Origin of the sequence: Pelobacter seleniigenes DSM 18267 (assembly GCF_000711225.1) — a bacterium.
GTDB classification, from domain to species: domain Bacteria; phylum Desulfobacterota; class Desulfuromonadia; order Desulfuromonadales; family Geopsychrobacteraceae; genus Seleniibacterium; species Seleniibacterium seleniigenes.
In genome coordinates this window covers 1,854,652-2,777,397 of sequence record NZ_JOMG01000002.1, presented here as the reverse complement: position 1 = coordinate 2,777,397, position 922,746 = coordinate 1,854,652, and the positions used below count along the sequence as shown (strand labels likewise).

The 922,746-nt window shown below is 55.5% G+C and carries 811 protein-coding genes, 5 tRNA genes, 1 other RNA gene, 5 pseudogenes, 1 CRISPR repeat array and 4 riboswitches (2 of these 827 cut by a window edge); of the genes and pseudogenes, 431 read left to right on the top strand and 391 right to left on the bottom strand.

Translation table 11 applies throughout. The features are described from left to right. Positions 1–1,170, top strand: partial view of an OmpA family protein gene (locus N909_RS0115575; RefSeq protein WP_029916760.1) — the 3' portion only. It extends 417 nt beyond the left edge of the window; 1,170 of the gene's 1,587 nt are visible here — the last part of the coding sequence; the start codon falls outside the window, past its left edge; it ends in the stop codon at positions 1,168–1,170. 186 nt (positions 1,171–1,356) lie between these two features. Here the strand turns inward: N909_RS0115575 and N909_RS0115570 are convergent, their stop codons facing one another. Together N909_RS0115570 and N909_RS26580 are read right to left on the bottom strand one after the other, a co-directional pair. Continuing rightward, a complete protein-coding gene (locus N909_RS0115570; RefSeq protein WP_029916758.1) occupies positions 1,357–2,166 on the bottom strand; it encodes a transglutaminase-like domain-containing protein in 810 nt (269 codons plus the stop codon). Positions 2,167–2,415: 249 nt separating this feature from the next. Beyond that, positions 2,416–2,607 (bottom strand): annotated as a pseudogene (locus N909_RS26580) (IS30 family transposase); the annotation flags it as partial. A gap of 431 nt (positions 2,608–3,038) precedes the next feature. Here N909_RS26580 and N909_RS0115560 point away from each other — a divergent pair. The 4 genes from N909_RS0115560 to N909_RS0115545 all read left to right on the top strand — a co-directional run bounded on the left by N909_RS0115560 (position 3,039) and on the right by N909_RS0115545 (position 5,633). Next, the gene (locus tag N909_RS0115560) at positions 3,039–3,809 is read left to right on the top strand and encodes a TSUP family transporter (RefSeq protein WP_029916756.1); all 771 of its coding nucleotides are present in this window, start codon (positions 3,039–3,041) and stop codon (positions 3,807–3,809) included. 338 nt (positions 3,810–4,147) lie between these two features. After that, complete coding sequence (locus tag N909_RS0115555) at positions 4,148–4,336, top strand: hypothetical protein (RefSeq protein WP_029916754.1); 189 nt, start codon at positions 4,148–4,150, stop codon at positions 4,334–4,336. A 71-nt stretch (positions 4,337–4,407) separates the two neighbouring features. Continuing rightward, complete coding sequence (locus tag N909_RS0115550) at positions 4,408–4,797, top strand: AEC family transporter (protein ID WP_029916752.1); 390 nt, start codon at positions 4,408–4,410, stop codon at positions 4,795–4,797. A gap of 347 nt (positions 4,798–5,144) precedes the next feature. After that, positions 5,145–5,633 (top strand): hypothetical protein, encoded by a 489-nt coding sequence (locus N909_RS0115545; protein WP_029916750.1) that lies wholly within the window; start codon positions 5,145–5,147, stop codon positions 5,631–5,633. Positions 5,634–5,680: 47 nt separating this feature from the next. On the opposite strand, the gene N909_RS0115540 is transcribed toward N909_RS0115545, so the two are convergent. Beyond that, entirely contained in the window at positions 5,681–6,592 is a 912-nt protein-coding gene (locus N909_RS0115540; RefSeq protein ID WP_155005954.1) for an AEC family transporter, read from the bottom strand. 327 nt (positions 6,593–6,919) lie between these two features. Between N909_RS0115540 and N909_RS0115535 the strand changes: the two genes are divergently transcribed. Together N909_RS0115535 and N909_RS0115530 are read left to right on the top strand one after the other, a co-directional pair. Then, the gene (locus tag N909_RS0115535; protein WP_029916746.1) at positions 6,920–7,501 is read left to right on the top strand and encodes a sterol desaturase family protein; all 582 of its coding nucleotides are present in this window, start codon (positions 6,920–6,922) and stop codon (positions 7,499–7,501) included. Positions 7,502–7,626: 125 nt separating this feature from the next. Continuing rightward, positions 7,627–7,974 (top strand): DsrE family protein, encoded by a 348-nt coding sequence (locus N909_RS0115530; RefSeq protein ID WP_029916745.1) that lies wholly within the window; start codon positions 7,627–7,629, stop codon positions 7,972–7,974. A 117-nt stretch (positions 7,975–8,091) separates the two neighbouring features. On the opposite strand, the gene N909_RS24770 is transcribed toward N909_RS0115530, so the two are convergent. Continuing rightward, positions 8,092–10,131, bottom strand: a complete 2,040-nt coding sequence (locus N909_RS24770; RefSeq protein ID WP_051689815.1) for a methyl-accepting chemotaxis protein — start codon at positions 10,129–10,131, stop codon at positions 8,092–8,094. Between the two features lie 193 nt (positions 10,132–10,324). Next, a riboswitch (cyclic di-GMP riboswitch) is annotated at positions 10,325–10,399 on the bottom strand. A 242-nt stretch (positions 10,400–10,641) separates the two neighbouring features. Between N909_RS24770 and N909_RS0115515 the strand changes: the two genes are divergently transcribed. The 14 genes from N909_RS0115515 to N909_RS0115450 all read left to right on the top strand — a co-directional run bounded on the left by N909_RS0115515 (position 10,642) and on the right by N909_RS0115450 (position 22,542). Then, positions 10,642–11,448, top strand: coding sequence for a DODA-type extradiol aromatic ring-opening family dioxygenase (locus N909_RS0115515; RefSeq protein ID WP_029916740.1), 807 nt, complete (start codon positions 10,642–10,644; stop codon positions 11,446–11,448). A gap of 128 nt (positions 11,449–11,576) precedes the next feature. Beyond that, the gene (locus N909_RS0115510) at positions 11,577–12,074 is read left to right on the top strand and encodes a TspO/MBR family protein (RefSeq protein ID WP_029916739.1); all 498 of its coding nucleotides are present in this window, start codon (positions 11,577–11,579) and stop codon (positions 12,072–12,074) included. A 110-nt stretch (positions 12,075–12,184) separates the two neighbouring features. After that, on the top strand, positions 12,185–12,457 hold the full coding sequence (locus N909_RS0115505) for a hypothetical protein (RefSeq protein WP_029916737.1): 273 nt from the start codon (positions 12,185–12,187) through the stop codon (positions 12,455–12,457). A gap of 216 nt (positions 12,458–12,673) precedes the next feature. Continuing rightward, positions 12,674–13,033: a VanZ family protein gene (locus N909_RS0115500; RefSeq protein WP_029916734.1), complete on the top strand. Its 360-nt coding sequence runs from the start codon at positions 12,674–12,676 to the stop codon at positions 13,031–13,033. Next, complete coding sequence (locus N909_RS0115495) at positions 13,030–13,335, top strand: putative quinol monooxygenase (RefSeq protein ID WP_029916732.1); 306 nt, start codon at positions 13,030–13,032, stop codon at positions 13,333–13,335. The genes N909_RS0115500 and N909_RS0115495 overlap by 4 nt, the downstream gene beginning before the upstream one ends. Before the next feature lie 133 nt (positions 13,336–13,468). Next, entirely contained in the window at positions 13,469–14,245 is a 777-nt protein-coding gene (locus N909_RS0115490; protein ID WP_029916729.1) for a sulfite exporter TauE/SafE family protein, read from the top strand. 165 nt (positions 14,246–14,410) lie between these two features. After that, entirely contained in the window at positions 14,411–15,793 is a 1,383-nt protein-coding gene (locus N909_RS0115485) for a TrkH family potassium uptake protein (RefSeq protein ID WP_029916727.1), read from the top strand. 105 nt (positions 15,794–15,898) lie between these two features. Further along, entirely contained in the window at positions 15,899–16,555 is a 657-nt protein-coding gene (locus N909_RS0115480) for a potassium channel family protein (RefSeq protein WP_029916725.1), read from the top strand. A 331-nt stretch (positions 16,556–16,886) separates the two neighbouring features. Continuing rightward, the gene (locus N909_RS0115475; RefSeq protein ID WP_029916723.1) at positions 16,887–17,849 is read left to right on the top strand and encodes a tripartite tricarboxylate transporter substrate binding protein; all 963 of its coding nucleotides are present in this window, start codon (positions 16,887–16,889) and stop codon (positions 17,847–17,849) included. 63 nt (positions 17,850–17,912) lie between these two features. Beyond that, positions 17,913–18,380, top strand: coding sequence for a tripartite tricarboxylate transporter TctB family protein (locus N909_RS0115470; protein ID WP_029916721.1), 468 nt, complete (start codon positions 17,913–17,915; stop codon positions 18,378–18,380). Further along, entirely contained in the window at positions 18,370–19,887 is a 1,518-nt protein-coding gene (locus N909_RS0115465) for a tripartite tricarboxylate transporter permease (RefSeq protein ID WP_051689814.1), read from the top strand. The genes N909_RS0115470 and N909_RS0115465 overlap by 11 nt, the downstream gene beginning before the upstream one ends. Positions 19,888–20,124: 237 nt before the next feature. Further along, the gene (locus N909_RS0115460; protein ID WP_029916717.1) at positions 20,125–21,132 is read left to right on the top strand and encodes a 4Fe-4S binding protein; all 1,008 of its coding nucleotides are present in this window, start codon (positions 20,125–20,127) and stop codon (positions 21,130–21,132) included. A gap of 213 nt (positions 21,133–21,345) precedes the next feature. Next, positions 21,346–21,714: a DUF423 domain-containing protein gene (locus N909_RS0115455; protein ID WP_029916716.1), complete on the top strand. Its 369-nt coding sequence runs from the start codon at positions 21,346–21,348 to the stop codon at positions 21,712–21,714. Between the two features lie 126 nt (positions 21,715–21,840). Continuing rightward, complete coding sequence (locus N909_RS0115450; RefSeq protein WP_029916713.1) at positions 21,841–22,542, top strand: Bax inhibitor-1/YccA family protein; 702 nt, start codon at positions 21,841–21,843, stop codon at positions 22,540–22,542. A gap of 123 nt (positions 22,543–22,665) precedes the next feature. Here the strand turns inward: N909_RS0115450 and N909_RS25755 are convergent, their stop codons facing one another. Next, entirely contained in the window at positions 22,666–22,854 is a 189-nt protein-coding gene (locus tag N909_RS25755) for a hypothetical protein (protein WP_155005953.1), read from the bottom strand. Between the two features lie 193 nt (positions 22,855–23,047). On the opposite strand from N909_RS25755, the gene N909_RS0115440 reads away from it, so the two are divergent. Then, entirely contained in the window at positions 23,048–24,400 is a 1,353-nt protein-coding gene (locus tag N909_RS0115440) for a phospholipase D-like domain-containing protein (protein WP_162179129.1), read from the top strand. Between the two features lie 9 nt (positions 24,401–24,409). Here N909_RS0115440 and N909_RS0115435 read toward each other — a convergent pair whose 3' ends face one another. After that, positions 24,410–25,309 carry a DMT family transporter gene (locus tag N909_RS0115435; protein ID WP_029916710.1) on the bottom strand — a complete coding sequence of 300 codons (900 nt, stop codon included), beginning with the start codon at positions 25,307–25,309 and terminating at the stop codon, positions 24,410–24,412. A 318-nt stretch (positions 25,310–25,627) separates the two neighbouring features. On the opposite strand from N909_RS0115435, the gene N909_RS26375 reads away from it, so the two are divergent. Continuing rightward, positions 25,628–25,759 carry a hypothetical protein gene (locus N909_RS26375; protein ID WP_281174856.1) on the top strand — a complete coding sequence of 44 codons (132 nt, stop codon included), beginning with the start codon at positions 25,628–25,630 and terminating at the stop codon, positions 25,757–25,759. 21 nt (positions 25,760–25,780) lie between these two features. Here N909_RS26375 and nudC read toward each other — a convergent pair whose 3' ends face one another. From nudC to N909_RS24765, 3 genes are all read right to left on the bottom strand, one after another. Continuing rightward, positions 25,781–26,668 carry an NAD(+) diphosphatase gene (nudC, locus tag N909_RS0115425; protein ID WP_051689813.1) on the bottom strand — a complete coding sequence of 296 codons (888 nt, stop codon included), beginning with the start codon at positions 26,666–26,668 and terminating at the stop codon, positions 25,781–25,783. Continuing rightward, positions 26,665–27,198 carry an NUDIX hydrolase gene (locus N909_RS0115420; protein WP_029916706.1) on the bottom strand — a complete coding sequence of 178 codons (534 nt, stop codon included), beginning with the start codon at positions 27,196–27,198 and terminating at the stop codon, positions 26,665–26,667. The genes nudC and N909_RS0115420 overlap by 4 nt, the downstream gene beginning before the upstream one ends. 102 nt (positions 27,199–27,300) lie before the next feature. Further along, a complete protein-coding gene (locus N909_RS24765; RefSeq protein ID WP_051689812.1) occupies positions 27,301–28,038 on the bottom strand; it encodes an HAD family hydrolase in 738 nt (245 codons plus the stop codon). 342 nt (positions 28,039–28,380) lie between these two features. Between N909_RS24765 and N909_RS0115405 the strand changes: the two genes are divergently transcribed. The 17 genes from N909_RS0115405 (at position 28,381) to N909_RS0115325 (ending at position 47,308) form a co-directional block, all read left to right on the top strand. Beyond that, positions 28,381–28,974 carry a helix-turn-helix domain-containing protein gene (locus tag N909_RS0115405; protein WP_029916699.1) on the top strand — a complete coding sequence of 198 codons (594 nt, stop codon included), beginning with the start codon at positions 28,381–28,383 and terminating at the stop codon, positions 28,972–28,974. Positions 28,975–29,102: 128 nt separating this feature from the next. Further along, on the top strand, positions 29,103–29,762 hold the full coding sequence (gene elbB / locus N909_RS0115400; protein ID WP_029916697.1) for an isoprenoid biosynthesis glyoxalase ElbB: 660 nt from the start codon (positions 29,103–29,105) through the stop codon (positions 29,760–29,762). Positions 29,763–29,854: 92 nt separating this feature from the next. After that, positions 29,855–30,013, top strand: coding sequence for a rubredoxin (rd, locus tag N909_RS25075; RefSeq protein ID WP_063336402.1), 159 nt, complete (start codon positions 29,855–29,857; stop codon positions 30,011–30,013). A 127-nt stretch (positions 30,014–30,140) separates the two neighbouring features. Beyond that, positions 30,141–31,010, top strand: a complete 870-nt coding sequence (gene lipA / locus N909_RS0115390) for a lipoyl synthase (RefSeq protein WP_029916696.1) — start codon at positions 30,141–30,143, stop codon at positions 31,008–31,010. Positions 31,011–31,015: 5 nt separating this feature from the next. Then, positions 31,016–31,378 carry an acyl-CoA thioesterase gene (locus tag N909_RS0115385; RefSeq protein ID WP_029916695.1) on the top strand — a complete coding sequence of 121 codons (363 nt, stop codon included), beginning with the start codon at positions 31,016–31,018 and terminating at the stop codon, positions 31,376–31,378. 165 nt (positions 31,379–31,543) lie between these two features. Beyond that, complete coding sequence (locus tag N909_RS0115380; protein ID WP_029916694.1) at positions 31,544–34,219, top strand: 2-oxoglutarate dehydrogenase E1 component; 2,676 nt, start codon at positions 31,544–31,546, stop codon at positions 34,217–34,219. Positions 34,220–34,241: 22 nt separating this feature from the next. Beyond that, positions 34,242–35,498 carry a 2-oxoglutarate dehydrogenase complex dihydrolipoyllysine-residue succinyltransferase gene (odhB, locus tag N909_RS0115375; protein WP_029916693.1) on the top strand — a complete coding sequence of 419 codons (1,257 nt, stop codon included), beginning with the start codon at positions 34,242–34,244 and terminating at the stop codon, positions 35,496–35,498. Positions 35,499–35,572: 74 nt separating this feature from the next. After that, on the top strand, positions 35,573–36,985 hold the full coding sequence (lpdA, locus tag N909_RS0115370; RefSeq protein ID WP_029916692.1) for a dihydrolipoyl dehydrogenase: 1,413 nt from the start codon (positions 35,573–35,575) through the stop codon (positions 36,983–36,985). Between the two features lie 182 nt (positions 36,986–37,167). After that, positions 37,168–38,469: a M23 family metallopeptidase gene (locus N909_RS0115365; RefSeq protein ID WP_029916691.1), complete on the top strand. Its 1,302-nt coding sequence runs from the start codon at positions 37,168–37,170 to the stop codon at positions 38,467–38,469. A gap of 121 nt (positions 38,470–38,590) precedes the next feature. Then, the gene (locus tag N909_RS0115360) at positions 38,591–39,667 is read left to right on the top strand and encodes a BMP family ABC transporter substrate-binding protein (protein ID WP_029916690.1); all 1,077 of its coding nucleotides are present in this window, start codon (positions 38,591–38,593) and stop codon (positions 39,665–39,667) included. A 59-nt stretch (positions 39,668–39,726) separates the two neighbouring features. Continuing rightward, positions 39,727–41,235, top strand: a complete 1,509-nt coding sequence (locus N909_RS0115355) for an ABC transporter ATP-binding protein (protein ID WP_029916687.1) — start codon at positions 39,727–39,729, stop codon at positions 41,233–41,235. Next, positions 41,232–42,302: an ABC transporter permease gene (locus N909_RS0115350; protein ID WP_029916685.1), complete on the top strand. Its 1,071-nt coding sequence runs from the start codon at positions 41,232–41,234 to the stop codon at positions 42,300–42,302. Before N909_RS0115355 ends, N909_RS0115350 begins: the two co-directional genes overlap by 4 nt. Beyond that, positions 42,295–43,215 (top strand): ABC transporter permease, encoded by a 921-nt coding sequence (locus N909_RS0115345; RefSeq protein ID WP_029916683.1) that lies wholly within the window; start codon positions 42,295–42,297, stop codon positions 43,213–43,215. The genes N909_RS0115350 and N909_RS0115345 overlap by 8 nt, the downstream gene beginning before the upstream one ends. After that, positions 43,212–43,736: a DUF2529 family protein gene (locus N909_RS0115340; RefSeq protein ID WP_029916682.1), complete on the top strand. Its 525-nt coding sequence runs from the start codon at positions 43,212–43,214 to the stop codon at positions 43,734–43,736. The genes N909_RS0115345 and N909_RS0115340 overlap by 4 nt, the downstream gene beginning before the upstream one ends. A gap of 613 nt (positions 43,737–44,349) precedes the next feature. Continuing rightward, positions 44,350–45,213 (top strand): P-loop NTPase, encoded by an 864-nt coding sequence (locus N909_RS0115335; RefSeq protein ID WP_051689811.1) that lies wholly within the window; start codon positions 44,350–44,352, stop codon positions 45,211–45,213. Positions 45,214–45,271: 58 nt separating this feature from the next. Further along, the gene (locus tag N909_RS0115330; RefSeq protein WP_029916679.1) at positions 45,272–45,685 is read left to right on the top strand and encodes an archease; all 414 of its coding nucleotides are present in this window, start codon (positions 45,272–45,274) and stop codon (positions 45,683–45,685) included. Positions 45,686–45,877: 192 nt separating this feature from the next. Beyond that, positions 45,878–47,308 (top strand): RtcB family protein, encoded by a 1,431-nt coding sequence (locus N909_RS0115325; RefSeq protein ID WP_029916677.1) that lies wholly within the window; start codon positions 45,878–45,880, stop codon positions 47,306–47,308. Positions 47,309–47,369: 61 nt separating this feature from the next. Here the strand turns inward: N909_RS0115325 and N909_RS0115320 are convergent, their stop codons facing one another. The 6 genes from N909_RS0115320 to N909_RS0115295 all read right to left on the bottom strand — a co-directional run bounded on the left by N909_RS0115320 (position 47,370) and on the right by N909_RS0115295 (position 53,092). Beyond that, positions 47,370–47,948, bottom strand: coding sequence for a chalcone isomerase family protein (locus N909_RS0115320; RefSeq protein WP_084167728.1), 579 nt, complete (start codon positions 47,946–47,948; stop codon positions 47,370–47,372). Positions 47,949–47,961: 13 nt separating this feature from the next. After that, positions 47,962–48,501: a DUF2878 domain-containing protein gene (locus tag N909_RS0115315; RefSeq protein ID WP_051689809.1), complete on the bottom strand. Its 540-nt coding sequence runs from the start codon at positions 48,499–48,501 to the stop codon at positions 47,962–47,964. Between the two features lie 13 nt (positions 48,502–48,514). After that, positions 48,515–50,485 (bottom strand): DUF1365 family protein, encoded by a 1,971-nt coding sequence (locus tag N909_RS0115310; RefSeq protein WP_029916671.1) that lies wholly within the window; start codon positions 50,483–50,485, stop codon positions 48,515–48,517. Next, positions 50,482–51,765 carry an NAD(P)/FAD-dependent oxidoreductase gene (locus N909_RS0115305; RefSeq protein ID WP_029916669.1) on the bottom strand — a complete coding sequence of 428 codons (1,284 nt, stop codon included), beginning with the start codon at positions 51,763–51,765 and terminating at the stop codon, positions 50,482–50,484. The genes N909_RS0115310 and N909_RS0115305 overlap by 4 nt, the downstream gene beginning before the upstream one ends. Continuing rightward, positions 51,762–52,547, bottom strand: coding sequence for a DUF1295 domain-containing protein (locus tag N909_RS0115300; protein ID WP_029916667.1), 786 nt, complete (start codon positions 52,545–52,547; stop codon positions 51,762–51,764). The genes N909_RS0115305 and N909_RS0115300 overlap by 4 nt, the downstream gene beginning before the upstream one ends. A 140-nt stretch (positions 52,548–52,687) precedes the next feature. Beyond that, complete coding sequence (locus N909_RS0115295) at positions 52,688–53,092, bottom strand: DUF2177 family protein (protein ID WP_029916665.1); 405 nt, start codon at positions 53,090–53,092, stop codon at positions 52,688–52,690. A 170-nt stretch (positions 53,093–53,262) separates the two neighbouring features. Here N909_RS0115295 and N909_RS0115290 point away from each other — a divergent pair, with 170 nt between their 5' ends. Next, entirely contained in the window at positions 53,263–54,138 is an 876-nt protein-coding gene (locus N909_RS0115290; RefSeq protein ID WP_029916663.1) for a MerR family transcriptional regulator, read from the top strand. Positions 54,139–54,450: 312 nt separating this feature from the next. On the opposite strand, the gene katG is transcribed toward N909_RS0115290, so the two are convergent. The 23 genes from katG to cobU form a co-directional block, all read right to left on the bottom strand. Next, positions 54,451–56,661 carry a catalase/peroxidase HPI gene (gene katG, locus N909_RS0115285; RefSeq protein WP_029916662.1) on the bottom strand — a complete coding sequence of 737 codons (2,211 nt, stop codon included), beginning with the start codon at positions 56,659–56,661 and terminating at the stop codon, positions 54,451–54,453. Between the two features lie 150 nt (positions 56,662–56,811). Then, entirely contained in the window at positions 56,812–57,261 is a 450-nt protein-coding gene (locus tag N909_RS0115280) for a Fur family transcriptional regulator (RefSeq protein WP_029916660.1), read from the bottom strand. Between the two features lie 132 nt (positions 57,262–57,393). Then, positions 57,394–58,425 (bottom strand): aldo/keto reductase, encoded by a 1,032-nt coding sequence (locus N909_RS0115275; RefSeq protein WP_029916658.1) that lies wholly within the window; start codon positions 58,423–58,425, stop codon positions 57,394–57,396. A 44-nt stretch (positions 58,426–58,469) separates the two neighbouring features. Beyond that, on the bottom strand, positions 58,470–59,195 hold the full coding sequence (locus N909_RS0115270) for a FadR/GntR family transcriptional regulator (RefSeq protein ID WP_029916650.1): 726 nt from the start codon (positions 59,193–59,195) through the stop codon (positions 58,470–58,472). A 306-nt stretch (positions 59,196–59,501) separates the two neighbouring features. Beyond that, a complete protein-coding gene (cobK, locus tag N909_RS0115260; RefSeq protein WP_051689808.1) occupies positions 59,502–60,275 on the bottom strand; it encodes a precorrin-6A reductase in 774 nt (257 codons plus the stop codon). Next, a complete protein-coding gene (cobJ, locus tag N909_RS0115255; RefSeq protein WP_245613625.1) occupies positions 60,275–60,961 on the bottom strand; it encodes a precorrin-3B C(17)-methyltransferase in 687 nt (228 codons plus the stop codon). Before cobJ ends, cobK begins: the two co-directional genes overlap by 1 nt. Before the next feature lie 14 nt (positions 60,962–60,975). After that, positions 60,976–61,758: a cobalt-precorrin 5A hydrolase gene (locus tag N909_RS0115250; RefSeq protein WP_029916644.1), complete on the bottom strand. Its 783-nt coding sequence runs from the start codon at positions 61,756–61,758 to the stop codon at positions 60,976–60,978. Beyond that, positions 61,755–62,513 carry a precorrin-4 C(11)-methyltransferase gene (cobM, locus tag N909_RS0115245; RefSeq protein ID WP_029916641.1) on the bottom strand — a complete coding sequence of 253 codons (759 nt, stop codon included), beginning with the start codon at positions 62,511–62,513 and terminating at the stop codon, positions 61,755–61,757. Before cobM ends, N909_RS0115250 begins: the two co-directional genes overlap by 4 nt. Position 62,514: 1 nt before the next feature. Further along, a complete protein-coding gene (gene cobI, locus N909_RS0115240) occupies positions 62,515–63,231 on the bottom strand; it encodes a precorrin-2 C(20)-methyltransferase (RefSeq protein WP_029916640.1) in 717 nt (238 codons plus the stop codon). After that, complete coding sequence (cbiE, locus tag N909_RS24760) at positions 63,228–63,872, bottom strand: precorrin-6y C5,15-methyltransferase (decarboxylating) subunit CbiE (RefSeq protein ID WP_051689807.1); 645 nt, start codon at positions 63,870–63,872, stop codon at positions 63,228–63,230. The genes cobI (N909_RS0115240) and cbiE overlap by 4 nt, the downstream gene beginning before the upstream one ends. Before the next feature lie 67 nt (positions 63,873–63,939). Beyond that, positions 63,940–65,025: a cobalt-precorrin-5B (C(1))-methyltransferase CbiD gene (gene cbiD / locus N909_RS0115230; RefSeq protein ID WP_029916630.1), complete on the bottom strand. Its 1,086-nt coding sequence runs from the start codon at positions 65,023–65,025 to the stop codon at positions 63,940–63,942. Next, positions 65,022–65,768 (bottom strand): precorrin-2 C(20)-methyltransferase, encoded by a 747-nt coding sequence (cobI, locus tag N909_RS0115225; protein ID WP_063336401.1) that lies wholly within the window; start codon positions 65,766–65,768, stop codon positions 65,022–65,024. Before cobI (N909_RS0115225) ends, cbiD begins: the two co-directional genes overlap by 4 nt. A 78-nt stretch (positions 65,769–65,846) precedes the next feature. Then, positions 65,847–67,052, bottom strand: coding sequence for a nucleoside recognition protein (locus N909_RS0115220; RefSeq protein ID WP_245613610.1), 1,206 nt, complete (start codon positions 67,050–67,052; stop codon positions 65,847–65,849). Positions 67,053–67,056: 4 nt separating this feature from the next. Further along, positions 67,057–67,890, bottom strand: coding sequence for a sirohydrochlorin cobaltochelatase (locus N909_RS0115215; RefSeq protein WP_162179127.1), 834 nt, complete (start codon positions 67,888–67,890; stop codon positions 67,057–67,059). A gap of 25 nt (positions 67,891–67,915) precedes the next feature. Further along, on the bottom strand, positions 67,916–68,629 hold the full coding sequence (locus N909_RS0115210; RefSeq protein WP_029916623.1) for a precorrin-8X methylmutase: 714 nt from the start codon (positions 68,627–68,629) through the stop codon (positions 67,916–67,918). Positions 68,630–68,656: 27 nt separating this feature from the next. Next, positions 68,657–70,060 carry a cobyrinic acid a,c-diamide synthase CobB gene (locus tag N909_RS0115205; protein ID WP_029916621.1) on the bottom strand — a complete coding sequence of 468 codons (1,404 nt, stop codon included), beginning with the start codon at positions 70,058–70,060 and terminating at the stop codon, positions 68,657–68,659. Next, positions 70,060–70,581, bottom strand: a complete 522-nt coding sequence (locus N909_RS0115200; protein ID WP_029916620.1) for a cob(I)yrinic acid a,c-diamide adenosyltransferase — start codon at positions 70,579–70,581, stop codon at positions 70,060–70,062. The genes N909_RS0115205 and N909_RS0115200 overlap by 1 nt, the downstream gene beginning before the upstream one ends. 74 nt (positions 70,582–70,655) lie before the next feature. Then, positions 70,656–71,600 carry an adenosylcobinamide-phosphate synthase CbiB gene (gene cbiB / locus N909_RS0115195; protein WP_155005952.1) on the bottom strand — a complete coding sequence of 315 codons (945 nt, stop codon included), beginning with the start codon at positions 71,598–71,600 and terminating at the stop codon, positions 70,656–70,658. After that, positions 71,597–74,167 (bottom strand): cobyric acid synthase, encoded by a 2,571-nt coding sequence (locus N909_RS0115190; RefSeq protein WP_029916616.1) that lies wholly within the window; start codon positions 74,165–74,167, stop codon positions 71,597–71,599. Before N909_RS0115190 ends, cbiB begins: the two co-directional genes overlap by 4 nt. After that, on the bottom strand, positions 74,164–74,940 hold the full coding sequence (cobS, locus tag N909_RS0115185) for an adenosylcobinamide-GDP ribazoletransferase (protein ID WP_029916613.1): 777 nt from the start codon (positions 74,938–74,940) through the stop codon (positions 74,164–74,166). Before cobS ends, N909_RS0115190 begins: the two co-directional genes overlap by 4 nt. A 1-nt stretch (position 74,941) precedes the next feature. Continuing rightward, positions 74,942–76,003 carry a nicotinate-nucleotide--dimethylbenzimidazole phosphoribosyltransferase gene (gene cobT, locus N909_RS0115180; RefSeq protein ID WP_029916611.1) on the bottom strand — a complete coding sequence of 354 codons (1,062 nt, stop codon included), beginning with the start codon at positions 76,001–76,003 and terminating at the stop codon, positions 74,942–74,944. A 55-nt stretch (positions 76,004–76,058) separates the two neighbouring features. Then, positions 76,059–77,120: a nicotinate-nucleotide--dimethylbenzimidazole phosphoribosyltransferase gene (cobT, locus tag N909_RS0115175; RefSeq protein WP_029916609.1), complete on the bottom strand. Its 1,062-nt coding sequence runs from the start codon at positions 77,118–77,120 to the stop codon at positions 76,059–76,061. 69 nt (positions 77,121–77,189) lie between these two features. Beyond that, positions 77,190–77,759 (bottom strand): bifunctional adenosylcobinamide kinase/adenosylcobinamide-phosphate guanylyltransferase, encoded by a 570-nt coding sequence (gene cobU, locus N909_RS0115170; RefSeq protein ID WP_245613609.1) that lies wholly within the window; start codon positions 77,757–77,759, stop codon positions 77,190–77,192. A 143-nt stretch (positions 77,760–77,902) separates the two neighbouring features. After that, a riboswitch (cobalamin riboswitch) is annotated at positions 77,903–77,975 on the bottom strand. Between the two features lie 265 nt (positions 77,976–78,240). Next, positions 78,241–78,419: riboswitch (cobalamin riboswitch) on the top strand. A 180-nt stretch (positions 78,420–78,599) separates the two neighbouring features. Here cobU and cobA point away from each other — a divergent pair. From cobA to N909_RS0115150, 3 genes are all read left to right on the top strand, one after another. After that, the gene (gene cobA, locus N909_RS0115160; RefSeq protein ID WP_051689806.1) at positions 78,600–79,880 is read left to right on the top strand and encodes a uroporphyrinogen-III C-methyltransferase; all 1,281 of its coding nucleotides are present in this window, start codon (positions 78,600–78,602) and stop codon (positions 79,878–79,880) included. Between the two features lie 142 nt (positions 79,881–80,022). Beyond that, complete coding sequence (locus N909_RS0115155; protein WP_029916605.1) at positions 80,023–80,844, top strand: HAD-IIB family hydrolase; 822 nt, start codon at positions 80,023–80,025, stop codon at positions 80,842–80,844. Further along, complete coding sequence (locus tag N909_RS0115150) at positions 80,837–82,051, top strand: glycosyltransferase family protein (protein WP_029916604.1); 1,215 nt, start codon at positions 80,837–80,839, stop codon at positions 82,049–82,051. The genes N909_RS0115155 and N909_RS0115150 overlap by 8 nt, the downstream gene beginning before the upstream one ends. Positions 82,052–82,216: 165 nt before the next feature. On the opposite strand, the gene N909_RS0115145 is transcribed toward N909_RS0115150, so the two are convergent. Continuing rightward, entirely contained in the window at positions 82,217–83,968 is a 1,752-nt protein-coding gene (locus N909_RS0115145; protein WP_029916603.1) for a sugar phosphorylase, read from the bottom strand. Positions 83,969–84,163: 195 nt separating this feature from the next. On the opposite strand from N909_RS0115145, the gene N909_RS0115140 reads away from it, so the two are divergent. From N909_RS0115140 to N909_RS0115040, 21 genes and pseudogenes are all read left to right on the top strand, one after another. Beyond that, a complete protein-coding gene (locus N909_RS0115140; protein WP_084167725.1) occupies positions 84,164–85,753 on the top strand; it encodes an ATP-binding protein in 1,590 nt (529 codons plus the stop codon). Positions 85,754–86,126: 373 nt separating this feature from the next. Further along, a complete protein-coding gene (locus N909_RS0115135) occupies positions 86,127–86,465 on the top strand; it encodes a P-II family nitrogen regulator (protein ID WP_029916601.1) in 339 nt (112 codons plus the stop codon). A gap of 58 nt (positions 86,466–86,523) precedes the next feature. Beyond that, on the top strand, positions 86,524–87,864 hold the full coding sequence (locus N909_RS0115130; RefSeq protein ID WP_029916600.1) for an ammonium transporter: 1,341 nt from the start codon (positions 86,524–86,526) through the stop codon (positions 87,862–87,864). Between the two features lie 310 nt (positions 87,865–88,174). Next, positions 88,175–88,513: a P-II family nitrogen regulator gene (locus tag N909_RS0115125; RefSeq protein ID WP_029912640.1), complete on the top strand. Its 339-nt coding sequence runs from the start codon at positions 88,175–88,177 to the stop codon at positions 88,511–88,513. A 55-nt stretch (positions 88,514–88,568) separates the two neighbouring features. Next, positions 88,569–89,906: an ammonium transporter gene (locus N909_RS0115120; RefSeq protein ID WP_051689805.1), complete on the top strand. Its 1,338-nt coding sequence runs from the start codon at positions 88,569–88,571 to the stop codon at positions 89,904–89,906. A 77-nt stretch (positions 89,907–89,983) separates the two neighbouring features. Next, positions 89,984–90,547 carry an ANTAR domain-containing response regulator gene (locus tag N909_RS0115115; protein ID WP_029916596.1) on the top strand — a complete coding sequence of 188 codons (564 nt, stop codon included), beginning with the start codon at positions 89,984–89,986 and terminating at the stop codon, positions 90,545–90,547. Between the two features lies 1 nt (position 90,548). Next, positions 90,549–91,349 (top strand): NAD(+)--dinitrogen-reductase ADP-D-ribosyltransferase, encoded by an 801-nt coding sequence (locus N909_RS0115110; protein WP_029916594.1) that lies wholly within the window; start codon positions 90,549–90,551, stop codon positions 91,347–91,349. Continuing rightward, positions 91,346–92,242 (top strand): ADP-ribosyl-[dinitrogen reductase] hydrolase, encoded by an 897-nt coding sequence (gene draG, locus N909_RS0115105; RefSeq protein ID WP_029916592.1) that lies wholly within the window; start codon positions 91,346–91,348, stop codon positions 92,240–92,242. Before N909_RS0115110 ends, draG begins: the two co-directional genes overlap by 4 nt. Before the next feature lie 95 nt (positions 92,243–92,337). Next, entirely contained in the window at positions 92,338–92,577 is a 240-nt protein-coding gene (locus N909_RS0115100; RefSeq protein ID WP_029916590.1) for a hypothetical protein, read from the top strand. A 62-nt stretch (positions 92,578–92,639) separates the two neighbouring features. Beyond that, positions 92,640–92,930, top strand: coding sequence for a hypothetical protein (locus tag N909_RS0115095; protein ID WP_029916588.1), 291 nt, complete (start codon positions 92,640–92,642; stop codon positions 92,928–92,930). Continuing rightward, positions 92,931–93,380, top strand: coding sequence for a macro domain-containing protein (locus N909_RS0115090; RefSeq protein WP_029916586.1), 450 nt, complete (start codon positions 92,931–92,933; stop codon positions 93,378–93,380). Further along, on the top strand, positions 93,377–93,814 hold the full coding sequence (locus tag N909_RS0115085) for an FKBP-type peptidyl-prolyl cis-trans isomerase (protein ID WP_029916584.1): 438 nt from the start codon (positions 93,377–93,379) through the stop codon (positions 93,812–93,814). The genes N909_RS0115090 and N909_RS0115085 overlap by 4 nt, the downstream gene beginning before the upstream one ends. 672 nt (positions 93,815–94,486) lie before the next feature. Further along, the gene (nifH, locus tag N909_RS0115075) at positions 94,487–95,350 is read left to right on the top strand and encodes a nitrogenase iron protein (protein ID WP_029916580.1); all 864 of its coding nucleotides are present in this window, start codon (positions 94,487–94,489) and stop codon (positions 95,348–95,350) included. 95 nt (positions 95,351–95,445) lie between these two features. Then, positions 95,446–96,888: a nitrogenase molybdenum-iron protein alpha chain gene (gene nifD / locus N909_RS0115070; protein ID WP_029916578.1), complete on the top strand. Its 1,443-nt coding sequence runs from the start codon at positions 95,446–95,448 to the stop codon at positions 96,886–96,888. Between the two features lie 169 nt (positions 96,889–97,057). After that, positions 97,058–98,521 (top strand): nitrogenase molybdenum-iron protein subunit beta, encoded by a 1,464-nt coding sequence (nifK, locus tag N909_RS0115065; RefSeq protein WP_029916576.1) that lies wholly within the window; start codon positions 97,058–97,060, stop codon positions 98,519–98,521. Between the two features lie 127 nt (positions 98,522–98,648). Continuing rightward, on the top strand, positions 98,649–99,011 hold the full coding sequence (gene nifX / locus N909_RS0115060; protein WP_029916573.1) for a nitrogen fixation protein NifX: 363 nt from the start codon (positions 98,649–98,651) through the stop codon (positions 99,009–99,011). Between the two features lie 58 nt (positions 99,012–99,069). Then, a complete protein-coding gene (fdxB, locus tag N909_RS0115055) occupies positions 99,070–99,339 on the top strand; it encodes a ferredoxin III, nif-specific (RefSeq protein WP_029916571.1) in 270 nt (89 codons plus the stop codon). A 13-nt stretch (positions 99,340–99,352) separates the two neighbouring features. Beyond that, positions 99,353–99,712: a NifB/NifX family molybdenum-iron cluster-binding protein gene (locus N909_RS0115050; protein ID WP_029916569.1), complete on the top strand. Its 360-nt coding sequence runs from the start codon at positions 99,353–99,355 to the stop codon at positions 99,710–99,712. A gap of 170 nt (positions 99,713–99,882) precedes the next feature. Further along, complete coding sequence (locus N909_RS25750; protein WP_155005951.1) at positions 99,883–100,038, top strand: hypothetical protein; 156 nt, start codon at positions 99,883–99,885, stop codon at positions 100,036–100,038. Next, positions 100,017–100,898, top strand: a complete 882-nt coding sequence (locus tag N909_RS0115045) for a radical SAM protein (protein ID WP_029916568.1) — start codon at positions 100,017–100,019, stop codon at positions 100,896–100,898. The genes N909_RS25750 and N909_RS0115045 overlap by 22 nt, the downstream gene beginning before the upstream one ends. Positions 100,899–101,095: 197 nt before the next feature. Further along, positions 101,096–101,386: pseudogene (locus N909_RS0115040) on the top strand (ArsC family (seleno)protein); the annotation flags it as partial. A gap of 70 nt (positions 101,387–101,456) precedes the next feature. Here the strand turns inward: N909_RS0115040 and N909_RS0115035 are convergent. From N909_RS0115035 to nifE, 5 genes are read right to left on the bottom strand one after another with little or no spacing between them, the layout of a single operon-like run. Next, a complete protein-coding gene (locus N909_RS0115035) occupies positions 101,457–101,837 on the bottom strand; it encodes an SseB family protein (protein ID WP_051689804.1) in 381 nt (126 codons plus the stop codon). Between the two features lie 25 nt (positions 101,838–101,862). Next, complete coding sequence (locus N909_RS0115030; protein WP_029916562.1) at positions 101,863–102,282, bottom strand: thioredoxin domain-containing protein; 420 nt, start codon at positions 102,280–102,282, stop codon at positions 101,863–101,865. Positions 102,283–102,293: 11 nt separating this feature from the next. After that, positions 102,294–103,334: a nitrogen fixation protein NifQ gene (locus N909_RS0115025; RefSeq protein ID WP_051689803.1), complete on the bottom strand. Its 1,041-nt coding sequence runs from the start codon at positions 103,332–103,334 to the stop codon at positions 102,294–102,296. Positions 103,335–103,350: 16 nt separating this feature from the next. Beyond that, positions 103,351–104,673 carry a nitrogenase iron-molybdenum cofactor biosynthesis protein NifN gene (gene nifN / locus N909_RS0115020; protein WP_029916559.1) on the bottom strand — a complete coding sequence of 441 codons (1,323 nt, stop codon included), beginning with the start codon at positions 104,671–104,673 and terminating at the stop codon, positions 103,351–103,353. Next, positions 104,661–106,013, bottom strand: a complete 1,353-nt coding sequence (gene nifE / locus N909_RS0115015; protein WP_029916558.1) for a nitrogenase iron-molybdenum cofactor biosynthesis protein NifE — start codon at positions 106,011–106,013, stop codon at positions 104,661–104,663. The genes nifN and nifE overlap by 13 nt, the downstream gene beginning before the upstream one ends. Before the next feature lie 588 nt (positions 106,014–106,601). Here nifE and N909_RS0115005 point away from each other — a divergent pair. The 3 genes from N909_RS0115005 to N909_RS0114995 are packed head-to-tail and all read left to right on the top strand — an operon-like array spanning position 106,602 to position 109,560. After that, positions 106,602–107,888 (top strand): hypothetical protein, encoded by a 1,287-nt coding sequence (locus N909_RS0115005; RefSeq protein WP_051689802.1) that lies wholly within the window; start codon positions 106,602–106,604, stop codon positions 107,886–107,888. A gap of 31 nt (positions 107,889–107,919) precedes the next feature. After that, positions 107,920–108,390 carry a hypothetical protein gene (locus N909_RS0115000; RefSeq protein WP_029916553.1) on the top strand — a complete coding sequence of 157 codons (471 nt, stop codon included), beginning with the start codon at positions 107,920–107,922 and terminating at the stop codon, positions 108,388–108,390. A 27-nt stretch (positions 108,391–108,417) separates the two neighbouring features. Further along, positions 108,418–109,560, top strand: coding sequence for a hypothetical protein (locus N909_RS0114995; protein ID WP_029916552.1), 1,143 nt, complete (start codon positions 108,418–108,420; stop codon positions 109,558–109,560). Between the two features lie 713 nt (positions 109,561–110,273). Here the strand turns inward: N909_RS0114995 and N909_RS0114985 are convergent. Continuing rightward, positions 110,274–112,478 (bottom strand): multiheme c-type cytochrome, encoded by a 2,205-nt coding sequence (locus N909_RS0114985; RefSeq protein WP_155005950.1) that lies wholly within the window; start codon positions 112,476–112,478, stop codon positions 110,274–110,276. Positions 112,479–113,110: 632 nt separating this feature from the next. On the opposite strand from N909_RS0114985, the gene nifV reads away from it, so the two are divergent. The 9 genes from nifV (at position 113,111) to N909_RS0114935 (ending at position 120,717) form a co-directional block, all read left to right on the top strand. Further along, on the top strand, positions 113,111–114,238 hold the full coding sequence (gene nifV / locus N909_RS0114975) for a homocitrate synthase (protein ID WP_029916546.1): 1,128 nt from the start codon (positions 113,111–113,113) through the stop codon (positions 114,236–114,238). Positions 114,239–114,253: 15 nt separating this feature from the next. After that, complete coding sequence (locus N909_RS0114970; protein ID WP_029916544.1) at positions 114,254–115,060, top strand: GNAT family N-acetyltransferase; 807 nt, start codon at positions 114,254–114,256, stop codon at positions 115,058–115,060. 827 nt (positions 115,061–115,887) lie between these two features. After that, positions 115,888–116,130 (top strand): DUF5320 domain-containing protein, encoded by a 243-nt coding sequence (locus tag N909_RS0114965; RefSeq protein WP_029916542.1) that lies wholly within the window; start codon positions 115,888–115,890, stop codon positions 116,128–116,130. A 115-nt stretch (positions 116,131–116,245) separates the two neighbouring features. After that, the gene (locus N909_RS25330; protein ID WP_051689801.1) at positions 116,246–116,989 is read left to right on the top strand and encodes a NifB/NifX family molybdenum-iron cluster-binding protein; all 744 of its coding nucleotides are present in this window, start codon (positions 116,246–116,248) and stop codon (positions 116,987–116,989) included. Then, a complete protein-coding gene (locus N909_RS0114955; protein ID WP_029916537.1) occupies positions 116,989–117,819 on the top strand; it encodes a 4Fe-4S binding protein in 831 nt (276 codons plus the stop codon). Before N909_RS25330 ends, N909_RS0114955 begins: the two co-directional genes overlap by 1 nt. Next, positions 117,816–118,679: a nucleotide-binding protein gene (locus N909_RS0114950; RefSeq protein WP_051689800.1), complete on the top strand. Its 864-nt coding sequence runs from the start codon at positions 117,816–117,818 to the stop codon at positions 118,677–118,679. Before N909_RS0114955 ends, N909_RS0114950 begins: the two co-directional genes overlap by 4 nt. Positions 118,680–118,718: 39 nt before the next feature. Beyond that, positions 118,719–119,942 carry an FprA family A-type flavoprotein gene (locus tag N909_RS0114945; RefSeq protein WP_029916532.1) on the top strand — a complete coding sequence of 408 codons (1,224 nt, stop codon included), beginning with the start codon at positions 118,719–118,721 and terminating at the stop codon, positions 119,940–119,942. Between the two features lie 166 nt (positions 119,943–120,108). After that, entirely contained in the window at positions 120,109–120,306 is a 198-nt protein-coding gene (locus tag N909_RS0114940; RefSeq protein ID WP_029916530.1) for a hypothetical protein, read from the top strand. Between the two features lie 45 nt (positions 120,307–120,351). Beyond that, positions 120,352–120,717 (top strand): translation initiation factor Sui1, encoded by a 366-nt coding sequence (locus tag N909_RS0114935; RefSeq protein WP_029916527.1) that lies wholly within the window; start codon positions 120,352–120,354, stop codon positions 120,715–120,717. Between the two features lie 38 nt (positions 120,718–120,755). On the opposite strand, the gene N909_RS0114930 is transcribed toward N909_RS0114935, so the two are convergent. From N909_RS0114930 to N909_RS0114880, 12 genes are all read right to left on the bottom strand, one after another. Beyond that, positions 120,756–121,871: a hypothetical protein gene (locus N909_RS0114930; protein WP_051689799.1), complete on the bottom strand. Its 1,116-nt coding sequence runs from the start codon at positions 121,869–121,871 to the stop codon at positions 120,756–120,758. Between the two features lie 12 nt (positions 121,872–121,883). Beyond that, on the bottom strand, positions 121,884–122,909 hold the full coding sequence (locus N909_RS0114925) for an LOG family protein (protein WP_029916523.1): 1,026 nt from the start codon (positions 122,907–122,909) through the stop codon (positions 121,884–121,886). Between the two features lie 22 nt (positions 122,910–122,931). Next, positions 122,932–123,480, bottom strand: a complete 549-nt coding sequence (locus tag N909_RS24750; protein WP_155005949.1) for a hypothetical protein — start codon at positions 123,478–123,480, stop codon at positions 122,932–122,934. A gap of 174 nt (positions 123,481–123,654) precedes the next feature. Next, positions 123,655–124,055: RNase P RNA component class A (gene rnpB / locus N909_RS24830), an RNA gene on the bottom strand. Positions 124,056–124,069: 14 nt separating this feature from the next. Next, a complete protein-coding gene (locus tag N909_RS0114915) occupies positions 124,070–124,768 on the bottom strand; it encodes a zinc ribbon domain-containing protein (RefSeq protein ID WP_162179126.1) in 699 nt (232 codons plus the stop codon). Between the two features lie 46 nt (positions 124,769–124,814). Further along, a complete protein-coding gene (locus N909_RS0114910) occupies positions 124,815–125,948 on the bottom strand; it encodes a Nif3-like dinuclear metal center hexameric protein (RefSeq protein WP_029916516.1) in 1,134 nt (377 codons plus the stop codon). A 207-nt stretch (positions 125,949–126,155) separates the two neighbouring features. Then, positions 126,156–126,232 (bottom strand) — tRNA-Ile (locus N909_RS0114905). 100 nt (positions 126,233–126,332) lie between these two features. Then, positions 126,333–128,078: an RNA polymerase sigma factor RpoD gene (gene rpoD, locus N909_RS0114900; RefSeq protein WP_029916514.1), complete on the bottom strand. Its 1,746-nt coding sequence runs from the start codon at positions 128,076–128,078 to the stop codon at positions 126,333–126,335. A gap of 244 nt (positions 128,079–128,322) precedes the next feature. Further along, on the bottom strand, positions 128,323–130,200 hold the full coding sequence (gene dnaG, locus N909_RS23915) for a DNA primase (RefSeq protein WP_051689797.1): 1,878 nt from the start codon (positions 130,198–130,200) through the stop codon (positions 128,323–128,325). Further along, positions 130,197–132,566 (bottom strand): endonuclease MutS2, encoded by a 2,370-nt coding sequence (locus tag N909_RS0114890; RefSeq protein ID WP_029916510.1) that lies wholly within the window; start codon positions 132,564–132,566, stop codon positions 130,197–130,199. Before N909_RS0114890 ends, dnaG begins: the two co-directional genes overlap by 4 nt. A gap of 7 nt (positions 132,567–132,573) precedes the next feature. Then, positions 132,574–133,053 (bottom strand): CvpA family protein, encoded by a 480-nt coding sequence (locus tag N909_RS0114885; RefSeq protein WP_245613624.1) that lies wholly within the window; start codon positions 133,051–133,053, stop codon positions 132,574–132,576. 27 nt (positions 133,054–133,080) lie between these two features. Further along, positions 133,081–133,527, bottom strand: coding sequence for a GatB/YqeY domain-containing protein (locus N909_RS0114880; protein WP_029916506.1), 447 nt, complete (start codon positions 133,525–133,527; stop codon positions 133,081–133,083). A 565-nt stretch (positions 133,528–134,092) separates the two neighbouring features. On the opposite strand from N909_RS0114880, the gene N909_RS0114875 reads away from it, so the two are divergent. The 4 genes from N909_RS0114875 (at position 134,093) to N909_RS0114860 (ending at position 139,042) form a co-directional block, all read left to right on the top strand. Then, positions 134,093–134,944, top strand: coding sequence for a PstS family phosphate ABC transporter substrate-binding protein (locus tag N909_RS0114875; RefSeq protein ID WP_029916505.1), 852 nt, complete (start codon positions 134,093–134,095; stop codon positions 134,942–134,944). Further along, the gene (locus N909_RS0114870; protein ID WP_051689796.1) at positions 134,941–136,794 is read left to right on the top strand and encodes a putative bifunctional diguanylate cyclase/phosphodiesterase; all 1,854 of its coding nucleotides are present in this window, start codon (positions 134,941–134,943) and stop codon (positions 136,792–136,794) included. The genes N909_RS0114875 and N909_RS0114870 overlap by 4 nt, the downstream gene beginning before the upstream one ends. A 156-nt stretch (positions 136,795–136,950) precedes the next feature. Further along, the gene (locus N909_RS0114865) at positions 136,951–138,270 is read left to right on the top strand and encodes an NfeD family protein (RefSeq protein WP_051689795.1); all 1,320 of its coding nucleotides are present in this window, start codon (positions 136,951–136,953) and stop codon (positions 138,268–138,270) included. Position 138,271: 1 nt separating this feature from the next. After that, positions 138,272–139,042 carry a slipin family protein gene (locus N909_RS0114860; RefSeq protein WP_029916498.1) on the top strand — a complete coding sequence of 257 codons (771 nt, stop codon included), beginning with the start codon at positions 138,272–138,274 and terminating at the stop codon, positions 139,040–139,042. Positions 139,043–139,110: 68 nt separating this feature from the next. On the opposite strand, the gene N909_RS0114855 is transcribed toward N909_RS0114860, so the two are convergent. Beyond that, the gene (locus N909_RS0114855) at positions 139,111–139,461 is read right to left on the bottom strand and encodes a cupin domain-containing protein (RefSeq protein WP_051689794.1); all 351 of its coding nucleotides are present in this window, start codon (positions 139,459–139,461) and stop codon (positions 139,111–139,113) included. Positions 139,462–139,709: 248 nt separating this feature from the next. Here N909_RS0114855 and N909_RS0114850 point away from each other — a divergent pair, with 248 nt between their 5' ends. The 5 genes from N909_RS0114850 to N909_RS0114830 all read left to right on the top strand — a co-directional run bounded on the left by N909_RS0114850 (position 139,710) and on the right by N909_RS0114830 (position 148,101). Continuing rightward, positions 139,710–140,783 (top strand): hypothetical protein, encoded by a 1,074-nt coding sequence (locus N909_RS0114850; protein ID WP_029916495.1) that lies wholly within the window; start codon positions 139,710–139,712, stop codon positions 140,781–140,783. Next, positions 140,780–143,422: a cytochrome ubiquinol oxidase subunit I gene (locus N909_RS0114845; protein ID WP_029916493.1), complete on the top strand. Its 2,643-nt coding sequence runs from the start codon at positions 140,780–140,782 to the stop codon at positions 143,420–143,422. The genes N909_RS0114850 and N909_RS0114845 overlap by 4 nt, the downstream gene beginning before the upstream one ends. A 275-nt stretch (positions 143,423–143,697) precedes the next feature. Further along, positions 143,698–144,576 (top strand): 4Fe-4S ferredoxin, encoded by an 879-nt coding sequence (locus tag N909_RS0114840; protein WP_036683224.1) that lies wholly within the window; start codon positions 143,698–143,700, stop codon positions 144,574–144,576. Positions 144,577–144,688: 112 nt separating this feature from the next. Then, positions 144,689–146,623: a bifunctional DedA family/phosphatase PAP2 family protein gene (locus N909_RS0114835; RefSeq protein WP_029916489.1), complete on the top strand. Its 1,935-nt coding sequence runs from the start codon at positions 144,689–144,691 to the stop codon at positions 146,621–146,623. A gap of 140 nt (positions 146,624–146,763) precedes the next feature. Further along, a complete protein-coding gene (locus N909_RS0114830) occupies positions 146,764–148,101 on the top strand; it encodes a rhomboid family intramembrane serine protease (protein WP_029916488.1) in 1,338 nt (445 codons plus the stop codon). Between the two features lie 1,297 nt (positions 148,102–149,398). On the opposite strand, the gene thyX is transcribed toward N909_RS0114830, so the two are convergent. The 4 genes from thyX to N909_RS0114810 form a co-directional block, all read right to left on the bottom strand. Continuing rightward, positions 149,399–150,319 carry an FAD-dependent thymidylate synthase gene (gene thyX / locus N909_RS0114825; protein ID WP_051689793.1) on the bottom strand — a complete coding sequence of 307 codons (921 nt, stop codon included), beginning with the start codon at positions 150,317–150,319 and terminating at the stop codon, positions 149,399–149,401. Between the two features lie 11 nt (positions 150,320–150,330). Continuing rightward, positions 150,331–150,960 (bottom strand): LysE family translocator, encoded by a 630-nt coding sequence (locus N909_RS0114820; RefSeq protein WP_029916484.1) that lies wholly within the window; start codon positions 150,958–150,960, stop codon positions 150,331–150,333. Positions 150,961–151,191: 231 nt separating this feature from the next. Beyond that, a complete protein-coding gene (locus N909_RS25065) occupies positions 151,192–151,848 on the bottom strand; it encodes a response regulator (RefSeq protein WP_063336399.1) in 657 nt (218 codons plus the stop codon). A gap of 32 nt (positions 151,849–151,880) precedes the next feature. Further along, on the bottom strand, positions 151,881–152,108 hold the full coding sequence (locus N909_RS0114810; RefSeq protein ID WP_029916480.1) for a hypothetical protein: 228 nt from the start codon (positions 152,106–152,108) through the stop codon (positions 151,881–151,883). Between the two features lie 389 nt (positions 152,109–152,497). On the opposite strand from N909_RS0114810, the gene N909_RS0114805 reads away from it, so the two are divergent. Both N909_RS0114805 and N909_RS24745 read left to right on the top strand, forming a co-directional pair. Further along, entirely contained in the window at positions 152,498–152,896 is a 399-nt protein-coding gene (locus N909_RS0114805; RefSeq protein ID WP_029916478.1) for a tautomerase family protein, read from the top strand. Between the two features lie 406 nt (positions 152,897–153,302). Then, positions 153,303–156,356 (top strand): autotransporter domain-containing protein, encoded by a 3,054-nt coding sequence (locus N909_RS24745; RefSeq protein WP_029916476.1) that lies wholly within the window; start codon positions 153,303–153,305, stop codon positions 156,354–156,356. An 80-nt stretch (positions 156,357–156,436) separates the two neighbouring features. On the opposite strand, the gene N909_RS0114795 is transcribed toward N909_RS24745, so the two are convergent. The 4 genes from N909_RS0114795 to N909_RS0114780 form a co-directional block, all read right to left on the bottom strand. Continuing rightward, positions 156,437–158,065 carry an ATP-binding protein gene (locus tag N909_RS0114795; RefSeq protein ID WP_051689792.1) on the bottom strand — a complete coding sequence of 543 codons (1,629 nt, stop codon included), beginning with the start codon at positions 158,063–158,065 and terminating at the stop codon, positions 156,437–156,439. 27 nt (positions 158,066–158,092) lie between these two features. Beyond that, on the bottom strand, positions 158,093–159,253 hold the full coding sequence (gene ercA, locus N909_RS0114790; protein ID WP_029916471.1) for an alcohol dehydrogenase-like regulatory protein ErcA: 1,161 nt from the start codon (positions 159,251–159,253) through the stop codon (positions 158,093–158,095). An 845-nt stretch (positions 159,254–160,098) separates the two neighbouring features. Continuing rightward, complete coding sequence (rarD, locus tag N909_RS0114785) at positions 160,099–160,989, bottom strand: EamA family transporter RarD (RefSeq protein WP_029916468.1); 891 nt, start codon at positions 160,987–160,989, stop codon at positions 160,099–160,101. Positions 160,990–161,309: 320 nt separating this feature from the next. Continuing rightward, the gene (locus N909_RS0114780) at positions 161,310–161,921 is read right to left on the bottom strand and encodes a chemotaxis protein (protein ID WP_245613607.1); all 612 of its coding nucleotides are present in this window, start codon (positions 161,919–161,921) and stop codon (positions 161,310–161,312) included. 896 nt (positions 161,922–162,817) lie between these two features. On the opposite strand from N909_RS0114780, the gene N909_RS0114775 reads away from it, so the two are divergent. The 7 genes from N909_RS0114775 (at position 162,818) to N909_RS24740 (ending at position 172,212) form a co-directional block, all read left to right on the top strand. After that, complete coding sequence (locus N909_RS0114775) at positions 162,818–164,890, top strand: serine protein kinase (protein WP_029916456.1); 2,073 nt, start codon at positions 162,818–162,820, stop codon at positions 164,888–164,890. 154 nt (positions 164,891–165,044) lie between these two features. Further along, entirely contained in the window at positions 165,045–166,397 is a 1,353-nt protein-coding gene (locus tag N909_RS0114770) for a DUF444 family protein (RefSeq protein WP_084167721.1), read from the top strand. A 27-nt stretch (positions 166,398–166,424) separates the two neighbouring features. Further along, entirely contained in the window at positions 166,425–168,047 is a 1,623-nt protein-coding gene (locus N909_RS0114765; protein WP_029916452.1) for a SpoVR family protein, read from the top strand. 4 nt (positions 168,048–168,051) lie between these two features. Further along, the gene (locus N909_RS0114760; protein WP_063336398.1) at positions 168,052–170,403 is read left to right on the top strand and encodes a serine protein kinase PrkA; all 2,352 of its coding nucleotides are present in this window, start codon (positions 168,052–168,054) and stop codon (positions 170,401–170,403) included. A gap of 120 nt (positions 170,404–170,523) precedes the next feature. After that, positions 170,524–170,886: a hypothetical protein gene (locus tag N909_RS0114755; RefSeq protein ID WP_051689791.1), complete on the top strand. Its 363-nt coding sequence runs from the start codon at positions 170,524–170,526 to the stop codon at positions 170,884–170,886. A gap of 317 nt (positions 170,887–171,203) precedes the next feature. After that, positions 171,204–171,530 (top strand): hypothetical protein, encoded by a 327-nt coding sequence (locus N909_RS0114750; RefSeq protein WP_051689790.1) that lies wholly within the window; start codon positions 171,204–171,206, stop codon positions 171,528–171,530. A 94-nt stretch (positions 171,531–171,624) separates the two neighbouring features. Beyond that, positions 171,625–172,212, top strand: coding sequence for an RT0821/Lpp0805 family surface protein (locus tag N909_RS24740; RefSeq protein WP_051689789.1), 588 nt, complete (start codon positions 171,625–171,627; stop codon positions 172,210–172,212). Positions 172,213–172,244: 32 nt separating this feature from the next. Here the strand turns inward: N909_RS24740 and N909_RS0114740 are convergent, their stop codons facing one another. The 4 genes from N909_RS0114740 to N909_RS0114725 are packed head-to-tail and all read right to left on the bottom strand — an operon-like array spanning position 172,245 to position 176,338. Further along, positions 172,245–172,751: a hydrogenase maturation protease gene (locus tag N909_RS0114740; RefSeq protein WP_036683221.1), complete on the bottom strand. Its 507-nt coding sequence runs from the start codon at positions 172,749–172,751 to the stop codon at positions 172,245–172,247. A 29-nt stretch (positions 172,752–172,780) separates the two neighbouring features. Further along, on the bottom strand, positions 172,781–173,482 hold the full coding sequence (gene cybH / locus N909_RS0114735) for a Ni/Fe-hydrogenase, b-type cytochrome subunit (protein WP_211253959.1): 702 nt from the start codon (positions 173,480–173,482) through the stop codon (positions 172,781–172,783). Between the two features lie 9 nt (positions 173,483–173,491). Further along, positions 173,492–175,204, bottom strand: a complete 1,713-nt coding sequence (locus N909_RS0114730) for a nickel-dependent hydrogenase large subunit (protein WP_029916439.1) — start codon at positions 175,202–175,204, stop codon at positions 173,492–173,494. A gap of 15 nt (positions 175,205–175,219) precedes the next feature. After that, positions 175,220–176,338, bottom strand: a complete 1,119-nt coding sequence (locus tag N909_RS0114725; RefSeq protein WP_036683219.1) for a hydrogenase small subunit — start codon at positions 176,336–176,338, stop codon at positions 175,220–175,222. A 412-nt stretch (positions 176,339–176,750) separates the two neighbouring features. Between N909_RS0114725 and N909_RS0114720 the strand changes: the two genes are divergently transcribed. After that, on the top strand, positions 176,751–177,041 hold the full coding sequence (locus tag N909_RS0114720; protein ID WP_029916434.1) for a hypothetical protein: 291 nt from the start codon (positions 176,751–176,753) through the stop codon (positions 177,039–177,041). A 138-nt stretch (positions 177,042–177,179) separates the two neighbouring features. Here N909_RS0114720 and N909_RS0114715 read toward each other — a convergent pair whose 3' ends face one another. Beyond that, positions 177,180–177,653 (bottom strand): FKBP-type peptidyl-prolyl cis-trans isomerase, encoded by a 474-nt coding sequence (locus N909_RS0114715; protein ID WP_029916432.1) that lies wholly within the window; start codon positions 177,651–177,653, stop codon positions 177,180–177,182. A 454-nt stretch (positions 177,654–178,107) separates the two neighbouring features. Between N909_RS0114715 and N909_RS0114710 the strand changes: the two genes are divergently transcribed. After that, positions 178,108–178,557: a tetratricopeptide repeat protein gene (locus N909_RS0114710; protein WP_051689788.1), complete on the top strand. Its 450-nt coding sequence runs from the start codon at positions 178,108–178,110 to the stop codon at positions 178,555–178,557. Here the strand turns inward: N909_RS0114710 and N909_RS24735 are convergent. From N909_RS24735 to gluQRS, 15 genes are all read right to left on the bottom strand, one after another. Beyond that, entirely contained in the window at positions 178,554–180,281 is a 1,728-nt protein-coding gene (locus tag N909_RS24735) for a PAS domain-containing sensor histidine kinase (protein WP_084167720.1), read from the bottom strand. The genes N909_RS0114710 and N909_RS24735 overlap by 4 nt on opposite strands. Before the next feature lie 425 nt (positions 180,282–180,706). Continuing rightward, complete coding sequence (locus tag N909_RS0114700; RefSeq protein ID WP_051689786.1) at positions 180,707–181,060, bottom strand: phosphoribosyl-ATP diphosphatase; 354 nt, start codon at positions 181,058–181,060, stop codon at positions 180,707–180,709. An 11-nt stretch (positions 181,061–181,071) separates the two neighbouring features. Further along, on the bottom strand, positions 181,072–181,839 hold the full coding sequence (gene hisF, locus N909_RS0114695) for an imidazole glycerol phosphate synthase subunit HisF (RefSeq protein WP_029916428.1): 768 nt from the start codon (positions 181,837–181,839) through the stop codon (positions 181,072–181,074). Continuing rightward, positions 181,839–182,570: a 1-(5-phosphoribosyl)-5-[(5-phosphoribosylamino)methylideneamino]imidazole-4-carboxamide isomerase gene (gene hisA, locus N909_RS0114690; RefSeq protein WP_029916427.1), complete on the bottom strand. Its 732-nt coding sequence runs from the start codon at positions 182,568–182,570 to the stop codon at positions 181,839–181,841. Before hisA ends, hisF begins: the two co-directional genes overlap by 1 nt. Continuing rightward, entirely contained in the window at positions 182,571–183,194 is a 624-nt protein-coding gene (hisH, locus tag N909_RS0114685; protein WP_029916426.1) for an imidazole glycerol phosphate synthase subunit HisH, read from the bottom strand. It abuts the gene before it with no gap. After that, entirely contained in the window at positions 183,194–183,784 is a 591-nt protein-coding gene (gene hisB / locus N909_RS0114680; protein ID WP_029916425.1) for an imidazoleglycerol-phosphate dehydratase HisB, read from the bottom strand. The genes hisH and hisB overlap by 1 nt, the downstream gene beginning before the upstream one ends. Positions 183,785–183,843: 59 nt before the next feature. Then, on the bottom strand, positions 183,844–185,133 hold the full coding sequence (gene hisD, locus N909_RS0114675) for a histidinol dehydrogenase (RefSeq protein WP_425415855.1): 1,290 nt from the start codon (positions 185,131–185,133) through the stop codon (positions 183,844–183,846). 52 nt (positions 185,134–185,185) lie between these two features. Further along, positions 185,186–185,848, bottom strand: coding sequence for an ATP phosphoribosyltransferase (gene hisG, locus N909_RS0114670; RefSeq protein ID WP_029916423.1), 663 nt, complete (start codon positions 185,846–185,848; stop codon positions 185,186–185,188). Positions 185,849–185,853: 5 nt separating this feature from the next. After that, positions 185,854–187,107, bottom strand: a complete 1,254-nt coding sequence (murA, locus tag N909_RS0114665) for a UDP-N-acetylglucosamine 1-carboxyvinyltransferase (RefSeq protein ID WP_029916422.1) — start codon at positions 187,105–187,107, stop codon at positions 185,854–185,856. Positions 187,108–187,123: 16 nt separating this feature from the next. Then, positions 187,124–187,972 carry a peptide chain release factor N(5)-glutamine methyltransferase gene (prmC, locus tag N909_RS0114660; protein WP_029916421.1) on the bottom strand — a complete coding sequence of 283 codons (849 nt, stop codon included), beginning with the start codon at positions 187,970–187,972 and terminating at the stop codon, positions 187,124–187,126. 3 nt (positions 187,973–187,975) lie between these two features. After that, positions 187,976–189,043 (bottom strand): peptide chain release factor 1, encoded by a 1,068-nt coding sequence (prfA, locus tag N909_RS0114655; RefSeq protein WP_036683836.1) that lies wholly within the window; start codon positions 189,041–189,043, stop codon positions 187,976–187,978. A 101-nt stretch (positions 189,044–189,144) separates the two neighbouring features. Continuing rightward, positions 189,145–189,348: a 50S ribosomal protein L31 gene (rpmE, locus tag N909_RS0114650; protein ID WP_029916419.1), complete on the bottom strand. Its 204-nt coding sequence runs from the start codon at positions 189,346–189,348 to the stop codon at positions 189,145–189,147. Between the two features lie 119 nt (positions 189,349–189,467). Further along, positions 189,468–190,715, bottom strand: a complete 1,248-nt coding sequence (gene rho, locus N909_RS0114645; RefSeq protein ID WP_029916418.1) for a transcription termination factor Rho — start codon at positions 190,713–190,715, stop codon at positions 189,468–189,470. A gap of 395 nt (positions 190,716–191,110) precedes the next feature. Continuing rightward, positions 191,111–191,884, bottom strand: a complete 774-nt coding sequence (locus N909_RS0114640) for a hypothetical protein (protein WP_029916413.1) — start codon at positions 191,882–191,884, stop codon at positions 191,111–191,113. A 151-nt stretch (positions 191,885–192,035) separates the two neighbouring features. Then, positions 192,036–193,037: a tRNA glutamyl-Q(34) synthetase GluQRS gene (gluQRS, locus tag N909_RS0114635; protein ID WP_245613606.1), complete on the bottom strand. Its 1,002-nt coding sequence runs from the start codon at positions 193,035–193,037 to the stop codon at positions 192,036–192,038. Between the two features lie 140 nt (positions 193,038–193,177). On the opposite strand from gluQRS, the gene N909_RS0114630 reads away from it, so the two are divergent. Continuing rightward, a complete protein-coding gene (locus N909_RS0114630) occupies positions 193,178–193,618 on the top strand; it encodes an RrF2 family transcriptional regulator (protein ID WP_029916409.1) in 441 nt (146 codons plus the stop codon). 222 nt (positions 193,619–193,840) lie between these two features. Here the strand turns inward: N909_RS0114630 and N909_RS0114625 are convergent, their stop codons facing one another. Next, a complete protein-coding gene (locus tag N909_RS0114625) occupies positions 193,841–195,055 on the bottom strand; it encodes an ammonium transporter (protein WP_029916406.1) in 1,215 nt (404 codons plus the stop codon). Positions 195,056–195,343: 288 nt separating this feature from the next. Continuing rightward, positions 195,344–195,469: riboswitch (SAM riboswitch) on the top strand. A 250-nt stretch (positions 195,470–195,719) separates the two neighbouring features. Here N909_RS0114625 and metX point away from each other — a divergent pair. Then, positions 195,720–196,838: a homoserine O-acetyltransferase MetX gene (gene metX / locus N909_RS0114620; RefSeq protein ID WP_029916404.1), complete on the top strand. Its 1,119-nt coding sequence runs from the start codon at positions 195,720–195,722 to the stop codon at positions 196,836–196,838. A gap of 31 nt (positions 196,839–196,869) precedes the next feature. Here metX and N909_RS25950 read toward each other — a convergent pair whose 3' ends face one another. Further along, a complete protein-coding gene (locus N909_RS25950) occupies positions 196,870–197,034 on the bottom strand; it encodes a hypothetical protein (protein WP_169739562.1) in 165 nt (54 codons plus the stop codon). 290 nt (positions 197,035–197,324) lie between these two features. On the opposite strand from N909_RS25950, the gene N909_RS0114610 reads away from it, so the two are divergent. The 5 genes from N909_RS0114610 (at position 197,325) to N909_RS0114590 (ending at position 203,837) form a co-directional block, all read left to right on the top strand. After that, positions 197,325–198,134 (top strand): GPMC system MBL fold metallohydrolase, encoded by an 810-nt coding sequence (locus tag N909_RS0114610; RefSeq protein ID WP_029916400.1) that lies wholly within the window; start codon positions 197,325–197,327, stop codon positions 198,132–198,134. After that, positions 198,131–199,933 carry a TIGR04442 family protein gene (locus N909_RS0114605; RefSeq protein WP_029916398.1) on the top strand — a complete coding sequence of 601 codons (1,803 nt, stop codon included), beginning with the start codon at positions 198,131–198,133 and terminating at the stop codon, positions 199,931–199,933. The genes N909_RS0114610 and N909_RS0114605 overlap by 4 nt, the downstream gene beginning before the upstream one ends. A gap of 15 nt (positions 199,934–199,948) precedes the next feature. Beyond that, positions 199,949–202,018: an elongation factor G gene (gene fusA / locus N909_RS0114600; RefSeq protein WP_029916396.1), complete on the top strand. Its 2,070-nt coding sequence runs from the start codon at positions 199,949–199,951 to the stop codon at positions 202,016–202,018. After that, entirely contained in the window at positions 202,015–202,965 is a 951-nt protein-coding gene (locus N909_RS0114595; protein ID WP_029916394.1) for a hypothetical protein, read from the top strand. The genes fusA and N909_RS0114595 overlap by 4 nt, the downstream gene beginning before the upstream one ends. A 404-nt stretch (positions 202,966–203,369) precedes the next feature. Continuing rightward, complete coding sequence (locus tag N909_RS0114590; protein ID WP_029916391.1) at positions 203,370–203,837, top strand: 2TM domain-containing protein; 468 nt, start codon at positions 203,370–203,372, stop codon at positions 203,835–203,837. Between the two features lie 52 nt (positions 203,838–203,889). On the opposite strand, the gene N909_RS0114585 is transcribed toward N909_RS0114590, so the two are convergent. Beyond that, entirely contained in the window at positions 203,890–205,524 is a 1,635-nt protein-coding gene (locus N909_RS0114585) for an ABC-F family ATP-binding cassette domain-containing protein (protein WP_029916390.1), read from the bottom strand. Positions 205,525–206,366: 842 nt separating this feature from the next. Here N909_RS0114585 and N909_RS0114570 point away from each other — a divergent pair. Both N909_RS0114570 and trhA read left to right on the top strand, forming a co-directional pair. Further along, positions 206,367–207,590, top strand: coding sequence for an L-serine ammonia-lyase, iron-sulfur-dependent, subunit alpha (locus N909_RS0114570; protein WP_029916387.1), 1,224 nt, complete (start codon positions 206,367–206,369; stop codon positions 207,588–207,590). A 124-nt stretch (positions 207,591–207,714) separates the two neighbouring features. Then, on the top strand, positions 207,715–208,365 hold the full coding sequence (trhA, locus tag N909_RS0114565) for a PAQR family membrane homeostasis protein TrhA (protein WP_029916385.1): 651 nt from the start codon (positions 207,715–207,717) through the stop codon (positions 208,363–208,365). A gap of 38 nt (positions 208,366–208,403) precedes the next feature. On the opposite strand, the gene rnr is transcribed toward trhA, so the two are convergent. Both rnr and trxC read right to left on the bottom strand, forming a co-directional pair. After that, the gene (rnr, locus tag N909_RS0114560; protein ID WP_051689785.1) at positions 208,404–210,503 is read right to left on the bottom strand and encodes a ribonuclease R; all 2,100 of its coding nucleotides are present in this window, start codon (positions 210,501–210,503) and stop codon (positions 208,404–208,406) included. 219 nt (positions 210,504–210,722) lie between these two features. After that, the gene (gene trxC, locus N909_RS0114555; RefSeq protein WP_029916380.1) at positions 210,723–211,160 is read right to left on the bottom strand and encodes a thioredoxin TrxC; all 438 of its coding nucleotides are present in this window, start codon (positions 211,158–211,160) and stop codon (positions 210,723–210,725) included. A gap of 452 nt (positions 211,161–211,612) precedes the next feature. Between trxC and N909_RS0114550 the strand changes: the two genes are divergently transcribed. The 10 genes from N909_RS0114550 to N909_RS0114505 all read left to right on the top strand — a co-directional run bounded on the left by N909_RS0114550 (position 211,613) and on the right by N909_RS0114505 (position 226,368). Beyond that, positions 211,613–212,062 carry a type IV pilus modification PilV family protein gene (locus tag N909_RS0114550; protein ID WP_029916372.1) on the top strand — a complete coding sequence of 150 codons (450 nt, stop codon included), beginning with the start codon at positions 211,613–211,615 and terminating at the stop codon, positions 212,060–212,062. Continuing rightward, a complete protein-coding gene (locus tag N909_RS0114545) occupies positions 212,059–212,874 on the top strand; it encodes a PilW family protein (protein WP_029916370.1) in 816 nt (271 codons plus the stop codon). The genes N909_RS0114550 and N909_RS0114545 overlap by 4 nt, the downstream gene beginning before the upstream one ends. 18 nt (positions 212,875–212,892) lie before the next feature. Continuing rightward, entirely contained in the window at positions 212,893–213,390 is a 498-nt protein-coding gene (locus tag N909_RS0114540; RefSeq protein ID WP_029916368.1) for a pilus assembly PilX family protein, read from the top strand. Positions 213,391–213,400: 10 nt separating this feature from the next. Then, on the top strand, positions 213,401–217,141 hold the full coding sequence (locus N909_RS0114535; RefSeq protein ID WP_029916366.1) for a pilus assembly protein: 3,741 nt from the start codon (positions 213,401–213,403) through the stop codon (positions 217,139–217,141). A 19-nt stretch (positions 217,142–217,160) separates the two neighbouring features. After that, the gene (locus N909_RS0114530) at positions 217,161–217,928 is read left to right on the top strand and encodes a hypothetical protein (RefSeq protein WP_155005947.1); all 768 of its coding nucleotides are present in this window, start codon (positions 217,161–217,163) and stop codon (positions 217,926–217,928) included. Then, positions 217,918–218,346 carry a GspH/FimT family pseudopilin gene (locus N909_RS24730; RefSeq protein WP_051689784.1) on the top strand — a complete coding sequence of 143 codons (429 nt, stop codon included), beginning with the start codon at positions 217,918–217,920 and terminating at the stop codon, positions 218,344–218,346. The genes N909_RS0114530 and N909_RS24730 overlap by 11 nt, the downstream gene beginning before the upstream one ends. Positions 218,347–218,566: 220 nt before the next feature. Further along, the gene (locus N909_RS0114520) at positions 218,567–220,408 is read left to right on the top strand and encodes an ABC transporter ATP-binding protein (protein WP_211253957.1); all 1,842 of its coding nucleotides are present in this window, start codon (positions 218,567–218,569) and stop codon (positions 220,406–220,408) included. Between the two features lie 97 nt (positions 220,409–220,505). Beyond that, positions 220,506–222,011: an efflux transporter outer membrane subunit gene (locus N909_RS0114515; RefSeq protein WP_051689783.1), complete on the top strand. Its 1,506-nt coding sequence runs from the start codon at positions 220,506–220,508 to the stop codon at positions 222,009–222,011. Positions 222,012–222,034: 23 nt separating this feature from the next. Continuing rightward, a complete protein-coding gene (locus N909_RS0114510) occupies positions 222,035–223,225 on the top strand; it encodes an efflux RND transporter periplasmic adaptor subunit (RefSeq protein WP_029916356.1) in 1,191 nt (396 codons plus the stop codon). Continuing rightward, entirely contained in the window at positions 223,222–226,368 is a 3,147-nt protein-coding gene (locus tag N909_RS0114505) for an efflux RND transporter permease subunit (protein ID WP_029916354.1), read from the top strand. The genes N909_RS0114510 and N909_RS0114505 overlap by 4 nt, the downstream gene beginning before the upstream one ends. Positions 226,369–226,515: 147 nt before the next feature. Here N909_RS0114505 and ldhH read toward each other — a convergent pair whose 3' ends face one another. Together ldhH and N909_RS24725 are read right to left on the bottom strand one after the other, a co-directional pair. Next, a complete protein-coding gene (gene ldhH / locus N909_RS0114495; RefSeq protein WP_029916352.1) occupies positions 226,516–228,681 on the bottom strand; it encodes an L-lactate dehydrogenase (quinone) large subunit LdhH in 2,166 nt (721 codons plus the stop codon). A gap of 10 nt (positions 228,682–228,691) precedes the next feature. Further along, positions 228,692–229,255, bottom strand: a complete 564-nt coding sequence (locus N909_RS24725; protein ID WP_051689781.1) for a LutC/YkgG family protein — start codon at positions 229,253–229,255, stop codon at positions 228,692–228,694. A 403-nt stretch (positions 229,256–229,658) separates the two neighbouring features. On the opposite strand from N909_RS24725, the gene N909_RS0114485 reads away from it, so the two are divergent. The 8 genes from N909_RS0114485 (at position 229,659) to N909_RS0114450 (ending at position 239,442) form a co-directional block, all read left to right on the top strand. Further along, entirely contained in the window at positions 229,659–230,834 is a 1,176-nt protein-coding gene (locus N909_RS0114485) for a thiolase family protein (protein WP_029916348.1), read from the top strand. A gap of 79 nt (positions 230,835–230,913) precedes the next feature. Then, entirely contained in the window at positions 230,914–232,266 is a 1,353-nt protein-coding gene (locus N909_RS0114480) for a short-chain fatty acid transporter (RefSeq protein WP_029916347.1), read from the top strand. 117 nt (positions 232,267–232,383) lie between these two features. Further along, positions 232,384–233,742 (top strand): 3-oxoacid CoA-transferase subunit B, encoded by a 1,359-nt coding sequence (locus N909_RS26370; protein WP_029916346.1) that lies wholly within the window; start codon positions 232,384–232,386, stop codon positions 233,740–233,742. Positions 233,743–233,934: 192 nt separating this feature from the next. After that, positions 233,935–234,693: a 3-hydroxybutyrate dehydrogenase gene (locus tag N909_RS0114470; RefSeq protein WP_029916345.1), complete on the top strand. Its 759-nt coding sequence runs from the start codon at positions 233,935–233,937 to the stop codon at positions 234,691–234,693. A 116-nt stretch (positions 234,694–234,809) separates the two neighbouring features. Continuing rightward, positions 234,810–236,132, top strand: coding sequence for a sigma-54 interaction domain-containing protein (locus tag N909_RS0114465; RefSeq protein WP_036683213.1), 1,323 nt, complete (start codon positions 234,810–234,812; stop codon positions 236,130–236,132). Positions 236,133–236,356: 224 nt separating this feature from the next. Further along, entirely contained in the window at positions 236,357–237,514 is a 1,158-nt protein-coding gene (locus tag N909_RS0114460) for a TRAP transporter substrate-binding protein (protein ID WP_029916343.1), read from the top strand. 67 nt (positions 237,515–237,581) lie between these two features. Next, positions 237,582–238,073, top strand: a complete 492-nt coding sequence (locus tag N909_RS0114455; protein ID WP_029916342.1) for a TRAP transporter small permease subunit — start codon at positions 237,582–237,584, stop codon at positions 238,071–238,073. Positions 238,074–238,101: 28 nt separating this feature from the next. Beyond that, complete coding sequence (locus tag N909_RS0114450) at positions 238,102–239,442, top strand: TRAP transporter large permease (protein ID WP_029916340.1); 1,341 nt, start codon at positions 238,102–238,104, stop codon at positions 239,440–239,442. 236 nt (positions 239,443–239,678) lie between these two features. On the opposite strand, the gene N909_RS0114445 is transcribed toward N909_RS0114450, so the two are convergent. Next, on the bottom strand, positions 239,679–241,853 hold the full coding sequence (locus N909_RS0114445) for a putative bifunctional diguanylate cyclase/phosphodiesterase (protein WP_051689780.1): 2,175 nt from the start codon (positions 241,851–241,853) through the stop codon (positions 239,679–239,681). Continuing rightward, a complete protein-coding gene (locus N909_RS0114440; protein WP_029916337.1) occupies positions 241,850–243,943 on the bottom strand; it encodes an HDOD domain-containing protein in 2,094 nt (697 codons plus the stop codon). The genes N909_RS0114445 and N909_RS0114440 overlap by 4 nt, the downstream gene beginning before the upstream one ends. Before the next feature lie 757 nt (positions 243,944–244,700). Between N909_RS0114440 and N909_RS0114435 the strand changes: the two genes are divergently transcribed. Further along, entirely contained in the window at positions 244,701–244,967 is a 267-nt protein-coding gene (locus N909_RS0114435) for a hypothetical protein (RefSeq protein ID WP_029916335.1), read from the top strand. Here N909_RS0114435 and N909_RS0114430 read toward each other — a convergent pair. From N909_RS0114430 to N909_RS0114400, 7 genes are all read right to left on the bottom strand, one after another. Beyond that, complete coding sequence (locus tag N909_RS0114430; RefSeq protein WP_029916333.1) at positions 244,964–246,256, bottom strand: M16 family metallopeptidase; 1,293 nt, start codon at positions 246,254–246,256, stop codon at positions 244,964–244,966. The genes N909_RS0114435 and N909_RS0114430 overlap by 4 nt on opposite strands. Positions 246,257–246,361: 105 nt before the next feature. Next, the gene (hemB, locus tag N909_RS0114425) at positions 246,362–247,336 is read right to left on the bottom strand and encodes a porphobilinogen synthase (RefSeq protein WP_029916331.1); all 975 of its coding nucleotides are present in this window, start codon (positions 247,334–247,336) and stop codon (positions 246,362–246,364) included. 56 nt (positions 247,337–247,392) lie between these two features. Continuing rightward, complete coding sequence (locus tag N909_RS0114420; protein ID WP_051689779.1) at positions 247,393–248,157, bottom strand: uroporphyrinogen-III synthase; 765 nt, start codon at positions 248,155–248,157, stop codon at positions 247,393–247,395. A 21-nt stretch (positions 248,158–248,178) separates the two neighbouring features. Then, positions 248,179–249,132 carry a hydroxymethylbilane synthase gene (hemC, locus tag N909_RS0114415; RefSeq protein WP_029916328.1) on the bottom strand — a complete coding sequence of 318 codons (954 nt, stop codon included), beginning with the start codon at positions 249,130–249,132 and terminating at the stop codon, positions 248,179–248,181. Position 249,133: 1 nt separating this feature from the next. Further along, entirely contained in the window at positions 249,134–250,444 is a 1,311-nt protein-coding gene (gene hemA / locus N909_RS0114410) for a glutamyl-tRNA reductase (RefSeq protein WP_029916326.1), read from the bottom strand. Positions 250,445–250,469: 25 nt separating this feature from the next. Next, a complete protein-coding gene (gene ccsB, locus N909_RS0114405; protein WP_029916325.1) occupies positions 250,470–251,306 on the bottom strand; it encodes a c-type cytochrome biogenesis protein CcsB in 837 nt (278 codons plus the stop codon). 167 nt (positions 251,307–251,473) lie between these two features. Continuing rightward, entirely contained in the window at positions 251,474–252,052 is a 579-nt protein-coding gene (locus N909_RS0114400) for an SIS domain-containing protein (protein ID WP_029916323.1), read from the bottom strand. Between the two features lie 196 nt (positions 252,053–252,248). Between N909_RS0114400 and trxA the strand changes: the two genes are divergently transcribed. Beyond that, on the top strand, positions 252,249–252,578 hold the full coding sequence (trxA, locus tag N909_RS0114395) for a thioredoxin (protein WP_029916316.1): 330 nt from the start codon (positions 252,249–252,251) through the stop codon (positions 252,576–252,578). Between the two features lie 100 nt (positions 252,579–252,678). Here trxA and dtd read toward each other — a convergent pair whose 3' ends face one another. From dtd to dapF, 4 genes are read right to left on the bottom strand one after another with little or no spacing between them, the layout of a single operon-like run. After that, the gene (gene dtd, locus N909_RS0114390) at positions 252,679–253,128 is read right to left on the bottom strand and encodes a D-aminoacyl-tRNA deacylase (protein WP_029916315.1); all 450 of its coding nucleotides are present in this window, start codon (positions 253,126–253,128) and stop codon (positions 252,679–252,681) included. After that, positions 253,128–254,009 carry a deoxyribonuclease IV gene (locus N909_RS0114385; RefSeq protein ID WP_245613604.1) on the bottom strand — a complete coding sequence of 294 codons (882 nt, stop codon included), beginning with the start codon at positions 254,007–254,009 and terminating at the stop codon, positions 253,128–253,130. The genes dtd and N909_RS0114385 overlap by 1 nt, the downstream gene beginning before the upstream one ends. Then, entirely contained in the window at positions 254,006–254,656 is a 651-nt protein-coding gene (locus tag N909_RS0114380; RefSeq protein ID WP_029916310.1) for a pyrimidine 5'-nucleotidase, read from the bottom strand. The genes N909_RS0114385 and N909_RS0114380 overlap by 4 nt, the downstream gene beginning before the upstream one ends. 6 nt (positions 254,657–254,662) lie before the next feature. Then, positions 254,663–255,502 (bottom strand): diaminopimelate epimerase, encoded by an 840-nt coding sequence (gene dapF / locus N909_RS0114375; RefSeq protein WP_029916307.1) that lies wholly within the window; start codon positions 255,500–255,502, stop codon positions 254,663–254,665. A 99-nt stretch (positions 255,503–255,601) separates the two neighbouring features. On the opposite strand from dapF, the gene N909_RS0114370 reads away from it, so the two are divergent. Beyond that, entirely contained in the window at positions 255,602–255,823 is a 222-nt protein-coding gene (locus N909_RS0114370) for a hypothetical protein (protein WP_029916305.1), read from the top strand. Then, entirely contained in the window at positions 255,811–256,428 is a 618-nt protein-coding gene (locus tag N909_RS0114365; protein ID WP_029916304.1) for a hydroxyacylglutathione hydrolase family protein, read from the top strand. Before N909_RS0114370 ends, N909_RS0114365 begins: the two co-directional genes overlap by 13 nt. A 178-nt stretch (positions 256,429–256,606) precedes the next feature. Here the strand turns inward: N909_RS0114365 and N909_RS0114355 are convergent, their stop codons facing one another. The 3 genes from N909_RS0114355 to prmA are packed head-to-tail and all read right to left on the bottom strand — an operon-like array spanning position 256,607 to position 259,685. Then, positions 256,607–257,998: an RDD family protein gene (locus N909_RS0114355; RefSeq protein WP_029916302.1), complete on the bottom strand. Its 1,392-nt coding sequence runs from the start codon at positions 257,996–257,998 to the stop codon at positions 256,607–256,609. A gap of 29 nt (positions 257,999–258,027) precedes the next feature. After that, positions 258,028–258,762 (bottom strand): 16S rRNA (uracil(1498)-N(3))-methyltransferase, encoded by a 735-nt coding sequence (locus tag N909_RS0114350; RefSeq protein ID WP_029916300.1) that lies wholly within the window; start codon positions 258,760–258,762, stop codon positions 258,028–258,030. Next, a complete protein-coding gene (gene prmA, locus N909_RS0114345) occupies positions 258,762–259,685 on the bottom strand; it encodes a 50S ribosomal protein L11 methyltransferase (protein ID WP_245613603.1) in 924 nt (307 codons plus the stop codon). Before prmA ends, N909_RS0114350 begins: the two co-directional genes overlap by 1 nt. Positions 259,686–259,980: 295 nt before the next feature. Between prmA and N909_RS0114340 the strand changes: the two genes are divergently transcribed. Next, positions 259,981–260,655 carry a response regulator gene (locus N909_RS0114340; RefSeq protein ID WP_029916296.1) on the top strand — a complete coding sequence of 225 codons (675 nt, stop codon included), beginning with the start codon at positions 259,981–259,983 and terminating at the stop codon, positions 260,653–260,655. Between the two features lie 25 nt (positions 260,656–260,680). Here N909_RS0114340 and N909_RS25745 read toward each other — a convergent pair whose 3' ends face one another. Next, entirely contained in the window at positions 260,681–260,845 is a 165-nt protein-coding gene (locus N909_RS25745) for a hypothetical protein (RefSeq protein WP_155005946.1), read from the bottom strand. Positions 260,846–260,864: 19 nt separating this feature from the next. On the opposite strand from N909_RS25745, the gene N909_RS0114335 reads away from it, so the two are divergent. The 5 genes from N909_RS0114335 to N909_RS0114315 all read left to right on the top strand — a co-directional run bounded on the left by N909_RS0114335 (position 260,865) and on the right by N909_RS0114315 (position 266,696). Further along, a complete protein-coding gene (locus tag N909_RS0114335; RefSeq protein ID WP_155005945.1) occupies positions 260,865–261,686 on the top strand; it encodes a sensor histidine kinase in 822 nt (273 codons plus the stop codon). Between the two features lie 285 nt (positions 261,687–261,971). Beyond that, entirely contained in the window at positions 261,972–263,573 is a 1,602-nt protein-coding gene (locus tag N909_RS0114330; RefSeq protein ID WP_029916292.1) for a thiolase family protein, read from the top strand. Positions 263,574–263,670: 97 nt separating this feature from the next. After that, complete coding sequence (locus tag N909_RS0114325; protein WP_029916289.1) at positions 263,671–265,014, top strand: sensor histidine kinase; 1,344 nt, start codon at positions 263,671–263,673, stop codon at positions 265,012–265,014. 4 nt (positions 265,015–265,018) lie between these two features. Next, entirely contained in the window at positions 265,019–265,780 is a 762-nt protein-coding gene (locus N909_RS0114320) for a response regulator transcription factor (protein ID WP_029916286.1), read from the top strand. A gap of 172 nt (positions 265,781–265,952) precedes the next feature. Beyond that, on the top strand, positions 265,953–266,696 hold the full coding sequence (locus tag N909_RS0114315) for a FadR/GntR family transcriptional regulator (RefSeq protein WP_029916285.1): 744 nt from the start codon (positions 265,953–265,955) through the stop codon (positions 266,694–266,696). Positions 266,697–266,804: 108 nt separating this feature from the next. Here N909_RS0114315 and N909_RS0114310 read toward each other — a convergent pair whose 3' ends face one another. After that, positions 266,805–267,665, bottom strand: coding sequence for a GGDEF domain-containing protein (locus tag N909_RS0114310; RefSeq protein ID WP_036683210.1), 861 nt, complete (start codon positions 267,663–267,665; stop codon positions 266,805–266,807). A gap of 265 nt (positions 267,666–267,930) precedes the next feature. Here N909_RS0114310 and N909_RS0114305 point away from each other — a divergent pair, with 265 nt between their 5' ends. The 3 genes from N909_RS0114305 to N909_RS0114295 are packed head-to-tail and all read left to right on the top strand — an operon-like array spanning position 267,931 to position 269,178. Further along, positions 267,931–268,215 (top strand): nucleoside triphosphate pyrophosphohydrolase family protein, encoded by a 285-nt coding sequence (locus N909_RS0114305; RefSeq protein ID WP_029916281.1) that lies wholly within the window; start codon positions 267,931–267,933, stop codon positions 268,213–268,215. Positions 268,216–268,217: 2 nt separating this feature from the next. Next, positions 268,218–268,685 carry a peroxiredoxin gene (locus N909_RS0114300; protein WP_029916279.1) on the top strand — a complete coding sequence of 156 codons (468 nt, stop codon included), beginning with the start codon at positions 268,218–268,220 and terminating at the stop codon, positions 268,683–268,685. A 1-nt stretch (position 268,686) separates the two neighbouring features. Beyond that, the gene (locus tag N909_RS0114295; RefSeq protein ID WP_036683208.1) at positions 268,687–269,178 is read left to right on the top strand and encodes a MaoC family dehydratase; all 492 of its coding nucleotides are present in this window, start codon (positions 268,687–268,689) and stop codon (positions 269,176–269,178) included. Positions 269,179–269,240: 62 nt separating this feature from the next. Here the strand turns inward: N909_RS0114295 and N909_RS0114290 are convergent, their stop codons facing one another. The 27 genes from N909_RS0114290 to rnhA form a co-directional block, all read right to left on the bottom strand. Then, on the bottom strand, positions 269,241–270,065 hold the full coding sequence (locus tag N909_RS0114290; protein ID WP_029916275.1) for a DUF4405 domain-containing protein: 825 nt from the start codon (positions 270,063–270,065) through the stop codon (positions 269,241–269,243). Positions 270,066–270,427: 362 nt separating this feature from the next. Further along, positions 270,428–270,955, bottom strand: a complete 528-nt coding sequence (locus N909_RS0114285) for a PEP-CTERM sorting domain-containing protein (RefSeq protein ID WP_029916273.1) — start codon at positions 270,953–270,955, stop codon at positions 270,428–270,430. A gap of 253 nt (positions 270,956–271,208) precedes the next feature. After that, a complete protein-coding gene (dinB, locus tag N909_RS0114275; protein ID WP_036683206.1) occupies positions 271,209–272,300 on the bottom strand; it encodes a DNA polymerase IV in 1,092 nt (363 codons plus the stop codon). A 220-nt stretch (positions 272,301–272,520) separates the two neighbouring features. After that, on the bottom strand, positions 272,521–272,949 hold the full coding sequence (locus tag N909_RS0114270; RefSeq protein ID WP_029916268.1) for an FKBP-type peptidyl-prolyl cis-trans isomerase: 429 nt from the start codon (positions 272,947–272,949) through the stop codon (positions 272,521–272,523). Positions 272,950–273,146: 197 nt separating this feature from the next. Next, entirely contained in the window at positions 273,147–273,674 is a 528-nt protein-coding gene (locus N909_RS0114265; RefSeq protein ID WP_029916266.1) for a nitroreductase family protein, read from the bottom strand. A gap of 68 nt (positions 273,675–273,742) precedes the next feature. Continuing rightward, complete coding sequence (locus N909_RS0114260) at positions 273,743–274,105, bottom strand: hypothetical protein (protein WP_029916265.1); 363 nt, start codon at positions 274,103–274,105, stop codon at positions 273,743–273,745. Positions 274,106–274,180: 75 nt separating this feature from the next. Continuing rightward, a complete protein-coding gene (locus N909_RS0114255) occupies positions 274,181–275,230 on the bottom strand; it encodes a DUF4388 domain-containing protein (protein ID WP_162179125.1) in 1,050 nt (349 codons plus the stop codon). Positions 275,231–275,283: 53 nt separating this feature from the next. Next, on the bottom strand, positions 275,284–276,336 hold the full coding sequence (locus N909_RS0114250; protein ID WP_051689777.1) for a two-component system sensor histidine kinase NtrB: 1,053 nt from the start codon (positions 276,334–276,336) through the stop codon (positions 275,284–275,286). 329 nt (positions 276,337–276,665) lie between these two features. After that, positions 276,666–277,136 (bottom strand): YbaK/EbsC family protein, encoded by a 471-nt coding sequence (locus tag N909_RS0114245; protein ID WP_036683204.1) that lies wholly within the window; start codon positions 277,134–277,136, stop codon positions 276,666–276,668. Beyond that, positions 277,133–278,380 carry a tetratricopeptide repeat protein gene (locus N909_RS0114240; protein ID WP_029916261.1) on the bottom strand — a complete coding sequence of 416 codons (1,248 nt, stop codon included), beginning with the start codon at positions 278,378–278,380 and terminating at the stop codon, positions 277,133–277,135. Before N909_RS0114240 ends, N909_RS0114245 begins: the two co-directional genes overlap by 4 nt. An 88-nt stretch (positions 278,381–278,468) precedes the next feature. Further along, positions 278,469–279,560: an AAA family ATPase gene (locus N909_RS0114235; RefSeq protein ID WP_029916260.1), complete on the bottom strand. Its 1,092-nt coding sequence runs from the start codon at positions 279,558–279,560 to the stop codon at positions 278,469–278,471. Positions 279,561–279,711: 151 nt separating this feature from the next. Next, entirely contained in the window at positions 279,712–280,566 is an 855-nt protein-coding gene (locus N909_RS0114230) for an HDOD domain-containing protein (protein ID WP_029916259.1), read from the bottom strand. Between the two features lie 28 nt (positions 280,567–280,594). Continuing rightward, the gene (locus tag N909_RS0114225) at positions 280,595–281,632 is read right to left on the bottom strand and encodes a threonine aldolase family protein (RefSeq protein WP_084167713.1); all 1,038 of its coding nucleotides are present in this window, start codon (positions 281,630–281,632) and stop codon (positions 280,595–280,597) included. A gap of 103 nt (positions 281,633–281,735) precedes the next feature. After that, on the bottom strand, positions 281,736–282,140 hold the full coding sequence (locus N909_RS0114220; RefSeq protein WP_029916255.1) for a CoA-binding protein: 405 nt from the start codon (positions 282,138–282,140) through the stop codon (positions 281,736–281,738). A gap of 196 nt (positions 282,141–282,336) precedes the next feature. Next, positions 282,337–283,755, bottom strand: coding sequence for an NADH-quinone oxidoreductase subunit N (locus N909_RS0114215; RefSeq protein WP_029916253.1), 1,419 nt, complete (start codon positions 283,753–283,755; stop codon positions 282,337–282,339). After that, positions 283,752–285,239, bottom strand: a complete 1,488-nt coding sequence (locus tag N909_RS0114210; protein ID WP_029916251.1) for a complex I subunit 4 family protein — start codon at positions 285,237–285,239, stop codon at positions 283,752–283,754. Before N909_RS0114210 ends, N909_RS0114215 begins: the two co-directional genes overlap by 4 nt. 12 nt (positions 285,240–285,251) lie before the next feature. Further along, on the bottom strand, positions 285,252–287,111 hold the full coding sequence (nuoL, locus tag N909_RS0114205; protein WP_029916249.1) for an NADH-quinone oxidoreductase subunit L: 1,860 nt from the start codon (positions 287,109–287,111) through the stop codon (positions 285,252–285,254). Further along, positions 287,111–287,416: an NADH-quinone oxidoreductase subunit NuoK gene (nuoK, locus tag N909_RS0114200; protein ID WP_029916247.1), complete on the bottom strand. Its 306-nt coding sequence runs from the start codon at positions 287,414–287,416 to the stop codon at positions 287,111–287,113. The genes nuoL and nuoK overlap by 1 nt, the downstream gene beginning before the upstream one ends. Beyond that, a complete protein-coding gene (locus tag N909_RS0114195) occupies positions 287,413–287,937 on the bottom strand; it encodes an NADH-quinone oxidoreductase subunit J family protein (protein ID WP_029916245.1) in 525 nt (174 codons plus the stop codon). Before N909_RS0114195 ends, nuoK begins: the two co-directional genes overlap by 4 nt. After that, positions 287,934–288,464: an NADH-quinone oxidoreductase subunit NuoI gene (nuoI, locus tag N909_RS0114190; protein ID WP_029916243.1), complete on the bottom strand. Its 531-nt coding sequence runs from the start codon at positions 288,462–288,464 to the stop codon at positions 287,934–287,936. The genes N909_RS0114195 and nuoI overlap by 4 nt, the downstream gene beginning before the upstream one ends. A 2-nt stretch (positions 288,465–288,466) precedes the next feature. After that, positions 288,467–289,459 (bottom strand): NADH-quinone oxidoreductase subunit NuoH, encoded by a 993-nt coding sequence (gene nuoH, locus N909_RS0114185; RefSeq protein WP_029916242.1) that lies wholly within the window; start codon positions 289,457–289,459, stop codon positions 288,467–288,469. Continuing rightward, complete coding sequence (gene nuoG / locus N909_RS23895; protein ID WP_051689776.1) at positions 289,452–291,809, bottom strand: NADH-quinone oxidoreductase subunit NuoG; 2,358 nt, start codon at positions 291,807–291,809, stop codon at positions 289,452–289,454. Before nuoG ends, nuoH begins: the two co-directional genes overlap by 8 nt. A gap of 154 nt (positions 291,810–291,963) precedes the next feature. Further along, on the bottom strand, positions 291,964–293,241 hold the full coding sequence (gene nuoF, locus N909_RS0114175; RefSeq protein WP_029916238.1) for an NADH-quinone oxidoreductase subunit NuoF: 1,278 nt from the start codon (positions 293,239–293,241) through the stop codon (positions 291,964–291,966). Beyond that, positions 293,238–293,750: an NADH-quinone oxidoreductase subunit NuoE gene (nuoE, locus tag N909_RS0114170; protein WP_029916236.1), complete on the bottom strand. Its 513-nt coding sequence runs from the start codon at positions 293,748–293,750 to the stop codon at positions 293,238–293,240. The genes nuoF and nuoE overlap by 4 nt, the downstream gene beginning before the upstream one ends. Before the next feature lie 69 nt (positions 293,751–293,819). After that, positions 293,820–296,201 (bottom strand): NADH-quinone oxidoreductase subunit B/C/D, encoded by a 2,382-nt coding sequence (locus N909_RS0114165; RefSeq protein ID WP_029916234.1) that lies wholly within the window; start codon positions 296,199–296,201, stop codon positions 293,820–293,822. After that, positions 296,198–296,635, bottom strand: a complete 438-nt coding sequence (locus N909_RS0114160; RefSeq protein WP_036683201.1) for an NADH-quinone oxidoreductase subunit A — start codon at positions 296,633–296,635, stop codon at positions 296,198–296,200. Before N909_RS0114160 ends, N909_RS0114165 begins: the two co-directional genes overlap by 4 nt. A 135-nt stretch (positions 296,636–296,770) precedes the next feature. Then, positions 296,771–297,229 (bottom strand): ribonuclease HI, encoded by a 459-nt coding sequence (gene rnhA, locus N909_RS0114155; RefSeq protein ID WP_029916224.1) that lies wholly within the window; start codon positions 297,227–297,229, stop codon positions 296,771–296,773. A 279-nt stretch (positions 297,230–297,508) separates the two neighbouring features. Here rnhA and N909_RS0114150 point away from each other — a divergent pair, with 279 nt between their 5' ends. Further along, the gene (locus tag N909_RS0114150; protein ID WP_051689775.1) at positions 297,509–298,438 is read left to right on the top strand and encodes a DMT family transporter; all 930 of its coding nucleotides are present in this window, start codon (positions 297,509–297,511) and stop codon (positions 298,436–298,438) included. A gap of 16 nt (positions 298,439–298,454) precedes the next feature. Here N909_RS0114150 and N909_RS0114145 read toward each other — a convergent pair whose 3' ends face one another. From N909_RS0114145 to N909_RS0114130, 4 genes are read right to left on the bottom strand one after another with little or no spacing between them, the layout of a single operon-like run. Beyond that, entirely contained in the window at positions 298,455–299,504 is a 1,050-nt protein-coding gene (locus tag N909_RS0114145) for a KamA family radical SAM protein (protein ID WP_029916221.1), read from the bottom strand. After that, a complete protein-coding gene (locus N909_RS0114140; RefSeq protein ID WP_029916219.1) occupies positions 299,504–299,944 on the bottom strand; it encodes a MauE/DoxX family redox-associated membrane protein in 441 nt (146 codons plus the stop codon). Before N909_RS0114140 ends, N909_RS0114145 begins: the two co-directional genes overlap by 1 nt. Next, the gene (locus N909_RS0114135; RefSeq protein ID WP_029916217.1) at positions 299,941–300,477 is read right to left on the bottom strand and encodes a rhodanese-like domain-containing protein; all 537 of its coding nucleotides are present in this window, start codon (positions 300,475–300,477) and stop codon (positions 299,941–299,943) included. The genes N909_RS0114140 and N909_RS0114135 overlap by 4 nt, the downstream gene beginning before the upstream one ends. After that, positions 300,470–300,682 (bottom strand): SlyX family protein, encoded by a 213-nt coding sequence (locus N909_RS0114130; protein ID WP_029916216.1) that lies wholly within the window; start codon positions 300,680–300,682, stop codon positions 300,470–300,472. Before N909_RS0114130 ends, N909_RS0114135 begins: the two co-directional genes overlap by 8 nt. Before the next feature lie 391 nt (positions 300,683–301,073). Between N909_RS0114130 and N909_RS0114125 the strand changes: the two genes are divergently transcribed. The 9 genes from N909_RS0114125 to sthA all read left to right on the top strand — a co-directional run bounded on the left by N909_RS0114125 (position 301,074) and on the right by sthA (position 309,141). Then, complete coding sequence (locus tag N909_RS0114125) at positions 301,074–301,841, top strand: SCO family protein (RefSeq protein WP_155005943.1); 768 nt, start codon at positions 301,074–301,076, stop codon at positions 301,839–301,841. Beyond that, positions 301,838–303,463 carry a cytochrome c oxidase subunit I gene (locus tag N909_RS0114120; protein ID WP_029916212.1) on the top strand — a complete coding sequence of 542 codons (1,626 nt, stop codon included), beginning with the start codon at positions 301,838–301,840 and terminating at the stop codon, positions 303,461–303,463. Before N909_RS0114125 ends, N909_RS0114120 begins: the two co-directional genes overlap by 4 nt. Then, positions 303,453–304,052 carry a cytochrome c oxidase subunit 3 family protein gene (locus N909_RS0114115; protein ID WP_029916210.1) on the top strand — a complete coding sequence of 200 codons (600 nt, stop codon included), beginning with the start codon at positions 303,453–303,455 and terminating at the stop codon, positions 304,050–304,052. Before N909_RS0114120 ends, N909_RS0114115 begins: the two co-directional genes overlap by 11 nt. Positions 304,053–304,060: 8 nt before the next feature. Beyond that, positions 304,061–304,357 (top strand): cytochrome C oxidase subunit IV family protein, encoded by a 297-nt coding sequence (locus N909_RS0114110; protein WP_029916209.1) that lies wholly within the window; start codon positions 304,061–304,063, stop codon positions 304,355–304,357. Between the two features lie 9 nt (positions 304,358–304,366). Next, positions 304,367–305,578 (top strand): cytochrome c oxidase subunit II, encoded by a 1,212-nt coding sequence (gene coxB, locus N909_RS0114105; RefSeq protein WP_029916208.1) that lies wholly within the window; start codon positions 304,367–304,369, stop codon positions 305,576–305,578. 12 nt (positions 305,579–305,590) lie between these two features. Beyond that, a complete protein-coding gene (locus N909_RS24720) occupies positions 305,591–306,505 on the top strand; it encodes a protoheme IX farnesyltransferase (RefSeq protein ID WP_051689773.1) in 915 nt (304 codons plus the stop codon). Between the two features lie 103 nt (positions 306,506–306,608). Beyond that, entirely contained in the window at positions 306,609–307,148 is a 540-nt protein-coding gene (locus tag N909_RS0114095; RefSeq protein ID WP_029916206.1) for a glycine cleavage system transcriptional repressor, read from the top strand. Beyond that, positions 307,149–307,658, top strand: coding sequence for a peptide deformylase (gene def, locus N909_RS0114090; protein ID WP_029916204.1), 510 nt, complete (start codon positions 307,149–307,151; stop codon positions 307,656–307,658). A gap of 76 nt (positions 307,659–307,734) precedes the next feature. Next, positions 307,735–309,141, top strand: coding sequence for a Si-specific NAD(P)(+) transhydrogenase (sthA, locus tag N909_RS0114085; protein WP_029916202.1), 1,407 nt, complete (start codon positions 307,735–307,737; stop codon positions 309,139–309,141). A 385-nt stretch (positions 309,142–309,526) separates the two neighbouring features. On the opposite strand, the gene N909_RS0114080 is transcribed toward sthA, so the two are convergent. Together N909_RS0114080 and N909_RS0114075 are read right to left on the bottom strand one after the other, a co-directional pair. Continuing rightward, on the bottom strand, positions 309,527–310,354 hold the full coding sequence (locus N909_RS0114080) for a nitroreductase family protein (protein ID WP_029916200.1): 828 nt from the start codon (positions 310,352–310,354) through the stop codon (positions 309,527–309,529). Positions 310,355–310,378: 24 nt separating this feature from the next. Continuing rightward, entirely contained in the window at positions 310,379–311,317 is a 939-nt protein-coding gene (locus tag N909_RS0114075) for a sugar kinase (RefSeq protein WP_029916198.1), read from the bottom strand. A gap of 691 nt (positions 311,318–312,008) precedes the next feature. Here N909_RS0114075 and N909_RS0114065 point away from each other — a divergent pair. The 5 genes from N909_RS0114065 (at position 312,009) to N909_RS0114045 (ending at position 317,954) form a co-directional block, all read left to right on the top strand. Continuing rightward, positions 312,009–313,007: a BMP family protein gene (locus N909_RS0114065; RefSeq protein ID WP_425415854.1), complete on the top strand. Its 999-nt coding sequence runs from the start codon at positions 312,009–312,011 to the stop codon at positions 313,005–313,007. 69 nt (positions 313,008–313,076) lie between these two features. Continuing rightward, positions 313,077–314,609, top strand: coding sequence for an ABC transporter ATP-binding protein (locus N909_RS0114060; protein ID WP_029916189.1), 1,533 nt, complete (start codon positions 313,077–313,079; stop codon positions 314,607–314,609). 32 nt (positions 314,610–314,641) lie between these two features. Beyond that, positions 314,642–315,691 carry an ABC transporter permease gene (locus tag N909_RS0114055; protein WP_029916187.1) on the top strand — a complete coding sequence of 350 codons (1,050 nt, stop codon included), beginning with the start codon at positions 314,642–314,644 and terminating at the stop codon, positions 315,689–315,691. A 3-nt stretch (positions 315,692–315,694) separates the two neighbouring features. After that, positions 315,695–316,639: an ABC transporter permease gene (locus N909_RS0114050; RefSeq protein WP_029916185.1), complete on the top strand. Its 945-nt coding sequence runs from the start codon at positions 315,695–315,697 to the stop codon at positions 316,637–316,639. Between the two features lie 37 nt (positions 316,640–316,676). Beyond that, on the top strand, positions 316,677–317,954 hold the full coding sequence (locus tag N909_RS0114045; RefSeq protein WP_029916184.1) for a cytosine deaminase: 1,278 nt from the start codon (positions 316,677–316,679) through the stop codon (positions 317,952–317,954). A 35-nt stretch (positions 317,955–317,989) separates the two neighbouring features. Here N909_RS0114045 and N909_RS0114040 read toward each other — a convergent pair whose 3' ends face one another. Together N909_RS0114040 and N909_RS0114035 are read right to left on the bottom strand one after the other, a co-directional pair. Further along, positions 317,990–319,207 carry an MFS transporter gene (locus N909_RS0114040; RefSeq protein WP_036683197.1) on the bottom strand — a complete coding sequence of 406 codons (1,218 nt, stop codon included), beginning with the start codon at positions 319,205–319,207 and terminating at the stop codon, positions 317,990–317,992. Between the two features lie 10 nt (positions 319,208–319,217). Then, complete coding sequence (locus N909_RS0114035) at positions 319,218–320,141, bottom strand: selenium metabolism-associated LysR family transcriptional regulator (protein ID WP_051689772.1); 924 nt, start codon at positions 320,139–320,141, stop codon at positions 319,218–319,220. Between the two features lie 153 nt (positions 320,142–320,294). On the opposite strand from N909_RS0114035, the gene N909_RS0114030 reads away from it, so the two are divergent. The 5 genes from N909_RS0114030 to N909_RS0114010 all read left to right on the top strand — a co-directional run bounded on the left by N909_RS0114030 (position 320,295) and on the right by N909_RS0114010 (position 325,493). After that, positions 320,295–320,720 carry a rhodanese-like domain-containing protein gene (locus tag N909_RS0114030; RefSeq protein ID WP_029916178.1) on the top strand — a complete coding sequence of 142 codons (426 nt, stop codon included), beginning with the start codon at positions 320,295–320,297 and terminating at the stop codon, positions 320,718–320,720. Positions 320,721–320,896: 176 nt separating this feature from the next. After that, positions 320,897–322,204, top strand: a complete 1,308-nt coding sequence (locus tag N909_RS0114025) for a heterodisulfide reductase-related iron-sulfur binding cluster (RefSeq protein ID WP_051689771.1) — start codon at positions 320,897–320,899, stop codon at positions 322,202–322,204. A gap of 24 nt (positions 322,205–322,228) precedes the next feature. Continuing rightward, on the top strand, positions 322,229–322,756 hold the full coding sequence (locus N909_RS26060) for a MauE/DoxX family redox-associated membrane protein (protein WP_211253955.1): 528 nt from the start codon (positions 322,229–322,231) through the stop codon (positions 322,754–322,756). 3 nt (positions 322,757–322,759) lie between these two features. After that, positions 322,760–323,296, top strand: a complete 537-nt coding sequence (locus N909_RS26055) for a rhodanese-like domain-containing protein (protein ID WP_029916172.1) — start codon at positions 322,760–322,762, stop codon at positions 323,294–323,296. Between the two features lie 220 nt (positions 323,297–323,516). Further along, the gene (locus N909_RS0114010) at positions 323,517–325,493 is read left to right on the top strand and encodes a GNAT family N-acetyltransferase (RefSeq protein ID WP_029916170.1); all 1,977 of its coding nucleotides are present in this window, start codon (positions 323,517–323,519) and stop codon (positions 325,491–325,493) included. Positions 325,494–325,503: 10 nt separating this feature from the next. On the opposite strand, the gene N909_RS0114005 is transcribed toward N909_RS0114010, so the two are convergent. Beyond that, complete coding sequence (locus N909_RS0114005) at positions 325,504–325,806, bottom strand: (2Fe-2S) ferredoxin domain-containing protein (RefSeq protein WP_029916168.1); 303 nt, start codon at positions 325,804–325,806, stop codon at positions 325,504–325,506. 280 nt (positions 325,807–326,086) lie between these two features. Between N909_RS0114005 and N909_RS0114000 the strand changes: the two genes are divergently transcribed. The 9 genes from N909_RS0114000 (at position 326,087) to mgtE (ending at position 340,605) form a co-directional block, all read left to right on the top strand. Beyond that, positions 326,087–326,593, top strand: coding sequence for a GNAT family N-acetyltransferase (locus N909_RS0114000; protein WP_029916166.1), 507 nt, complete (start codon positions 326,087–326,089; stop codon positions 326,591–326,593). Beyond that, positions 326,590–327,726: a M20 family metallopeptidase gene (locus N909_RS0113995; protein ID WP_029916164.1), complete on the top strand. Its 1,137-nt coding sequence runs from the start codon at positions 326,590–326,592 to the stop codon at positions 327,724–327,726. The genes N909_RS0114000 and N909_RS0113995 overlap by 4 nt, the downstream gene beginning before the upstream one ends. Positions 327,727–327,896: 170 nt before the next feature. Continuing rightward, on the top strand, positions 327,897–329,645 hold the full coding sequence (locus N909_RS0113990) for a histone deacetylase family protein (protein ID WP_029916162.1): 1,749 nt from the start codon (positions 327,897–327,899) through the stop codon (positions 329,643–329,645). A gap of 144 nt (positions 329,646–329,789) precedes the next feature. Continuing rightward, a complete protein-coding gene (locus tag N909_RS0113985) occupies positions 329,790–333,143 on the top strand; it encodes a transglutaminase family protein (protein ID WP_029916161.1) in 3,354 nt (1,117 codons plus the stop codon). 64 nt (positions 333,144–333,207) lie between these two features. Next, positions 333,208–335,757: a circularly permuted type 2 ATP-grasp protein gene (locus N909_RS0113980; protein ID WP_029916158.1), complete on the top strand. Its 2,550-nt coding sequence runs from the start codon at positions 333,208–333,210 to the stop codon at positions 335,755–335,757. Beyond that, positions 335,754–336,656: a transglutaminase family protein gene (locus N909_RS0113975; protein WP_029916157.1), complete on the top strand. Its 903-nt coding sequence runs from the start codon at positions 335,754–335,756 to the stop codon at positions 336,654–336,656. Before N909_RS0113980 ends, N909_RS0113975 begins: the two co-directional genes overlap by 4 nt. Positions 336,657–336,722: 66 nt before the next feature. After that, a complete protein-coding gene (locus N909_RS0113970) occupies positions 336,723–338,207 on the top strand; it encodes a circularly permuted type 2 ATP-grasp protein (RefSeq protein WP_029916156.1) in 1,485 nt (494 codons plus the stop codon). After that, a complete protein-coding gene (locus tag N909_RS0113965; RefSeq protein WP_029916155.1) occupies positions 338,207–339,163 on the top strand; it encodes an alpha-E domain-containing protein in 957 nt (318 codons plus the stop codon). The genes N909_RS0113970 and N909_RS0113965 overlap by 1 nt, the downstream gene beginning before the upstream one ends. Before the next feature lie 80 nt (positions 339,164–339,243). Continuing rightward, complete coding sequence (gene mgtE, locus N909_RS0113960) at positions 339,244–340,605, top strand: magnesium transporter (protein ID WP_036683190.1); 1,362 nt, start codon at positions 339,244–339,246, stop codon at positions 340,603–340,605. 249 nt (positions 340,606–340,854) lie between these two features. Here mgtE and N909_RS0113955 read toward each other — a convergent pair whose 3' ends face one another. The 3 genes from N909_RS0113955 to N909_RS0113945 form a co-directional block, all read right to left on the bottom strand. Next, positions 340,855–342,048, bottom strand: a complete 1,194-nt coding sequence (locus N909_RS0113955; RefSeq protein ID WP_029916152.1) for an OprD family outer membrane porin — start codon at positions 342,046–342,048, stop codon at positions 340,855–340,857. A gap of 96 nt (positions 342,049–342,144) precedes the next feature. Next, positions 342,145–342,522, bottom strand: a complete 378-nt coding sequence (locus tag N909_RS0113950) for a cytochrome c3 family protein (protein ID WP_211253954.1) — start codon at positions 342,520–342,522, stop codon at positions 342,145–342,147. Between the two features lie 78 nt (positions 342,523–342,600). After that, complete coding sequence (locus N909_RS0113945; protein ID WP_029916148.1) at positions 342,601–344,286, bottom strand: FAD-dependent oxidoreductase; 1,686 nt, start codon at positions 344,284–344,286, stop codon at positions 342,601–342,603. A gap of 339 nt (positions 344,287–344,625) precedes the next feature. On the opposite strand from N909_RS0113945, the gene N909_RS0113940 reads away from it, so the two are divergent. Continuing rightward, positions 344,626–346,248, top strand: coding sequence for a sigma-54-dependent Fis family transcriptional regulator (locus N909_RS0113940; RefSeq protein ID WP_029916146.1), 1,623 nt, complete (start codon positions 344,626–344,628; stop codon positions 346,246–346,248). Positions 346,249–346,457: 209 nt separating this feature from the next. Here the strand turns inward: N909_RS0113940 and N909_RS0113935 are convergent, their stop codons facing one another. The 4 genes from N909_RS0113935 to N909_RS24715 all read right to left on the bottom strand — a co-directional run bounded on the left by N909_RS0113935 (position 346,458) and on the right by N909_RS24715 (position 350,152). Beyond that, positions 346,458–347,462 carry a Bug family tripartite tricarboxylate transporter substrate binding protein gene (locus tag N909_RS0113935; RefSeq protein WP_029916144.1) on the bottom strand — a complete coding sequence of 335 codons (1,005 nt, stop codon included), beginning with the start codon at positions 347,460–347,462 and terminating at the stop codon, positions 346,458–346,460. Between the two features lie 72 nt (positions 347,463–347,534). Next, positions 347,535–348,110: a hypothetical protein gene (locus N909_RS0113930; RefSeq protein WP_029916143.1), complete on the bottom strand. Its 576-nt coding sequence runs from the start codon at positions 348,108–348,110 to the stop codon at positions 347,535–347,537. A 19-nt stretch (positions 348,111–348,129) separates the two neighbouring features. Beyond that, positions 348,130–349,641, bottom strand: a complete 1,512-nt coding sequence (locus N909_RS0113925; protein ID WP_029916141.1) for a tripartite tricarboxylate transporter permease — start codon at positions 349,639–349,641, stop codon at positions 348,130–348,132. Between the two features lie 22 nt (positions 349,642–349,663). Beyond that, positions 349,664–350,152, bottom strand: a complete 489-nt coding sequence (locus N909_RS24715; RefSeq protein ID WP_051689770.1) for a tripartite tricarboxylate transporter TctB family protein — start codon at positions 350,150–350,152, stop codon at positions 349,664–349,666. A gap of 795 nt (positions 350,153–350,947) precedes the next feature. Here N909_RS24715 and N909_RS0113915 point away from each other — a divergent pair. Together N909_RS0113915 and N909_RS0113910 are read left to right on the top strand one after the other, a co-directional pair. Beyond that, positions 350,948–351,316 carry an alcohol dehydrogenase catalytic domain-containing protein gene (locus N909_RS0113915; RefSeq protein WP_029916134.1) on the top strand — a complete coding sequence of 123 codons (369 nt, stop codon included), beginning with the start codon at positions 350,948–350,950 and terminating at the stop codon, positions 351,314–351,316. Between the two features lie 114 nt (positions 351,317–351,430). Next, entirely contained in the window at positions 351,431–352,207 is a 777-nt protein-coding gene (locus N909_RS0113910) for an IclR family transcriptional regulator (protein WP_029916131.1), read from the top strand. 105 nt (positions 352,208–352,312) lie between these two features. Here the strand turns inward: N909_RS0113910 and N909_RS0113905 are convergent, their stop codons facing one another. Then, positions 352,313–353,026 carry a PilZ domain-containing protein gene (locus tag N909_RS0113905; protein WP_162179124.1) on the bottom strand — a complete coding sequence of 238 codons (714 nt, stop codon included), beginning with the start codon at positions 353,024–353,026 and terminating at the stop codon, positions 352,313–352,315. A 466-nt stretch (positions 353,027–353,492) separates the two neighbouring features. Between N909_RS0113905 and N909_RS0113900 the strand changes: the two genes are divergently transcribed. Together N909_RS0113900 and N909_RS0113895 are read left to right on the top strand one after the other, a co-directional pair. Next, positions 353,493–354,008, top strand: coding sequence for a DsrE family protein (locus N909_RS0113900; protein ID WP_051689769.1), 516 nt, complete (start codon positions 353,493–353,495; stop codon positions 354,006–354,008). A gap of 52 nt (positions 354,009–354,060) precedes the next feature. Further along, entirely contained in the window at positions 354,061–354,291 is a 231-nt protein-coding gene (locus N909_RS0113895) for a DUF2164 domain-containing protein (protein ID WP_029916125.1), read from the top strand. 2 nt (positions 354,292–354,293) lie between these two features. On the opposite strand, the gene N909_RS24710 is transcribed toward N909_RS0113895, so the two are convergent. From N909_RS24710 to N909_RS0113825, 14 genes are all read right to left on the bottom strand, one after another. Then, positions 354,294–357,230: a PAS domain S-box protein gene (locus N909_RS24710; protein WP_051689768.1), complete on the bottom strand. Its 2,937-nt coding sequence runs from the start codon at positions 357,228–357,230 to the stop codon at positions 354,294–354,296. A 3-nt stretch (positions 357,231–357,233) separates the two neighbouring features. After that, positions 357,234–358,349: an ABC transporter substrate-binding protein gene (locus N909_RS0113885; RefSeq protein ID WP_051689767.1), complete on the bottom strand. Its 1,116-nt coding sequence runs from the start codon at positions 358,347–358,349 to the stop codon at positions 357,234–357,236. Between the two features lie 293 nt (positions 358,350–358,642). Beyond that, positions 358,643–359,356, bottom strand: coding sequence for an ABC transporter ATP-binding protein (locus N909_RS0113880; RefSeq protein WP_029916118.1), 714 nt, complete (start codon positions 359,354–359,356; stop codon positions 358,643–358,645). Beyond that, positions 359,337–360,068 carry an ABC transporter ATP-binding protein gene (locus N909_RS0113875; RefSeq protein ID WP_029916109.1) on the bottom strand — a complete coding sequence of 244 codons (732 nt, stop codon included), beginning with the start codon at positions 360,066–360,068 and terminating at the stop codon, positions 359,337–359,339. Before N909_RS0113875 ends, N909_RS0113880 begins: the two co-directional genes overlap by 20 nt. Continuing rightward, positions 360,049–361,101 carry a branched-chain amino acid ABC transporter permease gene (locus N909_RS0113870; RefSeq protein ID WP_051689766.1) on the bottom strand — a complete coding sequence of 351 codons (1,053 nt, stop codon included), beginning with the start codon at positions 361,099–361,101 and terminating at the stop codon, positions 360,049–360,051. Before N909_RS0113870 ends, N909_RS0113875 begins: the two co-directional genes overlap by 20 nt. Positions 361,102–361,113: 12 nt before the next feature. After that, on the bottom strand, positions 361,114–361,998 hold the full coding sequence (locus N909_RS0113865; RefSeq protein ID WP_029916105.1) for a branched-chain amino acid ABC transporter permease: 885 nt from the start codon (positions 361,996–361,998) through the stop codon (positions 361,114–361,116). Between the two features lie 70 nt (positions 361,999–362,068). Further along, complete coding sequence (locus N909_RS0113860) at positions 362,069–363,304, bottom strand: ABC transporter substrate-binding protein (protein ID WP_155005941.1); 1,236 nt, start codon at positions 363,302–363,304, stop codon at positions 362,069–362,071. Between the two features lie 110 nt (positions 363,305–363,414). Next, the gene (gene gabT, locus N909_RS0113855; RefSeq protein WP_029916101.1) at positions 363,415–364,758 is read right to left on the bottom strand and encodes a 4-aminobutyrate--2-oxoglutarate transaminase; all 1,344 of its coding nucleotides are present in this window, start codon (positions 364,756–364,758) and stop codon (positions 363,415–363,417) included. A 450-nt stretch (positions 364,759–365,208) separates the two neighbouring features. Then, a complete protein-coding gene (locus tag N909_RS0113850; protein ID WP_029916100.1) occupies positions 365,209–366,636 on the bottom strand; it encodes an aldehyde dehydrogenase family protein in 1,428 nt (475 codons plus the stop codon). A gap of 241 nt (positions 366,637–366,877) precedes the next feature. Then, the gene (locus N909_RS0113845) at positions 366,878–368,302 is read right to left on the bottom strand and encodes a sigma-54-dependent transcriptional regulator (RefSeq protein WP_029916095.1); all 1,425 of its coding nucleotides are present in this window, start codon (positions 368,300–368,302) and stop codon (positions 366,878–366,880) included. Positions 368,303–368,331: 29 nt separating this feature from the next. After that, positions 368,332–370,443 carry a cache domain-containing protein gene (locus N909_RS0113840; RefSeq protein WP_029916093.1) on the bottom strand — a complete coding sequence of 704 codons (2,112 nt, stop codon included), beginning with the start codon at positions 370,441–370,443 and terminating at the stop codon, positions 368,332–368,334. 168 nt (positions 370,444–370,611) lie between these two features. After that, complete coding sequence (locus N909_RS0113835) at positions 370,612–372,288, bottom strand: P-loop NTPase fold protein (protein WP_029916091.1); 1,677 nt, start codon at positions 372,286–372,288, stop codon at positions 370,612–370,614. Positions 372,289–372,380: 92 nt separating this feature from the next. Then, a complete protein-coding gene (locus N909_RS0113830; RefSeq protein WP_051689765.1) occupies positions 372,381–373,055 on the bottom strand; it encodes a uracil-DNA glycosylase in 675 nt (224 codons plus the stop codon). Continuing rightward, on the bottom strand, positions 373,048–373,344 hold the full coding sequence (locus N909_RS0113825) for a DUF2288 domain-containing protein (protein ID WP_029916088.1): 297 nt from the start codon (positions 373,342–373,344) through the stop codon (positions 373,048–373,050). Before N909_RS0113825 ends, N909_RS0113830 begins: the two co-directional genes overlap by 8 nt. Positions 373,345–373,549: 205 nt before the next feature. Here N909_RS0113825 and N909_RS0113820 point away from each other — a divergent pair, with 205 nt between their 5' ends. Next, the gene (locus N909_RS0113820; protein ID WP_029916086.1) at positions 373,550–375,064 is read left to right on the top strand and encodes a FapA family protein; all 1,515 of its coding nucleotides are present in this window, start codon (positions 373,550–373,552) and stop codon (positions 375,062–375,064) included. A 17-nt stretch (positions 375,065–375,081) separates the two neighbouring features. Here the strand turns inward: N909_RS0113820 and hemG are convergent, their stop codons facing one another. Further along, the gene (gene hemG / locus N909_RS0113815; protein WP_029916078.1) at positions 375,082–376,494 is read right to left on the bottom strand and encodes a protoporphyrinogen oxidase; all 1,413 of its coding nucleotides are present in this window, start codon (positions 376,492–376,494) and stop codon (positions 375,082–375,084) included. Positions 376,495–376,626: 132 nt separating this feature from the next. Further along, a complete protein-coding gene (locus N909_RS0113810; protein ID WP_029916076.1) occupies positions 376,627–377,079 on the bottom strand; it encodes a hypothetical protein in 453 nt (150 codons plus the stop codon). 206 nt (positions 377,080–377,285) lie between these two features. On the opposite strand from N909_RS0113810, the gene N909_RS0113805 reads away from it, so the two are divergent. From N909_RS0113805 to N909_RS24700, 9 genes are all read left to right on the top strand, one after another. Next, entirely contained in the window at positions 377,286–378,152 is an 867-nt protein-coding gene (locus N909_RS0113805; RefSeq protein WP_029916074.1) for a DnaJ C-terminal domain-containing protein, read from the top strand. Between the two features lie 339 nt (positions 378,153–378,491). Next, positions 378,492–378,962: a hypothetical protein gene (locus N909_RS0113795; protein ID WP_029916072.1), complete on the top strand. Its 471-nt coding sequence runs from the start codon at positions 378,492–378,494 to the stop codon at positions 378,960–378,962. Positions 378,963–379,066: 104 nt separating this feature from the next. Further along, a complete protein-coding gene (gene resB, locus N909_RS0113790) occupies positions 379,067–380,446 on the top strand; it encodes a cytochrome c biogenesis protein ResB (RefSeq protein ID WP_029916070.1) in 1,380 nt (459 codons plus the stop codon). Between the two features lie 3 nt (positions 380,447–380,449). Beyond that, on the top strand, positions 380,450–381,310 hold the full coding sequence (gene ccsB, locus N909_RS0113785) for a c-type cytochrome biogenesis protein CcsB (protein ID WP_029916068.1): 861 nt from the start codon (positions 380,450–380,452) through the stop codon (positions 381,308–381,310). 445 nt (positions 381,311–381,755) lie between these two features. Continuing rightward, a complete protein-coding gene (locus tag N909_RS23880; RefSeq protein WP_051689764.1) occupies positions 381,756–383,576 on the top strand; it encodes a methyl-accepting chemotaxis protein in 1,821 nt (606 codons plus the stop codon). 158 nt (positions 383,577–383,734) lie between these two features. Next, positions 383,735–385,198 carry a response regulator gene (locus N909_RS0113770; protein WP_029916065.1) on the top strand — a complete coding sequence of 488 codons (1,464 nt, stop codon included), beginning with the start codon at positions 383,735–383,737 and terminating at the stop codon, positions 385,196–385,198. 27 nt (positions 385,199–385,225) lie between these two features. Then, complete coding sequence (locus N909_RS24705) at positions 385,226–387,193, top strand: response regulator (RefSeq protein ID WP_162179123.1); 1,968 nt, start codon at positions 385,226–385,228, stop codon at positions 387,191–387,193. Further along, complete coding sequence (locus N909_RS0113760; RefSeq protein ID WP_029916062.1) at positions 387,180–388,604, top strand: sigma-54-dependent transcriptional regulator; 1,425 nt, start codon at positions 387,180–387,182, stop codon at positions 388,602–388,604. Before N909_RS24705 ends, N909_RS0113760 begins: the two co-directional genes overlap by 14 nt. A 206-nt stretch (positions 388,605–388,810) precedes the next feature. Beyond that, positions 388,811–391,642, top strand: a complete 2,832-nt coding sequence (locus N909_RS24700) for a PAS domain S-box protein (RefSeq protein WP_051689762.1) — start codon at positions 388,811–388,813, stop codon at positions 391,640–391,642. A 34-nt stretch (positions 391,643–391,676) separates the two neighbouring features. Here the strand turns inward: N909_RS24700 and N909_RS0113750 are convergent, their stop codons facing one another. The 5 genes from N909_RS0113750 to N909_RS0113730 all read right to left on the bottom strand — a co-directional run bounded on the left by N909_RS0113750 (position 391,677) and on the right by N909_RS0113730 (position 395,968). Beyond that, a complete protein-coding gene (locus N909_RS0113750) occupies positions 391,677–391,859 on the bottom strand; it encodes a hypothetical protein (protein WP_029916059.1) in 183 nt (60 codons plus the stop codon). Beyond that, entirely contained in the window at positions 391,856–392,827 is a 972-nt protein-coding gene (gene hemH, locus N909_RS0113745; protein WP_029916057.1) for a ferrochelatase, read from the bottom strand. The genes N909_RS0113750 and hemH overlap by 4 nt, the downstream gene beginning before the upstream one ends. 86 nt (positions 392,828–392,913) lie before the next feature. Continuing rightward, complete coding sequence (gene hemE, locus N909_RS0113740) at positions 392,914–393,951, bottom strand: uroporphyrinogen decarboxylase (protein ID WP_029916051.1); 1,038 nt, start codon at positions 393,949–393,951, stop codon at positions 392,914–392,916. A gap of 79 nt (positions 393,952–394,030) precedes the next feature. Further along, positions 394,031–395,140, bottom strand: a complete 1,110-nt coding sequence (locus tag N909_RS0113735; protein WP_029916048.1) for a radical SAM/SPASM domain-containing protein — start codon at positions 395,138–395,140, stop codon at positions 394,031–394,033. Between the two features lie 102 nt (positions 395,141–395,242). Next, positions 395,243–395,968 (bottom strand): hypothetical protein, encoded by a 726-nt coding sequence (locus tag N909_RS0113730; protein ID WP_029916046.1) that lies wholly within the window; start codon positions 395,966–395,968, stop codon positions 395,243–395,245. A 347-nt stretch (positions 395,969–396,315) separates the two neighbouring features. Here N909_RS0113730 and N909_RS0113725 point away from each other — a divergent pair, with 347 nt between their 5' ends. From N909_RS0113725 to N909_RS0113710, 3 genes are all read left to right on the top strand, one after another. After that, on the top strand, positions 396,316–397,188 hold the full coding sequence (locus N909_RS0113725; protein ID WP_029916045.1) for a c-type heme family protein: 873 nt from the start codon (positions 396,316–396,318) through the stop codon (positions 397,186–397,188). A 12-nt stretch (positions 397,189–397,200) separates the two neighbouring features. Beyond that, positions 397,201–398,058, top strand: a complete 858-nt coding sequence (locus tag N909_RS24695; RefSeq protein WP_051689761.1) for an OmpA family protein — start codon at positions 397,201–397,203, stop codon at positions 398,056–398,058. 275 nt (positions 398,059–398,333) lie between these two features. Then, a complete protein-coding gene (locus N909_RS0113710; protein ID WP_029916041.1) occupies positions 398,334–398,978 on the top strand; it encodes a DUF8082 domain-containing protein in 645 nt (214 codons plus the stop codon). Between the two features lie 178 nt (positions 398,979–399,156). Here the strand turns inward: N909_RS0113710 and N909_RS0113705 are convergent, their stop codons facing one another. Further along, entirely contained in the window at positions 399,157–400,236 is a 1,080-nt protein-coding gene (locus N909_RS0113705; RefSeq protein ID WP_029916039.1) for a nitronate monooxygenase, read from the bottom strand. Positions 400,237–400,460: 224 nt separating this feature from the next. On the opposite strand from N909_RS0113705, the gene N909_RS0113700 reads away from it, so the two are divergent. Both N909_RS0113700 and N909_RS0113695 read left to right on the top strand, forming a co-directional pair. Then, positions 400,461–401,417 carry a sensor histidine kinase gene (locus tag N909_RS0113700; RefSeq protein ID WP_029916032.1) on the top strand — a complete coding sequence of 319 codons (957 nt, stop codon included), beginning with the start codon at positions 400,461–400,463 and terminating at the stop codon, positions 401,415–401,417. Continuing rightward, on the top strand, positions 401,410–402,117 hold the full coding sequence (locus tag N909_RS0113695; RefSeq protein WP_029916030.1) for a response regulator transcription factor: 708 nt from the start codon (positions 401,410–401,412) through the stop codon (positions 402,115–402,117). Before N909_RS0113700 ends, N909_RS0113695 begins: the two co-directional genes overlap by 8 nt. Before the next feature lie 17 nt (positions 402,118–402,134). Here the strand turns inward: N909_RS0113695 and N909_RS0113690 are convergent, their stop codons facing one another. Then, positions 402,135–402,725: a rubredoxin-like domain-containing protein gene (locus tag N909_RS0113690; RefSeq protein WP_155005940.1), complete on the bottom strand. Its 591-nt coding sequence runs from the start codon at positions 402,723–402,725 to the stop codon at positions 402,135–402,137. Between the two features lie 199 nt (positions 402,726–402,924). On the opposite strand from N909_RS0113690, the gene N909_RS0113685 reads away from it, so the two are divergent. Both N909_RS0113685 and N909_RS0113680 read left to right on the top strand, forming a co-directional pair. Continuing rightward, a complete protein-coding gene (locus tag N909_RS0113685; protein ID WP_029916025.1) occupies positions 402,925–403,917 on the top strand; it encodes an NAD(P)H-quinone oxidoreductase in 993 nt (330 codons plus the stop codon). Between the two features lie 75 nt (positions 403,918–403,992). Then, positions 403,993–404,607 (top strand): NUDIX domain-containing protein, encoded by a 615-nt coding sequence (locus N909_RS0113680; RefSeq protein WP_029916023.1) that lies wholly within the window; start codon positions 403,993–403,995, stop codon positions 404,605–404,607. Positions 404,608–404,867: 260 nt separating this feature from the next. Here the strand turns inward: N909_RS0113680 and N909_RS23875 are convergent, their stop codons facing one another. Then, positions 404,868–405,719 (bottom strand): MYG1 family protein, encoded by an 852-nt coding sequence (locus tag N909_RS23875; RefSeq protein WP_036683180.1) that lies wholly within the window; start codon positions 405,717–405,719, stop codon positions 404,868–404,870. A gap of 661 nt (positions 405,720–406,380) precedes the next feature. On the opposite strand from N909_RS23875, the gene N909_RS0113665 reads away from it, so the two are divergent. Further along, positions 406,381–407,025 (top strand): peroxiredoxin, encoded by a 645-nt coding sequence (locus N909_RS0113665; RefSeq protein ID WP_029916011.1) that lies wholly within the window; start codon positions 406,381–406,383, stop codon positions 407,023–407,025. Positions 407,026–407,121: 96 nt separating this feature from the next. Here N909_RS0113665 and N909_RS25325 read toward each other — a convergent pair whose 3' ends face one another. Continuing rightward, complete coding sequence (locus tag N909_RS25325) at positions 407,122–407,373, bottom strand: CDGSH iron-sulfur domain-containing protein (RefSeq protein WP_084167709.1); 252 nt, start codon at positions 407,371–407,373, stop codon at positions 407,122–407,124. A 129-nt stretch (positions 407,374–407,502) separates the two neighbouring features. Next, complete coding sequence (locus N909_RS0113655) at positions 407,503–408,078, bottom strand: flavodoxin family protein (protein WP_029916006.1); 576 nt, start codon at positions 408,076–408,078, stop codon at positions 407,503–407,505. Between the two features lie 122 nt (positions 408,079–408,200). Here N909_RS0113655 and N909_RS0113650 point away from each other — a divergent pair, with 122 nt between their 5' ends. Together N909_RS0113650 and N909_RS0113645 are read left to right on the top strand one after the other, a co-directional pair. Beyond that, positions 408,201–408,728, top strand: coding sequence for a shikimate kinase (locus N909_RS0113650; protein ID WP_029916005.1), 528 nt, complete (start codon positions 408,201–408,203; stop codon positions 408,726–408,728). A 289-nt stretch (positions 408,729–409,017) separates the two neighbouring features. After that, positions 409,018–409,509, top strand: coding sequence for a tetratricopeptide repeat protein (locus N909_RS0113645; protein WP_162179122.1), 492 nt, complete (start codon positions 409,018–409,020; stop codon positions 409,507–409,509). Between the two features lie 10 nt (positions 409,510–409,519). Here N909_RS0113645 and N909_RS0113640 read toward each other — a convergent pair whose 3' ends face one another. Beyond that, complete coding sequence (locus tag N909_RS0113640; protein WP_051689759.1) at positions 409,520–410,425, bottom strand: LysR family transcriptional regulator; 906 nt, start codon at positions 410,423–410,425, stop codon at positions 409,520–409,522. A 205-nt stretch (positions 410,426–410,630) separates the two neighbouring features. Between N909_RS0113640 and N909_RS0113635 the strand changes: the two genes are divergently transcribed. The 4 genes from N909_RS0113635 (at position 410,631) to N909_RS24690 (ending at position 417,848) form a co-directional block, all read left to right on the top strand. After that, on the top strand, positions 410,631–411,215 hold the full coding sequence (locus tag N909_RS0113635) for a YceI family protein (RefSeq protein ID WP_084167707.1): 585 nt from the start codon (positions 410,631–410,633) through the stop codon (positions 411,213–411,215). Positions 411,216–411,324: 109 nt separating this feature from the next. After that, the gene (locus tag N909_RS0113630; RefSeq protein ID WP_029915997.1) at positions 411,325–412,125 is read left to right on the top strand and encodes a DODA-type extradiol aromatic ring-opening family dioxygenase; all 801 of its coding nucleotides are present in this window, start codon (positions 411,325–411,327) and stop codon (positions 412,123–412,125) included. Between the two features lie 168 nt (positions 412,126–412,293). Then, the gene (locus N909_RS0113625) at positions 412,294–412,824 is read left to right on the top strand and encodes a glycine cleavage system transcriptional repressor (RefSeq protein WP_029915995.1); all 531 of its coding nucleotides are present in this window, start codon (positions 412,294–412,296) and stop codon (positions 412,822–412,824) included. Between the two features lie 497 nt (positions 412,825–413,321). Then, on the top strand, positions 413,322–417,848 hold the full coding sequence (locus N909_RS24690; RefSeq protein ID WP_051689758.1) for a CheR family methyltransferase: 4,527 nt from the start codon (positions 413,322–413,324) through the stop codon (positions 417,846–417,848). A 27-nt stretch (positions 417,849–417,875) separates the two neighbouring features. Here N909_RS24690 and ftsH read toward each other — a convergent pair whose 3' ends face one another. Further along, the gene (gene ftsH, locus N909_RS0113615; RefSeq protein ID WP_063336397.1) at positions 417,876–419,828 is read right to left on the bottom strand and encodes an ATP-dependent zinc metalloprotease FtsH; all 1,953 of its coding nucleotides are present in this window, start codon (positions 419,826–419,828) and stop codon (positions 417,876–417,878) included. Positions 419,829–420,090: 262 nt separating this feature from the next. On the opposite strand from ftsH, the gene N909_RS0113610 reads away from it, so the two are divergent. Then, on the top strand, positions 420,091–420,777 hold the full coding sequence (locus N909_RS0113610) for a metal-dependent hydrolase (protein WP_029915989.1): 687 nt from the start codon (positions 420,091–420,093) through the stop codon (positions 420,775–420,777). Positions 420,778–420,805: 28 nt separating this feature from the next. Here the strand turns inward: N909_RS0113610 and N909_RS0113605 are convergent, their stop codons facing one another. Then, positions 420,806–421,612, bottom strand: coding sequence for an ABC transporter permease (locus N909_RS0113605; protein ID WP_029915987.1), 807 nt, complete (start codon positions 421,610–421,612; stop codon positions 420,806–420,808). Further along, entirely contained in the window at positions 421,609–422,259 is a 651-nt protein-coding gene (locus N909_RS0113600; RefSeq protein WP_029915985.1) for an ABC transporter ATP-binding protein, read from the bottom strand. Before N909_RS0113600 ends, N909_RS0113605 begins: the two co-directional genes overlap by 4 nt. Positions 422,260–422,520: 261 nt before the next feature. On the opposite strand from N909_RS0113600, the gene N909_RS0113595 reads away from it, so the two are divergent. The 4 genes from N909_RS0113595 (at position 422,521) to fbp (ending at position 426,848) form a co-directional block, all read left to right on the top strand. After that, positions 422,521–423,252, top strand: coding sequence for a FadR/GntR family transcriptional regulator (locus N909_RS0113595; protein ID WP_051689757.1), 732 nt, complete (start codon positions 422,521–422,523; stop codon positions 423,250–423,252). A gap of 119 nt (positions 423,253–423,371) precedes the next feature. Further along, positions 423,372–424,568 (top strand): mandelate racemase/muconate lactonizing enzyme family protein, encoded by a 1,197-nt coding sequence (locus N909_RS0113590; RefSeq protein WP_029915980.1) that lies wholly within the window; start codon positions 423,372–423,374, stop codon positions 424,566–424,568. A 93-nt stretch (positions 424,569–424,661) separates the two neighbouring features. Beyond that, positions 424,662–425,438, top strand: coding sequence for an SDR family oxidoreductase (locus N909_RS0113585; protein ID WP_029915978.1), 777 nt, complete (start codon positions 424,662–424,664; stop codon positions 425,436–425,438). Between the two features lie 387 nt (positions 425,439–425,825). Further along, entirely contained in the window at positions 425,826–426,848 is a 1,023-nt protein-coding gene (gene fbp, locus N909_RS0113580) for a class 1 fructose-bisphosphatase (protein WP_029915976.1), read from the top strand. A 282-nt stretch (positions 426,849–427,130) separates the two neighbouring features. Here fbp and N909_RS0113575 read toward each other — a convergent pair whose 3' ends face one another. Together N909_RS0113575 and N909_RS0113570 are read right to left on the bottom strand one after the other, a co-directional pair. Then, a complete protein-coding gene (locus tag N909_RS0113575; RefSeq protein ID WP_029915974.1) occupies positions 427,131–428,753 on the bottom strand; it encodes a radical SAM protein in 1,623 nt (540 codons plus the stop codon). A 66-nt stretch (positions 428,754–428,819) separates the two neighbouring features. Continuing rightward, positions 428,820–430,442, bottom strand: a complete 1,623-nt coding sequence (locus tag N909_RS0113570) for a sigma-54-dependent Fis family transcriptional regulator (protein ID WP_029915972.1) — start codon at positions 430,440–430,442, stop codon at positions 428,820–428,822. A 249-nt stretch (positions 430,443–430,691) separates the two neighbouring features. On the opposite strand from N909_RS0113570, the gene N909_RS0113565 reads away from it, so the two are divergent. Beyond that, the gene (locus tag N909_RS0113565) at positions 430,692–432,476 is read left to right on the top strand and encodes a tannase/feruloyl esterase family alpha/beta hydrolase (protein ID WP_084167706.1); all 1,785 of its coding nucleotides are present in this window, start codon (positions 430,692–430,694) and stop codon (positions 432,474–432,476) included. A 157-nt stretch (positions 432,477–432,633) separates the two neighbouring features. Here the strand turns inward: N909_RS0113565 and N909_RS0113560 are convergent, their stop codons facing one another. Both N909_RS0113560 and N909_RS0113555 read right to left on the bottom strand, forming a co-directional pair. After that, positions 432,634–433,671 carry a ribonucleotide-diphosphate reductase subunit beta gene (locus N909_RS0113560; protein ID WP_029915968.1) on the bottom strand — a complete coding sequence of 346 codons (1,038 nt, stop codon included), beginning with the start codon at positions 433,669–433,671 and terminating at the stop codon, positions 432,634–432,636. A gap of 201 nt (positions 433,672–433,872) precedes the next feature. After that, positions 433,873–436,152, bottom strand: coding sequence for a ribonucleoside-diphosphate reductase subunit alpha (locus N909_RS0113555; protein WP_036683176.1), 2,280 nt, complete (start codon positions 436,150–436,152; stop codon positions 433,873–433,875). A gap of 342 nt (positions 436,153–436,494) precedes the next feature. On the opposite strand from N909_RS0113555, the gene N909_RS0113550 reads away from it, so the two are divergent. The 4 genes from N909_RS0113550 (at position 436,495) to N909_RS0113535 (ending at position 444,196) form a co-directional block, all read left to right on the top strand. Beyond that, on the top strand, positions 436,495–438,876 hold the full coding sequence (locus tag N909_RS0113550; RefSeq protein ID WP_029915963.1) for an acyl-CoA dehydrogenase: 2,382 nt from the start codon (positions 436,495–436,497) through the stop codon (positions 438,874–438,876). Positions 438,877–438,999: 123 nt separating this feature from the next. Next, a complete protein-coding gene (locus tag N909_RS0113545) occupies positions 439,000–440,349 on the top strand; it encodes an acetyl-CoA C-acetyltransferase (RefSeq protein WP_051689756.1) in 1,350 nt (449 codons plus the stop codon). Further along, the gene (locus N909_RS0113540; RefSeq protein WP_051689755.1) at positions 440,346–442,304 is read left to right on the top strand and encodes a 3-hydroxyacyl-CoA dehydrogenase NAD-binding domain-containing protein; all 1,959 of its coding nucleotides are present in this window, start codon (positions 440,346–440,348) and stop codon (positions 442,302–442,304) included. Before N909_RS0113545 ends, N909_RS0113540 begins: the two co-directional genes overlap by 4 nt. A gap of 80 nt (positions 442,305–442,384) precedes the next feature. Continuing rightward, on the top strand, positions 442,385–444,196 hold the full coding sequence (locus tag N909_RS0113535; protein ID WP_036683173.1) for an AMP-dependent synthetase/ligase: 1,812 nt from the start codon (positions 442,385–442,387) through the stop codon (positions 444,194–444,196). A gap of 322 nt (positions 444,197–444,518) precedes the next feature. On the opposite strand, the gene N909_RS0113530 is transcribed toward N909_RS0113535, so the two are convergent. Beyond that, positions 444,519–445,808, bottom strand: a complete 1,290-nt coding sequence (locus tag N909_RS0113530; protein ID WP_029915959.1) for an MFS transporter — start codon at positions 445,806–445,808, stop codon at positions 444,519–444,521. Between the two features lie 510 nt (positions 445,809–446,318). Between N909_RS0113530 and N909_RS0113525 the strand changes: the two genes are divergently transcribed. The 4 genes from N909_RS0113525 (at position 446,319) to N909_RS0113510 (ending at position 450,742) form a co-directional block, all read left to right on the top strand. After that, positions 446,319–446,942 (top strand): LysE family translocator, encoded by a 624-nt coding sequence (locus N909_RS0113525; protein WP_029915958.1) that lies wholly within the window; start codon positions 446,319–446,321, stop codon positions 446,940–446,942. A 158-nt stretch (positions 446,943–447,100) separates the two neighbouring features. Beyond that, positions 447,101–448,129 carry a LacI family DNA-binding transcriptional regulator gene (locus tag N909_RS0113520; RefSeq protein ID WP_029915955.1) on the top strand — a complete coding sequence of 343 codons (1,029 nt, stop codon included), beginning with the start codon at positions 447,101–447,103 and terminating at the stop codon, positions 448,127–448,129. Between the two features lie 36 nt (positions 448,130–448,165). After that, entirely contained in the window at positions 448,166–449,593 is a 1,428-nt protein-coding gene (gndA, locus tag N909_RS0113515) for an NADP-dependent phosphogluconate dehydrogenase (protein WP_029915953.1), read from the top strand. A gap of 225 nt (positions 449,594–449,818) precedes the next feature. Then, positions 449,819–450,742, top strand: coding sequence for a 2-hydroxyacid dehydrogenase (locus N909_RS0113510; RefSeq protein WP_029915950.1), 924 nt, complete (start codon positions 449,819–449,821; stop codon positions 450,740–450,742). Between the two features lie 76 nt (positions 450,743–450,818). On the opposite strand, the gene N909_RS23870 is transcribed toward N909_RS0113510, so the two are convergent. After that, the gene (locus tag N909_RS23870; RefSeq protein ID WP_036683171.1) at positions 450,819–451,085 is read right to left on the bottom strand and encodes a hypothetical protein; all 267 of its coding nucleotides are present in this window, start codon (positions 451,083–451,085) and stop codon (positions 450,819–450,821) included. Positions 451,086–451,187: 102 nt separating this feature from the next. Between N909_RS23870 and N909_RS24685 the strand changes: the two genes are divergently transcribed. From N909_RS24685 to N909_RS0113480, 5 genes are all read left to right on the top strand, one after another. Further along, a complete protein-coding gene (locus N909_RS24685; RefSeq protein ID WP_051689754.1) occupies positions 451,188–451,673 on the top strand; it encodes an alpha/beta hydrolase in 486 nt (161 codons plus the stop codon). Positions 451,674–451,810: 137 nt separating this feature from the next. Then, positions 451,811–452,815 (top strand): DUF3187 family protein, encoded by a 1,005-nt coding sequence (locus N909_RS0113495; RefSeq protein WP_029915943.1) that lies wholly within the window; start codon positions 451,811–451,813, stop codon positions 452,813–452,815. Positions 452,816–453,068: 253 nt separating this feature from the next. Beyond that, the gene (locus N909_RS0113490; RefSeq protein WP_029915941.1) at positions 453,069–453,497 is read left to right on the top strand and encodes a heme-binding domain-containing protein; all 429 of its coding nucleotides are present in this window, start codon (positions 453,069–453,071) and stop codon (positions 453,495–453,497) included. Between the two features lie 317 nt (positions 453,498–453,814). Beyond that, positions 453,815–454,219 (top strand): hypothetical protein, encoded by a 405-nt coding sequence (locus N909_RS0113485; RefSeq protein WP_029915939.1) that lies wholly within the window; start codon positions 453,815–453,817, stop codon positions 454,217–454,219. Between the two features lie 63 nt (positions 454,220–454,282). Further along, a complete protein-coding gene (locus N909_RS0113480; protein WP_029915937.1) occupies positions 454,283–454,495 on the top strand; it encodes a hypothetical protein in 213 nt (70 codons plus the stop codon). On the opposite strand, the gene N909_RS0113475 is transcribed toward N909_RS0113480, so the two are convergent. From N909_RS0113475 to N909_RS0113465, 3 genes are all read right to left on the bottom strand, one after another. Beyond that, the gene (locus N909_RS0113475) at positions 454,492–455,541 is read right to left on the bottom strand and encodes a GTP pyrophosphokinase (protein ID WP_245613602.1); all 1,050 of its coding nucleotides are present in this window, start codon (positions 455,539–455,541) and stop codon (positions 454,492–454,494) included. The genes N909_RS0113480 and N909_RS0113475 overlap by 4 nt on opposite strands. Positions 455,542–455,717: 176 nt before the next feature. Continuing rightward, positions 455,718–455,852, bottom strand: a complete 135-nt coding sequence (locus N909_RS26365) for a hypothetical protein (RefSeq protein WP_281174851.1) — start codon at positions 455,850–455,852, stop codon at positions 455,718–455,720. A 103-nt stretch (positions 455,853–455,955) separates the two neighbouring features. Further along, positions 455,956–456,156 (bottom strand): cold-shock protein, encoded by a 201-nt coding sequence (locus N909_RS0113465; protein ID WP_029915933.1) that lies wholly within the window; start codon positions 456,154–456,156, stop codon positions 455,956–455,958. A 380-nt stretch (positions 456,157–456,536) separates the two neighbouring features. Here N909_RS0113465 and N909_RS0113460 point away from each other — a divergent pair, with 380 nt between their 5' ends. After that, positions 456,537–457,388, top strand: a complete 852-nt coding sequence (locus N909_RS0113460; protein ID WP_029915932.1) for a transglutaminase family protein — start codon at positions 456,537–456,539, stop codon at positions 457,386–457,388. A 140-nt stretch (positions 457,389–457,528) separates the two neighbouring features. Next, a complete protein-coding gene (locus N909_RS24680; RefSeq protein WP_051689753.1) occupies positions 457,529–460,273 on the top strand; it encodes an enoyl-CoA hydratase-related protein in 2,745 nt (914 codons plus the stop codon). A 350-nt stretch (positions 460,274–460,623) separates the two neighbouring features. Here N909_RS24680 and lpdA (N909_RS0113445) read toward each other — a convergent pair whose 3' ends face one another. The 4 genes from lpdA (N909_RS0113445) to N909_RS0113430 all read right to left on the bottom strand — a co-directional run bounded on the left by lpdA (N909_RS0113445) (position 460,624) and on the right by N909_RS0113430 (position 467,423). Next, positions 460,624–462,372 carry a dihydrolipoyl dehydrogenase gene (lpdA, locus tag N909_RS0113445; RefSeq protein WP_029915929.1) on the bottom strand — a complete coding sequence of 583 codons (1,749 nt, stop codon included), beginning with the start codon at positions 462,370–462,372 and terminating at the stop codon, positions 460,624–460,626. A 61-nt stretch (positions 462,373–462,433) separates the two neighbouring features. Further along, entirely contained in the window at positions 462,434–463,780 is a 1,347-nt protein-coding gene (locus N909_RS0113440) for a 2-oxo acid dehydrogenase subunit E2 (RefSeq protein ID WP_029915927.1), read from the bottom strand. A 9-nt stretch (positions 463,781–463,789) separates the two neighbouring features. Then, complete coding sequence (gene aceE, locus N909_RS0113435) at positions 463,790–466,474, bottom strand: pyruvate dehydrogenase (acetyl-transferring), homodimeric type (RefSeq protein ID WP_029915926.1); 2,685 nt, start codon at positions 466,472–466,474, stop codon at positions 463,790–463,792. A gap of 238 nt (positions 466,475–466,712) precedes the next feature. Beyond that, complete coding sequence (locus tag N909_RS0113430) at positions 466,713–467,423, bottom strand: GntR family transcriptional regulator (protein ID WP_051689752.1); 711 nt, start codon at positions 467,421–467,423, stop codon at positions 466,713–466,715. A 190-nt stretch (positions 467,424–467,613) separates the two neighbouring features. Here N909_RS0113430 and N909_RS0113425 point away from each other — a divergent pair, with 190 nt between their 5' ends. Continuing rightward, a complete protein-coding gene (locus N909_RS0113425) occupies positions 467,614–469,011 on the top strand; it encodes an FAD-binding oxidoreductase (protein WP_029915922.1) in 1,398 nt (465 codons plus the stop codon). A gap of 120 nt (positions 469,012–469,131) precedes the next feature. Here the strand turns inward: N909_RS0113425 and N909_RS0113420 are convergent, their stop codons facing one another. The 6 genes from N909_RS0113420 to N909_RS0113390 form a co-directional block, all read right to left on the bottom strand. Continuing rightward, positions 469,132–469,575 carry an NUDIX hydrolase gene (locus N909_RS0113420; RefSeq protein WP_029915920.1) on the bottom strand — a complete coding sequence of 148 codons (444 nt, stop codon included), beginning with the start codon at positions 469,573–469,575 and terminating at the stop codon, positions 469,132–469,134. Beyond that, positions 469,568–470,761, bottom strand: coding sequence for a murein transglycosylase A (gene mltA, locus N909_RS0113415; RefSeq protein WP_029915918.1), 1,194 nt, complete (start codon positions 470,759–470,761; stop codon positions 469,568–469,570). The genes N909_RS0113420 and mltA overlap by 8 nt, the downstream gene beginning before the upstream one ends. Positions 470,762–470,839: 78 nt before the next feature. Beyond that, on the bottom strand, positions 470,840–473,032 hold the full coding sequence (locus N909_RS0113410; protein WP_051689751.1) for a primosomal protein N': 2,193 nt from the start codon (positions 473,030–473,032) through the stop codon (positions 470,840–470,842). A 245-nt stretch (positions 473,033–473,277) separates the two neighbouring features. Then, entirely contained in the window at positions 473,278–473,538 is a 261-nt protein-coding gene (locus tag N909_RS0113400) for a DUF1653 domain-containing protein (RefSeq protein ID WP_051689750.1), read from the bottom strand. 80 nt (positions 473,539–473,618) lie between these two features. Beyond that, on the bottom strand, positions 473,619–474,632 hold the full coding sequence (gene aroF / locus N909_RS0113395) for a 3-deoxy-7-phosphoheptulonate synthase (RefSeq protein WP_029915912.1): 1,014 nt from the start codon (positions 474,630–474,632) through the stop codon (positions 473,619–473,621). Between the two features lie 46 nt (positions 474,633–474,678). Continuing rightward, positions 474,679–475,833 carry a pyridoxal phosphate-dependent aminotransferase gene (locus N909_RS0113390; RefSeq protein WP_029915910.1) on the bottom strand — a complete coding sequence of 385 codons (1,155 nt, stop codon included), beginning with the start codon at positions 475,831–475,833 and terminating at the stop codon, positions 474,679–474,681. 278 nt (positions 475,834–476,111) lie between these two features. On the opposite strand from N909_RS0113390, the gene N909_RS0113385 reads away from it, so the two are divergent. The 5 genes from N909_RS0113385 to N909_RS24675 all read left to right on the top strand — a co-directional run bounded on the left by N909_RS0113385 (position 476,112) and on the right by N909_RS24675 (position 480,163). After that, positions 476,112–476,429 carry a c-type cytochrome gene (locus tag N909_RS0113385; protein ID WP_162179121.1) on the top strand — a complete coding sequence of 106 codons (318 nt, stop codon included), beginning with the start codon at positions 476,112–476,114 and terminating at the stop codon, positions 476,427–476,429. A gap of 15 nt (positions 476,430–476,444) precedes the next feature. Next, a complete protein-coding gene (gene trmB, locus N909_RS0113380; protein ID WP_029915906.1) occupies positions 476,445–477,134 on the top strand; it encodes a tRNA (guanosine(46)-N7)-methyltransferase TrmB in 690 nt (229 codons plus the stop codon). Continuing rightward, positions 477,131–478,327, top strand: a complete 1,197-nt coding sequence (gene truD, locus N909_RS0113375) for a tRNA pseudouridine(13) synthase TruD (RefSeq protein WP_029915904.1) — start codon at positions 477,131–477,133, stop codon at positions 478,325–478,327. The genes trmB and truD overlap by 4 nt, the downstream gene beginning before the upstream one ends. A 183-nt stretch (positions 478,328–478,510) precedes the next feature. After that, positions 478,511–479,293: an IclR family transcriptional regulator gene (locus N909_RS0113370; protein ID WP_029915902.1), complete on the top strand. Its 783-nt coding sequence runs from the start codon at positions 478,511–478,513 to the stop codon at positions 479,291–479,293. Between the two features lie 63 nt (positions 479,294–479,356). Further along, positions 479,357–480,163, top strand: coding sequence for an alpha/beta hydrolase (locus N909_RS24675; protein ID WP_051689749.1), 807 nt, complete (start codon positions 479,357–479,359; stop codon positions 480,161–480,163). Positions 480,164–480,187: 24 nt separating this feature from the next. Here N909_RS24675 and coaE read toward each other — a convergent pair whose 3' ends face one another. Continuing rightward, positions 480,188–480,787, bottom strand: a complete 600-nt coding sequence (coaE, locus tag N909_RS0113360; RefSeq protein ID WP_029915899.1) for a dephospho-CoA kinase — start codon at positions 480,785–480,787, stop codon at positions 480,188–480,190. Between the two features lie 60 nt (positions 480,788–480,847). Here coaE and N909_RS0113355 point away from each other — a divergent pair, with 60 nt between their 5' ends. Continuing rightward, positions 480,848–481,663, top strand: coding sequence for a class I SAM-dependent methyltransferase (locus N909_RS0113355; protein WP_029915897.1), 816 nt, complete (start codon positions 480,848–480,850; stop codon positions 481,661–481,663). 134 nt (positions 481,664–481,797) lie between these two features. Further along, on the top strand, positions 481,798–483,075 hold the full coding sequence (locus N909_RS0113350; RefSeq protein WP_029915895.1) for a nickel pincer cofactor-dependent isomerase, group 22: 1,278 nt from the start codon (positions 481,798–481,800) through the stop codon (positions 483,073–483,075). Between the two features lie 331 nt (positions 483,076–483,406). On the opposite strand, the gene N909_RS0113345 is transcribed toward N909_RS0113350, so the two are convergent. Together N909_RS0113345 and N909_RS0113340 are read right to left on the bottom strand one after the other, a co-directional pair. Beyond that, positions 483,407–484,108, bottom strand: coding sequence for a DUF1847 domain-containing protein (locus N909_RS0113345; protein WP_029915893.1), 702 nt, complete (start codon positions 484,106–484,108; stop codon positions 483,407–483,409). A gap of 31 nt (positions 484,109–484,139) precedes the next feature. Next, a complete protein-coding gene (locus tag N909_RS0113340; RefSeq protein WP_029915891.1) occupies positions 484,140–485,417 on the bottom strand; it encodes a nickel-dependent lactate racemase family protein in 1,278 nt (425 codons plus the stop codon). A gap of 433 nt (positions 485,418–485,850) precedes the next feature. On the opposite strand from N909_RS0113340, the gene N909_RS0113335 reads away from it, so the two are divergent. The 8 genes from N909_RS0113335 (at position 485,851) to N909_RS0113290 (ending at position 494,188) form a co-directional block, all read left to right on the top strand. Further along, on the top strand, positions 485,851–486,813 hold the full coding sequence (locus tag N909_RS0113335; protein WP_029915888.1) for a Bug family tripartite tricarboxylate transporter substrate binding protein: 963 nt from the start codon (positions 485,851–485,853) through the stop codon (positions 486,811–486,813). A 105-nt stretch (positions 486,814–486,918) separates the two neighbouring features. Continuing rightward, complete coding sequence (locus N909_RS0113330) at positions 486,919–487,377, top strand: tripartite tricarboxylate transporter TctB family protein (protein WP_029915887.1); 459 nt, start codon at positions 486,919–486,921, stop codon at positions 487,375–487,377. Positions 487,378–487,387: 10 nt separating this feature from the next. Then, positions 487,388–488,917 carry a tripartite tricarboxylate transporter permease gene (locus N909_RS0113325; RefSeq protein ID WP_029915885.1) on the top strand — a complete coding sequence of 510 codons (1,530 nt, stop codon included), beginning with the start codon at positions 487,388–487,390 and terminating at the stop codon, positions 488,915–488,917. Between the two features lie 65 nt (positions 488,918–488,982). Next, positions 488,983–489,717: a GntR family transcriptional regulator gene (locus N909_RS0113320; RefSeq protein WP_051689748.1), complete on the top strand. Its 735-nt coding sequence runs from the start codon at positions 488,983–488,985 to the stop codon at positions 489,715–489,717. A 16-nt stretch (positions 489,718–489,733) separates the two neighbouring features. Beyond that, positions 489,734–490,528, top strand: coding sequence for an amidohydrolase family protein (locus N909_RS0113315; RefSeq protein WP_029915880.1), 795 nt, complete (start codon positions 489,734–489,736; stop codon positions 490,526–490,528). A 324-nt stretch (positions 490,529–490,852) separates the two neighbouring features. Further along, a complete protein-coding gene (locus N909_RS0113305) occupies positions 490,853–491,818 on the top strand; it encodes a tripartite tricarboxylate transporter substrate-binding protein (protein ID WP_029915876.1) in 966 nt (321 codons plus the stop codon). A gap of 450 nt (positions 491,819–492,268) precedes the next feature. Next, a complete protein-coding gene (locus tag N909_RS0113295) occupies positions 492,269–493,231 on the top strand; it encodes a Bug family tripartite tricarboxylate transporter substrate binding protein (protein ID WP_029915874.1) in 963 nt (320 codons plus the stop codon). 243 nt (positions 493,232–493,474) lie between these two features. After that, positions 493,475–494,188 (top strand): M48 family metallopeptidase, encoded by a 714-nt coding sequence (locus N909_RS0113290; RefSeq protein WP_211253953.1) that lies wholly within the window; start codon positions 493,475–493,477, stop codon positions 494,186–494,188. 51 nt (positions 494,189–494,239) lie between these two features. Here the strand turns inward: N909_RS0113290 and wrbA are convergent, their stop codons facing one another. Further along, complete coding sequence (gene wrbA / locus N909_RS0113285) at positions 494,240–494,854, bottom strand: NAD(P)H:quinone oxidoreductase (RefSeq protein ID WP_029915871.1); 615 nt, start codon at positions 494,852–494,854, stop codon at positions 494,240–494,242. A 305-nt stretch (positions 494,855–495,159) separates the two neighbouring features. On the opposite strand from wrbA, the gene N909_RS23865 reads away from it, so the two are divergent. Continuing rightward, complete coding sequence (locus tag N909_RS23865; RefSeq protein WP_036683165.1) at positions 495,160–495,624, top strand: sll1863 family stress response protein; 465 nt, start codon at positions 495,160–495,162, stop codon at positions 495,622–495,624. A gap of 180 nt (positions 495,625–495,804) precedes the next feature. Here the strand turns inward: N909_RS23865 and N909_RS0113275 are convergent, their stop codons facing one another. The 5 genes from N909_RS0113275 to N909_RS0113250 form a co-directional block, all read right to left on the bottom strand. Continuing rightward, positions 495,805–496,788: a TRAP transporter substrate-binding protein gene (locus N909_RS0113275; protein ID WP_029915867.1), complete on the bottom strand. Its 984-nt coding sequence runs from the start codon at positions 496,786–496,788 to the stop codon at positions 495,805–495,807. Between the two features lie 607 nt (positions 496,789–497,395). After that, positions 497,396–498,736: an enolase C-terminal domain-like protein gene (locus N909_RS0113265; RefSeq protein WP_029915865.1), complete on the bottom strand. Its 1,341-nt coding sequence runs from the start codon at positions 498,734–498,736 to the stop codon at positions 497,396–497,398. Further along, the gene (locus N909_RS0113260) at positions 498,733–500,184 is read right to left on the bottom strand and encodes a tripartite tricarboxylate transporter permease (RefSeq protein ID WP_211253952.1); all 1,452 of its coding nucleotides are present in this window, start codon (positions 500,182–500,184) and stop codon (positions 498,733–498,735) included. Before N909_RS0113260 ends, N909_RS0113265 begins: the two co-directional genes overlap by 4 nt. A 72-nt stretch (positions 500,185–500,256) precedes the next feature. Further along, on the bottom strand, positions 500,257–500,826 hold the full coding sequence (locus tag N909_RS24670; protein WP_051689747.1) for a tripartite tricarboxylate transporter TctB family protein: 570 nt from the start codon (positions 500,824–500,826) through the stop codon (positions 500,257–500,259). Positions 500,827–500,916: 90 nt separating this feature from the next. Then, positions 500,917–501,861 (bottom strand): tripartite tricarboxylate transporter substrate binding protein, encoded by a 945-nt coding sequence (locus N909_RS0113250; protein WP_051689746.1) that lies wholly within the window; start codon positions 501,859–501,861, stop codon positions 500,917–500,919. Between the two features lie 1,352 nt (positions 501,862–503,213). On the opposite strand from N909_RS0113250, the gene N909_RS0113245 reads away from it, so the two are divergent. After that, complete coding sequence (locus N909_RS0113245) at positions 503,214–504,269, top strand: LacI family DNA-binding transcriptional regulator (RefSeq protein ID WP_084167701.1); 1,056 nt, start codon at positions 503,214–503,216, stop codon at positions 504,267–504,269. A 25-nt stretch (positions 504,270–504,294) separates the two neighbouring features. On the opposite strand, the pseudogene N909_RS26185 reads toward N909_RS0113245, so the two are convergent. Together N909_RS26185 and N909_RS26360 are read right to left on the bottom strand one after the other, a co-directional pair. Further along, positions 504,295–504,423 (bottom strand): annotated as a pseudogene (locus N909_RS26185) (IS3 family transposase); the annotation flags it as partial. Between the two features lie 3 nt (positions 504,424–504,426). Then, a complete protein-coding gene (locus N909_RS26360; RefSeq protein WP_036683770.1) occupies positions 504,427–504,561 on the bottom strand; it encodes a hypothetical protein in 135 nt (44 codons plus the stop codon). 536 nt (positions 504,562–505,097) lie between these two features. Between N909_RS26360 and N909_RS0113235 the strand changes: the two genes are divergently transcribed. The 5 genes from N909_RS0113235 to N909_RS0113215 all read left to right on the top strand — a co-directional run bounded on the left by N909_RS0113235 (position 505,098) and on the right by N909_RS0113215 (position 510,473). Beyond that, on the top strand, positions 505,098–505,946 hold the full coding sequence (locus N909_RS0113235) for an IclR family transcriptional regulator (protein WP_029915858.1): 849 nt from the start codon (positions 505,098–505,100) through the stop codon (positions 505,944–505,946). A 30-nt stretch (positions 505,947–505,976) separates the two neighbouring features. Continuing rightward, positions 505,977–506,900: a dihydrodipicolinate synthase family protein gene (locus tag N909_RS0113230; protein ID WP_029915857.1), complete on the top strand. Its 924-nt coding sequence runs from the start codon at positions 505,977–505,979 to the stop codon at positions 506,898–506,900. A gap of 110 nt (positions 506,901–507,010) precedes the next feature. Beyond that, on the top strand, positions 507,011–508,006 hold the full coding sequence (locus tag N909_RS0113225; protein WP_029915856.1) for a TAXI family TRAP transporter solute-binding subunit: 996 nt from the start codon (positions 507,011–507,013) through the stop codon (positions 508,004–508,006). Between the two features lie 75 nt (positions 508,007–508,081). Then, a complete protein-coding gene (locus N909_RS0113220) occupies positions 508,082–509,992 on the top strand; it encodes a TRAP transporter permease (protein ID WP_029915855.1) in 1,911 nt (636 codons plus the stop codon). A 97-nt stretch (positions 509,993–510,089) separates the two neighbouring features. Next, the gene (locus N909_RS0113215) at positions 510,090–510,473 is read left to right on the top strand and encodes a VOC family protein (RefSeq protein ID WP_051689745.1); all 384 of its coding nucleotides are present in this window, start codon (positions 510,090–510,092) and stop codon (positions 510,471–510,473) included. A 204-nt stretch (positions 510,474–510,677) separates the two neighbouring features. Here the strand turns inward: N909_RS0113215 and N909_RS0113210 are convergent, their stop codons facing one another. From N909_RS0113210 to N909_RS0113165, 9 genes are all read right to left on the bottom strand, one after another. Continuing rightward, a complete protein-coding gene (locus tag N909_RS0113210) occupies positions 510,678–511,166 on the bottom strand; it encodes a single-stranded DNA-binding protein (RefSeq protein ID WP_029915853.1) in 489 nt (162 codons plus the stop codon). Positions 511,167–511,556: 390 nt separating this feature from the next. Next, positions 511,557–512,309, bottom strand: a complete 753-nt coding sequence (locus tag N909_RS0113205) for an NADH-quinone oxidoreductase subunit B family protein (protein ID WP_029915852.1) — start codon at positions 512,307–512,309, stop codon at positions 511,557–511,559. 12 nt (positions 512,310–512,321) lie between these two features. Next, a complete protein-coding gene (locus tag N909_RS0113200; protein WP_029915851.1) occupies positions 512,322–513,842 on the bottom strand; it encodes a hydrogenase large subunit in 1,521 nt (506 codons plus the stop codon). Then, the gene (locus tag N909_RS0113195; RefSeq protein ID WP_029915850.1) at positions 513,839–515,263 is read right to left on the bottom strand and encodes a proton-conducting transporter transmembrane domain-containing protein; all 1,425 of its coding nucleotides are present in this window, start codon (positions 515,261–515,263) and stop codon (positions 513,839–513,841) included. Before N909_RS0113195 ends, N909_RS0113200 begins: the two co-directional genes overlap by 4 nt. Positions 515,264–515,266: 3 nt before the next feature. Beyond that, positions 515,267–515,896 (bottom strand): NADH-quinone oxidoreductase subunit K, encoded by a 630-nt coding sequence (locus N909_RS0113190; protein WP_029915849.1) that lies wholly within the window; start codon positions 515,894–515,896, stop codon positions 515,267–515,269. Between the two features lie 9 nt (positions 515,897–515,905). Then, positions 515,906–516,820 (bottom strand): respiratory chain complex I subunit 1 family protein, encoded by a 915-nt coding sequence (locus N909_RS0113185; RefSeq protein ID WP_029915848.1) that lies wholly within the window; start codon positions 516,818–516,820, stop codon positions 515,906–515,908. Between the two features lie 11 nt (positions 516,821–516,831). Next, complete coding sequence (locus N909_RS0113180) at positions 516,832–518,799, bottom strand: proton-conducting transporter transmembrane domain-containing protein (RefSeq protein ID WP_029915847.1); 1,968 nt, start codon at positions 518,797–518,799, stop codon at positions 516,832–516,834. Next, a complete protein-coding gene (locus tag N909_RS0113175) occupies positions 518,796–520,787 on the bottom strand; it encodes a proton-conducting transporter transmembrane domain-containing protein (protein ID WP_029915846.1) in 1,992 nt (663 codons plus the stop codon). Before N909_RS0113175 ends, N909_RS0113180 begins: the two co-directional genes overlap by 4 nt. A gap of 285 nt (positions 520,788–521,072) precedes the next feature. Beyond that, complete coding sequence (locus N909_RS0113165) at positions 521,073–521,810, bottom strand: PTS sugar transporter subunit IIA (protein WP_063336396.1); 738 nt, start codon at positions 521,808–521,810, stop codon at positions 521,073–521,075. Positions 521,811–522,070: 260 nt separating this feature from the next. Between N909_RS0113165 and N909_RS0113160 the strand changes: the two genes are divergently transcribed. Next, positions 522,071–522,748: a PTS sugar transporter subunit IIA gene (locus N909_RS0113160; protein WP_029915841.1), complete on the top strand. Its 678-nt coding sequence runs from the start codon at positions 522,071–522,073 to the stop codon at positions 522,746–522,748. Between the two features lie 392 nt (positions 522,749–523,140). Here the strand turns inward: N909_RS0113160 and garR (N909_RS0113150) are convergent, their stop codons facing one another. Beyond that, positions 523,141–524,115, bottom strand: a complete 975-nt coding sequence (gene garR / locus N909_RS0113150; protein WP_084167700.1) for a 2-hydroxy-3-oxopropionate reductase — start codon at positions 524,113–524,115, stop codon at positions 523,141–523,143. A gap of 382 nt (positions 524,116–524,497) precedes the next feature. On the opposite strand from garR (N909_RS0113150), the gene N909_RS0113145 reads away from it, so the two are divergent. Further along, complete coding sequence (locus N909_RS0113145; RefSeq protein ID WP_029915837.1) at positions 524,498–525,589, top strand: NADH:flavin oxidoreductase; 1,092 nt, start codon at positions 524,498–524,500, stop codon at positions 525,587–525,589. A gap of 114 nt (positions 525,590–525,703) precedes the next feature. Here the strand turns inward: N909_RS0113145 and N909_RS0113140 are convergent, their stop codons facing one another. Continuing rightward, positions 525,704–526,780 carry a LacI family DNA-binding transcriptional regulator gene (locus N909_RS0113140; RefSeq protein ID WP_084167699.1) on the bottom strand — a complete coding sequence of 359 codons (1,077 nt, stop codon included), beginning with the start codon at positions 526,778–526,780 and terminating at the stop codon, positions 525,704–525,706. Between the two features lie 440 nt (positions 526,781–527,220). Between N909_RS0113140 and gudD the strand changes: the two genes are divergently transcribed. From gudD to N909_RS0113010, 25 genes and pseudogenes are all read left to right on the top strand, one after another. After that, positions 527,221–528,567 carry a glucarate dehydratase gene (gene gudD / locus N909_RS0113135; RefSeq protein ID WP_029915833.1) on the top strand — a complete coding sequence of 449 codons (1,347 nt, stop codon included), beginning with the start codon at positions 527,221–527,223 and terminating at the stop codon, positions 528,565–528,567. Between the two features lie 21 nt (positions 528,568–528,588). Next, on the top strand, positions 528,589–529,494 hold the full coding sequence (locus N909_RS0113130) for a dihydrodipicolinate synthase family protein (protein WP_029915831.1): 906 nt from the start codon (positions 528,589–528,591) through the stop codon (positions 529,492–529,494). Positions 529,495–529,542: 48 nt separating this feature from the next. Next, a pseudogene (garR, locus tag N909_RS0113125) lies at positions 529,543–530,430 on the top strand (2-hydroxy-3-oxopropionate reductase); the annotation flags it as partial. A 133-nt stretch (positions 530,431–530,563) separates the two neighbouring features. Next, the gene (locus N909_RS0113120) at positions 530,564–531,700 is read left to right on the top strand and encodes a glycerate kinase (protein WP_029915825.1); all 1,137 of its coding nucleotides are present in this window, start codon (positions 530,564–530,566) and stop codon (positions 531,698–531,700) included. Positions 531,701–531,942: 242 nt separating this feature from the next. Further along, positions 531,943–532,983 (top strand): type 2 periplasmic-binding domain-containing protein, encoded by a 1,041-nt coding sequence (locus N909_RS0113115; protein ID WP_029915823.1) that lies wholly within the window; start codon positions 531,943–531,945, stop codon positions 532,981–532,983. A 127-nt stretch (positions 532,984–533,110) separates the two neighbouring features. Next, on the top strand, positions 533,111–533,554 hold the full coding sequence (locus tag N909_RS0113110) for a tripartite tricarboxylate transporter TctB family protein (protein ID WP_029915821.1): 444 nt from the start codon (positions 533,111–533,113) through the stop codon (positions 533,552–533,554). 33 nt (positions 533,555–533,587) lie between these two features. After that, positions 533,588–535,102 (top strand): tripartite tricarboxylate transporter permease, encoded by a 1,515-nt coding sequence (locus N909_RS0113105; protein ID WP_036683158.1) that lies wholly within the window; start codon positions 533,588–533,590, stop codon positions 535,100–535,102. A gap of 20 nt (positions 535,103–535,122) precedes the next feature. Next, entirely contained in the window at positions 535,123–536,673 is a 1,551-nt protein-coding gene (gene garD, locus N909_RS0113100) for a galactarate dehydratase (RefSeq protein WP_029915816.1), read from the top strand. Positions 536,674–537,391: 718 nt separating this feature from the next. Continuing rightward, on the top strand, positions 537,392–538,672 hold the full coding sequence (locus N909_RS0113095; protein WP_029915814.1) for a nickel pincer cofactor-dependent isomerase, group 22: 1,281 nt from the start codon (positions 537,392–537,394) through the stop codon (positions 538,670–538,672). Between the two features lie 20 nt (positions 538,673–538,692). Beyond that, positions 538,693–540,168 carry an NAD(P)/FAD-dependent oxidoreductase gene (locus N909_RS0113090; RefSeq protein WP_029915812.1) on the top strand — a complete coding sequence of 492 codons (1,476 nt, stop codon included), beginning with the start codon at positions 538,693–538,695 and terminating at the stop codon, positions 540,166–540,168. Continuing rightward, on the top strand, positions 540,158–541,393 hold the full coding sequence (locus N909_RS0113085; protein WP_029915810.1) for an NAD(P)/FAD-dependent oxidoreductase: 1,236 nt from the start codon (positions 540,158–540,160) through the stop codon (positions 541,391–541,393). The genes N909_RS0113090 and N909_RS0113085 overlap by 11 nt, the downstream gene beginning before the upstream one ends. Next, a complete protein-coding gene (locus N909_RS0113080) occupies positions 541,387–541,752 on the top strand; it encodes a DUF1667 domain-containing protein (protein ID WP_029915808.1) in 366 nt (121 codons plus the stop codon). The genes N909_RS0113085 and N909_RS0113080 overlap by 7 nt, the downstream gene beginning before the upstream one ends. A 248-nt stretch (positions 541,753–542,000) precedes the next feature. Beyond that, entirely contained in the window at positions 542,001–542,705 is a 705-nt protein-coding gene (locus N909_RS23855) for a lysophospholipid acyltransferase family protein (RefSeq protein ID WP_029915805.1), read from the top strand. Between the two features lies 1 nt (position 542,706). Continuing rightward, positions 542,707–544,386: a ribonuclease J gene (locus N909_RS0113065; protein WP_029915803.1), complete on the top strand. Its 1,680-nt coding sequence runs from the start codon at positions 542,707–542,709 to the stop codon at positions 544,384–544,386. Between the two features lie 222 nt (positions 544,387–544,608). Continuing rightward, complete coding sequence (locus N909_RS0113060; RefSeq protein WP_029915802.1) at positions 544,609–546,888, top strand: DNA translocase FtsK; 2,280 nt, start codon at positions 544,609–544,611, stop codon at positions 546,886–546,888. A gap of 440 nt (positions 546,889–547,328) precedes the next feature. Next, positions 547,329–548,684 carry a tetrathionate reductase family octaheme c-type cytochrome gene (locus tag N909_RS0113055; protein ID WP_425415853.1) on the top strand — a complete coding sequence of 452 codons (1,356 nt, stop codon included), beginning with the start codon at positions 547,329–547,331 and terminating at the stop codon, positions 548,682–548,684. Positions 548,685–548,859: 175 nt separating this feature from the next. Next, on the top strand, positions 548,860–549,390 hold the full coding sequence (locus tag N909_RS0113050; RefSeq protein ID WP_051689744.1) for a MarR family winged helix-turn-helix transcriptional regulator: 531 nt from the start codon (positions 548,860–548,862) through the stop codon (positions 549,388–549,390). 588 nt (positions 549,391–549,978) lie between these two features. After that, positions 549,979–551,298: a lysine 2,3-aminomutase gene (gene kamA / locus N909_RS0113045; protein ID WP_029915795.1), complete on the top strand. Its 1,320-nt coding sequence runs from the start codon at positions 549,979–549,981 to the stop codon at positions 551,296–551,298. Next, positions 551,288–552,127, top strand: a complete 840-nt coding sequence (gene ablB / locus N909_RS0113040) for a putative beta-lysine N-acetyltransferase (protein WP_029915793.1) — start codon at positions 551,288–551,290, stop codon at positions 552,125–552,127. The genes kamA and ablB overlap by 11 nt, the downstream gene beginning before the upstream one ends. 31 nt (positions 552,128–552,158) lie before the next feature. After that, positions 552,159–552,353 carry a 30S ribosomal protein S21 gene (gene rpsU, locus N909_RS0113035; RefSeq protein WP_029915791.1) on the top strand — a complete coding sequence of 65 codons (195 nt, stop codon included), beginning with the start codon at positions 552,159–552,161 and terminating at the stop codon, positions 552,351–552,353. 261 nt (positions 552,354–552,614) lie between these two features. Beyond that, positions 552,615–553,496 (top strand): transporter substrate-binding domain-containing protein, encoded by an 882-nt coding sequence (locus tag N909_RS0113030; protein ID WP_211253951.1) that lies wholly within the window; start codon positions 552,615–552,617, stop codon positions 553,494–553,496. A 270-nt stretch (positions 553,497–553,766) separates the two neighbouring features. Beyond that, positions 553,767–554,432, top strand: coding sequence for an ectoine/hydroxyectoine ABC transporter permease subunit EhuC (ehuC, locus tag N909_RS0113025; protein ID WP_029915786.1), 666 nt, complete (start codon positions 553,767–553,769; stop codon positions 554,430–554,432). A 3-nt stretch (positions 554,433–554,435) separates the two neighbouring features. After that, complete coding sequence (ehuD, locus tag N909_RS0113020; RefSeq protein ID WP_029915783.1) at positions 554,436–555,110, top strand: ectoine/hydroxyectoine ABC transporter permease subunit EhuD; 675 nt, start codon at positions 554,436–554,438, stop codon at positions 555,108–555,110. Next, positions 555,107–555,928: an ectoine/hydroxyectoine ABC transporter ATP-binding protein EhuA gene (ehuA, locus tag N909_RS0113015; protein ID WP_029915781.1), complete on the top strand. Its 822-nt coding sequence runs from the start codon at positions 555,107–555,109 to the stop codon at positions 555,926–555,928. Before ehuD ends, ehuA begins: the two co-directional genes overlap by 4 nt. 239 nt (positions 555,929–556,167) lie before the next feature. Then, complete coding sequence (locus tag N909_RS0113010) at positions 556,168–557,391, top strand: cytochrome-c peroxidase (RefSeq protein ID WP_051689743.1); 1,224 nt, start codon at positions 556,168–556,170, stop codon at positions 557,389–557,391. Positions 557,392–557,467: 76 nt separating this feature from the next. On the opposite strand, the gene N909_RS0113005 is transcribed toward N909_RS0113010, so the two are convergent. Together N909_RS0113005 and N909_RS0113000 are read right to left on the bottom strand one after the other, a co-directional pair. Then, positions 557,468–558,043 carry an NnrU family protein gene (locus N909_RS0113005; RefSeq protein WP_029915777.1) on the bottom strand — a complete coding sequence of 192 codons (576 nt, stop codon included), beginning with the start codon at positions 558,041–558,043 and terminating at the stop codon, positions 557,468–557,470. Positions 558,044–558,078: 35 nt separating this feature from the next. Beyond that, on the bottom strand, positions 558,079–558,939 hold the full coding sequence (locus N909_RS0113000; RefSeq protein ID WP_029915775.1) for a GerMN domain-containing protein: 861 nt from the start codon (positions 558,937–558,939) through the stop codon (positions 558,079–558,081). 192 nt (positions 558,940–559,131) lie between these two features. Here N909_RS0113000 and N909_RS0112995 point away from each other — a divergent pair, with 192 nt between their 5' ends. The 6 genes from N909_RS0112995 to N909_RS0112970 all read left to right on the top strand — a co-directional run bounded on the left by N909_RS0112995 (position 559,132) and on the right by N909_RS0112970 (position 565,996). Further along, positions 559,132–560,190 carry a type IV toxin-antitoxin system AbiEi family antitoxin gene (locus N909_RS0112995; RefSeq protein WP_029915773.1) on the top strand — a complete coding sequence of 353 codons (1,059 nt, stop codon included), beginning with the start codon at positions 559,132–559,134 and terminating at the stop codon, positions 560,188–560,190. A gap of 1 nt (position 560,191) precedes the next feature. Further along, positions 560,192–561,880: an ABC-ATPase domain-containing protein gene (locus tag N909_RS0112990; RefSeq protein WP_029915771.1), complete on the top strand. Its 1,689-nt coding sequence runs from the start codon at positions 560,192–560,194 to the stop codon at positions 561,878–561,880. Between the two features lie 124 nt (positions 561,881–562,004). Next, entirely contained in the window at positions 562,005–563,804 is a 1,800-nt protein-coding gene (locus tag N909_RS0112985; protein ID WP_029915768.1) for a chloride channel protein, read from the top strand. After that, positions 563,805–564,302, top strand: coding sequence for a hypothetical protein (locus tag N909_RS0112980; protein ID WP_036683154.1), 498 nt, complete (start codon positions 563,805–563,807; stop codon positions 564,300–564,302). A gap of 18 nt (positions 564,303–564,320) precedes the next feature. Beyond that, entirely contained in the window at positions 564,321–565,523 is a 1,203-nt protein-coding gene (lhgO, locus tag N909_RS0112975; RefSeq protein WP_029915763.1) for an L-2-hydroxyglutarate oxidase, read from the top strand. A gap of 128 nt (positions 565,524–565,651) precedes the next feature. Further along, positions 565,652–565,996, top strand: a complete 345-nt coding sequence (locus N909_RS0112970) for a flagellar basal body rod protein FlgC (RefSeq protein ID WP_029915761.1) — start codon at positions 565,652–565,654, stop codon at positions 565,994–565,996. 127 nt (positions 565,997–566,123) lie between these two features. On the opposite strand, the gene N909_RS25735 is transcribed toward N909_RS0112970, so the two are convergent. Next, complete coding sequence (locus tag N909_RS25735; RefSeq protein WP_155005936.1) at positions 566,124–566,321, bottom strand: hypothetical protein; 198 nt, start codon at positions 566,319–566,321, stop codon at positions 566,124–566,126. 157 nt (positions 566,322–566,478) lie between these two features. Here N909_RS25735 and N909_RS24665 point away from each other — a divergent pair, with 157 nt between their 5' ends. After that, the gene (locus tag N909_RS24665) at positions 566,479–568,218 is read left to right on the top strand and encodes a methyl-accepting chemotaxis protein (RefSeq protein ID WP_051689742.1); all 1,740 of its coding nucleotides are present in this window, start codon (positions 566,479–566,481) and stop codon (positions 568,216–568,218) included. A 115-nt stretch (positions 568,219–568,333) separates the two neighbouring features. Here the strand turns inward: N909_RS24665 and N909_RS0112960 are convergent, their stop codons facing one another. Further along, entirely contained in the window at positions 568,334–569,017 is a 684-nt protein-coding gene (locus tag N909_RS0112960) for a DNA-3-methyladenine glycosylase I (RefSeq protein ID WP_029915757.1), read from the bottom strand. 508 nt (positions 569,018–569,525) lie between these two features. On the opposite strand from N909_RS0112960, the gene N909_RS0112955 reads away from it, so the two are divergent. Next, entirely contained in the window at positions 569,526–570,815 is a 1,290-nt protein-coding gene (locus tag N909_RS0112955; protein WP_029915754.1) for a DUF401 family protein, read from the top strand. A 153-nt stretch (positions 570,816–570,968) separates the two neighbouring features. Here the strand turns inward: N909_RS0112955 and N909_RS0112950 are convergent, their stop codons facing one another. Together N909_RS0112950 and N909_RS0112945 are read right to left on the bottom strand one after the other, a co-directional pair. Continuing rightward, a complete protein-coding gene (locus N909_RS0112950; RefSeq protein ID WP_029915753.1) occupies positions 570,969–571,271 on the bottom strand; it encodes an AzlD family protein in 303 nt (100 codons plus the stop codon). Continuing rightward, positions 571,255–571,968: an AzlC family ABC transporter permease gene (locus N909_RS0112945; protein ID WP_036683151.1), complete on the bottom strand. Its 714-nt coding sequence runs from the start codon at positions 571,966–571,968 to the stop codon at positions 571,255–571,257. Before N909_RS0112945 ends, N909_RS0112950 begins: the two co-directional genes overlap by 17 nt. 568 nt (positions 571,969–572,536) lie before the next feature. Here N909_RS0112945 and N909_RS24660 point away from each other — a divergent pair. The 9 genes from N909_RS24660 to N909_RS0112895 all read left to right on the top strand — a co-directional run bounded on the left by N909_RS24660 (position 572,537) and on the right by N909_RS0112895 (position 580,846). Further along, positions 572,537–575,335 carry a cbb3-type cytochrome c oxidase subunit I gene (locus tag N909_RS24660; protein WP_029915749.1) on the top strand — a complete coding sequence of 933 codons (2,799 nt, stop codon included), beginning with the start codon at positions 572,537–572,539 and terminating at the stop codon, positions 575,333–575,335. 3 nt (positions 575,336–575,338) lie between these two features. Next, positions 575,339–575,512, top strand: a complete 174-nt coding sequence (locus N909_RS25320) for a cbb3-type cytochrome oxidase assembly protein (RefSeq protein ID WP_084167698.1) — start codon at positions 575,339–575,341, stop codon at positions 575,510–575,512. Further along, entirely contained in the window at positions 575,509–575,757 is a 249-nt protein-coding gene (locus N909_RS0112930; RefSeq protein ID WP_029915747.1) for a hypothetical protein, read from the top strand. Before N909_RS25320 ends, N909_RS0112930 begins: the two co-directional genes overlap by 4 nt. 49 nt (positions 575,758–575,806) lie before the next feature. Further along, complete coding sequence (locus tag N909_RS25315; RefSeq protein WP_211253950.1) at positions 575,807–576,037, top strand: hypothetical protein; 231 nt, start codon at positions 575,807–575,809, stop codon at positions 576,035–576,037. Between the two features lie 89 nt (positions 576,038–576,126). Further along, the gene (locus N909_RS0112920; RefSeq protein WP_029915745.1) at positions 576,127–577,494 is read left to right on the top strand and encodes an MBL fold metallo-hydrolase; all 1,368 of its coding nucleotides are present in this window, start codon (positions 576,127–576,129) and stop codon (positions 577,492–577,494) included. A 37-nt stretch (positions 577,495–577,531) separates the two neighbouring features. Then, complete coding sequence (locus N909_RS0112915) at positions 577,532–578,185, top strand: MarC family protein (RefSeq protein ID WP_029915743.1); 654 nt, start codon at positions 577,532–577,534, stop codon at positions 578,183–578,185. 398 nt (positions 578,186–578,583) lie between these two features. After that, positions 578,584–579,429 carry a hypothetical protein gene (locus tag N909_RS0112905; RefSeq protein WP_029915741.1) on the top strand — a complete coding sequence of 282 codons (846 nt, stop codon included), beginning with the start codon at positions 578,584–578,586 and terminating at the stop codon, positions 579,427–579,429. A gap of 34 nt (positions 579,430–579,463) precedes the next feature. Beyond that, the gene (locus N909_RS0112900; RefSeq protein WP_029915739.1) at positions 579,464–580,342 is read left to right on the top strand and encodes a class I SAM-dependent methyltransferase; all 879 of its coding nucleotides are present in this window, start codon (positions 579,464–579,466) and stop codon (positions 580,340–580,342) included. Between the two features lie 87 nt (positions 580,343–580,429). Then, positions 580,430–580,846: a hypothetical protein gene (locus tag N909_RS0112895; RefSeq protein ID WP_029915736.1), complete on the top strand. Its 417-nt coding sequence runs from the start codon at positions 580,430–580,432 to the stop codon at positions 580,844–580,846. 358 nt (positions 580,847–581,204) lie between these two features. Here the strand turns inward: N909_RS0112895 and proX are convergent, their stop codons facing one another. The 4 genes from proX to yjgA all read right to left on the bottom strand — a co-directional run bounded on the left by proX (position 581,205) and on the right by yjgA (position 585,255). After that, positions 581,205–582,224, bottom strand: a complete 1,020-nt coding sequence (gene proX / locus N909_RS0112890; RefSeq protein WP_029915734.1) for a glycine betaine/L-proline ABC transporter substrate-binding protein ProX — start codon at positions 582,222–582,224, stop codon at positions 581,205–581,207. Positions 582,225–582,256: 32 nt separating this feature from the next. Next, positions 582,257–583,099: an ABC transporter permease gene (locus N909_RS0112885; protein WP_029915733.1), complete on the bottom strand. Its 843-nt coding sequence runs from the start codon at positions 583,097–583,099 to the stop codon at positions 582,257–582,259. Between the two features lie 14 nt (positions 583,100–583,113). Beyond that, the gene (gene proV, locus N909_RS0112880; protein WP_036683149.1) at positions 583,114–584,361 is read right to left on the bottom strand and encodes a glycine betaine/L-proline ABC transporter ATP-binding protein ProV; all 1,248 of its coding nucleotides are present in this window, start codon (positions 584,359–584,361) and stop codon (positions 583,114–583,116) included. A 384-nt stretch (positions 584,362–584,745) separates the two neighbouring features. After that, a complete protein-coding gene (gene yjgA / locus N909_RS0112875) occupies positions 584,746–585,255 on the bottom strand; it encodes a ribosome biogenesis factor YjgA (RefSeq protein ID WP_029915729.1) in 510 nt (169 codons plus the stop codon). 199 nt (positions 585,256–585,454) lie between these two features. Here yjgA and N909_RS0112870 point away from each other — a divergent pair, with 199 nt between their 5' ends. The 8 genes from N909_RS0112870 (at position 585,455) to N909_RS0112835 (ending at position 592,762) form a co-directional block, all read left to right on the top strand. Beyond that, a complete protein-coding gene (locus N909_RS0112870; RefSeq protein ID WP_029915727.1) occupies positions 585,455–586,021 on the top strand; it encodes an HDIG domain-containing metalloprotein in 567 nt (188 codons plus the stop codon). A gap of 18 nt (positions 586,022–586,039) precedes the next feature. Further along, positions 586,040–586,795 (top strand): nickel pincer cofactor biosynthesis protein LarB, encoded by a 756-nt coding sequence (larB, locus tag N909_RS0112865; RefSeq protein ID WP_029915719.1) that lies wholly within the window; start codon positions 586,040–586,042, stop codon positions 586,793–586,795. 26 nt (positions 586,796–586,821) lie between these two features. Continuing rightward, the gene (gene larC, locus N909_RS0112860) at positions 586,822–588,021 is read left to right on the top strand and encodes a nickel pincer cofactor biosynthesis protein LarC (protein WP_051689741.1); all 1,200 of its coding nucleotides are present in this window, start codon (positions 586,822–586,824) and stop codon (positions 588,019–588,021) included. Beyond that, positions 588,014–588,496 (top strand): phosphatidylglycerophosphatase A family protein, encoded by a 483-nt coding sequence (locus N909_RS0112855; protein ID WP_051689740.1) that lies wholly within the window; start codon positions 588,014–588,016, stop codon positions 588,494–588,496. Before larC ends, N909_RS0112855 begins: the two co-directional genes overlap by 8 nt. A 17-nt stretch (positions 588,497–588,513) precedes the next feature. Then, the gene (locus tag N909_RS0112850; RefSeq protein ID WP_029915707.1) at positions 588,514–589,782 is read left to right on the top strand and encodes a CinA family nicotinamide mononucleotide deamidase-related protein; all 1,269 of its coding nucleotides are present in this window, start codon (positions 588,514–588,516) and stop codon (positions 589,780–589,782) included. Positions 589,783–589,958: 176 nt separating this feature from the next. Then, positions 589,959–590,993: a recombinase RecA gene (recA, locus tag N909_RS0112845; protein ID WP_029915705.1), complete on the top strand. Its 1,035-nt coding sequence runs from the start codon at positions 589,959–589,961 to the stop codon at positions 590,991–590,993. Positions 590,994–591,126: 133 nt separating this feature from the next. Further along, the gene (locus N909_RS0112840) at positions 591,127–592,311 is read left to right on the top strand and encodes a type IV pilus twitching motility protein PilT (RefSeq protein WP_029915703.1); all 1,185 of its coding nucleotides are present in this window, start codon (positions 591,127–591,129) and stop codon (positions 592,309–592,311) included. After that, entirely contained in the window at positions 592,283–592,762 is a 480-nt protein-coding gene (locus tag N909_RS0112835; protein WP_036683146.1) for a regulatory protein RecX, read from the top strand. The genes N909_RS0112840 and N909_RS0112835 overlap by 29 nt, the downstream gene beginning before the upstream one ends. A gap of 68 nt (positions 592,763–592,830) precedes the next feature. Here N909_RS0112835 and N909_RS0112830 read toward each other — a convergent pair whose 3' ends face one another. Beyond that, on the bottom strand, positions 592,831–593,382 hold the full coding sequence (locus N909_RS0112830; RefSeq protein WP_029915700.1) for a cysteine hydrolase family protein: 552 nt from the start codon (positions 593,380–593,382) through the stop codon (positions 592,831–592,833). Between the two features lie 129 nt (positions 593,383–593,511). Then, positions 593,512–594,750 (bottom strand): APC family permease, encoded by a 1,239-nt coding sequence (locus N909_RS0112825; RefSeq protein WP_051689739.1) that lies wholly within the window; start codon positions 594,748–594,750, stop codon positions 593,512–593,514. 136 nt (positions 594,751–594,886) lie between these two features. Here N909_RS0112825 and N909_RS0112820 point away from each other — a divergent pair, with 136 nt between their 5' ends. The 23 genes from N909_RS0112820 (at position 594,887) to N909_RS0112710 (ending at position 620,050) form a co-directional block, all read left to right on the top strand. Then, the gene (locus N909_RS0112820; protein ID WP_029915696.1) at positions 594,887–595,765 is read left to right on the top strand and encodes a LysR family transcriptional regulator; all 879 of its coding nucleotides are present in this window, start codon (positions 594,887–594,889) and stop codon (positions 595,763–595,765) included. A gap of 273 nt (positions 595,766–596,038) precedes the next feature. Continuing rightward, positions 596,039–598,681: an alanine--tRNA ligase gene (alaS, locus tag N909_RS0112815; protein ID WP_029915694.1), complete on the top strand. Its 2,643-nt coding sequence runs from the start codon at positions 596,039–596,041 to the stop codon at positions 598,679–598,681. Positions 598,682–599,053: 372 nt separating this feature from the next. After that, positions 599,054–600,163: a hybrid sensor histidine kinase/response regulator gene (locus N909_RS0112810; RefSeq protein ID WP_029915692.1), complete on the top strand. Its 1,110-nt coding sequence runs from the start codon at positions 599,054–599,056 to the stop codon at positions 600,161–600,163. A gap of 271 nt (positions 600,164–600,434) precedes the next feature. Further along, positions 600,435–600,965, top strand: coding sequence for an ATP-dependent protease subunit HslV (hslV, locus tag N909_RS0112805; RefSeq protein WP_029915691.1), 531 nt, complete (start codon positions 600,435–600,437; stop codon positions 600,963–600,965). Further along, positions 600,962–602,290 carry an ATP-dependent protease ATPase subunit HslU gene (gene hslU / locus N909_RS0112800; protein ID WP_029915689.1) on the top strand — a complete coding sequence of 443 codons (1,329 nt, stop codon included), beginning with the start codon at positions 600,962–600,964 and terminating at the stop codon, positions 602,288–602,290. Before hslV ends, hslU begins: the two co-directional genes overlap by 4 nt. A gap of 169 nt (positions 602,291–602,459) precedes the next feature. Continuing rightward, complete coding sequence (gene argB / locus N909_RS0112795; protein ID WP_029915687.1) at positions 602,460–603,347, top strand: acetylglutamate kinase; 888 nt, start codon at positions 602,460–602,462, stop codon at positions 603,345–603,347. Further along, the gene (locus N909_RS0112790; RefSeq protein ID WP_029915685.1) at positions 603,347–604,540 is read left to right on the top strand and encodes an acetylornithine transaminase; all 1,194 of its coding nucleotides are present in this window, start codon (positions 603,347–603,349) and stop codon (positions 604,538–604,540) included. The genes argB and N909_RS0112790 overlap by 1 nt, the downstream gene beginning before the upstream one ends. Positions 604,541–604,603: 63 nt before the next feature. Beyond that, a complete protein-coding gene (gene argF / locus N909_RS0112785) occupies positions 604,604–605,515 on the top strand; it encodes an ornithine carbamoyltransferase (protein WP_029915684.1) in 912 nt (303 codons plus the stop codon). A gap of 1 nt (position 605,516) precedes the next feature. After that, on the top strand, positions 605,517–606,143 hold the full coding sequence (locus N909_RS26050; protein WP_051689738.1) for an RDD family protein: 627 nt from the start codon (positions 605,517–605,519) through the stop codon (positions 606,141–606,143). 145 nt (positions 606,144–606,288) lie between these two features. Next, positions 606,289–607,509, top strand: coding sequence for an argininosuccinate synthase (locus N909_RS0112775; RefSeq protein ID WP_029915680.1), 1,221 nt, complete (start codon positions 606,289–606,291; stop codon positions 607,507–607,509). A 93-nt stretch (positions 607,510–607,602) separates the two neighbouring features. Next, positions 607,603–608,973, top strand: coding sequence for an argininosuccinate lyase (argH, locus tag N909_RS0112770; protein ID WP_029915678.1), 1,371 nt, complete (start codon positions 607,603–607,605; stop codon positions 608,971–608,973). Between the two features lies 1 nt (position 608,974). Next, entirely contained in the window at positions 608,975–609,130 is a 156-nt protein-coding gene (lptM, locus tag N909_RS25730; RefSeq protein ID WP_155005935.1) for an LPS translocon maturation chaperone LptM, read from the top strand. A 109-nt stretch (positions 609,131–609,239) separates the two neighbouring features. After that, positions 609,240–610,115: a 4-hydroxy-tetrahydrodipicolinate synthase gene (gene dapA, locus N909_RS0112760; RefSeq protein ID WP_029915676.1), complete on the top strand. Its 876-nt coding sequence runs from the start codon at positions 609,240–609,242 to the stop codon at positions 610,113–610,115. Between the two features lie 71 nt (positions 610,116–610,186). Then, on the top strand, positions 610,187–610,990 hold the full coding sequence (dapB, locus tag N909_RS0112755; protein WP_029915675.1) for a 4-hydroxy-tetrahydrodipicolinate reductase: 804 nt from the start codon (positions 610,187–610,189) through the stop codon (positions 610,988–610,990). A gap of 31 nt (positions 610,991–611,021) precedes the next feature. Beyond that, the gene (locus N909_RS25725) at positions 611,022–611,150 is read left to right on the top strand and encodes an entericidin A/B family lipoprotein (protein WP_155005934.1); all 129 of its coding nucleotides are present in this window, start codon (positions 611,022–611,024) and stop codon (positions 611,148–611,150) included. Between the two features lie 85 nt (positions 611,151–611,235). Then, positions 611,236–612,471: an LL-diaminopimelate aminotransferase gene (locus N909_RS0112745; protein ID WP_029915672.1), complete on the top strand. Its 1,236-nt coding sequence runs from the start codon at positions 611,236–611,238 to the stop codon at positions 612,469–612,471. A gap of 34 nt (positions 612,472–612,505) precedes the next feature. Further along, a complete protein-coding gene (locus N909_RS0112740; RefSeq protein WP_029915670.1) occupies positions 612,506–613,009 on the top strand; it encodes a ferritin-like domain-containing protein in 504 nt (167 codons plus the stop codon). A 124-nt stretch (positions 613,010–613,133) separates the two neighbouring features. After that, positions 613,134–614,015, top strand: a complete 882-nt coding sequence (locus N909_RS0112735) for an ATP-binding protein (protein ID WP_029915668.1) — start codon at positions 613,134–613,136, stop codon at positions 614,013–614,015. A gap of 245 nt (positions 614,016–614,260) precedes the next feature. Then, on the top strand, positions 614,261–616,111 hold the full coding sequence (locus tag N909_RS0112730) for a cation:proton antiporter (RefSeq protein ID WP_029915665.1): 1,851 nt from the start codon (positions 614,261–614,263) through the stop codon (positions 616,109–616,111). Between the two features lie 277 nt (positions 616,112–616,388). Next, entirely contained in the window at positions 616,389–617,585 is a 1,197-nt protein-coding gene (locus N909_RS0112725; RefSeq protein ID WP_029915664.1) for a Tm-1-like ATP-binding domain-containing protein, read from the top strand. Positions 617,586–617,626: 41 nt separating this feature from the next. After that, entirely contained in the window at positions 617,627–618,457 is an 831-nt protein-coding gene (locus tag N909_RS0112720) for a phosphoenolpyruvate hydrolase family protein (RefSeq protein WP_029915662.1), read from the top strand. 24 nt (positions 618,458–618,481) lie between these two features. Next, complete coding sequence (locus tag N909_RS0112715; protein WP_029915659.1) at positions 618,482–618,910, top strand: SRPBCC family protein; 429 nt, start codon at positions 618,482–618,484, stop codon at positions 618,908–618,910. 231 nt (positions 618,911–619,141) lie between these two features. Then, the gene (locus N909_RS0112710; protein WP_029915657.1) at positions 619,142–620,050 is read left to right on the top strand and encodes a sensor domain-containing diguanylate cyclase; all 909 of its coding nucleotides are present in this window, start codon (positions 619,142–619,144) and stop codon (positions 620,048–620,050) included. A gap of 20 nt (positions 620,051–620,070) precedes the next feature. Here N909_RS0112710 and N909_RS0112705 read toward each other — a convergent pair whose 3' ends face one another. Then, complete coding sequence (locus N909_RS0112705; protein WP_029915655.1) at positions 620,071–620,985, bottom strand: IPT/TIG domain-containing protein; 915 nt, start codon at positions 620,983–620,985, stop codon at positions 620,071–620,073. A 650-nt stretch (positions 620,986–621,635) separates the two neighbouring features. Here N909_RS0112705 and N909_RS0112695 point away from each other — a divergent pair. Then, a complete protein-coding gene (locus N909_RS0112695) occupies positions 621,636–622,730 on the top strand; it encodes a glycerol dehydrogenase (protein ID WP_029915651.1) in 1,095 nt (364 codons plus the stop codon). A gap of 425 nt (positions 622,731–623,155) precedes the next feature. After that, positions 623,156–625,813, top strand: a complete 2,658-nt coding sequence (locus N909_RS0112685) for a chemotaxis protein CheW (RefSeq protein ID WP_029915647.1) — start codon at positions 623,156–623,158, stop codon at positions 625,811–625,813. Positions 625,814–625,862: 49 nt separating this feature from the next. On the opposite strand, the gene N909_RS0112680 is transcribed toward N909_RS0112685, so the two are convergent. Continuing rightward, entirely contained in the window at positions 625,863–628,160 is a 2,298-nt protein-coding gene (locus N909_RS0112680) for a Tex family protein (protein WP_029915645.1), read from the bottom strand. A 539-nt stretch (positions 628,161–628,699) separates the two neighbouring features. Here N909_RS0112680 and N909_RS0112675 point away from each other — a divergent pair. Beyond that, positions 628,700–631,057: an ATP-binding protein gene (locus N909_RS0112675; protein WP_051689736.1), complete on the top strand. Its 2,358-nt coding sequence runs from the start codon at positions 628,700–628,702 to the stop codon at positions 631,055–631,057. 93 nt (positions 631,058–631,150) lie between these two features. On the opposite strand, the gene N909_RS0112670 is transcribed toward N909_RS0112675, so the two are convergent. Next, complete coding sequence (locus tag N909_RS0112670; protein WP_029915635.1) at positions 631,151–631,777, bottom strand: LysE family translocator; 627 nt, start codon at positions 631,775–631,777, stop codon at positions 631,151–631,153. 239 nt (positions 631,778–632,016) lie between these two features. Here N909_RS0112670 and ilvD point away from each other — a divergent pair, with 239 nt between their 5' ends. Continuing rightward, the gene (gene ilvD, locus N909_RS0112665; RefSeq protein ID WP_029915632.1) at positions 632,017–633,870 is read left to right on the top strand and encodes a dihydroxy-acid dehydratase; all 1,854 of its coding nucleotides are present in this window, start codon (positions 632,017–632,019) and stop codon (positions 633,868–633,870) included. A 115-nt stretch (positions 633,871–633,985) separates the two neighbouring features. Here the strand turns inward: ilvD and N909_RS0112660 are convergent, their stop codons facing one another. Beyond that, positions 633,986–634,471 carry a hypothetical protein gene (locus N909_RS0112660; protein ID WP_029915630.1) on the bottom strand — a complete coding sequence of 162 codons (486 nt, stop codon included), beginning with the start codon at positions 634,469–634,471 and terminating at the stop codon, positions 633,986–633,988. Positions 634,472–634,687: 216 nt separating this feature from the next. Between N909_RS0112660 and N909_RS0112655 the strand changes: the two genes are divergently transcribed. After that, positions 634,688–634,903 carry a DUF1232 domain-containing protein gene (locus N909_RS0112655; protein ID WP_029915628.1) on the top strand — a complete coding sequence of 72 codons (216 nt, stop codon included), beginning with the start codon at positions 634,688–634,690 and terminating at the stop codon, positions 634,901–634,903. 49 nt (positions 634,904–634,952) lie between these two features. Here the strand turns inward: N909_RS0112655 and N909_RS0112650 are convergent, their stop codons facing one another. Next, positions 634,953–635,183 (bottom strand): DUF3553 domain-containing protein, encoded by a 231-nt coding sequence (locus tag N909_RS0112650; RefSeq protein ID WP_029915626.1) that lies wholly within the window; start codon positions 635,181–635,183, stop codon positions 634,953–634,955. A gap of 389 nt (positions 635,184–635,572) precedes the next feature. Between N909_RS0112650 and N909_RS24655 the strand changes: the two genes are divergently transcribed. Further along, entirely contained in the window at positions 635,573–636,121 is a 549-nt protein-coding gene (locus tag N909_RS24655; RefSeq protein ID WP_029915624.1) for a universal stress protein, read from the top strand. Positions 636,122–636,173: 52 nt separating this feature from the next. On the opposite strand, the gene N909_RS0112640 is transcribed toward N909_RS24655, so the two are convergent. Then, positions 636,174–636,620, bottom strand: a complete 447-nt coding sequence (locus tag N909_RS0112640) for a hypothetical protein (RefSeq protein ID WP_029915622.1) — start codon at positions 636,618–636,620, stop codon at positions 636,174–636,176. Positions 636,621–636,901: 281 nt separating this feature from the next. Then, entirely contained in the window at positions 636,902–637,504 is a 603-nt protein-coding gene (locus tag N909_RS0112635; protein ID WP_029915620.1) for an outer membrane protein, read from the bottom strand. A gap of 593 nt (positions 637,505–638,097) precedes the next feature. Between N909_RS0112635 and amt the strand changes: the two genes are divergently transcribed. Then, on the top strand, positions 638,098–639,957 hold the full coding sequence (gene amt / locus N909_RS0112630; RefSeq protein WP_051689889.1) for an ammonium transporter: 1,860 nt from the start codon (positions 638,098–638,100) through the stop codon (positions 639,955–639,957). Between the two features lie 45 nt (positions 639,958–640,002). On the opposite strand, the gene queF is transcribed toward amt, so the two are convergent. Beyond that, on the bottom strand, positions 640,003–640,833 hold the full coding sequence (gene queF, locus N909_RS0112625) for an NADPH-dependent 7-cyano-7-deazaguanine reductase QueF (RefSeq protein ID WP_029915616.1): 831 nt from the start codon (positions 640,831–640,833) through the stop codon (positions 640,003–640,005). A gap of 135 nt (positions 640,834–640,968) precedes the next feature. Here queF and asd point away from each other — a divergent pair, with 135 nt between their 5' ends. After that, positions 640,969–642,075, top strand: coding sequence for an aspartate-semialdehyde dehydrogenase (gene asd, locus N909_RS0112620; protein WP_029915614.1), 1,107 nt, complete (start codon positions 640,969–640,971; stop codon positions 642,073–642,075). A gap of 258 nt (positions 642,076–642,333) precedes the next feature. Here asd and N909_RS0112615 read toward each other — a convergent pair whose 3' ends face one another. From N909_RS0112615 to N909_RS0112565, 10 genes are all read right to left on the bottom strand, one after another. After that, the gene (locus N909_RS0112615) at positions 642,334–643,767 is read right to left on the bottom strand and encodes an aldehyde dehydrogenase family protein (protein ID WP_029915612.1); all 1,434 of its coding nucleotides are present in this window, start codon (positions 643,765–643,767) and stop codon (positions 642,334–642,336) included. Positions 643,768–643,936: 169 nt separating this feature from the next. Continuing rightward, positions 643,937–644,809 carry a LysR family transcriptional regulator gene (locus tag N909_RS0112610; RefSeq protein WP_029915610.1) on the bottom strand — a complete coding sequence of 291 codons (873 nt, stop codon included), beginning with the start codon at positions 644,807–644,809 and terminating at the stop codon, positions 643,937–643,939. Positions 644,810–645,116: 307 nt separating this feature from the next. Beyond that, complete coding sequence (locus N909_RS0112600) at positions 645,117–646,427, bottom strand: hydroxyacid-oxoacid transhydrogenase (protein WP_029915606.1); 1,311 nt, start codon at positions 646,425–646,427, stop codon at positions 645,117–645,119. 258 nt (positions 646,428–646,685) lie between these two features. Next, entirely contained in the window at positions 646,686–647,957 is a 1,272-nt protein-coding gene (locus N909_RS0112595) for a TRAP transporter large permease (RefSeq protein ID WP_029915605.1), read from the bottom strand. A 20-nt stretch (positions 647,958–647,977) separates the two neighbouring features. Beyond that, positions 647,978–648,478, bottom strand: a complete 501-nt coding sequence (locus N909_RS0112590; RefSeq protein WP_029915604.1) for a TRAP transporter small permease — start codon at positions 648,476–648,478, stop codon at positions 647,978–647,980. Between the two features lie 60 nt (positions 648,479–648,538). Continuing rightward, positions 648,539–649,537, bottom strand: coding sequence for a TRAP transporter substrate-binding protein (locus tag N909_RS0112585; protein WP_029915603.1), 999 nt, complete (start codon positions 649,535–649,537; stop codon positions 648,539–648,541). A 170-nt stretch (positions 649,538–649,707) separates the two neighbouring features. Next, positions 649,708–650,709: a TAXI family TRAP transporter solute-binding subunit gene (locus tag N909_RS0112580; RefSeq protein ID WP_029915602.1), complete on the bottom strand. Its 1,002-nt coding sequence runs from the start codon at positions 650,707–650,709 to the stop codon at positions 649,708–649,710. Positions 650,710–650,876: 167 nt separating this feature from the next. Next, the gene (locus N909_RS0112575) at positions 650,877–651,815 is read right to left on the bottom strand and encodes an ABC transporter substrate-binding protein (protein ID WP_029915601.1); all 939 of its coding nucleotides are present in this window, start codon (positions 651,813–651,815) and stop codon (positions 650,877–650,879) included. Further along, a complete protein-coding gene (locus tag N909_RS0112570) occupies positions 651,808–653,187 on the bottom strand; it encodes a sigma-54-dependent transcriptional regulator (RefSeq protein WP_029915600.1) in 1,380 nt (459 codons plus the stop codon). The genes N909_RS0112575 and N909_RS0112570 overlap by 8 nt, the downstream gene beginning before the upstream one ends. A 5-nt stretch (positions 653,188–653,192) precedes the next feature. Continuing rightward, the gene (locus N909_RS0112565) at positions 653,193–654,935 is read right to left on the bottom strand and encodes an ATP-binding protein (RefSeq protein ID WP_029915598.1); all 1,743 of its coding nucleotides are present in this window, start codon (positions 654,933–654,935) and stop codon (positions 653,193–653,195) included. Positions 654,936–655,148: 213 nt separating this feature from the next. On the opposite strand from N909_RS0112565, the gene N909_RS25720 reads away from it, so the two are divergent. Next, positions 655,149–655,298 carry a hypothetical protein gene (locus tag N909_RS25720; RefSeq protein WP_155005933.1) on the top strand — a complete coding sequence of 50 codons (150 nt, stop codon included), beginning with the start codon at positions 655,149–655,151 and terminating at the stop codon, positions 655,296–655,298. 13 nt (positions 655,299–655,311) lie between these two features. Here N909_RS25720 and N909_RS0112555 read toward each other — a convergent pair whose 3' ends face one another. Next, positions 655,312–655,521 carry a GSU3473 family protein gene (locus N909_RS0112555; protein ID WP_029915596.1) on the bottom strand — a complete coding sequence of 70 codons (210 nt, stop codon included), beginning with the start codon at positions 655,519–655,521 and terminating at the stop codon, positions 655,312–655,314. 101 nt (positions 655,522–655,622) lie between these two features. Continuing rightward, positions 655,623–656,255 (bottom strand): lysophospholipid acyltransferase family protein, encoded by a 633-nt coding sequence (locus N909_RS0112550; protein WP_029915594.1) that lies wholly within the window; start codon positions 656,253–656,255, stop codon positions 655,623–655,625. Positions 656,256–656,413: 158 nt separating this feature from the next. Here N909_RS0112550 and djlA point away from each other — a divergent pair, with 158 nt between their 5' ends. From djlA to N909_RS25715, 6 genes are all read left to right on the top strand, one after another. Then, positions 656,414–657,190: a co-chaperone DjlA gene (gene djlA, locus N909_RS0112545; protein ID WP_029915592.1), complete on the top strand. Its 777-nt coding sequence runs from the start codon at positions 656,414–656,416 to the stop codon at positions 657,188–657,190. Between the two features lie 67 nt (positions 657,191–657,257). Next, a complete protein-coding gene (gene pgi / locus N909_RS0112540) occupies positions 657,258–658,907 on the top strand; it encodes a glucose-6-phosphate isomerase (RefSeq protein WP_029915590.1) in 1,650 nt (549 codons plus the stop codon). A 546-nt stretch (positions 658,908–659,453) separates the two neighbouring features. After that, complete coding sequence (locus tag N909_RS0112535; RefSeq protein ID WP_029915588.1) at positions 659,454–659,696, top strand: FeoA family protein; 243 nt, start codon at positions 659,454–659,456, stop codon at positions 659,694–659,696. Continuing rightward, on the top strand, positions 659,693–662,035 hold the full coding sequence (gene feoB, locus N909_RS0112530; RefSeq protein WP_051689734.1) for a Fe(2+) transporter permease subunit FeoB: 2,343 nt from the start codon (positions 659,693–659,695) through the stop codon (positions 662,033–662,035). The genes N909_RS0112535 and feoB overlap by 4 nt, the downstream gene beginning before the upstream one ends. A 177-nt stretch (positions 662,036–662,212) precedes the next feature. Then, on the top strand, positions 662,213–662,434 hold the full coding sequence (locus N909_RS0112525; protein ID WP_029915584.1) for a FeoC-like transcriptional regulator: 222 nt from the start codon (positions 662,213–662,215) through the stop codon (positions 662,432–662,434). 119 nt (positions 662,435–662,553) lie between these two features. Next, complete coding sequence (locus N909_RS25715; RefSeq protein WP_155005932.1) at positions 662,554–662,712, top strand: hypothetical protein; 159 nt, start codon at positions 662,554–662,556, stop codon at positions 662,710–662,712. A gap of 112 nt (positions 662,713–662,824) precedes the next feature. On the opposite strand, the gene N909_RS0112515 is transcribed toward N909_RS25715, so the two are convergent. Further along, complete coding sequence (locus tag N909_RS0112515; protein ID WP_029915582.1) at positions 662,825–663,688, bottom strand: SPFH domain-containing protein; 864 nt, start codon at positions 663,686–663,688, stop codon at positions 662,825–662,827. A 30-nt stretch (positions 663,689–663,718) separates the two neighbouring features. Then, the gene (locus N909_RS0112510; protein WP_029915580.1) at positions 663,719–664,207 is read right to left on the bottom strand and encodes an NfeD family protein; all 489 of its coding nucleotides are present in this window, start codon (positions 664,205–664,207) and stop codon (positions 663,719–663,721) included. Between the two features lie 308 nt (positions 664,208–664,515). Here N909_RS0112510 and N909_RS0112505 point away from each other — a divergent pair, with 308 nt between their 5' ends. Both N909_RS0112505 and N909_RS0112500 read left to right on the top strand, forming a co-directional pair. After that, positions 664,516–665,241 (top strand): urease accessory protein UreH domain-containing protein, encoded by a 726-nt coding sequence (locus N909_RS0112505; RefSeq protein WP_029915578.1) that lies wholly within the window; start codon positions 664,516–664,518, stop codon positions 665,239–665,241. A gap of 11 nt (positions 665,242–665,252) precedes the next feature. Then, the gene (locus N909_RS0112500; RefSeq protein WP_029915576.1) at positions 665,253–665,660 is read left to right on the top strand and encodes a MarR family winged helix-turn-helix transcriptional regulator; all 408 of its coding nucleotides are present in this window, start codon (positions 665,253–665,255) and stop codon (positions 665,658–665,660) included. 219 nt (positions 665,661–665,879) lie between these two features. Here the strand turns inward: N909_RS0112500 and N909_RS0112495 are convergent, their stop codons facing one another. The 6 genes from N909_RS0112495 to N909_RS0112455 form a co-directional block, all read right to left on the bottom strand. Beyond that, positions 665,880–666,236 (bottom strand): DUF2325 domain-containing protein, encoded by a 357-nt coding sequence (locus N909_RS0112495; protein WP_063336395.1) that lies wholly within the window; start codon positions 666,234–666,236, stop codon positions 665,880–665,882. A 68-nt stretch (positions 666,237–666,304) separates the two neighbouring features. Further along, on the bottom strand, positions 666,305–666,799 hold the full coding sequence (locus N909_RS0112490) for a flavodoxin (RefSeq protein ID WP_029915571.1): 495 nt from the start codon (positions 666,797–666,799) through the stop codon (positions 666,305–666,307). A gap of 174 nt (positions 666,800–666,973) precedes the next feature. Next, complete coding sequence (locus tag N909_RS0112485; RefSeq protein WP_029915569.1) at positions 666,974–667,687, bottom strand: Crp/Fnr family transcriptional regulator; 714 nt, start codon at positions 667,685–667,687, stop codon at positions 666,974–666,976. Between the two features lies 1 nt (position 667,688). Then, a complete protein-coding gene (locus tag N909_RS0112480) occupies positions 667,689–668,387 on the bottom strand; it encodes a DUF3793 family protein (RefSeq protein WP_051689733.1) in 699 nt (232 codons plus the stop codon). 437 nt (positions 668,388–668,824) lie between these two features. After that, on the bottom strand, positions 668,825–669,892 hold the full coding sequence (locus tag N909_RS0112470; protein ID WP_029915565.1) for an LbtU family siderophore porin: 1,068 nt from the start codon (positions 669,890–669,892) through the stop codon (positions 668,825–668,827). A gap of 643 nt (positions 669,893–670,535) precedes the next feature. Further along, positions 670,536–670,808, bottom strand: a complete 273-nt coding sequence (locus N909_RS0112455) for a hypothetical protein (protein ID WP_029915563.1) — start codon at positions 670,806–670,808, stop codon at positions 670,536–670,538. Positions 670,809–671,017: 209 nt separating this feature from the next. Between N909_RS0112455 and N909_RS0112450 the strand changes: the two genes are divergently transcribed. Further along, positions 671,018–672,166: an MFS transporter gene (locus N909_RS0112450; RefSeq protein ID WP_029915561.1), complete on the top strand. Its 1,149-nt coding sequence runs from the start codon at positions 671,018–671,020 to the stop codon at positions 672,164–672,166. Between the two features lie 12 nt (positions 672,167–672,178). Continuing rightward, positions 672,179–673,006, top strand: coding sequence for a CvfB family protein (locus N909_RS0112445; RefSeq protein ID WP_029915559.1), 828 nt, complete (start codon positions 672,179–672,181; stop codon positions 673,004–673,006). 98 nt (positions 673,007–673,104) lie between these two features. Here N909_RS0112445 and N909_RS0112440 read toward each other — a convergent pair whose 3' ends face one another. Further along, the gene (locus tag N909_RS0112440) at positions 673,105–673,512 is read right to left on the bottom strand and encodes an acyl-CoA thioesterase (RefSeq protein ID WP_029915557.1); all 408 of its coding nucleotides are present in this window, start codon (positions 673,510–673,512) and stop codon (positions 673,105–673,107) included. 273 nt (positions 673,513–673,785) lie between these two features. Here N909_RS0112440 and N909_RS0112435 point away from each other — a divergent pair, with 273 nt between their 5' ends. The 4 genes from N909_RS0112435 to N909_RS0112420 all read left to right on the top strand — a co-directional run bounded on the left by N909_RS0112435 (position 673,786) and on the right by N909_RS0112420 (position 676,293). Beyond that, complete coding sequence (locus N909_RS0112435; RefSeq protein ID WP_029915555.1) at positions 673,786–674,262, top strand: RrF2 family transcriptional regulator; 477 nt, start codon at positions 673,786–673,788, stop codon at positions 674,260–674,262. Continuing rightward, a complete protein-coding gene (gene larE / locus N909_RS0112430) occupies positions 674,259–675,089 on the top strand; it encodes an ATP-dependent sacrificial sulfur transferase LarE (RefSeq protein ID WP_281174848.1) in 831 nt (276 codons plus the stop codon). Before N909_RS0112435 ends, larE begins: the two co-directional genes overlap by 4 nt. Before the next feature lie 294 nt (positions 675,090–675,383). Further along, on the top strand, positions 675,384–675,806 hold the full coding sequence (locus N909_RS0112425; protein ID WP_051689732.1) for a hypothetical protein: 423 nt from the start codon (positions 675,384–675,386) through the stop codon (positions 675,804–675,806). Between the two features lies 1 nt (position 675,807). Next, entirely contained in the window at positions 675,808–676,293 is a 486-nt protein-coding gene (locus tag N909_RS0112420) for a thermonuclease family protein (RefSeq protein WP_029915550.1), read from the top strand. A 16-nt stretch (positions 676,294–676,309) separates the two neighbouring features. Here N909_RS0112420 and N909_RS0112415 read toward each other — a convergent pair whose 3' ends face one another. From N909_RS0112415 to murI, 3 genes are all read right to left on the bottom strand, one after another. Next, complete coding sequence (locus tag N909_RS0112415) at positions 676,310–676,813, bottom strand: RomY N-terminal domain-containing regulatory protein (RefSeq protein WP_029915548.1); 504 nt, start codon at positions 676,811–676,813, stop codon at positions 676,310–676,312. A 118-nt stretch (positions 676,814–676,931) separates the two neighbouring features. After that, a complete protein-coding gene (locus tag N909_RS0112410; protein ID WP_029915546.1) occupies positions 676,932–677,597 on the bottom strand; it encodes a GerMN domain-containing protein in 666 nt (221 codons plus the stop codon). Positions 677,598–677,604: 7 nt separating this feature from the next. Then, positions 677,605–678,399, bottom strand: a complete 795-nt coding sequence (gene murI / locus N909_RS0112405; protein WP_029915543.1) for a glutamate racemase — start codon at positions 678,397–678,399, stop codon at positions 677,605–677,607. A 194-nt stretch (positions 678,400–678,593) separates the two neighbouring features. Here murI and N909_RS0112400 point away from each other — a divergent pair, with 194 nt between their 5' ends. Beyond that, positions 678,594–678,926 (top strand): hypothetical protein, encoded by a 333-nt coding sequence (locus N909_RS0112400; protein WP_029915540.1) that lies wholly within the window; start codon positions 678,594–678,596, stop codon positions 678,924–678,926. 49 nt (positions 678,927–678,975) lie between these two features. Further along, positions 678,976–679,230 carry a hypothetical protein gene (locus N909_RS0112395; RefSeq protein WP_029915539.1) on the top strand — a complete coding sequence of 85 codons (255 nt, stop codon included), beginning with the start codon at positions 678,976–678,978 and terminating at the stop codon, positions 679,228–679,230. Positions 679,231–679,334: 104 nt separating this feature from the next. Here the strand turns inward: N909_RS0112395 and N909_RS0112390 are convergent, their stop codons facing one another. The 4 genes and pseudogenes from N909_RS0112390 to N909_RS0112370 form a co-directional block, all read right to left on the bottom strand. Then, a complete protein-coding gene (locus tag N909_RS0112390; protein WP_281174863.1) occupies positions 679,335–680,024 on the bottom strand; it encodes an anaerobic ribonucleoside-triphosphate reductase activating protein in 690 nt (229 codons plus the stop codon). Positions 680,025–680,035: 11 nt separating this feature from the next. Next, positions 680,036–682,209: pseudogene (locus N909_RS0112380) on the bottom strand (ribonucleoside triphosphate reductase). A gap of 461 nt (positions 682,210–682,670) precedes the next feature. After that, on the bottom strand, positions 682,671–683,645 hold the full coding sequence (locus N909_RS0112375; protein ID WP_051689731.1) for a tRNA-dihydrouridine synthase family protein: 975 nt from the start codon (positions 683,643–683,645) through the stop codon (positions 682,671–682,673). Then, positions 683,642–683,881, bottom strand: a complete 240-nt coding sequence (locus tag N909_RS0112370; RefSeq protein ID WP_029915530.1) for a DUF3820 family protein — start codon at positions 683,879–683,881, stop codon at positions 683,642–683,644. The genes N909_RS0112375 and N909_RS0112370 overlap by 4 nt, the downstream gene beginning before the upstream one ends. A 154-nt stretch (positions 683,882–684,035) precedes the next feature. Here N909_RS0112370 and N909_RS0112365 point away from each other — a divergent pair, with 154 nt between their 5' ends. The 3 genes from N909_RS0112365 to N909_RS0112355 are packed head-to-tail and all read left to right on the top strand — an operon-like array spanning position 684,036 to position 687,589. Then, positions 684,036–686,429 carry a serine/threonine-protein kinase gene (locus N909_RS0112365; RefSeq protein WP_051689730.1) on the top strand — a complete coding sequence of 798 codons (2,394 nt, stop codon included), beginning with the start codon at positions 684,036–684,038 and terminating at the stop codon, positions 686,427–686,429. Continuing rightward, positions 686,426–687,175 (top strand): Stp1/IreP family PP2C-type Ser/Thr phosphatase, encoded by a 750-nt coding sequence (locus N909_RS0112360; RefSeq protein ID WP_051689729.1) that lies wholly within the window; start codon positions 686,426–686,428, stop codon positions 687,173–687,175. Before N909_RS0112365 ends, N909_RS0112360 begins: the two co-directional genes overlap by 4 nt. Positions 687,176–687,211: 36 nt before the next feature. Then, positions 687,212–687,589, top strand: coding sequence for an FHA domain-containing protein (locus N909_RS0112355; RefSeq protein WP_051689728.1), 378 nt, complete (start codon positions 687,212–687,214; stop codon positions 687,587–687,589). Positions 687,590–687,607: 18 nt separating this feature from the next. Here the strand turns inward: N909_RS0112355 and N909_RS0112350 are convergent, their stop codons facing one another. The 3 genes from N909_RS0112350 to yihA form a co-directional block, all read right to left on the bottom strand. Continuing rightward, entirely contained in the window at positions 687,608–688,822 is a 1,215-nt protein-coding gene (locus N909_RS0112350; protein WP_029915522.1) for a bifunctional cobalt-precorrin-7 (C(5))-methyltransferase/cobalt-precorrin-6B (C(15))-methyltransferase, read from the bottom strand. A gap of 148 nt (positions 688,823–688,970) precedes the next feature. After that, positions 688,971–689,570, bottom strand: a complete 600-nt coding sequence (cobC, locus tag N909_RS0112345; RefSeq protein WP_029915520.1) for an alpha-ribazole phosphatase — start codon at positions 689,568–689,570, stop codon at positions 688,971–688,973. Between the two features lie 69 nt (positions 689,571–689,639). After that, on the bottom strand, positions 689,640–690,251 hold the full coding sequence (yihA, locus tag N909_RS0112340) for a ribosome biogenesis GTP-binding protein YihA/YsxC (RefSeq protein WP_029915518.1): 612 nt from the start codon (positions 690,249–690,251) through the stop codon (positions 689,640–689,642). 324 nt (positions 690,252–690,575) lie between these two features. Here yihA and N909_RS0112335 point away from each other — a divergent pair, with 324 nt between their 5' ends. The 5 genes from N909_RS0112335 to N909_RS0112315 all read left to right on the top strand — a co-directional run bounded on the left by N909_RS0112335 (position 690,576) and on the right by N909_RS0112315 (position 694,722). Beyond that, entirely contained in the window at positions 690,576–691,088 is a 513-nt protein-coding gene (locus N909_RS0112335) for a ferritin (protein WP_029915515.1), read from the top strand. 50 nt (positions 691,089–691,138) lie between these two features. Continuing rightward, positions 691,139–691,639 carry a ferritin-like domain-containing protein gene (locus N909_RS0112330; protein WP_029915514.1) on the top strand — a complete coding sequence of 167 codons (501 nt, stop codon included), beginning with the start codon at positions 691,139–691,141 and terminating at the stop codon, positions 691,637–691,639. A 407-nt stretch (positions 691,640–692,046) separates the two neighbouring features. Continuing rightward, a complete protein-coding gene (locus N909_RS0112325) occupies positions 692,047–692,709 on the top strand; it encodes a VOC family protein (RefSeq protein ID WP_029915512.1) in 663 nt (220 codons plus the stop codon). A 140-nt stretch (positions 692,710–692,849) separates the two neighbouring features. After that, positions 692,850–693,404 carry a TRAP transporter small permease subunit gene (locus tag N909_RS0112320; RefSeq protein ID WP_029915510.1) on the top strand — a complete coding sequence of 185 codons (555 nt, stop codon included), beginning with the start codon at positions 692,850–692,852 and terminating at the stop codon, positions 693,402–693,404. Continuing rightward, positions 693,397–694,722 carry a TRAP transporter large permease gene (locus tag N909_RS0112315; RefSeq protein WP_029915508.1) on the top strand — a complete coding sequence of 442 codons (1,326 nt, stop codon included), beginning with the start codon at positions 693,397–693,399 and terminating at the stop codon, positions 694,720–694,722. Before N909_RS0112320 ends, N909_RS0112315 begins: the two co-directional genes overlap by 8 nt. A gap of 116 nt (positions 694,723–694,838) precedes the next feature. Here the strand turns inward: N909_RS0112315 and N909_RS0112310 are convergent, their stop codons facing one another. From N909_RS0112310 to N909_RS0112185, 26 genes are all read right to left on the bottom strand, one after another. Continuing rightward, positions 694,839–695,933: a TRAP transporter substrate-binding protein gene (locus N909_RS0112310; RefSeq protein ID WP_029915506.1), complete on the bottom strand. Its 1,095-nt coding sequence runs from the start codon at positions 695,931–695,933 to the stop codon at positions 694,839–694,841. Positions 695,934–696,018: 85 nt separating this feature from the next. After that, on the bottom strand, positions 696,019–697,488 hold the full coding sequence (locus N909_RS0112305) for a PAS domain-containing sensor histidine kinase (protein WP_029915504.1): 1,470 nt from the start codon (positions 697,486–697,488) through the stop codon (positions 696,019–696,021). A 79-nt stretch (positions 697,489–697,567) separates the two neighbouring features. Then, the gene (locus N909_RS0112300) at positions 697,568–698,299 is read right to left on the bottom strand and encodes a ComF family protein (RefSeq protein ID WP_051689727.1); all 732 of its coding nucleotides are present in this window, start codon (positions 698,297–698,299) and stop codon (positions 697,568–697,570) included. Between the two features lie 9 nt (positions 698,300–698,308). Then, the gene (gene gpmI / locus N909_RS0112295; protein WP_029915502.1) at positions 698,309–699,838 is read right to left on the bottom strand and encodes a 2,3-bisphosphoglycerate-independent phosphoglycerate mutase; all 1,530 of its coding nucleotides are present in this window, start codon (positions 699,836–699,838) and stop codon (positions 698,309–698,311) included. Beyond that, positions 699,838–701,211, bottom strand: coding sequence for a tetratricopeptide repeat protein (locus N909_RS0112290; protein WP_029915501.1), 1,374 nt, complete (start codon positions 701,209–701,211; stop codon positions 699,838–699,840). Before N909_RS0112290 ends, gpmI begins: the two co-directional genes overlap by 1 nt. 42 nt (positions 701,212–701,253) lie before the next feature. Continuing rightward, on the bottom strand, positions 701,254–701,607 hold the full coding sequence (locus N909_RS0112285; RefSeq protein ID WP_029915500.1) for a TraR/DksA family transcriptional regulator: 354 nt from the start codon (positions 701,605–701,607) through the stop codon (positions 701,254–701,256). A 35-nt stretch (positions 701,608–701,642) separates the two neighbouring features. Beyond that, a complete protein-coding gene (gene rlmH / locus N909_RS0112280; protein WP_029915499.1) occupies positions 701,643–702,116 on the bottom strand; it encodes a 23S rRNA (pseudouridine(1915)-N(3))-methyltransferase RlmH in 474 nt (157 codons plus the stop codon). A gap of 18 nt (positions 702,117–702,134) precedes the next feature. Further along, positions 702,135–702,491, bottom strand: a complete 357-nt coding sequence (rsfS, locus tag N909_RS0112275; RefSeq protein ID WP_051689726.1) for a ribosome silencing factor — start codon at positions 702,489–702,491, stop codon at positions 702,135–702,137. Between the two features lie 14 nt (positions 702,492–702,505). Then, positions 702,506–703,147, bottom strand: coding sequence for a nicotinate-nucleotide adenylyltransferase (nadD, locus tag N909_RS0112270; protein WP_029915497.1), 642 nt, complete (start codon positions 703,145–703,147; stop codon positions 702,506–702,508). A 247-nt stretch (positions 703,148–703,394) separates the two neighbouring features. Beyond that, positions 703,395–704,651, bottom strand: coding sequence for a glutamate-5-semialdehyde dehydrogenase (locus N909_RS0112265; RefSeq protein WP_029915495.1), 1,257 nt, complete (start codon positions 704,649–704,651; stop codon positions 703,395–703,397). Then, a complete protein-coding gene (proB, locus tag N909_RS0112260; protein WP_029915493.1) occupies positions 704,651–705,793 on the bottom strand; it encodes a glutamate 5-kinase in 1,143 nt (380 codons plus the stop codon). Before proB ends, N909_RS0112265 begins: the two co-directional genes overlap by 1 nt. 35 nt (positions 705,794–705,828) lie before the next feature. After that, positions 705,829–706,854: a GTPase ObgE gene (gene obgE, locus N909_RS0112255; RefSeq protein WP_029915491.1), complete on the bottom strand. Its 1,026-nt coding sequence runs from the start codon at positions 706,852–706,854 to the stop codon at positions 705,829–705,831. 284 nt (positions 706,855–707,138) lie between these two features. Continuing rightward, a complete protein-coding gene (gene rpmA / locus N909_RS0112250; RefSeq protein WP_029915483.1) occupies positions 707,139–707,393 on the bottom strand; it encodes a 50S ribosomal protein L27 in 255 nt (84 codons plus the stop codon). Positions 707,394–707,404: 11 nt separating this feature from the next. Beyond that, the gene (rplU, locus tag N909_RS0112245; protein ID WP_029915481.1) at positions 707,405–707,713 is read right to left on the bottom strand and encodes a 50S ribosomal protein L21; all 309 of its coding nucleotides are present in this window, start codon (positions 707,711–707,713) and stop codon (positions 707,405–707,407) included. Positions 707,714–707,904: 191 nt separating this feature from the next. Then, a CRISPR array of direct repeats spans positions 707,905–709,914; the repeat unit is 32 nt; unit sequence GTTTCAATCCACGCTCCCGCGTGGGGAGCGAC. A 179-nt stretch (positions 709,915–710,093) separates the two neighbouring features. Further along, a complete protein-coding gene (gene cas2 / locus N909_RS0112240; RefSeq protein ID WP_029915472.1) occupies positions 710,094–710,384 on the bottom strand; it encodes a CRISPR-associated endonuclease Cas2 in 291 nt (96 codons plus the stop codon). A 4-nt stretch (positions 710,385–710,388) separates the two neighbouring features. Next, positions 710,389–711,420, bottom strand: coding sequence for a type I-C CRISPR-associated endonuclease Cas1c (cas1c, locus tag N909_RS0112235; RefSeq protein ID WP_029915470.1), 1,032 nt, complete (start codon positions 711,418–711,420; stop codon positions 710,389–710,391). After that, positions 711,417–712,040, bottom strand: a complete 624-nt coding sequence (cas4, locus tag N909_RS0112230) for a CRISPR-associated protein Cas4 (protein ID WP_029915468.1) — start codon at positions 712,038–712,040, stop codon at positions 711,417–711,419. The genes cas1c and cas4 overlap by 4 nt, the downstream gene beginning before the upstream one ends. A 73-nt stretch (positions 712,041–712,113) precedes the next feature. Next, on the bottom strand, positions 712,114–712,482 hold the full coding sequence (locus N909_RS0112225) for an endonuclease domain-containing protein (RefSeq protein ID WP_029915466.1): 369 nt from the start codon (positions 712,480–712,482) through the stop codon (positions 712,114–712,116). Positions 712,483–712,556: 74 nt separating this feature from the next. Then, positions 712,557–713,417: a type I-C CRISPR-associated protein Cas7/Csd2 gene (gene cas7c, locus N909_RS0112220; protein WP_029915464.1), complete on the bottom strand. Its 861-nt coding sequence runs from the start codon at positions 713,415–713,417 to the stop codon at positions 712,557–712,559. Between the two features lie 3 nt (positions 713,418–713,420). After that, the gene (gene cas8c, locus N909_RS0112215) at positions 713,421–715,172 is read right to left on the bottom strand and encodes a type I-C CRISPR-associated protein Cas8c/Csd1 (RefSeq protein ID WP_029915461.1); all 1,752 of its coding nucleotides are present in this window, start codon (positions 715,170–715,172) and stop codon (positions 713,421–713,423) included. Next, the gene (cas5c, locus tag N909_RS0112210) at positions 715,169–715,834 is read right to left on the bottom strand and encodes a type I-C CRISPR-associated protein Cas5c (protein ID WP_029915459.1); all 666 of its coding nucleotides are present in this window, start codon (positions 715,832–715,834) and stop codon (positions 715,169–715,171) included. The genes cas8c and cas5c overlap by 4 nt, the downstream gene beginning before the upstream one ends. A 385-nt stretch (positions 715,835–716,219) precedes the next feature. Further along, positions 716,220–718,415 carry a CRISPR-associated helicase/endonuclease Cas3 gene (locus tag N909_RS0112205; RefSeq protein WP_029915457.1) on the bottom strand — a complete coding sequence of 732 codons (2,196 nt, stop codon included), beginning with the start codon at positions 718,413–718,415 and terminating at the stop codon, positions 716,220–716,222. A 17-nt stretch (positions 718,416–718,432) separates the two neighbouring features. Beyond that, entirely contained in the window at positions 718,433–718,882 is a 450-nt protein-coding gene (locus N909_RS0112200; protein WP_029915455.1) for a hypothetical protein, read from the bottom strand. Positions 718,883–719,138: 256 nt separating this feature from the next. After that, complete coding sequence (locus tag N909_RS0112195; protein ID WP_029915453.1) at positions 719,139–720,080, bottom strand: transposase; 942 nt, start codon at positions 720,078–720,080, stop codon at positions 719,139–719,141. Between the two features lie 173 nt (positions 720,081–720,253). Continuing rightward, positions 720,254–721,759 (bottom strand): Rne/Rng family ribonuclease, encoded by a 1,506-nt coding sequence (locus N909_RS0112190; protein ID WP_029915451.1) that lies wholly within the window; start codon positions 721,757–721,759, stop codon positions 720,254–720,256. A 308-nt stretch (positions 721,760–722,067) separates the two neighbouring features. Continuing rightward, positions 722,068–724,578 (bottom strand): TIGR03960 family B12-binding radical SAM protein, encoded by a 2,511-nt coding sequence (locus N909_RS0112185; protein WP_245613601.1) that lies wholly within the window; start codon positions 724,576–724,578, stop codon positions 722,068–722,070. Positions 724,579–724,960: 382 nt separating this feature from the next. Here N909_RS0112185 and N909_RS0112180 point away from each other — a divergent pair, with 382 nt between their 5' ends. After that, on the top strand, positions 724,961–725,650 hold the full coding sequence (locus tag N909_RS0112180) for a DUF6639 family protein (RefSeq protein WP_029915440.1): 690 nt from the start codon (positions 724,961–724,963) through the stop codon (positions 725,648–725,650). A gap of 41 nt (positions 725,651–725,691) precedes the next feature. Here the strand turns inward: N909_RS0112180 and N909_RS0112175 are convergent, their stop codons facing one another. Then, complete coding sequence (locus N909_RS0112175) at positions 725,692–725,988, bottom strand: J domain-containing protein (RefSeq protein WP_029915438.1); 297 nt, start codon at positions 725,986–725,988, stop codon at positions 725,692–725,694. A 384-nt stretch (positions 725,989–726,372) separates the two neighbouring features. On the opposite strand from N909_RS0112175, the gene radA reads away from it, so the two are divergent. The 3 genes from radA to dksA all read left to right on the top strand — a co-directional run bounded on the left by radA (position 726,373) and on the right by dksA (position 728,895). After that, positions 726,373–727,728, top strand: a complete 1,356-nt coding sequence (gene radA, locus N909_RS0112165) for a DNA repair protein RadA (protein ID WP_029915434.1) — start codon at positions 726,373–726,375, stop codon at positions 727,726–727,728. 244 nt (positions 727,729–727,972) lie between these two features. Continuing rightward, positions 727,973–728,494, top strand: coding sequence for a hypothetical protein (locus N909_RS0112160; RefSeq protein WP_155005929.1), 522 nt, complete (start codon positions 727,973–727,975; stop codon positions 728,492–728,494). 44 nt (positions 728,495–728,538) lie between these two features. Continuing rightward, entirely contained in the window at positions 728,539–728,895 is a 357-nt protein-coding gene (dksA, locus tag N909_RS0112155) for an RNA polymerase-binding protein DksA (RefSeq protein ID WP_029915430.1), read from the top strand. Positions 728,896–728,934: 39 nt separating this feature from the next. Here the strand turns inward: dksA and N909_RS0112150 are convergent, their stop codons facing one another. Further along, positions 728,935–729,180 carry a GSU3473 family protein gene (locus N909_RS0112150; RefSeq protein ID WP_029915428.1) on the bottom strand — a complete coding sequence of 82 codons (246 nt, stop codon included), beginning with the start codon at positions 729,178–729,180 and terminating at the stop codon, positions 728,935–728,937. A gap of 263 nt (positions 729,181–729,443) precedes the next feature. Here N909_RS0112150 and N909_RS0112145 point away from each other — a divergent pair, with 263 nt between their 5' ends. After that, entirely contained in the window at positions 729,444–729,665 is a 222-nt protein-coding gene (locus N909_RS0112145) for a twin-arginine translocase TatA/TatE family subunit (RefSeq protein ID WP_029915427.1), read from the top strand. Between the two features lie 473 nt (positions 729,666–730,138). After that, positions 730,139–731,116, top strand: coding sequence for a thiamine biosynthesis protein (locus tag N909_RS0112140; protein ID WP_036683128.1), 978 nt, complete (start codon positions 730,139–730,141; stop codon positions 731,114–731,116). A 147-nt stretch (positions 731,117–731,263) separates the two neighbouring features. On the opposite strand, the gene groL is transcribed toward N909_RS0112140, so the two are convergent. From groL to N909_RS25905, 3 genes are all read right to left on the bottom strand, one after another. Further along, positions 731,264–732,901, bottom strand: coding sequence for a chaperonin GroEL (groL, locus tag N909_RS0112135; protein WP_029915424.1), 1,638 nt, complete (start codon positions 732,899–732,901; stop codon positions 731,264–731,266). Positions 732,902–733,022: 121 nt separating this feature from the next. Then, entirely contained in the window at positions 733,023–733,313 is a 291-nt protein-coding gene (gene groES / locus N909_RS0112130; protein WP_029915422.1) for a co-chaperone GroES, read from the bottom strand. Between the two features lie 150 nt (positions 733,314–733,463). Then, complete coding sequence (locus N909_RS25905; RefSeq protein ID WP_162179120.1) at positions 733,464–733,625, bottom strand: hypothetical protein; 162 nt, start codon at positions 733,623–733,625, stop codon at positions 733,464–733,466. A gap of 534 nt (positions 733,626–734,159) precedes the next feature. Here N909_RS25905 and N909_RS0112120 point away from each other — a divergent pair. The 9 genes from N909_RS0112120 (at position 734,160) to N909_RS0112080 (ending at position 745,107) form a co-directional block, all read left to right on the top strand. Further along, complete coding sequence (locus N909_RS0112120) at positions 734,160–734,723, top strand: cupin domain-containing protein (RefSeq protein WP_029915417.1); 564 nt, start codon at positions 734,160–734,162, stop codon at positions 734,721–734,723. 143 nt (positions 734,724–734,866) lie between these two features. Next, positions 734,867–737,005 carry a methylmalonyl-CoA mutase gene (gene scpA, locus N909_RS0112115; protein ID WP_029915415.1) on the top strand — a complete coding sequence of 713 codons (2,139 nt, stop codon included), beginning with the start codon at positions 734,867–734,869 and terminating at the stop codon, positions 737,003–737,005. Positions 737,006–737,127: 122 nt separating this feature from the next. Further along, positions 737,128–738,105: a methylmalonyl Co-A mutase-associated GTPase MeaB gene (meaB, locus tag N909_RS0112110; RefSeq protein ID WP_029915413.1), complete on the top strand. Its 978-nt coding sequence runs from the start codon at positions 737,128–737,130 to the stop codon at positions 738,103–738,105. Positions 738,106–738,183: 78 nt separating this feature from the next. Further along, the gene (gene mce / locus N909_RS0112105) at positions 738,184–738,588 is read left to right on the top strand and encodes a methylmalonyl-CoA epimerase (RefSeq protein WP_029915411.1); all 405 of its coding nucleotides are present in this window, start codon (positions 738,184–738,186) and stop codon (positions 738,586–738,588) included. Between the two features lie 295 nt (positions 738,589–738,883). Further along, a complete protein-coding gene (locus N909_RS0112100; protein ID WP_029915410.1) occupies positions 738,884–739,381 on the top strand; it encodes a TlpA family protein disulfide reductase in 498 nt (165 codons plus the stop codon). Between the two features lie 242 nt (positions 739,382–739,623). Then, positions 739,624–739,827, top strand: coding sequence for a hypothetical protein (locus N909_RS0112095; protein WP_029915408.1), 204 nt, complete (start codon positions 739,624–739,626; stop codon positions 739,825–739,827). A gap of 119 nt (positions 739,828–739,946) precedes the next feature. Then, a complete protein-coding gene (locus tag N909_RS0112090) occupies positions 739,947–741,185 on the top strand; it encodes a hypothetical protein (protein ID WP_029915406.1) in 1,239 nt (412 codons plus the stop codon). Between the two features lie 298 nt (positions 741,186–741,483). Next, positions 741,484–743,217, top strand: coding sequence for an FG-GAP repeat domain-containing protein (locus tag N909_RS0112085; protein ID WP_029915404.1), 1,734 nt, complete (start codon positions 741,484–741,486; stop codon positions 743,215–743,217). 111 nt (positions 743,218–743,328) lie between these two features. Beyond that, entirely contained in the window at positions 743,329–745,107 is a 1,779-nt protein-coding gene (locus N909_RS0112080; RefSeq protein WP_029915402.1) for an ATP-binding cassette domain-containing protein, read from the top strand. Between the two features lie 133 nt (positions 745,108–745,240). On the opposite strand, the gene N909_RS0112075 is transcribed toward N909_RS0112080, so the two are convergent. The 4 genes from N909_RS0112075 to N909_RS0112060 form a co-directional block, all read right to left on the bottom strand. After that, on the bottom strand, positions 745,241–746,077 hold the full coding sequence (locus N909_RS0112075) for an ion transporter (protein WP_029915401.1): 837 nt from the start codon (positions 746,075–746,077) through the stop codon (positions 745,241–745,243). A 101-nt stretch (positions 746,078–746,178) separates the two neighbouring features. Beyond that, a complete protein-coding gene (locus N909_RS0112070; protein WP_029915393.1) occupies positions 746,179–747,435 on the bottom strand; it encodes a (Fe-S)-binding protein in 1,257 nt (418 codons plus the stop codon). A gap of 12 nt (positions 747,436–747,447) precedes the next feature. Next, positions 747,448–748,854: an FAD-binding oxidoreductase gene (locus tag N909_RS0112065; RefSeq protein WP_029915391.1), complete on the bottom strand. Its 1,407-nt coding sequence runs from the start codon at positions 748,852–748,854 to the stop codon at positions 747,448–747,450. Between the two features lie 201 nt (positions 748,855–749,055). Beyond that, complete coding sequence (locus N909_RS0112060; RefSeq protein ID WP_029915389.1) at positions 749,056–750,612, bottom strand: sensor domain-containing diguanylate cyclase; 1,557 nt, start codon at positions 750,610–750,612, stop codon at positions 749,056–749,058. A gap of 527 nt (positions 750,613–751,139) precedes the next feature. Here N909_RS0112060 and N909_RS0112055 point away from each other — a divergent pair. Continuing rightward, entirely contained in the window at positions 751,140–752,204 is a 1,065-nt protein-coding gene (locus N909_RS0112055) for a branched-chain amino acid aminotransferase (RefSeq protein WP_029915387.1), read from the top strand. A 45-nt stretch (positions 752,205–752,249) separates the two neighbouring features. Here the strand turns inward: N909_RS0112055 and N909_RS0112050 are convergent, their stop codons facing one another. Beyond that, complete coding sequence (locus N909_RS0112050; protein ID WP_029915385.1) at positions 752,250–753,509, bottom strand: glycosyltransferase family protein; 1,260 nt, start codon at positions 753,507–753,509, stop codon at positions 752,250–752,252. A 3-nt stretch (positions 753,510–753,512) separates the two neighbouring features. Further along, complete coding sequence (gene miaA / locus N909_RS0112045) at positions 753,513–754,469, bottom strand: tRNA (adenosine(37)-N6)-dimethylallyltransferase MiaA (protein WP_051689725.1); 957 nt, start codon at positions 754,467–754,469, stop codon at positions 753,513–753,515. 249 nt (positions 754,470–754,718) lie between these two features. Between miaA and pcnB the strand changes: the two genes are divergently transcribed. From pcnB to N909_RS0111970, 15 genes are all read left to right on the top strand, one after another. Further along, positions 754,719–755,981 (top strand): polynucleotide adenylyltransferase PcnB, encoded by a 1,263-nt coding sequence (pcnB, locus tag N909_RS0112040; protein ID WP_036683741.1) that lies wholly within the window; start codon positions 754,719–754,721, stop codon positions 755,979–755,981. A gap of 107 nt (positions 755,982–756,088) precedes the next feature. After that, a complete protein-coding gene (locus tag N909_RS0112035; RefSeq protein WP_029913085.1) occupies positions 756,089–757,198 on the top strand; it encodes an IS110 family RNA-guided transposase in 1,110 nt (369 codons plus the stop codon). A 926-nt stretch (positions 757,199–758,124) separates the two neighbouring features. Continuing rightward, positions 758,125–760,323, top strand: a complete 2,199-nt coding sequence (locus tag N909_RS24650) for a bacteriohemerythrin (RefSeq protein WP_051689724.1) — start codon at positions 758,125–758,127, stop codon at positions 760,321–760,323. 194 nt (positions 760,324–760,517) lie between these two features. Then, on the top strand, positions 760,518–762,821 hold the full coding sequence (locus tag N909_RS0112025) for a chemotaxis protein CheA (RefSeq protein ID WP_029915378.1): 2,304 nt from the start codon (positions 760,518–760,520) through the stop codon (positions 762,819–762,821). Positions 762,822–762,868: 47 nt separating this feature from the next. Then, positions 762,869–763,372, top strand: a complete 504-nt coding sequence (locus N909_RS0112020; RefSeq protein ID WP_029915376.1) for a chemotaxis protein CheW — start codon at positions 762,869–762,871, stop codon at positions 763,370–763,372. A 12-nt stretch (positions 763,373–763,384) separates the two neighbouring features. Beyond that, a complete protein-coding gene (locus N909_RS0112015) occupies positions 763,385–764,251 on the top strand; it encodes a CheR family methyltransferase (protein WP_211253949.1) in 867 nt (288 codons plus the stop codon). Continuing rightward, on the top strand, positions 764,251–765,309 hold the full coding sequence (locus tag N909_RS0112010) for a protein-glutamate methylesterase/protein-glutamine glutaminase (protein ID WP_029915365.1): 1,059 nt from the start codon (positions 764,251–764,253) through the stop codon (positions 765,307–765,309). Before N909_RS0112015 ends, N909_RS0112010 begins: the two co-directional genes overlap by 1 nt. Continuing rightward, positions 765,310–765,798, top strand: coding sequence for a chemotaxis protein CheD (locus tag N909_RS0112005; RefSeq protein ID WP_029915364.1), 489 nt, complete (start codon positions 765,310–765,312; stop codon positions 765,796–765,798). Positions 765,799–765,807: 9 nt separating this feature from the next. After that, complete coding sequence (locus tag N909_RS0112000) at positions 765,808–766,680, top strand: HDOD domain-containing protein (protein ID WP_051689723.1); 873 nt, start codon at positions 765,808–765,810, stop codon at positions 766,678–766,680. 5 nt (positions 766,681–766,685) lie between these two features. Next, entirely contained in the window at positions 766,686–767,057 is a 372-nt protein-coding gene (locus N909_RS0111995; RefSeq protein WP_029915360.1) for a response regulator, read from the top strand. Positions 767,058–767,077: 20 nt separating this feature from the next. Then, complete coding sequence (locus N909_RS0111990; protein ID WP_029915358.1) at positions 767,078–767,557, top strand: chemotaxis protein CheX; 480 nt, start codon at positions 767,078–767,080, stop codon at positions 767,555–767,557. A gap of 47 nt (positions 767,558–767,604) precedes the next feature. Continuing rightward, positions 767,605–767,976 (top strand): response regulator, encoded by a 372-nt coding sequence (locus N909_RS0111985; protein WP_029915356.1) that lies wholly within the window; start codon positions 767,605–767,607, stop codon positions 767,974–767,976. 72 nt (positions 767,977–768,048) lie between these two features. Then, positions 768,049–768,510 carry a chemotaxis protein CheX gene (locus N909_RS0111980; RefSeq protein ID WP_029915354.1) on the top strand — a complete coding sequence of 154 codons (462 nt, stop codon included), beginning with the start codon at positions 768,049–768,051 and terminating at the stop codon, positions 768,508–768,510. Positions 768,511–768,537: 27 nt separating this feature from the next. Further along, a complete protein-coding gene (locus tag N909_RS0111975) occupies positions 768,538–768,996 on the top strand; it encodes a chemotaxis protein CheX (protein ID WP_029915352.1) in 459 nt (152 codons plus the stop codon). 95 nt (positions 768,997–769,091) lie between these two features. Beyond that, entirely contained in the window at positions 769,092–770,930 is a 1,839-nt protein-coding gene (locus tag N909_RS0111970; protein WP_155005927.1) for a response regulator, read from the top strand. 77 nt (positions 770,931–771,007) lie between these two features. On the opposite strand, the gene N909_RS0111965 is transcribed toward N909_RS0111970, so the two are convergent. Beyond that, complete coding sequence (locus N909_RS0111965) at positions 771,008–772,060, bottom strand: sigma-54 interaction domain-containing protein (protein ID WP_211253948.1); 1,053 nt, start codon at positions 772,058–772,060, stop codon at positions 771,008–771,010. 344 nt (positions 772,061–772,404) lie between these two features. Here N909_RS0111965 and N909_RS0111960 point away from each other — a divergent pair, with 344 nt between their 5' ends. After that, positions 772,405–773,574, top strand: coding sequence for an integrase core domain-containing protein (locus N909_RS0111960; protein ID WP_029915346.1), 1,170 nt, complete (start codon positions 772,405–772,407; stop codon positions 773,572–773,574). Between the two features lie 411 nt (positions 773,575–773,985). Here N909_RS0111960 and galE read toward each other — a convergent pair whose 3' ends face one another. Then, positions 773,986–775,002, bottom strand: coding sequence for a UDP-glucose 4-epimerase GalE (gene galE / locus N909_RS0111955; protein ID WP_029915343.1), 1,017 nt, complete (start codon positions 775,000–775,002; stop codon positions 773,986–773,988). A 554-nt stretch (positions 775,003–775,556) separates the two neighbouring features. Continuing rightward, positions 775,557–776,321, bottom strand: a complete 765-nt coding sequence (gene cysQ / locus N909_RS0111950) for a 3'(2'),5'-bisphosphate nucleotidase CysQ (protein WP_029915341.1) — start codon at positions 776,319–776,321, stop codon at positions 775,557–775,559. A gap of 358 nt (positions 776,322–776,679) precedes the next feature. On the opposite strand from cysQ, the gene N909_RS0111945 reads away from it, so the two are divergent. The 3 genes from N909_RS0111945 to N909_RS24645 all read left to right on the top strand — a co-directional run bounded on the left by N909_RS0111945 (position 776,680) and on the right by N909_RS24645 (position 780,118). Continuing rightward, positions 776,680–777,579 (top strand): DctP family TRAP transporter solute-binding subunit, encoded by a 900-nt coding sequence (locus N909_RS0111945; RefSeq protein WP_029915339.1) that lies wholly within the window; start codon positions 776,680–776,682, stop codon positions 777,577–777,579. 9 nt (positions 777,580–777,588) lie between these two features. Beyond that, complete coding sequence (locus N909_RS26350; RefSeq protein WP_281174845.1) at positions 777,589–777,717, top strand: hypothetical protein; 129 nt, start codon at positions 777,589–777,591, stop codon at positions 777,715–777,717. Positions 777,718–777,790: 73 nt separating this feature from the next. Further along, positions 777,791–780,118 (top strand): response regulator, encoded by a 2,328-nt coding sequence (locus N909_RS24645; protein ID WP_051689722.1) that lies wholly within the window; start codon positions 777,791–777,793, stop codon positions 780,116–780,118. A 127-nt stretch (positions 780,119–780,245) separates the two neighbouring features. On the opposite strand, the gene N909_RS0111930 is transcribed toward N909_RS24645, so the two are convergent. Together N909_RS0111930 and N909_RS0111925 are read right to left on the bottom strand one after the other, a co-directional pair. Further along, positions 780,246–781,910, bottom strand: a complete 1,665-nt coding sequence (locus N909_RS0111930) for a thiamine pyrophosphate-binding protein (RefSeq protein ID WP_029915335.1) — start codon at positions 781,908–781,910, stop codon at positions 780,246–780,248. 494 nt (positions 781,911–782,404) lie between these two features. Then, the gene (locus N909_RS0111925) at positions 782,405–784,318 is read right to left on the bottom strand and encodes a sigma-54-dependent Fis family transcriptional regulator (protein ID WP_029915334.1); all 1,914 of its coding nucleotides are present in this window, start codon (positions 784,316–784,318) and stop codon (positions 782,405–782,407) included. A gap of 214 nt (positions 784,319–784,532) precedes the next feature. Here N909_RS0111925 and N909_RS0111915 point away from each other — a divergent pair, with 214 nt between their 5' ends. The 9 genes from N909_RS0111915 (at position 784,533) to N909_RS0111870 (ending at position 795,064) form a co-directional block, all read left to right on the top strand. Then, entirely contained in the window at positions 784,533–785,840 is a 1,308-nt protein-coding gene (locus N909_RS0111915) for a nickel pincer cofactor-dependent isomerase, group 22 (RefSeq protein ID WP_029915332.1), read from the top strand. An 80-nt stretch (positions 785,841–785,920) separates the two neighbouring features. Further along, entirely contained in the window at positions 785,921–786,979 is a 1,059-nt protein-coding gene (locus N909_RS0111910; RefSeq protein ID WP_029915329.1) for an NAD(P)-dependent oxidoreductase, read from the top strand. A 69-nt stretch (positions 786,980–787,048) separates the two neighbouring features. Then, positions 787,049–787,729 carry an RraA family protein gene (locus N909_RS0111905; RefSeq protein ID WP_029915327.1) on the top strand — a complete coding sequence of 227 codons (681 nt, stop codon included), beginning with the start codon at positions 787,049–787,051 and terminating at the stop codon, positions 787,727–787,729. Positions 787,730–787,821: 92 nt separating this feature from the next. Continuing rightward, the gene (locus tag N909_RS24640) at positions 787,822–788,274 is read left to right on the top strand and encodes a tripartite tricarboxylate transporter TctB family protein (protein WP_029915325.1); all 453 of its coding nucleotides are present in this window, start codon (positions 787,822–787,824) and stop codon (positions 788,272–788,274) included. 3 nt (positions 788,275–788,277) lie between these two features. Continuing rightward, a complete protein-coding gene (locus tag N909_RS0111895; RefSeq protein ID WP_029915323.1) occupies positions 788,278–789,801 on the top strand; it encodes a tripartite tricarboxylate transporter permease in 1,524 nt (507 codons plus the stop codon). 160 nt (positions 789,802–789,961) lie between these two features. Next, complete coding sequence (locus N909_RS0111890) at positions 789,962–790,936, top strand: tripartite tricarboxylate transporter substrate binding protein (RefSeq protein ID WP_029915321.1); 975 nt, start codon at positions 789,962–789,964, stop codon at positions 790,934–790,936. A gap of 462 nt (positions 790,937–791,398) precedes the next feature. After that, positions 791,399–792,298: a dihydrodipicolinate synthase family protein gene (locus N909_RS0111880; protein WP_029915319.1), complete on the top strand. Its 900-nt coding sequence runs from the start codon at positions 791,399–791,401 to the stop codon at positions 792,296–792,298. A gap of 80 nt (positions 792,299–792,378) precedes the next feature. Further along, positions 792,379–793,785: an FAD-binding oxidoreductase gene (locus N909_RS0111875; protein ID WP_029915317.1), complete on the top strand. Its 1,407-nt coding sequence runs from the start codon at positions 792,379–792,381 to the stop codon at positions 793,783–793,785. 22 nt (positions 793,786–793,807) lie between these two features. After that, on the top strand, positions 793,808–795,064 hold the full coding sequence (locus tag N909_RS0111870; protein ID WP_029915315.1) for a (Fe-S)-binding protein: 1,257 nt from the start codon (positions 793,808–793,810) through the stop codon (positions 795,062–795,064). A 315-nt stretch (positions 795,065–795,379) separates the two neighbouring features. Here the strand turns inward: N909_RS0111870 and N909_RS0111865 are convergent, their stop codons facing one another. After that, the gene (locus N909_RS0111865) at positions 795,380–795,604 is read right to left on the bottom strand and encodes a hypothetical protein (protein ID WP_029915313.1); all 225 of its coding nucleotides are present in this window, start codon (positions 795,602–795,604) and stop codon (positions 795,380–795,382) included. A 493-nt stretch (positions 795,605–796,097) separates the two neighbouring features. On the opposite strand from N909_RS0111865, the gene N909_RS0111860 reads away from it, so the two are divergent. The 3 genes from N909_RS0111860 (at position 796,098) to N909_RS0111850 (ending at position 797,664) form a co-directional block, all read left to right on the top strand. Then, on the top strand, positions 796,098–796,496 hold the full coding sequence (locus N909_RS0111860; RefSeq protein ID WP_029915311.1) for a hypothetical protein: 399 nt from the start codon (positions 796,098–796,100) through the stop codon (positions 796,494–796,496). 197 nt (positions 796,497–796,693) lie between these two features. Then, positions 796,694–797,020, top strand: a complete 327-nt coding sequence (locus N909_RS0111855) for a hypothetical protein (protein ID WP_029915309.1) — start codon at positions 796,694–796,696, stop codon at positions 797,018–797,020. 122 nt (positions 797,021–797,142) lie between these two features. Beyond that, positions 797,143–797,664, top strand: coding sequence for an SPFH domain-containing protein (locus N909_RS0111850; protein WP_155005926.1), 522 nt, complete (start codon positions 797,143–797,145; stop codon positions 797,662–797,664). 358 nt (positions 797,665–798,022) lie between these two features. On the opposite strand, the gene N909_RS0111845 is transcribed toward N909_RS0111850, so the two are convergent. From N909_RS0111845 to N909_RS0111830, 4 genes are all read right to left on the bottom strand, one after another. Continuing rightward, a tRNA-Ser gene (locus tag N909_RS0111845) sits at positions 798,023–798,110 on the bottom strand. A gap of 4 nt (positions 798,111–798,114) precedes the next feature. Continuing rightward, positions 798,115–798,609: a tRNA adenosine(34) deaminase TadA gene (gene tadA, locus N909_RS0111840; RefSeq protein WP_029915306.1), complete on the bottom strand. Its 495-nt coding sequence runs from the start codon at positions 798,607–798,609 to the stop codon at positions 798,115–798,117. 64 nt (positions 798,610–798,673) lie between these two features. Then, positions 798,674–799,525: a glycerophosphodiester phosphodiesterase gene (locus tag N909_RS0111835; RefSeq protein ID WP_029915304.1), complete on the bottom strand. Its 852-nt coding sequence runs from the start codon at positions 799,523–799,525 to the stop codon at positions 798,674–798,676. A 166-nt stretch (positions 799,526–799,691) separates the two neighbouring features. Continuing rightward, positions 799,692–800,456 carry an SDR family oxidoreductase gene (locus N909_RS0111830; RefSeq protein ID WP_211253985.1) on the bottom strand — a complete coding sequence of 255 codons (765 nt, stop codon included), beginning with the start codon at positions 800,454–800,456 and terminating at the stop codon, positions 799,692–799,694. 285 nt (positions 800,457–800,741) lie between these two features. Between N909_RS0111830 and N909_RS0111825 the strand changes: the two genes are divergently transcribed. Further along, a complete protein-coding gene (locus N909_RS0111825) occupies positions 800,742–801,557 on the top strand; it encodes an SDR family oxidoreductase (RefSeq protein WP_029915300.1) in 816 nt (271 codons plus the stop codon). Positions 801,558–801,646: 89 nt separating this feature from the next. On the opposite strand, the gene N909_RS0111820 is transcribed toward N909_RS0111825, so the two are convergent. From N909_RS0111820 to allD, 5 genes are all read right to left on the bottom strand, one after another. After that, complete coding sequence (locus N909_RS0111820; protein WP_029915298.1) at positions 801,647–802,663, bottom strand: zinc-binding alcohol dehydrogenase family protein; 1,017 nt, start codon at positions 802,661–802,663, stop codon at positions 801,647–801,649. 167 nt (positions 802,664–802,830) lie between these two features. After that, complete coding sequence (locus N909_RS0111815; protein ID WP_029915296.1) at positions 802,831–803,805, bottom strand: TRAP transporter substrate-binding protein; 975 nt, start codon at positions 803,803–803,805, stop codon at positions 802,831–802,833. Positions 803,806–803,820: 15 nt separating this feature from the next. After that, the gene (locus N909_RS0111810; protein WP_029915294.1) at positions 803,821–805,107 is read right to left on the bottom strand and encodes a TRAP transporter large permease; all 1,287 of its coding nucleotides are present in this window, start codon (positions 805,105–805,107) and stop codon (positions 803,821–803,823) included. A gap of 13 nt (positions 805,108–805,120) precedes the next feature. Next, positions 805,121–805,615: a TRAP transporter small permease gene (locus N909_RS0111805; protein ID WP_084167687.1), complete on the bottom strand. Its 495-nt coding sequence runs from the start codon at positions 805,613–805,615 to the stop codon at positions 805,121–805,123. Positions 805,616–805,725: 110 nt separating this feature from the next. Further along, positions 805,726–806,754, bottom strand: coding sequence for an ureidoglycolate dehydrogenase (gene allD, locus N909_RS0111800; protein WP_029915289.1), 1,029 nt, complete (start codon positions 806,752–806,754; stop codon positions 805,726–805,728). Between the two features lie 665 nt (positions 806,755–807,419). On the opposite strand from allD, the gene kduI reads away from it, so the two are divergent. From kduI to N909_RS0111785, 3 genes are all read left to right on the top strand, one after another. Continuing rightward, positions 807,420–808,250 (top strand): 5-dehydro-4-deoxy-D-glucuronate isomerase, encoded by an 831-nt coding sequence (gene kduI / locus N909_RS0111795; protein ID WP_029915288.1) that lies wholly within the window; start codon positions 807,420–807,422, stop codon positions 808,248–808,250. Positions 808,251–808,541: 291 nt separating this feature from the next. Then, on the top strand, positions 808,542–809,324 hold the full coding sequence (locus tag N909_RS0111790; protein WP_029915286.1) for an IclR family transcriptional regulator: 783 nt from the start codon (positions 808,542–808,544) through the stop codon (positions 809,322–809,324). Between the two features lie 86 nt (positions 809,325–809,410). Then, the gene (locus tag N909_RS0111785) at positions 809,411–810,364 is read left to right on the top strand and encodes an aldo/keto reductase (RefSeq protein WP_029915284.1); all 954 of its coding nucleotides are present in this window, start codon (positions 809,411–809,413) and stop codon (positions 810,362–810,364) included. Positions 810,365–810,495: 131 nt separating this feature from the next. Here the strand turns inward: N909_RS0111785 and N909_RS0111780 are convergent, their stop codons facing one another. Together N909_RS0111780 and N909_RS0111775 are read right to left on the bottom strand one after the other, a co-directional pair. Next, a complete protein-coding gene (locus N909_RS0111780) occupies positions 810,496–811,209 on the bottom strand; it encodes an endonuclease/exonuclease/phosphatase family protein (RefSeq protein ID WP_029915282.1) in 714 nt (237 codons plus the stop codon). Then, positions 811,206–813,320 carry a VTT domain-containing protein gene (locus tag N909_RS0111775; protein WP_029915280.1) on the bottom strand — a complete coding sequence of 705 codons (2,115 nt, stop codon included), beginning with the start codon at positions 813,318–813,320 and terminating at the stop codon, positions 811,206–811,208. Before N909_RS0111775 ends, N909_RS0111780 begins: the two co-directional genes overlap by 4 nt. Before the next feature lie 244 nt (positions 813,321–813,564). Between N909_RS0111775 and N909_RS0111770 the strand changes: the two genes are divergently transcribed. Further along, complete coding sequence (locus N909_RS0111770) at positions 813,565–814,026, top strand: hypothetical protein (RefSeq protein ID WP_029915279.1); 462 nt, start codon at positions 813,565–813,567, stop codon at positions 814,024–814,026. A gap of 97 nt (positions 814,027–814,123) precedes the next feature. On the opposite strand, the gene N909_RS0111765 is transcribed toward N909_RS0111770, so the two are convergent. After that, positions 814,124–817,963 (bottom strand): AfsR/SARP family transcriptional regulator, encoded by a 3,840-nt coding sequence (locus tag N909_RS0111765; protein ID WP_084167685.1) that lies wholly within the window; start codon positions 817,961–817,963, stop codon positions 814,124–814,126. Between the two features lie 1,041 nt (positions 817,964–819,004). Here N909_RS0111765 and N909_RS0111755 point away from each other — a divergent pair. Then, positions 819,005–820,354 carry a DUF3373 family protein gene (locus tag N909_RS0111755; RefSeq protein WP_051689719.1) on the top strand — a complete coding sequence of 450 codons (1,350 nt, stop codon included), beginning with the start codon at positions 819,005–819,007 and terminating at the stop codon, positions 820,352–820,354. 349 nt (positions 820,355–820,703) lie between these two features. On the opposite strand, the gene N909_RS0111750 is transcribed toward N909_RS0111755, so the two are convergent. The 3 genes from N909_RS0111750 to N909_RS0111740 form a co-directional block, all read right to left on the bottom strand. After that, positions 820,704–820,780 (bottom strand) — tRNA-Arg (locus tag N909_RS0111750). A gap of 98 nt (positions 820,781–820,878) precedes the next feature. Continuing rightward, positions 820,879–820,968 (bottom strand) — tRNA-Ser (locus N909_RS0111745). 59 nt (positions 820,969–821,027) lie between these two features. Then, positions 821,028–821,113 (bottom strand) — tRNA-Ser (locus N909_RS0111740). 576 nt (positions 821,114–821,689) lie between these two features. On the opposite strand from N909_RS0111740, the gene N909_RS24635 reads away from it, so the two are divergent. After that, a complete protein-coding gene (locus tag N909_RS24635) occupies positions 821,690–823,933 on the top strand; it encodes a methyl-accepting chemotaxis protein (protein WP_051689718.1) in 2,244 nt (747 codons plus the stop codon). 108 nt (positions 823,934–824,041) lie between these two features. Here the strand turns inward: N909_RS24635 and serS are convergent, their stop codons facing one another. The 3 genes from serS to N909_RS0111720 all read right to left on the bottom strand — a co-directional run bounded on the left by serS (position 824,042) and on the right by N909_RS0111720 (position 827,302). After that, positions 824,042–825,316 carry a serine--tRNA ligase gene (gene serS / locus N909_RS0111730; RefSeq protein ID WP_029915274.1) on the bottom strand — a complete coding sequence of 425 codons (1,275 nt, stop codon included), beginning with the start codon at positions 825,314–825,316 and terminating at the stop codon, positions 824,042–824,044. Between the two features lie 414 nt (positions 825,317–825,730). After that, positions 825,731–826,306 carry an HD domain-containing protein gene (locus N909_RS0111725; protein WP_029915272.1) on the bottom strand — a complete coding sequence of 192 codons (576 nt, stop codon included), beginning with the start codon at positions 826,304–826,306 and terminating at the stop codon, positions 825,731–825,733. 126 nt (positions 826,307–826,432) lie between these two features. Further along, positions 826,433–827,302: an EamA family transporter gene (locus tag N909_RS0111720; RefSeq protein ID WP_029915270.1), complete on the bottom strand. Its 870-nt coding sequence runs from the start codon at positions 827,300–827,302 to the stop codon at positions 826,433–826,435. Positions 827,303–827,429: 127 nt separating this feature from the next. Between N909_RS0111720 and N909_RS0111715 the strand changes: the two genes are divergently transcribed. After that, positions 827,430–828,818: a class II fumarate hydratase gene (locus tag N909_RS0111715; protein WP_029915268.1), complete on the top strand. Its 1,389-nt coding sequence runs from the start codon at positions 827,430–827,432 to the stop codon at positions 828,816–828,818. A gap of 618 nt (positions 828,819–829,436) precedes the next feature. Here the strand turns inward: N909_RS0111715 and N909_RS0111705 are convergent. The 7 genes from N909_RS0111705 to N909_RS0111675 form a co-directional block, all read right to left on the bottom strand. Further along, positions 829,437–830,561: a ribonuclease D gene (locus tag N909_RS0111705; RefSeq protein WP_029915264.1), complete on the bottom strand. Its 1,125-nt coding sequence runs from the start codon at positions 830,559–830,561 to the stop codon at positions 829,437–829,439. Further along, positions 830,562–831,635, bottom strand: coding sequence for an A/G-specific adenine glycosylase (gene mutY / locus N909_RS0111700; RefSeq protein WP_029915261.1), 1,074 nt, complete (start codon positions 831,633–831,635; stop codon positions 830,562–830,564). It abuts the gene before it with no gap. Continuing rightward, entirely contained in the window at positions 831,628–832,677 is a 1,050-nt protein-coding gene (gene hisC / locus N909_RS0111695; protein ID WP_029915260.1) for a histidinol-phosphate transaminase, read from the bottom strand. Before hisC ends, mutY begins: the two co-directional genes overlap by 8 nt. Positions 832,678–832,754: 77 nt before the next feature. Beyond that, positions 832,755–833,822, bottom strand: coding sequence for a cyclic dehypoxanthinyl futalosine synthase (mqnC, locus tag N909_RS0111690; protein ID WP_029915257.1), 1,068 nt, complete (start codon positions 833,820–833,822; stop codon positions 832,755–832,757). Further along, entirely contained in the window at positions 833,819–834,901 is a 1,083-nt protein-coding gene (gene mqnE / locus N909_RS0111685; protein ID WP_029915256.1) for an aminofutalosine synthase MqnE, read from the bottom strand. The genes mqnC and mqnE overlap by 4 nt, the downstream gene beginning before the upstream one ends. 44 nt (positions 834,902–834,945) lie before the next feature. Next, positions 834,946–835,551, bottom strand: a complete 606-nt coding sequence (locus N909_RS0111680; RefSeq protein ID WP_029915255.1) for a UbiX family flavin prenyltransferase — start codon at positions 835,549–835,551, stop codon at positions 834,946–834,948. 90 nt (positions 835,552–835,641) lie between these two features. Next, positions 835,642–836,517: a UbiA-like polyprenyltransferase gene (locus N909_RS0111675; protein WP_281174844.1), complete on the bottom strand. Its 876-nt coding sequence runs from the start codon at positions 836,515–836,517 to the stop codon at positions 835,642–835,644. A gap of 177 nt (positions 836,518–836,694) precedes the next feature. On the opposite strand from N909_RS0111675, the gene N909_RS0111670 reads away from it, so the two are divergent. Beyond that, positions 836,695–837,150, top strand: coding sequence for a YqaA family protein (locus tag N909_RS0111670; RefSeq protein WP_029915253.1), 456 nt, complete (start codon positions 836,695–836,697; stop codon positions 837,148–837,150). Positions 837,151–837,162: 12 nt separating this feature from the next. Next, positions 837,163–838,311, top strand: a complete 1,149-nt coding sequence (locus N909_RS0111665) for an MFS transporter (protein ID WP_029915252.1) — start codon at positions 837,163–837,165, stop codon at positions 838,309–838,311. Here the strand turns inward: N909_RS0111665 and N909_RS0111660 are convergent, their stop codons facing one another. Next, complete coding sequence (locus N909_RS0111660) at positions 838,312–838,974, bottom strand: histidine phosphatase family protein (RefSeq protein ID WP_051689717.1); 663 nt, start codon at positions 838,972–838,974, stop codon at positions 838,312–838,314. 305 nt (positions 838,975–839,279) lie between these two features. Between N909_RS0111660 and N909_RS0111655 the strand changes: the two genes are divergently transcribed. The 4 genes from N909_RS0111655 to N909_RS0111640 all read left to right on the top strand — a co-directional run bounded on the left by N909_RS0111655 (position 839,280) and on the right by N909_RS0111640 (position 847,289). Then, positions 839,280–841,637 (top strand): putative bifunctional diguanylate cyclase/phosphodiesterase, encoded by a 2,358-nt coding sequence (locus tag N909_RS0111655; RefSeq protein WP_029915250.1) that lies wholly within the window; start codon positions 839,280–839,282, stop codon positions 841,635–841,637. Then, positions 841,634–842,527 carry a phosphate/phosphite/phosphonate ABC transporter substrate-binding protein gene (locus N909_RS0111650; protein ID WP_051689716.1) on the top strand — a complete coding sequence of 298 codons (894 nt, stop codon included), beginning with the start codon at positions 841,634–841,636 and terminating at the stop codon, positions 842,525–842,527. The genes N909_RS0111655 and N909_RS0111650 overlap by 4 nt, the downstream gene beginning before the upstream one ends. Positions 842,528–842,829: 302 nt before the next feature. Beyond that, complete coding sequence (locus tag N909_RS0111645; protein ID WP_029915248.1) at positions 842,830–844,965, top strand: methyl-accepting chemotaxis protein; 2,136 nt, start codon at positions 842,830–842,832, stop codon at positions 844,963–844,965. A 188-nt stretch (positions 844,966–845,153) separates the two neighbouring features. Beyond that, positions 845,154–847,289 carry a methyl-accepting chemotaxis protein gene (locus tag N909_RS0111640; protein WP_029915247.1) on the top strand — a complete coding sequence of 712 codons (2,136 nt, stop codon included), beginning with the start codon at positions 845,154–845,156 and terminating at the stop codon, positions 847,287–847,289. 232 nt (positions 847,290–847,521) lie between these two features. Here N909_RS0111640 and N909_RS0111635 read toward each other — a convergent pair whose 3' ends face one another. From N909_RS0111635 to N909_RS0111615, 5 genes are all read right to left on the bottom strand, one after another. Continuing rightward, on the bottom strand, positions 847,522–850,737 hold the full coding sequence (locus tag N909_RS0111635) for an efflux RND transporter permease subunit (protein ID WP_029915246.1): 3,216 nt from the start codon (positions 850,735–850,737) through the stop codon (positions 847,522–847,524). Continuing rightward, on the bottom strand, positions 850,734–851,837 hold the full coding sequence (locus N909_RS0111630) for an efflux RND transporter periplasmic adaptor subunit (RefSeq protein ID WP_029915245.1): 1,104 nt from the start codon (positions 851,835–851,837) through the stop codon (positions 850,734–850,736). Before N909_RS0111630 ends, N909_RS0111635 begins: the two co-directional genes overlap by 4 nt. After that, positions 851,834–853,165 carry a TolC family protein gene (locus N909_RS0111625; RefSeq protein ID WP_029915244.1) on the bottom strand — a complete coding sequence of 444 codons (1,332 nt, stop codon included), beginning with the start codon at positions 853,163–853,165 and terminating at the stop codon, positions 851,834–851,836. Before N909_RS0111625 ends, N909_RS0111630 begins: the two co-directional genes overlap by 4 nt. 192 nt (positions 853,166–853,357) lie before the next feature. Continuing rightward, positions 853,358–854,275 (bottom strand): mechanosensitive ion channel family protein, encoded by a 918-nt coding sequence (locus tag N909_RS0111620; RefSeq protein WP_051689715.1) that lies wholly within the window; start codon positions 854,273–854,275, stop codon positions 853,358–853,360. Positions 854,276–854,737: 462 nt separating this feature from the next. Beyond that, positions 854,738–855,403 (bottom strand): hypothetical protein, encoded by a 666-nt coding sequence (locus N909_RS0111615; RefSeq protein WP_051689714.1) that lies wholly within the window; start codon positions 855,401–855,403, stop codon positions 854,738–854,740. 167 nt (positions 855,404–855,570) lie between these two features. Here N909_RS0111615 and N909_RS0111610 point away from each other — a divergent pair, with 167 nt between their 5' ends. Next, positions 855,571–855,981 carry a pyridoxamine 5'-phosphate oxidase family protein gene (locus N909_RS0111610; protein ID WP_029915231.1) on the top strand — a complete coding sequence of 137 codons (411 nt, stop codon included), beginning with the start codon at positions 855,571–855,573 and terminating at the stop codon, positions 855,979–855,981. A 12-nt stretch (positions 855,982–855,993) separates the two neighbouring features. On the opposite strand, the gene N909_RS0111605 is transcribed toward N909_RS0111610, so the two are convergent. The 13 genes from N909_RS0111605 to N909_RS0111545 form a co-directional block, all read right to left on the bottom strand. Continuing rightward, positions 855,994–856,746 carry an energy-coupling factor ABC transporter ATP-binding protein gene (locus N909_RS0111605; RefSeq protein WP_029915229.1) on the bottom strand — a complete coding sequence of 251 codons (753 nt, stop codon included), beginning with the start codon at positions 856,744–856,746 and terminating at the stop codon, positions 855,994–855,996. A 2-nt stretch (positions 856,747–856,748) separates the two neighbouring features. Next, the gene (gene cbiQ / locus N909_RS0111600; RefSeq protein WP_029915227.1) at positions 856,749–857,558 is read right to left on the bottom strand and encodes a cobalt ECF transporter T component CbiQ; all 810 of its coding nucleotides are present in this window, start codon (positions 857,556–857,558) and stop codon (positions 856,749–856,751) included. A 25-nt stretch (positions 857,559–857,583) separates the two neighbouring features. Next, positions 857,584–858,588: an energy-coupling factor ABC transporter permease gene (locus N909_RS0111595; RefSeq protein WP_029915225.1), complete on the bottom strand. Its 1,005-nt coding sequence runs from the start codon at positions 858,586–858,588 to the stop codon at positions 857,584–857,586. 122 nt (positions 858,589–858,710) lie between these two features. Further along, complete coding sequence (locus tag N909_RS0111590; RefSeq protein ID WP_029915223.1) at positions 858,711–859,172, bottom strand: hydrogenase maturation protease; 462 nt, start codon at positions 859,170–859,172, stop codon at positions 858,711–858,713. Next, on the bottom strand, positions 859,165–860,442 hold the full coding sequence (locus tag N909_RS0111585) for a Ni/Fe hydrogenase subunit alpha (RefSeq protein ID WP_029915222.1): 1,278 nt from the start codon (positions 860,440–860,442) through the stop codon (positions 859,165–859,167). Before N909_RS0111585 ends, N909_RS0111590 begins: the two co-directional genes overlap by 8 nt. After that, the gene (locus tag N909_RS0111580; RefSeq protein WP_029915220.1) at positions 860,439–861,179 is read right to left on the bottom strand and encodes an NADH-quinone oxidoreductase subunit B family protein; all 741 of its coding nucleotides are present in this window, start codon (positions 861,177–861,179) and stop codon (positions 860,439–860,441) included. Before N909_RS0111580 ends, N909_RS0111585 begins: the two co-directional genes overlap by 4 nt. After that, positions 861,176–863,059, bottom strand: a complete 1,884-nt coding sequence (locus N909_RS25310; RefSeq protein ID WP_051689713.1) for a 4Fe-4S dicluster domain-containing protein — start codon at positions 863,057–863,059, stop codon at positions 861,176–861,178. Before N909_RS25310 ends, N909_RS0111580 begins: the two co-directional genes overlap by 4 nt. A gap of 223 nt (positions 863,060–863,282) precedes the next feature. Further along, the gene (gene nrfD, locus N909_RS0111570) at positions 863,283–864,488 is read right to left on the bottom strand and encodes an NrfD/PsrC family molybdoenzyme membrane anchor subunit (RefSeq protein ID WP_029915216.1); all 1,206 of its coding nucleotides are present in this window, start codon (positions 864,486–864,488) and stop codon (positions 863,283–863,285) included. Beyond that, positions 864,481–865,386, bottom strand: a complete 906-nt coding sequence (gene hybA / locus N909_RS0111565) for a hydrogenase 2 operon protein HybA (protein ID WP_029915213.1) — start codon at positions 865,384–865,386, stop codon at positions 864,481–864,483. Before hybA ends, nrfD begins: the two co-directional genes overlap by 8 nt. Positions 865,387–865,388: 2 nt before the next feature. Next, positions 865,389–866,492: a hydrogenase small subunit gene (locus N909_RS0111560; protein ID WP_036683114.1), complete on the bottom strand. Its 1,104-nt coding sequence runs from the start codon at positions 866,490–866,492 to the stop codon at positions 865,389–865,391. After that, a complete protein-coding gene (locus tag N909_RS0111555; RefSeq protein ID WP_029915209.1) occupies positions 866,492–867,001 on the bottom strand; it encodes a HyaD/HybD family hydrogenase maturation endopeptidase in 510 nt (169 codons plus the stop codon). Before N909_RS0111555 ends, N909_RS0111560 begins: the two co-directional genes overlap by 1 nt. Then, complete coding sequence (locus tag N909_RS0111550; protein WP_029915207.1) at positions 866,998–868,566, bottom strand: nickel-dependent hydrogenase large subunit; 1,569 nt, start codon at positions 868,564–868,566, stop codon at positions 866,998–867,000. The genes N909_RS0111555 and N909_RS0111550 overlap by 4 nt, the downstream gene beginning before the upstream one ends. 351 nt (positions 868,567–868,917) lie before the next feature. Beyond that, positions 868,918–870,276: a sigma-54-dependent transcriptional regulator gene (locus tag N909_RS0111545; RefSeq protein ID WP_029915205.1), complete on the bottom strand. Its 1,359-nt coding sequence runs from the start codon at positions 870,274–870,276 to the stop codon at positions 868,918–868,920. 321 nt (positions 870,277–870,597) lie between these two features. On the opposite strand from N909_RS0111545, the gene hypA reads away from it, so the two are divergent. The 6 genes from hypA (at position 870,598) to hypF (ending at position 876,489) form a co-directional block, all read left to right on the top strand. Further along, positions 870,598–870,939 (top strand): hydrogenase maturation nickel metallochaperone HypA, encoded by a 342-nt coding sequence (hypA, locus tag N909_RS0111540; RefSeq protein ID WP_029915203.1) that lies wholly within the window; start codon positions 870,598–870,600, stop codon positions 870,937–870,939. Positions 870,940–870,941: 2 nt separating this feature from the next. After that, the gene (gene hypB, locus N909_RS0111535) at positions 870,942–871,670 is read left to right on the top strand and encodes a hydrogenase nickel incorporation protein HypB (RefSeq protein WP_051689712.1); all 729 of its coding nucleotides are present in this window, start codon (positions 870,942–870,944) and stop codon (positions 871,668–871,670) included. Between the two features lie 117 nt (positions 871,671–871,787). Further along, positions 871,788–872,018, top strand: a complete 231-nt coding sequence (locus N909_RS0111530) for a HypC/HybG/HupF family hydrogenase formation chaperone (RefSeq protein WP_029915200.1) — start codon at positions 871,788–871,790, stop codon at positions 872,016–872,018. Continuing rightward, positions 872,015–873,106, top strand: coding sequence for a hydrogenase formation protein HypD (hypD, locus tag N909_RS0111525; RefSeq protein WP_029915198.1), 1,092 nt, complete (start codon positions 872,015–872,017; stop codon positions 873,104–873,106). Before N909_RS0111530 ends, hypD begins: the two co-directional genes overlap by 4 nt. A gap of 74 nt (positions 873,107–873,180) precedes the next feature. Further along, entirely contained in the window at positions 873,181–874,194 is a 1,014-nt protein-coding gene (hypE, locus tag N909_RS0111520) for a hydrogenase expression/formation protein HypE (protein WP_029915196.1), read from the top strand. Positions 874,195–874,209: 15 nt separating this feature from the next. After that, positions 874,210–876,489 (top strand): carbamoyltransferase HypF, encoded by a 2,280-nt coding sequence (gene hypF, locus N909_RS0111515; protein ID WP_245613600.1) that lies wholly within the window; start codon positions 874,210–874,212, stop codon positions 876,487–876,489. Between the two features lie 71 nt (positions 876,490–876,560). On the opposite strand, the gene N909_RS0111510 is transcribed toward hypF, so the two are convergent. Further along, a complete protein-coding gene (locus N909_RS0111510) occupies positions 876,561–877,994 on the bottom strand; it encodes an alpha/beta fold hydrolase (protein ID WP_029915192.1) in 1,434 nt (477 codons plus the stop codon). Positions 877,995–878,193: 199 nt separating this feature from the next. On the opposite strand from N909_RS0111510, the gene N909_RS0111505 reads away from it, so the two are divergent. Genes N909_RS0111505 through N909_RS25305 form a run of 3 tightly spaced genes read left to right on the top strand, consistent with a single transcriptional unit; the run spans position 878,194 to position 880,880 of the window. Further along, positions 878,194–879,486, top strand: a complete 1,293-nt coding sequence (locus N909_RS0111505) for a B12-binding domain-containing radical SAM protein (protein ID WP_029915190.1) — start codon at positions 878,194–878,196, stop codon at positions 879,484–879,486. 6 nt (positions 879,487–879,492) lie between these two features. Continuing rightward, entirely contained in the window at positions 879,493–880,641 is a 1,149-nt protein-coding gene (locus tag N909_RS0111500; protein ID WP_029915188.1) for a beta-ketoacyl-ACP synthase III, read from the top strand. An 8-nt stretch (positions 880,642–880,649) separates the two neighbouring features. Continuing rightward, the gene (locus N909_RS25305) at positions 880,650–880,880 is read left to right on the top strand and encodes a hypothetical protein (protein WP_211253946.1); all 231 of its coding nucleotides are present in this window, start codon (positions 880,650–880,652) and stop codon (positions 880,878–880,880) included. 160 nt (positions 880,881–881,040) lie between these two features. On the opposite strand, the gene argE is transcribed toward N909_RS25305, so the two are convergent. Genes argE through N909_RS0111480 form a run of 4 tightly spaced genes read right to left on the bottom strand, consistent with a single transcriptional unit; the run spans position 881,041 to position 885,323 of the window. Beyond that, positions 881,041–882,249 carry an acetylornithine deacetylase gene (argE, locus tag N909_RS0111495; protein WP_036683112.1) on the bottom strand — a complete coding sequence of 403 codons (1,209 nt, stop codon included), beginning with the start codon at positions 882,247–882,249 and terminating at the stop codon, positions 881,041–881,043. Next, positions 882,246–883,766 carry a tripartite tricarboxylate transporter permease gene (locus tag N909_RS0111490; RefSeq protein WP_036683109.1) on the bottom strand — a complete coding sequence of 507 codons (1,521 nt, stop codon included), beginning with the start codon at positions 883,764–883,766 and terminating at the stop codon, positions 882,246–882,248. Before N909_RS0111490 ends, argE begins: the two co-directional genes overlap by 4 nt. 17 nt (positions 883,767–883,783) lie before the next feature. Then, positions 883,784–884,296, bottom strand: a complete 513-nt coding sequence (locus N909_RS0111485; RefSeq protein WP_029915182.1) for a tripartite tricarboxylate transporter TctB family protein — start codon at positions 884,294–884,296, stop codon at positions 883,784–883,786. 49 nt (positions 884,297–884,345) lie between these two features. Continuing rightward, positions 884,346–885,323 (bottom strand): Bug family tripartite tricarboxylate transporter substrate binding protein, encoded by a 978-nt coding sequence (locus N909_RS0111480; RefSeq protein WP_029915180.1) that lies wholly within the window; start codon positions 885,321–885,323, stop codon positions 884,346–884,348. Between the two features lie 146 nt (positions 885,324–885,469). On the opposite strand from N909_RS0111480, the gene N909_RS0111475 reads away from it, so the two are divergent. Continuing rightward, on the top strand, positions 885,470–886,378 hold the full coding sequence (locus N909_RS0111475; RefSeq protein WP_029915177.1) for a LysR family transcriptional regulator: 909 nt from the start codon (positions 885,470–885,472) through the stop codon (positions 886,376–886,378). Positions 886,379–887,025: 647 nt separating this feature from the next. Next, positions 887,026–888,234 (top strand): hypothetical protein, encoded by a 1,209-nt coding sequence (locus N909_RS0111465; protein WP_029915174.1) that lies wholly within the window; start codon positions 887,026–887,028, stop codon positions 888,232–888,234. A 379-nt stretch (positions 888,235–888,613) separates the two neighbouring features. On the opposite strand, the gene N909_RS0111460 is transcribed toward N909_RS0111465, so the two are convergent. The 3 genes from N909_RS0111460 to N909_RS0111450 all read right to left on the bottom strand — a co-directional run bounded on the left by N909_RS0111460 (position 888,614) and on the right by N909_RS0111450 (position 891,127). Further along, a complete protein-coding gene (locus tag N909_RS0111460) occupies positions 888,614–889,480 on the bottom strand; it encodes a DUF1835 domain-containing protein (protein ID WP_029915171.1) in 867 nt (288 codons plus the stop codon). A 236-nt stretch (positions 889,481–889,716) separates the two neighbouring features. Further along, entirely contained in the window at positions 889,717–889,995 is a 279-nt protein-coding gene (locus tag N909_RS0111455) for a glutaredoxin family protein (protein ID WP_029915170.1), read from the bottom strand. 160 nt (positions 889,996–890,155) lie between these two features. Then, positions 890,156–891,127: an undecaprenyl-diphosphate phosphatase gene (locus N909_RS0111450; protein ID WP_029915168.1), complete on the bottom strand. Its 972-nt coding sequence runs from the start codon at positions 891,125–891,127 to the stop codon at positions 890,156–890,158. Positions 891,128–891,534: 407 nt separating this feature from the next. On the opposite strand from N909_RS0111450, the gene N909_RS0111445 reads away from it, so the two are divergent. From N909_RS0111445 to N909_RS0111415, 7 genes are all read left to right on the top strand, one after another. Beyond that, positions 891,535–891,876, top strand: coding sequence for a PepSY domain-containing protein (locus tag N909_RS0111445; RefSeq protein WP_029915167.1), 342 nt, complete (start codon positions 891,535–891,537; stop codon positions 891,874–891,876). Positions 891,877–892,073: 197 nt separating this feature from the next. Next, positions 892,074–892,736, top strand: a complete 663-nt coding sequence (locus N909_RS0111440; protein WP_029915166.1) for a response regulator — start codon at positions 892,074–892,076, stop codon at positions 892,734–892,736. Beyond that, complete coding sequence (locus N909_RS0111435; RefSeq protein WP_029915165.1) at positions 892,733–894,061, top strand: sensor histidine kinase; 1,329 nt, start codon at positions 892,733–892,735, stop codon at positions 894,059–894,061. Before N909_RS0111440 ends, N909_RS0111435 begins: the two co-directional genes overlap by 4 nt. A 126-nt stretch (positions 894,062–894,187) precedes the next feature. After that, a complete protein-coding gene (locus tag N909_RS0111430; RefSeq protein WP_051689711.1) occupies positions 894,188–894,832 on the top strand; it encodes a DedA family protein in 645 nt (214 codons plus the stop codon). Between the two features lie 329 nt (positions 894,833–895,161). Continuing rightward, positions 895,162–895,716, top strand: a complete 555-nt coding sequence (locus tag N909_RS0111425; RefSeq protein ID WP_051689710.1) for a phosphatase PAP2 family protein — start codon at positions 895,162–895,164, stop codon at positions 895,714–895,716. Positions 895,717–895,745: 29 nt separating this feature from the next. Next, complete coding sequence (locus N909_RS0111420) at positions 895,746–896,588, top strand: FkbM family methyltransferase (protein ID WP_029915161.1); 843 nt, start codon at positions 895,746–895,748, stop codon at positions 896,586–896,588. A gap of 103 nt (positions 896,589–896,691) precedes the next feature. After that, a complete protein-coding gene (locus N909_RS0111415) occupies positions 896,692–897,192 on the top strand; it encodes a GFA family protein (protein WP_029915158.1) in 501 nt (166 codons plus the stop codon). A 7-nt stretch (positions 897,193–897,199) separates the two neighbouring features. On the opposite strand, the gene N909_RS0111410 is transcribed toward N909_RS0111415, so the two are convergent. Next, positions 897,200–898,249: an NAD(P)-dependent alcohol dehydrogenase gene (locus N909_RS0111410; protein ID WP_029915156.1), complete on the bottom strand. Its 1,050-nt coding sequence runs from the start codon at positions 898,247–898,249 to the stop codon at positions 897,200–897,202. Between the two features lie 62 nt (positions 898,250–898,311). Here N909_RS0111410 and N909_RS0111405 point away from each other — a divergent pair, with 62 nt between their 5' ends. Continuing rightward, positions 898,312–898,515 carry a hypothetical protein gene (locus tag N909_RS0111405; protein WP_029915154.1) on the top strand — a complete coding sequence of 68 codons (204 nt, stop codon included), beginning with the start codon at positions 898,312–898,314 and terminating at the stop codon, positions 898,513–898,515. A gap of 759 nt (positions 898,516–899,274) precedes the next feature. Here the strand turns inward: N909_RS0111405 and N909_RS24625 are convergent. The 3 genes from N909_RS24625 to N909_RS0111385 form a co-directional block, all read right to left on the bottom strand. Beyond that, a complete protein-coding gene (locus tag N909_RS24625) occupies positions 899,275–901,986 on the bottom strand; it encodes a hybrid sensor histidine kinase/response regulator (RefSeq protein ID WP_155005924.1) in 2,712 nt (903 codons plus the stop codon). Between the two features lie 277 nt (positions 901,987–902,263). After that, positions 902,264–902,602, bottom strand: coding sequence for a hypothetical protein (locus N909_RS0111390; RefSeq protein ID WP_029915150.1), 339 nt, complete (start codon positions 902,600–902,602; stop codon positions 902,264–902,266). Between the two features lie 481 nt (positions 902,603–903,083). Continuing rightward, positions 903,084–904,319 carry a YbfB/YjiJ family MFS transporter gene (locus N909_RS0111385; protein WP_155005923.1) on the bottom strand — a complete coding sequence of 412 codons (1,236 nt, stop codon included), beginning with the start codon at positions 904,317–904,319 and terminating at the stop codon, positions 903,084–903,086. Positions 904,320–904,453: 134 nt separating this feature from the next. Here N909_RS0111385 and N909_RS0111380 point away from each other — a divergent pair, with 134 nt between their 5' ends. Both N909_RS0111380 and N909_RS0111370 read left to right on the top strand, forming a co-directional pair. After that, positions 904,454–905,893, top strand: coding sequence for an aminotransferase-like domain-containing protein (locus N909_RS0111380; RefSeq protein WP_029915146.1), 1,440 nt, complete (start codon positions 904,454–904,456; stop codon positions 905,891–905,893). A gap of 403 nt (positions 905,894–906,296) precedes the next feature. Then, on the top strand, positions 906,297–907,502 hold the full coding sequence (locus N909_RS0111370; protein ID WP_029915144.1) for an aldo/keto reductase: 1,206 nt from the start codon (positions 906,297–906,299) through the stop codon (positions 907,500–907,502). A gap of 187 nt (positions 907,503–907,689) precedes the next feature. On the opposite strand, the gene N909_RS0111365 is transcribed toward N909_RS0111370, so the two are convergent. The 3 genes from N909_RS0111365 to N909_RS0111355 all read right to left on the bottom strand — a co-directional run bounded on the left by N909_RS0111365 (position 907,690) and on the right by N909_RS0111355 (position 909,829). Then, complete coding sequence (locus N909_RS0111365) at positions 907,690–908,175, bottom strand: porin family protein (protein WP_029915142.1); 486 nt, start codon at positions 908,173–908,175, stop codon at positions 907,690–907,692. A 160-nt stretch (positions 908,176–908,335) separates the two neighbouring features. Then, the gene (locus N909_RS0111360) at positions 908,336–909,067 is read right to left on the bottom strand and encodes a hypothetical protein (RefSeq protein WP_029915140.1); all 732 of its coding nucleotides are present in this window, start codon (positions 909,065–909,067) and stop codon (positions 908,336–908,338) included. Between the two features lie 384 nt (positions 909,068–909,451). Continuing rightward, a complete protein-coding gene (locus tag N909_RS0111355) occupies positions 909,452–909,829 on the bottom strand; it encodes a hypothetical protein (protein ID WP_029915138.1) in 378 nt (125 codons plus the stop codon). 636 nt (positions 909,830–910,465) lie between these two features. Between N909_RS0111355 and N909_RS0111350 the strand changes: the two genes are divergently transcribed. Beyond that, complete coding sequence (locus N909_RS0111350) at positions 910,466–911,320, top strand: D-amino-acid transaminase (RefSeq protein WP_029915136.1); 855 nt, start codon at positions 910,466–910,468, stop codon at positions 911,318–911,320. Between the two features lie 252 nt (positions 911,321–911,572). On the opposite strand, the gene N909_RS0111345 is transcribed toward N909_RS0111350, so the two are convergent. From N909_RS0111345 to N909_RS0111285, 12 genes are all read right to left on the bottom strand, one after another. Further along, positions 911,573–912,619, bottom strand: coding sequence for a Gfo/Idh/MocA family protein (locus N909_RS0111345; RefSeq protein WP_029915134.1), 1,047 nt, complete (start codon positions 912,617–912,619; stop codon positions 911,573–911,575). A gap of 74 nt (positions 912,620–912,693) precedes the next feature. Next, complete coding sequence (locus tag N909_RS0111340) at positions 912,694–914,205, bottom strand: tripartite tricarboxylate transporter permease (RefSeq protein ID WP_029915133.1); 1,512 nt, start codon at positions 914,203–914,205, stop codon at positions 912,694–912,696. A 16-nt stretch (positions 914,206–914,221) separates the two neighbouring features. Continuing rightward, complete coding sequence (locus tag N909_RS0111335; protein WP_051689708.1) at positions 914,222–914,695, bottom strand: tripartite tricarboxylate transporter TctB family protein; 474 nt, start codon at positions 914,693–914,695, stop codon at positions 914,222–914,224. 72 nt (positions 914,696–914,767) lie between these two features. Then, positions 914,768–915,775, bottom strand: a complete 1,008-nt coding sequence (locus tag N909_RS0111330) for a tripartite tricarboxylate transporter substrate binding protein (RefSeq protein ID WP_029915129.1) — start codon at positions 915,773–915,775, stop codon at positions 914,768–914,770. Between the two features lie 1,145 nt (positions 915,776–916,920). Further along, positions 916,921–917,250 carry a hypothetical protein gene (locus tag N909_RS0111320; protein ID WP_029915125.1) on the bottom strand — a complete coding sequence of 110 codons (330 nt, stop codon included), beginning with the start codon at positions 917,248–917,250 and terminating at the stop codon, positions 916,921–916,923. After that, the gene (locus tag N909_RS0111315; protein WP_029915123.1) at positions 917,247–917,936 is read right to left on the bottom strand and encodes a hypothetical protein; all 690 of its coding nucleotides are present in this window, start codon (positions 917,934–917,936) and stop codon (positions 917,247–917,249) included. The genes N909_RS0111320 and N909_RS0111315 overlap by 4 nt, the downstream gene beginning before the upstream one ends. A gap of 343 nt (positions 917,937–918,279) precedes the next feature. Next, positions 918,280–919,062: a hypothetical protein gene (locus N909_RS0111310; protein WP_051689707.1), complete on the bottom strand. Its 783-nt coding sequence runs from the start codon at positions 919,060–919,062 to the stop codon at positions 918,280–918,282. A 33-nt stretch (positions 919,063–919,095) separates the two neighbouring features. Further along, positions 919,096–919,368, bottom strand: a complete 273-nt coding sequence (locus N909_RS0111305; RefSeq protein ID WP_029915118.1) for a phosphopantetheine-binding protein — start codon at positions 919,366–919,368, stop codon at positions 919,096–919,098. Positions 919,369–919,536: 168 nt separating this feature from the next. Beyond that, a complete protein-coding gene (locus N909_RS0111300; RefSeq protein WP_051689706.1) occupies positions 919,537–920,856 on the bottom strand; it encodes an ABC transporter permease in 1,320 nt (439 codons plus the stop codon). A gap of 10 nt (positions 920,857–920,866) precedes the next feature. After that, complete coding sequence (locus N909_RS0111295; protein ID WP_029915114.1) at positions 920,867–921,631, bottom strand: ABC transporter ATP-binding protein; 765 nt, start codon at positions 921,629–921,631, stop codon at positions 920,867–920,869. Between the two features lie 15 nt (positions 921,632–921,646). After that, the gene (darH, locus tag N909_RS0111290; protein WP_036683104.1) at positions 921,647–922,660 is read right to left on the bottom strand and encodes a BtrH-related acyltransferase DarH; all 1,014 of its coding nucleotides are present in this window, start codon (positions 922,658–922,660) and stop codon (positions 921,647–921,649) included. A 4-nt stretch (positions 922,661–922,664) separates the two neighbouring features. Further along, positions 922,665–922,746: the final stretch of a DarG family dialkylresorcinol biosynthesis protein gene (locus N909_RS0111285; RefSeq protein WP_051689705.1), read on the bottom strand. 359 nt of this gene lie beyond the right edge of the window; the window shows 82 of its 441 coding nt (coding positions 360–441); the start codon falls outside the window, past its right edge; it ends in the stop codon at positions 922,665–922,667.

Genomic DNA, 922,746 nt, shown 5'->3' with positions numbered 1-922,746 from the left:
GAGGAACAGTTCCTTGATCTGACCCGCGAAATCGAGAACAACAACGTGAATTACGCACAACGTAACGAGCAGAAAGTTGTCAATAGCTTCCGGGTTCTAGAGATCAAAGCCATCAAAGAAACCACCTTAGGGGAGGTTCGAAAACTTTTAACTCAGGCTGAGAAAGAAGGAGCCAAAAAGTTAGCACCAACGGTCTTCGCTCAAACCCAAAAAGAGCTTCAGGATGTGGATACCTATATTTCAGCAAACCCTTATGCAAAGGAGGAGATGCACCTGAAGGCTGCCGCCGCATTATTCCAGGCCAACCGCCTCCTTCAACTGACGCGACAAAGCGAGACGTTCCGCAAAATGCAGCCGATCGAGGTTGCTCTTTGGACAGAAGATGTGATTGAAAACACCTCGGAAAAACTCGGGGCACCTGACATGCGTGACCAATCCACAAAGATCCAGATTTCCAACATGATGGGAACGTCCGGCGCTCTGAAAGCCGACCGGGACTTTTTGTCTGAAAAAAGCAAAGGCCAGCAAACCAGAATTGACGGGCTGCTGATTTCCCAGCAGAATGAACTCCAGGCCCTCCGCCAGAAGCACAGCGAAGAAATTTCTGACCTCCAGTCCAAATTGGCGACAGAAGTTGGTCAAAAAGAGAGGCTTGAAATCGCAAAACGGGCTGAGCAGGAACGCCTGAAATCCGAGAAACAGGCTATCGAAGATAAATTGGCCGGTGAGCGGAAATTCAACGAACAGTACAACCAGGTTCAGGCGCTTTTTACGAGTGAAGAGGCTGAATGTTACAAACAGGGACAGCAAATGGTGGTTCGCCTTCGAGGGATGAGTTTCCCGGTTGGGCAATCGATCATCATGCCTGAAAATTACGCTCTACTGAGCAAGGTCCAACATGCGATTCGAACCTTCGATGACCCAAGTGTGACAATCGAAGGGCATACCGACTCGACTGGAACCTTGGAACTGAACAATCACCTCTCCCAGATGAGGGCTGAGGCGGTTCGCGGATACTTGCTGGCAAACGCTTTAACCACCGAGGATAAAGTGACAGCAGTCGGTTACGGTTCAAGCCGACCTCTTTCCCCCAACGCAACGACCGAGGGACGCGCTCAAAATCGCCGTATAGACTTAATAATTACCCCCAAAGGGCAACTAACCCTGTAGCTTTCGGCCCCGGGTAAGGCTAAAAAGATCACGCGTAGCGATGAAGGCAACAACCATTGACTTAGGCCGTGTCCATCAGAAAACAGCGGCCGGACACGGCCTGACTGCAGTATTGAAACAAAGTCATGAGAAGATCCCCTTATCCGGATGCCAACCGGAAAGAATCGCTCCCCCTGTCCTTTCACATCAATTTTTCACCTCATCCGCCCAGACCTTGAAACTTTTCAGGGTGTTGGCCCCAAAGGTATTGCTGATGGCGACATCCGCCGCATCGCGCCCGCGGGCGATCAGCACCCGGCCGATACAGGGCTGATTATTTCGGGGATCAAAGACATACCAGTGCCCGCCAAGGTAAGCCTCGAACCAAGCGGCGAAATCCATCATGCCGTATGGCGGTGGCATGCCGATGTCACTCAGGTAGCCGGTGCAGTAGCGTGCCGGGATATTCATGCAGCGACAGAAGGCGATGGCAAGATGGGTATAGTCCCGGCAGACGCCGGTCCGCTGATTGAAGACTTCCCAGGCCGTCTTCGTGGCGCGGGCGTGCTCATAGCCAAAGCGAATATGCTGATGAACGAAATCGCAGATCGCCTGAACACGGCCCCAGCCAGTCGGAGCCTGCTGGAAAAGTCTCCAGGCCACATCGGACAACAGATCTGTTTCACAATAGCGACTGCCCAGAAGGAACACCAGGGTCTCCTCCGGAAGCTCCTGCACCGGATGCTGAAGAGCTGAGGTCACCGCGACATCCCATTCCCCGTTATCATTCACGATCGCATCGGTGAACAGCTTGACCTCCCCTTTGGGTGCGACGATCCTGCTGCACCAGTTGCCGAACGTATCACGATAGGCCGTAACCGGAACGGATGGACTGGTCATAAGGTGGTCGGGAACAACGACATCCGAAGCGCGTGAATAATGGATGTTCAGACTCAATATCATTGGTGTTGCATGAGGACAGTCATAAATCAGTTCGTAGCCCACCCGGATTTGCATTGTTGATCTCCATCACTGTTCCCAGCGCCGCCTTGGCAAAAAAGGGAAATCCCGCAAGTTGTAAAAAGAACCGTTCCCAAACAGACACTAGCCCATTGCACAGCGACATTTATAAGTATATACCTATCTTGCTCAAGTCTATACTTGGAGGCTGCTGGAAAACAGCCTGCTGAACCTATGGATGGGTGCTCACAAACAAAAAACAGGTCATGAACTCATTGCTTTTGCAAGAGCGGGAAAAGCGCTTTTCCCCAGGCGTTTTTTCCGCGGCTTCTGGTAACGAAGATGGCGATAGGCGGCTCCTCCGTCTGGTTTGTCGCAAAGGAGGTATTGATCGCTTCACTCATGACTGAGGTGAATTCCTTCTTCGCCCTGCAACCAGTTGCTTGTTTGCTCGGGGCTCCAGTCTTCACGTAAGAGCTGCTCAACTCGCTCCCAATTTCTCAGCGAGTTGCCATCCGGAAACTCCGAAGGGCAACGGCTAAGTTTTCAGATTGGAAACGAGCAATTTTTCGTTGTGGCAAGAAAATCAAGGAGTTGCGCGGAGGCGTAGTACTTTACGACGCACAAGAAAACCCGCAGATTGGCACCGCCACAGCGGAAAAGGGCCGTTTCCGGATGAAAACCAGCTAACAGTCCACTTGTGACAGCCAATAATCTCGGCGATTTCAGTCTGATTATGCCCTGCTGCTTTCAGAGCATAAATCTGCTATCTTTTTCCCCGGGTAAGCTGCGTGGAGTGACTCATCGTGCTTCTCTGACTTTGCTCGGTGAGAAAAGCCGACGACTACAGTAGCTTAACTCATGCCCGCCAGGCTGAGTTGCACTGACAAAGTGAATCCGGGCCCTCTTACCTTGAAAGTATCTATTTTATGGATTTTGAGCTTTGGCAATATGCCGTCGTTTTTTTACTGATTGGTTTTTCCGGCTTCATTGACTCCATTGCCGGCGGCGGCGGCCTGATTTCCATTCCGACCTACATGGCGGTCGGGGTTCCTGTTGAATTCATCCTCGGCACCAATAAATGTGTCAGCTCAACCGGAACCACCTTTGCCGTTGGCAGATATATCATGAGCAAAACGATCTTTTGGAAGACCATGATCTATGCCGTTATTGCGGCCTTGATCGGTTCAGCCATTGGCGCCAGACTGTCAATCTTCATGTCGAAAAACCTGATGTTCCTGGTTCTGCTGGTTGTCATCCCGACAATCTTTTATCTCCAGGCCAGACAAAGTGGTCTGGCCAGCGAACAGCCCGCCTTGCCGCAAGCCAGTCAGATTATTCGGGTGACACTCATCGGGTTGGTGCTGGGAGGCTATGACGGCCTTTTCGGCCCTGGCACCGGGACCTTTATCCTGCTCGCCTTTATGGCCTTTTTACATATGTCCGCCAGAGAGGCCAGCGCCAATGCCCGAATCGTCAACTACGCATCCAACCTGTCGGCATTCTTCTACTTTTTGATTCAAGGCCGGATCTTCTGGCCCATTGCCTTGGTCGCGGTCGCGGGATCGATCTGTGGCAACTGGCTCGGTAGCGGTTTGGTCCTAACCAATGCGGACAGAGTCGTCAAGCCGGCCTTTCGTTTTGTTCTGATCGCTTTGCTGCTGAAATGTGGTTACGATCTGTATCTAGGCAGTTTTTGATCTGTGCCGCTGACAGAGATAACCTTTATGATGTGTCCCTGGACGTGCCGGAATTGTTAATACATGAAGAAACTAGAAGAATTCTGTAAAAGGAGGATAGATCTTTATCGATGGTGATCAGAATTCGCAACGAAGAGGGACAGGTTAAGCCGGGGTTCCGACCAACCCGGGAAATTAATCGTCAGGAAGATACAGAATTTTGAACACCACTCGTTCATGGAGAAAAAACAGACACGCTGCTTTACCATTGCTAAAAGCGCTTTAATTTGCTAACGATGCCATTACAATCTGACGTTATCGAAAAACGCTTTACTCACCCAAGCCAACTGGAGGGGCCTGTGAAAACCAGAGACCTGCTCGCCATACATGTCATGCGGGCCGTCACCGCAGCGCATCCCGAACTGTTAAAAAAACAGCTGATCAATGATGGCAGTGCTGTCGATACCGTCCTGGACATCTTCGACGAAGCCAAAGCCAAAATCAGCAAGCGCTATCCTGAAACGGATCACGATTTCGCTGATGACTGAGCGCCGCTGGCCGGGCCGGAGGATTGACCGCCGGGGCGAGCACAATGATTGCCGCCCCATGGCCTTGACCATTGCCGCTTCTGCTGATCCCGTTATCAGGATTTTTCACTGTCAAGCATGGTTTATCATCCCGGGCTGACGGTGATTCCATTGGAAAGATCACCTTCTCCTTCCTGATTCCGGCCTTGCTCTTCGCCAACATGGCACAGATGAAAATTCCGGCCAAGATGAACTGGAATTGTTTATCCGCCTATGATCTGGATGTGTTCACCATCTACCTCCTCAGTATTCGCCTGAGTTGTTTTCTGTTCGATTTCTCGGTCGCCGAGCAGAGTGTGTTCGGGATGGCCTCTTCCAATGCAACGATTGTCGGCATGCCGGTCGGGATCAACGCCGATATCTTTTCCCAAAATATATACGCTTTGTGTTGCCGTGGTGAGTACGGGGATTGTCATGAATGACGCTAGTTTAAGCACTTTCGTAGCAAACTCGGGACTGTCCCCAGGGTCATCGGGGGCTGTCCCAAGAGTTTGTGAGCCATGGAACTGTAGCGGTTAACACCGCAAAGACCTGGGACAGCCCCCGTGCGGGGACAGTCCCGGTTTTGCTGCCAGCGACTCTTAAACTAGCGCCATTCGGGATTGTCATATCAACCGTCAGCTCGATCATAAGCCTTGACCTTTATCCTGATGTGTATCCATGCCGTCATTTGAACCCCGCTGACTTGTCCATCCCTGCTTTTACGCTATAAGTTGAATAGTGCATTATTCCCGATTCAGACCGGACATCATCATACAAAGGGGAACCCATGAAAACGCAGACAGGATATTTCTTTCTCTTGAGTGGACTGGTATTTTCCCTGTGGATCGGCATTGGGCAGGGCTTTGCCACCAGCAAACAGGAACATGTACATCACCTGGCGCACAGTGTCATGCCCTTCGATATCTCAAAAACAGAGCACATCTTCCGCATGACAGAATATGGCGGCGTCCAAAAGGTCATTGCCAGAAACCCTGATGACACGGATCAGATTATCCTGATTCAACAGCATCTTCGTCACGAAGCTGCAAAATTCCAGCAGGGCGATTATTCGGACCCGGCCAAATTGCATGGTGCCGACATGCCCGGGCTCAAAGAGCTGCAAGCCGGCGCAGCAGAAGTCAAGGTTTCCTACGCCAACATTCCCGGCGGCGCTGAGATCGCCTTTGAAACAACCGATTTACAACTGCTGACTGCGCTGCATCGCTGGTTTGGGGCTCAACTGTCCGAGCATGGTCCCGACGCCAGGGCCGAGTAGACCAACACACCAGCATGTTCTTACCCTGTCAGGAGCCCTTCACAAGCTCAGCCGGTGGGCAACAGGATGATCAGCAGGGGGATCAGAAACAAGCCGATCATGGTCGAATAGGAAACGATACTCGCCGCCATGTCCCCATCCAGCCCCTCCATGGAGGAGAAAGTCAGGGTCATGATCCCGGAGGGCGCCGAAGAAAGCAGCAGGACCATGGTCCGTTGCAACCCATGCAGGTCAAACAGCAATGTACAAACCAGCCCGGCGCTCAGGCCACCCACCATCCTCAGGACAACGGCGATTGCCAACGGAGCGACACGGCAAATCCGGGCGTCAAAATAGATTCCCAGCGGAATCATCATCAACGGTGTGACCAAACCACTGAGGATGGCGATAAATTCACCGGCGACTGTCGGCAGCTGTACTTTGCCCAGGTTGAGGATAAGAGCGCCAACCAAGGCCACCAAAGGTGGGGAAGAGATAAACCTTTTCAACAAAAAAAAGACACTTTGCCCGTTTCCCCGGCCATATCTACAGGCATTGATATAGATAAAGGAGAAAGCGACTGTCGCATGGCCGAAATCGAACAGAGACGCTATGGCCATCCCCTTGGGGCCGTAAACAGACAAAGCAAAGGGATACAAAAAGCCTGTATTCATCATTACCGCGCCGATCATGAAAGCCCCCAGAGTTCGTCGTTCCAGGGTCAATCGCCTGCTGACCATCCAGGCCAGCCCGTAAATACCGAAATCGATGGCGGCGGCAGAGAGCGGAATCGCGATAAGTTCGATTGACAGTTCAAGCTTGGGAATAGCCCGTAGAAACAGCGCCGGCGCAGCAACATAAAAAAATAGTTTGAGAAACAGATCGGCATTTGCCTTGTTAAAAATGCCGCACCGGCGCAGCAGGACACCCAAGGCAAACGTCAGCAAGACCGGAGCAATTTTCACCAAAACAGGCGACATGACCAAAACCAGGGCAAGAGGTTAAGAGGAGCGGTGGATTTCCTTTGCAAATGCGGTCATAATACGCTTTTGCGTGAGGGGCCGGCCCCGCGGTTAAATTTGCCGGGAAGAGCCGAAGATCTTTTTATTTTTCTGTACGGTACCATTTAATATGCGGTTTGCAAATCAACAGCTTCATTGGTTCATCTCCCGACGCAAAAAAAACGCGCAAATAACCAGTGTACAAACGGGAAAGAGGGGCGGACCTTTGGCCTCGTGGCATCACTTGCGGCGGTATAGTGCTATAATGGTCACTGATTGCGGGAACCAGGAAAGGAACAACCACAAATGACCGGCATCTTTACGTCCCTGATGGCTTTCATTCAAAAAATATCGCGGACTCCTGCTAATTACTGGGGAGAGTTTATTATCGACATTCCCTTGGCTATTTTCCTCTTTTATGAAGGGCTTCATCTTGGCAACATAACCCCGGCAGCTGTCCTGCTCACCACTCTGGCCGGGCTGCTTTTTTTCAGCCTGCTGGAATATATTGTTCATCGGCGGGTGTTTCACGGTTCAATCATGTTCATCGTCAAGAGTCACCAATTACATCATGAGATCCCCTTGGGCTATGACGGAGTCCCTTTTTTTCTTCCAGCCCTGCTCCTGACTCTATTGATCGGGCTTTTTTCTTTGTTCCTGCCCCTGAACTACGCATTGCTCTTGGCCGCGGCCATCGATTGCGGTTATGTCTGCTATGGCCTGGGGCACTTTCTCATTCATCACCACCATTTTCGCAATCGTCTGGCCCAACGTTGGGCATCCCATCATCTGATCCATCATTTCCATCCGGATACCAACTTCGGAGTCACAACTCCGCTATGGGATAAGCTCCTGCTGACGCAATATATCCATCCCCGCAAAACCTAAAGGTCGGGTCTCCGGCAGGAAACCTGACCGAAATTGCCAAAGGGATTATTTTAGCGAACAGAAAAACGCACCGGCATGATGAGACCATACCCATTCTGGATATTTTCCTGCAAAAGGAGAGCAGCATGCAAAAGACAGCCCTGTTTGTCTTCAATGGAGACCCCATGTGTTTCATTCATGTCCTGTTAAATGCTTTGGATCTGAAAGAGCAGGGAGCGGAGGTCAAGATCGTCATTGAAGGCGCAGCGGTCAAACTGCTTCCGGAACTGGACAAGCCGGCCAACCCGTTGAACGGCCTGTGGCAGAAAACCCTTGCCACAGGGCTGGTGGACGGTGTCTGTCGGGCCTGTGCTGGAAAACTGGGCACCCTGGAGGCGGCAAAAGAACGGAACCTACCGCTGCTGGGTGCCATGTCCGGTCATCCGGCGATGTCAGCATACCTGAAAAGTGGCTATGAAATTATCACGTTTTAGTGGTAGCCATTTGTATTGATGCCCCACCAGGTTGTAAAAGGCCGGCCTGGTGAGGCATGTCTTACCGATCGCCGGGCAAAGGACGGGGCAACCGACCTGGCGGATAGCGCTTGACGGTCAGGTCAACCGCAGTTGTTTGCTCCGGCCGGTTCCATGGTTGCTGAGTCGGTTCTGATCGCGCAATCTGAAACGCATGAGCAATTGCCGCATCTGCTCAGCCTGGCTGGACAGCTCTTCTGCGGCAGCGGCGCTCTGCTCGGCGCTGGCCGTATTCTGCTGCGTCACCTGATCGACCTGCCCGAGACCGATGTTGATCTGGCTGACCCCTTGGGCTTGTTCATTGGTGGCAATGGATATTTCCCCGATCAGATCATTCACCTTGGTGATATCCGTCACGATCGCCTCGAGGGATTTCGCGGTATTTTCGGCAATGGCTACGCCGTCACCGGCTTTGGCCACCGAAGCTTCAATCATTTCCGCGGTCTCCCCGGCGGCCTTGGCGCTGCGCGCTGCAAGATTCCGCACCTCTTCCGCTACCACCGCAAAACCTTTGCCATGCTGACCGGCGCGAGCGGCCTCCACCGCAGCATTCAAGGCCAACAGATTGGTCTGGAACGCGATTTCATCGATGACCTTGATGATTTTATTGATGTTCTGGCTCGACGCATTGATCTCCGCCATGGCCAGAATCATCGCTTCCATCTGCTGATTCCCGCTTAACGCTGACTCTTTGGCCTGGGCGGAGAGCAGGTTGGCCTGGGTTGAGCTTTCCGCATTGAAGCCGGTCTGGTTACTTAATTCCTGTACCGAGCTGGAGATCTCTTCCAAAGAGCTGGCCTGTTCAGTCGCTCCCTGAGACAGGTTCTGGCTACTGTCGGCCACCTGCGCGCTGCCGGACGCAATCTGCTCTCCGGCAGTCTGGACTTGGGCCAACAGGTCGTTAAGATTGTCCACCATCTCATGCAGCGCCATCCCCAGATTGTCTTTTTCAGAGGAAATCTGCACCTCCACATCCAAATTTCCCGCAGCGATCTGCTGCGCCGCTTCGGCATTTCTGAGCAGGTTGTCCGCCATATTGTCCAAGGCCTCACCGAGTTGGCCGATCTCATCCGCCCGGTCCATATTCAGGCGCTGGCTAAAATCCCCCAAAGCGATTTCCCGAGCCAAAGCAACGCCGCGGACAATCGGTCGGGTAATGGTTTTTGTCAACAGCCCGGCTACTAAAATTCCGAACAGCAAAGCACTCCCGGTCAGCGCTTTGACCCAGTTTGAAGCATTCTCATTGGCAGCCTGCAATTTTGGGCCAAGAGTATCCTGCTGTTTTTTAATCCCCGCTTTGAGCTGCTCCGTCATGTCGGTAACCTTGGGTCCGATCTTGTCAATAGTTCCCGAGATCAGAACATTACGCTCGTTCGTGGCGGTGACGTATTTGGCAAAAGAGCTGAAATAAGCATCCTGATCAGCCTTGATTCTGCCCAACAGGCCCTGCTGTGCCTCATCGTTCACATTCCCAGCCAGACTGTCCAGCAACTGCAGAAATGTTGCCCTTTCCTGCTGGACGCGATCGACAGCGGCCTGGGTATTTTGTTCGAAAAACTTCATGACGTAGAGCCGGGCCAGCATGACATTTCTCAAACTGAGTGCGGTGTCGTAGGCGGTTCCCATATCGCCGCCCTGCTCAGCACGATGCAGCAGTTCGGTCAAGGTCTTCTCCATTTGGGGGCCGAGAATATTGAGGGTGTCTTTTTCCTGCTCATCCATTTCGGCCATCCGTTCAACTACTTTCTGGAAGGCTTCCTGGTAGGCAATCAGGTCCGCGGCAATGCTTTTGATCGTCTGTTGCCGATCAGCTTCTTCAACTTCAGTCTCCGCTCTGCTAATCAGTTCCCTGAAAGCCTGGAGATGCCATTGAAACTCCTCCAGTTCCTTTTTATCTCTCGATTTCAAGAAATTTTTGGTCGCCAGCTGAACTTCCAGCATATTGGCCTGAATGTTCCCGACCAGATTGCTCTCCCGGGCCAGATCCCGATACTCGGCAAACCCTTGTGCTGATGTGGACATGCTGCGCACACCGATCAGACCGACCCCCGATAGCAACAGCAACAGTAAACCGAAGCTTAAAAAAAGTTTTTTTGCCAGGGACAGATTTTTAAACATGGTAACTCTCCTAGTAGAAGATTGAGGATGACCAAAAGTCGCCGTTTTTATTCCGTCGCCGGAAAGCCCGCTGTGATCCCGAACCGGGGAATTCCTTTTCAGCAAAAGCACCGAGCAGCTGCCATTGTTTTCGTTCAAAACAAAAAAGCCTCTCTTCGGATGCGAAGAGAGGCTTCAGGGGCTTTGTTTCATCTTCGGCAACCCGGCTATCCTCGTGGGACCCGTAGTTTTGCGTCACCGGATTGCTCCGGCTTTGCTCTTATCGGAATTTAATTGATGTTAAAAATATTACTAAATCGGTAGTCTTGTAAACAATAATCGGAATCCGCTCCCAAAAATATTTCAAAACTTACTAGAGAATAGATAACAACCTGTTGTGACTGCTTTTTATGTGGTATTTTTAAATATACCTTTTAAGATTGCGCTAATCAAAAAAAGGAACAAAGAGCAAATGTGTAACAGGTCATTAATTGCTGACAGAGATACACCAGCCAGAAAGGAAACAACCCTATGACTGTCACCGGCAGAGGCCGTATCATTTATTTTTCCCACGGCGGCGGCCCACTCCCTATCCTGGGAGATGCCAGTCATAACGCCATGGTTAAGTTCATGAAACAATTACCGGATAATTTTAACCGGCCGGAGGCGATTCTGGTGATCAGCGCCCACTGGGAAGAGCAGCTGCCAACCCTGCTGGGTTCAGCAACCCCCAAAATGCTCTATGATTATTATGGATTCCCGGAAGAAACCTACCATATCGACTATCCGGCGCCGGGAAATCCCCCCTTGGCGGACAAAATCGTCAAGCTGTTCGCCCGGCAGAATATCCAGAGCCGGATCGATAGCGAGCGGGGTTTCGACCACGGTCTTTATATTCCCCTGCTCCTGATGTACCCCGCTGCGGAGATTCCCGCACTGCAACTCTCCCTGCGCAAAAGTTTAGATCCTGCCGAACACCTGGCCATGGGGTACGCCCTGCGGGAGTTACTGCAAGAGAATATCCTGGTCATCGGCTCCGGCTTTTCTTTTCATAACCTCAGCGCCTTTTTCCGGCAGGTTGGCAACACTGCCGACCCGGCCAACGACGCATTTCAGGATTGGTTGATTGAAACCTGCACCGGCCCGCTTCCGCAAAGGGAGCGCGAACAACGGCTGCTCCATTGGCAGCAAGCACCGTCAGCACGCTATTGTCACCCCCGGGAGGAGCACCTGCTCCCCTTGCATGTCTGTCTGGCGGCAGCAAACAGTCCTGCCGAAAAAATCTTTGATGACCGGATTGCGGGGAAAAGAGCCGTCGCTTTTCAGTGGAACAGTTAACAGCGGAGCAGCATCTCCCGATTTTTGCCTGCTCTTCGAAAAAAAACACTCGGATGATGGAAAATCACTGGCAAATCAAGGCATAATGACGTCTTAAGGATTTTTTCACCCAGACTGTGGAGGAGTTCATGCCATCCCAAACCGGACACAGTCAAATAGCAGGATTGGCTGGCTGGTTCATTGTCACTTTTCTGGCCGCCATTGTTGGCGCCGCGGCGTCCCTCCACGCCAAGGTCGTCTACATCCATCTGTTCAAACCGGCCTGGGCGCCTCCGGCCGCAGTCTTCGGCCCAGTCTGGACCTTTCTCTATCTGCTCATGGCTGTCGCGGCCTGGCTGGTCTGGCGGGTCAACGGATTTGCTGCGGCTCGGACCGCCCTGTCCCTTTATCTTGCCCAGCTTTTCGTCAACGGCTTGTGGAGCTGGCTGTTTTTTGGCTGGAAGCTGGGCGCTTTGGCCCTGGCAGACATTGCCCTGCTCTGGGTTCTGATTCTGGCAACCATCATTCGTTTCTGGAGCATTAGCCCGCTGGCCGGGATCTTACTGCTTCCGTATCTGGTCTGGGTCAGCTTTGCCTCGGTGCTGAATCATGCGGTCTGGCAGCTTAATCCGCTGATTCTTGGCTAACCCGTGGTCGGAAAAGTCCGCGCCGAGACCTTGTCAACGTTTCAAAAACGCTGGGGGAAAATGCCTTTTCTCCAGCTTATAACAAGGCGAGAAAACGGAAAGGTCGAAACATGAAAAACAGCTTACTTTTGGTCATCTTTATTTTCGCAATGTCCAGCACGGTTGCCTGGGCCGCGCCAACGGATCCGGAAAGAATCATCGTCCTCGACCCACAGACCTTTGTCAAAACGAACCAATCCATTGAAGGGACTGAAATTATCCAGCTGTTCAAGGTTACAAATGATGAGATCACCCTCGTCGACGCCATCAAGATCGATGAAAAAACCGTTAATTTCAAACCTCTGATCGAGTATCGAAAACTCACGATCGAGAAAAAAGACTAACCGGTTCATGAAAGGTCCATCCGGGAATGATTTTCAAATACAATGGGAGAAAGGTACCTCTTCTTCAGCCGATCCAAAATTATTCACCTGGAGTTTTCATCGGCAGCAGGAAAGAGGTATAATCTGCCAACCCTGCTCCGCTTCGGTTATGAACCAACAGCCGGTCGTGGAGCTTTGTTCAGGATCGCTGGCAATAACCAACGGATGCAACCCCCTATGACATTACTGACTTTTATCAAAGGCAGGTGGAAAATTTTGACCCTGTTCCTTCTGACCACCATCATCATGTTGTCTCTTTGGCCCCAGGATCAGCTCCCTCCAGTCCCCGGCAGCGACAAGGTTCATCATCTGCTCGCCTATACGGCCCTGATGTTTCCTGTTGCGCTGCGTAAACCCAGATATTGGCAACTGATCGGTGTTTTATTCATTCTGCTTAGCGGGATCATCGAGCTGATTCAACCCTATGTCCATCGTTATTGCGACTGGCGGGATTGGGCCGCCAATGTCACCGGAGTTCTTTGCGCCCTGCTTCTGGCAGCGCTATTCAATAGAAACACCAAAGGAGTTGCGTCATGATCAATGTTATTGCATCCATCCAGATCAAAGATGGCCAGAAAGACCGTTTTCTGGATATTTTCAAAGCGAATGTTCCCAATGTCCTGGCCGAAAATGGTTGCCTGGAATATGTTCCGACGGTTGATGTCGATAGCGGCTTACCTCCGCAGCAGCGGGATTCGTCCATCGTCACCATTCTGGAAAAATGGGCCAGCCTTGACGACCTCAAGGCTCACCTGGTCGCACCCCATATGCTCGCTTACCGGGAACAGGTCAAGGATCTGGTTGTTCAGTCTTCCATCAAGGTTCTGGCTGCAGCCTAACAAGCGCGGGCGGAAAATCATTGGCCTTCACCGGCAAGGAGCAAACCGCCGGTGAAGCAGAGAGGCAAATAACAAAAATACCAGGTCGGCGACTCAGACAACGTCCGGAAACCACCACGGTCAAGGCTTTAACATGGATTTGCTTCACCAGCACCTGCTGATCATTCCGGCAATTTTTCTCTTTGCCGCCTTCGTTCACGGCAGCATCGGTTTCGGCTTTCCGATGCTGGCGACACCATTGCTGGCCCTTGTCACCGACCTGCAAACCGCTATCATCCTGACCCTGCTCCCCTCTTTTATCATTAATCTGGTGAGCATCCTCAGTGAAGGCAATCTGGGCACCGCCGGCCGGCGTTACCTCCTGCTGGCGGTGTTCGCCATGCTCGGCAGCGCCTGCGGCACGCAGATTCTGATTTTCACCTCGCCCGATAAATTCAAGATCCTGCTCGCGGTGGTCATCCTGCTCTACCTGGCCGCAGGGCGGGTGAATCTGACCATTCCCTGGATTGCGGCCAATCCCGGACCGGCCAAGATTGGGTTCGGTTTTGCTGCGGGCCTGGTCGGCGGCCTGACCAATGTCATGGCGCCGGTCCTGATCATTTATTCCCTTGAAGCCAAACACTCCAGGGCAGAGACCATCCAGGCCGCAAATTCCTGCTTTCTGCTCGGCAAGATGGCCCAATTACTGATGTTCAGCCTGGCCGGGGCATATACCAGCACACAGCTGGGCCTGTCCCTGGCCATGCTGCCAGTGGTCGGCCTGACCCTGGCCGCCAGCTTTGCCCTGAAAAGGAGGATTCAGCCGGCAGCCTACAAAAACGCGTTAAAAATTCTTCTGTTCCTGCTCGCCATGGCGCTCATCGTTCAGGTCGGTAAAGCCCAACTCGCCCACAACGGGGTCTTTGGTTGACATCCGCTTCGTTTTGCGCTTGGATACCTGATCAGAGCAGCATTCCTGAAGCTTTTCAGGCAAGCCGTTACTACGCATCGGCCCCAATCCCCAGTCGATTATGGGGCTGATCTCTGCTATCACTACTGATCAAAGGCTACAGCGACTGATCCGGACAAATACTCGATGAAAACCCAAAATGAAAAGGCCCTGCTGGACCGGTTCACCCCTGCCCAGGCCTTGATGTTTTATTATGCACTGACCATTCTGCTCGGGGCCTTGCTGCTGACCACCCCCTGGGCGGCTCGCGGCAAACCGCTCTCCTTTGTCGATGCGTTGTTCACCGCCACCTCGGCGCAATGCGTCACCGGTCTCAGCGTCATCGATATCGGCACCCGCCTGAGCGGCTTCGGTCAATCCGTAGTTCTGGCGCTGATCCAGATCGGTGGGCTCGGGATCATGACCTTTTCCGTCTACCTGTTCATTTATCTGCGGGTCGGGGTCAGTATCCGCGGCCGTTGGATCATCAACGAAACCCTGCTCCATACCCCGATCAGTTCCTGGCGGGAACTGATCCGTGACGTTTTCCTGATGACCCTGATCATCGAAGCCCTGGGCACCCTGCTGTTGGCCGTGGCCTTTGTCCCCCGTCTCGGCTTCTGGCCGGGCCTCTACAGTGCCGCCTTTCATTCGGTTTCCGCATTCTGTAACGCCGGCTTTTCCCTGTTCCCGGACAGCCTGATCTCCTATCGCGCCAACCCGCTGGTTAATATCACCTTGCTGATACTGATTGTGCTGGGCGGTATCGGCTTTCTGGTGATTCGGGAACTGCTGCAGACCGGCTACAGCAAAATGAGCAGTCCGCAACGGACCGTGCGCATCTCCCTGCACACCAAAATCGTCCTGGTCACGACCATGGCACTGATCGTCGGTGGCAGCCTTGCCATCGGAATCATCGAAAACAATGCGGCCCTGGCCGGCATGCCCGTGGCGGAAAAAATCTGGACCTCCCTGTTCCAGGCGATCACTGCGCGGACCGCGGGATTCAACACCATCGATCTGAACAGTTTTGAAGTCCCAACCATTTTCCTGATCATCTTTCTGATGTTTATCGGGGCCTCCCCCGGGTCGGCCGGCGGTGGCGTCAAAACCACCAGTCTGGCCTTATTCTACGCAATTTTCTCCAGCCGGCTTAAGGGGCAACCGCATACCAGCCTGTTCCGGCGCACCATCCCGGATGATGCCATCAACAAGGCGTTCTCCTTGGTCCTGTTGGCCATCACCCTGATCGGTGTCGCTTTGTTTGCCCTGCTCATCGTGCAAACAACCGACCCGGCCCACGAGAACAAACGGCTGTTTCTCAGCTATCTGTTTGAAACCTTTTCCGCCTTCACCACCACCGGCCTCTCCCTTGGCGCGACCAACTCTCTATCCGACGCCGGAAAGGTCATTATCATTCTGCTGATGTTTGCCGGCCGGGTCGGGCTGCTGACCATGGCCTTTGCCATTGCCGGAAAAACCCGTAACTTCAGCGCCCGCTATGCGGAAGAGAACATCATGATCGGCTAGCAGTCACTGACCAACAGGCTGCAGAGCACCTGCGCGGCCTTGCCGTTGTGCAATTGTTGCCGGCAACGACCGTAATAAAAAGAGGCCCCCAGTGGAGAAGTTTTTATGAAAAAGAAATTTTGCGTCATCGGCCTCGGCCATTTCGGTTTTCATGTTGTCGGAAACCTGCATGATGCCGGTCACGAAGTGATTGCCATAGATGCGGACAAAAACAAAGTCCAGGCGGTCAAGGATATCTGTTCCTACGCGATCCTCAGTGATGCCGCCAACAAGGATTTTCTGAGCAGTCAAGGCGTGGCCGAAATGGATGCGGTGATCGTCTCCATGGGAGACCGCTCCCATCTGGCCACCCTGGTGACCCTTTACTTGAAAGAACTCAAGGTCAAACGCATCCTGGTCAAAGCCCTCAATGCAGACCATGGCCGCATCCTGGAGCGGGTCGGAGCCACCGACGTGATTTTTCCGGAAAAAGAAATGGCAAAACGCCTGGCCCACAACCTGACCAGCCCGAACATTCTGGAATTCATTCCCCTGGCCGAAGACTACTCCCTTTCGGAACTGGAGCCGCCCAAGCACTTCATCGGCAAAACCCTCAGCCAACTGGACCTGCGGAAGAAGCACCGGGTCACGGTCATTGCCATCAAAGATGTCTTGAGCGATCACTTTATCCCGGCACCACCCCCCGATTACCTGATCAAAAACAGCGATATTCTGATCCTGATCGGCAAACCGGACGATATCGACAAATCTTTCGGCAAATAGCTCCTGCGTTCGGCCATGGGCCTCCCATTAAACAGTCTGCTGCCGGCAGCAGACTGTTTATCCGTCATAAATCCCCCCATCGTTTCACTCAGCGGTATTTCTCTTGCCACCCATCCTGCCCACGCAGACGGTTTAATCTTCCGGACAGGACATCTTTAACTTGTCTTTTGTTACTAATTTTAGTATAAATGAGACACTGTTGCGGATTATGAAACAGGCAATTTTCCCCACCATTCCCCCTCGGTGGTTATGCGGGCTTTTCGTTACTTTTCGAAGGCTTTTCCAACCCGCACATTTATAACTTCATTTTGTTGTGTGCAAAGGAGCAGTTATGAAAAGAAATCTTCTGATCACCGCGCTGTTGAGTCTGCTCATCCTCATGCTGATCGGCGGGCCGGTCCTGGCCGCGTCCTTCCCAAGCAAAACCGTAACCGTTATCTGCCCCTGGTCGGCCGGAGGCGGTACCGATACGATTCTGCGCGGGCTCGCCAAACAGACCGAACCCTTTTTGGGCCAGAACATTACCGTGGTCAACAAGACCGGCGGTGGCGGTGCCATCGGTCATGGCGCCGGGATTCATGCTCGTCCCGACGGCTACACCGTGACCATGGTCACTTTTGAAATCATTTCTTTGCCCCCGCAGGGCCTGGTCCCCTTCACCTACAAAGACTATGATCTGCTGATGCGGGTCAACATGGACCCTGCCGCCATTACCGTCCCCAAGGACGCTCCCTACAACAACATCGCTGAATTTGTTGCCTATGCCAAAGCCCATCCGGGCGAAATCAAGGTCGGCCATTCCGGACCGGGTTCGGTATGGCAGATTGCCGGTGGAATCTTTGCCGAAAAAGCCGGCATCGATCTGACCTTTGTCCCTCATGACGGTGCTGCACCGGCGGTAACCGCACTGGTCGGCAAACATATTCAGGCCGTTTCCGTCAGTCCGGCTGAAGTTCAGGGACAGGTTGAAGCCGGTTCCCTGAAAATGCTGGCCGTGATGAGTGATTCGAGGCTCCCGAATTTTCCCGACGTTCCAACCATGAAAGAAGCCGGTTACGACGTCAGTTTCGGAACCTGGCGTGGACTCGCGGTTCCCAAAGGAACGCCAGCTGAGGTTAAGAAAGTTCTCCATGATGCCTTTAAGCAAGGAATGGAAAGTGAAGCGTTCCTGAAGTTTGCCAAAGATTCGGGCCTGGGCCTGGCCTACCTGCCCGCCGATGCCTGGGATAAAGATCTTGAAGTTGCCTCCACCAATGTTGCCAACACCATGAAAAAATTGGGCCTGGCCAAATAACCCTGAAGACCGCGCAAGGGGCAGAGCACACTCTGCCCCTTTCTTTCCAGGTTGCGAATAACAATGAAACGAGCTGACTTAATATTCGGATTAATCGGACTCGCCTTGACCGGGTATGTCTGGGTGGTGACGGGAGGGTTTCCAGAAGACCAGGTGGTTCAAGTCGGCCCCGCCTTCTTTCCCAGAATTCTGGCTGTCGGCCTAGGCCTGAGTAGTCTGGCCCTGATCTTTCGGGCCTATCGTCATCCCCAAGAAACTCCCCCAGAGGGCACCCGTTTCAGCATCCATGATCCTGGAATCCAACGCGCTGGCATCGCACTGGCTGCAACAATCGCCTATTGCTTTCTGCTGGAACCGTTCGGGTTCATACCGATCTCTATTATTTACCTGCTATTACTGATGCTGCTACTTCAAGAAAAGAAGTACCTGCAGATGATCGTGACAGCTGTCGCCGTTACTGGGGTTCTGTATCTGGTCTTCAGCCTGCTCCTCAATATCACCCTGCCAATGGGGTCGTTGTATGGATTTTGATCTTTTTTTAAATGGTTTTCTCAGCATTTTTCAATTAAAGCCAATGTTGATGGTCTTCCTCGGTGCCACGGGTGGGATCATGATCGGGTCATTGCCCGGGTTGACCGCCACTATGGGAGTCGCATTGCTTGTCCCTTTCACCTTTGGACTGCCCATTGGTGAAGCGATGGGAATGCTATTGGGGATCTTCAGCGGCGCAATTTACGGTGGTTCCATCTCCGCGATCCTGATCCGAACCCCGGGAACTCCAGCGGCAGCGGCGACCCTGCTGGACGGTTATCCCATGACCAAACGCGGCGAAGCCGGCCGGGCGTTAAGCATCTCGGTCTTTTCCTCTTTTATCGGCGGACTGACCGGTGCCCTGATTATGACCTTCCTGTCACCACAGATTTCCAGGGTTGCCCTTGAGTTCAGCGCCGCCGAATACTTTGCCCTGGCGATCTTCGGCCTGTCCATTATCATTTCCGTGTCCGGCGGTTCCATCATTAAAGGGATCATGGCCGGATTTTTCGGCCTGCTGATTTCCACCATCGGCTTTGATCCGGTCTCGGGCTTCCCTCGCTTTACTTTCGGTTCCATGGATCTGTTGGAGGGGCCGGCCTTCATCCCGACCCTGATCGGGCTGTTCGCCTTTTCCGAGGTATTCAAAGGGGTGGAAACCCTGGCGACCAGCAAGCAGGTAGTCAGCAGAATTACCAGTCTGCTACCGTCCTGGGCCGACATCAAGGCCACCTGGAAGGACATTCTCAAGTCGAGTGTGATGGGAACCTTCATCGGTTCAATCCCCGGAGCGGGCAGCGACATTGCCGCGTTTGTCGGCTACAGCGAGGCCAAACGTCGCTCCAAAAATCCGGAAAAATTCGGCAAAGGGGCGATTGAAGGGGTGGCTGCTGCGGAATCGGCAAACAATGCCTGCACTGGCGGAGCCATGATCCCTTTGCTGTCGCTGGGCATTCCAGGCGATGCGGTCACCGCCGTGCTGCTGGGAGCGTTCATCATCCAGGGGCTGCGCCCCGGCCCCCTGCTCTATCGCGACCATATGGATGTCGTCTACTCGGTCTTTGCCGCCATGATCATGGCCAATATCGCCATGTTTATTGTCGGCCTGCTCGGGGTGCGCTTTTTTGCCAAGATCATTTCCATTCGCAAGAGCCTGCTGCTGCCGATCATTTTCCTGCTCTCCATCGTCGGCTCCTACTCCATGCGCAACAGCCTGTTCGATATCTGGGTCGCGCTCTGCTTCGGGGTTATCGGCTATGTCCTGCAGCGGAACCGGTTCCCGGTCTCTCCCATCCTCCTGGCCCTGATCCTCGGCCCCATGGCTGAAGCCAACCTCAGACGGTCCCTGATCATCAACGACGGTTCGATTATGGCGGTCATCTCGCGCCCGATAACCGCAACCTTCCTGATCCTGGGCCTGCTCTCGCTGGTGACTTCGGTGCTGCGCCAAAACCGCATGAATCAGCGCCTTGCCGAGCTCACCGCGCAGGCGGACGATGACGACTGAACAGAACGGCACAACACGCCAGCAGCAAAACTGACCAGAGTCCCCAACAGGTTCGCTCAGTATCTTCCGTCAGTACAGCATTGCTGTTGGCGCCGCCGTAGCCACTCTCGGCTATGCCGAGCAAAAAACTTCCCTTTCAGAACAAAAAAGGGGCAAATCCCCCTACCAAAATAATCGTAAATGCAGTATGACCGGGGCTGCGATTGTTTACCCCGTCATTTTTGAGGCAGAAGACCAATGACCCGATTGTTATTTCAGCTGCGCCACAACCTGGTACTGCGGCGCAATCTTATCCAGGGCGGCTTTCTTTGCTGGTGCCTGTATCTTGGTTTTGAGTTTTCCCGTTTTGTGAATCACTACATGAGCTACGGCCAGACGCCGCGGGTGGAGCGGCCGCCGGGAGTAGAGGCCTTTCTCCCCATCGGCGCCCTGGTCAGCTTGAAGAGCTGGTTGCTCAACGGCACCTTTGACCCGGTTCACCCGGCTGCGCTGGTCCTGTTTCTGACCTTTATCGCCATGGCCCTGCTGAGCCGTAAATCCTTCTGCTCCTGGATCTGTCCGGTCGGAACCCTGTCCGAATGGCTGTGGCGCAGCCAGGAACGGCTCTCCGGCAAACGCTTCCGGTTGTGGCGCCGGGTTGATAGTGCCCTGCGCGGGCTCAAATATCTGCTGTTGTTCTTTTTTGTCAAACTGATTCTGTTCGACATGCCAGCTCCGGCCCTCAAGGGGTTTCTTTCATCCCCCTACTGGGCGCTCAGCGATGTCAAGATGTTGCACTTTTTCACCACCCCCTCACTGCTGAGCCTGATCGTGGTTCTGCTGCTGGTGGTGCTGTCCTTCTTTATCCGTCAGTTCTGGTGCCGCTACCTGTGCCCTTATGGGGCGTTGCTGGGGCTGTTCAGCTGGCCAAGTCCCTGCCGCATCACCCGGGACCCGGCGGGATGCACGAGCTGTGGCCGCTGCGACCGGGCCTGCCCGGCCTCTCTCCAGGTGTCACGCAGCCAGCGGGTGACCTCGCCGGAATGCACCGCCTGCCTGAGTTGCATCAATACCTGTCCCGAAGAGAAGGTGCTCGGGATGGGCGTCAGCGGTAGCCGGAAGCAGCTTTCCGGCTGGTCTTTTACCCTGCTGGTTCTGGCGGTGTTTGCCAGCGGCGTCGTTTGGGGGATGCTGAGCGGGCATTGGCACAGCACCCTCAGCGACCGCGATTATTTACAGCTGATTCCGTTGCTGAATCGTTTTTAAACCAGCATAGCATCGCCCGGACTGAGTGGTGCAAGCCGTAAAGCCAGGAGGCCCCGCCGCAAGTTTTTTTAAACCAGTCAGCATGACCAATCGGGGAGCAGTTTGAAGAACCAAGCACAAACCAACCTTTGTGGTAACATTGATTCTTTCGACGCAGTGGTGCCGAACCGGGGAAACCCTGGCACCATCACCTTCAGCAAGGAAAAGCCCATGATCGACAGGTTATTTTTCGCCATCGGCGCTCTTTCCGCTGGGATCTCGGTCGCGGCCGGAGCCTTCGGCGCACACGTTCTCAAGGAAAAAATTTCCCCGGAGTTGCTGACAGTCTTTGAAGTCGGCGCCCGTTACCAGATGTATCATGCCCTGGCCCTGCTGGCCACGGCCTGGGCGCTGGGCCGTTGGCCGGGGGCACTGCTTACGGCCGGCGGCTGGCTGTTTGTCGTTGGCACAGTGCTGTTTTCCGGCAGTCTGTATGCTCTCAGCCTGAGCGGAATCCGCACCCTGGGCATGATCACACCGCTAGGCGGAGTGGCCTTTCTGGCCGGCTGGCTGTGCCTGGCCATCGCGGCCTGGAAGGGCTGAAAATTTACAAAACTTTACGTATGACCGGGGCGGTTTTGCTTTCCGCTGCAAAACCAATCGTCTATACTTATAGCAGTTGTTAAAATTTTGATTATCCATTCCAAGATTGAAGGAGTTGAAACGACGATGTACAACCCGAATGAACTTTATACAGACAGCCGGCCGATCAGCGTCTCAAATACGTTCTTCCAGCAGGTTTACCTGTGGATGACCGCCGGATTGGGAGTGACCGCCCTGGCCGCCTTCTTCATGCTCAACAGCGCTTCGGCCCAGCAGCTGATTTTCGGCAACCGGATGGTTTTTTACGGCCTGATCTTCGGTGAACTGGGACTGGTGATGTTCATGTCGACCGCCATCAATCGCATCAGTGCTGCGACCGCGACCCTGATGTTCCTCGGCTACTCGGCTCTCAACGGGATCACCTTTGCGGCCATCTTCCTGATCTACACCCGCAGCTCCATCGTCAGCGCGTTTCTGGTCACGGCCGGAACCTTTGCCGCCATGAGCATGTACGGCTATGCGACCAAACGCGATCTGACCGGGATGGGCAGCTTCCTGTTCATGGGGCTGATCGGCGTGGTGATCGCGTCGGTGGTCAATATTTTCCTCAACAGCCCGATGATCTACTGGATCACCAGCTACCTGGGCGTCTTTATTTTCGTCGGTCTGACCGCCTACGATACCCAGAAAATCAAAGAAATCGGCCGAGCCGGGTTTGCCAACGGTCAGGACCAGCGCAAGGCGGCGTTGATGGGGGCGCTCAGACTTTACCTCGATTTCATCAACCTGTTCCTGATGCTGCTGCGCATCATGGGCAACCGGCGCTAATTCGGTTATCATCCGGAAACTCCGGGGGGTACTGTATCGTTTCTGATCTGGAAACCAGAAATTTTTCGCAAGGTCAAGGAAATCAAGCATTTGTGCGGAGGCGTAGTGTTTTACGCCGCACAATCAAATGCGTAGATTGACGCCGAGATTGCTGAAAAGAGCGGTTTCCGGACAGAAACTAGTCTGGGTCGTCAGATCCAACAACTGCAGAACAATAACAACAAGAGCGGTATCGACAATGATCACCGCTCTTATTGTTTCAACCGATGGACCTGGGAAGGGGGCCAACCATGCGCGAGTCAGCGCTGCCAATCACGCCCCTGCTACCTTCAGCAATCAGCACACTTAGCAACACAACGAGGCCTGACGACTGATGGGCGACACAGACAAAAGGTTTCTTACCGGAAAATTTAGAACGGGGTGGCTAGTGCTGGTTATTATCGGGATTTGCTTGTTGGCATTGGGCTGCTGGCATACACTGAAGCCTTTGCCGCAGGGGCTGACCTTGGAGGGCCCAAAGCATCTGCTGCCCCCGGGACAGGTGCAGTATATTTATGACCTGACCAGCGTGGATGAGGCGGGCAACCCGGTACGACGGCAACGGATCTTTCCGACCCTGTTCGAACTCATCGACAGCGCTGATACCTACATCCTGCTCGATTACTTTCTGTTAAACGACCAGCAGGGGAAATATGCCGGTACCACCGAACCGCTGGCCGGAGAACTTGCCCGACACCTGATCGCACGCAAGGCCGCACGTCCCGAACTGGTCATAGATCTGCTGACCGACCCCATCAACAGTGTCTACCATAGCGCATCGGCCAAGATCCTTGACCGGCTGCGCGCAGCCGGGATCAATGTCATCGTCACCAATCTGGAACCGTTACGGGACAGCAATCCCCTCTACTCGGTCTGGTGGCGATTGTTGTTGCGCTGGATCCCCGATGCCGGCCATTATCTGCCCCACCCCTTCGCTGTCGATGGAGAAAAAATCAGTGCTGCCGGCTGGCTGAGATTGGCCAATTTCAAAGCCAACCACCGCAAGGTTGCAGTTCTTGACCACCAGGGCAAACTGGTCTCGCTGGTTGCTTCGGCCAACCCTCATGGCGGCAGCCGCAATCATTCCAATGTTGCCCTGTTGGTGGAGAGCGCCGCACTGGCCCAGGATCTGTACCGCTCGGAACAGGCGGTCGCGCAACTGTCCGGGGCAAAACTTCAGCCGTTGCCGTCATTATCACAAGAGCAATCTCTGGCAACGGGGCAGGAGGTGGCTGTCCGGGTGGTCACCGAAGCAGCGATCAAAGCAGCGTTTCGCTCCGCCCTGGCCCAGGCGGGCGCCGGGGATCAGGTCAACATGGCCATGTTTTATCTGGCCGATCGGCAGATCGTCGCGGCCCTGCTGGCAGCCAGTCAGCGCGGAGCCAGGGTCGACATCGTCTTTGATCCGAATCGAGACGCCTTTGGTTATGAAAAGAACGGGGTTCCCAACCGCCCGGTCGCTGCCGAGCTGACCCGCAAAACACAAGGCCGGCTCAGGATTCGCTGGTACCGGACCCACGGTGAACAATTCCATACCAAGCTGCTGCTGGTTGAACGAAGCAACGGCCAGAGCACCATGATTCTCGGCTCAGCCAACCTGACCCGCCGCAATATCGGCAATTACAACCTGGAGACCGACCTGGTGGTTAGCGGCCCATCCTCCAGCCCGCCACTGGCTGCCGGCGCGGACTATTTTCAGCGGATCTGGCATAATCAGGGGCACCCCTATACCGGGCCCTATGAAATCTTTGCCGACGACTCCCGACTCAGGTACCTGCAGTACCGCTTGCAGGAAAGTCTGGGGCTTGGCACCTTCTGAGTTCTCAGTTCAGTCGTTTTTACCGATTGGAAAATGCGGCGCAGCACTCGGTGGAGTCGGCATCGGCTCGGCCCGTTCCCGCACCACCAGAATTCCGGAACAGACAATAAAGGCGGTCCCGATCAACATCGAAGCGTCCGGAACTTCCCCCCAAAAGGCAAATCCGATCAGCCCGGCAAATACCAGCCCGCTGAAGCCCAGGGGGGAAACCTGGGACGCCGGCGCCAGCTTGTAGGCATGGGCCAGCAGAAGCTGACCGACCGTCCCGATGGAGGCCAGTCCGATCAACAGCAGCAGCACGGCCGGGGTTGGGACCTGATGGTCCCAGAGCAGCGGCACTGCCGAGAACAAGCTGCTCCAGAAAGAAAAATGCAGCACGATGCGAATCCCCGGCTCGGTATCGGAGAGACGCTTAACAGTGGTCAGGGCCAGCCCGCCCAGCACCCCGGAGATCAACCCGCACAACCCGGCCAGGGACGCAATCGCGGCCGAAGGATGAAACAGGCAAAGCACCCCGACCACACCGATGATCACCGCCAGTTTCCGGCTCCAGGACAGGGTCTCTTTAAGCCATAACCCGGCAAACAGGGCGACAAAGATCGGTGATGTATAATTGAGTAGCACGGCATCGGCCAATGGAAGATGGGAGATGGCATAGAAATAGAGGAACATAGCCGTCAGTCCGGCTGCGGTCCGTAGCAGGTGCAGACGGACATGGGCGGTTTTAAATGACACTTTTTGCTGAAACGCCAGCGGCAACAACAGCAGCAGGCTGATAAAGTTACGAAAAAACACCACCTCGGCCTGAGGCAACAGGGTCGAGGCGAGGCGGACACAGCCGGCCATAACGGCAAAACAGAACGCCGACGCCAGGGCAAAAAATGCCCAGTGGGAAAAGCAACGCTTCATTATTTGAATCCAGATTGAAGAAATTAACAAAAGACTGCAGGTGAGGCTGACACGGTTGAGAGCTCTACCAAAAGGAAAGGTTCTATTTATACTCTTCCCAGGAAAAACACAAGAGGGTGATTCCCTAAGCGATCGATTCGCCGCGGCAATCTCTTTGCTGTGGATCGGCAAGGTGTGGCACCTGGTCCGGGAAACCGTCCTGTCCTCGGCACCATGACCCTGGTCGACAACCATCACACCGGACCAGTTGATCGCACGCCAGCATTCCCACCACGAAGAAATGAGCCCCGCCCTCCATGTCCATCTGGACGGAGAGCATTGCCTGGAAGTCACATCGTCAGCAAGGGGACAACCACCCGGGTCAGGCGACTGGCAGCCGAATTAATCAGCAGCAAAAGGGTGATTCACGGTAAGCTGGTGACCACGACCACCGGCAGCGACCTGAGCTGACCCAGGTCGCCGGCCACCCGGTCAGTCGCGAACGATATAATCGCCGGCGCAATCGATGAGATAGCGGGCAATGCTGCGCTTGGGCGGAATGGTTGGTAAATCGTCGAGTTTGAACCAGCCGGCTGCGGCCAGTTCATGGTCGTTGAGCTGAATGTCCCCGCCCGCATAATCGGCGACAAACCCACACATCAGTTGGCTGGGAAAAGGCCAGGACTGGCTGCCGATGTAACGGATGTTGGTAATCTTGATGTTGGTCTCTTCCATGACTTCACGGGCCATGGCTTCTTCCAGACATTCGCTGAAGTCGACAAACCCGGCCACCAGTCCGTAGCGGCCGTCGGTCCATTCGCCTTTGCGGGCCAGAAGGATTTCATCCCCCTTGACCACCAGGCCGATCACACAGGGATGAATCCGTGGAAAATGCCGGGCCGCGCAGTTGCGACATTCCTTACCCCATTCTCCCGGCAGGTAAACCATCTCGCCGCCACAATTCCCGCAATGACGGCTTTCGGCATCCCAATGCAGAATCATCTGCCCCATCCCGGCCAGGGACAGCAACGCCAACGACAAAGGCTGATCCGGAGCGCGCAGATGAGCAGCGCGCAGTTCGGTGGCAAGGGGAACCGCCTGCGCCACACTGACAACCCGGCAAGGCTTGCCCCGCCACTGCCCGACATACAGCCCCGGGCTACCGGCAACAGCAGCCATGGGGTTATCCCCGTATGGCATCATCAGCTCGCTGCCCTGCTCTATCACCAGCACATTCATGCCCTGCAGCAGCAACCAGTAGCCCTCTCCGCCCGGGTCCCGGTCGGGCCGCAGCAATTGGAATTCATCGTCCAGATGGTTACGGTTAAAGGGGAGATCGGTCGCGGTCAAAAAAACCTGGTCTTGGATATTCATTTTCATGCTGTTTCATTCTCTTGCCACAAGGCGTAACGCATCAGGATAATCTGGGTCTTGGCATCACAAATGGTGCCGGTTGCAACCATATCAAGAGCCTCATCCAGGGAAATACTTAAGGGTTCAATAAATTCATCCGGTTCCAGAGCCAGCTCGGCCAGTTCCAGGTCCCGGGCGATAAACAGGTGAATCCGTTCGTTGCAGAAGCCAACCGAGCTGAAAACATAGCCGAGGGGTTCCAGCTGGTGCGGCCGATAACCGACCTCTTCGATCAGTTCCCGTTCGATACAGCCAGCGGGATCTTCACCAATTTCCAGCCGTCCGGCAGGAACTTCATAAATATAGTCTCCGGCCGCAGGACGAAACTGGCGAATCAGCAGGACCCGGCCGTCATCCAGAATCGGCAGGGCGGCGGCACCGCCAGGATGCTGAACAACTTCAAAAGCCCTTTCTTTGCGATCCGGCAGCAGATGTTTCTCCAGAGCCAAGTCCAGAATCCGCCCACGGTAAATGATCTCTTCACTCACTTTGCTCACAAATGGTCCCCTTCCCATATTTTTTTTAAGTTTGTTGCCCAAAAATACCCACCCAGCCTCGCTGCCAGACTGTTTTCAAACCGCCTGGCAGTGAAAAAAAGCTCACCGCAAATTTTCCCGCAAAAATTCCTGCAGCTGCTGATGATCACCCCGCTGGGCGCAGGGCCATGCGGGCTCTCCCCGTTCCACCAGCCAGGTATCAACCAGGAAAGTCTCCATTCCGACGGCAACAGCGGCAAGATCATGGTTCAGGTCATTGCCGACCATCAGGCAATGCTCCGGAGGAACTCCGAGGAATGCTGCGATCTCCAGAAAATATCCGGCTTGCGGTTTACAGAACCGGCTGTTTTCATAGGTTGTAATAGAGCGAAAAAAACCGCCGTCGATCTCTCCCCAGTCCATCCGCGCCTGCACCATGAAGCGCGGGAAAACCGGGTTGGTGGCCAGAACCAACGGCACTCCGCGCTCCCGGCATTCAAGCAGAATCTGCTTGGCCAGCGGAATAGGCCGCACCAAGTCCTGCAAACTGACCAGCTCATGGCTTTGAAAATGAGCCAGGCTCTGCTGCAGCCGAGCTGGCGGCAGGCCCAGTTCACGCTGCATGATCGCATAAAGACGCTCTTCAACGGTCAAACTGCCGTCACCCGCGGTCTGAATCAGTTCCCGAATTGCACTGATCTTGGCTTTGATGAAACGCTTTGGCTTCACAAAATCGGCACAATCCGCAGCCAGTCCTTCGACATAACGGGGAATGAGTTCTGTCATGCGGGAACGCAACAGAGTCCCGTCAAGATCAAACAGAACAGCTTCAATCGATTTGTTTTTCGATTGCGGTAACATGCGGACTCCGGCTCAGTATAGCTGGTCAGGTCGACTTATCCAACTCTCTTCTGGGGCACTGCTGGGCCGACACTGCAGGGAATAATCGGCCATGGGGGACACTAGCATAGCGGCAAGGTTCCTTCCAATGCCAGACATTTCGTCCTCCCGATCCACGGTCAATGCCATTCCGATCGTTTTCCAGGCGGGCAGAGAAGGCGCTCCTCAGCGCGGGCAAAACGACCCGAGCATGGCCCGGAAGCCTGCCAGAAGCGGCTCCCGGGCCGCAAAGTCTCTTGACTGAGTTGGCAATGAAGGCTAAAAGATTAAATCCAACAGTGACCTAACCAAGGAACAAATGCCATGGATGAATACAGAGCGGAAGTCAAGGAACTGCGGATCGGCCTGACCATTCGTGAATTACGCCAGAAGCAGCGCATGACACTGCAGGATCTGTCCCAGGTGACAGAGCTCTCCAAACCGTTGCTTTCCCAGATTGAAAACGATCAGGTTATTCCGCCCCTGGCCACGCTGTTGCGCATATCGAAAGCCCTCAAGGTTCCGCTGCAAACTTTTTTTGAGGAAGAAGACAACACCCAGAAGTGTCTGGTGGTGCGGGCCGGAGAATCCAACCGGATGAACCGTCGCCCCAGCCATGGCGGAGCCCCTCAGCCGTATTTTTACCACTCCCTCGCCTATGGCAAAAAACATAAGCATATGGAGCCGTTCCTGGTGGAATTCGACCCTGCCCAGACCGAACAGTCCCAACCGGTGCGCCACACCGGAGAGGAGTTTTTCTATATCATCGAAGGTCGAGTTGAGCTCAAACACGGTGCGGAAACCTATATCCTGGAAGCCGGCGATTCGGTTTACTGGGACTCCAACGAACCACATAGTCTTAAAGCCCTCGGCAATGAGATTGCCCGGGGGATTGCCGTGCTCTACACCAGAAATTGATCGAGGTGTGGCTGTCGGGCAAGCAAAGCAGCTGCTTTCTGGTATGTTTTAATTTACAGCAGAGGTTTGCAGGACACGCATGAAACGGACGCAGTAAACAGGCCTTTCCCCCGAAGCAGGAGGTTCCCATGGCAAAAGTCGGTGTCATACTTTCAGGTTGCGGTGTCTACGACGGCAGTGAAATTCATGAAGCGGTGATCACCTTGCTGGCCCTTGACCGGGCCGGGGCTGAAGTGGTGATGATGGCCCCGGACGTGGAGCTTGCCGTGGTCAATCACCTGACCGGTGAGCCGGTCGAAGGAGCAACCCGCAGCGTGCTGGAAGAGTCAGCCCGCATCGCCCGCGGCAATATTACCGACATCAAAAAAATCAAGGCCGCCGACCTTGATGCCCTGATGATTCCGGGCGGCTTCGGGGCCGCTAAAAACCTCTGTGACTTCGCCTTTACCGGCCCCGATTGCGAGGTCAACCCGGAGGTCGCGCGGTTGGTCAAAGAGATTGTCGCGGCCCGTAAACCCCTTGCTGCGGTCTGTATTGCCCCAGCCCTGGTTGCCCGGGTGCTCGGCAAGGAACAGCTGCCGCATCAGCTGACCATCGGTACGGATAAGGATGTGGCCGCAGCATTGACCGCCATGGGCGCCACCCATGTCGCCTGTCCGGTCGAAGAGCTGGTCATCGACAAAGAGAACAAAATTATCTCCAGCCCGGCCTACATGCTGGCCGGCCGGATCAGCGAAGCCGCCACGGGAATTGAAAAAACCGTCGCCGCCCTGCTGGAAATGATCTGATGTGACAAAAATTATATATTACCAGTATTGTAATATTTAACCGATTCTGCTAATGTGCAGAACATTTCAAATCTGATCCCAAGGAGGCTCCAATGCAAAAGTATCGCTGTGTTGTATGTGACTATATCTATGATCCCGAAGTCGGCGATCCCGATGGCGGAATTGAACCGGGCACCAGTTTCGAAGATATTCCGGAAGACTGGGTCTGTCCGTTGTGCGGTGTCGACAAGTCCAACTTCGAGCCCGCATGATTTTTTGCTAAACCTGATTTAGGACATGGGGCCTGGTCGCGAACGACGATCAGGCCCTCTGTTTTTGTCTGCACGGCAGCTCCGGCCTATCATGGCGAGCTGCCGCAAGCGGCAATGGAGTCGCCCGATGAAAGAAGAGCCCCTGAGAAAACCGGACTGGCTGAAGGTGAAATTTCCGGCTGGAGCCAATTATGCCCGCATCGACCGCTATCACCGCCAGAACGGCCTGAACTCGGTCTGTCGCAGCGCCGCCTGCCCCAATCAGGGGGAGTGCTGGAGCAAAGGCACCGCCACCTTCATGATTCTCGGCAGCACCTGTAGCCGTCATTGCCGTTTCTGTAACGTCGGCAGCGGCCCATTGGCGGCCCCGGATCCGTTGGAACCGGCCAAAGTTGCGGCGGCAGTGGCCGAACTGCGGCTGCGCCATGCCGTCATCACCTCGGTCACCCGGGATGATCTGGCCGATGGCGGAGCGGCTCAGTTTGCCGCCTTGATCAGGGAAATCCGCCAGGCCGCGGCCGGATGCAAGATCGAGCTGCTGATTCCCGACCTGCAGGGCGATTGGGCCGCGCTGGCGCAGATTGTCGCAGCCCATCCCGATATCCTCGGCCATAACATTGAAACCGTCCCCCGGCTCTACACGCAGGTCCGTCCCGAGGCTGAATATCAGCGCAGCCTGGCGCTGCTGGCTGAGGTCCACCGCCAGGACCCGACTATCGTCACTAAATCGGGCCTGATGCTGGGCATGGGGGAAGAGCACGACGAAGTGCTGCAGGTCATGACCGATCTGCGCCAGTACGGCTGCCAGCTGCTGACCCTGGGGCAGTACCTGGCTCCGACCAGGGAACACTTTCCGGTCCAGCGTTACGTCACCCCGAACGAGTTTGCCGCCCTCGCTCAGCAAGGGCGAGAGCTGGGCTTTGAGCATGTCGAAGCTGGCCCGCTGGTCAGATCGTCCTATCATGCCGAAGAACAATTTTCCGCCAGCCAGGAATAACTGCCATGGATAATTTTACGATTGTGCGCCCGGAGCACCTCAACCATCACGGCTACCTGTTTGGAGGCGTCATGCTCAAATGGGTCGATGAAAATGCCTGGATGGCCGCCTCAAGGGATTTTCCCGGTCGCAACATGGTTACCGTCGGTATGGACGCCTGCCGCTTCCGCCAGCGCGTCGAAAACGGCTCCATCCTCCGTTTTCATATGAGCAAAGTCCGCCAGGGAACGACGTCGGTCACCTATAATGTCGATGTCTTTGCCGATGCGCCCGGTGCCGCCAGCGAATACGAAGTCTTTAATGTCACGGTCTCGTTTGTCGGCCTGGATGACAAAGGCAAACCGGTGGCACTGGCCGACCAGCCCTGAGCGTAGCGCCCTCCCCCCGGCCAATCAACCGCAGCCTCCTGCTCCGGTCGTTTTATTCTGCGCCTGGGTCATTTATTTCACTGCTTTTATTGCGGCAATTTGGCAGCTGCTTTATACTGGCAAAGTTTAATTTATTTTCCTCCGATGACGATGGTGAGCTAGAGAATGAGCGTAATTGACAGTACCAGTCCACAGTGGATCGAATCCCAGTATCAGCTGTATAAAACCGACCCGCAACAGGTTCCGGAAGAATGGCGATCATTCTTTCAAGGCTTTGAGCTGGGAATGGAAAACCGCGACAGTCTCGCCCCGGACCACAAACCGGCCGCGGTCCAGTCACTGATCCGCCGCTATCGCGATATCGGTCATATCTATGCCTGTGTCGATCCGCTGACCCCCTGTTCCCTGGAACACCCCCTGCTGCAGATCTCCGAATTCGGGCTTGAGGAGAGCGATCTCAACCGCACCTTTGCGACCGACAACTTTATCCTGCCGCAGGCAACCCTCAAAGAGATCGTCGATATTCTCAAGCAGACCTACTGCAGTTCCCTGGGGATGGAGTTCATGCACATTCCCATTCCGGAAGAGCGCAAATGGCTGCAGGAAAAAGCCGAAGAAGCTCGCAACCGTTCAGCCTTGAGTAGGGAGAAAAAACTCGCCACCATGAAGATGCTGCTCAAGGCGAGCAAGTTCGAATCCTTTCTCCACCGGAAGTTCGTCGGCCAGAAACGCTTTTCGCTGGAAGGGGCGGAATCGGTCATTCCCCTGCTCGACCACCTGATCGAAACTGCGGCGAGCATGAACATGAAACATGTCGTCATCGGCATGGCCCACCGTGGCCGGCTCAATGTCCTGGCCAATATCTTCGAAAAACCCCTCGAAAACATGTTTGCCGAATTTGCCGATAACGAACGCTATAAAATCGTCGGCGAAGGGGACGTCAAGTACCATAAAGGCTACTCCACCGACCGCTGCTTCACCTCCGGCTGCATCCATGTCTCGCTGGCGTCTAATCCCAGCCACCTGGAGGCGGTCAATCCGGTGGTCGAAGGCAAATGCCGCGCCCGCCAGGACCGCATGGACAACGGTGAATACAACGCCATGCCGCTGCTGATTCACGGAGATGCGGCCTTCGCCGGGCAGGGAATCGTGGCGGAAACCCTCAATCTGTCGCAGCTGGCCGGCTATAAAACCGGCGGCACCCTGCATGTCGTCATCAACAACCAGATCGGCTTTACCACCCTGCCCGTGGACGCCCGCTCGACCTGCTATCCGACCGATATCGCCAAAATGCTCATGTCGCCGATCTTCCATGTCCACGGCGATGATCCGGAAGCATTGATTCAGGCCGCCACCATGGCCATCGAATTCCGCCAGAAATTTCGCAAAGATGTGGTCATTGAAGTGATCTGCTATCGGCGTTACGGTCATAACGAAGGGGACGAGCCCTTCTTCACCCAGCCGCTGATGTACGAAAAGATCAAGAATCATCCGCTGACTGCCGATATCTACAAGAACCAGCTGCTGTTCGAAGGATTCCAGGAAGCGGAACTGCAGAAAATTGCCGATGATATTGATGCGGCCCTGGAAGAAGCCCTGAACCGCGAGATCTGTCCCCTGCACGAGATCTTCCTCAAACAGTGGTCGCACATTGACCGCGAGTTCAGCTTCAAGCGGGTTGAAACCGGGGTCGCCGAAACCACCCTGCAAGGACTCAGTGAAACCCTCACCAGCATCCCGGCCGATTTTACCCCGCACCGGAAAATCGCCACGCTGCTGAAGAAACGCCGTACCGTTGTGGCCGAAAAGGAACAGGCCATCGACTGGGGCACCGCCGAAGCCCTGGCCTTCGCCAGCCTGGTCAATGAAGGGACGTCGATCCGCCTGTCCGGCCAGGACTCCCGGCGCGGCACCTTCAACCATCGTCATGCGACCCTTTATGACATCAAAACCGGCCGGGAGTACACCGCCCTGGCCGACATCGCCCGCAGTGCAGGCTGCCGCTTTGATGCCTTCAACAGCATGCTCTCGGAAGCAGCGGTGCTCGGCTTTGATTACGGGTATTCCGTTGAGACCCCGGACGACCTGACCATCTGGGAAGCCCAGTTCGGTGATTTTGCCAACGGCGCCCAGGTCATTATCGATCAATTCATTGCCAGCAGCCTGGCCAAGTGGGATCGTCCGACCGGTCTGGCTATGTTCCTCCCCCATGGCTACGAAGGCCAGGGCCCCGAACATTCGAGCGCGCGCATTGAGCGTTACCTGCAACTCTGCGCCGACAACAACATGCAGGTGGTCAATCCCAGCACCCCGGCCCAATTTTTTCACGTGCTGCGCCGCCAGGTCAGGACCGCTTACCGGCGGCCGCTGATTGTGGCCACTCCGAAGGCGCTGCTGCGCCACCCGGCCTGTGTTTCCAGCCTCGCCGAGCTGAGCAGCGGCCATTTCCGCGAAATCCTCCCTGACGATCTCGCGCCGACCGACTGCCGCAGGGTTTTGCTCTGCTCCGGCAAAATCTATTATGAACTGCTCAACCAGCGCTCCGAAGGTGGCCACAACGACGTTGCCATTGTCCGCATCGAACAATTATATCCGCTGCACACGGAACTGCTCCAGGAGATCCTGGCACCATACCGGAACGATGTGGAATATTACTGGGTTCAGGAGGAACCCGGCAACGGTGGCGGCTGGGACCATTTACGCCCCCTGCTGCGCGAACTGATCGGCAAGGAACCGGTGTATGTCGGCCGCAAACGCTCCGCCAGTACCGCAGTCGGCTCGCACCGTATTCACAAGATCGAGCAGCAGCAGATTCTGGAAAAAGCGTTCGCAACCCTTTAATTCAATCGTGGAGAGGTTCTCTATGGATATCATTGTTCCCCAGGTAGGCGAATCGATCGTTGAAGCGGAAATTGGCGAATGGTTCAAGAAAAACGGCGAGTTCGTTGAAAAAGACGATTTGCTCATGGAACTGGAGACCGAGAAGGTCAACGTCGAGTTGAATGCCGAAGTGTCCGGCAAGCTGACCATCCTGGTCGAAGCCGGAGAGACCGTTGAAATCGGGGCGGTCATCGGTCGCATAGATGAGTCAGCGGCCCAACCGGACAGCAGCGATGAGGCCCAGCCGGAACCGCCAGCGAACTCCGCCGAGCAGGAAAAAACCCCACCACCAGCTGCGCCAGCAGAAGAGGGAAAACCAGAACCGACAACCGCCCAGGCCACACCGATGAACCCGGCGGTCAAAAAGATCGCCGCGGAGCGCGGCATCGATCTGTCCCAGGTGAAAGGGAGCGGTCGCGACGGCCGGATTCTGGTCGATGACCTGCCGGAGCAGTCCCCCAAAACGGAACAGGTTGCCCCTAAACCGGCAGAAGAAAAAGCCCCCCAGCAACCCGCACCTGCCCCGGCGAAAGCCGCCGCCGACCGGATTAAACGGGTCCCCATGTCCCAGCTGCGCAAAAAGGTGGCGGAACACCTGATGAAGGCCAAGCAGGAAACCGCCATGCTGACCACCTTCAATGAGGCCGACATGAGTCGGGTGATCCAGCTGCGCAAAGACTACAAAGAAGCATTCCAAAAAAAATACGGCTGTTCCCTCGGCTTCATGTCCTTTTTCGTCAAAGCCTGTGCCGAGGCCCTGAAAGAGCATCCGGAAGTCAATGCCAGCATCGACGGCAACGATATCGTCTATCACAACTATTACGATATCGGCATTGCCGTCGGCAGTAAACGCGGCCTGGTGGTTCCGGTCGTTCGCGACACCGACAGCCTCGACTTCCACGAGATTGAAACCATCATCCGTGACTTTGCCGAACGGGCCAATTCCGGCAAGCTGACCCTCGATGAGCTGCAGGGCGGCACCTTTACCATCACCAATGGCGGCGTGTATGGCTCGGTCCTCTCGACACCGCTGCTTAATCCGCCACAGAGCGCGATCCTCGGCATGCACGGAATCCAGGATCGCCCCGTGGTCCGTGATGGAGAGATTGTCATCCGCCCGATCATGAATCTGGCCTTGAGCTACGATCACCGCATCATTGACGGGCAACAGGCGGTCACCTTTCTCAAACAGGTCAAAACCTACATTGACAACCCGGAAACCCTGTTGCTGAAAGTCTGAGTTCCGCACGCTGAAAGAGGAACCAGCCGTCAAGAGGATGAACGTTTCCGGAGCGCAGCTAAAAAGGAGTTCCCATGTCTGACAAGACTTATGATCTGATCGTTATCGGCGCAGGCCCCGGCGGCTATGTCGCCGCGATCCGCGCCGCCCAGCTCGGGTTTACTGTCGCGGTGATCGAAAAACGCGCGACCTTAGGCGGAGTTTGCCTCAACGAAGGGTGTATCCCGAGCAAGGCGCTGCTCGAATCGAGCGAACATTTTGCCCGCACCAGACATGAATTTGCCGAACACGGCATCGAAGTCGGCGAAGTCAGTCTGAACCTGGCCCAGCTGATGGCCCGCAAACAGGGGATCATCGACAAGCTGACCGGCGGCATTGAAGGGCTGTTCAAGAAACATAAAATTGACCGGATCACCGGAACTGCGGAACTGCAACCGGCCAGCCAGTCAAGCAAGACAGTCAAGATCATCTCCGCCGAAGGGACCAACACAATAGCGGCCAAAACCATCCTGCTGGCGACCGGCAGTGCGGCATTCGAGCTGCCCCACCTGCCTTTTGATGGAACCGATGTCATCAACGCCCGCGATGCGCTGAGCCTGACCGAGGTGCCCAAACATCTGCTCGTGGTCGGTGGCGGCGTCATCGGTCTGGAGATGGGTTCGGTCTGGAGCCGGCTGGGTGCCAAAGTCACTGTCGTGGAGATGCTGCCGCAGATCCTCCCCGCCACCGATCCGCAAATCGCCCAGACCCTGCAACGCAGCCTGAAAAAACAGGGTATCGAGATCCTGCTGAAGACCAAGCTGGAAAAAATGGAAAAAACCGCCGACGGCCTGATCGCCACGGTCTCCGGCGCCAAAGGGGAACAGCAGATCAAGTGCGACAAGATCCTGGTTGCCACCGGGCGGCGCGCCCAAACCGAAGGGCTCGGCCTGGAGAATGTCGGCCTGGTCCCGAACAAGCAGGGCCAACTCGAGGTCGACGCGGATTTTCAAACCAAGGTCGCAGGAATCTACGCCATCGGCGACCTGGTTCCGGGCCCGATGCTGGCCCACAAAGCCAGTGAGGAAGGGGTCGTTTTTGCGGAGCGTCTGGCCGGGCAGAAATCGACGGTTCACTACAACACCGTTCCGGCAGTCACCTATACCTGGCCCGAGGTGGCCACCGTGGGAAGCAGTGAAACGGAGCTCAAAGAGAACAAAGTCGACTACCGGTCCGGCAAGTTTTTCTTCGCCGCCAATGGCCGTGCCCTGTGCACCGGTATGAGCGAAGGTTTTGTCAAGGTCCTGGCGACTCCCGACAGTGGCCGGATCCTCGGCGTGCATATTATCGGGCCGAGCGCTTCGGAACTCATCGCCGAAGCAGCGACGGTGATTTCCTTTTCCGGCAGTATCCATGACCTGGCCGTAACCTGCCACGCCCACCCCACCCTTGCCGAAGCCATCAAAGAAGCTGCCCTGGCAGTCAACAAAGAGGCAATTCACGGCTGAGGGGTTGACAAAAAGCAGGGCACGTCAGAGAATCAGATCGGCTTTAATCAGGGCAGCGCAAAGCTGCCCTGATTTGCTCATGCTCTTTTGCACCGTTTCGCATATCGCCCGCCTACCACCTGTGTTGCAACATGTCGGCCGCGATATCATTCTGCTGAGAATTTTATCCAACGGAGTCTGTTTTGAAGTCTTTGAAAAAACTGTTGATCCTGCTTGTCGTCATCGGCCTGATCGGTGCCGTCGTTTTTTATTTCCGCGACACCACGGAACCCCAATTGACCCTGACCCCGAACAGCGGGCCGATTTCCAATAAATCGAAGCTGTTGCTGTCACTCACCGACGCCGGAAGCGGCCTCAAGGACCTGCAGGTGACCATGGTCCAGAAAAACAACCGCATGCCGCTGCTGGAGCAAAGCTTTCCCGTGAGCACCGAAACAACGGATATCGAGTTGGATCTTGGCAAGGTTAAACTGGAGGAAGGCGATTTCCAGATCGAAGTTCGGGCCACGGACAGCGCTATTTATCATTTCGGCAAGGGCAACCAGGCCAGCAAGACATTTTCTTTGACCTATGACAGCCGTCCGCCGATCATTTCAATTCTCAGCAAAGCACATAATTTCTCCCGCGGCGGCAGCGGACTGGTAGTCTTTTCCGTCAACGAAGAGGTCACACAGCCCGGCATTCAGTTCGGCGATTTGTTCTTCCCGGCCTTTCGTCAGCCGTCAGGACACTATGCCTGCCTGTTCGCCTACCCCTATTTCATGGCGGAAAAAGATTTTGTGCCCCGTGTGGTCGCACAGGACCTGGCCGGCAACGAACGCCAGACCGGCATCTATTATCGCGCCAAATATAAAAGATTTCGCGATCGCGATATCAAGATCTCAAAATCATTCCTGGACATGAAGACCCCGGAACTCGAACCTCTGGCACCGAACGCGAAGACCCCCATCGACATCTTCCTCTACGTCAACCGGGAGGTTCGCAAGGCAAACCGTGCCAAGATGGCCGAACTGAGCAAAGACACCTCGCCGACGCCGCTTTGGAAAGACAGCTTCCTGCGGCAGCCGATGGCAGCCACCCTGGCTCAGTTTGCCGATCACCGGACCTATTATTACGAGGGGAAAAAAGTGGATGAAGCCTATCACCTCGGCTATGACCTGGCCTCGGTTGCCCAGGCCGAAATCGAGGCCGCCAACGACGGCAAAGTGGTGTGGGCGGAATACCTGGGCATTTACGGACTCTGCGTGGTGATTGATCACGGCCTTGGTATGCAGACCCTGTATGCGCACATGAGCCAGCTCGATGTTCACCCCGGTGACCTGGTCAGCCGCGGCCAGATTATCGGCCGCAGCGGCGCGACCGGCATGGCCGGTGGTGATCATCTGCATTTTGGAGTGTTTGTGTCGGGAATCCCGGTACAACCGGTGGAATGGTGGGATCAGCACTGGCTCACCGACAATATCGACAGCAAATTGCAGTTATGAGCGTTTCTGGACCGCACTGGACAGGAGCTGCTTGACAGCCCTGGCAGGTTAGTCTAAATACTTTACATTCCAAACCTTATGCGGACCTATAAAACTTCCGACAAAGAGAAAGGTGCCCCTGATGAAAAATGCTGCCATGTCGCTCCTGATCGCTCTGGCTTTATGCTTCTCCACGCAAGCGTTTGCCCTTAAACCGGTCAAGGAAATCAAAGCCGGCTTTATCTATGTCGGCCCGGTCGGCGATGCCGGTTGGACCTATGCCCATGACCAGGGACGCAAAGAGATGGAAAAACTTCCCTATGTCAAACCTTCGACCTACATCGAGTCGGTCCCGGAAGGCGCTGAGGCGACTCGCGTCATCAACGGTCTGGTCCGCAAAGGCAACAACCTGATCTTCACCACCAGTTTCGGTTATATGGATGCCACCATTGACGTGGCAAAACGCAATCCTGATGTGGTGTTCATGCACTGTTCCGGGTACAAAACCGCCCCCAATGTCGGCACCTACTTCGGCCGCATGTACGAACCACGTTATCTGTCCGGAATCGTGGCTGGCGAGATGAGCAAATCAAATATCATCGGTTACGTTGCCGCATTCCCCATCCCCGAAGTCATTCGCGGAATCAACGCCTTTACTCTGGGCGTCCGCAGCGTCAATCCCAAAGCCGAAGTCCGCGTGGTCTGGACCCAGACCTGGTTCGATCCAGGCGTGGAACGTGACGCCGCCGACAGCCTGCTCGACGTCGGGGCCGATGTCCTCACCATGCACCAGGATGCACCGGCGACCCTGCAGGCCGCCGAAGCTCGTGGCGCTTACGTGATCGGTTACGATACCGATATGCGCAGCTTCGCCCCCACCGCTTTCCTGACCGCCCCGATCTGGAAGTGGGGTGCCCTCTACACCAAAATCGCCGAAGAGGTCCATAACGGCACCTGGAAATCGGAGCAGATCTGGTGGGGAATGAAAGAAGACTTGGTCGGCCTGGCCGAGTTCAGCGATAAAGTGCCGGCTAAAACCCGGGCCGACGTTGCAGCCAAACAAGCCGAAATTGTCGCCGGAACCTTCCATCCCTTCGCCGGACCAATCAAAGACCAGGACGGTAAAGTTATCGTCGCCGCAGGGGCAACCCCGAGTGACGGTGAACTGCTCGGCATGAATTACTTTGTCGAAGGCGTCCAGGGCACCATCCCCAAATAATCTGTTTCATCCCGGCACGCCCTGAGCACAGGGCGTGCCTTTTACATCGAGATGTCACCTTGCTAGAGATACAAAATATCCGCAAGACATTCCCCGGAGTGGTTGCCCTTGACGACGTCTCTTTCGGCGTCGCGGCAGGCGAAATCCATACCTTACTGGGCGAAAACGGCGCCGGCAAGAGCACCCTGATGAATGTGTTGACCGGGTTGTATCACCCGGATCGGGGCAGGATCAGCCTGGCCGGCCAAAACGTTCACTTTACCAGTCCGCGGGACTCCCTGGCCCATGGCATCGGCATGGTTCATCAACATTTCATGCTGGTTCCCGCTCATTCGGTTTTTGAAAACATTCTTCTGGCCCTGGACCGGGTGCCTAATTTTTATAACCGGAAACAGTTTAAGGACAAGATCAGTCGAGTCATCGCTGAATTCAATCTGGATCTGGATCTGGACAGCCCGGTCTGGAAGCTGTCCATCGGCGCGCAGCAGTGGATCGAACTGATCAAACTGCTGATGAGAGACTGTCGCCTGTTGATCCTTGATGAACCGACCGCGGTGTTGACCCCGCAGGAAGCGACCCGACTGTTCGAAGTTTTGAACCGGCTCAAAGGCCAGGGGAAGAGCATCATTTTCATCTCCCACAAGATGCGCGAGGTCATGGAAATCTCGGACCGGGTTACCATCCTTAAAAAAGGCCGCAGTGTTGCCACCCTGGAACGGGGCAATTTTGACGAAAACCGCCTGGCTTCGTTGATGATCGGTCAGGACAAGGTGCCGGAATGGCAGAAGAACGAGCAGGTCTCGGAAAAAACCGCCCTGTCGATTCAGGACCTGTGCGTACACAATGACCGGGGGACCATCGACCTGGATGCCTTTAACCTGGAATTGAAAGAGGGCGAGATTCTCGGCATCGCCGGGGTTGCCGGCAACGGCCAGAAAACCCTGGCCGAAGTCCTGACTGGGTTGAAAAATGCCAGCCGGGGCAGAATCCTGGCCGGGGATGAAGATATTACCAACAGCAACGCCCGTTATTCCTATATCGCCGGCATTGCCCATATCCCCGAAGATCGCAAGGCCATCGGTATCGCTCCGGACATGAGCGTCGATGAAAACCTGATCATGAAAAGCTTTAAAAAAGGCCCCTTCCGCAACTGGATTTTCCAGGACCGCAAGGCTATCCGGCGCAACGCCATGGAAAAGATCGAACAGTTCGCCATCAAAACCGGCCCCGACGGGACCCCGGTTCGTTATCTGTCCGGCGGCAATATTCAAAAAGTCATTATCGCCCGGGAACTCTCGGAACAGCCCAGGGTTCTCGTGGCCCTCTACCCGACCCGGGGGCTGGATATCGGCAGCGCAGAATATGTCCACAAGGTGATCGCCGATGCCGCAACCCACGGGATGAGCACGATTTTAATTGCCGAAGACCTGGATGAGCTGCTCAAACTCAGCGACCGTATTGCGGTCATGTTCCGTGGCCAGCTGATCGGCTATGTCGATCCGCGGACCACCACCCGGGAAGAGATCGGGTTGATGATGAGCGGTGAAAGACAGGAGCAACCACAATGAAACTGGTTATCGAACGCCGCGAAATCTCATCGCCGTTGTTTCGCTTCAGCGCTCCGCTGGTCTCCATTGCCATCGCCTTGTTTATTGCCGGTTTCCTGCTGCTGGCGGCTCACATCGACCCTTTTGACGCCTACCGCGAAATTATCATTGAAGCCCTTGGCTCTATGTACGGGCTCTCGGAAACCCTGGTCAAAACCACGCCGTTGATTTTTGCCGGTCTCGGAGTCAGCCTGGCTTTTCGCATGCAGATCTGGAATATCGGCGCCGAGGGACAGATCTACCTCGGAGCGATGGGGGCAACCTGGGTGGCCCTGTTTTCCGGAATTCAGAACCATTGGCTGATGCTGATCGCCATGTTCTGCATGGCCTTTCTCTGCGGCGGCCTCTGGGCCGGAGTGGCCGGGTTCCTGCGTGCGCGCTGGCGGGTCAACGAAGTCATCGTCACTCTGCTGATGAACTATATCGCCATTCTCTGGGTCGATTATCTGGTGTACGGTCCCTGGAAAGATCCCAAGGGATTCAATTTTCCGCTCACCGCGCAGTTCAGCGATCCCGCCCGCCTGGCGGATTATTTCAATACCCGCCTGCACAGTGGCTTTTTCCTGGCGTTAGCCTGCGCGCTGGTCCTTTACCTGTTTATGGAAAGAACCGTGTGGGGGTATGAAATCAAGGTCATCGGCAGCAACCCGAAGGCCGCCCAATATGCCGGTATGAGCACCGGGCTTACCATCTTTTTCGTCCTGTTTCTCAGCGGCGCCATCGCCGGGCTGGCCGGTTTCAGCGAAGTCGCCGGCCTGCAGCACCGCCTGCAGCACGGCATTTCTCCCGGCTACGGCTATACCGCGATCATCATCGCCTGGCTGGCCAAACGCAGTGCGATCGGGGTGGTGATCGTCTCTTTCCTGATGGGGGTTCTGCTGGTCGGCGGGGACAGCCTGCAACTGCTCTGGCAGCTCCCGGTGGCTTTTGTTTATGCCTTTCAGGGGCTGATCCTGTTTTTTCTGCTCGCCTCTGATTTCTTTATCATTTATCGACTGAGGCTGATCAAGGGGACCGCCCATGCTTGAGATCCTGCTTGACGCAACCGTTCGCGCCGGCACACCGATCCTGTTTGCCACCCTCGGCGCAATTATCAACGAACGCGCCGGCATCATCAACCTGGGCATTGAAGGTTTAATGCTGATTGGTGCCCTGGCCGGATTTTCCGGCACCTACCTGAGTGGTTCCCTGCTGGTTGGCGTTCTGGCTGCCTTCTGCGCCACCTTCATTGCCGGCAGCATCCATGCCCTGATCACGGTGCAATTGCGTGGTAACCAGATCGTCAGCGGGCTGGCCCTGACCATGTTCGGCATCGGCATCACTGCCCTGTTCGGTAAGCAGATGGTCGGTCAGACCATCGTTGGCTTCGAGCGGGTGCCGATTCCCGGCCTGCAACATATTCCGGTCATCGGCAAAGCCTTCTTCAATCAGGACATGCTGATCTACTTCAGTTTCCTGCTGGTCTTCGCCATCTGGTATTTTTTTTATCGCACCCGCTGGGGGCTGGCTTTGCGCACCATTGGGGAAAACCCGGCGGCAGCCGATACCTGTGGGCTGTCGGTCTGTAAATATCGCTTTTTGGCGGTTACCATCGGTTCCGGACTGGTCGGGATTGGCGGCGCGTACCTGAGCCTGGCCAGCACCCCCATGTGGATTGAAAACATGTCTGCCGGCCGCGGCTGGATTGCCGTCGCCCTGGTCATATTTGCCGGCTGGTCGAGCCCGCGGGCGCTGGTCGGGGCCTATCTGTTCGGCGGCATTACCGCCATGCAACTACGCTTCCAGGCCATGGGAACCACCATCAGTGCCCATATTCTGCAAATGTTGCCCTATTTTTTCACCATTGTTGTCTTGGTAATTTCAACCCTGCGCCTGCAAAAAGGCGCCAGCCAGCAGCCCGAAAGTCTCGGCCTGCCTTATGACCGGGAGGACCGGAAATGACTGCCGCTGAAACACTATTGGATAGAATTCACCGCGAAGGAGCGGTCAACGGCGAAATCGTCAAAGTCGACCGCTTTCTCAACCACATGGTCGATCCCCAACTGATTCAGGTGCTCGGCCAGGAACTGGCCGGCCGTTTTAAGAATGCCGAAGTCACGGTTGTCCTGACCGCAGAGACCAGTGGAATCATGCTCGCCCAGGCGGTCGCCACGGAGCTCGGCGTCCCGTTTATTTACGCCAAGAAGAAACGGCCCATCACCATGACCGAGTATTACGCCGCGGCCAGCTATTCGTTCACCAAGCAGCAATCGACCACCCTGTATGTGTCAAAGGAAATTTTCAGCAGTAAGGATCGGGTCTTGTTTGTCGATGATTTTTTTGCCAAAGGATCGACCCTCAAGGCGATTGAAGAGATTGTCACCCAGGCGCAGACGACCTTGGTGGGTAAAGCGGTCATTATCAACAAGTCGAAGCGCCGTGATATCGAAGCGATCCTGACCCTTGAGGATCTGCTGGCATAGTCCCAAAAACAGCCTTCCCAATGACGACAGGGCGCTCTTCGCCGTGGCCCGGCAAAGAGCGCCCTGCAACTCGGTTTATTTCATCCCATCGATAATCCCTCTGATATAGGCATTCTTTTTCTGCGGCAGACACGAAGTCGGGGATAAAACCTGTCGGTGTCCAGAATGGCACTCGTTTAAGAGTCGCTGGCAGCAAAACCGGGACTGTCCCCGCACGGGGGCTGTCCCAGGTATTTGCGGTGTTAACCGCGACAGTTCCATGGCTCGCAAACTCTTGGGACAGCCCCCGATGCCCCTGGGGACAGTCCCGAGTTTGCTACGAAAGTGCTTAAACTAGCGCCATTCGTGGCTGTCCATTTTCATCAATCATCACTGCATAAGTGTCCCCAGGAACCGGCAGAGTAACCTTCCTCGGCAGGGTCATTTAATCTGCGCGACAACAGTGCTTGTGCAATTGCGGTGCACCGCAGGGGAATTGTAAACAGGGCCGGCATTGCTATACTTGGGGAACAATTCATTGCCGTACCTGTCAAAAAGCATCGACAGGGAATATTTCATCACGACAAGGCATCATGATGATGGCAGGGCCAAGCGACCTTCACCGGAGATCCACATGAGCAAGTTTATGGACCGCACCACTTCGCTACGACGGCACCAACCGCAGCAGATTCCGCTCACTGCCCGCGGTATAGACGCAGTGCAGCAGGTTATCGCCGTGACCGGAAAAGGGGGCGTCGGCAAGAGTACGCTGGCGGTCAATCTGGCCACGGCGCTGGCTCAGGCGGGACATAAAGTCGGTCTGCTCGACGCTGATCTGACCGGAGTCAGCATTCCGCTGATGCTCGGCCTGGAGCAGTTGGAAGAGCAGACCATCAAAAGAGGTTTGCCGGTCAGCAGCTGCGGCATTTCGGTGATGTCGGCAAGCCTGCTTGATCAAGCGGGGCAGGAATTCGTATCTGCCGAGGCTGGCACAGGCCAACTCCTCTACTGGCTGCTCGATCGGATTCATTGGGGCGAGCTGGACTATCTGCTCATCGATCTCCCGGCCGGCTCGGATGAGCCTCTGCTCAGTCTGGCCCGGCTCCACCCGGTGACCAACCTGCTGCCGGTGACCACTCCGCAGAAAATCTCCCTGGCCAACGTCAGACACAGTCTTGACCTGTGCCGGCAAGTTAACCTGAAAGTTCTCGGTCTGGTGGAGAACATGTCCTATTTCATGTGCGAACACCGCACCAACCCCATTGAAATCTTCGGCATTTTCAGTGCCGGTGGCGGACAGAAATTCAGTGAGGAATATCACCTGCCGCTGCTCGCGACCATCCCTATCGAAATGGCCATTGGCCAGGCCGCGGAAACCGGCATCCCGGTCACCATTGCAGCGCCGGAGTCACCGGCCGCTGCCATTTTCCGGCAACTCGCGGACAGCCTGGCTGCGAGCCTGCCGGTACGCCCGGAAATCAAAAGCGAAATCCCATGACGGTGCGCTTCAATCCATTTGCCCGCTCCTGCGCCGACTCCGCGACAAGGACAGGCTGATGCCTTGGGAGCATTTCTATCACACCGCCGATGTCGGTATCCGTGGCATCGGCTCCTCCCTCGCTGAAGCCTTTGCTGAAGCCGCAGTCGCTCTGATCGCCGTGATCACCGATCCCGCCTGCGTCGAAGCAAAGACCGCTATCGAACTGACCCTGACCGCGGAAGATCCCGAACTGCTGCTTTATGAATGGCTGAATGCCCTGATCTTTGAAATGGCGGTCCGCAAACTGCTGCTAGGGAGCTTCCAGCTTACTATTGAGGGGAACCGGCTGACTGCAAGAGTCGCCGGAGAACCGGTTGATCCGGCGCGCCATCACCCACGGGTGGAGGTCAAAGGAGCGACTCTGACCGCCTTGCAGGTCCGCCGCAGGAAAAACGGCACCTGGCTGGCCCAGTGCGTGGTCGACGTTTAGCGAGCTGATAAAAAACCGGCAATAAGCGAGTAAAAGCAATGACGATTCTTCATCTCCTCGATTTTGTGTGGTGGCCAAACGCCGATCTTCCACCACGCTTGAAAAAGGTCCTGGCTCCTTTCCTCCCCTGCCCCTCTGCGCTAAAATCATGTTAACAGAACTGCTTACAATGACTGGTCCGGGAGCAAACCAATGAGCTTAAAACCGGAAGCAACCACTGATCCCTTTGTCTGGCGTATTCCCCCGCAGGGGCGGATGCAGGTGCCAGCCATAATCTATGCCGATCGCCGGCTGCTCGGGCAGATGGACAGTAAGGTATTCGAACAGCTGGCCAACGTCGCCGGGCTGCCGGGTATTCAGGGAGCGGCTTATGCCATGCCCGATGCCCATTGGGGTTACGGCTTCCCCATCGGTGGGGTCGCGGCCTTTGCGGCTGAAGAGGGTGGGGTGATCTCCGCCGGCGGGGTCGGCTTTGACATCTCCTGCGGCGTCCGCACCCTGCACACCGGACTGAACCGGGAGCAGCTTGCGGCACGCAAAACCGAACTGGCTGACCGCCTGGCCAGGGACATTCCGGCCGGGGTCGGCAGTACCGGCCCATTACGCTTGAACCAGCGCAGCATGGATCAGATGCTCAGCGGTGGGGCGGCCTGGGCGGTCGAGCAGGGCTACGGCAGCACTGCGGATCTGGAACGGATCGAGGAACAGGGGCGGGTCGAAGGGGCTGTGCCGCAGGAGGTTTCGGCCAAGGCCAAGCAACGCCAGCAGGACCAGATGGGCACCCTCGGTTCCGGCAATCATTATCTGGAGATTCAGGAAGTCGAACAGATTTTCGATGCAGCGGCGGCAGCCGGGTTCGGCCTTCAGCAAGGGGACATCCTGGTCAGCATTCATTGCGGGTCACGGGGCTTGGGGCATCAGATCGGCACCGAATTCCTCGCCGCCATGGTGGCGGCAGCTCCGCGTCATGGCCTGCAGTTGCCGGATCGGGAACTGGCCTGCGCCCCCATTGATTCAGCCCTCGGTCGCTCTTACCTGGGAGCGATGCGGGCCGCAATCAACTGTGCCCTGGCCAACCGGCAAATCCTCACCCAGCTGTGCCGGGAAGCCTTTGCCAAGGTACTGCGCCAGGCTGAACTGCGCCTGCTCTACGATGTTTCCCACAATACCTGCAAATTCGAACAACACTTGGTCAACGACCGTCCCAAGAAGCTGTTTGTCCACCGCAAGGGCGCGACCCGGGCCTATGGTCCCGGCCATCCGGAACTGCCACCCGGGCTGCGCGACATCGGCCAACCGGTTCTGATCGGCGGCTCCATGGGCACTTCATCCTACATTCTGGTTGGCACCACAGCCGGCGCAACCCAAGCCTTCAGTTCTTCCTGCCACGGCGCAGGCCGGGCCATGAGCCGGCGCCAGGCCAGCAAACGCTGGCGCGGCAAAGAGCTGATCGCCACCCTCCAGGAACAGGGAATATTAATCCGCAGCCCGTCCCTGCGCGGCGTGGCCGAAGAGGCTCCGGGTGCCTACAAAGAGGTCAACCAGGTTATTGAAGCGGCGGACCGGGCCGGCCTGTCACGCAAAGTGGCCCGGCTGAAACCGCTGATCTGTATCAAGGGGTGATGACGGGCGCTACGCCAAGGTCGACCATTTTGATTCGTCTTCGGCCTTGCCCACGAGCGACTTACCATGAACCCTGCAACAGGGCATCACGGAACGGTTCACTGATCGGTTCACTCCCCAGCCAAAGACCCAAATAGGCGACGGCGAAATCGGCTCCCGGGACGGTGCCCAGCAATTGACCGTTAAGTCTCAGTTCAGTCCCGATTCGTGGCTGATAGGCGAGACTGTAGCGGTCACCCGGCTCGACATTGCGAAACCATCGATAAAACGGCTGCAGACGCCTGGCCAGGGAGAGGTAGTCCGTCTCGGTCAGGTTCTCCCGCAGCAATTGATCCGAAGCGGCAACCAATTCCTCGGCCGTGAAGCTACGATAATAGGCAATGTCCAAACGTTTCGGCACATCCTCTGCCCAGTCCGCGCCGCTGACTCCATCCGGCAGGTAAAAGGCCCCGGCATAGACGTCGAACAGCAGAGCCCAGGTCAGCACTGCGGTTCCGCTCAGTTTCAACTCGTATTGGTCCAATACAGCACGCTCGGGAAACTCGGCCTCGGCACTCTTTTCCGCCGCCACCGCCCCAGGCAATAAGGCAAACATACTGAGCAGGATTCCTGCTATCAGCGCCCCAAAGAATCTTGGCATAGCACCTCCGGGTTCAAGCCAAGCCACGATAGCGCCCGGTGCACGGCTTGAATCGACTGCTCAACCAAACCAGCAATGGCACGACCAGCGCCCAGACCAGGGCCAGACTCAGCACACTGAACAAAAGGTTGTCACCGAACTGTGCCGCCCCGAGCTGTACTCCACTCCAATAAGCAAAAGGTCCACCCAACAAGCCGAAAAAAGCAGCCAGCCAGTAACGACCGGCCAGCCAGTGCAAGGCAAACCGGAACAGGGTCGCAAACTGGATCCACACAACCAGAATCCACGCCGGCAACCACAGCGGCCAGCCCGGCTCGACTTTAAAGGTCACCACCCCCAGAGCCTGTTGGGCACCGTCAACCAGGGCGCCGAGCAGCCCGGCGGCAACCATCAGCCGCAATTCGGCCACACGTTCTGTTGCCAACAGCAGGTGAACACCGACCAGCACCAGCGCCACCAGTGCACCACTGCGCGGGAAGCCTTGCCCGGCCCCGAGGACACAGCTCAACCAGCCGAGCTGATAGAGGGTCAGATTGATCATTTTAGCGAACATCGCTGTCCTCTCCTCAGCCGGAGAGCGGCTTTGCCAGCACCAGTCGGGTCAGATCGATGATTCGTGCGCTGAATCCCGCCTGACAGTAAGCTAAGTAGTATTCCCACTTGCGCAAAAATGTATCGTCGTAACCAAGTACGCGCAGCTGCGGTTTTTCTGCCAGGAACCTGGTCCGCCAATGATCGAGGGTCAGGGCATAGTCGGCTGCACTATTTTCCAGGCTGTCGATTCTCAATGGCGAACCGGTGGCGATCGCTTGCGCCAGGGCACCGATAGACGGCAAGTGACCACCGGGAAAGATATGTTTGCGAATCCAGTCGGAACTGTAACGGTAGGCCGCATACTTGTGGTCCGGAAGGGTAATCACCTGAATCACCGCCTTGCCGCCGGGGCGCAGCGCCTGCCCGCAGCCAGAGAAAAAGGCCTTCAACCCACCATGGCCCACGGCTTCCAACATTTCGATGGAGACAATCTTATCCCACTGCCCGGTGAGCTGCCGATAATCGCACAGCTGCAGGCTGATCCGCTCTTCCAGCCCGGCCTGCCGAACCCGCTCCCGGGCCAATTTGAGCTGCTCGTGGGAAAGGGTGATACCGGTCACCCGGCAACCGGTTTGGCGCACCGCCTCGATGGCAAAACTCCCCCACCCGCAGCCAATTTCCAGGACATGATCATCCCTGCCGATGTCAGCCAGTTCAATCATTGTCTGGAGTTTGTTACGCTGTGCTTGTTCGAGGGACTCCCCCGCATGACGGAACAAGGCTGCCGAATAGGTCATGCTCGGGTCGAGAAAGCTGGCAAAGAAATCATTGCTCAGATCATAGTGTTCACGGATATTTCTCGAACTGCCCGCGAGGGTGTTGGCGCGTAATTGGTGGCGCAGATAATTCACCCAGCGACCGAACCAAGCGCTCACCATGCCCCGGTCATCCACCAGGTCGGCGTTGGCTGCCAGCATGGTCAACAACCCCGGCAGATCAGCGCTGCTCCAGTCGCCATCCATATAGGCTTCCCCGAAGCCGATCTCACCGGCAAACATCACGCGCCTGAAAAATCGATTAGTCCGCACCTGCAGCTGCTGCGGCTTTACGTCAGCAGTTCCAAAACTAAGCTGACGACCGTCAGGCAGGTGAAGGGCAAGCTGCCCCTGTTTGAGTTTAGAGAGATGCCTCTGGGCAAAAAACCGCCCGATCCGCTCAAGCAGAGTCGGCGGTAATAAACGGATGGTCATGGAATGATCTGGGATTGGTTTAGTATGCACTGGAAGCCTCCTTTGCCAATAGAGTTTCGCCGCCTGCCAAAGAATACGTGGCATGGTCAGGGCAGCTGAGAAAGGATGACGAACGATCGTGCGCAGCAGGGCTCCGCTGGTTAAAGGCTCAGCCCGCCCCTGGATCCGGGCAATAAATATCAGCTGTTCTGCTTGATGTAAATGGATCCGGTTATCAAGCTGCTGCTCTGGTTCGGTGATTTGAAACTGGTAGCGGCCATCACGACTGAAGAAGGGCGAAACATGAAACTGTTTGTCGCTGTTATACACGAGCCGACCGTCAATACGATCAGCCCCTGGATCGGCGAGCAGGTAAAGGTGCATCTCACCGAAGGTGTTGTTGACCTGCGCCAGAACGCAGAGTAGTTCTCCTGACTGTCGGTAACAGTAGAAAAAACTGATCGGATTAAAGACATAGTTGAAATAACGCGCTGCCGTGACCAGCATGACCCGGCCAAGAACATCCTTAAACCCCTCTTCGCTGAGCAACTGCTGCAGCTTTTCACGGATCGGTTGATCCCCGACCAGGAGGTAATCTTTGTCATGGATCGCCACCGGCCGTAGCTGATTATAACCAAACAGCGGATTTTCCCTGGCGAGCTCGGGCAGGTCATCCAGGTCGAAGGCGTAGAAATAGACCGGGTAACGAAAACTGTGCTGAACCGGTTGAAGCCGTGAATGACTGACCTCTCCCTGATAAATCAACGATGTCATAAGTCAACTCCAAGAGCCTTGCCGACCGCCACCGCTGAGCGGACCGCATCCTCATGAAAGCCGTAACCGAAATAACTGCCGCAAAACCAAGTGTTGAGAACTCCGTTGAGACTCGGCAGCCCTGCCTGGGTGGACAACGAGGAAAAACTGTATTGCGGATGCTGATAAGCAAACTCGGCTATCACCGTCTCCGGATGAAAACTCTCGCTCCGGTTGAGAGTGACACAGTAGTCCCGCTGCGCCTTTAGTCCCTGCAACCGATTCATGTAGTAGCTAACAAAAACAGGGTGATCTTCCGTCCCTTGAGCCGCTTCGCGGGTAAAATTCCAGGCCGACCAGGCTGCCCGTTGCGGCGGAAGCAACGAAGCATCCGTATGCAGCACAGTACGATTCAGTTGGTACTGCCAGGGCGCGAGCAAGCGTTGCTCATCCAAACTCGGATCACCCAAAAGACGGAGGGCCTGATCGGCATGGGTCGCGATCACCAGACGATCAAACCATTCGGAACGCCCGTCACTAAGCTGGAGTCGAACGCCGGTCTCTGTCCGGAAAACATTCTCAACTCCGGCATTCAAAAGAATGTCGCCAGTGAATGTTTTGCTGAAAGCCTTGATATAGGAATAGCTCCCGCCAACCACCGTCTTCCATTGTGGTCGGTTATAAAAAGAGAGCAGTCCATGATTATCAAAAAAACGCAGGAACGATTCAGCAGGGAATTCGGCGGCCCGCAGGGTCGGCGTCGACCAGATCGCTGCCGCCATCGGCAGCAGATAGTGAGTGCTCATAAACTTGGAAAAATTCCCTCGCTGCAAATATTCACCGAGCGTCTCATGCGGCACAGCCTCTGCGGCAAGATCCTGGCGAGCCTGTTTGTTGAAACGGGCAATCTCCAATAAAAACCGATAAAACTTCAGGCTGAGCAAGTTGCTTCGCTGAGCGAACAGACCATTCAGATTGTTACCTGCATAAACAAACCCACTCTGCAGACACTGAAAACCGAATGACATCTCGCTGTTGCGAGTAGCAACCCCAAGCTGTGCAAGAAATTTCTGAAACAGTGGATAGGTAGCATCGTTGAGCACGATGAACCCGGTATCTATCGCCAACCCGGCATCCGGTCCATCCTTGATCTCGATGGTATTCGTGTGCCCACCAAGATAATGATTCTGCTCGAACAGCGAGACCTGATATTTGTGCTGCAGCAGATAGGCACTGACAATGCCGGCAACACCGCCGCCAACCACAGCAACCCGAAGCTTCCGCGAATCTCCGTCACTCATGGCTTCTCCTCTTTCGCCCTAGGGATACCCGGAAAAAGTGCATTCGTCCTTTTTTTATAGGCCTCGAACTCGGGATTGCCCTGATACTTGGCTTCGAGCATCGGGATTCCGGAAACTTTCAGAAGCAAAAAATCGATCAACAATGGACTAATCAGAGCAAACCAGCCGAGGGGAGAACCAAAAGCAACCAGGAAGACGCCCCACCAAAGGACCGCTTCTCCAAAATAATTGGGGTGCCGGGTCAGGCGCCATAGCCCCTGCTGGATAATTTTCCCGTGATTGGCCGGATTGTTCTTAAACCGCAACAATTGCCAATCGCCAACCGCTTCGAAGAGGAACCCGAACAACCAGACCATGCCCCCGAAAAGGTCTAGCCAACCAAGCGCATCTCCTGGCTGGGCAAAGCTCAATAACAATGGCAGTGCCACCAGGTAAATAACCGCCCCCTGCAACATAAAAATCTGCAAGAAACTCCGCCAGACAAAACTATCGCCCCAGCTCTCGCGCCATTGCCGGTAACGAAAATCCTCCCCCTGTTCAGTCTGTTTGCGCAGGGCAACATGAGCTGTTAAGCGAAGGCCCCAGAGACTGACCAGTCCGAGCAGCAGCAACTGCCTTGGGTGGTCATTGCCATACAGGATATAGCCACTCCAGCCGACAAGAACAAAACCCAAGCCATAAGCGATATCGACGATGCTATTGTCCTTCTGTCCCATAGCGATCAAAAAGACTGCGGTCATAAAGATGAAAAGAATAATTCCGCAAAACAGAAACAGGCTCATCGTGGCACATACCTTTACAGTTGAAGATGAAAGTCAATGGTGAACCGGTTCCGGCAATCACCCAATCATTTATCAAACTCCAGCCATCATCAATGGTTCGACCAACCCACCCTGAGATCAGGCGGACCACAGGACGATTCTTAACTGAGCCAGCGACCGATCAGATACCCGCCGGAGGCGACCAGAGCACAGAGGAGCGTTCCCCAGGCGATATCGATCACAACCACCTTGAGTGGCCAATCGCGCAAGGTGGCCAAATTGGTCAGATCGTAAGTAGCGTAGGTAAAAAATCCGAACAAGGCCCCCCATAAAGCAGCCTTTGCCAAAGAGGCCGTGTCCAATCCCGGCTTGACGGCAAAGAGAATGATCCCGGCAATGTAAACACAATAGAAGACCAGCGCCGCCGGCCAGTTAACCGCCGGACTAAGAAGATGGGACAGATTATTCTGGTAGAAGTTTTTTGCTACCACCCCGAGCCAAAGCAGATCGACGGCAAAAAAAAGCGGGACGGTCAGCAGATAGAGTTTTAGATAATATCCGAACATAGCGTTTTGCCTTCCTCATCCCAGAGCGTAATTCCCATCAGCACAAAGCCACAGCAACAATTCGCGACAAAAGTTTTTCAATTTGACCGGAACCACCCCTCAGACAATGCTTGATTTTTTATATTTTATATTTAAAATACAAATAAATACAATATTGTCTAGGACAAAATATGACGATTCAGCAACTCAGCCAAGAAACTGGTATAGGTATCGATACCTTACGAATCTGGGAACGGCGCTACGGCTTCCCGGTGCCTGATCGCGACAGCCGTGGCCACCGTAGTTATTCTCAAAAGCAGGTGGACGAACTGCGAATTGTCAAGAGTCTGCAAAGTTATGGGCAAAGACCTGGGAAAATTTTCTCCTTGAGCGGACAGGAACGTCGTCAGTTGCTCGAGACATTGGTGGGACGGGACAGACCGGACAATCAACGGCTGCAACAGCTGATCGAAGAGTTTCCCCCCTCCCAGATAGCCCAAGAGATGGCCAAGCAGAGGGAAAAGCTTGGCCTGGAGCTATTTATTCTGAAATTTGCAGTTCCCCTGCTGCAACTTCTCGACCGCAACTGGGCGAAGGGACAACTCAGTATCGCCCGTGAACACTTGATTTCCGACCACCTGGAAGACGTAATCAAGCCCGAATTTGCAACGCTGTCAGCAGACAAGCCACAGATTCTGTTTTTGACCATGAACGGTGAGCGCCACAAACTGGGTCTGCTGCTGGCGGCAGCGTTGTTTCATGCTGCAGGGGTCAACTGTATCTGGATAAATGAGAGCTTGCCTCTTTCCGAAATTCCGCCGTTGGCCCAAGAGTTGGGCGTCGCCGGTGTCGCCCTGTCCTTCAGTTCCCATTATTCAAAACGCCAAGCGAAACAGGACCTTGGCAACCTGAGAAAGGAGCTTCCTACCGATATCAAACTGGTCGCCGGAGGACAGGCGGCACAACAAATTCCCAGCCTCCCGAACCTGCTTGTCTGCACCGACCTGCGGAAGATCCGACAGCTGGTAGGCAGACATTTTCGCGGCCAGAAAGATGAATTGATTTAAAAGAAGTATTGAATTCAACCGACTTTCTAACCGACAGACCGGCCAGACCGTTCAGCAGAAAAACAAATATTTACAACCTAATATGCAAGAAATCTGGGATTACAGACCTCAGCGAAGAACTGTAATCCCAGATTTCTAAAAACAGCAGCGCAATCAAAGATTGCTGGTTGATACGCCAGAAGATCAAGCGCACGCAGCACTGCCTGACCTGAAGTTTTAATCGGGAAAAGCTCTCTTGCGAACCTTGCCCTGAGCACAGCCGCCCCGCTGCACCAGAGCAACGGGGCGGCCCCTCATCTTTGCCGACAAAGCTCAGATCAGATCGAAACGATCGAGGTTCATCACCTTGTTCCAGGCGGCAACAAAATCGTGGAGGAATTTTTCCTGGCCATCCGCGCAGGCATAGACTTCGGCGATGGCCCGCAAACGCGAATTGGAACCGAACAGCAGATCGATCCGGGTCCCGGTCCATTTGACCCGGTCGCTCCCCCGTTCCCGTCCTTCGAACAGCTCGGCCTCTGCCGAGATAGGCCGCCAGCTGGTGCCCATATCGAGCAGGTTAACAAAAAAATCGTTACTCAGGGTTTCCGGCCGGCTGGTAAAGACTCCATGGGGCGATTGCCCGAAGTTGGCCCCCAAGACCCGCAGACCGCCGACCAGAACGGTCATCTCCGGAGCAGTCAGGGTCAACAGCTGGGCGCGGTCGATCAATAACTCCTCGGCCGAAACACTGAACCGGGCCTGCTGGTAATTGCGGAAACCGTCCGCTTTCGGTTCGAGCACGGCAAAGGCCTGCACATCGGTCTGTTCCTGGCTGGCATCGCTGCGCCCGGGGCTGAAGGGAACAGCGACCTTAAAACCGGCCTGCTGGGCGGCCCGCTCAACCGCGGCACAGCCGCCGAGCACAATCAGATCGGCCAGGGAAACCTTTTTCCCATCCGCCTGGGCATTGTTGAACTCCTGCTGAATCCCTTCCAGGGCCTGCAGGACCGCGGCCAGCTGCTCCGGCTGGTTGACCGGCCAGTCTTTCTGCGGCGCCAGGCGCAGCCGCGCCCCATTGGCGCCGCCACGCATGTCGGAACCGCGGAAGGTCGATGCCGCGGCCCAGGCCGTGGTCACCAGTTGGGAGATGGACAGCCCGGCAGCCAGGATCTTGTCTTTGAGGGCCGTGCAATCGGCTTCGTCGATCAGCGGATGAGTCACGGCCGGCACCGGGTCCTGCCAGAGCAGCTCTTCCGCCGGCACTTCCGCCCCCAGGTAGCGGGCGCGCGGCCCCATATCACGATGAGTCAGTTTGAACCAGGCCCGCGCAAAGGCATCAGCAAACTCGGCCGGATTGGCCAGGTAGCGGCGGGCAATGGGCTCGTAGATGGGATCGTAACGCAGGGAAAGATCCGCGGTGGTCATCATCGGCCGGTGTTTTTTGGCAGGATCGTGGGCATCGACCACCATATCCTCGGGCGCCACGTCCTTGGCCAGCCACTGCCACGCGCCGGCCGGGCTCTTGACCTTTTCCCATTCGTATTTGAACAGTACTTTCAGATAACCCATGTCCCAGGTGGTCGGGTTTGGCTTCCAGGCCCCCTCGATGCCACTACCGATGGTATCCCCGCCTTTGCCGCTGCCGAAACGGCTTCGCCAGCCGAGCCCCTGCTCCTCCAGCCCTGCCGCCTCCGGTTCCGGACCGATCAGGGCGGCATCGCCGGCGCCATGGCATTTGCCGAAGGTATGCCCGCCGGCCACCAGAGCCACGGTCTCCTCATCGTTCATGGCCATCCGTGCAAAGGTTTCCCGCACATCGATCCCTGATGCCACCGGATCCGGGTTCCCATCCGGACCTTCCGGGTTGACATAGATCAGCCCCATCTGCACGGCGGCGAGGGGATTTTCCAGGTCGCGTTCACCGGAGTAGCGACTCTTCGGCTGATCGCTGGTCGCCAGCCACTTCTCTTCGGCGCCCCAGTAGATGTCCTCTTCCGGCTCCCAGATATCTTCCCGCCCGCCGGCGAAGCCGAAGGTTTTGAAGCCCATGGATTCCAGGGCGCAGTTGCCGGCCAGAATCATCAGATCGGCCCAGGAGATTTTCCGGCCGTATTTTTGTTTGATCGGCCACAACAGGCGCCGCGCCTTGTCAAGATTGACATTGTCCGGCCAGCTGTTGAGGGGTGCAAAACGTTGATTGCCGGTGCCGGCGCCGCCCCGGCCGTCGCCCATCCGATAGGTCCCGGCGCTGTGCCAAGCCATCCGGATCATCAGTCCGCCGTAGTGACCGTAGTCCGCCGGCCACCACTCCTGCGAGTCGGTCATCAACGCATAAAGGTCCTGCTTGACGGCTTTAAGGTCAAGACTTTTGAATTCCTCGGCGTAGTTGAAACTCTCATCCATGGGATTGGAAAGATTGGAATGCTGGTGAAGAATATCCAGGTTCAGCTGCTGCGGCCACCAGTCCCGGTTGGACGTGCCGCCACCGGCCACCTGGCGACTGCTGTGCCCCGTCACCGGGCACTTGCCTGCTTCACTCATAAAACTCCTCCTGTATTTCGGGTTAAAAAGGAAGCCGTACCCTGGCTGCGGCGATTCCTTTGGTTGCAAGAGAAAAGAAGATGAATAAAGGGATACCACAGGCTATTACATTGTCAATATCAGTTAGGAATTATTCCTTAAAAGGACTATCTATTTCAATTTTTGTTGACTCTGGCAGGCGGGGCAGATGCCGAAAAATTCCAGTTGGTGGGACTGGATCAGAAAGCCGGTGACCTGCCCCAGCTCTGCGGTCAATTGCTGCAGAGCACTCAGTTCCGGGTCGACAATTGCCTGGCATTCGGTACAGATCAAATGGGGATGAGGATAGGGTTTACGGCCGTCATAGCGGTTGCGCTCCGCAGCCAGGCGGATTTCCAGAATCTCCCCGAGTTCTTTGAGCAGATTGACGGTTTTATAAACCGTCGCCAGACTGGTGGTGGGATAGTCCGCCCGCACCTGTTCGAAAACATCTTCGACGCTGGGGTGATCGGCGTTGCTGAGAAAGGCTTTGAGCACCGCGAGGCGCTGCGGCGTCACCCGAAAATCATGGGTCCGCAGTTTGGTGATGATCTTCTCAAGGCGAATCGACGGGTCGTCCATGGTCATCCTTGTCAACAGGCAGCAGGGGATGGCTCCCAACCATGCTGCGGCGCTCAAAAACAGTTAATAAATGATACAGGCCCATGAAAGGATGTCAACGAGCACTCCGCTGCCGCAGGGAGACTGCCAGGTTCAGCCCTCCTGCAAGGCGCTCAAATGCTGCTGGAACAGCTGATAATGCTCCTTCAGCGTGGCCGGGATGGGCAGATCGTACGGGCAACGTTCCACACAGCTGCCACAGCTGTTACAGAGCGGCACGGTTTCCATGGCGGCTCGACTGAATTGCGGAGCGATGGCTGCCGTCATCCGGTTGGTGACGATCCGATAGGCCATGGCCGGGGTGATCTTGACGCCTTGCGGGCAGGGCTGACAATATTCGCAGCGCCGGCAGAAGTTCTGCCCCAGTTCCCGCCGATAGCGCTCCATGACCGCCAGGTCCTCCGGACCGACCTGATTGGGGGAGTCATAACAGGCAAGAACCTGGTCGATCTGGGCAATCGATTCAAAACCGGGTATCGGTAGCAAATGAGGGAACTGACGCAGGTATTTGAAGGCCACGGCGGCATCATCAAGCACCCCGCCGGCGAATGGTTTCATGACGATGATCCCCTGGCCAAGCTCGCTCGCCAACGGGAAAAGCTCGTTGGCGGCATCCTCCTCGATCAGGTTGAATGGAAACTGAATAGTATCGAACAGCCCGCTACGCACCAGACGCAGGGCCATCGGCAGGCTGTGCGACGTCACCCCCAGATAGCGGATCAAGCCCGCCTGCCGGGCCCGGGTCGCTTCTTCAAGAGCACCCCCAGGAGCGGTCATGGCCTGCCAGTCCTGCTCCCTGGAGACCTGATGGAACTGATAAAGGTCGAGATAATCGGTCTGCAGCATGGTCAGGCTGCGCTGCAGATGCTCCTGCACCCCGACCCCGTCCCGCCGTTGAGTTTTGCTGGCCAGGATCACCTGATCACGCAAGCCGGCAAAAGCGCTGCCGATTTTTTCCTCGCTGTCACGGTAGGCATTGGCGGTATCGAAAAAGTTGATCTGCCGCTCCAGCGCGTAGCGCAATACCCGAACCGCGTCAGTGTGCTCAAGACGGATGATCGGGATCGCGCCGAAGCCGATTGCGGAGACATTCAGGTCCGTCCTGCCCAGCTGGAAATAGTCCATGCTTTCCTCTGCAAGTCGAAGCTGTTGCTGTTGACGGTCGCGGTTCAGGCTCCGGTGTCCGGGGCCTTCATCAGCAATGATTCATACCTGGCTTTGCTGTTCACCAGATGCGTCCGCATCGCCTCCCGGGCCTCCACCGCATCTTTATTGGCCAGGGCCTGGTAAATATGCTGATGTTCCAGATAAAGCTCCTGCATGTAGCAAAGTTGCTGCTCCGGGTCGACCGGGCGTTTACAAAAGCGCGAACGGGTGATCACTTTCGGTGGAATAAAATTAAAGAAATCGACATAGCGGCGATTATTGGTGGCTACGGCAATCCCAAAGTGGAAATCGTAGTCCGCATCTTCGGCGGACTGACCTTCTTCGATCAGTCCTTTCATTAGCAGCAGCGCCTGGTAGATCTTCATCTGCTGAGCCCCGGTGCAACGGTCCGCAGCCAGCCCAGCGGCTTCAATCTCCATGGCCATTCGCAATTCAAGAAATTCCAGGATATCCGCCAAGTCCTCGTAATCAAGACTAAACATGGGGCCGCTCTCGGCTTTGGGAGTCGGCTCCAGGACATAGACTCCGGCCCCTTGCCTGGTATCGATCAGCCCCGCCGCTTTCAACCCGGCCAGGGCTTCGCGGATCACGGTCCGGCTGACTCCGAACTGTTTGACCAGAAAGGGTTCGGAAGGGAGCGCGGCCCCGACCGCATAGCGGCCGCTGGCGATATCACTTTTCAAAGACCGCACCACCCGGTCGGTCAACGATTCCCTGTTTGGTTTCATAAGCCCTCTGCTTACAGAAAATTCATATGATGAGTCAAAATTAGCTTAATTTTTCAATCAATTAAGAAGTCTTCCGCAAAGAAACTCTTAATATCTCTTAACTGGGGTGATTCTATTCAGTAACCAGCGGCTTGTCCAACTGTTTTTTAAACCCGGTAGGCAGTATATAGGAGTTGGCTTTGGAAGAGGATGCAACCGGACGCGCATGAGCGCCGCCCAAGTGGCACTCTTTTGCCAAGTGGAAAGTCCGGGGAGTTATTGGGGCGAGACGATCGACACCCCGTCGGAAAGGCTATGAAGAAAAGGTTACAAAATTGCCCTGATGCTGTCGAGCAAAGTCGGAATGTCGGTCACAGCAGCATGCTCAAACGGTCCGCTGTCATGCTCTGCAGGGCGGCGGATCATAATGACCAGACAGTCTTCCTTGCGCGCGGCGGCGATCTTTTCAGCAACCCCGCCGGCCACACCGCTGTCCTTGGTCACCAGGACACCGATCCGCAGGGTCGCGATGAGCTTGCGGTTCTGCTCCTCGGAAAAAGGCCCCCGGGCAAAGATCCGGTTGGCCTCCGGGATTCCCGCCGCTGCGCAGGCCGCAACCGCGTCCGGGTGCGGCAGGACCCGGACAAACAGGGGCACGCCTTCGCGCCGGGCGGCATGAACATAGGGCTCCAGGTTGCGCGAACCGGTGGTCAGCAGCACCGGGCTGCCGAAAGAGACGGCCAGTTCGGCGGCCTCCTGATGATCGGCCACTTCGAACAGCTCGTCCGCGCTAAGCGCGCAGGCGGGTCGTTGAAAGCGGAAATACGGGAGTTGATAGCGGGCCGCCACCGCACGAGCAGTGCGCTGCAATTCAACGGCAAAAGGGTGGCTGGCATCGACGATCAGCCGAAGCCCCTCGCGGACCAGCAACGCGCTCATCCCTTCTTCGTCCAAGCGGCCGCAGCGCCGCCGGATCAACGGATGCCGGCCCACATCCAGCTCGGCATCCGTCGCCGTCGAGACCAGCACCGGCAATTCCAGCCCGGCCAGAGACTCGGCCAGGCCAGCGGTCTCGGAGGTGCCCCCGAACAGCAGAATCATCAATAATAACCCCGCGGCGTCACCATCCGGCCGGCGATCAGCCGGGTGCTGCGGTTGCCGATGATGACGATGGAGGTCATACCGATCTCCTCGTCGAGGAAATGGCCAAGGTCGCTATGCACCACCTGCTGCTCAGCCCGGCTCGCCGCAGTGACGATCCCGACCGGCGTGGTCAGCGGCCGCACAGCACGAAAGATCGCCGCCGCGTCGTCCAGTTGATGGCGGCGTTTTTTACTGCGCGGATTATACAGCGACACCACCAGGTCCGCTGCGGCAACGGCTTGCAGCCGCTCGACGATGGTCTCCCAGGGGACCAGCAGGTCGCTGAGACTGATGGTGGCGGAGTCGAGCATCAACGGCGCACCGAGCTGAGCGGCGGCGGCATTGGCGGCACTGACCCCGGCAATCACTTCGATGGCCACAGCGAACCCTTCCGCAGCAGCCATCTCCATGGCCAGTCCGGCCATTCCGTAGACCCCGGCATCCCCCGAGGAGATCAGGCCGACCACAGCCCCCTCTGTCGCAGCCTCCAGGGCCGCGCGGCAGCGTTCGGTCTCCTGGCGCATCCCCGAACTCAGGGTCTGGCGGCCAGCGCACAGATCCGCGATGGAATCCAGATAAGGCCCGTAACCGACCAGCAGGGAACAGGCCCCGATCGCTTCTTCGGCGCGGCGGGTCCGATCCAGCGGACTGCCCGGTCCTATCCCAACGACGTACAGTTTTCCTGCGCCACGGCTATGGTGATGCCGTCCAGCGCTTGCTTCCTGACGATTAATGACGTCCTCCTTCCGGCCAGCAGCGCGGCCGGTTCGGCAACGGCGGGCAGACCGATTTTCTCGTTAACAAATTCCGATGATTGAAAATCACGGCAGCAGCCGCGAATACTGTCATGGCCAATAATCCGTAATGGAATCCCCAGGCTCGCCGCGGCCTGTTGCAGCCCTGCTTCATCCGCCTTGACCTGCGCCGTAGCCAGCAAGCGGACCCGTTCCTGGGCCAGCTCATGCTGGTGCAAAACCTGCCTGACGGCAGCGACAATGGCGGCGGATTCCTTCCCCTTGCGACAGCCGATCCCAACAATCAGATCCTTGACCGCCTCGGTGGTGGTGGTAATGACCGGCTCCGCATCGAGCAGATTGGCGACCGTCAGAGCCAGGTCATTGGCGCCTCCTTCGTGTCCGCTGAGCAGGCTGATCACGTGCCGCCCGCCGACATCGGCCACCACCACGGCCGGGTCCCGCAGTTTGCTCTGCGGACAGTCGGCCAGGGAGCGGACCACCACCCCGCACGGTGCGATAAAGATCAGCCCGTCATAGGCCGCAAACAGTTGCGGGGTCAGCTCCATGATCCGGCTGAAGCGGTGCGCTGTCGCTACGCCGGCGACGCTGTCATGCAGATAGATCTGCAGCTCGGCGAGGCCCGCCTGCAAACGCCGGCACAGGGTCAGCCCCTGCGGCGAGAAGGTGACGGCGGCCAGTTTCATCTCTCGTCTCCACGCCGATAACCGTGGCTGAAGGACCGATGGTAAAGACGGGACACCGGAATATCGCGGGCCAGGGCCTGACCGACAATAATCATCGCGGTTTTGCGGATCTGCTCCTGCTCAACCTTGAGCGCGATATCGGCCAGGGTTCCGCGGACCACTTTTTCATCCGGCCAGGACGCATGAAAGACCACCGCCGCCGGGCAGTCGGCTCCATACCAGGGGGCGAGCTCGCCAGCGACTTCGCCGATCTTGTGCACCGACAAAAACAGGCACAGGGTCGAGCGGGTTTTGGCCAATTGCTCCAACTCTTCCTGTTCCGGCATCGGGGTGCGCCCGGAGGTCCGACTGAGAATGATCGTCTGCGAAACTTCCGGCGCGGTCAGTTCGGTCTTCAGGGTCGCGGCCGCGGCCTGGAAAGAACTGATCCCGGGAATCACTTCATAGTCGATGCCGAGTCGGTCAAGGCTGTTCATCTGTTCGCGGATCGCTCCGTAAATGGCCGGATCACCGGTATGCAGGCGGATCAGGTCGACCCCCCGCAACTGGGCCTGGCGAAACACCACCTCCATCTCCTCCAGGGTCATTTCCGCGGAGTCGTAAAGGTCGGCCCCGGCCGGCGCCAGGGCGACCACCTCAGGGCTGACCAGGGAACCGGCATAAATGCAGATCTCGCAGTGACTGAGCAGGCGGTGCGCCCGCACGGTCAGCAGTTCCGGGTTGCCCGGTCCGGCTCCGACAAAAAATACTTTCATATCAACCTTCCGTATCAATAAGAATGACGGCCAGATTCCCTTGCTCGGCAGGCGCACCGCGCAGCCGGCGCAGATCGGTCTCGATGACCTGCTCGGGAAATCCGGCCCGGGCGACAAAAACCGCCCGTTCCACGAGTTGTAATTCTTCGAGCAGTTCGATGACCGCGTCCAGCTGGCGGCCGATCTTCATCAGCACCAGGGTCCCGCCGTTGGCGAGAGCCCGGCGGACATCACTTAAGGCGGTCACCGTGGGCAGAATCGTGACCGGAGCGGTCCCGCTGCCGAGGTTGAAACCGGTCAGGGCGGCACAATGGGAAAACGAGCTGATCCCCGGCACGATCTCGACCGCTGCTTGCGGTTGCCGGCGCCGCAGGGCGCGCAGTAAATAGAGGGAGGTCGAATAGAGTTGCGGATCCCCAAGGGTTACAAAAGCGACCTTCTGCCCCTTTTGCAGCCGCTCATCGATGGCCGCAGCGGTCGCCTCCCAATGTGCGCTGCGGGCCGCGCTGTCAGCCGCTACCGAAAAAGTCACCGGGCAGATTTCAGCCTGCTCCGGCGCATAACGACGAGCGACGTCGTCAAGCCAGGTCTGACGGCTGAGCCGGGACACCGGGACATAGACACAGGAACTCTGCTGCAGCACCCGAACGGCCTTGAGCGTCAGCAACTCCGGATCCCCGGGGCCGACGCCGACAATGGTCAGAACGCCGCTGTTCAAGCGAGCAGCTCTTTTTTCAGCAGCAGCAGAATGGTGCGGGTGGAAAAGGATTTCTTCATCAGCTCCTCCGCACCGGAAAAGATCTGCACCTGCTCGGTTGGCAGGGTCAGATCCTCGCAGCTGACCGCCAGGTAATCGTCCCCCAGCGAAGTCAGCTGTTCGGCACACCAGGAAACCGCCTGATTGGTGCCGGCCAGCACGGCGATTTTGTCGTGTCGATACAGATCCCGATAGGTCAAGGCCGGGGTGCGACCGTGGGCACTGACCAGCAGGGCATCGCTCCAGCCGAGGGCCAGCCGCGAAAAAGCCAGCTGGACCGAGCTGACGCCAGGCAACACCCGGCAGTTGGCCCGCCCAAAATGGCCGATCACCAGCTGGGCCAGGCTGTACACGCCGGTATCCCCGGAGACCAGCACACAGACCTGTCGCCCCTGCTTCGCTTCAATCTGCTCCAGGACGGGATCCATGCGGCCGCGCACTTCGATCCGTTCGCAACGGACATGGCTGAACATATCCAGCAGATGGGGAGCCCCGACCAGAACCTCGGCCTCTTCCGCAGTCTTTTTGACGATCGGGCAGACATAGTCTGGGTGGCCCGGTCCGCAACCGGCAATAATAATCGGCTTTGCTTTCTGCATCATTTCACCAACTGTCCTTTGTTAGAAAAAATAACCCGCCACATCGATGAGGTTCATCTGCGGCGATATTTCAGTCCGCAACCGGTTCCCCGCCAGCTTTATCCCAGGGCGTCAAGGAACCACTGCTGCCGATCAATTCTCCCTGCAGATTGATCAGGACCACAGCTGTTTCAGGCAATTGCACAAATTTCCGGCTAACGGTCAGGCGGATCCGTTCGGCCAGTCGGTCAGCGATCTGTTGCCGCTCGGCCCCGCCCAGCTGCGCCATAAACAATTCTTCCACCGTGTTGGCCGTTTCGGGCAGGGTCATTCCAGCTGCCCGGCAGAGGTCCTGAACCAAAGGCACCGCGCTCTGCGACTGTGCCGAATGAGTCTGCCACTGGCCCATGGCCAGTTTTCCCAGTTTTCCCGGGTGCCCCAGCAGGAGCAAGCGGCGCAGGCCGAGCCCGGCCAGCTCCTCCAGCATGTAACCCCATTCATTGCTGACTTCAATCACCTGGCTGGCGCCAAGCTGAAAATGTCTTAGCGCGGCCCGCCGCCCCATATTGCCAGGAACAGCCACCAGTGCGTCAAGTTTTTCGGCCACGGCGACATCCAGTGCGCATTTAAGTCCTGCGCGCAGGGCGGGAATACTGAACGGCCGGACCCGCCCGGTGGTGCCGAGAATCGAAATGCCCCCGACAATCCCCAGACGCGGATTAAAGGTCTGGGCGGCCAACCGCTCACCGTCGGGAACGCTGACCGTCACATCGAAACCGGCGCTGCTCAGTTCTGCCAAAGCGCTGCTGATCAGTTGCCGCGGACCCGGATTGATGGCCGCTTCGCCGGGCGGCAGGGCCAGCCCGGCCTTGGTCACCACTCCGACCCCGGGACCGGCGATAAAACGGTGGCAGTCACGGCCGTTGAGGGCGACCTTGACCCGGAGCAGAGCCTGGTGGGTGACATCCGGGTCGTCCCCGGCATCCTTTTCCACCGCGGCTTCAGCAGCGCCGTCAGTCAGGGTAAGGTCATGGACCGGAAGACTGATCCGTGCCCCGTCGGGCAAAGTAAGCTCTGCCCTGTTGACCTGTTCGCCGGTCAACAGCAGGGTCGCCGCCGCCTTAGCCGCCAACGCGGCACAGGTTCCGGTGGTCAGCCCCCAGCGCAGGGATTTCATAATTCCTGCCAGCCACGCTGACCGAGATGGATGATCATGGTGGTCATATAGCCGAGTTCCTGTGGTTCCCAGCGGCTCAGATCGGCGACCACCCGCTCCCCTTCCCCCTGGCCGCCCGCGCAGACCAGGCTGGCCCGGGCCAGCAGGTCATGCCGCTTGAGCAGTTCCAGCAGCTCCGGCAAAGCGGTCGCCGCCTTGAACAGGACCAGGGTTTCGCAGCCGGACAGAGCCTGTTCCACCGCCCCCAGATCGGTCGCCGCCATGATCTGCAAACGATCCTCCTGCAGGGTCAACGGCTGGCCGAAACGGCTGGCAACCATCTGAAAAGCGCTGATGCCGGGGGTCAGATGCAGCTTCTCCGGCGGCAGTAACGCTCCCAGGGCAGCCAGCAGATAGGAACTGGTCGCATAAATCAGCGGATCGCCCAGGGTCACCTGCACCACCGCCTTCCCCTGCTGACAGAGCTCGGCGACCTGCGTCGCCAATTCCCCCCAGCGCTGGCGGGTCTTGTTATTTTCCCGGGTCATGGGATAGCGCAGCACGATAATTTCCTGGTCATGCAGAAAATCTTCGACCGCGGCCAGCGCCAGACTGGTCTGCGAATTCTTCGACTGTGGTGCAACGATGACATCGGCCGATTCGATCAGCCGGGCCGCCTGCAAGGTCACCAGTTCCGGATCGCCCGGACCGACTCCGACCGCATAAAAATGTCCCGCCTGTGCTGTTATTCTCTGTTTTGCCACAAACTCACCTAATCCAACAACCGGTAACCGCCAGGGTTCCCGGTCAATCCAAAATTTAAAATCCCGGCAGCGTCCGCATCAACGCCACAACAACATCAGCCCCAGGGTACAGAGCAACAGAAACAAGACCCGCAGAACCTGGGCCGTCACCGCCATGATCGTACCGGCCCGCGCCCCCAGAATAGCAACATAGGTCGGCAAACCGTGGCGCAGGGTGCGCACCGGCGAGGTCACCATGGAACCGAACAGGATGACGATCACCGCCTGATGAGTCGTAATCTGCCCGGCATCGATAAAATTGGCTGCGGCAATGGCCCCATTATAAAGGCTGAGGGCCTGAGCCGGAATGATCGCCAGCGACTGCGCGGGCAGAAAACGGAACGAAAACAGCCCCGGCATGGCCTCGCCCAGCCAGCTGAAAAAACCGAAATATTCCAGCAGTGCCATGCAGCTGAAGGTCGGCACCAGGTACAACAGCAACCGCCGCAAGGTCTTACGTGAACGCGCCCAGACCGTGGCCCAGAAGCCGTCCCGGGATTGGCGGCGGGAGCGCAGCGGGCGTCTTTCCGCAACCGGCAGAGCGCCCGGGGCACCGACTCCAAAGCGGGCCAGGACCAATCGCGAGACCAACAGGGTCACGACAATCTGCAGGCCGATGGCAAGAAAGCGCACCGCAAACAAAGCCAGGGTCGCTTCCCAGCCGAAGGCCACGCCGATGGGGACAATAAAGGTCGGCAGATGGGCGAACAGCGACAGCGCCGAGACCACGAAAATTGAGGTGTAAAGCTCGCGATTATCCAGGGTTCCGGCATCGCGCTGACCGACCAGCATGCTGTTGGCCACGGCCCCGGATTGAAAAGCCATCAGAAACGCCGGCCCCGCTTCCCGCCGGATCTTACCCAATGCGGTCAACGGCAGGGTCAGCACCGACAGGACCCGCATGGTCCCGGACACTTCCAGAATCTGGCCGATGAACACCCCGATGCTGATCATCACAAACAATTCCAGCAACAGCACCCCTTTGCGCGGCCAGAACGGCAGCTTGCGTTTCCAGCTCTCATAACCGGAACTCCCGCCGTGTTTGTTCTTTTCCGCGGCAATGGCCTTGCCGGTCGCTCCTTCCGGTTTGACCCTGGTCACCTTCGTCGGCTCGGCCTTGCCAGGCGCCATGGCCGTCACCGCGGCCGGGCTGCTGTCCCTCAGGCTCGCAGCCGCAGCTGGCAGCGCCGGGGTCATGGCCAGACTTCCCAGTACAGTCAGGCAAATGATCAGCTGCCGCAACACCGGCTTAACTCCCTGCTCCGGCAAGGCTGGCCATGGCCTGATCGAGATGATCAAAGTAAATGGCCAGGATGGCGTCGTTCCAGCCCAAAGAAGCGCTGCATTCGCTGTGGGCCGCAGCGACCTGGTTTTTCCAGCTGTCCGGCTCGTCCCCCATGACATCGTTCATAATATGATCCCCGGCCACAATCATCAGCGGCAGGAACCGCACGGAACCGGTTGCGCCACACAAAGCACGGGCCTTGGCCAGCGGTCCAGTGCCGGGTTGCCCTTCGACGCTGGCCACCACCAGATTGGGGAACTGCCCTTCGATGCGTTCGGCCAAGGCGAGAATCCGTTCGTTGAACCGGGCATGGCGATTATTGCCATGGGCTACCAGCACGGTCGGCTGGGCAGGATCGATCTGCGGCCTGAGGGCTTGGATGACCGCAGCGATGTCGCTGTCGGAGCTGATCAGCGCCTTTCCATAGGCCACTTCCAGCCCGCTGGTATCAACCTGTTGGACACTGCGATATTCCTCTCCCGGCACCACGTGCAGGCTCTGAAAAACCACGGAGGTCACTCCACTGGCGCACAGATCGGCCACCACCTCGGCGACACTCTGGGTGACGATTCCCTGCGCTTTCAGCTTGGCCATGATGATCTTCGAGGTAAACGCCCAGCGAATCTGATAACCGGGATAGCGCAGCCGGGCCTGCTCATCGATATGGGCAAACACCTGGCGGGCCTGAGGCACAGAGGTTCCGAAGGCAACCAGCACAATGGCCGGCTTGCCCGATCCAACCGGAGCAGCCGCCGCCGGAGTCGGCAGCAGGCTCAAAAGCGGTAACAACGCCATCATGATCATTCCTCTCCAGCAGCTGCTGTTACGCATGACAGGCCCCACTCAGGTTGCCTGCCGAAGTGGCCAGGCCGCAGAGCGCATGCAGAGCCGCAACCGCCAGGGGACTACCACCGCGCCGACCGCTCAGGACAATGGCGGACAGGTCGCCGGCCAGCAGTTCGTCCTTGCTCTCCACCACATGCACAAAGCCGACCGGCATGCCGATGACCAGGGCCGGCCGAATCCCCTCTTCCCGGGCCAGCCGGTTGAGTTCGAGCAGGGCGACCGGCGCATTGCCGATCAGGACAATGCCATCGTGCAGGGACTCTTTGGCCTTGCGGATGGCATACAGGGAACGCGGTAAACCATGCTGCTTCGCGGCCGCGGCGACATCCTCGTCGGCCACATGGCAGAGAATACTTTCGCGCCGGTAAGCACCATTGACCGCCTGCAAACGGGCCACGGACAGACCGGAACGAATCATATTGCTGTCCGCGTAGATCGGCCGACCGGCCTGTAACGCCCGGCAGCCGTCGCTGATGGCAGCAGCGCTGAAACGGATCAGCTCGCTCATGGCGAAATCGGCGCTGGTGTGAATCAGCCGCCTGACCACCTGCCACTGCTCCGCAGTGTGCGGATGCCCCGCTCCTTCCGCATCGATGACGGCAAAGGAGCGCTCTTCGATCTCCTGTCCGCTGAGCGGGTTTTCCAGCAGTTGATGAATCAACGGCCGCTCGTTGTTATTCCTATCCTTCATGGTTCTTGTCCTTTTCAAAAACGCCCGTCACTGACCGGCCGTATCCAACATGGTGGCGACCCACCGATCGAGGGCCGCGGGCTGTGAAGCCAGCTGCAGATGGGCATAGCTGGCCAGAATCCGGCCGCGCTGAAAGCCTTCGGTGCAGACCTTGCCGCTGCGATTCCGGGTCAGCTGGTAGACCGCCTGCCAGCCATCCGTGCCAACCGGCGACTCGAGCAGCTCGGAATAATGAAATTCATGACCGCGAAAACTTTCGCCGACCCGGCCGAACAGGGAATCACCGGTCAGTGTTGCGGTCACATAACCGAGGGCCTTGCGTTTTTCCAGCAACCGGGTCCAGACCGGCAGACAGCCGACCAGAGGAAAGCGGTTCTGCGTGTCCTCCACCCCCTGCGAGAGATAGATCAGCCCGCCGCATTCGGCATAAACCGGTTTGCCGCTGGCGCTGAAGGCGCGGATCGCCGCCAGCATCTCCCGGTTTGCCGCCAGTTGCTCGGCATGCAGTTCGGGATAACCGCCGCCCAGGTACAGACCGGCCAGGTTCGTTGGCAAAGCCTGGTCCCGTAGCGGCGAAAACAGCACCAGTTCACAGCCACGGGCGCGCAGGGCCGGAAACAGGTCGGCATAGTAAAACTGAAAAGCCTCGTCCCAAGCCACCCCGAGCCGCACCGGCGCGGCCCCGGCCCGGTCGGTTGCGGCGGCGGGCGGAACCACCAGCAACGGCGCACGAGCCGCGGCCTGCAGCAACAGATCGAGATCAATCCCGGCTTCGGCCGCAGCGGCCAGATCCTCGCTCAGTTCGGCGCCATCCCTCTGTTCGAGCGCCGAGACCAGCCCCAGATGGCGACTGGGCAGTTCGGGCAGGCCGTTGCGAGGGATCGCCCCCAGCAGCGGCGGCAGTTCCGCGGCAGCCAGGGCCTCGCCCAACAACCGGGCATGGGAAGGGGAGCCGCAACGGTTGGCCAGCACTCCGGCCAGAGTCACGCTCGGCTCAAAATGCTGATAACCGCTGACCAGAGCCGCCAGGCTGCGGGCCATGCCATGAACATTGACCACCAGCGCCGCCGGGATCTGCAGCAGGGCGGCGATCTCCGCACTGCTGCCGCTGAGGCTGCCGGTGCTGCTGCCGTCGAACAGCCCCATCACCCCTTCGACCAGGCTGATATCGGCATCCGCGGAAGCGGTCACAAACAGCTCCCGCAGGTAGTCCGGGTCGCTCATCCAGCTGTCCAGGTTATAACAGGGTCGCCCGGAAACCCGTGCCAGATGGCCGGGGTCAAGATAATCCGGGCCAACCTTGAAGGTCTGTACGGTCAGTCCCCGCCGCCGTAAAGCCGCGACCAGGGCCAGGGTAATGGTCGATTTACCCACTCCGCTCTGGACTCCACCGATCAGCAGGCGCGGTCTGGCGACACCCCCTGCAATCATCAGTATTCGACCCCTTTGCGGGCCGGAATCCCCTGCTCCAGGGCATGCTTGTGGGGGACCATCTCCGAGACCGTATCCGCCGCAGCGATCAGTGCCGGGGTGGCATTGCGGCCGGTAAGGACGATATTGACGCCATCCCGGGCATTGGCAAGGGCATCCAGCACCTGCTGTTCATCAATCAGGCCGCAGCTGATGGAGCCACAGATCTCATCGAGGATCACCAGATCGCACTTGCCGTTATTCAGCTCCTCGACGGCCAGGGCAAAACCGTTCTGGGCGGCTTCGCGATGGGCCGGATACTTGGGGTGGTCGGGTTTGGGTACAAAGCCGAGCCCGGTCTGGCGGATGTCTACGCCCAGTTTTTCCCGCAGGCTGAGGATTTCGCCCGTTGAATCATCCGATTTCATGAATTGCAGGATCAACACGTGCTGACCATGCCCGACCGCCCGCAGGGCCATGCCGAAGGCGGCGGTTGATTTACCTTTCCCGTTGCCGGTAAAGATGAGGATATTTTTAGTCATGTTACTCTCCTTGGATATTGTAAAAAAAATCGTTTAGCAGCCGCTCTGCAAAGTCGTCGGGGTGCGCTATCGTTTCACCGCAGCCAGTAAAGCCCGGCAATGCCAAGGCCGGCGACGAGCAGGGTCAGGGTCACCATCAGCCGAGTTGCCTGGAGGACCTGCTCGGCTCGGAGCGGTCGCCGCGCGTCCCCCATGAACGGCCGCACCGACTTCACTCCGAAATAACTGTTTTCCCCGCCGAGCCGCACGCCCAGGGCACCAGCCACGGCCGCTTCGATCTGGCCGCCGTTGGGGCTGGGGTGACAATGCCGGTCGCGGCGGAAAATCCGCCAGGCCTCCCTGCCATCCAGGCCGCAGAGCAGGGCCGCCGGCGGCACCAGCAGCGCACTCAATCTGGCCGGCAGAAAATTGACCAGGTCGTCAAAACGCGCTGAGGCCCAGCCGAATTCCAGATACCGCTCGTTCTTATAGCCAAAGGTGGAATCGAGGGTGTTGACCGCCTTGTAAAACCAGGCTCCCGCAGCCCCGCCAAGCAGGGCGAAGAGCAGCGGCGCGATCACGCCGTCAACACTGTTTTCGGCCACGCTTTCCACTGTGGCCCGAGTGATCTCCCCCTCGTCCAAATCCGCCGTGTCACGACCGACCAGCCAGCCGACCCTTTCCCGCGCCAGCGCCAGGTTCCCGGCGCGCAAGGGGATCAGCACCGCCAGGGCATGGCGGCGCAAGTCCTGCATGGCCAGGGCGAAGTAGATCAGCAGAATACTGAGCAGGTCGGCCAGCAGGGGATGGAGCAGCGCCGCCCCGCTCAGCAGCAGCAGACAGCATCCGGTGGTCAGACCCACCACCAGCAGTACGGCCACAATCCCGGCGCTGCGCGGCGCAAACAACCGCCGCAACGGGTTCTCCAGCACCTGGGCCAACACGCCGACCCCTCGGACCGGATGGGGCAGCCAGCGCGGATCGCCGCAGAGGGCATCCAGCCCCAGGGCCAGGGGCACCTGCCAGTAAAGCGGGATCACAGCCCCAACACCCGGTAAATCCGCTCCATGTCCAACGCCCCGCGCACATGAGCCGCCAGGCGATCCAGGGCCGGTTCCAGGTCGTAGCTGGCGCGGACCGTGCGGATGGCCGACCAGCCCCGCCGGACCCGCAAGCGGTCGAGGAACCAACGCCGGAAGCCGTCGGCATCGAAGACCCCGTGCAGATAGGTGCCCCAGATCCAGTCCCGCTGTTTCGCGGCCGCGCCGATCCAGGTTCCATCGGCTCGCCGGATCAAGGGCTCCAGGTCGGTGCCGGCGCTGCTGCCATGATGGATTTCGTAACCGCGCAACAATTCGCCGGACAGCTCATGGGTGGCCCGGCAGCTGGTGGTGGTCTTGAGCCGCTCCAGCACCGTCTCCATGTCGAGCAGACCGAGCCCCCGGCAATCAGAACCGCTGGATTCGATACCGTAGGGATCGGCGATCCGCCGGCCGAGCAGCTGGTAACCGCCGCAGATCCCGACGATTTCCGTCTTGCCGTCGGTTGCCAGCCGGCACAAAGCATCCCCCAACCCGGAATCGCGCAGATAGGCCAGATCGTTGATGACATTCTTGCTACCGGGCAGGATCAGCGCATCCGGACGACCCAGTTCGGCCAGGCTGGTCACCTTGCGGACATGAGCATCCGCTTCGACCCGCAGGGCATCCAGGTCGGTAAAGTTGGAGATGTGCGGTAGATCGATCAGAGCGATATCGAGCACGTCCCCGGCCGGTTTTTCCGTTTCCAGCAAACCGTCCTTGAAATCGACGGAGTCCTCCTCCGGCAGACCAAGACGGGGCAGATAAGGGACCACTCCCAAAAAGCTTTTCCCGGTATGCAGAGAGGTGTAATCGAGGGCATCCGCCAACAGGGTGGCGTCGCCGCGGAAACGGTTGATGACAAACCCTTCCACCAACTGGCGTTCCCACTCGCTGAGCAGCTCCATGGTCCCGACAAAAGAGGCGAACACCCCACCGCGGTCGATATCGCCGACCAGCAGCACCCGGGCCTCGGCGTAGCGGGCCATGTTCATGTTGACGATATCGCGCGCCTTCAGGTTGATCTCGGCCGGGCTGCCGGCTCCTTCCAGGAGCATGACCTGATGTTCGCCGGCCAGGCTGTCGTAACATTGCTGCACCTGGCTGAAAATCCCTTCCCGGCGCTGTGCATAGTCGCGAAAGTCCATGGTTTCAAGGACCTTGCCGCAGACGATCACCTGCGAGCCAGTGGCACTGCTCGGTTTGAGCAGGACCGGGTTCATGCGCACATCGGGATCGAGGCGGCAGGCCTGCGCCTGCAGCACCTGGGCACGCCCCATCTCCCCGCCCTGAAAAGTCACGCAGGAGTTGAGGGACATGTTCTGCGCCTTGAAGGGCGCCACGCTCACCCCGTCCTGCTGCAAGATTCGGCAGAGGGCTGCGGTGAGCACGCTTTTGCCGGCATTGGAGCCGGTTCCCTGGAGCATCAGCGCCGGGATTTTCCGGCGCACCGGCCGTGGCGGGGATTGCTCCAGACAGCTGGCCAACGCCGTGCAGAGACGTTCCTGCTCGGCTGCGGTGCGCACCGCCAGGCGCAGGTAATCCTTCCCCATCCCTTCAAAATTGTCACACTGGCGGACCAGAATCCCGCGCGCCAGCAGCTTGTCGGCCAGGGTCGCCGCGTCCAGCCGTGGATGGGTCACCTTCACCAGCACGAAGTTGGCCGCACCGGGCAAAACCTGCAATCCGGCCAAACCTTCCAGCCGCGCCACCAGTTCGGTCCGCCGCTGTTCAACATAGCGCCGGGAGGCGGGGATAAATTCGCGATCGTCCATGGCCCTGATCGCCACCGCCTGGGCCAGGCCGTTGACCGACCAGGTCGGGACCTGCTCGCGCAGCGCCTGGGCAATCTTCTCATCGGCAATGGCATAGCCGAGGCGCAGACCGGGGATGGCCCAGGCCTTGGTCAGCGACTGGACAATGATCAGGTTGGCGGGTCGTTGCGGCTGCAAAGAGTGGTTTTCCCGACCGCAGAAATCGATGAAGGACTCGTCGAGGACAAACATCTGTTGGGGATGTTCGCGGATGATCCGCAGCAACGCATCCCGGTCGCAGAGCTGGCCGGTCGGATTGTTGGGCTGGCCGATGACCACCAGCTGATCGCCGCCAAGGGCCTTTTCCAGGGCGGTCAGGTCGAGGGCAAAGCCGCGCTCTTCGGGCATGGGCAGGGGCTCGATGACCAACCCGGCCTGTTCTCCGGCACGCCGATATTCCGCGTAACAGGGGACCGGCAGCAGCATCCGTCGCTGCGGCAACAAGCGGGGCAGCAGCGCCAGCAGCTCGCTCGCGCCGTTGCCGACCACGACCTCGGCCGGAGCAACCCCGTGGGCGGTGGCAATGGCGGCCACGGCACCTTCCGCCTGCGGATCGGGATAGCGGGTCAGGTTTTCCAGTTCGGCACTGATCAGCGGCCGCAACCAGTCCGGGAACCCGGACGGATTGATGTTTGCGGAAAAATCGAGCAACTGCTCCTGCGCCTGACCGCTCTGACGAGCTGCCCGGCGCAGATCGCCACCGTGACGAATCATGCCCAGCCCCCCACCCGTGCCAGTACAACCACCACCAGCAGCGGCACCAGGTCGACCAGCTCACAGCAGGCGCCCAGGGTATCGCCGGTATAGCCGCCGATTTTCTTCAAACAGTAGCCGCCCAGAAACACGCTGGTCGCAATGGTGGCAACGATCACCAGCAGCCCTTTCGCCCCGCCGAGCAGCGCCAGACTGCCAACCGTCAGCACCAGCAGCGCCACCAGTACCCGGCCGCTCCCGGCCGTGTCATTGGTAAAGGCCGCGGTCCCCCCTTCAGGGCGGGCGTAGGGCAGTCGGTAGCTGAGCAAAGATATGGAACAGCGGCCACACAGGGGCATCAACACAAGCACCTCAAATCGCAACTGTTGCGGCAAAGCCGTCAACAAACTCAACTTCAAAAGCAGCACCAGCACAATAGCGGTCACCCCCATCGGGCCGGCGCAGCTGTCCTTCATGATCTCCAGCATCCGCTCACGACCGCGACTGCTGAAAAAAGCGTCGGCGCTGTCGGCCAGACCATCCATGTGCAGGGCTCCGGTGATGGCGATCAGGAAGATCAACACCATAACACTGGCCGCCGGCAGGGGCAGCAGCAATCTCATCAACAGGTCGAATAGGGCCGCCGATAGGCCGATGGTCAGTCCCACCAGGGGATACCAGTCCGGACTTTTGCGAAAGCTCTCCTGTCCGCCGCACCAGGCCTCCGGAACCGGCAGGATGGTCAGGAAGCGCAGGGCCGAAAAATACGGCTGCAACCGGTTCAGGACGGACATACTAACGCTCAGCCTGGGAGACCGCGGCCTCGGCAAAAGTCGCCATTTCCGTCAACACGGCCACCGCCCCTTCGACCAGATTCATGGCCACCGCGGCCCCGCTCCCCTCGCCGAGGCGCAGGTTGAGATCGAGCAGCGGCTCCTTGCCCAGCTCCTTGAGGGCGGCGACCTGCCCCTGCTCCACACTGCGGTGCGAGGCGATCATATAGTCCTTGCTCAAGGGGGCGATCCTGCCAGCGAGCAGAGCTCCGGCCGTGGAGATGAAGCCATCGACCACCACCGGTTTTTTCAGGGCAGCCGCGCCCAGAATCAGCCCGGCAATCCCGGCAATCTCAAACCCGCCGACTTTGCTCAGGACATCGATTGGATCGGCTGGATCCGGGGCATTCAGGGCCAGGGCGTTTTCCAGCACGCGAATCTTGTGCTGCAACTGCGCGTCATCCAGCCCGGTCCCGCGCCCGACCGCCGCAGCCACCGGGATGCCACAGAGGGTGGCGACCATGGCGCTGCTCGGCGAGGTATTGCCGATCCCCAGCTCACCGGTTCCAAAAACATCGGTGTCTGCAGCCAGCTCCTGCGCCACTGCAATCCCGGCCTCCAACGCCTGGATCGCCTGGTCCCGGGTCATAGCCGGGCCTTCGGCGAAATTGGCCGTGCCGCGGGCAACCTTGCGGTCGATGACCGCTGCCGCGGTTTTTTCATCCAGTTCTCCGGCAATCCCCATATCGACCAGGACAACTTCGGTGCCGGACTGGCGGGCCAGAACATTGACCCCGGCCACCCCGGCGATGAACCCCTGGGCCATCTGCACGGTGACTTCCTGCGGAAACAGGCTGACTCCGCTTTTGGCGATGCCGTGATCGCCGGCCATGGCCACGATCTTGCGACGGCGCACCGGCGGCCGCACCGAACCGGTCATGCCGGCCAGATCCAGGGCCATATCCATCAGTTTCCCCAGCGCCCAATGCGGCATGATGAGTTGATCGAGACGCTCTTTGGCTCGCTGGCGGGCTGCCTGATCCTGGCCGCTGATGGCGGCAATGGTCTGTTCAAGTAACTGCATAACGTATCCCTTCTCTTCCTTCGGAACGATTGATTTTAGTCGTCCATCTTCGGGTTCAGCGGGTTGCCTGGCTGACCGCCGCTTCCGCAAAGGTGGCCATCTCGGTGAGAATCGCCACTGCCCCTTCGACCAGGTTCATGGCCATGGCCGCGCCGGTCCCTTCCCCGAGGCGAAAATTGAGATCGAGGAGCGGCTCTTTGCCCAGCTCCGCAAGGGCGGCCAGGTGGCCGCGTTCCATACTGCGGTGCGAGGCGATCATGAAATCGGTACAGGCCGGCGCCAGTTTGGCGGCCACCAGAGCACCGGCCGTGGAGATAAACCCGTCAACCACGATCGGTTTGCGCAGAGCAGCCGCCCCGAGAATCTGTCCGGCGATGCCGGCGATTTCAAACCCGCCGACCTTGGCCAGTACGTCGAGCGGATCGGCAGCCACGGGCTGATTCACGGCCAACCCCTGTTCGACAATGGCGATCTTGCGCTCCAGCTGCTCATCGTTCAGCCCCGAACCGCGCCCGGTGGCAGCCGCCGCTGACAGGCCGCACAGTGCAGCGACGATGGCGCTGCTCGAGGTGGTATTGCCGATCCCCATCTCCGCGGTGCCGAACAGGTCAACCTCGTCGGCAAAAGCCTGAGTCACCTCAATCCCCGCTTCCAGAGCCTGGATCGCCTGGTCCCGGGTCATGGCCGGACCGCGGGTAAAATCAGCGGTGCCACGCGCCACCTTGCGTTTGATCACCAAGTCCGCAGCCGCGCCCGTCAGCTCTCCGGCGATCCCCATGTCGACCACCGCGACTTTGGCCCCGGCCTGACGGGCAAGAACATTGCAGCCCGCCACTCCGGCAAAATAGCTCTGCACCATCTGCACCGTTACTTCCTGGCCAAAACGACTGACCCCGCTGGCGGCCACCCCGTGGTCACCGGCCATCACCAGAATCAGCTTGCGCTTGACCACCGGGGTTATGCTGCCGCTGATGCCGGCCAGATCCAGGGCCAGGTCCATCAGTCTGCCCAAGGCCCAGTGCGGCATGATCAACTGGTCAAGGCGTTCCTGCGCCTGATGGCGGGCGGTCTGGTCCTGCCGGGTAATGGCGGCCAGGGTGTTGTCGAGCAATTCCATCGTGCAAATCTCCTCAGTCAAGGATCTCAAATGTTCCCCCTGCGCCCCGGGCGGGTGCGGGGATGTGATCTATTTCAATTGCAGTGGCAGCCCGGAGACCAGAAAATAGGCCTCATCGGCGTGCCGGGCCACCACCTGATTGCAGCGCCCGATCAGGTCACGGTAACGCCGCGACAGGGGATCGGCCGGGACCAGCCCCATGCCCAGTTCGTTACTGACCAGAACGATTGTCCGTCCGCCCTGGCGGCATTCCCGGATCAGCGTCAGGCTCTGCTCCTCGACCTCGGTTTCGCTCAATTCGCGCTGCTGCTGATCGGCAGCAAACAGCAGGTTGTTCACCCACAGGGTCAGGCAGTCGATGAGCACCACCGGATACTCCCGGGCGCGCGCCAGGGCGGACGCCGGGTCCAGCGGTTCTTCAATGGTCGCCCACCCCTTATCCAGCCGGGCCTGTTGATGGGCCTGGATGCGCTGGTCCATCTCGCTGTCGATGACCGGGCAAGTGGCCAGATAAGCCCGGCGGCCGGGCAGCTGTTCGGCAAAATCCTGGGCAAAACGGCTCTTGCCACTGCGGCAGCCGCCGCTGACATAGATCAGCCGGCCGGGCTGGTGGTTCACTTCGGGCATGATTTGCGACATGACACCTCCCTTTTCAGGGTCTCTGCAGACAAAAAAATCCCGAAACCTTGGGCAAGGCTTCGGGATTCCGTATTTAATCCGTTCGCGATAATAACCTGACGCTCACTCCACGAAGTTCAGGTCATTGCGGCTTTGCAGGGGGGAAGTATCTGACTCCCGGGAGACCTGCTCCCGGTCACAGTGGCGGGTCCGTGACGGATTTTCACCGCCTTCCTTCCCTCCCGTGCCTTTTCCATTAAAGATCGGTTCGGCAGCTGATGCCGTGTTTCCTGGCGCTGATTAGAATGCAAATAATAATCTTCTGCAAGTCATTTTTTTTGCGCCCAGGCATGATTCGTTCTGACGGGTCGATTTTCGAAACCGACCGGACGCTATACGCAAGTGACACGTCTCCAGTCCGCAAAACCGGCATTTTTCAAGGGAGAATGTGGAGATTAAAAAATTTGACATCCGCTGCGGGATGGACATATACAGAGCAGACAATCGAAAAAACAGGTGCAGTTCCTTCGGGATTGAAAAGGGAACCCCGTGCGAATCGGGGGCGGACCCACCGCTGTAACCGGGGACAACGACGACACACATGCCACTGGGTGATCCTGGGAAGGCGTCGTCCGCGAACGAACCGGGAGTCAGAAGACCTGCTGCGACCGAACAGATCTTTGCCTGAGGGGACGAAGGGCAAGCTGACAGGACTCGGGACAGATGGGTAACCGGAACCTTCATTTTATGCAGGTTGCGGTTTTTTTTATGTCCGCCGGGCCCAGCGGCCCACCGCACCACGAAAAAACCATTTTGTTATTCAACGCCCCGGGCGCTGAGCTTGCTTGAACAGGACCAGACATGAACACCGAATCCCTGCCCATCCTCTTGACCAAACCGGAACTGCTGATCATCGGCGGCGGCCAGGCCGCGCTGCAAAAAGCGCGCACCCTGCAGCAGAACGGGCTGACTTTCAGAATCGTTGCCGAGCAGATCTGCGATGAGCTCAAAGAGCTGGGCCAGCCCTATCAGGAACGCAGTTTTTGCAGTACCGATCTGCTCGGGGCCACCCTGGTGGTCGATGCAACCGGCAATCCGGACCTGCCGGACCGGATCAAGGCCCTGAAAAGCGGCTATCAGTTCCTGTTCAACTGTGTGTCCCAACCAGAGCTCAGTGACTTTCATTTTTCGGCGTTGCTCAATTACGGTCAGCTCAAAATAGCCGTTTCAACCAACGGCTGCAGCCCGACCATCGGCCAGGTAGTGCGGGATAAAATTGCGGCCACCATTCCGGCCGATCTCGACAGCCTGGTCCGCCAGAAAAAAGTCGAACGCCTGCAGGGGATCATTGCCCCGCAGCAAACCGCTGCAGAATGCCGCAGCCGCCTGGCCAAGGTCTATCTGATCGGCTGCGGTCCGGGCGACCCCGAGCTGTTGACCCTGAAAGCCTACAAACTGATCCAGCAGATGGATGTGGTCCTCTACGATCACCTGCTCACCCCGGAAATCATGGACCTGATCCCGGCCGGGACCGAAAAGATCGCTGTGGGTAAACAAAAAGGCTGCCACAGTTTCCGCCAGGAGCAGATCAATGAATTACTTTTTCAGAAGACCCGCCAGGGCCTGCGCATCGCCCGGCTGAAATGCGGCGACCCCTATATCTTCGGCCGCGGCGCCGAAGAAGCCGAATACCTGATCAAACGCGGGGTGCAGGTTGAAGTGGTCAGCGGGATCAGTTCCGCCCTGGCCGGACCGGCCTGCGCCGGCATCCCTCCCACCGCGCGCGGCTACGCCACCAACATGTCGGTGGTGTCCGCCCATCTGGCCGGCAGCAAAATTAACGCGGACTGGTTCCCCCTGTTGAAAATTCCGCACCATACGACTGTCGTGCTGATGGGGGTCAGCTTCGCCCGCGAGATTTCCCAGCTGGCCCTCAGCCAGGGGGTCCCGGCCAACCTGCCGGTCGCCATCGTGGCCAACGCCACCCGCAGCAACCAGCAGGTGCTGATTACCGATCTGCAGAACCTGCCCCTCACCGCCGAGCAGGCCCAACGCCCGGCACTGCTGGTCTTCGGGGATGTCGTCAACCTGCACCATGTGCTGGCCCCGGCAGCAGAACAGCTTTATCAGCTGGCCCAGTAACAGCCCCCTTTGGTTGGCCCCTTTCGAGACCGGGAAGGGGCTGCCGTACAAATCCCCGCTGGACCCTCCCCTGCCAACAAGGTATCATCGCATGGCACCCGCCTTGCAGTATTCTTCGTGATCCACAACGACGGAGATGTCCATGTATCGACAGCGCCTGATCATATTCACCGATCTCGACGGCACCCTTCTCGACCACCATTCCTACCGTTGGGACGCCGCCGTGCCGGCCCTTGAAAAGCTGGCGGACCTTGAGATCCCGGTGATTCTCTGCACCAGCAAAACCGCGGCGGAAGTGGCTGCGATCCATGCCGCCCTCGGCCTGGCCGCGCCGGTCATCGTGGAAAATGGTGCGGGCATCATCCTCGTGCCGCAGGACGCCGAAACGGCAGGGAATGCCCATTTTTTCGGCAAACCCTATACCGAACTCATCCCCCTGGTGCATAAAATCAGGGCAGACAGAGCGTATTGCTTTCAGGGATTCAGTGATTTTTCCGTCACCGAGGTGATGGCCGCCACCGGCCTTGACGAACAGGCCGCAGCCCTGGCTCGCCAGCGCCTGGGGAGTGAACCGATTATCTGGCAGGACAGCCCCGAAGCCCTGACCCGCTTCAGGCAGGAGCTGGCCGGTTACAACCTGCAATTGCTCAGGGGGGGACGCTTCTTCCATATTCTCGACAACCGGGCCGATAAAGGAACCGCGGTCCATTGGCTGCTCGGCTATTTCCGGCGGCAGCAAACGCATCCGAAGCTGTTCAGCGTCGCCCTGGGGGACGGTCCCAATGACCGGGCGATGATGGAGGCGGCAGATCTGGCCGTGATCATTCCCAACCCGAGCGGGATCGCTCCTGAGCCGCGTTGCGGCAAAATCCTCCATGCCAAACAACCCGGCCCCAGCGGCTGGAATCGCGCCATCCACGATATCTTGCTACTCTATACCGACAAAGGAGCCGAGCATGGCTGATTTTTTTCAGAACGGAGTCATCACCACCCTGCACAACCTGACCTCTCGCCCGCTTGAGGAACTGGAAAAGGAGCTGGAGCGTTTTTCCACCCGGACTCCGATGAGCCTGGTTCTCCCCTCCCTGTTCTCCGAACTGGAAGGACCGGCCCTGGGGCCGATCCTTGACGATCTGAAAAACGCCAACTACCTGAAAGAGATCGTCATCGGCCTGGATCGCGCCGATGAGACGCAATTCAAATACGCCAAAGAATATTTTTCCCGGCTGCCCCAGGATCACCGCATCCTCTGGAATGATGGCCCGCGCCTGCGCGCCGTGGATCGGATGCTGGCGGACCAGGGGCTGGCCCCCACGGAAATGGGCAAGGGGCGCAATGTCTGGTACTGCTTCGGCTATGTGCTGGCATCAGGCCGCAGTCGCGCCGTCGCTCTGCACGACTGCGATATTGTCACCTATAAACGAGAGATGCTCGCCCGACTCATTTACCCGGTCGCCAACCCCCATTTCAACTATCAGTTCTGCAAAGGCTATTACTCGCGAATTGCCAACGGCAGCCTGAACGGCCGGGTCTGTCGGTTGCTGGTCACCCCGCTGATCCGTTCGTTGCAGAAGATCGTCGGCCACTCCGATTACCTCGATTACCTGGACAGCTTCCGCTATGCCCTGGCTGGAGAATTTTCCATGCGCGTCGATGTCCTCAACGACCTGCGGATCCCCAGCGACTGGGGGCTCGAGATTGGCGTGATTTCGGAAATGTACCGCAACTACGCGACCAGCCGCATCTGCCAGGTCGACATTGCCGATGTCTATGATCACAAGCATCAGGAAATGTCCGAGGATGATCCGCAAAAGGGGTTGTCCCGGATGAGTACCGACATCACCAAAGCCATTATCCGCAAGCTGGCTACTCAGGGCGAAGTCCTCTCCATGGAAACCTTCCGCAGCCTCAAAGCCACCTACTACCGAATCGCCCTCGACTTTGTTCAACGCTTCTATGACGATGCGGTGATCAACGGCCTCTCCATCGACCGGCATAAAGAGGAAAAGGCCGTGGAACTGTTTGCCGAAAATATCGTCCGCGCCGGCGATGTGTTTATCAACAACCCCATGGAAACCCCGTTCATGCCAAGTTGGAACCGGGTGATCAGCGCGGTCCCGGACATTCTGGATCACGTCTACGAAGCGGTCGAAGAGGATAATAAGGGCTGATCCTGCCGTGCGGGGCTTATTTACAGGCTGGTGAGGCCGTGCATGGGCGATTAGAACCAATGGCGACTTTCTCACGCATTGATTTTGTCAGGAGGACGAAATCACACCTTTCTCCACTGGGTTTGAAAAAAGACCAGAAATGGACTTTTTCAACAGTCTGTTGCGTCACTCCACCTGTTTCAGCCAGAGCACATGGTAGGGGGGCAGTTGCACGGTGGCCTGCAGGCCGTTGACCTCTTCACCGGTCAGCAGTCCTTGCCAGCGGCCGCTCAGCTTGCCTTCCAGAGGGCCTGCCAGATACAGGGGGCGCAGTTGGTCGGTGATATTGTGGATCGCCAGGATCCGCTCCCTGCCGTCCGGGCTGTAGCGCCAGAAGCCGCAGACATGATCGCCCAGGTGAATAATCTGCTGGCGGGCATCGGGATGAAAGGCCGCCTGTTGCTGGCGAATTTTTATCCGCCGCCGCAATTCGTTGAAAACAATCGCTTGCGGGGTCTGAAAATCGCCCAGCAGATTTTCCAGCTCGCCCAGATCCCAACTGTGCCGATTGATCAGACGTGCCCGTCCCCCCTTTTCGACCCCCGCGTAATCGTTGGGGGTTGCCAGCAGGCTGTGAATGTAAAAGGCCGGAATCCCACGCAGTCCCAGCATCAGGGTCTGGGCAAGCAAAAAGCGGGCGATCTGCCAGCTATCTTCCCCCAACCAGGTTCCTTTCAGGGCATCGAAATAGGTAATGTTGATTTCATAGGCGCTTTTGCTGCCGTCATTATTGGTCCGGTAGCTGATCTGCCCGCCGAACTGTTCCATCCCCTTGAGCAGCAAGTCGATTTCCCCCTGCGGTAACAGCCCCTCCAGGGGGCGCATGCCGATCCCATCGTGAGACGCGGTAAAATTGAGGAAGGTGCAGCCCGGCGGGGTCAGACAGCAGCGCCGCGCCCAGTGGTTCAGGTAGCGGGCGTTGCCCCGAAACAGGCTGTGCAAGAGCAGCGGCGCCAGGCTGAACTGATAGACCATATGGGCTTCATCGCTGTCGCCGAAATAACTGACATTCTGCTGATGCGGCACATTGGTCTCGGTGAGCAGCAGGGTTTGTGGCACCGCCGCATCGAGCAGCTCACGCAGCAGGCGGACAAACTCATGGGTCTGGGGCAGATTCATGCAGCTGGTGGCGGATTCCTTCCATAAGAAAGCAATGGCATCCAGGCGGATGATCCTGGCCCCCTTGGCCAGGTAGTCGAGAAGGATCCGGACATATTCGAGCAGCACATCGGGGTTGGCAAAATTGACATCGACCTGATCGGCGCTGAAAGTGGTCCAGACCGACTTCTTGCCGGCGGCAGTGGCCACCGGGGTCAACAGCGGAGACTCGCGCGGGCGAACCACCTTCCCCAGCTCCGCCTGCGGCGGCGGAGTGATGAAGTAATTTTTCCCCGGCAACTCGTCACGGATAAACTGTTCGAACCACCCGTGATGGCTGGAGACATGGTTGATAACCAGATCGAACATCAGCTCGAACGATTGGTTGATCCGCGCGACGTCTTCCCAGTCCCCCAGCAGAGGATTGACCTTGCGGTAATCGATGACCGCGAAACCGTCGTCGGAACTGAATGGGAAAAAGGGCAACAGGTGAATGACGTTGACAAACCCTTTCAGCCGTTGCTCCAGAAACCGGGCCAGCACCCATAGCGGCAACTGCCCTTCCTGCACGATCGAATTCCCGTAGCTGATCAGCAACACATCGCCCTGATCCCAGAGCCGCTCGTGCTGCCGGGGGGAGAATTTCTTCTTAAAGACCGCCAGCTCGGCGACAATCCGGCCAGCGGTTTGCCGGGCGAGTTCCGGGCTGTAAATTTTTTCCAGGCGGGTGGTAAACCGCTCAACGCTTTCGATCAACGAAAGATCTGACCTCAAGAGCATAAAGACATCCCTTCGGGGTGGCAGCTCGGTAGGAGCTGATGTTCAGCCTCGTTAAAAAGAACTCTATTTTTGCAGAAACCAAGCCAAAAAAAAGAATTGCCTCCCGTAAGTTCGAATCTCTATTTTGGCACTGTCCATGCTTATAAGAAAACGATTACTCCCATCCTGAGATCGATTTTTACAGGTTCCAGCGAAATGAGTTCAGCGACTATGTATGATCAGAACCAGAAATTGTTCCGTGTGCTGATTGATGTTGGCAAGGAACTGGCCGCCATAACCGATATTGACCGGCTGTTAACCCGGATTCTTGAACTTTCCCGTGAGGTTTTTCATTTCGAGAATGCCATTATCCGTCTGCTCAGCGAGGACGGCCGGCAGTTGGAGTCCGTGGCCGCGTTCGGCTATGAGCAGGCGGTCACCGAACAGCCGATCCTGCTCGGTCAGGGGATCATGGGCAAAGCGGCCAAGTTCGGTCGTCCCTACCTGATCCAGAACCTGGCCCAGGCCGAAGACTATATCCCCGGTATCGAAGCGGCGCGCTCTGAGCTGGCCGTGCCCTTGATTGCCCGAGAAAGGATTATCGGCGTCCTCAATGTTGAAAGCCAGCAGGAAGAGGCTTTTTCTGCGGACGACTGCGATGCCCTGTCGATCCTGGCCGGCCAGGCGGCCATTGCCATCGATAATGCCCGCCTGTATCGGGATCTCTGTCGGGTCAATAAGGAAAAAGAACACCTCCACAACCTCAACCGGCAGATTCTGTCCAGCATCAGTATCGGCGTTTACACCGTCGACCGGCAACTGCACATCACCTCCTGGAACGACAGCATGGCCCAGATCAGCCGCATTCCAGCGGCAAAGGCGATCGGCTGCCCCCTCAATGAGTTGTTCCCCACCCTCGAAGAAGAAGGGATCGCCGACCGGCTGCGGCGGGTGCTGGCCGAAGGGAAAGCGCAGAAACTGCGCCTGCTGCATCGCGGCCAGACCGGGGAGAACCGCCTCCAGAAACGCTTCCTGGCGCCGCTCAAAGCCGGTGAGAAAACCATCGGTGCCGTGGTGGTAGTGGAGGATATTACCGAATTCGAGCAGCTCCTGGCGCAGACCATCCAGTCGGAAAAACTGGCCGAGGTCGGGCGGATGAGCGCCGGCATCGCCCATGAAATCAATAACCCGCTGTCGGTCATCAATTACGCCTGCGAACTGCTGTTGACCGAAGACAATTACAACGCCGACCAACAGGAGCTGCTGGAGCGGATCAACACCGAAGTCGAGCGACTGACCAGTCTGACCTCAGAGCTACTCTCCTACTCCGGGGCCCAGGAAGGCCGGAAGAAACTGACCGATCTCAACGAAACCCTGGCCGATGTCCTGAAACTGCTACGCTATGAACTGAACAAAGAGCAGATCACGGTGAGCGAAGAGTTCGCCAAGTTGCCGCTGGTCCATATCGACAACAATCGCTTCAAGCAGATCTTCATCAACCTGATCCTCAATGCCGTGCAGGCTATGGGGGCTCATGGCCAGATCCGCATCAGCACGGAATTCCGGCCCGGAAACGGCCTCTTTGTGCGTTTTTGCGATACCGGCCCAGGCGTTCCGGATGCCCTCAAAGAGCGGATTTTCGAACCTTTTTTCACCGCCCGCAAGGACGGCACCGGTACCGGTCTGGGGCTCTACCTGTGCCGTAAAATCGTCGCCGAATATGATGGTCACCTGCAGGTTTCCGATGCTCCTGAACGGGGCAGTTGCTTTGAAATTTTCCTCCCGGAGAAATGTCGCGAGATTTGATCCGGTGCACTGTTTTTAATCAACCAGCGCGCCTTACTGTCTAAAAATTCAACATCTTCCCGTGCCGGCGCTGATGATTTTTTTTCCAAACTCCCCGCACCTCAGTCAAGGGAAGCGATTTTTTCATGACTAACCGCCGCCCATGGATTTTTTTTACAGGCAAATCTAGTCATCGGCGACGACTAGCCACCAGAAAAGAAGCATTATTTTTTTTGTTGGTATGGAGAATGCAAAATAGCGAGCAGGCCTGCGGGAACCAAGGTCCTGCTTACGGTTAGGAAATACCTCAATAATGTTTAGAGCAATGGCGCTCAAAACTCCTCGTAGAGTTTGAGCGCTTTTTTTATGACCACCTGACAAGGAGATTCTCAGGATGAAAAAAGTTGAATGCATTATCAAGCCCTTCAAGCTGGACGATGTGAAGGCCGCTATCACAGATCTGGGGATCAGCGGTATGACGGTTAGCGAAGTACGCGGTTTCGGCCGGCAAAAAGGCCACACCGAACTTTATCGCGGTGCCGAGTATCAGATCGACTTCATTCCCAAAATCAAAATCGAGCTGGTTGTTCCCGCTGAGCAGGTTGAGGAATTGGTCGCCACCATCCAGCGCGAAGCCTGCACCGGCCGCATCGGTGATGGCAAGATTTTCGTCAGCAACGCGGAACAGGCCATCAGAATTCGGACCGGCGAATCCGGCGAAGACGCTCTTTAAGCAAATCGGTTCACCGATTATTTTTTCCACCATATTTTATTGACAGGAGATATCTGACATGAGGAAACGCACCTCGATATTATTGCTCGCCCTGCTCTTCGGAGCACCGCTGCTGGCTGCCGCCGCCGATGCCGAGCCGATGACCGCCGATGCCGTACAAAACAACCTGAACTTTGTCTGGACCCTGGTCGCCGCCTTCCTGGTCTTCCTGATGCAGGCCGGATTCGCCATGGTCGAGGCCGGCTTCACCCGGGCCAAAAATGCCTGTAACATCATGATGAAAAACTTGATGGACTTTTCGGTCGGCTCCCTGGCCTTCTGGGCCGTTGGTTTCGGCCTGATGTTCGGCACCACCAATGGTCTGTTCGGCACCACCGATTTCTTCTTCAGCGGCGCAACCGGCGACGGTGAGGCCTGGAACTATGCTTTCTGGATGTTCCAGGTCGTGTTTGCGGCAACCGCCGCGACCATTATTTCCGGAGCGGTCGCCGAACGGACCAAATTCAGCGCCTACATGGTCTATTCGGTCTTTGTCTCCGCCTTGATTTATCCTATTTTCGGCGGCTGGGCCTGGGGTAGCCTGTTCCATGGCAGCGGCTGGCTGGAAGGGCTTGGCTTCATTGATTTCGCCGGTTCCTCCGTGGTCCACTCCGTCGGTGGCTGGTTGGCCCTGGCCGGAGCCATTGTGGTTGGCCCACGCGCCGGCAAATTTGACAAGAACGGCAACGTCAAACCGATTCCCGGGCATAACATTCCCATCGCCGCCCTGGGCGTTTTCCTGCTCTGGTTCGGCTGGTACGGATTCAACCCCGGTTCAACCACCACCGGTGACTCCTCCATCGCCATTATCGCTGTGACCACAACCCTGGCCGCTGCCGCTGGTGCCGTTTCGGCCATGCTGTACACCTGGTTCAAATTCGGTAAAAGCGATATCGGCATGACCCTCAACGGCGCGTTGGCCGGGCTGGTCGGCATCACCGCCGGATGTGCCAATGTCTCTGCGGTTTCCGCTGTAATTATCGGCCTGGTGGCCGGTATCCTGGTGGTTTTCTCGGTTATGTTTTTCGATAAAATCAAAGTCGACGATCCGGTCGGTGCTGTTTCTGTTCACGGCGTCTGTGGCGCCTGGGGAACCCTGGCTGCCGGACTCTTTGACTCGGCAGGCTTTTCCCTGCACACCGTCGGCGTGCAGTTGATCGGCATCGCAACCTGCTTTGCCTGGGCCTTCACCACCGGCTTCATTCTCTTTAAAGTGATCGACATGGTCATTGGTATGCGGGTCAGCAAAGAAGAAGAACTGGCCGGGCTCGATTTCTCGGAGCATGGCGCCAGCGCCTACCCCGACTTTCACACGGTCCGTCTCGGCTCCGTTTTCACCCCGGAAGACACCAAGAAATAATTCTTCCCACCTGTAGCAGTCAGGGCGCCTCTTTCCGTGGAGAGGCGCCCTGGCCTCTTTGGACCATCTCCGCCCAGTCACTCATTTGCATCGCACACAACGTCCCCCGTATCATCCGCTTGCGCAGCGGTGCTGATCAGCGCTTAAGCAGCCCTACACCAAGCCGCCTAAATTATAAGCATATCTCGCCATAAAAACTGCCTTCCTGCACGATCTCAGCACGTTACAAATTGGCACAATAGCTGCTAGATGAAGAGAATCAATGTTGTTTTTAATTCCCAGCCCCTCATTATCAAAGGAGCCCCTCAGGATGAAAAAAGTAGAATGTATCATCAAGCCGTTCAAGCTGGACGATGTCAAAGCGGCGATCACCGATCTCGGGATCAGTGGCATGACGGTCAGCGAAGTACGCGGTTTCGGCCGCCAGAAAGGGCACACCGAACTCTACCGCGGTGCCGAATACCAGATCGACTTCATTCCCAAGATCAAGATTGAGCTGGTGGTCTCCGACGACCAGGTCGACGGGCTGGTCAGCGCCATTCAGCGCGAAGCCTGCACCGGCCGCATCGGCGACGGCAAGATCTTCGTCAGCGCCATCGAACAGTCGATCAGGATCCGGACCGGCGAATCCGGGGAAGATTCCCTCTGATCCGCCCTTCACCATCAAAAGACACTTTATTCATATAGACAAGGAGATACACACCATGAAAAAAACGGTCCTGACCCTGGCGGCGATTCTGCTCGTCCCGAGCCTGGCCCTCGCAGCCGATGCCGAGCTGTCCTATGTTTTGAATACCTTTTCCTTTCTGGTCATGGGGGTGCTGGTGATGTGGATGGCCGCTGGGTTCGGCATGCTCGAATCCGGTCTGGTGCGCTCGAAGAACGTCGCCACCATCTGCCTGAAGAATATTTCCCTGTTCGGGATCGCCGGGATCCTTTTCTACCTGATCGGCTACAATCTGATGTACGCCGGGGTGGACGGCGGGTTCATCGGCAGTTTCGGGCTCTGGGGGCCGGATGACGCCGCGGCCCTGTCCGGCGATTATGCCGCCGGTTACGCCGCCTCATCCGACTGGTTCTTCCAGATGGTGTTCTGCGGTGCGGCCTGTTCGGTGGTCTCCGGCTGCGTGGCCGAGCGGATCAAGCTGTGGTCGTTCCTGGCCTTCTGCGTGGTGCTGACCGGGGTCATCTATCCGATCCAGGGGGCCTGGGTGTGGGGCGGCGGCTGGCTGTCCGAGATGGGGTTCACCGACTACGCCGGGTCGACCCTGGTCCACTCGGTGGGCGGCTGGGCCGCGCTGACCGGGGCGATCATCCTCGGTGCGCGCAAAGGCAAGTACGGCAAGGACGGGCGGGTCAACCCCTTCCCCGGTTCCAACATCCCCCTGGCCACCCTGGGCACCTTCATCCTGTGGATGGGCTGGTACGGGTTTAACGGCGGCTCGGTGCTGGCCCTGGGCAACGCCGCCAGCGCCATCGAAATGTCCAACGTCATGGTCAACACCAACCTGGCCGCCTGCGGCGGGATGATCGCCGCGATGATCCTGGTGCAGATCATGTACAAGAAGGTCGACGTGACCATGGCCCTGAACGGCGCGTTGGCCGGGCTGGTGTCGATCACCGCCGGGCCGGCGACGCCGTCGCTGGGCGCCGCGACCCTGATCGGCGCGGTCGGCGGGATCCTGGTGGTGTTGGCCGTACCGTTTTTCGACAAGCTCAAGATCGATGACGTGGTCGGCGCCTTGTCGGTTCACCTGGTGTGCGGGGTCTGGGGCACCCTGGCGGTGCCGATCACCAACTCTGAAGCGAGCTTCGTGACCCAGTTCATCGGTGTGGTCTCCATCGGCGCCTTCGTGATTGTGACCACCTCCATTACCTGGCTGGTGCTGAAGTATACGGTCGGGATCCGGGTCAGTGAAGAGGAAGAGATGCTTGGCTGCGATTCGGCCGAAATCGGCATGGAAGCCTATCCTGATTTCCAACGGGTCAGCATCGCAGGGTCAAGCGGTATTTCCGGCTACAATACGCCGCAGAGCCGTTAACTTTACCACCACTACTTCTCCGGCAGCCTTCCGTTCAGGTCGGGCGGAAGGTTGCCGACTGGCAAAGAGGACAACCCGTGAAAATAGCATTAGTCGTTGATGATGAACCCCTGATTCGGCGTCAGGTTGCCAAAGCCCTGGCCGATTATGGTTTCGATGAGATTTTTGAAGCGGCGGACGGCGCACAGGCTGTCGCTATGGCCGCGACCCACAGCCCGTTACTGACCGTGATGGATGTGACCATGCCGGTGATGGACGGGATTACCGCTGCCGGGAAAATCAACCGCAAGCCCTGTGGCGCTATCGTCCTGCTGACCGGCACCACGGACAGTGAAACCGTGTCCAAAGCCCAGGACGCAGGGGTGCATCAGTACCTGATGAAACCGTTCAAGGAAGAACAATTGAAAATTTCCGTGGATCTGGCCATTCATCAGTTTATTGAGCTCTCAAATCTGCGCGATGAAGTTGCTGCCCTCAAAGACAGCCTGGAAACCCGGAAATTGGTTGACCGGGCCAAAGGGTTGCTGATGAAGCAGGGGCTGAAGGAACCCGAAGCTCATCGCAAGATCCAGAAACTGGCCATGGACAAACGGAAGAGCCTCAAGGAAGTTGCCGAAGCCATCCTGCTGATGGAGGGCTGATCTGAACGAGCATGTCACCCCGATCAATCTGTGCAACCTGCCTCCCTGGTCGATTGCCTCCCGACACTACAACTGTCACCCGCAACCGCTGGAGATTCAGGGCGCACAGCATATCGGGCGCATGCTGTTCAAGGAACTGGAGCAGATTGCCGATCCGGAGTTGCGGGGCAGTCGTTTCCACGATTTCATGGATGTGACTTTCCAGTTGCACCAGTGGCAGCGGGAAGCTTCCCGCAGCTGTCAGAAGAGTCTCAAAAACAGCTATCTGCGCTTTTTGCGCGGCTGGCTGTTCGACAGCAACTCCATTGAAGGTGCGGTGCTCAAGGGGTGGGTCGAATCCCGTTTGGGCCTGGTCCCGACTTTTCATCGCAACAAAATCGCCGATATTCACTCCGAAGAATATTTTCAGTACATGGTCGATCGCATGAATGGATCGTCCCGCACCAGTGCGATCTTTTCGCAGCTTGATCTGCTCTATGAGTTCATTCAATACGAACTGCGCCGCCGTAAGCCCGATTGCCAGCACCTGGTTCTGTACCGCGGAGTGAACGATTTCGAGGAGCACGTGATTCTCGAAAAAACCGATAAAACCAGTTACATCATGCGCCTGAACAACCTTAATTCCTTCACCGCCGATTTCGAACGGGCTTGGGAATTCGGCAGCCGGGTCCTGCAGGTTGCGGTACCGCTGCCGAAAATCTTTTTTCTCTGCGGCATTCTCCCCAAGTCGCTGTTTCGCGGTGAAGACGAATACCTGGTCTTCGGCGGGGAATATGATGTCAAGGTCATGATCGGCGGATGAACGACCAAACGCAAATTCTGGAACGGGCAACGGCTGCGTTTCTGGGTCTGGCTTTGGGGGACGCTCTCGGCGCCACAACGGAATTCATGACTCCGGGCGAAATCCGCAGCAAGCACAAGGTCCATCGAAAAATCATCGGCGGCGGCTGGCTCGGCCTCAAAGCCGGACAGGTCACCGACGATACGGAAATGTCCCTGGCCCTGGCCAGAGCCCTGGTCCAGCGCCAGGGCTGGAGCCTGCCGCAGATCGCCGATAATTTTGTCGCCTGGATGCGCGGTAAACCCATCGATATCGGCTCCACGGTCCGCAAAGGGCTTCGCATGTACATGACCAGCGGCTGCCTGGAAGTGCCGCTGAACGAATGGGATGCCGGCAACGGGGCCGTGATGCGCATGGCCCCGGTCGCCCTGGTCACCCTGGGGGATAGCGAACTGTTGCAACAATGCGCGCTGCAGCAGGCCCGCCTGACCCATCATCATGTGCTTTCGGACGCGGCCTGTATTACGGTCGGAAAAATGGTGCAGACGGCCATTTGCGGCTGCGATCGTTTTGAACTGCACGCGTTGACCCGGGAGTTAACCAGCCAATACCCCAACTTCAGGTTCAACAAGTACCAAGGGCAGGCCAGCGGCTATGTGGTCGACACCCTGCAGACCGTATTTCACTACATCTTCAGCAGCGCCAGCTTTGAGGAATGCCTGATCGGTGTGGTCAACCAAGGAGGCGACGCCGATACCACCGGCGCCATCGCCGGGATGATCGCCGGAGCATTTTACGGCCTGGATGCCCTGCCCAGGTCATGGCTCAAACGGCTCGATGGGCAGGTCAGAAAAGAAATCGAAGAAATTACCCCGCGGCTGCTCAGTTTGTCCCCGTTGGCAAGAAATTTGTAAGACCGAAGACACAGAACAGAACCATCATCTCAGCAAGGTCAACGACGCCCATCTGCAGACAATGCAGCATGGGTTTTTCTTATCAGGAGCAGGTTATGAGTGAAACGGCACAATATCTGGCGATCGACCAGGTCGCAGCACAGTTGAAAACCACCGAACTTAATGTTCTGATGCACATCAAACGCGGGCTACTCAGCGGCCAGGAGCAGGACGGCCGCTGGGTGATCGCCGCCGACAGTCTACAGGCATTTCTCGCCAGCCCCGGCCACAAAAAGAGCAATGTCATCGTCTGTAAAAATCACGGTTGCGGATCGGGCTGCGGCTCCTGCGGTTGAACCGACAGCATTGGGCAGGCGCTTTTTAACCACCTGCCAATCCTGGCCAAGGAAGGAAAAGCATGGGAATTGAAATCAAACCCTCAGACCTGTATCACAAATATCTGCGTAAAAAAGAGACACGGGATGATCAAAAATTCACCGGCAAGCCGGATCCGCGCCCCTTCGACCGGGACGATCTGTATGAAGTGATCCCCATGTTCGAAGCGGTCATGGATGAAATCGGCAGCCAGGACGGACTGATCCTGGAGAAACTGGAGGAGATCATGATCTTCCAAATGCCGGGCTTTATTGCCAGCCGCGAAGACGTCTTCGATTTCCTGGTCTCCGTCGTCCGGGAACGGAGTCGCTAGATGATCCGCCTTCAGGAAATCAGTGGCGATCTGTGGGACTACCATCGGGACGGTGCGGTTGTTGCCATTACCGTCGGCGGGTTACTCAACAAAAATGGACTCTGCGCCATGCCGCGCGGCTGTGCCCGCCAGGCCGCCGAGCGGTTCCCCAGGTTGCCCTACACCCTGGGTGAGCAAATCAGGCGGTTCGGCCCGCATGTGTTTGACCTGGGGCAGCGAATCGTTTCGTTTCCGGTGGAGAACAGCCCCTACGACATGCCGGAGTTGAAGATCATCGGACAATCCTGCCGTGAACTGGTCGAACTCTGCGATTACAAGGGTTGGCCTGAAATCATCGTCCCCAGGCCGGGTTGCGGCCAGGGCGGCTTGCCCTGGCAGGAAGTGGCTCCAGTGCTTAAAAAATATTTTGATGATCGTTTTTTCATCATATCCTCAGGAGAAAAATCATGAAAACAGCCAAACCGGGCGACCTGGTCGCCGTGCACTACATAGGGACCCTTGACAACGGTCGAATCTTCGACAGCCGTGACGATGATGATCCGTTGACCATTACCCTCGGCCAGCAGGAAGTTTTCCCGGCGCTGGAAGCGGAGATCATCGGCATGAAAGAGGGGCAGGTCAAAAATATCATCCTTCCGGCTGAAGCCGCCTATGGTCCGCGCCGGCAGGAGAACATCCTCCAACTGGATAAAAAAGCTTTCCCGGCGGACAAAGAGCTGGCAGTCGGCCGCAAGCTGAACATCGAATTTGCCGACGGTGCGGCACGCACCATGATCATCACTGCCCTTGGGGAAGAAACCGTCACCCTTGACGGCAATCACGTGCTGGCCGGGCTTGAACTGACCTTTGCCCTGAAGCTGGCGGCGATTGTTCGTGAAGCCTGACCGTTTGTCGCCACGGTGCGGTGCCAGCGCGGGCCGCGGCCCTTTCTCTGCGGTTGCAAACCAGCCTAGGCGTTCCCGCTTATCCGACAAAAAAGATAAGGTATTTCATATGCTTAGATTCCTTGCAAAGGGCTGCAGCTGATGCTCATTTTCTGTGCATCGAAGGTTGCCGCGGCCGCTTATTTTTTTCGACCAGGTCTCAACAGACAGCGCACTTGATTTAATAGATCCTACAAAAACAATGAGTTAGCCGATTAATTGCAGTTTTGGCACGGCTAATGCTTATAGAGAAAGTAAAATCGCACAACAAGATCACGAGGTCGTGGTTCTGTTGGCAGACAGGTAACGAAGCCCAAAGAGAATACGCAACACGATGCGGATTCGTTTTTGGGCTTTCTTGTTTTACCCCCGAAAAAGCAGGAGACGCTTTTTCGAAAACTCCCAAGCAATTCCAGAACACCTTCACGGGCAGAGCCGCCCGCAAATCCAGACATTGGCAACAGGACCCAACAGGCACCTGCAACTTAATAAATCAGGCCTGGTTGACTGAATGCGCAGACAACATCAATGGAGATGCCGCCATAACTGCATTCAGTCAAACAGCCTAAACCTGGTGGACAACAGTTCACCGCAAAACCATTCCAGGAGGAAACCAAAATGGCAGAAAAGAAAATGAGGCAAATCGCTATCTACGGCAAAGGCGGCATCGGTAAATCCACAACCACACAGAATACTGTGGCCGGTCTTGCTGCCCTGGGCAAAAAAGTCATGATCGTCGGCTGTGATCCGAAGGCGGATTCCACCCGTTTGATCCTGCACGCCAAAGCCCAGGAAACCGTCATGGACAAAGTCCGCGAACTCGGAACCGTCGAAGATCTCGAGCTTGATGACGTTTTGCGGGTCGGCTACGCCGATATCAAATGTGTCGAGTCCGGCGGTCCCGAACCGGGCGTCGGCTGTGCCGGTCGTGGTGTTATCACCGCAATCAACTTCCTCGAAGAAGAAGGAGCTTATACCCCGGATCTTGATTTCGTGTTCTACGACGTCCTCGGTGACGTTGTCTGCGGTGGCTTCGCCATGCCGATCCGCGAAAACAAGGCTCAGGAGATCTACATCGTTGTGTCCGGCGAAATGATGGCCATGTACGCCGCCAACAACATTTCCAAAGGGATCGTGAAGTATGCTGCATCCGGTAGCGTGCGTCTGGCCGGCCTGATCTGCAACAGCCGGAATACCGACCGTGAAGCCGAGTTGATCACCGCTCTGGCCGAACGACTGGGCACGACCATGATCCACTTCGTGCCACGCGACAATCAGGTGCAGCGTGCCGAGCTGCGGCGGATGACCGTTATCGAGTACTCACCGGAGCACCCCCAGGCTGAAGAGTACCGGACCCTGGCCAGAAAGATTTCAGAGAACACCAACTTCGTTGTTCCGACCCCCATCGACATGGACGAACTCGAAGCCCTGCTGATGGAATTCGGCATTATGGAAGCTGAAGACGAGACGGTCGTCGGGGTTGCAGAAGGCGCTTAATTTATTGACAGCTCTGAAGTCAGGCCATAGCGGCCGCACTTGTCTGATCGAGATGTGCCTGACTTCGGAATTTTAACCGTTTGAAGGAGCAACAAATGGCTGAAAGAAAGCCCATCGCGGGCATCACTAAAGAAAGAACCGAGCAACTGATTGAAGAGACCCTCTCGGCAATGCCGGAGAAGGCACAGAAAAAGCGTGCCCCGCACCTGGGCGCCAACGAACCTTCAGTGTCCAGTTGTGCGGTCAAATCCAATAAAAAAGTCGTCCCTGGCGTCATGAGTCAGCGGGGCTGCGCTTATGCCGGTGCCAAAGGGGTGGTTTGGGGACCGATTCGTGACGTTGTGCACGTCTCTCACGGTCCCGTCGGCTGCGGCGTTTACAGCTGGGGAACACGTCGGAACCTGATGCAGGGAATTCCCGGGGTGACCTGTTTCCCCCTCGATTTCACTTCTGATTTCCAGGAAAAAGATATTGTTTACGGTGGCGACAAGAAACTCGAAAAACTGCTGCGTGAAGCAGACGAACTGTTCCCGCTCTGTAAAGGTCTTTCAGTGTTGTCGGAGTGCCCGGTCGGCCTGATCGGTGACGACATCAATGCCGTGACCAAGAAGATGGAAAAGGAACTCGGCAAACTGGTGATTCCCTGTAACTGTGAAGGTTTCCGGGGTGTCAGCCAGTCTCTGGGTCACCACATTTCCAACGACTCGATCCGTGACTTCGTCATCGGTAAACGGGAATTTCTTGACGCACCCGGTCCTTACGATATCGCCCTGATCGGCGACTACAATATCGGCGGCGATGTCTGGGCAGCCAAACCGATCCTTGAAGAAATGGGCCTCAACGTCAAGTCGATCTGGACCGGCGATGGCGAGATCGAAAAAATCGCTTCGACTTACCAGGTCAAACTGAACGTCATCCACTGCTACCGGTCCATGAACTACATGTGTAAGGTCATGGAAGAGAAATGGGGCATTCCCTGGATCGAATATAACTTCTTCGGACCGACCAAGATCGCCGAAAGTATTCGCGCTATTGCCGCCCGCTTTGATGACACCATCAAAGAAAAAGGCGAGCAGGTTATTGCCAAATACAGCGCCATGGCCCAGGCCGTGATCGATGAGTACAAACCGCGCCTGGAAGGCAAAACCGCCATGCTGTTCGTCGGTGGGCTGCGCCCCCGTCACACTGTTGGTGCCTATGAAGATCTCGGCATCCAGATCACTGGCACCGGGTATGAGTTCGCTCACCAGGACGACTATGATCGGACCGCTCCCGAGATGGCGAAAGGAACTTTGATCTATGATGACGTCTCTGAGTTTGAGCTGGAAAAGTTTGTCGAAGAATTCAAACCGGACCTGGTCGGCAGTGGAATCAAGGAGAAGTACGTCTTCCAAAAAGCCGGCATCCCCTTCCGCCAGATGCACAGCTGGGATTATTCCGGTCCTTATCACGGTTACGAAGGATTCAAAATCTTTGCCCGTGACATCGACATGGCGATCAATTCGCCTACGTGGGATTTAGTCAAGAGTCCTTTTTAACCATATATTTGAGAACCACACAGCAACAGAGAGCACTGCCGAGTCACGCGCCCGATGGCCGAACCGGTGAAACAGGAAAAATGTGCCCTCCCCCTCTCCCCAGAGGGTCGGGCGGCACATCAATCCGTATCTCAACGCAACTGTGGTGACGATAAAGGAGTTTATCGCCATGAGCGAAGTAGCAGTTAGACCATTGACCGAACATTCTCCGGAAGAGATCGAGCGTGTTAAAAACTGGATCAACACCGAAGAGTACAAAGAGAAAAACTTTGCCCGCGAAGCGTTAGTGATCAACCCGGCCCATGCCTGCCAGCCCCTTGGCGCACAGATGGTTGCTCACGGCTTTGAAGGCTCCCTGCCGTTTGTTCACGGCTCCCAGGGGTGTGCCTCTTACTTCCGCAGTACCTTCAGCCGCCATTTCCGCGAGCCGGCCGCCGCGACCGCCGACGCCATGACCGAGGACGGCGCTGTGTTCGGTGGCCAGAACAACCTCCACGAAGGACTGGAGAACGCCTATACCCTGTATAAGCCGAAACTGATGCCGATCTATACCACCTGCATGCCCGAGGTTATCGGCGACGACCTGACCGCGTTTATCAGAAATGCCAAGAACAAGGGTGTGATTCCGGAGGACTTGCCGACCCCGTACGCCAACACCCCGAGTTTCAACGGGACCCACATTCATGGCTACGACAGCATGCTGAATGCCATCCTGCAATACCTGACCGAAGGGCAGAAAGTCGAAGGTAAATGTACCGGCAAGCTGAACCTGATTCCTGGCTTTGACGGCAACACCGGCAACCTGCGCGAGTACAAGAAGTACCTCGAAGCCATGGATATTCCCTACACCATGATGGCTGACATCACCGATGTCTTTGATTCGGTCTGTGACGGCGAATACCGCATGTATCCAGGCGGTACCAAACTGGAAGATGCGGCCGATTCCATCAATGGTAAGGCCACCATTTCACTGATGAAATACAGCACCTTGAACACCATGAAATGGATCGGCACCGAATATTCCGGGGTCAAGGAAACCCTGCCGCTGCCCATGGGAATCAAGAAGACCGACGCCTTCCTGATGAAACTCAGTGAACTGTTCGGCAAACCGATTCCGCAATCCTTGAAGGATGAACGTGGTCGCGCCGTCGACGCTATGACCGATGCCCATCAGTACATCCACGGCAAGAAATTTGCCGTTGCCGGCGACCCGGATTACCTGCTCGGCATCGTCTCCTTCCTGCTCGAAATGGGAGCTATTCCGTACCATATCCTCTGTTCCCGTTCGAACAAGAAATTTGCCAAGGAAATGCAGGCTCTGCTTGATACCTCGCCGCTGTATGGCAGCCAGGGCAGCGTCTACGTCAACAAAGACCTCTGGCACATGCGCAGCCTGTGCATGACCGATCCGGTCGACGCCATCATCGGCGATACCCACTGCAAATGGGTTGCTCGTGATGCCAAGATCCCGCACTTCCGCATCGGCTTCCCGGTCATGGACCGGGTCAATATCCACCGGACCCCGGTGATCGGCTATCAGGGCGCCATCAACTTCCTGACCGTGATCGCCAACAAGTTTCTGGATATCAAAGATGAAACCTGTGAAGACCAGTGGTTTGAAATGATGCGTTAGCAAACTGTCCGGCGGGCAGAAAGCCTCTGCCCGCCGGCCTTCGGGTGCTCAAAACAAGATGGGACGAAAGATGATTCGGACCAGAAAGCTTCAGCTCATAGATCAGAAACGGGAACGAGGTGAGTACATGAAAGTTGCATTTGCAAGCACGGATAAAATCCATATCGATGAACACTTTGGCCGTGCGGAACAGTTTTACATCTGGGATATCAGCTCCGACAGCGCCGAATTCAACGGTATCGTCCAGGTTAAAAGCGAAGGTGACGATGAAGCGGACCGGATCGAGGCACGCTGCAGCGGTCTGGAAGAATGTGCTCTGGTCTATGTCGCTGAGATAGGCGGTCCGGCTGCCGCCCGTCTGGTCGCCAAAAAAATTCATCCGTTGAAAAGCAAGGACCGCGCACCGATCCAGGAAACCGTGACCAAGCTGCAGGAAGTTCTACAGGGCAACCCACCCCCCTGGCTGAGAAAAGCCATGCTGAAAAAATAGACCGTCTGATAACAAAGACCCCATTGAACACGAAATATTTATTTAAAAGGAGAACAAGATGGCCTTATTGACTGGGAAAACCAGAGGGGGAGCAGACTGGACCCCGACCTTTGCAAATGCAATCGACCCGGAGAAGTGCATCGGCTGCGGCCGCTGCTACAAAGCCTGCTCGCGCAATGTCCTCGGCCCGGAAGACATTGAAGATGAAGAAAATTACAGTACCCGGATGGTCATGACCATTGCCAACCCCGATAACTGTATCGGCTGTGCCGGCTGTGGCGTCACCTGTCCCAAGAAGTGCTTCAGCTTCATCACGCTGGAAGCCTGAAAACCGATTGACGATGCGCATTGCCGTCGCCTCAAAATCAGCCGTCACCGTGGACCAGCACTTCGGGCATGCTCAACGCTTCCTGATTTACGATTATACGGAAGGGATCATCGAACAGCTGGCCGCCGTTGAGGTCGAAAAGTACTGTTCCTACGATCCTGACAACCCCTTTCGCCACCGGCAGTTCGGCGGCATTCTCAGCGCCCTGGAAGGCTGTCAGGCTGTGGTGACGGCACAGATTGGAGAACTGCCCAAAAAGGAGCTGCTCAAAGCGGGGATTGTCCCGGTCAGCACCTCCGTAGCCATCGCGGATGCGTTGAAGATGGCTTATGACATTGTCAACTCCGGGATTCTGGAACGGATCAAAAAATAACCCGGGATCTTGGCTATGCCTTATTTTTATTCAACCCGCTCATTTTTTAAGCTGCTATTGCCTCTGGCAAGGGTAACACGTGATCCTGAGGTGCGCGTGTTACCCCCTTTTTTTTAATTGCCCATGGCATATTGTATGCATATTAAAAACCTGAATAAAATGAGCAGACGGTGAAATTTTCCAGACATAATGATGTGTCAAAAAGAAAAGGCAATGAAGCCCTGGGCGATGACAATCGTTCAGGGCTTTTTTTATCAGCAACGGTGCTTGATCCACAACCTCACGTTATGACAGGAGAACCGTTATGGCAAGCACTTGCCCGATGATGAAAATGAAGAAACAGTCAGACCATCCCTGCTTCGGCGGCGACCATAACAAAGCCGGCCGGATTCACCTGCCGGTCGCGCCCGGCTGTAATATCAAGTGCGGATTCTGTGAGCGGAAATTCGATTGTGCCAATGAAAGCCGGCCGGGGATTACCAGCAGAGTGCTGACCCCTGAGCAAGGCGTTGAGCGCGTTCGCCTGGTACAACGCCATATGGCTTCCCAAAACGGGCCACAACTGAAAGTCGTCGGTATTGCCGGCCCCGGCGATCCGCTGGCTAATCCGAAAACCTTCGAAACCTTCGAACTGGTTCGCCAGGCTTTTCCTGACATGACCCTGTGCCTGTCCACCAACGGCCTGCGCCTGCCCGAAAATATCGAACGGATCGCGGCGTTAGGGATTCACAGCCTGACCGTCACGATTAACGCCTTAAGCGCCGAAACCGGCGCCAAGGTCTATGAATGGATCAAATACGATCGGCTGAAACTTAGCGGAGTCGAAGGAGCGGCTTTCTTGTTGCAAAAACAGCTGGAAGGCGTCCGCCTGGCCGCCAAGGCTGGGCTCATGGTCAAAATCAACCATGTCTATATCCCCGGCATCAATGACCATGAAACCCTTGATCTGGCCGTCAAAGTCAGAGAACTGGGCGCGGATATGATGAACATCATGCCGGTGATCCCCATCGGTCTGTTCAAGGATGTCGAACCGCCCTCAGAGCTGACCATGGAGCTGGTCCGCAACCAGGCAGAATTGATCCTCTCGCAGGCGCGTCACTGCAAGCAATGCCGCGCCGATGCCGCCGGTTTGATCGGTAAGGATATCGACCTGGAAAAACTTGAAGCCAGCCAACTGGCCAGCTGAGCAAAATCACCAGACAATGAATGACAAAGCGGTAGGCTGCAACAGCGAGCCTACCGCTTTTTTCTTTTCAAACCCACCACCCTATTGTAAATTTCGATAGAAAACCACCGTAACCTGCCACCTCAACCCTCTTTTATCAGGAGACCATCATGCAGATCGATTGGGCTTATCTTCGCAAAGGCTGAACCTCCTGCCAGAAAGCTCAGGAGTTTCTTGAGCAGGAAAAGATTGCTATCGAGCAAACCATCGATGCCCGTAAAATACGCATGGACAACGACGCTGCCTGGGATTTACTCAACCAAGCAGAGCAGATTATCGTTGCCAAGGGCAAAAAAATTCAGATTTTTGCTGATCCGGCAGGCGACAGAGAGGAAGTGCTACGCCAGGTGATGGGACCGAGCGGCAACCTGCGCGCTCCGACTTTGCAGCAGGGCAAGCGGTTTCTGATCGGTTTTCACGACCAGGCATATGCGGAATGGTTGAAATAGAAGAAATAGACCTTGGCAGGTTGATGCACAACAGCCTGCCAAGTGCGCCGGACGCTCTCGGCGACCGAACTTAAGGCATGGCCGCCAGCTCTTTTAACCAGCTGATTTCATCCGGAACCAGTTCCTTGCCAAACCCGCTGCCGATATTGATGGCCCAGTTCAGCCCGGCGGGAGTGAATCCTGCCAACGCGGCTCCGGAGAGGACGGCAAAGGACAGCTCTTTTTTACCCCAGGACGAGAGTCGTTCCTCACTGTCAAACAACATCAGATAAGGTTTCCCTTCGGCCTCGACCAGCAATGGTGTAACCGCTTCCGGCTGGGACGCTCCGGGTTGGCTGTCCGCCGAGTCCAGCGGCACATAAAAATCCGTGGACAGGACCAGCCGATAGTATTGCTCCTGCTCATTGTCGTCTGCGATATATTTTTCCAGGGCCTCATCCAAAGGGCTCATAAATCATCTCCTTTCTCTGTCAACATCAGCCTGCCTCGCCCGTGCTGACGACGCAGGGGCAATTTTTCGGATCCCGTTCGCCGACTGCTTCAAGTTTCAAGCCGATCCAGTTATGCACCTGCGCGACATCAAACCCGGCCAGGCATTCATTATCGACCTGCAACAGGGGCCTGACGATGTACAACGGCTGCCTGATCATCAAATCCAGAGCTTCGGCGGCCGAGATCGCGGCAGGGTTGAATTGACCGGCCTTGATCTGGGGATGGGTCGGATTGAACCACTCCCGCACCGGCCGCGCCCCAAAAAACTCACACAACCGGGCAGCGGACCACTTCTCCGTGAGCAGATCACGCACCTCCAGGGTATGCCCCGACGCCTGGAGGATTTCCTTTTGTTTGCGGTTGCCCGAACAGCCGGGCTTTTCCCAGAAAATAATGTGGGCCATGGTTTACTCCGTCATTGCAGAACAGGTTCTTCTTCATCGACAAAACAGAGGGAATAATCGCTGCAGTCACCACAATTGGGATTTTTGCACAGGATGCCCCCGTTCAATTCACAAACCTGTTTGAAGAAGAACCGCTTCCAGCGCATGTTGTTGTGATTGGCAGCAGCCAACCTGGGTAAGTGCCGTTGAATCGCAGCCGACAACTGAGAACGTTGAAAAAAACCCATGGCCACCCATAAATGCCCCGGATAAGACGCTCTGGCCGCTAAAATGCGTACCAGCAACTCGCCAGCCTGCCGTTCCTGAACGGAAGCCTCGGTGTCGAGATAACCCTGTAACAGGGTCTGCACGTCCGCGTTGATGTCCGGCAGGGGCGGAAACTTATTGCCCCGATAGCGCTCCAGCAAGGTCTTGTCGAAACTAGGGAAAAAAGTCGCCAGAATCCGCTCCGTGGCTCGCTCATCCAGCCCCAGGGCCGGATGAAGCGGCCAGGAATCCTGACTGGCTACGGTCAGCAGGCAGGCAAACATCTGCCGGTCCTCAATCTCCGGTTGAGACAAAGCCGGAACGCTGGCGGCCAGTAGCGCCTTGTAGAGCGGATCGGTCTTTTGTACCCGGGGGCTGCCATCAGGCTGTTCGGGAACCAGTTGCACAGCGACCGGCCGTGCCGCATCCCGAGCACTGGCAACCGCAGCGTGGAGGGCTTCACTGGCCAGTTCTGCGCAGTAGGACCGTTCGGCCGGCAGGCTGTAATTGAGGCGCTGATTGATCGCCGCGCTGGTCACCCCGGCGATGTCCTGAAGCTTGCGCCCTTCACACAGTTCCGCAGCAGCAGCACAGGCCGCAATGGTATAACCGCAGCCGAACACTTGAAAGCGCACTTTCTGGATCCGTTCACGGTGCACCTGCAAGGTAAACCGCACCGCCAGCCGATTGCCGACGTTACCCCCGTCAAGACCGGTTTCGCCGATCCCATCGGGCTGTTCAATAAATCCCACATGACTCGGATCATTCACATATTTCAGGAGATTGTCGGAATATTCATTCATCATGGGTATCCCACCTCGGTTAAGCGCTCTGTTTCATTTGCGCAGCAATCCGTTGCTGTTGTTCTTCATGCATTTGGCTGGCGATATTGGCGATCTCAAACAGGAAGTAGGCTCCCCCCTCATAAAGAATATCGTTTTTCAGGGGATTGCCGACCTGTTCCCAATTGGGAAAGCCGCGCATCACGGTTTTCTTCCCGTAGCGGTGAGCCAGCGCCTCGGTATGACAGTTGCCAATGATCAACTCGTAGGTGTCGCTCATTTTTTCAGCATCTTCCAGGTCACCAACGATGATTTTTTCCGCAACGATTTCATTCAGCACCGGCGAATCCACGGTTGCCACCGCCAGGGCAACGGTGCCCCCGGCTTCGCTGAGAGAGGCAGATAAAGCCACCAGATGATCAGGCTCGCCGACAACCAGAAAACGTGTCTGGCCAAGGGCAAAATGGCTGTCGAGCATGGCATCCTGGAGCCGCTTGCGCCAGCGTTCCACCACCGCACCAGGGAGGTCCCGCCCGCTGACTTCGAGAAGCCAGCCCACCAGGGCATCGGTTCCGACCAGTCCGCTGACATGGTTGAAATGCTGATGGCGGATCGCCGGATTCTTTTTCTGCAGGATTGCCGCGACCCCTTTGACCGAATGCCCAACCGTCACCACATAAGCGGCATCCGCCAACTGTTTAAGCTCTGCGACTTGGACGCCACCGCTGCTCAAAGAAGCCTGCTTCTCCCCCAAATGGCCATCCAGCGAGGTGGACAGGTCCGGCACCGCGACGACCGTGAAACCAAAGCTGGCTATGAGATCCTTCAGTTTTTCGACCTCAATCGGCTGCATGCTGACATGCGGGACCAGCACGACCTTGCCGGCATTGATCTCGCTTCGCGGTTCGACGAGCTGATCGATCAGCGCCTTGGCAGTAAGCGCCCAGCCGCTTTCCAAGCCACCTTCATAGTCCGGGGTATTCACATAAACCAGGGGGCAATCGATCTGTCGGGCGACGCCGCGGATGTCATCCCCCTTGGTTTCCGGCAGGCCGGTGGTGTGGAGCCCGATCAGTTTGGGGCTAACTTTGCTGTGGATGTTCTTTATCGACTCGACAATACTGTAATCGCCACCATCAAGAATGGCGGTCACATCCGTGACGGCAGTGGTCTGCAGAGCGATCGGCTCACTGAAATGGCGGGTAAAGTAGACCTTGGTAAAACTTGCGCAGCCCTGCCCCCCATGCATCAGCGGCATGCAGCAGTCAACCCCGAGGAAGGCCAGGGTCGCGCCCATCGGCTGAGACAGTTTGTGCGGATTGACTTGCAGCGGCTTGACCGATTTGCGAATTACTTCTCCCATGGGGCTTTCCTTCCCACCAGTGCGAACACCGGGTTCTGCAGCGAGTTTTTAAGATCTTCCGCCAGAGTCAGCAGACCGTTGTAAGCGCCGTAGCTTTTCTTTTTCTCCTGATTGACATCGGTAAAGGCGATGCGCTTTTTGATGGCGGTATACAGGGAGCGCCCTCCGGCGAGGAGCAGATCGGCTCCTGTTTCGTCGATAATCTTGGCCTGCTGGGTCGCCGGGGTCGTCATCAGCACGCCCTTTTCTCCCAGATATTCCCGCGCTTTGACCTTATCGTCCTCGGTCGATTTACGGACCGAAGTCGCCACCACCTCAATCCCCAGGTCCTGCAACGCCGAAGCGATGGACCAGGCCTTGTTCCCGCCGGTATTCAGCACCGCCTTCTTGCCGGCAAACACCTGGCGGTAAGGGACCAGCCGCTCTTCCAGACGGGCTTCCTCACGAGCGATGAGCTGACGTGTCCGTTCGATCAGCGCGGCATCGCCCAGGGCTTCAGCAATGGCCATAATGCCATTGGAGGTATCGCGCTTGCCGTAAAAGGAGCAGGAGATCCAGGGGATACCATACTGTTCATGCATCTTGCGAGTCAGGGAAACCAGGGCTTTGGCGCAGACAATCACATTCAGCCGGGCACGGTGGGCGGTGCGGATCTGGCTGATTCGACCATCCCCGCTCAGGGTCGAGAGGACGCGAATCCCCAATTCATCCAAGAGGGGTTTGTACTGCCACATATCGCCGGTGACATTGTGATCACCGATCAGGTTGATATCGAAGGGCGTGGTTTCTTCGGGCTCCAGAGTTCCGACCAGATGTCGCAGAACCGCCTCCCCGGCCAACCGGCTGCCCAGGTTCTTGCCGCCGACAAACCCGGGAGCGTGAACCGGGACACAGGGGATGCCATGTTGTGCAGAAGCCTGCTTGCAGACAAGGTCGAGGTCGTCCCCGATCAGGGCGGTGACACAGGTTGAATACACAAAAACGGCTTGGGGTGAATAATTGCTGACGATGTAAGCAATCGCTTCAGCCAGCCGTTCTTCCCCGCTGAAAACGACATCATTGATATTGATGTCCGTGGTAAAGCCCATTTGGGTCAGATCTCGCCCCGTCCAACTGGTCCCGGTCAGGCGCGTTTCCCAGCTCCCTCCCAGGCAGGTCATCGGCCCGTGCACCAGGTGTGCCGCATCCGCAAACGGAAACAACGCGATCTGGGCACCGTCAATGGCACAGCCACCGGTTGTTGCACCCGGTGTCGGCGTATTGCAGGTCGCTTTTTTGGTTTTGTTATGCTCGCAGGCGCTTTCGTCAAGCAGATCTTTGATTTTCGGTTTTGCAGACACAGCAGAGTCCTTTCCGATAAACGCTTATTCCTGAATTCGTCTGGCTGAAGCTCTCGGGAGCCCAAGCGGCATATTTTTTTCGGATCCAGGTATTTTTTAAACCGGCCCGTCACATCGTTGAGAAGGGGATTTTTCCTGCAGGACAGCATTGAGCTGCATGGGATTGGTTCAACATCGAATTGAGCTTTGCTAAATCACTTTGCAAAACTCCGGCCATCTTTTCAGGCACGGGAAAAATGAATCCTGCGGGACAACCATCAACCCGCAGCGAGCGGTATTGAACATTTATTAGGCAAGCTCCTTAGGCGGGCTGCCCATTTGTTTTGCAGAGGCCTCCCTATTCAAGACAGCAAAACAGCATCACACACAGTAGAAAAAACGCTCATTCATCTTAAATATTTAGCATAAAAATACCGGCCAATTTGTTACTTATTGATGTTTCGCAACAATTCCCCAGCAGACCGATATCTATCCGCAAACAGCCATAAAATAACTAGACTTAAAATGCGATTCTGCTAATCTAGTTTTATTAAACTGCCACGTTTTTGGAACCAAAACAGCCTTGCATTCCTTTGTTCAGGGGGTCGCATGAAATTAAGAGATGTCTACAAGTCTATCTTCTGCTTTGCCATTCTGTCCGTATTCTGCCTGCCATGGACGGTGTCGGCAGCACAACTGAATTTCCAGTCGGATACCATATTACGCATGCTCGAGCGGGACACCACGACCAAGGATTCCGCCGCGGTCCTGCCGATTTACGAGTATATCCAGCTGGATATCGGCACCCCGGACGAACCGGGACTGTCCTTCCACCTGTACGGCTGGGGCCGCCTGGACATGGCGGACAATGATTATTACGATGACAGCAGTGCCGGTGAGCTGCTTTACAGCTATATCGAATACACCGGTGAGCAGGCCGCCTTCAATGCCCGCCTGGGTCGCCAGTATCTTTTTGAAGGAGTCGCGGACACCGCCATCGACGGTCTGCGGCTCAGTTCCGATCTCGGCAAATATTTCTCCGGCTCGGTCTATGCTGGCTTGCCCGTGGATTATTCCAGTGAAAACGGCCGCGATGGCGACAGCATCTTCGGTGCGCGTATCGCCAACCATATGGTCGGGTGGTATGACCTGGGCCTGTCCTATCAAAAGATCAGCAACGACAGCGACAGTGACGAAAAAGCGGGCATGGACCTCTCTGCCTACCTTCCGCTGGGGATCAATCTGCATGGTTTCTCTTCACTCAACCTCGATACCGACGAATGGGCGGAACATTCTTACGAGCTGCGTTTTTCTGCCGGCCCGGTTAGAATTCGTCCCTACTTTCAGAAGTTTCGCTATGAAGACTACTTCGGCACCGACAATACCAGCGTCAACCCGTTTGCTTTTCTTGCCAACAGCGGTGAAGAGTTGACCGTGGTCGGAACCGAAGCAACCCTGCCGATCGGAGACAACTGGACTCTGGTCGCCAATATTAAAAATTATGACTACAAAGTCCTTTCCGACAGCTCCCGTTACTATTCAGGCAAAGTGATCTGGTCCGGTGAAAACGGCACTCAGCTGGGTGGAGAAGCCGGCCTGATGGACGGTGACGCCTCCCAGAACAAGTATCTGCTGGTTAGGGTTTACGGTTACTGGACCCAGCTGCCAGCCATACTCCCGGTTGGATATGTCAGCAGCGAATTGATGTATGTCGATTACGACCAGGCGATCTACGGTGAAGACAGCTCGTTCTTCGTGTCGGTCGGCGTGGGGCAAAAATTTCTGGATGATGCACTTGATGTGAAAGTCTCCGGCGATTACAGCAAAGACCCCTATTATGATGAGGATCTGCAAGCCATGGTGACCCTCAGCTACCGTTTCGGCAAAGATCTTTAAAATTGCCTGATCACCAACAGGAGTTATGAATATGCGTAAAAATATCTGGCTGACAATCGGGTTGGTTTTCCTTCTGCTGGGTCTCGCCGCCTGTGCGGCACTGGACAGCGGCAAAGAGCTTCCGTTGCAGCATATGTCTGCTGCAGACCTTGGCGACAAAACCACAACTTGCACCAACTGCCATGACGCCCGCGGCGAAAAACTCGCCTTCGGCGATTTCAACCACACCCCGACCTGGATGACCACCCATAAGTACCAGGCGAACCAGAACGCAGCCGTCTGCGCCATGTGCCACCAGACCAGCTACTGCAACAGCTGCCACGCCACCAAACTGGAGCTGAAACCCTCGGAGCGAAATCAGTCGGAAAGCTACCGGCAGATGCCTCACCGCGGTGACTACCTGACCCGCCACCGCATTGATGGCCGCATCGATCCGACGTCATGTTTCCGCTGTCACGGCAAACCGAAATCGGCAAAAACCTGCGCTCCCTGCCACGGATAAGCATTGCTTGAAAATAAGGAGGAAAAGATGAAGAACCGGTTTGCCTTACTCATTCTTCTGATAATAGCGACATTTTCCATAACCGCCTGTTCCAGCAGCAACTCCAGTGCGCCGCCCGACAATCAGGCCCACCCGCTCGGCTGGATTGCAACCCATGCGGATGAGATCACAACTCTCGCCAGTTACAGTGACTGTACCGGCTGTCATGGCGCAAACCTGACCGGTAGCGGTGACGCCGTAAGCTGCTATAGCTGCCACACTTATAATAGCGCAATTCCGTTCGGGGTCCATCCTGCCGACTGGACGAATGCTGTCAGTGATCACAGAGCCTATGCATCAGCAAATACAGCCGCTTCATGCAAAGGCTGTCACGGCCAGGACCTCCTCGGCACAACTGCAGCCCCCAGCTGTTTCTCCGCCAGTTATGGCGGTGTCAGCTGCCACGCAGACGGACCCGGCACAGCCCCACACGCCCTTGATGGAAGCTATCTGGCCTTTACCAGTCATGGCCCGGATGCAAAAGCAGATCTTACCGTTTGCCAGAACTGCCATGGTGAACTGACCCCAACCGGCAGCAGCCCCCGTTTCAACATTGGCATTACCAGAATCAGCGACACCGGCTGCGAAGGGTGCCATAACGATTACACCGCACATCCTTCGGTCGGGACCAGAGATAATGCCCACTGGTATGGCGCAACGGTTACCCATGCCGACAGCGGCAATCTGGAAGCCTGCGCCTTGTGCCATGGAGACAACTTCGAAGGCAATACCGACACCGGCGCACCGGCCTGCTTGGCCTGCCATAATGCCGACCCGGTCGCCAACAATACCGGTTGCGTTTCCTGTCACAGTTTGCCACCGAATGGTGCCGGGGTTGCAGGAAATAGCCGGCCGAACCGGCAGGGGCAACATAACCGCATCGGCCATACCATTACTATCAGTGCCACCCCAGAACAAACCTGCAGCCGCTGTCATAATGGTGCAGGGATAGGAACCGATAACCATTTCGACACGGAGAGTCCTGCAGATATCAACTTCCTTCGTCCTGATGCCACTGATAACATCCAGGCCGTATGGGATGGCAGCAACGTCACCTGCACTGGCGTTTGCCACATGGTTACCGACACCGTTAATTCAACCTACAATCACGAAAGTGAACAATGGTATTAAATTACCAGATCAAAAATATCAGTTAACAACTGTCTTAAGCTAGCAACAAAAAAAGACTCCTTCTGAAAACAGAGGAGTCTTTTTTTGTTGCTTAAACCATAGTTATCAGAACCCGCAGCACGCCCCGCCCATAAGGGTTCGCCCCTCCTAGCCCATCGGCAAAAAACCAAGGCAACTATCGAGTCTTTCATCATTTGGATCGAAACGCTGACTCCTTCTGCCCTCCTGCTTAAAGCTTCCCCCTTCTTCCCTCTGACCTAAGAGCTCCTGTCATATGATGATACCGAATAAGTACGTTGGATAGACAGCCACCGGCCCTTATGGCAAAACAACTAGTCCAGCAGGGAGTTGCTTCTTTAGAGGAGGGCTTGGGATGATTATGACCCTTTCACCAGCGAAGGTGATCAGATCTATCCGATGAGGCAGGCATTGCCGCATACATTCCGAGCTCGGCCGCTAGAACACGACTTCCAGGAAACCGTAACTCAGGGCTGTGTGTTGAAATTGTTTATTTAAATACCAACCATGAAAGCAATATCGGAATAATCAAACATGAGCTTGCGGGCATGATTACTTCTGCCCCAGCTAGCAACAACTGAAACAGAGAAACCCAGCCTGAATTCGGGCACAAAAAAAGCGGGCCGAAGCCCGCTACATTAAAACAAAAATCACTGAGGTGAGCCATTGCGGCTCACCTCAGTGCGAACAACTACTTATTCAGCCAATTTGGCAAAGATAGCGTTCATAACGTCAACGAAGGACATCACGGATTGCGGAACCCGATAACCGAAGACCTTCGTATGTGAGTTAATCTCAGCAACACCACTGAGGTCGCCATCCTTAAGAGCATTTGCTCTGTGGCAGGAACCGCAGGACTTGGAACCCGGGCCAACCGTCACCGGCTCATCAGGTGCATCAATCAGAGCACCGGAAGCTGCCAGTTGGTCCGGCACATTGTAAGGTGCGTTATAAGCATCGGTAGCACCGACGTGGCAGGACTCACAGTTCTGCAGGGTAAACATCGGATAAACGAATTCCGGCTCTTCCACGAAGGTATGCAGGTCATGCAGGTAAGAATCGATCGCTCTGGACTGATTCGTTACATGAGCGGCACTCGAGGTGTTGTGGCAGAACAAGCAGGCATTGACGTTACCGACCGCAGTGTGGCCATGTGATGAGTTGGTGTGAATCACGATGTTGTCATGGCAAGCGTTACACTTAGCATCGGCAACGATACCGCTACGATCGACGAGGGATCCGTCAGCAAGCACGATGCCTTTAGTCACTGATTTAACAGCGACCATGGTTCCATTGACTTCAGGCACACCAATGATACCGACTTCCAGTTTGCTTGCATCGTAAGTGTCAATTTTGTCGGTCAATGGGAAAGTCGTTGTTGCAATACCTGTAGTCGAATTATAGGTGGTATTAGCAATCACGTCATCTTTACGATACTGATCGTAGGCCGCAACGTTATGAGTTCCCCAGCCATAGTAACCGACCAGGATCCGGATACCTTCGGATTCATTGTCGCGCTCAGCAGGAAGTCCCAGGAACACCGGGCCAGCCGTTGCATCAAGGTTCAGGACGTTAACAGCAGCGTCTGCTGCATCCTTGGCACCCCAAGTGATGGTCAGGCTCGATGCGGTGGCATCATAAGTTACGCCATCAATAAAGTAGCTATAACGCAGCGTACCGGCTTCAGCACTGGCAACCGAGTCATATTTGACGGAATCAAAAGCAGGGTGAACCGTTGCGAAGGTTGCGCCGATCCCGCCGGTTTTGTGACAAGTGTTACACTCGTCGGTCGGAATAGCATGGGGCACAACAGTCGAAAGAGGCTTAGCCACGACAGTGTTGGTTGCTGGATCAACATCAGCATGGCAGCTTTCGCAAACAGCCTTGGTGAAGTTGGCATCAATCAGGGTTGCATCCGTCAGCAAGGTGCCAGTGTGACAAGTCACACAGTTGGACATTTCCTGCGGATAGGGGAAAAGATTCAGGTGAGACGCGTGAACATCAGTCATGACATCAGCGGTATATGCATAGGTTGAATCACCAAAGAATTCAGCCCCGTCACTACCGGTTCTGGTGTCATAGTGACAAACTTTACATGCACCGAAAGTATCCAGGTTGGTTGCATCAGCACCCCGGTAACCATGCTTCAGGTAGGGAGTCCCGTGACATTTTTCACAGGCAGCAACATCTGCAGCGGAGGTGTAAGTGAACGGAGTACCTGGTTTTTGACCAGCATTGAACACTTCGCGATACAGCTGGATATGGCCGTCTTCGCCGTCATAAGAGCCAGCATTAAGGATCGGGTCTTGGGTAATATAGCTGTAAACTTCCGTTGTGGTTGCGGTGATGTCGATATCCAGAGTGTCGGTCAGATGGTAAGCGCCACCGCCATCATTGGTCAAACCGCTGGTGCTGAAGTAAGCTGCGGTCGGGAAAGTGCCGGTTGTCGCGTCATAAACAGCATAGCCAAAGCGCTGTTGCACAAAAGCAGCAATTTTTCCACCAGAGACAGGTGAATCGACAGCTACGCCGCCCTTGGTGATGGTGAAAGGAACGGTCGTGGTGAAGGTTCCGTCCCCAACGGGAGTGGCCGTAATCGCACCAAAGGTGAGATTTAAAGTGGTATCCATGGCGTCATTGTAGTTAGCCTGGTGATCGGTCCCTGCGGTGGGGTGGCAGACCGCACAGGACTCGGGCTCGACCTCTTCAGCAGCGGCATTCAACGAATCCAGCCACTCCTGCTCGGTTCCGGTAAAACCATTTTCAACAGCAATTTCATACGCACTCTTACCATTAGAGCCATCACTACCATCACTACCGTCGTCGCCGCAGCCGGTCAGCCCGAAACCGAGCAGCGCAACCAGCATAGCCAACATCAACAACCTCATTAAACTCTTCATACTCCACTACCTCCTGTTAAGACTTTTGTGAAGAGACGATTTTAGTACGCTGTTTTATAAGGAAGAAATCCCTATCCCCCAGGTACCGACGAAACGTGGCAGATGTTTCGTTTGACGAGCCACAAATTGCTATTTTCCAGCAATATACTCAGCAAATCCTAATCAACATGAACGATACAGGAATCATACAAACTTCGCAGCTGAAAATCAAACCCTAAAAATCAAAATTTCTTTCTGTTTTCAATACCTTACCTAATTTGTCAGGCATTCCTAGCTGACAGATCAAGAATACTTCAATATATACAAATATAATATTTAAGTAAAAAATTAAGTCATTCCAGCTAGATAAAAATTCACCACCAAAAAGAGAAAGAATGAGCGTTCTTTTTTCTTAATAACACGGTAACAAACCGGTGTATCCTATTATTTAAAGATAGATATTCTCTTGTATATTTTTTAAGTGATCTCTGCCCCAACTGCCTCTTTCTTGAGCAAAACAAGCAGATTAATCATGAAAAATACTTTAATTTATATCGGCTATCGCAGGCATGCTATTTGCTAGTTCCTCAACAAGACCCTTCTTTTTCAATAGGCGCTAAACCTTCCGATTGGCGGATCATGGAGTTGGAACAATGGAACATACAGAACAGAGTCCCATCGTCATTGACGATACAACTTTGCGGGATGGTGAGCAGACCGCGGGTGTTGTTTTTAGTCGCAGAGAGAAGATCACCATCGCACGCATGCTTGATGACATTGGGGTGGGGGAACTGGAATGCGGAATCCCGGCCATGGGCAAGGAGGAGCAAGAGACCTTGAAGACGCTGGTCGATCTCGGCCTAAAGGCACGCCTGATCAGCTGGAACAGAGCGCTGCTCAGCGACATCCAGGCGTCTCTGGACTGTGGCATGACCGCGGTGGATATCTCCTTGTCGGTTTCGGATATCCACATGACCCATAAATTAAAGAAGAGCCGGGATTGGGTGAAAGAGCAGTTAAAAACAGCGCTCGGCTTTGCCAAACAGCATGGCCTGTATGTTTCGGTTGGCGGGGAGGATTCCAGTCGGGCGGATATGGGTTTTCTGCTTGAGCTACTGCAGATTGCAGAGCGTGAGGGAGCGGATCGTTTCCGCTTCTGCGATACCCTCGGCATCCTGGACCCGTTCACCACCTTTGAAAAAGTGCTCGCCCTGCGCCAGGCCAGCAGCCTGGAGATCGAGGTCCATACCCACAATGATCTGGGCATGGCCACCGCCAACAGCATCGCCGGTATCCGCGCCGGCGCCCGTTATGTCAACACCACGGTCAACGGCTTGGGAGAACGGGCCGGCAATGCCGCCCTTGAAGAAGTGGTCATGGCACTGAAATACGCAACCGGCATCGACCCGGCCATTGCAACTGAACGCTTTGTGGAGCTGTCACAGTTTGTTGCCCGGGCCAGCAAACGCCCCGTGCCACCCTGGAAAGCGGTGGTGGGCGCCCGGGTCTTCTCCCATGAATCAGGTCTGCATGCTGACGGGGTCTTCAAGAATCCGCAAAACTATGAAGGCTTCGACCCGGCCGAGGTCGGTCTGCATCGCCATCTGGTGCTGGGTAAACATTCAGGAACCCATGGTCTGAAGCAACGCCTGGCCGACCTCGACATTGATGCAAGCGGTATTGACATCGATCATCTGCTGGTGCGGGTGCGCCATCTGGCTGGGCGCAAAAAGCGCGCATTAAATGACCGGGAGCTGCAGGCCCTGTGTCGGGCAGCATAAAAGAAAGGGTTCATCATGCTGATCACCCCCCTTGAGCCACCAGACTGGACCGTCTTCAAGACGTTGGCGGCAGCCGAAGGCTGGACGCTGTCATTTCAGGAGCAACGCCTGTTTCTGAACCACTGGCGCCCTTTTTTCTTCACCCTCAAGCAACATGGCGACATTTGCGGTTTTGTCTCTGCCGTGGCTTATAAAAGGAGTGGCTGGATCGGTAATCTGCTGGTCGCTCCGGCAAAACGCGGGCTGGGCTATGGCTCGGCATTACTGGAGCACGCCATCAGCTTCCTGCGGCGAATGCAGCCGGACCGTATCTGGCTGACCGCTTCCACCCAGGGCGCGCCTCTATACCGCCGTCGGGGATTTCAAGCGCTTGATGTCATCACGCGCTGGACAGGGCATGGCCTGGGAACCCGGGAGGCAACCGACGCCGCAGAACTGGGCATGCTCATCGATCTTGATACGCGCTGCTGGGGAGAATCACGGGCACCGCTGTTGTCACAATTGGAGTTTGATGGTCTGCCCCTCTGCTCCGGCAATGACCGGGCGCTGCTGCAAACCAGCCCCGCTTTCTGGCAGCTTGGCCCCTGGCTGAGCGCCGCCAAATCCCCAACCGATTACCGTAACCTGCTCCAGCAGGCCCAAGCCAAAACTCCCGCCGGCCGAACCCTGCTTGCGGATATCCTCAATTCTGCCGAGATCGACCTGATCCTTCGGGATCACGGTTTTTCCCGGCAAGGCAGCAATGAATTGATGTGTCTGAGCGACGCCCCCGTTGCAATCAACGGAGTGGTCGCCCTGGCCAGCCTCGGCAGTATTGGTTAAATAGCTTTTGCACCTCCCCTTGCGGAGGGACAGGCGTCTCAATTGGATGAAGCTGAGAGCTTCATCCACCCCCATCCCGGCCTTCCCCCATCAGAGGGGGAAGGAGCAATAGCGGATTTTCGACGATTACGAAAGCAAATTCCATAAATCCATCTGCCCTCCCAATTCTGCAGCCCCTGACTCCTCCAGTATGAGAAGCAAAGCTTCTCGTCAAAGCGCATTCGACGACGCTGCGACCAGCAGCAGACTTGATCCGTGCATAAATATAACGACGACCAACCCTGCCAGATTAGCAGCCGCCAGCGAGCAACGACATCTTTCCCGGAACAAACGAACCTCCCGAGCAATCAAAGGGCCGTTTTTTGCGCCCTTTTTGTTGGCCTCGACAAAAAGGGCGGCGGCGAGCGGGGCCGCAACCCCGCGACTTTGATTTTGAGGTTTTATCGTTAGACCGAGACCCTACGTTGACCAACAGAAGAACCCGTATAAATCCCCCCCCGGCCCCCCTTTTCAAAGGGGGGAGTGGTTGCCCTCATCTTATTCACTCCCGTCAATAAAGGGGACATGCCTACTGACGTTCCCCCTTTAGCAAAGGGGGATTAAGGGGGATTTGGACATTGCTGCCAAACCAAACCTGACCGTTAATCAACGCCAGAAACCGTCAGGTCCCGACCCGACAGCCGCCCTTCTTTTTTTTGAGCATATACACATTTCCCCATTGACAACTTTTCTCAACAGGACTAGTCTCTTTTTGTGCATATGCACAAAGATCAACCAATCAAGCTCTCTCAACTAACAAACTCTCAACCCATGAAAGGAGACAGATCATGCCGAGAAAAGATGGAACTGGTCCCTTGGGTCTTGGCACCAGAATGGGACAACGCTGCGCAAACGGTCGTAACATCCAGCACCAGGGTTACACCTGCGGAACCGGCTGGGGCCAGGGAAAAGGCCAAGGGCGGAGGCTCAATACCGCCGGTTTAGGCTTGGGCAAAGGTGCGCGTCCAGGATTCAGCACACCAGCCGCAGGTCAACCGCAAAATCCCGGACGGTTCAGACTGGTCGATTGACCGCAATAACATCAACAAAGTCCGAAAGTTTCCCCATGTGTCCAGAAGTGCGTTTGCTTTTTCTGCCACAGGCAAAGGACGACGGGCTGCAAACCAACAAGGAGCAAGACAAACTATGATTATTGCAATTACGGCAAAAGGCCGGACCCTGCAGTCGGAAATCGATCCCCGCTTCGGGCGCGCTGCCTGGTTCATGATCGCCAACAGCCTCAGTGGCGAAGTTTACGCCCATGAAAACACCGAGGGTCTCAATGCAGCCAACGGGGCGGGCACCAGCGCTGCCCAGCTGATGGCTGAATACAAGGTCGATATTCTCTACACCGGCACGGTCGGCCCGAAAGCGGCCGAAGTCCTGAAAAAAGCCGGTATCACTTATCATGAAAACACCTCCGGCACCGTTGAGCAGGTGCTTGATGCACTCTCCGTCGATGATGATGCGCAACAGTCCGCCGGCGGTCAGGCCGAAACTGTTGCGCCCCCGGAAAACGGCGCCATCCGCCTGGCCGTTCCGGCGGATTCCGGTGACGGCCTCGAAGCCCAGCGCTCCGGCCATTTCGGCAAATGCAATTATTATGTGCTGGTCGACATCAAGGACAACCAGATCCAGCAGGTGACCTCACTGAAAAACGGCGGTCATATCCAGGGCGGCTGTTTCGCCCCGGTGATGCTGCTCAAGGGGAACCACGTTGCCAACCTGGTGGTTGCCGGGATCGGCGGTCGGCCGCTGCAGGGATTCAGACAAAGCGGAATCGAGGTTTATTCGGGACAGGGACAAACCGTCAAGGAAACGGTTGCCATGTTCATTGACAATCAGCTCAGCCCCTTGAACGCCAACCAGGTCTGTGGCGGGGGCGCTTAGTGGTTATTAGCGTCGTCAGCGGCAAGGGGGGGGCGGGCAAAACCTCCCTTGCCGTTGCCATTGCAGAAACCTTCCGGGCCGAATTCTATGATCTTGACGTCGATGCCCCCAATGCCGAGCACTTTCTGCAACCGGAGATTGAACAGACCCGATCGGTTCTGCAAGCGGTTCCGGTCTTTGCCGCAGAGCGTTGTAACGCCTGCGGCACCTGTACCCGGCTCTGCCGGTTCCACGCCCTCTACAAAATTCTGAATAGCGTCTACCTGACTGAATCCCTCTGCCACAGTTGTGGGCTCTGTAAACTGGCCTGTCCCGAGCAGGCCATCCGCTATCAGGACATAGAAATCGGTCGCATCCGTTCCGGCAAGTCAAAACTGACCGGTCAGCGGGTTCATATCGGCGATCTGACTATCGGCTCGACCCGGGAAACCTACCTGATCGAGACCATGACCAAGGGGCTCAACAGCTCCACACTGTGCGTCATCGACGGGCCGCCGGGGAACTCCTGCGCCGCGGTAGCGGCCATCAAACCCGCTGATCTGGTGATTTTGATCGCCGAGCCGACCCCTTTCGGGATGCATGACATGGCCCAGACCGAGCAGATCCTGGCCCGGCTGAACAAAAAGTACCTGATCATCGCCAACAAGGCTCAGGATAATGAGCTGGTCAGCCGGATGTTCCAAGCCCGCCCCAAGCAACCGGCGCTGATCGTTGACCTGGATGAACGTTATCACCGGGCCAATCTGGCCGGGGCGATCCTCAGCCGTGAGTTTCCCGCCCTGCGCCAGCAACTGGCAGTAACCATCTCCCCGGAGTTGAATTCCCTATGATCCGACAGATCGCCGTTCTCAGTGGCAAAGGCGGAGCAGGCAAAACCTCGATGACTGCAGCATTGATCAAGATGATGAAAACGGTGATCGCGGTCGACGCCGATGTCAACGCGTCCAACCTGCCGATCCTGCTGCCCCACCAGCGTCAGGCAACATTCCCCTATTATGGTATGGATATTGCTAATATTCAGGACGAAAAATGCACCGGCTGCGGCCACTGTCTGGCGGCCTGTCATTTTGCCGCCATTCAGCAGACCCCGGCCGGCCATTATCGGATCGGTGCCGAGTGTGAAGGCTGTGGCGCCTGCGCTTTCGTCTGTCCGGCTGAGGCCGTTATGATGATTCGCCGTAACAGCGGCAGCTGGTACATCAGCAGTCTGTCCAACGGAACGATGATTCACGCCGACCTGACCCCAGGGGAAGACAACAGCGGCAAGCTGATCACGGAAATTCGTCGAAAAGCCGCGGAGGTTGCAAAAGATCAGCATATTCCTTACATTGTCATCGACGGTCCGCCGGGCACCAGTTGTCAGGCGATATCGGCCATGACCGGAACCGATGTGGTTCTGGCCGTTGTCGAAGAAAGCCTTTCCGGACTTTCCGACTATCGGCGGCTGGCGGAATTGATTCACAAATTTTCCATTCCGCATTATGTTCTGATCAACAAAGCGGGGTTCAGCCAACAGATCGATTATGATATTGTGCAGACCGCTGCTCATTTTAACGGCAGAGTGGTGGGACGGATTGCCTTTAATAAGGACATTCCGGCAGCCCTGCAGAATCTACAAACCCTGGCGGATCTGGAAATTTATCAGGATTTTTTCAACCAGGTCCTGAAACAGTTATTGTTCGACCCCTGACCTAACCAATTGATAACAAGACGAAAGAGGAATCACCAGATGAAGGCAGTCAAGATTACCGAAGGAATTCATTGTTTACCGGTCAACCTGGAGAGCTACCAGCTTTTTGAAGGCATGTGGCCCATGCCAAACGGAATTTCCATCAATTCCTATGTCGTCCAAGGTGACAAAACTGCCTTGATCGATCTGATTGAAGATGTCAACGGCAAACCGGCCGATTTCGAAGCCGAGTTGCAATCGATCTCCCTGGCCCCTAAAGACATCGACTATCTGATTATCAATCACATGGAACCGGACCACACCAGTTGGCTGCCGATATTCCACCGGAAAAATCCTGACGTCCAGATCTACCTGACCGCCAAAGCAGCACCGCTGCTGAAAACCTTCGGCGGGATCGAAGAGAATGTCCATGTCATCAGCGACGGTGAATCCCTCGATCTCGGCCAGGGCAAGATTCTGACCTTCTATGAGACCCCCAATATCCACTGGCCGGAGACCATGATGACCTTCGAGCAGAGCAGCGGCACCCTGTTTTCCTGCGATGCCTTCGGGTCTTACGGCACCCTGAACGATGTTTACTTCGACGACCAGCTCTCCACCACCCAGCACGATTTCTTTATCAATGAAGCGCTGCGTTATTACGCCAACATCGTGGCCAGTTTTTCCACCTTTGTCACCAAAGGGATCAATCGCCTGGCCGACCTTGACGTCAAGGTGATCGCCCCCTCCCACGGCATCATCTGGCGCGAAAACCCGCGGGCGATCATCGATTCCTACAGCCGCTTTGCCAGCTATCTCAACGGCCCGGCCGAGCCGGAGGTCACGGTCATCTGGTCGAGCATGTACGGCAACACCGAAAAGCTCGTCAACAATATTGTCCAGGGGGTTCGCAAAGAAGGACTGCCGGTCCATGTTCACCGGGTTCCCGAAGAACATGTCGGGGTCATCCTGGCTTCGGCATGGAAATCCTCCGGGTTGATCCTTGGGATGCCGACCTATGAGTATGAAATGTTCCCGCCCATGGCTTGGGTCATTGATATGTTCCGGCGGAAAAAGGTCTGGAATAAAAAAGTGCTGCGCTTCGGTTCCGCAGGCTGGTCCGGCGGTGCGCAACGCGAGCTGACCGCGCTCACGGAGAAACTCAAGTGGGACTTCATCGACCCCATCGAATGGAAAGGCGCCCCGACCGAGACCGAATTGCAGCTGGCGCTGCAGCAGGGCCAGGCCCTGGCCCAACAGGTCAAGGAGTTCTGCGCCCGCTAAGTCGATCCAGGTAAAATTCTAGAAACGGCGCTGTAGAGGGTTTTCTGCAGCGCCGTTCGTTTTGGCGAAAGGGGCCACCCCGCAATAGACCGACACCGATAACAGGCTTTTCCTGGCGACGGGAAACCTGCTATGCTGCAGAAAAATCATCTACGGATCAACCACTATGGCCGAAGAAAAATCACCCTGGATGTGTCACATTTGCGACTATCGCTCCACCATCGGCGAAGGCCTGGTTTGCAGTGAGTGTTATAAAATCACCTGTCGCAACCATATCACCACCACCAGCGTCCTTAACCGGGAGAACGGGCTTTATGAGCTCAAATTGATCTGCGTCGAATGCCATTTCAAAAAATCCCTATAAGTGGCAAACACAACCGATCAAGAAAATATCAGTCAGGAAAAAAGAATGACAAACAACAACAGCAGGCTGGTCTATTCCGATGAACCGGGACGGGTCTGTCCATCCTGCCAGCAACCGATCAAACAGTGCCGCTGCAGTAAGGGGAAACCGTCAGGTGGCACTCCGCCAGCCGATGGCATCGTCCGCATTCAACGTGAGACCAAAGGCCGCAAAGGCAAAGGGGTCACCCTGATCAGTGGCGTGCCCTTGCCGGACCAGGAATTGAAAGAACTGGCCAAGGCCCTCAAGCAACGCTGCGGTACCGGCGGCACCATCAAGAACGGGATCATTGAGATCCAGGGGGATCACCGCGACCTGTTGCTGAACCTGCTTCAGGAACGCGGTTGGAAAGTCAAAAAAGCCGGCGGCTAAGCCCATCGAAAAAGGCCCGCCCCGGCCAGAAAAACCTATCAGCGCAGGCGGACCGGAGCGAAGCCGCCCCCTTCCGTCCGCAAATTGGTGACTTGCCCCTGGTACAGCCGGGCACCGATTCCCAGCAGTCGATCCCGATAAACATACAGCCGGATATCGCTTTTGTATTCTTCCCCACCAGGGCCTTCTTGAATCGCCGGGAGAATCACCTGCTGGACCAGGGTGTCCTGCGGGTCGAGTTCGGCAAAACGCTTTCGCGACACGCTCTTCCCCATGAGAACCCCCTTGGCGCCGAAACTGGCCACCGGCTTAAAGATATAGTTCTTGCGCTGGTCCCAGACGTCATCCGTAGCAAAGTCAGCCAGCAACCGGGTTTGCGGAACCATCTGCAACAAGAGTTCCCGCTCTTTAGGTTCCAGTTGCAAGGGTTGCAGGGCTTGGGCATCAGACCACAGGATCATCCGCCTTTTATCTGCGAGCAGGCCATAGGCGAAAGGATTCGGGGAAAGGCAGACACTCCGCCCCAGATAAGCCTCTTTCAGACCGGCCATGGCCGCGGTCTCCAGATAGAAATCGCAATGGCGATTGTACACGAGGTCAATTCTGCGGCCGCCCAGAAATACCCCGGCGGCGGTTGCCTGCAACTGTTGCGGGGCCACCACCTCAGTGGCGATCCCCTGCCCTTGCAGCCAATCGCGATAAGCGATCATCTCTTCATACAGCGCCTGTTCTTCCGGATCTTCATCAACAATAGCAACCGTGGCCAAGGGACTGTTGCCGCCGCTGAAGTCATGCCACTCCTGCAGGAAACTGCTGCGCAGGCGTTCCTCAAAGCGCGCAAAATTGATCCCCGGGGAGCTTGCCACCGCCGCTTTTTCACTTAACCATGAGATATAGCCACCGCCGGCATTGGTGTTGACCTCGATCAGGCGTGGTCCATCTTCACTCAGATGAAAATCATACCCCATCATTAACGAACCATGCCCGGGATCAACCCGAGCGATCTCCGGAAGGTCCGGAAAAACCAGTTGCCGATAATCCGGGTTCTGGCTGAGTCGATACAGGCAGTGCGCCAGTTGCAGCATGGCACGCAGTTCCTGGCGGGACAAATTAACGATGATCCGGCTGAAGCGAAGCTCGGTTTCAACGTGCATGACTTCCCCTTCTTAAAATGAATTGATTCTGCGGATAAAGGATTTCAGCAAGCCGTAACTGCGCCGGTTGAACTGCAGACAGAGTCGCGACAGATGTTTCAGGTCCGGCTCATCATACTCCTCGGGCAACGCATCGGTCAGCCGCATGCCGCCGCCCGGGGCCAGAATTTCACTGAACTCACTGGCCAGAATCTGCAGCTGCTCCGGCTCCAGGGACTTATTCATCCGGATCACCAGGTTGTTGCCGACAAACCGCATCGAATGATAGTTGCGATAGAATTCATCAATGATCCCCACCGCCTCTTCGACATCCCGGGTAATGGAAAACAGGGCAAAATCCTCACCGGAGATCAAGCCCCGCTTGAGCAGACTACCGCGGACAAATTCCAGCCAGTCTTCCCAGTAACCGTTTTCGTCATCAATCATCACCAGCGGAATCGGCGGGTTCTTGCCGGTCTGAATCAAAGTCATGATCTCCATGGCTTCATCCAGAGTCCCGAAGCCACCGGGGAACAACGCAACGGCATGAGCTTCTTTGAGAAAGGCGACTTTGCGATTGAAAAAATATTTATAGGTAATGACCTTCTTGTCCTTGTTCATCACCGGGTTGGTGTCCTGTTCAAAAGGCAGGCGGATATTCACGGCGAAGGAATTTTCCGCGCCGGCGCCTTCATTTCCGGCCTGCATGATGCCGGGGCCACCGCCGGTGATCACCATATAGTTCCGTTCCGCCAGGCGCCGGGTAAAGGCGACACACTTTTGATAAATCGGTTCATTGACCCCGGTCCTGGCACTACCGAAAACAGTCACTTTCTTGTGGTGACGATAGGGGCCAAAAACCTTGTTGGTATAGCGCATCTCTTTCATGGTGGTGCGCATCAACTTGAGATCCGCCAGGTAATTGTTTTCCTGTCCGGCCTTCAGGGCACCGATAATTATTTCACGGATGATTTCAGGGTGATGAACAGCCGACTTGTTCATGAGCAGGTCAATGAGCTCATCGATTTCACCATTGTGTCGGGAAAAACTTAATGCCATGGTCGCTTCCTTAGCCTCAAAATCAGGCAGATGTCCGTTTAACGCTGAAAAAAGACCGTCCGTCCAGCCGCTGCTCCTGCAACAGCAGGCCGGTCATTGCCGCGCCGAGGTAACGCTGGGCGAATTCAAAATAAAGTGCCCGCAGTTGCGCTTCCAGAGCATAGAAGCGCTCCAGTTCGGCGGCTGACAATTCGGTCTCAATTCTATCACAGACAAAACTGATGCAGTTATAAGGACGCTGCGCCACCGCCAATAGACAGCCGCTTGGCCCGAGAAAAGGGCAAGTTTGGGAAAAGTCTGCCGTGGGTGGCACACGATCTTCCCTGATGAATCCAAGCAGGTTGACCAGGGTCATATGATTGTGCCCTTGACTGCAGCATTCACCGGCGCAATCGCGGCAACTCTGCACACCGTCCGCGCCATCAAACAGCTGCTGCAGCTGCCGCTGCAACTCCTCAATGCGGTCAAGCCGCACGCCGATCCAGTTTTTTTCGGAATCGGGCAAAGTACGATATTCGGCAGCAACCCGGGCCACAATCTGCGGCCAGCGCGATGTTCTGGTTTTGTCCATGAAAAAGAAGCCTGTCAGCTGCAACAAAAACTTCCGGCCCAAATCGGACCGGCCGCTCAACATCACGCGCCACCGGTGAGGCAATCTACAGCGGCCCGACGTTTGAGTATCATTGCTGCAATCTCAAAAAAATAACGGCAGCATGAAACGATTTTCACGCTGCCGGAATAAACTGGTCAAAGAAGGCCGTAAGCCGGGTTCTGTGCTTTTTTCCGGTTACCCGAAAAAAAGTGACGATCATTCATCTAGGACCACCGTCGCCGATGGCCTCAAGCAACCTGACCCGGGAACTTCGAACGGACCGCCCTCAAGCGTTCCCCTATTTGGTCTTGCTCCGGATGGGGTTTACCGAGCACCCGACGTCACCGCCGGATCTGGTGAGCTCTTACCTCACCCTTTCACCCTTATCCGCCGCGGCTCAATGAGCTGAGGCGGACGGTCTTCTCTCTGTGGCACTTTCCCTGGGGTCACCCCCGGTTCCCGTTAAGAACCATCCTGTCCTGCGGAGCCCGGACTTTCCTCCCCCCACGTCCACTCAAAGAGCTTCGGCAGGCAGCGATCATCTGTCCTTCTTCAACCAGCGTTGTTCTTAAGCGCTCTGTTCGACGTAGAGAATCCGGTTGCAGTGCGGGCAGGTCTGGATCTCGGTCACTTGCAGCAACTGGTTGTACTGCTGGGGCGGCAGCTGCATGTTACAACCCGTACAGGCGCCATTATGAGCCAACGCCAAAGCCAGTCCACCGCGGCGTTTGAACAGGTTATGATATTTGCGCAACAGCCCGGTCGGCAATTCGGCAGCGACCGATTCACGCGCCTGGGTCCGTTTCAGCAGGACCGCCTCCGACTCATCCAGCAAGGAGCCGAGTTCCGCTCCGCGAGCTTCGGACTTTTCCTTGATCGCGCCGAGTTCATCCTGTTTTTCCTTCAGGTCATCGACCAGGACACTGATTTCCTGCTGCTTACCCTGTAGCTGCTCTTCCAGATCCTTGTTGGCCTTTTTGGCCATGTCAATTTCCTTCAGCACCGCGACGTACTCTTTCTGGGTCTGAATCTCCGGCAGACGCGCTTCCACCTTGGCGACATTGTCACGCTGTTTCTGCAGCTCCTGCTGAAGTTGGCCTTCCTCCTGTTTAAGTTGCGCCACTTCTTCATTGAGCTGATCAACCATCTCCTGGACTTTGGCCGCATCTGCCTGAAAAGAATCCAACTCGGCCTGATAGCCCTGGCGAGTGGCCTCGATAGCACTGATTTCCTGATCGATCTCCTGAAGATCCTTTAACAGGTTCATCTTGTTCTGCACCTTTTCAACCTCCATCAAACACTGGGTTAGACAGTCAGAAAACCGCGACGAAAGGGTCTTGTTCCGCTGTCATTTCTATAATTTCTATGTCGAATTGGCTTTCCTCACAAAGGCGCCGCAAACGCCTGGAAAGGCCTCCTATCATTAACCGTTCAGTTGCAAAATGCCCGGCATCAATCAAAGCGACACCCTCCGCCCGGGCCCGCTGGGCATCATGAAATTTGACATCCCCCGTCACCAGGCAATCGGCACCCTGGCGTTGGGCATCAGCGAACACCGCCATCCCGCTGCCGCCGCACACGGCGATCTTCTCAAGCTGCGCCTCGGGATCGCCGACCAGGCGCAGTGCATCTGCCTGCAGAGCCTCCTTGACCTGCGCCGCAAACGCCCCCAGTGACAGCGGCATCGGCAAGCGACCGATACGCCCAAGCCCCACCTGCTGATCCGGATTGGCCAAGGGGATCACATCGTAAGCCACCTCTTCGTAAGGATGAGCTTTGCGCATGCCCTGCAGTACTTTTGCCAGCAGTGGCTTCGCCACCAGTGTTTCCAAACGCAATTCCTCGACGGCTTCCTGACGACCCGGTTGTCCGATAACCGGATGGCTGCTGTCATTACCGCGAAAAGTTCCCGTGCCGAGCACCCGGAACGAACAGCGATCATAAGCGCCGATCTGCCCTGCCCCGGCCGCAAAAAGCTCCTCCATGACCGCCTGCTCATATCCCAGCGGGACATACACAACCAATTTGACAAAGCCGTCGGTCGCGGGGGCTTCGAGGGGGGTAACGGCGGTCAGCTGCAAAGCGTCTGCGAGCCAGTCGTTCAGTCCGTCAGCCGCCCGGTCAAGGTTGGTGTGGGCACTGGCGATGGCGATATTGTTCTTGATGGCGGAGAAAAGAATCCGCCCGGTGGCATCGCTTGGGGAGACTCTTTTGAGTGGGCGAAAAATAACTGGATGATGGGAAATGATGAGCTGCGCGCCGATTTTTTCTGCTTCCCGCAGAGCCGGTTCTTCAGCGTCGAGGCAGATCAAAACTTTGGTGACCGGCGCCGTATGATCACCCACCTGCAGGCCGACATTGTCCCAATCCTCGGCCAAAAGCGGTGAACAAAGCTTGTTGAGGAGACCGACAACATCAGCAACACGGGCGGTTTTCGCTTTTGCCATTGCCGTTATCCCACAAAAAGAAAGAGTGCACCGGTTTTTCGGTACACTCTTTGGTTTTCAGTTCTCTGCCCGTCTGGCTGCAGCTTGCGTTCGTTACACATCCCCATTGCTTTACCCCCCGGGAATGTTAACCGTATCAAACAGAAATTTTTGTTCAACCTTAAAGCCTGTTTTTTCAACTGCGGACGCACCGCGGACATTTTAATATGGTGGGCCCACCAGGACTCGAACCTGGGACCAGCCGGTTATGAGCCGGCGGCTCTAACCAACTGAGCTATAGGCCCCTTCACAAGGGATTAAGAATAAGTAAAGTCGGCGCCGCTTGTCAAGCGTAATTTCACCCATTTATCCCTTTTGGGGCGCCGCCGGACAGACGGCGCCCGCTCAGTCGATGGCCGCGAATCCCTTGAGCCGTTTTGCCCGGCTGGGATGGCGCAGTTTGCGCAAAGCTTTGGCTTCGATTTGCCTGATCCGCTCCCGGGTCACGTTGAAGTCCTGGCCGACTTCCTCCAGGGTATGATCGGACTTTTCTCCGATCCCGAAACGCATCCGCAGCACCTTTTCCTCGCGCGGCGTCAACGATGACAGCACGCGAGCGGTCTGGTCCGACAGGTTGCCCTTGATGACCGCCTCGAGGGGTGACACCACGCCCTTGTCTTCGATGAAATCACCGAGGGAAGAATCTTCTTCTTCACCGATCGGCGTTTCCAGACTGATCGGTTCCTTGGCAATCTTGAGCACCCGGCGGACTTTGTCCAGAGGCAGATCCATCCGTTCGGCGATTTCTTCGGGAGTCGGCTCGCGGCCACACTCCTGAACCAGCTGCCGGGTGGTGCGAATCAGCTTGTTGATGGTTTCGATCATATGCACCGGGATCCGAATCGTTCTGGCCTGATCGGCAATGGCCCGGGTGATCGCCTGGCGGATCCACCAGGTGGCATAGGTCGAGAATTTATAGCCGCGCCGATATTCAAATTTATCGACCGCCTTCATCAGGCCAATGTTCCCTTCCTGGATCAGATCCAGGAACTGCAGCCCTCGATTGGTGTACTTTTTGGCAATGGACACCACCAATCTCAGGTTGGCCTCGATCAATTCCGTTTTGGCCTTCTTGGCGATCCATTCCCCCTTGTAAACTTCTTTGAGGTATTCAAGCAGCTCATTGGGTTCGAAGCCCGATTCTTCCTTGACCCGTTTAAATTTACGTTCCGCCGCCTGCAGGCGCTTCTCCACCGAAAGCAACACATCGCCGGCCACATCGAGTTCGCCGGCCACGGCCAGGGCTTCTTCCTCGCTGGTGCGCATGCGGGTCAGATAGCCGCTGATTTCCGCATGGGGTCGATTGACCTTTTGCTCGCAGTCACCGATTTCAGCCTGCCCCTTTTTGACCTGATTGCCCATTTCCTTGAGCCGGTCGACAATTTTGGCAACCTGAAAATCCTTGAGCCGAACCTGACGCAATAGCTCCAGGACCTGCTCACGGGTGTCGGCTTGTTGCTTCTCAAGCTTTTCGAGCTTTTTCGCTGCCGGCTCCTGCTGCAATTCAGCCTGGATCTCTTTCATCTTCTGATCCAGCGGCCGCAATTCCTCCAACAACCCCATCAGTCGCTCACGCTGCCGTCCTTCTGCTTCGCCGCCTTCTTCATCGTCATAATCGCGGGTAATATCGGAGACCCCGATCTGCCCCTTTTCCAGCTTCTCCAGCAGCGACAGGACTTCCCGCGCGGCGATCGGTGTCCGCATGACCACCTTGGTGACCAGGGCGTCACCCTCTTCGATCCGTTTGGCGATTTCAACTTCGCCTTCCCGGGTCAGCAGCGCAACCTGCCCCATTTCGCGCAGATACATTCTGACCGGGTCACTGGTCCTGCCGAGAGTTCCCGCTTCAAGTTCGACCTCGCCCTCATCCTCGTCATCCAGATCTTCATCTTTGGAGGAACTGACCTTACTGTCAGAATCAACGATCTCGATATCCATCTCGCCGAACATGCTCATGACATCTTCAAGTTGCTCAGAAGACACCATATTGGCCGGCAGCATGTCATTGACCTCATCATAGGTCAGGAAACCCTTTTCCTTGCCTATGTCAATAAGCTGTTGAACCTCTTCCTGATTTGTCTTTTTTGCCATTATGACCTGATCTCCCCTGCTTTTTATGCAGTCCTTTTTGTGGTGCCTGAGCTCCGACTCTGAGCAATGGCTTCCGTCATGGTCAATCTCAATGCATCATCGTTGTCTGCGCGGCGTACCCAAGACGCCTCCGCACAATATCATTGATTTTCAGACCGTTATCGGACAACCGCTGGCGGAGTCGAAACTCATCAAGCGGCACCGGACTGCGTCCGGTGCCTCACTCCATTGTTAAGTGTAACCGCTACTTAAGATTTTTAAACTCCTCGAGTAAATCTTTCATCTGCTCGTATCGGCCGTCCTGTTCCAATTGCCGGATCCGGCCTAGCAACTCTTCGCGCTGCTGTTTGCGCTGGTCGCGCTTGATCGCAGCCAGACAATCCTTGAAGAGATGCTCACTGCTTTCCGCAAACTGTTCCTTGTCTAACTTGATCAGCCGCTGAACCAGAGTGCTCTGCGCGTCGTTCAGACGCTCCTGCAAAACACTGATCTCCACCGGATGCTCTCCAGCCAGGGCCAGAACCTGTTCCGCAACCGCAACCGCATCCGGATGATTGAACAGACTCGCACCACCGGCCGCGGCGATACTTTCAGCCGGCACCAGGTTCTGAATCAATAAACTCAGCAAAGTTTGCTCAATTCTGCTGAGCATGGGACCCGGCGCGGGCGTCTGGCGCGGGCGCTGCTGCTGCCACCTCGGTTCCGCTGACAGCTCCGGCGGCGGTTCCGGCAAGGCATACTCCGGTGGCGGCGGAACCGCCTCGTACCGCTCGGCGGGGCGATGCGCCGGTACGCTTCGGGGCACGGGGCGCTGTGCAACCCGCTGCTGGCAGCGGATTCTGATCTGTTTCAGCAAGTCCAGCTCGATGCCACTGCGCTCAGCCAGCTTTTTCAGGTAGAGATCCTGCTCCAGCTCACTGCTCAGGGCGCTGATCCGTTCAACAATCTGCTCTGCGGCACGAGCTTTGAACTCGACCCCGTCGCCCGCTTCGGCCAGCCGGTCGTCCATGAACATGTCCATGGCCGGCCGTGCGGCGGCAAGTCGGGTCTGAAAAGCATCTCCCCCCTGCCGCTGCAAAAAAGAATCGGGATCGTCCCCGCTCGGCAGTTCAATGACCATGGCCGGAACACCCTCTTCCTGCAAGACACCCATCGCCTTGAAAGTCGCCTGGCGGCCGGCAGCATCCTGATCAAACAGCAACATCGCCCGCTGCACGTAACGCTTGAGAATATGAGCATGATCCACGGTCAAAGCCGTACCACAGGTGGCGACCACCTGGGGAAAGCCTGCCCGTTGCAGGGCCAGCTGGTCGAAATAGCCTTCGACCAGCAGAACTTCACCGCTCTGGCGCATGGCCTGGCGCGCCTGATAAAGACCGAACAGCACCTTCCCTTTGTGGTAAATCGGTGATTCCGGCGAGTTCATGTATTTTGGTTTAGTGTCATCCAGCACCCGCCCGGCAAAGGCAACCACCCGACCATTGAGATCATGAATCGGGAAAATCAGCCGGCCACGAAACAGATCATAATCACCGCGATCCTGTTTGCTCGGCCGGATCAGGCCGAGGGTACGGATGTCTTCCGCGGCCAAGCCCTTTTTTTCCAGGTGCTGACGCAAATCATCCCAACTGTCCAAGGCGTAACCGAGCTGATATTCGCCCGCGGCCTTACGACCATAACCACGCTCTTTCAGGTAGCGCCGGGCCGGCTCACCGGCCGGATGCTCCATCAGCAGCTGGTGAAAATATTCCGCGGCGACGTCGTTGACCTGAAACAGTCGATCACGCTGTTGACGCTGCAGTTCCTCTTCGGGGGAGAGGCTTTTCTCTTCCAACTCGATACCAACCCGATCGGCCAGCCGCCGAACCGCATCGGGAAAGGCCAGTCCTTCGATTCTCATCAGAAAGGAGAAGACATCGCCCCCGACTCCGCAGCCGAAACAATGAAAAAACTGCCGCGCAGCATTGACGCTGAAGGACGGCGACTTTTCCGAATGGAAGGGGCACAAGCCCATATGGTTGGCCCCCGATCGTTTGAGGCTGACATATTGCGATACCAGCTCGACAATATCTGTCCGCTCCCGCACTTCACCGATCTTGGTTTCCGAAATCTGTCCCGTCATCGTCCGTTCAATTCAGCGATGGTAATATTTTCCCCGCCCTGTTCCGCCGGGGCCGCATAAAATGCCACCACCCCGGCCTCTCCGGCCAGATATTCCCTGACCGCCCGCCGCAAGCGCCCAGTGCCTGAACCATGCACGATTTCGACCTGCTGCAGATTGTAAAGCAGGGCGTCGTCAATAAAACGTCCCAGCTGCAACAGGGCATCATCGACCCGCTGACCGACCAGCTTGAGCTGCGAACTGACCTGGCGCTCGGCCACTTTGCGGGTCACCTGCCCGGAGGCGGTCTGGGCCTCGACAAAGCGCCGCGGAGAAAATTGTTCCAAGGCCCGTAACGGTTGGCGCATCCGCTTGCCACTGACATCCAACTCAATGCTGCCAGTACCGGCCTTGACCACCCGGGCGGTGCAGCCAAGAGCGACGATTTTCACCAGTTCACCAACCTGAAGCTGTTCCGGGACCACGGTGGACAGCTTGCGCCGGGGGCGAAACGGCTGCAACGCGTCCCGGGCTTCGCTCAATTGTTCGCGGTCACTGACCGCCTGCTGCGGAGCGACCGTTCCCGGCTGACGCTTGCGCAGCTGTTTGAGCCGGGCCTCGGTGGTGCGGATCAGCTCCTCAGCCTGGCCACTGGCCCGATCGAGAATTTTCCGGCGTTCTGCCTTGAGCCGCTGCAATTGCTGCTTGCGCAATTCCTGGGTCGTCTCCGCCTGCAGCCGAGCCTGCCGCAGCTGGTCGAGTTCCTGGTCCAGTTCCTGTTGCCGTTCGTTCAAACGGACCAACAGAGCATTTTGATCCAGTTCCTGACTCCCCAGATAAGCCGCGGCATGATCAAGAACCTCTCGCGGCAATCCCAGCCGCCGCGCGGTGGTCAACGCACTACTGGCCCCCGGAATGCCATAGCGGATCCGGTAAGTCGGCAGCAAGGTTTCCGGATCAAACTCGACCGCCGCATTATTGATGCCGGGCCGGCTGTGGGCAAACAGCTTCAATTGCCCCAGGTGAGTCGTCAGCAACGTCTTGGCGCCCTGCCGGCCCAGCTGATCGACCACCGCCTGCACCAGCGCGGCGCCCTCGGCCGGATCGGTCCCGGAGCCGGCTTCGTCAAGCAGGACCAGGGTTTCAGCATCGGCCGCGGCGAGGATCTCGCGAATCTTCAACAGATGCCCGGAAAATGTCGAAATACTCTGGGCGATACTCTGCTCATCACCGATATCGACATGAAGCTGCTGATACGGATGAACCCGGCTGTCCGGGTGGCAGGGGATATGCAGCCCGGAGCGGAGCATCAACAGCAGCAACCCCAAGGTCTTCAAGGCAACCGACTTGCCGCCCGTGTTCGGCCCGCTGATCACCAGCGCATGACAATCCTCCGGGATCAGCAGATCGATGGCTACCGCAGCGGCCGGGTCAAAACGTCCGTCCTTTTCCAAGAGCAAGGGATGCCTGACCTGCTTAAGCTCAATCAGCGATTCGTCGCTCAGCTCCGGTCGGCAGCCCTGGTAAGCGCGGGACAGCCGCGCGGCGGCAAAGCGCAGATCGATCCGCGCCAGGCTCTGCTGATTGAGCAGCAGTTGCGAACTCTCCCGTCGCACCAGATCAGCCAGCTGCAGGAGAATACGGCGCTCTTCCCGCTGTTCTTCCCGTAGCAGCTGCTGGAGCTGGTTGTTCCCTTCAAAAACCTTGGCCGGCTCCAGGTAGAGGGTTTGTCCGCTGGCCGACTCATCCTGAACAAAGCCCTTGACCCGGCCGCGGCAATCGCTTTTCAGCGGCACCACGTAGCGGCCGTTGCGAATGGTCACCAGCCGTTCCTGGAAACAGCTGCCACTGTGCTCATCGGTCAACAACTGATCGAGCTGCTGCTTGATCCGCTGCCGCAGCTGGCGGATCCGGTAGCGCAGGTCACCAAGTTCAAAGGAAGCACTGTCAAGCAGTTCTCCCCGGCTGCCGATGGAATCACGCAGGCGCCGTTGCAGCTCGGCAGGGATTTCAATCCGCTCGGCCCAGGCGCTCAGTGCCGGCGCCTCCGGCTGCTGTCCGAACCAGTGCCGGCAGTCCGCCATCACCAGCAGAGACTGACCGATCTTGAGCAGATCCTCGGCGGCAATCAGCCGTCCGGCGGCTTGCCCGGCGGCTAGAATCTCCTCCAACGCCCAGCACCCGCCAAGCGTCGGGGCCTGGCCCGTGCAGAGCAGCAGAGCCGCTTCATCCACCTCGTCAAGCGCTGCGACAACTTGTCCCAAATCAGCCAGCGGCAGCAGTGCTGCAGCTTCTCGGCAGCCCGGTTCAGACTGGGTCTGTCCAGCCAGGAGGCGTTTCAACTGTGGGTATTCGAGCCTCTGCAGTGCATTCTCGGAACAAATCATTATCAGCTCAATGCTCGATCAAGTCCCGACCCCCGCTCAGAATCGAATCCCCGAGTTTCATAAACGGTGGAGCCAGCTGCGAACGACCGACCAGGTCGCGGGTAAATTCAGGGGCAATGGAGGAACCAAGCGCCAGCAGGATCAGGGACAAAATCACCACCCCCTGAATGATCCCGAACACGGCTCCGAGCAGACGATTGAACCCGCCCAGAAAAACCACCTTGATAAAACGATGGAGAACGAACCCGATCACCCCGAACACAATCACAATGGCCAGGAAGATAACCAGAAAAGAGATCCAGACACAGAGCTGGGCAGGCAGATTAAAGTGATCCTGCAGAACCTGAGCGAGAGGCAAATAAAAGCTGAAGGCAAAAACTCCGCCCAGCACCAGGCCAAGCAGAGAACAGACCTCTTTCAACAATCCCCGGAATATTCCTTTCAGGATGAAAAAGGCCAGAACCACCAGTATTGAGATATCGACCACTGCCAAGATCAGCTCCGCGAATCAGCCTTAACCGGCCAAATGTTCCCGCACCAGCTGGTTCACGACCTTGCCGTCAGCAGCTCCTTTGGTGCGCCCCATGACCAGTGGCATCACCTTGCCCAGATCCTTGATCGAGGTGGCCCCGACCTCGGCAATCGCCGCCTTGACCAATTCACGAATCTCCTCCTCACCCAATTGGGCGGGCAGGTATTCCTGCAGCACGGCCAGCTCAGCCTCTTCCTTGGCAGCCAGTTCAGGGCGTCCGTTGTCCGCATACATCTGCGCCGACTCCCGCCGTTGCTTGACCAGAGTACTGACAACAGCGATCACGCCATCATCATCAAGTTCTTTCTGCAGCTCGATTTCTTTATTTTTGATTGCCCCGCGCAGTTGCCGTATCGTTCCAAGGCGTTCAGGCTGCTTGGCCTTCATCGCCTCTTTCATATCTTGAGTCAATCGATCTTTGAGAGTCATTGATGTGCATCCCCAAAAAGAAGAGTTTTTATAATGCAAAGAGGGTGCTCAGAGAATTCTGGCACCCAGCAAGGAAACAAATACGTCAGTATAATGCTTTTTCTAAAAAAAGCAAGGGTGCCGGTATTTCAAAACCAGCTCGGCACCGCCCGCCCCGATCCGGGGCCAGACTGCGGGATTCAAGCCCTTCGCCGAAGGATCTCCGAACACCTACAATAGCGCGGCCCATCGTCCTGACCGACCACTCCTAGTGTTCCGTTTGGTTAGTTATTTGAATTAATTTTGAGTCATTTTTGTTGCTGTCAAGGCGTGCCGCCGCAGGCCTGGTTTGGGCTAAGCCGAGAAGGCAGAACGTAGACAGCGGCAAAAATGATCGGAATTGGGATAGAGAACTAACCGTACGGGACACGAGCAATGCATCATCATTGAATTTAGCTTGCACGGGGAAAATCACGTCGCGGATAAGTTTTTGCTATCAAGCTGATTGGCTCTTGCAATCAGCAGCAATTCTGTGCAAGATTAGGCTTTAGACATTACCACTTTCTAACAGTAGAAAGATAACGTCTTGTTTTTACGCGACTTTAAAATAAAAAAATATTTTCTATTATTTCTGTTAGTGCTTTTAGGGGTTCATTCCGCAGCTGCGGAACCCACCTCCCGTTTCCGCATCGGGGGCACCGGCAGTGCACTGGCCACCATGCGGTTGCTGGTTGCCGAGTATCAAAAAGTTCACCCCGATATCCAAATCCAGGTTCCGCCCAGCCTCGGGTCAACCGGTGGAATAAAAGCCCTGCTTGATGGAGCCCTCGATATCTGCCTGGTGGCAAGGCCCTTAACACAGGCAGAAGTCGACGCTCAACTGACTTATCGCCCTTACGCCCGGACCGCGGTTATTTTTGCCGTCAACCCACTGGCAGAGGTCAGCGCGCTGAATTATCAACAGATCGCCGACATTTTGGCCGGCAACTTGACCCGTTGGCCGAACGGAGAATATATCCGCCCGGTCATCCGCGCAGCGACGGAGAGCGATCTGCTGCCCGTTTTCGCATTTTCGCCCCAGTTGAGAAAAGCCTTTGCCAGGGGCGCCGAACGGCCGGAGCTGATTTTTGCTGCCACCGCCCAGGACAATGTCAATATTCTGCTCAGCCTGCCGGGCGCTTTCGGGGTGAGCAGCCTGGCGCAGATTCACAGCGAAAAAGCGTTTGTGATTCCGCTGACTCTGGCCGGAGTGGAACCGACCCTGGACAATCTGGCCACCGGCCGCTACCCCTTTGGTAAGGATTTCGCTCTGGTTTATCAGGACAGCAAATTACCGGCCAAGCTACGCCCGTTTATCGACTTTGTTTTTTCCCGCCAGGCCTGTGCAATTTTAACCGCGAACAGCCATAATTGTCTCAACGTCAGGTCACCCGGATGAAAACCCATTCCAGCCTGATCGCCAGATACAGCTCAAACATCGCACTGGTCATCGCCGTAGCCATCAGTATCGGACTGCCCGGGTTGTTTTTTTCGTTCCTCTACAATTCGGAAATCAGCAGCTTGAACGCCGAACTCGAAGTCGCCGCAAGTCAAGTCAGCCGGATTATCCATCTCAACCCGTTGTTGTGGAAATACGAAGAAGAAACGCTGAAAGGAGTCCTGCGCCAGCGCGAATATTTGAAGGCGGACGACAACGCTTATATTCTCCGTCCCGATGGCAAGATCCTGGTCAGCCTGCTCCAGGACATCCCCGGCCCTTTCGTCCGCCGTGAAATCAACCTGACCGATGCCGGCAAAGTCGTTGCGCGCCTGGCCTTGGAGCGGTCGCTTTATGAACCGATCAAGTATACTGTCTTTACTTTTATCCTTTCCACCGGCCTGAGTTTCGGATTGTTTTTTGTGCTGCGGGGACTGGCCCGCAGCATCGGCAGTCGCGCCGAACAGGAAATTCTGCAGCTGGCATTTTACGACCCCCAGACCTCGCTACCGAATCGACGGTTGCTCAATGATCGCATTGAGCAGAATCTGCAATACGCTGAAAGAGAATCCTGCCAGGCGGCGGTGCTGCTGATCTGCCTTGACCGCTTCAAGAGCATCAATGACTCTTACGGCTTTAATATCGGCGATCATATTCTCAAAACATGCGCTTCCCGCCTCGAGTCCTGCCTGCGCGGCACCGATACCGTAGCCCGCTATGGCATGGATGAATTTGCGGTCATCATGTCCAGGATTCCGCCGGACCACGAGACCTACATTTCGGGATTGGTTAACAAAATCATCCAGGCACTGCAACAACCCGTGGTCGTCAACGAGCAAAAATTTTTCACAACCTGCTGCACCGGGATCGCGGTATATCCGCATGACGGAAACAATCACCTGGACCTGCTCAGGCACGCCGACCTGGCCATGGCCCAGGCCAGGAAAAAGGGGGCCGGAACCTATCAGTTTTTTTCCATGGACCTGAATCGCAGAGCCCAGGAGCAACTCCAACTGGAAACCGATCTGAGACAGGCCCTGGAACTGAATCAGCATTTTCTTGTTTACCAGCCCAAACTCGACCTGCAAACCGGAAAGCTGAGTGGAATCGAAGCCCTGCTCCGCTGGCGACATCCTCAGCTGGGCCTGATTCCCCCGCAAAGATTCATTACTTTGGCGGAGGAAACGGGACTGATCCAACAACTCGGCAGCTGGGTTTTGGTCAACGCCTGCCGACAACATGTCCGCTGGCAACAAAAGGGGCTGCAGCCTCCTCCGCTGGCGGTCAACCTCTCCATTCTCCAGTTACGACAAAAGGACTTTATTGAACACTTACAACGCTGCCTGCAGGAAACCGGCATGCCTCCGGCAATGCTGGAGCTGGAACTGACAGAAAGCTGCTTGATGGAAAACCGCGGCAACATCCACTATAAATTGCGGCAAATCAACCAGCTTGGCAGCAAAATCGCCATTGACGACTTCGGCACCGGCTATTCGTCACTGAGCTACCTGAAACATTTCCCGGTGGATCGGCTTAAAATCGACCGCAGCTTTGTCGTCGATATTGCCACCAGCGACTCGGACCGGGACATCTCCAAGGCCATCATCGCCATTGCCGACAGTCTCAATCTACAAGTGACGGCGGAAGGGGTGGAAACCGCAGCGCAGCAGGATATTCTGCAAGAGCTGGGGTGTCATGAACTGCAGGGTTTCTTCTACCGCCCGCCGCTGTCGGACACGGACATGGAAGCCTTCCTGAGCTGGGAACTCACTTTGCCGGTGACAATCAGCCAAGCCCAGCGCTCGGCTTAACTGTTGCGCACTCCTCCCCCAAAGAGACCAGCGGATCCCGCCGTTACGATAGCATTTGCCGTGCTGCGGGCGAAACCGTCACGAAGCTCAACCCCTTTGAGCTAATTCCGAGCGCCGGCGTATTGACAGTAAGGTAACTGCCGGTAAGCTTTGGATATGAGGATCAAACGTGCCCATATTCTCCTGGTTCCGATTCTGCTCATGCTGCTACCCCTGAGCGTCGTTGCGGCACCGGAAACGGTTCGCCTGCTCGAGATTGCGTCATCGATCAATCCGGTGACTGCGGCCTTTCTCACCGAGCAGATCGCGAACGCCAACCGCCTGGGGGAAAAGGCGGTCCTGATTCAGCTCGACACCCCCGGCGGATTGGACAGCGCCATGCGCGAAATTGTCCAGGCGGAACTCAACTCGGTTATTCCGGTGATTGTTTATGTCGGTCCACACGGCGCCCGGGCCGCGTCGGCAGGAGTGCTGATCACCCTGGCCGCGGATTTTGCCGGCATGGCTCCGGGGACCAATATCGGGGCAGCCCACCCGGTGACCATCGGGCCGGGCAGTCAGCCTGACGACACCATGATGACCAAGGTCGAGAACGATGCTGCGGCCTACGCCCGCAGCCTGGCGCAGAAACGGGGGCGCAACCAGGACTGGGCGGAACAGGCTGTGCGAAAAAGCGTCTCCATCTCCGCTGCCGAAGCGGTCGACCTTGCGGTTGTTGATCTGATCGCCGAGAGCCCGGCCTCCCTGCTCGCCCAGTTTGACGGCTACAAATACCTGCGTAACGGCAAGTCGGTCATCTTTTCCAGCAAAAATGCAGTCCTGGAGCCGGTTGCAATGAACTGGCGCCAGCAGATCCTCAATGCCTTGAGCAATCCCAACGTTGCCTATCTCCTGATGATGCTCGGCATCATCGGCATTTTCTTCGAAATTTCTCAGCCCGGAGTGGTGCTGCCCGGCGCAATCGGCGCGATCGCCATTCTGCTGGCCCTGTTCGCTTTTTCCTCATTACCGATCAACTATGTCGGCGTTCTGCTGATCCTGCTCGCGGTGATCCTGTTTATCCTGGAAGTGAAAGTGGCCTCCTACGGGATGCTCTCCATCGGCGGAATCGTCTCCATGGCCCTGGGTTCATTGATGTTGATCGACAGTAGTGCGCCCTATCTGCAGATCTCCCGGGCAGTCATCGCCGCGACCGTGACGGTCAGTGCCGGTTTTATCATGCTGGCCACCTGGATGGTGATCCGCACCCAGCGCCGGCCGATCACCATGGGGCAGGAAGGGATGATCGGCGAGCGTGGTGAAGTCATCGAAGCCATTGACGGAAAAGGACTGGTCTTCGTCCATGGTGAATATTGGACCGCCGTCGCCGAGCAACCGATCGCTGTCGGCAAAGAGGTGGAAGTTGTCAAGCTGCTGGACGGACTGCGCCTGCAGGTGAAGCCGACCGCCACAACACAGGTCACGAAGGAGGATTGATATGCTTGGATTGGGTGCAGGTTTTTTCTGGATTATCGCCCTGGCTTTTGTGGCGATCATTATCGCTTCAGCGATCCGCATACTGCTTGAATACGAGCGTGGCGTGGTCTTCCGCCTGGGCCGTTTTTCAGGAGTGAAGGGGCCGGGTCTCAAGTTTATCATCCCCATCGTCGACCAGTTGAAAAAGATCAACATGCGGACGGTGGCGATGGATGTCCCGCCCCAGGACATCATCACCCGTGACAATGTCTCGGTGAAAGTGAATGCGGTGCTCTATTTTCGGGTTGTGCAGCCGGAAAAAGCCCTGATCGAAGTCGACAATTACCTGTATGCCACCAGCCAATTGGCGCAGACCTCCCTGCGGAGTGTCTTAGGCCAGGTCGACCTTGACGATCTGCTTGCTCAGCGCGACAAAATCAATCACAACCTGCAGGAGATTCTTGACCGGCAGACCGACCCCTGGGGCGTGAAAATATCGAATGTCGAGATCAAGCATGTGGACCTGCCCGTGGAAATGCAACGGGCCATGGCCAGGCAGGCGGAAGCGGAACGGGAAAGACGGGCCAAGGTCATCCATGCCATGGGCGAATTCGAAGCCTCAAAAAACCTGGCCGCCGCTGCGGAGCAGATTTCTTCCCAATCAGGAGCATTGCAGTTGCGTTTTTTGCAGACCATGACGGAAATCGCTTCAGAGAAAAATTCCACAATCCTGTTTCCAATGCCGCTGGATCTGCTGAAACCTTTTCTGGGCCAAAAAGATAAATCCGAGTGAGTCAAACAAGCCGACAGACGGCAGCGCTGGAGAGGACAAGCGCTGCCGTTGCGGATAACAGAGGGGGATTATTCGTAGGCGGAGGGAACCGCGCAGATCATTTTAAATTCCTGGGTTGACGACGTATTCCGATATTGATGTTTTTCATTGGGATTGACAAAAGCAAAGTCCCCGCTTTTCAGCGGATGCTGTGTACCGTCCGCGTCCACCAAGGCACCTTCGCCCGCAATCACGTAATTCAAATGCTCGGACTCATGCTGATGGTAGGGAGTATGTCCGCCCGGCTCGACGGTAAACACCCGAAATGAAAAATTGGGAGTCCCGTCTTCTTTTCCGAGCGGGACCTGTTTGGCGACGCCGACCACGCCGGCCATGGCCATGGCCGCTGATGGGACCTGATCAAGCGAGGTAACTTTCATCCATTTATCTCCTTCCCCTGGTAAGGAATTTCGTTTTTACATAAGCCTGCCGATTCAAAATAGCAGAATCGATCTTTTCAGACAAGAGCTTGAAAAACAGTACTTTTAAGGGTATTGTTCAAGACGTATTTCCTGGGTTTCATGCGGGATTGCGGCGACTCGGCAGAGCTGAGCCCCAGCTGCTTCTTTCTTTGGTCCCGGCCTGAGCACATTGCCGGAGACTGTTCATTTTCCATGGAGGAACACTGATGACTCCTGCCGACTTAATCCCTCCCGCCGATATCATCCCGGTTCCCTGGGGATGGTTCTATGCCCTGTTAATGGTGACATTCCTGCTCCACATCCTGGTCATGAACGCCATGCTCGGCGGCGGAATCATCGCCCTGATCAGCACTTTCAAAGGTGGTGAAAAGAACCTGCTGGTCGGCAGGGAATTCAGCTATAAATGGCCTTACACCATCGCCTTTGCCGTCAATATGGGGGTTGCCCCGCTGCTCTTTGTTCAGGTCCTGTATGGGCAGTTCATCTACAGCAGTTCCATCCTCATGGCGACTTGGTGGCTGTCTATCATCGCCTTGCTGATCCTGGCCTATTACGGAGCTTACATCTACGATTTTAAATACCAAGCCCTCGGGGGGCTGCGCATTTTCATGCTGGAGTTCAGCGTCGGCCTGCTACTGATCATCGCCTTTTTCTTCTCCAACAACATGACCCTGATGATCCAGCCGGAGCGCTGGCAGGCCTATTTTCAGACCGCCAACGGCAGTCTATTGAACCTGGTCGCCCCGTCCCTGCTGCCCCGTTACCTCCATTTCGTCATCGGCTCAGTAGCCATCGCCGGACTCTATCTGGCCTTCATCGGCCATTTCAACCTGATCAAAAGCAAAATTGACCGCCCAACCCTGATCGCCAAAGGCATGACCTACTTCACCCTGGCAACCGGGTTGCAGATCCTGGCCGGAATCTGGTTCCTGCTCGCCCTGCCGCAACCGATCAAAACCCAGTTCCTGGGCGGCAACGCTTATGCCACCCTCCTGTTGATCAGCGGCGTTCTGTTGGCCCTGGCCGCCCTTTACCTCGGCCACCGGCAGCGCCCCATCGCGACCGGGGTTACGGCCTTGCTGTTGCTGGTAGCAATGATCCTGCTTCGCGACCTGGTGCGGGTGTTCTCCCTGCAACCTTATTTTCACCCCTCCAACCTGGCGGTGCACAATGAATATTCCCCGTTGATTTTTTTCCTGGCCGTTTTTGTCATCGGGCTGACCCTGATCGGCTACCTGCTCAAGCTCGCCTTTTCCTGTCGTAAGGAGGTGGCCAAATGAATTATCCAGTCTGGGAACTGACAACCTTCGGGGGTGGCTTTCTCATCGCGCTGATGGCGATCGTCCATGTCCTGGTCTCCCACTTTGCCGTCGGCGGGGGGGCTTTTCTAGTCCTGCTGGAAGGCAAAGCCTACCGCCGAGGCGATACAGACCTGCTCGGCTACGTGAAAAAACACAGCAAGTTCTTCATGCTGCTGACCATGGTCTTCGGCGGCATCACCGGGGTCGGCATCTGGTGGACCATCGCCCTGCTCAACCCAGCCGCAACCTCGGCGCTGATTCATATCTTCGTGTTCGGCTGGGCCGCGGAATGGGTCTTCTTCGTGGTTGAAATCGTGTCCCTGTTCATCTATTTCTACACCTTCGACAAGATGGAGCGGAAAAGCCACATGCTGGTCGGCTGGATCTATTTTATCAGCGCCTGGATGTCGCTTTTTTTAATTAACGGCATCATCGACTTCATGCTCACCCCCGGCGCCTGGCTGGATAATCACAGTTTCTGGTCCGGCTTCTTCAACCCTACCTTCTGGCCGGCGCTGGTCTTCCGCACCGGGATTTCCCTGGTGCTGTGCGGGGTGTTCGGTTTTGTCACCGCTGCATTCCTCAACAAGCCCAGGCTTCGCCAGGAACTAATGCGCACCTGCGCAACCTGGGTGACGGCTCCGTTTGTGCTGATGCTGGCCGGCGGCTGGTGGTATTTCCAGGTGCTGCCGGAACCGATCCAGGCCATGATCCTGACCAAATCACCGGAAATGGGAGCCTATCTGCAAACCCTGCTCTGGTTCGTGCCATTATTGTTCATAGCAGCCCTGTTCATGACCCTGCGGCTCCCGCAAGCGGTCCAGAAAGGCTGCTGTTTCTTGATCATTGCCATCGCGCTGATTTACTTTGGTGCGTTCGAATTCATCCGCGAAGGCGCTCGCCGCCCCTTTATCATTCACGATCACATGTATTCCAATCAGGTTTACCTGACCGATCTCCCGCAGATCGAAAAAGCCGGTTTTCTGGCCACGGCCAGGTGGACCAGCCAAAAAAAGGTGGACCCGGCCAATCTGCTTGCAAGCGGACATGAACTGTTCAAATTGCAATGCAGCGCCTGCCATTCCATCGGCGGGCCGCTGAACAATATCAAACCCCTGGTTAAAAAATACACCGATGCCTTCGGCATGGATGCCATGCTCAACGGTCTGGGCAAGCTGAACAACTACATGCCCCATTTTCTGGGGAATCGGCAGGAACGCTGGGCACTGGCCAACTATATCGTCAAAGAGATCAACGGGGTCGACGACCCGGCCGCTGGGCAGCCGGCAGTGGAGATGGAAGAGCAGTCCATCACCATTCCCAAATTCGCCGGGGCTGCTGCCGAATATGTCCTGCTCGCCTGGAACAACACCGGGATGCATAGTTTTTCCGACAGTTCCCCGTACTGGTCACTGATGCCGCCCGGCAATACCATCTATGCACAACTGGTCAAACGCGGCGATTCCCCCGAAATCGTCACTGCCGGGGTTGATATCAGCTATGCGCCGGAACCCGACTTTGAACATCCGGAGCAGCAGATCCAATTCTGGGACTTTGCCCCTCAGCTCCTTGGTCTGGACCTGATCCCGGGAATCGGTACGGCCGGCAAGCGGGTCTCGGGAACCATGTCTTTCGATCAGGACCGACGGGCATTTCTGGCCCGGGATATCCCGCTGGTGCCCTACCCGGCCGAAAACGGCTACAATCCCTACCCGCTCCTCACCATCACCGCCCGGGACCAGGCCAGCGGTCAAATTCTGGCAACCACCAGGATGGTTGCACCGACCGCTACGGAAATGGGCTGTAATAATTGCCATGGCGGCGGCTGGAAGGTTAACGGCATCGCCGGGATAACCGCCACAACAAGCCTTGATATCCTCGCCACCCATGACAAAAACAGTGGCACCGATCTGGTCAGACGGGCCAAGAACGGCGAGCCCATGCTCTGCCAGTCATGTCACGCCGATCTACTGTTGGGAACCAAAGGGAAGCCCGGCCTGCTCAATTTTTCCGCCGCGATTCACGGCTGGCATGCCAACTTCCTGACCGACCGCGAAGGGGCCACAGCCTGTTCCAGCTGTCACCCTTCCCGAGCCGACGGTCCGACCCGGTTCTTCCGCAGCCACCATAGCCAATTCATGGATTGCACCAATTGCCACGGGACCATGGAAGATCACGCCATCAGCCTGCTCAAGCAGGAGCAGGCCGCCGGAAAGACCAGCGCAAACCGCCTGCTGGCCAATCTTCAGCCGCGCAATGCCGCCTCGGTCGCAGCAATCAAGCCACGAACCCCCTGGGTGAATCTGCCCGATTGCCTGAATTGTCATGAAGATTTCCAGATGGGTATGTCGGTGGATGCTTTCAATACCTGGACCGCGGCCAGCACGGACCTCTACCGTAACCGCCGCGACCAGATGGACGCAATGATGTGCGAAGCCTGCCACAGCAGCCCCCATGCGGTCTACCCGGCAACCTTCAACGTTCTGGGCAGTTCGCGAGACAGTATCCAGCCATTACAATATCAGGGGAATGATCGCCCCATCGGCAACGATTGTACTGTTTGTCACACCGTCCAGCCTGAATTTGAAGGGCATCACCCCAATTCATTGCGGCAATAACTCCTTTTCGCCCCCAGCCTGAACAGCTGTTCCGCTGGGGGCGTAACCAGCCGACCGTTAAATATCCACCCTCCTTTTTTTGTAAGTGTCAGTATCTCGAACAGCCGTTTTTCAGTCCCCACAATAATCAACTGGCTTGACGGCTGGCCGCCGGCCTCAAGCGGACACCGACTATTTGACGGAAACGAATCGATATGGCTTAATAAATGCGGCCGCGGGCTGGACTCCGTTTCCAACCTGCTCAATTTATCCCTTCCTTAGCAGAGGATCCCACGATGTCTTCTTCTGATCTCAACTTGCCACAATTGGAACAAATCCTTCACGACTTCTGGGCCACCGCTCCCAGCAACAGTCTGCACCTGGAAACAGCGGAAAAAGCTTGGGACGAACCGCTGCTGGCCGTTGCCGCCGGAGACGATCCCCTATTCGCGCAAGTCAAAGCGGCCATCGGACCCTTTTATTGGACACCGGCAGAAGCCTTTGCCCTGGCCTTTCCAGACCAGCCGGCTTCGCCTGCAGAGTTACGGGTCATCAGCTATGCCCTGCCCCAGACACAGGCGACCCGCGCCCAACAACGGGGCGAACGGGACCTCCCCGCGGAACGCTGGGCCCGTTCCCGCTATTTTGGTGAACAGTTCAACTGCGACCTGCGCCTGCACCTGGCCGCCCGCCTGACTGAGCAAGGCTTTCCGGCCGTTGCCCCGGAACGTCTGCCCGGATTCGATTACCGGCAATCCGAACAGCTCGGCATCGCTTCCAACTGGTCGGAGCGGCATACGGCTTTTATCGCCGGCCTCGGGACCTTCGGTCTTTCCGATGGTTTGATTACCCGCCGCGGTAAAGCGGTGCGTTTCGGCTCTGTGGTTGCAAAAATCGACCTGCCGGTGACCCCACGCCCCTATGCTGAGGATCACCATGCCTGGTGTCTGTGGTATGCCAAGGGAATCTGCGGAGCCTGCGTTCAGCGCTGCCCAACCGGGGCCATCACCACCCGGGACGGCCACGACAAAAATGCCTGCCGCCGTTATATCCGCGAAGTCACGGCACCTTTCACAACCAAGCAGTACGGTACCGGGGCTACTCCCTGTGGCCTCTGCCAGGTTCGAATCCCTTGTGAAATGCAGGTGCCACAGGCTTTGCTCAGCCAATCCTGATCCGTTGCGCAGCGGAGATTGCAAAGCTGACGGGAAAAAACCTGATAAGATTGTCAAATAACCTCGGCCAGACTCCGCAAACGTCCGGCGGCTTGAAACGGGACAGATCGCCATGAACTGGACACATCTCTGGAACACCATCCTTCACGGGGTCGCAGCACACCCCGATGTGGCATATCTGACCGTATTTTTGATCTCAGTCTCGGAATCTCTGGCCGTGGTCGGTCTGCTGGTTCCCGGCACGGTCATGATGATCGGCATCGGAGCTCTGGCCGGCAGTGGCGCGCTGGCCCTGAAATGGACCGTTCTTGCCGCTATTTGCGGAGCGATTCTCGGCGACGGTCTCAGCTACTGGCTGGGTCGCCATTTCCATCAGGGGATCAGGGCCTGGCGGCCTTTTCAAAAATTCCCGTCCTTGCTCCCCCGGGGGGAACAGTTTTTCCGCGCCCACGGCGGGAAAAGCGTCTTGTTGGGACGCTTTGTCGGCCCGGTACGACCGGTGATTCCCCTGATTGCCGGCATGCTGGATATGCCGATCGGTCATTTTCTGACCGTCAATATTCTGTCCGCCATTGGCTGGGCCTTTGCCTACCTGATCCCCGGAGTGCTGCTGGGGAGTTCATTGGCGCTGGTCGGAGCGGTCAGTACCCGCCTCAGTCTGTTTCTGCTCCTGCTCGGCGCCATCATCTGGCTGATCATCTGGCTGGGTCGCCAGGCTTTCCGCCGACTGAGTCAGATTTCACCACGGGGTCAGCAGCGCTTCCTGCCATTTCTGTGCGTTTTCCTTGCCCTCTCCACCTGGCTCTTTTTCGGCATTCTGGAAGACCTGCTCAATTCCGACCCGTTGACCATTGCGGATCAGTCCGTGTTCCGCTTCCTGCAGGCGATTCGAACCTCCTGGGCGGATTCCTGGATGATTGCCGTCACGGAACTCGGCGATATGTTTCTGAGCGCCATTGGCGCAGTCACCCTGCTGGTCATCCTGCTCTGGTCCCGCAAATATCGGGCGGCAAAGTATTGGCTGCTGACCTATTGCGGCGGGTTTGCCCTGGTCCAGATCTTCAAGTGGTTGCTCCATCGCCCACGCCCCGTCGATCTGTACAGCGGGGTCTCCAGCTGGGCCTTCCCCAGCGGTCATACCACCATGAGCGCGATCCTGTTTGGGTTTCTGGCGATTCTGGTTTTTCATGAACTTCCCAGCCGGCTCCGCTGGCTGCCGTTTGCCCTGGCTGTCACCGTTTCAGCCATCATCGGTTTTTCCCGTCTCTACCTCGGTGCCCATTGGTTGTCCGACGTGCTGGGCGGTCTGTCCCTGGGCTGGGCCTGGGTTATTTTTCTGGCCATTTTTTACCTGCGGAAACCCGAATCGGTGCCGTTGAAAAGCGTTTTTATCGCAACAGCCATTGTCTTTCTGGCGATCGGTGGCTTTTATGTCAGGGAACGCCATTATCAGGACCTGATCCGCTATCGCCCCCAACACAACATTGAATACCTGAACTTTGTCGACTGGCAAGGCAGCGATTGGCAAAAGTTGCCTGCCTGGCGCACCGATCTGCTGGGTGAAACAGAGCAGCCCCTGAGCCTGCAATGGGCTGGAGAACCGGACCGGCTCGCCGCCGAGCTACAGAGAAGAGGCTGGCAGGAGAGCAATGGGTTCAGTTACAAAAAACTGCTGAATTTCTTTATTCCCCATGCCGCCCTGAAAGACCTGCCCGTACTGCCGCAACTGAACGGCGGCGAACCCGATCAGCTGTTGATGACCAAGCTGCAGGGTTCACAGCGGCTGGTACTGCGGCTGTGGCCGAGCGCTTACAAAATCAATGAAGCCGCGACCGATCTTTGGGTCGGCAGTATCGTCGTTGAACAGGCGGCCAATAAAGCCGATCTACTGACCCTGCCGGAAAGCCTCAGCGATTATAACCGGGTCAGCGGACAACTGGAACGGGACCTGGGACCGACGATCAAGATCAAATGGGTTAAACGACTGCTCCCCCCCACGGAAAAACCTAACTGGGATGGAAAAACCCTGTTGCTCTGGGGTTTATGAGGCCAGCAGCAGGTCTCTCAGGCTTTTCCCCAGCGCATTTCCGCGCGGCCTGAAAAGGGTCGTTGACATAAAAATTACAGTTCTGTAATTTAAAATCACTTACAAACACTTTCCCCTGCACCCCGTGAGACCACAAGCGCATGAACTCTTATCAACTTGTCTTCAGCGGAGACCTGGCCTTTGACGCCGATGAGGAGCAGGTCAGGACAAGCCTTGAGCAGCAGTGCAAGTTCACACCCGAGACCGTGAACCGCCTGCTGGCCGGCCGCAGGGTCATCCTTAAAAAAGGTCTCAGCGAACCCAAGGCCAATCAGTACAAAAGCTTTTTCGACCGGCTCGGTTTGCTCTGCGACGTTGTTCCCGAGCAACCAGCGGAACCGCTCCAGGCGCAGGGGCAACCAAACGCGGCCGTTGCGCAAAAGCCGCAGGGCCGGACCTGCCCGAAATGCTCCGCTGGGCACCAGCAGGGAGACAGCTGCCAACAATGCGGTATTATCTTTGCCCGTTTCGAGGCTGCCCAGGCCCGCCCCAGTCACCATTTCGTTCAGGAGGACGCGGACGCCGACAGCCCGCAACCGCAGTTGGAGTCATGGTTGCCAAAACTGCGCCAGATCTTCATCGCTCAGGTCCTGCTGCTGATTCTGCCGGTCCTGCTGCTACGCGGGCCGCTGCACAACATCTATCCTCTGGCTCTGGTGCTGCTGATCGTCGGAGTGATTGTTTTCTTTCTGTTCCAGGCCAGCGAGACCGGCGAGTCGGTGGGGGATCTATGTGCTGAATATGTCGATATCCGCAGAGAGCAGCTCGTTGACCGAAAAATCGGCAAATTCGACCTGCCGCCAGCGACAGCGGCCCTGGTCGGCGGTCAACTGCTGATCTTTTATTTGCTGAAACTGGTTGTACCGTTGGCCACCCTGCAACAGAAGCTGGCCTTCCTGCCGGCCCAGCCGACCTTCTTCAACGGCCTGCTGGCGGCTCTTGCGGCACCTTTTCTTCATGCCGGGGCCGGCCAGCTGTGGATCAACCTGACTTTTCTGTGGCTGGTCGCTGCCGCGGTTGAACACCGCTTCGGTCTGAAAAAATTGCTGTTACTGTATCTTCCTTTGGCGCTGCTCTCCCAACTCTGTTACCTGCTGCTCGCTCTCTGCTTCGGCCACACTCCTCAGTTACTGGGTGCGGAGGCGGTTATTTGCGGTCTGCTCGGGTTCCTGGCCGAGTCCGGTGATACCGACCGTCTGGAAGCCCCCCTTCCGTTGCTCAGTATGTTGCCGCCCCTGTTCAGCTACAGGTTGCGGATCGACATAAAAATCCTGGTCCTGGTCGGGCTCTATTTTCTGATTGGCTCAGGTGGTGATAGCAATCTACAGCCGGCCGCAACCGTCCTCGGCCTGTTTTACCCCCTCTGCGGGCTGCTGGTGGGAGTGGCATTGGGATATGTGGGAAGAGTCTTTTGGCCGGGAAAAGGGAAGTTAGGGTGATTGGCGAGCCGAGACCCGCCGGTTTCTGGTGTTTCTCAACGATCAATATCCGTTCATGCTGAAAACTTTCAAACCCTGAAATCCAAGTCAAGACCGCAGGGTCGCGGCCCCGCCCGCCGCCCTATTTTTTGTCCAGGCCGACTAAAAGTAGGCAAAAAACGGCCTTTTGATTGCTCGGGATGATCGTCCGTTCCGGGGAGGGTTCAGTGATGCGCTGGTCGCTGCTAATTCGGCAGGGTTGGTCACCGTTGCATTTAATCACAGAGCTTGGCTGCTACTGGCCGGATCGTCGTCAAATGCGCCTGAACGAAAAGCTTCGCTTCTCGTACTGGCGGACAGAGAGGCTGCGGAATTGGAAGAATTGATGAAATTTAGTTTGGCAAAGCAGCATCATAAAACAGGGAAGATTATCTGCTCCTTTCCCCTTGATGGGGAAGGTCGGGATGGTGAAATAGACGAGCAGCCAATTTCACCGCAGAAGAGATATCGCTTCAACAACAACCACTCTCCATTGCCCCGTCAAAAGGCTTGCCTTTGTCGGGGCTCATGCTGCGACGATTCGTGCCCCACATAGCAATGCTTCGAAGGCTGAAAAACGTAACCGTCTCAATCCCTGGCCACGGAGCTGAAACCCACGTAATCTACCGATAAAACCCACCAAACCTGCTCATCCCGAAAAATTAGAAGAGTTTTTTTGCATACTTTTATTTTGCGATCAAAAAAAAGTATGTCGGCTGGCGGGCCGAGACCCGCCGGTTTCTGCTGCTGATCAGTGAACTATTTTGGTCTGCCAGAGAAATTCCAATACCTCAAAATCAAAATCAAGACCGCGGGGTCACGGCCCCGCTCGCCGCCTTCCTTTTTGCCCAGGCCAGCAAAAAGGAAGCAAAAAATGGCCTTTTGATTGCTCGAGAGTTTCGTTTATTCAGGGTGCGGTATCGCTACGAATTGGTCGCTGATTGTTGGGTAGGGTTGGTCACCGTTGCCTTTAATCACGGATCATGGCCGCTACTGGCCGCACCGTCGTCGAATGCGCCTGAACGAAAAGCTTCGCTTCTCGTACTGGCGGACAGAGGGGCTGCGAAATTGGAAGAGTTGCGGGTTGATAGCATTCAGTTCCGTACCCGTCTATAAATCCGACATCGCCAAATATCTAAGTATGCCAATGTCTTGCTCCTTCCCCCTTGATGGGGGAAGGTCGGGATGGGGGTGAGAATCAGCTCCCTAACAAAAAAAACCGCCGTTGCCCGATCAGGCAGCGGCGGCGGAAGGCTATTCCCGGCAGAACGTGGAGAACTCACTCCTCCCAGGGAGCGCGCACTCCTAATTTTGCCAGTTTATCGGTAAACTCCTGTGCTTCCCGGGAAAGTACCTTGCGCCCATCTTTCTCCCGGAGCCAACCATGCTCGCTGCACCAGAGCAAGGCCGCATCGGTCTTACCGGCGGCCAGCAAGGCCAGCAATTCCTGATCCTGCTGGGACAAGGTCATGCACCCGAAGCGATAATCCTTGAAGGCCTCCCAGGTCACCGGAACCCAACGGCTGACAATCTGTTCGCCTATGGTCTGGGCATAGTTTCTGATCTCCAGCTGGGCGTGGGGGTCCATACGCAGGGCAAGGAAATGGAGCAGGTTGTGCAGGTCCATCTGCCAGAACGCTTCCGTATAAGTACTCAAGGGCAGGTCCTTGCGGGCCTGTTCCCGGGCCACACCATGGGCCAGTCGGTCGCTGTAGATATCTTTGGACAAGGCCTGCAGCTTCCGTTCGCCGGCGCTTAGAATCCCGCCAACCTGCGGATCGAGAAAATCGCCGCTGCCCTGCTTGTTATCCCGGGCCTGGGAACGCCATTGCCCCGGCTCAGTCTGTTGCGCCTTATCGATGGCGATGGAATAACGGGTGCTGTATTCATTGACACTGGCGGTGCGATGGCGAATCCACTGCCGCCAGGTGTCCATGGGCACACGCACATGCAACTTCAACGAGCACATTTCAAAGGGAGTGGTGTGCTGGTTGCGCAGCAGATAGCGGATCAGTGCCCGGTCTTCGGACACTTTCTTGGTTCCGTCGCCATAGGAAACCCGGGCCGCCTGAACAATGGAGCTGTCATTCCCCATGTAATCGACCACCCGCACAAATCCATCATCAAGAACGGGGAAAGTCTGGCCGAGGATTTGGTCAAGGGCCTCACTTGACGGCCGAATCAACTTTGTCGTCACGATTTTATATCCTTTTATCGATGAGAAGTCGCCAGCAAGGCACCAAAACCGACAAATATCGAACCACTCACCCGCCCGAAAACTTTGAGCCGCGACGGTTTCAGCAGCCAGAATTTAGCTTTGAGTGCCAGCAGGGCATAAACCAACAGAAACAGAAATGAAAACACCATCAGGGTCGATATCAACAGCAGGAATTGGGGGACTAACGGCGCATCCAGGGACAGAAACTGCGGAAACAACGCGGTCAGAAAAACAATGGCCTTGGGATTGCTCAAAGCCACTCCGAGGGCCTGAAAATAAATCTTCCGGGCAGATTTTTCAACCGGACTGAATTGTCCCTGCAGGGCATTAAGATCGATACCTTTTTGCAGAATAAGCCGAATTCCCAGATACACCAGGTAAGCGGCACCGATATATTTAATCGTGCTGAAAGCCATCTCAGAGGTGTTGAGCAACGCCCCCAGTCCGGTGACCGCAACCGTCCCCATCAACAGCAGTCCGGAGATATTGCCCAGAGCGGCAAAAACAGCCTTCCTTAACCCGTGCAGGGTCGTATTGGTCATAATAAAGAGGACCGCAGGACCGGGCGTGGAGGTCGCAATCAAGACCAGGACCAGATACATCAACCAGGTATGAAATGCCATTGTACAAACGTCTCCTTCTTCCGAAACGCTATTGATAGCACAACCCCGTGGTTCAGGAAACTATTTCCCTGCAGAAATTCTCGCGCCGTTTTGCACCCCGTAATAAAAAGCAGGAGCACGCCGCGCTGGGCGTGCTCCTGCCACTTGGGTAAAAAGAATGTTTCCTCTTCCGCCTGGTTGAATCCGGTCAGTTCCAGCCCCTGGATTCAGTGGCTTCTGCCAGGCACAAGCTCAATGTGATTGCACCCGCTGTTTCCGCTTTTCGGACAGCCCACGGGTCGCAGCCTTGGTCATTCCGAACAGGACCAGTAAGGCCGGAATCAGTTGGGCCACAATCAGCAAGGCACAGAAGCCGACAAACAGCAGCACCAGCAGCCCACTGTTATAAGTCACAGTCGTGTCAACTGCCAGCGCCGGTGAAATCAGCAGCATAGTGATCACCAGGGACGACAATAACGATTTGATCGAGAACATAGCCTTCTCCTTTCCGGCAAAAAACGACTTTTGGGTATTTTCTTCATATTTTTTGAATGCACAGCAGACGGCCTGATAAATTTCCTCCATCCCATCCGCGCCGGCACTCTTCAATGCATGGTAAAAAATGCCTTCCTGACGAATGCGCCGGACCAGATTGATGGGCATCTCTTCGGAAACCATGATAATGAAGAGGTTGCGATTGCACTTTTTGAGCAGTGGGACCAGGCGGACGACATTTTCCTCATGACAACTGCCGTCAAGAACCACGACCTGAATCTCCTTGTTGATGATGCCTTCCAGGGCTTCGGCAACGGAGTCCGCTGTGGTCACCTGATATTCATCCTGAGGGAACATTTCAGCCAGGTGCTCGCGAGCTGCGTTATCCCTGTTTGCTATCAATAAACCTTTCATGGCTGCCACCTTTCTCTGCACAAGCGTCACACTTAACGATGCGTTTCGACTTTTTTCTGATCGCGGCCAAACAGCCCCCGCAACATGCCGATCAGCATCAGCGTGGCTGGAACCAACTGAAAAACGATAATCAGCGCAAAGAAGCCGATAAACAACGATAACAGCAAGCTTCCCTCACCGGCTCCGGCCGACTCCGCGGCAAAGGCAGTGGTCGGCAGGGAGAGCAAAACAACTGGGAACTGGCGTAAAAATCTTTTCATGGCGTCCTCCTGTCAATCCGCAAAAGCGAAACGGTTTTGTCCTTAGTATAAGCAGAGATCATGCCAAGCCATTGAGAGAGCCGCCCGATCACAAGATAACATCTTGATATCACTGACATTAAACGCAAAAAAAGAGAGCCAGACAGTCTTTATTCAGATGCTAAATTGTATATTTTGGCTATACATCCGCCGCGCCAGGATAGCCCTGACAAAGCGTGCAAAAAACGGCTAACAGACTGCAAATAAAGGAAAAAAAGATCCACTTAATGGCCCGGACCGAACTGTATGGAATAATAATTTATTTATTCCCGGACCGGGGGAATGGTGATTGCCTGCTATACTCAGCAATATAGACTCAGAACCGAGTCCTACTCCAGCAAGGAGGAGCTATGCCGCACCTGCAATTTGAGATCAATCGCACGCTTAACGATGCCGACAAGGTCAGCTTTGCTGAACAGGTTCGGCAGCTCTTCGCCACAGTCATGGATACCGGAACCGACCATATCAGCATCTCCATTCGTGAGTTCGGTACGCATAACCTGTCCATCGGCCGGGTCAAACATCCGGAAAAAGGGGTGGCCCTGGTCAACGCCGATATTCGCCAGGGGCGAACCATGGAACAACGCCGGACCCTGGTCCTGGGATTCATGGACCTGCTCCACGACACCTGGAAGATCCCCAAGGAGCATATGTACGTCACTCTGACCGAGCACAAAGGGGAGGATTTTCACCTTTTGGAGAAATACCTTGCCGGCTGGCAGCAGGGGGAAGATCCCCTCGCAGACTGAGCAGTACCAGCCGGCTAACGTTGGCAGGGCAACTGCCGACAGCCTCGAGCGGCCGCACACCGGGCCAGCCCGATCAGAGAGCCGGGCAGGCCGCTATGGCTTCCACCCGTCGCAGCAAAGCGTTGTGCTGTTCAGCACGACCGGCAAAGTCCGGGGCATGACCGCTTCACACAGCTGCTGAAATTTTGCTGGATTGCCCCCACAATGGTGCTGAAGCAGCAATAACGCACCACGTAACATTCCCGCCGCTAAACCGTCAGACTTTCTTGACAAAATATCCACAATCGAAACCTGTCGATACAGAAAGCGACTTCATCAACATCCTGCTTCATCCGAGATACCCGTATAGGAACTACTGTCATGCTTTAAGTCTTGTCCATCTATCCCGATCATCTGGAGACCCCTTATGAAGAAGCCCGGCCATTATTTTTCACGGAGCAGCCTGACCGTCCTCATGTATTGTCTGTTCTCGTTGTCAACAGCCTCAGCTGACGAAGTAACCGTTTTGAAAACGGGACTTGGCGATGATGCGATTGTTTACGGTCTTGAACTGGACGATACCTCGACCGCGCTACTAAATCAGGACGATTACTCGATCACGGCCACCGGCGACAGTTCCGGAGATATGGATAACACTTCTTTTGCCGTGTACGGGCTTTACTCTTTGGCCAACGGCAGGCTGACTAATCAGGGGGCGATCAAGATTTATTCGGTCGGCGGCAGCGCCATCTCCAGCTCATCCTTTGCCGAGGCGGACCTTGCGAGCAGCGGTATTTATTCCAGCGACGCCCTCACCAACAGCGGCGCAGTCAGCGTCACCATCACCGGTTCGAGTGCCGAGGCAGGGACCAGTGCATCAGCCGAGGTTACGGGCTATGGCTTGAATGCAGCTTCGGTCAGTAACAGCGGCACCATCGCCCTTTCCCTGAGCGGCGGAATCGCCAGCGGGGACAGCTCGGCAGCAGCATCGACCAGCGGCGCCGGGATTTACAGCGCCGGCAGCGTGACCAACAGCGGCGCTATCAGCATTGAAAGCACAGGCGGCAGCGCAACCAGCAGCAGCGGCGCAGCCAGCAGCAGCGGCGCAGCCACTGCAGACAGTACGCTGTACGGCATTGCAGCAGAAGGCGACATCACCAACAGCGGCACCATAAGCATCGACGCTTCCGGAGGCACGGCGACCAGCAGTGCGGCTGAAGCCTCGGCAGCGCTAACCGCCTATGGAATCTATGACCTGACCGACGGGGCTACGGTCACCAATCAAGGCACCATCAGCGTTACCGCCAAAGGTGGCACGGCGGGCGGCACAACATCGGCAGCCGCGACAACTGCAGCCGGCATCATCAGCTCGGGGACGGTGGCCAATACGGCAACACTGACCATTACCGCCAGCGGTGCCAGCGGTGCCAGCGACGCGGAGACGGCCGCCACCAGCGGATACGGAATTCTGACCAGTGCCGCCGTCAGCAACAGCGGAACAATCTCCACCACCATCAGCGGCGCCAGCAGCGCGACGACGGCGGTCACCACCGCCTACGGGATTTCCGCCGGCAGCACCACTGCTAACAGTGGAACCATCGCCGTCACCGCGACCGGAGCCAGCGACTCCACCACTGCCGCAGTCAATGCCTATGGGCTGAACGCAACCGATAGTGTCAGCAACAGTGGCAGTATCACTGTAAGCGCCAGTGCCGGAAGCGGTTCGGACGAAGTCGAAACCACCGCCTACGGCATTTTCAGCGCCTCTACGGTCAGTAACAGCGGAAACATTTCCGTGGCGGCAACCGGCAGCGCGGACGCGACAACGGCGGACACCACCGCCTATGGGATATCCACCACGGATACGGTAACCAACAGTGGCACCATCGCTGTCTCAGTCAGTGCGGCCAACGCTGCCGACAGCGCCACCGCTTACGGTATTTTCAGCAGCGCCGCTGTCACCAACAGCGGTACTATCAATGTGGCAGCCAGCAACTCCAGCGCCTCGGGCAGTTCGACGGCGTACGGCATTTCCGCGACGGACAATGTCAGTAACAGCGGGTCCATCGCTGTCAGCGCCGACTCTAATGCCTACGGCATCTTCCTTGACGGGACCGAACTGACCCTGAGCAACAGCGGCTCCATCAGCGTCAGCGCCGGTACTGAAGCCTATGAAGTCTACATCAGCTCCGGATCGACCGTTTCCCTGGTCGACAGCTATACCCTGACCCTGGATGGGGATGCCACCATCGGTTCCATCTATATTGCCGATTCTGCAACCCTCTCCCTCAACGATGTCACCCTGGACCTGGTGTCCGGGGATGATTTCAGTTGGAATACCGCGTATTCGATCTTTGCCGGCAGCGGCGACGTGGTTGGCAGCTTCGGTTCCGTCTCAGTTCTCAACCCCAATGTCGTGGTCGGTTATGACGATCAGGACACCTTAAGCAGCAGCGATGACACCGTCACTCTGACCTATGCGCCGTCCTCTTCTCCGTTTCTGGAGTCCGTCAACCAACTGCACAGCACCCTGAACCTGTTTTCCGGGCTGCTGAACCAACATCTGGCTAACCAATACCTGGAAACTACTGGCAACGCTCCCCGCAGGTTTTCCGCAGGCGGTGTGATCAACAGTTACGAGGATTCGGAAGATCTGCCGGAAATGAACTTTTTCCTAATCCCGTTCATGTCAAGCAGCACACTGGACAGCAGCAACGGTGGTTACGATTCCAGTCAACACGGCTTTATTGTCGGCTTTCAGGACCAGTATCAGGATAGTTTCTTTGGTTATCATCTGGGCTACAGCCAGGGGAGCGTCGATTTCAACGGAACCGGGTTCAGCGCAAACTCCGAAGATCAGAGCGTCCTGTTTGCAGGATTTCACAGTCTCGTCGAGCAGGATCAGGGGATTATCCGCGGTCAGCTGAACGGATTTTACAGCAGCCATGATTATGCCGGCCGCACCGGTCTGTCCCTGGATAGCCGGGAACAGGCCGATTACAACAGCTTCGGTATCAGCGGGGAACTGATGGCCGGCTATCCGCTGACCAACGAAGCGCTGCTGGTGCTTCCGGAGATTGGTCTGTCCTACCAGTGGATCTATCGGCAAGGGTTTACCACCGATGCTGAGGACAGCGCGTGGGACACTCATGTGGGAGAACTGAACGAACATCAGTTGGCGTTGGTTTCCTCCCTCGGCTGGCGCACCAATGTCCAGAACGGAGCCACCATGCTCACCCCGCACCTGGCGGTGGGAATGCGCTGCCTGCTGACGGACAACGAAATCAAGATCGACCAGTCCGTGGTCGGCTCGGGCACCAGCCAGGTCTCTTCGGCGGTGGATGATTTGAGCTGGACCGTTGCCGCCGGGATTGAAGCCCATGGCCAGTTGCATAGCCTCGAACTGGCCTTCAACGGCGAGTATGGCGATGAAACCAGCACCAACAGTGTCTGGCTGCTGTTTCACGCCCGCTTCTTCTGATCGGCCAAAGCAAAAACTTCCGTCAGACCACCCGGTCTGACGGAAGTACAGATCCCTCTGCCCTGAACCTGTTGCCGAGGTCAGGATTCCAGGTCTGAGTTCAAGGCGTCTTCGACAGCTTTACCGAGTTCAGCATAACGGAAGGGCTTGACAATTCCCCCACAAAAACCGGACCGTTCGAGGTCGACCAGAACCGGATCATTGGCGTAACTGCTGGAAGCGATAATCCGGGTCTGCGGACAGATTCTGCTGATCTCGTAGGCCAGCTCGGCCCCCTGCTGTGCGCCCGGCGCATTCAGATCAAGCAGCATCGCGGCAAAAAACCAACCCTGCCCATGGGCGCAGCGACAGTGCCGCAGCGCTTCTTCCGCCGCACCGACCAGGTCGACCCGGTAGCCCATTTCCTCCAACATATGGGCGGTCATACTGCGAATCAGTTCTTGACTTTCCAAAACCAGAACCGCCGGCGCTTCGCCGTGCGGTCGTTTGATCGGCTTTTCCTGTTCCACAACCGCAGTGACCGCACGCTCAGCAGCCGGCAAGGTCACCACAAAGGTGGTTCCTCGCCCGGGCTCGGATGTGACGGAGATGGTCCCTTGATGTTTTTTGACGATGGAATAAGTGGACGCCAGGCCCAGGCCGTTGCCGTGCTGCTTGGTGGTGAAATAGGGATCGAAGATCTTTTCCAGGGTCGCTGAATCGATCCCGGTCCCTTCATCGCTGACAGCAAAGCGGACGAATGACTTTCCGGCCTGATCGATATTCTCGGCCCGGATCAGGATCGTCCCCCCTCCGGGCATGGCCTGCTGGGCGTTGAGAACCAGGTTGGTCACCACCTGACCGAGCTGCCCTTTATCCGCCGCAACCGGCCACAGGTCAGGGGCGACATCAAACTGGAGGGTGGCCAGTTCACCCTGCAGAATAAATTCGGCATTTTCTCTGAGCACCGGTTCAAGGGGAAGGCTGACTTTGATCGGCTCGCCGCCTTTGGCAAAGGTCATCAAGCGCTCAGTCAGCCCGGCACCCCGCTCCAAAGCACGGATAGCCGTATCCAGCAAAGCCTGGGAACGGTTTTCGGCTGGGATATACATCTTTGCCATTTCAATATTCCCCAGCAAACCGGTGAGCAGGTTATTGAAATCATGTGCAATCCCACCAGCAAGCACCCCAAGGGACTCAAGTTTTTTCAGCCGCAACTGTTTCTCTTCAGCCTGTTTGCGCTCAGTGATATTTTCGACAAAGCACTCGATATATTGCCCCTGCTCCGCGGTACGCAGCGAAGCGTTCAGGAGCACATCGACGAGGCTGCCATCATAGCACCGGAATTGGGTCTCAAAACTGATAACCGACCCGGCTGACTGCAATTCATTCTCAAGTTTGCAATAGTCCGCTTCACTGGCAAACAGTTGCTGGGAAATATCGATAAGGGATTCGAATTCGTGGAGGGAGGGATAGCCGCACAGCTGGATCATCGCCGGGTTGGCAACCAGGATCCGGCCACCGGGACGGGCTTGAAAGATCCCGCCGAGGGCTTCTGCGAAAATACGTTCGAATTTATTTTTTTCCTGATGCAGTTCTTCGATTTTTTTCTGTAATTCAGGGTAATAGCTCTTCCGGGCCGAAAATTTTCCCAGCCCGATAATGCTCTGCACATGGTCCTGGCCGCTTTCGGCATTGTGCTCGGTATGATGATCCTGCGAATCTGTCATGGCAGTCCGGCTTTCGCTAGTCTCAGGCTACATGGCCTCCTCGAAAATAACCTCGATATCGCGTCGGGACGGCTGGCGCGGATTGGTCAGCATGCAGGCATCAGCAACCGCCTTCCGCGACAGATCGGTGACATCGGCGTACTGCACGCCTTTCTGGGTCAGTCGATCAGCAATCCCAACCTCCCGTTTGAACCTCATCACATCAGTCATCAGGGCATTTTTAAGTTCATTATCCCCCAGCCCCCTGACATCCAGCCCAAGGGTTTCAGCAACCACCCGGAAACGCTCCGGGGCCGCAGGGAAATTAAACGCTATCACATGTTCCAGCAACATCGCATTACATTCGCCATGGGCCAGATCATACTGGCCACCGAGGCTGTGCGACATGGCATGGACCGCGCCAAGGCTGGCGTTGGAAAAGGCCAACCCGGCCTTCATGCTGCCAAGCATGATTTTCTCGCGCAGGTCAAGGTTCTCCGGATCCCTGAGGGTCTCGGCCAGGTTGTTCCGGATCAGGCTGATGGCTTCAAGGGCCGCCGAATCAGTCAGGACGCCGCTGCCCATCGAGACAAACGCCTCGATGGCATGAGTCAGGCCGTCAACCCCGGTGCAGGCCGTCAGATAGTTTTCCATGGAGATGGTGGTCTCCGGGTCAATGAGTGCAACATCTGGGACAATCGCCTTACTGACGATAGCAATCTTCTTCAGCGCCCGGCGATCGGAAAGAATACAGAACTGCGAGACATCGGCGGAGGAACCAGCCGTGGTGGGAATAAAAATCAACGGTGGAACCGGCGAGGAAATCAGATCGACTCCTTCAAAAGCCGTGACATTCATCCGGTTTGAGCTGACCATGCCGATCCCCTTGGCACAGTCCATCGGACTGCCGCCACCCAGGGCAACGATCACATTGCAACCGCCGCTGCGATAGAGTTCAGCCCCGGTCATCACTTCACTCACCCGTGGATTTGGCGTCACCCCGGTGAAGACTTCAAAGCAGATATCGGCCTCGGTGAGGCTCTTTTTGACATCATCAAACCAGCTGGTTTGAGAGACTTTTACATCAGAGACCAGCAAGACTTTGGTCGCCATGAATTGCTGTGCATAGCGTCCCACATAATGACGCGCACCTCTGCCAAAAATGATTTCCGGGGTGACATATTTTCTGAGATGAAATGAACTGTTCATAACCAAACCAGCATTCTTTCTCGGCCAGAGGACATAACCCAATCCGGAATCAGAAGGTGTTCGGAAAAACAGCAGCGCTCCTCTTTATAGCACAGAAATACAGTAGCACAGAGCTATTAACCTGTCCAAATCTTATCCGGCCAACGGCTCATTGCCTGCGGGAAACTTACGCACAAGGATCATTTACAGCCCTTAGCAAGATATTGAAAAACAGCCTGCCGCCCTGGATGGGTGATTGACAAGACACAAAAACATTGGCAACCGAAGCGGACAACGCATAAACAGGCCTTGTCCCGAAGGGCGCTGGTTTAAGCAACTTTGCAGTAAACTCGGGACTGTCCCCAGGGTCATCGGGGGCTGTCCCAAGAGTTTGCGAGCCATGAAACTGTCGCGGTTAACACCGCAAAGACCTGGGACAGCCCCCGTGCCGGGACAGTCCCGGTTTTGCTGCCAGCGACTCTTAAACTAGCGCCCTTCGGCCTTGCCCCCGGTTCTTACCCGATGATCATTTAACGATGGCGACAATTCGGTGACAGAAAAAACGCTGCTGTGGGGTTAGTGTCACAGCAGCTGACGAAATAAGCGCAAGAAGAGGGCTATAGAGACGCTCAAACAAGTCGTTCGCAACCGGTAGAAGCGCCCATATCGATTTTTTCAGGACAAGGAGAATTCTATGAGGAGGCTTTGAGGAGCAGTACTGGTCAGTATCCTGCTAATCACGGCCAGCGTGGCAAAAACCCACCACAGCCAACCGGACCGCACGGCAATGGACGCCTGCATGGTCGAAAAGGGGTTCGGAAAGCCAGTGCCATGGGATTGCCGGCCGATTCTTCCCAACTGCGGTCTCAGGTGGCCCGGTGCGGAGCCCTGGACATTTGCAGCAGCGCATTGACACAATACAGCAGCACCCCCGCCCAGATCAGGGCAAAGGTGACCAGGCTATGCTGGTCGAAGGGCTCAGCGTAAACCAGGATACCAAGGCCGAAAGAAATCGTCGGTGCAAGATATTGCAGGATGCCGATGGTTGAAAGCCGCAGGGACCGTGTGGCCGAGGCAAAACACAAGAGCGGCAGGCTGGTCACCACTCCAGCCCCGATCAACCAGCAGCTGATATCGGCCTGCTGCAAAAACAGGCTGCCGGAAAAAACCGCCCGGTAGCCGATATAAGCCAACGCGGGCAGCAGCAGGAACATGGTCTCAATGAACAGGCCGGGAATCGGCGCCACCTTGATTTTTTTGCGGGCATAGCCGTAGAAAGCAAAACTGAACGCCAGCGTCAGCCCGTAAATCGGCAGATCGCCAAAGGCGAGCAGCGAATAGCCGATTCCGACGCTTGCAAAAACCACGGCTGTCACCTGGAGCCAATTGAACCGCTCGCCAAGGAACAGAAAACCGATGAGCACATTGACCATCGGCGTAATATAATAGCCGAGGCTGCTTTCAACCACATGACCGCTATTGACAGCGATGATAAACACCAGCCAGTTACCACCGACCAGTGCTCCGCTCAGACACAGCTTTTGCCACTCACCGGCCGCCACCAGGATCCGTCGCACCTCACCCCAACGTTTCTGAGCGCTGATGATCAGGGCCAGAAAGACGCAGGACCAGGCGACGCGATGGCAAAGAATTTCCAATGGCGGGACAACCTGTAACTGTTTCCAATAAACAGGCATCACTCCCCACAGGGAGAATGCCCCGAGGGCAAAGAAAAAACCGGAGAGTTGTGGCTTCATGATGTGGTCACTCTGGCTGAGAAGAATACCGCCGGTTGCTGAGTACGGCCTGCCGCGGCAGCAGGCTTTGGCAGCAGAAAGTTATCGCTGCGGGGAATTAAAATAGCACAGCCGGAGGCAGATGCCAGCGGCATCTTTGCTTATCAAAGCACAAGAGCTCAAATGATCGCAACGCATCATTTGAGCTCTTGTGCTTTGACTGCAAAATCTTTTCAAGAACGAATCGGCCAATCTCGTCCGATCAGGTTATTGAACAAGACCATCTCTTAGACGTTTCCCAACCGGGCGGGAGCACCTGCCACACTCAATAAGTCAGAAGCTCACTTTTCTTTGAAACCGATACGGACTGCGCCCCAGTGGCGCTTGTGGATATAAATCGGCACCGCCAGGTCAAGCATCACCTGCCCGGTATCGCGGACATATTCATGCAGCAGGTAATCATCAGTATTTCGTGAAGCGGCCAGACCGGCCTGGTGAGCGGCCATCTTTTTAGCGCGGTTACGCTTGAGGTCGACATCGGGGTTACCGGTCAAAGGCTGCGAGAACTTGGTGTTATGGGTCGGGATATAGCCGTTCATATCCTGAATGATCACAAACACAAAGTGCGGATCCTTTTCCAGGTAGCGATCGAGAATAGGCCGAATCACTTCATCGGCCAGGGTATCATACTGGGTATGATAGCGTTGCGGCACCGTATTCGGGATCGGCACGTAAAAGGTGTCAAAGACCTGCCCTTCTCTTAATTGTCCGGACGTTATCAGCGCATCAAAAGCCTTAACCACCTCATCCCGGCACTGGTTCGCCAACTCAAAAGCCTTGTATTTCAGCGGCGAATCGAGTTCATAGGCATCGGCACGCGGAACAACCATGCAAAAAAGCAATGCAAACAAAAACAGGCCGGGGATTTTCATCGTGACAATTTTCCTTGGCATTTCGGTTTCCTTTTTCGGTTGTCATGCAAAAGGGACAAAAAGACGTTCTGCACAGCTCCCTGACAACCAGCCGAGACCGCAGAGAAACCTGGCAGAATTATTTTTTTTACAATCCGTGCTGATCGCTCAGCGGTTAGAACCGATTTCCATCACCAATGCGTTCGTTTCAGGGAGAACGACCCCCTGGAGAAAAACACGCCGACGTTGATCCGATTTCAAAACAGCCTCAGCAAACGGTCAATTGTAATGCTTTTCAAAGCGCCTGAAAGAGCCACGCCGAAAGACCGCCCGGAGATGGAAAATATTTCGTAAAAAATAATTAAAAATTATTTAAATGTCAAGATTTTATCCGTAGTCCTCACACAGAAACAACGAAGAATCATTTAAATTCGTATGGTTGAAAAAACCTCTCAGTTTTCCGCCGATTTCCGGCTCTGCCTCAACCGGTCAGGAAAGAGCAACCAAACTCATTAAATCAAAGCAATCATACTTACATCCCTGCCCTTTGCTGCAGCACCGCAGGGTTCAGCGGTGACTCCGCTCCCGCCGTCGCCCGGGTGGCGGCGTCCAGTCTTGCTCGCCGGCATCCGCCTGCTCCGGTTATCGGCGACCGCTCCAGCCAACCTGAACCAAATAAGTTATTTTTTCCGTCGCCCTCTTAAAATGCCCCCTATGCGATGTATAATTTAGTTGTGACAGGCTGTTGAAACCCTGCCGCCGAACCTCGCAAGGTGTGGTCACTGCTTCAAAGCAGCTCACCTTGAGGTCGTCGTCAGCAGGAGAAACGCTGCTTTCTCATCTTTATGGCATTGTTCAGAACATGATGAAACTTCAGCAGGCTGCGCTAGTTCCTTAAACCCCGCAAGAGCCGGAAATTCCCAAGAGGAGGGTGAATTATGGCACAAGCGCGAACACACAAAAACAATCAGTCCCTCGATGACCATCTGCAGGCGGTCCTGCAAGGTGAGCGACGCTTTGAAAATGCCTTCCAAGGTGTTGCCAGAATGATCCTTTCGCAGCCCGTCAACAAAGTCGTGGTCAATGGTCGTTCGACCTATGACTTTGAAATCTTTCGTAGCGGAGCCAAGCATGCCATCGGCATGTACGATGAAATCAACAGCTTCGTTTCCTTTGTCAAAGACGCTGCGGAAGGGGGGTCATCCAAAGAGATGGCTTTTGTCCTGGTTGGCGAACCGGGGAACGGTAAAACCTTCTTTGTCGAGTACCTCTGCGCCAAATACCGTGATTTTCTGCAGCAGCCCGGGAATCGCAAATATACCTTTTGCTTTAACAAGCTGGATCAGCTGGGCAGCTATGGGCGCATTTCGACCGTTGAATCACAGACCTATGAAGACCCGCTGATCCTGGCCATGAACCTGGGGGCAAGCCGTGAGCAGAGCCAGCAGATCCTGGCCGAACGCTATGGGTTCAGCGACCGGCAAATTGAAACCTTTTACGACAACTATCGTCCCCTGGGCGCCTGCAGCAGTTATATTCTGGAAGAACTGCGGGCCTTTACCGATGGCAGGGTCGATGAGCTGCTCAAGCATATCGAGATCATTCCGGTCCCGCTCAGTGAATCCCTCGGCACGGTGACCGGAAAGTACGCGGCCAAGGATAAAATTACCTCCAGCGCCGTCGACCTGCTCGGGGAAGAGTCGATCCAGCGCCTGCTGCATATTTCCGACACCAACAATCCGTATCGTTTCGACCTGCGCCGCGGGGCCCTGGCCCGGGTAGCCGGCGGGGGAATCCATTTCAGCGACGAGATTTACAAAAACAAGAAAGACCTGGTGCAGGTTTATCTGGGAGTGATCCAGAACCGCCTCATCGAAATGGACGGCTACAAATGGCCCATCGACACCCTGATCATCGCCACCAGCAACAACTCGGAATTCAACCGCTTCCTGGCGGAAAAGGAGGAGGCTCCCATCATCGACCGCTGCCGGGTCTGCTATGTTTCGCACAACACCAACTACAAAATGCAGAAAGACCTGACCAACTACGCCATCGGCAATGAGACCAAAACCACATTCACCGGACAGATCCTCCACCAGGATCCGAACCTCAATTACGCCGCCAGCGTTGCCGTGGTCCTGACCCGCTTGCCGCACAGCGAAAAACTGACCGCCATCGAAACCATGAAACTTGCCGCCGGTGAAGTCGCCGGCGAAAAAAGCATCAAAACCCTGGCCGAAGTGATCGACATCCTTAACCAGGAAGCGGACATCACCAAACGGTTCGGCCAGAAAGGACTCGGCCAAAGAAATCTGGGGCGTGCTATTCAGCTGATGGTCGAATCGTCAGAAACCAATGAAGGTCGCTGCATGTTCGCCTATGACATCTTCCCGGCCGTGGAGCGGGTCATTCTGGATTATGTGTCTGATAACAACGACCGGGCCAAATATATCGGTGACCTGAAGTTGGCCAAGGAACTCTACCGCGAACGGATCATGACCGAAATGTTCAATGCCTACATGGACGAACCACAGGCGATCCGCAAGGATGTCATGAGCTATGTCAACATGATCATTGGCATGGACGCGGACAACCTGGGCCCGGACAAGATGTGGAAGTATCGCGACCCGCAGACCGATGAACTCAAGGCCCTGAAGATTGATCAGCGCTTCATCCAGAGCGTCGAAGACCGGCTGGGCCTAAAGACCGAAGAGCAGCGGGAGAGTTTCCGCACCTCGATCCGCAAGATTTACGGCCAGAAGATCTCCCTCGACTCCTCTTACAACTTCATGGACAACCTCGAACTGGTCAAGGCGGTGACCGATGTCCGGCTCAAGTCGGATATTGCCGGTGCCGGTTCCCTGGTTGGAGCCCTGGCCAACCGGACCAATGAAGAGAACCAGAAACTCTACGACCGGATGGTCGATACCATGCTCAATCAGCTCGGCTACTGTAAAACCTGTGCGCAGAAGACCATCGAGTATTTCTGTACCCAGGAAGATGAAAGTTGATGAACGTTGACGCTGCTGAACAAGCATCCCGCTGCGTTGCGCTGCGCAAACCTGGTTCTGGTCGGGGTTATGCCGGACGGTGCCCGGGCAGCGCCAGTTCACTGGGACGGGCGGGGAGTTTGCTTAACCAGCGACCTCTTGCTACGGATTCATCATGAAAAAAACAGCACCCTCAATAGAACAGGCAAGCGACAGGCGGCCGACCCGGTCAGCGACCGGAGTGGAGCAGCAGGAGCGCGCCTTTGCCGCGCAAATCGCTCCGCCACCGCCCATCAATGATCTTTTTGCAACCGACGACTTCAGCGCCATTCAGGATATGAGCCCGGGCAAAGGGCCGGTTTATCACAGCATTCGCAGCCTGGACGATCTGCTGGAGCGCGACCGGATCCGCGAATTGGACGGCTTCCCCCGCAAAATAAAATTGGGCAGGCTGGTCAAACCGGTGCGCGAGAAGGGCGACAAGGTCATTGTTGTGCCGACCACGGTGGAAGAGAAGTTTCTCCACGACAACCGTTTCCTGCAACAATCCGAACAGGGCCAGCAGGGCGGTGGTCACGGCGATGGCGAGGAAGGTGAAGTGATCGGCGAGCAACCGGTCCATGCCAATGAGGAAGGAGAAGGGAGTGGGGCCGGGCAAGGCTCAAGCAGCCCTCATGAAATCGATGCCAGCGCCTATGATTTGGGCCGCATCCTGACCGAAAAGTTCCAGCTGCCCAACCTCAAGGAAAAAGGCAAAAAACGTTCGCTGACCCGTTATACCTATGACCTGACCGACAAAAACCGCGGTTTCGGCCAGATTCTCGACAAAAAGGCCACCTTACGGCAGATTTTGGAAACCAACATCGGCCTCGGCAACCTCGCGGATATCGATGCCATTGATCCGAGTGAATTCCTGATTGCGCCCAAAGATAAAGTTTACCGGATCCTGTCACGGGAAAAAGACCTGGAATCCCAGGCCGTGGTCTTTTTTATCCGCGATTACTCAGGGTCGATGGTCGGGAACCCGACGGAACTGGTCGTCACTCAGCATATCCTCATCTACAGTTGGCTGCTCTTCCAGTACGCCGGCCAGGTGGAAACCCGCTTTATCCTCCATGACACCGAAGCCAAGGAAGTCGAGGACTTCTATACCTACTACAACTCCCGGGTTGCCGGCGGTACCCAGGTTGCAGCCGGCTACAGTCTGATCAACTCCATTGTCGCCGAAGAAAGCCTGTCCACCGATTACAACATTTACGTTTTCCATGGCACCGACGGGGACGACTGGGACCGGGAAGGGCAACAGGCCATTCTGGAACTGAAAAAAATGCTCGCCTATGCCAATCGGGTCGGCATCACCGTGGCCGAACGCGCCCATGTCGCGCCGGGCACCACTCTGATGGAACTGTACCTGAAACGCTCCGGGCTGCTCAGACAGGCCACCAATTTGCTGCGCCTCGATTCCATGAAGGACGACGCTGCCGAAGAGCGGATTATCGAAGGGATCCGCACCCTGGTCTCGGAATAACCGGGTTGCGGCAAGGAAAGGTTCGCCATGCAACTGATTGATCAAAAAACCAAGCACATCATGGAAGGCTGCAAGGAAAGGGCCCGCAGCGCCGGGCTGCGCTTTCAGGACGAAACCCTCGAATATATCGTCAGCAACCGGGATATGATCGAACTGATGCAGAAGAACATGATCCCGACCCTCTACGATTACTGGGTCCATGATGTCGAAGTTCTGAAGGAAAAAGGCAAATACGAACTCTATCCGTCCAACCCTTATGAAACGGTCATCAATACCCGGCCGGCGATTTCATTTTACAACGACAACAATCCCGACTGGCTCAACGTGATGATCTTTTATCATGTCCTGGCCCATATCGATTTTTTCCAGAACAACCTCTACTTCCAGCACACTTGGGACTATGACCTGGCCGGGAAAGCGCTGGCGGATAAACGGCTGATCACCCGACTGCGCTCGGAGCACGGCCGCTGGGTCGATTATGTCATCGAATTTGCCCGCGGCATCGACAACCTGGTCGCCTATCATTCAGAACTCTCCAGGTTTCACAAGTTCGACAATGGCTGCTCAAAAAGGGTCAATTATTATTTCGATGTTTTTCTGCAGCAGGAGAAAAAGGTCAGCACCAGCGAATACGTCAAACGGCTGAACCGCTATAACGAATGCCTCAAAGAGCGGGGCGAACTGGGGGAAGACGCCTTTTTTGCCGAGTTGCTGACCCAACATCCGGAATTCGACGCCGCCTTTGAAAAATACCAGAGCGATACCAGCCCGGCCAGCCTCGATCTGCTGCAGTTTCTCATCGACCACTCCCCGGTGCTCAATCGCAACGAAAACAAATGGATGAAATCGGTGCTGGAAATTGTCCGCACCACCTCGATCTATTTTCAGCCCCAGGTCCGTACCAAAATCATGAACGAAGGCTGGGCCAGCTACTGGCACGAGCAGCTGTTTCTGCAGGACGATAGGATCAACGGCCACGAGGTCGACTTCGCTCGGGTCAATGCCGCGGTCACCGCCATGCCCAAGATGGGGCTTAACCCTTACGCCCTCGGTCTGCGCCTGTTCAACTGGATAGAAGCTCAGGCTCAGCGCGGCTGCTACTCCATGGATTACCAGCGGCTGCAGGGGCTTGAAGAACGTCGGCATTTCAGCAACAACTCGGATCAGACTCATGGCCGGGACTTCATCTTCAAAGTCCGGGAAGATTGCTGCGACTTCACCTTCATCAACAGCTTTGTCGATCAGGAGTTCATCGACCACAACAAACTGTTTGTCGCCGGGCGCCGCCTGAACAGGGGCAGGATGGTCTGGGAATACTATGTCCGCAGCCGTAAAGCGGACAGCTACCGCAACATGCTCTACGACTCCCTCTATCACCCCCCGAAAATAGAGATCGTCAGCGGCCAGGGGACTGACGGCGCGCTCTATCTGCGCCATCGCAACGAAGGCAAGCCGCTGGTGCAGGAATACATCGCCAACACCATGCTCGGCATCGAATTCCTCTGGGGCGGCCCGGTCAAACTCGAAACCGAAGACGCCGAACTCGACAGCGATCAGGAAACGGACGAAGAGGGACGCCCGGTCAATATCAACTGGAGCAAGGTCCTCTACAACATGCACGACCGCAAACTGACCAAAGAAAGGCTTTAAGCTTATGCCCGACGGGATGAAACATACAGCCGTTAAACCCATCGACCGGGCCATGCAGCATTTTGCCCACGTCCAGACCAACTACCGTCATGCGGAGCCGATCCCGTTCAGCCAATACCTTGAACAGGTCACCGCTCATCCGACCACAGCGATCCGCAATATTTTCCAGGTCTTTCACGACATGATCAAATCCTTCGTTGAAAAAGGCGTGGACGAGTACGAAGGAGATCCGGAATCGATCAATTATGTCTATTACGACACCAGCAGGCTGTTCGTCAAAAATGCCGATAACCCGTTCTTTGCCGACCGCCTGTTCAGCAACCGGCTGGTCAAGCTGGTGGACAATTTCCGCAGCAGTGCCCAGCAGAACAAAATCTACATTTTCAAAGGCCCGCACGGCAGCGGGAAAAGTACCTTTTTGGACAACCTGCTGCGGGTCTTCGAACAATACGCCAACAGCCCGGCCGGCTGTTCCTACGAAACCGTCTGGCGTCTCGACCGGCGCTTATTGAATCAATTTGATGATGTCCAGATGGATCGCTTGCTCATGCGAGTGTCCGAGTTGATGGACGAACAGGAGCTGCGCAACAACAATCTGCAAAAGGCCCAGCGGATCATTCAACGGGGTGAATTGTTTGTCGAAGTCCCCTGCCCCAGTCACGACAGTCCGATCCTGATGATTCCGCGCGAATATCGCCGGGATTTCTTTGACGACCTGTTTAACAACGACGAAAGCAAGTGGAAACTATTCACCGAAAAACAATACGAATGGCTCTTCAAGGACAGCCCCTGCACCATCTGCTCATCCATCTACCAGGCCCTGCTCAACCGGCTGAAAAACCCCCAGCAGGTCCTGCAGATGCTCTTTGCCCGCCATTATCAGTTCAGTCGGCGGCTGGGTACCGGCATCAGCGTCTATAACCCCGGTGACCCCACCCTGAAAAGAAACGTCCTCAATAACGATATGCTGCAGGAACGGATCAATGCCCTGCTCAAGGACAGCGGCCTGGTCCACTACCTGTTTTCCAGTTATGCCAAGACCAACAACGGCATTTACGCCCTGATGGATGTCAAGGGGTACAATGTCGAACGCCTGCTGGAGTTGCACAACATCATCAGCGAAGGGGTGCACAAGGTCGAATATATCGAGGAAAAGGTCACCTCACTGTTTCTGGCCCTGATGAATCCGGAGGATGAGGACAGCATAAAAAACCTGCCGTCTCTGTCCGACCGGATCGAATATATCAAAATCCCCTATATCCTCGATCTGCGGACCGAGGTCGAGATTTACCGGAATACCTTCAACCGCCATATCGATGACAATTTCCTCCCCCGGGTGCTGCACAATTTTGCCCGGATCATTATTGCCACGCGCATGAAGAAGGATTCGCCGGCCATGCAGGAGTGGATCAAGAACCCGGCCAAATACAGCAGTTATTGCGACAACAACCTGCAGTTGCTGAAAATGGAGATTTATACCGGCAATATCCCCCCCTGGCTGGATGAGGATGATCGCAAAGCCCTGACCGCCAGACGACGCAAGAACATCATCGCCGAATCGGAATATGAAGGAGAGCAGGGTTTCTCCGGCCGGGATTCGATCAGGATCTTCAGTGAACTCTACTCGACCCATGCCCAGAAAAAGTCCCTGATCAGCATGACCACCCTGGCCCGCTTCTTCCGCCAGAACCCGGCCTGGATGCGCATGATTCCCGATGGTTTCCTGGATTCACTCATGCACATGTATAACTACACCATCACCCAGGAGATCAAGGAAGCCCTTTATTATTACAATGAGGAGCAGATCGACCGGGACCTGAAGAACTATATGTTTGCCGTCAACTTCGAAGAAGGAGCGGTGGTCGATTGTCTTTACACAGGGGAAAAAATCAGGGTCGGACCCGACTTTTACACCCCCATCGAAACACGCCTGTTTGCCGATGCGGAGAACCCGGAGAAAGCTTATGCATTCCGTATGGAGGTCCAGAAAGAATACACCAGCCGCACCCTGACCCAGGAATTGCGCCTTGAGAAAAAGTCCATTGAACAGACCCGGCTGTACGCATCCCTGCATGAGCGTTATGTTCATTTCCTGAAAGAGCGGGTCCTTGAGCCATTTCTCAAGAATGACAACTTCCGGCGGGCGATCAAGGATTTCGGCAGCGAAGAGTTCAAGACCTACGACACCCGGATCCGCACTGACGTCTCCTTTTTAATGCAGAACCTGGGGACAAAGTTCAACTATTCAAAATTGGGAGCAAAAGAAGTCTGCCTTTACCTGATCGATAACCAACCGGTCAAACCAGCACCGCCGGTCGATGCTGATGAGGACACCCGGACCGAGTACGCGCCCTGATCCTTCTGCCGTCAAGGGTGGGCGCCGGGTTACCGGGATTGATCTTGCCGCCAAAAATCTGTAGCATCAGTTCCAGCCGATTTCAGCAGCCAACGGAACAGATCAAGGACGGCAGGACGGATGAATGCAGAACATGAGCAGGATCAGAACAGCTATCACAGCGGACTGAGCAAGGTACGCTCGCGGCGACGGTGGCTATGGCTGGTCATCGGTGCCTACCTGCCGGCGATGATGTGGGCGCTGGATTCTCCTGATTATAAAACCCGGGCGATTGCGGTTTTTTTTACCTGGCTCATTGCGCTGATCATTGCGGTCGGCTTTGCCTGTTTGGTCCGCTGTCCGCGTTGCGGCGAATACTTCCATACCCATGGACCGACCTTTTTGCCGTTTCGCCGCTGCCTGCACTGTGCACTGCATGTCAACGCCGATAAAAGAGCTCCGGAAGCAGAACCTCCGCCGACCGATCCCGGGCGCGACCAATAGGTTCTCCAGCTGCAAAGGCCGCAGCCACTTGCTGAACAGCAGGCATTCTCCTTTTTTTTCAACAGCTTGATTACTCTTGCCCTGCTTTGACAAACCAAGTACTCTCACTAACGGGTTGAACAGCCCTCCGGGAACTTTTTCAACCAGCCAAGGACGGTGTGATCGCCCCCGGCTGACTGAATCAATCAGTTGGCCACGCTTGGTTTTGCTCGCTCTGCCCTGGAGCAGCGGGCTGTTTTCGCGTAGTTCGCGAGCAGCAAGGGTATGGCTGCCTTCTACAACAATCTATTTTTATTCAGTGAAATCGGGAGATGACCATGGCAACAACCGCTCAACCGACTCCCCGCGACCTGCATGCAGGGTTGCAGAAAATCCGCCGCCGCCGCTGGTTTTTATGGTTGCTGATCATCGCCTATCTTCCCGCCATGATGGTAGCGCTGAGGACACCGCAGTCCGGTCAAACGGTTGTCGTGGTGTTCTGTATCTGGCTGATCCTGCTGATTATCGCCGTCGCCCTCCTCGCCCTGGTCCGGTGCCCGCAATGCGGCGAATGTTTCCATATGAATGGCTTCCTGTTCCGCCCGGTGCGCAAATGCTTTCACTGCGGTCTTCATCTGCGGGCCGACAAAAAAAAGAACCGCTGACTGTCGCCGGGCGCTGGCAAATCCTGCCGGCGGCCTCTGTGCAGTCATGATCTGTTATAATTGATAACAAACCGTACAACCCAGGGAGGCTCACATGAAACGCAATTTTTGCCTGTTCATCGCCACCTGCCTGCTCATGATCTGTACCCCCGCCCTAGGGCAGGATATCCTGCAGCCGCTTTCCGGCATCGACCAGCGCGCCGCCAACCAAAACTTCCAGGCCGCCCTCGAATACAACACCACGGGAACTCCGTTGACCTGGCACAATCCGGATGCAGCGATCTCCGGCACCACGGTGCCGACCAGAACCTGGCAGGCGGATAACGGCCAGGCTTGTCGTGAATTCCAGCAATCAGTCATCATCGCCGGCCGGGAGCAACAGGCCTATGGAACCGCCTGCCGCCAACCCGACGGACAGTGGCGGATCGTCAACCCCAGGACCTTACAACCGCCCAGCCAGGTGGTTCGCCCGCTGCAGCCCGCTCCACCAGTCTACCGGTATTCACGTGTTCAGCCGGACTATTGGTATTATCCCGCCAGTCTGGTGATCGGTTTCGGCCTGGTCAGGTATTTCGATTATGATGATCATCGCCATTACCCCCATTACCGCGACAACCGGCATCATTGGCCACACCAGCGACACTTTGATCGCGGCTGGGATCATCGTCGTCACCGGCGCTGATTGACGAACCCGCCGATCCGGAGTTCCAAATTTCAGCAGCTCTGGACAGAGCCTTGTTCAGGAGGGACCTGCGAGGAGGAGAGGAAATCATCGATCATCCCGGCGGCAACCGCAACCAACCGCTCCAGGCCGGTGTGGACGGCCGGGGAAAGATCCATGGACATGCTGATGTTTTCCGCCTGAATCCCCAGCAGAACCAGCTCGGCTGGTCGGTCACCACAGAGCTCAGCTGCGGCCAGAATGTCCCTGAGGCCCATCTGATGCGGGGAAAGTTTACTGGCGAAGACGCTATCGATATCCGCCCCTTCCACACGGACCACAGCGCCGGGAGCGGCATCGACATCCACCGCATCGAGGATCAGCAGCTGATCGGCCCAGGCAATGGGACCCAGCAGATCAAGCCCCAAGGTCCCGCCATCGAGAATCCTGAAATTCGCTGCATCAGGATAGGTTTTCTGCAGGGCATAGACGGCATGCAGACCAGCGGCATCGTCGCTCATCAGCAGATTGCCCAACCCCAGGACCAGGAAATTTCTCATTGTTTACACCATCCCGCCCCAGGCACTGGTCAGCGCCGATCCGGTTTCCAGCCGGAGAAGATTGAGCTGACCTCGCCGGATTTGGATTTAAAATCGAACAGCACCACACTGTAGATGTGGTTGATGAAAAAGCCGGCGATCAGGAACATGACCATGAAATGAAACCAGCGCACCCACTGATTGCTGACCAGCCCGAATACCCAGCCGGTCACCGCGGCCAGAGCGCTGCCGGGGTCGGCCTGGCCCCAGAGGGCAAATCCGGACAACAGTTGCAGTGCAAACAGGAAAAACAAAAAAGTATAAGCCAGAAACGCCACCGGGTTATGGCCGAGGATATGCGGGGTGTCCTTGCCCAGGAAGGTATAAAAGCGGATAAAAGCCCAAAAAGTCTGCCGATCCTTGGGGTTGAACGGATTGGGAAAGGCCCGCCAGGTCGAAAAATAGGTCCCGGTAAACAGCCAATAAATCCGCGCCAGCAGGCTGATGGAAAAGATCACCCCGAACAGGTAATGCAGAAAGCGGACATCCCCCATCAGGTAAGGATGATGACTCGCATCCAGGAACGGATCATGGATATAGTAGCCGGTTGCGGACAGGATCAGGATGCAGAAAAAGTTCAGCCAGTGGATGATCCGCACCGGCCCTTCCCAGATATACAGGAAATTCCGCGCCGCGCACTGCTCGTACTGCGGCTGCGCCATTTCGCTGTTATGCACTTTGCTCTCAGCCATAACGCCTCACTATAAAATTTTGGCTTTGCCGCGCAGATCGCCCTTTTCGTCATACAGATGAACCGCGCAGGCCAGGCACGGATCGAAGGAATGCATGGTTCTGAGAATCTCCAGGGGCCGTTCCGGATCAGCGACAGGAGTCCCGATCAACGCTTCCTCGTACTGCCCCCGATTGCCGGCCGGGTCACGCGGCCCGGCGTTCCAGGTGGACGGCACCACGGCCTGGTAATTGCGAATGTTCTTGTTCTCGATGACAATCCAATGCCCCAGGGAACCCCGCGGCGCTTCATGGAATCCATAACCCCGGGCTGAAGCCGGCCAGGTCTCCGGATCCCACTTTTCACCGTTGTGAATCTGGTAATCCCCGGTCTTGATATTAGCGACCAGAAGGTCGAGCCAGTGCGACATCTTCTGGACGGTGATCAGGGTTTCCACAGCCCTGGCCGCGGTGCGTCCCAGGGTGGAGAAGAGGACTTCTGGACCGGCATTGAGCTGGCCGAGCACATAGTCGACGGTCGCGGTGATTTCTTTATGCTTTGAGGCATAACCGATGAGCATCCGCGAGAGCGGCCCGACCTCCATCGGCCGATCATCATAGCGGGGTGATTTCACCCAGGAATACTTGTTGGCGGTATCAAGAAACTCATAGGGTGGATTCGGCCCGGTATATTTCCAGTTGGTCTCCCCTTCCCAGGGATGCTTGCCGACCGCATCGCCGGCCCCATATTCGTACCAGGAGTGGGTGACATATTCGGTGATTTTCTGCTGATCGACGGGCAGGACCCGGCTGAGGTCGCCATCCAGAATGACCCCGGCTGGCAACCAGAATCCCTGCGGATAACCACGCTGATCATCCGGGAATTCGCCGTAGGACAGATAGTTGCGATGACCGCCGCCGATGGTTGTCCAATCCAGGTAAAACGGTGCTACCGCCAGGACATCCGGGATGTAAACCTGCTCGACAAATTCCCGGGCCATGGCGATATATTGGCTGATCTCGGCAATTCGGTCGGCATTGAGGGCGTTTTGGCTGTTGGGATCAACGGGAATCGCCATACCGCCGACCAGGAAGGTCTGTGGGTGGGGATTTTTCGAGCCCAGAATCGCATGAATCTTGATGATCTCCTTCTGCAGCTGCAACGCCTCCAGATAATGGGCCACGGCCATCAGGTTGGCTTCCGGCGGCAGCTTCATGGCCGGATGCCCCCAGTAGCCGTTGGTAAACGGACCCAGCCGGCCGGTCTTGACGAAAGCACCGATCTTTTTCTGGACGCCCGCGAAATAATCGGCTCCGCAATACTTCCAGCTGGAAATACTCTGCTGCAGTGAAGCCGTCCGTGTCGGATCGGCGTCCAGGGCCGAGACCACATCGACCCAGTCCAGGGCGTGCAGATGGTAGAAATGGATCACATGGTCCTGAACATTCTGAATGGCCATGATCAGGTTACGGATCAGTTCGGCATTGAACGGCACCTTGATATTCAAGGCGTTCTCCACCGCCCTGATCGACGCCAGCGAATGCACCGTGGTGCAGACGCCGCAGAAACGCTGGGTGAAATACCAGGCGTCGCGCGGGTCGCGATCCTGCAGGATCCGTTCAATCCCTCTGAACATGGTCGAACTGGACCAGGCATCGACGATCCGGCCGTTTTCGATCTGTGCTTCGATGCGCAGGTGGCCTTCAATGCGGGTGATCGGATCTACCACTATTTTCTGAGCCATTGCCGGTCCCTCCCTTTATTTGTCGCCGTCGGAGACATCCGCTTCGAGTTCCTGGTCGGTTTCCTGTTTGGCCGCTCTGATATGCTTCCAGTTGCGAGCCAGGGTGACCGCGCCATGGGTGCCAAACACCGCCGCCGAAACCCCGACGATGGCGGCACCGACCTTTAGGGCCGAGGCTTCGACCCCGAACCCCGGCACATTCGGTAACCGCGAATACATCGGCATCATGGTGTCGAAAAAGCCCGGCTCACTGCAGCCAGCACACCCGTGGCCGGCCATGACCGGCCAACTGGTCCCTTCATTCCACCTCAGCGTCGGACAGTTATGGAAGGTCTCCGGCCCCTTGCAGCCCATTTTATACAGGCACCAGCCTTGCCGATGGCCATAGTCGCCAAAACTTTCGACATACTGCCCGGCATCGAAATGAGCGCGCCGCTCGCAGTTATCGTGGATGCGCTTGCCATAGGCAAACAGCGGCCTTAAGTGCCGATCAAGAGCGGGTGGATGACCGAAGGTCAGCAGATGGACAATGGTCCCGGTCAGGTTATCGACATTCATGGGACAACCGGGCAGATTGATAATGGTCTTGCCGGGCAACAGGTCGCGAACCGAGCGGGCATCGGTGGGATTTGGATAGGCCGCCTGAATCCCGCCAAAGGACGAACAGGTGCCGACCGCAATAATGGCCGCGGCATTGCCGCCGACCTCATGCAGGATATTGACGGCTGACTGTCCGCCGATGGTGCAGAAAGCGCCATTCGCACCGACTGGAATAGCCCCTTCGACGACACAGAGATATTGCCCTTTATATTTCTCCAGGGTGGCTTTTTTACTGGCCTCGGCTTGCTGTCCGGCCGCGGCCATAATGGTTTCATGATAGTCCAGGGAGATATGTTTGAGAATCAGTTCGGCGACACCGGGGCGGTTCGCCCGTAGCAATGATTCCGAGTCGCCGGCACAGTCCTGGAACTCCAGCCAGATCACCGGGGGGCGGGTATCGCTCTCTAGCGCCGCAGCGATTCTGGCCGTCAGGGAGAGGGGCAGCGCCAGGGCAGCGCCAAGGGTTGAGCAGTATTTCAGAAAATCACGCCGCGAGATGCCGTGGCTGGTCAACAGGTCATTAAAGTCACCCATTTTTACACCTCCATCCGACATGGGACTATTGAAACGTGGCAGATAATTTAATTAGATCAAATATTCGTATTTAGTCAACCTACGTTTTATTAATCACCAGGGCCGGCCGGCTGCAGATCCAGCCTCATTCGATATGACCATCCAACTCGCTGTCAAGGCCAAGCGCTGTCCGGCGGATGAAACGACGCACCAGAAAACCAGCACATAGATATTTGGATAACAGCTACTTTTCTTACGCTACCGAGCCAACAGACCAGTCATATTGGGATAGAACGGTTATAGGAGAAAAGCGTCGACAAAAACCGGCTTGAGGGCTGCAAGCTTCGGCAACGATGTTAAAATAAAGGCATCGCAGCCACACCGTCCACAATACTATAAAACAATGTTATCAACTTTTCTTAAAGGAGGTTGTATGCCTCTGCCATCCCCCAACCATCGCCCCACCGGCCCGACCGGGTTGTTCCTGCTCTTGCTGACTGGTGGACTCGGCCTGCTGACGACGGGCTGCCAGAAAACCGAATACCCGCTCATTGAGCAAAAATGCGGAACCTGTCACAGTGCCGAGGTTGTTTATCAGCAACGCTTCAGCCAGCAACGCTGGCAGCAGGTCCTGCACGGCATGAAAGCCGTCGGGCTCAAAGTGACCCGTCAGGAAGAAGAGCGCATCCTGGAAATCCTGCTGCAACATTTTTCAAATCGGTAATAGATCTTCCAACACCTGCTGACCGGCGTTCGCTTAGCAATGGGACCCTGCGCTGCCGCAAATAAAACGCCCCTGCTGAAAAAGCGCAGGGGCGTTGATACTGCCAGCTGTTATGAGAACGAAAACAAGTGCCGGGGATCAGAGGATCTCCAGCAGTTCGAACTCGTAGGTCAGTTCTTCACCGGCCAGCGGATGATTGGGGTCAAGGGTCACCTCTTCGTCATTGACCTCAACGATGGTCACCATGAAGGCCTCGTCATCTTCGTTGGTCACTTCCAGTTCCATACCCACTTCAGGATCGATCTCTTCCGGCAGTTCGGTACGCTTGACGCTGAAAACGCATTCCGGATCATAATCACCAAAAGCATCATCAGGGGTAATGACCAGAGTTTTCTTTTCGCCGACCTGCATGCCGACCAGAGCTGTTTCGATGGGGATATAAAACTCTCCCGCGCCGATAGTCAATTCCATGGGGCCGTGCTCGTGGCAACAATCCTCGTCATGACATGCTTCGTGCTCAGGATCCGGATAGGTACTGTCGATAATGGTGCCGTCGGCTAACTTCCCGATAAAATGAATGGAGACTTTGTCTGCCTCTTTCGCCTTTGCCATTGGCTGAATCTTCCTTTTCAAAAATGAGAGAAAATCGCTTTGCCCCGCCACCGCCGTGCAGCACTGCGGGGCGAGTTGCACTGTGTTTCGGCGACACTAACAGAACTCCGCCGGCAAGAAAAGCAATGATTGCAGCCAGGCCACGGGCATCGAAAAAATAGGCCCCTTGTGTCATCGTTTCAAACATGATCCGCTATTGCGGCTCGGCATCGGCCATTATGAAGCTCCCAGTGATCCGTTATCTTGGCGTTGCTGGTCTATTCGGCGACAGAAACTTCTCGACAGCTTTCACAGCCCTATAGGAGAACCCCTTTCTCACCAAACCATCGCACAAATTAACGCCGCACTGCTCTCGGCTTGCCAATTATTACCATGCCGGTTATAATTTAGACAGTCTGACCAGATTTTTATATTGTTAGCTTACTCCGTTTGTGGATACACCAGAGGAAGACCTATGTCACATGACCATATCAGCCAATTGTTCATCGGCATCGAAGAAGCGAAACGGGGAAACACACTGCTGGGAATGCAACTATTAAACGGTTTGCAGGAGGATTCCCCTCATCATCGTTTTTACGAGGCAAAAGCCTGGTTCAGCTACTGCCTCGCCAAAGAAAAAAGGGACTTTCGGCAAGCGATTGCCTCCTGTCAGGACGCCTGGGAGAAAAAACCTGACAGCTCGGAGATCTGCCTCGCTCTCGGTAGAATTTATCTGCTGGCCGGCCACAGGTCTGCGGCCATTCGGGTTCTGCAACGCGGACTCGAAATCGACAACAATCGAGAGATCTACCGGCTCCTGAGCAGTATCGGGATTCGCAAGTCACCGGTGTTCGGCTTTCTCGACCGAAAAAACATGGTCAACATCTTCACCGGTCGCCTGTTCAGGAGAATCGGCCTGCGTTAGCCGGGCTCTGCTCCCTGCAAAAGACCCTCCTGTGGCTGCGCGGCCCGCTTCGGCAGGCGGATGGTAAAAGAACTGCCCTGACCAAGGGTACTGTCAACGATGATACTGCCATGATGTGTGGAAACGATATCATAGACGATACTCATCCCCAGTCCGGTCCCCTGGCCGACCTCCTTGGTTGTATAAAACGGTTCGAACAGCCTCCGCTTGGTCTCCTCGGTCATCCCGCAACCGGTATCGGCAATGGTGATATAGCTGTCAGCGTCATCCTGCCAGGTTGTTAAGCTGATTGTTCCTTTGTCACCCAGGGCTTGCCCGGCATTGATGAGCAGGTTTAGGAAGACCTGGCTGATCAACTGTGGATTACAATAAACCGCTTCCAGACGGCCGTAATGCCTGCGAATCTCGGCCTTATATTTCAATTCATTCCAGACGATACTGAGGGTGCTTTCCAAGCTTTCATTCAGGTCGCAAAGCCCCCAGCTGTCGCTGTCCACCCTGGAAAAGGTTTTCAAATTCCGGACAATCGTGGCAACTCGTGCCGTTCCCTCCAGGGATTCCTTAATCAACGAAGGCATATCTTCCAGAACCTGCCCGATGCGATTCTTGCCCAAAATTTCGGCATACCGAGTAGCAAGGGTGGTATCCTGTCCTTCTCCCAGCAGGGCCTCGGTCTGTTGCAACACGAGGCCAAGCTTCTCACCATATCTCTGCAAACTGGACAGATTGCTCTGCACAAACCCGATCGGGTTGTTGATCTCATGAGCAACTCCGGTGGCCAGCTGACCGATGGAGGCCATCTTTTCGCGCTGCAGCAGTTGCGCCTGGGTCGCCTTGAGGTTGCTGTGCAACTGTTCCAGTTTTTTCTGTGCGCAGACTCGGGCGGTCGTATCCTTGAGAGTCACGACCACCCCGGAGAACTTTTGACTGACGTCCAGCATCCGTTTGAAAAGGATATCGAAATAATATTCCTGCCCTGCGGAGCAAAAGATCTTTTCAAACTCAAATTCACTCTTATCGCTGCTGCAAAACCCGCCAATATCATCGGCCAGCCATTCGGGTACAGTGAGATTCTGCCGACCAAAATAATAGGCTTCACCCGGCCGCGTTCCCTGGCCGAAAAATCGTACAGCTGCAAGGTTCATGACATCGACACGGCCATCCCTGGTGACCAAGAAACAGGGCAGGCTGGAACTTTCAAACAGGGTCAGAAACTTGTTCTTTTCGTTGGCAAGGTTACGATTGGCTCTTTGCAGCTCGACATTGTTCTGGGTCATATCGACATTGGCCCAGCTTTCCACGAAACTGATCTCAACCCGGTCAAAAAAACGCTGCACAAAGAGGGTTTCCCAGTCGCAGGTTGTTGGATAGCGAGCCTGCAACAGATCGAGATAGGTCTGCCGATAGTACTTCATCAGACTGAGAAACATGGACAGGGTGATGCCGCGACTGCGATGCAGATCAGCTTCGTGACGCCCAAAGATCCCGCAAGGATCGCCGAACCAATCCTCGGTCGGGCCAAATTCGGGAGGATTGTCATAACTAGCCAAAGCCTGAATCAAAGCCTCTGACAACCCGGAGATGGAAGCACGCCATGCTTCCATCAGGGTTGAAGTATAAGCGGTATAGTTGTGCAGAGAGGCATAATGAAGAATGCGCTCCATCAACCATTCTTCATTGTCACGAATAAGCTCTGTGAGATGTTGTGATCGATGACTCGCCATACAAGTCTCCGGGGAGCAAGCTTTGTTTTTATTTATTAAGCCAAGCTTAGAATAAAATCATCCCTCATTTTTGTCAAGTGAGTGAAGCAAGTCCTCCCAATCCCGCAGCCCCTGAGTCCGCCAGTATGAGAAGCAACGCTTCTCGCCGGACGCATTCGCCGACGCTGCGGCCTTGCCTTTGAGATTTGACTGCCAGACCAAAACCTTATAAATCCCCCCCCGTCCCCCCTTTTCAAAGGGGGAGAGAGGTTGCCTGTTTGACCTTCCCGGCCTTCGGGAAGGAGAACAACCGGTGCTGAATTTCCCTTTTCTCACGCTAGGAAGGGACAGGTGGGAAGGCTTTCTTTGCTGCGATTGTAGCAATTTCAGAAATTCACGGTTTTGACTTTCTGAACGGCACAGCCAAATCGGCATTGTCCCGGCACCTACTTATCCCCGCGTGCCGCCTTCTCCTCAATCCCCGACATCCCGAACCGGCGCCGCAATTCGGCATAAATCCGCTCTGGTGGGATTTCATAATAACCGAGCAGCACCAAAACATGAAAAAACAGGTCGGCGGTTTCGTAGACGATGTCGTCAGCCTCGCCCCCCTTGCCTGCCACGGCAGTCTCGGTGGCCTCTTCGCCGATTTTGCTGAGAATCTTGTCAAGCCCCTTGTCGAACAGGGATTTGACGTAGGATTTTTCTCCGTCACCCAATTGTTTGCGTTCCAGAATAATCCGGTAGACCGCATCAAGAATATCTGTTGCGACCGCAGGTTGGTTGTCTTTATTGGTCATTCCGTTCTCCATCAGATTCGCGCCGCAACGCCGTGCTGCTGTAGATACTCTTTACATTCGGCGATGGTATATTCCTTGAAGTGAAAAATTGATGCAGCCAGCGCAGCATCGGCACCGCCTTCCACCAGGCCTTCACGAATATGCTCTAGGTTACCAACCCCGCCGGAGGCGATCACCGGGATACCGACCGCATCGCTGATCGCCCGGGTCAGCTCGATGTCATAGCCATCCTTGGTGCCGTCACAGTCCATGGAGGTCAGCAGGATCTCGCCACAACCGAAGGCTTCCATCTTTTTGGCCCATTCAATGGCGTCGATCCCGGTCGGGTTCCGTCCACCGTGGGTATAGACCTCCCAGGCCTGCGGCTCGGACCCGGGTACCCGGCGCGCGTCGATGGCGACCACGATACACTGGCTGCCAAAACGTTCGGCCGCTTCGCGAACAAATTCAGGATGGTGGACAGCCGCGGTATTGATGGAGACCTTATCGGCCCCGGCATTGAGCAGGTTGCGGATATCGCTGATTTCCCGAACCCCGCCGCCGACGGTCAGGGGCATGAAAACCCGCTCGGCGGTTTTGGCAACCACGTCGAGAATGATGCCGCGGTTGTCGCTGCTGGCGGTGATATCAAGAAAGGTCAGCTCGTCGGCACCCTGTTCGCAATAGGCCTCGGCCGCTTCGACAGGGTCGCCGGCATCGCGCAGACCGACAAAGTTAACCCCTTTAACCACCCGGCCGTCCTTGACGTCCAAGCAGGGAATGATTCGTTTGGTGAGCATCACAGCCCCCCTTTGGTCAGGGCGACCGCCTTACGCAGGTCGATGGCCCCGGAATAGATCGCTTTGCCGGTAATGACTCCGGTCACCCCAGACGCTTCGATCTCCATGAGATTACGGATGTCGTTGAGAGAAGAGACTCCGCCCGAGGCGATCACCGGAATACTGATGGCTTCAGCCAGAGCCTTGGTCGCTTTGATGTTCGGCCCCTGCATCATGCCGTCGCGAGCAATATCGGTATAGATGATCGCTTCGACGCCGAACCCCTCCATCTCCCGGGCCAACTCGGTAGCCTGTTTTTCGGTCACATCGGCCCAGCCACGCACCGCGACCAGCCCATCCTTGGCATCGATGCCGACCACGATCCGACCGGGAAATTTACGGCAGGCTTCCTCGACCAGGGCCGGGTTCTCTTTGGCCACGGTGCCGAGAATGACCCGATCGACCCCCAGGGCCAGATACGCCTCAATGGTGTCCAGGTCACGCACGCCGCCGCCCAGTTCGCAGGGGATATCGATGGCTGCGACAATCGCCTTGATCGCCTCGCGGTTTTTCGGCACCCCGGCGAAAGCGCCGTCCAGATCGACGATATGTAGAAATTCACCGCCCTGCTCCTGCCAGATCAGCGCCTGGGCGGCCGGGTCATCATGATAAACGGTATCTTTCTCCATCAGCCCCTGTTCCAGGCGGACGCAGCAGCCTTCCTTCAAATCGATTGCGGGCAGAATAATCACTTATAACTCTCCAAAATTACGGAAAATCCGCAGGCCGACGGCCTGGCTCTTTTCCGGGTGGAACTGGGTGGCCATGATATTGTTGCGCCACACCGAAGCGCAGAACTCGACATCCCCGTAGCGACAGCTGGCCGCCACATCGGCGGCATTCTCCGCGGCGCAGTAATAGGAATGGACAAAATAGACGAAGCTGCCGTCCTCAATCCCCTGGAACAGTGGTGAACCGGTGCCGAGCTGCAAATTGTTCCAGCCCATGTGCGGGACTTTCAGACGCTGCCCCCCTTCCACCATCCCGGCCGGGAAACGGACCACTTTGCCGGGAAAAAGTCCCAGCCCCTGGTGGAGGCCGAACTCTTCACTCTGTTCGAACAGCATCTGCATGCCGACACAGATGCCGAGCATCGGTTTTGCCGCCTCGATATGCTTCAGCAGCGGGTCCACAAATCCGCCGTTACGCAGGTTGGCAATGCAGTCACGAAACGCCCCCACTCCGGGCAGAACAACCTTATCGGCAGTTGCGATATCCTTCGGGTCCGCGCTGACCCGCACCGAGTAGCCGAGGCTTTCAAAAGCCTTGGCCACACTGCGCAGGTTCCCCATTTCATAATCGATAATATTGATCATTATTCCAGTTTTCCTTTGGTCGAGAGAACCCCGTCAATGCGGGGGTCGATACTGGTCGCCTCATCAAGAGCACGACCAAAGGCTTTGAAGATCCCTTCAATGATGTGGTGCAGATTATCGCCGTAAGCCAGGTTGACGTGAATATTCGCCCCGGCGTGGTTGCAGAAAGCGACGAAGAATTCCTCCACCAGCTCGACATCAAACTCCCCGACCTTGGCTTTGGGCAACTCCACATTGAAGACCAGGAACGGCCGGCCGGAGAAATCGATGACCACCGAGGCCAGGGCTTCATGCATGGGCATCACGGAACGACCGAAACGGCGCACCCCGGCCTTGTCGCCAAGGGCCTTTTTGAAGGCTTCGCCAAGGACGATACCCAGATCTTCCACGGTATGGTGCGCATCGATCTCGATATCACCCGTGGCCTGCACCTGCAGGTCAAAGAAGCCGTGGCGGGCCACTGCCGAAAGCATATGATTGAAGAACGGCACCGGACTTTCGATCTGCTGTTGGCCTGAACCGTCCAGGTTCAGTTCGATGCGGATGTCGGTTTCCTTGGTTTCACGCGCGATTGCAGCGATACGTGCCATGGTCATCTCCCCTTGGGGCATTGGTGTTGGTTCCAGCCGAGCGCGAGGAGCGCCCGGGGTTATTTTTTCAGGCGGATGGCAACCGACTTGGCGTGGGCTTCCAGCCCTTCCAGTTCGGCAATATGCACAATATCCTCTCCCAGCCGCTGCAGGCCCGCTTCCGAAAAGGAGAGCAAACTGGATTTCTTGACGAAATCATCCAGCGACAAGGGGGAGAAGAACCGCGCCGTCCCACCGGTCGGCAGGGTATGGTTCGGTCCGGCCAGGTAATCGCCGGCGGCTTCCGGGGTATGATGGCCCATGAAAATGGCCCCGGCGTGTTTGATCCCGGACAGAATCGCAAAGGGGTTGTCCACCGCCAGCTCGAGGTGTTCCGGAGCGATGCGGTTGGAGAACTCGATGGCTTCCGCAAGGGTTTTGGCAACAATCACGGCGCTGAAATCATCGATGGATTTGCGCGCAATTGCTTTCCGGCTCAGCTGAGCCAGCTGTCTTTCAACTTCTTCCTGGACGGCCCGGGCCATCTTTTCACTACTGGTCACCAGCACTGCCGAAGCCAGTTCGTCGTGTTCCGCCTGGGAGAGCAGGTCGGCCGCAATATGCGCCGCATTGCCGCTGCCGTCGTTGATGATGAGGATTTCACTCGGCCCGGCGATCATGTCGATATCGACCCGGCCAAAAACCAGCTGTTTAGCGGTTGCCACGTAGATGTTGCCCGGCCCGGTGATCTTGTCGACCCGCGGAATGGTCTCGGTGCCGTAAGCCAGGGCCGCCACGGCCTGAGCACCGCCGACTTTGAAGATCCGGTCGACCCCGGCAATTTTGGCGGCGGCCAGAACATGGGGATTGACCTCGCCGCCCGGCATCGGCACCACCATGATCACCTCGCCAACCCCGGCCACCTTGGCCGGCACCGCGTTCATCAGGACGGATGAAGGATAAGCGGCCTTACCGCCCGGAACATAAATCCCGACCCGGTCCAGCGGACGCACCATCTGCCCGAGGAGGATATCGCTTTCATCCGTTGACAGCCAGGTCTCCTGCTTCTGCTTGGCGTGATAGCGGGCGATCCGGTCGGCTGCCAGCTGCAGCGCCTGCAGCGATCTTTCATCGACCGCGGCACAGGCCGCAGCGATCTCCGCCGCGCTGACTTCAAGGGTCGCTGCGGTCAGCTCCAGGCGGTCGAAACGGGCGGTCAGTTCACACAGCGCCGCGTCGCCGCGCTGCCGCACCTCGTCGATTATCGTTTTGACCGTCTCCAGCACCCCGGCGGGAACCGCTTCGGCGCGTTGTTCAATACGCCGGAACTGGTCGGCAAAATCAGCATCGTCAAATTTCAATATCCGTATCATAGTTGATCCGTTTTCATCTCAAAAGAACTCATCACTGCCGTCATAGCGCTCAGAGGGAGATCTTCACCTCGTCACCGATGACCTCTTCCAGGCCTTCGATAATCTGGCTGATGCGCTGATACTTGGTCTTCAGGCTGGCCCGATTGACAATCAGTCGGCTGGTCACTTCGGCGATGGTTTCGACCTCGACCAGGTTGTTCGCTTTGAGCGTACCGCCGGTGGAGACCAGGTCGACAATCCGCTCGGACAGACCGACCAGGGGCGCCAGCTCAATGGAACCATAGAGCTTGATCAGTTCGACCTGCACCCCTTTGCCGGCAAAATAGCGCTCGGTAATATTCGGATACTTGGTTGCCACCCGAATGTTCGACCAATTCAGCGGGTTATCCGAGTCCTGCAGGGCTTTCGGTTCGGCGACCACCAGGCGGCAGTAGCCGAACTTGAGATCCAGGGGCTCGTAAAGATTCTTCCCCTGCTCCAGCAGGGTATCCTTGCCGACCACCCCGAGATCGGCGCAGCCATATTCGACATAGGTCGGAACATCCGTCGCCCGCACCGCCATGAAACGGAACTTCTGCTCAGGATTTTCAAAAACCAGCTTACGGCTCTCCCCTTCCATTTCCGGGCAGGTAATGCCGATACGGCTGAACAATTCCATGGAATCCTGCATAATCCGCCCTTTCGGCAGGGCGAAGGTGATCCAGTCACTCATTCGTATCACTCCTGTTCGCGCCAGATGCGAGCTCCCAGCGCCGCCAGTTTCTGTTCAATCTTCTCATAACCGCGATCCAGGTGGTAGATGCGCGAAACCTCGGTGGTGTTATGCGCCGCCAACCCGGCCAGGATCAACGAAGCGCTGGCCCTCAGGTCGGTGGCCATGACCGGCGCTCCGGTCATCTGCGCTGTGCCCCGGATGATGGCGCTGTGCCCATCGATCTGGATATCGGCACCCATCCGCTGCAGCTCACAGACATGCATGAAGCGGTTCTCAAAAACCGTCTCGGAAATTCGGCTGGTCCCTTCCGCAAAAGACATCAGCGCCATGAACTGCGCCTGCATGTCGGTCGGGAACCCCGGAAAGACGCTGGTCCTGATATCGACGGCCAGCGGTCGCCGCGGTCCCTGCACCCGCAGGCCATCGGCTTCTTCTTCCACACTGACACCAGCTTCCTTCAGTTTACTGATCAATGCCTCCAGATCTTCGCGCAGGGCTTCCCTGACCAGGACATTGCCACCGGTGATCGCGGCCGCGATCATAAAGGTCCCGGCTTCGATGCGATCAGGAATCACCCGGCACTGCAGCGGCATGAGCTTGTCGACCCCCTGAATCTGGATGATAGCGGTCCCGGCCCCTTCAATCTGTGCGCCCATGCTATTGAGGGCCTCGGCCAACTGCACAATCTCCGGCTCGCGGGCCGCATTTTCGAGGACGGTCTCCCCTTTCGCCAGAGCAGCCGCCATCAGCAGGTTTTCCGTCCCTCCGACCGTGGGCATATCAAACGATATCTTCGCCCCCTTAAGGCGATCGGCGGTCGCTTCGACGTAACCGTGGTCAAGCTTGATTTTGGCGCCGAGTTGTTCGAGCCCTTTCAGATGCAGATTGATCGGCCGGGCGCCGATGGCACAGCCGCCGGGGAGGCTGACCCGGGCATGGCCGCAGCGGGCCAACAACGGCCCCAGCACCAGCACCGAGGCGCGCATGGTCTTCACCAGTTCGTAAGGCGCTTCAACACTTTCAATCCGGGAAGCGTCGATCCGATAGCAATGATCAGCTGCCTTCACCTCGGCACCGAGGATTTTCAGCAGCTTTTCGGCCGTGGTAATATCGCGCAATGCGGGAATATTGCACAATTCGCTGGTTCCGTCCGCCAGCAGCGTCGCAAACAACAGAGGCAAGGCGGAATTCTTGGCACCGCCGACCTGGACCTCGCCATTGAGCGCAACGCCCCCTTTGATAACTATTTTTTCCACAGGATATTCCTACTTTCTATTTCAGCTGACCGCCGACAACCCGCGGCAGACCGGAATAATCTTTACGAACAAAAGTGTCGCTCAAGCCGGCTTCAATAAACAAGCGACATACGGCTTCAGTCTGGGTCGCTCCGGTTTCGACCACCAGCCACCCGCCCGGCTGCAGCCGGGTTGAGGCTTGTCGGGCCAACTCCTGGTAACAATACAGGCCGTCATTTTCGGCCAGCAACGCTATTTCCGGCTCATGACAGCGCACTTCGGGCATCAGCTCGACCCACTCTTGCCTGGCGATATAGGGCGGATTGGACACAATCAGATCGTAGCGCTGCTCCGGCAGCCGAGCCAGATCGCCAGGAACCAGCTCAACCCGATCGGCCAGCTGATTAAGAATGGCATTGTCCCTGGCCACGGCCAGCGCGTCCGCCGAGATATCGATGCCGGTCAGAGTCCAGCCGGGCAGTTCTCCGGCCAGACTGATCACAATCGCTCCGCTGCCGGTGCCGACATCCAGCAGGGACCCCGCGGGAGAGGCCAGACGTAGCGCCTCTTCGACGAGGATTTCCGTATCCTGACGCGGGATCAGCACCGCCGGACTGACGTTGAAACGGCGTGACCAGAATTCAGTATAGCCGAGCAGATACTGGAGCGGCTCGCGCTGGCCGCGTTTTTTAACCAACGGCCGGATTTGATCCAGCTCCCCGGCGCTCAACGGCCGATCATAATTCATATACAGGCCGACCCGGTCGAGTTGGAGCGTGTGCGCCAGCAGCAGTTCGGCCTCGAGCCGCGGTGAGGCGATCCCCTTCTCTTCAAAGAAACCGGTCATCCAGCGCAACATTTTGAGCAGCGTCCAGGATTCAGCCAAGGATCAGGACTCCTGCCGGCTCATCTGAGCCGCCTGTTGGTCTGCAATCAACGCATCGAGCACTTCGTCGATATCCCCCTGCATGATCGCGTCCAGCCGGTACAGGGTCAGGCCGATGCGGTGATCGGTACAACGCCCCTGAGGAAAGTTGTAGGTGCGGATCCGTTCGCTGCGATCGCCGCTGCCAACCTGATTCTTACGATCGGCGGCCATTTCGGCCTGCTGTGCGGCCAGCATCTGGTCATAGATCCTGGATTTCAGCACCTTGAGAGCCTTGGCCTTATTTTTATGCTGGGATTTTTCGTCCTGGCAGGCCACCACCACCCCGGTCGGGATATGGGTCAGCCGGACTGCGGATTCGGTTTTGTTGACATGCTGCCCCCCGGAACCCGAGGCGCGATAAAGATCGATCCGCAAATCCGCCGGGTTGATATCGATGTCGACATCTTCGGCTTCCGGCAACACCGCAACGGTGCAGGCCGAGGTATGAATGCGCCCCTGGGTTTCGGTATCCGGAACCCGCTGCACGCGGTGCGTACCACTTTCGAATTTCAACCTGGAATAGACCCGTTCACCGCTGATCAGGGCGATGATCTCCTTGAACCCGCCGCCGTCGGTTTCGGAGACACTCATGATCTCGACTTTCCAGCGATTGCGGTCGGCATAGCGGGAGTACATGCGGAACAGGTCGGCGGCAAACAGAGCCGCTTCATCACCGCCGGTGCCGGCACGGATTTCCAGAATGATATTCTTGTCGTCGTTGGGGTCTTTGGGCAGCAGCAGGATCCGCAACTGCTCTTCGAGCTGGGTCCGCTGCGCTTCCAGTTCCGGCAGTTCCGCCCGGGCCAGTTCTTTCATGTCCGGATCGCTGTCCTGGAGCAGTTCACGATTCCCCTCGATGTCGTTACAGACCTGTTTGTAGCTGCTGTAGACCGCTACGACTTCAGACAGGTCAGAGTGTTCCTTGGTCAGTTCACGATAGCGTTTCTGGTCCCCCATAACCGCGGGGTCGGACAGCAGTCCTTCAACTTCACGAAAACGATCGACCACATCTTCGAGATTTGCGAACATAATTTTCTTTCGATCCAGATGGTTGCGGCCGAGGGCTGCCCCGGCCTCCTGAACGAAAAAAGGCGGCCTCAACGGGCCGCCTTTTTTCAATATCTACCCGATTACTTCTGGGCGTACTTTTTGCGGAAGCGCTCGATCCGGCCGGCGGTATCGATCAGTTTCTGCTTACCGGTATAAAAAGGGTGGCACGCGGAACAAATCTCCGTGTGAATTTCGCCGGCGATGGTGGAGCGGGTTTCAAAGCTGTTACCGCAATCACAACGCACGGTCGTTACTTCATACTTGGGATGGATGCCTTCTTTCATGATTCTTCTCCTTGGCGACCTGGCGTAAGTACAGGCCTGATTTTTAATATCGGACAAACCGATTAGATAGCACTTTTCACAGCCAGGGGCAAGCCCTATCTGTGGTTTCTTGAGCCGGCCTACTGATTCATGGAATCCAGGAACTGCTGATTGGTTTCGGTCTCGGTCAGTTTTTCCAGCAGGAACTCCATGCTGTCGACGGTGTTCATCGACGACAGGACCTTGCGCAACAGCCAGGTTCTCTGCAACTGGGTCGCATCGACCAGCAGATCTTCCTTCCGGGTCCCGGAGCGGTTGATATCCATGGCCGGGAAAGCCCGTTTGTCAGCCAACCGGCGGTCCAGATGCAGCTCCATGTTACCGGTCCCCTTGAATTCTTCGAAGATAACCTCATCCATCTTGCTGCCGGTATCGATCAGGGCGGTGGCAATGATGGTCAGGCTGCCGCCCTCCTCGATATTCCGGGCCGCACCGAAAAAGCGCTTCGGCTTATGCAGCGCGTGAGCATCGACACCACCGGAGAGGATCTTGCCGCTGGACGGGATAATGGTATTGTAGGCACGGGCCAACCGGGTGATCGAATCGAGGAGAATGACCACGTCACGCTTATGCTCCACCAACCGGCGGGCTTTCTCGATGACCATCTCGGCGACTTGGACGTGGCGGTTGGCCGGCTCGTCAAAGGTTGACGAAATAACCTCACCGTTGACGTTGCGCTGCATATCGGTCACTTCCTCGGGGCGTTCATCAATGAGCAGAACAATCAGATACACCTCGGGGTGATTTTGCGAAATGGAATTGGCGATATTCTGCAGCAGCACCGTTTTACCGGTTCGCGGCGGAGCCACGATCAATCCGCGCTGCCCTTTGCCGATGGGAGCGACCAGGTCCATGACCCGGGTTGAATAGTTGTCAGGAGAGGTTTCCAGAACCAGTTGCTCTTCAGGGTAGAGCGGGGTCAGGTTGTCGAAGAAGGTCTTTTCCCGCATCTTCGCAGGGTCCTCAAAGTTGACCTCGGAAACCTTTAACAGGGCAAAATAGCGCTCCCCCTCTTTGGGCGGACGAATCTGTCCGGCGACCGTATCACCGGTGCGCAGGGCGAAACGGCGAATCTGCGAAGGCGAAATGTAAATATCGTCCGGCCCCGGCAGATAGTTGGCATCCGGAGCACGTAAAAAACCGAACCCGTCCGGCAGGATTTCGAGAACCCCCTCTCCGAAAATAGCCTTCTTTTTGGCTGCTGTTGCTTTTAGGATGTTAAAAATCAGGTCCTGCCGGCGCATTCCGCCGATTTCTTCCAGCCCCAGGTCTTTTCCTAAAGCAATCAGTTCAGAGATTTTTGTCTGCTTCAATTCTTTCAGATTCATAAAGGTTCTCCAGCCCTGTACTCAGGGGTTACACAGGAATATCGACGGATGTCCGCACAATACATATGAATGAGTGGATTTTCGACATTGAGTTACGTAGTTGACAAGTCTTATAAATAAATTGAATTGATATAAATAATTCTAAATGTAAAGAATATAGATTCCGGGCCAGATCAGCTCTTTTATTTTATTCTTTGAATGGTTCAATCGGAATTTTTTACCTGAAGGGTTTTATATTCAATCCAACCTGCAACGGCAGGGAATAGAGCGGGCAGGCGCTTTTATTTTCATTGCTTTAAAAGAGCTTGTACCCGCTTTATCCCGCCATGTCAACCTTGAAGCGTAAAAAAAACCCTCTTTTTATATATTTTTCAAAACAACTGTTTATTTTTTAATCATCTCAGGGAATCAAGCAAGCCCGGGCTGATCCCGGAAGCTATTTCGGAGAACAAGTCCTCGTACATTTCCGGCAACACCTTGGTCCCCTTGTGCTCAGGATCTTCATCAAGAGCCCGCTCTATGCCGGAGATACTGATATTTTTCACTTTCACCACATCAGTCCGATTATAATAAGCCTCGTCAAAATCCGCATACTGCAGGAGCAGGGCCTGGAAGCTGTCCTCGCCCGCCAATTGCCAGAGCACCTGGCCATTGCGATCGACCACCGCAGCGGTGGCCAGCAGATCACTGAAGTCGGTATTCAGGGTCTCAAGCTTGGTACGCGACCGCCGGGTTTCCTTGACCTGTTCTCCAGAGAAGACCACCACCAACAGAGCATCGACGACATTGCGCTTGGTCAGCTCAGAGACAGTGGCCAGATCAAAGGAATAGCCGAGGGGATAACCGTTCTTATCATGAGCCGCCGGGCCGAGCAGAGACAATGCTGTCAGCTGTGGGTCAACCTGCAAGGTGCGGACATCAAAGTAGCCTTTTTTCTTGCGCAGCTCATCCGCCAGGGCCTGATGCTTGTCTACCGCAGAACGGCTGAGGATATCGAAAAGGGCATCGCTGTAAGGATAGTTCATGGTGGTATTGCGGTCCACCAGCAGTGGCAGTACCCCCAGCACCTGAACCCTGCTCTGGTATTCCTGTTTCGGCACATGGAACGTGCCGCTACCGCAACCCGCCAGCAAAACAGTCAACACTAAGCTGAAAATCATCTTTTTCATTTGCAACATCTCCCTTGCATCGACAAATAGAAATATTCACTCTCATTCGGCATGAAACACCGCCTGCCGACAACGGCACCCGCCGCGCCATGAACGGCAGGAAGGCTCTTGTCAAAGGTAGCAGAAGACACCTTCCCGGAAAAGAGACCCGTCAAGAAAAAACCACTCGGCGGCTCACCGTTGGAATCCGCGCCGGTGAAAAATGTTTTCGCCCCCAGCTTAAGAGATCCTGCGCAGTCCCGGCTTGCAACTCAACCGGTGGTTGCTGACCGAGAAAATCAAGAGCCTGCCATAGCATGGTCGCGCCGTTTGCAGCATTGACCAGCCCGGCCCGGCCATGGCGCTTGCTCAGCTTTTCGCCATCCTCCCCCAGCGCCAGGGGCAAATGATAATAATCCGGCAGAGCTGCCCGCAGACAGCGATACAGGTAAATCTGGCGGGGCGTTGAAGAGAGCAGATCGGCCCCGCGCACCACCTGGGTGACCCCGGAGTCGATATCATCCACAACCACGGCCAGCTGGTAGGCAAATTGACCGTCAGCCCGGTAGAGGACAAAATCTCCGACCTGCCTCTCCAGATTCTGCCCCTGCCAGCCATAGACCCCGTCGCAATACTTCACGGTCTGATCCGGGACCCGCAGCCTGACCGCCTTCTCAGCACGACTCCCCTTGGCCCCATGGCGGCAGGTTCCGGGATAAACCGGCCCATCCTCGCCAACATGAGGCGCGCTGGCCAGGACCTCCCGCCGCGAGCAGGTGCAATCGTAGAGCAGCCCGGCGCCCTGCAATTCATTGAGCACGTCCCGATAACGCTCCAGTCGGGTACTCTGCTGAACAACCGCCCCATCCCATTCAAAACCGAGGGTTTCCAGCAGTTCCAACAACGCGGCCGCAGAGCCGGGAACCACCCGGGGCGGATCGAGATCCTCTATTCTGACCAGCCATTCGCCGCCGCAGGATCGGGCCGCAAGATAACTTCCCAGCGCCGCGACCAGCGAGCCGAAATGCAACGGTCCGGTCGGACTGGGTGCAAACCGACCTACAATCTTGTGATTTTCCTGAATATCATCCATCTGTGCGGCAACCATCCTTTCGACCCGGGAATCATGCTGTGGCCCAACGCCGCTGTCAATACCCAGCTGTGAATACGCCAAGCGGCGCACCGTAACTGGTCAGCCACGGCTTGCTCCGCGGCCAAAACAGTTCAGTAGCATGCGGGTTTAAGAGATGATTGACAAAGAATTATCTTCAGTGTATTCATAACTGAAAAAGTTACCTTTGGGAGGCTCGACTAGTGGTTATTACACGTGCAACTGAATATGCTGTCAGAACTGTCATCTATCTGGCGCAACAGCCGAAAGATGAAATTGTCCTTAAAAAGGATATCTGCCGCACCCAGGACGTCACCCCGGCGTTTCTAACCAAAATCCTCCAGCCACTGATCAAAGCCGGGATTGTCAGTTCTCAACGTGGCGTTGGCGGAGGTTTCCTCCTGGCCAGGGGGCCGGAAGAGATCACCATGTTGGATGTCCTTCAGGCAGAAGAAGGACAGCTGAAACTCAATCACTGCCTGCTTGATTCCGAAAGCTGTGCACGCGACATTTTTTGTTCGGCCCATGACGTCTGGACCGAAGCGCAGACCGAAATGGCCAAAGTGCTGAAACGCTATACCGTTGCCGACCTGGTCAGGCAACAGCAGGTCAAGCTGGAGAAAGCCAGACAGCAGGCCGGCTGACGCCAGGCCACCACAGACCGATCAATTCTGACGAGGCGCCGCCACCAAAGCGGTTGCCTCGTTTTTTTGAAGCACCGAAATAAGATAAAAAAACCCTGGCGTCCAGGAGGGAAAAGGACGTCCAGGGCAAGACAGAAGGCTGCCACGGCCTTCCGTAAAGTGACTTTTTTCTTTATTTTACTACGTCATTTCAATGCGTCAAATCACAGCAGAAATTAGTTTTCACTTAAGATTTTCCTCGGGATACGCATTGATCTGATGAATGCTTAAATCAGCGCCGGCAAATTCCTTCTCCTCATCCAACCGGAAGCCGCTGACCCGATGAATAATCCGGTACACCACAAAGCCCGTCACCAATGCGTAAACGACGGCCAGCAGGCTGCCGGCCAACTGGGCCAGGAAGGACACCCCACCCAGGCCACCCAGGGCCTGCGATCCGAAGATACCGGCGGCGGTCCCGCCCCAGCTGCCGACCACTCCGTGCAGCGGCCAAACCCCCAGAACATCATCGATGCGGAGTTTTTCCTGTTCATACTTGAAACCGAACACGAAGATCAGGGATCCGATACCGCCAACCAGGAAGGCTCCGATCGGGTGTATCAGGTCGGAGCCGGCACAGATGGCGATCAAGCCGGCCAAAGCACCGTTATGCACAAAGCCCGGATCGTTCCGACCCGCGATCAGGGCAAACAAGACCCCGCCGACCATGGCCATCAGCGAATTGACCGCCACCAGCCCGGAAACTCCTTCCAGGGACTGGGCACTCATCACATTAAAGCCAAACCAGCCGACCGCAAGAATCCAACTCCCCAGGGCCAGAAAGGGGATATTACTGATCGGGATGGCCTGGCTGCGCCCGCGCACATAGCGCCCCAGGCGCGGTCCGAGCACGACAATAGCCGGCAGCGCCAACCAGCCGCCGATGGAATGGACCACGACACTACCGGCGAAATCATGAAAAGGGGCGCCCAGCGTCGCCTTGAAAAAGCCCTGCAGCCCGGCACTGTTCTGTCCCCAGATCAGCGATTCAAAAAGCGGGTAGGAAATTCCGGCGAAAATTGCCCCGGCACAGACCTGGGGCCAAAATTTGGCACGTTCGGCGATACCGCCGGAGATAATGGCGGGAATACAAGCGGCAAAACAGAGCAGGAAAAAAAACCGCACCAACTCATAGCCCTGATTCTGGCCAAGCAGGCCGCTTGCCGAAGTGAAGAAATTGATTCCGTAGGAAATGGGGTAACCGATCAGAAAATAAACGACCGTGGAAACAGACCAATCAGAAAGGATTTTGACAAATGCGTTCACCTGGTTTTTTTCGCGGACAGAACCGACTTCAAGAAACGCGAAACCCGCGTGCATGGCAAAAACCATGACCGCACCAAGCAAAAGGAACAATACGTCCCCACTGTGTCGTAACGCCAGAAGCGACACTTCCATAACCAGACCTCCTCGTCTCATGTAAACGCCCGACGTCATCGTCGAGCCCGATCAATTCTGAAACCGCTGTCCACATTCAATTGTCATGCCGCTTTATAACCGACTGCTTTTTTAGAAGTTCGCCCCTGGAAGCCGCCCACATTGCCTACTTTTTAATCACTACTGGCTATTTTTTGAGCAAATACCTGCAATTGTTCGGACCGAGAAAATGGCCCTCCCGCATGCGGACGATTGACAAATCTACCCCGGAAAGCTAGAGTCACACTCCACGAGCATCAAATTCAGACGTCTTTATCAAGAGTGGTGGAGGGAAAGGCCCTTTGAAGCCACGGCAACCGGGGTTCTCTGTGAGCAACCAGACTGTCCGGTGCCAATTCCTGCCCTGCTGGAACACCAGCCTGGGACAGATGGGGACGGAGCCTGCGAGACGATTATTTCCACAGTATCCCGCAAAGGCCCCTCCCGACTTCCGGGAGGGGCCTTTGTTATTTGCTCAGCAGACCGACTGAACTGAGTCTGCAAAGGCCAGGAAGAGGCGAGCAAAATCAAGGCTGGGGATACAGACCTGTTGGATTGGAGAAATCGCCCCACCCCTGTTTGCAGAAGCCCGCAGCAGGATTTTTCAATAACGGTTAGCGGCGACTGCCTTGTAAAAGGATGAAGATTGGAAAACAGTGTTGGACTGGTAAAAACCGAATACGCAGAGTTTGACACTGAGCTGCAGCTGGAAAGCGGCCGTCTGCTCGGCCCCTTGACCCTGGCCTACGAGACCTACGGGGTTCTGAACCCGGATAAATCGAATGTTATCCTGGCGACCCACGCCTGGACCGGTGACGCCCATGCGGCTGGCTTCCACACTCAGGACGAACGCAAGCCCGGCTGGTGGGACAACATGATCGGCCCCGGCAAAGTCCTCGACACCAACCGCTTCTTTGTCATCTGCAGTAACACCATCGGCTCCTGCAAGGGATCGACCGGGCCGACCAGCACCAATCCGCGCACCGGGCGTCCCTATCGCCTCAGTTTTCCGGTGATCATGGTTCGTGACATGGTCAGGGCGCAGAAACTGCTGCTTGATCGGCTGGGCATCACCTCGCTGCTGGCCGTGGTCGGGGGTTCCATGGGCGCCATGCAAGCGCTGGAATGGGGAATCAATTTCCCCGAGATGGTCCGTGCCATCGTGCCCATTGCCGGGACCGGCCGGACCTCGCCCATGGCCATTGCCTTGAATGCCCTTGCCCGCCAGGCAATTTATAACGATCCGCTCTGGAAAAAGGGGAACTATCAACCCGAACACCCCCCTGCGGACGGCCTGTCCCTGGCCAGGGCAGTCGGCCACATCTCCTTTTTGTCCGACGCTTCCATGCTGCTGAAATTCGGCCGGCGCTTTTCCGTTCGCGACGGAATGTTCGATTTTTTCGGGAAATTCGAGATTGAACGCTATCTGGACTACAACGGCGGGAATTTCATCGATCGGTTTGACACCAACGCTTTTCTCTATCTGGCCAAAGCCCTTGATTTATACGATGTGTCCTGGAATTTCGACTCCCTGACCGAAGCCCTGGGCCGGCTGAGCTGCCCCTCCCTCTGGTTCGCGTTCACCTCGGACTGGCTTTATCCCCCCCGCCAGACCGAAGAACTGGTCCATGAACTCGAACGACTCAACAAGCCGGTCGAATACCACCTGATCGAGTCAGACTATGGTCACGATTCGTTTCTGGTGGAACCGGAGAAGTTCATCCCCTATCTCAAAAAATTTCTCGATAAACTGGCCCCGGCCTGATGCTGTTGGACGAGTAAAAAGAAGGGCCGATTCAGTCGTCACCGAACAGATCCAGCTGGGCAAAGCGGAACTCTTCCGATTTAAAGGGGCGCGGCTGGAAGCGGGGACAATCAAGCATCACGATGCTGAGGGGCTGTTTGCAGTGCCGGATACAACGCCGGCAAAGTTTACAGATGCCCTGCGATTTATTTTCCATTTTTCGATTTCCTCTGCGAAAGCCTGCAGCCGGCATATGAAGCGTGAACCACAATCAGCTATTGTCTGCCATAGTGGCAAAATGCTAGATTACTCGAAGAATTACCAGCCTTTTCTGGAATGGACACACGTAAAATAGAATTCGATGGCCAAGTCACAATTTCGGCCGACCAAGCCTGACAGGGGAGTGGAGGTGTCGACCCGCAGGGGTGGTCGGGGTCCCGAGAAACCAACGTAACGCAGTTGTGAAAATCTATTGCGACGCCATCTTCATTGACCAGCGGCCCGCTTATGCAGTCTCAAAAATTAAAAATCACCGTTCTGGGGACAGGGACCAGTACCGGAGTCCCGGTCATCGGCTGCAATTGCGCGGTCTGCTCGTCCAGCCACCCGTACAATCAGCGAACCCGCTGCAGTATTCTCCTCAGCTATGGAAAATACAACATCCTGATCGATACCTCAACCGATCTTCGCCAGCAGGCCCTGCGCGAAGGCATGCGTCATGTCGATGCGGTCCTCTACACTCACAGTCACGCCGATCATCTGCACGGAATTGACGATCTGCGCAGCTTCAGCCTGTTCTCCCCCGAACCGATCCCGCTTTACGGCAGCGAAGAAACCCTGGCCCGGATCAGACGTAGCTTCTGCTATATTTTCGACCCGGCCGAGCACAGTGGCTATATCCCCAACCTGCGGTTATGCCCGATTGCCGGCAGCGTCACCCTGGGCGGACTGGAGATAACCCCGCTCCCCCTGCAACACGGTTACGGGGTCAGTACCGGCTATCGCTGCGGGCCCTTCGCCTATCTGACCGACTGCAATGCCATCCCGCAACATTCGCTGGAACTGCTGAAAGGACTCGACCTGCTGATTCTGGACGGGCTCCGTTTCAAACCGCATGCCAGTCACTTCAACATTCCCCAGGCTGTTGCCATGGCCAAAACCATCGGTGCCCGGCAGACCCTGCTCACCCATCTCAGCCACGATGTCGAACATCTGCGCGATGATGCCGAACTGCCTGACGGGATCAATCTCGCTTACGACGGCCAGCACCTCTGTCTTGAGGTTGCCACCGAAGTCGCGGAACAGGTCGAACCATGAGCCCTGAATTACGGCTGCACGGGCAGATCAACGACTCGGTAGAGTATTATGCGACCGCCGCCGGTTGCCGATCGGCTCACCAGCACTTCTTCCAGGTGGCCGAAAATGAGTTGCGTTTTTTCGCGCCGGGCAGCGAATTGACTCTGACCGCGGACGAAGTTATCCAGACCGGCATCGGCGGAACCTTCTGCGCATACATGTTCGGGGTGGAGCAGCCCCTTGCCGATCTGACCAAACCGGCGATTCACAACCGTCTGATCCTGCTCGGCGCCGGTTACGACCAAGACGGGCAGTTGACCATCAGCGATCACCCGCGGTTCCAGCAGCCTTACGACGAAATTTTCCGCCAGGGGCATGCGGTCGATAACTTCTTTTTCTTTGTCGACGGTCTGAGCGGCAACAATAACATCCACAAACAGCAACAGATTCTGCGCAAGCTTGGCAAACCTCTCAAACGCCTCAGCAAACTGAATCAGCGCGACGACTCCCTGCTGGCAGAAACCTTGCGCACCCTGCTGCCGGAGGGCTGCGCCGTCTTTCTGATCCGGCTGACCAATAGCAAAGGCCGCCATTTTCAGCAAGAGTTCCAGAACGTCTACTACCGCAGCCGCAAAATCAGCGCCAGCCAGCATGAGCTGCTGGAGGAGCTGGCGGAAAACCTCCGCCTGGACCCCTACCAGCAGGAACGCATCGCCATTGATGTCAGATATCGCCACCGGGACAATTATCGCATCATCGATGATTATAAAAGGGTGTTGATCGAAGCCTACCGCCAGGGCCGCATCGACCAGGCGCAGCATGCCCGTTTGCTCCGCCTCAAGACCCTGGCCCTGCGCCGGGAAATTCCTCTCGACCTGCTCGACGCCCTGGACCGCAAACTGCAACCAGAGAGTGGCCGGATTGCTCGTGAGCCGGAGTACATGGCGATCACTCGGGATATCCTTCATGATTTGCTGCAGGAAAAAGGCCTTCACAATCAGGATATGGCGCAGATCCTGTTTGCCAAACAGAAAGCACGCCGCCGCCACGACAATGGCTTTGAACAGATGTTGCTGGAAACCGGACAGTTGTTTGACGAGCATATTCGAGATGGGGCGCCACTCTCTTTGCTGGAAGATTTTTCCAGCATTATTACCTTTTTTGACCGTTACGACACCACCCTGACCCAGCTCAGCCGGATCGCTTTTATGGACAATTTCCATTCCAGCCCGGACTGGCTCAGCAGTCTGTTCCAGAATCGACAGGAATTCAACAAACTGGACAAGAACCTGTTCAACCGGTTGTTTTTTGACGACATCATGCAAAGCCGCTACCTTGGCCGTTACGGCCGCCGCAAGCTTGAGTGTCTGCAAAAAGGGCTGGAAGAACTCGGCGCCGGAGTGTCGTCCGTGCAACGCCTGCAGGCCAACCTGAAAATGATCGAGCATGAGGAGCATCTCTACAAAACCATGTTCAAGGGGGTCCGCGAACGGGTCCGCCGGCATTATTACCGCTACGACACCAGAACCGAGCAGGAACAGATTTTCCAGGAACTCAACGATGAACTGACTGTCCGTGGCCAGCTTGAGCAGCCACTCAGCGCGGAACTGTTTCAGGCAGTCATTTTCGATATTCAGAAAGAGGTCCTCTACCTGCGGCAACTGTTGCCGGAGGTTGTAGCCTGCGAAAATCTGGCCCTGCGCGACGACTTTATCGCCAATAGCGGCCTGGACTATTTCCATATCGAAGAACTGGAGCGGGAATACCTCCAATTGAACGGCCTTGACCAGGAGCTTTTACAGCAGCTCAATTCCAGATAATCGACTGAGGTCTCCATGACACACCCAGAACTCGGCAAAATCCGCAATTTCGGCATTATCTCACATATCGATGCCGGGAAAACGACGGTTTCCGAACGGATACTGTTCTATACCGGAGCAATCCATAAAATGGGCGAGGTCCATGACGGTCTGGCGGTGATGGACTGGATGGAGCAGGAGCAGCAACGCGGCATCACCATTACCGCGACAGCCACCACCTGCAGTTGGCTGGGACATACCTTCAATCTCATCGACACCCCCGGCCATATCGATTTTACCATCGAAGTGGAACGTTCCCTGCGAGCGCTCGACGGCGCGGTCGCTATTTTCAGTGCGGTCGAAGGGGTGCAGCCGCAAAGCGAATCGGTCTGGCGCCAAGCAGCCCGTTATCAGGTCCCACGGATCTGCCTGATCAACAAAATGGACCGTATTGGTGCGGATTACCAGCAGGTCCTGACCGACATCAGCGAAAAGCTGCAAGCCACGCCGGTGCTGCTGCAGTTGCCAGTGGGCAGTGAAGAAAATTTCCGCGGCGTCATCGACCTGGTCAATGAACAGACCATCACTTTCAGTGCCGACGATCAGGGAAAAACGGTCAGCACCGACCGGATCCCGGCGGAACTGCAGGAGCAGGTCGCCGCAGCGCGCGAGAAACTGCTAGAGGCCGCCGCCGATTTCGATGACAGCATTCTCAACGATATCCTGGAGGGAAATGCCATTGACTCGCAGCGGCTGCTGGCCGCGCTACGCAATGGGGTTATCCGCGGTGAGATCTTCCCGGTCCTGCTCGGCTCGGCCCTGCGCAACAAAGGCATTCAGCCGCTTCTCGATATGATCTGCGCCCTGCTCCCCTCCCCCCTGGATACGCCTCCGGCCCCGGCAGTGCGTCTCGACACGCGGGAAAAAGTCGCGCTGCCCACCGATCCGGACCGCAGTCTCTGCGCCCTGGCCTTTAAAGTCATCGCTGACGAGGGGCGAAAGCTGACCTATCTGCGCATTTATTCGGGCCGACTCAAACCTGGTGAGAACGTCTACAACAGCAGGACCGAAGGGGTCGAAAAAGTCGCCCGGCTGTTCCGCATGCATGCCCACAAGCGGGAAAGAATCGACCTGGCTGAAGCCGGCGACATTGTCGCGGCGACCGGCCTCAAAAATGTCCTTACCGGAGACACCATCAGCGCCGCCGCCGAGCCGCTGCAGCTGCGCGGCTTGGAATACCCGGAGCCGGTAGTGTCCCTGGCTGTGGAAGCGAAGACCGTCGAGGATCGGGACAAACTGCCCCTGGCCCTGGAAAAGCTGCAATGGGAAGACCCCACCTTTCGCGTCAAGGAAGATCCGGAAACCGGCCAGACCTTACTGACCGGAATGGGCGAGCTGCACCTGGAAGTCATTGTACAGCGGTTGCATACCGATTTTGGCGTTGCGGTGGTGACCGGTCGGCCACAGGTCGTTTATCGAGAAACCATCCTCACCGCCGCCCGCCAGAAAGAAATCTTCGAACGCGACATCGACGGCAAATTGCATTACGGTGCCGTCACCCTCGAAGTCACGCCAACAGCCCGCAAAAGCGGTCTGGACATTGTGGTGGCGGAGGAACGCCTCGCGCCCTGGCCACCGCTGCTGGCGGATCTGATCCGCCAAAAACTGGCCGCAGCCTGTCAGTCCGGTCCGGCCGCGGGCTATCCGCTGACCGACCTGCGACTGACGATTATCGAGCTACCGTATGAAAGTAACAAGACCACCGATCTGGGGATTTTCGCGGCCATCAGCCGAGCGGTTCCCCAAGCCTTGAGCAAGGGAAAACCAACCCTGCTCGAGCCGGTCATGGCCCTTGAGCTGGTCGCCCCTTCCGATTATACCGGCCGGGTCATGAGCAGCCTTAATCAGAAACGGGGGCAGGTGGAAGGAATTGTCTCGCGCCCCGGCCAAGATGTGATCCGGGCCACAGTGCCGTTGCTGGAGATGTTCGGCTATATGACCGAACTGCGCAGTGCAACCAAAGGACAAGGCAGCTTCACCATGGAATTTTCCCACTTTGCCCAGGCGCCCCCGGAAACGTTGAAGACCTTCGGCCTGCCACGATGATTTGGACTCGCCTCTCCTTAGCTGCCCGACGCCGGCTGGGCAGCAGCCTGATCCTGCTGGTGCTGCTGGCGGTGATCATGCTCCCCGCAACCCGCAGCTTGGTCTTTGATAATTCCCTGTTGCAGCGGGTCGATCAGGCCACCAGCGAGCGGGTAGAAGAGTCCCTGACCCGCGCGGTTGCGGTCTTTGCCATGGCCCGTCTCACCAATGGGGTCATTTCCGTCATTCAGGAGTCGCAACTGGAGCTGGCGCCGGCCGGGCTGGGCCTGAACCTGGCCCTGGGGCAGATCCTCGATCCCCTCAACGATCTGGTCGAACGCTTTTCCTGGGTGATGCTGGCCGCGGTCACCTCCCTCGGCATCCAGCGGTTTCTCATCGCGATAGGCCCCTGGTTTGCGGTCGAGATCCTGGGGGCGCTGGCGTTGCTGCTCTGGCTGATCGGCCTCTGGTTGCCGGCCGGCAAGCAGCCGTTGCAACTGCTCCCCTTGGCACGGAAAATGGTCCTGCTGGCCGTGGTGGTCCGCTTTGCCGTCCCCCTCGCAGCCAGCTTGAATGAAGCGGTTTACCAGTCCTTCCTCGCGGCGGACTACACCCGGGCAACGGCGGTCATTGCCTCCGGCAACGAAGAGCTGCAACAATTGAGCAGCCCTGCGACCGGGGCAGGAGAAGAGAGCTGGTGGCAGCAGTTCCGGACGCGTCTCGGCCAGGCCGAGCGAGCCATCGATTTTGACCGCTTACGCGGCTGGCTGAGCCAGCGGAGCGGACAGATGATCGATAAATTTGTCTCCCTGCTGGTCATTTTTTTACTCAATACCGTCATCCTGCCACTGGCTTTTCTCTGGGCCATCTTCAAATTGTTCAAGTCGTTGCTTTCCTCGGCAACGACGGTCATCGCTCAAAGGCCGTCCTTCCCTCCCGGCAAACCTGACCACGACAGCCAAGGCTAAGGAAAAACCAACCCCCGACCGGTTGTGATCTGTCGTTACCGATCAGCAATAAGCATTTCCGAATCAGCCGTCGAAACAGTTGCATCCGGGCGCAAACCAGCAAAATCGCGTCGTCAACGGCGTCCTGCCCTGACCGCCACCACAAACACAGGCCCCAGTGATGAGCAGATCACCCACCTCAGCGTGGCCAGCGGCCATTCGGCTCGTGGCCTAGCGAAGACCTGTAAAATCAGGACTGCCGTCTGAACGGCAGCAACGATCTACCAAGAAAAATTTGACTCTTCCGCCCCGAATCATCGAAGATAAATCCCCATGACGGGCTGCTGTCGGGGGCCTGTCGCCCTCCTGTCGTTACCTTCGTCCAGGACATCTGCTAGTGTCGACTCAAAACAACGAGGTCTGGAATGCAACTCAGAAAATTACGATTAAAAAAAGGCTGGTCTCAGGAACAGCTGGCCCAACTGAGTGGGCTGAGTGTCAGGACCGTTCAGCGCATCGAACGCGGGCAAACGCCCTCATTGGAAACACTGAAATGCCTGGCGGCGGTTTTTGAGATCGATCTGGACGAACTACGACAGGAGAACACTATGACAATCACTCAGGAACAGATCGAAACGGAACAGAAAGCGATTGAACAGGTTCGTGACATCAAAGGATTTTATTCACATCTGATTAAATACTTGGTCGTGCTGGTGCTGCTGTTCATCATCAATTTCCTTACCAATCCCGGTTATTTCTGGGCTTGGTGGGTAGCGTTGGGCTGGGGCATTGGTATTATTTCTCATGGCCTCAATGTCTTCGAAGTCTTCAATTTTTTCGGCCCGGAATGGGAGAAAAAACAGGTCGAAAAAAAACTCGGCCGGAAACTGTAAGTCACCAGCCAAGAAATTTCGCTATTTGCTCTGCGCGGTCGCGCTCACCAGGCTACAGGCTGCGGTGATCGCGACCGGTCTTCTGCAGATAGTATTCATAGCCGCCGTCGTAAGGGATCATCTGACCATGATCGATTTCGAAAACGCGATCCACCAAAGAACGCAGGAAGTGCCGGTCGTGACTGACCAGTAGCAAGGTACCGCTGAATTTCTGCAGCGCATCAAGCAGCACCTCGCGTGATTGAATATCCAGATGGTTGGTCGGTTCGTCCAGAATCAGCAGGTTGAGAGGCCGACCGAGCAGGGTGGCCAGGATCAACCGCGCTTTCTCCCCGCCGGACAATTTGTCGACCCGCTTGTCCACGTCATCCCCCTGGAACAGAAACGCCGCACAAAGGTTGCGCAGCACGCCGATGGTCTGCTGGGGCAAAGCGTCCTGAACCGTTTCAAAGACGGTCTTCTTCGGATCGAGCAATTCCATGGAATGCTGGCTGAAATAACCGGGAAAGACGTTGGCGCCGATGGTCACCGTCCCCGCACTCGGCGCGGTCTGTTCACAGAGGGTTTTCAGGAACGTTGATTTCCCCGCCCCGTTAACCCCGACCACGGCAATCTTGTCGCCGCGCCGGACCATTCCGGACATTCCGGAAAAGACCTGTTTCTCACCACCGTCGTCCAGCGGCCAGTGCTTGGCCAGATCGACAATGGCGATGACGTCGTCGCCGCTGCGCGGTGGCTCGGCAAACTCGAAACGGATGGTCTTCTGTTCCGGAGGCAGTTCGATCCGCTCGATCTTTTCCAGCTTTTTCACCCGCGACTGGACCTGGGCCGCATGGGAGGCGCGCGCCGCAAAACGGGCGATAAACTCCTCTTCTTTGGCGAGCATCTCCTGCTGGCGCCGATAACTGGCTTCCAGCTGTTCCCGGCGCACCTCGCGCTCGCGCAGGTAAAAATCATAGTTGCCGGAATAGCTGGTAATGCTGCCGTTACCGACTTCGACGATCCGGGTGACCAGCCGGTTCATGAAATCGCGGTCGTGGCTGGTCATCAGCAGGGCGCCCTGATAATCTTCGCTGAGCCAGTTTTCCAGCCAGACAATCGACTCGACATCCAGGTGGTTGGTCGGCTCGTCGAGCAGCAGCACATCGGGATTCAGGGTCAGAATCCGCGCCAGGGCGATGCGCATTTTCCAGCCACCGCTGAAACTCTCCACCGGCCGGTCATAGTCATCCGGACCAATGCCGAGTCCGGTCAAAACCGCCTGGGCCCGGGATTCGAGATCATAGCCGCCACGATGTTCGAATTCCTGCTGGGCGTCCCCGTAGCGTTCCAACAGCCGGGCCATCTCGTCATCGCTCATGGGCTCGCACATCTGTGCCTCCATGGCGCTGATCTGCTCCCCCAGCTGGACCGTGGTCGCGGAGGCCGCCACCACTTCGGCCAGGGCGCTGCGCCCCGCCATCTCGCCGACATCCTGGGAAAAATAGCCGATAACGGTTTTCTTGGCACAAGAGATCTCGCCGCTGTCGAGGCTTTCTTCGCCGGTGATCAGGCGAAAAATGGTCGATTTGCCGGCCCCGTTGGGTCCGACCAAACCGCTTCTGCTGCCAGGCAGAAGCTGGAAGGAGGCATTCTTGAACAGCACCCGGTTGCCATGCTGTTTGGTCATATCTGTCAGATGGATCATCGATAACTCTCTTTCATAAAAATCCGTGCCCAGTTACCATGATGAACGCGATCAGATCAAGCAAAAACCATGGGGCAAAAACAAACTTGGCGGAAACAGCAAATACTATATCGCCAGCTGAACATTCATAATCCGCCGAAAACACAGCCTTCGTTAGCCGGCTACCGAAGTCACGATACTGGCCAAACGCCGCACCCGCAGCCCCTACCGCCTGCTATTCCCCGAATTGGCATTGCTCCTGTCCAACCAGATGATTGCAAAGAGGAAGCAATACGACAAAGAGGAGTCGGGACAGCGACTTCTGGGAAAGTCCACCAGAATTGATGCAGGCGGGGCAAAAAAAAGCCCCGTGGCCAGGAGGGGGACCACGGGGTAAGATTTTGAGAGGTTTCTCGAAAGATATCTACTTTGGCTATCGCCGCTTCGCCTGCCACAACAAAGCGTCGATGGTTAATTTATAACCAAATAAGTCACCTTTGTCAAACAAAAAATATAACTTTTTTTGTTATATTTCAAAAAATATCCTTCCTTAGAAAATTATCTAACGATTTCAATCAATTAAAGAAAACAGAAAGCCCGAACAATCTATTCATTTTGACAAGATCATTGCGACCAATGATCATCAACAAGGGGGTTGCCAAACGCAACCGACGGCGTTGTCGCCGGATGTCTCCGCAATTGCCCCTTGCGCCGGCTGGCGTTTATCGGCATGGTTAGGGCTGATGGCTCAAGCGCAACGCAGAAAAATGCACTTTTCCCCAGTTGGCAAAATCAATCAGTTCAACGACCGTCATTGATTTCGCTCGGCCATCCGTGGGTTCAGCAGGCAAGGAGATCTGGCTATGGAATCGATCTGCAATATTTATCGCATTGGAACCGGACCGTCCAGTAGCCACACCATGGCTCCGCAGCGGGCCGCGCGCAATTTTGTCGCCGCTTACCCCGGCGCCGCCCGTTATCGGGTGACCCTGTTCGGCAGCCTTGCCGCCACCGGCCGCGGCCACCTGACCGACCAGGCGCTGTCTCAGGTCATTCCGCCATCCCAGCTTGAGCTGCTCTGGCGGCCACAGGAACAGCTCCCACGCCATCCCAACGGCATGCGTTTTGAGGCCCTCGACGAAGAGGGGGCTCTGCTGGCCAACCGGGACGAATACAGTAGCGGCGGTGGCGCCCTGCTCAGTGACCAGGAGGGGCGGCCGACCGAGCTGTCACGCTACCCGCTGACCACCATGGCCGCAATTATCAGCGCCCTGGAGCAGAGCGGGGAATCCCTCTGGGAATTCGTGATCAACCATGAGGAGCGCCCCTTCCTCGATTACCTGGATAATGTCTGGGATGTCATGACTTCGTCTATCCGCAATGGACTGAGTCATGCCGGAGTGCTCCCCGGAGGTCTCGGCCTGGCCCGCAAAGCGGCCGATTTTTATCGCAAAGCCACCCTCTATAGCACCCATCTGCAGAACAATGCCCGGCTCTGGTCCTATGCTCTGGCCGTGGCCGAAGAAAATGCCTCCGGCGGCATGATCGCCACGGCGCCGACCTGCGGGGCCGGCGGCGTTCTGCCGGCGGTTTTGCGCTATCTGAACGAAACCCTGGCCTGCCGTTATGAGGACATTCTGCATGCCCTGGCGACCGCCGGGCTGATCGGCAACCTGGTCAAGCAAAACGCCTCCATTTCCGGAGCCGAGGTCGGCTGCCAGGGGGAAATCGGCACCGCCTGCGCCATGGCCGCGGCGGCGGCGACCCAGCTCCAGGGCGGCAGCATCAGGCAGATCGAATACGCTGCCGAGATGGGGCTGGAGCATCACCTTGGCCTGACCTGTGATCCGGTCGCCGGGCTGGTCCAGATCCCCTGCATCGAACGCAATGCCCACGCCGCCACCCGGGCCTTAAGCTGCTGTCATTTTGCCCTGCTGGCCGGCGGTGAACATAAAATCAGCTTTGATGAAATCACCGCGGTCATGCGCGAGACCGGCCACGCCCTGCCCCTGCTCTACCGGGAAACCTCGACCGGTGGCATCGCCCGCGCTTATCAACAGCGCAACGGTCCGGCCGCTGACCAATGAAGCACCTACTTTTACTCCTTTGGTAATAGTTTTGTAAAAACAACTGCCTACAGCTCTTTCCCATGGTCACTCGTGCTAAATTGAGAGGGTGATATTCAGCCTTCAAAGGGAGCAAAGAATGACCATGAAACGCAACGAAATAACCGGCTACAGTGTGGGAGAAGAGATTGCCAACAGTGTGACCCATGGGATTGGAACCCTGCTGGCGATCTTGGGGTTGGTCATGCTGGTGGTCTTTGCCAGTCTGCATGGGAATGCCTGGCACATTGTTTCCTGCAGTATTTTCGGCGGGACCCTGCTGTTGTTGTATCTGTCGTCAACCCTTTACCACAGCATCCCCTCCCCCCGGGTCAAACGCCTGCTGCGGGTCTTCGACCATTCGGCCATTTATCTGCTGATTGCCGGAACCTATACCCCGTTCACCCTGGTCAACCTGCGCGGCCCCTGGGGCTGGTCGCTGTTCGGCATCGTCTGGGGCATTGCCCTGCTCGGCATTCTGCTGAAGACAACCCGCTACGCCCAGTTGCGCGGGGTCTCGACCACCCTTTATCTAATTATGGGCTGGACCGTCATTATCGCCATTAAACCAATGCTCTCGGTCCTGGCCCCGACCGGCTTCACCCTGCTGCTGCTGGGCGGACTGGCCTATACCTTCGGGGTCATTTTCTACGCCTGGAAACGTCTCCCCTACGGACACGCGATCTGGCACCTGTTTGTGCTGGCCGGCAGCTGCTTTCATTTTTTTGCGGTTTTTTACTACGTGATTCCGCAATAACAGGCATCCTGCAAACCGGCTACCACACAGGGCACTCCTTATTCAACCAGCTCGAAATCGATCCGCCGCCGCCAGGCTTCGACTTTTTTGACCCGCACCTGCACCCGCATGCCGATGCGGAACTGTCGGCGGCGGTGCTCACCCGTTAAAGATCGGCTCAGCGGGTCGAAGTGGTAATAATCCCCACGCAGGGTCCGGATGTGGACCAGGCCGTCAATCAGCAGTTCATCCAACTCGACAAAAAAACCGAACTCCGTCACCGAGGAAATGGTTCCGGAAAACTCCTCGCCGACCCGCCCCGCCATCAGTTGACAGCAACGCAGATCGATCAGATCCCGCTCCGCCTGCACCGCACGGCGTTCCCGGGCCGAACAGTCGCGCCCCAGGGTTTCCAGCTCGGCATGGGAATAGGATGCCGATTTGGGAGCCGCCGCCAGAACCTGTTTGAGCACCCGATGCACCACCAGGTCCGGATAACGCCGGATCGGCGATGTGAAGTGACAATAACAGTCCGCGGCCAGGCCGAAATGCCCCTGGTTATCCGGCGCATAGCAGGCCTGCTGGAGACTGCGCAAAAGCTGCTGATTGATCAGCCGCCCCTCCGGACGCTCGGCTACCTCGGCCAACAAGCCCTGCAATGCCTGATGCAGCTGTTTCCCCAACACCAGGCCGACCCCACATTCCGCTGCCAGCTGTTGCAATTCCTGCAATTTGAGCAGATCCGGCCGTTCGTGAATCCGGTATAAGAACGGCCACTGCCGCTTCTGCAAAAAGGCCGCAACCGCCTCGTTGGCAGCGAGCATGAACTCTTCGATCAGGCGGTGGGCCTGGTTGCGCTCGATCCGTATCAGGTCGCGGGGCTGACCGTCCTCCGCAAGGAGGATTTCAACTTCTGGGACATCGAGATCAAGGCTGCCGCGGTCTGCCCGCATCCGGGTCAAAATCTGCGCCAGATCCGCCATCTGCGGCAACTGTTCCTGAACCTCAGGCTCCAGCGGACAGCTGTCCGGGGTCTCCAGCCAGGCAGCGACCTGGGTATAGGTGAGCCGCGCCCGGCTGCGCATCACCGCCGGATAGAATTCAGCAGCAGTGGTCACGCCGTGCTGATCGATGCATAACTCGGCGGTCATGACCAGACGATCCTCGGCCGGGTTCAGCGAACAGATCCCGTTGCTCAGCGCTTCGGGCAGCATCGGCAGACAAAAGCCGGGAAAGTAGACACTGGTGCCACGTTCCAGGGCGTCAATATCAACGGCGCTGCCAGGAGTGACATAGTGGGCGACATCGGCAATACAGACCCAGAGCCGAAAAGAGCCGTCCTGCTTCTTCTTCAGCGCCACGGCATCATCAAAGTCACGGGCGGTCTCACCGTCGATGGTCACCAGGGGCAGGGAACGCAGATCGACCCGCGTGGCGGTTTCTTCACGACTGACCGGCCGGGCTGCGGTCTCGGCCTGGGCCAGAGCCGCCGGAGAAAATGTCCGTGGCAAGCCGTGGCTGCGAATAACCGTTTCAATATCCACCTGGGGGTCACCGGCCGGACCAAGAATCTCGCTGATTTTCCCTGTTGCCGGCAATTCCTGTGTCGCAAAACGCTCCAAACTGACTTCCACAACCGTACCCGGCTCGATATCCGACTGCTTCCCGACCAGGACCGGCCCGGGCAACTTCTGCTCCAGCGGCCAGACCAGCCCCTTGCCGGAACGACGCTGATAAGTGCCGAGCAACTGGCTGTGTGCCCGTTCCAGAACCTGCAGCACCTGCCCGAAAGGACGCCGGTCACGGCTGGAGACTCGCCATTGCACCAACACCCGGTCGCCGTCCATGGCGCTGCCGACATGACGGGCCGGAATGAACAGGTCCTCCTGGTCCTGGGTGTCCACGCGCAGGAAACCATAGCCCTGTTCCGCCTGGGCAAAGGTTCCCTCCAGAGTCCGTTGCTGCTCGGCCAGTCGATACTGCCCTTTGCGTTCGCCAAGCTGCCCGCTACGCAGCAATTGCTCCAAGACCTTGGTCAGCACCTTGCGCTCGCCGCCGCGCAATCCGAGGTGATCCGCGATTTCCCTGCGGGTCAGTGACTTTTTGCGCCGCTGACTGAGCAGGCTGATGATTTGCTGTTCCAGACTGTTCATAACCATGATAGTGATTTATTCCTGAACATCCTCGCTGGAGGCGATAATTGGGAAAGAAGGGAGGTTGCCGCAGCAACAGTTCGGACAACCTCAGCACAGACAGAGAGGAAACAGCAAAAGGCCCACAGAGTACAGTAAATTCCGCTATTCCCCCGTTTTAACCGAAGGGCGCTCTGCCTCTCCAAAGCAAGTTCAGCGGTCAAAAAGATAAAGGCCCGTGACCTGTTAGCCCAGTTTTGCTTTGGTCCATTGTACAATCATCCTGCGCTCCATGGCGCCGGATTGCCTGGCCAGCTCAACCCCTTTATGAAACAGCACCAGGGTCGGAATGGAGCGGATATTGAGCCGCCCACCAATGCCGGCATCGCTTTCGGTATTAAATTTGGCCAGGCGCACACGCGGTTCCAAATCCTTGGCCGCCTCGCTGAAGGCGGGTGACATCATCTTGCAGGGCCCACACCAAGGTGCCCAAAAATCGACCAGTAGCGGAATATCATTCTGTTGCAGATAGCGGTCAAAGGTTGCTGAAGTCAACTCAACCGGACGACCGCTAAACAAGGCTTCTTTGCAGCGTCCGCAGTTCGGATGAACGGAAAGTTTGTTTTCGGGAACCCGGTTGATAGCCTGACAATGAGGACAGATCAAGTGGAATGATTCTGACACAATACATCCCCCGTAAAAAAATATCGTTTCCAGTACATTTTACCTTGCCGCGCGGAGAATATCCAACCACGCTGAAAAAACCTGTCCCGGGGTCAAAATTGTCCATTTATTCCAGCAACAAACCCTTGCAATTTTTTTTTCACCTGCAATTTATCTCAATTCCATTTTTCGTCTAAACAACAACCTGTTACATCGTCAGGCAAATAAATGCCTCAACTTTTCTTGCAACCCTTTTCTTGTGATTCGTTTTCAATTGCAGATATTTCAAGATGTTAGCAGAAATCTTAGCAGGCATTTATCTTGCATAGTATACAGGAATATAAATGTAACGTTTCCTCGGGATGTCGGTCGCTGAAAGCGACCTGCGAACAGCGCCGATGAGTGTTAGCGAAAGTCACAATTGTACGATATAGTATCGTAAAAAACGATAGCAAGGTGGGGAATCAATTCAAATGACAAACAATAGTGACCCTCAAAAAACGACCATGAACGTTCCGTTTGGCAAATATTGCTGCACTCAACAAGGTTTTTCCTTAGTTGAGGTTCTGATCGCACTAACCATTTTTGCCATCGGCCTGTTGGCCATTGCAGGGATGCAGATCACCGCCATCAAAACCAATTCGTCCGCCAACACCAGGGCGGTCGAGACGGATATTGCCACCAGCATTCTCAACGAAATAACAACCTGGCCGGTCAGCAGTTTTGCCGATGCGGTCAATGTCCCGTGGGTCTTCAATTCAGGCGATGAAACGGTGATGGGTGGAGGTACCTACGCCGCTGATTATACCATTGCCGTTGACTACAACGGCGTTGCCAACCTGGTGTTTATTCAGGTGAACGTTCAACAAACCAACGGTCTGCAACGGACCTATTCGGTGACCGGGTTCAAGAGAGCAATATGAGCATTCCAAATAGAATAATCAGCACCAAAGCTTTCACCCTGGTCGAGGTTTTGGTTGTTATCGTCATTATGGGTCTGGCCGCAACAGCCATGTATAGCCTCTTTATCCAGACCGAGCAGGAAGCCGGCACCCAGGAAGAGGTGGCTGAAACGCAGCAGAACCTGCGCATTGCCATGAATTTTTTAACCCGGGACATCCAGATGGCCGGGTTTCTGATTCCGACGACAAATTCAGCAATCGAAGCGGCCCCTGCCGATTTGTCCGGCGGTCAGCTACTGACTTTGCGGACCGCATCGACCGATACCGACATCGCCCGGCTGACCGGCACGGTCTCCGTTGCCAATGCGCCAGCGACAGCCTATGTCTTCCCCATTGCCACGGCAGAAATGGTCAACCTGTTCGCGGCCGGAGACAAAGTTCGCCTGCTCAAGACGCCGGACCACGACCAGCGCATTGATCTTGTTTTCACCATCGATTCCGCTCCCACCAGTACCAGCCTGGCCATCAAAGGCTTCAATGCCGTCGCCAATTACAATCAGGCAGATTTGCTGGTCAAAGTCGACAGCAGTGCGTCTCCTCACCCGTATCAGATCGATTATGACCTGAACAATAATCAACTGCGTAGAACCATCAACGGCGGCACCCCTGACATCATTGCCGACAATATTTCAGCGGTTGAATTTGAATATTTGACAACTTCCGGCCAGACCAGCGCTGTCCGCGTGACTCTGACCGGCACGGCTTTCGATCTGAAAGCGAAGACCAACAAAACCAGACAGCTCGTTAAGCTGATTACCTTGAAAAACAATTGAGCTTAAGGACATGACAAAATGAAAAGCAAAGAACAGTTATTTTTCCGGAAAGCGTTGCAAACCCTCAACAATGAGCGCGGGTTTGCCCTGATCCTGGCCCTGTCCATGCTGCTCATCATGAGCATTCTCGGAGTCATGGCCCTGAACACCGCAACCACGGAAACCAGCATTTCCGGCAACTACCGGACCGCACAGATGGCCTTCGAAACCGCTGAGAGGGCGGTTGAGTACGCCTCGACCAGACAAGCCATCTATGCCAGCCTGGGACCGGGTTCGGTGCCCTACGATCTGGACAACACGACCGACCAGGCCAACATTGAAGCCGGTACCGGCTTTGGCCTGGAAGGCAACGATAATTATGTCGAATTTCAATTGACCACCAATTTGCCTCCGGGAAGCGGCTCCGACCCCACCTACTTTGAAGCCCGCTACTATATTGTCAACGCTACCGGGCAAGGACCGAACGATTCGAAAAAACGGATCGAGGCCCAGTACGGAAGGATTGTCCCGAAATAGGAGCAAAAAAATGTCAAAGTGCCTTGTTGTTATCAATACCGCCGTCCTGGCCCTGTTCCTGATGTTACAAGTTGCGAGCGCCGATACCTATATCGGTGATACGGCCATTTACAGCACCACATCTGCCACCTCGCCAAAACCCAACATCATGTTCATCATCGACAACACCCAGCCGATGCAGCAGCAGGGTTCCAGGGAGCTTTACACCTATGATCCTTCTCTGCCAGACACTGATACCAGCAAATTTTATCCAGGAACAGGCTCTGCCGGGTCTCCGGGGCCATACGATCCACTGGCAGTCTATCAGATGGTTGCAGCAACCGGAGGAACCATCAATTATTCCAAGGTCATGGACAGCGTTGAGGACATCGACGGCTGCAATACCGCCTACACTTCACTGATCGAAAACGGTTCCTTCTTCGGACCGCTCAAAGCAAACAAAGGGGACTGTTCATCGTCTCAGAACGACAGTTTTTTCCTCGGTAACCAGCTCAATTATATTGTCACTCCGCCGGAAGGCGTCGGCAGCTGGGCTGCCTCGACCGCCTACACGGCTGGAGACGCTGTCGATGTCAGCGGAACAATCTATGAAGTGGTAGGAATTACCGGCAGCGGCCTGTCAGGAGCGTCACAACCGACCTGGCCGACCACCCCGGGGGCGACCGTCACCGATAACGAGGTCACCTGGACCATGACGGCGGACCTGCTCAGCATGGTGCAGTCAACGGTCAAGCAGGTTGCCGATGCGGTCAGCGAAAGCGTTAATATCGGGCTGATGACCTTCAGTGACAATGGCAAGGGCGGGCAGCTGGAGATATCCATTGCTAACGTGACGAAACACCCCGACCCGAATGACCCTGATGCCATCGACACTACCAAACTGGATGCCTTCAAAGCGGCCATCGATGCGCTTACGCTGATCCCCGGCAATTCAACCCAACCGGTCAACGAGATTCTCTGGGATGCAGGGCTCTATTTTAAGGGCCCTTCAGACTTTACCGACACCCACGAGCGGCTCGGCACCATTGCCGCAGGGGATTCCTCCTATACCAGTCCAATTGAAGAAAGCTGCCAGAAAAACTTCGTGGTTCTGCTCACCACCGGGAGCCAGGATGACGACACCAATATCAAGAGTCGGGATATCAACAACATCGTTGCCAAAGACCCTGACGATCCGGCGGATCCGGACGGCATTTATGTCGATGATGTCGCCAAATATCTCAATTCACCGGACCAAACCGGGGCCAATGGCATCGGCGACCTGGTCAACGGCCTGGTCAGCAATAACCAGGGAGTGCAGACCCACATTATCCAGCTGATGACCGCCAAGGTGGCCCGCCTGGAAACAGCCGCCCAAACCTACGGCGACGGCAACTACTATCAGGTCACGGATAACGCTGAACTCCTCTCGGCCTTGGAAGACGCGCTGACGGATATTCTGCTGGAAACCGACACCGCCTTCATCGCCCCGGTGGTGCCGACCAGCCCGGACAACCGGACCTACAGCGGTGAGCGGGTCTATCTCGGCTTTTTCTACCCGCAGAATGACGAACCCTGGCACGGCAACCTGAAAAAATTCGGCATCGACTCATTAGGCCGAATCGTCGATGTGGCTGGGAATACCGCCACTAACAACGACGGCAGTTTTAAAGATGTCCAGGATGCTTACAACCCCAGCAGCAATACCTATACCGCCAGTTCCTATTGGAGCAGCGGTGATTCTGGGCGGGTTTCCGAAGGGGGGGTCGGGGCCGTACTCTTGACCCAGATCGGGTCAAGGCATATTTACACCTATTTCTCTGACACCAATTTGACCAATTCCTCCAACGCCTTCTCCACCGCAAATTCCAACCTGACCGCGGCGCTCATGGATGTTGCGGACGATACGGAAAAGGACAAGCTGATCAACTTTATCCATGGCTATGACAGTTACGACGAATATGTCGACAGCACCCGCCCCTGGATCCTCGGAGACATCCTGCATTCGCGCCCGAATGTCGTCAACTACACCCAATATGACTTCAGCGTCGCCAGCAATGAGACCAACTGCAGCGTCAACAAAACCACCATCTTTGTCGGTGCCAACGACGGTATGATGCATGCGTTCAGGGACTGCGACGGCCAGGAACGCTGGGCCTTCATCCCGCCGGACCTGCTGCCCAGACTGAAAGAGGTGCGCAATAACACCCACCCATATTTTGTCGATGGATCTCCGGTCACCTATGTCTACGATGCCGATCATGACGGTAATATCGAAGCAACGGACCAGGACGGCAACCACGATAAAGTCATTCTGCTGTTCGGCCTGCGGCGCGGCGGCGATGCCTATTACGCCCTTGACGTCACCGATCCGAATGCACCGGTTTACCTCTGGAAGATCGACGGCAGCAACGCGGCTTTTGCTGAACTGGGGCAGTCCTGGAGCACCCCGAACCTGGGGCTGGTTAAAAATGATTCCGGAGATGTGGTGCTGGCCGCCTTTATCGGCGCGGGCTACGACAACCTGAACGAAGACGGTCGCTTTGGCGCAACCCAGGGTTTCACCAACAGTGATGTCTCGCCGCCCACGGACGATGCCGATTATCAAACCTCGGATGCAACCGTCACCCCGGGGGAAAACGGCTCTAATCCGGTGACCAACAACCCGAAAGGACGCGGTGTCTATGCCTTCGAGGTGGCGACAATCGGCAGCGGCGGGATCCCCACCATTGCCAGCAGCGCAACCAAGGTCTGGGACTTTGTCTATGGGGAGAGCAGCAATTCTTACAATTCTGCCCGGCTGACCTATTCCTTCCCGACCGATATCACTGTCCTGGACACGGATTACGACGGTTTTGTTGACCGGCTCTATGCAGGCGACACCGGCGGCCATATGTGGCGCTTCAGCAGGTATGGCGGCGGGAGTGACGGTCTCAGACCATTGGCCGATCCTGAGATCAGCACCTGGTTCGGTAAGCGGATTTTTTCCGCCAATGTCGGCGGCGACGGCACGGTCGGCCGGAAAATATTTTACCGTCCTTCCGTGACCCAGCAGCTCGGCGGCATTGTCAACCTCTACTTTGGAACGGGTGACCGCGCCCACCCCCTGAATAAAGATGTCGTTGATCGCATGTATGCCCTGTTTGATCGCAATCAGGTCACCATAGAAGACATTGATGAAGATAACCTGGTTGACGTGACCGAGAACCTGCTGCAGGACAATTCCACCAGCGCCGACGATATTTCCGCTCTGCTCACCGCTCTCGCCCCCGGCCCGCTGTTGACGGGAAGCGGTTCAGTCACCGGCAACTTCGGTTTTCTGATCAAGCTGGATGAAACCGACCATGAAGGAGAGAAAGTCCTCTCTCCGGCGTTGGCTTTCAACAAGGTGGCCTATTATACGACCTATGCTCCCGGCACCCTCAATACATCGCCATGCGACCCGGGAAATCTTGGAATTTCCCGATTGTATGCCGTTGATTACTTGACCGGAGAAGCCGTCCTGAACTTTAATAACGAAGAAAACAACGGCTCGTCCAACAATGACAGCGAATCCACCGCCAACAACTCCCGCGCGGAGAGTGATTCGGGCAATGTCCTGCGCAAGGCAGACCGATCGGTTGATCTAGGGGTCGGGATTCCTTCAGGGATTGTCGTGCTGCTGCCGCCTTCGGGCGATGCCAAACTGCTGATCGGCTGCGGTGGCGGACTCTGTTCGGAAGATCCCGTTCCGGGTGGAACCGTATACCCGATCTACTGGCGGACCTATTAACCTGGATAGTTAAGGATGAATGATGCTGCTACGGTTTGTACTTCTCTTCTTCTGTCTACTGATCTTATTCGGCTGTAGCCAGCAAACATCAGAATCGGAAAAGCCCTCGGCAACCACCCAGGCGGTTGCCGAGGAGTCTGAGATAACTCCCGCAAAGGCCCCAACTGCAAGCGAAGAGCCAACGGAAACAACGTCGGAAACCGAAACGTCCAGCCTGCAGCCGACCAACCAGCCACCCCTGATCAACTCGGTTGCCTTTGCCAATCCGTATGTTCACCGCGGGGTCGACATCGAAGCTATTCCGGAGGTCGAAGACCCGGATGGCGACGATGTCTCTGTGACCTACCGTTGGTTTCTCAACGGCCAGGAATTACAGGAAGAACTTGGCCCGATTCTCCCCGGCGACCGTTTTGTGAAGGGGGATCGCATCGCTTTATGGCTGATTCCTGCGGACGAATATGGTCCCGGAAAAACTTTTTACGGCTCAGAATTCGTTATTCCAAATGCACCACCCCAGCTCACCACAGATCTTCAGCCGGTCTTTCAAGACAATATCCTCGATTTTGTCATTCCGGCGACCGACCCCGATGGTGACGAGATCGCCTTTTCCCTGAGCGGAGCTCTGGAAGGGATGAGTATCGATGCCCAGAGCGGCAAGCTTTATTGGGCCCCCAAGGAGGCCCAGCTCAGCCAAGGCCCGTACCATGTGCAGATCCTGCTGGATGATCATGATGGCGGACAGACCATGGTGAATTTTGACATCGAGGAGAGAAGCATTGAAAAATAACCAGCGCGGCTTCACCCTCCTGGAAGCAATGATTGTCCTTGTTTTGTTTGGTCTTGTTGCCGCAATCGCTTTGCCGTCCCTTTCCGGCTGGCGGGAAGGCTCCGAAAGCAAAAGCGCCGCGCGGGACATTCTCTATGGATTAAGAAATGCTCGCAGTACGGCGATTTCCAAGAACACTCCCATTGCGGTTACAATCGATATGAGCGGTCGTGCTTTGAGCTATGACGGCGTTAATCTGAACTTTTCCGACCGCACCAAAATTGCCGCGGACGCTGACATCACCAGCCTGTCCGCCAGCGGCACCCGAACCATCACCTTTGATCCCCAGGGGAGTGCCGACACCGTCATGTTCATCCGTGTCAATGAGGATCCGGACCTGACCATTCAACTCGGCCTGAACGGAATTGCAAGAATGTAATCCGCCCCTGTGGGCTGGGATCGAGTTAGTTAAACAGGCTTGCTTTTATTTAAGCGAATTATTCCCGGAAGCTTCCTTCCCGGGAAAGATATATTTCCGAAATATCTGCCCATCATAAAAAGCTCCCAGAGCCAAACGCTCAGTTCATACTGAGAATTGAGTCATTCTCTGTTAAAATGCCAGAAACCACACACTCTCCAGCCCAGCCACAGGACCGCCGTTGAAATATCCGCCCTTGCCCAGTGACAGCAACCGACCGCCGAAGCGTTTTCTGGATATTTTCCGTTACAGCCGCCGGGCGCTGGAGCTGGTCTGGTCGACCAGCCACCGGCTGACGCTCATTTTTGCCCTGCTGACCCTGGTGGTCGGGGTGTTGCCGGCCGCGGTGGCCTGGATCGGCCAGTTAATTGTCGACGGCGTGGTTGCGGCCATCGCCCAGTATCAGCAGACCGGCAGCGCCGCAACGACCTTCATTTTGCTCCTGGTCGGCTGTGAAGCGGGCATTGTCACGGTCATCGCCGGGGGGCAGCGTGGTATCTCCACCTGTCAGGCGCTGCTGCGCGCGCTGATGGGGCAGAAGATCAACCTGCTGATCCTGGAAAAAGCCCAACAGCTGAGCCTGAGTCAGTTTGAAGACTCGGAATTTTACGACAAGCTGACCCGGGCTCGGCGGGAAGCCTCGACCCGGCCGCTGAGTCTGGTTACCGGGACCTTCGGTCTGGTTCAGAATGGCATTTCCCTGGTCAGTTACGGCGTCCTGCTGATTCAGTTTTCCCCGCTGACCGTGCTGATTCTGATCCTGGGCGGAATTCCGGAATTCCTCGCCGAAGCGAAATTTTCCGGGGATAAATTCCGCCTGTTTCGCTTCCGTTCACCGGAAACCCGCATGCAGATGTACCTGGAAACGGTCCTCGCCCGCGAAGACTATGTCAAGGAAGTCAAACTGTTCCAGCTCGCCCCCCGCCTGCTGCGGCGCTATCGCGAAATCTTCGCCAAGCTGTTTGCCGAAGACCGCCAATTGACCCTGCGCCGCGACCTGTGGGGATTTCTGCTCGGGCTGCTGGGGACCGCCGCTTTCTATGGAGCCTATGCCTGGATTGCCCTGGCCGCCATCCACGGCGTGATCAGCCTTGGCCAGATGACCATGTATCTGCTGCTCTTCAAACAGGGGCAATCCGCGGTTTCAGCCAGCCTCAAAGCCATCAGTGGAATGTACGAAGACAATCTCTACCTGTCCAACCTCTACGAATACCTTGAGCAGCCGGTGCCCGCCGTTAACGGCGCCTTACCGCAAGGGCCACGTCCTGGCGACGGCCTGCGTTTCGAGAAGGTCTGTTTTCGCTATCCGGACAGCGACCAGGCGGCATTGACAGAAGTCAGCCTGCACCTGCAGCCGGGAACCAGCCTGGCCCTGGTGGGGGAAAACGGCTCCGGAAAAACCACCCTGATCAAATTGCTCACCCGTCTCTATCCCCCTAATTCCGGGCGCATCCTGCTCGACGGGCTTGACCTGCAGCAATGGGACGCCGCCGCCCTGCAACGCCGGATCGGGGTGATTTTCCAGGATTTCGGACGGTACCAGTTCCTGGTCGGGGAGAATATCGGCGCCGGCGATGTCGACCATTTTGAAGATCGCGATCATTGGCAGCAGGCGGCTGAAAAAGGGATGGCCACGGATTTTATCGACAAGCTGCCGAATCGCTACGAAACCCAGTTGGGCAAATGGTTCAAGGGCGGCCGGGAACTTTCCGGTGGACAATGGCAGAAAATCGCCCTGGCCCGTGCCTTCATGCGCACCCGGGCCGACCTGTTGGTCCTTGACGAACCGACCGCAACCATGGACGCCGCCGCTGAAGCGACCATTTTCGAGCATTTCCGGGAATTGAGTCGGGGCAAGATGACCATCCTGATTTCCCACCGCTTTTCCACCGTGCGCATGGCCGACCAGATCATCGTGCTGGACAAGGGCCGCATCATCGAACAGGGCAACCATGACCAGCTCATGAGCTTGAACGGCCGCTATGCTCAGCTGTTTTCATTACAGGCCAAAGGTTACCGCTAGCCAACCATAAAAATCAGCGCCAACAATTATTAATATTGTCAAAATCAGGAACTTATCCTACTCTTTCGCAGGCCCATTCCCCCACAGCGAAACCGAGATGACAGTTCTGGATCATTTTATTCATGAGCGTCCTCCCCGCCCTGCCAGACCAACATTTTGGCGGTGGATTCTCGCCGGAGGTGCATCTGCACTGCTGGTCACTCTTGCGGCCTGTGCTCCGGTCGGTCCGGACTACCAGCCACCACAGCAGGAATTGCCTGCGTCCTGGAGCCACAGTGACACGGCATCAGCTCAGCCCCTGCCTGCGGAAAAACTGGATCGCTGGTGGACTTTGTTTGACGATCCCACCCTCACCTCCCTGATCGAACGGGCCAACCGTGCCAACCCTGATATGAGAATCGCCGCAGCGCGGATTGTCCAGGCCCGTGCCCAGTACCGGGTAACCAGCGCGGCACAGCTTCCCGGGGTGACCGCTCAAGGGGATTATTCCTCAAGCAGAAAAAGCGCAAACGTCCCCAGCAGCTCCAGCGGCTCAACCCAGGATTTGTTTCAGGTCAACTTTGATGCAACCTGGGAAGTGGATGTTTTCGGCGGGATCAGACGGGCCCGGGAAGAAGCGGAGGCACGCTTCGGCGCCGCCTTGGAAAACGGCAGCGCCATTCGGATCTCCCTGGAGGCTGAAGTCGCCCGCAATTACCTGACCTTGCGCGGCAGTCAGGAACGCCTGGCAACCAGCCTGAAAAATATCGATATTCTGCAACAGACTCTGGAATTGGCACAGGGACGTTTCGCCAGCGGCCTGGGCAATCGCCTGGAAGTTACCCAGGCGGAAACCCAATTGAACCTGAGCAAGGCGCAATTACCGTCATTGCAGAATACCATCGGTCAGACCATCCAGCGTCTCGCCCTGTTGCTGGGTCTGCCACCGCAAGGCTTAACCAGCGAGCTGACGGCCAGCCAGCCCCTGCCGCAGCTACCTCTATTGCTGCCGCAGACCCTGCCGTCTGAGCTGCTGCGCCGCCGCCCCGACATCCGCCAGGCGGAACGCGAACTGGCGGCCGCCACCGCGGCCGTCGGCGTGGCCACCGCAGAGCTGTTTCCCCATTTTTCCCTGACTGCGCTGATCGGCCTGCAGAGCAACCACCTGGACAACCTGCTCAGCACCGGCAGCCGTTACTGGAGCACCGGGCCGGCAGTTCGCTGGTCTTTGTTCAACGGCGGCCAGGTCCGGGCCAATATCGATCTGCAGCAGGGCCGGCGGGAAGAAATTCAAGCGGCCTACAAAAAAACGGTGCTGACCGCTCTCAATGAAACGGAAAGCGCTATCCTTGCCCTGGTCAGCGAAGCGCAGACCCGGGCCGCCCTGGTCACCGCAGTGACTACGAGCCAGCGCGCGGTCGAACTCGCCAGCGGCCGTTACCGTAGCGGTCTGACCGATTTCCTGGAAGTTCTCCTGAGCGAACGAACCCTTTTTCAACTCCAGGATCAACTGCTCCTCAGCCAACAACAGACCGCCGTCAACATGGTTGCCCTGTTTAAAGCCTTAGGCGGCGGTTGGCCCCTCGACACCGAACCAGCCCCCGCAGTGACAGCAACGCCATGACAACCAGCGGAAAAGACTTTGCCATGAACCAGACCTTTGCCACATCCGGTTGTTCCAGATCCTGCTTCTCCATGTTTTGCCAACTTTTTAAAGGGGTGGCGTTGCTGCTCTGCCTGACCCTGCTGGCCGCCTGTTCCGATCTCGGTGCAACCGATAACAAGGGGGGCAAAAATACCGCCAAACCGGTCCCGGTCAGCATGGCCCAGGTCCGCCTGGACGATGTCCCCATCGAACTCAAAACCATCGGCTCGGTGGAGCCCTTTGCCTCGGTCGCCATCAAATCCCAGGTCGATGGCGTTCTTGAAAAAGTCGGCTTCAAAGAAGGTGATCAGGTCAACAGCGGCGCCATCCTGTTCAAGATCGACCCCCGCCCGTTTGCCGCCAAGGTCGCCCAGGCCCGGGCCGATCTGGTCAAAGACCAGGCTGCGCTGGACAACGCCCGCAAGCAAGCAGCCCGCTATTCTGCAGCCGCAGCCAACGGCTATGTCTCGGCCGAGCAGGCAGATGAAGCGCAAACCAGCGTCGCCACGCTGGCAGCAGTGCTGGAGGCTGATGAGGCCGCCTTGGCCAACGCCCAGCTCGACCTTGACAACTGTGTTATCCGGGCGCCCATTTCAGGTTTCACCGGAGCCCTCCTGGTGGACCGGGGCAACCTGGTCAGGGCTGCCGCGGACCGGCCGCTGGTCACCATCAATCAGGTTTCACCGATCAAGGTCAGCTTTACCCTGCCGGAACAGAATCTCGCCCAACTCAGAAGCCATCTGCCTTCGACCCAAGTGCAAGTCAGCCTCAGCGACGTCGCAGCAAAAGAGCAGACCCGGACCGGCCGAATCTCCTTTATCGATAATATGGTCAATCAGACCACCGGCACCATCCGGCTGAAAGCCAACTTTGAGAATACCGATGCCGCTCTGTGGCCGGGACAGTTCGTGCCGGTGCGCGTGCAACTGGCGATCCGCAAAGATGCTGTTGTCGTCCCGACTGAGGCCGTGCAGACCGGCCTGGACGGCGATTATGTCTATGTTGTCGGCGCAGATCAGCGGGTGAAATTACGCCCGGTCAAGGTTGCCTTTAATACCAGCACCCTGACGGTTATCGACCAGGGGCTGACAACTGGTGAAACGGTCGTCACCGATGGCCAGTTACGCCTGCAGGAAGGCGCCACCGTCAAGCCGGTGGCGAGCGGCGGCGATTCCACCGGGGCTGCGCAGTGAACATCTCAGCCCTGTTCATCCGCCGCCCGGTCATGACCAGCCTGGTCATGCTGGCGATCATGATTTTTGGCGCATTTGCCTACCAGCTGCTAGCGGTCAATGACCTGCCGAACATCGATTTTCCGACCATCCAGGTTCGGGCCAACCTGCCAGGAGCCAGCCCGGAGACCATGGCCAGCGCCGTCGCCACCCCGCTGGAGCGACAGCTGTCGACCATCGCCGGCATCGATTCCCTCAGTTCCACCAACGGGGAAGGCTCGACCATCATCACCATCCAGTTTTCCCTGGAGCGCGATATCGACGCTGCAGCCCAGGATGTACAGACGGCGATTTCCCAAGCGGCGCGTAGATTACCGCGCGACATGCCCAACCCGCCATCGATCCGCAAAGTCAACCCGGCCGATTCATCGATTCTCTACCTGGCCCTGAGTTCGGCATCCCTGCCCCTGTCCGAAGTCAACGATTTCGCCGATACGATCATTGCCCCACGGATTTCAATGGTCAACGGGGTGGCCCAGGTGAATGTCTACGGTTCCCAGAAATATGCGGTGCGCATCGGCCTGGATCCACGCAAACTGGCCAACCTGAAAATCGGCCTGGATGAAGTGGAACAGTCCCTTGGCGCCTGGAACGTCAACCTGCCCACCGGGGGGCTGGAAGGTAAAAACCAGGCCTTTACCATCCAGGTCAGCGGCCAGCTTTACAACGCCAAAGCCTTCCAGGATGTGGTGATCGCCTATCGTGAGCAGGCCCCGGTGCGCCTGCGTGACGTCGCTACGGTCACGGACAGCGTCGAGAACAACAAGGTCGCGGCCTGGTTCTACACCAAAGAAAAAACCGATCGGGCCATCATTCTGGCCATCCAGCGGCAGCCCGGCACAAACACCATCCAGGTGGTCGACAACATCAAACAACTGCTCCCCGAGCTGCACCGGCAGCTGCCAGGCGGAGTCAGTCTTAACCTGATGTACGATCGCTCCGGCTCGATCCGCGAGTCGGTTGCCGAAGTCAAGTTCACCCTGTTGCTGACCATCGGCCTGGTCATCATGGTGATTTTCCTGTTTCTGCGCAATCTTCCCGCGACCCTGATCCCGAGCCTGGCCCTGCCGCTCTCCATTGTCGGCACCTTTGCGGCCATGTATTTGCTCGGTTTTTCCATCAACAACATTACCCTCATGGCGCTGACCCTGTCCGTCGGCTTCGTTGTCGATGACGCCATTGTCATGCTGGAAAATATTGTCCGCCACATGGAGCAGGGGGAGACGCCCCGGGAGGCATCCTTTCACGGTGCCCGGGAGATTGGCTTTACTATCCTGTCCATGACCATCTCCCTGGTGGCGGTCTTTATTCCGGTCCTGTTCATGGCCGGCATGCTGGGGCGGGTTCTGCATGAATTCGCGGTGACCATTTCGGTGGCCATTTTGATTTCCGGCTTTGTCTCCCTGACCCTGACCCCAATGCTCAGCAGCCGGTTCCTGAGGCCCTATAGCGAAAAACGGCATGGGCGGCTGTATAATTTCATGGAACGGTTCTTTGACGGCTGGTTGCGGCTGTATGAAAAAAGCCTCCGCCGGGTCCTGCGCTTTCGCCGCTCCGCACTGGTTTTGACTTTGGCCCTGACCCTGCTGACTCTCTGGCTGTTCACGCGGATACCGACCGGGCTTTTTCCGCCCGACGATGTCGGCGCACTGCGTGGCATCACTGAAGGAGCCCAGGGGGTCTCCTTTGATGAGATGAAACGCAACCAAACCCAACTGGCGCAGATCCTGATCCGGGACCCGGATGTGGAAGCCTTCATGTCCTCGGTCGGCGCTGCCGGATCACGGGTCGGTTCCAACAGCGGCTTCATGTTTATCAGACTCAAGCCCCGCTCCGAACGGCAGGCCAGCGCCGATCAGATCATCCAGCGGCTGCGGCCGCAACTGGCGGGGATTCCCGGGATCAGAATTTACCTGCAGAATCCGCCGCCGATCCGTTTGGAGACCAAAAGTTCCAAGGCTCAGTTCCAGTTCGTCCTGCAGAGTCCCGACAGCGCCGAGCTCTACGCACGCGCCTCGACCTTCGAGGAACAGCTGCGCGGCCTGCCGCAGTTGCAGGATGTTGCCTCCGACCTTGAAATCAAGAATCCGCAGCTGAATCTGACCATCGATCGCGACCGCGCCGCGGTGCTCGGCATCACCGCCGAACAGATTGAGAGCACGCTCTATTCAGCATTCGGTTCGCGCGAGGTCTCGACCATCTACACCCCCAACGACCAGTATCAGGTCATCATGGAGTTGGAACCTCGCTATCAGACCGACCCAACGGCCCTGGAACTGCTCTATATCAGGGCGAGAGGCGGCGAGCTTGTCCCCCTGACCGCACTGGTTAAAATCAACAAGGGGCTGGGCCCCTTATCGGTCAATCATTTGGGGCAGATCACCGCGGTGACCTTTTCCTTCAACCTGCAGCCGGGCGTCCCGCTGGGCAACGCGGTCGCCGCCGTTGAACGGGAAGCCGCCACCCTGCCCGCCTCCATCAGTACCGGCTTCCAAGGTGCGGCCCAGGTTTACCAGGCATCGACCAAGGGACTGGCCCTGTTGCTGGTGCTGGCCATCCTGGTGATTTACATTGTGCTGGGGATTCTTTACGAAAGTTACATCCACCCGCTGACCATCCTTTCCGGTCTTCCAGCGGCCGGGTTCGGCGCCCTGTTGACCCTGATGGCCTTTCATAAGGATCTGAATCTCTATGCCTTTGTCGGTATTATCATGCTGGTCGGGATTGTCAAAAAAAATGCCATCATGATGATCGACTTTGCCCTGGAAGCCCAACGCAAAGACGGCCTCCCCCCCCTGGAAGCCATTTACCAAGGCTGCCTGATCCGTTTCAGGCCGATTATGATGACGACCATGGCGGCCCTGGCAGGAACCCTGCCGATTGCTATCGGCATCGGTGCTGGTGTCGATGCCCGTCGCCCCCTCGGGCTGGCGGTGGTCGGTGGCTTGCTGGTTTCCCAGTTGCTGACCCTCTATATCACGCCGATTATCTACTACTATCTTGATAAAGTTCAGACTGCGGTCAAAAACCGTTGGCAACGGTCCGACCGGGAAGCAGGACAAAGCCGCGAGCCGGCTTCGCGTTCAGAGCAGATCATCCCCTAGTTCCGCCAGCGGCGAGCAACCGGCGTTCTGTTCATCAGCAACATTCATTCTCTTCTCAAAAAGTTGTCCGAAATTGGTCTGACCAAAAAAAGACCCCGGCAGGGGATGAAGCTGCCGGGGCAAAAACGTGAGGAGAGAGATCACGTGTCAAGCTTGGATATTTTTGTTCCTGAGCGCTTCCGCCAGGATTTCGACGGTATGACGGGCGCGTACCTGAACAGCGGCCTTGTCCAGCCCGCCGCGGATCTGCATCATGCAGCCCGGGCAGTCCATGGCTACGGTATCGGCCCCGGATTTACTGATATCCGTCACCTTATCGGCCAGGATCTTCGCCGATATCTCCGGGTGACTGGTTAACGAGTAGGACCCGCCAAAGCCGCAACAACGATCGGCATGAGCCATTTCCACCAGATCCAGCCCGGCGCTCTGGAGCAGTTGACGCGGCTGGGTCGAAACGCCGATGCCGCGCTTCAGGTGGCAGGAATCGTGATAGGTCACTTTTTCCTTCTTGGCTGCCGCTTTGAACAGGTCTGCCCCATCGAGGTATTCCAGAATGAAGCTGGAAGCATCGACGGTTTTCTCGGCCAGAACCTTGGCTCGGTCAACCCATTCCGGACTATCCTTCAGATACTCGGCGAAGTTCTGTTTCAATGCCACCGCACAGGTCGGGCAGGTGGTAAGAACAAAATCAGGGTTCTCTTCCAGCATGGCCGTGATATTCTGCCGGGCCAGTTCGACGGAGGTTTCCTTGTCACCGGAGTAGCTCGCCGGAATCCCGCAGCAGTTTTGCCCTTTGGGATAAAAGACTTCGACATTCAGAGCATTCATGACCTGAATCAAGTCCAGCCCCAGTTCGGGATAAAGGAAATCATTCGCACAGCCGCCGAACAGGGCAACCCGGTAGCGCGGCTTGGCAAGCTTCTGCTCCTGCTTATCAAAACAGTCGCGCAGAGCGGTATCCGCCACCGCGGGCAGGGTCCGCCATTCGGTCAGTGGCGAGAAGAACAGCGGCAGGTGGCGGATGGTCCGCTCGCCCCGGGTCACCGGTTTCTGCAGCTTGCTAGCCGCGCGAATCAAAGTATGGAACAACTTGCGGTTCTGCATGACTTTGCGGAAGACCAGAGCCTTGCCGGTGCCGATCCCTTCCTTGTCGCCAATGGTTTCCCGCAGATGGAGGATGATCTCTTCCAGATCGATCTGGCTGGGACAAATAGCAACACAGGAACGACAGCCGATACAGGCCTTGACCAGTTCTGCGGCATTGTCCAAGCCGTGATAAAAAGCGGTCAGAATAATCCCAATGGCCCCGATATAGATATGCCCGAAAACATGTCCGCCGACGGTCTGGTAAACCGGGCAGACGTTGGCACAGGCGCCGCAGCGGATGCAGTTCAGGGCGTCCTTGCAATGCTCCGACTCGGCAAGTTCACTGCGCCCGTTGTCGAGCATGACAATGTGCAGTTCCTTGTCGCCACCTTCACAGGGGACCGCACCGCGGATCCAGGTGGTATAGGAGGTCAGCAGCTGGCCGGTAGCATTTTTCGGCAGAACCTGAATGATCCGCGCCGCGTCTTCCAGAGTCGGGACGATCTTTTCCGTGCCCATCAGCACGACGTGGACCTTGGGCGTCGTTGAAGCCAGCCGGGCGTTTCCTTCATTGGTGACCAGAGCGATCCCACCGGTTTCAGCCACCGCGATATTGGCTCCGGTGACGCCGATTTCGGCCTCCAGGTAGCTGTTGCGTAGAAAATTACGCGCCACTTCAACCAGGTGCTCAATCTCGGCGGGCTCTTCCTTGCCGGTTTGCCGACCGAACAACTCGGCAACCTCTTCCTTGAACATGTGAATCGCCGGCATAACCATATGGCTGGGGCGCTGGCCGGCCAACTGCACGATCCATTCGCCGAGGTCGGTCTCCAGGGCGCGGACGCCGCTGTCGGCCAGGGCATGATTGAGGTGAATTTCCTCACTGACCATGCTTTTACTTTTCACCACCAGCTTGGCCGCTTTTTTCACGGCCAGCTCGGCGATATAACGATTGGCATCATCTGCGGTGGCCGCACGGTAAACCGTGGCCCCGGCAGCTGTTGCCTGATCGATGAACTGTTGTTGCAGCTGCTCCCGATCGATACAGGCCTGTTTTTTCATCGCAGAGATATTGCTGCGCAGCTCTTGAAAATCGAGCCCGGAAAAGGCCTTTTCCCGAGAGACCAGATAAGCATCCCCGAACCGGTGCAGAGCTTCCTGCAACTTGGGTGTCGCCAACGCTCCATCTATTTTTTTGCGGTAACTTTTGGCACGCTTCTTACTCATTGAAACCTCCCTACATTTCCAGCGGATCGCGGGATAAACCTGAAACCAGCAGAATATGGAGTTGCTTGGGACCATGAACACCGATGGTCAGCACCCGCTCAATATCAGCGGTCCGGCTTGGCCCGGTGATATAGGCGACAAAATTCCGGCCGTCACGGCGGTGCAGCTCCCGCATTGGGGGGACGGCAGCCAAGCCATCGACGACGATCTTGTCGGGATCGAGCAGAGCAAAATGTTGCGGAGGAAAAGTGGTAGCCAGGCGGATTTCTTCGGCGGTACTGTCCAGCACCAAAGACCCGGTATCGGCAATGGCAAAATTGACGCCCGTGACCCCGGCGGCAGCATTCAGGACATCCGCCCGATGTGGCTCGGTGATGACAAACAGCCCTTCTTTTTCAAGGGCCTCCTTCAATTTCAGCCGCTCTCCAGACGCAAAGGCCGGCAGCATGACTGGGCCGGAAACCCTTGCTGCGACATAAGCAGCAACGGCTTCGGCAGAATCGACGGTCACCATGACCGCCCCGGCAGCTTCTGCCGTCTGAGAAAATCGTTCGAGAATTTCTGTTTGTGTCATAGCAAATCTCCCTCAACTGGTCTGACCAGTAGAATATATGACCAAATAATCCTGTCAACAAAAAAAACAATGTGTGCAATTTTACCACTCCAATAGCCCACCGTTTGGCCCCTTTCCTCTAAAGCGCACCAGCGACCGCAACACAGCAGGGATCAAACTCTCAGAGCTGTGCCATTGACTCATTCAAATCTCTTTTGATTCATTTATGAGTCAATTTTTTATATTTAATTTTCAATAACTTAAAAATATATAAAAATATTTGAAGCAATATTTGATCAATAACGATTCTGCTTGTCACGATCCTGTTCCAGCAAATCCACAGACATAGAACGTTTTTATAAAATGGAACAAATATTGCTTTTCATCAAACCAGAAAACCATTCACAGACCAGGAGGAGATAAAATGAAAGACGTCTTTGTAGTATCCGCTTTAAGAACCCCGTTTGGTTCTTTCGGTGGTTCCCTGTCTGATGTCAGCGCTCCTGAACTGGCGGCCCAGGTCATCAAAGAATTGCTGCAACGCAACCAGTTGAGCGGAGACCTGGTCGATGAGGTCATCATCGGCCAGGTCCTGCAGGGCGGTTCGGCACAGGCGCCGGCCCGGCAGGCCATGCGCAACGCCGGACTCCCCGACAGCGTTCACGCCATGACCATCAACAAGGTCTGCGGCAGCGGCCTCAAGGCGATGATGCTGGCCGCCGACGCCATTGCCCTGGGGCACTCCTCAATTGTTATTGCCGGCGGTATGGAAAGCATGTCAAAGGCCCCCTACGCCCTCCCCGGCGCTCGTTTCGGGCAGCGTCTCGGCAACGGGGAAATGCTCGACCTGGTGGTCTATGACGGCCTGCAGGATCCGTACAGCAAACGGCACATGGGTGAAATCACTGAAGACTGGGTTGCCGGTCACGGCCTCAGCCGCGCCGAGCAGGACGACTTTGCCATGCGTTCTTACCGCCTGTCGCAGGCGGCCGTTAAAAACGGCACCTTCCAGGACGAACTGGTTGCGGTGGTGAAAAAATCCCGCAAGGGGGATATCACCATCAGTGAAGATGAAGAACCATTCCGTGGCAGCATCGACAAGCTGGTCGAACTGCGGCCGGTCTTCAGCAAGACCGGTACCATCACCGCCGGCAACGCCTCGACCATCAATGATGGTGCCGGCCTGGCCATTCTGGCCGGGGAGCAGGCGGTCAAAAGCAACAATCTGCAACCGTTGGCCCGGCTCGTCGCCAGCACCACCAATAGTATCCATCCGGACAAATTCGCCGAAGCTCCGGTCGACGCCATCCGCAGCTGTTGTGCCCGGGCCGGACTGCAACTCGACGACATCGGTCTGTTTGAAATCAATGAAGCCTTTGCCGCCGTGCCGCTGGTCGCTATCAAACAACTGGGCCTGACGGCCGACAAGGTCAACGTCAACGGCGGAGCGGTCTCCATCGGCCACCCCATCGGCGCCAGCGGCGGACGCCTGGTGGCAACCCTGTTGCGGGAGATGAAAGCCCGTCAGCAAAAATACGGTCTGGCAACACTCTGCATCGGCGGCGGCGAAGCCGTTGCCGCAATTTTTGAACTTGTTTAACAACCGCTAAAGCATCACCCGGCCTCCTCTCAACGATGAGGGGAGGTCAACTCCAGCTGGCTGCCACAGGAGGCATACAATGTTCAAAAAACTGACCCATTTCTGCGTCAAACTTGTGCAACGCTACCTGCCCGACCCGTTTTTGTTCTGCATTATCCTGACCCTGATTGTTTTTATCGGCGGGGTCACCCTGACCGGCCAGGGTCCAATGGATATGATCATCCATTGGAACAAGGGCTTCTGGACCCTGCTCGCGTTTTCCATGCAGATGGTGCTGGTCCTGGTGACCGGTCATACTCTGGCTCACGCCCCGGTCATCCAGAAAGGGCTCCAGGCCTTATCCCGCCCCGCTGACACCCCAAGTAAGGCGATCATGGCAGTCGCCTTTATTTCAGCCATTGCCTGCTGGATCAACTGGGGATTCGGCCTGGTGATCGGTGCCCTCTACGCCCGCCAGCTCGCCAAGGAGGTCAAAAATGTCGATTATCGACTGCTGATTGCCTCGGCCTACACCGGCTTCCTGGTCTGGCATGCCGGCATTTCCGGTTCGATCCCCCTGAAGATTGCTACGGCGGGGCCCGATCTGGCCAAAATGACCAAAGGCGCCGTGGTTGATCCGATTTCCACCAGCGCCACCATCTTTGCCCCCTTCAACATGATCATCGTGGTGATTCTGATCCTGACCCTGCCGCTGATCTGCCGCTCCATGCACCCGAACAAAGAAGAGACGGTCAGCATCGATCCGAGCCTGCTCGACGAGCAGCCCAAAGCCACAGACCCGGCGGACAAATACAAGACCCCGGCCGACTGGCTGGAAAACAGTCCGCTGCTGTCGATCCTGATCGGCATCATGGGATTGGTCTACATTATCTTCTACTTTGCCAAGAACGGGTTCCAACTGAACCTGAACATTGTCAACTTCATCTTCCTGTTCGCCGGGATCATTCTCCACGGAACCCCGCGACGCTTTCTCGATGCCATCACCGTAGCGGTCAAAGGTTCGGCCGGAATCATCCTGCAGTTCCCGTTCTATGCCGGGATCATGGGGATGATGGTCGGCAGCAACATGGACGGACTGTCCCTGGCTGGACTGATGTCCAACTGGTTTGTCGATATCTCCAATCCGACCACCTTTCCGCTGTTCACCTTCTTGAGCGCCGGTCTGGTCAACTTTTTCGTTCCCTCCGGCGGCGGCCAGTGGGCCGTGCAGGCGCCGATCATGATGCCGGCCGGTGCAGCCCTCGGTGTCCCGGCGGCAAAAACCGCCATGTCGATTGCCTGGGGCGACGCCTGGACCAACATGATCCAGCCCTTCTGGGCTCTTCCGGCGCTGGGTATCGCCGGCCTCGGGGCGCGGGATATCATGGGCTACTGCCTGGTGGTCATGTTTTATTCCGGCATCATCATTGCCCTGGGACTCGTCCTGTTTTAACGGCAGGCCGGCTTGGCCGTCGCCAGCCGGCCCAACCGGGAACAGAACAGACATTGCTCGCTTCGTGCGCGCTACCAACCCTCAAGACGCTTTCGCAACAGCAAGGAGGCACATGGTATGAAACCGATCTATACGGACGCCGCCAAGGCGCTGGAAGGTCTGACCAAAGACAATATGACTGTCGCCGCCGGGGGCTTCGGCCTCTGTGGCATTCCGGAAAACCTCATCAAAGCGCTACGGGACAGCGGGGTCACCGGACTGACCGTAGCCAGCAACAATGCCGGGGTTGATGATTTCGGCCTGGGTTGGCTACTGCAGACCCGTCAGATCAAAAAAATGATCTCTTCTTACGTGGGCGAAAACGCCACCTTTGAACGGCAGTTTTTAAGCGGCGAGTTGGAACTCGAGCTGACTCCCCAGGGGACCCTGGCGGAAAAACTGCGCGCCGGCGGGGCCGGCATCCCGGCGTTCTTTACCCGCACCGGCTACGGCACGGTTCTGACTGAAAACAAACCGGTCCAAAGCTTCGGCGGCAAGGAGTATGTCCTTGAAGAAAGCATCACCACCGACCTGGCCATTGTCAAAGCCTGGAAGGCCGATAAGGCTGGCAACCTGGTCTATCGCTACACGGCCAACAATTTTAACGAAGCCTGCGCCAAGGCCGGCCGGGTCACGGTCGCCGAAGTTGAGGAAATCGTCGAAATCGGTGAACTCAACCCTCATGAAATCCACACCCCCGGCAACTATATTGACCGGATCCTGGTCAGCAAAGACCTCGAAAAACCGATCGAGCAATTGACCCTGGCCGGCAAAGTCAGCGTCAAAGGCTTTTCGCCGGCCCGCGAATGGCAGGCCAAGCGGATCAGCCGGGAGTTCAAAAACGGCATGTATGCCAACCTCGGTATCGGCATGCCGACCCTGGTCGCCAACTATATTCCCGAGGACATTACCGTGACCCTGCACGCCGAAAACGGCTTGCTCGGAGTCGGCCCCTTCCCGCAGGAAGGGCAGCAGGATCCGGACCTGATCAATGCCGGCAAGCAGACCATCACCTGGTTGCCGGGCGGAGCCTTCTTCGACAGCGCCGAATCCTTCGCCATGGTACGCGGTGGCCATATCGACCTGTCGGTCCTTGGTGCCATGCAGGTCTCGCGCTTCGGCGACCTGGCCAACTGGATGATCCCCGGTGCCATGGTCAAAGGTCCGGGCGGGGCCATGGATCTGGTCTCGGGCGTCAAGAAGATCATCATCATGATGGATCATTGCGCCAAAGACGGCTCCTCCAAACTGATGGAGGAATGCACCCTGCCGCTGACCGGCAAGAATGTGGTCGATATGGTGGTGACCGATCTGGCGGTCTTCGAGGTCGACCCGGAAGCCGGGCTGACCCTGATCGAACTGGCACCGGGCTCATCCATTGAGCTGATCAAGGAGAAGACCGGCTGTCCGTTTACCATTGCGGCGGACTTGCGTTGAGTTAGCAACCGCACCCAAGAAAAGACTCTTCGACAACCGGATCAAGGTCACCCCGCTCCCGGAGACGGGAGGATATCGGCACAAAAACAGCTGAAGGGATGCGCTGCAAGCAGCCTCCCTTCAGCAGTCACCTCTCCCTGGAGAGGACAGCAATATCTGGCCCATTCATATCTTTGCGAGGAGACTCACTTTATGGCACAACGTATTGCAGTTGTTACCGGAGCAGCCAGCGGTATCGGTTTGGCCGTTGCCCAGGCTCTGGCCACAGACGGCGACCAGGTCGTCATGGCGGATGTCAACGCAGCAGCCGGAGAGCAGGAGGCCGAAAAAATCGGCGCACTGTTCGTCAAAGCGGACTTGTCCCAGCGCAGCGGCTGCCGGCAGCTGATCGACACCACCCTCGACCGGTTCGGCCGGGTCGATATCCTGATCAGCAACGCCGGCATTCAGCATGTCAGCCCGGTGGAAGATTTTCCCGAGGACAAATGGGACTTCATGATCTCATTGATGCTGACCGCCCCCTTTTTACTGACCAAATACAGCTGGCCGTCAATGAAGCAGAACTGCTGGGGCCGGATTATCCACATCAATTCCGTCCACGGCCTGATCGCCTCCCCGTTCAAATCGGCCTACATCTCTGCCAAGCACGGCGTCTCGGGCCTGACTAAAACCACGGCCCTGGAAGGCGGCCCCCTGGGAATCACCGTCAACTCCATCTGCCCGGCCTATGTCAGAACACCGCTTGTCGATAACCAGATCGCAGATCAGGCCAAAACCCACGGGTTGTCCGAAGATGAGGTCATCGAACAGATCATGCTCAAGAACGCCGCGGTCAAACGCTTGATCGAACCGTCGGAGATAGGAGACCTGGTGACCTACCTGTGTTCGGACAAGGCCGCCTGCTTTACCGGCTCCTGCCTGACCATGGACTGTGGCTGGACAGCTACCTGATAAAAAAACACTGTTTCAGGATTGCCCAGTAAGGTATGATATAATTCGTTACCCAACAAGGACCCGCCCCACCGCGCTCAGCTTATCGGCACGGCGGGGCTCCCGAGCGGCCGACTATGATCGACAAGAAACTCCTCGAAATCATCTTCGACAACCTCTATAACGGCATTTATGTCGTTGACGGTCAGGGGACCACCATCGGGGTCAACAAGACCTTCGAGGAGCTGTCCGGTTTCACCAATGCAGAGTTGATCGGACGCAACCTCTACGACCTGGTTGGTAAGGATAATTACTTTTCCGGGGCGGCCAGCCTGCTGGTCCTGGAACGAAAACGGCCGGTCACCGCGACCTACACCACCAGCACCAACCGCAGATTCCTGGTCAAAGGGCGGCCCATCTTTGATGCAAACGGCGACATCGAGTATGTCATCAACACCATCTGGGACCTCACGGTCGTACAATACAGCCAGCCGATTGATGCGGACACCGCCCGTAACCAGATGCTTAGTGAAGATGAACTGGTCACCTGCAGCGACAGCATGATGGCCGTCATCGACCTGGCTCTGCGCGTCGCGGCAACCGACTCCACAATCCTCCTCAACGGTGAATCAGGGGTCGGCAAAAGTCTGCTGGCGAAAACCATTCACCGCTCCAGCGAACGCAAAAACAAACCGCTGCTGCAGATCAACTGCGCGGCCATCCCGGAATCCCTGATCGAATCGGAACTGTTCGGCTATGAACCCGGCTCGTTCACCGGGGCCGACAGCAAAGGGAAAAGCGGCCTGCTGGAGATGGCCCAGGGAGGGACTGTATTTCTGGACGAAATCTCCGAGCTGCCCCTGCACCTGCAGTCCAAACTGCTCGGAGTCATCCAGGACAAGGAATTTTTCCGGGTCGGCGGTCGCCAGGTTCAGAAAGTGGATATCCGGCTGATCGCTGCCACCAACAAGGACCTGGCCGAGCTGGTCAGCGCCGGCCGGTTTCGCGAAGATCTGTACTATCGCCTGAATGTTGTACCGATTACCCTCCCTCCGTTGCGGGAACGCAAGGAGGATATTCCCCCACTGGTGCAACATTTCACCGAGAAATATAACCGCAGGTACAACAGCTACAAAAAGTTCTCCGAAAGCCTGATCAACCAGATGGTCGGCATGACCTGGAAAGGCAACATCCGCGAACTCGAAAATGTCGTGGAACGGAGTATCGTAACCACCTCGGGAGACTACATCACCCCAGAAAAAGTCAGAATCCCGGGAATCGGCAAAACCATTCCCAAAGGGATGGGACTCAAAAAACTACTGGCAGAGCGGGAACGCGAAATCCTCCTCCAGGCGCGCGATCAATTCCACACCACCCGTAGAATCGCAGCCGCTCTCGGTATCAGCCAAGCCAGTGTAGCGCGCAAATTAAAATCACTGACCGACTATCACCAGAACTGATCGATGCGGAAGATAAAACATAATTTTATCAGTAGCATAGAAAGCTGCCAACGGACACGAGAAGAACATTGTTTTATTTCCTTGACACGAAAAAAACGATACCCTATCCTTCCGAAAATTGGTCAAACCTTTTATTTTTCGCTGCGGACTAGCCATGAAACTTTTTCTCATCTACTACTGGACAGACCATCAATCCCCCTCACAACCTAACTAAGGAGGAAAGAATGAAAAGATTCAGATTTCTGATCGGCCTGGCACTCATTCTGGCGTTAGCCCTTGCCCCCAACGCTTTTGCGGCAAAGCGGGAAAAATTCGGGGCAGACAATCGCCACGAAGAAGCAAAAAAAGACCTGCGCTCCATCAAAACCTCCTCGGAAACCTTCAGATGGAAAATGGTTATGCCGTGGTCCAAAGGACTGCTGTTTTATGATGTCGCACAACACTTTGCCGATTCGGTCAAGCTGGCCTCAGGTGGCCGTCTGGATATCAAACTGTTTTCGGCCGGCGAATTGGTCGGTGCCATGGAGAGCTTTGACGCCGTCAGTAAAGGCCAGGCCGATATCGGTCACGACTGGCCAGGTTATTGGAAAGGGAAGAACGAAGCATTCGTCGCCTTTGCGTCGGTTCCGATGGGGCTGGATACAGAAGGCTACAATGTCTGGCTGTATGAGCGTGGCGGTCAGGAAATGATGCAGGAATTATACGGTCGCTATAATCTTTATGCCCTCCCGGGCGGCAATGTCGGGCAGGAACTGGGTCTGTTCTCCAACAAAAAAGCGACCACCATGGCCGACTTCAAGGGAATGCGGGTCAGAACCGCAGGCTGGTACATGGATATTTTGACCAACATCGGTGCCAGTGTCACCCCGCTGCCCGGTGGTGAGGTTTATCTGGCCCTGGAGCGCGGGGTTATTGATGCTGCAGAGTTCAGTACCCCGGCCATCAACTACCCGATGGGCTTTGACGACATTACCAAGTACGTGATCGAGCCCGGCGTTCATCAACCGTCCTGCCAGAGCGCACTCTTCATCAACATGGATTCCTGGAACAAACTCCCCGACGACCTGAAGTGGATCGTCAAAATTGCCGCAACGGAAACCCAGCAATGGTCGACCGCATGGGCTGAAAACCTCAACGCGCAAGCCATTGAACTGTTCAAGAAAAAAGTTGAATTCGTCCGCATGGATGAAGACGCCATCAACCAGTTTGCAAAGGCGTCCCATGATTATCTCGAGACCCTTAAGGCGCAATACCCTGACGTCAAAAAAGTTCTCGATTCCCAGGAACAATTCAAGAAAGATTTTGCAGACTGGCGTCAAGAGCGCGGCGGCATCGCCCCGTGGCCTTATGAGCAGTTTGTCAAAGGCAAGCATATGCAATGATAAACCATACGGGGGCCGCAAGGCCCCCGTATAAACCCAGAGGATCAGCTGTTAGAGGTCACTATTTATGATTGATAGAGCGATCGATACCCTGAACGAAAAAATCGGGTTTTACGCCTCTTATTTGATTTTACCATTGATCGGCGTCGTAGTTTTTGAAGTGTTCATGCGTTACGGCCTTAATGCCCCGACGTCTTGGGCATTTGAAGTGACTGTTTTTCTGTACGGGCTGCACTATATGCTGGCCCTTTGTTATGCCCACAAACATAACACTCATGTCGCTATAGATGTCTTCGAAGCACGCTTGGCGGAACGGCCGCGGACAATTTTACGGATTATCACCAATCTGATCCTGTTCCTGCCGACGATAGGCCTGCTGACCTATTACACGTGGACACTTGCCATAACCTCCTGGAACCAGCTGGAACATGCTTCGAGCTCCTGGGCCCCGGCTATTTACCCCTACAAAACTTTCATGGCCATCGGTTTCAGCCTGTTTTTTCTGCAAGGGCTCGCAAAATTGATTCAAGACATCCGTTCCCTTTCGCAACAATCCTGACCCTGTTCGAGCCTGGAGGCAAGTACCAATGAGTGTTGAGATACTGACCATCCTGATGTTCCTGACCCTGATGGCAACGATCGCCTTGGGGCATCCGCTGGCTGTAACCCTTGCCGCAGTGGCCACGGTCTTCGGTTTAATCGACAATGGTTTTGATGTGCCCGGGTTGCTCGGCCTGTTCGCCAATAACGCCTGGGGAATTTTTCTCAACTATACCCTGGTGGCGATTCCGCTGTTTATCTTCATGGCGCAGATCCTGGATCGATCCAAGGTCTCGGAAGGGTTGTTCGACGCGCTTTACATTGTTCTGGGCGGCTTGCGCGGCGGTCTGGGACTGGCGGTTATCGTGGTCAGCACGGTCTTCGCCGCGACCACCGGTATTGTCGGTGCTTCGGTCGTGGCCATGGGCCTGATGGCCGGGCCGGCATTGCTGCGCCGAGGTTACGACACTGCCCTGTCCGCCGGGATTATCTGTTCTTCAGGAACCCTCGGCATCCTCATCCCGCCGTCGATCATGCTGGTGGTCTATGGCGGCCTGACCGGGCAAAAGGAAACTTCAGTCGGCAACCTGTTTGCAGCGGCAATTCTACCAGGTTTGCTGCTGTCAGGGCTTTATCTGCTGTACGTTGGCATCCGCTGCTACCTGAATCCGAAAATGGGTCCGCCCATACCCGCGGAAGACCGGACCGCGACGGTGGGTCAGAAAATCACCATGACCATGAAAAACTTCGTCCCGCCCTTCGGGCTGATTTTAACCGTCATGGGCACGATCCTGGCTGGCATCGCCACACCGACCGAAGCAGCCGCCCTTGGTTGTGTCGGTGCGCTGGTCCTGGCGCTGGTCGGTCGTAAATTGACCTGGGAGGTCATCACCCAGGCCTGCATTTCCACGGCCCGGACCACAGCCATGATTATGGCCCTGTTCATCGGCGGGAAATTCTTTTCCGTGGTTTTTCTGAGCATGGGCGGCGGCGATGTTGTTTCCGATGTCCTGCTCGGCATGGAGGTCAGCCCCTATGTGGTGTTCCTGATCATGATGACCGTGGTGTTCTTCATGGGCATGTTCATTGATTGGGCGGCGATCCTGTTGGTGGTGGTCCCGATTTTCACGCCGATCGCCATGGATCTCGATTTCAACCCGCTATGGTTCGCCATGATGGTCTGCATCAACCTGCAAACCTCTTTTTTGACCCCGCCGTTCGGTTACTCCCTGTTCTACTTCAAGGGAGTGGCGCCGCCGGAATACACCATGGCAACCATCTACAAAGGGATTATTCCCTTTGTTGCGCTGCAGATCGTCGCCCTGGTGACAATGGTCTTTTTCCCCGGGATCATTACTTACCTGCCGAGCGTTTTCTTCGGCAATTAAGCTCAGTTCGCCCCGGCGAGCCATTGCTGCCACATTGCGGGCAGGACGCAACCAAAAGGCAGTCCGACCGTTGCGAAACCCGCCATAACTTGACCAAGGCCCTGTCCCGGTGACGGGGCCTTGGCCGTTCTCCAGCTTAATTCTGTTCAGCTAAAGTTGAAAAAGCCCTGACCCGCAGCTTCCGGAAGCTGAGCTGGCCAGGGCAAGGCAAAGGAAGAGAAAAGCCCTCGTGCTTCTCAATGAAGGGTGAAATGAGGTCCGTCAGCAGGGCCCGCTTTCAGCAAAGCCAGGGTTGCCGGTGCGCTGATCGCCTCGGCATAGAGGTGGCCTTGCACCTCCCGACAGCCAAGCTCGCGCAGGTAGTTCAATTGCAGCTGGTTCTCGACCCCTTCGGCTACCAGGTTGAGGTGCATCCCCTTGGCGAGCATGGCGATGCCATCGGCGACATAGGGATGTTTTTTCCCGGCGGCGATCTCGCGCACAAAAGAACGGTCTATTTTAAGAGTATTGACGGGAAAATTCTGCAGATAACTGAACGAAAAATGTCCCCGACCAAAATCATCAAGGGTCACGGAAACGCCGAACTCGCGCAGGGAATTCAATTTATCCGCAACCAAACTCGGGGCATCAAGCACTCCCTGTTCGGTGATCTCAAGCTCGAAGATTTCGGCCGCCAGCCCGAACTCCTGGACGATTTTGATGAAGTTTTCAACAAAATCATCCTGCTCCAGCTGCACCGGGGAAATATTCAGCGACACTTTGATCTGCGGTAACCCCTGCTGCTGCCAGCGTACAATCTCTTCACAAACCGACCACAGCACCCATTGCCCGATGGACACGATCAGTTTCGATTCTTCCGCCGCAGGGAGAAACTCTTCCGGAAACAGCAGCCCGCGCTCCGGGTGTTGCCAGCGCAATAATGCTTCCATACCGATAATCCGGTGACTGGAGGAATCGACCTTGGGCTGGAAATAAACCTGGAACTGCTTTTGGGCCAGGCCCTGGGCCAGATCCCTTTCCACAGAAAGGAAGCCCGATTGGTTATCCATGGACTCGCTGTAAAAACAGTACCCGTCCTTGCCGTTTTTCTTGACCTGATACATAGCGATATCGGCACTTTGCAGCAGCGCCTCTTTGGACAGCCCGGCCTCAGGAAAAAGGGCAATCCCGATGCTCACGCTCAAAAAAAGTTCCTGGCTGTCGACCCGAACCGGCTGCCTGATTTCGCGAAGGATCTTCTCTGCCACGGCGGCGACGTCGTCGCGGCTGGATATTCTTGGCAACAACAGAAAGAACTCGTCCCCCCCGAAGCGACTGAGGGTATCTTCTTCGCGCAGGCAGCCGAGAGTTCTCTGCGCGACCTGCTGCAGCACCAGATCACCCATGACATGGCCAAAGGTGTCATTGATCAGTTTGAAACGATCCAGGTCAAGAAACATTACGGCAAATTTCTCGCCACTTCTTCGGGCATGGGCAAAGGTCTGCTTGATCCGGTCGTCGAACAGGGTCCGATTCGGCAGCTGGGTCAGCATATCGTGGTAAGCCTGGAAACTGATTCGCGCTTCAGTTTTTTTCCGGGCCGAGATATCCCGGGCACAGCCAAGGGTTCCGGAAAAATGTTTTTTGCCGGCCGCGTCCTTGCGATACAGCCCGACCGCGCTCAACTCGACGATGACCTCCTCGCTGTCAAGGCTGCAACTCCGGTCATTCACCTGCAAGCGCATTTCAATCTTGTTGCCGGCCCTGCTCCCGGTGCGATGCTCGCTGAAAATGTTATGGATCTCTGCGGCATTATTGACGTGAATGATGGTCGAAAAGTGCTTTCCCAGCAACTCATGGCGCTTGAACCCGAGCAGACTTTCCACCGTGTCGTTGACATAGGTAAACAGCCCCGCAGGGTTCAGGACATAGATGAAATCCGGGGAGTGATTGACAATAAACCGGTGCATCCGTTCCGATTTCAGCAACGACCGCTCAATCCGTGCCGCCTGCCGCCGTTGCCGGCAACGCAGAATACCTTTCCCGACAGACGCCAGCAGCTCTTCCGGATCATAGGGTTTGCGGATAAAATCGTAAGCGCCAAGATGCAGGACTCTTTTGAAGGCAGAGAAGCTGGACACCCCGCTGATAATGATGATTTCCGGATCGAGGTTCTCGCGGCGGATATATTCCAGCACCTCAAGACCGTCGATGCCGGGCATTTGCAAATCAAGCAGCACCAGGTCGAACTTGCCCTCCTGCAGCTTGCTGATCGCTTCTGCGCCATCAGCCGCCAATTCAACGGCATAGCCGTTGATCCGCAGCAAGGCCTGCAGGCTACGCAACAACGCCAGCTGATCGTCAACGATCAGCACTGCGCCCTGCTCCTGATTCAGGGCAGGGAGTTTGAATTCAGCAGCCTGGCACTTCACTGTGGCTCCTGCAAGGCAAGGGGAGAATGGCTGCCGTAGGGGATCAGCACTTGAAAACTGGTCCCCGCAGCGACATTGCTGCAACAACTGACCTGGCCGCCAAGGTCATCAATCATGCTCTTGACGATACTCAAACCGACTCCGGAATGCCCGGCTCCTTTGCTGCTGGCAACCGGCCGGAACAGGTGCTTGAGCACCCGTGGTGACATGCCGGGACCGTTATCCGCCACCATGATCTCGGCCTGCCAGCCTCGGCCGGCAACAAAATTCACCCGCGTCGTCAGGGTAATGATCCCGCCCGACTCCAGCGCTTCCGCGGCATTGCGGATCAGGTTCACCAGGACCTGCTTGATCAGCACCGGGCTGGCCTCAAGCTTTTCAAGTTCTTCCTGTAAATTCAGTTGCAGCTCAATTTTACCCGATTTCAGCACCGAGTCATGCAGCGATTCGACCGTTTCCCGGATCAGCTCATTCAGATCAACTCCCTGGTCAAGAAAATCCGGGGCTTCCTGCCGATGCAGATAATAGCTGATAATATCGTCAACCCGGCGCACTTCACCTTTAATGGCAGCGGTCAGTTTGGCATGTTCCTGAGCCGAGTCGGAACGACTCAGAACTTCAGCATAATTGCCGATAATGGTCAAAGGATTATTGACCTCATGACTGACCCGGCGCAACAAGCCGGCACCGTCGTTGAACGGGTCCCCGGTCGCCGGGGCCAAAGCCGCCAGTCGGTCACCGACGACCTGGCTGATCGTTTTGAGCTGCAAAGTCTCCACCGGCGCGAGTGCTGTCGGGGAATCGACCGCCAGCACCACCGCTCCCAAAGGTTGCTCTCCGGCACTGAGGGGATAACAGACAAAGCCCTGATCACCACACAGCCTTGAGATCAAATGATCGGTCACAGTAAACTCTTTTTCGGCGCCAAAAGAGGAGACAATGACGGTATCCACAACCGCTTTAGAGAGCAGACAGAACTCCTTCTGCAGGGGTATTTCCAACTCCCGAACCAAGCTCTGTTGCCCGGTAATCTGCAGGCCGGTCAGGAGCCGACTTTTTTGATCGAGTAAAAAAAAGATCACCTCCGCAGCCGGGCTGTATTCCAGGTAAAGCCGCCGCGCCGTACTCAGCAACTGTTCCTGATCATGGATCTGGGCAAGCCTGGCCCGAGCCGCCTCCTGTTTTGCCAGGATGAAAGTCAACTCCCGCAAATGATCCAGGTTTTGAGAGAAATCCGCCTGCAACGCCTCTGCATCGTCCAACAGGGCAACGCTGGCCGGATAAAGACCCTGCGCCCATTTGAACAAATAGTGGGTTTCACTGGCACTGAGTCCAAACAGCCGCTCAGCAAGCTGCGGCAGCTCTTCCGGAAGGGCTTGCGGGACCGGGCAAAACTGCCGGGCCAGCCGGGCAATCTTCAACAGCGGCCCGCAATGCTCGATCTGGGAGACATCAACCTGCAAAAAACGAATGGCATCAGCCAGAAAGGATTCCAGCTTCCAGGAGCGGATCATCCGGTCCGCCAGCTCCAGATGGTCGAGCCCGAATCGCCCTCTTTCCAGAAGCGCCTGGGCGGTACTGCCGCAAGGGCCCACATTCATTACCAGATAATCGCGGCCGAACCTTGCGAACAGCAGGTGAATCCCCAGGTTCAGGAACAATCCACCGAGTTGGGCTTCTTCAATGCGCGAAAAATCAACCGAAGGGGCGAGGCAGCGTGCCGCCACAGCGCCGACTTGAGACGTGGCCCAGAGCCGCGCCTGAAAGGTCAACTCTTCGGCCGTAAACCGGTGCTTTGAAATCTGCTGAGCCGCTTTCAAAGCCAGGCTGGTCAAGATGGGGATCCCCAGTTTTTGCACGGCGGAGGAAACCGGTTCTGCGGGCTTGATGGCTTGGGGGATTGCCTTGCTGGCCGCCTGGATGACCTGGGCCGAGAGGGCCGCATCCTGCAAAACAAGGTCCGCCAGATTCTGATAGCTCGCCTGATTGAGACAGGCCTCGATCAGCGCCGCCAGAACGTGCGGATCGCACAGCAGAGTAGAAATATCCCTCTCACTGAACGGCTCTATGGATGGGCCCTGCCCTTGCATTCAATACCCCTCACAGAAGTCAAAACATGGTGTTTAAAGCGGTACTAAAATCTTAATTGTATTTTTTATTATCATGCATTGAGAAAAATTCAGCAAGTACAATAACCAAAAAACCTCTTAATATCCAGGCATTTAGATCGTCAATCACAACAGTTCATACAAATGAAAAAGCACTTAGGAGAAATCTGCCACAGCACAAAAAGAACACACACTAAATGGTAATCATCCGAAATTAAAAGGTTTTTTTCAAATTCAACAACAAACGGCTCATTCTCAGAACAAGCCAAAGAGCACAGAACTGCTAAAGAAAAACCATAACAAAAACATAACCAATTGTTTTCATTGAAGGTTCCATTTATCCAAAATTAGTCTTTCTTTTTGACAGCCGCAGCGAAAAAACCAGAATACATTGAGCATTTTTCTACTCATTGGATGAGGACATAATGACTCACACCCTTCTGCACCAAACCGAACAGCTTATCAACAGAATCAACGCCCCGAGAAAAGAGAACCGCGTGAAGTCCTCCACATGCTTATTACTCCAACCGATCCGCTCCCCACTGTAAGTTGTGCAGCATTCTATCGCGTGCCATGCCGTTCAGAAAGAGTCGCCTGATTCAGGCTGAGGACATCACCAATGGTGCAGGTGATTTCTGTAGCAACGTCTACGAATCGTATTCACGCCAGGAACTGACCGCGACGTGGTGCTGAAGGTACTGAAGGTGGTTGTTTTACCCAACGGGAAGGGACCGGCAACATGCTCAAGCTGGTCCGGTTGCTGCGCGCCTGCACCCAGCCGGAGGAATCACCTGAGGAACGCAGAAAATTTTACCGGTTCAAAAACTTTCTTTATAAAACGGTCAGGATCAACGAGCCGGAGATGGCCAAACAATCCGCCAAGCCCAGGGGCGGAGGATCAACATCCAGCGAGATTCTCCAATGGATCGAGTTTATAGTGGGGAAAATCGCCACGTTCCCAACCACATTTGCAAAAGCCCCGAAGAGAGAGCGCGGCCCCGCCTAAAAGGGGGCTGCGTGCAACTGCTTTTCCACCAGGGAGCGATCCTGCTCACGCCAGGGGCCAACCACCACCAGCTTCATACTCTGCCGGGTGAGCAGCTCATGGGCGGCCTGTTGAATTTTCTCGCAGGTCAGCTGCTGCAACTCCAGGCGATCCTGCTCCAGGGTGCGCAGATAGCCGGCCTGCAAGCCCCATCCGTAGCGCACGGCCAGTGAATCGCTCTGGTCCTGCGAAAACTCCAGATCAAACAGATAGCCCTTGATGGCGGCATCGAGCTCGGCCTGGGGCAACCGGTTATTGCGCAGGTCGGCGAGCACATCAAACAGCTCCGGCAGAACCTTCGGCAGGTTGGCGGGCGCCACCGACAGGTCGATGGACAGATAACCGGTGTCGCTGAGCAGCGAACAGTTGGCCTCGACGGAATAGGTCAGCCCCAGTTCCTCGCGCAACCGCAACGGTAATCGGGCTCCACCGCCCCAGGACAGCAAGCGCCGCAACAGTCGCACGGCCAGAATCCGTTCATCGTTGCGGCCGGGCAGACGAAAGGCCAGTTGCAGACTGACCTGGGAATCGGAATCATCAACCCAGCAACTCTCCGGCTGAGCCTCTTCTGGTTGCGGTGCCGGGCTCAAAGTGGGCAGCGCAGCGGGCTCCCAATGACCGAATTCACGCGTTGCCGCGCTGCGTAATTCATCCTGCGAAATAGGCCCGCAGGCACAGATCACCAGGTTCTGGGGCCGGTACCAGCTCCGGTAATAGGCCTCCAGGCAGGGCAGGTCGATGCCGGCCAGGCTTTCCGGTGTACCGATCAGGGATTTTCCGAGGGGATGTCCGGGCCAAAGCAGCGCAGCCATCAGGTTGTCCGGATTGACCAGGGTCCCTTCCTCGTTGAAGTCCTCGCGGGCTTCCTCAAGAATAATCCGCCGCTCCACATCAAGTTCCCGAAATTTCGGCCGCAGCAGCATCGACGCGAACAGAGCCAGCCCTTCCGCGAGATAGGCCGGATGAACCCGGGAATGAAAACAGGTGGTCTCGACATCGGTGGAGGCGTTGACCGCGCCGCCGATCGCCTCGAAAGCGCGCTCGATATCGGTGCTGGTGGGATAGTCTTCGGTGCCGCGAAAAACCATATGCTCCAGGAAATGGGAAACTCCGGAGATTTCGTCAGTTTCATTGCGGCCGCCGACGGCCAGGTAACAGACCAGTTCCGCGGCATGCAGATGAGGCAACGGCACCGTCACCAGACGCACCCCGTTGGGCAGGGTATCAACAAAATATTCTGAGCTGGACAAAAATGATGACCTGTTCCTTAACAATACCGCACCTTAAAATGACAAGAGCGGGCCGACGCACCGCGTCAGCCCGCTGAGGACGTAATTCAATCTAGCAGGTCTTGCTTAGCCCCGCAATAACCTGGCCGCCTCTTTGGCATGATAGGTAATGATCAGGTCGGCGCCGGCCCGTTTTATGCTGAGCAGTATTTCCATCATCACCCGCTCCCCCTCGACCCAGTCCCTTGCCGCGGCGGCTTTGACCATGCTGTATTCGCCGGAGACGTTGTAGGCAACCAGCGGCAGGTCAAAATTGTCTTTCAAATCGCGGATAATATCCAGGTAGGACAAGGCCGGTTTGACCATCAAGAAATCGGCGGCCTCGGCCAGATCCTGATTCGCTTCGCGCAGGGCTTCAAGACGGTTGGCGGGATCCATCTGGTAACTGCGCCGGTCGCCAAACTCGGGAGTGCTCTCCGCTGCCTCCCGGAAGGGGCCGTAAAAGCCGCTGGCATATTTGACGGCATAGCTCATGATCGGAATATGCTCGAAACCGTTCTCGTCCAGCACATCCCGGATCGCCGCAATCCGCCCGTCCATCATATCCGACGGCGCGATGATATCGGCCCCGGCCTGGGCATGGGAGAGAGCTTCCTTGGCGAGCAGTTCCAAGGTGGCATCGTTGTCAACATCGCCGTCCTTGATCATCCCGCAGTGTCCATGGTCCGTATACTCGCACATGCAGACATCGGTAATCACCAACAGCTCCGGCAACTCTTTCTTCAGTGCACGGATGGTATTCTGGATAATCCCACTGTCGCTGTAAGCGTCACTGCCGACGGCATCCTTCTCTTCCGGGATACCGAACAGGATCACAGCCGGAATACCGAGAGCGTAGACCTCTTTGGCTTCGCTGATAATATTCTCAATGGACTGCTGATAAATTCCCGGCATCGAACCGATTTCCTTGCGGATATTTTCACCGAAGGCGCTGAACATCGGGTAAATCAGATCATCCACACGCAGGTGGGTTTCGCGGACCATCCGCCGGATATTTTCATTGCGCCGCAGGCGGCGCGGACGATAATTGGGAAAGTACATAAATAGACTCCTTTACAATAGAGAACCGCTCAACAGCCAGCTCGCAGCGTTTGCCGTCAATTACGATAGTGTTCCACCATGGCCGCAACCAGGGCATCCAAAGTCCAGGCCGGCGGTTCCAGATCGACCTTGAAGCCATGCTCACGGATTGTCCGCGAGGTCTGTGGGCCGATGGAAAACAGTTCGGTTTTCCCCAGTAATAATTTCAACTCATCGCCAAGCATGGCCAGCAGATTATCAAAAGTGGAAGACGAACTGAAACAGATTGCATCCAGCTCTTGGTTTTTTAACAGCCGACGGATTTTTTCCGTATTCTCCCGCGGGGCGACCGTTCGATAGGCGATCGGGGCGCTGACATCCGCACCGGCGGCGCGCAGATGATCAACCAGATAAGGCCGGGCCAATTCAGCTCGTGGATAAAGAATCTTCTTTCCGGCAACGCCCAGCGCCAGCAGCTCTGCGACAATCCCTTCGGCGCTATGATCCTGTGGAACGATATCCGCGCTGAGCGCATAGGGTGCCATAGCCTGAGCTGTTTTGGGGCCGACGGCGACAACCGTAACGGCCTTCAACAAGCCGAAATACTGCTCATTTTCCAAGAACCGCTCAAAAAAAGCGTTGACCGCATTGGCCGAGGTCAGAATCAGGATATCGACATCTTCCAGATTGCGGATTTCCAGATCGAGGGGACGCCAGCTCTCCGGCGCAACGATGTCGATGGTCGGCACGCAGATCGCTTCACCGCCCTGTTCTGCCAGTAACGCAACCAGAGCGGCCGCCTGATTTTGCGAGCGGGTCACCAGAAATTTTTTCCCGGCCAAAGGCAGCTCCCTCACCGTCGTTCAATCCTCATCCTGCTTGAAGGTTTCGCAGCCGTAAACCGCGTTCAGGATCCGCCCCGCCCCCATCTCCAGGAGCTGTTTGGCCAGGGTCACACCGAGTTCGGCGGCCTGCCCGACCGGCCCGGTCAAGGTCTTTTTCAGCAGTTCCCGGCCGGCGACATCGGAGACCAGTCCGGTCAGTTCCAGTTCTGTCCCGCTGACGGTTCCGAAAGCGGCAATCGGCACCTGACAGCCCCCTTCCAGGGTGGAAAGGACCGCCCGTTCCGCGGTCACCGCATAGGCGGTCTCGGCATGATTGAAAAAATCGATCAGGCTGTTGGTCTCTTCGTCATCAATCCTGCTTTCCAGCCCCAAAGCCCCCTGGCCGATGGCGGGCAGGCAGACCTTCGGGTCAAAATATTCACCGATCTGCGCAGCGAACCCGAGCCGATGCATGCCGGCAGCAGCCAGCACCACGGCATCCAGATTATCTTCGTCAAGCTTGTTGATCCGGGTCTGGACATTACCCCTGATATCGACCATCTCCAGGTCGGGACGCAGGTTGAGCAGTTGGGCTTTGCGACGTAGCGACGAGGTGCCGATACGACCTTTGTGGCGGATATCGGCGAAGCTGGCGTAGCCCGGTTTCAGAACCACGATGTCGCGCGGATCTTCCCGCTCGGTGATACAACGCAGCCCGGTCCCCTCGGGGAAAAAAGTCGGCACATCTTTCATGGAATGGACAGCGATATCGACTTCGTGACGCAACATCGCTTCCTGGATTTCCTTGACGAACAGGCCCTTACCACCAACCATGGCCAACGGAACATCAAGGATTTTATCCCCTTGAGTCTTGATTTTAGTCAGGGTCACGGTCAGATCGGGGTAACGCTGCTCCAACTGGTCTTTAACCCAGTTCGCCTGCCACAAGGCCAAAGCACTGGCACGCGTGCCGATTCGCAAAGTACGGGACATCTCAACTCCTTCGGTTAGGTTTAACGGAATCAGTTGTCTCGCCGGCTGGTTCCGGCAGATCGAATAAGGTCCGGACAGCATCCAGGTAAAGGTTGCCGTCATCACTGGTGCTGGCCTGCTTGAGGATGCTTGTTGGGTGATGCAGGATCTTGTTGACAATCGCCGCGGTCATGGCATCAATGGCTTTGCGTTCTTTTTCGCCAAGGTGGGACAACCCGGACAGGGTTTTCTCCATCTCCAGCTGACGAACCTGCTCCAGCTGGCGGCGCAACGCAACGATGGTCGGTTTGACTTCCAGGGTTGCCAGCCAGCTTTGAAACTGCTGCACTTCGCCGGCAATGATAGCTTCAGCTTTGACCGCCTCTTTCTGCCGTTCCTTGAGGTTGGCTTCCACCACCCCCTGAAGATCATCGACATCATAGAGGTAGATACTTTCCAGCCGGTTCGCCGCCGGATCGATATCCCGCGGCACTGCAATATCGATCAGGAACATCGGTTTATACCGGCGCAGCTTGATCACGTCCTTGAGCTTTTTGGCGGTCAGGACATAATCCGGGGCACCGGTCGACGATAACACGATATCCGCCCTGTGCAATTGTTCCTGGAAATCATCAAAATTAACGGCCGTTCCGGAAAATTCTTCGGCCAGTTTTTCAGCCCGACTGAAAGTCCGATTGGTCACCAGCACTTTGGAGACGCCATTGTTGACAAAATGCTTTGCAGCCAGTTCACACATTTCTCCGGCGCCGATCAACATAACCGTCTTGTTTTCAAGGCTGTCGAATATTTTGCGGGCCAGTTCAACGGCAGCAAAGGAGACAGACACGGCATGGCTGGCGATCTCGGTTTCATTGCGGACCCGCTTGGCCACGGAAAAGGCCTTGTGCAGAAACCGGTTGAGAATGGTCCCGGCGGTTTTGAACTCGGTGGCATAGCCATAAGCGGTTTTGATCTGGCCGAGAATCTGCGGTTCGCCGATCACCATGGAATCAAGGCTGGCAGCCACCCGCATGACATGCTGCATGGCCGCTTCGCCCTCGTAATGATAAAGGTGAGGATCCAGCGCGACCTGCTCCAGCTGATGATAATGGGCCAGAAACGCCTTCAGCTCAACAATCCCGGCTTCGGGAGTGCGAGTGGCGGCATACAGCTCAACCCGGTTACAGGTCGAAACAATGACCGCTTCGGCGATTGCTGGCAACGCCTGCATCTGCGCCAACGGAGCGGCCATGGCGGTCGGCGGGAAAGCAACCTTTTCTCTGATTTCCACCGGGGCGGTCTTATGACTCAACCCCACAACAATGATATTCATAGCATCGTTTTCAGTAAGCTTCAGCTCAATTAACGGCAAAAGCTTCGAATGTGTGATAACCACTGAGCAGCAAGTTCACCCCCAGGAAGGTGAAGAGCAGAAACATAAAGGCGATGATGGAAAAAAGAGCCGCGGTACGGCCTCGCCAGCCCGCGGACAGACGCCCGTGCAAAAGCGCGGCGTAGAGGAACCAGGTAATCAGCGCCCAGGTCTCTTTCGGGTCCCAACTCCAGTAACTGCCCCAGGCGGTATTGGCCCAGAAGGCACCGCTGATAATACCGAGGGTCATTAGTGGAAAACCGACACTCAGGCAAGTGTAGTTGACTTTGTCGAGGGTATCCAGCGAGGGCAACAGTTGGAAAATACCGGTAAAATGTTTGCTTTTCAGCATGCGGTTCTGCACCAGATACATGATGCCGGCACCAAACGACAGCGCAAACGCAGCATTGCCGAGAAAAGCAAGGGTAATGTGAACCGGGAACAGCCAGCTCTTAAAGAGCGGGTTCAACTGCACCACCACATTGGGGCTTAAAGCGCTGGCAACCATCAGCACAAAGGCCAACGGCGCAGCGAAAGAGCCCATCACCGAGAGCCGGAAGCGCAATTCCAGTAACAGGTAGAGCAGCACCAGACACCAGGCAAAAAACGACAGGGATTCCTGCAGGCTGGTCACCGGTGTCCCGCCGACCCTGGAGTGGAGCACCGCAAAAGAGCCCGCATGGACGATGACCCCGACGAGCAGGAACCAACGCCCCAGCCGTCCTGCTTTGGTTTTTTTGCCGATCATGGCGGCCAGGTAAAGAATGCTCGCGGTGAGATAGATCAGAGTGGTGCTAGAGGTCAACAGAGTCGAGGTTCCCATGGTACCCTTTCCGGCGCTTCGGACCCGCGATGATAAAACATCATTCGGTTACCGCTTCTCATGAAGTCGGGAGATTGTATTGTTCACCAATCTCGTGTGTCAACTTTTTTATTTTCCTTACAGATTTTATCAATTTGGCGCTTCAGCCGTTTCGAAGCAGTCTTTTTCTAACGGCCGAATAATTCTTTTTCGACCAGCTCACAGAGCAGATGACCGGCAAATTGAGCCAGTTCCAGCAGCCGTGGCATAGAATCGGTGGCCAGGTCAATGCAGACGTCAAGATCATCCTTGAACAGAGGGTCTTTGCGGCAATCGCCGGACAACAGCACCACGGCCTGCTCGTTTTCCAGGGTTTCTTCAACCAGGGCCTGAAGTTCGGGAGCAGCAGACCCGTCGGAGCAGACCAGCAACAGATGGTGCTGGCTGTTGACCGCACGATAGTGGCGTACCAAATGCTGTTCGAACTGCCCTTCCGCCATCATCCGAGCACTCAGCAGGGGATCACTCCCGAGGCAGAGCGCCGGCAGGACCGGGCGGTCGAAATCAAGCCGGAAGGCAAATTGCGCCGCCATCAGCTGGGCAATAGCCGCCATATGGCCGTGTCCGGCCAGAAGGAGTTGCCCCTCTTCGGCAAACAGACCAGCGAGCCGTTTGGCCAGCGCCACCATCTGATCGTTCTGTTCCTGACAGAATTTTTCGTGCAAAGCGAGGACTTGAGCGCACGCTTCGTTGATTTGCTGATTCATTCTTTACCTCCAGAGCCGGTTCCCCCAAAACTCAGGAAAGCTCGGCACAAGCATAATATGGACCGGCACCCTTGCTGTCAAGCGCGAGCGGACACCGGAATACAACTTGATTTTTCTGTAATCTTCTCTATATATTTGAGTTCGAATATCAATTCACCGAAACAGAAAAGCCACTACTGGAAAAAAGGAGAAGTCGATGGCTAGCGACAAAGTACTCGAAATTACCGACGCTCAATTTGAAGCTGACGTTCTTAAATCTGCAACACCGATTCTGGTCGATTTTTGGGCAACCTGGTGTGCACCCTGCAAAGCGATCGCCCCGGTGCTCGATCAACTGGCGGAAGAATATGAAGGCAAGATCAAAATCGGCAAAGTCAATGTCGATGAAAATCCGGCCACTCCCGGTCAGTATGGTGTGCGTGGCATTCCCACCATGATCCTGTTCAAAGATGGCGAAATCGTTGACCAGCTGGTTGGCGCCGTGCCGAAAAACCAGGTTGAGAATCTGCTCCAGAAAGCTCTTTAACAGCCACCACCAAACAGGCTCCGATCCACAGGATCGGGGCCTGTTTTCCAATCATCTCCGCCCCAAAGCATCTCCGCCGTCGGCCAGATCGCAGCCCAGCTCAGAACTGTCTTTTACTGTCCAGTAAAATGGTCACCGGCCCGTCATTGACCAGATCGACCGCCATATCGGCGCGAAATTTACCGGTTTGGGTGGCCACGCCGCGAGCGCTGACCTGTTCAACAAAATAGTCGCACAGAGGCTCTGCTTGCTCGGGGAGCGCCGCTGAAGAGAAACTGGGCCGTCGTCCTTTGCGACAGTCCGCCAGCAGGGTGAACTGCGACACCACCAGAATCTGCCCGCCGCAATCCGCCACCGAGCAATTCATCTTACCGACCGCATCTTCAAAAATCCGCAGCCCTACAGTTTTTTCCGCCAGGTAATCGGCGGCCGCACGGTCATCACCGTCCTCAATCCCCAGCAGAACCAGCAATCCCTGACCAATCGCGGCTATCCGTTGCCCGGCGACACTAACCCCGGCCTGACTCACCCGTTGAATCACTGCTCTCATCAGCAGATTCCTTCTTTCGACCCGGCCAGCTGGCGCAGCAGGGCCAGATTCTCCAGGTCATGACAATGCTCCGGGCCACCGGGAGTTTCCAGTATTTTCGGTGTGTCGGCAAAGCGCTGATCACTCATCAAGGCGGCAAACCCGGCCCGGCCGATCTCCCCTTTGGCCACATGTTCGTGCCGATCCACCCGCGAACCCAAAGGTTTCTTGCAGTCGTTGAGGTGAAACAGCGCCAGCCGGTCGCAACCGAGCAGACGATCGAAACCAGCCATCACCTCATGGTAGGTCTGGGCGCTGCGCAGATCATAACCGGCGGCAAATGCATGACAGGTATCAAAACAGACAGCAAACCGTTCCGTCCCGACCAGGCTGCAGATTTCTGCCAGATCCTCAAACCGGGCGCCAAGACTGGTCCCCTGGCCGGCGGTATTTTCCAGTAGAACTCTGACCCTGGACGGAGCTCCAGCGAAAATGCTGCGAAAGCTGGCGGCAACGGTCTGCAAACCCGCCGCAACCCCTTGTCCCATGTGCGCACCGGGATGCATGACCAGATCACCGATGCCCAGCTGCTCGCAACGAACCAGTTCATCGACAAAGGCATCAATCGATTTTTTCCTGAGCTCCGGATCCGGGCTGGCCAGGTTGATCAGGTAACTGTCATGGGCTGCCACATAGCGAATGGGACTATTTGCGTGGGCGCTACGAAACGCGGCGATGGCTTCTGTGCTCAGCGATTTTGCCTGCCAACGGCTGGCATTGCGGGTAAAGATCTGGATTGCGGAACAACCGATCAGTTCCCCCCGGCTGAAGGCTCGGTCAATACCACCGGCAATCGAGACATGGGCGCCGATCAACAACTCTGTTGTGCTAGGCCGACTCACCCGGCAGCTCCCGCCCAGATTCCCAGCAATCCGGCGATATCCGCCGGTTCCCTGATCCAGGCATCGACAAAGTCAAAGCTGTTCTGCGGATCCTGCGGCCCGACCAGCACGGTTTTCATTCCGAGCTGCTTGGCGGTTTGCAGGTTCTGCGGCTGATCTTCCACCATGACGCACTGCTCACCGGTCAGTTGCAACTGGGTAAGAACCTTGTGATAGGGTCCGGGATTCGGTTTCGGTTGATAATTGTCGATGCGGATGTCGAAAACATCCACAAACAGCCCGTCCAGCCCCAGGGCGTTGACCACCCGGTCGGCATGATCGCGGGAGCCGTTGGTAAAAACATAGCTGGGTGCCGGCAACCCGGCCAGCACGCTCTGCAGTCGCAGATCGCAGGAAAGCCGGCTGGCGACGTCCACGGCATGCACATAGTCCAGATAATCTTCCGGATTGACCCCATGATGGCGAATCAGCCCCTGCAGGGTGGCGCCGTAATCTTTCCAGTAACGCCGCCGCAAACCATCGACCGCCTGCGGATCAATGGCGACGATCTCTTCCATGTAACGGTTGATCCGCACATCGATGAGCGCAAAGAGGTCCTTTTCCCGCGGATAAAGAGTGTTATCCAGATCAAACAGTATCGCTTTCATACCCGCCTATTTCGGTTCATATTCGCCGCTGAACACTTCAACGGCAGGGCCGGTCATCAGCACCGGTCCGTTGTCGAGCCATTCCAGTTCCAGCTCACCGCCGCGTAGATGATTCAAGATCTTGCGCTCGGTCTTGCGGGTCAGAACGCCGGCCACGGTAACCGCCGAAGCCCCGGTTCCGCAGGCCAGGGTTTCCCCTGCACCCCGCTCCCAGGTGCGCTGGATCACCTCTGTCCGGCTCACAATCTGGACAAACTCGATGTTGGTACGGCGCGGAAACCAGTCGCTGGTTTCGATCTGCGGTCCGATTTCAGTGACCGGAAAGGCGGCAACATCATCGACATAGACCACCGCGTGGGGATTGCCCATGGAAACACAGGTCAGCTCAAGGGTATGACCGGCAACCACAAAGGGAACCAGCACGGCGGTTTCGGTCGCTGGACCGGTCATGGGGATGGCGGCACGCTGCAGTATCGGCAGGCCCATGTTGACGCGAACCTTGGCCACCAGGCCGTCGCTCCCCAGAAACAGCTGCAAATCAAGCACCCCGTTGCCGGTTTCAACCTGCAGCGCGGTCTTCCGCACCAACCCGTGATCATAAGCGTACTTGGCAACACAACGGATCCCGTTGCCGCACATTTCCGACTCACTGCCATCGGCATTGAACATCCGCATGCGCACATCTGCCACTTGCGAAGGCAGGATCAGGATCAGCCCATCCGAACCGATGCCGAAATGTCGGTCACTGGCACGGCGCGCAAACTCCTCGGGATCGGCCACCTGTTGCTGAAAACAGTCGATATAAATATAGTCATTGCCGATACCATGCATTTTGGTAAATTTCATTTTCACCCCCTGGACCGTTGTGATTATATGAAGCTCTCTGATAATATAATGAGACTATCTCATGCTCTCAACTCTTAACGTTTTATTTCCGGAGAAATCATGGCGTTTTTTCTAAAAACCAAAATCTGGCAGACCGGGGCGCTTGACTGGTGGGGAATGATCAACAATGAGGATGTGTTCCTCGGCAACCGCGAGTTCCCGCAACCGCCGGAAGAAGGCGATGAATGGCTGGTCCGGAGCACCGGACAGCGTTTCAAAATCATCGACCGGGAGATTCGCCTGATTGCTCAGGAGGAACCGCAGGACCAATGGACATATTGAACATCATTCAGATTCCGGCCAGTGACATGGATAATTTCTCCTACCTGGTCTATTGTCCGGAAACCATGCATGGCGCGGCCGTTGACCCTTCGATGCATCCCGAACGCCTGCTTGAAAAAGCACGGGAATTGAACGTCGACCTGAAACTGCTGCTGAATACCCACGGCCACAGGGATCATGTCGCCGGCAACGGGGCCATTATTGAAGCGACCGGAGCAAAACTGGCGGCCCACCCCCAGGACGTGCCAAACCCGGACATCATCCTCTCGGAAGGTTCAACCATCCAGCTTGGCAACGGTCTGCTCAAGGTTCTGCACACTCCAGGGCATACCCCCGGATCGATCGTCTTTCGCAGTGGCCTGCAGCTGATAACCGGCGATACCCTCTTTGTCAGTCGCTGTGGCCGGGCGGATCTGCCGGGCAGTGATGTGGCAGCCCTTTACGATAGCCTGCAGCGCTTGAAAACCCTGCCGCAAGACACCACTATCTACCCGGGGCACGACTACGGACCCCAATCGACCTCAACGATCGGCTGGGAACTGGAGCATAATGATTTCCTGAAATGTCCCGACCTGCAGAGTTTTATCAGACTAAGAATGGCCTGAGAGAACCAACCTGCCCAGGCACTCAGTCGGTCAGAACCCAAGCGGGTCATTAAATAGGTTCATCTCTGAAATGTTCAAGCAGTTGGCGAGTAATGCGCTTTTCCCCACCGCGCAAAAAGACCGTCATCGATTTTGTGCGTCCCTTCATGGCTCGGCAGGCTTTTTTTCCTACCACCCGCTAGCGCTTCAGATTGATCACGCGGGTTCCTGCCAGACGATCATTCCAGCCGCGGCGTTGCGGATTGGCAAAAACGGAGAGATACCCGAGTCCGGCGGGCAGCAGTTGGAGCAAACCGCCGACCGTATGCAGAAAAGCATGAGGAAAATCCAAGGCATCGCCGCCGATGGTTTCAACCCGCAAACCGGTAAGCATTTTCCCCGGCGTCTGTCCGGCCAAAAAATGGAATAGGGTGAAATAGCCAAAGAACAGAGAAAACAACACCAGGAAGTAAGGGATAGAAAGGTCCAGCAAGGTGGTCACAGAGGGGAGCAGCTGATCGTTCACCCCTCCCATGGCAGCTTCGGCAGCAATAACAAAGCTGCCGCCGACCACAGCCAGCACGATGATATCGCAAAACCCCGCTAAAAGACGCTTGCCCAAACCGGCCGTGTCGAGTTCTTCAGTGGCCAAAACGGAAACTTCATCATCAATCGCTTCGTCGCTATCGTCAAGCACAGCAGTTGCCGCCAAAGGCGAGGCAGTAACCTCCTCGTCGACACTCGCCAATTGCTCAGCCAGCTCATCGAATTGCCGGTAATATTCAGCGTAGACCGCTTCCTCGTCGCGAACTTCGGCTGGTGCCGAGACCACAGGGGTCGGCGCCAGATCGGGCTCGTCCAATGCCAGCTCAGCATCCGGTTCGACGGGAATCTCTTCCGCCACACTGAAGAGATCATCCTGCTCCTCCGCAACGGCAAAGGAGTCCGTCAGCATAGCAGGACTCTCGTCCAGCAGGGCCTCAGCTTCGTTTTGAGTCAGGTCGAACAAATCCGCCGTAGATTCAGCATCCGGAGTCCCCTCGGCTGCAGAGGACTCCGGAAAATCAAAAGGGTCTGCGGGGTCCTTTCCCGGTTCTTTTTTGGCCGCATTCGTCGCGCTATCCTCATCCGGATCAAAGCCGAAATCATCCTCCAGATCGTCTTCCTCTGGCAGATCGAAGGAAAAATCAGTACTATCCGTCGCTTCGGCTTTGGCCTTTGGGCCTTCCAGGGTTTCCTCGACATCTTCGTCCTCCGGAGCTTCCTCAAAAAGCTCGTCAAAGGAAAGATCGTCATCCTCGGTGCTGTCCCCCATGAAATCAAAGCCGAAATCATCGCTTTCGGCGGTCGGGGCTTCCGGTTCCGGACTAGTTTCGAAAACAGGTGCAGCGGCGACCGAAGCCGTTGCAGCGGCAACCGCGGCATCAGCATCGAAATCGGTTTCGACCGCTGTTTCACCAGCAACCGTCTGTCCGGGGAACAGGACGCTTTTAATTCCGTAACGCTCTTTGAACTCAACCAGGTCTTTACCGCATTTTTTGCAGTTGTCGAGATAGTCAAAACTGTTGAAGCCACACTTGGGACATCTCATGATTTTTCCTTTCCTCTGAGCACGGTTCCTCAACCATGTCGGCCCGTAGCAAAATCACCATAAAGATATTGTAAAATCGACATTATCGCAAGCCCAGCGGTTTCGGTGCGGAGAATTCTCGGCCCCAGCCCAACAGGGACAAACCCGGCTTGTTTGATCAGTTCGATTTCGTTGCGGCTGATGCCTCCTTCGGGTCCGATGATGACAGCGACACTCTGCGGAATCTGGCGAGGCAGAGCTGCTGTCAACGAACCGGCTTCCTCTTCCCACAGCACCAGCTTCAAATCAGCCTGCACCTGGCCCAACGCCTGAGGTAAAGACAAATCAGCCTGGAGTTCAGGCAAGTGATATTGGCGACTCTGGCGCGCGGCTTCCTGGATGATTTTCCACCAGCGCCCCAGTTTTTGCTCTTTTTTTTCGGCTTTGAGACGGCCAACGCTGCGTTCCATCGCCACCACCTGAAAACAGCTGACCCCAATCTCCGTCCCCTTCTGGAGGATAAGCTCCAGTTTTTCACCCTTCGGCAGACCCTGGAGAAGGGTCAAACGGCAGGCTGCGGCAGGCTGGGTCTCAACCTGAAGAACCTGCACCTGATCCAAAGCGTCCAGAACCCCCCTGGCAACCTGTCCGGTGCCGTTGAACAGTTCAACTTCGTCGCCGGGACTCAGGCGGAGAACGGTCTTGATATGTTTTCGTTGTTCCGCCGGCAGCACCAGCACGCTGCCGCAACTCAGCTCTGGTTCGGGAATAAAAAAACTCCGCATCAACGATTCCGGCGATAAAGGAGGCAGACCCAGTCGTCCAGGTAACGACTGGCAAAGGATTCCAGCGGAAAACCGTCAAAACCCGCGCGCACCAGCGCTTCTTTCTCCCGCAAAATCCCGGACAGAACAAGCCAGCCGCCCGGCCGCAAATGCGCCATAAAAGCAGGACCGAGCCGGACATTCTCTTCCGCGAGGATATTCGCAACGACCAGATCAAAGGATCCCGGAAGAGACTCCAGGGGCGTCTCCGTTACTTTAATGCGCTCCTGATAACCGTTCTTCTGCACATTTTCGCGGGCGACCTGACAGGCAATCGGGTCAATGTCATTGGCCAGCACCGCTGCGCAACCCAGGGCCGCGGCCCCCAATGCCAGCAGGCCCGAGCCGGTTCCAACATCCAACATTTGAGCGGGCGGCGTGGGGCTGGCCAGCAGCTCCGCGATGGCCTCCAGACATAATCTGGTCGTCGCATGCGAGCCGGTCCCGAACGCCATCCCCGGATCGATCTCAATGACCACATCATTGGCAGCAACTTGAGCCTCTTCCCAACTGGGACAGACCACCAGTCGCTCACCGACGCGAAAAGCGGAAAAATTCTGTTTCCACTGTTCGGACCAGTCCTCAATCTGGACGGTCTCGCCGAGGAGGACTTCCAGGGACAGTTCATCCGGCAGCGGGGCCTGGCGCAGGGCCACTGCAACCTTCGTCACCAGCTGTTCGGGGGAACAGTCCGCCTCAAAATAGCCCTTAAGCCGATAAATCCGCTCCGCGTCAAGGGCATCGTCAGGCACCACAAAGGTATCCAGCTGCCGTTCTTCAACAACAACGCCGGAGCATCCGCAATCGGCAAGCAAGACGCTGACCAGATCAACCCAAGCCCCAGGAACACCAACCTCTATCGCAATCCATTCATTTTTCATCATCACTAATTAACAGAATCTATCAATGAAAACAATAAGGAATCAGTAAATTTGTACACTCTGACCATAAACAAAAATAATTAAAAGAATCTATCATTGCCCTTGCGCACTTTTTTAGACTCTGCTAAAGTTTAATCTGATTTTCATGAGCCTGAGCTAGTAAAACCTCATGATATTATTTTTTCAGATTAAAACCAACCCTTTACCAAACCCATTTCAACAAATTGGTGGCGGGGTTTTTAATATTCCGCACCACTAGATACAGGTGCAACGGCATTGACCAAAAGGAGACTCATTGATGCGGATCCTGGTTGTCGAAGACGAAAAAAAGGTCGCCAGTTTTATCAAGCGGGGCCTGGAAGAAGAAGATTTTACTGTTGATGTTGCCCATGACGGCGAAAGCGGTATCGCCATGGCGGAAAGCTCCAGTTATGATCTTATTCTGATGGATGTCATGCTACCCAAGAAAGACGGCCTGAGTGCAATCAAGGAGTTACGTGAAAAAAACATCTCGACCCCGATTCTGTGCCTGACCGCCAAGGACACCGTTGAGGATATCGCATCCGGCCTGGACATCGGCAGTGATGACTACCTGACCAAGCCTTTTGCCTTTGCCGAGCTGGTGGCACGGGTCAGAGCCCTGATCCGCCGTGGCTCACAGGACCGCGGGGCCGAACTCTATTTTGCCGATCTGCGGCTGGACCCGGTTGGCCACAATGTCTGGCGCAATAACCGGCCAATCGACCTCACCGCCAAGGAATACGCCCTGCTGGAATACTTCATGCGGAACCCGAATCAGGTTCTGACTCGAACCATGATCGCTGAACATGTTTGGGACTACACCTTCGATTCCTTTACCAATATCATTGACGTCTATGTCAATTATCTGCGGAAAAAAATTGACCGTGATTTCGACAAAAAACTGATCCATACCGTCCGGGGCGTCGGCTATGTCCTGAAAGATTCGGACTGACCCTGGTCTCCAGGGTCATCTGCATTTATGATGAAGAAAATATTGAGAATTGATTGGCCTGCTCTGCAACAAACAGCCGGCCAATCGCCACCACCCCAAGATGACCCATATTATTATTGGGAGGAACAATCGCATTGACCTGCTCAAACAACCAGCAGCGAAAATATAAACATGCAAAGGCATCTGCCATCAATCGCCTGATTCAGCTCATGAATAAAACCGATCCGGAAGTTGAGCCCCTCTTTTTCACTCCGGAAAGTACCGATCCTGCAGAAGTCCAGGAGCTGGCCCAAAGCTATAATGCGCTGATGGAGCGAATGGCCAACAATCTGCGCCGGTCAAGACAGTTTGCGGCAGATGTTACCCATGAATTGCGGACGCCTTTGACCATTTTGCGCGGCGAAACAGAGCTCGCCCTGCGCAGTGGACGGGATCAGGAAGAACTCAGAAAGGTTTTGGAATCAAACCTTGAAGAGATCAGTCGCATGAGCTACCTGATCGAGGACCTGCTGTTGCTTTCCAAAAGCGACCTGGGACAGATTCCTTTAAAAATGGAGCCCATCTATCTGCCGGAGCTTATTGTCGAACTGCACCACCAGGCCCAATTGCTGGCTGCAGCAAAAAGTATCCGCGTAGACCTGAACTGCCCCCGCCAGGATATTTTTATTCTTGCGGACAACCTGCGAATGAGACAGGTCCTGTTAAACCTGCTGACCAATGCGATCAAATATACGCCCGCGGGGGGGAAGGTCGGGATAGATATCGAACTGACCGATCGGGACCAGGTCAGAATAACGATCAGCGACAGCGGCATCGGCATCGCCCAAGAAGAATTGGAACTTATTTTCGAACGCTTTTACCGGGTTGATAAAACCCTTAACCGTAATGACGGCGGATCAGGCCTCGGTCTGTCCATCGCCAAATGGATTGTCGAAGCCCACGATGGAACCATCAGCGTTTCCTCAACCCCTGGCCAGGGAAGCCGCTTCAGCGTGACGCTCCCGCTGACCGAAAGCGAAAATTTCGATTAAATAAACTTTAAATTTTTTTAGTTCACTTTTCTGAACGATTTTAGTATAAGTACTTCCAGAAACCTCTTCGGAGGTTTCGCGCCCCGAAGACCTACCCCCCCTCCAGGTCTTTGGGGCTTTTTTTTGCCTTACTCTCCTGCCCTTCTTGCTCTACCAACTTTCAAAACAACCATCTGCCTGTTATAATTTCGCCGGAGCTCGGTGGAACAGCAAAGCCGGTTCAGAATGCCGACCCGTTCCCCAGCCCATTCTCCACGCCACATCCCCTTCAGGAGGTCAGAATTCATGTTTTTTCAACCCCGCGCAGTTTACCTGGCAGACTCTTTCATGCTGCCCGTCGGCAAATACAACGGTAGACACCGTCCCAAAATGAGTTTTTTCGAACTGGTCGACGCACTTCAGCCATTACTGAACAATTCCAAAATCGACAAGGACCGCATCGGCTGTGTTGTGGTCGGCTCCCAGAATCCGTTTGCTTTTTCAGGGATCGACAATGTTGCGGCTAAGGTCAGCGGCCGGCTCGGGATCAGCGGAGCAAAGTCCGTTCTGGTCGATACCGCATCCTCCTCGGGAGCTAGCGCTTTTGAAGCGGCTTTCATGGAAGTCGCATCCGGGCAACATGATCATGTCCTGGCCCTCGGCATTCAGAAAATGAGTGATGTCTCAACCCGTGAAGCCACCAAAATAGTCGCCGGGGTCATCGACCGGGAAGAAGCCGAATACGGGCTGACCATGCCTGCCTGCGGAGCGCTGGTTGCCCAGTCCCTGATCCAGGAATTCGGCTTGAGTCTGGAAAAATGGAGCCACTATACCTCGCGTTGGACCGAGCGGTCCCATCACTATGCCGCACAAAACCCCAACGCTCATCTCAACTATGAAATCCCGGCAGAGCAGTATCTGGCAGAAATGGATGGGGGGAAAAATTATCTGTATTACGACCCTCTCCATTATTACGATTTTTGCCCCATGTCCGACGGAATTGCGGCCTGCCTGCTGACCTCGCAGAAGAGCCGGGTCCGGGTGTCAGGGGTTGGCTCCGGCACCGACATCCCGACCATTGCGGATCGCCTGACCTACACCAGTTTTCCGGCGACTCGCATTGCCTTGGCTCAGGCGCTGGGCATGGCCGGGCTTAAAAACCTGCACGAACTGAATACTCCCGTCCATATCAACATGCACGACCCCTTTAACGGCTTCGGTGCCATCAACTTAGTTGACCTTGGTGTTGTTCCCCGTAAAAATCTTTTGGATGGGCTGCTCGATGAAAAACTGACCGGACCGAGCGGACTGTTTCCGACCAACCTCACCGGCGGTCTGAAAGGCCGCGGCCACCCCCTCGGCGCAACCGGAATGGTCCAGATCGTTGAAAATCATCAAATGCTCGTCAGCGGCGATTACCAGGCAGCCCTATCCCATTCCATCGGCGGGCCGATCAACAATAACGTCGTCATCCTCTTGGAAACCCAGGAGCAGTTTCTCAGCCGTGGGGCGGTACCCTATCGGCCAGAGGGCAGACCGCTACTCGGCCGGCTGAAACCGGCCGACATCACCCTGGAAACGATACTGGGGAAGGAACATAAATGCACGGCCAAGTTACTGGCCAAAACCTCACGGTTCGATTTCCGCACCGGAAAAGCCCAACGCACCCTGCTGGTTTTTTCCAAAAAGCATGAAAGCGAGAACTACCGCTTTTTGATCGGCGTCGCCCCGGAAACTGCGGCTTCCCTTGAGGGCCTGAAATACGGCGATAAAATTCAGCTGCAACAGGTCGATGGCGAGCTCAGCATCAACGATGTCCCGATTCGTCGACTCTATCGTAAAACCATTGAGGGGGTGGTCGAAATCGCGGATACGGCAATGCGTCATCTGCGCCGGAAAAAGGAGTAAATTTGCGCATCTGCACAGTGCAAAAACAGCCCTGTCATGATAATCTGCGTCGATGCGGATAACAGTTAAACAACAAGTCCTTCTGGCTCCTGCAACGATGCTGATTCTCTTGGTTCTGGTGCTGGGGTTTATGCAGTACACGTACTGGAACCTCACCGCCAAAAGAGCGGAAGCCAGAGCCATCGGCACCACCTTTGTCGCCGTCGCTGAAGCGGACATGGCCGCAAGAAGGCTGCATCTCCTCATGCGGACGCTGCAATATACCGGGATGGCTGCGCCTGAAGATATGGCCCTTATGGCTGACCTCTACGAACGCCTGCTGGCGGCAGTCGATCGCCTTGAGCCGTTCGGCCCGCTCAAGCAATCAGGGCAGATTTCGCTGCTGAAAAGCCTGGTCCTGGAGTTAAACCCCGGCAACAGCCCGGAACCGGAACAGACTGCCGAATCCTTTGCCAAATTCAGGGCCGAACTGTCTGCGCTGTCCAATCTGACTCAGGTCTATCTCAACAAACTGCGCTCCACCCAGGAACAGGACATTGACCACTTGGTCGAAAGGGCGGCGGTGGTCTCCATGTCCATCCTGGTCCTGGCCATTATCCTCGGGCTGTTTATCTCGACGTATTTCAGTCGCCGGATCCTGCACCGCATCCAGGATCTGTCCCACAACGCAGTGCGTATCGCAGATGGAAAGCTTGATCTGCCCCCTGCTCCCGACCGCATTCGCGACGAACTGGACACCCTGGCGGTCTCCATCAACAGGATGACCAAACGACTGACCCAGGTTATCGGTAGTGAAAAACTTTTTGAAGGGGCGGAGGAAGAACGTCGGCGCATCGCCATGGATCTTCACGACCAGTCTCTTTCCGACCTCTCCGGCATTCTGCGCGGCCTGCAGAATCTGGAGCCGACTCTCCCCGAAAAAGAGCTCAGGGAACGCATCGACAACCTGGAGCAGGATCTGGGCCGGGCTATTTCCAACCTGCGTGAAATCATGAACAATCTGCATCCGCAGACGTTGGATATCCTCGGCCTTGGCGCAGCCATTGAAGCACATCTGGAGCAACATTGCGACTCAGACGATTTGCCCGCTTACCATTTCCATACCGACCCGCGCATCAACAATCTGCAACTGGGCCGGTTGCAACAGCTCTCCCTTTACCGCATCGCCATTGAAGCGATCCGTAATGTGTTAAGGCATGCCGGGGCCAATCGCTATGAAGTTGACCTGGAACTGCGCGATACGGTACTGGTCCTGTCCGTTGAAGATAATGGTCGGGGCCTGCCGGTGTTACCGGCTCATCACGAAGGACGGGGCCTGAACAATATCAGGGAGCGGGCCAGAAAAATTGGTGCTGAGGTCAATTGGACCGCCTCCCGCTTTTCCAGTGGCACTCGGTTCGAATTGACACTCCCCTGCAGCACCGACCACGTCAAGGGATAACACCATGAAACCATTGAAAATCATCATCGCCGAAGACAACCCCAAAGACCTTGAGTTTCTTGAACTGCTGATATCATCCTGGGATGAAGAGGTCAGCGTGACCCATGCCCACAACGGTCAGGCCGCCCTGGAATTGGGGCTCAATCAGGAGGCGCCCCTGGTCATCAGCGATATTCAGATGCCCGAACTCAATGGTATTGACTTTGCCCGGGAACTCTGGCAGCAAAAACCGGCGGCACGCATTGTGTTCTGGAGCCAGTTCAAAGACGAAATGTACGTGCGAGCCCTGGCCAAAATCGTTCCTCCGGAAACAGTCTACGGGTATATCCTCAAATCCAGCTCGAAAGAACGGATTGCCTCAGCCATCCACACCGTACTGATCGATGAACAATGCTGGATTGCCCCCGAAGTTCGCAAAGTTCAAGGGCGGGCCGGCCATTCCCTGACGGCCCTCTCCGATATCGAATACGAGGCACTGCTCGATATTTCCCTCGGTCTGACCGATAATCTGATTGCCCAACGGCGCTATCTGTCCAGGCGGGGGGTGCAGAGCAGACTCAATTCCCTGTACAGCAAACTGGGTATAGATCAGGAACAGTTTCATAGCGATAAATACGGAGATTCCTTTAATTTACGCAACCGGGCGGTAGCGGTCTCCCTGGCGCGGGGACTTATCAACGCTTTTGAAATGGAAAACGAAGAACAGGATTTTCAAACCTGGTTTAAGCGCTTTCAGCGCAACAACAAACCCAAAGATACTTTTTAAATCAAGAACTTGACGTTGAGCTAGTCCATTCAGTTAAGAAATTAGTGGATTTGGTCATTTCCGTCCTACTAGCCGATAAAACCCTATTTTTAGAGAATGAAATTCTCCATCTTATCTTGTTAAAACCCCTATTTTATGCTAAAAGGTCTTACCAAAAACTTTGGAGATTTTCATGACCACCGTATTCAAACCGATCCGCCCCAAAAAGCTCTCGGAAGAAATCGTCGATCAGATTAAAGAGCTTATCTCACGCGGTGAGTTGGGCCCCGGACAGCGCATTCCCTCGGAGAGGGAACTGGCCACGCTGCTTGGCGTCAGCCGCCCTTCGGTGCGCGAAGCGATTATGGTGCTGGAAGCCATGGGCTTCCTTGAATCTCGCCAGGGGGGTGGAACCTTTGTCCGTTCACTGGCAGACGCAACCATGGCCGATCCCTTGGCCAATATGGTTGAGCGGCGCGATCCACGCATGCTGCATGCCTTGACCGAGGTCCGCATCGGCCTGGAAACCTGGTCGGCTTACCTGGCAGCAAAGAGAGCCGAAAAACCAGAATTGGATCGCCTGCGCCAACTGTTTACCATTATGGAAGAACAGGCTGAAAACGGTGGCTGGGACCCCGAGGTCGATTTTCAATTTCACCTGACCATTACCGCAGCCAGCCACAATACGCTGCAGGTTCATGTGCTGAACACAATACAAACCCTCTTTCAAACAACGATCATGGTCGCACTCGGTGAATTTTACAGCAAGGAAGGCTACATCAAGCTGCTGCTGGAACATCACCGCAACATTCTTGAGGCTATTGAAAATCGTAATCCGGAGCGAGCCAGGGAAGTTATGATGCAGCATCTGACCCTGGTCGAAGAGAAGCTCGCCCTGTTCCTGCAGACCAGCCCCCCTGCCCCTGAAAAAGACTGACCGCACGCCCCTCGGCTTGAAGAGTTGGCGCGTTAATTCTGAATATTTTTTGCTGCCGACAAGGTTGGACAGCTGACAACAAGCCCGGACAATTTTTTCAATCCGCGGTTAGCGTGCTCCCTGCGTCCCCGAATCACGCTTCTCATTATCCCAGCAAATAACTCGGTTCCGACCAGCCGACTTGGCTCGGTAGAGGGCTTTATCAGCCCGATCCAGAAGCGCCTGCACCGTATCCATGCCGTGCAGGTGATCAGCCACCCCCATACTGACAGTCACCCGCAACGGAACCGCCTGGGTCTCAGTGTCACAGCAGAACAGCTCACTGTGCTCAATCTGTTGGCGGAGTTTCTCTGCGATTTTGATCGCGTCCGCCTTTTTCGTATGAGGGAGCACCAGCAGAAACTCTTCCCCGCCATAACGGCAAAGACTATCTGCTTCACGAATGGAATCACGCATCAGGCTCGCCAGTTTCTTCAACGCCTGATCACCGCAATGATGCCCCCAGCGGTCATTGACCTGCTTAAAATGATCGATATCCAGCATCACCAGCGACAATGGAAACCCGTACCTGGACACTCTGGAAAATTCCTCCTTGAGGCGCCTTTCCAGATAACGGCGGTTATTGACCCCGGTAAGACAGTCAATGGTATTTTCCTGTTCGAGAACAAAAACCCTTTTCAGATCTTTTGCCGTCTCCAAAGCCAGTCTGCAAACCAGCAGCACAAACACCGCCCCGAAAAAAAAGATGACAGGTACGATCAATTCAGCCGGCCCGCCGTAGGTGCGACCAAATGCGACGGCATAATAGCCATACCCTACCAGGAACAAGCACACCAACCCCTGCAGGAAGCACCACCGCCCTTTTATTTTTCCATCTGGCAAATGGGAAATCAGCCGGCGGATAACCAGTAAAGAAACCAGCAGCAGGACCATTCCAACAACAGGTAAAATATTTTTCAGCAGCAGCATATGCCCCCAGCGCCGTCTGTATTGGTAATTTTTATAAACAATATAATTAATATTACCAAATAAATCAATTTTTTATCATATCTTTCCTCGTGTCAACCGTTCTCCTTCCTACACCTTTTATGTTAACCTGCAACGGCTTAAGGCTGGCGAAAAACAGTCTTCCGCGCCCAAAGCTGGGCGAGACAACCCGCTGACAGATTTTCAGGCATGGATTTTAGGGCCTGAACCTCAGCGACCTCGTAAACCTAATCTTGCAGGAATTTTCATGGAGCTCGAAGAACTTTATCAAGCCGCCCTCGCCAAGTGGGGTGCAGATGCCCAGTATGACCAGATGGTTGAGGAATGCGCTGAACTCATTACCGCGTTGAAACATTTTCGCCGTGGCAAAACAGATCAACAGGCAGTCATTAATGAACTAGCCGATGTCAGACTGATGCTCGGGCAGCTTGCCTGGATGTTCGGCGCGGACAAAGTCGCAGCTGCGACGCAACAGAAACTTGCTAAATTGAACGATTTGCTGGCAACCCTGCCCCCGGAACAAGGAGCCTGATCATGGCAATTATCGAAGGAGCAAAAGCCCCTGAGTTCACCCTTCCCGGCAGTGACGGAAAAACCCATCGTCTGACCGACTACGCTGGAAAAAAACTGATCATCTATTTCTATCCGAAAGACAATACCCCCGGCTGCACCAAAGAATCCTGTGCCTTTGCAGAAAGTTACCGAGAGTTGCAGGAGCTCGACGTCAACCTGGTCGGCGTCAGCAAGGACAGTCTGGCCTCGCACGATAAGTTTATCGCCAAGTTCGGACTGCCCTTCGTACTGCTCTCGGACCCGGAAACGACCATGCTGCAGAGTTACGATGCCTGGGGCGAAAAGAAACTGTACGGCAAGGTCAGCCTCGGCTGCATCCGCTCGACAGTCATCATCAACAATGACGGCACTGTCCTGAAACATTGGCCGCAGGTCAAAAAAGCAGCCGAGCACCCTCAGGAAGTCCTCGAATATCTGAAAGGTAAATAATATGGAACAGGATCAGGCCAACCGCCTGCAAAGTTTTCTGACCTTCCTGGCCCCGCAAATCGGCCAGGAAATTCACGTCGGTCCCTGGCTGCAAATAGACCAGGAACGCATTGACAAATTTTCCGAAGTCACCGGCGATCTGCAATGGATTCATATCGACCCGGAGCGGGCCGCCAAAGAATCACCCTACGGGGCGACCATTGCCCATGGCTATCTGACCCTGTCGTTGCTCCCCTACCTGACCGAAAGCAATCACCCGGATTTCTTCCAGAAAAACTATCCGGGGATGAAGTATCGGGTCAACTACGGCCTGAACAAGCTCCGCTTTCCGGCGCCGGTCAAAGTCGGCGCCAACATTCGTGCGCGGACCACGATCCAGGAAGTTGAGCAGGTGAAAAACTCCGTGCAGATCATCTATCTGATCACGGTTGAGTTGGAAGGTTCCGCCAAACCGGCCTGCATTGCAGAATTTGTCGCCCGCCTTTATCCCTGAAAACAGCGAACGGCCTGGGCAGGAAACTGACCAGGCCGTTCGTTAAGTAATTAAGCAGAAATTTACTGCAAGCTGAGCTGATAAACCATGGCATAAACCGCATGCGGATCTTTGCCATGGGCGCTGGCGACCTCCTTCATGGTCTGTTCTGCCTTAGCGGTTATTCCCTGCTGTGCTAAGCCCGCCACGATCTTATCGACATCGAGCTGGTACATCCGACACAAATCAGCCAGCCGCCGCTGCCCCGTCCCCCCAGGCGGATCTTCCGGCATAGCGGCTGTCTGCCCGCCGGCTTGGGGCTTGAGGACCTCATAAAGCAATTTGGGAGAAACTCCGTTGGCCTCGGCAAGTTGACTGATGGTCTGCTTGCTGTCGGCTACCTGATACCCGGCTGTCCGCAACCGCTCCAGGCCTTCCGCCAGATCAACTTTGACCTTATATGAAAAATCCTCCAGCGAAGACATTTCCGCATGTCCGTAAGGAGGTTCACCATAATGCAGATTGGCGTTTTCGCTGATTCTCGCCCCGAGCTCAATAATTGAACTCATCGGCGGCAAACCGGCCAGGGTCCCGAAAAAAACCACCAGGGTGGCAACCAAGGCAACCGTAAAATCAGCAGTAAACAACCGGAACCGTTTTGCCTTATCCTTCATGTAGCTGAGCATCGGCTGCCAGTTGTAATAGACGTGCAGCACCATGGTGAGCAACAACAGAAAACCCAGGTTGATGTGAGCCGCTCCCCACTGTTCCTTACTTAAGCCCCACAGTCGCCAGTCGGCCCAGTAAGCCACCCGTCCGGCCGGGACAACATACAGAATGATACTGGTGGCGATCAGCAAAACAAAAGAAAGCAGTGCGGTCAGTGAAGTAATTTTTCGCATATTCATCGGTTGCAGCCTCCCGGGAGTGATTTTTCTGCAACACATATCATATTTTGAATATTCAAGAAGTAAAGATTTGTAAACTCTATCGACAGCTCACATGATGGCCCTCTTATCCGCCAACGCTCCAGGGCTGTTGCCTGCCTGAGGGAAAAAATCCCGGTGATGGAACAATGTGTTGCTATTATCTTTGATCCAATCTCACAGAAACCTAGACTGCTCACTAAACGATCCTGCATTGTCAATTAACAGCAACGGCGGCAGTCGTTAAAAAAGGTGGGGATGGAACAAGCTATAACAAAAACAGCGGACTTGTCTTATAGACAAGTCCGCTGCATGAAAAGAAAGGTAACAAATATTGCCAGAGATTATGACTCTTTTCTCCGCCGATACAGGGCCAGACCGGCCAGACCGGCACCGAGCAGAATGATCGTACCGGGTTCCGGTACCGGTGCAAAGTCCTCACCTTTAACGGTCAGAATGGAATAATCAAAGTAGAAATCTCCATACCATGATTGAATCTTCACATCAACCGTTCCCAGCAGGTTGACACTCAACAGACCGGCGATGGAAAAACCGATATCGTTATTGCTGTAATCGAAATTATAGGTGGTATCAGCCAATATGCCAGGCTGGCTGATCACGGCGATTTCGCCCAAATCAAGAAACCCGCGGTCGTCATAAAGTCCGATACTCAGGGTATAAGAAAACGCCAGGTCCTGGAGAGGAGTAAATCCGTTATCGGTAATATCATGGGTATAGCTGTAAGAGCTGTACCACCCGATATACTGGTCCGGATTTGCATCATAGGTATCAACCCAAGTCATCGGAGTTGCCAGAGCTGCGCCTGACCAGAAAACCAAAATCAACCCTGCAAGTAACAATCTTTTTAACATCACGTCCTCCCTCTATTCATTTGGTTTAGGATTTAGCGGTAAACTGCGAAATTGTCTTTTACAGAGCTAATAGCACTTATCGTGCCAAACACAAAAATCCTTAATTTCAAGATAGTTACAGACAAAGATAAGCAGAAATCCCCGCATGTAAAAGATATCGACAGCGCTTTCTTTCATATTCCGTTTTTCCGTCCCGGCCGGACTCTGGCAACAACCCACAGGACACTTGCAAACTGAAGGGTGTCGGGCTTTTTTACACGAAGGATTGAAAGGGCAACTCCAGCTGCAGCGGATCATGAAGAGGAATATCCGTGGTAAAATTGGATATTGTCACTCCTAGCAGTCTTACCGCCCGTTGCCCGGCAACGGTCTTCTGCAACAGTTGCTCTGCCAGAGCCAGAATCTCATCTGCTGAAGCGATGGGTTCTTCACGACTGATGCTACGGGTGACAATTTGAAAGTCAGCGTATTTCACTTTGAGGGTCAGCGTCTGCCCAGCGGTCTGTTTGGACTCCAGCAATACCGCCAGCTGTTCAGCAAGTTCGCCGATGATCGTCAGCATTTGCCCGATATCAGCGACATCCTCTCCCAAAGTCGTTTCTTTGCCGATCGATTTACGAACCCGATTGGGCACCACCGGGCGCAGATCAATGCCCCTGGCAATATTAAAGTAATACTGACCAGCCTTACCAAAATGCTGCTGTAATTCCTCTAGAGTGGGAATAAGCAGATCAGCTCCGGTTGCAATCCCCAGTCTCAGCATTTTCTGTTCAGTCACCTGGCCGACACCATGAAAGCGTCGAATCGGCAGTGCCGCGATAAACTTTTCGGCCTGTTCCGGGGTGACCACGGTCAGGCCGTCAGGTTTATTGACATCCGAAGCAATCTTGGCCAGGAACTTATTGTAGGACACTCCGGCAGAAGCGGTCAGGCCGGTGGTCTGGTTGATTTTTCGGCGGATTTCCTGGGCAATCCAGGTCGCGGATTGAATATTGAATTTATTATGAGTGACATCCAGATATGCTTCGTCCAGGGACAACGGCTCGACCAGATCGGTGTAGCTCAGAAAGATCTCCATGATCTGTTGCGACACCTGCCGGTAGACGGAAAAGCGCGGCCGGACAAAAACCGCCTGGGGACAAAGCCGATAGGCCCGTGCTGCCGGCATGGCCGAATGAATCCCGAACTTTCGAGCTTCATAGGAGCAGGTCGCAACCACCCCCCTGCCGTTCGGATCACCGCCGACAATGACCGGACGCTGCCTCAGCTCCGGGTGATCACGCTGCTCGACGGACGCGTAAAAGGCATCCATATCGATGTGTATGACTTTGCGAACAACAGTCATTTTCTGATCCATTGCAAGGTTGTGCCGGCCGGGTCCCACAGTATCCCGCAGTAGCAAGACTTTCCAACCGGCAACGGCTTCTTCATCCTAATCAACCTTCCACAGCACGCAACAAAAAAACCGCAGAAACACGATTGGGTTGAACAACCCGCCGGTCGGCGGCGCAATTCATCGGTGTTTCTGCGGTTTGAGTTTTTAACGGGTACTACCTGGTGCAGGCTTAATTGATCTCGACAACTTCAAGATCAAAAGTCAGCGCCTTGCCGGCCATCGGATGATTGGCGTCAAGCATGATCTTGCCGTCTTCAATCGATTTGACGGTCAACAGCAGCGGAGTTCCATCCTGCATTTGGGTCTGGAACTGTTGTCCGACCTGAGGAGACAACCCTTCTTCAAACTGGCTCGGATCAGCATCGAACACCATGTTGTCATTATACGGTCCATAGGCTTCGTCTTCGGGGATTCTGACTTGCTTGGACTCCCCAACTTGCATCCCGACAACGGCCTGGTCAAAGCCCGGAATGACCTGTCCTGCGCCAACTTCGAATTCCAGCGGTTCAGCCTCTCTGGATGAATCAAAAACCTCACCGTTATCCAGGGTTCCGGTGTAATGAACTTTAATTTTGTTACCTGCTGCCACGGCTGTCATGTCTTCTCCTGTGTGCAAAAAAATTCCTTGGGTCAGCAACGCAAGCCAGATACTTACGCTTGTCAATTGTCGAGGGTGGCATGTCTGGAAACTTAAATCAACCCTTGAGGGGATTTTTTCATCCCCACTGCAACCAAACACCTGTGCAGGAAGGAAATCAGCAGGTAAAGTTGTGGGAACTCAACGGTGGACAGGAGTCAGTCGTGCCTATATTGATTGAGATGCATTCTCTCATCTGAGAGACTAACCTGAGCATGGCCGGCTTTATCCTCTGCCGGATAGCCGATGCCGATGATGATGGGTGCGCGTAGATGCGCAGGGAGACCGAGAACCTGACCTGCATATTGCTCAGCACTCAAGTCCTCACTATACTGGCGCAACCTCAACTGTCCCCAGCAACTCTTCAGGCCCAAAGCCTCTGCGGCAAGCTGAACGATGATCGCTGCAAGGGCACTATCCTCTATCCAGACATCCGATTTCAGCGGATCGGCAACGATGACGATTGCGAGAGGAGAACTGATAAGGAAATTGAGGCCATGAGGTTTGGCTGTAGCCAACCGGGAGAGGATTTCCGGGTCATCCACCATGACAAATGAACAGGGTCTCAGATTGCGGGAACTCGGCGCCCGAAGCAGAGCTTCTTTAAGCAGGTCACGCTTGTCCTGTTCTACCGAACGGGGCAGAAATTTTCTGATACTGCGTCGCTGCCTCAACCATTGAAGCATCTACAAACCTCGCTGATCATAATCAAAGATCCCGCTCTGTTTCCCATCACATTCCCGCCATAAAACGACTACCCCTGAACATCTTTACCAGTCGAGACCCGGCTGATCAAACGATCGATCTCTGAAAGCATTTCCGCAGCATGAGCGTTATCCGCCTGGATGACACCAAGCAGGTAATTATCAATGGGGAAGACATAAAACTGCCGGTTGCCCTGGCAGCTGAAACTGAGATGACGACAACGACTGAAACCGGTCTTGGCAGTAATATCGTCTGCCAGGGTATTACTGATCAACATCAGATCGGCATAGATTTCCGGATCATCGGCACGACAGGTGTTGCCGATCCGAGTGCCGTCGTTCTTGACCAGCAGGCAGCTGTCAACACCCTTGATCTGGTTGATCCTGGAAATAAAATCCTGTGCTGTGGCCATACTGTTTCACCTCGCTCGGTTGTCGATGTAGGGAAATTCAGTGCTTATTGTCTGCCAATCAAAAGGCCAGCTTGCTCATGGCGTGGTTTCACACCGTTTTAGTTCCTCAATAATTTTCTGCGGTGCGGTCCCTGCCTTTAACTTCGTGACCACACGATAGCCCTGATAAGGAAACAGCAGATAACGATTCCTGCTGCCGGCATTAAACACCACAGAACGATAATTATTGCCGAAAGAGATATCGTTTTCGAGCAGATTCAGCATGCTTTCAATCACTTTCGGAGCCAGCCCGGTTACCGTACAGGTGCCGCTGTTCTTTTTGAGCAGTTTCCCGGGCTTGTCAAAAATTGCAAATTCATGAACCACGGCCAACTGCGCCAGGACCTGGGCCATGCGCAGGCTCAAGGGATCTTGGCTTGGTACCGCCGCGGCGGGGTTCCGCAGCTGATTTTCCGCGGCTTCATCTTTGCGTTTGAAAGCCTCGATCAACAGGTGTTCCATGGCCATCCCGACGATATTTTCCTGCCGCCGACACACGCCATCCATTTCTATTTCAGCATCACTCCAGCCAACAACATCCAGCGCGGCGCCAAGGCCGGTCAGATGTCCATAATCGGCATCGATCAGCTCTCCGCCACGAATATAAAGATAAGCCTGTTCACCGTTCAGGGAAGTCACTTTCAGGGTACAGTTCTTCTTCTCGGCCTTGACCAGTTGCAGAAAGGTTGCCAGGGTAATCCCGCGAATAAAGCTTTTCCCCTTGGCGTTAAGCCCGGTCAATATCCCGTCCAGCAGCATATCGAGATCCAGCGGCTTTTCCAGAAATTGCAGGGTATCCATCTTGGCCAGCCGTTCCTCGATCTCTGGAGTCCCGAATGCCGACATAACGATGACCGGTAATTGCGGCTGGTGGCGGCTGGTCCAGGCCAACAGTTCGAAACCGTTCATTTCCGGAAGTTTCAGGTCCGTCACCAGCAGGTCAATAGGTTGGACGCGCAGAATGTCAACAGCCTCCCGGCCGTTACCCGCGGTCAACACCTCGAATTTATCCCGATGAACCCGCAACCCGTCTTGCAGGGAGAGAAGAAAGGACGTTTCATCATCAACGATCAGAATTTTTTTCACGATACCACCCACATCTTTCGAAACACTGAGCTCCCTTTATAGCATAAATCCGCTTAACACTGAGTAATGGGTAACCGAACCACCGCTTCCGTTCCTTGCCCGAGATCGCTGGAAATGGAAATATCACTCTTCATTAATGCAAGAAGTTTCCGGGTAATGACCAGCCCCAAGCCGTTCCCGTTTGGTTTTCCGGTATTAAAAGGCTGAAACAGCTGCTGGAACTGCTCCGGAGATATACCGCAACCGTTGTCCCTGACCGACAGCCAGACCAAACGGTTTTTGGCTTCGGCTTTGATCCTGATTTCAGCCCGAGCCACACCGGTCAGCGCATCCGCCGCATTGCTGAACAGGTTCAGCAGGACCTGATGAAGAGCCCGCTCATCCACTTTGACCCGGGGCAACGCAAGGGGAATTTCGGTTCTGATGCGAATACCATAGGCATGAAAGTCACGCTCAACTAAAGAGATGAATTTCTCCATAAACTCGATCAGATCGAGATCTTTCAATTCAACAGACTCGTAAAAACTGAAAGTTTTCAATGCCTTCAGAAGATACTCGATCCGGCCGATCTCGGTTAGACCACGTTCGACATACTCCCTGAGCATGTCCGGAGATGCCGAATCGGCATTCTGCTTCAGCACGCTCAGAGCCATTTTGAGTGAATTTAGCGGATTACCGATTTCATGCCGGATCCCGGAGAAGATGAAGCCAATGTTGTCCATCAGGTTAACGGCCTGGGCAATGGACTCCAAGCGGCTTTTTTCGGTGATATCACTAATAAAAATACAACGGTAGCGGGTCGCAGCCTGATAAACCGAAAAACCGAACAGGCGGCCGCGGTAGGACATGCGGCAGGCGACATGACTGACCCGGTCCTGGCAATCCTTCTCTGCCGAATCCGCCAGAAAAAGCTGCTGCAAGCTGACATAACTCCGACACAGAGATTCATCCTGAATCATCTCGTAAAAAGCGGCATTACAGTAATCGATGGTCTCCTTGTCGAGATCCAGGACCAGTATGCCAATATCGATATGTTCCAGAAGCTGGGCGAAGCCCCAGGTATTCTTCACCCCATCGTTCAAAGGGGTCACCATGTTTTTAAGCATCTGCTGGCCTTAACTATCACAAAGAGCTGTTCTTTATGCGTCAAAGGCGAATTATAGCAGCCCACCGATTTTATTCAAGAAAACTAATAAAATGTTAATTGGTTGGCATCCGGAAACTCCGGATGCCAACGCATAAAGTTTTCAGATTGGAAACGAGCAATTTTTCGTTGTGGCAAGGAAATCAAGGGCTTATGCGGAGGCGTAGTTCTTTAAGCCGCCCAAATAAGCCCATAGATTGACCGCCACGGCGGAAAAGGGCCGTTTCCGGATGACAACTAGTTGATTTTCGGACCGGAGATGAGGAATAGCACCTGAAGAAACAACTCCGATCAAGCCGGATCACAGATATCCGCCACCCCGGCACCGGTCAGAACCTGCAATTGCGCCACACTCACCGGCACTGCAGAGTGGCAGTTACCGGCAGCGGCGTAAACCACCGGAAAACGTTCCAAGGAGGTATCAAGTACCACCGGCAGCTGCTCCGGCAATAAAAAGGGGCAGACCCCTCCCGGCTCGTAGCCGGTATATTTAGCAACATCGTCGATCTCGGGCAGCCTGACTTTGCCGCTCAGATCAAAGACCTTTTTCAGTTTGGAGCTTTTGACCTTCATGTCTCCGCAGGTCACCACTGCAACCGCGTTTCCACCGATCAAAAACAACAGGGTTTTGGCGATTTCTGCAACTGAACAGCCGACCGCGGCCGCTGCGGTAGCCGCGGTGGCCGTTTCCTGCTCAAACTCAAGAACTGCGATGTCGTACTCTTCCAAGTAGGATTTAATCGTTTCCAGGCTTGCCATCATTCACTCTTCAATTGGGCCAGCAACTGCTCCGCTTCCTGGGCCAGCGCTGGCTCCAGACGAGGGTCACCAACCACCTTGTTCAACAATTTCAAACCATCCTTGCGCCAGTTGCGCGCCACATAGGTTTGGGCCGCACGGAGCTGCCAACGCGGGTTGTCGGGATCTTGTCGGCAGGCCGCATTAAAAACATCAAGGGCTTTACCAAGCTCCTTTTTATGCCGCAGCCAGTATTCAGCAAGGGGCAGACTGCTGCCACCGCCACAACCGCCACCGGGAATTTTCTGCAACGCCCCTTCGGCGTCGGCCAACTTGCCATTTTTTTCAAATACCGCTGCCGCCAGCTGCAGGAATTCAGGATCGCCATTATGCACAGTCAGGGCGATCCGCGCCTCGCGATCCGCTTGTTCATAATCTCCCTGCCGGGCGAAAAGGGACGTCAACTGAGCATGGCAAAACCTCGGATTAACCCCATTCTCCAGCAGCTTCATCAGCAACTGTTCCGCCTCGGCATAGGCGTCCTGGGTCATCAGCACCATCACCAACGCTTCAACGGCCAGGAACAATTCCGGATTAATGGACACCGCCTGTTCCAAGGACTGTCGCGCGGCCGCCAGATCCCCGCCACGCCCCTGCAAAGCGCCCAGCTCAAACCAGTACAGATCGTCATGATCTGCGGCGGCGAGCTGTTGCCAGGCGGCCAAAGCCGCCTCGTCCTCACCGGCATGAGTCAGCAGAAAAGCCCTTTTAAACAGGGCTCCCTTGTCTAAATAGCGGCCTCGCAAATCTTCCGGATAGGAGGTCATAATGAGCTGGAGCTGTTCCTCATCATCGACGCTGATGCTGGCAGCCGCGGCGACAGCGACTGGAGCAGCGGACGCCGCAGGTTCCGTTTCAGCGGTCATTGCGGGATCCATCACCCGGGGTTGCGGAGCGGCGGCGGCTTCGATTTCCTGACGCAGTTCACTGCTGCACACCAGCTCCTTGGCCAGGTCGAGATACTCGCGCGCCTGCACATATTTATTATTGCGCAGCAGTCCTTGCGCCTCCTCCAGATTCAGCCGTGCCAAACTGTCTCCGGCAATCGCCGCCAGCGCAGCAACTTCTGCCTGCTCAGCGGCGCTCAGATCTTTACCGGCCAACTCTTCGGCCAGCATCCTGGCATCGGCAAAACGCTGCTGGTCGATTGCGTTCTTCAGCGCTTCAAGGGAGGACCCGCCGCCGAATATTTTACCCCAAAACCCCATAAACCTGCGTCTCCGAGCTCATTCAAAAAATAATTAACAAATTCTTTTCCAGGTTGTGCCAGTGCTCTTTAGAGCCGACGGCTCCGCTTCAGAAAATCGAGTCGATCAGGTCGAAATCCAGCTCCGACTCAGCCAGCCGTTGAATCAGCTGGATCTTTTCTTCATCATCGACCCCGATTTTGGCAACGTCTTCTCTAATTCGGGTATAAACCTCGGCCGTCGTTGCCTCGGTACGAATGTAGGGGATATCCGAGTCATCGATAACCCGTTGGACGATATCCGCGACCGGTGCGACCCCGACGATGATCAATCCGGCAATCTTCTTTTTATACTCCGGAAGGTGGTAAAGGGTGGAAAGCATGACCAGGACTTCATCCCGGCTGCTGGTCACGATCACCAGACTCGATTCCTGCAGCAGATCGACCACCCGTTGGGTGGCCGGAGCGGCCAACTGAACATTGTGAACGATGCGGCTGCCCTGATCTTTCGGCCCATGCAGATCAAGCTCCAGCAATTCCGCCAGGTATTTCAGGGTCGGATCGGCCAGGATGGGTGAATAATTGAAACCGCCAACCACTTTGATATCGGTGTCCTCAAAAGCATATTCGATATACTTCAGGGTTTTCTTCCGTTTGTTTTTGACCAGTTTGTTCGGCAGAATCATCCGCACCTCAGTGCCGAACTCCCTGAACAGCGCCAGATTCAGGTGGACCACATCAATGACATTACCGACCCCCGCTCCGGTCACCATCAGCACAGGAGCCTCCAGCCAGCTGGCCAGTTGAGCATTGTTCATCCCCATGACCGAACCGACCCCGCTGTGCCCGGCCCCCTCGATAATCAGGAAATCACATTCCTTTTCCAGGGTTTCGACCGCTTTGACGATCTTGTCCAGGTAGACCTGTGGATCTTTGCGATTTTCCAGAAAATCACGGGTCGTATAAGCATCAAGGACCACCGGGGACATCAACTCCAGCCGATCCTCCATATCGTAAACATGGGCTATCAAAGCTGCGTCAACATCGACGGAACGGCCGAGATAAGTCATGCGCTTGGGACCGAAAGGCTTGATAAAACCGACCCGGGGATATTTCTTGCGGGCGAGATGTAAAAGAGAAACACTGGTTGTTGTTTTTCCGCAGTTTTGCCCGGTTGCAGCAATAAATATCTTTTTACACATAGATCGGCTCCTTATTGAATACCTTTGCTGGTTGGCGCAGAGGCATTGAGAAATTCATGGAAACAGCAACAGATCATCAAACTATCACAATATATAGAATTCTTAGCAGCTTTGTCCAGCCGCGTTCTCCTCCTTTGAAATTCTGTTATATTCAGGACAGAAACAGGTTCCGTTCCCTGATAAATTCGGGCTGAAATCTGCTCACCAAATCATCAACCAGGAGCGGATTGGCCTCCAGAGCCAGCACCCCTCGACTTAAAGCGATATCGAATTTCTCAGCCTGGTTGTGACCGATTCCGAAATAGCGGCAAAAATCACTGGCCAAGCAGAGCACCGCACAGAGTTTGAACACTTCCGGATCGGTTTCCAGAAGAGCTTCGAAATCGTGATGGTACAGAGCAACATCAACAATCTTCTTGGGATAATTCCAATAGTCCAGCAAGGCGGCCCCCACCATCTCATGGGAATAGGCATAGAGTCCGCGCTCGACATCGCGCAGTTGGCCTCGCCCCTCGTCAACGATCCGCAACACTTCGCGGTACAGCTCCTTATCGCGATTGATCATCACCACTTTGCCGATATGATGCTGCAACCCGGCCAGATAGGCTTCACTGGGATCCAGATCGGTCAACCGGGCGGCTATCATCCGACAGGCAACCGCGCAGCCGATGGAATTTTCCCACAGCTTGCGCTCCATCACCCCATAGGTCTGGTGAGTACTGCGCAAACTGTATTCCATGGCCATGTTTTTCAGGGCATCTTCGCCAACGACAATAATCGCACGATCAACCGAGTTGACCTGCTTGACCAGCTGATAAAAGACCGAATTGGCCATCCGCAGCAGACGAGCGGAAATGACCGGATCAAGGGAAACGGCGTTGGCCAGTTCTTTAAGTTTCAGCTCTGGCTTACGTAATAATTCAAGGAGTTTGGTCGCAACAATCGGGGAGGCCGGCAACTCCCCCATATTTTTGATGATCGACTCAAAATCGCTGAACATATTCATCGCCAGTCACCTGAATATTGAGCAGGTTTTACAAATCGGCAGCCAGGGCTCGCAGCTCGCTGCCGAATGCGCTGATATCCTCTTCCCGGGTCTGCCAGGAACACATGAAGCGGGCATGTCCGGACCCGATAAAGGTGTAAAAATGCCAGCCGGCATCATGCAGCGCCTGCAGCAACGGCTCCGGCAACTGAACAAAAACCGCATTGGCCTGAACCGGATGGATCAGGCGAATCGAAGGCACCGAAAGCAGTTCCTCACTGAGCAGTTGCGCACAGCGATTGGCATGGGCAGCGTTGCTCACCAGGGCGCCCGATTCCAGCAGCCCGACCCAGGGCGCGGCCAGGTAGCGCATTTTCGACGCCAGCTGTCCGGCCTGTTTGCAGCGATAGTCAAATTCGCGGGCCAGTTCGTGACGGAAAAAGACCACGGCCTCCCCCACCGCCATACCGTTTTTGGTGCCGCCGAACGAGAGCACATCAACCCCGGCCCGCCAGGTCAATTCCTTTGGAGCCAACCCGGTTGCAGCGACGGCATTGGCGAAACGAGCCCCGTCCATATGCAACCTAAGGTCGTGTTCGGCAGCCAGTTCCCCGATCCGCTGCAATTCAGCCTGGGAATAGACAGTCCCCAACTCGGTGGCCTGGGTAATGCTCAAGACCTTTGGCTTCGGATAATGAATATCGGTTCGCCGAGTGACCGCATGGGTCACCGCTGCGGGGCTGATTTTACCATCCTGACCGGAAACCAAAAGAATTTTTGTACCGTTGGAGAAAAATTCTCCGGCGCCGCACTCATCGGTTTCAACATGAGCCATCTCATGACAAATGACACTGTGATAGGACTGGCACAGGGACGCCAGGGCCAGAGAATTGGCGGCGGTCCCGTTGAAAACAAAAAAGACCTGGCAATCGGTCTCGAAGAAGTCCCGCAAGGCATTGCAGGCTTTGCTGGTCCAGCTGTCTTCTCCATAAGACTTGACGCAGCCGCTATTGGCGTCGGCCATGGCCTGCCACGCTTCGGGGCAGATACCGCTATAGTTGTCACTGGCAAATATATTTTTATTCATCGCTTCACACATCAGGAAAGAATAACAGGAATGTTACTTTTGGTACATAAAAAGCAGGGCAGCTCACCTACTCCGGGGAAAAAACTGGAGAAAAACGGTGCGCTCAATGGCCATGACAGCCGAAATGAACCAACACACAGGCCCCATCCGCGATCAGATTGATCCCCTGGGAACGACAATAATCCACCGCGTCCGCACTTTCGGCACCGGGTTGCATCCAGATATTGCGAATTCCCTTCCTGGCCGCCTGCCGGACAACCTGTTCCGTCACCCGTGGCGGAGTAATGATGGAAACACTTGCAACGGAATCGGGCAGTTCGCTCACCGAGGCAACACAGGGAACTCCTTCAACGGAAGATTGCGCGGGATGAACAGGGATGGCCTGGACATTGTTGCGCAAATAACAGCGAAAAATTTTATTGCCGAACTTTTCCCGGTTGTTCGAAGCGCCAACGACGGCGACCACAGGCGAGGCAAAAAACGCAGCGATGTTTGCATTAACGGACATACGAAATCTCCCGAAAACGACGACCGTGGACAGCCCGTTGAACAACAGCCTGTCATGCCCCGGCGGGCCATCAAATACGGCGCCAATTCTGTAAATTGTTGAGTTGGTCAGGGTGGGAAACATGGATTCTCCCTGCCCCTGCTTAAAAAACTCCCGGAACGGATTTATTCAGCAACCGGCGAGAAACAAACCCCGCTCAAGGCAGGACAACGGCCACCAGGTCCAACAACGGCCCTGGGTAAATCCCCAGCACCAGCACAGCGGCAAAGCAGCCGGCCAGCAGCAGATACTCACCGCGAGCACCGCTATTGGGAGCTAAAGTTACCGACTCTTCCTGGGCAAACAGGACAAGGATCGGCCGCAAATAATAATAGACCGAAACCAGCGAAGCAAAGATCCCGATGATGGCCAACCCGGTATAGCCATGCACCAGAGCGGCCCGGAACAACCCGAACTTGGCAAAGAAACCGGCCAGCGGGGGAATCCCGGCCAGGGAGAACAAAAATGCCGCCAGGGCCATGGCGCGCCGCGGGCAATGATAACCGAGCCCGCGCAACTCAGCATAGTCCTGCAGTTCATGCTGCTCGGAAGAGAGGGAGGTCACCACGGCAAAAGCCCCGAAGGTGGCAAAGCTGTACACAATCAGATAGAACAGCAGCGCCTTGCCGCCATCAGTCCCCCCGACCAGCAGGGAGATCAGTAGATAGCCCATGTGCACGATGGAAGAATAAGCGAGCATCCGCTTCAGATTGGTTTGCGGCAAGGCGGCGAAGGTGCCGACCAGCATAGTGATAATCGCCAACAGCGAGATCACCAGCTTGACTTCGGCAGCACCGCTGCCCATGACATTGAGCAACGGCAAAAAGGCTGCCAGAACCGCGCCCTTGGCAGCAGTGGACAAAATCGCAGAGACCGGGGCCGGCGCGCCCTGGTAAACATCCGGAGTCCAGAGATGAAACGGAACCAGGGAAATCTTAAAACCGATGGCAACCAGCAGCATGGCCCAGCCCGCCATCCCGAGCGGTCGCAACGCCCCACCTGACTGCAAGCCGCCAAGGGCCTCGACAATATGAAAAGATCCGGTTGCGGTGTAAATCAGGGCAATTCCGAAAGCCAGGAAACCGGTTGCTACCGCCCCGAACACCAGATATTTCAAACCAGCTTCGGCACCGCGATTGTCACTGCGGTTAAAGGCGATGAGAATATACAGCACCAGGGTAAAGGCTTCCAGCCCCAGGAACAGACCAATCAGGGAGGTCGCAGCGGACAACAGACTCATACCGGCCCCGGCAAACAGCAGCAGGGCCGTGTATTCCCCTCCGCCAAATCGGTGCAGATCCGCATAGCGGCGAGAGAGGAGCAAGGTAGCGGCGACCAGCAAGGACCAAACCACAGTGCAGAAACGGGCATACAGCGAGGTCCCGTACAAGCCCCCCACTTCCGTCAGGGCCGGGCTCAGCAGGGCGGCGCAGAGGGCGGCCAACACCGCCAGCACCGCACCACTGTAGAGCCAGAGGCGCCGCCCGGGCAACCAGGCTCCCGCCAGCAGGATCAGGGTCGCACCGAACACCAGAATCAGTTGGGGCAACAGGGATTGCAGTGCAGCCGGACTCATGGCAGCCCTCCAGAACGTAATAACAGACTGACCGGTAACTGCAACGGATCGAGCAGAGGTTGCGGATAACAACCCAGCAGCACGACCAGCACCGCCAAAGGAATCAGCACCAGCCATTCACGCCGCCCAAGGTCCTGCCGGTCAAAAGGTTCACAACTCGGTCCCCAGATGGTGCACTGCACCATACGCAGGGTATAAACTGCCGAAAACAGAACCCCGCCGACCGCAATAACGGCCCACAGCGGATGGCTGCCGAAGGTGCCGATTAAAACCAGGATCTCGCCAGCAAAGTTGGCCAGCCCCGGCAAGCCGAGGGAGGCGAGACTGAACAAAAGAAAGAACGCCGACAGATTCGGCTGGCTCTTCCACAGGCCACCAAGTTTTGGCAGTTCGCGTGTGCCGGTACGCTTTTGGACCAAGGCAATGGCGATGAACAGCGCACCCGTGGTCACGCCGTGATTGACCATCAGCAGCAGGCTCCCCTCCCAAGCGGTTTGCCCCCAGGCCACCAGGCCAAGGACCACAAAACCGAGGTGGGAAATGGACGAATAGGCGACAATGCGTTTGATATCAGTTTGCAAATAAGCGATCCAGGCCGCGTAGAAGATCCCGAACAAAGCCAACACAGCCAATACCGGCAACGACTGTTCGGCCGCCCGCGGAAAGAGCGGGAAGGCAAAGCGAATCATCCCGTAAACCCCGGTCTTCAGCAACAGTCCGGCCAGATCGATGGACCCGGCCACCGGGGCTTCCGTATGAGCGTCCGGCAGCCAGCTGTGAAAGGGGAACAGCGGAATTTTCACCGCAAAAGCGGCCATGAAACACAGGTAAAAGAGCATCTCCTGACCGAATCCGAGCTGGGTCTGCTTAAGCGCCGCCAGGGCGAAGGTATAGCTCCCGGTCTGTTCGCCGTGGAGCAGGTAGAGACTGATAATCGCCAACAGCATGCAGAGGCTGCCGGCCAGGGTAAAGAGAAAGAATTTGACCGCGGCATAGACCCGCCGCCGGTACCCCCAGATACCGATCAGGAAAAAGGTCGGAATCAGCATCAGCTCCCAGAGCAGGTAGAACAGCACCAGATCAAGGGCCAGGAACACACCGATGATCCCCGCTTCCAGCAGCAACAGCAATCCGAACAACAACGCCGGGTACTTCTCCTGATCCCAGGAAATCAGCACCGCAACCAACTGGAGAAAAGCGGTCAGGATCACCAGCAGCAGGGAAATCCCGTCCATGCCCAGGCTGTAGCGAATGCCGAAAGCTTCGATCCAGGACCGATCAGTCAACAGCATCCAGCCGTCTGGCCCGGCCGGGCAGGTCAGACAGGCCAGACTGAGCAACAGGACCAGCAGCGCAGTCGCCAGTGCGACCCAGCGTGCCAGAACCGCCGACCGATAGCTGGCAAAACACAGCACGGCCCCAGCCACGGGCAACCAGAGCAGCAGGCTAAGAAGTGGTGAAGATGTTCCGATATCAGCTGTCATCGCAATCCGCCTTTATGCCACTGCCCGGAGTAAAAACCAGCCGACGATAACCAGCAGGCCCCAGATAAAGCCTTGCAGATAACTGGAAATCCGGCCGTTTGCCAACAGCCTGAGGGATTGTCCCCAGGAAACAAAAGTGGCGGCAATGCCGTCAAGCAGCCCGTTCACCAGGCCTTCTTCAAGCCCCTGCCAGCAGAATCGGCCGAAACCGTTGAAAGGCCGGATCAACAGCCGCCGATAGAGCCCGTCAAAGCGCCAACCGGCGAGCAGAAACTCGCTCAGCATACCACTTTCCCGGATTTGGAACCGGTAGTAGCGCAGGTGCGCCAACAGCCAGCCCAGCACGAACACGGCGATAGCCAACCCGGTGAGGCGGTATTCCACCGCCACCGGCAGGTCCAGCACATCTCCTTCCCGCACCAGCCAGGCCGACAACCAGGAATGCCCGCCGAACAGGTGCGGCAGGTTGAGCAGGCCGCCAAACAGGCCGAGGGCCGCCAGGGGGACCAGCGGCCAGGTCATCAGTCCGGGCAGCTCATGGGGCAGCTCTTCGCCGCGATAATCCCCGGCAAAAACCAGGTAGCCGAGTTTGAAACTGTAAAAAGAGGTCAGCGCGGCGGTGAGCACGCCAAGTCCGTAAATGGTCAAATAAAAGGAACTCCCCTTGGCATAGGCCGCGGCCAGGATCATATCCTTGGAGAAAAAGCCGCCGGTCAAAGGCGCCCCGGCCAGACAGACCAGCCCGGCCAGGAACAGCCAGAACACGGTCTGCGAGCGCCGCCGCATCCCGCCCATCAGGTAGATGTCGTTCTCATGCCCGGCCAGGTTGATCACACAGCCCGCCGCCATAAACAGCAGGGCTTTGAAAAAAGCATGGGTGAGCAGATGAAACATGGCGGCCGACACACTGCCGACCCCGACGGCAAGAAACATATAGCCGACCTGGCTCATGGTCGAATAGGCCAGCACCCGTTTGATTTCCCGCTGCCCCAGTGCGCAGGTTGCGGCATACAGGGCGGTCAGCACGCCGATCAGGGCAATGGCGCCCAGCGCCACCGGCGACAGAGAGACCAGGGGAAACATCCGACAGAGCAGGTAGACCCCTGCGGTGACCATGGTGGCGGCATGAATCAGCGCGGAAACCGGCGTCGGTCCGGCCATGGCATCGGGCAACCAGGTCATCAACGGCAACTGGGCACTCTTGCCGCAGGCCCCGCCGAGCAACAGCAGCACAACCAGGGTAACGGTCAGCGGAGCCAGTTCCGTCGCCCGCCCGTTGATCGCCTCGATGCCGATGGTGCCGAACAGTTTGAACAGCCACAACAGGCCCACGGTAAAAAACAGGTCGCCGATCCGGGTAACGATAAAGGCCTTGCGGCCGGCTTCGGCATTTTCGCTCTGCCGATACCAGAAGCCGATCAGCCCGTAGGAACAGAACCCGACCCCTTCCCAGCCCAGGAACATCAGCAGCAGGTTGTCGGCCAGGACAATGGTCAGCATGGCGAACACAAACAGGTTGAGCAGGGCGAAAAAACGGGTCTGATCCGGATCTTCTTCCATGTAGCCGGCGGCATAGAGATGGATCAGGCTGGCCACGCCGGTTACCATCAAAGTCATGATCGCGGCCAGCGGATCGAACAACAGGCCGATATCCGCCTGAAAGGTCCCGCTGGACAACCAGGTGAACAACGTGACCCGGAGCCCGTCGCCGCCAGCGCCGGACAAAGCGCCGAGACAAGCCAGGAAACTGGCGATCACGCTGCCACAGGCGATAATCACCGGGACCGGCCGGGGCAGGCGATTCCCGAAGCAGGCGTTGATGATGCCGCCGGCCAGGGGGAGCAGTAAGGTCAAGGTCAACAAAACAGCCATCAGCCCCTCATTTCATCAAAAGCACGGACATCGATACTGTTCTTGCGCCGCTGCAGGTAGACCACCATGGCCAGGGAAATGGAGACCTCCGCCGAGGTCATGGCCATCAGGAAAAGCACCATGATCTGCGCGTCGATCCGCTGCCAGAAGGCCGCAGCACCAACCAGGGTCAAACCGACCGCGTTGAGCATGATCTCCGCCCCGATCAGAATCATGATCAGGCTGCGGCGGACGATCACGCAGGCCAGGCCGAGCACGAACAGAATCGTCGAGATCACCAGCAGATGTTCAATGGGGACAATCATTGGCCATCCTCCTGTTTGTTCCTGCGCTCGGGCCGGCCGACATAAAAGGCTCCGACCGCCGCAAACAGCAGCTGAAAGGAGACAATTTCAATGGCCAACGCGTACTCCTTGAACAGGGCATAACCAAAATCACGCGGCGTCGCATGCCAGCGCGCCACCGCCCCGGTGCTGGCGGGATCAAGCCCGGTCAGCAGCAGGGTACAGCCCGCCAAGGCGATTGCCAAAAGCAGGATCGGCAGCCACTGCAGCCAGGTCGGCGCCAGGCGCGACGGGCCGCTGGTCGGCGACACCTCCAGCATCATGATGATAAACAGGAACAGCACCATAATCGCCCCGGCATAGATGATCACCTCCCAGGCCGCCACCAGTGGGGCTCCGAGCAGGTAAAACAGCAGCGCCAGGGCAAAGAAACTGTTGACCAGATAAATGACCGCGTGAACCGGGTTCTTCTGGAGTATTGCCAACAGGGTGGCAACAATGGCCAGCACGCCGAGAAAGTAAAAAACAACCGTCGCAATCATGGCAGCAGGTCCTTGTGATCGACCGGGTCCGACTCCTGGGGATTTTTCCCCCGGGGAGCGGCGACACCGATGCCAGCCTGGCGATAGAAATTGTACTCATTATTCTGCCCGCAGTGGTCGACCAGCAGATCCTCTTTTTCATAGACCAGTTTCAAAGGATCACGCCCGGCCAGTTCGAAATCGCCGGTGACCTGAATCGCCAGGGTCGGACAGGCCTCGGTACAGAGCCCGCAGAAGATGCAGCGGGTAAAATTGATCCGGAACCAGGCCGCATAGCGGCGCCCGTCTTCCGCTTCCGTTGCCTGCATGGAGATACAATCGACGGGACAGGCGGCGCTGCACAGATGACAGGCGACGCAGCGTTCGTTGCCGTCCGGGTCGCGGGTCAGGATCAGTCGTGCCCGGTAGCGGGGCGACAGCTGGGGCTTCTCTTCCGGATACAGCTGGGTCACCGGCTTGCGGAACATATTCCGCAGGGTCACCCAGAAGGGTTGCAGGGTGCCTCGAATGTCTCGCCAGATATGCATGGTCAATTCAACCCCAACAGAATCGCACCGGTCACCAGCACATTCAACAACGCGACCGGCAGCAGAATTTTCCAGCCGAAATGCATCAGCTGATCATAGCGTAACCGCGGCAGACTGGCCCGAGTCCAGATAAAAAAGAAGCAGACCGCCAGCACCTTGACGATGAACCAGACCACCCCCGGCAACCAGGGACCGTGCCAGCCGCCCAGGAAAAAGACCGTGACCATCGAACCGAGGATGATCATGTTGATATATTCGCCGACAAAAAACAGGCCGAAGCGCATCCCGGAATATTCCGTATGAAACCCGGCGACCAACTCGTTTTCCGCCTCGGGCAGATCAAAAGGAATCCGCTTGCTCTCGGCCAGAACACTGATCAGAAAGACCAGAAAAGCCACCGGATTGAGCAGGATAAACGGCAACGGCTGTTGAGCCATGACGATATCCGTCAGCGAAAAAGAATGTGCCATCATGATCACCGGCACCAGCGACAGCCCCATGGACAACTCGTAACTGATCAGCTGGGAGAGCCCGCGGATACTGCCGATCAGGGCATATTTCGAGTTGGAGGCCCAACCGCCCAAGGCGACTCCGTAGACCGCCAAAGATGACAGACCGAGAAAATACAACACCCCGACATTGAGATCGACCACCACCAGCGGCAGGGTTTTGCCGAACAGCTGGAGGGGCGGACCAAACGGAACCACTGCAAAGGTCAGCAACGCGGTGACCGCGGACAGCCCGGGAGCGACCAGGAACAACCACTTGTCGGCCTGAGCCGGGATGAAATCTTCCTTGGTCAGCAACTTGATGACATCGGCAAGGGGTTGCATCATCCCGAACAAGCCCGCCCGGTTCGGTCCGTAGCGCAATTGCATGCGGCCGAGCAACTTGCGTTCCGCCAGCACCAGATAAGCGGCCATAGTCAGGACCACCGCAAAGATGGCGATCAGCTTGGCCAGGATCAAAACCACCGTCAGCAGGGGATCACTCATCGACGCCCTCCTTGCTGAGCTGGCAGAAACTGATCTCGCCGCCGGGAACCGGTTGCGGCTGCAACCCGGAATGTTCCAGCAGGACACAGCCCTGCGCCAGGCGCGGTTGCCAGACCAGCGGCAGGGTCAGGGACCCGGCTTCGGTATCGAGCACCACCCGGTCCCCCTCCTGCAGGCCGCGCGCCGCGCCGTCGGCAGGATTGAGCTGCGCCACCACGGCCGTGGGAAAACGCGGTTCCAGTTTGGCGGAATGACGGCTCAGCAGATCGCTGCCATAACGGGCCGGGCTGATGATCAACTGCAAAGTTCCCACCGGTTGTTCCGGGATCAGCGCCGCCGCGGCATCGCGCACTGGAGCGGCTGTTACCCGCGGCCCGGTCGCACCGGGCAATAGCTCCACCAACCCGGCCAGACGGGGAGCCTGCGCCACCATCTGTTCGGCCAGCTGTTGCGGGGAATGCTCCTCTCCCAGCAGCTGCTGCAGAATATCTTTGCTTGCCAGGGGCTCGCTGCCCGGGGTCTCCAGAGAAAACTCCCGTGGCGGATGCTGCCCGGCGCTGCTTGTTACCAACGGAATTCCCGGCTCCAGCACCTTGGCGAAGCGTCTGAGCCGGCCTTCGTTATTGATGAAAGTCCCATCGGTTTCAACGCTGGTGCGAGTCGGAATCACCAGGTCCGCATGAGTGCTTAACGGCGTTGCCAGGTAATCGCACACCACCAGGTGATCCAGCCCGGTCAGGGCGGCGGCAAAACGCTCGGGGTCCGGTGCGTCGACCAGCGGATCGCTTTCGAAACAGACCAGCATCCGCACCCGGCCGCTCTCCAGCCGGGTCAGCAGCTCGCCCGCCGCAGGCGACCCGAGCAGGGCGCTGCCAAAGCTGTTGGGAGCCGCCAGTAACGGATAGACGGGGCAGAGTCGCGCTTCGCTCGAAACAGTCAGCGACAGCTTGTGAACCAGTTGCAAACCAGCAGCACCGAGCAGATCAGCGCCGGCAACAATGACCGGCCGCGCCGCCTTGTGCAGCAGATCCCGCATATGCATGCCGTCGTCGCCACCATCCAGGATAAAATTGAGCAGGTCGAGGGGAGCCAGGGCCTGATGATCGAACTCACAGGGCAGGTCCACCGGGCGCGGGTCATAGACAAAGACCTGGCCGCCGTTGCGCACGGCCTGCCGCAGCGCCACTGCCAGCATCGGCCCTTCAGCCAACGGATCCGCCCCCAGCACCAGTACCAGGTCACTCTCGCGCACCTGCTGCAGGTTGGCCAGGCGCTCAGACAGGTCATGGGCCACCACTTCGGCAGCCTGCTGGCGCGGTTCGTGGCAGCTCAGCAGCGGGGCCGGGCAACCGAGCTGTTCGGCCCAGCGTTGCAGCAGCCAGTTGGTTTCCAGCGCGGCGCGTTCCGAGCCAAGCAGCAGCACTGATTCCGGGCCGTGCTCGCGAAGCGTCCGCTGAACCTCGTTTTGCAGCAGTTCCAGGGCCGCGGCCATAGCGATGGGCTGCTCGCCCCGGCGGGCCTGACGCGGCCGTTGCGGCGCGTTGACATAAGCACTGCCGAAGCGACCCCGGTCACAGATAAAGCAGCCGTTGACCGCCTGGTTTTCGCCGCCGCGAACCCGCTGCAACTCGCGCAAGCGACCGCCCGGCACTGTGGCACAACCCAGGGAGCAGTGGGGACAGACCGAAGGAGCTTCTTGCAGATCCCAGTAGCGCGACTTGAAACGGTAGGTTTTATCGGTAAACACCCCGGTCGGGCAGGCATCGACGATGTTGCCGGAGAAATCGCTCTCCAGCATGCCCTCTTTGAAACGACCGAAAAACAAGCGGTTGCGTGAGCCCATCACACCGAAGTCACGGCCCCCGCAATAATCCCGGTAGGTCCGCACACAGCGGTAGCACTGGATGCAGCGGTTCATCTCCTGAACTATAAATGGTCCAAGGTCCTGGTTGAGGTAAGTCCGCTTAGGACCGTCGTAACGGCGCAAACCATGCCCGCTGGCAATAGTCATCTCCTGCAGCTGGCATTCGCCGCCTTCATCACAGACCGGACAATCATGCGGGTGATTGAGCATCAGCCATTCGCCGACCCGTTCCCGGAAGGCCTGCGAGGCGTCATCGGTGGTGGTCACCACCATGCCCTCTTCAACCTTGATCAGGCAGGACATCTTCAGCCCTTTGAAGCTGCCTTCGTGAATGGTCACGGCACACATGCGGCAGGCGCCGACCGCACCGAGCTCCTTGTGATAGCAGAAATGCGGGACGATAATCCCCAACTCTTCAGCGGCCTCAAGAATCGTTTTGCCCTCGGGGACAGTGATGGTCTGATTGTCGATGGTCAGTGTCGGCATAATAGCTGTTCACCCGTCCACGCCGCGGCGGTTGTTCCAGGCAACCGGCCGGGTCGTGATGCTGGTATATTCAAGCCTCCCACCTCTGCGCAGAGAGTTAACGCGCAGCCGTTCGGCTTGTAAGAGTCAACGTTGTTTCCCTTGCTCCAAATGCTCAGGAACGAAAAGGACAACCGCCCTTCTCGATATGATCGACGATTTCCTGTTCAAAATGGGTCAGCAAACCGCTGAGCGGCCCCATCGCCCCTTCGGCCAGGGCACAGAAGCTGGTGCCGGAAATATTGTGGAACTGCTCCTTGAGCATGGCCAGATGCTCCGGCCGCCCCCTACCCCCCTCAATGGTTTCCAGCAGCCAGCGGACCATGCTCAGCCCGTCACGGCAGGGAGTACACCAGCCGCAACTCTCTCTGGCAAAAAAGCGGATCAGGTTGAGGGTGGCAGCAACCATGCAGGTCCGGTCATCAAAAACCGTCACCCCGGCGGTGCCGAAACGGCTGCCGACCGCCTCCAGGGTACTGAAATCAAGGGCGACGTCAAGATGCTCCGGGGTCAGATACGGGGTCGAGGCCCCGCCCGGCAGACAGGCCTTGAACTTGCGCCCCTGCCAAACCCCCTGACCATAGGTTTCCACCACCTCACGGAGGGGAATGCCGACCGGTAGTTCAAAACACTCGGTCCGATTGAGATGCCCGGACAGACCGAACAGTTTGGTCCCGGAACCGTCTGCGGTCAGGGCCAGGTCCTTGAACCAGACCGCGCCGCCGTTGATGATATGGGGGATGTTGGCAATCGTCTCCACGTTGTTGACCGTGGTCGGACGGCCGAACAGCCCTTTGACCGCCGGAAACGGCGGCTTCAGGCGTGGATTGGGGCGTTGCCCTTCCAGCCCGTTGAGCAGGGCGGTTTCCTCGCCGAGAATATAGCGACCGGCGCTGCCGTGGACATGCAACTCAAAATCGAAGCCGCTGCCGAGGATATCCTTGCCGATATAGCCGGCGTCCCGCGCTTCGGCGATGGCCCGGCGCAGATTTTCGGCCTGTTTTTCATAGGCATAGCGGATAAAGATGTAACCGACATCGGTCTGCAGGGCATAGGCCGAGACGATCATCCCCTCAACCAGCTGATGCGGATCGGCCATGAGCAGCTCGCCGTCCTTGTAGGTGCCCGGCTCCATCTCGTCACAGTTGCAGACCAGGTATTTCGGCCCCGGCTTGTCGGCCGGGAAAAAGGTCCACTTAACCCCGGTCGGGAAACCGGCCCCGCCCCGCCCGCGCAAGGCAGAGGCTTTGACCAGCTCACGCAACTCGGCCGGACTCATCTGGCGAAAAGCCTTCTCCAGCGCTTCATAGCCGCCACTGGCCCGATAACCTGCCATAAAAACGGTTTCACCGGGGCGGCGATTCTTAAAGAGCAGTTGCGGTGTGTCCCTCACTCCTGCGCCTCCTGGCTCAATTCAGCGAGCAGTCGGTCGACCTTGTCCGGGGTCAACTCGCCATAGAAGGTCTGCCCGATCATCACCCCCGGGGCCTTGCCGCAGCCGCCCAGGCAACAGGACGGCAGCAGGGTAAACAACCCGTCGGCCGTGGTCTGGCCGAATTCGATCTGCAGCCGCTGTTGCAGATGAGCGGCCAGCTCTTCGCCGCCACGGCTCCAGCAGCAGATCGAATCGCAGATATGGATGACATGGCGCCCCACCGGGTGGCGGAAGATCTTGTCGTAAAAAGTCGCGATCTCTTCGACTTCCAGGGGTGTCAGGCCGAGAATCCGGGCGGTCAGTTCAATCCCGGAATCGGGCACCCAGCCATGGTTTTTCTGCACCGTGCGGAGGATATCGATGATCATTTCCCGCGGATGCTCAAGATGTCCGGCATGGCGGATGAATTCGTTCAGCTCTTCTTCCGTGAGCAAGCCGCTGGAATCTATGACTTCAATCTCTGCCATCTCAGAACCGTCTCGAAAATAGTGAAAATCAGCCCAATTTCTCGTTATTTTGCTACCAGCTGCAGCGCCTCAGCGATCGAGATCGGCAAGGACAAAATCGACCGAACCCAGTACCGCAATCAGGTCGGCGAGCAGCTCACCCTCGCAGATCCAGGGAACCGCCTGCAGATGGGCAAAGGACGGCGTGCGGATCCGGCAACGATAGGCGCTGTTGCCGCCGTCACTGACCAGATAATAGCCGCACTCCCCTTTACTCGATTCGGTGGCCCGGTAGCACTCGCCCAGCGGCGGACAGATGCCGCTGCTGACATTGACAAAGTGGTGGATCAGACTTTCGATGTCATGCAGCCCGTCACGCCGTTGCGGATAGGCATAGCGGTAGTCGTCGGTCATCCAGCGGCCGCCCGGCATTTCAGCGGCAGCCTGCTGGACGATGCGCAATGACTGGCGGAGCTCTTCCATACGCACCAGATAACGGGCAAAACAGTCGCCTCCGTTGGCCGTGGCAACCTCGAAATCGAATTTTTCATAGCCGCTGTAAGGCATGGAGCGACGCAGATCCCAGTCTTTCCCGCAGGCGCGCAGATTCGGCCCGGAAAAACCCCAGTCCAGCGCTTCGGCCAGGGAGACGCTGCCGACCCCCTCGGTCCGGGCACGGAAAATCGGCCCGTCGGTGAGCATGCTGTCCAGCTCTTTGATGCGGCGGCCAAAATCCCCGGTAAATTTGTCGACCTGCTGCTTCCAGCCGTCGGGCAGATCGAGGGGCAGACCGCCGATCCGGAACCAGGATGGATGCATCCGCCCGCCAGTAATCATCTCGACAATATCGAAAATCTTTTCGCGCGATTCGAAACAGTAAAAAACCGGGGTCATTGCCCCCAGGTCATGGGCAAAGGTGCCGAGCCAGACCAGGTGATTGGCAATCCTGAACAGTTCGCAAAGCATCACCCGCACGTACTCCGCCCGGGTCGGGACCGCGATACCAAGCAGGGTTTCCAAAGAATGCAGGTAAGCCAGATTGTTCTGCACCCCGGAAAGGTAGTCGATCCGATCGGTATAGGGGATAAACTGAGACCAGTGCTGTCGTTCGCCGATCTTTTCCGCACCACGGTGATGATAGCCCAGATCGATATCGATGTCGGACAACTCCTCGCCGTGCATCCGCAGCACCAACCGCAGCACGCCATGGGTCCCGGGATGATGGGGTCCGAGGTTGAGCACCATGCTGCCGTCATCGGCGCCAGGCAGCGGCACCAGGCGATCCCCGGCCAGGGGTTCGTATTCCAGCGCGGTCTTGGCGACAAAGGGTGCCATCTCCGTGGCCCGCGACGGATGCTCCTTGCGCAACGGATGCCCCGGCCAGTCGGCCGGCATCAGAATCCGCCGCAGATCGGGGTGACCGGTAAAGGTAATCCCGAACATGTCATAGACTTCGCGCTCGTACCAGCCAGCAGACGGCCAAATCTTGACAATACTTGGAGCCTGGGGGAATTCACCCGTCAACGGCACTTTGATACGCAGGTAGCCGGGCGTGGCAAAATTGAGCAGGTGGTAAACCATGGTGAACTGATGGTCTGGACGGCTGCCGCGATAACGTTCATCCACCGCGGTCAAATCCTCGAGACGCTGATAGCCGGGTCGCAGCTCATGCTTGAGAAACTGCAGCAGCTCTGTCAACAGCTCGGGCGGACAGGTCAGCACCGGCATGTCCGCGGCCAACGGGTCGCGCTCGACCCGCCCGACAAAGCGCTCCGCGACCTCCCGGTAAAGCTGTTCGGTATTGGCCGGCATGGTCTGTACCGGTTGCGGTGGTCGCCAGCCTTTATGGCTGCGACTGTTACTGAAATCAGGGGGTTGCTGGGCAGTGCCGCGGATCGGGCTGTTGCCGTAGCCCGGACCGCGAGTGTCGCGGCTTTTGCTAATCCCGTCAATCAACGGGGGGACGCTGGTCCCTTCGCTGCCGCCGGGAAGATGAAAGACTTTGCGCGCCGGTTGCTCTTCGGCACTGATCTTCTTCTGTAGTTCGAGAATCCCCTGCAGAAAAGCCTCCGGTCGCGGCGGACAACCGGGAATATAGATATCAACCGGCAGGATCTGGTTGACCCCCTGCATGACGCTGTAGACATCATACATGCCGCCCGAATTGGCGCAACTACCCATGGCAATGACCCATTTGGGGTTGGGCATCTGCTCGTAGACCCGCAGGATGGAAGCGCCCATTTTTTTGAACGGGGTCCCGGAAATGATCATCACGTCCGATTCGCGCGGGGTTCCCCGCAGCACCTCGGCCCCGAACCGAGCCAGGTCGAAGCGCGGCGTCATACTGGTCATCATTTCGACAAAACAGCAGGACAGTCCGAAAAAAGCGGGCCAGAGGCTATGGCTACGCCCCCAGTTGATCAGATCGTCGGCCCGCGTCAGCAGCACTCCTTGTGGCAGCTTTTCACTCATCCGACTCTCCTGCGCTGGTCACGAACAGCTTGCGAGCCCCACTCCAGGCCACCCTTCTTCCATAAATAGAGCAGCCCCAGAAAGAGCACGACAATAAAAAAGGTAATTTGCCAAAACCCGGCCCAACCAAGCAGATCATAGGCGACCGCCCAGGAAACGACGAACACGGCCTCGACATCAAAGACGATAAAGAAGATGGCAACCAGGTAAAACGGCACCGGTTGGCGCAGGCGGGCATCCCCGGTGGGCAGAACCGCCGATTCGTAAGGAGCATCCTTTTCCTGCGAGTGGGTGCGACTGCCAAGAAACCGGGCCAGAATCATCAGTAGCAGAATCAGCCCGGTAGCAATCAGGACATACAGACCGAGGGAAATCAGCCCCTCAATATCCGGCGGCCCGGAATTGAACACAACTGCTGCGGTATCGGAAGCCACGGAGAAAACACCCCTTGCGCAGAAAATAAAGCAGAATATTTCAATTCAGAGAAACAAACATTCGGATACTACCACATATGTTTTCACCCAGAAAAGACGACTGGCAAAAAATTATCCCGTCGCGGGATGAAAACCTCATTCAATGCTAGCAGAAGCTTCGGAAATTGCCAGCCGTGCCAGCTCGTCGCAGCGCTCGTTTTCCGGATGGCCGGCATGCCCCTTGACCCAGCACCAATCGATCTGATGCTTTTCGGCCAGAGCCAGCAGCCGCTCCCACAGATCGCGGTTGGCAACATCCTCCTTCTTGGAATTCTTCCAGCCTTTTTTCTGCCAGCCGTCGATCCACTCGGTCATCCCTTTCACCAGATACTGGGAGTCGGTGGTCAGCCTGACCCGGCACGGCCGCTTCAATGCCTCCAAGCCGGTAATCGCCCCGAGCAGTTCCATGCGGTTGTTGGTGGTCTCGGCGGCATAGCCGGAGAGTTCTTTGACATGCTGGCCGGCACGCAGGATCGTCCCGAAACCGCCCGGGCCGGGGTTGCCGGAGCAGGCCCCATCGGAAAATATTTCAACAAGGTGACTATTCTGGGTCATCCATAGAGCCTTTTACATATAAAAACAGGGTTGCAGAAAGTCCTTCCCCGGACTTTTCAAAAAAAACATCGACAGCCAGTTCCCACCGTCAGGTTGTCAACCGTCTACCAAGCGATTGGGCAGCATAGGCGAAAAGCCTCCTGAAAGCAAACGCCCTGCCCCCCTTCCAGCGATTCACAGCGGTGCGGCATTTAACACTATTTAGCTGACCATTAACTGACCGCTGTGCTATAAATTCCCGCGCTTGTTAATTCCTCACCACCAAAACAGGGAGAAACCATGGACCGTAATGCTTTCCGGGCCGACCTGCTGCTCCTGCTGACGGCCGCTATCTGGGGCTTTGCATTTGTTGCCCAGCGGGTCGGCATGGACCATGTTGGACCCTTTACCTACAACGGCATCCGCTTTGCCATCGGCAGCCTGTCCCTGCTGCCGCTGATTATCCTGACTAAGCGCAAAGAACCGGCCGCTATACCCGGCGGTGACGCCAGAGCCATCCTGGTCGGCGGACTTATGGCGGGCATCATTCTTTTTGCCGGCGCGTCACTGCAGCAAGCCGGACTGGTTTATACCACGGCGGGAAACGCCGGCTTCATCACCGGCCTGTACGTCGTTATCGTGCCCCTGCTGGGGCTGTTCTGGAAACAGAACCCCGGCGCCGGAACCTGGATCGGCGCCATCCTGGCGGCCGTCGGGCTGTATTTTCTCAGTGTGAGCGACGGTCTCAGCAGCATCTCCTTCGGCGATCTGCTGGTGTTGCTGAGCGCTTTTTTCTGGGCCGGGCACGTCCTGCTGATCGGCTGGCTGGCCCCAAAAATGAACTCCCTAAAACTGGCCTCGGCCCAGTTTGCCATTTGTGCCCTGTTCAGCCTGCTGGTTGCGGCGGGCACAGAGGTTATCAGTTGGGCCGGCATCCTCCGCGCCACCCTGCCCATTCTCTACGGCGGGCTCTTTTCCGTCGGCATTGCCTACACCCTGCAGGTGGTCGCACAACGCCACGCTCATCCGGCGCATTCCGCGATCCTGCTCAGCCTGGAAGGCGCCTTTGCCGCCCTTGGCGGCTGGTTACTGCTGGATGAAGTCCTGACCGGGCGGGCGCTGCTCGGCTGTGCACTGATGCTGGGCGGAATGCTGCTGTCGGAATTGTCGGGCTACCTGTTCAAGAACGGCAACAAAAACTCTCCCTTCAAGGAAACACCCACTCCCTGACCAGCGTGCCGACAATTCAGGGCAGCTCCAGTTCCGGGTACTCGACGGTCTCACCGCCCGGGGTTTGAATCAGCAGCCGGCCACCCTCACGCTTGATGTACTCGGGCAACACCGGCACCTTCCCCTTGCCCCCCGGCAAATCGACCACGTAATAGGGGGACGCCAGCCCGGAAACCGGTCCGCGCAGGGATTTGATGATCTCTAGGCCGCGGCTCAGCGGAGTTCGAAAATGACCGGTGCCACGAGTCAAGTCCATGTGATGGAGATAGTAAGGACGGACCCGCATCTTCAGCAGCCCCCGGAACAGCTCGGCGATCACCACCGGATCGTCATTGACCCCGCGCAGCAGAACGGTCTGGTTGCCCAACATGATCCCGGCATCGGCCAGCCGGGCACAAGCCTGAGCTGCCTGTTCGGTCAACTCCAGGGGATGATTGAAATGGGTGTTGAGATAGAGCGGCGGATATTTTCTGAGCAGCTGGCAAAGATTATCTGTGATCCGCTCCGGCAGCGTCACCGGCACCCGGCTCCCGATCCGGATGATCTCGACATGGGGAATCGCATGAACCCGGGCCAGCAGGTCCTCGAGCACGGAATCGGGCAGCACCAGGGGATCCCCGCCGGAAAAAATCACATCGCGAATCTGCGGGGTGGCCGCGATATAGTCGATCCCCTCGCGCAGCTCGCGGAAACTGAGGGCCATATTAGCGCAGCCAACCTTACGTTTGCGGGTGCAGAAGCGGCAATAACCGGCACAGCTTCCCGAGGCCAGGAACACCACCCGATCCGGGTAGCGGTGGACAACCGCCGGAACAGGGGCCAGATTTTCCTCGGCCAGCGGATCTTCAAAACCACTATCGGTCAATTCCAGGGGATCGGGAATGCATTGCTTCCAGATCGGATCGCCGACCGCGGTGATCAGGCTGAAATAATAGGGAGTGACCCGAAATGGGTAGCGGGCCGCGACCTCTTCCAACGCCGCCGTGTCAACGGCAAAATAATTCCCCAGTTGAGCAACACTCGAAATGCTGTTTTTCAGTGCTTCCTGCCAAGCTTCCCGGGCCATTATTCAGCCTCCAGCGGGCGCTGCAGACAACGCAGAGCCCAGGTCGCCAGCAACAGCACCAACAGTCCCAGATCCCTCAGCAGGGCCAGTCCGGGGCCGGTCGGGTTGGCCGCATCGGGCCGAAAACAGCCGCAATCGATATCCAATCCCCGCACCAGAGCGGAACTGAGCGCCACGATAAAAATCAGGTTAAGAATAAACAGCGCCAATACCGCCGGTCGCACCCGTCGATTGAGCAACAACAGGATACCGCAGAGCAGCTCAAGGTAGGGCAGAATCGCCGCCACCAGGTAATTCCAGGCATAGGGCAGCAGCTGGTAATGAGCAATCTGCCCGGCAAAGCCGACCACGTTATGGGCTTTGAGCGCACCGGCATAGATAAAGACCGCCGCCAGGATCAACCGACAGGCGTGATAGATGGTCTTTCCGGCCCGGGTCATTGTCCTGCTCCTTCCAGCGAACGGCCCGCATCCCGCCATTCCGGAACGCCACCTTCATAAACCAGAACATCCTGATAACCGACCGCCAGCAGCAGCACACCGAGATCAAAGGAATCCGGGCAGCCGAACCCGCTGCAATAGGTGATCAACGTCGTCGTCAGCGGAATTTTGGCGGTGAACCCGGCGTGGAGCTGGGAAAAATCGCCCAGCGGCAAAGAGACCGCACCGGGCAGGTGTCCGGCGGCAAAGGCGACGCTGTTGCGGGCATCCACCAGAACGGCGCCGTCGCCCAGGAGCTCATCGAGTTCGTCCAGGGCGACCGGCACCGGCAAGGCGGCCGGTTCCTGGGCCGTTCCCGCCTGCGGCTGGTCATTGCCGGCGACGACCCCTGCCGTGGAGACCGCCTTACCGGAAAAGGCATTAAAAACAATTTTAAAATTCAGGCTGAGCCCCACAGCGACGGCGAGAACACCCAACACCACCGTTTCCAACAGAATTCTGCGCAGGGCCGGCCCACCCCAAAATCTATTCATCGGGAGACTCTTCCAAATCCGGTGACAGGTTTTCAACCATGCTCTTCAGCCGCTGGTTGTCCCTCTGCAATTGATCTATGCGCAGATGACACTCAGCGACAATATCGTTCAACTCATCCAGCAGCCGGGACTGATGCGTGAAACGTATTTCCAGCTCGTTCAAGCGCTCGACAAGTTCGTCATTCATCGATTTATTGTTTTCCAAAATGCCTCTCCCCTTGGGATATGCAGACTTAGCCAGCCTTTATGAATATTGCCGGCAACCTGATATATAGCGCCTGATCCGACTGCTGCCAACCGCATTTTCTTTTTTTGCCATCAGATTTACAAATTTTTCCAGATTGGGTAGACTGGGAACGCCGTTTATATTCGTCCATGACAATTAATTCGTTGGCATCCGAAAACTCTGGATGCCAACGAACTAAGTTTTCAGATTGGAAACGAGCAATTTTTCGTTGTGGCAAGGACATCAAGGGCTTATGCGGAGGCGTAATTCTTTACGCCGCACAAATAAGCCCGCAGATTGACCCCGCCACGGCGGAAAAGGGCCGTTTCCGGATGACAACTAATTAAATTTTCGTGCTGAGAGGGATCCTGTGTCGTTCAGAGTACTAATCTCCGCCTTCCTGATAGCCTTGTCCCTGACGAATATCTGTTCAGCAGCCGACGGCAAAGTCGAATTACTGGAACAGTTGGGAAAAAAAATCCCCCTTGATCTGGAATTCACCGATTCCGACGGTTCCCAGCTGCAATTGAAGCAGCTGATCAACCAACCAACCGTGCTGGTGCCGGTCTACTTCAATTGTCGCAACGTCTGCAATGTCATGCTCGGCGGTCTGTCGGCAGTACTGCCCGATGTCAAACTCACCCCCGCTAAAGACTATAATGTCATTGCCTTCAGCTTCGATCCCAGCGAAACCCCGGCCATGGCGGCCCATAGTAAAAAAACCTTTCTGACTGCCATGCAGTCTCCCACCTTTCCACCGCAGGCCTGGCGGTTTCTCACCGGCAAGCAGGAGAACATTCTCAAACTGACCGACAGCCTCGGCTATTATTTCATGAAGGAAAAAGACGACTTCCTCCACCCGGTTGCAGCGGTGGTGGTTTCGGCCGACGGTACTATCATTCGCTACCTGATCGGTCAACGCTTTTCCGCCATCGACCTGTCCATGGCCATCCTCGAAGCCAGCGAAGGGCGCATCGGCAAGCCGCTGCAAAAAGCCCTGCAGTTCTGTTTCAGTTACGATCCGGAAGGGCGTAAATATGTCTTCAATCTGATGCGCGTCAGCGCCACGGTCATCCTGTTAACCTTAGGCAGCTTTTTGCTTTTTCTTATCCTCGGCGGGAGAAAGAAGAAAAAATGACACAATCGACCCTGACCTATAACGGATTTTACAGTGAAAGTCCAAGACCGGGAATCCTTGGCTGGCTGTTGTCGACCGACCATAAACGAATCGGCATCATGTATTTGTGCTGTATCACCACCATGTTTATTGTCGGCGCCTGCCTGGGGATCGCCATCCGCCTGGAACTGATTGCGCCGGGGCCGACCATCATGGGACCGCAGACCTACAACGCCACCTTCACGGTTCACGGGATTATCATGATTTTCATGTTTATCATCCCAAGCGTGCCGGCTGCCTTCGGCAACCTGGTGCTGCCGATCCAGATCGGCGCCCGGGATGTCTCCTTCCCGAAAGTGAACCTGATTTCCTGGTACTGTTACGTGATCGGCGCGGTGCTCGCGCTGTTTTCCATCTTTACCGGTACCGGCGCCCCGGACACCGGCTGGACCTTCTATGTCCCCTTCAGCACCCACACCAATACCAACGTCAGCCTCGCCGCGTTTGCGGCATTCATGCTCGGGTTCTCGTCCATCCTGACCGGGATCAACTTCGTTACCACCATTCATCGACTCCGCGCCAAAGGGATGACCTGGGGCCGCCTGCCGATGTTCGTCTGGACCCTTTATGCCACGGCCTGGATCCAGGTCTTGGCCACACCGATGCTCGGCATCACCCTGGTGCTGGTGATCCTGGAACGAACCTTCGGCGCCGGACTGTTCGACGCCGCCCGCGGCGGGGACCCGATCATGTTCCAACACCTGTTCTGGATCTACTCCCACCCGGCGGTTTACATTATGATCCTGCCGGGGATGGGGGTGATTTCCGAGGTCATCCCGGTGTTTGCCCGCAAGCCCCTGTTCGGTTACTGGGCCATGGCCTTCTCGTCCCTGGCCATTGCCTTTGCCGGCTCCCTGGTCTGGGCTCATCACATGTACGCCAGCGGCATGAGCGACTTTGCGATCCTGGTTTTCTCCTTCCTGACCTTTATTGTCGCCATCCCCAGCGCCATCAAGGTCTTCAACTGGGTGTCGACCCTCTACAAGGGTTCCATCGAACTGGCACCGCCCATGCTCTATGCCCTCTCCTTTATCTTCAACTTCTCCATCGGCGGTTTGGGCGGTTTGGCCCTTGGTGCCGCGGCCAGCGATATCCATCTGACCGACACCACCTTTGTGGTCGGCCATTTTCACTACACCATGTTCGGCGGCCTGGGCTTCGCCTTCTTTGCCGCGCTGCATTACTGGCTACCGAAATTTACCGGCCGCATGTACAACCACAAGATCGCCGTGATTGCCTGGGCACTGCTGTTTGTCGGCTTCAATGTCACCTACATGGCCATGCAGGCGGTCGGCATTCAGGGAATGCCCCGCCGCTACTATGACTATCTGCCCGAGTTTTTCCCGCTCAACCTGGTCTCCACCATCGGCTCCTGGGTGCTGGCCATCGGCCTGATCATGATGTTCGTCAACCTCTGGCAGGGGATGAGAAAAGGGCCAGTCGTCGGCAAAAACCCCTGGGGTGCAGCAACTCTGGAATGGACTGTTCCTTCCCCGCCGCCCATGGACAACTTCGGCCCGGACGATCCGGTCGTCACCCGCGGTCCGTATGAATTCAAAGGAGTTGTAGCCGATGAGTATTGAACACCGCGACGATACCGGTGCCCGCTTCGGCATGTGGCTGTTCCTGTACACCGAAGTCATTCTGTTCAGCGGGCTGTTCATCCTCTACGCGGTGTCGCTGGCGAAGTTCCCGGTTCAGTTTGCCGAAGCCAGCCACAAACTGAATATTTATTTCGGTACCGTAAACACCCTGGTTCTGCTCACCAGCAGTCTGACCATAGCCTTAGCCATCACCGCCATCCAGCGCAATCAGATCAAGCGGACCCTGCTGCTCAGCGCCATGACCATTGCCCTGGCCCTGGTGTTCCTGATCAATAAATATTTCGAATGGTCGGCAGAGATCGGTCACGGGATTTATCCCGGCTCCGAGCATCTGGCGGAGATGGGGCCGGGCGTTACAACCTTTTTCAATCTGTATTATTTTACGGCTGGTCTGCACGGTCTGCATGTCCTGATCGGGGGAACGCTGATCAGTATTGTTTCCATCATGGTCGCGAAAGGGAAAGTCACTGCTGAGCGCTATACCCTGCTGGAGAACAGCGCCCTGTACTGGCACCTGGTCGACCTGGTCTGGATCTTCCTGTTCCCGCTTTATTATCTGATTCTGTGAGGTGAGCCATGTCTGCACATGAACATGAGCATAAACATGAACCGGTTCCCAACCGGACCTTCATTCTGGTGTGGGTGGCCCTGCTGGCCCTGACCCTGGCCACCGTGGCGATCTCCAGGATCCATCTCGGCGCTCTGCATGTCTGGGCCGCGCTGTTCATTGCGTCCATCAAATCGAGCCTGGTCATTTTTATTTTCATGCATCTGAAACAGGAAACCCGCCTGTTCAAGATCGGCCTGCTGGTCATGCTTGTGATTCTGGCTATTTTTGTCGGCCTGACTTTTACCGATATCCTTTATCGCTAGGAGAGATCTGTGAACCAGCTGAATAACCCCACTGCCCAGGCTGTCGATAATACGCTGATCTATATCTTCGGTTTTTCCCTGCTGCTGCTGCTGGGGATTACCCTGGTGACCATCTATTTCGTCATCAAGTACCGGCGTTCGAAATATCCTGAGCCAACCTCCGATGCCCACGGCAGCTGGATTCTGGAAACCGTCTGGACGGTTTTACCGATTATCATCGTCATGACCATGTTCTGGTACGGCTGGACCAATTACATCGGTCTGACCCAGGTCCCTGACAATGCCATGGAAGTCAAGGCCACGGCGCGCATGTGGTCATGGCAGTTCGAATACCCGGACGGTCGCAAGACCGATAAGCTTTATGTTCCGGTCGACAAGCCGGTCAAGGTGCTGCTCCATTCGGCCGATGTCATTCATAGCTTTTTTGCGCCGGCGTTTCGGATCAAAAAGGATTGTGTCCCGGGCATGGAAACCTATGTCTGGTTCAAGGCGACGGAACCGGGCAGTTATGATGTTCAATGTGCCGAATATTGCGGGGTTGGCCACGCTGCCATGCTGACCACCATTGAAGTCCTGCCGGCCGCGGAATATGCCGATTGGGCTAAACCGCAGCAAGCGGACCAAGAGCCGCGTGGCCTGACGGTGTTGAATGAGCAGGGTTGCATCGGCTGTCACAGTCTTGACGGCAGCGACGGGGTCGGACCGAGCCTGTACCAACTGGCCGGCAAAGAGCAGGAAGTGGAAAAAGACGGGAAAAGTATCGAAATCAAAATTGATGCGGACTACCTGAAACGGTCCATCCGTGAGCCGAATGCGGAGATCGTCGAAGGGTTCCAGCCGATGATGCCGGCCTATGACCAGAGCACCATCAATGACGCGGATCTGCAAGCCGTGGTCGACTACCTGCTCGGCAAAGCCACTGCGGCAAAGGCAGGCCCCGACGGCGCAACGCTGATCAAAGAAAACGGCTGTCTCGGTTGTCACTCCACTGATGGCAGTGAAAGCATCGCGCCCACTTTCAAGGGTCTGGGCGGTCGGCAAGTGACCGTGGAAAGCGACGGCAAGGAGATTACCATCACGGTTGATGCCGATTATCTGCGCCGCTCCCTGCTCAAGCCGAATGCAGATATCGTCAAAGGCTTTTCACCGATGATGCCGGCGGCCGACAATCTCAGCCCGGAAGAGATTGATGCCATCGTCAATTACCTGTTGAAACAGTAGCGGGGAGGCAGCGTGCCGAATTCGATCATCAACCGACCGCGATCAGTTTCGAGCGCAACCATCCAGACCGGGTTCAAAACCCTCAGGCTGCTGTTTCGGATTGAGCTGTCGGCGATGGTGGCCCTCTCGGCACTGGCCGGGTATCTGTTTGGCGATGGCCTCTGGGGACACCAGATCCTGCTGGTGGTCGGCGGAGTCGGCCTGCTGGCCGGAGGCTGCTCGGCCCTCAACCAGTGGCAGGAGCAGGATCTGGATGTCACCATGCTGCGCACCCGCAACCGCCCCTTGCCCACCGGCACCCTGACTCCGGCCGGCGCATTACTGCTGGCGGCGCTGACCATCAGCAGCGGTGCGCTGCTGCTTAATGCCCTGGCCGGCAGTCTGCCGCTGTTACTGGGGATCCTGGCGGTCATCTGGTACAACGCCATCTACACCCCGCTCAAGCGGATCACTCCGTTCGCCGCCATTCCCGGCGCGGTCTGCGGGGCTTTGCCGCCGCTGATCGGCTGGACCGCGGCCGGCGGGGAACTGTTCAGCCAAAAACCGCTGATTCTCGCCGGCACCTTGTTTGTCTGGCAAATTCCCCACACCTGGCTGCTGCTCTGTCGTTACCGTGACGATCTGCGGCGCAGTGGCCTGCCCGACCTGTTCAAAACCATTGCCACGCAGCGCTTGCTGAAAATCAACAATTGCTGGCTCGCAGCCCTGTTTCTCTGTTACCTGTTGTTTCCCCTGTTTGGCTTCATCCGCCACGCCACCCTCTCCACCCTGTTTCTGGGCGGGCTCGGTCTGCTCCTGGTGCTCATGCTGGGAGAGCAGCGCCGCATCAGCCGAACCGGCTCGGTGCAACGCGCCTTTCACTTGACCAATATCTCCATGGCCCTCCTGCTCACGGTCCTGATTCTGGACAGATTCTTCAGCGGATAAGCGTCTTCCCCTTGCAAACCGGTATCAGATCAGGCACTCTTTCGGTAAACTAAAAAGAATAAGCGTTGCTGACAGCGCTTCAGCTTTTTGCACAGGAGGAGATATGCCTTATTTTGCTTTGACGATTATCGGCCGGGATCGCCCCGGGATCGTTTCCCAGGTCACCGAGATCCTTTACCAGCTGGGTTTCAATATCGCGGATTCCAGCTGTTCCATCCTCGGCGGACAGTTTTCCATGATCCTGATCATCTCCAGCCCCGATATGCAGGCGGGCGAGGATTTCAGCGCGGCCTTTGCTCCCCTGGAGGACAACAACCTGTCGGTTTTTATTCGCACCCTCAAACCGGGCGGCGAGATCCGGCCCGATCTGCATGGTGAAAGCTGCATGATCTCGGTGTACGGTTCGGACAAACCGGGCATTGTTTTCCAGGTCGCCAAGGAACTGGGCGACCACGGCATCAATATCACCGACCTGAATACCAAACTGATCGGCGATGAGCAAAATCCGGTCTATGTGATGATGCTCGAGGCCCTGCTCCCGGAAGGAATCGAGCTGCAGGAACTGGAAAGCTGGATGAAAACCCTTAAACAGAAACTCCAGGTCGATATCTCGGTTCGTTCGCTGGTGACAATGGAGCTGTAAATGGCGGTCAAGGAAGTTCTGGTCTACCCCGATCCACGGCTCAAGGAAGTCTGCGCACCGATTACTGAATTTGACGATTCCGTTTCCCTCCTGCTGGAAGACCTGGTTGATACCATGGTTGCCGCCGGGCATTCCGTCGGCGTTGCCGCCTCTCAGATCGGCGAACTGCGCCGCGCCGTAGTGGTGGACGTGTCCCACAGCAAGCTTGGCCAGAAGCAGGAAAATCATGGCCTGATGCAGATGGTCAACCCCGAAATCATTCAGCGCGAGGGACATCAGATCGTGCGGGAAGGCTGTATGTCGGTTCCCGACTACACCGGCAACGTCGACCGGGCGGAAACGATCGTTGTCCAGTTTACCAATGAAAATCGCCATCGGCAGGTCATCCGTTGCGAAGGATTTGAAGCAGTGGCGGTTCAGCACGAACTCGACCACCTTGACGGCTACCTGTTCCTGGACCGGGTTTCCAGTTTAAAAACCGATCTGTTCAGGAGAAAGCAGCGCAAATAGCTGAGAATCGCCGGCAACCGGAAGCGAGATGAGTGAAAAAAACGTCCATTCACATCTGATCTAAAGGGTTTCGAGCATGGCAAACGGACAGAACAGCCACTTTGATGTCATTGTGATCGGCAGCGGCCCCGGCGGAGAAGGTGCGGCCATCAAACTGGCCAAGGCGGGGAAAGCCGTTGCTGTCATTGAACGCTATCCGCTGGTCGGCGGGGGTTGCACCCACTTGGGAACCATCCCCAGCAAGGCGCTGATCCATGTTGTCCAGCAGTATACCGAAAGAAAAAACAACCAGCTGTTCGGTAGACTCCACTGCCCGGGCAAAGTCGAATGCCGGGACATCATGGCCGCGGTGGACGCGGTGGTCAATCAACAGGTCGAGGACCGGCAGGGCTTTTACGAACGCAACGACATCGAAGTGATCGAAGGCGAAGCCGCGTTCAAGGATCCCCACACCCTGATCGTCACCAATGCCCAGGGCAGCTGCCAGCTGCTGAGTGCGGATTATTTCGTCATTGCCACCGGCTCCCACCCGTATCGCCCGGACGATGTCCCCTTCGACGGCCAGCGAGTGGTCGACAGTGACACCATCCTCAACATGCAGGAACTACCCGGCACCATGACCGTCTACGGCGCCGGAGTGGTCGGCAGCGAATATGCCTCGGCCTTTAAAAACCTCGGCATCAAGGTCAACCTGGTCAATACCCGCAAACGCCTGCTGGAATACCTGGACGAAGAGATCAGCAACGCCCTCAGTTATCATATGCGCGACATCCAGGGGATCGTCATCCGTCAGGACGAGGAATACGAGCGGGTCGAAACCAATGCCGACGGGGTGGTGCTGCATCTGAAGACCGGCAAAATCATCAAGTCGGACATGCTGCTGTGGGCCAACGGGCGAACCGGCAATTCAGCCGGCCTGGGGCTGGAGGAATTGGGCATTGCGGTCAACCACCGCGGCAATGTCACCGTCAACGAAGCCTACCAGACTGCGCTGCCGCACATTTACGCCGTCGGCGATATCGTCGGCTTCCCCAATCTGGCCAGTGCGGCTTACGACCAGGGCCGGTTTGCCGGCACCCACATCGCCGAAGGCAAATGCGAAGCGCAGCTGATCAGGGACATTCCCACCGGCATTTACACCACCCCGGAAATCAGCTGCATCGGTGGTACCGAGCAGGAGCTGACCGAGCGACGGGTCCCCTATGAAGTCGGCCACTCCTTCTTTCGCCATCTGGCCAGGGGACAGATCACCGGTCACAAGGCCGGAGTGCTCAAGCTGCTCTTTCATCGCGAGACCCTGGAGATCCTCGGCATCCACTGCTTCGGCCACAATGCCGCCGAAATCCTTCACATCGGTCAGGCGATCATGGCCCAACCCAAGCCATACAACACGCTGAAGTATTTCATCAACACCACCTTCAACTATCCAACCATGGCCGAAGCCTACCGGGTCGCGGCGCTAAACGGCTTCAATCGCCTGTAAAACGCATCGGGCCGCTTCGAATGGCGTTCCTTTAAGCAACTTCGCAGTAAACTCGGGACTGTCCCCAGGGTCATCGGGGGCTGTCCCAAGAGTTTGCGAGCCATGAAACTATACCGATTAGCACCGCAAAGACCTGGGACAGCCCCCGTGCGGGGACAGTCCCGGTTTTGCTGCCATCTACTCTTAAATGAGCGCCATTCGAGGCAGCCCGGCCAATAAGTCATCGAGCAGACTATTGAAAAAAACCGACAGAGCCCACGGATAGACTATCAAAATTGATGGCAAGCTAGCTCACTCATTGATTTTGTGAGTTGGGAAAAGCGCATTTTTCTCCATCGAGCTTGAAAAAGCTCCAGAACGGACTTTTTCGCCAACAGCCACCCGCTCAAGGCTGAAAGCGGCTGACCCGAGCCGGACCCCGCTGTATCGGTCGCTGATACTGCACGGCCGGTTTGCCGAACACCATCACATAGCCGAGCTTGTGGTCAGCCGGGATGCCGAGCCGCTGCTGCAAACCCGGAGCGATCGCTTCAAGCAGCCATTTCATCATCCCGTCCCAGACCGCACCGACCCCCTGGCTTTGGGCATACAGCTCAAAGTAGGACAGGGCGATAAACCCGTCCGCTTCGGGACAGATGCTGTCCGGCCCGCTGGAAACAGCCAGCAGGTGCGGAGCGCCGCGAAACAGGATATCGCTGCCGTCCTCCTGCCAGCGCCGGGCAATGGTGCCGAAATGGGCCAGCCGCTCGGGCAGTTGCCCGGCCGCCAGGACTTTCCCCAACTCGGCGTAGACCTCGTTGCGAAATACGGCCAGGGCATCCTTGTCGTCAATGACATGGAATTGCAGACTCTGCCGGTTGACCCCGGTCGGCGCATGCCAGGCAACCTCAAGCAGCTGCTCCAGCAAGGCCGGTTCCAGATTTTCATCCCGATACTGCCGCACCGAGCGCCGCCCTTTGATCAACGCCTCCAACTGTTGCGGTGCCGGCCAGGTTTCCGCCAACGGCCGGCCGGTCACGGGCTGATGGCCAAAGATGGAGAGTGCCGCAGTCGGGCAAACCGCCAGGCAGTGTTGACAGCGGATGCACTTGCCTTCATCAGCCGGGGCAATGGCGGGCAGACCGCTGGTTAAGGAAATGATTTTGGCCGGGCAGTCCTGGGCACAGGAACCACAGCGCGTACAAAGGTTGTTATCAATCGTCAACTGAAGCATGAGATCCTCTCTGGTTGAATCGGTTCAGAACAGGTTGTCCGGCATGGCGGACAGGGGGATGATCGCCCCCGGATGCTGGATCACCGCAGCCGCCAGGCAGGCGCCGCTGTGCGCGGCCAGTTCGGCCGAACTGCCGGTCAGGCGGGCGGCCAGGTAGCCGGCGGCAAAGGAATCCCCGGCGGCGGTGGTGTCGACAACTTTTGCCACCTGACAGGCCGGCACAAAAGCAGGCGCCTGACCAGACAGACGAATGATGGCCGGCAGCGCACCGCGTTTGACCACTACTTCCGGAGTGGGCAGGTTGAAAACCCGCTCCAACGCCCGTTCCTCCTCACTGATGCCGAACAGCGCCATTTCGTCATCCAGGGTAATCATGGCGATATCGGCCATTTCATAGGCGTGCGCATACCATGCCCGTGCCTCGACCGTCACCGGCCACATCCGGGTCCGGTAATTGTTGTCGAAGATAACCTTGCCACCCCGTTCGCGCAACGTCGTGACTATTTTGAACAGTCGGTCCCGGGCTGCCGCATCGAAAATCGCCAGGCTGATGCCGCTGAAATAGAGGGCGTCAATATCCGCCAGCTGCTCTTCGAGGGGGCTGGTCACCCCCCTGAAATAGGCTTTGGCGGCACTCATGTCCCGCCAGTAGTAAAAGGTCCGTTCACCGGTTTCATCGACCTGAATCGTGTACAGCCCGGGCATCAGCCCCTCTTGACGCCGAATCAGTCCGGTGTCGATCCCTTCGCCTTCCCAGGCCCTGATCATCGCCTCGCTGAAGGGGTCGATACCCAGGTCGGTGGCATAGGAGACCTGCACTCCCCGGTGCCGACAGAGCCGGGACAGATAGACCGCCGTATTCAGGGTATCACCGCCAAACGCCTGCTGCATGGTACCGAACAGCTGGCCCCGCAACTCAATCATACATTCGCCCAACAGGGCAATTCGACAAACTCTCTTCATGTGCGGAAACCTTTGACTGAAAACTCGCGGAAAGGTGCGGTCCCTTGAGGTCAACCGATCAGGATCAATGCGGCGGTCAGCACAGCCAGAGCCGTTTCGGCCTGGTTCACAGCCGATTGCCACGAGGTCTTGGGGAGTGCCTGAAAAAGGAGCACGGAAAATCGGGTTCGGTTGGCTTCCTGCTCGGGCCGAACCCCACGAATACCGTTCTAAGCGAAGAGAAAATAACCTGTCAACGTAAAAAGCAAAAACGCTGGAGACTCCCCACAAAAAGAACCTATCTCCCCGTTTTCGGAATTTTTTCTCCATTTACAGGGACAATTTTCCGGGCTCCGAAGAATTCCAAAAACCGGTTTTTGGCGTCGCCCGGTGCGGAGATAATTGCTGACAATTTGGGCAGAAAAATTCCCTCCTGCCCAAAAACAGGGCACAATATTTTGTTGCGCAGAGGCCCTCAGCCGCCAAACCCGACCAGTCCGTCCGATCACCCATCCTGGCACACCAGTCAGAACTTTCAGCAATGGCCCATCAGCCTGAAAAAACAGGCTGTTTTCCACTGCTCAAACCATTCAGGCGCTTATTGCTGAATTCTTTACCGGGACAACGATTTGAAAAAAAACTGGTAGGTTTCTTGCTAATTCTGTGCGGATTCTGTATTAAATCTATCCCTCACTCAGGAGACTCTACGATGATGAAAAAGAACCTTGGAATAATGGCCCGCACCCTGCTGGTCCTGGCCTGTCTGACCGCATTTGCGTCGGTCGCTTGCGCTGAAAAGATCAAGGTCGCCGGGATCTATACCCAGCCGATCCAGCAGAAATGGGATGCCGTCCTGCACAAGGCCCTGCAGAAAGCCCAACAGGATGGAATCATTGATTATGTTTATTCTGAGAAGGTCGCCAATACCGACTATATCCGCGTGCTCCGCGAATATGCCGAAAGCGGCGTCCAACTGATCGTCGGGGAAGCTTTCGGGATTTCCCGCGAAGCGCGCAAGGTTGCCAAGGATTACCCGAACGTCGCCTTTTTGATGGGTGACTCCTTCGGGCCGGACGGCTCCAACTTCGCGGTCTTTGACAACTATATCCACGAACCCTGCTACCTGATGGGAATCATTGCCGGCAGCATGACCAAAACCGGCAAGATCGGGATGGTCGGCGGCTACCCCATTGGTGAAGTCAACCGCCTGTTCAACGCCTTCATGGCCGGAGCCCAGGCGGTCAATCCGACAGTTCAGTTCAAAGTTTCCTTCATCGGCTCCTGGTATGATCCGCCGAAAGCCAAAGAATTCGCCTTTGCCCAGATCGAAGCCGGGGTGGATGTGCTCTACGCCGAACGCGCCGGGGTGGTTGACGCCGCCCGTCAGAAAGGGATTATCGCCTTCGGCAACGTCAATGACATGAACAAAGAGGAAAACGGTAAGGATGTCGTGGTCGCTTCGGCCCTCTGGCACATGGATTCCGCCATTAAGCACGCCATCGAACTGGTAAAAAGCGGAGCTTTCAAGGCCGAAGATTACCGGGAGTGGACCATGATGGGCAAAGGCGGGGCAAGTCTTTCGCCCTACTATGAGTTTGCCGATAAGATCCCCGCCGCAGCCAAAGCCGAGGTCGAAAAAGCCAAGGCCGACATTCTCTCCGGTGCGCTGGTTATCAAAATCAACGATACCGAACCGAAATCAACCTTCTGATGCAGTCCGAGGGGCAGGCCCTGCCCTGCCCCTCGTTTTTAAACACAGGCAGACAACGGGAGCCCTTTCATGGCAGATCAACCTGCCCTGCACCTCAACCGGATCAGTAAAAGCTTCGGGACACTGCTGGCCAACGACGCGATCAGCCTGACCCTGTATCCAGGGGAAGTTCTGGCCCTGCTCGGGGAGAACGGCGCCGGCAAGACCACGCTGATGAATATCCTCTTCGGCCATTATCAGGCCGACCAGGGCAGCGTCAGCGTGTTCGGCAAGGAACTTCCGGCCGGCAAGCCGCGCGCCGCCATCGCCGCAGGTGTGGGGATGGTTCATCAGCATTTTACGCTGGCCGACAATCTGACCGTCCTCGACAATATTATTCTGGGCACGGAGTCACTCTGGCGGGGTCGCTCGAAAACCCGCCCGGCGGAAGCCAAAATCCGTAGTCTGGCCGCGGAATACGGGCTGGCCGTCGATCCTCACGCAAAAGTTCGCAAGCTGTCCGTTGGCGAGCGACAACGGGTCGAGATCCTCAAGGCCCTCTATCGCGATACCCGCATCCTGATCATGGACGAACCGACCGCCGTCCTGACCCCGCCGGAAGTGGACAGCCTGTTCGCGACGCTGCGCAAGCTCATTGAGCGCGGCCTGGCGATTATTTTCATCTCCCACAAACTGCGTGAAGTGATGGCGATCAGCGACCGGGTCACGGTATTGCGCCACGGCAAAGTGGTCAAAGAGGTGACCACGGCGCAAACCAGCCGCGAAGAGCTGGCCGAAGCCATGGTCGGCCGCACCATCCCCAAGCCCAAACGAACCGAACTGGAACCCGGCATGCCATTGCTGCGGTTCAGCGCGGTGACGGTGAACGGGCCTGACGACAAGCGGCTCCTCGACGCCATCAACCTGGAGCTGCGGCAGAGTGAAATCCTCGGCATTGCCGGGGTTTCCGGCAACGGCCAGGGGCAGCTCGCCGAGCTGCTCTGCGGCCTGATCATGCAGGACGAAGGACGGATCAGCTGCCAGGACAATCCAGACCTCAAGCCGACGCCGGCGGTGATGATCAGCCAGGGAATCGGCCGGATTGTCGAAGATCGTAACGGCACCGGGCTGATCGGCGATATGACCATCAACGAAAACCTCTGTGCCGAACATTACCGCGACCCTGCGTTTGCCCGTTTTGGCCTGCGCCGGTTCAGTCGGATGCGGGAGCGTTCCGCTGAATTGATCCGTTCTTTCGACGTGCGTTGCCAGGGCCTGCACGCGCCGGTCCGGCAGCTGTCGGGCGGCAACATGCAGAAACTCATTCTGGCCCGGGTGCTGGCCCAGCAGCCGAATATCATTCTCGCTCAACAGCCGACCTGGGGACTTGATGTGGGCGCCGCGGCCTACGTTCACGACCAGCTCCTCGCCGCCCGCCAACGTGGCGCCGGGGTCCTGCTGATCTCCGAAGACCTCGATGAACTGCTGCAGCTCAGCGACCGGATCCAGGTGCTTTATCACGGCCATTTGAGTCAGGCGCTGCCGACCGCTGCGCTGTCGTTGCAGGAACTCGGTCTGCGCATGAGCGGACAGTTGCTTGATTCGGCGGCTCAGGCCGCCTGAAGGGCCACCATTTCACCTTAAAAAAGGGCATCATGTACCTCGAACCACGTAGCAAAATTTCCCTGCCGCTGGCCGTCTGCGCCCCGCTGGCCGCAGTTATCGCCGCAATGGCCCTGTGCTCGGCCCTGATCCTCTGGGCGGACAGTTCCATTGTCGACGCCTACCTGCTGTTGTTCAAAGGAGCCCTCGGCTCGCGCTTCGCCATCAGTGAAACCCTGACCCGGGCCACCCCGCTGATTCTGACCGGCCTGGCCGCCGCAGTCGCGTTCCGCGCCAAGCTCTGGAATATCGGCGCCGAAGGGCAGTTCTACGCCGGGGCCTGCGCCGCCACCCTGCTCGGTACAGGCACCCTCGACTGGCCGCCTTACCTGTTGATACCAACCATGATGCTGGCCGGAGCCCTGGCCGGCGGTCTGCTGCTGCTGGTGCCGACCCTGCTCAAAACCCATCTCAAGGTTGATGAAGTCGTCACCACGTTGCTGCTCAACTTCATTGTCCTGCTGTTTGTCAATTACCTGCTGTTCGGCCCCTGGAAAGATCCCATGGCCATGGGCTGGCCGCAGGCGGCACCGATCGTCGAGAATGGCCTGCTGCCGCTGCTGCTGGCCAAAACCAGGCTGCATGCCGGTCTGCTGATTTCACTCCTGGCGGCCGTCGGCACCTGGGCACTGATGCGTTTCAGCATCTGGGGTTACGAGATTCGGGCGGTGGGCGCCAATCAGAAGGCCGCTGATTTTTTCGGGATCCCCGTGAACCGCACCGTTATCCGCACCGCCCTGATCAGCGGCGGCCTGGCCGGGATTGCCGGAGTTTGCGAGCTCTGCGGGCTGAAGGGCTACCTGACCCTCGATCTGTCGCCGGGCTTCGGCTACACCGGGATCGTGGTTGCCATGCTTGCCGGCCTCAACCCGCTGGGCGTGGTCCTGTCGGCCTTCTTCATCGCCGTGGTCTATAACGGCGCCGATTCCATGAGCCGGGCGCTGGGCGTCTCCAACTACATTGCCGATGTCATTACCGCCACCGCCCTGATCACCGTCCTGGTCAGCATGCTGTTGACCCGTTACCGCATCCGCTGGAAATAACCGATGTTCGATTTTGCTGATATGATCCTGGCCGCCGGTTTCTGGGCAGCCACGCTACGCATGGCCACACCGCTGATTTTCGGCACCCTTGGCGAACTGATCTGCGAACGCTCGGGAGTCCTGAACCTTGGCATCGAGGGGATCATGACCATCGGCTCCATGGCTGGCTGGATGTGGGTTTTCCAGGGTGGCAGCCTATGGGGCGGGGTGCTGTTCGCGGCCCTGGTGGGGGCTTTGTTCGGCCTGTTGCACAGTGTGCTGACCGTTTATCTGGGTCTGTCTCAGCACGTCTCCGGCCTCGGCATCACCATGCTGACGTCGTCCCTCTGCTACTTCGTCTTCCGGATGATGCTGCCCGATGTCACCACGCCCCCCAAGATTACCCCCTTTGCCTCCTGGGGGATCCCCGGACTGGCCAAGCTGCCGGTCGTCGGCGAGGCTCTGTTCGTACAGTCGCCGCTGACCTGGCTGGCCCTGCTGGTGGTGATTCTGGTCAGCTACCTGCTCTACCGCACCCCCCTTGGCCTGGCCGTGCGCATGGTCGGTGAAAACCCGCTGGCCGCGGAAGCGCAAGGGATCAATGTCCACTTGCTGCGCACCGGCGCGGTGGTAGCGGGCAGTGCCCTGATGGCGGTTGGCGGCACCTTTCTGACCCTGTCCGCTTTCGATGCCTTCTACATCGGCATGGTTAATGGTCGCGGCTGGATCTGCATCGCCCTGGTGGTGTTCGCCTCCTGGCAACCGGCCAAGGCGCTGCTTGGCGCCCTGCTCTTCGCAACCTTCGATGCCCTGCAGATGCGGGTTCAGCAGCAGGCCACCACTGCCATCCCTTATCAGTTTTACTTGATGGCGCCCTATGTGATGAGTATTCTGGCCCTGATCATCATGTCGCGACGGGCCGCCTATCCCAAGGCTCTGCTGATCCCCTTCCGCCGCGGCGAACGCTGAACATGGCCCCTGCTGAAATTGGAAAGGAAGCCAAGACATGTTTGACCTGATCGTCCGCCAGGCCAACCTGGTTGGCCATAACCAGCCCTGCGACATCGCCTGTCAGGCCGGTCGTATCGCCAGCATCGCACCGACTATCGCCGCCACCGCACAGCGGGAAATCGATGCCCGCGGGCGGCTGGTCAGTCCTCCGTTTGTCGATGTCCATTTTCATATGGATGCCACCCTTTGCCTGCACGGGCAACCGCGTCGCAACGAAAGCGGTACTCTGCTCGAAGGGATTGCCCTGTGGAGCGATCTAAAACCCTTGCAGAGCGCCGACAAACTCAAGGAACGCGCCCTCAAGCTGCTCTCCTGGTCCATCGCCCGCGGCACCCTGGCCATACGCACCCATGTCGATGTCTGCGACCCAGAGCTGATGGCGGTCCAGGTTCTCCTTGAGGTCAGGGAACAGATGAAACCCTATGTCGACCTGCAGCTGGTGGCCTTTCCCCAGGACGGCTATCTGCGCGATCCCAAGGCCACGGCCCAGCTCAAGCGTGCACTGGACCTGGGGGTCGATGTGATCGGCGGGATTCCCCATTTCGAACGGACCATGGCCGAGGGCGCTGAGTCCATTCGTCAGCTTTGCGAACTGGCCGCCCAGCGCGGCCTGCAGGTCGACATGCACTGCGACGAATCGGATGATCCCCTGTCCCGGCATATCGAGACCCTGGCCGCGGAAACCTGCCGCTGCGGACTGCACGGACGGGTCACCGGCTCGCACCTGACCTCCATGCACTCCATGGACAATTACTATGTCACCAAGCTGCTGCCACTGCTGGCGGAGGCCGAGCTGCACGCGGTCTGCAATCCGCTGGTCAACATGGTGCTGCAGGGCCGCCAGGACACCTACCCGAAACGCCGCGGCCTGACCCGGGTCAAGGAACTGCTGGCGCAAGGGATCAACGTCTGCCTCGGCCATGACGACGTGGTCGATCCCTGGTATCCCCTCGGCAGTCACGACATGCTGGAGGTCGCCCATATGGGCATCCATGCTCTGCACATGAGCGGCATTGCCGAGATGAACGAGCTGTTCGCTGCGGTGACCAGCCGTCCGGCGCAAACCATGGGATTAAACGGGTATGGAATCAAGGAAGGAAACTCTGCGGACATGGTGGTCTTGCAAGGACGGGATCCCATTGAGGCGATCCGGCTGCGCGGCCCACGGCTGGCCGTCATCCGCCGCGGCGAAGTCATCGCCGAAGCGGCTCCGGCCGTCTCCAGCGTCCACCTCGGCGAGCAGACTCAGCAAGTGGACTTTTCCTTACCGTAAGAGCGTCCCCGGCTGCGCCCCCTTAACGACGAGGTTCAGACCGGCAGGCGACCGGGTTCCGGGGCAACCGACGCGGCCGGTTTCTGCAGGCGGGTCTCCTGCCCCGGCTGCGGATGGCGGGGAACCAGCAAGGACAGCAGCAGGGACACCAGGGACATCCCCGCACCAATGTAAAACACCAGGGCCGGGGAGGTCAGCCAGATCAGTCCGAACAAAGCCGGAATACCCACGGCGGCAATATGATTGATGGTAAAGCTGACCCCGGCGGTGGCGGAAATATCTTCGGCCGCGGCGATTTTCTGAAAATAGGTCTTGATGCTGATGGCCAGGGCGAAGAACAGATGGTCGACAACGTAGAGGGCGGCAGCGAGCCAGGCGCTTTTGACCAGAGCATAACCGCAAAACACCAGGATCAGCCCGCTGTATTCAAAGATCAGGGTATTCCGCTCCCCGAACCGGGCGATCATGCGGCCGATCCGCCGTGCAAATAAAACATTTAAAATTCCGTTGAACAGGAACAGCAGTGAGATATCGCTGACGGAATAGGAAAATTTTTCCACCATCAGGAACCCGGCAAAGACAGTAAAAATCTGCCGCCGTGCTCCGGACATGAAAACCAGCGCATAGTAGAGGGAGTAACGACTGCGCACCACCATCTTTTTGTGCTGCACCGTATGTTGCGGAAACCGCGGAAACAGCACCCCGGCAACCAGTGCAAACAGCAGGGTCACCCCGCCGAACAGCAAATACAGCCAGAGGTAGTCAATCCGCAACAGGTTCGACCCGGCCCAGATCAGGGCGAAGGCCAGAATCCCGGCCAGGGAACTGACCGCGATGATCCGCCCGAAGGTTTCGGCGGCCTGCGCCTTGGGAATCCATTGCTGGGTCAGCGAGGTCTGCATGGTTTCGTAATAATGATATCCCGTCGACATCACCAATGTCGTCAGGTACAACCCGATCACGCTGGGGAAAAAACCGGTCAAGGCCGTACCGATCCCGAGCAGCCCGAGGGCGAGAAGCGCCAGGCGCTGTTCACTCAGCAGCAACAGCACATAGACCACGGCGAAAGCCAGAAACCCGGGAATCTCCCGCAGCGACTGCAGGATGCCGATCTCCCGGCCGGTAAAAGCGGCCTGTTCGACAGCAAAATTGTTCAGCAGCGCCTGCCATGCGGCAAAGCTTAAAGGCACGGCAAACGCCATCACATACAACAGGACCTCGGGGCGCTGCCAGGATTTATCGGAAGTGGACATGTTCAGGATCTTAATTTACGGCCGCCTGGGGAGTTCCGAGCGCTCCCGTCATCTGCAGCAACAGTTCGGATACGGCCAGGGAAGCAGGTGAAGGAGTCCGTTCCAGCAGCCGGACCAGCCAGATGTTTCGCTCAATGACCAGATCACGAACATCTACCTTGAACAATTCTCCATGTTGCAGATTGCTGCGGACGGACAAATCGGAAACAAAAGCACAGCCGAAACCGGCGGACACGGCCTGGCGAACCGCTTCATTGCTGCCGAGTCGGGCCACCACATGCAATGAAGAGGCGTCGATTCCGGCGCCGGCAAAGGCTTTCAGCAGGGTTTGATAGGTTCCCGACCCGTCTTCACGCAGGATCAACGGCTGCCGGACCAGTTCCTTGATGCTGATTTTCTGTTTGTCCCGCAGCGGATGATCCGGGCCGACGATCAGGGTCAGGCGATCTTTGAGGATCGGTTGATAGGAAAAGTTCTCTTCATCAAAACGAGCGCCGACAATGGCCAGTTCAATTTTGCCATTGTGCAGCTCGCTGAGCATATCCCGGCTGTCGCCGATCTTCATATTCACGGTAATCCCCGGGTACTGCTGATTGAGCAACGGTAACAACCTGGGAACCAGGTAATTGGCCGGGATATTACTGGCTCCTATGGTCAGGTGGGCGTTTTCCAAACCATGAAACCCGGCCATCGCCTGCTTCAGGACGTCAAGTTCCGCCAGCACCCGCCGGGCATGCTGGAGAAACACCTCCCCACCGGCGGTCAGATAGATCCCCTTGCTGGTCCGATCAAGCAAACGGGTGTTCAATTCTCTTTCCAAAGCGGCGATATGCTGACTCACGGTTGACTGAGTCAGGGTCATTAATTCCGCTCCGCGCGAAAAACTGGCTGTTTCGGCTACCGCGATCAAGAGTTCGAGCTGGCGTAAGGTCATAAAACCCTCCATCGAATTTACAAATAGGTGTCATTGATTTTATTAAAATTATCCATTTGACTTGTCCTTGTCAATCACTTAATTCTGATAACTTAAGATCAACCGAGTCCGTATTTTCAGCTGGTATTTCTTTCCCAATTTTAAGGCTTTTTTATGAACAAAACCGTTTCTTGTTTTTTCGTCCTGCTGGTTCTCTGCGTAACACTTCCCGCCGGGGCCTTTGCTTACAACTATATTTCCCCGGAGCAGGTCAAACAGAACCTGGCCGCACAATCCGCCATGTCCCTGATCGATATTCAGGTCAAAGATGAATTCACGCAGCACCATATTCAAGGCGCTGTCGCCACCTACGCCTATCCAGTCAAATCAGCAGCCGATCGTGCCAAGCTGGATGTCTCTGTCGCCACTCTGAAAAACAATCAGGACAGCGCGGTTATCATCTGCCCGCGCGGTGCCGGCGGCGCAAAGCGGGCGTACGATTACCTGGTCGAATCCGGGATTCCGGAAAACCGGCTCTTCATCCTCAGCAAAGGGCAAGGCGGCTGGCCATTTCCGGAGTTGCTGGCTCCGGCCCAATAGCAGCGGCGCCACTGCAAGCAGCAACCTTCTGCCCCACAACGCGTTCCGCCTGGACGCTTGTGGGGCAGATTTTCAGTTTACTATCGCAGGTTGTTAAAAAAGTCCGGCCATGGGCTCGGTACAACGTTTTTCAACAGCCCGACAGGTTCAATCAAGTGAGGGGCACAAGCTCAACCATGAACTCAGGACAACCAGCAATCCCGGTGCAAACAGACGAACAGCCGTTCCCAAAGGCCTTGCACCTTCGGCTGACCGAGGTGTCGGTAAACTGTACCGGTTGCGGCCTCTGTGTGCGCCAGTGTGGTTTCCTGCAAAAACATGGCACCCCGCAGCAGCTGGCCCGCAACTATCTACTTCAGCAGGGAAGCAACTGTACCGATCCCTTTGCCTGTCATCTGTGCGGACTGTGCACCGCGCTCTGTCCGCATCAGGTTGATCCGGCCGGGCTGTTTCTGGCGTTGCGCCGGGCCGAGTTCCGCCAAGGCCGGGCCGAGCACCCGGAATACAAAGGGCTCAGACGTTACGAACGGCTCGGCACCTCGCAGCGCTTCAGTTGGCATGCCCTGCCCCAGGACTGCGAGACGATCTTCTTCCCAGGCTGTTCCCTGGCCGGGTCGCGACCGGAAACGACCTGGAAAACCTTCGCCCATCTCCGCCAAACAATCCCCACTATCGGCATCGTCCTGGACTGCTGTACCAAACCGTCCCATGACCTTGGCGATGAGGACTATTTCTCGGCCATGTTCGGGGAACTGAAGACTTACCTGCTCCACCAGGGGATCAACCAGGTTCTGGTGGCCTGCCCCAGCTGCGAGCGGGTCTTTTCAACCTACGCCCCGGAACTGACCACCCGGATGGTTTACGAACTGCTCAACGAACTCCCGTTGCCGGCCGCGCCTTCAATCACCGGCACGGTCGATATCCATGATCCCTGCGTCGCCCGCTTCAATCGCAGCAGCCAGAGCGCAGTGCGCGCCCTGCTTGGCAAAAAGGGGCTGCAACTGTCTGAACCCGCACAGAGTGGCAAAACCACCCTCTGCTGCGGTGCCGGCGGCGCGGTCAGCTACCGCTACCCGGAGCGCTCCGCGGCCTGGCAGGACAAACATTGCCAGCAATTGCAGACCGGGCATCTGGTCAGTTATTGCGCCAGCTGTACCCAGGTATTTGCTGCCCGGACCCGGTCCAGCCATGTGTTGGATCTGCTCTTCGAACCGGAGTTGACCAGCGCAGGCAAAGCGGCGGTGGCCAAAGGACCGCTCACCTATTGGAATCGCCTGCGCCTGAAGGCCCGCATCCGCAAAAATGTGGCCGCCGCCGTCACCCGGGAACGGACTTTTTCCGGCCGTCCTCAAGACGCTTCCCGTCCACGGCGGAGCAAGGCGATGCCCCTGCTGGTGTTGCGACAGTTGACCTTTATCGCTGGCTGGACCCCGCTGCCGCTGCTCTATCGCAAACTCAAAGCGCTGCGCAACCAGCCGGTGTAATCCTCGAACCAGCACGGGCAGGCCATGTCAGCACAATCATTGCAGTCAATGGTTCCCCGCTTCCTGCGCAGTCGCCCCGGCCGCGGCGTCTATCAGCTGTTGCGCCTGCTGCTGGTCGGCGTCTTCTTCTGGCCCGGCCTCAGCAAGGCCCTCGCCCCGCAGGAATTCGCCACCACCATTGCCGCTTACGGCTTGCTCCCCGAACCCCTGGTTACCGGGGCAGCCGTGCTGCTGATCGCCCTGGAACTCATTGCCGCCGGCGGTCTGCTGCTGGAAAAACGCGGCGCCTTGCTCCTGCTCACCCTGCAGCTGCTGTTGTTCATGGCGGTGCTGGGCTACGGAATCCACCTGGGACTGGATATCGACTGCGGCTGTTTCGGCCCGAACGATCCCGAGGCCGCCGCATTTCATGATCTGCGTGGGGCCCTGCTCCGCGACTGTGGATTTTTATCGGCCATTGCATACCTTTATGCATGGCGTTTTCAGAACCGCCTGCGCCCCGCGCCCTGGTTGCGAACCAGCACGGGACAGGCCTCATCCAAGGAGGAATAACCGATGTCTCGCAATAAACTGATCATGCTCCCGCTGCTGTTGCTGTTTCTGCTGGCTACGGCGGGGTCAGCCATGGCCTTCGGGTTCGGCAACAAGTTCGAAGCTGAAGTCAAAACCGAACAGTCAGCAGTCAAACTGGTCCGTGAAGTACAGCGCGGCGGTTATGCTGTGGTGACCACGGCAGAGCTGAAAAAATGGCAGGATGAGGGCAAGGATATGCTTATTGTCGACACCATGCCCTTTGCGGACAGCTACAAAAAAGGTCATGTTCCCGGTGCCGTACAGTTCCTGTTTCCGATTCCGGACATGACCAGCTGGGACAGCAAAGAAACCGACGGCAAATCAGAGCAGGATTTCGCCGCCTTGTTGGGTCCGGACAAAGAGCGCACCATTGTCATCTACTGCGGTTTTGTCAAATGTACCCGCAGCCACAACGGTGCGGTCTGGGCCAAAAAGCTGGGCTACAAAAACGTTTATCGTTATCCCGGCGGCATCTTCGCCTGGAAAGGTGCGGACCTGCCGGTCGAAACCGTCGACTGATCCCGTCCCGACCATTCACCGACCGGATCGCCATGATCCGGTCGGTCTTCCCCAGGCCCTCCCTGCGCCGGCTCCGCGGCTCTCCGGGCGATCCGGCTGAGCAGACCGTCACAAAAACCGCCTCCTTAATAATTGGCCCCAACCGCTTCGAGTTTGCTAAGATAGTGAGCATCTGACCCGGCACAACCAACCCTTTTCCAGCCAGAGGTGGGCCACTGCTATGGAATGGAATCCCGGCCAATATCCTTACATCAAACAGCTGACCCCGGCTTATGAACGCGCCATCCGCCAATCCGCGTTACTGAATATCGATACCCTGGTGATCCCCTCACCCTATATTCAGCATCGCACCATCGATATCGCTTACGAGCATAGCCTGGTCTGGGAGGAAAAGGGGGAGCTGCTCGGCTATCTGCTGGTTTATGCCACCCCGGATCAGCAGAGCTTTCATATCTACAAACTGGTGACCAACCCCTTTGGCCGGGGCAAGGGGATCGGCTCGGCCTTCCTGCACATCCTCGCCAGCCAGGTCGCCCCGGAAGCGAACATCTATCTGTACGTCTGGGAAAAGCTGCTCAGCTCCATCGACTTTTTCACCACCCGCGGCTTTACCATCACCGACCTGACCGTGTTCAGAAGGATGCGCTTTCATCTGATGTCGGTCACGGCGGCAACCCTGCTGGACAAGCTCGATTCCGCCACCCATCCGGAAGTTTCGGTGGTGGAGGAACTGTCGCGGGTGCGCCATGACGTCAAAAAATCCCTTCGGGTCCTGTTCGACATGACCGCCATGCTGTCGGTGGACAACTTCAACCAGGTCGCGGAAAACATCAATCGCGAGACGACCTCGATGCTCAACACCCTGAATCGCTATGAAGATAAAATTCACCTGGAGCACAAGGTGTCATTTCAGGAGCTGATCACCGAGCGGGTCATTCCTTTTATCGAAGCGGTGGACAGCAACTGCGAGGTGCAACTGATCCTCAAGTCCAAGATCGATCCGGTCAACAGCAGTTATCTGAGTTGCAGCCGGGCGCTGATCAATATCGTCGCCAATGCCCTGGACGCTATCAAGGCGGCCGGGCGCCGCGGCCGCATCGAGTTTCTCCTGGAACAGCAGGACGATACCGTAACCCTCAGCATCACCGACAACGGCATCGGTATCGCTGCCGAACGCCTGCAAAAGGGGGCGGACCAGCTGCCGCAGTTTGTCGGCAACTCGACCAAAAGCAAGACGGCGACCGGCGAAGGGGTCGGCACCAGGCAGATCTATGCAACCTTCGGCAGTGAACATATTGAGGTCACCAGCGAGCCTGGGATCTCGACCACCTGGGTTATCCGCCTGAAAAAAAGCACCACCCGGGACAGCAGCCTGCTGGATGAGTTGAGCACCCGCTACGTGAGAATGATCAAAGCCACCCAGAAAGCCCGGCTGACCCCGGAGACCAGCCGCAAGGAGATCACCATCTTCATCTGGCAACTCCGCCAGATGGAGCTGTTCAGTTACGATCTGCTTTACCACTTCAGCCGCTACAACAACATCCGTGACATCTTCCAGAACGTGCTGCTTTACCGCTTTGGCGACCAGAGCTTCAACTTCCTTAAAGAAGAGCTGGGTAAATGCCGCATCGACAACAATTCAATCCGCTCCTGGCTGCTGGGGATTACCCGGCGAATCAACAAATACGAAACCTGCATCCTGCGGAATGTGCCGTTCCAGGCCTACAAGGATGTTCTCTTCCAGAGCTACGGCCAGGCCACCGACCGCACCATGATCTTTACCCTCGACCCGGTCAACGGCCGCTTTCTGGCCACCGACCGCAAGCTCGCCGAACATCTCGATTTTGTCCCCTATCTCAAACGCAGCCGGGATGAACTGTTGCGTGGCGAACTGGTCGGGGATGTCCGCAACGTCAACAGCCCCATCTACCTGGGAGTCTGGTCGGTGACCAGCCGGGAGGACCTGTACGACAAATTGAAGCTGCTCCGCCAGGGCGCGCAGCAGCTGCTGCAAATGGGGCTGGACAAGAACAAGCGGATCGCGTTTTACAATACCACCTATAATACCTGCGAGAGCGAAATCAACACCCAGCAGACCATTACCCTGGGGGAGATGGCAACGCTGAAAGAGACCGCCTTCGAGCAGCTTATCCGCCCGGCGGACAGCGGCATGAGCGGGGTCCTCGCCTTCGACTGAGCAAAGCGCCTCAGTGGCCGGCGACCAGCTGCTCCAGGGTTGCCATGATCTCGTCCAGGTCCGCGACGGAAACGTCAGAAAACCAGATCTGTTGCGGATAGATCAGCACATTCGGCCCCTGGGCGCAAAGCCCCAGGCAGCCTGCGGTAGAGACCCTGACCCGCCCCTGCCAGCCCTGCTCATTCACCAGCACCTTCAAGGCTTCTTTAAGCCGCGGACTGGCATTGTCCGCACAGGATTTTCTAGCCCCGCCACGATCGTTGGTGCAGACAAAAACATGGGCTAAATAAGGCGCTTGATTTCTTTTCGACATAGCGGCAGATCTCCTCGGCTGATGGTGCGACAAACGGTCAGGATCAACCCTTACTCCTGCGCGGCAGGGCGGTTGAATTTAGCTTAAGGCCCTTCCCCCTCCGCTTCAAGTAGCCAACCGGAAAAAAACACAAGAGCCTGAAGAAGCGGGCCCCGTCATCCGTTGGCGCGGCCGAAATCGGTGCAGAACTGGCACTTTGTTGCAGATCAGTATACAATTCAACACTGTTTCGGTTTGTATTTTCAATAGACCCCAGACTCTTTTCCAGCGACGGTATTCCATGACCCAACAGCACAACGAACAGCAGCTTGACGTCCGTTCCATGACCATCGATGATTTGGCGGCGGTTTTTCACCTGGGTGAGCAACTGTTCACCTCTGAGTTTTCGCCCAGCATGTACCGCACCTGGGACGAATACGAAATCACCACGATGTTCAACTCCGACAATGAACTCTGCCTGGTGGCGGAACTGGCCGGTGAAGTGGTCGGCTTTGCCCTGGGCACGACCGTGGAAAAGCAGAATTCCCCCTGGAAATACGGCTACCTGGTCTGGATCGGTGTCAAACCCGGGCTGCAGAAAGGCGGCACCGGCGCCCAGTTGTTTGCCGAACTTAAACACCGCATGGTCGAACAGGGGGTACGGATGATGCTCATCGATACCGATGCCGACAATGAGGCCGGGATCCACTTTTTCAAAAAACAGGGGTTCGGTCATATCCAGAAGCATGTTTACATGACGCTGAACCTGTCCAAAAAACATAAAAAACGCCGGAAAGGAAAAGTATGAGCAAACGGCTGGAACAGGTCTGGGCAGCCATCGATCCGGAACGGCTGCGCCGGACCCTGCTGGAGATGATCGATATCTATTCGCCATCCGGCAAAGAGGAGGATATCCAGCTCTATCTGGAAGAAATCCTTGCCGCGACCGGCATCCCGGTGCAGCGCCAGGAGGTCGAAGAGGAACGCTTCAACCTGGTGGCCCGGATGGGGCCGGAACCGCCGCTCCTGTACCTGGTCGGCCATGTCGACACCGTGGCCGCCTGGGATATTGAAGACTATGCGGCAAAGGAGAAATGGGGCGTGGTCCGCGGTCTTGGCAGCGCGGATATGAAGGGCGGCTGCGCGGCCATGGTCGAAACCTGGCTGGCCCTGGCCAGCCTGCCCGAGGCCGAACGCCCCTCCGTCGGGCTGCTGCTGGTGGTCGGGGAAGAGGAAAACGGCGATGGCAGCGCCCGCTTTCTGGAGCAGGAATGCCCGGCCTGGGTGGTCATCGGCGAACCGACCTCGCTGTTGCCGGCGTTCAGTCATTTCGGCTATATGGAAATTGCCCTGACCACGCAGGGGCGGCGCATTCATTCATCGTTGCCGGAACTGGGGCATAACGCCATCGAATCGATGCTGCGGGTTCTGCTGCAGATCGAACGGGCCACCCTGTTCGACAGCACCGAGGAACCGAAGCTGATCTACTCCATCCGCGAGATGAGTTCATCCCGGGCCGGCTTTGTAGTCCCGGATCGCTGCGAAGCGATGATCGATCTGCATCTCTCCCCGGACACCGACCCGGCCCGGGTGCGCCAGGAACTGGAGAAAATCCTGGTCAAAACCCGTCGCGCCATCAAAGGTCTGCAGTTGGAGGTGTCCTTTGATTTTGAGTCGGGCGGCTACCAGCTGGACCGCAACAACCCGTTATCTGTGACCTTGGAAGAGGTGTTTCCGCGCCTCAACCTGCCGCTGGAGTTCGTCCCGTTTCGCTCCCACTCGGATGGTAACCTGTTTTTCCAGGCAGGCAGCAAACCGCTTATCCTCGGCCCCGGTTCCCTGGAAACCGCCCATACCGCGGAAGAGCAGACCAGCCTGGCCGAAGTTGAGGCGGCGGCGCGGGTCTATGCGGCGCTGGCCCTGGGAGAAGGGTTCCAATAAACTCTGAATATCAACAACTTGACGGTTTTCAAAAGTATTTTTCAAGCCCCATTGTTTGCCGTTGACAAGGCCAAAATTAAGCGTATAAGCAGGTTGCTGGCAAAGGCCGTCCCGGCCTTTGCCAGGCCCGCTGTCAGGCGGTTCTCTCCTTCCGCTGCGGAGGTCCCAGAGTGTTCCGGATTCGGCGTATTCATGATGATTTAAGGCCGCTCAATCAGTCGGCGGTCAAGGAGGTGCAGCAGATCCTCCGCGACCAGTTCCCGCTCCTCGCCGCAGACGATATTGCTAAAATTCCCGAGTTGCTGCGCGATCCTCTCAAGCAGGGCTTCCGCTCCATTCTTTATATTGCCGAAGACGGCCGTCATCGGGTCCAAGGCTTTGCCCTGTTGTCCCACGATCAAAAACTGGGCTTCTGCTTCCTCGATTATATCTCCACCGCCAAACGGATTACCTCCGGTGGTATCGGCGGCGCGCTCTATGAGCACCTGCGTGAGGAAGCCCTGGCACTGCATGCGTGCGGCATATTTTTTGAGTGCCTGCCGGACGATCCGGCCCTCTGTAGCGATCCGGAGATTCTCAAGCAGAACCGGGCCCGGCTGAAATTCTACGAGCGCTATCAGGCCCGGCCGATCGCCGGAACGGCCTACGAAACACCTCTGCAACCGGGCGACGACAACCCACCCTACCTGGTGTTCGACCCCCTTGGTCAGACCCCGGAGCTGCCACTGGAACTTGCCCGCAAGATCGTCCGGGCCATCCTCGAGCGCCGCTACGGTACGGTCTGTTCGCCGGACTACATCGCCATGGTGGTCGCCTCCTTTACGGAGGATCCGGTCCGCCTCAGAGCGCCGAGATATCTGCGCAACAATGCTCTGGATGGTCGCCCGAAGCTGGCGCGCAAACAAAAAATCGCCCTGCTCATCAACGAGCGCCACGATATCCACCATGTGCGCGAACGCGGCTATGTCGAATCCCCGGTCAGAATCAAATCGATCCGCCAGGAACTGGAAAAAACCGCCCTCTTTGAACTGCTCCCGGCGCAAAATTTCCCGGAGTCGGTGTTGACCAGCGTTCATGATCGCGACTATGTCGCTTACCTGCGTAAGGTCTGCCATAATCTGGCCCCGGGGAAATCCCTCTATCCCTATGTGTTCCCGGTCCGCAACAGTGCCCGCCCGCCCAAAGAGTTGGCCGTCCGGGCCGGCTACTATTGTATCGATACCTTCACCCCCTTGAACGCTAATGCCTGGCATGCCGCCCGCGGCGCCGTCGACTGCGCGCTGAGCGCAGCCCATCACATTCTCGAAGGCTTTCAACTTGCCTATGCGCTGGTCCGCCCGCCCGGCCATCATGCCGAACAGCGCGCCTTCGGCGGCTTCTGCTATTTCAACAATGCCGCCATTGCCGCGCAGTTGCTGGCCGAGTACGGCCGGGTTGCCATCCTTGATATCGATTATCATCACGGTAACGGCCAGCAGGTCATCTTTTATCGCCGGAGCGATGTCCTGACCGTCTCCCTGCATGGCCATCCCAGCTTTGCCTACCCCTACTTCAGCGGGTTCGAAGATGAAAAGGGCGAGGGGGAAGGGGTCGGCTTTAACCATAACTTTCCCCTGGCGGAGACCCTGACCGCTGCCGAGTATCTGGCCGCGCTGAACAGAGCCGTGAAAAAGATCAACCGTTTCAAGCCTGATTATCTGGTGATCTGTCTCGGTCTCGACACGGCCAAAGGGGATCCGACCGGCACCTGGCCGTTGACCGCCGAAGATTTTGACCGGGTCGGCGCAACCATCGGCCGCATGCCCGTACCGACCTTGCTGATCCAGGAAGGCGGCTACCGAACCCGCAGTATCGGGATCAATGCCCGGCATTTTTTCAGCGCTCTCTGGCAGGCGCGCTTCGGGCCAAGCGGAGCCTGAACGCCCGCCCCAAGGCGCGGGGCAAAGGAGGGTCCACTGTGTCACGGCGGGACCTCTGTTATACTGTTTTTTAACTGCTGTCTGCCAAAAACGACCGATTTCTGCTGTTCGCGCAGCTCTCCATTCAAGCCGGAAGGACTGTCCATGTCGATTCGAGTCATTTGCCACCATCTGACCCATTACAAATTCGATCGTTCAATCGCCCTCTCCCCCCATGTGCTGCGATTGCGCCCGGCCCCACATTGCCGGACGCCGATCCGGGCTTATTCCATGAAGATTCTGCCCGCCGGGCATTTCCTCAACTGGCAGCAGGACGCCTTCGGTAACTACCTGGCCCGGCTGGTCTTTCCTGAGCCTGCCACGGAGCTGCGCATTGAGATCGAAGTCGTCGCCGACATGACCCCTTACAATCCCTTCGATTTTTTCATCGAGGAGTACGCCGAGAAATACCCCTTCACTTACGGCAAAATGGAGCGCGCGGAGCTGACGCCGTATTTCCAGAAGATCGACGCCGGTCCACGGCTGAAAAAATGGCTGGCCAAGGTCGACCGCAGCCCCAAGATCACAGTCGATTTCCTGGTCGAAATCAATCGCCGCCTGCAGCAGGACATCAACTACTCGGTGCGCATGGAGCCGGGGGTGCAAAGCTGTGAAAAGACTCTGGCCCGGGGCATCGGCTCCTGCCGTGATTCAGCCTGGCTGCTGGTGCAGATCTTCCGTCATCTCGGCCTGGCCGCCCGCTTTGTCAGCGGCTACCTGATTCAGCTCACGGCCGATGAAAAATCCCTCGACGGCCCATCCGGCCCGGAGGCCGATTTTACCGATCTCCATGCCTGGACCGAAGTCTATATCCCGGGCGCGGGCTGGGTCGGCCTGGACCCGACCTCCGGACTGCTGGCCGGCGAAGGACATATCCCCCTGGCCTGCACCCCCCACCCGGCCAGCGCCGCGCCCCTGACCGGCGCGACCGACCCCTGTGAAGTGGAGTTTTTCCACGCCAACTCGGTGCAGCGGATTCATGAAGACCCACGCGTCACCAAACCCTACAGTGACGACCAGTGGCAGATCATCGACGCCCTGGGGCAGCAGGTGGATGAGGAGTTGCGCGCCGGCGACGTGCGCCTGACCATGGGCGGCGAACCGACCTTTGTCTCCATCGACGATATGGACGGAGCCGAATGGAACACTCGGGCCGACGGCCCGCACAAGCGCAAACTTGCTTATGATCTGACCTTGCGCTTGCGCGATGCTTTTGCCCGCGGCGGACTGCTGCACTTCGGCCAGGGCAAATGGTATCCCGGTGAACCGCTGCCGCGCTGGGCTTACAACTGTTTCTGGCGCAAAGACGGCAAACCGATCTGGCACAACCCGCAGCTGCTGGCGGAACTCCACCGCACCGGACAGCTGACCGGGCAGGACGCCCGCCGGTTTGCCGAAGCCCTGACCGACCGCCTCGGGCTCGAGCGCAGTTACCTGATCCCCGGGTTTGAAGACCACCTCTACTGGCTGTGGAAGGAAGGGACAGTTCCGGCCAACCTCGATCCAGCCAAGGCCAACCTTAAAGATCCCCTCGAACGCCGCTCCCTGGCCCGGGTGCTGCAGCACGGCCTGGACCAGCCGGTCGGCTTTGCCCTGCCCCTCAAATGGGATCAGTTCGGCGGCCGCTGGCAGAGTAGCCGCTGGGAATTCCGCAGCGAACAGATGTTCCTTATTCCGGGCGACTCCGCCATGGGCCTGCGCCTACCCCTTGATTCCCTGCCCTGGGTGGCCCCGGACAAGCGCGAACCCTTTTACGAGCAGAGCCTGTTTATCCCGCTGCCGCCGCTGAGCGACTATGCCCAGCCCGGCGCGCCAGCGGCACCGCTCCGCCAGCAGCCCGGGGAAGAGCGGAAAAAGCCGGCGCCCGAGGAGCCGAGCGAGGTCATTCACACCGCGCTGTGCTGCGAAGTCCGCCAGGGCAACCTGCACCTGTTCATGCCGCCGCTGCCGGCGCTGGAACAGTACCTGGAGCTGGTCTCCGCCATTGAACAGACCGCTGCCGAGTTGCAGGTCGAGGTTATTTTCGAAGGCTATGAGCCGCCGCGCGACTGGCGCATCGAACGGATCAATGTGACCCCAGACCCCGGCGTCATCGAAGTCAATATCCATCCGGCCGCCAGCTGGCAGGAGATCGTCACCAACACCACCCGGCTCTACGCCGAAGCCCGCCTGGCCCGGCTGGGCACGGAAAAGTTCATGCTCGACGGCCGCCACACCGGCACCGGCGGCGGCAACCATATCACCCTGGGCGGACCGACCCCAGCCGACAGCCCCATGCTGCGCCGCCCCGACCTGCTGCGCAGCCTGGTGAGCTACTGGCAGAACCACCCCAGTCTCTCCTACCTGTTCTCCGGGGTGTTCATGGGGCCAACCAGTCAGGCGCCGCGCATCGATGAAGCCCGTGACGATTCCCTGTACGAGCTGGAGATCGCCTTCCAGCAGATGCCCGAAGGGGAAACCGCCGCACCCTGGCTGGTCGATCGACTGCTGCGCAACCTGCTCATCGACGTCACCGGCAATACCCACCGGGCGGAATTCTGCATCGACAAGCTCTACTCGCCGGACAGTGCCGCAGGACGCTTGGGGCTCCTCGAACTGCGCGCCTTTGAGATGCCGCCCCACGCCCGCATGAGCCTGGTCCAGAATCTGCTGCTGCGGACCCTGGTGGCCTGGTTCTGGAAACAGCCCTACCGTCAAAGCCTGGTCCGCTGGGGGACCGCGCTACACGACCGCTTCCTGCTCCCCCATCATGTCCGCCAGGACCTCAAGGGGGTGATGGACGATCTGCAGCGGGCCGGCTACCCCTTTGCCCTGGAATGGTTCGATCCGTTCTTCGAGTTCCGCTTCCCCCGTTACGGCACGGTGCAGATCGACGATATCGAACTGGAGCTGCGCTTCGCCATCGAACCCTGGCATGTGTTGGGAGAAGAGGTCTCCAGCCAGGGGACCTCACGCTACGTCGATTCTTCGGTGGAACGGCTCCAGGTCCATGCCAACGGGCTGACCGAAGGCCGCCACGTGCTCGCCTGCAACGGTCGCCGCCTGCCCCTGCGCAAAACCGGCCGCAAGGACGAGTTTGTCGCCGGGGTTCGCTACCGCGCCTGGCAGCCGCCATCGGCCCTGCATCCGAACATCAAGCCCCATTCACCGCTGGTCTTCGATGTCATCGACAGCTGGTCCGGCCGCTCCATCGGCGGTTGCACCTATCATGTCGCCCATCCGGGCGGACGCAGTTATGATGACTTCCCGGTCAATGCGGTGACCGCGGAATCACGGCGCGGCTCGCTGTTCACCACCACCGAACACACTCCGGGGCCGGTCCCGCGGCGCCCGGAATTCAACACCCTGGGCCGGTTTTTCCCGAACGGCACACCGCCCGGACCAATGGCGCCGCCGCCGGAAGAAGCTGATCAGGAGTTCCCCTATACCCTTGACCTGCGCCGGGGACGCCAGCAGTGAGAAGAGTCAATATCACCAACAATGTGCTTGTCCGCAATGAGGCATGACGGCCGTGAAGACTGAAATGGATACCCTATTAATTCCTCAGCCGACCCAGCTGACCGGTCAGTACCGGGACTTCTTCAGTTCCCCGGGCGACCTGCCCATGGTCTGGCAGCAGCTCATGCTGAGCCTTTATCGCCAGGGCAATACCCGGCTCAAGAAGCACTGCAAGGAGGCGCAGCGGCTGCTCAAGGAAAACGGGGCCATTCACAATGTCTTTTCCGCGCCGGACGCGCCGCGCCCCTGGGCCTTTGATCCGATTCCATTGATCTTCGACCCGGAAGAGTGGGCGGTGCTGGAACAGGGACTGGTGCAGCGGGCCGAGCTCCTCAACCTGGTGCTCGCCGACATCTACGGCCCCATGACCCTGGTCAAGGAAGGGGTGCTGCCGCCGGAGCTGATTTTCAGCCACAAAGGATTCCTCTACCCCTGTGTCGGCACCTACAACGGGTTGGCGCAACCGCTGACCTTTTATTCCGCCAACCTCGCCAAAGGGACAGACGGCAGCTTCTGGGTCATGGACGATCATATTCAGCCACCGCTGGGCTCCGGCTATGCGCTGGAGATCAGGATCATCATGAACCGGAGCTTTCCCCAGCTGTTCGAAAAGTTTCAGGTTCACCGGCTGGCCATGTACTACCGGGCCCTGCGCAACGGCTTGACCCTGCTGGCCAAACACAACCGCGCCGAGCCGCGGATCGTGGTGCTGACGCCGGGGCCGGAAAACCCGGGCTATTTCGAGCACGCCTATCTGGCCTCGTATCTGGGTTATCCGCTGGTCCAGGGGGGTGATCTGATCGTCCGCGACAGTTGTGTCTGGCTCAAATCCGTGGACGGCCTGCGTCAGGTCGACGTAATCCTGCGCCGCCAGGAAGACAACCTCTGCGACCCTCTGGAACTGCGCGGCGATTCCTTCATCGGCATCCCCGGCCTGCTCGAAGCGGTCCGCTGCGGCAACGTCGCGGTGGCCAACCCCATCGGCAGCGGGATTCTGGAAAATCCGGCCCTGATGGCCTTTTTGCCGACTCTCTGCGAACATTTTTTCCAGCGCAAACTGCTGCTCCCCTCGGTGGCAACCTGGTGGTGCGGACAGCGCGAGGAACGGGAGTTCGTCCTTAAAAACCTCGACAAGATGATCATCAAACCGATCCATCCGCTCCCCAACCTGCCGGCGATGATTGTCGAGCAAGCCGGTGAAGCGGGTAAAAAACGCTGGAAAGAGCTGATCCGTCAGTCCCCGCACCTGTTTGTCGGCCAGGAACGGATCAATTTCGCCACCTTCCCCGCCTTTGAAACCGATCGCATTGAAGCGCGCCACAGCTCACTGGGCCTGTTTCTCACCGCCCAGAGCGGCTCCTATGTCGCCATGCCCGGCGGGCTCTGCCGGGCGCATGCCGACAGCGGGCAGTTGCTGCAGGCGGAACAGGCCGGCGGTCAGATCAAGGATACCTGGGTGCTGACCAGGGAACCGGACAAACAGGTCACCCTGTGGCGCCAGGTTCAACCGAACCAGCAGATCAAGCCGCTGGTGAGCCCGCTGCCGAGCCAGGCCGCCGAGAACCTGTTCTGGGCCGGGCGTTATGCCGAGCGGGCCGAACAGACCGCGCGCCTGCTCCGTTCGATCCTGGCCAAACTGCGCGAAGTCGAGGAATTTCACGATAACGACGATCGCATGAGCCTGCACCATCTGCTGCGGGCGTTGACTCACGTCACCCTGACCTATCCGGGCTTTACCGGTGACGACGCCAGGCAGAAACTGGCTGATCCCCGGGCCGAGCTGTCCAGCCTGATCAGCGCCAGCGACCGCCCCGGCAGCCTGCGCTCTTCGTTGCTCAGCCTGGGACGCTCCGCTTCGGTGGTTCGCGACCTGTTGCCGGCGGACGCCTGGCGGGTCATCGACAACATGCAGAACCACTGGAATCCGCGGATCAGCAAAAAACAGCTCAGCAGCGGCCGCCTGCATGAAAGCATCAATAACCTGATTCTGCAGCTGTCCGCGTTCAGCGGGCTGGCTTACGAAAACATGTCGCGCGAGACCGCCTGGCTGATGCTGAATATCGGCCGCCGCCTGGAACGGGCCCTCAATCTGACCGCGCTGTTGCGCGCCACCCTGGTACCCTGCTTCGGCCCGGCCATGGAAGCGCAGATGCTGGAGACGGTTTTGAACATCTGCAACAGCCTGATTGTGTACCGCCGCCGCTATCGCTCGTTCATGGAGCTGTCGACCATTCTCGAACTGCTGCTGATGGACGAGAATTACCCCCGCGCCCTGGCCAGTCAGCTGCGCCAGCTGCAATTTTATATCCGTGACCTGCCGGTGGACGCTGCCGGTCCCGGCGGACATCGCGACGTGCTGCTCATCGACGGGGCGCTGGACAACCTGCGCCAGACCGATCCCAAGCAGTTGATTCAGATCACCAGCAGTGACGGCCGCTATTCGCTGCTGGAGAAGATGCTGACCACCCAGCAGGAGGACCTGGAGCAGCTCTCCACGGCCCTGACCGAACATTTCTTTACCCCAAGCCTGGCTTTGCAGCAGCTCGGGAACCTGCGCCGGGACAGTGGCCTATGAAATATCAGATCAAACATATGACCGAATATCGCTACAGCGACCCGGTGCAGCTGTGCCATAACGAAGCCCGCCTGCAGCCGCGCGTGACGGCTGAGCAAAGCTGCTTCGCCAGCCGCCTGGAGATTTCGCCCGCTCCGGCCGTGCTGCATACCTTCAACGACTATTTCGGCAACCGGGTCGCGCATTTCGCCCTGCAACAGTCCCATGATCTGCTGCGGGTGACGGCACTCAGCGAAGTCCAGGTCAATGCCGCAGCTAACGACCTAGCCGCCGCCGATGAACAATCCTGGGAAGAGGTCCGCGCCTTCATGACCAGTGACGGAGTGCTTGAGCTGCTGGATGTCATGCCCTGCTGCTACAATTCGCCGCTGGTGAAAAAGAGCCGCCAGCTCCAGGCCTATGCAGCCCCCTCGTTTACCCCCGGCCGCCCCTTTGGCCAGGCGGTTCAGGAGCTGACCGAGCGCATCTTTAACGATTTCACCTACGACCCGCAGGGGACCACCATCGCCACCCCATTGAGCGACGTGTTGCAGAACCGGCGCGGCGTCTGCCAGGATTTCGCCCAGCTCGCCATCGGCTGCCTGCGCAGCATCGGCCTGAGCGCCCGCTATATCAGCGGCTATATCGAAACCCTGCCACCGCCCGGGCAACAGCGCCTGATCGGCGCCGATGCGTCTCATGCCTGGTTCGCTACGTACTCGCCGCGCGCTGGTTGGATCGCTTTCGATCCGACCAACAACAAACTCCAGGGGGAGCAGCATATCACCGTTGCCTGGGGGAGGGATTATGCCGATGTGTCCCCTCTCAAAGGCGTGGCGCTGGGTGGCGGCGCCCATACCGTAACGGTATCCGTCGATGTCTCCCGGCAGACGCGCTGTCCGGAGGAAAAGGATAATTGACGACCGCAGCGGAAGGCTGGTTGAGGGATTTACAGAGCAGAATATATTTCGGAAAGGACCCTGCCCATGAGATTTGATGGCTATGATAGCGAAGGATTTTATGATGAGCTGTTTACCGCCGACGGCGTTGCCCGCCCCGGCGCCGACCTGCTGATTGAACGCATCAACTCGCTGCCCGAATCGGAGCTGCAACGACGCCAGATTGCCGCGGAGAAAGCATTGCTCAACCTGGGTATTACCTTCAATGTCTACAGCAATGAAGCGCAAACGGAGAAGATCTTTCCCTTCGACATCGTCCCGCGCATCATTCAGGCTCAGGAGTGGCAGGTCCTGGAAAAAGGTCTGCAGCAGCGTATTCGGGCGCTGAACGCATTTATCAACGATGTCTATAACGAGCAGAAAATCATCAAGGACGGCATCATCCCGGCCGAACTGGTATTTTCCGCCGACGGCTACCGCAAACCCTGCATTGGGCTGAAACCTCCTCACGGGGTCTGGTGCCACATCACCGGGACCGACCTGGTGCGCAACGGTGACGGCCAGTTCTATGTCCTCGAGGACAACCTGCGCTGCCCGTCCGGGGTCTCCTATGTCCTGGAAAACCGGCTGATCATGAAACGGACCTTCCCCATGGTGTTTGACGCCTGCAGTGTCCAGCCGGTCACCGACTACCCCAGTCGACTGCTTGACATGCTTCAGGAAATGGCCCCGTCCGGAGTCCGTTCCCCGGTGGTGGCGGTCTGGACCCCCGGGATCTACAATTCCGCGTACTTTGAACACAGCTTCCTGGCCCAGCAGATGGGCGTGCAGCTGGTGGAAGGAAATGACCTGGTGGTCCACAACGGCGAAGTGATGATGCGCACCACCACCGGCCTGGAACGGGTCGATGTCATCTACCGGCGCATTGATGACGACTTCATGGACCCGAAAGTGTTCCGCGCCGACTCCATGCTCGGGGTCCCTGGGCTGATGGAGGCTTACAGCAAGGGGCGGGTCGCCCTGGCCAATGCGCCGGGCACCGGCGTTGCCGACGACAAGGCCGTCTATGCCTATGTCCCGGAGATCATCCGCTACTATCTGCAGGAGGACGCCATTATCAACAATGTCCCGACCTATGCCTGCTGGCGGCCGGACGACTGCAACTACGTGCTGGAGAATCTCGATAAGCTGGTGGTCAAAGCGGTCAATGAGTCGGGCGGCTATGGCATGCTCATCGGCCCTCATGCCAGCGCTGCCGAACGCGAGGAGTTCAGCCGCCGGATCAAGTCCAACCCGCGCACCTACATCGCCCAGCCGACCCTGGCCCTGTCGCGGGTACCGGTGCTGACCGATGACCATTTCGAAGGACGCCATGTTGACCTGCGCCCCTATATCCTCTACGGCAAAGAAAATATCTATGTCCTGCCCGGTGGCCTGACCCGCGTAGCCCTGAAAAAAGGCTCACTGGTGGTCAATTCCTCCCAGGGGGGCGGCAGCAAGGACACCTGGGTGCTCAATGAAACCGGTGAACAATCCCCGGAATCCTCATTCCAAATGCAGGAGGATATCTGATGCTGAGTCGAGTCGCTAATTCCATTTATTGGCTGAACCGCTATATTGAACGAGCTGAAAACGTCGCCCGCTTCATCGACGCCAACTATCATATGACCCTGGATATTCCGGAAAGCGCCAGCAACCAGTGGCAGCCGTTGATCAACACCACCGGCGACCATGAACTGTTCGCCGAGCTGCATGGCCACGCCACCCGTGAAAACGCCATCGAGTTTCTAGCCTTTGAACGAGACAATCCCAACTCGATCTACTCCTGCGTCCGGTCCGCTCGGGAGAATGCCCGTTCGATCCGCGAGTATATCAGCTCGGAAATGTGGGAACAGCTCAACACCTTTTACCTGATGATGAACGCCGCGGCCTCAGAGTCGGCCATGCATATTCCCCATCATTTTTTCGTCGACATCATGACCTCCAGCCATGCCTTCATCGGCATTACCGATTCGACCATGAACCACGGCGAAGGCTGGCATTTCGGCCGGCTCGGCCGGATGCTCGAACGGGCCGACAAAACCAGCCGGATTCTCGATGTCAAATATTACATCCTGCTGCCGTCCGTGGACTATGTGGGCAGCCCTTATGACAATATCCTCTGGGCGGCCCTGCTGCGCTCGGCCAGTGCCTTCGAGATGTACCGTAAGCGCCATGGCCGCATCGACCCCAAAAAGATCGCGGAATTCCTGCTTCTGGATCGCAACTTCCCCAGAGCGATCCATTACTGTCTGGCCACCGCCATGATCTCCCTCAACCTGATCACCGGCAGCCAGCGCGGGACTTACGCCAACCGGGCCGAGCAAAGCATGGGTCGGCTGCTGTCCCAATTCGAATACAGCTCCATGAAGGAAATTTTCGATTTCGGCCTGCATGAATACCTGGATGATACCCAGACGCGTTTAAATGACATCGGCGACGAAATTCATGATATCTTCTTCAGCCCAAAAATGGCCGGAGCCTCATAACTCTGCAACAATGCAAGCAATAACCCGTTGTCCACCGACAACAATCACCTAACCCATGCCCGTCCCTGGACATTGATTTTATGGAAGCACAAGAACTCGAAAAACCCTGGGAACAGCTGGCCAGCCTGATCGAATCCAACGATGCGCATCAGGTGCTGGCATTTCTTAACAGTATCAACCCGGCGGACACCGCGCTGGCGGTGTCACGCTTGAACGCCGGCGCCCAGAGTGCGCTGCTGACCCTGCTTAGCCCCGAGCATGCCGCCGAAGTGATCGAAGATATCTCCGATGCCCAAGCTGCGGAAATCATCGAGGATCTGCATCCGCTCCACGCCGCAGCCATCCTCGAAGAACTCGACAGCGACCACGTCGTCGACCTGCTCGGAGAACTGGATGCCGCCGATGCCGATGCCATCATCGGCCAGATGACCCCGGAAGATGCCAAGGAAGCCAGACAGTTTCTGCAGTACCCGGCCGACACGGCCGGCGGGCTGATGATCTCGGAGTATCTCGACTATCACAGCGAGCAGACCGTTCAGGACGTGCTTGATGATTTTCAGGCCAACCGCGACGAGTACAGCACCTACAATGTCCAGTACCTCTTTGTCACCGACAATCAGGATCGCCTGGAGGGCGTGCTGCGCATGCGCGATCTGCTGTTCCCGCTTCGTTCAACCAAGCTCGGCAAGCTGATGATCCGCAATCCCTATAAAATTTCTGTGGCCGCCAGTCTGGATGAGCTGAGCAATTTTTTCGAAGAGCACTACCTGTTCGGCGCGCCGGTCGTCGACCATGACAACAAGCTGCTCGGCGTGGTGCTTCCCGAAGCGGTGGAAGAGGCCAATAGTAAGCGCAGCGTCAGCCAGTTTCTCGGCTTTTCCGGGATTATCGGCGGTGAGGAATTTCGTTCGATGCCGCTCTTGGCCCGCTCCGGGCGGCGGCTGTCGTGGCTGTCGCTGAATATCGTCCTCAATATCGTTTCGGCCAGTGTCATCGCCCTCTATCAGGATACCCTGGCGACGGTCATTGCCCTGGCCGTGTTCCTGCCCATGGTCAGCGACATGAGCGGTTGTTCGGGCAACCAGGCCGTGGCCGTCAGTTTACGGGAGCTGTCCCTGGGGCTGATCCGACCGACCGAACTGTTGCGGGTGCTGGCCAAGGAAGCTAGCGTCGGAGTTTTGAACGGCCTGGCCCTGGGCGTTATGCTGGGGGGGGTGGCCCTGCTCTGGAAAGGAAATTTCTTTCTCGGACTGGTGGTTGGCGGCGCCCTGGCGGTCAACACCATCGTCGCCGTCACCCTGGGCGGATTGATTCCACTGGTGTTAAAACGGCTGAAACTTGATCCGGCGCTGGTCTCCAGCCCGCTGCTGACCACGGTCACCGATATGTGCGGTTTTTTCTTTGTCCTCAGCTTTGCTTCGCTGGTGCTGAATAGATTGTAGCCATCGCTATTTTTTATTTTCTGGGGATGTTTTAATACGCACCAGCTCCGATGTTTTCAGAGGTTTGGGGTGAGGATGGGTTAAAGTTTTCTCTTGGTAAAGAAAAGCCCTGCTCCGTTATGATTCGAAGAGGGCTTTTCTTTACTTGTTCCGATTTTGGAAAATGACCGACCGCTCCCCTTCTGGGGCAGAAGAATTCATCGGCAGCGGCCGGTCAATCTCAATCACACAGACAAACCAATAAGCAGATTATTTGCCATCAAAGGCAAATTTGTAAGTGAGGTACAAACGGATATCGTCCAGGTCTTCCTGGCCGCTGTCCTTATCAACTATGGCGTAACGGGCGCGGGCACTCAGGCCTTCCAGGGCGCCGGAGAACGCATACTGTACACTGAAGTCGGTTTCGTTGATGGTGCTGGCCGGGGCATCGTAAAGAGCATAAAAGACATAGGCATCCAGGCCTTTGACGCCGACCTTGCTGAAGTCATAGGACAGCCGCAGAGCATAAGCGTCTTCGTCGCTACGATCACCAGACAGAGAATCACCAGAGTTGACGACCTGCTGGATGATAATTTTACCGTAACCCCAGGGATCGCGGATGGAATCATCACCGGTTTTGGCATAGAAGCCGGTCAGGTCAAAACCAAAGGCGCTGACGCCGGCATTGAAGCCATACTGGTAGGTATCCAGTTCACCGTCCAGTTCGTCACCCTGGGATTTCTGGGTAAAGAAGGTCGGTGCGGCATGCAGCACATAATCAGCCATTTTTTTGCTGAAATCAACTTTGAAATAGGTCTGGTTAAAGCTGTCGGGCATGGTGAAATACCAGGCCTGAACTTTGGTGTTGACGGCTTCGACCGGAAGTTTGTAAGCAGCACCGGCAATATAGACATCGTCGGTAAAGGAGACGAATTCTTCGTCAACCCAGCCAAGGTTGTCCTTAAGGTAGTAACCCATCAGGGTCAGGTCCTTCACCGATTTGTTGACCACGGACAGACCCCGGTAGGATCTGTGGATCATCCGGATCGGGTGAATGTTCAGGAAGGGAGTATTCACTTCCTGGGCACCGACCTTGATGGTGGTGTCGAAGTAATGAGCCTGAAGGTAGTACTCTTGCAGCCGGGTGACATTGGCATGATCCGGCGGTGCGGTCAGGCCGTAGTAGGTGCCTTTGTCTTCATAGTCGCCAATACCGTTGGTGGTACCGACGGCCAGTCCGAGGCTGATCCCCTTGAAAGAATCAGTTCTATAATAGAAAGCGCCACCCAGGGCAGTATCCTGATTATCTTTGGTGCCATTTTTGAAATCGCGGGTGAAGTTCATCAGGCTGATTTCACCTTTTAAGGAGCCTTGCGCGAACATCTCCTTCAAGTTTTCTGCGGCCATGGCCGTATTCGCCAGCCCGAAAGAGAGCAGCGCCACGATAAATAATTTAGCTTTCATAACCTATCCTTCCATAATTAATATCGAAAATGGATCAATATTGAAGTTCCGCTGCGAGCGGGAAACTCCGCTCGCAGCCGTTTCAACAAAGGCTCCCTAAGGAACAACGAATTTGAATCTCAAGTGGCAGGGAGTACAGTAGTTCTCTGACTTCCGGTGCTGATGGTGGCAGTAATTACAGTTGGTTTCGGTCGCGAAGTGCCGGTTGTTATGGGGATTGGTCGGCTGCAGATTCGCGGTGGCTTTGGCCACCTCTTTGGTATCATGGCAGTCCAGACATTTGATCATGGGCACAGCTTCCCGTTGGTTATCAGCGCCGTGACAATCCGCACAGGTCACGCCCTGGCTGGCATGGAACTGATCCAGCAGCATGCCATCTTTTGCAAAGGCGCCACTGGCAAAGACACCACCCAGAATCAACAGCAATGCCAGGGCAAACACGAGCTTATGCATATGTAGAGTTTTCGTATTCATGGTTTCTCCCATATAATTCATATCTTAGTAAGAACGGCCGGAGCCGTTCCATCATCCGGTATAGGTAAGAGCTGAGTCCTAAAGCTTGGCGACTCGCTTGCCGGTCAGGTAGCCGAAGGTATAGCATCTGCCCAGCGACAGCCCGAAGACGGTCAGCGGATAGTCGACACCACCGTAAAAGCCACCGCCGAGGTTGCCGACGATATGCAGACCACCGATCGGTTGACCGTCGGCATTGAGAGCCTCATGATGTTCGTTGACCAACATCCCTGAAGTAATGGCTGAAATACGCACTCTGCGGTGAATTCCGTAGAACGGTCCTTTTTCGACCGGAGCCATTTTGTCAGCCGGCTTGCCGAAATCATCATCCTTGCCTGCTTTGCACAGTTCGTTGTAGCGCTTGACGCTGGCGACGAAGGTTTTCGGGTCGCATTCGAGCTTTTTGGCCAGTTCTTCCAGGGTATCGGCGACATAGGTATTCGTCTGGGACGGAAACACACCATGCTTGGGAGAGGGATCTTCCGGCATATAGTTTTTCAGGCCTTCCGGCGGAACCAGCTTGCCCGGCCAGTTGGCAGCCTGAGTCATGTAGTTGGAATCGAACACCTGTGAATAGTGGCCGGCATTTTCGGCGTCACGCAGGTAGTTGTTGAGCAGCGACATGGCAACGGTCTCGTTGACGAAACGCTCACCTTTGCGATTGACGGCCAGAAACGGCATATCGCACATGGACGCCGGGCCGGCATCGAAGTCGTGCAGCATTTTGGTGTGACCGATCGGCTCGATGACGCCACCGGCCCAATAAGCCATGGAGAAACCGTCACCGGTCCGGTCCATCTGCTTGCGCAGGAAATGTTTCAGGTCGGGGATGAAATAGTTACACATTGCTTCGTTGTTCTGATAATCCCCGCTGGCCAGGATAACGCCCTTCTTGGCCATAAAACGGTAGTATTTACCGTCGCGATACTTAGCAATGACCCCGATCACCCGGCCGGATTTTTCCTGAACCAGTTGGGTCGCCGGCATATTGAAGAAAAACTTGACACCGGCTTGTTCGGCAGTTTTGCCCAGAGCACGCATGCCGTCACCGGTCGTGTAAGGCTTGGGACCGAAAAAAGAGGTCACATAATTCATGGTATAACCGTTGATGGTTTTGATACCATGCTGGGGTGCTGTCCCCTGGTTAACGACAGTTGCGCCGCCTTTTTTAGCGCGATCAATAACCCACGAAACCGCTTCACCTGAATTGTAGGCCCACGCCTTGATCAGAGCCGGATTGCAACGATGATTATTATCATTAATAAGAAGTGAGACCAGTGCTTCAACACCGGCCTTGTCACTGGTCTTCAGATCGATACCGGAACCGGTATTTCCCTGAGCAACAATGATCGCCTGTTTTTGCAGCACGGCAACCTTGGCACCGTTTTCCGCCGCGGACAGGGCTGCGGGAACCCCGGAGGCACCGGCGCCGACCACAACCACATCAAAGGTCTTGGTAGCCGCGATATCCTTTTCCGTGATCAGTTCGGGCCGAGGCATGAACTGCAGGGTTGCACCGCCATCCGAGCTCTTGGCAAATTGCCCGCACTCGTCAATCGGGGCAGCCTCAGCCCGGGTTCCGGACAGACCGGACAGACCGATCAGGCCAACCCCTGCTCCGACAGCTGTCCGTGACAAAAAGCTGCGTCGAGAGATTCCATTTTGGAGGACATTCGCAGTGTATTGCTCCGCTGCTTTTTCTTCCGGTGACTTGTCTTTGCTCATCTCTTCTACTCCTTTTCCATCGAAGGGCCATGACCCGCCGAGCCCCCTGGCAGGAGGAGAACGGATTGTCATGACAGGTAAAAAATAAGAGTTCAAAACCTTCTGACTGCGCCCAACGTCAACATTGCCAATGCAATAAGTCGCGTAAAAACCGCCCTGTCGTGGTGGCAGAATCGTGACAGGTCCCAGCGCTTATGGCACAACCATGCGCCGTGGCTAACCTTTTCTTTACACAATGCATGCCAGCGCTAAACCCCCGAATTCCTGGCGATAATTATTCTAGTCATTGACAGATCCTTTCAAAATGGTAGAGTGCTTTATCAATTCGAAAGGATCATTATGCAAGCACTGGATCTCGATCTCAGAGAACTCTTGAACCGGGTACCGGACACCGGCATCATTCAGTTTATGGGTCGCCGGGTTCTGCTCTTCGATGCCCTGGCCCACGGGCTGTTTCGCAAGGAACTGCTCGACGCTTTCGGCAGCAATGTCACCAGAACCATCCTGACCAAATTTGGCTATGCCCATGGCTGGCGCACGGCCGAACGACTCTGGCGGGAAGCCCCGGAACTGTTCGAAGACAGCTGGACAGGTCCCCACCTGCACGCCTTGCATGGGCTGATGACCCCTCTCAGTAATATCCGCATGGATGGAAAGGGTAATAATCCACTGGTCTCCGGCTCCTGGAAGGACTCCTATGAAGCCGAGCAACATACCCTACATTTCGGCAAGACCGATGAGCCGGTGTGCTGGACTCTGACCGGTTTTGCCAGCGGTTATGTATCAAAGCGAACCGGTCGGGATGTGTTCTTTCGGGAAGTCCAGTGCTGCGCCAAAGGCGACCCGATCTGTCAGGTGGAAGGTCGCTACAAGGAGGACTGGGGACCCGAGATAGAAGAGCTGCTCCCCTACTACGAGCTGAAATCACCGGACAAGGTCCTGTCCGAGCTCACCGCAAAATTGAAGTCGGTTGAGAGCAACCTGAAAGCAAAACAGAAACAGCTCTCCAGCCTGGAAGACAGCGAGGAACAGACCGGCCTGGTCTGCCATAGCCAGGTCATGCGCAAAACGGTCAACATTGCCAAGCGGATAGCCAAGGTCGACTCGTCCATCGTGATCAGTGGAGAAACCGGGGTCGGCAAAGAGAAGATCGCCAGCCTGATTCATCGCGAATCGACCCGGGCGGATCGGCCGTTCATTGCCATCAACTGTGGCGCGGTGACCGAGAGTCTGCTGGAAAGCGAACTGTTCGGCTATGTCAAAGGTGCGTTTACCGGGGCCTATAAAAATACCGCCGGCTTTTTCGAGGCGGTTAACGGCGGGACCCTGTTCCTTGATGAAATCGGCGAGATTTCCCAGGGGATGCAGGTCAAAATCCTGCGGGTTCTGCAGGAAAGGGAAATCAGGCGGGTTGGCGACAGCAACTCGCGACCGGTCGATTTTCGGCTGCTTGCCGCAACCAACCGCAATCTGGCCGAAGAAGTCGCCCAGGGCAACTTTCGCCAGGATCTGTATTACCGCCTGCGGGTTATCGAGCTGAAAATGCCACCGTTACGGGAGCGGCGGGAGGACATTCTCCCCCTGGCCAGAAAGTTCCTCGATGAAACCGCGGCCCGCAGTAACCGACGGATCACCGGCTTCACCACCAAAGCCGCCGATCACCTGCTCTGTCATACCTGGCCGGGCAATGTTCGTGAGCTGCAGAATGTCATTGAATTCGCCGTAGCGCTGAGCCCGGGGGAACGGATCGATATCGAGGATCTGCCGGAAGACCTCTGCGACAAAAAATGCCAAGAAGCCTTAGCCGGGAACCACAGATACTCCCTGGAAGAGGTCGAAAAGCAGCATATCCTTGCAACCCTGAAGTGTGCCGGTGGGAACAAGACCAAGGCGGCGGAAGTCCTCGGCATCGGCATCACCACCCTCTACCGCAAGCTGAGCAGTTACGGGGAATCAGCCTGAAATGACGAACGCCTTGGCTCGCCAAGGCGTAAAAAACTTTTGCCGCTACGATTCATCCAGAAGTGCGCCCCGCAGGTCAATAATGGCCAGGACGAGAAACCCGAACGAGCCGGTCTCAGCGCCGGAAGGACTGTCAATAATACAAAAGCGAGCGGTTTCAACCGCTCGCTTTTGTGTCTTAATCTGAAACTAAAAACCTTAACTAAGCCTTAGGGCTTCGGAATGCCAAAATCTGCAGGATTGTTTTTACCGGCACCTGAATCCCAGATCAGCCATGACATTTGTGAACGCCAGTTGTTCATAAACTCTTGGGCTTTTGCTCCCGTCAGGCCGAGAATTGAAAGGCCGTTAAGGTTGGCATAGTCAATGAACTTTTGATCGGTTATGGCCTGCTGGTAAGCCTTGGTCAGGGTATCGATAATCGGTTGTGGCGTTCCTTTTTTCACGAACACGCCATAGAAAAATCCGGACGCTTTCATGATGTCATTAAAAGCCGGATTCAGTTCGGTGATATAGGGAACCTCTTTCAGCGTATCATTGGGCGAGTTTTTCATGATTGCCAGTGCCCGCAAATCGCCATTTTTGACATATTGAACCGCAGCCCCGACAGCCAGACCACTCACATCAAGCTGCTTTCCAAGTAAGGCCGTGATCAGGGGGCCGTCACCGTTAAAAGCAACAGGGTTGAAATCAACACCTTCAACTTTTTTGATCAGTTTTGAGGTCACCCAAGGTTGCCCACCGACACCACTGATGCCGATTGACAGCTGGCTGGGTTTTGCTTTAGCAGCGGCAATCAGGTCAGCATAAGTTTTGATCGGAGAGTCCTTCGGCACAACAATGACCGTTGAACCCTGCACGAAAAGCATGATTGGATAAAATTCGTCATAGCTCAAGGTCGACAGACCAAGGACTTGATACAGCTGCGGGTTTTCGGCGTGAAACAGCAGCGTATAACCGTCGGCTTTAGCGGCATAAGCAGCCTGAGTGGCAATGGCGCCGGTCGCTCCGGTTCTATTTGCCAAAACGATTGATTGGCCTAAGGCTTTCTCGGCCAGCGGCGTGACCAGCCGTGAAACCGTGTCAGTACCACCGCCGGCGCCCCAGGCAATGTACCCGTTGATAGGGTGAGAAGGATAGTCTGCCGCGCTGACCGTGCCAGTCCACAAAAGTCCCGCAACCAGAACCAGTGCTAACCATTTCAAACTCTTCATGTTCGATCTCCTTTGATGAAAAAACACCCGATGAAACACGCAACAACCAAGTTAGTCCATTAATTGGTACGGCTAGCGAACCGCACCAAGCATCAGCGATTGAAGGTAGACAGCGGCTTCCTTGCGCGAATACCTCAATTCGATATCCCTGGCAATAAGGATATCGGGGCCAAGCTTGCTGGCGTCAATATCCCGTCGAATTTTTTCAAACACGATCTCCTGTTGCTCTGCTGCAAGCCCCTTAAGAAAAACCTGCGGGAACTCCTTAACCAATTCCCGGTAGTAGTCTTTGCGTCCCGCATCCGTCAGTAAGTGACTGGCATTGCCATTGTCAGCACTGAACATCACCCGGGCCAGTTCCTGACAAGGCACGGTGACATCGTATTCCCGGCCGGCTTTTTTCGCCTCGTCATACTCCGTTGCAGCAAACCGGGCGAAAGAGATCATGGCTTTGCTGTGCACGCGTCGCCAGGGATGCATGGTGTAAAGACGAAAGCGGACCGTCATGTAAATAGAGATAACCAAAAACGGTATATAGAGCAGCCACACCACCGGGCCACTCAACAGGTTGATACCGACAGCACAGCCAACAAGGATCAGAACCGAGCTCCAGCCGAAGCCTAAAAACCAAGAAATATGCAGGTTCACATGTTCTCCTGAAATAAGGTCAGGCGTCTGTTTTTCCCCAAAGGCTCTTGATCCGGACCATAAGCTTCGGGCTCGAAACAATGACCGTCAATATCATGATCGCAAGAATGACCAGAGGAACAACGTTACTCACCATGCCGAGGAAAAACTGGGGGGCACTGCCGTGGGCCAGTTGGATACCCCGACGAAAGTTTTCATCGATGATTGGCGTTAAAATGACCCCCAGCACCAATGGTGCCACCGGGTAGTCATAGCGCTTCATAAAGTAGCCGAGGATACCAAAAGCGATCATCCAATAGATATCAGTGATGTTGTTCTGGATGGAATAGCCGCCGACAAAGGTCAGCACCACGATAATGGGGATGATATAGGGTTTTGGAATTTCGACGATTTTGCTGAAGGCGCGAATACCGGTCATGCCCCAGACATAGAGAAAAACATTGGCAATAAGCAGCGAACCGACAACAAACCAGAAAAACTGGGGTTGCTCACGCATCAACATCGGGCCAGGCCTCAGGCCATGGATAATCAGCGCCCCGATCAACACCGCCGTCACTGAATCGCCCGGAATGCCCAACGTCATCATCGGCACGAAAGCACCGCCAATGGCCGCATTGGCAGCCGCTTCCGGGGCGATCAAGCCCTGATAGGCACCCTGGCCGAATGGCTTGGGATAAGGGTTCTTGACTGTCCGTTTAGCATGATCATAAGCCATCAGCGCGGCGATATCGCCACCGGTTCCCGGCAGGGCACCGACAATGACACCAATGGCTGAGGCACGCAACGTCAGAAACATGTTATCCCAGACCGCCGTCCATTCCGGGGTAATTCGTGAGATACTCTGTTTAACCGCAACGGCTTTGGTCTGCAATTGCATCAGCGCTTCGGAAATCCCGAAAGTGCCGATCATAACAATGACGAAATGAATACCACCCAGCAGATTCAGGGTTCCGAAAGTCATCCGCCCCTGTCCGGTTTCCGGATCCATCCCGATCAAACCGACCACAATCCCTATAAACGCTGCTATCAGGGCCTTGACCATGCTGCCTTCAGACAGATTACCGACCAGAAATAGCGCCATGAACGCCAGCAGGAAGTAATCCCGGGCCTGAAAAACCAGGGCCAGATTCGAAATCAGTGGTGCACACAGGGCCAGGATCAAAATCCCGAGAAAATTACCGATAACCGCCTGAGTTGTAGAGAGCCCCATAGCCTGACCTGCCATCCCCATCTTCGCCAGAGGATAACCGTCAAAGGTTGAGGCGACAGCGGCTGGAGCTCCGGGAATATTGAGCAGGATCCCAGCCCGTGCTCCACCATAAACCCCACCGGTATAGATCCCAACCATCACGGCAAGAGCAGGCAAAACATCCCATGAAAAAGTAAAAGAAATCAGGATCGACACCGCCATGGTGACAGACAAGCCGGGGATTGCCCCGACATAGAGGCCGACCAATGTCCCCCCAGCAATCCAGCCAACCAGGCTCAAACTCATGAAAGGCTGCAGAAGGCCTTCCAACCCTGTGTACATAATACAGTTCCTCCTGTAACGCTTACGGCAGAACGACCTGGAACAAAGTTGAAAATATCAGATACAGAACAGCAAGAACCCCGGCCGAAACCACGATTTTCAGCAGCAGTTTCTTCGGTTCAAGCAGATACATGGTGACGACGAGGAATAAAAATGTTGCGGGGACAAAATGAATAGTCTCGACAATGAAGCCGTAAATGGTGAGGGTTACCAGCAGGATAACGACTTCGCGATCAAACAGGTGATGCATCAGATCAGCAAAAGTCCCCTCCTTGTAGCCTTTGCGGAAAAATTGGATGGCCAGCCCGGCAATCATCAGCAAAGTCATCGCTCCGGCAAGCTGAGGGATACTGCCCGGCCCTGCACTCACCCCCTGGAAAAATCCTTCGCTGTATAACGAATCACCGAACAATGCCGCGCTGATAATAAACAGCACCAGCATCATTTTATACTCGCCTTTGGGGCGTTCGTGATCAGAGATTATCGAGCCGTCTTGTCCATGTTCGGTCATGTTTCATCCTTTACAAAATGCAGGAGAGGCGAGAAAAAATCCCCAAAATCATCCTAAGCAGCCAAGCCGGAATAGAGACAATACCTATTCGACAAAAACCAGTCAAAGACTCCTGATAGAAATTTTTCTCAGCTCTCAACTATCGTGAACGTTTTGACCTTCATTTGACTGCCAGAGGCTGGCGTAGCAGACTTCAGCAGTAAAATTCAACATTAAACGTAGCCGCCTTATCCGCACGGGGGGGCGTGTGTATTATGTTCCAGATAAGGCTGTGACGACAACAGGTTGTCGCTGATTGCATATCTTTATAAATCTTCTCGATGAATACCGATTGAACCTTTCTCGCAGATTTAAAATCCTCCTTAGTAGGACATACAAACTTACAGAAAGGATATTTGTTTGGAGTAAAAATGTCAAGAAGATAACGACTTGGATCGATCAAGTCCAGAAGTCGCGGTCAAATCCAGTCCGCCGGGCAGGCTCTCATCTACTCACAACTCAAGTTCTCATGGGTAAAATGTGGAGAGCACACTCTTGGTGGCAAGGCACGCAGACCTGGTTCGGCATTTTTATTTTCCTCCTTGTCTTTTCGCAAGGCAAAGTTTAACATAGCGAAAAAATCCTACCAGAAGATATTGCATATCTGCTAAAAGGACACAGTTAGCTCAACTCCACTCCCGAAGTGCCCGCTCATCGGACGCGCTTAAAAGGCGCTGCGTCGGCTTTGGGTAGCAGTAATCGGCCTCACCCCGGGCCGCATCAAGCTTCAAGCATAACCAGAATGACGGAGCAGAAATGAAGGCAGCGGTCTTAACCACTCAGCCGGCCATTCAAATCAAAGAAGTCCAACGGCCCCAGATCAAGGCAGGTGAAGTCCTCGTCGCGGCCGAATTAGCCGGCATATGCGGCTCGGACGGGTCTATCTTCCACGGCAAATATGACAAGCCCTGCCCCATTATTCCAGGCCATGAAGCCGTCGACAGAGTGCTTGCAACCGGATCCGTCGCAAACAGATTCGAGTTTGGGCAAAGGGTGACCATTCATCCCAACTACTCCTGTGGCGAATGTGCTCTCTATCAACAGGGCCTGCGCAACATCTGTTCTGCAAACCGAACCATTGCCGTCCGGGCTGATCTCCCTGGAGCAGTTACAGACAACGCTTGAAAACTTCAGCGATCCGTACCGAATGAAAACCCTGGTCAGGATAAGCAGCAGCACCGTCTGACCCTACGTAACCCGCCAGCATCCCTGTGCGAATACAAATAGAACGGACAAATCATGCCGAAACAGCCATCAATATCCGTGCCCCAGGTCGATTCCGTCAGCAAAGCGCTGCAAATCCTAGATTGTTTTACCAGTAGAACCGCCGAGCTGCCGCTGAAAGAATTGTGTCTTCAAACCGGCCTCTATAAAAGTCGGGTCCACCGGCTCTGTGCGACCCTGCTCAAAGCAGGCTATCTGGTCAGGTCGTCACGCACCAACTATTGCCTGGGGCCCAAGGTCCTGGCCTTGGGTAAAACCTACGAAAAGACCAATTCCCTGCGCTCGGTTGCGTCTTTCCATATGAAACAGCTGTCCGAAGAAACGGGTGAATCAACGGTCCTCTATCTGCTGGATAATTACAAGTGCATGTGCCTTGCCCGTGAAATGGGAGCCTCCCGCCTGATCTTTTCCATCAACGAAGGAGATTATTCAGAACCCACCCCAACCGCCGCCGGCCGAGTTCTATTGGCATTTTCCGATTCTGCCATCGTTGACCGGATTCTGGCCACGGCTCCGAAAACGCCCTTTACGTCGCGGACCAAAACCAAGATTGAAGATATCAAAAAGGATCTCCAGCAGATCAGGAAACAAGGTTACGGTATTGATGATCAGGAGTTGGAGGATGGCATAGCCGCTATTGCGGCACCGATCTTCGATTACGAGAATAAGCTGTCTGCGGCTCTGGCTGTCGCTGGCCCGGCCTATCGTTTCACCTTAGACTATCAAAAGAATATCCTGACCAAGCTCCTGCACACAGCCGAAAAAATTTCCCATCTACTGGGCAATGTATAACCTTTCGGAATACCTGGAGAATCTAATACTGCAGGGCCAACTGGCGAAAAAAATGAGTAGGATGACTGCAGGAAGGAATCTATTCCTGCGCCAAGGGGGATGGCGTTAAGCTGCCGGCGGAGAAAAAATCTTTTCCATGAGGCGATCGGACGAGACGTCAAGTTTTGATTCCTGCACCAGACACTTCTGCAAATCACTTTTATCAGCATCGGTGATATTCTGATAGGCGACAGCGAAGCCGTCCTCAAACAAGCGAACAACCCGCGCCTCGATTTCAAAATCCCTCTGCGCCGATTTTTTATCGGCCAAGGTGAACGCCACCGTCCCCGCCTGCCCGACAACGGGAGGCGTTTCCAACCATTTTATCGCACAGCCGCTCACGGAAATATTGATGATTGTCCCGCTCAAAGAGCCACTCTCCGTACGCAGCTCGATCGATTTGTCCAGCAATATATAACGGAGACCATCCCGTTGACAGGCCCCATCCAGAAACTCTTCGGCCTCCGCCATCGTCTTGACATAAACACTGCTGTACCCGGGCAGGCGGGAGGCAAGATTGATGGCCTGCTGATAAATCAGGTTCTTGGTATTAACGACCCGGATGACTTTTCCGACATTGCTGCCGGCAAGGTAATGCATCACCCTGCGGAAAGTGGGAATAGCCGCCAGATGGCTAAGATGACAGTTGGTAAGATCCGTGATAACCCCGAAGCCTGGCTTGAGATCCGCGACCCCGAAGCGCACATCGGTAAAAAAACCCTCCAGATCAGCCTTGGTGATGTCGCCGCCGATGATGCAGTATAACCGGTTTCGTGCCATGTCGACACGCACCTTCAGTTTGCTTTGGGGAACCGCCATGACTGACCTCAAGAAAAATAAAGCAAATCTAAGCTTAGATTTTAAAAATTATATTATATTTATCGAAAACTCAACTTTTTTACACCCCCTTTTTTGCCGAGCACGTCAAAATGCATTTGTACTTTGGTCCCAAGGCCCCAGTCTTAAGCGGGCAGTCATTTTGCCAGCGAAGACCCGCCGACGCAGCTCCGGCCCCCCCCCGGGCGGAAACGGGCAAGCACAGTCAGCAAGATGAGCACTCCCTCTCACTTCGAACACTTCCCGTTATTGCGCTATAATAGCGGAATAGCGGGAAGACTATAACAGCTCTCCCCCTGGCCTTTCTCTAAGCTGCCGAGCTGTTCGAAATTGTCCGCGGAAAACAGCAGCAACTCATTTTTTGGACCGATTAACTGAAAAATTCCATCCCTGCGGAAAGGAGAGCCTTATGATCACCCGTCAACAGCTGCGCCACGCCCTGGTCATGTTCATAGCTATCACGATTTTTTCCGGGATCATGCCGACACATGCCGGAGCGCAGGGTTATGAAAACTCCCTGCACGGTGTCAACAGCTTCACGGCCGTGTATGATGTCAGCCAAGGGAATCCGCGTGCTGCCGAAGCGGTTTTTTGGGCGGTCAGGAATTCCTATGAGAATGCGTCAGTCAATAAATTGGCAACACCGCCACAGGTTGCCGTCGTCTTCCGCGGGCCGGCCGCAAAACTGCTCTCCACCGAGCGTAATACCGTTGACCCCGACCAGCAGGAAGCCGTGGATAAATTCCAGGCAACGCTCCGACAGATGAAAAAGGCAGGCGTGACCCTGGAGGTTTGCTTGTATGCTGTCAAACTTGCGGGCCTGGACAAGGCTAAGCTTATGCCGGAGATCAACCAGGTCGACAACGGTTTCGTCTCCATCATCGGCTATCAGATGCAGGGATATGCGGTCGTCCATATCCCCTGACTCCGGAACGGCCCTGGCTTGAACTTTTCAACCGAGAGAACAGAGAATATCCATGAAAATCGAACTGCATGAACAACGCCGGAAGCTTTTGACAGACAAGATCCAGGCCTATTTCCGTACTGAATTCGACGACCCGATTGGCGAATTGAAGGCGGAGCTGCTGATCGATTTTTTCGTGGAACAGCTTGGCCCGCAAATCTACAACCAAGCGATTGCTGATGCCCAGACCTTCATTCAGGACAAACTGATCGATCTGGACAACATCCTGTTCATCCCGGAATAGAGTCAGCCCAGCAGATTGCGGATGGACTCGCTCAGCGACTCCAGCAAGTAGGGTTTCTGCAGGAAAGCGCCGGCGCGATGATCCGCCAATTTCCTGGCAATGGCCAGCTCATTGTAGCCGCTGGAAATAATCACTTTGACATTTTCGTTGATTTTTTTCAGCTCCTGCAGGCATTGTTCGCCGCCCATCTTCGGCATGGTCAGATCAAGGATAACAAAATCGATATCCTCTTCCCTGCGGTAGGTCTGCAGGGCCTCTTTGCCGTCGTTGCAGGTCAGAACGGAGAACCCAAGTTCCCTGAGCATCTCCGCGCCGATATTGCGAATAGCCTCTTCATCATCAACCAGCAGGACCTTGCCCCGCCCCTGCCAGTCGGCCTGTCGTACTGGTCCGGATCGGAGCAGCGGCAGCTTTTCCGCGACGGGCAAGAGGACCCTGAACAGCGTCCCCTCCCCCGGAGCACTGGTCACGTTGATCACTCCGCGGTGACTGCGGATAATCCCCAGTACGGCCGCCAGGCCCAGGCCACGCCCGGTAAATTTGGTACTGAAGAAGGGGTCGAACAGTTTGGACATGGTCAGCGCGTCCATTCCGCAGCCGGAATCAGCCACCTCCAGGCTGACATAATCACCGGCCTGGGGCTCAGCATCGATTAAATCGCTGGCCAGCTCGGCTTTGTCACAGTAAAGACTGGCGGTTGTCATACTGATCACCCCCCCGGCATCACCGATCGCCTCCGCAGCATTAATCACCAGGTTCATGATGATTTGCCTGATTTGGGCGGCATCCGCGGAAATCAGTGGCAACGGTCGTTGCAGATCGACCCGCAACTCGGCTTTTTTGCCGATGGAAACCTCAAGGATGTTCAAACTGTCTTCCAGCAGATGATTCAGGTCCAGAGTTTCCGCCCGGAATTGCCCCTTCCCGGTATAATCCAGCAGCTGCCGAATCAACGCGGCGGCTCGGTCGGCAGCCTGCTTGATGCGCTCTAAATGGTCAACCGGTGAAGCATTTTTCTGAATCCGCCGCAACGCCATCTCGGTGTTACCGGTGATTGCCATCAGGATATTGTTGAAATCATGGGCAATCCCTCCGGCCAGCACCCCGAGGCTTTCCAGTTTCTGCGCATGCAGTAGCTGTTTTTCCAGCTGCAGGCGGTTTTTTTCCGCCTCGATCCGATCAGTAATATCGATATTATATCCCGCCAGCAGGTTACCCGATTCCTGGGGAATAGGAAATTTGATGGAGGTGTAGGTCCGCCCCTGATATTCTTCTTCAAGCTCAAGGACCCTGTTTTCAGAAACAACCAGCCAATCGTCCGCGGTCACCTTGGCCGCCACCTCCGCCGGCAGCAGTTCGGGCATGGTTTTCCCGACCACCTCGGCGCTGCTCAACCCAAACACTTCTTTGCAGTTATCGCTGGCGCGCAAAACCCGACTTTCGGTCTGAGTCACTTCCTTGATAAAGGTGTAGACAGGGGAATATTTCATGAATGTATCGAGGAGAAGATGGGTGTTTTTCCGCTCGGTTTCCGCCATTTTCAAATCGGTGACATCATGATGAATGGCCAGGATCAACGGTTGCTGGGCCTGCAGTTCGATCCGCTGCAGAGACACAAAGATATGCCGTCGTTCCCCGGTCTTGCTCCGATGCACCGCTTCAAAACGCACCCTGCCCTCTTTGCGCAGAATGGCCCGATAGCGCTCAGCATCGGTCGCAGCACCAGCCACAAAAAAGTCCGGCACCGACAATTTGGCGAATTCCTCACGGCTGTACCCTAACTGGCTGCAAGCGGCGGCATTAAACTGAAACGGTTTGAGGCTGTCCTGCTCAAACAGGACCACCCCATCGGGCAACTGCTCGAACAGAGACCGGTAGAGCAGCTCCGAGTCCTGGATGCGGCGGGCCATTTCTTGCAGGTTTTCCGACAGGCGGTTGATCTCATCGATGGAAGAACCAGGCCACTCTCCGCCTTGATCCCCTTTTGCCACTTTCCGGGCATGATCGGTCAATGCCGCGAAGCGCAGGGCCAGTTTGCGAGAGAGCAGAAACGACGCCAGCAACCCGGCCACAAAAGCGGCAACCACCCCGCTGAACACTATTTTGGCGAGGTTCCAGATGGTGCGATAAGCGACCGCCGTCGGCCTGGCGACCAGAATATGCCAATCGACTCCGGGAATCGGGAGCACGGTGCCGATCATGTCTCTGCCAGCAAACCTGAACAGTCCGGTCACCTGGCCTTCAGTAGCGATGCTGGATTTCACCAGCTGCAGATTGGCAACGTTGTGCTGCTGCGCGGTATAGATCCCGTTATTATCCGCGACGATCTGACCGTAATGATCGACCAGAAAAATCAGACTATCGTCACTCTGACTGATTTGGCGCAGGAATCGGGTGAGAAAATCCAAATCGACTTCGCCGATAAAGGTCACCCCGTCCCTGCGCAGGCCATAAGCGGAAACCAGTCCACCGTGGATAACGGAAAGAAAGGTTTTCGACCAATGCGGGTGACCGTCCTGCGCCAATTCACGGAACAGTGGATTGGCCGAAAGATCGAGGGCAGCCAGGTCCTGGCGGTGTTTTTTTCCTTCCCCTTTCAGAGCCACGTCAATGACCGTTCCGTCCGCATCAATCAGATAAATGCTGTTGATGCTCTTCGTCGTATCAAGCAGATAGTCCAACTGCCGCCAGTGCCCGGAGCCCGCGTCAAAATCCCGATGCATGGCTGCGGCCAGCTGAACCATGGAGGTGCCTTCCTGCAGATAACTGTCCACCTGCTTGCTCACCGCCCGGGCCAATTCGGCCTGGCGCTGTTCAATATCGGCACGAACCTGGGGAGGAATCCAGATGCCTCCAAAAACCACCAGAACGACGGAAGGCAGGAAGATGGCGACCAGCAGATAGCCGGCCAGGATCCTGCGCAAGGAATGGCTGGCCATCGGCTACTCCAGCTTGGCAAAGTGATAATTACGGATCACGGAAATAATGACTTTCCGTTCTGAATCTCCGAAACGATCAATTTCAAACTCTTGCTGAACCCCTTGAAACCGTCTTTTTCTCAAGATGGTATCTTTTAAAGATTCCCCGTCAGCACGCGCTTTGATGGCGGCAAGGGCCACCTGGGCAGCATCATACCCGGCAAGGGCGGCAAAACCGATCGGGTGGTGGAAACGCTCAAGATAGGCGGCCTGAAAATCAATAAAGGCCTGGGAACGATCCGTGGTATCCATGAATTGGGAAACCACAACGTCTTCGGAAGCTTTGCCCGCCAGTTCGATAAAACGTTCCGTCGAAGCCCACTCGGACATGGCGATTTTCTGGCCAGGAGCGAGCTTATTCACCTGCTGGCAGATCAGCGCGGCATCCATGGCATTGGCGATAATCAGCACCAGATCGGCGTTAGCAGTCACCAGATCCTTCGCCAACGGTAAAAAAACCGTGTCCTGCCCCGAGTCAAAGGGCCGGATATCGACCAGCTTGCCGCCCAGGCCTTCAAACGTCGTCCGAAAATCGTCCAGCCAGCTTGCCGTGTAAGCAAGATTGCTGCGGTCATAAATGGCCGCGACCGTCTTGGCCCCTCGCTGCTGAAACTGGTAGCGGGCACTTTTCGCGGCATACTCCCGGGTGGTGGCGGTCACCCGCACAAAAAAATCATCGATCCCGAACAGCTCCGTCGTGGTCACCGTGGGGCTGAGCAGGACTGTCCGGGCCTTGTTTATCTGCGGCAAGACCGCCATGGCCATGGCGCTGGTCATCGGGCCGATGATCAGTTCGACCTTTTGGTCGAGCAAATCGGTGACAGCCTGCCTCGCCGTCGCTGGATTCTGCTGATCATCTTTCACCACCAGCTCAATCAATCTGCCGCCAATACCTCCTCCCGCATTGACCTTCTCCACCGCCAGTTGAACGCCGTTGCGGCCACCGACACCCAAATCGGCAACCCGGCCGGAAAGCCCCCCGATAAAACCGATCTTGATCGGCTCCTTCCGCTCACATGAAGGCAGCAGAAACAGGCTCACCGCCCCTACGATCAAAGTCAGAAACGCGGCTGCTTTCATGAGATCACCTCACAGGCAGGGGTACTGATAAAAAGATGTTAAAAATTTGTGGAATTGTCTCACAAAAGGGGGGAAAGAGACAAAGGAAACATCAAACAGCCCGGAACCGTAGTGTTCCAACTGTTCATAAGGGGCTGCCAGAACACCCAGATCCGGAGTTTAAAAAGGAGTGGTGGTCAGGCAGAACGGAGCGTGGCGGACGGAAGAAGAGGCTGAACAGCGGGGTTGTTCGCTGCCCGTTACCGTAGAAAAGCCGATTGTTGCTGACTTTCCCACGGCAACGGCAAAAAGATTCAGACGCCCAGATAGGCCGCCTTGACATGGGGATCATTGAGCAGATCACCGCTGCTCCCTTCAAGGACAATTTGCCCCTGCTCCATCACGTAAGCCCGATCGCTGATCGCCATGGAGTTGATCAGATCCTGCTCCACCAGGATTATGGTGACCCCGTATTCCCTGGCGATCTTCCTGATGGCCGCGAAAATATCTTTTTTCAACACCGGTGCCAAGCCCAGGGAAGGTTCGTCGAGCATCATCACCTTCGGTTGGGCCATGATCCCCCGGCCGATGGCGACCATCTGCTGTTCCCCCCCGGACAGGGTCCCGGCCAACTGGGTTTTCCGTTCGGCCAGGCGGGGAAACAGGGCATAGACCTCTGTCAGGTTCTGCTCAAAGCGGTGGCGGGCGTTGGGGCTGAAGGCACCGAGTTCCAGATTCTCCAGCACGGTCATCAGCGAAAACAGGCGCCGTCCTTCCGGGACATGAATCAGCCCTTTTCCAACGATCTCGTCAGCGGGTTGGCGCGAAATCGTCTCCCCGGCAAAAACAATTTCCCCTTGGCTTGGAGTCAGCAGCCCGGAGATGGTTTTGAGCAGGGTCGACTTACCGGCGCCGTTGGCACCGACAATACTCAGGATCTCCCCTTCCCGCACCTCCAGCGAAACATCGAACAGCACCTGGATTTCGCCATAGCCGACACTGATATTGTTAATGTTGATCAACGACATATTGCTCTCCAAGGTATGCTTTGACAACCTCCGCATCGGCGAGGACCTCATGGGGGGTGCCTTCGGCGATCTTCTTGCCGAAGTTGATGACATAGACCCGCTCGGACAGATTCATGATCGCCTGCATGATGTGCTCGACAATGATGATGCTGACCCCGACCTGGTTGATGCGCCGGATCACCGGCAGCATTTCGGTCACTTCCGACGGCCGCAGCCCGGCCATGACTTCATCAAGGAGCAGCAATTTCGGCTCGGTGGCCAGAGCCCGGGCCAGTTCCAGGCGTTTCCGTTCGGGAAGGGTCAGGTTTTTGGAAACCACATCCTTTTTTTCATACAGATCAAGAATTTTCAGCACCTCCAACGCTTTGGAGCGGGCTTCGCCCAGAACATTGGTATTGGCGAAGGCACCGACCATGGTGTTATAGAGTACTGTTTTCGAGGCAAAGGGTTTCACCACCTGAAAGGTCCGGGTAATACCCAGCTGACAGATCTCATAGGGTTTCTTGCCGGCCATCTCCTGCCCTTCAAAAAGGATGCTGCCGCTGGTCAGCGGAAAAGCCCCGGCGATGCAGTTGAACAGGGTGGTTTTGCCGGCCCCGTTGGGTCCGATCACCCCGACGATTTGATTTTTTTCCACGCACATGTCGACGGCATTGACCGCGGTCAGCCCGCCGAACTGTTTGACCACTTTTTCAACTGTCAGCAACGCCATGACAGTCCTCCTCTTGCTTGCGATTGTTGTCCCCCTGGTCAACCCGCCTCGCCAGCCGGTTGAACCAACGTGACACCGGCTCCACCAGGCCTTTGGGCTGATAGCGCATGACAATGATCAGCACCAGTCCGAAGATAATCAGATGCAGCCCGGGCAGGGAATCGGACAGATAGATCCGGGTCAGTTCCCCGACCGGGCGCAGCAGCAACGCGCCGAGGATCGGCCCAAGAATGGTGCCACGCCCGCCGATCAGAGCGATGAAGGCAATTTCATAGGACAGATCGAGACCGAGGATCGATTTGGGATAAAAGTACAGCACCAGTTGGGCGTAAAAGGTTCCGCCCAGGGCGGTCAGGAAGCAGCTGATCGCCATGGCGATCAGTTTGTATTTGGACACCTTGATCCCCAAGGCCTCGGCCGCTTCCGGCTCTTCGCCACCGGCGGCCAGGTAGTAGCCGACCTTGGAATTCATCATGACGAAGGTCAGTAACAGCACCAGCAGCAGCATGAACAGAATAATGTAGTAATAGGGTGCTTTGCTCGAAAACTGAAAATCCGCCAGGGAATTGCCGGCCAGGTTGATGAGCAACCCTTTCGGCCCGCGGATTTCGAAAGGCCCGATCTTCTCGACGTTTTCCACCAGCACCCGAGTCGCTTCACCAAAGGCGATGGTCGCCAGGGCAAAGTAGGCGCCGCGCAACTTGAGAGTCGGCAGACCGATGAGAATCCCCATGATCGCCGCCAGCACCCCGCCGACCAGCATACCGAACCAGGGGCTGACCCCATAGGTCAGGTAGAGGGTGGTCGAAGTGTAGGCGCCGATCCCGACAAAGGCCGAGTGCCCCAACGGCAGCACCCCGGCAAACCCGCCGACAAAGTTCCAGCATGAGGTCAGGTAGGCGTAAAAGATGATCAGGATAAAGATCTGCATCACCGACGGATTACTGACCACCAGCGGCAGGGCCAGCAGGCCGGCGATAATCAGCAGGGTCGCTATTTTATGGAATGGTGACTGGTCTGTAAGCAGTTTCATTGGTACGTCCCCTTAATAGTCCTGTTTCAATCCAAACAGTCCTGACGGCTTGACAAACAGAACCAGAAGGAAAAAGACATAGATGAGCATTTCGGTCCAGGTGGCCGCCATGAACTGGGCGCCCAGGGTCTCGATGACTCCGAGAATGATCCCGCCGAGGATGGCACCGGGAATACTGCCAAGCCCGCCGAGCACAACAATGATGAAGGCCTTGATGTCGAAGGGCACCCCGACCGTCGGATAGACATAGTAAAAGGGCACCAGCACGCAGGCGGCAACGCCGCAACAGGCGCAACCGAGGCCGAAGACAATATTGTAAATACGATTCTGCTTGATCCCCATCAGGGTCGCGGCCTCGCGATCCAGAGAGGTGGCACGAACGGCCTTGCCCATCCGCGAATATTTGAGGAACCAGTACAGGTAAAGACCGAGCAGCAGAGTAATGCCGGCGCCGATGATCTTGGGCCAGAGAAAATACATGTCGAAAATCTCCAGCATTTTCCCGGTCACCGAGGTCTTGGCAACGCGGAACTGGGCACCGAACAGGAGCAGGGCGAGGTTATCGAGGACATACCAGATCCCGGTGGTGACGATAATGACCGTGATCGGCTCACGAACATCCTTTTCCGCCTCGAAAATCGGCTTGATGATGAATTTCTGCATGGCGAAACCGAACACAAACAGCAGCGGCACCACCACGGGCAACGCCAGGTACGGGTTGACGCCGGTCAAAGTGACAAAGAAATACGCGGCAAACATCCCCACCATCAGGATGGAGCCATGGGCAAAGTTGACCACCTTCATGACCCCGAAAATCAGTGTCAGGCCGACGGCGGTCAGGCCGTAAATTGAACCCATCAGGATTCCGTTAAGCAGGGATTCGACATAGCCGATCATTGGTTTTCTCCTGATCTTGCGCAGCTGCAGAAAGCGCGGTCCCTTCTGCAGCTGCGTTGCGGTTCAACAATTACTTGGCCGGCTGCGGGAAAACCGGGGTGTAGCCGGCCCGGCGCACCGATTTTGGCCAGACGGTGATGCGGTCCATGCCGTGATCGGTTTTGCGGATCTGCACAATGACCAGATTGGCGTTTTTATTCTGGCCGGTGCTGTCGAAATCGACGCAGTCATAGGCCAACATCTGCAGGTTGCCGTCACAGAATTTGTTTTCGCTCAACGCTTTGCGCAGGGCGGCCGGGTCGGTGGAGCCGGCTTTTTCCAGGGCGTCCTTGATGACATACATGGCGGCATAGGCGTCAACCGCCTCACCGGTCAGATTGTGACCATAGAGGGATTTGAACTTGGCATTGGTCTCTTTCAGACCGATCCGGTTGAGGTCGGCTTCCCATTCGACGATATCGAAAATGTAATCGGCATTCTGACCGGCCGCTTCCAGAAAGGACGGATCGGCATGGCCGCCACCGCTGGTAATGATGGCTTTCACGTTAACCTTCATTTCCGCCATGGTGTTGGTCAGCAGGATGGCGTCAGCCGCGTTGGAGGTCATGAACACCACATCCGGCTTGGCGCGTTTAAGCTTGATGACCACCGGGGTCAGATCCGAAGCGGTGCTCGGATAGGCTTCGTCCAGCACCACCTGGTAACCGGCTTTTTCCGCCAGGGTCCGCCACTGCTCGGCAAAACCGGTCCCCCAGTCGCCGTTCTCGTAGACAAAAGCGACCTTCTTGACCGAGGTGCCGAATTCCTTTTCCATATCAGCCAGGAAACTGAACTGATCCCGCGCCCACCAGGAATCCTTAGCCGCAATCCGAAAGACGTTCTTGAAGCCGCGCTCGGTGATGGTGTCACGCACCGAAACCGGGACGATAAAGGGGATGCCGTAGCGCTCGGCGACCTGGGTGGTCGGATAGGTTACCGCCGAGTTCCAGCAACCGGTCAGCAGATCCACCTTGTCGTTGTTGATCAGCCGCTCGGCCTCGGTCACGCCGGTGGTCGGGTCGCTTTTGCTATCGGCAAAGTCGAGTTCCAGCTTGGCGCCGCCCAGGGCTTTGATGCCGCCCGCTTCATTGATTTCGGCCACCGCCATCTCACGGGCCTTTTTCCCCTGAATACCGACCGAGGCCGAGGGCCCGGAGAGGGGGATGATATTGCCGATACGGATGGTTTCGGCCGCCGTGGCGGTGCCCAGAAACGCAACCAGCAACACCGTCAGCAGCAGGGGCATGATTTTTCTGTCGATCTTCATAGGGTCTCCTTTTTCCATGCGAATTGATTGGTGGTTTGATCAGGGCGCTGATAAACGCTCCCGATCTCTCTACGCCTGTCCTGAAGCGATCCTGACTCGCCTCCGGATACCTAACCCAGAACGACGTCGACGGCGTCCTCAATAATCTGCAGCGCCTGCGCTAGCTGTTCGTCACTCACCACCAGGGGCGGCAGCAACCGGAGTACGTTGCCGTAGATACCGGCACCGATCACCAGCAGGCCATGCTTGACGCATTCGGCAATCACGGCGCTGGCGGTGGCTTTATCCGGTTCCCGGCTCTGCGGGTCGGTGACGAACTCAAGGGCGATCATTGCCCCGAGATTTCTGACATCCCCGATACGGGGGTATTTTTTCTGCAATTGCCGCAACCGGGTGACCACGGTCTCCCCCAGTGCCATGGCCTTGTCAGCCAGGTTGTCGCGTTCCAGCAGCTCGATGGTGGCCAGGGCGGCGGCGCAAGCCACCGGGTTACCGCCATAGGTGCCGCCGATCTGCCCGGCGCCGGGGGCGTCCATGATCTCGCTGCGGCCGACCACTGCGGACAGGGGCATGCCGGAAGCAATCGACTTGGCGACTGTCATCAGGTCCGGCACCACGTCAAAGTGCTCCACCGCGAACATCTTGCCAGTCCGGGTGAAACCGGTCTGGACTTCGTCGGCGATCAGCACGATGCCGTGTTTGTCACAGATCTTCCGCAACCCCTGCCAGTAACCCTGCGGCGGGATGTTGAACCCGCCTTCCCCCTGGACCGGTTCGAGGATGATGGCGGCGATATGAGACGGATCGACCTCGGCGATGAAAAAGCGCTCGAAGTAATCGAGATAAGCCTGGCAGCTTTCTTCCTGCGTGGTGTGCAGCTGGCTGCGATACAGGTTGGGGAACGGCACCTTGTAGATTTCCGGGGCATAGGGGCCGAAGCCGTGTTTGTAAGGCTTGACTTTGCTGGTCAGGGACATGGTCAGCAGAGTGCGGCCGTGAAAACCGGACTCGAAGCAGATCACGCCCTGACGGCCGGTATAGGCCCGGGCGATCTTGATGGCGTTCTCCACCGCCTCGGCCCCGCTGTTGACGAACATGGCTTTTTTCTGATGGCTGCCCGGGGTGATTTCGGTGAGCTTTTTGGCCAGTTGGACGTAGGGTTCGTACATGCTCACCATGAAACAGGAGTGCAACAGCCGGTCGGCCTGCTCCTTGATCGCCGCGACCACCGGTGCCGGGCAATGCCCGGCCGTGGTGACGCCGATGCCGGTATAAAAGTCCAGGTAGCGGTTGCCGTCGATATCCTCGATCACCGCCCCTTTGGCTTCCTTGATAAAAATTGGCGCGGCATGGGTGATGCCGGCAGCCACATAGGTTGATTTTTCCTGGAGCAGGGCTTTGCTCCGTTCGCTCGGCGCATGTTTGACTTCTGCCAGTTCGGTGCTGTTCAACATCTCTTTTATCCTCCACGTCAGGGACTGGTTGGGTTGCTGGACCCACCTTAAGAGCAACCCCTGTGCCAGCTCCGACAAGCGAGTGATATTTGCCTGTTTTCCAGGGACTTAAGCGTACCCCACGCACTCATCCCCCTGTTGCCTCCGTCAACCTGGGTTGACTGGAGACGCGCTCGTCAGTCCTGGTTGATCCCCTGCGGCAAAAAAAAACCGGGCGGTAAAACCCGGGGCTTGATCAGAATGGCGCTAGGGTAAGAGTCGATAGCAGCAAAGCCCTGGGACTGGCCCTGCCCGGGGGCTGTCCCAGGGCTTTGCGGTGCTAACCGCTACAGTTCCATGGCTCGCAAACTCTTGGGACAGCCCCCGATGACCCTGGGGACAGTCCCGAGTTTACTGCAGAGTTGCTTAAATTAGCTCCCTTCTGGCTTGACCACGAAAAGGCCGCAATCATCAGTTTCGATTGATCATTACCATCTTGATGTTGGTCATATCCTCCAAGGCAAACCGCACCCCCTCGCGCCCGAGACCGGACAGCTTGTTGCCGCCGTACGGCAGGTGGTCAACCCGGAAGGTGGCGGTGTCGTTGATCATGACCCCGCCGACATCAAGATCGTCAACCGCCTGCAGGGCCTTGTTGATGTCGTTGGTATACACCCCGGCCTGGAGCCCGAAATCCGAGGAATTGACGCACTCCAGGGCGGTCGTAAAATCGTCATAGGGGACGATGGAGACCACCGGAGCGAAAGTCTCCAGACACATGACTTTCATCTCTTCAGTGACATTGGTGAGCACCGTCGGCGGATAGACCATACCGTCCGCCTGGCCGCCGCAGGCCAGCACCGCGCCCTGGGCGACAGCTTCCTTTACCCAGCCGTCGATGCGCGCAAGTTCACCGGCGTCGATCATCGGCCCGACATCGCAGTCCCGATCGAGGGGGTCTCCGACTTTGAGCTGCTTGACCTTGGCAAGAAACAGTTCCGTGAAGCGTTCCAGGCAAGCCCGGTTGACGTAGATCCGCTGCAGGGAGATACAGACCTGCCCGGAGTTGGAAAAGGCGCTGACCACGCAGCGGGCGGCAGCTTTTTCAAGGTCGGCGTCGGCTTCGATCAGGGTCGCCGAGTTGTTCCCCAGCTCCAGGGTGACCTTTTTGATGCCGGCCTTTTTCATGATCTGTTCGCCGACTCCCGGGGAGCCGGTAAAGGTGATTTTCTTGCACTTGGGATTGAGCACGATGGCGTCGCCGACCGTACCGCCGGAGCCGACGGTCACATTGAGGACCCCTTTGGGCAGCCCGGCCAGGGCCATGATCTCGGCCAGGATGATGGACGAAATCGGGGTACTGGAGGCGGGTTTGAGCACCACCGTGTTACCGGCGGCAATGGCCGGAGCAACCTTGTGGGCGACCAGGTTGAGGGGGAAATTGAAGGGGGTAATCGCCCCGATCACTCCGATCGGCTCCTTGATGAAATAGCCGACCCGATTCTCGCCGAAACAACTGGCATCGACCGGAATGGTCTCGCCGTGCAGGCGCTTGGCCTCCTCGGCTGCGAATTTAAAGGTTTCGGCGCTGCGCTGGACTTCGTTCATGGAGAATTTCCAGGCCTTGCCCGCTTCCTGGCAGATGATCGCGGCGATCTCCTCCCCCCGCTCCAGGATCAGTTCCGCGGTCCGCTCGAGGATCTGCGCCCGCCGGTGGGCCGGATATTTACGAAAGGTCGCAAACGCCGCGGCCGCCGCGTCAATGGCGGCTGCGGTCTGGGCGGCATCGACCGTCGCCACCGTTGCGAACACTGCGCCGCTGAATTTATTGTGGACCTCCAGGGACCTGCCGGTGTCGAGCCATTCGCCGTTGATATAGGTCCGGTAAGCTGTTGCCATAGTCTTCCTCCCGCTGAAATAAGGGCCTGTCGCCAAGCGCGGGGTGCGGTTGGCGACAACGCTGGGTTACGAAAAAATGTTTCAGCGGGGAACAGCAAATGCAATGCCAGATCAGAATTCGAGCGGAGCGGGGCGAAACAGGGCAAAACAGTTGGAAAAACGGTTCCCCTAGGTTGACCACGGGGACAATGGTTGACGCGAATGGTTGACGAGAAATGCAGCCGGACCAAAAGGTCATGGTTCAGGAAGGGGCGGTCCCCTGTTCCCTTTTTTTCAGCCGTTTGTGAAGAGCCTGCTTGGAAATCCCCAGCAATCGGGCGGCCTGACTCTGATTGAAGCCGGTTCGCTGCAACGCGCTGTCAACGGCAAATTCGCCGAGCTGATCCAGGGTGGGAAAATAACCGAACAGGGCTTCGAGACCCTGTGCTTCCCCACTCGTCCGCGCTACGGCGGGGGCTATCCCGTGCAGTCGTTCACTGATCAGTTCCGGGGTGATCTCCCCGGTAAAAGCACGGGCAACGCTGTCGAACAGATAGGTCTTCAGCTCCCTGATGTTGCCGGGAAAATCATGGGCCTGCAGCAGCCGGAGCGCCTGCGGGCTGAGCTGCGGAATATCCCGCCCCATACTGACGGCGGCTTCCCGAATCATGGTTTCGGCCAGCAACGCAATATCTTCACGGCGCTCCCGCAGCGGCGCAAGTTTGACCAGATGGGTGCTGAGGCGATAATAGAGATCCTGCCGGAAACCTTCCTCCCCGCCGGCCAGCGCCGGCTGACTTTTATTGGCCGCCGCGATGATCCGGGCGGCACTGTGCTTGGGCGTATCCGAACCCAGTGGATAATAGGTTTTTTCCTGCAGCAGGCGCAGCAGCTTGACCTGCGATGCTTCCCCGAGATCGCCGATTTCATCCAGAAAGAGGGTTCCGCCTTTTGCCTTTTCGATCAACCCCGGCCGCAGGTTGTCGGCGCCGGTGTAAGCGCCTCGGACATGGCCGAACAGGGCGTCGGAAAACAGCATATCGTCCAGCCCCGAGACATCCACGGCGACGAACTCGCCGGCCAGCCCGCTGGCCTGGTGCACCGCCCGGGCGACCAGTTCCTTGCCGGTCCCGGTCTCCCCAAGGATCAGCAGCGGTTGGCCGGTCCCGGCAATCGCTTCCAGATACCTGAACATGTTGAGCATCTGCGAGTTGCCGGTGACAATGGAACGAAAAGCCTCGGGCTGTTTAAGGTCCCCGCCCAGGCCAATCCCTTTCAAGGCGAAAACCTCGGAGCGCAGGGCCTGAATCTCCGCAGCGCTGCGCAACGCCGACCCGAAGGAGTTGGCGTTGATCGGTTTAACCAGATAATCGTGAGCCCCCCGGCGAAGACATTCAACGGCGGTTTCGATCTCCGAGTTGGCGGTACAGATCACCACCGGCACCTGAGGCAGGGCGTCCTTGATCTCGCCCAGCAGCTCAAGGCCTGATTTGTGCGGCATGTTCAGATCGAGAAACACGATCGGCTGATCAAGCTGCGGCAGCCGCGCCATGACCTGGCGGCTGTCCTGCAGGGTCTCGACCTTCTGCAATCCCATGGACAGCAGCAAAAAACGGTACGCTTCGAGTTCGTCCGGTTCGTCATCCACCAGCAGAATAGTCGGCTGGCCGTTCTTGAAATCAAACATCGGCGGTCCCTCATTATTAAAGCCGTTAGTCAGACGGTTTCGGCCTTCGGCAGCAGGATGGTGAAACGGGCTCCGGTCCGACAATTCTCGGCGACCAGGCGTCCGTTCATTTCATTTTCAACAATAACCTTGGCCATGTAGAGGCCAAGGCCGGTTCCGGACGCGGTCCCCTTGGTGGTGAAATAGGGGGTAAAAATCTGCCCGAGAATAGGTTCGGGAATCCCGGGACCGCTGTCGCTGATCGTGACCTTAACATTTTCCTCATCCACCTCGAAAGCGATTTCAATGAGTTTGTCGTCGCTCGCCCCCGCGCCATTCACGGCATCCTTGGCGTTGGAAAGGATATTCACGATAACGTGACTGAATTCGCTCTGATAGCCGTAAACAAGAAAATCCTCGACCGCCTGCGGTTGCTGTACGCGAATGGCGACATCGGTCTGGCGAAAACTCGGCTCGACCAGCTTGATGGCATTCTCCACCGACTTGATCAGGGAAAAACGCTCCTTGGTCTTGGACGGTTTGAAAAACTGGCGAAAGTCATCGATGGTTTTCGACATGAACTGGATCTGGGTATCAGCATTCTGCACCAGCTTGTCGACAAATTCGCGGTTGATCAGCTGATTGTAAAAAGCCGACTGCAAACTGGAGACATAGGTCGAGAGGGTGTTCAAAGGCTGCCGCCACTGATGAGCGATAGCCCCGAGCATCTCCCCCATGGCCGCCATTTTCTGAGCCTGGCGCAGCTGTTGCTCGGCAGTGGCGCGCTTGGAGATATCGCGGATACTCATCAGGATCAGCTGCTCGTTGTTCAGATGGAGTTTTTTGAGACTGACTTCGGCGGGGAACTCCGAGCCGTTACTGCGCAAAAACGTCCACTGGAAGAACTGCTGTTTTCCCAACCCGGCGGCATCGATGATTTTTTGCAGATGCTGGTAGCTGCTCTTGCCATCGGCCTGGTAAGCCGGTGATATATCGAGCATGTTGTTACCGATGATGCCGTACTCCCTGGCCCCCAGCATCTCCCGGGCCCGCTCGTTGCATTCGACAAAAACCGTCCCCTTGCTGACCATGATCGCATCATTGGCGACGTGAAAGAGGGTCTGGTAATGGGTTTCAATGGCCTTTCTGCGGGTGATATTCCACTTCAGGTCCTCGTTCATGCCGTTGATCACATCCTGATGCTGCTTGACGGTGAACTGAAAGCGCTTATTGAAAAACAGCAGCCCCAGGGCGCTGCCGCCGACTCCGAGCAAGGCGATTCCGGCGAACACCCCGAGCAGCTTCAACACGGCTTCCATGGCCGACAGCATTGAGGTTTTCCCCGACAGTGCATAGGCTTCCGCCGTGCTCATCGTGGTGCAGAGATACCAATCGACATCGTCGAGAAACTGGTAGGCGAGGATGTTCTCCTTACCATGCAGGAAATATTTGTAGGTCCCCTGGGCATTGCGCTGGAACGCGGCAATGACCCCCTTCAGGCTGCCATCGAGATCCTGCAGTTTATGAGTCATCAGCAGGCTCTGGTCGGGGTGAACGACAATGGTTCCATTGGCGGAGATAATAAAAGAGTACCCTTTATCACCGACTTTCAAATTAATGACATTATTGACCAGGGAATCGAGGATGATATCCCCACTGACCACGCCGTACAGCTGGCCGTTTCGCAACAACGGCGAGGTCATGGCAATCACCATCTGCCCGGTCGTCATGTCAACGTAGGGCGACGATAGCGAGATTTCGCTATTGACCATGCCATGGAGATACCAGGGACGATTGCGCGGATCATACCCGGTCGGGGGAAGCCAGCCGGCACCGTCGATCATGGTCCCGTCATCCAGGCCGAGATAAACATCACTGAACTCGCCGGCCTTGAGCGCCTGTTCCAGAACCCTGAGGACCGCTGCGTTATCATGGCTATCGATCCGGTCGATTTCCTCGATAACCGAACGCATGACCTTTTTTTGCAACTGCAGCCACATGTCGGTCGTGGCCGCGGCATGGGCAACGATATTACGCTGGTGATCAAGGATCGTTTCTTCCGCAATGGTCCTGGTCGTCGCATAGATGACCCAGAACAGCAGCAGGAAGACCGCCAACGGGACAACCGTCAGCAGCAAGACATTTCTCAGTTTAATTTTCATAACCACTATCCGCCCCGAAGCGATGAAATTTGCACCGGTCAGAAGAACGCCGTCAGAGAACCTTGCTGAACATCACTCAGCAGCGACAGCAAAAAATATTCCAACCGCCGCCAAGGGACGGAAAAGAACGAACACCACAACAACTGCTCTGGGCAGGGGACGGTCCGGTTAATCGACTTTGATGCCGAAACGCAAAACCCGACTGGCGTTGAGCTTATTCTCACGACCGATCCGGCGAAGCGCCTCGGCGGCGCGGTCGGCAATCGCCTCCTGACAGGCGGTGGTGCCACCAAGCCGACTGAATTGCAGGCAAAGGTCGATGATCCGCGACAACTCCGGTTCCTTGAGCTTTTTGAACAGCGCCACATATTCGGCCACCGAACCCTGCGCCAGCAGCGCTTCATCCTCATCGGCAGGGGCCTCTCCGGCCAGCAGGAGGCGGCAGGTCTCCTCCAGCGAACGGAGTCCTTTGCGGGCCTGGAAAGTCTGCTCGAACTTGGTGATCACCTCGGCGTCTTTGATCGCTCCCGCCCACAATCTGGAATCGAGATTGAACAGTTCCACCTCCGCTTTTCTTTTTTCGATATACAGATCAATGATCCTGGTCGCCAGGGCATCCTTGCCCAGATTGCGCAACAGGCGGACCGCACCGTCCAGGTTGGCCGGGCTGATAAACCTGGCGTTGTCTTTGAAACTTTCGGAAAGACAGCCGATCACCTCGCGGCTGTTGTCTGCAAAGGACTCATTAAATTTGCGCCAGGCCGCCTGAAAGGAACTTTGCGACCGGTCGGCCCGTAACTTTTCGTTAAAGACCTCCGCCTCCTTCCGCAACCAGGCTTCATCGAGGTAACCGTTTTCCACGAAGCGGGCCATCGGGGCATCAAAATCGTCGAAGGAATAATTATCGTAACGGCGTAAGACGGCGCACCAGCTCTGCTGCTGGGTAGTCAAGGCGGTATCGTCAAGGTCGCTGAAGCTGCTGTTCCGGCCGAGCACAAACTGATAATCCGGAATATCCTGTGCCCGACTGTAATAACACCAGGCCAGCAGGGCCAGGGAATGCAGGGCTCGCTTAAGGACCTGCTCCTCGTAATCCTTCAGGACAGGAATGACGGTCAACGCCAGTTTTTCGATCTTTTTGATAACACGGATATTGTTGATGCCGAGCGTGACGATGTCATCCCCCAATAGCCTGGCCACCCGATCCCGGGTCAGGGCGATGGCGACACACTCTCTGGCGGTCGGCGCAAAACGCAGCTCGGTATCGATCACTTTTTCGCGCAGCTTGACATAGTCGAGGGAAGAGTCGCCGCTTAAGCTTTCGTCATTGAGAATCAGAATAACCTTGCATTTTTTTTGTTCTTTCAGCTGGCTGATCAGCCCCAGGATATCCTGCGCGGCAATACCGTGCCCCTTGCGTTCAAAATCATCGATACAGATAAGCGCTTTTTCCAAGGAAAGAAACAGCAGAGAAGAGAAGATGTTGTGGTAGGCTTCCGGGGTCCGTCGGGCGGGGATAAGGGGGAGGACATTCTGCCCAATACTGCGCGCTAATGCGTCGGCATTGTTTCGAAATGTTTCGATGGTCGGTTTGCGACCGATCATTTTTTCTTCGACCAGGTTTTCAAAAATGGAAAATTTCAAGTCGCTCAGGCTGTTGATCCCGAACAGGGAAACGTAGGAGTACTTGTGTAAGGCGACCTTCTGCTGATTTTTCGCCTGGAGCAGATAGGTGTTCCAGGCATAGGTCTTACCGACCCCCCAGGCCCCTTTGATCGACATGACTTCGGGCGCTTCGCTGGCCAGGAAACGCCTGATCTGCTGCTGAATGACCTCAATCGACATAACACCTCATCAATTCATGCAGCTGCCGGGCTTTGCTGGCAGCCGGAAAAGCCGGCCCCCCTTTGGAAAGGAGGACCGGCTATGATTCGGAATTATCTGGCGAACAATGCGTGCATCTGAGATCTGAATTTACCGGCGCCGCCATTGGCCGGGTGGCGGACCTTGGTGGCGCTAATCCCCAGGCGTTCCAACTGGGTCGCTGACTTTTCACCAATGGCGATCACCTGCCTGAAGCTGCCCAGCTCAAGCAACTGCCGCAATACTCTGTGCCCGGCGGCGAGTTCGTCATCGGTCGGGGTCCGGTTGCTGAGCATCCCCCGCTGCGGATGATAGGGATGCCAGGGGAAAGCGTTCCAGAGCACCGCCCGACGCGGATCGATCCTCTGGTCGGCAAAAAAGCCCCAGACAATGGTGGCGGTCGGTTCGGTAAAGCCCAATGGGCGAATCTCCGGGGTACTGGTGCGTTGCGCCGCAATCCCCTTGAACACCATCTCGGGTTGCAGGTTTTTGGACTGCAACCCGCCCAGCAATAACCGCTCGGAGGTCATCGGTATCCCACTGAAATGCCCCCCTTGGTAACCGATCGCTTCGGCACAGAGCAGACTGTCTGCAACCCCGATCCGCTCCTGCAGATAGCAGTGCAGTTGGCGCCGACGAATCTCGACTCCCTGCGGACCAAGATCGTACAGCGGGTCGCTTTCACCCCAGGGATTGAACACCGCCGGTCCGCGGTAATCGGCCAGCGAGGCCACAAATCGGTCAGGCATGACAGACATCCTGAATCAAAATAAATGGTTTGACGATCAACATCCGAAACGGCCGGGAGCTCTCCCGTTCCCAGTCCTGCAGTTGCTCGGCCGAGGGCTTGCCGAGCAGCCCGGTGGCGATCCATTGCTGGACCTGCGCGGTGTCATCTTCGGCAACGCCAACCGCCGCCGTGACCAGGTCCAGTTCGGTCGCAACCAGGATAAGAGCATCGCGCTGCAGGTGGATGCGCAACTCCCGCCAGGACACCTCGGCCAGATCACGCTTGAAATTATGGTGCAAATTTGTCATAAACACTCACAACAAAAACAATATTTTAATTATCAATCTCTGAAAAAAACAGCAACATGTGCGGAGCCAATGGATCAGAGCAAAGCAGAACCCCAGAAAAGGACTAAAGAAACTGGCCCAAAATCCGATATGAGCTAAATACTACCTTCACGATATGCCGGGACAAAACGAAACAATGACTATTTCCATCTGAGCGGATAATAAATTGGGTTCCCAGAAAGTCGAACAACGCGTTGAGGTCGGTACCAAGCAGCTCGGTGAATTTGTCACCGACGCCTATGCCCTGAACCTTTATCTGCGCAACAGCGAACTCGAGTGTAGTGCGTCGATCACTGTCTATGAAACGAACAACAGCCTCCCCCCCGCCGAACTGATCACCATCCTGCAAAAACACGGTATCACCACAACAGTCGACCTGGAACAGGTCGCCATCTTTTGCTCCCAGGCCGCCCAGGGACAAAAACTGGAGTATTTTCCCCTGGCCCAAGGGCAGGCGCCCACCCCCGGCGAAGATGGCTGGTTCGAACTGATCGTCAATACCGGCAAGGAAAAAAGCGACCTGGTCGAAGATGAGACCGGCCGGGTCGATTTCAAGTCCGTCCAGAGTTTCTCAAATATTGAACCGGGTCAAAAGATCGGGGTCATCTATCCGCCGACCCCGGGCGTAGCCGGGTTCACAGTCATCGGGAAACCGATCCCGGCCAAAGCCGGTCAACCCAGTCGTTTGATTGCGGGCAACGGCATCAAGATCAGTGACGACGGCACCCAGGTCATCGCGGAACGAGCCGGGCGGGCCGTGCTGGATAATCATGTCCTCAGCATCGCTGAAGAGATGGTGGTCACCGGCGACGTCGACTTGACGGTCGGCCATATTACCTTTAACGGCTTCGTCGATATCAAAGGTGACGTGCTGGATGATTTCCATATCACGGCCACCAAAGGGATCAATGTCACCGGAACCGTCGGCGCCTGTCAGATTCAAGCGGATGGGCCGGTCACCCTCGGCAGCATGGCCGGCAAGGGCATCGGCAAGGTCACCTGCAAAGGGACGTTCCGCAGCCGCTACCTCAACCAGGTCCAGATCGAATGCTGGGGCGACATTCATGTCGAGCATGAAGTCCGCAACTCCATTTTGAAAGCGACAGGCAGTATCCAGTGCCCGAAAGGTTTGCTTTCCGGAGGTGAAGCGGTCGCGCTGGAAGGCATCGAGGTAAAAATCCTCGGTGCCCGGGCCGGGGCGAAAACCTATGTCACCTCAGGCGTTTATTTCCCTGAAACTGACCGGCTGAAATTTCTCAGAACCCGCATCAAAAGCGTCATCGAACAGATCAAAAAAATCGGTGAAACCCTGACCGCCCTGAACAAAAAACCCCTGTCCGGGCTGCGCAATGCCTTGCGCGAAGCCATCGAACTGCGCATCGGTATTCTGACTCAGCGCCAGGTCAACCTGGACGAGGAACGCGAAGATCTCTCCGAAGAGCTGTTAAGCTTTCAAGTGACGGAACATAAGACCGCTAATCCCAAGATCAATATCCTCGGTTCGCTGAAAGAACGCGTGGTGATCAACCTCGGCGAGAGCAGCGAGGAATCGACCATGGAGGTTTCCGGCCCCACCTCCATCATCGAGAACACCAGTGCCGGCGGGCTGCGCTTCCTGACCTATTCCCCCCTCAAAGTTTCGGCTGAGAAGCTGCTGGAAGAAGAGTCGGAAACAACCTGATCCCGGCGGGAGTTCTTTCAGCCGGATCTTTTGCGAACCCGCTCAATGACTGTGGCAGCAGCCTGGTTGGCCGCATTGACGCAATCATTAAGACCGACACCCCCAAAGGCATTCCCGGTCAAAATCAGCTCGGGCATGGTCGCCAGCCGTTCCCTGATCGCGCCAACCCGGGCGGCATGCCCCCGCGTATACTGGGGTATGGCATGGCGATGGCGAAAGATCCGCACGAATTCCGGCTCACAGGTGATCCCCATGATCTGCCGCAGATCGGTCATGGTTTTGCTCTTGACTTCTTCCTCACTCAACTCGATGGCCGCTGGATTGGTCGCGCCCCCCATCATTGACCGCAGCAACACCTTACCGGCTGGAGCGCGATTGGGGAAGATACTTGAATCCCACAGGGTGCCAAGAATACTTTTCCCTTCGGCCTTGGGAATCAGATAGCCGAAACCGTCCAGATCACGTTCAATCCGCTCTCGTTCGTAGCCGAAGCAAACGACATTCATCGTGGCGTAGGGAATCTCTTTAAGCAACTCAGCAGCAGCACCACAAGACCGCTCCAACATCGCCGCAACGGCAAAAGCCGGAGCCGCGGTGACCACGATCTCAGCATCGTACTGCTCTCCCCCGGCAGCGGTCAGGATAAAGCCGCCATCTTTGGGCACCAACTCACTGATCGTGCAGCCCAGCAACAGCTCGCCCTGAAGAGCCGCGGCAGCCGCGTTGGTCAGGTCCTGGATGCCGCCGTTAAAAGAGGTCAAAACGCCGCCCGGACCAGCGGCACTGGCCACCACTTTACCGGCCTTTTGTTCGGCCCGCTTCTGTTTGGCCAATTTCAGCATCGCCTTCAGCAAACCGCCGTATTGTTGTTCCAGTTCGTAAATCCGCGGGAAACAGCTTTTCAGACTCATGGTTTCCGGGTCACCGGCAAAAATGCCGGACACCATCGGCGCAATCAGTTTGTCCAGGGCCTCGCTGCCCAGGCGCCGGCGCCCGAATTCAGCAAGAGTTTCATCCCCCTGGTCCTTGCGCTTGGGAATCAGCATTTCTCCGGCCAGGCGTAATTTCCCCGGCCACGAGATCAATCCCGACTTCAGAAACGAGGGACCGTTCTCCGGCAGGCGATGCAGCTCTTGTCCCGAATAAATAAACCGCTTCCGTGCATTGTCATCCGAGCGGAGGAGCAGGTTATCAACCCCCAGCTGTCGGCAGAGATCCAGGGTCATCGGTTTATTATCGAGAAAACCGTTCGGTCCCCACTCACAAATAAAACCATCCTCATGAATCGACCAGATTTTCCCACCGCTGCGAGAGTCTTTTTCAAACACACGGGTTTCCACGGTCAAGCCGGCACTTAGCGCCTGTTGTTCAATGGCGTAAGCCGTCGCCAATCCGGAAATACCGGCTCCGATTACAGCAATACGGGTCATAAAAGCTCCAGAAAAAAGCAGTTCATAGACTCTATTTGTGCCGCTTTACCTGCGACTCGCGGACGGGCTGATTTTTCAGCTGCCGTCCGCGCTAGACCATACCATAGATTTTTAACACATGAAATCGAATGGTTAAAAGATTTTGGAAAGAATTTTGCCGGCCAACACATTCAGGGGATTGGAACGACTCAGAAACGGAAAGAGACAACGGCGGCGCGGGCAGAGCAGTTCCATCTTGCGCAGCAGCAGCGGATGGCGCTGATAATGCAGGCCCTGTTGATAGAAGTGCAGGGCTTTCCCTTCATACCCGGCCACCTGGTAAATCCGCCCCAGGTTCAAATAAATCAGCGGATGCGTCCGATCAGCTTTGAGTGCTCGCAACGCCAGGTTAAGCGCCTTTTGCATGGTTTTTCGTTCGCAGGCCAGGCAATAGGCCTGATAAGACAACAGTAACGGGGTCATTTCGGCAGCCTTGAGCCGACTGAACAGGTTCATGGCCAAAGCGGTATTGCCCTGTTCAACAGCAGCAATCCCTTCGGCAATGCTGGCGTTCTCGACCGCTGCCGGGTGGTCTTGTACAAACATGTGGGGTACTCCTACTTTTCATTTTAGGTGGGTTTTCTACGCAACAATGTAGTTTATTTTCTTTTTCACCATTTTCAAGTGTATTTTGTGTATAAGTTTTGCCCTCTCCCGTATTTATTTAAATTTTATCCTCGGCAGACTCTTGACGCTTTAAATAGCCACTTTTATATTAACGCTGTTCAGTCATTTCCAGGAGATCCATACCCATGGCAGAAGACTATTATCACACCCTCGGTGTCGCACGAAACGCCGAGAGCGCAGAAATAAAAAAGGCCTACCGCAAACTGGCCCAGAAATATCACCCGGACAAGAATCCGGGCGATAAAAAAGCCGAGGACCAGTTTAAAAAAATCACCGAAGCTTATGCTGTTCTCTCCGATCCTGACAAGCGCCGCCAGTATGATCAGTTCGGGGCAGCGGGATTTCAGCAGCGCTACAGCCAGGAGGATATTTTCCGCAATATCAACCCCGGCGATATTTTCGGCAATGGCTTCAACGGGGAAGATCTGTTCAGTCAGCTGTTCGGCGGCGGCCGCAGGTCCAGAAGACCGGTCAAAGGCCAGGATTATTCGATGCAAATCAGCATTCCGTTTCGGTTGGCCGTGCAGGGCGGAGAACGCCGCATCGACTATCACTCCGAAGGGAAGGTCGAACAGATCAAAGTGCGGATTCCGGCAGGAATCGAAAGTGGCAGCAAACTCAGGGTTTCCGGTAAAGGCGGGGCGAACCCGGCCGGCGGCCCCCCCGGCGACCTGTTCCTGCATATCGATATTGAACCGGACCCGGTCTTTACCCGCGACGGCAATGATTTGCTGGTCAGAGCCGAGGTCCCGTTCAGCGGCGTCTGCCTGGGAACCTCGATTGAGGTCCCGACTCTGGACACCCCCAAACGCGTCAAGGTTCCGGCCGGGATCCAACCCGGACAAAAAATCAGATTGCGGGGATATGGCGTAGCCGCTGCGGGGAAAAGACCAGCTGGTGATCTCTATGCCGTTATCGAAGTATCCGTTCCCCGCAAATTGAGCCCAGAGCAAAAGGAACTGCTGGAACGTTTGCAGGAGGTCGACCTTTAGCAGCCTTTGTCAATTCCGTCCGGCAAAGCCACTGCGTCAATGGACAAAGCCAACACCATTTTGCGCCAGGCATTGATTTCATAAAAGCCGGGAAAAGCACGTTTTTCCCGGCGACACCCGCACAAGCTTCAGTCCGGAGCGGCGCAATAAGCCCCCCGGGCCCGCCTTGGCCAGCGCATTTTTTACTAGGCGCAGAGAGCAGCTTTGGAATAGTATAGAGCCGCTTTGTAGCCGGAGAGTTGCCGGCCACAGAAGGAATGCCGATATCGGCATTTTGTTTGCAATAACTGCCCATAACCGGAGCCCGAACCGTTCATGGCCCACGCAGGGTCCCGGTCAATGACTTTCGGAAGCGAGCCGAACGTGTCACAGTATTGCTCAAGCAAAAACCTGCTCCTGACCTTGTTGACGCTGTTAGCCCTGCTGGTGGTCGGCGGGCTGACCAATGCCTCAGCCTGTCTGCAGACCGGTAACGCCTGCCTCCGGCAATGTTCGACCGTAGCAACGCGGGTCAATGATTGTCATCCGGAGACATTCCGGAAGCTCGGCTCTTCGTTCTGTTGTCAGAGTGAATCCTGCCACAGGTCGGCCGGTTTGCCGCGTGCGCTGGGTGGCCCGGAATACCGGACTCAATCCGCCAACGCCCATCTGCTCATCCACGATTCCCGGCCGCTGACACCGCAGCTCCGCACCGCTGCAGACCTGGCAAGCTTGAGGGTTATGCCCGAACCGCGGCTTTTTTACCTGACCGCATCACTCGCCCCCCTGCAATCCCTCAGCAACCTACGCACTGTCGTCCTGCGGCATTGAATCTCCTGCTCAAGCACCGGTTGACCGGGCCAGGACGACTGGCTATATTGACCGAATCTGTCATATTTATCTGACAGATCAATTCTGTGTAGGAGATTTCAACTTTGGCTGAGAGACAAAAAGATTTTACCGACCGCGTCTGGGACTTCCTCTGTTCCCTGAAACTGACCATCATCCTGCTGCTGCTGCTGGCGGTCACCTCCATCATCGGCACCATACTGCAGCAGAACGCCCCTGCCGCCGAATACATCCAGGAATATGGGCAGAGCAACTATGAGTTGTTCAAAAGACTCCAGTTTATCGACATGTATCATTCGACCTGGTTTATCGGCATTCTGGCCCTGTTCAGCGTTAATCTGATCTGCTGTTCCATCAAAAACTTCCCCCGGGCCTGGCGCTTTATCAAGGAACCCACCCTGGTTCCCGGCCCCGGGCTGTTCAAAAACTCGGCGAACAGCACCGAGTTTACCGTCAAGGCAGACCGGCAGCAGGTTGCCCAGCGAGTGACCGAATTCCTGAAAAAGGAATTTGCCAAACCGACCATGACCGAAAAAGACGGTCAGCTGTGCTTTTTTGCCCAGAAAGGAATCTATTCTCGCTTCGGCGCCTACGTGACTCATGTTTCCATTCTGATCATCATGGCCGGTGCCATTATTGGCAATTTCTGGGGCTACAAAGCCTGGGTCAATATTGTCGAAGGAACCTCTGTCAATAAGGTTCAGCTGCGCAGTGGCGGAGAGATTGATCTTGGCTTCACGGTGCGCTGTGACGATTTCAACGTCAGCTATTACCCCGGCAGCAACCGCCCCAAGGATTACAACAGCGATCTGGTCATTCTCGAAAACGGCAAGGAAGTTCTTAAAAAGAGAATTGAAGTCAACGATCCGCTGACCTACAAGGGAATCACTTTCTATCAATCCAGTTACGGTCCCGCGGGAACGGCTGTTTTCAAGGTTCGGGTCACCGATAACGGCAGCGGCGAAACCATAACGGTCAATGCCAAACAAGGACAGCATATCAACCTGCCTAACGGCTATTCTTTTGCGGTGACCAACTTTACCGACAATGACCGCAACTTCGGCCCGGCCATGCAGCTGCATGTCAACACCCCGGATGGCAAACACGGCTCTCCCTTCGTGGTCTGGCAGAACTTTCCTGAATTCGATGTCAAACGCGGCGGCACCTTCAGTTTCGCCCTGCTCGGTTTTGACCAGCCGCAGTTCACCGGGCTACAGGTCGCCAAAGACCCGGGCGTCAATATCGTCTGGGCGGGCTGTTTCCTGATGGTCTTCGGCTCATTGACCGCCTTCTTCTTCTCCCACAAACGCCTCTGGGTTTGTCTGCGGGAGGAAAGCGGCAAGACCAAAGTCCAAATGGCCGGTAACGCCCACCGCAACCAGCCCGGCTTTTCGCTGGCCTTTGAGGAGTTGCAGCAGAAATTTGAATCAGCCGTCAAAAACGAATCCCAAAAGAAGGAGGGATAATCCATGGATAGCGGACAATTACTTAATCTGACAACCGTTGCCTACTTTTCCGCAATGGTGCTGTTTTTTGCCTATATCGCAACCAAGAACAAAACCGTGGCCCTGATCGCGACCCTTACTGCCCTGGCCGGGTTCGTGCTGCAGACCACGGCCCTCGGTTTGCGCTGGTATGAATCCTACCAGATCCTCGGCAGCGACGGCCGCGCGCCCTTGTCGAACCTGTATGAATCGGTGGTGTTTTTCGCCTGGTCGACGGTCTTGATCTACCTGATTATTGACTGGAAATATAAGCAGCGGACCATCGGCGCCTTTGTCATGCCGATCGCTCTGTTCAGCATGCTCTGGGCCCAGATGAGCCTAAACTCCAGCATTGACCCGCTGGTCCCGGCATTGCAGAGCAACTGGCTGACCTACCACGTCATCACCTGCTTCCTCGGCTACGCCGGCTTTGCCATCGCCTTTGGAGTTTCAGTGATGTACCTGCTGAAAATCGGCAAGGAGGAAAAACAGCAAGGGGATAAACCACTGGGAGGAATCCTCGGCATGTTTCCGCCGACCAAAGTTCTGGACGACCTCAATTACAAAGCGATCATGGTTGGCTTTCCCTTGCTCACCCTCGGCATCATTACCGGTGCGGCCTGGGCCAACTATGCCTGGGGCACGTACTGGAGCTGGGACCCCAAAGAAACCTGGAGTCTGATCGTCTGGTTCATTTATGCCGCCTTCATCCATGCCCGCTTTACCCGCGGCTGGGTTGGCCGCCGCGCCGCCTGGTTATCAGTGTTCGGTTTTGCCGCAACCCTGTTCTGTTATCTAGGGGTCAATCTGGTCCTTTCCGGTCTCCACTCTTACGGTGGTGCCTAGACTCAGCCTAGCGACATCCAGCGGCACAGCTCAGTTCAGCCGTAACTGTTCTGTGCCGCTGATTTTTATGCCCGCCAACCCTTGTTGCCACTAGCGATCTGCACCGGGAACTGCCTGAGTCCCGAAACTTGCAGTTGCAATATAAATTGCAACTGCAAGTTTCATTGCGCTGTCAATCCTGCATTAATTTCAAAGTGTTAAGCTCTGCCTCCTATTTGTAGGCTCAATTTTACTTGCAACCGCTGGTTCAAAACAATTCCGTATAAACTCCACCCAAAATCCTTTAAATCCAACACTTAGATCAAATTTATTAATTGGCACTTATTGTGCTTCACGTTGGGATCAAGATTATCTCATTGGAAAAGTGCGGACCGAAGTCGCACCACGGACAAACAGCGTCGGGGGGCAGACAACCCTGTGAGCACATCAGGGAGAAGGAGAAAGAATGAACTGGTTTAAAAATTTAAAGATCGGTCTCAAACTTGCGGTGGGTTTCGTGGTTATGATCCTACTCATGGTCGGCCTTGCCATGGACGGTTATTACAGCGTCGAAAAAATTGAGAGTTTACTTGAAGAAACCCTGCAGACCAGGCTACAGATCACCAACCTGATCCTGTCGGCTGACCGCGACCTTCAACAGATGCTGGTCGCCGAAAGGTCGCTGGTTTTTTCCACGCCCGGTTCCGAACAGTTCAAAGCCCAGTTGAAGGACTATCAGGAGAACAAAGAACAGGCCAAACAACGCTGGGACAAGGCTGCTGCGCTGTTTACTCAGACTGATAGCAAAGCCCTGGTCAAAACCTTTGCCCAAGACTGGGTGGCCTGGGAGAAACTTTCCAGCCAGGTTATCAATTATTGCCAAGCCGGAACGGACAGCGATCGGCAGCAAGCCATTGCACTCTCCATGGGTGCGGCAGGCAGCGCCTTTGAAACCATGCGTGAGCATATCAATACAGTACAAGATATCAACGATGCGGTCATCGTCGCAACCAAAGACCGCGCCGCTGAAGTTCACCACAGCATTCTTGTCAACGTCCTGATCCTGGTGTCCCTAGCCCTTCTGGCGGCTCTGGCGCTGGCTTTCTTCATGAACCGTTCGATCGCGGCTCCGATCAGAAAAGGGGTCGCCCTGGCCGAGCAGATCGCTCTGGGTGACCTGCGCCAGCGACTTAACCTCAATCAGAAAGATGAAGTGGGCCAGCTCGGCCTCGCCCTCGACCGGATGGTCGACAGCTTGAATTCCTCGGCGGATATGGCCGAAGCTCTTGCCGAAGGTGATTTGACCCGGGACGTCAAGGTCGCTTCCAAGCAGGATCGACTGGGCCATGCCCTCAAGACCATGGTGGAGAATCTGCGTGAGATCGTCGGCGGGATTCAACTCGCCGGGGAGCAGATTGCCTCCGGTGCCGGCCAGGTGGCCGACTCCAGTCAAAGCCTTTCCCAGGGGGCTACCGAATCGGCCAGTTCCCTGGAGGAAGTCTCCGCGTCCATGAATCAACTCACGGAACAGGTTCGCGTCAACTCGGAAAATGCCTCGGCAGCCAACCAGCTTGCCAGCGAATCGAAACTGGCCGCTGAACAAGGAAACCGGCAAATGGCGGAAATGGTCGGGGCCATGGACGAAATCAACAGTGCCGGCCAAAACATCTCCAAAATCATCAAGGTTATTGATGAAATCGCCTTCCAGACCAATCTGTTGGCGCTCAATGCTGCAGTCGAGGCCGCCCGGGCCGGTCAGCACGGCAAGGGCTTCGCCGTGGTTGCTGAAGAGGTTCGCAACCTTGCCGCCCGCAGCGCCAAGGCTGCGGAGGAGACCGCCGAACTCATTGAAGGCTCGGTCGCCCTCACCGCGCGGGGTTCACAAACAGCGCGGCAAACCGCAGAAGCGCTCAAGAACATCATGCAAGGAACCACCAAAGTCTCCGATATCCTGGAAGAGATCGCGCTGGCGTCCAACGAACAGGCGCAAGGGATCAGCCAGGTCACCACAGGCCTGACCCAGATCGATCAGGTCACCCAGCAGAACACGGCCAGTGCCGAAGAGAGTGCGGCAGCGGCAGAAGAACTCGCCAGTCAGGCGCAACAGCTACACACCATGTTGGCACAGTTCAAATTGAACCGCTCAACTTTGAAACCGGCGTCCGTACCGAGCAGAATGGCAACGCCCGCACCGACCGGCTGGGGAAGCCCCGCTCCGCAGCCCCGCGCGACGCGCTCGGCGGCACCACAGATCTCCCTGGACGATGATGATTTCGGCAGATTCTGAGCCTTGACCTGCTTTATCCCTGTTCAGATCAGCTGCATCGATCTGAACAGGGAACTGATTGACCTGGATGCGGTTTCCGGATAAGCTGATATCATTAGTTTTTTCAAAAACTGTCTATCAAGACACTATTGACGACAAGTATTCCCAAGGGGCACTCAGTGGCAAACCTGCCAGGTCAGGAAAAAAAAATACTGCTTATTTTCCACAACCCGCAACAATCCGAACTGCTCAAACAAAACCTTGAAGCCTGCGGCTTTGAGGTCCACTCCTGTAAATCGCTCCAAACCGCAAGCATGATGCTGGCTGCCGGTCGAAGAATTTCACTGACTTATTCCTGGCTGCTCATCAACAGCAACGCCCAAGATCTCTCCGACTTCCTCCAGGAAACACTCCTGCAGGCACAGCAGGCAGACCGTTTCAGGGTTATCTTCTTCCACCACCAGCTCGACATTGAACGCTTTTCGAACCTGGGTATCGCCAACGCCTACGCGGTTCCGGTCAGCGATACGATGAACAGCGCGGTCCTCGGCTCGACCCTCTATCAAATCATCGCCAAAGCTGAACGAGCAGCAGGTGGGCAGCTCCGGCCGCAGCCCCGCGTCCTGCTGGTCGAAGACAATGACATCGGCCGGCTTATGGCCAGAACGCTGCTGGAAAAACTCGGCTGTACGGTCGTTGAAGCCAGAAATGGTGCCGAAGCAGTCACCCGGGCCGAGCAGGAGGATTTCGACCTGCTGCTGACCGATATTCTCATGCCGGTCATGGGCGGAATTGAGGCGATCAGCCGTATCCGCAAACTCAAACCGGCAGCGCTGCCCATTGTCGCCATGTCCGCCAATGCCGACAGCAGCTGGAGCAACAGTTTTCACGCCGGTGCCGACGGCTATCTGGTCAAACCCTTTGCAATAGAAACCTTGCGCCGGGAGCTGGGCAAATGGATCAACCTGCCCGAATCCGTCACAACGGACCCAGCGCCTCCCACCTATCCCCCGCTGGAGCTACTGGCAGATCACCTCGCCATCACAACCGGACTGAACAGGGCCGGCGGAAAACTGTCGGTCTACCTGCGCATGCTGCATAGTTATCGCGAACATTTCGACAGCTTTGAACCCGCGCTGCGCCAGGAGCTGCAGGCCGGCGAATTGAGCGATGCCAGGCGGAGAATTCACAATCTGAAAGGAGTTGCCGGAACACTGGGGGCAACCAGGCTGTATGATTTATCCCGCCAGTTCGAGAAGCAGCTGAGCACGTCAGCAAAACCGGCTGGACTGGAAGCGCTGTTGCAGGAGCACCGGGAGCTCTGTACCCGGATCGATCAACTCCCCACGTTGGCAGCAACTCCGTCGGCGAGCTCATTACCGGCCGGAACCTCCGCTGAACTGCACGCCCTGCTGACGCAGATAAAAGCACTGGCCCTTAACCATCAAGCGCGACAGGTGAAGGAATGCCTCGGCCAGTTGCAGCAGAAAAGCTGGCCCCCCTGCTACGTGGAACAGCTCCAGGAACTGCAACGGCAATTAGAAACCTTCCAATATTCTGCCGCGACAGATATGATCAATACTCTTTTCCACAGCTGGCCGGATGATAAACATGGGGAACAGAAACAGCACAAACCTCAGTGAGGTTCTGCGGGCGTTATGGAAGATACCTTGAAAAGTCAGATTCTGGCGGTCGATGACAACCCGGTTAACCTTGAAGCACTGCTCGGCCTGCTTGGCGCCGACTATGATCTGCGCGTGGCCAGCGACGGGAAATCAGCCCTGGCGCTGATTGATAAAGGCTTTATTCCGGATCTGATCCTGCTCGATATCCTCATGCCGGGCATGGACGGCTATGAACTCTGTCAACACTTCAAAACCCGGGAAGAACTCAACGGGGTACCGTTCATCTTCCTGTCCGCCCTGGATAAGGAAGAGGACGAGGCCCTGGGCCTGCAACTCGGCGCGGCCGATTATATCGGCAAGCCGTTCCAGCCGGCAATTTTGCTGCAACGGATCAAGTTGCACCTGGAACTGAAAAGCTACCGGGTCAAACTGCAGTTGCTGGTTGCGGAAAAAACCCAGAAACTCAAGCAGGCTGAACAGCACGCCTTGCAGCAGGAGGCCCTCTACCGGGAATTGTTTAATAACATGGGCAATGCAGTGGTCGTCTGTGACGCCCTGGACAGCGGTGCCGAATTCATCGTTCGTAACCTGAATCGCTCTGGCGTCAGCGTTTTTCGCAAACAGTTGACGGAGGTCATCGGCAACAGGTTAAGCGAACTGATCCCGGATGCTGAAAAAGTCGGCCTGTTGCTCGCAATGCGCCGGGTCTGGACCTCAGGAAGCGCGGAACGGCTGCCGGCCAAGCGCTACCAGTCCGGGCAACGGAACCTGTGGATCGACAGCTATCTTTACAAACTCCCTTCCGGCCAGGTGGTCGGTATTTTCGACGACATCACCAAACGCAAGGAGATTGAAGCCAAGATCATCCAGGCCAAAGAAGAGTGGGAAAAAACCTTCGACGCCATGGCTGACTGCGTCACCATCCTGGACAGCGACCTGCGCATCATCCGAGCCAACAAAGCGACCCACGATCTGTTTGCAGCCCCCTACAACAGCCTCACCGGGAAAAAGTGCCACGAGCTGTTCAGCGGTACGGATACAATCTGCAACGACTGTCCGGCCGTTACCACCCTGCAGGAATTTACGGTCTGTTCACAAACGCGGACCCACGACTATCTGGAGAAAACCTTCGATATTTCCTGCTCCCTGCTGGAAGGGGAAGCAGGCGGGCCATCCTACCTGATTCATGTCGCCCGCGACGTCACCGAACACAGCCGGTTGCAGGAAGAGGTCAACCGGGCCAACCGTTTGGCGTCAATCGGCGAACTGGCGGCAGGTGTCGCCCATGAGATTAACAACCCGAACGGCCTGATTCTCCACAACAGCCGCCTGGTTATGGATGTTTACCGGGACCTGCTGCCGGTCCTGGAAAAACAGCTGCCCGAGGAAAAAGAGCTGTCTCTCGGCGGACTGGACAGGGAAGATATTTTCTCTTCGGTTCCGCAGATGCTCGACGATATTCACGGCGCATCACGCCGGATCAAACATATTGTCACCGAGTTGCGGGACTTCTCCTCTTACGACAACAATGACCCGCTGAATATGGTCGATCTGAATCAGGTCGTGCGCTCTTCGGTACACCTGGTGAAAAACACTCTCAAGCAGGCAACCGCCGACTTCAAGGTCGAGTTGGCCCCTGATCTGCCAACCACCCGCGGTATTCCGACCCGGTTGGAACAGGTCATCATCAACCTGCTCATCAATGCCTCCCAGGCCCTGGAAAGCCCCATGGACAGTATTTCCATCGCCACCGAATACGATCGGCCCCAGGAGCTGGTGCGGGTTCTGGTCAGGGATACCGGCAGCGGCATTCCGAGCGAATTGCGTGACCACATCTGCGAGCCCTTTGTCACCACCAAACGCCAAAAAGGCGGCGCCGGACTCGGTCTGTCTGTCTCCACTCGGATTATCAAAGCCCATAACGGCAAGTTGCGTTTTGTTCCCAACCAGCAGAAAGGCACCATAGCCATTGTCGAACTACCCGCAGGAGAAAACCTTCATGGCGAAGACTAAAGCGCTCTACCCTGAGCGGCCCGTGTTGATGATTGATGATGAGTTACCCTGGCTGCGCAGCATGACCATGTCCTTGAAATCCGTAGCCGGGATCACCAATATCCACCAATGCCAGGACAGTCGCAAGGCTTTGAACCTGCTGACCCAGGACAGCTACAGCCTGGTGCTGTTGGATCTGACCATGCCCCATACCAGCGGAGAAGAGCTGCTCAGACGAATCCGGGAGACCTACCCGCAAACACCGGTCATCATCATCAGCGGAATGAACCAGATCGAAACCGCGATCCGCTGTGTCAAGGAGGGCGCTGAAGATTTCTATGTCAAGACCGATGAGCGGGAACGTATCATCAACGGCATCCAGAAAGTCCTGAAACAGAATCGCCTGGAGCAGGAAATCCGGCAGCTCTCGGATTCGCTGCTCCAGGGCAAACGACAACAACACCCCGCGTTCGCTTCAATCGTCACTAGAAGTTCCAAGATGCATAGTATCTTCAACTATCTACAGGCGGTTGCCAACAGTGTGGAGCCGATTCTGATCGGTGGGGAGAGCGGCACCGGCAAAGAACTGATTACTAAATCCTTGCACCAGCTCTGTCATCCAGACAAGCCGCTGATCGCCGTCAACGTCGCCGGCCTTGACGATATGATGTTCAGCGATACCCTGTTCGGCCATATCAGGGGGGCGTTCACCGGCGCCGAACAAACCCGGCTGGGGATGATCGAAAAAGCCGCCAACGGTATCCTGTTTCTTGACGAAATCGGCGATCTCTCCATGGCTTCGCAGGTCAAATTGCTGAGACTGCTGCAGGAAGGTGAATATTATCCCCTCGGCAGCGATCAACCCCGACTGAGCAAAGCACGCATCCTGGTGGCAACCAATCAGAAGCTGGCGCAGAAAGAAGCAGAGGGAAGCTTTCGCAGGGATCTGCTCTATCGCCTGCATGCCCATCGCGTCGAGCTGCCACCGCTGCGCGAGCGGAAAGAAGATCTCCCGCTGCTCCTTGAGCATTTCCTGCAGGAAGCGGCAACAATCCTGGGCAAACCCGTGCCGACGTATCCGGCGGAACTGATCACGCTTCTGGCAACCTATCATTTTCCCGGCAATATTCGTGAGTTGCGGGCCATGGTTCACGACGCCGTCAGTGTTCACGGCAAAGGGGTGCTCTCCATGCAGAGGTTCAAGGAAGCCATCGGCCAGGAGCTCCCGGAACATGGTCCAAGTGTAGTCACCCCGGTTGGCCAACAGGTCAAGGTCCGCTTCAGCGACACCCTGCCAACCCTGAAGGAGGTCAGCCGGTTACTGATTGAGGAAGCCATGCAACGGGCGCAGGGCAACCAATCCATTGCGGCCAGAATGCTCGGCATTACTCATCAGGCCTTAAATCAGCGCCTGAAAAAAATGGAGGATTGAGACGACCGCAAAAACCAGCACAGTCCTCATTTCATGCAGCTGCCGACGCAACACTGTGGCAGCCCAGACACCAACTTGAGCAGGTTTTCCAGATGGAACGGCATATGTCCAACAGCCCTGGGGGTCCCGGATGCCGGACCTTAAACAAAATACTCAGTGCCCGCACTAAGTTATGTCGCCTTTCGGAAAAACGGAGCGGCCGAGCCTTGCTGCAGGCTTTTCTTGATGAGGCCGAAAAACTGACCGACAGCCGAATCGGTTTTTTTTGTTGCCTGGAAGAAGACCAAAACCGCATCGCCCTGCAAACGTGGTCAACCAACACGCTGCAGAATCGTTGTCAGGCCGGCCCGCACCTGGCGCATGCGGCCATCGATCAGGCCGGGATCTGGGCGGAATGCGTGCAGACCCGGCGGCCGGTCGTCCACAATAGCTTCCCCAACCTCGGCCGTCAGCCCCTGCCTCCGGGGCATGCTCCCATCTTGACGGAGTTGATCGTGCCGATTATCCGTAAGGATAGAATTGTTGCCATCCTCGGCGTCGGGAACAAACCTTCTGGCTACGACAGCAACGACATCGATCTGCTCCACGGACTGGCCGATGTCAGCTGGGACATTATCGCCCGCCAGCAGAGTGAGGACGAACTCGTCCAGGTCCGGCAGCAGCTGGACGAAGCTCTTGCCCAGACCGCGGCACCCCGCGCTTTTAGAGAGTTTTCAGAACGCAAATACTGGACTCTGCTCGAAGAAGCGCACTTTGCTATTTCCCTGGCCGACGCCAAGACCGGGATCATTCTCGAGTGCAACAAAGCACTGGCCGATATGCTCGAACGCTCTCCCGCAGAACTGATCGGTCAGCCCCAAGCCATTCTCCATGCCGAAAAGGTGGCGGCCGGTCATCTGAGCCGCAATTTCATCCGCCACCGGGACCAGCTTCCCGGCAGCGTCCTGGAAGACCGGCTGCTCACCAAAACAGGCCGGCCATTGGATGTTGAAATCCATGCCCAGAAATTCACCCTCGAAAACCGGGAGGTCATGCTTGCCATCATCCAGGATATCTCGGCAAGAAAGCATGCCCAACAGGAATTGCGCGAAGCGCAGCAGCGTTACCGGCTGATCTCTGAAAACGTCACCGACGTGGTCTGGACTATGGATCTGGCCAGCGAGAAATTCACCTATTTCAGCCCTTCCGTCGAATTGTTGCGCGGCTACACCCCCGCAGAAGCGTTGCAGATGTCGTTAACCGAAACGCTGACAGCGGAATCCTGTCAACGGGCTCGCCAGCGCATCGCCGAGATCAGCGCACAGCCCTTTGATCCCCTTGAAGATTCCTGGCAATACGGGCTGATTGAACTTCAGGAATACCACAGAGACGGCTCCATCATCGATACGGAAATCCTGGCCCGGTTTCTGCGGGATAAAGACGGAACGCCGACCGGCCTGCTCGGTGTTACCCGTGACATTTCCGCGCGAAAAAGGGCGGAGCAAGCCCTCCAATTGGAAAAGGACAAATTCCGCACCCTGTTCGAACATGTCCCTGACTACGCGCTGGTCCTCAAACCGGAGCAGGACGATCTGATCATTGCGGACCTCAGTGACTCCGCCTGCGCTTCCCACGGCTTTACCCGTGAGGAACTCCTTGGCCAGTCGATTCGCCTTGTCGATCCGGCTGATCATGTTTTTGCAGGGCTCCGGGGCGATATGGAACGGCTCAAGGCCGGCCAGACAGTCTGTCGCGAAACGCTTCACCGGCGCAAAGACGGCACGACCTTCCCGGTGCAAGCACTGGTCAGGTTGATCCAAATGGACAACCAGCCCTTGCTGTTCTCCATAGAGCAGGACCTGACGGTACAGAAGATCGAAGAGAATGAACGCCTGAAACTGGAGCAGCAGCTGCGCCAGAAATACAAGATGGAAGCCGTTGGTTTGATGGCGGCAGGAATTGCCCATAATTTCAACAATAATCTGGCGATCATTCTCGGCAATCTGGAGCTGATCAAAATAAACCTGCCGGCTGATGCCACGATCAGGGAATATCTGCACAATGCGACCATCGGTATCCGCAGATCACGCGAACTGATCCAGCAAATCATGACTTACAGCCGCCAGGAATCCAGGACACGAACCGTCGTCCAACCTGCGCTGATTATCGAAGAAACCCTCAAACTGCTACGCTCGACGGTTCCTAGCTCGGTTGAACTGCGCTGTCAACTGCCGCCCACACAGGACAGCATCAGTATCAACGCCGATCCCACCGCAATTCAGGAAGCCCTGATCAACCTTTGCACCAATGCCGTCCATGCCATGCACGACAAAGGCCTGCTGACGATCTCGCTGGACAAAGTTGAATTGGCGCAACAGGACATCCCGGCCCAATACAATTGCCAGCCGGGCATCTATGCCCGCATCGAGGTGCAGGATTTAGGAATGGGAATGAACCGAGCCACCCTGGAAAAGGTTTTCGATCCGTTTTTTACCACCAAGGAGGTTGATCAGGGAACCGGTATGGGGCTGGCGACAGTGCAGGGAATCGTCGAGCAGCATGCCGGGCTGATCAACGTCCACAGCAGCCCCGGCCAGGGATCTTCCTTTGCTTTGTTCTTTCCGGTGACGGAAGCACAGCAACACGACAGCTCGGAACACCAGGAGCCGCTCAGTCTGCCCGGAGGAGTGGAGCGGATATTGCTGGTTGACGACGAAGCAAGCCTGGCCCTGGTCAACAGTGCCATGCTCGGTGAAATGGGCTACCGGGTCGAGGTTGAAACCAGCAGTCGCCAAGCCCTGAAGCGGCTCACCGATCCCCGGAAACGTTTTGACCTGCTGATCACGGATCAGATCATGCCGGGGCTCACCGGCATTGAACTCGCCCGCCTCGCCCGCCAGATCGACCCGAACCTGCCGATCATTCTCTGCACCGGCTACAGCGACAAAGCCGCCGGTGATGAGATGGACCTGGACGAGCCCTGCGCGTATTGCATGAAACCTCTGGATATGGCGGAATTATTGACAACGGTCCGCACGGTCCTGGACCACCGGCGCTGATTGATCAGCCAGACAGACCCGCCTCACCAACGGGTCAATCGAAGCAGTCCGGACGATACATCATGGCCAATGTCCCCCGACTGAGCAGACAGGCGGGGCAGATCGCTCCGGCATCGCCGTACTCCTGTTCCGCCAACAACTGACCGGCCAGCTGGGCCGGTTCGGTCAGCGGCTCGTCCGCAGAAAACTCCCGGGAACATAGGGCACAGGTCATCATCGGCGCAGATGCTCGCGAACCAGCGCTGCCATGGCATCAAGAAAATCGGCGTGATCGTTCAGGGAGGGAGCGCGCTGGAAATTGACAATCCCCTGCCGGACCGCCAGTTCACGATACTCGATATCTATTTCCTGCAGGGTTTCAATGTGATCGGACACAAAAGAGACCGGGACCATGAGCAGTGCCCGGTGCCCGGCCGCCGCCAATTGGGCGATGGTTTCCTCGGTCCCGGGTTCCATCCATTTGACTGGCCCGCTCCTGCTCTGGTAGGCGATGGACCAGTCATAATAGCCAACCCGCTCCATCACCTGCTCAACCGTTGCCTCGACATGCTGTTGATAGGGATCTCCCCGATCGATGAATTTTTGTGGCAAGGCATGGGCGGAAAAAAGGATCTGTACCTCGTCGCGAAGCAGATCATGAAATGCGTCCAGCCCTTCGTTGACCCGGTTGGCCAGCGCGTCCAGGTAACCCGGCCAGTCGTACCATTCTTCGATCAGCCGGTATTCCAGCTCGGGGTGAACTGCGGCCGCCGCTTTTTTAAAGTCATTGACGCTGCTGCCGGTGGTCGCTCCGGTATAATGCGGGTAAAGGGAAACGACCACCGCGGTCTGGATCCCGGCCGCTTTGATGTCTGCCAGCACCTGCTCGGCGCGCGGCTGCCAGTAACGCATGATGACATAGGGCCGAAAACGTTCACCAAGTCGTTCAGCGATACCGACAGCCTGCTTATTTGTCCACTCGAGCAGTGGGGAGCGACCGCCGATCTGGCGATAATTTTCCACCACCTTCTTGGCGCGAAAATGGGAAATCAATCGGGCAAAGGGTTTCTGCAGCAAGCCCCCGGCCGGCAATTGAATCAATTCCCGGTCGGCAAACAAATTAAACAGAAACGGCTCCACCGCCGCCAGGGAATCTGGGCCGCCCATATTCAGAAGAATCAGCGCAACAGGTTGGTCAGCAGGCATAACGCATATTCTCTCCGCAGCAGAAGGGGATCATACAAAACGGGGGACAGATGCGGTTTCTGTCCCCCGTGGTCGATCCTGAGCAATTACTTTTGACTGAGTCGATGGACACAGTCAACCATAAAAATGGCATTTTCAGGTGGAACTGTGGGCAGGATACCATGCCCCAGATTAAAGATAAATCCTGGCCGGTCATCATTCTCGGCAAGAATACGCCTGACTTCCTTTTCAATATAGTCCTTGGGCGCATAGAGCACCGTCGGATCGAGATTCCCCTGGACTGCGACATCGTCCCCCAGGATATCACGCGCCTTGCCCAGGTTGACATGCCAGTCGAGGCCGATCACGTCGCTGCCAGCTGCCTTGACCAGTTCTAGCATGGTCCCGCCGTTTTTGACGAAATAAATCACCGGGATACCGTCCCGCTCCAGGCCATCGATCAATTGCTTGACATAGGGCAGAATATAGCGCTCAAAATCGTGCGGTGCCAGCAACCCGCCCCAGGTATCGAAAATCTGAATGGCCTGGGCTCCGGCTTGAATCTGCATATTCAGATAGCGCCGGTCCATCTCGGTGATTTTCTGCATCAAAGCATCATAAAGGGGGAAATCGGCATACATCATCTGTTTGAGGGCGGCAAAGTCCTTACTCCCCTTCCCTTCAACCATATAGCAGGCCAGAGTAAAGGGAGCCCCGCCGAAGCCGATCAGCGGCACCCGCCCGGTGAAGGCTGCCCGCAGCCGCTTGATGATCTCCGGGACATAGGGTACGGCCTGGGCCATATCCTCGGGCACCACCAGTGCTTCGACATCAGCCGCGGTCCGCACCGGATTGGCAAAGACCGGGCCGGGCACGAAATCCAGCTCCAACCCCATCGGCTCGATGGGGGTCAGAATATCGGAAAACAAGATCGCGGCATCGGCACCCAGGATGTCGATGGGCTGAATCGTCACTTCAGCAGCCCGGGCCGGATCCTTGCAGAGATCCAGAAAAGTGCCGCCACCCTGCGCTCGAACAGCCTTATACTGGGGCAGATAACGCCCGGCCTGCCGCATCAGCCAGACCGGGACCCGATCGACCGGCTGGCACCAGCAGGCTTTGAGAAAATTGTAATCATCAGACATAAAGTTTTGGCCTCCTCTGGAATGCTGACCTGAAGATTGTCATAACCGCACCAGGTGCGGACCCGCATCCGGGCTGTCGTTATTCACTGCTATGTGCTGCAGCTTCCTGTTCCATGCGCTTACGCGTCCGGCGCGGAATATAGCTGCAGAACGGTTCTTCCGCCATGTAATCCCCATACACAGCATCGGCACGGGCGCGGCAGCCGCCACAGACATTAATGAACTCGCACTCCCCGCACTTGCCTTGATATTTGCTGAAATCCCGCAGATCGTTAAAGACCTTGGAATTGAACCAAAGCTCTTTGAATGGCACCTGTTTGACATTGCCGACCGAGGAATGAAAATAGGAACAGGGCTTGAGATTGCCGAAGCAGTCGATCAGGCAGATGGTCTGGGCGGCAATACACCCCTTGCCCCCGCCGGTTGAAAAAGTCAGGCTGCGGCGTTTGAAGTCGACCCCTTCGGCCTTGGCCATCTGCGGCACAATGCGATAATAGTGCGGCGCACAGGTCGGGCGCATGAGGATATCGTCCTCGTGCTTTTCCTGCTCATAGTGCCAGGCCAGAATCTCTTCATAGTCTTCCGGCGTGATCAATTCGTTCATGATCTCTTCCCCCCGCCCCGTGGGTACAATCATGAACATATACCAGGCCGTGGCGCCGAGCCCTTTAGCCACCTTGAAGGTTGCACCGACGTCATGCTGATTACGTTTGGTGAAAGAGGAGTTGATAAGAAACGGGATGCCGTTGCGTTTGAGGGTCTCGGCCCCGCGGATCACTCCGGCGTAGGCTCCTTCCGAGTTACGAAAGTCGTCATGAATGGCCGCTGTTGAGCCATCCAGGGACAGCGACACCATTTTGATATCGGCGCTTTTCATCTGCGCACAGACCGCGTCGGTAATCAGTGTGCCGTTGGTCGCCATGCACATCCGCAGCCCTTTGCCGGTTCCGTAGCGGGCGATATCGAAGATATCTTCGCGCAGCAACGGTTCACCGCCGGACAGAACCAGGACCGGCTTGCTGATTTCACAGATATCATCAATCAGCTTGAAAGCTTCTTCGGTATTGAAATCACCAGCTGCGGCAGACATGTCTGAAGAGCAGCGACAATGCACACAATTTAAATTGCAGCGCTGGGTGGTTTCCCAGGCAATCCATTTGGGAATAAATTCTTCCTGCTTCGAGGTCATATTCACTCCTGTTTCCAGGTCAGAGTTATTTGTGCCAGAGTACTACAGTCCCCTCCCAGGCTCAAGAATTCTCGACTGATTCGCTCATCAATCAAGAAGCCTTCACTCTGGAGCAACCGCCAACCAGGTCAGATTTTTTTCCTGATGAACCATAAAAACGGCTGGTTGGGCGTTGTTCAGCAGCTTCCAGAGAAAATCCTGGATGCTGCCATCTTCGACAAACAAGCGCTGCTGTTGCAACAGTTCAAAGATCCGCGTCCGTAAAATCCGCCCAACGCCGTGCAGATCAATATACAGCAGCGGTCCGCTCAGCGTCCCCTCCTTGGCCAGCGGCTCAGGGGCGAGCAGCAGTCCGCCCTCAACGGCGGTCGGAATTCCGAGATCCCGAAGCATCTCACCGGCAAAAGCCCGATTATAGCGAGCAACGCTGAAGGCCTCTCCCTGGTCCAGGGGCAAGGCCGGGATAACAAACAGATTGCCGCGCTCCTTCAGCGGGTCCTGCTCGGCCAGAAAATAGATTTGTTGCAAAATACTGTCCAAATTCTCCTTAGCCAGCTGCGGGGCCAATAAATAGGCGTATTGGGCATATGCCGGCCGTTCTTGCCCGCGCTGCAGAATCGGTTCCCAGGGGATTTCACCAGGTGGTTGTTTGCGTAATTCCTGTTCCTGCATGTCCGCCAGCAGCTCTTTCAGCCGGGCCATCTTTTCCTGCAAGGACTGAATCCGCTCGGCTTTTTCATCCGCAAAAGCCGGGATGGCATGAAACCCCTGCAATAAAACAGCAAACATCAACAGGCTCAGAACTATTCGGCCGACAGAATGTAACATGGTTATCTCCTTTGGTACTGCTAATAAAAAATGCTGCCAAAGCGACCCGCAGCAAAGCGGAATCAACCGGGATGTCACCTTGCATTTCACTGCCCTGACCGGTCGCTTCCGGAATATATGAAGCTTATATTTTCCAGCGATATATAAACATTCGTACATTCAAATAGTCAATCTTTGAATCGCTAGGTATACCATCAAGGATAATTCTTGACAAAAATCAAATAATGTATTAATTTTAATCTAATGATTCACATCAAATGACCGTTGCTTTTGCTTACCGAATTCAATTTGTTCAGCACGATCTAAATCACTCATATTTTACCGGACGTCAGGAAGGGAGCATGCACATGGGCATTCGCTTGAGGTCAGTTCTGGTCATGGGGGTTCTGGGTTTACTGGCAATAGGAGTTATTGGTTATACCAGTTATAAACTCAGCGTCAACAATGCACTGGAAGAAGCAAAGATCAAAAGCAACATCATCCTGAACTACGCCATGGCCACGAAAACCTATATGAAGCAGGTCCAGAAGCCCTTGGTCACGGAACTGATCGAAGAGGACCGCTTCTACCCGGAACTGATGTCCGGTTTCGTCAGCGCCCGGGGAACCTTTGAGATTTTCCACAAGAGCTATCCGGGCTATATTTTCAAGCAAGCCACCCTCGATCCTCTCAATCCCTACAACAAGGCCGATCCGAACGAGGTCGAGCTGATCAAAAATTTCCAGGCCAATCCGGCCCTGAAATCGTCAGAAGGACATATTGTCAAAGACGGTACCGAAGTCTTTTATTTTGCCCAACCCATCAAAGTCGACAGCAAAAACTGCCTTCATTGTCATGGCAATCCTGCTGACGCCCCGAAGGACCAGATAGAAATTTACGGAGCAAACGCCGGTTACCATTGGACAATGAATGACACCGTAGCCGCGTTCGTTATCTATATTCCGACCACTGCGGCCATTGCTGCAGCAAAAAAACTGTCCCAGACCCTGGTACTGATCGGCGCCGGCGGGATCATTCTGGTCCTCGCTATCCTCTGGGTTTTCCTCGACCGTTCGGTGGTTCTACCGATTGTTAACCTGGCTGAACGGACAGAACATTTCAGTCTTGGGGAAAACCTGACCGAGCCGATTCAACGCAGAACCAAGGATGAAATCGGCACCCTGGCCAGCGCGATCGAGCGGCTGAGAATCAGTCTGGTGAAATTACTCAAAATTGAATAACAGGGGGCCGTCATGTTCGTAAAAAGCCTGCTCGGGCTTGCCCTTATCATCCTGGCTCTGCCGGCGGTTGTTGCAGCGGAGGCGAACTGCACCAGCTTAAAAGAACAGCTTCACAAAGAGCGCAATTTGCTAAAAAAACGGCAGATGCTAACCCAAGCCATTGCCAGTTGCCCCGCTGACGCAGAGCTCCATTACATGTATGCGTACAGCGCGGAGCGTTTGCGAAAGTACGATAATGCCCTGAAGAGCTATCTGGAAACCATTACCATCGACTCCGGCTTCAGTAAAGCATACTTCGGACTCGGCGATATCTATATGGTGCTCGGCAATGCCGAAGCGGCAATCCGGGCTTATGAGCAGGGACTGGTGCTGGAGCCTGCTGATACACGAGCCAGGGCCTCCCTTGAGCTGGCCAGGATCAAGCACAAAGCAGCGTCCGGCGACCGGATTTCCTCCGGCGAATTTATCCGGGTCATGCAGGAGAGTAATTCCCGGAGCACAACAGAAGGAGCCATCGACGGACCCTTGCTGCGCCTGCAGATTCAGTTTGCGGTGTCTTCCGCAGACTTGACTCCGCAGGCCAAAGAGCAGCTGGAGACCGTGGGCCAGGCCCTGGAAGACCAAGCCCTGGCCGGCCAGGCGTTTGAAATTGCCGGGCACACGGACGACTCGGGCAGTTCGGAGGCAAACCTGCAGTTGTCCAAAGAGCGTGCCGAACAGGTCAGAAGTTATCTGCTCACCAACTTTGCGATTGTCGCGGACAAACTCAGTGTGGCCTATTATGGGGATACTCGCCCTGCCGTGCCGAATACGTCCAGTGAAAACAGGGCCTTGAACCGGAGGGTCGAGTTCAGAAAAGTTGTGCCCTGATCAAGCGAGATTTGCTATGATAACGTTGTTCGAGTACTCTGTATGTCTCTAAGCTTCGTGTGATTGCGCAGGAATTTGTTGTGTTAGCAAGGCGCTTCTTCCCCACCCGCAGCCTGGCGCCAGCGATGTTAAGCGACGGGATAATAGGTCTGAAAACCAGGGGGGCCCTTGTTTTCGAGCAGAGGCAGATCCTTACATTCGACATTTCAGCGACTGTTGATTCACAATGAGTCAGCTTGTTTCACCGATCAACCTTAAATTTAAAGAGGCAATTTATGCAGGCACTTCTGGAAGAAATCAAAGCGTCGCCCGGGGTTATGGGATCATGTGTGTATACCAGCAGACAAGGGATACTGGCGTCAAATCTCCCTTCCATTTTCAAAGCGGAAACGCAAAAACGTATCGTCAGCGTCCTGCACCGGATCTTCAAACTGAATGAAACCGCCAGCCTGGACGTCAATTCTTTTGAAGTCCAATATGATGAGGCTCTGGTACTGGTCAAAAAACTCGGCGACACCTCTTCACTGGTCGTTCTTTGCGAGCCTGACGCCAATATCCATCTGATTAATATGACCACCAGCATGCTGACCTCTGACCTGGTCGATTCCATCGAATCCGGCGCGGCCACCCAACCGAGTGGGGCTACAGCAGAACCGGCCAAACCGGTCGCCGTGACGCAAAGTCCGCAGGACATCATCAACGGCCCTCTGGCGCCCCAGCTCGACATGATGAAAAAAGCCCTGGCCCGCTGCATCGGCCCGGTTGCTAACCTGGCCCTGGAAAGTGCAGTGAGACAATGGCTGCAACAGGGCGAACCGAATCGTGCAGGGCTGGAAGATCTCGCCCGCATCATGCTGGAAGAAATCGACGACGAAAAGGCTCAGGACGGATTCCTCAACGAAGTTCGCAAGAACCTTTAGTAGTTTCAGCCCCCTTCCGGGAAGGCTTTGTTGGCCGAACATTAAAAAGCCGGGATTTCTCAATCCCGGCTTTTTATTTATTGTTACCCCGGCTGCCCGCGGCACAAAAATCCGCCCCGCTCTGCTGGGCCGATTTTTCGTTACTGTTGCGATTTCGGGTCAAGCGTGAACGAGCGGTTCAGCAAGCTGCGCGTTCACGCTCGGGAAAAAGTTCTTCAAAAATTTCCTTGACCGTACCGATGTGATCCGCCTTCCAGGCGTTACTGCCGCAAAAGATCAAACCGGTCTCAGTATCGCCACGCTGGGCACGATCCAGGGCATGGACAATACAGAACCGCTCTCTATTGGCTTTGTAAGCACACTTTTTCAAACAACCCGAAGGGCAGTAGACGTCAAGATCAACATCGCGCTGCCGGACCTGATCGATATTCTTCTTAATGGCCCTTCCCGGCAACCCGGCCGGGCTCATGATCAGCCCGATATCTTCCCGGGTGCAGGACAGGTAGGCCTGTTTAAAAGCGTCATCGGCATCGCACTCTTCGGTCACGACAAAGCGGGTTCCCATCTGCACCCCGTCGGCCCCATGGGCCAACGCGTATTGCAGATCCTTGCGATCCCAAATTCCACCTGCGGCAATGACCGGGATGTCTAGTTTCCAGTCATTTTTGAAATAATTTTTAACCCCACGGACGGTCGCATATTGATCGTACGCACCGGTTCCAATGCGCTCCAGTTTTTCACCGAGGTGGCCACCGGCCGTATCGGGGTCTTCAACGACGACCGCATCGGGTAACCGCTTGTAAACTTTATGCCATTTACGGGCGATCAGTTCGGCAGCCTTAACCGAGGAGACAATCGGCACCAGGGCGACTTCCGGAAAATCCCGGGTCAACTCGGGCAGGTTCATGGGCAGCCCCGCACCGCTGATAATCAGCTTAGCGCCCCCTTCACAAGCGGTCCGCACGACATCGTCATAGTTGCTCACCGCAACCATGCAATTGACCCCGATCACCCCGTCCGGAGCAATTTCGTAGGCCTTACGTAGTTCTTCCAACAGGCCGTGGCGATCCGCAGCGAAAAAATTCCGCCCGTTGTAACTCCCATCCGCTAAGGCAAGTCCCGCTGAAGCGATGATGCCGATCCCGCCGTTCAAGGCGACATGGCCAGCCAGGCGATGGCCAGAGATACGCACACCCATCCCCCCCTGAATCACGGGATAGGGAACACTGTGTCTTCCGATTGTCAAACCTTCCACCATAGAAACAACTCCTGTTTGAAACTGTGATGAGGAATTTTAACAGTTAGCCAACATTGGAAATGTAATACTTGTGTAAAAATACCTACAACGACTCAGGAAATCGGTCAGAACAGTGCACCACCCGGGGGGTGGACCAGGCTTGAGGCCGGTGAATTCCAAAAAATAACGATTATGACAATGAATCCAGCTTGTCCGGCGCTTCATCCGATGGTAATAGATGGGCTATGAAACTGTTTCGTCGGCTATTCCATCCTCTGATCACCTTTATCAGCATTCAGATCCTCTGGATCCTGGTCCTGGTGTTCTGGATTTACTGGTTTCTGGGGCGACATCAGCAGCTTAAGGAGCTGGCGACCCGTTACCAGGCTGAGTGGCTACCCAGTTCCAGCGACTGGCTGATTCTGACCGAAGGGATCCTGCTGCTGGTCGCCATCCTGATCGGAATCTATGTCATTTTCATCTACTGGCGTCGCCAGGCCTCATTGAACAAGGCGCAGCGCCATTTCATCAACCAGGTCAGCCATGAGTTGAAGTCTCCGCTGGCCTCATTGCAGCTGCACCTGGAAACCATTCAACTGCGTCAACCGACCCCGGCACAGCTGCAGAAATTCACCGCGCTGATGCAGGAAGACACCAAACGGCTGAACACTTTGATCAATAATCTGCTGACGGCCGGTAAAATCGAGCATAAAGGGGCACAGCTGAACCTTGAGGTCCATAACCTGTCGCGCCTGCTGGAAGAATACCTGTATCGTGAAAAAGAGCGTTTTCCTGCGGAAGGAACCCTGGGCTGGGAGATAGAAAGCGGTCTGCTTGCCAAGATCGAACCGGAGGCCATGGCGACCGTCATGCGCAACCTGCTGGAAAACTCCATCCTTTATGCAGATGGACCGCCGGTTGTCTCCATCAGCCTGAAACGTGAGCGGGGGATGGCCCATTTACGCTTCGCAGACCAGGGCAGAGGAATCCCGGTCCGCGATCGCAAAAAGGTCTTCCGCATGTTTTACCGGATTCGCCAGAGCGGGAAAACCATTCGCGGGACCGGGCTCGGCCTGTTTATCGTCAGCAACATCATCAAAAACCATGGTGGCAAGGTCTGGATCGGCGGAGCGAGAAACAACCAGGGCACCACCTTTCATCTGATGATTCCACTAATTTCCAACGAGGCTGCCGATGAGTGAAAAAGTTCCGTTGCTACTGGTCGAGGATGAACCCCATATCGCCCAGGGCCTGGTCTTCAATCTGCAGGAAGAGGGCTATCTCGTTACTCAGGTTGAAAGCGGTGAAGAAGCGCTTGAACTGTTAGCCGGCCAAAGCTTTGCGCTGCTGATTCTCGACCTGATGCTCCCGGGCATTGGCGGCCTTGAAGTGTGCCGGACCCTGCGCTCACGCGGCAATCGGATCCCGGTGCTCATGCTGACTGCGCGTGGGGCGGAACAGGATCGGATCAGGGGACTCAGTGAAGGGGCCGACGATTACCTGACCAAACCCTTCAACCTCAAGGAATTCCTCCTGCGCGTGGCCGCCCTGCTGCGCCGCGCCCAATGGCAGCCGACCGAACGCCAGCGGGAAGATTCCCGGTTCGGCGGCAACCGGATCGACTGGCAGACCCATCAGGCCGAGACGGCCCACGGCACCATCGAACTGACCGAGCTGGAAATTAAAATGCTCTCTTTGTTTTTCAATAACGAAGGGAAAGTTTTGTCCCGTGGCGAGATCCTGCAGCAGGTCTGGGGAGTCTCACCCAAGACCGAAACCCGGACTCTGGATAATTTCATTGTCCGGCTGCGTAAATATTTTGAGGAGAACCCCGCCCGGCCGCAGTTTTTTCTGACCGTTCGCGGCCGCGGCTACCGTTTCGTCAGCAAGGCCGAAGCCTGAAACTGCAGGTTGCCAGTTCAGTCCCGCTTTGCTCCGAAGACCAAAACCGCACCGTAGTGCCCCAGCAAAACGACACTCGCTAAAGCGATCACCAAGAGCAGCAGAAACAGCCAGAACAGTCCACCATGCTGCTGCAAAATTCCGGAATTAGACCAATACAATCCGACGGCCAAGCCAAGGGAAATCAATAGCTGGCAGGAGAGGAAGATTTTTTTCCTGAACAGCGGGGTCATGACCCCGTCAAAACGCGACTTCCAGTCATACAGTCCGGTCGCCATGGTCACCGGAACCGCAAGCAGGCTCATAACCAGCAGATAAAAAGCCGTGCTTTCAAAAGAAGGGAGCGCGGTCGTCGCAAACAGCAGCAGAAACAGCCAGATCGTCGGGATCAAGGCATTGGGAAAGTGAGCGGCAACGGCATGTGGCATAAACACCGCGAACAGCTCTTTGAACAGGCCCGCATCCGCCGCCGTAGCGGTCATCGCGGCAGGTTCCGCCGCCACCGCGGCAAAAGAATCGCTGCCCATGCCGCACACCGGACATTGCTCCGGAGGAGTCTCACCCTGATGTAAATGGCCACAAACAGTGCAACGCCAAACTTTTGCCATGATTTCTCCTTCGGTGGAACATGTAATTTGAATAGTCTGCTGATTGTGTCTATAATCTCGCCATAGACGGATTTGATAAATAAAGCGTCACGCTTTTCCGGCTCCTGCTGGCAAGTTAAGAAGCGGCCCGGATCCTGGCATTGTAGCAAGCTACTCTTTTTTTCCAATCTAATTTCTTATCTGCATTAAGGAGAAAGTCATGAAAGCAGTCCTGATGGACGAATTCGGCGGCCCTGAAGTCATGAAAGTTGGCGAGATCGATACGCCTGAGCCCAAAGCGGATGAAGTCCTGATAAAAGTTATTGCCACCAGTATCAATCGCCCCGACCTGGTGCAAAGAATGGGCAATTACCCTCCTCCGGCCGGGGACTCCGAGATTCTCGGTCTGGAAGTTGCCGGCACCATCACCAAAGTCGGCGCCAATGTCAGCAAATGGCAGCCGGGGGACCGGGTGATGGCCTTGGTTGGCGGCGGCGGCTACGCCGAGTATGCCGTCGCTTATGCAAACCATCTGATGCCGATCCCGGACAGCATGAGTTATCAGGAGGCGGCCTGTGTCAATGAAAGCTACATCACCGCGTTTCTCAATGTCTTCATGATCGGCGACCTGCAGGACGGCCAAACGGCAATCCTGCATGGCGGCGGTGGCGGCGTGAATACGGCGGCCATTCAGCTGGCCAAAGCGCTGACCCCCTCGGCCAAACTGATTGTGACCGCCCATCCGACCAAAATTGAGCGGGTCAAAGAGCTTGGCGTTGATCTGGTCATCGACTTTACGCAAACCCCGGATTTTACCGATACCGTGAAAGAATTTACCGGTAAAAAGGGCGTCGATCTGGTCCTTGACCATGTTGGTGCCAAATACCTCAAGCCGAACATGAACTCCCTCGCATATAAAGGGAAACTGGTGGTGATTGGTGTTATCAGCGGCATCAAAGCCGAACTGAATCTGGCTTTGATGATGGTCAAACGCCAGCAGATTATCGGTTCCGTGCTCAGAAGCCGTCCCGTTGCTGAAAAAGGGAAGATTATTGCCGAGTTTACCCGGCGAGCCTTGCCGAAATTCGCCGACCGCAGCATTGTCCCGATCATCGAGCAGGTTTTCCCCATGGACGAGGTCGTTGCCGCCCACCAAATGATGGAAGAAGACAGCCATTTCGGAAAAATCGTGCTGCAGATCAGCGCGGAATAACCCCGCCGAGAATCCTTCTTGCCTGACCACCAGAGGCCTTTCTGTTTCCAGAAGGGCCTCTGCCGCGAGGTCCTCATGTCGTTCAAAATCTCCGCATTTACCGTCACCAACCTGGCAGACAACCGGTTTGTGAAACCGGTCCGCCTGCATTACATCCAGAATGGCCAGCCCCGCGACTGGGAGGCGGTGCAGGCCCATGACAGCGTCGCAATCCTGCTCTATCACCGCCAACGTCAGGCCTTCCTGCTGGTCAAACAGTTTCGTCCGGCAGTCTATATGAACTATCCGCAGTTCAACCACACTTACGAACTCTGCGCCGGGATTGTCGATAAGAAATTGCCGCTGGAGCAGATTGCCAAAGAAGAAATTTTCGAGGAATGCGGCTTTGATCTTCCCTTGTCAAAAATCATCCCGATCAGTTCCTTCTTCACCAATGTCGGAATCACCGGCAATCGCCAGCATTTGTTTTTTGCTTTGCTGGACGACGCCGAAAAAGTTCATGCCGGCGGCGGCATCCATAACGAAGAGATTGTTCTTGAGTACATTCCCTTCAAGGACGCGGAACACTTCATCTATGATGAAAGCCACGCCAAGACCCCCGGTCTCATGTTCGCATTCAGTTGGTTTCTTCACCGCTTCGGACCCGACGGCGAGAGGTTGGATTCCCGAACGGCGCAACCTGCTCCATGAAAGACAAGAACTCGGCGACGCTAAAGCCCACGACAACGGAGAACGACCCAGCAGCGTCCCCTTCGCTCAAGGGGGGCAGAGTCGCACAAACCAGCCAGCGTCATTAGAGTTTGCGAGCCATGAAACTGTAGCGGTTAGCACCGCAAAGACCTGGGACAGCCCCCGTGCGGGGACAGTCCCGGTTTTGCTGCGACAACGGGGAACGATCGAGCAGCGTCACCTCCGCCCAAAGGGGGCAGAGTCACGCAAACAGGCCAGCGTCACTGATGGGCAGCCAAGTCTTTCGGCGGCACCGCGCGCGCCGCGATATCAAGGACCTGCGCCAACGGCAGTAGGCGACTGGTTTTGGCGATAAAGCCGTTGACATGAACGAAACGGATATTCGGATCATTGGCCACCGTGCGAAAATCGACAAAATAATGATCTTCAAGGCGCAGCAACTCCCAGCCGCTGCCGCGATTGGAGGGCGTAATGCTCATGACGATGTCAGGGTCGTTCAACAACTGCAGATACAACTCCATGGACAACTTGGGATTATCTTCAATAGGGCTGAAGATGGCTTTATAATCTCCCACCGGCACAATCTTGGCTTCCGTTTTGAGACGCTCCAACCGCTCCATCTTCATGTCGATCATGTTGATCATGTCGGTGCCGAAATCTTTCATGAAGCGATAAAAGAAATCGCGTTCATGGATCTCGCGCAAGCGGGAGAAGTGGGACAGGATATAGCCGTCAATCGGTGACGAGGCCGCAAACAGGACACTGCTATCGACCCCGAGCGCCTTGGCCGTTTTATAGGGCCCCCTGACATCCATCATGCTCATATGCACATACCAGCCGAAAACCAGCATGGCCGCCTCATGATAGCCGAGATGCTGCATGACCAGGTGAAAAGCGCAGGGCAGGCTCCGATCCTGATGGTGATCAAAATTATGTAACCGCGGATTGTAATGCATGCCGACATCGACAACATAGGTGTCCGGATCGGCGATATCCTCCACCGTTGCCTCCCGTCGATAGACCTCGGCCTTGCCTAAGGTCGCCAGAAGCACACAAACGGTCATAAAATCATCCTTATGAGCGCTGCCTGGATGGGTGACTATTTTATACATATGCTTTCCTTTGCTGCTGACTGTATTCTGCATATTGACCAACGCAATCGATCTATTTCAGCGCAACGCGTAGCAGTCCCGCCAAAAAACGAATCAACCCCCGGGTGTCTGTTGCCGGTGCAGAATCTTTTTTTGAATAAAACCGGCTAAAAAATGCAAACAAAGACCGGGAGCAATTGTGGTCATGCAAAAAAGAGTAGCACAGATCAGCGGTCAGGGTCGCCTCCATAGCCCCAAAAAAAGCACTTATAAAACTCTTTTATCCGGAATTTTATTGTGGTTGGCTTTTTACAAACAACTGTTTTTCATGATATTTTCCAGTTGAGATGGAAATTTCCAATAATATCAATCGCCTAAATTAATATTATCTATTTGAATTTTCAATTTTTCTCCCCTACCCTGCGCTCAGCAAAAATTAATGTTATTCACTGTGTAGACATCTTGATTGCCGTGCTTCTCGATTGTGGCAGGTTGAGATGGGTCCAACTCGGACCCTTGGCACAACTCCAGCGGAGATCCTCCTTCTCCGCTTTTTCTTTTCCAGCAATGAAGTAATTTTTCCTACTTAAGAATAATTCTTGACAACAATCCACAAAAGATATAGAAACCTACATATTCTTTTCATTGCACCAGACCTTAAACTAAAGCAAAGGAGACAACCATGGACGTTGCAACTTTTCCCTTACTTGGCGACAGCTTTCCGGAACTTGCCGTACAAACCACCACTGGCCCCCTGAACCTGCCCGGCGACATGAACGGCCGCTGGTTTGTTCTGTTCAGCCACCCGGCAGACTTCACCCCGGTCTGCACCACCGAGTTCGTTGCTTTTCAAAATCGTTATGAAGAATTTCGCGCACTGAACTGCGAACTGATCGGAATGTCTGTTGATCAGGTCTTCTCCCACATCAAATGGGTCGAATGGATCAAAGAGGAATTAAAGGTCAATATCGAATTCCCGATTATTGCGGCGAATGATACCATTGCCGCCAAACTCGGGATGTTGCATCCAAGCAAGGGAAGTAATACGGTTCGGGCGGTTTTTATCGGCGACCCTGCCGGAAAGGTGCGGCTGATCCTTTATTATCCGCAGGAAATCGGCCGTAATATCGAAGAAATTTTGCGTGCGGTCAAGGCTCTGCAAATCGCTGATCAGCAAGGTGCGGTTCCGGCCAACTGGCCACATAACAACCTGATCGGCGACCGGATCATTGTTCCGCCTGCCACCGATCGAAAAACCGCCGAAACGAGATTGAAAACCTACGACTGCTACGACTGGTGGTTCTGCCATAAGCCGTTGGAAAAATAAATTTCAGGCCACCGACAAAATTGCTGACCGGATCAGCCCGGCAATTCTCAGGTTGAATCCGCCCCGATTGTTACGGCGCGGATTCAACCCGGCTGGTCAGTCGGCTACGGGAACATCGACTCCGCAACTGCCATCACAGTGTGGCAGATTCCGACTTTGCCCGCAGGTACACAAATAGACCTTTTCCCTTTCCTTCACCTCAAAGCGAAGCGGCAGCTTCTGGCCTTGCTGATGGTGGCCGTCACAAAACGGCAAGCTTTGCGAACAACCGCAGGTGCAACGAAAATAAACGCCGGGCTCCAGAGTCAAGGCTATCGGCATAGCGGAGTCTTTTTCTTTCTCATCCATAAAGAAACCTTTCAAGATCGAGATTTTCTGTTCATTTTTTTTATTTTTTCAATTTTTATAAAATTCAAATTTTACCGCCCTCCGGGCCTGATGATAAAGTCCGGGCTGAAAAATCCTTTCCAACAGGCTTCAGCGGGCAATTTTCTCGAGTAGCCAGGCCATATTTTCCCCCAGCCTGGTCATCGTCGCTACCCCTTCCGTATCGGTGTCCACGTCACCACTGTTACGACCGAAGGCGAGATTCCAGTAATTGGAACCGGGGATAATCATCTCATTGATCAGAAAATAATTCTGAATCGATTGCAGGGCATGCATGACCCCGCCGCGCCTGGCCACAGCGACCCCGGCACCGACTTTGCGCCGCAACTGACCGCCATTGGCCCGGGTCACCATCCCGCTCCGATCGATGAGCGCTTTCAACTCGGCCGTAATATCCGCAAAATAGGTCGGCGAGCCAAGAATAATACCGTCGGCCGCCACCATCTTCTCCACGATATCATTAAGCGGATCCCGGGTCAGAACACAGCGCCCGTCTTTCTTTGCAAAACACTGCATACAGGCTGTACAGCCTCGTATCTGCAGCCCGGCAAGCTGAATCATTTCCGTTTCGATTCCAGCCTCCTGCAGGGGGGCGAAAACGTGCTGAATCAGACTTGCCGTATTGCCATCTTTGCGTGCGCTGCCATTAATCGCAATAACTTTCATTCAACATTCTCCTTGATCTGATATATAAAAGGTAACCGGCAAGACCTGCACCCGGTACAGCCAACCGCCGTAAAAACTCTCGGCACAGTGGGAATCAACTCAGCAAAAGGACAACAGGGTTCATGGATAAAAGCAATATCATCCTCATCGGCATGCCCGGTGCTGGAAAGAGCACCGTCGGGGTTATTCTGGCCAAACGACTCGGCTTTCAATTCTACGATACCGACCTGATCATTCAAGGTCGCGAAAAAAAACGTTTGCAGGATATCATCGACAGCAAAGGGTTGCCCTATTTTCGCTATGTTGAAGAACAGGTCCTGCATCACCTGCAACTGGAACGCTGCGTCATTGCGACCGGCGGGTCGGTAGTCTACTATCGCGAAGGGTTGACCAGCCTGGCCATGACCGGCCATCTGGTCTATCTGCAGGTTTCCTTGCCCGATCTGCAACAGCGCATCGCCGACATGGGACAGCGTGGGCTGGTGATGGCCAAAGGGCAGACCTTTGCCCAGCTATTCCAGGAAAGAACTCCACTTTACGAGCAATTTGCGGACTTGACCGTCTCCTGTAGCGGACTTAATGCAGAGCAGGTCGCCGCCACTGTGGAACAACAGATATCGACTCACTGGCCAGAGCTGCTGAGCTGTTGACGTGACGGCTCTGGTCTCACTCCCCACAAAAGTTATAGAGAACAGGCCCGAACCACAGCCAAACTAGCTCGCCCACAGAGCGGCTGTCAACTGTCCGCATATGCCAGGGTTCCTCTCGAGTCCTGGGCTAAAAGCTGCGGATTAAACCTGCAGCGCGGCCCCAGCCCCCGCTCGAGGCTCGCGAGGATTCACGACCAACCGGTTTCAGTCCCCTATCGACACAAGACCTGAAAAGGGCCCGGCCTTGACTCGAGACCTGATTTCCGACACTATGGAGCGGATAAAGCACTTGTTATTATTATCAATATCCGCCGGCGATCCGGAGAAAAAATCAGTTATGGGGCACGACGAATACAACGAGCTGTTACACAAAGGGATAAGCGCCGCCGAAAAAGGGTTCATCCCATCCGCCCAGGCCTATCTGGATCAGGCCGCACAGATCAACCATTCTCCTGCTGTGCTCAGCTATCAGGCCTACTGCCTGGCCAAAGGACAAGGGAGAATACAGGCCGCCATACAATTCTGCCGGGATGCCCTCGATCGCGATCCGCACAATTCATTACACTACCTGATCATGGGGCGGATTCTGTTGTTGTCCGGCCATCGGGAAAAGGCGATCAGAGCCTTCCGTCAAGGGTTGCGCACCAGTCCCAACCCGAAAATCATTGCTGAACTCAAAAAACTCGGTCTGCGGAAACCGGCGATTTTCCAAAATCTGGACCGCAGCCATCTGTTGAACCGATCCCTGGGCAAACTCTTCAGCAAACTCGGCCTGAGGTAGGCTCTGCAACTCAGACCATCGGCTCTTTCAACCATGTCCGGCGGCGCCCCAATTCACTGAAATCATCCCAGAGCGAAGCGGCAACCGGACCCACCGGCTGGCCCTGGCGGCGCATGGCGCGGATTTCAATGTCAACCGAACAGGGATACCTGTCAATGGCCAATGGGACCAGTTCGCCGCCCTTGAGCTCTTCTTCGATCAGGCTTTCCTGCAATTTCCCCCAACCCAAACCGGCCAGGATCAATTGTTTTTTGGTCATATGATCACCCACCACCCAATGCCGCCCCCCATCCAGCACGCCGTAGGAACGATTGTCCGGGTTGTTGCTGCTGTCGCGAACAACGATCTGTACATAGCTTTTCATCATCTCGGTATCCAGGGCCTCCCGATCAGCCAGGAAACCGGCGCCAGCAACCGCCAGCAGGCGGGTTCTGGTCAACGGAATACTGTCGAATTCCTCCAATTCCAGAAACCAGGGGCTGACCGCCAAGTCGACCTCCCCTTTTCGTAATTTTTCAATAGCCCCCCAAATGTTCTCAACCTGCAGATTGAATTCGGTCTGGGGATATTTTTTATCACTGCTCTGCAGTATTTCCAGGACCAGAGGCATGGGACAACTCGCCTCGACCGCAAGCGCCAACGAAGGCTCATTGCCGACTGCCAGGTAGTGGGCCAGGTTCGTCAGGTCGTCAACCTGAGCCAAAACCCCTCTGGCCTTTTTATACAGTTGCCATCCGGCCGGGGTCAGCATGGCCCGATAACTGCTGCGATCGAGAAGTTGCACGCCAAGTTCTTCTTCGAGCTTTTGCAGTAACACGCTGAGGGTCGGTTGGGTCCGGTACAAGGCCCGGGCGGCCCCCAGGACACTCCCCTGGTCGGCAATGGCCACCAAAATTTTGAGTTGATCAAGAGTCATTTTCGGATCCTGTTGCAAAGCAGAATTGAGTGGGTGTATACCCATAAATAAATATAGATAATACCTATAATGATAATACTGATAAAGTATTTTCATTCTATATAAAATAAAACTATATTGATCATAATTTGATCGCAACATAAACAACAAAACAACAAAACAACAAAACAACAAAACAACATAAAGCTATTAAAGGAGTCTTCCCATGTTAAAAAAACTGACCTTGCTATTATCCTCTCTGCCGTTGCTGGCAACCGGCGCTGGTGCCGAGGTTTACAACATTGACCCGGCCCACACCCAGATTCATTTCACGATTCCCCACCTGGTGGCGTTCAAAGTCCGCGGTAATTTTAATGATTTCACCGGCACCGTTGATATTGACACGCAGGCCAAGCAATTGACCTCAGCTCAGGCGGTCATCAAAACGGCCTCTATCGATACCCGGAACACGCAACGTGATGAGCACCTGCGAAGCGGAGACTTTTTTGCCGTTAACGAGTACCCGGAGCTGACCTTCAAAAGCAAAAAAATTACCGGCAGCGGCGACAATATTACCGTGGTCGGAGATCTGACCATCAAGAACGTGACCAAAGAAGTTGTACTCAAAGGCGGCTTTGCCGGGACAGCCATTGACCCCTGGGGAAATAAGCGGGCCGGGTTTGAAGCGAATGGCGAGATTGACCGCAAGGATTTCGGCCTGAACTGGAACAAAGCCCTGGAAGCCGGCGGGTTCCTGGTCGGCGACAAGGTTGAAATCGGCCTGGAAGTCGAAGCTGTCGCCCAGCAGTAACACAAGCAACACTCCCTTTGGAAAATCCTCGTTCCCTGCCCTTTGCCTGACGCAATGGAGCCCGGGCAGGACAGGGAACGATTGAACTGATAAAGAAAAGAGCACAGCCATGAATGAATCTTTGAATCCGGTCCTTTTTTTATCCCATGGTGCCCCGGACCTGCCGTTAACTGAACATCCGGCCAAACAGGCCTGGCAGGACATCGGCAAAAAGCTACCACGCCCGCAAGGGATCATTGTGATTTCGGCCCACTGGCTGACCAACCAAGTGACGATCAGCACTGCGGACAGCTACACGACCATGCATGATTTCAGCGGGTTTCCGCCGCAACTGTACCGCATCGAATATCCGGCCAACGGGTCGAAACCATTGGCCGCAGCCATTCAGGCCCAACTGGCGCACCAGGGCCTGTGCCCTGAAACCGATTCAAAACGCGGCCTCGATCACGGCGCCTGGGTGCCCCTGTCGTTGCTTTACCCGCAGGCAGATATCCCTGTCGTGGCCGTCAGCCTGCCGATGAGTGCCGACCTTGACGGGCTTTTTGCCTTCGGCCGCGGGCTCGCTGAACTACGGCGAGACAACCTGATTCTCTGTTCGGGAGCCGTGACTCATAACCTCCGTGAATTGACAGCCGAAGGTACACCACCGGCGGACTGGGCGGTCAGTTTTACCGCCTGGGTCAAACAGCAACTGACCAGCGCCGCCTGGGCCAATCTCAAACAGTTTCACTCAGCCCCTTATGCCCGCATGGCCCATCCGACCGATGAGCACTTTTTGCCCCTGTTTGTCGCCGCCGGGGCTGCGCAAGGTCAAAAAGCCCAGGTCCTGCACGACAGTTTCAGCTATGGCAATCTGGCGATGACCGTCTTTGCGTTTACCAATAAAAGTCAACAGTTACCGGTTGTTTGACCGTTTTACCCAACTCTGCCTCATCTCCGCACAACAGCTCTTTTTCGGGCTGGCGATCTGTGCTTTAATGCAAGCAGGCAGCCCGGCAACCGGGAGCCTGCCTGCTTGCCCAGACCGAATCACCCAGGAACCGTTCCGGACACCTCGCGGACGGAGGAGGAGAGCCCAATGTCACCTCGTTTTATCATGACCGCCTTCGGCAAAGATCGCACCGGGATTGTCGCCGATGTCACCCGCCTGCTTTACGAGAATGATTGCAATCTGGAAGATACCACCATGTCGATGCTGGCGGATGAATTCACCCTGAGCCTGTTGTTCTCCAGTGCCGACGACAGCATTGAAGAACTGCTGGCACGGGAGTGCCGACGCCTTGAGCTGGACAAAGGGATTTCCGCGTTTGTCCGCCCGCTTAAGAGTGAGCGTGACCAAACCCGCACCAGCTACAAAACCTGCACCCTCCAGATCGAAGGACTGGATCAAGCTGGAATCGTCTATAAAACCAGCCAATTTCTCGCTGATCATCAGTTGAATATCCTGCAGCTTGATTCTACGGCCAGTGCCTCACCGCAGAGCGGCGCGACCGTCTACAGCATGACCATCCATGTTCAGGTCCCGGAACAGCTGCCCTTCGATCAGCTTGAAGATGAGCTTGCCGCGGTGGCCGATGAACTGCATGTCGATATCACCCTGGCACGCTAAGCGACTTTTCCGCAAAGAATAATTTGGCCCCTGCAAACCGGTTTTGCAGGGGCCAACCAGAGAGCTGTCCAGAGGGCCTTTTCCCAACTCTCGCCAGCTGCCGCACGACCCAAACCGCCCTGCCCGACGCCATTTCAGCCGACTTCCGGAAATTCCGTATTGTCTGGTGTCTGCGCCTGCAGAGATCATCCTTTTATGCTATTAATATGTAACACTCGCAAGATCCACCAGAGCGCGCCCTCGTGATGAAGGCGCATGGACTCGCCAGAATGGCGCTAGTTTAAGCAACTTCGCAGTAAACTCGGGACTGTCCCCAGGGGCATCGGGGGGCTGTCCCAAGAGTTTACGAGCCATGAAACTGTAGGGGTTAGCACCGCAAAGACCTGGGACAGCCCCCGTGCGGGGACAGTCCCGGTTTTGCTGCCATCTGCTCTTAAACTAGCGCCATTCTGGACTCGCCATGGTTTTCATCTAAACCTGCTCACCAGGAGACCAGCATGATCGACGACAAGGGAGAGGATGATAAGCACCCGGACGGCCCCCTCGGCACAGGCAACGATCCGTTTCCCGTTGTTGCCTTGGGAGCGTCTGCCGGCGGTCTGGAATCTCTGGAAAAATTTTTCCTCAATATTCCGCCCGACAGCGGCATGGCATTTGTTGTGGTCGTCCACCTTGATCCGCAGCATAAAACCCTGCTGCCCGGATTGCTGGCACGCTATACTCAAATGGCCACCTGCCTGGCCGAAGACGGAACCGCCATCGTCCCGAACACCGTCTATATCATCCCCTCCAATCGCGAAATGACCATCTGTGGCGGACAGCTGCGGCTTGACGAGAAGCAGATCGAGCGCGGCGTTCGGCATACCATCGATAACTTTCTGATCTCCCTGGCTGCTGATGCCGGTTCGCGGGCCGTGGCCGTCATCCTCTCGGGAACCGGGACTGACGGGACAATCGGGATCAAGGATATCAACGTCGCGGGCGGAGTGGTCATTGCCGAAGCGGAGCACAGCGCCAAATATGCCGGCATGCCCAACAGCGCCATCAGCAGCGGGCTGGTCGATCTGATCCTGCCCGCTGAAGCCATGGGGGAAAAACTCCTGGAACTGGAGAGCAAGCCACCGCTGCTGCGGAGCAACGAGCTTGATCCGGCCAAGAGAATTGCCGAAAATCTGGGCAGAATCTTCCATCTGGTCAAAAGAAAAACCGGCCACGATTTCAGTACCTATAAAACCAATACCATGGTGCGGCGGATCGATCGGCGCATGTATATCAACAACATTGCCACAGTCGAAGATTATGTCGCACTCCTTGAGCAAAGCGCCGGGGAATGTCGAGCCCTGTTCAAAGAGGTGCTGATCAGTGTCACCGGTTTTTTCCGTGATCCGGAAGCATTCAACTGGCTGGAAAAAGAAATCATCCCCAAACTTTTTGAAGAGCGCGATCCATCCCGGCCAATCCGCATCTGGCTGCCCGGCTGCGCCACAGGGGAAGAGGCTTATTCCCTGGCGATCCTGCTGAAAGAATATGCGGACGACCAGCAGGAGAATTGCAAAATCCAGATTTTTGCCAGCGATATCGACCAGCAGGCGATCGACTCCGCCCGCAAGGGCATTTATCCGGAAGGGATCAGTGCCCAGATCAGCAAAGACCGGCTGAAGCGCTTCTTCACCCGGACCGACAATCACTTCGAGATCAATAAACAGCTTCGCGAAATGGTGATCTTCGCCTACCACAACCTGATCAAAGACCCGCCATTTTCCCGTCTCGATCTGGTCATCTGCAGAAACCTGCTGATTTATCTCAACCCCGAGGTCCAAAAACGCGTGATCGCCCTGTTCTATCAGGTTCTCAGACCAGGCGGCTTCCTTTTTGTCGGGACCTCGGAAACCGTCGGCCGGCATACCGATCTGTTTCGTGTGCTCAATAAAAAATGGAAAATTTTTGTGCGCAGGCACCACGGTCCACAGTTGCAGTATAATCTGATCACCGCGACCCCGACGGTCTCGGACCTGCCCGTCCCGGAAAAAACCGGGGCGAAGACCACCCCCTTAAGTCCGGGACAGATTGCGGAACGACTGCTGATTCATCGTTATTCCCCCCCCTGCGTCGTCATCAACAATAAGCACGAAATCCTCTACTACTCCACCCGCACGGCACGCTACCTGGAACCGCCGTTAGGAGAACCGACCCATGACATCCTGTTGCTGGTCCACCAAGACCTGCGCCCTGCGCTCAGAGCCGCCATCCACAAACTGCAGACCGCCCAGGAAGCGGTTGAATACCGGAATTTATCCATGCACACTGCCGACACGGTGGAAAAGGTTCGGCTGCGGGTTGAGCCGATCCTGAAGCCACCCGCGGCACAGGAACTGGCCCTGGTCATTTTTGAACGGGAAGAGCCGCTTTCAGCAGCGTCTTCCGCAGCACAGGACTTGCCCGGCCAGCCGCAGCAGGCCGACCAGGAACAGATCATTGCCCAGCTGGAAGACCAACTCCATGCGACCCAGGAAGAGTTACAGGCAACCATTGAACGCCTGGAATCGGCCAACGAAGAGCTGAAAAGCTCAAACGAAGAGCTGATGTCCATGAACGAAGAGTTCCAGTCAACCAATGAGGAATTGGAGACCTCCAAGGAAGAACTCCAGGCTCTCAATGAAGAGCTGGTGACCGTCAACGCCGAGTTGGAAAGAAAGATCGAAGAACTGGGACAGACCAACGACGATCTGCAGAATCTGCTGAGCAGTTCCGAAATCGCCACGATCTTTCTCAATCGACAACTCCAGGTCAAACGCTTTACCCCGCGCCTGGCCGGCCTTTTCAATCTGATTGATTCCGATATCGGCCGCCCCTTACGACACCTGACCGGCAGAATCAGCTATCCGGAACTGGAACAAGACGCGGAAACGGTCTTGGACACCCTCACCCCGATTGAGCGCGAGCTGTCTTCCGTGGATGGCAAAAAGCACTTTTTGATGCGGATGCTCCCCTATCGGACCGCTGAAGACCAGATTGACGGCATCGTCGTCACCTTTATCAATATCACCAACCGCCTGCTGGCCGAAGAGAACCGGGCACGGCTGGCGACCATTGTCGAAGCCACCAACGACGCTGTCATCGGCGAATCGATCGCCGGCGTGATCACCAGCTGGAACGCCGGTGCAGAAAAAATCTACGGCTACAGCGCTGCGGAAATGATCGGCAACCGCATAGATCGCCTGGTGCCCGCCAACCTGCGTCAGGAGCGCGCGGACATCGTCAGCTGCCTGCAGCGTGGCGAACAGATCCGCAACCTGGAAACCGAACGGATCTGCAAGGACGGCCGTCACGTCCAGATGTCCCTGAGCATTTCGCCGATTTATAATCGGCAGCATGAAATCGTCGCCACCGCAACCATTGCCCGGGATATCTCCATGCAGAAGCAGCACCTGCAGCAACTTGCGGAGAGCGAACGCCTGCAGCGCAGCCGCGCCGAAGAAATGGAAGCGCTGATGGAAGCCGTTCCGGCCGCCGTCTGGATGGCCAAAGATCCGCACTGCCGGGAGGTCACCGGGAATCGGGCCTCTTTCGAGATGATCCGGCTTGAGCGTGATACCAATCCCTCCAAAAGCGCGCCGGGGGGAGGTCCGACCAATTTCAGAATCTACAAGAACGGTCGCGAACTAGTCCCAGAGGAACTGCCGCTGCAGCAGGCGGCCCGTGACGGTAAAGTGATTCATGGCTTTGAAGAGGATATTCTCTTCGCGGACGGCGATCATATCACCGTTTACGGCAACGCCGCCCCGCTGTTGGATGAACAGGGACAGCCGCGCGGTGCAGTTTCCGCTTTCATCGATATCAGCCCGTTGAAAAGAATGGAGGAAAGCCTGCGTCAGGCCGAAAAGATGCAGGCCATCGGCCAACTGGCGGGGGGCATCGCCCACGATTTCAATAACCAGCTCTCCGGCGTCCTCGGCTTTGCCGATTTAATCATCAGCAAGACGGATAACCCGGAGTTGTCCAGGTATGCGCAAAGCATCAAATATTCGGCCATGCAGTCAGCCGACCTGACCCAGCAACTGCTCGCCTTCGGTCGCAAAGGATCCTTCATCAGGCAACCGGTCCAGATCCATAAGCTGCTCAAGGATATCCAGATGATCCTGGCGCATAGTCTGGACAAGCGGATTGAAGTCCAGCATCACTTCAATGCAGTAACAGATACGGTCAGCGGCGATCCGGCCCATCTTCAATCGGCACTGCTCAATATCGCCATCAACGCGCGCGACGCCATGCCCGAGGGCGGGCAACTGATCCTGACCACCGAACTGGTCGACCTGGACCAGGACTTCTGCAACCGGTATCCCGAGAAGATCGTCCCGGGTCGCTATCTGAACATCAGTATTACGGATACCGGCATCGGAATTGCCCCGAATCATCTGAGCAAAATCTTCGAACCGTTTTTCACCACCAAAAAAATCGGCGAGGGGACCGGAATGGGACTTTCCGGAGCGTACGCCACCGTCCAGCGCCATGGCGGGTTCATCGAAGTGCAAAGCCAGCCCGGGGAAGGATCCACGTTCATGACCTATCTTCCCCTCTCCAAGGCAGAGGAGAGTCAGCCGGGAAAAACCGCAAAACTGGCCGCCCCGGTCAAAGGACAAGGCAGAATCCTCCTCGTTGACGATGAGGAAATGGTCCGTAATGTTGCGGCAGAAATGCTGACCGCTCTCGGCTATAAGGTCTTTACTTGCGTTAACGGCGCCGAAGCGCTTGAGTACTACCAGAAACACTGGCAGGAAATCGATCTGGTCATTCTGGATATGATCATGCCGAAAATGAACGGCTATGACACCTTCAAAGGCTTACGCGCCGTCAACCCGGAGGTGCTTGCCATCCTGGCGACCGGCTACAGTACCGACGGCCTGGCTCAAACCATTCTGGCCGAAGGGTGCAAAACGGTTATCAGCAAGCCTTTTGAATATGCCGAGCTGTCAACCGTTGTTGCCGATATTTTGCAGCAGCACGGAGCTATGCCTGAGGGCTAGCCGCCTTCAAGCAGCCTCGGCAGACCGTCAGGAACCGTGGGGGGCCGGTTCCTCGGTTGCCTCGGGCGGGTTGCGGAAACTGACGTCACAGCACTCCTGCTTGGGGAGAACCAGTGGATGTTCGTCAAGAAACCGGTCGAAAGCTGCCCGATCCAAAGATTCTTCCTCTGTCAACAGCGTCGCCAAAGCGTCAAGAACCTCACGATTGCCGGCAACGACGGCATGGGCACAGCGGTCGGCGGTATTGACCAGCTGTTCAATCTCCTGATCGATGATCCAGGCGGTTTTTTCACTGAAATTCTTTTCGCTGGCCATTTTCCTTCCCAGAAACGGATGCTCCTCGCCACGCGGATAGCTGAGCGGTCCGAGCCGGTCACTCATCCCCCATTGACAGACCATCTTCTCGGCCAGGGACATCACCTGCTTGAGATCATTTTGAGCACCGGTCGAATACTCCCCGAAGCACTGCTTCTCCGCGGCCCTGCCGGCGAGCATCACGCTTAATCGCCCCATCAGATAGCTACGTTGATAATGGTAGCGATCATCTTCCGGCAATTGCTGGGTCAGGCCAAGAGCCTGTCCGCGCGGAATGATGGTAATTTTATGCACCGGATCCGAACCGGGTATGGCTTTGGCGACCAAAGCGTGACCGGCCTCATGGATCGCGGTCATATATTTTTCCTCTTCCGACAGAAACAGCTTGCGCTCCATCCCCATCAGCTGGCGATCCTTGGCTCGGTCAAAATAGACCATCGCCACCTGTTGCACATCTTCACGAGCAGCGATCAGCGCGGCTTCGTTGACCAGACTTTGCAGATCCGCCCCGACCATCCCGGGCGTCCCCTTGGCAATAAGTTCCAGATCGACATCGTCGGCCAGCGGCATCTTTCGGGTATGAACCTGCAGAATCTTCACCCGGTCGCGCCAATCCGGCCGTTCGATGACCACCTGGCGATCAAACCGGCCCGGGCGCAGTAACGCGGCATCGAGAACATCCGGCCGGTTGGTCGCTGCCAGAACGATTACCTGCGAATGATCTTCAAACCCATCCAGCTCCGAGAGCAACTGGTTCAGGGTCTGCTCACGCTCGTCATTGCCGCCGCCCAGTCCCGTTCCCCGCGCCCGGCCAACCGCATCCAGTTCATCCACAAAAATAATGCTGGGCGCATTTTTCTTGGCATTGGTAAACAGATCACGCACCCGACTGGCCCCGACCCCGACAAACATTTCGATAAACTGCGAAGCCGAGATACTGTAAAAGGGGACCTCAGCTTCTCCGGCAACCGCCCGCGCCATCAGGGTTTTTCCGGTTCCGGGCGGGCCGGTCAGCAACACACCGCGAGGGACTCTCCCCCCCAACCTGGAAAATTTCTCCGGGTTACGCAAAAAAGAAATGATTTCCTGAAGTTCCTGTTTCGCTTCGGCGAGCCCGGCGACATCCTCAAAAGTGACCCGGGATTGCTCCCGGGCATACAGCTGTGCTCCCGATTTGCTGAATCGTTGCAGCAGACCGCCACCGATGCCGCCTTTTTGCTGTGCTTTGCGAATGATATACCACCAGACCCCGATGATCAGCACCCAGGGCAGCACGCCGATGAGAATGCGCGATCCCAGCGAGGTCCCCTGCACCGGTTCCGCCCTGACCCTGACCTTGAATTTATCCAGCAATGGCATTAATTCCGCATCCGTAACGGGGGGCAGAATGGTTTTGAAGCGGGTAAATTTTTGTTTTCCCTTAAACTGCGGATCGATCGCCTGGGCGTCCGTCAACTCCTGTTCCGCAGCAAATTGACCGGATAGATTCTCGCCCTGCAGCAAAACCGCTTTGACCTGATCGTTTTTCAGCTCCTGTTTGAACAGACTGTAAGGAATACTGACGACCGGCTCCGGCTGGTTAGGGGGATAAAAAAACAGAAAAGCCGCATTAAGCCCCAAAATCAGGGCGAAAAAAAGAAGGATTCTTTGCCAATTGAAGGTCATCTGCCCGACTCCATTCGTTTCCGATCATTTTGGAAGAATAAGCACCGCTCATATACTGACATCTACAATGGTAACAAATCTTCACGGAATCACCTTCATCAACAACGTCACCGGGCCGGAAGATTTGCTATAATAAATCCCGCGCACCGCATCCGCGACAGCCCTCGTCCATGCACGGCCCATTTTTCCCGGTATGGCAGAGCTAACCGGATAAAAACCCAAGCAATCTTTCCCAACCAGAAAACTAGCAGAAGGAGGCTTAATGATGAGTAAATTAACCTGGTTCGGTCATGCAACCCTCGGTCTGGAAACAGCCGGTTTCAAATTGATTATCGATCCCTTTTTCAGCGGCAATCCGGCCGCGTCGACCAGCGCGGACAAGGTCGCTGCGGACTTTATCCTGGTCAGCCACGGCCATGGCGACCACATCGGCGACACCGTGGCGATCGCCCAGCGTACCGGTGCAACGGTGATAAGCAATCATGAAATTGTCACCTGGCTCGGCAAGCAGGGGGTGGAAAAAGTTCACGGCCAGCATCTCGGCGGCGGTTTCAAGTACCCCTTCGGCTATCTGAAGCTGACCCTGGCCCTGCATGGCTCGCAGTTGCCGGACGGTTCCTATGGCGGCAACCCGGCCGGCTTTCTGCTCACCTGCAACGACGGTAAAAAGATCTATCTGGCTCAGGACACCGGGCTGTTTGGCGATATGAAATTGATCGGGGAGGAAGGTCTGGACCTGGCCGTGATTCCCATCGGTGATAATTACACCATGGGGCCGGACGATGCCCTGCGGGCAGTGAAGATGCTGCAGCCGAAAGCGGTCGTCCCGATCCATTACAACACTTTTGAGCTGCTCAATCAGGATGCCGCCAGCTGGGCCAAACGGGTTGCCGATGAAACCGGGAGCAAGGCGATCATCCTTAAACCGGGGGAAAGTTACACCTGTTAAACGGGCTACGGAGGAAAGAGCGGTCCACTCAGGACCGCTTGCGGGCTCCACTCAGGAAGAGCTCGCGATCAAGGGTTCCCCAGGCGCTGAAGCTGTTGAAAACCGTCAGCCGGATCGCCAGGATAACGGTCAAGGCGGTGCCGACAAAGATGGCGATGACAATGGCGATCTGATACTTTATGGCGGTCATGGGGTTGCCGCCGCCCAGGATGACCCCGGTCATCATCCCCGGCAAGGCCACCAGCCCCATGGTCGACATGGTCGCAATGGTCGGGGCCAGGGACGCCTGCCAGGCCTCCTGGAGATAAGGGAACAGCGCCTCCCTTAACGTCGCCCCCTGGGCCAGCCTGAGCAGATAGGCTTTTTCCTGTTTGCGCAGGGCTTCATAGAAGGTTCGAATGCCGATAATATCGGCCCGCAGGCAGTTTCCGAGAATCATCCCGCCAATCGGTATCAGATATTGAGCGTCCAGCGCGGCTGGACCGTCCAGAATCAACAGAACGAAAAACAGCAACGGCACCAGAACCCCGATCAGCAGGGCCAGAAAAACCCCGCCGGCCAGGCGGCGCAGGCGCAGGTTGCAGCCCCGGATGATCGACAGGTCGGCAACAATCACCATGACCAACAGCCAGGCGCCGGTGGCCCAGAGGCTGTTGAGAGCAAAAATCACCTGCAGGTAAAACCCCACGAACAGCAGCTGTACGGTCATGCGGACGACCGCCAGCAGGGTCTGGCCGACCATCGGCACCCGGAGCCAGAGCATGATCGCCAGGGGAATCAGCAACATCAGGTAGCCACTGCCCAGCCGCCAGAAACTGATATCGATGGTACTCATGACGTCCTCCCCTGTAATTCCGCCAAATTGACGACCCGATCGGCAAAACTGAGCCATTCTTGATCATGGGAGACGGACAAGACCGTCAACTCTGCCGTCGCCGAAAGCAGATCAATCACTGCCTGTTTGGAAACCTGGTCAAGGGCTGACGAAGCCTCGTCCAGCAATAGAATCCTGCGGTCCAGGAGCAGGGCAGACAACAGGGCAATGCGCTGTTTCTCGCCACCGGACAGATCGGTCACCCGTTCGGTAAGCAAGCCCTCCGGCAGCAGCAATTGCTCCAGCAACTGCGGTATCCGCTGCAGATTGCCCCACAGCGAACGATTGCCGGCAAAGGAAAACGGCCGTTCCAGGATCTCTCGAACCGTCCCCTCTCCCAGTTCCGGTTCCTGCGGAACATAAGCCATTCTGCCCCTGAGCCGCCAGACCGTGGTTGGGGTCAAAAGTTCACCGCCGATCCGAATGGTTCCGGAATAGATCGGAACAAATCCCAGCAGGCAACGCAGCAGGGTCGACTTGCCGCAGCCAGAAGGACCGCTCAGGGCAACCTTTTCCCGGTCCAGAATCTGCAAATCCACGGCGCGCAGAATCTGGCGGCCATCCATAGTCACCATCAATTGTTCAATGCTCAAAGTCGCTGCTTGCAAAACCGGGCCTCCAGGATCTTCATCGCCGCCATGTGTTGCCAGGCAGGAGAACAAAAGCCTATACCAAAACGGCGGCAGAACAAGGCTATTTTTTCATCGACACCACGGGTGGGCGATTTTCTCGCTGTCGTTCCGACAACAGTCGATAAAAACTATTTGCGAAGTTTCTATTTTTGCCATATCATTTAATCATAATATGATTAAATGATATGGTGATTCATCGATATCAGCACACAAGACAGTCGCCGAAAGGAATCAATCATGGAACAAAACGGAGTGGAAACAGTCAAAAGGACCCGGCTGCACGAGCAGGTGGCCCGGACCCTCAGTCTGCAGATCCTCAACGGTGACATCCCGCCCGATTCTCTGTTGCCGAACGAAGATGCCCTCTCCCGGCAGTTCGGCGTAAGCAAGCCGGTGATTCGTGAAGCGATCAGCTTCATGGACGCAAAAGGACTGGTCCGGGCCCGCCCCAGAATCGGTACCCGGATCTGCGCGCCCGCCAACTGGGTTTTGACCGACCCGGTGCTCCTGAAATGGCGGATGGAAGCCGGGCCGGAGCAGGCACTGGTCGACGACCTGCTGGAGTTGCGCAGCATCATTGAACCGATAGCCGCGGGACTCGCCGCCAAACGGGCCACGCCGGAATGCCGCGCAAAAATCGACCGGGCCATGCAAGCGATGAGTGCGGGAAGTTCTCTGGAAGATCATATTGCCGCTGACATCAAATTCCACCAGGCCATTATCGAAGCGAGCGGGAACGAACTGCTCATCAGCTCACTCAGGCCGGTCCTTGAACACACCATGGGCACCAGCTTTGAACACTTCATCACCTCTTTTGCCGCAGCCAAGGCATCGGTCGCCTTTCACCAGGAGGTGGTCACCGCCATTCACCAACAGGACGAGCCGGGCGCGGTGGCGGCGATGCGCAACGTCATTGAACGGTCCGCAGCCGACATTCATAATGCTGTTGGCCAGCACGGCTACACGTGAGAAACCCCGCTAAACACCCAGAAATAAGATCGTCAGCGCGCGTTTTGCGCAATGATTTTTCAACCATGACCGAGCCATAGGCTTTTGCCAGAGCAACTGTTCAAACAGGAGTAAAAAAGATGAAAATCACCGCCCTTGAAACCCTTTTCCTCAAGGAATTCAACAATGTCACCTGGGTCCGCGTGCATACCGACGAAGGCATCACCGGCATCGGTGAAACCTATTACGGCTCGGGAGCCGTCAGCGCCCATCTCCACGAAACCCTGGCGGGTCGGCTGCTCGGCAAAGATCCGCTGCGGATTGAAGAACTGAACCGGGAGATGGTCAATCTGCCCCTGGCCCAGGCTTCGACCGGCGCCGAATACCGGGCGGCCTCGGCTGTCGACATCGCGCTCTGGGATCTCTACGGCAAAGTCGTCAACCAACCGATCCATCAGCTGCTCGGCGGGCTCTGTTGGGACAAACTGCGCGTTTACAACACCTGCGCGGGTTATCGCTATGTCCGTTCGGCCAATATCCGCCCGGTGGATACCTGGAACTTCAGCGCCGACGGTCCCTACGAAGACCTGCAGGGTTTCATGGAACGCCCCGGCGAGCTGGCCCAGAGCCTGCTTGCGCAAGGGATCAGCGCCATGAAGATCTGGCCTTTCGATCCGGCCGCCCTGGCCAACAAAGGCCGTTATATCTCCGCCGCGGAATTGAAAAAGGCCCTCCACCCGTTTGAGGAAATCCGCAAGACCGTGGGTGACCGAATGGACATCATGGTTGAGTTTCACTGTCTTTGGGATCTGCCGACCGCCAAACAGATCGCACGCGAACTGGAACCCTTCAAACCCTACTGGTTCGAGGACTCCATCCGCATGAATTCACCCCAGGCGTTGGCCGAGTATGCCCGCGCCACCCCGGTCCGGGTCTGTGCCAGTGAAACTCTTGGTTCGGCGGCTCCTTACAATGAAATGCTGCGGCATGACGCAATTGATGTTGTTATGGTGGATATCTGCTGGACCGGCGGTATCACCGAGGCACGAAAAATCGCCATCCTCGCGGATATCCACCATAAACCTTTTGCCCCGCACGACTGTACCGGCCCCATTGGCCTGGCCGCCGCCGTGCACACCGCGTTAAGTCAGCCGAACTCGCTGATTCAAGAGACCGTCCGCGCTTTCTACACCGGCTGGTATAAGGAAGTTGTGACCAGGGTTCCGACTATCAAGGACGGTTTCGTCTACCCGCTGGAAGGGCCCGGCCTCGGCGTCGACCTGCTGCCGGAAGTCATGGAGCGCGACGACCTGATCATCCGCAGATCCGAACTGTAACCACACCCGACGCAACCGGGAAATGTCAACCAACACGCTTTGGCTGCAACAGAGCAGAGCGTTTTCAAATCAACCACAATGGAGTTATTGACAATGTCACTGATCAAGCAATTATTCGATCTGAGCGGCAAAACCGCGCTGATTACCGGCGGCAGCCGCGGCCTGGGCAAAGACATGGCCCGCGCCCTGGCTGAAGCCGGCGCCAAAATCATCCTTAACGGCCAGAACCCGGAGACCCTGGCCACGGCAGCCGCGGAATTCAGCGCCGCTGGATACGAGGTGATGACCCTGCCCTTTGATGTACGCAACGAAGCCAGCGTTGTTGCCGCCTTCGCCACCCTCGACGAACAAAACATTGCGGTGGATATTCTGGTCAACAACGCCGGCATTCAGCATCGCCAGCCGATGGTCGAGCTCTCCAGTGCCGATTGGCAAAAAGTACTCGACACCAACCTGACCAGCGCGTTTCTGGTCGGCCGCGAAGCTGCCAAGCGAATGATCCAGCGCGGCCAGGGGGGGAAAATCGTCAATATCGGTTCCCTGACCAGCGATCTGGCCCGCGCTACTGTCGCCCCGTACACCGCGGCCAAAGGCGGCATCAAACTGCTGACCAAATCGATGGCTGCGGAATGGGCCAAATTCAACATCCAGGCGAATGCCATCGGCCCCGGCTATATGCTGACCGAAATGACCCAATCTCTGGCCGACGATCCCACGTTCGACGGCTGGGTCAAAGGACGCACCCCGGCCGAGCGCTGGGGACTCCCCGCCGATCTGATGGGAACCGTCATTTTCCTGAGTTCTGCGGCCTCGGCCTATGTCAACGGACAGATTCTTTATGTCGACGGCGGGATGAGTTCGGTGCTGTAATTAATTTTGAAATATGCCCCAAACCAACAGGCTCATCCGTTTGTGGGATGGGCCTGTTTTTTACCCGGAGAGCAGAAAAAACATTTTCAAACCCGCTATCAGCCCGCCACTCTTCGCCAAACCATTCACTGATTCAGATGTAACTCAATAAATGGTAAACTGTCCCGAATGGCGCTCGTTTAAGCAACTTTGCAGAAAACTCGGGACTGTCACCAGGGTCATCGGGGGCTGTCCCAAGAGTTTGCGAACCATGAAACTGTCGCGGTTAACACCGCAAAGACCTGGGACAGCCCCCGTGCGGGGACAGTCCCGGTTTTGCTGCCAGCGACTCTTAAACTAGCGCCATTCTAGACTGTCCCTATTAAAAAAACAGCCCGCGGAGGAGATATGGTCGCTGAAGAAATCGGAACGACATTAAGCCAGCACATTATCAAGACCCAGAAAAACTTCCCTCAGGCCAGTGGAAGGTTTACCAGGATCTTCAACGAGTTGGCCACCTGCGGAAAAATTATCTCCAGTTACGTCAGGAGGGCGGGAATTATCGATATTGCCGGCAAGCGGGGCACCACCAATATCCAAGGGGAGGAGCAGGCGAAGCTTGACGTCATCGCCCACAATATTTTCGTGAACCGCATTCTTGAAACCGGGCTTGTGGCAGGGGTTCTCTCGGAAGAAAGCGATGACATTATCGAAGCGGAGGAAGAATACTCCCGTAACGCCAATTACATTATTGCCACCGACCCTCTTGACGGCTCCTCCAATATCGATGTGAACGTATCCGTCGGCACTGTATTCTCCCTTTTGCGGAGAAAATCGCCCACCGGAGAACGCTGCAGCAAAGATGACTTTCTGCAACCGGGCAGCAAACAGATTGCCGCGGGATACATCCTTTACGGCTCCAGCACGATCTTCACCTATGCTTCCGGTGACGGGGTTTTTTGTTTTACCCTTGATCCGACCGTTGGCGAGTACCTCCTGTCCCACTCAAAATTGAGAATCGCAGAAGAGGGGAACATCTACTCGGTCAACGAGGGAAACAGAAAATTCTGGGACCAGGGCGACCAGCAACTGCTTGATTATTTTCAGGGCAACCATAAAGACAATGATGAACCTTATACCGGACGTTACATCGGCTCCCTGGTCACCGACGTTCACCGGAACCTCCTGAAGGGTGGAATCTATCTCTATCCTCGCACCACCAAAAACGGCAAAAAAGACCATGGCAAACTGCGCCTGCTGTACGAGGCCAACCCCCTGGCGTTTATTATTGAACAGGCCGGTGGGGTTGCAACGGACGGGCAAAGAAGAATTCTCGATATCATGCCGCAGGACATCCATCAGCGGGTGCCGCTCTATATCGGCAGCAAGCGAGAGGTTGATTTAGCAGGAAAATTCACCAAGGTATCGTAAAGAGCACTCACCGTGGCTGGACCATTGGTCGCCTTTTACCTTAGGAGAATTCCCAGAGCAGCTTATTGATCTTTTCAGTAATTCAGTACCTTGCCCCGAATGGCGCTCGTTTAAGAGCTGATGGCAGCAAAACCAGGGCTGTCCCAGGTCTTTGCGGTGCGCCCCCCCTACAGTTTCATGGCTCGCAAACTCTTGGGACAGCCCCCGATGACCCTGGTGACAGTCCCGAGCTTACTGCAAAGTTGCTTAAACTAGCGCCGTTCTATCTTTTCCCCGGATTTTTTAACCATGCCAAAATTCTCTCAGCACCTGCTCCTTGTTGGCAGCGGTAAACTGACAATTAAAGCGCCTGGTGTTGCTGCTGGCCTGATCGATTTCTTCAGTGAACATCCCGATCTGCACACCCGTGGGCTGAAGGCCCTCCAATAACGCATACACCTGAGCATTGACCTCGTCAGGGGTCAGGTGCCGATTGCCCTTTTCGGCCAGCATATTTCTTTCGTATACAGATGTTTTCGCGGGGTTGATTGAGAGCAGGGTCAGGTATTTGATATCAATGCTGTGCAGAAGCTCCAAGGTCCCGGCAACGTGGCGCTCCGAGAACTTCAAACCCCCGACGCCGGGCATCAGCATGGCAGAAACATCGATCTCCGCCTCGACCAGCTTCTGCGCAGCAGCAATCATGTCGGCGCGGGTACAGTCCTTGTTGATATAATTCAAGACCGCATCGGAACCGCTCTCCAGCCCCCAGTAAATCAAGGACAGCCCCGCTTCTTTGAGCCTTTTCAACTCGTCGACAGACTTTTCCAGGATCGAGGCGGTTCGGCCATACAGGGAGATTTTCTGTGGAGCGAAGATCTCCCGCGCATAATCCAGGGATGACAGCAGCAATTCGGTCGCAACCCCCAACGAGTTTCCGCTCCCGATAAACAATCTCTGTATCCGTGATTTCTCTGCCCCTATCGATTCGGCAACACCGTCGACATGCGCTTTAAACTCTGCGAAGGATTTGGTCTCGGCTGGCAGATCAGTATACTCGGAGCAGAAAGTGCACTGGTTGTAGTCACAGCCGGTGGTGAGTTCCAGCCGTAACACATGGGCTTTTCTTTCGGAGGGGGGTGAGGACAGGGTCGGAGAACTGAACAGGTTCTGATCCCGGTAGGCTTTATCACACTCGGGCGCAAGCACGGGAAAAATCCGCTCCAGCACGGCAACCAGCTCAGCACCGTCAACCTTCAGGAAGCCGCTATCAAGCAGAAATTGGACAGCACGCTCCGCAGCAAAGGCATAGACCGAAGAATCAAGGCTGGCACGCATCGCTCTGAGCAGGACATCATTCAGGAAATAGTCCGCCACACCGTGGAGATCCTGGTGCCGGGCGAGGAGCTGCTCCGGCGTCACGACCTCAAGCTCCTGATCGGCAAGCTCCTTGTTAAACAAATCCACCGAAAAACGCCCGGCCGTGGAATAAAACCTGACCTGTGAGGCCCCGGCCGCTTGGTCGATAATAAAACCTTCACTGCCTGGCTTGACGTGGATATTGGCGCTCGCCATTTTCACCCTCACCCGGGCCCCCGTTTTTAACCCCACGCAATCCTCAAGACCAAGGGCTTGAATCAGGACCGGAAGCAGATGTTTTTTTAAGGCTGGGTAAGACATCTCGCTCGAGATAACGGCAGGAACGGCAAGGTCTCGATTGACCCTGGCCGCCAAAGCACGAACAGCCTTTTCGATCACCCCGATTTTATCAGCCTGCTGCTGAAATAGCGAAGCGATCCCGTCAAAATAAGGAAACAGGCTGTAAATGCCGTGGTTACTCAATTTACTGAGCAATTTATCCCGGGTCATCCGGTGACCGTATAGCTGCCTGAGCATCCACAGTAATTCATCTTGACTGACAAACATAAGCTCACGACCTGAATAAGTTTTCAATGACCGGAGAAAACCCCGCTATGCCAAGCGCCGTCAGAATCAGGGAGACACCGCATAGAGCTCCAGCTTCCGATACAGGGTGGCAACACTGATGTTGAGTTCTTTGGCGGCCTGGGTCTTATTCCCGGCAGTAATCTCCAGGGCCGCCAGGATACCCTTTTTCTCCAGTTCGTCGAGGGGCACAATCCGCCTCGAATCCATCGCCACAGCGCCTTGCCGACGCAAATCTTCCGGAAAATCAACAAAATCTATTTTGTCTTCCAGACACATCGCCACAGCGTATTCAATGGTATTCTGCAACTCCCGGACATTGCCCGGCCAGTCATAATGAATCAGACAGTCCGCAGCTTGCGGGGTAAAAGACATCGGCCCCCTGCTGCTCTGCTGCGTTGCTCTGTCCAGAAAGCGTCGGGCCAGAGGCAAAATATCCTCCCGCCGTTCCCGCAGTGGCGGAATTTTCAGTTCAATCACCTGCAACCGATAAAACAGATCCTGTCGAAAATTTCCGGCTTGCACCTCCTCGGCCAGTTTTTTGTTGGTCGCCGCGACAATGCGAAAATCGACCGGCCGGGCACAGGTTTCTCCGACCCGACAGATCTCTTTTTCCTGTAGAACCCGTAAAATTTTGACCTGCATCCCCGGCGATATTTCACCGATTTCATCAAGGAACAGGGTCCCTCCGTCCGCGGCTTCAAAAAAACCGGCCCGATCTTTCGTGGCTCCGGAAAAAGCCCCTTTAACGTAACCGAAGAGCTCGCCTTCCAACAAACTTTCGGTGATCGCCCCGCAATTGATCGCCAGAAAGGGCATCTTGGCCCGGGGTGAGCGCTCATGAATGAAGCGGGCCATACGCTCTTTGCCGACCCCGGTTTCACCGGAGATCACCACCGAAGAATCTCCTTTGGCGACCCGCTCGGCCATTTCCAGGACCGCCAGCATGGCCGAGCTTTTTGAATAACTGCCGAAGTCGTTGTTCTGGTAATCGAGCATATCCAGGCGCTGTTTCTTTTCTTTCAGCTGTTCCTCAACATCTTTGATCCGCTGGGTCAGCAGAGAGAAGATCGCATCAGAACATTCCAGATCATAGTATTTCAGCTGATCGGCAAACCGTCCGTCCCAGTCTTCCTGGTAACGTGCCTCGACCTGGCACAAGGAATCACCTTTGCCCTGACAATGGGTTTCGATAAAGAACACATCGCGGCCGCGTCGCTTGGAGACAAAACCGCTGGCAAAACCGGCGATGGTCCAACAAACGGCTTCATCCGCCACGCCGAAATGGAGGCGGTGCTGCTCTGCCTCATAAGAATCTTTCCAAACCGTGCGGATCAGCGGTCCACCGTCAGCACCATCACTTTTTTCATGGGAGACCGGGGTCAGGTGCCCGTACAGGGAATGCAGGTACGGCCCGGTAAAATGACGCTGGATTGAATCGAAAAGGTCCATTTCCAGCATTTCGGCCAACCGCCAGCCCTGCGCATAACCGAACCGGGTCAGGATGGATTTGGTCGCGGCCAGCCCCAGCGTTTCAATCAAGTTTTTGCGCAACAATCCATGGGCAAAAGCGTCAAAAAGCAGGGTACGCTGCTTTTCAAAAAAACGGATGATCCCGCTGCAGTCGTCGCGGGAAAGAAATTCGTTGAAGTTCAAATAATTCCAGTGCATCAACCGACCCTCTCAAATTGCGATGATCATTTCTCATTTTGCAGTAGATTGTTACATATTCGCCGATCAAACCACCAAAAGCCAGCCTTTTTATAACTGGCACATATCCTGCTGAACATAACAGTCATTCAGCTGAATAAAACTTTATTTTTGATTTCCCAACCAGTGAGCAACCGCCTGTCGATTTTGTCCATGAATCGCCGGCTGTTTCTTTACTTTGACTTGGTATGTGCGAAAAAGGAGATTTGTATGGTAAAGCGACAAAGATTGTCGTGCTTCAAGGGCATCTGCGGATGCCTGCTGCTGCTCCCCCTGCTGACGTTAATTTCCTGCAGTGACAACGATGACAAACACAGTTCTTCTCTGCCGCAGCTGAGCGCTGCGGAAAGTTCTCAATTACTGACCTGCACCGATCTGGCAGGCCAGTTTTCTTTTGCCAACACCGAAATCACTGCGGTGGAAACGGTCGCAGCCGGAACCCTGACCGTTGGTGGCCATGACATCGCTGAACATTGCCTTGTCACCGGCAAAATGAACGAGCGCGCCAGTTGGGTTAACACCGCCGTCGAAGACGCCAGCTATGCCATCAGCTTTGAAATGCGCCTGCCCGTCGACTGGAATGGCCGCTTTTTCTATCAAGGCAACGGTGGTTTGGACGGATCCGTTAAAACTGCGGTGGGCGCCGTCAGTGGCGGCGGCTATCTGACCAATGCCCTGGACATGGGCTTTGCGGTGATCAGTTCCGATGCCGGCCACAGTGGCAACAGCCCGTTTTTCGGCCTCGATCCCCAGGCTCGCCTGGACTACGGCTATAATGCCGTGGCCAGTCTGACCCCCATGGCCAAAGCGCTGATTACGGCGGCCTACGGCCGCGGTCCGGACCGTTCCTACATCGGTGGCACTTCCAACGGTGGTCGCCACACCATGGTCGCAGCGACCCGCGAGCCGGAAGAATACGACGGCTACATGGTCGGCGCACCGGGCTTCCACCTGCCCAAAGCGGCCATTGCTCAACTGTTCGGTGCCCAACAGTATGCCAAGGTCATTGAAAAGGAAGGGGTTACCCCGGCATTATCCGGCAATTCATCCAACCTCAACCTGGCTTTCACTCAAGAGGAACGTCAATTGGTGGCCGATGCCATCCTGGAAAAATGTGACGCCCTCGACGGTGCAACGGACGGCATGGTCGAAGATGTCGAAGGCTGCCACAACAGCTTCAACCTGCTCACCGCCGTGCCGACCTGTACCTCGGACCGTGACGGAACCTGCCTGTCGGAAGATCAAAAGAGCGCCATCTCCGCCATTTACTCCGGCGCCCGCAATAGCCAGGGTGAGGCTCTTTATAACGACTGGCCCTATGATCCGGGCTTGATCAGCAGCGGTTGGGCAGCCTGGGAATTCGACAACTCGGTCACCAATCGCGATCCGGTCTCCGTCGCCTTCGTCTTCATGAGCCCGCCGGAAGATCCGAGTGTGAATGATGACACTCTCGGCTACGCCCTTGATTTCAACATGGACACCGATGCCCCGAAAATTTTCGAAACCAGCGGCATCTACACCGAAAGCGCCTGGTCCTTCATGACCCCGGTCAATGAAACCAACCTGAGCGTGTTGCGTGATCGCGGTGCCAAAATGATCGTTTATCATGGGACTTGCGACCCGGTCTTCTCGGTCAACGACACCACCGACTGGTACGATGCCGTCACCGAAGCCAACGACGGCGATGCCACCGACTTTGTCCGCTTTTTCCGAGTGCCCGGCATGAGTCATTCCCGCAACGGGATTGCCACCGACCAGTTCGATGCCCTCTCCGCTCTGGTTGATTGGGTCGAGAAAGGCGTCAAACCTGACCGGATCATCGCAACGGCACGGGGCGATGTTAACAACCCCGGCGGACAGAATACCGAAATTCCGGACAGCTGGGATCCGAACCGGACCCGGCCGCTGTGCCCCTACCCGAAAATCGCGGTGTTCACCGGTACCGATGCGACCAGTGATCAAATTGAAGATGCCGCTAACTTTACCTGCCAGTAAAACGGTAACGTTCAGCACTTTTACCGCTTGAACCGCCAAGAACAGGGAGGGGCAAACCCTCCCTGTCATAAAAAAGCCCCTGCTCTCAATTGAGAGCAGGGGCTTTGAGTTTATCGACCGAAGCGGTCCGCAACCCGGGCAGATCTTTTCAATCGGTTTAGAAATCGTCCCAGCCGTCCACCACCGAAGACTGGTTATAGGCGGACACCGTCGCTTCGAAAAAGTTGCTTTTGACATCCCCTTCCCCTTCGGTATCGGCCAGTTTTTCCAGGTGCTGATAGGGATTCTTATCGAATCCCTCATAGAGTCTCCCCGGAAAGCCGAGCCGGTTCCAGCGTTCGTTGGCCAGCCACTTGGTATACATCTCGGTGGTCTCTTCACTGACCCCGAGCACTCCGTCGCCGATAATATGATTGGTCCAGTCGATCTCCTGCCCCACCGCAAAACGGAACATTTTCTCCACCTCTTCCGGCGGGAAAAAGTCGGGACGCAGCTCGCGGATTTCCCGGACAATCAGCTCGAACAGCACACAGTGGGTCAGCTCGTCACGGTTGATATAACGAATCACCTCGGACGTCCCGATCATCAGATGGCGGCTGGCCAGGTTGTAGAAGAAGTTGAAGCCGTTGTAGAAATACAGTCCCTCAAGCAGATAGTTGGCAATCAGCACCCGATAAAATCCTTCGTCTGAGGGGGTATCGAGAAAATCCTGATAGATCTGGGCGACATATTTGTTGCGCTCGAACAACACCTTGTCGGTGCGCCATTTATCATAGATGCTGTTGCGCCGCTCGGCCGGAATGATCGACTCGACAATGTACTGATAGCTCTGACTGTGCACCGCCTCCTGGTACTGCTGGATGGCGAGGAGCAGGTTCACTTCCGGTGCGGTGATGTAGTCGTTGATATTCGACAGGTTGTTGGTCTGGATACTGTCGAGAAAAATCAGAAACGACAGAATGCCGTCATAGGCCTGGCGTTCTTCCACCGTCAGATGCTTGTAGGGTTCAATATCCGCAGCCAGGTCGATCTTTTCCGGAATCCAGAAGTTGGCCATCATGTTGCGATACATCTTGTTGGCCCACTGATAGCGGACATTGTTCAGATTGAAAATATTGGTACTGTTACCGCCGATGATCCGCCGCGCATCCAGGGAATCATCCCCTTCCGGGTTAAACAGTCGCTTTGGTTCCATTCATCATCTCCTGATTGAAGCAAATTTAAACAATTGCGGACTCCCGCTTTGACAGCACCAGTCATCCCAACCTTCCCCCTTGATGGGGGAAGGTTGGGATGGGGGTGCAGGACGCTGCTGAGCGGCTACCCGGATATTGTACTATAAAGTTTGAGATCGGCCGCGTCAAAACCAGCCGTGAGACGGCACAACAAAACTATATCAGCCGGCGCAGGAAATGCATTCCTCTTTGCTCGAAGAGATGTTGCTGTTCTTCTGGATACTGCGGGTATAGTAGATTGCCTTGCAACCTTTTTTCCAGGCGTCCATATGGGTCTGGAAGATATCTTTGGCGGTGAGGTTATTGTTCAGGTTGAACAACAGTTCCATGGAAATACCGGTATCGATATAACGCTGCAGGCGGGACACGATATCGACCACCACCCGCTGGTCGATGTGTTTGGATTCCTGATAATGCCAGAGCTTCTCCTTGATGTAGGGCGGCACAATGGGGACGGTCCCGTTGCTGTTGTTGTCGATATAAAACTTACTGAACACCGGCAGAATACTGGCGGTACAGCCCTGGACGATGGAACTGCTGGTGTTGGGGGCGATGGCGGTGATGTGGCTGTTGCGGATGCCGTGCTCGGCAATCCGCGTGAACAGGCCATCCCAGTCGAGGCTGCCGTGTTCCGCAAACCAGCTGCGCTCACGGCTGAGAATCAGCCCCTTGGACCAGTCGCTCCCCTCAAACAGCGGGTAGCGGCCACGTTCTGCGGCCAGAGCGCAGCTGGCCGAGGTGCAATGATAGGCAAAGGCCTCGGCCAATTTATCAACCGCGTCACCGGCCCCGACATAGGGGATATCGTGCTTGGCCAGATAATCGGCCAGCCCCATCATCCCCACGCCGATGGTCCGCAGCAGTTCATTGTGACGTTGCCCTTCGGCCACCGGCACATCGGTGATGTCGATACAGTTATCGAGGATGCGCACCGAGGTTTCGCAGACCGCGGGCAGCTCGTCGACCGCCACATTGGCCATATTGATGGAGACCAGGTTGCAGGTATGGACCAGACCCGGCTCAACCTCGCGACTGATGGTATCGTTTTCGAAGCGCTGCGGACCGATCCGGGTCGGTTTGACCACCGAATAGGACTCCACGCAGAGATTGGTGCAGGGGATGATGCCGATATGTTTATTGGGATTGGCCCGGTTAATGGTGTCTTTGAAAGCGATATAGGGCATCCCGGTCTCGACCTGAACCTTCATGATCTGTTTATAGAGGGCCTTGGCATTGACCTTTTCGAACAGTTCGATCTTGCCGGCCACAACCTCGGCATACAGCTCATCCAGCACCCGGGAGAACTCATCCCCCCACAGGTCGGCCAGCTCATAGCCATATTTGCTGCGGATCTCATGGGGATCGAACAGATACCAGTCCTCCCCCTGCTCCACGGCCCGCATGAAGCGGTCGGTCACCACCACCTGGGGAAAGACATCATAGGCCTTGCGGCGCTGGTCGCCGTTTTCGGTCTGCAACTCAAGAAAATCCTCCATGTCCAGGTGCCAGCTGTCCAGGGCCACGGTCACGGCCCCGGCCCGCTTGCCCCCCTGGTTGAAATACAGGGCAATGTCATTGACCACCCGGACATTGGGCACCACCCCCCCGGCCCGGCCCAGGGAATTGCGGATTCGCGCCCCTTGCGAACGGATCCGGCTGATGCTGACCCCGACCCCGCCTCCGCCTGAGCTGATCTGGCCGACCTGCTCAAAGGTATGGAAGATGCTGTTGGTATCGTCGTCAAAAGCTGTGATAAAGCAGCTCGACAGATTGCCGTTGGGCTTGCGCAGGTTGATCAGAATCGGCGTGGCCAGGGAAATCTTGCGCCGCGCCAGCATCTCATAGGTATCGCGAACCCGCTCCAGGCGGACCTCCCCCGGCTGATTCTGCTCGATGAGCAGAGCAATGGTCAGCAGCGCCTCCTGCGGCATTTCGATCACCCGGTTATCGTATTCCAGCATGTACCGCCTGATCAGCAGGCTGATCCCGGCATAATCATAATCGTAATCGTATTCCTGTTTCAGGAACTGGCCGGCCTTGTGGAGCTCTTTTTCGGAGTATTTTTCCAACAGCACCGGCGAGTAAATCCCCTTGGCGACAAAATCCTTCACCGTCCGGCAATAACTCGGATAACGGTACTCATAGGGAATCTTCCTGGCCATATGGACCCGTTTATAAAAATCGACCAGCTTCAGCCGCGCCGCCAGAATCCGCCAGTCCGGCTCCTCGATGGAGGTCAACCGCAATGACGTCTCGATGACCGTCTCATGAATGGCCCCGGTCGTCATATTGTTGCGAAAATGAATCTCCAGATTCGATTCGAGCTTAATGGGATTAATGTCCAACCCTTCCGCCGCCCAGCGGATCACCTTGCGAATCTTGGCTATATCCAGGGGAGCTGACTCCCCGTTTCTCTTTATCACCCGATAACGCTTTGCCATGCTGCATACCTCCAATTTGAGTCAAGCCACTACATATAGTGTCACAGAAATCTGATTATACATTATCTGGAGATAAAATTAAGACCAAAATTGTCATCTTGACAATTTTATAAAACCCTATTCTTGACTCTTCCGCAAAAGAATATGAGCGCTGCCCTGTACAGCAACCAGTTCATAAGATATTTTATAAAGAAGGCTCCGGATCAGAATCAGGCCTGCCGGCAGCCTTCCACAGAAAGAATTTCAGGCACTTTTTCAGACTTCATACTTAAAAGCAGGAGGCCCGTAGCCTACTTCCGATCATTAAACCCGCATTCAATTCCATCTTGAGGGGAGGACTCTATGCTGTTTTTCATCTTGATGCTGATCGTCATCTGGATATTGTTGGTCTTTGAAGCCCCCCTTGCCATACATACGGCGGTGGTAGCCGGCATGCTGTTTTTCGCCGGCTGGCACTGGAGCAGCCCGGTTCTGGTCATCGTCTGGAGCCTCTTCATCCTGATTGCGCTGGTGCTGAACTTAGCTCAGGTCCGCAAGCAGGTCCTCACCCGCCCGCTGTTGAAATTGTTCAGAAAAATCAAACCACGGCTGTCCGCCACCGAGCAGGCCGCCCTGGAAGCCGGCGATGTCTGGTGGGACGGCGACCTGTTCAGCGGGCGCCCTGACTGGGACAAACTGCTGGCGGTTCCGCCGGCGACTTTGAGTGCGGAAGAGCAGGCCTTTCTGGACGGTCCGGTCAATGAGCTCTGCGCGTTGCTCGACGACTGGGAGATCACCCAGCAGCGCCAGGATCTGCCCCCCGCGGCATGGAAAATGATCAAGGAACAGGGCTTTTTTGCCCTGATCATTCCGAAAAAGTATGGCGGCCTGGAATTTTCGGCCATGGCCAACAGCGCTCTGATCACCAAACTGGCTTCCCGCAGCCTCACCGCGGCGGTCACCGTGATGGTCCCCAACTCCCTCGGCCCGGCCGAACTGCTCATGCATTACGGCACCGAGGAGCAGCGGGATTACTACCTGCCCCGTCTGGCGCGTGGAGAAGAGGTCCCCTGTTTTGCCCTGACCGGCCCCAATGCCGGCAGTGACGCAGCGTCCATCCCGGATATGGGTGTGGTCTGCAGCGGCGAATGGCAAGGGGAACAGGTCACCGGAATCCGCCTCAACTGGGAAAAACGTTACATCACCCTCGGCCCGGTGGCGACCCTGCTCGGGCTGGCCTTTCGCCTCTACGATCCGGAGCGACTGCTCGGTGGGCAGGAGGATATCGGCATCACCTGTGCGCTGGTGCCGACCGACCTGCCCGGCATCGAAATCGGCCAACGCCACAACCCGCTCAACGTCCCGTTCATGAACGGCCCCAACTGGGGGCATGATGTCTTTATTCCCCTGGAGATGATCATCGGCGGTCGCAGCGGCGCGGGCAAAGGCTGGCAGATGCTGATGCAATGTCTTTCCGCCGGGCGTGGCATCTCGTTACCGGCGCTCAGTGTCGGTGCGGCCAAACTGGTGGCCCGGGATACCGGGGCCTATGCTGCGGTCCGCCGCCAGTTCGGCCTGCCCATCGGCCGTTTTGAAGGGATCGAAGAAGTCCTCACCCGCATCGCCGGCGAGACCTGGCTGATGAATGCCGCCCGTGACCTGACCTGCGCCGCTCTCGACCAGGGGTCAAAGCCGGCGGTCATTTCCGGCATCGTCAAACAGAACCTGACCGAACGGATGCGCGCGGTCGTCAATGACGGTATGGATATCGAAGGTGGCAAAGGCATTTGTCTGGGGCCGAACAACCATCTGGCCTCCGCCTACCAGGCGATCCCCATCGGTATTACCGTCGAAGGGGCCAATATTCTTACCCGCAGCATGATCATCTTTGGCCAGGGAGCGATCCGCTGTCATCCCTGGATTCTCCAGGAGCTGCGTGCGGCCGACAACCCCGACCCCAGGGAAGCCCTGAACAAGTTCGACGAAGCCTTTTTCGGTCATCTCGGCTTGAGCCTGCGCAACGGCGCATCGGCCCTCTTCTACGGTCTGACCGGAGGATATTTCATTGCCGTGCCGGAATCCCCGCAACGCCGCTGGTTTCAGCAGGTCACGCGCTATTCTACGGCTTTCTCCCTGACCGCCGACCTGCTCATGGTCACCCTGGGCGGGCGGCTGAAGCTGAAGGAAAAAATAACCGGACGCATGGCCGATATCCTCAGTGAACTCTATCTGCTGTCGGCCGCGTTAAAGGCTGTCGCCAGCGGAGGTGCTGCCAATCAGGAAGTGCTGCTCGAGTGGAACTGTCGCCGCTCCATTGACCGGATTCAGGAGAATTTCCTGGCCATTATCCGCAACCTGCCGCTACCGCTGCGGATCCTCCTGCGGGTGCTGATCTTCCCCCTCGGCGCCTGGGCAGCCCCGCCGGACGACAAGCTCGGCGGTGCGGTGGCGGCAACCATCCTGACCCCCGGCCCGCAGCGTGACCTGCTCACGGCAGGACTCTATCTGTCCGCAGACGACCAGGCTCCCGACCGGATCCTGACTGCCGCTTTCCAACTGGCCGCAGAGACCGATGCCCTGGAAAAAGATCTCCGCCATGCCCTCAAGGTGGGAACCCTGAATGCGCGTCAGGCCGATCTGCTCGAGCAGGCGGTCAAGCAGGGGATCATCTCCGCCGAGGAAAAAGAACGCCTGCAGCGGGCCCGCGATCTCAGGCAACGGGTCATTGCCGTCGATGCTTTCTGACCCAAAGAGAGCAAACAGGGCACAGGGGCCGGTCGGCTTTCTCCGGCCGGAACAGAGACCCTCATAGAGCGGTCAAGAGATTTGACCGAAACATCGTCGCCCATGAACCACGAGGAGAGGCACATGGTTGCAGCTAAACAATCACCGACTCGAAACTACCCCCGCCCGGTCTATGTTGTAGACGGGGCACGGACGCCGTTTCTCAAGGCCAAAGGACGCCCGGGGCCGTTCAGCGCGGCGGATCTGGCCGTCAATGTCGGCCGCGCGCTGCTCGCCCGGCAGCCGTTTGCCGCGGACCAGCTCGATGAAGTCATTCTCGGCTGCGTCATCCCGGCGGCCGACGAAGCCAATATCGCCCGGGTCGTTTCCCTGCGTCTCGGCTGTGGTGAACGGGTTCCGGCCTGGACCGTGCAACGCAACTGTGCCTCCGGCATGCAGGCCCTGGCCACGGCCGCGGAGCGCATCGCCGCGGGCTATTCCGGGCTGATCCTCGCCGGCGGCACAGAGGCCATGAGCCAAGCGCCGGTGCTGTGGCGGGCAAGCATGGTCAACAAACTGGCCGACTGGCAGCAGGCCCGTAATTTTTTCCAGAAGCTGAAGGTCTTGGGCAGCCTGCGCCCCGCCGACCTGGCTCCGGTCATCGGTCTGTTGCAAGGTCTGACCGACCCGACCACCAACCTGAGCATGGGGCAGACCGCAGAAAACCTGGCGACCCGCTTCGATATCAGCCGCGAACAGATGGACCGTTTCGCCCTGCAGAGCCATCAACGCCTGGCCGCGGCCATCGACAATGCCGCTTTGGAGGAAATCATCCCCCTCTACAGTACCGACGGACGGGCCATCGAAAACGATGAAGGCCTACGCCGGGATGGCGATCTTGGCAAGCTCGCCAAACTCAAGCCGGTGTTCGATCGGACCTACGGCCGGGTGACCGCTGGCAATAGCGCCCAGGTCACCGATGGCGCGGCCCTGTTACTGCTGGCCGACGCCGCCACTGTGGAGCGTTTTGATCTGCCGGTGCTGGGAGAACTGCTTGGGACCGCCTGGTCCGGACTCGATCCGGCCCAGATGGGGCTCGGCCCGATTTACGCCATGGATGCTGTGCTGCGCAATCACCCCGGCCCGCTTCCGCCCATCGATTTGTGGGAGATCAATGAAGCCTTTGCCGGCCAGGTCCTGGCCTGCCTCGCCGCCCTGACGGATGAACAGTGGCAGGAGCAGGAGTTGGGCGGACCCACCTTGATACCACAGATCAGCCCGGATCGCCTCAACGTTGACGGCGGCGCGATCGCCATCGGTCACCCGGTTGGTGCCAGTGGCGCGCGGATCGTGCTGCACCTATTACAGGCCCTGCGCAGGCGCAACGCCAGCCACGGCATCGCGTCCCTCTGCATCGGTGGTGGCCAGGGCGGCGCCATGCTGGTCGCGGCCGGCCGTCAAGACGCCCAGCCCGGTAAAGGAGAGCACAAATGACCGAACATACCGACTATCGACACTGGACCTGGTCAATCGCCGAAGATCACATCCTTCACCTGACCCTGGACCGCGCCGACAGTTCTCAGAACAGCCTGTCACGGGAGGTGCTGGAAGAACTGGAACAGATTGTCCTGCGCATCGAACGGGAACGCCCCCAGGCGCTGATCCTGCGCTCGGGAAAACCAGGCAGTTTCATCGTCGGCGCGGATGTCTCCGAATTCAGCGGTTTCACGGCGGCGGAAGAGGCGGCGATCTATATCCGCAAAGTCCAGCAGAGCTTCCTGCGCCTGGAACAGCTCTCCCTGCCGACCCTGGCCATCATCGACGGTCCCTGCCTGGGGGGCGGGCTGGAACTGGCCCTGGCCTGTCGTTACCGCATCGCCGTAGACGACCCCGCAACCAGCCTCGGTTTCCCCGAGATCAAGCTCGGCATTCATCCCGGCTTCGGCGGCACGGTCCGTTCGGTCCAGCGCATCGGCGCACTCCCTGCCCTGCAACTGATGCTGACCGGGCGCAGCCTTTCGGCCGGACAGGCCCGGCGCAACGGCCTGGTCGACGCCAGCGTGCCGCGCCGGGTGCTGGCCAACGCCATCAAGGTCTTTCTCCAAAACCCGCCCCGCCAACAGCAACCAGGGCTGGGGCAACGGCTGCTCAACAGTACGCCATTACGTCCTTTGTTGGCCGGGCTGTTGCGCCGCAAAATCGCGGCCAAAGTCGCCCCGCAACATTATCCGGCGGCGGGGGCCCTGCTTGACCTGTGGCGTGAGCATGGCAACGATCCGGAGCAGATGTATCAAGCCGAAGCAGAATCCGTGGCCCGATTGCTGAGCGGACCCACCGCCCAGAACCTGGTGCGGGTGTTCTTCCTGCAGATGGCGTTGAAAAACCGTGGCAAGAGCGCCGCTCCCCTGCGCCGGGTTCATGTCATCGGTGCCGGCAGCATGGGGCGCGACATCGCCGCCTGGTGTGCGCTGCAGGGGCTTCAGGTCAGCCTGCAGGACCTTGATCCACAGGCCTTGGGGCGCGCCATTGCCGCCGCCGACAAACTGTTCAGCAAAAAACTCCGGAAAAAACACCTGATCAGAGCGGCCCACGATCGGCTCATGGCCGATCCCGGCGGACTCGGCCTGCAGCGTGCCGAACTGGTCATCGAAGCGATTGTCGAAGATGCCGAGGTCAAGAAAAAGCTCTATCAGACCATCGAGCCGCAGTTGGCGGCGGATGCCATTCTCGCCAGCAACACGTCCAGCATCCCCCTGGAAGAGCTGGCCGCCAGCCTGGCCCGACCGGAACGCTTTTTAGGCATCCATTTCTTCAACCCGGTGCCCAAGATGCCTTTGGTCGAAGTGGTGACAGCGGCGGCCTCAGCCCCGGAGGTCATCGCCCGGGGAGAAAGTTTCGTCCAGCAGATCAAGCATCTGCCGTTGCCGGTGAAAAGCGCCCCCGGCTTCCTGGTCAACCGGGTGCTGATGCCCTATCTGCTGGCCGCGGTCAAACTGGTGGAAGAGGGGTATAAACCGGCCAGCATCGACCAGGCCGCCCTCTCTTTCGGCATGCCCATGGGTCCGCTGCACCTCGCCGACCAGGTCGGTCTCGATATCTGCCTGTCCGTCGCCAAAGTCTTTGCCGAGCACTTCAAGCAGCCGATTCCGGAGATTCTGACCCGGATGGTCGCTGCCGGGCAGCTGGGCAGCAAAAGCGGGCAGGGCTTTTATCGCTACCAACGGGGCCGGAAAAAACGTTCCTGGAAAGATTGGCAGAAAACCCCGGCCGATCCGCAGCTGACCGAGCGACTGCTCAACCCCTTGTTTGCTGAAGCCCAGGCCTGTCTCGCCGAGGGGGTGGTCAGTTCAGCCGACCTGGTGGATGCCGGAATGATTTTCGGGACCGGGTTCGCACCCTTCACTGGCGGCCCCCTGCACTATCTGCAGCAGCGCCAGGAGGCCACTTAGCGAGCTGTCGAAAAACAGCCCGCCGAGCCCATGGATGGGCATTTTCAACAATCTGTTAGCGCTCACCACAAGGAGGCACCATGAAGAATATCGATCTGATTCCTCCCCAAGATGCGCAAACCTTGTCCGGCCTGTTCGCGGAGCGGATCAAACGCAGCCCCGCCAAGACCGCCTATCGATATTATCAAGAGTCTTCCCAAAGCTGGCTGGACTGCAGCTGGCAGGAAACCGGCCAACGGGCGGCACTCTGGCAACAGGCCATGCGTAACGACAACCTGCAGGCCGGGGACCGGGTTGCGGTGATGCTGAAAAATTGTCTGGAATGGGCTCTCTTCGACCTGGCCGCAACCGGCCTGGGGCTGGTCACGGTGCCGCTTTACGTCAATGACCGGCCGGAAAACTTCACCTACATCCTGCAATCGACCGGGGCGCGGTTGCTGTTGACGGACGGACTGGAACAATGGCAACGGATCGAGGAGGTGGGTGATAAACTCGACAACATCGAACGCATCGTCACTTTGCAGACGGTCTGTGAAGTCGATTGCGATCCGCGCCTGCGCCGCCTCGACCAATGGCTGCCCGAACGGGCGGAACAGGACTATTGCAGCACGCCGCAGGACCCCCACGCCCTGGCCACCATCGTATTCACCTCCGGCACCACCGGCCCGCCCAAAGGCGTCATGCTCAGTCATGACAACATTCTGCAGAACGCCGCCGCCGGGCTGAAACGGGTTACGGTTTACAGCGACGACCAGATGCTGTCGTTCCTGCCCCTGTCGCACATGTTCGAACGCACCGCGGGATACTATATTTCCATCATGGCCGGGGCTTGCGTCGCCTTCGTCCGCTCCATCGACCTGCTTGCCGAAGACCTGCTCAGTATCAAGCCGACCATCCTGGTCACGGTGCCGCGCATCTTTGAACGGATCTATAATAAAATGACTCTCAAGCTTGCCGACGAGTCGTGGCTGGCGCGCCAGATCTTCCAGCTGGCCGTTGCCTCGGGCTGGCATCATTTCCAGTATCACCGCCACCGCGAACCCTGGGCGATCCAGCTGCTGATCTGGCCGCTGCTGAAAATGATCGTCGGCCGCAAACTGGAACAGCGCCTTGGCGGCCGGTTGCGCCTGGCCATCAGCGGCGGCGCGCCGCTCTCCACCCCGATTGCGCAGACTTTCATCGGCCTTGGCATCACGATTCTGCAGGGCTACGGACTGACCGAGACCAGTCCGATCATCGCCGTCAATACCCTCGAAGACAACCAGCCCCTCAGCGTCGGCCGACCGCTGCCCGGGGTTCGGGTCAAGATCGGTGCCGACCAGGAACTGCTGGTGAAAGGACCGAACCTGATGCTCGGCTACTGGCAGCTGGATAAATCGATCATCGACGCCGACGGCTGGTTGCACACCGGCGACCAGGCCCGGATCGACCGCAAAGGCCGGATTCATATCATCGGCCGAACCAAGGAGATCATCGTCCTGTCGAGCGGAGAAAAGGTTCCCCCTGAAGACCTCCAGCTGGCCATCGCCACCGACCCGCTGTTCGAGCAGGTGCTGGTCATCGGCGAAAACCGCCCGTCCCTGGCCGCCGTGGTCGTGGTCAATCCGAGTCAATGGAAAACCCTGGCCGCAAAACTGGGCCTGGACGCCGCTGACCAGGACCAGCTGAACAGTTCGCAGGCCAAGCAGGCGCTGCTGGAAAAAATCGCTTACCGGCTCAAGGAGTTTCCCGGTTACGCCAAGATCCACCGGGTTCACGCCACCACCACCCCCTGGAATATCGATTCCGGCTTGATCACCGCCACTCTCAAGGTGCGCAGGGAACCGCTCATCGAGCAGTTCAAGGATGAAATCGACGCCCTTTATGCGGAGCAGCGCAGGAACGGTGACTAGCTCGAACGGCGCTCGTTTAAGAGTCGCTGGCAGCAAAACCGGGACTGTCCCCGCATGGGGGCTGTCCCAGGTCTTTGCGGTTCTAACCGATACAGTTTCATGGCTCGCAAACTCTTGGGACAGCCCCCGAATCGCGCTAGTTTAAGAGCAGATGGCAGCAAAACCGGGACTGTCCCCGCACGGGGGCTGTCCCAGGCTTTTGCGGTGCAAACCGCCAGCGTTCCAAGGGCCGCAAACATCTGGGACAGCCCCAGATAGGGCTTGGGACAGTCCCGAGTTTGCTACGAAGTTGTTTATCCGAGCGCCATTCCGTACTTGCCGCTCAGGATTCCTGCTGGCGGCAGGCGGTTTCTTTGGTCGCCGCCACACAGAGCAAGGCCACAACCGCCCAGACCAGCATCAGGGCAAACCCGGACCGGTAGGCGTTCAGTTCAAAAATGCGCGCCCCTGCCGCCATCCGCCCCTGCCATTGCAAATCGAGAATCCAGCCCACCGTGGGCTGGAGGATCATCGGCCCGAACATGGTTCCCATATTACAGACTCCGGCCGCAGTGCCGGCCAGGCGCAACGGAACCGATTCCTTGACAAAAGAAAAACCGATAATGATACCGCCGGCGGAAAAACCGATCACAATCAGCAGCGCGACCAGCACCGGCACCGGCAACCGCGGCCAGAGCAGAACCACTGCCCAGCCTGCAATCAGCACGCTGCAGCTCACTAAATAGGGCAGTTTACGTTTGCCGATGCGTTCGGACAGGCTACCGCAGATCGGCCCGCCAGCGGCCCAGGCCAGCAGCATTGCCGAACAGACCGCGGCCGCGGCGGGCAAGGACAAACCATAATGGGTGGTCAGAAACGGCACCCCCCAGAGCCCGGCAAAAGTGATCACGCTGCCGACCAGAGCACCCGGCGCAAGAGTCAACAGCCAGGTATTGCGATAGCGCAGAACCTGCCGCAAGCCGCTCAGCACGCCACCGTGACGATCCTTCGGCAGGGCGCTGAGCGGCGCATGACTCCGGTAACCCCGGGCCGCCGGATCATCCCGCACCACCAACCAGATCAGCACCGCGATCAGAAAAGGGAACAGCGCGGCGACCAGCATCACCGTCCGCCAGTTATAAGCAGCGATTAGCAGGCGCAGCGGCGTTCCGGCGAATACACCACCCATAATTCCCAGCAGCAGCGCCAGCCCCGAAGCCAGGGAAAACTGCCGCGGCGCCATCCAGTGACTGGACAGCTTCATCATCGCGACAAAGGCCACCGCCACCGATCCACCGATCAGCAGGCGGCCAAGGCAAGCCCATAACAAACCACCCGCCAGGGCAAAAATCAGGCTACCGAGACCGGCCACCAAAGCCCCTGCGGTCAACAGCCGCCGCGGCCCCCAGCCATCAGCCAGCAAACCGGTCGGAATCTGCATGGCCACATAGCTGTAAAAGTAAAAACCGGAGAGATTGCCCAGTCCGGTGGCCGACATATTGAAATCGTGCATCAGCTCAGAGGTCATGACTCCGGGAGCCACCCGCTGGAAAAAACCGATGATATAAAGTGCGGCACCCAGTCCCCAGCAGAGCCAGGCTAAAGTGGCGGGCGGCAAGGTCGTTCTGTGCATAGAGGCTCCTGACCAGCAGCGGTTTTTTGTCAAGGGTGATCATTCGGTCCGCAAAAACAGATATCAGAACAGCATTATACTTAAAACAAGACCTTGAAAATGCCCCATCCCTATCAAATCGTCAAGCTATTCCGTGAAACAATAAAACAACTTTATATAAAATTAAAAAAATACCCAATTCCACTGCATCTGGCCCCGCCGCAGCCGTGGAATAATTCCGGCCGGTTTTTTCCCATTGACCCACAAATCGGTTCTGCTACTCTTTTTCTGTTTTCCCGGCGGTGCACCCGACCGCATATCCGTAAATAGTTGTCATCCGGAAACGGCTCTTTTCCGCCGTGGCGGTGTCAATCTGCGGGCTTATTTGTGCGGCGTAAAGAACTACGCCTCCGCATAAGCCCTTGATTTCCTTGCCACAACGAAAAATTGCTCGTTTCCAATCTGAAAACTTATTTCGTTGGCATCCGGAGTTTCCGGATGCCAACGAAATAACTGCTTCTGAAGATCGCCATGACCCTGACCATGCTCTCCGTTTTCATCCCGACCTTTATCCTGGTTTCCCTGACCCCGGGGATGTGCATGACCCTGTCCTTGAGCCTTGGCATGACCATCGGCCTGCGCCGGACTTTCTGGATGATGTACGGCGAACTGCTCGGCGTCGGCCTGGTTGCGGCTGCTGCGGTGGTTGGCGTGGCGGCGGTGACCCTGCGCTACCCAGCCCTGTTCCTGCTTTTCAAAATTGCCGGCGGCACCTATCTGGGCTATCTCGGCGTCCAGTTGTGGCGCTCCCGGGGGGCGCTGGCCATGCGCTCCGACATGACCATCGGGCAGCGTAACATGTCCGCCCAAACCCTGGCCGCCCAGGGATTTGTCACAGCTGTGGCCAACCCGAAAGGCTGGGCCTTTTTCATTGCCCTGCTCCCCCCCTTCATTGATTACAGCCGCCCCCTGCCCGGTCAGCTGGGCATCCTGCTCAGCATCGTCCTGGCCATTGAATTCGCCAGTTTGATCATCTATGCCGGCAGCGGACGCGCCCTGCACCATCTGCTGCTGAAGAAGGGCAACCTGTTGCTGCTCAACCGCATCGCCGGCTCTGCCATGATCGGGGTGGGCATCTGGTTGGGGCTGGCCTGAGCGCTTCAGTTCCTTTCTCCCCTTCACTCCTTCAATAGCGCTGAGCCAGCCAATAAACAGCCCCTCAACCCGGCGGAAGAGCTTTTTGCGTTGACATGCTTAATCGTTTAAGCATACCGTTAATCCAACCACGCCCAGCCGATCCCGGAACGGAACAGATGAGCGCTAGAAATCACTCCGCACGTGTCACCCTCAGCCAAATCGCCAACCGGGTTGGGCTATCCAGCGCCGCCGTATCCATGGCCCTGCGCGGCCATCAGCGCATCTCCGCTGCCACCCGCCAACGGGTATTGGAAGAGGCAAACCGCCTCGGCTACGTCTACGATCGCGGTGCAGCCAAGCTCAGAACCGGCCAATCAGATACCGTGGGGATCATTATCAGCGACATTGCCAACGCCTTTTTCGGGGAACTGGTCGCCGGAGTCGATCAGGTTATCGCCGAAACCGGTAAAATCTCCTTCCTGTTCAATACCCGCGACGATGTCCGGCGGCAGGAAAGCCTGCTGATACGGCTGCGGGAACAGGGGGTGGACGGCATGATCCTGTGCCCGGCGCCGGGCACCGACCCGGCCCTGCTGGAAAGAATCTCCGCCTGGGGCATCCCGACCGTGCAAATGCTGCGTTGCATCAGCGCCGACCAGGCCGACTATGTCAGCGCCGACTACCGGACCGGAGTCGAGGCCCTCTGCGAACACCTGCTCGCCCTCGGGCACCGACGGATCGCCTATCTCGGCGGCAGCCATGATCATTCGGCAACCAGCCAGCGGCTGGCCGGCTTTCATGGCGCTCTGCAGCGTCACGGACTGGCCCCGGCTGGCGTTATCCGCTGCCCGGCCACCCGGCAGGCTGGGCGGGAGAGTATCAAAACACTGCTCGCAGCACCGCAACCCGCTACCGCAGCTATCTGCTACAACGATCTGATCGCCTTCGGGGTGCTGGCCGGACTCCGCGATGCCGGGCTGGTGCCGGGGCAGGATTTTGCGGTCACCGGGTTCGATGACGTTGAGGAAGCGGCAGCAAGTTGGCCACCGCTGACCACCGCCGCCACCCATCCCCGTGACATCGGCCAGGCCGCCGGCCGGCTGCTGTTACGCCGGATCGCTACTCCCGGCGCTGCGCCGGAGCGCCTGATTATTCCGACGGAAATCATCGTCCGCAGCAGTTGCGGGACAAAAACCGGCGGTTAAACCTTTCATTCCGCTACTTTCGACAGGAGTCGACAGATGCACCAAGCAAGTCATATCGGCCTGATCGGCCTCGGCGTCATGGGCCGCAATCTGGCTCTGAACATGGCTGACCACGGCTTTACCGTCACCGCAACCGACCCTTGGCCAGAGGCCAGACAAAGCCTGGTGACCGAGTTGGCAAACTACTCACAGCCGGAACGCATCAGGATTACGCCCGGCGTTGCCGAGTTGGTGGCCGCCCTGCCAGCGCCGCGCAATATCCTGCTGCTGGTCAAAGCCGGCGCCACGGTCGACTCCTTGATCGCCCAGCTGACCCTGCTGCTGGAACCGGGCGACACCCTGATCGATAGCGGCAACTCCTTTTATCGCGACACCATGCGCCGGGAAAGCGAATTGGCGGACCAGGGCTTTCACTTTATCGGTCTCGGCATTTCCGGCGGGGAAGAAGGAGCCCGCCGTGGCCCGGCCATGATGGCCGGCGGCGACGCCGCAGCCTATGCCCGGATCAAACCGGTTTTAGAGACGATTGCCGCCCATTATGGGGACTCTCCCTGCTGCGCCCGGGTCGGCCGAAACGGGGCCGGACATTTCGTGAAAATGGTCCATAACGGCATCGAGTACGGCATCATGCAATTGCTTGCCGAAGCCTATCTGCTGTTGCGTGATCTGGGTGGCCTTGATCATGGCCGGATGGCCGCGACCTTTCGCGCTTGGAACAACACCGAACTGGCCTCTTACCTAATTGAAATTACGGCTGAAATTCTTGACAAGCAGGACGATCTAACGGGTGCGCCGCTGGTTGAGATGATCCTCGACCAGGCCCAGCAAAAGGGCACGGGCCGCTGGACCTCGGAGGCCGCTCTTGAGTTCGGCATCCCGACCCCGACCCTGAGCGAAGCCGTCTTCGGTCGGGCTCTCTCCGCCCTCAAGGCCGAACGACTGGCGGCCGCCGACATGTTATCGGGACCGTCCCCTGTTCCGCTCAAGACAGACTCGGCAGCCTTTATCGAATCGATCCGCCAGGCCCTGCTGGGTTCAATCATCAGCTGCTATGCCCAGGGCCTGGCCCTGATCGAAGCAGCCGGGCGGGAATTGGACTGGCAGATCGAGTTGGCCACCGTTGCCGGTCTCTGGCGGGCCGGGTGCATCATCAGGGCCGACCTGTTGGCCAGGGTGATGAACGCCTATCAAACCCCAGGGCAATCGGGCAACCTGCTCTGCACCAGCGAGTTCGCCCAACTGCTGGCCACGATTCAGCCAGGCTGGCGAGAAACGGCCGCCCTGGCTGTGACCGGTGGCATTCCAGTTCCCGGACTGCTGTCAGCCCTGGCCTATTTTGACGGTCTGCGTCAGCCCAGATCAGCGGCCAATCTGATCCAGGCCCAGCGGGACTATTTTGGTGCCCATACCTATGAAAGAACGGACCGGAATGGGGTTTTCCACACCGAATGGTCACAACTTTAAGGCATATGACAAAAAGAATTTTTCAGTCCGGAAACGGTCAGTGCAGGCTGCTGTCAAAGCACAGCTTTCCACCCCGAGCAGCCTGGCAGCGAGGGCTAGCGGGGCACTGTTTTGCGCAGCCGGTCAGGGCAAAGACCACACAGCCGACCAACCGTACCGGATCACTTTTTTCGGCCCTGCCGCAGGTTGTAGGGCTATTCATAACTATCAGAATGGAGGAAGCAGATGTCTATCCTGTTACGTTCAACTCTTCAACCACCGGAAATCACCAAGGAGATCCTGGAACGTTTTGATATCTACCGGGAAGAAAAAGAAATTCCGCCAGAAGTGGCCCAACAGATCACCGCAGTTATCACCAACGGCGGGCTGGGACTTTCCAGCGAAGAGATGCGTGCGCTGCCAGCGCTGCAGATGATTTCGGTTTACGGGGTGGGCACCGATGCCATCGATCTGGTGCAGGCTAAGGAAAGAGGGATTCAGGTCGCAACAACCCCCGGCGTCCTCACCAACGCTGTGGCGGAGATGGCCCTGGCCCTCACCCTGAGCGCAGCCCGCCGCGTCGCTGAAGGCGATCGTTATGTGCGTGCTGGACAATGGCTGCAGGGGAATCTGGGACTGGGCTGGACCCTGTTTGGCGAGACCGTTGGTATTCTCGGCTACGGCCGGATCGGTAAGCGGATCGGTGAATTGACCCGAGCGGTCGGGATGAAGGTCCTCTATACCGATCTGCACCCAACGCCTGGCGAAGAGGAAGCCTTTCGCTCATCCCCGCTGGAACTGGCCCGCGACTGCCGGGTGCTGATTATCGCTGCCGAAGGGGGTGAAAAAACCAGGGGGCTGGTCAACCGAACGATTCTCAAGGCGCTGGGTCCCGACGGATTACTGGTCAATATCGCCAGGGGGTCTGTCGTTAACCAGCATGAGCTGATCCTCGCCCTTGAAGCCGGCGAACTCGGTTGTGCCGCGCTGGATGTCTTTGCGAATGAACCACAAGTGCCGAAAGAGCTGATCGCCCAGCAGAAGCTGGTGCTGACTCCCCATGTTGCCTCGGCCACCATCGATGCCCGGCGGGCCATGGGCAGGCTGGTCATTGACAACCTGGCCGCGTTTCTGGACGGCAAAGCCCTGCTCACACCCTTAAACCTGTGATCCTTTTTTGACCACTCAGCCGGAGCCTCGCCCAGGCTCCGGCTAGCACGGAATGTCCTGCCCAGCCGAAAATAACTCAGGTGCCGCCATGCTTGGTCGGAGAAACGCTCCTGCTTGCGGAGCCTTCTCCCAGACTGTGCAGGGCGGCCAGGATATCACCCAATTGATCAGGCGGTCCGCCGCTCATATTTTCCTCATCTGCAACCTGTAATTCTCGAGCATCATATTCCCAACGGCGCAAAATTTTGATTTTGTCGGCCAGGGACAGAGAAGAATCAGTGCAGACATCTTGAGGCTGCGCAAAAGAATCTGCCGGGTTCTGTAATAATTTTTCCATATTCATAGGTGCCTCCTTCTATCTTTACTGTTATTTTACTATAACTTGTTCAGGACGAGTCAACGGCAGCCAGATAAGACCTGACGTCCATGCCGGAAAGGCTTTATTATGCACATTCTGTTTCTCCATGGTCTTGAATCGGGCCCGCACGGATCAAAATATCAGGCCCTCAAAGCAGTTTTTTCCTCGGTCCTCGCACCGGACTGCAGCGGGATCAACGCTGAGACAGAACGGCTCCGGGTCATTCGCCAGACCACGGACAACATCGAAGGCCAGTTCCTGGTGGTCGGTTCCAGCATGGGCGGGTTGATGGCCCTGCTGCTGCAGCAAAGCTGTCCGGAACGGATCGCCGGCATGGTTCTCTGTGCCCCGGCCCTGTCACGCCCGGCCGCAGCGGACCTTGATCTGACCCGGTTGCCACCGACCTATGTCATTCACGGTACCCGCGACGAGGTTATTCCTCTGGAGGTCAGCCGCAGATTCGGCGACAATCTGATTGTCGTCGCTGACGATCACCGTTTGGCGAAAAGCCTCCCGGTCATTTTACGCACGGTCTTCGAATTAAAAATGAAACTGGTCGGCCTGGTAGACTGAGCGGTTGCCCCAAGAGTTGCTCGCGAAGCTGTTCAGGCAGACCAGAGAGATCCTTCGCCAGGCCGGAGCAGTCACAACCCGACATTGAAGCAGGCCAACGGATCACTGGGATTTATTTTTTCTTTCAGGAGGGCACCATGCTGAGAAAATCCTTTTTTTTGCCACTGCTGCTGATTTACATCTGCTCTGCGGCGGTCAGTTCCACTGCGGCAGCCCAGGAAATTATCCCTTTTGCCACGGCAAACCAGAATCCACTGGTGACGGTCTTCGGATTACCCGCCACAGCCCCGGCGACCATTCTCGCAGCCGGCCGCACCACAGTGGAGTTTCGTTCGGACATTGCCAGCTCCTGCAGCAGCAACTCCAACTCCAGGGAAAGCGTGCTGCTCGATGGTGAGACCTACCGTTTGACCCTTGCTGCCAGACGAGGCATCGGCCGCAACCTGGAAATCGGCATGGAACTGCCTTATGTGATGCATCGGCAGGGCTTTCTCGACAGTTTCATCAAGAACTGGCACGACTTCTTCGGCCTGCCGCAAGGGGAACGGGATAATATCCCCGAAGATCAACTCGATTATCGTTATAGCAGCAACGGTGATGAGGAAGTGAATCTCACCGATTCCAGCCAAGGGTTGGGCGACCTGCGTCTGACCGCCGGCTGGCAACTGTTGCGCCAAGACGCCCCTACCCGGAAAAGCCTGGCGCTTCGGGCCAGCCTCAAACTGCCGACCGGCGATAGCGACAAACTGCTTGGCAGCGGTAGTACCGACCTGGCCCTGTGGCTGAGCGGTTCGGCCGCCGGAGCGGATGACACCGTCGCGCTGTTCGGATCCATCGGCATGCTGTTTCTGAGCAACGGTGATATCATTGCCGACCAGCAGAACAATATGGTCGGCTTTGGCAGCATCGGCGTCGGCTGGCAGGCCCTTGACAGCCTCAACCTGAAACTGCAGATCGATGCCCACAGCGCTTTTTATGATGACAGTGAATTGAAAGAACTGTCCGAGTCGGCCCAGTTACTAATCGGCGGCACCCTGGCCATGACCGAAGCCACTGCCCTGGACATCGCAGTCGGCGAGGATATCGTGGTCGATTCCGCACCGGATGTGGTGTTTCATATTGCTCTTCGACATAGTTTCTGAAGCTGCAACACGGCCTCAACAAATACTCTCGGCCGGGCGTCCCCTTCCGGCTGAGAGTATTGCAGTCCCCTAAATAACCAATCCGATCGAGCAATAGGATCAAGGGAATGCAGTTCGCCAAAGAGCGATCCAGCCTGATCGAAAAATTAATCTAAAAATCAAAAAACACAGATTTTTCATTATTTCCTAACCAACCAGGGTGATTTATATGCTTAAATAACAGATCTTATTTATGCTTATGCAAGGAGGTTCCATGAAACTCAAAATACTTATTTCTTTTGTCGTACTCTTGGTCCTCATTCAGTTTGTCCCCTTCGGAAAAGACCATTCCAATCCGCCGGTGGCGACCGAACCGACCTGGGACTCACCGAGGACGGCTCAATTGTTCGCACGCGCCTGTGGAGATTGTCACAGCCACAAGACGGTCTGGCCTTGGTACAGCAACTACGCCCCGATCTCCTGGCTGGTTGCCAACGACGTTTACGAAGGACGGGAACATTTCAATGTTTCCATGTGGAATTCGCAGAAAAGAAATAAAGGGAATGAAGCCGCCGAAGCGGTTCAGGAAGGCGAAATGCCTCCCTGGTTTTACCTCATCCCGCATCCGGAAGCCAAACTGTCAAACCAGGAGACAGCAGAACTTATTCAAGGGCTGGAAAACACTTTCGGCCGCAAGCACTGAACGCTCTTCCCACCGCTTTATCCTTCTCGCCTTCAGGCGGCACCGGCAGTCCGGCTGCCGCCTGAAGGCGAATCCGGTATCTTTTTCAGCCTGCCGGGTGTATGCTGACGCAATAGATACGCCATATTGAATCACTTCTTAACAATCGACACTCCTTCAGACCGCATTGAACTCGGATTGCGGGCTGGGAGAGATTCAAGCAGTCACATCTGGTTATCCGGCACGTCTTAACCGTCAAGTATGCCTACGAGATTCCTGAGTTCACATGGGGATTTTTCAGCCGTATTCTTGGCTAATCCGAACAAGGGAGATCCACAATGGACAGTCCAAAGCTTTCAATCGGTGGTCCGATTGAGGCCCGTTGCACCAAATGCCGCAAAAATTCGCCGCATACCATTTTAGAACTGAACGAAGATCAACCGGAAAAAGTTCAATGTAGCCTCTGCGAACGACAGCATAAGTTTCGGCCACCCACTGTCAAAAGAGCGCCCGGCGCCTATCAGGCCCAGCAGCGGAAATCGGCCGAGTGCAAGGAATGGGAGAAACTGCAGAAAAACATGCTGGCGGCCAATGCCAAAGATTATTCCATGGCCGAAGCGTACAAGGTCAAAACCGTGATTTCTCACCCAGCCTTCGGACTGGGTATCGTCTATCGAGTGATCGGCTCAGGAAAAATAGAGATTTTGTTTGAAGACGGCATCAAAACCATGCGTTGCAAATAATAAGCGGCCCCGGACCGAGCTTGCACCAACAGCTTGCCGAACCCAACGAAAAAGGACCTGAGCATGGAAATCTGCCACCTCTGTCAGGATCAGATCAAAAAATCCGCAAGCAGAAAACCGCATAAAGACCTGGTAAAAATAGACGAGTGCCGAATTTTCATCGGCCGCAACCCCAGCGGTCACGAAGAACAGGACTATCAGTGCGCTGTCTGCCAATCACGCTTCACCCATAGCACCGACAAAAACGACCTGGGCTGGACCCTGTGGCAGGGCTAATCGTTCTGCGCTGATTGGCCAGTCTCGGCCAGCCAACGTTCAAAACGCTCTTTCGGCCCCCTGGAGAGGATACGTTCAAAGGTTGCACGATCATACAGATAAAGACAATGTCTGATTAACGTATAGGGACTGAAAGAACTGTCGGGATTATTGGCCAGATAGGAGTCTCGATACTCCCTGGCGGTTTTGATGTTTTCCAGGAGGCCTTTGTGCAGGTCAGCACGTTCAAAGGTGCTGTCCAGTTTCAATATTTCCTGGACAAAGTTGTCGACCTTGTAATCCTTAAAATCAAAATCCTTGAAAAAGTGTCCGGCCACCCGAAGAAAATTGAAAGCGGTGATTTTTTTCCCGCCTGCGGTCGGATGCTTGTCGTTGTCCTGATCTTCGGCTGCCATAAGACCTTCACTGACGGCCAGATCGGTTTCCTGCTGCAGCAGTTCGCTGGTAGCGCTTCTGATTTCAATAAATTCCCGGTCCGCCAGTTCGAACAAAGCGGCCAGAACATTGATCCGCCGTTTCAGGTCGTTCGGGATTGACTTTTTGTATTTGATTTTATGATCCAGCACACTCCAGGCATCCTGAATCAGGGAGCGGATCTGCACCTCGACGCAGCAACCGCGCAGCAGCAGATGCTTTTCGCTCGGGAGCAGGCGTTCATCATAGACCAGGTCCATGTGCAGGCCTTTGTAACCGAACAGGTCATTGGTTTTTTCCAGGGTCGCGATCTTATCCGTCACTTCGATGACCTCGAAATTATCCTTCAGCACTGTTGCGATTAGTGGGATCTGATCTTCGTACAGACAGACAATCCTGATGCCAAGCAGGTCGGACAGGTAATCCTTGATGGCATAGGGGCGCTCCTCAATCTCCAGCCGACCCTGGTACTTGCGCTGAAACTTCTTGATGCACTCTTCCTTATTTTTAACCCGCCCTTCAATCTTGGTGATTTCACCGACATCGACCTGCTTCAAGAGCAGGCTCGCCGCACTGATACAGGCGTTCTTGGCCTCCTCAAGAAGCACCCGGTTAGTATCATAAAAAGACATAAATGCCTTTTTTTCCTGTTCAAAATCCAAAGAAGCCAAGCGAAACCTCCAGTCGGCACAGCAAAGTATTTTTCAAAAACGTTACAACGAAACAGTTTAAATCGGCAGGAATATTTCGCAAGGATATTAGAGAATTATTTCAGAGTTTGAAAAAATCGCGGGGCGGATTGAGCTTTTTATTCTTGTTCGGCTTGCGGAGTCTCCCCCGACACAGACCCATCCTGCTTGCGTTTGCGCTTTTCTTCTTTTTTGGCCTGCCGGGAAATTTCTTTCTGGCGCTTTTCATAATCGTAATTCGGCTTTTTACCCATTCGCTGCTACCTTTGCATCGTCCCTATCAGTTGCGGGGAGAAAAAAAGAAACGGCCCCGCTTATGCAAACGGGGCCGTTTCTCAATTGTTCTTACAATATGCTTCAGATCTTACGAACGTTAGTCGACTGAGGACCTTTTTGACCTTGGGCCACATCAAAACTGACGCGATCGCCTTCAGCAAGGGTCTTGAACCCATCACCTTGAATCTGCGAAAAATGCACAAACAAATCTGCCCCGTTGTCCTGCTCAATAAAACCAAAACCTTTAGCCTCGTTGAACCACTTCACACTACCTTCTGCCATTTAATCTTCTCCGTTACCCATTTCCAGGGCTTTTTCTGTTGCGCAGATTTCCATCTAAAAAACACAAGGCACAGACCCAAGCGGGCCTGTGCCTTGTATCCGGTTTGACACTATGCCAATTCAGTGAATGAATAATCTACACAAATCTACTTAAGTTTTTTAAGCTTATCACGGCAAGTCATTAATGTACAGAGTTTTTTATAACGTTTTTTGAAAGTTCTTTTGTACCGAGCAGACTTTCCGCCGGCGACCGAGCCTCGCTCCAATCGCTCAGCGGCCCTGCAGATGCGGACCTTCCGCCATTTGACTCCCCTGGAATCCGACCTATACTTGATCCCAACACCGAAAAAAAAAACACCTGCCGCTTCGAGAAAATAGCCATGCAGAGATATAAAATCGTCCATAATACCTATTATAATTTTTCCGCTGCGGTTCAGCTGCAGCCACACCGGTTATTGCTTCGTCCGAGGGAAGACCACGAACTGTGGGTCGAGACCTCCCTGCTCAATATCACACCGGTAGCCAATGTCCGCTGGCATCGCGATGTCGAGGATAATTCCGTTGCCATCGCCACCTTCACGACTCCGGCAACCCAGCTGCGGATTGAAAGCAGCATCGTTATTCAGCAATACAACGAAACGCCCCTCGATTTTGTCGTCGAAAGTTCGGCGACCCTCTATCCGTTCAGTTATTCCCCCGAGGACCGGGCGGTTCTGGCGCCCTACATAGCGGTATCGGAAAGAACCGACAATACCCTTCTTTCGGCCTGGGTTGCCAGGCTGCTCCCCGCCAAAAAGGAACCGGTCGAGAGCTATGTCTTGCTCAGGCAGCTGAGTCGGCACATTTTCGACTCGCTGGCCTATCAGATGCGCGAAGAACCAGGCGTGCAGACCCCGCAGGAAACCCTGCAGAAAGGAACCGGATCCTGTCGCGATTTTGCCAACCTGCTCATGGAAGCCTGCCGCTGCGCAGGCCTTGCCGCTCGGTTTGTCAGCGGTTATCTTTACACTCCGCAGAGCACGGTTCCTGGTGCGACCCATGCCTGGACCGAGATCTATATCCCCGGTGCCGGCTGGAAAGGGTTTGATCCCACCAGCGGCGAAATTGCCGGCAAAAAACATATCGCCGTGGCCGTAGCCCGGTTACCGGAACTGGTTCCGCCGGTCGCGGGCTCCTTCATCGGCCCACCAGGAACCAGTCTGGATGTCGGGGTGTGGGTCTCCGCCATCTGAGCCAATGACTGCTGCACTCTTTCCAGCGCTTCCCCCGCTTTTTTTCAACTCTGGACCTGAGCAATTGAAATAGGGCATATTGAGCTGCAAAAACAGTTGTTTCGCCCAACCACTATCCATCTTCAGTAAAGGGAAAATCTATGCCAGAGACCCTGTTGCAGAAATGGCCCGTTGGACAGCCCCCTTCCATCAGCATGCCCATCCCCAGCTTTATGGACGCCCTGACTATCCGCCGTGATTGTTACGGCCAACCGGCCGAGGTTATTCGCCTGGAACAGGTGGCAATCCCGAAGCTGCTGCCGGAACAGGCCAATTGCGTGTTGGTTGCAGTGCTTGCCTCGGGGCCGAACTTCAACACCAATTTCGCCGCTCTTGGGTTGCCGGTGCCCCCCTTCGGCCGCGGCGATAATGCCACCGTCCACATCCCCGGCAGTGATGCCCTGGGAATTATTGTCGATGCCGGTACGGCCGTCAGCGAACTCAAAGTCGGCCAGGTGGTGATTCTTGATTCCTGGACCGATTCAACCAGAATTCGCGGTTATGAAACTCACGACGGCTTCAATGCGCAATTTGCCGTGGTCGACCAGAAACGCGCCCTGGCCATCCCGGCCCGGCTGCAGCAGCAAACTCCCGAGCAGTTGGCCGCTATGCTGCTAACCTATGGCACAGCTTACCGTGCTGTGGTCGAGCGCTTGCAGGTGAAACCCGGTGACAGCGTCCTGCTTATGGGCGGCGGCAAGGGGACCAGTTTTGCCGGGGCCCAGATCGCCAAAGCCCTCGGTGCCCGGGTGATCCTGATGGGCTCCAACCGGAGCCTGGCCGAGACCCTGATCGAGCGCGGTATTGCCGATGCCTTCGTCAACCGGAAGGAGATTCCGGACGAAGTCTATGGGGTCATCCCTGCCAACGAAACGGAAGACGGCTGGCGTGGCCGGACCGCACCTTTTCGCGAGGCCATCTTTGCCGCCAATAACGGCCGGCCGGTCGACAAGATTTTCGAACACACCGGCGGCACCAATTTCCCGCTGTTGGTATCCGCATTGGCCGAAAACGGCACTCTGGCCTTTTTCGGCGCCACCGGCAGCGGCCTCAAGGGGGAATATCAGGAAACCTTCTTCTATGCGGGACAACGGCTGGTCATGGATGCCCGCTGGGTCTGGATGCGCCAGAAACAGATCCTGTTCCGCAGCGGTTCAGCCCGAGACATTCTCGCTGAAATCGGCTTGCCCCCGGGCAAGAAGGGGCTGATCTGGGGCGCCGATGGCTATGCCCGGGAATTTGTCGAAGCGGCCCTCGCCCGCAGTGCCGAGTTGGCCGTCATCGCCTCCCATTCCCGTGAAGCGGCCGGCATTGCCGAACTGATTCGGCTCGGCGTCAACCCCGCCCATATTATCGACCGCGACCGCTTCCAGTTGACCACAGACATGCCCGACCCGCTGACGGCGGATGGGCATCTGAACCCTGCCTATAACAGTGGCTATATGAATCAGGCCAGAGCCCTGGGCCGGTCCCTCTGGGACATTTTTGGTCCCCGCACCAGCCCGGATTTCGTCATCGAACGAAATGACCAGAGCACCCTGCACTACAGCAGCTTTCTGGTCCGTGACTTCAGTGAACGGGAGCTGCAGAACTGCGGCATCATTGTTGTCCGCGGCGAACAGGAGCTGGCGTTGTGCGGCTCCCACATGTACTGTTCCAACCAGGCCCAGGAAGTGGTGCGGTTATTGGCCGGGGGCAGAATCGAGATGGAGCAGGAGGATCTTGAGGTGGTGAGCCTGGCCGAACTGCCGGAGCTGCAGCAGAAGATGCTGGATGGCAGGATGACCAAACCGAAAGGAGTCGCCCTGGTGCAGGCTGACACCACGGGGCGGACCATCGCCAGCTACGCGCGGGAGTTCTGGGGGCAGACCCTGCGCACGGCCAATCCGGAGCAACAGGAGTACCTTGATATCTACCTCTCCCCGGAAGGGATCGGCACCATTGTGCTGCAGCGGATCGATGCCCTCAACGCCCTCAATGACACCCTGCTGGCCCAGCTGGCCGAGACCTTTAACGAGGTTCGCGACCAGGGCAGCCTCCACGGCCAACCGGTCAAGGCGCTGCTGCTGTGCAGTGAGACCCGAGCGTTCGTGGCTGGTGCGGATGTCACCGAGTTTGCCGGCAACGACGCCGCAGAAATCGCCCGGATCGCCTCCTTCAACCTGGCTATTTTCACAACCCTGGAAAACCTGCCGATCCCGGTCATCGCGGTAATCGATGGTTTTGCCCTCGGCGGCGGCAACGAGCTGGCCATGAGTGCCCATTACCGGATAGTGACCGAAAATGCCCTGCTTGGCCAGCCGGAAGTCAAACTGGGCATTATTCCGGGGTACGGCGGTGCGCAGCGCCTGCCCAGATTGATCGGTCCGCGTAAAGCGTTGGAAATGTCGGTCAACGGAGAACCGATAGATGGCCGTACGGCGGTTTCCATCGGCCTGGCTGATGAATTTCATCTTTCCGCGACCGCCATGGCCAGGGCCTTTCAGGTCGCACGGGAACTGGTTTCCGGACAGGCCAGTCTGGCGCAGAAGGATTGGGATGAACGGGCTGCGAGTCAGGCCCTTGAGCTGCAGGAATTGCTCACCGATCCGGCAGTGAAAAGACTGCTGACCCAAAACGCCCCCGGCGACCCTGCGGACATTTACGCAGCCAGACGCTATGCCGCCCACTACGTGATCGCGGCAATGGAGTTCGGTTACGAGAACGGCTTCGTCGCCGGACTGGCCAACGATGCCAAACTGTTCGGTGAGATCGCCGCATCCCCTTCCGGTCAGGAATGGATCGGACGCTTTATTAACAAGGACCCGGAGCAGGGGGCTTTTATCAGACTGCTGGAAGGGGATTGAAAGGGATATATATTAATGGCAAAGTCCGTCCTGGACTTTGCCATGCACGTTACGCAAAAGCGTGGTTTTGCTGCACTCACAAAAACAAGGAATAAACCCCTTGTTTTTGACTCGCCCTTCCTTGGGCTCGGACGAACGATGTAACAATTGGCCGTCCTGGACTTTGCCATGCGCGTTACGCAAAAGCGCGGTTTTGCTGCACTCACAAAAACAAGGAATAAACCCCTTGTTTTTGGCTCGCCCTTCCTTGGGCTCGAACGGACCATGTAACAATTGGCCGTCCTGGACACGGTCATTGTTTTGCAAAAACGCGGCTCGCCGCACCCGGAGGGATTGGCGAGCCTCTGGTGTCAGGGTTTGAAGAGCATCTCCGCAGCCTCGTAAATGGTCTCGGACAGGGTCGGGTGGGGATGGATCGACTTGCGCAGGTCCTCGGCAACTGCGGCCATTTCCATGGCCACCACCCCTTCGGCGATCAGCTCGCCGGCACCTGGACCGGCCACCGCCACCCCCAACACCCGGTCGGTGTCCTTATCCACGATCAACTTGGTCATGCCGTCCTCCCGCCCCAGGGTCAGGGTCCGACCGTTGCCGCGCCAGGGCATCTTGGCGGTGGTGATTTTGATCTGCTGTTCCCGGGCCGCTGTTTCGGTCAGCCCGCACCAGGCGATCTCCGGATCGGTAAAGACCACCGCTGGAATTGCCCGGGGATCAAAGACCGCCTTACGGCCGACTGCCGCTTCGGCAGCGACGTTGGCCTCACCGTAAGCCTTGTGGGCCAGCATCGGCTCACCGGCGATATCACCGATGGCAAAGATATGCGGTTCGGCGGTACGCTGCTGGCCATCGACCTCGACAAAACCCTTTTGGGTCACCTTGATGGCGGTATTCTCCAGACCCAGATTTTCGGTGTTCGGACGGCGGCCAATGGAGATCAGCACTTTGTCGAAACGGCGCTTGCTCTGCTCTCCTTTTTTATCTTCCAGGATCACGGCAACCCCGTTCTTCTGTTCTTTCAGCTCGACAACCTTGGTCTTGAGCAGGATCTCCTCGAATTTTTTATCGAGCCGACGTTTAAGCACCGAGACCAGATCCCGGTCACAGCCCGGCAGCAACCCGTCAGTCATCTCCACCACCGAGACCTTGCTGCCCATGGCAGCGTAGGCCGAACCCAGCTCCAGGCCGATATAGCCGCCGCCGATCACCAGCAGTGACTTGGGCACATCCGCCAGCTCCAGCGCGCCGGTCGAATCGATGATCATTTTGCTCCCGGGTTCGACCCCGGGCAGCATGATCGGCCGCGACCCGGTGGCAAGGATCGCCTGCTTGAAGGTCAGCTCGCTGGTCTCTCCATCGATGTTGGTCACCTGCAGGGTCGTGGAATTTTTGAATGTGGCCGTCCCCCGGATATAGTTCACTTTCTTCTGTTTGACCTTGCCACCCAGGCCGCCGGTCAGTTTTCCGACCACTTCGTTCTTCCACTCCCGGACTCGCTCGACATCGATTTTCGGCTTGCTGAAGCTCACCCCGATGGCATTCGATTCTTCGGCTTCAGAAACCAGTTTGGCGACATGAAGCAGGGCCTTGGAGGGAATACAGCCGCGGTACAAACAGACTCCGCCCGGATTCTCCTCCGGGTCGATCAGGGTCACTGACAAACCCAGCTCAACGGCCTTGAAGGCGGCTGCATAGCCGCCGGGCCCGGCACCGACAACAACCAGCTCGGCATCGACAGGGCCGTCCGTGGGGGCGCTTTGCGGCGCAGGCTCTTCCTTCGCTTCCGCGGGTGGGGTAGAACTCTCCTCGTTTTTTTCCTCAGCAGACTCTTGTGGTGCTGCGGGCCCCTGCCGGTCATCGGCCTCAACCTCATCCAGAATGACGATCACCGCGCCGACTTTAGCCTGCTCCCCTTCCGCCACCCGGATCTCTTTGACCTTGCCGGCACTCGGTGAGGGGATGGCAACAACCGCTTTATCCGTTTCCAGTTCCAGCAGGGTCTGGTCCGCTTCAACCAAGTCACCCACGGCCACGGCAATGGAAGTAACGGTGCCTTCGGTCACTCCTTCGGAAACTTCCGGGACAACAACCTCTAACGACATAACAAACCTCTATTCTCGCAAGTTAAGCAAGTGTTTAAAAATCTCCCAGGCTCTTTCAACCCTACATCAACAGCTTGAGCGGCTGTTCCAGCGCAGCACAGATAAAACGCAGGAAACGCGCACCGTCAGCCCCGTCGATGACCCGATGATCATAGGTCAGGGAGAGCGGCATCAGTTGGCCGGGGACAAATTCCTGGCCATTCCAGACCGGCTCAATGGCCGTCCGGGAAACCCCGAGGATGGCCACCTGGGGGGCATAGACAATAGGCGTAAAGGCGGTTCCACCGATCCCACCAAGGTTACTGATGGTGAAAGTTCCCCCTTCCAGCTCGGCTGGAGAGACCTTGCGTTCGCGGGTTTTTGCAGCCAACTCACTAAGATCTTCAGCAATAGCAACAATCCCTTTCTGGTCGGCATCCTGAATCACCGGAACCATCAGGCCGTTGGGCGTATCCACAGCCACCCCGATATGCACGTATTGCTTGAGAACCAGCTCCTTGGCCGCCAGATCCAAACTGCTGTTGAAATGGGGAAACGCCTTGAGGGCGACAGCGCAGACCTTGACCAGGATGGCGGTCATAGTCAGCTTGACCTCCGTGGCCGACTCCTTATTATAGCGGGTACGGAAGGCTTCCAGATCATCGATGCGGGCCTTGTCGTACTGGGTGACCATGGGAATGGTCGACCAGGCGTAACCCATGGCATCGGCGGTGATTTCGCGAATTTTGCTGAGGGACTCACGGGAGACCTCCCCCCATTTGCTGAAATCGGGCAGCGTCCGCTGCGCATGCAGGCCGCGGAACTCGGCCGCTGAAACGGCCTGCCCGCCACCGGTCAACTGCTGCATCGACTGACGCACAAAAGCACGCACATCGTCTTCACTGATGCGGCCACCGGGACCGGAGCCCTGGACCTGATAGATATCGACTCCCAGCTCGCGGGCGATCCGGCGGACCGACGGCGCCGCTGGGGCAACCAACTCGTTGCGGCGGACACTGTGCAGATCAACCTCAGCCTTGGTCGCCGGTTGCGCTGCGGCGGTTTGGGTCGGGGGAGCGGCAGCGGTCTTCTGCTGCGGCTCCTCAGCCTGGGGCTGCTCTGCAGCACTCTGTTCTGTTGCCGTCGGCGCGTCCTCCTGCTCCGGCTCTTTGTCCGGGGCCGAAGCGGCGCCGCTGTCTTCAAGGACCGCAATCACTGCGCCGACCTCAGCGGTATCCCCTTCTGCGACACGGATTTCCTTGACCTTGCCAGCGCTGGGGGACGGGATGGCAACCACAGCCTTATCGGTTTCCAGTTCAAGCAGGGTCTGATCCGCCTCCACCTCGTCGCCGACAGCAACGGCAATGGAAACCACGGTGCCCTGGGTCACGCCTTCGGAAACTTCCGGAACTACAACCTCTAATGACATAACAAACCTCTAGTCCTGATGCGGGTTCAATTTTTCTGGATTAATCGCAAACTCTTTGATCGCCCGGGCAACGTCATCCTGCGAGCCCTGCCCTGCCCGGGCCAGCTGGTAGAGTGCCGCCGTGGCGATATAACGGGCATCGACTTCAAAGAAATCGCGCAGTTCTTTGCGTCCGTCGCTGCGGCCGAAGCCGTCGGTGCCCAGACAATGCAGCGGGCCGGGCAGCCATTGGGCAATGGACGCGGGCAACACTTTCATGTAATCCGACGCAGCAATGAAGATTCCCTCCTCTTTCTCCAGCAATTGCTGCAGGTAAGGCTTGCGCGGCGTTTCCTGCGGGTGCAGCAGGTTCCAGCGCTCGGCTTCAACAGCATTCTGATAGATCTCCTTATAGCTGGTCACACTCCAGACATCAGCACTGATCGCAAACTTCTCTGCCAGCAACTGCTGGGCTTCAATCGCCTCGTTAAGGATGGAACCGCTGCCGAGGAGATGAACCTTGGGCTGGCCTTTTTTCTGCTTGCCTTTACTGAAGCGATACATCCCTTTCAGAACGCCTTCCTTGACATCTTTATCCTTGGGCATCGCCGGCATCCGGTAAGTCTCGTTGGTCACAGTCAGGTAATAGATCAGGTCTTCCTGGTGACAGTACATCCGGTTGAGCCCTTCCTGAACGATCAGCGCCAGTTCAAAAGCGAAAGCCGGATCGTAGGCTTTGATCTTGGTCGGGGCCAGGGCCAGGACATGACTGTGCCCGTCCTGATGCTGCAGCCCTTCTCCGGCCAGGGTGGTGCGTCCGGCGGTCGCGCCGACCAGGAAGCCGCGGGCACGGCAGTCGCAGGCCTGCCAGATCAGATCGCCGACCCGCTGGAAGCCAAACATGGAATAAAAGGCATAAAACGGAATGGTCTGCACCTGGTTGTTGGAATAGGCGGTGCCGGCGGCAATGAAGCTGGCCATGGAGCCCGCTTCGCTGAGGCCTTCTTCGAGGATCGCACCGGTTTTCCGTTCGTTGTAATAGAGCAGGCTGCTCTTGTCGACCGGCTCGTACAATTGTCCGGCATGGCTGTAGATACCGGCCTGGCGGAACAACGACTCCATACCGAAAGTCCGGGCTTCATCCGGGACGATGGGGACGATCAGCTTGCCCACTTCGTCATCCTTGAGCAGTTTGGCGAGCAGGTGGACAAAGGCCATAGTCGTCGCCAGTTCCCGGTCACCGGAACCACCGAGGTATTCCTGCACCAGCCAGTCGGTCTGGCAGGCCATGGGGCGGCTGCCATCGAACCGCCGCGGCAGCGACCCGCCCAAAGCTTGACGCCGTTCTTTCAAATAGCGGATTTCAGGACTGTCTTCGTCAGGCTTGTAAAAGGGGGCCTTGGCGATATCGTCATCGCTGATGGGGATATTGAAACGGGTCCGGAATTCTTTCAGTTCTTCCTCGTTCAGTTTCTTCTGGGAGTGGGTGATATTTTTCCCTTCGCCGGCTTCGCCGAGGCCGTAGCCCTTGATGGTCTGGGCCAGGATCACCGTCGGTGAGCCTTTGTGTTCATAGGCGGCTTTGAAGGCGGCATAGACCTTGACCGGATCATGCCCGCCGCGCTTGAGGGCACCGAGGCGTTCGTCGCTGTATTGTTTGACCATCTCCAGCAGTTCCGGGTCTTTGCCGAAAAAGTCCTTGCGGATATGGGCGCCGTTATTGGGCGTATAACGCTGCATCTCGCCGTCCAGGACCTCATCCATCCGCTTGACCAGCAGGCCTTTCTCATCGGCATCCAGCAACGGATCCCAGTCACCGCTCCAGAGCACCTTGATAACGTTCCAGCCCGCCCCGCGGAAAGCAGCCTCCAGCTCCTGCACCACCTTGCCGTTGCCGCGCACCGGCCCGTCAAGACGCTGCAGGTTGCAGTTGACGACAAAGATCAGGTTATCCAGTTTTTCCCTGGACGCCAGAGTAATAGCGCCGAGAGATTCCGGCTCATCCATCTCCCCGTCGCCAAGCATGGCCCAGACCTTGCGGCCGCTCCGTTTCCGCAACCCCCGATCGACCAGATAGTGATTAAAGCGGGCCTGATAAATCGCGGTAATCGCCGTCAGTCCCATGGAAACGGTCGGGAATTCCCAGAAGTTCGGCATCAGAAACGGATGGGGATAGGACGACAGTCCCCCGTGGGGACCCAGTTCGCGGCGAAAATGTTCCAGATCCTGTTCGGACAACCGCCCCTCCAGATAGGCTCGGGAATAGACGCCGGGAGCGGCATGCCCCTGGAAATAGACCATATCACCGAGAAAATCGTCGGTGCGGCCGCGCCAGAAGTGGTTGAAACCGATCTCCCAGAGAGTCGCGACCGAAGCAAAGGTCGAAATGTGCCCACCGATCCCGGAGGATTCGCGGTTGGCCCGCACTACCATGGCCATGGCGTTCCAGCGGATGATCGATTTGATGCGCCGCTCAATTTCGCGGTTGCCGGGGAACACCGGCTGTTGGCTGGCCGGGATGGTATTGATATAGGGAGTATTGGCGGTAAAGGGGATACTGACCCCCTGTTCCTGGGCGCGCACCTGCAACTGGCGAAGGAGCTGTCTGACCCGTTCTGGGCCCTGCTCTTTGAGGACATAGTCCAGCGATTCCCGCCACTCCTGATTCTCAATTTCAATAAACTCTGCTGTTTTTCGCTCGTTCTTGTCGGTCATATATCAAAACTCCTTTGAGGTTCGAGCTGAATCAACACTGATTCATCGGTGCCGAGTTTCAATAATACACAACTTTTTCCAACAAGACATGAACCGGGGAGAAAAAAACGCCCCTCATCCAGAAAAAAAATCCACCGGTCCAGTTCACACAATATCCTGTATTCTTTGGGTGTTTTCGCTGTAGCAACAAACTGGGAACGTGCCGCGACGCGCTCCGCCGGTCGCCGCCAGGGGTATTTCAACCCTCTTTCAGCAGCCTGGCCTTGCGGGTGGAAGAGGCGGTAGAGACCGCCATTTTATTCAGGTTGTCAATATAGAATTTTTCCGAGGTTGAAAAATGCGCGGCCAGCAGCTGTAACGCTTCCTCGAGCCCACCCTGCTCCAGGAGTTCCACCAGTCGGCGATGATGCGCAAAGGTCTTCTCGGTATGTTTCGGCTGTCTGGCGCTGCGCAGGCGCAAAGCCGCCTGTTTGCCGGCGATCTGACGCTGATGGGCATCACGCAGGTAGTCGTTGGCGCAGAGCTCGAAGGGGACATCATGAAAGACAGCGTCCAACTGCAGATAGAGATCCTGCTCATCATGCTCCAGATGCCTCTGCATGGCCTGCAGAGTCTGCCGCAACCGCCCGACCAGCTCGGCGTGACAGCGTTCAAAAGCCAGCCTCAGGGCGGCGGACTCAAGGATATAGCGCATCTGGATGAGATCGATAAGCTCTTTCGGGGTCAGGGTGAACACGAAGGTGCCCTTTTGCGGAATGATCGTCACCAGCCCCTCCGCTTTCAGCTGCGCCAGGGCCTCCCGCACCGGAGACTTGCTGATCCCGAGGGACGCGGCCAGCAAGGTTTCCGAGAGCGGCTCCCCCAACATGAAGTCGGCGTTTATAATGGCTTTGCGCAACGTTGCATAAGCCCGCTCAGTCAGGCTTTGAGTGCGTTTCAGTGCTTTCATCGAGATCCTCGGCATAGGTGTGGTTTTTTTCCATACGGTAGTACGAATTTCGGATTGACACAAGTCTTCATATCTAACATATTAGTTTTCCAGATCGGAACAGAGCATCAGAGGGTTGGCCTTTTTCATTCGTCCCCCCCCCTAGCCGGAAAGAATCTGTTCCACCCCCGTCAAAAGGAGTTTTCCAGTCATGAGTGAAGCATTTATCCAGGAACTTAAAACCTTGCTCGGCCCGGAGGGGCTGTTACTAGAGAGTGCCGAGATAGCCCCCTTTCTTAAAGAGAATCGTGGCCTTTATCAGGGCGTCAGCTGCGCCGTGGTCCGACCGACCTCGGCCGAAGAGGTGGCGGCAGTTGTTAAATGCTGCGCCAGGCATCAGGTCACCATTACGCCCCAGTCCGGCAATACCGGGCTATGCGGCGGAGCCGTCGCCGACGGCGGAATTTTGCTCAACATGGGGCGGATGAACAAGATCCGTGAAATCGATCCGCTCAACGGCACCATCACCGCCGAAGCAGGCTGCATCATGGCCGACCTGCAGGCGGCGGCCAAAGCCGAAGATCTCATGTTCACCCTGAGCTGCCCGTCCGAAAAAGAGTGCCAGTTGGGCGGCAACCTGTCCACCAACCTCGGCGGACTGAACGTGGTCCGCTACGGCAATACCCGTGACCTGGTCCTGGGACTGGAAGTGGTGTTACCTTCGGGGGATATCTGGCGTGGCCTGCGCGGCCTGCGCAAAGACAACGCCGGCTATGACCTCAAGCACCTGTTCATAGGTGCGGAAGGAACCCTCGGAGTGATTACTGCGGCGACTCTCAAGCTGTTCCCTTACCCAAAAGTCAGGGTCACCGCCATGGTTGCCGCTCCCGGCATTCATGAACTGATGGAGCTGTTCGTCACGGTACGCAACCGCTTTGCCGATCACCTGGCCGGTTTCGAGATCATTCCACGCAACGCCATCGACCTTGTTCATGCCTTTGACAGTTCCCTCTTGGAGCCATTCCCCGAGCGCCATCCCTGGTACGGCCTCATCGAACTGAACGCCACCGATCCGGGACTGGATCTGCAGACCCCGCTGCAAAACCTGTTGAGCGAGTTGAACTGCCCGGCCCGTTGCGCTGCCAACGCGGCGGAAGCCAGTGCCCTGTGGGCGGTGCGCCATGCCATCTCCGAAGCCCAGACCGCGGCCGGCGCTTCCATCAAGCATGATGTTTCGTTACCCCTCAACCGCCTGGCCGACTTCATGGTCGAGGCCACCCGGCAGGTGCTGGCCCATCTGCCCAGTGTGTTTGTCTGCGGCTACGGGCATGCCGGCGACGGCAATGTCCATTTCAACCTGACCCAGCCCAAAGACATGCCGGCTGCGGACTTCAACGCCCAGCACCATGCCTTTAACCGGATCGTCCATGATATCGTTCACGGCATGGGTGGCTCCATTGCGGCGGAGCACGGCGTCGGCCGGCTGAAAGCGGCCGAACTGAAGCACTATAAGGATCCCGTGGAATACGCCATGATGTTGCAGATCAAACGGCTCTTTGATCCAGCGAACCGGTTCAACCCGGACAAGGTGTTCAGCTGCGCAGAATAACCACCCTGCAATACCGCACCGGCCGGCCCGAATTATTCGGGTCGGCCGGTGCATCTTTCATCTCGTCTGCCCAACAGCTCTTGAACAAAGCAGGGAGGGCCACCAGGAGAGGGAGAAGTGTCAGTTCAAGACCCGATACGGACCGGTCTGATAGCTGCGAAGCTGGACCCCGCCTTCATGCTCCATGAGCGCCAGGAAGCGATCACGGTTGACCGGATGGCAGATCCGGCGGCGCGCTTCCTCAACCGTGCACCACTCCACAGCAGGGGTTTCTTCGCTGGGAGTCAGTTCCCCCGAAGCATAGCGCGCCGTAAAGCAGAAAATCACGGCGGCCGGCGCGGAAATCTTGGACCAGATCACGGCCAGCCGGGCATGGCTGATGGTGACCCCGGTTTCTTCCAGGGTTTCCCGACTGAGGGCGAAAATCAGTTTTTCCCCTTCTTCGACTCGCCCCTGGGGCAGTTCCCAGCCACGGATATGATGTTTGACCAGCAGCAGTTGCTCCGCTTCATTGCGGATCAGGCAGCTGACCACCAGGACATGTCTGGGTTGTTCATCACTCACTTGCTGTCTCCCTGTGCTGCGACGATGACTCGGTTCGACTCTGTAACGGCTCGGTCTGCGGAGCCTCTTTCGGCAGCAGAACCCAGAGTTGCCCCTGCTGCTTCATCTGCCCGGCGACTTTGCCGGCATCATCCCCCATTCCCCAGAAAAAATCAGCCCTGACCTGGCCGCTGATGGCGCCACCGGTATCCTGGGCGACCATCAGCTGCTGCAGTGGGTAATCGGTGCCCGGAAAAGTGGTGGCAAGAAACACCGGCGCTCCCAGCGGAATCACGTGCGGGTCGACGGCCAGACTGCGGAGTGGCGTCAAGGACACCCCCAAGGCGCCCGGAGGGTATTGATAACTGTCGGGAAGTTCGCGAAAAAAAACATAACTGGGGTTCTCGGCCAGCAGCTCCTTCCCGGCAGCGGGGTTCTCTGCAACCCAGCGACGGATATTCTGCATCGACATCTGGTCGCTGGTCATCTCGCCGCGATCAAGCAACAGGCGCCCGATGGAGCGATAAGGATAGCCGTTCTGATTGGCGTAGTTCACCATCACCCGCTCACCGTCAGGCAAACGGATGCGCCCGGAGCCCTGGATGTGCAGAAAAAACAGGTCGACGGGGTCCTTGACCCAGAACAGCTCCTGGCCGGCCAGCGGATTCACCCCGTTGTCGATTTCATCGCGGTCGAAATAGGGCACCACCCGGTTCCCCTCAATCCGCCCGCGCAGCCGGTAACGGCCCAGCTCTGGATAAACGGCCGAAAGGTCGATGGTCAGCAGATCGTCAGGCTGGCGGTAGATGGGATAGCGGTATTCTTCGGTCGGCACCCGGCTGCCGGCCAGTTCCGGGCCGTAGTAGCCGGTGATCAGGCCGGCGCTGCTGCCGTCTTCATTCTGCACCTGATAAGGCTGGAAATAGGTTTCGAAGTAGGTCCGCGCTTCGGCATCGGTGACCGGGTCCAATCTGGCGGCTTCGGCACAGACCTGCTGCCATTGGGCGCGCTTGCCGACCGCCCGGCAACTTTTCAAAAAAGCCCCGAAAGCCGCAGCCGGCTGATCATAGGACCAGCCCTGCACCTGCTCCCAGGACACCGGAAGCAACGGGCTGAACTCGGCGCTGACAGGGCCCTGCTCCGGTTCCGGACCCAGGCAACCAGCCAACACAACCAGCACAACGCTAAGAAGGATCAATTTTTTCATGATAGAACTCAAGCTATATGGAAAGCTGCGAACAGCTGAAATCATTCCGCCTGCACCAGGCGAAAAACGCCCTACCGATTACAACATATCAACCGGATCAACATCAATCGCCAAAGCGACCTGTTTGGGCAACTGATTGAGTTTTTCCGCAAAGCGCAGCAACAGTTGCCGCAACGGTCCTCGCTCCGCCGCTTTCAGCAGGATCTGGAACCGGCTCTTGCCACGCAGCCGGGAAAGTGCGCAGGGGCTTGGCCCGAGCACGTCCACCGCTGTGGCAAACCGGCTCAGGTCCTCGCCGACCCGCTCCGCAACCCCGCGGACCTGGGCGAGATTGTTCCCGGAGAAGACCATGTTGACCAGATGGCCGCAAGGCGGGTAGCCGAGTTCCTGCCGGAAGGGCAATTCCTGCCGGTAAAAATCCGCGTAGTCCTGGCCGGCAGCACAGACCAGGGCATAGTGCTCCGGATGATACGACTGGATAAAAACCCGCCCGCCGCCCTTGGCCCGCCCGGCCCGTCCGGCAACCTGGGTGAGCAGGGCAAAGCTGCGCTCGGCCGAACGGAAATCCGGAAAGTTGAGGATACTGTCGGCCCCCAGCACTCCCACCACGGCCACCCCGGGGAAGTCATGCCCCTTGGCGATCATCTGGGTGCCGACCAGAATATCGATCTTGCCAGCCAGCATCTCGCCAATGATCTTGCGGTGCGCCCCCTTGCGACCGGTGGTATCGCGGTCCATGCGGGCAATCCGGGCGCCGGGGAAAAGTTCCTCAAGCTCCTGTTCCAGACGTTCGGTGCCGGCCCCCTGCGGCTGCAGATTAATGCCGCGACAGTGCGGGCAGGTTTCCGGGATGGTCGCGACATAGTCACAGTAATGACAGCGTAGGCGTCCTTCGCCTTTGTGATAGGTCAGGGTGATTTCGCAGTTGGGGCAGTGAAAGCTGCTCCCACAATCCGGGCAGAGCAGAAACGGGGCGAAACCCCGCCGGTTCAACAGCACCAGGGCCTGTTCCCGCTGTTCAAGAGCCTGCTGAATGGCTTCAATCAGACTCGGTGCCAGAGCCAAATCGCTCTTTTCCTCTTTCAAATCGATCAGGGTAACCACCGGCAACGCCTCGTCATGCACTCGGCGCTCCAGGGTCAGGCGCGTTAACGCCCCCTGCTCACTGCGATAATAGCTGGCAAAGGACGGGGTTGCGCTGCCGAGGACAACCGGGCAATTCTGCTGCTGGCCCCGCACCAGGGCCAGGTCACGGGCATTGTAGCGAAACCCCTCACTCTGCTTATAGCTGGCATCATGCTCTTCATCAACAATGATCAGGCCAAGGTCGCCAAGCGGAGCAAACACCGCGGACCGCGCGCCGATGACGATCTGCACTTGATGGCGCATGATCTGGCGCCAGGCATCATAGCGCTCCCCTGCCGACATGCCGCTGTGGAGGGCGACAATGGTCTTCCCCTGCTGCTCGAAGCGGGCCCGGAAGCGGGCCACCAGCTGCGGCGTCAAGGAGATTTCCGGAACCAGGATCAGCGCCTGCCGACCCTGCTCAAGGCAATGCCTGACCGTATGCAGATAGACCTCGGTTTTGCCGCTGCCGGTCACCCCATGAAGCAGAAAGCCATGAAAAGCGGCTTGATTCAGCTGCCCGGTGATGGCCGCCACCGCCTCCTGCTGGGCGGCATTGAGCTGTGGCTGTTTGTCCGCCGGGATTTCCTCGCGCAAAAACGGGTCGCGCAATCGCTCCTCTTCGTGAACCGCCAGGCTGCCCAGCTCAACAAGGCGCTTCAGGGTCGCATGCGGTTCCGGGAACAGCTCCTTGATTTTGCTCAAGGAGGCTGACTCTGCGGTCAGGATAAAATCGCGCAGGTTGCGCTGCCGCTCGCCGCGCAGCCCAATGCTCGCATCCTGGACCCGATAGACCGGCTCGCTTAAAATACTGGTGGTTGATTTTTCGCTGCCGAGTCCGCCCGGCAAAGCGTTGCGAATGACCTGCCCGAAGGGGAAAAAATAGTAGTCCGCGGCCCAGCGAAGCAGTTTCAGTAACTCAGCGGGAAGCAAGGGTTCTTCATCCAGCAGCTCTTTAACCGCTTTAAGCCCCTTTCCTTCCCCTTGGGACAGCTTGATCACAAAACCGATGGTGGTCCGCCGGCCAAACGGCACCCTGACTCGCATACCAACCTGCAACAGTGCACCATGAGCCGCGTCAACACGGTAGGAATAAAGCTGCTTCAAGGGGGCATTAATGGCGATATCGGCGATCAGGTCGGTCACGATGAAAGACTTTCATGATATGAAAAAAGCATTCTTCCTGGGCCTTATTCAGGGCCAAAGAAATCACTCAAAAAACCGTAAAACAGGACAAAACAAGCGAAAAACCCCTTCCCGGTATCTGTCTTGACAGAGTGAATCCGCAACCCGAACAAACGCCATCCTATCAAAAAGGATGCCGATCAACCCGGCAGGTCTTTCGCCCGGCAAGGGCCATTTACCGGAACACCGGCGCCCCTGCACACACATCAGCCTTTGCCGTCGCCAGCTGCACTCGCTGCACAGTCCGGCTCAGCGGCGCTGATCAGTTCAAAGCGCGGGACCAGCTCACCGTCTTTTTCCGTCTGCTCCAGAAACATCTCCAAAGGTCTCACCCAGAGGGAAAAATCCCCGTACAGGGTCCGGTAAACGACCAGCTCCTGTTCGGTTTCGGAATGTCGGGCGACGCCTAGAACCTGGTACTCCCTGCCCTTGAAATGTCTGTATCTGCCTGGTGTTAGTTCAGCCATAGGTCACGTTCCTGCAGCAAACCGTGCGGGTCAACGGTCATATTGATGATATATCTTTGCCAGCCGGGAGCGGCCCGCTATCAGCGAAAGCCGAGGAAGCCGAGCAGCTGCCCGACCTCGCTCATCAGCTTTCCAAAACCATCCCCGGACAAACTCTGGGCTCCGTCACAGAGGGCCTTGGCCGGATCGGGGTGAACTTCAACCATGATGCCGTGAGCCCCGGCAACCAAGGCCGCTTTGGTCATAACCGAAACCAGGCTTCGCTTGCCCGTGGCATGACTGGGATCGACGATGATCGGCAGATGGCTCAGCTCCTTAACCAGTGGAACGACCGAGAGATCCAGAGTATTGCGGGTCATTTTTTCGAAGGTGCGAATGCCGCGTTCACAGAGCACCACCGCCGGGTTGCCTTCGGCGAGAATGTATTCCGCCGCGGCCAGGAATTCCTCGATGGTCGCGCTCATACCGCGCTTGAGCAGAACCGGATGCCGCAGCCGACCGACCTCTTTCAGCAGATCGAAGTTCTGCATGTTCCGCGCCCCGATCTGCAACATGTCAGCATATTGGCAGACCGTATCGAGCTGTTCGATGCGCATGACCTCGGTGACCACCGGCAGGTCGCAGGCTTGCCCCGCCTGGCGCAGATAACGCAGCCCCTCAAGACCGAGTCCCTGAAAGGAGTGGGGACCGGTTCGCGGCTTAAAGGCCCCGCCACGCAGCATCTGCCCGCCATGTTTTTTGACCTGCTCGGCAGCCCGCAGCATCTGCTCCTCACTTTCGATGGAACAGGGTCCCGCGATCATGACCGGCTTGTTGGCGCCGCCGAAACAGACCCCGGCCACATCGATGACTGACGGTTCCGGATGAAAATCGCGCGACGCCATTTTGTAGGGCTTACTGACATGAATGGTCTCACGGACGCCGGGCAGGTTGCGAATGGTCGAATCATCGACATAGCCCTGATTGCCGAGGACTCCGATGGCGGTCCGGAGACTCCCCGGAATCGGTTCCGCAGTCAAACCCAGGGCTTCAACCGCTGCAATGACCTGCTCAATCTGCTCCTGGTCGGCATGGTGATCCATGACAATCAACATCGCTTAGCTCCTTTTGTTTTACCGGGTTCGGCCCGCCGAACCGTGGTCAGCCGGTCCGCTGCGCCAGGTATTTTCCAATCCGCTCAAGGGCTTCGATAATTTCCGGCAGCGGCCGGGTATAGGAAAAGCGCAGGAAACCTTCAGCCCCGGCACCGAAATCGACTCCCGGGGTAATGGCAACGCCGGTTTTTTCCAGAATATCCATGGCCAGCCGCAACGAATCACCGTCAATATGCCGGGCATCGGCAAGGACGTAAAACGCCCCCTTGGGTTCAAAGTGGACTCCGAAGCCGAGCTCACGCAGCCGTGTCACCAATTCTTTCCGGCGCTGATCATAGACCGCCCGCATGGCGTCAACATCGTCCTGACATTCACGCAGAGCCGCAATGCCGGCGCGTTGGACAAAATGATTGGCGCAGATCATAAAGTTCTGGTGCAGGGTCTGCAAAGTGCGCATACAGGACAAGGGGGCAATCAGGTAACCGAGCCGCCAGCCGGTCATGGCATAGGCTTTGGAAAAGCCCCCCAGCACAAAGGCGTCGTCGGTAAACTCCAGAATGCTGCGCTCATCCCCCTCATAAGTCAGACCGTGATAAATTTCATCGGAAATAATCGGCACCGGCAACTCCGCCAGGGCCGCCATCTCGGCCCCGGACAATACCGACCCCGCCGGGTTGGACGGTGAATTGATGAGCAGGCCGCGGGTCTTTGCCGTCAACAGCTCGCGAACCTGGTCGGGGCGCGGCTGGAAACCGTCCTTGGCCGCAGTCCGCAGCAACACCGGAATTCCACCGGCAAAACGTACAAAGCCGGTGTAGCAGGCATAGCCAGGATCGGTGAGGATGAGTTCGTCCCCCTCATCGAGCAGGGCGGAGAACAGAAACAGCATCAGAGGACTGGTCCCTGAAGAGACGACCACCTGCTCCGGGACGATGTCGACGCCATAATGATCGCGGTAATAACGGCAGATCTCCTGGCGCAGTTCCAGCAGGCCCAGGGAATGGGTATAGGATGTCGCTCCTTCGGCCAGCGCCTGACCGGTGGCGGCCAGAATTGCGGGAGGCGTATTGAAATCGGGTTCGCCGATACAAAGATAGATGATATCGCGCCCGGTGGCTTCTAGTTCTTTGGCCCGCTCCATGACCTCCATAGCCAGAAAGGGTTCGACCGTCTGCGCGCGCCTGGATATTGGTATCTGCATATAATGAAATCCTCCTGATTCAGTGCGCATTCAGCTTAATCGTCGCCCCTGCGGATTGCAACTATTTTGCCGGTGAGGGGCAAGAGTCGACCGCACCGGGAGAACTCGCCGCCGGCCTGGCAGCCGGAAAGACGTTGTCCGCATCTCGATAATGGTTGCATTTTTAAATTTTATCCTTATAAATCAACGATTCTTCTCTGAATCGATTGCATTGCAGCCGAGGAGCGGTTAAAGTTGCCCGAAGATTCTGAATAAAAATTTATCAACCGATGAAAATCATGTTTAAAGCCGTTATTGCAATCCTTGCCTTCATGCTTTTCCATTCCGTTGCCCTGGCGGCTGAATCCGCCCAGGAACAGGATCGCGCAGTGCTGCTGATTCAGGCACTGGGCTGCAGGGGCTGTCATACAATTCAAGATACCGGCGGCTCACTGGCTCCCGACCTGACCCAGATCGGCAGCAGGATGACCGCATCCCAGATCAGAGCGTTTCTCATTAACCATACAACCACTGAACGGGGATTCATGCCAAGCTACCGCTCTCTTTCCGAAGCCGAGCTGCAGCTTATCAGCGAATACCTCTACCAGCTCCATTAAAAAAAGATCTTGTCCATGACCCAACGAATGACCCTTATCAGTTCGCCTTTTTTTATCCCGGAAATACAGTTGCAGAAAGCAGGCGGTTTTGCGCCGTTATTCGGTAATGACCAACCGCTGGCCCTGGAGATCGGCTGCGGCATCGGTGACTTCATCGTCCAGATCGCCGCCCGGCACCCGGAGCGCAACTTTATTGCCATCGACATCTTCAACCAGGGTTGTCGTCAGACCTGCAGCCGGATTGAGGCCGCCGGGCTGGAAAATATCCTGATGATGCGGATCGAAGCCCGCTACCTGATGTATCAGTACCTGGGCGAAAACAGCCTGGCCGCCATCTATATCAATTGCCCCGATCCCTGGCCGAAAAAACGCCAACGGAAAAGAAGACTGCTGAACAGCTCTTTTCTCGATCTGGCCCTGTACTGCCTGACCGATGGCGGCGAATTCAACTTCTGCACCGATTTCCAGGATTACGGCGAAGCAGCCGGGACCCTGCTGAGCCAGGATCCACGCCTGAGCACCCGGGCTGACACCCCTTACTCCCACGACCTGGAAGATTATCCGACCTCAAAATATATGCGGCGCTTTCTCGACCAGGGTCAACCGATCTACCTGTGCCGCTACCGCAAAGAGGCCGGCCTGCAGATTCCGAAGCCACAACTCGACAAGGGTTTTCGGATGCGCTGGGTTGAGGAAAACGCGTGACCTGGCTGACTGAAGAATTACCCGGCACCGGGGGGCGCTATAAAGTCACGCCGGAAGATTTTCAGGTTGAGGAAATACCCCTTTACGATTGCGCAGGAAGCGGCGAGCATCTTTATCTGTGGATTGAGAAAGCCGGGCTCAGCACCCGCGGACTAATCCAGCAACTGCAGCGCGCACTGCATATCAGTGAACGCGAGATCGGTTACGCCGGGCTCAAGGATGCCAATGCCCTGACCCGCCAGATGATCTCCATTCCGGTGGCCAACAGAGCCGGGCTGGACAAACTGGTGCTGCATAAGGCCAAAATCCTCAGCGCCAGACAGCACACCAACAAACTCCGCCTTGGCCATCTGGCCGGCAATCGCTTTACCATCACCCTGCGCGAAACGGTACCGGATGCCGCCCAGCGTGCCCGGCTGATCCTTGAGCAGTTACAGCGCCGGGGTGTGCCCAACTTTTTCGGCGAGCAACGCTATGGCATCCTCGGCAACTCGGCCCGCCTTGGCCAGTTGCTGCTGCAGCACAACTGGCTGGGGTTCTGCGACGAATTGATCGGAGATCCGGCACAGATTCAGAACCAACAATGGCAGGCGGCTGCACGAGCCTATCAGGCAGGGCAGCTGACGGAAGCGTTGAACTATTTACCCGAACGCATGACCGACGAACGCAGCCTGCTGACCATGCTGGCGGCCGGCAAAACCCCGCAGCAGGCGGTTAAGAGATTTCCCAAAACTCTGCTGCGGCTGCTTCTATCCGCGGCCCAGTCTTATTTTTTTGATCAGCTGGTGAAGCAGCGCCTGCATGAGCCGGAACGGCTGCTGGACGGAGATATCGCCTTCAAACATGTCAACGGGGCCTGCTTCAGAGTTCCCAACGCCGCCGCAGAACAACCCCGCAGCGACAGTTTCGAAATCAGCCCGACCGCTCCCCTGTTCGGGGGCAAGGTCATGCTGGCGGAAGGGGTGCCGGGACAGTGGGAAAGTGAACTCCTTGCCGGTTCTGGCCTGACCCTGGCCGACTGGAACCTGGGGAGCGGTCTGAGCATGCCCGGAGAAAGGAAACCGCTCCGCATTCCACTCTATGAGATGGCTCTTGAGAAAGGCTCCGAACAGGCGTTGATCCTCCGCTTTGCATTGCCAAAAGGTAGTTATGCAACCAGCGTCCTGCGCGAGGTAACCAAAACCATTGACTAAAAATCATCGGCGTATCAGAAACATTCGCTGGACAATAATAAAACATCATTCTATAATTTCTCGACTAAAGTGTTATTTTCGACTAAAATCATAGCCTATACTGCTTGACAGCCGTTTCTACCGAGGATATGATCACCGGTCATAATATGAATTAGAATAACTCCACGAAGGGTAACAGAGATCATGGTGAAAAAAGATAAATCAGAGTATATTATTCAGGCTGTTTCGCACGCCCTCGACCTGTTGGAACAATTTCACGGCGACATCGACGAGCTTGGCGTTACAGAGCTGAGTAAACGGCTCAAATTGCATAAAAACAATGTCTTCCGCCTGCTCGCCACATTGGAATCGCGCGGGTATATAGAACAGAACAAAGCGACTGAAAACTATCGCCTCGGCTTGAAAGCCCTGGAACTTGGCCAGACCTTCATCCGCCAGATGGGACTGTTGCGCCAAGCCAAGCCGATTCTTGAGCAGATGGTCGAAGAGAGCAACGAGACATCCTACGTTGCCATTTACAAAGACAATTACATTGTCTACCTGGATGTCGTCGAAACCAACCTGACAGTCCGGGTGGTATCCCGTGTCGGCTCACGACTCCCGGCCTACTGCACCGCCGCTGGCAAAGTCCATATGGCCTATATGACCGATGAAGAACTGGATGAGCTGCTCAGCGACATGAAGTTCAAGCAGATCACCCCGACCACCATCGCCAGCGCCGAGGCCCTGCGCGAAGCGCTGGTCAAGGTCCGCGAACTCGGCTATGCCATGGATGATGAAGAGCTTGACCTGGGCGTTCGCTGCATCGCCGCACCGATTCGCGACTATACCCGGCGGATCGTCGGTGCCATCAGCGTTTCCGGTCCGACCATGCGGGTCAGCAACGAACGCATTGAAAGCGAGTTGGTCCCGCTGGTTTTGAAATCGGCGACTGAACTTTCGACCCGGCTCGGATTTCCGGCCTGATCGAAGCGAATTTTGATCAGAAAAGGCCCCTCGACGAGGGGCCTTTTCTGTTTGGACAAAATAATGAGTAACGATTGGTTTGCCAAGGAAATAGCAACGGCTCTCAGTGACGGCGTGACCCGCCTCGAGAATCGGCCGTTCCTGCTCGTCCCGGAGCAAAGCAATCGCCGCGCGGTCATCCTGATCCACGGCTTCAGCTCCAGCCCGCGGGAACTGCGCGAGTTGGGGGAAATTCTGTACCAGCGTGGCTTCACGGTCTATGGTCCCCGTCTGCCGGGACACGGGACCTCGCCGGAGGATCTGGCCACCAGGCCGCTACAGGAATGGCGCGCCACGGTGTTGCGCGGTTTTGACGCTTTCGCTGCAGCGGGGTTCAAGGTCAGTGCGGCCGGGCTGAGCACCGGCGCATTGCTGGCCCTTGATCTGGCCCTACAGCGTCCGCTGGAAAAAATCCTCTTATTGTCACCTTTTCTAAGGCTACAGCACTGGCTGGCGCCTTATGTCGGCCTGCTCAGATTTTTTGTCCGCTATCAGAACAAAGAGATTCCAGCTGCAGAACAACCCTTTTACTACCGTCAGCGCCCTTTGCAGGGAATCATGCAGATCGGCCGCCTGCTTCGCCACCTCAAGCCGCGCCTGCCGCTGATCACAGCACCGGCGCTGGTCCTGGCCGCCAGTGGCGATACCACGATTGCCCCGGGCACGGCACAGCAGCTTTTCAATCGCCTGGGCAGCAAGGAAAAAGCTATCCATCTCTACGGGGATGAAGTCCCCCATGTCCTGACCGGTCCGGATAATCCCTGCCGGCAGGATGTCCTGACCCGCTGTGGCGATTTTTTAGCCAATAGCCCTGCGCCCGGTTCGACTTAGGCCTGCAAGCAAACAGCGCCGCAATTACCGGCCAGCTGTCAACTCTGGCCACAAGCGGTCAAGCTGACGGTCCAGTTCCGCCGGGGTGCCCGAATTGTCGATGATAAAATCGGCCCGGGCCGCTTTTTCATCCTGCCCTAGCTGGGCGGCGATTCTGCGCCGGGCTTCATGTTCATCAAAACCGTTACGTTCCATCAGCCGCTGCAGCTGAACCTCCGGATCGATCCGCACCAGCAGGACCTTATCCACCCTTTTTTCAGCACCGGCCTCAAACAGCAGCGGGGCTTCGTAAACCACCAACGGGATATCGGAGCGCTTTCTCAGCACGGCCAGGGTTTTCCGGGCAAGCTCGGCAATAGCCGGATGCATGATCCGGTTCAGGGCGCTGCGTGCTTCCTCGTCGGCAAAAACCAATCGGCCCAGCAACTCGCGATTCAAACTGCCGTCCGCCTGCAGAATCTGCCGACCGAAGCGTGCCACCAGTTGCGCCAGCACCGGACTTCCAGCGGCAACGACATCACGCGCCAGCTGATCGGCATCAACCACCAGCGCCCCGCGCCGGGCCAATGCCTGGGCCACGGTACTTTTCCCAGCGGCGATATTTCCGGTCAGCCCCAAAATCATTGTTCCCTCCGTTGCCGACCGATATTGCAAAAAAATCTCAGCACGGCTACCTTATCCTTCATGAATTCTCCCCATGACAGTTTCAAGCGCTGCAAGCTGTGCCAGGCCACCACGGCCGTGCCAACCTATCACTTGGCTAAGACGACCATCTACCGCTGCAGCAACTGCGAGTTTCATTTCAGCGATTATCTCGACGGACCTCTGCCGCCGGCTGCCCCTACTATACTCGACAGCAACACCAGCCGCTACATCGATATGCGCAGCCGCGCCAGCATAGATCTGACCGCGCAACGGCTGGCGCTGCTCAGTCGTTGCCGGGATGTCCAGGCTTGCCGGCTCCTTGACATCGGCGCCGGGATCGGCCGATTTATGCTTGCCGCTAAGCAACAGGGCGCCCTGGTTGAAGGGATTGAGCCATCCCGGTTACGCCGCGACTATGCTCTTTCCAACTCCGCCCTGTCCCTGCATCCGGATACCGTGGAGAGTCCTTTCTGGCAAACCGGGTATCGGGAATATTTCCATGTCATCACCCTCTGGGATGTCATTGAACACGTCGATTTCCCGGTCGAAACCCTGCTCCAAGCCGTCAACCTGTTAAAACCCGGCGGCCTGCTGCTTCTGGAAACGCCTGACCGCATGGCCCTCCCTTACCGGTTGAGTGAACGACTCTATCGCCTCAGCAACGGCCGATTCAACTTGTTCCTCGACAATTTCTATTCGGTTGCGCCCTACGGTCACAAGCAGATCTTTACCCGCCCACAACTGGTCGAACTCTGTGAGCACGCGGGCTTGCAACTGTGCTATCTGTCCGGGGCCTATCAATGCCAAACCGCCCGCGGCAAGAACATCATCCTTGGCGCGACCAAGCCGGGTTAACCCGACTTTGCTCGGCAAGCGGCGGCGCCGAAAAAATAATTCCGGCAAATTTTCCCACAGCAGTTCCGGTTCTTTTATAATGTGACGAGATCAGCCCTTGCAGGCGGAGAAGCCACCCCAGGAGAGAAACCAAGATGAGCATCGTTGACGACCTGTTACAGAATATCCAGCTACCGAAAATGGTTCGGGTCCGGCAACTCTTTCAAACCGAATCCCTTCAGGATATTGAGCAGGTTATCGCTGAAGAGTTTAGCAATCCGGCCATTGCCGGAAAAATCCGCCACGGGGCGCGGATCGCCATCGGCGTCGGCAGTCGCGGCCTTGACCAGTTGCCCCTGCTGACCACCAGGGTGGTTGCCGAACTCAAGCAACGCGGCGCCCTGCCCTTCATCGTGCCGGCCATGGGCAGCCACGGCGGCGCCACCGCGGCCGGCCAGGCGGAACTGCTGGCCACCCTGGGGATTACCGAAGCGGCTGTCGGCTGCCCCATTGTTTCGACCATGGAGACCGTGGAACTGGGCCGGTTGGAGAACGGCCTGCCAGTGCTGATGGATCGGGCAGCTATGCAGGCGGATGGAATCATCTTCATCAACCGGATCAAACCGCACACCAGCTTCAGCGGCCCCTATGAAAGCGGGCTGGTCAAAATGCTTGCCATCGGCCTTGGCAAACAACAGGGTGCTGATTCCTGCCATGCCCTGGGGTTCGGCAGCATGGCAGAGAATGTCGTGGCCATGGCAAAAATCAAGATCGCCCGCACGCCGGTCCTGTTCGGGGTGGCCAGCGTTGAAAATGCCTACGACAAAATTTCCCGCCTCAAAATCATTCCGGCTGAAGAGATCCTGGCCGTCGAACAGGAACTGCTCAGCGCCGCCAGAGAAAATATGCCGCGGCTGCTGTTCAATCCCCTCGATGTGCTGGTGGTCAAACAGATGGGGAAACGCTTCTCCGGGACCGGTACCGATCCCCATGTCACCGGGCGGGCGGCGACCCCTTATGTCAAAACCAAACAACGGGTCAACAAGATGGTGATCCTCGACCTCTGCCCCAGCAGCCACGGCAACGCGACCGGAGTCGGGCTCGCGGATATCTGCACCCGCCGTCTGGTTAAGCACATCGATTTCAATGCCACCTACGCCAATCACATCACTTCGACCGAGCTCTCCCATGGTAAAATCCCGGTCACCATGGACAATGATCTGCGCGCCCTGCAGCTGGCCGTTAAAACGTCCAACTGTCTGGATCTCGCTCAATTGCGCATGGTCTGCATCGCCAACACCCTGCAGCTCGAGGAGATCCAAATCTCCACCGGCCTGCTGGAGGAAGCCCGGAGCAATCCTGCCATTGAAATTCTCGGGGATCCGGAAGAGTGGAATTTCGATGCCGATTTCAATCTTCGGACCAGCCAGTAGCGTGACGGAGAATCCTGAAAGTCGATCCTCCCCAAGCACGGCACCGTGCTGCTGCAAACACCTCAAAAACAAAGTGAGATGATGCTAAATTCACTTATTAATGAATTTGTCGTTCAATTATTAAGGAGCGTTCAAAACAAAGAGGTGAATTAAGTAAATGAACATACGATCAAAACTGCTGTGCAAGGAGTACCAAGAACCAGCAGAAGTCACACCGGGGACGGGATTGCTGAGGACGGATCATGCGCAGGAAGGCCGCACAACACAGCAGCCTTCCTGTTGGAGAGAAAACTGGAGCACCAGCCAATCTCCCCTCAGCCCCCAAACCGATTCAGAGTTCTCCCTGCAGGTAACGGAAGTAGCCCTCATACTGATAGATGGCTGCCAGAGGATTGTGCGCCAGCAGCCGGTCCTTGCTGGCCAGCACGGTATTGTAAGCGGTGGCATACTTTAAAAACAGGGCATCATGACCGACGCAGAGGCCGAAAATAACGTTCATTTCGGTTTCATGGTGGTTGGCGGCCAATGCTTGCAAAATAGGATTGCACATAGACTCAAAGTCGTCCGGATTGATCTGCTGTTCACGAAGCAGACCGATCTCTTCTTTCGAAACCGCCCCGGCCTTGCACATCACCGAGACGGTTTCAAAACCATTATCAGTAAATATTTTATTAATGATTTCAGCCTCCTTACGCATGCCAAGGCAAAACACCAGACCGATCCGCTTGAACTTCATCTTGCGGGCAAACTCGACGGTTTCCTGAATTCTCGGCTTGATGGGTCTGACTTGGGCATAGCCTTTGTCGCGATCGCCGTAACCTTCGGCTTCCTGGATGGATGCCTGGCGGGCAAACTCAAGCACCTCGGGATGAGCCTTGAGAATCTCCAGAGACTCCCGAATCAGCTCGGGCGAACGGGTGGAGGGGCAATTGGCCGGTGCGCGCCCTTTTTCCTGGCGACAAAAACGCTCTGGGACAGCGACCGAACAAACGGCGCAGCTCGGCACTGGAGTTGCTGAAGTTTCCTTGGACATGGAGAGGTTTCCTTTCGAATGGGGATGAGTCTCAAGCAACCCTGAGAATCAACAGAGGCCCGTCGGGAACAATGGCCCAGCGGGCATGCTGGCCGAAGCGTTCCAAAAGCCGGGCAAGCGCTGCTTCCAAATCGGCAACGGGTTGAAAATGAAATTGCTGTAACGTGGCCGGGTCGATCCCGTCGGTGTGAATCCAGATCTCGTTCTTGAGTCTGACCTGATAGGTTTCCTGGGCACACCATTGATCGAGAATGAAAAAGTCCTTGTTCATGAGCTGTTCGACAAACGCTTCGGGGCTGGTTGCGTAATTGAAAACCTGGCGATACTCGGCACTCCCGAAACCTTCCGGACACTGGCTGGCAATCAGAATGACGCCCCCTTTTTTGGTGGCACCGGCAACCCCGGACAACCCTTTGGCAGTCTGGTACAGGTTACAGTCGAGGGGCGCTCCGGCATTGGTGGTGATCACAAAATCAAGGGGCTGATCCAGGGTTTTGATACAGTGGCGGGACAGAAACTCAACCCCTTCCAGATGGGCCTTGACCGGATCGCCGGAAAAAACCCCGGTCACCTGTTTGTCGGTATCCAGGGTCACGTTGACGATAAAGTCGGCACCGGCTTTGGCCATGATCTCCAGACCGGCTTCATGGAAAGGATTCCCTTCCAGAACACCATAAGCGGTTTTGGGATGAGCGACCATTTCCGGGCCGTGCATGAATTGCAGGGTCTGCGCCGAAGAGATGCCGGGCAGGATCGATTTGCGGCCACCGGAAAAACCCGCCCACATATGCGGCTCGATGAACCCGGTCAGAATTTTCAGATCGGCATGGAGATAGTGCTTGTTGACATAGGCGGGGACGCCCCCCGCAATATGCCCAACCAGCTCCATATCGTCCTGCTGCTGAGATAAATGGTTGATAACCCGATAGCGCCCGGCAATCTCCTTGCCGACCAACCGCTCAAGCTCGGCGCCTTCATTGGGGCGGTGGATTCCGGTCGCGACCAGGATGGTAATTTTGTCAGCGCTCAGACCAGCCTCTGCCAGTTCCCCGATGATCTCCGGCAGCAGCAGTTGGTTGGGAACCGGGCGGGTGATATCGCTGATGACAATCACGGCATCCTGACGCCCTCTGGTCAATTCGCGCAACGCCGGAGAAGCGATCGGATTAGCAAGGCTATCTCTCAGTGCCGTTTGCGGATCGGCCAGGGGAGCAGAGGCGTCCGGGTAGAGAACACCTTGAAAATTAGGCGTTTCTGGAAATTTCATGAGAATCCCGTCAGTTCCGTATTTCAACTTCACCTGTTTCATCAGTTATCCCTTTCCCAGAAGGTCAAAAACACCCGCCCGTGCAAAATTCAGCAAGCCATAAAGAGGCTCTCACTCTTTTCTTTCTTTTGTAGCGCAGCTACCTCTCCCGGGCAAGTCCCCAGAGCGCAAAATTCCCTGTGCCGACCGTGGCGTCCCCTGCCCATAACAGCGTTTTTACCATGGCGGGCCTATCCATAGTTTGGTTGAGATGCTGCCCTTCACTTCGAACAAGCTGGATCTGCCATCAAAATCAGCGAAATTGCCCAGATCCAACTGTACGAGATACTCATTATTGACAGCGCAATGAGAATAAGATATTACTTATATATATAAGCTAAATAAGATAGTGTTTTCTGTGCATCAACCTGGCCAAGAAGTGTGCAATACCCTCACACAGGCCCATTTCCACTCACAGCAAAATGGAGGAACAGGCATGAAAAGACTAGGTATTTTGGTATTTCTGGCGATTTTTCTGTCAGCGTCGTTCAGTTGGGCAGCGGAGTTCCCGACCAAACCTCTGACCCACATCATTCCGGCCAAGGCCGGCGGTGGTTTTGATCGTTCCTCCCGGGCGCTTGCTGTCGGGTGGTCAGATATTCTGGGCCAACCGGTCAAATTTGAGTATCTGCCCGGCGCATCCGGAGCCATCGGTTTTGGGAAATTGTTGAGCCAACCGGCGGATGGTTACACCACCATCATGACCACCATCTCCATGCACGCGATGAACGTCAATACCGGGATTGCCAAAGAAGGCTGGGATAAAATCGGCTTTGTCGGCAACCTGATCACCGACCCCAACGTGCTGCTGGTCAATGTCGATTCCCCGTATAAAACCATCGAAGACTTTATCGAAGCCGGCCGAACCGCCAAAAAACCGCTGACCATTTCCACGTCCCACCCCAAAGCGGTCTCGACCCTGGCGGCAAAAATCCTTATCGAACTGACCGGAATCAACGCCAAGGTTATTGCTTTCGACGGCGGTTCAAAGGCACGGAACGCCCTGGCCGGGAAACAGGTCGATGCCTGCATCGGCCCCTATTTCTCAGCTTCTTCCAAAAAAGAATTCATCAAAGCGCTGGCATCATTTACCAAGAAAAAGGTTTATGCCGGGCTCTGGGATATTCCGACTTTAAGCGAAGCGACCGGCAAAGATTTTCCCAACCTAGTTGAACCCTTTGCTTTTTTGATCAAACGAGAAACCGCCCAAGAGTCCCCGGAAGCTTATCAGAAACTGGTCAGCACGTTCAAAGAGGCAACCCAATCACCCAAAACCCTTGAACTCGCCGAAAAACAGGGGATGGCACCTTTTATCGACTACTGGTCCCCGGAAGAATGTGACGCCTATGTCAAGGATTTTCAGGCAGTCTGGAATAAATATAAACACCTGATGAAATAAACCAACGACACGGGTCGCCTGTCCGTCATCTGCGGCAGGCGACCAGAACTGCCCTTGCCGACCATGCCAACCGGATCCGAATATATGTTTTAAGCGGAGAGCTGTATGAGTACCCAAAGAAAACAGGTGAATTGGGGAGAAACAATCGTCCCCGCCATTACACTGCTGTTCATAGCCGCCTATTTTTACCAGACCCGCGACGCTTCTGCCGAAGTCTTGCGCTGGCCGTTGGCCATTGCCATACTGACCGGTATTTTATGGTTGGGTGTTCTGTTCTTTTTCCTGTTTGCCCCACCAGCGGAAGAATCCAGCCGCCCCTTTGCCCCGGGCAAAGCACTCCTGATCCTGCTGGCGCCAATCGTTTACATTCTGGCGACCACTTACCTGGGCTTTGCCCTGGCCAGTTTCCTGTTTCTGCTGATCATGTTTCGTTGCCTGGGCGGGATTTCCTGGTGGCGTAATATTCTGGTGGCCCTGATCATTACCGGCAGCCTTTATTTCATCATGATCGGCCTCATGGAGATGAGTCTCCCCCGACTCGATCTCGGCTTCATTTTGCTCTAGGACTTTAATTATGGAGAATATAGCGAGTCTGGATGTCATTCTCTCCGGTGTTGGTCTGCTGCTGCAGCCGGGACACCTGATCTGGCTACCCTTGGGAATGCTGGTTGGGCTGATCGTCGGCGCTATTCCCGGCTTCAATGATACCAATTTCCTGGCCATGATGCTGCCGGTGACGGTCTACATGGGTCCGATGAATGCTGTCGTGTTTATGATGGCCTGCTTCTGCGCCTCTCAAGCCGCCGGATCGATTCCGGCGATTCTGCTGAATATTCCCGGCACCCCCTCCAATGCGCCGACCTGCCTGGAAGGGTTCAAAATGACCCGGCGGGGGGAGGCCGGCTACGCCTTAGGACTCTCAGTCGCAGCGTCCACTGTAGGCGGTCTGCTGTCCGCGCTTATCGCCCTGGTCATCACTCCGGTGGTTGGCGTTTATGCCCTGAACTTCGGGCCGGCCGAGCTGTTCATGATGGCCCTGTTCGGCATGACCGCAGTCGGCACATTGACCGGCTCCTCACTACTCAAAGGACTGCTTTCCTCGGCTTTGGGGCTGATGATTGCCTGCGTCGGCACGGAATTTCAGGTCGGCTATACCCGCGCCAGTTTCGGTTTTTATGAACTCTACGAAGGGTTCCCGCTGATTCCGGTGCTGCTTGGAGTATTCGGCTTCAGTGAGCTGTTCAGCCTGGTCGGGGATAAAAGCCTGGTCGCCGAAGGCGTTGAGCGGGTCAGCGGTTTCGGACCGATCTTTGATGGGTTAAAAGGCTCTCTCAAACAAAAAGTCAATATGCTCCGTTCCGGACTGATCGGCATTCTGGTCGGCCTGATTCCGGGAACCGGTGCCGCCATTGCTACCTGGGTCAGCTACGGCCAGGCAAAGCAATGGAGCAAAACTCCGGAAAAATTCGGCACCGGCCATGATGAAGGACTGGTTGCGGCCGATGCCTGCAATAACGGCGTCCCTGGCGGAGCTTTGATCCCGACAGTGACCTTGGGCATTCCAGGCTCGGGAACCACCCTGATCATCATGGCGGCCCTGATGATCAACGGCGTCACCCCTGGCCCCAGTTTTTTCAGCGAACACGCTGTTGAAGCCTATGCTATTCTATTTTCACTGGTGGTTGCCAATCTGCTGCTGCTGCCTATCGGTATTATTGTTGCCCGGCTGGCCACCAATGTCACGGCTGTCCCGAATAAATATCTTGTGCCGATTATCGCACTGTTCTGCCTGGTGGGTGCTTTTGCCTGGCGACAAATGATCTTTGACATGTACCTGGTCGTTATTTTCGGCGTATTAGGCGCGCTGTTGACCCGCTACGGTTATTCCGTACCGGCATTTCTGCTGGCGCTGCTGCTCGGTCCTCTGGCAGAGAAAAACCTCTACTGGTCGCTGGAAATCGGCGGCATGGAAAGCTTTCAAAGACCGATCGCCCTGGTCATTCTATTAGCGACTATCAGCGTTCTGGCACTCCCCGTTATCCTCAAAAAAATGGTTCGACGAGGGAAAACGGCATTAAATGAAAAGTCTTCTGTTCCCGAATAATAATTTCTTTATCCTCTTTGATAAAGAAACTGCCGCGCTCCAGCGGCAGTCTGGAGAAGAGACAGATGACCGTAAAATATATAGATTTTTCCGATGAAAAACCACTTTACGCCCAGGTCGTGGAGGCCATCAAACAGAAGATCTCCGATAACTACTGGACCCTGGGGATGATGATCTCGTCTGAGAACGAACTCGCCAAAGAGTTTGACGTTTCCGTGGGAACCATCAAAAAAGCACTCAGCGTACTGGTTCAGGAAGGAATTCTTTATCGCCGCCAGGGGCGTGGAACCTTTGTCGCCAGTCCGGACTTTTCGAAAAGCTTCAGTCGCTTTTTCCGTTACGGTCAGTTTAAAGGAGAAGCATCAGAGGTGCCGGGGAGCCAGTTCCTGTCTGCGGAGGTTATTCCAGCGCCGACGGAGATCGCCGCAGCCCTGCAGTTAGTCGCAGGGGACGATATCCTGTTCATGAAACGGGTCAGAACTCTGCAGGAGATCCCGTTTTGCGTAGAGGAAATCTATTTACCCTACAGCAGATTCAAAGGCCTGGAGAATTTGGATCTGGGCAAGAAACTTCTCTACCCGATATATAATCAAAACTTTTCAACCCCGATCTTCTGGGCCGAAGAATTCCTCCAGCCCGACACGGCGACCGGGGAAGTCGCTGACCTACTTAATATTCCTATGAATTCTCCCGTCATGTGCGTCGAAAGAATTGCCTACACCTACGAAGATATCCCGGTAGAGTGGCGACGCAGCATGGGGCGGGGGGACAGTTTTCGTTACCACATCGTGATTCGTTGAATTTCTGGAGTTAGCAATGCCTCTCATTCATGATTTTAAGTTCTTTGACAGTCATTTTCATATTATCGACCCAGCCTATCCGCTGGTTGAAAACCAGGGATTTTTACCCGATTATTTTACCATTAAAGATTATCGTACCCGGTTGGTCAACTATCAGCTGGCCGGTGGCGCGATCATTTCCGGGTCCTTTCAGGGAATGGACCAGAGTTACCTCAAAGCGGCACTCAAACAGCTGGGGCCGAATTATGTCGGTGTCACCCAGCTTCCCTATTCGGTTACGGATGAAGAAATTCTCGCTTTGAACGAGGCCGGCATCCGTGGAGTTCGGTTCAATCTGAAGCGCGGGGTCGGCGCTGACCTGGGTCACCTGGAGAGCTTCGGCAAGAGAATTTTCGACCTCGTCGGCTGGCATATTGAGCTGTATATTGATTCGCGCGAGATCCCTTTTTTGCAGGACACCCTGCTAAACTTACCAAGACTTTCCATCGCCCACTTGGGATTATCCAGGGATGGCTTTCCCAACCTGCTTAAGCTGGTCGAACACGACGTCATGGTCAAAGCGACCGGTTTTGGACGGGTCGATTTCACCATTGTCCCGGCCTTGCAGGATATTGTGGCGGCCAATCCGGCCGGCCTGACCTTCGGCAGCGACCTGCCATCAACCCGTAATCCACATCCTTATGCCGATGCCGATTTCCTGCTGATTATCGAGACCTTCGGCGTAGAGCAGGCCCAAAAAATCTTTTTTGACAATGCCTGGAACTTTTATCATTCCCGGCAAACCTGCCAAGCACCATGTGCAACCCCCTAGACCGGTTCCCTAAAATGGCCACATCGGCGCGCCCCCAAAGAAACACCGTTGTTCATCCCCTGAACATGGTGGATGAGCGACGGTATTTCATTGTCCGCAGCAGCGTTCCAAACATTGAAGTAAGACAACCAGTTCGCAAAGTTTATTATGTTTTTTTCACACTTCAAGAGTTCGATTTTCTTGCTCAAAGAGTAAGAAAATTCCTCCCTGGAGGAACAAATATGGTAGACAAACACATAATTAGTATGTGATAATTATACAAAAATCATATCTTGTTTCTAATCCCCTATCGAATAAGCCAATCGCTTCGTTGGAGAAACCTGCATGAAAAAACTGATCATCTTCCTACTCGTATTGTTTTTGATTCCGTCAATGTCGATGGGGGCAGAGGACAGCGCTACGCCCAAGCCTCTTCATCATATTATCCCCGCCAAAGCAGGCGGTGGTTTCGATCGTTCTTCCCGGGCACTCACCGCAGCCTGGACGGAGATTCTCGGTGAGCCGATTGAATTCTCTTTTGAACCCGGAATGTCCGGGGGGATCGGCTTCGGCAAGCTGATGGCCCGTCCGGCGGACGGCTTTACCACCATCATGACCACGATCAGTATGCACGCCATGAACGTCAACACCGGGATGGTCCTTGACGGTTGGCAGAATATCGGTTTTATCGGGAACCTGATCACCGATCCCAATGTGCTGTTGGTGCATGTCGATTCCCCCTACAAAACTATCAATGATTTTATCGAAGCCGGGAAAACAGCCAAAACCCCGTTGAAAATATCGACTTCGCACCCCAAGGCGGTTTCGACCCTTGCGGCACGGATCCTCATTGAACTAACCGGTATCAACGCTGAGGTAGTCGCCTTTAACGGCGGTTCAAAATCGCGTAATGCCCTGGCCGAGAAAAAAGTGGACGCCTGCATCGGCCCCTACTTTTCCGCTTCGTCCAAAAAAGACTCCATCCACGCGCTGGCCTCCTTCACACCGAAAAAGGTCTACTCCGGACTGTGGGATATTCCAACCCTGCAACAGGCCACCGGCAAAGAGTTTCCCAATCTGGTCGAACCCTTTGCTTTCATGATCAAAGGCGCCACAGTCAAAGAGACACCGGAACGCTATCAGCAGTTGGTCAAAACATTTCAACAGGCCACCCAATCACCGAAATTCCTGGAGATTGCGGATAAACAGGGGATGACCCCTTTTATTGACTACTGGTCCCCGGAGCAATGCCGGGCTTATGTCAAAGATTTTCAAAACGTCTGGAATAAATATAAATACCTGATGAAATGAAAACCGCAAAGGCTGTTGAAAAGGATCCAATGGGTCTTTTTCAACAGCCTTTGCAAGCCCAGGGGTCATCTGTCTCGCCATCCTTCTCCCCCTGGTAATACCTTCCATTTGCAGCAGTCTGCGGAAATCACCATCCTCAGACCTATTCACGGACAGTCAGAAAAAAAGCCGCCCAGCCCTTGCCAAAAAATAGTCCGCCGTTCCCCATAATCAATAACAGCCCCTCTCCCACCCGTTTGCGGATTAACCCCTGTCTGACGCCAGTCATTTGCAAAGCGCTCCGGTTCGGCCATCTCCCTTATTTTTAATCGGAAAACGCCCTTTGCGTGGCGGCTCCGAACGGTATTCGTTACCGAACGCATACAATGATTGACTTTTTGTTATTAATTACTCATTATTAGAAAATTATATTTCAAAAGCGTTTATCTAAAAAGTGACGGGAGAATGGGAATGAAAAGATTTTGGAGTATGCTTATTTTTGTTTTACTGCTGGTGACCGTTGCACAGGGAGCGGAGCAAGCAGAGGTCCCATCCTTGCATTATATTATTCCCGCCAAAGCCGGCGGAGGCTTTGAACACTCGTCAAGAACGATGTCCGACAGTTGGTCGGAACTTCTCGGCAATCCGATTGAATTTTCTTTTGAACCGGGCATGTCCGGCGGCATCGGTTTCGGAAAATTGATGGCCAGACCTGCCGACGGCTATACCGTACTTATGACTGAAATTTCCATGCATGCGATGCATATCAATATGGGCGTGGTTCTGGATGGCTGGCAAAATATCGGCTTCATCGGCAACCTGATTACCGACCCCAATGTTCTGCTGGTCAATATTGATTCCCCGTATAAAACGCTGCAGGATTTCATCGAAGCAGGCAAAAAGGCCGCCACTCCGCTAAAAATATCCACCTCTCAACCGGAATCGATCTCGACCTTGGCGGCCAAAATCTTCATCAAGGAAACCGGCATAAACGCCGAGGTCGTGGCTTACCGAGGCGGGTCCGAGTCCCGTGCCATACTGGCCGCGAAAAAAGCTGATGCGTCGATCGGCCCCTATTTTTCCGCCTCCCCCATGAAGGACAAGATCAAAGCTCTCGCGTCCTTCACCCAGAAGAAAGTTTATGCCGGAGTATGGGATATCCCAACGGTCAATGAGGTCACCGGCAAAGATCTGCCGGAAATCATGTCTCCTTATGCGGTAATGGTCAAAAAAGCAACCGCCACTCAATCCCCGGAACGCTACCAGCAGTTGGTCAAAACGTTTAAAGCAGCAACCCAGTCCGCCAAAACCAGAGCCATCGCCGATAAAACCGGCATGACCCCATTCATTGACTATTGGTCTCCAGAACAATGCGAAGCCTATGTCAAAAATTTTCAGGGGCTGTGGAATAAATACAAGGGTCTGATGAGATAAACGGAGCGGCAGGCCGAACCGGTTTGAAGCTCCCGGCCGCACCCACATTGGTTCATTAATCAGCCATTCCTCCCGGCGGGCAGGACGCCGTGCCGCCGGGAGGACATAGCGGTGCAAATTAGCCCGCCGTCCCCTTCCCTTTCCCCTGTTTTTGGCTTATCTTTCCCTGTGTGAAATCGAAAACAGCTCATCGGTGGCGTCCCGGTTGCCTTAACCAAAGATCGCCAAGAAAGAGGAATCCGTTTGCCTTCAGCAACGCCCAGCCAGCAGCAGTGGATGATTGATGACGTCAGGATCAATATCTCCTGGAAAAGAATTAAACACCTTTACATTAGGATTCACCCGCCGGATGGTCGGGTTGAAGTCAGCGCCCCTGAAAGTATGCCGCTCACCAAGGTGCGCGCCTGCGTCATGCAGCGCCTGAACTGGATCAAAACCAAACAAACCTCCTGTTCAACCGCAGCCCCCGCCCTTTCATCCTCCCGCTATGAGAGTGGTGAAATGCATCCGTACCTGGGCCGACAATACCGCTTGGTGGTGCAACATAAAACCGGAAAATGTACCGTAATGCTGAACGATGAAACCATCTGCCTGCATTGCCCGCCGCACACGGCCCCGGCCGAGAGAAAAGCGCTTTTGGAACAATGGTACCGTCAACAATTGCAGCAACGGATCCCGCAACTGTTGCAAAAATGGGAAACGATCCTCGGTGTCAAGACCAGGGAATGGCGCATCAAACGAATGAAAACCCGCTGGGGGAGCTGCAACACCGGAGCCCACAGAATCTGGTTGAACGCCGAGTTGATCAAAAAACCCGACACCTGCATTGAATATGTTCTGGTTCACGAACTTGTACACTTGCTGGAACGTTCTCACAACCAGAGATTTTATCGCCTGATGGACAGTTTTCTGCCGGATTGGCAGGTGAGAAAAAAACGCCTGAACAGCATCGTCTGATCAAACCTGTGCTGCATCTTGAAGCGCTGGATGCAGCACAGGCTCCTGTTGTCATTTCAGTTTTTTAGCAATCCTGGCCACGTGCTCACCCTGGAAACGGGCGATGGCCAATTCGTTTTCAGAAGGTTTTCGAGACCCGTCGCTGCTGGCAAGAGTGGATGCGCCATATGGGGTCCCGCCACTGATTTCACTCATATTGGTCAATGCCGGTTCGGTATAGGGGACACCGACAATCACCATACCCTGATGTAACAGGGTGGTATGAAAACTGGTGATGGTTGTCTCCTGGCCGCCATGCTGAGTCGCCGTGGAGGTAAAAACGCTGCCGACTTTTCCGACCAGAGCCCCTTTCATCCACAACCCGCCGGTCTGATCGAGAAAATTACGCATTTGCGCGGTCATGTTCCCAAATCGGGTCGGTGTGCCGAAAATCACTGCGTCAGCCTCCGCCAGCTGTTCCGGCTTGGCCACCGGGATATGAGTAAAGGCGCTGCGGGCGGCCTTAGCGCCCGACTCTTCCAGAATTTTTTCAGGAACCAGTTCAGGAACCTGGAACAAAGAAACCTCCACACCTTCAACTCGGCGAGCACCTTCTGCTACGGCTTCAGCCATGCGGTAGACATGCCCGTACATACTGTAAAAAACAATCTGAATCTTGACACTCATAATTCCTTCCTTTGCATGGTTAATCTTTTCGAAAAACTATCCGGTGACCTCTCGCTACTTCTTGTAGCATAACAACAGCCGGGCACATTGCAATCAAGAATCCGGATTTAGACAGTCATCAATCCGGAACATACTGAAAGTTAGAATAAATCACCTGAAAATCAGGTTCTTATTCAAATCAGAAACTGTCATTTACCCATTGCCGCCCGCCTGCTATTTGGTAACCTTTAGGGCAATTGTCCATAGGACCGGAAGCAGCAAACAATCCGGGCTCGATAAATGCTAACCCTGTTTAGGATAAAGTTATGAATATTCACAAATCCTGGCTATTTTTACCTTTTTTCCTCCTGACCCTGATCATTCTTCCCGTGCCGGCAAAAGCGGCGACGCAAAAGACCGAGACAACCGCCGCAGAGCTCGGCAAAGAGGCGAAGGAAACCTGGCATGCTTTGGAAAATTACACGGCTGCGCAACGAGACCAAGCGGCCAGTGCAGCGCAAAAGCAACTCACTAAACTAGATGCCGAGATTGCCAAACTCCAAAACAAAATCGATCAAAACTGGCAGGAGATGAGTGCCGCAGCCCGACAACAGGCTCGGGAGACCCTCACCGCCCTCACCGAAAAGCGCCGCACGGTCGCCGAATGGTACGGGGGCATGAAACACAGCTCTGCCGAAGCTTGGGACACCGTCAAAAAAGGCTTCGTTGACAGCTATGATCAGCTTGAAAAGGCCTTTCAAAAGGCCCGCAACGATTTTCAATCAAAATAGCGGCCAGGTTCTTTTCACTGGCTTGCCTGGGGCGTAGGGGCGAGGAAGAAACCAGCGAACCACAGGCAGCCTCTTGAGATAGCTCGATGAAATGCAGTCACAAAAGCAAACCAAGTCAGCTCTCTATAAAAATCAGCCCGCCAGGACCCGTGGGTCCTGGCGGGCTGAATGGTGGACTATTTACTGAACCGCCTGAATCCGTTTAACCATCCTTTTCAGCTCCGGGGTGTTGGCGAAACGGTCATACACCGGCCCCATGGCATCGATGAAAGGTTGCTTATCGATATCTTCGATGACGTCATTACCGGCAGCCATGACCACCTTCTTGGATTTTTCAACCCGCTGGTTCCACAGATCACGCATCACGGCAACTGATTCGATGGCTGCTTTGCGAACCAGAGCCTGATCGTCTTTGCTTAATCTATCCCAGCTGCGCTTGGACATGACCAGGACTTCAGGAGACATGGAATGCTGGTCAAGCGAGTAATATTTGGCAACTTCGAAGTGGCGGGTCGACTCATAGGACGGCCAGTTGTTTTCAGCGCCGTCGATAACACCGGTTTTCAGGGCTTCATAAACCTGGCCAAACTCCATCGGCGTGGCTTTTGCCCCCAGAGCTTCTATGGTTGCGACAAACAGGTCGGAGTTCTGCACCCGGATCTTCATGCCAACCATATCGGCCGGTGATTTGATCGGCCGTTTGGAGTTATAGAAGGAACGGGCACCGGAATCATAAAAAGCCAGCCCGATCAGGCCATGAGGAGCCATGGCAGCAAGGATTTCCTGGCCGATTTCACCATCCATAACTTTGTGCATATGCTCGGTTGAACGGAAAATATAGGGCAAAGCAGGAATCGCCGTCTCCGGGATAAATCCGTTCAAAGGAGCCAGGTTGACCCGATCCAGATCAATGACACCGGCAATGGTTTGCTCAATCGTGGCTTTTTCTTCACCCAACTGACGACCCGAAAAAACTTTGATCTTGATCCGCCCATCTGTCCACTGATCGAGCAGCTTGCCCATATACAGCACGGCTTGAACCGTCGGATAGTTCTTATCGTGGGTATCAGCACTGCGCAGGGTGATACCCTTGGCAGCAACGGGAAGCGCAAACGCCAAGCAAAGCAAAACAACCGGCAGGGTACGTACAAGCTTTTTCAACATATCTCGAATCCTTGATTTTGGATTGAATAGCACTGAAAACAACGCGATCTCATGGGATCCTATTGTAAATAGTTGGCGTCCGGAAACTCCGGATGCCAACGCATAAGTTTCCAGATGAAAACTAAATGGTAAGCGCCCTTCACCAGATTATAAACAAGGTCACGTGCAACATCTACAGCCGCCTCTTCATCCAGTCTGTGCTCGTTGACCAGCTCGGCCAGGCCAGATAGGCGCAATCAATCCGCCGGGGCATGTCATGGCGGGCCGGACCCAGCTTGAGTAAGGGGTCATGATCCGCCATGGGCAACAGTTCCCGGCCTAAGGGGCCGGCATCATGGTTCTGCAGAACATTTAGCAGTTCTCCTCGGAGCGGGCGCAGGACTACGAAAATCGGGATTAACGCAGCTGGATTTGGAACGCGGCAGAACTCAAACAGTAAAGGTGGGCACTCTGCTCCGGCGTTTGGCTGGTGACTGGGAAGAAAACCCTGACCAATAACCGCCAGCAGATCCGCAAAAAAAAGCCCCTGCGACAAAATGTTGCAGGGGCTTTTGCGATTTCACCAGCTGGAACGGTTAAAAATAAAGTCTCCTCGGAGGCTTCTTTTTCAGCGCACCAGGCAGGGTTTCTTACTGTCGAATTTCCAATCGGGAATAAGATACTGCATGCTGGTCGCGTCGTTTCGGGCCCCGGCAGGAAGTTTTTTATAGACCTCATGAGCTTTCATAACTGCGTCCATATTCAGCTCAAGCCCAAGCCCGGGAGTATCGCTGACCTGAATTTTCCCATCGACAATCTGATAAGGATTATTGGTCAAATGCTGACCGTCCTGCCAGATCCAGTGAGTATCCATGGCGGTGATATTTCCGGGAGCGGCGGCTGCGCACTGGGTAAAGATCGCCAGAGAAATGTCAAAATGGTTATTGGAATGCGACCCCCAGGTCAAACCCCAGTCATTGAGAACCTGGGCAATCCGTACCGACCCGGACATGGTCCAGAAGTGAGGATCCGCGAGCACGATGTCAATCGATTTGGCACAGATGGCATGATAGAACTGCTTCCAGTCGGTTGCGATCATATTGGTCGCAGTCGGAATGCCGGTGCGCATCTTGAATTCGGCCATGGTTTCGCGGCCGGAATAACCTGCTTCAGTGCCACAGGGGTCTTCAGCATAGGTTAAACCGCGACCGTTACAGAGGGCAACCGCTTCATCAAGCTTCCAAGCCCCGTTCGGATCGATATTGATCCGCGCATCCGGAAAGGTCTTGACCAACAAATCGATGGCCTTCATCTCTTCAGCCCCGTCCAGAACACCACCTTTGAGTTTGAAGTCTTTGAATCCATAGACCTCTTTCAAAGCTTGCGCCTGCTCGACAATGGCTTCGGGCGTCATAAAGGGATTGCGGCGAATTTTGAACCAGGGGTTGGTGCTGTCGCTCTCATCAATATAGGGCAGATCGGTTTTTCTTTTATCTTCCTGATAAAAAAGATAACCCAGCACCACGACTTCATCTCGCTGCTTGCCGTCGCCGAGCAGATCACAGACCGGGACACCGAGAAACTGCCCCCAGAGATCCAGCATGGCGCACTCGATTGCCGTCTCCGCATGAACGACATCGGCCAGTTTGGCCAGGGAGAGATTCTGCAGTCCTTCGCTCCCCTTGGTGGCCAGATTGTGCTTATCAGCAAGCTTTTTGATGACCGAGCGATAGGAGCTGATCTTCTGCCCGACCACATAGGGTCTGGCCTCTTCAAGAGATTTGGTGATTGCTTCACCCCCATGAACCTCACCCAGACCCGTGTTTCCTGAAGAGTCTTTGAGGATCACAATATTCCTGGTGAAAAAAGGCCCATGCGCCCCGCTCAGGGATAAAAGCATGCTGTCATACCCCGCGACCGGAATGACTTGCATTTCAGTAATCAGGGGGAGTGTTTCTTTGAGGTTCATGAAATTTTAACTCCTTGAGCAAGTTCTTTTTTGGCAGCCCGATGATTATTGAAAAAAGTCATAACCAGGGACAGCAATGTGAGGAGCAGAAACATGGCGCTGATAGGATGAGTGAAGACATCCAGCCAGTTTCCGTTTGAGTATTCAAGGCCCCGCCGCAGGTTCAGTTCCAGAGAACCCTCAAGGATGAAGCCAAGGATAAACGGTGGTGCCGGGATGCCGAAGCGTTGCATCATCAGGCCGATGAAGCCAAACAGCAGCAGGCCCCACATATCAAAGACACGATTACTGAGGGCGTAAGCACCAATGGAACAAAGGACGACAATGAGTGGAATCAGAATATGATTGGGAACCTTGAGAATTTTGACGAACATTCTCATCCCCGACCACATCAACAGAGCCATAAAGATGGTTCCCAACACCATGGCCGCAAAGACGCTGTAGACAACCGGACCATTCTGCTGGAAAAGCAGCGGCCCTGGCTGCATCCCGTGAAGCATGAATCCACCGAGCAGAATTGCGGTTGCACCGTCTCCGGGGATACCAAGGGTCAGGAGCGGAATCATGGCGCCACCAATAGAAGCATTGTTGCTGGATTCCGAAGCAATAATGCCATCAGGAATTCCGGTACCGTATTTTTCCGGATGCTTACTGGCGTTCTTTGCCATCGAATAGGCGATGATGTTACTTGTGGAACCACCGATTCCGGGAAGAATACCGATACCGAGACCGAGTAGGGAACTTCTGAGCAGATTGAACCAGTTCCCTTTCAGATCGCGCAGCCCGAAACCGAGGCCTTTCATTTTATATTCCAGCACCTTAACTTCTTGTTCTTTTGCAGATGCCGCCAGGAGAACTTCCCTGATGGCATAAAGACCGACCAGAACAACAAGCAAATGGAAACCGCTCGACAGTTGAAGAGATCCGAAAGTGAACCTTGGGGTACCATCGGTCGGAGAGAGCCCGACGGTGGCGATCATCATGCCGAACATTGCACTCAACAGACCTTTAACGACGGATTTTTCAGTCAGTGAGGCAATCAGAGTCAGGGCAAAGAAGGTGACCGAAAAATATTCCCAGGGACCGAATTTCAAGGTGAGTATTGCCAGCATCGGTGCAGCAAAAATCATCACGGCAACACCAAGCATCGTACCGATCAGGGAGGCGAATACAGCGACACCGAGGGCTTTTCCAGCCTCACCATTACGTGCCATCGGCGCACCGTCGAAGGTTGTCGCAATGGACGCCGGCGTCCCGGGCATATTCAGGAGAATCGCGGAGATCAGGCCGCCGGAGATACCGCCGATGTAGATCGCGGTGAGCATCGCCAAGCCAACATGGCTGGACATGACATAGGTCACCGGCAGGAACATGGAAAGACCGGCGACGGTGGTAAGGCCGGGAAGAGCGCCGAAGACGATTCCGACCATAACCCCGACGAAAATCATGGTTATACACGTGGGATCCGTGAAGACCGATGCGAAACCAACTGATAGCATGTGTAACATAGAATTATTCTCCTAACCCAATATTCCACTGGGAAGAACTAAAGTGAGATATTGTGTAAAGATAAAATAGATAAAGATGGAGACCCCGATAGAAAAAAGGACGATAAAAAGAGCCCACTTCTTTCTTTCATCTTTATTAACCAGAAGAAATGATTCTGCTATCAAGAAAAAGATACTGGAAAAAACAAATCCCAAAGGCTGATAGAGAGCAGTATAGACAGCAAGAAAGACCAGAGAAAAAACCAGCTTTATTGGCATCACCTTGTTAATGCGACTTACGATCGTTCCTTTCGATTCCGGGACAGCGGCGGCGTCCTTCTGATCGGCCACCTGAACACTATCGTCCCCACTTTCTTCCCGCATTCTTTTTAGTTTTCGTTCTTTAAGCCAAACTTGAACCATATAAGTAACACTAAGAATGATAGTGAGTATTCCTAAAAGCTCGGGAACGGAACGGGAATCAAGACCTCTATTCCCAAAAGGCGTGAATGTTGAGATTTTTGATGCTCCAACCATATATGCTATGGCAAATACTAAAAAGAAGACCCCAACCCCGATCTCTTTTTTCGAATCACTGCTCATCTCGAGTTTCTCCAATGATTGAGATATTAACATTGGCCCGAAGACGGCTCTTCAGGCCAATGTCGCTTGCGAAGTACCTATTTGTAACGATTACTTACCCTGGAGGGTGTCCTTGATGGCCATCAGCTCATCACGTTGTTTATACCAGTGGGCATTGGTATCTTTGACATTCATCCAGGTCGGGGGCTGATAGTTTGCTTTCATCTCTGCACGGTAGGATTGGTTGTTGTTGATGATTTCACCGGCAGCGCCACACAATTTTTCAACTTTCTGCGGATCGGTTCCTTTCGGGAAAATCAGGGTGTTCATGTAGTCATAGCCAACATTTACGCCGACTTCACGAAGGGTTTTCACGTCAGGAATCAGTTCAGATCTGCTGTCGCTAACGCTGCCCAGAATTTTGAGAGTGCCGTCATTAACATAGGGTTCGATCATGTTGTAGTTGAGCGGAACGATATCTGCGTGCCCACCAAGAACAACCTGCAGCCGCTCTCCTGAACCGCCTGAAGAGACAACATTCAGTTTTGCTCCGGCTTTCAACAGGCCGATTGCGGTCCACATCGTTGTTGCACCGGTGTTGGCGGTAAACTTGATTTCGCCTGGATGCTGCTTGGTGTAAGCAATCATTTCCGGGATATTGTTAAACGGAGCTTTAGTCAAGGCGACCAGGACTTCAGGAGCAGACTTCGAAATAACGCAACCAAGCTCGAAATCCTTAATACCGTAATCAGCCATACCGGCTGCTTCAGCGATATTGAGTGAAAGCTGATGAACCAGAACGGTATACCCATCAGGCTTTGCATTTTTCACCTGGGCGGCCCCAATAGTTCCACCACTTCCGGGAACGTTGGTCACCACAACGGGAACGCCGATAAGATCAGGTAGATACTTTGCCAAGGCACGGGCATTAAAGTCCGAGTTACCACCAGCACCATAAGGAACGATCAGGTTAATAGCCTTGCTCGGCCAATCAGCAGCAAATGCCTGTCCGGCCATGGCGACCAGACAAAAAAGAACGATGAATCCCTTCTTCATAAAACCTCCCTGTTTGTTGTTTCTGGTTATCTCAGCTCTCTCCGCCGACGCCGTAGAATGACGCAAACGAAGTCTACCCTGGCTGCATCACGACGTGAAGGAGCCAGACAAGAACGATAACTTTCCGAAAGTCAGGCCAGCCTGAACGCAGTTCCTCTTGCGCAAAGGCCTGCCTCGACCGACTTTTCATTTGTCGTGAGATTCGTTTCCAATAGGCACCTATCCCGGCCCCTGTAAGAGAACAAAATCAGTGCTTCCTTTTCCAGTTTGCCCTAGCTCAATAGCTACCAGCCCAACAAACGACTGTCCCCCTATTTAGACTGTCCCCCTATTTAGACTGTCCCCCTATTTAGACTGTCCCCCTATTTAGACTGTCCCCCTATTTATATTTATAAAACAGTATCCCAAAACCGAGACCGGCAAATGGTAACGCTACCAATTTTTGTCGTCAAGAGTTTTTTTCAACAAAGCAAGAAACCTCTCGGAGCGTGCATTTTCCAAACCTGAAATAAACACAATAAGAATCCCCCAAAAGCCCCCTTCAGAATTTCATCACCAATTCCAGGGCCGACATTCGACAACGAACCCCCTGCAAGGCATTCGATTCCCAACAACTGACCAAATTCCCCGCGCTGAGATTTTTCAGGCCCTGACTGGCTGATTCTGAACATTCAACAAAGCTTGGGAGAAGAACGGAAGCATATCAAAAGAAGTATATAAATATTTAACTTTATTATTATTTATTGCAAATATCAGATTTTTATCATACCTACCGGAGGTGCACGTACCTACCGCGTAAAAGCTTCCATCAAGAAATGAGATAGGCACTTTTGAGCACCAACTTGAGCGTTCTGCCGGCCCAGCTTGCAATTTATTCAGCCCCCAATAACCCACAGGCAAATCTTCGCGCTTCTGTCCAGGGGAGAATGACCAATCACGACAAAGACAGATAAGGCTAGCGGATAAAGAGTGAAACTAAGTAATGCTCAGCTTGAAAAACCGATTGACATTATCAATGAAAACGTTACCATTCACTAAAGAAATCTAGCTCTGTTCCTGGAAATCCTTAAAGTGCCACCCAAACGGCAGAGTACCGCAAGCACAGCCACAGAGCGTGAAGACCCTGCTCTCCAGCGGGGCTGAAAGCAGAGTCAAATCGATCCTAAAGCCTTTGCAGTCAGATAGAGATACCGGCTGTCCTGTGCAGTCATACTGCGACAGAGAAATGATAGATATTGGCAGTCTTAAAAGGCATGTGCTAATTTCGAAATCAGTTTACGCGAACCCCAAAACCCAGCTTCCGCACCCGGAACAAGGAATCTTCATAACGCATCAACTCAACGGATCTCATTATGTCTCGAAAGAGAAAAGACCTCAGCAAAGATGGCGACACAGCAAACCGCTCAGAAGACAAGCAGATCGGCAGTGTCACCTTAACTGACGTCGCCAGGCTTGCCGGAGTCGGCACAACCACGGTATCCCGGGCGATCAATCAACCAGATCAGGTCGCACCGAAAACACTGGAAAAGGTCAATCAGGCCATTACCCTCACCGGCTATGTCCCCAATCTGATTGCCGGCGCCCTGGCCTCGCGCAAGAGCCATCTGGTTGCCGCCTTCATTCCGTCCATTGCCAATACCGTCTACGCCGAAACCATCAGGTATTTCAGCCGCACTTTGCGAAATTCCGGTTACCAAGTCCTGCTCGGGGAAACCGACTATCAGGAAGAACAGGAAGAATCCCTGGTCCGCACCATTCTCAGTCGTAGACCGGATGGAATCTTCTTTATCGGTATCAACCACACTCAGGCCTGCCGCCGCCAGCTGCTGGTTGCCAATATCCCGGTCGTAGAAACCTGGGACATGACCACGACCCCTCTGGACCTGATCGTCGGCTTTTCCCACGAAGCGGTCGGCAAAACAACCGCTGACTTTCTGCTGCAGAAGGGCATTCGGGAATTCGCCAGCATCTGGGCCCTGGACAGCCGTGCTCAACTTCGCCGGAAAAACTTTCTTGAAACCCTGAATAATCATGGGATCGATACGTCCCTGGTCTTTGACGTTGAAACCCCAACCAATTTCGGGCAGGGGCGTGAGGGGTTGAAGCATTTGCTGGCAGCAGGATTTAAAGGGGGAGCAGTTGTCTGCAGTTCCGACACCATTGCCCACGGGGTTCTGGCCGAGGCTCTTTCACAGGGCTTTAGAATCCCTGAAGATCTTGCGGTGGTCGGCTTTGGCGACCAATCCTTCTCTGCTTTCACCAATCCTCCCTTGACCACCGTCCGCTTCGATAGAAAACGCATCGGCCAATGCGCCGCCGAAGTGCTGTTGGCACGAATCAATGGCGAAAAGGTGCCCGAACCGGTCATCGATGTCGGTTTCGAGATTATCGAACGGATGACGACCTGAATAAAGTCAAGGCTGGAATGGTGGCGCTGGTGAACGCATAGCTGACAAACTGGCTGCCCTGACCTGTGTTAAAAATCTCGGACTTGCAATAACTCAGGAATGCATCTTCGAAGGCCGCAACGCAGAAATTGGCATCGTCGGTATTGGCCAGTCGCTTTCAGGATGTGATCATATTCGGAAGGATGCTGTATTTCGCTGCCTCTTTCGTCAATATCTGCGCGCCCTTGATCTCTTCAAGGGCAACCGTGGCTTTGAGCTCTGCTGCAGACCGCTTCCGCTTGGTTTTGTTCATGGTGATTTTCCTTCATCAGCATACAGCACTCTCCTGACGACACTACTCTAATTCTGGAGCCCGCCTCAGTCCAACGCTCTGAATTTTGAAATCTTCCTCCCTCAAGAGATTCCCACTACCTCCCAGAATCACTGAGCGGTTCGAGCGCCTGCAATTGTAAAACTCTGCAATAAAAAGAGTATTTTCCCTCCAGGAAAACATGCTCTGTCATTTCCTGATATTCAACTTAACCTTGCGCCTGGAAAAATCCATTTCAATTTGTCACAGAGTGCCAAAAAGCGGATAGTTCAGAACATAAGAACATCACTAATCCAGCGGTTTGGCAGCTGCCAAAAAAAGTTTTATTTATAAGTATGATGACTTTTAAAAAGTTAGATTTAAAAATAACAGTAAGTTAACCTGTATTCATATTATGAAAATAGGGAGGCTTCTCTTGAGAGCACCATAGGAACCGTAAAAAAAACTATTGACCGGAAACGTTGTTTAACGATATCTATATTGCGAAAAGTTTTTCGCAATCCGAAAAGGAGTAAATAATGACAACTAAAAAATCTCCCGCAACTGAAATCACGGATGCAAAAAAACTGGACAGAAAGAGCACAGTAGGCTCCCTCGCAAAAGGCTTCAAAGTGCTCGAAGCTTTTTCCGTCGGATATGAGCAGATGACTATCAGCGATGTCAGTAAGGTGACAGGTCTCGATGCCGGCACGGTATTTCGTAACCTCAATACTCTGGTCGATCTCGGTTATCTGAAGAAGGATGCCGACGCAAAGCTCTTCAGGCTGACTTTTAAGGTTCTTGACCTTGGCTTTCATGCCATCGGGCGCAGTGATGTACGGGATCTGGTTTTACCGATCCTGCGTGGCTTGGTTGCCCATGTTGGAGAAGCTGCCAGTTTCGGGGTTCTGGAAGGTGCGGACATCCTCTACCTGGAACGCGTTCGAGGGGGAGTCGCCCGACTTGGGGTCGACATTCGGGTCGGAACCAGAGTTCCAGCTTACACAAGTACTATCGGCCAAGCATTACTGGCTTTTTTGCCTGCCCGGGACCAGGACATCGTTCTGCATCAACTGAAGACCCAAAGCGATGTCGGAGTTGTGGATATTCCGGAAGCCGAAATTCTGAGTTCACTCAAGCAGATTAAAAAAGACGGGTATGCCTTAAGGGCATCCTATTTTAACAGCAGTTTGCATGTTCTTGCCGTCCCAGTTCTGGATCGGGATGGCTATCCTCTCGCCTCTATCAGCGTTGTGGCTCCCTCGGTTCGCGTCAGTCAGGATGACATGTTGGCTATGGCCCTGGAACCTGCGCGAACCGCCGCTGCAGAGATATCAAAAGCAGTGAGGGCAAGCGGAAGTGTTTCGTCTGTTCTCACAAAAACCTAAACACACTCGTAGGAATGGAAGGAGAGTAAGATGAGCAACATCGATTTAAGAGGTCTTGTCCCCGCGCCGGTGACCCCCTTTACCCGTGATGGTGCCGTTGATCACGATGCAATTCAACGCCTGGGTGCCTGGTTGGGCAGCTTTGAGGATGTCAAGGGGCTGGTTGTTCTTGGTCACGCCGGCGAGGGAACCTTCTTGACACCCGACGAACAGGCTTCTGTCATCAAGAGTTTCAAAGAGTCCGTTGACGGCAGAATTCCGATCATTGCCGGGATCACTCTTGAAGGGACTGCGGTTGCTTGTGCTGAAGCAAAGCGTGCTGTTGCCGCCGGTGCTTCTGCAGGTCTGCTCTATCCTTCCCATGGTTGGCTTCGCTTTGGTTATCAGCAGGGTGCGCCGCAGGATCGTTATCGCCAGGTCTTTGAAGAAAGCGGACTGCCGCTGATCCTGTTCCAGTATCCGGACGTGACCAAAGCCACTTACAACCTTGATACCCTGCTCGAAATTTCGGCTCAACCCGGCGTATTCGCCATGAAAAACGGTGTCCGCAATATGCGTCGCTGGGATGTTGAGATTCCGATTATCCGTCGCGAGCGTCCCGACTTGCAGATCCTGACCTGCCATGACGAGTATCTGCTGCATACCATGTTCGATGTTGATGGTGCGCTGGTTGGTTACGGCGGTCTGGCCCCCGAGCCGTTGATTGAACTGATCAAGGCTGGCAAAGCCAAGGATTACAAAAAAGCCCGTGAAATTCATGACCAACTGATGCCGGTCACCAGGTCTGTCTATCACCGTGGTTCCCACATGGAAGGCACCGTCGCCCTGAAGTGGGGCTTGGTTGCTCGGGGAATTCTGGAGCACGCAACAGTGCGCCCGCCACTGCTGCCGCTGTGCGAAGGCGCTGACAAAGAGATCGCTGACGCCTTGCGTTCTGCTGGGTTGGTTAAATAAAAAAACGTTCAAGCAAGGCTGCTATCAGGTTATTTTTCTGATAACAGAGTGTCAAACAATCGCGGCAGATTGTCGTGGACATCTGCCGCTCTCATTCACGGAGAGGTGCAATGATGCAATACTCAGGAATACGGTTGTTCTGGCTTGGCGTAATTCTTATCGGTAGTTTGATTTCTGCTCCTGTTCAGGCCGAAACTCTTCGCATCGGTGCCATGCCAGTTGGGTCCGGCTGGTATGTTGCTGCGGCAACGATGGAAAAAACTCTGGAAACTGTCCTTCCCGGAATGGACTTTGAGGTCGTCGCTCGTGGCGGCGGGGTTTCCAATCCCCTGGTTGTACAACAGGGTAAGGCCCAGATTGCTATTTCGAACGTGGCGACGTCACTGTGGGCCAGTAAAGGCCAATTGCTCTATAATGGCAAACCTGCCCCAGATATTCGGGCTTTGGTGGGAGGACTCAACCCGGTGTTCATCGGGGCGATTGCCAGCAAATCCTATCTTGAAAAAAATGGCTTTTCCACGCTCAAGGATATCCTTGAATCCGGAAAACCTGTCAACATCATGATGAAACCACCGGGATCATTCATCCCGCCAGCAGTAGATATCGTGCTCAAGGCTCATGGCACCTCCCGCGAAAAAATCGAAGCCGATGGCGGCAAAATTTATCAAGTCGCGCCGGCACAGATGTCATCAATGATGCGTGATGGGCGTGTGGATCTCTATTTTGACAGCGTTCTGCGCGGGCATCCGACGATTCAGGAAATCTCTTTGACCGGCGGCGTGACCTTTCTCGATCTGTCCGATGAAGCGACGGCGGCTCTGTCGGAATACGGCATCAGAAAAGCCAACATCCCGCAATGGTTTGAAGCCCAATCCGGCCCGACCGTTGGTGGCGACTTTGGCACCCAGATTATCGTCAACAAGAGCATGTCTGATGATGATGCGTATAAACTGACCAAGGCCATTGTGGAAAACATGGCTAAGATGGCGGTTGATTATCCTGCGTGGAAAGCCTTTGTTTCAGAAAAGGCGGGTTTGCCCGAAAACAATGGTATCCCCCTGCACCCCGGAGCAGTTCGTTACTACAAGGAAAAAGGATGGCTGTGAAATGAATGACACCGGGCCTGTGTCTGCAGCAGGCCCAGTACTGCTCTAAAGAATCGGAAGGTCAGGAGAGATCGTATGGAAGTCACGTTCAAGAAGGCTCTTATTCATCCCATCACCTGGATTTCATTGGGTTTGATAACTTTTCAATACTGGATTCTGTTTAGCCCGCAGCAACCTCATCTGGAACGTCCTGTTCATCTTGTTGCCGCGCTTTTCCTGACCTTTTTAGCTGTTCCATTAAAGCCGGGTCGCTTGCCACGCTTTTTACGTTGGGGTATCGATGCCCTATGCCTGGGAGGCACGCTCCTGGTGGGGGCTTACTATTGGTTGTCGATGACACGCCTGGAAACCCGAATCGAAAGCATTTCTGACATCTACTGGTTTGACATTGCCGTGGCTTGGCTTCTGGTGGTGTTGCTTATCGAAGGTGTCCGTCGGACGGTTGGCAACATTCTGGTGGTTGTTATTGTGGTGTTTCTACTGTACGGCGGATTTGGTTATGTTCTGCCGGGTGAATTCGGCTTCAGCGGTTTGCCCCTGGCCGATTATTCAGAAATTCTGGCCATGACGACCAGTGGCATTCTTGGCGTGACGACAGCAACTTCCGTCAATTTTATCTTTTATTTTATTGTTTTTGGTGCGGTCTACAGTTGTGTCGGTGGCGGCCAGTTGTTCATTGATCTGGCCATGCGCATGGTCGGAAAAACCTGTGGCGGCGGAGCCAAAGTTGCCATTGTCGGCTCGAGTCTGATGGGAACAATCTCGGGAAGTGCGGTAGCCAATGTGACGGCGACCGGTGTTTTTACCATTCCCCTGATGCGTAAGACAGGAATGACCGGAGAAAAAGCTGCGGCGACAGAAGCGATTGCCTCGACCGGTGGACAGTTGATGCCCCCGATAATGGGAATTGCGGCCTTTGTCATGGCGGAACTTCTGGTCATCCCTTATTCAAAAATAGCCTTGGCCGGCATCTTTCCGGCGCTGGCCTACTATTTGGCGCTGTTTGTGTCGGCGGATCTGGGTGCACGCAAGGACGGCGTCGGAACACTGAGCGACAAGGACCTGGAGGCGGTCCCTCCCATGCTCCCCAGAATACACATGCTGGCACCGCCGCTGGTTCTGGTTCTGTTCCTGGTGCTCGGATATTCGGCTCAAATCGCCGTTGTTTATGCCACGATTTCCTGCTTCCTCGTCCCTTACCTGCGCAAGGAGACTCGCTTTTCCCTCTATGAATTGCCGCAGATGATCATGGATACCGGCAAGCAAGTTGCCGTTATCGCGGTACCGATTGCTGCTATTGGAATCGTTATCGCGGTAGCTATTCAGTCGAACCTGGCGCTTAAGTTCTCGTCCAGTCTGATCTCTGCCAGCGGGTCGTCCTATGTGGTTTCCCTGATCTTCGTCATCCTTGGCTGTATCGTCATGGGCATGGGACTACCAACGGTTGCAGCCTATATTATCGGTGCGATTCTCTATGTCCCGGCTTTGCAAAAACTGGGCGTCGGCGATCTTCAAGCTCACTTTTTCGTGATGTACTACTGCGTCTTGTCGATGGTAACCCCACCGGTATCCCTGGCATCGTTTGCCGCTGCCGGTGTCGCAAAAACTGATGCAATGAAGACCAGTATCGTGTCGTTCTGGATGTGCTCAGCAGCATTTCTGATACCATTTGCGTTTATTTCCGACAAAGCCCTACTGTTTGTCGGAACCTTCTCTGAAATTGCCATTGCCGGTGCCGGCTTGGTCGTCTCGACCATCTTCTGGGCAATTGCTGTAAATGGCTACATTTTGCGCCCGCTGAATATTGTTGAACGGATCGTGCTGTTACTCAGTGCCGGAGCGGCGATCGTCAGTCCGACCGGCAGTATGGCTTGGGACATCGGAATGGCTGTCAGCGTTGCCTATTTCATCTTCCACGTGGCGACCAAAAAGAAAACAGGAACCCAGTACGGCGTCAATCACCTGCAGGAAAAAAATGGTTCCTGAAAGGATATTTCCGCTAGGAAATTTTGGTTCAGTCACAAAGCCTTGGAGTGTCACTCTCCAAGGCTTTGTCATATAGGTTTAAAATGAAAGGAATTTTATGACGACAATGAACTTCGGAATGGTTGAACACGTGGCCTACCAGGTTTCTGACATCAGCTGGCATATAGACTTTTTTCAAACCGTCTTCGGCGTGAAGATCAACAAAATCAAAGGAGATCAGGATGCTCCCGAAATAGTCTGGTTGTCTAGCGGAATACAGCTTATCTCGGCAGCAAAAACACCTGAAAAAATGAGTGACCATATCGGGATGGTTGTTGCTGATCTTGAAGCGACATTAACACTCGTCAAAAAGCGACCAGACGTACACCCTGCACAGGGGAAAGATCAGAACTGGATTATCCTTCCGGACGGGGCTGTGCTTGAACTCATCCAAGGCAATCGTGAGGCAATGAACAGATTGCTTGAGAAGCCGTTAAGATGATTCTCTCATAACACAATAAGTTGAGCTGATTAACATATTTCAAGGTGAAGAGGAGTCATGTACGGGCTACACGAAAAACCGGTAGAGCGATCTATATATAGTTTTGCTAGGGAAGCAAATATAACAACATAAAAAAGGACCCCCAATCGCCTTATTGATTGGGGGTCTGCATTTTTATTTCAATGATTTCAGAAATGCCAGAAATTAAAACGGAATCTCATCATCCGGATTGAAGACCGGATCTTCGAAACTGCTCTCCTGCGAACCGCCGTAGCCGCCCTGCCCGGAGGATTTTTTATTGTCGTAGCCGCCGCCTTGGCTGCCGCCGCCACCGTAGCCACCCTGCCCGCCGCCTTGGTTATCGTCGCGACTGCCAAGCATCTGCATCTGATCGACAACGATTTCCGTGATGTAACGCTTGTTGCCGTCTCGATCATCGTAGGAGCGGGTCTGGATTTTCCCTTCGATGTAAACTTGTTTACCTTTATGAAGGTATTTTCCACAAATTTCCGCCAGTTGCCGCCAGGCAACGATGTTGTGCCACTCGGTCTTATCCTGGCGATTGCCTTCACGATCCTTGAAACGTTCCGTGGTTGCCAGTGAGAATGTCGCAACTGCGGTTCCGGACGGCGTGTAGCGTAATTCGGGATCTTTTCCGAGATTTCCAACCAGGATGACTTTATTGACCGACATGTTACCTCCGCATAAAAAGAATGTTAATTGCCAAAACTTTCATGTCGCCCGACTGAAAAAAAGTCTCTGGCTTAAAATACTTTTGGCAATTCACCAGTCGCATTTCCACGACAAGTAGACTTTGATATTTATTTCGAACTGGTCATATTACACATTTTTCAAAATTATCGAAAGTCTGTTTCCTCGAAGGCATTCCATCCAGGCAATCAGTCCCCATTCGGCGTTGGGCCAGTTAACCACCGATCAGCTCCGGGAGAAACCTGGCAGGCTGTTAAAAAACAGCCTGGCGAGCCCAGGGATGGACTTTTCAACACCCTGATAGCCCAAGCGCGAAATGGTCAGAATTGGTCGATCCAGCGTGGAACTCAAAGGTCCTCGGCTGACCTCCTTTCAGCGGCGGCCGAGCAGCCGGAGGAGCCCATCAAGTGCGGTGTACGGGTGAGGGGGGCAACCGGGGATATACAGGTCAACCGGCAGCAGATCGCCGACACCACCATGTGTTTCGGTGCTGGTTATGAACGGGCCACCGCCGATGGCGCAGGCGCCAGAGGCGATCACCAGTTTCGGTTCAGGTATCGCCGCATAGGTCTCCAAAAGGGCACTGCGCATATTTTCAGTCACCGGACCGGTAATCAGGAGCCCGTCCGCATGACGCGGTGAGGCGACAAACTGGATGCCGAAACGGCCCAGGTCAAAAACCAGTGTGCCGAGCACGTTCAGGTCGGCTTCGCAGGCGTTACACCCTCCTGCCGAAACCTGGCGAAGCTTCAAAGAACGGCCGAACAGCCTTTTCATCTGGCCGTCGAGGGCGCTCGCCAAGCGATGCTCTGTCTCACTGGTTAACAGATCATCGCGCTTGGACGCAGCAAGACGATAGTCATTTGTGAAGCTGATCGCGCCGTGCGAGCACACTGTGCAGTCAGCGCAGAACAGGCAACGCCCCAGGTCCAGATGCGGTTTGCCGTCAATCAGTTGGACCGCAGAAAAAGGGCAGGCGCTCAGACATTGATCGCACCCGGACTGGCAGAGACCCGGCTGGATATGCGGGGCACCACGAAAACGTGCGGGCAGCACCGGCTCCTGTTTCGGGAATTTACCGGTCCGGTGCCCCTGGCGCAGGCGTTCACGGATAATCGTCAGCATAAATGTTTCTCCCTAAAGATCAAACCCGCAATAGGACAGGTTGAAACTCTTGTTGCAAAGCGGAAAATCTGAAATCTGTTGGCCACGCAGCGCCAAAGCGAGTCCGCTCCAGTTATGAAAGGAGGGATCGACGATCTTGTAGCGCTCGATCTGTCCTGTCGCGCTGGTGATCGCTGCATGGACAATCTCTCCCCGCCATCCTTCACACAAGGAGACGGCAAGACAATCACCGGCCAGCCCCCCCAGAGAGGAGGCCACCGGCCCCTCGGGCAACTGGCGGATAAGTTGGCCAAGCAGTTTCAGCGAAGCAAAAATCTCTCGCCGGCGGACATTGCCTCGCGCGAAAACATCCCCGTCGATTTCGATCACCGGAGCGTCGAAACCTTTTTCCCAGACACCGAAGGGGTGATGAAGACGGGCGTCGCGAACAAGACCGCAGGCACGTGCGGCAACCCCGACCAGCCCGAGAGCTTCAGCGTCTTCAATCTTGACCTTGCCGGTTCCCTCAAAACGGGCCAATACCGAGGGGGAATCAAAGCACAGATCAATGGCCCCACGGGTTTCCCCCTCGAGAGTTTTTAACCGGTCAAGGAGGTATTGAGACAGCTTGGTGTCAAGATCAAAACCGACTCCTCCGGGTCGGACCAGTCCTCGACCAAAGCGGCTGCCACAGAGTTCTGCAGTCAGATTCAAATAATCACCGCGCAACCGGCCGCAAAAGGAGGCGGTGGGTAAGAACCCGACGTCGCCAGCCAAGGCACCGATGTCTCCGACATGGTTGGCCAGCCGTTCAAGTTCGAGAGCAATGGCACGGATGGCATAGGCACGGGGAGGTGCGTCGGTCCCCGACAGGCTTTCAAGGATTTGGGCATAAGCGGTCATATGCCCAATGGTTGTATCTCCGGCGGATGTTTCTATCTGGTAGCTGCTGGTTGGGTGTGGCCCGCCGCTGAGCAATTGCTCGATGCCACGATGCTGGTAACCCAGGGAAATCTCCAGATGCATAACCTCTTCACCGTGACACTGAAAACGGAAGTGCCCGGGCTCGATCACTCCGGCATGCACCGGACCGACCGCCACCTCGTGGATTTCTTCCCCCTCAACCCGGTAGAAATCCATGTCCCCGGGAACCGGGTGCTTGGCCGTGTCCCGCCCCCAGATATCGCTGCTGTCGATCCAGGTCTTGTGAAAGCGCACCGGTTTGAGCCAGGGATGCCCCTCTGGCCGCAATCCGAATTGTTCAGCAAGTTCCCGTTCGAACAGGTGCAACTGAGGAAGCTGGGGCGTCAACGAGGGGAAACGATCCTTGACGCTGGTCCGCAGCACTGCAAACTCCCCTTTCCAGTCATGGGCGAGGATGGCATAGAGTTCGACCCCCTCGGCGACCGGGCGACCAAAATAATTGGCGACTCGGCCAGCGTCGGCAATTTCCTCCAGGAGCGATGTGGAAAATTCATCGAAATCGAGCCGCGGGATGTCTGCCAGCGGGATCGATAACCCATGCCGAAAGCGAAATAGCTTCGAACTGGTCATGGTTTCACCTCCAGCAGAGCGGCGGCGGCGCGCAGAGTCTGTTGCAGAGACTCGGGAAGATAGACCCCAAGACAGAGGACAACGAGCAGGAAACCCAACGGAGAGATAACCAGCAGAAAACTGTCCTTGAAGACAGATTCGAGCTTGACCGGCGCGCCTTGAGTGGCAGGCAGCGCGGTTCCGCCCATGCCGATAAAAACCGCGGCCAGCAACAACAACATCAGCAGCCCGACCCAAACCTGGCCAGTCCCGAAAATACCCCGCAGAATCGTAAATTCACTCATGAAGAGACCGAAGGGCGGAGAGCCGGTGATGGCCAGGAAACCAGCCAGGAACAAGCTCCCGGAGATGGGGAGAGTCGCGATCGCGCCATGTACCTCGGAGAGTCTTTTGCTGGCATAGGCGCGGTGGATATTGCCGACCGAAAGGAACAGACAGCCTTTGGTCAGAGCGTTGTTGATCAGGTGCAGCATGGCGCCGAAGGTTGCCAGGCCACCAATGCCGACCCCAATGGCAAGGATCCCCATATGCTCAACCGAGGAGTAGGCAAGCAGCCGCTTGAGGTCGGGTTGCCGGACCATGAAAATCGCCGCCAGCGCCATCGACAAAAGCCCCATCCCCAACAGCGCCTGGCGAGCCATCGCTCCGTCTCCGGCGGCCGTCATCAGTTGTACCGCGCGGAGTATGGCGAGAAAGGCGACACTGGTCAGACCGCCGGCAAGCAGGGCGCCGACTAATCCGGGCGCTTCACCATAGGCATCCGGTTTCCAGGAATGCAGCGGTGCCAGTCCCATCTTGGTGCCGAATCCGACAAGAAGAAAGATGAAGCCGGCATGCAGCCAGGGGCGCGAGAGGCTGGTGGCTCCTACGAGCAGAGAATCGAATTGCAGACTGATCGGTGTCCCCTCGCCAACCAGCGCCGCATAAGCGATAAACAGCATGCCGAGCATGGCCAGACCGATTCCGACCGAGCAGAGCAGCAGGTACTTCCAGGTGGCCTCAAGCGAAAGGCGGTTGCGGTTGTAATAAATCAATGGAGCGCTGGTAATGGTCGTCGCTTCAACCGCCATCCACAACAGCCCAAGGTGGCGGGAAGAAATGGCCAGGGTCATGGCGGAAAGAAAGACCAGCAGGCAGGGGACAATGACCTTGTTGCCTCGATCCCGGCAAAGGCTCAGGTAACCGACCGCGTAAATCGAGCAGCCGAAGAAGAGCAGGCTGGTCACGAGCAAGACCAACTTTGCCAAGGCATCGAGTCCAATCCATGGCCCAGTCTCCAGGGCGCCGTTCACGATAAGACCCGCCAGCAGAAGGTGGAAACCTCCGCAAATGGGCAAGATCCATGAGCGAACCTGATACCAGGGGAGCAGTAAGGAAAGAGCGGCTCCCAGCAGGGGGAAAAGAATAATGGTCAGGAGCATGGTTTATTCCTTCAGTGCCGTGAGGCGCTCGGTATTGATCGTTGAAAATTCGCGGCTGATCTGATTGATGACAATGCCCATCACGAAAATGCCGACCAGCAGGTCAAGCAGAATTCCTGCTTCGACCGTCAAGGGCATCGCCTCCGACAGCAACACGGCAAAGATAAAAATCCCGTTCTCCAGGATCAGGTAGCCGAGCACCTGGGTCAACGCCTTGCGCCGGGTGATCAGCAACAGAAATCCGCTGAACATGGTTGCCAGAGCGGTCGGCACAAACAACCCCCCGTGGTGTTCTGCCGCGAGGGGCAGAAAGTCAGAAAAAATGAAAGCCCCGGCGGTCGTCAGGGCACCCAGAATCAACGTTGCAACAAACCCGATATAGGGTTCCATCTCACGGCGGATGCGGACCTCACGGATCGCCCGCAGCAACAGCCAGGGGATGAAGACGCCCTTGAAGCAGAACGCCCCGAGACCCAGCATGACCGAATGGCCGGATAGCCCATGGACCACGACCGGCAGCAGGGCCAGCAGAGCTCCTTGCATGGCGACAGCGCGGATACAGGCAACCAGTCGGGCACTGCCAAGCGAGAAAAAATTGATCAAAATTACCGTCAGAAGGAGCAGATTCGTCATCGCTTTCCCTTATCTCAAAACCAGAACCAGGGCAAAAACAGACAGCAGGGTCGTCCCGACCAGCACTTGCGGAACCCGAGGCAGGCGCAAGCGGGCCATGGTCGACTCGACAACGCCGACCAGCACCGCCAGGCCGAGCATCCCGCCAAGAAAAACCAGCAGATCAAGCGGTATCGAGCCGGTCTGAAACGGCAGAGCGATACGGACCAGCAAGCCACCAAGGACCATCAGTTTCATGGCCGCACCATAAAGGATCATGCCGAAGGCCGGCCCGCTGTGATCAAGAACCATGACTTCGTGGATCATGGTCAACTCCAGGTGGGTGTTGGGGTCGTCGAAGGGAATCCGCGAGTTCTCCACCAGCAGGGCCACGAACAGGCAGACCAGAATGAGCCCCAGTGACGCACCGGCATCACTGCGCCACTGATTGAACAATTGCGGGCCAAGCAAACTGTTCAGGGTCAGTTTCTCGGCGCCACGGGCCAGGACCAGCAGGCCAAACAGCAGGGTTGGCTCCGCGAGACAGGAAAAGGTCACCTCACGCACCGCTCCCATGCCCTCAAAGCTAGAACCCGTATCAAGCGCCGCAGCCGCGGTAAAAAAACGCGCCAGGCCAAACAGGTAGACGAACAGGATCAGGTCTCCGGTAAAGGAAATCGGCGCAGCCAGCCCCCCGAACGGGATCAGCAGAGAGGCCAACAGGGGGACAACCAGCCCGACCACAGGTCCGGCCAGAAACACCCAGGTGGTGGTGCGGCTGAAGACGAATCCCTTGCGCCAGAGCCGCGCCAGATCATAGTAGGGTTGCAGCAATGGCGGGCCGACCCGCCCGGCAAACAGCGCCTTGGTTTTGTTGATCACTCCGAGCGGCAGGGGAGCAAAAACAAGTAGGATGCAAATATGTAATACGATCCGACTGATCATCGATATTCCTTTCAGTACGCCACCAGGGTCAAAAGGACAACCAGGGTCAAGACGACGTAGAGCAGATAAATGGCGGCAACGCCGTTTTGAATGATCCGGCGCAGCCGGGTAAACAACCATGCCAGACCGGAGAAGGTCGGCGTCAGCCCGCGGTCGAGGACCAAATCAGGAGTATGGCTGGAGAAATCTTTACTCTTCGGGAAAAGGCCATCGACCTGACCTCCCTGGCGATGACTCCAAAGGCCGAAACGGAACAGCCGCACCAGGCTGTCAGCAAAGGAACTTGCCGTGTATTGCATACGTGCCGTTGGAAAAGAAAAACCACATCCCCAGGTGCCAAGATCAGCAGGTGCCGATGCACTTCGGCGCTGCACCTGCCAACCGGTCAATCCCAGCAACCCCAACAGCAGCCATCCGCCAAGACTGATCATGTTCAAGGGGGCCAGATCACCCCCCAGGGACAATGTCGGTGTGGTTTCAGACCAGTTGACAACCGCCTGTTCCAGGATCGAGCGCAGACTGAATGGCAACAGCCCTATCCAACTGCAGGCAAGCAGGAGTGCGGCCATCGGCCAAAGCATGGTCGGCGGTGCCTCATGTGCCCGTGCTGAAGCCTCAGTGCGTGCTGTTCCAAGGAAGCACACCCCGAAAACCTTGACAAAACAGGCCAGCGCCAGTCCGCCGATCAGGGCCAGCGCAGGCGCTGCCAGCAAGGCCACCGATAGGGCTGACGAGGTTGATTTCAGGGTCTGAAAGACCCCGAGGTAAATCAGCCACTCGCTGACAAATCCGTTGAATGGGGGGAGTCCGCTGATCGCAACCGCCCCACCGAGAAAAAACAGTCCGGTCCAGCGCTGGCGTTTCAGCAGGCCACCGAAATGGTCCAGGTCGCGACTCCCAACCGCATGGATAATCGAACCGGCCGCCATGAACAGGAGCGATTTAAACAACCCGTGGTTGATCACGTGAAGCAGGCAGCCTGAGAGTCCGAGCAGAACCAGTGCAGGTTCCCCATAACTGCGTCCAAGGAGCGCCAGCCCTAATCCCAGGGCGATAATCCCGATATTCTCCACGCTATGGTAAGCGAGCAGCCGCTTGATATCGTGCTGGGCGATGGCCAACGCTACGCCGAGAATTCCAGACACTGCGCCCAGAACAAGGATCATCCAGCCCCACCAGGCCGGGATCTCGGCGAAAAAGGAGGTCAGCCGGACCAGTCCGTAGATTCCGGTCTTGATCATCACCCCTGAAAGTAGCGCCGAGGCATGACTGGGGGCGGCGGCATGGGCACCGGGCAACCAGATATGCAGGGGCATCAGTCCGGCCTTCATGCCAAAGCCAAGCAGCCCCAGCAGAAAAATCAGGCTGCTGCCTGCCCCGGTCAGGCTGCCGGCCAAGGGAAAAGCTCCTGATCCGGAAACCTGGTTTATCACGGCAAAAAGGCCAAACAGCGCCAGCGTTCCGGTATGGGTCGCTATCAGATAGATAAAACCGGCCTTGCGGACATCCTCTTTGTGATCCTCGGTGGTAATCAGGAAATACCCGGAAAGGGCCATGACCTCCCAAGCCGAAAGAAACAGGACACTGTTGCGGGCCAGCAGCAGCAGAATCATTGCCCCGCTGATCAGCCCATAGAAGAGACCCAGCTTTGGGGCATTTTCCGAATGTTCCGCACTCGGCCAGTAGCGAAGACCATAGATTGCCCCACTGACGACCACCAGCAACAGGGGGGCAATGAAGACCGCCGAAAGAGCGTCCAGTCCCAGCTCAAAGCGCCCAGCCGGAACAGACCAATCAAGTTCGAGAGATAATCCAGACTGAGCAACGGCCGTTGTCAGCGGCCAGACACAGAGCAACGCGCCAATCACAATCTGGACGCAGAAGATCCGTTCTCGGACAGGTGGGCGACTCACCGCCAGACAAAAAACCCCTGACGTGGTGATCAGGAAAACTCCAACAAGTAGCAGCCAAACCATCATCCGCCTCCTCGACTGGTCCATACCGTCCAGGCCAGCAAGAGCGTGCTGGCGGCGAACATATACAGCAGATAAATCGCCAACTGCCCCTGCTGTAGCCAGCGAAGCCTTTGACAACGGTCGGCCAGCCAGATAAACAGTGGCTGCCATTGGTAGGTCAGAAAAGAATCACGCGATGTTTGTTGAACCTGGGATGGTCCGGGAAAGAGTCCGGAAACATTCGAAACTTCAATATCCGGCTGAACCGGTCTGGGCAGAACGCGACGAAAAGCCAGTTCGGAAAAAGCTTCGCCGGTATAAGACATGCGGGTGGTCGGAAATTGAAAGCCGCATCCCCAGGTCGCCTGGACGTCTGTTATCCGTCGGTTGCGCAGACGGCCTAAAAACAGAGCAACAGCAAGAAAAACCAGAATCAGCGCGCCATTGAACCGGCCAAAGCTGGTCAGTGCTTCAGGAAGAACCAGGCTGACGGGTTGACCCGAAATCTGGCTGAGCGGGGCGTTCAGGAGCCCGACGACATATTGGGGGAAAAGGCCGATCACCAGACAAGCCGCCAATAACACCGCCATCGGTATCAGCATTAGCGGACCGGCTTCATGCGCCTGGCCAGCAACCTGGGAACGGGGCTCCCCCAAAAGACAAATGCCTACCAGGCGCGTAAATGTCACCAGAGCGAGGGTTCCGACGATCCCCAGCAGCCCGATCAGCAGCAGCGCGCTCAACCCGGAAACCCCTGATCCGACAATACCTCCCTGCAATAGACCGAGATAAATCAGCCATTCACTCACCAGACCGTTGAATGGCGGGAGCGCGCTGATCGCCAGACTGCCACCGATCCACAACAATCCCGTGAGAGGCATACGCTTGAGCAGCCCGCCCATCAAGTTCATGTTGCGCGTCCCTGTGGCGTGGAGCAGACTGCCAGCCCCGAGAAACATGAGTCCTTTGAACAAGGCATGGTTCCAGATATGCAGCAGAGCACCTGCCAAAGCCAGCAGCGCAATGGCCTGATGTCCCTGGGCTTTCGCGACGAAACCAAAGCCGAGCCCAAGCAGGATAATGCCAACATTTTCGATGGTCGAATAAGCAAGGCTCCGCTTGATATCACGCTGCAGGCAGGCCATGGCGATGCCATACAGAGCCCCGGCTATCCCCAACCCGGCAATGACCCAGCCCCACCAGGCAGGATTTGGAGGCAGCAGACTGAGAACACGCAGGATACCGTAAATACCGGTCTTGACCAGCGCTCCGGACATCAATGCGGAGACATGGCTGGGGGCCGCCGGGTGGGCGTCAGGCAGCCAGATATGGACGGGCAGAAGTCCGGCCTTGACCCCAAACCCAAACAGTGCCAGCAGAAACAGGAGACTGGCACTGGGCAGGGACACCCTTGCTAACGGAGCAAAATCGCTGAAGTTCTGACTTTGGCTGATGGTTCCCGCCTGCAGAAAGAAGGCAAACAACAGCATCAATCCACAGTGCGCAGCCAGCAGATAGAGCCAGGCCGCCTTGCGTACGGCCTCCTGATGATGATCCCAGGCAACCAGCAAAAAGGAACTCATGGTCATGATCTCCCAAGCGATCAGGAAGAGCAGGACGTTGGCAGCTGAAACCACCAGCAGCATGGCCGCAAACATCAGGAGATAGAGGCACCAGTGCGTCGCCAGTGAACGGCGCGCCCCCTCATGGGAAAGATAGCCGGCACCGTAAATGGCACAGCAGATGCCGAGCACAGCGATGGGCAGCAGAAAACAGGCACTTAACGGGTCAAGTTGGAGAGCAAGAGATCCTGCTGGGACACCCCAGCCCGTTGACCAACTCTGCAAGCCTCCACGCGAAAGTCCCTGCAATGCGGCAACAACCGTCAGCAAGCCCGCTGAACTGGCTCCGACGACTCCGGTCCAGGACGCCAACCTGGGATGTCGCCAGGTCAACAGTGAAACGCCGCCCGCCAGGGCAAGAATCAGAAAGGCTGTTTGAAGCAGAATCATAACCTGGGGTCCTCAGCAGGGGGGAAATCCCCACAGCGGTCAAGCAGCAGTTTTTTGATTTGCCACCTCCGCCAGTCGTCATCGACCATTCCAGCGCACAGACATCCGTACGCCGGGAAAAACAAGGCCGGTCTATTGAAATTTGAGAAACGGTCTCCATGGAACAAACCGCCAAAGAAAAAACCCCGGGGCATATGACGAAGCAAAGCAAATTTGCAGAATTCCCGACGGCGATACTGCGACATCTAACAAGGCTGTTCCTGAAAAATGGTCGATTTGTTCTTATCAAGCGTGCAGGGCATCGCGTGCATCAACCTTCTTTAATGACTTCAGAGCAAGGTCCTGTTCCTCTACCAGGTCCGCTTCCGCTTCTTTCAAACCCGAGTAAAGTTGTTCGCGGCTGGCTTGATGATTCAACAGATATTGAAACTGCTGATTCCGCAGCACAAACGTCAATTTTGACAGAAGATACAAGTGTTCTCGCAGGGTTGCGGCGATGATGACAAAAAGAGAATGCGTCAACTGTCCATCCAGAGCAGCGAAGCTGACCGGTTTCTCAAGAAAAAACAGCGCGACGGTTGACCGGCCGGCAAAAGGCAGACCTGGACTGCGCGGATGAGGTGCCGCAACCCCATTGCCAAGAGCTGTGGAGGCAAGTTTTTCACGTGCAATCAGTGATTTTGTCAATTCATGCCGATTGATTTCGTCTGGAAGGCGCAGCCCGGCCACCGCCCCTGCGAGGACCTCGTCGCGCGAATTCCCTTCGAGGCGATAATGGATGCCTCCAGCTTCAAGGGCTGAAAATAGATTGGGGAGAGCCCTGTCTTGGGGTTCGGCTTCTTCAAGAGCATCGGTGGTCACACCGATGCGGTGGGCCATTGCCCATTCCAACAATTCAGCAGTATTGAAACGATAGCTTCCGTTCAGTTTGTAAGCGGGGAGCACACCAGATTTCAGCCATCGATAGATGGTTTTCTCCGAAACGGACAGAAGCCTGGAGGCATCCTTGACTGCTACATTCATTTGACCCTCGATAGGAGCATTACTCTTTAACTATGGACATTTTTGGACATTACTCTCTGATGGAGATTATTGTCAACAGAGAAAGTATGGCAAACCGGAGAGGTCAGAAGAGCGGTAAAGATCCTAAAAAATGGCTTTTTTACCCAGTTGGAAGCACAAACCCGCCCTTCTCATGGCAGTCAGTTCAGTTGACATTCGTATCTGTGCATTGCTAATGTCTTAGCCTGTCCATGACAAGTGACATTTTTCCAAGGGGCTCCATGAATACTTCCGTTAAAGACGCTGCCAGGCTTTTAAGTGTCTCAGAAAAAACGATTTATCGCTGGATCAAGCAAGAGGTCATGCCCGTTTACAGGGTTCATGAGCAATATCGCTTTAACCGCTCGGAATTGTTGGAATGGGCGACCTCAAGACGAATGGGGATCGCGGCTGAAGCTTTTCTTGAGCCAGATACGGATGACTCCCCATTGCCAACATTGATCGAATCTTTGGAATCTGGAGGGGTTGTTTATCGGCTGGACGGAACATCACGTCATGAAGTCCTGACAAAACTTGTTGACGAGTTAAGACTGCCGGAGGAGGTTGATCGGGATTATTTGCTTAAAGTGCTTAAAGCGCGTGAAAAACTCGCATCAACCGGCATCGGTGATGGTATCGCCATCCCCCACCCGCGTAATCCTGTCTTATTGCATGTAACGAAACCCAGCGTTACTCTGGCTTTTCTGGAAAATCCCGTTGATTTTCATGCTCTGGATAAGAAACCGGTTCACACGTTGTTTTGTATGATTTCACCCACCTTACGTGCGCATCTTCATCTGTTGTCCAAACTCAGCTTTGCACTACGCGATCCGGGTTTTAGGGCAGCAATAGACAATCAGGGCAGTCGAGATGAAATCTTTTCTGCTTTAAGGAAACTCAACGAAACCTTACTGGGTTGATATTGTGAAAAGCGAAGGCATTCGACATGTGCCTTCATCGCATCCCAACATGATGGCAGCAGCCCCGTTAGCAGGTTGTTGAAAAAGGTGCGATGCCCTCCACCTTACAAAATCAATGATTTAAAAAGGCGTCATTGATTTTGATCGCCCATCCATGGGCTCGGTGGACGTTTTTTCAACAGTCTGCCAAAAGCCTCCCCTGGTCAGATAGCCCGGCCAAATCAATAGTTTTTTTCGTGCTGCGCTTGGACTTTGTCCTGCTTTTAATTTTATATGGGATGGAATCGGATGAAAGTAAAAGAGCTTGATTTGCAGAGGCGGTTCTGCGACAGGCTTGATCTTCACCTTCTCCCGGCTCCGAGCTTAATCGGCAGCCGGGAGAAGGCGAAAAGCTAACGTTTGACTTCGACCTTGGCGAGTTTTTCGTAATAACAAATCAGCGCAGCATGATCGAGGTGGTCCAGCCCCTCAACCTTCATGGCCTGCATCATCTCCAGGACGGAAGCTGTCAACGGCAGCGGAACCCCTATTTCATGGGAGGTTTGCAGAACGTTGCCAAGATCCTTCATGTGATGATAAATACGCATTCCGGGGTTGAAATTGCGCTCCATAACCAGCGGAGCTTTGGCATCCAGCACCGCACTGCCGGCCAGGCCGCCACGGATGGCCTGGAAAACCAGCTCAGGCTCGACCCCGGCCTTGGTCGCCAGCACCAGTGCCTCAGACATGGCGGCAATATTCAGGGCGACGATAATCTGATTGGCCAGCTTGGTAATATTTCCAGCGCCGATGGAGCCGGTATGAACAACAGAGGCGGCCATGTCTTTCAAAATGCCGTAGCACTTGTCAAAGACTTCTTTCTTGCCGCCGACCATGATAGACAGCGTGCCGTCAATGGCTTTCGGTTCACCGCCACTGACCGGAGCATCGAGCATTTCGACATCTTTCTTGGCCAGTTCTGTCGCAACTTTTTTACTCACTGCCGGGGCAATTGAAGTCATGTCAATGACAATACTGCCCGCTTTTACACCATCAATGATGCCGTCCGTCCCTAAGACCACAGCCTCGACATCCGGCGAATTCCGCAGGATAACAATAATGATATCAGCGTTCTGGGCGACAGCCTTGGGAGTCATGACCACTTTCGCCCCCATCGCCACCAGTTCGTCGGTCTTGTCGACGTCAAGATCCATAACAACCAGTTTATGACCGGCTTTCATCAGGTTTTTGCACATGGGCTTGCCCATGATTCCCAGTCCGATAAATCCAATTCTCATCGATTCTTTCTCCTGTTCTTTAAAATTCCCCTTTGTAGATTCTGTCCAGTCTACACAATTTTCCTCAAGATACCTAGCGGGCTGTTGCAAAACAGTCTGCCGACCCCATGGATGGGCAATCAAAATTCAGCAGAGATTCTTTTAATTTATTGATTCTGCATGGCGGGAAAAATAACATCCCCACCGTGTCTGGGAAAGTCCGGGGAGGGCCTTTTTCACCACGCTGTCAGAGCTGACCTGAAATCCTCCTCAGCCTATACAGGATAAGCACGGCAAAAACAAATCAAAATTAAGAAAAACCATAATTTAGCTCCTGGCACAGTGCCGCGGGTGACGACCTGGGCCGCGCAGCAATTTCATCCTACCTTCACCGGGGCAAACCAGTTAAGATATCGCATTGCCTGAACTGGCCCGGTGACACAACCCGGTCGGAACCAGCCACATCAATCTGTACACATGTCAGGAGACACCAATGCCAGGCCTGTTTTCCAAAGTCAACCTTGGACGCCTTGCCGTTCGCAATCGAATTGTCCGCTCCGCCACCCACGAAGGGATGGCGGACAGCGCTGGCCTGCCACGCCCTGAACTGCTCCAGCTGCTGACCGAACTGGCCCATGGCGGAACCGGTACACTCATCTCCGGTCACGCTTTTGTGCTGCCTGAAGGTCGTGCCAGTCGCTGGCAACTGGGTCTGGCCGAAGAGGCTCAGCTGCCCGGGGTCCGCCAAATGGCCGCAGCAGTTCACAGTTCGCCCACTGCCCGTTTTATCCTCCAGCTCGCCCATGCCGGAGCAAGAGCGGACCTTCCGCTTCTTGACCTTCCGGCCAAAGGACCGTCCGCCGGTGCCTGCGGGGTTGCCGATGCTCCGGCAATGGACGAAGAGGATATCGCCCGGACTATCGCCGGCTTCGTCAGCGCGGCCAAACGCGCCCAGCAGGCGGGTTGTGACGGGGTGCAGATTCATGCCGCCCATGGCTACCTGCTCTCAACGTTTCTCTCACCCCTGTTTAATCGCCGGACCGATGACTGGGGCGGCAGCACGGCCAAACGCGCCAGGATAGTCCTCGACATCGTCAGCGGAATCCGCCAAGTTGCTGGAGAACACTTTCCGATCCTGATGAAGATGAATGCTGCGGATTTTGTTGCCGGAGGACTGCAACCCGCGGAAATGATCGAAATCGCCGGGATGCTGGAACAGGCAGGTCTTGACGCTGTGGAAATGAGTGGCGGCACTCCGTTGTCCGGGAAACAGAATCCGATTCGGGTCGGAGACGATTCCGTCTGGTACCGGGATGCGGCAGAACAATTTAAGAAAAAACTCGCTCTTCCGTTGATTCTGGTCGGAGGAATCCGTAATGCGGCCAGCGCAGAAGAACTAGTCAATCAGGGAATCTGCGATGCCGTTGCCTTGAGCCGGCCCCTCATCAGGCAACCGGACCTGCCTGACATCTGGCGCAATGATGCGGCCCGCAGTGCAGATTGTATTTCATGCAACCGCTGCATGGTGCCGATGAGAAATGGCGAGGGGCTGTACTGTCCGCTCCTGAAAAAGACCCAAACCTAGCAGATCGTAAAAATGTCTATCTTGGGGCTCTTTAAGTCAGCCCAGTAATAACCGTCACCGGTTGTGCGTATAGAAAATCTCCCGGGCAAAAGCGAGATGAGGCCAGCTAATGACTCAGGTTGTCTCCCTCTCGACAATACTGAACCCGACATCGATAATATTTTGCTGAACAGGCTTGCCTTCAATTCGCTCGAGAAGGACATCTGCGGCCCGGCGCCCGATTTCAGTCCGATCGAATCGGACCGTGCTCAAACTGGGGCAGGTATAGGCAGCGTAGGGCTGATCGCCAAACCCGACGATTGCAAGGGTTTCTGGCACGGTTATCCCGCGGGAACGAGCTTCCTCCAGGCCGCCCTGGGCCAAGGTGTCTGAACTGAAAAAAATTGCGCCATCATGAAACCCCTTGTCCAACAAGTTGGCCAAGCCGACTCGCCCTAATCTGAAATTCGTCGGCACCGGCACTAAACTAGTTGTGACGTCAATGCCAAGCTTTCGCAGTTCGTCGACAAACCCTTTTTCGCGGATAGTGGCACGCTGATCTGCGGCTGAGACAATACCTATTCTCTGATATTGTTTTTCATACAAAAATCTGGCAACGCTGCGACCGACCTGTTCATGCGAGAAACCTACGATAACATCCAGTGGTGTCGGGGTCAGGTCCCAGGTTTCAACAACCGGGATGTCGGCAGTCAGCAGAATTTTTCTACACGCTGCGGAATGATTGATACCAGTCAGAAAAACGCCGTCGGGGCGACGGCTCAAAATCGTGGAAATCAACTTTTCTTCGCGCAGTTCATCATATCCCGACTCCCCAAGCAGAACTTGATAACCGAAATCCAACAGACGCTCAGTGAAAAATTGGATTGTCTCGGCATAAACGGAGTTGGAAATTGACGGAATGATGGCGGCGATCAAACGGCTGCGGCGGGATGCCAGCCCTCCGGCCAGCAGATTGGGCACGTAGCCGGTCCGTACGATAGCCTGCTGAACCCGCTCCAGGGTTTTAGCGGCGACCTTGCCTGGATGATTGAGGACCCGTGAAACAGTTATTGGTGAAACCCCTGCCAGCTTGGCGACATCGTCCAAAGTCACGCTTCCCGTAGAGCGGCGTGAGCTTAACGGTCCATCGACGGTTGAAGAGCTCGGCGAACGCCCATTCCCCTTGAGATGACTATTTTTACTGATCGACATAAATAAATCAGTTTCCTTAAGTAGTTTCCAATCTGAAAACTTAATTATTGCCATCCAGTGTTTCCAGATGACAACGAAGTAGAGTTGATAAGCACTGATATTAACAAGACTTTGCCGATAAGAAAAGAAAACAGCAAATAATCTCATATGGTAACGCTACCATAAAAAACTGTCAAGGCAATCGTCCTACCCATACCAGGAAATAATTACTTAAATACCCCCTGAAACAACCTAAATCGTTAAAAAAAATCCTGACTTAATCCAATATGATAGAATTATTAGAGACTCATTCGACAATTACCTGTCTCTTTGAAAAAAATATTGACAGCGACATAATGACAGCGCTAGCATGCCACAGCATTCAAGAAGATTTTCCCACATTTAACAGTTAACAGGGGTCATTTCCTCGAATTAACCTATCGATTTTATAGGAGGCTCATTTGGAAAACGCAGATTCAGGCGCAAAGTCACCGGTTATTTCCGAGTTGCAGGTCATACCCGTGGCCGGTCATGACAGTATGTTGCTCAACCTCAGTGGCGCCCACGGTCCATTCTTCACCCGCAATTTGGTCATTCTCAAAGACAGCGCCGGCAATACCGGAGTGGGCGAAGTCCCCGGAGGCGAAGGTATCCGCCAGACCTTGGAAGATGCCCGCCCGCTGGTCGTCGGCCAGCCCATTGGACGCTATAACAACATTCTTAACAGTGTCCGCAAGCAGTTTGCTGACCGTGATGCCGCCGGCCGCGGTTTACAGACCTTTGACCTGCGTATTGCCATCCATGCCGTAACCGCCCTGGAAGCAGCTCTGCTCGACCTGCTCGGCCAGTTCCTCGATGTCCCCGTTGCCGCACTGCTCGGCGAAGGACAGCAGCGCGACAGCGTGGAAATGCTCGGCTACCTGTTCTATGTCGGTGATCGCAACAAAACCGACCTGCCCTACCTGTCCGACCCGAATGCCGACAACGACTGGTTCCGCGTTCGCCATGAAGAAGCATTGACCCCGGAAGCCATCGTACGCCTGGCTGAGGCTGCTCATGAGCGTTACGGTTTTAACGACTTCAAACTCAAAGGCGGTGTTCTGGCTGGCGCCGAAGAGATCGAAGCGATCAAAGCCCTGGCAAAACGGTTCCCGGAAGCCCGGATCACTCTCGATCCCAACGGCGGCTGGTTGCTGAAAGAAGCCATCGAACTCTGTAAAGACATGCATGGCATTATGGCTTACGCCGAAGATCCCTGTGGTGCCGAAGGCGGGTATTCCGGCCGCGAAATCATGGCCGAGTTCCGGCGCGCCACCGGGCTGCCGACTGCGACCAACATGATCGCCACGGACTGGCGGCAGATGGGCCACACCATCCAGCTGCAATCCGTCGACATCCCGTTGGCCGACCCGCACTTCTGGACCATGCAGGGCTCCGTCCGCGTTGCCCAGATGTGCCATGAATGGGGTCTGACCTGGGGGTCTCACTCCAACAATCACTTTGACATTTCCCTTGCCATGTTCACCCATTGTGCGGCAGCTGCCCCGGGCAATATCACCGCGATCGATACCCACTGGATCTGGCAGGATGGTCAATATCTGACGAAAAACCCGTTCCAGATCGTTAACGGCCATGTTAAGGTTCCGGAAAAAGCCGGTCTGGGGGTTGAATTGGACATGGATGCCATCATGAAGGCCCATGAACTTTACCTGAGCAAAGGACTGGGCAGTCGCGATGACGCTGTGGCCATGCAGTACCTGATCCCGAACTGGACTTTTGACAACAAAAAGCCCTGCCTGGTTCGTTAACCAAACCAAGGAGACAACCAGATGGACACCAGTTTTATCAAAGGGGTGATCCCCCCGATCGTGACCCCGACCGACGCCCAGGAGCGGGTCAACGAGCCGGTGCAGCGCGAGATCGTCGAGCATATCATCACCGGCGGCATCCACGGCATCCTGGCCATGGGCAGCAACGGTGAGTTCTACGGGCTGGACCCCGAGCAGCAGGAGCGCGCCACCCGCATCATCGTCGATCAGGCCGCAGGGCGGGTCCCGGTCTACTTCGGCATCGGCAACATCACCACCCGCGAATGTGTCGCCTGGGCCAAAAAAGCCGCAGCCATGAAGGTCGACGCCATCAGCGTGCTGCACCCCATGTTCATCGGTCCCAACGACGATGAAATGTACCGCCACTTCAAAACCGTGGCCGAAGCCACCGACCTGCCGGTGCTGCTCTACAACAACCCCGACCGGATGCGCTGCGGGATCTCCGCCGGGCTGCTCGAACGGCTCAGCGAGATCCCCAACATCGTCGGCGTCAAAGAGAGCAGCGGCGACATGACCCTGACCGCTGAATTTATCCGCCGCACCCGCAACAAAGGCAAGGACTTTAAAGTCATCGCCGGGCGTGACATCCTGATTCTGAGCACCCTCGCCTACGGCGGGGTCGGGACCGTGGCCTCCTCGGCCAACATCGTCCCGGAACTGGTGGTCTCCATTTACGACAAGTTCATGGCCGGCGATCTGGCCGGCGCCCTGGAAGCCCAGTACCAGCTGGCCCCGATGCGCATGGCCTACGGCCTGTCCAGCTTCCCGGTGGTGACCAAGGACTACATGCGCCTGCTCGGCTTTGACATGGGCGAACCGATTCTGCCCAATACCCGCAGCACCCCGGCGGTGCTGGCCGCCCTGCAGCAGCATCTGGACAATCTGGGCGCCAGGAAGCTGGTCTGACAACGACCGGCCGCACATCGACACTCAACAGGAAAGACAAGGAGAAATAGCATGCAAATCGGATTTATCGGACTCGGCATCATGGGCAAACCCATGAGCAAAAACCTCCTCAAAGCCGGCTACAAACTGGTGGTCTGCGACCTCAATGCTGCCGCCGTCGCAGAGGTCGTCGCCGCCGGAGCGACCAGTGCCCCCAGCGCCAAGGCCGTGGCCGAGCAAAGCGACGTCATCATCACCATGCTGCCCAACTCACCACAGGTCAAAACCGTGGTGCTGGGCGAAGGCGGCGTCATCGAAGGCGCCAAGCCGGGCAGTGTTGTCATCGACATGAGCTCCATCGCCCCGCTGGCCAGCCGTGAAGTCGCAGCCGCCCTGGCCAAGAAAGACGTCGCCATGCTCGACGCCCCGGTCTCCGGCGGCGAACCCAAAGCCATCGACGGCACCCTGTCGGTGATGGTTGGCGGAGACAAAGAGGTTTTTGACAAAAACTACGACATCATGAAAGCCATGGCCGGCTCGGTGGTTTACACCGGCAAGATCGGCGCCGGCAATGTCACCAAACTGGCCAACCAGATCATCGTGGCGCTGAACATCGCCGCCATGAGCGAAGCCCTGGTGCTGGCCACCAAAGCCGGGGTTGAACCCGACCTGGTCTACCAGGCCATTCGTGGCGGCCTGGCCGGCAGCACGGTGCTGGATGCCAAAGCCCCGCTGGTGATGGATCGCAAATTCGAGCCGGGCTTCCGCATCAACCTGCACATCAAAGACCTGGCCAATGCCCTGGATACCGCCCATGAGATCGGGGTACCGGTGCAGCTGACCTCGGCGGTGATGGAAATGATGCAGGCCATGAAAGTCGACGGCATGGACGGGCTCGATCACGGCGCCCTGATCCGTCATTACGAAAAACTCGCCAAGGTCGAAGTCAAACGCTAACGCCCGGGCGGTCGCGTTCCAATCACCAACAAGGGGGGCTGCTCGCAGCAGCGCCCCCTTGCTTAATATCCGGAACCGGCAGCACTGATCACCACGGTTTTCATCTCCACAATCCATTGAGCGAGCTGAGACAATGAAAATCATCATCGCCCCTGATTCCTTCAAAGAGAGCCTGTCCTCCCAGGACGTCGCCAGCGAGATCGAAGCCGGCTTTCGTGACATCTATCCCCAGGCTGAGTATCTGAAACTGCCCATCGCCGACGGCGGCGAAGGCACCGTGGCCGCCCTGGTCGCCGCCACCGACGGTGACCTGATCAAGCTGACCGTCACCGGACCGTTGGGCGATCAGGTCCAGACCTTTTACGGCCGCAGTGGCGACCATGCCACCGCGGTCATCGAGATGGCCGCCGCCAGCGGCCTCGACCTGGTCCCGCCGGCCCGCCGCAATCCCTTGCTGACCACCAGCTACGGGACCGGCGAACTGATCCGCCATGCCCTTGACCAGGGGTTGCGCGATTTCATTATCGGCATCGGCGGCAGCGCCACCAATGACGGCGGTGCCGGGATGCTGCAGGCCCTGGGAGCCCGCCTTCTCGATGCCGATGAGCAGCAGATCGGTTATGGCGGCGGCAGCCTTGCCGAGCTGGCACGGATCGATGTCAGCGAACTGGACGAACGGCTCAAGGAGTGCCGAATCCAGGTCGCCTGCGATGTCGACAATCCCCTGACCGGCCCGCGCGGCGCTTCGGCCGTGTTCGGCCCGCAGAAAGGCGCGACCCCGGAGATGGTCGAACAGCTCGACCGCAACCTGGGACACTTCGCCGCACTGATCCGTCGCGATCTGGACCGGGACATTGAACAGCGACCCGGTGCAGGTGCCGCCGGCGGCATGGGCGCGGCCCTGCTCGGTTTTTTGCAGGCCGACCTGCGCCCCGGGGTGGAGATCGTCATCGAAGCGATCGGGTTGGCCGAGGCCGTCAGCGACGCCGACCTGGTGATTACCGGAGAAGGGCGCATCGACGGGCAGACCGTTTACGGCAAAGCGCCGATCGGGGTGGCCAGAGTTGCGGCGCAGCGGCAGATCCCGGTGCTCGGTTTTGCCGGCTGCCTGGGGGAAGGCGCGGAAGCGGTTCTGGAGCACGGCATCACGGCCCTGTTCAGCATCGTGACCGGGCCCTGCAGCCTGGAGGAGGCCCTGGCCAATGCCCGGACCAACCTGCGCATCACGGCCAGAAATGTCGCCGCTGTCATTAAACTGAAGGTATCCTGAGCTTTCTCGCAAAAAGCATAGCAAGGTATTTCAGCAACTTCCATAACCTATTAATTTAAATAATTATTTTCGTCATAGATTGATACAGATCGGGATTAATCCATGACGCTATTACAAATTTCAAAAGCATCTCCAGAAATTTATTGACAACCAAAAATGACAGCGCTACCATAGTCACGTTTTAATTTGATGTCTTTTTTGGTACAACAACCCCTTACACTCAACGAAGAGAGGAGTAGATCATGAAAAGAATTTTGATGGGCCTGTTTGTCTTCGCATTTACCCTGATGTCTGTTACCGGGGCAATGGCTTCGGACAAACTGATCAAAGGGAACATGAGGATTGTTATCGGCTCCAAGTCCACAGGTGGCGACACTTATCAAAACTCCAGTATCATTGCTGAAGCCCTCTCCAAGAAACTTGGCATCAACGTCAAAGTTGATGCTATTGGTGGAAGTGCAGGATTCAGAACCATTCAGAGAACCGGCCAGGATGGCACCACCGTTATGATTTATCATGATCAGGCATACTTGGGCTATCTCTATGGGGTTAAGGGTTATGAAGAGATGTTCAGCACCTACAAAGTCGGCCCGTTGCTTGCGATAAACCCCGGGAATGCTTATCTTGTCCCTAAAAAATCCCCTTACCAGTCAGTTGACGACATCATTGATGCCTGTGGTAAAGGAACGCAGGTTCGTGTGGCTATTCAACCCGGCGGCGTCTCTGAAATTGGTTATACTGCTCTGAAAAATGCCGTTAGTGTCAAATATCCTGGCAAGCAGGAAAACTTGGTCGCTGTCTACACCGGTTCACAAGCTGATAAAAACCAGTTGCTGTTTGACGGACAGGCGGACCTGATCAACGGTTCGGTTCAGGCTAATGAACAATACACCCGGCTGCCCGCTGACGATCAAAAAGCAATGCGTTTCGTTTGGCTGACTGCCCGCAACCAAACTCTTGAGCAAGCTAACCCCGAAGGCATGGGGAAAACCTCCCGCGAAGAATTGATGCAATTTGTCGAGCCGAAAGCTTGGGTTCCCTACGATGACAAGACCAATTTCACCTTCGACAAGGAATTTATTTTCCTTTATAACAAGGACATCAAGCCTGAAATTGTTGAATATCTTGACAATGCCTTGGCAGAAATTTATGCCGAGGGCAAAATTCAACAGACTCAGAAAAAATCATTCTTTATTCCGGACTTCATGCCTTCAACCAAATCAGCTCCATACTTCAAAGCCAAAATGGAACGTATTAAAAAGATCATCGACGGTATGAAGTAAAAAGGGTAGCTCATAATTTTGGGGCATCTCCACTTATAGAACAGGAGATGCCCGTTTTTTATATAAGAAAAATTCATCATACGAGCTACAGAAGTCATATCATTAGACGTTTTTTGAGGTGGACAACATGGATTCAGGGCAATCATCAATTTTTCAGGTTTCGGTGGATTTCAGCACCTCGCATTTGCTTTTCCCGAAACTTGTTATCTACTTTCTGCTTTTTCTTCTGATGCTTATTTTTATTATTTATGGCATCCCCAAACTCAAAAGAATCATCAAGGGGGAAGAAAACTTTAAGTTCAGCATGCAGCACATTGATAAATTCAGGTTTTTCGGGACCATCTTGCTGACGGTCGTGTATTTTGTGTTGATGGATTATGTCGGCCAGTTCTTTCCCAACACCGGCATGGGTTTCCTGTTGATATCGATCCCGTTTATTCTTCTACTGTCACTACTTTATTCCCATCAGATAACGAAATCCAGATTGTTAGTGATTGTACTCAATGCCGTACTGGCACCCTGTATCGCCTGGTATGTTCTTGAACAACTGTTCAACATTAGCCTCCCATAAGACCAAGCAGAATAGTAGAGAAGGAATATTCGTATGATCCATACTGTTTTAGCTGATATCACCCCAACATTTCTCATATTGATCCCTCTGGGGGTATTCATCGGTATTTTCTTTGGCGCGATTCCCGGCATGACAGCAACCATGGCTGTTGCCGTTTGCCTTCCGCTAACGTATTCATTGAGCCTGAATGAAGGATTGGCGCTGCTTCTCGGTCTGTATGTGGGCGGTATTTCCGGTGGTCTGGTTCCGGCAATTTTGCTCAATATTCCAGGGACACCATCGTCGATTACCACCACATTTGACGGTTATCCCATGACACTAAAGGGTGAAGGGGAAAAGGCGCTGAAAGTTGGCATCGCCTCCTCTCTGTTCGGTGGTGTTTTCAGCATGATTATCCTGTTCTTCTTTGCTCCGGCACTGGCGGATGTGGCGATCAAATTTTCCTATGTCGAAAAATTCCTGATTATCTTTCTCGCCCTGACCGTTATCGCTTCATTGTCCAGCAACATTTTGTTCGGTGTTTTTAGCGGGGCTCTTGGCGTCCTGCTCAGCCTGATCGGAACCTACGACATTTCCGTCGGTGGCAACGGCGAAACCCGGCTAATGTTTGATTTCATGGTCCCCTACCTGGAAGAAGGATTCTCATTGCTCCCGGTGTTGATTGGCCTGTTCGGTTTGGCAACTATTTTTGAAGAAGCTGCGAAGGGCATTACTGAGGAAGACCTTAGTGCTGATTTGAACCTTTCAAATAAGGTCAGATTCTCATGGACTGTGTTCAAAGGCCAGTTCATTAACCTGTTTCGCTCTTCTGCCATCGGCACCTTTGTCGGCATGCTTCCCGGAGTTGGCGGCAGTGCAGCATCAGTCTTGGCATATACTCAGCAAAAAAACTTCTGTAAAGAACCAGAAAAAATGGGGACGGGGGAACCCTCCGGAGTTATTGCTTCGGAATCATCCAACAACGGGCTTACCGGTGGAGCCTTGATACCACTGTTATCACTGGGTATCCCGGGAGACAGTACCACGGCGGTTCTGATCGGCGCCTTCACTTTGCAGGGGATTCAAGTCGGTCCACTGTTCATTGGTGACCATCTGGATACCTGGTACACCATGGTGATTGCGTTGGCAATAGCCAACATTGCAATGTTCCTGATCATGTTTTTTGCGATCAAACATATCGCTAAGGTCATCACTGTACCAAAATACATTCTCTTCCCGATCATCATCATGATGTGTGTGGTTGGTGCCTATGCGATCAACTATGGAATCATGTTCGATGTCTGGACCCTGCTGATCTTTGGTCTCTTCGGATATTTCTGTAGCAAAGTTGGGATTGAAGTGGCGCCGCTTATCATCGGCTTCATTCTCGGCAAATCAGCAGAAATCTATTTTGTAAAATCGCTGGAATCTTTCGGAACTCTGACCATATTCTTCACCAAGAGTCCGATCGCAATGTTTCTGTGGGTATTAATTTTCATTTCTCTGGGCTATTCAATTTACTCAATGGTCAAAACCCATCAGAAAAAACAAGAGGACGCTCAGAAATAGATGCGAGAGAAAAAATTTTTATGAACTCAAAAGACAGAAAAAGTATCAAAATAACCCCCCAGGATAACGTTGCTGTCGCAGTCTCAACCGGTGGATTGAAAAGCGGAGACTGCATTGAAGACGGAACGGTTCTGGTTGGAGATGTTCCTCAGGGACATAAAATAGCTCTTTGCGATATCACCGAAGGTGAACCGATCATCCGTTACGGTGAAACCATTGGCTATGCAGTAAACGATATTCCCCGCGGAAGCTGGATCCACGAAGCATTGGTCAGGATGCCGACCGCACCGGCCCTTGCCGACATGGAATTGGCGACCAGACCGGCTCCCCAGCTTGAGCCACTGGAAGGCTATACCTTTGAAGGGTATCGTAATCCGGACGGCAGCGTTGGGACCAAAAACATTCTTGGCATCAGCACCAGTGTGCAATGTGTCGCCGGGATAGCTGACTTCGTGGTCCGCAAGATTAAACAGGAATTGCTTCCCAACTACCCGAATGTGGACGATGTGGTTGCGTTGAACCATTCTTACGGGTGCGGCGTTGCCATCAATGCTCCGGCAGCAATTATACCGATCCGCACCCTGCAGAACCTGACCTTGAACCCCAATCTGGGGGGAGAAGTCATGGTTCTGGGTCTGGGTTGTGAAAAACTGGATCCCAAGCGGCTGGTTCCCGCCAACTTTTTATCCGGAGCCAATGACCAGCAGCCGGAAGCCATTCTGGAGATCCAGGATGAAGCTTTCCAGGGGTTTTCAGCCATGGTCAACGGCATCATGGCGATGGCGGATAAAAAGCTGCACAATCTCAACCAGCGGCAGCGCGAAACCTGTCCGGTCTCCGACCTGGTGGTCGGCATGCAATGCGGCGGCAGTGATGCGCTTTCCGGCATTACCGCTAACCCCGCCGTCGGGTTTGCCGCCGATCTGATCGTGCGCGCAGGGGGGACTGCTGTATTCTCTGAAGTGACAGAAGTTCGTGATGCCGTCTACATGCTGACCCCGCGAACCGTGGACAAGGAAGTCGGCCAGGCCATGATCCGCGAAATGGCCTGGTATGATCGCTACCTTGAACTGGGCGAAGTGGACCGTAGCGCCAACACGACCCCGGGCAATAAAGCCGGCGGTCTGGCGAACATCGTGGAAAAGTCCCTCGGCTCTATCATCAAGTCCGGGACCAGCCCGATTGTCGATGTTCTTGCTCCCGGTGAACGCTTACGCAAAAAAGGGCTTGTCTTCGTAGCAACACCTGCCAGTGACTTCATTTGCGGCACGCTGCAACTGGCGGCCGGGATCAATATGCAGGTTTTCACCACCGGCCGCGGCACCCCCTACGGTCTGGCCATGGCGCCGGTCGTCAAGGTCGCCAGCCGAACTGCGCTCTGCAACCGCTGGTACGACCTGATCGATATCAATGCCGGCCGGATTGCCAGCGGTGAGGCCAGCATCGAAGAAATCGGCTGGGAAATCTTCCACTTCATCATTGATGTGGCCAGCGGCCGTAAGCAGGTTGCCGCCGACAAACTCGGGATTCACAACGACCTGGTCCTGTTCAACCCGGCCCCGGTGACCTGAGCCGTTTCGCACCCCTGTGCAGCCATTGCGCTAGGAACGATAACCGGCTCTTTTCACGCGTCGGAGAAAAAAATAGCCCGCCCGAATGGCGCTAGTGTCCCGTTTGGTTATTTATTTGAATTAATTTTGGGTCATTTTTGTTGCTGTCAAGGCGTGCCGCCGCAGGCCTAGCTGGGGCTAAGCCGAGAAGGCAGAACGTAGACAGCGGCAAAAATGACCGGAATTGGGATAGAGAACTAACCGTACGGAGGCACTAGTTTAGGAGGAGATGGCAGCAAAACCGGGACTGTCCCCGCACGGGGGCTGTCCCAGGTCTTTGCGGTGCTAACCGCTACAGCTTTCATGGCTCGCAAACTCTTGGGACAGCCCCCGATGCCCCCCGGGACAGTCCCGAGTTTACTGCAAAGCTGCTTAAACGGGCGCCATTCATAACAAGCCCTTTTTGCCAGCAGCATAACGACAAAAAGGGCTTGCTATTGTCCCCGGGCACGCCCCCGCGCAACCCCGATAAGCGCTCTTGCTGATTTCTCTCATAGTATGTATAGATACCATTCATACTATGAATAAACGTTCCTTGCGGCGCAACCTGTCACTGATAAATTCAGTCCTGTTTTGCACCGGCAGCGAACTTTTCACCTAATTGCAAATTGCAGAACTGACTTCGGGATCAAAAGGCCGGTCACCAGCTCTGCCAACGACAGGTTACAGGATCATCACCATGGCATCTTCCAATGTAGCAGTCCAAAAAATTATCCAGCATATCCCCCTGCCCAGGATGATCAGGGTCCGCCAGAAGTTCTGCCAGGAGCACATTGCAGACATCCCGGCGGCCCTGCGTCAGCAACTCGACCTGCGCAATCTGCCGGCCAGAATTGCCCCCGGCGCCACCATCGCCATCACTGCAGGCAGTCGCGGCATCGCTAACTTGCCCGAGATCCTGCGCGAACTGGTCGGCTGGGTCAGAGCTCTTGGCGGCCAGCCGTTCATCGTTCCGGCCATGGGCAGCCATGGCGGAGCCACTGCTGAGGGGCAGGCCGGGGTGCTCTACGAGTTGGGCATCACGGAAGAAACGGTCGGCGCCCCGATTCGGGCAACCATGGAGGTGGTCAAAATCGACACCACCCCGAACGGGCTGCCGGTCCATATCGATCGGTTTGCCCAGGAAGCCGATGGCATCATCGTCGTCGGCCGCATCAAGCAGCACACCTCGTTTCGCGCCCCAATTGAAAGCGGCCTGGCAAAAATGATCGCAGTCGGGCTCGGCAAACGCGATGGCGCGGAGATCTGCCATGCCGCTGGAGTGCCGAATATTCCCGTGCGGGTCACGGAGATCGCTGAAACCGCTTTGCAGCGGGCGAACATTCTATTTGCCGTCGGCATTCTGGAAAACGCCTATGACGAGACCTTCCGGATCGCCGCCATCCCTGCCGAACAGATCCTGGCCGAGGAACCGGTTCTGCTCGACATCAGCCGCGAGCACATGCCGCAGATCCTTTTTCCCGGCTGCGACGTCCTGGTTGTCGATGCCGCCGGCAAAAATATTGCCGGCACCGGCATGGATCCGAACGTCATCCGCCGCAACTATATCGACACCTTTGCCATGCCTCCGCTGGCCCAGCGTCTGGCCTTGCTCAGCCTGACCGAGGAAAGTCATGGCAACGCCAACGGTATGACCAATGCCGATGTCTGCACCAGACGATTTTTCAACCAGATCGATTTTTTCGAGACCTATCCGAACCCGCTGACCAACGGCATGCTGCAATCCTGCAAGATCCCCCTGGTCATGGAAAATGACCGGCTGGCCATTCAGGCGGCGATCAAGGGCTGCTACGGCATCGACCATAACGATGCCCGCCTGATTCGGATCAAAAACACCCTGCATATCGGGGAGATCATGATCTCGGAAAACCTGTTGCCCGAAGCCAGGAACAATCCGCGCATCGATATTATCGGCACGGCGGAAGAATTGGCTTTCGACGCCCAGGGAAACCTGCTTTAACCTACCAGAGGAACCTGTTCATGAAAGAACAATCATACGACGTGGTCATCATCGGTGCCGGCGTGATCGGTTCGGCCGTCGCCCGGGAGTTGTCCCGCTATCGCCTGCGCATCGCCGTGCTGGAAAAAGAGTTGGATGTCGCCTGCGGCAATTCCAGCCGCAACACCGGAGTGCTGCACGGTGGTTTTACCTATCGACCCGGCTCCCTCAAGGCCGAATGTACGGTTGAAGGCAATCGCGAGTTCGACCAGGTCGCCAAGGAACTGGATGTCCCTTTCAAACGGACCGGCAAGGTCGTGGTCGGCTTCAACGACGAAGACCTGCGGAATATCCTCAAGTTCAAACAGATTGGAGAGACCAACGGAGTCCGCGGCCTGGAGATTATCGACAAGGACCGCCTCTACCGGATCGATGCCAGCGCCGGCGGTGAGTTCGCCATGTACAGCCCCGCTTCCGGGATTCTCAATCCGATGCAGTACACCATCGCCCTGGCCGAAAATGCTCACGCCAATGGTGCGGAATTTTTCTTTGCCAGCGAAGTCACCGCCATCGAAAACAGCGCCGGCCGCTACCGAATCAGTGCCGGAAACCAGCATTTCTCCGCCCGCTGGGTCATCAACTGTGCCGGGATGAACTGTGTCGCCATTTCCGAAATGCTCGGCATCAGCGGCCACCAGGTCAAAGGGTTCAAGGGGGAATATTTTGTGCTGGATAAAAAAGCCGGCCAGTACCTGAACATCCCGGTCTATCCGGCCCCCAATGCCAAGGGCGGCTTCTCCACCCATGCCACCCCCACCATCGACGGCAATGTGCTGATCGGCCCGGATTCCTATCTCACCGACGATCCGGATGACTTTGCCGCCACCCGTGACCACATGCAGGGTTTGATCGCAGACGGCTCAAAAATGTTCAAGCATATCAAGCGCGATTTCTTCATCCGCAACTTCGCCGGAACCCGCTGGAAAAGGATTGATCCTGCCACCGGCGAGGTCCTGGATTTCCTGATTGAAAGCAGAGCCGACAAACCGGGCATTGTCAATCTGATCGGGATCGAATCGCCCGGACTGACCTGCGCCTTACCGATTGCCCGGCGGGTGGTCGGCAGGATCCGCGACCGGGAGCAGCTGGCCCCCAATCCATCCTTTAACCCGGTTCGCCGAGGGATTCCCCCGTTTGCCGGGCAGCCGCGTGAGCGGCAGCAGGCATTGATCAACGCGGACCCGAACTACGGCGAGATCGTCTGCCGTTGCGAAACCATTACCAAAGCCGAAATCCTCCGCGCCATCAACAATCCCCTCGGCGTGGTCACGGTGACCGGGATTAAAAACCGGACCCGGGCGACCATGGGCCGTTGTCAGGGCGGTTATTGTGAAACCCGCATCGCCGCATTGATCCAGGAAACCCTGGGGAGCAAAGAGACGGAGGTCCTTTATCAGCATGCCGGCTCCTACCTGTTCACCGGCAAAGTTCGGGAGGACGACCATCATGCAGCATAAACAGGTGATCATCATCGGCGGTGGACCGGCCGGACTGGCGGCAGCGTTAGAGCTTTACCACAACGGCGTCACCGATATCCTGATTCTGGAACGGGAAAAACACTTAGGCGGGATTCTGCGCCAATGTATCCATGACGGCTTCGGCCTGCTTCGCTTCAAGGAATCCCTCAGCGGCCCGGAATACGCCCAGCGCTTTATCGATGAAATCGACCGTCTGCACATCCCTTATCTGACCGATGTCACAGTCCTTGATATCACCGCGGATAAAAAAGTGCTCGCCGTTTCCAAACAGGGGTTGCTCGAATTTCAGGCCGAGGCGCTGGCTCTGACCATGGGCTGCCGGGAACGCACCCGCGGAGCCATCAGCATTCCGGGCACCCGGCCCGCCGGTATTTACACCGCCGGCGTCGCCCAGTCCTACATCAACCTGGCGAATACCATGCCCGGCAAGAACGTGGTGATCCTTGGTTCCGGCGATATCGGCCTGATCATGGCCCGACGGCTGACCCTGGAAGGAGCGCAGGTCAAAGCGGTTTTCGAACTCCAGCCCTATCCGAGCGGCCTGCCGCGCAACATCGCCCAGTGCCTCAATGATTACGATATTCCGCTGTTCCTCAATCATACCATCATCGATATCAAAGGGCGCTCCCGCCTGGAAGGGGTCACGGTCGCGGCTGTCGACGAAAAGTTCGCGCCGCTCCCCGGAACCGAAAAAGACTATCCCTGCGACACCCTGATCCTTTCGGTCGGCCTGATCCCCGAAAACGAGCTGTCTTTGCAAGCCGGTGTAGAACTCGATCAAAGGACCAAAGGCGCCCTGGTCGATGACAGTTATCAGACCAGCAGCCCCGGCATCTTTGTCGCGGGCAATGTCCTCCAGGTTCACGATCTGGTCGATTTCGTTTCTGCCGAAGCCGAAAAGATGGCGCTGGGGATCGCCGCCTATCTGCACAGTCATAGCCCGCAGAGTACGCAACTGGCCATTCGCGGTGACGCTTCGATCACCCATACCGTTCCCCAGCGCGTCAGCGGCGAGAAGGATTTCACCCTCTCCCTGCGCCCCAGCCGGCCCGCCCAAAATTGTGCAGTGCAGATCTGCCAGAATGAACGGGTTATCGCAACGCAGACCTTCCGCAAAGTCCTGCCTGCGGAAATGATTCAGATCCCGGTCGCAGCCGACCTTCTGGCGGAGGCTGGCGACCTGGAAGTGAGGATAGCATGCTGAAAAAGTATACCTGCATCATCTGCCCGCTCGGTTGTGATATCGAAGCGACCGTCGAGCAGGACCTGGTTATCGCCATCACCGGCAATAGCTGTCCCAAAGGGGTCGACTACGTCAGTCAGGAGCTGGCCAATCCCCTGCGCAACATTGCCACCTCGGTATTGATCAAAAACGGCGACCTCCCGCTGGTCAGCGTCCGTCTTGACCGGCCGATCCCCAAGGCTGAGATTTTCCCGGCCATGGCCGAAATAAAGCGCCTGTGCGTCACCGCCCCGGTACAGATCGGCCAGGTTCTGCTACGGAATGTCGCCGGAACCGGCGCGGACCTGATCGCCACCAAAAAAATCCGGGCAACCGGCTAAATCCGTATTACCAAGCGCAAGAGACCCCGCAGCACAACCGTTTTCTGCCCCCTCGGTTTTTTTCCTGTCAGCTCATCGCTCTTTTCCTGCTGCCCTGGCTGCTTTCCGGCGCCCGCCTGCGGACCTTCGCCAGCGGGCACCGGAATCTTGCCCAGAGCAAAGCAAAAACCGGGGAACAAGCAAATAATTTGACGAAATCGCACATAACTCTTTATTATGATATGTTTATATTTTTCGGAGGGCATGACGTGCTGCGCGCTTGTTTCTATTACCTGCTATTTTTCCCCTGGACCTTTGTCTCGATTCTCCTGGCATTACTCTGTGCTCTTTTGAGCGGACAGAATGCTGCCCACCGGGTCGGCATTATCTGGGGCCGGTCCTGTTTGCGGCTGGCCGGGCTGAAACTCAAAGTGACCGGCGCGGAAAATATCCCGCCCACGAGCCCGGCCATTTATGTGTCTAATCACCAGAGCAATTTTGACATTCCGATTTTTTATGCCGGCCTGCCGATTCAGTTTCGCTGGCTGGCCAAACAGGAGCTGTTTGAAGTTCCGCTGTTCGGCACAGCCATGAAATACTGCGGCTATATCCCCATCGACCGTTCCAACCGACGCAAAGCCATGGAAAGCCTCAACCTTGCGGCCCAGCGGATCAAGGACGGGGCATCCGTGATCATTTTCCCCGAAGGAACCCGCACTGCGGACGGTCGTTTACAGGAATTCAAAAAGGGGGCCCTGATCCTGGCGGCTAAAGCCCGGGTTCCCGTGGTTCCGGTCACCATCAAGGGAAGCTTCCGGGTGCAGTCCAAAGACAGTCTGAAAATTACCCCCGGGCCGCTGGAGCTGATCATCTCCCCGCCGCTGGCGACCGAACATTTGCAAAACCGGGACATCGATCCGCTGACCCGGCAGATTCATGATCGCATTGCCGCCAACCTGCAAGGAGCTGAGTAAAATGAATAAATCACCCCGCGAGCAATTACGCCTGCTCCCCTTTGGCGGTCTCGGCGAGATCGGCATGAACATGCTGGGGATCGAATATGGCGGCAAAATCCTGCTCATCGATTGCGGGCTGATGTTTCCGGAAGCCTACATGTTCGGTATCGACCTGGTCCTGCCCGACGTCAGCATGCTGGAAAGCCGGCATGACGATATCATCGGCCTGGTCCTGACCCACGGCCATGAGGATCATATCGGGGCGATCCCCTTTCTTTGGCAACAGCTCGGCAGACCGGTGATTTACGGCACCGGGCTGACCCTGGGACTGCTCCGCGGTAAACTCAGGGAATTCGATCTGGACGGCAAAGTCCCCATGGAGCAGATCAGACCGCGCCAGAAAATTGCCCTCAAACCCTTCGACATCGAACCGTATCGGGCCGCCCACTCCATCGTCGACGGTATCGGCCTGATCGTCCGCACTCCCATCGGCACCCTGGTCCATACCGGCGATTTCAAGATCGATCCGACCCCGGTGGACGGTGAGAACACCGACCTGGCCAAGCTCGCCGAAGCCGGCGAGGAGGGAGTCCTGCTGCTGCTGGCGGATTCGACCAATGTTGAAAATGAAGGCATTACCCTGTCTGAAAAGACCGTCGGCAAAGTCCTCGACGAGATCATCCCCCGGTGTCAACGGCGGGTCATTGTCGCGACCTTTTCCTCAAATATTCACCGGATCCAGCAGATCGCTGATGCGGCTTTGCTGGCCGGTCGCAAAATCCTCGTCAACGGCCGGAGCATGGTCAGTAACATCGCCATCGCCCGACAGCTGGGCTACCTGAAAATTGCCGAGGAACAGTTCATCGAGCTGCGTGATCTGCGCGAGTTGCCCCCGGAGCAGGTCTTGATCATCACCACCGGCAGCCAGGGGGAACCACTCAGTGCGCTGATGCGGATCGCCACCGGCGACCATAAGCAGATCGAACTGGAGAAAGGCGATACGGTCATCCTTTCCTCCAAATTCATCCCCGGCAATGAAAAAGCGATCAGCGACCTGATCAACAACCTCTACCGCCGCGGCGCCGAAGTCTTTTATGAGAAAACCAGCGAAATTCATGTCTCCGGCCATGCCGGCCAGGAGGAATTGAAGCTGATTCACAGCCTGGTCAAACCGAAGTTCTTCGTTCCGGTGCATGGCGAATATCGCCACCTCGTCAAACACTGCCAGCTCGCCGTCGAAATGGGGATGGCGCCGGAAAACACCCTGGTCCTGGAAAACGGACAAAGTTTGGAACTGACCTCGACGGAAATGCAGTTGGGTGAGCCCTTTGAAAGCGGCCGGGTGTTTGTCGACGGCAAAGGGATCGGCGATGTCGGCACCATGGAGCTGCGCGACCGCCGCCACCTCGCCCATCATGGCGTGGTCATTGTCATGCTCGCCATCAACCAGTCGACCGGCAGCATTGTGCAGGGTCCGGAAATCTTCACCAAAGGGTTTGTTCCGGAAGAAAACGGCGAGAGTAGTGAACTGTTGAACGAGGCCAGGCAGGTCGTCTGTGACCTGCTTGGAGAATACAGCCTGGAGATGCTCAGCGATTGGGAAGAGCTGCGCGTCGAGGTCCGCAAGACCCTGCGCCGCCTGTTCAACCGGCAGATTGCCCGCCGCCCCTTGATTTTGCCGCTGATTCTGGAATTATAAACGCGTCAAGGACGAGGGCCTGAAGGCAGAGCAAGCGAACCGCCCGACCCGGCCGAACAAGCAAAGGGGACACCCCCCGCTTGAAAAAGAACGGTTTAATCTTTATTGTATACTGGCCGGTGCCGCTATTATCAATCTATGCTCTGCCCTGACATTATCTGTCACAACAGGGGAGTATGTTTCCAGAAATGAAAAGCAACGCCTATGGGTAAAGAAAGAGCCATGAACAAAGACATCCCGGAAGTCTCAACAGCAAGTCGCATGCAGAAGGAAATTCTCGGCCTGGTCTGGCTGGCTCTGGGGATTTTTCTACTGATCTGCCTGCTCAGCTACAGCAACGACGATCCGTCTTTCAACAATAACCTCAACCCGGAGCGGATTCATAATCTGATCGGCGTGTTCGGCGCCCATCTGGCGGATCTGCTCTATCAGGCCTTCGGGCTGACCGCTCTGCTCTGGCCCCTGGGCTGCCTGCACCTGGCCTGGCGCTGGTTGAAATTCAGGGAAGTTCATTTCCGCACGACCAGGCTCATCGCCTTCCTGCTGCTGCAGATCTCCCTGGGCGGACTGCTAGCTCTCGACCTGTCTTCAGTCTCCGTCTTCGGCAGCCGGATCAATGAAGCCGGCGGCGCCATCGGCCGGGTGCTGGTCCAGTTGCTGGCACGTTATCTCAACCTGGGCGGGGCCGCTATCGTCCTGATCGTCTTTTTCCTGGTGGCACTGATCCTCTCCACCCGCTTTTCCCTGGTGCTGTTCATCGACGGGATTCTGGAGCGCTTTGGCAGACGCCTCGAACTGCGTCGCGAAGCCAGCAAAGCCCGCGCTGAGCTGCGCCAGAAAGAGAAAAAGCTGATCGAAATCAAAGCCCCGTCCATCAGCACCCCGGAACCGCGCCGGCTCATTGAGGCCAAACCCCAGAAAAGTAAAAAGCAAAGCCGGACCCAGAAAGAGGAAGAAAACCAGGTCGCCTTTGCCTTTCTGGAACCGAGTGGAACCTACCATCGACCGGGGATCGCCCTGTTGGAACATGACGGCGGAGAACAAAAACCCATCGACCGCGAAAGCCTGACCATGGCCGCCCGGATGCTGGAAAAGAAACTCCTCGATTTCGGCGTCGAAGGGGACGTGGTCGAAGTCAAACCCGGCCCGGTTGTCACCATGTACGAATTTGCCCCGGCTCCCGGGGTCAAGGTCAACAAGATCTCCAATCTGCAGGATGACCTGGCCATGGCTCTGCAAGCGGTCTCGATCCGCATTGTGGCGCCGATCCCCGGCCGCGGCGTGGTCGGTATCGAAATCCCCAACAAGGACCGCGAAACCGTCTACCTTAAGGAAATCATCGATTCGGAGGCCTTTCAGCGCAATGGCGGGAGACTGCCCATGGCGCTGGGCAAGGATATCTTCGGCCAAGTGGTTGTTTCGGACCTGGCCAAAATGCCGCACCTGCTGGTGGCCGGCTCGACCGGCAGCGGGAAATCCGTGTCCATCAACACCATGATCCTTTCGCTGCTGTATCGGGGAACCCCGGACGACGTGCGGCTGATCATGATCGATCCGAAGATGCTCGAGCTGTCCATTTACGAAGGCATTCCCCACCTGCTCCTGCCGGTGGTGACCAACCCGAAAAAAGCTGCCCTGGCCCTGGCCTGGGCGGTTCGGGAAATGGAACGTCGCTACCAGCTCATGGCCGATAAAGGGGTGCGGAATATCGACGGCTATAACCGCAAGCTTGCCAAAGAGTTGAAAGAAGCCGAAAACCTTCCCCCGGAACCGGATCCGGCCGAGGACATACTGGAACCGGGGCTGGAAGACATGGTCATTCCCGAAGCGGAACAGGAGCTCGACCATGGTCACCTGCCCTATATCGTCGTCATTGTCGACGAGTTGGCCGACCTGATGATGGTTGCCGGCCGGGAGATCGAAGAATCCATCGCCCGTCTGGCTCAAATGGCCCGGGCTGCCGGCATCCACCTGATCCTGGCCACCCAGCGACCCAGCGTCGATGTCATTACCGGTCTGATCAAAGCCAACTTCCCGACCCGGATCTCATTCAAGGTCTTCTCGCGTACCGATTCGCGTACCATCCTCGACTCCATGGGAGCCGAAGCCCTGCTTGGCATGGGCGACATGCTCTTTCTGCCGCCGGGGGTCGGCTACCTGCAACGCGTCCACGGGGCGTTTGTTTCGGAACTGGAAGTCCAGCGGGTGGTTGACTTTCTCTCCAAACAGGGGCAACCGGAATACGACAAATCGATTCTCCAGGCACCGCCCGCGGCAAACGGCGCCGAGGACGGCGAAGAAGAGTATGACGAGCGCTGGGACGAAGCGTTGAAAATTGTCACCGACACTCGCCAGGCGTCCATTTCCATGCTCCAGCGCCGCCTGCGGGTCGGTTACAACCGCGCCGCCAGAATGATCGAGCGCATGGAGACCGAAGGGATTGTCGGCCCCTCGGACGGCAGCGGTAAGCCCCGCGAAGTCCTGGCCAGAAAAATGGAATGAGCCTGACCACAGCCCGGAAAGGAGAAGCTTCCGGGCTGTTTTTTCAGCTGCCCAAAACAAAAGCCCCGTAACCGACTGCCCATTGTTCATTCATTTGCCGACTCCGTTAAACAGTTCACACCACCAATTATCCGCCACTCAACTCAGCTTCGCCCCTTTCAAAGTTGACAGAAAAGTTATATTTTTCAGCTGGTTAAAAATTACCTTTTGGTTAGATTTCTATTGCATCAGCCCCGTCCCTGATATACCCTCACTAATTATGTGATTTTATCTTCCATATATAAAGATGATCCAATACACCATATCCAGGCCGGGTTCCGGCTTTGCTTATTGATCTATTGCAAGATCACCGTTTGCCGCCGCTTTGGGATTACTTGAAAATCCTTGATGACTGCAACTTTTAACTGTATGGGAGAACCACGATGAGGAAACTCACTGGAATGCTGTTCGCTTGCCTGCTGCCCCTGCTCTGGGTCGGTAGCGCAGCTGCCACCGACCACTCTTTCATCGAAGGCCCGCTGAACAGCGGTCCGGAGGTGACCAAAGCCTGTCTTGAATGCCATCAGGACGCGGCTGATCACATCATGAAAACCAGCCATTGGACCTGGAGCATGGAGCAGGACTTTGCCGGCAAAAAAATCGACCGCGGCAAGATCAACTCCATCAATAATTTCTGTATCGCCGTTAAATCCAATGAGCCACGCTGCACCAGCTGTCATATCGGTTATGGCTGGAAAGACAGCAGTTTCGATTTGACCGATTCCTCCAAAGTTGACTGCCTTGTCTGTCATGACAGCACCGGCAGTTATAAGAAAACCCCCACGGATGCCGGGCTTCCCGCCGGGGAAGTCGATCTGCTTTACGTCGCCCGCAATGTCGGCAAGACCTCACGCCAGACCTGTGGCACCTGTCACTTCTTTGGCGGCGGCGGCGACGCCGTCAAACACGGGGATCTCGATTCGAGCATCGATTTCCCCACCCGCAACCTCGATGTCCACATGGCTGCTGACGGCAATAACTTCACCTGCGCCGGCTGTCATGAAACGAAGGACCATAACATCAGCGGTCAGGCCATGGTGGTCTCCCCCAAAGGACAGAACCATATCGGCTGCACCAGTTGTCATGGCGATAAGGTCCACAGTGAATCGATCCTCAATCAACATCTCGATACGGTTGCCTGCCAGACCTGCCATATCCCGACCTTTGCCAAAGAGGTTCCGACCAAAACCTCCTGGGACTGGTCCACGGCCGGCCAGGATATCAAAGGGGAAAAAGACCAGTACGGCAAACCGACCTATATGAAGAAAAAGGGCTCCTTCACCTGGGGCAAAAATATCGTCCCGACCTATGCCTGGTATAACGGCAGTGCCGGCGCCTATCAATTCGGCGACAAAATCAATCCCGCCACCACAACGGCACTGAACTACCCCATCGGCGAGCGAAGCGACCTGAAGGCCAAAATTTACCCGTTCAAGATCCATACGGGGAAACAGATCTACGATACGAAAAACATGTACTTTATTCCGCCCAAAGTGTTTGGCAAAGGCGGCTACTGGAAGACCTTCGACTGGAAGCAGGCGGCTGAGCAGGGAGCCAAAGCCAATGGTCTGAAGTTCAGCGGAGAATACGGGTTTGCCCCGACCATCATGTACTGGCGCATCAACCACATGGTCTCCCCCGCGGCCCAGGCTCTGGATTGCCTCGATTGTCACGGCGACAACGGCCGCCTGGACTGGGGCAAACTCGGCTACCAGGGAGACCCGCTGCAGAACCCCGAATTTGCCCGAACCCGGTAAGTCCAACCTCACACCGGGATAACGTCTTTGCCGGACGTTGTCCGCAACCTTGCAGGAGCACCCTGACGTTGGCCAGGGTGCTCCTCTTCATTTAAGCCCTTGTCGGACCGGCATGGGACAGCTATCATGGCAGCTCCAACATAAACCTGCGAAACAGCATTCCGGGACACAGAAGATGAGCGCGACCAAGACCAACACGACCAATCAAGGAACCCTGATCCCGGAAGCAAGCTACGACCTGCGCATCATGCAGGCATTGCGGCGGGTCATCCGCGCCATCGACCTGCACTCGCACAAGCTGACCACCCAGTACAAAATCACCGGGCCCCAGCTGAGTTGCCTGACCACCATCAGGGACGATGGTCCCATGACCAGCGCGAATCTGGCTAAAAAAGTTTATCTCAGCCCCAGTACGGTCGTTGGGATCATCGACCGCCTTGAAGAAAAGAATCTGGTCACCCGCAATCGGGACAGCAAGGACCGCCGCCAGGTGCATATCGCCATCACCCCAAGTGGAGCAGAGCTCATCGAAGCGGCCCCGTCCATGCTGCAGGAGACCCTCTCCGCAGCCTTGGGAGAGCTCTCTGAAATAGAGCAGGTCTCCATCACCCTCGCCCTTGAAAAGCTGGTCGATCTTATGGAAGCCCGTCATATCGGCGCGGCGCCGATCCTGGAAACAGGCCCCTTGACCGACAGATCAGCCTGAGTCCCCGGCCAAACCGCTCTTTTGCACTTGCCTTCCCGGCTCCCAACGCATAAGTGTTCAGATTGGAAACGAGAAATTTTTCGTTGTGGCAAGAAAATCAAGGGGTTGCGCGGAGGGGTAGTCCTTTACGCCGCACAAGAAAACCCGCAGATTGACACCGCCACAGCGGAAAAAGGCTGTTTCCGGATGAAAACTAACTATCCACCTCCACAACTCTCTCGATTTCCCGAACCGCAGGTTCTTGTTTCTTCCCGTTTGAACAGCTCCCGGCACAGCGGCTTCTCTGCCCAACTTGACAGATTGGTTTGTTTGCACTAAACTAATTCGTATTCGAATCATTTTATTACAAATATTTCTATCATCAATTTATTTCCATATAAACCATCCCCAATCGAAAGACGAAAGCATGAGACTCTTCTAAAAACAACAAATCATGTCCCCGGTATGGCTACCGCCCGACCCCGGCCGCACGCACCACTGCGGCGTCAACAGATTCAATGTCACCGATGTTCACAGCCAGCTACAGGCGACCAACCTTGTCTGCTGTTACCCTGAGGACTCTGTACAGGAGCTGAAAAGTAACCAATCATGACTCATTTTTCCAATGCCCAACAAAAAATAGCCGAACATTTAAGCAGCGAAGACCGCTTTGTCGCATCCAAATGGACCGACTGGCACTGGCAGCTGAAACATTCCATCACCAGGGTTGAAACCTTTGAAACCTTGCTGAATATCCGCCTCGATCCGCTGGAGCGCCGGAAGGTCGCCTTGACCTTGAAAAAATTTCCGTTGCGGGTCACCCCCTATTATCTGTCTCTTATTGATCGCAACGATTTCCGCAACGATCCGGTCTTCCGTCAGGCGTTCCCCGATCCCCAGGAACTGGAAATCGATAAATGCGATATGGCCGACCCCCTGGCTGAAGATAAAGACAGCCCCGCCCCGGGTATCACGCACCGCTACCCGGACCGGGTTCTGTTCCATGTCAGCAATGTCTGCGCCATGTATTGCCGCCACTGCACGCGCAAACGCAAGGTCGGCGATGTCGACTCGATCCCGGACCGGGAGCAACTGCGCGCCGGCCTCGAATACATTCAAAATGCCCCTGAGGTGCGTGATGTGCTGCTCTCTGGCGGCGACCCGCTGATGCTCAACGACGCCTACCTGGACTGGATTCTCACCGAACTGCGCAAGATCGAACATGTTCAGGTGATTCGCATCGGTTCAAGAATGCCGGTGGTGCTGCCCTACCGGATCACTGATGAACTGGTTGCCATGCTGAAAAAGCACCACCCGGTCTGGCTGAACACCCATTTCAATCACCCTCGGGAGATGACCAAATCAGCGCGGCTTGCCCTGCGCAAGCTGGCGGATGCAGGAATTCCCCTTGGCAATCAGTCCGTGCTGCTGGCCGGGGTCAACGACTGCCAGCGAATTATCAAATCGCTGGTCCATAAACTGGTCGCCAACCGGGTCCGCCCTTACTACCTTTATCAATGCGACCTGTCCGAAGGGCTCTCGCACTTCCGTACCCCGGTGGGGAAAGGGATCGAAATCATGGAAGGGCTGATCGGCCATACCAGCGGGTTCTCGGTGCCAACCTATGTCATTGATGCCCCCGGCGGCGGCGGTAAAATCCCCTTGAATCCCAACTATCTGATCTCACTGTCGACCAACAAGGTCGTGCTACGCAATTACGAAGGGGTGATTACCACCTACCAGGAACCGAATAGCTACGAAACCAAGTTCTGCGATCGCAACTGCGAACGCTGTGATCTGCAATTGAAACTTGATGAGGGGCAGGAAAAAGACGCCACCGGCATTGAAAAACTGCTTTCGGACTTTGACGAGGCAATCAGTCTGACCCCGGCCGGGAACCAGAGATTGGAGCGCCGTGATGAGTCATGACCTGATTGAGCAGATCGGCCGTTCCGAAGTGCAGCATGGCCCGGCCAGCAACCGGGTTTACCTGATGAAGCTCGACCGCCGCGATTTCCCGGAAATCGTTTCGGAGATCGCGGATCTGGCTGATCAAAACGACTATTCGAAAGCCTTTGTCAAGGTTCCGGCTTACGCCAGGGCGGGCTTTGAACAGAACGGCTACCGGGTTGAAGCCAAGATTCCCGGTTTCTACCGAGGCAGGGATGACGCATACTTCATGGCCCGCTATTTTGACCCGGACCGCAGCAAAGACCCGGCCGCCGAGCAGGTCCGCCAGGTCCTCGCTGCCGCCCGGCACAAGGCAGGCTCCACGGTTGGCGTAACCTTGCCGCCGGACTGCGACTGCCGCACAACAACGCCCGCAGACAGTGAAGAGATGGCCCGCCTCTACCGCAAGGTGTTTGCCAGCTATCCTTTCGCAATTCACAATCCGGACTATCTTGCCGACACCATGGCTGCCAATCTGCACTACATCGGCATCTGGCACACCGGGCAGCTGGTGGCCCTGGCCTCAGCCGAAATGGATGAACAAGGGAGCAATGCCGAGTTGACCGATTTTGCCACCCTCCCGGAGTGGCGCGGCTGCGGGCTGGCCAACCATCTTCTCCAACAATTGGAACACGAGATGGCACAAATCGGGATCACAACCTGTTACACCATTGCCCGGGCGACATCCTACGGAATGAATATCTGCTTTGCCGCAAACGGCTATCGTTTCAGCGGCACCCTGATCAGAAATACCCAGATATCCGGCGGTCTGGAAAGCATGAATGTCTGGTACAAACACTTACCCTGACCAATAACCCGACAGAGACGGAGAACATTCTATGGAAATCCGAGTTTTTGATGGTGACATCAACAAAGCCGTCAAAGTCTTGAAACGGAAACTGCAGCAAGACGGTCTGTTCAGAGAAATACGCAATCGTAAATTTTATGAAAAGCCCAGCATCAAACGGCGCCGCAAGGCCAAGGAATCGCAGCGCCGCCTGCGAAAAAAAATGAAAAGACTGGCCAATCGTTGAGGAGTCGCGGACCGACCCGTGCCAATCCGAACAGCAACGAGTCGTCTCGGGGGGGAGACCCTCTTGCACTGTCATCATGGCATGACAACATGATCCTGGGCCCATCATGGGGCAGCAGTTAAGACGCCGCGCGACAGGGACGCGAAAACACCTGGGTCTGCTCTTGCGGCAAGACCATTAATCAGGCCGATCACTTTTGCCGTTCAAAGCCACAGTTCGCGAACCACTGACCAAAGATTTTCAGCTGAAGGAGGAATAAATATGTTTATGCAAAATATGTACTTACAATTAAAAAATAAGTTGTCAAACCCAGGAGCACTGATCCTGCTCGGTTTTACCCTGCTCTTCATTCAGGCGGGGCCTGCCCAGGCCGGCCCTTTGATGGACAGAATCGACGCCGGCAAGACCATTCGTATCGGTTTTGCAAATGAAGTTCCCTGGGCCTATCCCGGTGAAAACAACAAGCCGCTCGGCTTTGTCAATGCCTACACGTTGGGCGTGCTCAAGGAGATGGGTTACACCAATATCGAGCCGGTCGTCACTGAATGGGGCGGCCTGATTCCGGGTTTAAAAGCCAATCGTTTCGATATCATCACCGGCGGTATGTATATTCTCAACAGTCGTTGTCAAAACATCGCATTCTCCGAACCAATGGGGAAATTCGGCGACGCTTTCATCGTTGCCAAAGGGAACCCCAAAGGAATACAGAATTACCAGGACATCAAAAACAAAAATGCCATGCTGGTCACCGGTGCCGGCTATAACACCATTGAAGCGGCCAAAAAAGAAGGCGTTGCCGAAAATAACATCATGACGGTCCCCGGCCCCACCGAAATTCTCGCTGCTGTCAAAGCGGGCCGGGCCGATGCGGGGGGCATGACCTATTTTACCGCGTTGAATCTGGCCAAAGAATCCGGAAATGCCGTGGATGTCACCAATCCCTCGGCCTTGCCTGAGTGGACCCTGGCTTACGTTGGCATTGGCTTTCGCGAAGCGGATCGCGACTTCCTGAAAAGGTTCAATGCAGCCCAGAAAAAATATCTCGGTTCGGCAAAAATGCTGAAAACGGTTGAACAATACGGATACACCAAAAATCAACTCCCCGGTGAAGTCACAACCGCCTGGGTTTGTAAAAACCGCTGAGACGGAACCTGCTGCGGGTATTGTTTCAATACCCGCAGCGTTATTTCAGGCAACAATTGAAGTCACTTTTCTACCGGAAGCTGTACTCTTTTTTTGTGGTCGACTCTTCCACATTCCGCGCGAAATCCGGCCGCCAGAAGAACTGCAGGGCTCTCAATCACCACGGAACAATCCTGTCGAGAGCAAGTGGCTACACGGGTTGCCTTTCATCATTAAGGGCATATCCTGAAGTTTTGTTTTTATAAAGACAACACCAGGGATATCAGAATCATGACCTATCAAAAATTCATTATTGACTATGGCCCCCGCCTGCTCGACGGCTCGGTAACGACCGTTCTCCAGACCATACTGGCTTCCCTGGTTGCCATTGCAATTGCCTTGGCGGCCGGTCTGATGCGTCTTTCCAGCAATCGACTGATTTACGGGACGGCCACGACCTATATCGAAATATTTCGCGGCACCTCACTCCTGGTACAACTTTACTGGATCTTTTTTGTCCTCCCCCTGTTTGGCCTGACCTTGGACAAATTCACCGCCGGATTTTTGGCGGTGGGCATGAATCTTGGCGCCTATGGTGCCGAGTTGGTCCGTGGCGGAATTCTTTCCGTACCACGAGGACAATGGGAAGCGGCTCTGGCCCTGAACATGTCGCCGCGACAACGCATGCTTCGCATCATCTTTCCACAAGCTCTCCTTAATATGCTGCCGCCATGGGGCAACCTGCTGATTGAACTGCTTAAAGGAACCGCTCTGGTGTCTTTGATTTCGGTCTCTGACCTGATGTTCGAAGCCAAACAGATCAATGGCTCGACGTTCCTGTCGGCGCAAGTTTTCGGCACCGCGCTGGTGATTTACTATCTGCTGGCACGGGGGTTGCTGACCCCGTTCATGAGATGGCTTGAACGCGTTATGAAGCGGAAGCTCGGAAAGGTGTGATCCATGTTTGACTGGAAATGGGATTTTGTCTGGAATATTTTTCCCCGCTTGCTGGAAGCAACGGGCAACACCTTACTGGCTGCCGGGTTCGGCTATGGAATCGCTGTTGTCCTGGGCCTGATTTTTGCCCTTTCCCAAAGGACGCGCTTTCATTTTTTGACCCTGACGGTGCGTGAGTTGGTCGAATTCATCCGCTCAACCCCGTTGGTCCTACAAATTTTCTTTGTCTTCTATGTCGGACCGCAATTCGGCCTGCGCCTCTCCCCCTGGTCGGCAGGAATGATTGCCATCGGCCTGCATTACGCTTCCTACTTGTCGGAAGTCTATCGGGCCGGTATTGATGCGGTCCCCAAAGGTCAATGGGAGGCCGCCGTGTCTCTGAATTTAAGTCCGCTTCGGACATATAAGAAAATCATTCTTCCGCAGGCCATCCCCCCGGCCTTTGCCGGCATGGGCAACTACTTGGTCGGCATTTTCAAAGATACTCCGATGCTTTCGGTCATCGGTGTTGCAGAACTGATGCATACGGCCAATTCCATCGGGTCGGAGAGCTACCGATTTCTGGAACCCTATACCCTGGTCGGGATTATCTTTCTGGCGATATCCCTGCCGACCGCCTCTCTGCTGCGCAGAGCGGAAACTCATATACGCCAAAAACTCGGATTGAGGACATCATGACTCCCCAGCAAAAAATAGCATATCCCTTACACTTGAACGGTACTGACGCCCCCATGGTCCGCTTTCACAACGTGACCAAACGCTACGGAGACCTCGTTGTCCTCGACTCCCTCCAACTTGATGTTGCCGAGGGTGAAATGGTCACGATTATCGGGCCATCCGGTTCGGGCAAGACAACGGTCCTGCGCATGCTGATGACCTTGGAAAAGATTGATGGCGGTGTCATTTACGTTGATGGCGAGCCGCTGACTCACATGGAAAAAAACGGGGCGCTGGTTCGTGCCGATAAAAGATACCTGCGCCGTCAGCGTGCCAACATTGGCATGTGCTTTCAACATTTCAACCTGTTCCCTCATATGACCGCGCTGGAAAATTGCATTGAAGCCCCGATCCAAGTCCTAGGGCTTAAGAAAAAAGCGGCCACAGAACGCGCCGAAGAACTTCTCGACATGGTCGGCATGCTTGAAAAGGCTCATGAACACCCTTCGCGATTATCCGGGGGACAACAGCAACGGGTCGCCATTGCCCGGTCCCTTGCCATGCGCCCAAAAGTGATGTTGTTTGATGAAGTGACTTCGGCACTTGACCCCGAAGTGATCGGAGAGGTGACCCAGGTCATTCGCAAACTGGTTGACAAGCACAACCTGACCATGTTGATGGTGACCCATCAGATGGGGTTCGCCAGGGAAATTTCCGACCGGGTCTGCTTTTTCTACGATGGCAGCATCGAGGAACAAGGGACTCCGGACCAACTTTTTGACAACCCACAGAAAGAACGAACTCAGCAATTCCTCAGCGCAGTATTTGAAGCCGGTTAAGTGATTGATAAACTATCCCTAAATAAAGTAAAATAATGTTTTACTGTTGTTGCATAATGTATCGCCTCTGTTAAAAATCAAACTGACACCCAATAAAGATTGATCAATTCGACTTAATTCTCCCCCATATCACCTCCCAATCATTTTATTGGGATCGCCTTATTTGTGTTGCTATTGTTCAGGAATTTCCAGTCCCGGAATCCTGAGATTACAAATAAACTGGAATAAGGAGGTCGTTTATGGTGAAGAAAATGGGTCGTCTTTTCCTTGGAATGCTCCTAGTCACAACCCTGGTCAGTCCTGCCCTTGCGGAACTGACCCCAAAGCAGCAGTTAGGCAAAACCCTTTATTTCGATGAGATGCTCTCCTGGAATGCCAATCAGGCCTGTGCCAGCTGCCACTTTCCACCAGGCTTTGCTGATCCGCGTAATGCTGCGGACCCGATCAATGCACCGGTTTCGGAAGGCTCTGTGCCAGGTCTTTTTGGTGGCAGGAATGCGCCGAGTTCCGCGTACGCAGCGTTCAGCCCGTTTTTCCATTGGGATGCCGTCAATGGCTTGTTTGTCGGCGGACAGTTTTGGGACGGCCGCGAGAACAACCTGACCGGGCAGGCGATGGGACCGTTTTTGAACCCGGTAGAAATGGCCATGCCGGATAAGGCAAGTGTCTTACAAGCATTGACCAGCCATCCCAATTTGGCGACAGTAAACCCCAACGCCGCCACTTATCAAACCGGCTTCCTGGCCGTCTTCGGGGTGGACCTCAGCACACTTGATCCGACCAATCGCATTGAAGTGGACGCCGTTTATGAGATGCTGGCCGACGCCATTGCCGCTTTTGAAAAATCCTACGAACTCAATCAGTTCACGTCGAAATATGACGCCTGGCTGGCCGGCTTGTACGTGATGACCAAGCAGGAAGAAAAAGGGCTGAAAATTTTTACCGGCAAAGCAAAGTGCAACCTCTGTCATCTCAGCACGCCAACATTGGCGCCGGACGGGATCACGCCACAGCCGCCGTTATTCACCGATTTTACTTACGACAACCTGGGGATCCCGAAAAATCCGCTGCTGGCCGCTAATCCCACCGATTACGGCTTGGGCGGGCTGCCGAATATTGCCGCTTACGATCCGCTCACCATGACGGATGGCGCTGTTGTTTCCGCGACGAATGCCGGCAAGTTCAAAGTCATGACCCTCCGCAATATCGCGCTGACTGCGCCTTATGGCCACAACGGCTATTTTGCGACTTTGAAAGACATCATCCACTTCTATAATACAGCCGGAATCCCGGGGATGTGGCCCGCTCCGGAAGTGGCCCTGAACGTCAATCGTGCGGAATTGGGCGACCTACGCTTAACCAATGAGCAGGAAAACGATTTGGTGGCCTTTTTACAGACCTTGAGCGACGGCTTTCTACCGGCACCATTGACGGCTCCGGTGCCCTATCCGCCGTTCCCGTAATCTGGACATAACCGTAGCTTTGAATGCCCCGGCCGCAACCGGGGCATTCATTTGGAGCGGAATAGCTCGGCGCGGCTCACCTCGTCAGCAGTGGCACCCCGATCAAAACCCCGTGCAGCCAGACCACAAACAGGGCGTAAATGACCAGACCGGCCAGCACGCTGAAAACATCGTTCATTTTGCGGGGTGGCGCTGTCGGCAGCGACCGTTGGGTCCGGTGGCCCATGGAACGGAGATCTAGCCAGGCCCAGACCAGGAAAGCGCCGAACAGCAGCAGGTCGGCACTGCTGCCGTTGGCCAGCAGGTGGGCAGCGGCCCAAAGCAGCGTTGCCAGCAACATCGGGTGCCCGACCCGCTGGCGGATTCGACCTGGGAAATAAGTCGCCAGGAGCAAAGGAAAAACCGGCAGCAGCAGGACCATGGCCAGATGTCGCAACCATGGCAGCGGGACATAAACCGCAGCCGCGCCAGGCCGGGCAGCCGCATAACCGAGGACGATGAGGACCAGGCCGACCAGACTGAGCAGGGAATAGAGCCCTTTCCATGGCCATTCCCCCAGGCTGGCAGCAACATTGTTTCGCCAGGGTTCGTTGATCATTGAAACACTGTGGACGGCGAAAAAGATCACCAATCCGCCAAGCAAAATCCCCATGAGTAGCCCTCTTGCCGTTGGCAGGTTGTTGTTGGTCAGTGCTCGAAACGTTGCAGCGGCAATTCTGTCACCCCGTGGTTGGCCCGGCCCTTGGCATCGATAATCTCCCATTCGGCCCGCAGCAGCGTGCCTTCGGGATAGGCACGGGGATGTTCAGGATGCACCACCACCGCCATATCGAACGCCGAAGTAAAATACTCGCCGGCCACTTTTTCTCCGTTCACCTTGAACAGGGCGAAATGCCTGACCTTGACGGGTCGATCAAAACTGACGCTAAGCTCCGTGCTGTAAGCGGCGCCGGGTTCCCACATCCCGCCGATCAGCAGCACCGTCGGTGGCTGGACCGGAACGATTCGCCCCGGAACATGGCGAAACCCTTCCGGTGGCATCCCGGCCGCGGGTTTGCCGTTGAGCAGGATACGAACAGCGCTCAACTCTGGAAATTGCATGGCGGTTTCCGTCAGCATGGCGAAGAGCGCGGTCTGCTCCTCTCTCGGCAGGACCCGCTCTGTAGTGACGGTGAGGGTCACAACAGCGGCGGACTCGGCCCCCACGCCGATGGAGACTCCGTCAAGAGCAGGCTGGTACAACGGACTGTCCGGCGGCAGAATCAGATCCTTTCCGTTCAGCCGCCCGATAATCTGCCGGAGCTGATTTTTTTCATCATACAGAAAAAACGGCAGCGCACTGACCCGGCTGGGGTCGCTGCGCAAAGGCAGGTAGCCGACCCGGGCCAAAGCCCGGCCTGTTTCCACGGCTGGCGGGGGACCAAAATTATCCAGGTAAGCCTGGTCGGCCTCGACACTTCCGGCCGCACGCGCTTCGCCCTGCTGCTGCCAGCCAAGCGGAATCAGCAAACCCATCAGGACAACAGCCAGGGTAACGGAATATCTCATCGCGTGCTCCTCACTGAAAAGGCCTTCTTTTGCTCTACTATATCACACCGGCGCCCCAATCACGGACAGCAGGGCCCGCTTGCGGCAAAGTCTCCTTGACTTGAACTCTCCGCTGTGTTCAATATGAACCATTAAAGAACTTTATGAACATTTTACAAATACTGAACACATTATCCCGATATTGAGGTCACCATGCCACGAAAACCACTTCTTGAAGACGATCAAATCATTCGCAGCAGCGTTAAAGCGATGCAGGGGATACCTGGCACCAAAATCGAATTTATGCTCCAGAAAATCGGCGGTCCTTTTGCCGGAGCCTTCCGTCTGTCCGGCCCCTGGGGTGAGCGCTACTACTATCTGAAGGTCGTCCCCAAGCTGACCCCGGTCCTGGCCGACCTGGTGGTCCACCAACTCAAGACGACTCCGGCTCCGCAGAACGCCTTTCCCCTGTTGGTCAGCCACTATATCGCTCCGAAAATCGCCGCGAACTTGAAAGCCAAAGGGATCGAATATGCCGACTGTGCAGGCAACCTGTTTTTGAACCAGATGCCTTTGTACATCCATATCGGCGGACAGAAACACGCACCCAAGGCGCCGGGAGCCGATCGCCTGTTCCGGTCGGCCGGGCTCAAACTGGTTTATCTTCTGCTGCGCAACCGCCGCTCGGTAACCGCCACTTACCGGATGCTGGCCGACGACGCCGGGATCGCCCTGGGCGCCATAGGCAGCCTGTTCGGCGAGCTGGAAAAGCGCGGAAACCTGGCCCTGGCTGAAAACGGCGAGCGCTTTCTCGATCATATTGAGGAACTGCTGCACCGCTGGCAGCTCGGCTACCTGGAGACCTTGCGTCCCAAGCTGCTGCTGCAACGTTGTCGACAGAGTCCAGGCTTTTCCATCAGCCTGATCGCTGAACAGCTGAAACAGTTAAAGGGAGGAGACCAAATCCTGATCGGGGGCGAACTGGGAGCCTCGCTGCTGACCAGCGGCTTCAAACCGCAGAGTGCGGTGCTCTATCTGGCCCCGGACATCCAGTTAAAAACCATGTTGCAACTGCACCTGACGCCGGACCCGAACGGAGAGGTCACCCTGTTGCAGCCCTTTGGGCAACAATGCCACTGGAGCGGCTGGCAACCGGACGGACTGACTCTGGCCGACCCGCTGCTGACCTTTGCCGAACTCAAAGGCGGCGCTACGGATCAGGTTGCCGAAAAAATCTATCGGCAATATCTGAGCCCACGCTTCGAGGGCTGATATGGACCGTTTGCAAGAGCTGCTGCAGCGTATCGACGGGAAAGGCTACCCGCACTACAAACAGTTGACGGGCAGTTACGATTTCCGGTCTTTCCGGCTGATCATCGATCATGTTCAGGGCGACCCGTTTGCCCAACCGTCGCGGATCAGCATCCGCCTGCGCAGTGATCAGCATGGCATCCCCGGCCATTTTCATGACAGCAGGATCAGGCAGACCGCGGTCGAGGACTGGCTGGCCCGCGCTACCCATTCCGCCATTGGCCGGCTGGTCAAAGGCCAGCGTGGCACCGGGCTGAGCGGCACTCTGGCCATTGCGGTTAACGGGCAGAAAGTGCTGCGCCGCAACGCACTGCTGATCGACCCGGAGATGCTGGAAGCCCGTCTGCTGTTCGCCCTGCCGGCAGCGGGGCGGAGGATTCTCGCAGCGGAAGCGGCGGAGATGTTTTTTAAGGAGCTGCCGGCAGTGGTGCAAAGCGGCCTGTGCTGGCAAAAGAGAGATCTGCGGCCGTTACAGCAGCATATCGAACAGGTTGAAGATCAGGACGCCCTGCGCAACCAACTGACGGCACGGAAGGCGGTGGCCTTTATTGCCGATGGGGCAATTCTGCCGCGCCGCAGCGGGATCGACGACCGCCCGCTGGCCCGGGCGGTAAAGTTCCAGTCGCCGCCCGAACTCCGCCAGACCCTGACCCTGCCACGCCAGGGAGCGGTCAGCGGCATGCTGATCCCGGCCGGGGTCACGGTGATTGTCGGCGGCGGGTTCCACGGCAAATCCACCTTGCTGCAAGCCCTTGAGCACGGGGTCTACAACCATCGCCCCGGCGATGGCCGGGAACGGGTTGCAACCCTGGAATCTGCCGTCAAGATTCGCGCCGAAGACCACCGGTCCATTGAACAGGTGGACATCAGCCCGTTTATCAACAACCTTCCGGGAGCCCGGCAGACCAACTGTTTTTCCACCGACAATGCCAGCGGCAGCACTTCACAAGCGGCCAATATCGTTGAAGCCCTGGAGTGCGGCTGTCAATGCCTGCTCATCGACGAAGACACCTCCGCAACCAATTTTATGCTCCGCGACCAGCGGATGCAGCAGCTGGTGCCGGCGGCTCAGGAACCGATCACTCCCTTCCTGTTCCGGGTGCGGGAGTTACATCGACAGCATGGAATTTCCACGATCATTGTGACCGGTGGCTGCGGCGATTACCTGGCGGTCGCGGACCGGGTCCTGATGCTCGCGGAGTACCGCGTCAGTGATGTGACGGGCAAAGCCCGGATGTTGGTCAACCAGGATGAGCTTCCGACTCTTCATAACCAGCCGTTTTGCACCGGTCCACTGCGGCGGATCAAGCTGGCAACTGCGCCGTTGCCACGCCAAAACCGCTGCAAGATTCAGGTGCGCGAACAGCGGCTGCTCGAATATGGCCGGCGGCGCATCGATCTGAGCCTGGTCGAACAGCTCATCGATGCCGGTCAGACCGAGGCCATCGGTCATTTACTGGCCTGGTGCCACAGTAATCAGCCGGACCAGCCAGCCGGCCTGGTGGCAACCCTCAGGCAGGCCCTGGCCGTCGTTGACCGGCAGGGCCTGGATAGCGTCCTGCCCTGGAAAGCCGGACACCTGGCCATGCCACGGCTCTACGAACTGGTTGCGGCGGCCAATCGCCTGCGCCAGGACCCGACAATTGGTTGAAATTTACAAAAAAACCGAATCAAGACTTGTCCTCAATATGTGAAACTGTTAAACAAATAGGCGAAATTATTTCATCTGTCAGATTCCTCGCCACGAACTTGCAGCAAGATTTGGATTGAAAATCATGCCCGTTGTTCCAGGGATTCTCAAGATACTCGACAAAACCGGCTTTCGCCTGCTGATTCTTGCCGTTCTGGTCGGAATCGTCGCCGGAACCGGCGCCCTTGCCTTTTATTTTGCCACCAACGGCGTCGAACATCTGATGCTCGGCCAGCTCGGGAACATCCATCCCCCCCTTGAAGGCCGCCCGGAAAGTTCCTTTACCCAATTCATCAACCAGCTCAGCATGCCGTTCCGCTGGTGCCTGTTCCTGATCCCCGCCCTGGGTGGAATCATTTCCGGCTGGCTGGTCTACACCTACGCACCGGAAGCCGAAGGGCACGGCACCGACGGCGCCATTGAAGCGTTTCATCGTAAAGGGGGAACCATCCGCGGCCGGGTTCCCATTATCAAGACCGTGGCCTCCATCGTCACTATCGGGACCGGTGGTTCCGCCGGGCGTGAGGGGCCCATCGCCCAGATCGGCGCCGGTTTCGGCTCCTTTGTCGCGACCAAACTCGGGCTCTCGGTCCGGGATCGGCGGATCCTGCTGATCGCCGGGATGGCCGGCGGTATCGGGGCGACCTTCCGCTCCCCTTTAGGCGGAGCCCTGTTTGCAGTTGAGGTCCTCTATCGCGACCCGGAATTCGAACATGAAGGACTGATTCCGTCCATTATTTCCTCGATTATCGCCTATTCCCTGTTCGGTGCGGTCACCGGCTGGAAGCCGTTGCTGACGACCCCGGCCTTCCGTTTTGAAAAACCGGGCGAGCTCCTGCTCTATCTGGCTCTGGGAGTTGTCTGCGCACTCTGCGGGGTTGTTTACGTCAAAACCTTCTACGGCATCCGCGATGGCTTCCGCCGGCTGCCGGTCCCGAACTGGATCAAGCCTGCCATCGGCGGGCTGGGTCTCGGCATCCTGGCCATGTTCGTGCCCCAGGTTCTCGGCTCCGGCTACGGCTGGGTTCAGGCAGCCCTGTACGGCAAAGTCGCCCTCTGGGTCATGCTGGTCATCGCGCTGGCAAAGATCCTCGCCACCAGCCTGACCATCTCTTCCGGCGGCTCCGGCGGCGTCTTCGCGCCCAGCCTGGTCATCGGCGCCATGCTCGGCGGGACCTTCGGCGCCACCGCAGAAATCCTCTTCCCGGCCCTGACCCAGGACCCGCGCGCTTACGTCTTGGTCGGCATGGCCGGGTTTTTCGCCGGGGTTGCCAATGCCCCGGTGGCAACCCTGATCATGGTCAGCGAGCTGACCGGCAACTACAGCCTGCTCGCCCCGTTGATGCTGGTCTGCGTCGTGGCCATGCTGGTCATGCGGAAGAACACCATCTATGAAAAGCAGGTCGCCAACCGCTTTGAATCACCAGCCCACCTGGGTGATTTCGTCATCGACATCCTGGAGGGGATTAAAGTCGGGGACCTGGCCAAAAAAGGGCGTAAAGCAACCCAGATTCCGGAAAGCATGCCCCTGCCCGAAATACTCAACCGGATCGCCACGGCCAAGACGGCTTACTACCCGGTGATCGATGACAACGGGCTGATGACCGGTATCTTCTCCATCAACGATATCCGCCGCATTCTCAATGAGGACATTCCGCCGACCTTGGTCATTGCCAGCGACATTGCTACCCGTAGCGTTATTTCGGCCACCCCCGATGAATACCTGACCAGTGTCATGAAAAAACTGACCGACCGTAACCTGGACGAGATCCCGGTGGTTGACCAGAATGTTCCGCAAAAGGTTTTATTCATGCTCTCCCGCCGCACCCTGCTGGCCCATTATGCGGAACAGATGGAAAAGACCAAGGAGGTCTACAAGGAATAAATGGCGTCTCCAGCCCATCTGCTTGCCGTTGATCTCGGTCTGCATACCGGCCTGGCGCTGTTCAGTGCCGAGCCGCAACTGCTCTGGTACCGTTCCCACCACCTGCCCAACCCGCAAAAATTAAAAAAAATGATTGCCTCCTTGTTGCGCCAGAGCCCGCAACCGGCCTATATCTACATTGAGGGGGGCGGACAATTGGCCGATCTTTGGAGCAAAGAAGCGGCCCGCCTCGCCATTCCCATCAAACAGATTCAAGCGGAGCAATGGCGCCGGCAGTTGTTTTTTGATCGTCAGCATGCTAACGGCCCCCTCGCCAAAAGGGAAGCAGACGGCCTGGCCCGCCAGGTCATTGACCGCCTCGGCATCAAACAACCGACCGGTCTGCGACACGATACCGCCGAAGCCATCCTGATCGGCCTGTATGGACTGCTGGAGCTCAACTGGCTGGCGGCCTGGCCGCCTCAGCCGGGAAGACCGTCGGATCAGCACGACAGCTGACTTGCGCAGGAGGAAACCATGCCAGAGTATGATTTTATTATCATCGGTGGAGGAATTATCGGTCTGGCTACGGCCCGGCAGTTGCAAAAGGAATTTCACGGCGCAAAAATCGCCATTCTTGAAAAAGAAGCTCTGCTGGCACTGCATCAGACCGGCCATAACAGCGGGGTTGTTCATGCCGGGGTCTACTATGCCCCAGGGAGCCTCAAAGCCCGCTTCTGCCGGGAAGGAAACCGGGATACCAAAGAGTTTTGCCGCGAACACGGCATTCCCTGCAAAGAGATCGGTAAGCTCCTGGTGGCCACTGATGACCGCGAACTGGAGCGCATGCAACAGCTACTGGAGCGCTGCCGCCTCAACGGAATCGAAACCGAAGTCCTCGACCGCCATCAGCTTCAGGAGTTGGAACCGAATGTGAGCGGGGTCGGCGCAACCTGGGTCCCTGCGACCGGGATTGTCGATTTCAGGAAAATCGCCGCCAAGCTCGCCGAACTGGTGATCGCCGCCGGCGGAGAGATCCATACCAACTGCCTGGTCACTGCCATAACCGAACAGGCCGGCGTCTCCCTGACCACCAGCCTCGGCCGCTTCAGCGGCCGCTTACTGATCGGCTGCGGCGGACTTTTCTCCGATCGCCTGGTGCGCATGCTCGGCCGGGAACCGGGCTTCAAGATTGTCCCTTTCCGGGGCGAATACTTTCAGCTGCCGGTTGCCAAACGCTCTATCGTGTCCCGGCCGATCTATCCGATCCCCAACCCGGAACTCCCTTTTCTGGGCATTCACCTGACCCCGATGATTGACGGGTCCCTCACGGTCGGCCCGAATGCAACCCTGGCCCTGGCTCGCGAAGGTTACCGCCGCTGGACATTCAACTTGCGCGATCTGGCCGAGATGGCCACCTACCCCGGGCTGTACCGACTGATCATGAAATATCCCCTGGCCACCCTGACCGAACTGAAAAATTCCCTCTATCGCCCCGGCTATCTGAAACTGGTCACCCGCTACTGCCCAGCCCTTCGGCTTACCGATCTCTGCCCTTATCCGGCCGGTGTTCGGGCTCAGGCCGTCAAAGCCGACGGCACCACCCTGGACGATTTCCTGTTTGTCGAAGGCTCTGCCAGCTTGATCGTCGGCAATGCGCCCTCCCCGGCTGCCACCTCAGCCATGCCTATCGCCCGGCATATCTGTGAGCAGGTCAAAAAGCTCCACAAAATTAAATAACATAAATGAATATTGACAAATAACTATTTCCATTCTATGCTGCCTCTTGCATGCTGGGGTTTGTTCCGGCCGCATTTTGAAAAGGTCCTTTATCGAACCTTTTCAACTCTCTGTAAAAGGAGTCAGTTATGCCTATCTCAGTGAATAGTAACCTCTCGGCCCTGGACGCCTTGGCCAACAAGCAGAACGTTACCGCCAACAACATTGCCAACAGCGCCAGCAAAGAATTCAAAAAATCGACTGCCGAACTGGAAGCGGGCCCGAACGGCTCCGTGACCTCCAGGGTCCAACCGGTCTCAACCCCGGGCACCATGCTGATCAATGAAGATGGTTCGGTTCAGGAAATGTCCAATGTCGATCTGGGTGAAGAACTGACCGATATGATCGGCACTAAACAGGCTTACCAAGCCAACCTGAAAGCCTTTAAAACCAGCGACGGCATGGAAAAAAGCGTTCTTGACCTGATCGGTTGAGTGTCCACGGGCTTCATTCCGACAATTCAGAAAAGAGGCTTCCGCAACACTACGGAGGCCTCTTTTATTTTTTCAAAATAATTAGATAGTTGCCATCCGGAAACTCCGCAGGGCAACGGCTAAGTTTTCAGATTGGAAACGAGAAATTTTTCGTTGTGGCAAGGAAATCAAGGGGTTGCGCGGAGGCGTAGTCCTTTACGCCGCACAAGAAAACCCGCAGATTGACACCGCCACAGCGGAAAAGGGCCGTTGCCGGATGAAAACTAGATAATGTTCCACGGAACGCCCATAACAGCGAGGTATTTTTCCTTTTTTTTCTGTTCATCCGCCCATCCCAGCATTGTTTAAGACTGAATTTAGCAAAAGTCGCTTTTCAAGCAAAAATATTAATCTTGACTAATTTCCATAAGAAACGTAACCTTACAGGAATCTAACATTTACCCTAACTAACTATGCTTTGCCCCTTGAAGGAGTTTGGTTGAATGAAAAACCTGAAAATCGGTATCAAAATCTGGTTGCTGGTCATCATCATTTCCCTGTTTGCCTGTATCAGTATCATCAGCGGCCGCAAAGCGCTTAATATTGTTAAAGACGAAGCGCTGATCCAAGTTGATCAGGTCATGAGCCAGGGCTATAAAGACCAGATCAAATCACTGATCGACAGCACCGCTTTGGCCATGGGTGCGGCTATTGAAGGCGAGACTGACCAGGACGTCATTCTTGCCAAACTCAGGCAGCTGAACAACCCGATTCGTTTTTTGGACAACAAGTCCGGCTATTTTTTCATTTATGACCATAACGGCGTCTGCATGTCCCTCCCGCCGAAGCAGGAATTACAGGGAAAAAGCCTGATCGACATGAAAGATCAGAACGGGCTGTATCTGGTCAAAGAGTTGCTCAAGGCCGCCCAAAACGGCGGCGGTTTTGTCAGCTATGTCTGGCCGAAACCGCCCAGCAACGATCTCAAAAATAAGCTCAGCTATGCCCGGCTGATTCCGGGGACCAATTTCATGATCGGCACCGGTATCTATACCGACGATATCGATACTCAAAAGGCGACCCTGGTCACCTTGATGAACCAGAAAATCAAGCCGGTGCTGTTCTGGAGCGGGGCCATCCTGATTCTTTTCTTTGTCATCCTGGTGCTGCCGATGGTCATCGTCCTGATTCGCCAGCTGGTCAAGCCACTGCAACAGCTGCAACTGATCGCCCATGATCTTCAGCAGGGCAAACTGGCCCAACGCCTGCAGTGGGACAGCAAGGACGAAATCGGTGAGCTATCCAATTCCCTGAACTCCATGGCCGAGCACCTCAACGGCTATGCCGAGCAGACCAAAAAGATCGCCGACGGTGACCTGACCGCCGAGATCATCCCGGCTTCAAATGAAGATATTCTCGGTAATGCGTTGCTGCAGATGACCACCGAACTGCGCGAACTGGTGCAGCAGATCCAAACGGCGAGCGACCAGATCACCTCCGGCAGTCAGCAGGTTGCCGACTCCAGCCAGATGCTCTCCCAGGGAGCCACCCAAGCGGCTGCCGCCGTTGAAGAGATCAGCAGTTCCATGAACGAAATCGGTTCCCAGACCCAACAAAGTGCCGACAATGCCAACCAGGCCAATAAGCTGTCCACCATCGCCAAACAATCGGCGGAAACCGGCAGTCGTAAAATGACCGGCATGATTGCCGCCATGAGTGATATCAACAGCTCGGCCCAGGATATCAGCAAAATCATCAAGGTCATCGACGAGATCGCCTTTCAGACCAACCTGCTGGCCCTCAATGCCGCGGTCGAAGCGGCCCGGGCCGGGCAGCACGGCAAAGGCTTTGCCGTGGTCGCCGAAGAAGTGCGTAATCTGGCCGCCCGCAGTGCCAAAGCAGCCGAGGAAACCACCCAGATGATCGAAAGTTCGGTGGAAAAATCAAAGAACGGTACCCAGATTGCCGAAGAAACTTCTTCGGCCCTCGCCGAAATCGTCACCAACATCTCCAAGGTCAGCGACCTGGTGGAAGAGATCGCCGCAGCGACCACGGAACAGGCTCAGGGAATCAGCCAGATCAACCAGGGCTTAAGCCAGATCGACCAGAGCATTCAGCAGAACACCGCATCGGCGGAAGAGAGCGCGGCCACCAGTGAAGAGCTTTCGAGCCAGGCCAATTACTTACGGGAGATGCTCTATCGTTTCAAGATCGATGAGGGTGGTCAAAAGCGCATAGGCTAACCAGAAAAGAAGCAAAATAGCTCCAAATCAAAAGGCGTCCCGAAATCTTTCGTGGCCGCCTTTTGATTCACAAATCTCCCCAGAGTCTACTTTGACCAGTGTAGCAATGAATGGATCATTTCTTCGGCGCATCAATGGACAGGCCAAGAATCCGGCTGATCTCGGCCAGCCCCCAACCCGTCTCTTGTCCCCAGTGATTATAGGCCTGCTGAACTTTCCGGATAGCCGCTTGACTGGTCGGCGGCTTGTCAATGATACCGGCCTCAATCAGGGCATAAACGCCATCCCGCGAAAGAACAAAGCCGTCCTTGCCGACAAACCTCAGAAAGTACTGAGCGGTCATTCCACCAAGGCGAGCTCCATGCTTCCCAAGATAAGCGAGCAAACCGATATAATCTTCACTCGGCCACTCGGCGACAAGCCTGGCGAAACTCCCGTATTTCTTGCGGACTTCGCTGATCATGACCGCATTTTGCGGGACCGTCAGGATTTTTTGCCGATTACGCACAATCCGCGTATCAGCACAGAGAGCATCCTCGTCATCCGGGGACATAAAGGCACAACGACCAATATCGAAACCCCAGAAAGCCTCCTCAAAACCGGGCCACTTCTTATCAATCACTTTCCAGGCGAACCCTGCTTTGAAAATTGCTTTCGTCATTTCAGCCAGGTAACGATCATCACCAAGCATCGCCAGTTGCTGCGGGCTTTTGATGTTATCCGGCAACAATGCACGCAAAGCCTCTTCGCCCCCTTTACGCTCGGCAGCTCTTTGATAGATCCGTTGAAAACGTTGCATCGAAGGCTCCTGGAATCTGAATCTGAAGATGGGAGTGTGACCGACCTCATCGCCGCCAAGTCTTTTCAATATACAACATTTTTGAGCCGGGTGAATCCGCCCTGAATTATCGAAGACTCCAAGTTTTACGAGGAGGGGGGATTTTTAAAATCATCCACCATCCTGGCCCCTGAAAAGGGCGTGGGGCGGTTTGAGTCAAACGAAAACTATCTCAGCCAGCCCTGCTCAAAGTTTGTCTCATCGTGGGGATCTCCAAAAACGCGACCTCAACTCTCTGAAATTACGTCACTCAAAATGCTCATTTTATATTCAAAAACCCTGGGGCATGGGTTATAAATCACAAGGTTCAGGCACTTGGCACTTGGCACTTGGCACTTGGCACTTGGCACTTGGCACTTGGCACTTGGCACTTGGCACTTCAGAAGTTTATTCTCTGTTCAACTTATAGTATTCATGAGGATCTGACCACTTTTATGACAGGTCCTTTTTATCTGGAGCAACAAATCCGATGCTCGTAAAAATAATCATTATCTTTGCAGGAATCTTGATCCTCAACAGGTTAGGCCTTCATCTGGCCGTGTCACTTCTGGCTGGCTCCATATCTCTGGGAATATGGACGGGAATGACACCAATGGAGTTATTGACCTGTCTGTATGAGAGCACAATCAACTATCAAACACTGAGTCTTGCTTTGATTGTATGGCTGATCATGGCGATGAGCGTCATCATGGAAAAAAGCGGACACATGAAGAGGCTCGTCAGCAGTTTCACCAGCCTGACCAAGGACGCCAGAGTCGTAGGCACAGTTATGTCAGCGCTCATCGGCCTTTTGCCCATGCCGGGAGGTGCGCTCTTCTCAGCACCGCTGGTGGGTGAAGCCCTCTCCAGAGTCAATGCAAGCCCTGAACATAAAACGGCCCTGAATTACTGGTTCAGGCATATATGGGAATACTGGTGGCCGCTGTATCCAGGCGTTATCCTGGCCATAGCCTTGCTCAATACCCAGACATGGCGTTACATGATGTTCGCGGCCCCATTGACTCTGCTTTCGGTCGCGGCAGGCTACTTATTTATCATTAGGCCGATGGGAACGACAGGCGCCAACGCTGAGAGCCGGATTTCATGGCAAGGAATCAAGGAATTTATCTATGAAATGATGCCGATCACCATCATCATTTCATCCATCTTCATCATAACCGGGCTGTCCGCGATACTAACCCTGATCAAGCCGGATATCAGCATCCCATCCCTTGTTTCCGTCATTGTCGGAATTTCAGGAGCAATAGTCTGGGTCTGCCGCTCAAACAGGATTGCGCCATCAGGCCTTCTTGCTGCAACCCTCGGCAAGTCAAACCTGACAATGATTTTTCTCATCATATCCATAATGCTTTTCAAGGGCGTGATGACAGACTCGGGAGCGGTTCAGGGCATTAGAGACGAGCTTATGACCTACGGGATACCGCCAATTCTCCTCATCCTGATCATGCCCTTCTTTTCCGGTTTTATCCTGGGAATCGCAGTTGGTTTTGTGGGAGCATCCTTTCCGCTTATTGTTCCGCTCATTCCGGCCCATGATACCTTCACCTATCTTTTGTACGCAGCGCTTGCATATACTTTCGGTTACATGGGAATGATGCTGTCGCCGGTCCACCTCTGTTTTCTTGTGACAAGGGATTATTTCAAGGCGGGGATAGGCAGCAGTTACGGCTATGTCGTTAAGACATCAATGACAGTTCTTCTCTCTGCCACCCTGCTGTTCTTTGTCGCAAATTTTCTACACGGATTTTTTATCAGCTGAGAATGAAGACAATAACTGTCGCAAGCTTATGGAATTCTGACGTTTGATAAGATCTGGAACCAGTCCCCTCCAAATGGAGACCGGAGTGAATGTGGCTGAAAAGCACTGCAATACGAGAACGGCCCACGAGGGTCATTGGTGTTCTATAGAGGGTCAATTCCTGGACAAATAAATCACCAACATCCCGGCCAGCATCGCCATAAAAGTATTCCGGGTTCGCCACACGACAAGTGCGGTAAGCCCTCCAGCCAATATCCCCCAGACTCCCTCGGAAACCAACCCGGGAATAATCAGCGAAAACAATAAGGCTCCAGGCAACGCATCCATCCCTTGACGGAAGCGACCAGTTTTCGGAAAACGTGACGCCAGCAGCAGCCCGCCGAAGCGAAGGGAATAGGTTGCAACTGCGGCCAGACCAACCGCCACCAGGACCTGTAAATCAATGGCTGACGTCATGGGCGTTCTCCTTTTCGACTCCAGCTTCAACCGGAGCTTTCACCATGGCCGCAATCGCTCCCCCCAACCCTCCGATGACGATATACCATTTGCCCGGCAGAAAATGATATGACAGCAGCGCCATTCCGCCAGAAACGAGCCACGGAACAATGTCCGCTTTCCCTCGCCAAAGACTAACAGCCAAGGCTGTAAAGACCGCAGGGAACGCAAAATCAAGGGCATACTTTTCCGGGGCACTGATTAAACCGCCGCTGAGCAAACCCGCAACACTCCCAAAGCTCCAAGAGAGATAAAGAAACACGCCGCCGCCGAACAGAAACCAGGAGGTCGCGCGGCCGTAACGCTGCTCCCGCATGGTTACCGCCCAGTTCTCATCGGCCACCAGATGCATCATACACGCTTTGTGCAACATACTTTTCCCGGTAAAAAGCGGCTCCAGAGAAGCACCGATCAGCAAATAACGCAAGTTGATAACCAGCGCGGTGAGCGCCATTGCGATAATCGGCAAATGCTCCGACCACATATCAACCATGACAAACTGGGCAGCGCCGGCAAAAACGGTCGAGTTCATGAACATCAGGTCCACCCAGCTCAGCCCCTTTTGGGATGCGAGCACCCCGAAGACACTTCCGTAAGCCATGGCACTGGCCGCAACCGGTCCGTTGGCTCGCACCCCTCTGAAGAATTCAGATGTCATAATTCGTATCCCATTCGTCAAGGCAGATTATTCTCGGGGGAAGATAGCAGCTGACGCAAATCGATGACAGTTGCAAATGTGATGTTATCTGGCAGGTACAGATTTGACTCGCTTATGCCACCACAAGGCCACACATCAATCAGGAAAACTTTTGTCTCAACACTCTTTGCCAAATACCCCAGGTTCTAGAAAGACATTCTGCCGTTTTTTGTTATCAGCATGATTGGTGTGAGATACCCTCTGGGCCAGCAGAGATTGTTTGGCCCGGCTTTCTATGTAAAAGAAAAATTTTAGTAAGAGAATCAAGAAGAAAAGAAATGGCCAAAGGAATTAAAAAACACGACTTCTTGTCAGCAGTCTAAAGCGAAAATATTTAAAATAGACAAATTAAATCTACTCCTAGTAAAGAATTGGATTGAAACTTGGGGAAAAGTCATATCTCTCCAATCTATTTAATTTCCTATGGATCCCCTTGAGCTTCATTTCAACTATTGTACACTGAAAAGATATTATCCGTTTTTTCAGTGATTGCGTTTTGTTTTTTGTAAAATCAAAGGAGGTTAATTGAATGTCCGGAACCCTGGAACACCAAGACACGTCCGCAAAAATCTTCTTTGCTGCAACCATTTTCTGGTTCGCAATCTTCACCGGCTTCGGTTTCATTCTCGCCATCAAATTCTTCCAGCCGACCTTCCTCGGCAGTACGGAGGTTCTGACCTTCGGCCGCATCCGACCGGCGCATATCAACGGTGTCCTGTTCGGCTTCCTTTCTTCGGGTCTTTTGGGCGCGATGTTCTACATCTTGCCACGCCTGTGCAAAACTGAACTGCGCCTGTCGAGGCTGGCGAGCCTCGCTGCCATAGTCTGGAATATCAGTGTCCTGATCGGTATCGCCATGATCCTCTCTGGAAACACCCAGGGGCGAGAGTATGCCGAAATGCCCTGGTTCATAGATGTTCTGGTGGTCCTTGCGCTGCTGATTTTCGCTGTCGTGACCTTCTCCACCCTCCGCTGTCGCCAGGAGAAAAAGCTTTACGTCAGTCTCTGGTACTACGCCGGCACCATGCTCTGGTTCCCGGTGGTCTATGTCATCGGCAACGTCATGTGGAAGATTCCTGAAGGCGCGCTCAACGGCACCACGGACGCGATCTTCAACTGGTATTACGGCCACAATGTCCTGGGGCTTTGGTTCACCACCCTGGGGATCCCGGCCTGGTACTACCTGGTTCCGAAACTGACCCGCCGGCCGCTCTACTCGCATTTGCTGTCAATCATCGCCTTCTTCTCCATCGCCTTTTTCTACACCGGGGTCGGTGGCCATCACCTGCTGCAGGCGCCGATCCCGGAATGGCTGAAGACCATCGCGGTCATTATGAGCCTGCTGATGCTGGTGCCGGTGGTCACCTTCGCTACCAACATCATGCTTACCTGCCGCGGTCATGTGCGGGTGGCGATCGACAACCTGCCGCTACGCTGGGCACTGACCGGATTTCTCTTTTACGTACTGGCCTCGGTGCAGGGCTCTTTCCAGGCACTGCGCAGCACCAACGCTTTCACTCACTTCTCCCAGTGGCCAGTTGGACATGCCCACCTGGCGTTGCTCGGCGGCTTCGGCTTCCTGGTGGTCGGGTTGGCCTACTGGCTGGTCCCCAAGATGCTCAGCTGTAAGATCTACTCCACCCGCCTGATGAGTCTGTCCTGGTGGCTGGCGACAATCGGTTTCAGTGTTTTCTTCCTCGCCATGACCATCGCCGGGCTGGTCGCCAACTCCTCCTGGTGGGTCCATGTCGATCTGGTGGCGACTCTGCCGATGCTCCGTCCGCACTTCATCATCCGCGCAATCGGCGGCGGTATGGTGGTGCTCGGTGCCTGGGTCTACGCATTCAATCTGCTGTGCACCTTTCTGCACTTAGGCGCGGCAAAGGCGCAAACCGAACAACCGGATGAAATCATCCAAACCCCGCAGCGCAAACACCCGGTGCAGCTCGCTCCGGAAAAGATCAACCTGACCGTGGTTATCGTCGGCGGCATGGTGCTGTTCGTGGTCATGACCTTCATGGTGGTCGGCATGCCCTACATGTACGCCGCCATGGAGCCGAGTGCGACGGCCCATCCGTACTCTCAACGCCAGACTGCCGGTCACGAGCTGTTCAAGAATCTTGGTTGTTTTTACTGTCACAGCCAGTTCACCCGCCCCCAGGACTGGGCTGGCGGGGAGGTCTCTCAGCGCGGCGATTATTTCTATGACACCCCACATCTGCTCGGGACTGAACGGACCGGGCCCAATCTGGCCAAAATAGGTGGCAAACGCCCCACCCAATGGCACAAACGTCACCATACCGATCCCCGCTCGGTCTCGCCGACCTCGATCATGCCCCCCTTCGCTTTCCTCAGCGAGGAGGAGTTAGGACAGCTGGCCGACTATCTGCAACATTTAGGGACCGAAGATCTGGAGCTGCATTCCTTCCAGCCGCAGCCGCCACCGGAGTTACGGGACAAGATGAACCCTTACATGAAGCCGATGATGATGGCGGCCAAGGGTTATGATCCCCAGCAGCAGACCTATTCAGGAAATCCGGCCATCGGGCAAAAGTGGGCCACAGTCTTCGAACAGGGAAAAACCCTCTATGCTCAGAAATGTCTCCCCTGCCACGGCGGCTCGGGAAATGGGCGAGGAGTCTACGCCCGCATGCTGGTGACCCGCCCGGCCAACCTGCATGAACGAATCACCAATTATCCATCTCCGGATGCGCCTTTTCATTTCTGGAGAATCTGGGCCGGGGTTCCGGGGACCGGCATGCCCGCCTGGGGGCAGCAGTTGGATGATGATCAGATCTGGCACCTGTCAACCTACGAAATGGCCTTAGCCAATGGCACCCCACGGACGGTTTCGGATGATATCTCCGATCAGGCGGCGATCGCCTTTGCCAACCAGCGCAATGAGGATCAGGCCGATATCAAAGGAACTCAGGAAGAATACCGTCACGGAGCCAAGCTGTTTGCCGCCTACTGCCGTCAGTGTCATGGGTCCAAGGGGATGGGCAACGGCGATGCCTCGTCCACAGCTGGCGGCTACGTCAAACCGGAACCGGCCAATTTCCATGAGACCGGAGATGACTTCCGGATGAATGGCCAGTATCTCTATAAGATCAGGGAAGGGGTCCCCACCACCAATATGCCTCCTTGGAAAGAGGCCCTGAGCGATGAGGAAATAGCCCACCTGACCTACTTCATCCAGTCCTTCGCTGCCCCCAAGGACTGGCAGGAAAAATGGCGCCCACTCTATGCTGACGCCTATGCGATGACTATTGAATCTGGCGGCAAGACCGCTGAGCCACTGGTCAGCCCAAAAAGCGAGGAGGAGTGAACCATGACGGCAACCACTGCGCAAACCCTGCTGACCCTGTTTATTCTGCTGGTCTTCCTCGGCTTTCTCATCTGGGCCCTGAAGACCGGCCAGTTCAAAAATATCGAGTCCCCAAAACATGACATGCTCGATGAGCAAGATGATGAGTCCGCCCCACCAAGGAGGAAAGTACCATGAATGATGGCATCCTAACCCTGATGATTATCGCCTGTGGTTTTATCGCGACCCTGCTCAGCCTCTATTCCGGCGCCACCTATCCGAACGAACGGGTCGACAACGAGAACGAGGAGTATGCCGGGACCATAAAGGAAGCCCGAGGACCAGTCTCCATTTTCCTCTGGTGCTGCTATATCACTATTACCGTCTGGTCCATCATATATCTGGTCCAGCATGCTCAGGAATTTAAAGTGTTGATGCCCTGAGCGAGGGCAACCCCTGGAATAACCCAAGACAATCTGTTGGAGAGCCGGAATGGAACGTGAAAATCATTACGCGCCAGCAACGCAGCGGCCCTCGACCAGCCGCGAAATGCACCGAGTAATCTCCCTGGTTGAAAAACTTGAAGCGCCAACTGGTATAACCAGCGAGTCTATGCCTGCCAGGACAAAAATCCGAAAACCATTCTCGAACACAGTCGGGATGAAAAAAAGAACCCGCGGCCATGCTTCTGAAATGGATCCGCCGCCAGGTTTCCGGATTTGAGATGAAGCTCAAAGATGAGCTGTTCACAGACAAATACTTAAACACAACTCGCTTCAACACAGGAGTTCCCTGCATTATCAGGAGATAAAATGTTTTTCAAAAAAATACACTCTGAGGGGTTGGCACAACTCTCCTATATCGTCGGCGACGCCAATAGTGCCTTCGTCGTCGATCCCCGTCGTGACTGTGAAATTTATCGGGAGATTGCTGACCGTGAAGGAGTACAAATTACCCATATTTTCGAAACTCATCGCAATGAGGATTTCGTTATCGGGTCCTGTGACTTGGCCGCAATGACCGGTGCCACTATTTACCATGGTGGCCGGTTGGATTTCCACTATGGTGAAATCACTCGTGAAGGCGATCAGTTCGAATTTGGCGCCATCCAGGTCCGCGTGCTCGAGACCCCCGGGCATACTGATGAGAGCATATCCCTGGTTTTGGCCGACACCGATTTCAGCCGGGAGCCCCTCGCGGTCTTTACCGGAGATGCCCTGTTTATAGGTGATGTCGGACGTACAGACTTCTTTCCAGAGCGGGCGGAAGAGGTTGCCGGTCTGCTTTACGACAGCCTGTTCGACAAGTTGCTTCCCCTTGGCGATGGTGTGCTTATCTATCCCGCTCATGGGGCCGGCTCGGTCTGTGGATCAGGGATGGCGACACGGGAATTTTCCAGCCTCGGATTTGAGCGACGATTCAACCCAGCCTTGCAGGTGCAAAACAAACAAGAATTCATTCAGAAAAAAGTGGCCGAGGCTCACTACACGCCTCCCTACTTCAAACAGATGGAGAAGTTTAACCTAAAAGGCCAGCCTCCACTTGCCAGACTCCCAAGGCCAAGACCGTTGAGTCCAAAACAAATGTCCGCGGAAATCGAAAAGGGCCTTTTGCTGCTCGATACCCGTAGTCCTGAAGCTTATTCCGGAGCCAGCATTCCCGGCAGCCTGGCCATTCCCTTGGAAATGATTCCAGCCTACGCCGGCTGGTTCCTCGAGCCTGATCAGCCAATCGGTTTGGTCGTTCAGCAAGTATCCGATGTCGCGCGGGCAGTCCGATACCTGGTGCGCGTGGGATATGAGAATGTCCTCGGTTTTCTTGATGAGGGACTGCACGCCTGGGAAATCAGTGGCAAATCATATCAAAACATCCCCTCTCTCTATGCCGGAGACCTAAAGAAAAGGTTGGCGCAGGATCATCCCCCAACTCTTCTCGACGTAAGGAAACAGTCGGAAGTTGACCAGGGGCATTTGCCGGGCAGCCTGCATATCTTCCTGGGAGAGCTTCCAACCAAACAGGACCAGATTCCCAAAGACCGGCCGGTTGTGACCTTCTGCGGCAGTGGCCAGCGTGCCATCATTGCCGCATCAATCCTCATGCGGCAAGGGTTCACCGAGGTTGAAAACTGCCTTGGCTCCATGGCTGCCTGCAAGGTACTCGGCTGCCGGATTGTTTCTTAACTGACTGCGCGGGAATGAGTGGCAACGAGATTATAAAATGGATATTCACTGGGCACTGATCATCAATTTTGCCATCGCCTTGCTGGCAATCGTCAATCCGATCGAGAAAATTCCTCTTTGGGTCGAGGCCTCCAAGGATGAAAAGTTCACATTTCAATGGTCATTGGCCGCCCTGGTGATCCTGTCCTGTGCCTGCATCCTGCTTTTTTTCCTCTGGCTGGGCAAGGGCCTATTGCTGAAACTGAATATCGATCTAGCCAGTTTCAAGATCGGCGGCGGGCTGATCCTGTTGCAATTCGGTTTCAGCATGATGAAAGGAACCGCAGTCGATGTCAGCCAAACCCTATCGCAGGAAAAAGAGAAATTCTCTGAAAAATTATTGAAACGCTATCAGCAAATTTTTATCCCGATCGGAGTTCCAGTCATTGCGGGACCTGGAGCGATCACCACAATGATCATTTATGGGCATCAGAGTCAAAATTGGCTGGATGGTCTGCTGCTCAGTGTCACCGTAATCCTGGTCCTGGTGCTGCTGTTGCTCACTTTGGTCAGCGGAGGATTGATTGTTAAAGTCACCGGGACGCTGCCACTGCAACTGATCTCACGCGTCTTCGGTTTAATTCTGATCGCCATCTCGGTCCAGTTTATGGTTGAGGGCTTGACCACGGTATTCCCGGCCTGGGTCAGCTGAGTAACCAGGCCGTTTTAAATGATGCAGACGATCCTGGACAAAAACCAGTCCCCCCATCTTTCAAAATGTTTACTCCACGAGACACGCAGATAGGCAATGAACTATGGCATCGAATGACCTCCTGCACAATCTGGCCAAGATTCACCGGTTCGGAACAATTGGATCGAAAAAGGTCAAAAAAATCAGAGATAAATCAGAAAAATGACGTATAAAAACACTACTGGACCATTGCTTCTGAAGGAATCGCGCTTGTGGCTGAAAAAACAGCCAAGCCCAACGGCCGATGACCGATGACCGATGACCGATGACCGATCATAACAAAATTTAGGATCTGAGTTGTAGGACGCTTGGCGTTTAGCTTTTCCTACAGACTCGTTAAGCTTCAACAAAGAATCGAAATGAACATGTCCTTCTCAATTGATAAAGAGTCATGCAATAAAGCCTTAGAAGAGGCTGGCGCAAGAAAAGTGGCCCTTGTTCACCATCTGAAAATTAAGGATCCAAATGGCTATAGCACGTGGTTGAATGAGAGCAAAAATAGCTTCAACAGTCAAAGGCTGTTTCGAGTTAAGGCTGACCCTGCTGCGCGAGAAGGGATGTTGATAGATGAAATTGTGATTGATGCATTTCCATCGACTCAAAAGGCTTTTGCCTTTATGGCAGCCTTCGATGGAGCATTAAATCAGGTCTGCTCCGAGCATACCGTTCTTGCAATTATGCCGGAGCCATCGGTTACTTTTTATGTGGTTAAGTGTATTTCATGGTTTGTCCGGTTGTTCAAAGGTGTCACCGACAAAGGCATCCCCACGGCAGCGTGGAGAGCTGAGAATATTGCTGTCTGGCCCGATGAGAATCAAATGACCGTAGCAAGAGCCCAAGATCTTGACGAGCCTCTTTTTGTCTACAATTTGAACAAATACAAACCAAATGCCGAGTATAAGGATTCTTACGAAGGAGCTAAACAAATCAGCGGCAAAAAAGCCTATGATCGTTATTCCAAGATTGCGGGTTTTGAATTGTTGCGTAGAGGTGCATACCCGGTTTACGGTGGAAAGCCTATCTGCGTATTCGGCAGTCCCAGGGGTTGTATGTTAGCAGACCGCTGGGATCATTTCATTTTTGTTCGCTATCCTCAGCGGCGCAACCTTCTGGCTACGATTGAAAGCGATGAATTTCACAAAGGTGAAGTCCATCGCAACGCGGGATTGGAACGGGTCGCAATTTTTATGACAAAAAAAGCCTAATGCTGCAAAAAACCGGTATTGAGGGTGCTCAAAAATGAACAACCAGATTAATCAAGTCTCCGATACGGCATTCATGGCAGCGGCTTACCGCGCCATGGAAACGAATCGTCCAAATGCGCTATTTCATGACCCGCTTGCAGCGAAACTCGCCGGAGCCCGGGGGAAAAGGATCATCGACAACCTTCCGAAGCAGGCGTTCATCGGCGGTTGGTCGGTGGTAATTCGCACTCGGATTATCGACGATTTCATTCAAAATGCGATTCTCGACGGCGTGGACACCATTTTGAATCTAGGCGCAGGATTGGATACAAGGCCATATCGCTTAGAGCTTCCAAAGTCGCTTCGGTGGATCGAAGTGGATTATCCTCACGTCATCGAGCTAAAAGAAACCTGTCTTTGCGGGGAAACTCCACGATGTCAATTGGAACGGGTGAAACTGGACCTGGCAAATATTGATGCTCGACAGACATTACTCGACAATGTGGAAGCTCAATCGAAAAAAGTCCTCGTATTGACAGAAGCAGTCACGCCCTATCTTTCCGAAGATGCGGTTGCATCCCTCGGGGCGGACTTGGGGGCGCATGAGTCAATCACATATTGGGTCGTGGACTACTTTTCCCCAGCCTCGTATGAATACCGCCGACGAAGTGGCATGAGTAAGTCGATGAAAAACGCCCCCTTCCTGTTCGAGCCAGAGGACTATTTTGGTTTCTTTTTACAGAGCGGTTGGAAGCCCAAGGAGACCAAATATTTTGCAACTGAAGCAAAACGGATGAACCGCCCTGCGCCATTTCCTCTTTTTACAAAATTTATGATGCGTATTCTGGGATTTTTTGCTTCGCCCAAGCGGCGCCGAGAGATGCAACAGTATGCGGGGTTTGTTCTGTTCGAACCGGCAAAACGGGCGGTTTAGAAAAACCATGTCACTTGACAAGAGCGTACAGCCGATGTCAAAAACCGGCGCAGCTGGTGTTTCGCGTGAGGCTATAAGGAGAAGACGATGCTCAAGCTCGTGATACAGGAAGAAACGACAGGCTGCGGAATTGCGTCGGTGGCCAATATTCTGGGTAAAACCTATACTGAAATGAAAGCCATAGCGAACGCGATGGGGATCTACGCCGAAGATAAATCTCTTTGGTCTGATACCCAATATGTCAGGGAGATGCTGTCCAGTGCAGGAGTCGAGACATCTCCCGCTGAAACTCCTTTTGCATCATGGGGCGCTCTGCCTGATCTGGCACTTCTGGCCATCAAGCACCATCAGGAAGATGGCAAAAACTTCTGGCATTGGGTTGTTTTTAAACGCCTTGATGGCCAGGAGTTTGTCTTAGATTCAGCAAGCTATCTGCCATCCAACCTTCGGACAGACTTTGATGAAATGCAGCCCAAGTGGTTCATTGAGGTCACAAATAGATAACAAGCCGTTCGAAAAACCAGGGACAACTCCGAATGGCGCTAGTTTAATGAGTAGAAGGCAGCAAAACCGGGACTGTCCCCGCACGGGGGCTGTCCCAGGGCTTTGCGGTGCTAACCACTACAGTTTCATGGCTTGCAAACTCTTGGGACAGCCCCCGATGAACCTGTGAAGACAGTCCCGAGTTTACTGCAAAGTTGCTTAAACGAGAGACATTCGGGATAACTCCCGTATCTCAGAGTCATTCAAACACCTGCCAGTCTCTTTGACAGCCATCACATTGCCAAACAGAGCCCATAAAAAAGCGGCCGGGAAATCCCAGCCGCTTTTTTTCAGTGAATAACGTAAATATTAAGCAGTGTTACATGGCAGCTTTACGTGCTGCATCAAGCCAGCTGTTCCATTCGTCCTGATGTGCCGAAATCCATTCCTGGGCGTGCCGTTCGATATCCTTCTGTGACTTTTCACCGTTTTCCATCTTGGTGTTCTGTGCATTGATATCGCCCAGCGGCAGGCTGAACAACTCAAAAAACTTCTTGGCTGCCGGATTTTTACTCAGGAACTCCTTGTTGGCAACAATGCGGATATCATTGACCACAAAGCCGGCTTTGAGAGGATCGGTCACGGCACCTTTGACGCCGCTGACGGTCATCCGATCTACGTTGGGCTTCTGAGCGTCATTCGGGATAATTTCGGGGACATTGATCCACATCACGTCTTTTCCCGGCTTCAGCTTGAAGATCGTCCAGTTAGGGGCCCAGGTGTAGAAAAAGACCGGCTCACCCGATTTATAGCGCGCCAGGGCATCTGCCATACTGGCCGAATAACCGGCTTTAATCGGATTGATGTAATCGTCCAGATTGTACACTTTGAAGTGATGGGTAATCACTTTCTCACAGCCCCAGCCCGGAGGGCAGGCGGTAAGGTCGGCTTTGCCGTCGCCGTTAGCGTCGAAAGCCTTCATGACTTCAGGGCGCTTAAAATCATCCAGCGATTTGATGTTGTACTTTTCGACATCCCGCTTGGACACCAGGTAGCCTTGCAGCCCGCCGGCTTTGGCCACATAACCGACCTCTTCGATCCGATCAGCGCCATTTTTGGGGATCTGATTGACATGCAGCGGGAACCAGCCGTTGGTCCAGTAATCGACATCACCCAGCACCACCGATTGGTAGAACAGCGGGTTCTGCAATTCTTTCGGTGCAGCCACATCGTAACCAAGTTCTTTCAGACCGGCCCGAACAATCGCTTCCTGAAAATATCCGGTGTTCCAGGTGGCCCGGGCGGGTTGAACCTTAACCCCTTGCCCCGGCTTGTCGGTTGCGGCAAAAGCCGGAAATGATAATGACAACATCAGTAATACCAATAACATGCGTTTCATTGTCTGTCTCCTTCATGAACGTTGTGGGTGAATTAGGATTTTTTCGCGAAACCTTGGGTGATCCGGTCAAGAACCATGGCCAGCAACACGATGGACAAGCCACCGATAGTAGCCAGGCCGATTTCCAGGGTGTTCAACCCCTGCACGACCGGATTACCGAGCCCGCCGGCGCCGATCAGCGCGGCAATAACGACCATCGACAGCGCCATCATCAGGGTTTGGTTGAGACCGGCCATAATCGACGGCAGTGCCAACGGAACCTGGACTTTACGCAAGACTTGCCCCGAGGTAGCGCCAAAGGCCAAAGCGGCTTCGATCAGTTCGGGGTGAACCTGGCGGATGCCGAGACTGGTCAGGCGGATGATGGGCGGCAGTGAAAAAACGATGGTGGCGAGAATCCCCGAGACCGTACCGATACTGAACAACATGACCACCGGGACCAGATAAACGAAGGCCGGGGTGGTCTGCATAGCATCCAGACAGGGGCGCAGATACATCTCGAACCGGTCGCTGCGCCCGGACATGATCCCCAGCGGAATGCCAACCAGGGCACAGAAAAATACCGAGCTGATCACCATGGCCAGGGTCGTCATGGTTTCATCCCAGAGCCCCAGATAGCCGACCAGCAGAAAGGTCAGGACGGTGAAAACCGTGATCCTCTTCCCGGCAAAGCGCCAGGCGGCCGCAGCAAAAAGGAGGATAATGACCACCGGCGGCAGGGTATTGAAGAACCACTCCAAGCCGTTCAGGCTGAACTCAATCGGCACCTTCAACAGCTGAAAGATATGGCGATAGTTCAGCACCAGCCAGTCGACGCCATGCTGAACCCACTGGTCCAGGGGGATCAATTGTTCATCAAAATTAAAAATTCTCATTGTGCACCTTCGCTTTATTCGTTCGCGGTTGCTTCGGAAGCAACCTCAATCGGTTCATTGTTGTCGTTACGCTGCAGGGTCCGCAAAAAAAGGTTTTTCGAGACGGCTCCGACGTAGTTGCCCTCTTCATTCAAAATTGGCAGAGCCCAGGGATGTTGAGTGACTTGCGGCAGAATATCCTGCATGGAATCCCCGGCCAGAGCCGTGGTCACATCCTCCAGATAAGCGGAACTCAAAACCTGCCTGCGCTCCGGATTATCGATCAGTTCGCGAAGTGAATCGGTTGACACCACCCCCTGGAAGCGGCGATTACTGTCCAGCACATAACCGAAATCGCGGTCATTCTTGATCAGTCGTTGCAACGCCGCCCGCGGGCTGTTCCCTTCGGTGATCACAATGGTGACCTGGGTATCGCTGGCGATATCACCGGCGGTAAGGATGTTGGTAGGATCGACCCCACGGAAAAAGGCGCGGACATAATCGTCGGCGGGATTCTGGAGAATATCCTCCGGTGTGCCGACCTGAACCACCCGTCCGCCTTCCATAATGGCGATCCGATCACCGATCCGCATCGCTTCGTCGAGATCGTGGGAGATAAAGACAATGGTGCGTTTGGCCTTGGCTTGCAGCTTTAACAGCTCATCCTGCATTTCAGTTCTGATCAGGGGATCAAGTGCGGAGAAAGCTTCATCCATGAGCAGGATATCCGGGTCGACGGCCAACCCCCGGGCCAGCCCGACGCGCTGCTGCATTCCACCGGACAGCTCCCCCGGCATACTTTCGGCCCAGGCTTCCAGGCCGACTTGCTCCAGCGCCTGCAGCGCCCGTGCCTCGCGGGTCTCCTTGTCGACACCGTCCATTTCCAGACCAAAAGCGGCGTTCTGCAGGACGGTCATATGCGGCATCAGGGCAAAAGACTGGAAAACCATACTCATTTTTTTGCGCCGGGTTTTGACCAGTTCATCATTGGTCATGGCGGTCAAGTCCTCGCCATCGATGAAAACCTTGCCCGTGGTTGGTTCGATCAGCCGGTTGATCATCCGCACCATGGTTGATTTGCCGGAGCCGGACAGCCCCATAATGACAAAAATTTCCCCTGTATAAATGTTGAAACTGGCATCCTGCACACCGACCGTGGTCTCGGTTTTTTCAAAAATTTCGGCTTTCTCCAGTCCCTGTTCAAGCATCTTCATGGCTTGTTTGGGCTGCGGTCCAAAAATTTTATAAAGACTCCGGACCTCGATTTTAACTTTCTTGCTCATTCTTTCTCCTTTATTTTCAGCAACTTCTCCAATTGCAAACAACAACAAAAAAACGTTCTATGCGCTGAAAAATCCGGGGCACGACCACAAAGGAAAAAAACGAATTCATCGGCTTTGCAGCCGGGACCCAAACAACAACATATTTTGTTTTTAAAAAGGACAGAGCAACCCGCAACCCGAACCTGCAGGAACTGCAGAATCCAAGTGCTGCTCTGAAAGGAAAAAAGATCTGCGAAGCATCACACAGGGCGACGTTCTTAACGATCTTTTTGCGGGAATAGACGGGGCACCCTGGCGGGGTGGCGTCTAATACTAGAACTTATTGATATTAACACATTTTGGGAAAAGGTCAAACCCCGGCGGCAGAGACGGCAGAGGGGGTCGTCAGACCTGGTCGGTGAGCAGCTTCTTCAGCCGCCGGAAAACCTCCCGGGACGCACGCCGGTCGTCGTTCTGGTGAACCGAGCGCGCCAGCCTGGAGAGCACCTTGATCTCACTGGCTGGCACCAGTCCGGCCAATTCATCGACCGCTTCGGCAAAGCTGCTTTCCTGGCACAAGCGATCGCGCAAAGATTCGAGCTGATGGAACTGTTTCTTTTCCTGACGCCCAACCTGGTCCAGCTGTTGCAATTGCCCCAGCAGGGCATCCAGAACGTCTTCCTGCTTGCGCAGCACCCCGGCCAGGTGTTTGAGCTGGCGACGATAGGAACTGCGGCCCCGGGTGGCACGCGCCAGGTTGATTTCCCGCACCAGGGCCTCCGGCAACGCCAGCTGACTCAGCTGATTATCCGCCATTCCGGTCAATTGCTCCGCGACCAGTTCCACCTGCTTGGCCTGTTGCTTTTTCTTGGTCTTGCTCAAAACCTCTTCTGCCGGCTCGTTACGCTCTGCCATCATCGCTCCTTAATGTCCCTGATCCCCAAAGGTCTGCAGAAACTACTCCGAATAGACCGGACAGGTCAACCTTTGCGCGCACCTGGCCCGACTCATCCGGACAGGCGCTCCGGTTTGCAATGAAAAATGCGGCTTCGACTTTGGTAAAGATGAATATTTTGCTATGCTATTGCGGTTAAGTAACCGGGAAAGGATAGTCATGAACTACGGTATCGATCGCGAACGCGCCCTTGAACTGCTCAAGCAATATCTGACCAACCCGAACCTGCTCAAGCACTGCCTGGCCAGTGAGGCGGTGATGCGCAGCCTGGCCCGCTATTTTGGGGAAGATGAAGAGTTATGGGGCCTGACCGGCCTGCTTCATGACCTGGATGTGGAACTGACCCTGGACGATCTTTCCCGGCATACGCATGAAACAGTCAGGATTCTACGCGCCGAAGGCGTGGCCGAAGAAATTCTCGAAGCCATCCGCATGCACAATGAACATGCCCACACCGACCGGCGCAGCCAGCGCTTTCATCACGCTTTGGCAGCCGGCGAGACCATTACCGGGCTGATCATTGCGACGGCGCTGGTCTACCCTGATAAAAAGCTGGCCAGCGTCAAACCGAAATCGGTTCGTAAACGTTACAAAGAAAAGCAATTCGCGGCCGGTGCGAATCGCGCTATCATTGCCGAATGCGAACAGCTCGGCCTGGCGGTCCCCGAATTCTGCGATCTCTGTCTGACGGCGATGCAGGGGATTGCCACGGAACTGGACCTTTAAATCGCCCCACGGAGCCCTATGAATCAGCAAGAACTCACCCGCCTGCTGGAATCCCTGGTGGCCGGTCAGGTCAGTGTCGCGGACACCGTCGACCGCCTGAAACAGCTGCCTTTTGAGGATCTCGGCATTGCCCAGATCGACCATCACCGCGAATTACGGCAGGGGGTCCCGGAAGTCATCCTCGGCGAAAGCAAGAGCCTTGAGCAGTTGAATATCATTCTTGGCGCCATGGCCAAAAAGGAGCGCAATATCCTGGTCACCCGCCTGGACAGCGAAAAAGCCACCGCTCTATGCAATCATTTCCCGGACGGGGAATACGACAGCGTGGCCCGCACCTTCTGCCTGGTAAAGCAGAAAATCACCGTCAGCGGCCAGGGCAAGATCCTGGTCATCTGCGCCGGGACCTCGGACCTGCCGGTGGCCCGGGAAGCCGTCATTACCGCCCAAATGCTTGGCAATGAGGTCGAGGAACTGATCGACGTCGGCGTGGCCGGAATCCATCGCCTGCTGGCCCGTCAGGAGCAACTGCGCTCGGCAGCGGTGCTTATCGTCGTCGCCGGCATGGAAGGAGCCCTGCCCTCCGTCATCGGCGGGCTGGTTGAAAAACCGGTCATCGCGGTGCCGACTTCGGTCGGTTATGGCGCGGCCTTTGCCGGCGTCGCAGCGCTGCTGGGGATGTTGAACTCCTGCGCCAGCGGTGTGACCGTGGTCAATATTGATAATGGCTTCGGAGCCGCATTTGCAGCGAACCGGATCAACCGCAAAAGATCATGAACATCCCTCACCCTTAAAAGGTCACCATGAAAACGCTCTATCTCGATTCTTTTTCCGGTATTTCCGGAGACATGTTTCTGGGCCTGATGCTCGATTTCGGCCTGGACCCCGACCAGCTCAGGCAGGAACTCGCCAAGTTACCGATCTCCGGCTTTGAGCTGCAAATTTCCCGCGAACAGCGCCACGGCATTGAAGGCTGCCGCTGCCGGGTCGTCTGCGCGGAAACCCATCATCACCGCCATTGGAGTGATATCGATCAGCTGCTGGCGACCAGCACCCTGGCCGTGCCGATCAGCCAACTGGCACGCAAGTTCTTCCGCCGTCTGGGTGAGGCCGAGGCCAAAGTCCACGGGATCGATATCAATCAGGTCCATTTTCACGAAGTCGGGGCGATCGATGCCATAGTCGATCTGACCGGCGCGGCCATTGCCCTGCATTTGCTGGACATCACCAGCGTTCGCTGCGCTCCGTTGCCGCTGTCACGCGGCATGTCCCGTTGCGCCCACGGCGCGCTACCCCTGCCCGCCCCCGCGACCCTGGAAATCCTCCGCGGCAAACCGGTTTACGACAGCGGGATTAGCCAGGAACTGGTCACGCCGACCGGTGCAACCATCGCCGCCGAGATCGCCGAGTTTGGCCCCCTGCCCGCTTTGCCCCTCGGAATAACGGCCTACGGGGTCGGCGGTTGGGAGCTGGAGGATCGCCCCAACCTGCTGCGCGGCATCCTCTTTGAAAACGCCGCTGCCCTGCCCGAGCAGGACAGCGTCCAGGTCCTGGAAACCCATATCGATGACAGCACCCCGGAAGTCCTCGGCAACCTCTTGGAACAGCTGCTCGCGGCCGGCGCGCTGGATGCCGGTTATTCACCACTGCAGATGAAGAAAAACCGCCCGGGCAACCTGCTGACCGTGGTCTGCCGGCCACCCCAGGCCGAGCAGCTGGCCCAGTTGATCATGCGGGAAAGCAGCGCTATCGGGGTGCGCGGTTCCCTGCAGCAGCGCTACCGACTCAACCGCCGCAGCAGCACCGTACAGACGGAGCTGGGCCAGGCGCGGGTCAAACTGCTCTATTCCGGAACACAATTTCTGCGCCTGACCGCTGAATACGATGACTGCCGGGAACTGGCGCGACAGAGCGGCCAACCGCTCCAGCAGGTTTACCGCATCGTCGAAGAGACCGCCTATGCCAAACTCGATCTGAGCACGCCGGGGGACGGCCATGAGTGAACCGTCCCCAAGCAACCGCAATACGCCCTGGCTGACCCTGTTTCTGGCCAGCAACGCCGGCCTTGGCTATGCCCCGGTGGCATCCGGCACCTTCGGCACCCTGATGGGAATCCCCTGTTACTACCTCATCTCCCGGCTCAATGTGCCGCTCCAGGCCCTGGCGCTGCTGGCCGTCATTCTGCTGAGCTGCAAAATCTGCGATCTGGCGGGGCAACACTACCAGGAGCCGGACGATGGCCGCATCGTCATTGACGAACTGGCCGGCTACCTGGTCACCACCGCATTTTTGCCTTTCAGCTGGGGGATCGCTATAGCCGGGTTCTTCTGCTTCCGCCTGTTCGATATCTGCAAGCCGTTTCCGGCCAGCTGGTTCGACCGGGAGTGGAAAAACGGCCTCGGGGTCACCCTGGACGATGTCGTGGCCGGCATCTACGCCCTCATTTTACTGCGTCTCGGCCTGGCCCTGTTCGGCTGAGCGGTCAGGAGTCCACCATGTCCAATTTCGATATTGCCGTACTGACCACCGGGGACGAGCTGCTTAACGGCGAGTTGAGCGACACCAATACCAGCACCATCGCCGAAATCCTCTCCCGCTGCGGCTATCGGCTGCGCTGCAGCCTGGCGGTTCCGGACCAGGAAAAAGAGATCATGGCGGCCCTCAATTATCTCGCCGCTCATGTCCGTTTTGTCATTGTCACCGGCGGCCTCGGCTCAACCCGGGATGACCTCACCGCCCGCGCTGCGGCCCGCACCTTTCACCAGGCCCTGGTCATCAATGAAGAGGCGATGGCCATGATCCGCGACTGGTTCGCCCGGCGCAACCGCCCCATGGAACCGAGCAACGAGCGCCAGGCGCTGCTGCCGCAGCAAGCCGTACCGCTGGCCAACAGCCTCGGCACCGCCCCCGGCTTCCGCCTGCGGCATGGTCAGTGCGAGCTGTTTTTCCTGCCCGGGGTGCCGACGGAGATGAAGGCTATGTTTGAACGGGAAGTCCTGCCCCTGCTGCAGCAGGAGATCCCGCAGAGCAACCCGCTCCAGCAACGCACCTTCAAGCTGTTCGGCCTGCCCGAGCCGCGGGTCAACCGGTTGATTCCCTACCGCGAACTGCCGGACGGGGTGGAGGTTGCCTTCGGCCTGGAATTTCCGCTGGTTCTATTGAAGCTGAAAGCCTATGGCGAGGACGGCGCACAAAAACTCGACCTGGCCGAAGCGCTGCTGCTGAAAAGCCTCGGCAATCACCTGCTCGCCCGCAACGAGGAGACTCCGGCTGGCAACGTCGGCAAGCTGCTGATCCAGGCCGGCCTGACCTTGTCCCTGGCCGAATCCTGCACCGGCGGCCTGCTCGCCAGCCTGCTGACCAGCGAAGCGGGGGCCTCGGCGTTTCTTGAACGCGGCGGAGTGACCTACGCCAACTCGGCCAAAATGGCCTGGCTCGGGGTTCCGGAACAGGTTCTGCAACAGTACGGAGCGGTCAGCGAGCAGTGCGCCCGGGCCATGGCCGGCGGCTTAAGGCGGAGCAGCAGAACCGACGTTGCCCTGGCCATTACCGGGATTGCCGGTCCGGATGGCGGTAGCCCGGACAAACCCGTCGGGACCGTGTTTCTAGCCCTGGCCGGCGGGGAAGGGATTCATGTCAAGCGCTATCATTTTAGCGGAGATCGGGGGCAGGTACAGAAAATGAGTGCCTACATGGCGCTGGAATGGCTGCGTCGCTATGCATTACAGCAACTGAATCCGGTCCCCCCGGCGGCGGCAGAATAACCACTCGACAGCTGTTTGAAAAACCTTTAATCTCTTGCATTAAACAAGAATGCCGGCTGAGCCCCCGGAACGCTCCCGAAAACCGTCAATAATGTCTTTTTATGTCACAGCGGGAGAGGATAATCCCGGTAATGCAGGAATGTTAAGTCAAAACGCCAAAACCACTGGAGGAAAACATGTCAGATGAAAACCGCAACCGCGCCTTGGAACTTGCCATGGGCCAGATTGAAAAACAGTTCGGCAAGGGCAGCATCATGCGCCTGGGCTCAGACTACCAGGTTCCGGCTGTGGAGACCATTTCGACCGGTGCGCTCAGCCTTGACCTGGCGCTCGGGGTCGGTGGCGTTCCCAAAGGCCGGATCATAGAAATTTTCGGGCCGGAGTCTTCGGGGAAAACCACCCTGGCCCTGCATATCGTTGCCGAAGTCCAGAAAAAAGGCGGGGTCGCTGCATTCGTCGATGCCGAACACGCCCTGGATATTCAATATGCCCAACACCTCGGCGTCAAGGCCGACGACCTGCTGGTCAGCCAGCCCGACACCGGCGAGCAGGCTCTGGAAATCACCGAGATGCTGGTGCGCAGCGGCGCTATCGACGTGCTGGTGGTCGACTCCGTCGCCGCACTGACCCCGCGTGCTGAAATCGAAGGGGAAATGGGCGACTCCCACATGGGTCTGCAGGCCCGACTGATGTCCCAGGCGCTGCGCAAGCTGACCGGGATTGTCAGCAAGTCGAATTGCAGCATCATCTTCATCAACCAGATCCGCATGAAAATCGGCGTCATGTTCGGCAATCCGGAAACCACCACCGGCGGCAATGCACTCAAATTTTATGCGTCGGTCAGACTCGATATCCGCCGCATCGCGTCCCTCAAACAGGGGCAGGATGTGGTCGGCGGCAGAACCCGGGTCAAAGTTGTCAAAAACAAGGTCGCGCCGCCGTTCAAACAGGCAGAATTTGATATTATGTATGGTGTCGGCATCTCCCGCGAAGGGGATGTGCTCGACCTCGGGGTTGATAACGATCTGGTCGAAAAAAGCGGTTCCTGGTTCTCCTATAAAGGGGAACGGGTCGGCCAGGGGCGCGAAAACGCCAAACAATACCTCAAAGAGCATCCGGAAATGACCGATGAGATCGAAGCCGCATTGCGGGAACTCTACGGCATCGGGGAAGGCAAACCGGTGGTGTCGTCCGCCGCGGAAGAAGATTGAGAGAATGACGCGCGTTGTAGAAAAAGGCTGAACCCGGCTTGCCGCCGCAACTGCGCCGAAGATGGGTGGGAGTTGGTTGCAGGCCGGACGATATCACTAACCTCTGAATTGAAAAGTTGACCAGGGTGGGGCTATGAATCTGAACGACATACTGGCAATGGCACTGAAGTCGAACACCTCGGATATCCATATTAAGGCTGGGCTTCCGCCGGTGTTCAGGATCGACGGCAACCTGCGCCCGCTGCCCAAGGCTCCGCGCCTGACCTCGGAAGCGGTCCGCAGCATGTGCGAAGCGCTCATGAACGACCGCCAGCGCGCCAAGTTCGAGGAATACTGCGAGGTCGACCTTGCCTACGGGGTGCCGGGTCTCGGCCGCTTCCGGGTCAACGTGTTCATGCAGCGCAACTCGGTTTCAGCGGTGTTCCGGGCGATCCCGTTCAAGGTTGCCACCCTCGATGATCTGACCATGCCCCCGGTCCTCAAAAAGATTGCTCAGGAACAGCGCGGCCTGGTGCTGGTCACCGGAGCGACCGGAACCGGGAAATCCACCACCCTGGCGGCGATGATCGATCACATCAACAGTAACCGCACAGCCCACATCGTCACGGTTGAGGACCCCATCGAATACCTCCACCGTGATCGTAAATGCATCATCAACCAGCGCGAAGTCGGCTTCGACACCGTCGGCTTTGCCCCGGCCTTGAAGAGCGCCCTGCGCCAGGACCCCGATGTCATCCTGGTCGGCGAAATGCGCGACCTGGAAACCGCCGAAACCGCCCTGGCCGCAGCCGAAACCGGCCACCTGGTCCTGTCGACCCTGCACACCATCGATGCCCCGGAAACCATCTCGCGGATCATCTCCATGTTCCCCCCGCATCAGCAGCGGCATATCCGCCTGCAGTTGGCCAATGTGCTCAAAGGGGTCATTTCCCAGCGGCTGATTCCGCGCATCGAAGGTCAGGGGCGGGTTGCCGCGGTCGAGGTCATGATCTCCACCGCCCGGGTCCGCGAACTGATCGACGACCGCGAGAAGACCTCGCAACTGCGCGATGCCATTGCCCAGGGCTATACCACTTACGGCATGCAGACCTTTGACCAGGCGCTGATGGATCTGGTCAAACGGAAGGTCATCAGCTATGAGGAGGCGCTGCGGCAAAGCTCCAATCCGGACGACTTCAAGCTCAAGTTCTCCGGCATCGATTCAACCTCCGACACCTCCTGGAGCGATTTCGAACGCGGCAAGGAAGAGGAAGAGAAGCACACCGAGCACCAAGCAGAGCCGGACAAGGATGACCAGGTCGAAATCGAACGCTTCTGATCCGTTCGCCAGCGCGGTACGGATACTCTCCGGCCGGGATATGAGCGAAGCCGAACTGCGCCAGAGACTGGCCCGGTTCGGCTTTTCCGTTGCGGCCATCGACCAGGCCATCGGCAAATGCCTAGACTACGACTATCTCAACGACCGGCGCTATGCGTTAGCGCGGACACGCAGCCTGGTTCGCAGCGGCCAAGGGGTGGGTCGAAAAATTCTCCTCGACCTCAAGCAGCGCGGCATCCCGGAAGCCCTTGCCCATGAAGCCTGGGAAACCGTCAGCGCGGAGTTGCCGCCGGAAACCATCCTCCGGGAACTGCTCGGCAGGCGCTTTGCCGATTTCGACTATACCCAGGCCGGTGATCGCGAGCGCCGCCGGGTGATCGGCTATCTGCAACGCCGCGGTTTTCCCCTTGAGCTGATCTTTGCCGTCCTGCGTGATGGCGATTGGTCCTGAAACCCGCCCCTTGCGAACAGGCTGTCGAACCGCCTGTCGAACCCAGGAATAGCCTTTTTACCAACCGGCTAAAGATCCGCCAGCAGCTCTGCGCTGGTCAGCAGTTTGGCAAAAACACTGCCGAGGGCGGCGAGAAAGGCCTGCTGAACCGCCGCGGCCGGAACTGTCTCCCCGGACAAGGCAACCAGGTCACGGGTCGCACAGGCATCGCTGACCAGGGTGCAGGAGAAACCGTGATCAAACGCCGCCCGCACCGTCGAATCGATGCACATGTGGGTCATGGCCCCGCAGACAAACAATTTTTCCGCAGCCAAGGCCTCTAGTCGTTCCAACAAAGCGGTGTCCCGAAAACTGTTCGGATAGTTCTTGGTGAGCACCGGTTCCGTTGGCAGCGGCTTAACACTGTCATGGATCTCCACTCCACTGGTCCCAGGCAGGAAAAAAGTGGCCCCGGGACGGTTGGAGATATGCTGGATATGGATGACCGGCCAACCCTGTCCACGCCAATGCTTCAGCACCCCGGCCGCCCGGCTCGCCGCCGCGTCAATGCCGATCAGCTCCATGGCCCCGCCGGGAAAATAATCGTTTTGCAGGTCAATCAACACAAGGACCGGATTCATAACAGCTCCTTTCTCGCAAATAGTTGCACAACGGCCTGCCAAGTTCATGGCTGGACCGGCCAAGGCACTGCCTGGTCAGTGCCTTGCTGAAGGTCGGCAAAAACGCTTTTTCCCAACCTCTCTAGATGGTTACAGGGCTGGTGCCTTGGGGCCGGGCCTGCGCCGCACCAAAAAATAACCGGCGGCGGCCAGCACCGTCACAATCACCCACAGCGGCGAATGGCAGAAGGTCACCACAAAAAAACAACCCAGCGCAGCGGCGGTCAGTCGCACCCAGCGGCAGGGAATCAGCCGGTACGCGGCCAGCAGTCCGATGCTCGCATTGGCGAGGAAAAACCCGTCGGCAAAAGCCACCAACTGCTCAATCCCGACCCAGCCGGCCTCAACCAACCCCAAGGCGGCTAAATGCGCCATGGTCAGCAACATCAAGGCATAAACAGGAGCACCCGTGCTGCTGCGCCGAGCCAGTAGCGCCGGCAACCAACCTTCCGCCGCCAATGCCGCTATCAGCCGGGCAACCCCGCCGACAAACAGCAGACAGGTGGTGATGCAGAGCGCCAGGGTCAGTCCGCCCATGAGCAGACCGCTGGCGTTTCCATAGAGGGGGACGATAATCCGCGTCACCTGCCCGGTCTGAGGATAAATTCCGGGGTCGCCATATTGCACTGCGGCGGCGACAATCAAGCTGATCACGCCGATGACCACCGCCGAGCATTTAACGGCAACCATGATCGTCCGCTGCGGATGACGCACTTCACCGCTGTAATTGCCGATCACTTCCCAACCGACAATGGTCCAGAACAATAATAACAGAGCATAGCCGAAGGCCGGGGGATCAAAGGTGGAAAAAGCAGCCAGCGGGATCCGGTGCAACAGCAAGGTATCCAAACCACCAGACACCAGGATCAGCGCGGCCAGCGACGAGCAGACCAGGCCGATGCGACTGATATGGCGTAGTTCACGCAACAGCAAGGCCGCACAGATCAACAGCAAGCCGCCAGCAATCCAGTTGGTCCGGGGACTGCCCGGACACAGGTAGGTGGCTGCCGTCAGCATCACCGCAACCGGGCCGAACAGCACCGCACCGGTCAAGTACAGGGAGGTCAGCAGCTTGACCTGCTCACCGAAGGCAACGCCGATGGCGGTGGTCACACCGGCCGGACCGGGATAAAGCAGGCTCAACCGACCGAACACCAGCGCAAAACCAAATCCCGCCAGGATGATCAGCAGCCAGGCCAACAGTGCCCAGTCTCCGGCGGTTCGGTAGGCCAGCGGCGGCAGGATAACAATCCCCGAACCCAGAATCGGACCTATGATCAATCCACTTAACAGAACCGGCCCGAGTTGGGGGGTAGGTTGGCTCGCCATCAGCAGGTATCTCCTTCGGAACTTTGGAACAGCGAAAAGCTTGCAATTGCCCTAAAAACAGCCTTAAAGTACATGAATCGTTCTAAAATTCCAGCGCAAAAAAATGAAGGGAGCGTTCGTTTAAATCGAACAGAACATGGAACTCAACCAGTTAAAATCCTTTGTCCGGATCGTCGAAACCGGCAATCTGCGGAAAGCTGCGGACGCGCTCTTCATCAGTCAGTCCGCCCTGTCGCACCAGATCAAGGTCCTGGAAGAACGACTCGCCCTGCAACTGTTCATCCGCACCGCCAAGGGCATGGAACTCACCGAACAGGGGCGGATTCTCTACTCCCATGCCATGGCGATCCTCAGCCAGGTTGATACCTTTCAGGAAAAAGCCCAGCAGTTGAGCGGCCGCACCACCCGGGCATTTAAAATCGGCATCAACACCGATGGCAAATTCCTCCAGGTCAGCCGGTTGAGCCGGGTCCTGAAAAATCACTTCCCCCGCAGCGATTTTTTCTTCGTCTCCAGTCAGACCATCCGCACCATGGCCATGCTGCGCGACAAACTGATCGACATCGGCTTTTTCTTCGGAGATAACCAAGCGCCGGACATCTTCACCCACCAGATCGGCCAATGTCGGCTGCGCATTGTCATTCCCAACCAGCTGTTAAAACCGGGAACAGATTCCCTGAGCTGGCCGTTGCTGGCGCAACTGCCGTGGATCTGGTCGGTCTACGATTGTCCGTTTTACGGCATCGTTCTGCGCCGCATGGCGGAAGAGCAGTTGACCCCGAACCATGCCATCGACGCCATGGACGAAAGCGTTATCAAAGAGCTGATCATTGATGGCCAGGGGGTTGGAATCCTGCGTGAAGACGACGCCCGCGACGTCAGTTCCCAGGCCGACGTGAGGATCTGGGAGCAGGAAAGCTTTTTGGTCCCGCTTCAGATCGGCATGTTAAAAAGCAATCGTTCCCAGGCGATGTTTCGGAAAACTGCCGAGCTCATCGAACAGCTCTGGCGCTAAGGTTTTCTGCAGGCGGCGGAGGCCGGGACAAAACCCTTTTCAATCCGCGCTATTTCGATTATCATCCCTCATTCAGCTGCGACTTATGGGTTGGAAACGAGCAATTTTTCGTTGTGGCAAGGGAATCAACGGCTTATGCGGAGGCGTAGTTCTTTACGCCGCACAAATAAGCCCGCAGATTGACACCGCCATGGCGGAAAAGGGCAGTTTCAGGACGACAACTAATTCAGTTAAGAATCGCGATATAAATCAGTAACAGAAAGGTCCTTGGCAATGCTCACCGGTAATGAAATTCGTGCCCGTTTTCTGAAGTTTTTTGAACAGCGAGACCACAGGATTGTGCCCTCATCCTCCCTGGTCCCCCATAACGACCCCACCCTGCTGTTTACCAACGCCGGGATGAACCAGTTCAAGGACTGCTTTCTGGGCGCGGAAAAACGCGACTATGTCCGTGCCACCACCTCGCAGAAATGCGTTCGCGCCGGCGGCAAGCACAACGACCTGGAAAATGTCGGCCGCACCGCACGCCACCACACCTTCTTTGAAATGCTTGGCAACTTCTCCTTCGGCGACTATTTCAAAAAGGAAGCCATCGCCTTTGCCTGGGAGTTTCTCACCGTCGATCTCGGCCTCGACAAATCCAGACTTTACGTCTCCGTCTACACCGACGACGATGAAGCGGCCGACATCTGGCATCATCAGGAAGGGATTCCGCGGGAACGCATTTTCCGCTTTGAGGAAGACAATTTCTGGCAGATGGGAGACACCGGCCCCTGCGGCCCCTGTTCGGAGATTTTCTATGACAACGGCCCTGAGCTGAGCTGCGGGTCCCCGGACTGTACGGTCGGCTGCGACTGCGACCGCTATATGGAAATCTGGAACAACGTCTTCATGCAGTTCGATCGTCAGGATGACGGCACCCTGATCCCCCTGCCCCGCCCCGCGGTCGATACCGGCATGGGTCTGGAGCGGATCACCACGGTCATGCAGGGCGTGCTCTCCAATTACGACACCGACCTGCTGCGCAACATCATCAGCTATATCGAACAGTTGGCCGGTAAGACTTACGGCAAGAATGACGAAGACGATGTCTCCATGCGGGTCATGGCCGATCACAGTCGGGCAACCGCTTATCTTATTGCCGACGGAGTGCTGCCCAGTAATGAAGGGCGCGGCTATGTCCTGCGGCGGATCATGCGCCGCGCCATGCGCCATGCCAAAATGCTCGGCTTTGAAGACCCGGTGCTGTTCAAGACCAGCGTTTTCGTGCTCGAATCCATGGCCGACGCCTATCCCGAGGAAGCCGGCCGCAAGGAGTTTGTCGCCAAGGTGGTCCAGAATGAAGAGGAACGTTTTATCCAGACCCTCGGCAACGGCCTGCGTATTCTTCAGGACGAAATCGCCGGACTGGCCGCTGCCGGTCAGCAGGTCATACCCGGGGAAACGGTCTTCAAACTCTATGACACCTACGGCTTCCCCCTTGATCTGACCGCCGACATCGTCGAAAAAGACGGCTATCGCCTTGATGAAGAAGGCTTTGAACGCTGCATGGAAGCGCAGCGTGCCAAGGCCCGCGAGCATTGGAAAGGCTCCGGGGAAGAAGTCATCTCCGGAATCTACAAGCAACTGGTTGACCAGGGTGTACGCACTGAATTCAGCGGTTACCTGAAACTGACAGATGAGGGCCAAGTCCTTGCCCTGCTCCGCCAGGGGCAACCGGTGACTGAAGCGGCCTGTGGGGAAACCGTGGAAGTCATCACTTCGGTCACCCCCTGTTACGGGGAATCGGGCGGCCAGGTCGGCGATACCGGCCAGTTGGAGACCGCGGCGGCAAAACTGACCATCATCGACACCAAGAAACCGCTGCCCGACCTCTATGTTCACCTCTGCGAGGTGGTCACCGGCGCCATCAAGACCGGCGACCAGGCCACCATCAGCGTTAACGCGGAACGCCGCCAGCGGATTGTCATCAATCACACCGCCACCCACCTGCTCCAGGCTGCCCTGCAGAACCAGCTCGGCGATCACATCAAACAGGCCGGTTCTTTGGTCACCCCGGAGCGGTTGCGCTTTGACTTCACCCATTTTTCTCCGGTGTCAGCCGCAGAGCTGAGCCAGATCGAGGCCGAAGTCAACCGGCAGATTCGTGTCAACGCGCAGGTCAACACACAGCAGATGGCTGCCGACGCCGCTAAAAAAGCCGGCGCCATGGCCCTGTTCGGCGAAAAATACGGCGCTGAGGTCAGAGTCATCTCGGTCGGTGATTACAGTATGGAATTATGCGGCGGAACCCACGCCAAGGCCGCCGGGGATATCGGGCTCTTTAAAATCCTCAGCGAAGGCGGGATCGCCGCCGGCGTCCGCCGGATTGAAGCGGTCACCGGCCAGGCCGCCCTCGACCTGGTGCAGCAGCAGCAGAAAACCCTGCTGCATCTTGCCGAAATGGTCAAAAGTGATCCCCAGCAACTGGAAACACGCCTTGGCAAACTGCTTGAACATCAACGGGAACTGGAAAAAGAACTGGAACAGCTGCAGTCCAAAATCAATGCCGAGCGCAGCGGGGAACTGATCGATCAGGCCCAACTGGTCGGCGACATCAAGCTGCTGGCCGTCAAGGTTCCTGGCAATGACGGCAAGGGACTGCGGGAATTTTCCGACCAACTGCGCGATAAGCTCGGTTCCGGTGTGCTGGTGCTGGTCTCCGATGCCGGTGACAAAGTTGCGCTGCTGGTAGCAGTGACCAAAGACCTGACTGGTCGGGTCAAAGCCGGTGACCTGATCCGACCGCTGGCGGAAATTGTCGGCGGCCGTGGTGGCGGCCGGCCAGAGCTGGCCCAGGCCGGCGGCCCGGACACCGCCAAGATAGAGGCCCTGCTCCAGGCGGCTCCTGAACAACTCCAAAAAATACTGGCCTGAACGTTCCCTGTTGGTAACGGCACCGCTTTGCAGCCAGGCTGCAAAGCGGTGTTTTTTTAAAATGATTCGTCCCCGGCAACAAATATTCAACCAGCTTGTTATACTGTCTTTCATCGTGCTGTTTCCGCATAAATCCTCTATCCGCAGTGCTTTGAACTGGCCAAACAATGACCTTGCAAAGCGTATGACAAAGGGTGGCTTGCGATAACAAACTGGTGAAACAAAGCCAAGACGCACCAGGAGGGGTAAGCAAAGACAATGCTCCGCTACGGAGTTGTTGCTTTTGTGAGGTTGGGAAAATCGTTATTTTCCCGACCGGGCTTGGAAAAGTCGCCGGATGAACTTTTTCAACAACCTAGTCGAGTTGGATTGATGGATACTGCATTGGGCAAAAAAGACCACAAGAGCCTGCTGATCGTCGATGATGAGCCGATCATTCGCGAACTCTGTGCCAGCGCTTTGTATACCTACCACATCCTGTTGGCGGAAAACGGCCTGGAAGCATTAAAAATTCTCGAGAACTCCGAAGTGGATGTTGTCCTCAGCGATGTCATCATGCCGGGACTCGGCGGACTGGAACTGCTGCAGCGGATCAAACAACAGCGCCCTGACCTGGCGGTCATCCTGATGACCGGCTATTCTGACAAAGAGCTGATCCTGGACGCGCTCAAAGCCGGTGCCGACGACTTCATCAACAAGCCGATCAATATCCTGCAACTCAGCACCACAGTCAGTAACGTCCTGGAAAAGCAGGAAATTCGCGAAGAGCTGGCTGCCCTGAAGCGGACCGACAAGCTGAAAAGCGATTTCCTCGGGCTGATTTCCCATAAGTTGAAAACCCCGGCCACGGCCATATCCCTGTTCATCCAGAATATCGCGGACGGCATCGAAAGCCCCAATGACGCGGATTTTCAACAGATGGTCAGTATGGTCCAGGTCGAGACGGTCCATCTCGAACAGCTGATCCAGGATCTGCTCTATTTCAGTGAAGCAACCTTGACCGACGAAGACCTGCCGCTGGAAAAACTCGATTTACGAAAAATTGCCGATCAGGTCGCCCTGGCTCTGGAACCGGCCGCAGCGGGCCGCCATATCGCATTTCACATCAGCCTGGAGCGCCTTCCGGACAAACCGGTGTTGCTCAATCCGCAACGTATCAACTTCGCTATTCGCGCGCTGCTCGACAATGCCATCAAGTTTACCCCGGACGGCGGCTCCGTCTCCTTGACCGGCGAGGTGGCAGGTGATCGCATCATTCTCCGCATCAAGGATACCGGCATCGGCATTCCCAAACAGGAATTAGCCAAAATTTTCAACAAGTTCTATCAGGTTGACCCGGAGCATACCGGCCAGGTCAGAGGGTTTGGCCTGGGGCTCTATTATGCCCGTGATTTTATTCGCAGCATGAACGGACAGCTTTATATCGACAGTCAAGCGCAACAGGGAACAACTGCGACCATTGCCTTCCCCTTGCCCGCCTAGTGTCCCGTATGTAATTACCAGCCTGCATTCCGGTTCTTTGACCCCTGCCGTTCTGGTGCCTGTACGCCCCGGTCTGCCCCGCGGTTCTACCCGGCATCCCAAGCATATCGGCCCGAGCCAAGCATATCGGACAGGAGGCATTTCCTGACGAACAAAATTTACAAATCACCCCAAAACCTCGCTTTAAGCTCTTTTTTATACCTCCTTTTTTATGTTATCTTTCGTCTTTCCACCAACCGGGCAAAGCGCCCGAACACAGCGGAGAAAACCAGTGTTTAAAGGAACCACGATCTGTTGCGTCAGACATAACGGTAAAGTCGCCCTGGCTGGTGACGGTCAGGTCAGCCTCGGCAACACGGTCATGAAACATGGCGCCCGTAAAATTCGCCGACTCTATCAGGACCGGGTCCTGGCCGGGTTTGCCGGCAGCACTGCGGACGCCTTTACCCTGTTTGAAAAGTTCGAAGCCAAACTGCAGGAGTTTCGCGGCAACCTGCCGCGGGCAGCCGTGGCTTTGGCCAAGGATTGGCGGACCGACCGGGTCCTGCGCCGTCTGGAAGCCCTGCTGATTGTCGCGGATGCTGAAGTGACGCTGGTGATTTCCGGAGCTGGTGACGTCATCGAACCGGATGACGGGGTCGCCGCCATCGGTTCAGGCGGCAGTTTTGCCCTGGCGGCAGCGCGCGCCCTGGTTGAAAATTCCGAGCTGAGCGCCGACCAGATCGTCGAGAAAGCGCTGCACATCGCTGCCGATATCTGTATCTATACCAATGACCGTATTGCTGTTGAGGTTCTTGCGTGACAAATTTCACCCCGAGAGAAATCGTTTCCGAACTGGATCGCTATATTATCGGCCAGAATGACGCCAAGCGCGCCGTTGCCGTCGCCTTGCGTAACCGTTGGCGGCGCCAGCAGGTTCCGGCCGAGCTGCGTGACGAGATCGCCCCGAAAAACATCATCATGATCGGTCCGACCGGGGTCGGCAAAACCGAAATCGCCCGCCGGCTGGCCAAACTGGCCCAGGCTCCCTTTATCAAGGTTGAAGCCAGCAAATTTACCGAGGTCGGCTATGTCGGCCGCGATGTCGAAAGCATGGTCCGTGACCTGCTCGAGTTGGCCATCAACATGGTCAAAGAGGAAGAAACCCGGAAAATGCGCATCAAAGCCGAGGCCAACGCGGAAGAAAAACTGCTTGACCTGTTGCTGCCCGGGGAAACCGACCGCTCCCCCGACAAACAGGAACAGCGTCAGCATACCCGCGACCGGCTGCGCAAACTGCTGCGCATGGGAGAACTGGACGAGCGCTTTGTGGAGATCGAAACCCAGGTCAGCAGCATTCCGACCATGGGGGTCTTCAGCCCGCAGGGGAATGAAGAGCTGGGGATGAACATCAAGGAGATGTTCGGTAACCTGCTGCCTAAAAACACCAAGCGCAAACGGGTCAAAGTCAGCGAGGCCCGGCAGCTGCTTATTGACGAAGAAGCCGAGAAACTCATCGACATGGAAAACGTCACTACCCTGGCCCGGGAACGTACCGAGCAGAACGGGATCATCTTTATCGACGAGATTGACAAGATCGCCAGTCGTGAAGGGGTCCACGGCCCGGAAGTATCCCGCGAAGGCGTGCAGCGGGACATCCTGCCCATTGTCGAAGGGAGTACGGTCAACACCAAGCATGGCGCGGTCAAGACCGACCACATCCTGTTCGTTGCGGCCGGGGCCTTTCATATCGCCAAACCCGCGGATCTGATCCCCGAATTGCAGGGACGGTTCCCGATCCGGGTCGAACTGGACAGCCTTGGCGAGGACGATTTTTATCGCATCCTGACTGAACCGAAAAACGCCCTGATCCGACAGTACAAAGAGCTGATGAAGACCGAAGGAATCAGTCTCGCATTTGACGACGAAGCGATCCGGGAAATCGCCAGGATGGCCAAAATGGTCAACGACCGGACGGAAAATATCGGCGCGCGGCGCCTCCACACGATCATGGAAAAACTCCTCGAAGAGCTGTCTTTTTCGGCGCCTGAGCTGTCTCAGGAGGATATCCGGATCAGCGCCGAAGAGGTCCGACGACGATTGTCGGAGATCAGCAAGGACGAAGATCTGTCGCGTTATATTCTTTAATTCTGTCTGCCGGGTTCAACACCTTCAGCGCGGACCGGACCTGCCCTATGGGGTCAGAGGAAACCGGGACTCCAGCGAAAAGCCTGCTGAATCTTGACAGATATTCACGCGCCCACCTCCGGCCGCGGCCAATGAGCCCGCCGAAAGGGTGCACTACAGGATCTGAGCTATGCAGGAATTGATTGGAAAAGCCAATGTACTGATGGAAGCGCTCCCCTGGATCAAGCGTTTCTACGGTAAGACCATCGTTATCAAATACGGCGGCAACGCCATGGTCGATGAAAAACTCAAGGAGGGGTTCGCCCGCGATATCATTCTGATGAAATATATCGGGCTCAACCCGGTGGTCGTCCACGGTGGCGGACCGCAGATCGGCAAAGTGCTTGACGCCATGAAGATTGAGAGCCACTTTGTTCAGGGGATGCGGGTCACCGACAGCGCCACCATGGATGTGGTGGAGATGGTACTCGGTGGTAAAGTCAACAAAGAAATCGTCGCCAACATCAACCGCTATGGCGGTAAAGCAGTCGGGATCACCGGCAAGGACGGCGGCTTGATTCGCGCCCGCAAACTGGAAATGACCGCCATCAATCCAGAGACATTGACCCCGGAAATTATCGATATCGGCATGGTCGGCGAAGTTGAAGCCGTCGATCCCCATATCATCAACGCCCTGGAGAAAAGCAACTTCATTCCGGTGATCGCCCCTATCGGCAGCGGTCTGAACGGGGAAACTTTCAACATCAACGCCGACCTGGTCGCAGGCAAGATCGCCGGCGCGCTGGAAGCGGAAAAGCTGATTCTTTTGACCGATATCGAAGGGGTTAAAGACAAAGAGGGCAAGCTGATTTCGACCATCGATATCCAACGGGTTCCCGACCTGATCAACAACGGAACCATTTCCGGCGGCATGATCCCAAAAGTAAACTGCTGCGTGGATGCCGTGGAAGAGGGAGTCGCCAAAACCCATATCATCGACGGGCGGATGGAACATGCCTGCCTGCTGGAAATTTTTACCGACAAAGGCATCGGCACAGCCGTAGCGAGGTACAACTGATGAAAACGTCCCAAGCATGGATCGATCGGGGCCTCGCCCATGTCGCCAAAACCTACGGCCGGTATCCGCTCGTCGCCGCCAGCGGCGCAGGCTGCTGGCTGACCGACATCGACGGTAACCGCTATCTCGATTTTCTCGCCGGGGTCGCGGTCAATAACCTCGGTCACTGCCACCCAGCTGTGGTCAAGGCGCTGCAGGAGCAAGCCGCCACGCTGATTCACTGTTCCAACTATTACCACATCCCAAGCCAGATCGAGCTGGCCGAGTTGCTCTGCGCCAACTCCTTTGGCGACCGGGTGTTCTTCTGCAACTCGGGGGCCGAAGCTAATGAAGCGGCCATCAAACTGACCCGCAAATACTGTGCGGAAAAATATGCCGGTCAGCGCTTTGAAATCCTCACCGCCAAAGCCTCTTTTCACGGCCGCACCCTGGGCACCCTGAGCGCCACCGGCCAGGAGAAAATCCAGCAGGGCTTCAACCCGCTGAGTCCCGGCTTCAAATACATCCCCTACGGGGACCTGGACGCGTTGAAGGCAGCTGTCGGTCCACAAACCGCCGGTGTCATGCTCGAACCGATTCAGGGGGAAGGCGGCGTCAACGTCCCGCCGGCCGGTTACTTGAAAGCGGTCCGGGAGTTCTGCGACGAGCATGAACTGCTGCTGATCTTCGATGAAATCCAGGTCGGCCTGGGGCGGACCGGAACCCTCTTTGCCTACCAGCAGGAAGGGATCGAGCCGGACATTCTGACCCTGGCCAAGGCCCTGGCCGGTGGTCCGCCCATCGGCGCGATGATCGCCCGCAATCCCTATATCGATGTCCTTGGCCCGGGAACGCACGGCTCGACCTTCGGCGGCAATCCGCTGGTCACCGCCGCGGCCGTCGCCACCATGAAAGTCCTGCTCGAAGGCAGTGTACTCGCCAACTGCGTAGCCATGGGCGAGTACCTGCGTGGCAAGCTGGAAGAGCTTAAGGGGAAGTACCCCTTTATTACTGAAGTCCGTGGCCGCGGCCTGATTCTGGGCATGCAACTGACCATCGAAGGTGCCGGCATTGTCAAAACCGCGCTGGAGCGCGGCTTGTTGCTCAACTGTACGGTCGGTACAGTCCTGCGATTTGTGCCACCGCTCATCGTGACCAGCAATGAAATCGATCAGATGATCGCTACTCTCGACGGTATTTTAGCTGAACTTTAAATGGCTGCAGCGCCAGGGAGGAGCCTTTCCCGGACGCTGCAAGTCCGTATCAGGAGATATAAGATGAACAAAGACTTTCTGTCCATTTCCGATTGGTCGGTGGAAGACCTGGAAAAGATCTTCACCCTGACCGCCGAACTGAAGCAGAAGCAGAAGGAAGGGACCCCGCACCGGCTTCTCGAAGGCCAGACCCTGGGGATGATTTTCGAAAAAAGCTCGACCAGAACCCGGATTTCCTTTGAAGTCGGCATGTATCAGCTGGGCGGGCACGCCCTGTTCCTGCATTCCGGCAACACCCAGATGGGGCGCGGGGAACCGATCAAGGACACCGCCAGGGTCATGGCGCGCTACTGTGACGGCATCATGATCCGGACCTTTTCCCATGCCGTGGTCGAGGAGTTTGCCCAGCACAGCTATGTACCCATCGTCAACGGGCTGACCGATCTCTGTCACCCCTGCCAAGTCATGGCTGACCTGTTCACCGTTATCGAGCACAAACAGGACTATCGCAACCTCAAATACTGCTGGATCGGCGACGGCAACAACATGGCCAACAGCTGGATCAACGCCGCTGCGACCTTCGGCTTTGAGCTGCGGGTGGCGACACCGGCCAACTACCAGCCGAACGCCGAAGTGATTGCCAAGGCCCGTCAGGCCGGGGTCAAACTGCTGCTTACCGCAGATCCGCGCGAAGCTGCAGCTGGCGCAGATGTTCTTAACACCGATGTCTGGGCCAGCATGGGACAGGAAGCCGAACAGCTGGAGCGCGAACAGGCCTTCAAAGGATTTCAGATCAACAGTGACCTGCTGAAGCTGGCCGCTCCGGAAGCCGTGGTCATGCACTGCCTGCCGGCCCACCGCGATGAGGAAATCACCGATGAGGTCATGGAAGGCCCGCAGTCGATCATTTTCGATGAAGCGGAAAATCGCCTGCATGTCCAAAAAGCGATCCTGGCTACCCTGATGGCTCGCTAAAATGTTGATTTCCTGCCCCTGGTGCGGATTTTCCAGGACCGTCGCCGAGCAGCAGATCCCCGCGGGAGTCTCCCGGGTGACCTGCCCCAAATGCGGCCAGGTGTTTCCGCTCCCGAGCCAGGAGGATGCTGCGCCGGTCCGGAGCACCACCGAAGGACAGGACGAGCAGCCGATCCGTGAAACGCGCACTGCAGCCGAGGCTCTCCCCAAGGCCGGATTCTGGATCCGCCTGGTTGCAGCGGTTGTCGATATGATCATTGTGTTTTCCCTGCAGTTTGTGCTCGGGGCGGTGCTGGCCTTTGCCGGCATCGTCTCCCTGGGCTTCAGCGAAGGGAGCGTCGGTACCCTGACCGTACTGGTGCAGATTTTCAGTTATGCCCTGAGTTTTGCCTACTCCATCGTCTTTACCGGTTATTGCGGCCAGACTCCGGGAAAAATGGCCCTGCGCATCAAGGTGATCAGGCGCAACGGCAGCCAGATCGGTTTCGGCCGGGCCGCGTTCCGGGAGATTCCGGCCAAATTCATTGCCGCCATCATCTTCGGAATCGGCTATTTGATGGTCGCATTTGACGAGCAGAAGCAGGGCCTGCATGATCGCATGGCAGATACCTATGTCATCAAACTGTAAAATGGCCTCTATTCATCGGAATATTTTTTAGGATAATTTAAAATTGAGGAGCGAACCCGGCCAGAAGTTCGAAGCTTCGCCAAACCGGCCACCGGAAAAGTTCAGGAGTCGGTGCTGTTCGCTCTAACCACCAAGGAGCTTAGCAATGAGTAAACAAGGACAAGTCAAAAAAGCGGTACTCGCCTATTCCGGCGGGCTGGATACATCAATCATCCTCAAGTGGCTGATCGAGGAATACGGTTGTGAAGTGGTTGCCTTTTCCGCTGACCTTGGTCAGGGCGAAGAGCTGGATCATATTCCGGAAAAAGCCAAACAGACCGGGGCAAGCGCCTGTCATATCCTTGATCTGAAGGAAGAATTCGCCCGTGATTTCGTGTTCCCCATGTTCCGGGCCAATGCCATTTACGAAGGCCGCTATTTCCTCGGCACCTCCATCGCCCGGCCGCTGATCTCCAAGGCGCAGATGGAAATCGCCGCCAAGGAAGGAGCTGACGCGGTCTCTCACGGCGCCACCGGGAAAGGCAACGACCAGGTTCGGTTCGAAATCTCCTATTATCATTTCGACCCTTCGGTCAAGGTCATCGCACCCTGGCGGGAATGGGACCTGAACAGCCGCTCCGCCCTGGAAGCCTATGCCAAGAAACACGGTATCCCGGTGCCGACCAGCAAAAAGTTCCCCTGGAGTTCCGACCGTAACCTGCTCCATATCTCCTTTGAAGGGGATGTCCTGGAAAACCCCTGGACCGAAGCCCCGAAAGAGATGTATGTGCTGACCGTCGCTCCGGAAGACGCCCCTGATCAGCCGGAATACGTCGAAATCGAGTTCGAAAAAGGGGACGCGGTCGCCATCAATGGTGAGCGTTTGTCACCGGCTCAGCTGATGCTGAAACTGAACGAACTGGGCGGCAAACATGGGATCGGCCGGGTCGACCTCATGGAAAACCGCTATGTCGGCATGAAGAGCCGCGGCGTCTATGAAACCCCCGGCGGCACCATCCTCGAAGAAGCCCACCGGGCCGTCGAATCGATCACCATGGACCGCGAGGTCATGCACCTGCGCGATTCGCTGATTCCGCGTTACGCGGATATGGTCTACAACGGTTACTGGTTCGCTCCCGAGCGGATCGCCCTGCAGGCCCTCATTGACCAGACCCAGCAAACGGTCAACGGTAAAGCCCGGATCAAGCTCTACAAGGGCCATTGCCGGGTGGTCGGCCGTGACTCGGCCACCGACAGCCTGTTCAATGTCGATTTCGCCACCTTCGAAGCTGATGAAGTGTACAACCAGGCGGATGCGGAAGGTTTTATCAAACTGAATGCCCTGCGTTTGCGCATTGCCGCCATGCAGCGTCTGGCCCAAAAATAATGGCCTCCTGAACCGGTCGGGGCGCAGCGATTTTTGCGCCCCGACCGGCGCGGACAGGACTACCGGAACCGGAGGGTTCCCAACGGAGAAGAAATGAGCAGTAAATTGTGGGGCGGTCGTTTTACCCAACCGACCGATAAGTTTGTCGAAGAATTCACCGCTTCGATCGAGTTCGACCAGCGCCTGTACCGTTATGATATCGCGGGCTCCAAGGCCCACGCTGAAATGCTCGGCCGGCAGGGGATCATCGAAGCGGACGCAGCGGCACAGATCATTGCCGGCCTCGACGCTATTCTGGCCGACATTGAAGCCGGGAAAGTCGAATTTTCCGTAGCCCTCGAAGATATCCACATGAATATTGAAGCCCGGTTGATTGATCGGATCGGTGCGGTGGGCGGCAAGCTGCACACCGGCCGCAGCCGCAACGACCAGGTTGCCGTCGATATCCGACTCTACCTGCGCGATGAGATCGATACCGTGCTCGGGTTTCTGGACCGGCTTGAAGCTGCCCTGGTGACCCAGGCGCAGCAGAATTTAGATGTTATCATGCCGGGCTATACCCATTTGCAGACCGCCCAGCCGGTGCTGTTCAGTCATCACATGCTGGCCTACCGGGAAATGATCGCCCGCGACATCAGCCGCCTGCAGGACCTGCGCGCTCGTTTCAATGTCATGCCCCTCGGTGCGGGAGCCCTGGCTGGAACCACCTTCCCCATCGACCGCGAGTGGGTTGCGGAAAAGCTCGGTTTCGCCGGCGTGACCCGCAACAGCCTGGACAGCGTCTCGGATCGTGATTTCGCCATTGAATTCTGCAGTTTTGCCGGAATTCTGATGATGCACCTGTCGCGCCTGTCCGAAGAGCTGATCCTCTGGTCGAGCGCCGATTTCAATTTCATCGAGCTGTCCGATGCCTTTTGCACCGGCAGCTCAATCATGCCACAAAAGAAAAACCCGGATGTTCCCGAACTGGTCAGGGGGAAGACCGGGCGCGTCTACGGCAACCTGATTGCGCTGCTAACACTGATGAAATCCCTGCCACTGGCCTACAACAAGGACATGCAGGAAGATAAAGAACCGCTCTTTGATACCATCGACACCATCAAGGGAAGCGTGAAGGTCTTTGCCGACATGATCGCCCAGATGAAAGTCAAAGCAGACAACATGCGCATCGCTGCGGCGCGTGGTTTTTCCACCGCTACCGATGTCGCCGACTATTGTGTCCGGAAAGGCCTGCCTTTCCGCCAGGCCCATGAAGTGGTCGGCAAAACCGTCCGTTACTGCGTTGAGACCGGCAAGGATATCCCTGAACTCAGCCTGGCTGAATTCAGGGAATTTTCCGCGCTAATCGATGAGGATATTTACGATTACGTCACCCTCGAAGCCTCGGTCAATGCCCGTAAAGCGACCGGCGGAACAGCTCGCGAAGCAGTCGAGCGGGAACTGGCCCGACTCAAGGACGCTTGAAATGATGTCGTTCAATAAAAAATTACTGCTGTTGCTGGTTGTGACCATCGCCCTCTCCGCCTGCGGCAGGAAGGGGCCGGTCCGGCCGCTTCATGGCAGTGTCCCGGACAGTAGTGTATACTCTGATGCAAACCCGCCACAGGACTGTTGTAACTGACTGTTTTCAAAGTCTTTCCCACGGCTCTCCAGAGGAGCGGAGCTTTACTTTCAGCGGGTGGTGTGTTAACAATTACAGTTTATCCAACTGCCCAAAAGGGAGGAAAAAAATGTTTCACGGATCCATGGTGGCCCTGATCACCCCCTTCAATGAAGAAGGACAATTTGATGAGGACAGCTACCGCCAACTGATTGAGTTCCAGATTGAAAACGGAACCGATGTCATCGTTCCCTGCGGGACCACCGGGGAATCGGCGACCCTTAATTACGAAGAACACAACCAGGTCATTAAAGCCTGTATCGAACAAGTCAACAAACGAATTCCGGTGATCGCCGGGACCGGTTCCAACTCCACCGCCGAAGCCATCGAGATCTCGCACCACTCCAAAGAGATGGGGGCAGACGGCCTGCTGCTGGTCGCTCCGTACTATAACAAGCCGTCCCAGGAAGGGCTCTATCAGCATTTCAAAGCCCTCGCTGAAAATATCGCCCTGCCGCAGATTCTTTACAACGTCCCCGGCCGAACCGGCACCAACATGAGTGCCGCCACCACTGTGCGCCTGGCTGAATTCGCCAATATTGTCGCCATTAAAGAAGCCTCCGGGGATCTCACCCAGGCGAGCGAAATCATCGCCCGGGCCGGGGACAAGATAGACATCATCTCCGGGGACGATTTCCTGACCCTGCCGATGATGGCCTGCGGCGGCAAAGGCGTGATCTCGGTCACCGCCAACATCATGCCGGCTCAGGTCAAAGCCATGGTCCAGGCGGTTTTCGACAACCGCTGGGAGGACGCCCGACGGCTGCACCTGGAGTTGCTGGATGTTCACCAGGCGATGTTTGTGGAATCCAATCCGGTACCGGTCAAAACCGCGGCCGGCCTGCTCGGGCAGTGCCGTCCCGATGTTCGGCTTCCCCTGTTCAGCCTGCAACAAAGCTCCCTGGACAAACTTCAGGCCGTGCTGCGCAAGCATGAACTGATCTGAGCAGCGGGCAGTTGATGGAGGAAAAGCCCCTCACTGCCCCCTGTCAATAAATTGTTGTTGAAGGAAGAAAAATGATGAAAGTTGCCATAGTTGGCGCGGCCGGCCGGATGGGTGGCCGCCTGATTCATGCGGTCGCAGAAGCGCAAGGTCTTGAGCTGGTCGGTGCAACCGAACGCAGTGGGCATCCGCAGCTCGGGATGGATGCCGGCCTGGTGGCCGGTGCAGGTGAGCTTGGTGTCACCATCAGTGCCGACCTGGCCGCAGTCATGAAACAGGCCGATGTCCTCATCGACTTCACCTTTCCGGAAGTGACGCTGCAGAACATCGAGGTCTGCGCCCGGTTGGGTAAAATGATCGTCAGCGGCTCCACCGGCTTCACCCCCGCCCAAAAAGACCGGGTTGCACAATATGCCGAACAGATCCCGGTGGTTCTTGCGCCGAACATGAGTGTCGGCGTCAATGCCTGCTTCAAGCTGCTGAAAGAGGCCGCCAGGATTCTGGGGGACGATTTCGACGTCGAAATCGTCGAACTGCACCATAACAAGAAAAAAGACTCCCCGTCCGGCACTGCCGTGCGCATGGGCGAAGTCGTCGCCGAGACCCTGGGCCGGGATTACAACCAGGTGGCCAATTACCACCGGGAAGGGATGTGCGGCGCACGCAGCAAGGACGAAATCGGCATGCAGACCGTGCGCGGCGGCGATATTGTCGGCGAACACACCGTCTATTTCATCGGCATGGGCGAACGCATCGAAATCAGCCACCGCGCCATGAGCCGGGACATGTTCGCCCGCGGCGCAGCCCGGGCCTGCCAATGGTTACAGGGCAAAGGACCTGGACTCTACGACATGCAGGATGTCTTGGAATTGAACTGATGTATTCGGTCTGCCGTTACGGAGTCAGCCAATGAAACAACGACTGTTGCTGGTATTCCTGGTTATGCTGCTGGTGCTGTTGAACGGCTGTGAAACCTTCCGCGGCCTGGGCAAGGACATGGAAAAAGCCGGCGAATGGGTACAGGAAAAGGCCCAGTAATCCGCTCATATTGAAACAAGGCGGCTTGCAGCAAGCCGCCTTTAACTTATCTGTTTTATTTGACCGATCAGGAGATTCACCAATTATGGCACTTATCAACGAAAACTATCTGAAACTCAAAGCAGGTTACCTGTTTCCGGAAATTGCCCGTCGGGTACGCGAATTCAGCAGCGCCAACCCCGCTGCCAAGATCATCCGTCTTGGTATTGGTGATGTCACCCAACCCCTGGCCCCGGCGGTCCTGAAAGCCTTTCACGAGGCTGTGGACGACCTGGGAACCACGGATAGATTTGCCGGTTACGGCCCGGAGCAGGGCTATGATTGGCTCTCCGAGGTGCTCATCGAGAAATGCTTCAAGCCGCTGGGTGTCGAACTGAAGCCCCATGAGATCTTCATTTCCGACGGTTCCAAGTGCGACTGCGCCAACATGCTCGATATTTTTGCCCTCGACAACAAAGTGGCCATCGGCGATCCGGTCTACCCGGTTTACAACGATACCAACGTCATGGTTGGCCGGACCGGTGAAGCCGATGAAAAGGGCTACTACAAAGGGGTCGTTTACATGCCCTTCACCGAGGAGAACAACTTCGTCCCCGAGTTGCCCAAGGAGAAGGTCGATATCATCTATCTCTGTTTCCCCAACAACCCGACCGGCACCGTGGCCAGCAAGGACGAGCTAAAAAAATGGGTTGATTATGCCAACGCCAACGACGCGGTGATTTTCTTTGACGCCGCTTATGAAGCATTCATCACCACCCCGGGCATCCCCCACTCCATCTACGAGATCGAAGGGGCCAAAAGCTGCGCCATCGAATTCCGCTCCTTTTCCAAAACCGCTGGCTTCACCGGCGTGCGGTGCGGCCTGGTCGTGATCCCGGATGAGGTCAAAGGGACCAAGCAGAACGGCGAAAAGCATCCCCTCAACAAACTCTGGTTGCGCCGCATGACCACCAAATTCAACGGTACTTCCTACCCGGTTCAGAGAGCCGCGGCAGCGGTCTATTCCGAGGAAGGCTGGCAGCAGACCAGGGAGATCATCGATTACTATATGGAAAACGCGCGGATTATCCGCGAAGGTTTGGCCGAAGCCGGCATCACCTGCTACGGCGGGGTCGATTCCCCCTACATCTGGCTGAAAACCCCGCAGGGCCTGAGCAGCTGGGATTTCTTCGACAAGCTGCTCAGCGAATGTCACGTGGTCGGCACCCCGGGTAGCGGCTTCGGCCCGAGCGGCGAAGGGTATTTCCGTCTTTCAGCTTTCGGCGACCGGGACAACATCAAAACCGCTGTGGAACGTATCAAAAATAAATGGGGCAACTGATCTTTCCTTATCATTTCCTGACGGGAGAACTGTGATGCACGAAAAAAGCATTGATCTGTTAAACAAAGCTGTCGCTGACGAAATCACCGCTTTGCACCAGTACATGTATTTTCATTTTCATTGTGACGACCAGGGTTTCGACCTGCTGGCCGACCTGTTCAAAAGAACCGCCATCGAAGAAATGATTCATGTCGAGCAATTGGCCGAAAGGATCCTGTTCCTGAACGGCGAAGTGGAAATGAAGGCGTCCGCCGAGGTCAAAAAAGTGACCGAGGTGGAAGAGATGCTGGCCATGGCCAAGGGCATGGAGGAACAGAGCGCCCTCGACTACAACCGCTGGGCCAACGAATGCAGCGCCAATGCCGATTCCGTGTCCAAGACCCTCTTTGAAAGCCTGGTTGTCGATGAGGAACGTCATTACGACCAGTATGACGATGAGATTGAAAACCTCAACCGCTTCGGCAAAGAATACCTGGCCCTGCAATCCATCGAACGCAGTAAGTCCCGCCGCGGCATGGGCGGACCGGGAGCGGCATAACCAGCTGCCTGCCGCGCAGAACAAAAAGGGCGACCGTTTGGGCCGCCCTTTTTTATATCAATTGCCCAACCGCTGCGGAGTTAACCTGAACCCGTAGCGACATGATGATGTGGAGAACAAGCTGATGATGAACCTGAAACCCGAAGTTGTCGCGCAACTGGAACGCGTGCTCGGCTCAGTGGAAATGCTGCTGCCGAAAGCGTCCAAACCCATCGACTGGTCCACCTGCTATGCGGCCAACTGGCGCCGGCACTCATTCTCCGGCTACCTGGAACCGGTCAAGGTGACCGATAACACCCGTCTTGGAGAACTCCTGGGGGTCGATAAGCAGAAAGAGATCATGATCAACAATACCCGCCAGTTTCTGCAGGGGCTTCCGGCCAACAACGCCCTGCTCTGGGGCTCGCGCGGCACCGGCAAGTCCTCGCTGGTCAAAGCCCTGCTCAACGAATTTTCTGGCCAGGGGCTGCGCATCGTCCAAGTGGAGAAGGAGGACCTTATCTACATCTCGGAAATTTTTGCCGCAGTGGAAGAACAACCCTACCGGTTTATTATGCTTTGCGACGACCTGACCTTTGAAGTCGGCGAGCTGTCCTATAAAATGCTCAAAAGCGCGCTGGACGGTTCGGTCTATTCGGCGCCGGAAAATGTGCTGATCTATGTGACCTCAAACCGGCGCTACCTGCTCCCGGAATACGAAGGGGATCACCTCGGCGGGAAATACGTCAAGGGGGAACTGCAGCAGAGTGAAATCCAGGAAGAGAAAAGCTCGCTATCGGACCGCTTCGGTCTTTGGGTCGCGTTTCATGTTTTTTCCCAGGATCGCTATCTGGAAGCGGTCAAGCTCTGTATTGACCGCTGGAGCAAACAGCTCGGCCAGGAGATCCCCTGGGATAAGGAGTTGGAACAGGCTGCCATCAAGTGGACTCATGAAAAGACCAAACGCTGTGGACGGACCGCCTATCAATTTTCCAAAAACTGGGTCGGCAGATACCTGCTGAGATAAGCTTTCCCAGATAGACCGGGCCTGCACTGCCGTCATTCCAGAAACACGCCGGAGCAAAAATGCCGGCGCAGCTTGTATTCGGCAGGAGACTCATCTACCCTTTAACAAGCTGGGCAAAAACCCCATTGGCGAAACCCGGAAAAACCGCAAGCAGGTGTTGCGGTTTTTCATATTGACTCATTCACCGGCCGGGCGGAACGTTTTCAGCCGCGCCCGGATAATCACCGTTCGGAGCACTCATCACGATGCTGCATGAACAATTGACCTTTATTATTGCGGTGACCCTTGCCGCCTGCATCGCCTGTCAGTGGATCGCTTGGCGTGTTCGCCTGCCGGCTATCATCTTCCTGCTGTTCACGGGAATTCTGGCCGGCCCGGTCTTCGGCATCCTCAAGCCCGAACAGGTCCTCGGCGAACTGTTCTTCCCCTTTGTCTCCATGTCGGTAGCAATCATTCTGTTTGAAGGCAGCCTGACCCTGAATTTTCGGGAGATCAGCGGCCTGCAGAGCGTGGTCCGCAACATGGTTTCTTTCGGTATGCTGGTCACCTGGGTCATCACCGCGGTGGCGGCACACTATGCCATCGGATTGTCCTGGCAAATCGCCCTGCTGTTCGGCGCCATCACCGTGGTCAGCGGTCCGACCGTGATTGCCCCGCTCATGCGCACCGTGCGTCCGACCCCGGCGGTTGCCAACATTCTGCGCTGGGAAGGGATTGTCATCGATCCCATCGGGGCATCGCTGGCCGTGCTGATTTATGAATTCATCATCTCCGGCGGCGGTCAGGACGGTATCGGCCATACCCTGTTGACCTTCGCTAAACTGCTGAGCGTCGGGGGGCTCATCGGCGCCGGTAGCGGCTTCCTGTTCGGGCTTTCCATCAAGCGCCACTGGTTGCCGGAGTTTTTGCACAATGTCGGCGCATTGACCCTGGTTATTGTCACCTTCAACCTGTCCAACCTGCTGCAACCGGAGTCCGGCCTGGTCACCGTAACGGTGATGGGAATCCTGCTCGCCAATATGCAGGATGTCGATATGGGCGAAATCCTCAACTTCAAGGAGAGCGTCAGTGTCCTGCTGATCTCGCTGCTGTTCATCATGCTCGCAGCCCGGCTGGATATCAATGCCTTGCTTGATCTCGGCTGGCGCACCGTGTTTCTGTTCATAGCCATCCAGTTTCTGGCCCGGCCGCTGAACGTCATGGTCTCTGCAATCCACTCCAAGCTGTCCTGGCCGGAACGCAACCTGCTCGCCTGGATTGCCCCGCGGGGAATCGTTGCCGCGGCCATCTCTGCGCTGTTTGCCGTGCAACTGACCAAAAGCGGCTATGCCGATGCCGCCCTGCTGGTCCCCCTGACCTTTTTCGTGATCATTGCCACTGTGGTGATCCAGAGCATCACCGCCCGTCCCCTCGCCCGCTGGCTGGGCGTGGCCGAACCGGACCCGAAAGGATTTCTGATCATCGGCGCCAACCTGGTCGCCCGGGCCATCGCCAAAGCCCTGACCCAAAGCGGGGTTCAAGCCCTGCTGACCGACACCAACTGGGACAACATCTCCAAAGCCAAAGCCGCTGAGCTGAAAACCTATTTCGGCAATCCTCTCTCCGATCACGCCGAACGCCATCTGAACATGGCCGGCATTGGTCGCGTTCTGGCTCTGGCACCGTCAGAAAACATCAATGTTTCGGCACTGATGCATTTCCGGATGTATTTCGACCGACAACACCTGTTTATCCTCCAAACCAGGCATCAAAAAGGCCTCCCGGAACGCGTCCAGCTGCCGAAAAGAACCCAGGGGAGAACCCTGTTCGGCACCCAAGTCACTTTCTCCACCATATTTGCCAATCTGGAGCAGGGCGGAAAGATCCATACCACCAGATTGACCGAACAATTCACCTTCAAACATTTTATGGAAAAACATCAGCAGCGCGCCCTCCCCCTGTTCGCCGTTGATGAGACGAATACCATTCATGTGTTCTGTTGTACCCAGCCGCAATTCAACCCCAAACCAAAGTGGTCCATCATCTATATGCTCAGCGCTCAGGCCGAGGAGGTCCGGGAAGAAGAAGCCATCGTTGAACAGCTGCCCCTTGGGTGATTTCCCGGCAGGGTTGAAATCTCCGGTTTTTGCGGTAAGGTTCGGCTATGGCCAATTCTTCCGCGACCGCATCTCGCCATGCTGTACCCGCTCACCTTTTATTGGACAGCCGCCCAGGCTGCATCCCGGCAGAGATCTTTTCCCGGGGAATCAACGCCAGAAGATATACGCTCAAACCTGATACCTGAAGGGTTTCATAGCTCAGGCAGTCACTTTCGCGATCGTCCGAAGCAGTGTGAGAGGCTTCGTTTTTCCCCATCAGACAAGGGAGGAGAGCATGAAGAAAGTGTTCGTGGTCGGGACATGCGATACCAAGTACCAGGAGCTGGCATATGTCCGCGACATCATTAACAAGCAGAATTTGCCGACCGTTCTCGTCCATATCGGCAGCAGACCGGCCACCGGAGCAGTCGATGTAAACCATCACACGGTTGCCGCCAGTCACCCGCAAGGCGGTGATTTCCTAGAAGATATCGAAGATCGGGGGAAGTTTGTCGAACTCATGGCGCAGGCTTTTGCGCAATATCTCACCAGCAACCTGGCCGAGGTCGCCGGCATCATCGGCCTGGGCGGCTCCGGCGGCACCAGCCTGGCCACCGAAGGGATGCGCGCCCTGCCCATCGGTGTCCCCAAAATCATGGTCTCAACCGTCGCCTCCGGCAATGTCGCACCCTATGTGGGTCCCAACGATATCGCCATGATGTACTCGGTCACCGATGTCGCCGGCATCAACAATATTTCCGCCAGGGTGCTCGGCAATGCCGCCAACGCCATCGCTGGGATGGTCAAATTTGACCTGCCCCGGCAAAGCGGGATCAAACCGGCTATCGGCATGACCATGTTCGGCGTCACCACCCCCTGCGTAGACGCCGTCCGCAGCCGTCTCGAAGATCAGTATGAATGCCTGGTTTTTCACGCCACCGGAACCGGCGGTCAGTCTATGGAAAAACTCCTCGATTCGGGCATGCTCAAGGCGGTCATCGACATCTCCACCACCGAAGTTTGCGACCTGCTGATGGGCGGGGTGATGAGTGCCGGGGAAGACCGACTGGGCGCGGTCATCCGCAGCGGACTCCCCTATGTCGGCTCGGTCGGTGCGCTGGATATGGTTAACTTCGGGGCCAAAGATACGGTTCCGGAAAAATATCGCGACCGCAACCTTTACGTGCACAACCCGCAGGTCACCCTGATGCGAACCACCGCGGAGGAAAATCGCCAAATGGGCACCTGGATCGCGGAAAAGCTGAACCGTTGCCCGGGACCGGTGCGCTTTCTGCTGCCTTTAAAAGGGGTGTCAATGATCGATGCCCCCGGGCAGCCCTTCTTCGACCCCACTGCGGATCAGGCTCTTTTCGCAGCCCTGGAAACGACCTTCCGCCAGACCGACAGCCATCAGCTGCTTAAATACGATTATCACATTAACGATCCGGAGTTTGCCGAGGCCTTATTGCAGGCATTTCATGATATCGTCTAACCCGGAAACACGACATGCATTTATCAGTAAAGGATATCACCATGAAAAAATTCACCAGAAGCGAACTGATGGAAAAATTCCAGCAGATGTGCAAAGAGAAAACCCCGATTATCGGGGGTGGCGCCGGGACCGGGATTTCCGCCAAATGGGAGGAAGCAGGCGGCATCGACCTGATTGTGATCTATAACTCCGGCCGCTATCGCATGGCCGGTCGCGGATCCCTGGCCGGACTAATGGCCTACGGCAACGCCAACCAGATCGTGACCGAGATGGCCTACGAGGTCATTCCCGTGGTTAAAAACACCCCGGTGCTGGCCGGCATCAACGGCACCGACCCGTTCGTCATCTGGGATGAATTCTTCGCCCGGCTGGAACAACTCGGCTTTGCCGGGGTGCAGAATTTTCCAACCGTCGGGCTGATCGACGGAGTGTTCCGCGCCAATCTGGAAGAAACCAACATGGGCTACGATCTGGAAGTCGAGGCGATCCATCAGGCCCACCAGCGCGATCTGCTCACCACCCCCTATGTGTTCAGCGTCGAAGATGCCCGCAAAATGACCGAGGCCGGTGCCGACATCATCGTCTGCCACATGGGGTTGACCACCAAAGGCTCGATTGGTGCGAAAACCTCGAAAACCCTGGATGACTGTATTGAACTGATCCAGGAATGGGCTGCCGCTGCCCGTGAAGTGCGGGAAGATGTCATCGTTCTCTGTCACGGCGGTCCCATTGCCATGCCCGAAGATGCCCAGTATGTCCTGGCGCGCACCAAAGGCATCAACGGTTTCTACGGTGCCAGCAGCATGGAAAGGCTGCCCACCGAGTTGGCCATTAAAGCCCAGATCGAGGATTTCAAAAAACTGACCTTTTAATGACTGATCCCCAAGGAGACGGCTATGCCTTATGTCTATGAAAGCGGCATCATCAGTGCCCCGCGTCAGCAGGTTTGGGAACATATCCGCGATTTCAACGCCCTGCCGAAATGGCATCCGGCCATCGCTACCAGTCAGCTTGAAGGGGCCGCCGGGGTTGGGGTGGTGAGACATTTTTTTCTGGTCGGCGGTGGCGAATTGCGGGAAAAACTGCTGGGCCTGTCTGATCAGGAATGCAGCTGCAGCTACACCATCCTTGAATCTCCGATGCCATTGACCAATTACCTGGCAACGCTCAAACTTTACCCGATTACAACCACGCAAGAGACATTCATGGAGTGGTACGCGTATTTCGATGCAACAGACCTGGCGAGCGCCGCAGAAACCGCCCAAACGGTTCACAATGTGTTCGCCAGCGGCATTGAGAGTTTGCAAAAATTTTATTCCGCTTAACAAGGCATTGTTTTCATCCAGCTGTAAGAACCACGGGCACTTCGCCTGCGGTTTTTACAGCTGCCGCCCTTTCGTTGCTGAGCGCAGCTTACATCCAATGAATATTTCAACACTTTTTGCATGGTTTTTGTTGAGCATGCGAACTTACTGAGCTACAATTCTCTAATCAATGCCAAGTAACCCTGCATAATTCCACAAAAACCCAGTTACCACCTCCGTGAACAGATTGGCATGCAGATCAGACCCGACTTACTGAACGAAATGATCACCGCGCTCCCGGATCCGGTCTTTATCCTGAGCGAAAGCGGCCGCTACGTGGGTGTTGCCGGAGGCAGGGATCCACATCATTATCATGACGGCTCCAGATTGGTCGGCTTGTCCCTGTACGATGTGCTGCCCCGGGAAAAAGCGGACTGGTTTATAAAACAAATCAACCATGCCCTGTCCAAACAGGAGCTGTGCATTGTGGAATATGGGCTGGCCGCCCTGGATGTTAAACAGCTTGATCCGGCGACCGGGCCGGGCGGTGAAATCTGGTTTGAAGGACGGATCCAGCCGCTCAGGAAAACCTGCGATGATGAACGGGCCGTGGTCTGGGTCGCCCGCAATATCACTCAACGCCACAAACTGGAGGAAAAACTGCGCCGGCTGAGTGAAATCGACCCGCTGACGGAAATCGCCAACCGGCGTAAATTCCTGAACGAACTGAATGACCTGTATGCCGAATTCAAACGGTACGGCCATCCGACGGCAATGCTGATGTTTGACATCGATCATTTCAAAAGCATCAATGACAGTTTCGGTCACCTGGCCGGCGATCAGGTCCTGTTCCGGATTTCCAGAATCGCCGAAGAACACCTCCGCCAGGTCGATCTGCTCTGCCGTTTTGGTGGCGAAGAATTCGCGGTGCTGTTGCCCCATACCGACACTGCAGGAGCACAAATGATCGCCGAACGGCTGCGGGAAACGATTGCCAAGTATATCTTCAATCTGTCCAAAGATGGGATTAAGGTGACTATCAGTACCGGCCTCAGTCAGCTCATGACAAGCGATCAGACCGCGAGTGATGTCATTCAGCGCGCCGACGATGCCCTGTATCGCGCTAAAAATTCAGGGCGGAACTGCGTCGTCAGCGCCTGAGCAGACCTGAGGACGGTGCATCAAGGCAGAGAGGCCTCATAGGGGGCGGACTGACTGCCGTCAGGGTTACTCACCTGAAAAACAATCCGCATATCCTGATTTACAGCCGGATAGCGATTATAGATCAAAGTGTTGCAGTCCTGGAAGACAACATTGCCGGAAAAACTCCGGCTCCCCCCATCCCCGCGGGATTCGGCATGCCCCTGATTGGGAATAAAGCGTTGCCGGGGGGGCAGGTCGGCAAAACCGCCGGGGTATTCTTTGATCAACAGGATCGAGCGGGGCGAAAAATTTTTTCCGCTGATCACCACCTGATAATAATTCACAAAATCATTCCCCGCGCTGACGCTCTCGATTTCCGGCTGGTTACTGATCTTCAGGTTATGGGGCAGCGACCTTTTCCCGTCCGGGTTGACGATCTGCACCCCGTAACTACCCGCACTGCTCGCCGGAGGGACGAAACTCAGAGAAACCTCATCCTCGCGCTCAAAGGGAACCACTGCGCCGGCAAAAAGTAATTGTGCATGATCCTGAATGTTTTGGCCGTGAACGACAACCTGACGGTTTTCGGGTAAAGCACATTCGTCCAGACTCTGCGGTGACAACGAACTGATCACGGGGGGAGGCAGTTCAACCCGCAGGCTGAAGGTTTGCTTGGAAACGCCATTGCCGTCCCGGAGAAATAGTGGGTATTCGCCAACCGCAAGCTCTGGAACAAGAAACACCAGCTGGCGTGAGCTAACCCGGCGGGCAGGAATCCGGTGCCCTGCCAGATCGACCACAACCGCATCACCAAAGGGGCCACCGATGATGGTGACCGGAGAGCCGGCAAAAGCAATGTCCGGGTAGACAGACGTTATCTCCACTGCAAAGGTGGAGAATGCAAAGCTACACTGCATCAGGACAATCAAAAAAATAAGGCCTGCTCGTTTCATCTGCACATCCTTAGTGTTAAAAATCAGCTGTGCGGCAAAAAAATCCCTACCACGCTCCTGTCGTTTCTTGGCAATTATAGCAGATTCAACAATTTTCCACGGCGACTGGCGATGCGCGTGACAGAAGCTCTGTTTTCCTGACAGCGACCTCTCGCAATTGAAGGCGATCGGAAACGACAGCGCGAATATTAGCTAGTTGCCATCCGGAAACTCCGAAGGGCAACTATTTAGCAGGCAGCTGATTGAGCCCATGGCCGGGAAAGAAAACGTCATGCCGCTGTTCTGACTGATTGCTTTTGTAGCGTCAGCCCCCCCTCATGCCACAAAAGACCTGTTTCCTCCCCCGCCAAGCGCTGCCAGTCAAACCCGTATGACAACCACTTACTCAGGGGAAAAGGCCTCTCCGAATCCTCCTCAGCCAGTCCCGCCGACCAGCCTCTGCAAGTGCTAAACTTGATAATAGCAGGTTGTTGAAAAAGTCCACCCCTGGCCTTTTTCAAGCCCGGTGGAGAAAAGTCTGATTTCCTCCACCGCGCAAAATCAAGGACGTAGAAGTCGTCATTGATTTTGATCTCTCATCCATGGGCTCGACAAACTGTTTTTCAACAGCTTGATAGCTCACGGTACAATCATCATCAAGGAGGAACACTATGATCAGCACGACATTATTCCCAGGAAGGTATGTTCAAGGCTCAGGAGCCCTGGCTCGGCTCGGTCAGGAAGTTTCGCGGTTCGGGAAAAGCTGTTTCGTTGTTTGTGATCCGTTTGTCCATGACTGCCTGCTCTCTGAATTTTTGCCGGAGATGGACAAACAGCTGAAGGTTGCCCTGGAAAAATTTACCGGGGAATGCTCGGATGAGGAAATTGCCCGGCTTGCCACTATCGCCGCCGACGCGCAATGCGAAGTCGTGGTTGGCATTGGTGGCGGTAAATCCCTAGATACGGCAAAGGCGCTGGCCCATCAATTGAAAAAACCGGTGGCGATCGTTCCAACCATCGCCTCAACAGATGCACCCTGCAGCGCTCTGGCCGTCATCTATACCCGGGAAGGCGCATTCAAACGCTATCTACTGTTGCCCAAAAACCCGGACCTGGTTCTTGTCGACAGTGGAATCGTGGCCCGTTCGCCGGCACGCTTTGTCATTTCGGGGATGGGCGATGCCTTGGCCACCTGGTTTGAAGCGGAGTCCTGTCACAAAAAATATGCCGGCAACATGAGCGGGGATAAAGGGTCAATGACCGCATTCAGCCTTGCCGAGCTCTGCTTCAAGACCCTTATGGAATATGGCGAGCAGGCGGTTATTGCCTGCGCTGCCCAGGCCGTCACTCCGGCGCTGGAAAGAATCGTCGAAGCCAATACCCTGCTCAGCGGGTTGGGCTTTGAAAGCGGTGGACTGGCGGCAGCCCACGCCATTCACAACGGTCTGACCGTGCTGCCGGGAACCCATCAGTATTTTCACGGCGAGAAAGTCGCCATCGGCACCCTGACCTCACTGATTTTAACGGACAAACCGGCGGCAACCATTGAGCGGGTCTTCAGCTTCTGCGAACGGGTCGGTCTGCCGACCACCCTGGCCGACATTGGCCTGGCCGAGGTAACCGATGCAGCGCTGCAACAGGTCGCCGAAGCCGCCTGCGCCGAGGGAGAGACGATCCACAACGAACCGATCCCGGTCACCGCAGCCATGGTGGTTGCGGCACTGAAGGCTGCTGATGCCTATGGGCGGAAACGAAAAAGGGCCTGATCAGTAACGAGGTTGACAGGCACAGAAGAGCCAATGCCCGAACCGATTTTGAACCGGGAAACAGAATTTAATCTTCATTTTGCAACCAGGGTGAGATACCCTGGTTGCATCTCCTGATGTTTTATCCATTGGTCCTGGTGACTGCAGCAGAACCATCCCCGCCTTTTTTCGCTTTAAAAACCGGCCGGAGTTGTTAAGGCACATTCCCTCACAACATCCTGCTAAAAAAATTTCTACTTATTTTTAAGTGTTTTATATTTTCGTTGAACTCTCCCCTTTTTGCTGATATTAGTATTTATAAATATGAGAGAGTCCTCATATAAATACCTCAATGATGAGTCGATCTGCTTGGCCTGCAAGGAATAGGCTAACGGGACCGCTGCGCTAACCAGTAGATTCATTGATTGAGAAAAGGACCAACTCATATGACCCGCCATATTACCTACAAAGATGTGCAAGTTCCCGCCGCCCTTCAGGGGTTGATTAACCATATGGACGATGTTGAGAGTTATCGGGAAGAGTTGCGAAATCTCGGCAGCCAGTGGGAGTTGTTGACCATTCTCGGGCAGATGAGTGGAACCGGTATGGATATGAGTGAAACCCACCAGGGGTTTCAGCACCTCACTTCGGAATTGCTTGGTCAATTAGGTTTGGAAATCCTCAACAAAACCGTCCGGGAATTGACCGGAAAAGCGCAAGTCACTGTCGACATTGTCATCCGTAACCTGTTTGAGCGCACTGCCGATATCGGTTTTTTGGCAACCGATGAGGATATCCGCCGCTTTCTTAAATCCTCGCCGAAGCAAATATCCACGCCAACCGATACAGCGCGATTTCCCGCCGGGCAAAACCTCTTGGCCACTGCCGATCAGCAGGGAGCATCAGCATCCTTGACGGCCAGATTTCAGGAATATGTCGCCAAATACTCTGTCTATTTCAATATCATACTGCTTGATACCGGCGGACAGGTTCTTGCCCAACTCGACCCGGATAATAATATTACCCAGTCACATGATCCTTTGCTCCAGGAGGTATTGAATACCTCGGCAGAGTATGTCGAAACTTATCGCCACAGCGACCTGCTGCCCGCGGAAGAGCAAGCCTTGATCTATGCCTACCGGGTTACCGAAACCAATGTCGTCGGGTCCGCCCCCCTTGGGATTTTATGTCTCTGCTTTCGCTTTGAAGATGAAATGCAGGGAATTTTCAAAAGTCTGTCCAAAACGGATGATTGGTCAATCCTGACCCTTCTTGACAGCAGCGGCCGGGTCCTGGCCAGTAGTGATCCGAATCAGGTTCCCCTCGGCGTCACGGTAAATTTCAATCCGCAGCAGGATTTTTCCATCACTCGCTTTGCCGGCCGGGAATATCTTTCAAAGACCTGCGCGACCAAAGGCTACCAAGGTTTTTTCGGACTGGGTTGGTACGGCCATGTCATGCTTCCCATTGAGCATGCATTTACGCAAAATACCGCCATCGGCCTCAAAACCTCTGCCGAAGAAGACATGCTTGAATCGGTTATGCATGGCTCACGCCTGTTTTCAGACACACTGCGCTCTATTCCGGGTCAGGCTGACCACATTCAGGATGAACTGGAACGAACCGTCTGGAATGGGAATGTCCGCGAAACTGACACCCAAAGCAAAGTCCTTCTTTGGAATATCTCCGCTGCCGGGGCCAGAACCAAAAAAGTTTTTGAGGAATCAATCGATAATCTCCACAAAACCGTCATCAGTGGGCTGCTGAATGATGTTGAATTTCAGGCTGCACTGGCTGTCGACATCATGGATCGAAACTTATATGAACGGGCAAACGATTGCCGCTGGTGGGCTTTGACGTCGGATTTTCGCAGAATTCTCGCCCAAACTGAACGCTCGGAACAGGAACAACAAAAGATTGCAGCGATTCTCCGTTATATCAACGGGTTGTATACCGTCTATACCAATCTGCTGGTTTTTGATCGGAGCGGAAAAATCCTGGCAGTCTCGAATGCGGAGGAACAGGGGTTGCTGGGCACGGTCCTGCAAGAGCCTTGGGTACAACAGACTCTGGAGCTAAAAACATCCCAGGACTATTGCGTTTCACCTTTTGCGGCAACTGCACTATACCAGCAGCAACATACCTATATTTATAGCGCTGCAATCAAGGGGCCACAGAGCCAGGGTCGAAGCGTGGGAGGAATAGGTATCGTCTTTGACAGCACCCCTCAGTTCAAAGATATGCTGCACGATTCACTGCTGCGGGATCAATCCGGAGCCGTAGCTGAAGGCTGTTTCGGAATTTTTACCGATCGGCATGGAGATATCATCAGTTCCACTGAAGAACGGTTTAAAATCGGTCAGTCTCTCGCCATCGACCAAGGCTTTTTCCGTTGTCCTCCCGGCAGCGGATTTTCCAGCGTTATTGAATTTGAAGGCAGTTATTACGCTGTCGGAGCGCGGACCAGCAGCGGTTATCGTGAATACAAAACAACCGACGGATATGCCAACGACATTATTGGCCTGATCTTCATGCCATTGGCCCCAGTGACATCCGCACACCTCAAGAAACCCCGGAAACCTGCCACCGGCAGCGGGGCAGACAACATCCGGGATAACGGTGATATCGTGGAATTGGCGACCTTCTTTGCCGGACAACAATGGTTGGGAGTGCGGGCCGAAAAAGTTTGCGAAGCCATCTATGCCGGACGAATCATTCACATCCCGGGCTCAGCCAGGTTCATCCTTGGCAAGACAATGTACCAAGACAAGCTGGTCACAGTCATCGATTTCCGGCGCCAGCTCAGTCAAGGACTGGCTGCAAAAGAGCCGCAGGAACGAGCCCCGATCGTCATCGTCAAGGCGAACAATGAGCGGATCGGGCTGGTCGTTGACAACCTGGGCCAAATTCCGGCGGTCAGCAAAAAACGCATGGAACCGGTCAAGCAGTTCGGGGATTCAAAATCTAATTATCTTGAGTGCCTGGTTAAGCCGAATGAAAAATCGACTCACCAGCGACTGCTGTTGATCATTGATCCGGACAAACTCATCAATACCTTGTTGGAAGAAGACAGCTGTCAACCTGAACCGGAAGAAGCTTTTTAAAAAGCCGGGTCTCACGAACGTCCGGACACCCGGCCGAGTCTTTCTTTCATCAACTTTTACGAACCCTGAATCCTGATTTTTCAAGGGCGGCCGCCAGGTCGGTCTTGCCCGCAGGAGACTGTTTGGTCTTTTGCTTTTTCGGGGCGGCTGCCGGTCCGCCTTTTTTCATCTCCGTCCCCGCCGGCTTGGCTTCCCCACTACGCATGGTCAGGGAAATCCGCTTGCGCTGCAGATCGACTTCAAGCACCCGCACCTGAACCTGCTGACCGACCTTGACCACATCGTTGGGATCCTTGACAAAGCGATCAGCCAGCTGACTGACATGCACCAGACCGTCCTGGTGAACGCCGATATCGACAAAAGCACCGAAGGCCGCGACGTTGGTGACCACTCCGTTCAGGGTCATCCCTTCCTTGAGGTCTTTGACCTCGGTCACATCCTCGCGAAAACTGGTCGAGACAAAGCTATCACGCGGATCACGGCCCGGCTTTTTCAGTTCGGCGATAATATCGCGCAAGGTTGGCAGACCGACGTCAGCGGCAACGTAACGCTGCAGATCGATGCGCTCCAGCAAACCAGGCTCGGCAATCAATTTTGCCAGATCGACACCGGCATCCGCCGCCATCTGCTCCACCAGGCTATAACGTTCAGGGTGAACCGCGGTATTGTCCAGAGCCACCTCGCCATTGCGAATCCGCAAGAATCCGGCGGCCTGCTCAAAAGCTTTCTGCCCGAAGCGGGGAACCTCCAGTAATTGTTTACGGCGGACAAAACCACCATTGCTGTCGCGATGTTTGACAATCCCCTTGGCCAGGGATTCACCGATGCCGGAGACAAAACTGAGCAGTGCCCAGCTGGCGGTATTGAGATCGACCCCGACATAGTTGACACAGGACTCGACCACTTCGTCGAGGGATTTCTTCAAGGCCGACTGATTGACATCGTGTTGATACTGGCCGACACCGATACTTTTGGGATCGACCTTGACCAGCTCGGCCAACGGATCCTGCAGGCGCCGGGCGATGGAAATGGCGCCACGGACGGTCAGGTCAAGATCCGGAAATTCCTCGCGCGCGATATCGGAGGCGGAATAGACACTGGCCCCGGCCTCACTGACCATGACCACGGGCAGCGACTTACCGGCCTCTTTCAGAACCATGCGGACAAATTGGTCCATTTCCCGACTGGCGGTGCCATTGCCGATGGCGATCATTTCGATCTGGTGCTGATCGATCAGCCGCAGCAGATCCTGCCGGGCAGCGTCGACCCGCCCGCCGCCGGTATGGGGATAGATGGTGACATGATCGAGAAAGCGGCCGGTGCCGTCAACCGCCGCCAGTTTGGAGCCGGTCCGCAGCCCCGGGTCCACTCCGAGCACCCGGCGACTTCCGGCCGGGGCGGCCAGCAGCAGGTTGCGGAGATTTTCCGCGAAGACTTTGATGGCATCCTCATCGGCATTCTGCTTGGCCTTGAGGCGCAACTCAACTTCGATGGAAGGGAACAGCAGGCGGTTATAGGCGTCGGCAATGACCTCTTTGAACCAAGTCCCGAAGGGGTTGCCCTGCGGAATCAGCAAACGCCCCAACCGCTGCATGATTTCGGTTTCCGGTGCTTCAACCTGGAGACGCAGAAACTCTTCTTTTTCGCCGCGCCGCATGGCCAGCATGCGGTGGGAAGGGATTTGCTTCAGCGGCTCACTGAAATCATAATACATTTCAAATTTACTGACCGCCCCCTCTTTGCCACGGGCCGGCTGAGACCGGAAAATACCTTCCTCCCAGGTCAGCTCACGAACAACAGCCCGCGCTTCCGCCGTATCGGCAAACTCTTCGGCAAGGATGAAGCCGGCACCCAACAGGGCCGCGGCCGGGTCGGCAACGCCCCGCTCTACATCGACAAAAGCCTGCGCCAGGGTCGCAAGATCAGGTTCCGCAGTCACCGCCTGCAGGATCTGCTGAGCCAGCGGCTCCAGCCCCTGCTCTTTGGCAATGGTTGCTTTGGTGCGCCGTTTCGGCTTAAAGGGCAGGTAAAGATCCTCTAGCTCGGTCTTCTGCCGGCACTCGAGAATTTTGCCCTTGAGCTCAGCGGTCAGTTTGCCTTGCTCATCGATTGATTTCAGAATCGTCTGGCGGCGCTCCTCCAGCTCCTTAAAGTAGGCCAGCCGCTCCTGCAGCAGACGCACCTGAACTTCATCCAGCTCGCCGGTGGCTTCTTTACGATAACGAGCAATAAACGGAACCGTTGCACCTTCTTCAAGCAGCGCGATGGTCTGCTTGACCTGAAACGGCTGCAGGCCGGTTTCTTCCACCAGTAACGCCGGAATATCAAAGCTTTCGATCTGATTCATCATCTTCCATAACCTGTCAAATATAGATATTTTTGGTTCTCTTCCAGAATCAAAGGATGCGGATGTTACCATGCTGTCGAAGATTTGCAAAGCGCTCTGGCGGCCGTGGACCTGGCCAAAATTCCGTCCAAGAGGGCTGAAGAAGGGCTTTTGAAACCATGCGCGGTTCCTCACCATCAGCTGCAGGTTGCTAAACTATTGATTTTGAAGATTGACCACAACCGCAACAAAGAGGATAATTGCAGAGAGGGTTGGGTTTGCAAAAGCTCAGCTCTTATTGGCCCGGTGTCACCCCCCTCCGACACTGGGCCTCTTTTTTGTACGGCACTAGCCATTTGCCGCAGACCTGGTCCTTCGCTCTGCTTTCCGGCTGGTTCAGTCATTAAAGAAAGTTCTTTCTTTCTCTCCAAATCTCCCTATTCGAGTGTTAAACTAGCAGCAGCGCTCCAGGACAGAGCACCGTTGTTCGACCGCTTAACTTAAATACAGCCCGCTTGGCATGCAATGTTTGCCCTCCCATGGCAAGGAGATCATTTTTTATGAGGAGTTCCGCGCACAAGAAACATTTTACCGCCGGCACCATCACCCTGTTTTTCTTCATCCTCAGTTGCGGCTGGGCTTTGCTGTCCGACCAGTTATTCGCCGTTCTGCTGAATAAGCCGAACTTGGTGTCTAATTCAATCAATCTCGGCCATTGGTTTTTCATTGTCATCTCGACAATTCTGCTTTTCTGGATGTTGACCTATTGGGAAACCGCCATCGAAGAGACCCAGAAGACCCTGCACCGAGTCAACCGTTCCCTACGCAGCATCAGTGAATGCTCGCGCGCTATTACCCGCATTGAAGACGAAGAAAAACTGATGCAGGAGATCTGCCGGATCTGTGTTGAAGTCGGCGGCCACAGCATGGCCTGGGTGGCTTTCAAACAGAACAATCCGGAGAAAAGTCTCCGCTCGGCGGCCCATTGGGGCGCCGACACCGACTATCTGGATAATCTCCAGGCCAGCTGGGCACCGGAGACCGATATCGGACTGGGTCCGGCCGGAACCTGCATCAGGACCGGGGAAGCCGTTATCTTTAACAATTTAGCGGCCGAAGCCCGTTTTGCGCCCTGGCTCAACAGGGTCAAAAAATATGGCTATGCGTCCTGTATTGCCCTGCCCTTGCACAATGGCACCGAAGTATTCGGAGCACTGGTGATTTTCAACGATCAGGTGGATACCTTCGTCAGGCAGCGGGTCGAGATTTTGGCGGAACTGGCCGAAGATCTCTCCTTCGGCATCAGAACCCTGCGCATGCGCCGGGAACATCGGCAGGAAACCGAGGAACGGCTGATGCTGGCGACGGTTGTGGACCAGACGTCGGACGGTATTATTACCTTTGACGTCAACGGGGTCATCCAGTATGTCAATCCAAGCTTTGTCAAGCTGTGCGGGGTCCCGGAACAGGAAAGCCTGGGCGTGCGGTTGAATGATTTTGAATGCCCCAGGCGCAACCCCGATTTCCATCAGGCCATCCTCAAAGTGTTTGCCGAAAACAAAAGCCTGTCCGGACACTTCATCAACAAGCGCAGGGACGGCACGACCTATGATATCGACGCACGAATCGCGCCGGTTTTTGATGTAAAAGGCGAAGTGATCCGTTATGTCGCAACGGTCAGGGATGTCAGCCAGGAGGTCGTGCTGCAGCGGCAATTGCGTCAGGCCCAGAAGATGGAGGCCCTGGCCACCTTGTCCGGCGGGATAGCCCATGACTTCAATAATATCCTGGCGATTATCATCACCAACATCGAAATCGCCCTGGAAGACCTGGAACCGGAAAGCCCCCTGCAGCCGTTCCTGGATCTGGTGCTGAAGGCCGGGCTGCGCGGGAAAAAGCTGGTTAAACAGTTTCTGACTTTCAGCCGCCAGAGTGAACAGCCCAAGAAACCGATTCAACTCGGTCAGGTTATCTTGGAAAGTCTGACCATGCTGCGGGCGACGCTCCCCTCCACCATCGAACTGCGCAAGAATATTGATGACAAATCCGGCTGGATTTCCGCCGATCCCACCCAGATTCACCAGGTCATCATGAACCTGTGCACTAATGCCGCCGATGCAATGAAACAGAAAGGTGGAGTGCTGGACATCAGTCTGGGCAAAGCAGTTCTCGGCGAAGATGAGGTGCGAAACTACCCCGGTTTGGCTGCGGGGAGCTACCTCAAACTGGTGATCGCGGATACTGGTCACGGGATGAGCCGAGATGTCCTGGAACGGATTTTCGATCCCTTTTTCACGACCAAGACCCTCGGCAGCGGAACCGGGTTGGGCCTGTCCATCGCCCATGGCATCATCAAAAACCATGGTGGCTCTATTTCAGCCAACAGTATTGTCGAAATCGGCACCACTTTTGTCATTCTGCTGCCGGAAATCAGCCGCCAGGAGCCTCAGGCATGCACAAATACGATCCCGGCAGAGGTTGCTCATCAGGAAAGAATTCTGTTTGTCGATGATGAAAAGGATTATGCCAGCGGGATGAAAATGGCCCTGGAACGGCATGGCTATCAGGTCACCATCGAAACAGACAGCAGCAAAACCCTGGAGCGCTTCAAAACCCAGCCGGATCGCTTTGACCTGGTCATCACCGATCAGACCATGCCGCACCTGACCGGTGTCATGCTGGCGGAAAAGCTTCTCGCCATAAGGCCGGATATGCCGATCATTCTCTGCTCCGGTTCTTCGCCGGAAATGGATGCCGCAGTGCACCCGGACAACATCAACGCCATCGGCATCCGCCGGGTTCTGACCAAACCGGTGGAAAGAAAAGACATCCTGCTGGCCATCGAAAATGTCTTGAACCCGGCAGGGGGACCGGCGCCCGGCCCATGTACCGGAACGGGAAACAGCCCAACCCATTGAAACAACACCCCGACCAAGGCCAGGCAAAGACGCAACACTCGCCGGGATAGTTTGGAAGGGTCAAGACCCGCGGATCCATAAAGAGCGCGAAATTTACGCTCTCCGCAAGCCTGCGGTGACAATGCCGGCACCGATCAAGGCACTGCCGCCACAGCGATTGAACCACCGCCGCACGCGCCCCCGCTGCATGGCCAGGCTGAGCCGTTCGGCAAAGATCGCATACAGGGCGGCATTGACCACCGCAAGGATCAGGAATGTGGCCCCCAGTGAGACAAACTGCAGAGACACCGGCCGGTCGACATGGACAAACTGCGGCATAAAGGCGACAAAGAAAGCGATACTTTTCGGATTGAGGGCGGTCACCACAAAAGAATCCCTGAGATGGCTGCGTTTTGCAACCTGCTCGCCGGGACCGTGCAGGGGTTGGGACGAAGGATTCAGCATCCAAAGTTTGAGGCCGAGGAAGATCAGATAACCGGCCCCGACCCATTTAAACAGGGTGAATAAAGCCGCCGAAGTCGCCATCAGGGCGCCGAGTCCCAGCAGGGACAGCGTCATGGCGACAAAATCACCGAGCAGAACCCCGGTCACCAGCGGAATCACCGAGGGACGGCCATGGGCGACGACCTGACTGACCACCAGAATGATCGTCGGCCCCGGAATGACCAGGATCACCGTCGAAGCAACAACAAACGCCAACCACACATGAAAATCCGGCATGAGCTTTTCCTCCTTTAGCAGGTTATTGAGGCTCGGCAGTCGGTGTTTCAACAGCCTGCCAGAACCATGCAGCGGTGCCGTTCGAGTAAACGCTACGCTCGTCCGCAAACTCTTCCAATCATGCACCGTTCCACGAATTGGCACAAACATTCAGTTGCCATCCAAGCGGATATTTTGTAGTTTGATTCATTCATCAGCAACGGTTCCAGCACACTGTAAACCATTGAAAGTGAGGTCCTATGCCAGCCTATCGTTCACACACCAGCACCCATGGCCGCAATATGGCCGGGGCGCGTTCACTATGGCGTGCAACGGGAATGAAAGACGACGATTTCGGCAAACCGATTATCGCGGTGGTCAACTCTTTTGTCGAATTTGTTCCCGGCCATGTCCATCTGAAAGATCTCGGCCAACTCGTCGCCCGTGAAATCGAAGCGGCTGGCGGTGTCGCCAAGGAATTCAATACGATCGCCATCGACGACGGAATTGCCATGGGGCACGGCGGCATGCTCTATTCCCTGCCTTCCCGCGATCTGATCGCCGACAGTGTCGAATATATGGTCAATGCCCACTGTGCGGATGCCATGGTTTGCATCTCCAACTGTGACAAAATCACCCCCGGTATGCTCATGGCGGCCATGCGGCTCAATATTCCCGCCATCTTCGTCTCCGGCGGACCGATGGAAGCCGGCAAGGCCAACGTCAGCGGAAAAGACCTGAAACTCGACCTGATCCAGGCCATGGTCAAAGGGGCCGATCCGACCGTATCCGATGAGGAATCGGCCCAGATTGAACGCTCGGCCTGCCCGACCTGCGGTTCTTGCTCCGGCATGTTTACCGCCAACTCCATGAACTGCCTCAACGAAGCCATCGGTCTGGCCTTACCGGGCAATGGGACCGTGGTGGCCACCCACGCCGACCGCAAAGACCTGTTCCTCAAAGCCGGGAGCCTGATTGTCGAGCTCTGCAAACGTTACTATGAGCAGGATGATGCGAGCGTTCTGCCACGCAGCATCGCTTCCTTCAAAGCTTTTGAAAACGCCATGCGCCTCGATATCGCCATGGGCGGCTCCACCAACACGGTCCTCCACCTGCTGGCCATTGCCCAGGAAGCCGGGGTCGATTTCACCATGGAAGACATGAATCGCCTGTCCCTGTCCACCCCCTGTATCTGCAAAGTCGCACCCGCGGTCGGCGATGTGTTCATCGAAGATGTCCATCGTGCCGGCGGCATCATGGGGATTCTTGGCGAACTGGACCGCGCCGGGCTGATTCATCGCGAGGTACCGACTGTTCACAGCATGACCCTGGGTGCTGCGCTGGAGCAGTGGGATGTCATCCGCAGCCAGGACGAAAAGACCCGGGAATTTTACCGCGCCGCGCCCGGCAATGTACCGTCCCTGGAAGCCTTTTCCCAGCAGCAGCGCTTTGAGAATCTCGATACCGATCGCAGCAAAGGAGTGATCCGCTCCTTCGACCACGCCTTCACCAAGGAAGGCGGCCTGGCCATTCTCTACGGCAACCTGGCGCCAAACGGCTGTGTCGTTAAAACCGCCGGGGTCGACGAGAGCTGCTGGACCTTCACCGGCCCTGCGGTGCTGTTCGAATCCCAGGAAGACGCAGTCGAGGGAATCCTCGGCGGCAAGGTCAAAAAGGGCGACGTGGTGGTGATCCGTTACGAAGGCCCCCGCGGTGGGCCGGGCATGCAGGAAATGCTTTATCCGACCTCGTACCTGAAATCCATGGGGCTGGGCAAGGATTGCGCCCTGATCACCGATGGACGCTTCTCGGGTGGAACCTCAGGACTCTCCATCGGCCATGTCAGTCCGGAAGCCGCCTCAAAAGGAAATATCGGGCTGGTCAGAGCCGGGGATACCATCGAAATCGACATCCCGAAGCGCAGCATCCGGATTGCCATTGCCGATAGCGAACTCGAAACCAGAAGAAGCGCCATGGAAGCCAAAGGAGACGCGGCCTGGCTGCCGGAATCCCGTGACCGGCAGGTGAGCAAATCCCTTCAGGCCTATGGGCTGCTCGCCCAAAGCGCCGATAAAGGGGCCGTACGCGACCTGACCCTGGTGCGCAAGGTCTAACCTTTTAGCTGTCAAGCAAGAACCACAGGCAGCCCGGAGCCCGCAAGGGAAACCTCCGGGCTGTCTGCAGTATCCGGAACAGGCCCAGTCAGGTCACGGCTTCAGAGCCGCCGAATCAGTCACGCTGGGGCAATTTCCAGACGTGATAGCCGTCCTCCTCATCACCAATAAACGACCCCTCATACCCGAAGGTATAGGCAACGGCCGAGGCGGGCAGAGTAAACTCCCCTTTAATTCTGGTTTCATCTTCCAGGCCATGGGTCAACGTCCTGCCGACATCTCGATAAGCCACAACCCGGTTTGCGGCATCCAGCAGGAAGAACTTCAACTTCATGTCATAAACCCGCTTGTAAACAAATCTGGGGCTATTGGCGAAAGTAAAGGTTCCGCTCAGCGCCAAACGGTCCCCCTGTCTGGCCAGAGCATAATCCACACTCAGATACAGATCCTGCCAGTGCAGGCCGCTTTCATCTGTTGCCGGAATCCTGGCAATGGTTCCCCCGCTAGCCCGGGCGCCGAGATAATAATCCGTTGTGGTCTGACAACCCGCCAATGCCACCACGACAAAAACTAAGGCGATTTTCAAAAATTTGCGTGCCATTTTTTATCTCCATCTGCAAAGAGAGTTATTTTTCCAAGAAATTATACTATATGAATACAACAAATAATAGTCAGGCGGCATTTGCCTCCCGCGTTCAAGAAGATTGCGAATCCACAAGAATATCCACAAATTCAAATAGCTTATCAAGCCAGCTGCGCCAAGATATTTTATGCTATGCTTAACTCTGCAAAGGCAAAAAAGCGAAAGGGCATGGGCATGGGCATGAAAAAAGCCGGCATCTTCCTGCTCGGATTGTTGGCGTTGATCTACCTGCTGAACCCAACGGCCGGGATTTTCGAGATTATTCCGGATAACCTACCGCTGGTGGGAAACCTGGATGAGGCGGCTGCGGCCGCGCTGCTGCTGATGTGCCTGCGCTATTTCGGACTGGATCTGACTGAGTTTTTTTCGCCGGACAAATCTGGCCGTTAAGGAACTCGCAAACGGCTAAGAAACACAGCCGGCAACCATTATGCTGCCTTCAATGCTTATTGGCGCCGTTCCCCCAAACCCGTGCGGCCTGCGCTGCGATCCATTCGGGGTCGCGGAAAACCACCTTGATCAATTTTGCATGCCGTAAATCAAGGGTCTTTCTCCCCGCTTCAAAAAATCTGACATTGACTTTGCCGTTTTTGGAGTGTGCCTGAATGATGCCCGGTCCCCACTCGGGCTTGCCGAGGATTCGCACCCGATCACCCTGAAAATAATCCATTTATTTCCTCCGTGAAGCTTTTTCCCCTCCCTGAAGCAAGCATTCTTCCGTGTCTGCGGCCATCCTGCCCTCTCAGCCCGGTGGGTTTTGCCGTGCTCAGGCCGCTGGCGCAACCGACCATCCCTTTAATGAATAGCTCCTCCAGCTCTGAAGTCAAATAAAAATTTCATAATTTTCTTCTATTTTTTAAATATTTAGCTTTCTCGAACGGACAAACTTCCATGTTCACACCGGTCGTTGCAGAAGGTTTCTGGAGTTAGAATCCGGGGACAGTCAGAGCAGAGTCCAATCATTTTCCACAGGCGCAAAATCGCCCGGATGCCGCTATGCAGCCTCCCCGAAGGCTCCCCTCCGATCTGCATTGAGTTCAGAAATGGAGTATAATTTAAGTGTTTGAGTTGTGTATTCTGGATGCTTTGACCACCCTGACCGGGAAGGAGGTTTCACTCATGTTGCCCCTTTACAAAAAAATCCTCGTCACCACCGACTTCACTCCTAATTCGGATAATGCTTTCAGACATGCCGTCATGCTGGCGCGGCAGAATAATTCCGAAATACACCTGCTCCATGTTATCCAGCAGGTCGATTCATCCATGCGCAGTTATCTGACTTCGGTTATGGGGGAGAGCCGGCTGGAGGAATTCGAACGAGACAATATTCAAAAAGCCACGGAAGAACTCAAAAGAGAGCTTGATCAGTTCGCCCAAAGAGAGCTGACCGACTATCCGGACGATTTAGCTCGCTTTGCCGGTGCCAGGGTGGTGACCGGCCATCCCGTCGTCAAAATTCTGGAAACAGCAGATGAGCTGGAGGCTGATGTCATTGTCATGGGAACCCATGGCAAAGGTCCCCTGGAACATACTTTCCTTGGCAGTGTCACCGAGAAGGTTCTCAGGAAATGCCGCCGCCCGGTTTTCGTTATCCCGCTGCAGCCCTGAAAAGAATCAAGGGAAATAACCCCGGGGCGTCCCCAGCGGGTGCCCCGGACAATCAAGGCCCCAGCGCTTCACTTTGAAAATTGAAATGATAAACCCGATAAGAACTGCCGTCCTGGAGCAGACTGAGGGTAATCGTGGCGGAGCCGCGGGAAAAAACGCCCTCGACCAGGTAAGTGACGACCACTTTCTCCCGCTCAGGATCCGATCCGGCAGTCGCTTTGTGCCTGAAGCTGGGAACCCCCATTGATTCAAGGGCCCCCAGTCGGGAGAGGGAGGCCATCAGGCGCACTAAATCAGCCGGATCGGTTTGCCGCATAATGTCCGGAGCGATGATCTGGTCAAGAAGATCCGGATTCCAGCTGGCGATTTTGGGGAGCACCTCATAGATATAGGGCACTGCGGTGCTGCTGAAGTGTGAGGCCTGAATGTGGCGATATATGAAAAACGTTCCGATGCCACAACAAAAAACTACAACGATATAGACAAGAAATGTTTTCATCTCCGAGCCTCTCTGACACTCTGACCGAATCGCCTCTGCAGTTTCATTCCCGGCCTTGCCGGGGTGCCTCACAAGCATAAACAGCTTTACATGAAAAGACAATTCTGCCGACCCGATTTGATCACAACAAACGTCCAAACAAATCAAAACACGTCTGTCCGTCCTCAGTTCATTGAAAGGGACATCGAATTTATCCAGAAACCATTTTCACTACGCGGGTTGGCCGTGAAAGTCAGGGCAGCAATTGACGGGCCGACAGGAGGGGGCAAAGCTGGATAAGCTCAGAAGTTGAAGCGTAAACCGAAAAACAGGTTGTGGGTTGCGTATTCAGCTTTCAAGCCATCAAAATTGGGATCTTCGGTGGCGAAATAACGATATTGAACATCAATACTCAGGTGATCATTGACTGACAAGCTGCCTCCGGCCGCGATCTGGTAGGCAAAAACCGTATCATCTTCTGTACCGACCAGATCGATATCCGCCTCGATATCGGCAACCCCGGCACCGACCCCGATGAACGGCCTGAATGGCCCGGCATTTAGAAAATCGTAATAAGCATTGCCCATCAGCGAAATGGTTTTCAGGTTGCCACCGACCCTGGTGGTTCCGTACCCATCCACGGCGATCCGATTCAGATCATTGACCCGATAGCCCAATTCCATCTCAACGCGCATGCCGTTGCCCAAAGCGTCTCCCAACGCGCCGGTTGCGGCAAAACCGTCATCAAAACTCATTTCGCCACTGTCGTTGCCATCGTTAATGCTCGAATCTTCCACGGCAACAACACCCACGTTTCCGGAATAATACAAGTCCGCAAAGACTGGGGAAGCCCAGCCGCACAGTGCCAGAAACAGGATCAGACTGATGTAGGCTAATCGAAACAATTGATGATCCGTTACATAAATAAGGGGAGTTGGCAAAATAAAGATACCGCCCTGTCTCTGCAAAAGGTTTGCCAATAAGAACTAGAAGATAACTCTTTGAAATAACTTGAGCCAAAAAATCAACTTTCCCCAGCTGTGGCTAATAAACCATGCTCCGCATGGAAAAAATGCCACACTTGGCAGCAAAAGCAGCTTTTATCTTCTCTCCGTTGACAATGCCTGACCAGCACAAATGTAAAATTTGTCTTATTTTAGATTTGACAAAATTAACCACTTATCATATTTTTTAAAATGTCGTAAAAACAGACAGATAAACACAAGAAAAATTTCAGCGCGATTTGGCAAAGGAGCCTTTGCGACCGGATTTCATTCGGTCTGCGAGGCTTTTTTTGTTTCAGCCGGTCTTGGAAAAAGCCAGGGATGGACATTTTCAACAAGCAACTCAATCGAAAAGATGCCGACCCCGCAAGCGATCTTCTGTAGGGAGATTTTTGGCCTGCTGGCAACCGTTAACAAAAGAAGAGGGGGAAATCTGGGCGGCCTTGCAGGCCAGCCTTCCACATCAGGACCAACACGACCATCGAGGTTCCAACATGAACTCACATAGCGCCCTTGATTATCATTGGGTCATTATCAGCGCGTTCCTGGTTTTTATGATGCAGCTTGGCTTTGCCATGATTGAAACCGGCTGCGTTCGCTCGAAAAACACCATCAACGTCGCCATGAAAAATCTGGCTGACGCCACCTTCGGCTTTATCTTTTTCTGGCTGATCGGCTTTGGGCTGATGTTCGGACACGACAACGGCGGCATGTTCGGAACCTCCCTATTCATGATCGACGGCAAAGACCACTCGGTCACCAGCTTTTTCTTCTTTCAGGCTATGTTTGCCACCACGGCGGCCACCATTGTTTCCGGTGCCGTGGCTGAAAGAATGAAATTCAACGGTTATGTCCTATCAGCGATCTTCATCACCACCATCATCTATCCACTTTTCGGGCACTGGGCCTGGGGCGAAGGAGGTTGGCTCAAAGAGCTCGGCTTTGTCGATTTCGCGGGTTCTACCGTCGTCCACTCCATAGGTGCCTGGGTCGGCCTGGCCGGGGCCATCGTGCTCGGCCCGCGATTGGGCAAATTCCACTCCGGCACAGCCAGATACTTTGCCCCTGGCAATCATAATTTCATTGTTTTCGGGGTCTTTGTCCTCTGGTTTGCCTGGTTCGGCTTCAACGCCGGCAGCCTGCTGTCCTTTGGACCCGAGGTTTCCTCGATCCTGCTGAACACGCTGCTGTCCGCTGCGGCGGGTGGGATGAGCGCGTATCTGCTCAGCCTCTTTCTGCACCGGATGGTCGGTGTCGAACTGTTCAGTTTCGGGATTGTCGCCGGGTTGGTTGGAGTGACGGCGGGTTGTGCCCAGTTCACCGCCGAGCAATCGTTCCTGGTCGGCTTTATTTCCGCCTTGATCATGTTCCTGGCTGAACGCCTGATGCTCGCCCTGCGCATCGATGATCCACTCAGTGTTGTGGCGGTTCACGGCTGTGCAGGGATCTGGGGGACCCTGGCCGTGGGCCTGTTCGGCCTGGTTCCGGCAGGACTGACCCGCTGGCAATTTTTAGGGGTCCAGGCGACCGGTGTCATCGCCGCGTTCGGACTGGCTTTCCCCGGCGGTCTGCTGCTATTTTCATTGCTCCGCCTGACCAAGACCCTGCGCGTGTCCAAACGCGATGAAGTCCTTGGCCTGAATGTTACCGAGCATCAGGCGCGCCTGCCCTGGGTGGAAACCATCGAAAGCATCATCCGGATCATGCGCAGCGGCGCCCTGCATAGAAAAATCTATGAAGAACGCGGTACCGAAGTCGGTATTGTTGCCCGCTTTTTCAATTATCTGCTCGACCGCCTGCATGACAAGCAGATCGAATTGGCGGCATCAAATAACAGCCTACGCACGCAAATCAATGTCGATACCCTGACCAGGGTCTTCAACCGCCGCGGCCTTCTGGAGAACATTAAACTCTGGACCGGCAGTGGCAAAGACTTCTCCATCATCATCGTCGATATTGACCACTTCAAAAGAATTAATGACAGCTACGGACACAGCGTCGGAGACTCGGTCCTGCAGGAGATGGCCTTGCTGATCAAAAGCCTGGTGCGCAGTCAGGATGTTTTCGGCCGCTGGGGGGGAGAGGAATTTGTTCTGCTTGTGGAAACCAGTGAGGCTGAGCTGGCCTGGAAAATTGCAGAAAAATTAAGAACAAGTGTTGAGGCCCACCCCTTTGCGACCGTCTCTTCCATTACCTGTTCGTTCGGCGTCTGCTGCCCGGAGCAGCCGGCGACTTCGTTTGAAGTGCTGTTTGAGGCGGCCGATCAGGCCCTTTATCAGGCCAAGGACAAAGGGCGCAACCAGGTTGTCATTAACCCGCCAGGCCTGCAGACAGCGACATCGGAAGTCGCCTGACCCGGCCCCGGGCTAGGCCGGAAGAACACCGTGCGCTCGGTTCGGTTATTGCCGGACCAACCTGAGGTTGGCGATACGGGTTTCAAAATTGGAACGAAACGGGTTGATATCAAGACCGCCACGCCGGGTATAGCGAGCATAAACGGTCAGCTTGACAGGCTGGCAATAGCGCATCAGATCGACAAAAATCCGCTCGACACACTGTTCATGAAACTCATTGTGCTGACGAAAAGAAATCAGATAGCGCAACAGGGCTTCCCGATCAATCCGGCCACCCTGATAGCGGATCAGCACACTGCCCCAATCCGGTTGGCTGGTCACCAGGCAATTGCTTTTCAGCAGGTGACTGTGCAACTCCTCGCTCACCTGCTGAGAAGCGTCGCTGGCAGATTCAAGCAAAGCCGGGTTCAGGGAATAGCTATCGACGTCGATATCGAGGTCATCAATGCACTCTCCGGGGAGCGTCTGAATCCCCTCGGTCACAAACTGGTGGCTTTCGATCAGCCGTACCCGGACCTTCCCGCCGGCGGCAGCAGACAGGTCGGCAGTGATCCGTTCGACGACCTGATCACTATCGCTAAACCGGGTCTGGTTGAATGAGTTAAGGTAGAGCTTGAAGGACTTGGACTCGATCAACTGCGCGGTTTCACAGGGGATATGAAACTCGCCCATCGCCACAACCGGCTTCCCCCGCTGATTCAGCCAGGACAATTCATAAGCATTCCAGATATCATAGCCACCAAACGGCAATTCTTCGGTAATCCCGATCACATCACGTTTGACCTGGCGCGGAAAAGGGCACAGTAAAGTCGGGTCGTATTCCGCTTTGTAAACGGTACTTTTCCCCAGGGGAAGGTTGTGCTCATAATGGGACATAACCGCCTCGCCATAAAAAAATAATTACCAATTCAGGTAAATAACTGGTAGAATTTTCGACTTATCGGCCAGGAACCCTGGCCGCTTCAGGCAGCATAAGTGGTTTTTTTTTACCCGTCAACATGGAGAACATTTATGAAAGTCGGATTAGTCGGTTGGCGTGGCATGGTCGGTTCCGTGCTGATGCAACGTATGGTCGAAGAGAATGATCTCGCCGGGGTCCGGCCGGTCTTTTTCTCGACTTCACAAGCCGGTCAGGAAGCTCCCGATTTCGGTCAGGGACCGAGTGTCCTTGAAGATGCCGGCAATATTGAAAAGCTCGCTGAGCAGGATGTCATCATCACCTGCCAGGGCGGTGATTACACAAAAGAAGTTCACCCCAAACTACGTCAGCAAGGCTGGGACGGTTACTGGATCGACGCGGCCTCGTCATTACGGATGGACGACAATGCCGTTATCATCCTGGACCCCATTAACCGCGATGTGATCGACAAAGCCCTGGCCGCAGGGGGAAAAGATTTCATCGGCGGCAACTGTACCGTCAGTCTGATGCTGATGGGCATTGGCGGGCTGTTCAAGGCCGGGTTGGTTGAATGGGTCAGTTCCATGACCTATCAGGCTGCCTCCGGAGCCGGGGCACCCAACATGCGTGAACTGCTGGCACAGATGGGCGTGCTCAGCGATTGCGTCAATGAAGAACTGAAAACTCCGGGTTCGACAATTCTCGATATCGACCGCAAGGTCACCGAAACCCTGCGCAGCGAAGGATTCCCGACCTCCGAATTCGGCTATCCGCTGGCCGGCAGCGTGCTGCCCTGGATCGACAAGGAAGTCGAAGATGGTCAGAGTCGGGAAGAGTGGAAAGGAATTGCCGAAACCAACAAGATTCTGGCCACTGCACAGCAGATCCCGATTGACGGCATCTGCGTCCGGGTCGGCGCCATGCGCTGCCATAGCCAGGCGTTGACCATCAAACTGACCAAAGATGTCCCCATCGCGGATATCGAAACGATCATCGCGGAAGCGAACCCATGGGTTAAACTGATCCCCAATACCAAAGCCGCGTCGCTGGAAGGGCTGACCCCGGCAGCAGTGTCCGGGACCCTTTCCGTTCCGGTCGGTCGGGTTCGCAAAATGAAGATGGGTCCGGAGTACCTGTCGGTCTTCACCTGCGGCGATCAACTGCTCTGGGGAGCCGCCGAACCGTTGCGCCGGATGCTCAATATCCTTAAGGAAAACTGATCCTGGGAAAGAACAAAGAATTAACAAACAAAAACGCCTTTGATCCATTGATCAAAGGCGTTTTTGTTCACCGTGTCTCTTTCTTGGTCCACAAGCCCCAATAGGCTCTCCCATGCTGCAGCAGCAAGGGTTCGTGAAAAAATCTCTCTTTCACGATCGCTGTATATAAATAACTGCGGCTAGAAAATGGAGGTGTATTGAGCCGCAGGAGTATTTGCTGGTCGTGCCCGGGTGGCCAGCGCCCGGGCACGCATATTGTTATGGGAAAACGAGGGTCTCGTCGTTATAAAATTCGCCGAACAATTCCTGATCCGAAGGACGATCCTCGGGAATCGGCCGGCTGACCCAGGTCACGTTCATATAGTGTTTCAAGTGCACGTTCTCGTTGGTGATGTTGCCGCCCCAGACACCGCACCCCATGGAAGAGGTCATCGGCATACCGTTGGTCAAGGACCCGGAGTTGGCCTTGGATTGCGGCTGGCGCACCATGATCCGGCTGACCGGCATAGCCAGGGCATGCATGTGAATGTGCTCGTCGTTAAAGCTGTAGATTCCACAAGAGTGGCCGCGCCCACCGACCTTGTAGATTTCCTGGAGACGCTCAATCGCCTTGTCATAGGTTCCGCTATATTTGAAAACACCGATGATCGGCGCCATCTTCTCTTTGCACCAGGGATATTCAGGACCGATGTTGTCCTCTTCGCAAAGCAGCATGCAACGGTCTTCCGGAATCCTGAAGCCGGCTTTCTCGGCAATCGACTGGGCGGAGCAGGCAATGGTGTCGATGGTCCGGTGCAGTTCATCATCCCACAACACTTTGGTCAGTTTGGCTTTCTCATCAGCGTTGCACAGATAACCACCTTCTGCCTGCAGAGCTTCCAGCATAGCGGCGTAGACACTGTCGTGAATCATCAGGTTGCCGTCGGCAGAGCAGCCCGAGCCGTAGTCGGCGGTTTTACTCAACCGCACGTTCATAGCCGCGGTCTTGACGTCCTGGGCGGTGGTTTCATCGAAACACATGGTGGCGTTACCGGCGCCAACCCCGTAGGCGGGCTTGCCGGAGCTGTAAGCGGCCTTGACCATGGCCGGACCGCCAGTGGCGATGGACAGGTCGGCCTGGCTCATCAGGTACTGGGAAGACGGAATGCTCGGCTGGTCGATACACAGGAACAGGTCTTCCGGCAGGCCAACCTTTTTCAGGGCGGCGCGCATCACGGCGATGGTCTCGAAGGTGGTTTGCTTGCTGCGCGGGTGCGGCGCAAAGATCGTGGCATTGCGGGCTTTCAGTGAATAGAGCCCGTTGGTCGGCGGAGTCAGGGCCGGGTTGGTCGTCGGAATCAGGCAAGCGACCACACCAACCGGCTTGCCGTACTTAACGATCCCTTTTTCCGGAATTTCTTCGATAATGCCGACACTCTTCTCCCGCAGGCAGTCGCGCAGGATGCCGATGATTTTGGCCCGTTTGTAGGGGCGCCCGGCACGGTCACCGAGACCGCTTTCATCGACCCCCATTTGGGCCAGACGGGTAAAGGTCTTTTCGTTGGCAGCAGCCCAGGCAACAGCCTGAACGGCACGGTCAACGGTTTCCTGATCGAGGTTTTCAATCTGGGCCTGCGCTGCACGGGCCCGGACGAACAGCTCATCAACTTTTTGCTTTTCTTCTGCGCTGAGGACTTTAGGTGCTTTGGCCATGGGTTGGTCTCCTTATAAAAGTCGCAATGGATTTGCTAAACAGAACTTTTTGCAAGCAGCCTTGTGGTCACAATCAAACAGTGGATGTTTGCGTTAAGAAGACGTTAGTACAAGATTTCAATAAAGTAAAATTTATAATTCTTGAGTTTTTCTTAAATTTTTATTGAGTTTATTTCTGTCTCAACATGGCATCAAAAACCAGGTTCAAAATTTTCTGCCGCGGGTGTTGCCGCTTTTGATAAAGACCGATACGCCGTGATAACTGAGGTTTTCCAAAGGAGATAAAAGAGTAAAGATCCGCAGCATCCCGGAGCCGTTGCTGGCTGAAAGAGACAACCGTAATACCCAATCCTTGAGCGACCATGCTCAGCGCGGCTTCACAAGAATCGAACTCCATAACTTCCTGGGCATCAATCCCACGTTTTAGCAGATATTCATCAACAATGGTTCCTGCCCAGGCCGTGCGGTCGAAACGAATAAATGGGAACTGCCGGAACAGTGATTCTTCGTCAGAGGCCGGCGTTCCCTTGGGTGCAACAATGTAAAAAAGCTCGGTGTCATATTCAGACCACTGACAGGAGGGAGGAATCGACCTGACCGGCTCGGTAATAAGAGCCCCGTCAAGCTCATCTTCTTCAACCCTTCTCGCCAGCTCGGCGGAAAGACTGCAGAAGACCCTGATTTTCAATTGTGGATAGTTATTTTGCAGTTCGGCCAGCACCGCCGGTAAAGGTCCGGTGACCACAGTCGGGATTGCCCCGAGAAACAGTTCCCCTTCGATCGCCCCGGCCGGGTTCAGTTCTTGCTTCAGACCATCATAGAGACCGATAATCTGTTCGGCCCGTTCGACAACCAACCTGCCACTCGCATTCAGCTTGGGTTTGCGGCCGTCTCGATTAAACAGCTCGATCTCCAGGTCTTCTTCCAGATTTTTAACTTGCAGGCTAACGGCCGCCTGGGTCAGGCCGAGCTGGTCAGCAGCAGCGACGAAGCTGCCCTTGCGGGAAATAGCGATCAGAGTGCGAAGAGCGCGTAATGACATGGGCAAAACTCCAGATAAACTGCAAGAAAAGCCCTATTCTACTGCAATGCAGGACAATGTCAAAGATTGCTCTGGAAATCCCCACGAAGCCGGAGCTTGGGCCTGTTGGCTGAAAAATAACCAGGCTGACGGTTTAGGCCAGCCAGTTTGGAACAGCAGCTATAGCTCAGCCTGGAATCTCCTGAGTCTGAACGAGAAGCAGAGTCATGGAAGAATTGACATTATCTGTAGAGTCGGTAACTACACCCCCTTGGGGTACCGTCCACTCATGCAAAAATGAGCCGTTGCCCTCGGCGCAACGCAGCCATTACCAGTAGGAAAGCGCCCCCTCAAACATCCTCCTCAGCTCGTCTTTAGTGATAGCCTTGGCCGCATTGTCAATAACCCGTCGCTGAGGCCACCCCTTCTCGGTCAGGGCATCCAGATCGGCCGCCGTATACCCCAGTGCCGTGAGCCCGTTGGGAGCGCCAACCTCCTTCATCAATTCAATGACGCCACCGGCAAGATAATCTCCGGCATCCTGATCTGCGGCCAGACGAGACATGCCAAGCGCCCGGGCGGCCTCTGTATAACGCTCGGGGCAGGTCGAGCCCATATAGCGAAACACCGAGGGAGAGTTGACGATAACGGCGAAACCATGGGGCACCAAAGGATGGTCATCAGGCCAACCCTTGGCATGATAATCACGCACCAGGCCGGCGACGGCATAAGACATGCCGTGGGGCAAATTACAACCGGCGGTTCTGAAACCTATTCCGCCCAGCAAACCTGAAAAAGAAAGCTTTTCACGGGCAGCAATATCGTCCGGATCCTGAACCGCCCTGACAAGATTCTGGCCAATCAAACGGATCGCCTCGAGACAATTCATATCGCTGAAAGGGTTGGAACCCTGAATCACAGGCCTGGCAGTCGGGTCCTCCGCAACCGGCCGGCTGGTAAAAGGGCGAGCGGTATAGGATTCGACGGCATGGCTGAAAACATCCATACCATTGGAGGCAACAACCTGAGAGGGAAGGGTTTTCAAAGCATTTGGATCAATAATCCCCAGGGTCGGTTTGATGGCTCGATTGGAGATCCCGGCCTTGGTCCCCAGTTCCAGAAAATTGAAGATCGCAACGTTGGTACATTCACTCGAGGTTCCAAAGGTTGTCGGACAGGCGATATGCGGTTTGAGCGGCCCTGGCGCAGGCAGTGCCTTGCCCAGCGGCTTATTGACATAGTCGAGGAAATCCGCGGGAGGATAACTGGCATAAAGGCTGACCGCTTTACAGGTGTCCATCACCGAGCCACCTCCGACACTGACAAACCCATCAAAAGTATCACTTTCAGCAAACCGCAAGGCTGCTTTAAGCGACCGGTCAGACGGTTCAATCTCGACACCATCGAATACCGTCACCTTGATTCCCTTATCGCGTAACGATTTGACTGCTGTCTCGACCGCGGGGAGTTTAGCCAGGCGGGCGTCGGTAAACAACGCCACCCGGGTCATCCCCAAAACTCTGCCATGTGCGCCAACTTCTGCCAGGCTTCCGGCACCAAAAATCTCTTTGTTTCCGTCCAGAACCAAGGCATATTCGCCATGCTCGGAGCCTGAAAAATAATTTTCTTCCGCCACCATTGAAAATCCTCGTTTTCCTTTCATAGGATCATTGTCTTGCAGATCAACCTGATTAAGAACTCCTGGGAGCAGACTGGGTTTTGTCCCTGGCATAATAACTCAACCCACCCTCTCAGGCTAGTGTTCCTCCCATGAATATCAGCGGCAGGCAGTCCTGACAAGTGGCACAAAAAAGAAATAATTCAGCTCAGATTGACCCATGAGAGCAGATCTGGAAGATTCGGAAGCCTTCTCGGAAAACATCCAATGCTCACAATCCTAGTAGAGCAGATTAGGCAGGAAAACAGAAAACCATGGAAATACCGTTATCAAAGCAAGAGCCAGCAAAGCGAGCAAGAAATATGGCAGCACTGCTTTTGAAGCGCCCATCAACGATGCCCCCGAAAATCTTAGAGTCACCAGCAGGGTTAAGCCGACAGGGGGGGTTAAATTCCCTACCATCAAATTAAATACAAAAATGACTCCGAAATGAACCGGATCGATCCCCAACTTGATTGCCAGCGGCAGCAGGATGGGAGCCAGCAGGAGAATAGCGGGGATCCCATCAATAAAGCAACCGATCACCAACAGCAGGAGATTCAGCATCAATAAAATAAGCCATTTATTTTCCGTGATGTCAAAAATTGCCTGAACCAGCATCTGCGGTGCCCCGGACACTGCGAGCAACCAGCTAAAGAGGTTGGCCGCCCCCATGATAAAAAGAACCACGGCAGAGGTAACCACTGTTTCCTGCAAGCACTCAACAATCTTGCCGATAGTCAATTCCCGATGGATAAAGAGCCCGACAAACAAGGCATAGAGCGCGGCAATGACCCCAAGCTCAGCATCGGTTACCATCCCGGTCGCGACGCCAGCCACAATGATGATCGGCATGGCGAGTGCCGTACCCCCAACCCGAATTCCCCCTACCATCTCTTTTACACTGGCGGCTTCGTGCCTCGGAAGTTTATGCCGCCAAGCATAAACATAGGCCCCGAACAGGAGGAATAAGCCGTACAAGATCCCGGGAAAAGCTCCTGCCAGAAACAGTTTACCGATAGGAACGGCCGTTGCGATTCCAAAGACCACCATCGGAATACTGGGGGGAATGATCGGGCCGCAAATCGCGGCGCTTGCAGTAATAGCCGAGCAAAATTCAGGGCGGTAGCCTTCTTTTTTCATGGCCGGAATTACCACCGACCCAACAGAAGTGGCATCAGCCACGGCCGACCCGGAAATCCCGCTAAAAAACATGCAGGTCACGACATTAACCAAACCAAGGGCACCCCTAAAGCGGCCAACCAGCAGGTTGGCAAAATGGATCAACCTTTGCGTGATCCCTCCGGCACTCATCAGGGAACCTGCCAGGATGAAAAACGGGATACACAGCAGCGGGTATTTTTCGATAGCACCGATCACCCGTTGGACCATGATCATATCCGGAATTCCCATCCAGAGCAGCATACTGAAGGAAGAAAAATAGAGCGCAAAAGCAATCGGTACACCGATCGCCAAACAACCAAAAAAAATACCAAAAACCAGACCAAACATCGCACTCTCCCAGAAAAGTGTCAGTCCTCAGGAACAAAGCTTGGCGGAACCAGACTCCGCAAAAAATCATCCAGGGCATAAAGAAAGATCACGAAAAATGAAATGGGGAAAGAAACGTAAAAATACGTTGGTGGCAGCTGCAGTATGCCCCACGGCATTCCCCTTGTTGCAAGCACGACTTTGACTCCCTGAAAGCTCAAATAAATGCAGAAAGAGAGAATGCTGAGTTGAATCAATCGATTCAGTTGCCGCTGTAGCAAAGCAGGCATCAGGTTTTGAATCGAATCAACACAGATATGCGATTTATAGCGGAATGCGACACTCGTCCCAAGCAGGGAAACCCAGACAAAGGCGGGCAACAAAACATCTTCTGCCCAATTGAGAGCGTCTCCCATGATATAACGAAAAAAAACCGCAAAGGAGCTGAAGATGAGCATGGCAAAAAGAATAAACGCTGAAAGCCTGGCAATCTGACGATTGAGGCCGTCACAAAATTCGGAAAATTTCAGCAAAGCCTTCACAGGAACCTCCTGTATAAAGTTGCCGCCACAGGTCGTCCCATGGCGGCAAGATCAATCAATTTAGAGCTTTAATGCACGAATCTTGACAACCATATCTTTTAGATAGGGGTATTCTTCTTCCAGCCCTTCGGCTGCTTTTTTGAAAGCCTCAACATCGGGCTGGACCATCTTTGCTCCAAACTTGGCTTTGGCTTCTTCAATACTTTGTCCCATCTTGCTTTCACTTTGTTGCAGAGTCCATTCGCGAGCTTCCTTGGCTGCATCTTTAAACAATTGTTGCTGTTCCGGGGACAGGCTTTGCCAGAAAGCTTCCGTAACATGAACATCATTCAGGTCAAAGGCGTGGTGAGTCTGGATATTGTAGGGCGTCACATCATAGAAACCGGAAGCAATATTGCGATAAACGGGGTTTTCCTGGGCATCAACGACACCGGTTTTCAATGCGGAGAAGAGTTCCCCAAAGGAAACGACGGTCGGTGAAGCTTCCAGTTTATCCTGGAAATAGGTGATAAAAATCGGCCAGTTCGGAACCCTGATTTTCAGTCCTTTCATGTCAGCCGGAGTTTTGATCGGTTTTTTGGCAGTGATATCACGCGGGGCACCAACCCAGGTGTATAAAACCCGCCAGCCCGACCTGGTCGCCAGATCATCATAAAATTCAGGGCCGATTTTCTCCCAGACCTTATTGCCTTCTTCCGCGCTGGTATAAAGATATGGGAAATTTCCGATATCGCAGAGCTTGTCATAGGGTGCAAGGTCCCCGACGGTCCCGGCAAACATGTGGATGGCATAACCTTTCATCGATTCATGAACCTCCCTGATCGAGCCAAGCACCCCGCCCGGGAAATAGTCATAAGAAATCTGACCGTTTGATTTTTCTTTCAGAATGTCCAGAAAATGCTTCATGCTATCGGCCATAAGGTCGGCGGCAGGAACATTTGCAGCGGCCCGGATCCTTAATTTATCCGCAGCTGCGGACTGTTGTGCGGGTAGGCAAAATGCCAGAACCAGCAGGCCCATTAAAAAGTGACGGCTTAGAAACGACAGTTTTCGACTCATACGGTGAAACTCCTTTCTCACACTTCAATAGATCGTTAACCTGCTTAAATGACTGCCCCGTAGCAAGAACCAGCTATTGGTCAGCCCCTTCATCAATCCAATCGATATCGATTCTCAATAGCAATGCTATTGTTGCTGGGACCCCGCGCCATCTTCAAACTTGCCAGTCGTTATTGTGAAAACGACTCCGCCAACTCGTGATAATATCTTTGCGCTCCGGGATGTTGCGGCAGGTCAATACCGTCCAGAGCTCGCACCAGAGCCTCGGCGTTCGTTGTTTCAAGAAATTCTGCCAATTGTGGCAACCGTTCAAAAATACATTTGGTAATCAGATAAACGTCCTCGTCGGACAGACGATTGGAAGCAACCAGTATGTTCGGGTAGGCTATGGTCCTGACATCCTCATTCTGGCCAGGATAGGTCCAGGCTTTAATCGGGTAGCGGGTCCAGATATCATAATCGGCGTTGATTTTTGCCAGTTGCCTGTCCGTGACATTTAATATTGAAAGCTGTTCGCCCTCACTGGCCAATAATCTGGATACGGCTGCGATTGGGACCCCGGCAGTAAAAGCGGCACCGCCAATCTGCTTTTTCAAAATGGCATCAACAGATGGAAGAAATCCCATATATTCAGCTATAAAATCCTGGTCTTTGATAATTCCCAGGGCATCAAAAATCACCTGATCGGAGTTGATGCCCCCACTGTCAAGAGCAGCGAGGGAAAATTTATCTACCAGCCCTTTTAAGTCACTGAGATCACCATTTTTCACAAATTCATTACGCAGCAGGACGTGGAGGACGTTATTCCAGAGCATTGCAACCACAGCCATATTCTTCATGGGCCGCCCAGTATAAAAGCCCATGCCCCGGTACGCCTGGATAGCATAGACCCCGGAAAGGATGGCCAGGTCACACTCCCCTTCGGCTAGCAGGTGGATGTTTTCTCCAGAGCCCGTTGTGTTGATTGCAGTCACCACAAGGTTATCGCTTACGGTGAGTCTTGAATTCAGCAGCGCCGAGATCGCGACTCCTGCCGGGAAATAAGCCCCGCCGGTACTGGCCGTTGCCAAAATCAGAGACCTGGACTGTGCCGGCGATGGAGCTTGAGCAACAATAAAAACGGACACCGCAAGGGCAACCCATAGGGGGCTGAGCGGACGACGGAGTGACATTTATTCCTCCTTTGGAATATGACGATATGCTGCTCAGCAAACAAGTATGAGCAAATGCAATGCCAATAAAAATAACTTTTTAAAAACAGGCTGTTCCGGTGAAACAATAAGACAAAAAGAAAATGACGAGCGGAAAGCGATCTCTTGCCGAGCGGAAAGCGCTCATATTAATGGATAATGGTATCGGCAATAACCAAAAGCGAGAATGGAACCTGGACCCTGATTTTTCTGGCAGTCTGCATATTGAGGACAACCATGAAAAAATCAAGACTACGGCTGGGAATCTGTTCCGGGAGAAAGCCCTGCAAAGCCTTTTGGGCATTCAACGCAGCAAGCCGGCCAATGCGATATTTATCTGGAACTAGCCCCAACAGAGCACCCTGGCTGGTCACAAAGGTCATATCCGCTGTCAGGCTTGGGATACGTGCCTCATTAAGCTGGGAGATGATTTTATCACCAACATGTTTGAACAACGGGGCATTTGTAATATAGACAGAATCCAAAGTGCTCAAAATTTCTGGGGACAAAACCACATTGTCTGACATCTCCAGGAGATTGATCTTATGGAGTTGGTAATGAAGAAACGGCTGCAGGCGGAACAATTCGTCAACCTGTTGCCGGGATTCAGGGTTATTCGGCTGCCAGAGGACTCCCAGGTGCTGGAAATCCCTTATTCTTTTCAGAGCCTTCAACTGGTTGAGAAGTGGCACACTGTTGCTGATTCCGGTCGCATTGTTCTCAGAAGACCGCCAACTGGCGATCAACCCCTCTTCGACTGGCGCCTGAACCATAGTAAAAACGACTGTATGTTGTTTTTCCAGGGCTAATAAACGCCGCGTCAAATCGGTCCCGGAAACATAATACAGATCATGCTGGCGTTCTTTTGCCGCCTTTAAATAGTAAGGCAACAAGTTCTCGTCCCCGGCCAGGTTATAGACATAAAAACGTGCATCGGGAAAAAACTTCTGCAAACCGTCACGGAACCCTTTTTCAACGATTCCGTCCCCCTGCCATTCGAACATCGCAATACTGGGAAACAGGCGAGCCGAGAATGCCGCTGCAGGCAAGCTAAGAAAAATGAGCAGGTACAGCCAAGTCTTAAACACTATCCTCACTGCCTCCGGCCAGTCCCAATTTTTGCAATTTCCTTTTGAAGGCATGACGACTGACCCCCAAACGCTCAGCTGCGAGTATTTTTTTTCCCTGTGCATTTTCCAACGCTTCAAGGACCAGTTGCCGCTCTAAAGACAATAGATGATCGTCAATATTGAAGCCTTGACCGACCACCTGGGTGAGCACATGGTCACACTGGAGAAACTCGGCTGGAAGTTGCTCCAGCGGGATGATCTGGCTGGGGCACAAGATCACCAGACGTTCTATCATGTTCTTTAACTCGCGGACATTCCCCGGCCAGAGATAGCTCATAAAGGCATCCTCCGTTGCAGGAGCAAGTTGTTTGCACGGTTGCCCTAAGCGTTGAGAAAACTGGGCAAGAAAATATTCGGTGAGAATCAGGATATCTTCGCCTCGTTCCCGCAACGGTGGTAGATGAACCGGGATGACATTAAGTCGGTAATAGAGGTCCTCGCGAAATTTATGTAACTTGACCAGCTCCGGAAGATTACGATTGGTGGCCGCGATAATGCGGGCATTGACCTGCAGGTCGACCGTGCCGCCAAGCCGGCGAAACGATTTTTTTTCGAGAAACCGCAGCAATTTGGCCTGCAGGTGAAGTGGCATTTCTCCAATCTCATCCAAAAACAGGGTTCCGTTCTGGGCCAGTTCGACTAATCCTTTTTTCCGGGTTTGGGCATCGGTAAACGCGCCTTTTTCGTGCCCAAACAGCTCACTTTCCAACAAACTATCAGGGATAGCGGCACAATTGACTTCGGCAAAGGCCTGTTCCTGGCGCTCACTGAGTCGATGCAATGCCCCCGCAACCAATTCCTTTCCCGTACCGCTTTCACCCGTCACCAACACGGCACTGTCTCCCGCTTTTGCCACCAGACGAATTTTCTCAAAGACCTGACTCATTGCCTGGCAACGTCCGACCATCCCTTCAAGCCCGCCCGCACTTTCCCTTCGTTCCCGGAGAAAAACCACTTCTGCTTTAAGTTTTTGTTGCTCTAACGCCTTATTGACAAGCAAAGTTATTTCATCCAGCTCAAAGGGCTTGTTAACATAGTGAAAAGCACCACGCTTGACCGCTTCAACCACGGTCGCGGTGTCACCATGTGCCGTCATCATAATCACCATGACCTCGGGCAGCTGTTGTTTGATCTTGCGTAAGGCATCCAGTCCACTGCAATCCGGCAGGCGCAGATCAAGTAATATGACGTCCGGAGGGCTATGCTCAGCGCTGCTTAACATGGCGGCTCCGGTCAGAGCGATTTCAACCTGATGTCCCTCATCTCGGAACAACATCCCCAGCGATTGGGCTAAAATTTTTTCATCATCAGCGATCAGGATGTGGGCCATAGAGATCAAACCTCTTGGGACGGCAAGGGAAAATACAGGTCAAACTGCGTCCCATAATCCACCTTACTGGTTACATTCCAACGAATATTATTTTGCTTCATCAGAGAATGAACAACAGAAAGTCCCAGTCCGGTGCCACTCAGACGGGTTGTAAAAAATGGATCAAAGATGCGGTCAAGGTGGTCTTTTGCAATGCCGCATCCCGCATCCCGGACGCTTAGCGTGACCTGATCCTGTTCCGGTTGCAAAATGATTTTAACTTCTCCTCCGTTGGCCATTGATTGGGCGGCGTTGAGGATCAGGTTCAACAGAATCTGCTGAACCTGACCGGAGTCAGTCAGCACATCCGGCACAGGATGAATGTCTGTAGCAATAAAGACCCCCTGTTTATCCAAGGCCTTGCCAACCATTATAACGATCTCGTCAATCAGGTCCCCAAGCGCAACCGGCTGCAGGGCTGCTTCGCCTGGCTTGGCGAAATCCAGCAAATGCTTGACGATCTGGTCAAGACGGTCAATTTCGACATTGATCCCTTGAGCGAGGGATTCAACTTCATTGGAAATGGCTTTACGTTGCATCAGTTGAGCACAGCTTTTGATGCCGGCCAATGGGTTTCTGACTTCATGGGCAATTCCAGCTGCCATGATTCCGAGGGAGGCCAGCCGATCAACCTGGATGATCTGCCGCTCGCGTGCTTTCAGCCGGCTGGCCATGGCATTATACTCTTCCCCCAGCCTTCGAAGTTCGCCCTCGCCGCGAATCTTGATCCGGTGCTCAAGGTTTCCGGTACTGAATTCCTGAGCGCCACGCATGAGTTGTGCTATGGGGTCGGTAATGCGTCGGACCAGATATAAGGTAATTAATAACGCCATAACGGCCACCAGCACCGAAAATGCCAGGCTGCTGAATTTTAGTTTGGTGATGCTGCCCAGCAAAGCCTGTTCAGGCATGACCAGGCCAATAGTCCAATCCAAGTCATCGATATGCGCCCAATAAAACCTGTTTTCACCTACCTTGAAACTTTTTTCCGCCTGCCTTTTTTCCGCCTCTGTGGCAATGGTTTCCCGCAGCTCTTTAGTTAAACGACCAGAACTGATCACCTGCCCCAAAGCATGATCGAAAACAAAACCGACGGTCCCGGGAACCGGTGTGAGTTCTTCGATATAGCGCGTCAAAGAGTCAAGTTTGACATAAAAAGTTAAGTGTCCGACGGGTCTGAATGAGTCTTCAAAGTCAAAAATTCTTTTACTGAACAACAGCAACGGTCCTTCGGGATGGTCTAGCAGGACACCGGAGGTAAAGGTATCGACCCCCCTGGCCTTAAACAGTCTGATCGGGTCAATTTTTGAATAAATCTGCATGGAGCTGTCATCCGGTACGGTCAGAATTAATTCGCCGTCGAAGGTAATCAGGCTGATACGAGCATAAAGTGGATTCTGTGCTTTGTAGCGCAACAGTTTCTGCTCGACCGTCGCCAAACGCTGCCCGAAGTTGAACTGCAGAAATGCCAGCTGAATAAAGGGATAGTTTGCCAATAGATCAAGGTCTTTATAAATATTAGTCAGCTGCTGATTGACCTGGCTGGCAGTTTTTTCCGTCAGATTTGTCATCTGCTGGCTGGACAGATTCTCCAGGCTGACAGCTCCCACATAAGAAGAGTGATAGCTCATCAGCAGCAACGGAGCTAATCCGAGCAGAAGATAGATGATGATGAATTTTGAACGGATTCCTCGAAATAAATAGCGCATATTTTTTAGATCGAAGCAAAAATGAAGCCAAATTTAAAATCTGCCCAGGGAAAAGCTCCTGCTCATCGTCCGACTTTCCGTTCCGGGCTGATCCGCACATAAAAAAATCCCCGACGTCGGAAAACAGATCATCTCTGCACAATAGGGCAATAATAATTCTGCTGAACTAAATTTTTTCAAAAAAAATGCCGAAAAGGTGTCAGGAGGATTAAGATGAGCACTATGAAGAAAGACGTTATTAAATTGCTGGTGCTGATTTTCATTGTCGGTCTGCTTATCGTCGGGATCTACACAGTGGGGAAAAGTGTCGACAACCAGGCAAAATACCGTCACCCCATTACCCGCCCAGGAGCACATTGGTAAGCGCACCCTCCGTTCAGCACAACCTTCTTTCGGGTCCCGGATAGACGGGCTGACCCGTTTTACGAATCGGGTCTCTCCCGACAAAGACCCAGCCGTCGGTGCGCTCGAAGGAAGCGACCTGGCCAGCCTCAAGCAGGGTCGTCAGCAAAGCCGGGCTAACCCGATCCCTGATGCCGTTTTTATAAATCACATTGATCTTGCCACCGTGCCGGAACAAAGCCATAGACCCCCCTATTGCGATAGCTTCTCGTGCAGCCCGTTTCTGGCAGTATAACATCTTTTGCTCGTTATAAATGGAAGCAGGTCGTGGACGGGTCAGCAGGCTCAGTGCTTCGTCAGCTCGATGGCTATCGCCTCCATGACCCGTTCGACGATCAGGACATGGGTCTCTTTTTTATCCTCCAGTTCGAACAGATCGGCAACATCGAGGGGTTGACCGAAACTGATGCTCCCCTGCTGCCCGGTCTTTAAAAATTTCCAGCGGTTGATCCCTTTAAGAGCCGTGGGGATGACCACCGGCCGATGTTCATAAATCAACTTACCGACGCCTCTGTTGCCCCGACCCAGGTCACCATCCTTATGCCGGGTCCCTTCCGGGAACAGCATCACTTTTTCACTACTGAGCAGTGTTCCTAATTTCTTCCCGGCCCGCACATCCCGCCCCCGTTTGACCGGAAAGGCTCCCCAGGAACGAAAAATGGCTCCGAGCAGGCGATTTTTGAACAACTCTTCCTTTGCCGGGGCCCAAACCATCTGCAAAGGAAAAGCTTTTTGCACGGCGGCGGGAATAAAAACCGTGTCGTAACCGGAAATATGGTTGGCCAGCAACAAGACCCCGCCCTGCGCCGGAATATTTTTGACCCCATGAATCCGAAACTTGTTGAGCACACAAGCATAAAAAGCAATTCCGCCACTGCAGAAGGTGACCCACAATCGCCTCAAAACTGATACTTTCACAACACCGCTCCTGTCGAAATCATTGACATGGCACCAAATTGGCAATTGATTTTTCTTTGTATAAATCCTTGCAGCAACCCTGCATATCCCGCATTATGATCTACTTTAGCAGATACTGTCATGAATTAAATGTCACCATCAGAACCAAGGAACGGATTATGAGTTGGTTATCAGGAATTATCGGCGGCGGTCTCGGGGCCATGATTGCCGGGCCGTTTGGTGCCATCATCGGCGCGGCTATCGGTGCCAGCATGGGCAACACCCAGACCCTGCCAGGACGTAGCGGCCACGGCGTCGGTGGCTTCAACCAGGCCCAGCAGCGCCAGGCCATTTTCTTTACGGCCGCTTTTTCCATGGTCGGCAAACTCGCCAAAGCCGACGGCCGGGTCTGCCCGGATGAAATTGCCGCCATCGAAAAAATTTCCAAGGAGGCCCTCGGCCTCGATCCGCAAACCCGGGCTTACGCGATCAATGTTTTCACCCAGGCCAAGGACAGCCCGCAGAGTTTCGCCGACTATGCCCGTCAGTTTGGTCAGCTGTTTGCCCATGACCAGCAGCTGTGCAGTTTTATGATGAGCTTTCTGTTCGAAGTCGCCATGGCTGACGGCAACCTGCACCCGCAGGAAGAAATCATGCTGCAGGAAGCCAAAAACGCTTTCCGCATTCAGGAAAGCATGTATCAGTCGCTCTATGGCCGCTATGTCGGCCGCCAGCAGACCAGTGCGATCAGCCTGGCGAAACACTATGAAATCCTCGGTGTCTCTGAAGATGCGACCACTGCTGAAATCAAACAGGCCTACCGCCAGAAGGCTACCGAATTCCATCCTGACAAGATCGAAGGAAAAGGACTGCCGCCCGAATTCATTAAATTTGCCAATGACCGGCTGGCTGAAATCAATGAATCTTATGATACTATTATGAAAGCCAAAAAATAGCTGCCGGCCGAGATTGAATGAGGATCGGCCACTTCAGCCACAACCGCTGCCAGAGGAAAGGATAGTCATGCCTGAACTGACCGGCTCCCCGGCTTGGTGCGCTCTTGAGGATCATTTTCGTACAATTGAAAAGCTGCATATGCGTCAATTGTTCGCCGAGGACTCACAGCGTTTCGAAACCTTTTCCCTGCAGTTTGAAGACATCCTGTTCGACTATTCCAAGCACCGTATTACCACCGAAACCATCGCCAAGCTGTGTGCCTTGGCTGAGCAGGCCGAGCTCAAAGCCAAAATTGAGGCGATGTTCAGCGGAGCCAAGATTAACACCACCGAGCAGCGGGCCGTCCTTCATGTCGCCTTGCGCAATCGCAGCAACCGGCCGATCAAAGTGGATGGGCAGGATGTTATGCCACAGGTCAATGCGGTCCTTGAAAAAATGCGCAGCTTCTGCGCCCGGGTACGTAACGGTGACTGGCGCGGGGCCACCGGCGAACAGATCACCGACATTGTCAATATCGGTATCGGCGGCTCCGACCTCGGCCCGCTGATGGTCACCGAAGCCCTCAAACCTTACGGCCATGAGCGCCTCAAGGTTCATTTCGTCTCCAATGTCGACGCCACTCATCTGACTGAGACTTTAAAAAAACTGGTCCCGGAGACCACCCTCTTCCTCGTCGCCTCAAAAACCTTCACGACCCAGGAAACCATGGCCAACGCGCACTCGGCGCGCAATTGGCTGCTCAGCAACGGCCAGGATGAACACGCTGTTGCCAAGCATTTCGCCGCCCTGTCGACCAACCGCGCTGCGGTCAGCGCCTTTGGCATCGATCCGGCCAACATGTTCGAATTCTGGGACTGGGTCGGCGGCCGCTATTCCCTGTGGTCGGCCATCGGTTTATCCATCGCGTTGTTTATCGGCATGGAGCGGTTTGAAGAATTACTGGCCGGTGCCCATCGGGTTGACGAACATTTCCGCACCGCCCCGTTGGAAAAAAACATTCCGGTCCTGATGGGCCTGCTGGGGATCTGGTACAACAACTTCTTCGGCGCAGACTCCCATGTGATTCTCCCCTATGATCAGTATTTGCACCGCTTTCCCGCCTATTTTCAGCAGGGGGACATGGAAAGCAACGGCAAACGGATCAGCAAAGCAGGTCGACAGGTCGACTATTCAACCGGCCCGATTATCTGGGGCGAACCCGGCACCAACGGCCAGCATGCCTTTTATCAGCTGATTCACCAGGGAACTAAGCTGGTCCCGGCGGACTTTCTGGCCCCCATTGAAAGTCACAACCCCCTTGGTGATCACCATCAGCTGTTGCTGTCCAATTTTTTCGCCCAGCCCGAAGCATTGATGAAGGGCAAAACCGCCCAGGAAGTCAGAACAGAACTGGAGCAGGAGGGCATGGACCAAGCACGGATCGAAGCGCTCCTGCCCCATAAAGTCTTTCCCGGCAACCGGCCCAGCAGCTCCTTCCTGTTCAAAAAGCTCACCCCGGCTACCCTCGGCTCTCTGATCGCTTTTTATGAGCACAAGATCTTCACCCAGGGCGCAATCTGGGATCTCAACTCGTTCGATCAGTGGGGGGTCGAGCTCGGCAAGCAGCTGGCCACGAAAATTTTGCCGGAGCTGAGTCAGCAGGGCACCGTAACCAGCCATGACAGCTCGACCAACGGGCTGATGAATTACTATCGGAGCCAGCGGACGGCAACGTAAGAAGATTCCTGGCGGTGGAAGATTCTCCCACGAGCGCTTTTTCACAGTCTTGAAAAAGATTTTCATTTTTGTGACTCAGGTCACAGATTTCCCTTCTCTGATCAGACATCCTGAGAACAACACTGCACCGATACATGACGCCGCCTCACCCTGTGCTGGCCGGCAGAGTGCCGTAAATCTTAAGCCTGTTAGTGTTATTTAAACAGAGAGACTCCACCGGATAGAACCGAATTTACCCAAAACGGAGCTGACCATGCTGACATTGTTGCTGCTTCTGCTGCTGATTGGGACCGCCTACGTTTCCTTCCGCAAGTACACCCAAACCGGTGGTTGTAGTTGCGGCGGCGCTCACTGCCAAGCAGATTCAAAGCCGACGAACAAGAATTCACCCTCTGCATAAACAAAGTGATCCCCTGTCCTCAAAGGATCTTTGCAACAGCATACATTACTTAAATAGTTATAATTACTTTGATATTTTTTGTTGACAACGATTATCAACATCAATATCTTTGAAAACCGTTATCAATATCGATCAGGAGAAAAAATATGCCAAACCGATTAGGACACCTCGCTGTCGGAGATCACGCCGTCGTCAGCGGATTCGAAAAGGGCGCCAGAGAGTATCGAGCCAAACTTCTGGCCATGGGCCTGACCAAGGGGATCAAGTTTCAAGTGATGCGCGTTGCTCCCTTGGGCGACCCGATTGAAATCAGTGTCCGGGGTTTTTCCCTCAGCCTGCGGCGGGAAGAGGCCAATGCGGTTCTGGTTGAAAGGAGTGAGCAGTCATGAATAATTTGAGAATAGCCATCGCCGGCAACCCCAACTGCGGAAAGACCACCCTGTTTAACGAATTGACCGGTGCTCATCAGATGGTCGGCAACTGGCCGGGGGTCACTGTCGACCGGAAAACCGGGACCTATGGTTATGCCGGCCACGATTTTGATGTCGTCGACATCCCCGGAATCTATGCGCTGTCCGCCTATTCCACCGATGAAAAAGTGGCCCGCGACTATTTGATTTCCAAGGATGCCGATCTCATCGTCAATATTGTCGATGCCTCCAATATCGAACGTAACCTGTATTTGACCACGCAATTGCTCGAGTTAAGAATCCCGTTGCTGATTGCGGTCAATAAAATCGACGTCGCCCGGGCCAGAAACATCGATATCGACACCAAAGAGCTATCCCAGCGTCTGGGTGTTCCCGTGGTGCCGATTTCCGCGTCCAAAAAACAAGGGTTGGAAATCCTCAAAGAGGCCATCCATGATTATGCGGAAACCTCCCAGCCACCCAAAACCGGGGTCGTCTACCCGGTGACCATTCAGGAATCGGCCAATCGCATTGCCGCAGCGGTCACGGAACTGGCGACGTTCTACAAGGTTCCCGCCAACTGGCTGGCCATCAAACTGCTGGAAGAGGATAGTGAATTAGCTGCCCGGCTGAATCCGGCCCAGAAAGACCTGTTGCAGCGGGAACAGCAACAGCTTGAAGAGCAATTGGTCGAAGACGTAGACATCGCCATTGCCGACACCCGCTACGGTTTCATCAACTGGCTGACCGAGGGATGCGTCCAACACAGCACCAAGATCGGCCAGAATATGACAGAAAAAATTGATCGGGTCGTGCTCAACCGGGTGCTGGGGCTGCCTATTTTTCTGTTGATGATGTACCTGACCTTCATGTTTACCATCAATGTCGGGGGTGCCTTTATCGATTTCTTCGATATTGCCGCTGGCGCGCTGTTTGTCGACGGGATGGGGCAGCTGCTGACCGCCGTCCATTCCCCGGACTGGTTGCTCGGCCTGGTGGCGACGGGGATCGGTGGCGGGATTCAAACCGTGGCGACTTTCATTCCGCCCATCGCCTTCATGTTCCTGGCCCTGGCCATTCTGGAAGGATCGGGCTATATGGCTCGGGCTGCCTTTGTCATGGACCGCATCATGCGCCTGCTCGGCCTGCCGGGTAAGGCCTTTGTCCCGATGCTGGTCGGTTTCGGCTGCAACGTGCCGGCGATCATGGCCACCCGGACCCTGGAAAACCAGCGCGATCGGACCCTGACCATCATGATGAATCCGTTTATGAGCTGCGGTGCCCGATTGCCGGTCTATGCCCTGTTTGCCGCGGCATTTTTCCCCACCGGCGGTCAGAACATGGTGTTCCTCCTCTATCTGGCCGGCATCGGTTTTGCTGTCCTGACCGGGCTGATTCTCAAGCATACCCTGCTTAAAGGGAAGATCACCCCCTTTGTCATGGAACTGCCCCCCTATCATGTTCCGACCGTGAAATCCGTGCTGCTACGAACCTATGACCGGCTCAAATCCTTCATGTTCAAGGCCACCCGGGTCATTATCCCGATGGTGGCGCTGCTGGCGCTGCTTAACACCATGGCGGTTGATGGCACCATCGGCCATGACGACACCAACGAATCGATTCTGTCCTCGGTCAGCCGCACCGTTACCCCGCTGTTTGCACCCATGGGCATCTCCCAGGATAACTGGCCGGCAACCGTCGGGATCTTCACCGGGATTTTTGCCAAGGAAGCGGTGGTCGGAACGCTGGATGCCATCTACCTGCAGAACGAAACGCAAGCAGACCAGGCCGCCCAAGCCACCGGTGAGGCTCCGGCAGAAGAGACCGCTTTCAGCCTGACCGCTGCCTTACAGGAAGCGTTTGCCACCATTCCGGCCAACCTGGCCGGAGTCGCCGACACCCTGACTGATCCCCTTGGCCTGAGTATCGGCGATACCGACTCCATTGAACTTGCCGCTGAAGAGCAAGCGGTCAGTGCCGGCACCTTCGGCGCCATGGGCCATCTTTTCGATGGTAAAATCGGCGCCATTGCCTACCTGCTGTTCATTCTGATGTATTTCCCCTGCGTTGCGGCCATGGCTGCGGTCTACCGCGAGGTCAACTTCCGCTGGACCGCGTTTGTGGCAACCTGGACCACCGGGCTGGCCTACATTGCTGCGACGTCCTTTTATCAGCTCGCAACCTTCGCCCGCCATCCACTGTTCTCCGGATTATGGCTGCTCAGCTGCGCCCTGTTCTGCATTATCGTCATCCTGGTGATGCGCTCGATGGGCAAGGAAAAGGCCCCGGCAGGACTGGCGATACCGGCCAAAAGTTAATACAGCTCAGGCGGGCTGTTGAAAAACAATCCGCCTGAGCCCATGGCTGGGCAAACAAAATCAATGCCGATTTTCAAACCATTGATTTTGGAAGGTGGAGGAAATCGCACGACTCTCCACCGAGCTTGAAAAAGGCCAGGGATGGACTTTTTCAACAACCTGATTGAGGAGAAAATAATGACCCCAAGCGAAGTCAAACGCTACTTAAGTGAACGAAAAATAGCCCCGTTAACCGATATTGCCCTACACTTCGACATGCAGCCGGATGCGGTCCGCGGCCTGCTCGAACACTGGATCCGCAAAGGCAAGGTCCGCCTGATCGCCGAAGAAGGTTGCGAAGGCTCCTGTTGTGGCAACTGCAGCGAACAACACAACAAAGAAATTTATCAATGGGTCTAAGCCCAACAAAGCTGTCCGCCCGGTCGATTTTGGCCGGGCTTTTCTCTGCCCGTCTCAGCGCCCCTAGCGGCGCCGTTGGTTGGCGACGGGTTCTAAAGCTTTCGGTAACGAGGTCCACTTTGGCGTGGCAAATCGGGCCGTTAAAGTTTGCCGGCGATGGCCCCAGGATTCCCTATCTGGGGGAGACTTCCTTCAAAGGGTTGGGCTTTTACCCGGAGAGCTATCAACGCTTTATCGAGCAGATTCTGGAAAACATTGAAAAGTTGGCGAAACGCTGAGGCGGGAGGCCATTGCTGACGGTTGAGGAGGGGCAATCGTCTGTCCCCTTCTCAACCGGAAAAGCGCGGGATAAATCGGCTTCAACAGCCTGTTAGAGCCTGCCGAGATTGATTATTTAGCCTGCAAGCCGCCGATCAAACCACGGATCGAGGCCTGCAGATCTGCGGGCAGGAGGATCGTCTTGGCGTTCTGGCTGGTGGCCGACTGCTGGATGGCCTTGATATAACTTTCCCCGAGCAGATAGCCGATGGCAATCTCCTCATGGCCGGTCCCGGCCGATTCAAGGACCAATTGAAGCGCTTTTTTGGAGGCTTCGGCCTGCACCTCCTTGGCCTTGGCATCACGTTCCGCTGCGGCCAGGCGGCCGTCCGCTTCGAGGATTGCGGCTTCCTTGTCCCCTTCGGCGCGGGTGACCGTGGCCCGCCGTTGCCGTTCGGCCGCGGCCTGGGCTTCCATGGCCTGCTGCATGGTGTCGGACGGGTTAATGTCCTGAATTTCCACCCCACGCAGGGTGATGCCCCAGTCCGCCAGGTCGTCGGAAATCCCCTGTTTGAGCTTGGCCTTGATCTGATCCCGTGAACTCAGGGCATCGTCCAGTTTCATTTCCCCGATGATCGAGCGCAGGGTGGTCTGCACCAGGTTCTGGATGGCCAGATGATAGTTTTCGATCCCGTAAACCGCCTTTTCCGGGGAAATCACATTGATAAAGGCCACGGCATTGACCTGCAGGACCGCATTGTCCAGAGAAATACATTCCTGGCGCGAGGTGTCGATGATCTGGTCCTTGGTGCTGACCTTGTAGGCCACGGTATCGATATACGGGATAATGATATTCAACCCCGGATTAAGGGTCTTGAGATACTTCCCCAACCGTTGCACAACAAACTTGGACCCTTGCGGAACCAGCCTCACCCCCAATGCGATGGTGATAATCACCATTGCCGCAAACACCACCACTAAGACCAATCCGGCCATCAGAAACTCCTTATTTTTTTCGTAAGCAGGTTATTTTTCAAGCGGTTGAGCCGGCTCTCCAACAGAACCGATCGGTTCAACCAACAACGCATTGCCGAAGACATCCTTGACCATGACCGAATCCCCTTCCCGCAGTTGGGATTGGGCCAGACAGGGCCAGGTATCGGCCCCCAGTAAAGGGACACTAAAACGGACTTCGCCCCGCCGTTCCGTACCGGGCACCCTGATGATAATGCCCCGCTCACCGACCACCGCCTCGCGCGACAGCCCGGCTTTGGTCCGGTCGATGGCCCTGGGCCGGATCCATTTGAACCAGGCCAGGGTAAACAGGATCGACAGCACCACCCAGCAAAACAGCTCTCCGGCCAGCGGCAGGCTCACCCCGAGCAGACTCAGCAGCCCCATGGCCAGGGCCGCCAGGCCGAACCAGAAGACGGTGAACGAAGGGATGAAGATTTCCGCAATCATCAGAATCATCCCGAACACCAGCCAATGCCAATACAGAATCTGCCAATCCATTGCCACTCCTTCTTTCTGAAAATCCACCGTTCGGATGACCGGCCAGCGGCAACTCGATACTAAAAAACCGCTGTCCCCGGAAAGTTCGCCGAAACAGCGGTCACCAGCATAACCGACTCCCCCATGCGGTTATCAGTCAACGCTAAGAATTTACCCCATTTTTCGTACCCCGTCAAAGCAGCATGAAAAATTTTCCCGTTAATCTACATTGACATTCAAATTATTTGACAATCAAACTACTTGATTTTCAAACCAACCTGTGTCACCTTGCGGCAACTGCCAATTTTTTATGGAAAGGATCTTTTGTAATGGTCTTCGATACACTCTTCTGGGTTGCTCTGCAGAGCAGCCTGATCCTCGGTCTGGTCCACGGCATCAATCCGTGTGGTCACAGCTGGCTGGTCCTGGCGCCTTTTGTAGTGGGACAGAAACAGGGTAGGAAAGTCGCTTTTCTGACCGGCTCTTTCGTGGCTGGAACCGCCAGCGCCTGCCTGGTCCTTGGCCTGACCCTGGGCACCATTTCCACCATCATTCCCAGTTCCTTTGAACGTTGGGTCGATCTCGGCATGTCCGGCCTGCTGATCGTGCTGGGCCTGCTGCTCCTGATCAAGCCCGACCTGCTGCATCACCATGACCATGACCACGATCATCATCACCAGCATGATCAGCACGGCCACAGTCATGCCCATTATCATGTGGCCGGAGAGGGAACCGTTGCCCTCCCCAGGCAAAAACTGACCGGCCTGGCCTTGTTCGGGATCGGCTTTGTCAATATGATCTTCCCCTGCCCGACCGTCGCCATCATGTACGGTTACGCACTGGACAGCGGCAGCGCATTGAAAGCAACGGCCATTTTTGCCATCTATGCCCTGACCACAGCCATTGCCGTCGGGGGGGTGATCTATGCTATATTCCGGGTGGCCCGCAGGCTGGAAAAACTCTCCCAGGACTGGGTTGAAAGCGCGTTGATGCGCAGTGCGGGTGTGATTACGATCATCTTTTCCGGGTATTCCCTCTATTCCAATATCGCTTAGGAGCACTGCCGATGAAGCAATTGACCCAGCAGATTATCGAATTTTACGAGAAACTCTCCAGCTGGGAACATGCGGTGGTGAAAGGGAGTGAATTAAGCCCGGGGCAGATTCACGCGATCGAGATCATTGGTCATGAGCAGTCCCTGCGAATGAAGGAACTGGCGGAAAAGCTGGGGATTACCACCGGCAGTCTGACGGTGATGGTGGATAAACTGGAACAGAAAGGGCTGCTCCGGCGGCAGCCCCATGAAAGCGATCGGCGCTCCTACCTGATTGAGCTGACCGCGGCCGGACGCGAACATTTCGTCAGCCATCATGAATACCATCTGCAGCTGACCGAAGAGATCACCTCGGTCCTGACCCCGCAGGAGACCAGCGCATTGGGAGAGATTCTAGCCAAACTGATCAAACAGATGTGAAGCGTTGCTGCAAACCACAGGGGCGGCCCCGGTCGATTCGGGACCGCCCTGCTCAATCGGCTGCACTGGCAGGTTGATGCAAAAATTCATTCAGGGAACTGAGCAGACCGGAACCAAGCAGCTGCCTTCTCCGCCTCGTGGAATAAAGCATTCAGAAGAACGCCTTTGAGTTTGAGTGTCTGTCCCTGGACCGGGCAGGCTGTAACCGCCTGCCAACGGTCAACTGTCGGCTTTCCGACAGGCACACTGCAGACACTTGTCTGCCCAGCAGCAAGCGTTATTACCGGCGACATCCTCGGCCCGTAACTTATTCAATTCCTTTTCCATGTCACACCAGGCCCGACGACAGTAAACCGCCGGCAAACAACGCTCTTTGATCTGCTGCTTGACCTTTTTGGCCATATTGTGATTGAGAAAATCGGTACAGCAGATAACCAGGTCGGTCTTCTGGGGAATAACACATTTCGAGCACCGCGTATTCCGTGCCGACCAATGCAGGATATCACTGGCCCCCCACTGTCTGAGCTTGGGTTCAAATGCTTTGATGCGATCGGCACCGACAATCAACACGGTCATACGCCCTCCTGATAAAAAAATTCACGGCCTGCCCGAGCCAAGCGGACAGGCCGTAGCATGGCCCGTTATCAGGCAATCTCGTTGGCGATCTGGGTACACCAGAGTTTGATCCGTTCATCACTGAGGTTACCCTGATTCTCTTCGTCGAGGGCCAGACCGCAGAAATGGTCACCGTCCAGTGCGGCCGAGGCGAGACAATCGTAGTCCTGAGCCGGCCAGGCCCCGACCAGATGGGCACCGGCGGCCTGAGCTGCCTGGGACAACGCCCCCATGGCGTCGACAAAAGTGTCCGGATAGCCGGACTGGTCACCCAGGCCAAAGACGGCAACCGGTTTGCCGCTGAGCTGACTGGCGCGTAACTTATTGATTGCGGCATCCCAGTCATCCTGCAGATCACCGAGCCCCCAGGTCGAGCTGCCGAGGATCAGCAGGTCATAATCGGCAAAAAGGTCACTGCCGTCCGCGGCCGACATCACTTCTGCCTGCGGAAAATAAGCTGCCATTTTGTGAGCGGCCTGCTCGGTATTACCGGTCGTGCTTCCGTAAAAAATACCAACCTTCATCTTCGACTCCTTTATGGTTAAAGAATCAAACTAATTTTGAAATTCATTTTCATATTAATCCAGTTCGCAAGGTCTTGTTGTGACCCAGGTCACGCCTGGAAAGAATTTTTCAGCTGAGCAGATAGGTGAAGAAGAGATGGAAAGAAGGGCGAGACGCGTTATCCGCCAACCGGTCTACAGACAACTGCACTTGCAGTCGTCTTCATCCAGCACTGCCTCCAGCCTGTCCAGCTCGGAAATTTTGACCAGCCCGCGCTGATAGGAGATACAACGCCTGTCGACCAACCGTTGCAGACAACGGGAAAGGGTTTCCCGAGCCACGCCGAGTTCCTGGGCCGTCACATTGATCGGCCGCAAATCAACAACCGTCTTGCCGTATTGCGAACAGCACTGGCCGTTTCTGATTTTATGCAGGAGGTAGGCAACAACCTTGACATCAGCTTTGCAACAACGGGACAGCGTGCGCAGTTCGCGTTCACGAGTCACCTGCGAAGCCATCTGCGCCAGCAGGTTATTGTAGATCTGGGCATTGCCACGCATGAAGGTCCGAAAATAGTCCTGCCCCCAGGAAAGAATCTGGGTTGTCCCGGCACTGACTCCTTCACTGTGGCAGGAGAAACCTGAAATCACCGACGACAGACAGAAAAACTCTCCCGGTCCGACGCGCTGCAGCAGACATTCCTGGCCATCGGGAGCCAGCTGGATCATCTTGACCTCCCCGCTCAGCACAAAAAACAGCCGCTGGGACAGCTCTTCGGGGGGAATCCGTCCAAACCGCCCTTTGAGCACCCGATGGCGGCCTGCCTCAGCAAAAGCGCTGACCTCTGCTGCGCTGACTCCGGCCAGCAAGGGAGCTGCGGCCAGCAAAGCAATGTCCTGGTTGTGCATATCAGGCCGCCACCAGCAGGTCCCGGGGACAGCAGCCGGAAACCAGGCGCGCGGTCACACTGGACCGCTCACGGCAAAAGCGCCGGTACAGATCCAGACTCCGCCGCGGCGGTCCGTAAACCCGCCATAAACAGCGCCCTTGCCAGGGTTTTTCCCGACCATTCATAAAGCCCTTGATATCTTTGGCCGGATAGCCCAGGAAAAAACCGACCTCATCCGGCGAGCCACTAACCTGAAAGCGTTGCTGCAGATGCAGCAGGCTGCTCTGCACGGTTAATGGCCGGGGATAACCGCAGCGCTCCAGAAAAGCCTGCATGGTCCGCCCGGAAAGCCGCGTTTGCAGCAAATCGGGCCGATACAGCAGCAGTAACAGGCCGTCATTATCATCCCGCAGGGGAAGCGCCGCGAGGGCTGACTTTTTCAGCAATGCCGCGCCATATTCCTGCCAAAGCGGATACATGGCACGGCCACAGGGCAGGGTTCGCTTGACCATGCGGATCAGGTTGGCAGGTTTGACCCCGGCCAGGACCTCGGCTGCAGAGGAGACCAGGAAAGCCGCCAGACATTCCTGCGGGGCGGGGTAAAACCCGACCAGATCGACCCAAGTCAGGTCCCGCCCGGTTTGCTGTGGCGGGCAATTCAACTGCTGACAGCAGCTTGTACCGCCAAGACCATTGTTGTGTTGTAATCCAGCGTTCATTCAGCTCACCAAGCTCGTTATCATCCGGAAACGGCCCTTTTCCGCTGTGGCGGTGTCAATCTGCGGGCTTATTTGTGCGGCGTAAAGAACTACGCCTCCGCAGAAGCCCTTGATTTCCTTGCCACAACGAAAAATTGCTCGTTTCCAATCTGAAAACTTATGCGTTAGCATCCGGAGTTTCCGGATGCCAACTAGCTATAAATAATGCCCGACAAAATGGCGAACATTTCCAGGAAATTGAAATTCATTATCATAACTTATGCAACCCTGCCAACAGAGTCAACATATTTAATCTTTCTCCACCCACCAAACCGGGAACGGAACAAACCATTCCTGCCCAGCCCCTGCGGTTATGCGAGGTCGGGAAAAGTACGCGACTCCCGACCTCGCTGCAACAACCTGCTTTTGCTTTTGGGCACCCGCCGCCGGGTTAAGGGTCAGAACTCCACCGCCAGCTGGCAGATGACGGCATCGGCCGTCTCACCACTGCCACCATCAGCCTGATCATAATCCTCATCATGGGAGACTTCGAGGGCAACCCCCAGCCCCGCGGTGATCTCATAACTCAGCGCCGCCAGTACCCGCAGCTCGGGTAAGCCCAGAAACGCCGCTTCGGCCGTTCCCTGATAAGCCACCGCCAGCACGGTCGGCTGACCGGAAAGAGTAAAGTTATAATCGAGCTCAAGGTTCCAGGCCGCCGGCTGATCATCTGCTCCGGCCAGGTAGTCGTTGTCCAAAGCCGTCAGGTATTCGCCGATCAGAGTCACATCAGCAACGCTGACCACTGCACTGGCCGTTACCCCGGCACTGTAATCATCAATCAGGTCAATCCCTTCGTCGGCCAGATAGTCGGAGAACCCTCCTGACGACGTCAGGTTGCTGATATAGCCCACCGACAGATCGGCGGTTACGACACTGCCTTCAAAAGCATAGCCGGCCTTGAGTCCGTAAGCATCCAACATGTCGTCATCTTCACTGTCTCCAACGGCGCTGTTAAAGGCATAGACCGATCCGTAAAATCCTCCGCCGGCGACATCGACCGTCACGGCCCCTTCCCGGGTCTCGCCCAATTCCAAAGTCAACGGATCGCTAACCATGGCGGTTTCAAAAACCCCGAATGGAACGTACAGCTTACCGACGCTAACCGAGAAGCCCGCCTGCTCAAGATTGCCGAGCAGGATCCCTCCTTCATCGACGAACACCCCTTCCCCGCCATCTTCTTCCCACTTGGCCAGGACAAAAGCAGAGGCAAAGCTGGTCAGCTCGACCTCAAGGCCCAGCTCGACATTGGTCAGGTCGACATCACTCTCCTTGGCATCGTCAAAACCAGAGCGATACCCGGCTTCGACCTCAACCAGCCCGGACAGAGCCACCTTGTTGAGAAAACTGTGCTGCAGAGAATCTTCCAAGGCAGCTACCCGACTCGACAACAGCTCATCATCCGCTGCCGCATTCGTGGTCAACAGCAACAACACCCCCAGCATAAAAACGACTGAAAAACGCATAAAACAACCTTCCTCTTGAAATAGATTTGATGATATTCAGCCCTGACCGACAGGCAGGACCCCGGCAATTTTCTGCCGCAACCGCTCCAGGAAGCGGCCAGGAAAGACCGGCTGACCGGTCACAAACGGCTCTAAAAGCTAGCGAGTTGTCATCCGGAAACTCCAAAGGGCAACGGCTAAGCTTTTAGATTGGAAACGAGCAATTTTCCGTTGCGGTAAGGAAATCAAGGGGTTGCGTGGAGGCGTAGTCCATTACGCCGCCCAAGAAACCCGCAGATTGACACCGCCACAGCGGAAAAGGGCCGTTTCCGGATAAAAACTAGCGATGGAATGGCGGAAATTTAGGGCAAAAGAGGAGGAAGATCTGTGACCAGAATCACAACCTCCAAGGAAAATGATATTCATGATCATTTTTATGGCGTTTCCAGAGGTGGGGCTACCGCGCACGGGGCAAACAAGACCGGCCCGAAAACAAACCGGGGAAACACCGGGGACCTCTCTGAGTGAGCTGAAAAGGTTCTTCAGAACCCAGGGATATGTTGACAGAATCGGGGGACGGGTTGTTATGCGGTGATTTTGTAAAAGCGGAGCAAAGGGATGTCCCTTTAGGAAAGGCTCCAGGGTAATTTTCGTCCACAGCCCGTCAGGACAGATGGACCAAACGCCCCGGCCGGGCCATGTTCCCGACCTCGTCACCTGGCTGGTCGACGGGACGGGCAAGCCGACACCAGGAGCAGGATTCGTTGCTCGCCGGGAAGACCTCCAGATAACTGTTAAAAAACCAGAGTAACAGGCCAAGCATGCCGAGCATGATCAATCTGCGCAGCCAGGCACGTTTGCGACTTGGCGGAGATTCAAGGTAACATTGTTTTTCGCTGCAATCATCAACCTCTGTCCTGCTATCTTTTTTTTGCATGTCCCATTCCCCTTTGCGCTGCCAAGCACCCTTCGCCGGGCGCAACAGCAACCCAAACTGAAAATGTGATGGTTATCGGGTTACAGGTATTAAAATTAATGAGGGTCGCTCCAACTCCAGACCCTGTTGAGGAGGCGCCTTTTTGCTATACAGCAGATCGGGTTTCTGCTACAGGAAATAACAATAAACCCATCCCGAGAGCCAAGACAATGCTGTTGCGAAAAAATTCGGACCTGCTGCCGATTATCCTGAATACAATTCTTGTGCTTTCGGCTCTTTATGCTCCGCAGCCGCTTTTGCCGGTATTAAGCCGGGAATTTGCAGTCAGTCGCGAGGCCGCGGCGGCCTTGACAACCGTCACCTTTATCCCCTTGGCGCTGGCCCCCCTGGCTTACGGTTATCTGCTCGAAACGGTCTCCCCGGTGCGGGTTTTGAAATGGGCCGTTCCGTTGTTGGCGATCTCGGAACTGTTCTTTGCCGCCACCAACAGCTTTTCAATACTGATCCTGATCCGCCTGCTCCAGGGGCTGCTGGTGCCGGCGATCCTGACCTCGCTGATGACCTACCTCTCCGGGCGGTCTTCCGCGGATACCGTGCAGCGGGTCATGGCGCTTTACATTGCGGCCACCATCTTCGGCGGTTTTGCCGGGCGCGCGACCTCGGGCCTGATCGCCAACCTGTTTGGCTGGCGGTTCAGCTTTATCGTGCTGGCCGCCAGTCTGTTGCTCGGCTTTGCGACCCTCTTCAAACTCCCGACGGGCGGGCCGCCGAAACTGGTCCGTCCACAACCGCAGGCGATGCTGGAAGTACTGCGCAAACCCGGCTTTCTGCCCATTTATCTGGCGATCTTCTGCCTGTTCCTGATTTTTGCGGCGGTCATGAACTTCCTGCCTTTCCGGCTCACCGAGCTTAGCGCCCAGGCAGATGAATTAAGAATCGGCCTGATGTATTCAGGCTATATGATGGGGATTGTCACCTCCCTCGGCGCACCGCGCTTTGTCGCCTGGATCAAGGGCGAGATCAGAACCGTCAAAGTGGGTCTGTTCTGTCTGGGCTGCACGCTGTTTGGGCTGGGCAGCGCCCAGATCTGGCTGCTGTTCGCCATGATGTTTCTTTTTTGTGGCGCCATGTTCCTGGTTCATTCCACGGCATCCGGCTTGGTCAATCGACTGGCCGGGCAAGAATACCGCGGCCTGACCAACGGGCTCTATGTCGCTTTTTATTACTCCGGCGGCAGCGTCGGTTCCTTTGCACCCGGAATTGCTTATCGCCATTTCGGGTGGAGCGGGTTCCTGCTGTTGCTGGCCGTTGTCTGCATCCTGGGATTTCTCTGCATTGGCAGAGTTCAGTCCCGCTAGAAAGGTATTTTTATGGTTTTACCCGGTTATCGCTATAATTTTAAAATCGCCCGCATTGATTCCCGCGGGGCCTGGCTGGCAACGCCCGGACCTGAACTTTTGCTTCCCAGCCGGGAATGCCCCCGTGAGCTTGCGCCCGGCATGGACCTGGCGGTGTTTGTCTATCTTGATCGCAACAATCAATTGGCGGCTACCACCAGCATGCCCCTGGCCCAGGTCGGCGAATTCGTCCAATTGCAAGCGCGCAGCAGCGGCCCCCATGGAACCTTTCTCGCTTGGGGACTGGACAAGGATCTGCTCGCCCCGTTCAGCGAACAGGCCCGGAAAATGCTCGACGGACGGCATTACCTGGTGCGCATTTGCCTGGATGACCAGAACCGGCCGATTGCCTCAAGTCGCCTGGAGAAGTTTCTGGTCAAAGAGAATCGGGACCTGCAACCGGGCGACGAAGTGGAGGTGCTGATCTGGGCCTTCACCGATCTTGGCGCCAAAGTCATCGCCAACCATACCTACGAGGCGTTACTCTACCGCAACGATATTCCGACCGGGATGAAGACAGGGGACCGGACCACCGGTTACGTGGCCAGGATTCGGGGGGACAATCGCATCGACATTTCCCTGCGGCGCACCGGGAAAGAAGGGATAGACGATGCCAGCGCAACAATCATGGAGGCCCTGGCCGCCACGGGATCCCTGCCGCTCCATGATCAGAGTCCGCCGGAACTGATTAAAAACCGGCTGGGAATGAGTAAGAAAGCGTTTAAAAAAGCTGTTGGCGGGCTCTACAAGCAGGGGCTGATCGAGCTGACCCACCAAGGCATCAAGTTGCGCCGGAAATAACCTTCGCCCTGCTATTGGTTCATGCAAGCGCGGGCGGGAACGTTGGCAGTTTCCTGCCCGTGCCATTTATTAGTGGGCAACTGCCTTTTTTCCGGCTGCTAGCGGGCATTCAACGCAGCGCTGATCTCCTCCGGCAGTTCCGGTCGACCCTGGGCATTAACGGCGGTTCCGGTCACCCTGGCTTTGAGAACCAATTTTTTTTCCGGCAGCAGATAGATGTCCTGGATAAAGCAGTAGCGCAGCGGCGAAACTTTCTCCAGAATCACCCCGACCATGAAACGGTCACCGCTCTGCAGGGACCGTTTGTAATCCAGCTCGGCCCGAATGACCACCAGGCTGATGCCGCGGCCGACAAAATCGGCAAAGTTCAGCCCCAGTTCCTCTTTGAGAAATTGATGCCGCGAGTGCTCCAGATAGTTGAGATAAACGGCATTGTTGACATGCCCCTGCATGTCGCATTCGTAATCCCTGACGGAAAATTCCAATTGAAACCGGTACTCTTTCATCAACCTCTCCCGTAACGATGGTGCTGAATGGATGCCGAATACTAGCATGAAGTAGCGCGTTACTGGTAACAATCGACAGCGCAATCCTCCCCGGCAAGGCCGCAAACCCAACGGCCCGGCACCGGTTCAGCCTGGCAAACAGCCCGGAATCATTCCCGATCATCCTGGGATCAATTCAATTTCCAAATATTCCAGTTAAAAATAGTGCTTTATTCTTGACAGTAAAAGTAGAGATTCATATAGTGCAAACAAGCATATTAAGGAGACGATAAAATGAAGCTATCGACCAAAAGTCGCTACGGTGTCCGTGCCATGTTTGATATGGCTTATCATGCCGGAAACCTGCCTGCACAAATCAAGGATATCTCCAGACGGCAAAATATTTCCCCGCGCTATCTTGAGCAGATTTTTCAGGATCTGAAGAAAGCCGGCCTGCTCAAAAGCAGGCGTGGCCCGCAAGGCGGGTACAGCCTGGCCCGATCCGCCGACAAGATCACGGTCAAGGAAATTGTCCTGGCTGCGGAGGGCGAACTCCTGCTGGTCAACTGCATTAAAGGCCTGCGCAAGGATGGCGAATCGCCCCCGGTCTGCGAATTTGACAATCAGTGTCTGACCCAGCACATCTGGGCTGAAGGAAGCCGGATCCTCGGCGATTATTTTGCGTCCATCACCCTGAAGGACCTTTGTGATAAGGGGCAGGAAATGGGCCTGGAAAAAGAGCTGGATCACCGGTTCATGTATTTCATTTGACCGCTTCGCCAATGCCCCTGGAGCAGAAGTACCAACGTCTGCAAGAGCTGTTGCGCAACCTCGGGTCGGTTGCCGTCGCCTATTCAGGTGGGGTTGATTCCACCTTTCTCCTCAAGGTGGCAACGCTCACCCTGGGCGCGGACAAAGTTCTTGCCCTGACCGCGACGGCACCGATCATTCCTGCCTTCGAGATCGAGCAAAGCCGCAAGCTGGCAGCGCAATTCGGGGTTCGCCATCGCCTCATTGAGAATCCGGCCCTTGACGAACCCGAATTTGTCAATAACCCTCCGGAACGCTGCTATCTGTGCAAGTTTAATATCTTCAGCAAGTTCCTGGCAGAACTGCAGAATGAAGAGCTTGCGGCGCTGGCGGATGGATCAAACCTGGACGATCTGAATGATTTCCGTCCCGGCCAGCAGGCCCTGACCGAATTGGGGGTGCGCTCGCCTTTGTTGGAAGCCGGCCTCACCAAACAGGACATTCGCGATCTGAGCCGGCAACTGCAGCTGCCAACCTGGGATATGCAGCCCCTGGCCTGCCTCGCGACCCGTTTTCCCTATGGAACGGCCATCACCCTGGAAAAGTTGGAGCAGATCGAACGTTGCGAAACCTGGCTCAGGGAACAGGGGTTCAAAAACTATCGGGTTCGCTGCCATGACCGCCTGGCCCGCATTGAAGTTGCCCCGGCCGATCTCACCCGGTTGGTTGACAGTGCCTTACGCAACGAAGTTGTCGAGCGGTTCAAAGCAAACGGTTTTGACTATGTCACCCTGGACCTGCAAGGCTTCCGGAGCGGCAGCATGAACGAGGCCCTCGATCTGAGCTAGTTTTCATCCGGAAACGGCCCTTTTTCGTTATGGCGGTGTCAATCTGCGGGTTTTCTTGTGCGGCGTAAAGTACTACGCCTCCGCGCAACCCCTTGATTTCCTTGCCACAACGAAAAATTGCTCGTTTCCAATCTGAAAACTTAGCCGTTGTCCTTCGGAGTTTCCGGATGGCAACGAGCTAGCCTTGCGCAAATGACTCCGGCGGAACATCGCACCGGAGTGACAACATCTTCTATATTTGTTATGTTCTGAACCCGGCGGAATCCTTTCCAACCATCCCTTGCAGGAGGAACCATGCCGAAAAGCGGAGCTTTGATTGCGGTCAGTTTTGTTGGCGGTCTGCTGGGCGGGCTGGCCAAAAGCCTGTTCCTCTGGGCGGGGACGCATTGGGGTATCCTGAAGCTGTTGAACGTCAGGCTGTCCCAATCCCTGGATCTGGCCGCCCTCTATCCGGCCATGTTCTTCGGCGGACTCTGGGGGCTGTTGTACTTCCTCACCATCGGCACCCCCCGGCAACGCTGCCGTTGGGTTCGTAAAGGGCTCTGGTTCTCCCTGATTCCGTCGCTGGTGGCGCTGTTCTACCTCTACCCCTACGTCTATCATCGCGGTATCGCCGGCTTCAACCTCGGGCTGTTGACACCGCTGGTCATCATTCTCAGCAACCTGGTCTGGGGGTTTTTCACCGGCTTCTTTACCCGATTTTTCTGGGGCCGCTGACATGCGTACACTGAGTGCGGCCCTCCTGTTCCTGCTGTTTGCCGCGCTCGTTCATGGCGCCGATCTCACCGGCCGCGTCAGCTGGGTTTACGATGGTGACACCCTCCTGGTTGAGCCGATCGGCAAAGTCAGACTGATCGGAATCGACACCCCCGAGTATCAAGATTCTTCACGCGACCGTTTTTACGCGCAGCGGTTTCATATTCCTGTGGAAAAACTCCGCCGCATCGCCGGGCAGGCCAAAAAATTCGGGATCGAAACGGTCAAAGGGAAAAAGGTCCGCCTGGAGGTAGCGGCAGAACGCTATGACAAATATGGCAGAACTCTGGCTTACGTCTACCTTGAAGACGGGAAAATGCTCAATCGGCTGCTGCTCAAAAAAGGCCTGGCGACAGTCTTTCGCCGCTATAATTTCAAGGAAAAACAAGCTTTTTTAAAAATCGAGCAACAAGCTCGCGCCGCCGGAGTCGGGCTCTGGGCACCCTGACCGCGGTGCTGCTGGCTCAGTGCTGATCCTGCCCAGCGGTCAGATAGGCGTAGACCAGTTCATCCAGACTTAATTCGGCATGCGGCTTTGGTTTCTGGAACTTATCAACAATCGGTTCTTCGACAATCCGGACAGGTTCAGGCTCGGGCGCGGGGAGCGGCTCCGCCGTACCACCTTCTTTGGCGACCGGTGCCGTAGTGGCAGGCTCTGCCGGAGCGGGCTGCTGCTTATCCTGGGCCGCGCCAAGGGAGATCCCCAACGCGACAATGCGCTCATCAAATTCACCGGCGGTCAACCGCCGCAACATGCCCTTATGTTGCTCCTTGGCCAGGTCTTCAATCACCAGCTCAAGTTTGTCCACCTTGATAATATCGGCATAGACCGTCTTTTGCGAAGAGATGATGGTTCCGTTGTGATAGAGCAAAGTCACCAGCTGGGGATTTTTAACCCCGCTGTCCTCGGTCTGCACATGGAAACCGGTTCCCCGGTAAGTGATATTGTGATTAAATCCAACAATCATGCGACATCTCCCAAATAGGCGAACCATCCAGCCGAACGCCCCCTATCATCATCTGCGAACCTGCCCTGCCAATCATATCAGACCGCAGCTGCTGCTGCGCTCCGGTTGCCGAGGCAGATTACTGCGCCTTGCCTTTGCCGCTCTCGGCATCCTGAATCAACTGGTCGATACTTAATTCCCCCTTCTCGGCAGTATCCTTCCCCGGCGCTGGTGTCTCGCCACCGAGCTCAGGCGGCTGACCGAAACTGAAATCGGCATAAACAGGTTGATCGATCCGCACATGCCCTTTTAAAGTTTGCCGGATCTGGCCATCAACAAGAATCTGCAATTGCCGCAAATAGGGGAAATTTTCATTCAGGCTGTTGGCCAGGCTGTACACCGTGAGCAGCTCGGTCAGACTGCCGCCGGGATGGAGGTCAACCAGCTGGCGGGAAAAATCGACCCTGACCAGATCGTTTTCGATCCCGACGTCAAGGACTTTGGTCTCTTTGGGGAGAACGGCAATCCCGCCCTGCCGGGAACCGGTGACCAGTTCCTGGATCAACCCGCGGACACAGTCACTTTCAAGCTCGCACCCGGCAATGTTCCGGTATTCCGGAACCAGGTACGCTCCGGAAGGGTCGGTAAAGTAGAGCAGCACCTCGCGCCCGGGAAGCTCTTCCTGGACCGCCACCTTCACCTCTTGCTGTTTTTTGCCTGGCTGCTGCAGCAGCCAGCTGATCCCATAGCCAGCCAGAATACCGATCAGCAGGACTCCCAGCAGACTTAATACAAACTTTTTCATTTGCTCCTCAACCTATCTGAACCTGTTCCACTTTTGTCAATTGAGCCCCCAGAAAAGCGCGCCCCACGGCCTCGAAACGGGTTGGTACGTCCGTCACGAAAAAAGCCCTGTTACCACCATGAGCGGGATGCGCCAGCCCCTGCTCGCGGAACAGCTGCTGCACCAGCTTCGCGGTCTCCTCGGCTGAGTCGACCAGCGTGACCCCGGGCCCGAGGACCTTGCCGAGGGTATTGCGCAACAGGGGATAGTGCGTACAACCCAGGACCAGGGTGTCGATGCGCGCCTGAATCAACGGTTGCAGATACTCCACAGCGGTCAACCGGGCGATTTCATGTTCGGCCCAGCCCTCTTCAGCCAGGGGCACAAACAACGGACAGGCCGCGGAAAAAATTTCCGCATCCGGAACCAGAGCCTTGATCGCCTCCGGATAGCGGCCGCTGTTGATGGTTCCTTCGGTACCGATCACCCCGATCCGCCGATTGCGACTGCTGGCAGCGCGCCGGGCGCCTGGCTCAATCACGCCGATCACCGGCAGTTTGAAGCGCTCACGCAAAGCGGGCAAGGCAACGGCAGAAGCCGTATTACAGGCGACGACCAACAACTTGACCCCCTGGTCAACCAGAAATTCGGCCGCTTCCAGAGCATAACGCTGGACGGTTTTGACACTTTTGGTTCCATAGGGAACCCGGGCCGTGTCCCCGAGATAGATGAGATTTTCTCCTGGCAGTAATGCGGCTATTTCCTTGAAAACAGTCAGACCACCGACACCGGAATCAAAAATACCGATGGCTCGATAACGCACGAAAACTCCTGTAAAAAACAAACGACAAAAAAGTCGGAAAATATCCCTTGCAAAAACTTGATCATCGTAGAGAAGGCCTGAGCCAAAGTCAAGATTTACGGGCTTTTATGACTTTCCCCACTGTAGACAATCTGCTAGTATCTTGCCCAGCCGGTTCTCCGGCTGCAGATCCAAATCCCCCGCGAGGAGATCGTATGAGCTGGGCCACCGTCAAAGAGTACCTCGACCTGTTCCGCACCGACCAGGTGATGCAGCAGTTGCAAGACTGGAACGTCGGCAACCTGAGTACGGATCCCTGGTTTTTGGGCGGCTTCGCCGTTGCCATTTTGTTTACCTACTTCATGGGCTGGCGCACCATCTCCGCGTTTCTGGTCGGCCTGGGCGGTTTTGCCCTGGCCTTGTCCTGGACGGTCAGCAAAGGAACCGGGGTCTCAGGAATCGAAAGCGGCGGGCTCTATGTCATCGTTGGCGGCGGTGCCGTGGTCGTCGCCCTGTTCATCTACATTCTTTTTATCAAAACCGATTAACAGCATAGCAGCCCCTTGGGGCATCATCATTTAGAATCAGGAGAAAGCCATGAAAAAACGGGATATCATCTTGCTGGTGGGAGCCGCTATCATCATCGGCGTTCTCTGGATGGCTCCGGAGGAGAGCACCAAGCGAGTTCCAAAGGATGAAATTCATTCACGTTTTTACGATATCGTGAAAAACGACGGAAAAAAAGCCGCAGAAAAATTTTGCGAAGATTGTCACAATCCGAACGATGTCCCGCTGCCGGCAGACCATCCGGCCAAATTCCGCTGCCTGTTCTGCCACAAGGTCATTGAGTAACCAGCTTTAAAATACCGCCGCTAGAAACAACGCGGAGAGGGTCTGTAAATAAAATCAGCCACGGCGCAAAGCGCCCGTGGCTGATTGTTTAGCATCACCAGTACTCAGATTCCGCGCAACTTGACCTGAGCGACATAGCTCCGGGCCTGTTCGGCCAGGGCTTCCAGTTGCGCCGCAGGGTAAGGATCCAGCCTCTGCCAGTCCGCGCTCATGGCATGAGCCGGAACATATTGCTGCAGGACCCACAACGGCGCACCGCGCAGCAACTCCCCGATGGCAGCGATCTCGGCAGCGCCAACCAGCTGCGGAATGCAGGTGGTCCGATACTCGACGCTGACCGGAGCGGTTGCCAGCAGAGCCACGGTCTCGGCCAGAGCGACACTGTCCACCGGCCCGCTATGGAGTTCTGCGTAACGGGCTGGTGAGGTTTTGATATCAATGGCCAAGGAGTCGACCAACCCCTGTTCCAACAACGCCGCGATCACATTGGGAGCAAGACCGTTACTGTCGACTTTGACGGCCAGGTCCAAAGCCTTGAGCTGGGCTAAAAATGCCGGCAGACCAGCATCGATGGTCGGCTCTCCGCCCGACACCACAACTCCATCGACAAAACCCCCACGTTTTTTCAGGTCTGCCAGCAACTCTTCCACGGGAATATCCGGATAGTCATCCGGATTCAGAACCAGACCGCCGTTATGGCAAAAAGGACAGGTCAGGTTGCAGCTCCCGGTAAAGACCAGGGACGCGACCCGCCCCGGGAAATCGAGCAGGCTGGTTCCCTGAAAACCTTTGATTCGGATCGTTTTCAGCGCTGTTGCTCCTTGGTGGTTACAACATATTCAGAGCGTTCTTTAAATTCTTCCTTCTTCCCCTTGTTCCATTGCTGGACCGGTCGGAAAAATCCACAAACCCTTGAATAAACTTCAGTTTTAGCATCACATTTGGTTCCCATCAAACTCTCTCCTAAGCAAATAAAGTGGTGTATTGTGGTCAGGCGGCCTTCCCTTCCTGATGATGAGGACAGGAGAAATGCTCGCCGGAGATATAGCCGTGCACCGGGCAGATCGTAAACGTCGGGCTGAGGGTAAAATATGGTAAATGGAAATTTTCGGCGATGCGCTTGACCAGCAGCCGGGCGCTACGCCAGTCTTCCAGTCGTTCCCCCAGGAAGCCGTGAAAAACGGTTCCGCCGGTATAGCGGGTTTGCATCGTGTCCTGGTGGGTCAGGGCTTCGAAAATGTCCTCGGTGATCCCTACCGGCAGCTGGGTCGAGTTGGTATAGTAGGGCTCGTCCTGCCCCGCGCAAATGATATCCGCATAGCGTTTCCGGTCACTGTTGGCCAAGCGGAAGCTGGTCCCTTCAGCCGGAGTTGCCTCCAGGTTGTAGAGGTGGCCGGTCTCGTCCTGAAACACTTCCAGCTGCTTGCGCATAAATTCGAGGGTGTCCTGCGCCAGTGCCTTGCCTGCGTCACTCTCGATGCCGCTGTCAATCAGGTTGAGGCAGGCCTCATGCATCCCGATCAGACCGATGGTCGAAAAATGATTATCCCAGTAGTTGCCACTGCGCTCGCGGATTGAAGCGAGATAGAACTTGCTGAACGGGTACAGGCCGTCCTCGGTAAAGCGCTCCAGCTGCTTGCGTTTGATTTCCAGGGACTGATAGGCGAGCTTCATCAGCCGACTGATCCGCTCAAAGAACTCGGTCTTGTTGTGAGCCAAGTAGGCCGCGCGCGGTAAATTGATAGTGACCACCCCGATCGACCCGGTCATCGGATTGGAGCCGAACAGCCCCCCGCCCCGGCGCCGCAGCTCACGGTTATCCAAACGCAGCCGACAGCACATGGAGCGCGCATCCTCCGGGTCCATGTCGGAATTGACGAAATTGCTGAAATAAGGGATTCCGTATTTGGCGGTCATCTCCCAGACCGGCTGCAAACGGTCGCTCTCCCAGTCGAGGTCACGGGTGATGTTGTAGGTCGGAATGGGGAAGGAAAAGATCCGGCCGGAGGAATCCCCCTGCATCATCACTTCGCAGAAGGCCCGGTTGAAGATGTCCATCTCCTCCTGGAACTCACCGTAACTACGTTCCATCAGCTGCCCGCCGATAACCACGGCCTCTTTGGCCATGTTGGCCGGCACCATCATATCCATGGTGATATTGGTAAAGGGGGTCTGGAAACCGACCCGGGTCGGCACGTTCATATTGAAGACAAATTCCTGCAGCGACTGCTTGACCTCTTGATAGGTCAACCGGTCATAAGCGATGAACGGCGCCAGCAGGGTATCGAAATTGGCAAAGGCCTGGGCTCCGGCCGCTTCCCCCTGCAGGGTATAGAAAAAATTGACGGCCTGGCCGAGAGCGGTGCGGAAATGCTTCGGCGGCGCACTCTGCACCTTGCCGTAAGCACCGGTAAAGCCTTTCAGGAGCAGGTCCTTGAGATCCCAGCCGCAGCAATACACCGAGAGCATGCCGAGATCGTGGATGTGATAATCCCCGCGCCGATGAGCGTCGGCAATATCATCCGGATAGATCTTATTCAGCCAGTAGTTACTGGTAATATTGGCCGCGATATGATTATTCAGCCCCTGCAACGAGTAGCCCATATTGGCATTTTCGTTGACCCGCCAGTCTTCCCGGACCAGGTAGGAATCGATGGCATCGATGGAGGTCTGCATGAACTCCCGGGTCCGGCGCAGGGTTTCATGCTGCTTACGGTAGAGGATAAAGGCCTTGGCGGTCTGGGCATGGCCGTTTTCAATGAGGATTTTTTCGACCAGATCCTGGACATTTTCGACGGTCGGTGCCTGGCCGCCCTTGTAAAGCACGGACAGGATCCCGCTCACCTGGCGGGTGATATCGGCCGCTTTGGTGAAATCCGTTCCACCAACGGCCTCAACCGCCTTGATAATCGCCCGGGCGATTTTGTCTTCTTCAAAGGGAACCAGTCGACCATCACGTTTACGGATAAATTCTAGCATTTAAACCCCTCCCCGTCGTAGCAGCGGGTTGTTCAAGTTGATTGCAACAGAGATATTTCAATTAACTAGTTGCCATCCGAAAACTCCGAAGGGCAACGGCTAAGTTTTCAGACTGGAAACGGGCAATTTTTCGTTGTGGCAAGGACATCAAGGGGTTGCGCGAAGGCGTAGTCCTTTACGCCGCACAAGAAAACCCGCAGATTGACACCGCCACAGCGGAAAAGGGCCGCTTCCGGATGAAAACTAAGTAGAAAGGACGTTACAGAACCAAAATACGTCATGCAGACACTAGCATAAGTCAGTGGGCAACCCAACCCAAAAACCACTACATCTAGCTATTTTTTTCCGGGGAGCTACTACATATTGTCAATCTTCTGTGTGTAACCTGTGGATAAATGTTGATAAGTAGCAGCGATTGCAAAGGTTTTCCCAACCGCCTCAAAAACAGTCAGCAACGCCCCTCAAATGCCCGCCGGGGCCAGGAAGCGCTCGCTGAGCAATGCATTAAAACGCTCGACAGTGACCGCCCGTTTCAACTTCCCCAAGTCGCGCTGGAGAAGCGGGTCGGGGATAAAATTCAGCACATCCTTGAGCTTCATCAACGCCTGTCGCTCCCCGCAGAACTTGATCAGATAGCGCGGCAGCAGGTCGGCAATAAAGGCATACAGTTCCAGGCGCCGCTGCCCTTCATCGACACAGTCGGGTTCCTGCCCGCGAATCCGTTTGAACAGCAAAGGATCGGCGAGGGCTCCGCGGCCGAGCATCACCCCGGCAACACCGGCCTGTTGCAGTAGCAGCCGGGCTTGTCCGGCTGTGCAGATATCGCCGTTGGCGATCACCGGCAAGGCGGTGCGCTGAACCGCTTCGGCAGTCAGCTCATGGTCTGCGACCCCGGCATACTTCTGCACGACAGTGCGCGGATGCAGGATCAGAAAATCGACACCACTATCGGCAAAGACCGGCAGCAAATCGAATAGCTGCCGCGGATCATCATAACCGGCCCGGCATTTGACCGAAAAGCTGCCCGTGATCACGGCTCTCAGCTCAGCCAGCAAACCGGCCAGGGCCAGGGGATTTTTCAGCAGTTCACCGCCGGTTGCGCCGGTCGTCATGCGGCCGTAGGGACACCCCAGATTCAGGTTAAGATAACCACAGCCCACCGTCTGGACCCGCTGGGCCGCATCGGCCAGGGCCGCCGGAGCGTTGCCGATCAACTGGACAACCAGCGGCGTGGCCTCCCGATGCGCCTTGATTTCAGCCAGGTCGGCCTTGGCGATGCGTTTACGCGACTGGCTGTTGACGCGGACAAACTCGGTAAAAAGGATATCCGGGCAATAGCGCTCTATGAAACACTGGCGCAACGCCTCATTGGTCAGCCCCTGCATCGGGGCCAGCATCAGCGGCTTTTCCGACGGCTGCCAGGGTAAAGCATTCATCGGCCCGCCTCACGGATCAGCCGCCGCAGCAGCCCTTCCAGACCATTGACCTTGATTTCGTAAATTTCCAGCAGCTGCTGCCCGAGCAGCCCCGCCGGGAGTTCCTGCTTGACCAGCCAGACCACATAGGGTTCCGGCAGATCGACCAGGTAGCGACCGGCGTATTTACCGTAGGGCATGACGGCCAGCGCCAACTGGCGTAAATGTTGCGGATCGGGGAGACTGTCAATTGCCATTGAGTAGATCCTTTTCGTATTTGCGGATGCGTTTATTAGCATAAACCGAAAAGAATGTCCTCGTCGATAACGCAAAAAAAGATCCAAATTTCTTCAGAATTACTATACAATAATGTGATTTTTCTTATACAAATGACTAAGTGCAAGGAATCAAATGCGTTTTCTCACGCAAATGGGAACCTCTCCCTGGTTGCTGTTGCCGGCCCTGGGCCTGCTCCTTCTCGCCGCGTCTTTGCTTGAGAGCGGCATTCTGCAGCCCCTGGAATACCCGGTTTATGATAGTCTGCTGACCCTGCGCCCGGCCCTGAGCCAGGAGCGGGTGACCCTGATCGCCATCGATCAGCGCAGCCGAATGGATTTCGCCGACGATCTTGAGACGCCGGAAACCCTTGCCGTCATGCTCCGCCAGGTGCAACGGCTGGGAGCGGCAAGCACGGCTCTGCTGCAGCCGCTGCCGGTCAATCCTGATCAGGCGAACCGGCTGCTGAATGCCATCGACCCGAACAAAGTGGTCCTGACCCTTGCCGCGGCTCGGCAACCAACCCCGCAGCAGAGCAAACCGCCGACAGCATTGACCATCCCGAACATCCCGTCCACGGCAGTTTCCCGTCACCAGCCCGCTTATTTGCAGAATCCGCTGGCTCCCTGGCGGCAACAACGCCCACAGCCCGAAGGATTTTTGTTCCCCCATGCAGACGCGTTGGCTGAAGCCGGACGCGCCGGTCACCTGCTTTTTTCCCCGGACTGTGACGGCCGGGTGCGCAACCTGGGCCTGCTCGTCCCCTGGGCCGGCCGGTTGCTGCCAGCGCTGCCGTTGCAGCTGGCCCTGCAGGCCGCACAGCTGAAGAGTGACCAGTTGCAGCACCCGCCCAGTACCGCGAACGGAGCGCTGACCGCTGCCGGCCTCGAGATCCCCGTGCACGGCTTTTTTCGCTCCCTGGTCGATTTTTCCGGCCAGCACCGGCCCTTTCAAACGGTCAGTGCCAGTGACCTGCTGGCCGATCGCCTGCCGGCAAACAGCTTGCAGGGGCGCACAGTCCTGATCGGCCCGACCGATGGTTTCGGCGACCGCCAGCGCGTCCCCGGCTTCGGAACCGTCAGCACCAGCGAACTAGCGGCCTGGGCCACGGCAACCCTGCTGGCCGACAGTCCTCTGCAACGTCCGCCCTGGGCCTGGCTGGCCGAAGCCGGCGTACAGCTCTATTTCATCCTGTTGCTGCTGTTGTTGATCCCGCGCCTGTCCCTGCGGGCCGGGAGCATGACCCTGGCATTGTTCCTGAGCGGCTGGATCCTGTTTGCGGCCTGTGCCCTGGTCTTTGCCGGCCTCTGGCTGAAAATCATCCCCGCGGTTCTTTTCTGCAGCGGTGGCTTTCTGCTGCTGCGCAGACAGCATGGGCTGTCCGAGCTGGATCGCCATCGCCAGGAAAGCACCCGGCTGCTCGCCCAGCGTTTCCAGGAGCAGGGGCTCCTTGATCTGGCGCTGGAAAAGGCCCTGCTGCTCAAACCCGGGGCCAAGGCCAACCGTGAGATCATTTACACCATCGGCCTCGAATGTGAACGCAAACGCAGCCCGCAAAACGCCGCAACAGCCTACCGCCATCTTCTTCAGGGGGGGCGTTTTCGGGATTGTGCCAGCCGCCTGAAACAACTCGATCAGGATAACGGTACGGTCACGCTGGCCAGGGCCGATGCCACCCTGGTTCTTGAAAAGCCGGGAGAAAAACCGACCCTGGGGCGCTATCGCATTGAGCAGGAGCTGGGACAGGGAGCCATGGGCGTGGTCTATCTCGGCATCGATCCCAAAATCAATCGTGAGGTCGCCATCAAAACCCTGCCCTACCAGAACATTGAGCCGAACCTGTTGAACAGCGTCAAAGAGCGGTTTTTCCGCGAGGCGGAAGCCATCGGCCAGCTGAACCACCCTAACCTGCTCGCAATCTACGACATCGGCGAAGAAAAGGACCTGGCTTTTCTGGCCATGGAACTGCTCACCGGCAAGGACCTGAGCCACTACTGCACAGCCGGCAAGCTGCTGCCGGTCCCGGCGGTCGTCGACATTGTCACCCAGGTGGCAAGCGGTCTCGCCTGCGCCCATGAGCAGGGAATCGTTCACCGCGACATCAAACCGGCCAATCTGTTTCTGCAGGACAACGGCCAGGTCAAGGTGACCGATTTCGGCATTGCCCGCTTCACCGCGGCTTCGGCAACGGAAACCGGCATCGTGCTCGGCACTCCCAACTACATGTCCCCGGAACAGATCGCCGGCAAAAAAGTCGATGGCCGCTCAGACCTGTTCTCCCTGGGTGTCGTTATGTACGAATTACTCAGCGGCAGCAAACCTTTTCAGGGTGACAACATCACCACTTTGATGTTCAATATTACCCACGGCAATTATCCGCCACTGCGGGAAGTCCGCCCCAAACTCCCGGCGGCCGTCTATCCGCTGGTGGGCAAACTGATGCAGAAAAATCTGACCCGGCGCTTCAAAACAGCGGCCGCACTTTACCAGGAACTTAACGAATTGCGAAAGGAACTGGGACAGGGATGAAGCTGGAAGCCTGTGGAAAAACGGATACCGGTCTGCAACGCAGCAACAACGAGGACAGTTTTCATATCGACCTGGCCAACGGTCTGTTTATTGTTGCGGACGGAATGGGCGGGCATGCGGCCGGCGAAGTGGCCAGTCGCCTGGCCATCGAAACGGTCTGCACCGCCCTGGCCAAAAGGAATGCCGCGGACCTGAACCTGTGGCTCGGCAAAGCGGTCCGCGCCGCCAATGCTGAGATCCGTCAGGCCGCGGAGGTCAATCCAGCCTGGCATAAGATGGGAACCACCCTGACGATTCTGGCCCTGAGTGACAATCAGGCCAGGCTCGCCCATATCGGCGACAGTCGCTTCTACCGCTTGCGCAACAAAGAGCTCCAACAGCTCAGCGAAGACCATTCCCTGGTTGCGGAGCAACTGCGCATGGGGATCATCACTGCCGAGGACGCCCGCCGCTCCAACCTTGGCAATCTGCTGACCCAGGCAGTCGGCATTACAACGGAACTGGACATCTGTAAAAAAAACATCCCGCTCGCGGCCCGGGATCGGCTGCTGCTGTGCAGCGACGGGCTGACCACGATGCTGAAAGACGCCGCGATTGCCCGTTGTCTGAGTCAGGGCACCCCGGCCCAGGCCTGTGCCGATTTGATTGAAAAAGCCCTGGCCGCCGGCGGGCTGGACAACGTCACGGTCGTGGTGGTGGATATTATTGAACTGGATGAATCGACAACATCGGCGCCTGGCAATTAAGACAGGCCCTCACCCAAAATGAAAAGGGAGCCAATCATGCTGAAGATCGAGTTGACCTATCAGGGCGCGGTGCTCGAAACCTTTACCACCGACAGCGGTAAGATCCAGGTCGGGCGCAACCAGCAGAACGATATTCAGATCGACAGCCTGGCCGTTTCCGGCCGGCATGCGCTGATCAGAAAAGTTATGAATACCTATGTCATCGAAGATCTCGGCAGTACCAACGGCACCTTTGTCAATGAAAGAAAAATCGACAAATACGAACTGCTCGACGGCGATGAGATTATCATCGGTAAACACAGCCTGATTTTTCACTACCTGGGCGCGAACACCCCCAAAGCCAACAACCTTGACCAAACCATGATCCTCGACACCCGGCGGCAGAAAGAGCTGCTCAGCAAAAACCGCGGCTGAGCTGCAGCCGGGGGCGCCCTACTCTTTGACTGCGGTCAGGATATAGACCGGGTCATAGGCTTCGAACATCTTATAGTTTGAATAGGGACGGGTTCTGGCGATATTGACCGTGACCACTTCAACCAGGTAGCCGGCGTTGCCGAAAAATTCATTGGCCGCGGTCAGGGTATCCAGGGTAATGGCATTGAGCACAATCCGCCCGCCGCTGCCGAGGCGTTGATCAACGGTTTCCAGGATGTCCCACAACCGTCCGCCGCTACCGCCGATAAAAACCCGGTCCGGATCAGGCAGTTCGTCGAGACAATCCGGCGCATCCCCTTCGATCAGCGCGACGTTGCGGGTGTTGAATTTCTGCAGGTTCTCCTTGATGAACTGGCGGCATTCCTCATTGCGCTCGATGGCAAAGATTCGCCCGTTCGGGAGCAGGTGATCGGCCTCGATACAGATCGAACCGGAACCGGCGCCGATATCCCAGAGGCACATGTCATGGCGCAGCTTCAATTTGGCCAGAGTCACCACCCGGATCTCCTCCTTGGTGATCAACTTTTTAATACTGACAAATTCATCATCCGGAATACCGAGGGTCGGCACATACTGCTGCGCATCCGCTTCATACTCTTTGATGAGGATCAGCAGGTTCAGCGGGGCAACGTCCAGTTCGAGCAGACCACGGATATCCGTGACCCGGATCTTCTCTTCCGGGGTCCCCAGGTTCTCACACAAGAACGCTTTGTAGCCGCTGCGCTGCCGGCTGAGCAATTCCCGCCCGATCATTCCCGGGGTATTGATACTGTCAGTGAGGACCGCGGCCTTATCATTGGCAACGATGCGATCAACCACCTCTTTCAGTTCCCTAGCCTGGGCAGAGACAAAAATCGTGTCATCCCAGGGTTCGCGGATTTTGGCAAAGGCGTATTGAACCGAGGTGACATTCGGCAAAAACTCAATCAGCTCGTCGGTCAGGTTGCGGAGCAAATAGCGGCCGACCCCGAAGAAGAGCGGATCTCCAGAGGACAGAACCACGGCCCGCCCCGCAAAATCGCTCAGCCGGGACACCATTTCGGCCCGGGTCTCATCTTCAATGAGCACTTTTTCCCCGCCATAATCCGGAAACAGCTTCAGCAGCCGAGCCGAGCCGAACAGCAGTTCACTCTGTTCGATCAGCTCCACCGCCCGGGGGGTAAACCCTTCCTGCCCGGCTATTCCAGCTCCGATAACATGAATCGATTTCATTGTTTGCTCCCTTGAGGCAACCCTGGCAACAATCAGCCCGCAACGACCGGCCCTGAGCAGGTGATGAAGAAGAACCGCTATGGTAACTGGTTCAGTCCGAAAACAAAACCATTGTTAAACTGTCAACCGAGCGCGACGGGATTCCCGATCAGCCGTTCAGGCGTTTGACGACCGCGATACCGTCGGTAAAATAATCGATAATGTTGTGGCAGCCGTAATCCTGTTCAATATGAAACAGCCGCTCCAGGGAAGCGCCGATGGCATCCAGCAGAATGACCCGGTTGACGCCGCCATGCGCCACGAGCACGATCTCGCCGCCGACATGGGCATTGATGATCTCCTTGACCGCCGGCCGGATCCGCTCGGCCATCTGCAGCATGCTCTCCCCGCCCGGGGGCGCCACATTGACGATATCGTTGAGGCGGGCCTGCCACAACTCTGGGTATTCCTGTTGCAGCTGCTCCCAGGTGCGCCCTTCCCAATCGCCGATGTGCAGTTCCCGCAGGTCCTCGCGATAAAGCGGCGCAATGTTCTGCAACAGCGCGATCTGATCCGCGGCCACCCGGCACCGATACAGGTCGCTGGAATAAATGGCGCTCAATTTATGATGTTGAAACCGCCCGGCAAAAGCGGCTGACTGTTGCCTGCCCAGATCGGTCAGGCGTACGTCACCCTGGCCGTTGTAGCGTTTTTCCTGGTAACCCTCAACCTGTCCGTGGCGCAACAGGTGCAGTCTGGTTGCCTTCATGCTGATTCTCCTTTGTTGCTCCACCAGTCTGCCCAACCCGGCGTCGACCGGCTGACCGCGGCAGCAGGGTCAGGGCTCACGGCTATCCTCCGGTCCGGCCAGTGCCAGGGCATCCTCAATCCGCTCCCAGATTTCATCCCGGCCTTCCCGGGTCTGCGCCGAAAACAGCGAAAACGCCTCAAGGGGCAGCCCAGTCTCCCGGGCGATCACCCGCACCTGCTTGTCACGCTGCGACCGATTCACCTTGTCCAGCTTGGTGACGACCGGAATCGTTGGCACCCCGAACTCCTCCAGCCAGTCAAGCAGCTGGATGTCTTCTTGCCCCGGCACCCTGCGGATGTCCATGATAAAGACCACCGCCTGCAGATTTTCCCGCAGTTCCAGATAAGAACGAATCATCGGTCCCCACTCTTTTTTAACCGTCAGGGGGACTTTGGCAAAGCCGTAGCCGGGCAGATCGACCAGGGAGAACAGGTTGTTAACGTTAAAAAAGTTGAGCAGCTGGGTCCGTCCCGGGGTCGAAGAAGTCCGCACCAGATTGCGGCGATTCAGCAGAACATTGATCAGGGAACTTTTGCCAACATTGCTGCGCCCTGCAAAGGCGACCTCCGGCAGCTCGCTCTGCGGATAATGCGCTACCCGGGCGGCACTTTTGATAAATTCAGCGGAAAAAATTTTCATGGTCTGCTTTCTGCGCTCATAAAGTTGTGACAAAATCCACCTGCGCCGCGTTGCGGCACGGCGGACAAAATTAATCTGTTGCCGACTCCTGAACAACATAACATAGCAGGCCGGCATAAAGCTGTCGATAACAGAACATCTTCCGTAGAGTCCAATGGCCTGTCAGGCGGTGGATTATGCGCCTGACCGTAATTTTTAGTGATCTTGGCGGCAGGCTTCTGTTAATATATGTAGAATTATATTTATTCGCGTAGTCGTCCTTACAGAACTTGACAGCTGCGGGTCAAACCAGCGGAACATCAGCTTCGTTCAAGGAGAATTATCATGCTCAACCAGAAACTCGTCAGTGCCATCAACGATCAGATTCAATATGAGATTTATTCAGCTTTAACCTACAAAGCCATGCAGGCATATTTCGAAGCGGAAGATCTTCCCGGCATGGCCAACTGGATGGACGTTCAATTCCAGGAAGAAATGGCTCATGCGGAAAAAATGTTCCAGTTTGTCTGCGAAACCGGCGGCCGGGTGCAACTGCAGCAGATCGATGCCCCGCGCAACGAATACGCGTCACCGCTGGAGGCATTTGAAGTGTCCCTCGAACACGAACAGTCGGTGACCGCCAGAATCAATAACCTGATGGACCTTGCCCAACAGGAAAAAGACCATGCCGCGCAGATTTTTCTGCAGTGGTTTATCACCGAACAGATTGAAGAAGAAGCCAGTGTCAACCTCATCATTGCCAAGTTGAAAAGAGTTAAAGAGGACGGCCGCGGACTGATGATGATCGATCAGGAGCTCGCCAGCCGGACCTTTACCCCGATTGCTGCAGCTGAGTGATCAGCTGAATTCATTACCTTTCAATCAACGAGAGAAGGAGGAACAATCTGATGCTGAACGAGACCGAAGTCAACAAGGCTCTGGCCAGCTCGGTGCAAACCGAAAAAAATGCCATGAACTTTTACCAAATAGCTGCCAAAGAAATGAAAGACCCGGACGCTATCAAAACCTTCGAACTGCTGGCCCGTGAAGAACGTGACCATGCCAAGCATTTTTTCGATAAATGCATGTGTGAAGACCTTCTCCCGCCGTTTGATGAATTTATTGAAGCCCCCCCGGAAAAATCCAGCGAATGGCTCTCCGATCTGGACAAAGCCCTGCTGGAAAACTTTAACGATCGCAAGGCCATGGAACTGGCCATGGACAAGGAACAGAAACTGGCGGAAAGCCTGCGCGCCATGGCCGCCAAGATTGCCGACCCGGAAGTTAAAGCGGTTTTTGAGGAGAATGCAGTCTCGACCGAACACCATTATGCGCTCATTGAATCCGAATATGCCCGCCTGATGGGGATGGTTCACGAAACCGATATCGACACCTTCGTCAGAGAATAAGTCGCTTCTCTTTCGTTCATTGGAAAAAGCCGGGTCACTCTTGACCCGGCTTTTTTCATTGCAGCAAGTGGATTCAACCATCCCTTGTATGACAATTCGGACAGTTGTTACAGACTATTCTCCAGACAGGGACTAAACCGAATGGCGCTAGTTTAAGAGTCGCTGGCAGCAAAACCGGGACTGTCCCCGCACGGGGGCTGTCCCAGGTCTTTGCGGTGTTAACCGCGACAGTTTCATGGCTCGCAAACTTTTGGGACAGCCCCCGATGACCCTGGGGACAGTCCCGAGTTTACTGCAAAGTTGCTTAAACGAGCGCCATTCGGGACTAAATCACTATGCACTGAAAGTCCATAGTTTTGAACTAGCGTACTGGAACAATAAATTTCTTTTTTTGAGGAGTCGCAAAAATGCTTAGCAATGAATCGGCCCCACCACTTCTGCAACTCGATCACCTCGTCGTGGCGGCAACAACCCTGGCCGCCGGGGTGGACTACCTGGAGTCCCGCCTGGGCGTCCCTTTCACAGCCGGTGGCCAGCATATCGTCATGGGCACCCATAACGCCCTGCTTAAGCTGGACGGGCCCACCTACCTGGAAGTAATCGCCATCGAACCGAGCCTGCCATCCCCACAGCGCAAACGCTGGTTTGGGATGGATACAGAGGAGCAACGGGCCGCCCTCTCCGTGCGCCCGCGGCTGATCCACTGGGTCTGCCGCACGGAACAACTCGACAACCTGCAGCAGCGCTTCCCGGGAAAGTTCGGACGCACCTTGCCCATGTCCCGCAACCAGCTGCACTGGTCCCTGACCGTCCCGGATGACGGGTCGCTGCCTGCCGCAGGGATCCTGCCGTCGCTGATTCAATGGCCGCACGGTCAGCACCCCGCGACCAATCTGCCGGAGCGTAACTGCCGCCTGTTGAAGCTGGAGGCAGGGTCGCCCAACCCGGAAACCCTCACCCCACTGCTGGACGAATTGGGGATCGCCCAGCTCATCGAGCTGAGCAAGGCCCCCCGCCCCCGCCTCTGCGCCCGGATCGAAACCCCCGCCGGCATAACGACACTTGACTGAGACAAGACAGCGACCCGAATAAAAGAAATGGAAACCTATTTGATACAGGATGTTATATATTGACTCAAAACAACAGTTGACAGAGTATAACCGCTTAGCTGTTTTTCCAATTAATGTCACCCGCCGAATGGAGGATTTGAATGAAATTGATTGGATTGATCGTGCGTTTGATCGACGGGCTGAACACCCGGGTCGGGCATTTTACATCCTGGTTAAGCACATTGCTGGTCGTGATCGTCTGCTACGATGTTTTCACCCGCTATTTCCTGCGTAAAAGCAGCGTGGCCGTACAGGAGCTGGAATGGCATATCTTTGCCGTGCTGTTTCTGATCGCGGCGGCCTACACCCTGAAAGAGGACAGTCACGTCCGCGTTGACGTCTTTTACACCCTGTTGCCGCCGCGCGGCCAGGCCCTGATCAACCTGTTCGGCTGCATTGTGTTTCTGATTCCGTTCTCCCTGCTGGTGATCTGGACCAGCCAGGGCTTTATCAGCATGAGCTGGGCCATTCAGGAAACCAGCCCCGATCCCGGCGGCCTGCCCTATCGCTATCTGCTCAAGTCCATGATCCCGGCCGGCTTCGTCCTGGTCCTCCTGCAAGGGATTTCCCTGGCGTTGCGCTCCTTCTGTACTCTGATCGGCAAACCCCTTGTCGATCCCCGCACCACTAAAGCCGAGGAGCAACAGCATGCCTGAATACATGTCCATCGTTCTGTTTATTGTCGTCTTTGCCCTGCTCCTGCTCGGCTTCCCCGTCGCCTTCACCCTGGGCGGAGTGTCGCTGATCTTCGGTTATTTCACCTTCGGGATGAATTTTTTCCAGCTGTTGCCGTTGCGCATCTGGGGCACCATGACCAACTATGTCCTGATCGCGGTTCCGCTCTTTGTGTACATGGGACTGATGCTGGAAAAATCGGGGCTGGCCGAAGAACTTCTCGAAACCATGGCCATGCTGTTCGGTAAATTACGCGGCGGCCTGGCCATCTCGGTCATTGTTGTCGGGGCCGTGCTGGCCGCCTCCACCGGCATTGTCGGAGCAACCGTGGTCACCATGGGTCTGTTGTCATTGCCGACCATGATCAAGCGGGGCTATTCCCCGGAGCTGTCCACCGGGACGATCTGCGCCGCCGGCACCCTGGGGCAGATCATCCCCCCCAGTATCGTCCTGGTGCTGCTCGGCAGCGTGCTCAATATCTCCATCGGCGATATGTTTGTCGGTGCGGTCATCCCGGGCCTGGTTCTGGTTGGCCTTTATGTCGTATGGATCATCATCGTCGCCACCTTCCGCCCCGAATCAGCTCCGGCCATGCCCGCTGATGAGCTGGCCGACTTTCGGGCCTCGGGGATGTATCGGCGGATTGTCCGGGCATTTCTGCTCCCCTTCTTCCTGATTCTCGCCGTCCTCGGTTCCATTTTTGCCGGCATCGCCTCCCCCACGGAAGCCGCCGCCGTCGGAGCCTTGGGCGCAACCCTGCTCACCGTATGGCAGAAAAAGTTCAGCATGAAGACATTGCGTGAAGTCATGCGCGGAACTACCACCCTGACCTGCATGGTGTTTATTCTGCTGGTCGGCGCCACCGCCTTCGGCCTGGTGTTCCGCGGCATGGGGGGAGATCACTACATCACCAGGCTGATCATGGATGCCGGCCTTGAGGCCCATCACTTCCTGTTTATCGTCATGCTGGTTATCTTCATTGCCGGTTTCTTCATCGACTTTATCGAAATCACCTTTATCATTGTTCCGGTGGTGGCACCGATTTTTCAAAAGATGGGTGTTGATCTGCTCTGGGTCGGCATCCTCATCGCCCTGAACCTGCAGACGTCCTTCTTGACTCCGCCGTTCGGTTTCAGCCTGTTCTATCTGAAGGGAGTCGCCCCCTCGTCCATCACAACAACGCATATCTACAAAGGGATCGTTCCATTCATTGCGATTCAGATACTCTGTATTGTCATTGTGGTGTTCTGGCCGGAAGCCGTCACCTGGCTACCGAAATACCTGTCCAGGCACCCTTGATGAGCGGGCCGGCTGCCCAAAATCAAAAATAAAAGCCCGCTCCAGGCGGGCTTTTCAGCCTACCAGGGAAAGTCGCAAGAACTTTCCCTGGCATTGTTTTACGTAACCGAATGGGCTTAATCAAAGAGTGAATAATAGGCCGCTTCAGAGACTTTGCCCCAGACCTGATAGTCCTTCTGGAACTTGCTGAAACTGTCGTAGACCTTCTTGCTCATCGGGTCCTTGTCCACCACTTCCTGAAGCACCTCAGCGGAATACTGGCGCAGTTGCTTGACCACGTCGTCCGGGAACTTCTTCAGCTGCACCCCTTCTTCCTTGATCATCTTCTGCAGATAGAAATTATTCTTGGCTTCCGACTCACAGAGCATCCACAGGTTGGCCGACATCGCTGCCGTCTTGACAATCTGCTGGAGATCCTTGGGCAGTTCTTCAAAAGCGCTCTTGTTGACAAAGGACTCAAGCACGGTGCCCGGCTCATGCCAGCCCGGGTAATAGTAGTATTTGGCAACCTTGTAGAAACCCATCTTATAATCATTATAGGGTCCGACCCACTCGGTCGCGTCGATAACTCCCCGCTCCAGGTTGGTATAAATCTCCCCGCCAGCGGAAAGCACTGCCGTGCCGCCGGCCTTGGCCAGGACTTTTCCACCCAGTCCGGGGATCCGCATTTTTAAACCCTTGAAATCATCAATGGTCTTGATTTCCCGGTTGAACCATCCGCCCATTTGCACACCGGTATTTCCCGCCGGCATCGGCACCAGGTTGAATTTACCATAAAGCTCTTCCCACAGTTCCATGCCCCCGCCGCTGTACAGCCAAGCGTTCATGCCCTGAGCATTCAGCCCGAAAGGAACCGCCGCGAAAAATTGTGCGGCCGGGGCTTTTCCAGCCCAGTAATAGGCGGCGCCGTGGCCCATCTGCACCATCCCCTGACTGACCGCATCGAAGGCCTGCAATGGCGGAACCAGTTCTCCTCCGCCGTAAACCTGTACGTTAAGCCGGCCACCGGACATCACTCCGATCATTTCCGCCAACTTATCCGCACCTTCCCCCAGAATCGGGAAATGCGGTGGCCAAGTGGTCACCATTTTCCAGTTGTAGGTTTTTTCAGCGCGAACAATGGCCGGTGCGCCAATGGTCGTTGCGGTGGCAGCCACCGCCGTGGCTGTCGTCGCCTTTTTGAGAAAATCGCGCCGGTTGTTTTTTTCCATGGACACCTCCCTGAGAGCAAAACGAGTTAAAAGGCCGTTCGCAAAAGAATATAACTCTGTTATGCTCGTTGTCAAACCCGGAAGGTCAAGAATCGATATTTTTCTGGCGAGCCAGGTCAACGACAAAAGTAGCTCCGCCCCCCGGAGTTTCTTCAATCCAGGCATTCCCCCCGTAAACCCTGGCGATTTTGGCCACTGTCGCCAACCCGATCCCGGTCCCGGTCGAGGCCTGGCTGCTCCGTCCGCGCTTAAACGGTTCAAACACTATTTCACGTTCATCAGCCTCAATCCCCGGACCATGATCACTGACCCGGTATTGGACCCGATCAGGCAGCCCCTGCCCGCTGACTTCAATCTGTGGATGGTGATGAGCGGCATACTTGAGGGCATTGGACAGAAGATTACGGAACAGATTGGCCAATAAGGGTTCCGGCAGCCGGATGGCAGGGAGAGGTGAGATGCGGATCCGGGCCTGCTTTTCAAGGATTTTGTCGGCCAATTCCAGCACCACATCTTCGGCAACAGCCGTTGCATCAATGGGGGTGGCGGGCAGTTTCAACTGTCCTACCCGCGATAAGGACAACAGGTCCTCGAGCAGCGCCTTCATCTTTCCGGCGGTTTTTTGGATCTCGCTGATACAGGTCCGTCCGACCTCATCCAGCTGCTCGGCATAACGTTCGGCGAGCAGGTCGGCAAACCCGATCAGCGGCGTCAGCGGTGAGCGCAGATCATGGGAAACCGTTGAAACAAAAGCATCCAGCTCACGGTTGGTCTGGTGCAACTGACGCTGAACCTCAAGCCGGCTGGTGATATCGCGGCACACCCCGAGCTTCTGGATCGGATTTTCTTTGAGCGGATGCGGCGAATGAATGACTTCATAACTGCGCCCGGTCGCGGGCAGCACCTTTTCCTGTCTGACCACCTTTCCGGCCAGCACCTCCGGCATCGGGCAGTCATGGCAAACCGCGTCTTCGCCATAGATGGCCTGGTAACAGTAATGCCCGGTGATATCGCCGAAAATATCCTTCATCGCTCGATTGATGAAAATAATTTTAAAATCCAGGTCACAGATATAGACCGGGTCGGTCATCCCGTCGAGAACAGACCTTAATGCCGCTTTTTCCACCTCAAGCTGGCCGGTACGTTCCGCCACAGCCTGGCGCAGGAACGATTCATGCTCCTTGAGCCGGGTAATTTCAATAAACGCCTCGATCCCGCCGATAATCTTGCCGCTTTTATCGCGCAGCAGGTCGACTTTTTTGGACAGCACAACTTTGCGCCCGTTTTTATGCCGGAAGGAACAGATCAGACTGATTTCCGGCATAGGGAAGCCTTCGGCAAACAGCCCGCAGCTCTGTCCACAGGGTTCACCATCCAGAAAAGAGCAGTCCTGACCGACCGCCTCGGCAGCGGAAAAACCTGTGATTCTCTCAGCTTCGGAATTCCAGTAGATGATTTTACGGTCGCTATCAACCAGGAACAGACCGGTAGGTATGGTCTGGAGAAGTTTTTCGAGCGGATATTCTGCGAGCAGCCGGTATACAGCAGAGTTCATGACACCCCCAATGTGGAAACTCTGTGAGCGCTATAGTGCTACTATATCATCGCCATGAGGCTGGCGGCAGGAAAATCTTTCAGGCGGCCCGCCCGATGACCACCACAGAGACCTGTTTTGCACCACCGGCCAGCAATACCCGGCTGCAGTGTTCCACAGTCGCGCCGGTGGTCATGACATCATCGACAAGCAGGACGTCAAGACCATCAACCCGCTCGGCAAGGCTGAATGCACCGGCCAGATTCGCTTCCCGCTGGCGAGCGCTCAACTGATGCTGCGCCGCTGTTTGCCGCGTTTTCAACAGCAGGGTCTCGTGGAGGGGGCATTTTCTGAGCCGGGCCAGTTCCCGGGCCAACAGCAGGGATTGGTTATAGCTGCGCTTTTGCAGATCCCGCACATGGAGAGGAACCGGGACGATCAGATCAACGGCGGGGGGAGGAACCAGATGATCATCGAGCAGCCTGGCAAGGGGCCGATCAAGGCTGATGTGCTGATTGAATTTGAAAGACTGCACCGCCCGCCGCAGACTTTGTTCATAGAGTCCGACCGCAAAAACCCCGCTGAATGCCGGGGGAGTTTGCAGGCAGCGCCCGCAGAGGTGGCCGCTATGGCTTACGCCGCGAAAAGGCTGCAGACAACGCGGACAATGCGCCCGGGGCAAGGGCACGATCCCGGCCCGGCAGGCGCTGCAGAAAATATCTGTTGCGCCGCCGGGAAGGGTCTTTTTACAAAGGGGGCAGGCCGGTGGGAAGACCAGCTTGAACAGGCTGACAAGCGCGTGCCGCGCCAGCTGGTATCCCCCCCGTTCCATAGTGCTTGGTCAGTCCGCGATAAGCGACTTTCCGGTCATCGCAGCAGGCTGCTCCAGACCGAGCAACTGCAGAATCGTCGGCGCGAGATCCGCCAGGATACCGTCGCGCACGGCCGCATTCTGATGTTCCGGGTCGATCAGAATAAAGGGGACCAGATTACTGGTGTGGGCCGTATGCGGCTGCCCGTTGGCACCAAGCATCTGCTCACAGTTGCCGTGATCGGCGGTCACCAGCAGCTTGCCGCCGACCTTGAGAACCGCGTCAACAACCCGGCCAAGACAGCTGTCAACCGTTTCGACAGCTTTGACCGCAGCGGCCAGGACACCGGTGTGACCGACCATATCACAATTGGCGAAGTTCAGAATGATCAGCTGATAGGTCTCCGTCTCAATCCGCCTCACCACTTCATCGGTCACTTCCAGGGCACTCATGGAGGGTTTCTGATCATAGGTCGCCACGTCTTTCGGCGAAGGGATCAGCACCCGGTCTTCGCCGGCCCAGGCAACTTCCTGACCACCGTTAAAAAAGAAGGTCACATGGGCATATTTTTCGGTTTCGGCAATCCGCAGCTGTTTCAGCCCGGCATTGGAAACAACCTCAGCCAGAATGTCCGGATAGGTCTCCGCTGGGAAGGCAATCGGCACATGAAAGGTTTCATCATATTCGGTCAGGGTGACAAACCCGCTCAGTTGTGGAACCTTCTTACGCGCAAAGCCGTTGAAATCGGGCAGAATCAGTGCTCTGGTCATCTCCCGGGCGCGGTCAGCGCGAAAATTGAAGAAGATGATACCATCGCCGTCGTCGATGGTTCCCGGCTGTCCGCCAATGACACTGGGAGAGACAAACTCATCGGTCTCCCCGGCAGCATAAGCGGCACTGATCGCCTCGGCGGAGGAACCCGCCTGCCGACCGGTCCCGGCCGTCATCGCCAGGTAAGCTTTCTCGACGCGATCCCAGCGATTATCGCGGTCCATGGCCCAGTAGCGCCCGCTGACCGTGGCAATCCGGCCAAGCCCGATGGCGCTCAGCTCGGCTTCCAGTTCCTGCAGATAATCGACGCCGGACTGCGGCGGGGTATCGCGGCCGTCCATAAAGGCATGGACACAAACATCCTTGACGCCAAGCTGTTTGGCCAGCCGGACCAGGGCATAGATATGGGTATTGTGCGAATGCACCCCACCGTCCGAAAGCAGGCCGAGCAGGTGAAGTTTGCTGGCCCCGGCGGCAACTTTCTCACAGATTGCGCGCAGAGCCGGATTCTCGAAAAAAGAACCGTCTTCAATGGCCAGGCTGATTCGGCTCAGATCCTGGTAAATAATCCGCCCGGCCCCGATGTTCATATGGCCGACTTCGGAGTTGCCCATCTGCCCGTCCGGCAGCCCGACACTGCTGCCGGAAGCCGACAGGCGGCTGGTCGGCCACTCCTGCCGGAGCCGGTCCATGACCGGCGTCGCAGCCTGACAGGCGGCGTTATAATCACATTTATCACTCAGGCCCCAGCCATCAAGGATAACCAGGGCAACAGGACCTTTCGACATTATGACTCCTCTCGAGCGCCGTGCGGGATCATTTTGGGCCGATCAACCGGCTGCGCTTCTTCAATCTGTTTTCGTTCCGGTAACACCAACGAATCCCAGCTTTTGCATTCCGGACAGCGGCTGAACCATTCGTTGAACTTTGCGCCACAGTCTTCACAAACAAAGCCCAGGCGCAGGTGGATGTCGATACCCAGGGCTTTCTGATATTCACTGACGGCGTCTTCAACATTATTACGCCGGCGCTGGGCTTCGGCAAGTAGCAGGTGCAATTTCGTGAAATCGATCCCTTGCGACTCCAGATCGGTCAGGTGCTCCAACGCCTCATCGACCATCTCCAGGCGCAGACAGAGCCGGGCCAGATAGAGCCGCAGCAGCAGGTCTTCAGTGTCCACCTGCATCTGGCTGCGATAAAAGGCCAACAGCGCCGCAGGGTCTTCGGCATTGATATAATGATCTTCCAGGCGGGCCAGGAAAACACTCTTTTTGAGCGCTTTATAGCCATCCTGATAAACCTTGGCGGCATCCACATCGCGGCCGGATTGCCGATAGGCATCGCCCAGGGTAACCCGGGCCGGGGTGAAACTCGGGTTCTGCTTGATAATGTCCCGACAGACCTCGATCGCCTGTTCGACCTCGCCGGCTTCCAGCTGCTTGCGCGCCACCTCATAGCGCAACTGATAGAGCATCTGCTTCTCCTGGTCGGCTTTCGGCCCGGAGGAAGATGCCTTGAGGATCCGTTTCTGCAGCGTCAGGGCATCGTCCCAGCCCCCCAGATCCATTTGGATATCACGCAGAGCCCGCATCGCCTTGCGATTGTCATTATCGCCGGCCAGCAGTTCCTTGTAGATCCCCATCGCTTCCTCGCGACGCCCCGCTTCTTCCAGGGTGGCGGCCAGCTTGAACAGGACTTCGATGCCTTTGGGGTCCAGTTTGCGGGCCTTCTGCAGCAGCTCGATGGCTTCCTGCAGGTTGCCTTCCTGCTGGGCGACGCTGGCCAGGGCCAGATAGCCGTCAACCCGTTTTGGATCCCGATCGATGACTTTCTGCAACAGGCTGCGGGCCTTTTTCATATCTCCGGATAACAGGCGACCGACCCCGTTGCGATAAACAGCACTGATCTCTTCGGATTTCTTCTGCTGGCGCCCGCCTTTCCAATTGCGGAATGACATCAGAAAAGCGCTGAAGATATGGACACCGTTGCCGATCAGCAAACCGAGCAGCAGCACACAGATCAGCATGATCGCAGTGGGCAGGGTATAGCTCTGATCACTGGTCAGAAAGACCGTGACTTCGCCGGGATTGATTCCCCAGAAATAGAGGAATGCCAAGGCAAAAAGGATAAAAACAAGCATGAACAGAGCGATGAGGATCATGGTCATCTCCAGACTGACCCGGTACAGGGGCAACAGAGGTTATTATTCACCGAATTTTTCAACTTCGATTTTACAATCAATACAATAACGCGAGAACGGTCGAACTTCCATCCGGCGCGGGGAAATTTCCTCTTCACAGCGGGCACAGAGGCCATAGACCCCCTTCTTCATCCGCTCCAGGGCGGCATCGATATCCCTGACCCGCGCCCGCTGAGTGGCGCTGAGGTTCATCAATACTTCCTGATTATAGCTGTTTGAGGACATATCTCCAATGTCCGGAACCCCGTCTTTCCCCAACGACTGCGAAGCGGCATAGGCACGTTCGGATTCCTGTAGCACCTCGTCCCGCATCTGCAGTAAATGAGCTTTGATTTCTGCCAGTTTTTCAGCGTCCATACGTCTTAACAACCTCCGGCGTTCACACTAGAAAATTAGCGATTATGATAAGGTTCATTCCTGATGATTGTGCAGCTTCTGTAGAGTTGTTCGAGTAAAAATATCCGTGCCATCTGATGAGTGAAGGTCATGCTGGACAGGGCCAGAACCGCGTCCGCCCGCTGCCTGACCGCCGGGTCGAGGCCATAAGGCCCGCCGATGACCAGCGTCCAGTCGCGTCCCCCCTGCACCATCTCCCGGCTCAACAGTTCGGCCAGCTGTTCCGAACTGTGCTGCCGACCGCGCTCGTCCAGAACGATCAGGTACGACTGGGCAGGCACCTTGGCCAGAATCCGCTCCCCTTCCCGCCTGACCAAACCGGCCGGGTCGTTTTTACGCCCCCCCTTTTCCTCTTTAAGTTCGGTCACTTCAAAAGGAAAATAGCGTTGCAGGCGAGCTTCATAATCCTCTGCGGCGGCGCGCTGCCACGCTTCGCTCAGCTTGCCGACACAGATCAGCTGTAGCTTCATGACCAGGGATCCGCCGGCTTAAGAGCCGGTATCGGCCAGTTCAACTTCGGGAGCTTCGCTCCAAAGGCCCTCAAGGTCGTAAAATTCGCGGACCGGCTGTTGAAACACATGAATCATGACCTCGCCGTAATCGAGCAGCACCCAGCGGCCCTGGTCCATCCCTTCGATAGCCAGCGGCAGCACCTCATGATGCTGTTTGAACTCTCCCTTGATATGCTCGGCAATAGCCTGAACCTGCCGGTCGGAACGCCCGGAGATCAACAGAAGAAAATCTGTCAGGGAAGACAGATCCTTGACATCGAACAGTTTGAGATCGAAACCCTTTTTATCAAGGGCGTACGTTACGGCGGAAAGAGCTGTTTCTTTTGCTTGCAAAGCGTTATCCGTTCCTATTGAAGATAAAGCCCGTGGGCTTTGATGTACTGGGCGACCGTTGCCGGCACCATGCCGGAAACGTCCCTGCCTTCCGCCACCAGGCGACGGACCTCGGTCGAAGAGATGTCCCGGCAGGTATGGGTCACGGCAAAGACCGAAAACCCCGTATTACAGCGGAGTTTTTTGAATTCGGCATCATAGCAGAAGCGATCTGCGATAGCAACCGGCAGCAATTCCTGCAGGGTGCCGGTGTAGCCGGGCCGGGCCGTGACCACGATATGTGCGAACTCAAACAAGCGGGGATAATCTTTCCAGAGACCAATCTCCTGAAACGAATCGAGCCCCATGATGAAAAAAAATTCGTCCTCTGGATAACGCCGGGTCAGTTCCTGCAACGTCTCCACCGAGTAGCTTTTCCCCCCACGTTCTCCTTCGATGGCGCAGGTTCGAAAATCCTCGCGCCCCGCCAGGGCCGCCTGGACCATGGCCAAACGGTGCACAAAGGAGACATCCTCGGCCAGCTGTTTATGCGGCGGGCGCCAGGTCGGGATCAGCCAAACCTCATCCAGCCGGCAGAACTTTCGGACCTCTTCGGCAATGTGCAGGTGGCCGCAATGAACCGGGTTGAAAGTGCCACCGAGCAAACCGATGCGCATGGAAACTCCATCATAACAGAATTCGGCTGACAAATTCAGCGCAGCCCCTGATCAACGAGTTGCCATCCGGAAACTTCGAATGGCAACTCGTTAAGTTTTCAGATTGGAAACGCGCAGTTTTCCGTTGTGGCTAGGAAATCAAGGGCTTACGCGGAGGCGTACAGTGTTACGCCGCACAAGTAAGCCTGCAGATTGACGCCGCTACAACGAAAAGGAGCCGTTTCCGGATAAAAACCAACGAGCGGATTCAGTCCCGCACCTGTCCATCGCCAAACACGACAAACTTCCGGGTGGTCAGATCTTCCAGGCCCATGGGACCGAAGGAATGCAGCTTGGTGGTGGAAATCCCGATCTCGGCCCCCAGCCCCAGCTGGTTGCCGTCGGAGAAGCGTGACGAGGCATTGACCATCACGACGCTGGAATTGATTTCCCGTATAAACCGCTGCGACAGCCGGTAGTCGTTGGTTACGATCACCTCGGTGTGCAATGATCCGTAAGTCTGAATATGCTCCCTGGCCTGTTCGTAACCGGAGACGATCCGAATCGCCAGGATCAGGTCAAGATACTCGGCGGCCCAGTCTTCCTCAGTCGCGGGGAGCAGATCCGGCAGCAGCTTGCGGGCCTCTGCGCAGCCGCGCAGTTCAACCCCAGCCTGGTGCAGCGCCGCGGCCACAGACGGCAGAAATTCGGCCGCCACATCCTGATGGATCAGCAGAGTCTCCATGGCATTGCAGACCCCGGGCCGCTGCACCTTGGCGTTCATGCAGATCGCTTCGGCCATCTGCAGATCAGCCGCCGCATCGACATAGGTGTGGCAGACGCCTTTGTAATGTTTGATCACCGGAATCCGGGAATTTTCCGAGACAAACCGGATCAACCCTTCCCCGCCACGGGGGATGATCAGGTCGATGTGATCTTCCAGCTTGAGCAGCTCCGTCACCGCCGCCCGATCGCTGGTGGTCACCACCTGCAGGGCGTCGGTGGGCAGATCAAGCTCGGCCATGGCCCGCCGCAGGATGCTGCCGATGGCCCGATTGGAGTGCAACGCTTCGGACCCGCCGCGCAGAATCACCGCATTGCCGCTTTTCAGGCACAGCCCTGCCGCATCGGCGGTGACATTGGGGCGCGACTCGTAAATAATCCCGATCACCCCCAGCGGAATCCGCTGCCGGCCGACCTTGATGCCGTTGGGGCGCAACCACATACCGGTCACTTCGCCGACCGGGTCGGGCAGCGCAGCCACTTCCCGCAGCCCGTCAGCCATCCCCTTGATCCGCGCCGGGGTCAGGGTCAGGCGATCGAGCATAGCCTCGGCCATGCCGTTGGCGCGAGCCCGCTCCAGGTCTTCCCGGTTATGCTGCTGCAACTCGTCGGCGCCGGCTTCAAGAGCCGCGGCCATATTGAGCAACAACCGGTTTTTGACGTCCGTCGACAGGTTCGCCATGACTCGCGAGGCCTGCTGCGCAGCAACAGCGCAGGTCAACATATCTTCACGCACCCCCATCAATCGACCTCCTCTTCCTCGTCCTGGGTCAGCACCAGATCATCGCGGCAGACAACCTCGTCCCGATATTTATAGCCAAGAATTTTTTCAATTTCCGCGCACTGCTTGCCCATGATCTGGAGGACTTCGGTCAGCGAATAGCTGATCACGCCCCGGGCAAACTCATGACCGTCCCGATCACACAGCCGCACCGCATCGCCCCGTTCGAAACCGCCGTCGACGCCGCAGATACCGGACGGCAACAGGCTCTTCCCGTGCTTGACCACCGCGGCCTGGCCACCTTCATCGATAAGCAGCTTGCCGCGCGGCTTCTTGGAGAAAGCGATCCAGTGCTTCTTGGCGGTCAACTTGGACTGGGCGGGCAGAACATAGGTGCCGACATCCTCACCGTCGAAGATCCGCGCCAGGATATGCTTGCTGCGGCCATTGACGATCAACGTCCCAACCCCGCTCAGAGCCGCCTTTTTGGCCGCTTTCAGCTTGGTTCCCATGCCGCCGGTGCCGAGCACGCCCCGGGACTTTCCACCCAGCGCCTCAATGGCCGGAGTAATCCGCTCAACAACGGGGATCAGCTCCGCATCGGGATGGGAGGTCGGATCCTTGTCAAACAGGCCATCGACATCAGAGAGGATAATCAGCAGGTCGGCTTCAACCAGATTGGTGACCAGCGCAGAAAGATTGTCATTGTCGCCGAAGCGGATCTCTTCAACCACCACCGTATCGTTTTCGTTGACAATGGGGGTCACCCCGTATTCGAGCAGGGTCATGACCGTGTTGCGCGCATTCAGGTAACGGCGCCGGTTGGACAGGTCATCGCGGGTCAGCAGCACCTGGGCGACATTGTAATTGTGATCCTGGAAGGTCTCCCGGTAGCCACGGATGATCCGCGTCTGGCCGATGGCCGCCGCCGCCTGTTTCTGCGGAATGGTCTGCGGTCGGCCGACGATCCCGAGCAGCCCCTTGCCGGCCGCGACCGCACCGGACGACACCATAACCACTTCCAGACCACGATCGAGCAGGTGACAGACATCGGCGGAAAGCGCCGCAATCCGTTCGGTTTCCAGCCCGGCGGCATTGGAGATCACCCCGCTGCCGATTTTAACCACCACGCGCTTGACATGAGACAGCAGGGCGCTGCGCATAACGCCTCTGGCTGCAATTTCCTGATCCATGGCTTTCATTCTTCTTCGTCACCCGCTTGTCTCAGCTCATCCAACATTGTTCCGACCGCCCGGACCAGCTCCTTCAGTCCTTCCCCGGTCACCGCAGAAATGGCCTGCACCGGAAAACCGAGGGACTCAAAATGCTCCCGCAGCTGTTCCGCCTGCTCACGCACTTCCGGAATATCGATCTTGGTCAGCACCACCAGTTGCGGCTTGACGGCCAGCTCGGCAGCGTAACCTTTCAGCTCGTTGTTGATCATCTGAAAATTGTCGAAGGGATCACCCTCCTGCATGCAGGACAGGTCGACCAGATGCAGGAACAGATCGGTCCGCTCAACATGACGCAGGAACCTGGTACCCAGGCCGTGCCCCTCGCTGGCCCCGGCAATCAGCCCGGGGATATCGGCCAGGACCATGGTCTTGAAGCTGCCGTAACGCACCACGCCCAGGTTGGGAACCAGGGTGGTAAACGGGTAATCGGCAATTTTCGGCTTGGCCGCGGAAACCGCCGAGATCAGCGTCGACTTGCCGGCATTGGGCAAACCGACCAGCCCGACATCGGCGAGCAGTTTGAGTTCCAGGCGCAGGGACTTGGTCTCACCGGCAATCCCCGGTTGGGCATGGCGCGGCGCCCGGTTGGTGCTGGTGGCAAACCGGGCATTGCCCCGGCCGCCCTGGCCGCCCTCCAGAAACAACAGGGAGGTTCCCGCTTCGGTCAGATCGGCCAGCAACTCGCCGCTTTCATCATCATAAACCAGGGTTCCGGGCGGAACCTTCAATTCCAGGGACTCGCCGTTCTTGCCGTGCATATTCTTGCCCAGGCCGGGCGCGCCATTCTGGGCTTTATAATGATGCATGTAGCGGTAATCAAGCAGGGTCGACAGCGCCTCATCAACCACAAAGTAAACGCTCCCCCCTTTGCCACCGTCACCGCCATCCGGCCCCCCTTTGGGGACAAATTTTTCCCGACGAAAAGAAACGCAGCCGCGGCCGCCGTCTCCCGCCTTGACCTCAATTCTAACCTGATCGACAAACTTCATAGATATCAGTATCTTTCCAACCCTGAACGGGCAACAACCTTGATGATTCCAAACAGGCAGGACTCATTAACTCCCTGCCTGCCACGTTTTACAGTAATGCCGGCCAGCGACCCGTGACTGACAACAGAGCAAATGCCTCATTCCCAGCTGCGTCAAAGGCTCACGCGGTCATCTGAGCGTACCTTGATTGCCAGTCTTTTTCAATCCATCCGGCAGAAAAGTAAAAACCCGGTCACTGACAGAGCAGCACCGGGTTCTTACGAGTGGTTCATGGGCAACAGAGATCAGGCGGTATAAACACTGATCTGCTTGCGTCCCTTCGCCTTGGTTTCAAACTTGACAACACCGTCGATCAGCGCGAACAGGGTATAATCCTTACCGCAACCAACGTTGTTACCAGGGTGGAAAGTGGTACCGCGCTGGCGGACCAGAATCGACCCTGCGGACACTTCCTGTCCACCAAACCGTTTGACACCGAGGCGCTTTCCGGCACTATCACGACCGTTTCTGGAACTACCGGCAGCTTTCTTATGAGCCATGAGTCGCCTCCTTAAGCTTCGATTGCCGCGACTTGAAGTCGGGTAATAGGTTGACGGTGGCCGTATTTTTTACGGTTACCTCCACGTCGCTTGGATTTAAAGACCAGAACTTTCTTGTCTTTTTCCTGCGCAACGATCCGTGCCTTAACCTTGGCACCTGGTACGAGAGGTGTTCCGATTTTAACCTCTGCGCCACCGACCATGAGGACTTGATCGAGTTCGATGGTTTCACCCACCGCGCCATCGATCATCTCGACCTTGAACAGGTCGCCTTCGGAAACTTTGTACTGTTTTCCTCCGGTCTTGATCACCGCATACATTGTCAATCTTCTCCTATCTCAACTTAAAAGACCGCAGACGCAGGTATTGCGCTGCAAACGCGAACTATAGCGATGCCCATGGAGGCTGTCAAGCAAAAATCCCCGACCGCTGATTTGCTTTCGTCGGCTTTTGCGATCGCTCCCACGAAGGGAGCGACCCCTTATACGGGTTTTCCGACCCGATACAAACTGTTTCAATCCACGCTCCCGCGTGGGGAGCGACATTGATGGGGTTTCGACGACCACGGATGACAACGGTTTCAATCCACGCTCCCGCGTGGGGAGCGACAATAATACTCTTCATAATTTTCAGGATTCGCAGCGTTTCAATCCACGCTCCCGCGTGGGGAGCGACTACATTCCGCCCTTTCTTATTCGTTTTATGTTTACGTTTCAATCCACGCTCCCGCGTGGGGAGCGACCCGGCCGGTTAAGCCATTTATTTACCAGGAGCGGTTTCAATCCACGCTCCCGCGTGGGGAGCGACCTGGTATAACTACATATCCGAAGGAAACCTTACGTTTCAATCCACGCTCCCGCGTGGGGAGCGACACGGGCTGTGGGCCATGCTCAATTATTTAAAATGTTTCAATCCACGCTCCCGCGTGGGGAGCGACCAATGCCGCGACGACCTGGCCGACATTTAACCAGTTTCAATCCACGCTCCCGCGTGGGGAGCGACGCCTACCACACGACAAGAGGCGCTCACAATGACGTTTCAATCCACGCTCCCGCGTGGGGAGCGACAAGCTGCAAGCAGGGGATATGGTAGGAACTGGCAGTTTCAATCCACGCTCCCGCGTGGGGAGCGACTCCTGTACGGATTTTGTTCTGGCTTGCCTTCTTTGTTTCAATCCACGCTCCCGCGTGGGGAGCGACGATTGCCGAGGTCACAGCCACGTTAAATTGCGAGTTTCAATCCACGCTCCCGCGTGGGGAGCGACGTTAAATGTTTGGGCACCTCAGACTATGCTGAAGCTGTTTCAATCCACGCTCCCGCGTGGGGAGCGACGAAATAATTTTTCCCACTTCTTCCCCCTTTAGTGGTTTCAATCCACGCTCCCGCGTGGGGAGCGACGCACGTTGGGCGGATCGGGCAATTGCGTGGGCTGAGTTTCAATCCACGCTCCCGCGTGGGGAGCGACATGCGATGAGACTGGCGGTTGGAACGGATGCGGTGTTTCAATCCACGCTCCCGCGTGGGGAGCGACGGACAAATGCCGCCTGGGTGCAAAGGCCAACGGAGTTTCAATCCACGCTCCCGCGTGGGGAGCGACCCGCCTCATCGTCGGCAATCATTCCCTCCACCATGTTTCAATCCACGCTCCCGCGTGGGGAGCGACTGACAAGATTTTCCTCACCGGCCAGCACTACCGGTTTCAATCCACGCTCCCGCGTGGGGAGCGACTGACAAGATTTTCCTCACCGGCCAGCACTACCGGTTTCAATCCACGCTCCCGCGTGGGGAGCGACGGGCGCTAAGACCGGCCTTGGCGGTGTGAAGGGTGTTTCAATCCACGCTCCCGCGTGGGGAGCGACTCGCAATTCCAAGTATTTATATTGAGCAGTGCATGTTTCAATCCACGCTCCCGCGTGGGGAGCGACGATATCGAGATCAGCTTGACACGATCGCTGCCGGCGTTTCAATCCACGCTCCCGCGTGGGGAGCGACGGATGGGATCAACCGGGTAGGGATGCGGTCCATAGTTTCAATCCACGCTCCCGCGTGGGGAGCGACGGCAGGAGTGGCTTGGCCCCACACGAGATACACCGTTTCAATCCACGCTCCCGCGTGGGGAGCGACAGCTGCGCACCGGTTTTAAAATCAGTCGTCGCAGCGTTTCAATCCACGCTCCCGCGTGGGGAGCGACTTCCCGGCATACACGCAAACCGATGTTGCGAAAAGTTTCAATCCACGCTCCCGCGTGGGGAGCGACTTGTCCTGGAAAACGGAGTTGACGGTTATATCCAGTTTCAATCCACGCTCCCGCGTGGGGAGCGACGTTCGCCGTCAAATCAGCCAACATAGAGCTTTCTGTTTCAATCCACGCTCCCGCGTGGGGAGCGACTTTCGATTCGTGTCTCCTGAATACGGTATCAGAGTTTCAATCCACGCTCCCGCGTGGGGAGCGACCGTGATATTACCGAGGCTGGGGTCGTTGTTTTATCGTTTCAATCCACGCTCCCGCGTGGGGAGCGACTGCATGCTTTTAACAGCATGTTTTTACAATGTTTTTAGAACAGTTTCCGCGAACCTTGTGGTTATCGGTACAACAAATCTGCCGTTGATTAAAGGCCAAAGAAAAAGTATTTAATTTTCAAAGATCTTCGGCTGCGCGAACCTCCCGGGGGAAATGCCATCGCTAGGGGTTCGCGGACGCTATAGAATCAGCGGGCCTTCCATGTCGATTGCTTCTTTAGCGCCGACATGTTCGACGCGTTTGCGCCAGTTTGCTCCCAAAAAGTAAAACCGCAGACTGTCCTGCTCGTCATCAATAATCTCGATGAGCTGCTGCCGCATCTGCGTCCATTGGGCCGGATCGACCAGACATTCGAAGACCGAGTACTGCACCCGTTGCCCGTGATTCTGGCAGACTTTGGCAACCCGTCTGAGCCGCCTTGCCCCGGCGCGGTCGAGGGTACTGACATCGTAACTGACCAGGACCATCATGGCTTCACCTCCATAAAAACGGCGGATACGCGTCCAGGTCACTGCGCAGGTAGCGGCTCAGCAGTTGCGCCTGAGCAAAAACCAGCATGCCGACGGGGATTTTTTCCTGTAAAAAGGGATGCTCAATCTCTTCCTGCTTGCGCTTCTGATAGGCCACCAAAACGGTTTTGCGGGTCTCGTCATCCATTCTGACCGCACCGGAGGCGGTCACTTCAAATCCCTTGTTTTTGACCTGCCCCAGATTGATCAGCGACAATACCAGGCGATCCGCTAAGAACGGGCGAAATTCTTCCATCAAATCCAGGGCCAGGCTCAGCCGGCCGGGACGATCCCGATGCAGAAAGCCGACGGCAGGGTCAAGCCCGACAGTTTCCAATGCGGAGCGGGTATCGTGATAGAGCAGTGCATAGACAAAGGACAGTAAACAGTTGACTCTGTCCCGTGGCGGCCGCCGATTCCGGCCGGAAAAAACAAAATCCTGCTTACGGGTCACAATCAGGCTGTCGAATTGATCAAAATAATCCCTGGCCGTGCGCCCCTCGACGCCGCGGATGCTTTCCAGGTCGTCTTCCTGTAGCAACCGCTTACTGTAATGAGCCAGTTGCCGACAGGCCTGGTCCAGTCCTTCGGCTGGTGCCTTTGCCCCATGATCCCGCAGGCCGCGCTGGAGGATGGTCCTGGCATTGGCGACCTTGCCCAGCACAAACATACGAGCCAACTCCGCCGATGAGCGGTCACAATCGGCCCGGCGATACTGTTCGCGTCGCAGCAGCACATTGCCCGAGACCGGCCCCTGGACCCGGGCCAGGAAACGGCCGTATTCGGTCATAAAACTGACCGCGACATCGTTCTCGGCGCAATGCCCCAGCAAAAACGGACTGCACAGGACATTTCCAAAGCAGACAATCGAACTCAGGGTGATCACCGGCAGGCGCAGTTTGTTCTCTTTATCGACCTGGACGACAACGGTTTCACCCTCTTTATGCAGATAAGCCCCCTGGGTGGTGACATACAGGGTGTTCAGCATTTTTCTCATCGCTCCCCCTCCAGCATTCGGATCAGATAACGGCTGACCGAGCGTTGCTCGGTGCAACCCTTCGGCATGCAGACTTGCAGCAGCGAACACTGCTCACATTTCTGATCAAAAACGGCTGCCGGGGTCCGCTGCCCGGAGATCAGCTCATGAACAGCGCGGCAAACTTGTTCGGTCAGTTGGCGCAAGGCCGGATCAAAAGCAATCTCTTTGCGGCGTTTCTTCTGCCCATAGAACAATGCTCCGGCAGGAATATCCAGTTGCAGCATCTCTTCCAGACATAAGGCTTGGGCGCACAGTTGGACCTCGTCGCTATGATCTTTTTTGGGGCGGCCACGTTTGTATTCCACCGGAAACACCGTGCCGTCATCATGAAACTCCACCACATCGGCCTGCCCGGCCAGTCCCAACCGGGCCGAACTGATCGGCAAGGTGCGCACGATCAACACCGACCCCTTACGTTCATTCTTGCTGCTGTCGGCCCGTTCGTGGAGGATTCTGCCTTCGGCGGTGAAGCGGTTCTCGGCCCACTGCTGTTCCAGATGAATAAGTGCGCATTGGCGAGGGCAGAACAGGTAATGCTGCAGTGCCGAGAGCATGATGTAGTCAGCTTCGTGATACATGGACCCTCCTTTATGAATCCCCCTCAATCCCCCTTTCTGAAAGGGGGAGTTTTTTGTGGGCTTTATCAAAGGGTTAGGGAGTGGACAGTCGTTTCTGCAGCTGCTGAAAAATTTGTTTGAGGACCGCATCGGTCTCTTTCAAGACCTGCAGATTGTCGAATCTCAAGACCAGCAAACCTTGCTCTGCAAGATATTCGTCCCGCAATTGATCCCGGACTTGATGTTCAGCATCTAAATGTTGGCCGCCATCAACCTCGACAACCAACTTGGCCGCTGGAGCGAAAAAATCGACAATGAAATGGCCAAGCGGTTTCTGCCGGTAAAACTGCACGCCCAGCAGTTGCTTGCGCCGCAAACCAGACCACAGAACTTGCTCGGCAACAGTCATATTCCGCCGCAAATCCCGCGACGGTCGCTTTAATGCACGATTGTACTCAAGCACATCTCCCCCTCCTAGAAAACCACCCTCCCCTATTACCCCCCTTTAACAAAGGGGGGCCAGGGGGGATTCCTTCATCACAACTTCTCAATAATCTCCACCCCGGAAGGAGCCTCACCGACCGTCACCGTATAATCCTTAAACGCCCGGGCCGGGCCCTCGGAATGGCTGTTGCGTTGGATGTCGATCAGATCAAACAGCTTGTGAGCGGGCGCATTACCAAGTTTGTCCTGGTGCTTGAAGACAAACAACTTCTGACTGCTCATCATTCCCCTCGCTGCAGACCGATCATGCTCAAACATGTTAATCAGGGCATTCCAGAGCAACTCAAGATCCTCCTCCCCGAAGCCGGTTTTCTCGGCCAATGACGCCGAAATAAACCCTTTGGCGATATACAAACCATAAGGGACAATGTGCTTGCGTCCCATGGTGCGTTCTTTTTCCAGGTCCTTCTCATTGGTTACCGCCATGCGGGTAATACTGACCTCTTGGGAAAGAATCGGCTCGACGCTGGTTGCAAAAGCCAACTGAACCGGACCACGCACCTGCCCGCAATTGACTTCGGTCGTCATAACAGCGCCGAAGCTACGGATATCGTAAAAATTGGCGCACATCCAGCCGGTCACCTTCTGTGCATCTTCAATCTTTTTCGGGAGTTTTTTCGCCTCCGGTTTCAGATCAAATTCTTTGTAGGCCATTTCGTTGGTGCGATTGAGTACTGCCTTCTCCTGCACGTAAATATTGAAACCTTCAGCGCCCTCTTTGGCCAGCGCCACATGATTGCGAATTTTCCTTTTCAGGCAGACATCAGTCACTAGCCCATGACCGGTTTCAGGATCGACACGCGGAGTGTTGCCGGCATCGGGATCACCGTTGGGGTTACCATTTTGAACATCGAACAACAGAGCAAATTCGTAGCGATTAGCAATAGCAGTCATGGTTTATCCCTCCTGAGTATTTTTCGTAAAAAAGTTTTTGCGCTGATGGTAATAACCGATCATAAACAAGCCCTGTTCCTGGGCGTTCTGAGTTGTCGGATAATCATCCAGTTCACCATTGATATCCTGAATCATGCGATCAAGATAAATAGCCCGTCCGCGTTTATCGGAATCCTTACGCAGCTTTGCGATATGATTGGCTGAATTTTTCAGCAGCATGGGCAATACCAACTGCGGAGTTGCAGCTGCTGCCCCAAGATAACGATCTTTGACGGTTGCATTTGCACCGGGAATCGCTTCTTCCTGCGCCTTTTCAAGAACGGCGAACAATCGTCCCAGCAAATAGGGTGAATCTTTTCTTTCGGGATCAAACGACACGGGAACCTCCTCCATTTTGGTATTGCGCAGCAGATAGGCTTTAAGCAACGCCGCGCGAAAATAGGTGACATTGTGCTCGGCACGAATCCGGTCGAGCACCACCGGCAACAGATTCTGCGGATAGGGACAACCAGTCAACATGGCGCGGGTCAATCCACCGGCAAGAACCGGAGAGATGTTCTCCGATTTACCCAAAGTTGCTGTCTGCACCAAGAGGCGCCACAAAGGCGGAAATTCAGGTTCGCTGTCGTACTGACGCACCATGCTTAATTCCCGATAATACTGACCGACCTTCTCCAGCAGATCACCCAAGCTGGTTTCCTGCCAGAACCGAATAGAAAGACGCGCAGCGTTGGGAGCCAAGCCGAGAATGTAGAACTGCACATCGGTTTCCAGATCGGGCATAAAATCAGTCGGCTTTTTACCGTCTCGAACTGCTTTGAGCAGGCCATGAATATCCTTGGCCGTTTTCCGGTCGTCTTGTTCTGCGGGTTCTTCTTCAGCCTCGGACGGTTCGAACACATCCGCCAGAAACGGCTCCAGCGACGTCGGCCGTTTGGCCCAGAAAATATAAGTGGTATCGCCGATGCTGATCTTCTGGCGACTGTAACTGGACAGCAAGAAGTTGAGGGCTGTGGTGTAGGCAAAAGCCGACGTTTCGGCAACCGAGGCCTTGTCCTGATGGTAAGACACAAAGGCCGAGGCATTGAACGAGACAATATAACCACCGGACGTTTGCCCGCCACGCACCCCTTTTATCGGGGTATGCACCCCGGCCAGCGGGACGTTTTCTTCTCCACTGATCAGGCATTGCCCTACGGAGGCAGCAGAATCGTTCTGCCCGTACTTCAACCACTCCCGCTGTACCGATGGGCGGTCGTGGATAAAACCGGGAACTCCGTCCAACCGAAAAACCAGATTTGCATTGCAAACGTCTTCCCACGACTGAAAGCGGGCAACGCTCTCAGCGGCTTGCGAACAGTTCCATTGGGCAAGAAACTTTTTTACTGCGACAAAGCCGGGATCATCAACATCCTTACCAATCTCATGCAGAAAAACGTTAAAAGCCTCAAAGCGTTCACGATTTTTCTCTGTCGCACCATCGGTATCAGCACCGAAAATATATGCAGCCTTATCCCATAAAAAGTTGGCTTTCACCCCCGAAGTCCGGGTCACCGCAGCAGGCACCTGCATCTTGCGCGGTTTAACTTTATTCCCTTCCCCATCCCGCAAATCCTCAATATTGCGCAAGGAACCATCTTCACCCAGCACCAGGGCAAAAGAAATATTCTCAACACTGGTACCGAATGCGGGCATTTCAGCATCGGGGTCATCCAGCATCCGCTGGTAGTAACTGTTGAGGGCATGCAGAATCATGCGCATACCTCCGTAGCTAACGGCGACGGCGGTTCGATGATACCGTCATTCATGCTGGCGCGGAAAAACAGCGGCGTCATGTCGTTGGCAAAATCAATGTCGAGCAGCATGTAACCGAGATCTTTTTCTTGCCCGGCATAACAAGATACAGGGATTTCATCATCGAGCAGTTCAAAAGAGGCGGGGAATTCTCGACAACCGAGGCAGGGCTGATGAAAAAACTGCCCTTTGCGGGCGCGGCGATTAAAGATATCGAGATGCTTCCCCTCGTTGTCTTCGGAACCGGCTTTATCAGTCATGACAAAGTGAGCTTCAATGACATATTCGACATTGCGCAACAAGGTGGATGCCCGCTGTTGCCGGTTTTTGCCGTCATCGACCAGAAAGTAGAGTTGTTTGTTTTCCCGCATGACAGTGGCGGGATTTGGTTTGGGAATTTTCGAACTGACTTCGTTGCGCCGGACATTGTCGAATTTGATCGGCTTGAGAACATGAATCTTATCGACCACCCAGCGGGTCGCCGGCTTCCAATGGATCGCTTCGAGAATTCCCCGCGCAGCAGACGGGGTCATCACGTCGTAAGAGACGCGTTCCACCTTCATCTCGGGTCGGGTAAAACAGGCATAATCCCCCCAGACCCGTAGCTTGATACCATACGCCATAGGGCTTACCTCCTTGATTATGAATGAATCCCCCTCAATCCCCCTTTTTCAAAGGGGGAAGCATAATTCCCCTCTTTGGCAAAGAGGGGCTAGGGGAGATTCGAGATTTGCGGGCCGTCATTCTGACGGCCCGCACCTTTTTGAGCTTACTCTACCTTATGTTTCAACCCACGCCCCTATGCAGAGCGACTAATGAAACGCACCTATGGAGGCTCCAATTCAACTTCTAAACCAAAAAGATCTTTACCAAACAGTGCCAGCCTTAGCCTAAAGGTCATTTTCCGTCGAAACTTCATTAAAACCTCCATTAGTTTCAATAAGGCTAATGGAGAGAAATGAATCCGTCAAGATTTTTTTAGTAGCTAGCTCTATCTTATGAATTGATTTATCCAATCATGTCTCCAGGATCCCAATATTCTCCCCGCTCAGCGCACAAGCCAACGTCATCACGATAAGCGGACAGGTTCCTCAACACCGGAAACTGTCCATCCACCATTTCCAATGCTCCCGCCGTATTCAACACAGCAAATTCATGATTGCGTACGGCAACGCTGTACCCTTGCAGTTTACGTAAAACGGCCCGAGGGAATTCGGTGTACCGCAGCTGCCGTACCAACTCCTCGGTCCCCGGTTCTATAGGAATGATCACGCCAACGGTTTCATCCCCAATAAAACGGAAAGACTCGGCAACTGTGTGAAAGGGGAAATAGAAATCTCTGGAGAGCTGAATCTGCTTCTGATTCGGGAAGGCCGACAAAATGCTTTTTTTGTCCAATTCCTGCACGTCGTAAAGCAGGGCAAAAAATCGCCGCATCACTTCCAAACCAATTGGATCGGCATCCGGCAAACTGCGCAACGCTTCTTCAGCACGGCTGGCACAACGTTTAACCCAAGGCATGCGCGCCGGTTGCTCCGGCTCATAAACATGGACCCGTCCAAGCCCTGCCATTCTTCCCTCACGGTTGCAACGACCCGCTGCCTGGGCGATGGAATCGAGTCCAGCCATGGCGCGATAGACGACGGGAAAATCAAGATCGACCCCGGCTTCGACCAGCGAAGTGGAAATAACTCGGCAGGACATGTTCTGTTTTAGACGCAATCGAATTGTGTCCAGTACTTGGCGACGATGCTCGGGATACATATTGGTGGAGAGATGAAAATTGCCTTCGCTTGGCGGCAACATCTCGAACAGTTTACGCGCCTGAGGCTTGGTAGACACAATACAGAGGACCTGCTCATCCGCTGCCAACCGTTCGGCCAATTCTCCGTTGGTCAGCTTACCGATAAACGTAACCTCGGTGCGGCGCAAGTCAGTATATAGCTGTTGCGGTCTCTCAATAACTTCATGGATTTTCGGCAGCCGATTACGCAGTGCGCTATCGTCCAGAGCGGGCTGGGTTGCCGTGCAGAGCACCAACGAACACCCGTAGCGCTCAACCAATTCACGCAAAGCCGCCAGACAGGGTTCCAGGTATTCGGTCGGAATCGCCTGCGCTTCGTCCAGCACGATGACACTGCCAGCAATATTGTGCAGTTTGCGACAACGGGACGGCTTGTTGCTGAATAACGATTCGAAAAACTGCACATTGGTTGTCACCACGACCGGTGCATCCCAATTTTCCGTCGCCAGCCCACGCCGCCGGTTGTAAACCGCCTCTTCCGGCTCGTCTTTTTCTTTGTAATTGCAGTGATGCTCCAAGACCGATTCGCGACCGAGAATATCCTGAAACACCCTGGCATTCTGCTCAATGATCGAGGTGAAGGGAATGGCATAGATCACCCGTTGCAACTTGTTGGCAACGGCGTGATCAAGGGCGAACGCCAGCGACGAAAGAGTTTTCCCTCCGCCAGTCGGCACGGTCAGAGAAAAAACCTGTGGGGCAAGCTCGGCCTTGGTCCGGCATTGCTGCAGGATGGCTTGGCGGAGCCGATTCACCGGTGTTGGTTCGGCCTTTTGCGTGAGCTTTTGCAGATGGAGGTTTAGCTTCTCCCGCAGATCGACTAGCTGCTGACAATCAAAAGAGGATCTTAGTGCAGCTTTTTCCGGCGTACAAAATGTTTCCGTATCCAAAAAGTCTGCATCGACCAGACAGGAAAAAATCATCCGCGTGAAAAATGCCATGCTGAATCCAGCCGTTTTTTCTTCCGGTTTTTCCAACGGCCAGCGCAACACATTCTGCAACTCAATCGACGGCAGCAACGATGCATCTTCGGGAACCTTGCCGTACTTCAGCCGCCAGTGCAGCTCTGTCTCCTGGGCACCGCCATCCGGCAATCCCCCGTGGTGGCCGGTGATCATATAGGAAAGCAGCGGCCCAAGTGGCCCACCATGCTCACGAGCCAACCGCGCACCAAAAGTCGTGTGATCGACCCGCTGGGAATTCCCTTCCAACCGGCGCTGAAAAGCAGCTGTTGCCTTGCCGACGTCATGCAGCAACCCGGCCAACTCCCCCCAGTCAGCAGCACCAAACACCGCGGCAAATCCTCTGGCTAATCCGGCGACTCCCTGAAGATGATCTTCCAGCGTCTGCCAGCCTGACTTATCAGGACTCTCCGTCGAATGTGCGTAATAGGTTTCCATCACCTTCCCTCCTCCCTCTAATCATCCCCCAACACCCCAAAAATCAACTCAACCCCAAACAGAGCCAGCACCAACCTGAGCACCCCGTTGATCTCCAACGGTGCAAAAACATCAGCGAAATACGCCCTGGCAGAGATCCCCGCAGAACGGTATCCATAACAGCGGCCAAGCAGGATGACCGGCAAAAAGCACAGATCGAACAGGGGAAGAAACAGCTTGAACGCCAGCAAAGCCAAAAAGGCCAGGGCATAGGCCAACCACCATCCGCACAGCCCACCCAATACAACCGCCAGAAAGAGAGAACCAGCCTGAAATAACCAGCCAATACAGATCACCACCACTCCAGCCACATAAACCGCAAAGTATTTGTTTCCGCAGCTTAAAACCTTGCCGATAACGTTGAGAAACCACTCTCGACAGCGTAGCAGTCGGCGGGTGATGGTCCGGAGTGTGTGTTTGTCAGACATGGTCCCTCCTGAGAACAGATTCTCTCAGAATCTATCCGTCCATTGCGTCAAAATAAGTCACACAACCAATGAAGAAATAACTAATCCGGCGCTTCAACCACAAAAAAACGCACATGGCTGCAAAATCCATGTGCGCAATCAGCTGTAAATTTCTTCTGTCTTCACCCACCCCTCCACAAGTCATCGGGTTCAAACACCGTAAACTGAAATCAGTATAAAGGGTTCTACCTCATCGGCAAGCTACCCTGCCGCAAGCTCAACGCTGCAGCCGGTTAAGCAGTTTTTGCAGCCGGTCGGCGACGGCCGGGTCGGTTTTGGCTTTGAGTTGCAGGCGCCGGACCGCGGAACTCAGGGAGGAGACGTCGCGGCCGAGACGGTCGCCCAGGGTGGTCAGGGTGGCGCAGCCGGTTTCCAGGTAGAGCCAGGCCCAGCAGGCCCGGGCATCGGCGCAGGCGCGATTTTTACCGGGCGCGGCCAGTTCCTGCTCGGTCAGGCGAAAGCGCTCCTGGATCAACCGGTCGACCCGCTCGGCACCGATTTTGGGACGGTATTTCTGTCGCGACAGCTTCATCACTCCGCGCACGAAATCCTCTTCGCCAAGGATGCGCGGATCATAGCTTCCGCCGGTGGAAAAATCGCTGGTCTCCGCCGGAGTCAGGCCTTCATTGACATAGGCGTGGAATTTCATCAGTGCGCGGATGCCGGTGTCTTCGATGCCGAGGAAGGTCCGTTCGCGGCTCAGCCAGGGGACGGTCTCGCGGCCACAATAGGCGCGATGGCTGCTCCAGGGGTAATGCATCGGATCTGCGGCGAGTCTTTCCCGGAGCGGATTGACGTGCAGATCGCGGACCAGGGGCAGCAGGTACTGTTCCGGATCAATGAGGATCGCTTTGTAGCGACCCTGAAAGAGATGGCCGATCTGGCCGTGCCAGTCGTTGAACCAGCGAGTGTAGCGGAACCCGAGCTGCTGCATGATGCGCGCCAGGGGCACTTCGTCGACTTCGACCACCAGCCGCAGCCGGTCCGCCAGCAGGCAGTAGGCATGGACCCGATGACCGAATTTTTCGATCCCTTCCTGAATCAGCAGCAGAAAACGGGTCCGGTCGATAGCGTCGGTAAACACCTGCTGGCGGGCGTTCCCCTGCAGGGTCACATGATAGACGGCTCCGGGGAAATGCAGTCGCGGTTTACGCGCCATAACGCCTCCTCAATGACAAGCCTGCCCCCAGGAGAAACGGACAGAACGGGTTAAATAAGGCATTTTTAAACGAAAAGTTGACTGAGGCAAGAAAATTCAGGAAAACGGAGGGGAGAACGCCCGGGAAGAAAACCGCGAGGGCGGTCCTTCTTCCCGGTGGGTTTGACAATAGCTCAGCCGACGGCGATTTCGTACTGCTCGATATGAAACCCGGGGCGCGGGTTGATGGTCACGGCCCGGCCGTAGGCCTGCTCAACCTCGTCCAGCCCGCCGCGTTCTTCGTCGATGAGCAGCCCGGCGATTTCCGGGTGGGCCAGCAAGGTGACCCGACCAGCCGGCAGATCGGCCATTTCGCGATGCAGTTCGCGGAGGATCTCGTAAATAACTGTGAGCTTGCCTTTGACGTAGCCTTTTCCCTCACAGTAGGGGCAGGGTTCGCAAAGGGTGCGGCCGATGCTTTCGCGCACCCGCTTGCGGGTCATTTCCACCAGGCCAAGCTCGGAAATCTTCAGGATATTGGTTTTGTTCTTGTCGCTTTTAAGGGCTTCTTCCAGGGCGGCATGGACTTTTTCCCGGTGGGCTTCCTTTTCCATATCGATGAAATCGATAATGATCAGCCCGCCGATATTGCGCAGCCGGAGCTGAAAGGCGATCTCCTTAACCGCTTCCAGGTTGGTCTTGAGAATCGTGTCTTCAAGGTTGTGCTTACCAACGTAGCGGCCGGTGTTGACGTCGATGGCGGTCAGGGCTTCGGTCTGTTCGATAATGATGGAACCGCCGCTTTTCAGCCAGACTTTGCGCCCCAGGGCGCGGGAGATCTCGACTTCGAGGCCGTAGGCGTCGAACACCGGTTCTTCCCCTTTATAGAGTTCGATACAGTAATTCAGCCGTGGCATGAAGGTGCGCAAGAAGCGCACGATCTTGTTGTATTCTTCGAAATCATCAACCACGATCTTGTGGACATCCTCGGTCAGGATATCGCGCAAAACCTTGCTGGTCACGTCGAGATCGGAATGGATCAGGCTGGGTGCTTTGACTTCATCGAGGCCGCGACTTAAATTCTCCCAGAGGCCGACCAGAAACTCCATATCGTGGCGCAGGTCCCCCTCGCTCTTGCCTTCGGACACCGTGCGCACGATAAAGCCGGTGCCGGGCTTGCGGATTCCTTCGACGATCAGCCGCAGCCGGTCCCGCTCTTCCTCGCTTTCGATCCGCCGCGAGATCCCGACATGATCGACGGTCGGCATGTAGACCAGATGCCGGCCGGGCAAGGAGATATGCGAGGTAATGCGCGCCCCTTTGGTGCCGATAGGCTCCTTGGAGATTTGCACCAGCAGCTCCTGCCCCTCCCGGAGCAGGTCCTCAATGGGCGGCAGATGGGGCAGTTCGGCCTCCTCGGCCTGGTCGTGGGGATGCTCTTCCCCCTCGATGGTGCGTTCGACCTGCTCCATCTCGTCGAACACATCGGCGACATAGAGGAAGGCGGCCTTTTCCAGACCGATATCGACAAAGGCCGCCTGCATGCCGGGCAGCACCCGAATCACCTTGCCTTTATAGATATTACCGACAATCCCCCGTTCCTTCTCCCGTTCAATATAAAGCTCCGCGATATGCCCCCCTTCGAGCAAGGCGACACGGGTCTCATGGGAGGTGGTACTGATGACCAGCTCCTTTGTCATATCCGACTCCTGTATTCTTAAATATATAAAAAGAAAATAAGCTATTCGATTCGAGCGCTGCAGGCGTCAGCCGACGGGCAACCCGCCGGGACGGTGTTTGTGCCGACCACCGCAAACCTGCTTGAAGGGCGAAGCATGCGCCCCGGCCTTGAGCGGGAGGCGGGCAAACCAGTGCGGACCCCTGCTCGGACAGACAACCTCCGGCAGGGCTCCCGACAGCCGTTGCACCGCAGGCCGTTTTGCGCAATCAATAATGTTGAACGCTTGTTTCAGACTGCTATTGTACTTTCCGCAATCTGATTTGCCAACTACTTGAGAATAATTCCTGTTTTCCGAACCCCGGAACGGCGGATCGTTTCGACATCCTGCTCGAACAACCAGGCGGCAATCTGCAGCGGGCTGCCTTTGCGCAGCTCTATGAGCAGGTTATCCTCAACCAGTTGCAGGTTCTGCACATCCGGTCGCAGGTCCAACTGTTCGACCTTCCCTTTTTTGAGCCGTGTTGCCGGAACTTCCGCAGCGGACAAAAACTCTGCGATCCGTCCCGCCAGGGTCGCCCTGACCGTTGCGGGCACCGGCACCAGATAACTGCTGCCCGCAATGGCCGCCGAGGGGGAGAGGGCCTTCCAGGCAATCTCTTCGGCCTGATGGATCGTAAAACCTTCCGGCAGCTGCCGGTTCAGCTCGCCCACCAGCTGTTCCAGGGGAACCGGGTAATGCAGTTCCAGATCGACCAGTTCAGCGTCACTGGCCACCCCCATGGGCAAGGCCTCCAGAAAGGAGATCTTGGGTGCGGGGTGAAATCCTTGCGAAAAGCGCACCGGAATCCCGGCCCGGCGGACCGCCCGGTGGAACATTTTCAGGTATTCCAGATGCGCAACCATCCGCGCCCGGCCCAGCTTGCTCAAAGTCAGCCTGACCCGGGTCAGTTGCTCCGCCGGCGCATTCGGTGGCGCTGCGGCCGGCTCCAGGTTCCGGGCTGCGGCCTGGCGCGGGTCGAGCAAGCGCATGCGCAGGGTTTCGAAATCACAGACTCCGCAGCTGTGGCAGGCGCCGTTACGGCAATCAACGGTGGCGGCTTCGGCAAGGGCTTTTTCCAGCTCCTGCCAGAAGAAGGCTTTGCTCACCCCGCAGTCGATATGGTCCCAAGGCAGAATCTCGTCGCGCTCCCTGGCGCGCAGATACCAGGCCGGCTCGATTCCGCAATCGCTAAAAGCCTGCTGCCAGCGCGCAAAATCGAAATGCTCTCGCCAGCCGTCAAACCGACAGCCGAGGGCCACGGCCCGGGCCAGGACAGCGCCAAGACGGCGGTCGCCGCGGGCGAACACCCCTTCCAGGAAAGACAGCTGGGCTTCATGATATTTGAAACGCAACTTGCTCTTGCGCAGACCGTCGCGCAGCAGCTGCTGCTTGCGCAGGGTCTCTTCGACACCGATCTGCGCCTGCCACTGGAAAGGCGTATGAGGCTTGGGCACGAAGGTCGAGACCGCGACATTGACGTCATTCCCGCCGGTCCCCTTGCCGCTCCTTTTCACCTGCCAGGCCAGGGAGATCAATGCTTCGAGATCGGCATCGGTCTCCGTCGGCAGGCCCATCATAAAATAGAGCTTGATCAGCCGCCAACCGAGCCGGTAGGCATTGCCGGTGGCGGTGAGCAGGTCCGCTTCGCTGATCCCCTTATTGATCACCCGGCGCAACCGTTCGCTGCCGGCTTCGGGCGCCAGGGTAAAGCCGGTCTTGCGCACCCGTTTGATCTCTTCCATCAGTTCCGGGGTCAGGGAACCGACCCGCAGGCTTGGCAGCGACACCGCGACCTGCTCGTCGGCATGCTCTGCCATCAGCTCTTTGAGCAGCGGCTCGATGCAACTGTAATCCCCGGTCGACAGGGACAACAAGGAAATTTCTTCAAACCCTGAATTGGCAAGGCTCTTTTTGATCAGGTCCTTGATGGTAGCGGGATCCCGCTCGCGGACCGGGCGGTAGATATAACCGGCCTGACAGAACCGGCAACCCCGGGTACAGCCGCGGGCGATCTCCATGGCGACCCGGTTATGCACCGTATCCATGAACGGCACGATGGGCCGGGTCGGAAAGGGAGCGCTGTCAAGGTCAGCCAGGAAACGCCGGCGGACCTGTTCATAACCCGGCCGCAGCGGCTGAATTTTGGCAACCCGCCCGTCGTCATGGTAAGCGACGTCAAAAAAAGCCGGAACGTAAAAGCCTTCATGCCCGGCCAGGGCGGCGAGCAGCTGTTCCCGGTCCCAGCCTTCGGCCTTGGCCTGCCGAACCAGCCGGACCAGTTCGACCACGGCTTCTTCACCATCGCCGATCAGGGCAACATCAAAAAAGTCAGCCAGCGGCTCAGGATTGTAGGCACAGGGTCCGCCGACCACCACCAGCGGCGCATCCGTGGCGCGCTGTTGCCGGGTCAGCGGCAGCCCGGCCAGATCGAGCATGGCCAGCAAATTGGTATAGCTGAGCTCGTACTGGAGGGTGAAGCCGATGATATCGAAGTCCGCCAAAGGGCGTACCGTTTCCAGGGTGCAGAGGGGCTGGCCATCGGCCCGCAAGCGTTCTTCCATGTCCGGCCAGGGTGCATAGACCCGCTCCGCCGCAACCCATTCAAGCTGGTTGAGGATGTTGTAAAGAATCGGGAAGCCGATATGGCTCATGCCGACTTCATAGACATCGGGAAAAGCCAGCGCGATCCGCACCTCGATGCCGGCGTCCGCTTTGACAATACTGCCCAGTTCCCCGCCCAGGTAGCGGCTGGGCCGACTGACCTGGGTCAATGCTGTGGATTGATATTTTTCTGACACCGCTTCAAATCCTTTTATCGCCAGTGATTTTTAGCAATCACGGTTTTATCATCTGAGCGTTCGCCCTGCCGGCAACAACTGGCAACCCGGTTCCCCCGCCGGTTCACGAGCGAATGCAAAACGTTTCCGCAAAAGGCGGTAAAGTACCACCCTTGCCCCGCCAAAACAAGCGCCATTGCGTCAAGGATACGGGCAGAAACAGGTTGCTGTCCAGCGTAGCCCCGGCTTTCCTCTCCAGATTTTTTAGCCCCAGGCACTTTCTCAATGTGCACATTGCTATGAACCCGGATTTTCATTTAGAATTGAGGCTGATTGTTCAGCAAACACAGCTTGCCATGGAATAAAACACTCAATTAAAAGGCGGGAGAAAGCAGATAAACCATTGCGGCAAAGATTCATCCTCCTTGCCGGCATCCTTCTTCTGTTCTGGCATGCCGAACTCCGGGCCGCCGATGGAGAACGCTGCCCCCAGCAGCCGCAGGTTGTCGTGCTGGTCGCGGACCCGGCAGTACGACGCGAAATCTGCTCCGCAGCAGACCAGGCCATCGCCTTCCTGGCCAAATTCGCCTTATCTCCGCAGCGGGATATTGTTCTTGAGATTACCAATCAACAGATCGACAGCCACGGCTATTCGGCCTTCGGCAGTTACGACAGTCGCAGCGACCGGATTCAGTTGATGTCCTATGCCGCCATCATGGCCTTAAGCGCAGCGCCGACCATGTATGGGGAACCCTTTGACCGGGTCCACTATGCCGGCGCCATTGCCCATGAGACAACCCATGCCGTGGTTCAGCACAACCTGGCGGTCAAATTGATCGGCACCTCGGCCCAGGAATATCTGGCCCACGCCACCCAACTGGCGGTCCTCCCCACCCAACGTCGGCAGGCCATCATCGCCGAGCTGGGAGTCGGCGCCTGGGAATCGGGCGATCTGATCAGCGATGCTTACATGGCCATGGAGCCGGGCAAATTTGCCGTCAAGTCCTACCTGCACCTGTTATCGTTAAAAGATCCGCAGCCGTTTATCCAGATTCTCCTGAACAGTAAATGGTTTTACGTTTCGGTCCCGTAAACGGGGTTGAAAGGTTATGGAATGGGCCTTGCAAAAGCGGGTCAATGCCCTTTGCCCAGCCACAGGTCAGCGTCATAAAATTGCTCGCGGAGGCGTTCTTCCGGATATTGCTCCCAGAACCGCTCCTTGGAAAAATCGAATTTGTAACGCTGAACATAGGCCATGATCACTTTATAAGCGGCATTGATGCGGCGGATTTTTTCTTCATCGGCACTGGCTCCCCGGTCGGGATGATAGCGCATGACCAGTTCGCGGTGGCGCAGGCGGATCTCCTGCAGGGTCGCCTGTTCGGAGAGATCGAATTCAGCCAGGGCGGCTTGTAACTCAGCATAGGTCATGGGCTCTCCCTTTGATTGTCTGATCCGCTTCCGGCAGCCGCTTGCCAACAGCCTGCCGGGCATTGCTCAAAATATACCAGAGCCACCCCGCCCTGAACAGAGCCGCACCCGTTCCTGGAGCTGAGTCCTGCTTTAAAATTGACAGGTTATCGCCATTCGGCATAGGATGCGGCATTTTCTAAATAGTTGCCATCCGGAAACTCCGGTGGGGTAGTGTAATGTTTCTGATCTGGAAACCAGAAATTTTTCGTTGTGGCAAGGAAATCAAAGGGTTGCGCGGAGGCGTAGTCCCTTACGCCGCATAAGAAAACCCGCAGATTGACACCGCCACAGCGGAAAAGGGCCGGTTCCGGATGAAAACTAAATAGCGCCAGAGGAGACCCCGTGGCCCGCCAGAAAACCATTTACACTTGCCAGCAATGCGGCTTTCAAAGCCCCAAATGGATGGGGCGCTGCCCGGACTGCCAGCAGTGGAACAGCCTGGTCGAAGAACATCCGCTGCCGACGTCCAGCAACAGCCGCAGCCTGGCCGAACCGGGCAAGCCGCTGAAGCTCTCCGAAGTCAGCGGCCGCGAGGAAGACCGGCTCAGTTCCGGGCTGGCCGAGTTCGACCGAACCCTGGGCGGCGGCGTGGTGCCCGGCTCGCTGATCCTGGTCGGGGGAGACCCCGGCATCGGCAAGTCCACCCTGCTGTTGCAGGCGTTTGCGCAACTCGCCCAGAATGGGACCGCCCTCTATGTCACCGCAGAAGAATCGGCCCGCCAGGTTAAATTGCGCGCCGAACGTCTGGGGGTCAAAGCCGACAATCTCTACCTGCTGGCCGAAACATCCCTGGCCCAGATCAAGCAGCGCATCAAGGAGCTGCAGCCGGCGTTCCTGGTCATCGATTCCATTCAGACAATTTTTTGCGACAGTCTCGATTCGGCCCCAGGCAGCGTCAGTCAGGTCCGGGAGTGTACCGGCCAGCTGATGATCCAGGCCAAGGGCGACGGCTTGCCGACCTTCCTGGTCGGCCATGTCACCAAGGACGGCTCCATCGCCGGACCACGGGTCCTCGAACACATGGTTGACACCGTCCTCTATTTTGAAGGCAGCGGCGGGCATCCTTACCGGATTCTGCGGGCCGTGAAAAACCGCTTCGGCTCAACCAATGAAATCGGCGTGTTTGAAATGCAGGAGCAGGGCTTGCGCGAGGTTGGCAATCCATCGGAGCTGTTCCTGGCCGAGCGTCCCGAACATACTGCCGGCAGCGCGGTTGTCGCGGCCCTGGAGGGGAGCCGGCCGATTCTGGTCGAGCTGCAGGCGCTGGTTTCGGGCAGCTCCTTCGGCACCCCCCAGCGCACCGCCATCGGCATTGACCATAAACGGGTGGCGCTGCTGGTCGCGATCCTCGAAAAGAAGGTGGAGTTGTCCCTGGCCGGGCAGGATATCTTTCTCAATGTCGCCGGCGGGGTCAGGCTGGATGAACCGGCCGTCGATCTGGCGGCCATCGCCGCATTGGCCTCAAGTCATCTGAACCGGGTTATCAACCCCCATATGGTGATGTTCGGCGAAGTCGGCCTGACCGGCGAAGTCAGGGCGGTTTCTCAGCCCGAGCTGAGGGTCAAGGAAGCGGCGCGACTCGGCTTTACCCACTGCATTCTTCCCCAGGGCAATCTGAAGAATATTGACATTCCGAAATCGATTGAGTTGATCGGGGTCAGCCACGCCAGCCAGGCCCTGGAGCATATTTTTATGTAGCAGGCATGGTGAAGAAAGGCGCTTTTCCCCACCTGGACAGAACAATCCGTAAGAAAACCGCCTTTAATTTTAATTTCCCGGTCATGGGCTCCGCAGGCTGTTTTGAGACCACCCGCGAGAAATGCGCATCCGGGAGTTGGCAAAATCCCCGAGACCTGATAAATTCACTTGCTATAAGAAATTCTAACGGGTGAAAACCTGCGGAAAGGATGCCTCGCTGTTTTGCGCAGCCGGCAATAAATGCATGGAATCAATCAGTTTCAGAATTCGGAAAACCTTTCTGATCCCGTTGGGGCTGGTGGTGCTGTTGAGTTTCGTCCTGCTTGGCAGTGCCTGGTACTTACGGCTCCCGACGGCAAAAATGGTTATTCTGGCTGCTTTTCTGCTTCCGGCCTGTATTATTTTTGCCGAAAGTTTGCGGCGCACCATCATCCTGGGGCAGGAATCGATCCAGGTCAAAAAACTTTTGCGCTGCAAGACGCTGAACTTTGCGGAGTTGACCTCCGTTGATATAATCCAGGTTCGTAAACGTGCTTTTTTGAGCCTGAGCAGCGAAAACGACTTTCTCATTATTTCCAACAGCTATGAAAATTTCGGCACCCTTCTGCAACAACTACTGAAGGTGCTTCCGGAAACGGTTATTAGTGCTGAAACCAGACGTCTGGCGGAGAATCCGCCGCAAAAAGGCAGTGATATTTTTTCAGCCTGGCTTGCAGTTGCAGTTCTGGCTTTGATCATCTACGTTCAACTCAGGGATCTTTTTTGACTCTGTAAAGGCTGACAAACTTCAGGCCTGGAAGGATAGGAGCTATGGATAAAAAGACGTTAGCTGAATTCAAGGATTTATTGATGGGCCAATTAGCGTCCCTGCGCCAGGAAGCGGGCCGGACCGTTTCAGAGATGACCGAGGAAAATGCCAATTTTCCCGATCCGACCGATCGGGCATCCCTCGAGTCGGACCGTAACTTTGAACTGCGCATCAGAGACCGCGAGCGCAAACTGATCAATAAAATTCGCCAGGCGCTGGATCGGATCGAAGATGGGACCTTTGGCCTCTGTGAGAGCTGCGAAGAAGAGATCGGTGCGGATCGGCTGAGAGCGCGGCCGGTCACCACCCTGTGTATCGATTGCAAAACCGAGCAGGAACGCCAGGAAAAAATCGGTTGACCGGAATGCAACAGAGCTAAGTCGCGCTCAGCTCGAGTTTCAGGCATCACTGCCAGCGCGGCCATTTTTCATCGGCCAGGGAGCCCTTCTTTCCTGGCCGTGGTAAGATCCGGCATTTCGATAATCTCGCAACCGGGCATTCTTACGAACAATTTCGACCCATCCTTCCGCCCGCTTGAAGCGCATGATCTTCTCGGTCGCAATCAGAACGTCAAGAACATCGTTGCTGACTTTGCCGGCGGTGCCATCCAGATACACGACTTCGATTCTGTTATCTTGCAACATAAGCCCCCTGTTGGTCAGCAATACCCCCTCGTTTCACAATCGGGAAAGTCTCCGATCATTAATTTTTACTTTAGCAGACTGGCCATACGGAGAAAAGAGCTGCTCCACGTGCCCGGACAATCAGCAAAGACAATGAACTTTGATTGTTTTTTCCCTCCATCCGGTGTATCTTTGTCAGCCTTACGAGAAGATTCGGGACCGTTGGTGAAAGGTTCCGCACCAAGATTGAAGACTAAAGCCACACAGGTTTTGAGGAGGATTTTATGTTTGGGTTGGGAACACAGGAATTACTGATCATTCTGGTTCTGGTCATGATCATTTTCGGGGCAGGCAAACTTCCCCAGGTCGGCGGCGCACTGGGTAAAGGCTTGCGCAATTTCAAAAAAGGCATGAACGACAACGATGAAGAGATTGAAGAGGGCGAAATCACCAAGCTCTCTGACAACAGCAAAGACAATTCGGACAACAATAAGGGCAAGTCCTGAACGATCCTGCAGTTAAAAACAGAATCAACTGATCCCGGGCCGCTTCGACAGACACGGCGAGGTGCATCACCCGGGCGATGAATCATGGCAGGCAGGTGGCCCTTTCGCTATTGCAGCGGCCCCGGCCTGCTCATCATCAGCGTTAGCAATCTGCCAGCGGCATTGAAAAGGCCTGTTGCAAATCCCTACCGCACCACTTCCAGGCTGTTGAAAAAGTCCATCCACGGGCTCCGCAGGCTGTTCTTCAACACCTGCTACTACCCCTTGGAAAATGTCACAGGATAAGCCGCCTTTCCCGGTCAGGCAGTTGGACCGATCCCCTCATAGCTGACATCGAACGGCCCAAATGCCTCTGCTGCTGGGATTCAATCCCCCTTCCCGCCTACCACTTCTGCGATTGAACAGAGCGTCTGGCCTGTGCTAGATTGCCGTGATAGTCGCACAAAACGATAATGTTTTTTGGGAGAACAAAGATGAGCAAAGCACTAGGATTAATGTCCGGCGGCCTGGACAGCACTCTCGCCGCAATGACTTTGATGCGGCAAGGGGTCGAGGTCACGGGCATTTCTTTCGTCACCCCGTTTTTCAATGCCGAAAAAGCCCGCCAGGCCGCACAGCTGATCGGCTTCGAACTGATTATCGAAGATATCAGCGATATTCACCTGCACATGGTCAAAACGCCTCGCTACGGCTACGGCAGGAACATGAACCCTTGTATCGACTGCCATGCCCTGATGTTCCGCCTGGCTGGCGAACGGATGCAGCAGGGCGGCTACGACTTTCTCTTTTCCGGAGAAGTACTCGGGCAACGGCCCATGAGTCAAAACGCCAATGCCCTGCGCTCGGTGGCTAACCTCTCCAGCTATGCGGAACGGGTCCTGCGCCCATTGAGCGCCAAACTACTCCCGGAAACCCCAATGGAACGGGAAGGACTGGTCGACCGGGAGCAACTGCTGGATATCCAGGGCCGGTCGCGCAAGCGACAGCAGGCACTGGCTAAAGAATGGGGATATCACAATTACCCGCCTTCGGCCGGCGGCTGCCTGCTGACTGAAGAGGGTTTTTCCAACCAGCTGCGCGACCTGCTTGAACATGATCCCACGGCAACGGTTAATGATGTCGAGCTGCTCAAAGCCGGCCGCCAGTTTCGGCTGACGGAAACGGTCAAGCTGATTCTGGGGCGTAATCAAGCAGACAATGACCGCCTGCAGGCGTTGGCCAAACCTGAGCACAGCAAACTGCGCTGCAAAGATTTCAGCGGCCCCCTCGGCCTGGTCAGCGGTCCGGCGGACAGTGCCGCACTGAGTACGGCGGCGGCCATTGTGGCCTCTTACGGAAAAGGCAAAGAGGAAAACAGTGTTGCCGTCCTCTGCCTGACGGACGCCGGCGAAGAGGTCCTGCTGGTCAAGCCGCTACCGCGAGAACAGTCTCAATTATATATTCTCTGTTAATCAATCCGGCCCCCGATAGGGACAGCGCCGCAACGATCCCAATAGCCTCCGGGACACAACTCTACGTCAAATTTAGTTGATCGTATAAAAAAAGCCCTGTCGGAATTCTCCGACAGGGCTTCGAGGTTCAGGCGTTGACCGGCTGAATTACATCATGCCGCCCATGCCGCCCATGCCACCCATGCCGCCAGGCATTGCCGGTGCAGCATGTTCTTCCGGCTTGTCAGCGATCATGGCTTCGGTGGTCAGCATCAGACCGGCAACCGAAGCAGCGTTTTGCAGGGCACTGCGGGTCACTTTGGTCGGATCAATGATCCCGGCTTTGAGCATGTCGCAGTATTCGTCAGATGCAGCGTTAAAGCCGAAAGCTTTTTCACCATTGAGCACCTTGTCGGCAACGATAGCGCCTTCAACGCCAGCGTTCTTGGCAATCTGCCGCAGCGGTGCTTCGAGGGCACGCAGCACCAGTTGGACACCGAATTGCTGCTCGCCTGGGAGGTCAAGCTTTTTGACTGCCGGCAGGCAGCGGATCAGGGCAACACCGCCACCAGGGACGATGCCTTCTTCCACTGCGGCGCGAGTTGCGTGCAGGGCATCTTCAACCCGAGCTTTTTTCTCTTTCATTTCAGTTTCAGTTGCAGCACCGACTTTAACCACGGCAACGCCGCCGACCAGTTTAGCAAGACGCTCTTGCAGTTTTTCACGGTCGTAATCGCTGCTGGTTTCTTCGATCTGGCCACGAATCACTTTAACGCGGCCTTCGATGGCAACTTCGTCACCGGCACCGTCGATAATGGTGGTGTTTTCTTTGTCAACGACAACACGCTTTGCAGTTCCGAGCATATCGATGGTTGCGTTCTCCAGTTTGAAGCCGACTTCTTCCGAAATCACCTGGCCGCCGGTGAGAACAGCGATATCTTCGAGCATTGCTTTGCGACGATCGCCGAAGCCGGGAGCTTTAACGGCGCAGACGTTGATGGTCCCACGCAGTTTGTTAACAACCAGGGTTGCCAGCGCTTCGCCATCGACATCTTCGGAGATGATCAGCAACGGACGGCCCTGCTTGGCGACCGGCTCAAGCACGGGCAGCAGGTCTTTCATGGTGCTGATTTTCTTGTCGTAGATAAGAATCAACGGATCGTCAAGAGCACATTCCATCCGCTCTGCATCGGACACGAAGTAGGGTGACAGATAACCGCGGTCAAACTGCATCCCTTCAACGGTTTCAAGAGAGGTTTCCATCGATTTGGCTTCTTCGACGGTGATAACCCCTTCTTTGCCGACTTTTTCCATTGCTTCGGCAATAATGTTACCGATGGTTTCGTCGCTGTTGGCGGAGATGGTGCCAACCTGGGCGATCTCTTTGTGGTCCTGGACAGGATTAGACAAACCCTGCAGGGCCTCAACCGCAGCAACCACAGCTTTGTCGATCCCGCGCTTGATTTCCATCGGGCTGTGGCCGGCGGTGACCAGTTTAACGCCTTCCTGATAAATGGCTTGGGCCAGCACAGTTGCCGTGGTGGTGCCGTCACCGGCGACGTCAGACGTTTTGGAAGCAACTTCTTTAACCAGTTGGGCACCCATGTTTTCGAACTTGTCTTCCAGTTCGATTTCTTTGGCGACAGTGACGCCGTCCTTGGTGATCAGGGGCGCACCGAACGATTTTTCAATAACAACATTCCGGCCCTTGGGACCCAGGGTCACTTTGACCGCATCCGCGAGGGTGTTGACGCCGTCAAGAATCTTGGCGCGTGCATCTTGGGAAAATAAAATCTCTTTTGCCATGGTATTTAAATCCTCCGTTTTCTTATGACGGTTCTGATTCGGTTAAATATCTGTCTGATCTTTTTTTGATTTGAGTCAGGCCGCCAGCGCTGCGGCAGCCCCAATCGACAGAAATTGATATTTATTCTACGATTCCGAGAATATCGTCTTCACGCATGATCAGATATTCTTTGCCGTCGATCTTGATTTCGCTGCCGGCGTATTTGCCGAACAGAACGCGGTCACCCTCTTTGACATCCAGGGGCAGAACCTTACCTTCAGCAGTGACTTTGCCTTTTCCTGCGGCGATCACTTTACCTTCCTGGGGCTTTTCTTTGGAGACGGTGTCGGGAATAATGATACCACCTGCGGTTTTGGTCTCTTCTTCAACACGCTCCACGATAATACGATCTTGCAACGGTCTGATGTTCATCCTGAATTTCTCCTTTCACTTACATTAATGTGGCCAATGGCCGCTATAGTTTTCAATCGAACGACAAGCGCCCAGGCGAAGCTGCCTGAGGCTGACATCGCTACGAGCCGGTTGTCTCAACCCGTTGTTAGCACTCGAATGGCTTGAGTGCTAACAACGGGTAATAATAATAGCCACGCCAATATTGTCAAGCGATTTTTTATCTGCCAACAAATCGATCGCACAAAAAGAAAAGCTCCCCGCCGGGCCGGCATTTTCATTCCCCGGACCGACGCTTTGGGAGCACTCCAAAACCGCGCCAAATAAAGACAATCCGCTGCTCCGGGCAGCATTGCCACCTGCCTGCATATTTGTGATGTCCAACCTGTTGTTTGGGGGACGTCTCCGAATGGCGCTCGTTTAAGAGGAGGTGGCAGCAAAACCGGGACTGTCCCCGCACGGGGGCTGTCCCAGGTCTTTGCGGTGCGAACCGCTACAATTTCATGGCTCGCAAACTCTTGGGACAGCCCCCGATGACCCCGGGGACAGTCCTGAGTTTACTGCAAAGTTGCTTAAACGAGCGCCATTCGGATCGGCCAGTCAAGCAGGCGGGAGCTATTTCAAGTAAGGCTTAAGAAAAGGACCCCCGCCTTGCTGCACCGAATCGCCCGACCCAGGCTCGCCCAAGGATCCCCACCGCCCGCTCCGCGCTTCCCGACAGCTTCCTAAGAACCCAAAGATCCAAGCTTGGTGCAAAGTCCTATTTTTAATAATGATAAAATTATTGCGGTTGACTTTTGACCTCATGTTCGCTATAGCATCGTTAAACAGAACACCTTTTTATTTTTAAAATTTTCGCGCAGGTTCATTATGGAATTCAATATTGGGCAGAAGATAAAAGGGCTGCGCAAAATGCGCAAACTAACCCTTCAGGATGTAGCCAACGAAACCGGATTTTCACCCGCGCTTATCTCTCAAATTGAAAATAACAATGTCTCTCCGCCCATCGCGACCCTCTCTAAGATTGCTCGTTTTTTTGACGTAAAAATGAGTTATTTTTTTGAGGAAGGAGAAGGGAATACCCGCTATGAAATTGTGCGGCGTGATGAGCGTCGCGTGGTCAGCAGGGTCATTTCCAAAGACGGAACCCGACATGGGTACACCTATGAGGCGCTCTCCTTTCGGAAAAAGAACAAAAAGATGGAACCGTTTCTACTCACGGTCACCGAACGGGCCAAGGAAGAGACTCTCTACAATCACGAAGGCGAAGAATTCCTGCTGATCCTGAAAGGGACCGCTGAAATCATTCTGGACGATGAACGCTTTACCCTTACAGAGGGGGACGCTGTCTATTTTGATTCAACCGTAAAGCACCGCCTGCTGCTCAAAGAAGGAGCGACCGTCGAGGTCCTGGCTATTGTCACACGCTGAAAAAAAATTGTGACCGGCATAATTCAGGAACTGACCGGCATTCATAAAATAATCGGTTTGCGTATATAATCCCGCCAGTGATTTTTATCCGCTTGTCAACCTGCGTTGCAACAGAAGACTTAAAGAAGAAGGGCATTGATATCATGAGCAGTTTTGAAAAGAAGACTCTCGCCGACTGGGAAGCACAGGCGAAAAAAGAGAAGAAAACAGACGATCTTTCCAATTTCAAATGGGACACCCCGGAAGGAATTACCGTCAAGCCACTGTACACGGCGGCTGACATTGCCGGACTCGCAACTGCCGACACCCTCCCCGGGCTGGCTCCTTTCGTCCGTGGCCCAATGGCAACCATGTATGCCGGTCGGCCGTGGACGGTTCGGCAATATGCCGGTTTTTCTACAGCCGAGGAGTCCAACGCCTTTTATAAACGTAACCTCGCGGCAGGGCAGCAGGGTCTTTCGGTCGCCTTTGACCTGGCAACCCACCGCGGTTACGATTCTGACCATCCCCGCGTTGTCGGTGATGTCGGCAAAGCCGGGGTCGCAATCGACTCCGTCGAAGACATGAAGATTCTTTTTGACAGTATCCCCCTCGACAAGGTCTCCGTGTCCATGACCATGAATGGTGCGGTCATGCCGATCATGGCCAACTATATCGTTGCTGCCGAAGAGCAGGGCGTCAGCCAGGAAAAACTGGCCGGAACCATCCAGAACGACATCCTCAAAGAATTCATGGTTCGCAATACATATATTTATCCGCCGGCACCTTCGATGCGCATTATCGGCGATATCATCGAATACACCAGCAAGAACATGCCGCGCTTCAACTCGATTTCCATCTCCGGCTACCATATCCAGGAAGCTGGCGCCAATGCCGCACTGGAGTTGGCCTTCACGCTGGCCGACGGGCTTGAGTACGCCAAGGCCGCCATCGCCAAAGGGCTGGACATCGATGCGTTTGCCCCGCGCCTGTCCTTCTTCTTCGCCATCGGCATGAACTTTTTCATGGAAGTCTCGAAACTACGGGCAGCCAGGTTCCTGTGGGCCAAACTGATGGCTCAGTTCAACCCCAAGAACCCCAAATCATCCATGCTGCGGACCCATTGCCAGACCTCTGGCTGGTCGCTGACCGAACAGGATCCCTACAACAACGTCATCCGCACCACCATCGAGGCCATGGCTGCAGTCCTTGGCGGAACCCAGTCGCTGCACACCAACGCCCTGGATGAAGCCATCGCCCTGCCAACCGACCACAGTGCCCGAATCGCCCGGAACACTCAGTTGGTGATCCAGGAAGAAACCGGGATCTGCAACGTTATCGACCCCCTCGGCGGTTCCTACTATGTTGAGTCCCTGACCAATTCGCTTATTGAGGAAGCACAGAAAATCCTTGATGAAATCGAAGAGCTGGGCGGTATGACCAAGGCCATTGAATCGGGCATGCCCAAACTGCGGATCGAGGAATCGGCTGCCAAAAAACAGGCCGCCATCGACAGCGGCCGCGATGTCATCGTCGGGGTCAATAAATATAAGCTGGACAAGGAAGACCCGATTGAAGTCCTCGATATCGACAACACTGCGGTTCGCCGCTCACAGATCGCCCGCCTTGAGAAAATGCGTGCATCCCGTGACGAAGCCGCCTGTCAGCAGGCCCTTGACGCCCTCACCGCAGCCTGCGAAAGTGGAGAAGGCAACCTGCTTGAACTGAGCGTCGCCGCTGCCCGGCTGAGAGCTTCGGTGGGAGAGATTTCCGATGCCATGGAAAAGGTTTTCGGTCGCCACCGGGCGGAAATCAAACTGGTTTCAGGAGCATATGGATCGGTCGTGAGTGAAGATAGTGATTTTGCCGAATTGAAAAAACGGGTCGACGCCTTTGCCGCCAAAGAAGGTCGCCGCCCCCGGATCCTCATCGCCAAGATGGGTCAGGACGGCCATGACCGCGGTGCCAAAGTGGTTGCCACTGCTTACGCCGACGCCGGCTTTGACGTCGATGTCAGCCCGCTCTTCATGACCCCGGAGGAAACCGCCAAGATGGCCGTTGAAAATGACGTCCATGTGGTCGGTGTTTCGAGCCTGGCCGCGGGCCACAAGACCTTGGTTCCGCAGCTGGTCGAAGAGCTCAAAAAACTCGAAGCCGAAGACATTGCCGTTGTTTGCGGCGGGGTTATCCCCCACCAGGACTACGATGCCCTGTACGCAGCCGGAGCCAGCAAAATTTTCGGCCCCGGTACCTCAATCGTCTACTCGGCCGGCCAGACCCTGGATGCGATTGAAGGAAAATAAACGCAGGGTTTGCAGGAATATGCCCTAGAAGAAGATCCAGAAGCCGGAATTTATTATTCGCCAGAACAAGGATTCCGGCTTCTGCTTTCTCCTCGGCACACATATCTTAACGGGTTCATATTTTGTCTGATATTAGTCAATTAGCAGCCGGCGTCCGCGCCGGCAACATGCGCGCCCTGGCCAAAGCCATCACCCTGATCGAAAGCCGTCATCCTGAGCATAGTGGCAAGGCGGCCGAACTGATCGACGAACTGATGCCGGATACCGGTAACTCCATCAGAATCGGTATCTCCGGAGTTCCGGGTGTCGGCAAAAGCACCTTTATTGAAGCGTTCGGCATGAACCTGATCAAGCAGGATCACAAAATCGCGATCCTCGCCGTTGATCCGTCGTCCCAACTGTCCGGCGGCTCCATCCTCGGCGACAAGACCCGCATGGAAGAGCTGGCCCGTGAGAAAAACGCTTTTATCCGCCCTTCACCCTCCGGTGACACTTTGGGCGGGGTGGCCCGAAAGACCCGGGAAACCATGCTGTTGTGCGAAGCCGCCGGTTACGATGTCATTGTCATCGAAACGGTCGGAGTGGGGCAATCCGAGATAACCGTCGCCTCCATGGTCGATTTTTTCCTGCTCCTGCAACTGGCCAATGCCGGTGACGAACTGCAGGGAATCAAAAAAGGGGTCATGGAAATTGCCGATGCCATCGTCATCAATAAAGCGGAAGGCGACAATCGACCCCGGGCCGATCTGGCTCGCCGCCAATATGAAAATGCCCTGCATCTGCTCAAGCCCAAAAGCTCCCACTGGCAGGTTCCGGCCATGCTTTGCAGTGCCCTGCATAATCAGGGAATCCATGAAATCTGGGAAATGATCAATAAATTTGTTGCTACCATGCAGGAGCATGGTGAATTCGCAACCAAGCGCAGCCTGCAGGCCAATGACTGGATGTGGGCACTGGTCATGGACGGATTGAAAGACTTGTTCCGCAACGATAAAAATGTCGCTGGTATGCTCGACCGGGTACAGACCGGCGTCGCCGCCGGGACAACGTCCCCCAGCGTAGCAGCCCGCCGGCTGATAGAAGCATTTAAAAGACATTGAAGACGGCCTCATAATTTATTGATCTTGGACCTTAACACTGAATTCATACCCATTTATTACTAGCTTTGGAGCTTCACAATGACTAAAAAAATCAACCATATCGGTATTGCCGTTAATGATCTCGAAGCAGCAATCCCCTACTATCGCGATCAGCTTAAGATGACTTTCGAAGGGACTGAAGTCGTCGCAGAACAAAAAGTCAAAGTCGCTTTTCTCCTGGTCGGAGAGAGCCGCATCGAGCTTCTGGAACCGACCGCTGCCGACTCTCCAGTTGCCAAATTCCTGGAAAAAAACGGCCAGGGAGTCCATCATGTCGCCTATGAAGTTGCTGACATCGAGGCGGCACTGGCCGACCTGAAAGAACAGGGAGTCCGCTTGATCGATGAGAAACCCCGGCTCGGCGCACACGGCAGCCTCATCGCCTTTCTCCATCCCAAAGCAACCGGCGGCGTACTCACCGAGATCTGTCAGCCCCAACACTGATCGTTCGACAAAATTCATCATACACGGGTGAAGTCTCACCCGTGTATGATGCCCCAAACGCCCTTCCACCAAGCCAAAACCGCTTGCTTTTTGCGGCAGTTCAGTGACAGTCCCCCAGAACTGACTTCGCGATATGCCAAGAACTCCCTGCAATGCCCCCCCGCCACAGCTAACTTTTCTTATTCTTTAGCAATTTTTTATTTGACTAAGCAGACCAAAGAAATATACTTGTTTCGGCTTGAAAACTGATTTTTGAAATGACCAGACCGGTTCTGCCGTCCCAAGGTTCATGCAAATGCCCGGAAGGCAAAAAATCATCATATTAGTACTGCACTTGCTGTTGCTATTGCCGTCATTGGCTCTCGCCTTGCGGCAAGGTGATCAATTTCCTGCATTGACAGGAAAATTGTTATCCGGTGGTGATTTTGAGTTCAAGCAATTGGAGGGGAAACCAATTCTTATAAAGATCGGGACAACCTGGTGTCCAGCCTGTGAAGAGCAGAGTGCAGACATAAAGAAACTCGATACATTTCTTGATCAGCATCAGATTCAGTACGTGGAAGTTTTCGTACAGGAATCCGCAGCAACAGTTGAACGTTTCCTCAACCATCAAAAATACCGCAGTCCTGATGTGGCTGTTCTCGATTCCGGGACGATTGCCAGGGAATTGAATATTTATACGATTCCACGCGTCATTCTGGTTGATAAAAATTTTCTGGTTGCCAGAGACGGTGCACCGCTGGGCGACAAGGCATTGAAAACCCAGCTGCAGCAGATGCTAACAGGAAAATAACACACCGGGCAAAAGACCTGTGCTATTACATCAGCCCGGCGGGTTTCATGATTTCAAGAGAGTGTTGGCAAAAATGGACAGACAACCTTCCGGTTGTGGCAAAGAGCCAACACACCAGTGTTGCAGTAAAACAACATAATAAAATCAAATGGCTACTGCTTCACCTATAGCCGGTTAAAAAAAAACTGTATTTCAAGCACTTGAGGACTTTCATTATAAAACAGTTTTATTTGGCATAATCCATGCTCTGGATTTACCTGATTGATGTGCAATCTGGTTTGATCATCAAGTTTTACCAGGAGTCATTAAAATTGCCGAAAATTATTGCGACAGCCCTGCTGGTCATGCTGGCCCTCACCGTCGCCGGATGTGCAAAAAAAGTTGAACCCATCAGGGTCAAGTGCCCTGCATGCGGATATGAATTTGATGTCCAGCCGGAAGGCTGAGCTTGCTTTTATTGCAGAACACAGCAAATGAAAATTAAAGGATGTCCTGAGCAGACGTGAATTTAATTTTCACACGCCGAATGGTTCGGCAAATTTTCTTACCTAGGAGGTAACAAAAAATGAGCAGATTTCTGAAAATCATGATCGTCCTGCTGACGATCGCTGCTGTAGCAACACCTGTTATGGCAGAAGACCGCCTGAGCCTGGGCGGTGAAATGCGTGTCCGTGGTTGGTACCTGGATGACGAGCGCGCCAGCGAAGACTACACCAGCAGCTTCATGGATCAGCGCCTGCGTATCGGCGGTAAATTCAACATCGCAGAAGGCGTCAGCGTCACCTTCCGTTTTGATGAAACTGAATCCGCTTGGGGTGATCAAGCCGGTTACGGTTCTGGCCGTTTTGTTGATGGTACTGATCGTCCGATGCAATGGGACCGCGCTCATCTTGACATCACCAAAGGGATGTTCCACCTGCGTGCAGGTCAACAATTCCTCCAGTTTGGCAACAGCGCATTTGACGCCCAAGACAACGGTCTGGTTCTGAACATCAAAGGTTCTGTTCCGGTCACCTTGTTCTGGATGATCAATGACAACAACTGGAGCGAAATCAACACCAAAACCGTCTACAGCTCAAAAGCCAACTACAACTCTGACGATTACTACTTTGGTGCAAAAGCCGGCTTCAAAGCTGACACCACTGCTGTTGAAGGCTACCTGGCAGGACAAACCGGTAACGGCGAAGAAGTTTTTGTTGTCGGTGCTAATGGCAAATTTGACCTGAGTGCTGTTAAACTCGAAGCTGAATTTGAATACTTCACCGGTGACGCTGCTGAAAATGTTGATGCTATCGGCACCCAACTGTTTGTTGACGCTTCTGTTGCTGCATCCGAAGCCTTCACTGTTGGCGGCCAACTCTACTATGCTCTTGGTACCGACAAAGCTGACGAAGCTCAGTACTACTGCCTCGGTAACGAATTCGGTGGCTGGGACTCCATGTTCATCCTCGGCACCGGCCTGGACAACGAAAAAGCCGGTATGGGCCGTCCTTGGGACCTGGGTAGCGCTCTTGGCTACGCCGGCAACACCGGTATCATGGCTGTCCGTGGCTATGCCAGCTTCAAAGCCAGCGACGACATGACCCTGTCCGGTTCACTCGCTTACGCCGAGCCGGAAGAAGACAGCAACACCGCTCTGGACTCTGCAATCCTGGTCGCTCTTGGCATGAAATACAATGTCATGGCTAACACCTCTCTCGGTGTTCAGGTTGAGTACAAAGGTATCTCTGCTGACGAAACCAGCACCATGCCTTCTGATCCGACCGTCCTGACCGCTGGTGCAGGTCTGTTCGTTAACTTCTAATTTTTATTTAGAAGCTTGACTTGAAAAGCCCGCTACCAAAGTAGCGGGCTTTTTATATTTTTATATAAGTACGTGTTCCCTCCACCCCGGTTGTTTACCTTCCCTCCATTCTCCTCACCCCACTATTTACATTACGAGCCGCAAAAGTTTTAACAGGATATCTCTTTCATCCCCTTTACTGTTGATATATGATCACGTTATTTTGGTCGCTGCGAATATGGTCGAGGGACAAAGTTCTCCCCCTCCATTCCTTTGAAAATATAGAATTCAGAGGTTCTCTTTTCAGGACGGAACAATCATGAAGCGTATTCTTATCTATTTTTCAGCCCTTATTCTGCTTTGCGTGTCAACCACAGCAAGTTTCGCCGAGTTCCCACAACAGATCAAACAGGACTTTGCCCCTCTGACAGGTGTGGTCATCATGCCCATCGGCGATGAGTATCTGATTGATCTGGATGTGACCAGTGGCATCCGGCAAGGCGACATTCTGACCCTGATCAGCGAAGGGGAAAAGGTTATTCATCCGGTCACCAAAGAGATCCTCGGCACCTTGGATGTCGCTCAAGGATATCTGCAGGTCACCCGGGTCAAATCCGGTTACTCCTATGCAAAACTACTAAGTTCGAATGCTCCTCCACACAAAGGAGACCAGGTCAAAAGGTTTGAGCAGGTCCCGTCCCGAATCACCGAATCAGTACCGGAACAATTGCGTAAAGAACTTGAGAATGGTCTCCCGCAATTGAATTGGCTGGGAGATACCGACACCACCCAACCGATCCTGACCTTTTCAATGCCGGGTAATACTCTGGTCGTCAGCAATAACGAAAACATTCCACTGAAACGCTATCAGTACACAGAAGGAAGTCTGTCAGCGATGATTACAGCTCCATCAAGCCAAGCTGCAGATGACCCGTTTTCCCTGAATGCTCCCCGCCAGGAAAAGAAGTCACTTCTCAACCAGGCGGTTGGTAATATCTTCGGCAGCGTCGGACTTGATGAACGGGATGAGCGCCTGGAAGCTCCTGGAATCATTCACAGCAAGCAAAATCAATCTGCAGTCTGGATGGGACCGAACCTGGAGGGCACCCCGGTCGGCATTACCGTTGCGGATTTCGACCACGACGGCAAAATGGAAACCGCGATAGCCTTTGAATCCGAGCTGTTGATCGCGAGAATCTCCCAGGGTGAGTTTCAACAAATTGCGACCATCGACATTCCTACCGGGATAAAATTGTTAAGTGCTGACAGCTTGGACCTGAATCACGACGGCTTTCCGGAAATTTTCCTAAGTGGTGTCAGTGGAGCCGAGGTCAACTCCCAAATCGTTGAATTTAAAGACGGGACCTACCAAAGAACCGATACCGGTATCCGCTGGTTCTTACGGGTTGTCAGTATCCCGGATAAAGGGACGGTTCTCGCAGGCCAGCTCTTTGGCGACCGGGAAAATCCGTTTTCGACCCCGGTGGTCGAGTTGCAATACCAAGAAAACTCATTGGCATCCAAAGGGCCGCTCAATGTGCCTAAAAATATCAATGTCTTCAGCTTTGTGCCCTTTATCGGAACTGACACAAAGGAACTGTTCGCCTATATTTCAACCAGCGATTTCCTGAATATTTCAACCTTGAAGGGGGATAATCTCTGGGAATCGAACGAAAATTTCGGTGGTTCCGAGACCAGTTTTTATCCCGTTCAAAAACAAAACAGTACTGAACTGAAAACGCCAACCTATATCCAGAAACGCATTCTGCTGCTTCCGTCCGGGGAATTATTGACCGCACAGAATGAAGGACCACGGATATTTAAAGGCTATCGTAATTTTGATAAAAGCCGGGTTGTTGCCCTGCAATGGAACGGCTTTGCTCCCCAAGAGACCTGGCGAACCTCGGATCAAAACGGCTATCTGGTCGATTTTTCGGTCGCTGATGCAGACAACGATGGTCAGCCTGAAATCGTCATGATGATGTCATTCAAGCAAGGTTCCCTGTTTCAAAAAGGCCGCTCAACAGTGGTCATTTACGAATTCAATGAATAAGTGCCAAGTGCAGCCCAAACTCCCCTTCTCCTGATTTTTTGAGCTGAGTTCTCTGCCGGTTCCGATGAAATCGGCAGAGAACTTTTTCAGTGACAGACATCTGACGACTTTATGAATATTTTTTCTCTTCATCAGGCCTCCCTTGCCTTTGGCGGACCCAAACTTCTTGATCAGGTCAGCCTGCAGGTTGCTTCCGGCGAGCGAATCTGTCTATTGGGGCGCAACGGAGCCGGTAAATCGAGCTTACTCCACCTGATCAACGGCGATGTTCCGCCGGATAGCGGTGACATCATCAGGTCCCAGGGTCTGCAGACCGCTTATGTTCCCCAGGAGTTTCCGGACGACTGGAGCGGGCAGATCCGCGACTATCTGCGGCTGCAGGTTGACACAGTGACAACTGATCCTCTGGCCGCCGAGGTCAAAATTGATCAGGCGCTCAGTCTGCTTGAACTGGATGGTGAAGCCGAGGTATCCGCTCTTTCCGGCGGCCAGAAACGGCGTGTTTTATTGGCCGCGGCCATGAGTCTGGATCCGGAACTGATCCTGCTCGACGAACCGACCAACCACCTCGATATCGACGCGATCCGCTGGCTCGAGGAGTTTCTGCTGAAGATCAGGAAAACCTTGATCTTTATCAGTCACGACCGAGCCTTTTCCCGCAGACTGGCCAGCCGGATACTGGAACTGGATCGCGGTCAGCTGCATGATTTTCGTTGCGATTACTCCACCTACCTGGAACGCCGCCAGGATGTCCTCCATGCCGAGGAAAAATCCTGGGCCCGGTTTGATCAGAAGCTGGCCGAGGAGGAAGTCTGGATTCGCAAAGGGATTAAAGCGCGCCGCACCAGGAACATGGGGCGGGTTCGCGACCTGCAGAAAATGCGCGAGGAAAGACGCCAGCGCCGGGAGCGCACCGGCAAGGTCAAATTGCAGTTGGAAGAGGCTCCGCGCAGTGGCCAACTGGTTCTTGAAGCCAAGGACCTCTCCTTCGCTTATGCCGAGCAACCGATCATCAACGGATTGAACCTGCGAGTCATGCGCGGTGACCGCCTGGGCCTGATCGGTCCCAACGGCAGCGGGAAGACCACCCTGCTCAAGCTGATAGCAGCAGAACTGCAACCGACATCCGGCAGCTTGCGTCACGGAACCAATCTGCAGATCGCCTACTTTGACCAGTTGCGCAATCAGCTCGATGAAGACGCAACGGTCAAGCAGAACATTGCCGACGATCACGACCAGGTGATCATCAACGGCCAGACGCGCCATATTTACGGTTACCTGCAAGACTTCCTGTTCACCCCGGAACGCGCACGCACACCGGTCCGGGTCCTCTCCGGCGGAGAAAAAAATCGTCTGTTGCTGGCCAAACTTTTTACCCAGCCGGCCAATCTGCTGATCCTTGACGAACCGACCAACGATCTGGACATGGAGACCCTCGACCTGCTGGAAGAGCTGTTGCACGATTTCAAGGGGACTGTGCTACTGGTCAGCCATGATCGCAGCTTTCTCGACAATATTGTCACCAGTTCGCTGATTTTTTCTGGTCAGGGAGAGGTTGAGGAATTTATCGGTAGCTATGACGATTGGCTCGTTCTGCAGCAACCTGCCACAGAAGCCAAAAAAGAGAAGAAAGTCAAACCCGCACCACGCCAGGAGCGGCCGCGCAAATTAAGCTTCAAAGAAAAAAGGGAACTGGAAGAACTGCCGGAACGGATCGATCAATTGGAAACCGAGCAGCAACAGCTCCATGAACAGTTAGCCGATCCGAACCTTTACAAAGGGAATAACGGCAGCAAAATCATCCAATTTCAAGAACAGCTTGCGGCAACGGAAGCACGTTTGGCCGAAGCTTACCGCCGCTGGGAAGAACTCGATCAAATCCCCGAATAGGATCTCCTGGGGGGAATTTTCATATTTCAGCGACTGATTAAACTTCCTGATTAGCACTGATCTTCCGCTACAGAAGAATCCCCCCCTTTAAGAAAGGGGGAGCCGACTTTGTGGAAGATTCGTATTAATCAGTTTAAACTCTGACTTCCGGGTTCAGTTTGGCGCCACACTGCTTGCAGAACATGGCTTGGTGGTCGTGTCCTTCGGCCCCGCACTCCGGGCAGGCCTGGGTCGAAATATTCTGTTTGAAGACCATCTCCGAGGTTACGATGCCGGTCGGGATCGCAATAATCCCGTAACCGACGATCATGATGATCGAGGCAATTGCCTGGCCGATTCCGGTCTGCGGGGAAATGTCACCATAGCCGACCGTGGTCATGGTCACGATCGCCCAGTAAATCGAGCGCGGGATACTGCTGAAACCATGCTCCGGCCCTTCGACGATATACATAATGGCCCCGAAGATAATCAGCAGCAGCGATACCGAAAACAGGAATACCAGAATTTTCCTTCGGCTGGCCCACAGAGCCCGCTGCAGATAATTGGACTCCCCGACATACTGCACCAGCTTCAACACCCGAAAAACCCGCAGCAACCGCAGGATTCTGATCACCAGGAAATACTTCCCACTGGGTAAAAAAAGACTGACATAAGACGGCAGGATCGACAGCAAATCGACAACACCGTAAAAACTGCCCGCATAGCGCAACGGCCGCCCGATACAGGCCAGGCGCAGGAGATATTCCAGGGTAAACAGGAGGGTGAAAAACCACTCGCAATAGTGGAAAAGACGCCCGTAGGCAAGGTGCAGGGTCGCAATACTGTCCATCATGACGATCAGCACACTGGCAATAATACTCAGGATCAGCACGACATCAAAGAGTTTCCCCGCCGGGGTATCCGCCTCAAAGATGATTTCATGCAAGCGGCGACGCAGGTTCTGAATCACTGATGATTTGAGTTCAGGCATCCCACCTCCCCTGACAGCGGTCAGTCAGCTTGTTCTTTCGCAGGCCAGGTCGGGAAAATGGAATTTCCCGACCTCTCAGCATGAATAGTTTAACAGACCAATCAGGGCAACGCCTCAGCAAGCAGATCAAGGATATGCACGGCCTGCTGCTGTCCACCGGCGTGGTTGATGCTGTCCTGCAGCTGCATGATGCACCCCGGGCAGTCGGTGGCCACCAGACTGGCACCGCTCTGGGCGATGTGGGCGGCCTTCTTGGCGCCGATCTGCTTGCTGGTCTCGTAGTGGTAGACCGAGTAGGTTCCGCCCAGCCCGCAGCAACTGCCGGCACCCTCCATCTCGACATACGCGACCTGGGGCAAGGCCTTGAGGATCGCCCGCGGCTGTTTGGTAATGCCGTGATTGCGCAGATGGCAGGGATCGTGATAGGTGACCCTGAGCTGCTGTGCGGCTTTGGGCAGCTCGGCAAGTCTTTCCGGCAGCCCCTGCTCGACCAGGAACACGAAGATGTCGCGGACCTTTTCTTTATAAGTGTCAAACTCGGCGCCCATGTTCGGGTAGATCTGGGTCAGCCCGGAATGACAGGAGGCGCAGGCGGTGACGATGTAGTCATACTGGTGCTTGCGCAGCATGGCCAGGTTGTCGTTGGCGAGTTGTTCGACGGTAGCGCTGGCTCCGGCGGAGACCGCGGGCAGGCCGCAGCAACCCTGGTCTTTGGGGATGATGACGGTGATCCCGAGGAACTGCAGGGCCTTGAGCAGGGCTTCGCCGCTGTCCGGGTACATGTAATTGATGCCACAACCGGTGAAAAACAGAACCGTCGGCTTGCCCGCAGTTCCCGGAATCACTTCGGGATGGCGCTCGCGAAACGGTTTGCTGGTCAGTGGCGGCAGGGTCCGGTCGGAACTGATGAAGGGGGCGGGAAAGCGCAGCCGCAGCCCGCTCTGCTCGGGAACCTTTTTGAACAGCAGCTTGGAGAAGGCGCCGCCGCCTTTGGCGAGCAGATTCATCAGCCCCTGGTGCTTGAGCACCGTGGCCACCCCTTTGCCGAAGGTGGACAGTCCCTGTCGTTTGGCGATCTCACGGCGGGTGGCGGCGACGATCTCTTCGGTATGGACTTTGTTGGGGCACTGGCTGTAGCAGCTGCCGCAGAGCAGGCACTGGGACATGTCGAGTAGAAAGCGTTCTTCCAGGTCGACCTGCTCCTTGAGCAGGGCATCGGCCAGGGCGATCTTGCCACGGGCCACCCGCCCTTCCTGTTTGTCGGCGCCAAAGGCCGGGCAGTGGGCGCGACAGCCGCCGCATTTGACACAGAGTTCGATCTGCTCGCGCAGCTCACTGAGTTCTTTCAGTTTGGCCATGATCGCACCGCCTCAGGACTGCGCGGGGGCAACGGCCCGGTCGCTGGGAAACATCTTGCCCGGATTGAGGATGTTGTTGGGGTCTAGGGCTTTCTTGATGGTCTTCATGTAGTCGATCCCGGCGTCGCTCAGCTCCATGGTGATAAAGGGGGCTTTCATAATCCCGACACCGTGTTCGCCGCTCATGGTCCCACCCAGTTCCAGGGCGCCGGCAAAGACTTCGGCGATGGCCTTTTCCGCTTTTTCGCTCTGGCCGGGGACTTTGCTGTCGATCATGATGTTGACGTGGATGTTGCCGTCGCCGGCATGGCCGAAGTTGACAATGGGGATGGCGTAGCGGTCGGAGATCTGATCGATCTTGCGAATCATCTCCGGGACCTTGGAGCGCGGCACACAGATGTCTTCGTTGAATTTGTCAGGGTTGACCCGGCGTAAACTAGCCGACACCGAGCGGCGGATCTGCCAGAGGGCTTCGCTCTGTTCCGGGGTTTCGGCGATGCGGGTTTCGACCACCCCGAGGGGTTTGATGATAGCGGCAATCTTGGCCGCCTGCTTATCAAGGAACTCGCGGTCGCCGTCGACTTCGATGATCAGCACGGCGTTGGCGCCCGCAGGGACCTGCAGATCGGTGGCCTTGCGCACGCAGTCAAGGGTCCGCCCGTCCATGAACTCGAGGGTGGTGGGGATGATCTTGCCGCGGATGATGGCGGAGACCGCCTGGGCCGCGCCATCGATGGAGTCGAACAGCACCAGCATGGTTTTTTTGGCTTCGGGTTTGGGGAGCAGCTTGATGATGATTTTGGTGATCACCGCCAGGGTCCCTTCGCTGCCGCAGATCAGTTTGGTCAGGTCGTAACCGACCACCCCTTTCATGGTCGGGCCGCCGGTCTTGATGATGTCGCCGGTCGGGGTGACGATCTCCAGGCCGATGATGTAATCTTTGGTGACACCGTATTTGACGCAGCGCGGCCCCCCGGCGCATTCAGCAACGTTGCCGCCCAGGGTCGAGACCTTGAGGGAGGCCGGGTCGGGGGGATAGAACAGGCCGACTTTTTCAACCGCCTGCTGGAACTGTTCGGTGACCACACCGGGTTCGACGGTGGCGACCAGGTTCTCTTCATCAATCTCAAGGATCTTGTCGAGTCGCGACAGCCCCAGCACAATCCCGCCGCTGATCGGCAGGCTGCCGCCGGTAAAGCCGCTGCCGGCCCCGCGCGGGAAGACCGGAATCCGTGCGCTGTTGGCCAGCTTCATGATGGCGCTGATCTCTTCATTGCTCCCCGGATGAACCACCACGTCCGGACGATACTGGCGCTGGGTCGCATCGTAGGAATAACAGATCAAATCGGCGGTCGCCGTGGTGACATGGTCTTTACCGCAGATCTCTTCAAGTTGTTTCAAGATCGATTGTTCAAGCATTGGTAACGAGTCCTTTTGTTCACTGCTCCTGCAAAAATTTAAGGCACGCAGACGATCACGTGACCGACATCGCGTGCCCTTATCTTACCGCGCGGCCATTATTGAGTAAATGCGCCGTAAAGTCTACCAGGGTATCGCAAAAAACCAGTCTAAGCCTCCTCCCCCAAACAGTCACCGAAAGACTATTCTGCGCAGTGCCCGCTACTTTCCCTTACCGAACCAGCCGCTTTTTTCCACAAAAACTTCAGTCCGGTTGCGCCCCTTCTTCTTGGCCGCATAGAGCGCCCTATCGGCCCGTTCGATCAGTTCACTTTTTTTGATTGGCTTGTCCTGCAGCGGGAAAACAGCAACCCCGAAGCTACAGGAGACCCGGTATTCATCACCATCATATTCAAAACTGTGCTGTTCGATCGCACTACGGATTTTCTCCGCCACGGTCAGAGCATCGGCCAAACCGGTTTCGGGCAGGACAAACACAAATTCTTCCCCTCCATAACGGGCAAGCAGGTCATATTCCCGAATAATATCACGACATAGAGCGGCGACTTCCTTGAGCACATAATCTCCGGCCTGATGTCCATAAAAATCATTAAATTTCTTAAAGTTATCAACGTCAGCCAGAATCAGGCTGAGTTCATTTTCCAAGCGCAGGGACCTGCTGATTTCCCGGTCGAGAAATTCCTGGAAATAGCGATGGTTGTAAACCTCAGTCAGACCGTCAAGATTGGCAATCTCTTCAAGATAGCTATTTTTTTCCGCCAGTTCAGCGGCTAGCTTTTCCAATTGCATCTTGGCCTGAACCAGCTCCCGGTTCATCTGTTCATAACTCATATTGAGCAGACTGAGCTCAATATTGGCCTGCTGCAGCAGTTCGGGGATTGAGGCGGTGCCGGCGATTTTGATCCCGAAATATTCGGCGGCTTTGGCGACTTCAACGTTGGCCTGGGCAAGGATATCGTCAATGGTCTTGGCGTCCAGCCGGAACATTTTCTGGGCTCGTTCCCGAAATGGGGTATGATAGCTAATCGGCTTGCCGGAATACATGATATTGGCCAGCAAGGCAGCCAGATGGACTACCTGCACCACGGTTTTCAGGTTGCGATTCGTACCCGGATACTGTTCCGGGTGATGATGATAAATGATCGGAATTGAAAGAGCCTCGGGGAAATTCCAATGTTTGGCCGCTTCCCCGCCGATATAGGCATGGGTCACGCCGAAGTTTTCCTCCTCCAGTTCCAGCAGCCTGCTTTCAATTCCGTCCGCTTCGCTCAGCAGGCGATCATAGGTATCCTGGTAAGCGCAGGCCAGGATCAGTTTACCCAGATTCTGTAGCAGGCTAACGGTAAACGCTTCTTCCGGATCCTGATCGGAAACCTTCGACATGATCAGTTTGGAGGCGACCGCTGCAGCCAGGGACTCTTCCCAGAAATCCTCATAACTGAAACCGCCCCTGTAGCGGGGTCGTTCCATATTGAGGAAAGAAAAGGACAACACCAGACTGCGCACGGCATTGGTGCCGAGAATGGCGACCGCCTGCTGAATGGTGCCGACCTCATTGGGGAAATTGTAAAATGCCGAATTGACAACTTTGAGAATTTTGGTTGAGAGAGAGACATCCTGAGCAATCAGCTTGGAGATATCATAAATTGTCGTTTCTTCTTTTCCGGTAATATTGATCAGTTTAGAGGCAACCGTTGACAAGGTCGGCAAGGCACCCGCATCGATCACGTACTGAAGGGCTTTTTCTTTGCTCTGCATCTGCGCTATCCCTGTATTCAGTTTTCATTTGATTAGTTTCCATCCGGAAACGACTTTTCCCACTGTAGCAGCGTCAATCTGCAGGCTGACTTGTGCGGCATAGCAGCGTACGCCTCCGCGCAAACACTTGATTTCCTTGACACAACGGAAAACTGCTCGTTTCCAATCTGAAAACTTAATGATTGCCATACAGTGTTTCCGGATGACAACTAAATAATTGCTCGAACTCGTAACCGGACGGATGATATCACTTTTTGCATCGAATTGAACAGCCACAAGAAACCGATCTTGTCATCTTTTCCGCCCGCCAAACCATCGCACCTTTTAATTGGGGAACCGTGCAACGATACCCGCGCTCACCAATACGCCCCGCCAAGGGGGCTTCCTCTCGCTGCTGAAGAGCTGCAGATTCTATAAATCACCGCCTTTGTCGCGGCTATAAGGATCTTGTTGCAGCAGGGTAAAAAGCTGTGATATGAAAAGAACCTTAAGTTTTTCACGCCTTTTGCACAGGAGAAATGCATACCATGGAACTGAACGTCCTGCCTGTCCCTGCTTTGAAACCTAAAGTCACCGACGAAAGCCAGCTGGTTTTCGGAAAACTGTTTTCCGATCGCATGTTTATTATGGAATACGATACCGGTCAGGGTTGGCACTCAGCCCGCATCCAGCCTTATGGCCCGTTCAGTATTGATCCCGCTGCCATGGTTTTGCACTACTCCCAGGAAATTTTCGAGGGGCTGAAAGCGTTTCGCCGCCCCGATGGCAGCATCGCCATGTTCCGCCCCGCGGACAATGTGGCCCGCTTCAACCGCAGTGCGGAGCGACTGTGCATGCCTCAGGTCGATGAAAAATTCTTCCTCGACGCCATGATTCAGCTGCTGCGCCTTGAAGCGGACTGGGTGCCACACAATATCGGCACCAGCCTCTATATCAGGCCGACCATGATTGCCACGGAAGCCATGCTGGGTGTCCGCCCGGCCAATAAATACCTGTGCTATATCATCCTCAGCCCGGTCGGCGCCTATTATAAAGGCGGTATCGCTCCGGTTAAAATCTGGATTTCCGACTTTTATGTCCGCGCTGCTGAAGGCGGCACCGGCGAAGCCAAGACCGGTGGCAATTACGCGGCCAGCCTCTATGCCGCCAAGCAGGCTTCGGAACAGGGCTACGATCAGGTGCTCTGGCTGGACGCCAAGGAGAAACGCTTTGTCGAGGAGGTCGGCAGCATGAACATGCTGTTTCTGTACGACGGCAAGATCGTCACCTCCCCACTGCACGGCACCGTCCTGGACGGCATCACCAGACGCTCGGCCCTGACCCTGTTGCAGGAAATGGGGTATGAGATCGAAGAACGCGCCCTCAGCGTCGACGAAGTCATGGAAGGAGCGCGCAGCGGTCGGCTCCAGGAGGCCTTCGGCACCGGAACCGCCGTGGTTATCTCACCGGTCGGCTCATTCTGCTATCGGGACGAATGCGTCCAGCTCGGCGATGGCAAACCCGGCGAACTGACCATGAAACTGTATGACAAACTAACCGGGATTCAGTACGGCCGCGAGCCGGATAACCACAACTGGATCACCCTGCTGTAAAAATGTGCCCTGCTCTCTGCCGGCGGCCCGGTCGACAAAGAGCAGTCAATCCACTCCCTGCAGCCGCTCCAGCAGCCGCAACTGAGCGGCCAGGGTCTCGGGAGCGGCGCAGCCGCCCCAGGCGAGAAGTTCCGCTACGACCTCGACAGGCTCAGCGCTGGCCGTTCCATCCACCCGGGTCAATAGCTGGCGGGTGCGCAGCGCGTCGAACCAGCCTTGAAAAGCCCTTAGCCGCTGTTGCCCGGGACGATGGTTTCGCTGTAACTTCGCCCAGACAGTCACGAAATCCACCTCGGCCAGATACCCGGCCAGTCCGGCCGAAAGCTTTTCGGCCTGCAGGCAGATCACCTGAGCCGGGGCATCGATGTTCTCCCTCGCCAACGCCAGCCAGCGCCGCAACAGGTCAAATCCTTCCTTGCCGATAAACCGATACCCCCGGCGGCCGTCCTCAACCTGCTCGCGCAGGGTCCGGCCGGTGCCGAAGGGGACCCGCTCGGAATAACGTGGAGCCGGACGAACAACGGTGCCGGCAACAAAATCGACCCGGTCGATCTTGGCCAGCCGCTGCAAAAAGTAAAAATCTTCCGCTGCCAGCCGCCGATTCATCCCGCCGGCCGCAACATAGGCGGCCGCCCGGCAGCACAGCGCGCTGCCGATACTGTGATAAGCATAGGGAGATCCCGCCACCTGCAATCCGAACAGATAGCTGCGCAGGTACAGTTCATAATCACGAATGGCCCGCTCCCGTTCCGGAGTCACGGCCACCTGGTGGCGAAACGGAATCACCGCGCCGGCGGCCTTGCTCCTGGCAAAATGCGCAAAGACCGCGCTCAGGTAGTTTTCATCCACCAGGGTGTCGGCATCCAGGGAAATCAGCAGCGGATCGTTGTGCCAATCCAGATACTCCAGCCCCAGGTCAAAACCGATCTTGCGCGCCAGCCCAACTCCTTCTCCGGCCGGCAGCTCCAACCCCGTGCTGGCGACATCAACCCAGGCCAGTTGCAACCCCGGGCAACAACAGGATTGCAGCCAGCACAGCAGCTGTTGATTGTCCTCTTTGGCAGTGGCGGCGGCAGTCGCATGATTATTGACCACGACCAGCAGCAGGGTCTGCCCAAGCAGAACGCCCGCGTTGCGGGCCAGACTGGCCAGGGTCAACGGCAACTGTTCCTGCTCGGCCAGGGCCGGAATAACCAGCAGGGCCTTGAAATCCCGGCGACTGACTCCGGTGATGGTCCAGGGAGCGCTGATCGCCCGGGAGCGAAGATATTTGTCGAGAGTTTTGCCGTTCACAGGGCCGGCCACGAACTACTCCCCATGCTGAACTCCGGCCACGGCACGATCCCCCGGCAGCAACAACTGATGACGAGCAATGATTGCGCAGAGTTCTTCGAAAGGCTCCTCCTGCCCGTCCAGCCAGTGAATGACCACCCCGTTTTTCTCCATCCGGCGAAAAAAGGTTTCCTGGCGTTTGGCAAACTTGCCGATGGCGATGCTCAATTTCTGCACCATCTCGTCGTAGGTCATTTGCCCTTGCAGATGCTGGGCGATAAAGCGGTATTCGAGGCCGTAAAACTCCAGCTGAGGCCAGGGCACTCCCTGCTCATACAGCTGCTGCACCTCCGCAACCATTCCTTCTTTAAGCCGCTGCCGCAACCGCTCGCCAATCCGCTTGCGCAGGACCTCCCGCGGCCAGCGCAGCCCGAACACCAGCGGCGCCAGAGGGGGGGCAGCAAGTCCTTCTGCAGCGTTCTGTTCACCAACAGCGATTTCAATGGCCCGGATCAGCCGTGCCCGTTCCAGCATATCGGTGACATTGTGCTGTTCAGGCTTCAGCTGCAACAAGCGATGCTGCAGCTCGGCATCGCTCAACGCTGCAAGCTCCGCCCTTAACAGGTGATTTTCCGGAACCTCAATGAGCCGGTAGCCGCGCAGAACCGCATCAAGGTAAAGACCGGTCCCGCCGCAGACCAGGGGCAGGCGCCGCCGCTGCCAGATCGCTTCAACCGCGGCAAAACATTCCCGCTGAAAGCGGAACAGATTGTATTCTGAGCCGGGCTCGGCAATATCGATCAGATGGTACGGAATCTCGCCATACTCGGCGAGATCCTTGCCGGTCCCCAGATCCATGCCCCGATAGACCTGGCGCGAGTCGGCGGAGATGATTTCCCCCTGGAACCGGCTGGCCGCCCGCACCGCCAGCGCGGTCTTGCCGCCGGCGGTCGCACCGAGAATCACCAATAGATTGAATTTTGTGTTCGTCATCACCCTTTATTCCCGCCCTTTGTACAGCGCTATTCAACGACGCCTTGTCAAAAGGCTTTTGCCTTCCCCACTGATCTGCTATAGTCCGGTAGCTTTTTCAGTACCCGTCCGGAACCGGTCCCCGGCAGTTTTCCCGAGGCATCTGATGATTCGTCCGGACCTGTCGAGACATCATTTTTCCCTGGACGGAATTCCGGCAAAAAATATCAAGAGGTCCGGTTATTGGTCTTCAGATCGGCTGTCAGTTTCATGAAAGAAAAAAATCCCGTTATCCTGAGTCGCGATCAACACCCCATTTCCCGCAAACAGATCGATCCCGACTGCCTGAAAGTTCTCTACCGTCTGCACCGCCACGGTTACAAGGCTTATCTGGTCGGGGGCAGTGTCCGTGATTTACTCCTTGGCCGTCAACCGAAAGATTTCGACATCGGCACCGACGCCACCCCCAGTCAGGTGCGCAAACTGTTTCGCAACTGCTTCCTGGTCGGCAGGCGCTTCCGCCTGGCCCATATCCGTTTCAGCGGCAACAAGATCATTGAGGTCGCGACATTTCGCCGTGAGCCTGACGCAGACGAACTGCCGGACGATCCGGACGAACACTTTCATTTTGTCCAGAATGTCTTCGGTACGGCCTGTGAAGATGCCCACCGGCGCGACTTTACCATCAATGCCCTGTTCTACAATATCGCTGATTTTTCAGTCATCGATTATGTCAACGGCCTGGAAGACCTGTTCAACAAACAGCTCCGGGTCATCGGCGACCCGCTGGTCCGTTTTGTCGAAGACCCGGTCAGAATGCTGCGCGCTCTGGAATTTGCCGCCCGGCTCGACTTTTCTCTGGACGATAACATTCTGCAGGCCATTCACACTCACAAAGCCTTGCTGGCAACCGCCGCACCGGCCCGGGTTCGTGAAGAAACCATGGAACTGTTCCGCCGGGGAATTGCGGGCAGGGTGCTGGAACAATGCCGTCAATTGGGCCTGCTGCCACATCTGCTGGCCGGCTATCCTGGAACCGACGAAGGGATTGCGCTGCTTGAAAAAATCGATCAAAGAACCCACAGCGGCACGGATATTCCGGAGAGCTTGAGTATTGCTGCCCTCTATTTACGCCTGTTCATGGACAGCTGTCCGCCGACCGCAGATATCAATCTGACCCAGGTCCTGCATAAAGCCAACGAGATCATCACCCCCCACTGCCGCTATTTCAGCATTGCTGGCGGCATCCGGCATGACGCTCGCGAGCTGCTGATCGGCTGTTTCCGCCTCGCCCGCGGCCGCGGGTTCCGCGGTGAAAAACGCTTTCTGCAGAGCCCCCAGCTGCCGAAAATCCTCGAGCTGTTTCGGCTCTGGTCCGAAGTCCGACCACAGCTGGCCCCCCTGCTCCAGGAATGGCGCCAGGCCAGCCACAACCATCAGACGCAAAGTCCCAAAAAGGCTCGGTCCGGCCAACGCCCGGCAAGAAGAAGAACGCGCCGGAAAAAATCGGCCCCTGGTCACAAACCGTCCTAGCCATCATGGCTGACAGTTAAAAAAGAGAAGACCTGCCCCTTGCAAACATGGGTTATGCTGGAGTCGTTGAAACAACCGGCACAGAGCCATAACCAAGGAGACAGGTCATGACAAAGTCTATCACTTATGTTGGTTTCGATGTTCATAAAAACTCGATCGATGTCGCGTTAGCCGATGCTGGCCGCGAGAGTGAGATCCGCTATTACGGCACCATTAACGGAGATCTTGCCTCACTGGACAAGGTGATCCGTAAACTGGTCTCACGGGGAACCAGACCCTCCTTTGTTTACGAGGCCGGACCCTGTGGCTATGAAATCTATCGGCATCTGACACAGCAAGGATACGATTGCAAGGTGGTTGCCCCATCGCTGATTCCGCGAAAAAGCGGCGACCGCATCAAGAATGATCGCCGCGACGCTGAGATGCTGGCGCGGCTGCATCGTGCTGGAGAACTGACTCCGGTCTATGTCCCTTGTCTCGAAGATGAGGCGATGCGCGACTTGTGCAGAGCCCGCATCGACAGCAAAAGTGCTGAACGCAAAGCGCGCCAACAACTGGGGGCCTTTCTCCTGCGCAGCGGGTTCCGCTACAGCGGGAAAACACCCTGGAGCAAGGCTCACTGGAACTGGATCTCTTGCATCAAGATGCCGCATCCGGCCCAGCAGATCACCTTGCAGGAATATATTGATGCCGTACGTTCCTGCACAGAACGAGTTGAACGCATGACTGAACAGATTCGCCAACTTGCCGAGCCGTGGCGCATGAATCCTGTCGTCGAGGCGATTCAGGCCCTGCGAGGCGTCTCCCTGATTGTTGCGACAACAACGGTTGCCGAATTGGGAGACCTGACCCGCTTTGATCATCCTCGACAGCTCATGGCGTACCTGGGATTGGTTCCCTCGGAACACTCCAGCGGCGAGACGGTCAAGCGTGGCGGGATCACCAAAACCGGGAACGGACATGCCCGGCGCATGCTGGTCGAAGCGGCTTGGTCGTATCGACTTCCGGCTCGGGTCAGTCGTCGGCTGCTTGAACGGCAGAGGCACCTACCGCAGGCTGTTTGGGAGATCGCCTGGAAAGCACAATTGAGGCTCTGCTCCCGCTATCGACTGCTGACCGCCAAGGGGAAACGCAGTCAGGTGGTCATTGCGGCCATCGCCCGTGAGTTATCAGCATTTATCTGGGCCATCGCCCAAACGGTGCCACGCCCGGCATAGCGAAGGAGTCAAGGAACAACGGAACCAGCTTCTGTCGCGAAAAAGCGCGGCCCCGGTAACGGAGAATCCTCGGGCCTGTTATGGGATCAGGCATTTGCCGAACTCCCGGCTCTAGCGAGAGGCAGCTCCACGACGTAGCCAAGACAGGCGGTAACCAACCCGCGAATATCAGCGTGATCTACCGTCGTAAAAAGCGGCCCCGTTTTTTCGTGACAGAGATTTAACCACAGTTTTCAAGGAGCAGTGCGTTTACTCTTGTAATTGTCAGCCATATCAGCAGGGTGTTGAAAAACGTTTTCGAGGCAGCAAGTACAAGGCAAAAATTGCCGAAAAAGCACAGTTTACATTCAGTAAATGAGCATTTTGAGGCTATTTTTAACGCAGTAATTGCAACGCAGATAGTTTTTCAACAGCCTGCTAGTGCCCCGTACGGTTAGCTCTCTACCCCAATTTCGATCCTTATTGCCGCTGTCTACGTTCTGCCTTCTCGGCTTAGCCCAAGCCAGGCCTGCGTTAAGCCGCCCATTTCCCTTTGCATAAGCAAAAAAAACAAGCTGCATGAAAACCTAGGACAACATGGAATGGCGCTCGTTTAAGAGGAGATGGCAGCAAAACCGGGACTGTCCCCGCCCGGGGGCTGTCCCAGGTCTTTGCGGTGCTAACCGCTACAGTTTCATGGCTAGCAAACTCTTGGGACAGCCCCCGATGACCCTGGGGACAGTCCCGAGTTTACTGCTAAGTTGCTTAAACTAGCGCCATTCAGAACAACATACCATCATCCTTTTGGCGAAGGTTTTGAGGCAGGCAAGGTCAACTAACTCGCGAAAATTAAGGCATTGTAATTTTTTACAAACCTTGGTATCTTCCGACACATTGGGGATTAATAATTTTTTATCAACATCCTAATTCATTAAAATGAGGCCCACATGAAATTGAAGAGTATTCAGAGTAAGATTGGCGGTGCATTAATTCTAATCCTCCTGATTATCCTGGGTATCAGCTTTACCATAACAGCATTGCAGTCACGCAACTTGCTCAGCCGGCAGGCTGACCAATCCACTGAAGCTCTTCATGACGTCAGCCTCGAACAGGGCCGAAGCATTTTTTCCAGCCTGGAAATCGGCACCAGAGGGTCTCTGGAACGTGGTGAAATGGATGTTTTCGACGAACTTGTCACCGGACTCGGTTCGGTCCCCGGAGTTTTGGAAGTCGGCCTGGCCGATCCACAGGGGAAAACCATCTATTCCAGCAAGAAGGATCAAATCGGCAAAAACGAGCCCCATATCAACATCACCGACCCCCAAAAAGAAATCGCTCTGGAAAAAGAGTCGGATACCTCCTTTTTCATAGCCCACAGTCACATGTTCCAGCAAAAATGCCTGGAATGCCATGACGGAGCCGTCCCCGGCACCCTGGCCGGAGTCCTCTACATCGAATACAGCCTGGACAAACTCCATCAGGAGAAGGCTCAGAATGAAGCAATCCTGGCCACCGCAAAATCCAAAAGTATCTTTAGCACTGTCAGTATGGGCTTGCTCAGCCTGATCGCCACCTGGCTGCTACTTTTTTTCATGTTACGGAAAATGATCGTCCGGCCGCTGTCCGCCATCCAGACCGTGCTCACCGATATCGGTAACGGTCATCTCCAGCGCCGCCTCAAGATGACCCAGGCCGACGAGCTTGGTGTCACCGCGAGAACCCTTGATGACCTGGCCGACAGCCTGCAGAATGAAATCGTCGGCCCCCTGCAACAGCTGGCCAACGGCGATCTGACCTTTGACATCGTTCCCCATGATCAGGATGACCAATTGCGCCACAGTATCAAAAAACTGGGCGAGGACCTCAATGCCATGATTGCCGATTTGCAGGCCGCCGGCGAACAGATCGACCAGGGCAGTTCCCAGGTCAGCGAGTCCGCCCAAATGCTTTCCGACGGTGCCGCCCAGTCAGCTGCTTCAGTCGAACAGATCAGCAGTTCGATGAATGAAATTGGCAGTCAGACCCAAACCAGCGCCGAGAACGCCCGCCAAGCCAACCAATTAGCGGTATCGGCCCAACAAGCCGCCGACACCGGCACCCAGCGCATGGAAGAAATGATCCAGGCCATGGGGCAGATTAATGAAGCCGGCCAAAACATCAGTAAAATTATCAAGGTCATCGATGAGATTGCCTTCCAGACCAATCTGCTCGCCCTGAATGCGGCAGTCGAAGCTGCCCGCGCAGGCCAGCACGGTAAAGGCTTTGCGGTAGTCGCCGAAGAGGTTCGCAACCTGGCCGCCCGTAGCGCCAAGGCCGCCCGAGAAACAGCTGAACTGATCGAAGGCTCGGTAGCCAAAACGGGCAATGGAACTCAGATTGCCGAACGAACCGCAGACGCTCTTGACGAAATTGTCGGTTCTATCGGCAAAGTGACCGACCTGATCTCGGAAATTGCCGCGGCCAGCAGCGAACAGGCACAAGGGATTGCCCAAGTCAATCAAGGCCTCCAGCAGATCGACCAGGTTATTCAACAGAATACCGCCAGCGCGGAAGAGAGCGCGGCAACCAGCGAAGAGCTGTCCAGTCAGGCCGCCGAACTGCGCAGCCAGCTCAGCCGCTTTATTGTCAAAAAAACCGTCTTGCGCCAGAATTCCTCACGCAGTCCCAGACAGATTCCCAAACAGACCGGAACTCCTCCGTCGAACTGGGGTGGATTACCGAGCACGCCGCGCAGGGATAACGATCATCTCCTGCTGCAATGGAGTGACCGGTTCCTTACCGGTGTCGCCCTGATGGATAAACATCATCAGCGCCTGGTCGAACTCATCAATCAGCTGTTCCACTGCATGCAGGATGGCGGCGACCGCATGCTGACCGCCCAGGTCGTTGACGAACTGGTCGACTATACCGTCATGCACTTTCGAGCCGAAGAAGAAGTGATGAAAAAAGATGGTTTCCCGAAGCTGGCCGAGCACCGACAAAAGCACCAGGATTTTGTGCAGCAAGTCGGTCGCTTTGTCGAAAAAATCAAATCAGGCAGCCGCATTGCTCCAGCCGATGTCTACCGATTTCTCAAAAACTGGCTGGTCGAACATATTGAGCAGGAAGATCGTAACAGCTACGGAATTTTTCGTAAAACCCACTAAAATACAAGCGGTGTTTGCCTTTGCTCAGGAAGCCCAAAGAGGTAAATTCTGACACCCTTTGTGAAAAAATTATAATTTTTTCCTGACAACACCCATTTACCCTTTGTTTTTATTTATTTGTTTTGTATAATTAACAATCGCTTGACAAAAGATATCTTAATGACCTGGTAAAATAATTGTGCGAAGGATCCGTGATGAGTATGCAAATTGATGATGATCAGATTGAAATCATTCAGGAATTCGTAACTGAAAGCCGCGACATGATCGAACAGTTGGAACCGGCCATCATCGAGCTGGGCCAGAACAGCGATCCTGAAACGATTAATGCAATTTTCCGCCTGTTCCACTCCATGAAAGGGAGTGCGGGCTTTCTGGAATTTGATCATTTAACACGGGTTGCCCACGCAGCCGAGAACCTGCTTGACCTGATCCGCAACAAAGAAATCGATCTGGTCCCGGATCATGTCAATCTCCTCTGTGCTTCGTGCGATTTTGCCAAGGAAGCCCTGGATATGATCGAAAGCGATTACAACGATGATTCCATGGTCTCCGCTGCCGATGACGTTTCCGAAAAACTGCATCAGGCTATCGAACGAGGCAAAAATCCGGAATACCAGGCTGCGGAGGAAGACGAGCCCGAAGCAGCACCACCGGCCAGTCAAGCCTTGCCAGTGGACAATGCGGAGGCCGCCGGAGATGGGTTCCCGCAGATGGAAATCACCGAGGAGATGCGGCTGAGCTTTGTTCAGGAAGGGAACGAACTGCTGCAAAACGCAGAACAAGGGCTGCTGCTCTGGAGCGAAACTCCTGAAGATAAAGATTCCCTGGGTGAAGTCTTCCGGCATATTCACAGTTTCAAGGGAAATTGCGGCTTCTTCGGTTTTTCCGATCTGGAAAAGCTCAGCCATCAGATGGAAAATATCCTCGATCGAGCCAAATCCGGATCCAAACTGGCGGTCGATAACCCGGCGGATCAGTTACTGGCCAGCCTCGACATTCTGCAGCAGGGCATCAATAATGTTGCGGAGGGAAAAACCGATTCCATCAACAACCTGCATGACCACATCGACGACCTCAATCGCCTGGTCGCTCCCTTGTTGGGAGATTTCCTGGTTGAGGAAGGCGTCCTTGAAGAGGCTATTTCCACAGCCGTGCAGACTCAGAAAAAACCGGTCGGTGAAATCCTCATCCAGCAGGGCTCGGCGTCCAAGGAACAGATCGATTCCGCGCTCAAGAAACAGCAGGATAATCTGAACAAGGCCAAAGCCGAAGCCAAACCGGCGGCCCGGACCAAAACCCCGGCGAAACGTCAGGATATCAGGGTCGAACTGGGCAAACTCGATAACCTTATCAACCTGATCGGCGAGTTGGTCATTGCCGAGAACATGCTGATCCACAATCCGGACCTGAAAGGCCTCGAACTGGAAAACTTCAACAAAGCCGGACAACACATGTCCAAGCTGGTCCGGGAACTCCAGGAAATGGCCATGACCATCCGCATGATTCCGGTCTCCGGCCTGTTCCGACGCATGATCCGACTGGTTCACGACATCTCCGTCAAAGCCGGAAAGAAAGTCGATCTGCAATTGATCGGCGAAGAGACCGAGATCGATAAGACGGTCATCGAAACCATTACCGACCCCTTGGTGCACCTGTTGCGCAACTCTCTGGATCACGGGCTGGAAACCCCGGCCGAACGGGTTGCTGCCGGCAAAAACGAAAAAGGGACGGTGCGCCTGTCGGCCCGCCATGAAGAAGGCGAGGTCTGGGTCACCATTGAAGACGATGGTCGCGGACTCAACAGAGCAAAGATCCTTGAAAAAGCCATCAGCAAAGGATTGATCGAAGGGGACGGATCGGATCTGACCGAAAAACAGATCAACAATCTGATCTTCGCGCCCGGCTTCTCCACGGCCGCGAAAATTACCGATATTTCCGGCCGCGGCGTCGGCATGGATGTCGTTAAACGTAATCTTGAAAAAATCAAAGGGAAAATCGATGTCAGCACCACCCCCGGCAAAGGCACCCGCATTAATCTGCGCATCCCGCTGACCTTGGCCATCATCGACGGCATGATTGTCCGCGTCGGGACAACGACCTGCATCGTGCCGACCCTGTCGATCCTGGAAGCCTATCGCCCGGAAATGGATCAGATCACCATCACGCCGGACGGGGCGGAGCTGGCCCGGGTCAGGGAGAACTTCTTCCCGATTGTCCGCCTGCATGAGATTCTCGACAAAGAGCCGGATTCCCGGAAACTTTCCGACGGCATTCTGATTGTCCTGGAATACCTTGAGAACCGGTTCTGCCTGTTCATCGACGAGATCCTCGGCCAACAGCAAACTGTCATCAAAGGACTGTCGGATTTCATCGGCACGGTCCCCGGTGTTTCCGGCTGTACCATCCTTGGCGACGGCGGGGTCAGCCTGATCCTCGATGTCGGTACCCTGGTCGAATCGGCCGACAGCAAAAAGCTGGATTCCGAGGACGTTGAGTAAAAAAAGTTTCGACTTCCGATTCACTATACAACCATAAGGAGAAGACCATGGCTGAAGACTTGACCATGACCAATCTGGACAACGAAGACACCCAGAAAGATAAATACCTGACCTTTCACCTGGCCGGTGAGGATTATGGTATTGAAATCCGTTACGTCATCGAGATTATCGGCATTCAGAACATCACCGAAGTTCCGGACATGCCCTCCTTTATCCGTGGGGTCATCAACCTGCGCGGCAAAGTGATTCCGGTGATGGATGTTCGCGCTCGCTTTAACCTCAAAGATCGCGACTATGACGACCGAACCTGTATCATCGTTGTCAATGTTGAAGGGACAGAGGTCGGCTTGGTGGTTGATGAAGTCAGTGAAGTCGCCGACATCCCGGAAAGCCATGTGGAACCGCCACCAAAAACCAGTAAAGACTCGGAAAGCAGCTATATCCAGGGGATGGGTAAAATCAACAACGACGTCAAAATCCTCCTCGATGTCCACAAACTTTTATACAGTGGTGAAATGCAGGAACTGTCAGCGTCCCTTGATGAGCAATAACAGAGGCAGCGCATGATGGAGACAGTACCCAACCAGCAGCAGGGTGGCATGATGGCCATTTCCGATGCTGAATTTTCCCGCTTGCGCGATCTCATCCACAAGCGCTTCGGGATCAACCTGACCGAGCAAAAACGCTCCTTGCTGGTCGGACGCCTGCAAAAGCTGATGCGCAACCTGAATCTGGGCAACTTTTCGGATTACTATGATTATCTGAGTCATGACAAAACCGAGGGGGCTTTGGGTGAGCTGGTCGATCTTATTTCGACCAACCACACCTATTTCAATCGAGAAAAAGATCATTTCGACTTTTTTTCCCAGACCGCTTTACCGACGGTGATTGAAAAGCTGAAACGGGAGAAACGCAAGGATCTGCGCATCTGGTGTGCCGGCTGTTCAACCGGAGAAGAGCCTTATACCCTGCTGATGCTGATGATGGAATATCTCGGCAGCGATTACAGCGCATGGGATGCCGGAATCCTCGCCACCGACATTTCCGACCGGGCTCTGACCAGCGCCAGACGCGGGGTCTATTCCACCGACCGGGTTATGCAACTGCCGGAAGCCTTGCGCAAAAAATATTTTACCCCTGCCGGGCCGAATGAAATGGCTGTTATCGACAAGGTCAAACGGGAAGCAACCTTCAGGCGTTTTAACCTGATGAATACCTCGTTTCCATTTAAAAAACCTTTCCAGATGATCTTCTGTCGCAACGTCATGATCTACTTTGATCAACCGACCCGGGAAGCCCTGGTCAACCGCTATCATCAGTTTACCGAACCGGGCGGTTACCTTTTTATCGGCCATTCCGAAACCCTTGGGCGAAGCCAGACTCTCTACCGTTATCTGAAACCTGCTCTCTACCAGAAAGGAGAATTCTGATGGCTCGTATGGTTCGCGTTCTGGTGGTAGACGATTCAGCGTTGGTCCGAAACATTCTCAGCCAGGGGCTGGCCTTGGACCCGGGCATCGAAGTCGTCGGGACGGCGTCTGATCCCTACATCGCCCGCGACAAAATTATCGAACTGCAACCCGATGTCCTCACCCTGGATGTGGAAATGCCCAGGATGGACGGCGTTGCCTTCCTGCGGAAACTGATGCCCCAGTACCCCATTCCGGTGGTCATGGTCAGTTCGCTGACCCAGCGTGGCAAACAGATCACCATGGAAGCGCTTGATGCCGGGGCGGTCGATTTTGTCGCCAAGCCAACCAGCAATGTCTCGGCAGGCCTCAACGCCATGCTCATGGAACTGCGCTCCAAGGTCAAAATTGCCTCCACGGCAAACGTGTCCCACTGGAAAGGAAAAAGACCGGTCATACCGCAAAAAGCGGTCGGTATCACATCGGCGGCACTGGCTGAATCAACTGACAAGGTTATCGCCATCGGTGCTTCGACCGGAGGAACCGAGGCCATTCGCAGGGTTATTGAAAATTTCCCAGCCTCAACCCCGGGCACTGTCATCGTGCAGCACATGCCCGGCGGGTTCACCAAAATGTTTTCCGACCGCCTCAACCAGCTCTGTCCCATGCAGGTGAAAGAAGCAGAGCATGGCGACCGGGTTCGGACCGGGCTGGTGCTCATCGCCCCCGGCGGCCGTCAACTTGAAGTGGTGCGTTCGGGCGGCTTTTATGAAGTCCGCCTGGGAGGAGAAGAAAAGGTCAGCGGACATTGCCCGTCCGTCGATGTCATGATGCATTCCGTTGCTAAACATGTCGGTGCCAATGCCATCGGCGCCATGCTAACCGGGATGGGTCAGGACGGGGCCATGGGAATGCTAGCCATGAAAGAGGCAGGAGCGCGTTGTATCGCACAGGATGAAGCATCCTCGGTTGTTTTTGGGATGCCGAAAGTTGCTTATGAAAAGGGCGGGGCCGAACGGCTGGTCCCCCTGGAGAAGATTGCGTCATCCCTTCTCAGCTTGCTAATGGAGAAAAAATAAATGGGGCAGGTCATTTTAGGTGTCGGTGATTACGGCGCATCGAACACACCAGGAGACGATGTCAAAACATTTGCACTCGGTTCCTGTGTTTCTGTTATTTTTCTTGATCCGAAAACACGGACCGTCGGAATGGCCCATGTCGCCCTCCCCGATTCATCCATCAATAAAGCCAAGGCTTCAGAAAAACCCGGTTATTTTGCGGATACCGCCATCCCGGCATTACTCGAGTTGATGAGCAAATTCGGTTGCGATAAACGCGGCCGGGGATTGGTGGTAAAATTGTGCGGCGGGGCCAATGTGATGGATACCAACGACACCTTTCAAATTGGCAAACGAAACGCACTGGCGATCAAAAAAGCCTTATGGGCCTATGGTATGGGAGCTGTTTCCGAGGATCTCGGAGGAAACTTCAGCCGCACAGTCACCATCTCTGTTTCTGCCGGGCAGGTTGTCCTGAGTTCACCCGGAAAACCGAACTGGCAGTTATAGGAGGCGAATATGGTCAAGCAAATAAGCAGCGAAGAACTCCAGACAATCGTCAGATCGGTCCCCATGCTTTCGGCCAGTGCCAGCCGGCTGTTACAGATTACCGCCAATCCCGATCACGACCTTCACGAGGTGGTCAGTCTGGTTAAAACGGATGCCAATCTCACCGCCAGAGTGCTGAAAGTCATCAACTCGGCTGCCTTTGGCATGCTCAACAAAATTACCTCCATCGACCGGGCGGTTTCATTTTTGGGTGAACGGGTTATCGTCAGTATCGCCATCGGTGACTGCGCCGGCAATCTGCTCGAAAAAGAGCTGGTCGGCTATGCCGCAGCCAGTGGCGACCTCTGGAAACATGATCTGCGGGCCGCCATTGCAGCACGGGAAGTGGTCACCCAGGGCAAAGCAGAAATCCGCTCGGAATTGGCCTTTACCGCCGGTCTGTTGCATGATATCGGTAAAGCCCTGATCTCCGATTACCTGCAGGGGACTGCTCCGGAAGCCATTGAGCTGCTGACTGCAGAGGACAGTTTCGACTATCTTGAAGCGGAAAAAAAACTGATCGGTTTTGATCACACCATCGCCGGTTACGAATTGGCGAAATACTGGCAACTGCCGGAAGAACTGATCGAAGTCATTCGCTTCCACCATGAACCCGGCCGCGCCAGCGAAGAGTTCAAGCCACTGGTCTACGCAGTTCATCTGGGGGACAGCATCGCTATGATGGGGGGGTTTGGGACCGGCTCCGACAGTATGCGCTACAAGCTTGATCCAGCCTATGCTCAGTATATCCAGATCACTCCCAATATTCTGGCGAGCATTATGTTGGCTGTCGACACCGAATTTACGAAACTCGAAGAGTCACTAAACGACCTGGGAGAATAAAACTCATGAAACGGATCATTATCGCGGACGACTCAGCCACCGCCCGTATGTTCATCAAGCGCTGCCTTCAGATCATCGGCCTGGGGGATGCCGAGATCATCGAGGTCGAACATGGCAAGGAAGCGCTGGAAGCAGCCAAAGCCAATCATGTCGATCTCTTACTGACCGATCTCAACATGCCGGTGATGGATGGGGAAACGCTGGTCAAATGGGTCAAAGCCAGTCCCAAGCTGTGCGAGCTGCCGGTCATCGTGATCACCAGTGCCGGGAATTCAGCAAAGGAAGCACAGCTGCTTAACCTGGGAGCCTACAAAGTCCTGAACAAACCGGTTTCGCCACCGGTGATGATGGATGCGTTGGCGGACTTTCTAGACTAGCCACGGATTGAGGAGAATCAATGGACACCCAAGGAAAATTTTATCAGGCAATGCATCAGGCGGTCAGCCAGACTCTTGAAAACATGGTTTTTCTGGAAGTCATGGCGCACCCCGATAAAACCTATTGCATGCCTGAAGACGAAACCGCCTGGACATCGTTGCTGATCAATGACCCGGTCCAGGGTGAACTGGTTTTGGCAATGCCATACAACACCCTGGAAAAATTCACCGGGAATATTTTCGCCATGTCCGAGGACGAGCTGACGGACACCCAGAAAAACGACATTCTCAACGAATTGCTGAACACCATTGCCGGCCTGTTCATGACCAATCTGCTGGCCAATGATCAGCAATATAAATTGGGTTTACCGGCCATCGGCCACGGCAAATTTGCCCCAGCCGACGCCGACACCCTGGTTTGGAAGCTGATCACCAGTGACGATGACCCGTTGGAAATTCGCGCCGCCGGGGCGCCTTTGATTGCTTTACAAAACCAATAACCAACTGCCTCGACAGAAAACCTTTTTATACGCGACAGGAGAAAATAATGGGAAAAACTGTATTGATTGTCGATGATTCCAACACTATGCGCAAAATTGTTTCCCGGGCACTGCGTCAGGCAGGGATCGATTTCAGTACCATTCTCGAAGCCGGCGACGGCCAGGAAGCCCTTGACGTACTCAGCAGCAACAGCGTGGATGTCGTTTTGAGCGATATCAATATGCCCAACATGAACGGACTCGAGTTTCTCAAAGCCAAAGCCGAAAATGCCGCGATTAAAGATATCCCGGTGGTTATGATTTCAACCGAGACCGGGGCGGATATTATCAATGAGGCTAAATCATACGGAGCCAAAGGGGCCATTAAAAAGCCCTTCACCCCGGACCTGATCAACGAAACCCTGGGAGCTCTGCTCTAACACAAGAATCCTCAGCCCCCGCAGCAGGGGGCTGAGACGAAGCCTTAGATATCCGTTCATGAGGAGCTATCCGTGAAACACGCAGAACACATTACAGCATCCACTCAGGAAATTTTTTCCAGTATGATTATGTTGGATGTCACTCCGGGAGAACCGTTTAAACGCAGAAATGAAATGCTGAAAAACAGCATCTCCGGCATCATCGGCCTGGCCGGAACCACCAAAGGACTGCTGGCCATCCATCTGCCCAACCCAACGGCGTTGGCCGTCACCACGGCCTTTCTGGGCATGGATGTTGAGGAAATCGATGAAGACGTCAGGGATGCCATCGGCGAGCTCGCCAATATGCTCGGCGGCAGCCTGAAAGCTGTTCTCGATCCGAGTGGTAGCGACATCAAACTGTCGATGCCGTCATCGGTCTACGGCGACGAGTACGCTATTGACTGTCTGGCTGATGCTGAAATGGTGACGGTTCCTTTTGAATTCGATGGGCATAGTTTCATGGTGGAACTGCAAATCCGTGAAGACAGCTGAGTCATCTTTCATTTCTGAGGAATCATTGTGGAATTTGCTAAAAAAATTACGGAAACAACCGAAGAGATCTTCAGTACAATGATCTTCATGGATTTGACGGCCGATCCTCCCCTCGCTGAGGGGAAGCAGGTTCTCGGCTGTCATGTCTCAGCAATGATTGGACTGACCGGGGGGTTTTCAGCGATGCTGGGGATTCATTGCCCTGAAGCAGTCGGCCTGGGGATAACCGGAGCCATGCTCGGAATGGAGATTACGGAAATTGACGCCGATGTCAAAGACGCCCTCGGTGAAATCGCCAACATGCTTGCCGGCGGGCTCAAAGAACGGTTTGCGGCGGAAGACATCCCTCTTGAACTGGCTATTCCAACCGCGATTTCCGGCAAATCCTATACGATCTCGGCCCCGAAGGGGAGCAACCGGGTGATTGTGCCTTTCCAGGTTGCAGAAGGGCCATTTTATATTGAGATCAAATACAATCTGAATTGATCGGGGGGTGTCCATAACAACCACGGCACTCCTCATTGACAGCCGATGCCCGAGGACAGATGGGGAGCGGCTCCAAGCGTGCACAAGAGGTTATTTTGGATCACCGCGCCATCATCGACGTCGTCTGCAAGTCAGGGCTGGAAAAACTTGCCGGCGAAATCAGCGCCTTGCTTGGGCAGGACCTGAGCTGCTCGCAGATTCATTTGGATCTGACCAGCAAAGCCCGGCTGTTCAGTGATCCTACGCGCGAAAAGACCATCCTTGCCCATATGTCCGTCGGTGGTGAACGGGAAGGTCAATGCTATCTTCTGACCAGAGCTTCAACCGCCGCTATTCTGGGCGGAACCCTGATCATGCTGCCCCAGGACATGATCGAGGAACATGCGAAAACGGGAACCCTGGACGGCGAACTGCAGGATGCCTACAGCGAAGTTGCCAATATCATCGCCGGAGTCTTCACCCAGGCGTTTGTTGATAAATATCCCAAAACCATCCGCTTCATTAAAAAAACCATTGAAGAGCTGACGCCAACCAAGATCGACCCGGACGCTGACACGCCCTTCCCACCCGGCAATTATTATCTCGCCAGTTGTCAGATGAGCATCGATGACCAGGACCTCGGGCCACTGGAATTTGTCGTCCCGGCCGCCATCTTCGACCTGGAGGAGAGTGCACCACCTGCAGCCCAGGCAGCCCCTGTAAAACCGGCGCAACCCGGGCCAGCTGTCAGCGCCCCGGAACAACCCAGGCCGGTCGAGGAGCCCAAGTCCGCGCCACCCCCGGTGGCTGAGCCAGCCGCGCCACAAAAGCAGACCAAAAAGCCCTTTGTTGAAGCCAAAAAAATAATCGATGTGGTCTTTAAAGCAACTATCGGTCAAATCGGCGAGGAAATCGGCGCCCTACTCGGACAATCCCTCAAGTGTGATGATGTCCAACTGGTGATGACCAGCAAGGCTGATTTTTTCTCTCAGCATTGCCTGGAAAAATCGGTATTGACTCACCTCAAAGTGACCGGTGACAAAGAGGGCCTGGGATTTATGCTGACCCAGATCCCGGACGCGATCATCATGGGTGGCACCCTGATCATGCTGCCCGAAGATCAGATTGAGGAGCAGCAGCAAGCCGGCCAGTTTGACGGTGAGGTCGCTGATGCTTATGGAGAGATCGCCAACATCCTCTCCGGCAGCCTGACCCAGACATTTCTGGACCGTTACCCCGGGCAGATCAGATTTATCAAGACCGATTCGGAGGTCGTGGTTCCGACCAAAGTCGACATCGCTTCAGCCGCGCCCTTCCCGGAAGGGGACTATTACCTGGCGTCCTTCGCGATTCATATGGAGGATTACGAGCTGCAGCGCATGCTGCTGATCTTTCCGGCAGAGGTCTTTCAGCTGGATGGAACAACGGAAGCTCCGGCAACGGGACAACCCGCTGCGGCGGCAGCCCCTGCTCCGGGCGAATGGGGCGGTCCGCCGGCGACACCCGCAACGCCGGACCGACAACAGCAACCACCCGCCGCCAGCCAGCCCGCGGCACCGGCCGTAACCGCGTCAGCGCCCACAGCCACGCCGATCGTCATGATTGTCAGCGATCAACAAAATGCCACTGCTCCTTTTGTTGACATTCTCTCTACGGCCGGCTATGAGTGCCGGGTGCTGTCCTTTCAGGACGAAGTCAAGGAGCTCTTTCAGCAGCACAATATTCTGGGGATTTTCCTGGTTATGGCCCAGGTCGGTGAGAAAGGATTTGCTGCGGCAATCAAACTGCAGTCAGCGGGTCGCACCCTGCCGCCGATTATTTTTGCCGGGCCGGAATGGACCCGCTCCGCAGTTCTGCGGGCGGTGAAATACGGAGCCAAAGATATCCTCATGACTCCAGCCAGTCATGACGAGATTCGCGAAAAAGTTGATCGTTATCTTAAAAAAGCCAGCTGAAGCGGTTCCGGTTGCCCCGAGGAGGCCATTGGAACAGCGCGCGGCAGCCATTCCCGTTTCGCCCTGTCGCTCATTTCCTACCCCGGCAGATTTTTCTTTTTAATTTTTTCAATCAAAGTGGTGCGTTTCAGATTGAGCAGGCGGGCCGCTTCTTTTTTGTTGCCGCCGGTGCGGCTGAGGGCCTCAAGAATCAGGCGGTCCTCAAACTCGCTGATCAGACTGTTGAAATCGAGTCCGGCCGCGCACCATTCCACCTCGGGCGGGACTATCGCAGCCATCACCTCTTCAGCAGGCTGCGGGTCAGCCGCAACCGGCTCTAACGGTTCCAGCAATGCCCCTTCGCAGCGATATTTTTCCGGCAGTTCCTTCAAAGTGACTTTTTTGCCCCGATGGAGGATGACCAGACGCTGAATCAGATTTTCCAATTCCCGCACATTGCCCGGCCAGCCGTAAGATTGCAGGCTCCGCATGGCAATGGGGTCGATGGTGGTTCTGCGATCGGTCTTTCTGCGGCTGAATCGATCGATGAATTTTTCGATCAGCAGGACAATGTCATCCCGCCGTTCACGTAACGGCGGAGCCTGTATCGGAATGACCGCCAGCCGGTAATAGAGATCTTCCCGAAAACGGCCGTCAGCAACCAACCCTTCAAGGTTCTGGTGCGTCGCGGCAATGACCCGCACATCAACCTTGCTGGGACGAACCCCGCCGACCTGCTCGACCTCGCGTTCCTGCAAAACCCGCAGCAGCTTCGCCTGCAGAGTCGGTTTCATATCGCCGATTTCATCAAGAAAGAGCGTCCCGCCATCAGCAAACTGAACCCGGCCGATTTTCGATTGCTGGGCGCCGGTGAAAGCCCCCTTAACATAGCCGAACAGTTCACTTTCCAATAATTCATCCGGAATGGCGGCACAGTTGACCGGCACGAAGTGCCCCTCCTGGCGCGGGCTGTTTTCATGGATCGCCCGGGCAATCAGCTCCTTGCCGGTGCCGCTCTCGCCCTGTATCAAAACCGTACTGTCGCCTTCCTCAGCAACGCAGGAAATCAATTCGAACAGTTCCAGCATCTGGGACGACTGTCCGATCATCCCTCCGTATCCACTCGTTGTCATCATCTGCATGGCAGCCATTTTCCGTATTGCATGTATAAAAAGAATAACCCATTCAAACAATGAGATAAAAATAATATATTAGCTATAATGTGTCAATATTTAGACACATTATTCATCATTTTCCCTTCATTTTCTAACAGAAAGATAATCTCGCTCAACAGAGCCTTAAAAAGTCGAAAATTTGACAAGCTGCAGAAAAATCTGAGACAAAGACAAAACCTATTGATTTATAGATGATAAATGTTAAGTGCCACAACATCGATTACTGAAAAATGTGCCAGTACATCGATAACAAATGTTCTCTGACAATCGAATAGTAGCCACGTAAATCTGTGAGCACCTAATCCCATCTGGAGGTGTTCATGGACGATGAAATCAAGAAATGCCGGGTTTTGGCTGTTCAGCGGTTCAAGGCTGGAGAAAGCCCTGAAGCGATTTGCGCTTCACTCGGCAAATCAAAATTCTGGCTTTACAAATGGGTTAAGCGAAACAGCGAAAATGATCCTTTGTGGTTTGAAGATCGTTCTCGCAAACCGCTATCAACGCCGCATCGTACACCCGCCGAGATTGAGGAGATCGTCAAACTTGTGCGTTTGAATCTCTACAATCAGGATCTGTTTTGCGGTGCGCAGGCCATTCTGTGGGAATTGGAAGACCTGGGTGTATCGCCGTTGCCTTCACTGCGTACGATCAATCGGATCCTAAAACGCAATGATCTGACGCACCGCAGAACAGGTAAATATGAGCCGAAGGGAACACTCTATCCCAAACTTCCGGCACAGCTGCCGAATCAGACCCATCAGATGGACATGGTTGGCCCCTGCTATTTGACCGGTCCGATCCGTTTCTACGGGCTCAACGCGATCGATACGGCAACGGCACGCTGTGGGCTGCACTCCTCGCTATCCAAGGCAGGAGAAGATGTTCTGGACGGAACCTGGGCCATCTGGTCTCGGCTAGGCATACCAGACAACCTCCAAGTTGATAACGCCATGTCTTTCCTTGGTAGTCCGAGGTATCCGCGAGCATTGAGCCAGTTTGTTCGTCTTTGTCTTCAGCATGGTGTTGAGCCCTGGTTTGTTCCTATGGCCGAACCTTGGCGCAATGGCAACATCGAGCAGTTCAACGATCATTATCGACAGAAGTTTCTCAGCAAGGTCATGATGACCACAACCGATGAACTGGCGACCGGAACAATGGCCTTTGAGCAACGGCATAACAGCTCGTACCGCTATAGCAAACTTGGCGGCAAAACGCCCATCAAGGCACTTTCTGCGAGTAAGGCCACCCTGAGGTTTCCTAATCCAGACGACAAGCGCCAACAGCGGTTGGAGAAACCAGAAACAGGCCGTTACCATCTGGTTCGTCTTATTCGCAGCGATCTTAAGCTGAACATTCTCGGCGAACTGTTTCCTGTTCCGCCGGAACTGAAGCTCGAATATGTGGTGGCTACTATCGATGTCAAAGAGCAAAGGTTAAAGCTCTATCTGGACAAAACCCAGGTAGAGGAATTTGATTACAAGCTCAGATAAACCGTGTTGAGTGTCAGCGATGTTGTGGCACTAAAATCCGTTAGCGATGTCCTGGCACTCAACAGATAAATAAAAAAGAAAGCGCTGCCCGGGCAAAAGCGGTTGATCCTATCAGCCAGAAGTGAAAATAAGTGTCCAAACACCAACCAACCCGAGACCACCCTCCCTGCTCCTGCCGCCGCAAAAACATTGCAGCAAACCAGGGAAGCGGTCCCGAATGGCGCTCATTGAAGAAACTTTGCAGTAAACTCGGGACTGTCCCCAGAGTCATCGGGGGCTGTCCCAAGAGTTTGCGGGCCATGAAACTGCCGCGGTTGGCACTGCAAAGACCTGGGACAGCCGCCGTGCGGGGACACCGGTTTTGCTGCCAGCGACTCTTAAATGAGCGTCATTCAAAGCGGTCCGCGGCCTTTAGCTTTTTTCATACCCGTCCGGATTATTGTGCTGCCAGTTCCAGCTGTCCCGCATCATTTCATCCAGACCACGCTGTGCCCCCCACCCCAACTCCTGATTTGCCAACCCCGGGTCAGCCCAACATTGAGCGATATCGCCCGGCCGACGCGGCGCAATCCGATAGGGGACAGCCCGTCCAGAGACTCTTTCAAAAGCGCGCACCATTTCCAGCACCGAATAGCCCGTGCCGGTGCCCAGATTATAGGTAAGGACACCGCTTTCAGCATTGATCCGCTGCAGGGCTTTTAAATGGCCCTGGGCCAGATCAACAACATGAATGTAATCCCTGACCCCGGTTCCGTCCCGGGTGGGGTAGTCATGGCCGAACACCGCCAGTTCCGGTAGGCGGCCGATGGCAACCTGGGCGATAAAGGGGAGCAGGTTGTTGGGAATGCCTTTGGGATCCTCGCCGATACGCCCTGACGAATGGGCTCCGATGGGGTTGAAATAGCGCAGCAGAACGATTCCCCAGCGCGGGTCCGAGGTCGCCAGATCACGCAGGATCTCTTCGATCATCAGCTTGGTTCGCCCATAGGGGTTGGTCGCAGAAGTCGGAAAATCCTCTTTGATGGGTACCGTTGCAGGATCACCGTAGACCGTTGCGGAAGAGCTGAAAACCAGTTTAAAGACTTCAGCCCGGCGCATCTCTTCCAGCAGGACCAGGGTCCCGTTGACGTTATTATCGTAATAGGCCAACGGGATCTGAGTCGACTCGCCGACCGCCTTGAGACCGGCAAAATGGATCACCGCATCGATCCGCTGAGCAGCGAAGATCGAGCGCAGACTCTCGCGGTCACGAATATCGGCCTGGACGAACACCGGCTTCCGACCGCTAATTTCCTGAATGCGCTGCACGGCAACCGGAGAGGAATTGGCCAGGTTATCGATAATAACAACCTCCTGCCCCGCCTGAAGCAATTCAACCACGGTGTGGGAGCCGATATAACCGGCACCTCCCGTCACTAATATGGACATAAAATCCTCCTTGCCTTGGTCTTTACACCGGTTGTCCTGAATGGCGCTAGGTTAAGCAATGTTGCAGTAAACTCGGGACTGTCCCCAGGGTCATCGGGGGCTGTCCCAAGAGTTTGCGAGCCATGAAACTGTCGCGGTTTGCACCGCAAAGACCTGGGACAGCCCCCGTGTGGCGCTAGTTTAAGCACTTTTGTAGCAAACTCGGGACTGTCCCAAGCCCTATCTGGGGCTGTCCCAGATGTTTGCGGCCCTTGGAACGCTGGCGGTTTGCACCGCAAAAGCCTGGGACAGCCCCGAATGGCGCTAGTTTAAGCAACTTTGCAGTAAACTCGGGACTGTCCCCAGGGTCATCGGGGGCTGTTCCAAGAGTTTGCGAGCCATGAAACTGTCACGGTTTGCACCGCAAAGACCTGGGACAGCCCCAGTGCGGGGACAGTCCCGGTTTTGCTGCCAGTGACTCTTAAACTAACGTCATTCCCGATCGTCCTCTGAAACTTGACATTGTCTATATTGACTGGATTGTCAATTGGTAAAAAAGAGATCCTGAAAAGTAATTATTCGGCTGCAGCCCTGACAATGAAAAAGGGATTCAGCAAGTTTTCCTTATTATACAGCAAAGGAGCATCGTCGGGAGTCGCCACCGTTCCCCCGGCAGCAACAACGACCGCGTGGCCGGCAGCGGTGTCCCACTCCATGGTTGGCCCCAGGCGCGGATAGAGATCCGCTTTCCCTTCAGCAACCACACAAAGCTTCAACGAACTGCCCACCGGCAGAGCCTCAGCCACCTTGATATTCTCAAGAAAAGCGGCCAATTCAGGGGACGGATGGGAGCGGCTCATGACCACGGTCAATCCCTGCTCAGGAGCAATCCGACGAACCTGAATTTGCTGCGCCTCCTGACCTTTGGACTTAACCCAGGCCCCTTCTCCGACCACCCCCCAATAGAGTTTTTCCTGGGCCGGAACATAGACCACGCCAAGCACGGGGCGACCATCTTCAATCAGCGCGATATTGACCGTAAATTCGCCATTTCTCTTGATGAACTCCTTGGTCCCGTCCAAAGGATCGACCAACCAGAAGCGCTCCCAGCGGCAGCGCTCTGAAAAAGGGATATCCTTCCCCTCTTCAGACAGCACCGGGATATCGGGATACAGTTCCGCCAACCCGCGACTGATCACCTGATGTGACGCCTTGTCGGCCGCGGTCAGCGGCGAGTTGTCCTCTTTCAATTCTACCGCCACATCACCAGCATAGACGTCCATGATGGCAGCACCGGCCCGTTCGGCAATATAACAAACCTCTGCTATTGCTATATTCAAAATCTACCCCTTTGAAGTTATTGAGTTCATTATCAATCTACAAACTGAACGATTAGCATCCGGTCCGGAAAGCATCACCTTAAAAAATCGTTCAAACATCGTGAAGCGGCCTTCGTCCCTCGCATGAAACTACCATTCAATCCCTCGAAAAACAAAGAATTAGCGGCACGACCTGCCCGCAAGGTGTGAATAACATTGCTCCGGCAGACCCGGGCCATACCCGAAAGACGGCTTTACGGAGCATGATCCTGCCCTTCGACCCGTCTCAGCAACATAAAATAGAGCTTCCTTCATCCCTAAGCTTTAGACTAAAATGTTGCGATAAAAGCCCTTTTCCCTCTGCCGAAGGAGGTGGCCATTGCTAAAAAGAGTCCTCTTTTTCCTGGCGGTCCCGCTGATAACGACTCTTCCTCATTTGGCATGCGCTCAGGACGATGTGCCCGTGGTTATGCGCATTTCCTTCACTACCTCGGTTACCCATAATACTCATTACTGGACCCCCCTTGAGGTCCTCAAAGAACAGGTCGAAAAGCAATCCAAAGGTCGGCTGAAAATCGAACTCCACGACCGAGAAAATTGGGAATCCAACCTCGAAACCATTCGTATGGTCCGTAACGGCGCTATCCAGGCCAACACCTTTACCGATGGCAACCTGGCCGCTGTTTATCCACCCATTCAGGTGTTTTCGATTCCTTACCTGTTTGCCAATCGGGACATTGCCTGGACGGTCTTGGACGGCCCGTTCGGCCAGAAAATGATTGAGGACATGGCCGCCAAAACCGGGTTGCGCCCGCTGTTCTGGATTGAAAACGGCGGCTTTCGACATTTTTCCAACAATAAGCACGCCATTCACTCACCTGCCGATATGAGCGGCTTGCGCATTCGCACCATGAACAGCCCCCTGCATGTCAAAATCGTCAACGATCTCGGCGCCAAGGGGGTGCCCATCAACTGGGCAAACGTTTACGAAGCTATTGAAGCAGGCATTGTGGATGGGCAGGAAAACTCCATCAGCACCTTTCTCATCCCCCATTTGGAAAAGGTTCAAAGCTATATCGTTCTCGACAGCCATGTCTACAGCATCTATACACTCCTGATGAACGAAGCCTGGTACCAGGCGCTACCGGACGACCTGAAACGCATTATCCAGCGGGCCAAACGGCCCGCTGCCGTGGCCAACCGCGGTCTCTCCATCAGTAATGAAATATATAATCTCAATTATTTGCAATCCCAAGGGGTTACCATTACCATTCCATAAGCGGAAGAAATGAGACTGTTCCGGGAAAAAACCCGCCCGCCCGCTATTCAATGGCTGAACGAAAATATCGGCAAGGAATGGGTCGAGGGTGCTTTGCAAGCCACGGCCGAGGCCGAAAAGCAGCTTGGCTACCAATAAGTTATTATTTGCCAGCAGACAGTCACAGCTCAACGACTGAGGCGACAGGCAACCGACAGGAGCGGAATGCCCCATGCTGAAACGAACTCTGCGTGCCAGCCAGAGCCTGCGGGTCAAGGTCATAATCTTCATCGGCCTGATCATGTTTGCTACCATCGGGGTCAGTAGTTTTCTTTATATCAACAGTTTTCGCACCAATTATCTGGAAGCGATTGAATGGCGCTCCGTCTCCCTGGTGCAAAGCCTTTATGTCGACATCCAATCCCGCTACCAGTACTTCGGCAACCTTGCCGATCAACAACTCCTTCTTCAATCGACCTATTTTCAGTGCAAAAGACTTTATGAGGCAAATCGGGATAGGTATGTCGCTTTCGTCGCCATTCTCGACGAAAACGGGCTGATCATTTCCCACAATGACAAAAACCGCTGGGGCTCCCGCCTTAACGATCCGGCGCTGCTCTCCGCACTGCAGTCCAGGCAGATAAGAACTGTCCTCGTCGGCCCGAATTACCACACTCTCATACCGATCACCACTGAAAATGGTCGCTTTCTGGCTGCTATTGATGTCGGCCTGCCCCAAAGCATCGTCACTGATAAAATTGAGGGCAGCATGCGTAGCGCAATTCTCATTTGCCTCGCCCTGTTCCTGGTGGTGTTCCTGCTAGTCTGGTTATTTATCAATCAGGCGCTTTACCGCCCCATCGCTCATCTCATTGAGGTCACCACCGATATCGCCAATGGCAACCTGACCCGCGAAATTGCGGTGGAAAAAGTCAAAGAATTCAGAGAGCTGGCCTGTAGCCTGACGCACATGCGCGATTCTATCCGTCGAAATATCTATGAAATCGAACAGAAGACCCAGCAAGTCAAAGCCCTGATCGCCTGCTCTCCAGTCGCCCTGTTCAGCGTCGATGTGCATGGCGCGGTGGCCATTTGGACGGAATCCGCCGAGCGTTTGTTCGGCTGGCAGGCCGATGAGGTGACCGGGCAACCATTGCCCATTATTCCGGATTCGGCCCAGGAGCGCTTTAACGAAATCTTCGCCAGGATTTGTCAAGGGGAGGTGATGCTGGGACAGGAATTCCAGCAAAAGCGTAAAAACGACACCCTGTTTCATGCCTCCCTGTCCTCCTCGCCGATTCGCGACAGCAGCGGAGCCATTGTCGGAATCATGGCTTCGGTCGAGGACATCAGCACCCGCATCGCCCAGGAGAAGGCTCACCAGGAGATGCAGGAGCAACTGCTCCAGTCCCAAAAAATGGAATCAGTCGGTCGCCTGGCTGGTGGAGTGGCCCATGATTATAACAACATGCTCGGGGTTATTCTCGGCAGTGCCGAACTGGCGCTGATGAATATGGACGAGTCGGACGCCAATCGCCGCTATCTAAAGGAAATTATCAATGCCGCCCAGCGCTCGGCGGATATCACCCGGCAACTCCTGGCCTTTGCCAGAAAGCAGACCATTGCCCCCGTGGCCCTGGACCTCAACGCCTGTATCAGCGACATGCTGAAAATACTGCGCAGACTGATCGGGGAAAACATTGAGCTGGAATGGCTCCCACAAAGTTCATTGGGAATGGTCAAAATGGATGCAACCCAGATCGATCAGATTCTGGCCAACATCTGCATCAATGCTAAAGATGCCATGCCGACCGGAGGGAAAATCACTCTGCAAACCCGGTCGGTCAAAATCGATCAGGAATATTGTGCCCGCCATCACGGTTTTCAACCGGGAGAGTTCATCTGCCTCAGCATCAGCGACAACGGACTTGGGATGGATCGGGAGACGAGGGAAAAAATATTCGAGCCCTTCTTTTCCACCAAAAAGGTCAATGAAGGGACCGGACTGGGGCTGGCCACCGTTTACGGCATCATCAAACAGAATAATGGCTTTATCAACATTTACAGTGAACAGGGGATCGGTAGCACCTTCAACATCTATTTCCCTGAGCACCATGGCGTCGCCGCGAAAAAAGAGGTTCACCCGCCGGCCGCAACCCCTTCCGGCCATGGAGAACTGGTGCTTCTGGTCGAAGACGAGAAAGCCATTCTGCAGATGTGCCAGAAGATCCTGGTCAGCCTGGGCTATCAGGTGATCTGTTCAGAAACCGCCAATCAGGCCCTTGAGCTGGTCCGTAGCGCGCGGCTGGATATTCGGTTGCTGATTACCGATGTCATCCTTCCCGACCTGAATGGCCGGGAATTGTCACAACAACTCAAGCAGAACTATCCAGAGTTGAAAGTTCTCTTTATGTCCGGTTATACCGCCAACGTCATTGCCCACAGTGGCGTATTGGATGAAGGCGTTAACTTCATCCAGAAACCCTTTTCCAAAAATGAACTGGCCGCAAAGGTCGCCGCAACGTTGACCACTGCAGCAGAATGTGAAGCAAGAAGCTGATCCCTCTCGACCATACCATAACCGGGTCAGCCTGTCTGGCCGGAATAATCCCTGAGCAGCCCGAGCAGGGCCATCCCACCATCAGAAGAGTCAACACGACCCAGGGCAGCTATATGCTGAGCCCCACTCAGCCATTGCGGATCTCGGAAAGAGTTTTGGCCACGCTAAGCGCTTCCGGGTCAACCCTCAATTCGATGATTGCCGGCAAATTGGCTTTGCGGGCACGCTCCAGAGCACCGGCAAAGTCTTCGGTGCGGGTGACCTTCTCGCCATAGCCGCCAAAGGCCTTGGCATAGGCGGCGAAATCCGGGTTACGCAAGGTTGTGCCGCTGACTCGGTAAGGATAGTTCCGCTCCTGATGCATGCGGATGGTGCCGAGGATGCCGTTGTTGACAATGACGGTGATAATATTGGCGCCAAACTGGACGGCGGTGGCGAATTCCTGGCAATGCATCATGAAGCAGCCATCCCCGGCCACGCAAACCACCTCGCGCTTGGGATAGTGTACTTTGGCCGAGATCGCCGCCGGCAAGCCGTAGCCCATAGAGCCTGAGGTCGGCGCCAGCTCAGTGCCAAAGCTCCGGTAGTGGTAGAAGCGGTGCAGAAATGCCGCGTAATTGCCGGCCCCGTTGGTGATGATGGCATCGTCGGGGAGAATCGCGGAGAGCTGGCTGATGACATGTGCCATTTTAACGGCGCCGGGGGTGTCAAAGGGTTCCGCAAATTGTAGATAGTTGGCATGTCCGGATGCGATCCAGGCACTGTTGTCTGCGCCGTTGATCGGTTCCATGGCGGCCACAGCGGCCAGGAACGAAGGCTGCGAAGCGTTGATGGCCAGGTCCGGCCGATAGACCCGCCCCAGTTCATCCGACCCGGGGTAGATATGAATCAGCTTTTGCTTGGGACAGGGGATCTGCAGCAGTTTATAACCGCTACTGGCCATCTCACCCAGGCGCGCCCCGAGCAACACAATCAGATCGGCCTCGGCGATCATCCGCGCCAGGTTGGGGTCGATGCCGATGCCGACATCGCCGACATAATTGGGATGAAGGTTGGGCATGTAGTCCTGAAAACGGAACTCGTTAGCCACCGCAATCCCGTTGCGCTCGGCAAAGCGGACCAGGTTGTCCGTCGCAGTGGCGTCCCAGGGATGGCCGCCGACGATCACCAACGGCCTGGCCGCCTCTTCGAGCATACTGCGGAATGCGGCCACATCGTCCTGCGCGGCACGCGCCTCGACTTTGGTGTAGGGTTTACAGTCGGCAACTTTCGCATAGGCGGACTGGACGTCTTCCGGCAGCGCAAGCACGACCGGTCCGGGGCGACCGGAGGTGGCGACGTGATAGGCGTGACTGAGGTATTCCGGAATGCGCTCGATCTGATCGATCTGGGCCACCCATTTCGCCAGGGGTTCATACATTTTGCGGTAGTCCACTTCCTGAAAGGCTTCCCGGTCAACCATATGCCGGGCGACCTGCCCGATCAGCAGGATCATCGGCGTGCTGTCCTGCTGGGCGATGTGCACCCCGGCGGACGCATTGGTTGCACCGGGACCACGGGTGACCATGCACACACCAGGTTTCCCGGTCAGCTTACCATAGGCTTCCGCCATGATTGCCGCCCCACCCTCCTGGCGGCAAACCACGGGTTCAATGTCCGGGACATCCACAAAACCATCGAGCACCGCAAGAAAGCTCTCGCCGGGAACAAAAAAAACCCGCTCACAGCCATGAATCTTCAATTGGTCGATAACAATCTGACCACCATGGCGCATACCTGCTGAATTTTGCATGAAGCTCCTCCGCTAACAGCTCCCTGTGAGACTGAAAATGACCCCATACCATCCATGTACTCAACCGGCGGCTTTCTGTCACCTGAAAAGGGAAGAAATGAATGGTGCCATGAAATAATCATAGATTGATCGGACGTTAATCGATACAACTCATCACGTCAACTACTAATAAGAATTAAAATAATGAGATCTATTAAAAATCCATATAAAACAAATATTTTAACCAATTCGTAGTATGAATTAGTGAAAAATTTGAGCCAGTCGAGTCAACAAAAGACTCACTGCCAGATGAAGTCCGCCATCAAATTTGCCATCAACACGAGTCGCCACCTTCCGAACCCCGTCTCATCAAGAAGTTCGGTGTCAGGCGGGTCGTTATCCGTGAAGGGCTGGCAGCGAGGACCTGATCAGGTTGATTTTTGGCACAAAAAGCCGCCCGTCACAATGCGCGGCTCGCAAAAGAACCATAAAAAAAGCGGGGGGGGGCTTTTGTACTAACCGAAGCGATTTATCTGCAACGCTTTCATTTTTCGCTTCAATGTTGTTCTGTGAATTCCCAGATGATCGGCAGCTAGCCCCTGGTGGCCATTGTGCCGTTTTAGTGCTTGCAGGATTCTGTTCCTCTCGGACAATTCGTCGGCTTTTTCATTCTGGGGGACATAAGGGGCTTCAGGCACACGATCTTCCATCGACAACTGCGACCGAACAAAACTGTCAGTGACTTCAGCATTACGTGCCATTAGAGCTAAGCGCTCAATGACCCCGGCCAACTCCCTGACATTTCCAGGCCAAGGATGTCCTTCGAGTATAGTCATGATGGTCTCTGTTAACTTGAGAGAGCTTGCATACTTTTTTTTATAAATGTCCGCAAATCGGCCGGCCAAAAGGGAAACATCCCCATATCGCTCCCGCAATGGGGGAATCTGCAATGGTAGAATATTCAGTCTGTAAAACAAATCTTTACGGAACTCCCCCTTCTCAACCAACTCGCGAAGGTTTCGGTTCGAAGCGGCAAGGACACGGGCATTCACCGGAATGTACCTATCTCCACCCACACGCATGGTACAGCGCTCCTGTAAAACACGTAGCAGCCTCGTCTGCCCATAATGATCCATTTCCGATATCTCATCGAGAAAGATGGTGCCATTGTTGGCGATCTCGAACAGACCTTGCTTGCCACTTCTGCGAGCCCCAGTGAACGCTCCTTCCTCGTGACCAAATAACTCTGATTCCAGCAATGACGGTGGAAGAGAGGCACAGTTAATGGCTACAAAAGGACCTGGGCCATAAGGGCTGACCTGATGAATGGCCTGGGCAAAAAGTTCTTTGCCAGTGCCGGTTTCACCCATCAGTAAAATGGGGCTGTCTGTGGCAGCAAATGAACGTGCCCAAGTGATGGTATTCTTAAGCGCCTTTGAGTCGCCCCAAATGTCGGCGAAGGAGTAATTACTGGTCAGTCCCCTGGTGTGGAGGCTTTTGCGTAATTTTGACTCAAGCTCACCGATGATGGCTGCAGGTTGCATTGTGAAAATTATATCGACAACCTGCGAACCCATTTTAACAAATTCGGTCCCTAGCAGGATGGGGGTCCCATTGACTTCAAGCATTTCATCAACGATCGGCGTGCTGAATTCCAGACATCTATCTGCCAATGGGGTTGGCAAAACCTCGGTTGCCTTACTGTTTACGTAATCGATATTGGCATTTAGAATCTGTCGCGCCATGGTGTTAATGGCCTGAATATTGCCGAGTGAGTCGACAACAAAGACTCCATTTGGAGACTGGTCAATGACGGTTTGAAGCCTTCGGGTTCTGGCCTGTTCAAGCTTTCGGGCATAAGCAACATTCCGGGCCTCCGAAAAAACCTCTCTCAGTGCGGCAGGCCCTGAATCGAGAAAGACGGTGGGGAGTCCTTCCTCCCGGGCTATTCCCGAAGAAATATGGCCAGCAACCACAACATCTGCTCCTTCTCGCATGGCCTGCCGAATCTGCCCCCTGATATATTCAAAATTGTTAATCACTGAGTAAATCAGAAGATCTATATCCAATAGCTCTGCGAGACCGGCAATATCCCTGTTGATAGCTGCAAAAGCCAGAAGAGCAATGCGAGGATGGTTGATCCTGGTCGACTTTTTAGCTTCATGGAGAACCGTTACGAGATCCTGACCCGTTACAGGAATTTCCAGGACAGGGGTTTTGACTGTACTTTTGACGATATCGCAATTTATCCCCCTGGTAATGATGACATCAACCCCCTGCTTTTCCAATTCGACGGCGTGGATTCTCGAAATATCCCCGACCCCTTCTTTTAAGATAATCCGGTCTTCCAATCCCAACATTGCCGCGACCTTGATGGCTCGCTCCCCGATCTCCCGATTTGGTGGGATCAGCCCAATCAATGGCTCCATATTCAAAACTCCAAATGCGTCAAAATGTGCAAATATGATTCAATTGATGCAATGCATAAGACAAATGATGCACCTTTCTTTTGGGGAAAGCCAGCTTTTTCGCGCTTCTGCCCTTTGGCAAGGTTGTTGCTCTATACCTGTATGACTTTAAAACCAAGCTGCAAAACTACGACAAGCGGATGGGGCTGCAGTTTTAATTAATTCAGAGGCATATATGTCAATACTCAAGGACTTAATCAAACAGACTGAGATACCAGAATTTATCCCTGCATATCAGTCGTTTGCAGATGATTGTATCACGGACATCCCATCAGCCGTCGTAACTGCGCTAAATGAATCCGGGTTATCACTGAAACTTCCAGTGCATAAAGAGGTGGCCATTGGGGTTGGATCCCGTGGCATCGCAAACCTGCCAGCATTGGTTGCCTCAACAGTCACCTGGTTTCGCTGTAATGGTTGCAAACCTTTTGTCATCCCCTGTATGGGGAGTCATGGTGGCGCGACTGGACCAGGACAGGTAAAAGTTCTTGCTGATCTGGGTATTACCGAAGAAACCGTTGGATGCCCGATTCGATCGTCCATGGAGGTTGTCGAAGTTGGACAGCTCGACAATGGATTGCCGGTTTATATGGACAAGAACGCCTGGAACGCAGATGGCGTGTTCATCATCAACCGGGTCAAAACCCATACCTCCTTTTCCGGAACCCACGAGAGCGGGCTGGTCAAGATGCTGACCATTGGACTTGGCAAACAGAAAGGTGCCAATGCGGCTCATTGCCTTGGCTATTTTCAGTTTCCCACCATCATGCCGGCCATGGCACGTATGGTTCTGGAACGAAAGCCTGCCATCCTCGGCGGTCTTGCTGTGGTTGAAAATGCGCTGGAGAATACCTGCCTGGTTGAGGCGGTGACATCCGAAAAAATCCTGGACCGTGACGCCTCTCTTTTGGCCTATTCCAAAACCTTGATGCCGTCACTGCCTATTCAGGATCTTGATCTGTTGATCATTGACCGAATTGGGAAAAATATTTCCGGGGCAGGGATGGACCCCAATATTACCGGCCGACATGGTTCCCCCGCAAAGACCGGTGGCCCTAACGTAAACCGCCTTGTTACCCTTGGGTTGACCGAAGAAACCAAAGGAAATGCTACCGGCATGGGAAATGCTGACATTATTCCCCGGAGCATGGCTGATGGCATCAATTTTGAGTACACCTACGCCAATGTTATCACCAGTACCAGTCTAAGCTTTGTCCGCATGCCGATGGTTCTTGAAACTGATGAAGATGTGCTTCGCTGCGGAGTCAAAACCTCTTCTGTGCCGGCTCACTCAATCCGAGCCATTCGTATTCTGGACACTCTTCATCTGGATAAGCTCCTCATTTCTCCTGCTGTCGCCACAGAACTGGAAGGCAACGAGAGAATCAGGATCGTAGGTGAGCAAGCCCCACTCCATTTCAATTCTGAAGGGAAACTGGATCGGGATATCTGGAGACAGGTGTTTCCTAATTCAGAACTCTGAGGTGTTTTAGAATCGGCCGATCTGGAACGCTTCAAAACGACCAAAACGACTATTTGATTAAGTAATATCAAGGAGACAACATGCAGTACGACATCATCCACTTTGAAGCCCTGGGCATGGAATCGCAACATCTGGAAAACGAAATCCAGGCCGCTATCAAAGAGGGCAAACTTCCTTTACACAGCTATCTCGTCACATCTGAAACCATTCAGGACTTCCTGGCTAAACCAGAAACCTCTTTGCCAGAGGTGATTACGGTTAAAGCACATTCCAAAGTACCAGCGTCATATTTAAAGGGGGCACGTAAAAATGTAATTTTCCGTGGCGCTGGCTATGATTCGGTTGAATACCTTGCTCCTTCTGTCAATTTGACTTCTTTGCGAGAATACTGTGTCACCGCCGTTGCTCAGACTGCGCTCAAGTTACTTTATGCGACAGCCGGTTATTTAAATTGCTACACGGAAGCTATCAGGACATTTAATCGGCAAACCGTGCCATCCTTTTTCGAACTGGGTCCCCATCGTATCGCTACCGTTTTTGGCGTGGGTAGAATTGGAAAACAAATCTATGACCTGCTGCAAGCGAATGGATTGACTGTTCAGGCCGTTGATATTCGTGAGAAAGAACTTTCTCAGCAATATGGGAGTAGCGTTAAATTTGTCAGTGCCACAGAGGCGATGGCCACAAGCGATATTATTCTTAGCGGTATGAGTTTGACCAAAGATCCCGCCCATCCGTTCTACAATGTCGGCTATTTCTCCGAAGACCTTTTTTCCCATGCAACCAAGAACCTTATCTTTATCAACGTCACCCGAGGTGATATTGCGTCGGAAGCCTTGCTACTTGAACTCTATAAAAAAGGAAAAATTATCGGTCTCGGCCTTGATGCCTTTAGTAAAGAAGGCGATTTTGCCGACTTCATCAAACAAAAATCAACGACCACAGATTTGGACCATCTCGCAGCGAAAATGCTTGTCGAAATGAGCCTCAACCGAACGGACAATATCTATGTTCAGCCGCATCAGGGATTCAATGGGGATGTGGCCGCTGCTGCGAAGGCTTCTGAAACCGTTAAGCACCTTGTCTACTGGTTTGCAAACGGTAAGAAGGGTTTTGTTGAACAGATTCCCTACTATTGAGAACTCCACAATGATGTGAACTTCCCATATCCACGGCGCAGAAACTTATCTTTCATGACAGGTACGTATATGGCAAATCCAGGATTAAGAGTTAAAAAAAACTTTGTCCGTCCGAAACAAGAGCTGATAGAGCCCTTTCGTTCCATTCCGGTTGCGAACATTGGCGACAGCATGAACCGGATCAACTGTATGAATTCCCGAATCAGGCCGATGAATACAGCTCCGCTGTTGGGATGCGCACTGACGGTTAAAGTCCGTACCGGCGACAACCTGCTGATGCATCAAGCCATCGACATGGCAGGTCCCGGGGATATCATTGTCGTCGATGCCCAGAATGAACAATCCTACGCGATTACCGGTGAGCTGATGATTTCATGGATGCGTCGCCGGGGAATTGCAGGGCTTGTTGTCGATGGCTGCATTCGCGACATCGATGCGGTGCGCAACCTCACTGATTTTCCAGTCTATGCCACTGGCATTACACCTAACGGCCCCCTGAAAGAAGGGGGCGGTGAAGTCAATTTCCCCATTATGTGTGGTGGGTTAATCATCCACCCAGGCGACATCCTGGTCGGTGATGCTGACGGAATCGTGGTGATAAATCCTCAAGATGCCAAGGATGTTCTGGCAAAAGCCAGGGCTAAAAACGATGCCGAGGTGAGGGAAAAAGAAGCAATTGAAAATCTGACCTGGGACCGGGCATGGGTCGAGGCGACGTTGCTAAAAAAAGGCTGCGAATTTATCGACTAACCAACGGGGTGATGGCCTGGTGTTTTACGTCACTCCCTGAATATTTGATGGCTGAACAGAATTTAGTGACTTATCAGAGAGGTATTTAAAGAATGCGGCAAATCGTTCAAGACAGATTTATTGCAGTCTCCGGCTTGGTGCTTGTGGCTATCGGGATATGGATCACAACAGGTTATGATGCCGATAGTGCCTTTTTCCCGAGAATATGCCTGATCAGTATCGGTATCCTCCTCATTCTTCTTGCCATAGAGGGCTATCTGACCCAGCGCAAAGAACGCCTGACGCAGAAACAGCCTGTTATGGCTGAAAAAATGCCTTGGGGACCGTTTCTTCTGGTTACCGGGGTCTTGGCTGCTTATGGCATTGCCTTGAAAATTATTGGATTTTACACATCCAGTGCTCTTTTCCTGATTGCCGTTGGGCTTTGCTGGGGAGGGGTGAAGAAACGGACCGTGTTTCTGTTTACCATCTGCCTCATGGTCTTTCTCTATTTCTGTTTTACGGTTCTGTTCAAAGTTCCGCTGCCCGTTGGCCTGATGAGGTAAATCATGATTGAACATTTAATTGCATCATTGTCTTCCGTTTTTGAATGGACGTCGATCATAGCTATGGTAGTCGCGACCGGCGTTGGCATCATCGTCGGAGCACTTCCTGGCCTTTCCGCCACCATGGGAGTCGCTTTACTGATCCCATTTACTTTCAGCCTGAATTCCCTTACGGCCCTGCTGGCCATGGCGGGTATGTACAACGGAGCCATCTACGGTGGCTCCATTGCAGCGATACTTCTCAATATTCCAGGGACACCAGCGGCCGTTTGTACAACCCTGGATGGCTATCCGATGGCCAAACGTGGCGAAGGAGTTCTTGCCTTGCAAACATCGGTCATCAGTTCCGCGTTTGGTGGTTCCATCAGCGCCCTGGCACTGATGTTTGTGGCACCCTATCTGGCAGCGTTGGCATTGAAGTTTGGTCCGGCCGAATATTTCTGGGTTGCGGTGCTCGGTCTTTCCACCATCGCCAGTTTTATCAGTGGCTCGACCATCAAGGGCCTGATCAGCGGTTTTATCGGCCTTCTGGTAAGCACCAGCGGCACCGATGCTATCACCGGCATCACTCGGTTTGATTTCGGCTCGACCTATCTGGTTGATGGGATCCCTCAACTCGTTGCCTTAATCGGCCTGTTCTCCATTCCGGAAGTTTTTTTCATTCTGGAAAAACACGGTAAGAATCAGTCACAGGACAAAATTGTCCTCGGCGCGGCAAAAGGCTGGAATTGGACCAAGGATACGGCACAGTCCTGGGGTATATGGATACGTTCGTCAGTGATTGGCGTTGTCGTTGGCATGCTTCCGGGCGCCGGGGCAAATATTGCTGCATTTATCAGCTACAATGACGCACGCCAACGCTCCAAGCAAAAAAGCCAATTTGGCAGCGGTGCCATCGATGGGATAAAAGCGTCAGAAACCGCTAACAATGCTGTAACGGCAAGCGCTCTGGCGCCTATGCTGTCGTTTGGAGTCCCTGGCAACGCGGTTGCCGCAGTCATGATCGGCGGGCTGATGATTCATGGCCTGCAGCCCGGTCCGAATCTTTTTGTCAAATCTCCGACAATCGTTTATGGCCTGATGTGGGGTATGTTTTTCACTAACTTCATTATGCTTGCATTTGGTTATTTTGGTTCCCGCGTCTTCGCTCAGTGCCTGAAAATTCCTCCCACCCTGATGGCCTCAGCCATCGCCGTACTCAGTGTTGTCGGCACCTACGCCATCAATAATTCAATTGCCGATGTATATACTATGCTGATTTGCGGCCTGATTGGGTTGGTCATGCTGCGGCTTCGTATTCCCGTCGCTCCAGCCGTCTTGGGGTTGATTCTAGGGGGTATGGCCGAAGACGAACTGCGCCGAGCCCTCATGCTGGCTGATTCCCCGGTTGAACTTTTTACCCAGCCATTATCCGCGGTACTGGTACTGTTGACCGCCATCAGCCTCATTTTTCCGGTATATCGGAGTTACCGCAGGAGAAAAGCAGGCGGGACCGAGGAAGCCGCACTTGCCAGCGGTGATTTCTAATAACTGCCATAAACCTGAAAACTCTGTGGAATTTCAATCATAAGAAGTCGTCAGAAAAGGAGGTCGAAATCCCTGAATCAATAGCGAAGTGGCTCAAGAAGCAGATGAGATAGCTCAGACAGCAGCAGTGAATATCAACACAACTTACAGGAGGAAATTGATGAAAAAAACAATGAAGTTCGTTTTCCTGATGGTCTTGATAGCGACTTTTGCATTGCCGATGGCGCCTAAGGCAGAGGCCGCCTGGCCGAGTGATCAGCCAATCACCATGATTGTTGCCTATTCCCCGGGGGGATCGACCGATGTTGCTGCACGCATGGCAGCAATATATATCGAAAAGTATCTTGGCCAGTCTGTTGTTGTTCTGAATAAACCGGGGGCCGGTGGAGAAATCGGGTTTACCGCACTGGCTGAAGCACAACCTGACGGCTATACCGTTGGATTCATTAATACTCCCAACGTTCTCACCATCCCAATGCAAAGAAACACCCGCTATAAGCTGGAATCTTTCATTCCCGTGGCTCAGTTGATGGATGATCCGGATTCCTTTTTGGTCAAAAGTGACAGTCCTCTGAATAACCTGCAGGACTTGGTTGCTTACGTTAAGGAAAAAAAAGGCAAAGTCAGCTATGGCACAACCGGAATCGGATCTGACGACCATATCGCGGCTGAACTCTTTGCTCAGGCGGCTGGTGTTACCATGAAACATATTCCTTTCAACGGTGCTGGTGCTTCAAGAACGGCACTGCTTGGTGGTCACGTCGATGTCGGTGTCATCAACGTTAGCGAAGGTAAGGAATTTGTTTCGACCGGACAGGTCAAAATTCTTGGCCAAATGTCAGAAAAAAGAACGGCTCTTTTTCCAGACACTCCGACTTTCAAGGAGCAAGGATTTGACATCATCATGGCATCGATAAGAGGGATTGCCATGCCTGCCGGCACCCCTAATGAAATCGTGAAAAAGTTTGCAGAAGCCGTGGAAAAAGCAATTAATGATCCGGAATTTCAGAAAAAATGCGAGGAGGCAAATCTGCCTCTGCGTTATTTGGGACCCGAAGACTTCCTGAAAGCTCTCCAGGCCAACCAGAATGATTTTCGCCATCTGTGGGAAACCAACCCCTGGGTGAAGCAGTAATTAACAGCTTGTCTCCGGACGCATCGACCAGATGCGTCCGGAACAGGTCAATCTTAACACTTCACTGGGCCCTCTGATGAGTGAACAAGATTTGGCCGAGGCCCTCAGGCAAGGGAAGGTCAAGGTGCTGAATACCGTAATAGGCAACGTTCAGGTATTTTTACAAGGACACCAACTCAATAGAGTTAATTGAGACGGCTGTTATAACCAATAAACCCACCATATTCTGCCAATGAATCCTGTTGTCTACGCTAAATAGTTGCCATCCGGAAACTCCGCAGGGTAACGGCTAAGTTTTCAGATTGGAAACGAGCGATTTTTCTTTGTAGCAATGAAATCAATGGGTTACGCGGTGGTGTAGTCCTTTACGCCGCACAAGAAAACCCGCAGCTTGACACCACCACAGCGGAAAAGGGTCGTTTCCGGATGAAAACTAAATAACAAGCTGAGAAAGTCTATTCTATGGAACTCAAAGGAATCTACCCGATTGTCCCGACCCCGTTTCTCGATGACGGTTCGGTCGACTATGCCAGCATTGAACGCCTGGTGGCCTGCATGGCCGAGAAAAAAGTGCACGGCTTGGCGATTATGGGCGCGCTCGGCGAAGGTCCCAAAATGACCGACGCTGAGCGCACCGAGATCATCAAGCTGTTTCGTAGCACGATGCCCTCCGACATGCACCTGGTGGTGGGCACCCGGGCTCCGGCCACCGACCCGGCCAGGCTGCAAGCACAGAAAGCCCGTGACCTGGGCGCCGATGCTCTGTTGCTGGGGCCGCACGGAATCCAGAAGGACAAGCCGCTGCTGGAATATTATCAGCAGGTTTCGGCGGCCGCCCGGATCCCATGTATCATCCATGATTATCCGGCCGTGACCGGCATCACTATGTCGGTGGAACTGATCACGAAAATGTTCGAGACGGCTGAATTCATCGAATACATCAAGCTGGAAGATCCTCCAACCGGAATGAAGATGCAGGCGCTGCAGAAAACCGTCGGTGAGCCGTTGAAAGTGTTTGGTGCCCTGGGTGGCAACTATGCCTTGGAAGAGCTGCAGTTGGGGGCGGTGGGGATCATGACCGGCTTTGTCTATGCCGAACTGCTGGTGCAGCTGTTCAATCATGCCCAGGCCGGGCAGTGGACGGAAGCCAAGCAGCTGTTCTACGATTTTCTGCCGCTGACGCGCTGGGAGTTCCAGCCCGGGGTGGGGATCTCCCTGCGTAAGCACCTGCTCAAGCGCATGGGGGTGTTTACCTCGACCAAGGTGCGTCATCCAGGCATGGATGCCGATGCCAAGACCGTGGAGCAGATGATCCAGATCGTCGACTATCTCAATGCTAAAGGATATCAACTGAAAGTATGATCGCTGACCACTTGCTGAATGGGGTTTGCTAAGACAGTCATCGGTGGACACAGGATTTTTTGAAAGGAAAGCCAGAATCAATGCTATCGCCAACCATACTGCAACAGCTGCAAGAGATTTGCGGCAAGAGTCATGTCTCCACTAAAAAAGCCGATCTGATCTGCTACAGCTACGACGCCACTCAACGCCAGTTCCTGCCCGATGTGGTGGTCCATCCCGACAGCAGCGAACAGATCAGCCGGATCATGAAATTGGCCAACGCCAACGCCATCCCGGTGTTTCCCCGGGGCGCCGGCAGTGGTTTCACCGGCGGCAGCCTGCCGGTCAGCGGCGGGATCGTGCTGGGGCTGTCGCGGCTCGATCAAATCCTCGAGATCGATGAAGAGAACCTGGTCGCCACCGTCGAACCCGGCGTGGTTACCGAACAGTTCCAGCAGGCGGTGGAAAAAGTCGGCCTGTTCTATCCGCCCGATCCGGCGTCCCTGAAGGTCTCGACCCTGGGGGGCAACGTCGCCGAATGCGCCGGCGGGCCGCGCTGCGTCAAATACGGTGTCACCAAGGATTACATCATCGGCCTGGAGATCGTCACCCCGACCGGCGACATCATCAAGACCGGTGGCCCGACCATGAAAGGGGTAGTCGGTTACGACCTGACCAAGCTGATCTGCGGCAGCGAAGGGACCCTGGCGGTGATCACCAAGATCATCATCAAGCTGCTCCCCAAACCCGAAGCCAAAAAGACCATGCTGGTGTTGTTCGACTCCATCGACGGTGCGGCCCGGGCGGTCTCCGCTATCATCCGCGGCAAGATCATCCCGACCACGCTGGAGTTTATGGATGGTCGCACCCTGGAGTGCGTGCGCAAGGCCACCGACCTGCAAGTTCCCGAGGGTGCCAACGCCGTGCTGATCATCGAAGTCGACGGCGACCGCGAGTTCCTCGACAAACAGGCTGCCAAGATTGCCGCCATCATCAAACCCCTCGGCGTGGTCGAAACCCGCATCGCCGAAACCCCGGAACAGAGCGAAGCCCTCTGGCAGATCCGCCGCTCGGTGTCGGCCTCGCTGCGCCGGGTCAATCCCGACAAATTCAACGAAGACATCTGCGTTCCCCGCTCCAAGGTCCCGGAGATGATCCGCAAGATCGATCAGATCTCCGACCGCTACGCCATCCCCATCGTCAACTTCGGCCATGCTGGCGACGGCAACATCCATGTCAACGTCATGATCGACAACAAAGTGCCGGGGCAGAGCGAAAAAGCGGAAAAGGCCATCAAGGAAGTGTTTGCCGGCGCCTTGGAACTGGGCGGAACCATGAGCGGCGAGCATGGAGTCGGCATCATGAAGGCCCCCTACATCGAGATGGAACTGAGTCATGCCAGCATCGACTACATGAAAACCATCAAGAAAGCCCTTGACCCCAACAACATTCTGAACCCGGGTAAAATGTTCCCCAGCGACAAAACCGGCGTTACCGCCGCTCACTAAGCGGCGGTTATGGTGAGCAATTATGGCTGAACTTAAAAAACTCCAAGACTACCGTAGCGAAATTGAACAATGCGTCAAATGCGGCGCCTGTCGGGCTCACTGCCCGGCCTTCGGCGCCGAAAAGCACGAAGGCCGTGTGGCGCGGGGCAAGATCGCCCTGGCCGACGCCCTGCTCAAAGGTAACGTCGATCTGGAAGAGCAGTTCCTGCTCGACATGTCCCAGTGCCTGCTCTGTAGCAGCTGCTACAGCCAGTGCCCCAACAAGGTCCATACCGAAGAGATCGTCGCCGCGACCCGGCGTGAGATCGCCGAACGCAAAGGGCTCTCGACCTTCGGCAAGGGCGTTGCCACCGTGCTCAAGCACCAGGGGCTGATGAACCTGCTGGTCAAAAGCGGCGGCGCCTTCTCCAAGCTGCTGTTCAAAAAGGTCCCGGAGCAAAGTGGTCTGCGGCTGCGCTTTCCCGCCCCCTTCATCAGCTCAGACCGCACCCTGCCCCCGATTACGGCCAAACCGTTCCGCGAGCGTCACCCCGAGGTGATCCCGGGCCAGGCAGGCCAGCCGACGGTGCTGTTTTTCACCGGCTGCGGCATCAATTACATGTACCCGGACAGCGGCGAGGCCCTGCTCAAGGCCCTGAAGTTTCTTGGGGTGACCATCATCATCCCCAAAGACCAGAACTGCTGCGGTCTGCCGGCGGTGTCCGCCGGGGCCAAGGATACCGTCGAATCCCTGGCGGGGAAAAACCTGGCCATGCTGCAGGCCCACAAATACGACTATATCGTCACCGCCTGTGCCTCCTGCCATTCCGGCCTGACCCAGATCTATCCGGGCATGGGGACAGAGTTCGAGGCCTACCGAGCCAAGGTCCGCGATATCTTCGTATTTCTGGTTCAGCAGGGGCTGCCGGAAAAACTGGCGACCCTGCCCAAAGTGGCCCAACCGACCAGGGTGACCTACCACGATCCCTGCCACCTGCGTAACCATGGTATCACCAAGGAGCCCCGGGCGATTCTCAAAGCCTTGCCCCAGGTTGAGTACGTCGAGATGGACAATGCCGGCAGCTGCTGTGGGTTGGGCGGCACCTATTCGGTCTATCATTACGACACCAGCAAAAAGATCGGCGCCAAGAAGGCCACCCATATCGCGCAGAGCGGCGCCGGTCTGGTAGCCACCGATTGCCCGGGGTGCATCATGCAACTGCAGGACAGCATCAATCACGCCGGGGGAAAACAACATGCAGTCCATATTCTTGATCTTTTATCCGACGCCATTAGTTGATTTTTCATTATAGTGTGTCGCCATAAAGTATGAATAACTTCGCCGGCTGAAAGCTCAATCAACAGACGCAATTCGACCACCGTAAGCAGGTAGTTCGTTTACGTGAAAAAGGTTTGGACATTCCGAAAGCGGTGGCCTCAATCAACACCATGTCAGTAGACTTTGCAGAATCGACCAAGGCATGTGCAAAATAACTTCAGGCATCCCAAGATTTCCTATGCGGCCTGATCTTACTGATTCATCACCGGAGCAATAGCTACACTGCTCCCCCCTCTCTTTTTTCCCGATAACGGCTATTACCGGGAAAAACTGATATCAACAGGCGCGACGGTATTTTTCGTTGCGCCTGTTGATCACATCATCGCGCACCCAGTGCAATTTCCCCTTAACTCCTGGGTGACCTATGGCCGGTGGGAAGCCTTTTATGACTTTTATTTCGGTCATGCAGGTGTGATAGCTACACCGAAAAACCTGATTCGCCAGCTCTTCAGCCGTTGAAAGATCGGTCTCACTTTCCCTGAGCCTATTTTTTGCGTCCATAAGGCCCCCCTTTCGTGCTAGAATTTTGTTTTATTTTTTGGTGCTTTGGCTTTTGATTGGTAATTTATCAATACTCATTTTGTAGGGAAAAAGGTTTTGACCTTGAGTGGGCCCTGACTGGAGAGAGTCAATCTTATAGCAGCAGGAAGGTAAACAGCTCTGCCGAAGGATTGTCAGAGGAACATTTATCGCTGATCAGTACCTATGATGCTTCAGAGGCCCCGATCAAAGAAGCTGCTTTAACAATGCTCAAGAATTCTGCGGAGAAGTCAAAAAGCACCGATCGGAAGGACTCAGACTGTCCAAAGCTGAAATCTGGATAGAGTTGAGGCGGTTGGGCTGGGGGGAAGACATTAATAAATAGCAGCAGGAACTATATATCACGTTAAAGAGAAAATTAAGAAAAGAAGATAACATACTGAAATAACAAAGATTAAATTAAGATTTCCCGACACAAGCCGTGTTATAACATGGCCAGTATCAAGCATATTACATGTTGGAATTGAATGATATGAACCCGATTACAAACAACATGAGCACAGGAACAGCGGGCGAAATCCTCGTCCAGCTTCGTCTTCTCGAGCATGGCGTCCAGGCCGCACCGCCGATCAAAGACTCTGGAAATGATCTTATCGCCATCCGAGGTAACGCCTTTCGAGCTATTCAAGTGAAGACAACCACCGGCGACACTTTCAGAATAAACAGGTTGCCTAATCTTTTTCACATCCTTGCAGTGGTTCAACTCATTGCAGACGAGGATAGAGTTTTGCTCGATCAAAGCAAAATCTTTCTTGTGCCGCAAAATCGTATACGCGGCATTGGTACTCAGGTCGAGGGACTAAGTGACTTCGCCATGACGCCAGAGTTGGTGAACGAGTTGTTCGCAGAATAATGAGCCGAGGGATTCCAACAATCCAGTCGACCGGACTGGTGATGCTGGGGCGGTCCTCGTAAAGGTCTCTACTATTTTGACCCGGCACGACGCAGCCGGTCACCAAACCGTTGATCTGAGGGAAAATGGCGAAGCCGATTTCCCAACAACATTGGAGCGCAGGGGTTTTTCTACACCCTCGTTAGCAGGCCAACCCTATGACATTTTCTCAAGTTTTTAAAAGAACTTATTGGCGTCTACTAGGGGCTTATGCCGCCCTCTGTGCGCTTTGCCTTGTTGTTGGTAGTCTGCCGTATTCCCTGCCCAAATTCATCGCTAACGCCACAATGCTTATTTATTTCTTCTTAATGGTACCGGCGGGGTTAGTGAATACGCTTTATCTAGGCGTCGGGTTCCAGCCAGAAAATCCCATTATTCTCTGGGGCACAATTTTTATCAGCAATGCCATCTTTGCTGTGCTTTTATCGGCTATTGTAGCAGTACTAAAGTGTCTATTTCATGCAGCAAAAACTGCTAACCATTAAAGTAAGCGGATGGAAAATGGCTGGGTGCTTCCCGAAAAGAAAAACCTAAATTGCGGTGGTTACCCAGCAGTTCGTCGCCGCCGGTTTTCACTACGTTAGGCACTATAATTAGTATGATTAGTATGAAAAAAATAGCCCTAATATTTCTGTTACTGATTTTTCCGCTCATCCAAGGATGCGACCCTAATTTCTTTTACAAAGTGAACGTCGATGAAGTAGCAATTATCACGCAGAATGGAGAAATAGTTGGCAAGCCTGTAAAGGGAGGCCTTCATTTCAAAATACCATTCCTTCAAGAGGCCCACTTGATAAAGGCACATCGCGTTCAGACGGTTGAGGTTTATTTATCTGGCACTCCAGAGATAACTGCAAAACTATTCTGGAATATTCAGGATCCAATCGCTTTTTTTAAAGCAACGACAAATGGTGATCCCGAAAAAACAGTTGAAAAAATAATTCGTGAAAATATTGAGACAGATCTGAGAAATCTAAGCAAAATTAAAATATTAGAAATTTCAGAAGCTCAAATATCCGATCCGTACTATTCAAACAAAGAAACAGAAAAAATTATCCATAACCTTCAACCACATATTGAAAAGTTTGGTATTAAAACTCGCATATTATTCCGAAAGAAAAATGCTTAGACACGCAGGCAGAAGGTAAACGCGAGCGCCATAATCTGAAAAGATTCGGCGGTGTTCGCAAGGTCCTTTAGCAAAATTCAAAAGCTACCTTGAGAGCTACCTCGAAGAATAAAATAAGAAAGAAAAAACGGGTAGCCAGCATGAGGTAACTACCTGTTTTCATTATGGTTGAGAGGAGGAGATTCCCCCACTACGGATTTCGCTTCACGCTCAATCCTGCGTCGGCTCCCCTTCGTTCGCTGACGCGGCCATCCCTGGCCGCTTTTCTGACATTCAGTCAGCGCTCACTGCGCTTCGAATCTCCTGGACTGCGAATAACAAAAAAGCCCCTACCTTACGGCAGGAGCTATTTTTGTTATGGCGGAGAGGGGGAGATTCGAACTCCCGGTCGCTTGCGCGACAACAGATTTCGAGTCTGTCACCTTCGGCCGCTCGGACACCTCTCCATGTTTATTCTTGAACCAGCTTCCTTGCCTTATTCCGTGCCCGCAGGCGCTGGAAAAAATTCTTCAGCTGGGTACTGCATTCCTGCTCCAGAACCCCTTCTTGCACCGCAACGCGATGGTTGAAGCGTTCATCTTCCGCCAGGTTGTAGATGGAACCGACGGCGCCGACCCGGGGGTCGCGGCAACCGAACACCAGGTTTGGAATCCGGGCCAGGATGATGGCGCCCATGCACATGACACAGGGTTCCAGGGTCACGTACAACGTACAATCCAACAACCGCCAGGAGTCAAGGGCTTGCGCCGCCTGGCGGATGGCGATCATTTCCGCATGAGTGGTCGGATCATTGCTGGTTTCGCGCAGATTATGGCCGCGACCGACAATTTCACCTTTGTACACGACAACGGCGCCGATGGGGACTTCGTCCAGCTGTTCAGCCAGGGCAGCCTCATCAAGAGCCTGCTGCATGAAGTACCGGTCCTGCTCCTGCGTTGAGTTCATTAATCACGCCCTCTGGTGCCTCAATCGGGCAGGTTTGTGCTTCTATCATGAAAACGAATTTAATTCAAGCAGAATGACGCGCTTTGCGCAACCGTTGCGGCCAGTCAGTGCAGATGAAAAAAGCTCCGGCGTCCAGCAACTCCAGGGCCTGGGCCTCATCATTGACTGTCCAGGGGTTAACCGGCATACCGGCTGCGCTCAGCTGACGCACAAAGTCGGCATCGATCAAACGCTGATCAGGATGGTAGGCATCACAACCAAGCGTCCTTAAATAGTTCACCAGCTCCGGCGGATGAGCCCCTTCCACCAGGGCCGCGATCGCCAGTTCGGGAGCCTGCTGACGGATCTGGCGCAGGTAATCATGATTGAAGGAAGAGATCAGTGCCAGCTCCTCGGTCCCGGTCTGGCGGATCAAGTCAAGCACCGTTGCCACAATCCGGCCATCGGCCGCGGTGCCGCGCTGATCCTTGAGTTCCAGGTTGACCGGAAAAACATGCTGGCGGCAATAGCGCAGGGCTTCTTCCAGCCGTAAAATACGCTGCTGCGCGATCAGCGGCAGAGCTTCCTGAGGAACCTCGCCACTTTGGATGGTGCCATACGGATCGGTGTGAATAAACCAGGAGCCGGCATCCAGAGCGGCCAACTCGGCCCAGCTGAATTCGGTCAACCGCAGTCCTGCTTTGCCACTGAAGGCGGCTCTGTCCAGGATATCGGTGGTGCGCACCAGGGTATCGTCATGAAACAGGACGGCCACGCCATCGGCGGTCAATTGGACGTCGGTCTCCCAGAGGTCGGCCTCACAGGCCTGGGCCTTGACCATGGCCAGCGAGGTATTTTCCGGGGCGATGGAACGGGCTCCGCGATGGGCACAGACCAGCCCCGGCGCGGAAAAATGTTGGAAAAACGGCTTTAGCATAAACCCATCCAAAACACTGAGCAGCCTGCCCTGCTGAGAAAATTTTCCTTTAAACTTTTCATCCTCCGGCTAAAGCATAACTGAACCGTCCAGGAAAAGAAAACGTGAAGCGTGGAGCGCTAAAAAATCCGCCGCTGCACACTTCACGTCCCGCTTTGCGCTCTGCTCAGCGCCCCATCCAGCCGCCGTCCACAACCATGACTTCACCGTGCATGTAATCCGCGGCCGCCGAGGCCAGGAACACCACCGGCCCGGCAAAATCTTCCGGGACTCCCCAGCGTCCGGCCGGAATCCGTTCCAGGATCGCCTTGCTGCGGGCCGGGTCGTCCTGCAGGGCCTGGGTGTTGTCGGTCTTAATATAACCGGGGGCAACCGCATTGACGTTAACCCCGCGTCCGGCCCATTCATTGGCCAGGGCTTTGGTCAGCTGGCCGATACCGCCTTTGCTGGCGGCATAGCCGGGCACGGTAATCCCACCCTGGAAGGTGAGCAGGGAGGCGGTAAAAATAACCTTGCCTGAGCCGCGTTCGAGCATGCCGCGCCCGATCTCCTTGGAGAGGATAAACTGCGAACTCAGGTTGACCTCGATCACTTCATCCCAGATTTCGTCGGGATGTTCTGCAGCCGGGGCGCGCTTGATGGTGCCGGCATTGTTGACCAGGATATCGATGACCGGATGCTCCTTGGTGACCCGGGCGATAAAACCGCGCAATGCGCTGCGGTCGCTGAAATCACAGCGATAGCCGGCGAATTTACGCCCACAGGCCTGGACCGCTTTTTCCACCTCGCTGCCGGTCTCTTCCAGAGAGGCACTGACGCCGATAATATCCGCGCCGGCTTCAGCCAGACCAACGGCCATGGCCTTGCCGATCCCACGCTTGCAACCGGTGACCAGTGCGGTTTTCCCGACCAGGGAAAATTTTTCAACAATACTCATAGCATAACTCCTTCAGGAAAATGGAACCATGACGCAAGCTTCATAATACAAAACACATGACAGATTTTATGAAACTTAAAACTTCGGAAATTCTATCACAATCGAATCAAAGATCTAGAGATTAAAATCTATATACCAATAAGTTAAGTAAAAGCTCTTTGTCCTGACAAAACCATTGGAATCGGTAAAAGGATTATTTTTGACGATGATTTAGTTTCATGATACAAAACTATCTATCGTATTTTAAAACTATTTACTCTCACCACCATGGAGGATCGCATGCAATACCTGGAAGAGATGTTCAGCCTGAAGGGTCAGACCGCAATCGTCACAGGAGGCGCCGGAGCTATCGGCACCGTCATGTCCGCCGCACTGCTGAAGGCCGGAGCCAATGTCATGATCTGGAGCCGGAGCCAGGAATCGATTGACGAGGCTGTCGCAAAACTCAGCAGCAACGAACAGCCTACTGGCGAACTGCGCGGCGAACGCTGCGATACCGGTGATGAAAAAGCCGTGGCCAAGGCCCTGAAGAATGCCATCGCCTGCTTCGGCAAAGTCGATATTCTGATCAACGGAGTCGGCGGCAACCTGGGCAAATCGGCCTTTGTCGACGCCGACCTGGCGACCTTTGAAAAAGTCCTCCACATGAACCTGGTGGCCGGGCTGATGATCCCGACCAAGGTCCTGGCCGATTACTGGATCAAAGCCGGCATCCGTGGCGCGATCATCAACCTCACCTCCATGGCCTCTTACAATCCCCTCTCCGGGGTTTGGGCTTATGATGCAGCGAAGGCCGCAACCCTCAACCTGACCGTGGCCACCGCCAATGAATTCGCCCAGCATGGCATCCGGGTCAACGCCATTGCCCCGGGTTTTTTCATCGGCAAACAGAACAAAGCCCTGCTCATCGACCAGGAAACCGGTGAATACACCGCCCGCGGCAAAGCGGTGATCAACCACACCCCCTACGGCCGCTTTGGCGATGTCGAGGAGTTGGCCGGGGCAACCCTGTTCCTCGCCAGCAACAAGGCCGCCGGCTTTGTCACCGGGGTTTCCATTCCGGTCGACGGCGGCTACCTGGCCCACAATATCTGAACCCGGCCAGCTGAGCCCGGGGACAAGGGCGAAAGAGCAAGGGTGATTCAATAAAAAAGGGGCGACTGCCAAAGTCGCCCCTTTTTTGTTCAGATTTCGATAACCGCTTTGACCACACCGGTTTCCGGCTTGGTCCAGCTGGCGAACTGCTCCAGGGTTTCGTCAAATTGACAGCGATGCGTCACCATCGGCCCGACATTGACCTTCCCTGCTTCCATGCACTCCATGACCCACTCAAAGTCTTCCTTGTTGGCATTGCGGCTGGACAACAGGGTGGTTTCGCGTTTATGGAATTCCGGATCGGGAAAGGTGATATCCGCGGTCACCAGGCTGACCAGAACATAGCGGCCGGTATGGGCGAGCAACAGGAAGCCGTCCATCATCGCCTTGGGGTTGCCGGTACAGTCGAAGATAACCGTGGGGGAATCGCCATTGGTCAATTCCGCCAGACGGGCCTTGGGATCATCGACACCGATCTGGATGGTCTGGGTGAAACCCAGGTCATTTTTGGCCACGGCCAGACGCGTGGCGGAAACATCCATCACGATGACATCGCCGCCGACAGCGCGGGCAAACTGCATCAGTCCCAGGCCGATGGGACCGGCACCGACCACCAGCACCTTTTCACCCGCCTGGATCTGTGCCCGCCGAACCGCATGGGCGCCGATCGCGCAGCATTCCACCAAGGCCAACTGATCCGGGGTCAGGTTGCTGTTTTTGATCAGATTCTCGACCGGCACGGCCATGTATTCGCACATACCGCCGTCGCTATGGACACCGCGCAGGTTGATGTTGACGCAGCAGTTGGGCTTGCCGTTGCGACAGGCGATACAGGTTCCACAGCCGATCACCGGAACGATACAGACCTGATCACCGACCGCCAGCCCGGTCGTCCCCTCGGGTAGTTGCTCGACGATAGCGGCCAGTTCATGCCCGAGGACCCTGGGGTAGTTGAAAAAGGGCTGATTCCCGGCAAAAGCGTGAAGATCAGTTCCACAAATACCGACACGGGTGATGCGCACCAGGGCCTCTCCCTCTTTGGGGACAGGAACCGGCTGATCGCTCATGACAAATTTACCTGGTGTTTCACAGGTCAGTGTTTTCATTGTTTCCATATGATTTATCCTTCTACGGCGGCATGAACTCCCCACAGTATTGACAGCCGTCCAGCTGGCCAAATTGGGGATGAAAAAACAGGGAGCCGCCGTAATTCAGCGGCCCCCTGGGCAGAACAAGTCGTCAACCGCTTATATCGATCGACATATTCAAGGTCTTACTTCTGGTTACTCAGAATCATCTTGATCAAACCATTGTGGTATTTTGCTTCGTATTCATCCTGCAGGTATTTGGTCTTTTCAATAAAAGGAGTGAGATCGGCGATATCATTGAACTGACACCATCCTTTATCAGTCATTTCCTTGACCATCTTACCTTCGTTTTCAGCCCAGAGCTTGCGCTCCAGCTTGCTGGCATCCCGAGCAACTTCCTTCAGGATAGCAAGGTTTTTCTCACCCAGCTTCTTGGCGGTGACTTTGCTCAAAGCGACCAGGTCAGGAGTCATCAGGTGTTTGGAGTAGGAGAAGTATTTGGACTGCTCATACAATTTGAGGGAGTACAGGGTCACCGGGCTGTTTTCCCAGCCGTCCAGAACGCCCTGCTGCAGTGCCGAGTAAACTTCGGATTGGCTCATCGGGGTGGCGATAGCACCAAGAGCGTTAATGGCTTCGATAACGGTTTTAACACCGATAACGCGGATTTTCAGGCCTTTGAGGTCTTCCGGAGTGTTGATCGGACGCACGTTATTAATGAAGCTCCGGGCGCCGCCGTAGAAGTAGGTCAACGGAATGAACCCTTTTTTCTCCAGGGACTTGGCCAGGATGTCACCAGCTTCTCCTTGCAGAGAATCAAACAGGGCGTCCTCTGACTTGAACAGGAAAGGCAGAGCGAGGATGTCCATTTCAGGCACATAAGAGGAGAAAGTCCCGGCAAACTGCTGGGCGATATCGATGGTCCCCAAAACAACGCCTTCAACCATTTCCTTGTTGCCGCCCAACTGGCTGTTGGGATAGACATCGAGTTTGACTTCACCATTGGTTCTTTTGGCAATTTCTGTGCTCATATAGCGCAGAGCCATGGTCATCGGATGATCTTCGCCAAGGGTGTTGGTAGCACGCAGTACGATCGGCGCAGCAAAGCCGGTACTTGCTACCATCAAAAGCAGAACGGTCAACACAATCAATCTTTTCATGGTCAAGCCTCCTTATCAGGGTTGGATGTAGCCCAGCATGGTTGGTATCCATGTGGAGAAAAACGGAAAGAAGATAACGAGCAGCAGTACAACAACCATGGCCAACAGGTACTTCCAGTAACAACCCATGACCTGGTTTAAAGTTATTCCGGAGATTCCCGATGCCACAAACAGAGCAATACCGACAGGCGGAGTACACTGTCCGATCGCCATATTGACGATCATCGCCACACCAAAGTGGATCGGCTCAATACCTATTTTCATGACGATCGGCCAGACAATCGGCACCAGAATGATGATGATTGCTGAAGGGTCAAGAAAGGTCCCCATAACCAGGAACAGCGCATTCAGCATCAGCATGATAACCCACTTGGAGTCAGACAGGCCGACAACAAATGATGCGATCTCGGTCGGGATGTTTTCAGCGGTCAGAATCCAGCCGAAACCTGAAGCAGCGGCCACGGTGAAGACCACCACGCCAGTAGTAACTGCCGATTTCACAAAAATTCCGGGCAGATCTTTGAAGCTCAGTTCTTTATAGATAAAGAAGCCGACGACAAAGGAGTAAAGAGCGGCAACGACCGACGCTTCCGTCGCGGTAAACATCCCGCCGACAATCCCGCCGACAATGATAACCACGGTCAGAATAGCCAGAATCGAATCCATGCAGGAACGCACCAGCTCCTTGAAGGAAACCCGCTCTTCGGGCTCGATTTTGCGCACCTTGCAGTAAATGTAATTAACGATCATCAGGCCACCGCCCATGAGGATGCCCGGGATAACCCCGCCCATGAACAGTCCGCCGATGGAAACCCCGGCAGTCACCCCAAGAATAATCATTGGAATCGATGGCGGGATAATGATCCCGATAGAGCCGGCAGTCGCCATAACCGAGGTCGCCATATCCGAGCCATAGCCTTTGCGCTTCATGGCCGGAATCAACAGGCTGCCGACCGCTGCGGTATCTGCGGCGGCGGCCCCGGACAACCCGGCAAAGAACATCGCCGCCGCGACACTGGTATTGGCAAGGCCGCCACGAACATGGCCGATCAGTGCGGATGAGAAGGTCACCAGGCGGCGCGAAATCCCGCCTGACTCCATAAAACCGCCGGCCAGGATAAAGAAGGGAATGGCAATCAAATGATAGTTACCACAAGAACGGAACAGCTTCAGAATGATCGCAATGGAATCGATATCGCTGGCGATAAACATGGCCAGCACCGTTGAGATAACCAGGCAAAAAGACACTGGCATCTGAACAATCAGAAAGATCACAAAAAATAAGAATAATGTTGTCGCCATTGATCATCCTCCCTTATTCGCTGACAGGCTGGAATGAGCCGGTCAAAACCTTATCCGCAGTATGAACAAACATAAACGCTGCAGAGACCGGTATTGACGCATACGCCCATACCATTGAGAGGGGCAGGACATCCATGGTCTGAACAATATTAAGCTGAGCGAGAATAGTGCCTTTATAAGTCAGAAAGGCGGTAAACCAGAGCATCGTCAACCAGACGAGGTAAAGAACAATCTTGGCAAATTTCGGCGGGAAATGATGGATAAAAATATCAACATTGAAATGAGCCAGCTGATCTACGGCAAGGCTGGCACCAAGAAAGCTGGACCAGACAAACGCATAGGTCAGCAACTCTTCCGACCAGGAAATCGGCGCATGAAGGATAAACCGCGCGAATATCTGCAGGCCTCCACATAAAAGCATTCCGACAAACAGGATAATCAGAGCCCATTTTTCCACCCATTTAATCATCCCATTAAGTCTGTCCCACATTGCTACAACATTTTGCATCTCATACAACTCCTTTATTCTGCTCTATTCCATCTTGAAATCCATGAGCCTTTATTACGACATTGACAATGCAAATCTCTGGTCAGAGATAATGACTATGTGTTCAGTGCCTACTGATCTCCTTTCAGATACTGATATATACTGCCAACAACAGGGACGCCATCTTTCCGGTAGCGTTCTTCAAGTGCCAGCTCGATATCTCCCGGGACGAGGACTTTTTCAAACCCGGGTCCGGTCGGTTGAGCATGAAGCTGATCAACCATGGCATCCATCTGGCTCATAAAGTGATCTGCCGATATATATGTGGCAGGATCAATCGCGATCACCGTACTTGCCAGTTTTCGTTTCTGTTCATATCCGTCATACATCGCCGCAATGTGAGGGCCGAACTGAGCCCCAAGCAAGATGCCGGTGAGGACATCCACGACCATGCCGATGCCATACCCTTTGTAGCCTCCAAGAGGGGTCAGTCCACGCACCAGATGTGGGTCGGTCGTCGGCGCACCGTCCTGGTCGAGCCCCCACGTCTCGGGAATAGAGACGTTCTTTTCTCGGGCATGCAGAACTTTACCATAGGCGACGTTACTCGTCGCCATATCCAGAATGACCGGAGGATTTTTTTCACAGGGGAAGCCAAAGGCGATAGGGTTGGTGCCAAAAAAAGGCTGGGCGCCACCAAAAGGATTGACACATTTGTCGGTCTGAACGATGGCGATACCGATCATCCTGTTTTCGATCGCCTGGGTGACAAAATAAGACAATGCCCCGCAATGACTGCTGTTCTCAACACCAACCATGGCGATACCTGACTCCTTCGCCATATTGATGGCATAGGTCATTGCCTCGTTGGTGGCCACATGTCCCATGCCGTCGTCAGCATCAAAAAGCCCGCAACCGCTGCGCAAGGTTTTGAATTTAAAATCAGGGTTGCCATTCAGGCTACCGGCTTTCAGCCTGCGCACATAATGTTCTGTGCGAATAACGCCGTGCGAATGGACACCTCGTAAATCAGCATTGACCAGAACATCCGCCGTCAACTCGGCATGTTTCCTGTTCAGACCAGCATTAGCCAACTTTGTCGACACCAGGGAAAGGAGTTCTTCTGCTTTGACGTAAACTTCCTTATTCGATTCAGCCATCACACATATCCTTTTGCCGACGGGGCAATCTGGTTTTCGTCCGGAAACGGCTCTTTTCCGTTGCAGCAGCGTCAATCGGCGGACTTGCCTCTACGGCGTAACGAAGCCTCCGCACAAGCCCTTGATTTCCTTACTACAACCCAAAACGGTCCGTTCGCCTGGTGAGTTGTCAACTGAAGTTTCCGGATGACAACAGGGTGAAGATTCAAGCCAATCCCGGCTCAGGAATCAGGTTTATTTTGATAAGCCATATGTTCCGCAATATAAAACTATGTTGCGCATTTTTGTCAACCTCTAATTCCATTTCACGACTGGCTTGAGGAGCCCGCCATTTCAATAGATTCTATACACAGTAAATTTTGAATGATATGGAATCTTTCCGCTCGCCAATATCCTGATTTTTAAACGCTTCCACTTGCAACGGTTTTTCTTGACAATCACCATACCAAAAGTTTCATAATATAAAACTGGTTGCCAAATATTAAAAAAATGTGTTCATATTGCGGAAGAGGCTCCACTGATTCAGGGCCATGACACACTTCAACCGGGCAATGACTGCCGCAGCCTTGTACCCATGACCATTGTGCGAAGCGCAAACCGGCCGGGCACACCCTGCGGCTCTTATTGATCATCAGCTTCATCTTTCAGCAGGAGGATTCATCATTATGGAGATCAGATACGCGGTCCATCCGGAACAGGCCAAGACAATGGACACGGCAACGCTACGCGAGCACTTTCTTGTCAAAAATCTGTTCCTGCCCGACCAGCTCAAACTGGTCTACAGCTTCAATGACCGGCTGATTATCGGCGGCGCCTGCCCGATCACCCCCCTGCCCCTGGAGGTTGATCAAAAAATCATCGGCAGCGACTTTTTCCTGCAGCGCAGAGAGCTGGGGGTCATCAACGTCGGCGGCCCAGGCGTTATTTCCGTAGATGGGGAAAAGTTCGCCATTGCTCCCAAAGACGGTCTCTATATCGGCATGGGAGCCAAGGAGATTGTCTTCGCCAGCACTTCAGCCGAACAACCCGCTAAGTTCTACTTCAACTCGGTTCCCGCTCACGCCACCTACCCCACCACCCTGGCCCGGTTTGCCGATGCAAGCCCGGTTCAGTTGGGCGAGGCGGCCACCGGCAACCGCAGAACAATTCGCAAATATATTCACCCCGCTGGTATCAAAAGCTGCCAACTGGTCATGGGCATGACCTCACTGGAGACCGGCAGCGTCTGGAATACCATGCCGACCCACACCCATGAACGGCGCATGGAGGCCTACTTCTATTTTGAAATGAACGCCGAACAGGCCGTATTTCATCTGATGGGTCCGCCCGATGAAACCCGTCATGTTATCATGCGCAATGAAGAAGCGGTCATCTCCCCTTCCTGGTCGATCCATTCCGGGGTCGGCACCGCCAATTATACTTTTATCTGGGGTATGGCCGGAGAAAACCAGCTGTTTGATGACATGGACCATGTGGCCATGAAAGACTTGCGCTGATCTGAACGGCCCGGGACGGTTTGCGCTTGTGCCGGGCGGTACATGGCCCCTCAAGAAACGGCATGAACTCAGCAACCTGCTTGCCTGAAACGGGCAGGAAAACCAGCCTTCTGTTCAAGCGATACGACCAGCGCTCCGAAATTGGGGGTAATTTTAAACGACCGAAGCAGGAAAAGCCTTTTCCAGACGGGAATAACGGCCAGCGAACCGCGGTTGACAAGAGAAACCCCAGATGAGATTCTTGTCGGTCATACACAAACAGCGTTAGATCAAAGTAAAGGGTAACCAGATATGAGCGTTCAATCCATTGACCGTGCGTTCGATATCATCGAGCTTCTTTCCAGGGAATCCCGCAGCATCCCCATGACCGAAATCGGTCGCCGTCTGGACCTGCATAAAAGCACGGTCCACCGGTTACTGGCGTCCCTGCGCAACCGCGGCTATGTCGAACAGGAAGCCGAGTCCGGCAATTATAAACTGGGGCTGGGCTTTGTCGAGTTGGCCAGCCTCTACCTGAACAGCCTGGAATTGAAGACCGAAGCCAGCCCGTTTCTCAATGAACTGGCAAGAGCGACCGGACAGACGGTGTTTCTGGCGATCATGGATGGGACCGAGGTGGTCTACATCGACAAAGCCGAAGCCTACAACAGCCTGCGTCGCTACACCATCATCGGCAAACGTCTTCCCCTTTATGCAACCTCCCTGGGCAAGGCCATGCTCTCCGGCTGCAGCGACCGGGAGATTGAAGAACTCTATCCGGAGCGGAACCTGCCCCGCTTGACCGCCAAAACCCTGCCTACCATCGATGCGCTGATGGCGGAAATCAGGCAGACCCGCGAACGCGGTTGGGCCATGGACGATGAAGAACGAGAAATCGGCACCCGCTGTATCGGTGCGCCGATCTTCGATTATCGCGACCGGGTTATTGCCGCGATCAGCGTTGTCTGGGATATCCAGGTCAATCCGGAATTGACCTGGAAGAATTATGCTAAACTGATTGTCAAAGCGGCCGCGACCATTTCCGTAAAAATGGGCTGTACAAAAAACAAGATCAGACAGCTGGCCGCCTCCTGAACACCGGACCGAAAACACTGCCTTTATCCTGAAGTCACCACCTGGATCGCGCTCAATCCGATCCACTTCCCCATGGAGGACAATGCATGGAAGCACTTGAATTTACAAACGGCGATCGCATTCCCGCGCTAGGCCTCGGCACCTGGAAATCAGCCCCCAACGAAGTCTACGGCGCGGTCAAAGAAGCCATTCGGCTCGGCTACCGGCATATCGACTGTGCGCATATTTACGGTAATGAAGCGGAGGTCGGCAAGGCCCTGAGCGAGGCCTTTGCAGAAGGGATTGTCAGCCGCGAAGAGATGTGGATCACCTCCAAGCTGTGGAACAATGCTCACGCCCCGGAAGATGTCCGCCCGGCCCTGGAGACCACCCTCAAAAATCTGCAGCTGGATTACCTTGACCTCTACCTCATCCACTGGCCGGTCGCCATTAAAAAGGGACTGTCGTTCCCCGCTGCCGCCGAAGATCTGATTTCCCTGGACGAGATCCCTCTCGCCAGCACTTGGCAGGCTATGGAAAAACTGGTTGAGGCCGGTCTTTGCCGCCATCTGGGCGTCTCCAACTTCAATATCCCGAAACTGCAGGATCTGCTCACCAAAGCCACCCTGAAACCGGAAATCAATCAGGTCGAAATCCACCCCTACCTGCAGCAACCGGAACTGTTCGCGTTCTGTAAGGAAAACGGCATCCTGCTGACCGCGTACTCGCCCCTGGGTTCACCGGACCGACCGGCCCGGATCAAGGAAGCCGACGAGCCGGTCCTGATGAAAGAACCGACAATTATTGAGATTGCGGAAAAACACCAGGTATCGCCAGCCCAGGTACTGATCCGCTGGGCCATGGACATGGGTGCCATCGTCATCCCCAAATCAGTCAATCCGGAACGCCTCAAGCAGAACCTGGCCGCCCCGCAAGTGGTATTGACCCAGGACGACATGGCGCGCATCGCCAAGCTCGACCGCAACCGGCGCTACTACACCGGCAACGCCTGGACCCTCCCCGGCAGCGCATACAGCTGGGAGTCGCTCTGGGAAAAATAGCTCACACCCTGGCTGGCGGTAGGAGAACAACCTGCCGGCGGCTCTCTTTCCTGCACAAAAGGCCCGGCCCGAAACGCTTTTGCCGATAAAAAGCGCCCGGGGCGGGCCTTTGCCAATCCCCACCCGGCAATTCAAACAGACCGTTTTGCGCCCCGCGCAAAACAGGCCTGCAGCGGTAAATGATCCGAGGCCAGCGCGGCCTGGGAATCACGGCAGACCTGCTTGGCATGCAACCGGTGCCGCGGTTCGGCCAGAATCTGATCCAGACAGAGCAACGGCCAGCGTGCCGGGAAGGTGGCCGGTGAGCGCAGCCGGCCGAAATGCCGTTGCAGCCAACGTAGCGGCCGCCCCCACAACAACCACTCATTGAAATCGCCCATGAGGAACAATGGTGTGGTTTCCGATCCGGACAAATGGGTTATCACCTTTTTAACCTGATAGCGCCGCTCCGCTGGCCGCAGGCCGAGGTGGGTCACTGCTGCGCGCACCCGTTCTCCCTGCCAGTCGAGGTCGGCCAGCAGCAGACCACGCGGTTCATAATCCCGATAACTGATATCATAGCGCCGGACATCGAGAAGCGGCAGCTTGGTGAGCAGGGCGTTGCCGTAATCCCCTGTTTCTTTCAACATGGTCGGTCCGGGAATCACCGTAAAACCGGTCAATGATCCCAGCAGATCAAGGTCGTCGCCCGCTGCACGAGAGTGATTGTCCACCTCCTGCAAACCGATCAGATCGACCTTCATTCGCGAGATGACCCCTGCCGTGCGTTGCAGGTCGCGCGTACCATCCCGGCCGATCCCCATATGAATATTCCAGGTCGCCAGCCGCAATGCCTGTTCGATCATTTCCGCTGAGCCTCCCGCTGCAGCAACAGGCGCCGGCCGCCATAAAAAACCAGCCCGCCAAACAGCACTGCCAAACCGACCGGAATCAGGCTGCCCCAGCTCCATTCCGCCAGAGCCCGCTGCAACCCCTCCTCGAAAATCATGATCGCCAGAATACCCGGGCACATCCCGATGGCCGTACCGAGCAAAAAGGAGCGGGCGGAAATATGACTGGCGCCAGCCACCATGTTAACCACCGTATAAGGAGCGATGGGCACAACCCGCACCAGAGCAACCGCCAGCCAGCCTTTTTGGGCCAGTTTGCGACTGAGCCGGTTCAATTTTTTTCCGGCCAGCTTGCGCACCGCGTTGCCCCCCAGCCAATGACCGAGAAAATAACTCGCCATCCCGCCGACCAGACTGCCGGAGAGGGCGAGGCCGAATCCGAGGTAAGGCCCGAAGCTCAATGCCGTGGCCAGAATCAGCAGGTTGACCGGCACCATCAGGCAACTGCCCAGCAGATACAGGCCCAAGACAATCGGGATGGCCAGCGAGCTCTGCTGGACATACTGCGCCGCGGCAACCAGACTGTCGACGCTGAGCCAGTGTCCGACCGGCGACCAGCGCCACAGCACCGCCAGAAGCAGAGCCAGCAGGATGACCGCCATGAATAGACGGGCTTTCCGACGCACATCACCGTTATCTTTTGCCCCGTTTTCGGCCCAGCCCAGATGAACCAACAGGGAATCAAACCCGATCGGCTGTTCCGGATCGGCAATCAGGTCGGCCGGCAATGTCGCCAACGTCGAATTGCTGCCTGCGGGTTCCAGTTTTTTCAGGGTGCGGACGCCGTCACCGGGTAGCGCCAACAAGGCACTCAGCGAACCGTCGCGCTGCCGCGCCGCGGCGACCGTGGCACAGTCCGTCCCCAAATGTTCAGCGAGCAGCCGTTGGTGAAAAGCGCTAATGCCCGCCGCGATCTTGGCATTCTCCCTGCCGTCCAGGGCGATATTGCACTCCGTATCGAACCCCATGGAACGGTTGCTGATATTCGCCGAGCCGACGGTCATAAGTGCATCGTCCACGATCATCAGCTTACTGTGGACAATAATAACCTCGGGGTCCAGCTGCCGCCGGTCGGGATAGCAGACCCGCAGCCGGCCATGACTGTCGGCGTCCTGCAAACGCGTCAACAGCCTGTTGCGAAGCAAGCCCATGGTCTCCTCTTCCAGCCAACCGGGGCACTTTTTCGGTAGCACCAACAGGATTTTCGGACCGTTTTCGTGTTGCAAGGACTCAGCCAGGGCCTGGCCGATCACATGGGACGAAAAATACTGATTTTCGATGTAGATCTGCGTCTTGGCCGCGGCGATCGAAGTCAAATAGAACTGTTCAATCTCACGCACTTCGACTGCCCCGTCATGTTCCGGCTCAGTGCGGAGAATGGCCAGGGGAATTTGTTCCAGATCGGCACTGACCGACGCTGGCCAGGGGTCGCCGGCAACCGACTCGGGTGGCGCCAACCGGTCGCCGGTCGCCCGCTCCCAGCGTTGCCGGGCAATGTCGCCGAGGGCCTTTGCCGCCGGCCCGCTCACCGCGACCTGCACATCGTGGACCGGGCCGTAAGCGGTGCCATTATCAACCCGCTGCGGATGCTCCGGTCGGTGCTCCGAAGTGTCCCAGCGAAAACTCGCCAAGTCAAAACCGCCGGTAAACGCAACCAGATCGTCCACCACCACAATTTTCTGATGATGAGACGCCCCGACCGGATGATTGTCATCAAGGGCAAAACAGACCCGCTCGTGGGTCATCCAGCCGAAGCTCAGCATGGTCCAGGCTTCACGCTCCAAGGAATAGAGCATGGAAAAATCCCATTCCAGGATATAAACATTCAGCTGCGGTTTCGTTCTGGCCAGGCGATCGATAAATGCACCAAAGGGCTCCTCGTCAGCGCTCTCGCCCCGGCGCAGCCGAATGCGGCTGTCGACATCCCAGCCAAGGATATAGATGGAACGCTGTGCGGCCTGGCAGGCTTCTGCAACAGCCCGATAATAAGCCTCACCATCAATTAAAAACGCCAGTCTATCGGCGTCATAAAGTTGCCCGCTCAGTTCTCCTTCAACTGAAATCATTGCCCGCCAAAACCTCCTGGGAAAAAGTTTACGCCGAAAAATTTGCTGTTTTTGAAAGAAAAATCCCAAAAACACGACATCTTTCTGCTAATAATCAATTTATCCCTTTTCTTGTATATTTTATCCGATTATAAATATATATACCAAATTGCATAAACACTTGCCATCAGCCAGGACTGCTCAAAATCAGGATGTGAATATTTTTTATCTTCCCCAACTATAACCCCCTTTCCAAGGAGATGTTATGCCTTCACAAGAATTCAAGCCGGTTGAATTGGTCGAACTCCATGACAGTGGCGTGTGTCTTTCCCCGGAGCACAGCAGTGACGTGCTTGGCTGGCGCGAGTTTAAAGAGTATGAAGGTATTGGCTATTCCCTGGCCGGAGAAGACATCTGTCGAATCGCCCAGATTTTCGGACTCGACCCACAACCGATCCTGGCCAAATCCATCAAAGGTGAGATTCAGCGTATCGATCCGGAGTGTCTGGAATTCAAAATTGTCAAAAGCAGGCAGGATCTCGGCCGCAAAACGGATTCCCGTCACTACGGCGCCATGGAACGGATAAAAAACATCTGGGCGCGGATCGACGGCCCTCAATTGCTCCAGCTCAAAGTCGAATTCATTCAGCTGGATGAAGAACGTAAAGAAACCACCGCACTGAAAAAAATCAGCTACAGCGGCAGTTATTCGGTCTGGTGGGCTTAACCAGTTGGTGAAAATATATCCCCGGGCTTTTCAGGCCCGGGCTCAGCAGGCGACTTTTCAAGCGGCTATCAAGTGACCACTCTGCTTGCCCAAAAGATCAAACCACCGCAGGCAAAAGATGGGGAGACGCACAGGTCAAATTCAAGCGCCGGCGGACATCAGTCAGCAGTCGGCGCCCTTCTTCACCCCGGCCCTGCCGGTTCAGCAGCCGGTTCAGCGCTATTGCTGCACGCAGTTCGTAGAGCAGGGCAGCCTGCCTGCGGCTGATCTGCAGCGCCTGCCGCAGACAGGCCTCGGCTGGTTCAGCATTGCCGGCGGACAACCGCTGCAAACAGAGGCCTTTATGCCGATACAGTTCCGCTTCGGCATGATGATCGTCCAGCTGCTCAATCAGCTCAAAAGCCCGCTCAATGACCGTTAACGCTTTCTCCGTCTGCCCCGCACAACGCAAACTGTCCACCTGGGTTTCGAGGAAGATCACCGAGATTCCACTCATCAGCGAAGCAACCTGGTCCAGACTCCACTGCATCTCCGTTAGTCCGTCGAGCTGCCCCAGCATGGTCTTGGCCCAGCCTTTTTCTACGGTTGCTCCCACCAGCCATAATGGGAAATCATGCTTTTGGGCCAGGGCAATGGTCCGCTCCGCCAATTCCAGGGTCAACCGGGGCTGCCGGCGCATCCGCTGTAGAACAGTCAAGAAGGTCAGGGCATAGCCAAGGCTGAAAGGATGACCACAGCGCTCGGCTTCGGCCACGGCCTGTTGTCCGGCGGCCAGCGCCTGCCGGGGAAACCCGAGTACACAGAGGTTCCAGGACAGATAGCCGTTGCCAGTGGCAAAGGCGTTTTCGCCGTAACTGCTTTCCAGTTCCATATGCCGTTCAGGCAGATACTCCCGAAGCGATTTTTCCAGGCAGCGCCGCGATTCCAGGAATTCACCGCGCCAGAACTGGACATTCCCCAGGGCAAAGTAGCCCTGTTGGCGGGCCAGCGGGTCTTTCCCGTTTTGGACGATTTTGACCAGCCGCTTGGCCAGATGCAGGGAATGCCCCCAGTTGGCATGGGAACTGGCCCCGGCCCACAGCCCCCACAGCGCCGGAAAACTCTGCTCCGGAAATTCCTTCTGCTCGCCCAACTCGACCGCGCGCAGATAGGCGGCCGCGCCCTGGGGGGACGCATAGCCTTCCGTGGCATAGGCCGATGCCCCCAGACCGACCAGGAATTGCCATTCCCGGTGCAGGCTTTGTTGAGCCGGCTCCAACCGCGTCAGCAAAGCAAGCCCGGCATTAAAATGCCTGACCGCTTCCTGGTGAGCACTGTGCGACTGAGCCTGCAGCCCCGCTTGCAACCAACTGTTGATGGCCGGCTCAAACGCGCCGGCGCTGGTCCAGTGGTAAGCCAGCAATTCCGGCTGGCTGCTGCCGATCTCCGGATAGTCGGCGGTAAGAATCTCCGCGATTTGCCGGTGGGCGGCCTCCCGATCGCCGCGGGTCTGCGACAGATAGGCCGCATCGCGAAACAGAGCATGGCGGAACTGCCAGCGATCGGCCGTAAGAATAGCAACCAGCCCAACCTGCTTCAACCGCAACAGAGCCGCGATGGTTTCTTCCTCTTCCAAAAGAGTTAGTTTCGCAACCAATTGAGGGGAAAATTCCCTGCCGATTGTGGCGGCCAGCTGAGCCAACCGTTTATCCTGACCCAGGCGATCCAGTCTGGTTGCCAGCAGGTCATGCAGGCTGGCCGGCACCGCAGGGGCATCCCCCTCAGCAAAGCCCGTCGGCAACCGGCTCAGCTCCTCGGCAAACAGCGGAACACCATCAGCGCGGGCAACGATCTGTTGCCGCAATGACAGTCCGGTATCCGGCCCCACTGCGGTGACAATGGCGGCGATGTCCTGGTTCGACAATGGTCCGAGGCGGACACTAGCGACGGTTGCGGGTTGCCAGGGTGGAGCAAACTCCGGCCGGGCTGTGAGCAGCAAACAGAGCCCATTGGGAACCCCCTGTTCCAGCAGCAGTTCCACGAGCTCCAGGGTTGAGGGGTCACTCCAATGGAGATCCTCGACAACGACCAGCACCGAGCGCTGGCTGGCCAGCTTCGCCAGCAACTCCAGCAGCAGGGTCAAAGTCAACTGCCGTCGTTGTGGCACGGTGACCCCCGAGGCCAGGTTCCGGCCGTTCACCGGCACAGCCAACAACTCGGCCGCCGCACTCAAAATCTGGCCGCTGTCATCGGGGTACAACAACGAGATCGCATCAGCCAGCTTTGCCGAACGAGCCGCCGGATCAGCGCCCGATTGGAAACCGAGGCTGCGTTTAAGAAGATTGATAACCGGTTGGAACGGAGATTGACTGAATTCAAAGGAACACCTCAAATCCAAGATCAGACAGCCCGTTGCCGGCAAAATTTCCCTGAAACTGCTGAGCAATCGGGATTTACCGATCCCCGGCTCGCCTTGCACGAGCAGCGCTTTTCCCGCCCCTTTGGTCACGGCAGCCCAGCACTCTTTCAGCTTGGCCAGTTCCTGCTCGCGCCCAACCAGCGGGGGCATTCCGGCCAACCGGTCAAGATGGCTCTCACTGAAAGCGGCCCCGACAATCAGATAGCAGGGCTCAGCAATCGGTTCCTCCGGAACCGGACGAGTTGCCACCTCGCGACACTCAAAAAAATTCTGCACCCGTTCATAAACCGTGCGGCTGATAAGAATATCTTTGTTCGCCGCCAGATTGGCCAACTCCAGCACCCGCCCGGTTATCCTGCCGATCACATCCGGCTGCAACTTATCCATGGCGCTCAGCACCAGCCCACTATGGATAGCGATCTGCAACCTCACCCCAGCCAAATCAAGATTTTTCAGGTGTAACGAGGCATTGACCGCCAGCGCAGCCATATTTTCCCGGGCCTGCGGAAACCCGAAATAAGCCAGCACGCCGGCACCGCTCATGTTTTCGAGCAGATATGCGCCGCTGCGCTGGAGAACCTCTTTACAGCGCTGCAGGGGTATTTTCAGCAGTTCATATTCTTCATCCGGATCTCCTGCCTGCAGCGGCAGCAAGCGGCAATAACAGATGGTGACCTGCCGTCGTTCGAGACTTTGTGAAGGGAGTTCAGCAGCACTTTCAAGCGGCGGAGCCGCAGGGGCAAGATAGGGGAGCAGCTCGCCGTTCTGAATATTCTGTGCCAACTGCCGTGTTTTGCTTTCCGGCTGCACGCCAAGTTCTGCTTTCAGGGTTCGACAGAACGCCTGATACCGGTTCAGGGCAAACCCGCGCTGTCCGGTCAATGCCGCCAGGCGGATGACCCTGCGTATGCCTTCGTCGCTCCAGGGGGCCAGTTCCGCAAAACGCTCCGCCACCGCCAGCGCATCATCCAGTCGACCCTGATTTTCATGGCAGGAAGCAATCCGTTCCAGCATAAACAGCGCCCGCTGCTCCAGTCTTTCTCGCTGAATCTGCAGCCAGCTGTCAAACTCCGGACTGCCCTCCAGCATGAGGTTTTCCAAGAAAGCACCGCGGTAGAGATCGGCCTTGGCTTGCAGGGCGGGCAGGCAAACAGCACAGTCCTCGTTATTGGCAAAGGTCTGACAGGCAGGGATTTCAAGCAAAAAATCGGCAAGATCCGAGGAGCAGTGTCCAACAGCCTGATAGCAGACTTCATTACGGGTCGTGATCAGGCAGGGAGGTTCAGCAGCCGCTCCCAAAGTCCTCTTCAACCCCAGCAGAACCTGCCTGAGGTTGTTTCGCCCGGCCTCTTCGGACAGTTCCGGCCAGAAGAAATCGGCCAGCTTGCGCCGCGCCTGCGGCACCCCCGGGGTTGTCGCCAGATAGGCCAACAATGCCAGCCCCTTCTGCGGCAATGTCGCCTCCAGCCGCCGCCCATCACTCTCTACCGTAACGGATCCCAAAAAACGAAAAGAATATTGCTTGGTTGCAGGTTTCATCGGGTAAAAACTCTGTCAGGCATCAGAGAGGTGTCAATTCATTACGAAACCCTAACAAAGTAACTACAGAAAGAAAAGCTTTATTCCGTAGCTGCAAGGAGAACAGGGAGCCCGATTTTCCCACAAAACCCAATAGATGACAGCTCAGAATCAGAGAGTGATAACGAAAATGTGACAAACCAACGAGTTAGCGGAGCCAACTGAGCATCGAACCCGACACTGCAACCTCTATGGAACCTTTATGGTACAACCCCTTAAGGAGGAATGGCGGTTTCTGTTTTGGTGGTCAACGATAAAAATACCACCGCCGTAGCCAAACTACATATTTTGATATAACCTGCTGCTTATCAGAAATCCGTCAGATGGTGTCTGTACAGTAGTCAACAATTAAAAAGGCAAACCCAGAGCAATTCGAAGACGCAAAACCACTAGACCTACTTGGTTTTGAAGGTTGCAGAGAATGCTAGTGTCCTGTGCGGTGAGTTGTCGGTATAAATTCTGAGTCATTTTTACTGCTGCCAAGGCGTGCCGCCGCAGGCCTGGCCAAAGCCAAGCCGAGAAGGCAGACCGTAAACAGCAGTAAAAATGGCCAGAATTAGACTATAGAACTAACCGCACAGGACACTAAATAGGCGCCCCTAGCAATTGGGGAAAGTTTATCGTGAGCCGTCACTTCTAAATATCAATCAACAGAACAATCTTGCTTAGAATTAAAAAAGCAAATGCAATGGAATATGTACTTGTGGCAATCGTGCTAGGCACTTCATTATTAGCCGGCTGAGCAACCGTTCCGATGGAAAAGGTATAGGTGAAACGGCGCCTAATATATTTTTCCATGAAGAGGTGGCCGGCAATCAGGAACACAAAATTTCGACAGAGTCAAAATTTCCGCCTAACGATTTGGTAGTAAGAACCGAGTGAGGTAAAAACTATCTCGTAGTAGATCGGTTATATCTAGCAATCAGAGGTGGATGCGACATGAAATAAATAAAATCCGTCTGTAAAAGTTGATTTTTTCTTAGCTGCCATTTTGAGGGAATAATGAAAAAGTTTGCAATATTGATTTTATGCGGTTTGTTTATACTTCCAAATTTTTCATTTGCTGGTTTTGATTCCGATAAATTTTCTCTTGGTGGTGAACTCATTACTTCGGTTGTATCGGTAAATTCAGATGACTATGAAAATATTGAGTATAGTTCGCAGTTGCGATTAGGCATGGAAGTAAAGTCAGACAACAACATGGTGTTTGGCGGTCAGTTGTATGGGTACAAATATATGGGTGAGTTGGATCAAACATTTGATAAAACAAATTTTGATACTTTGCGTTTAGAGAGATTACATTTTAAATGGTGGAATATTCTAGACAGCAACTTTAATTATTCGATAGGGCGGAGACCTTTTTTTTATGGGCAAGCAATGGTAGTCTCCAATGATGGCATCTATTCTGGTACTCCATATAGGACCCCCAGCGATTTCAATGTTGATGGTGCGACAATCGGATATTTTTTGGAACCTCTAACTGATATCAAGGGGATGAATGTTCGGCTATGTTACGGTTTGGGAATTGAAGAGGAGTGGGGGAATGGGACACGTGCTACGGACAAAAACCTTGAAGGTGCTAAACTTGCCGGGATTAGCTTTGACCTTTATCATGACGACAAAACCTTGATTTTGGCTAGCTTTTTCAGGGCCCACGATATTAACGATGGTTTTAATGGCACCTCTGCCTTTCCTACTCAGTACGCAACGTTGTTCGCTCAAGATACGGAGAAGTTCCCCACTTTCAACTTCGCTACTCGCTACGTTCCAACGACTACCATTGGAGACATTATTCTAATTGACCTCAACGTCTCTCACGAGTTTGAGAGTGGTTTCGTTCTGTTCGGTTCGATCGCGATGACCCAACTACGTCCGAACGGTAAGGCTGGAATGTTTGGAGGTATGGGAAGCGATGCTGTTTTTCAGGTGACTCTTTCAGAAGACGGCAGCGAGATAATCATGTCTCCAGCTTATTCTGAAAACAACGATCACCAAGAAGGCTATGGCGTTTACGTTGGTATGCAAATACCCGCACCGATGGGAAAATTCGGACTGGAATACAACTATGGCTCCAAGTACTGGACTCCGATCAACCGAATTCAGGATGACGTCCTTGGCAATAAACTCGCCACTCGTGGTCATGTTGGCGAAGCCTATTACATTCTCAATGTTAGCCAAGCCGCATCTATAAAAATCGGCGCCATTTACTACGACTATGAGTATTCTGGCAGCGGTTCCCCGGTCGGAAAGCCGAAGAAAATCAGCGACATTGAGGACGGCGCAGAATATTCTTTACTGCCCGTCGTTGATACTGCCTGGGATGCATACGCAAAAATTATATTAACCTTTTGAAGTTGACACTGATCTAGGTGCAGTGACGTCCGGGGCACACAAGCAGCGTACACCCACCTGACACAGAAGGCCCTCGAACACGCCAGCGAAACGGCGGCCGCCGTTCTCGGCAAGGCCTTGGCTTTGACTAAAGGTTGCTGAACGCCCGAAACTCAGCACAATGTCCTACGGCGCCTCCACCGTGCCGCCAACCACAGGAACGTTGCTCTTCTCGCTAGCCGTCAGGGCCTTACTCCGGTTAGTGGGTAGAAATACGTTAGAATAATTCATAGGATCCCGAGAGGACCTCGGAGTATCAAGAAACGACAAAGACCTTAGCTCCCAAGAGAGCTAAGGCCTTGTTTTTAAGTGGCGCGCCACGAGAGATTCGAACTCCCGGCCTTCTGATCCGTAGTCAGACGCTCTATCCAGCTGAGCTAGTGGCGCATATTGAAAGAGCAGCTTTATCGCTCACGCGGGAAAATTTGTCAACCTTTTTCTGGTGACACTGCCCATGCGAGAACGACAATCGGGCTGAATAAAAATGGCGGAGAGGGAGGGATTCGAACCCTCGGTACGGTTACCCGTACCCACGCTTAGCAGGCGCGTACCATCGGCCTCTCGGTCACCTCTCCGCAACTTGTATATTAAGTTTTTTTCTGACTTGCGTCAGCTTTTTTTTGTCTTTGTCAAGTGGCGGAGGAGGTAGGATTCGAACCCACGGAACTTTCGTTCAACGGTTTTCAAGACCGCCGCCTTAAGCCACTCGGCCACTCCTCCGTAGCCTTCGACAATAAATAAGCTTATCGAAAAACTTGGGGAATGTAACCAAAAACTTGGCAAAATGCAAGACCAAAGCACAAGTTTTTTCTATCGCATTGCTTGCTTTGCACTCTCCCCGCAAAACCTCTTTGTTTAGACTTGTCCGGACAGAGAGCCTGTATGCATAACACGACCTGCAGGATTAAAACAAGCACGGAAAACCATTCCCCCCGAAATAGCTCAACCTATTGTAAATATTCCAAGAAGGAAGAGAAAAATTGTTATCAAGCAGCTCACATTAAGCTCGTTGAGTTCGATACATTTTTTACCCTTCCCAAACATTAAAAAACCTTGACTTTAAGAATAACAAGATTTAATTTCAATAATTAGATTCAACAAACCTTAAGTAAAGTTTATCGCTCCCCACATACTTTGGTTTTTTTCTTCGGGCATCCGGAAGATGGCTATGCCCGGTTCAACATCTCATTTATCCATGGGAGGTCCCCTCGATAAAATTATTCGATTGCTTGCATTCTACATGGGTAGGTGCCTGTCAATATCACTTCACTACTACCACCTGGAGGGTATCCAACAATGCAACTGTCATTCAAAAGTCTCAAGCTAGGAAAAAAAATCGGTTCGGGCTTCGGCCTGCTCCTTTTGCTGATGTGCGCCATGGGCTATCTGGCGATCAGCAACATGCAGAAAGTTTCCCATCAATCCAACCAGCTCGACCAGGAATATGTCCCCTTGGTCGAATCTGCCAACCAAGTCGAACGCAGTGCGCTCCAAACCACCACCGCTATGCTCGACTATTCTTATAGCGCCAATGAGACCGATATCACAGCTGCTCACAATTCCATCAAGGATCTGCACAGCGCTCTGGAACATGCTGCCCAGGTAGTCGCTCATTCCCAAAAGCTCAGCCACCTGACTGACAGTATTGCCAACAGTGAAAAACAGCTGATCGATTTTGAAAGGCTGGTTGTCGAAGCGCAAGAAAACACGGCGGCAATCGAGGCGACCAGAAAGCAGCTCACCAAAGCCGCTGGAACATTCATGAAAAACAGCCTGGCTTACCGTTCTCAGCAGTGGGAAAATGCCAATCAAGTGATGGCAAACGGCGCCGCAACAGACCAGCTACAACGTTACATTGGAGATATCGCTATTATTGATGATGTGATCACGGCTGGAACTGCCGTCAGGGTCGCTATTTTACGGACCCTCGTCGAACGGAACCCACAATTGATTGAGGACAAACAAAACGAATTCAAGACGATCGAAAAACTGGTTAGCAACCTGGCGAACACAGCCAACGACCCGCAGGTCAAAGCCATGCTGCAGGAAACATTGACCGCGGCCCAGGATTACCAAAGATTAACCGGTGTCTATTTGAAATACTGGAAACAGAATATCGCCGGGACGAAAAAGCGGGCGGACATCGGCAATAAGATTGTCTCTGAAGCCAGGGCCGGTTCCCTCAGCGGCATTGAACAGACCAAAACCATGACCCGGCAAGCCGTTTCATTATTGGGTTCTGCAAATACAACTCTAAAAGTCGGCCTGCTGATATCTATTCTGCTTGGGATTGCTGCTTCCTGGCTGATTTCCCGCAGTATCACCAATCCGTTGCACCGTGCTTTTGCCGCCATTGCGCAGTATAGCAAAGGTGATACGCGCAATCAGAATCTACCCATGGGTCGTGCAGTGAATTGCTCAAAACTGACCAATTGCGGAAAAAAAGACTGCCGCAGCTATGGCCGCGAATCCTATTGCTGGGTCGAATCTGGAAGCTTCAACCCCGCTCCTGATTGCCCGCAGATTCTCAATGGAAAAATCGCCGACTGTAAAGAATGCAAAATCTACGGGGCCCGCGACGAAATCAGCGAACTCGGCTCGGTCCTGGTCGGCATGGCCAAAAACCTGCAGGGTCGCAGTGAGTTGGCGGAAGCCATTGCTCAAGGAGACCTGACTGCCGAAGTCAGCCTCGCTTCACCCAACGATCAGCTCGGCCATGCACTTAAGAACATGCTGGTCGAGCTACGGGCCATGGTCGGTGGCATTCAATCCGCCGCAGAACAGATCGCCAGCGGTTCAACCCAGGTTTCTGACAGTAGCCAGGCGTTGTCCCAAGGGGCTACGGAATCCGCCAGCTCACTGGAGGAGGTGACGGCGTCCATGAACCTGATGGCTGGTCAGGTCCGTACCAACGCGGAAAACGCGACCAGCGCCAATAAGTTGTCGGGCGAATCGAAACTGGCCGCGGAAAACGGCGACCGGCAAATGGCCGATATGGTTCGCGCCATGGAGGAGATTAAACAGGCTGGTCAGGACATCAGTAAGATTATCAAGGTCATTGACGAAATTGCCTTCCAGACCAACCTGCTGGCCCTCAATGCCGCAGTCGAAGCGGCCCGGGCCGGCCAGCATGGCAAAGGTTTTGCCGTGGTTGCTGAAGAGGTCCGTAACCTGGCCGCCCGCAGCGCCAAAGCAGCCCGGGAAACCGCCGAGCTCATCGAGGGATCGGTCGCTCTGACCAACAAGGGGAACCAACTGGCCCATCAAACGGCAACAGCATTGAAGGACATCATGACCGGTACCAACCAGGTCAATGACCTGCTTGAAGAAATTGCCGCTGCGTCCAATGAGCAGGCCCAGGGGATCAGCCAGGTCACCAGCGGACTGGCCCAGATCGATCAAGTCACCCAGCAAAATACAGCCAGCGCGGAAGAGAGTGCCGCAGCAGCGGAGGAGCTTTCGGGCCAGGCGGTTCATTTGCGCGAAATGCTGCAACGTTTCGTTATCGAAAAAGCGACCAGGCAAATCGCCCTGGACTGAGCAGGGAACCAGCCTGCACAGTTAAAAAACCCCGGCAAGGGAGATTCCCTTGCCGGGGTTTTTGTTTGCTTCCTGCCCTGCCCCACACAGTTGCGGGTCGGCGTCGAATCAACGTTTGGTGATTTTTTCCAGCCCGCCCATATACGGCCGCAGGACTTCCGGAACCACCACGGAACCGTCTTCCTGCTGATAGTTTTCAAGCACGGCCAGCAATGTCCGTCCAACCGCCAGCCCCGAGCCGTTCAGGGTATGGACCAGTTCCGCCTTCTTGCCGCCTTCCCGTTTGAAGCGGATCGCCGCCCGCCGGGCCTGGAAATCACGGAAATTGGAGCAGGAAGAAATCTCCCGATAACACTCCTGCCCGGGCAGCCAAACCTCGATATCAAAAGTCCGCGCGGCAGAGAAACCGATATCCCCGGTACACAGGTCAACCACCCGGTATGGCAGTTTGAGCAGTTGCAGGACTCTCTCGGCATTGTTGAGCAATTTTTCCAGTTCGGCGTCCGACTCTTCCGGGCGGGTAAATTTGACCAGCTCGACCTTATTGAACTGATGCTGGCGAATCAGACCGCGAGTATCCCGGCCGTGTGACCCGGCTTCTTTACGAAAGCAGGGCGTATAGGCGGTGTAGGCCAGGGGAAGGTCTTTTTCCTGGAGGATTTCATCCCGATGAATATTGGTCACCGGCACCTCTGCAGTCGGGATCAGAAACAGATCGACCTCCTCGGTGTGGAACAAATCACTTTCAAATTTGGGCAGTTGGCCGGTTCCGGTCATGGAAGCCCGATTGACCAGGAACGGCGGCAGGGTTTCCGTATAGCCGTGTTCGCCGGTGTGCAGATCGAGCATGAAGTTGATCAATGCTCGCTCCAGCCGGGCGCCGGCTCCGAAATACAAGGCAAAACGGGCACCGGAGAGCTTGCCGGCCCGCTCGAAATCGAGAATCCCGAGGTCTTCTCCTATATCCCAGTGTGCTTTTGGAGAAAAGGTGAAGGTTGGCTTTTCACCCCAGCAGCGAATCTCGACATTATCCTCTTCAGACTGCCCGACCGGGGTCTCTTCATGGGGAATATTAGGAATGCCCATGAGCAGCTCATTGAGTTGCTCCTCGACGTTCCGCAATTGATCATCCAACTCCTTGATCCGCGAGGAGACCTCTTTCATGCGGACGATTTCATCCTGCACCTGGCTTTTGTCCTTGGTCTTCCCGATCAGGGCCGAGACCTTGTTTTTTTCAGCCTTGAGTGCCTCGGCTTCGGTCAGCAAGTCACGCCGTTGCTGGTCCAGGCCGCTGAAAGCGGACAAATCGATGGCGCCGCTACGGTTGGCCAAGGCCTTGGCTGCGGCATCAAAATTTTCCCGCAGATATCTGATATCGAGCATGATTTATTCCTCCATGCGCTGGATTTGATGAATTCAAACGAAAATTGATACCACTTCTCCCCGCAAGGGTCAAGGATTGCAGGCTTTTCCCAGACCGTGGAGAGAAAGGGATTAAACGATGTCACTCGCAGGCAAGCCAACATCATTCCCAAGAGTGAATGATGTGCGTCAGCTGCTAGGCGTGGGAAAAATTCACCTGCCGTCAACTGACTCCACCCCTGCCTCTCACGGGCAATAGATTTATTTCAGCTGCAAGGCGCCCTGCGGCTTCGATCCGCAGGCAATCCAACCCCAGCCCCAAGAGTGAATGATGTGCGTCAGCTGCTAGGCGTGGGAAAAATTCACCCGCAAGCGTAGCGGTAGCTACGTTGAGGACGGAATTTTCCCCACAACAACGCAGATGGCGTGCAGCATTCACTCTCGACTCCCATTAACCCACCATTCTTTGTCGTCATCAAACCACCACTTCGAAGAATCCGTATCCCAGATCTCTTCGGCCAGCTGTTTGGCGACCTCGGTCTTCAAGCGCAGCTGTGAATAAGGATACCATTCATCGGCATAGCGATTACCGAGATCCTTGCGTTCCTTCAGGGACAGGATCATCTCCAGTTGGTCGGCATCGTGGGCCAGCTGCGCCTCTGGGGTCTGGCGGGCGATATATTCCAGGGCCGTCTGCCGATAATCATCCCCAAAAGGAAGCTGACTGGCAAGATCTTCAATGGCCTTTTCCTCATCCACCTGAACATACTTTTTGTTGACATAGTTCATGTCGCCGGTGCGTGCTTCCGGGATATCGTGAAACAGGCAAAGTTGCAGAACCCTGGCCACATCAGCCTTGCCATCCAGCTGTGCCAGGGTATAGCCGATCATGGCGGTGCGAAAACTGTGCTCGGCCACCGACTGGGCACCGGAGCCAAGGAACTGAAAACCGGTTCGCGGCGTCCGTTTCAGCATGCCGACTTCAAACAGAAAATTTGCGATATTTTTCATCAATCCATTCTCCAAACCATCCTCGGGAAAGCCCCCGTCGGACGGTCAGTTGCTCAATTTGACAAGGGTAATGGCCGAACAGGCTACTAGCATAGACCTGTCGGCAGCCCTTTTCAACCACCGCTCTCAGCCATGCCAGACAAACACCACTCCGGTCAGGATCAATGCCGCCGAGGCCAGGCGGATGCGGCCATAGGATTCACGCAGGAAAACCAGCCCGATCAACACCCCGATCAGCAGACTGACCTGACGGACCGGCACAGCGTAACTCACCGGAGCCAATTGCAGCCCCAGTCGAAAAGTCAAAAAAGAAGCGAACACCGTCGGTCCGGACAACAATACTAACTTGGGATTTCGCCGCAGCTCCTGGACCACCCGCCCCCGATAACGAGGCCGCAGCAGATTCAGGGACATATAAAAAACCATGAAAAAGACCAGCGTATAGGTAAACCGGTAGGCGGAATAGCTATCAACCCCGGATTTATCGATAATCGCGCCGATGGAATAGGTAAAACCGGCCAACAACGCCGCTTGGACTGAGCGGTTGCCGAGTTGGGTCAAGGGGCGCAATAGCTCCTGCACCGACAGGACACGCAATTGAATGCAATATGCACCGAAGGCAATAATCAGGATTCCGAAAATCCCCAGCGTGGTCAATTGTTCCCCCAGAAACAGAACACCCCAGATCGGCACATAAAGCATGGCGGTCTGGGCCAGGGGATAAGTCACCGACAGGTCGCCTTCGCGATAGGCAAAGCCGCCGAGCCAGTGATACAGCACAAAACAGACCGCAGCGCCCGCTGCAGTCGCCAGCGAACGCGGCGAGAGGATCGGATAAAAACCGAGCGCCACCGTGGACAGAGACATCAGCCCCCAGGCGCAGAGGAACATCCACCAGATAAAAATCGTCTTGTCGCCACTCTTTTTGACCAGCAGGTTCCACAAAGCATGCATCAAAGCGGATATAATGATCAGCAGTAAGGCTAAAGTTTGCATGGTCGGCAGCATAGCGGATTGATCTGGTGATGGAAAGCGCCTTTGACAGCCGCCGGATCGAAGATATGCTTTCATAAGTGGTGAGCAGCTATGTCAAAGATGCCAGATACGCTGGAAAGGAAACAGCATGACAGATTACCGAACTGAACAAGACTCCCTCGGCGCTATGCAGGTCCCCCAGGACGCCCTGTACGGGGCTCAGACCGCCCGCGCCATCGCTAATTTTCCGGTTTCCGGAATTCCCCTGCCCCGGCCCATGCTCCGTGCATTGGGCCTGCTCAAAAAACATGCCGCCGGCACCAACCGTGAGCTGGAGCTGCTCTCCGGCGAGCTGGCCGAAGCCATCGGCAAGGCCGCCAGCGAAGTGATTGAGGGCAAACTGGATGCTCAGTTCCCGGTCGATATCTTCCAGACCGGCTCAGGCACCAGCAGCAACATGAACGTCAATGAAGTGATCGCCAACCGTGCCGCCCAACTCCTGGGACAACCCATCGGCAGCAAAACGGTCCATCCCAACGACCACGTCAACATGGGGCAGTCGAGTAATGATGTCTTCCCCAGCGCGATCCATATCGCTACCGCTGAACAGCTCCACAAGGCCCTGCTGCCGGCGCTGGAACAACTGTTCCGGCAACTGGACCAAAAAGCCGTGGATTTCAGGGATGTACTGAAAATCGGCCGCACCCACTTGCAGGATGCCACTCCGGTCAAACTGGGGCAGGTCTTCTCCGGCTACGCCCGCCAGGCGGAGATGGCCCAGGAAAGACTCGCCACCGCTTCGAGCGGCCTCTACGAACTCCCTCTGGGCGGGACCGCGGTCGGAACCGGGATCAACACCCACCCCGCCTTTGCGGCCAAAACCATTGCCGCCATAGCCCGCGATACCTGCCTGCCGTTTCGCGAAGCCGGCAACCACTTCGAAGCCCAGGGGGCCAAGGATGCCCTGGTCGCCACCAGCGGTTGCCTTAAAGGCTGTGCCGTCAGCCTGTTTAAAATCGCCAACGACATCCGCTTTCTGGCCAGCGGTCCACGCTGCGGGATCGGCGAACTGGTGCTGCCGGCGGTGCAGCCCGGCAGTTCCATCATGCCCGGCAAGATCAACCCGGTCATGGCCGAATCCCTGATGCAGGTCTGCGCCCAGGTCATAGGCAATGATGCCACCATTGCCCTGTCAGCGATGTCGGGGAATTTCGAACTGAACGTGATGATGCCGGTCATCGCTTACAACATTCTGCAGAGCATTGAACTGTTGAGTAACGGCATCAAGGTTTTTGAGGAGAAATGCCTGGCCGGGTTGCAGGCCGATGAAAAACGTTGCGAAGAATTGCTCGAAAAGAGCCTGGCCCTGGTCACCGCCCTGGTTCCGGAGATCGGTTACGACCGCTCGGCAGAACTGGCCAAGGAAGCACACAAAACCGGCAAAACCCTGCGGGAACTGGCTCTCGCCGACGGAGTCCCGGCGGATGTTCTCGACCGCCTGCTTGATCCGGCGACCATGACCGAGCCCAAAAGCTAACTCCGTTTAGTGTTTCATTTTGGCGGCGGCACATGGAAGTTCGTTCTATTGATAGGCCTGTGGCTTTTGACTTTCTTCCCCCCTTTTGCCGGCGCTGGAGCGGAAGGGACTTGGTGTAGCCAAACGCTGGCATTGGGGCGGGGGCTTTTGGTGACTTTTCTGACCTGAAGCAGAAAAGTCACTCGTCTGGCGGGACGAGACCCGCAGGTTTCTGTCGTTTCTTAACGAACAATATCCGTTCATGCCGAAAACCTTCAAAACACTGAAATCAAAATCACAGTCGCGGCCCCGCAGCCGCCCATCTTTTTGTCCAGGCCAACAAAAAGATGGAAAAAAATGGCCTTTTGATTGCTCGGGAGTTTCGTTTGTTCCGAGGAGGATGCAGGGTCGCGCTGCTCGCTGATAGTTGGACAGGGTTGGTCACCGTTGCGTTTAATCACGGAACATGGCCGCTACCAGCCGAATGGTCGTCGAATGCGCCCGACGAGAAGCTGCGCTTCTCGTACTGGCGGAGTCAGGATCTACGGAATTGGAAGAGTTGCTGGTTGATGGGATTGTGTTATCTCCCATTTCACCGCCAGGCAATAACACGAAGGACCGACCGCCAGCGGCCACCAGCTATTTCCTCAGCACCTTCAGGATATCCGCCCCCAGTTCCCGCACCTGCCAGCGTTTCAGCAACGGAATATCCGCCAGTTCAGCAATCTGCTTAGGCCAGCGCTTGGCCAGCTCTTCAAGAATGGCGTTGTTGATCAGTACCCCCGGATCCAGTTCCAGGGATTCCGCTTTCCCTTTGCGCCAGTCCTTCAAGCGGTTAAAGCGCTGCTCTGCCTGCAGGTCTTTTTCCCGCCGTTGCATCCGCGGATAGTGGGGCAGTTCGTTGTCCGGGACTTCAAGCCCTTGGGTCACTGCAAACAACAGCTTGCCAGCGTAACGTTCGACCAGACGCGGCGCCAGTTCAGGGACAACAGCCATCTCTTTGCGCCCTTGCGGCATGGCCCTGGCCAGTTCCAGCACCTGTTTATTTCCCAGCACCTTGTAAAGCGGGCAATCCCGACGCTGTGCTTCGCTGTCCCGCCACTGCAGCAGGCTTTCCAAAACCGCCAGTTGGCGGGGATTCAGGGTTCCGGCACCCTTGAAGCGCAGGAACTCCGGCCCTTCATGAACCGTAAAACGGACCTTTTCCAGCAGCTGGAATTCTTCCTGAACCCACTCCAGACGACCTTTTTCAATCAGCTTCTCTTCCAGAATCTCCACCAGCCGATGGAGGTAAAAGGTGTCCCCCGCCGCATAACGGATCATCTCGTCGGAGAGAGGCCGCCTGGACCAGTCGGCCCGCTGGTATTTTTTGTCCAGTCCCACGCCAAAATATTTTTTCAGCACATCAGCCAGGCCGAAACGCTCTTCACCAAGAAACTGACTGGAGATCATGGTATCGAACAAGCCATTGATCTCGATATCGAAATCCCGCGCCAGACAACGGATATCATAGTCTGCGGCATGAAAGATCTTGCGGATGGCCGGATCGGCGAGGACCGGTTTTAATGGCGCCAACTCCACATCGGCCAGGGGATCGACCAGAACCGTCTCATCCGGAGTGGAAAACTGGAGCAGGCAAACTTTCTCCAGATAGTTGTGCATCGAGTCAGCTTCCAGATCGACAGCGATAGCGGCATGTTGACTCAACCTTGCGGCCAGTTGAGCAATCTCTTCGGTGGTGGTCAGAATCGGCGGTAAAGACATTTAAACTCCGTGGTTCAGTAATTTTCCCAGAACTTTTTTATGGGCGCCGTGCAACGCCAGTTGCTGCAGTTCTGTTTGCCGAACCCAGCAGCCGACCGCATCGGCAATCAGCAGGTGCTGTTCCACCCGGACGTGATAAATATAACTCCGCAAACGGAAATGGCTGTAAACATGTTGCACCTCTCCCAGCGGTTCGGCTTCGCCGACAACACCCAGATCGGCTTTGAGCTGGGCCAGTTTGGCCTCAGCATCTGCCTCGGCAGCCAGACCGATGCAGGGAAATTCCCAGAGCCCGCCGAGAAACCCATCCGTTAACCGGCGCCGGACCAGCAACTGCCGGTCGTCTTCCACCAGCAATGTCAGCTCATGGCGGGTCGGGATCTGCTTGGTTTTCTGTTTGACGGGCAGTTCCTGCTCCAGGCCGAAGCGGCGGGCCTGACACAGCTTGTCCAACGGACATTCGGGGCACTGCGGTTGACGGGGCGTACAGACTGTGGCGCCAAGATCCATGATCGCCTGGGTGTAATCATGCACCCGCTCAACCGGGGTCAACAGATCGGCCCAGGCCCAGAGCTGTTTCTCGGCCGGTGTCGAGCGCGGTGGCTGGGCAAAGGCAAACAGTCGGCAGAGCACTCGGCGCACATTGCCGTCGAGAATCGCTGCCCGGCGCTCGAATGCCAGCGCGGCAATGGCTCCGGCGGTTGAGCGCCCGATCCCGGGCAGTTGCTGCAACTGCTGCGGATCTGCCGGGAAACGTCCCTGATATTCTTCGACCAGGATTCGCGCCGTGGCATGCAGGTTACGCGCCCGGGAATAATAGCCAAGTCCGGCCCAGAGATCGATCACCGCTTCCAGGGGTGCGGCCGCCAGCCGTTCAACTGTCGGGAAATTGTCCAGAAAGCGTTGGTAATAACCGCGCACCGCGGCGACCGTAGTCTGCTGCAGCATGATCTCCGACAGCCAGATCCGGTAAGGATCGCGGCTCTGCCGCCAGGGCAAATCCCGCCCCTGACGACCGTACCAGTTGAGCAGTTGCTCGACATACTGCTGGGGAGAAAAGGGCAGATCAGCCAATTTCCACCATTGCCGCCAGGGTGGTTTCCATCTCTTCGCGGGTCCCCATGGAAATTCTCAGGCCGTGCTTGAGCAACGGATCGGAAAAATAACGAACCAGGATTTTGCGGGCGTAGAGCCCGTCATAAACCCTTTGCCCGCAACGATCCGGCGGTTCGGCAAAGACAAAATTGGTATGCGACGGCTCAATCCGATAACCGATCTTGCGCAGTTCAGAGCAGAACCAGTCGCGGGTTTCACGCACCCGGTTGACGGTCATCTGCAGGTAATCCTGATCTTTGAGAGCAGCCGTCGCTGCCACCAGGGCCAATCGATCCAAGTGATAGTGATCACGAATCTTGTCCAGGGCCTGGATAACTTCCGGCCGGGCCACCGCCAGGCCGAGTCGCATCCCGGCCAGAGCATAGCTTTTGGAGAAGGTTCGGGTGATCACCACATTCTCGTGTTCTTTGACCAGGTCCATGGCGTTGTGGTCGGCAAAATCGACATAGGCCTCATCAACCACCAGCACTCCTGCACAACGGGTGGCGATCTCTGCGATGTAGCTGTTGGTAAAACGGAACCCCAGCGGAGCGTTGGGGCTGGTCAGAAAAAACAGCTTGCCCTCGTAGCGGGCCGGGAAATCAGCGATCTGCAGCTCATCGGTCAGGCCAAAGGTGCGCACCCGCGCGCCCTGGATATTGGCCAGGGTCAGGTAATAGGAATAGGACGGGTGGATATAGGCGATCTCCTCCCCTTCCCCGGCAAAGGCCCGGATCAGGTTGTTGAGCAGTTCATCCGACCCGTTGGCCATGATCACCCAGGACGGATCGACCCCGTAGAGCTCTGCAGCCGCACGCCGCGCTTCCTTGCTGCCGGCATCCGGATACTTGCGCAGATTGGCGCCATCACCAGCGACCTCGGCCAGAATCGCCTCGGCCACTTTGGGTGACGGAGGATAGGGATTTTCATTGGTATTCAGCTTGATCCAACCACTTTCATTCGGCTGGAAGCCGGGCACATACCCCGCCATTTCGGCAATAATTTTTCGCATCGGCAACATTTGACTCGTCCTTCAACTGAGCATAAAAAACGATATTTTTACAGGCAGCTAAGCACCAACCGAAGCAGGGTCGTGACTTAATATTCCTGTAGAAGCTGATATTCGGTGGTTCTGCGCGCGGGGATGAACCCGGCACCACGAACCAGTTCGACGATCTCGGCCTGGGACATGCGGAACGAACAGCCAGCCGCGGCAACGACATTCTCTTCGAGCATGGTTCCGCCCATGTCGTTGGCTCCGAAAAACAGGGCCACCTGGGCCATCCGCGCCCCTTGAGTGACCCAGCTGGCCTGGATATTGTCCACATTATCCAGCACAATCCGGGATAACGCCAGCACTTTGAGATATTCGACACCGCTGGCCTGCGCGCCGCCCAGCTCGGTATTGTCGGGCTGGAAAGTCCAGGGGATAAACGCAGTGAAACCACCGGTCCGTTCCTGGATCTCCCGCACCCGGAACAGGTGTTCGACAATATCCGCCGGTTGTTCACGGCTGCCGAACATCATGGTTGCGGTGGTGCGCATGCCGAGCCGATGGGCCTCTTCCATGACCGCAGCCCATTGCTTCCAGCCGATCTTGTTGGGGGAGATCTCCTGGCGGACATCGTCGACCAGGACTTCCGCCCCGCCCCCCGGCACCGAGGCCAACCCGGCCTGCTGCAAACGCCGCAGGCAGTCCGCCATGCTCAGCCCGGACAACCGAGCGATGTGAGTGACTTCGGCCGGTGACAGGGAATGGATCTGGACCTGGGGAAAGCGTTCATGGAGCTGGCGAAACAGCTCTTCAAACCAGTCGATTTTCAGGGTCGGGTGCAAGCCGCCCTGCATCAGCAGCTGGGTGCCACCGTGTTCAACCAGTTCCTGAACCTTGGCAAAGATCTCCTCATAACTGAGCAGGTAAGCGTCCTGGTCATCTTCATTCCGGTAAAAGGCACAGAATTTACACTTCGATTCACAGACATTGGAGTAATTGACGTTGCGGTCGACCACAAAGGTCACCCGGTTGTCGGGATGCTTGCGCCGGCGGATCACATCGGCCAATTTTCCGAGGGAGAGCAGATCGGTTTCGGTCAGCAGCTGCAACGCAGCCGCACGGTCGAGCTGCGCGCCGCCGGCAAGCGCTTGTCCAAGGTCTGCCGGGTTCATGCGTACACCTTGATTTCGTTGTAGAGAGTGTCCCGTTCCACCGCAATCTTGCCCGCCTTGCGGATCAGCTCGATGATCCCCTCCCGGGCGACCACCTGAGGAGAGTCGGCCCCGGCATCGTGGCCGATCTTTTCTTCGATCACCGTTCCGTCGAGATCGTTAACTCCGAAACAGAGGGCGGTCTGGGCGATCTTCAGGCCGAGCATGACCCAGTAGCCCTTGATATGGCGGAAATTATCCAGATAGATCCGGCTGATGGCCAGGGTTTTCAGGGCATCGACGCCCCCCACCCCTTTGGCACCGGGAACGCGGGTGTTGTCCGGCTGGAACGCGAGGGGAATAAACGCCTGGAACCCGCCGGTCCGATCCTGCAGCTCACGAATCAGCCGCATATGCTCAACCCGGTCGGCAAACTCCTCCAGGTGACCGAACAGCATGCTGGCATTGCTGCGCAAGCCGCCCTGATGGGCCAGTTCGGTCACTTCAAGCCAGCGCTGGCCGGAGATTTTCTCCGGGCAGATTTTGTCCCGCACCGCCTGGCCGAGGATTTCCGCCCCCCCCCCCGGCATGGAGCCCAGTCCGGCAGCCTTAAGTTCGGCCACCACCTCGGGCACGCTTTTCCCGGTTATTCGGGCAAAATAGTCGATCTCCACGGCCGTGAAGGCCTTGATGTGAAGTTCCGCCGAAACCTCTTTGATAGCGCCCAGCATCTCCAGGTAGAAAGAGAACGGCAGGGTTGGGTGCAAGCCGCCGACCGAGTGGATCTCGGTGGCGCCGGCAGCAACCGCTTCCGCAGCTTTCTCCTGAATCTGCTCAAGGGCCAGGGTGTAGCCGCCGGCCTCCCCTTCCTCTTTGGAAAAAGCGCAGAAGATACACTGATTGACACAGAGGTTGCTGTAATTGATGTGCCGATTGACATTGAAATAGACCCGGTCGCCATTCTTCCTGTGGTTAGCGGCTGCGGCCAACTCACCGATAGCCAGCAGGTCGGGCGATTCGAACAGAGCCAGCGCTTCGGCATCAGTGATGCGTTGCCCGGCCGCAATCTTTTCATGCAGGGAAGTAAACAGGTTGTCCATCAAAGCGGTCCATATCTGATATCGTCATCTGCTGACGGGGTTAATTAAGCTTGTTCCGTACCCCAGCGTGCAAACAACTGATGTTCGACAGCGAGGCTATCGAGGATTTTGCCGACCATGAAGTCGACCAGATCGGACACCGTTTCCGGTTTCCGGTAAAAGGCCGGCATGGCCGGCAGGATCTGCGCGCCGGCATTGGTCAAGCGCAGCAGATTTTCCAGATGAATGCTGTTAAAGGGGGTCTCGCGCGGGACCAGCAACAGGGTTTTCCGCTCCTTCAGAGCCACATCTGCCGCCCGTTCCAGCAGGTTATCGGCCAAACCCGCGGCAATCCGGCCGGCGGTCCCCATGGAGCAGGGGCAGATCACCACCGCATCCGCAGCATTCGAGCCGCTGGCCGCCGGAGCGAAAAAGTCATCCAGGGCAAAATGGCGCAGCTTGTCCGCGGCCTGGAAGTAATCCTGCAGCTGGCGGGTGCAACGCTCGGCAGCCGGGTCCAGCTCCAGGCCGGTTTCATAGGCCAGCACCTGCCGCCCCGCCACCGTCACCAACACCGTGACCTGGGTCCCAGCCCGCAACAGCTCTTCAATCAGCCGCAAACCGTAGATCGACCCGGAAGCCCCGGTTATGCCGACAACAATCCGTTTCATCCGCTCAATCCTTTAGACTGTCAAGCAGCGACCTGGCTGGTCAGCCACGACAGTCGCGTCAATAGGATCATTCTAGCCCCGGGCCTGCCTTCAAGCCAAGGCATCGATCAGGGTAAAAATGAAAATCGTTACGCTGATATAGCCGTTCATATTGAAGAAGGCGGCATCCAGCCGGGACAAGTCATCCGGCTTGACCAACAGATGCTCGTAAACCAGCAGCAGCGCCACGACCACCACTCCGGCAAAATAAATCCAGCCCAGCCCGCTCCCGGGAATGACCAGCAGCAAAAAGACCAGCATCAGACCGTGAAAAATCCTCACCAGGGTGAAGGCCTTCTGTTTGCCCAGTTTCGCCGGAATCGAATGCAGCCCCCGTTCGACATCGACGTCGTAATCCTGCAGCGCATAAAAGATATCGAATCCCGCCACCCAGAGCAGCACTGCCACGGCCAGGGGAATCACCGGCCAGCCGATATCGCCGCGCAGGGCGATCCAGGCGCCGATGGGCGCGATGCCCAGGCACAACCCGAGCACGATATGGGCATAGTGGGTAAAACGCTTGCAGTAGGCGTAGAGAATAAACAGTCCGACCACCACCGGGGCCAGCTTCAGACAGAGCGGATTGAGCATCCAGGCGGCCAGGAAAAACACCAGCAGGGCGACCAGGATAAACAGCAACGCTTCGCTGATTGACACTTTACCGGCCGGGATGTGCCGTTCAGCGGTGCGCGGGTTGTCCGCATCGATCTTGGCATCGATCAGCCGATTCAGCCCCATGGCGGCACTGCGCGCCCCCACCATGGCCATACAGATCCAGAAAACCTGTAAAAAGCCCGGCGCATGACCGCTGGCGAGTGAGGCCAGGACAACCCCCATCAGGGCAAAAGGAAAAGCGAAAACCGTATGGGAGAATTTGATCATCTCCAGCAGCGTCTTCACCTTGTTCCATAACAGACTTTTATCCATGGGCAGCATCCCCGGCAGCTCTGTGCAGCAGAGCGAAAATGTTCCGCGTCTGCAAAAACAACCGCGGAGATCAAGAATCGATCCGTGTCAAAACGTTTAATTTACACTTCACATGAAAATGCGACAAGGCCTTTTCAATGATTTGTTCGGCGGTGCTGCTCTGCTATGATGCGGGGCATGTTTGAGGCACTCAACCAATATGGTCTGCCTGCGCTGTTCCTGGTCAGTTTTCTGGCCTCTACCCTGCTCCCGCTGGGCTCGGAATGGCTGTTGGTGGCGCTGCTGGTGGAAGGGCACGCACCAGCCCAGACCGTGCTGGTGGCGACCCTTGGCAATACCCTCGGCTCAGCCACCGATTACCTGATCGGCTATTATGGCCGCGAGTGGTTGGTGCAAAAACTGTTGCGGCTCGATACCGCTCAGCTGGACCGGGCCGGCCGCTGGTTCGACCGCTACGGCAGTTGGGCTCTGTTATTGGCCTGGCTGCCGGTGATCGGCGACCCGCTCTGCGTGGTCAGCGGTATGCTGAAAACTCCGCCGGGCCGTTTTACTCTGCTCGTTGCCATCGGCAAAGGGTTACGCTACAGTTTTCTGGCTGTGGTGACGCTTGAAGCCGGCCAATACCTCACCTGACCCGGATACCCGATGAAACTCTATACCCCTGCCTTTGCAGCCCTGTTTCTGGCTAACCTGACCATGGTGTCGAGCTATTCGACCTTTTTCCTGTTTCCGCTGTTTATCACCAAAAACGGCGGGAACAATCAGGATATCGGGATCATCATGGGGGTTTTTGCCATGGCCTCCGCGTTCAGCAGGCCCTGGGTTGCGGAAATGATCGACCGGATCGGCCGGAAACGCAGCTACACTATCGGCACGCTGATGATGACCGCCCTGCCCCTGGTGCATCTGCTGCTTACCGGCCCGCTCAGCGCTTATTATGCCCCCCTGCTGCTGATCCGTACGGTTCACGGCATCGGGCTGGCCATCTGCTTTACCGCCATTTTCACCTTTATCATCGACCTGATCCCGGTCCAGCGCCTCAATGAAGGGATCGGTATTTTCGGTACCTCGGGGCTGATCGGGCTGGCTATCGGGCCGCTGATCGCCGAACCGGTTCTCGACCGCTTCGGCTTTCCCGCCTATTTTCTGACCGCGGCTGGTTTTGGCGCAGCGGCCCTGCTGCTGCACCTGCCGGTCCGCGACCGAAAGCAGGCGGAACCCTGCACGGCCACGCCCTCGTTTTTCGCCCTGCTGAAAACCCGCAAACAGCTGGTCAGCGGCGCCATGGCGTTACTGTTCGGCGTCGGCCTGGCGGCAACCGGGAACTTTATCGCACCTCTGGCCCAGCAACGCCATCTTGAGTATATCTCCCTCTACTACCTGGCCTATTCCCTGGCCGCGGTCTCGGTCCGCTTTGTCGCCGGCAAACTGGCCGACCGGGTCGGCGAAAATCAGATCATTCCCTGGGGGCTGGCGATTGCCGCCAGCGCCCTGCTGCTGGTCCCGTTAATTACCAACAATGTTCTGCTGCTGGGGATTGGCTTTCTCTTCGGGATCGGTCACGGCCTGCTGTTTCCGTCCCTCAACGCCATGGCGATTCGGAATGAACCCTATGCGGTCCGCGGCAAGGTCACCGGTATTTTCACCGGCGGTATCGACAGCGGCAGCTTTCTCGGAGCGCTGCTGCTGGGAGTGATCGGCCAGCAGGCCGGGTTTGCCGCCCTGTTCATCTGTGCCGGACTGGCTATGCTTTCCGGCTTCTGGGTTTTCCGGCTGCGCCCGGGACGAGGCTGATCAGACCGCCATCTCGAACTTATCGCGATAGGGCTGAAACCGTAACGGTGTCCTCAACACATAATGACCGAAACTGTTCTGCTCGATGACAAAGATTTCTCCATTGTCCGGATTATCGATGGTCTCAAAATATTCCACCGAATATTTGAAGAACCGGCACAGAAACACCCGCAACGCCATCCCGTGGGTGACAATAAGGGCGTTATCAGGGAACTCCGGGCGGGTAAAGTCCCGGTTGAGGCTGTCCAGAAACAGGCACATGCGCTGGTAGACATCGGCCCCGGATTCGCCCCGCGGCACCCGGTAGTAAAATTGCCCATAGGCCTCCCGCTCCCGATTGATGCGCAGCAACTCTTCGACACTGGAAAAATAACCCCAATCCTGCTCCCGCAGCAATGGATCTTCACTGCTGTCGACAAGCCGTTCTTTTAGACTCTCGCTCATCAGCTGGAAAGTCTGGCGAGTCCTCTTCCAGGGCGACACATAAGCCTTAACCCTGGTTGTACCGATGACAGCGGAAACCGCCTTCCCGGCCCGACGCGCCTGCTCCCGCCCCTTTTCCGTCAGCTCCAGGGCATAGTCGGGAATTTTGCTGTAAACCGCCATATCCACATTGCCGATGGATTCAGCGTGACGGATCAAAATAATTCGTTTTGGTTTCATCTCTGTTCTGCTCCCCCTGATAATTGGTTGTCACTCCCTGTCGATCAACGCCGGCCTCAACTAAAACCGATGACTTTTCAGCCCAGGTGAAATCCGGGTTAGCAATCCATGAATTCTTCTGCAGGAGTGACCAAACAGGGCTGTCCCACGGTCCCAATCACCAGGGCAATAGCCGGATATTGTTAGAAATTTGTTAGCTTATTGACATTAATGCCCGGTTCCCGGATAGTCATTGCCGTACGCTAATCTTTCCTGCTGAAGCAATCGTCCCGGGGGGGATTTTTCTCTTTTGCGGATTTACGACTTTGAACACTTTCAGTACGTTCTTCTACGGTACCAGTGGACTGGCTGCCAAAAAGAAACACCGAGCTCTCCATAGTCCCCTGTTGCAAGTCGGACTGACCGGCTGTTTTCTGTTGATCATCATCCTCGCCTGGAGCCAGACCCTGGCTCAACAGAAGGAAAATCGAAAATTCATTATTCATGGACTGCAGATAGAACAGACCAATCTGGCGGCAATCATCTCGGAAAACCTGTTTCAGGTGCTAGATCAGAACCAGGCCATTAACATGATCGTCCAAGGCTGGCTCAAAAATCATCAACAGGGGCGGCCGGACGAAGTCAATCATTTTATTTACAGTGAGCAGGCCTTTAACCGGGTGGCGCTCTTCGATCTTAGCGGCCAGCAGCTTTACCAGACCTCGGTGCAGGACGAATACCTGCTCTCCCCGGCGCTCATCAGGCAACTGCTTGCCCAGTTGGAAGCAACCACTGCGCCAGCGACAATCGTTCCGACCAGCAAACAGGGCGGCTCTTCCTGGCAGGTTCCCATTCTCTTTCCAATGCACAGCCGCACCGAGCTCACCGGAGCCATGCTGCTCGAACTGAATCTGGGCTATCTCCTCAATCTGCTCCAGAATATCGATATCGGCCGGGCCGGTCACATCGGGCTTTGTACCGACCGGGGAGAAGAACTGGCCCGCTTTGAAAACGGCGGCCTGGTAATGGGTTCAACGTCTGCGGGCTGCGCCGAGCTGAGCAAAAAAATCGACGCGCGGCCGCCCAGTCCGAGCGGATATTACCGCAGCAGCGATCAGCGTCTCATCGCCTTCAGACCAGTCGCCCAATACCCTTTAATTGTTACCGTCAGTCGCAATCTCAGGGAAGGACTCGCCGAATTCGACGCCTACCGCGTGAAACAGCTCTGGGTTCTGACGATCTTGACCCTGGTCGGCCTGGCCGGCTTTGTCCTGTTCCTTCAGTTGATCAATCGCAAACAGCACTATTTGAAAACCCTGGATGCTTCATTTACAGAGAACAAGGAACTGATCGAAAAACTGGAAAAGGAGCATCAGACGGCCGTCAACGCCGCCTCTTTCGATGCCTTGACCAATCTCTACAACCGCCGGCTGTTCGTGTCTCTGGCGGAACAGAACCTGGCAAAACGGAACAGTCTCAATTGTGGTGTTCTGTTCATCGACCTGGACCGTTTTAAAACCATCAATGACACCCTGGGACACCGGATCGGTGATCTGTTGCTGAAAGAGGTTGCCAGCCGCCTGAGAGGATGCCTGCGCAAATCGGATATTGTCTCCCGTTTCGGCGGTGACGAATTTGTAGTCATGCTGACGGAAATCGCCGCAGTTAAAGATATCCTGCCGGTTGCCGAAAAAATCATTCACGCCATTTCGCAACCCTGTCACCTGGATAATCAGCAACTCTCGGTCAGCCCCAGCGTCGGAATAGCAATTTTTCCACGGGATGGAGACACCATTGAAGCACTGCTCCGCAACGCGGACGCTGCCATGTACAGCGCCAAAAAATCGGGACGCGGGCGTTACAGCTTTTTCGATTCCAGTCTCAATACCGTTTCCATCAAACAGTTTGAACTGGAACAGCGGGTCGGCAAAGCCATCGCAGATGACGAATTCGTGCTTCACTTTCAACCCAAAATCCGCCTTGAGGATTCCCGGGTCATCGGTCTGGAAGCCCTGGTTCGCTGGCAGCATCCCCTTTATGAACTGCTCTATCCCAATGACTTCATCGACAGGATCGAAGAAAGCGGCCAGATCGGGCACCTCGGCGGCTGGGTTCTGGAGGCAGCCTGCCGGCAGCTGGTCAACTGGCGCGACCAAGGCTTAACGACTGTTCCCATCGCCATCAATGTCTCACCGACGGAAATAAAGAATCCTGAGTACGCCGCCCATTTCTTTCAAACCATCCACCACTATCAGCTGCAGCCTGCCGATATTGAAATCGAGGTGACGGAAAGCGCCCTTATCGAACATGAAAAAGTCCTTAAGGATAATTTGCGCGAGCTGTCCGATGGCGGCGTCACCATCTCTCTGGATGATTTCGGCAAAGGCTTCTCCAGTTTCAACCACATCCGTTCGCTCCCCATCGGCACCCTGAAAATCGACCGCAGCTTCATTCAGGATATTCGCAGCAACCGCAACGACAACGCCATTGTGACCTCGACCATCACCCTGGCCAAAAAGCTCAACCTGACCGTCATTGCCGAAGGCATTGAAAGCCACGACCAGTTTATCCACCTGAAACTGGCCGGTTGTGACCAGGTCCAGGGCTATTTCTTCAGCCGACCGCTTCCGGCCCAACAAATCACCGAATTTTTAATCAATCCGCACAGGACCAAAGCCTCATGAGCAAGACCTATAGAATCATCCGCCACAGCCTCTGCCTGTTTCTTGTGCTGCTCGGGCCCCTTGCCGGCATCGGCTTCTGCCAGCAACAGGGCAAACCCCTTTATTTTTCATTGATCCCTAAAAAAAATATCAGTCAGCAACTGGCCGAACTTCAGCCCCTCTTTGACCTTCTGGAGAAAAATTTAAAGAGACCGATTGAGATTGTCCGCCCCCAATCCTATCAATCCGTGATTGAAAGCCTGCTCTCCCATAAGATCGATTTTTGTATTCTCGGCCCTGCTTCCTACGCCTACGCCAAACAACGCGATCATCAGATCACCGCTTTCGCAGCCTTTGAAAAAGCCCAGGGAATAGTCACGCCGCAGGGCAGCTACTACTATGCTGTCCTGTTCACCCTGGCCGATGCGGGATTTTCCAAGCCGGAACAGTTGCGGGGAAAAACCGTGGCGTTTACCGATCCGGCCAGCACCTCTGGGGCCTTGATTCCAAGCGTTGAATTTGCCAATTTTATCGGCCAATCCCTGGATAAATTTGTCGGCAAACAGATTTACACCGGGTCCCATGACCGCGCCATTACTGCGGTGCTGCAAGGCAGGGTTGATGCTGCATTCGTGTCCAGCGCCCGGCTTGATGAGGCGATCCGCAAAGGGCAGCTCCCTCCCGAACGGGTCAATATTCTCTGGACCTCCAAACCAATCCATCATGATCCCTTTGTTTTCAGCAGTAGCCTGGACCAGAAAACCCGCCAACAGATTCGTACCCTTATTCTCTCTGACGCTCCAGAATTGCAAAGCATGTTCAATAAGTTACTGATTAAAGGGATCGTTGCGGTCGCCGATGCCGACTATCAAGCGATTCACGACCTTGCTGCCGCAAAGGCGCTCGACTGACAAAAAACTCTTCACTTAACCGGCGATTGGCAAAGACCATCAAGGAGTTTGCTACAAACTGATCAAGCAGGGGGGGAAGCATTTTCCTCCAAATTGCACACCACCAACATCACTTCTTTTGGCGGTCATTATGGATCGTCCCCGCCCCTTCTTATCTTTACCTTGGACCTCGTTCAAGGATCTTTCATAAACAGTTATCTCAAATTATAAATAAGAGTAAATTAGTCACGCTTGACATTTAATAATATTTAATTTATTTTCCATAATATTTTTTCACCTTTTCCGCAGGGGGATACTGCCACATGAAATCGCTTTCTTTACGCCTGAGAATCTTACTACCGCTCATTGCCCTCATCATCATCGGCATCGGAATTTTAACCGCTCTTTCCAATCGATCCACCTCCAACATTATCCATGACATGGCCACCAACCAGCTGGAAACCATTACCCAGAATCTGGCAACTCAGGTGTCTGCTTGGATTCAGGATTTAAGTGCCGATCTGCAAACCCAGAGCGAATTGGAAATTTACCAAAACACCCTGAAGAATCAGTCGTTTGGCAATGATTTTTACATTACACAAGCCAACAAATCCCTGAAAGCCTTTGCTGACCGTTACCCGCTTTATGACTCCGTATCTATTGTCAATAATAAAGGATTGGCAATCGCTTCATCCGACCCTAATCTGATCGGAAAAATCAACATAAGCGATCGAGACTACTTTAAAAGAACGATGCAGGGACAAGAAGAAATCAGCAATGTCGTCCCCAGCAAAGCAGACGGACGCGCTATTTTTGTTATTTCCAAACCTGTGGAGGCCTTCGGAGAGGTCAGTGGAGCTTTAATTGCAGCCCTTAAACTGTCCTCTTTTTCCGACACATTTGTTAAGCCCATTAAGATTGGCTCCGAAGGTTATGCCTATATGACCGACAGCACGGGTACCATTGCAGCTCACCCGGAGGCAGATAAACTTCTTAAATTCAATATCTCTGACTTTAAATGGGGTAAAGAGATCATGACGAAGAAAAACGGCATGATCTCTTATACGCTAGATGGGATCAAAAGAATGACCGCCTTTCGCACCGAGCCGACCACCGGCTGGGTGATCGCCGCCGGAGCTGCGACCTCGGATATGTTCAGCGCAGCCAACAGCCTGACCATCCGCAATATCATCACCGGGGTGATCGTGGTGCTGGTGCTGGCCGTGGTCATCATCCTGCTGATCAGGCCAATTATTTCTGTCCTTAACAAGGGCGTGGCCTTTGCCAAAGAGATTCAACAAGGCGATCTCTCCGGTCGCCTCCACCTCGACCGTAGTGACGAGCTCGGCCAACTCGGCGCCGCCCTCGATACCATGGCCGATAGCCTCCAGCAACGCGCCGAACTCGCTGAAGCCATTGCCGAAGGCGACCTCAGTCAGGATGTCACCCTGGCCTCGCCCAACGATGTCCTCGGCCGAGCACTGCGCAGCATGACCGATCGCCTCAACGACATCATCAGCCAGATCAATGCCGCCAGTGAGCAGATCGATTCCGGCTCCGGCCAGGTCTCAGATTCCGCTCAGGACCTCTCCCAGGGCGCTACTCAGCAGGCCTCGGCTATCGAGGAGATCGGTGCCAGCCTCAGTGAGCTGGCCGGCCGGACCCAGGAAAATGCCGACAACGCCGCAACCGCCAACCAGTTGGCCAACACCGCCCGTGACGCGGCCAACGGCGGCAGCAGCCAGATGCAGCAGATGGTGGCCGCCATGCAGGAGATCAACGCCTCCGGCCAGAGCATCAGCAAGATCATCAAGACCATTGACGAGATCGCCTTCCAGACCAATCTGCTGGCCCTGAACGCAGCGGTGGAAGCGGCCCGGGCCGGTCAGCACGGCAAAGGCTTTGCGGTGGTCGCCGAGGAGGTCCGCAACCTGGCGGCGCGCAGTGCCAAGGCGGCGCGGGAAACCGCAGATCTGATCGAGGGGAGCGTCCAAAAAGGGGAAAACGGCACCGCCATTGCCAACCGGACGGCAGCCGCCCTGGAAGAGATCGTTGCCGGAATCGGCAAGACCGCCGACCTGGTCGGGGAGATTGCAGCTTCGTCCAGGGAACAGTCGGACGGACTGGCCCAGGTCAACAACGGGATTTCCCAGATCGACGAGGTCACCCAGCGCAACACCGCCGGAGCCGAGGAGAGCGCGGCCGCGGCCGAGGAGCTGTCCAGCCAATCGGCCCACATGCGCCAACTGTTGCAGCAGTTCAAGTTGCGCGGTCAGGGGCAGACGACTACCCGCCCGGTGGTAACGGCGCTGCCGCAACAACCGGTCACCAAGCCGCAGGAGCGCAAAGCCCCGGCACAGAAACCGCAACTGGCGGAACCTTCCGGCTGGGACCAGGTCGGGCAGAAAGCAACCAAGCCGATCATCGCACTCGATGATGACGAATTCGGCAAGTATTGATTGTTACCTTGTTTCTCTTATTTCCCCCAAGGCTATCCGTCCCCGGACAGCCTTGGGGGCTTTTCTGCGGAAAACCAGTTACAATCCACTATTCAATACTTACTAATAAAACCTTGCCTTTAAATATTCATTAATTTACTATTTGCAATGAATTTTTATTTACATCTCAGCAAAGGAGAATCTCTCTCATGAAAGCGCTGTCCCTGCGTCTCCGTATCCTGCTGCCGATCATTATCCTGATTATTCTCGGCATCGGCATTCTGACCACCCTGTCTACCCGAACCACCTCCTCTATTATCAGCGAGATCGTCATCAACCAGTTGGAAACCATTACCCAGAACCTGGCCACCCAGGTAACGTCATGGATCACCGATCTGCGCGTGGATATCAAATCCCAGGGCAAACGGGAAATCTATCGAGACGTATTAATGAATCAGGGGATCCTCGGTAACGACTATTATGTCGAGAACGCCAATAAATCTCTGAAAGAATTTGTCGATAGTTACAGCGTCTACGATTCACTGACCATTCTCAATGAAGATGGGATTGCCATCGCTTCATCTGAGCCCAAGTTAATGGGCATCAATCTGAGCGATAGGGATTATTTCAAAGAAGGCATGCAGGGCCGAGCAGGTATGAGCAATACGGCCAAAAGCAAAACCACCGGCCGACCAATTTTTATTATCTCCGAACCGTTGGTCCCGTTTGAAAATGTGGCCGGTGTGCTCATTGCCGCCATTGAAATGGATAAATTTTCCGAAAAGTTCATCATCCCCGTCAAAATCGGTCATGAAGGCTATGCTTTTGTCACTGACAAAACCGGGATGATGTCCGCCAATCCGCATCCAGACACCATTTTGAAAGAAAATATCAGTGACTTTACCTGGGGCAAGGAGATCATGACCCGCCAGAACGGCATGATCACTTACACCATGGACGGCGTTGAGAAGCTGGTCGATTTCCGCACCGAGCCGACCACCGGCTGGGTGATCGCCGCCGGAGCTGCGACCTCGGATATGTTCAGCGCAGCCAACAGCCTGACCATCCGCAATATCATCACCGGGGTGATCGTGGTGCTGGTGCTGGCCGTGGTCATCATCCTGCTGATCAGGCCAATTATTTCTGTCCTTAACAAGGGCGTGGCCTTTGCCAAAGAGATTCAACAAGGCGATCTCTCCGGTCGCCTCCACCTCGACCGTAGTGACGAGCTCGGCCAACTCGGCGCCGCCCTCGATACCATGGCCGATAGCCTCCAGCAACGCGCCGAACTCGCTGAAGCCATTGCCGAAGGCGACCTCAGTCAGGATGTCACCCTGGCCTCGCCCAACGATGTCCTCGGCCGAGCACTGCGCAGCATGACCGATCGCCTCAACGACATCATCAGCCAGATCAATGCCGCCAGTGAGCAGATCGATTCCGGCTCCGGCCAGGTCTCAGATTCCGCTCAGGACCTCTCCCAGGGCGCTACTCAGCAGGCCTCGGCTATCGAGGAGATCGGTGCCAGCCTCAGTGAGCTGGCCGGCCGGACCCAGGAAAATGCCGACAACGCCGCAACCGCCAACCAGTTGGCCAACACCGCCCGTGACGCGGCCAACGGCGGCAGCAGCCAGATGCAGCAGATGGTGGCCGCCATGCAGGAGATCAACGCCTCCGGCCAGAGCATCAGCAAGATCATCAAGACCATTGACGAGATCGCCTTCCAGACCAATCTGCTGGCCCTGAACGCAGCGGTGGAAGCGGCCCGGGCCGGTCAGCACGGCAAAGGCTTTGCGGTGGTCGCCGAGGAGGTCCGCAACCTGGCGGCGCGCAGTGCCAAGGCGGCGCGGGAAACCGCAGATCTGATCGAGGGGAGCGTCCAAAAAGGGGAAAACGGCACCGCCATTGCCAACCGGACGGCAGCCGCCCTGGAAGAGATCGTTGCCGGAATCGGCAAGACCGCCGATCTGGTCGGGGAGATTGCAGCTTCGTCCAGGGAACAGTCGGACGGACTGGCCCAGGTCAACAACGGGATTTCCCAGATCGACGAGGTCACCCAGCGCAACACCGCCGGAGCCGAGGAGAGCGCGGCCGCGGCCGAGGAGCTGTCCAGCCAATCGGCCCACATGCGCCAACTGTTGCAGCAGTTCAAGTTGCGCGGTCAGGGGCAGACGACTACCCGCCCGGTGGTAACGGCGCTGCCGCAACAACCGGTCACCAAGCCGCAGGAGCGCAAAGCCCCGGCACAGAAACCGCAACTGGCGGAACCTTCCGGCTGGGACCAGGTCGGGCAGAAAGCAACCAAGCCGATCATCGCACTCGATGATGACGAATTCGGCAAATACTAAGCGACAGGCAACTAAACGGGCAGGCCAAATGGCCTGCCCGCTTTTATTTATCTGATTCTAAAGTCCATCCTGAACTTTAGAATGCCCGTTGCGCAAAAATGCGATTTTGCTTCACTCACAAAAACAAGACATCAACCTCCTCTTGTTTTTGGCTCGTTCATCCCTGGGCTCGGAAAGAACCTTCTGCTTCTAAAGTCCATCCAAGACTCGGTTCGCTCTCTTCCACAAATATTTATAAATTATTGTCAGGTTTTGTTTTCTTGCCGTAAATCAACCAATAGACCACCGGGATCACAATCAGGGTAAAGGCTGTTGAGGCGAACACCCCGAAGATGATTGCCCAGGCCAACCCGGAAAAAATCGGATCCAAGGTGATGATCCAGTTCCCCAGCAAAGCTGCTCCGGCGGTCAGCAGGATCGGCCGCAGCCGCACCGCGCCGCTCTCCACCAGCGCTTCATCCAGAGGCACCCCTCTTTTTAAGGCGTGGTGAATGAAGTCGATGAGGATAATCGAATTCCGCACGACGATCCCGGCCAGGGCGATCATCCCGATCATCGCCGTTGCCGTGAAGAACACCGGCGTCCCGTAGCCGCCCACCGGATGATCGGCAACCAGGTTGAGCAGCCAGAAGCCGGGCATGATGCCGATCATGGTCAGCGGAATCGCCGCCATGATGATCAACGGCATGACATAGGATCCGGTTTCCACCAGCAGCAGCAGGTAGATCAGGACCATGGCTGCGCCGAAGGCAATGCCGAGATCGCGGAACACATCCAGGGTGATCTTCCACTCCCCTTCCCCGCTCCAGACCACCGAAGTTCCCAGCGGCAGCGGGTGTTCCTTGAAATGCTGTTGCAGGTTAAGGATGGCATTGACCGGGCTCTTGCCGGCCATCTCCCCGAAGACATAACTGACCCGGCGCAGATTTTTATGATAGATGGTCGGCTCCAGCCGCTGCTCGACAAAATGACCGAGTTCGGAGAGGTGGATCAGGTTTCCATTGGGGCCTTGCAGCTGCAGATTATTGAGCACTTCCGTGGAAGAGCGTTTCTCCACCGGCAGGCGCAGCAGAATCGGTAGCGGGTTGCGTTCACTGTCAACATGAAGTGTACCGACTTGGGCTCCGGACAAGGCGATCTGCAGAGTCTTGGCCAGTTCGGCGGTGGTCAGCCCGGCCAGGGCCAGTTTATCGCGATCGGGCACAAACTGAAGTTGCCGCTGGGCAGCTTCGATGCTGGTGTCAACATCGACAACTTTATCCTCTGTGGCCATGCGCTTACGCACCAGTTCGGTAGCCGCCAGTTGTCCGGCATAATCGATCCCGTCATCCGCATACACCTCAGCGGTCAGGGTGGCAATAACCGGCGGTCCCGGCGGCAGTTCGACAATCTTGAGCAAGGCGCCGTGCCGATTGGCTATGGCGGTCAGGTCGTTACGCAGCCGCAGGGTAATTTCATGGCTCTGCTGCGCCCGCTTCCCCTTGGGTGCGATATTGATCCTGATATCCGCCAGATTGGCGCCATGACGCATATAGTAATGGCGCACCATGCCGTTGAAATCAATGGCACTGGCGGTGCCGACATAGGCTTCAAAGTCGGTCACCTCATTGACGGTGGCCAGATAGTCTTCCAGATCCCGCGCGGCCGCATCCGTCTCTTCCAGGGTCGCCCCCTCCGGCAGGTCGAGGACCAGCTGAAACTCGTTCTTGTTATCAAACGGCAGCATCTTCAGGGGGACCAGATTCAAAGCCGGCATAGCCACAGAGATCAGCAGCAGCACCACGACCCCGCCGATCAGCAGCCAGGCATAGCCGCGATGCTTGATAAACGGCATCAGCAGTTTGCGGTAAATCTTGTAGGTGCGGGTCTCCTCGAGGACAAACGCCCCTTCCTCAACTTTGCCGTATTCACCTTTCAGCACATGGTAGGTCATCCACGGAGTGACGGTAAAGGCAACCAGCAACGACATGAGCATGGTCAACGGCAGGTTGACGGCCATGGGACGCATGTACGGCCCCATCATCCCGGTGATAAAAAGCATCGGCAAAAAAGACAGGATCACCGCCAGGGTGGCGACAATCACCGGTGGCCGGACTTCATCGACGGCGGTCAGCACCGCTTCGCGTGGCGGCTCTTTCTTCATTTTGAAATGCCGGTAAATGTTCTCCACATCGACGATAGGGTCATCCACCAGCAACCCCAAAGCGAGCACCAGGGCGAACAGGGTGACCCGATTGATGGTGTAGCCGAACCAGTAATTGACCAGCAGGGTCAGCGAATAGATGATCGGGATGGAGACCGCGACAATGAACGCCTCGCGCCAGCCGAGGGCAAACAGCACCAGGGCCAGTACAGTCACCACGGCAATGACCAGGTGGGTGATCAGTTCGTTGACCTTATGATTGGCGGTCTCCCCGTAGTTGCGCGTCACCTTGATATGAATATCATCCGGGATGACATCCCCTTTCAGGGAATTCAGTTTGGCAATGACATCCCTGGCCACGGTAACGGCATTGGTCCCCTTCTTCTTGGCCACGGCGATATGCACCGCCTGATATTCTTGGCCGGGATTCGCGTCCGCTTCAGCCGGACCGAAGCGTAAACGGGTGTAGGTCTCCGGCTCAGCGATCCCGTCACTGACCTTGGCAACATCCTGCAGGTAGACCGGCGCCCCGTCTCTGACCGCGATAATCAGCTGGGAAACCTCCTCGGCGCTCTGCAGAAAGCCACCGCCGCGCACCAGGATCTGACGATTGTTCTGCTCAAAGCTGCCGGAGGGCAATTCCAGATTGGCGGCCTGCAGGGCCTGTTGCACGCTGAACAGATCCAGCCCGCGCGAAGCCAGCGCCGCCGGGTCGACATCCACCAGGATCTGCCGCGGGCGCCCGCCGATCAGTTCAGTTCGGGAAGTATCTTCGACCGCCTGCAGACGATCGATGGCCTCTTCGGCGACCCGGCGGAGCTGATGGTCGGACTCGGTATCCGAATAGAGGGTCAGATTCACGATGGGGACGTCATCGACCCCGATTGGCCTGATCACCCAGCCGGTCACCCCGGGCGGGACAATATCGATATGGGTGGATATTTTATTGTGCAGCTTGACCAAAGAAGCGATCCGGTCCTCGCCGACATAAAAACGGACCGTGACAATTGCCAGGTCGGGACGCGACATGGAATAAACGTATTCGACCCCGTCGACCTGCCAAAGCAGCTTTTCCAAGCGGGTCGAGACCAGTTTCTCGACCTCGGCGGCACTGGCTCCCGGCATATGGACATAAACATCGGCCAAGGGCACCACGATCTGCGGCTCTTCCTCACGCGGCGTCAGAGTGAGCGCGGCAATGCCGGCAATAACCGCCAGCAGAATCAGAATAACCGACAGATTGCCTTCCAGAAAATGATCGACGATCCGGGTGGCGAAGGTATGTTTTTTGGGACTTTCGCTCATGGCTGCACCCGGGCTCCGTCTTTGGCCCTTTCCACCTCGGCGCTGACAATCCGGTCACCGGGCTCCAGGCCGGAGAGGACTTCGACCTTGTCGCCGAAGGTGCGGCCCAAACGCACCAAACGAAAATGCAGGGTCTGCCCTTCGAGGAGGAAAATCCCGCTCAACTGACCGCGCATGGTCACGGCCGTATTCGGAATCAGCACCAGTTCTTCAGCCGGCAGGGTCCGCCGGGCCCGGGCAAAGATCCCGGTCGGCAGATTCTTGCCTTGCGGCAGTTCGACAATGACATCATAACTGCGGCTGGCCGGATCACTCCCCCCCTGCACCCGCAATACGGTGCCGGCCAGCACCCGCTCCATGGACGGCAGTTCCACCGCCATTTCCGTACCGACCGTGATCTGCCCGAGCAGCCGTTCGGGAACCTTGACCCGGGCCTGACGTTCCCCCTCCCGATCAAGAACCATCAGCGGAGTACCCGGCAGCACCGTTGCCCCCTGTTTGACCTGCACGCTGACCACCAGCCCGTCAAAAGGCGCCAGCACCCGATTATAACTGTTTTGTTGCAGCACCTGATCGCGTTCGGCCTTGCCCCGTTCAATCTCGGCTTCGGCGGCCGCCAGCTGCTGGCGGGCCATGCTCAACTCGGCACTGACCTGATCGTATTCCTGCGGGGTAACCGCTTCCGCCTTCAGCAACTGCTCGTAGCGGGCCGCGGTCTGTTGGGCCAGGGTCAGCCGGGCCCGGGCCGATTCCATCTGCCGCGTGGCGACCTCAATGGTCGCCTGGGTCGAACGCAGCCGTTCGCTGGCGCTATTGTCGCTGATCTCGAGCAGGAGTTGATCTTTTTTCACGGGATTCCCTTCCCGCACCGCCAGATTGGTCACCTTCCCGCTGCTACGTGCAACCAGCCGGGCCTGATCCCGGCTCTCCAGGGTCCCGACGAATTGTTCGGAGCCGTATTTTTTGCTGGTCTCGACCGTCATCACCGGCAGCGACAGCGTCTCAGGGGTCTGGTCATGGCCACTGCGGCCCGGTTCAATCTGGTCGCCGCACCCCCAGAGCAGCAGCGACAGTAAACATATCGTCACAACAGTTTTCATTGTGCTGTTCCTTCCTGATTCAGGACTGCGGTCACCAAAGTACCGAGTAAATAATGCTGCCGGGCCAGGCTTTTGATCAGTTGAACCTTGGCGGTAACCAGATCGGCCCGACTTTTTTCAACCCGCGATTGCGCTGTCAACAGCTCCGCCAGCGGAGTCAAACCGTTCCGATAGCGATTGGCCAGCAGCTGGTAGCTTTCTTCAGCTGCGGCGTAACCGATCTGGCTGACATCCAGTTGCTGGCGGGCGGTTTCCGTATCCAACCGGGCCTGGCCGACATCAAAGCGGGCCTGATCCTCGGCCTGCCGCTGCCGGGCCGCTGCGCTGCGCTCTTCGGACAGGGCGCGGGCGCTGGCATGGCGACGGCTGAAGCCGTCAAACAGCTGCCAGTTCAGTTGCAACTGCACCATCCAGCTATCGGCGGTGTCAGAGAAAGGATAGTCCCGGTCGTGAGTCGCCCAGGAGGCACCGGCCTGCAGCCGCGGATACCAGGCCGCCTTACTCTGTTTGCGGGCCTCCACCGTCTCCTGATGCTCCAGTTGCAGGGCCTGCAGATCGGGGCGCTGCGATGGTTGCTGCGGCTGCGGCGCGCTGATCAGATCGGTTCGCAGGGGTCCGGCGATATCGACACTCTCTTCACCATTGCCCATCTCCAGCGCAAGCCGCCGCTGGGCCAGAATCAGCGCATTATCGGCACTGATCTGCAAGCGCCGGCTTTCCGCCAGACGAACATTGGCGGTCAGGGTATCGGCTTTAAGCCCGGTGCCGGCCGCTTCCTTTTCCGAAGCGAGGCGGTGAATTTCCGCCGCTTCCTGCACGGAACTGTTGACCCAGTCAATGACCGCCCGGCTGCGCTGGACTTCGAGATAGGCCGAGAAAATCCGCCAGGCCACCTGTTCCCGGGCCGCCTGCTCCCCTGCTCCGGCAGCTTCCGCACGGAGCGCGGCACGGCGGGTCCCATAGGAGATATCCGGGTCATAGAGCGGCTGGGTCAACTGCAGGCGGGTCTCAAAATCATGGCGGGCGGGCGGGTCATTATAGATGTCGGCCGACGGACTCACCTGCAACCGCTCCTGATTGAGCCAGATGAACATGGCGCTGCCGGGTTCGTCGGTCCAGAGAAATTTTTCACTTAAATTGACCCGCGGCAGCTTCTGCGATTCCGCCACCGCGGCAGCCTCCCGGGCAGCGTCACTGTTGGCAGCGGCCGCCAAAAAAGTGGGATTCTGCTCCAAGCCGATTCGCACTGCCTGGTCAAGGGTATAGGTTTGCGCAAAGCCGTTGAAAGGAAGCAGACAAACGGCAATCACCAGCAAAAACCTGAGCATGGACAAGACCTCCAGAATAAATAAATGCAACCTCTCATCAAATGCCGGGTTCAACAAGTCAGAACCGCAGCAAGAATCATTATATATGTATTTTTGAATTATTGTCGATCACTTTTCTCTTCACCTACCAAATTTCACCTGTAAACAGCTGCCTTTCCAGAATAAAAACCATTGTTCAGCCCAGCCGCCCACTCAGGATGGTTCGGAACCGGCTGGGTCTTTTCCGGTTGCGTCCACCCGCAGAGATGTCGATGCTGAACGTAGATGCAAATCACGCTGCGGGAATGGAATCTCGATTCCGTTGGCACGGAACAACCTGTCGATCTGATGATTTATGTCACTGATGACGTCGAACTTACGGGCCGCATCAGGAATCCAGCACAATAGTTCAAAGTTAAGGGAAGAATCGCCAAACTCTCGGAACCAGGTTTTCGGGGCCGGTACGTCCAAAACCCGATCATGCTCTTGAGCTGCTTCGATCATCAGTGCCGTGGCCTTATCGCAATCCGAGCCATAAGCGATCCCGACCGGGATTCGTAGCCGCAAACGAGCATCGCCGTAACTATAATTGGTAACCGCATTCTCCAGCAGGATGGAGTTGGGGACGATAATGGAGATATGGTCTGGAGTCTGAATCAGGGTGGTCCGCAGGTTGATGCGTTTGACATCCCCCCAGACATCGCCAACTTCGAGGCGATCCCCGATCTTGATCGGCCGTTCCAACAACAAAATCACCCCACTGATAAAATTGGAGGCCATATTCTGTAGCCCAAAACCGATCCCCACGCCGATCACCGCAAACAAGCCGATCACCGCACCAAGGGGAATGTTCACTGTGGTCAGACCGATGTAGATACCAAGGATCAGAATCAGATAGTGCAAAAACCGCGACAGCGCATATTTCAGACCTTCGTCCATGTCCATCTTGTCGAAAACCTGCTTCTGCAGCATGGAACGCAGGATTTTGGAAATAAGCAGGGACAAGAGGACCGCCACCAGAGCGACCACCAGGTGACTGAGAGTTATACCGACGTCCTGAATTTTGAAGAGGACAAAATCCTTGTAGTAATAACTGATTTTATCCCAAACCTGGGCTCCCCAAAAATCCATGATGCATGTCCTTTCGTTCTCATTATTATACATGATTTAGGTGAGTTTTCCGGACATTGGAATGGGGACAACAAGAAACAGCCAAATCCCCCTTAGCTCCCTTTTGCTAAAGGGGGAAATGAAACAGGCAAAAATTTTTTATTTATTAACAGGAACGAATACTCCCCCTTTAAAAAAAGGGGGGCCGGGGGGATTTATACAAGATTATGACCGTGTCATGAATAGCGCTAGTTTAAGCAACTTTGCAGTAAACTCGGGACTGTCCCCAGGGTCATCGGGGGGCTGTCCCAAGAGTTTGCGAGCCATGAAACTGTCGCTGTTAACACCGCAAAGACCCGGGACAGCCCCCGTGCGGGGACAGTCCCGGTTTTGCTGCCAGCGACTCTTAAACTAGCGCCATTCGACCGTGTCATACTCCTTCCCCCTTTGATGGGGGAAGGCCGGGATGGGGATGAAACCAACTCACAAACCGATGGGCAAAAAGGTTGCTGTGGCGGCCCGCTGGACCACAAAATTAACCGTCCGGTCCCACTTCTGGGCCGCTACCGCGGACATCATATCCTGCAGGGAGATCAGCTTACCGAACAGCCGCTCAAAACTTAAATTCTCCGCCTCGTCAGGCAGGCTGTTGGTGAGCAGCAGGGGTTTGCCGTCAGCACCGGTGCGGGCTTTCAGGCGCCAGACCAAGATTTCGATATTCCTGGCGCTGTTATAGAGGATCTGCGGATCAAGGCTGTCAAACATGAAGAATTCAGCATTGTCGCCATAAGCGTTGTGCACCATCGAAACCAGCCCGACCAGCAGGGCAAAGACCCGATCGCCGGCATAATCCTGATCAAAGGCCAGCAGCATCGCCTCGACGCCGCGCTGATTATCAAGCTCCGAAAAGAGCAGGCTGCGGTCGCCGCCGAACAGCTGGGCCAGCCGTCCCTCTACGGTCATGCCCGGAATTTTATGCAATTCCCGCGGGTTGCGTCGATAGAGCTTGCCGGCCAGCCGGCGTAACAGCTCATCGGACTGATGGATATGAATATCCGCAACCATGTCGATATCGGTTTTTGCCAGTTTAGCCAGGTGATTTTGCGAGGAACTACAGGCCGACAGGGTGCAGAGCAGCAACAGCCACACTCCAACCGTTCCTTTGATAATGCTCCTCTGCAAATAACTGGCTGGCACCCGGTTCCCTCTTCAGCCTGAACGGCTTGAAACAACAGCGGAAAAAACATACAGTGAAGGGCCAAGAATACTATGATCTAGATTGGAAAACCAGCAGCGCTTGTCCCGGAGCAATCATCATGGCAGAGCACAATCTTGCGGAGATCTTTTCCGAACACCCGGCCGGGGTCCTTTCCACCGCCGACGGCCAGGGCAACGTCAACGCCGCGGTGTTCGGCTCGGCCCGCCTGGTCGGTGCAGACCGCATCGTCCTCGGGCTGGGCGATAACCGGACCCTGGCCAATCTGCGGCAGAATCCGCAGGCAGTGCTGCTTTTTTACACCCTGGGCCGGATGGTCTTTGACAGTCGCGGAGCCCGGCTTTATCTGCAACTGGAGGAGCTGGTGCAGAGCGGCCCTCTGTTCAACGAAACGGTCCGCGATATCGAGGCCAAAGCCGGCAAAATGGCGGCCCGCACCATAACCGCGGTGGTCCGTTTCAAAGTCAGCGCAATCCGCCCGCTCATCGATCTGCACAGCGGCGAAGCCTGAGCCCGCGGCTGGTTAACGGCCGGCGCAGACCGGGCAGGCCTGCAGCCGCAACGGTTTTTCCAGATGGCTGCGTTCCAGCAGCTGCTGATCACTGAAGATATCGCGGGTGGGGCCGTCGGCAATAATCCGCCCCTGGGCCAGCACCAGGGTACGTTCACAAAGGTCCAGAACCAGGTCCAGATCATGCCCGGCAATGATCTTGGTATGCCGGTAGTTGCGCAGCCAGTCGATCAGCTGCCGTCGACTCTGCGGATCGAGCCCGGTGCTGGGCTCGTCAAGCACGAGGACGTCGGGTGACATGGCCAGCACCGTGGCAATGGCGACCGAACGTTTCTCCCCGCCGGAAAGATGATGGGGCGGCCGGTCTTTCAGATGCAGCGCGCCGACCTGGCGCAAGGCACTCTCGACCCGCTCCTCGGTTTCAGCCGGAGAAAGACCCAGATTCAACGGCCCAAAGCCGACATCTTCGGCCACCGTCGGCATGAACAGCTGATCGTTGGGATCCTGGAACACCATGCCAACACTGCGCCGGACATCCTGCAGGGTCTGTTTGGTGACCGGAAAATCGCCGATTCTCACCTCCCCCTCGGCCGGGCGCAGGCAGCCGTTCAGGTGTTGCAGCAGGGTCGACTTGCCAGCCCCGTTGGCCCCGACCACGGCCACGGATTCGCCATGGGTAATCCGGAAACTGATCCGCTGCAGAGCCCGGGTTCCATCGGGGTAGTCGTAGCAGACATTCTTCATCTCCACCAGATGATGGCTCATGGTCAAAAAACTCCTTCCAGCCAGCCGCGCACCGCGGCCGCATCGCTCCCCAACCGCAGGAGGATAAAATAGCCGCTCCAGCCCACCACGAAGAGCAGCTCTTTGGGTCCGAAACGGGACGTGGAGAGCAGTCGGAAGCGGCCGCTGAAACAGCGACTGAGCATGGCCCGGTAAAGCCGGCGGGCGCGCTCCAGAGTTCGCCACAAGAGCTGGGTAAGCAACGCGGCATAGACCTTCAGCCCGTTGCCACGACCATGAAAAGAGCGTAACGAGCGAGCCCGCACCATCCGTTCGGCTTCCGCGCCGAGGACAAAGATATAGCGATACAGAAACAGCAGTTGCAGGACAAAGGTCCAGGGCACGCCGAGGCGCCCCAGGGCATGGCAGATCGCCGGGAAGCTGGTTACCGCGATCAGCACCAGCACGCTGCCGATGGTCAGGGTAAAGCGCAGGATAATTGACAGGAAAGAGAGCCAGCCGCCGCTGATCGCCAGCCCGCCGAGCTGCAGTTGAACCTGCTGGTCGAAGAACGGGTTGAAGATCCCGACCAGCAGGGCAAAGGGCGCGACCAGGGCCAGCCGTTTGAGCAAGAAAGCGATCGGCAGCCGGGCCATGATCAGCAGGGAGACCGGGAACAACAACAGCGGCAGTAACACCAGCACGGCATACTTGTCGTAGGACGCCACCACCACCACAAACACCAGCACGGTCAGCACCTTGGCCCGGGCATCCAGACGATGAACCGGGCTGTCCTGATAGGCCAGAGTATCGAGGGCGGTTAAATCAAACAGGCTGTGATCAATTCCGGCCACGCCTACAACTCCAGCACCATCGCCCTCATCGCTGGTTGCGTTTCCGCACCAGCACCCCGAGCCCGACGATCAGGGTCAGGCTCACCGTGGCCCCGAGGACCCCGGAGAGGCTGGTGCCGAAGCGACTGCTCCACAAGGAGCTGTCTGCTGTGGCGGAAGCGAAGTCGTAATCGGGCAGAACCGCGATCCGTTGCTGCCAGTTGTCCAGGGTGGCGATCAGTGAAGACGTGGAATCCAGCTCGCCACCGATCACCTTGGCGACGGACCACTCCAGGCCGTCCGGTTGGGACGAGGCATACCAGGAACCGATTCCGCCCACCAGCAGGCTGACCAGCAGCAGGGCCAGCGCGGTGCGCCGCCAGGAGAACAGCGGCCGGGCCGGGGTTGCCGAGGCCAACTGCAGCAGCCCGGGCTGCTGCTGGCGAATCAGTTGCACGACCACGGCGGTCACCACCCCTTCAACCAGGCCGATGGCCAGGTGAATGGGCTGCATCACCAGCAGGAAGGAGCTGAGCGGCAAAGCGGAAATTCCCGAAAAGGTGGTTTCCAGCACCACCCCCAGCGCCCCGAGCTGTAGCGCTACGGCCGCACTGACCAGGCAGGCCAGGAACAGTCGACGACGGCCGGGATCAGCCCCGGCCAGGGGCTTGAACAGAAAGGGATAAACAAGAAACGCGGGGATAAAGCCGAGATTGAAGATGTTGCAGCCCAGCGCGAGCAGCCCGCCATCGGCAAAGAACAGCGCCTGCACCAGCAGGACCGAGGCGATGGTCAGAAAAGCGGCCGGACCGCCCAGCAGTATGGCCAGGATCATCCCTCCCCCCAGGTGACCGCTCGAGCCGGTCGCCGGAATCGAAAAATTGATCATCTGCGCGGCAAAGATGAACGCCCCCATCACTCCCATCATGGGAACCGTGCTGTCGTCCTCCAGTTGCCGCACCCGGCGGGAACAATAGGCCACCGTCCCCGCGGTGACTCCCCACAAAACCCCGCCCACCTGCGGACTCAACAACGCATCTGCCATATGCATGAGAATTCTCCTGTCATGTCTTCATCGAATTGAATGGAATATGAACAGGCAGCAACCTGCTCTTGATAACAGTCTACTTGCGGCAAAGACTGTTGTCCTGAAAAAAATTTGCCCCGGCCGGCTCAGGGCGCTGCGCCCAACAGTTGCCGAATCTCCGTCAGCAAACCCGGCAACGCGCTGTTCACTGCAGCCGACAACCCGCGGCCGTATTCGACCCGCTCAATCTGCAGACCGAAAAAAACAATCTCCGGCAGCGGCTGCAGCAGAGCGGCCAGTTGCAGGGTTTGCACCAGGGACCCGCTGTGGCTGTCACCGGCTCCGCCAAAACGGCTCTCCGCCAGCAGCTCCGGACCGCTGCAGCGCACCAGTGTCCCCGGTGCCAGCCCCATATCGACCGCATCCACCAGCAGGATGCCGGCCGCATCAGTCAACAGTGACAACAGTCTCATGCCCCCGGTCCCGCCGTCCACCAGCTCGATTTGTTCCGGCAGGGGCATGCGCTGCAGCTCCTCGATCACCCGGCAGCCGAGGCCGTCGTCACCGCGCAACGGATTACCGATGCCGATCACCCGCCAGCTAAACAAAGGAGACCTTCAAGGTATGGGTGGAGCAGCTGATACAGGGATCATAAGCCCGGACCAGCATCTGCAGTTGCTGGGCCAGCTCGGCCCGGGGCAGATCAAGCAGCAGCGGAACCAGCGCCTTCAGGTCATTCTCGATATTCGCCAGGTTCTGGGCCGTGGGGATCAGGCAGTTGGCCATGACCACCCGGCCGGCGTCATTATAGCGGTAATGGTGAAGCAGGGTGCCGCGCGGCGCTTCGATGGCCGCGACCCCTTCGCCAAAGCCCTGTGGCGCGGCCGGCGGATCATGCTGCAGCCCTTCCAGCAGCAGCCGATCAATAAGATGAATAGCCGATTCGAAACAGTTCACCACTTCGACCAGCCGCACCGGCATGGCGGCAAAGGGGTTGACCACCTCCGGGGTCAATTTGAGGGCCGCAGCGACCTTCTGCGCCATCGGCGACAGCTCCCGAGCGGTATTCTTGTAGCGCGCCAGCGGGCCGACCGTGTAGCTGTTGGCCAGAGCCCGGGCGAACTTGGCGGTCGAATGCGGCATCAAATATTCTTCGATCAGGGAGGCATACTCGCCAACCTCACCGGAAATGCCGGCACTGGAATAGAGTCTTCCGGACAACAACGGGTACTTGTTGTCATCTTTGAGACAGAGGTACTCCGTCGGCCGGGAAAACTCCGGGACAGCGAAATCGGCAAACAGATCCACCAGGTTTTCCAGGTCCGGCAGGATCGCCACCAGCCGTTTACGCAACCCCTGCAGTTCGTCCGGCTCAGGCAGCCGTGAAAAACCGCCGATGCAGGGAGTCACCGGGTGAATCGCCCGGCCGCCGATAGTCATGCACAGGTCATTGGCCAGTTTTTTCAGGCGCAGCGCCCGGCTGACCAGTTCGCGATGACTCTGGGCCAGGGCCATCAGGCTGCTGACCCCGAGATAATCGGGCAGAGCCATGAACACCAGCTGCAACAGATGACTCTGCAGGATTTCCCCATAAGCGAGCAGGCGGCGCAACGCCAGGGTCTGATTGGTGACGCTGATCCCCAGGGCCTGTTCCGTCGCCGCCAGCGCGACCAGGGTATGGGAATTGGAGCAGATTCCGCAAATCCGCGCGACGATCGGAGCCACATCGGTATAGTGCTGGCCGATCAGGAAGCTTTCGAAAAACCGCGGGGTTTCGACGATCTCCAGGCGACACTCCTGCAATTCGCCCTTCTCCAGGTCGATCACCAGGTTGGCATGCCCTTCAATCCGGGTCAGTTGCTTGATCTCCAGCTTCATGCGTCTTTGTCGATGCTAAAGTTAAAGGTTTTGAATTCCTGCAACACATCCTCCAAAGTCAGCCCGTGATCATAAAGAACCTGGCGGTACGGTGACAGGCGCGGATTATCGATGGAACCGCGGCAACCGCGGCAACGGTCGCCGGCATCGATACAGATCGCCTGGCAACCGGCGCGCGTCACCGGGCCGAGGCAGACTTCGCCACGCTCAAAAGTACAGGGGATCTCCGCCAGCTTGCATTCGACACACAATGAATAGCCGGGCAGTTCCTGCTCCTTGTCGAGCAGCAGCGCCTGCAGCAGGGCCAGAAACTCTGTGGCAATGACCGGGCAGCCCGGCAACCGGTAATCAACCTCGATCATGGCGGCCAAAGGTTGCGGTTCGCCAGGCAGCAGGTGGTCATGCACGGCACCGTAAACATCCCGGCACAGCTGGGCTTCCGGGGTCAACCGCCGCAGGGCATTAACCCCGGCCAGATCAGCGCAGGCACCAAGCGCGACCACCACCCTGCTTTGCTTGCGAATCCGCCGCAGGCGCTCCATTTCTTCCGCCGTGCAGACGCTGCCTTCGACAAAAGCGATATCCAGCGCCTGCCCCGGCAGGGCATCGAGGATCTGCCGGAACTCGACGATTTCGACCAGTTCCAGCACCTCCAGAAGCTCTTCATCCATCCCCAGGATGCTGAGCTGGCAGCCTTCACAGCCAGTAAAATCAAAGAAACCGATTTTCTTCTTCATCGCTCAATGGCTTCCCGCAAATGCCGAACCCGGTCATAGGAAAAGATCGGCCCGCACTCGCAGACCCGGACATCGTTGATTTGACAACGCCCGCATTTTCCCAGCCCACACTTCATATGCCGCTCCAGGTTCAGGAACAGCTGCTCCTCGCGAAACCCCATCCGGAACAGCAACGGATTGGTAAAGCGATACATCCCGGCCGGGCCGGACACGGCCACGCAGGTGCGCTCAGCCGCGAGGTCCAGATCCCGCAGCAGCAGGGTAATATCCCCGACCAGCCCGTACCAGTCACCGGCAGCCTGCTGAACAATATAGCGGCAATCCATTTCCGCCGATTCCTGCCAGCGCTTGAGATCGTCACGAAACAGCAGCACGGCATCATCATGAGCCCCGTACAACAGTTGCACCCGGCCGAACTGGCGCCGCTCGGCCAGGATCGTCAGCAACAGCGAGCGCAGGGTGATCACCCCGCGGCCGCCAGCCACCAGCAGCACATCCTGGCCGCGAAACTGTTCGAGGGGAAAACCCTGCCCGAAGGGACCGCGCACTCCGATCACATCACCAGTTTTGAGCCGATGCAGAGCGCGGGTCAAACTGCCGGCCGCGCGCACGACGATTTCCACATACAAACTGTGATCGGCCGGTGAGGCAATGGTAAAAGGAGCTTCACCAAGGCCGAAAATCGACAGCTGCAGAAACATCCCCGGCGTGAAGTCAATGGGTTTGGGCAAGCGCAGGCGAAACAGCTTATCCTGGGGTGTCAACGTTTCCACCGCCAGGACTTCTGCCTGCAGCGGTCGGTATTCCTGCCCCGGCTGTCCGACGGTTTCCGGGAAAGCCCGCTCATGGTGCAGTTTATTGAGCACCTCCACCGGATCGATATGCTGCAGGCACTCCCTGATACAGCGCCCGCAGCCGACACAGGCCAGTCGCTGTCGTTGCTCCCAGAGGTATTTATACTTGCGATAAAAGCGGTGCCGCTGGCGGTCGGCCTGACTGGTGCGGAACTCCATGCCCCCGGCCACCTGGGTGAAATTGTCAAGCTGACAGGAATCCCAGACCCGCACCCGGTCACCGCTTTCCAGGTTGAGATCCAGCTTGTCCTTGACGTTGAAACAATAGCAGGTCGGGCAGACCAGGCTGCAGATTCCGCAGCCCAGGCAGTCCTCGCCGACCTGTCCCCAGAGCGGATGGTCATAACTGTCGGCCAGCACGGACGGCAACGTAGCGGCCGGAAACTGCAGCTTTTTCTGCGCTTCTTTTGCCGGCAGCGCAAGCGGCGGGGCCGCTTCCCGCGCCGCAACGGCAGGCGCATGCCGCACCACCAGGTCCCAGCCGCGGCGCGTACCGCCCTGCAGCAGGTAACCTTCCGCGTTGCGATGGAGAAACAGGTCGAAACCGCTGTGCACCCGGTCGGTTCCCATGCTGGTGCAAAAACAGTCAGCGTCCGGCACGCAATCGACGCCGACGATCAGCGTCACTTCGCGCTTGGCTTTGTAGGTGCTGTCCACTTCCCCTTCAAACAGGCAGTCATCCAGCACCCGGATCGCGTGGATATCACAGGGATGGACCCCGAACAGCACCCGGGGCTGGGCAGCCTGTTCCGGTTCCAGCAGGACCGGTCCGGCCATGCGGAAGCGGAACAGTTTGTCCCAGTTCGGAAACAGGTATTTCTTGGGCGAATGAACCCTGGGGGGAAACTCGAGCCGCAGCAGGGTCGGATCATCAACCTGTTCCAGCAGTAACCGGCCGCGTTTTTCCTGCACCCCGACAACCTCATAGGAGTGGCTTAACGAACGGACAAACTGATCAAGCTCTTCCCGGCTGACCTGCCGCCAGGGGTATTTTTCCGCGGTTATTGTTTCAGACTGCACAGCCATTTGCGTCGTTCACCTGCTCAGGAAAGATAGCGCCCAGGCGCCGGCCGGGTCTCTCAGCAACCGGTAAGTCCCGCCCCGGACCGCAGACGACGGGAAAAACCGCCCACGCAACCCAAAAAGACCGACCCCCGCAATGGCGGGTCTTGAACCATGGCTTGGATAAGGCCGGGGCCACCGCACTCGCCCCGGCCTGACTGGCTGAAGTTTTCGGCGCGGCCCGTCCTCAGCCGAGCGGCGCCTCTCTGGCATCATCCGGCTCAAGAATGGGTAAATAAGTGACCCCAATCTTATACAACAGAACCCCGAAGGCGACAAAGGCCAGAGTGATCGCCACTTCGCCAACGGAGGGAAAATAATTCCAACCGGTCCCCGGATCGACCCCGATCAGAAACACGTTGAAGCGGTTAAGGACCACCCCGAGGATGACCGAAGTTGCGCAGCAGAACAATTTGACCGGGTGCTGCCGGACTCTTTCCCGTTTGAGCAGAAAATAGGGGACTGCGAACAAAGCGAACTCAACCAGGAACGAATACCCCTGGACGCTGCCGTCAAAGGCACTGGCCAGGACCCCGCGAAAAGCCAGATCACCGATCCGCAGCAGCAGATAGGTCCCCAGAAAGTAGGGGATAAATTCCGCGATTCCGGCCAGCAATTTGTCCTCCACCTTGGTGCGGAAGAAAATCCGCGCCAGAGTCCCTTCAAAAATGACCATCGGCAAGCCGGCACTGACCGCCGAGGTCAGAAACAACAGCGGCGACAGGGGAGTAAACCAGAGTTGGTGCAACTTGTAGGGTGCAATCAGCATCAGCGTCCCCAGGGACGACTGGTGGCCAAAGGACAAGACCACGCCGGCGATGATGAAAAAGGCCATGATCCGGCGCAGCAGCCGCTCACCACGATCCATCAGAAACTCCGTTGGCTGGTTGAGAGCGCCGAAAGGACCGGGCAGATTGACCCGGCCACGGTATTCTTCGAACAATGCCGGCAGGTTTTCGACCCCCAGCACGGTCAGATAGAGCATGACGCACCAGGCCACCTCAAACAGCACCGAGGTCCCGTTCCAGAACACCAGGGCATGCCAGATGTTGTAATATTTGCCCAGGTCGAAGGTGACCCCGAGACCGACCAGAAAATAGCCGATGAAAGCGGTCAGGGTCGCCGGCCGCAGCAGGGCATGGTATTTTTCATGGCCGAAAATCTCGACAATGGCCGCAGTGGTAAAGCCGCCGGCCGCCAGGGCCACCCCACAGGCGACATCGAAGGCGATCCAGATACCCCAGGGATAACCGGGGTTGAGGTGAGCCATGGAGGCGAAGCCGTAAAAAAAGCGGAAATAGGCGAAATAACACCCAGCGGCGATGAAAAACAACAGCACCCAGGTATTGAAGGTCAGGAATTTGCCCCGCAAGGCGCAGGCGTGGTTACTCATCGTGCTCTCCTCTCTGCTCCTTAGCGGTTTTCCGCCGGTTGTTATAGACCATGATGCCACCAAGGATGGTATAGACGGCGATGGGCGGGATGAAATACTGGAAGATCCGATGCTGAATACTTTCGGTCAGCGATGAAACCGGCTTGTCTTCGAAATCGCCCAGCCCCAAGGATGCAAAAGCGACATTTTTTTTGGTCAGATAGAGCACATCGGTCCCGCCGACTTCATGCTCCCCATAGATGTGGTCGTCATAACGGTCCGGGTTTTCCCTGATCCGCTGGCGGGCGATCTCGAGTAATTCCTGGCGTTTGCCGAAAACAATGGCACCGGCCGGGCAGGCTGCGGCACAGGCGGTCGGCATGCCGTGCTTGATCCGGGAGTTGCTGCACAGGTTGCATTTTTTCACCGTCGGAATGGCCTTCTGCCATTCGAACTGCGGCACGTTGAAGGGGCAGGCCACCATACAGTAGCGACAGCCCATACATTTCTTGGCATCATATTGCACCGAGCCATCGGCGGTTTTTTTCAGGGCTCCGACGATACAGGCTGACTGGCAGGCCGGATCGATGCAATGCATGCACTGCCGTTTGACAAAGGTCGCTTCCCCCTGCTGATCCCGATACATCTTGATCAGGGTATAGGAGTACTGGGACAGTTCGCGGGGCGAATCATACAATCCCTCGTCAAAGCTCGCTTCCGGCGGCAGGCCGTTTTCTTTTTTGCAAGCCACCTGGCAAGCTTTGCAACCGATACAGCGGGTCGAATCATTGAGCATCCCGTACCAGTCCGGATCTGCTTTCACCGGTTGCCGCTGGGCTGCGGCCGGGGTCGCCGCAGAGCAGACCGCGGCCCCTCCGACGGCCGTTAACTTGAAAAACTTTCTTCGTGAGATGTCCATGCCTACCCCCTCTTATCCTGTTCCGGAGGTTGCGGCTCTTTTCTCCCCGCCGTTGCCTTCATAGCGACAGCGCCGGCGGCCAGCCCGGCCAGGCCGGTATAGACCGGAGTCAGATCGACATCCTTATGGTGATCGGTGGCGATGGGCGGATAGGCAGCCGGCGGGGTCACCTCCTTGATCTGCACCGGGGTGGCCAAAGACTGGTCAAAGGGGAAGGCCGGTTCAACGCAACCGATGCAGGGATGGCCGTTTTCAATGCACCAGTTGGTGCCGCCGTTGAAGCGTTTTTCCGGGCAATCGGCATGAGTGATCGGACCTTTACAGCCAAGCTTGTAGAGACAATAGGGATCGGAAGCTTTCTGGGCGAAGCGGCCGGCATCAAAGTGGCCGCGCAACGGGCAGTTATCGTGGATCAGCTTACCGTAATGAGCCACTGGCCGACCGACCTCATCGACTTTGACGATCTTGGGACCGCCCAGCAGGACCGCTGCCACAGTGCTGATGAACCAGTCGGGGTGCATGGCGCAGCCGGGCAGGTTGATGGTCGGCGTCACCACGCCATGGTCACGAAACACTTCGGCCACCCCTTTGGCCCCGGTCGGATTGGGAGCCGCCCCGACCACCCCGCCATAGGAAGCACAGCTGCCGGCCGCGATCACCGCTTTGGCTTTGCGCCCCAGCCGCAGCACATGCTCCAGCCCGGTGATGCCGTGGCCGTTCTTTTCCCCGACCTCACAGGCGGTGCCGTTGTCCTTGGTGGCCACGGCGCCTTCCACCACCAGCAGAAACGGTTTGACCTCGGTATCGTACATGGCCTGCATGGCCAGGTCGCCGGAGGCCGCCATCACCGTCGGGTGAAAAGCGAGCTCGGTGTGATGGCCGGGCACGATCTGCCCGAGCAAGACATCCTGAATCCGTGGCGACAGAGCGTTCAGCAGCGATACGCTGCAGCCGCTGCAGGCTCCGGCCGCCAGCCAGATGATCGGGGTTTCTTCCAGGGCCTCGGCAAACGCCTTGCGCAGCAGCGGGTTATCGAACAGGCTCATCCCGAACACAGCTGCTGCTCCGGCCGTGCCTTTTAAAAATTTACGTCGACTCAGTTCCATTAGTTCTCTCCCCGGGGGTCATCCACCCCCAACAGGTGTTCAATTTCATTGACGACCAGGCGAACCGCTTGGGGGACCGCCTGCCGCACCGCATCACAAATCCCGATGCCCAGCGCTGTCGATGCCGGCTGTACACCGATCACCACGGTCTGCTCCGGCTTGCAATCGACCAGCTCCCCCAGTTTGAGGGTTTCCAGCAAACCAACCTGGTGCAGGGAATTCATCGGCAATCCTCCCTGCTCGACCTCATCCGGGCTGAACCGATACAGCGTCCCCGGTTCCTGACCGCCGCGGACCGCATCAAGCACAATCAGCTTGCGGCGGTCGGCAAAGATATCCATCAGGTCGATGGCCGAAGTTCCGGCATCAAACAGTTCGACCTGTTCCGGCAGGTTTTCCGCGTCAAGAGCGCTCAGCACCGCAGCGGCGAAGCCGTCGTCACGACAAAGGATATTGCCCACTCCCATCACCAGGATCGGAGCACGCAAGGCCACAGCTGCAGAAGTCATTCCTGCGGCCCGACGACGAAGCGCCCCAGATCCTGCCCTTTGGGGTCAACGACATGAACGGCACAGGACAGGCAGGGGTCGTAAGCACGCACGATCCGAACCAGCTCAAAGGGATTATTTTTGTCTTTGACCGAGGTGCCGATAAGGGACTGTTCAATGGGACCGGGCTGACCGGTGGAATCCATCGGTCCGGCGTTCCAGGTCGTCGGAACAACGGCCTGATAGTTTTTTGTTTTGCCTTCTTCCACCACGATCCAATGGCCCAGGGCGCCCCGCGGCGCTTCGTGCAGGCCCATCCCCCGTGCGCTCACATTGAGATCAAAATCGGTGAAGGACGGTTGGCCCGGTTGCAGCTCCATGGCCCAGTCGCGCAACTTGCCGGCCACGACCCGGGTTTCGATGGCGCGCGCAGCATGCCGGCCCAGCACCGAGAACAGCGCAGTTGGGGAGGCATTGAAGCGGCCCAGCACGCCATCGATCAGGCGCCGGATCTGGACATCGCCGGACACATAGCTGGCCAGCATCCGCGCCAGCGGCCCAACTTCCATGACCTCGCCGTTGTAACGTGGCGACTTGCACCAGCTGTAAGCGCCGGCCTTGTCATGATCAGCTTCGGTCACCCCTTCAAAGGGATGGCGAATCCCGGAGTCGACATACCAGCTGTTCTGGACATCTTCGGTGATCAGCAGCGGATCGACCCGCTCCATGCTGAGATCTTTCCCCCTGACAATCCCCTGCGGCAGATAGCGTTTGCGTTTGGTCAGATCCGGGTCACTGTCCAGGTCGAACACCCCGAAGGACATGAATTGCCGGCAACCGGCGCCGATTTCAAAGTAATCGCTGTAGCGGCCGGCCACCAACAGCACATCCGGCAGGTAACAGGTATCGATGAAATCGATCAGCTGGTCCACCTTGCCGATAAATTGGGTAATTTTGTCCCGAGTCGGCTGGGTTGACACGCCGCCGGCGACGATCGCCATATTGTGGGGCATCTTGCCGCCGAACAACGCCACGGTTTCATGGGCCAGGCGGCGCATGTTCAGGGCCTCGACATAGTGGGCGACCGCGGCCATGTTTTCTTCTTTGCTGAGCCGATAGTCCCCCTCATAGCGCGGCACAAAGGGTCCCAGATGGCCGCGGCTGATAAAATCCTGGACTTTCTTGAGGACCGGGTCAGTGCCGCTGTAATCGGCCACCGCCGTAACATCGACATAGTCGAGGGCGGCCAGTTGATAAAAATGGAGAATATGGGACTGGAGGTAGTTCGCCCCCTGAATGAGGTTGCGCAGAATGCGGCCGTTATCGGTGATACTACCCTGCACGCCGTAGGCTTGATCCAGGGCGAAAGCCGCGGCCAGGCCGTGAGAGGTCGGGCAGACTCCGCAAATGCGCTGCATGATCCGCGCGGCATCGCGAGGATCGCGGCCAAGTAGGATATTTTCCAGCCCGCGATAAAGCATCCCGGAGCTCTTTGCTTCCTTGACGATCCCGCCATCCAGGGTCGCTTCAATCTTGAGATGGCCTTCAATCCTGGATATGGGGTCGATGGTAATCTTTGTTGACATGGGATTCTCTCCTGATCTCATAAAAAAAATGGCACAACAGCAACCAACCCGTCTTGACCTGTTTCTTTATGCTCCTTTCCTTAAAAAGCTGCGGTAACCGTACGGGGAGGTTGCGCAAATAAAACATCGGTCACAGATCAAGGAATGTGCCAACCAGAAATTTTTCTTTGCAACAGGTATGATTTTAGTGGTGACAGGCTGTTTTTTGAGAATAACCGGTCGAAAGAAGGGATTCTCAGAAATGGGTCATTCTGTCCAGAATTTGTTTCAAACCTACACAAAATTGCCAGCTGCAACAGCGGCAAAAGCACTTAACCGGGAAAAAAATTTTACCCGGACTGCTCGCGACGACTATTTTTCCGGTTTGCCAATCGCATACTGCTCTAGTTTACGGTCCAACGTCTTCCGGGAAATCTTAAGAATTTCAGCTGTTTTCATCTTGTGATAGCGGGTCTGGCGAAAAACCTGCTCAATATAAAGCTGCTCCAATTCCGCCAGGGACATGTGCTGGGCGGGAAGTTTGAACGCCGTGGTGCCGCCATCGATAATGCTCAGCGGCAGGTGGGAACTTTTGATCAGACCGTCATCGGCCAGCAGCGCCGCCATCTCCAGCACGTTTTGCAGCTCCCGGACATTGCCCGGCCACTCATACTGCACCAGGCGCTTCAGAGCCGCCGCTTCGATGTCCAACTCCCGCCCTTCCTGCTTGCGCAGGAAAAACCGCACCAGCAGCGGAATGTCTTCGCGCCGCTCTCGCAAGGGTGGCAGTTTCAGGGTGGCGACATTGATCCGGTAGTAAAGATCCTGACGAAACCGCCCCGCCGCGACCTCCTCCTTCAAATCTTTGTTGGTCGCTGCGACAAAACGCACATCCGCATGCTTGACCTGGGTCGAACCGACCGGCATATATTCTTTTTCCTGCAGCACCCGCAGCAGCTTGGCCTGCAGGGCCGGGCTCAGATCGCCGACCTCATCCAGGAACAGGGTGCCCCGATGAGCCTCCTGGACCAGCCCGCTCTGGCTGGCGATGGCCCCGGTAAAGGCGCCTTTAACATGCCCGAACAGCTGACTTTCCAGCAGAGTATCGGTCAGGGCGGCGCAGTTAATGGTCAAAAAACGATGTTCGCGACGCGGGCTTGAATAATGGATGGTCGAGGCGATCAGCTCCTTGCCGGTACCGCTTTCCCCCAGCACCAGGACGCTCGCATCACTGTCCGCGACCTTGCGGGCCAGCGCGTAAACCTGTTCAAAACATTTACTTTTAAAGATAATCTGGCCCGGATCAAAGCGGTCTTTCAGTGCCGCCTTCAGGGACTGATTCTCCTTTTCCAGCCGGCTGCGCTCCAGGACCCGGCTGACAATCGCCGCCACATCGTCGCTCCCTAACGGCTTGATCAGATATTCATGGGCGCCGGCCTGCACCGCCCTGACCGCTTTACGGACCGTTGCCAAGGCACTGACCACCACCAGTGTCGCCCTGGGATAGGCGGTGACCAGGCGTTTGAGCAGATCATCAAGGGGAGCGCCGGGTAATTGGTCATCGATAAAAATCAGGTCCGGATACTCGGCATTGTGCCCTTTCGGCAAATCCATAAGCTGCTGGGCATTGTTGTACAAAGCCACCTGATGCCCCGCCGCTTCCAGCCAGGGGACCAGGAAAGACTGCGCCTGCTCAGTGCTGTCGCAAACATAGATGGTGCCCTGCTGCATAAAACCGCCTCCCGGGAAATTGTGTCATTTTGTCCAAGGCATTAAAGGGTAATTTTGCATTCGCGTCAACACCGGCCTGCCGGGCGCTCTGCAGCCGCCCTTTTGCTCCATCCTGTTTTCCGGTTTGATTTTTGCATCAGCTCGTACCGCTGCGGCCGGCGAAAAAGACCATCGACAAATTTTTTTGCGTCTTGGCATCGTCAGCTGCTGGAGTCCGAGCAGGGACGAGGATGCTGTTTTTCGACAGCCCGCTATAGTATGATGGCGCATTGTCTGCCGCCGGGATAATCACCTGCCAACCCAAAGCTGTGGAATATATTCATGCACGAAGTCGGTATCACCAGGAACCTTGTCGAAATCGCCGAAGACCATGCCCGCCGGGCCGGCAGCAACCGCGTTCTCTCGGTCAGCGTGGATATCGGTGAGCTCTCCGGGGTGGTGGCAGAGGCGGTCGAATTCTGCTTTTCAGCGGTGACTCAGGACACCATGCTGGAAGGGGCGACCCTGCTGATCAACCGGATCCCTGGTAAAATGACTTGTGAAGAGTGCCGGCATGTGTTTGCCGCTGACAATCTGACCTTTTCCTGCCCGGCCTGCGACAGTTTTCTGGTCCAGACCACGCAGGGGAATGAATTGCGAATGACCGAACTGGAGGTTGAATAATCATGTGTATCGAATGCGGCTGTGAAGAAGCAACTCATCCTGCTCACGACCATGAGCATCCTCACCATCATGAGCATGGACCCAAAACCTTGCGGATCGAGGAAGACCTGCTCAGCAAAAATAACCGTCTGGCCGGCCAGAACCGGCAGATGTTCCGGGAACAGGGTGTTTTCGTGCTCAACCTGGTCAGCTCGCCGGGATCGGGCAAAACCACTTTACTGGAAAAAACCATTAGCGCCCTCGCCCCTGAAATGCGCATCGCCGTCCTCGAAGGGGATCAGCAGACCAGCAACGATGCCGAGCGCATCGCCGCCACCGGCGTCCCGGTCAAACAGATCAACACCGGTGCCGGCTGCCACCTCGACGCCCACATGGTCAGCCACGGCGTGGCCGACTTCGACCTTCCCGAGACCGATGTGCTGATGATTGAAAATGTCGGCAACCTGGTCTGCCCGGCCTCTTTCGATCTGGGTGAACATCACAAGGTCGTGGTCCTTTCGGTCACCGAGGGGGAAGACAAACCGATCAAGTATCCGCACATGTTCCGGGCTGCCGATGTGCTGCTGCTCAACAAGACCGACCTGCTCCCCTATCTTGATTTCGACCTGGACAAGTGCCGGGACTTCGCCCGCCAGGTCAATCCGCGGATTCGCATTTTTGAACTGTCCTGTAAAACCGGTGCCGGCTTTGACGACTGGCTGGGCTGGTTGCGTCAGCAGATTCTGATCTGATCCGGATTGGGTCATTTTGACACATTGCACCTGCTAAACCTCTTGCTCAGAGTTTTTTTCCACTCAGGCTCCCTTGGTGCAAACGAAAACGGAACAAACAAGTAAAGGATTGTCACCGTGTGCTTAGCCGTACCGATGCAGGTTATGGAAATTGATCAGGATAACGCCCTGTGCGCAGTGGATGGCGTCCGTCGTAGCGCCAGCCTGATGATGCTTGACGATGTCAAGGTCGGCGACTTTGTCCTGATCCACGCCGGTTTTGCTATTGAAAAGCTGGATCCGCGGGAAGCTGAAAAGACCCTGGAGATGTTCCGTGCGATTGCCGCACAGGAACAGGCAGAACCATGACCCAAAGCAGCGCTTATCGCGATCCGGCGGTTGCCGCCGGATTACTCGACCGCATCCGCGACAAGGCGGCGACATTTGCCCGTCCGGTCACCCTGATGGAAGTCTGCGGCACCCACACCATGGCGATCCATGAACATGGCCTGCGGGGCTTGCTGCCAGCCGGGATCAGACTGGTGTCCGGCCCCGGCTGCCCGGTCTGTGTTACTCCCATCGACTATGTCGACCAGGCGCTGGCCCTGTGCCGGCTGCCCGACACCATCATCACCACCTTCGGCGATATGGTGCGAGTGCCGGGCTCGCAAACCAGCCTGCTTGAAGAAAAAGCGCGTGGGGCCGATATCCGCATTGTTTATTCAGCCCTCGATGCGGTCAGCCTGGCTCGGCATAACCCGGACCGGCAGGTGGTGTTCCTGGGGGTGGGCTTCGAAACCACGGCGCCGACCGTAGCCGGGGCGATCTTGCAGGCCCAGCAGGCGGGGCTGGACAATTTCTCCGTCCTCTGCGCCCACAAGACCATGCCGGCGCCGATGCAGGCGCTCAGCGCCGACCCCGACCTGCAGGTGGACGGCTACCTCTGCCCGGCCCACGTCAGTGCCATCATCGGCGCCGATGCCTACACGGAACTGACCACCCGCTACCGGGTCCCCTGCGTGGTCACCGGCTTCGAGCCCCTCGATATCCTGCAGGGAGTGGATATGCTGGTCAGCCAGATCGTCGGCGGAATCGCCAGGGTTGAAAACCAGTATTGCCGCTACGTCAAAAACGCCGGCAATCCGCGTGCCCAACAGCTGCTGACCCAGGTGTTCGAGCCCTGTGACGCCCGTTGGCGCGGACTGGGCCTGATCACCGCCAGCGGCCTGCAAATCAGAGCAGCTTACAGTTTTTTTGACGCCGCGCAGCGCTTCGGGGTCACGGTGGCACCGGCCGCTGAGCCGCTGGGTTGCCGCTGCGGAGAAATCCTTAAAGGCAAACTCGGCCCCCGCGACTGCCCGCTGTTCGGCCAGCGCTGCACCCCGGCCACCCCGGTTGGCGCCTGCATGGTGTCCAGCGAAGGCACCTGCGCGGCCGAGTACAAGTATGGATTTTAGCCAGAGTATCCTCCTCTGCTCCGGCCCCTTGCCTGATTGGGGCCGTGGATGCCAAAGGAGAGAAAGTAACCAATATGCCTGATGACATTATCCTGCTCGGCCACGGTAGTGGCGGCAAGCTCAGCCACCAATTGCTGGACGAGCTGATCATCCCCATGCTTTCCGAGGTTGAGACCAAAGACCAGAACGACGCGGCGCTGCTCACCCACGCCGGCCAGCGGCTGGCCTTTACCACCGACTCTTACGTGGTCGACCCGATCTTTTTTCCGGGCGGCACCATCGGCGATCTGGCCGTGTATGGCACGGTCAATGATCTGGCCATGGTCGGCGCCCAGCCGCTCGCTATCAGCGTCGGCCTGATTCTCGAAGAAGGGCTGCCCAAGGACGATCTGCAGCGGGTGCTGGAGAGCATGAAACAGGCTGCAGCCAGTGCCGGGGTCAGGATCGTGACCGGTGACACCAAGGTCGTGCCGCGCGGCAAAGCGGACAAAATATTCATCAACACCTCCGGCATCGGAGTCTTCGCTCATGACTTCAACCTGACCGGCAACAATGCCCGCCCGGGCGATAAGGTGCTGATCAACGGCAGCATCGGCGATCACGGTATGGCGATCCTGGCCAGTCGTGAAGGGCTGGCCCTTGAGACCGATATCAGCAGCGACAGCGCTCCCCTCAACGGTCTGGTCGAGGCCCTGCTGACCCACATCGGTGCGGCCGTGCATGTCCTGCGCGATCCGACCCGGGGCGGCGTGGCGACGACTCTCAAGGAGATCGCCCTGCAGTCCGGGGTCGATATCGTGCTTGATGAGACTGCGCAACCGGTCCATCACAACGTCCGTAGCGCCTGCGCCATTCTCGGGCTGGACCCGCTGTTTGTCGCCAATGAAGGAAAAATGCTCGCCGTGGTTGCCGCGGACCAGGCCGAAGCAGCCCTGCAGATCATGCGCAGCCATCCCCGCGGCCTGGAAGCGGCCATTATCGGTGAAGTCAGCGCGGCCTCTACCGGCCGGGTGGCCATGCGCACCGCCCTGGGCGGTCTACGGGCTATCGACATGCTGGCTGGGGAGCAGTTGCCGCGGATCTGCTGAACGGTGGGAGAGGCAGTGAACAAAGCCATAACCAGAACACGGCTGCATATCGAAGGGATCGTCCAAGGGGTCGGTTTTCGCCCTTTTGTCTATCGCGAGGCGCAGGCTTGTGGCCTGGCCGGCTGGGTGCTGAACAACAGCCAAGGGGTGCTGATCGAAATCGAAGGGCTGCCCGCGCAGCAGCAAGAATTCCTCGCGCGCCTACAACAGCGGCTACCGCCGCTGGCCAGCATCACCCGCCTGGTCCGGCAGCCGATCCCGGCCCAGGGGGAGAGTTCCTTTCAGATCCGGGCCAGTGCCACGGAAAACGACCATAACATCCAGGTCGCCGCGGACAGTTATGTCTGCCCCGATTGCCTGGCCGAACTGTTTGATCCCGCCGACCGCCGTTATGGCTATCCGTTTATCAACTGCACCAACTGCGGTCCCCGTTACAGCATTGTCACGGCCATTCCTTACGACCGCCCCAACACCACCATGGCCGCCTTCCGCATGTGCCCGCACTGCCAGGCCGAATATGACGATCCCGGCTCCCGCCGATTTCATGCCCAGCCCAATGCCTGCCCGGTCTGCGGACCGCAGCTACAGCTGGTCGATGCCGCCGGCAACCCGGTCAACGGCGACCCGATTGCGCAAACCAGCGCCCTGCTCGCCGCAGGCCATATTATCGCCATTAAAGGGCTGGGCGGATATCATCTCGCCGTAGCCGCCGACAATGCTGCGGCGGTTGCCGAGCTGCGGCGGCGCAAAGCCCGGGATGAAAAACCTTTCGCCCTGATGAGCTTCGATCTGGAGCGGATTCGCGGCTACGCCCGGGTCAGCGCGGCGGAAGCCGCGCTGCTGACTGGCCCGCAGCGCCCCATCGTCCTGTTGGAAAAACTGCCCGAACACAACCTTGCCGAGCTGGTCGCCCCGCGCAACCGCTATTTTGGCGTCATGCTCCCGGCAACCCCGCTCCACTACCTGCTGCTGCGCCAGTTTCCGGCCCTGGTCATGACCAGCGGCAACCGTAGCGACGAGCCCATCGCTTTTGAGGACCACGATGCCCGCGAGCGCCTCGCCACCATCGCCGATTACCGACTCAGTCACAACCGCGCCATTCACATCCGTTGCGACGATTCCATCGCCCGCGTGATGACCGGCAAACCGTTGTTGCTGCGCCGCTCCCGCGGTTTTGTACCCCACAGTCTGCCCCTGCCCGGGGCACAGTCCAGAGTCCTGGCCCTGGGGGCGGAGCTGAAGAGTACCTTCTGCCTGAGCCGCCGCGACCGGGCATTTTTGAGTCAGCATATCGGTGACCTCAAGAACCTGGAGACAGCCCAGTCCCTTGCTGCCGGTATCGCTCATCTGGAGAGGATTCTTGAATGGCAGCCCGAAGTGATCGCTCATGACCTGCATCCCGATTATCTGTCGACCAGCTACGCCCGGGAGCGGGCCGCACAGCACAACGGGCTGCCCTGCATCGCGGTCCAGCATCATCATGCTCACCTGGCCAGCTGCATGGCTGAAAACGGCATCAGCGAACCCTGCATCGGCTTGGTCTGCGACGGGATCGGCTACGGCGAGGACGGACAGATCTGGGGCGGGGAATTCCTGATCGGCGATTACCACAGTTATCAACGGGTCGGTCATTTCGCTGACCTGCCCATGCCCGGCGGGGATGCCGCCACCCGGGAACCCTACCGCATGGCGATCAGTCTCCTACACCGGGTCTATGGACGGGAGCTACCGGAGCTGCCCTTTTTACGTAGCGTCCCGGACGGCACCCTGCAGCTGCTTTTGCAAATGATTGAAAAAAGGGTCAACAGCCCGCTGACCAGCAGTTGCGGGCGACTGTTTGACGCCATCGCGGCATTGACCGGACTGCGCAGCCACAGTCATTACGAAGGGCAGGCCGCGCTGGAACTGGAGATGGCGATCAGCGGCAACTGCTTTACCCCCTACCCTTACCAGCTCGAACCGCAGGCCGGGCAGTGGATTTTCGATCCGGGGCCCAGTGTCCGCGCCATCGTCAACGATCTGTTTGAGGAGGTTGACGTCGGAATGATCAGTGGTCGTTTTCACACCACCCTGGCGGTGATGATGGTCGATGTCTGCAGCCATATTCGCGCTGCTCATGGGCTGTGCAAGGTGGTTTTATCGGGCGGGGTCTTCCAGAACCGGTTCCTGACCGAAACCATCCTGTCACTGTTACATAAACAGGATTTCCAGCCGGTTACGCATTCCCTGGTCCCGCCCAACGATGGCGGCCTGGCTCTGGGGCAAGCGGTGATCGCCGGGCACCAGTTGCAGTAGCGGCCCCACCCGGCCATCTGAACTCTCGGCCGAACGTTCGACCATAGGCGAATGCAACCGATCAGGCGTTGCTAGAGCCGATCCCCGGCGACCAGGGAACGGTTCATCTGCAGCCCCTGTGCCCGGTTGCCAATGAATTTGGCGGAGCTGGAACTGAGCAAGGCCGACGGGTGACCGATCGCGCTGATCGCAACCGGGGTATCGATAAAGCGCACGCCGGCCAGGTCGAGTCGACTCTGCTCGGTCAGGATACCGACCGTCCCCTGCAGATCGACCCCGGTCAGGGTCAGCCGGGAATGGCTCACCAGTAGGGCCGGAGCCTCAGTCAGCGAATGGATCCGGGAAGACTCCATGGTCACTTCGGAATCGTGGATCTCGATATGCCGGGCCGACAGGTTTTCCAGGCGCACATTGCGACAGCGCTGGATGCTCAGGGTGGAATAATGACCGCTGAACACCCGCCCATTTTCACCCTCGCAAAAGCCGGCCGCAAGTTCAGGTGGACTGGCGACAGGCTGGGGGCGTTGTGGATTCTCCGTCAACCTGCCGAGTAGCGCATTATTAAAGCGCGCCGGGTTCTCCGCCATCGGCGTGTGTCCCAGACCGTCCAGCAGCACCAGCTGGGCCTGCGGCAGGTTCCAGGCCAGCAGTTTGGCGATCCGTAACGGGGCCACCTGATCCTGGGTCCCCCAGAGCAGCCAGGTCGGCACCCTGATGCGGGGCAGGAGCAGGGAAAAATTGGTTTCCACCAGAGCCAAGGCGGCAATTCGCGCCGGGTCACCCGCCAGGAAACGTTCACGCAGCTCCGCCGAGGTCAGAATCAGGCCCGGGTCCAATGGTATCCGTGAGGTTTTTTCAAGCAGCAGGCCGGCCACCTTTCCCAGCGATGACTGCAGGGAATCCGCAAAAAACGGCACCTCCAGACGCAGCTGCTGCCGGACGAAATACTGGCTCAAGGCCAGCCGATGCAGGGTGCCGACCGTATCGACCAGCACCAAACGCTTCAGCTCAGCGCTATGACGGGAGGCATAGACCATAGCTACCGCACCACCCAGGGAGTGCCCGACCAGGGTCAGCGGTTTATCCGGCAGGGTTGCCACCAGCCAGTCAACGATGGCTGCATAGGCCTCAGGAGTGTAGAGCTGATTGCCCTTGGCGGAACGTCCGAAACCGGGCAGATCCGGGGCCACCACATGATAATGAGTCGCCAGCTCCGGCAGCAGTGAGTCCCACGTAGTGCCGGCTTCATCCCCCAGACCGTGGAGCAGCAGGACCAGTTCGGGATGCTCCTGCCCGGCCTCGCGGATCAGCATCTGCCCGTTGAAATAGGGTTCGGTCACGAGCTTTTCGCTGGACCAGGTTGCCGCATCAGCCACCCCGCCAAATCGACAGGTTAACAGAATGACCAGCAGGCCGGCCAGCGGCCAAACGGCACGGAGACGAACGCGCCGTAGCCGTTGCCACCGACAAGCCGCAGCCAAGTCGCCCCGGGTTATCCTTTGCATTTCATCCCCTTCCTGGCGCAACCATGATCAGCCGGCCTTGGTCAAAAGAACGCGTCCCGCCAGGAATCCCGGCGCAGAGCCTTCCCGGCGGCATTCTACTTGACAGCACTGCCTATTTTTCCGATAGTCAGAATCTTGTAAAGCGACCCGTTATGCGGAATTTTCCAGCGTTAATCATCTCAGGTATAACCTAAAGCAGATGCGAATTCTATTGATCAATCCGCCCAACTGCGGCCGCAGCATTCCCGAAGAACGTTATGGGATCACCTCCCTGAAACAGATTTTTCGTGGCGAGCCGCTGAGCCTGGAGACCCTGGCCGGGAACCTGCCCGAGCATGACGTACGGATTCTCGATCTCAAAGCCGACCCGGCCGGCCTGGAAGCGACCCTGGCGGCCTTTGTCCCGGACCTGGTCGGGCTGACCGCCATGACCTGCGAAGCCAATACCGTGCTGGCGTTGGCCGGCGCGATCAAAAAAAACGCTCCGGCAACGGTGGTGGTCGGCGGCGTGCATGCATCCAATGACCCGGACTTTTTCAACCATCCGGACATCGATTATATTGCCATCGGTCTTGGCAAACAGAGTTTGCGTGAACAGATCTCTCATCTTGAGAGCGGAGATCAAACGCCTGTCCCCGGCATAGCCAGGACGAATCCTGGCCAAAAACTGCGTTGGCAGCCAAGATCATTCAGCCGGGCCGACCTTGCCGATAGCGTCGCGCCACGCTATGACCTGGTCGACCACTACCGCCCCCAGTATACCCTGGAAGGCCTCGGACTGCAGATGGGTCTGGTCGCCAGCGCCGCCGGCTGCCCCTATGACTGTAATTTCTGCTGCATCGGCCCATTGACCGGCGGGGCCTACCTGACCGCGTCGATCGCAACGGTGCTGCGTGACATCCGGGCGCTCCCCCAGGCCCCGGTCATTCGCCTGGTCGATGCCAACAGCTTCGGGCAGCCGGACCATGCCCTGGCCCTGGCCGAAGCCATTGCCGAGGTCGGTCTGCGCAAGCAATATCTGGCCGATGTCCGTTCCGATATGGTGGTCCGTACACCGCACCTGCTCAAACGCTGGCGGGAGGTCGGCCTGCGCGCCGTGGTCATCGGCTTTGAAGAAATCGAGGATCAAGCCCTCGGCAATATGAACAAGGCCAACAACCAGGCCAACAATCGCGAAGCGATCCGCATCCTCCACGATCTCGGCCTGACCATTGTTGGCGACTTCATTATTGCGCCGGATTATACTGAAGATCAATTTGACCGGCTCGGCGAGTTTGTCCGCGAGCAGCAGATTGAATTGCCCATGTACACGGTCTTGACGCCGCTGCCGGGCACCGGCTTATATGAACGGATGAAAACCGAAATCAGCAACCATAACCTCGACTATTACACCCTGACCAATGCGGTGGTTCCGACCCGGTTGGAAGAAAAACTCTTCTACCAGCGCTACGCGGCACTGCTTCAGGACGGCCATCACAACGCAAAGGTTTAGCTTTTCATGTCTGTTTACATCACCGATCTTGCCGCATTCCTGCCCAACCAGCCGGTCTCCAACCAACAGATGGAAGAGATTCTTGGCATGGTCAATCAGCTGCCCTCGCGCACCCGGCGGATCATCCTCCGTAACAATAAGATCACCACCCGCTACTATGCCATCGATCCGGCCACCGGCCAAACCACCCACACCAATGTGCAGCTGACCGCGGCCGCCATCAAGGGGCTGACCCCCTACCCGGGCTTCTCGACCGCAGATATCGAATGCCTCAGCTGCGGCACCTCCTCGCCGGACCAGCTGATGCCCGGTCATGCGCCGATGGTCCACGCCGCCATCGGCGGCGGCCCCTGCGACGTCCTGAGCGCCGCCGGCATCTGTACCTCGGGGATGAGCGCACTGCGCTACGCCTGGATGAATGTCGCCCTCGGCCTCACCGCCAACGCCGTCGCCACCGGCTCGGAAATCGCCTCCTCCTTCATGCGCGCACGGTTGTCCGGTGACGTCGATCAGGACAAAGTCGAGCTGCTTGAAAAACAGCCCGCCCTCTCCTTTGAAGCGGATTTTCTGCGCTGGATGCTGTCGGACGGCGCCGGGGCCGCGTTTCTCAGCAACCGCCCCGCCCCCGCCGGGCCGTCATTGCAGATCGAGTGGATTGATTTGCTCTCCTTCGCCGATGAGTATCCCCCCTGCATGTTTGCCGGAGCCGAAAAACAGGCCGATGGCAGCCTGCGCGGCTGGCGCGAATACCCAAGCCTGGCCGATGCTGTTGCCGCGCAAAGTTTTCTGATCAAGCAGGACGTCAAGCTGCTCAACGACAATATTATCAGCGTTGCCGTAGAAAAAATGCTCACCCGGATTATTCAGAAATATCGCCTCAAGGCCGAGGAGATCGACTGGTTTTTGCCCCACTATTCGTCCGATTTTTTCCGCGCAGCCCTGGCTGCACGCATGGCCGCCATCGACTTCACCATCCCCCTGGAGCGCTGGTTCACCAACCTTGGCAATAAAGGCAATACCGGCTCGGCCTCCATCTACATCATTCTGGAAGAGTTGTTTCATTCCGGGAAATTGCAAAAAGGCGAGAAGTTGCTCTGCTTTATTCCGGAGAGCGGCCGTTTTTCCATGTGCTACATGCTGCTCACGGTTGTCTGACTTACGCTTTGACCGATCGAGAGCAATCCGTTTCAACGCTACGAATTTCAGGAGAAGACCATGCCCCAACCCCATTGCACCTAGTACTCTATACCGCCTGCCCGACCTGGGGAGACTGTAGCGCCCGTGTTCCAAAACATCGCGACCACGGCGAGATTCCGGGCTGCTTTTTCAGCGCCGCAGCTGAACGAAGCTACGACCGCTCCATCGCCAGATTTATCAAGGATCAACAGGACTGAGGAACTGGCGAGCAGGGAACTTGGAAAAAATCCCAACGCGGAGTGTTTCGCAAGCAGAATCAGAAAATGGCTCTGGATACCGGGGCAGGGTGAGCAAACAGGATGCGGGTGAAAACCACCATACCGACCCTCCCGGTATGGTGGCGCGTCAAGTCAACTTTTAGCGGTGCGCTGCTGCAGGGAGATTGACATCCTGTGCAGAGGTAGCGGTCTTACTCAGGTGTTCGACCAGCGATTCCAGAAAAGCAAGGCACTCTTCCAGCTGTTCAATCTCAATATATTCATTGGTTTTATGGGCCTGCACGATCGACCCGGGTCCCAAAATCACCGCCGGGATTCCAGCAACGGTCTCATACATGCCACCTTCCGAGCCATAGGAAACCTTCCCACCCCAGGCCGGAAGAATTGTCCGGATTAATTCGAAGCCCTCACTGCCACAGGCATCCCCCATCGCCGGGTAGGAAAAAAGCTCTTCCCACTCGACACCGGCCAGGGGACTGACAGCTTTCATCAACGGCTCCAGATCCTCAGCAACCCGCTTTTTCAGGGCTTCGATAACGGCAACAGGATCATGCTCCGGCAAGCTTCTTATTTCAAAATTGAATGAGCTTGAATCGGGCGTGATGTTCGTCGCGACCCCACTATGAATAATCGTCGTCAACATGGTCGAATAGGGGACCGAATAATCCTCATCAAACGGGCCGTTCTGCTTGAACGATTCCGTCAGATCTTCAATCATCGAAATGATCTGGGCGCTGTATTTAATGGCATTGACATGTTTCGGGGCCAGCGAAGAATGGCCTGCCGTGCCATGGACACGACAGATCATGGAGATTTTCCCCTTCTGCCCGGTGATATATTTCATCTCCGACGGCTCGCCGATGATCGTCAACAAAGGCTTGACCGGAAGATTGGCGAGATATTGGGTCAAGGATGGAACGCCGACGCAACCGACCTCTTCATCATAGGAAAAACAGAGGTAAAGGGGTCTTTTCAAGGGTGCTGCTACCATGGTTGGCACAGCTGCCAGCAGACAGGCGAGGAACCCTTTCATATCACTGGTGCCACGCCCATACAGCAGGCCATCACGTTCAAGAAGCTCAAAAGGGGATCCCAGCCAGCCATCTTCACGGGCCGGGACAACATCCGTATGGCCAGAGAGCACAATTCCAGGAACCGTCGCGGGACCGATACAGGCAACCAGATTCGCTTTACGGCCGCTCTCATCACGAATAATTTTTGATGCCACTCCATAGCGAGACAGATATTCTACAACATAGTCGACAAGCGGCAGGTTGCTATTGCAGCTTGTCGTATCAAAACCGACCAAATCGCGCAGCAGCGATTTGGCATTTTCAAGGTCGATCATTGAGCCACTCCGGTTTTTTTTGCAGAAGAAGAATCGGTTGCTTTTCCAGCGCGAAAGCTCTGCCACTCACGCCGCGCCGTAACACCCAGAAAAAGGATGATCAGCACAAAGAAAATCCAAGAAATAACCGATTGGAAAAAAATGTTCGCACTGCCATGGGATATCGCCAGCGAGCGCCTGAGATTGTCCTCGAACATGGGCCCGAGAATGAAGGCAATCAGAAACGGCGCAGCGGGAATGTTCAGCAACATCATTATAAAACCAACCACCCCCATGACGATCAGGACCGTGACGTCGAATGGGTCGCTGGATATCGAGTAAATGCCGAAGACACACAGCAAAAGAACGGAAGGAGTCAGCAAGGCCAAAGGAATCCTGGAAATATAGGAAAAAAATTTCGCGGTCACCTTTCCGGCTCCGAACAAAAAGACCGATGAGCACATCATCCCGATCAGCAGCATATAGACTTCATGAATGTTGTTTTGAAACAACAACGGTCCGGGAGTTAAGCCCTGGATCATGAACGCGCCAAGCATGACCCCGGTAATGACGTCGCCCGGAACACCCAGCGCCAACAGCGGTATCATCGTCGAGCCGCAACAGCCGTTATTGGCCGACTCCGATGCAGCAATCCCTTCAAGTTCACCTTTGCCGAAATTAGCCCCATTAGGCGATGTGCGGCGTGCTTCCCCGTAAGAGAAAAAAGCGGCGGCAGCCGGTCCAACCCCGGGCATAGCCCCAAGGATACAGCCGATAAAGCTCCCTCTAAAAATGGATTTGAGCGATCCACGCACCTCTTTCAAGGTCAATCTGTCTTCCCCCATCGCCATCAGTTCCCCTTTTTTCGTATCGCCAAAAACAATCAGCTTTAATAATTCCGGCAATGCAAAAAGCCCGATAAGAACCGGGGCGACGGAAAGTCCATTCATCATGTTATCGGTCATAGCGAACCGATAAGAGCCATACATGTCTTCACCGACGGTGGCCAGCAACAAACCGAAACACGCGGAAACAATGCCGAGCAACAGCGAGTCGCCTGAAATCCCGGCAACCATGGTTAGAGCAAAGGCCATCAGCATGAAATATTCCGGCGGGCCGACCTTCAAGGCCAGATAGGCCAGAGGTGCAGCGCAAAAAATCAATGACAGATTGGATACAAAATCACCGATGCACGAAGAGACCAGCGCCATATTCAGGGCTTTTCCTGCCTTACCCTGCTGGGCGAGGGGAAAGCCGTCCAGTACCGTACAGGCCGCTGATGCGGTGCCCGGTGTTTTGATCAGAATCGCGGAGATGGATCCGCCGTAAGTGCTGCCTTTGTAAAGGGCAACAAGCAACAACAGGCTGGTGACCGGCTCCATGTAAAAGGTGAATGGCAGGGCCAGAGTCACTGCCATGGTCCCCGTCATACCGGGGATGGCGCCGATAATGACCCCAGCCCAAATCCCGGCTCCCATCGCCAGAAAATTGTTAACTGTCGCGACGGCCTGCATTGCCAGAACAACATCATGCCACATGGACAACTCCCTCGATATCAGCCCATTCCCAGAGCCTTAAAAAGGCTCCCATGGGGAAAAGGAGTGTTGATAAAGTGCTTGAAAATAAAGTAAAGCGCTAGCGGCAGAAAAGTCGCCATCCCCAGCATCCAGAAGCGATACTTCCAGCCGCCGGCCAGAGCAAAGCTGGCCAGGCCGATCAGAATCGACGCCATCAGGAAACCCAGTAGCGGAATCAGCAGCAGAAACATCATCAAGGCGACGGCGGCGAGAAAAAAGCGCCCTAGCTGACCGGCATGCATCCGCAACCAGGCAGCTACAGGCGTCCTCGGGCCATGAGGCGCCCTGCGTTCCAGCAGGGCGACCATGACTTCCAACAAACCAAGCAACATACCCGAGGCAGAAACGACCCGTGGCCACATGTCCGGAGGGGGGGCGAATCCAGGAATAAACGCCGGCCGCGGTACGTACTCCGGAATCAGGATAAACAACACGACCGCAAACAGAAGGGCAATAAAACAGCCACGTCGCAAATCTGCAGTTGTTTTCATAAAGCAACGTCCTTAAGCAATAAAAAGGCGGTTACGATTTTTGCGGGCGCTATTTCAAATAACCGAATTTTTTTGCCAATGAATTGTAAAGTTGAAACTGTTTCTGAGCATATTCCGCCATATCGACAGTCCCAATGGCGGAAATCGAACCACGCCGATCCGCCAGTTCCATCCAGGTTTTATCGGTTGCCACTTTGTCCAGGGCATTTTTCCAGCTGGAGACGACATTCTCAGGCAAATTCTTGGGACCATAAAGAGCGCTCCAGCCAGTCACTTGCCCGGCCAGGGTAAAGCCCTTCTCGGTAGCAGTAGGAACATCAGGAAGTTTGCTCATCCGCTGTGGTGAATAAACCATGAGGGCACGCATTTTTCCGGCTTCGATATGCGGCATCAGTGACCCTGCAGAGACCGCCAGGAAATCAACATGACCACCCAACAGAGCGGTTGCCAAAGCCCCGCCGCCTTTATAGGGGACCAAGGTCGCGGCGGTCAGAGGATCCAGTCCGGCATCGGCTAACAGGGTCTGCGTGGCAAAGCCATCAATTGCAGCGGCTCCGGAAGCGGCATAAGTCATCCGGCCGAGATTCTGCTTAATGGCGGTCAGCAAATCCTCAACGGTCTGATAAGGAGAATCTGCATTAACGCAGAGGATCATCGGGGTCGCTTCCAACAGGCCAAGGAACGTGTATTCATCCCAGGCCACGGGGGACTTTTCATGAACCGCGGGATACAGTGCCATACCGACCCTGGCCAGCAGCAATGTATACCCATCAGGATCAGCGTTGGCAACATAGCGGGATCCTGTCATGCCGCCGTTACCAGGCTTGTTAATGACGATAACAGGTTGTTCGCCAAGGTAGCCGCGAGCGGTTTCGGCCAACGCCCGGGCGACCAGGTCCGACGCCCCGCCAGCGCCATACGGAGCCACCAGCGTAACCGGTTGGTCCGGATAACCGGCAGCCTGCAAATTTATCCCTGGCAAAGCCAGGCAACACAGAACAGCGAGGATTCCAAAAATTTTGTTCATGACGACGTCCTCCGTAATGGATGAAAGAGAAAAAAATCTTGAGCCCTCCCCCGATATCGTACAAACTGCCAGAACATATTTATAAGTTCAACAATAAGCTTTCAGTATAACTAAATAGCATACTGGCTATAATCGGGAGATCAGGCATGAAGATCAGGCAGATTGAAGCGTTTCACGCTTTTATGACGACCGGATCGGTCACCAAAGCAGCAACGGAATTGAATACCAGCCAACCGATGATCAGCAAATTGCTCAGTCAACTGGAGCAGGATGTCGGGTTCAAACTGTTCGAACGCAAACGGAACCTGTTGATTGCGACACCGGAAGCGCAATCCTTTCACATGACAGTTCCGCGTTTTCTGACGGCATTAAGTGAAATCCACAATGAGGCAAAAGCGATCTCCAATAAACAGCTCGGGCGCATTGTCATTGCGGCGCAGCCAATTTATATCGATACCTTTCTGCTGGACGTTGTTGCCAAGTTTAAACAGGCCCACCCTTACGTGGGTATAAAAATCATCGATGTCGGCCTTGAGGCAATTCTTAAGAATGTTGCCGATCACAGCTGCGATATTGGTATTGGCATTACCCTGGATGCGGGCGCATATCATGCCCGGCGCATTTCTCTGGGTCGCTGTGAAGCCAGATGTATCGTCTGCAAAGACCATCCCCTGGCGCAACAAAAAATCATCCAGCTCAGCGACTTCAAGAACACCCCCACTGTCGAACTCTCTTTAGGCAGTCCGCTCCGTACCAGGGTCGATTACATGATGCAATCGAAGGGGATTCAACGGCAGATAGCCGCGGAAGCCCGCACTCTCAATGCCGTCTTCGGATTGGTGCAACGTGGCGTTGGAATCGCGGTCGTCGATCCATTTGTCGAGCTGCTGAATAACCCGGAGGGAATTGTCCATCTCCCCCTCGCCTATCCGGTCTACTGGGATATGGCTCTTTACTTTCGCAACAAGAAACCGATGAGCGCCATTGAGGAGGAATTTGTCGAAATCGTTAAACAGGAGAGCCGTTCGTTGAAAAAACGAGGAGTATTGAAATGAACCAGTTGAATCCAAAATCCTCTTTGCCAAAAAAAGGCCGGATATCTCTCAAAATCAGATATCCGGCCTGCCCCCCTCCAGACCCTCCCGGAAAACTTAATGCTTTCCGGGAGGGTCAATAGAATCGGTCAGCTGAACAATCGCCAGGGTCGTACCAATGGCCTGCCGCTCTCCTTCGGATCGGAATCCGCAACGGGCCGGAATAAAGCCTGTAGGGCAAAACGGTTCAAAGTGGGAAACTTTTGACGGTTGTCTGTCGAAATCGGGATAACAGGCCAGAGCACAAAGGACAAACAGCAAACCTCGGTGCTGGCATGGAAAAAACTGAAAAAACCGGACAGGAAGGTTTTCATTTTTTATTTCAACTTTACATTTAAGGGATTATCAAACAAAGCCGTCGGCCATAGATTCTTGCCAGACGGCATTTGCCATCACATTGAACTAACATGTTACAAACATCTTGAAGATGCCGTAAAAAAACAATATTGTCAAACATTTGATCGGTTTTTTAAATTAAATCTATTAAATTTACCATTGCGTTCTTTCCTGCTCGGCAGATTCCCCTGGAGTTATGTTAGTATAAAGCAGAATTAACCTGTTTCTGGAGCCATTGCTGCAGATATCGCTCAACCAATCCGGACAATACCGTGCTGAATGTCCTTATTCTCATCGTGACCGTGACCGTCGCCAGCTATCTGGCCTTTTCGAAACGCCTGGGCTCATCGGCCAGTTGGCAGGCAACCGTCACCCCGCTGGCTTCAATCATGGGCAGCGGCTTTCTGATCAGCGCCCCGCTATTGGCCGGCACGGTCGGCTACCTGGCATTCTTCTGCATGGCCGCCCTGCTGCTGCTCGCTTACGGGGTGGGCCACATCATCCGTTTCAACATCCGCCATTTCGAGCCCATCGAAAACAACGGCCATGGTGCAGCCCAGGACATCGCTTTTCTGGCTCGGGTGGTCCTGGCCGGGGCCTATTTTATTTCCGTAGCCTATTACCTGCAGCTTCTGGCCGCTTTTCTATTAAGTCTGATCAACAAGCCTGACCCCACCATAGCCAATCTGATAACGACAACCCTGCTCCTGACTATCGGCGGCATCGGCATGTGGCGCGGCCTTGGCAAACTGGAAAAACTCGAGAGCTATGCGGTCAGCCTGAACCTGGGAATGATCGCCGCGCTGCTGGTTGCCCTGGGCATCTACAACATTAAGCTGCTAAGCGGAGGAGCCTGGCAGATTCCCGCCATTCCCACAACCATCAACCTGCACGACACCAGGATCCTGCTCGGTCTGCTGATCGTTGTCCAGGGCTTTGAGACCTCCCGTTATCTGGGCGATGAACACGGCCCAGAACTACGGATTCGCACCATGCGGGCCGCCCAGCTGATCTCCAGCGTCATTTACCTGGTTTTTATCGCCCTGATGACCGTGCTCTTTCATAGTGGCCTCAATGCCGATGTCACGGCCATTATTAACCTGACCCGCCCGGTTGCCGCGGTGCTCCCCGTGCTACTCGCCATTGCGGCCATCGGCAGCCAGTTCAGTGCCGCGGTTGCCGACAATTTAGGCGCCGGCGGCCTGCTGGAGGACGTAACCCACCACAAACTGCCGGTCCGCTATGCGTACCTGATCATTCTCATCATCACCGTAACCCTGACCTGGGAGACCGATGTCAACAGCATTATCGCCTATGCCTCCCGCGCCTTTGCTCTATTCTATTTCCTCCAGAGCCTGGTTGCGGTTCTGGTTGTGATCCAGGACCACAGTGTTCCGCAGCGCTCGGTCAAATTGATCCTGTTTCCCGTTATCGCCCTGCTCTGCCTGCTGGTGTTCGCCTTCGGCCTACCCGCTGAGTAAAGACCCGTCAGCGAGTCGACCCCGGGGCAGTACCTGATCATTTTTCTCCGGAAAGCCAGATGGAGCAGGTAACAAGTCATACCGACTGACCATTCGATTACAGCGCTGACAAAAATCGGGAGGAGCACCAGGTCTGAACCCAGGCTTTTTTTGACTGGCAAATGCTCGCAACATCGAGCACAAGATTTGCTGACCTAATCCCATCCCCCCCGGTTGAAAAATCGAAACAGATTAATGCATTATTCTCATGTCAATAGCCGAAATCCTGGCCGGAATTGCAACCCGTCGGTCCGGTTGATTCGTTTCTGGATTATAACACCCGTTTCTCACACAGATCTGACTGGGGAGAGCTGCCGTTGATTTTTTTGCCTTCGACGGCTCAACAAACTGAGATCCTGAACTCACTGAGCGGCACAGGGCTCTCCCACTGCGGCAGACGAGCCAAGGGTCCGCTCATGGTAACGAGCGGAGGGACACGGTCAGCGAGGCCGTTGAGTTTGCCCCACAGGGTGATGTCACCCCAGTACTGCGGTGGTCCATCCGCGGCAGCGACAGCCGCAAAAATATCCCCCGGAGTGTTACAGCCGCTGCGGATCGCTGCAAGGGCAAGGCTTTCCAACCGCCCCAACCCGGTTGCCGGGTCGGGCTGTTCCTGCAGCCAGCGCTTAACCGCAGCCGGAACCCAGGGCAAAGGCGGCGCGCTCATGGCAGCCAAATCCCTGAACAAAGCTTTATCCTGCCTTGCAAAAGCCCGGTCCACAGCAGCGGCAAAGGCAAATTGCTCAGTGCTGACCGGACCACGGTCCCGGTAGAGAGAGGCCAGCTGTCCCGGCTGCAATTGGCCAAGGCCGTTGAAGGGCTCGATACCGGGAAATGCATCGATGCACAGCAGGTCCACCTGATGGAGACCCTGATGAGCCAGGCAAGTCAGCACATGGGCCAGCATGGATTGGTCAAAAAGGCAGGCATCGAACCAGAGAACGATCCGTTCATAGGAACCAGCGGTTGCCAGCTGCCGGTACTGGTTGCGCATAGTTTCCAGAATGTGCTCCCGCCCCAGCCCCCCGGCGGTCAATTCCTCCAGAAACAGGGCCCGGGCACGAAAGGTCTTCTCATCCGGCCAGCCCGGCTCCCGTGGTCCGTCATAAAGGATATCGTGCCAGACCAGGATGTCCCCGCCCAGACCGGCCTGTGCCAGGCTGTCCCCAGCCATGTCACCGCTGGTGATGTGCAGAACCTTGTTCATATAACCTCCTGTCCGCAGGCCCACGCAACGGGTCAAGAAGACTAGCCGGAATGTGGTTAAAATGCTCTGGGGTCAGTTGCCGGCCATACGGGTCCCTTCCATCGATCCTGGAGCGACGTCGTTGACCATGCAGGGCAACCCGAGACAAATGCTGCAACCCGGCCTTCGAGACCGAGTAAGCGATGGGGCTTGGAGCCGGCAGGTTCCCGCAACGCCCGCCCGGCTCTTCGCCAGACTCAACTGGCTTTGGCAGCCTCGGCATAGTAATCCATCAGCGCAGTCGAATCGCTCATAAACCGGTCCGGGGCAATCTCCATGGTCGGAAAACTTGCTCGGTGCCCGAGTTTTTCGCTTAGAAACGCGCGATAGCGATTCAGTTCCTCTTCGCCATTGGCGTCACACTGAATCACCTCGAATTTCTCCAACAAACCGAGTTGCTCAAAATAGCGCTCCAGTCTGATACAGAACGGGCAGGCGCTTCTGACAAAAATTTTCGGTTTAAAGTCTGCTGTCATGAAAAGTCTCCTATTAAATTCAACTGGTTGCATGATCATTCCGAAGAGGAAACAGGATCAGCACCGGGATTACATATTGGTCAGATTATGCGGGTCGGAGGAGTCGGGCGGGCAACGACGACCGAAAATTATCAACCTTCGCCCACAGCGAGATTCGTGTTCAGGTGGTCAGCAGAAAGGCCAGGGTTCCCAGGGCCAGCAAGACACGGTAATAACCAAAAATCTCCAGCCCATGTCGCGACAGGTAGCTGACCATCCATTTGACCGAGATAGCGGCAGCAATAAACGCAACGACAATCCCGATAAACAAGGAAAAATGATCGAAGGTCTGCAGCATCAACTGGCCATGTTTGAGGGTATCATAAGCCGTAGCAGCGCCAAGGGTCACCACTCCCAGCAAAAAACTGTATTCAACCGCGGCCTCAAGGGACAAGCCAACCAGCACACCACCAACAATTGTGACCAAACTACGGCTGACCCCCGGCCACATGGCAATACATTGCGCAAAGCCGATGATCAGCGCCATCTTCCAGTGCATGACATCCAGCAACCTGCCGGGGGTTCCTTCTTGCTGGCGCGACTTTTTGTACCAGCTCACCAGCAAAATGGCCACGCCACCCAGGAACCAGGCCGTGACCACCGGCCAGGGTCCAAACAGATAAGACTTGATCAGTTTATTGAACGCCAGACCCAGAACAGCGGCAGGAATAAATCCGGCGATGATGTTGATCAACAGCCGCCGACCGGCGGGATCATTCCCGGTCAGGCCGCGCAAGGCCTGCTTGACTCGGCCGAAATATAACCACAGAACTGCAAGGATCGCTCCCGCCTGGATACAGATAGTATAGGCATCGACGGCTTCTTTGATACTCTCCTGCTGCTCCACAGACTGGCCAGGCTCAAGACCGATGCCCATGAGTTGTTCTGCCAGCAGCAGATGCCCCGTAGAGCTGACCGGCAGGTATTCCGTCAGCCCTTCAACAATTCCCAACACAACGGCCTGCCCAGTGGTCATGATGCTCTTGCCGGCGACCACCAGAGGCTCAGCAGCCTGTTGCTCGACGGCGACGCTAAAGACACATGGCAGTATTAAAAAACTTGTTAAAATCAGCAGTACTATTTTTTTGGTCATTAAACGTGTTCCTTTACAAGGGGTGACATGCCCAACCCAGCCGGTCCGTCTCCTTTCGGACTGTTGAAGAACCGCATCCTGAGCCAGTGGACGAGACATCAAAATCAATGAACTGTCTAACATATTAATTCTAGAAGGGAGGAAGCATCCCATAGCCTCCCACCATGAAGGAAAAAGTCCAGGACGGTCTTTTCCAACAACCCGCTCCGCCTCTTCGCGGCTCGCTTCTTCTGCCAAGCTTCACTTAACGCAATACGGGTTTCCCTGGCAAGCAGAAATCGAAATATTCCCGCCTAAGTTTTAGTTAAGAATGCGGCCGTAGGGTCATCGTCAGGAAGCACGCTGAGGCCGGCAAGAGAATCACAGCGGTATTTCATCAACCCAAACATGAAAGGACCAATACTTTTATGAACAAGAAACTGTTATCCGGAATCATCCTCTCCCTGTTGCTGCTCACCATAACCTCGTTCTCAGCACTGGCCGGCACCCAGCAGGACAAGTCCGAAGAGCAACTGCTGGCAACATCCAAAGTCAACCTGCCGCAGGCCATCAATCTTGCCTTACAGGAAGTCTCCGGCACTGCTGTGAGTGCAGAACTTGATGATGAGCTGAAGTCACCCGCCTACGTCGTGGAAGTTTTCGCCGGGGACGGTCAGCATAAAATCACGGTCGACCGGATGACCGGACAGATTCTCAAAAACAAGCTCAAATCTGCAGATGACGATGGCGACGAGGAAGAAAGGGACTAAGCAAACGCCAGGTGCCGAACCGGGGGCTCCCGGTTCGGCACACCCAATCTTTCTGCCGATCCCCATTCAAAAGTCCTTTAAGCTGGTCTTAAGTTTTCTATCCTATACAACTCCGTAACTGTTCAACTTCCCGATAGAAACATTACCGCAAAAAGATCAGTTCTGCGTTCAGCAGAACCAAAAAGCAGGGTGTTGAGATGAGAATCCTCCTGGTTGAAGATGACGACATGATCGGCAGCGCGGTAATGACCTTTCTCAAACAGGAGGGGCAGGCCATTGACTGGTCCCATGATGTTGAAGAAGCCCGTCTGGGGCTGGCCAGCGAAAGCTATGATGTCATCCTGCTCGACCTGGGTCTGCCGGATGGCTCGGGGCTGGATATTCTCACCAGCCAGCGCCGCCGGGGCGATCACACCCCGGTGGTGATTCTGACCGCCCGCGACGCGGTCGCCGACCGCATCGCGGGTCTTGACCTGGGCGCGGATGACTACCTGATCAAGCCCTTCGATCTGGATGAGTTGAGCGCCCGCATGCGTGCGGTGCACAGAAGACGCCACGGCCGTGCCGATACCTGGCTGAAACGGGGGCAACTGGCTTTGAACCCGGCGACCCACGAGTGTCTTTGGCAAGGGAGTAATATCGCACTTTCCGCCAAGGAATTCACTCTTCTCCAGCAGCTGCTGGAACAGCCCAGCTGTGTTCTTTCCCGCGGCCAGCTGGAAGAAACCCTGTACGGTTGGGGCGAAGAAATCGAAAGCAATGCGGTCGAAGTCCATATCCACAATTTGCGCAAAAAACTCGCCCGCGATGTCATCAGGACGATTCGCGGCGTAGGCTATATTCTGGGGCAAAACCTGTGATCTCGGTTCGCCGGAAATTGCTGCTCTGGCTGTTGCTTGGCCAGGTTCTGGCGATTGTTGTCACTGGTGCCATCTCCTTTTTCTATGTTCGCAATCAGGTCGAGAACCTGTTTGACGACCGTCTGCGGCAACTGGCATACAGCATTCCGCTCTCCGCCAGTATTCTACCGACCGCGCCGCCACGCAGCAGCAACGCCTTTGATGATGAAGACGGAGACGATTTCATCATCCAGATCTGGGATACTCAAGGGACGCTATTGAGCCAGCTCAACCGGGACGAAGGCCGTCCGCAACAGGCCAAGATCGGCTTCAGCACCCAGTTTTCCGATGACAAGCTGTGGCGAACCTTTGTCCTGCAGCGTGATCAATACCAGGTCCAAATCAGCCAGCCTTTTGCCGATCGGCTGGAAATGAGTTTGCGCATTTCCCTTGGAGCAACCGCTCCGATCCTGGTGCTGATCATTCTTCTCGGTGGTCTGGTCTGGTTAACGGTGCGCCGCAGCCTGGCCCCGTTAACGGCCCTGGCCGACTCAGTCAGGCAGCGGAATCCCTACTCCCTGACCCCGATTGCACTGGATAACCTGCCCCTGGAAGTCGTCCCGCTGGTGGAAGCCCTCAATCATCTGCTGATCAGCCTGCAGCACACCCTTGAAGGGCAACGGAAGTTCACCGCTGATGCGGCTCACGAACTCAGAACTCCGTTGACCGCGGTTCATCTGCAGGTGCAGCTATTGAAAAAGTGTCAGGATCAAAAACAACGCAAAGAGTTAATCAACCAGTTAAATGAGGGGGTCATCCGCTCCGGCCATCTGGTCCAGCAGTTGTTGGCCCTGGCACGGATGGAACCGGACCGCTGGGAACGGCCTTTTGCCAAAATCGATTTATTGAGGCTGCTCAGGACCGTGGTTGCCGATTTGACGCCTGCCTCCCTGGCCCGGGACATTGATCTGGGGATCAAAGACAGCACACCGCTCCAGGTCAACGGAGATGCCGAAAGCCTGCGGGTCCTGTTCAACAACCTGGTCGATAACGCCATCCGCTATTCATTTCCACACGGGCGGGTGGATATCAGCCTGGCGCAGACCCGGCAAATGGGACAGGTGGTTGTTCAGGATCAGGGTCCTGGAATCCCCCCAAAGGATCGCCAGCTGGTTTTTAACCGGTTCTATCGGCGGGCCGATACCGGCACAAGCGGCAGCGGCCTTGGCCTGGCCATCGTTCAGGAGATTGTCAAAAATCATCAGGGGACCATTGTGTTGGCAGACAGAGACAGCGGCAGCGGTCTCAAAGTGATCGTCGCGCTCCCGCTATCTCCCCTTGATTGAATCCGCAGTATCGGGCATGCTCCCTGCAAACGGAACTTATCCGGCCCAGGCGGATAACCTTATACAGCCGCCCTGCGCGACCGACCATCATCGTATGTTTATTTACAAAGGAGGATGTTATTCACCATGTTTCACGATCTGATTGTCTGGATTGTCGCAACGGTCAGTCACTGGGGTTATCCGGGGATCGTTGTGCTGATGTTTCTCGAATCATCGTTCTTCCCCTTCCCCAGCGAAGTGGTCATCCCACCGGCAGGGTATCTGGCCGCCCAGGGAGAAATGTCCCTGCCTCTGGTCATCGGCATGGGAATTCTGGGTAGCCTGCTTGGCGCCTGCTTCAATTACTGGCTCGCCTGCACCTGGGGGCGGCCCTTTTTTGAACGCTACGGCCGCTACCTGCTGATCAGTCCGCAGACCCTGGAACGAGCGGATCGTTTCTTTGCCCGGCATGGACATATTTCGACCTTTATCGGCCGGCTGCTGCCCGGCATCCGGCAATATATCAGCCTGCCCGCCGGACTGGCACGGATGAACCTGCTGCTGTTCGCCATTTTCACAGCCTGCGGCGCCGGCATCTGGGTGGTCATTCTAGCCCTGGGTGGCTATCTGATCGGCAACAACCAGCAACTCATCAGCCAATACATGCATCAGGCCCTGTTCGCGCTGGCCGCGCTCTGTGGGGTGATCCTTGTTTTTTACTTGTGGCGGCTTAAAAAAAGAGTCAAACCAGCAGTGGAAACTGCTTGCGCTGAAGAGACTGAGAAATTTTAAAGAACACCGACTGCAGCTCGGGCTCACCTGGATGCTCAACCAGGTGAGCCCGGAAAATCCCGCCCTCCCGCCTAGCCCCCCCCCCCCTCAGCAAGAGCCTGCTCTTATTTACCGGTGCTGCTGACATTTCCGAAACAACGGCAATTTCAGCAGCAATTAAGGTTGCCTTAAGCTTGCTTCGTTAGGGTTCCGGCTGGTGAGGGTGTACACCTTGCGTTCAAGTCATCTTGACGGCTGTCAAGGCTTGCCGGATACCAGCGCCCCCGGCTATCAGCAGGCGGGGTTACCTTGGCGGCTTTTCTTCTAGTTCAACAGGTTAAGGGTGGTCTATGACGTTCAGGAGATCGGTTATCTGGTTTACCTTTTTAGTCACGCTCCTGGCGGTGCGGATACCGAGCGGTTTTGCCGGCCAAAGCGGTTTTGAAACAGCGGGGGATATTGCGGAAATTGCCCTGCCCGCCAGTGCATTTGCAACCACCCTGCTGCTTGATGACACGGAAGGGCGCAATCAATTTTTAAAGTCGTTTTTCCTCAACGCAGGCACAACGATTGCCTTGAAATATGCGATCAACAAACCCCGCCCGGAAGGGCACGGCGATCATTCTTTCCCTTCAGGGCATACGTCTTCCGCGTTTCAGGCCGCGACATTTATCCATAAAAGATACGGTTTGACCTATGGCGCCCCGGCCTACCTCGTGGCGTCTTATGTCGGTTGGAGTCGGATTGAGGGAGAAACCGACAAGCATGACCTCAGCGATGTTCTGGCCGGTGCGGGCCTGGGGATTGCCTGCAGCTGGTGGCTGACCACCCCCTATGAAGATATCAACATCACCCCGGTTTACAGTGCCAACTTTTTCGGACTCTGGATGTCCTTTCCCTGGTAACTCTTAACACCAACAGACTGAGGCGATTCATGATGAACGAGCAACAGCTGGTTTTTGATCACGTCAGCCCCTGGGGAATTCATGCCTTAACCCGCAAAATTTCAAAACGACTCAACCGATGTCAAAGGGTCTCTACCTGGAAGGGCTTTGGCAGAATTGCGTTCTGGTTGCGTCATCCGTTGAAACACGACCTGTCCGGACCGGTTGACACGGAAATCTGGGGGCTGAAAATGCGCTTGATGCCGCGCGGCAATTTGTCGGAATCGCGCATGCTTTTCCTCCCTGGCCTGTTTGACCGGAAAGAACGCCACTACCTGCAGCAAAAACTACAACCCGGAGCGGTCTTCCTGGATATCGGCGCCAATGCCGGAGCCTATAGTTTCTGGGTTTACAGCTGCCTGAAGACGGACTGCTCAATCTACGCCATCGAACCCGACCCGGAATTACAGAAACGGATCAAATTTAATGTGGCCACCAATGGCGCAACATCGATTACCCCGATTAGTCATGCCTTGAGTAATCAAAACGGGGAAATGCATCTTGCGATGGCACAGGGGAATCGAGGTCAAAACGTTCTGCAGACATCCGGCAATACCGCCGCCAGCATCCCTGTTCATGTCACCACCTTGCTTTCCCTGGTCCAGGATTATAAAATTTCCAGAATTGATGGTTTAAAAATTGATATTGAAGGGCATGAATACCGTGTCATGCAGCATTTCTTCCAGGCTGCGGATAAGGTCCTGTGGCCAGGATCGATTATTTGTGAGACCTGCACCAAAGAACAGTCCGAAGGGATGGGAGAGTTACTCTCCCGGGTGGGCTATAGAAGAGTCGGCTCGGGCAAAATGAATGACATTTTTGAGCGAGAATGACACTTCACCTCTGCTAAAGAATTAATCGGGGTCAGGCCTTAATAACAGGGAAATATCCAGCAGCCTCCTGTGCAAGCTTTGTCCCGCTTCGAAAGGATTGACAATGCATTCCGCCCAGCACAGCTTCGGATCCGCCTACGCATCCCTGGATGATCCGGCCTTTATCCCCAAGTACCGGGCCGCCTGTTTTTGCGGCGCGGTTCGTTACGAAGTGAGCGCTGACCCGGTGGATGCGAAAATCTGTCATTGCAAAGCCTGTCAGGCCCTGCATGGCGCGCCCATGCAATGGGCGGCCATCTTTCACAAACACCAGGTCAGGTTCACTGCCGGTCTGGAGCAACTGCGTTTTTATCATAGCGAGCAGGGCCTCAATGAACGCATCCTCCCCTGCAAGGTCAGCTGCAAACACTGTGGAACCCCGCTTGCCGACGAAGGCCGCAGGATGTGGCTCGCCTTCCCCAGCCTGTTCGACTTTGGCCCAGCTGGCGAAGTGCCGGAGCCATTCCGGCCAACCTGCCATATCTTTTATGCCCAGCGGGCGCTGGACATTATTGACCCGCTGCCCAAATGGGCCGGGCATAAGGGCCATTCTGCCCGGCTGTGAACAAGGACTATTCCGCGGCAAGGGAAGCCATATCAATCACGTAACGATGGGCCAGATCCCCTTTGGCCAGATGCGAAAAAGCATCGTTGATCTGCTGAATCGAGATCATTTCACATTCCGGATAGATCTGGTGCTCGGCACAGAAATCCAGTACCTCCTGGGTTTCCGCGATCCCGCCGATCAACGACCCGGCCACGCGCCGGCGGCCAAAGATCAGCGGCATGGTCATGGACTCTTCCATGGGGCCAACCTGGCCGACAATGACCAGCGAACCGTCAACATCCAGCAGCGGAGTGTAAAGGCTGAAGTCATGCTTGACCGGTACGGTATCGATGATCAGGTCAAAGGAACTGCCCGCCGCCTTCATGGCACTCTTGTCCGTGGAAGCCAGAATGCCTTTGGCACCACTGGCCTTGGCCTCTTTCTCCTTATGCGTGGAACGGCTGATCACAGTCACTTCCGCCCCCATGGCCACGGCCAGCTTCACCGCCATATGCCCAAGGCCGCCAAGGCCGATGACCCCGACGCGGCTCCCTTTACCGACCTTCCAGGTACGCAACGGCGAAAAGGTGGTAATCCCGGCGCATAAAATAGGCGCGGCTTTGGAGATATCCAGATTGTCCGGGATGCGCAGCACAAACTCTTCACGCACCACGATATGCTTGGAGTAGCCCCCCTGGGTGATCTTCCGATCGATCCGGTCCGGCGCACCATAGGTCGGGGTCATCCCGTTACGGCAATACTGTTCTTCACCGTTATGACACTGATCGCAGTCCTGGCAACTATCGACCATACAGCCGACGGCAACCAGATCCCCCTTTTGATAGTTTTTCACCTCCGCCCCGACCGAACGTACGACACCGACGATTTCATGCCCCGGGATCACTGGGTAAGGCTGGGGGCCCCAATCGCCGTTGACGGTATGTAGATCAGAGTGACAAACCCCACAGTATAAGATTTCGATGGCAACATCATTGGGCCGCAGGTCCCGCCGTTCAAAATGATAAGGAACGAGTTCCGCATCGGCAGAATGTGCCGCATAACCGACTGTTTTCATAAAACAACCCTTTCTTCTTTCACGGACTTAAAGATGATTTTTCTTTTAGCGAAGAACTGCTCATGAAAAATCGCAGCCAGCTAGTTGCCATCCGGAAACTCCGCAGGGCAACGGCTAAGTTTTCAGATGGGAAACGAGCAATTTTTCGTTGTGGCAAGGAAATCAAGGGGTTGCGCGGAGGCGTAGTCCTTTACGCCGCACAAGAAAACCCGCAGATTAACACCGCCACAGCGGAAAAGGGCCGTTTCCGGATGAAAACCAGCTAGTGTCCGCCTGATTCTCCATGGTTCGTATCTAATACTACAATATTTTATCAGGCAGACTAAAGAAGCCCCGAAAGATTCCCTGTTCAGGGGGCAGTTGGAAAGTAGTATTTCCAGCGTTTTTTGTATCGATATCGATAATGGTCTTCTAAGTTATTGATGTTGTGAGGTGGGAACCTGTTTCCGATGGAGATCCACGGCCACCTCATTTCAAAGTCTAGCGGACCTGAAAAACCAGGTCGCTGCCCCCAAGAGCCACACCCCGTCAAGTCAAATACTCTCGTGCCCCGCCATCCGCTAAATCCAATGGTAGTCTAATAGCGCTCGTGTCCCGTTCGATGAGTTATTGGTATTAATTTTGAGTCATTTTTGTTGCTGTCAAGGCGTGCCGCCGCAGGCCTGGCTTGGGCTGAGCCGAGAAGGCAGAACATAGACAGCGGCAAAAATGACCGGAATTGGGATAGAGAATAACCGTACGGGACGCTAGTTTAAGCAACTTTGCAGTAAACTCGAGACTGTCCCCAGGGTCATCGGGGGCTGTCCCAAGAGTTTGCAAGCCATGAAACTGTAGCGGTTAGCACCGCAAAGACCTGGGACAGCCCCGTGCGGGGACAGTCCTGATTTTGCTGCCACCTGCTCTTAACCTAGCGTCATTAAATGGTAGCAGCCTATTATTTCTTGGAGGAAAAATACGTGTCGAGAGAATCCACGACAAGGGACTGGCCCTTTGTTTTACAATCCCTTGCCCTGCCAGGTCCCGCTTTATGATATTGCCCTGAGAGCCTCGTGGACGGCCTTGCTTAATGCCGCTGTATAAAATGGTTTACTGATGAAATAAGAAAGTCCTTCGTCTTTCATATCCTGGACATCTTCTTCTTTGGAAAATCCCGACGACAGAATCACCGGAATCTCTGGTGCTATTGTTTTCATCTTGATGAAACAATCCCTGCCCGTCATTCCCGGCATGATCATATCCAGAATAACCAAGTCAAAAGAATGGGGTGACTGCTCTATCAATGCAAGTCCCTCATGCCCGCTTGATGCGACATCGACCTCATAGCCAAGACCTTCGAGGATCGCCTTGGCGGTTATCCTCATAATTTCTTCGTCATCGACAACCAATATTTTCCCCCGCCCCGATATTGTTTCGGTTATAAGAAAGTCTGTATCAGAAGCCCTGTCGGTCAATGGCAGAAGGATTTCAAAGCTAGATCCGGCACCAAGTTCGCTACGAACTGAAATCGCTCCATTATGCTGCTGGACCACCCCGAAAACTGCAGCCAGCCCCAGGCCCGTTCCTTTCCCTGGCTCTTTTGTGGTGAAGAAGGGTTCGAAAATACGTGGTATGATCTCAGGCTTGATCCCCGTCCCTGTATCACGAACAGTCACTTTAACAAAGTCACCTGGCTCGATAGAGAAAGTACTGGCTTCGCAAAAGCTGCTGTCCAGAAAAATGTTGTCTGTGGAGATCATGATTGTTCCCCCTTCTGACATGGCATGCGACGCGTTGATAGTCAGATTCAGGAACGCACTCTGCAGTTGTGATGCGTCTCCAACGACAGTGGTGTGCTCGGCATCAAGAGACAGATCAAGAAGGATTCGCCGGTCAAGGGTGTTCTCCAGCAAAGCAATCGTCTCTTCCAATGCCTTGTGAACATCGATCACCGTTGAAGTCGGAGTTTTTTTCCCGGCAAAAGTCAGCAGCTTTTTGGTCAACCCGGCAGCTCTACCGGAGGATTCTAGGATAATATCAAGATATTTGTGTATTCTGGTTCGGCCTGGAAGATCTCTGGCAATGAGCTCAGCGGCCCCAATGATGCCACTAAGCATGTTATTAAAATCATGAGCAACTCCACCGGCCAGTTGGCCGACAACCTCCATCTTCTGACTCTGTTGGAGCCATACTTCCCGCTCATATTCAGCAGTGATATCCCGGAAAACAAGGACCGCTCCGACAACGGTTCCTGCATCATCGGTGATTGCTGAACAAGAGTCTTCGACTCGATATTCTTTTGAATACTTAGAAACAAGAATGGTTCCATAATCAAACCCTTTGGTTCGACCATCAATGAGACAGGCTTTGAGAGGACTGCTGATCCGGGATTGGTCTTTGGCGGATATAAGGCAAACCACCTCCTCCAGATGCCGTCCAACGGCATCATTTTCAGGCCACTCTGTCAAGGTTTCTGCAAGCCGGTTTATCCTGGTGATCTTTCCAGAGATATCGGTGGAAATAACAGCATCACCGATAGACTGCAAAGTCACGCGTAAATTTTCTTCGCTGGCGGCAAGACTGTTTTTGGTTCGTCGCAAATGCTGAATTGCAACGAGTAACAACATAATCATAAGGACAAACAGACAGAAAACAATACCAACACCCCAAACCAGATAACGGTAGGTCTGATAAAAAGAGAAAGGCTGGAAAAGAATCTGACTGTTCTTAGGCAAACGATCCTCGGGAATATCGAAACGCTGGAGCTGCCGATAATCAAACATATAACGGTTTTGCCCTTCAGTTTCCACCGGGATATCTTTAGGGCTGACCGCACCTGTGAGAATTCGTGCGGCCAAATTAGCCGCGTAACGCCCCTGGATTTCTCCCCCATTTACTTTCCCCCCGATAATTCCCAAACCAAGATTTGCACTGGAGGTGCCAAAAACCGGGACATCCGCTGCTTCACTTATCTGCGGATAAATCTCCTGATTATTAAACGTGTTTCCTTCTTTATCCTGGTACCAGGCCGGTGCGATCACCGCACTGTTTACGGGGAGTCTTTTCAATTCCGCTAGCATTTCTCCTGTGTTTAATTCCTCTCCGTTCAAATATATAAAGGAGATATTCGTAAATTTTCCTGCAGCCTCCCTCGCCATTTCTCTGGTCCCAATACCTGTTGGTGTTCCGTCACTGACAATGGCAATAGAACCCGTACCTGGAAAAAGCTGCAAAACCAAGGCAATATTTGAAGAGATATCAAGAGATTCTACAACCCCCGTGAAAAAATCCCGATCCACAGACAAAGCGTTCTCGAGGCTATTGATTCCACAGAAAACAACAGGAACCTGTCTGAATATCCTGTGATGAACCTTTTTGAGAAAACGCAGGGCATAATCATCGGAAACGATAACGAGATCAATCCCCTGGTTTCGATATTTTATTTCCAAAACTCTTGAATAAACCACCTCTAGATCAGGATCGACAATACGTTTGTGATCCATATATTCGATATAGAATTCAATTTTTCCAAATTTATTAGCAAGAGACTTCTGGATGGTTGTCACAATTTCATCGGTCCAGGCAAAACCATGATGGTAGGAATTAAGAATCAAGATCTTTTTTTCTTTTTCATCTGAGGCATTTGCAGGAACAGTTAAGAATGAGGAACTCGAAATGATTAACAGACATATTGCAATTATTCGCAATACAGAAGGCCAAATGATCTCCGGCACCGAAATTGAAGAACTGATAACTTTCATTTTTGGCCCGTGTAAAAAGGGAGCCCTCGCCAAATCTCCAGGTTAAATTTCTGAAAGACAGGAGGTCCTGTTTCCAGCAAGCAATCCTGCTAAATTTGAACATTTACAGCAGATTCTACACAAACCGGCAATAAAATAAAATTATTAAAATATTCCTTTCTCTCGGCCTTTCTCGCCCATTTCAAATATGTGGTTCCCGCAACAAAAATAGAAGCCCGGTCAAAAAACAAACGAACTTCTGCTTTGCCGAGGAGAGCTCACTGCTTTATCTATAGAATTAAACTCTCTGCAAATGAGCTTTGCCGGAAAGACCCATCAATTCTGAATAAAGACCAAGTGGGCCGACAGGTATTCGCAGAGTCTGTGCCTGCCGACTGTTCTGTCGATGCCCGACTTGCGCCAGAGAGGAAACCTTCGCCTGTTCTTCCATAAGAGTCTGCGCCAGTTCCACATGATTCTCGCAGATGACTGCTGCTTTTTTTAGGATAAGAGGCCCGTTCGCTTGCCGCAGACAGTGCCTCCTCGCCATCGATCTTCCCGCATGGGCCACGACCTGTTCTGTAAACGGATTCAGGATCTCGATGACCTCGTTGCAACTTGATTCTTTTAAATTCACCGTTGCTGTACTGCTGGCAAGTCCTCATTTGCTAACCTCATGAAGAAGTAGCCATGATCGCACCGGGACATCCTTCCTGGCCTGTAAATTTGGGAATTATCCGGAGGCATTCTCATCATGTGGATTAGGGGTCTAGTGCCCCGTACGGTTAGTTCTCTATCCCAATTCCGATCATTTTTGCCGCTGTCTACGTTCTGCCTTCTCGGTTTAGCCCAAGCCAGGCCTGCGGCGGCACGCCTTGACCGCAACAAAAATGACTCAAAATTAATTCGAATAACTAACCAAACGGGACACTAGCGTTTAGATTTAGCAGATGGCAAGCCACCCTTTGATACGATATGACGAGGGTGTGGTTCATGGGGTCCGTGACCTGTTTTTTCAGGTTGGCCAGACTTTGACATACATAAAGGTCTGGACATATGGGGAGAATACCAATTATCCAAAAACCGGGAGAAGACTTGCCGCCCCACTCACACGGGTTCTATCGAGATAGCGGCGATTCAGCTTCTTTATCCATTACACATAATTGAACAGTTTCCGAGCGATTTGCTTGTTCAGCCAGAATCATAATGAACGAACTCAACAGGAGCAGCCCTCCTGCCATCATCAGTGACCAATCAAAAGAATTCGTCAGCTTGGCGATATAGCCGCCAACGGAGGGTCCGATGACCATCGATGCACCGAAGATGATCGTCGCGATACCGGTCACTTTATCTTTCTTATTGCCGGCCAATTTGCCCAGCATACCCAGCACCAGCCCGGGAATAGCCAGAAAAGAACTGCCGAATATCCCGACCGCAACTAGAACTCCGACCCGATTTTGCCAGGTCACAACAACGATATTTGCCAGAGCCAGAAGAACCAGTAGGAAGGCCGTTGTTCTAATTTCGCCGACCCGTGCGGCAACTAACGGCCAAATGATGCAGGAAGGAATCACCATCATCCCAACCAGAACCCACCCCATATAGGCACGATCCTGCAATCCGGAAAACTGTGCCAACATCGTAACCAGAAAGGTGCTGCCGATCGTGTTGGCAAAGCCATACAAAGCATAAGCAACCAGCAGCAAGATCATCGCGCGCTCTGTGCCATAACTAGCGGTCGTGGCTGTCGTTGAAGTCGTGCCCCGCAGACTTCGACTGATTGGAGCTAACAATAGCAGGCAAACAATTCCTGCCACCGCTGCCGTCAAAGCAACAAAGCGCCACCCACCCTGCCAACCACTGACCACCGCGATCTCAGGAATAGCGAACCCGATAACGACAATCGCCAAACCGATCCCGGAATAGAGAATTGCGGTTAACCAGCCAGCACCATATTCCAGGAACACCCCCAAAACAATCGACAGGGTCGCCAGAAAAGTGGCGGCAGACGAAAAACCGATGCAGAACATCATCAGCGCCCAGGCATCAAAGGAACCACCGAACGACATCGCCCAACTGCCGAGGACAAGAACAGTCAGGCCAAAACACAAGGTCGGGAGTGCGCCGACCTTCGCAAGTGTTTTCGTTACGGCAACTGAGCCGAATAAGTAGCCAAAATACATGGCCGAAGCAAGATAGCCCGCCATATCCACCGCCAGTCCTGCCTGCACCTGCATCAGTGGCAACAACGGTGAATAAGCAAAACGGCCAATTCCAAAAGCCAGGAACATTGCGACAATCCCACCGCAAACGGCCCGGACAGGGAAAGTCATTTGTCTATCGGATATCTTCAACAAAATCGCACCTCACTGCTGAAAAACGGTAAAAAACCGCGACGACCAAACTGCTGCTTGCAGAATATGTCCTTTTTGCATAGGATAACAGTTACAATTTTTGATAATTGAATACATAACAGTTTGGAGATGAGATGAGGATTTCTCAGCAGCAGGATCTTGCCGATAGTTACAAATATGAAGCTGTTAAAAGACAGATCGAGTCTGCGATCGAAAGCGGAGCCCTGCTCCCCGGTGACCGCATCCCCTCATTGCGCGAAATGGGTAAAAAAGGTCGGGTGAGCATCAGTACGGTTCTGAAAGCCTATCTCGAACTGGAAGCAGAAGGAACGCTTGAATCGCGCCCTCAGTCTGGATTCTACATCAGAAAAAAACTTGGCGGGATACCGGCGCCGCAGATGACCTGTCCCGAATTAAAACCGAGCCGGTTGGATTCCTTCTCTTTTCAATACGATGTCCTGAATTCCATGGCGAACACCAACATTATTCCCCTCGGTACCGCCATACCATCACCCGAGCTACTCCCGACGGCGGTACTGACCAAACTCTATCGGTTGGCGGTAAACACACACCCAAATGCTTACGGCTACGAAGAGATCCCTGGCAACCGAAAGTTGCGCGCCCAGATCGCTTATCATATGCTTGACGCTGGAATCAATGCCCATATGGATGACATTATCGTCACCAATGGTGCAACAGAAGCGCTCTTTCTCACTCTGTCCACCCTGGCCGGGCCGGGCGACACTGTTGCTATAGAATCACCCTGTTATTTCGGCTATCTGCACATTCTGGAAACACTGGGTATTTATGCCCTGGAGATCCCGACCGACCCGGAAACCGGAATCGATTTCGCAGCCCTCCGCCAGGCGCTGGCGAAATACAAAATCAAAGCCTGCCTGCTACAACCGAACTTCAACAACCCGTTTGGGTGTCTCACTCCGGACCAGAGAAAGGCTGAAATTGCTGAGCTGCTCGCCGCACACGCTGTGCCCCTCATTGAAGACGATATCGTTGGCGATCTGCCGTTCACTGGAACACGGCCACTGGCCATGACATCATTCAGCACCAGGGCGGATAGCATTTTCATTTCCTCTTTTTCAAAAATGCTGGCACCAGGGCTTCGCATCGGCTGGATCTACGCGAAAGAACAGCGGGAAAAATTACTCAAAAGAAAGTTGGCGACCTCCATTAACACCAACCGCCCTGCCCAGCTTGCACTGGGAGATTATCTGGCAAACGGTCGCTACGGTAAACACCTGAAAAACTTTTCGGCAAAGTGCAGAAAGCAGGTCAGCCAGGTTGCCACCGCGGTGGAAAGATATTTTCCGCCAACCACCCGACTAAGCCGACCGCAAGGAGGGTTTCTTCTCTGGGCGGAACTCCCGGAGGAGATCGATACCAACCGCATCTACGCCAAAGCCCTGGCGGAAGGGATAGGAGTCGCCCCCGGTTCGATATTCACCGCGCAAAACCGTTATCGAAACTGCCTCCGGTTGTCTTGTGGTCATCCCTACAGTGAACAGATAGATCATGCCTTGAAACGGCTCGGTGAGCTTGTTGCAGACAATAAATAAAATACGGTGAGGATACCGTTGGATGACAAATCAACAGGCAATACCTGGTTGCCAAAAACTCTGAGCCAAGAGCAGGCTCCCCCTATCATGTTCATCAAGGATAATCAGGCAAGAATCAAGCAGGATTATGCTACCGGTTTGGGTTTTTTATCGGTATCCTTTTAAACGTCCTGCCCTTTTTGCTATCATTTGTGGGCTATCCCGATAGAAAGCAGAACATCTCAATATCTGAATCGTAAGCGGTTGTGTAAAAGCCCATCCGGTATTCAAAAAATCTTTTATCCCGTCTCGGAATGTTTTCTGGAAGCTTAAAGACGGATTGTTGACTATTAAATTATATAATACAGGCCAACGGGACAATTGTTTGGCCCGACTGTCTTCAAAAGGCTCAAGGAGGAATAGTATGTTATATCGCAAGGTTCCCAAAAACGGAGATGAATTGTCCATTTTAGGCTTCGGCTGTATGCGCCTGCCGACCCGGGATGGACAGATTGATGAGCCCCGGGCGATTGCACAAATCCGCTCGGCTATTGACCGCGGGGTCAATTATATTGATACCGCCTGGCCATACCATGCAGGGCAGAGTGAACCCCTCGTGGGGAAGGCCCTGCAGGAAGGTTACCGAGAGCGGGTCAAACTTGCCACCAAACTGCCGTCATTTTTGGTCAAAACCCGGGAGGATATGGACCGTTTTCTGAATGCCCAGTTGAAAAAGCTGGAGACGGATCACATCGACTACTACCTGGTTCACACCCTCACCGGCCCTGTCTGGGACAAGATGGTGGCGTTGGGAATCTTTGAGTTTCTTGATCAGGCCAAGGCCGATGGCCGTATTATCAATGCCGGTTTCTCATATCACGGCCTGCCCGAAGACTTTAACCGCATCGTCGACGCCTATCCCTGGGAATTCTGCCAGATTCAGTATAATTATCTGGATGAATCCTACCAGGCCGGAGTCGCCGGACTCAAATATGCGGCTTCAAAAAACCTGGCCGTGATTATCATGGAACCGCTTCGGGGTGGCAATCTTGGCCGCCCGACGCCGCCGCCAGCCATTGAAGAGATCTGGGCGAAGGCCGAGTTCCCCCGTACTCCGGTGGCCTGGGCTTTGCTGTGGATCTGGAATAGCCCGGAGGTGACGGTGATCCTGTCCGGGATGAATGAAGAATCCCATATTGATGAGAACCTGGCTCTGGCAGGACAGGCCCGACCCGGAGTTCTAAACTCCTCAGAGCTTGAACTGGTTGCAGAAGCGGGCATGACCTATCGCCGCTTGATGAAAGTTGGTTGCACCGGTTGCGGTTACTGCATGCCCTGTCCGGTTGACGTCAATATCCCTATTTGCTTTGAAGTGTTTAATAACTTCCATATGTTCAACCAGTCTGATGTCGCGCGGTTGAGTTACGCTTTTCGCATGGGTGGAGATCTGACGGATGGCGTCCCCGGCTACGCGTCGCAGTGTGTTCAATGCGGGCAATGCATCGAAAAATGCCCTCAGCAAATCAAAATTCCCGATATGTTGTCTCAAGTTGTTGCCGACCTGGAAGACGAGGGGCTTCCCCAGCGCCTGGACACAATGCGCAAGATCATGTTGAAGCAGGCACAGTGAATTTGCTATGCCAGCGCTCTTTTCTGCTGACCAGGGTCTTTCATAGACCTTGCCAGTCGAAAAGAGTGCTGGCGCGGTTCATCACATGATTCCAGGCCCAGGGGCATGTCATTCATAAAAGCCTGGAAATATGAGGAAAATGCCAATCACATAAAAGCCAGGAGCAGGCTTATCCCCTATTTATTATCTACCAACGAAAACTGCATCCGAGCGCTATTTTGACATCAGACCCTTCTTGTTCATAACCATCAGGAACATCATTCTCCACAACAAAAAGATCTGCATCAAGGGCCCAATGTTGCGCAAATCGCCAGTTGAGCCCAACGCCGCCGGACATGCCTGTTTCGGTGTCATAATCGTCATTGGAATGTTTGTGTTCAACAAGAGTATTCGTGCCGTAAAGTGCAGTAAGACGAGCCCTGAACTTTGCATCCCGACCGGGGTAGTACAACCTGGCACCGACATTCCAGCCGATGTTGTCCGGGAGAAGACCGACCCCCAAAACCGGGGCAAAGTAATCACAAACACCCAACTCATAATTCACCCCAAAGCCCCCATAAGGAAGACCTATTCCAGCCCCAACGACATGCTCTAACTCCGCACTGAACGCCGGAACGGAAGAGAAACTGACAATGAGCAAAACTGCGATAATAAAACGTTTGGACTTGTACATGGTGGCACCCTCCGTGATTGATATGAATGGCTAATTTCCAACAGGGTATGACTTCCCGACAAACCTATAAAAAAAGTCACAGCTCAATAAAAATTCTAAAACTTCAGATTAAGACCTCACGTTGCAAGCGACGGCGTAAGATTTTGGCATCCCACGACTATTACTCAAATTTAAAAGCAGCCGTGTCTTCCCCCCGGAGGCTTGGCTGACTGATCAGCTTTTTCTTCACAAAACGATGATTGATGGCTATGTATAACAGTGCAACGGGGACATAGTTAATTGAATTTATCGCAGCCCAGAAAGAGTGTGTTGTCGGTTGAACACCTGGAAAGGCAAAAAGAAAAATCATGCTACATATAAAAATTGCCGAAAACATCAAGTTTGAAGCCCAAAATATGATCCAGCGATAAATATTGGGAAACCTGACTGATTCATATGTTGTTGCAAGGAACAGCGAGATTGAGCCTGCATAAGTTAAAGCTGAAAAAGATAGGGCAGCAGCTTTGGAGTCCGGCCCCCCTTCAAGGTTACCAAACACGAACAAACAAAACGCAAGAAAACCAATAATCCAAAGAACAACCCCAACCGTCAAAACAGCAATACCTGCCTTGTGATTATTTCCAGTAGCTTCTTTTCTGTTTCTTTGGGCAATAACGATTGACAGTACAGCCGAGACCAGAATGACCGCGGAAACACTGATCGGCAGATAGGGAATATTCGGTCCAACCACTTGGCTTCCTTCCGGAAGGGCAAAAAGGATGATCAGTGAGATAACAAGGCACGAAACAGTCCCTTGCACGAGCACCAAGAAGGACGCACCCCACATGACGCCTTTTACACACAAAAATACAAGAAGGATAAAAAATGCTATTGCTACTAATGATCCTGCCATTGCCCCATCCTTTACTTTGCCTTGGACGCAAAAAAACCGATGTCCCAATGTTGAAAAAAATCAGCTTCGGGATTTGACTTTCTTAGGTCCCCGAATGCCGTTATCCCCCTATCACATGGTTACGAATATCAGCGCAGCTATTCTCCGTCCGCTTTAATTTTCTGATCCGGAGCCTCTTCGATTTCATCCCACTCGAAGACTCAACCTGCTAGCTAGTTGTCATCCGGAAACTCCGAAGGGCAACGGCTAAGTTTTCAGATTGGAAACGAGCAATTTTTCGTTGTGACAACGAAATCAAGGGGTTGCGCGGAGGCGTAGTCCTTTACGCCGCACAAGAAAACCCGCAGATTGACAGCATCCTTACAATAATCACCCAATCTTGCTTCATCCATTTGGCTTTTTTATCTTTTCTATCACTTCATGGTCTGACAGTTCATGACCAACCCACACTTTTACTTCTTTTGCCCCTGCAGCTGTTGCCACTTCCAGCAGAACTCTTTCTTCAACTTCAGATAAACCACCCTCAATTTTTTCCCTGGGCTGTATGAGCACTCTTGGTTTTGATGCCATTAACCGATGACCTGTGATTTGTTTTATTCCATCGTTAAGAGCTTTCTCCGCCGAATGGAACTGGCCAATCAGAAGGCGTTCTGTCGTAAATGGCTCAACTGCTAAAATTGAAATTATTTTCCCAGATTCAATATGCCGAAGATCAAATCTATTGATAGACACTTTTATGTATATGGTTTGCTGTTGGAACATATATTTGCTTTCAAGTGTATTACGGAATTAGATAAACACCGGCAGCGTAAGATTTCGGCCACTGCCGGATATTTTCAAATTTAGTCGCTCGAATTTTTCGTCCACTTGATAGGCTCTCTTCTCTTATACCCCTGCGTTCTGACTTTTTTCTGTTTTTCGACACTTTTCCTCACAGTGGTCCCAAATCGATGAACCCAGGTCAGGGCTGCATGCTGTCAAAGACTATTAACCTTGGTCTTGCCAAATAGGACGAAGAGTCTGTTTCCGATATTTTTCAGGAAGAAATTTTTAAAAATTGGGTGACTCTTACGGCAATGAGGCGAATTCTGATCCACATTATCAGACTATCCACTCTTTTCCAGGGCTAAGATATTCTTTTTCCCGGTTGCTGCAAATGCTTGACCAGGCCAGACTCCAAGATTAGTTTGGACAGCGAAATCTTGATGACCGGTAATGGGGATCTTTTTAACAAGCGACGCTCCATTCGTGCCTGGACGACAGAAAACCGAATGAGACATATTAGCAAACCCCTCGGCTCGGCTGCACCGATCCGGCCATCACATTGACGGCACAACCATGCAGGCTTTCTCCCTTATTGCTGCCACCAACCACGGAACAAAATGAAGGATGTTTATGATGGAACGTATCGTTTACTTAAATGGAGCATATATCCCTGAAACCGAAGCAAAGATATCAATTTTCGACCGGGGCTTTCTTTTTGCCGATGCGGTGTATGAAGTCACGGCCGTGCTAGACGGTCAATTAATTGATAATGAGGGGCATTTGGCAAGGTTGGAGCACTCAGCGAAAGAGCTGGGAATCAAACTGCCGATGACTAGCGAAGCACTCACGGCAATTCAAGAGTCGCTAATTGAAAAAAATAATCTTGCAGAAGGAAGCATCTATGTTCAGCTGTCGCGTGGTGCTGAAAGTGACAGGGACTTTGATTATTCTGAAGAGATTGAACCGACATTAGTTCTTTTTACACAAACCAGAAAGATCGTTAACACCCCCAAAAAGAAGACAGGGATCAAGGTCATCTCTTATGAGGATATTCGCTGGCGCCGTCGCGACATTAAAACCAGCGGTTTGTTACCGGCCTGCCTGGCGAAGCATGCTGCCCACGCTGCTGGCGCTGATGACGTTTGGCTGATTGAAGATGGCTTTGTTACTGAAGGTGGATCGAGTAATGCCTACATCATTACCCAGGAAGGCAAATTGGTTACTCGCCCTTTGAGTCAAGATATCCTGAGCGGTATTACACGTGACTCATTGATGAAACTCTCAAGAGACACCGGCATTGAAATTGAAGAACGTCCATTCTCTATTGAGGAAGCGTACGCAGCAAAAGAAGCTTTCATCAGTTCAGCAACAACCTTTGTATGGCCCGTTGTGGAAATTGATGGCAAGCCCATCGCTGATGGAAAGCCGGGCAGATTCACTCTAAAGTTGAGAGATATTTACATCAATACAGCGCAAAAAAATCTCTAAAGAACAAACCCCCTGAAAAAGGTAAGAATGATCTTCATCTAGAAAGATGGTGTCCTGACAACGGCTCGGTTCATCGCACGATACCAGGCTCCGGGATATGTCATGGGCAAAGGGATGGAGGTATGGGCAAGGTGCCATCAATTCTTTAAAAGCCAAGGGTAGACCTGAAGCCTATTTACGGGATAGAGGTCAGAGCGCGTAGTCCAATTCGATTAGACAATTATTTAGAGCGATTTTGAAGTCAGCAATCGTTTAACTTGCTGCCAAAAGTTCGTCAGGACGCACTGCCCGACCCGTCTCACTAGATTTCAGAACGGCCAATGTCAGTAGCGCATCTTCAGCATCTATAACCGGTTCTTCCTGTCTTTGGATGACTTTGCAGAAATGCTCAAGCTGAGCGACAAAAGGAGAAACATAAGGAACATTCTCAGAACGGGCCATGAGCGGCTCCCACCAACCCTTAGTACTTCCATGAGCATGGCTCCAAAGTTGCAAACTGGGAAAAGACAATGAAGCCTGTGAGCCCAAAAATTGATAGCAATTTTGATCTGTTTTGAAAAATTCGGGATTTTCTCCAGAGGTAAGTTCATAAGACCAGGGAGATGGCGTTGTATCAGAAACAAAGGCTGTGCCGAGAGCCCCACTTGTCATTTCGAAGCTCATCGAGATGGTATCCTCAACCATTCCTGTGCGAACTAGGCGTTTGGTTTTTGCAGTCAGCTCAGCAACATTCCCACAGAGATATCGCAGGTTGTCAATTTCATGAATTAGATTACACATAACGGGCCCCCCTCCTGGCAATGAGTGCCATTCGGGAATAAAATAATCATCCCCCTTCATTAAAGCCCAAACAATTGAAATTCCAACTAATTCTCCCAGCTCTCCTCCTCTTACGATTTCCCGTGCCCTTCTCACTAAAGGAAAATGGCGTCTATGATGCCCCACCAGTGAACGGATGCCACTCTGTTTGATGATCTTTACAAATTCCTTGCCCTCTTTAAGGGTAGTCGTCACAGGTTTTTCGGTTAAAATGTGAATACCGCGTTTGGCACATTCGCTTCCAATAGCAACATGAAGGTGATTAGGGGTGGCGTCTATCGCTCCATCAAGATCCGCTTGTGCCAACATTTCCCTGTAGTCCGAGAAGAAAGGAATCCCTAATTTCTCCGCCACAATTTTACGTGATCCATCGACGTCACAAAGGGCAACCAGTTCTCCATTACTAATTTTTTTGGCCGCGTCAATATGTTTTGACGAAATCCAGCCTCCACCAATAATGCCTAGTTGTACCTGTTTCATGACAACCAGTCCTTAGGCCTTCGTTCCGCAGGCCAAAAGAAGAAGTAATTATTTTCTCATCAACGTAAGATGAATTAACCTTTAGCCTGACGAACTTGTCTCTTGATTATTCTCCAAATAGATGTGTTGCTGATAATCATAAATATAACTACTAGAGTCAATATGCATGTCAATGGATTACTCACAAGATCCCAGAAGAAAGACCCAACATTATTATTTACAGATAACATTGCTTGGCGATAAGAATTGTCCATTAATGGACCAAGAATTATTCCTAATATCACAGGAGCAACCTGATACCCGAACATTTTCATCAAGTAACCCGCGACTCCAAAAGCCAACATCCAATAAACATCTATCATGTTGTTATTAATCGAATATGTGCCCACAACTGACAAAACGATAATACAGGGAATGAGAACTCCTTTTTTGATCTCGACCAGTTTGGCAAAAATCTTGATGCCCGTAAGACCGAAAAGGACCATAAATATGTTTGCCAGAACAAGATTTCCTACCATAAACCAAAACATATAGGGCGAATCGATCATGAGCATTGGCCCAGGTTTTAGGCCGTGAATAAATAATGCCCCGATAAAAACAGCAGTAACCGCGTCTCCTGGGATTCCCAAGGTCAGCATTGGGATATAGGCACCGCCTACGGCAGCATTATTAGCTGACTCTGGAGCAATAAGTCCTTCATAAGCACCTTCACCAAATGGACGGGATGGATTTTTAGTTGAACGTTTGGCATGGTCATATGCCATCAGTGAAGCAATATCACCACCTGTACCAGGCAACGCGCCGATAATAACGCCAATGAGAGAAGTCCGAATAGACAGAGGCAAGTATTTCAAGATGACATCCCAAGAAGGAATGATCTTTGAGACATCCTGTTTGATCGGCTTTAAATTAAGCGAGTGGAGTTGAAAAAGTGCTTCAGCTAAACCAAACAGTCCAATCATTGCAATGACAAAATGGATGCCCCCAAGGAGTTCTACGGAACCGAAAGTGAAACGGCCCTCGGCGGTCATAGGGTCCATCCCCACCATTCCCAAAGTTACACCCAATGCTCCTGCAAAAATACCTTTGGCCATTGATTCTCCAGAAAGACTACCAACGAGAAGCAACCCCATTAGTGCCAGCAGCAGATAATCACGAGGAGCAAATTTGAGTGCGAATTCAGCAACAGCGGGAGCAGCTATTGCCAGTACGACAATACCTATAAAACCACCAATTCCAGAGATGATAGTACTGATCCCAATGGCCTGCCCAGCTTCACCTCGCTGGGCCAGAGGAAAACCGTCAAAGCTTGTTGAAATAGAGGAAGGAGCCCCAGGAATGTTAAGTAAAATAGCAGAGCGCGAACCGCCGTACACTCCACCCATATAAACTCCCACCATCAATGCCAAGGCGGAATTGACATCCCATGAGAAAGTAAAGGAAATCAAGATAGAAACTGCCATGGTTACTGACAGTCCAGGAATTGCACCGATATAAATCCCAGCAAAAGTGCCAAGAGCAGTCAATGAAAGTAATGAGATATCAGTCCAACCCATAAAAAAGTAAGAAATAGCTGATCCAGTCATAATTTTCCTCTGTTATTTATGGGAGAAGAACTTTAAAGAAATATAGAAAAATGATATAAATAACTGCCAACGTTCCCGTTGATATTAATATCGCTTTAATTGGACTGCTTCCTTTTAGGAAAATCATAGATGAAATCAGGAATAGGAATGATGCTGGCAAAAAATGCAAGGGCTGAATTAAGACAACATATGCAATTGCAATGAGAGTATAAATGAAAAAAGTCGGGGTAAAAACCTCGCGAATTGCTTGGCGACACTCACTAAAGAAACCATCTTTGACTTCACGTTCTAATTTGCGATTTCCTAAAATGACAAATAGCATTGAAAAGACCATAACTGCCGTAGATGCCATTGGAAATGTTCCGGGACCACTGATAGCAAATCCTGAAATTTGATAAGCAACGATTAAAAGAAAAATACTAAAAGCAAGAACTAAGTAATCGAAATAAAGCTCGCCAGCACGAAGCTTCTTACCTTTTTCATGATTCATTTTGCTTTGGCCTCTTCATAAAAAAAGGCATCGCTTTAAAAATAAAAACGATGCCTTTGAGGTTCACTTGAATTAGGGCTTAGGAATACCAAGTTCAGCAGGCGAAATCTTGGTAGCACCGGCATCATGCAGCAACCAAGTTGTAACTGACTGCCATCTCTTGGCATATTCACTCGCTTCGTCACCATTTATATTCATCAAAACCAATTGATTTGCTTTTAAGAACTCTTTAAACCGATCAGACTCAGCTCCCTTTTTAAAAGCATCAACCAAGATCTTTTTAGCAGCCTCAGGGACATCCTTTTTACAGAAAACCCCGTAAAAAGGCCCCCAAGGAACGTATTTTTTAAATGCTTCAAAATCATCAGTAATGGCCGGGATGACGTTATCCCCCAAAGTGAGGGGGGATGAGTCGACTACGGCTATAGCTCGAACGCGACCAGAACGAATATGCTCGCTGGCTGCGGCAAGACCAGTCGGAATAAAATCGACATGACCTCCTAAGAGGGCTGTAATTCCGGGGCCCTCACCCTTAAATGGTACAGATAAGGTTTTTATGCCGGTAACGGTATCAATAAGTTTTCCAACAACATACGGAACACCACCAGGACCAGTTGCACCCATTTTAATTTTGCTTGGGTTAGCTAACGCATCGTTGACGAGATCTTTGAGATTTTTCCATGGGCTATCATTTCTTACCAGGATTACAGTGAGACCCCGTGCCAGAATATTCACAGGAAAAAAATCTTTGTAGTCAAGCTTCGACAAGCCCAAAACACCGTAGAGTTGAGGGTTTTCAGCACCATAGAGAAGAGTGTAGCCATCTGACCTGCTACTGAACACAAACTGAGTTGCTATTGCCCCTGTTCCACCAGGCTTATTTACTAGAACAACTTCTGTTCCCAAATTGGGTTCGACATTAGGGGTTACTGCCCTTGAGACATTGTCCATAGCTCCACCAGCTCCCCACATGATCACTCCCTGGAGGGCTTTCCCGGGAAAACCTTCAGCATGCAATGCCCCAGGAAAAGAGAAGCTGACAAAAAGAGCGGCAAGAAAGAATAGACGTGCACCTGACATTTTTCCTCCTAATTTGTTTGCGTAAATAAGAATTAATGACTCAATCGACTCTCCAATACATCCTTCTTGATAGTATATAAAACCTAATTGTGAGGATACATCATTCGCTTAAAATGTCAATATTTTTAAAAACATAAAGAAAAATTCCAATAGCCAGATCCAAATTGATAACAATTTAAGGTCACATTAAATGCAATTTCGGCTATGGATTTTTTTAAGTAATCGCAGTCCCGTGGGTATGCTGTAGAGATCTTGGCAGAGAAACGAAATTTTTCGGGTCGAGAACCGCAGTCGGCTCGAACGCCATTGATAGGTGGAACGCGTAGCGCGGAATCTCTCAATAGCGTGAGGTAAGACAGCTCGGCCCGATGGGATGGAGTACACAGCGGTCCATCCTGTCGCCGCCAGCACGCGCGGCTTTGTAGTAGAGGCGAAGCCGCAACAGAAAAGCCTTCGCTGTGCCTAGCTTGGTTATGTATTTTATCGTAGCCCTCTGGACCACACTGTTTTAACCACACCAAAAAATCGATGATCTATCTCTATCGGACCAGAATGAGGAGAGTCCAATATAACCGAGAATAGTATCTGGCAAGGGTAATCGTCATATTGAAATGGCGCGTTCTTCTTGCTCAGGAAAAATTCTATGTAATTCCGATCCGTTTGCGCCTCAAACGGTGAACCGCAACCAGTGGTGAACTCAAAATCTAGCTTCCCTACCGGTTCGGCCTCTATACTCCAGCTTATATCTTTCAAATGGTCTACCGGAAAGGGCCAGCTATCTTCGAACAGCACCACAGGATTAAAGTGCAAATTCATCGACTGACGCCTGTTTTCATAGGACATCACCGTTGCGGTACTCAAATGAACTCTCATTTGCTACTCACATTCGACGATGTAATGCATAGACACAATGGTTCACATCTAAAAACAGGCCTGTCTCCTAGTTAACCGTTAACCGAAAGAAGGGGTCAAAAAAGGAGAGGTCAAGTCTACGGTTGACTGATTTTCATCTTCCGGCATACCTGCACATACATTTCCCGGACAGTAACATTCTCCTCCATCATAGACTCAAATCTTGAAATAGCCGTGCTGACAGTGCTGTAGCGGTTCCCGCAACTATAAAATCACTAAAAACCTGTTGAATTTCAGTAATAAAGTCCTTGAGCCGCGTTGTATACAGTCGATTTCCATTTTATCTTAGCGCCCCTTTTGCAGGCCTCATACAGCTGATCATGCTGCCTTGCACGACGGGCCAAATCTTCAAGCTGCTTTCGTAAATATGAAACTCCAGGCATAAATCCCGCTGGTCGTGGAACGTAATCCAGGGCATCCGAGCACCTTCTCGATCCTTCGAGCATATCACCCGTCGCCCTGAGGGTATCTTTATTCATTGGCCAGTTTGCAGCCTCACTTCCAAAAATGTGGACGAGTATTATTTTTAAGTTTTTCTCTTCTCTTTCTGTCAGTTCATTCATTTATCGCCCCTCCGAATTCTGCAATGATCTGTAGTTTTGATAGACGCTACGATGCTTTTAAAGGCATCAAATTGCATATTGTTTGATGATATCCTGAGGTATCTGTCCCTTATGCTTTCGCTGAATATGTATGCAAAGCATACGTTTTTCATTGCCGTGTCGTTCCAGTAATACAAAGAAAAATCGGTTTTTCTTGAATATTGAATTTCACTATGAGGACCAAAAAGCTCTCCCTTTAAAAACAAGGCCCTTTTCATTATCCATATGTCACCTTTATCCGTTAGGCTTGCTAAGTCTTTTTCTGCCTTTGTAAAGATAAATTCAGCTGAATCAGCTATGGAGTAATTGCTACTGGCGGGCCATTGATCATCTTCTGAGAGTGATTTTTGGGAGTCCAAACTGAAACTTAATGAATCGCCATTTTCAAAGTACACATAAACATCACCATCCAGGAGTGTGTAAATCCGTAATGGTGGTGAAGGGAGGATGATGCTGAATTGATCAAGATCGATCGTATATCGACCATTCTCCGGATGAGGAGGCAATGGTTTAGTGATTGCAGTGATATTGCAGGATTGGCCTTCGCATTGAGGGAATTCGAAGACGTTGGAATGTGATGCACAACCAGGTAGGACAAGCAAAAGGAGCAAAGAGACCGTGATGGTCAGGTATCTATACGACAGCATAATATTTCCCCCCTTTTAATCAATTTACATTTAATGATAATGCCCGTGCTATAACACGGCTGGACTTCTAGAAAATGACCAGTTTTCAAATAATATCCAGCAATTCTGATAGATTTCTGAAATTTTTCTCAGCGAGGTCCATAGGAAAATCTAGACAAATCAACTCAACAACAAGCGCACAAAAACAATCCAAAACAAATTAAACAGCCTGCCGAGCCCATAGATGGGCGATCAAAATCAATGCCGATTTGCTAAGGCATTGATTTTGTAAGGTGGTGGAAATCACATTTTCTCCACCGAGCTTGAAAAAGGCCAAGGATGGACTTTTTCAACAACCTGTTAATCACCCCTTCGGATACCCAATCAGATAAGTATTCTGCAACGGTGTCTTGGGTGAGGAGCTTTCGCCGATTTCCCAGATAAAGGATTCGGCGTTGGTGACGGCGGCGAGGATGTCTTCCAGTTCTTCCTGGGAATAGCTGTGCAACAGGGAAATGGTGCTGTCCCAGAGGAAAATCAGGGGGACAATGGGGATCAGGTAGGAGAACAGCAGCTTTGACAGGCTAAAAGGTTTGCGGAACAGCAGCCGGGTGAACAGCAGCACCGTCATCAGCGGCATGAGCAGGAAATGAGCTTTGCGACGGCCGGTGAATTCGAAGATGCAGATCGGCATCTGCCGGTTGACGGCATCCTGGAGGATGGCTGTGGCCTGGGTCGGGTTGAAGTGATGGAAGCTGGAAAATAAAGTCCTGACCCCGACTAGATCAGCGCTGATCTGTAATGCGTTGACCGGTTCGACTTTATAGCTGAGCAGCGGATGTGCTGCCGAGATCTTTTCCAGGCTGGCTTGATTGGGATAGAGATCGGTCAGGGTGACCTGTTCGATCACCTCTTCCGAGTTGCGGATTTCCCGGAGCAGGTAGGGCCAGGGGCCGCTGCCGCCGGAACAGAGGTCGATCACCTGTTTGGTTTTGGACTGCTGCATGACCCAGAGCAGTTCCGGGATGCTCGGCGCATAGGCCCGCATGTCCACAATCAGCGCATGAAGAGCATCCGTGACCTGGTTGCGAAGCAAACGCGGCAGCCAGCGCTGATCTTCCAGTTCAAAAAGGCGCGGCCACCTCATCGCTGTGGGACTCGCCCATTGGCTGCCAGGGCATCAGGCACAGGCAGGCTGCTTGCGCCGGATATAGTCGGCCAGGCTGGCGATGGACTGCAGCACTTCGCGGCTCGATTTCTTGCCGCCGATGCGCACATTGTACTTTTTCTGCACGGCCACCACCACCTCGACCGCGTCCAGGGAATCAAGGCCCATGGCTGATTCCGGGCCGATCAGCGGAGCATCCGCCGGGACATCTTCGGCCTGGATATCATCGACACTGCACAGCTCAAGAATCATGGCCACCAGTTCGCTTTCCAACCTGTCATTCATTCTGCTTGCTCCATTGTGACAATACAATTAAATGGCTTGCCGTCCGCAACCAGGGGATGGCAAACGTTAAGTTTTCAGACCGAAATCGAGACATGTTCCGCTGTGGCAAAAAAGTCCACAGATTAACGCCGCAACAACTGAAAAGAGCCGTTTACAGATAAAAACCGCCTATTGCCCCCGCCGCCAGCGCTGAAACACCACCAGGGCAAACCCGAGGCAGACCAGAAAAAACAGCGCCAGCGCAGCGACATTGCCCAAAACGCTGTGAAGGCTGCCGTTGCGCACGAAAATATCCAGAAACGCATCCAGCCCCCAGCCCAGGGGGGAAAAAACGCTGAGGGACTGCATGGCGCGCGGCATCACATAGACCGGCACCATCACCCCGCCCATGGCCGCGGCGATCACCACCGAGACGGAGCCGAAGGTCGAGGCCTGATCGTAGCTGCGCGCCAGCACCCCGACCAGAATGCCGTAGCCGCAGGCGGCCAGGGCCGCACTGAGCGCAACCAGCAGCAGCGCCAGGGGGGCCGAGCCAAGTTCCAGCACCGGGGTACCGAGCAGCGGCAGGATAAACTTTCCCACCGCCAGCATCAAGCCGAATTGCACCAGGCAGATCAGCAGATAGGCGCTCACCTTGCCGAGAAGCAGACTGCGGTTGCTGACCGGCATGGTCATCAGTCGGGCCAGGGTCCCTTCCTGACGCTCGCGGATCAGGGTCCCGGCCAGGGGAATGACGATGAAAAACATTCCGAACAGAGTCCAGGCCGGTACGTTCTGCTGCACCGAGGTCGGCAGGGTCGGATATTTTTCGGCAAACACCGATTCCTCATCCAGTTTGACCAGCGGCCTGCGCGCCCAGGCCGAGCCGAGCTGCGGCAGGTTGATGGGAATATTTTGTGCCCCGTACGGCCCCAACTGTTCTTTGACGGTCCGCTCCAGTTCAGCTGGCAACAAGCGTCCGAGGGCGGCGCTTTTGCGCTCAATCTCCAAGGCTAACAGCCCCTGCTGCAAAGCCGTGGTCACGGCGCTGCGGTAGACCCCGCGCACCGCCGGATCGAAATAGACCAGCAGCTTTTCCAGAGGTGGATAGCTGCTCTCTTTGCGCAATGCGGCTTGCACCGTGCTTTCGGCGGAGGTTTCCAGAACCTGACTGAAATCTTTGGGTACGACCAGGGCGAACTGATAAGCGCCGCTGAGCACCAGTTGCCGGGCCTGGTCCGCGCCGATGGCCTGGCCATCCTGCTTCCGGATCAGGTCCAGGGCGCCGGTCGCTTCCAATTGGGCGGCCAGATCCGCGCCGGCCAAACCCTGATCAAGATTGACAAACACCGCCCGGGTGGCGGCCTGCCCGGATGCCCGGAACAGGTCGTCCTGCACCAGGGACAGCACCAGCACCAGCAGCATGGGCATGACAAACAGCACCAGCAACCCGGCCCGGTCGCGGCTTAGCAGCAGCAGTTCCTTTTTGATGTTGGCCAGTAACAGCATGCAATCGCCTTTAGTCGCGCAACTGCTTCCCGGTCAGAGCCAGGAACAGTTCTTCGAGATTTTGGCAGGCGTCCTGCTCGGCGAGCAGAGCGCGGGGCGCACCACGGGCAATGATCTTGCCGCAATCGACAATGGCAATATCGTCACAAAGCTGCTGAACCTCTTCCATGTAATGGGTCGTGTAAAGTAGGGTCATCCCCGCGCGATTCAGTTCGGTCAGCCGATCCAGAATCAGGTTGCGCGATTGAGCGTCGATGCCGACGGTCGGCTCATCCAGAAACAGCAGTTCGGGCTGATGAAGAATCCCCACGGCCAGATTGGCGCGGCGCTTCATGCCGCCGGAAAAACTCGCCACCCGCCGATCAGCCTGATCGAGCAACCCGACCGTGGCCAGACATTCCTCGACCCGCGCTTCGAGATGCCGCCGGGGCAAACGTTGAATTCGGGCGAAGTAGCGCAGGTTTTCCCGCGCGGTCAGGGTCGGGTAGAGGGCGATATCCTGAGGCACCAGGCCGATGGTCCGGCGCACCGAACCGGCCTGGCGGACCACATCCTGACCAAATATCGCCGCGCTTCCGGCGCTTGGCCGCAGCAGGGTACAAAGGATGGAGATCAGGGTGGTTTTACCGGCCCCGTTCGGCCCGAGCAGACCGAAGATGCTGCCCCGCGCAACCTCCAGGGAAAGCCGGTCAAGGGCCGGTCGCGTTGCCCCGGGGTAGGTCTTGACCAGGTCGGCAACACTCAGGGCGATATCATTAACAGTGGCGGACATCATCTCGCAGCATCCTGCTCAACGGGTTCTGGCGCTGACGGCCCGGTGCAGATCGGTAAAGAGCGCCTCTTCCTGCCCGGCACAGTGCCGCAACAGCTCAGCCAGCTCCCGGAAAGCATCCGGTCCGGCCTGCCGCCCTTTGCAGACCCGCGAGGCGGCCACGGCAAACTCCCGCCAGCGGTCGCCAACCGCGGTGCAACGCTCGGACAACTCCAGCAACGGCCGATTCTGTAACAACTCGGCGGCCTCCTGCAGAAAAGCCGCATAGAGCAGACGAAAGCCGCCCCCGCCGGTGCCGATCTCCTCCTGCATGCGCACCACATGACCAAGATGCTGCAGCGCATCTTTCTCACCCAGCTTGACAGGCCATTTGGCCAGTTGGCGGGCCAGCAGACGGATGCCGTGGACTCCGACCAGCGGCAGCGGGATTTTCAGCATCGCCCAACAGGCATCCTTGATCCCCGCGACGGCAGCCTGAGCCACGTCGAACCGCTCCGGCATCTTCTCAAAATAGTAAAGCTTCCCTTTCGGGGCCAGTGCGCCTTTGGCAAAGCGCGCCTTGCGCAGGTCCCGGGCCGCGCAGCGCACCGGTTCTTCGAAAATCGGATCGCTGATCAGGTACTCGTCGCCTTCTTTGCCGTACACCACCAGGTTGTGGGCGTTGAAATGAAAACGATAAGCTGGCGGGAAATAAGGCAGCCAGAACACCCCGGTCTGGGCACCGACCGGGCAGCCGCTGGCCAGCAACCGGTCCAGCTCCTGTTCGGCTGCGCGGGGATCCTTGAACTGCTGGCGACCGACCTTGACCCCGAGCCGTTTGGTGGTTTTCTTGAAAATACTCCCCGGCCCGATCCGGAAAGTGGTCAGGGGCAGGAAATTGATTTTGACAAACGGGACATAGGCGAAAAACAGCCCGCCGCCGATGCCGAAAGCCAGGGCTTCACTGCAGGGCAGGCCGTAATAGTTCAGCAGGTTGGCGGTCACCCCGCTTTCGCAATGGGCAAACTGTCGATGGGGAAAATCGATATTCACGTTGTTATCTGCTTTCAGAACGGTCAAAATCTGCCAGGGCCAGGTCCGGAACGTCCGGTACCCGACACAGGTGCTCGATGCTGATG

Coding starts and splice junctions, on each gene's coding strand:
- N909_RS0115570 (WP_029916758.1), bottom strand. CDS start 2,166: ATGCAAATCCGGGTGGGCTACGAACTGATTTATGACTGTCCTCATGCA.
- N909_RS0115560 (WP_029916756.1), top strand. CDS start 3,039: ATGGATTTTGAGCTTTGGCAATATGCCGTCGTTTTTTTACTGATTGGT.
- N909_RS0115545 (WP_029916750.1), top strand. CDS start 5,145: ATGAAAACGCAGACAGGATATTTCTTTCTCTTGAGTGGACTGGTATTT.
- N909_RS0115540 (WP_155005954.1), bottom strand. CDS start 6,592: ATGTCGCCTGTTTTGGTGAAAATTGCTCCGGTCTTGCTGACGTTTGCC.
- N909_RS0115535 (WP_029916746.1), top strand. CDS start 6,920: ATGACCGGCATCTTTACGTCCCTGATGGCTTTCATTCAAAAAATATCG.
- N909_RS0115530 (WP_029916745.1), top strand. CDS start 7,627: ATGCAAAAGACAGCCCTGTTTGTCTTCAATGGAGACCCCATGTGTTTC.
- N909_RS24770 (WP_051689815.1), bottom strand. CDS start 10,131: ATGTTTAAAAATCTGTCCCTGGCAAAAAAACTTTTTTTAAGCTTCGGT.
- N909_RS0115515 (WP_029916740.1), top strand. CDS start 10,642: ATGACTGTCACCGGCAGAGGCCGTATCATTTATTTTTCCCACGGCGGC.
- N909_RS0115510 (WP_029916739.1), top strand. CDS start 11,577: ATGCCATCCCAAACCGGACACAGTCAAATAGCAGGATTGGCTGGCTGG.
- N909_RS0115505 (WP_029916737.1), top strand. CDS start 12,185: ATGAAAAACAGCTTACTTTTGGTCATCTTTATTTTCGCAATGTCCAGC.
- N909_RS0115500 (WP_029916734.1), top strand. CDS start 12,674: ATGACATTACTGACTTTTATCAAAGGCAGGTGGAAAATTTTGACCCTG.
- N909_RS0115495 (WP_029916732.1), top strand. CDS start 13,030: ATGATCAATGTTATTGCATCCATCCAGATCAAAGATGGCCAGAAAGAC.
- N909_RS0115490 (WP_029916729.1), top strand. CDS start 13,469: ATGGATTTGCTTCACCAGCACCTGCTGATCATTCCGGCAATTTTTCTC.
- N909_RS0115485 (WP_029916727.1), top strand. CDS start 14,411: ATGAAAACCCAAAATGAAAAGGCCCTGCTGGACCGGTTCACCCCTGCC.
- N909_RS0115480 (WP_029916725.1), top strand. CDS start 15,899: ATGAAAAAGAAATTTTGCGTCATCGGCCTCGGCCATTTCGGTTTTCAT.
- N909_RS0115475 (WP_029916723.1), top strand. CDS start 16,887: ATGAAAAGAAATCTTCTGATCACCGCGCTGTTGAGTCTGCTCATCCTC.
- N909_RS0115470 (WP_029916721.1), top strand. CDS start 17,913: ATGAAACGAGCTGACTTAATATTCGGATTAATCGGACTCGCCTTGACC.
- N909_RS0115465 (WP_051689814.1), top strand. CDS start 18,370: ATGGATTTTGATCTTTTTTTAAATGGTTTTCTCAGCATTTTTCAATTA.
- N909_RS0115460 (WP_029916717.1), top strand. CDS start 20,125: ATGACCCGATTGTTATTTCAGCTGCGCCACAACCTGGTACTGCGGCGC.
- N909_RS0115450 (WP_029916713.1), top strand. CDS start 21,841: ATGTACAACCCGAATGAACTTTATACAGACAGCCGGCCGATCAGCGTC.
- N909_RS0115435 (WP_029916710.1), bottom strand. CDS start 25,309: ATGAAGCGTTGCTTTTCCCACTGGGCATTTTTTGCCCTGGCGTCGGCG.
- nudC (WP_051689813.1), bottom strand. CDS start 26,668: ATGAAAATGAATATCCAAGACCAGGTTTTTTTGACCGCGACCGATCTC.
- N909_RS24765 (WP_051689812.1), bottom strand. CDS start 28,038: ATGTTACCGCAATCGAAAAACAAATCGATTGAAGCTGTTCTGTTTGAT.
- N909_RS0115405 (WP_029916699.1), top strand. CDS start 28,381: ATGGATGAATACAGAGCGGAAGTCAAGGAACTGCGGATCGGCCTGACC.
- elbB (WP_029916697.1), top strand. CDS start 29,103: ATGGCAAAAGTCGGTGTCATACTTTCAGGTTGCGGTGTCTACGACGGC.
- rd (WP_063336402.1), top strand. CDS start 29,855: ATGCAAAAGTATCGCTGTGTTGTATGTGACTATATCTATGATCCCGAA.
- lipA (WP_029916696.1), top strand. CDS start 30,141: ATGAAAGAAGAGCCCCTGAGAAAACCGGACTGGCTGAAGGTGAAATTT.
- N909_RS0115385 (WP_029916695.1), top strand. CDS start 31,016: ATGGATAATTTTACGATTGTGCGCCCGGAGCACCTCAACCATCACGGC.
- N909_RS0115380 (WP_029916694.1), top strand. CDS start 31,544: ATGAGCGTAATTGACAGTACCAGTCCACAGTGGATCGAATCCCAGTAT.
- odhB (WP_029916693.1), top strand. CDS start 34,242: ATGGATATCATTGTTCCCCAGGTAGGCGAATCGATCGTTGAAGCGGAA.
- lpdA (WP_029916692.1), top strand. CDS start 35,573: ATGTCTGACAAGACTTATGATCTGATCGTTATCGGCGCAGGCCCCGGC.
- N909_RS0115360 (WP_029916690.1), top strand. CDS start 38,591: ATGAAAAATGCTGCCATGTCGCTCCTGATCGCTCTGGCTTTATGCTTC.
- N909_RS0115350 (WP_029916685.1), top strand. CDS start 41,232: ATGAAACTGGTTATCGAACGCCGCGAAATCTCATCGCCGTTGTTTCGC.
- N909_RS0115345 (WP_029916683.1), top strand. CDS start 42,295: ATGCTTGAGATCCTGCTTGACGCAACCGTTCGCGCCGGCACACCGATC.
- N909_RS0115340 (WP_029916682.1), top strand. CDS start 43,212: ATGACTGCCGCTGAAACACTATTGGATAGAATTCACCGCGAAGGAGCG.
- N909_RS0115335 (WP_051689811.1), top strand. CDS start 44,350: ATGAGCAAGTTTATGGACCGCACCACTTCGCTACGACGGCACCAACCG.
- N909_RS0115330 (WP_029916679.1), top strand. CDS start 45,272: ATGCCTTGGGAGCATTTCTATCACACCGCCGATGTCGGTATCCGTGGC.
- N909_RS0115325 (WP_029916677.1), top strand. CDS start 45,878: ATGAGCTTAAAACCGGAAGCAACCACTGATCCCTTTGTCTGGCGTATT.
- N909_RS0115320 (WP_084167728.1), bottom strand. CDS start 47,948: ATGCCAAGATTCTTTGGGGCGCTGATAGCAGGAATCCTGCTCAGTATG.
- N909_RS0115315 (WP_051689809.1), bottom strand. CDS start 48,501: ATGTTCGCTAAAATGATCAATCTGACCCTCTATCAGCTCGGCTGGTTG.
- N909_RS0115310 (WP_029916671.1), bottom strand. CDS start 50,485: ATGACATCGTTGATTTATCAGGGAGAGGTCAGTCATTCACGGCTTCAA.
- N909_RS0115305 (WP_029916669.1), bottom strand. CDS start 51,765: ATGAGTGACGGAGATTCGCGGAAGCTTCGGGTTGCTGTGGTTGGCGGC.
- N909_RS0115300 (WP_029916667.1), bottom strand. CDS start 52,547: ATGAGCCTGTTTCTGTTTTGCGGAATTATTCTTTTCATCTTTATGACC.
- N909_RS0115295 (WP_029916665.1), bottom strand. CDS start 53,092: ATGTTCGGATATTATCTAAAACTCTATCTGCTGACCGTCCCGCTTTTT.
- N909_RS0115290 (WP_029916663.1), top strand. CDS start 53,263: ATGACGATTCAGCAACTCAGCCAAGAAACTGGTATAGGTATCGATACC.
- katG (WP_029916662.1), bottom strand. CDS start 56,661: ATGAGTGAAGCAGGCAAGTGCCCGGTGACGGGGCACAGCAGTCGCCAG.
- N909_RS0115280 (WP_029916660.1), bottom strand. CDS start 57,261: ATGGACGACCCGTCGATTCGCCTTGAGAAGATCATCACCAAACTGCGG.
- N909_RS0115275 (WP_029916658.1), bottom strand. CDS start 58,425: ATGGACTATTTCCAGCTGGGCAGGACGGACCTGAATGTCTCCGCAATC.
- N909_RS0115270 (WP_029916650.1), bottom strand. CDS start 59,195: ATGAAACCAAACAGGGAATCGTTGACCGACCGGGTGGTGCGGTCTTTG.
- cobK (WP_051689808.1), bottom strand. CDS start 60,275: ATGATTCTGCTGTTCGGGGGCACCTCCGAGACCGCTGGCCTGGCCGAG.
- N909_RS0115250 (WP_029916644.1), bottom strand. CDS start 61,758: ATGAAACTGGCCGCCGTCACCTTCTCGCCGCAGGGGCTGACCCTGTGC.
- cobM (WP_029916641.1), bottom strand. CDS start 62,513: ATGAAAGTATTTTTTGTCGGAGCCGGACCGGGCAACCCGGAACTGCTG.
- cbiE (WP_051689807.1), bottom strand. CDS start 63,872: ATGATGCAGAAAGCAAAGCCGATTATTATTGCCGGTTGCGGACCGGGC.
- cbiD (WP_029916630.1), bottom strand. CDS start 65,025: ATGAAATCCCTGCGCTGGGGGCTGACCACCGGAACCTGTGCCGCGTTG.
- N909_RS0115215 (WP_162179127.1), bottom strand. CDS start 67,890: ATGATGGCGTTGTTACCGCTTTTGAGCCTGCTGCCGACTCCGGCGGCG.
- N909_RS0115210 (WP_029916623.1), bottom strand. CDS start 68,629: ATGAAGGATAGGAATAACAACGAGCGGCCGTTGATTCATCAACTGCTG.
- N909_RS0115205 (WP_029916621.1), bottom strand. CDS start 70,060: ATGATTGCAGGGGGTGTCGCCAGACCGCGCCTGCTGATCGGTGGAGTC.
- N909_RS0115200 (WP_029916620.1), bottom strand. CDS start 70,581: ATGACTAAAAATATCCTCATCTTTACCGGCAACGGGAAAGGTAAATCA.
- N909_RS0115190 (WP_029916616.1), bottom strand. CDS start 74,167: ATGATTCGTCACGGTGGCGATCTGCGCCGGGCAGCTCGTCAGAGCGGT.
- cobS (WP_029916613.1), bottom strand. CDS start 74,940: ATGTCCGTCCTGAACCGGTTGCAGCCGTATTTTTCGGCCCTGCGCTTC.
- cobT (WP_029916611.1), bottom strand. CDS start 76,003: ATGCAGTTACTTGAACAGACCATTGCCGCCATCAGCGGCCAGGATCAG.
- cobT (WP_029916609.1), bottom strand. CDS start 77,120: ATGGAATTGCTCGACAACACCCTGGCCGCCATTACCCGGCAGGACCAG.
- cobU (WP_245613609.1), bottom strand. CDS start 77,759: ATGTCGCAAATCATGCCCGAAGTGAACCACCAGCCCGGCCGGCTGATC.
- cobA (WP_051689806.1), top strand. CDS start 78,600: ATGAACACCGAATCCCTGCCCATCCTCTTGACCAAACCGGAACTGCTG.
- N909_RS0115155 (WP_029916605.1), top strand. CDS start 80,023: ATGTATCGACAGCGCCTGATCATATTCACCGATCTCGACGGCACCCTT.
- N909_RS0115150 (WP_029916604.1), top strand. CDS start 80,837: ATGGCTGATTTTTTTCAGAACGGAGTCATCACCACCCTGCACAACCTG.
- N909_RS0115145 (WP_029916603.1), bottom strand. CDS start 83,968: ATGCTCTTGAGGTCAGATCTTTCGTTGATCGAAAGCGTTGAGCGGTTT.
- N909_RS0115140 (WP_084167725.1), top strand. CDS start 84,164: ATGAGTTCAGCGACTATGTATGATCAGAACCAGAAATTGTTCCGTGTG.
- N909_RS0115135 (WP_029916601.1), top strand. CDS start 86,127: ATGAAAAAAGTTGAATGCATTATCAAGCCCTTCAAGCTGGACGATGTG.
- N909_RS0115130 (WP_029916600.1), top strand. CDS start 86,524: ATGAGGAAACGCACCTCGATATTATTGCTCGCCCTGCTCTTCGGAGCA.
- N909_RS0115125 (WP_029912640.1), top strand. CDS start 88,175: ATGAAAAAAGTAGAATGTATCATCAAGCCGTTCAAGCTGGACGATGTC.
- N909_RS0115120 (WP_051689805.1), top strand. CDS start 88,569: ATGAAAAAAACGGTCCTGACCCTGGCGGCGATTCTGCTCGTCCCGAGC.
- draG (WP_029916592.1), top strand. CDS start 91,346: ATGAACGACCAAACGCAAATTCTGGAACGGGCAACGGCTGCGTTTCTG.
- N909_RS0115100 (WP_029916590.1), top strand. CDS start 92,338: ATGAGTGAAACGGCACAATATCTGGCGATCGACCAGGTCGCAGCACAG.
- N909_RS0115095 (WP_029916588.1), top strand. CDS start 92,640: ATGGGAATTGAAATCAAACCCTCAGACCTGTATCACAAATATCTGCGT.
- N909_RS0115090 (WP_029916586.1), top strand. CDS start 92,931: ATGATCCGCCTTCAGGAAATCAGTGGCGATCTGTGGGACTACCATCGG.
- N909_RS0115085 (WP_029916584.1), top strand. CDS start 93,377: ATGAAAACAGCCAAACCGGGCGACCTGGTCGCCGTGCACTACATAGGG.
- nifH (WP_029916580.1), top strand. CDS start 94,487: ATGAGGCAAATCGCTATCTACGGCAAAGGCGGCATCGGTAAATCCACA.
- nifD (WP_029916578.1), top strand. CDS start 95,446: ATGGCTGAAAGAAAGCCCATCGCGGGCATCACTAAAGAAAGAACCGAG.
- nifK (WP_029916576.1), top strand. CDS start 97,058: ATGAGCGAAGTAGCAGTTAGACCATTGACCGAACATTCTCCGGAAGAG.
- nifX (WP_029916573.1), top strand. CDS start 98,649: ATGAAAGTTGCATTTGCAAGCACGGATAAAATCCATATCGATGAACAC.
- fdxB (WP_029916571.1), top strand. CDS start 99,070: ATGGCCTTATTGACTGGGAAAACCAGAGGGGGAGCAGACTGGACCCCG.
- N909_RS0115050 (WP_029916569.1), top strand. CDS start 99,353: ATGCGCATTGCCGTCGCCTCAAAATCAGCCGTCACCGTGGACCAGCAC.
- N909_RS0115045 (WP_029916568.1), top strand. CDS start 100,017: ATGGCAAGCACTTGCCCGATGATGAAAATGAAGAAACAGTCAGACCAT.
- N909_RS0115035 (WP_051689804.1), bottom strand. CDS start 101,837: ATGAGCCCTTTGGATGAGGCCCTGGAAAAATATATCGCAGACGACAAT.
- N909_RS0115030 (WP_029916562.1), bottom strand. CDS start 102,282: ATGGCCCACATTATTTTCTGGGAAAAGCCCGGCTGTTCGGGCAACCGC.
- N909_RS0115025 (WP_051689803.1), bottom strand. CDS start 103,334: ATGATGAATGAATATTCCGACAATCTCCTGAAATATGTGAATGATCCG.
- nifN (WP_029916559.1), bottom strand. CDS start 104,673: ATGGGAGAAGTAATTCGCAAATCGGTCAAGCCGCTGCAAGTCAATCCG.
- N909_RS0115005 (WP_051689802.1), top strand. CDS start 106,602: ATGAAATTAAGAGATGTCTACAAGTCTATCTTCTGCTTTGCCATTCTG.
- N909_RS0115000 (WP_029916553.1), top strand. CDS start 107,920: ATGCGTAAAAATATCTGGCTGACAATCGGGTTGGTTTTCCTTCTGCTG.
- N909_RS0114995 (WP_029916552.1), top strand. CDS start 108,418: ATGAAGAACCGGTTTGCCTTACTCATTCTTCTGATAATAGCGACATTT.
- N909_RS0114985 (WP_155005950.1), bottom strand. CDS start 112,478: ATGAAGAGTTTAATGAGGTTGTTGATGTTGGCTATGCTGGTTGCGCTG.
- nifV (WP_029916546.1), top strand. CDS start 113,111: ATGGAACATACAGAACAGAGTCCCATCGTCATTGACGATACAACTTTG.
- N909_RS0114970 (WP_029916544.1), top strand. CDS start 114,254: ATGCTGATCACCCCCCTTGAGCCACCAGACTGGACCGTCTTCAAGACG.
- N909_RS0114965 (WP_029916542.1), top strand. CDS start 115,888: ATGCCGAGAAAAGATGGAACTGGTCCCTTGGGTCTTGGCACCAGAATG.
- N909_RS25330 (WP_051689801.1), top strand. CDS start 116,246: ATGATTATTGCAATTACGGCAAAAGGCCGGACCCTGCAGTCGGAAATC.
- N909_RS0114950 (WP_051689800.1), top strand. CDS start 117,816: ATGATCCGACAGATCGCCGTTCTCAGTGGCAAAGGCGGAGCAGGCAAA.
- N909_RS0114945 (WP_029916532.1), top strand. CDS start 118,719: ATGAAGGCAGTCAAGATTACCGAAGGAATTCATTGTTTACCGGTCAAC.
- N909_RS0114940 (WP_029916530.1), top strand. CDS start 120,109: ATGGCCGAAGAAAAATCACCCTGGATGTGTCACATTTGCGACTATCGC.
- N909_RS0114935 (WP_029916527.1), top strand. CDS start 120,352: ATGACAAACAACAACAGCAGGCTGGTCTATTCCGATGAACCGGGACGG.
- N909_RS0114930 (WP_051689799.1), bottom strand. CDS start 121,871: ATGCACGTTGAAACCGAGCTTCGCTTCAGCCGGATCATCGTTAATTTG.
- N909_RS0114925 (WP_029916523.1), bottom strand. CDS start 122,909: ATGGCATTAAGTTTTTCCCGACACAATGGTGAAATCGATGAGCTCATT.
- N909_RS24750 (WP_155005949.1), bottom strand. CDS start 123,480: ATGGACAAAACCAGAACATCGCGCTGGCCGCAGATTGTGGCCCGGGTT.
- N909_RS0114915 (WP_162179126.1), bottom strand. CDS start 124,768: ATGAACCTGTTAAAGGATCTTCAGGAGATCGATCAGGAAATCAGTGCT.
- N909_RS0114910 (WP_029916516.1), bottom strand. CDS start 125,948: ATGGCAAAAGCGAAAACCGCCCGTGTTGCTGATGTTGTCGGTCTCCTC.
- rpoD (WP_029916514.1), bottom strand. CDS start 128,078: ATGGCAAAAAAGACAAATCAGGAAGAGGTTCAACAGCTTATTGACATA.
- dnaG (WP_051689797.1), bottom strand. CDS start 130,200: ATGACGGGACAGATTTCGGAAACCAAGATCGGTGAAGTGCGGGAGCGG.
- N909_RS0114890 (WP_029916510.1), bottom strand. CDS start 132,566: ATGATTTGTTCCGAGAATGCACTGCAGAGGCTCGAATACCCACAGTTG.
- N909_RS0114880 (WP_029916506.1), bottom strand. CDS start 133,527: ATGACTCTCAAAGATCGATTGACTCAAGATATGAAAGAGGCGATGAAG.
- N909_RS0114870 (WP_051689796.1), top strand. CDS start 134,941: ATGAAAACCCATTCCAGCCTGATCGCCAGATACAGCTCAAACATCGCA.
- N909_RS0114865 (WP_051689795.1), top strand. CDS start 136,951: ATGAGGATCAAACGTGCCCATATTCTCCTGGTTCCGATTCTGCTCATG.
- N909_RS0114860 (WP_029916498.1), top strand. CDS start 138,272: ATGCTTGGATTGGGTGCAGGTTTTTTCTGGATTATCGCCCTGGCTTTT.
- N909_RS0114855 (WP_051689794.1), bottom strand. CDS start 139,461: ATGAAAGTTACCTCGCTTGATCAGGTCCCATCAGCGGCCATGGCCATG.
- N909_RS0114850 (WP_029916495.1), top strand. CDS start 139,710: ATGACTCCTGCCGACTTAATCCCTCCCGCCGATATCATCCCGGTTCCC.
- N909_RS0114845 (WP_029916493.1), top strand. CDS start 140,780: ATGAATTATCCAGTCTGGGAACTGACAACCTTCGGGGGTGGCTTTCTC.
- N909_RS0114840 (WP_036683224.1), top strand. CDS start 143,698: ATGTCTTCTTCTGATCTCAACTTGCCACAATTGGAACAAATCCTTCAC.
- N909_RS0114835 (WP_029916489.1), top strand. CDS start 144,689: ATGAACTGGACACATCTCTGGAACACCATCCTTCACGGGGTCGCAGCA.
- N909_RS0114830 (WP_029916488.1), top strand. CDS start 146,764: ATGAACTCTTATCAACTTGTCTTCAGCGGAGACCTGGCCTTTGACGCC.
- N909_RS0114820 (WP_029916484.1), bottom strand. CDS start 150,960: ATGGCATTTCATACCTGGTTGATGTATCTGGTCCTGGTCTTGATTGCG.
- N909_RS25065 (WP_063336399.1), bottom strand. CDS start 151,848: ATGAAAGGTTTATTGATAGCAAACAGGGATAACGCAGCTCGCGAGCAC.
- N909_RS0114810 (WP_029916480.1), bottom strand. CDS start 152,108: ATGAAAAGATTTTTACGCCAGTTCCCAGTTGTTTTGCTCTCCCTGCCG.
- N909_RS0114805 (WP_029916478.1), top strand. CDS start 152,498: ATGCCGCACCTGCAATTTGAGATCAATCGCACGCTTAACGATGCCGAC.
- N909_RS24745 (WP_029916476.1), top strand. CDS start 153,303: ATGAAGAAGCCCGGCCATTATTTTTCACGGAGCAGCCTGACCGTCCTC.
- N909_RS0114795 (WP_051689792.1), bottom strand. CDS start 158,065: ATGACAGATTCGCAGGATCATCATACCGAGCACAATGCCGAAAGCGGC.
- ercA (WP_029916471.1), bottom strand. CDS start 159,253: ATGAACAGTTCATTTCATCTCAGAAAATATGTCACCCCGGAAATCATT.
- rarD (WP_029916468.1), bottom strand. CDS start 160,989: ATGAAGCCACAACTCTCCGGTTTTTTCTTTGCCCTCGGGGCATTCTCC.
- N909_RS0114780 (WP_245613607.1), bottom strand. CDS start 161,921: ATGCCAAGGAAAATTGTCACGATGAAAATCCCCGGCCTGTTTTTGTTT.
- N909_RS0114775 (WP_029916456.1), top strand. CDS start 162,818: ATGGCACAAGCGCGAACACACAAAAACAATCAGTCCCTCGATGACCAT.
- N909_RS0114770 (WP_084167721.1), top strand. CDS start 165,045: ATGAAAAAAACAGCACCCTCAATAGAACAGGCAAGCGACAGGCGGCCG.
- N909_RS0114765 (WP_029916452.1), top strand. CDS start 166,425: ATGCAACTGATTGATCAAAAAACCAAGCACATCATGGAAGGCTGCAAG.
- N909_RS0114760 (WP_063336398.1), top strand. CDS start 168,052: ATGCCCGACGGGATGAAACATACAGCCGTTAAACCCATCGACCGGGCC.
- N909_RS0114755 (WP_051689791.1), top strand. CDS start 170,524: ATGAATGCAGAACATGAGCAGGATCAGAACAGCTATCACAGCGGACTG.
- N909_RS0114750 (WP_051689790.1), top strand. CDS start 171,204: ATGGCAACAACCGCTCAACCGACTCCCCGCGACCTGCATGCAGGGTTG.
- N909_RS24740 (WP_051689789.1), top strand. CDS start 171,625: ATGAAACGCAATTTTTGCCTGTTCATCGCCACCTGCCTGCTCATGATC.
- N909_RS0114740 (WP_036683221.1), bottom strand. CDS start 172,751: ATGAGAAATTTCCTGGTCCTGGGGTTGGGCAATCTGCTGATGAGCGAC.
- cybH (WP_211253959.1), bottom strand. CDS start 173,482: ATGGCTGAGAGCAAAGTGCATAACAGCGAAATGGCGCAGCCGCAGTAC.
- N909_RS0114730 (WP_029916439.1), bottom strand. CDS start 175,204: ATGGCTCAGAAAATAGTGGTAGATCCGATCACCCGCATTGAAGGCCAC.
- N909_RS0114725 (WP_036683219.1), bottom strand. CDS start 176,338: ATGGGTGACTTTAATGACCTGTTGACCAGCCACGGCATCTCGCGGCGT.
- N909_RS0114720 (WP_029916434.1), top strand. CDS start 176,751: ATGCCTCTGCCATCCCCCAACCATCGCCCCACCGGCCCGACCGGGTTG.
- N909_RS0114715 (WP_029916432.1), bottom strand. CDS start 177,653: ATGGCAAAGGCGAAAGAGGCAGACAAAGTCTCCATTCATTTTATCGGG.
- N909_RS0114710 (WP_051689788.1), top strand. CDS start 178,108: ATGTCACATGACCATATCAGCCAATTGTTCATCGGCATCGAAGAAGCG.
- N909_RS24735 (WP_084167720.1), bottom strand. CDS start 180,281: ATGGCGAGTCATCGATCACAACATCTCACAGAGCTTATTCGTGACAAT.
- N909_RS0114700 (WP_051689786.1), bottom strand. CDS start 181,060: ATGACCAATAAAGACAACCAACCTGCGGTCGCAACAGATATTCTTGAT.
- hisF (WP_029916428.1), bottom strand. CDS start 181,839: ATGCTCACCAAACGAATCATTCCCTGCTTGGACGTCAAGGACGGCCGG.
- hisH (WP_029916426.1), bottom strand. CDS start 183,194: ATGATCAATATTATCGATTATGAAATGGGGAACCTGCGCAGTGTGGCC.
- hisB (WP_029916425.1), bottom strand. CDS start 183,784: ATGGCACGTATCGCTGCAATCGCGCGTGAAACCAAGGAAACCGACATC.
- hisG (WP_029916423.1), bottom strand. CDS start 185,848: ATGAGTGACTGGATCACCTTCGCCCTGCCGAAAGGGCGGATTATGCAG.
- prfA (WP_036683836.1), bottom strand. CDS start 189,043: ATGTTCGCAAATCTCGAAGATGTGGTCGATCGTTTTCGTGAAGTTGAA.
- rpmE (WP_029916419.1), bottom strand. CDS start 189,348: ATGAAAGAAGGCATCCATCCCAAGTATGAAGTAACGACCGTGCGTTGT.
- rho (WP_029916418.1), bottom strand. CDS start 190,715: ATGAATCTGAAAGAATTGAAGCAGACAAAAATCTCTGAACTGATTGCT.
- N909_RS0114640 (WP_029916413.1), bottom strand. CDS start 191,884: ATGAAAAAGATGATTTTCAGCTTAGTGTTGACTGTTTTGCTGGCGGGT.
- N909_RS0114625 (WP_029916406.1), bottom strand. CDS start 195,055: ATGGAAGTGTCGCTTCTGGCGTTACGACACAGTGGGGACGTATTGTTC.
- N909_RS25950 (WP_169739562.1), bottom strand. CDS start 197,034: ATGGAAAATAAATCGCAGGGCATCTGTAAACTTTGCCGGCGTTGTATC.
- N909_RS0114610 (WP_029916400.1), top strand. CDS start 197,325: ATGCAGTCTCAAAAATTAAAAATCACCGTTCTGGGGACAGGGACCAGT.
- N909_RS0114605 (WP_029916398.1), top strand. CDS start 198,131: ATGAGCCCTGAATTACGGCTGCACGGGCAGATCAACGACTCGGTAGAG.
- fusA (WP_029916396.1), top strand. CDS start 199,949: ATGACACACCCAGAACTCGGCAAAATCCGCAATTTCGGCATTATCTCA.
- N909_RS0114595 (WP_029916394.1), top strand. CDS start 202,015: ATGATTTGGACTCGCCTCTCCTTAGCTGCCCGACGCCGGCTGGGCAGC.
- N909_RS0114590 (WP_029916391.1), top strand. CDS start 203,370: ATGCAACTCAGAAAATTACGATTAAAAAAAGGCTGGTCTCAGGAACAG.
- N909_RS0114585 (WP_029916390.1), bottom strand. CDS start 205,524: ATGATCCATCTGACAGATATGACCAAACAGCATGGCAACCGGGTGCTG.
- N909_RS0114570 (WP_029916387.1), top strand. CDS start 206,367: ATGGAATCGATCTGCAATATTTATCGCATTGGAACCGGACCGTCCAGT.
- trhA (WP_029916385.1), top strand. CDS start 207,715: ATGAAACGCAACGAAATAACCGGCTACAGTGTGGGAGAAGAGATTGCC.
- rnr (WP_051689785.1), bottom strand. CDS start 210,503: ATGGTTATGAACAGTCTGGAACAGCAAATCATCAGCCTGCTCAGTCAG.
- N909_RS0114550 (WP_029916372.1), top strand. CDS start 211,613: ATGACAAACAATAGTGACCCTCAAAAAACGACCATGAACGTTCCGTTT.
- N909_RS0114545 (WP_029916370.1), top strand. CDS start 212,059: ATGAGCATTCCAAATAGAATAATCAGCACCAAAGCTTTCACCCTGGTC.
- N909_RS0114540 (WP_029916368.1), top strand. CDS start 212,893: ATGAAAAGCAAAGAACAGTTATTTTTCCGGAAAGCGTTGCAAACCCTC.
- N909_RS0114535 (WP_029916366.1), top strand. CDS start 213,401: ATGTCAAAGTGCCTTGTTGTTATCAATACCGCCGTCCTGGCCCTGTTC.
- N909_RS0114530 (WP_155005947.1), top strand. CDS start 217,161: ATGATGCTGCTACGGTTTGTACTTCTCTTCTTCTGTCTACTGATCTTA.
- N909_RS0114515 (WP_051689783.1), top strand. CDS start 220,506: ATGACAGTTCTGGATCATTTTATTCATGAGCGTCCTCCCCGCCCTGCC.
- N909_RS0114510 (WP_029916356.1), top strand. CDS start 222,035: ATGAACCAGACCTTTGCCACATCCGGTTGTTCCAGATCCTGCTTCTCC.
- ldhH (WP_029916352.1), bottom strand. CDS start 228,681: ATGAGTAAGAAGCGTGCCAAAAGTTACCGCAAAAAAATAGATGGAGCG.
- N909_RS24725 (WP_051689781.1), bottom strand. CDS start 229,255: ATGACACAAACAGAAATTCTCGAACGATTTTCTCAGACGGCAGAAGCT.
- N909_RS0114485 (WP_029916348.1), top strand. CDS start 229,659: ATGAAAGACGTCTTTGTAGTATCCGCTTTAAGAACCCCGTTTGGTTCT.
- N909_RS0114480 (WP_029916347.1), top strand. CDS start 230,914: ATGTTCAAAAAACTGACCCATTTCTGCGTCAAACTTGTGCAACGCTAC.
- N909_RS26370 (WP_029916346.1), top strand. CDS start 232,384: ATGAAACCGATCTATACGGACGCCGCCAAGGCGCTGGAAGGTCTGACC.
- N909_RS0114470 (WP_029916345.1), top strand. CDS start 233,935: ATGGCACAACGTATTGCAGTTGTTACCGGAGCAGCCAGCGGTATCGGT.
- N909_RS0114465 (WP_036683213.1), top strand. CDS start 234,810: ATGATCGACAAGAAACTCCTCGAAATCATCTTCGACAACCTCTATAAC.
- N909_RS0114460 (WP_029916343.1), top strand. CDS start 236,357: ATGAAAAGATTCAGATTTCTGATCGGCCTGGCACTCATTCTGGCGTTA.
- N909_RS0114455 (WP_029916342.1), top strand. CDS start 237,582: ATGATTGATAGAGCGATCGATACCCTGAACGAAAAAATCGGGTTTTAC.
- N909_RS0114450 (WP_029916340.1), top strand. CDS start 238,102: ATGAGTGTTGAGATACTGACCATCCTGATGTTCCTGACCCTGATGGCA.
- N909_RS0114440 (WP_029916337.1), bottom strand. CDS start 243,943: ATGCAAGGGCAGGGCCCATCCATAGAGCCGTTCAGTGAGAGGGATATT.
- N909_RS0114435 (WP_029916335.1), top strand. CDS start 244,701: ATGCTCAAGCTGGTCCGGTTGCTGCGCGCCTGCACCCAGCCGGAGGAA.
- hemB (WP_029916331.1), bottom strand. CDS start 247,336: ATGTACTTTCCCAATTATCGTCCGCGCCGCCTGCGGCGCAATGAAAAT.
- hemC (WP_029916328.1), bottom strand. CDS start 249,132: ATGTCCCGTACTTTGCGAATCGGCACGCGTGCCAGTGCTTTGGCCTTG.
- hemA (WP_029916326.1), bottom strand. CDS start 250,444: ATGAATATCATTGTTGTGGGGTTGAGTCATAAGACCGCCCCGGTGGAA.
- ccsB (WP_029916325.1), bottom strand. CDS start 251,306: ATGGGAACCTCGACTCTGTTGACCTCTAGCACCACTCTGATCTATCTC.
- N909_RS0114400 (WP_029916323.1), bottom strand. CDS start 252,052: ATGAATCAGCAAATCAACGAAGCGTGCGCTCAAGTCCTCGCTTTGCAC.
- trxA (WP_029916316.1), top strand. CDS start 252,249: ATGGCTAGCGACAAAGTACTCGAAATTACCGACGCTCAATTTGAAGCT.
- dtd (WP_029916315.1), bottom strand. CDS start 253,128: ATGAGAGCAGTGATTCAACGGGTGAGTCAGGCCGGGGTTAGTGTCGCC.
- N909_RS0114380 (WP_029916310.1), bottom strand. CDS start 254,656: ATGAAAGCGATACTGTTTGATCTGGATAACACTCTTTATCCGCGGGAA.
- dapF (WP_029916307.1), bottom strand. CDS start 255,502: ATGAAATTTACCAAAATGCATGGTATCGGCAATGACTATATTTATATC.
- N909_RS0114370 (WP_029916305.1), top strand. CDS start 255,602: ATGGCGTTTTTTCTAAAAACCAAAATCTGGCAGACCGGGGCGCTTGAC.
- N909_RS0114365 (WP_029916304.1), top strand. CDS start 255,811: ATGGACATATTGAACATCATTCAGATTCCGGCCAGTGACATGGATAAT.
- N909_RS0114355 (WP_029916302.1), bottom strand. CDS start 257,998: ATGAGATGTCCCAAGTGTGGCTTCAACAGTTTTGACTATCTCGACAAC.
- N909_RS0114350 (WP_029916300.1), bottom strand. CDS start 258,762: ATGCGGAGTTTTTTTATTCCCGAACCAGAGCTGAGTTGCGGCAGCGTG.
- prmA (WP_245613603.1), bottom strand. CDS start 259,685: ATGATGAAAAATGAATGGATTGCGATAGAGGTTGGTGTTCCTGGGGCT.
- N909_RS0114340 (WP_029916296.1), top strand. CDS start 259,981: ATGCGGATCCTGGTTGTCGAAGACGAAAAAAAGGTCGCCAGTTTTATC.
- N909_RS25745 (WP_155005946.1), bottom strand. CDS start 260,845: ATGGCAGATGCCTTTGCATGTTTATATTTTCGCTGCTGGTTGTTTGAG.
- N909_RS0114335 (WP_155005945.1), top strand. CDS start 260,865: ATGAATAAAACCGATCCGGAAGTTGAGCCCCTCTTTTTCACTCCGGAA.
- N909_RS0114330 (WP_029916292.1), top strand. CDS start 261,972: ATGTTTTTTCAACCCCGCGCAGTTTACCTGGCAGACTCTTTCATGCTG.
- N909_RS0114325 (WP_029916289.1), top strand. CDS start 263,671: ATGCTGATTCTCTTGGTTCTGGTGCTGGGGTTTATGCAGTACACGTAC.
- N909_RS0114320 (WP_029916286.1), top strand. CDS start 265,019: ATGAAACCATTGAAAATCATCATCGCCGAAGACAACCCCAAAGACCTT.
- N909_RS0114315 (WP_029916285.1), top strand. CDS start 265,953: ATGACCACCGTATTCAAACCGATCCGCCCCAAAAAGCTCTCGGAAGAA.
- N909_RS0114310 (WP_036683210.1), bottom strand. CDS start 267,665: ATGCTGCTGCTGAAAAATATTTTACCTGTTGTTGGAATGGTCCTGCTG.
- N909_RS0114305 (WP_029916281.1), top strand. CDS start 267,931: ATGGAGCTCGAAGAACTTTATCAAGCCGCCCTCGCCAAGTGGGGTGCA.
- N909_RS0114300 (WP_029916279.1), top strand. CDS start 268,218: ATGGCAATTATCGAAGGAGCAAAAGCCCCTGAGTTCACCCTTCCCGGC.
- N909_RS0114295 (WP_036683208.1), top strand. CDS start 268,687: ATGGAACAGGATCAGGCCAACCGCCTGCAAAGTTTTCTGACCTTCCTG.
- N909_RS0114290 (WP_029916275.1), bottom strand. CDS start 270,065: ATGAATATGCGAAAAATTACTTCACTGACCGCACTGCTTTCTTTTGTT.
- N909_RS0114285 (WP_029916273.1), bottom strand. CDS start 270,955: ATGTTAAAAAGATTGTTACTTGCAGGGTTGATTTTGGTTTTCTGGTCA.
- dinB (WP_036683206.1), bottom strand. CDS start 272,300: ATGACTGTTGTTCGCAAAGTCATACACATCGATATGGATGCCTTTTAC.
- N909_RS0114270 (WP_029916268.1), bottom strand. CDS start 272,949: ATGACAGCCGTGGCAGCAGGTAACAAAATTAAAGTTCATTACACCGGA.
- N909_RS0114265 (WP_029916266.1), bottom strand. CDS start 273,674: ATGCTTCAATGGTTGAGGCAGCGACGCAGTATCAGAAAATTTCTGCCC.
- N909_RS0114260 (WP_029916265.1), bottom strand. CDS start 274,105: ATGGCCACAGCACAGGATTTTATTTCCAGGATCAACCAGATCAAGGGT.
- N909_RS0114250 (WP_051689777.1), bottom strand. CDS start 276,336: ATGCTTAAAAACATGGTGACCCCTTTGAACGATGGGGTGAAGAATACC.
- N909_RS0114245 (WP_036683204.1), bottom strand. CDS start 277,136: ATGATGGCAAGCCTGGAAACGATTAAATCCTACTTGGAAGAGTACGAC.
- N909_RS0114240 (WP_029916261.1), bottom strand. CDS start 278,380: ATGGGGTTTTGGGGTAAAATATTCGGCGGCGGGTCCTCCCTTGAAGCG.
- N909_RS0114235 (WP_029916260.1), bottom strand. CDS start 279,560: ATGTGTAAAAAGATATTTATTGCTGCAACCGGGCAAAACTGCGGAAAA.
- N909_RS0114230 (WP_029916259.1), bottom strand. CDS start 280,566: ATGAATATGTTCAGCGATTTTGAGTCGATCATCAAAAATATGGGGGAG.
- N909_RS0114225 (WP_084167713.1), bottom strand. CDS start 281,632: ATGAATAAAAATATATTTGCCAGTGACAACTATAGCGGTATCTGCCCC.
- N909_RS0114220 (WP_029916255.1), bottom strand. CDS start 282,140: ATGTCCGTTAATGCAAACATCGCTGCGTTTTTTGCCTCGCCTGTGGTC.
- N909_RS0114215 (WP_029916253.1), bottom strand. CDS start 283,755: ATGAGTCCGGCTGCACTGCAATCCCTGTTGCCCCAACTGATTCTGGTG.
- N909_RS0114210 (WP_029916251.1), bottom strand. CDS start 285,239: ATGACAGCTGATATCGGAACATCTTCACCACTTCTTAGCCTGCTGCTC.
- nuoL (WP_029916249.1), bottom strand. CDS start 287,111: ATGGCTGTTTTGTTGACCTTGACCTTACTGCTCCCCCTGGCCGGCGGC.
- nuoK (WP_029916247.1), bottom strand. CDS start 287,416: ATGATTGTCCCCATTGAACATCTGCTGGTGATCTCGACGATTCTGTTC.
- N909_RS0114195 (WP_029916245.1), bottom strand. CDS start 287,937: ATGATTGCGACGGTTGTTTTTTACTTTCTCGGCGTGCTGGCCATTGTT.
- nuoI (WP_029916243.1), bottom strand. CDS start 288,464: ATGCATATCTGGCGAGACATTCGAGGCACCCTGCAACCCTTCTGGGTG.
- nuoH (WP_029916242.1), bottom strand. CDS start 289,459: ATGAGTGATCCCCTGCTGACGGTGGTTTTGATCCTGGCCAAGCTGATC.
- nuoG (WP_051689776.1), bottom strand. CDS start 291,809: ATGCCGACACTGACCATCGACAATCAGACCATCACTGTCCCCGAGGGC.
- nuoE (WP_029916236.1), bottom strand. CDS start 293,750: ATGGCAGAGATTGAAGTCATAGATTCCAGCGGCTTGCTCACGGAAGAA.
- N909_RS0114165 (WP_029916234.1), bottom strand. CDS start 296,201: ATGAGTGAAAAGCTGCCACAAGGAGTGCTGCTGACGCGGGCCGACGAT.
- rnhA (WP_029916224.1), bottom strand. CDS start 297,229: ATGACCCAGAATAGTCACCTTGTTGAAATATTTTCCGATGGGGCCTGC.
- N909_RS0114150 (WP_051689775.1), top strand. CDS start 297,509: ATGGACCGTAATGCTTTCCGGGCCGACCTGCTGCTCCTGCTGACGGCC.
- N909_RS0114145 (WP_029916221.1), bottom strand. CDS start 299,504: ATGGCCCGGGAAGCTTGGCAGGAAGCACTGAAAAACAGCATTTCGAGT.
- N909_RS0114140 (WP_029916219.1), bottom strand. CDS start 299,944: ATGACCCGGGCCGGAAAGACCATCTATCACGCCTGTCGGTTGATCCTG.
- N909_RS0114135 (WP_029916217.1), bottom strand. CDS start 300,477: ATGAATAGATTTTGGGGTGGGCCGGCCCTGCGCAGAATTCTGTTGGAA.
- N909_RS0114120 (WP_029916212.1), top strand. CDS start 301,838: ATGACACAATCGACCCTGACCTATAACGGATTTTACAGTGAAAGTCCA.
- N909_RS0114115 (WP_029916210.1), top strand. CDS start 303,453: ATGAGTATTGAACACCGCGACGATACCGGTGCCCGCTTCGGCATGTGG.
- N909_RS0114110 (WP_029916209.1), top strand. CDS start 304,061: ATGTCTGCACATGAACATGAGCATAAACATGAACCGGTTCCCAACCGG.
- N909_RS0114095 (WP_029916206.1), top strand. CDS start 306,609: ATGCCTTATTTTGCTTTGACGATTATCGGCCGGGATCGCCCCGGGATC.
- def (WP_029916204.1), top strand. CDS start 307,149: ATGGCGGTCAAGGAAGTTCTGGTCTACCCCGATCCACGGCTCAAGGAA.
- sthA (WP_029916202.1), top strand. CDS start 307,735: ATGGCAAACGGACAGAACAGCCACTTTGATGTCATTGTGATCGGCAGC.
- N909_RS0114080 (WP_029916200.1), bottom strand. CDS start 310,354: ATGCTTCAGTTGACGATTGATAACAACCTTTGTACGCGCTGTGGTTCC.
- N909_RS0114075 (WP_029916198.1), bottom strand. CDS start 311,317: ATGAAGAGAGTTTGTCGAATTGCCCTGTTGGGCGAATGTATGATTGAG.
- N909_RS0114065 (WP_425415854.1), top strand. CDS start 312,009: ATGAAAAAGAACCTTGGAATAATGGCCCGCACCCTGCTGGTCCTGGCC.
- N909_RS0114060 (WP_029916189.1), top strand. CDS start 313,077: ATGGCAGATCAACCTGCCCTGCACCTCAACCGGATCAGTAAAAGCTTC.
- N909_RS0114055 (WP_029916187.1), top strand. CDS start 314,642: ATGTACCTCGAACCACGTAGCAAAATTTCCCTGCCGCTGGCCGTCTGC.
- N909_RS0114050 (WP_029916185.1), top strand. CDS start 315,695: ATGTTCGATTTTGCTGATATGATCCTGGCCGCCGGTTTCTGGGCAGCC.
- N909_RS0114045 (WP_029916184.1), top strand. CDS start 316,677: ATGTTTGACCTGATCGTCCGCCAGGCCAACCTGGTTGGCCATAACCAG.
- N909_RS0114040 (WP_036683197.1), bottom strand. CDS start 319,207: ATGTCCACTTCCGATAAATCCTGGCAGCGCCCCGAGGTCCTGTTGTAT.
- N909_RS0114035 (WP_051689772.1), bottom strand. CDS start 320,141: ATGACCTTACGCCAGCTCGAACTCTTGATCGCGGTAGCCGAAACAGCC.
- N909_RS0114030 (WP_029916178.1), top strand. CDS start 320,295: ATGAACAAAACCGTTTCTTGTTTTTTCGTCCTGCTGGTTCTCTGCGTA.
- N909_RS0114025 (WP_051689771.1), top strand. CDS start 320,897: ATGAACTCAGGACAACCAGCAATCCCGGTGCAAACAGACGAACAGCCG.
- N909_RS26060 (WP_211253955.1), top strand. CDS start 322,229: ATGTCAGCACAATCATTGCAGTCAATGGTTCCCCGCTTCCTGCGCAGT.
- N909_RS26055 (WP_029916172.1), top strand. CDS start 322,760: ATGTCTCGCAATAAACTGATCATGCTCCCGCTGCTGTTGCTGTTTCTG.
- N909_RS0114010 (WP_029916170.1), top strand. CDS start 323,517: ATGGAATGGAATCCCGGCCAATATCCTTACATCAAACAGCTGACCCCG.
- N909_RS0114005 (WP_029916168.1), bottom strand. CDS start 325,806: ATGTCGAAAAGAAATCAAGCGCCTTATTTAGCCCATGTTTTTGTCTGC.
- N909_RS0114000 (WP_029916166.1), top strand. CDS start 326,087: ATGACCCAACAGCACAACGAACAGCAGCTTGACGTCCGTTCCATGACC.
- N909_RS0113995 (WP_029916164.1), top strand. CDS start 326,590: ATGAGCAAACGGCTGGAACAGGTCTGGGCAGCCATCGATCCGGAACGG.
- N909_RS0113985 (WP_029916161.1), top strand. CDS start 329,790: ATGTCGATTCGAGTCATTTGCCACCATCTGACCCATTACAAATTCGAT.
- N909_RS0113980 (WP_029916158.1), top strand. CDS start 333,208: ATGGATACCCTATTAATTCCTCAGCCGACCCAGCTGACCGGTCAGTAC.
- N909_RS0113975 (WP_029916157.1), top strand. CDS start 335,754: ATGAAATATCAGATCAAACATATGACCGAATATCGCTACAGCGACCCG.
- N909_RS0113970 (WP_029916156.1), top strand. CDS start 336,723: ATGAGATTTGATGGCTATGATAGCGAAGGATTTTATGATGAGCTGTTT.
- N909_RS0113965 (WP_029916155.1), top strand. CDS start 338,207: ATGCTGAGTCGAGTCGCTAATTCCATTTATTGGCTGAACCGCTATATT.
- mgtE (WP_036683190.1), top strand. CDS start 339,244: ATGGAAGCACAAGAACTCGAAAAACCCTGGGAACAGCTGGCCAGCCTG.
- N909_RS0113955 (WP_029916152.1), bottom strand. CDS start 342,048: ATGAAAGCTAAATTATTTATCGTGGCGCTGCTCTCTTTCGGGCTGGCG.
- N909_RS0113950 (WP_211253954.1), bottom strand. CDS start 342,522: ATGAATACGAAAACTCTACATATGCATAAGCTCGTGTTTGCCCTGGCA.
- N909_RS0113945 (WP_029916148.1), bottom strand. CDS start 344,286: ATGAGCAAAGACAAGTCACCGGAAGAAAAAGCAGCGGAGCAATACACT.
- N909_RS0113940 (WP_029916146.1), top strand. CDS start 344,626: ATGCAAGCACTGGATCTCGATCTCAGAGAACTCTTGAACCGGGTACCG.
- N909_RS0113935 (WP_029916144.1), bottom strand. CDS start 347,462: ATGAAGAGTTTGAAATGGTTAGCACTGGTTCTGGTTGCGGGACTTTTG.
- N909_RS0113925 (WP_029916141.1), bottom strand. CDS start 349,641: ATGTACACAGGGTTGGAAGGCCTTCTGCAGCCTTTCATGAGTTTGAGC.
- N909_RS24715 (WP_051689770.1), bottom strand. CDS start 350,152: ATGACCGAACATGGACAAGACGGCTCGATAATCTCTGATCACGAACGC.
- N909_RS0113915 (WP_029916134.1), top strand. CDS start 350,948: ATGAAGGCAGCGGTCTTAACCACTCAGCCGGCCATTCAAATCAAAGAA.
- N909_RS0113910 (WP_029916131.1), top strand. CDS start 351,431: ATGCCGAAACAGCCATCAATATCCGTGCCCCAGGTCGATTCCGTCAGC.
- N909_RS0113905 (WP_162179124.1), bottom strand. CDS start 353,026: ATGGCACGAAACCGGTTATACTGCATCATCGGCGGCGACATCACCAAG.
- N909_RS0113900 (WP_051689769.1), top strand. CDS start 353,493: ATGATCACCCGTCAACAGCTGCGCCACGCCCTGGTCATGTTCATAGCT.
- N909_RS0113895 (WP_029916125.1), top strand. CDS start 354,061: ATGAAAATCGAACTGCATGAACAACGCCGGAAGCTTTTGACAGACAAG.
- N909_RS24710 (WP_051689768.1), bottom strand. CDS start 357,230: ATGGCCAGCCATTCCTTGCGCAGGATCCTGGCCGGCTATCTGCTGGTC.
- N909_RS0113885 (WP_051689767.1), bottom strand. CDS start 358,349: ATGAAAGCAGCCGCGTTTCTGACTTTGATCGTAGGGGCGGTGAGCCTG.
- N909_RS0113880 (WP_029916118.1), bottom strand. CDS start 359,356: ATGTCGTTGATCAACATTAACAATATCAGTGTCGGCTATGGCGAAATC.
- N909_RS0113875 (WP_029916109.1), bottom strand. CDS start 360,068: ATGGCGTTGCTGACAGTTGAAAAAGTGGTCAAACAGTTCGGCGGGCTG.
- N909_RS0113870 (WP_051689766.1), bottom strand. CDS start 361,101: ATGAAACTGCTTACAGACCAGTCACCATTCCATAAAATAGCGACCCTG.
- N909_RS0113865 (WP_029916105.1), bottom strand. CDS start 361,998: ATGATCGGCTATGTCGAATCCCTGCTTAACGGAATCCTGATGGGTTCA.
- N909_RS0113860 (WP_155005941.1), bottom strand. CDS start 363,304: ATGAAGATCGACAGAAAAATCATGCCCCTGCTGCTGACGGTGTTGCTG.
- gabT (WP_029916101.1), bottom strand. CDS start 364,758: ATGTTGAACAGCACCGAACTGGCAGAAGTCAAACATGCGCCGAGCGAA.
- N909_RS0113850 (WP_029916100.1), bottom strand. CDS start 366,636: ATGGCAACAGCTTACCGGACCTATATCAACGGCGAATGGCTCGACACC.
- N909_RS0113845 (WP_029916095.1), bottom strand. CDS start 368,302: ATGTTTGATTTCAAGAACGGCCAGCCGACTATTCTGCTGGTGGATGAC.
- N909_RS0113840 (WP_029916093.1), bottom strand. CDS start 370,443: ATGAAAATTAAACTGAGAAATGTCTTGCTGCTGACGGTTGTCCCGTTG.
- N909_RS0113835 (WP_029916091.1), bottom strand. CDS start 372,288: ATGTCGATTGAGGTCATTCAGCAGCAGATCAGGCGTTTCCTGGCCAGC.
- N909_RS0113830 (WP_051689765.1), bottom strand. CDS start 373,055: ATGCCTGACCGATTTGTGGCCTCGCTGGCCGATTACCGCGGACCGGCG.
- N909_RS0113825 (WP_029916088.1), bottom strand. CDS start 373,344: ATGACAAATTTGCACCATAATTTCAAGCGTGATCTGGCCGAGGTGTCC.
- hemG (WP_029916078.1), bottom strand. CDS start 376,494: ATGACCCGTATTGCTGTAATCGGAGCCGGTATTTCCGGATTGGCGACG.
- N909_RS0113810 (WP_029916076.1), bottom strand. CDS start 377,079: ATGTTTGTACAAGACCACCCGGCAGCGGTCGAGAACGCCAGCATTGCC.
- N909_RS0113805 (WP_029916074.1), top strand. CDS start 377,286: ATGGCAGAAGACTATTATCACACCCTCGGTGTCGCACGAAACGCCGAG.
- N909_RS0113795 (WP_029916072.1), top strand. CDS start 378,492: ATGACTTTCGGAAGCGAGCCGAACGTGTCACAGTATTGCTCAAGCAAA.
- ccsB (WP_029916068.1), top strand. CDS start 380,450: ATGGATAGCGGACAATTACTTAATCTGACAACCGTTGCCTACTTTTCC.
- N909_RS23880 (WP_051689764.1), top strand. CDS start 381,756: ATGAACTGGTTTAAAAATTTAAAGATCGGTCTCAAACTTGCGGTGGGT.
- N909_RS0113760 (WP_029916062.1), top strand. CDS start 387,180: ATGGCGAAGACTAAAGCGCTCTACCCTGAGCGGCCCGTGTTGATGATT.
- N909_RS0113750 (WP_029916059.1), bottom strand. CDS start 391,859: ATGATGACCTGTGCCCTATGTTCCCGGGAGTTTTCTGCGGACGAGCCG.
- hemH (WP_029916057.1), bottom strand. CDS start 392,827: ATGCCTGCTGACCAACCTGTTGCGCTGATTCTTCTGAATATGGGCGGC.
- hemE (WP_029916051.1), bottom strand. CDS start 393,951: ATGTCTGATGATTACAATTTTCTCAAAGCCTGCTGGTGCCAGCCGGTC.
- N909_RS0113735 (WP_029916048.1), bottom strand. CDS start 395,140: ATGACCTCGAAGCAGGAAGAATTTATTCCCAAATGGATTGCCTGGGAA.
- N909_RS0113730 (WP_029916046.1), bottom strand. CDS start 395,968: ATGTTACATTCTGTCGGCCGAATAGTTCTGAGCCTGTTGATGTTTGCT.
- N909_RS0113725 (WP_029916045.1), top strand. CDS start 396,316: ATGGGCATTCGCTTGAGGTCAGTTCTGGTCATGGGGGTTCTGGGTTTA.
- N909_RS24695 (WP_051689761.1), top strand. CDS start 397,201: ATGTTCGTAAAAAGCCTGCTCGGGCTTGCCCTTATCATCCTGGCTCTG.
- N909_RS0113710 (WP_029916041.1), top strand. CDS start 398,334: ATGCAGGCACTTCTGGAAGAAATCAAAGCGTCGCCCGGGGTTATGGGA.
- N909_RS0113705 (WP_029916039.1), bottom strand. CDS start 400,236: ATGGTGGAAGGTTTGACAATCGGAAGACACAGTGTTCCCTATCCCGTG.
- N909_RS0113700 (WP_029916032.1), top strand. CDS start 400,461: ATGAAACTGTTTCGTCGGCTATTCCATCCTCTGATCACCTTTATCAGC.
- N909_RS0113695 (WP_029916030.1), top strand. CDS start 401,410: ATGAGTGAAAAAGTTCCGTTGCTACTGGTCGAGGATGAACCCCATATC.
- N909_RS0113690 (WP_155005940.1), bottom strand. CDS start 402,725: ATGGCAAAAGTTTGGCGTTGCACTGTTTGTGGCCATTTACATCAGGGT.
- N909_RS0113685 (WP_029916025.1), top strand. CDS start 402,925: ATGAAAGCAGTCCTGATGGACGAATTCGGCGGCCCTGAAGTCATGAAA.
- N909_RS0113680 (WP_029916023.1), top strand. CDS start 403,993: ATGTCGTTCAAAATCTCCGCATTTACCGTCACCAACCTGGCAGACAAC.
- N909_RS23875 (WP_036683180.1), bottom strand. CDS start 405,719: ATGTATAAAATAGTCACCCATCCAGGCAGCGCTCATAAGGATGATTTT.
- N909_RS0113665 (WP_029916011.1), top strand. CDS start 406,381: ATGGACGTTGCAACTTTTCCCTTACTTGGCGACAGCTTTCCGGAACTT.
- N909_RS25325 (WP_084167709.1), bottom strand. CDS start 407,373: ATGGATGAGAAAGAAAAAGACTCCGCTATGCCGATAGCCTTGACTCTG.
- N909_RS0113655 (WP_029916006.1), bottom strand. CDS start 408,078: ATGAAAGTTATTGCGATTAATGGCAGCGCACGCAAAGATGGCAATACG.
- N909_RS0113650 (WP_029916005.1), top strand. CDS start 408,201: ATGGATAAAAGCAATATCATCCTCATCGGCATGCCCGGTGCTGGAAAG.
- N909_RS0113640 (WP_051689759.1), bottom strand. CDS start 410,425: ATGACTCTTGATCAACTCAAAATTTTGGTGGCCATTGCCGACCAGGGG.
- N909_RS0113635 (WP_084167707.1), top strand. CDS start 410,631: ATGTTAAAAAAACTGACCTTGCTATTATCCTCTCTGCCGTTGCTGGCA.
- N909_RS0113630 (WP_029915997.1), top strand. CDS start 411,325: ATGAATGAATCTTTGAATCCGGTCCTTTTTTTATCCCATGGTGCCCCG.
- N909_RS0113625 (WP_029915995.1), top strand. CDS start 412,294: ATGTCACCTCGTTTTATCATGACCGCCTTCGGCAAAGATCGCACCGGG.
- N909_RS24690 (WP_051689758.1), top strand. CDS start 413,322: ATGATCGACGACAAGGGAGAGGATGATAAGCACCCGGACGGCCCCCTC.
- ftsH (WP_063336397.1), bottom strand. CDS start 419,828: ATGACCTTCAATTGGCAAAGAATCCTTCTTTTTTTCGCCCTGATTTTG.
- N909_RS0113610 (WP_029915989.1), top strand. CDS start 420,091: ATGATGAGTAAATTAACCTGGTTCGGTCATGCAACCCTCGGTCTGGAA.
- N909_RS0113605 (WP_029915987.1), bottom strand. CDS start 421,612: ATGAGTACCATCGATATCAGTTTCTGGCGGCTGGGCAGTGGCTACCTG.
- N909_RS0113595 (WP_051689757.1), top strand. CDS start 422,521: ATGGAACAAAACGGAGTGGAAACAGTCAAAAGGACCCGGCTGCACGAG.
- N909_RS0113590 (WP_029915980.1), top strand. CDS start 423,372: ATGAAAATCACCGCCCTTGAAACCCTTTTCCTCAAGGAATTCAACAAT.
- N909_RS0113585 (WP_029915978.1), top strand. CDS start 424,662: ATGTCACTGATCAAGCAATTATTCGATCTGAGCGGCAAAACCGCGCTG.
- fbp (WP_029915976.1), top strand. CDS start 425,826: ATGGTCGCTGAAGAAATCGGAACGACATTAAGCCAGCACATTATCAAG.
- N909_RS0113575 (WP_029915974.1), bottom strand. CDS start 428,753: ATGTTTGTCAGTCAAGATGAATTACTGTGGATGCTCAGGCAGCTATAC.
- N909_RS0113570 (WP_029915972.1), bottom strand. CDS start 430,442: ATGCACTGGAATTATTTGAACTTCAACGAATTTCTTTCCCGCGACGAC.
- N909_RS0113565 (WP_084167706.1), top strand. CDS start 430,692: ATGGTAAAGCGACAAAGATTGTCGTGCTTCAAGGGCATCTGCGGATGC.
- N909_RS0113560 (WP_029915968.1), bottom strand. CDS start 433,671: ATGGAACCAAAGCGACTGTTTAACCCGGAAGGGGATGATTCCCTGGAT.
- N909_RS0113555 (WP_036683176.1), bottom strand. CDS start 436,152: ATGGCAAAGCGTTATCGGGTGATAAAGAGAAACGGGGAGTCAGCTCCC.
- N909_RS0113550 (WP_029915963.1), top strand. CDS start 436,495: ATGCTGTTTTTCATCTTGATGCTGATCGTCATCTGGATATTGTTGGTC.
- N909_RS0113545 (WP_051689756.1), top strand. CDS start 439,000: ATGGTTGCAGCTAAACAATCACCGACTCGAAACTACCCCCGCCCGGTC.
- N909_RS0113540 (WP_051689755.1), top strand. CDS start 440,346: ATGACCGAACATACCGACTATCGACACTGGACCTGGTCAATCGCCGAA.
- N909_RS0113535 (WP_036683173.1), top strand. CDS start 442,385: ATGAAGAATATCGATCTGATTCCTCCCCAAGATGCGCAAACCTTGTCC.
- N909_RS0113530 (WP_029915959.1), bottom strand. CDS start 445,808: ATGCACAGAACGACCTTGCCGCCCGCCACTTTAGCCTGGCTCTGCTGG.
- N909_RS0113525 (WP_029915958.1), top strand. CDS start 446,319: ATGACCCTGACCATGCTCTCCGTTTTCATCCCGACCTTTATCCTGGTT.
- N909_RS0113520 (WP_029915955.1), top strand. CDS start 447,101: ATGAGCGCTAGAAATCACTCCGCACGTGTCACCCTCAGCCAAATCGCC.
- gndA (WP_029915953.1), top strand. CDS start 448,166: ATGCACCAAGCAAGTCATATCGGCCTGATCGGCCTCGGCGTCATGGGC.
- N909_RS0113510 (WP_029915950.1), top strand. CDS start 449,819: ATGTCTATCCTGTTACGTTCAACTCTTCAACCACCGGAAATCACCAAG.
- N909_RS23870 (WP_036683171.1), bottom strand. CDS start 451,085: ATGAATATGGAAAAATTATTACAGAACCCGGCAGATTCTTTTGCGCAG.
- N909_RS24685 (WP_051689754.1), top strand. CDS start 451,188: ATGCACATTCTGTTTCTCCATGGTCTTGAATCGGGCCCGCACGGATCA.
- N909_RS0113495 (WP_029915943.1), top strand. CDS start 451,811: ATGCTGAGAAAATCCTTTTTTTTGCCACTGCTGCTGATTTACATCTGC.
- N909_RS0113490 (WP_029915941.1), top strand. CDS start 453,069: ATGAAACTCAAAATACTTATTTCTTTTGTCGTACTCTTGGTCCTCATT.
- N909_RS0113485 (WP_029915939.1), top strand. CDS start 453,815: ATGGACAGTCCAAAGCTTTCAATCGGTGGTCCGATTGAGGCCCGTTGC.
- N909_RS0113480 (WP_029915937.1), top strand. CDS start 454,283: ATGGAAATCTGCCACCTCTGTCAGGATCAGATCAAAAAATCCGCAAGC.
- N909_RS0113475 (WP_245613602.1), bottom strand. CDS start 455,541: ATGTCTTTTTATGATACTAACCGGGTGCTTCTTGAGGAGGCCAAGAAC.
- N909_RS26365 (WP_281174851.1), bottom strand. CDS start 455,852: ATGGGTAAAAAGCCGAATTACGATTATGAAAAGCGCCAGAAAGAAATT.
- N909_RS0113465 (WP_029915933.1), bottom strand. CDS start 456,156: ATGGCAGAAGGTAGTGTGAAGTGGTTCAACGAGGCTAAAGGTTTTGGT.
- N909_RS0113460 (WP_029915932.1), top strand. CDS start 456,537: ATGCAGAGATATAAAATCGTCCATAATACCTATTATAATTTTTCCGCT.
- N909_RS24680 (WP_051689753.1), top strand. CDS start 457,529: ATGCCAGAGACCCTGTTGCAGAAATGGCCCGTTGGACAGCCCCCTTCC.
- lpdA (WP_029915929.1), bottom strand. CDS start 462,372: ATGTCGTTAGAGGTTGTTGTCCCGGAAGTTTCCGAAGGAGTGACCGAA.
- N909_RS0113440 (WP_029915927.1), bottom strand. CDS start 463,780: ATGTCATTAGAGGTTGTAGTTCCGGAAGTTTCCGAAGGCGTGACCCAG.
- aceE (WP_029915926.1), bottom strand. CDS start 466,474: ATGACCGACAAGAACGAGCGAAAAACAGCAGAGTTTATTGAAATTGAG.
- N909_RS0113430 (WP_051689752.1), bottom strand. CDS start 467,423: ATGAAAGCACTGAAACGCACTCAAAGCCTGACTGAGCGGGCTTATGCA.
- N909_RS0113425 (WP_029915922.1), top strand. CDS start 467,614: ATGAGTGAAGCATTTATCCAGGAACTTAAAACCTTGCTCGGCCCGGAG.
- mltA (WP_029915918.1), bottom strand. CDS start 470,761: ATGAAAAAATTGATCCTTCTTAGCGTTGTGCTGGTTGTGTTGGCTGGT.
- N909_RS0113400 (WP_051689750.1), bottom strand. CDS start 473,538: ATGGCTGAACTAACACCAGGCAGATACAGACATTTCAAGGGCAGGGAG.
- aroF (WP_029915912.1), bottom strand. CDS start 474,632: ATGTTGATTGTCATGGATCACCATGCCGACCAGGAGCAGATTGAGCAG.
- N909_RS0113390 (WP_029915910.1), bottom strand. CDS start 475,833: ATGCAGATACCAATATCCAGGCGCGCGCAGACGGTCGAACCCTTTCTG.
- N909_RS0113385 (WP_162179121.1), top strand. CDS start 476,112: ATGTTTAAAGCCGTTATTGCAATCCTTGCCTTCATGCTTTTCCATTCC.
- trmB (WP_029915906.1), top strand. CDS start 476,445: ATGACCCAACGAATGACCCTTATCAGTTCGCCTTTTTTTATCCCGGAA.
- N909_RS0113370 (WP_029915902.1), top strand. CDS start 478,511: ATGGTGAAAAAAGATAAATCAGAGTATATTATTCAGGCTGTTTCGCAC.
- N909_RS24675 (WP_051689749.1), top strand. CDS start 479,357: ATGAGTAACGATTGGTTTGCCAAGGAAATAGCAACGGCTCTCAGTGAC.
- coaE (WP_029915899.1), bottom strand. CDS start 480,787: ATGATTTTGGGGCTGACCGGAAATATCGCCGCTGGGAAAAGTACCGTG.
- N909_RS0113355 (WP_029915897.1), top strand. CDS start 480,848: ATGAATTCTCCCCATGACAGTTTCAAGCGCTGCAAGCTGTGCCAGGCC.
- N909_RS0113350 (WP_029915895.1), top strand. CDS start 481,798: ATGAGCATCGTTGACGACCTGTTACAGAATATCCAGCTACCGAAAATG.
- N909_RS0113345 (WP_029915893.1), bottom strand. CDS start 484,108: ATGTCCAAGGAAACTTCAGCAACTCCAGTGCCGAGCTGCGCCGTTTGT.
- N909_RS0113340 (WP_029915891.1), bottom strand. CDS start 485,417: ATGAAACAGGTGAAGTTGAAATACGGAACTGACGGGATTCTCATGAAA.
- N909_RS0113335 (WP_029915888.1), top strand. CDS start 485,851: ATGAAAAGACTAGGTATTTTGGTATTTCTGGCGATTTTTCTGTCAGCG.
- N909_RS0113330 (WP_029915887.1), top strand. CDS start 486,919: ATGAGTACCCAAAGAAAACAGGTGAATTGGGGAGAAACAATCGTCCCC.
- N909_RS0113325 (WP_029915885.1), top strand. CDS start 487,388: ATGGAGAATATAGCGAGTCTGGATGTCATTCTCTCCGGTGTTGGTCTG.
- N909_RS0113320 (WP_051689748.1), top strand. CDS start 488,983: ATGACCGTAAAATATATAGATTTTTCCGATGAAAAACCACTTTACGCC.
- N909_RS0113315 (WP_029915880.1), top strand. CDS start 489,734: ATGCCTCTCATTCATGATTTTAAGTTCTTTGACAGTCATTTTCATATT.
- N909_RS0113305 (WP_029915876.1), top strand. CDS start 490,853: ATGAAAAAACTGATCATCTTCCTACTCGTATTGTTTTTGATTCCGTCA.
- N909_RS0113295 (WP_029915874.1), top strand. CDS start 492,269: ATGAAAAGATTTTGGAGTATGCTTATTTTTGTTTTACTGCTGGTGACC.
- wrbA (WP_029915871.1), bottom strand. CDS start 494,854: ATGAGTGTCAAGATTCAGATTGTTTTTTACAGTATGTACGGGCATGTC.
- N909_RS23865 (WP_036683165.1), top strand. CDS start 495,160: ATGAATATTCACAAATCCTGGCTATTTTTACCTTTTTTCCTCCTGACC.
- N909_RS0113275 (WP_029915867.1), bottom strand. CDS start 496,788: ATGTTGAAAAAGCTTGTACGTACCCTGCCGGTTGTTTTGCTTTGCTTG.
- N909_RS0113265 (WP_029915865.1), bottom strand. CDS start 498,736: ATGAACCTCAAAGAAACACTCCCCCTGATTACTGAAATGCAAGTCATT.
- N909_RS0113260 (WP_211253952.1), bottom strand. CDS start 500,184: ATGATTTTCGTCGGGGTTATGGTCGGAATCGTCTTCGGCGCTCTTCCC.
- N909_RS24670 (WP_051689747.1), bottom strand. CDS start 500,826: ATGAGCAGTGATTCGAAAAAAGAGATCGGGGTTGGGGTCTTCTTTTTA.
- N909_RS0113250 (WP_051689746.1), bottom strand. CDS start 501,861: ATGAAGAAGGGATTCATCGTTCTTTTTTGTCTGGTCGCCATGGCCGGA.
- N909_RS0113245 (WP_084167701.1), top strand. CDS start 503,214: ATGTCTCGAAAGAGAAAAGACCTCAGCAAAGATGGCGACACAGCAAAC.
- N909_RS26360 (WP_036683770.1), bottom strand. CDS start 504,561: ATGAACAAAACCAAGCGGAAGCGGTCTGCAGCAGAGCTCAAAGCCACG.
- N909_RS0113235 (WP_029915858.1), top strand. CDS start 505,098: ATGACAACTAAAAAATCTCCCGCAACTGAAATCACGGATGCAAAAAAA.
- N909_RS0113230 (WP_029915857.1), top strand. CDS start 505,977: ATGAGCAACATCGATTTAAGAGGTCTTGTCCCCGCGCCGGTGACCCCC.
- N909_RS0113225 (WP_029915856.1), top strand. CDS start 507,011: ATGATGCAATACTCAGGAATACGGTTGTTCTGGCTTGGCGTAATTCTT.
- N909_RS0113220 (WP_029915855.1), top strand. CDS start 508,082: ATGGAAGTCACGTTCAAGAAGGCTCTTATTCATCCCATCACCTGGATT.
- N909_RS0113215 (WP_051689745.1), top strand. CDS start 510,090: ATGACGACAATGAACTTCGGAATGGTTGAACACGTGGCCTACCAGGTT.
- N909_RS0113210 (WP_029915853.1), bottom strand. CDS start 511,166: ATGTCGGTCAATAAAGTCATCCTGGTTGGAAATCTCGGAAAAGATCCC.
- N909_RS0113205 (WP_029915852.1), bottom strand. CDS start 512,309: ATGCTGACGATTATCCGTGAACGCCTGCGCCAGGGGCACCGGACCGGT.
- N909_RS0113200 (WP_029915851.1), bottom strand. CDS start 513,842: ATGACCAGTTCGAAGCTATTTCGCTTTCGGCATGGGTTATCGATCCCG.
- N909_RS0113195 (WP_029915850.1), bottom strand. CDS start 515,263: ATGCTCCTGACCATTATTCTTTTCCCCCTGCTGGGAGCCGCTCTTTCC.
- N909_RS0113190 (WP_029915849.1), bottom strand. CDS start 515,896: ATGACGAATCTGCTCCTTCTGACGGTAATTTTGATCAATTTTTTCTCG.
- N909_RS0113185 (WP_029915848.1), bottom strand. CDS start 516,820: ATGATCAGTCGGATCGTATTACATATTTGCATCCTACTTGTTTTTGCT.
- N909_RS0113180 (WP_029915847.1), bottom strand. CDS start 518,799: ATGATGGTTTGGCTGCTACTTGTTGGAGTTTTCCTGATCACCACGTCA.
- N909_RS0113175 (WP_029915846.1), bottom strand. CDS start 520,787: ATGATTCTGCTTCAAACAGCCTTTCTGATTCTTGCCCTGGCGGGCGGC.
- N909_RS0113165 (WP_063336396.1), bottom strand. CDS start 521,810: ATGAATGTAGCAGTCAAGGATGCCTCCAGGCTTCTGTCCGTTTCGGAG.
- N909_RS0113160 (WP_029915841.1), top strand. CDS start 522,071: ATGAATACTTCCGTTAAAGACGCTGCCAGGCTTTTAAGTGTCTCAGAA.
- N909_RS0113145 (WP_029915837.1), top strand. CDS start 524,498: ATGCCAGGCCTGTTTTCCAAAGTCAACCTTGGACGCCTTGCCGTTCGC.
- N909_RS0113140 (WP_084167699.1), bottom strand. CDS start 526,780: ATGTCGATCAGTAAAAATAGTCATCTCAAGGGGAATGGGCGTTCGCCG.
- N909_RS0113130 (WP_029915831.1), top strand. CDS start 528,589: ATGGACACCAGTTTTATCAAAGGGGTGATCCCCCCGATCGTGACCCCG.
- N909_RS0113120 (WP_029915825.1), top strand. CDS start 530,564: ATGAAAATCATCATCGCCCCTGATTCCTTCAAAGAGAGCCTGTCCTCC.
- N909_RS0113115 (WP_029915823.1), top strand. CDS start 531,943: ATGAAAAGAATTTTGATGGGCCTGTTTGTCTTCGCATTTACCCTGATG.
- N909_RS0113110 (WP_029915821.1), top strand. CDS start 533,111: ATGGATTCAGGGCAATCATCAATTTTTCAGGTTTCGGTGGATTTCAGC.
- N909_RS0113105 (WP_036683158.1), top strand. CDS start 533,588: ATGATCCATACTGTTTTAGCTGATATCACCCCAACATTTCTCATATTG.
- garD (WP_029915816.1), top strand. CDS start 535,123: ATGAACTCAAAAGACAGAAAAAGTATCAAAATAACCCCCCAGGATAAC.
- N909_RS0113095 (WP_029915814.1), top strand. CDS start 537,392: ATGGCATCTTCCAATGTAGCAGTCCAAAAAATTATCCAGCATATCCCC.
- N909_RS0113090 (WP_029915812.1), top strand. CDS start 538,693: ATGAAAGAACAATCATACGACGTGGTCATCATCGGTGCCGGCGTGATC.
- N909_RS0113085 (WP_029915810.1), top strand. CDS start 540,158: ATGCAGCATAAACAGGTGATCATCATCGGCGGTGGACCGGCCGGACTG.
- N909_RS0113080 (WP_029915808.1), top strand. CDS start 541,387: ATGCTGAAAAAGTATACCTGCATCATCTGCCCGCTCGGTTGTGATATC.
- N909_RS0113065 (WP_029915803.1), top strand. CDS start 542,707: ATGAATAAATCACCCCGCGAGCAATTACGCCTGCTCCCCTTTGGCGGT.
- N909_RS0113060 (WP_029915802.1), top strand. CDS start 544,609: ATGAACAAAGACATCCCGGAAGTCTCAACAGCAAGTCGCATGCAGAAG.
- N909_RS0113055 (WP_425415853.1), top strand. CDS start 547,329: ATGCTGTTCGCTTGCCTGCTGCCCCTGCTCTGGGTCGGTAGCGCAGCT.
- N909_RS0113050 (WP_051689744.1), top strand. CDS start 548,860: ATGAGCGCGACCAAGACCAACACGACCAATCAAGGAACCCTGATCCCG.
- kamA (WP_029915795.1), top strand. CDS start 549,979: ATGACTCATTTTTCCAATGCCCAACAAAAAATAGCCGAACATTTAAGC.
- ablB (WP_029915793.1), top strand. CDS start 551,288: ATGAGTCATGACCTGATTGAGCAGATCGGCCGTTCCGAAGTGCAGCAT.
- rpsU (WP_029915791.1), top strand. CDS start 552,159: ATGGAAATCCGAGTTTTTGATGGTGACATCAACAAAGCCGTCAAAGTC.
- N909_RS0113030 (WP_211253951.1), top strand. CDS start 552,615: ATGTTTATGCAAAATATGTACTTACAATTAAAAAATAAGTTGTCAAAC.
- ehuC (WP_029915786.1), top strand. CDS start 553,767: ATGACCTATCAAAAATTCATTATTGACTATGGCCCCCGCCTGCTCGAC.
- ehuD (WP_029915783.1), top strand. CDS start 554,436: ATGTTTGACTGGAAATGGGATTTTGTCTGGAATATTTTTCCCCGCTTG.
- ehuA (WP_029915781.1), top strand. CDS start 555,107: ATGACTCCCCAGCAAAAAATAGCATATCCCTTACACTTGAACGGTACT.
- N909_RS0113010 (WP_051689743.1), top strand. CDS start 556,168: ATGGTGAAGAAAATGGGTCGTCTTTTCCTTGGAATGCTCCTAGTCACA.
- N909_RS0113005 (WP_029915777.1), bottom strand. CDS start 558,043: ATGGGGATTTTGCTTGGCGGATTGGTGATCTTTTTCGCCGTCCACAGT.
- N909_RS0113000 (WP_029915775.1), bottom strand. CDS start 558,939: ATGAGATATTCCGTTACCCTGGCTGTTGTCCTGATGGGTTTGCTGATT.
- N909_RS0112995 (WP_029915773.1), top strand. CDS start 559,132: ATGCCACGAAAACCACTTCTTGAAGACGATCAAATCATTCGCAGCAGC.
- N909_RS0112990 (WP_029915771.1), top strand. CDS start 560,192: ATGGACCGTTTGCAAGAGCTGCTGCAGCGTATCGACGGGAAAGGCTAC.
- N909_RS0112985 (WP_029915768.1), top strand. CDS start 562,005: ATGCCCGTTGTTCCAGGGATTCTCAAGATACTCGACAAAACCGGCTTT.
- N909_RS0112980 (WP_036683154.1), top strand. CDS start 563,805: ATGGCGTCTCCAGCCCATCTGCTTGCCGTTGATCTCGGTCTGCATACC.
- lhgO (WP_029915763.1), top strand. CDS start 564,321: ATGCCAGAGTATGATTTTATTATCATCGGTGGAGGAATTATCGGTCTG.
- N909_RS0112970 (WP_029915761.1), top strand. CDS start 565,652: ATGCCTATCTCAGTGAATAGTAACCTCTCGGCCCTGGACGCCTTGGCC.
- N909_RS25735 (WP_155005936.1), bottom strand. CDS start 566,321: ATGAACAGAAAAAAAAGGAAAAATACCTCGCTGTTATGGGCGTTCCGT.
- N909_RS24665 (WP_051689742.1), top strand. CDS start 566,479: ATGAAAAACCTGAAAATCGGTATCAAAATCTGGTTGCTGGTCATCATC.
- N909_RS0112960 (WP_029915757.1), bottom strand. CDS start 569,017: ATGCAACGTTTTCAACGGATCTATCAAAGAGCTGCCGAGCGTAAAGGG.
- N909_RS0112955 (WP_029915754.1), top strand. CDS start 569,526: ATGCTCGTAAAAATAATCATTATCTTTGCAGGAATCTTGATCCTCAAC.
- N909_RS0112950 (WP_029915753.1), bottom strand. CDS start 571,271: ATGACGTCAGCCATTGATTTACAGGTCCTGGTGGCGGTTGGTCTGGCC.
- N909_RS0112945 (WP_036683151.1), bottom strand. CDS start 571,968: ATGACATCTGAATTCTTCAGAGGGGTGCGAGCCAACGGACCGGTTGCG.
- N909_RS24660 (WP_029915749.1), top strand. CDS start 572,537: ATGTCCGGAACCCTGGAACACCAAGACACGTCCGCAAAAATCTTCTTT.
- N909_RS25320 (WP_084167698.1), top strand. CDS start 575,339: ATGACGGCAACCACTGCGCAAACCCTGCTGACCCTGTTTATTCTGCTG.
- N909_RS0112930 (WP_029915747.1), top strand. CDS start 575,509: ATGAATGATGGCATCCTAACCCTGATGATTATCGCCTGTGGTTTTATC.
- N909_RS25315 (WP_211253950.1), top strand. CDS start 575,807: ATGGAACGTGAAAATCATTACGCGCCAGCAACGCAGCGGCCCTCGACC.
- N909_RS0112920 (WP_029915745.1), top strand. CDS start 576,127: ATGTTTTTCAAAAAAATACACTCTGAGGGGTTGGCACAACTCTCCTAT.
- N909_RS0112915 (WP_029915743.1), top strand. CDS start 577,532: ATGGATATTCACTGGGCACTGATCATCAATTTTGCCATCGCCTTGCTG.
- N909_RS0112905 (WP_029915741.1), top strand. CDS start 578,584: ATGAACATGTCCTTCTCAATTGATAAAGAGTCATGCAATAAAGCCTTA.
- N909_RS0112900 (WP_029915739.1), top strand. CDS start 579,464: ATGAACAACCAGATTAATCAAGTCTCCGATACGGCATTCATGGCAGCG.
- N909_RS0112895 (WP_029915736.1), top strand. CDS start 580,430: ATGCTCAAGCTCGTGATACAGGAAGAAACGACAGGCTGCGGAATTGCG.
- proX (WP_029915734.1), bottom strand. CDS start 582,224: ATGAAACGCATGTTATTGGTATTACTGATGTTGTCATTATCATTTCCG.
- N909_RS0112885 (WP_029915733.1), bottom strand. CDS start 583,099: ATGAGAATTTTTAATTTTGATGAACAATTGATCCCCCTGGACCAGTGG.
- proV (WP_036683149.1), bottom strand. CDS start 584,361: ATGAGCAAGAAAGTTAAAATCGAGGTCCGGAGTCTTTATAAAATTTTT.
- yjgA (WP_029915729.1), bottom strand. CDS start 585,255: ATGGCAGAGCGTAACGAGCCGGCAGAAGAGGTTTTGAGCAAGACCAAG.
- N909_RS0112870 (WP_029915727.1), top strand. CDS start 585,455: ATGAACTACGGTATCGATCGCGAACGCGCCCTTGAACTGCTCAAGCAA.
- larB (WP_029915719.1), top strand. CDS start 586,040: ATGAATCAGCAAGAACTCACCCGCCTGCTGGAATCCCTGGTGGCCGGT.
- larC (WP_051689741.1), top strand. CDS start 586,822: ATGAAAACGCTCTATCTCGATTCTTTTTCCGGTATTTCCGGAGACATG.
- N909_RS0112855 (WP_051689740.1), top strand. CDS start 588,014: ATGAGTGAACCGTCCCCAAGCAACCGCAATACGCCCTGGCTGACCCTG.
- N909_RS0112850 (WP_029915707.1), top strand. CDS start 588,514: ATGTCCAATTTCGATATTGCCGTACTGACCACCGGGGACGAGCTGCTT.
- recA (WP_029915705.1), top strand. CDS start 589,959: ATGTCAGATGAAAACCGCAACCGCGCCTTGGAACTTGCCATGGGCCAG.
- N909_RS0112840 (WP_029915703.1), top strand. CDS start 591,127: ATGAATCTGAACGACATACTGGCAATGGCACTGAAGTCGAACACCTCG.
- N909_RS0112835 (WP_036683146.1), top strand. CDS start 592,283: ATGACCAGGTCGAAATCGAACGCTTCTGATCCGTTCGCCAGCGCGGTA.
- N909_RS0112830 (WP_029915700.1), bottom strand. CDS start 593,382: ATGAATCCGGTCCTTGTGTTGATTGACCTGCAAAACGATTATTTTCCC.
- N909_RS0112825 (WP_051689739.1), bottom strand. CDS start 594,750: ATGGCGAGCCAACCTACCCCCCAACTCGGGCCGGTTCTGTTAAGTGGA.
- N909_RS0112820 (WP_029915696.1), top strand. CDS start 594,887: ATGGAACTCAACCAGTTAAAATCCTTTGTCCGGATCGTCGAAACCGGC.
- alaS (WP_029915694.1), top strand. CDS start 596,039: ATGCTCACCGGTAATGAAATTCGTGCCCGTTTTCTGAAGTTTTTTGAA.
- N909_RS0112810 (WP_029915692.1), top strand. CDS start 599,054: ATGGATACTGCATTGGGCAAAAAAGACCACAAGAGCCTGCTGATCGTC.
- argB (WP_029915687.1), top strand. CDS start 602,460: ATGCAGGAATTGATTGGAAAAGCCAATGTACTGATGGAAGCGCTCCCC.
- N909_RS0112790 (WP_029915685.1), top strand. CDS start 603,347: ATGAAAACGTCCCAAGCATGGATCGATCGGGGCCTCGCCCATGTCGCC.
- argF (WP_029915684.1), top strand. CDS start 604,604: ATGAACAAAGACTTTCTGTCCATTTCCGATTGGTCGGTGGAAGACCTG.
- N909_RS26050 (WP_051689738.1), top strand. CDS start 605,517: ATGTTGATTTCCTGCCCCTGGTGCGGATTTTCCAGGACCGTCGCCGAG.
- N909_RS0112775 (WP_029915680.1), top strand. CDS start 606,289: ATGAGTAAACAAGGACAAGTCAAAAAAGCGGTACTCGCCTATTCCGGC.
- argH (WP_029915678.1), top strand. CDS start 607,603: ATGAGCAGTAAATTGTGGGGCGGTCGTTTTACCCAACCGACCGATAAG.
- lptM (WP_155005935.1), top strand. CDS start 608,975: ATGATGTCGTTCAATAAAAAATTACTGCTGTTGCTGGTTGTGACCATC.
- dapA (WP_029915676.1), top strand. CDS start 609,240: ATGTTTCACGGATCCATGGTGGCCCTGATCACCCCCTTCAATGAAGAA.
- dapB (WP_029915675.1), top strand. CDS start 610,187: ATGATGAAAGTTGCCATAGTTGGCGCGGCCGGCCGGATGGGTGGCCGC.
- N909_RS25725 (WP_155005934.1), top strand. CDS start 611,022: ATGAAACAACGACTGTTGCTGGTATTCCTGGTTATGCTGCTGGTGCTG.
- N909_RS0112745 (WP_029915672.1), top strand. CDS start 611,236: ATGGCACTTATCAACGAAAACTATCTGAAACTCAAAGCAGGTTACCTG.
- N909_RS0112740 (WP_029915670.1), top strand. CDS start 612,506: ATGCACGAAAAAAGCATTGATCTGTTAAACAAAGCTGTCGCTGACGAA.
- N909_RS0112735 (WP_029915668.1), top strand. CDS start 613,134: ATGATGAACCTGAAACCCGAAGTTGTCGCGCAACTGGAACGCGTGCTC.
- N909_RS0112730 (WP_029915665.1), top strand. CDS start 614,261: ATGCTGCATGAACAATTGACCTTTATTATTGCGGTGACCCTTGCCGCC.
- N909_RS0112725 (WP_029915664.1), top strand. CDS start 616,389: ATGAAGAAAGTGTTCGTGGTCGGGACATGCGATACCAAGTACCAGGAG.
- N909_RS0112720 (WP_029915662.1), top strand. CDS start 617,627: ATGAAAAAATTCACCAGAAGCGAACTGATGGAAAAATTCCAGCAGATG.
- N909_RS0112715 (WP_029915659.1), top strand. CDS start 618,482: ATGCCTTATGTCTATGAAAGCGGCATCATCAGTGCCCCGCGTCAGCAG.
- N909_RS0112710 (WP_029915657.1), top strand. CDS start 619,142: ATGCAGATCAGACCCGACTTACTGAACGAAATGATCACCGCGCTCCCG.
- N909_RS0112705 (WP_029915655.1), bottom strand. CDS start 620,985: ATGAAACGAGCAGGCCTTATTTTTTTGATTGTCCTGATGCAGTGTAGC.
- N909_RS0112695 (WP_029915651.1), top strand. CDS start 621,636: ATGATCAGCACGACATTATTCCCAGGAAGGTATGTTCAAGGCTCAGGA.
- N909_RS0112685 (WP_029915647.1), top strand. CDS start 623,156: ATGACCCGCCATATTACCTACAAAGATGTGCAAGTTCCCGCCGCCCTT.
- N909_RS0112680 (WP_029915645.1), bottom strand. CDS start 628,160: ATGAATCAGATCGAAAGCTTTGATATTCCGGCGTTACTGGTGGAAGAA.
- N909_RS0112675 (WP_051689736.1), top strand. CDS start 628,700: ATGAGGAGTTCCGCGCACAAGAAACATTTTACCGCCGGCACCATCACC.
- N909_RS0112670 (WP_029915635.1), bottom strand. CDS start 631,777: ATGCCGGATTTTCATGTGTGGTTGGCGTTTGTTGTTGCTTCGACGGTG.
- ilvD (WP_029915632.1), top strand. CDS start 632,017: ATGCCAGCCTATCGTTCACACACCAGCACCCATGGCCGCAATATGGCC.
- N909_RS0112660 (WP_029915630.1), bottom strand. CDS start 634,471: ATGGCACGCAAATTTTTGAAAATCGCCTTAGTTTTTGTCGTGGTGGCA.
- N909_RS0112655 (WP_029915628.1), top strand. CDS start 634,688: ATGGGCATGAAAAAAGCCGGCATCTTCCTGCTCGGATTGTTGGCGTTG.
- N909_RS0112650 (WP_029915626.1), bottom strand. CDS start 635,183: ATGGATTATTTTCAGGGTGATCGGGTGCGAATCCTCGGCAAGCCCGAG.
- N909_RS0112640 (WP_029915622.1), bottom strand. CDS start 636,620: ATGAAAACATTTCTTGTCTATATCGTTGTAGTTTTTTGTTGTGGCATC.
- amt (WP_051689889.1), top strand. CDS start 638,098: ATGAACTCACATAGCGCCCTTGATTATCATTGGGTCATTATCAGCGCG.
- queF (WP_029915616.1), bottom strand. CDS start 640,833: ATGTCCCATTATGAGCACAACCTTCCCCTGGGGAAAAGTACCGTTTAC.
- asd (WP_029915614.1), top strand. CDS start 640,969: ATGAAAGTCGGATTAGTCGGTTGGCGTGGCATGGTCGGTTCCGTGCTG.
- N909_RS0112615 (WP_029915612.1), bottom strand. CDS start 643,767: ATGGCCAAAGCACCTAAAGTCCTCAGCGCAGAAGAAAAGCAAAAAGTT.
- N909_RS0112610 (WP_029915610.1), bottom strand. CDS start 644,809: ATGTCATTACGCGCTCTTCGCACTCTGATCGCTATTTCCCGCAAGGGC.
- N909_RS0112600 (WP_029915606.1), bottom strand. CDS start 646,427: ATGGTGGCGGAAGAAAATTATTTTTCAGGCTCCGAGCATGGCGAATAT.
- N909_RS0112595 (WP_029915605.1), bottom strand. CDS start 647,957: ATGTTTGGTCTGGTTTTTGGTATTTTTTTTGGTTGTTTGGCGATCGGT.
- N909_RS0112585 (WP_029915603.1), bottom strand. CDS start 649,537: ATGAGTCGAAAACTGTCGTTTCTAAGCCGTCACTTTTTAATGGGCCTG.
- N909_RS0112580 (WP_029915602.1), bottom strand. CDS start 650,709: ATGTCACTCCGTCGTCCGCTCAGCCCCCTATGGGTTGCCCTTGCGGTG.
- N909_RS0112570 (WP_029915600.1), bottom strand. CDS start 653,187: ATGGCCCACATCCTGATCGCTGATGATGAAAAAATTTTAGCCCAATCG.
- N909_RS0112565 (WP_029915598.1), bottom strand. CDS start 654,935: ATGCGCTATTTATTTCGAGGAATCCGTTCAAAATTCATCATCATCTAT.
- N909_RS25720 (WP_155005933.1), top strand. CDS start 655,149: ATGAGCACTATGAAGAAAGACGTTATTAAATTGCTGGTGCTGATTTTC.
- N909_RS0112555 (WP_029915596.1), bottom strand. CDS start 655,521: ATGGCTTTGTTCCGGCACGGTGGCAAGATCAATGTGATTTATAAAAAC.
- djlA (WP_029915592.1), top strand. CDS start 656,414: ATGAGTTGGTTATCAGGAATTATCGGCGGCGGTCTCGGGGCCATGATT.
- pgi (WP_029915590.1), top strand. CDS start 657,258: ATGCCTGAACTGACCGGCTCCCCGGCTTGGTGCGCTCTTGAGGATCAT.
- N909_RS0112535 (WP_029915588.1), top strand. CDS start 659,454: ATGCCAAACCGATTAGGACACCTCGCTGTCGGAGATCACGCCGTCGTC.
- feoB (WP_051689734.1), top strand. CDS start 659,693: ATGAATAATTTGAGAATAGCCATCGCCGGCAACCCCAACTGCGGAAAG.
- N909_RS0112525 (WP_029915584.1), top strand. CDS start 662,213: ATGACCCCAAGCGAAGTCAAACGCTACTTAAGTGAACGAAAAATAGCC.
- N909_RS0112515 (WP_029915582.1), bottom strand. CDS start 663,688: ATGGCCGGATTGGTCTTAGTGGTGGTGTTTGCGGCAATGGTGATTATC.
- N909_RS0112510 (WP_029915580.1), bottom strand. CDS start 664,207: ATGGATTGGCAGATTCTGTATTGGCATTGGCTGGTGTTCGGGATGATT.
- N909_RS0112505 (WP_029915578.1), top strand. CDS start 664,516: ATGGTCTTCGATACACTCTTCTGGGTTGCTCTGCAGAGCAGCCTGATC.
- N909_RS0112500 (WP_029915576.1), top strand. CDS start 665,253: ATGAAGCAATTGACCCAGCAGATTATCGAATTTTACGAGAAACTCTCC.
- N909_RS0112495 (WP_063336395.1), bottom strand. CDS start 666,236: ATGACCGTGTTGATTGTCGGTGCCGATCGCATCAAAGCATTTGAACCC.
- N909_RS0112490 (WP_029915571.1), bottom strand. CDS start 666,799: ATGAAGGTTGGTATTTTTTACGGAAGCACGACCGGTAATACCGAGCAG.
- N909_RS0112485 (WP_029915569.1), bottom strand. CDS start 667,687: ATGCACAACCAGGACATTGCTTTGCTGGCCGCAGCTCCCTTGCTGGCC.
- N909_RS0112480 (WP_051689733.1), bottom strand. CDS start 668,387: ATGAACGCTGGATTACAACACAACAATGGTCTTGGCGGTACAAGCTGC.
- N909_RS0112470 (WP_029915565.1), bottom strand. CDS start 669,892: ATGCGTTTTTCAGTCGTTTTTATGCTGGGGGTGTTGTTGCTGTTGACC.
- N909_RS0112455 (WP_029915563.1), bottom strand. CDS start 670,808: ATGCAAAAAAAAGATAGCAGGACAGAGGTTGATGATTGCAGCGAAAAA.
- N909_RS0112450 (WP_029915561.1), top strand. CDS start 671,018: ATGCTGTTGCGAAAAAATTCGGACCTGCTGCCGATTATCCTGAATACA.
- N909_RS0112445 (WP_029915559.1), top strand. CDS start 672,179: ATGGTTTTACCCGGTTATCGCTATAATTTTAAAATCGCCCGCATTGAT.
- N909_RS0112440 (WP_029915557.1), bottom strand. CDS start 673,512: ATGAAAGAGTACCGGTTTCAATTGGAATTTTCCGTCAGGGATTACGAA.
- N909_RS0112435 (WP_029915555.1), top strand. CDS start 673,786: ATGAAGCTATCGACCAAAAGTCGCTACGGTGTCCGTGCCATGTTTGAT.
- N909_RS0112425 (WP_051689732.1), top strand. CDS start 675,384: ATGCCGAAAAGCGGAGCTTTGATTGCGGTCAGTTTTGTTGGCGGTCTG.
- N909_RS0112420 (WP_029915550.1), top strand. CDS start 675,808: ATGCGTACACTGAGTGCGGCCCTCCTGTTCCTGCTGTTTGCCGCGCTC.
- N909_RS0112415 (WP_029915548.1), bottom strand. CDS start 676,813: ATGATTGTTGGATTTAATCACAATATCACTTACCGGGGAACCGGTTTC.
- N909_RS0112410 (WP_029915546.1), bottom strand. CDS start 677,597: ATGAAAAAGTTTGTATTAAGTCTGCTGGGAGTCCTGCTGATCGGTATT.
- N909_RS0112400 (WP_029915540.1), top strand. CDS start 678,594: ATGAGCTGGGCCACCGTCAAAGAGTACCTCGACCTGTTCCGCACCGAC.
- N909_RS0112395 (WP_029915539.1), top strand. CDS start 678,976: ATGAAAAAACGGGATATCATCTTGCTGGTGGGAGCCGCTATCATCATC.
- N909_RS0112375 (WP_051689731.1), bottom strand. CDS start 683,645: ATGAATGCTTTACCCTGGCAGCCGTCGGAAAAGCCGCTGATGCTGGCC.
- N909_RS0112370 (WP_029915530.1), bottom strand. CDS start 683,881: ATGGCAATTGACAGTCTCCCCGATCCGCAACATTTACGCCAGTTGGCG.
- N909_RS0112365 (WP_051689730.1), top strand. CDS start 684,036: ATGCGTTTTCTCACGCAAATGGGAACCTCTCCCTGGTTGCTGTTGCCG.
- N909_RS0112360 (WP_051689729.1), top strand. CDS start 686,426: ATGAAGCTGGAAGCCTGTGGAAAAACGGATACCGGTCTGCAACGCAGC.
- N909_RS0112355 (WP_051689728.1), top strand. CDS start 687,212: ATGCTGAAGATCGAGTTGACCTATCAGGGCGCGGTGCTCGAAACCTTT.
- N909_RS0112350 (WP_029915522.1), bottom strand. CDS start 688,822: ATGAAATCGATTCATGTTATCGGAGCTGGAATAGCCGGGCAGGAAGGG.
- cobC (WP_029915520.1), bottom strand. CDS start 689,570: ATGAAGGCAACCAGACTGCACCTGTTGCGCCACGGACAGGTTGAGGGT.
- yihA (WP_029915518.1), bottom strand. CDS start 690,251: ATGAAAATTTTTTCCGCTGAATTTATCAAAAGTGCCGCCCGGGTAGCG.
- N909_RS0112335 (WP_029915515.1), top strand. CDS start 690,576: ATGCTCAACCAGAAACTCGTCAGTGCCATCAACGATCAGATTCAATAT.
- N909_RS0112330 (WP_029915514.1), top strand. CDS start 691,139: ATGCTGAACGAGACCGAAGTCAACAAGGCTCTGGCCAGCTCGGTGCAA.
- N909_RS0112325 (WP_029915512.1), top strand. CDS start 692,047: ATGCTTAGCAATGAATCGGCCCCACCACTTCTGCAACTCGATCACCTC.
- N909_RS0112320 (WP_029915510.1), top strand. CDS start 692,850: ATGAAATTGATTGGATTGATCGTGCGTTTGATCGACGGGCTGAACACC.
- N909_RS0112315 (WP_029915508.1), top strand. CDS start 693,397: ATGCCTGAATACATGTCCATCGTTCTGTTTATTGTCGTCTTTGCCCTG.
- N909_RS0112310 (WP_029915506.1), bottom strand. CDS start 695,933: ATGGAAAAAAACAACCGGCGCGATTTTCTCAAAAAGGCGACGACAGCC.
- N909_RS0112305 (WP_029915504.1), bottom strand. CDS start 697,488: ATGAACTCTGCTGTATACCGGCTGCTCGCAGAATATCCGCTCGAAAAA.
- N909_RS0112300 (WP_051689727.1), bottom strand. CDS start 698,299: ATGGAACGGGGGGGATACCAGCTGGCGCGGCACGCGCTTGTCAGCCTG.
- gpmI (WP_029915502.1), bottom strand. CDS start 699,838: ATGTCGAAAGGTCCTGTTGCCCTGGTTATCCTTGATGGCTGGGGCCTG.
- N909_RS0112290 (WP_029915501.1), bottom strand. CDS start 701,211: ATGATCCTCATCGCTCTGTTCATGCTTGTTTTTATCCTTTTTGCCTTG.
- N909_RS0112285 (WP_029915500.1), bottom strand. CDS start 701,607: ATGGACGCTGAAAAACTGGCAGAAATCAAAGCTCATTTACTGCAGATG.
- rlmH (WP_029915499.1), bottom strand. CDS start 702,116: ATGAAGCTACAGCTGATCTGTGTCGGCAAGCTGAGCGAAGCGTGGCAG.
- nadD (WP_029915497.1), bottom strand. CDS start 703,147: ATGCGCATCGGTTTGCTCGGTGGCACTTTCAACCCGGTTCATTGCGGC.
- N909_RS0112265 (WP_029915495.1), bottom strand. CDS start 704,651: ATGGGGGTGCGTGAAGATATGTTGACCTGCGCTGTTGCTGCGCAGCAG.
- proB (WP_029915493.1), bottom strand. CDS start 705,793: ATGCGCAGCGCCCTGCTGTCTCATGTCAAGCGCGTGGTGGTTAAAATC.
- obgE (WP_029915491.1), bottom strand. CDS start 706,854: ATGAAGTTTGTCGATCAGGTTAGAATTGAGGTCAAGGCGGGAGACGGC.
- rpmA (WP_029915483.1), bottom strand. CDS start 707,393: ATGGCTCATAAGAAAGCTGCCGGTAGTTCCAGAAACGGTCGTGATAGT.
- rplU (WP_029915481.1), bottom strand. CDS start 707,713: ATGTATGCGGTGATCAAGACCGGAGGAAAACAGTACAAAGTTTCCGAA.
- cas2 (WP_029915472.1), bottom strand. CDS start 710,384: ATGATGGTCCTGGTCAGTTACGATGTCAGTACCCTCGACCGCGCCGGG.
- cas1c (WP_029915470.1), bottom strand. CDS start 711,420: ATGAGAAAAATGCTGAACACCCTGTATGTCACCACCCAGGGGGCTTAT.
- cas4 (WP_029915468.1), bottom strand. CDS start 712,040: ATGTATCACGAAGCTGACTACATCATGCTCTCGGCACTGCAGCATTAC.
- cas7c (WP_029915464.1), bottom strand. CDS start 713,417: ATGACTGCTATTGCTAATCGCTACGAATTTGCTCTGTTGTTCGATGTT.
- cas8c (WP_029915461.1), bottom strand. CDS start 715,172: ATGATTCTGCATGCCCTCAACAGTTACTACCAGCGGATGCTGGATGAC.
- cas5c (WP_029915459.1), bottom strand. CDS start 715,834: ATGGCGTATGGTATCAAGCTACGGGTCTGGGGGGATTATGCCTGTTTT.
- N909_RS0112205 (WP_029915457.1), bottom strand. CDS start 718,415: ATGGAAACCTATTACGCACATTCGACGGAGAGTCCTGATAAGTCAGGC.
- N909_RS0112200 (WP_029915455.1), bottom strand. CDS start 718,882: ATGTCTGACAAACACACACTCCGGACCATCACCCGCCGACTGCTACGC.
- N909_RS0112195 (WP_029915453.1), bottom strand. CDS start 720,080: ATGGCGCGTAAACCGCGACTGCATTTCCCCGGAGCCGTCTATCATGTG.
- N909_RS0112190 (WP_029915451.1), bottom strand. CDS start 721,759: ATGACAAAGGAGCTGGTCATCAGTACCACCTCCCATGAGACCCGTGTC.
- N909_RS0112175 (WP_029915438.1), bottom strand. CDS start 725,988: ATGACCTATGCTGAGTTACAAGCCGCCCTGGCTGAATTCGATCTCTCC.
- N909_RS0112160 (WP_155005929.1), top strand. CDS start 727,973: ATGGAATCAATCAGTTTCAGAATTCGGAAAACCTTTCTGATCCCGTTG.
- dksA (WP_029915430.1), top strand. CDS start 728,539: ATGGATAAAAAGACGTTAGCTGAATTCAAGGATTTATTGATGGGCCAA.
- N909_RS0112150 (WP_029915428.1), bottom strand. CDS start 729,180: ATGTTGCAAGATAACAGAATCGAAGTCGTGTATCTGGATGGCACCGCC.
- N909_RS0112145 (WP_029915427.1), top strand. CDS start 729,444: ATGTTTGGGTTGGGAACACAGGAATTACTGATCATTCTGGTTCTGGTC.
- N909_RS0112140 (WP_036683128.1), top strand. CDS start 730,139: ATGAGCAAAGCACTAGGATTAATGTCCGGCGGCCTGGACAGCACTCTC.
- groL (WP_029915424.1), bottom strand. CDS start 732,901: ATGGCAAAAGAGATTTTATTTTCCCAAGATGCACGCGCCAAGATTCTT.
- groES (WP_029915422.1), bottom strand. CDS start 733,313: ATGAACATCAGACCGTTGCAAGATCGTATTATCGTGGAGCGTGTTGAA.
- scpA (WP_029915415.1), top strand. CDS start 734,867: ATGAGCAGTTTTGAAAAGAAGACTCTCGCCGACTGGGAAGCACAGGCG.
- mce (WP_029915411.1), top strand. CDS start 738,184: ATGACTAAAAAAATCAACCATATCGGTATTGCCGTTAATGATCTCGAA.
- N909_RS0112100 (WP_029915410.1), top strand. CDS start 738,884: ATGCCCGGAAGGCAAAAAATCATCATATTAGTACTGCACTTGCTGTTG.
- N909_RS0112095 (WP_029915408.1), top strand. CDS start 739,624: ATGCTCTGGATTTACCTGATTGATGTGCAATCTGGTTTGATCATCAAG.
- N909_RS0112090 (WP_029915406.1), top strand. CDS start 739,947: ATGAGCAGATTTCTGAAAATCATGATCGTCCTGCTGACGATCGCTGCT.
- N909_RS0112085 (WP_029915404.1), top strand. CDS start 741,484: ATGAAGCGTATTCTTATCTATTTTTCAGCCCTTATTCTGCTTTGCGTG.
- N909_RS0112080 (WP_029915402.1), top strand. CDS start 743,329: ATGAATATTTTTTCTCTTCATCAGGCCTCCCTTGCCTTTGGCGGACCC.
- N909_RS0112075 (WP_029915401.1), bottom strand. CDS start 746,077: ATGCCTGAACTCAAATCATCAGTGATTCAGAACCTGCGTCGCCGCTTG.
- N909_RS0112070 (WP_029915393.1), bottom strand. CDS start 747,435: ATGGCCAAACTGAAAGAACTCAGTGAGCTGCGCGAGCAGATCGAACTC.
- N909_RS0112065 (WP_029915391.1), bottom strand. CDS start 748,854: ATGCTTGAACAATCGATCTTGAAACAACTTGAAGAGATCTGCGGTAAA.
- N909_RS0112060 (WP_029915389.1), bottom strand. CDS start 750,612: ATGCAGAGCAAAGAAAAAGCCCTTCAGTACGTGATCGATGCGGGTGCC.
- N909_RS0112055 (WP_029915387.1), top strand. CDS start 751,140: ATGGAACTGAACGTCCTGCCTGTCCCTGCTTTGAAACCTAAAGTCACC.
- miaA (WP_051689725.1), bottom strand. CDS start 754,469: ATGACGAACACAAAATTCAATCTATTGGTGATTCTCGGTGCGACCGCC.
- pcnB (WP_036683741.1), top strand. CDS start 754,719: ATGAAAGAAAAAAATCCCGTTATCCTGAGTCGCGATCAACACCCCATT.
- N909_RS0112035 (WP_029913085.1), top strand. CDS start 756,089: ATGACAAAGTCTATCACTTATGTTGGTTTCGATGTTCATAAAAACTCG.
- N909_RS24650 (WP_051689724.1), top strand. CDS start 758,125: ATGAAATTGAAGAGTATTCAGAGTAAGATTGGCGGTGCATTAATTCTA.
- N909_RS0112025 (WP_029915378.1), top strand. CDS start 760,518: ATGAGTATGCAAATTGATGATGATCAGATTGAAATCATTCAGGAATTC.
- N909_RS0112020 (WP_029915376.1), top strand. CDS start 762,869: ATGGCTGAAGACTTGACCATGACCAATCTGGACAACGAAGACACCCAG.
- N909_RS0112015 (WP_211253949.1), top strand. CDS start 763,385: ATGATGGAGACAGTACCCAACCAGCAGCAGGGTGGCATGATGGCCATT.
- N909_RS0112010 (WP_029915365.1), top strand. CDS start 764,251: ATGGCTCGTATGGTTCGCGTTCTGGTGGTAGACGATTCAGCGTTGGTC.
- N909_RS0112005 (WP_029915364.1), top strand. CDS start 765,310: ATGGGGCAGGTCATTTTAGGTGTCGGTGATTACGGCGCATCGAACACA.
- N909_RS0112000 (WP_051689723.1), top strand. CDS start 765,808: ATGGTCAAGCAAATAAGCAGCGAAGAACTCCAGACAATCGTCAGATCG.
- N909_RS0111995 (WP_029915360.1), top strand. CDS start 766,686: ATGAAACGGATCATTATCGCGGACGACTCAGCCACCGCCCGTATGTTC.
- N909_RS0111990 (WP_029915358.1), top strand. CDS start 767,078: ATGGACACCCAAGGAAAATTTTATCAGGCAATGCATCAGGCGGTCAGC.
- N909_RS0111985 (WP_029915356.1), top strand. CDS start 767,605: ATGGGAAAAACTGTATTGATTGTCGATGATTCCAACACTATGCGCAAA.
- N909_RS0111965 (WP_211253948.1), bottom strand. CDS start 772,060: ATGGCTGCCATGCAGATGATGACAACGAGTGGATACGGAGGGATGATC.
- N909_RS0111960 (WP_029915346.1), top strand. CDS start 772,405: ATGGACGATGAAATCAAGAAATGCCGGGTTTTGGCTGTTCAGCGGTTC.
- galE (WP_029915343.1), bottom strand. CDS start 775,002: ATGTCCATATTAGTGACGGGAGGTGCCGGTTATATCGGCTCCCACACC.
- N909_RS26350 (WP_281174845.1), top strand. CDS start 777,589: ATGAGACTGTTCCGGGAAAAAACCCGCCCGCCCGCTATTCAATGGCTG.
- N909_RS24645 (WP_051689722.1), top strand. CDS start 777,791: ATGCTGAAACGAACTCTGCGTGCCAGCCAGAGCCTGCGGGTCAAGGTC.
- N909_RS0111930 (WP_029915335.1), bottom strand. CDS start 781,910: ATGCAAAATTCAGCAGGTATGCGCCATGGTGGTCAGATTGTTATCGAC.
- N909_RS0111925 (WP_029915334.1), bottom strand. CDS start 784,318: ATGGAGCCATTGATTGGGCTGATCCCACCAAATCGGGAGATCGGGGAG.
- N909_RS0111915 (WP_029915332.1), top strand. CDS start 784,533: ATGTCAATACTCAAGGACTTAATCAAACAGACTGAGATACCAGAATTT.
- N909_RS0111910 (WP_029915329.1), top strand. CDS start 785,921: ATGCAGTACGACATCATCCACTTTGAAGCCCTGGGCATGGAATCGCAA.
- N909_RS0111905 (WP_029915327.1), top strand. CDS start 787,049: ATGGCAAATCCAGGATTAAGAGTTAAAAAAAACTTTGTCCGTCCGAAA.
- N909_RS24640 (WP_029915325.1), top strand. CDS start 787,822: ATGCGGCAAATCGTTCAAGACAGATTTATTGCAGTCTCCGGCTTGGTG.
- N909_RS0111895 (WP_029915323.1), top strand. CDS start 788,278: ATGATTGAACATTTAATTGCATCATTGTCTTCCGTTTTTGAATGGACG.
- N909_RS0111890 (WP_029915321.1), top strand. CDS start 789,962: ATGAAAAAAACAATGAAGTTCGTTTTCCTGATGGTCTTGATAGCGACT.
- N909_RS0111880 (WP_029915319.1), top strand. CDS start 791,399: ATGGAACTCAAAGGAATCTACCCGATTGTCCCGACCCCGTTTCTCGAT.
- N909_RS0111875 (WP_029915317.1), top strand. CDS start 792,379: ATGCTATCGCCAACCATACTGCAACAGCTGCAAGAGATTTGCGGCAAG.
- N909_RS0111870 (WP_029915315.1), top strand. CDS start 793,808: ATGGCTGAACTTAAAAAACTCCAAGACTACCGTAGCGAAATTGAACAA.
- N909_RS0111865 (WP_029915313.1), bottom strand. CDS start 795,604: ATGGACGCAAAAAATAGGCTCAGGGAAAGTGAGACCGATCTTTCAACG.
- N909_RS0111860 (WP_029915311.1), top strand. CDS start 796,098: ATGTTGGAATTGAATGATATGAACCCGATTACAAACAACATGAGCACA.
- N909_RS0111855 (WP_029915309.1), top strand. CDS start 796,694: ATGACATTTTCTCAAGTTTTTAAAAGAACTTATTGGCGTCTACTAGGG.
- N909_RS0111850 (WP_155005926.1), top strand. CDS start 797,143: ATGAAAAAAATAGCCCTAATATTTCTGTTACTGATTTTTCCGCTCATC.
- tadA (WP_029915306.1), bottom strand. CDS start 798,609: ATGAACTCAACGCAGGAGCAGGACCGGTACTTCATGCAGCAGGCTCTT.
- N909_RS0111835 (WP_029915304.1), bottom strand. CDS start 799,525: ATGCTAAAGCCGTTTTTCCAACATTTTTCCGCGCCGGGGCTGGTCTGT.
- N909_RS0111825 (WP_029915300.1), top strand. CDS start 800,742: ATGCAATACCTGGAAGAGATGTTCAGCCTGAAGGGTCAGACCGCAATC.
- N909_RS0111820 (WP_029915298.1), bottom strand. CDS start 802,663: ATGAAAACACTGACCTGTGAAACACCAGGTAAATTTGTCATGAGCGAT.
- N909_RS0111815 (WP_029915296.1), bottom strand. CDS start 803,805: ATGAAAAGATTGATTGTGTTGACCGTTCTGCTTTTGATGGTAGCAAGT.
- N909_RS0111810 (WP_029915294.1), bottom strand. CDS start 805,107: ATGGCGACAACATTATTCTTATTTTTTGTGATCTTTCTGATTGTTCAG.
- N909_RS0111805 (WP_084167687.1), bottom strand. CDS start 805,615: ATGCAAAATGTTGTAGCAATGTGGGACAGACTTAATGGGATGATTAAA.
- allD (WP_029915289.1), bottom strand. CDS start 806,754: ATGGCTGAATCGAATAAGGAAGTTTACGTCAAAGCAGAAGAACTCCTT.
- kduI (WP_029915288.1), top strand. CDS start 807,420: ATGGAGATCAGATACGCGGTCCATCCGGAACAGGCCAAGACAATGGAC.
- N909_RS0111790 (WP_029915286.1), top strand. CDS start 808,542: ATGAGCGTTCAATCCATTGACCGTGCGTTCGATATCATCGAGCTTCTT.
- N909_RS0111785 (WP_029915284.1), top strand. CDS start 809,411: ATGGAAGCACTTGAATTTACAAACGGCGATCGCATTCCCGCGCTAGGC.
- N909_RS0111780 (WP_029915282.1), bottom strand. CDS start 811,209: ATGATCGAACAGGCATTGCGGCTGGCGACCTGGAATATTCATATGGGG.
- N909_RS0111775 (WP_029915280.1), bottom strand. CDS start 813,320: ATGATTTCAGTTGAAGGAGAACTGAGCGGGCAACTTTATGACGCCGAT.
- N909_RS0111770 (WP_029915279.1), top strand. CDS start 813,565: ATGCCTTCACAAGAATTCAAGCCGGTTGAATTGGTCGAACTCCATGAC.
- N909_RS0111765 (WP_084167685.1), bottom strand. CDS start 817,963: ATGAAACCTGCAACCAAGCAATATTCTTTTCGTTTTTTGGGATCCGTT.
- N909_RS0111755 (WP_051689719.1), top strand. CDS start 819,005: ATGAAAAAGTTTGCAATATTGATTTTATGCGGTTTGTTTATACTTCCA.
- N909_RS24635 (WP_051689718.1), top strand. CDS start 821,690: ATGCAACTGTCATTCAAAAGTCTCAAGCTAGGAAAAAAAATCGGTTCG.
- serS (WP_029915274.1), bottom strand. CDS start 825,316: ATGCTCGATATCAGATATCTGCGGGAAAATTTTGATGCCGCAGCCAAG.
- N909_RS0111725 (WP_029915272.1), bottom strand. CDS start 826,306: ATGAAAAATATCGCAAATTTTCTGTTTGAAGTCGGCATGCTGAAACGG.
- N909_RS0111720 (WP_029915270.1), bottom strand. CDS start 827,302: ATGCAAACTTTAGCCTTACTGCTGATCATTATATCCGCTTTGATGCAT.
- N909_RS0111715 (WP_029915268.1), top strand. CDS start 827,430: ATGACAGATTACCGAACTGAACAAGACTCCCTCGGCGCTATGCAGGTC.
- N909_RS0111705 (WP_029915264.1), bottom strand. CDS start 830,561: ATGTCTTTACCGCCGATTCTGACCACCACCGAAGAGATTGCTCAACTG.
- hisC (WP_029915260.1), bottom strand. CDS start 832,677: ATGTTGCCGATGCGAAAAATTATTGCCGAAATGGCGGGGTATGTGCCC.
- mqnC (WP_029915257.1), bottom strand. CDS start 833,822: ATGAACCCGGCAGACCTTGGACAAGCGCTTGCCGGCGGCGCGCAGCTC.
- mqnE (WP_029915256.1), bottom strand. CDS start 834,901: ATGGACAACCTGTTTACTTCCCTGCATGAAAAGATTGCGGCCGGGCAA.
- N909_RS0111680 (WP_029915255.1), bottom strand. CDS start 835,551: ATGAAACGGATTGTTGTCGGCATAACCGGGGCTTCCGGGTCGATCTAC.
- N909_RS0111675 (WP_281174844.1), bottom strand. CDS start 836,517: ATGGATAAAAGTCTGTTATGGAACAAGGTGAAGACGCTGCTGGAGATG.
- N909_RS0111670 (WP_029915253.1), top strand. CDS start 836,695: ATGTTTGAGGCACTCAACCAATATGGTCTGCCTGCGCTGTTCCTGGTC.
- N909_RS0111665 (WP_029915252.1), top strand. CDS start 837,163: ATGAAACTCTATACCCCTGCCTTTGCAGCCCTGTTTCTGGCTAACCTG.
- N909_RS0111660 (WP_051689717.1), bottom strand. CDS start 838,974: ATGAAACCAAAACGAATTATTTTGATCCGTCACGCTGAATCCATCGGC.
- N909_RS0111650 (WP_051689716.1), top strand. CDS start 841,634: ATGAGCAAGACCTATAGAATCATCCGCCACAGCCTCTGCCTGTTTCTT.
- N909_RS0111645 (WP_029915248.1), top strand. CDS start 842,830: ATGAAATCGCTTTCTTTACGCCTGAGAATCTTACTACCGCTCATTGCC.
- N909_RS0111640 (WP_029915247.1), top strand. CDS start 845,154: ATGAAAGCGCTGTCCCTGCGTCTCCGTATCCTGCTGCCGATCATTATC.
- N909_RS0111635 (WP_029915246.1), bottom strand. CDS start 850,737: ATGAGCGAAAGTCCCAAAAAACATACCTTCGCCACCCGGATCGTCGAT.
- N909_RS0111630 (WP_029915245.1), bottom strand. CDS start 851,837: ATGAAAACTGTTGTGACGATATGTTTACTGTCGCTGCTGCTCTGGGGG.
- N909_RS0111625 (WP_029915244.1), bottom strand. CDS start 853,165: ATGCTCAGGTTTTTGCTGGTGATTGCCGTTTGTCTGCTTCCTTTCAAC.
- N909_RS0111620 (WP_051689715.1), bottom strand. CDS start 854,275: ATGGATTTTTGGGGAGCCCAGGTTTGGGATAAAATCAGTTATTACTAC.
- N909_RS0111610 (WP_029915231.1), top strand. CDS start 855,571: ATGGCAGAGCACAATCTTGCGGAGATCTTTTCCGAACACCCGGCCGGG.
- N909_RS0111605 (WP_029915229.1), bottom strand. CDS start 856,746: ATGAGCCATCATCTGGTGGAGATGAAGAATGTCTGCTACGACTACCCC.
- N909_RS0111595 (WP_029915225.1), bottom strand. CDS start 858,588: ATGCATATGGCAGATGCGTTGTTGAGTCCGCAGGTGGGCGGGGTTTTG.
- N909_RS0111585 (WP_029915222.1), bottom strand. CDS start 860,442: ATGAAGCTGGAGATCAAGCAACTGACCCGGATTGAAGGGCATGCCAAC.
- N909_RS0111580 (WP_029915220.1), bottom strand. CDS start 861,179: ATGAAGAAGAAAATCGGTTTCTTTGATTTTACTGGCTGTGAAGGCTGC.
- N909_RS25310 (WP_051689713.1), bottom strand. CDS start 863,059: ATGGCTGTGCAGTCTGAAACAATAACCGCGGAAAAATACCCCTGGCGG.
- nrfD (WP_029915216.1), bottom strand. CDS start 864,488: ATGAGTAACCACGCCTGCGCCTTGCGGGGCAAATTCCTGACCTTCAAT.
- hybA (WP_029915213.1), bottom strand. CDS start 865,386: ATGGACATCTCACGAAGAAAGTTTTTCAAGTTAACGGCCGTCGGAGGG.
- N909_RS0111560 (WP_036683114.1), bottom strand. CDS start 866,492: ATGGAACTGAGTCGACGTAAATTTTTAAAAGGCACGGCCGGAGCAGCA.
- N909_RS0111555 (WP_029915209.1), bottom strand. CDS start 867,001: ATGACTTCTGCAGCTGTGGCCTTGCGTGCTCCGATCCTGGTGATGGGA.
- N909_RS0111550 (WP_029915207.1), bottom strand. CDS start 868,566: ATGTCAACAAAGATTACCATCGACCCCATATCCAGGATTGAAGGCCAT.
- N909_RS0111545 (WP_029915205.1), bottom strand. CDS start 870,276: ATGCAGCAGGGCACCATCTATGTTTGCGACAGCACTGAGCAGGCGCAG.
- hypA (WP_029915203.1), top strand. CDS start 870,598: ATGCACGAAGTCGGTATCACCAGGAACCTTGTCGAAATCGCCGAAGAC.
- hypB (WP_051689712.1), top strand. CDS start 870,942: ATGTGTATCGAATGCGGCTGTGAAGAAGCAACTCATCCTGCTCACGAC.
- hypD (WP_029915198.1), top strand. CDS start 872,015: ATGACCCAAAGCAGCGCTTATCGCGATCCGGCGGTTGCCGCCGGATTA.
- hypE (WP_029915196.1), top strand. CDS start 873,181: ATGCCTGATGACATTATCCTGCTCGGCCACGGTAGTGGCGGCAAGCTC.
- N909_RS0111510 (WP_029915192.1), bottom strand. CDS start 877,994: ATGCAAAGGATAACCCGGGGCGACTTGGCTGCGGCTTGTCGGTGGCAA.
- N909_RS0111505 (WP_029915190.1), top strand. CDS start 878,194: ATGCGAATTCTATTGATCAATCCGCCCAACTGCGGCCGCAGCATTCCC.
- N909_RS0111500 (WP_029915188.1), top strand. CDS start 879,493: ATGTCTGTTTACATCACCGATCTTGCCGCATTCCTGCCCAACCAGCCG.
- argE (WP_036683112.1), bottom strand. CDS start 882,249: ATGATCGACCTTGAAAATGCCAAATCGCTGCTGCGCGATTTGGTCGGT.
- N909_RS0111490 (WP_036683109.1), bottom strand. CDS start 883,766: ATGTGGCATGATGTTGTTCTGGCAATGCAGGCCGTCGCGACAGTTAAC.
- N909_RS0111485 (WP_029915182.1), bottom strand. CDS start 884,296: ATGAAAACAACTGCAGATTTGCGACGTGGCTGTTTTATTGCCCTTCTG.
- N909_RS0111480 (WP_029915180.1), bottom strand. CDS start 885,323: ATGAACAAAATTTTTGGAATCCTCGCTGTTCTGTGTTGCCTGGCTTTG.
- N909_RS0111475 (WP_029915177.1), top strand. CDS start 885,470: ATGAAGATCAGGCAGATTGAAGCGTTTCACGCTTTTATGACGACCGGA.
- N909_RS0111460 (WP_029915171.1), bottom strand. CDS start 889,480: ATGAACAAGGTTCTGCACATCACCAGCGGTGACATGGCTGGGGACAGC.
- N909_RS0111455 (WP_029915170.1), bottom strand. CDS start 889,995: ATGACAGCAGACTTTAAACCGAAAATTTTTGTCAGAAGCGCCTGCCCG.
- N909_RS0111450 (WP_029915168.1), bottom strand. CDS start 891,127: ATGACCAAAAAAATAGTACTGCTGATTTTAACAAGTTTTTTAATACTG.
- N909_RS0111445 (WP_029915167.1), top strand. CDS start 891,535: ATGAACAAGAAACTGTTATCCGGAATCATCCTCTCCCTGTTGCTGCTC.
- N909_RS0111440 (WP_029915166.1), top strand. CDS start 892,074: ATGAGAATCCTCCTGGTTGAAGATGACGACATGATCGGCAGCGCGGTA.
- N909_RS0111430 (WP_051689711.1), top strand. CDS start 894,188: ATGTTTCACGATCTGATTGTCTGGATTGTCGCAACGGTCAGTCACTGG.
- N909_RS0111425 (WP_051689710.1), top strand. CDS start 895,162: ATGACGTTCAGGAGATCGGTTATCTGGTTTACCTTTTTAGTCACGCTC.
- N909_RS0111420 (WP_029915161.1), top strand. CDS start 895,746: ATGATGAACGAGCAACAGCTGGTTTTTGATCACGTCAGCCCCTGGGGA.
- N909_RS0111415 (WP_029915158.1), top strand. CDS start 896,692: ATGCATTCCGCCCAGCACAGCTTCGGATCCGCCTACGCATCCCTGGAT.
- N909_RS0111410 (WP_029915156.1), bottom strand. CDS start 898,249: ATGAAAACAGTCGGTTATGCGGCACATTCTGCCGATGCGGAACTCGTT.
- N909_RS0111405 (WP_029915154.1), top strand. CDS start 898,312: ATGAAAAATCGCAGCCAGCTAGTTGCCATCCGGAAACTCCGCAGGGCA.
- N909_RS24625 (WP_155005924.1), bottom strand. CDS start 901,986: ATGAAAGTTATCAGTTCTTCAATTTCGGTGCCGGAGATCATTTGGCCT.
- N909_RS0111380 (WP_029915146.1), top strand. CDS start 904,454: ATGAGGATTTCTCAGCAGCAGGATCTTGCCGATAGTTACAAATATGAA.
- N909_RS0111370 (WP_029915144.1), top strand. CDS start 906,297: ATGTTATATCGCAAGGTTCCCAAAAACGGAGATGAATTGTCCATTTTA.
- N909_RS0111365 (WP_029915142.1), bottom strand. CDS start 908,175: ATGTACAAGTCCAAACGTTTTATTATCGCAGTTTTGCTCATTGTCAGT.
- N909_RS0111360 (WP_029915140.1), bottom strand. CDS start 909,067: ATGGCAGGATCATTAGTAGCAATAGCATTTTTTATCCTTCTTGTATTT.
- N909_RS0111355 (WP_029915138.1), bottom strand. CDS start 909,829: ATGTTCCAACAGCAAACCATATACATAAAAGTGTCTATCAATAGATTT.
- N909_RS0111350 (WP_029915136.1), top strand. CDS start 910,466: ATGGAACGTATCGTTTACTTAAATGGAGCATATATCCCTGAAACCGAA.
- N909_RS0111345 (WP_029915134.1), bottom strand. CDS start 912,619: ATGAAACAGGTACAACTAGGCATTATTGGTGGAGGCTGGATTTCGTCA.
- N909_RS0111340 (WP_029915133.1), bottom strand. CDS start 914,205: ATGACTGGATCAGCTATTTCTTACTTTTTTATGGGTTGGACTGATATC.
- N909_RS0111335 (WP_051689708.1), bottom strand. CDS start 914,695: ATGAATCATGAAAAAGGTAAGAAGCTTCGTGCTGGCGAGCTTTATTTC.
- N909_RS0111330 (WP_029915129.1), bottom strand. CDS start 915,775: ATGTCAGGTGCACGTCTATTCTTTCTTGCCGCTCTTTTTGTCAGCTTC.
- N909_RS0111320 (WP_029915125.1), bottom strand. CDS start 917,250: ATGAATGAACTGACAGAAAGAGAAGAGAAAAACTTAAAAATAATACTC.
- N909_RS0111315 (WP_029915123.1), bottom strand. CDS start 917,936: ATGCTGTCGTATAGATACCTGACCATCACGGTCTCTTTGCTCCTTTTG.
- N909_RS0111310 (WP_051689707.1), bottom strand. CDS start 919,062: ATGAGGTGGCCGCGCCTTTTTGAACTGGAAGATCAGCGCTGGCTGCCG.
- N909_RS0111305 (WP_029915118.1), bottom strand. CDS start 919,368: ATGAATGACAGGTTGGAAAGCGAACTGGTGGCCATGATTCTTGAGCTG.
- N909_RS0111300 (WP_051689706.1), bottom strand. CDS start 920,856: ATGCTGTTACTGGCCAACATCAAAAAGGAACTGCTGCTGCTAAGCCGC.
- N909_RS0111295 (WP_029915114.1), bottom strand. CDS start 921,631: ATGATGTCCGCCACTGTTAATGATATCGCCCTGAGTGTTGCCGACCTG.